Source organism: Methylobacterium sp. NMS14P (assembly GCF_028583545.1).
GTDB lineage: Bacteria > Pseudomonadota > Alphaproteobacteria > Rhizobiales > Beijerinckiaceae > Methylobacterium.
Genome location: NZ_CP087106.1, coordinates 5115201 through 6016081, shown reverse-complemented (window position 1 = coordinate 6016081; position 900881 = coordinate 5115201). Strand labels below are relative to the sequence as shown.

Genomic DNA, 900881 nt, shown 5'->3' with positions numbered 1-900881 from the left:
CGCGTAGAGCGGGCTCGTGCCGATGTCGCCGTACACGACGCCCAGCGCGCCCAGCATCAGCGCGGCGCCGGGCCCGTGCCGGACCGCGCCGGGCTTGCGCGCCACCGGCGCCGCCGGGAGATCGACCGCCGGGGCAGCCGCGGAAGGCAGGGCTTGGCTCACGGTCGGGTCCGGTCGATGGCGTCGCGGTTGGGCGAAATCTTAGCGAGTCGGTCGCGCGGCGATAGACTCGGCAGATGTCCCGAGCGACCGCGGCGAAGACTTGTCACCCGAACGTGATGACAGTCGAGCGACCGCGGCGGCCCCGCCGCGCCGATGGCGAGCGGGGCCCGCCGGTCAGGCGGCGTCGAGCCCCAGGTCGATGATCGCCGCCGAGTGGGTGATCCAGCCGCAGGAGATCAGGTCGACCCCCGAGGCCGCGACAGCGCCCACCGTCTCGCGGGTGATCCGGCCCGACGCCTCGGAGAGGGCGCGGCCGTCGATCATCGCCACGGCGCGGCGGAGCAGGTCGGGCCCCATATTGTCGAGGAGCACCGCGTCGACCCCGACCGACAGGGCCTCCTCCAGCTGCTCCAGGCTGTCGACCTCGCACTCGATCTTGACCAAGTGGCCGGCCCGGGACCGGGCGCGCTCGATCGCCGGGACGATGCCGCCGGCCACCGCCACGTGGTTGTCCTTGATCAGCACCGCGTCATCGAGGCCGAAACGGTGGTTCGAGCCGCCGCCTGCGCGCACCGCGTGCTTCTCCAGGGCGCGCAGGCCCGGCGTGGTCTTGCGGGTGCAGACGATCGACGCCTTCCCGTGCGGGCGCGCGGCCTCGACGAGGCCGTGGGTGGCGGTGGCCACGCCCGACATCCGGCAGAGCAGGTTCAGCGCCACGCGCTCGGCCGTGAGGATCGCTCGCGCCGGCCCCTCGAGGCGCAGCACCACGTCGCCCGGCGCCACGCGTGCACCGTCGCCGCGCTCGACCGTGACGGCCACGGCCGGGTCCACCAGCGCGAACGCGATGGCGGCGGCGTCGGTGCCCGAGATGACACCGTCCTGCCGGGAGGCGATCACGCCGCGCATCCGCTCGCCCGGCGGGACGATGGCGTCGGTGGTGATGTCGCCGGCCCGGCCGAGATCCTCCAGCAGGGCGGCGCGCACCACGGGCTCCACGAGGAGCCGCGGCAGGGGGAGGATCTCATCGGAGAGAACCGACTGGGTCATGGCGTCAGCGCCTCCTCGGCGGACGGGGTCGCGGCGATCCGGTCGGCCAGCGTGGCCTCGGTGTGCGCGGCCAGGGCGAGATGGGGGAAGTCGCTGCGCCAGTGGGCGCCGCGGCTCTCCCGGCGGGCGAGCGCGCCGCGGGCGATGAGCAGCGCCACGAGGGCGGCGTCGGAGGTCTCAGCCCCGGGCTCGAGGACGGCGACGGCTTCCTCGAGGCCGGCGGCGTCGCGCACGACGCCGACCCTGCTCTCCATCAGCGCGCGGATCGCCGGCAGGTCGCCGGCGGCACGGACAGAGACGGCCTCGGGCACGATCGCGGCGGGCGGCGGCGCGTCGAGCCCGTCGGCGATGAAGCGCGCGTAGGCCAGGCCTTCCAGCAGGGAGTTGCTGGCGAGGCGGTTGGCGCCGTGGAGGCCCGTGGAGGCGACCTCGCCGCAGGCGTAGAGGCCCGGCACCGAGGTGGCGCCGCGCGCGTCCACCTTCACGCCGCCCATGTGGTAGTGCGCCGCCGGGCGGACCGGGATCGGCTGCACGGCGGGGTCGATGCCGGCGGCGGCGCAGAGCCCCGCCACGGTCGGGAAGCGCGTCGGCATCGCGGCGCCGAGCGCGCCGCGGGCGTCGAGATAGACCGTGCGGCCCCGCTGCAGCGCCTGGAAGATGCCGCGGGCGACCACGTCGCGGGGGGCGAGGTCGCCGCCCGCGATGCCGGCCATCACGGCGGCGCCGGTCTCGTCGATCAGCCGGGCGCCCTCCCCGCGCAGGGCCTCGGTCGCGAGCGGCATCGGGTCGGCGCCGGCCGCGATGGCGGTCGGGTGGAACTGCACGAACTCCATGTCGCGCATCACCGCGCCGGCCCGGGCGGCGAGCGCCAGCCCGCGGCCGACGGCGCCCGGCGGGTTGGTGGTCGCCGCGTAGAGGGCGCCGACGCCGCCGGTGGCGAGCACCACCGCGCGGGCCGGGATGCGGAACAGCGCGCCGTCGCGCTCGGCGACGATGCCGGCCACCGCCCCGCGCGTGTCCCGGAGCAGGTCGCAGGCCCGCGCCGTGACGATCTCGACGGAGGGGGCCTCCAGCACGGCCCGGACGAGCCCTTCGAGGACGCGGGCGCCGGTGGCGTCGCCGCCGGACCGGACGATGCGGCGGCGGCCGTGGGCCGCCTCGAGCCCGAGGGCCAGCGCGGCGTCGTCCGTCCGGTCGAACGGCACGCCGATCCGCACCAGCCAGTCGATCAGCCCGGGGCCCTCCGCGGCGACCCGGAGCGCCACGTCGGGCTGGGTCAGCCCGGCACCGGCGGCCTCCGTGTCGGCGGCGTGGAGCGCCGCCGCGTCGTCGATGCCGACCGCGGCGGCGATGCCGCCCTGGGCCCAGCCGGTGGCAGTGCCGAGGCCGAGGGCCGAGGCCGTGACCAGCGTCACCGGGCGGGGCGCGAGGCGCAGCGCCACGCTGAGGCCCGCGACGCCGCCGCCGACCACGACGACGCGGTCGACACTGTTGGGGGAGATCGCGTTCATCGCGTGCGCACCTCGAGCATGCGCTCCACCGCGGCCCGGGCGCGGTCGGCCAGCGCCGGATCGACCGTGACCTCGTGGGTCATCGTCTCCAGCGCGCGGCGGATGTTCGCCAAGCTCATCCGCTTCATGTGCGGGCACATGTTGCAGGGCTTGATGAACTCGATGTCGGGGTTCTGCGCGGCGATGTTGTCGGCCATGGAGCACTCGGTGACGAGCACCACCTGCTTCGGCCGCTTCTCGACGACGAAGTCCATCATCATCGCGGTGGAGCCGGAGAAGTCCGACTCGGCCACCACGTCCGGCGGGCATTCCGGGTGCGCGATGACGGTGACCCCGGGATAGCTGTCGCGGACGTCGCGGATGTCGGCCGGGGTGAAGCGCTCGTGCACCTCGCAGTGGCCGGCCCAGGTCAGGATCTCGACCTCGGGGATCTCGGCCTGGACGTTCTGCGCGAGGAACTCGTCCGGGATCATGAGCACCCGGGGGGCGTTCAGCGACTTCACCACCGCGACGGCGTTGCCGGAGGTGCAGCACAGGTCGGACTCGGCCTTCACGGCCGCCGAGGTGTTCACGTAGGTCACGATCGGCACGCCCGGGTACTTGGCGCGCAGGCCGCGCACGTCCGCGGCGGTGATCGAGTCCGCCAGCGAGCAGCCCGCGCCCATGTCCGGGATCAGCACGGTCTTGCTCGGGTTCAGGAGCTTGGCCGTCTCGGCCATGAAGTGGACGCCCGCCAGCACGATCACGTCGGCGTCGACGGTCACCGCCTCGCGGGCCAGCGCGAGACTGTCGCCCACGATGTCGGCCACCGTGTGGAAGATCTCCGGCGCTTGGTAGTTGTGCGCCAGGATTACGGCGTTGCGCTCCCGCTTCAGGCGCAGGATCGCCTCGATGTCGGGGGCGAGCGCCGGCCACTCGATCGCGGGAACGTGCCGGCTGACGCGGGCGTAGAGATCCGGGAGGGGCAGGCCCGGGATCGTCGTGCGGGAGACGGGTGCAACGGTCGCCGCCATGGCGTCCTCCATTATGCTCAGTTTGAGCATTGTGCCGTCTAACTTATGGGGGCCGCGCGCGCCTGTCCAGATATGCTAGCTGTGAGCATAAATCTTTTGCGGTGCGATGTTACGCTGCGCCGCCGAACGCCGGAGTGCTCAGCAGAAGGTTGCCGGGTCAGGTCCGATGCGGCCGTCTGGCCTGTCGAGACCGGCGATCTGCGCCATCTCGTCGGCGCCGAGCTCGAAGTCGAACAGCGCGAGGTTCTCGGTGATGCGCCGCGGCGTGGCGGTCTTGGGGATCGCCACGCAGCCGATCTGCAACTGCCAGCGCAGCACCACCTGGGCGGGCGTCTTCCCGTGCGCCTTCGCGATCGCGAGAATGATCGGGTCGTTCAGCTCCTTGCCCCGGCCCAGCGGGCTCCACGACTCGGTCACGATTCCGTGACGGGCATCCTGGGCGCGCGGCTCTTCGCGCTGGAAATAGGGGTGCAGCTCGATCTGATTGACGGCCGGGGCGACGCCGGTCTCGCCGATCAGCGTGGCGAGGTGCTCGGGCGTGAAGTTCGACACGCCGATGGACTTCGTGCGGCCCTCCTTCCGAAGCTCGATCAGCGTCTTCCAGGTCTCGACGAACAGGTGTCGCTGCGGGCACGGCCAGTGGATCAGGTACAGGTCGACATACGGAAGACCGAGGTGCCGCAGGCTCTCGTCGAAGGCGCGCCGGGCCTCGTCTCGGCCCTGGCGGTCGTTCCAGAGCTTCGTGGTGAGGAAGATGTCCTCGCGGGGGACCTCGGCGTCCCGGATGCCGCGCCCGACGCCCGTCTCGTTGCCGTACGCGGCAGCCGTGTCGATCAGCCGATAACCGGCGCGAAGGGCCTGTCCGACGAGGTCCGGAGCCTGCGCGTCCGAGAGCTGCCAGCAGCCGTAGCCGATCTGCGGGATGCGGCGGCCGTCGTTGAGCGGCAGGGTCGGGATAGCCATGAGGCAAGACTCCGGTGTCGTTGTCCGATCAACCCAAACGCTCGCAGCGGGACGCGTTCCAAGGCGTCCCGTCCTTGCGAGCGCAGCGAAGCAACCCAGTGGGCGCCACGGTCACCGATGCCTCGGCGCCCTGGATCGCTTCGCTACGCTCGCGAAGACGGAGCGATCGGGTCACGACATGGGTCCAGCGCCCGTAGCGGCGGAGCCGCGCTGAACGGGCGCAGTCTGGACCGGATCTAATCCAGCCGACCGCACGTTGGCGCACCAGATTCCAAGCTGCGCGGCGTCCCACGCGCGGTGCACGGGCGGGATGGCAGCATGACTGACGCGACTCCGACGAAGCCGCTCGCGCTGACGCGGCGAGCCGTGGTGGAGGGCTGCGCCGTGGCCGGCGCCCTCGGCGCCCTCGGGTTCCGGCCCGTGCCCGCAGTGGCGGCGGGGGCGCCGGGCGATCCGGCTCCGCAGACCATGCCGGTGCGCCTCACCATCAATGGCCAGCCGCACGACCTCGTCCTCGACACCCGCACGACGCTCCTCGATGCCCTGCGCGAGCACTTGGCGCTCACCGGCACCAAGAAGGGTTGCGACCACGGCCAGTGCGGCGCCTGCACGGTGCTGGTCGACGGCCGGCGCATCAATTCCTGCCTGACGCTCGCGGCGATGCACGAGGGTGACCCGATCACCACGATCGAGGGCTTGGCGGATGGGGACAAACTCCATCCGATGCAGGCGGCGTTCCTGGAGCATGACGGCTTCCAGTGCGGCTACTGCACGCCGGGCCAGATCTGCTCATCGGTCGGCATGCTGAGCGAGGCCAGAGCCGGCTGGCCCAGCCACGTCACCGAGGACGTCGCCGCGGCTCCGACGCTCAGCGACGCCGAGATCCGCGAGCGGATGAGCGGCAACATCTGCCGCTGCAGCGCCTACCCGAATATCGTCGCGGCGATCCGCGACACCGCCGCCAGCAACCTCTGAGGGGGCGGACATGAAGGCTTTCACGTACGAGCGTCCGGCGACGGTTCAGGACGCCGCGAAGCTCGCGGCCGAGCGGCCGAACGCCAAATTCATCGCCGGCGGCACCAACCTTCTCGACCTGATGAAGCTCCAGATCGAGACCCCGGCGACGCTGATCGACGTCAACCGGCTGCCCCTCGACAAGGTCGAGGCGACGCAGGACGGCGGCCTGCGCGTCGGCGCACTGGTGCGCAACGCCGATCTCGCCGCCGACCCGCGGGTGCGGAAGGACTACGCCGTGCTGGCGAAGGCGCTGCTGGCCGGCGCGTCGGGGCAGCTGCGCAACAAGGCGACCACGGCCGGCAACCTGCTCCAGCGGACGCGCTGCTACTATTTCTACGACACCGCTATGCCCTGCAATAAGCGCGAGCCCGGCTCCGGCTGCTCGGCGATCGGCGGCTTCAACCGGATCATGGCGGTGGTCGGGGCGAGCGAGGCCTGCATCGCCACCAACCCGTCCGACATGAACGTCGCCATGCGGGTCCTCGACGCGACGGTGGAGACCGTGAACCCCGACGGGCAGGCGCGCCGCATCCCGATCGCCGACTTCCACCGGCTGCCGGGCGACACGCCGCAGGTCGAGACCGAGCTGCGCAAGGGCGAGATCATCACGGCCGTCACGCTGCCCAAGCCGGTGGCCGGCACGCACATCTACCGCAAGGTCCGCGACCGGGCGTCCTACGCCTTCGCGACCGTGTCGGTGGCCGCCGTGATCGCGGGTGCCGAGGGCGGCAAGCCTCAGACCGCGCGGCTCGCCTTCGGCGGGCTGGCGCACAAGCCCTGGCGGGTGGCCGAGGCCGAGACGGCACTGGTGCAGACCGGTTCCGCGGACGCCGCCGCCGACGCGGTGCTCAGGGGCGCCCGCGGCTACGGCAGCAACGACTTCAAGATCCCGCTGACGCGCCGGACCCTCCGGGCCGTCGTGGCGCAGGCGACCCGCGCTTAGATCCCGGCAAGGACCGTTCCCATGGAGATGAACCAGCCGATCGGCCGGACGCCCCTCGACGACCGGCCCGACGGGCTCGTCGGCAAGCCGCTGAACCGGGTCGAAGGCAAGCTCAAGGTCACGGGCCACGCGCCCTACGCGTACGAGACCCGGGCCCTCGAGAACCCCGCCTACGGCTTCATCGTGCCGGCGGCGATCGCTTCCGGCACGATCCGGTCGATCGACGCGGAAGCCGCCCGCAAGGCGCCCGGCGCGATCCTGGTGATGACCCACGAGAACGTGCCCGAGCAGGGCGAGAAGAAGGAGCAGGTCTGGCCGCAGCTCCAGGGAACCGAGGTCAGGTTCTACGGGCAGCCGGTCGCCTTCGTGGTCGCCGAGACCTTCGAGCAGGCCCGCGCCGCCGCGATGCTGGTCAAGGTCCGGTACGACGCGGCCAAGCCCAAGGGACTGCTCAAGGACAGCCTGGCGGCGGCCTACGAGCCGAAGCCGGTCAACTCGCCGCCCGATTCCAAGCTTGGCGACTTCGACGCCGCCTTCGCGACGGCGCCGGTGAAGCTCGACGTGGAGTACGTCACGCCGAACCAGATCCACGCGCAGATGGAGCCGCACGCCACTATCGCGTTCTGGGACGGCGACGGGGTCGTGCTCTACACGGCCAACCAGATGCCGAACCGGGGCCAGAAATCCCTCGGCTCGGTGCTCAAGCTGCCCCCCGAGAAGGTGCGGATCGTCAGCCCCTATATCGGCGGCGGCTTCGGCGCGAAGCTGCAGGTCCAGCCGGAGGCGACGCTCGCGATCCTGGCCTCGAAGGTGATCCAGCGCCCCGTGAAGGTCGCGCTCACCCGGCAGCAGGAGTTCCACGTCGCGACCCACCGGACCGACACGATCCAGCGGATCCGCCTCGGCGCCGACCGGGACGGCCGTCTCTCGGCGATCAGCCACGAATCGTGGTCCGACACCGCCGAGGGCGACGGGTTCTTCGAGACCTCGGCCAACGTCACCCGGTCGCTGTACGCCGCGCAGAACCGCGTGACGCGCCATCGGCTAGTCAACCTCAACATGCCGATCGCCTCGGCGATGCGCGCGCCCGGCGAGGCCGTGGGCCAGCTCGCCTTCGAGTGCGCCATGGACGAGCTCGCCGAGCAGCTGAAGATCGACCCGATCGAGCTCCGAGTGCGCAACGAGCCGGCCGAGGATCCCGAGAAGAAGGTCCCGTTCTCGACCCGCAAGCTGGTGCCCTGCATGCGCGAGGGCGCGCGCCTGTTCGGCTGGGACAAGCGGCAGGCCGCGGGCTCCCGGCGCGAGGGCAACTGGCTCGTCGGCATGGGCATGTCGGCCGCCGCGCGCCTCAACCCGCTGATGCCGTCGGCCGCGAAGGTCCGCCTCGGGCCGGACGGCGTGCTGGTGGTTCGGATGGCGATGACCGATCCCGGCACCGGCACCTACACGATCCTGACCCAGATCGCCGGCGAGATGCTGGGGCTGCCGCCCGAGCGCGTGCGGGTGGAGATGGGCGACACCGACTTCCCGTTCGCGGCCGGCTCGGGGGGATCCTTCGGCGCCGGCTCGGCGGGCTCGGCGCTCTACGTCGCCTGCGACAACCTCCGGCAGGCCCTGCTCAAGGCCGGCGACCTGAACCCGGACGGCGCCGCGTTCCGCGACGGCGCGGTCACGTCCGGCAACCGCACCGAATCTCTAATCGACCTCGCCAAGTCCGGGCTGGAGGCCTCCGGCGAGATCAAGCCCGGCGAGATGAAGCAGAAATTCTCGCAGTACTCGTACGGGGCGCACTTCGCCGAGGTCGGCGTGGACGTCGACACCGGCGAGATCCGCCTGCGGCGAATGCTCGGCGTGTTCACCGGCGGGCGCATCCTCAACGCCAAGACCGCGCGCAGCCAGGCGATCGGCGGCATGACCTTCGGCGTCGGCGCGGCGCTGATGGAGGATGCGGTGGTCGATCCGCGCTACAGCTACTTCGTCAACCACGACATGGCCGAGTACCACGTGCCGGTCCACGCCGACCTCCCGGAGATCGACGCGGTGTTCCTGCCGGAGCTCGACGACAAGGCGAACCCGCTGAAGAGCAAGGGCCTCGGCGAGCTCGGCATCTGCGGCGCCGGCGCCTCGCTCGCCAACGCGATCTACAACGCCACCGGGATCCGGGTCCGCGACTACCCGATGACCCTCGACAAGATGCTCAAGGGCTTCGAGGAGCAGGAGGGCCAGGCGCAGCGGCGGACGTGAGGGCCGGATTGCCCGGGGGCGGCGCTCGCCGGTGGGGTGACGGCCCCAGTTGACGCAGGCGCCCCCAGGCGGGACACCCGGCGAAAAGCCCGCCCGCGGGGAGCGCCCGGTGTCCGACAGCCAGCACGATGATCGCCGTCCGCCGGCCCGCTTCAACGCGGCGCGGTACTGCCTCGCCGAGAACGCGCGCCTGCGCCCCGACAAGACTGCCCTGGTGATGGTCGGCGACGGCACCGCGGACCGCCTCAGCTTCGGCGCGGTCGAGCGGGCGGTGCGCGGCATCGCGGCGGGCCTCCTCGGCCTCGGCCTGAGGCCCGGCGACCGGGTGATGATCCGCATGGGCAACGAGGCCGACTACGTCCTCGTCTACTTCGGCGCACTGGCGGCCGGTCTCGTGGCGCTGCCCTCCTCGCCGCAGCTCACGGAGGGCGAGGCCGCCTTCCTGATGGAGAATTCCGGGGCCGCCGCGGTGGTGATCGGGAGCGGCTGCACGGTCGCGCCCGAGGCCCTGGGCGGGCGCCTCCTGCTCGACGCCGGCGCGGTCTCCGCCCTGAAGGCGGGTCCCCCCCTGCCCGACTACGCCGACACCGCCGCCGACGACCCGGCGATGCTGATCTACACCTCCGGCACGACGAGCCGGCCCAAGGGCGTGCTGCACGCCCACCGCGCCGCCTACGGCCGCCGGCCGATGCTCGACCACTGGCTGGGGCTCACCGAATCCGACGTGATGCTCCACGCCGGCACCATGAACTGGACCTACACGCTGGGCGTCGGCCTGAGCGACCCCTGGTCGGTCGGCGCGACCGCGGTGCTCTACAACGGCCCGCGCGATCCCGGGGTCTGGCCGCGCCTGATCGCCGCGTACGGCGCGACCCTGTTCGCCGCCGTCCCGACGCTCTACCGCCAGATCCTCAAGTACGGCGATCTCGGCGCCCACGACCTGTCGAGCCTGCGCCACGGCTGCACGGCCGGCGAGCCCCTCGCGGTGGAGCTGCTGGAGGCCTGGCGCCGGGCCACCGGCAAGCCCCTCTACGAGGCGCTCGGGATGAGCGAGATCTCGACCTACATCTCCAGCGGCCCGACCATCGCGGTGCGCCCCGGCTCGCCCGGCAAGCCGCAGCCCGGCCGGCGCGTGGCGATCCTGCCCGTGGCGGGCGAGCCCGTGCCGCTCCCGGCCGGCGAGAGCGGGCTCCTCGCCGTCCACCGGACCGAGCCGGCGCTGATGCTCGGCTACTGGAACCGGCCGGAGGAAGAGGCCGAGGTGATGCGCGGCGACTGGTTCGTCGGCGGCGACCTCGCCCGCCTCGACGCCGACGGCTACCTCTGGTTCGAGGGCCGCAACAACGACCTGATGAAGGCGATGGGCTACCGGGTCTCACCGAACGAGGTCGAGGCGGTGCTGTCGACCCACCCGTCCGTGGCGGAGGTGGGCGTCGCCGAGCTGCCGGTGCGGGCGGACGTCTCGGTCATCTGCGGATTCGTGGTGCTGCAGCCGAACGCAGAGCCCGACGGGGAGGCCCTGCTCGCGTGGTGCGCCGAGCGGCTCGCCGCCTACAAGCGCCCGCGCGAGATCCGCTTCCTCGATGCCCTGCCGCGCACGGCGAACGGCAAGGTCCAGAGGAAGCGGCTGGCCGAGGCGGTCACGAGATGATGCGCGGAGGCCTTCCTACAGCAGCGTCCCGCGCAGGATCAGCAGCGCCACCGAGAAGTAGATGACGAGGCCGGTGACATCGACCAGCGTCGCCACGAAGGGCGCCGAGGCGGTGGCCGGATCGAAGCCGATCCGCTGGAGCAGGAACGGCAGCATCGAGCCTGCGAGCGATCCGAAGGTCACGATCCCGACGAGCGCCGCGCCGACCGTGGCGGCGACCAGCGGCCAGTGCTCGCCGTAATCGTAGAGGCCCAGCTTCTGCCACGCGACGATCCGGATCACCGCGATCACGCCGAGGATCGCGCCGAGGAAGACCCCGGTCGGCAACTCGCGCAACGCCACCCGCCACCAGTCGCGCAGGCGGATCTGGTGCAGGGCCAGCGCCCGGATCAGCAGCGACGTCGCCTGCGAGCCGGAATTGCCGCCGGAGCTCATGATGAGCGGGATGAACAGGGTCAGGACGATCGCCTTCTCCAGCTCGCCCTCGAAGCCCTGCATGGCCGAGGCGGTGAGCATCTCCGACAGGAACAGCGCGCACAGCCAGCCGGCCCGCTTCCGGATCATCGTGAAGAAGCCGATATCCATGTAGGGCTCGGGCAGCGCCTCCATGCCGCCGAAGCGCTGCACGTCCTGCGTCTGCTTCTCGATCATCGCGTCGATCATGTCGTCGACGGTGACGATGCCGATCACGTGGCCGACCGCGTCGACCACCGGCAGCGCCAGCAGGTCGTACTTGGAGATCAGCCGGGCCGCCTCCTCGCGGCTGGCCGTCGGCGAGACCGCGAGGGGCCGGCGTCCCGGCGCGACGCTGAGCACGTTGTCGCTCGGATCCCCCGAGATCAGGCGCCGCAGCGGCACCGCCTTCGTGAGCGCGCGGGTGCGCGGGTCGAGCACGAAGATCGCGTAGATCGTCTCGCGGGTCTTCTCGACGTGGCGGATGTGCTCCAGCGTCTGGCCCACCGTCCAGGTGCCCGGCACGGTGACGAACTCGGTGGTCATCAGCGAGCCCACGGTCTCCTCGCCGTAGGCCGAGAGCCGGTCGACGGCGCCGCGGGTCTCGGCGTCCAAGCGGGCGCGCAGGTCGGAGCGGCCGGGCTCCTCGATCTCGCGGAACACGTCCGTGACCCGGTCGGCCGACATGCCCGACAGGTAGCCCGCGACCCGGTCCCGCGGCAGCATCTCGATGATGTCGGCGGCGCAGTCGAGTTCCGGCTGGTCCAGAACCTCGATCGCCCGCTCCATCGGCAGGCCGAGCAGGATGGCGGCGGCGACCTCGGGGGCCTCGTCGTTCAGGGCCTCGACGATGTCGGGCGCCCGTTCGTCGGACAGGCGTGCGGCCAACACGGACGGATCGACGCGCGTGTCGAAGGGGGCGATCTCGTTCATGGCCTCGCCTCGTGGGTTACGAGGCGACGCGTCGCCGGTCATCCTGGGTCAGGGCCGTGACCGGCCGCCGCGTCGGTCGCCCCGCGGCCAGGCCTCTCAGCGGCTCAGGCGGGACGACGGCACGGGGCCGAACACGGCAGGCACGATCGGTCGGGCACGTCGCTTCGCGGGTCGCTGCTGGAATGGGAGCGCGACACCGTCGAGGACACCGTCGCGCGGGTGCGTCGTGCGCCCGCGCGCAGAGCCCGTCAAGCCGAAACCGCGCCTATCCGCAGCCGATGCCGAACAGGGCTCGGGCGGGTGGCCGCGCGGCCACGGGACGACCCCGCGCGGCTCACGGCGAGGCTCCCTATGAGAAATATAAGTGTTGTGCTCGCTTGTATTGCGTCCAAGATATTGCCTATATGGATCTCACCAACAGCGAGGAGAAACGCCATGGCCTGGTCCGCCCCGATCGTGTCCGAGATCTGCGTCGGCATGGAAGTCACCAGCTACGAGTCGGCCGAGATCGACACGTTCAACTGAGTCGCGCACGGCACGGAGCGCGCGCCGCTCCGGCCTCCGTGGACACTCTATCCATCGCTTCAATTCACCTGGAGGAAATCATGGCTTGGTCCGCCCCCGTCGTCTCCGAGATCTGCGTCGGCATGGAAGTCACCAGCTACGAGTCGGCTGAGATCGACACCTTCCACTAAGACGTCGCTCCGACGTTTGCGGGCGCCGCTTCATCCGAAGCGGCGCCTTTTCTATGCGCGCTCGACGGGAGCCGCGCCTCGGCTTGACGGGCCGCACCAAACCTGTGCCGCTGCGGCACCCCCGGACCACCCGGGCCTGCGGAGCGAGCGAGGATCAGTTTGGCGGACAGCGCGCAAACGGCCGATCGGTCGATTCCTCCCTGCCCGATCACCGGTGCCCCCGCCCTCCGCTGCGTCGAGCGCCTGGACGCCGCCTTCCTCACGCTCCTGTGGCACTATTCCGGCCGGGTCGATGTCGGGCCGCTGCTGCGCCCCGCCGGCACGTTCCGGCTCTGGGAGTCGCCGACCGGGCTGATCTTCTTCGACCCGCCGGTGGCCGGCGACGCGGCCTTCTACCGGGCGTTCTACGGCCGGATCGCCGCGCACGATAAGCTCGCCGGGCCGGAGACGGAGCGCCTGGAATTCCGGCAGGCCGCCGCGCATGTGCCGTCGGGTGCCCGGGTGCTCGATGTCGGCTGCGGCCACGGCGGGTTCCGCGCCTACGTGCCGGACGCCACCTATACCGGCCTCGACCCGAACTTCTCCGCCGAGGACCCGACCGGCGCGATCCTCGACGAGACCGTGGAGGCGCACGCGGCGCGCGTCGGCCCGGTCTACGACGTGGCCTGCGCGTTTCAGGTGATCGAGCACGTGGCGGACCCGCTGGGTTTCGCCACGGCGCTCGCGGCCTGCGTCAAGCCGGGCGGCGTGGTCCTGATCGGCACACCGCTCTGGCCCTCGCCCAACACCACCATCCCGAACTTCGTCATCAACGCGCCGCCCCACCACCTGACGTGGTGGACGCCCACCGCCCTGGAGGCGCTGGCCACGACCCTCGGCTGCACGCCCGAGGCCGTGCACGCCATCGGCATGGACCGGCACGATTCGCTGATTCACTGGATGGCCAAGGTCAGCCCCGTCCGCTGCCGCGACCGCTTCTTCCGCCGGACGTGGTCCTGGGCGGCGGCGCTCGCCTTCGCGTACGGCGTCGGCGCGGTCCTCGACCGCGTCCTGCCGGTGCCGAAGCGGACCCGCCCGAACGCGCTGCTGCTCGCGGCGCGCAAGGCGGCCTGACCCGTCACGCCACGAACAGCCCCGCGATCGCCGCGCTCGTGAGGTTCGAGAGCGTCCCCGCGAGGATCGCTCGCAGGCCGTACCGGGCGACCTCGGAGCGCCGCTCCGGGACGAGGCTGGAGAAGCTCGCGAGCTGGATCGCGATCGACGCGAGATTCGCGAAGCCGCACAGGGCGAAGCAGACGATCGCCTGCGCCCGCGGCTCGAGGGTCCCGGCTTTCAGGACCGGCGACAGGTTGGCGTAGGCCAGGAATTCGTTGAAGGCGAGCTTCTGGCCGATCGCGCCTCCGACCAGCGTCGCCTGGTCCCAGGGCACGCCCAGGAGCCACGCCAGCGGGGCGAGCGCCCAGCCGAGCACGCCCTCGAACGAGGCGGACGGGTAACCCACCCAGGCCCCGAGGGTGCCGAACAGGCCGTCCGCCAGGGCGATCAGCCCGACGAAGGCGATCAGCATGGCCCCCACCGAGACCGCTACCGCGAGCCCCTTCTGGGTGCCGTCGGCGGCCGCCTCGATGATGTTGGCCGCCCGGGTCTCGCCGAACTCCACCCGGGTGGTGGCGATCCGGGTCGGCTCCGTGGAGGGCATCAGGATCTTGGCGTAGACGAGGCCCCCCGGGATCGCCATCACGGAGGCCGCGAGCAGGTAGGTCATGGGCACGCCGAGCGCCGCGTAGCCCGCCAGGATCGATCCCGCCGTCGACGCGGCGCCGCTCGACATGACGGCGAACAGCTCGGCCCCGGTCAGCAGGGCGAGGAACGGGCGCAGGGCGACGGCGATCTCGCTCTGGCCGATGGCGATCGTGATCACCGCCGAGAACGACTCGATCGGCGACGTGCCGAGGATCCGCCGGAGCACCGCGCCGAGCCCCCGGGCGAGCGCCTGCATCACGCCGAGATGGTAGAGCACGCCGATCAGCGCTGAGACGTAGAGGATCTGCGGCAGGACGCGCAGCGCCAGGATGAAGCCCGAGCCGCCGAACAGCTCGAACATCTTGGGCTCGACGAGGCCGCCGAACAGGAAGGCCGTGCCGCGGTCACCGTAGGACAGCACGGTCACCACCGCGTCGGCGGCGGCCCGCAGCGCGGCCTGCCCGGCGGGCAGGAACAGGACCAGGGCGCCGAGGCCGACCTGCAAAGCCAGCCCGGTCAGGACCACGCGGGGACTGATCGCCCGCCGGTTCGTCGAGAACAGGAACGCGACGGCGAGCAGCACGAGGAGGCTGAGGCCGGCATGGGTCAGGCGGTCGAGCATCGCGTCCTTCGGGTCCGAGCTTGGCCGGAGCGCATGGAAGGATCGGGCCAGTGGCCGTCAAGTAGGGCCTTCGGGCACGAGATAGGGCGCGAACAGATCGCGGACCTGCGCGAAGCCCCAGTCCCGATCCGCCTCCGTCAGGGCGGTGCCGCCCTGGAGGCGGTGGCTCATCCAGTGGCTGGACACGATCCAGGCATTGTCGATGAGCCGCCCGAGGGCGTCGGGAGCGACGCGCAGCCGTCCCGCCCGCGCGGCCGCCTCGAACACCCCGCGGGCCAGGGCTTGGGTCTCGGCCCGGAGGGTGTGGACCCGGGGGCGCAGGGCCGGCGCGATCTCCACCATGGCGATGCCGTCACGGTAGACGCAGCGGTAGCGCCACATCAGGTCGAACCACGCCCTCTGGTAGGCGAGCAGCGCCTCCGGTGCCGCGGGGTCGGCGGGCATCCGGCCCGCGACCGCCACGGCCTCGGTCTCGAAGGCCGCGAACAGGGCTTCGACCAGGCCGCGCTTGCGCGGGAAATGGTACTGCAGATTGCCCTCGCGGATCCCCGCCGCGGCCGCGATCTCCGCCGTCGTGACGTGGCCGAGACCGCGGGCGTTGAACAGCGCGAGGCTGACGGCGAGGATCCGCGTCCGCGTATCGGGAGACGCGACCGCGGGATCGGCCTCCAGGCCGACCTCCTCGCGTTCGCCCCTCCGACCCTCGCCCCGCGACATGATCCCGTCCCCGTCTAGGGTGTTCACCCTAGACAATCCGGCCGGCTGGGCCTATCCCCCGAGGACAGTCCGATGCAGATCGGCGGAACGGGGAGGCGCGGTTTGGCACAGCGGTTCCAACTCGCGGGCGCGGTGGCCCTGATCACCGGCGCGGCGAGCGGCATCGGCGCGGCGCTGGCCGAGGGCCTCGCCGCGAAGGGCTGCAACCTCCTCCTCGTGGACCGGGACGAGACCGGCCTCGCGGCCGTCGCCGCGAAGATCCGTGGCGTCCCGATGGAGACGCGCGTCCTCGACCTGACCGACGCCGAGGGCATCCGCGCGCTGCCCGGCTGGGTCGCGGAGCGGTCCGGGCATCTCGACCTCCTGATCAACAATGCGGGCGTCGCCCTCGGCGGCCGGTTCGACGTGACGCATCTCGACGATTTCGAGTGGCTGCTCGACATCAACCTGCGCGCCGTCGTGCGGATGTGCCACGCCTTCCTGCCGATGCTGCGGGCCCGGCCTGCGGCGCAGATCGTCAACCTGTCGAGCCTGTTCGGCCTGATCGCGCCGCCGGGCCAGGTCGCCTACTGCACCAGCAAGTTCGGGGTGCGCGGCTTCTCGGAGGCCCTGCGGCACGAGTATGCCGGCACCGGCCTCGGGGTGACGGTGGTCCATCCGGGCGGCGTCGCCACCGCCATCTCCCGCAACGCCCGCGGCCGGCGCCCGCCGACCGACCCGGAGGCGGCGAAGCGCGCGGCCGTGGAGGACGAGGAGGCGCGGGAGGCGTTCGGCAAGCTCCTGACCCTGGCGCCGGCCGACGCGGCCGCCGCCATCATCCGCGGCATCGAGGCCCGGGCGCCCCGGATCGTCGTCGGCAAGGACGCGAAGAACGCCGCGCTGATCCAGCGGCTGATGCCGGTGGGCTACTGGAAGACGATCGTGCGCCTGTCCGGCGGGACGCTCTGAGATGGCGAGCCTGCGCGCGTATCTCGGGGCCTACATGGTCCGCAGCCGGGTCCGCGGCCCCCTGTCCCGGGCGCGGGACGCGGCCGCGTTCCGCCGGATCTTCGAAGCGCCGACCTTCCCCGACCCCAAGGGCGTCACCTACGAGCCGGGCATCGTCGGCGGCGTGAAGGGCGAGTGGGTCCGGCCGAAGGCGGGCCCCGGCCGGCGGATGCTCTACATCCACGGCGGCGGCTTCATCGCGTGCTCGCCCCGTACGCACCGTCCCGTCACCGGCGCGCTGGCGAACCGGGGCTTCACGATCTTCGCGCCCGATTACCGCCTCGCCCCCGAGCACCCGTTCCCCGCAGCGGTCGACGACGTGACCGCCGTCTGGGCGGCGTTCAGCGCCGAGGGCGCCGCCTGCGTGGCGGGCGAGTCGGCCGGCGGCAACCTCGCCCTCGTGCTGATGGGCCAGGCCCGCGCGCGGGGCCTGCCGATGCCCTGGGCGGCGGCCCTGTTCTCGCCGGCCACGGACTTCGTCTCCGAGGACGGCTCGCGGGTGACCAATGCGTGGCGCGACGCCATGTTCGACCCGCAGGCGCTCGCGGCGATCCGGCCGATGTACCTGGGCGCCGCCGCCGATCCCGCCGATCCGCGGGTCTCACCGCTCTACGGAGACCCGACCGGCTTCCCGCCGCTGCTGTTCCACGTCGGCGCCCGCGAGGTCCTGCGCGACGATTCCGTGCGCATGGCCGAGCGGGCCCGCGCGGCCGGCGTCGAGACCGAGCTCAAGCTCTTCCCGGTCGTGTCCCACGCCTGGCAGTTCGCCGCCGGCGTGCTGCCGGAGGCGCAGACCTCCCTCGACGACGCCGCGGCCTTCCTGACGGCGCACGCGCCCCACGCCCCCTCCGGGAGCCCCCTGCGATGACCGAGCCCGCGCCCGAGACCCTGGCCGTCCTGATCGTCGGCGCCGGCTTCTCGGGGCTCGCGATGGCGATCCGCTGCCGGCAGGCGGGCATCGGCCCGCTCCGGGTGATCGAGAAGGCCGACGGCATCGGCGGCACGTGGCACGACAACACCTACCCGGGGGCGGCCTGCGATATCCCCTCGCACCTCTACTCGCTGTCCTTCGCCCCGAAGGCCGATTGGAGCCGGATGTACGCGCCGCAGCCGGAGATCCTGGCCTACCTCCAGGACACCGCCGAGCGGAACGGGCTGATGCCCCTGATCCAGCTCGGGACGACCTTCACCGGCGCCACCTGGGACGCGGAGCGCGCCCTGTGGCGCGTGGAGACCGACCGGGGACCGATCACGGCGCGCGCGATCGTCGCGGGCATGGGCGGGCTCCACCATCCGGCCTACCCGGACATCCCGGGTCGCGACGCCTTCGCCGGCCCCGCCTTCCACACGGCGGCCTGGGATCATTCCGTGGCGCTGGCCGGCAAGCGCGTCGGGGTGATCGGCACCGGTGCGAGCGCGATCCAGGTGGTGCCGCAACTCGCCGCCGTCGCGTCCCACCTGACCCTGTTCCAGCGCACGCCGCCCTGGATCATGCCCAAGAACGACCGCGCCATCGCGGAGCGGGCCCGGGACCGCTACCGGCGCCTGCCGCTCAGCCGGCGGCTCGAGCGGGCGCGCCTGTTCTGGCTGCACGAGGTGCGGGCGCTGCTCGGCTTCACCAAGGTCTCGAAGCTCACCGGACAGGCCGAGTCCCTGGCGCGGCACCATCTCGCCAAGGCGATCCCCGACAAGGCTCTGCGGGCGAAGCTGACACCGAACTACCGGCTCGGCTGCAAGCGGGTGCTGATCTCCGACGACTATTACCCCGCGCTCCAGCGCCCGAACGTGACCCTGGAGACGGACGGTATCGCCCGGATCACCGAGACCGGCGTGACCACCGAGGCCGGGCAGCGTCACGACCTCGACGTGATCGTCTACGCCACGGGCTTCGACGTGGCCGCGACCTTCGCCCGGATGCACCTCGTCGGCCGCGACGGTCGGAGCCTGACCGAGGCCTGGGCCGGCGGCGTGGGCGCCTACCAGGGCATCACGGTCGCGGGATTTCCCAATTTCTTCATGCTGCTCGGGCCCAATACCGGGCTGGGCCACAACTCGGTCGTCTCGATGATCGAGATCCAGGTGCAGCACGTCCTCGACTGTCTGAAGGCCCTGCGCCGCGGGACGACGACCGTCGAGGTCCGGCCGGAGGCCCAGACCCGGTTCGTCGACCGGATCCACAGCCGCATGGCCGACAGCATCTGGCAGGCCGGCGGCTGCCGCAGCTGGTACCTCGACGCGACCGGGCGCAACAGCACCCTCTGGCCCGACTCGGTCATGGCGTATCGCCGGAGCGCCCGCCGGGCCCGGCTGGGAGATTACAGGCTCGGCTGATCGGGGCCTGCGCGCGCCGCGCCCCGGCGCGGTGTCAGAACGCGAAGCCGGCTTCCGCCGCGAAGGCCTCGAGACCGGGCAGCGACGCGTCGAACAGCGGCCGGGCCCCGAACGCGTCGCCGGCCCGCACGAAGAGCGTCACCTTGGCGTTGCGGTGCGGGCCAAACACGCAGACCAGGCGGCCGTCGTCCTTGAGCTGGTTCAGCAGCGCCTGCGGCCGGACCTCGACGCGGCCATTGATCAGGATGACGTCGAACGGACCCTGCCCGGGCGCGCCGTCGGCGATCGGGCCCTCGATCACCTGGGCCGAGGCACCGAGCCGGGTGCGCGCCGCCTCGGCGAGATCGGGCACCGATTCCAGCGCCGTCACCCGCGCGCCGAGCTGCGCCATGATGGCGGCGGCGTAGCCGTAGCCGGTGGCGACGTCGAGGGCGGCGACGCCCGGCCGGACCCGCAGGGCCTGGACCATCCGGGCCACGACCATCGGGGCCGGCATGCAGCGGGTCTCGCCGCCGGCCTCGCCGAGGTTCAGGGTCTGGTCGATATACGCGAAGGGCTCGCGGCCCTTCGGCACGAAGGCCTCGCGCGGCACGGTGTCGAACGCGTCGAGCACCGTGTTGTCGTTCACGTCGAAGGTCCGCAACTGGCAGTCGACCATCATCCGCCGCGCCTGCGCGTAATCGATCATCGATACGTGTCCTCGAACCGGATCGGAACGCCGCGTCGGCCGGGCTCCGGCGGACGGCCGGCAGCCCCGGCCAAGCCTAAGCTTCCCGGACGGGGGGCGTTTTCGGAGATCATTGCCCAAAACGCAAGGTGAGCCGAAGCGACAGGCGACGACGGCCCCGGAGGACGCGGCTGCTTGCCTGACTCAAGCCCGCGTTACGGCGGCCGCGGAGTGTCGCCTCTGCGCCGCCCGGCCCGGTCGCGCTGCCCGGCCGACCGTTGAATAATGAGTGCAGAGCGAGCGGGCGGCCCGCGAGGCCGCCGCCACCGGGAGACATCATGACGCCGATCAGCCAGCCGATCCTGACCCGCAGCCTCGCCGCCGCCCTCGCCGGACTCGGTTTCGGTCTGATGGGATCCGGCCCTGTCGCCGCGCAGGAGACGCCCGCGACCGCCGCGCCGCCGCCCAGCGTCCAGGTCGATCGCGGATCGGCGCTCTACGGCCGCCCCGAGGGCGGCGGCGCGGCCAAGCTCGCGCCGGTGGCCGGACCGCCGCTGGCGACCGCGGCCGCCAAGCTGCCGCTCGACAAGCTGAAGGTGCCGGAGGGCTTCAAGATCGAGGTCTACGCCAGCGGTCTCGCCAACGCCCGTGAGATGACCCAGGCGCCGGACGGCACGCTGTACGTGGGCACCCGGACGGTGGGCAAGGTCTACGCGGTGCTGCCGAAGGAAGGCGGCGACGGGAAGCGCGAGGTGAAGACCATCGCGACGGGCCTGCACCGGCCGAACGGCGTCGCGTACCACGACGGCGCGCTCTACGTCGCCGAACTCTCGAAGATCTGGCGGTACGACGACATCGCGAACCATCTCGACGGCGCGGCGAAGCCGACCCTGGTCTACGACGACCTGCCGAAGGACGAGGCCCACGGCTGGAAGTTCATCGCCATCGGCCCGGACAACAAGCTCTACGTCCCGGTCGGCGCGCCGGGCAACATCGTGATGCCGCCGGACACGCACGCGCAGATCCGGCGCATGGACCTCGACGGCAAGAACGCCGAGGTGATCGCCCGCGGCGTGCGCAACACCGTCGGGTTCGACTGGAACCCGAAGACCAAGCAGCTCTGGTTCACCGATAACGGCCGCGACTGGGTCTCGGAGGACATCCCGAACGACGAGCTGAACGTGCTCACGGAGCCGGGCAAGCAGCATTTCGGCTATCCGTACTGCCACCAGGGCACGTTCACGGATCCGGAATACGGCTGGGGCCATGCCTGCTCGGAATTCACCGCGCCGGCGGCGCTGCTCGGCGCGCACACGGCCTCCCTGGGCCTGCGGTTCTACACCGGCACGCAGTTCCCGGAGGCCTACCGGGACGCGATGTTCGTCGCCCGGCACGGCTCGTGGAACCGCACCGCCAAGCTCGGCGGCGACGTGGTCGTGGCCAAGCCCGGACCGGACGGCAAGACCGCCGCGGTGGAGCCGTTCCTGACCGGCTTCCTCCAGGACAACAAGTATGTCGGCCGGCCCGTCGACGTTCTCGTCGCCAAGGACGGATCGCTGCTCGTCTCCGACGACTACAACGGCGCGATCTACCGCGTCAGCTACGGCCGGTGATGCGCCGCCTTCTCCGGGCGAGCCGCGGGCTGGTCCCTGCCCTCGGCGGGCTGCTGCTCGCGGGCGCGGCGCTCGCCGCCCCGGACGCCGCGATGCAGGAGCGCCTCGCGCCCTGCATCGGCTGCCACGGGGCCGGCACGTCGGCGACGGAGGGCGTGCCCTCGCTCGGCGGGCAACTCCCGGATTACGTGGTCACGCAGCTCTTCCAGTTCCGGGAGAAGCAGCGCGAGGCGCCGCCGATGAACGAGGTGGCTGCCGGGTTCGCGGACGACGACCTGCGCGGCTACGCCGACGCGGTGGCGACGCTGCCGCCGCCCGCCTGGTCCGGTCCGCCGGTCGACGCGGCCCTGGCGGCGCGCGCGCAGGCGCTCGTCGCCAAGCACCAGTGCAATTCCTGCCACGGACCGGATCTCGCGGGCCGGGACGCGATCCCGCGGATCCGCGCGCAGCGGGAGGAGTATCTCGCCAAGGCGCTCGCCGGCTACAAGTCGAACGCCCGGCCCGGCTACGATCCCGCCATGAACGAGGTCGCGCAGGGCCTGAGCGAGGCGGACATCAAGGATCTCGCGGCCTACGTGTCGAGGCTCTGACAAGACGTCCATTGGACCGCGTCCGCCCGTCATCACGAGGGCAGCGACGTGACCCAGGGCGGCGCGCGGCTTGTCAGCGTGGCGCTGCCTGAATCGCTTCGCTGCACTCGCAACGACGGCAGCGCTGGGATCGCCCGTCGCGCGTCACCCCACCACCCGCAGCGCGTCGCCCCTCGCCAGCGCCCCGCCGGCGATCACCTCCGCGTAGACGCCGAGGTCGCGGTGGCCGAGGCGCGCGTCGAGGGTCCAGGGGATGTCGCAGTCGCGCACGCCGCTGGCCGGGTCGACGTTGGTCGCCGCACACCGCACCGTCCGCTTGGTGATCTTGAGACGCAGCCCGCTCGGCGCCTCGATCACCTGCCCGATCATCTCCAGCTCGGCGAAGGGATCGAGCCCCTGGACCAGCAGGTTGCCGCGGAAGCGCAGCGGGTCCACGGGCGCGCCGAGGTAATCCTCCACCGCCGCCACGCTCGCCCGGTTGATCAGCGACACGTAGCCGGTCGGCGAGTCCGTGAAGCGGTACTGCGGCGGGGCGGCGAGCACCTTCGGCTCGCCCCGCAGGCTCTCGGGGACGAAGCGGCGCATCAGCTCCGCGAGCCCCTCCCGGCCCGCCTCGGTGTCGAGGCGGAAGGCCTGCGGTTCGCCGTGCCCCTCGACGGTCAGCGTCGCCGTGGCGTCGTCGTAGCGGGTGCGCAGGCGGGCGAGCGCCTCGTCGCGCATGAGCATCAGGTACTTGGTCTTGGGCTGGTGCCGGGGCGCCACCTCGTTGAAGCCCGACGGCCCGTTCTCGATGGCGTAGAGCCGGTCGCCCGGAAAGAAGCCGCTGGTCTCGAGCTCCGCCCGCTCGAGGGGTTCGGGGCTCAGGCCCTTCACCGGGTAGCGATACAGGGCGCTGACATGAATCGGTGCGGTCATGCGCGGAGCGTGGCCCTGAAATGATCCGGCGCGCAAGAGCTTCGCGGCCCCTTGTGGTGCTCAATTGCAACACCACATCGGGTCTACCGGCGGCCACCACGGCGCCGGGGCCCTCGCGCGGCGGATAGCCGGAGGGCGACGTTTCGGTGGCGCCGCGCCTCTCATCGGGCGGCGGATGCCGGTACGGGAGGGTTGTGCATGAACTTCGAAAAGTACACCGAGCGCGCCCGCGGCTTCGTGCAGGCGGCTCAGAACCTCGCGATGCGCGAGGGACATCCCCAGCTTCAGCCGGGCCACCTGCTCAAGGTCCTGCTCGACGATCCGGAAGGCCTGTGCGCCGGCCTGATCGACCGCGCGGGCGGCCAGTCGCGCGTGGCTCTAGCCCAGACCGAGCAGTGGCTCGCCAAGCAACCGAAGGTCTCCGGCAACGCCGCCGCCCCGCAGGCGACGCGCGAGCTGATGCGCCTGTTCGACACCGCCGAGAAGGCCGCCGAGAAGGTGGGCGATTCCTACGTGACGGTGGAGCGGCTGCTCCTCGCTCTGGCGGTGGAGAAGGATTCCGAGGCCGGCCGCGCGCTCCAGGCGGCGGGCGTCACCCCCGCCTCGCTCAACGCCGCGATCAACGCGCTGCGCAAAGGTCGCACCGCCGACAACGCCTCGGCCGAGAACGCCTACGACGCCCTGAAGAAGTACGCCCGCGACCTCACCGAGGCCGCCCGGGAGGGCAAGCTCGACCCGGTGATCGGCCGCGACGAGGAGATCCGCCGGACCATCCAGGTCCTGTCCCGGCGCACCAAGAACAACCCGGTCCTCATCGGCGAGCCCGGCGTCGGCAAGACCGCGATCGTCGAGGGTCTGGCCCTGCGCATCGTCAACGGCGACGTGCCCGAGTCCCTGCGGGACAAGAGCCTGCTCGCCCTCGACATGGGCGCGCTGATCGCCGGCGCGAAGTATCGCGGCGAGTTCGAGGAGCGGCTGAAGGGCGTGCTCTCCGAGGTCACGGCGGCCGAGGGCGGCATCATCCTGTTCATCGACGAGATGCACACGCTGGTCGGCGCCGGGAAGGCGGACGGGGCCATGGACGCCTCAAACCTGCTGAAGCCCGCGCTCGCCCGCGGCGAGCTGCACTGCGTCGGCGCGACCACGCTCGACGAGTACCGCAAGCACGTCGAGAAGGACGCGGCGCTCGCCCGGCGCTTCCAGCCGGTCTTCGTGTCCGAGCCGACCGTGGAGGACACGGTCTCGATCCTGCGCGGCCTGAAGGAGAAGTACGAGCAGCACCACGGCGTGCGCATCCAGGATTCCGCCCTGGTCGCGGCCGCGACGCTGTCGAACCGCTACATCACCGACCGCTTCCTGCCCGACAAGGCGATCGACCTCGTCGACGAGGCCGGCTCGCGCCTGCGCATGCAGGTCGATTCGAAGCCCGAGGAGCTCGACAACATCGACCGCGAGATCGTCCGGCTGAAGATCGAGGGCGAGGCGCTCAAGAAGGAGACCGATTCCGCCTCCCGCGACCGGCTGGTCCGGCTGGAGAAGGAACTCGGCGATCTCGAGGAGCGCTCGGCGGCGATCACGGCCCGCTGGAATGCCGAGAAGGACAAGCTCGGTACGGCCGCCGGCCTCAAGAAGAAGCTCGACGAGGCCCGCAACGATCTCGCCGCGGCGCAGCGCCAGGGCCAGTACCAGCGCGCCGGTGAGCTCGCCTACGGGGTCATCCCGGGCCTCGAGAAGCAGCTCGCCGAGATCGAGGCGAAGGCGGAGAACGGCCGCGACGCGATGATGGAGGAGGCGGTCACGCCCGCCCACGTCGCCGGGGTCGTCTCCCGCTGGACCGGCGTGCCGGTGGACAAGATGCTGGAGGGCGAGCGCGAGAAGCTGCTGGCCATGGAGGAGGCGCTGTCCAAGCGCGTCGTCGGCCAGCGCGAGGCGGTGGAGGCGGTCTCGACCGCGGTCCGGCGCGCCCGCGCTGGGCTGCAGGACCCGAACCGGCCGATCGGCTCGTTCATGTTCCTGGGCCCGACGGGTGTCGGCAAGACCGAGCTGACCAAGGCTCTGGCCGGCTTCCTGTTCGACGACGACACGGCGCTCGTGCGCATCGACATGTCCGAGTACATGGAGAAGCACGCGGTCGCCCGGCTGATCGGCGCGCCTCCCGGCTACGTCGGCTACGAGGAGGGCGGCGCCCTCACCGAGGCCGTGCGGCGCCGGCCCTACCAGGTCGTGCTGTTCGACGAGGTCGAGAAGGCGCACCCGGACGTGTTCAACGTCCTGCTGCAGGTCCTCGACGACGGGCGCCTCACCGACGGCCAGGGGCGGACGGTCGACTTCCGCAACACGCTGCTGATCATGACCTCGAATCTCGGGGCCGAGTACTTGGTGAACCAGCCCGCGGGCCAGGACACCGACGCGGTCCGCGAGGAGGTGATGGGCGTGGTGCGGGGCCACTTCCGGCCGGAGTTCCTGAACCGGGTCGACGAGATCATCCTGTTCCACCGCCTCGCGCGGTCTGAGATGGGGGCGATCGTCGAGATCCAGCTCGGGCGCCTGCAGAAGCTCCTGGACGACCGCAAGATCACTCTGGAGGTCGACGAGGAGGCCAAGAACTGGCTCGCCGACAAGGGCTACGACCCGGCCTACGGGGCGCGGCCGCTGAAGCGGGTGATCCAGAAGAACGTCCAGGATCCGTTGGCCGAGCTGGTGCTCTCCGGCAAGGTCCACGACGGCGAGACGGTGGCGGTCCGGCTCGGCCCGATGGGCCTGATGATCGGCGACGTGACGGTCGGGGCCGAGCGCCGGCCGGTCAACGCGACGCTGAACTGATCGCCTGAGACCGACGACAGGGGCGGCGCGCCACGCGATGGCGCGCCGCCCTTTTCGCATGCGCCCGGGACGCCGTGCCGACGGTCCGCGGTATCGCGGGGCCGGCGGGACGAGTCCGCGATGACCTAGTCGACTGGACAGCGCCGACGGGACGGAGAATCCTAGTGTCGCGGCTCGCGGCTCGCGGCTCGCGGCTCGCGGGGCCGTCGGCCGCCGCGGACGCGGGCGATCCACCGCGCGTGGCCGCTCAGGCCGAGGCGCTCGACGGCTGCCGGATCCCCGTCGTCGGCCGCGCAGGAGCGGGCGTCACGGTGCGGTGCCGGCGCCTCGAACCCGCCGTCACATCCGCGACCGCCGCGGCGGACGGCGCTCGAACGGGAGGCAGGCGATTTGGTGACGTCTCATGTCGTGTGGGCCGGCGTTCTGCTGTGCATGATCGCGGCCGCGCCGCCCCTGATGGCGGCGTCCCCGGGGAAGATCCGCGCCGTCACCCTGTCGAGCGGCGGCCTCGCGGAAGTCACCCAGGTCCACCCTGTCGACGGCGACGCGACGATCGGGCTCGACGCACGCTCCGAGCAGATCGACGACATCCTCAAGAGCCTCGTCGTGCGGGATCCCGTCGGCACCGTCGGTGCCCTGCGTCTGGACGGCGTGGATCGGGCCGACGAGACGCTGCGGACGATGCCGTTCACCGCGGACGACCTGTCCGCACCGGCACGCCTCGTGGGGAAACTGCAGGGTGTGCCGGTCCGAATTCAGAGCGGCGGGCGCACGCTCGAAGGGCGTGTGCTCGGCGTGTCCGAGCGGAATGCCGGGACGGAGAACGGCGCGGTCGCGATCCTGACCCTCCTGACCGGGACGGGCACGCTCGAATCCGTGCCGATCGATGACGGCGCCTCCGTGACGATCCAGGATCCGACCATGGCGGCCAAGATCGCCGAGGCGATCGCGGCGGCCGGGAAGGCCAAGGTCGGGGACGCCCACCGGGTGGAGGTCGACCTCGCGGGGCACGGGCGGCGCGAAGTCCGGCTGACCTACGTGGTCGCCGCGCCGGTCTGGAAGACGAGCTATCGCATCGTCGACGGCGGCGCTGGCCGCGCGAACCTGCAGGCCTGGGCCATCCTCGAGAACGCCCTCGGCGCCGACTGGACAGGCGTCGACGTCACCCTCTCGTCCGGGTCACCGGTGGCGCTCCTCCAGCGCCTGCACCGGCGCTACTGGCGCAAGAGACCGGAGGCGCCGGTGATGGTCGAGGATGTCGGCATGCCGGACCTCGACCCGGGCACGGTCGCGTCGAAATCGGTCGCGCGCCTGCGCGCCCCGGCCCCCGCCGCGCCCCTTCCGGCCCCGATGGTGCGGATGGACACCCGCGACAGCCGCGCGGAGGCCGCGGAACCGAGCTACGACGCCGCGGCCGCCACCGCCGGCGCCGCCGCCAGCGAGGGGGACGTGGCGGCGAACTTCACGCTGCCGCACCCGGTCGACCTCCGCGCCGGCGGCACCCTGTCGGTGCCGTTCATCGATACCGAGATCGAGGCCGAGCGGGTCGCCCTCTGGAAGCCGGGCCAGGGGATCCATCCGATCGCGGCCCTCCGGATCCGCAACAGCATCACCGCGACCCTGCCGGCCGGCCTCATCACCCTCTACGACCGCGAGGCCGGCTACCTGGGAGACGCCCGCCTGCCCGCGACGCCCGCCGGCGAGCAGCGGCTCGCCAGCTTCGCCCTCGACCGCAAGGTCGCCGTCCAGGCGGAGACCGAGCCGAGCGATGCCCTGACCAAGATCACCGTGGTCGACGGCGTGGCGCGCGCGACGGTGATCGCCCGCGAGGTCACGACCTACACGATCAAGGGCGCGCCGGACGCCGCCCGTTCCGTGATCATCGAGCATCCCCGTCGCGATGGGTGGACCCTCACCGCGACCGCCCGCGACGGCGAGACCCCCACGGCCTATCGCCTCAAGGTCGCGGTTCCCGCTGGCGGGACGGCCGAGACCCGGGCGGTGCTCGAGCGCGTCCAGATCGATGCCTACGATCTGGTCGACGCCGACGAGGCACTGCTGGTCCGGTGGGCCTCCCTCGCCACCGACCCGGAGCTAGGCGGCAAGCTCAAGACCCTGTCGCAGGCCCGCGCCGAGGTCGCCGCGGCGACCCGGACCGTCGAGGAGATCGGCGAGCGCGAGGCGAAGGTGCGGGCGGAGCAGGAGCGCATCCGCAGCAATCTCGGCGCCGTTCCGAAGGACAGCGAGCTGGCGCGGCGCTACCTCACCCGCATGGCTGCCCAGGAGGACGAGCTGGCGAAGCTCGATGCCGCGCGGGCCGAGGCCGAGAGCGGGCTCAAGGCGTCGCAGGCGCGGATCCGGACGCTGATCGCGGCGCTCTGAGAGCCGGCCCGGATCCTCTCACGGTCCGGGACCTCCCGTTCGGCGGCCCTGCCCGGACCGGGCGCGGCCCTCGCGGGCTCCGTCCTAGGCGCGGCGGATGGCCGTCGCCAGATCGGCGGCCTGCGCGCGGTCCCGGGCCACCAGCCAGAGGTCGTCGTGGGCCGACAGCTCGGCGTCGAACAGGTCGACGAAGGCCGCCGGCGGATCACCGAGGTCGGGCCAGTGGAACAGGCGGAAGCCCAGCGCCTCGAACAGCGGGAGGATCGGGCCCAGGTCCCACAATCGGTTGTTGCTCAGAGTCGCGTCGAGGCGGCCGGTGGCCAGGAGCGCGGCGTCCGAGATCGCCCCGCCCTCGCTCCAGGGGAACCAGCCGCGGCCGTAATCCAGGGTGTAGCGCTGGGCCGTGACCGACAGCCAGCCGACATGGCCGGTCTTCCGCTCCGAGCGCTCGAGCGGGCGCAGAGCCTCGGTCATGCGGCCGCCGCGCGTCGGTGCCCAGAAGGCGCGTCCCTCGCTCGCCGCCAGCAGGAGCCCCTCCGTGGCCTCCGCCGGCACCCCCTGGGCCGGTGCGGAGCGGTCCTCGTTCCAGGCCGGCAGGCTCATGATGCAGGCCCGCGGCCAGCCCGCGCGGCAGGCCGCCACCATCACGCCCCAGCCCGACAGGCCGCCCGCGAAAGGTCGGGTCCCGTCGATCGGGTCGCCCACGAAGGTCCAGGCGTCGCGGGCGAGCAGCGCCCGGGCCGCCGCCTGTCCGAGGTCCTCGGCCGTCTCCTCCTCGATCAGGTCGGGGCCGAACCGCGCGTGCATCAGCCGGCTGACGGCGAGGTCGGCCTCCGTCAAGGCCTGACCGAGATCCGGGCCCTTGTTGCTCATCGCGAGGCCGCGCGCCCGCATGGCGAGGGCCAGCGGGGCCGCCTCCTCGGCGAAGGCGAGCATCGCCGCGAGGACATCCGGCGCGGGTGCGGTGGGCGAGAGGGTCATGGGGCGAACAGTTCGGGGCTTCGGAGCATCAGGGCCTGGACGAGGACCAGGGTCTTGAGGTCGGGCAGGCGGCCGGCCCGGGCCTGATCGGCCAGCGCGGCCAGCGGCACCTCCACGACCAGCACCTGCTCGCCCTCCGCGTGCAGGCCCCCGCCGGGGCCGACCCGGTCGGCGGCGCCGTAGGGCGCGAGGTAGAGCCAGAGGCGCTCGGAGGACACACTCGGCATGCTGTAGGCGTGGGCGACCGCCTCCAGCCGGGTCAGCCGGACGCCCGCCTCCTCCATCGCCTCGCGGATCGCCGTCGCCTCGGGGGCACCGCCGTCGAGGCCGCCCGCCGGGGCTTCGTCGAACTCGGCCGGCTCGCCCCAGAAGGCGGGCCCGACCCGCGCCTGCCGGACGAGCAGCGCCACGCGCCGCTCGGGATCGTAGGGCAGAACGCAGGCCGCCTGCCCGTGATCCTCCAGCGCCCGCCGCACGGTGCTGCCGTCCTGCAGCGTCAGCGTGGCGATGCCGAAGGTGTTCCAGCCGCGGTGGATCACCTCCAGCGGCAGGGCGGGCGCGGTCTCGGTCATGGTGCGGTCAGCGCTTGGTGTTGGAGGCGGTCTGGCCGAACATCACCTTCTTGGCATCCTCGCTCATGGTCTTGCCGAAATCGGGATTGACCTCCGGGGCGCGGGCATAGGCTGCCTTGGTGGCGGGCCGCTCGGCGATCGCCGTGAACCAGCGCTTGAGGTTCGGGTGGTCGTCGAGGTTCTGACCCTGCTTCTCCCACGGCACGATCCAGGGATAGCAGGCCATGTCGGCGATGGAGTAGTCCGGCCCGGCGACGTAGGCGCGGTCGGCCAGCCGCCGGTCGAGGACGCCGTAGAGGCGGTTGGTCTCGTTGACGTAGCGCTTGATCGCGTAGTCGATCTTCTCCGGCGCGTACTGCGAGAAGTGGTGGTTCTGGCCGAGCATCGGGCCGAGGCCGCCCATCTGCCAGAACAGCCACTGCAGCACCTCGGCCCGGCCGCGCGGGTCGCCCGGGATGAAGCGCCCGGTCTTCTCGGCGAGGTAGAGCAGGATCGCCCCCGACTCGAACAGCGAGACCGGCGCGCCGCCGCCCGCCGGCTCGTCGTCGACGATCGCCGGCATCCGGTTGTTGGGCGCGATCTTGAGGAAATCCGGGTTGAACTGCTCACCCTTGCCAATATTGACAGGGTGAAGGCGGTAAGGAATGCCCGCTTCTTCGAGAAACATCGTGATCTTATGGCCGTTCGGCGTCGGCCAGTAGTGGAGTTCGATCATCGGCTGGTGTCCCGCTATGCCCCCGGCGGACGGGAAGTGGGTCGGCGCGCCGCTCCGGTCAAGCATCGTGCCGGCGACGATGCCGGCGGCGCACGCAGGGCTGGGCATCCGGGCCTCACCCGCCGGCGCAGCCCTGGACGTCGACGTGGACGGCGTAGAGCGACTGGCTCGCCGCCATGAACAGGCGGTTGCGGTGCCGGCCGCCGAAGCAGAGGTTGGCGCAGCGCTCCGGCAGCCGGATGCGGCCGATCGGCCGGCCGTCGGGGTTGAACACCATGACGCCGTCCAGGGCGTCGTCGCCCATGCCCCACCCGCACCAGAGGTTGCCGTCGACGTCGCAGCGCAGCCCGTCCGGCGTGCCGGGCCCGGCATCGATCAGGACCCGCCGGTTCCGGAGCGTGCGGCCGACGACCACATCGTACGCGACGATCCGCCGGGTCGGCTGCCCGCGCGATTCCACGAGGTAGAGCACGCGGCCGTCGGGCGAGAAGCACAGGCCGTTGGGGCCGGCGAGGTCGGTGGCCACGGCCTCCAGCACGCCGGTGACCGGGTCGAGCCGGTAGACGTTCTGCGGCAGCTCGGGCTCGGCACGGACGCCCTCGTAGAAGCCGCCGATCCCGAAGGGCGGGTCGGTGAACCAGACCGCGCCGTCGGCGGCGGTCACCACGTCGTTCGGCGAGTTGAGCCGGCGGCCCTCGAACGTGTCCGCCAGGACGGTGATCGCGCCGTCATGCTCGGTCCGGGTGACCCGACGCCCCCCGTGCTCGCAGGTGACGAGCCGCCCCTGCCGGTCGCGGGTGTTGCCGTTGGCGAAGCCCGACGGCCTCCGGTAGAGGCCCACCGCCCCGCTCTCCTCGTCCCAGCGCAGGATGCGGTCGTTGGGAATGTCGCTCCAGAGCAGGTAGCGCCCGTCGCCGAACCAGACCGGCCCCTCGCACCAGCGGAAGCCGGTCGCGAGGCGCTCGACCGCCGCGTTGAACACCCGGTAGCGGGCGAAGGCGGCGTCGAGGATCTCGACAGCCGGGTCAGGGTAGCGCGGGCTCGGTGTCCACACGGGCAAATCCATGTCGCTCGCGGTGATCGTCACCGTTTCGGCGGGGGCCGGCAAGGCCCGCGGCGCGGGCGCTGACCCGCGCCGCGGCGACGAGGACCGGAACCGCCCGGCGCGGCGCGATCCGAGCGCACCATCCTCCACCCCCCAGTGATGGCAGGCGCCGGTCCGACTGCGGGGAGGCCCGACCCTCGTCCCGTCAAAAATCTACCGCCCGCCAATTTGTCTGACAAGTGAGGCGCCGTGAATTTCCCGCGCGGGAAGCGCCGCCGGCAGTGCCTGCCTGCGCCGCGCCTTGCGGGGGAACAGCGGAACCGCTACGGCATTGAGGCCGTGTGGCAGTCGGGGTGTGGCGCAGTCTGGTAGCGCACCTGGTTTGGGACCAGGGGGTCGTAGGTTCGAATCCTATCGCCCCGACCATTCGATCAGGAGCTTGTCGAGTCCGATGCCGAGCGCCCGCATCTTCCGTCCGTCTCGGGACGCCACGCAGTCGGGCCTCGCCCGGACCAAGCAGTGGATCCTGGAGTTCGACCGGACCAGCCCGCGCGAGATCGATCCGCTGATGGGGTGGAACGGATCCTCCGACATGCTCCAGCAGGTGCGCCTCGAGTTCGACACCGAGGAGGAGGCCGTGGCCTACGCGAAGCGCGAGGGGATCGCGTTCCGCGTCGAGCAGCCTGCCAAGCCCGTCCATCGCAAGGGTCTGTCCTACTCGGACAACTTCAAGTTCAACCGCACGGCGCCCTGGACGCATTGAGGCCGGCGCGGCCGCCTCAGGCCTCCCGGCGCGCCTGCCAGGCCGCGTAGGGCGAATCGCCCGGCGGACGGATCTGGGTGACCCGCATCGGCTGCGCGTCGAGGGGCTGGCAGAGCTCGGCATAGATCGCCGCGCTGCCGGCACCGTAGGTCTCGGCTTCCTCGGCCGAGAAGGCGAAGTAGCCCTCTCTGAAGCCCGCGAGCCGCATCGCCGCGTGGCACATCGGGCACGGGCGGCCGCTCGCGTACATCACGCAGTCGCCGAGATCGCGGCGGCCGAGCACCCGGCTGGCCTCGCGCAGCGCCACCATCTCGGCATGGGCGCTCGGGTCGTTGGTGGCGTGCACGGTGTTGGCCGCGCGGACCAGCACGGCACCGTCCCGCACGATCACCGCCCCGTAGGGCGCGCCACCGGCCTCGACGTTCGCCGCGGCGAGGGCGACCGCCTCGCGGATATGGTCCTCGTGCGTCGCCATGGGTGAGCATCCCTCCGCTGGCGCGCCAACGCCGCGCACGGCCGGAAGTTCGGCCATCCGTGCTCAGAACGCGTAGCGCACCGTGCAGTAGGGCATCGTCTCGGCGAGCAGGGCCTTGAAACGCGCGAGCCACCGGCCCTTCCAGCCGGCCCGGTAGCGCAGGTTGGCGCCCCCGCCCTCCGAGATCTTCGCCTCCTGGATGTCCGGCCGCCAGAGCAGCTCCTCGGCCTTCGGGTGCCAGCCGAGATTGACCGCATGCAGATCCGCGTTGTGGGTCAGCATGATGATCTCGCACTTGAGCTGCGCCTTGGCGGCGTCCGACAGCGTCGCGTCGATCTCGGCGAACAGCGCCCGCCAGTCCGCCTCCCAGCCCTCGTAGAGGATGACGGGCGAGAAGTTGGCGTGGACCTCGTAGCCGGCGGCCACGAAGTCGTCGATGGCGGCGATCCGCTCGGGAATCGGGGCGGTGCGCACGTCCACGATGCGGGCAATCCGCGCCGGCATGAGCGAGAAGCGGATGCGCGTCTTGCCCTGCGGATCGTAGGTTAGGAGATCGCGGTTGACGGCCTTGGTGGCGAACGAGGCCTTGGCGTTGGGCAGGGTGCGGAACAGCGCGACCAGGGCGCGCGCGCCGTCGCTCACCGCCGCGTCCACCGAGAGGTCGCCGTTCTCGCCGATATCGTAGACCCAGTATTCGGGATCGATCGGATCCGGCTCCGGCAGGCGCCCCTGGCGCCCGGCGTGGCGGGCGATCGCCGCGCAGGCCTGCTCGACGTTCACGAACAGCGAGATCGGGTTGGAGAAGCCCTTGCGGCGCGGCACGTAGCAGTAGGCGCAGGCCATGGCGCAGCCGTTGGAGGTCGAGGGCGCGATGAAGTGGGCGCTGCGGCCGTTTGGGCGCATCGCGAGGCCCTTCTTCACGCCGAGGACGAGCGTCGAGCGCTTGATCCGCACCCAGTCCTCCACCGAGCCCGCGTTGCCGTGGAGTTCGGGGATGTTCCAGTGCGACGGCACAACGATGCGCGCGGCGTCGGGAAAGCGCGCGAGGATGTCCCGGCCCAGCGGGAAGTCGCCGACAGTGGGCTCGTGATAGATCGTCCGGATATCGAGCAGGTCGCGGGTCAGGGCCATGGACGATCCGGGGCCCGGAAGCGGCCCGGGACCCGATATGGTGCGCGCGGAAGCGGCCGGAATGCCTTGCGACTCGTAGTCTCTGTTCGTGCGGAGCGCGAAAAGCTCGGGATCGCGCGCGGCGCGCGGTGATCGTTCAACGATATCTTACGATTCGATGCCATGAGTCCCTCACCTTCGAGTGGACGTGCAATGATCGTTTGGGACCAAGAGAGATCCGAGCCGGGTTCACCCGGCTCCGGTGAATCTCTCGACCCTGCAGATCCGAGGTGGAACGCGCTGATCCGGCGGGACCAGCTGGAAGCCATGCGCGGGAGCGTGCTGGCGGCCATCCCGGTCAACATGCTGCTCGGTCTGGCGAGCCTCCTGGTCGCTTACCGGAGCGGGCACGGCGCCGTGGGGGCCGTCTGGTTCGCGGCGTCGACCGGCGTCAATCTCCTCCGAATCGCGCTCTGCCGCATCCCCTGCCTCGGCCTGGCGCTGACCGCCGACATGACGCCGAGCCTGGCCGCGGCCGCCGCGCGCTCCGTCGACCGGCACCTGCGCACCTGCACGTTCGCGGCGTTCCTCTCCGGACTGGTCTGGGCGTGCCAGCCGCTCCTGTGCGACGGCTACACCACCGCGGAGACCCTGTTCTACCTCACGATCACCTGCGGCGTGACCGCGGGGGCGGTGACGCACGGAATCGCGTACGCGCGCATTCCCCTCGCCTTCATCGCCCTGCCGCTGCTGTCCGTCGTGGCCTGCCTCGCCTATGCCGGCGACTTCGACCGGAACTGCCTCGCGGCCTGCGTGCTGCTCTACTTCCTCGCCCTGACGCACACCGCGTTCCGGAGCGAGGCCGTGTTCCGCGAGGCGAGCCGGCTCAAGAACGAGGCCCACGCGCTCGCCCGGTCGCGCGCCGAGGCCCATGCCAGTGCGAGCGCCCTCGTCGACGAGATGCGGTGGCGCGCCACGCACGACGATCTGACCGGCCTGCTGAACCGCGCGGGCTTCCTCCAGGCGACCGAGAACCGGCTCCGCACCGGGACCCTCAGCCTGCTGATGCTCGACCTCGACGGGTTCAAGTTCGTCAACGACGTCTACGGCCACAAGGCGGGTGACCGGGTGCTCGTCGAGGTGGCGCGCCGGCTCGGAGACGCGCTCCCGGAGAACGGCCTCGCGGCCCGGCTGGGCGGCGACGAGTTCGCCGTGCTGTACGATCCCGCGACGTCGGGCGTGCCGGACGACGTCATGGCGGCGAATCTCATCACGGCGGTGTCGCAGCCGTTCGACGGGTTCGACGCGGGGCGCCTCGGGGTCAGCATCGGCATCCACGCCAGTCCGGAGCCCAGCCTCACCGAGATGCTGAGCTGCGCCGACGAGGCGCTCTACGCCGCGAAGGCGGCCGGCCGGAACCGTTACCGGGTGTTCGATTCGGTCCTGCGCGAGGGGCTGCAGATGCGGCGGGACCTGGAGCGCGACCTGTCGCAGGCCCTGGTCGAGAACGCCCCGAAGGTCTGGTTCCAGCCGATCTACGCGTCCGATGGCCGGACCCTGGTCGGGCTGGAAGCTCTGATCCGCTGGGAGCATCCGCGGCTCGGCTGGATCGCCCCCCCGGACCTGATCGCCGCCGCCGCGATGGCGGGCCTGACCGAATCGCTGCTCCGCTACATCCTCGAGCAGGTCTGCGCGATGCTGGAGATCCTGCATCGCCGCGGCCTGGGCGGCGTCCGCGTGGCGATGAACGTCTCGCCGCGGGAGATGGCGCAGGTGCCGGTCGACGAGATCGTCATCGAGCGCCTGAACCTCCTCGGCCTGCCGCCCACTATGCTGGAGATCGAGATCACCGAGGAGACGGCCCTCGACATCGGCGCCGTGCAGGGAAAGCTGCAGGCGCTGTCCCGCGCCGGCATCCGCGTCGCCCTGGACGATTTCGGGATCGGCTACTCGTCGCTCTCCTCGCTGCGGCAGCTCAAGGCGGACCGGATCAAGATCGACCGGAGCTTCGTCACCGGCCTGGGCGCGAGCGACGACAAGCGCGGGCTCGTCCTCGCCGTTCTCGGCCTCGGTCGTCTGCTCGGACTCGACGTCGTGGCGGAGGGCGTCGAATCGGCCGAGGATCTGAACATCCTGCAGGCGATGGGCTGCCCGTTCCTGCAGGGGTACCATCTCGGCCGCCCGATGCCGGTGGAAGCCCTGGAATCAACCCTGCTCGCGACGCGCATCGCCGCCGCCTGAAGCGGCGCGGGGCGCGAGGAGGTCACGGCCGCGGCCGCCTGTCAGAATCGCCCCGCATCGGCCGGATCGCGGCGCATCAGCCGGCGCTCCGCGACGCGCCACAGGCGGTCCGGCGTCCCGTAGAGCCACACAAGCGCCGCGCATCCGGCGATCGCCAGCAGGAACAGCCAGGCCAGGGCTTCGAGGATGGGCCCCGGCGGTGTTCCGGACTCGGTCCGGTCGTACCAGAGCGGGTCCGTGTCCCAGGGCGGATCGTTGTCGTCCACGGTTGAACCCTCCACCGCGGATCCGAATCCGGACCCGGGGCGCTCACGAGGTGCTGACGGGCGAAGAAGCGGCGCGCCATTCCTCGGCCGGCCCGGTCACACACGCTTGAACCGGTCCAGCGCGGCCACGCTACAGGCCCCGCCGCGCGCCCTTCGAATACCCATTTCGGATTAGGACGGCCGACCGGACGCGTTTTCCACATCCAACTTTCTCCGCAATTTATTGCTTAGTTTGCGGGCTATGGCATTCTGATCGTCGAAAAGACTGTGTGACCTGCCATGAGATCTGCCAAGCGCCTGTGGCGCGAGCGCTGGGCGCTTTGTTCGATGCTGGCCCTGTCGGCCGCCTGCACGGCGCCGGCGCGGGCGGCGGACATGCGCATCGAGGCCGCCAAGATCACCGGCGGTGATCTCTGGATCATCGGCTACGCCGACGATCCGGGGGTGGAGATCACGCTCGACGGCCAGTTCCCGCACCGGACCGACGGCCGCGGCTATTTCGAGTTCCGCGTCGTCTACCATCCGGCCACCTGCATCGCGACGCTGCGGACGCCGAAACAGACCCGCAGCATCGTGGTCGGCGAGTGCGGCCAGCAGGGTCCCCAGGCGCCGGGGCTGGTCGGCCCGCGCGGCGAGACGGGTCCGCGGGGCGAGGCCGGGGCTGCCGGGGAGCGGGGCGCGATGGGGCCGCCCGGACCGCCCGGACCGCAGGGGCCCGCCGGTGCACAGGGTGTCGCCGGCCCGCCAGGTCCGCCGGGCGAGCGCGGCCCCACCGGCATGGCCGGCGCACCGGGGCTGATGGGCGCCGTGGGTCCGGCAGGGCCGCCCGGGCCGCCAGGCTCCCGCGGACAGCCGGCTTCCCCGAGCGCGGCGCCGAAGCCGAAACCGTCGGCCGCGCTGACGGGATCGGAGCCCAAGCCGCGCCCGCCGGCGCGCACGCGCCGTGCGCCCGAGCCCGACTCAGCTCCCGAGGGCCCGCTGGAGCTGGAGCCCGACGCCGGCGGCGGCGGGATGGACCGGTACTAGGCGGGAACCGGTGCCGGCCGCGGAGGCGGGCGGCCTCGGACGGGCACGCCCTCCCCTGCCGGCGGCGCCCGGACGGCCCGGAAGTCTCGCGTCTCCGCAAGCCGGCAATAGTCTCTGATGGGGCGTATTTATGAAACTAGACAGCTCAATACGCGCCCACGCCGCGGTGAGCGTGCGGGGTGTGTCACCTTAATGCCCCAACGCCGCACTTTCCGCCGCGGGACCCGCGCCGAGGCGAGCCAAAGCGCCCGGTTTGCGCTAAGCGTGACGGTGGGGCGGGCTTGATCGGAGACGAGCGAAACGCCGTACCTTGGCCGTTTTCGTCTCGGACTTCCGGACCGAAAGAGACCGCAAGGGCTTGTTCATCGTGACACGACGTCCACCAGCGAGTTGCCCGACGTTCCGCCTGGCCGGGATGGTGTCCGGACTCGCGATGCTGGCTGCCATGCCGGCATCCGCCGAGACTCTGGAGAGCGCTCTCGCCAAGGCCTATCAGGGCAATCCGAGCCTGAACGCCAGCCGCGCGGGCGTGCGCGCTATCGACGAGAACGTGGCGATCGCGCAGTCGGGCTACCGGCCGACCGTCAACGTCAACGCCGCGATCGGCGTCCAGTACCTTCAGACGCGCTCGTCCAGCACCGTCGCGTCGGCGGGCACCGCCGGCACGACCGCGGCCACCGGCGGATCGGCCCTCGGAACGACGGGCGGCGGCCTGGGCGGAACGGCAGGCGCCGGGACGACCGGTACCGGGACGACGGCGGGGGTCGGGACGACGGGGATCGGGACCGCGGGGGGAACCGCGGGCATCGGGACCTCAGGTGCCGGGGCGGCGGGTGCCGCGACCGGCGGTGAGGGCTTGTCCGGCGGCGCGACATCCGACATCGCGAGCCAGGTCATCACCTCGCGGCGGACGACGCGCACCACGTACCTGCCGAGTTCCGCCAGCCTGAACGTCACGCAGACGATCTTCAACGGCTTCCAGACCGACAATACCGTCCGGCGCGCGGAGTCGCAGGTCTACAGCCAGCGCGAGAGCCTGCGCTTCACCGAGTTGACCGTCCTGTACAACGCCGTCCAGGCGTACATGAACGTGCTCAGCAACACGGCGACGCTGGAGCTGAACCGGAACAACGTCGAAGTTCTGGAAGAGCAGCTCCGCCAGACCCGCGACCGCTTCAACGTCGGCGAGGTGACCCGGACCGACGTCGCGCAGGCCGAGGCTCGACTGGCCGGCGCGCGATCGCAGGTCGCCCTCGCCGAATCCACCCTGCGCACGAGCATCGGCGTCTACCGGCAGAACATCGGTGTTGAGCCGCGCCAGCTCGCGCCGGGCCGGCCGCTGGACCGGTTCGTGCCGCGCAATCTCGATCAGGCGATCGCCGTCGGCCTGCGCGAGCACCCGCAGGTCGTTTCGGCCATCCACAACGTCGACGCGAGCGAAGCCCAGGTGAAGGTCCTGGAAGGCCAGCTCGCCCCGCAGCTGAGCCTGCAGGGCTCGCTGAGCCAGCTCTACGATCAGAACGGCCCGAATCAGAGCTTCTTCGTCGGCTTCGTCGGCGGCCGGCTCTCGATCCCGATCTACGAGGGCGGCCAGACCTACGCGCAGATCCGGCAGGCCAAGGAGTCGGTCGGCCAGGCCCGCATCCAGGTCGATCAGATCCGCGATCAGGTCCGCGCCCAGATCGTCGATTTCTGGGGCCGGCTCGAAGCCGCGAAGGCGCAGGTGATCGCCGCCCAGGCCCAGGTCCAGGCCAACGAGGTGGCGCTGAACGGCGTGCGCGAGGAAGCGCGCGTCGGCCAGCGCACGACCCTGGACGTCCTCAACGCGCAGCAGGAACTGCTGAACTCCCGCGTGAGCCTCATCGTCGCCCAGCGCGACCGGGTGATCTTCTCCTACGGGGTGGTCCAGGCGATCGGACAGTTGACCGCGCGCTTCACGGCGCTCCCGGTCGAATACTACAGCGCCAAGGTCCACTACGATCAGGTCAAGGATCTGTGGTTCGGCCTGCGCACGCCGGACGGCCGCTGAAGGCTTTTCCACGGGGAGTGTGTTGCAGGCGCGCTTGCCGCCACGAAACGGCATGGAATACTGATTGAACATCGATCCGTTCGGGTCGCTTTCCAGTCTCCCATGCCCGAGTGCGCCTGCCGATGAGTGCAGCAAGCCCCAAGATCCCGGACTCCAAATTCCAGGACAAGGCTGCCGATAAGGCGCACGAGCCTTCGATGGAAGAGATCCTCGCGTCGATCCGGAGGATCATCGCCGACGATCAGGCCGCCAAACCGGCCGAGGTGCCGGTGGCCGCTCCGGAGCCCGACGACGTGCTCGACCTCGCGGAGGTCGCCGAGCCGGTGACGCGCCCGCGCGTGGTCGAACCGGAGCCGGAACCCGAGCCGGCCCCGGACCTGCTCGACTTCGACGCGATCGACTTCGAGGACCCGGTCACCGCCGCGCCCGAGCCGGAGCCCGAGCCCGAGCCGCTCCCCGAACCCGAGCCGGTCCCGGAGCCGCCTCCGCCGCCGCCGCCGCCGCAGCCCGTGCTCCAGGCCGCCCGTGCGCCCGAACCCGAGCCCGGGCGCGAGGCCCTCGTCTCTCCGGCCACCGATGCCAGCGTCAGCGGCGCGTTCAACCTGCTGGCCCATACGGTCCTGACGCAGAACGCCCGGACCCTGGAGGATCTCGTCAAGGAGATGCTCCGGCCGATGCTGAAGTCCTGGCTCGACGACAACCTCCCGGCCGTGGTCGAGCGCCTCGTGCGCGCCGAGATCGAGCGGGTGTCGCGCGGCCGCTGAGCCGGGGGCCCGGGTACGGTGGCGGCGGGCCACCGTCCGCGTGTTGACGCGAGCGGCGTGACGGTCGAAAGCGGGGCACCCCCCGTTTGGACAAGCGCCGGCCCGTACCCGCGATGATGGACAAGACTTTCGAGCCCACCTCCGTCGAGGCGCGGATCTCCGCCGCCTGGGCCGAGGCGGACGCCTTCCGTGCCGGCCGGCCCGAGCGCGCCGGGGCGCCGCCGTACTGCATCGTGATCCCGCCGCCGAACGTGACGGGCTCGCTGCACATGGGCCACGCCCTCAACAACACGCTGCAGGACATCCTCTGCCGCTTCGAGCGCATGCGCGGCAAGGACGTGCTCTGGCAGCCGGGGACGGACCATGCCGGCATCGCCACCCAGATGGTGGTCGAGCGGCGGATGATGGAGCGTCAGGAGCCCGGCCGCCGCGAGATCGGCCGCGCGGCCTTCGTCGAGAAGGTCTGGGCCTGGAAGGCGGAATCCGGCGGCGCGATCGTCAACCAGCTGAAGCGGCTGGGCGCCTCCTGCGACTGGTCGCGCGAGCGCTTCACCATGGACGACGGGTTGAGCCGGGCCGTGCTCAAGACCTTCGTCGACCTGCACCGGCAGGGCCTGATCTACCGCGACAAGCGGCTGGTGAACTGGGACCCGAAGTTCCAGACCGCGATCTCGGACCTGGAGGTCCAGCAGATCGAGACCAAGGGCCATCTCTGGCACTTCGACTACCCGGTGGTGGACGAGGCCGGCAACGAGACCGGCGACGTCATCACGGTGGCGACCACCCGCCCGGAGACGATGCTGGGCGATACCGGCGTCGCGGTCCATCCCGAGGACGCGCGCTACACCGCGCTGGTCGGCAAGCGCGTGCGCCTGCCGCTGGTCGGGCGGCTGATCCCGATCGTGGCCGACACCTACTCGGACCCGGAGAAGGGTACGGGCGCGGTCAAGATCACGCCCGCCCACGATTTCAACGATTTCGACGTCGGCCGCCGACAGGGGCTGGGCCTGATCAACGTCCTCGATCCCGAGGGCGGCATGCTGCTCGACGGCAACGCGGACTTCCTCGACGGGACCTCGCCGGATCCGGAGGCCCTGGCACTCCACGGCCTCGACCGGGCGCAGGCCCGCAAGGCGGTCGTCGCCCTGATGGAGGCGCGCGGGCGCCTGCGCGCGATCGAGCCGAACACGCACGCGGTCCCGCACGGCGACCGGTCGGGCGCGGTCATCGAGCCCTACCTGACCGACCAGTGGTACGTGAACGTCAAGCCGCTCGCGGAGCGCGCCCTGCAGGCGGTGCGCGACGGGCAGACCAAGTTCGTGCCCGAGAACTACGAGAAGATCTTCTTCCAGTGGCTCACCAACATCGAGCCGTGGTGCATCTCGCGCCAGCTCTGGTGGGGCCACCAGATCCCGGTCTGGTACGACGACGCGGGCGGCATCTTCGTGGCCGAGAGCGAGGCCGAGGCGCTGGCCGCGGCCGAGGCGCGGCACGGCCGGCCCGTCGCCCTCACCCGCGACGCGGACGTCCTCGACACGTGGTTCTCCTCGGCGCTCTGGCCGTTCTCGACGCTGGGCTGGCCGGATTCGACGCCGGAACTCGCCCGCTACTACCCGACCAACACCCTGGTGACCGGCAAGGACATCCTGTTCTTCTGGGTCGCCCGGATGATGATGATGGGCCTGCACCTCACCGACCGGATGCCCTTCGACACGGTCTACCTGCACACCCTGGTGCGGGACGCGTCGGGCGCGAAGATGTCGAAGTCGAAGGGCAACGTCGTCGACCCCCTGGAGCTGATCGATCAGGTCGGCGCCGACGTCCTGCGCTTCACCCTCTGCGCGCTGGCCGTCCAGGGCCGCGACATCAAGCTGTCCACCGACCGGGTCCAGGGCTACCGCAACTTCGCGACCAAGCTCTGGAACGCCGCCCGCTTCGCCGAGCTGAACGGCTGCCGCCTGGATCCGGCCTTCGACCCACGCTCCGCCACCGGCGCGATCAACCGCTGGGCGCTCACCGAGGCGGCCCGCGCGGTCGACGAGGTCGCGGGCGCCCTCGAGGCCTTCCGCTTCAACGACGCGGCGGCGGCGGCCTACCGCTTCGTCTGGAACATCTTCTGCGACTGGTATCTCGAGCTCGCCAAGCCCGTGCTCCAGGGCGAGGGCGTCGATCCCGCGATCCGGGCCGAGACGCAGGCGAGCGTGGCGTTCCTGATCGATCAGGTCGCCAAGCTGCTGCACCCGTTCATGCCGTTCCTCACGGAGGAGCTGTGGGCCATCAAGGGCGCCGACCTGCCGGAGCGCGGCCTGCTGACCCTGGCCTCCTGGCCGGACCTCGGCGGCCTCGCCGACGCGGCCGCGGAGGCCGAAGTCGGGTTCGTGGTCGATCTCGTCAGCCAGATCCGCTCGGCGCGATCCGAGACCAATGTCCCGGCCGGCGCGCAGATCCCGCTGGCGATGGTCGGCGCCGCCCCGGAGATCCGGGCGCGGGTGGAGGCGTGGCGGGACACGCTCCTGCGCCTCGCCCGGCTGTCGGAGATCACCTTCGCGGAGACGCCGCCGAAGAACTCGGTGCAGCTCCTGGTGCGCGGCAGCGTCGCCGCCCTGCCGCTGGAAGGCGTGGTCGACCTCGCGGCCGAGGTCGCGCGCCTGAAGAAGGAGCAGGGCAAGGCCCAGGGCGAGATCAAGAAGATCGACGCCAAGCTCGGCAACGCCGACTTCGTGGCCCGGGCGCCCGAGGAGATCATCGAGGAGAACCGCGAGCGTCGCGAGAGCGAGTCGGCGCGGCTGGCGAAGATCGAGGAAGCTCTGGTCCGGCTCAGCGGGGACTGAGCGCCCGCCCGGCGGTACTCCGACCCGTCATCGGGGGTCACCGGCGGGTGCCGAGGGTGCCGGTGAACGCCCGCGGCCCGGCCCAATTGGCGGCCGCCGCGTCGTTCGGGCTCCAGAACCCGTCCTGCGAGGCGCCCGGCGGATGCGTGGAATAGTCCGGCGGAACGTAGCCGCCGGCCTGGTTCCAGTAGCCGGGCCGAAGGTTGGTCGCAGACTTCGCGGCGCCATCATCGCCGGGGCGGCGCGTATCGACGCCGTACGTCCTCTTGGAAACGCCGCGCTGCGCGTGATCTGCGGCGACAGGCTTCGCGTCGAAGTAGTCACGGTAATCCGCGTACGAGTCGATCGCCAGCGCGCCGACAGTTGACCCGAAGAACGCGGCGGCCGCGATCAGCGTCTTCATTGCAATCTCCTCCTCTCGTACGCGGGCGTCTAACAGCACCGAAGTTCTCGCCGGCCCGCTGAACTGAGCGGGATTTTAGGTCGACTCGCGGAAATCGCAGTGTCGGACAGCACAAGCCTGAAGCTGCCCCAGGCCGCACGGAGGAGGCGCGCTGTTCCGATCGCGCGCGACCGATGCCGACCGCCCGGATCGCGATGGGGCTCCGCGACCGCTGGGCCACCTGTCCAAACGGTAATTTGATCGCCACGCCCGGGTCAGGCGCCGCCCCTTAGACAGATCCCGTCGACGGCCGCGACCGCCGGCGTCGTCCCGATCAGTCCCGAGAGGTTGAGACCCCCCATGACCGAGACCCGTCCCACTGGCCGCACCTCGCGCCGCGCCCTCGCCTCCGTGGCGGCCGCCGCGCTGATCGCCGGCGGTGCCATCGGCAGCGGCTATCTGCCGGCCGCGACCCCGGCCTTCGCGCAGGCTCTGCCCAAGTCGCCGATCGAGGCCCCCGAGCACCCGCCGGGCTCGTTCGCCGGCATCGTCAGCAAGGTGAAGCCGGGCGTCGTCTCGGTGAAGGTGAAGCTCGACGACTCGGCGAGCAGCGACGACGACGACGGCCCGAGCCAGGGGCGCAACCTCCAGAACGTGCCGCCGCAGCTGCGCGAGTTCTTCAAGCGCTTCGGCCAGAACGGCCCCAGCGGCATGCAGCCCCAGCATCAGGGTCCGCGCGGCGCGGTCGGCTCCGGCTTCATCATCTCGGCCGACGGCTACGTTGTCACCAACAACCACGTGGTCGACCATGCCAAGACCGTGCAGGTGACGCTGGACGACGGCCGCACCCTCGACGCGAAGGTCATCGGCAAGGACGCCAAGACGGACGTCGCCCTGCTGAAGATCACCGAGGGCTCGAACTTCCCGTACGTGCAGTTCGGCAAGTCGGCGCCCCAGGTCGGCGACTGGGTGGTGGCGATCGGTAACCCGTTCGGCCTCGGCGGCACCGTGACCGCCGGCATCGTCTCGGCCCGCGGCCGCGACATCGGCGCCGGCCCCTACGACGACTTCCTGCAGATCGACGCGCCCATCAACAAGGGCAACTCGGGCGGCCCGACCTTCAACGTCAACGGCGAGGTGGTCGGCGTGAACACCGCCATCGCGTCCCCGTCGGGCGGCAGCGTCGGCCTCGCCTTCGCGATCCCCGCCGAGACCGTCCAGGCGGTGGTCGACCAGCTCCGCACCGACGGCAAGGTCGCCCGCGGCTACCTGGGCGTCCAGATCCAGCCCGTGACGCAGGACATCGCCGAGGGTCTCGGCCTCGACAAGGCCAAGGGCGCCCTCGTCGACCACGCCGAGAACGGTACCCCGGCGGCCAAGGCCGGCCTGAAGGCGGGTGACGTGATCGAGAAGGTCAACGGCGACACGGTGGACAGCGCCCGCGAGCTGTCGCGCAAGATCGCCGGCCTGAAGCCGGGCGCCAAGGTCGAGCTGAGCTACCTGCGCGGTGGCAAGGCCGACACCGCCACGGTGACGCTCGGCGCGATGCCGACCGACGGCACCAAGATGGCGAGCCGCGACGACGACTCTGGCAACGGCCAGCCGCGGCTCGGCCTGCAGCTCGCCCCGGCCGGCGATGTCGGTCTGTCGGATCAGGGCGTCGCGGTGGTCCAGGTCGATCCCGACGGCCCGGCGGCCGCCAAGGGCATCGAGGCGGGCGACGTGATCCTCGACGTCGGCGGCCAGAGCGTGTCCCGTCCGGCGGACGTGGCGACGCAGATCCGGGCGGCCGAGTCGAGCGGGCGCAAGGCCGTGCTGATGCGGGTGAAGAGCGGCAAGGGCCAGACCCGGTTCGTGGCCGTCTCGCTCAACAAGAAGGCCGGCTGAGGCCGGCCTCTCCCGGCGCGGGGTCCGCCCCGCGCCGTCTCGTGGTGACCTTTGACTCGCGCCGGCCGTGCAGGCCGGCGCTTTTTCGTGGCCCGCCCGACGGCGCCTGCGCGTCTCAGTGCCCCGGGGCCGGTATGCCCAATCCCGGCCCGAGCCGCGTCCGGCACCGTCCGAGCGCCGCGAAGGCGGCGTTGGAGTCCCGGGCGAGGCGCATCAGGTCTCCGAGGCGCGCCCGGCCGCGCGCGAAGGCGAAGAACACGGCGGCGATGTCGGGCTCGCCGTCCGGCGTGAGCGCCGAGGCCGCGAAGGCCGGCAGGGCCTGGTCGGCCGGATCGCAGATCACGCGCACGGCCGCGAAGGGCAGGCCGTGCCGGCCCGCGAAGGACGCGGCCACGTGCGATTCCATGTCGACGGCCGCGGCGCCGGTGGTGGTCCGCAGGTCCGTCTTGCCGTCGACCGCGAGAACCGCGGTGTCGACGCCCGCCAGATCCGCCGGGATCACCCGCGGCCCGACGCCGGACAGGATGTTGAGGAGCGTGGCGGAGAGGTCGAGATCGGCGGCGCGCCGCCCATCCTCGCTCACCACGCCGGTGCCGACCACGACGTCCCCGGGCCTGAGCGAGGGATCGAGGCCGCCCGCGATGCCGAAGCTGATCACCGCCCGGCAGCCGGGCGGGGTGCGGGCCTCGAGGAGCTGGCGGAGCCGGTGGGGATTGCCGCCGGCCCCCACCGCCTCGACCCCCTCCCCCGCCGCCATGCGGCGCTCGCGGGCGAGGCCGGTGACGGCCAGGACGGGTGCGGCGGGATCGATCATGGCGCGCTCGTGGACGAGTCCGGCGAGGTCCGCAAGCAGGCGCGAGCGCCGGGGCGGGGTCCGGGCCGGATCCGGCGCGGGGGGTGGCGCGTCCGGTCCCGCGGGATCGCTGTCTGAGGAGGCCACGTGTCGGGTACCGGGGCTCGCGGATCGGCTGTCGGGACGCTCGAACGCGCTGCGATCCGGCGGAGCGGAGCCGGCCCGTCGGGCCGGCCCCAGGACGTCGGCGGACGTCACATGCCGAACTGGACGCGGCGGCTGTTGCCACGCTTGAGGTTGCGGAATCGCGCCATCGCCCAGAGCGGGAAGAACTTCGGGTAGCCATGGTACCGCAGGTAGAAGACCCGCGGGAAGCCCGTGGCGGTGTAGCGCTCCTCCTTCCAGAACCCGTCCGCGCCCTGCGTGCGGGTCAGGAAGTTGATGCCCCGTGTCACGGCCGGATCGTCGACCGCGCCGGCCGCCATCAGGGCGAGGAGCGCCCAGGCGGTCTGCGAGGCGGTGGACGAGCCGGGCTCGAAGGCCGGGTCGATCTTGTACGAGGAGGCGTCCTCACCCCAGCCGCCATCCGGGTTCTGGATCCGGATCAGCCAGGACGCGGCCTTCTGGATGCGCGGATCGGCCGGGTCCACCCCGGCGGCGTTGAGGGCGCAGAGCACCGACCACGTGCCGTAGATGAAGTTCATGCCCCAGCGGCCGTACCACGAGCCGTCCTCCTCCTGGTCGTTCAGGAGGTAGTTCACGCCGCGGTCGAGGGCGCGGGAGGTCTCCCGGGTCTCGCCGAGCTGGGACAGCATCCCGACCACGCGGGCGGTGACGTCCGCGGTCGGCGGATCGAGCAGCGCGCCGTGATCCGAGAACGGGATGTGGTTGAGGTACATGTGGTTGTTGTCGGCGTCGAACGCCGCCCAGCCACCGTCCTCGGACTGCAGCCCCTCGACCCATTCGCGGGCGCGGGCGATCGAGGCCTTGTAGTCCGGCATGCCGGCGACGAGGCCGTGCTGGTGCATGGCCCGGTCCATTGCCATCACCACCACGGCGGTGTCGTCGAGGTCGGGATAGTGCGCGTTGGCGTACTGGAAGGCCCAGCCGCCCGGACGGACCTTCGGCTTGCGTGCCGCCCAGTCGCCGACGATGTCGAGCACCTGCCGCGGCTTCAGCCAGTCCAGGCCGGCGCGGGCCTGGGCCTCGGCCTCGGGGCCGCCGGCCTCGAGCAGCGCGTGGCTCGCGAGCGCCGTGTCCCAGACCGGCGAGACGCAGGGCTGGACGTAGGCCTCGTCGGCCTTCTCGACGACGAGCTTCTCGATGGCGTCGCAGGCGACGCGGACCTGCGGGTGATCGGGCCGGTAGCCCATCACCTCGTACATCAGCACCGAGTTGACCATGGCGGGGAAGATGGCGCCCAGGCCGTCCTCGCCGTTGAGGCGCTCGCTCACCCAGGCGCGGGCCATCTCCATGGCGCGCTGCCGGCTCTTGCGCGGCAGGTGGTTCTCGACCCGCTGCAGCACCCGGTCGATGAAGCCGAAGATCGGCGTCCACGGCCACGTGGCGTGGGGGGAGCCCGGCCAGGAGCGGACGCTCTCCGGCGGCGTGACGAACAGCTCCTGCACGCTGATGCCGCGCGGGTTGCGGGCCCGGGGCTTGGTCGCCTGGAGCACGAACAGCGGCACCACGGTGGTGCGGGCCCAGTAGCTGATCTTGTCGAGGTGGAACGGGAACCACTTCGGCAGGAACATCACCTCGACGGGCATCACCGGCACGGCGCGCCACGGCACCTCGCCGTAGAGGGCCAGCATGAAGCGGGTGAACACGTTGGCGTTGGCCGCGCCGCCGCGAGACAGGATGCCCTCGCGCGCCCGGCGCATGTGCGGCGCCTCGATGTCGTCGCCGATCATCTTGAGGGCGAAGTACGCCTTGACCGTGCAGCTCATGTCGAACGGACCCTCGTGGACGAGGGCCCATCCGCCGTGCCGCCCCTGGGTGCGGCGGAGATAGTTGCCGATCTTGGCCTCGAGGTCGCCGGGGACCCGCGTGCCGCGGAAATGGTGGAACAGGATGTACTCGGACGGGATCGTGGCATCCGCCTCGAGCTCGAAGCAGATGTGCCCGTCGTCGTGTGCCAGGGCGGTCAGCGCGCGCGTCGCCTGCGCCACGCCGCGCTCGACGTCCTCGAGCGAGATCCCCTGAGTCTTCGAGCGCTGCAGCGCCTCGACTTTGCTAACGGCCTCTCTCATAGTCCTCGCCTCGAACGACCGCCTCGCGGCGGACGTCATGCCTCAAGCTGCGCCGCGCACCTGGGTTCCAGCGCGCACGACAGATCCCGCACGCAAGGAACGTGCGGCCGTCTGGCCCGAGCGGATCGCTCCCTCAATCGTCGACGGCAGGCCGGTGGCGGTCCAATCGCCTGCCAGGACGAGATTGTCGTAGGCGGTTTCGGCCTTCGGGCGCCGCGCGGCCTCCGCCGGCGTCGCCGCGAAGGTCGCACGCTTCTCCTTTACGATCTGCCAGCTGGGCAGGTCGGGTGCAAGGTTGCACAGCTGTGCAATCTCGGCCCAGATCTGCCGCGCGAGGTCTTCGCGGGGCACGTCGAGAAGCCGGTCTGCACCGCTGATCGTGACCGAATACCGGTCCGGATAGGCGAAAAGCCACTCCGTCAGGCTGTTGACGACACCGAGGACGAGGGGGCTCCCGGGCTTCGGCGCCAGCGCGAAGTGCGCGTTCACGATGGAGCGGAATTCCGTCGGGGCGAGGAGACCGGGCAACACCTCCCGGGCCACCCACGGCGGCAGCGCCAGCACGACGCCGTCCTCCGGTCCGAGGCTCTCGGCGCCGTCCGAGAACACGAGTTGCCCGACCCGGCCGTCCGCGATCTCCAGCCCGCGCAGGCGCCGGCCGAGGCGGATCTCGCAGCCACGCGCCGCGAGGTAGCGGATCGCCGGATCGACGAAGGCGTAGGACAGGCCCTCGACGGCGACGAGGGGACGGCAGGCCTTGCCGCCCGCGCCCAGGGTCTCCCGCAGGATCCGCGCGGCCAGTCCGACATCGCTGTCGCGGGGCTCGGTGTTGAGGGCCGCGAGCAGGACCGGGTGCCAGAGGCGCCGGTAGAGCGTGCCCTCGCAGGCCATGTGCGCGCCGATGGTGCCGCCCGCGCCCTCCGCCTTGCCGGAGGCCGCGCGCAGGATGCCGAGGGGCGCGAGGTAGTCCCGCGCCCGGGTGCCGGGGACGCGGCGGGCGGGGCTCATGACCCACCAGGGCAGCCGCCCGGCGTTGGGCCGCAGCCGCCAGCGCTCGCCGGTCTTCAGGTCGGCGAAGTCGAATTCCGCCACGTCCGGCCCCACCAGGGCGTCGGCCGGCGCGCCGATCGTCCGGAGGAAGCCGAGGGAATCGGCGTTGCCGGACAGCAGCAGGTGGTTGCCGTTGTCGATGGTCAGGCCGAGGGCCGGATCGTAGTACGAGCGGCAGCGGCCGCCCGCCTGCTTGGCGGTTTCGTGCAGGACCACCCGGGCCCCGGTTTCGGCGAGCGCGACGGCCGCGGAGAGGCCGGCGAGGCCGGCGCCGACGACGTGGACGGTACCCATCAGATCAGGCCGTGGCGGACGGCGACGCCGAGCAGCGCGAGCTTGCCGGGCTTCACCCGGGCGCGGGGCATGGCCCAGCCGCGCGCGAGGACCGCTTTCAGGTAGAGGTGATAGGCCGCCGCCATCAGCCGCGCGGCCTTGGTCGCCTTGCGGGGGCTGCGCCGGATGATCTCCCAGGTCGCCTGGTAATGGTCCTCGGCCTCGCGGGCGAGGGAGATGCAGACCTCGCCGATGCGGGGATGGCTGATCGCCTGGACCGGCGTCGGGTCGGTGAGGCCGATCGCCTGCAGCTTCTCCCGGGGCAGGTAGAGGCGGCCGCGCTCCGCATCCTCGTCGATGTCGCGCAGGATGTTGGTGAGCTGGAGCGCGCGGCCCTGGTGCCACGCCAGCCGGATGCCGTCCGCCTCCGGCATGCCGAAGATCCGCACCGACAGCCGGCCGACCGCGCTCGCGACCCGGTCGCAGTAGAGGTCGAGGGTCTCGGCGTCGGGAGCGACGATGTCCTCGACGGCGTCCATGGCCATGCCGTCGATGACTGCCTGGAAATCCTCGCGCTTCAGGCCGAAGCGGCGCACGGGCTCCACGAGGTCGCGCACGCGCACGGCCGGGCGGCCGGCGTAGAGCGCGTCGATGTCGGCCCGCCAGCGGTCGAGCTCGACCTGCCGGACGGCCCGGGTGCCGCCGTCGTCGGCGACGTCGTCGACGGCCCGGCAGAAGGCGTAGACGGCGTACATCGCCTCCCGCCGCTCCTTCGGCAGCAGGCGCATCGCCGTGTAGAAGGAGGAGCCGGCGGCGGGCAGCGCCGGGGCGGCGGTCTCTCGGTCCTGGGCGGGCGTGGCAGTGGCGGTCACGAGCGGATTCCTTGAGCCGCGGCCCGGACGGTCCGGCCGCGGAAGGGCCGGCGCGCCAGGGTGGCGGCGACGCCGCCCAGCGCCGTCAGCGCGAAGGCGGCCTTGCCGTGATGGACCTTCTCCGAGAGCGGGTCGCGCTCCAGCAGGCCCCGGCTCAGCACGACGGCGAGCCGGTGGATGGCGGCGATCTCCAGCGACAGGCGCAGGTCGTCGATCAGATCCGGCAGGACCGCGCCCTCGTCGAGGAGGTCGAGGCATCGCTGCGCCAGCTCGCGGATCGCGGCCCGGAGCTGCGGCGGCGCCTTCGCCTCCCCGAGCATGGCCACGGTGGCGCCATGGCGGTCGAGGCAATCCTGCGGGAGGTAGACCCGGTCGAGGGCGGAGAAATCCTTGCCGCAATCCTGGAGGTGGTTGATCACCTGGAGCGCCGCGCAGATGGCGTCGGACGCCCGATAGACCCGGGCCGGGTCCTCGCCGTGGACGTCGAGGACGAACCGCCCGACCGGCATCGCCGAGTAGCGGCAGTAATGGATCAGCTCGTCCCAATCCGCGTAGCGGTTCTTGCGCGCGTCCATGCGGAACGCGTCGAGGAGTTCCAGGGCGTGCCGGGGCGGCAGGCCGCGGTCCGCGAGCTCGCGCTTCAGCGGCTCGGCCTCGGGATCGGACGGTCCGGCGCCGGTGAGCGCGTCGGCGAGGCGATCGAGCAGCTCGATCTTGCGCTCGGGCGACAGGGCGGCGTGATCGGCCACGTCGTCGCCGGCGCGGACGAAGTTGTAGAAGGCCAGGATCGCGCCCCGGTGGCGGGGATGGATCAGGTGCGAGGCGACGGGGAAGTTCTCGTCGCGGTGCCCCTTGCCGGAGCGCGTCGCGGTGGCGGTATCGAGGGTGCTCATGTGAGGTAGCCCGCCTCCCGGAACCACGCGATCGCGTCCGACAGGCCCTCGCGGTAGGGCCGGGCCGTGTAGCCGAGTTCGGCGCGCGCCTTCCTGTCCGAGAAGAACATCCGGTAGCGCGACATGCGGATCCCATCGATCGTCGCGAAGGGCTGCTTGCCGGTGACCCGGGCGGCGAGCTGCGCGAAGAACGCCACCGGGTAGACGGCGGCCCGCGGCAAGTTCACGGTCGGCGGCTTGCGCCCGACCATGCCGGCGATGTCGGCGAGCATCTGCGAGAGGAACACGTCCTCGCCGCCGAGGATGTAGCGCTCGCCGATCCGCCCCTTCCGGAGCGCCAGGAGGTGGCCCTGGGCCACGTCGTCCACGTGGGCGAGGTTGAGGCCGGTATCGACGAAGGCCGGCATCTTGCCGAGCGCCGCCTCCTGGATGATCCGGCCGGTGGGCGTCGGCTTGACGTCGCGGGGGCCGATCGGCGTCGACGGGTTGACGATCACCGCCCGCAGGCCGTCGCGGGCGACCATCTCCTCGACCACCCGCTCGGCCACGACCTTGCTGCGCTTGTAGGCGCCGATCGCGGTCTCGGGCGTCAGCGGCATGGTCTCGTCGGAGGGCGTGACGCCGTCGGCCGGCGGTTTGATCGTCGCGACGCTCGACGTGTAGACGACGCGCTCCACGCCGGCCTCGAGCGCCGCGCGCATCATGAGGCGCGTGCCGTCGCGGTTGGTGCGGACGATCTCCTCCATGTCCGGCGCCCAGAGCCGGTAATCGGCCGCGGCGTGGATCAGGTAGCGCTGGCCGCGCATCGCCGCCGCCACGGCGGCCGGGTCGCGCATGTCGCCCTCGGCGATCTCCACGTCGGTCCAGGTGAGGTTGCGGCGGGGGCTCGACGCGCGCACGAGGATGCGCACCGGGAAGCCGGCCCGGCGGAACACGTCGACCAGGGCTGAGCCGAGGAAGCCGCTCGCGCCGGTGATCAGCACGGGACCGACCTCGGACGGGCCGGAAGCTGGGGCCTCTGCCATCGCGGATCTGGAGGATTACCGAAAAACCAGCGCGGCCGGGGATCCCCAGCCGCGCCGCGCTTGTGTCATCGAACCGCCCGAGCGGCAAGCTTCGGCGGTGCCGGACAGGGTCGCGCTGCGGCGCGGCGGCACGCGTCCGTGGGTGTGTTACGCACAGGCGGGGCCGTCCCGGCAGGGCGCGGCACGGGACGCACGTCCCGATCCCCGCGGCCGCGGGGATCGGGCCCGCCACCCACACCACGACCTTGCCAGGGCGCAAAAAACCGACTATGCGCCGCCCCTCGCGTTCGCTCCGGCCGGGGGCTGAACGGACGGTGCCGCTCGCGGCACAGGGCTCTCCCAGATCCCGTCGTCCGGTGTCTCCGCCTTCGATCAACCGCTCGGGCCTGAAAATCGGCTCGAAGGGCTTGGCGCCGAGCGTATCGCGAGATGAACCGGCCCGAATCAACCGCCTTCCGGCGGCCGGGCTCCTTTTGACGATGAAAGGCCCGACAATGCCTCTCTACGAGCATGTGCTCTTGGCCCGGCAGGACGTGACGTCCCAGCAGGTCGAGACGATGATCGACACCTACAAGGGTGTGATCGAGCAGAACGGTGGCCGTCTCGAGAAGATCGAGATGTGGGGCGTGAAGTCCCTCGCCTACCGGATCAAGAAGAACCGCAAGGCGCACTTCGCGCTCCTCAACATCGACGCCCCGCCGGCCGCCATCGCCGAGATGGAGCGGCAGATGCAGATCTCCGAGGACGTGCTGCGCTTCATGACCGTCCGGGTCGAGGAGCTCGATCAGGAGCCGTCCGCCATGATGCAGAAGCGCGACCGCGACGACCGCAAGGATCGTGAGCGCGGCCGTCGTCGCGATGACGAGGGCTTCGGCGGTGGCGGCTTCGGCGGCGACCGGGGGGACCGCGGCGATCGTGGTGACCGCGGTGACCGCGGCGAGCGCAGCTTCGGCGGGGAGGGCTAACCCATGGCATTCGGTGCTGGTGCGGGCGGCGGACGCCGTCCCTTCTTCCGTCGTCGCAAGACCTGCCCGTTCTCCGGCGCGAACGCGCCGAAGATCGACTACAAGGACGTCAAGCTCCTGTCCCGCTACGTGTCCGAGCGCGGCAAGATCGTGCCGTCGCGGATCACCGCGGTCTCGGCCAAGAAGCAGCGCGAGCTCGCCCAGGCGATCAAGCGCGCCCGCTTCCTCGGCCTGCTGCCCTACGTGATCAAGTAGGCCATCGAAACCCGCCGGCCCGGCATCTGCCCGGGCCGGTCCTCCCAGAGGGCGGCTCGCGCCGCCCGATCGTTGGGGCGCGAAGTCGCCTCTAACCCTGCCGCAGCGGCAGCGGGACAGCGGAATTCATGGCACAGCACATCGGCATCGGTATCGGCGCGGGCCTCGTCTCCGCACTCCTGTTCGGGGTGCTGCTGAAGGCGACCCCACTGGCGATCCTGCTCTACCTCGTGGCGCCGCTGCCGATCCTGATCGTCGGCCTGGGCTGGAGCCACAAGGCCGCGCTCGCCGCGGCCGCCGCCGGCAGCCTCGCGCTGGTCCTGGTGATCGCGCCCTTCATGGGACTGGCCTTCGCGGCCTACATCGCCCTGCCCGCCTGGTGGCTCGCCTACCTCGCCCTTCTCGGGCGCGAGACGCCCGCGGGCCTCGAATGGTACCCGACCGGCCGCCTGCTCGGCTGGATCGCGGCCACGGCCGCCCTGGCGTTCATCGCCATCGCGGTCCTGTCCTCGCCGAACCACGCCGCCTTCGACGCGCAGCTGCGCGGCCTCGCCCAGACCCTGGTCCAGACGCGGCTGCCCGCCGCCCGCCCGGCCGCCGAGGCTCGGAGCGCCGAGACCCGGCGCGCCGACGCGCCGTCGACCGGCAGCGAGGCGGCCGGCACGGACGGCGCGGCGGCACCCGATCCGGCCCCGCAGGCCGACGCCGATCCGGCGAACGTCACCCGGGCCGAGGTGGCGGACGCCCTCGCCCGCGCCGTGCCGGCCTTCGCGGCGAACGGCCTCGCCCTGCTCCTGGCCTTCTACCTCTGGGCCTCGGCCCGGATCGTGAAGATCTCCGGGCGCCTGCCGCGGCCCTGGCCCGATATCCCGTCCACCGCCATGCCGCGCAGCACGCTCGCGGCCGTCGCGGCGGCCGTCGCGATGTGCTTCGCGCCCGGCTACGTCGGCGTGTTCGGGGTCGCGCTCCTCGGCGCGTTCAGCGCGGCCTTCGCCCTCCAGGGGCTCGCCGCCTTCCACGACCGCTCCCGCGGCCGGCCGGGGCGCGGGCTCATGCTGTTCGGCATGTACCTGATCCTGTTCGTGACCCAGGGCATCGCCCTGGTCGCCCTCACCCTGTTCGGCCTCGCCGACACAGCCCTCGACCGCCGACGTCCCAAGGACAACCCGGCGCCGTGAGACCTCGGCCCGCGTGGCCGACCATCTGAAGGAGAAAGACCATGGAAGTGATCCTGCTCGAGCGCGTGGCCAAGCTGGGCCAGATGGGCGAGACCGTGAATGTCCGCCCGGGCTTCGCCCGCAACTTCCTGCTCGCCCGCGGCAAGGCCCTGCGGGCGACGGAGGCCAACAAGAAGCACTTCGAGGCCCAGCGCGCCCAGCTTGAGGCCCGCAACCTCGACCGCAAGAAGGACGCCGAGGTCGTCGCCGAGAAGCTGAACGGCCAGAGCTTCATCCTGATCCGCCAGTCGGGCGAGACCGGCGTTCTCTACGGCTCGGTCTCGACCCGCGACCTCGCCGAGGTCGTCTCGAAGGAGGGCTTCACGATCGATCGCGGTCAGTTCACCCTGAACCAGCCGATCAAGACGCTGGGTCTCCACAAGGTCCCGGTGGTGCTGCACCCCGAGGTCGAGGTGGAGATCACCGTCAACGTCGCCCGCAGCCCGGAGGAGGCCGAGCGTCAGGCCCGCGGCGAGTCGGTCACCGAGCGCGAGGCGTTCAACCTCGACGACCTCGGCCTCGAGGTCGGTCAGGCGCTGGCCGATGCCGGCGAGGGTGCCGACGACCGCGGCTGATCCCCGTTCGAGGGCCCGACCGGCCAGCCGGCCGGTCGGACTCGCGGACGCGTGGCCGGGCGGCGGGGTCCCTCCCCGCCCTGTATACCGGTGAACACTGGGGATGATCGACCCCGAGGGTTGACACGTTCCAGTTTTGTTCCAGCATGGACGCCCGCCGCTCGCGAGAGTCGGCGGGCGTCCGCTTTTCCGCGCCCCGGCCCGGGAGAACCGGCCGTCGGCTAGGCTTCGGTAACCATACCGGGGCCAAGGTCGTGCGGTGTGATCCTGGCGCGCCCACCGCGGCGCCTGATACGGAGTCGTCCGCCGATGGCCCTGCCCAATGCGCTCACGGCCAAGCTCGAAGCGGTCCAGGCCGAGTACCGCGTCGCCCCGCACAACATCGACGCGGAGCAGGCGCTGCTGGGCGCGATCCTGGTGAACAACGACGCCTATTACCGGGTTTCGGACTTCCTGCTGGCCGAGCACTTCATGGAGGATGCCCACCAGCAGATCTTCACGGTGGCGGCCTCCCTGATCAAGGCCGGCAAGCTCGCCACGCCCATCACCATGAAGACCTATCTGGGCGACGCCGATTTCGGCGGTCAGACGGTCATGCAGTACCTCGCCCGCCTGGCCGCCGACGCGACGACGGTGATCAACGCCGGCGAGTACGGCCGCACGATCTACGACCTCGCCATCCGTCGCCGCCTGATCACCATCGGCGAGGATCTGGTGAACGGCGCCTACGAGGCGCCGGTGGAGCAGGCGCCCCGGGACCAGATCGAGGAGACCGAGCGCCGGCTCTACGAGCTGGCCGAGGCCGGACGCTACGACGGCGGCTTCCAGAAGTTCTCGGACGCGCTGACCGCCGCGGTGGACATGGCCGCCAAGGCCTACCAGCGCGACGGCAAGCTCTCGGGCATCGCCACGGGACTGTCCGACCTGGACGCCAAGATGGGCGGCCTGCAGCCCTCCGACCTGATCATCCTCGCGGGGCGTCCGGCGATGGGCAAGACCTCGCTGGTGACCAACATCGCCTTCAACATCGCCAAGGCCTACCGCGGCGAGAAGCAGCCGGACGGCACGACTAAGACCGTGAACGGCGGCATCGTGGGCTTCTTCTCGCTGGAAATGTCGGCCGAGCAGCTCGCCACCCGTATCATCGCCGAGCAGTCGGGCGTGCCCTCCTACAAGATCCGCCGCGGCGACATCCGGCCCGAGGATTTCTACAAGATCACCGACGCCGCCCGGGACATGCAGACGATCCCGTTCTACATCGACCAGAGCGGCGGCATCTCGATCGCCCAGCTCGCCGCCCGAGCCCGGCGCCTGAAGCGCCAGAAGGGCCTCGACCTGCTGATCGTCGACTACCTCCAGCTCCTCTCGGGCTCCGGCAAGCGCAGCGACAACCGCGTGCAGGAGATGACCGAGATCACCACGGGCATGAAGGCGCTCGCCAAGGAGCTGGCGGTGCCGATCATCGGCCTGTCGCAGCTCTCCCGTCAGGTCGAGAACCGCGACGACAAGCGTCCGCAACTCGCCGACCTGCGCGAATCGGGCTCGATCGAGCAGGACGCCGACGTCGTCATGTTCGTGTTCCGCGAAGAGTACTACGTCGGGAACAAGAAGCCCCGCGAGGGTACGGAGGAGTTCTTCGCCTGGGAGGCCGAGATGCAGCGCGTCCACGGCAAGGCCGAGGTGATCCTCGGCAAGCAGCGTCACGGCCCCACCGGCACCGTGGAGCTGCAGTTCGACGCGAACATCACCCGGTTCTCGAACCTCGCGCAGACGGACCGGATCCCCGAGCAGATGTAAGCGTCGCGCCGTCGTCGCGAGCGGAGCGAAGCGACCCAGGGAAGCATCACGGCTCGAAGACGGTGCGTTGCCCTGGATTGCTTCGCTCCGCTCGCAAAGACGGCGAGGGTTGGAGACTGCGGCGCCGCCAAAGAGCGCTCGGCGCGTGATCGCCTCCGGTATTCGTGTCCGCGAACCATCACCAAGCCCGGCCGTTGTGGGAGGGTGTGTCCCGCGCCGCGGCAGGAGCGACGATGAGCGAGCCGACCCCTCCGAAGATGCCGTACTGGCACGTCTACACCGATGCGGAGGGTGTGAGCCGCCAGGAGCTATTCCACCTCGAGCGGTTCAAGTTCGAGGGGATCAATCCCGAGACCGCGCCCCAGTGGAACGACAAGATGGATCCGGCCCCGTCGGTCGTGACCTTCACGGTCCTGCCGGTCGGCTGGGTCGGCGAGTGGCACGAGAATCCGCGGCCGCAGTGGATCGCCGTCCTCTCGGGCCGCTGGTTCGTCGAGACCATGGACGGCCACCGGGTCGAGATGGGCCCGGGCGAGCTGATGATGGGCGAGGACCAGCATACGAGGGCGCGCGACGGCCGGAAGGGCCACCTGTCCGGCACGGTCGGCGACGAGCCCTGCACGATGATCGTGACGGGGCTCCAGGTCGAGCCGACCGTCAATCAGCCCGGCCGCTTCAAGTAGGGGCGGTTGCATGGACGGCTTCGAACTCACGCAGCCGCGCTTCAAGGCCTACATCCTGCCGAACGCGCCGCTGCAGAAGCTCGCGGACGGGTTCCGCTGGACCGAGGGCCCGGTCTGGTTCGGCGACCGCGACGAGCTCCTGTTCTCGGATCTTCCCAACAACCGGGTGATGCGATGGTCGGAATCCGCCGGCCTGAGCGTCTACCGCGAGGCGGGCGACTTCGAGAACGGCCACACCCGGGATCGCCAGGGGCGGATGCTGTCCTGCTCGCACCGCGGCCGGCGCATCCATCGGACCGAGCTCGACGGGCGCGTCACCGGCCTGGTGGAGCGCTACCGCGGGCGGCGGCTGAATTCGCCCAACGACATCGTCTGCAAGTCGGACGGGACGATCTGGTTCTCGGACCCGCCCTACGGCATCCAGACCGACTACGAGGGCGGCAAGCAGGACTCCGAGCTGCCCGCCGCCGTCTACCGCTTCGACCCCCGAGACGGATCGCTCCGGGTGGTGGCCGACGATTTCCAGGGGCCGAACGGGCTCTGCTTCTCGCCCGACGAGCGCAGGCTCTACATCGTCGAGACCGGGCTGCAATTCGACACCGACCCGCTCCAGCACGTGCGCGTGTTCGACGTGGCCGACGACGGCAGCCTGTCCGGCGGCGCGGTGTTCTGCACGATCGCGCCGGGCAACGCCGACGGCATCCGGTGCGACGAGCACGGCAATGTCTGGTCGAGCGCCGGGGACGGGGTCCACTGCATCGACCCCGGCGGCGAGCTGGTCGGCAAGATCCTCGTGCCCGCGACGGTCGCCAACCTCACCTTCGGCGGACGCAACGACAGCCGCCTGTTCCTGTGCGCATCGCAGGCGCTCTACGCGATCTACGTGAACGTTCGCGGAGCACCGCTCCTGTGAGCGGCACCGCTCCCGTGAGCGGCGTGGGGGGCCTCGTCGGGTTCGGCCGCACCGTCGCGGACCTCGCCATCACGGAGGCCTTCTACCGGGACGGGCTCGGCTTCGCGCGGATCGCCCCGCCGGAACCGGTGCCCGCCGCGCAGGCGGAGGTGCTGGGGCTCGCGGACCGGCGCGCCACCCAGCTGCGCCTGCGCCTCGGCGGGCAGACCGTGACCTTCCTGGCGGTGGATCCGCCCGGCGCGCCCTACCCGGCCGATCCCGCGGCGACGGACCCGTTCTTCCAGCACCTCGCGATCCCGGTCCGCGACATGGCGGCCGCGTCGGCGCGGCTGGCGCGGCTCGCCCCGACGCCGATCAGCCGCGGCGGGGCGCAGCGCCTGCCGGCCTCCACGGGAGGCGTGACCGCCTACAAGTTCCGCGACCCCGACGGGCATCCCCTGGAGCTGATCTTCTTTCCCGACGGCCCGGCCGCGGCCTGCTGGCGCGACGCGCCGGGCCTGTTCCTGGGGATCGATCACTCGGCGATCACCGTCACCGACCTCGACGCCACCGTGGCCTTCCTGACCGGCCCCCTGGGGCTGACGGTGGCGGCGCGCGGCCTGAACCGCGGGCCCGAGCAGGCGCGCCTCGACGGCGTCGACGATCCGCAGGTCGACGTGATCGCCCTCGAGCCCCCGGATCCCGCGCCGCACGTGGAGCTCCTGCATTACCGCGCGCCCGCGACCGAGCGGCGGCTCGCCTTCGGGCCCGCCGACCGGGCCTCCACCCGCTACGTGTTCTCCGCAGCGGATCCGCGGTCCCTGTCGCGGCGCCTGCGCGAGGGCGGACGAACTCCGCTGACCTCCGCCGACGGCGCGGCAGCCTACTGCGCCGGCCCGGAGGGACACGGCTTCTTGTTCGTGCGCGGCTGAGGCCTCCGCTCCGCGAGCATGCCCCCGGGCTTGACGCCTCGCCCCTCCGGCGTCCAATCCGGCCGCCCCGGAGGTGAGATAGATGCCGCTCCTCGCCCTGCCCTTTCCGGCCATCGATCCGGTGGCGATCGCGATCGGGCCGATCACGATCAAATGGTACGCGCTCGCCTACATCGCCGGCCTGATCGGCGGCTGGTACTACGCGCGCCGCCTCGTCATGGCCGACAGCCTCTGGGGCGTGGTGAAGCGCCCGCAGGTCGTCGACATCGACGACCTCGTCGTCTGGGTGGCGCTCGGCGTCGTGCTCGGCGGGCGGATCGGCTACGTGCTGTTCTACAATCTGCCGATGTACATCGCCGATCCGTGGGAGATCCTGGCGATCCGCAACGGCGGCATGTCGTTCCACGGCGGCTTCATCGGGGCGATCCTGGCCTTCGTGCTGTTCGCCCGCGGCAAGGGCCTCAACGCCTACACGCTCCTCGACATCGGCGCCGTGGTGGTACCGATCGGCCTGTTCTTCGGCCGGATCGCCAATTTCGTGAACGGCGAGCTCTGGGGCCGGGTCGCGCCGGATTTCCCGTACGCGATCGTGTTCCCGAGCGGCGGGCCGCTGCCGCGCCACCCGAGCCAGCTCTACGAGGCCGCCACCGAGGGCCTGCTGCTGTTCATCGTGATGGCGATCAGCGTCCGCCGGTTCGGCTTCCGCAGGCCCGGCCTGCTCGGCGGCATCTTCGTCCTCGGCTACGCCCTGGCCCGGACCGTCTGCGAGTTCTTCCGAGAGCCGGATCGCCAGCTCGGCTTCCTGTTCGGCGACCATCTCGGCCCGATGGGCGGCGGCGTGACCATGGGCATGCTGCTGTGCGTGCCGATGATGATCGTCGGCCTCACCTACATCGTGCTGGCCGCGACCGGCCGGACACGTCCCCGCCATCCGGTGGAGGCGCCGGCGGCCGAGGCGGCCCGCAAGGCGGCCGTCGAGGCGTGACCCCCCTCGGAGCCGAGATCGCGGCGCTGATCCGCCAGAACGGGCCGATCGGCGTCGACCGCTACATGGCCCTCTGCCTCGGTCACCCGGTCCACGGCTACTACCGCACCCGCGATCCGCTGGGCGCCCAGGGCGACTTCACCACCGCGCCCGAGATCAGCCAGATGTTCGGCGAGCTGCTCGGGGCCTGGACAGCCTACGTCCGCGGCTCGATCGGGGCGCCGGATCCGCTCATCCTGGTGGAGCTGGGGCCCGGCCGCGGCACGCTGATGGCGGACGCGCTGCGCGCGTTGCGGGCGGCGCTCCCGGGGGTGCGCGTGGCACCGCACCTCGTCGAGACGAGCGCGGTGCTGCGGGCCGCGCAGGCGCGCGCCCTCTCCGGGACCGGCGCCGTGTGGCACGACAGCATCGAGACGCTGCCCGAGGGGCCGGCGATCATCCTGGCCAACGAGTTCTTCGACTGCCTGCCGGTGCGCCAGTTCGAGCGCCGGCCGTCGGGCTGGCACGAGCGGCAGATCGGCCTCGATCCGGCGGGCGGTCTCGCCTTCGGCCTGTCGCCGGAGCCGGTCCCGGGCCTCGCGGCGGACGGCCCGGACGGCGCGCTGATGAGCGTGCCGGCGGCCGGGCTCGCCCTGATCCGCGCGCTGGCGCGGCGCCTCGTTACCGGGAGCGGCGCGCTGCTGGCGATCGATTACGGCCATGTGCGCCCAGGCTTCGGCGACACCCTCCAGGCGCTGGCAGGACATCGCTTCGCCGACCCGCTGGCGGAGCCCGGCGAGGCGGACCTGACGCATCACGTCGATTTCGCCGCCCTTGCCCAGGCCGCGCGGGCCGAGGGCGCCGCGATCCACGGCCCGGTCGATCAGGGCGACTTCCTGGCCGCCCTCGGCCTCGACGCCCGTGCCGAGCGGCTGAGAACCCGGGCCAGTCCGGCGCAGGTCGCCGCGATCGACGCGGCCGTCACCCGCCTGACCGATCCGGGCCGGGGCGGGATGGGCAGCCTGTTCAAGGTGCTGGCGGTGAGCGGCCCGTCCCTCGGGCCGCTCCCGGGATTTCCGGCGCGCTGAGCCGCCGGGATCGTCCTCGGCCCCGCGCGGGGCCGGGACCGCTCAGCCGAAGGAGCCGAAGCCGGAATCGGTCTGGCTGGCGGGCCGCGGAGTCGGCGGCGCGGGCGGGTTGGGGTCGGTCGGGTCGAAGGCGGCGGGCTCTCCCGTGACGGGGTGGGCAGGCGCGCTCGGGATCCGGGGCTCTTCGGCCTCGGGCGTCTCGGGCAGGGCGTCGGTCTCGATCCCTCGTGACATTGCGATCCTTCTCAAGGCGGAGCCGGATCGGCTCCATACTGCAATGCAGCAAGAATCTGACGCTTGAACGACATCGTCAAGGGTCCGCCCTTGCGCTATCGGGGCGCGACAGGGGCAAGCGCGAGGCCGACCGTGACCGCAGGCATGTTCATCGAGGCGCCGGAACTCTCCGCCCATGCGGGCATGCGCCACGCCTTCTTCACCCGGATCGGCGGGGTCTCGGAGGGCCTCTACGCGTCCCTCAACGGCGGCCTCGGCTCGCAGGACGCGCCGGAGCGCGTCGCCGAGAACCGGGCGCGGATGTGCGCGCAGCTCGGCCTGCCGCCGGACCGGCTCGTGAGCTTGTATCAGGTCCATTCGGCCGAGGTGGTCACCGTCGGGGCGCCCTTCGCGGCGGAGCGGCCGAAGGCCGACGCCATGGTGACGCGGGTGCCGGGCCTGGCGCTCGGCATCGCGACCGCGGATTGCGGGCCGATCCTGTTCGCGGATCCCGAGAACGGCGTCGTCGGCGCCGCCCATGCCGGCTGGAAGGGTGCGCTCTCCGGCGTGATCGGCGCGACCGTGTCGGCGATGGAGGCGCTCGGCGCGCGGCGGAGCCGGATCGTCGCCGTCCTGGGACCGACGATCGGGCCGGCCTCCTACGAGGTCGGTCCGGACTTCGTCGCGCGGTTCCGGAGCGACGCGCCCGGCATGGAGCGCTTCCTCGGCCCGGGCACGCGTCCCGGGCACGCGCAGTTCGACCTCCCGGGCTTCATCCTGGCGCGGCTGGAAGAGGCCGACATCGGCGAGGCGACCGCCCTGAACCTCTGCACCTACGCGGATCCGGATCGCTTCTACAGCTTCCGGCGGACCACCCATCGCGGCGAGGCGGATTACGGCCGCCTGATCTCCGCGATCACGCTCGTCCCGTGACTGCGCGGTTCCCGGGCGGAAAGGGGGTGCGACATTTTGTCGACCGCCGGCCTGGAAAAAAGCGTAGCCGTAAATGAACCTTGGCCATTCGACCGCGTTCAGGGGTTAAGGTGCCGGGGAAAACGGCGGGTTGCCACAAGGGGCCGCGAGAGCGGTCGGCGACACCGCGGAGCGCAAAGCAACCCTGGAACCGCTGGAACGCAGCCAGACCCGGTTCCGCAACCGTTCCCGCGAGGGACGGCGCGGACCACCAGTGAGGACCAGATCATGAAATCCATGCTCCGTGTGACCACGGCCCTCGCGGGCGTCGCCTTCGCCGGTTCGGCCTTCGCGGCCGACCTGCCGCGCCGCGCCGCCCCGCCGCCGATCTTCACCCCCGTCCCGGTGTTCACCTGGACCGGCGCCTACTTCGGTATCAACGCCGGCTACGCCTTCGACGCCAGCGACCGCAACACCGGCAACACCTTCGCCGTCCCCTTCCCGTACGCCGCCCCCGGCACCGTCGCCTCCTTCCGCAACCGCAGCCAGGACGGCTTCTCCGGCGGTGGCCAGATCGGCTACAACTACCAGTTCACCCCGGGCTCCGGTGTGGTGATCGGCTTCGAGGCCGACGCCCAGTACCTCGACTTCGGCCGCAGCCGGAACAACGCCTTCGTCTCCGGCGCCGTCGCCCCCGGCTACTACCTCACCGACCCGCGCGGCCTCTCCAGCCTCGACTTCTTCGGCACGGTGCGCGGCCGCCTCGGCTACGCCTTCGACCGCACCCTCGTGTACGGCACCGGCGGCTTCGCCTACGGCTCGGGCAGCGCCGACCGCTCCTTCGGCGGCTTCGCCGGCAACGACAGCTTCCGCACCGGCTGGGCCGCCGGCGGCGGCATCGAGTACGCCCTGCCGACCGACTCGTTCCTGAACTTCTTCCGCTCCTCGGCGGTGACGCTCAAGGTCGAAGGCCTGTACGTCAACCTCGACCGCGGCACCCGCAACCAGGGCGCGTTCGTCATCAACGCTGCCAACAACTTCCCGGTCGTCTACAGCGGGGTCGGCCGCCGCGACGACCAGTTCGCCGTCGTCCGCGCCGGCCTGAACTACAAGTTCGGCACGTTCTAGGATCGCGTCGGCGCGGCCGCGGCCGCGCCCCACACTCTGCCTGCAGGAAGCCCGGCCGGAAGGTCGGGCTTCTCGCGTTTCGGGACAGGCGGATGAAGTTTTCGCAATCCCCCTGACAAAGCGTCGCCGCGCACCCATGTCCTAGCTGCCATGCGGCGCGTTCGGGCCCGCGGGTGAGATTCGAGGAGGACGACTCCATGAACAGCGAAGAACGCGACGTCATTTCGGGAATCTTCCAGCGGCTGGAGCAGGCGCAGACCCAGCCCCGCGACGCGGAGGCGGAGCGCTTCATCGCCGACAAGCTCCGCGCGCAGCCCTACGCGCCCTACGCCATGGCGCAGCTGATCTACGTGCAGGAAGAGGCGATCAAGAGCCTGAACCAGCAGTTGGAGCAGGCCCGCAGCCAGGCGGCCCCGGCCCAGTCCTCCGGGGGCGGCGGCTTCCTGTCGAGCATCTTCGGCGGCGGCAGCCAGCAGCGCCAGGAGCCCCAGCCCGGCTACGGCCAGCCGCGCCCGGGCGGCCAGCCCTGGGGCAATCAGGGCGGCCCGCCGCCGCAGGGTTATCCGCAGCAGGGCTACCCGCAGCAGGGCGGTTACCCGCAGCAGCAGGGCGGTCCGTGGGGCGGCCAGCCCCAGGCCCCGGCGCGCGGCGGCGGCTTCATGGCGACGGCCCTGCCCATGGCGGCCGGCGCGGCGGGCGGCATGCTCCTCGGCAGCGCCCTGTCGAACGCCTTCGCGGGCGGCCATTCCAGCCTCGGCAGCGCCGCGGCGGCGGGCCTGGGCGGCGGGAGCGGCGAGACCGTCGTCAACAACTACTACGGCGACGGCGGCGGCAACCAGGATCTCGGTTCGGCCCTCGACAACAGCGGCGGCGACATGGGTAGCTTCCAGGACGCCGGCTACAGCGATCCGGGCGGCGATTTCGGCGGCGACCTCGGTGGCGGCGACGACAGCGACTGGACCTGATCGTCCCCACACCGAGCGGGAGGCCCGGTCGCGTCAGGCGCGGCCGGGCCTTCTTTGTCTCCGGGATATTCGGCCCGCGACGGGGTCGCGGCGGGCGCTCAGAGGACCTCGACCCGCGTTCCCACCGGCACGCGCTCGTAGAGATCGATGACGTCGTCGTTCATCATCCGGATGCACCCCGACGAGACCGACTGGCCGATCGTGTTGGGCTCGTTCGTCCCGTGGATCCGGTAGAGCGACGAGCCGAGATAGAGGGCGCGGGCGCCCAGCGGGTTCTCCGGGCCGCCGGCCATGTGGCGCGGCAGATCGGGTCGGCGGGCCAGCATCTCGGCCGGCGGCGTCCAGTCCGGCCACTCCGCCTTGCGGCTGACCGTCTTGAGACCGCTCCAGGCGAAGCCGGGGCGGCCGACGCCGATCCCGTAGCGCAGGGCGCGCTGCCCGGCCTGCACGAGGTAGAGATGCTTGCCGGCGGTATCGATCACTATCGTGCCGGGCTTCTGCCGCCCCGCGAAGGCGACCTCCTGGCGCTGGTACTCCGGCGAGACCGCGCGGCCGATCCGGCCCGGATCCGCCGGGGGTGAGCCGTAGGCCGCCGCGGGCGGCGCGCCGTAAGTCTGGGGGGCACCGTAGGACTGTCCGTAAGCCTGTCCGTAGGCCTGGGAGGGTTCCGGCTCCACCGGCACCAGCTCGCCGGAATAGGCCGCGACCCGCTGCTGCGGGGTGGCGCGCTGCGGCCAGCCGCGCCCGGCGCCGCTGCCGCCGGCACTGCCGGTGACGAGATACTCGATCAGGCCGCCGCCGTAGCCGCCCTCGGCGTAGCGCGCCTGCTGCGCCCGGGCGGGGCCGCACAGCACGAACGCGGCCGCAGCCACCCCCATTCCCAGACGGACTGAACGCCGCATCGTCGCATGCTCCCGAGCCGGAGCCCTTGCTCCCGGCCCGCGAACGATCCCGTTGAATTTTACCGAATCAGGTGAACGAACGTGGTGAATCGCCGGCGTGGCCCGGCCTCTCCCCGGCCGGTCGCCGCCAGCGTGAATCGGCGGTTAAGCCTCACCGCGCGGCACGGGCCTCGCCTCAGAGATTACCGAGGCCGCCGCATGAAGCGCGGCAGTCACAGTCCGCTAACCGTTATGGTAGACAGTCGCGGCGACGGAACCCGAACGCCCACGCCCGGACGATGACCCAGAAGCGCTATCGCATCGAAGACAGTCTCGGGCTTCCCGCGGCTCCTCCTCCCGGGCCTGGGGCGTCCGCCTCGAGCGAGCGCCTCGAGGAGATCTTCAACGCCATCCAGGACTTGCGCCGCGTCACGCAGATGAGCGCGAGCGAGACCATCGAGTCGTGCCGCCGCGAGCTGCACGAGGCGCTGGCGATGCGCACCGAGCTCGACGTGATGAAGGAGGCGATCACCCGCACCAAGTCGGAGCTGGCGACGCTGCACCGGACCGAGAATACCGGCAAGGGCATGCGCCGGGCGGCCGACGAGCTCGACGCGGTGGTCGACTCGACGGAGCGCGCCACCACGCAGCTCCTCGGCGCGATCGAGGAGATCGAGAGCCACGCCGGCATGCTCAACGCCGCGACGCTGCCGCCCGGCACGAAGCAGCACGTCGACGTGATCCTCGAGCGCGTGATCACCGCCTACGAGGCCTGCAACTTCCAGGACCTGACCGGCCAGCGGATCACCAAGATCGTCAGCGTGATGAAGTTCATCGAGGAGCATCTCGACCGGCTCATCGCCACGTGGTCGGAGCTCGACAGCTTCAAGGAGCTCATCACCGTGATGCCGGTGCCGACCTCCCTGGACGACGAGAGCTCGCTCCTCAACGGGCCCAAGCTCGACCACGATATCGGCCACGTCGACCAGAGCGACATCGACTCGCTGTTCGACTGATCGATCGGACCGGGCGCGCGATTTTTGTCGCCGCCCCGGTCCCCTTGGCGCTTCGGAACGCTTAGATCTGCGGTATGAGCCGCAGAGCCCTCTCAGACCTGCCCCCCGACACCTTCGACGACGGCCGCGACGCCGAGCGGGACGAGACCGCCGACGAGCCGGAAGCCGGCCTCTCCGAGACGGAGGCGCCGGAGATCGACTTCGACTTCGAGGCGGGCGCCGTCCAGGCCGGCACCGAGGTGATCCGTAGGTTCTGGTCGACCCTGCCGTCCTCGCCGGGCGTCTACCGGATGTTCGACCATCGCGGCGACGTCCTCTACGTTGGCAAGGCCAAGAACCTGAAGGCGCGGGTCGGCTCCTACGCGCGGGGCCAGGCGCACTCGAACCGCATCGCCCGGATGATCTCGCAGACGGCGGCGATGGAGTTCGTCACCACCGCGACCGAGACCGAGGCGCTCCTCCTCGAAGCCAACCTGATCAAGCAGCTGAAGCCCCGCTTCAACGTGCTGATGCGGGACGACAAGTCGTTCCCCTACATCCTGGTCACCGACGACGGCCCCGCCCCGCAGATCGTCAAGCACCGGGGCGCCCGGCGCCGGAAGGGCAACTATTACGGCCCCTTCGCCAGTGTCTGGGCGGTGAACCGGACGGTGAACGCCCTGCAGCGCGCCTTCCTGCTGCGCACCTGCACCGACAGCTACTACGAGAACCGCACCCGGCCCTGCCTGCTCTACCAGATCAAGCGCTGCTCCGGACCCTGCACGGGCGAGATCGGGCCCGAGGACTACGCCGCCATGGCGGATTCCGCGCGGGCGTTCCTCGCCGGCAAGTCGAACGCCGTGAAGGACCGGATGCGCGCCGAGATGCAGGCGGCGTCCGAGACGATGGAGTTCGAGCGCGCCGCCCGGTTCCGCGACCGCATCGCCGCCCTCTCGGCGATCCAGGGCGTGCAGGGGGTCAACACCCAGGGCGTCGAGGAGGCGGACGTGTTCGCCCTCGACGAGCAGGCCGGCCAGTTCTGCATCGAGGTGTTTTTCTTCCGGAACTTCCAGAACTGGGGCAACCGCGCCTATTTCCCGAAAGCCGACCGGACGATGACGCCCGACGAGGTGCTGGGCTCGTTCATCGGCCAGTTCTACGACGACAAGCCCGCGCCCCGGACGGTGCTGACGAGCCACGCGATCGAGGACGCGGAGCTGGTGGCGGCGGCCCTGTCGAGCCGGGTGGAGTACCGCGTCGAGATCCACCGGCCGAGCCGCGGCGAGCGGAAGAACCTCGTCGACTACGCCCAGCGCAACGCCAAGGAGGCGCTGGCGCGGCGCCTCGCCGACACGGCCTCGCAGGGCAAGCTGCTGGCGGCGCTCGGCCAGGCCTTCGGGCTCGACAGGGCGCCCCGGCGGATCGAGGTCTACGACAACTCGCACATCATGGGCACGAACGCGGTCGGCGGCATGATCGTCGCCGGCCCGACGGGCTTCATGAAGGCGCACTACCGCACGTTCAACATCAAGTCCGAGGACCTCACCCCCGGCGACGATTACGGCATGATGCGCGAGGTGCTGCAGCGGCGGTTCAAGAGGCTCGTGAAGGAGGCGCCGCGCACCGAGCGAGAGGCGGCCGCCTCCGCGGCCGAGGGCGGCGTGCCGGAGCCGGTGCCCGCGCCGGCGGACGAGAGCGAGGCGTTCCCGGCCTGGCCGGACCTCGTGCTGATCGACGGCGGCAAGGGCCAGCTCGACGCCGCGCGGGCGGCGCTGGAGGAAGTCGGCGTCGCGGGCGTGCCCCTGATCGGCGTCGCCAAGGGCCGCGACCGCGATGCCGGCCGCGAGACGTTTTTCGTGCCCGGCCGGCCGCCCTTCAAGCTTCCGCCGCGCGACCCGACGCTCTACTTCGTGCAGCGGCTCCGCGACGAGGCGCACCGCTTCGCCATCGGCAGCCACCGGGCCAAGCGGAAGCGTGAGATGGTGAGGAATCCGTTGGACGAGATCGCCGGCATCGGGCCGAGCCGCAAGCGCGCGCTGCTGCACCACTTCGGGACCGTGAAGGCGATCGAGCGCGCCGCCTTCGAGGATCTGGCCAGGACCCCGGGCGTGAACGCCGCCACCGCGCGGGCGGTCTACGACTTCTTCCATGCCGGCGCCTGAGAACCCGGCCGCGATGGCCGAGGCGGGATCTGAGGCGTTGACGCCCGGGCCCCGCTCTGATTTCACCCCTGCGATGAACGCCGTCCTTCCCCGACGACGGTCGCCGGCCTGGACGCTCGCGAATTGCCTGACCTACGGGCGCCTCGTTGCCGTGCCGGTGATGGTCGCGCTGCTGTTCTGGCCCGAATCCCACACGGCGCGGTGGACGGCGCTGGGGGTGTTCGTCGCGGCCGCGATCACCGACTACCTCGACGGCTACGTCGCCCGCACCTACCACCAGAGCTCCGCGCTCGGCCGGATGCTCGATCCGATCGCCGACAAGCTCCTGGTCTCGGCCTGCCTGCTGATGCTGGCGGCGGACCACACCATCGTCGGCTCGAACATCTGGGCGGCGATCGTGATCCTGTGCCGCGAGGTGCTGGTCTCCGGCCTGCGCGAGTATCTGGCGGAGCTGAAGGTCGGCGTGCCGGTCAGCCGGATCGCCAAGTGGAAGACCACCGTGCAGCTCCTGGCGCTCGGCTTCCTGGTGGCCGGCCCGGCGGGCGAGACGGTGCTCCCGGGAACCGAGGCGATCGGCCTGACGCTCCTGTGGCTCGCCGCCGCGCTCACGCTGTGGACCGGCTGGGACTACATGCGGGCCGGGATCAAGCACGTCATCGACGACCCGCGCTGACGGACCCGCCTCCGGGACGCGCGGTCCCTGCCCTGTCTCCGGTACGGTGAAGCGATGAAGCTCGTCTATTTCGCCTGGGTCCGCGAGCGGATCGGACGCTCAGAGGAGGAGCTGGCGCCGCCGCCGGAAGTCGCCACCGTTGCCGACCTCGTCGGGTGGCTCCGGGGCCGGGGCGAGGAGTACGCCTACGCCTTCGAGGATCCGGGCGTCGTTCGCGCGGCGATCGACCGGGCCCATGCCAAGCCGGACGCGCCGATCGCCGGGGCCCGCGAGATCGCCTTCTTCCCCCCGATGACGGGCGGTTGAAGTCCGGGCGCGCCGCGCACGTAGTCCGCCGGGGTTGCCACGAGTCGGCTTCCGCGGTCTTTGGCGCCGTCGCTCCGGCTGCACCTCATGCCGAACGGCGCGCGGGCCGAGCCAAGTTGGTTACGGGTTCGGCCCGCCTCACGACACCGAGAATCCGCGGAACGCCCAAGCTGGCATTGCCGTTACCCGGTACCGAAATCGGTATTGGAGTTTCCGCATGCGCACGACCTTGCTCGCGACCGCCGCCCTGTTGAGCCTCGGCGCCGCCGCGCACGCCCAGACCACCGTCATCGAGCGCGACCGTCCGGCGGTCGTCGTCGACCGCCCGGCCACCGAGTCGAAGTCCGTGACCGTCCACGACCACGGCGACGGCTGCGTCACCAAGACGGTGCGCAAGGAGAACGACATGGGCGACTCGAAGACCGTGAAGAAGGAGACGTGCGACTGAGGCACGGGAGCGGGCCGGGCCGGAGCGCAGGTGGCGACCCTGGTCCGGCCGAGTCCTTACCCGCCGCCGGCTCAGCGCCAGCCCGCGTCCACGAAGTACGGGTGGCCCGTGCACATGCGCGCGTCGTCCGAGGCCAGGAACAGGACCAGCGCGGCGACGTCGGCCGGCTGGATCCGCCCACCGAGGCATTGTGCGGCGACGATCTCCGCCTCGCCCTCCGGCGAGTACCATCGCTCCTGCCGGGGCGTCTGGACGTTGCCGGGCACGATCGACGCCACCCGGATGTTGTCGCGGCCGAGGTCGCGGGCCAGGGCGCGGGTCATTCCCTCGATCGCCGCCTTGGCGGTCTGGTAGAGCGGCATCTCCCTGAGCCCGAGATGCCAGCTGATCGACCCGAAGTTGAGGATCACGCCGCCGCCGGCGCGCCGCATGGCCGGAACCGCCGCCTGGGCGGCGAAGAACAGGTGGCGCAGGTTCACCGCCATCCGGTCGTCCCAGTAGGCGGGCGTCACGTCCGCGAGAGCGTGGCGGTCGTCGTTGCCGGCATTGTTGATCAGGACGTCGAGCCCGCCCAGGGACGTGTCGGCCTCGGCGACCAGTGCGCGGACCGCCTCGACATCGGTCAGGTCGCAGCGCCGGTAGAGCGGAGCGTGCGCGGCGCCGGGCGCGAGACCCGCCACCACGGCGCGGGCCGCATCGTCCGCGATATCGCAGAACAGGACGCGGGCACCCTGACCGACGAAGGCCTCGACCAGCCCCTCGCCGATGCCCGAGGCGCCGCCGGTCACGAGGACGCGCTTCCCGGCGAGGCTCGGATACCGCGCGCGACGATCCGGCTGCGCCGCCATCGGACCTCCTCGACAGATCGCAGTGCACTGTGATTTGTCTGAGTTTACCACGGCGGTCGCCCGCCGCAACGGTGGCGAGGCCGCCGGAAATTCTCAAAACGTTAACGGTTCACGAATGAGATCGCCGGGTCTTCTAGAAAGGAACGCCCGATGCCCCTGCGCCTGGAACTCAAGCCGTTCGAGCGGCTGATCATCAACGGCGCGCTGCTGCGCAACGGCGACCGTCGCTCGACCTTCCTGATCGAGACGCAGTGCAAGTTCCTGCGCGAGAGCGAGATCATCACGGAGAGCGAGGCCGACACGGCCTGCAAGCGTCTCCACCTGACGCTGACGGTCATCTACCTCGCCGACGACCCGACGCAGAGCATCGACCTGTTCTTCCGGCAGGCCACCGACCTGCTCGGGCTGGCGCCGGCCGCGGCCGAGCAGATCGCCGCGATCGCGCAGGCCGTCGAGGCCGGCGAGTATTACCGGTCGCTCAAGCTGAGCCGCAAACTCGTCGAGTGGGAGGCCGCCGGCTCGGCATCGCAGGCCGACGTGGCGGATCAGGCGGCGGCTCCCTGACGAGGCCCGGCCTCTAGCCGGGATTGCCCTGGAGGCCGGCGGCGATGTGGTTGTTGATCGACACCAGCGTGGCGATCTTCTCCGGCGTCGGGGCGATCATGGTGTCGATGCAGCTCTGGAGCACGAACACGCCCAGGCGACCGACGCCCTGCTTCACGTCGGCGGGGAGCGGGTTCTCCGCGGACGTCGCCTCGGAGGTCAGCAGCGTCCAGACCCGCTGGTTGAACGACAGGGCCTCGTTGATCCGGCCGGCGTCGCCGCTGACGAGACCCTGACTAGCACCGATCAGCTTCTGGGCCGCCTTCAGCAGCACGGCGGATTCGGCTTCGCGGGGCGACAGCGCGCTGTGAGAAGTCTTGGCGTAGGCGTTGGCGGCGTAGTTCATCGGCGGTCCAGCCCCGTCGTCGGACCTGCCACTGAGGCAAGCTAGCGCGTAGCTGTCGCAGATCAGGAGTTAAAAGCGCGTGAGCGCCGCATCCGCCATGATCCCGCCGGGTTGGTTCTCGACGACGCTGTGCGGCCGAAAGGAACCGGCCCCCGGATCCCCACCCCGATGTTGAATTTCGTTCTCGGAACTGTTGCCGGCGGCCTGATCGCCTGCGTGTTGACCATCGCGGCGGCGCGGCAGCCGGAGGTGCAGTCCCGCCTCGGCCTGATACCGGCGGCGCCCGCGACGCTGGCGGCCGTCACGAAGCCGGTCGAGCACGATTGCGGACGCAGGACGGAGCCGGCCCCGAAGATCGGCTCCCAGGAGATGCTGTTCAACCGCCAGAGATTCTGGTCGGTCGCGCCGTAATCAGAACGTGCCGATCAGCATCAGCAGCATCGTCGTGGCGACGGTGGTGCTGACGAAGCCGCACAGGGCGGCCGCGAAGGACGGACCGGTGCGGGTGACGGCGGGCTCGATGTCGTTGGAGAGCGTGGCGGGGGTCATCGGCGCAGAACCTTCTCGGCGACCAGCGTCGCGCGTATCGGGGTGATGCTTCAGGAACGGGGCGTCCGAGGTGCGATCGCGCACCCGGTCAGTCGCAGCGGTTGATTTTCTTGGCGATCCGCAGACCCCGCAGCTCGCTGCGGAGGTCGATGGCCACGACGCCCTCGCCACATCGCTCGAACGCGTCGCGGGCATCGTCGTAGCGGTCGCCCACCTCGTCGAGCGTGTCGCAGACGCGGTCATGGTTGCCCAGGCGGGCTTCCTGACGCGCCTGGAAGCGCAGGGCGTTCGCCTCGTCGACCTTGCGCTGGGCTTCGATGCAGGACGGCAGGGCCGACGCGGCGGAAGTCAGGGCGAGGCCTGCCAGAAGGCTGGCGAGGCAGCGGGTCAGAGTGACCGACTTGGCACTCACGGGAACACTCACACACGGTTTGTGATGGCAGATCCGCGGGCGGTCCTGCCGGGTTTCTCGGAGCGGCTCAGATCCACTCCCACTCTGTCCGCTGAAACAGTGAAGCTGACGTGAAAGTTCCGCCCCGAATTACGGCTTCCGGCGCAGGCGGGAGGTCAGGATTGCCGAGAGTTGCACGGGGGCCGCACCCATCGGATCGACGCCGACATCGTACTGCTTCGGCATCGGCTTGAGCTTGCCGTGGCTGTGGCCGTGGAGGTTGAGAGCGCCCCGGCTCATGCCGTTCCAGGTGCGGAACGCGTAGTGGCAGAGCACCACCATCCGCCCCTCGACGGCGACTTCCGCGTAGTGCCGCACCGACGCCCAGCCGGGCGCCGTCAGCGTGTCGGACCCATCGTTGTTGCCGACGATCAGGTGCTTCTCACCGTTCAATCCGGCGAGGATCGCGCGGATCCGGTCGCCGCTCGGCCCGAGGGCGAAATCGCCGAGGTGCCAGACCGTGTCGCCGGGCGCGACCGTCGCGTTCCAGGCCGCGATCAGGCCGGCATCGTGGGCCTCGAGATCCGGGTAGGGACGGTGATCGAAGCGCAGCGCCCGCGGGTCGCCGAAATGCGTGTCGCCCGTGAAGAAGATGGTCACCGGTCCGCTCCGCCTTACCTCAGCGCCTTACCTGAGCGCCTTGCCCGGCAACGCCGCCGGCCTGCCGCCGAAATCGGCGCGCGGCCGCCTTGTTCCCGCGGGCCCGCGGCCGCCTGGCGCGTTGACGGCCCGCGCGCCAGGGTCGAAGCCTCCTCCGGCGAGGCGCCAGCGGGAGGGCACGGAGCATGCTGGGAACGGTGGGGTTCGCCTTCCTGGCCGGCCTGCTCTCGGTACTCTCGCCCTGCGTGCTCCCGCTGATCCCCATCGTGCTCGGCACGGCGTCGGCCGAGCACCGCCTCGGTCCGGCGGCGCTGGCCGCCGGTCTCGCGATCGCCTTCACGGCCATCGGGCTGTTCGTCGCGACGATCGGCTTCACCATCGGGCTCGACGGCGACGTGTTCCGGCGCGTCGGCGCGGTGCTCCTGGTGCTCCTGGGCGTGGTTCTGATGCTGCCGCGGCTCCAGTCCCGGGTCGCCACGGCGGCCGGCCCGGTCGGCGCCTGGGCGGAGGACCGCTTCGGCGGCGCCGGCGCCGGGGGATTGTCCGGCCAGTTCGCCGTGGGGCTGCTGCTCGGCGCGGCCTGGAGTCCCTGCGTGGGACCGACCCTGGGCGCGGCCTCCCTGATGGCGGCGCGGGGCGAGCATCTCGGGAGCGTCGCCCTGACGATGCTGGCCTTCGGGATCGGCGCCGCGGCCCCGCTGATGCTCCTCGGCTTCGTCTCCCGCGAGGCGCTGCTGCGCTGGCGCGGCGGCCTCGCCGCGGCCGGCCGGGCCGCGAAGGCCGCGCTCGGCACCGTGATGGTCGTGCTCGGCCTGCTGGTGCTGACGGGGCTCGACAAGCAGGTCGAGTCCGCGGCGGTCGCGGCCTCGCCGGACTGGCTCAACGCGCTGACGACGCGCTACTGACACCGCCAGGACCCCTGGTAATCCGGAACGGAGTTCAGCGATGAGCGATGCCCCCCGCCTGACCAGCCTCGCCCACGGCGGCGGCTGCGGTTGCAAGCTCGACCCGGCCACGCTGCGCCAGCTCCTCGCCCAGCAGCCGGCGGCGGGCCCGTTCGAGCGGCTCCTCGTCGGCAACGAGACCGCGGACGACGCGGCGGTGTGGGAGCTGGAGGACGGCACCTGCGTCATCGCCACCACGGACTTCTTCACCCCGATGGTGGACGACCCCGTCGATTTCGGCCGGATCGCCGCGACGAACGCCATCTCGGACGTCTACGCCATGGGTGGCCGGCCGCTGTTCGCGCTCGCGATCCTCGGGATGCCGCTGGGCAAGATCGACCCGGACGTCGTCGCGCGGATCCTGCGCGGCGGCGCGGAGCAATGCGCCGAGGCCGGCATCCCGGTGGCGGGCGGCCACTCGATCGACGCGCCGGAGCCGATCTACGGTCTGGCGGTGATCGGAACCTGCCGCCGCGAGGCGGTGCGGCGCAACGCCGACGCGATGGCCGGAGACGCCGTCCTGCTCACCAAGGCCCTCGGGGTCGGGGTCTACTCGGCGGCGATCAAGCGGGCGACCCTCGACGAGGCCGGCTACCGCGACTTCATCGCCACGACCACGTTGCTCAACCGGATCGGGACCGACCTGGCCGCCGACCCCGCCGTGCACGCGCTCACCGACGTGACCGGCTTCGGCATCCTGGGGCACGGCCTGGAGATCGCCCGCGGCGCCGACCTCACGCTCGCCCTCGAGGCCGACGCCCTCCCCCTGCTGCCGCAGGCGGAGGCGCTGGCGCGCGCCGGCGCCGTCACCGGCGCCTCGCACCGCAACTGGGCGGCGTTCGGCGAGGCGGTGGACCTGCCGGCCGACTTCCCCGAGTGGCGCCGCCATCTCCTGACCGACCCGCAGACCTCGGGCGGGCTGCTGGTGACCTGCTCGGCCGACCGGGCCGACGCGATCCTGGCGCGCATCCGGGCGGCGGGCTACCCGGCGGCCGCCCGGATCGGCCGGATCGAGGCCGGCCCGGCGCGGATCCGCGTGGCGGCCTGAGGCGCCGCCCGCTCCGAGAGGCAATCTTCAACCTTCCCGTCCACTCTGCCGACCCGCACGAGACCCGAGCCGCCGCCAGAGCCGCCGTGACCGACGCCGCAGACATGTCATCGCCCGCCCACGGCGTCGCCGACTGGCCGTTCGGGCGCGGCGCCCGCGCGCCGGCCCGTCCCGGGTCTCTGCCCGACGGGCGTCCGTGGCCGCGGATCCGCATCGTGACGGTGGCCGGCGCGGATCCAGCGCTCGCCGAGACCGTCGCGTCGGTTCTGCGCCAGGGCTACCAGGAGTTGCGGCACGACGTGCTGGACCCGACGGACGGCCGCGCGGCCGCGGCGCGGGTCCTGGCGGATCCCGATCCACATCACCTGCTCTGGCTGCGCGCCGGCGACCTGCTCGCGCCGGGCGCGCTGACCGCCCTGGCGCTGGAGGCCGCGCTCAGCGGCGCCGACGCGGTGGCGGGGCTGCGCGTCCTGTTCGACGACGCCGTCCGCGGCCTCGACGGCCCCGAGGCCGCGGGCGGCGGGATCCTCTGGCGGCGGGACGCCCTCGCGGGCCACGCGGTCCTCGATGCCGACGGCGTGCTCGACGCCGCCACCGCCTGGTCGACGATCGCCGCGGACCGGCGGAGCGTGATCGGCCGCCCGGTGCTGCTTCACAGGCTGAGCGCCGCGCCGCCCCCGCCCGCCGCCGGCCTGTCGATCGTGTCGCTGACCGGGACGGGCGCCCGAGGGGGCGCGGGCGTGGCCCAGCGCCGCCTCGCCGAGGCGCTGACACTCGCGGGCCACCGGATCACGGAGGTGACGCTGAGCGGCCGCCCCGAGGCCGCGGAGTGGAGCGACGACTTCCCGCGGGCGGAGGCCGCGATCGCGGCGGCCGCCCCCGATCTCGTCCTCGCCGGCAACCTGCACGGCGCCACCCGCAGCCTCGACGTCGTCGGCCGCCTGGCGCGGCGCGGGCCGGTCGGCCTCGTGCTGCACGACCTCTTCCCCCTGACGGGCCGGTGCGCCCACCCCCGCGACTGCGGGCGCGCCGCGTCCGGCTGCGACGCCGCCTGCCCCGGCCCGGACGAGTACCCGGAGCTGGCACCCGGCCGGATCGCCGGGATGCACGACCGGAAGCGCGCGGTGCTCGCCGGGGCTTCGCCCGGGTCACCGACGAAGTCCTCCGCGCCCTGGCTGCTGGCCAATTCCGACTGGACGCTGGCGCGGGCCCGCGAGCTGGCGCCCCCCGGCAGCGTGATCGAGCCCGTCCGGCTGGCCTTCCCGACCGCCGTGTTCCGGCCCGGCGATCGCGCGGCGCTGCGCGGCGCGCTCGGCCTGCCGCCCGACGACGTCCTGATCCTCGTGTCCTCGGTCATCGTCGACGGGCCCGACAAGGGCTTCGCCGACCTCAAGGCCGCGCTCCAGGCCGTGGCGGGGCCCGGCGTCGGCGTGGTGGCGATCGGCCGGCTCGACGACCCGGCCCGGCTCGGCGTCGCGAACCTGTACGCGCCCGGCCTCATCGCCGACGAGGCGCTCCTGGCCGCGTGGTACGGGGCCTGCGATCTCCACGTCACCGCCAGCCGTCACGAGACCCTCGGGCAGACGCCCATCGAGGCCGGCCTGTGCGGGGTGCCGACGCTCGCCTACCGCACCTCCGGCCTGACCTCGGCCGTGATCGACGGCGTGTCGGGCCGCCTCGTGCCGGTGCGGTCCGGCGCCCTCGCGGAAGCGCTGGCCGCGCTGGTCGGCGACCGCGAGGCCCGCACACGGCTCGGCGCCTTCGCGCGCATCGCGCTGGAGAGCCGCTACAGCCCGGCCACTGCGGCGCTGTCGCTGGACGCGGTCTTCCGGCGCCAGGGTCTGCCGAGCGCCGCGTCGGGCCCGCGCTTCGCCCCCGAGATGCTCGGGCACTTCCCCTTCGCGGCGACCCTGCGGGCGGGCGCGGGCGGCACCGTCCCCGCCGTCTCGCGCCCGCTCGTGCGCCGGCTGCGGCGGGCCAAGCAGATGGTCTTCGGGCGGCGGATGCCGCTCCTCGTGCGACGCTGTCTCTATCTCGCCGGCGCGCTGCGCCGGAACTGCCCGTGACGGCCCGTAGCGACATGGCGGGCGGCGCGCATTCGGCGCCGGCGCGGCGGCGGATCTACCTCGATCAGACCCATCTGCGCGCCCACGTGACGGGGATCGAGCGGGTCACACTCGACCTGTTCGCCCCGGACCGGCTCGCCCCGCACGCGGTGCGGCCGGTGACCGCGGGCTCCCTGCCCGGCATGATCGCCGCGCAGCAGCTCGGCCTGCCGGCGCGGGCGCTGACGGATCGGGACGCCCTGTTCCTGTTCCCGGGCTTCCCGCCCGGGCCGCTCTGCGCCGTCGCGGCGTCGCGCTGCCTGCTCTACGTCCACGACACCTTCCTGCTCACGCGGAAGGAGGATCTGAGCCTGCGCAGCCGGCTCTACATGAGCCCCAGCTTCGCCCTGGCCCTGCGCTGGTGCCCGAACCTGTTCGTCAACAGTCGCACCACCGGGGCGGACGTGCGCGCGCTCTGCGCAAAGCGCGCCCGCGTCGCGCTGCTGCGGCCCCCCGTCCGCGACGCCTTCGGCTTGGGCGACCTGCCGGGACCGGCGGCCTATGCGCCCGGCCGGCCGCTGCGGATCCTGGCCATCGGCACCATCGAGCCGCGCAAGAACTATCCGGCGACCCTCGCGCTCACGGCGGCGCTGATCCGCGCCGGCATCCCGGCAGAACTCCACCTCGTCGGCCGGGTCGGCTGGGGGCAGCACGCCTTCCTGGAGGCACCGCCGCCGTTCCTGCACCGCCACGGATACCTCGCCGACGCCGAGCTGCGCGCCCTCGCGGGCTCGTGCCACGTGCTGGTCTCCACCTCCAAGGCGGAGGGGCTCGGCCTGCCGCTGCTGGAGGTGCAGCACGGCGGCCTGCCGGTCGTGGCGCCGGACGACCCGGTGTTCCGCGAGGTGCTGGGCGCGTCGGCCCTGTTGATCCGGCCGGAGCAGCCCGACGCCGCCGCGGGCGCCGTCGCCGGCTGGATCCGCGACGGTGGCCTGGCCCGCGCCGGCGAGATGAGTCGGGTCAACGTCGCGCTCTGGAACGCAACCGCGGCCGAGGACGGGACGCGCTTCCAGCGCTTCCTGGCCGGCGATCCAGCCGCCTACGATGCGCTGGAGTCAATTGTCGCACGCGAAGGCGATCTGTGACGCGGCTTACGTAGTCCCCAGCAAATCGGGAACTTTTCGCGCCCGATTGTCGTGACAGTTAGGACTGCATCTGTAAGCGATATCGGCCGGCTTCCTGAAGCAAGTGCCACATCGGGGCGACACTACTGGTCCGGTATGTTGATTGCTGGGCTCCCGAAGAAGGCAGCGCCTCGGGCGAGCACCTGTTCCAGATCGGCACGAAGCTGGTCAGAAAGGGAACGGGCGACGAGGCTGGTGACGGGCGGCGGTCTCCGCCGAGGTAGGTCAGGGAGCGGGGCGTATGTTCGACTTCTCGACACGGATGAGCGGCGAACAGCCCGTGCGGATGGTGCTGCCGCAGGTCGCGCCGCCGACAGACAGCCGCGTGATCCTGCGACGCCTGTGGCGCGGCAGCGGCTTCATCGTGCTGGGCGGCCTGTTCATGGTCGCGGTGGCGGTGGCGCTCCTCGGCCTGATCCCGCCGCGCTACACGTCGAGCATCCAGGTCCTGGTCGATCCGAGCGACCTGCGCGTCGTCGAGAACGACGTGAACGCGCGCCAGCCCCAGGCCGACAGCGGCGTGTCGATCGCCGAGAGCCAGGTGCGGGTGATCCAGTCGGACAGCGTCCTGCGCCGGGTGATCGCCAAGCTCCACCTCGATCAGGACGACGAGTTCGTCCTGCCCGACGGCAACAACCCGACCCTGACCTGGATCAAGGGCGCGCTCGGCATGCTGCCCCCGCCGGCGAGCCGCGACCCGGTCATCACCGCCCTCGACACGCTGCAGAACCGGCTCACCGTCCGGCGGGCCGAGCGGACCTTCGTGATCGACGTCTCGGTGCAGTCCCGCGATCCCGAGAAGGCCGCCCGCATCGCCAACGCCGTCGGCGACGCCTACTTCACCGAGGAGGCCGCGGCCCGGACCGAGACCGCGCGGCGCGCCTCGGACGCCCTGGCGGGGCGGCTCAACAGCCTCAAGCGCGACGTCGAGCAGGCCGAGAGCGCCGTGGTGCGCTACCGCGAGGACCACAAGCTCGTGGCGGCCAGCGGCCGCCTGCTCACCGACCAGCAGCTCGGCGACCTGAACCAGCAGCTCGTCACCGCCTCCATCAAGACCGCGGAGGCCAAGTCGCGCCTCGATCAGGCGCGCCGGATGCGCTCGTCGGATCCCAGCACCGCCCTGCCGGAGATGCTGCAGAGCCTGGAGATGCAGGCCCTGCGGCAGCAGTACGCCACGCTGTCCCGCAACACCGCGGAACTCGCCACGCGCCTCGGCGAGCGCCACCCGGCGATGGCCGAGCAGTACGCCCAGCAGCGCGACCTGCAGCGCCTGATCCAGCGCGAGAAGGAGCGGATCATCGAGACGACCCAGAAGGATTACGACCGCGCCGCCGCGAGCGAGGCGGCGATCCGGGCCAATCTCGACCGCGTGAAGAACGAGACCGCGTCCAGCGACCGGGCCTATGTCGGCCTGCGCGAGCTGGAGCGGACCCTCGACGCCCGCCGCGGCATCTACGAGGCCTACCTGAAGCGCGCCCGCGAGGCGAGCGAGCAGGAGCGGCTGAACACCACCAACGTCCGGATCATCTCGGCCGCGGTGCCGGCGCGCCAGCGGACCTTCCCGCCCTCGCCCAAGATCGTTCTGCCGGTGGCGCTGGTCCTCGGCCTGCTGCTCGGCGGTGGCATCGCCCTGATGCTGGGCGCCGACAGCGACCGGCGCCGCAACCTGCGCGCCGCCACCCGGCCGGCCGCGAGCTTCCGGGCCGCCGATGCGTGACATCGGTGAGGTCAGCCTCTACCTGGGCTCTATGGATCCGGTCCTCGGAGAGGCACACACGGTGAGCGCCCCGGCCTCCGCGGCGTCCGGATCGCCGCAGACGGGCGCGACCGTCGAACTCTTCGGACACCGGTTCCACACCGGTCCCGCCGCGGCCCTCGTGGCCGCCGTCGCGGCCCGGCGAGACGGCCGCCCGCGGATGATCGTCACGGCGAACGTCGATCATATCGTCCAGCTCAGCGAGAACGCGCCGTTCCGCGAGGCCTACGCGGGCGCCGCGGCCAGGACCCTGGACGGGATGCCGCTGGTCTGGCTGGCCCGGAAGGCGTGCGGCCAGCCCGTGCACCGGATCACCGGCCACGACCTCTTGGGCTGCATACTGGCCGATCCGCCGGCCTTCGCGCAGCGGGTCTTCTTCGTCTCCGCCCGCCAGGACGCGGCGGACGCGCTGGCGATCCGGCTGCAGGCGGCGGGCTTGCCGCCCGGCGCCGTGGCGAGCGCCGTGCCGCCCTTCGGCTTCGAGCACGACGCGGCCTACAGCCGCGCCCTGGCCGAGCGGATCCACGCCCACGGGACGACGCTGCTGGTGATGGGCGTCGGCGCGCCCAAGTCCGAGATCTGGGTGGATCGCCACGGCCAGACGCTCGGCGAGCCGGTGGTCTTCTGCGTCGGCGACGCCCTCAACGTCGCCGCCGGGTTCCTGCCGCGCGCGCCGAGGCTGATGCAGCGCCTCGGCCTCGAGTGGATCTACCGGTTCCTGCAGGCGCCGCGCCGGCTGTTCCGGCGCTACTTCATCAAGTCCTGGCGCTTCGTCGGCCTCGCCGTGCGGGACCAGTTCCGGCGGCGCGCCGGCTGACCTCAGCGGCGCTCTGCGAACAGGTCCGGCCGCCGCAATTGGAGCGCGAAGAGCAGCGTCAGCGACTTCATGTCGGTGATCGCCCCGCGGCGGCCCATGGCGGCCAGTTCCGACAGCGGGATCTCGTGGACCGCCACGGCCTCACTCTCCGCGGCGAGGCCGCCGCCGGTGCCGGTCCGGTCGGACTCGCCATAGGCGGCGAGGAACAGGTCCATCCGCTCGGTGGAGATCCCCGGCATCGACCAGGCGCTGGCGACGAAGTCGAGGGCGCTCAGGCGCAGGCCCGTCTCCTCCATCGCCTCGCGCCGCGCCTCGTCCTCGGAGGCGCCCTCGTCGAGGAGTCCGGCCGGCACCTCGACGTGGCTCGGCGGCCCGCCCGAGTACAGGACCGGCGCCCGGAACTGCGAGACGAGCGTGGCGACCCGCCGGTCCGGATCGTAGGGGAGCACCGCGACGGCCCGGCCGTGATCCTCCATCTCCCGCGTGATGCGGCTCCCGTCCTCCTGCATCACCTCGGCGACGAGGTAGCGCGCCCAACCGTCATGTACGAGGCGCACGCCCCCGATCCGTGGTGCCATTCCGATCTCACCTCGCTCCTGAAGCCCGACGGATCGTTCAGGAATGCGGCGGCCTTGCGGACGCGGTGATGCGGAAGCGCAGGCGCCCGGCGGGCGGCCCTTCGAGCGGTTCGGCGGCGTCGAGGCGGGCGCCCTCCTCGCGCACGAGGTTCGGGATGTCGAGGGCGGCCAGAGGGTCGGTACAGGTCACCACGAGCGTCCGGCCGGCGGTGAGGCCACGCAGCGCCTTCCGGGTACGCAGAACCGGGAGCGGACATTTCAGCCCGCTCAGGTCGAGGTCGACGCAGTCCGGATCCTGGTCTCGCACACCGGAAGCTCCCGAACCGGCGCGGATGCCGGCCCCAGCGCGTCATAGGCACCGCCGCGCCGCGGCGCCAGCGGCGCCCTCACCACTCGTGATAGCCGAAGGCGGGTCCGGAATAGCTGTCCGGCGCCGTCCACACGTAGCGGGGGCCGTGATAGCCGTACTCGAAGCCGCGGCTCGGGACGGGCGCGTAGGCGTAGCCGTAGCCGAACGGCGCGGGATAGCCGTACTCGCCGTAATAGCTGTACTCCGGCCGGACGCGCGCGGCGACGGTGCCGGCGATGCGGCCGCCGGCTCCAGGGGGCCAGTGACCGGGTGTCGGTGCCGGGCCCTGGAACGGCGCCAGGTCGGCGGCCTGCCCCGTCCCGAGGCTCGCCGGCACGGCCCCCAGCCCGGCGAGGATTGCGGCGATGATGCGGGTCATGATGCGGCCTCTCCCAGAGCGCTGCGCTTTGTCGGAACGTTCCATTAGCACGTTCCAACGGCGATTCGCGCGGGCCGCGAGGGTCGTTCAGGCCGTCGCTAGAAGACGCATTCGGTGAAGGCCGGGCGCACGCAGGCGCCCCAGCGCCCCTCGTAGTCGGCAAGGAGATCCTCGGCCCGCGTGCGTCCGGCCGCGACGATGGCCTCGAGCGGCTGCAGGTAGATCACCTCGTCCCGGCCCTCGGCGTCGCGCCGGCCGCGCGCCCGGAGGCCCGCCCGGGCGATCGCCAGGGCCTCGGCGGCGACGGCCCCGAGCGTGGTTTTGGCCACCGGGGTCGCGAGGCCCAGACGCGGCGCCGTGGCCCGCGCGGCCTCGCGGTTGGCGGGGCTCCACCCCTTCACGAGGTCGAGGGCGGCGTCGAGGGCCGACTCGTCGTAGAGGAGCCCCGCCCAGAAGGCCGCCTGGGCGGCGATCATGCCGGGGTCGCCGACATCGGCGCCGCGCATCTCCAGGAAGCGCTTGAGCCGCACCTCCGGGAAGGCCGTGGAGGCGTGGTTGGCCCAGTCCGAGACCGTGGCGAACTCGCCGGGCATCTGCGGGAGCTTGCCGGCCATCAGGTCGCGGAACGAGGCGCCCGACACGTCGTGGTAGATGTCGCCGCGCTTGACGAAGTACATCGGCATGTCGAGCAGCCAGTCGACATAGGCCTCGTAGCCGAACCCCGCGTCGAAGGCGAAGGGCAGCATTCCGGTCCGGTGGGCATCCGTGTCGCGCCAGATCTCCGACCGCCGCGACAGGAAGCCGTTCGGCCGGCCATCGGTGAAGGGCGAGTTGGCGAAGAGCGCGGTCGCGACCGGCTGCAGCGCCAGGGACGCGCGCATCTTGCGGACCATGTCGGCCTCGGAGGCGAAGTCGAGATTCACCTGCACGGTGGCGGTGCGCAGCATCATGTCGAGGCCGAGGGACCCGACCTTCGGCATGTAGCCGGCCATGATCCGGTACCGGCTCTTGGGCATGACCGGGGTCTCGTCCCGGCGCCATCTCGGACTCATGCCCAGCGTCAGGAAGCCGATGCCCAGGGGATCGGCCACCCGCTTCGTGGCGGCGAGGTGCGTGGCGAGTTCCGCCGCCGTGGCGTGCACGTCGGGAAGCGCCGCGCCGGACAGCTCGAACTGGCCGCCGGGCTCGATCGAGATCGCGCCGCCCGCCTCCGCCGACAGGCCGATGATGTTGCCGAGATCGAGGATCGGCTCCCAGCCGGTCTCGCGCGCCAGACCCTCCAGGAGCGCCCGGATGCCGCGGTCCCCCTCGTAGGGCACCGGCGTCCGGGTCTCGCGGTAGAACGGGATCTTCTCGTGCTCGGTGCCGATCGCGAAGCGCGCGCGCGGTTTCTCGCCCGCCGCGAACCATTCGATCAGTTCGGCGCGCGTGGTGAGCGGCGTAATGTCGTTGCTGTCGCGCGCCATGCGCTGCCTGCCCGTGCGTCTGACCAGTGCCTGGGAACGGGCGCGCCGAACTGCTTCGGCGGATCCACCCGGTACAAACCCGCTCTCGCGAGCGGGATCCGGGCGGACACCCGCCCCCGACCCCGATGAGCACGCGGCGCAGGCGGCGTCCGATCCGGGACATAATCGAGCCGCCGTGAACCCACAACGCGGCGGCCTCGACCGGCGCGCCGCTTCACGTCTGATCCGGCGAAACAATCGGCCGCCGCGGTCCTTCCATGTGCGCGGGCACACATGGATCGGATCGGCGTGCCGTCAGCGCGCGTCGCCGAGCACCGCCTGCACCAGGGTCAGCACGGCGACGGCGGCGGTGTCGGCCCGCAGGATGCGCGGCCCGAGGGAGAGCGCCACGGTGTTCGGCCGCGCCCGAATCAGTACCCGCTCATCCTCCGAGAAGCCGCCCTCGGGGCCGACCAGCACGGCGAGCGGGGGCGGCGTCAGCGGGTCGCCGGCCGCCCGCAGGGCCGCGACGGGGTCGCGCACGGGCGCGTCCTCGTCGCAGAAGACCACGAGGCGCCCGGGCGCGAGGCCCGCGAGCGCGGCCGGGAGGCGCTCGGGCTCGGGACACTCGGGAATCGCCAGGATCCCGCACTGCTCGGCGGCCTCGACGGCGTTGGCCCGCAGCCGGTCCATGTTGACGCGGTCGCCCTGCGTGAACCGGGTGATGACCGGACGGATCGTCCCGGCCCCCATCTCCACCGCCTTCTGCGCGAGGTAGTCGAGGCGGGCGCTCTTCAGCGGGGCGAACAGGTAGTGCAGGTCGGCGCGCCCGGTCTGCGGGCGCGTCTGCGCGGCGACGTGCAGGTCGGCACCCTTGCGACCGGTCTGGACCAGATGCGCGCGCCACTCGCCGTCGCGCCCGTTGAAGACCAGGACCGGATCGTCCGGCCCGCGGCGCAGCACGTTGAGCAAGTAGTTGGCCTGGGCCCGGTCGAGGGGCAGAATCACCCCCGCGGCGAGATCGGCCGCGACGTGGAGGCGCGGAGCGGTGAAGTCGTAGGCCGGCATGGCGGCGTGGTCGCGCGGGCCGGCCGACCTGTCAACGCGGGGTGCGCGACCGAAAGTGTTGCCGAATGGTTACGGGCCCCGGTTTTCCGCAGCCAGTCCACCGATGCATGGCGCAGCCGGTTTGCCGCTCGATTGACGCCACAATCCTATGGCGAACCCAAGGGAACGGAAGAGAGCCGGCCGCTTGCGGAGTCGGCAGGGGCGTCGAGGGAGTCGCGGAATGGCGAAGGGGAGTCTGAAGCTGGGGGCGGCGGTGCTGGTCGGCACCGTCCTGTTCGGCACCGCGGCGTTCGCGCAGAGCGCGGCACCGGAATGCGGCGCCATCCAGAATACCCTGGCCGAGCGCAAGGCCCTGGTCGGCCGCGCCAACGCGGCGTCGCAGTCCAAGAAGAAGATGACCCCGCAGGAGGCCTGCGCCCTGTTCGGGAAGCTCCAGGCCAACGGCGCCGAGGGCATCAAGTGGATCGCTGCCAACAAGGAGTGGTGCTCGATCCCGGATTCCTTCGCCGAGGGCTTCAAGGCCGACCACGTGAAGGTCAGCGGCATCCGCACCAAGATCTGCAGCGTCGCCGCCCAGGCGACCAAGATGGAGGCGCAGGCTCGCGCCCAGGCCCAGGCGCAGGCCGGTGGCGGCGGCGGCGGGCTGCTCGGCGGCCCGGGCTTGACCGGAAGCTTCAAGCTGCCGCAGGGCGCTCTCTGAGATCGTCTGAGAGGATCACGGATCCGGCGCGGGTCCCCCCTCTGCAGCGGCGGGGGATTCACGTGCGGGACGACCGGAGATCCGACCGATGAACGGCACGGTGTTTGACGACGGGCGGCCGGCCGATGCCGTCTCCGGGCACTGGGTCGACCGGCGGGCGCCCCGACCCTGGCGCCCGTACCTGCGCTTGGCCCGGATCGACCGGCCGATCGGCTGGTGGCTACTCCTCCTGCCCTGCTGGTGGTCGGCCGCCCTGGCGGCGATCGCCGCGGATCAGGCCTTTCCGGATCCCTGGCACTGCCTCCTGTTCCTGATCGGCGCGGTGGCGATGCGCGGGGCGGGCTCGACCTACAACGACATCGCCGACCGCGACCTCGACGCGCAGGTCGAGCGCACGCGCCTGCGCCCCCTGCCCTCCGGGCAGGTGCGGCCGCGCCACGCGGCCCTGTTCCTGGTGATCCAGGCCCTGATCGGGCTGGCCGTCCTGCTGCAGTTCAACGCGGAGGCGGTGATCATCGGCCTCTGCTCGCTCCTGCCGGTGGCGATCTACCCGTTCATGAAACGGGTCATGCCGATGCCGCAGGCGATCTTGGGCCTGGCCTTCGCCTGGGGGGCGCTGATGGGCTGGGCCGCCGTGTTCGCCCGCCTCGACCCGCCGGCACTCCTGCTCTACGCGGGCGCCCTGTGCTGGGTGATCGGCTACGACACGATCTACGCGGTGCAGGATATCGAGGACGACGAGATCGCGGGGATCCGCTCCTCGGCCCGCCTGTTCGGCCGGCACGTGCGGCTCGCCGTCGGGCTGTGCTACGCGCTGGCGGCGCTGTTCGTGATGCTGGCGGCGCGCGGCGCCGGAGCGGGGCTCGTCGGGTATCTCGGGGTCGCCGCCTTCGCCGGGCACCTCGCCTGGCAGGTCCTGTCGCTGCGAGAACGCGACGGGCGCGGGGCTCTCACGCTGTTCCGGTCGAACCGGGATGCGGGCCTGATCCTGTTCGTCGGCCTCACCGCCGACGCGCTGCTGCGCAACCTGTTCTAGGCGCGCCCGGCGCCGTCAGGTGCGGGCGATGATCTCGTTCTCGCCGCGGAAGATCTGCGGGCGCGCCGGAAGCCGGCCGGTCTTGCGGCGGGCCAGGAAGCGCGGGCGGCGGCGGCCGAGACCGGCATGGCGGCGGCGGATGCGGACCTGACCGAGAATCAGCCGGCCGACCTGCTGGGAAACCGGGACGAGGAGGCCGTCCTCGCGGACGATCATCCGCACGAGGCCCGTCCGCGCCGCGATATCGCGCCACACGGCGACGACGTCGTCCTCCTCGAAGCTGCCGAGGCGCTGCAGCACGTCCCCCTCGTCATCGACCAGGATCAGGCTGAACCGGTCGGCGCCCACGATCTCCGCGTCCTCGGCGGCGTAAGCGAGCGCGATCCCGACGGCCCGGCGCGCCCCGGAGGCGCGGCCGATCACCGGGAGCGGCGAAGCGACGAAACGGGGCGCGGTGTCGGCACCGTGCATCGGGTGTCCTGCGTGGCTTTTGTCCGTGGCCGGGGAAGTGTTCATCGGTCCGAGTCCCTGGAGCAAGTGGCGGCCGCTGTCGGGCCGTCCGTTATGCCAAGCAAAATCGCACCCGAACTCCTCCGCACCGCTTAAGAGCCGTCGTTAAGCGAATCTGGACAGCGCTGTCATTTGCGGAATGCTCAATGCTTCCTTGAATGCTCAACATTTCCTTGCGCAGATCGATCGTTATCGATCGATCAACCGGCATCCTTGTGGCGCTGCGGGAGGCGCCGTACAACGGGGCGACCGGGCGCGCGATCCTCCGCGCCGGGTCTTCTCAGCCCGAGCGGGTGAGCCCAGGCGGGCCCGGACGTCCGCGTCGCCGGACGGGCGGGACGGCGAGGCCCTCGCGGGCCGCACGGATTCCACGCGGAGCGCGATGCCCGAGCCTCTCACCGACGATGCCGTATCCGCCCTGATGCCGGAACTGCGCGCCGTGATGCGCGAGGCCGCCGACATCGCCCGGCCGTTCTTTCGGTTCGGCGGCCAGACCTCGGCGCGCATCTGGTCGAAGGCCGGCGGCTCGCCGGTGACCGAGGCGGACGTCGCGGTCGATGCCTTCCTGAAGGTGCGCCTGAGCGCCCTCGTGCCGCGGGCCGCGTGGCTCTCGGAAGAGACGGCAGACGACCCCGCCCGCCTCGGCCACGACCTCGTGTGGATCGTCGATCCGATCGACGGGACGCGGGCGTTCCTGTCGGGCCATCCGGACTGGTCGATCGCGGTGGCGCTGCTGTCAGGCGGGGAGCCGCTGATCGGCTTCGTCCACGCGCCGGTGGGCGACGCGGATTACGAGGCCGTGCGCGGGCGCGGCGCGACGCGGAACGGCGAGGCGATCCGCGTCGATCCCAGGCAGAGCCTGACGGGCGCCCGCATCACCGGCCCGAAGCCGATGCTCGACCGCCTGACCCGGGGCGCCGGAGCCGACCCGGATTTCGAGGTGATCGCGCGGATCCCGTCCCTCGCCCTGCGGCTCGCCCGCGTTGCGGACGGGACGGTCGATATCGGGATGATCTCGGGCAATGCCCGCGACTGGGACTTGGCCGCCGCCGACCTCGTTCTTCGCGAGGCGGGCGGCGTGGTCTGCGATTTCTCCGGTGCGGCGACCCCGTACAATCGCGCCGACCCGGTGCACGGCGAGTTGCTCGCCGCACCGGTGGGTCTGCGCGACCCGGTGCTCGCCGCCTGGGAACGCTGAGGCCGAGGCCTCAACGATGCCGCGGAGACCTGCGGGCGGCCTCAGGCCGTCGCGGTCTCGCGGATCCTCACCGCGGTGGGCGCGAGCCCGAGACGCTCGGCGAGATGCCAGTGCAGTTCACGCGGGGAGTGGTAGTTGTAGGACCGGTCGATCAGGTCGCTGAGATCGGCCCCAGTCTGATCCGCGGTCTTGGCCCGCGCCAGCTTGCCCACCCGGAAGGTCGGGGCATCGGTGACGGGGGAACGGACGCCGCGGCGCCGTGTGTACTCGAATAACATCAATGTCTTTTCTTTTCTGGACCGGACGTTGGCTGCGCCCGGCGTCGTTTCTGGGATATTGCCTCCGACGCGACCCAACCCAGGCGGTCTCGCCCGGGACGGCAGCGTCGGAAGGGGGAACCGCGTCTGGCGGTCACTTCAGGCGCCCCCCCGCGACTTCCGTTCGCACGCACTGGTGCGCCGAGAGCCGCAGGAGCCGCTTCAGAACCCGCGACGGTCAGGCCGCCTGCAGGTTACCGGCGGCGTCCTTGCCGCTGCGCTTGTCCGTGAGGATCTCGTAAGTGATCCGCTGGCCTTCGATCAGGTTGCGCATTCCGGCGCGCTCGACGGCCGAGATGTGGACGAACACGTCCTTGCCGCCGTCGTCGGGCTGGATGAAACCGTAGCCCTTGGTCTCATTGAACCACTTCACAGTGCCGGTATTCACGTAGTGTACCTCATTGGTCCATAGGCCATCCGCGCGGCACGAGGGCCGCGTGATGCACCACGGTCTTTCTGGATTTGGCCAGTGCGGCGGGGCGCGAGTCGCTGAACCTTGAACAGCGTCAGCCTCGGTGGGTTAGCCCCCCGAGGACGTATTTAGGCGCAGGCTGCGGCCGCAACAAGGCATGGGCGGCGTATCATCTGCGTCGCAGTCCGGGATCGGGAGGCGGCCGAGCGGCACCGCCCCCTGTGATTCCGGGCATTCACGATGCATATACGGAATGCGCTCAAGCAGTTAAGGCGCGTGGCTCTGGACGATACATGGCAGGCATCTCGGTCTCGCTGGACGGTGCGAACATCCAGCTCTCCTTCCAGAAGGACGATCAGGCGACGGCGGTCGTGATGGATGCCCGCGCCGCCCGAGCGTTGGTGCGCGCCGTCGGGCAACTCCTCACGGCGATCGACGACACCGACGAGCCCGACATGGCCGACGAGATGGGCGACGAGGAGGTCGCCATGCTCGACGTGACGTCGTCGGCGATCGAGATCGGCACCGACGACGAGGGCCAGGCGGTGGTGGCCCTGCAGGCCGGCGCTCTGCCGCCGTTCCAGCTCCGCCTGACGGACGAGGAGGCCCGCCACGTCGTGACGAGCCTCTCCGAGATCCTCAATGCCCCACGCGACGTGCGGACCTCGCACGGCGGCCACTGACCGCCGGGCGCGTCGCCGTCACGGGCGCGACCACAATCACATGCGCGTGCCGGGATCCGTCGGCGTGCCGGGGAAGATGTCCGGCTCGGAGCCCGGACCGCCGGGCTCACCGATCCCCGGATCGTTGACCGGGTACGGCGTGCGCGGGCCGGTCGGGCCGATATCGGGCTCCTCTTCGGGCGTCGGCGGGGGCGGCGGCAGGTCGCCGGGCGTGGGCTCGGGAAGGCCGGGATTGGCCATGACGCGACTCCTGGTGGTTGGGATGGGGACCAACGGGCCGCCCTCGCGGGGGTTCCGATCGCCGGTCCGGCGTCCGTTTCCGGACGCAATCGGGCGGCCGAGGGTGGCGGGAACGGGCGGGGCGACCCTCCGTTAGCCGGGCTGATCCCCGAACCGGAGCCCCGCCATGCCCGACATCCGCCAAGCCAAGATCCTGATCCTCGCCACCGACGGTTTCGAGGAGAGCGAGCTGACCGTCCCGCAGGCGAAGCTGGCCCAGGCCGGCGCCGCGGTGACCGTCGCCGCCCCGCAGTCGCGCCAGAGCAAGGGCACGATCCGCGGCTGGGACAAGACCGACTGGGGCAAGGCGGTCGCGGTCGACACCGACTTGGAGCAGGTCGACCCCGCATCCTACGATGCCCTCGTCCTCCCGGGCGGCCAGATCAACCCGGACAAGCTCCGGCTCGAGCCCCGGGCGCTCGCCCTGATCAAGAGCTTCCTCACGTCCGGCAAGGTCGTGGCCGCGATCTGCCACGCCCCGTGGCTGCTCATCGAGACCGGCGCGGCCAAGGGCCGCGATCTGACCTCATTCAGCTCGATCCGGACCGACGTGATCAACGCCGGCGGCCGCTGGCACGACGAGGAAGTCGTGACCGATCACGGCATCGTCACGAGCCGCAACCCTGGCGACCTCGACGCCTTCTGCGCGAAGATCGTCGAGGAGATCCAGGAGGGCGGCCACGGCGCCCGCCAGCTGGCGGCGTGACCCGCGGGGGCGCCGGACGGCCGGCGCCCGCGCTCAGCCGCGGCCGCGCTCGCCGGTGACCTCCAACACCGCGAAGCCGCGGATCGGGCGGCCGTACTCGTCCGTGCCCTCCACGGTCACGCGGTGGCCGCCCGGGGCGAGGTCGTCCGGAAGCCGTGCCGTCCAGATATGGGTCGAGGGCATCGCCTTCACCCAGCTCTTCTTGGTCTCCGGGTAGCGCTCGTAGAGCTCGGTGACGAACGGGTCGAGGCGGCGGGTGCGCGCCATCGGCCGGGGCGGCGCGTCGCCGACCCGGAACGCGAGCTGCGTGCGCGGGCCGCCGTCGAACACGTTGACCACCAGGGTCGTGTCGGCGAGCGCGTCCTGCGGCACCGGCGGCCGGAGCCCCTGCACGGGCCGGGTCCAGCGCACCACCTCGGGCGCGCCGGCCCGCAGCTCGCTCTCGAACAGGATCCGCATGGTCTCGTCCGGCTGACCCTGCGCGGCGACGTAGCGCGTCGTGTAGTCGGTGCCGCGGATCGACAGGACGTGGAACCCGTTCGGCGTGCCGTCGCGGCTGTCGGCCGAGGGGATGCCCGTGCGGGTGTCGGGACCGCTCCACCACGAGCCCGAGACGGCGGTGAGCACGTGATGGTGGTGCCCGTCGGCGAGGTAGTGGTGCTCGGTCGTGTGGGTGTGGCCGGCGAGGCTCAGCACCTTGCGGCCGGCGAGCAGCTCGAGGAGCGCGGCGCGGTCGGTGGTGTGAGTGCGGGGCTCTTCGGGGCCGGTTTCGGTGTGCAGGGGGATGTGCATGGCCAGCACGATCAGGTCGTCCCGCGGGATCTCGGCCAGGAGGTTGCGCAGGAAGGCCAGGCCGCGCTCACCGATCCGGCCCCGGTAGGTGTTGGCGCCGACCGGCACCGGCGGCCCCAGCCACTCGACGTTGTCGAGCATCACGAACCACGCCCGGCCGTGCCGGAACGCGTAGGTCGGCGCGCCGAATACCCGCTTCCAGGTCTCGCGGCTGTAGCGCGCGTCCGGCGCCTGCATGTTGAGGTCGTGGTTGCCCGGCAGGCTGTACCAGGGCAGGCCGATCCGCCCGACGATCCGGTTGGAGCGACCGTAGAGCGAGAGATCGTCGAACAGCACGTCGCCGGTGGTCAGACCGAACGCCGCCGGGATCGCCATGGCGCGGGCGACCGCGGTGTCCCGCACGTGGTCCAGTTCGAACCGGCTCTCGGGCTGGGGATCGGTGAACAGCACGACGTCGAAATCGTCCGGCTCGTCCGCGCGGGTCAGGGTGAAGTCGATCGAGGCCGGGAGCGGTCCGGTGGGCGCGAGCCCGCGATAGCGCAGACCCAGCTCGGCGGGCGTGCCGCCGGGCTGGTGGATGTAGGAGTGGCGCGGCACGTTGTCGGCGTCGCGCGGCAGGGCGTAGCCCGGTGGCTTGATGACGAAGACCGCGCCGTCGCCCGGCATCGGCAGGCGGTAGCGGCCCCGGTCGTCGGTCCGGGCGATCTCGCGACCGTTGGACACCAGCACGCCCCGCAGCGGGACCGGCTCCCCGCCGGCCGCGTCGCGCGCGGAGACGATCCCGGTGGCCTCCGCGGCCTCCTGCGCGCCGGCCCGGCCCGCGACGAGGCTGAGGGCGGCGACGCCCGCCACGGTGCTCCGGCGGGTCAGGCTTCCGCGTTGGGTGTCGCGCGACATGGACGGCTCCTGCACGGCTTCGCGGCGCGTCGTCCCGTGGCCGGCAACCGGCATCCGGGACGCAGCCCCTGCGGCCAAGCAGACGCGTTTGACCTCCGGATGACAGGGTCGGCCCCGAACGCGCGAGGCCCGCGCCTCGGCTGAGGGGCGGGCCTCGGATCGGGTTCGACGGGCGGGCGTCGCCGGGAGCGGCCGGCGCCCGCGGAGCGACTACTCCTCGTCGCCGGGCTCGAAGGTCTGCGGCATCGGCTCGGCGCTGGCGACCGGGGTCGGCGCGCCGATGGTCGAGGGCACGTTCACGCCGTCGCGCTTGTAGATGTCGTCGCGGAACTGGACGATGCCGTCCGGGGTCGACCAGGCGGTGATGTAGGTCCAGTAGACCGGCACCGGCTGGGAGATGTTGGCGTCGATGCGCTTGCCGCTCTCGATCGCCTCCTCGACCTTCTGACGGTCCCAGCCGGGCGTGTCCTTCAACAGCCACGTGATGTACTCGCGCACGTTCTGCACGCGCACGCAGCCCGAGGAGATGAAGCGGAAATCGTCGCCGAACACGCCCTTCGTGTTCGTGTCGTGCATGAACACGCCGTAAGGGTTCGGGATGTTGATGCGGACGATGCCCATCGAGTTGAAGTCGGCGCCCGAATCCTGCCGGTAGGTGTAGCGGGTACCCTCGTCCGAGAACCAGTTCACCGACTTCGGCGAGACCTCGGAGCCGTTCGACAGGATCCGGATCTTGTTGTCCGTGAGGTAGTTCGGATCCTTCTGCATCTTCGGGATCAGGTCCTTCTTCACGATGGAAGCCGGGACCGTCCAGGTCGGGTTGAAATTGATCTGCGTCGCCTTGGTGTTCATGATCGGCGACTGGCGGTCGATCTTACCAACGCCGGCGGCGTGGAGCGTGACGACCTGCCCGTTCTCGACCGTCTCGACGAGCGCGGCCGGGATGTTGGTGATCACGAAGCGCCGGCCGAGATCGCCCGAGTAGGAGCGCAGGCGCACGACGTTGATCTCGAGCTGGCGCAGGCGCACCTCGGCCGGCACGTTCATGGCCTGCTGGGTGGCGGGGGTCATCGCGCCGGTCTGGCTGAGGCCGTGCCGCGCCTGGAACCGCTTCACGCCCGCTGCGACGTAGGAATCGTACACGCCGGAGCTGCCGGCGGCCGGATCGAGGTCACCGGTGACGATCAGGCGCTGGCGGATGGCCGCCACGGCCGGGCCGCGCGAGCCGATCCGCAGGTGGTCGGCGCCGGAAACCTGCCGCCAGCCGCCGCGGGCGACGATGTCCTTGTAGCGCTCCACCATCTGGTCGGTGGACGTCACGGTCTGGGGCGAGAGGATCGGCACCGTCTCGCGCTGCACCTGCATGCCGGCGGGCGAGGCGTAGTCCTGCGCCCACTCGGCCTGGGCATAGTTGCCCTGATCGCGGGCTTGGGCGCCGCCGAAGCCGAGCGCGCCGAGAGCGGCAACGCTGAGGATCGCGGTGAACCGGTTTTGTGCCTTCTTGCGCATCGGTCGCTGGCTCTGGTCCGGGGTTCGTCAGGTCGTGACGGGAGCGGATTGTCTCTGCCGCCACGGTGTCGGGATGGCGTTAAGACTCCCTATCGAAGGGGCCGGAATGTGGCGTCGCCGTGCGCCAGCGCACGCTGCGTTTCGGTGCGGCACCCTGGCAACAGCCATCGGCGCGCCGGTGTGGCAGGGATGCCATAGCGGTCCGGTTCGGATGGCGCGCGGGAGCAGCATGGATTCGGGCGAGGCCCTTTCGGATCGAGGTGTCGGGCCGGCCCTGCGGGCCGTGATCGCCGTTCTGGCGCTCTACGCCCTGCTTCTCCAGGCCTTTCTCGGCGGCTTGATGCCCTTGCCGACGACGACCGACGGTCTCTGCGCGCAGCATTCCGACGGACCCGCCGTACCGGGCGCGCCCGTCCCCCACGGCCACGGCGATTGCTGCACGGCGGCCCAGGTCACCGGGCCGGCGCTCCCGCCGCGACCGGCCGCCATCGGCGTCCGGTGGGCCGTGGCCGTGAACCGCCACCCGGCCTGGCCCCTCACCCGAAGTGTCGGCGCCCGCGCGCCGCCCGGCACCATCGCGTCCCCGAGGGGGCCGCCGACCGCCTGAGCGATCACCACCTCTCGGATCTCTCAGGACGGATGTACTCCCATGAAGACCCTTGTCTCGGCCGCCCTCGGCCTCGGGCTGCTCGCTTCCGCGGCGCAGGCCCACGCGGTGCTGGAACGCAAGCAGGCCGCCCCCGGCGCCCCGTATCGCGGCGTCGTCCAGATCATGCACGGCTGCAACGGCAAGCCGACCACCCGCGTCAGCGTCACCATCCCGGAGGGCCTCGTCGGCGCCAAGCCGATGCCGAAGCCCGGCTGGACCCTCGCGACGACGCGCGGCCCCTACGCCAAGACCTACGCGACCCACCACGGCACGGCCTCGGAGGGCGTGACGGCGATCACCTGGAGCGGCGGCTCCCTGCCGGACGACCAGGTCGACGAGTTCACCTTCCTGGCGCAGGTCGCCGGCACGTTCGAGCCCGGCGCGACTGTCTACGTCCCGGTCCAGCAGGATTGCGCGGAGGGCAGCTATTCCTGGTCGGAGATCCCCAAGGCCGGTCAGGACGCCCACGACCTGAAGGCGGCCGCTCCGTCCTTCCGGATCGTTCAGGTCGCCCAGGCGGCCGCGGCCGCGGCGACCGTGAAGGCCGGTGACCTGACGATCGAGACGCCGTGGCTGCGCGCCACGCCGAACGGCGCCAAGGTCGCCGGCGGGTACGTGCGCATCACCAACACGGGGAGCGCGCCGGACACGCTCACGGGCGCGACGGTGCCGTTCGCCAAGAGCAGCGACATCCACTCCATGTCGATGGAGGGCGGCGTCATGAAGATGGCGCCGGTCACGGGCGGCCTGACCATCAAGCCCGGCGAGACCGTGGAGCTGAAGCCCGGCGGCTACCACCTCATGTTCGAGGACCTGACCGGCGCGCCGAAGGCGGGCGAGACCGTCGCGGGGACGCTCACCTTCCAGCGGGCCGGCGCCGTGCCGGTGACCTTCACGGTGGCGCCGATCGGCGCGGGCGCGCCGGGCGGCCAGCACCAGCACCAGCACTAGCCGCCCGGACGGAGCATCGGCCGCCGGGCGACCGCCGTGACGCGAGCAGATCCACGAGGCCGGGCCGCCGCGGCGCCCGGCCGTCGCGGCCGCGCGGACCTTCGGGTCGCCCGCGCGCGGTCGGCGCGCGCGCTCGCCCGGATCGTGGCATTCCTCGCCCTCTACGCCCTGTCGCTGCAGGGCATCCTCGGCGGTCTGGCGTCCGCCGCCGCGGGGCCCACCCACATCCTCTGCCTCGCCGATGATGGCCAGACCGATCCGGCACCGGCCGGCAAGCACCTGCCGGCCCATCACGGCGGGGATTGCTGCGTCGCCTGTCACGCGGCCGGCCCGGCCACCCTTCCGGCGCCGTCGACCGTCACCGCCATCCCGGTCGCCCGCTCTGCGGCGACCGCCGGCCCGCGGCCGCGACGCGTCGCCCTCCCGCGGGCGCCCCCGCGTCCCGGTCTCGGAGCCCGCGCCCCACCCGTCGTCTGACCGATCGCCGCGCCCTCCCCGATCGCCAGACACGGATTCCGCCCCATGCCCCGCCAGTTCCGGGCCGGCCGACGCGCCGCGCTCCTGCTGTTCACCTGCGCGACGCCGGCCGCAGCGCAGACCCCGACACCGTCCGCCGCCTCGGTCACGCTGTCCGAACTCAGCGTCGTCGGCGCCGCCACGGACGCGCCGTCGAACGAGACCCGCGGCTCGCTCACGGTGCCAAGCGTCGACCGCCAGAGGGCCACCCTCGCGGGGACCGTCGGCTCCGTGGCCTTCGTCGACGCCGCGGCGCTCCAGGATCGCTACACCAACACGCTCCGCGACGTGCTCAAGGAAGTGCCCGGCGTCTACGTTCAGGAGCGCTACGGGCAGGAGCTGCGCCTGTCGGTCCGCGGCTCGGGCATCGCCCGCGCCTTCCACCTGCGCGGGCTGGAGCTGCTGCAGGACGGGATCCCGCTCAACCTCGCGGACGGGAGCGGCGACTTCTATCAGGTCGACCCGCTCGCCCTGCGCTCGGTGGAGGTCTACAAGGGCGGCAACGCCCTCACCTTCGGGGCGACGACGCTCGGCGGCGCCGTCAACGCCGTCACGCCCACGGCCTACACGGCGCTGGCACCCAACATCCTGCGGGTCGACGGCGGAAGCTTCGGCACGATCCGCGAGCAGGCCCAGATGTCCCGCATCGACGGGCCGCTCGACGCGTTGGTCAACGCGACGCTGACCAACTCCGACGGGTTCCGCGCCCACGAGGCCCAGGCCACGAAGAACTTCAACGCCAATATCGGCTACCGGATCGCGCCCGACATCGAGACCCGCTTCTATCTCGGCACCTACCTCACCGATCAGAAGCTGCCGGGCACCCTGACCCTCGGCCAGAGCCTCTCCACCCCGACGCTGGCCAACCCGACGGCGATCACCGGCAACCAGTCCCGCAAGGTCGAGACGGAGCGGATCGCGAACCGCACCTCGTTCCTGCTCGACGTGGGCCAGCTCGACGTCGACACCTGGGCGATTCACAAGAGCCTGTACCACCCGATCTTCCAGGCGATCGACCAGGACGGCTGGACCTACGGGATCAGCCCGCACTGGGCCGGCACCGTCGATCTCGGCGGCTTTCGCGACGACGTGGTGCTGGGTCTGCGGGCCTTCGCGGGCCAGAACTCCGCGCTGCAATTCGTCAATGTCCGCGGGCAGCGGGGCGCGCAGACGCTCAACGCCCTCCAGAGCGCCTCGAGCGTCGAGGCCTACGGCGAGAACCGCTTCTGGTTCCTGCCGGACGTGGCGCTGATGACCGGCGCGAAGGCGTTCTCGTCGAACCGGACCTTCAGCGACAAGGGCGGGCTGCCGGGCAACCCGAACCCGCGCTTCGCCGACGTGACCTACGAAGGCGTCAACCCCAAGGTCGGCCTGCTGTGGCAGCCGCGGCCCGACATCCAGATCTTCGGCGACGTCGTCCGGTCCCGGGACGTGCCGGACTTCTCCGACCTCGTGCAGCAGAACCTGCTGAGCACCACCTTCGTGCCCCTGCGGGCGCAGCGCGCCTGGACCTACGAGGCCGGCGCCCGCGGCCGCGTCGACCGCCTCGCCTTCGACGTGACGCTCTACCGCTCGGACCTGCGCGACGAGCTGATCAACTTCGCGACCAATCCCGGCCTCAACATCCCGGCCGCCACCTTCAACACCCCCCGCTCCGTCCACCAGGGCGTCGAGGCGGCCGTCACCCTGGACGTCGCCCGCGACCTCGCGGCGGCGGGCGACGGTCTCAGCGTGACCCAGATCTGGACCCACAACGACTTCCGGTTCGTCGGCGACCCGGTCTTCGGCAACAACCGCATCGCGGGCATCCCGGCGGACGTGCTGCGGACCGTCCTGAGCTACCGGCACCCGCGCGGTTTCCACGTCGCGCCGTCGCTCGACTGGGTGCCGCAGGGCGCCTTCGCCGATCACGCCAACACCTTGCGGGTGCCCGGCTACGCCCTGCTCGGCGTCGAGGCCGGCCTCGACCTCGCCGACGGCGTCGCCCTGTTCGTGGATGCCCGCAACCTCACGAATGCCCGCTACGTCTCGGACATCGCCGTGGTGGCCAACGCCGGCGCGACGGCGGGCGGTCCGGGCGCGCTGGCCGCGTTCTATCCCGGGAGCGGCCGCAGCGTCTTCGGCGGTATCCGCGCCTCGTTCTGAGCGCGCGTGCCGCCATCCGGGGCTCTTCTCCAGATCCCGGGAGGCGAGTTAAGGTTAAAGAAACATGAACCCTGCCGTCCGGGCCAATCGGCGCTAAGATTGCGGCGTCGTCCGAAAGCCACGGACGGAGCGTCCCGGATCGGAACGAGCCGGGCCGTCGGACGGCACAGGAGAGGCAGATGAACGGCTTCGATGTCACGTTCCGGGACGATCAGGACTGGGTCGATTTCGGCAGGTCCTACGTCAACTCGGAGGCCTTCAAGGCGCTGTTCCGCGACGGGATGACCCTGGTCGAGGAGACGGCCGCCTATCTCGACGGCGAGGGCCGCGACGAGTCGCGCCTCGTGTCCCGGGACGCGACACTCAGCTACGCGGCCGAGAGCATGCGCCTGACCACGCTGCTGATGCAGATCGCCTCTTGGCTCCTCGTGCAGCGCGCCGTCGCCGAGGGCGAGATGACTTCGGCCGAGGCCCTCCAGGAGAAGCACCGGGTCAAGCTTGGCACGGCCGAGCCGCCGAAGCAGCAGGATTTCAACCTGCTGCCGATGCGCCTGCAGCAGCTGATCCTCCGGGCCCGGCGCCTGCACAGCCGCATCCTGCACCTCGACGCGCTGATCGCCGAGGACCGGCCGACGCCGCAGCCGGTGGAGAGCCCCGTCGCCGCGCAGCAGGGCCTGCTGCGGATGGCGTTCCGGATGAGCGAGGGCTGAGCAAGAGCCGGGCGACGCTCCGGGGAGCGCCGCTGCCGCGCAGGGCCGGCGTGCCGGCCCCGGCGCTCAGAACGCCGGGAATTGGCCCGGGAACTGCTCCTTCAGGATCTGGCGGATCGCGTCGTTCTGGAAGGCGTGGACCAGCTTCGGCACCCAGGGCTTCTGCGTGTCCGCCTCGCGGACGACGATCACGTTGTTGTAGGGGTTGTTGACCTTGGACTCGATCGCGATGGAGTCCTTGCCCGGCGTCAGACCCGCATCGACGGCGTAGTTCGTATTGATCACCGCGGCGTCGAGATCCTCGAGGCTGCGGGGCAGCTGCGCGGCGTCGACCTCCTGGAACTTCAGGCGCTTGGGATTGTCGACGACGTCGAAGACCGTCGGCAGCAGGCCGACGCCGTCCTTCAGGCGGATCAGCTTCTCGGCCTGCAGCAGCAGGAGCGCCCGGCCGCCGTTCGACGGGTCGTTCGGGATGCCGATCTGCGCCCCGTCCTTCAGGTCCCCGACGGCCTTGACCCGCTTGGAGTACAGGCCGATCGGCGTCACGATCGTCTCGCCGACGGGGACGATCTTGTAGCCCCGCGCCTTGATCTGGTTGGCGAGAAACGGCTTGTGCTGGAAGGCGTTGGCGTCCAGGTCGCCGGAGTGGAGCGCCTCGTTCGGCAGCAGGTAGTCGGAGAACACCACCAGGTTGATGTCGAGCCCGTCGCGGGCCGCGATCTCCTTGGCCTTCGCCCAGAGGACTTCGGCATCCCCGCCCATGATGCCGACCTTGATCTTGTCCGCGGCCACGGCCGGCCCGGCGGCCAGAGCGATTAGGGCGAGGACCAACAGCAGCAGACGTCTCATCGTATCTCGATCCTAGCAGTGCGTCCGAAGACGATCGGCCCTTGGACAGGCAGGGGCGCCAGCACGCCCGCCGCGGCTGACCGGAGAAGGATACGACGACCCAGCCGCGCTTTGAATGAACCGGCAGCGACCGACCCCGGCGGCGAAGGCCGCGGGCGCGGCCGGCATGAGAAGAAGCGTTTCCGCCCGCGCGCGCGGACGCGCGGTTAGCCGCGCGGTCCGCGCGATCTTTGCAAACGCGTCCTGTGGATAACGCGCGCCGCCGCAACCGTTCGACGTCACGCACGAAAACGGGCGGCCCCGCCAGGGACCGCCCGCCTCGAACAGCATCACCGTGTGGGCTGCGGCGCTCAGCGCTTGCCGAGGTTGCCGAACCGCGAGTTGAAGCGCGACACGCGGCCGCCGCGGTCGAGCATCTTCTGCTCGCCACCGGTCCAGGCCGGATGGGTCAGCGGATCGATGTCGAGATTGAGGGTGTCGCCCTCCTTCCCGTAGGTCGAACGGGTCTGGTACTCGGTACCGTCCGTCATCACGACCTTGATGAAGTGGTAATCGGGGTGCTCGGTCCCCTTGGCCTTCGCGGCCGCGTCCTTCGCCATGACCCTGGTCCCTGTCTGGCACGCCGGCGGGAAGCGCAGGAGGCGCCGCCCGGCCCGGAATGCGGAAGATGTCACCGGTTGCACCGAACCATGGGTTCGTGGCAACGGCACGTCCAAGCCGACCGTGGTGGCGGCCCGCGGCCATTGAACACACGCAATCGGATGAGCGGCGGCCTATACCGCAGCCGCTCCCCGGTCACAAGCGCCGCGGACCGGGAGAACGACAACACGTGAGGCGTGATGGCCCGTAAGACCAAGGCGGCCGCGGCCGGCCGACCCAGAGCCCCGCTGAGCGCCCTCCGGCCGCTCCTTCCCTTCGCGCTGCGCTACCGGGTGCGGATCGCCGCGGGGCTCGTCGCCCTCATCTGCGCGTCGGCCTCGACGCTGGTCGTCCCGATCGCCATGCGCCGGGTCATCGACCACGGCTTCACCGCCGACGGCTCGGGCGTGATCGACGCCTACTTCCTCGCCCTGCTCGGCGTCGTCGCGGCCTTCGCGCTGTCGAGCGCCGCCCGCGTCTACACGGTGGTGACGCTGGGCGAGCGGGTGGTCGCGGACCTCCGCAGCGCCGTCTTCGCCCGGCTGACCCAGCTGGACCCCGCCTTCTTCGACCGGGCGCAGTCCGGCGAGATCGTCTCGCGGCTCACCGCGGACGCGACGCAGATCAAGTCGGCCTTCGGCGTCTCGGTCTCGATCCTGCTGCGCAACCTGTTCCTGTTCGTGGGCGCCACCGCCATGATGGTGGTGACGAGCCCGCGCCTCTCGGTGATGGTGCTGGCCGCGATCCCGATCATCGTCTTCCCGCTGATCGTGTCGGGCCGCGGCGTGCGCCGGCGCTCCCGGGCGGCCCAGGACCGGCTCGCCGAGGCCTCGGCCTACGCGGCCGAGGCGGTCGGGGCGGTGCGGACGATGCAGGCCTTCGGCCGCTCGGACTCGACGGCGGCCCGGTTCGCGGCGGCCTCCGAGGAGGCCTACGGCGCCGCCCGGGCGTCGGTCCAGGCCCGCGCGCTGCTCACCGGCGTCGCGATCTTCCTGATCTCGGCCTCGGTGGTCGGGGTGATGTGGTACGGCGCCCAGGGCGTCCTGAACCACACGATGACGGGCGGCGAACTCTCGCAGTTCGTGCTCTACGCCGTGTTCGGCGCCGGCGCCCTCGGCCAGCTCTCCGAGGTCTACGGCGACCTCGCCATGTCGGCCGGCGCGGCCGAGCGGCTCACCGAGATCCTCGCGACGGAGCCGGCGATTCGCGCACCGTCCCCGGCCCTGCCGCTGCCCGAGCCGGCGCGGGGCGCGGTGACCTTCGAGGACGTGCGCTTCGCCTACCCCACCCGCCCGGAGCACGCCGCCCTCGGCGGGCTGAGCTTCGCGGCCGCGCCCGGCGAGCGCATCGCCATCGTGGGGCCCTCCGGGGCCGGCAAGTCGACGGTGTTCCAGCTGCTGCTGCGCTTCTACGATCCGCAGGGCGGCCGGATCCTGGTCGACGGCGCCGACATCGCCCAGGTCGATCCCGAGCGCCTGCGCGCCCGCATCGCCCTGGTGCCCCAGGATCCCGTCGTGTTCTCCGGCACCGTCACCGAGAACATCCGCTACGGGCGTCCGGAGGCCGACGAGGCGGAGGTTCGGCGCGCTGCCGAACTCGCCAACGCGCACGGGTTCGTCTCGGCGCTGCCGCAGGGCTACGCGACCCAGGTGGGCGAGCGCGGCGTGACCCTCTCGGGCGGCCAGCGGCAGCGCATCGCCATCGCCCGGGCGATCCTCAAGGACGCGCCGATCCTGCTCCTCGACGAGGCCACCTCGGCCCTGGACGCCGAGTCCGAGCGCGCCGTCCAGGCCGCCCTCGCCACGCTGATGCAGGGCCGCACCACGCTGGTGATCGCCCACCGGCTCGCCACGATCCGGGCCGCGGACCGCATCCTGGTCCTCGACGACGGCCGCATCGTCGAGACCGGGACCCACGAGAGCCTGCTGGCCCAGGGCGCGCTCTACGCCCAGCTCGCGAACCTGCAGTTCACCGACGCGCTGGACGAGACGGCGCGGGGCAAGGAGCCCCGGAGCCGGGGCGAGCGCCTGCCGGTCGCCGAGTAGCCGGGCCGCGCCCGGGGCCGCCCGGGGCGGCGCCCGTCCGCGCGACGGATCGCCGGCGCGGGGTGCGCGGCCTCAGTGTGCGGAAGCGGACGCGGCCAGGCGTTGCCCCCGGAGGGCACTGTCCTGCGCCCGCTCCGCCGCGGCCTGGATCTGGCCGACCTGGGCCACGATCGTGTCGGTCGCCCGCGCCATCTGCCCGGCCAGGTCCCTGACCTCCGCGGCCGCGGCCGCGAAGCCCCGGCCCTCTCCGCCGTCGCGGGCCGCCTCGATCGCGGCCCGGAGCGCCATCAGGCTCGTCTGCCCGGCGATGCCTGCCAGGAGGCCGGTCGCCGCGTCGGCCGCCGCCGCAGCCGACGCGGCATCGTCCGCGCCCCGCGCGCCCGCGCGCAGACCGGCCAGGCCGTTCTCGAAGACCTGCACCGCCGCGGCGATCGCGCTGACCTCGTCCCGCAGGGCGACGTGCGGCCGGGGGTGATCGTCGGCTCCGGGCCGAACCGCGTTCAGGGACAGGCTGAGCTTCGACATCGATACGGTCTCCCTGGATCGGCCGCACCATGGGACGTCAAGGATAACGATGCGTTAATCCAGCAGAGCCGCGGCGCGCGCGGGACAAATCGGCGCCCGCCGGAGGAATTACCGCCTATCTCTTCCGGAAACTGGCGGTCGAAGCTTTCGCAAGACAATCGGATGCTGGCTCGATCGGCACATACACCTGGGAATGCGGAGAGAAATCGCCGTGAAACTGGTCACCGGACCCGGCCGCGCGCCGCCACACCCTGTGGCGCCGCGACGGCCCGACAGCGCTAGCGCTCGGTGAGCTTCATCTCGATCCGCCGGTTGCGAGCGTAGGCCTCCTCGGTCGCTCCGGCCTCGAGGGGCTGGAACTCGCCGAAGGCGCCCGCCAGGAGGTGCTGAGGCGGGATCCCCTTGCCGGCGAGGAACTGCACCACCGCGATGGCGCGCGCCGCCGAGAGGGACCAGTTCGACGGGAACTGCGACGTGCTGATCGGGCGCGTGTCGGTGTGCCCGTCGACGCGGAGCACCCAGGGCAGATCCGCCGGGATCTGCTTGGCGAGTTCCGAGACCGCGCCGGCGATGCGGTCGAGCTCCGGCCCGGCCTCGGGCTTGAGGGTCGCGGAGCCGGCCGGGAACAGCACCTCGGATTGCAGCACGAAGCGGTCGCCGACCACGCGGATGTCGGGCCGGTTGCCCAGGATCTGACGCAGGCGGCCGAAGAAGTCGGAGCGGTAGCGGGCCAGCTCCTGAACCTTCTGCGCGAGGGCGACGTTCAGCCGGCTGCCCAGCTCGGCGATCCGGGCCTGGGATTCCTTGTCGCGGCTCTCGGAGGCCGCGAGGGCGTCCTCCAGGGCGGCGAGCTGGCGGCGCATCGCGCTGATCTGCTCGTTGAGCAGGTCGATCTGGGACTGCGCCCGCCGGGTCGCGCCCCGCTCGGCGTCCAGCTGCTTGTCGAGGGTGCCCGCCGCGCCCTGGCTGACCGTCGCGGCCTCGGCCTGCACCTTGGCCCGGTCGCGCTCGGCCTCGACGCCGGCGAGCGTCGTGCGAAGGTTGCGAGCCTCCTCCTCCTGATTGCGACGGTTCGTCCGCTCCAGGGCGAGGAGGTCGGTCAGGTCGGCGATCTGGCGGTTGAGCCTGGCCAGGGTCTCGTCCCGGCCGGTCAGCTCCTGCGACAGGAAGAACTGCCCGACCACGAAGACCGTGAGCAGGAAGACCACTGACAGCAGCAGCGTGGCCAGCGCGTCGACGTAGCCGGGCCAGACGTTGAGCGTCCGCCGGGTCCGGGTCGCCGTGGAGGCCACTAGACGCGCTCCCGGCCCAGCCGGTCGAGCACCTGCTTCAGCTCGCGCTCGCGGCTCGCCTGCGCCTCGACCCAGTCGCGGATCATCTGCTGCTCGGCGCGCATGTGCTGGACGAGACCCTGGATGCCCTCGGCGAGGTTAGTCATCGCCTGCGTCGCCGCGCGGCTGCCGCCGCCCTCGGCCACCAGGGCGCTCAGGCGGTCGACCGCCTCCTTCAGCTCCTGCGTGCCGGCGGCCGGCCGGGACGCGGCAGCCGCCGCGACCGGCGCCGCCTCCTGGGCCGCCGCGCCGGACATCAGCCAATCCTGCAGCTCGTTGTGGAACCGGGCATGGGCCTGGCCCGCCTGCAGCTCCAGGAAGCCGGTGATCAGCGACGAGGCGAGGCCGAACAGCGAGGCTGAGAACGCCAGACCGATGCCTGAGAGCGGCACCGCGAGGCCGGACTTCAGCTCGTCGAACATGACACCGGCATCACCGCCGCCGCGCATGCCCTTGATGACGCCGCCGACCGCCGACAGCGTGTCGATGAGGCCCCAGAAGGTGCCGAGCAGGCCGAGCAGGATCAGGATCCCGGCGATGTAGCGAAGGATCTCGCGGCCCTCGTCGAGGCGCACCGCGATCGTGTCGAGGTAGCCGGTCGTGCCCGGCAGGGTGGCTCCGCCGGCCCGCGCGGCGATCATCGGCGCCATCGGCGCCAGCAGGGCGGGCGGCTTCTTCACCTGCGCGCCGCTGGCGACGGCGTTGACGTAGGCGGTCTCGCGGAACAGCCGGACGACCTGCCCGAAGGCGATCAGGACGGCGATCAGCAGCACACCGAGGATGAGCCCGTTGAGCCCCGGATTGGCCAGGAAGGCCGGTGTGATCTGCCGGAACAGAATGAAGGCGAGGAAGCCTACAAGGATCAGGAAGATGACCATCCGCCCGAGATAGATCCCGGGCTGTGCCAGCGGCCCATTCTTGTCGTCGCCGGTTTCTCGGGCGGCCATCGATCGTTCTAGCCTGATCTCACCACGCGGCAGCCGGCCATCGGCGCCCCTCGGGAGCACTGTGGGGGTAGGCCCGCGCGCGATCAAGTCTCGGGAAGGTCACCGCGGAGCTATGCCCAGGCCGATCGAGACCAGTCCGGCGCAAAAGGCTTAGCCGCTCCCGCCCGCCTTACGCCAAACCGGCATCCACCGGGCCGAACGGGGCTCTAATCCCAGAAATGCGGCGCGGTCTCCTCGAGATTCGGCCCCAGGCGCAGGGCCGCGACCCGCGTGGCGAGGCCGCGCGCGTCGGTCTCCACCGCGATGCCGCACAGGGTGCCCTCCCCGACGGCGACCTCCCACCGCGAGCCCGGCGTCTTCTGGATCATGCGGCGGATCGGCTCGTCCTTCTGCATGCCGATCACCGAATCGTAGTCGCCGCACATGCCGGCATCCGACATGTAGGCCGTGCCGCCCGGCAGGATCCGGTGATCCGCCGTGGGCGTGTGCGTGTGCGTCCCGACGACGAGGCTCGCCCGGCCGTCGAGGTAGTGGCCGAAGGCCTGCTTCTCGCTCGTCGCCTCGGCGTGGACGTCGACGATCACCGCGTCCGCCGCGGCGCCGAGGGGGCAGGCGGTGAGCTCGCGCTCCACCGCCGCGAAGGGGTCGTCCATCGCGTCGAGGAAGACGCGGCCCATCACGTTGACCACGAGGACGCGGGCGCCACCCTGGGTCTCCACGACCGTGGCGCCGCGGCCCGGCGTGCCGGGCGGATAGTTCGCCGGCCGCACCAGGCGCGGCTGGCGGGCGATGAACACCATCGCCTCGCGCTGGTCGAAACTGTGGTTGCCGAGGGTGACCGCGTCGGCGCCCGCCTGGATCAGCTCGTCGCAGATGGTCTCGGAGATGCCGAAGCCGCCGGCCGCGTTCTCGCCGTTGACCACCACGCAGTCGAGGCGCCAGCGCTCCCGGAGCCGTGGCAGGTGCTCGCACACCACGGTGCGGCCCGAGCGCCCGACGACGTCGCCGAGGAAGAGCAGGCGCATGGGTCAGGCGATCCTGTCGCAGCGGATCACGCCGCCTTCGGTGATCACGTACTGGAGGGGGCGGTCGTGCGGCTCGGCCGGCACGCGCGCCACCTCCTGGGCGGCGAAGCCGATGCCGACGGTCAGGACCGGACGCGTCCGGGACAGGCGCGCGATCGCGCCGTCGTAGTAGCCGCGGCCGTAGCCGATGCGCTGCCCGGTCCGGTCGAAGGCGGCGAGCGGCACGATCAGCGCGTCGGGCTCCACCGGCGGCAGCGACGGGTCGGGCTCGCTGAGGCCGAACCGGCCGGCGACGAGGGCGTCGCCGGCGCGCCATTCCCGGAACACCAGGCCGTCCGGCGTGACGTGCGGCAGGGCCACGGCCTGGCCGCGGGCGCGCAGGCCCTCGGCGGCGGGGCGGGGATCGACCTCGCTGCGGATCGGCCAGAAGGCGCCCACCAGGCGGGCCCGGGCGAGCTCCGGCAGCGCGAGGAGCGCGTCCCCGATCGCCGCCGAGGCCGCCTGCCGGGCCGCGGGATCGAGGGCGTCGCGGGCAGCGAGGGCCGCGGCGCGGAGTTCCGCCTTGCGGGCGGCGTCCGGAGCCTCGGTGCCGGTTCTGGGAGAAGTCGGGTGCGGAGCCACGTGAGCCGTTGGAGGATCGATCCCGGGAAACCTACAGCGTAGGTGGGCGCCGTGTTGGCCAAGTCCAGGGACGAGGCCAGGGACAGCTCCCGAGGGAGTCGATAAGGCCCCGGGGATAGTGCTCCTGACGAACTCTGCAGCCCCGCCCACGTCATGTAGCGGTCCCGGCCCGATCCCGCCAGGGCCGCGCGCACCAAAATCCGCGGGCCGCCCGTCAGGCCGGGCCGCCCGCCTCGTCCGTCGCCCCGGCGGCCCGCGCCCGGGCCACCGCCAGGATCTCGCTGCGGCCCTCCTGGTCGGCGATCGACTGCCACAGGCCGATCAGTTCGCTGAGCTCGGCCAGCGGGCGCGGTGCCGGCGCCCCGAAGAAGGCGGCGATCGGGACGCCGGTCGCGGCCGCGATCCGACGCAGGCGGGCGTTGACGGCGCGCCGGCCGCCACCCCGATCCTCGACGCTGATCGCTTCCATGGCAGAGCACCCGAATTAGAGTAGAGGCCGCAGCTTGAAGCGATTGTTGCGTCTCGGATGAGCCAATACAATTTATCCAATCGGACAATAGAGCAGCCTGAAGGCGTTATCCACGCCGATGACGCACCGGAGCCGTCGAAGCCGGGATCGGCGCGGCCCTTCCGCGGACGCGGCGCGCGGGACATCTGGACGGGCCCACGGCAGGCCTGCGCGATGCGGCGACGCGTCCGCGTCGCGCAGCGTCGACATCCTGTAGCAACACGCGGACCTCGATGACGGACGCGTTTGCGTGAGCGCGCCGCCCGCGGATTGTTTACCACGCTCCCAGTCATCCGGGCCGCCGCGGCGCGGATCGCGGTCTCGATACATTGTCAGCAGGCTGCGCGACTCTTGCAGTAGGGAAGGCACCCGCGAGGGACCGACCAGGATTGAGACGACGGTGACCGATCGTGGCACAGATCGACCATAACATCGCTGTCGCGACGTGGCTCACCCCCGTGCAGCCGGCGCATCCCGAGCGTCCGGGCCCGAACCGTCCCGACACCACGGCCGAGCTGGGCGACCTGTGGCGGATCCTGTGGCGGCGCAAGCGGCTGGTCCTCGGGACGGCGCTGCTGCTCGGCCTGCTCGCCCTCGCCTACGCGCTGATCACGCCCTCCCTCTACACCGCCACGGCGCAGATCCTGATCGATCCCCGCGACCGCCAGGTCGTCTCGAACGACGTCAACCCCGCCGGGCTGTCGCCGGACGGCGGCATCGCGCAGGTCGAGAGCCAGGTGAAGGTGATCGAGTCGGACGCCGTGCTGGGCCGGGCGGTCGATCAGGTCGGGCTCGCGACCACGCCGGGCTTCGGCGCGCCGCAGGACGGCGTCGTGACGCGGGCCCTCGGCGAGCTCCGCGCGCTGGTGGCCGGGCCGAGGGCGGAGCGGCCCGTCGACGCCCGCGGCCGGGCGCTGGACCAGCTGCGGCGGCGCCTCGCGGTCAAGCGCGCCGACAAGGTCTTCGTCATCGATCTCGTGGTCACCACGACGGACCCCGACCTCTCGGCGCGGATCGTCAACGCCATCGCGAGCGCCTACCTGACGGACCAGACCGACGCCCGCTCGGACGCCGCCAAGCGCGCCGCGGGCGATCTGCGCGGCCGGCTCGACGAGCTGCGCGGCGCCGTCAACGCCGCCGACAAGAAGCTCGAGGACTACAAGGCGCGCAACGGCCTGATCGCGTCGAGCGGCCGGCTCGTGAACGAGCAGCAGCTCACCGACCTGAACGCGCGGCTGGTCGCCGCGCGGGCCCGGACCGCCGACGCCAAGGCGCGTCTCCAGGGGATCCGGGAGGCGCGCGGACAGGCGATCGGGTCCGGAGCGATGCCGGAGGCGGTCCAGTCCTCGGTCATCGAGCGCCTGCGCGGGCAGTACGCGGAACTCGCCGCCAAGGAGGCGGACCTGCGCACCAATCTCGGCGAGCGTCACCCGTTCATCGCCGCGGTGCGCGCCCAGATGCAGGACGTCCGCCGGCTGATCGACGCCGAGCTGAACCGCATCGCGGGCGCCGCGGAGACCGAGGCCCAGCGCGCCCAGGCCAACGAGCGCACCCTGTCGACGGAGCTGGAGCGCCTGCAGCGGCAGTCGGCGGTGAACGCCCAGTCGTCGGTGCAGCAGCGCGAGCTCGAGCGCGAGGTCGACGCGGCGCGCTCGGTCTACAACGCCTTCCTGGTGCGCGCCCGGGAGATCAAGGAGCAGACCAGCATCGACAGCTCGAACGCCCGGATCATCACCGCGGCGCGGCCGCCGCAGGACCCGAGCTGGCCGCCGCGGCTGATCCTGGTCGCCGCCGCCCTCGCGGGCGGTCTCGGCCTCGGCGCCGGCCTCGCGCTGACGCGGGAATACCTCGCGCCGACCGTGCTCTCGCCGCGGCAGCTCGAGCGGCTGTCGAACGCCCCGGTGGTGGCCGTGCTGCCCGGCCTGCGGCCGCGGGGCGCGAGCGCGACCGCCGCGAGCGTCACCCTCGACCACCTGGCCGCGACCTCCGGCAGCCGCGGCCACGCGCTGGCGCTGCTCGTCACCTCGGGCGAGTCCGACGAGACCGAGCGCCAGGCGGTGATCGCGCTGCTCGCCGCGGTCGCCGTGGCGCGCGGCGACCGGGTCCTGCGCGTCGACGCCGACCTGCGGGCGGACGGCTCCGGCACCGGTGGCCTCCTCGACGTCCTCCGCGGCGAGCAGAGCCTCAACGCCGTGACCCGGACGGACCCGGCCTCCGGCGCCCGCCGGGTCGGCCTCGGCGACACCGAGAAGCCCCTGCGCGATGCCCTCACCCCCGCCAATGTCGAGCGCTTCATCGCGGGCGTGAAGGGACGCTTCGACCTCGTGCTCGTCGACGGCGGCGTGCTGACCGAGAACCTGCGGCTCGGCCCGCTGGCGGCCGCCGCCGACCGGCTGCTGCTCGTCGCCTGCAACGGCGCCACGCGCCAGCGCGACCTGATCGACCTCGTCGACACGTCGGAGGCGCTGGGCCGGCCGATCTCCGGCTCCCTGCTGCTCACCCGACGCAAGGCATGAGGACCGTCCGGCAGACCGGCTTCGCGCGGCGCCACGGTCCGGTGGCGCGCACGGGTCCGGTGCTGCGCGCGTTCCTGCGGGCGGAATCGGTGGCGTTGTCGGTCTGGGCGCTGCTCCTGGTCGGGGTCTCGGGCGGCCTCCTGTGGGTGCTGGGCCTCAATTACGAGGGGATCACCGGCTCGGCCGCCTCGAAGATCCACCCCGCCACCTACCTGGCGGTGATCCTGATCGGCTGGACCCTGGTGCGCGCGGGCAATCCCGTGATCCCGGTGGCCGGGGCGCTCAACCGACGGCCGGCGAGCGTGCTCCTGGCCGCCTGCGGCGTGCTGCTCCTCGCGCTGATCGCGGCCCGGGGCGGCGCGGGCCTCGCCGGCTCCATCGACACCTTCGTGCTCGCCGGCCTCGTCCCGATCCTCCTGATGGACCGGGACGCCGCCACGCTCGGGCGGCTGGAGACGATCTTCCACCTCGTGATGCTCGCCAACGCCCTGCTCGGCCTGTTCGAGCTCGCGAGCGGTCAGCGCTTCTTCCCCTACCGGTTCGACGGCGTGGCGTTCGAGTCCGATACCCGCTCGGCGGCCCTCCAGGGCCACCCGCTGGCCAACGCGACCATGACGGCGTGCTACATCCTGGCGCTGGCCAAGGGCGGCGGTCGGCTGGCGCCGATGCCGCGCGCCGCCATGATCGTCTTCCAACTCGTGGCCCTGGTCACGTTCGGCGGCCGCTCGGCCACCGTCACGACGCTGATCCTCGGCGGCGCTGTCGGGCTCGTGGCCCTGAACCGCACCCTGCGCACCGGCCGCGTGCCGCTGGCGGCGGCGGCCTGCGCGTGCTTCGCCCTGACCCTGCTGCCGGTCCTGGTCGCCGTCCTGGCCGCGGCCGGGTTCTTCGACACCCTGCTGGACCGGTTCGTCTCGGACGGCGGCAGCGCGCAGGCCCGGGTCGACATGCTCACGGTGTTCGACGCGATCCCGTTCCGGCAGCTCCTGCTCGCCCCCGACTTCCTGCAGGTGAACACGCTGCGCCGGATCTACGGCCTGGAATGGGGCATCGAGAACTCGATCATCTCGGCCGTGCTCTACCACGGCATCCTGGTCACGGGAGTGCTGGTGATCGCGGTGGGGCTCTACCTCGCGGAGATCGCGCGGGATTGCCGGCGCGGCGTCTGGCTGCCGATCCTGGCCTTCGTGATCCTCGTGAACACCTTCGAGGGTCTGGCCGGCAAGACCACCCTGCTCGCCAAGTTCGCCCTGATGCTCATCGTCTTGTTCCCGCCCCTTCCGCGGCGCGGCTGAGAGGGCGCCGAGCCGCGGATCGGTCGGGGGCCGCCTCAGGGCCGGGCCCGCAGCCCGAGCGCAGCGATCAGGGCGGGATCGGCGACGTGCGCGTCGTCCATGAGGCCGAGGCCGTCGAACAGGTTCCAGAACGACCACGCGAACCCGGTCGCCTCGGCCGCCAGCCGCACGTCCCGGATGTAGGCGGCCCGGTCCGGCGCCCGGGAGGCCGTGAAGCGGGCATCGGTGCGCAGGGCGCCGAACTCGCCCATCAGCACCTGCCCCCGCGGGATCCCGTACAGGTCCGCCCAGGTCGCCACCGGCGCCATCGCGTCGGCGATGTAGGCCGGACCGGGCGCGGCCTCGAAATATTCGTGCAGTTTCGCCTCGATCACCGCACGGTCGCGCGCCTTCTCGGCCTGCGGCACCGTACGGTCCGCGTCCATGCGCGCCCGCACCGCCGCGAGCGTGCCGCGCAGCGTGCCGCGGCTCCCGGGCCAGGGCACGGCGGTGAGCCAGCGGTAGAACGGCTCCTCGGTGAGCCACGTCGCCCCCTGGTGGGAGAACAGGTACGGCTCGTAGAAGTGGAACGTGTAGAGGAGCGGCGCGAACCGCGCGAGCGCGGCCGGGTCCAGCGCCGTCAGGCCCGCGACGAGGCTTCCGCAGGAGCCGGTCGCCACCAGGGTGAGCGCCGGCGCGGCCGCTCGGGCCGCCGTCAGGAGTTCTTCCTGCACCCGGTTCCACGCCCGCGCGCCGCAGGCCTGCGGCGGCTCGTTCACCGGCTCCAGGGCCACGCGGTCCGCGCCCTTCCGCGCGCACAGGCGCGCGAGGTCCCCGACGAGATCGCGATAGGCGGCGAAGAGCGGCGCCCGGTCCGAGCCGTAGAACGCGTCCGGCGTGTAGTGGTGGGTCGCGGCGTTCGCCTGGATGTTGACCAGGACGCGCAGCCCGGCCGCCAGGGCCGCGTCGACGGCCTCCGAGAGGGTGCCGAGGAGTTCGGCGCGCCGGGGGCCCGTGAACGCCGCGAACGGCCCGGGATCGAGGGGCAGCCGCACGAAGTCGAAGCCGAACCCGGCGATCCGGGCGAGGTCGTCGCGGGTCGGCACCGGCCGACCGGCCTGGAAGGGCGGCCACGCGTAGTCGGTCCGCGGGGGCGGGTACTCGGTGGTCAGCGAGAACCAGGGCCAGAGGGCGATGCCCCGGCGCAGGACGATCGGCGCGGGACTGCCCTGGACGGGTCGGACGCCCGCACCCGCCGCCGCGAGGGCACCGGCGAGCACCGACCGCCGGCTGGGGCCTACCATCCCGGACCGGCCGTGACGCTGACGGGCACGCCTTCGGCGGCGCGCGCCGCCGTGACCGGCGCCGGCGGGTAGCCGCCGACACGGCGCAGGGCGTCCTCGTAGGAGGCCAGCACGTCGTCCCAGCGGAACTGCGCGGCGCGCGCCCGCGCCGCCTCGCGGGCCGCCGCGACCGCGGCCGCGTCGGAGAGCGCGCGCTCGATCGCCGCGGCACAGCTGTCCGGATCCGAGAAGTAGAACTGGCCGTCGCCGGCCGTTCCCCGGTTGAACGGATTGTCGTGGGCGACCACGGCGTTGCCCGCCCAGAGCGCCTCGACCAGCGACGGGTTGGTGCCGCCCACGGTGTGGCCGTGGAGATAGGCCCGCGCGTGGACCCGCAGGGCCTGGACCTGCTCGGGCTCGTAGATGGCGCCGGGAAACAGCACCTCCGGCGAGGCGGCCGCCTCAACCGCGCGATGGTACGGGTTGCCGACCCTCAGCGTTCCGAGCACCACCAGCCGCACGCCGCGGGCACGGCGCGAGAAGGCCTCGACCAGCGTCAGGATGTTGTTGTCCGGCTCGATGCGGGCGATCGAGACGAGGTAGCGGTCGGGCTCGAGGCCGAGGGGCGGCGGCCCGACATCGGCGGCCGGGGGATCGCCGCCGTACGGGATGGTCGCGATGGCGCCGCGCGGCCTGCGACGCGCGAGGTGGTCGGCGATGACGGGATGGTCGGCCACGAGCCGCTGCGAGGACCACGCGGCGATCCACTCGCTGGCGTAGAAGAAGGCGCGCACGGGCAGCGACCATTTCGGCCGGCGCCACTCGATCCCGTCCATGTTGGTCAGGATCCGCCCGCCCCGCGCCCGCAGGTAGGGCAGGAACACGGCGCCGTTGTAGCCGAGCACGAGGCAGACGCCCCCGCGGGTCGCGGCATCGTGGGCGCAGATGGCGTCGAAGGCGAGCGTCGCCACGGGGCCACGCAGCCCGATCTCCACGGTGATCAGCTCGACGCCGTTCCAGGTGCTGCACGAGATGCGCTCCCGCACCGTCTCGACGTCCCGCTGGCAGTACACGCCGACCTGCCAGCCGCGTCCGGCCAAGTAGAGCGCGAGACGTTCCGCGAAAGTCTCGAAACCACCGTGCGCGGCCGGGATCCCGCGCGTGCCAAGGATAAGTAGTTTCGGTGCGCGGTCAGGCATGAACCTTCCTTCCCAATCCTTCAGCCCTATAGTAATCCCGAAGGATACAGTCCCAGCGGTCGACATTTACAACTGCTGGTTGTTTATTCAATTCAGAAATCATCTTATGGTAGATCATTCAGGACTTCGACCCGCGCGGGCCGGCGATCGCGTCACCGCCGACGCGCCGCGGGCCGTCGGCAACGCCGCGGCGGAGCTTCGGATCACGTGCGTCCACCAGGGATTCGAGCTGTACGGCTCGGATCGCTGCTTCATCGAGACCGTGCGGACGATCCGGGCGGCGCATCCGAGTGCGCAGATCGACGTCGTGCTGCCGCGGCACGGACCGATCGTGGCCGCCCTGGAGCCGTTCGCCAGCGAGATCGTGATCGCGCCGCTCTGGATCCTGCGGCGCAAGAACCTGGCGCGCCTCGCAACCCTCGGTCTGATGGTTCTGCCCATCGCGATGATCCGTGCATGGCGCCGCATCCGGGCGAGCGACCTCGTCTACATCAACACCACCGTGGTGGCCGACTATCTGCTGGCCGCCCGGCTGGCGCCCGGCCGGAGCATCGTTCACGTCCACGAGATCCCCGAGGGCGCCGTGCTGAAGGTCCTGCGCGGGCTGATCCGCTGGAGCGGCGCCAACGTGGTGTTCAACTCGCGCGCCACCGAGCGGGCCTACGCCCTGCCCCCCGGCGCGACCGCCCGGGTCGTCTACAACGGCATCGCGGGTCCGGACGAGTCGAACCCGGGCGCCTACGACGGCTCCCGCCCGCTCCGGGTGCTGATGCTCGGCCGGATCAGCCGGATCAAGGGCCAGGATGTTCTCGTGGAGGCCCTGGCCTCCCTGCCCGAGCCGGTCCGGCGGCGGATCGCGCTGCGCATCGTCGGCAGCGCCTTCGAGGACGATGCCCGCGAGCAGGCCCTGGTCAGGCGGATCGCCGAGACCGGTCTGGCCGCGCAGGTCACGCTCGAGCCGTTCGTGGCCGATCCCGCGGCCCTGTACCGCTGGGCCGACGTGGTCACGATGCCCTCGCAGCGGCCCGAATCCCTCGGCCGCGTGGCGATCGAGGCGATGTCCTACGGCGTGCCGCCGCTCGTCACGGCGATCGGCGGCCTGCCCGAGGTGGTGGAGGACGGGAAGACCGGCTGGATCGTCCCGCCGGGCGGCCCGGAGCCGATCGCCGCCGTGCTGGCGGATCTGGTCGCGGACCCGGCGCGCTGGCGCGATTTCGGCCGGGCTGCCCGGGCGCGCTACCTGAGCCTGTTCTCCGAAGCCTCGGCGGCGGAGGGCATCGAGGCCATGGTCCGGACGACGCTGCGCCGCCCGACGGCGCCGGACTCGGCGCGCGTCGCGGACGCGCCGGCGCGACCGGCAGCCTAGGGGCCGGGAGCGGCCGATTCGGACCACCGTCTGTCCTGGAGCAGGCGCCCCGGGCATGACCGCGCTCACGCTCTGCGGGACCGCCGCGTCCGTGGCCAAGCGCCGCGGCCACGCGTGCCGCCACGAGCGCGCGCCGACGGGTTCAGCGTCGTCCGCCGCAGCGGCCTCAGCCTGGAAGCCCCGCTGTCGACGACGCGGGCAATGGCCCGTTTGGCGGGCGTCACCCTGTGGACGATCGGCCGCGCGAGGATGCAATGCGGGCGCGCCTGACCGATGAGGCGTGCGGCGCGGGAAGCCCGGCCCGGGCAGGACGGGGAGCGAGGACGAGGAGCGACATGGCGGCCAAGCTCGCGGTCCAGGAGACCGCGGATGCCCTGGACTGGGACCGGCGGGTCTGGGCCTGTCCGGGCGCCAACATCTATTGCGGCACGCCCTGGGGTACCTACAAGGCGCGGCGCGGCCTGGAGGTGCGGCGCGCGGTCGTGTCCGGCGACGGCGCGGACCTCGCCTTCGTCCAGTGGCAGACGCGCCGCAAGGGGCCGGCGCGGTTCATCCACGTCCAGGGCGGCCCGCTGCTGACCGCGGCGGGCGCGCACCGCGCCGAGGCGGTGCTCGCCGCGTTCATCGACCACCTCGCGCTCGGTCGCCTCGACGTCCTCGCCGTCGACTACGAGCAGTTCGAGAGCCGCGACGCGACGCTGGCGCTGCTGATGCACGGCTTCGCCCCGGTGATCGGCGCGCCCGACCACACCCTCGAGCTCGACCTGACCCAGGACCTCGACGCCATCCAGGCCGGCATGGAGCCGCGCTGGCGCAAGGCCCTGCGCAAGGCCGAGCGCAACGCCGCGGTGACGACGCATTTCCTCGAGGACAGGGCCGAGCGCCTCGAAGCCTTCGACGATTTCACCGCGATGTTCGCGGCCCTGCGCGAGCGCAAGGGCTTCGCCACGACGCTGCAGCCGCAGGCCTACCGCGACATCGCGGCCGAGGACGAGCACCTGCTGTTCCTCGACGTCCGCGAGAACGGACAGCGGGTCCTCGTGCGGATCGCGCACCTGTCCGACACCCGCTGCACGGATTTCTACACGGCCTCGAACGACCGGGCCCGCGCGACGGGCGCCGCGACCCTCGCGGTCTGGCGCTTCGTGGAGCGGGCGAAGGCCGAGGGCTGCCGGGTCTTCGATTTCGGCGGCATCGATCCGGCGGCGAACCGCCCCGTCTTCGAGTTCAAGCGGGGCCTGTGCACCGACGTGGTCCAGCACAACCCGCTCTGGGTCTACAGCAGGACGCCCGCGCTGCGGAAACTGGCGCCGGTCCTGCTCGCCCTGCGCTGAGCAGCGGGCGGGCCGGTCACAGGGTCCCGAGGGGCCGCGCCGCGGCCGGGCGCCGCGCCAGCGTCCGGAAGGCCGAGACCGACCAGACCAGCGTCGCCACCTCGGAGGCCAGCAGGCCGAGGAGCGCGGTGGCGGGCGGCAGCAGCAGCAGCGCCGGCACCATCACGGCCATGCCGAGGGCGGCGCTCGCCACCGCGCCCGCCGTGATGGTCCGGAACGCCGCCGAGGCCTCGAGGTAGGCGCGCGGGATCGCGTAGAGCAGCGATACGGTCACCACCGCCCAGACGCCGAGCCCGATCCAGCCCATCGGCTGCGCGGCGAACCGCCCCTTGAACAGGATGTCCTCGACCAGCGGCAGGGCGGCCGCCATCACCGCTCCGTAGGCGAGACAGGCGCTGCCGAGCAGGATCCCGTTGCGGACGACGAGCCGGCGGGCGGCGTCCACCTGCCCGGCCGCGAGCAGCCGGCTGATCTCGGGCAGGATCATGTTCAGCAGCGCGCTCGCGGGGATGCGCAGCGGCGCGTAGAGCACGATCGTGGCGGCGATCGGCGCGTAGGCGGCGGGCCCGGCTAGGAGCGCCAGCAGCAGGGTCAGGCCCTGCCCCTGCACGGTCAGGCTGGTGACGCCGGCGAGCGACCACGCCAGGGTCCGCCAGATCGCCCGGTAGCGGGCGCGCGCCCGCGCGTGCAGCGAGAAGCGGATCCGCTCGCGCAGCGCCGCGTAGGCCACAGCGATGGCGACCGCGTGCGCGAGCGCGATCGCCGCGAAGGCCCGATCGAGAAGGGCCGTGCCCTCCCCGTTCAGCCAGCGCGCGACGAGGAGACCGCCGCAGACCGCGTAGACCAGATCGCTCAGGCCGGCGATCCGGGGCCGCCCGCGGGCGAGGAGCACGATCCGCAGATAGCTGCGGAAGGCGTAGAGGCCCACGAAGGCCCCGGCAGCCAGGGCGCCGAGGCCGATCACCGGGATCAGGGCGACGCCGACGGCAGCTGCCATGAGGCCGGAGACCAGCACCGCGCCCGAGCCGAACATCACGTCGTAGCCGAGCGCCGCCGGCCGCCCCAGGCTCCGGGCGACGTGGATCGTCGCCGGGACCGCCACGAGGGCCCGGATGTATGTGATGCCGACCGCCCCGACCGCGAAGACGATGGCGAACAGGCCGTAATCGTGCGCGTCGAGCTCGCGGACCAGCAGGATGTTGAGGAGGAAGTGGAACAGGCTCTGGGTCAGCTCGCCCGACAGGATCACGGCGAACCGTCCCGAGAGGACGGCGCGCATCGGTGCGGGCAGGCGGAGGCAGCCGGCGCCCGGGATCCGGAGCCGATCACCGGGACGCGGTATCGAATCGGTCATGTGGGGGTGGACGGTCTCCGTGTGGGCGCGCGGCCAGCGCCCCGGCACCTGCGCCGGGAACCGGCCGGCGGCGCAGAATCCTCGTTGCTCCGGCCCGGCGCTTATGCCGGACCGTCCGTTTCCGGACCGTCTCAGGTGATCCCCTGGCAGGCCCTGGACAGTGCGGCAAGGCAGCGCGCGAGGTCGTCCTCGTTCGTCCAGACGTGCGGGCTGATGCGCAGCGCGCCGGAGCGCTCGCTCACGTAGACCCGCTCCTGCTGGAGGCGATCGACCAGGCCCGTCGGCAGGCCCGCGGGCGGCCGCAGACCGAGGACGTGGGGCGCCCGCAGGGGACTCGGCAACGGCGTCAGACCGAGGCCGGCGGCCCCGTCCGCCAAGCGGTCGGTCAGCCCGCGAAGCCGGGCGGCGACGGCTGGCACACCCCATCCGGCGATCTGCTCCAGGCCGGTCACGGCCATGAACAGCGCGACCGGATCGTAGAGCTCGCCCCGGTCGTAGCGGCGCGCCCCGGCGGCCGGCAGCCGGTTCCCGATATTCTCCTCGATGGGTGCCCCGTCCTGACGGTGCGGCGCGGCGTACAGGAAGGCGAGACCGTAGGGTCCGAGGGCCCATTTGTAGGTCGGGAAGGCCAGGAAGTCCGGGCGCCAGCGAGCGACGTCGACGGGGACGGCACCCACGGCCTGGGTGGCGTCGATCACCAGGGCCGCGCCGGCACCGTGGACCAGCGGGGCGAGCCGGTCGAGGTCGATCAGGCTGCCGTCGGTCCAGTGCAGCGGGGTCAGGGTGGCGAGGGCGAGCGGCGCGGCGCCCGGCCGGGCGATCGCGGCCGCGACCGCCGCGGTCCAGTCGCCGTCTGGGGGGCGCGGGACCTCCTCCACCACCAGACCCTGCCGGTCGGCCAGGCGGTCGAACGCGAAGCGCAGGGACGGGAACTCGTCGGCCACGCGGAGCAGGCGCCCGCCCGGCCCGACGGTCAGGTTGCGGGCGGCCACCGCCATGGCGTGGCTGACCGCGCCGACGATCGCGATCTCGTCCGCGGCAGCGCCGATCAGCCGGGCGGCCGCCGCGCGCGCCCGCTCGGCCCAGGGCGGGACCGCCGTGCGCGGATGGTCCCAGGGGCGGCTCTTGACCAGGATCCCCGCCTCGCCCGCCGCGCGCACGGCCCGCGGCAGCGGCGACCACGCGGCGGCGTCGAGGTAGCAGACGTCGGCGGGCATCTCGAAGAGGTGGCGCTGGCACGGGAGCGCCGCGGCGACGGATTCGGTGAACGCCATGATGCGCGGGAGCCTAGAGGATCGGATCCGCCAGGACCACGGCCCGGGCTTGATCGCGCGGCGCCGATGCCGCAAGTCGGCGCGTCACACTCCGCGAGGCCGCCCGTGCCGACCCGCTCGCCCCAGTCCGATCCGGCAGCGCCATGGGCCGCCTGAGCCCCGACTGCTTCGACGCCGCCCCCGCGCCGATGCGGGTCGCCGACGCGGTCGCGCTGATCCGGGCGCGGCTCCCGGTCCTGTCCGGGACCGAGAGAGTTCCGCTCGCGGGTGCGGACGGCCGGGTCCTCGCGGAGGACGTGATCGCGCCCCTCGACCTTCCCCCCTTCGACAACGCCGCGGTGGACGGCTACGCCCTGCGCGCCGCCGATCTCGCGGCCGTCGGCGAGACGCGCCTGCCCGTCGGCGGACGCGTGCCGGCCGGCCATCCGGCGGGCGATCCCGGTTCGGGCGCGGCCGTGCGCATCTTCACCGGTGCGCCGATGCCCGCGGGGACCGACACCGTCGTCATGCAGGAGGACGTGCGGATCGACGGCGGCACCGTCATCCTGCCCGAAGGGCTCGCGTCGGGCGCCAACCGGCGGCGGGCCGGCGAGGACGTCGCCCGCGGCAGCGCGGCGCTCCGCGCCGGGACGCGCCTCGGGCCGCAGCACATCGCGCTCGCGGCCGCCTGCGGCCTGGCCGCTTTGCCCCTGCGGACGCCCCTGACGGTCGCGCTGTTCTCGACCGGCGACGAGCTGACACCGCCCGGCCAGTCCCTGTCGCCGGCCGGGATCTTCGACGCCAACCGGCCGATGCTCGCCGCGCTCCTGAGACGCCTCGGCGCCGTGCCCGTCGATCTCGGCATCCTGCGCGACGAGCCCGGAGCGCTGCGGGCGCGCATCGCGGAAGCGGCGGCGTCGCACGACCTGATCCTGACCTCGGGCGGCGTCTCGGTCGGCGAGGAGGACCATGTCCGCGCCGCGGTCGAGGCTTCGGGGGGGCTGACCTTCTGGCGGCTGGCGATCAAGCCCGGTCGCCCGGTCGCCCTCGGCACCGTGGCCGGCACGCCCTTCATCGGGCTGCCGGGCAATCCGGCCGCCGCCTACGTGACCGCCCTGGCGGCGCTCCGTCCCCTGGTGCTCCATCTCTCCGGCGCGCGCGACACGGGGCCCGAGCTGGCGATCCGCAGCGGCTTCGCCCGCGAGAAGCGCCCCGGCCGGCGCGAATACCTCCGCGTCTGCCTGCGCGCCGGTCCGGACGGCCTGCCCGAGGCCGTGCCGGCACCCGGCGGGGCCCTGACGGGTCTCGCGGGCAGCGACGGGCTGGTGGAACTCGCCGAGGATCTGACCGCGATCCGCCCGGGCGACCCCCTGCCCTATCGGCCGCACGGGGTGTTCGGCGGGGCCAGCAGCTGAGCTGTTGTTCCGGGCCGCGAGCCTGTAGAGCCTCGGGACACATCGCCACGACCCGACCGAGACCCCGTGACCCTGCTCGCCGATCGCGCCCCCGCCAAGGTCAACCTGACGCTCCACGTCCTCGGCCGACGCGTCGGTGACGGCTACCACGTGCTCGAGAGCCTCGTCGCCTTCGCCGGCACGGCCGACCGCCTGACCCTGGATCCCGCTGCCCCGCTGGGCCTGACCGTCGGCGGCCCCACCGCCGGCCCCGCCGGCCCGACGGACGACAACCTCGTCCTGCGGGCCGCCCGGGGGCTCGCCGCGCGGGTGCCAGGCCTGCGCGCGGGCGCCTTCCACCTGGTGAAGCGCCTGCCGGTCGCGGCGGGGATCGGCGGCGGCTCCTCCGACGCCGCCGCGGCCCTGCGCCTGCTGGCGCGCCTCAACGGGCTGCCCCTCGACCACGAGGCCGTCGCCGCGGTGGCGCGGGAGACCGGCGCCGACGTGCCGGTCTGCCTCGACCCGCGGGCCCGTATGATGCGCGGCGCGGGCGAGGCGATCGGTCCGGCCCTCGGGCTCGCACCGCTGCCCGCGGTGCTGATCAATCCCGGCGTTCCGGTGCCGACCGCCCCGGTCTTCAAGGCGCTGGGCCTGAGCGTCGGCCAGGATCTCGCGGGCGCGCCGCATCCGACGATCCCGCGGGCCATGGCGGGCGACCCGCTGCTCCAGGCCCTGGCCGGGGCCCGCAACGATCTGGAAGCGCCGGCCCTGACCGTGGCGCCGGTGATCGGCGACGCGCTGGCGGCCCTCCGCGCCCGGGGCTGCCGCCTCGCGCGGATGTCGGGCTCCGGCGCGACCGTGTTCGCGCTGTTCGCCGACCGGCGCGCGGCCGTCCGGGCCGCCGCGGCCCTGCGCGCCGCCCATCCGGGATGGTGGGTGGCGCCGACCGTCCTGCGCTGACCCGGCCCGCGGGCGGCGGTCAGCCGGGCTCCGCCGCGTAGACCGTCACGACGCCGCCTGCCTCCGGCACCATCACGCGCCAGCGGCGCGCCCGCGGCAGGTCGCCGGGATCGACCGCGCTGGCCCGACCGGTGCCGACATCGAAGGTCGCGAGCCGGCCGTCCGAGATGCGTCCGCGCAGATACGCGCGGCCGTCGCCGAGGTGGAGCGCGGCCGGAGCGGCGGTGACGCCGAGGGCGACGTCCGCGAGGGCGCCGCTCGGCGCCAGGACGGCGCCCGGCAGCGCCAGCACGTCGGCCTCGCTAGCGATCTCGGACGCGACCCGCAGGTGGCCGTCGACCGCGTGACGGCGGTTCAGCAGCAGGGCCTCCCGACGTCCCTCGCGCAGCACGACGAGGGCGAGATCCGGCCCGTCCTGGCCGGCGATCAGGTAGACGCTGCCCGGCTCGAGCCGATCGAGGCGGGTGGTCCGGCCGGGACGGTGCAGGTCCAGGGTCATGCTTCCATCCGCGCGCGCCGCTCACCCCGCCCCCTCCGGTAGAACGCGCGGCGCTCGGCTTCGGATCGCACCACGGTGGCGCGCACCTGGAGCAGGTCCTTGCGGGTCAGGAGTCCGACGAGGCCGCCGGTGCGCGGATCGGTGACCGGCAGGCGCCCCTGCCCGGCCGACAGCATCACGTCCAGAGCGTGCGAGACCACGTCGCCCGGATGGACGACGGCGAGATCGGCGTCCGAGACGCGCTCGCCGAGGGTGCCCGCCTCGGTCTCGCCGTCGCGCTCCTCCAGGGTCCAGCGCAGGGCGTCGCTGCGCGAGACGAGGCCCACGGGCCGGCCCGCGCCGTCGACCACCGGATAGGCGTGGTGGGCGCCGGTCTCGATCGCCGCGAGGGCGTCGGCCAGGGGCAGGTCCGCGTCCAGGGTCTCGACCGTGCGGGTCATGACCGCCTCGACCCGGGCGAGATCGTAGGGATCGATCCCGTATTCCCGGGTCACGTGCTGCCCGCGCCGGGCGATCTTCTCGGTCAGGATCGAGCGCTTGAGCAGGAGCACGGTCACCGCGTAGGCCGCCATGGTGGCGGCGAGCAGCGGCGCCAGGGCGGCGACGTCGCCGGTCACCTCGACGGCGAAGACGACGCCGGTCAGCGGCGCCGGCAGGGTGCCGCCGAGCATCGCCGCCATGCCGATGAGCGCCCAGAAACCGTGGGCGCCGGGCAGGAGGAGGCCGATCAGCCAGCCGACGGCGCCGCCGAGGATCAGCAGCGGCGCGAGCACGCCTCCGGACGTGCCCGACGACAGGGCGGCGAGCCAGATCACCGCCTTCACCACCAGGATCAGCACGACGGCGCTCGCCAGCATGTGGCCGGAGAGCAGGTCGTGGATGACGTCGTAGCCGACGCCGAGCGCCCGGGGCTCCACGAGGCCGCCCAGCCCGACCACGACGGCGCCGAGGGCGGGCCACCACATCCAGTGGAGGGGCAGCCGCCCGAAGCCGTCCTCCAGCGCGTAGAGCGCCCGGGTCAGCGCGCCCGAGATGAGGCCACAGGCGACGCCGAGCAGCGCGCAGGCGGGCAGCCCCCACCAGGGCAGGACCGGATTGTCGGCGAAGGGGAAGAGCGGGCCGGCGCCGAACAGGGCCGGCCGCCAGCAGGCCGCCGTGACCGCCCCGACGGTCACCGGGACGAGGCTCCGCGGCCGCCACTCGAACAGCAGGACCTCGACGGCGAGGAGCACGGCCGCCACGGGCGTGCCGAAGATGGCGGTCATGCCCGCCGCCGCGCCCGCCACCAGCAGGGTCTTCCGCTCGGCGGCGCTGAGATGGAAGAACTGGGCGAAGAGCGAGCCGACCGCGCCGCCGGTCACGATGATCGGTCCCTCGGCGCCGAACGGGCCGCCGGTGCCGATCGCCACCGCCGAGGAGAGCGGCTTGAGGACGGCCACCTTGGGCGACATCCGGCTGCCGCCGATCAGGATCGCCTCCATCGCCTCCGGGATCCCGTGGCCGCGGATCTTCTCCGAGCCGTAGCGCGCCATGGCGCCGACGATCAGCGCGCCGATCACCGGGACCACCACCATCCAGGGCCCCGGCGCCGCGCCGGCCAGGGAGGTCAGGGCGGTGTCGAGCCGGCCGTACCAGACGAGATTGGTCACGAGGCCGATGAGCGTGAGCAGGATCCAGGCGGTGCCGCTCGCGGCGGTCCCGGTGACGATCGCCATGCCGGCCAGCGTCAGGACCCGCCGGTCCGCGCTGAAATCCCCCAGCGCCCGGCGCGACGGCCTGCCCGCCCCGCTTCCGCTCTCAGTCCCGCCGATCATGCAAGCCTCCTTTCCTCACCACCGCATTTATGTCGTGATCCGATATATTCCGCAATGGCTCGGCCATTGCGAGTCGGGCTCGGCCCGCCGATACGGGGCACCGTCGGCGGCTCACGGGACGGACCACGGAGGCGACCATGGAGAGCGATGCCCCCGGAACGGGGGCGCTGTCGCGGGAGCAGTACGCGGCGCTCGCGGATTTCCGCTTCCGTCTCCGCCGTTTCCTGGCGTTCAGCGAGGCTGCGGCGGCCCGGGCGGGGCTGCCGCCGCAGCAGCATCAGGCCCTGCTGACGCTGGCGGGCCATGCCGGGCGCGCGCCGGCCACGGTCGGCCTGCTGGCCGAGCAGCTGCTGATCGCTCCCCACAGCGCGGCCGAACTGGTGTCCCGCATGGTCGAGGCCGGCCTGCTGACCAAGACGCGGGCCGTCACGGACCGGCGGCGGAGCGAGTTGTCCCTCACGCCGCGCGCCGAGGCCCTGCTGCGCACCTTGACGGACGCGCATCTCGCGGAGCTGCGCGACCTCGCCCCCGCCCTCACCGAGGCCCTCGGGCCCGTGGCGCGTTGAGGTCTGCGCGGGCGGGAATCGGCGGCTGTCGACGCGTGCGCCGTGCGGCCGCGCCTCAGCGCGCCCGCGCCACGCAGAACTCCACGGCCCCGAGCAGCGCCGCCTTGACGGGCCCGTCCGGGAAGATGTCGAGGGCGGCCCGGGCCTCGGCGCCGTAATGGTGGGCGCGGGCCACGGTCTCCTCCAGGGCGCCGTGGCGCTGCAGGAGGTCGAGGGCGGTCTCCAGGTCGGTCTCGCCGATCTCGCCCTGCTGCAGGGTGCGCCGCCAGAAGCCGCGCTCGCCCTCGCTGGCCCGGCGATAGGCCAGCACGATCGGCAGGGTGATCTTGCCCTCGCGGAAATCGTCGCCGACGTTCTTGCCGAGCTCGGCCGAGGTGCCGCCGTAGTCGAGCACGTCGTCGATCAACTGGAAGGCGATGCCGAGATTCATCCCGTAGGACCGGGCGGCCGCCTGCTCGGCCTCGGGGCGCCCGGCGAGCACCGGCCCGACCTCGCAGGCGGCGGCGAACAGCTCGGCGGTCTTACCGCGGATCACCGCCAGGTAGGCGGCCTCGTCGGTCTCCAGGTTCTTGGCGTTGGTGAGCTGCATCACCTCGCCCTCGGCGATCACCGTGGCGGCGGCCGAGAGGATGTCGAGCGCCCGCAGCGAGCCGACCTCGACCATCATCCGGAAGGCCTGGCCGAGCAGGAAGTCGCCGACCAGCACGGAGGCCTCGTTGCCCCACTTGATCCGGGCCGCGACGCGGCCGCGGCGCATGTCGCTCTCGTCGACCACGTCGTCGTGGAGCAGCGTGGCGGTGTGCATGAACTCGACGCTGGCGGCGAGCTTCACGTCGCCGTCGGTCGCGCCCGCGTAGCCGCAGAGCCGGGCGCAGGCCAGCGTCAGGATCGGGCGCAGGCGCTTGCCGCCGGAGGCGATCAGATGGTTGGCGACCTCGGGGATCATCGCCACGTCCGATCCCGTCCGCGACAGGATCGTGGTGTTGACCCGCGCCATGCCGTCGGCCACCAGCGCGACGAGGTCGTTGAGCCCCGCCTCCGCCTCGGGCTTCGGATTCTCGATGGAGAGGGCCATACCCAAGATCCGTGACCTCCAGACCGGTCGCCCCTCAAGGGGCGGGCGATCCCTTCGCACGCGCCCCGCGGCGCCGCAACATCGTCGCCGGCCGGATATGGGGTGTCGCCAGCGCGGACCTCACGCGACGAAACCGCCGATCCCCGCCCGCTCCGGGGCCGCGCCGCGATGATCGAGCTGATCCGGGCCAACGACGTCGTGCTGATCGGATTCGCCCGGTCAATCCTCGAGGCGGCCGAGATCCCGGTCCTCGTGGCCGACAGCCACATGAGCCTGATGGAGGGGTCGATCGGCGTCTTCGGCCAGCGCCTCCTGGTGCCGCGCGACCACGAGGCCCAGGCCCGCCGCCTGCTGACGGATGCCGGCATCGCCCACGAGTTGCGCCAGCCGTGACGGCCGAGGCCGACAGCGGGACCGATCCCTTCCTCGGCGGCCGCCTGCGCCTGCACCAGCCGCCGCGGGGGGCGCACCGCGCCGGGACCGACGCGGTGCTGCTCGCCCGGCTGCTCGCGCCGCGGGCCGGCGACCGGCTCTGCGACGTCGGCGCCGGGACCGGCGCCGTCGGCCTCGCCTGCGCGGCCCTGGCGCCGGGCCTCCGGCCGACCCTGGTCGAGCGCGACCCGGCGCTCGCCGGGCAGGCCCGCGCGAACGCGGCCCTCAACGGCATCGACGCGCAGGTCCTGGTCGCCGACGTGCTGGCGCCCGCGGCGGAACGCCGCGCCGCCGGTCTGCTGCCGGACAGTTTCGACGTGGTGCTCACCAACCCGCCGTTCTTCGCCGCCGGCGGCCACCGCGCCTCGCCGAACCCGGGCCGCGCCGCCGCCCACACCTTCGCGGGCGGCGATCTCGACACCTGGATCCGGACCTGCACGGCGATCCTGCGGCCCGGCGGCCGGCTCGGCCTCATCCACCGGGCGGACGCCCTCCCGGCCTGCCTCGACGCCCTCCGGGGGCGCTACGGCAAGCTGGCGATCCGCCCGGTCCATCCCCGCGGCGACGCGCCCGCGATCCGCGTGCTGATCGCGGCGACCCGCGGCAGCCGCGCCTCACCGAGCCTGCTGCCGCCCCTCGTCCTGCACGGCGCCGGCGGCGCCTTCACCGACGAGGCCGAGGCGCTCCATCGCGGCGCGCCCTGGCAGGCGCCCTGACCGGCGCCCTGAAAGACCGAATCACGCCGCGAGGGCGGCGGGCTCGGCGTCGCGGATGCCGAGGAACCGCTCCACCTCCGGCAGGTCCGGGAAGGCGAGGAATTCCGGGCGCAGCGGCTCGGGCAGCCCCTCGAAGTTGAGGCCCGGGAACGTGTCGGGATGCGGGTAGAGCTGCCAGGCCGCGCCGGGCTCGACCGGGGGGAACAGGATCGCGACCTTCTCGGCACCGAGGCGGACGATCCGCGTCGGGCTGTAGGACAGCGTCTCGATGCTCCAGCCGTGGTGGGAATCCCGGCGGGCCTTCATGGTGCGGCGGCTCGTCGCGCGATGCATGGCGGTCTCCTTCGGTGGGGTGGAAGCGGGGTTCAGGCGGCGCTGCGGCGACCGGCGCGCTTCGGCCAGCCGAGCGCCACGAGGCGGGCCTTGGCGTAGTCGCGTACCTCGTCGCGGGTGCCGGGGGGCATCGTCGCGAGGACGGCCTGGGTGGCGCCGTCCAGCATCAGGTCGGTGACCGCGTTGATGGTCTCGGCCTCGTCGATGCGGCGCTTGAGGTCACCCTCGGCCTCGGTGACCTCGTCGAAGGCGGGCGCCTCCTCGAAATCCTCGTCGACGGCCCGGACCGGGACCTGGTGGGCCCGGAACTCGTCGGCCTCCTCCTCGGAGTAGACGAGGCCGTGCAGCTCGATGAGCTTGAGGATGACGCGGTCCTTCCCGCGCTTCTCGGCCATGGCGTAGACGTAGGCCGCCTGCTTGCCCGAGACGCGGTAGTTCACGTTGACCAGCGCCTCGCCCATGGACCACTCGACCCGCTCAGTCCCGGGCTTCGCGCCGGGCAGCCGGCCGGTGACCAGGATCACGGCCTCGTCGCGCTCGGCCCGGATGACGGTCGGCGGCTCGAAGACGATACCGGCCTGGGCGGCGATGCGCTCCAGGGTCTTGTGGTAGATGACGGCGGTCCCCTGGACGCGCCAGACGTTGCCCCCGAAGGGCTCGCCGTAGCGGACGAGGATGTCGGCGATCTGCTTGTCGGCGGTTCGCATGGGGCGCTCGTTCCGTCAGGATGAGGTCGCGTCGTCCACAGGTTTTATCGGGGACGCTCTTTCGTTCTCTTTTTGTTCACATCTATATGCGCAATCCGCCCGCGATGCGCAAGGCTCGGGCGCGAGAACCTGCGGCTGCGGACGTGCGTCATTGTCGGACGCGCGTCATCGTCCCCGCGCATCAGTGGCGCCGGGGTATGGCTCCGAACGCCGCGAACAGGCGCGGTCAGGAAGCACAAATAGGAACAATGCCAGGATCGGAGCGCCGTGGGACGTCTCCGCGCGTGAGTGCGGGGCGCGGGTCCCCTCTCCCGTGCGGGAGAGGGACAGGGTGAGGGATCAGGCCTGTCCGGACGTGGCTCGACGCGGACGCGCGGCGAGGATCTCGCCGATCCGGAGGCGTCCTGTCCCTCACCCCAGCCCTCTCCCGCACGGGAGAGGGGGCACGGCGCGGATGTCCCGACCGGAGACGCTCGCCGTCCGGACCATCGCAGCACGATCGGGAGCGGCACGAGAGCCGCCGTCGGAGCCGGATCCCGGCAGGTCGGCGCGCCGGGATCACGCATCGTCCCCGTCTCGGGGCTCCGGGCTCGCCTGCGCCCCCCCCGGAACGACGGGGTAATCGTCGGCGCGTCCGGCCCGGCGGGCGACCACATTCCGGCGACCCCGCCGCCTGCGCCGCCGGCCCGCATTGTTGCTGCACCGCACCCTAGGCTAGACCGCTTCCACGATGTCCGAGACAGCTGCCGCGATGACGCCTTCCCTCTGGACCCGCCTGTCGAACCCCAGCCACTTCATGCGGTGGTCGGGGGCGCTCGTGCCGTGGCTGACGGCACTGTCCCTCGGTGTCCTGGCCCTGGGCCTGTACCAGACCTTCTTCGTGGTGCCGCCCGACTACCAGCAGGGCGAGACCGTGCGGATCATGTACATCCACGTGCCGGCGGCCTGGCTCGGCGTGTTCTTCTACGGCGCGATGAGCGTGTCGGCGATCGGCACCCTGGTCTGGCGCCACCCGCTCGCCGACGTCGCCCAGCGCGCAGCCGCGCCGATCGGGGCCGCCTTCACGCTGATCTGCCTCGTGACCGGCTCACTGTGGGGCAAGCCCATGTGGGGCACCTACTGGGTCTGGGACGCGCGCCTGACCTCCATGCTGATCCTGCTGCTGATCTACTGCGGCATCATCGCCCTGTGGCGTACGCTGGAGGATCCGAACCGCGCCGCGCGCGCGGTGGCGATCCTGACGCTGGTCGGCGCCGTGAACCTGCCGATCATCAAGTTCTCGGTGAACTGGTGGTCGACCCTGCACCAGCCGGCCTCGATCCTGCGCGTGGGCGGCTCGACCATCGACCCCTCGATGCTCCACCCGCTGCTGGTCATGATCGGCGCCGCGACCCTCGGCGGGGTGACGCAGCACCTCTACGCGATGCGCACCGAGATCATGCGCCGTCGGGTGCGGACGCTGACGATCCGCGAGGCCGAGCGCCTCGACCGCGCCCAGCCGCGCCTCACCCCGACACCGGCCACGATGCCGGTCGGGCAGCCGGTCTAGGAGGACCGCGATGGATCTCGGGTCTCACGGCGGCTTCATCCTGGCCGCCTACGCCTTCACGGCGGTGGTGATGGTCGCCCTCGTGGGCAACGCCCTGCGCGACCGCCGGGCGCAGCGGCGCGCCCTCAAGGGCTTCGGCGAGGACCGGCGATGACCGCGCCCCTCGACGACGCCGCCGGCCGGACGCCGCCGGTCCGCCGCTCGCTGCTGCTGATCCTGCCGGCGCTCGTCTTCGCGGCGCTCGCCGCCGTGCTGTTCCTGCGCCTGCGCTCCGGCGCCGACCCGGCCGCCCTCCCCTCCGCGATGATCGGCAAGCCGGTCCCGCGCTTCGACCTGCCCGCCGTGCCGGGGCTGACCGCCGACGGCGCGCCCGTGCCCGGCCTGTCGAGCGCGGACCTCAAGGGCCAGATCACGGTGCTGAACGTCTTCGCCTCGTGGTGCGCTCCTTGCCAGGTGGAGCACCCGATGCTGATGCGGCTGGCGAAGGAGCCCGGCATCCGGCTCGTCGGCATCGACTACAAGGAGCCGAACCCCGAGGCCGGCCAGCGCTTCCTGACCCGGCACGGCGTGCCGTTCAGCGCGGTGGGCGCCGATGCCGGCGGCCGGGCGGCGATCGATTTCGGCGTCTACGGCGTGCCCGAGACCTTCATCATCGGGCCCGACGGCGTGATCCGCGACAAGCTCGTCGGCATCCTCACGCCGGAGAACTTCGCGAGCGTGCTCGCGCGGATCCGCGCCGCCGGGAAGGTGGCGGCGGCACAGTAGGCTGTCACGCCTCCGGCTGCACCTTCTTGCGCTCGTAGCGGGTGAGCAGCGGCGTCTGCGCGAGGGCGAACAGCACGGTGATCGGCATGATGCCGAACACCTTGAAGTTGACCCAGAAATCCTCCGTCTGCGTCCGCCAGACCAGTTCGTTGAGCGCGGCGAGCACGAAGAAGAACACGCCCCAGCGGAAGGTGAGCTTGCGCCAGCCCTCCTCGGTGAGGCTGAACATCGAGTCGAGCACCACCGACAGCAGCGAGCGCCCGAAGACGAGGCCGCCGAGCAGCACGGTGCCGAACAGGGCGTTCACGATGGTCGGCTTGACCATGATGAAGGTCTTGTCCTGCAGCGCCAGGGTCAGGCCGCCGAACACCACCACCACCACGCCGGACACGAGCGGCATGATCGGCAGGCGACGCACCATCACGTAGTGGATCGCCAGCGCCGCCACGGTCGCCGCGATGAACACGCCCGTGGCAACGAACAGCTTCTGGTCCGGGGCGACGCCGAACTTCTCGGAATAGGCGTTGCCGAGGAAGAACAGCACCAGCGGCCCGAGTTCCAGCGCCAGCTTCACGAGCGGCGGCAGGTGGCGGTGCGGGGGGACGGATTCGATCTGCATACGCTCGGTTGGCTCGGCTGCGGCGCTCACGGTAGGCTGCGAGCGTCGGACGGGATTCGCCGGGGTGTGTGTAACGCGGAGCGCGCGATGTCCATGACATCGCGCACCAAAGATCGGCGGGCGGCCGCGTCCTAATCCTTCTCCAGCCCGGCGATCGCCCGGGCGAAGTCGCGGGCCGCGAAGGGCTCCAGATCCTCCACGCCCTCGCCGACGCCGATGAAGTGCACCGGCAGGCCGAACTTCGCCGCCAGTGCCACCAGGATGCCGCCCCGGGCGGTGCCGTCGAGCTTGGTCATCACCAGGCCCGTGACCGGCGCGGCCTGCGAGAACAGCTCCACCTGGCTGAGCGCGTTCTGGCCGACCGTCGCGTCGAGGACGAGGAGCGTCGCGTGCGGCGCCTCCGGGTCCTGCTTGCGCAGGACGCGGACGATCTTCTCCAGCTCGGCCATCAGCCCGGCCTTGTTCTGGAGCCGGCCGGCGGTGTCGATCAGCAGCACGTCGGTGCCGGCGGCGCCCGCCTGCTTGAGGGCGTCGAAGGCGAGGCCCGCCGCGTCCGCGCCCTGCGCGCCGCTCACCACCGGCGTGCCGGTGCGCGCGCCCCAGACCTTGAGCTGATCGATCGCGGCCGCCCGGAACGTGTCGCCGGCCGCGAGCATCACGGTGCGCCCCTCCGCCCGCAGCTTCGAGGCGAGCTTGCCGAGCGTCGTGGTCTTGCCGGCGCCGTTCACGCCGACGGTCAGGATCACGTACGGCTTCCGGCTCGCGTCGACGGCGAGCGGCACCGCCACGGGCTCCAGCGCGCGCTCGACCTCCGCGGCCAGGATCGCCCGGACCTCGTCGGGCGAGATGCCCTTCTCGTAGCGGCCCTTGCCGACGGCCTCCGAGACCCGCATCGCGGTCTCCAGGCCGAAATCGGCCTGGATCAGCGCGTCCTCCAGGTCCTCCAGGGTCGTGGCGTCGAGCTTGCGCTTGGTGAACAGGCCGGTGACGCGGTCGGACAGGGCCGAGGAGGTCCGCTTCATCCCCGAGGTGAGGCGGCTCCACCAGCCCTTCGCCTCCGGCTCGCGGTCCGGCCCGGCGCCGGCGTCGTGGGCGAGGGCCGCGGCGCTGTCGACAGGCTGGATGTCGGGCTGAACGTCGGGTTGGATCTCGGGCTGGATTTCGGCAGCCGGCTCGACCACCGGCTCCCGGTTCACGTCGCCGGTGTCGACCGGGTCGGCGCCGTGCGCGGGATCGTCGCCGGCGGTGCCGGCCGGCGGGCGCTCCGGCTCGCCCTCCACGGGGAGCAGGTCCGCGCCCTCGACCGCGTCCGGGACCGGCTCCCCGGTCTCCTCGGGCGGCAGCGGGACATGCGCGACATCCTCCGCGGCGGTGGCGAAATCCGGCTCCCCCTCGGAGGGCGAGGCCGCCCCGGCCGGCAGCTCGGCCTCGGGCTTGTCCTCGGGCTGGTCCTCGGCTCTGTCCTCGGGCGCGGGCTGGCCTTTGCGCCCGAACAGGCGGCCGAACCAGCCGGGCTTCTCCTCGCTCGCCATGAAATCGCGTCCTCGCCCCACCTTGCCCCGCCGACACCGACCCTCTAGCCGATCCGGATGTCCAACGCCTTCGACATAGGCGCGCGCCTCCTCTACCGCGATGCCCTGCTGCTCGTCATCGACAAGCCGGCGGGTTTGCCGGTCCATCCGGGCCCCCGCGGCGGCGAGACGCTCACCGACCACCTCGACGCCCTCCGGTTCGGCCTGCCCCGCCGCCCGGAGGCCGCGCACCGGCTCGACCGGGACACCTCCGGCTGCCTCGCGCTGGGCCGCCACGCCAAGGCGCTGGCGCGGCTCGGGAAGCTGTTCTCCGGCAGCGCCGTCGACAAGACCTACTGGGCGATCGTGGCCGGCGGGCCCGCCGAGGAACAAGGCAGCATCGACCTGCCGCTGGCCCGCCGCTCGGACGATCCGCGCTCGTGGTGGATGAAGGCCGACCCCGCGGGCGACCCGTCGCTGACGCACTGGCGGGTGCTCGGCCGCGCCGGGGGGCGGACCTGGCTGGAGCTGAAGCCGGTCACCGGCCGGACCCACCAGCTCCGGGTCCACTGCGCCGCCTCCGGCTGGCCGATCCTGGGCGACGCGGTCTACGGCGGTGCGCCCCGCGGGAGCGCGCTGCACCTCCACGCGCGGGCGCTGTCGATCCCGCTCTACCCGAAGCGCGACGCGATCGCCGTGACGGCGCCGCCGCCGCCGCACGTCGCCGAGGCCGTCGCGGCGATGTCGGCCTGAGCCGCGGCGCCATCCGGCGCGGGGCGACGGCGCCCGCCTCCGTGCCGCGGACAGGCGACGAGGTTCGCGCACGTCCGGTGGCGAGTACCGGCAGCGACAGAGCGCGACGTGCCCCCCTCTCCCGCACGGGAGAGGGGACCCGCGCCACGGTCGGCCACGCAGGCCCGGTCTCGACGGGATCGCGTGGCACTAGGCCCCGATGAGCCGCGCGCCGTCGTGGCCGGCGATGGCGACGGTGTGGAACGTCCCCGCCTCAGCCGCGCCCGGCAGCCGCACCGCGGTGAAATCCGGACTCCGCCCGACGCCCCCGCGCTCCGCCAGCACCGTGAGGCGGCGGCCCACCTGCGCGTCGAGGTGCCGGCCCACGGCGTCGGCGCCGGCCGCCCGCAGCCGCGCCGCCCGCGCGCGGACCGCCTCGGCGGCCACCGGCGGCATGCGCGCGGCCGGCGTCCCGGGGCGCGGGGAATAGGGGAAGACGTGCAGGTGCGTCAGGCCGCATTCCGCCACGAGGTCGAGGGAGCGGGCGAACTGCGCCTCCGTCTCGGTCGGGAAGCCCGCGATCAGGTCGGCGCCGAACACGATGTCGGGCCGCAGCCGCCGCACGGTCTCGCAGAAGCGGATCGCGTCGGCGCGCAGGTGCCGGCGCTTCATGCGCTTGAGGATCAGGTCGTCGCCGGCCTGCAGCGACAGGTGCAGGTGCGGCATGAGCCGCGCCTCCTCGGCGATCGCCGCCAGCAGGGCGTCGTCGGCCTCGACGGAATCGATCGAGGACAGGCGCAGGCGCGCGAGGCCGGGCACCGCCCGGAGGATCGCCCGCACGAGACCGCCGAGGGACGAGGCCGGGCCGGCGAGGTCGCGGCCGTAGGCGGTCAGGTCGACGCCGGTCAGCACCACCTCGCGCCCGCCCCGCGCCACGATCGTCCCGACCTGCGCGATCACGTCCGCCTCCGGCACCGAGCGGGAGACGCCCCGCCCGAACGGGATCACGCAGAAGGTGCAGCGGTGGTCGCAGCCGTTCTGCACGGGCACGAAGGCGCGGGTGTGCCCGGCGACCGCCTCGACCCGCGTCGGCTCGGCCGCCCGCGCCGCCATGACGGCGCCCGGACCGGTCGCGGCCGCAGACCAGCCCTCCGGCCGCAGCTTCTCGGCGTTGCCGACGAGGCGCGCGACCTCCGGCATGGCCGCGTAGGCCTCCGTCTCGACCTCGGCACCGCAGCCGGTGACGACGATCTCGGCGCCGGGCCGCTCCCGGGCGATGCGCCGGATCGCCTTGCGGGCCTGCCGCCCGGCCTCGGCGGTCACCGCGCAGGTATTCACCACCACGCGGTCGCGCCCGTCCGCCGCCGCGTGGGCCCGCAAGGCCTCGGACTCGACGGTGTTGAGGCGGCAGCCGAAGGTGAGGGTCTCGACCGCCATCAGGCCGCGCTGTCGAACAGCTCCGGCGCCAGGGTGCCCTCGGCGACGAGCGCGACCGGGCCGGTCATCAGGACGTGGTCGTCGGCGCGCCACTCGACGAACAGCTCGCCGCCCGGCAGCGCGACGCTGGCCTGCCGGCCGATCATCCGCAGGCGCGAGGCGGCCACCACGGTGGCGCAGGCGGCGGTGCCGCAGGCGAGCGTCAGCCCGGCCCCCCGCTCCCAGACGCGGAGCTTGATCGTCTCGCGGCCCGTCACCTGCGCCACCGAGATGTTGGCGCGCTCCGGGAACAGCGGGTGGTTCTCCAGCATCGGGCCGATCCGGGCGAGGTCGAAGCTGTCCGGATCCTGCTCCACGAAGAACACCGCGTGCGGGTTGCCCATGTTCACGGCGCCCGGCGAGTGCAGGATCGGATCGTCGATCGGGCCGATCTGCAGCTCGATCCGCCGCGTGTCGGGGAACGGCTCGGACAGGGGAATCTCGTCCCAGGCGAGCCGCGGCCGGCCCATATCGACCGTGAAGGCCCGCTCCGAGACGCGGCGCACGCCGAGCAGGCCCGCCTGGGTCTCGAGGGTGAGCCGGCCGCCCTCGGCCGGCCGGGCCATGGCCGGGTCGTCGAGCATCGCGTAGGCGACGCAGCGCGTGCCGTTGCCGCAGGCGCCCGATTCCGAGCCGTCGGTGTTGTAGATGCGCATGAACGCGTCCGTGCCCGGGCTCACGGGATCGTGCAGGACCATCAGCTGATCGAAGGTCGAGCCGGGATCCCGCGCGATCGCCCGCGCCTCCTCGGGCCGCACTCTCGCGGCGGAGCCGCGCAGGTCCAGCACCACGATCGCGTTGCCGGCGCCGTGCATCTTCAGGAAGCGTCTGTGGGCGAGTGCGCTCATGCGGTCCCGCGGTTGGAGGGGGGCGCGGGCTATATCGCAAAAGCCGCCGGCCGGCGCGAGGGGTGCCGCGGCGTGGCAGATGCGCCGCACCCGCGGCTCTCGTCCGCGGCGCCCTCGCGGGCCGTCCCGTTCGCCACTAGGTTACCCGGCGGGAGCCCGCGCGATCATCCGCGGGCCTCGACCGGAGCGCCCTACGTGATCCGCCTTCGTCCGCTCGTCGCCCTCTCGGCCGCCCTCGTGCTCGCGTCGGGCGGCCCGATCGCCGCCCAGCAGCAGCCCGCGCCGCCGCCCTCCACGGCGCCCGCGCCGGCCCAGACGAACCCGCTGCCGACCACGACGGCGCCGAACCCGGTGGCCGATCCGGACAAGAGCGCGGCCCCGGCCCCGCAGCAATCGGTGGCGCCCCCGCCCGCGGGCCAGTCGGCGGTGGGAGCGCCCCCGGGCACCGCCGCGGGATCGGCCGCCCGGCCGACACTCATCGACAAGGCCGGCGAGCCCGGCGACGTCGACGAGGTCACCCTCCCGGCCAAGCCCACCGCGATCCTGTCCGGCAAGACCAAGTGGGAGGAGGCCGTCCCGAACCTGAAGCAGGCCTTCGCGCGGATCGAGGCCGACCTCGCCAAGCTCGGCGTCGCGCCCGCCGGCCGGCCGCTCGCGGTCTTCACCCGCACCGACGACGACGGTTTCGAGTTCGAGGCGATGATCCCGGTGGCGGCCGCGCCGAGCCCGGCACCGGCCGAGAGCGACGGCCTGCGCTTCGGCACGACGCCCTCCGGCAAGGCCTTGCGCTTCGCCCACAAGGGCTCCTACGAGTCGATCGACAGCACCTACGAGACGCTGACCGCCTACCTCGACGCCAAGGACATCGTCGTGCAGGACCGGTTCGTGGAGGAGTACGCCACCGACCTCAAGGACAGCACCGACGACAACCTCGACGTGAACATCTTCGCGCTGGTGAAGTAGTCGGCCGGCGCGGCGTCCCCACGCGACTGCCACGACCGCTTCGGGACCGTGCGCGGGTCCCCTCTCCCGTGCGGGAGAGGGACAGGGTGAGGGGCATGCGGCTTCCCGACAGGGCACGCGCGTCGACGGCGCGCTATGGCCCGAAGCGCCCGGTCCCTCAGCCCAGCCCTATCCCGCCCGGGAGACGGGGCGGGTCGCGCGTTACCGCCGGCCGTGTTCTCCGCCCGAGGCGTGCGAACCCGGGAGGCGGACAGATCGCCGCTGCCCCGCCACGGCAGGAACAGGGGCGTCGGCTCGCGGATTCGCCCGACATGCCCGCCGCCGACCTCAGAACCGCGACCGTCCCGCGCCCGCGCCGCAAGCCGGCCCCCGCCGTCACGGACCCGGCCCTCGCCGAGAAGGCGCTCGCCGTCCACGCCCGGCTCTGCCCGGTCTACGGCTGCCCGATCCCGTACTTCCACAGCCTGGATCCGGTCAGCGAACTCGTCTCCTCGCTCCTGTCGCACCGGACGCGCAACGCCGAATCCGGTCGGGCCTTCAAGGCCCTGCGGGCGCGCTTCCCCGACTGGGAGGCGGTGATCGACGCGGACGTGCCGGAGATCGAGGCCGCCATCGCGGGCGTGACCTGGCCGGAGCTGAAGGCGCCGCGCATCCGCGACGTGCTCCGGGCGCTGCGCGACCGGTGCGGCAGCCTCGACCTCGCCTTCCTGGCCGACATGGAGGTCGAGGCCGCGCGGGCGTGGCTGCAGGCGATCCCGGGCGTCGGGCCGAAGACCAGCGCGGCGGTCCTGTCCTTCTCCACCCTGCGGATGCCGGCCCTGCCGGTCGACAGCCACCATCACCGGGTGGCGCAGCGCCTCGGGCTGATCGGCAAGACGGTCGATGTCGGCCCGTCGCACCCGATCCTGCGGGCGCAGCTCCCCGCCGACTGGAGCGCGCAGGATCTCTACGACAATCACGAGATCCTGATGCTGCACGGCCAGAAGGTCTGCCATCATCACCGCCCGGCCTGCGGGCGCTGCGTGCTGGTCGACCTCTGCCCCAGCGCGAGGCTGCCCACCCGCGAGCCGTGAGCGTGTCCTTGACCATTCCGGTCTACGGGTGCGAGTAACCCCGCGCCCGGACGGCGCGGAGCCCCGGTCTTCCCTTGCTCAGGATCGGCGCCGATGGCCGCGTTCACCGAATTGGTCTTCTCGGGCGTCCAGCCCACCGGCAATCTGCATCTCGGAAACTATCTCGGAGCGGTGAAGCGCTTCGTGGAGATGCAGGAACGCGACGCGCAGTGCCTGTACTGCGTCGTCGACCTGCACGCGATCACCGTCTGGCAGGATCCCGAGGCGCTGCGCGGCCAGATCCGCGAGGTCACGGCCGCCTTCCTCGCCGCCGGCATCGATCCCAAGCGCTCGATCGTGTTCAACCAGAGTCAGGTGCCGCAGCACGCCGAGCTCGCCTGGGTGTTTAACTGCGTCGCCCGCCTCGGCTGGCTGAACCGCATGACCCAGTTCAAGGAGAAGGCCGGCAAGGACCGGGAGAACGCCTCGATCGGCCTCTACGATTACCCGGTGCTTATGGCCGCCGACATCCTGGCCTATCGGGCGACGCACGTGCCCGTCGGCGAGGACCAGAAGCAGCACCTGGAGCTGACCCGGGACATCGCCCAGAAGTTCAACACCGATTTCTCGGGGTCGATCGCGGCGCACGGCCACGGCGACGCGTTCTTCCCGATCACGGAGCCGCTGATCGGCGGCCCGGCCGCCCGGGTCATGTCGCTGCGCGACGGCACCAAGAAGATGTCGAAGTCGGACCCGTCGGACAACGCCCGCATCAACCTCACGGACGACGCGGACGCCATCGCCCAGAAGATCCGCCGGGCCAAGACCGATTCCGAGCCCCTGCCCTCCGAGGTAGCGGGCCTGAAGGAGCGGTCGGAGGCCGACAACCTCGTGGGGATCTACGCGGCGCTGGCCGGGATCACCCGCGAGGACGTGCTGCGCGATTTCGGCGGGGCGCAGTTCTCGACCTTCAAGCCGGCGCTGGCCGACCTCGCGGTGACGAGCCTCGCGCCGATCGCCGAGGAGATGCGTCGCCTGACCGCCGATCCCGGCCATATCGACGCCGTGCTGGCCGACGGCGGCGCCCGGGCCGAGACCATCGCGGCGCAGACCCTCGACGCGGTCAAGGACATCGTCGGCTTCGTCCGGCGTGGTCCGAGCCTCCAGGCGGTGCGGTGACCGTCCGGGCGCTGGTCTTCGACGTCTTCGGGACGCTGGTCGACTGGCGCTCCGGCGTCGCGCGCGAGGCCGCGCGGCTGCTCGCGCCCGTCGCGCCGAACCTCGATGCCGGCGCCTTCGCGGACGCGTGGCGGGCCCGCTACAACCCCTCGATGGAGACGGTGCGCTCCGGTGCCCGGCCCTACGTCGACCTCGACACGCTCCAGGCCGAGTCGCTGCCCGACGTGCTGGCGCAGTTCGGCATCGCGGGCGTCTCCGAGGCCGTGCAACGCGAGCTGGTCCAGGCGTGGCACCGGCTCGACGCGTGGCCCGAGGTGCCGGACGCGCTGCGGCGCTTGCGCGCGAAGCACCTCCTGGCGCCGAACTCCAACGGCCATGTCCGGCTGATGGCCGACCTCGCGCGCCGCAACGGCCTGATCTTCGACGCCATCCTCGGCGCCGGCTACTCCCGCGACTACAAGCCGAAGCCGGCGCTCTACCGCGACGCCGTCGCGGCCTTCGGTTTCGCGCCGGCGGAGACGATGATGGTCGCCGCCCACTCGAACGACCTCGCGGCGGCGGCGGGCCACGGGCTCGCCACAGCCCACATCGCCCGCCCGCGCGAGCACGGCCCGGCCGGCGGCGAGACCGCGCCGACGGTGCCGGTCACCCACGCGGCGCGGGACCTGGCGGAACTCGCCGACCGGCTCGGCTGCTGAGAGCTGTCCACGGAAGGGTGCCATGGCCGACTGGAACCCCGCCCTCTACACCCGCTTCGAGGACGAGCGGACGCGGCCGGCGGCCGAGCTCCTCGCCCGCGTGCCCCTCGACGCGCCGCTTCTGGCCGTCGATCTCGGGTGCGGCCCGGGCAACTCCACCGCGCTGATCGCGGCGCGCTACCCGGACGCGGAGGTGATCGGCCTCGACACCTCCCCGGCGATGCTGGAGAGCGCCCGCGCCCGGCTGCCCGGCCTCGCCTTCGCGCTGGCCGACGCCGCGACCTGGCAGCCCGCGCGCGCGCCGGACCTGATCTACGCCAACGCCGTGCTGCAATGGCTGCCGGACCACGCGACCCTGCTGCCGCGGCTGTTCGGTCTCCTCGCCCCGGGCGGCGCGCTCGCCGTGCAGATGCCCGACAACCTCGCCGAGCCGACCCACCGCCTGATGCGCGAGGTCGCGGCGTCCGGCCCCTGGGCGGCGGCGATCGGCGACCCGGCCGTGGCCGGCCGCCTCGGGCGGATGCTGGAGCCCGCGGCCTACTACGACCTGCTGGCGCCGTCGGCCGCCGAGGTCGATGTCTGGCGCACCGCCTATCACCACCGCATGGCGGATGCCGCCGCCATCGTGGACTGGGTCAGCGCCACGGGTCTGCGGCCCTTCCTCGACCCGCTGGATCCCGAGCACCGGTCCGGCTTCCTGGATGCCTACGCGCGCGCGATCGACGAGGCCTACCCGCCGCGCGGCGACGGCCGGCGCCTTCTCGCCTTCCCGCGGGTGTTCATCGTCGCCCGGAAGGCTCCGCAGCGCGCGGACGCCCGCCCGATTGTCCTCAGGCCGCGCGCACCGTTCCGAGGAAGCGGCTGACCTCCGCCCGGAGATGCTCGGACTGACGCGACAGGTTCTCGGACGAATCCAGCACCTGGCCGGCGGCCGAGCCGGTCATGTCGGCCGCGTCGGCCACGCGGGCGATGTTCGCGGTCACCTCGCCCGTGCCGGCGGCGGCCTGGGTCACGTTGCGGACGATCTCCTGGGTCGCCGCGTCCTGCTGCTCGACCGCGGCCGCGATCGTCGTGGCGACGCCGCTGATCTCGTCGACGCGCGACGTGATGCTGCCGATCGCCGAGGCCGCCTGCGCGGTCGAGGCCTGGACGCGGGAGATCTGGCCCGCGATCTCGTCGGTGGCCCGCGCGGTCTGGCCGGCGAGCGCCTTCACCTCGGCGGCCACGACCGCGAAGCCCCGGCCGGCCTCGCCGGCGCGGGCCGCCTCGATCGTGGCGTTGAGGGCCAGCAGGTTGGTCTGGCCCGCGATGCCGCTGATCAGCGCCACCACGTCCCCGATCTTCATCACCGCCGCACTCAGGTCCTCCACCAGCCGCACCGTGCCCCCGGCCTCGTCGGCCGCGGCCCGCGCGAGCTGCGCGGATCCCCGGACCTGGCGCCCGATCTCCTGCACGGAGCTGCCGAGCTCCTCGGCCGCCGAGGCCGCGGCCCGGACGTTGGAGGCGGCCTCCTCGGCCCCGGCCGCCACGGTGGTCGACTGGCCCGCGGTCTCTGAGGCCGTGGCGGCCAGCCCCTTGGCCGTGGCCTGCAGCTCGGTGGCCGCGTTCGTGACCGTCTCGACGATGCCGCCGACCGCCTGCTCGAAGCTGTCGGCCAGGTCCGCCGTCACCCGCTTGCGATCCCGGTCGGCCGCGGCCTGGGCCTCCGCCCGCGCCCGGGCGTCGGCCTGCGCCTGCGCCCGCAGGCCGTCGCGCAGCTTCAGCACGGCCCGCCCGACCAGCCCGACCTCGTCGCGGCGCCGCGCCTCGGGCACGTCCGCCCCGTAATCGCCCGCCGCCATGTCGCCGATGGTCCGGCCGAGCGCGCGGATCGGCTCTCCGACGAGGCGGTGGAGCGCACCGAAGACGACCGCGCACCCGATCAGCACGCAGAGGACCGAGATGCCGATCAGCATGGCGCGCGCCTGATCGGCGGCGGCCGTGAGCGTCGCCACCGGCACCGCGACGACGATGGCCCACCGGTCGGGCGTCTCGCCGGCCTGGATATGCTGCGCCACGTACCGCCACGGCGCCCCGTCCGGGCCCGGCGCGTCGGTCACCACCGCGGCTCCCGCGGCGATCGCCTGCTTGGCCGCGTCGGCCGCCGACGCGTCGAAGCCGTGCATCGGCTTCCCGGCCGCAGCGCCGGTCGGGTGCGCGACGGTCGTCCCGCTCGCCGAGATCACCGCGAGATAGCCGGTCCCGAACGGCTTCACCGCGCCGAGCGCGGCATTCAGGGAGCCGAGGTCGATGTCGACGCCGGCGGTGCCGCGATACGCGCCATCCACGCTGATCGGCGCGCCGAACGACATCATGACGACGTCCTTGCCGGCCACCGGGTAGATGTAGGGTTCGATGGCCACCAAGCGGTTCAGCGTCTTCGGCTGAAGGTAGTAGGCGCCGTCCGGCTCGGTCTCGTAGCCGGTGAGAACCTCCCGCTTGATCGTGCCGCTGCCGCGGTTCCAGTAGGGCATGAAGCGGCCGCTCGCGTCCGAGGAGGCCGTGCCGGCGAACGCGCGGTCGCGCCCGTCCAGTGCGTTCGGCTCCCAGCCCGTCCAGGTCGCGATCAGGTCGGGGTTGGCGCGCAGGAGCTCGCGCAGCATCGCGTCGTAGACCGCGCGGTCCTGGATCCCGCCGGCGCGCAGCGCCGAGGCGGCCGCCGCGAGACTCTCGGCGGTCCTGGCCGCCACGGCGAGGCGAAACCGGACCTCGCGCGCCTCGTTCGACAGCGTCTCCGACTGCATCCTGGCCGTCTGCTCCTCGAAGGAGGCGTTGATCCGGCGGGCCAGAAAAGTCGTCCCGACCGCGAAAACCGCAGCGATCAGGACGCTACAGGTCATCGCGACGCGCAGCGGGAGCGAAAACATGATTTCTAGGGTCCGTACAGAGATGATCCCGAAAGATCTTGCACGAGATCTAACGGTCGACCCCTACACCGTCAAGAAATTTTGAAAATCTGAGCAATCGAGCGCAAATATTGCGGCACATCACTACGAAGCACGGATGAAATGTACTTGAGATCAACTCATGCAATGAAAATGGGAATTCCGCGCCGTCACGCACCGGCCGCCCCGCTCCGCGGGGCGGCCGGAACGGACCGTCAGGCCTCGCCGCGGGCGACCAGCGCCTCGTACTCGGAGACTTCGAGCTTGCCTTCCTGGGCGACGCGCGCCTTGTCGGCGTCGCTGATCACGTCGCCCGCGAGGTCGAGCCGCTTCCAGGCAGCCAGCGGGGTCTCGCGACCGGGACGCGGCACGTACTTGTTCTGCTCGAGCTTCTGGTACTTGTGAATGTAGCGCGGGCAGTTGATCCAGATCTTGGTGACCGCGACCTTCACCAAGTACTTGGCCTCGGTGTACTCGGCCATGAGGGCGTCGTCCCGGAGCAGCGACGCGCGGCCCTGCACGCGGATGCGGTGCGGCGTCTCGAAGTCGATGAACAGCAGGCCGACCTTGGCCTGACCCTCGATGTTGCCCATCGAGTAGAACATGCCGTTGCCGTCGAAGCCCGGGAACACCAGCGTGCTGGCGTCGAGCACCTTCACGAAGCCCGTAGGACCTCCCTTGTAGGAGACGGTCGGCATGCCGTCCGGGTCGACGGTCGAGAGGAAGAACATGTCGCGGGAGCCGATGAAGGCGGCCTCGTCCGGCTGCACGCTCTCGTGGACCCAGTCCTCGTCGAGGCGCACGGCGAGCTTGGTGGTGCCGAACTCCTCCTGCAGCGCCCGGTGCGCGTCGGAATAGAGCGATGCCATGGGTGTCCTCTCCGCTTGCCGGTCCTCGTCCGGGTGGGACCGCTGCGGGGCTTATGGCCGGGAACGATCGCCTTCAGCAACCGGGGATGCGGGCGGCCCATCGCGCCTGCCCTCACGATGATGGGGCGGTCTCAGGGCCCACCCGCGCGCGCCTTCACGCGCGCCTTTCCCCGACCGGTGGAGCGACAGCGGAACCTGATCCGGGATCCGGCACACGAAGGGTCGCGCAGCGGTACCGATTGCTCCGCGTGGACGCTTCGCGACATCTCGCGCCGGATCCCGGTTCGCATCCCGCCGACGCTCCACGCGCCCGGGAATGGGCGGGCCACGCCGAACAGAGAGGGCCCGGCCACGCCTTCGCATGACCGGGCCCCGAGCGGCCGAGCGATGCCCGGCCGCGCCGTCGCAGAAGATCAGTTGCGGGTCTTGTCGACCAGCGCCTTCTCGGAGATCCACGGCATCATGCCGCGGAGCTTGGCGCCGACCTCCTCGATCGGGTGGGCGGCGAGCTTGGCGCGGGTCGCCTTGAACGAGGTCTGGTTGACCTTGTTCTCCAGCATCCAGTTGCGGGTGAAGGTGCCCGACTGGATGTCGTTCAGCACGCGCTTCATCTCGGCCTTGGTCTCGGGCGTCACGATGCGCGGGCCGGTGACGTACTCGCCGTACTCGGCCGTGTTGGAGATCGAGTAGTTCATGTTGGCGATGCCGCCCTCGTAGATGAGGTCGACGATCAGCTTCACCTCGTGGAGGCACTCGAAGTAGGCCATCTCGGGGGCGTAGCCCGCCTCGACCAGGGTCTCGAAGCCGGCCTTGATCAGCTCGACGAGGCCGCCGCAGAGCACGGCCTGCTCGCCGAACAGGTCGGTCTCGCACTCCTCCTTGAAGGTCGTCTCGATGATGCCGGCGCGGCCGCCGCCGTTCGCCGAGGCGTACGACAGGCCGAGATCGTGGGCGTTGCCCGAGGCGTCCTGCGCGATGGCGATCAGGGTCGGCACGCCGCCGCCGCGGAGGTACTCGGAGCGCACGGTGTGGCCGGGGCCCTTCGGGGCGACCATCAGGACGTCGAGGTCCTTGCGCGGCTCGATCAGGTTGAAGTGGACGTTGAGGCCGTGGGCGAACAGCAGCGCGGCGCCCTGCTTCATGTTGCCCTCGAGGAACTCGCGGTAGATGTCGCCCTGCAGCTCGTCGGGAGTGAGCATCATCACCACGTCGGCCCACTTGGCAGCCTCGGCGACCGACAGGACCTTGAAGCCCTCGTGCTCGGCCTTCTTGGCGGTGGCGGAGCCCTCGCGCAGCGCGATGACGATGTCCTTCACGCCGGAATCGCGCAGGTTGAGCGCGTGGGCGTGGCCCTGGCTGCCGTAGCCGACGATGGCGACCTTCTTGCCCTTGATCAGGTTCAGGTCGGCGTCGCGATCGTAATACACCCGCATGTCTGTCTCCTCTTAAGCTTGGTGTTTCGGGTCGGGTTTGGCCCGGCCGTAGAGGGCCAGGAACTGCTCGACGGCGCGGCCCGCATCGCGCCGGATCTCGGCCCCGTCGAGGTCGAGGGTCTCGCCGAGCAGAAGTCGGATCTGGATATCCCGGCCGACGAGGCCGAAGAAGGTGCGGAAGGCGGCCTCGCTGTCGGCGAAGGTCAGCAGGCCGGCGGCGCGCCCCGCCTCCAGCACGGGCTTCACCCGTTCGCCGATGGCGAAGCGCCCGTTCGCCAGGACGATGCCGCCGAGGTTGCTCTTGCGCGAGCCCGCATGCGCGATGGCGATGCGGTTCAGCGCCACCGAGGTCGGGCCGGTGATGACCTCCAGCCACGTCACCGCGAAGTCCTGCAGGCGCTCCCGCAGGGTGGCGCCGTTTAGGACCTGCGCGCTGTCGTGCCCGGCATGGACCCGGGAGGCCTGCCAGCGCACCGTCGCGATCAGCAACCCGTCCCGGTCGCCGAACCACTTGTAGAGCGTCTCCTTCGAGCAGCTCGCCCGGCGCGCGACGGCGTCCATGGTGAGCTGCTCGCCGTCCTCGACCATGAGGCCGAGCACGGCGTCCAGCACCGCCTGCTGGCGTGCCGACGGCGCTTCCCGCTCTGCTGTGGCGCTGGCCTGCATCATCTCGAAATGGCGTACCGTACCGTACCGTACGGTACGCGCTCTAGGCCGATTCGCGGGCCGCGGCAAGGCCCCCGACGAGGGGGCCGAGACCGGACTCCGTCAGCGCGGCAGCGGCAGCCCCTCGCGGGCGAAGACGGCCTGGACGGCCGGGCGCTCGGCGACGCGGCGGGCATGGGCTGTCCAAGCCGGGAAGCGGCCGGCCATGTCGAACCGGAGCGTCGGTCCGTTCGCCCAGAACCAGAAGACCGTCAGGTAGGCGTCCACCACGCTGAAGCGGTCACCCACTGCCCAGCCACCGTGCGACAGGCGCACCTCGGTCATGGTGGCGAGATCGGCATAGGTGTTGGCGGCCTTCGCCTTGATGCCGTCGAAGGCGCTCTCGTCCTCGGTGTAGCGCTCCGGGCGGCGGACATGCGCGTAGGTCACGTGATGGTTGCAGGCGAGCCAGCCGAGCCACTCGTCGGCGGCCGCCTGTTCACGCAGATCCGCGGGCCACAGCGCCTTCTCCGGCACCGAGCGTGCGACGTGGCGCAGGATGGCCGCGCACTCGGTGAGCACCCAGCCGTCCTCGGTCAGCGCCGGCACGCGGCCGCGATCGTTGATCGCGAGGTATTCCGGCCGGCGCTGGTCCCCCGCGGCGAGATCGAGCTTGATGCCCTCGTAGGGCAGCCCGGATTCCTCCAGGATGATGTGGGCGGCGAGCGAGCAGGCGCCGGGGGCGTAGTAGAGGGAGCGGGCGGTCATGCGGGGTCCTTGATTGACGAACGCGGGCGCGGCGTTTTCAGCGACAACGGCCAGCCGGCTGTCGCCTTCAAATCCGACGACGGCTTCCGGCTCCCCCGAGCACCGACTGGCAGCGCGTCAGAAGCTCAGAGCGGCTCCGCCCCGCGCCCCATGGCGGAGATGCCGGTCCGGCAGATCTCCACCAGCCCGATCACGCTCATCAGGCGCACGAACCGGTCGACATCCTCGGTGGCACCGGTCAGCTCGAACACGAAGGAATTGAGCGTGGCGTCGAGGGTCTTGGCGCCGAAGGCGGCGGCCAGCCGCAGAGCCTCGCTGCGGTGCTCGCCCTCGCCCTTCACCTTAACCAGGCAGATCTCGCGCTCGATGGCGTTGCCCTGGAGCGTCAGGTCCACGACCCGGTGCACCGGCACCAGCCGGTCGAGCTGCGCCTTGATCTGCTCGATCACGGCGTTCGTCCCGGTGGTCACGATGGTGATGCGCGAGATGTGGCGCGCCTCCTCGGTCTCGGAGACGGTCAGGCTCTCGATGTTGTAGCCGCGGCCGGAGAACAGGCCCGAGATGCGGGCGAGCACGCCGGGCTCGTTGTCGACGATCACCGCCAGGGTGTGCCGGTTCACCGGCTCGACGCGGACGGCATCGGGGTAGTGGGTGTTCATCGCGTTCATCGCCGGCCTCGTCCTCGTCGTTCGACCCATCGCCGCCGCAGCGGCGGATCGCGGCCCGGCGGTCACGCCGGGCCGCCCGCCCTCACACCAGCATCTTGCCTTCCTCGGAGATCACGTCGCCGAGCTCGACGCCGGTCTCGCCGAGATAATCGGACAGGAGCATCTCGTTGTGCGCCTTGCCCGACGGGATCATCGGGAAGCAGTTCTCGGTCTTGTCGACGATGCAGTCGAAGATCACCGGGCCGTCGTAGGCGAGCATCTCCGCGATGGCGCCGTCGAGGTCGCCCGGCTTCTCGCAGCGCATGCCCTTGGCGCCGTAGGCCTCCGCGAGCTTCACGAAGTCCGGCAGGCTCTCCGAGTAGCTCTGCGAGTAGCGCGAGCCGTGCAGCAGCTCCTGCCACTGCCGGACCATGCCCATGTACTCGTTGTTCAGGATGAACACCTTGATCGGCAGGCGGTACTGCACCGCCGTCGACATCTCCTGCATGTTCATCAGGATCGAGGCCTCGCCGGCGATGTCGATCACGAGCCCGTTCGGGTGCGCGAGCTGCGTGCCGATCGCCGCCGGCAGGCCGTAGCCCATCGTGCCGAGGCCCCCGGAGGTCATCCAGCGGTTCGGCTCGTCGTACTTGAAGTACTGGGCGGCCCACATCTGGTGCTGGCCGACCTCGGTGGTGATGTAGGTCTCGCGGGTCTTGCAGGCCTCGTAGAGGCGCTGCACCGCGTATTGCGGCTTGATGATCGTGCCCGACGGCCAGTAGGCGAGGCAGTCCCGCGCCTTCCAGGCGCTGATCTTCTGGAACCACGGGTCGAGGTTCGACTTGTCGGGCCGCGACGGCAGGGCGCGCCACGCCTCCAGCATGTCGCCGAGCACCGAGGCGCAGTCGCCGACGATCCCGACATCGACCTTGACGACCTTGTTGATCGAGGAGGCGTCGACGTCGATGTGGATCTTCTTGGAGAAGGGCGAGAACGCGTCGAGCCGGCCGGTGATCCGGTCGTCGAACCGGGCGCCGACGCAGATCATCACGTCGCACTCGTGCATCGCGAGGTTGGCCTCGTAGGTCCCGTGCATGCCGAGCATGCCCAGGAACTTCTCGTCCGTGCCCGGATAGGCGCCGAGGCCCATCAGGGTCGAGGTGATCGGGAAGCCGGTCTCGCGGACGAGTTCGCGCAGCAGGCGCGACGCCTCCGGGCCCGAGTTGATCACGCCGCCGCCGGTGTAGAAGACCGGCCGGCGCGCGGTCGCCATCAGCTCGACGGCCGCGCGGATCCGGTCGGAGTCGCCCTTCACGGCCGGGCGGTAGGTCTTGTGGCTGGCGATCTCCGGGCGCTCGTAGAGGCCGGAGGCGAACTGGATGTCCTTGGGCAGGTCGACCACGACCGGGCCCGGCCGGCCGTTCGCCGCGACGTAGAACGCCTCGTGCAGGATGCGCGGCAGGTCGTCGATCGATTTGACCAGGTAATTGTGCTTCGTGCAGTGGCGCGTGATGCCGACCGTGTCGCATTCCTGGAACGCGTCGGTGCCGATCAGGTGCGTCGGGACCTGGCCGGTGATGCAGACCAGCGGGATCGAATCCAGCATCGCGTCGGTGAGGCCGGTGACGATGTTGGTGGCGCCGGGGCCCGAGGTGACGAGGACGCAGCCGACCTTGCCGGAGGAGCGGGCATAGCCCTCCGCGGCGTGGACGGCGCCCTGCTCGTGGCGGACGAGGATGTGCTTGACGGCGTTCTGGTGGAAGAGCGCGTCGTAGATCGGAAGTACGGCGCCGCCCGGATACCCGAACAGCGTGTCGACACCCTGATCCTGGAAGGCCCGGATGACCATCTCGGCCCCGGTCATGACCTCGCCGCCCATGCTCGTCTCCTCGCGCTCTCCGGGGCCACCGCGATCCCGTGATCGCCGCTCTGCCCCGTCCTCTCTCACCGCACCCTCATCACGCGGGGCGGTTCCCGCCTCGCCCGAAGGTGCCACTCGCCTCGGATATCCGTCCGTCCCGGTCCCGTCCCGCCCGGACGCGGGCAACAAAAAAGGGCCCCGAGGGACCCTGCATGCGCCACCGCCCGGATCGCGGCCCTAGCTCAGGGCCGCCCCGTCGGTGACGCTACCGTTACAATAAGGACCGTGGTCATCGGATATCCGAAGCTGCTCCGCGGCGGCCGCACGATCCTGGGATGGGTCATGGGTGGCGCGGGGAGTGTCGGGCCTCATAGCGGAGTGCGCGGGGCCGGTCAACGCATCCGTGCGCGCGTTCAGCCCGTCCCCTCACTCGACCGGCGGCGGGTAGCGGCGGACCCAGCTGCTGGCCGCGTCGTAGGCGGCGCCGAGCTGCAGGCAGGCGAGCTCGCCGTGGTTCGGGCCGACGATCTGGATGCCGGTGGGCAGCCCGCCCTCGCCGAAGCCGGCCGGCACGGCCAGCGCCGGCAGGCCCGACATCGTCGCGGGGATCGTGATCTGCATCCAGCGGTGGTAGGTGTCCATCGCCCGTCCGCCCACCGTCTCGGGCCAGCGCAGGGCCTTGTCGAACGGGAAGACCTGGGCGCTGGGCATGACCACGTAGTCGTAGGCCTCCATGAAGCGGCGCAGGGTCTCGTACCAGCGGGTGCGCCCCTCCAGCGCCGCGATGATCCGGTCGGCGCCGAGCGCCAGCCCGCGCTCGACCTCCCACGCCGCCTCCGGCTTGAGCAGGGCCCGGTGGCGGGGCTCGTCGTAGAACGGCCGGAGGTTCGCCGCGACCGTCAGCGCCCGCAGCACCAGCCAGTCCTGCCAGAGCCGCTCCATGTCGTAGCGCGGCGCCGCCTCCTCGACGGTGCAGCCGATCTCCGCGAAGGTCGCCAGGGCGGCGCGACAGACATCGAGCACGCCGGGATCGAACGGGATCTGGCCGCCGCAATCGCCGAGCCACGCGATCCGCGTCCCGCGGAAGTCGCGGACGAGCGGGCTCGCGAAGGCGGACGGGTCCTGCCGGATGGCGTTCGGGCAGCGCGGATCGTAGCCCGCCAGCACCGAGAGCATGAGGCCGATATCGCCGGGCGTGCGCCCGATCGCCCCGAGCACGCCGAGGTTCGGGCTGAACACGTCCTTGGCCTCGGCGGGGATCCGGCCCCAGCTCGGGCGCAGGCCGTAGCAATTGTTGAAGGCCGGCGGATTCCTCAGGGAGCCGGCATGGTCGCTGCCGTCGGCGACCGGCTGCATCCGCAGGGCCACCGCCACGGCGGCGCCGCCGCTCGAGCCGCCCCCGGTCTTCGCCGGATCGTAGGCGTTGCCGGTGGCGCCGTAGACCGGGTTGAAGCTGTGCGAGCCGAGGCCGAACTCGGGGATGTTGGTCTTGCCGATGAAGATCGCCCCGGCGGCGCGCAGGCGCGTCACCATGATCGAGTCGGTGTCGGCGACCCGGTCGGCGAAGATCGGTGAGCCCTGCGTGAACGGCAGCCCGCGGACCGGGTCGAGATCCTTCACGGCCAGCGGGAAGCCGTGCAGCGGCCCGACGGCGTCCCCCCGCGCCAGGGCGGCGTCGGCGGCCTCGGCCTCCCGCAGGAGCGCGGCATCGTCGGCGAGACCCACGAGGGCGTTCACCCGCGGGTTGATCCGGTGGATCCGCTCCAGATAGGCGCGCATCACCTCCGCGCAGGAGACCACCCGGCCGCGGATGGCGGCGGCGAGGTCCACCGCGCCCATCGCGGTGATGCCGTCCTGTCGCGCGTCCTGCATCGTACCCTCCTCCGGATCAACCGAAGATCGGTAACCGGAGGTTGGATCCAGGCAAAGATGGCTTCGGCTAATCGGATGGAGTGCCGATATCCGTCTTTGCGAGCGCAGCGAAGCAATCCAGTGTCGCGCGACAATCACCGATGGCGCGCTGCCCTGGGTCGCTTCGCGCCGCTCGCGATGACGGCGCGCTGTCCTCAGCCGAGGCCGTCACACCACCGACCAGGGCAGCGTCTCCTCGCCCCGGAACACCACCACGGCCGTGTCGTCGACCGCGACGGCCTCGGCGATGCGGCTCGCCCGGCGCTCCAGGGTGACGGTCCCGGCATTGGGCTCCAACCCGTGGAAGCGGGCCCCGTTGAGCGACGCGAAGGCCTCGAACTTGTCCAGCGCCCCCTCCTCGTCGAAGACCTGCACGTAGGTCTGGAGCGCGCTCGGGCCGCAGAACACGCCCGCGCAGCCGCAGGACGCCTCCTTGGCGCCGCGAACATGCGGCGCGGTGTCGGTGCCGAGGTAGAAGCAGGCCTCGCCCGAGGTCGCGGCCCGGCGCAGGGCGAGCCGGTGCCGCTCGCGCTTGGCCACCGGCAGGCAGTACAGGTGCGGGCGCAGCCCCCCCTGGAAGATGTGCGTCCGGTTGATCACGAGGTGGTGCGGCGTGATCGTCGCCGCGCACCGGCTCCGGTGCTCCCGGACCACGTCGAGGATCTCCGCCGTGGTGGCGTGCTCCACGGTGACCTTCAGCCCCTGATGGCGGTTGAGCAGCGGGATCAGGCTGCCTTCCATGAAGGCGGCCTCGCGGTCGAAGATGTCGATCTCCGGGTCGGTCGCCTCGCCGTGGATCAGCAGCGGCATGCCGATCCGCTCCATGCGCTCCAGCACGGGCGCGATCCCGAGGAGGTCGGTGACGCCCGCGTGCGAGTTCGTGGTCGCGCCCGCCGGGTAGAGCTTGGCGGCGACCCAGACCTTGTCGGTGAAGCCGCGCTCGATCTCGTCCGGATCGGTGTCGTCCCGCAGGTAGCAGGTCATCAGCGGCGTGAAGTCCTGGCCCTCGGGCAGAGCGGCGAGGATCCGGTCGCGATAGGCCTGCGCGGCCGCGACCGTGGTCACCGGCGGCACGAGGTTCGGCATGATGATGCCCCGGGCGAACTGCGCCGCCGTGTAGGGCAGCACCGCCTTGAGCATGGCGCCGTCGCGCAGGTGGATGTGCCAGTCGTCCGGCCGGCGGATCGTGATCCGGTCGGCCGGCTTCGCCTCCTGGCGCTCGGCGGGGAACAGCTCGGCGACGCCCATCGCGAAACCCCTCAGGCCTGACCGAAGGCGGAGATGCCGCCGTGGGCCGCGGACCACTCCGCGGGCGCGTTGAGGAAGCGCTCAACCTCTTCGAGCGTCTTCGGGTCGAAGGTGCCCATCTCCTTGGCCACCGCCAGCACGTCCCACCACGTGGTGAGGTAGTGGAGCTTGATGCCGATCTCCTCCATCAGCGCGGCGCTGCCGGGGAAGATGTCGTAGTAGAACAGCACGAAGCAGTGATCGACCTGGGCGCCCGAATCGCGCAGGGCCTTGCAGAAATTGACCTTGCTGCGCCCGTCGGTGGCGAGGTCCTCGACCAGCAGGGTCCGGGCGCCCTCGACGATCTCGCCCTCGATCTGGGCGTTGCGGCCGAAGCCCTTGGGCTTCTTCCGGATGTACTGCATCGGCAGCATCATCCGGTCGGCGATCCAGGCCGCGAAGGGGATGCCGGCGGTCTCGCCGCCCGCGATGTGAGTCAGCTTCTCGTAGCCGATCTCGCGCACGATCGTGGCGGTGGCGAAATCCATCAGCGCCGAGCGCAGGCGCGGGAACGAGATGATCTTCCGGCTGTCGGTGTAGACCGGGCTCGCCCAGCCCGAGGTGAACTTGAACGGCTCGTCCTTGTAGAAGAGCACCGCGCCGATCTCGAGGAACATCTTGGCCGCCTCGCGGGCGATCACTTGCCGGTCGAGGGGCAGGAAGGGACTGGTCATGCGGCGTGCGCGCTCCGCTTGGGGCGCTCTCCGGGGCCTTGAGGACCGGTCCGTCCGGAGAGCTCGCGTGGGAATAGGGCCTGACCGCCCTCCTCCGCCCTGTCTCCGCCAGCGTCAACCCTGATCGCGGCGCTATCCGCGCCTCAAGCAGCTCTGCCGGCCCGCAGATGCGCGAGGTGCCGGATCGCCAGGGCGTAGCCGTGCGTGCCGAATCCCGCCAGCACGGCCGTGGCCGCGAGCGAGATGTAGGAGTGGTGGCGGAAGGCCTCGCGCCGGTGGACGTTCGAGATGTGGCACTCGATCACCGGCACCTCGCAGGTGTTCAGCGCGTCGAGGAGCGCCACCGAGGTGTGGGTGTAGGCGCCCGCGTTGATGACGATGCCGGTGCAGCCGACGCGGTACTCGTGGATCGCGTCGATCAGCACGTGCTCGGCGTTGCTCTGGCGGAAATCGACCGCGAGGCCGAGGCTCGCGGCGGTCTCGCGGCACAGGGCCTCGACGTCGGCCAGCGTCTCGCGGCCGTAGATCTCCGGCTGGCGCTTGCCGAGCAGGTTCAGGTTCGGCCCGTTCAGGACCAGGACGGTGTCGTTCATCGTGTGCCTCGCGGACCGAGAGGTGCGGCAAGCGCCGGCGAGACACAAGTCCGGCGGGACACGAGTCCAGGCTGTCATCCGGCCCGAGATGTCCCGCGCACGGACCTGCCGCCCGCGCCGGACGGTTCAGATCGGGGTCCCGCGGCGCTATCCCGGTCGCGGAAGCCCGATGCGGTAGGGAGGACAGGCGGATGGCAGGATCCCGGAGCGACGCACCCGTGGTGATCGCGGTGGCGATCACGGGCTCGGTCCCGCGCAAGAAGGACAACCCGGCCGTTCCGGTCACCGTGCCCGAGCAGATCGAGTCGACGCATCGGGCCTTCGCGGCCGGCGCCACGCTCTGCCACATCCACGTGCGCAACGACGACGAGTCGCCCTCCTCCGACCCGGACAAGTTCGCGGCCGTGCAGGAGGGGCTGCGCCGGCACTGCCCGGGGATGATCGTGCAGTTCTCGACCGGCGGCCGCGGGCGCGACCCGGCCGCCCGCGGCCTCTCGCTCAAGCACCGGCCCGACATGGCCTCCCTGTCCACCGGCTCGGTGAACTTCCCGACGATCGTCTACGAGAATTCCGCGAGCCTCGTGACCGACCTCGCCGGCCAGATGAAGCAGTACGGGGTCCGGCCCGAGATCGAGATCTTCGACCTCTCGCACCTGCACGGCGCCAAGCGCCTCGTGGAGGCGGGCCTGATCGACGCGCGCCCGCACGTGCAGTTCGTCATGGGCGTCCAGAACGCGATGCCGGCCGAGGAGCACCTCCTCGACATCCTGCTCGCCGAGACAAGACGCATCCTGCCGGAGGCGACCTGGACGGCGGCCGGGATCGGCCGCAACCAGGCGATCGTGATGGACTGGGCGCTCGCCCGCGGCGCCGACGCGGTCCGCACCGGCCTGGAGGACAACATCCGGGTGACGAAGGACCGTCTGGCGGCCAGCAACGCCGAGCTGGTCGGCCTCGCCGCCGAGGCGGTGGCGCGCCACGGCCGCCGCGTCGCCACGCCCGCGGAGGCCCGCGCCGCGCTGGGCCTCGGCTGATCGGGCGCTGCTGGGCGCCGCTGGGCGCCCGGTGGAGAACGGTGTCGGATCGATGCGCCTCTCGACACGCACCCCGTTCCGGTGGCGGTCCCTGATCGTCGCCTGCGCCGCCGCGGCCTGCGCGTTCCCCGACCTGTCCTCGGAGGCTCTCGGGCAGAGCGGGCCGCCCGGGCCGGCATCGGCTGAGGCGCCCGTGAACGGGATCCAGACCGTCCGGCGCGGTGACACCGTCACGAAGGTCGACCGGACCGGCAAGGGTGCGGTCCTGTGCGTGCGCGGCATCCTGCAGGCGATGCGCGCCGTCGGACAGGCGTGCCACGACGGCGCCGACCCGGACTTCCAGCAGGAACTGCGAACCGCCCTCGCGCGCATCGATCGGTTCATCGCCGAGAACGCCCGGGACGGGACCGTCCCGTCCGGCGCCGGAAATGCGGGACGCCGTCCGCGCGGCGGCGACCCCGCCCCACCTTCTCACGGCCATCCCGGCGTGCTAACGGTCCGCCCGTGCGGGTGTAGCTCAATGGTAGAGCAGCAGCCTTCCAAGCTGAATACCCGGGTTCGATTCCCGGTACCCGCTCCAAGCCGTTTTCGCGAGCGCGAGCAATTACTTGAGCTCGGCGTCACGCGCATCTTTCAGCGGTCGCGGCGCGGGCCGATACAACGCTGATACAACACGCCTGAGCTGCTCGCTTGGCCGAATCACGTTTCCGTGATCGCGGTCGGCGCCGTCATTCCTTCGTGAAGGAGTGGATTGCGCTCCGCGGTTTCGATTCGCACTCACGGAAGCTTGCACCGTCGCGTTCGGTGGGAAGGCCTTCCGCGCACCGCTGGTGGGATGCGCGTCGGCACGGTCGTGTGACGCAGCATCAGCCGATCAGGATCTCGGCCGCCTTCAGCTCGACGAGGTTCGATACGTCGGCGTGCAAATCGACGGCATGCCCGGGCGCCGACAAGGATATCACCAGGGCATACCGCGCCTTGTCCGCGAAGCGCCGCTGCCCGAAGTGCGCTTTCCACCATCCGCCGACGGGGTAGACCGCAATCGAGTCGTGACCCGCAAGCTCGATCGCCATCCCGCGCCACAAGTCGCAATGGAGCGATCCGGCCTGGACAGCCTTGGGCCCGAGCTGCCAGCAACTGGTCTCGGGCTCGCCCTTCGAACCGTCCCCCTCTTGCGCCGAGGAGATGCGGTTCCGGAACTTCGCATCGGTCTCCGTCCGCTTCTTTGTGGATCGGCGCCGAATGATGCCCCTCCCACAAGCCCTTTTAAGTCATTGCAGCATCATCTGAAACGGGCTGATAAGTGGGGTCACGATCGGCGCCGATCGTGACCCCATCGAAAATAAATATTCTCGTGTTCTAGCAAATAATTAGTGAGAATTTGACCGGGGTCATGGTTTGACGCCGATAAACACTTGAGCGTTTGGTGCCAGCGCTCGATCTTGCCCTGCGTTTGGGGATGGCGGGGCGCACCGCGGATATGGATCATCCCCCGACGGCCGAGCCAGTCGGCCAGATCACCCGCGACGTAGGCTGCCACAGCGTCCGCTTCGGAGAATCCGCGAGTCGCGGCTGAGCGGCCGAGATGGGCGCGAAGCCGAACGTCCGGTTCTGCGCACTTTGACGATCCGGCATGACACAGTCGGGCCGAAAGCTGCCAGTCCGCTTCGGAGACGGTTCTCCGAAAAAGCAGTCGCAGGAGGTCTATCGGCGCGGACTGCGCAGTATCAACATGTCGGAAGCGAAGATCGGTTTCGGTCCTTCCAGCAGGGCGGCGATTCAAGCCCACGTTCCCGGAAACGTTCGCAGGTCCCTCAGGACGGATAGCGGATTGTGTCTATGCGGCTCTCTTCGATGAGTCGCACTGCTGCTGAAACGGGATCGGGATCGGAACGCATGCGTGCCGAGAGCGTCGCCGCATGCGCGACCGCATCAGCTTTCGAGATCAGGCGCAGTCCGCGTTCCAAGCTGTCACAAGTCAGTTTTCTGAAGGGTATGTGGCAGCCGACACCCAGCTGGGCCAATCGCGCGCCCCAGAACGGCTGATCGGCGAAGACCGATGCGACCACGGATGGCAGCCCCGCCATGACGACGGCATGGGTTGTTCCAGCGCCGCCGTGGTGAACGGCGGCTGAGCAACGGGGCAGCAGCCAATCATGGTCGATCGCGCCGACGAGGCGGATTTCCGGCGATGGGTCCTGCAGCGACGCCAAGGTCGACCAGCCGGCGCCCACGACCATGCGGCAATTGCAGCGGCGCGCGACCTGGCCGAGAAGGTTCAGCATCCGGTCAGGCTCTCGCACCGGCATGCTGCCGAGACCGACGTAGACCGGTGGTGGACCGGCCTCAAGCCAAGCGGCGAGTTGCGGCGCAAGGGCAGCCTCCCCGAGGCTCCGCCGCGCAGCCTTCGGGACCTGAAAGGAGCCGACAATGCGTTGCGTCGGGCTCCAGTCGGATGGCCGAGGGACGAGGTGTGACGAGAATGCCTGCACGGAGCACAACCCCGTCGCGGCGAGGCGCTGCTGGGTTGGCCGACGGGTAGAGGCAAGCCCCATGCGGCTGCGCAGAAGCGCGACGCTGTCGCGATGGGCTGCCCACCACAGGCGTTCAACCACAGCATACGTCAGGCGATGGAGCAGGCGCGAGCGGAGGTCTCGCGTGGTGACGAGGCTATGGGCGAAGTCGCCGGTGGGCATCAAAGGAGCAAGATGCAGCGCGATCAGGGGGATACCCTGCGCTTCGGCCATGACCGCCGAGTGATCCTCTGTAAGTACGCCAGCCACGATAACATCTGCTCCGTCGCAGATGCGCATCTGGTCCGCCAGAAGCAGATCCTGATGCGCGTGCATCAGGGTCTGCATACGTTTCATGATAGCCCGGACGTTACCGGACGCGAACATGGCTTGGCCCTCGGGCGAGTCCATGTAGGCCTGGGTGTCGAAGCCGATGCGCGCAATACGGACACCGCATTGGGCGGCCCACTCTAGGACATTGGGAGGGACCGCGAGGGTCACATCGTGGCCGCGGGCCTGCAGGGCCATCGCGAGGATTAGAAAGGGTTGGACGTCTCCGCGTGTCCCGAAGCTTGTAAGGGCGATCCGCACCGTGTCATCTCACTGCGTGCTGCGCTGCGAGCACTTTGCGAGCACGTCCGTCATCGCGTGCGGGATCGCGCACGCGAATGAGGGATCGTAGCGTATTGTGACGCGGCAGCCTGCTCGACTGCTCTTTCCTGGTCACCATCGTTCGCTCCTATGCGGTAATGATATGATCTGTTCGTCAGCGGTTCCAGCATATCGCTAGGATGATCGCCGCAGGAAGGCGGCCAGCGGCCCGACGTCGCGGATGTAGTTGTGCTACGTCGCCCGGGAGAACCGGCGCAGGGTTCATGTCGTCGATCAGGCGCTGACGCAGCGAGCCGCCGGCAGCGGCGGGAACGGCGAGGATGGTCATGGGATGGCTCCGCTCGAAATAAGAGAGCCGGGATCGTCCGCCCGGGCTGTGCGGCGCTCAATTGGCACAGGGCGCTCGGGTCAATCCGCCATCATCAAAGCTGCCACCCATCCCGCGCGAGCCGGTTCGTTCATCCACCCACCCCGGTCATTCCGAAGCACATTCCGGTGGGCCGGATTTGGCCGAAAGCGGAACAACCGCTTCGGAGAAGGCCGACCAGAGATGCGGACGGCCTTCAGTCGATCCGGATCGGAAAGGAACGGAGCGAAACGCGTCACTCATAAGCAGGCGTCCCGGCCTTGACCGAGAGCCTCTGGTTCCATCCCGGCAGCTCGAGCGGCCAACCGGCATCAAACAAGCGTTAACCCTTAAGACAGATGTGGCGGACCATACCTCAGGTCACTGTCGCGGTGTCTTGCCAGATTGCGCCAAGGACCCTTCGCGCGCTCGCATAAGCCACCTGCAATCTCCAGCGTGGGCGCAATAGAATGGCCGAGATGTCCGTCGAAGAAGCTCTCGATCGAGCCAACGCCGATATCCAAGCGGGACGGCACCAAGAAGCCAGAAATCTTCTGGAGGCGATACTCAAAGTAGAAGACAAGAATCCGCGAGCCTTGATCGGACTTTCGGTCGTCAGCTTTCAACAAGGCGACCTGCCGAACGCGGTCAACTACATTTCGGGAATAGTCCTGGAGAATCCATTCGACAGCGACCTCCTCGGCACGTGCTCGGCCCTTCTGCGGAGCTTTTCCGTCGAGGAATTCGCCGATCGTGTCGAAGCGATAAGGGATGACGCCAAGAAGGATGCGCGGACAATAAGGGCGTGCCTCGACGGCTTCCTCAACATGGCTGATTTCGGATCGTCGGGCGAGGCGATCGTGCGGGTTCCATCCGAGATCGCGAGCGCGATCCACTTCATATCGCTCGACGCTCTGTCTGTAGGCTCCAACAGATCGAAGTTCGGTCGGTACTCGCCTATCAACTGCGTCATCGCTCCTACCGCGGGAGATTATGAATTCCGCGAGAAGCACTTCATCTACGCGTCGTCACTGCTGGAGGACAAGCAGGAGATCCTCGAGGCGTTTGGCCTCCGGGATCTAGCAAGGGTCAAAGCGGTTCACAAGGTCAAAGCCAAGCGCATGTCGGATGCCCTCGATGAAATCGGGGTCTCAGGTCTCGATTATTTCAAGAGCGATCTGGAGGGCATAGACGGCTTGGTCCTGCGCGACGCCCGGGAGCACATCGCCGGGGCCGCCGTCGTACAGGCCGAGCTCCGTTTTATGCCGGCCTACGAGGGGGAGCCGCACTTCGACGAGACCGTCGCCTACATGCGCGGACAGGATTTCGAGGTGCTGCATCTGACCAATGAGAATTGGCGGTATGCGACCCAGCACAGGGATCACATGGCCAGAGGTCGGACAGTGTTTGCGGATACCGTGTTCGTAAAGAATATCGACACGTATCTATCGCTTCACGGGCATACGACCGAGGCCGTGGTTCGATATTGCCTCGCCTGCGGCGTGTCCGGCAACGCTAACTTTGCCGAATTCATACTCGAGAAGCACAAGGAACTCGTCCCTGACGACCTCGGCGCCGCTCTTGTCAACTACCTGATACCGAAGGCCCGCTTCGGTCAGCCTCCGTTCGCCAAGACCCGGCTCGGTCATGTCGCCATGTCGTGACCGGAATTTCCAGCCTCACGCCTTGGAAGGCTGCGGCGGCGGGCCATCCAGGGCGATCAGATCGACGTTCCGCGCCTTGAGGACGCCGAACAGGCCTTCCAGTTCGCGATCGCAGGGATCGTCCACGATCGCGGCTTCCGGCGTGTCCTCCTCCAGCCACGCCTCCGCATCCTTGTTGGAGGAGAACCCGAGCGGGTGGTAGCCGAGTCTCTCGAGCATTCGGCACGCCCGTCGCCGCCGTGCGCCGCTACGGGAGAGGACCAGGGCCGGAGGCCGGAGCGGACGAGCGGCCATCACGCGGCCTTCCGCGGCTTCGAGGACGTCGCCTTGCCCGCGTCGCGGGTCGAATTTGGCCGCGACCGCTTCGAACCCGCCTTCTTCCGGACAGCGGCCGGCTGAGCGGAGGATCCACCCTTCTCTGAGTCGATGCTGCGCCTGAGGGCCTCCATCAGGTTGACGACGTTGCCGGAGCTCGATGCCGCCGCCTTCGATCGACCCTTGCCCTTCTCGGGCTTCTTCGCCTTGCCCTTAACCAGCGCGATGAGCGCCTCCTCGTAGCGATCCTCGAACTTCGACGGATCGAACTTCCTCGTCGACCGGGCGATCAGCTCCTCGGCCAGGGACCGCATCTCGTCTGTCGGATTGCCGTCCGGCATGTCCTCGAAGTAGGCGGTGGGCGACCGCACCTCGTCCTGGTACCGCAGCAGGGTCGCCAGCAGGCCCTTGCCGTAGGGCTCGATCAGGACGACGCGCTCCCGCTTGTAGATAACGATCCGCGCCAGGCCCGCCATCCCCTTCTTCTTCATCGCATCCCGGATGACGGCGAACGCTTCGCGGGAGACCTTGTCCTCGGCCGCGAGGTAGTATGGCTTGTCGAGGTAGCGCTCGTCGACCTCCTCGCGCCTGCAGAACGCCTCGATGTTGATCGTGTGCGTGCTTTCCAGCGCGATCTCGCTGAGCTCCTCGTCCTCGACGGGGACGAGCTCGTCCTTGGCGACCTCGCAGCCCTTCACTTGGTCGTCGCGATCGACGCTCTCGCCTGTCACCGAGTCGACCAGCAGCTGCTTCACGCGGTTGCCGGTCTCGCGGTTGATCGTGTGGCACTTCAGGTCCCGCGACGAGCTGACCGCCGGATACAGACCGACGGCGCAGGAGACGAGCGAAAGTCTCAGGTGCCCCTTCCAATTGGCGCGCGATGCCACCGCAGCCTCCAGAATTCGCACAAGTATTCGTTGCCGGCGATGAGTCAATGCGGTGCCGATCACGAATTCGGCGACTCAACGAGAGTCGCTCTCGACTCGTTCCTGCACAGTCCGCCCTGTGGATAATTTGCGAGTTCTTGTCTGTCCCCGTAGTCGGAGCGGCATTCCGGAACCGGCCTTCGACCGCGGCGGTTTGCCGAAAGTCATGTCCGAGCTCCTGAAGCCGTACCGCGAGAAGCGGGATTTCGAGGCCTCGTCCGAGCCGCGGGGACGCCGCGGGCGGAAGACCGCCAAGGCGCGCTTCGTCGTCCAGAAGCACGACGCCCGACGCCTGCACTACGACCTGCGGCTGGAGATGGACGGAGTGCTCAAGAGCTGGGCCGTCACCCGCGGGCCGAGCCTGTCGCCGGCCGAGAAGCGGCTCGCGGTACGGACCGAGGACCATCCCCTCGACTACCTGCGCTGGGAAGGGGCGATCCCCAAGGGCCAGTACGGCGGCGGGACCATGATCGTCTGGGACATAGGGTCCTGGGAGCCGGTCGGCGATCCGGCCGCCGGCCTCGAGAAGGGCCACCTCGAATTCGTTCTGCGGGGCGAGCGGCTCGGCGGCCGGTGGCATCTCGTGCGCATGAAGGGCCGCGGCGGCGAGAAGAAGCAGCCGTGGCTGCTGATGAAGGCCGAGGACGAGCATGCCCGCCGCGAGGGCGACATCCTCGGCGAGCACGACGCGTCGGTCCTGTCGGGCCGGACCAATCGCGACCTCGCCGCCGGCGGCGAGGTCAGACCCGACCATGCGGCACGCGCGAAGGTCGCCTCGACGCGCGTGACGAAGCCCGCCTCGGCCCAGTCCCCGCGCGCCCGCAAAGGCGTGCTGCCGCCCTTCGTCGAGCCTGCCTTGGCGACCCTCGTCGACGCGGCGCCGACCGGAGAGGGCTGGCTGTACGAGATCAAGCACGACGGCTACCGCATGCAGGCGCGCATCGACGGCGGCACCGTGAAGCTGTCGACGCGCTCCGGCCTCGACTGGACGTCGAAGTTCGAGCCGATCGCGAAGGCCCTCGAGGAGCTGAAGCTGCACTCCGCTCTGATCGACGGCGAGATCGTCGTCGAGAACGCGAGCGGCATCTCGAGCTTCTCCGCGCTCCAGCAGGCCCTCGCCGACGGCGACACGGGCGCGGCGCTCTTCTACGCCTTCGACTTGCTCTACCTCGACGGCAAGGACATCCGCGCCCTCCCCCTGACCGAGCGCAAGGCTCTGCTGCTGCAGAGCCTAGACGATGCGGGGTCCGCCGACCGGATCCGGTTCAGCGAGCATCTCGTCGACGACGGTGCGTCCATGGCCCGCCATGCCTGCCGCCTCGGGCTCGAAGGCATCGTCGCCAAGCGGGCCGACGCGGCCTACCGCTCCGGACGAAGCGATCTCTGGCGCAAGGTGAAATGCACCGGCTCCCAGGAGTTCGTCGTCGCGGGCTTCATGCCCTCCGGCACGGGCCCGAAATCCGTCGGCTCGTTGATCCTGGGCACGCACCAGGACGGTACCCTCGTCCACGTCGGTCGGGTGGGCACGGGGTTCGGCGACGCGGTCGCGCGCGAGCTCCGGGCGAAGCTGGAGCCTCTGCGGATACCGGCACCTCCGTTCGACGCCGAGCTGTCACCTCAGGCGCGCCGCAACGCCCGATGGGTGGAGCCGCGCCTCGTCTGCGAGGTGACCTTCCGCGGATGGACGGACGACGGCCAGCTGCGGCACGCGTCGTTCAAGACCGTCCGGACAGACGTGGCACCCGACGAGGTCGTCCGGGAGGCGGCGCCGGCACCCCCACGGGTGCCGAAGCGGAGAACCGCGGAGGAGACCGTGACGCTCACGCATCCGGATCGCGTGCTCTGGCCCGACGTCGGCCTGACGAAGGAGGGCTTGGCCGAGTACTATGCCGAGATCGCCGACCGCATCCTGCCGCACGTGATCGACAGGCCCCTGTCCCTCGTCCGGTGCCCGGACGGCCTCGGCTCGTGCTTCTACCAGAAGCACGGCTGGGCCGGGATCGACGAACGCCTTCTCCGCGTCCTCGAAGGCGAGACCGGGAAGGCGGTCGTGATCGGCGACCTGGATGGCCTGCGCGCCCTGGTCCAGGCGAGCGTCCTCGAGATCCATCCCTGGGGCGCGACGGCCGCCGACCCGGATCGGCCGGACCGCTTGGTCTTCGATCTGGATCCCGGGGACGGGGTGGCCTGGACCGACCTCGTCGCCGGCGCGCTGGAGGTCCGAGAGCGTCTGCGAAGCTCGGGGTTCGGCGCCTTCGTCAAGACGACCGGCGGCAAGGGACTGCACGTCGTCGTCCCGGTCGAACCGAAGGCCGGGTGGGACGAAGCGAAGGCATTCTCCAAGCGCCTCGCCTCCGAGATGGCCAGGGACGCGCCCGACCGCTACGTCGCGATCGTGTCGAAGAAGGCCAGGGACGGCCGCATCTTCATCGACTACCTGCGCAACCAGCGTGGTGCGACCGCGGTCGCGGCCTTCTCGACCCGCACCCGCGCGGGAGCGCCGGTCTCGGTGCCGGTCGGCTGGGACGAACTCCCGTCCCTCGGTTCCGGAGCGCGTTTCGACGTCGCCACCCTGCCCGGTCGCCTGGCGGCGCTCGGCAAGGGTTTCTGGGCCGGCTTCGAGCGTGCCGCGCGGCCTCTGGAAGCAGCCGGTAAACGCGGGCGTCGACGAACCTGACACCGGGTCAGTTCCCGGATGAGCGAACGGGCGGCGATGGAATAGCCGGCGGACCGCAGGCTACGCGCCGCGCCGGGCCGCGGACACCGCCTCGGCCAATGCCGGGAAGCCGCCGCGCAGATCGGCCGCCGTCATCCAGTATCCGGACCGCCCGAAGACCCAGTTCAGTTTGGCCCTGCGGCGCGCCCCTTTCGTCCAGGGCAGATGCGCGTCGGCCGCCGGGTCGATCTCCAGCACCAGCATGCGCTGCCGCTGGATCTGCATCGGCGTCACGCTGCGGATCGTCTCCCAGGGGATCCAGTCGGTCGATAGCCTGCGATCGTAGATCCCGCGCGACCCGACGGACACCACCGGTTTCGACTGGAACAGCTTGGGGAATATCAGCACCGTACAGAGGCCGAAGAACGCGACGCCGGCATAGGCCTCGAACTCGGCGAAGCTTCCGGGCGTCACGGCCGTGCGCCCAATTGTCGGGTGCGCATAGATCAGCCACCTTGCGAAGGCCGTGAAACCGATGGAGGCCAGGAAGAGGCCGATGGCCCGCCACGGCGAGCGATGGATCTCGACGACATCCACGTAGGCGAACTCCGCAATGCGATGGGCTGACCAGCGCCACGTCGCTCCTCGGGAGAGCGACTATCGTCCGCCCGAAGGCGATTCCGTAGCCAATATTAGGCGACTTCCTGCATGATCCGTTCTCAGAACGCCTCGGCGCGAACACGTTCGAGGTGGTTCTCCACCTTGTTCAGGCAGGTCCGAACGAAGACGCATCCGCCGCGACGGCCTCAGCGCGGATCAGCGGGGCGACATTCCTTGCCTGGATCTCCTCGCCAATCGAGAGCACGTGCGCGCGATCCTCGGTCTTATGCGTGGAGCTGCCGGAGCGTCCGCTTCGGAGAACACGGCAGTGTGCACCGAATGACCGAATTGGGCGCGAAGCCGAACGTCCGGTCCTGGGTGCGACGACGATCCGGCCTGATACCGTCTGGCCGGAAGCCGTCCGTCTGTTACGGACCGTCTATTGCGGAGCTTGAGGCGCCGCAAAGCGGCCGTCGCTTGCGGAGTGTTAGCCCGGTTCTGGCCGATCCTCTCGATCGAAACGGTCCGAAGACCGTCGGTCGATTGAGTGCTGCTGCTGACCGCGAAGAGTCCTGCGGGATCATTCCGCCGATGCGGTGTGCGGGGGTGCATCTTGCCCGGCAACACGGACGAGGTCGCCGGACGCCAGGAACTCCTGCGGGTTGTCGATGAGCCGTTCGGCAGTTGTAATACCCGAGCGCACTTCGACGTCGTTGCCGAGGTTGCGGCCGAGCGTTACCGGCTTCAGCACGATCCGGTTATCGTCCTGGACCTGCGCGACGAGGATTCCGTTGCGGTTGAAAACCAAAGCGGTCGTGGGAACGCGCAGGGCTCCCGGGTTCGACGGCATGTGGAATTGCACCTCGACGAAAGCGCCCGGCCAGAGCCGTCCGTCCGGATTTTCGGCTTGCAGCTCGACGAGCCCCTTGCGCGAGTCCTCCGCGACGGAGTTCGCAGTTGAGGTGACCTCGGCGGTGAACGTCTCCTCCAGCCCCGGCACACGCATGGAGGCCTTGAGGCCCGGCTTCATCGCCCCGAGGAACGCCTGCGGGACATTCACGTAGACGCGCACGCGATGGATGTCGGAAACGCGGTAGAGGGGCTTCCCCGAGGTTCCGCCGGCTGTCAGAAGGTCTCCGAGATCGACGTTGCGCGCGGTCACGACGCCGTCGAAGGGTGCCTTGATCTCCTTGAACCGCGTCAGTTCCTCCAGCCTTCCGACATTCGCCTGCTGGGCGACGAGGTTCGCCTTGGCGACCGACAGGGCCGCGGTGCGCGATGCCGCGGTGAAGCGGTCTGTGTCGCCACGCTCCTCGCTCGACCAGCCCTGCGCCACGAGGCGGGTGGTGCGCTTGTTGGTGGCCGCGCTGAGGTCGGCGTTCGCCTGGGCTTGATCGACCGCCGCCTGGAGCTGGGTGAGCGTGGCGCGCGCCTCGGCGAGCTGCTGATCGAGATCCGGTGCCGAGATCTGCACCAGGACTTCGTCCTTACGGACGCGTGCACCCAGGTCCTTATGCCAGGCTGTGACGTAGCCGCTGGCGCGCGCATAGAGCGAGCCGGTGTAGTAGGCGCTAAGCGAGCCGGGCAGGCTCAAGTCCTCGTTCATAGGGCCGCGCTGCGCATGGACCACCCGAACGGTGGGCACCGCCTGACGCTCGGTCCAAGCATCGACCTCCTGCATACCTCTCGCACGGTCACTGATGCCGACCCAGGCGAGCGCGGCGGCCCCGACCGCCATGCCCGATAGGAGTGTGGCCACCTTCCGCTTCGCGGGCATCTTGGGCTCCGGGGCGTCCTCTGAACTGTGCATGATGATTCCGGATCTAGGCGGACGGGGACGGCACGGTGCCGGTCGCGGAGTCGGATGACGGGCCGGGCGCGGCCTCACCAACGCGGCGGGACCGGCCGTGCACGATGCTGAAGACCACCGGCACGAAGAACAGCGTCGCCAGCGTAGCGACGAGCAGGCCACCGATGACGGCACGGCCCAGCGGCGCGTTCTGACCGGGCTCGATCGCCATCGGCGCCATGCCGATAATCATCGCGAGCGCGGTCATCATCACAGGCCGTAGGCGCGTCGCGCCCGCCGCCAGAGCAGCCCCGATCGCCGTACGGCCGGCGCGGAGCTGCTCGCGAGCGAAGCTGATGACCAGGATTGAATTGGCGGTAGCCACGCCCATGCACATGATCGCCCCAGTCAGCGCCGGGACGGAGACGTGCGTGTGGGTGGCAAACAGCATCCACACGATACCGGCCAGCGCGGCCGGCAGCGCCATCACGATGACGAACGGGTCGACCCAGGATTGGAAGTTGATGACGATGAGCAGGTAGATGAGCACGATCGAGAACGCGAGGCCGACCAGCAACTGCTGGTAGGCGTTGGCCATCGTGACCGCCTGCCCGCGCACTGTGACGGTCAATCCCTTCGGCAGGTCTCCCCGCGTGTCGTCGATCGCCCGCTGGATGTCCGCCGCGACGCTCCCGAGGTCGCGGTCCTGCGTCGTCGCCAGGATGTTGACGGTGCGCGCGATGTTGTAGTCCGTCACCACGGCACTCAGGGGCTCGGGGACGACGGTCGCGAGGCCGCCCAGGAGCTGATCCGAGCGCGCCGCGGTGATCGGCAGGTTGTTGAGATCGCCCAGTGTGTCGATGGCATATTGCGGGGTCTGAACAGACACCGGGTACGAGACGCCGTTTCGTGGGTCGAGCCAGTAGGTCGGAGCGGTCTGCGTGCTGCCCGAGAGGCTGGCCTGGATGCTCTGGGCGGCATCGCCTTCGGTGAGGCCGACGACGCCGGCCAGCCCACGGTTGAAGTCGACCTTGAGAGCCGGATTATTCGCCTGCTCCTGGATGCGGGCGTCTGCGACCCCGGCCACCCGACGGACCCGCGCCAGCAGCTTGTTGGCGTAGTCGCGCCCGCCCTCGACGTCGGCGCCCGCCACCTGCACGTCCAGGGCGGCCGGCGAACCGAAGTTGAGGATCTGGCTGACGATGTCGGCCGGCAGGAACGAGAAGGTCATGCCGGGAAAGTCCTGCGGCAGCCGCTCGCGCAAGCTCCGACTCAGCGCGGCCGTGGAAACCCCTTCTCCTGCGTTCAGCGTCACCAGCATGTCGGCGTCGAAGGTGCCGATGGTGCCGCTGTTGCCGTAAGAAATGTTGATGCCGCTGATCGGCAGGCCGATATTGTTGACGACGCTGGCTACGCGTTCCTGCGGGATCAGGGCGCGCACCCGTCCCTCAACCCGCCCGGTCAGCGCCGTCATCTCCTCGATACGCGTTCCTGTCGGAGCCCGCAGGTGGATGCGCAGCGCGCCCGCATCGACTTCGGGGAAGAAGTCGCGTCCGAGATAGGGAACGAGGCCGAACGACACTGCGACCACCGTGAGAAAGCCTCCGGCAAACAGCTTCCGGTGCGACAGCGCCAGGGCGAGCAGGCCGAGATAGCCCTGGCGCAAGGCTTCGAAGCGGCGCTCGAAGCTCCGCTGGAAACGGGTGAAGGCTCCGGGGCGAACGCCCGCGGCATCGCCGCGTGCGTGTTCGGCCAGGAGATAGCGCGCCAGCGTCGGCACCAACGTGTACGTGAGGCCGTAGGACGCGATCATCGCGAACACCACCGCCATCGCCAGCGGCCGGAACAGGAAGCCGGCGACGCCGCCCAGCGCCAGCAGCGGCACGAAGGCGATGCAGATGCAGAAGAGCGCGATGGTGGCCGGCGGCATGATCTCTTGCGCGCCGCGGGTGATCGCCGTGACGATATCCTCGTCAAACTCCTCCATGTGCCGGTTGATGTTCTCGATCGTCACGGTGGCGTCGTCGACGAGGATGCCCACCGCCAGTGCGAGGCCGCCGAGCGTCATGACGTTGATGGTCTGGCCGAGCGCCGAGAGGGCGATCAGCGAGCACAGAACTGCGAGCGGGATCGACACCGTGATGATCAGCGTCGACCGCCAGCTTCCCAAAACACGAGGATCATCAGACCGGTCAGCGCTGCGGCGATGACGCCCTCGCGCACCACCGCCACCACGGACTCGCGCACGAAGCCCGACTGGTCGGCCACGTATTTGAGATCGACGCCGGCCGGCAGCGTTGCCTGGATGGTCGGTATCCGGGCCTTGACGCCCGCGATGATGTCGAGGGTCGAGGCGTTGCCGATCTTCAGGATCGACATCAGCACGCCCTTCTTGCCGTCGAGCTGAACGACGTTGGTTTGCGGCGGCGAGCCGTTGCGGACATGGGCGACGTCGCGCATGAACACCACGGCGCCGTCCACGACCTTGACCGGCAGGTCGTTGAACGCCTCGATCGTCTTCGGGGAGTCGTTGAGATCGACGATCCACTCGAAGGTGCCGATCTTCTGGGTTCCGACCGGGGTGATCAGGTTCTGCCGGGCCAGCGCCGCGCCGACATCCGCCGCCGAGAGGCCGTGAGCGTGGAGCGCCGACTGATCGAGGTCGATCTGCACCTGCCGTGCCGCGCCGCCGTAGGCGTAGGGAAGCTGAGCCCCCGGGATCGTGGTGAGCTGCGGCCTGATGAAGTTCTGGGCCAGATCGTTCAGTGCTGACTGCGAGAGGGTGTCACTCGACAGGGCCAGCTGGATGATCGGCACGCTCGACGCGTTGTAGGCGAGCATCAGGGGTGGCGTGATCCCGGGCGGCAGCTGCTTGAGCTGTGTCTGAGAGATCGCGGTGACCTGCGCTTGAGCGGCTGTGATGTCGACGTTGGGCTGGAAGTAGATCTTCACGATCCCGTAGCCGGAGACCGATTGCGACTCGATGTGCTCGATGTCGTTGACCGTGGTCGTCAGCGAGCGCTCGAACACCGAGACGATGCGGCCGGACATATCCTCCGGCGGGAGGCCGGCATACTGCCAGACGACGCTGATCACGGGGATGCCGATACTTGGAAAAATGTCGTTGGGCGTCCGGAATACAGACATCACCCCGAAGATCAGGATCAGGATCGACATCACGACGAAGGTGTAGGGTCGAAGCAGAGCCAGTCGGACGATCGCCGCCATTGCCTTACATCTGCCGTGATGGATGCGCGCTGGAACCGCGGGCCGTGAACGCCAGCGTATCGTATAATGCATTCATCGGGCCAGGGCGGCAATTTGATGATCTCGTCTCCGAGGGCGCTCCGGAAATGTCGGGAAACAATCTGAAGATACGTGAATGATCAGATTTATATTTCTTGCCGATAGCCTCTCTAGAGGATCTGCGGTTGGTCGCGACATATGCCAGGGGATGGGGCGGCGTGAACAATATCGCTCAACCACAGGGAAAAACGTCCCATAATGCCGGGATCGTGTAGTGGAAGGCGTCTCGATCTTGTGATGATACTGGCGAAGACTGCTGTGCATCCTGGACACGGCTCGCGAATACGTGATGCGGAACTACGGCCGGCGGTCAATGCTTCGACTGGCTTCCGTTAGGCAAGCCCCCCAGGATAGGGCGGGGACCGGATCGACACGATGCCGATCATCGCGGCAGCGTGAGGCGGTGACGGGCCGAAGGTTCGGAGGCGGCCGCAGCCCGACTTGCGATCTGGCCTGAGCCTGTGCCGGCTTCGGGGATGCCGCCGACGTCTGCCGAATAGCCGTGACGGGCGCACGCAACTCCGGCTGGTTCCGCAGATCCTCGACGCCGCCGCCGAGAGGCTGAGCGCTCAGGCCTCGACCCCGTCCGACGGCGGAAGCGCATCCGCGGCGTCACCGCCAAGATCCGCGCAATCGGCTGTTCGGCAAGGTCGTCGCGGCGCGCGAATACGAGCGCACCTTTCTGGCCTATGCGGCGCACGAGTTGCGCACAGCGCTGGCGGGCCTGAAGACGCAGGTGCAGGTGGCCATGCAGGCGACCGATGCCACCATGCGGGACGCCGCCCTCGCGCAGATTCTGAGCGCGGTCGATCAGTCGGCGCGCCTCGTCCAGCAGCTCCTGACAGTCTCGCGCCTCGACAGCAGCGTGCGCCCGGTCACCACCGCCTGGATGCCCGTCGAGGAGCGCCTGCGAGACCTGCTCGCCGCGGTGGGCGGAGTGCCGGCACCTGAGCGCGTCGCTTTCGCGCCCGCCCTCACGACGCTCGAGATCCGCATGGACGCAGACCTGTTCGACCTCGCCATGCGCAACCTGATAGAGGACGCCCTGCTGATGACCCCGCCGGACGGGGGGATCACCTGGGACGCTGCGCTCGGCGCGGACGGGGGCGTCACCCTGTCGATCACGGATGACGAGCCCGGCATCGCCGCGGCGGAGCGGGCCCTGGTGAAGGCTATCGTCGTGCGACTGGCAGAGAATTTGACGGCCCGGTATCCTCGTTGAGGGAATATCCGCGTCCGAGCTTTAGCTTGAACGGGCTGAATGACTGCGACGGGCGTGAAGCGGCCGGCCGGATCTGGCCGATAGCCGCCAGCCCGCTTCGGAGAACTTCCATCGGAAGGCGGACGGTCTTTTAGCATCCCACGATCCCTGCTCGGCCGAGTGCGTGGGCACCCATGCGGCGCGCCGGGCCACGCGCTTCGAGGCACTGGAGCCGATCCGCCAAGGGGTGCGGCAGCGCTTCGGCGGCTTAGCGGCCGAGATCGCCTCCGGCCTGAGCGTCCGGCATGATCACGGAAGCCAGTACATGGCGGACGCCTTCCAGGCGGAGCTCGCGTTCCTGGGCATCGCGATCTCGCCCGCCTTCGTGCGCGCCCCGGAGGGGAATGGCTGCGCCGAGCGCTTCATCCGCACCCTCAAGGAGAACCTGTTGTGGGTCGAGCACTTCGCTACGGTCGAGGATCTGCGCCACGCCCTGCTGGCGTTCCGGGATCTCTACAATGAGACGTGGCTGATTGAGCGACACGGGTTCCGGCCACCGGCTGAAATCCGCGCCGCGCAACTACCACCCGCGGTCATCGCCGCGTAGGCTTCAGATCGGTGTCCTACAATCCGCAGGCGGTACACCGGTGGGATCTGGCACCACCCTTTAGAGGTAGGCAATCTGAGTTGCGGCCGCTTCCGTTTCGCAACCTCATAACTCCGTCGATCGACTCGTTGCGTCCGGAAGCCCGGTTGGAGACGCGAAGCAGCAATGGCGATGCATATCTCGTCCGGATTGGAACATTCCGGACCTGTACAACGAATGAGCGGCACATATGAGCTACCCGTCGGGTATGTAGATGCTCTAGCAGCCGTTTTCCTATGCGTCTGCTATGCCGACAGCAGTCTCCTCGGTATCGTATCAGGCGAACGGTATGTTTGGTTCGCTGTGGACATCGCCGCGCTACTCACTATCTTGGCTCGCCTGAGTCGATTTCACGACTGCCTGATAGCGAATCCTTGGCTAACTGCTTGGCCGATGCTGGCGATGGTTTCGGCTCTCTGGTCAGTTACACCGGCCGTTTCGTTCTATCACGGCCTACAGCTGTTAATGACCATTGTTGCAGGGTATGTCTTCCAATTGTATTTTGGCCAATCCCGTCTATTAAAAATTCTGTTCTGCGCTCTCATTGCGGCGCAGATATTATCGGTGTCGTCAGAATTTGTTTTTCACCGAAGCGTCACGGATGCCGGAAACGCATGGTTTGGCATCTACACTCATAAAAACGTGCTCGGCAGCATGATGGCACTCAGCGCACTCTGCGCAGCCTGCCTGTTCATGGACGGATGGAAGCGTCCTATCACAGGCGCGTCGTTCGTCGGTTCGCTCACTATCCTATATCTATCGCACTCGACTACCGCGCAAGTCGCGACTTTTGTCGGATTGAGCCCTCTTATAGTTTTCGCGATTTGGCGGAGGGGGCGCCTGTTCACTGGTTTCGTGATCGGGCTCGCGATCTCCCTAGGAAGTGTTGTGCTAGTTTATATTGTTGTGCACAGCGATGCGATAAGTCAGCAATTCTTAAGCGACGTAGGCAAGGATCGAACCTTGAGCGGCCGGACCCTTCTATGGCAATTTGCGTCTGATCAGTTTTGGAGAGAGCCGTGGTTCGGAATTGGGTATAAGGCGTACTGGGAGAGCAGCTCAACGCCATTTGCTTATTTGCAATTTGCAATTGGACAAAAACTCTGGTTTTTTCACAATAATTTTTATGACGTGGCGGTCGCTTTTGGTGCGGTGGGGCTGATCTTTTTTTTCTTGGGTCTTGCGGCTTGTTTTAAGCGAGCCTGCGTAACCGCATTCAACGGCCGATCCTACGCTGATGCATTACCTTTGAGTTTCTTCTTCTATCTCGCTGTCTCGATAAATCTGGAGAATGCGCTCTTCCAAAACCATAGCTTTAGTCAGTTTCTTCTTGCTGCCCTAATCCCTGTGACTGTAAAACATATCCGATCAAGGGTTAGCAAGTCACAGGATGGCAATTACTTGTCTTCGACGTAAGGTCGGACTATAAATGCTTCTTGCTGGTTTGCAATATTCTACAGCACTTAAGAAGATGATAATTGAGTTATTATTTTTCAGCCTTCAGCTTGAGCATGTCAATATAGGATCCTACACAGATCGGCATTGTTTCGGATCTTTGAAAGAAGTTCCGTATCAGAATTCTAAATGTGCATCGTCAGGTTCGCCAAAGCCAGATTGACGACGATGCAAAGTATAATTTGTAATTCAGGTAATATTTTTCTAATAGCTCAGGTACGTTCAAAATTATTGGAAGTTCGACAACGTTTGTTGCAGCGCTCAATAGAACGGGCGCGGATCATTTAGACAGGCGTTGGTAATGATAGCTCGTTCGCTTCTACTTGATGATTTCTGGACCGAAATTGCGCCGCTTCTGCCGCTGCCGCGCCCATGTGTGTTTCGGCGTGCAACTTTGGCTCTTCTGCAGGTTCGGTGCTGGCGGTGGGAGGTGCTCGGTCTTGTTTGTCGGGCGGGTTCTGGTCCGCCTCACGCGGCGTCAAGGACGCGCTGCCGGAGCAGGTCGAGGCCGGCGCGGCCGTACATGGAGCGCTTGATCAGCTTCAGGCGGTTCACGTGCCCCTCGACCGACCCGTTGCTCCACGGCTCGCCGATGGCCGCGTGGACAGCGGCCTCGTCCTGCCGCAGCCCGGCGACGAAGCCGCCGAGTTCACTCGCGGCCGCCGCCTCTAGCCACGGCTTCGATGCGGCCGGATCGCGAGCGCGCAGGATTGCGCCGAACCCGCGTATCTGCTCGGCCGCGGCCTGCAGCCTGGGCGCAAGACCACACAGCGCTGCGATGAAGCGGCGATCCGCGGGCGGAAGGCTGGCCGGATCGCTTATCAGGCACCGCGCGATGCGGCGTGTCGACGGGATGCGGGCCGAGGGCGGCCGGGTTGGAAGGCCCTGGCGCCGTCGCTTCGCCCAGCGCTGGACGATCTCGTAGCCGCCCTCAGCCGATGGCGCGAAGCTCGCGATACAGGCTCGCCGCGTTGTGCTGACGGTTCTGCCAGCGCGCCTCGACAAAGCGCAGATGGGCATCGAGCCGGCTTGGGCCTGGTGCCCGGCGATAGGCCACGAACGCCCCCACGCGCAGCCAGCGTCGTACGCTGTTGCGGGAGGCGCCGAGCGTGCGCGCGATCGGCTTGATCGCCACACCCTCACCGTGCAGGCGTAGCGCCGCCTCGCAGCGCTGTCGTCGTCGGCCGCCACCGTGCCCAGTATCCTGCTCCGGAAGCGGGTCAGCAGCAGCGAGCGCGACGATGGCGGCTGGAGCGTCTTGGAACGCTGCCTGGCGGGCGGCCTCCCGGATTTCTGCCTGATGTCGCTCGACGAGTGAACGCAGCGCCTCGGAAGCGTTGACGAGAAGGTGCCAGCGGTCCGCGACCTGGATCGCCTGTGGCGCGCCGAGCCGCGCAGCCTCGGCGTACGGCCCCGCTCGATCCCGGCTGACGACGGCGATGTCGGGATGCGCAGCGAGCCACTCCCGCACTGGCTCGCAGGCGCGGCCGGGCAGGAGATCGAGGACGCGACCCCGTTCCAGATCGCAGACGATCGTGCCGTAGCGCCGGCCTCACCGCCAAGCCCAGTCATCGATCCCGACCACACGCGGGGACGAGCACCTTGCGCTCTTGCAACGGCGGATCAGCCGCAGGACGGTGTCGCCGCTGACCGGCATGGCAAGCCGTCGCGACAGGCGGGCGCCGGCCTCGCCGCCGAGCGCCATGCCGATATCGGTCTGCGCCTCGGCTAATCGATCGCTGCGCTGTGCCCTCGCACGGGCGAGGCCGGGAACAGGCTCGGCAAAGATGCGGCCCGGACAATGGCTGCAGCGGAAGCGGCGCACCTTCACCCGCCACATGACCGAGCGATCCTGCCAGGGCAGGTCCTTCAGGGTTCGCCAGTACGAGCTATGCACCCGGGCCGACCATCGCCCACACTGCGGGCACGCTGCGCGGGCTGCGGTCGTCCTGGCCGTGATCGTCAGCGCTTCGGTGTCCAGCGCAAGCTCGTCGACCTGCACACCTTCTGAAACCGAGGGCAATAACGGGTTCGAGATCCGCATCGCGCTCTCCCTCCGCCACCCCAGGGATCAACGCTTCATAAGGCGGTCAGCACCGAACCTGCGGAAGAATCAAAGTTCAACGCCGTTTGACAGGTGTACTTTCGACTGAATGCGCTTCCCATTCTCTAATTAATTCGGCCAAGGTGATAACAGGACCAAACAAGAGAATCTGCATGGTGTGCCTGGAGAGCGCCGCCCACATGTTTCACAGCTTCGTCTCGGTGCACGGAACGAAATCCAATTCAGCGTCGGCAGCCACGCCCACGGCTAGTCCGCGCCCCGTGCGCTTGCCGGCCCTTCAGATCCTCCGGTTCGTTGCGGCCTTCCTGGTGGTTTTATTTCACGTTGGTAGCGGGTTATCAGTTGAGACGGGCCGAGCTTCAAACCCCTTCCATGACGGGGTCATCGGTGTCGACATTTTCTTCGTCCTGAGCGGCTTTATTATTGCCTACACGGCCGAACCGGCGCGTGGGATGGGCCACTTCGCCCTCCGTCGTGCAGCCCGGGTCGTGCCGCTCTACTGGCTGCTCACCACCGGTGTGATATTCGTTGCCCTTGCGGCTCCGACCCTCGTCAACGGTACCACTGTTTCGGCCGAAAAAATTATTCGATCCTATCTTTTTATACCCTATCAGAAAGACAATGGACTCATCCAGCCGCTGCTCTTTCTGGGATGGACGCTCTGTTTTGAAATGTATTTCTACGCCTTATTTTGTCTGTGTTTGACTGCTGGCCGATATGCCGTCTGGCTTTCCTGTGCGCTTCTCTCGCTGATTGTCCTCGTTGGCTGGATACGGCCTGAGGGGGAGGTGCTCTGGCGCTTCTACACGAGCCCGTTGATCCTCGAGTTCGCTTTCGGCCTCCTTCTGTCGCAGGTCTATGCGAGTAGGCTGCCGTTCGAACGCAGAGGTACCGCGCTCGCCGCGCTCCTCGCATCCGGCGCCCTCCTGCTTTACCTGCTAGATCCAGACCTGCCTTCGGTTATCAAGCACGGTTTCGTCGCTACACTTATCGTGGCATCCTTCCTGTCGCTGCCCCCTTTAAGTGGGCGTTGGGTGGCCATCCTAGTTCTGCTTGGGGATGCGTCGTACGCGCTTTATTTGAGCCATCCTTATTTTGTTCAGGCGTCGATCAAGATCGCCGCCCCGCGCGTCGGTGTGGATCTCGCTCTGCTGGCCGTTGTCTTCGGGGTCGGCTTGGCAATCGCCATCGCGGTGCTTCTACATCGTCTGGTCGAAAGACCTGCGCAGAGCTTTATCATTAAGCAGTTCGCCCGCATGCAAACCGCTTGAGCGCCGCGCGAAGTGTCCTGCACGCCATCAATCGTATCGCGGAGCAAAGCCCGCGATGCGCCGAGCTCCTTAAGTGAACGCAGGATAGGCCATGAGCCAAGGCCCGCTATTTTCCAGATCAACGCTCGCATCTCCAAATCGTCGTGCGATCCTCGCCCTATTGGCGGCCGGTGCTACGGCGCCTCGGGTTTCGGCCGCTCACGCCGCTGCCGGTTCGGCGCCCAGCGGCCTGCCATCTTACTCTATCCATGACGCGCGAATCGCTCCGAACGGCCGGACAGCCACGGTGGCGATCCGTCGCGGTGGACCGAGTGCGTATTCGTGCTGCATCCGGTTCGAGATCGACGGTGGGGCATCGCCCCGGTCCGGCGCCTTCGTGTTCGAACACGATGTCGATGAAGTCCTCGTTCCGGTGATCCTGCCGAGTCCGAGCGCGTCCGCAAGCATCCGGATCCGACCCTTCGTGACCTATGATTTCCGTCCCGTTATCGCGAGGGGGGAAGCCCGGATCGGACCAGACACCTCGGACCCGTCACCGTTGGCGCTCGGAGCGATCGTCCGGGCCTGGAACGCGCCAAAGCCGAGACCCGTCGCCAAGAATTGGATGCGCGATTTCTATAGCGATCTCGTCACGGAATTCGACTGCACGGCCACCGGCTTCGATCGAGACGGACGCCCATGCTTCACGAACAGCCTTCCGAGCGGCCGGGCGCAGTTTACCAATCTAGAAGTGGGCCTCTATTCGGATCCAGGCCTGCATGGCACCGCGCCGCTCCAGATGCTCAACGGCCGGCGCCTTCTTGTCCCGGAGCGACTTCCGCGACCTACCAAGGTCGCGCAAGGAGGCCATACCAAACTGTGTACTCATTCCACGCCGCTCGTCTCGACCGAACACAATGGACGGCTAGGATATGGTCGGTTCGCTTATCGATTCGCACTCCTGAACATGCAGCAGGGCTGCTGGCCGGCAGGCTGGCAATTGTGCCTTCCGCATTATCGCTGGCCGAACTGCGAGCAGGACACGGTCGAGATTTCGTTTAACCAGCCTGATCCTGCGTCCGTCCTTCCCTACCAGACTAACTGGTGGGGCGCGGCCGGAACAGGCGGTTCCAAGGAAGGGCAGTTCGTCGATATCGAGCGACTGCTGCCCAACTTCCGGTACGACGAACCCCACACGTATTGGTCCGAATGGACCCCAGAATACATGGCCTTCGGAATCGACGAGATCCTTACCTTCTCCGTTCCCAACCGATTTTTCCTCGCCAACCCCGCCGATCCGAAGGATCCGAACCGCGTCTTCATGATGCTTCAGATCGCGCTCGGGGGAGCGGGCGGCGATACGGAGAAGGGCTTCTATCCTATGGCTCCCAGCGCATGGGCTCCGGGTGCACCGGCCATGCTCGTCGAGCACATGGCCCATTACGCAATGCCAGTCTGACTGCGGTAGCTGCCGCGCGGGACGCCTGCGCCGCCTCGCGTCGGCCAAGCTGCCGTCACGCACCTGGCGATCAGCGGAGTTCGAGCCTGAGCCGCTCTTCACCGACCTCCCCCGCCGTGAGCGCGCGCTCGTAGAAGTTGTCCCAATACTGATTTGCCTCCTGTGCGCCGAAGAGACGCTCGGCGTCGGATCGGGCGCGGCGCCGCATGTCGTAGAGTTCGTCAGGCCGTTCGATCAGCCGCTCGATCTCGCTGATCGCCGCCATTGCCATCCGTTCAATTTCCCCCTCAACTAGGCCCTCGTAAGCTCGGCTGCCACGGTCGGGATGAGCAATATGGGCCCATTCGCCGTTCGGCATCGTGTCGAGATCAAGAAGAAGACCGTTTTGGCGGTGCGCGATGAATTCGGGCAATGCACCCTGTCGCGTGCCAACGACCGGCGTGCCGTGGATCATCGACTCGATGGCACTGTAGCCGAATGTGTCGCAGAACGTTGCGAGTAGCGAAACATGCGAGCGGCGAAACAGATCATGAACCTCGCTGTTCGACAGTGTGGCGTGCCAGCGAACGTTCGGAAGCTTCAGCGCGGCGAGGTAGCGATCATAGAAGTGATCGTTCAAAGAATCGGTCCAGACGCCGCGGCCTACCTGCAGCGAACTGACGATCTCAACCTGCACCGGCAGCTTCTTTTGAAGTGCCAATTCGGCTAGCCTAACTGCAACGCATCCCCCCTTTCGCGCGAAATGATTGCCTACGAATGAGACGACAAACGGTGCCGGCCTCACCGGGTCAGGTTGAGCGGACTCTGCCGGCAACTCGATATTCGGATACCGGACGGACAGTTTTTCATAGAGAATATCGCGCAACGGACTGTTCTTGTGCGTCTCCTTAAAAATCTCTCTCGCATATTCGGAGATCGCGATGATGCCCCGACAGCGCGAGGATGCGAGCATTCGCGAGAGCAGGCTGTAATAGCGGCTGGTCTCTACGCCAAATCCTCGGGGCATATGAGATTCGAAACCGATGAGGAAAGGCGCGTTGCCGAGGGGTATCCGGTTGAAGGCGTGAACGAGGTCGAAGCGCCGCAGCGGCCAAGGATTGAAGGCCGTCACCCCCTCGATACCTTGATGCACCCAGTTGAGCGGAAGGAAGTTCCGGTTCTCGATTCTGTGTCGCGATTGTCGCGGCCCGTTGAAGCGCCAGGGATAGCGCGTCGGGGCCAGGATCCGGAGGGGCCGCTGTAACATGATCTAACCGTCCTTCATCCACACAGAAAGACGCGGCAACCTGCTTAGGTTGGGCGATCCCGCAGACAAACATGCGCTGATCGTGATGGCGCGCGGCTCGATGTCCCGCCCATGCAAGGATGCAATGGGAAACGACACAAGGGCTACGGCTTACTTCGAAAGAAGCAGTTGTCGGCGATCGCGCAGACCCGTTGGTCCCGGAGCGATCACCGCAAGCGCATGGCGTGAGCGCAACCCCGAGTCAACAGCGACTCAAACGATCGGACCGTAGCCTAAGCTTGAAGTGGAGCTCTTCAAAAAGATGCATCCGCCCGCTCGATCCCGCTGCCGAGTGTGAACAATGTCCGTTTACGGGAAGCAGCGAGCATCATCTGAAGGGCTGGGATGGGCGCATTACCTCCATAGCAACGGCCCAGGGTACGTCTGCTTTCGGGAACAGCCCGGTCGCGTGTGAACGACTGCGTTGGGTCGCAAGCGGGAGGTCGGCTTGGGTTGATTTCCTGCCCGTCCGCTTCCGGCTTGCAGATGCGTCGAAGCAGCCAAAGCTCCGTGGACAGCGCGCGACCCAAAGCAAACCCGGCAAGGCCTGTTTTCTGCCGCTCGGCACAGCTGATCTACAGCCTGACCGTTGGTTCGCCGTTCAACCGTTGCCGGAGCGCCGCATCTTGGCGTGCTCCAGCTTCCCGGCGTGATCTTGGACCGTCCGAGGGCCTCTAACGGAGGGACATCACTGTCTCCTCCGCTCGGAGTGCTCGCTCCAACAACGGCTTGCCTGGGCCAGAAATCCACTCGTCAAAGCTCGTCAGCGCGCCGAACTCCTGCCGCAGCGCGCCGACGTCGGCGTTGCCCGCAAGACGTCCGTCATCGACTAGGGACGCTAGTCGGCCGAGGAACGCGTCCCCTTCGAGGACGACGTCGGGAAAGCGCAGGTAACTGATTGCCTGACCTGCCGCGTTGCTCAGCCTCTCGCCAAGTTTTGCGCCCGTCATTTCGTCGCCGGCGATCTCGAGGGTTCGTCCGGCGAAGCGGTCCGGCGCGGCAAATACGGCCGCGACGATCGTCCCGATGTCCTGCACGGCGATGATCTGCGCGGCTTGGTCCGGCCGAAGGAAGAAGCTGAAGTATCCTTGGTCGAGGCCCATGCCGGGGAGCATGAGCAGTTCCATGAAGGCTGCGGGCCGGATGATCGTGCTGCGCAGGTCGAGGCTACGGATATACTCCTCGATCTCGAACTTGCTGTCGAAATGACCCATCCCGGTGGGACCTCTGCCGACCGCGTTGACCGACGTGTAGACGAGGTGCCGGACCCCTGCGGCCAGGGCGGCGTCAGCGATGTCCTTGCCCCAGCGGATCTCCTGCTCGTCGGTGACACCGTGGGCAGGGCCTTGGCCTGAGCTTGGCTGCACACTGAAGACGCCGTGGACACCCGCCATTGCCGCCCGGATCGAAATGGGGTCGTCGAGGTCCCCTCGGACTACGTCCACGCCCCCTAAGGAAAGCCCCCGGGCCTTCTCGCCACCTGGGTTGCGCACGAGTGCCCTGACCGGCCAGCCGGATGCACGAAGCGCGTCTGCGACGGCGCCGCCCTGCTGCCCAGTGGCCCCGAGCACGAGCACGGTCTTCTTCTCGTCCGTTCGGTCGTTGGTTGTCGGTCGGATCTCGGGTGACGTGAACGGCACGGCGGCCTCCTGTGTCTGAGGAGGCGACATCGGTATAGTAATTATACCTGTATGCAATTAGGTACCATGAGGCGACCTGGTAGCCTGGAGTATCCCGCTGATGGCGGCATCGTCCCCCGACGACCTTGAACTGAACCGCGTGATCTTAGAGCACATCACGAGCAAATGGACGTTGCTGGTGCTGGCCAGCCTCTGCGACGGCCCCATGCGATTCAACGCGCTGCGCCGGGCGCAGAAGGGCATCACTCAGAAGGCGCTCACGCAGTGCCTTCGCAGGCTAGAGGCGAATGGGTTCATCAAGCGGTCCATCGTCAGCACAGCTCCGGTCGCCGTCACCTACGAGATCTCGCCGCTGGGGCGGTCGTTGGAACCCCATCTTCAAGCTATCCTGTCGTGGGCGGCGGAACACGGAGATGAGGTCAGGGCGGCGCAGCAGGCATTCTCCGCTGCCAGCGTGTGAAGCCGCGGCTGGGTCTGGTCTCACGACCTTTTTGCCAAGCGCCACGACCGGCAAAGGAACGCCCACTTCCGGCCGCCATTCCAACTGCTACGCCCTACCCTGACTCGAAGATGCGGGCCGGATAAAGAGCGTCCATTTTGGAGAAACGCGGACAGCCTTCCTGACATCTAAGTTGGGTCGCAAGCCGTAGGACCGCTTGGGTGGATTGCCGCCAGTCTGCTTCCGCCGCTCGACATGGGGTGGAAGCGTACGTTCGTGTTTCCTCGCCGCCTGTTTCCACCGACCGCCGACCGGCGTCGAGTTCCAGCTGATGCTCGTGGCCAATGGCATGACAACGCGTGCCGCGAGAGGGCTTCGTGCGGACCTCGACCACGGACCTCGGGCCGGACTTCGCGGCCCACGACCCCGCCGATCGTGCGGCTGGGCGCTGACGCCTCACGCCGTACCGCGGGCGTAATCCATGGCGTCGAGGTCGGCGATGAGGCCCCGGCCGTCAGGCCGCCAGCCGAGCCGGGACCGCGTCAACACGCTCGACGCCGCCATGTCGGCTCCGGCAAACCCCGCTAACCATCCGAAATGCGCGGCGGCCGCATCGGGCGCGACGGAGGCTGCTGGGACGCCAAGGCCCCGGCCGACGGCTTCCGCGATGGCCCGAAGCGGGACGCCCTCCTCGGAGACGGCATGGTACCGAGCCCCCGCCTCGGCACGCTCCAGGGCCAGCACGTAGAGGCGGGCGACGTCGCGCCTTGGTCCCGCCGCCCAGCGGTTCGCCCCGTCGCCCACATAGGCGGAGACGCCCTTGACTCGAGCATGGGCGACGAAATAGGTCACGAGGCCCTGCTTAACAGTGTCGTGCACCTGCGGGAGCCGCATCACCGACACGTTGACGCCCGCCTGCAGGAGCGCCTCACCCGCCCGTTCGGACGCGACACGGGGGTTCGAGTGGTCCCTGTCGAAGACGTCCTCAGTGGCCGTACGGCCGGACGACGGGCATCCCATCGCTACGCCGGACGTGATCAGCAGGGGCCGATCCGAGCCCTTCAACGCGGAGCCCAGGGCCTCGATGGCCCGCCGGTCCTTCTCGCAGTTAGCCACGAAGTCCGAGAAGTTGTCGTGATCGAACGCGGCATGGATCACGCCGTCGGCCCGGGTGGCCCCGTCGTGTAGGCTGACCAGGTCCGTGAGATCGCCCCGGTGCGGCTCGACCCCCGCCGTGCGGAGCGCCGCCGCGCCGGCCTCTGACCGGGTCAGCCCGATGACCTGATGCCTGGCGGCAACGAGCTCCGGGATGAGCGCCGAGCCGAGCCGGTGGCGCCCGTGAGGAATACGCGCATGGATGACTGTCCGCGTGTGAGGAAACCCCACTTTCCCGCGGCTGGCGTCGCCGTAAAATACGTGACCGTATCAGGGTATAATCTCTCACAGGATCGCCATGCCGGCTGGCTCGGAGAACCCCCTCGGCGCCTATCTACGGGACCGGCGGGCGAAGCTCGACCCGTCCTCGTTTGGGTTCGCGGGCCGCAGGCGGACGCCGGGCCTCCGTCGGGAGGAGGTCGCCCAGCGCTCAAACATCAGCGCGACGTGGTACACGTGGCTGGAGCAGGGCCGCGGCGGTGCGCCCTCCGCGGACGTGCTGAACCGCATTGCCGCCGGTCTGATGCTGACCGATGCCGAACGCGAGCACTTATTCATGCTCGGCCTCGGGCGCCCGCCGGAGGTCCGCTACGCGGTCGCCAAGGGGGTCACTCCCCGGCTGCAGCGACTGCTCGACACGCTGGAGACCAGCCCTGCACTGATCAAGACAGCCACCTGGGACGTCATCGCGTGGAACCGTGCGTCGGCCGTCGTGCTGACCGATTGGGACATGGTCCCGCCGGGCGAGCGCAACATCCTTCGCCGCATGTTCGGCTCCAGTCAGGTTCGCGCGATCCAGCACGACTGGGACAGCGTGGCCCGCTACGTGGTCGCGGCGTTCCGTGCGGATGCGGCCCGCGCCGGTGCGGCGTCCGAGGTCGGCACGCTGGTCGAGGAACTATGCCGGACGAGCGAGGACTTCGCGGCGCTGTGGCGCGAGAACGAGGTGCACCATCACGGCGAGGGGACGAAGCGGTTGAAGCACCCGATCCTCGGCGGCATCGAGCTTGAGTATTCCTCCTTCGCCGTCGACGGTCGCCCCGACCTCGGCCTGATCGTCTACAACCCCACCGCGCCGCTCATCAGGGAGCAGATCCGCAGGCTGGTCGATGGTCGACCCGGCGACGGCACCCGCGCAGACCCGGCGCTGTAACCGCGCGGTCGGCATCGACGCTTGGGCGTCGCAGCAGCGCCGACCGCTTCGGTTAAAATCGTCCCACCGTTCATCGTAGACGGGCTCCTCCTTCCGGGATGACGGCCTGATCATGCGCAACGAATGTCGTGTCTGCTTCGGAGCATCGACCGGAAAATCCTGAATGGCCGAGTTGGGTCGATAGGAGGACGTCCGCTTTTTCGACTAGGTTTCTCCGAATCAGTCATTCCGCTTTCGGCCAGACCACGTCACGCTTGATCATCGGCGCGTGCAGAACCGGACCATCGCCTTTGTGCCCATCCCGGTCGTCCCATTTTGTATACACAGAGGCCGGAAGCAGACATGATCATCAAAGCTGCTTAAGCCTTCAGATCAGGAATAGAGCGAACATCGCCGCGGCATACAGTGCGAAGCCACAAAGCAATTGAGATCCAAAGCAGCTCGCGCTGCTGCACTTGTCCAAGACATAGTCTGGAACACTGTCCCGCCCGTGACGTGGTATCGAGCTTGCCAATCCATCGAAGGGCCACAGGGGCCGACCCCCGACAGACTGTGTACCGGCGTCGAACCATGACCCCGGTAAAATTGCCGCTATTTAGTTACTAGAACACGAGAATATGTATTGTCGATGGGGTCACGATCGGCGCCGATCGTGACCCCATCTATCAGCGCGTTTCAGATGATGCTGCAATGACTTAAGTGGGCTTGTGGGAGGGGCATCATTTGGCGCCGATCCAAATCGATACCGTGTTCGAGCGACGCCAAGCCACCCTTCGAAAAGGTGGAAGGCTAACGCCGAGCGCCGCCCAAAGGTCGATTGTGACTTAAAGTCCGTCGCCTTATCGTCCACAATCGCGCTCGATGCGCGTGTGAAACGAACGCACCCAGGCGCGGTCCGACAGATCCTTGCAGTCAATCTCAGGCGGTTCCGCATCGAGAAGGAACTCAGTCAGGATGCGCTTGCCGATCTCTGCGAGATCGATCGCACGTACATCAGCGGCATCGAGCGAGGCCTGAGAAACGTCTCGATCGACAATCTGGAACGTCTCGCCGTCGGGCTTCGCATCGAGCCTTGGCAACTCATACGACGGCCGGACGACGGCCGCTGACTCTGGTTCGCAGCCGCCTGAATCCGCGCGCGCCGCGACAGGTCGGCGGATCGCCGCCGTCAGGCCGAGCATTGCCATCGATCAGACTGACTTCGCCATCGCTGTTGCAGGCGAACCTGATACCGCCGGCACCCAATGCCGCCAGCACCGCCTCCATTTTTCGGGATTGAGTACGCGAGCCTCCCGACTCCAGCGTCACGATGGTCCGTCGCACCACTCGAGCCTTGCGGGCGAGTTCGTCCTGGGTCCAATCCAGTAGAACGCGGGCCGCCCGGAAATGGCGCGCGAAGAAAGATCAAATTTTCGCTTGCGTTGGACTCAATGTGCATTATCATCTACAGCATCAATCGAGCGATTCTGCGCAGTTGATCCGCCGCCGAATTCAGCCCTCGTGAGGCCGGCGGGATCGGACATGCTTCCGGTACGCTTAAGATCGGCTGCATAGGCGGTTTCGTCAAGTAAGACGAGCCGAACCGTTCCTTCGAACGAAGGAATGCGCGCGCAAGGCACGACCCCGTGCCGCGTGGCGAGACCCATTCGATCAGCATTCGCAGATGCGCGGGCAGCCAAGCGCGCCCGGGATCGAGGTAGTCGCATGCCGCAGCGTGGCCACCATCAGACCAGGCGCCGGTCCCTCTCCGCCGTTCGCTGGCGGATTCGACGAGGCTGCTACAACTCCAAGCGTCTCGCACGCGAGGCGACCGTGTTGATGTCGGTGCACGGAGCCGTCCGCATCGGCTACGACGACGAGCTCTGCCGCCTTCTCGCGATGGCCGGTCTCGGCCGCGACGCGGCAACTGCGATCCGCTTCTTCGGAGCAGGTCACGAGTACGGTCTCATCCTTCCGACAGATCGGACGTGAAACCAGCCACGACTTCGAAGTCGTGCCTGCACGGTCGGATCCCAAGCCGCCACCGGCGGGCACAGGGTCGCCGTCGTTTCGCCGGCCGACGTGCGCTCGCAGCCCCGACTCGCCAACGCGCAGCGCATCTTCCACGCCAAACATATCCCCGCTTGCGGCGACCTCGACAGGGTCACCCGACACATCGAGGAACGAGCCGGCGAGGCATCCCTGATCGATTGCGCAGCCGCGCTTCCCGGTCCGAACGCGCGGGAGCGCATCTTCGGCCTTCTGTTCGGCGGCCACATCCGGATGGACCTGACGACAGAGATGACCGATCGAAGCGTCGTTCGGCTTGGGCTGCCGACACAGGCGCTCGGTTGGGAGGCGCTCGGCTGGCATCTCCTCCGAGCGGGCAATCCACTCGCTCTGACGTCCTGATGCCGCTTCGGATCGACGGAGATCCCGCCTCCGTCCTCCGAACGCCCTCCCGGATGGGATTTCCGCCATGGCCTCCAGCATCGTCGTCGATTTTCCGTGCGGCCGTACGCTCAAGCGCCCGTCGCTCCGCGCCTCGAGAGGTCGGAGCGTGGCCGACATTGTCCGGTGGCTTTCCGGATCACCGCCCCCTGCGGTTGCCGGCCCCGATCATCCCGTCCCGATCAGGTTGAGCGAGTTCGCCGGCATTGCCGACCCGGTCGTCCGCCAGCTGTGCTCCCTCGCTCTGGCGGGGATCGTCAGGCCGGCTTCGGCCGGCAGACTCGCTTTGCGGCACGCGGAGGAGATGTACGGACCGCAGCCGACACGGCCACGTGTTCCGGGGGCCGCCGCAGGCTACCAGTTGGCGCTCGCCGGCGATCCGTTCGGAGATTTCGCATTCCATCTCCGTGGAAGGAGCGGATGGATCGCGTTCGCTCCCGTCGAAAGCCTGGGCCTTCTGATAGAGTCGAGCTCTCGGGACCGGGTCTAGGTCTGCATGCTCGTCGGTTGCGACGCCGACAGATGCTCGACGGTCTGGCTCCTGACTGCAAGGGAGTGGCGCCGAAGCGCGGTCGCACTCTCGCGAGGCGTGGACAGCCGCGGCTGCCGTCACGTTCTCCTTCTCGGCGGCCTACCCTCGCGGGAACCGGGACGCTCCATCGTCCTGATCGAGATCGAGCAGGCCCTGCGTCGTGGTGGGAACACCCGCCTGATCGCCTCGACCTTGAGAAAGAGCTGCGGCGCCGATTTCCCGGATCCCGCTCGGGATCGCGTGCGGGAGCTGCTGACGATGATCGAGCTGACGTTCCCCGGCTTGGTGGACGTCGCCGTTTCGAGCGGAGGGTGCTCGCGATGAACAACGCAGGTCACGATCGCACGAGAAGCGCGGCAGACTCTTCGCGGCCGGCGGGAGAGGCGCGGACGATGCTGGTGCGTCGGCTGCTACGACGTCTGGAAGAGCAAAGTTGCTCCGAGTCTGAGCGGCTCGGTCGTAACGAACTTCTGGAGCGGTTCGGGCCCGAGGTCGTCGGCGCGTCCATCCTGCTCGGAGCCGGCATCGCTTCACGGGCGGGTCTCGAGGAGAGGATGGCGAATTCCCGGCTCGTCGTCGTCGTCGAGGTTCCTCATCAGGATTGGATAGAGCCGATGCTCAAGGCGGCACACGTCGTCTTCGCCGAGGATGCCCCTCTTCTCGAAGAGAACCAGCGTGCGGTGCCCGAGCTCCGCCCTCCTCCGATCATCATCGGTCCGCCGCGCGGAGGACGCGCAGTCGACCACGACGGACCTCTGCGCTCTGCCCGGGCACTACGAGAACACCGTAGTCTGATCGGCATCACGACGGGTGCGTCCACATCGCTCCCCAGCGATCTCCTGCTCGCGTGCGAGGAGCGAATCGTCGTCGGAAACTTCGATCCCGAACTGGTCCAACTGCTTCTCGAACATGTCGTCGGGAGCGCGCCCGGCAGGCTGCTCGAGCCCGCGGCCGCCTCCGCGGTCGAGCCCGTCGATCTGCGGATCGCCATCCATCGCGACCGAGGAGCCGAAGGCGCACTCGACCGCTTTGCAGCCGTCCTGGAAGCCCGTCTCCGGCGGCGTGAGCACATGGATTTCCCGCCTCTGGAGAACCTCGCCGGCTACGGTGCTGCGGCGGAGTGGGGCCTGACGGCCGCCGCCGACCTCGCGGCCTATGCCAGAGCTGCGCTCCCGTGGTCGGAATGCGAACCGGCAGCTCTCCTGGCCGGCCCACCGGGAATAGGCAAGACGTCCTTCGCGGGCGCCTTGGCGCGATAGGCAGGGGTTCCGCTCGTATGCGGATCGCTCGCGCAATGGCAGTCGGCCGTCGAAGCCCATCTCGGAACGACCATGAAGGCCATGCGCGAGTTCTTCGATGCGGCTCGCAAGGCAGCCCCGTGCGTGGCCTTGATCGACGAGGTCGATTCCTTCGGCGACCGAAGACGCTTCATCGAGCACGATCGTCACTATTGGACCATGGTGGTCAACGGCTTTCTCGAAAGCCTCGACGCCGCCGGTCGCGCCGGGATACTTCTGATCGGCACGACGAACGATCCCGACCGGATCGATCCCGCCATCCTTCGCTCCGGCCGCTTCGAACGCTGCTTCAGGATCGCGCCCCCTTCCGTTTCGGATCTCGCCGCCATCCTGCGTCACCATCTCGGGCGGGATCTCGCCGCGGCGGATCTGAATGCCGCCGCCAGAAGGGCGGTGGGCGGCACCGGAGCGGACTGCGCCGCATGGGTCCGCAGGGCCCGTAGCCGCGCGAGGCGCGCGAACCGCGAGCTACTGACCTCGGATCTCATCGCCGAAATCGATGTGCTTCAAGCACTGCCGAGCAGGGCCGACGATCATCGCGCCGCGGTGCATGAGGGCGGGCACGCCGTGGTGGCGCACGCCCTCGGCTTCGAACTCGGCACCATCGCCATTCACGGCGCCTTCGGAACAGGCGGCATGACCGATGTGCGTCGACGGGACATGTACCCGACCGACGAAGAGCTGCACGAGCTCCTCGTCGTCCACCTAGCAGGCCGTGCCGCCGAGATCCTCGTCCTCGGCCGGCCCAGCACCGGATCGGAGAAAGACCTCGCCGAGGCTACCGAGATCAGCCTCCGCATGCATTGCAGATGGGGCCTCAAAGGAAGCCTGGCGGTTCGACCGAAGCCGATGTCGAGCGACGACATGTCGAGCGTGGAGCTGGATCTACGACAGGCGAGCGCGACGGCGACCTCCATTCTCACGGAACGCAGAACCGAGCTCGACCGCCTCGTGGAACTGCTGACCCGGCGGCGGGCGCTGGACGATGCCGATCTGACCTCGCTGCTCGGATCGGTCGGGCGACATCGTCCGTCGAACGGCCCGAACGCCGGAGCGGGATCGGGCAACGCTCCGGATCGGAGCGGGAGCCCGAAGAGCCGTCGCGTCGAACGGTCGGGGCGTTTCCAGGAAGGAGCGGACGGATGACGATCCTCCACCACGGCCCAGGTCCGTTTCCGGACCTCGCACGACGGGCGCGCAAATATTGGGCTCTCGCCGAAGATCTCGATCGCATCGCCCGCGGAGAACATCCCGGCGAAGCCGAACTGCACGACGCTCCGTATCTCACGGACTGGCGGACATACGTTCTGCCGATCCCCTACCTGCTGGGTACCGTCTTCGGCCACCCGGAGATCGAGAACGGACAGATCTGCCGGACGAGCGAGCTGATCACGTTCGATCCGCGTTCGGGCTATGCCCGGACGTACTCGCGCTTCTATCGTCTGGGCGAGCGCCTGAAGACGGTCGATCGGCAATAGGGCGACCGTTCGTCGGGAGGCGGCGGATCGCGATGCCCGCCGGTCGGCGGTCGTCGTCCGCGGCCTCGATCGGCACGGGCCGTCCGCGGGAAGCGAGGCGGCCGCGGGGCGATCCGATCGACGGGGCTTCGGCGGCACGATGGACGCCTTCGGCCGTGACGGGACGCCCGACCGGCGGGAGCGCGACGGGGCGGATCGGGGACGAGCCCCGTCGTCGGCCGACGATGTCCGTCGAAGGAACGACCGCGATCCGGATCGGCTGCGGCGACGCCGTATCGAGCCTCCGGATCCGGTCGGCTGCGCGGGGCCGGGCGCGGGCCTGGGACGAGCCGACGGTCCCGACGGGACGCTGCGGCTTCGATGGCAGCACGAGCCTGCAAGGGAGACGAGCTTGACCGTCCGGACACCGAAAAGCATCAGAGGTCTGCTGCGCGGCACCAGAGGCGACGGGGTGCTGACGCTCGAACTGTTCGGGTCCGCCGTCGCGATGCATGCGGCGCCGGCCTGGAGTTTCGATGACCTCCTCGACCTCGACGAGGTTCTCGGACCCGGCCTCTATATTCTGGTCGGCCTGGGCGAAGGTCTGGACGCGAGGTCCCGCGCGATCGTCGGCGAGGGCGGGCTGGTCAGGGAACGGCTCGCGGCCCATGCCGCCGATCCGAAACTCGACTGGGTCTACGAGGCCGTCGTCGTGACCGGTCCGCGGGTCCTGTCCGAGGTCATCCGCTTATGTCTGCAGCGGCGTCTTGCCGACGAGCTCGTGCTCGGCGGCGGCATCGGACGAGTGGTCGGGCATGATCCCGAACGGGCTACGGCGAGTTCCTACGAGATGGCCGCGGCGGAACGCATCCTGGAGGACATCCGGGCGCTGGCGGGCCTCGTGTCCCCGGGTCTGATGGCCGATGTGACGCCCGTCCTCGAGCCGATCTCGTCCCGGCCATCGATGTTACCGCGCGGAGTGGATGCGGTCGGCCTCACGTGGACGACCCACGAGATGGCCTACGCGGGGGCACGGGCGCGTGCGTCGATGCTGGGGCGCGAGACCATCGTCCTGCCTGGAAGCACGATCGTCGCCGCGAGCAGAGGCACGTCGAAATGGCTTCCGGAGCGTAAGGCCGAGCTTCTCGGAAGAGGCGTCCTGACGGGTCATGCCGATGCGAGACTGCTGCGCCTGACGACGTTCGTGAAATTCAGGACCGCCCAGGAAGCCACCGCCTTCGTGTCCGGCGGGGCCTGCGCCTCTGCTTGTCTGACGTGGCGTCCCGTCGAGGATCGCTGACGGCCGCCGGCATCCGGACGCGCGTCCGACCCTGCACGACCCGAAGGAACCGCCGCGCCGTCGGTCCGGGATCGCGCGGCGATCCGCTCGAAGGAATGAACAAGCAGCTGCGCCTCATGACGAGAAGCGCCGAAACGAAGGAACTAGCAATGACGCGTGGTTATTCCCGCGGCCCTGTCCGCGCCAAATTCCGAACAACCGTAGATAGAGACGCCAATATTCGCACAGATATATTCTCTATGGAGTCGAACAATATCATTGATTGGCTCGGGAACATCGAAACACTATATGGAGGCAGGCTGTACCTGAGCCTGCAGGAGACGGCTATGCTAATCGGTGTCAGTACCAGAACGCTAAGACGCCACGCGAATGCGGGCGACATCGGCTTCTCCCGGCACGGTTTCGGACGACGGCGTATCCGGCGCCAGTTCGCAGCGGCCGACGTCGCGAGGTTCTGCGCGCGCGGGCGCTGACCGTCGGGAACGGCTCCGACGGAGCCGAAAGCTGCGCGCCGCCGCGACGCAGGATCGCCTCCCGCACGACCTTCTCAGCCGCGGTCGTCGGACCCGTTCGATCCCGCAGGATACTCCCCCCTCCCATTTCCGATTCCGAGACGAGAATGCCACGCAAGCGTGCCAACGACGGCCTCACCAAACGGCCCGACGGAACGTATCATTTCGACAAGGGCAAGAAGGAGAAGCGCGTCTACATAGCGACCGGAAAGCGGGATCGCCGAGAAGCTCGTCTTGCGGTCTCTCAGGAGCTGGCGAGACGCGGGATCGATGCCTCGTACTTCAAAGCCGGACGGTTGTCTCCGACAAGGGCCTCGCACACGACGCCGACGCTCGAGACCCTACTCTCCGCCTGGAGCGCGAGGCAGGACACGACCTACACGAACGAAGCGAATTTGAAATATATGAAGATATGGGCCCGAAGGCTCGTTGATGAACTCGGACCCGATAGGCAGATTTCAGCTATCGACATTCAGCAATTGAGAAACATCGCGATCAGACACCGCGAGAGAGGATTATCGGACTCCAGCATCAAAACCATGGTCATTGAGCCAATGCGGGGATGTACAATCTCGCGCTGACGGAGTTCGGCGCGACGAATCTGCCGTTCATCAAGTGGACCACCATAGGTCGCACACCCAGGAATGCACGCAGCCGCTATCTTCGCGCGGCCGAAATGGAGAGCATCATCCGGGCATGCACGGACCGGGACGCCTTCCTCCACGAGTTCACTTGGCTGACCGGCATCAGAATACGGTGCATCCTCGATCTGCGTTGGACCGACATCGACTTCGATCTGGGCCTGATCACCGCAGCCAGAAAGGGGGGCGGAACGTACGCCGTGCCGCTGACGCCGGACACGCGCAGGCTGCTCGAGGCGGTCCGAGGGCACCCGACGCACGTGTTCACCTATACGTGCCGCCGCACCGGCGCGTGGAAGCCCTTCACGTATACGGCCATGGCGAAGCGTGCCGCGCAGACCTTCCGCAGGGCCGGCGTGGACGACTACCGGCTTCACGACCACAGGCATACCGCCGCCTGTCTCGCCCTCGTGGCGAGCGGGTTCAACATCTACGCGGTTCAGGAACTCCTCGGTCACGCGAACAGGAATTCGACGGACCGCTATGTCCATCTGGATAAGTCCAGGCTACGGGCCGAGCTCGGCAAGATAACGTCCTGGAAGGATTTTGAACGGGTCGGGAAGGCTTCGGCATCGCCGTTCTTCTCCGACGGTCCCCCGGACTTGTCCATCGCCTACGCGCGGGCCAACGACAACTTCGAACGACCGCGCCGCTGAAGCGTGCCCGCTCGGCGCACGGTTTCGTCCCCACGACGGCTGCCGACCCGTGGAGCGATCGCGGCGAGGGTCCGTGCGGCTCGTCCCGAGTCGGCGAACTTCGATCGACCGAGCGGGAACAGCACCGGGATCCGGTCTTCCGGATCACGGCGGCGGCCGCCTCCGCGGCCATCCGGCGAGGCTGAAGGAGAGCCCGGCGACCGGGAACCGCGACGAAGCGGCCGGATGCGTGGCGCGATCGCACTTTGCCGCGTCCGCCGATCCGCGCACTCTCCGGGATGGAAGGACTGGCGGTTCCGGCACCCGGCCGCGCATCGTGGCGGCGGTCGGCACGCGGCGTGGGGAGGCGGGTGCGCGCGTTGCCGCCCGAGGCCGCAGAGGCCGCAGAGGCCGCAGGCGGAGCCGGAGACGCGTCCTCGGAGAGGCTCGACGGCGGCGGCGCCTCGATGCCGTGGCGTGCGGCTTCGACCCTTCCCGTAGCAGGCCTCGTAGCAGGCCCCGTAGCAGGCGCGGGGGGCGCCCCACCGGGCCGGGCGACCCGGCACGTGCCTGCGGCGCGACGGTCCTCGCCTTCGGTCTCGGGGGTTGCATTCCGACGCCTTCGAGGCCGCTCTCCGCTTGGGGTGCATGCGGACCGGCGCGGCGGCCTTTCACGACGGCGGGCGCGAAACGGAGCCCGATTTCGGACAAGCTCCTGGCGGACAGGAGTTTTTCGGCCGCGTCGACCTGACTGCCTATTATCTACTTCACGCGCAGAATCGCGTCTCGCTCACCGGCAGAAGTGAACGCGTGCGCACTTAGCGACACGCAAGGGAACCGTTCGGAACAAAGATTCCCGACGAATTCCCGACGGAACGCAGATACAAGGCAACAACCTTCGATTGAAAGCGCAAACTCAGAGGGCTGTGCGACTTCCGGTCAGATTGACGAGAATTCTAGCGTCCGGGCGCACCGAATCGTTGGAAGCTTTCTTGGCGCGACGAAGGAATGATCGATTACTACCTCGAAGAGGCCGCGGTGTAAACGTCATACCTTACCGAAGGAATGGAGAACAGCTCGGCGAACACCGGGGCAGCCGCCGTCGAGGGTGGCTGCGGCTTGGCATCCGACAAGGTGCCCTATGTCGCAGCAATGAAACCGCCGAGCTGAGGGCGGACAGCACCCGAATTTGAATCGAGATACTGAAACGAGCGGCGTACAAGGGCTGTCATACATCCTTCCTGGTGGACGGGATGAAACTTCCAGGATCCATGACGGCTTCGCATTCCTCGAAGGCAGGAGCGGCCCAGGGAATCCCGCTTTTTGCTCCCTCTGTCCGCGTCAACGCAGACGTGAAACTCGCCTTTTCGATTTCGTACGCGTCCAGAATTGCTTTCGTCCAGAGCTTCATGCCCTCGACCTTCAACCCCAGTTTCTGAGATCGGTTGTAATGGAGCTCTGTTACGGGAAGCATGCGCTCTCGTTCGTACTCGCGTTTGAGATCCTCCCTATACTCCCGATGAGCTATGATGGCCGACGCAGAGCCGCCGAGACCGTGATCTCCCAGGAAGGTGACGATCGCACGGCGAACGTCATGCGGGATCCACGGCTGAATCCCATGTCCCGCGAACAGATCGACACCCTGGCTCTTGGATAGTCCCGTCCTGGCCTTGCCTCGGATTCTCCTGGCGTCGATAGTTCCCCGACCCGAAGGCTTGGTCCTGTGACGTATGCCTTGAAGCCGCCGTAACAGGCCTGCCAACCCACCTTCGGTGACAGGCCCGAAGCCCCGGAGGCTCGGGAACATCCAATCCGACCGATCGCCGTCGCGCCTTGACCTCCAATACCCGAGGATCGCGATCGTCTCGGGCGGCACGGGAAGCCAATGAGGCAACGACAGCCCTTCCACCTTCTTAACCTCTTCCGGCTTCCAGGTCAGAACCCGCCATCCAACCGGTACCTTTGGGGATTCGAGGAGGCGTCCGGTCGGCGTGCGGAGCAATTGACCAACCCGCTGACCGGTCAGGACGAGCGCCCAAAGCGCACCGACCATGGATGCATCGACGGCGCCTGCGCTGTGAGACTGTTGAGACAGGGAGTGGAGATGCTCAACGAGAACGAGCGTTCTCGCGAGTTCGGAGATCGTCGGAGCGTGGTCCCGGACGCCGCTCTTGCGCGCAATCTTCCACCGCCCCCAAAAAACGAATTGGAGCTTGGCGAGCCCCGTCCTAGAGGCATGCTCGGCGTAAGCCCAATTCAGCATCGATCTAGCAATCGAGATGGTGCGAGATGCCTGAGATTTTGATTTCGATCTATTGAGATCGTCGCGTATCTTCGCAAGATCTTCATAGTCAAGCAAGCCGACCGGTTTGTTTCCTATCGACCTAAAGCATTTATGATGCAAAAGGACTTCATATTGGGAGGCCATCTTTCGTTAAGCGTTGTGAGTTTGTGCTCAAGATACTTTTTCCTTAGATAAGACCAAGTCCAGAGCTTGTCGGGCATCGCGACTTCGGGTCCATGGGTAGTCCCGTCGTCGTCGATCCAAACTCCCTCCTCGTAGTAGTACGCGGCTTCTTCGCCCTTGTTCGCCCTGACTTGGCGGATCTTCTCAAGGAAAATGCGAGCGTCGTCGACCGTGCCGAAATGCGAGACCTTCCGCACCATCTCACGTGCGGCGAGCACCGAGGTGTCGTCGATCGTCCCGATGCGCAGGGTGGAAGTCCTGCGACGTAGGTACTAGGTCGCCGCGGTCGAGGTCAGACGCAGCACGAGCCCCTTCTGGGTGGAATCCCGCCACTCGATCACCATTCCTTTCGTCGCGCCACGCTCGACGTACCGTTTGGCCTGCACGACGATGTCGAGCGTGATGACCAGAGTGACGCTCCGCAAAGGAGCGACGACGTCCTTCGGCTCGGGCGGGATTGGGCGAAAGTTGCTCGGGCCCGGCAGCCGTCGGATGGTCTCGGCGTTCGTCATCTCGATCCCCATACAACGGCTGTACAACTGGAGCCCCCAAATCCTCGCGATGCCAGGGTGTCGCCCTAACGGGAAAAACGCAATGTCGTGACGATGTTGCTGAAAAAACGAATGATGGATCGGGTAACCGCGCAGTAAATGCGTCCGCCTTCCAACCTGAATACCCGGGTTCGATTCCCGGTACCCGCTCCAAGCCCGCCGCGCTCTGCGCCGTCGGGCTCACCCATCAGATTTCCTCAGGCGACGCCCGTGAAGAAGGCGGCGTAGCCGTCGTCGTGCACCCGGGCGAGATAGGCCCGGTACGGCGCGTAGCCCGGGTCGTCCGGCCCGATCCGCCCGTACCCGTGCGCGCCCGCCTGCTCGGGCAGCAGCGCCAGGGGCGCCGCGGCCGGGGTCAGCTGCGTGCCGCGCCCCGCGTGGAGGGTCGTGAGGACCCCGTACATCTCGCCCTGGATGTTCGGGCGGCACAGCACCGCGAGGCGGTGCTGCCCGTGCCAGTTGGTCACCAGGTAGATCATGCCCGACTGGCTCGGCACGGCGACGCTGCCGGATTGCGCGAAGGGGGCGTCGAGCCGCTCGGCCTCGCGGAACACGAGGCGGGCCGCGTCCGGATCCCAGGCGATCTCGGTGCGGTAGGCGAAGACCGCGCCCGCCGTCCCGAACGAGGGCCGCAGGGTGAGGTAGCGCCCCTCGATCCAGGCCACGCTCTCCCGCGAGTAGGAGCCGAGCTCGTCGGGCGCGTGGCGGGCCGCCTCCGGGGCCGGTCGCCCCGTCTCCTGGCGGAGGGACTGGCCCAGGGCCTCCTCCAGACGGATCGTCGTCGCCAGGGTGAAGGGCCTGCGGCCGGCGAGCGCCTTCTCCAGGGTCGAGATGCTGATCCGGGCCTCCTCGGCCAGCGTCTGCCGGGAGATGCGCCGACGGGCCAGCGCCTCGCGCACGGTCTGGGCAATGGCGCGGCTCTGCGCCTCGGACAGTTCGATCTCGCTCACAGGTACGGCTCGCGCGGGCTTGACCCGCACAGATCCGCACGAAACCGCACATTCGCGCAAGCGCGGCCAAGCTGGCCGTCCACGCCGACCGGTCAGGAACGCCCCGCCTCCGAGGCCAGTTCGGTCTCGACGATCAGCCGGAGCGGGCCGGCCTGCAGCGCCTCGAGAGGCCAGCAGGTGACGAGGTCGAGGTGCCGGCCGGGGGCCTGCGGGTCGATGCCCGAGGCGTCCCAGCGGGCGACCCGCGTGCCGGTAACGCGGAAGCGCAGGGTCCGGCCGTCGCGGCCGGTCACCGCGACCGGATCGCCGGGCCCGAGCTGCCCCAGCACCGCGAACTGCGTGTCGCGGTGGGCGGCGATGACGGCGGTTCCGGGCGCGCCGGCCTCCGGGGTGCCGTCCAGATGGCCGGGGCCGAAGGCCAGGGCCTGGCCGCTCCCGCCCCGCAGCACCACGAAGCTGCGGCCCGCGACGGTGAGGCGGGCGACCGGCTCGGTGTCGGCCCAGGGCCAGGGCCGGGCGGGCCGGCCCTCGGCCAGCGTGCGGGCGAAGGCGCGCTCCAGCAGCAGCTGGGCCAGGGCGGCCTTGGCGGGGATCCAGGCGGCCTGCGCCGCGAGCCCGAGCCCCGCGAGGGTGAGGAGGGCCGCGAGGGCCCTCCCCAGTCCGGTCACCGTGCGCCGGCTCATCGCGCGTCCCCGGTCCGGCGGCCGCCGGCCGTCGGGCCGGCGCCCAGCAGGAGGCCCAGGAGACCCAGCAGGGCGAGGAGCAGGCCCAGGCCGAGCTGCGCCAGGATCCCGGCCCCGGTCCGCGGCAGGTCGACCGCCGCGCCCTCGGCCCGGATCGGCACGATCCGCGCCGCCCCGTCGTCGGCGGGCGCGGCGCCGGGCCGGCCCGTGCCGAACACCTTGGCGAAGTCCCAGCCCGCCGGCAGGTTCAGCGGCAGGTCGGCGGCGACGAGAGGCGTGCCGGGCGCCCGGCGCGGCGTGGCGTCGACGGCCACGAGGCTGGTCAGCCGCGTCGTCAGGCCGTGCTCCAGGGCCAGCGCCAGAATGGCGGCGTCGGCCGCGTCCGTGCCGAGGCGCCCCGTGATGCGCGCCGTCTCGGTCTCGCCGATCCGGGAGCGCGCCCAGACCTTGGAGATGCCGGCGCCGGGGCCCGCCTCGACGAGGGGGAGCGTCCGGGTCCAGGTCCGGCCGCCCACCCGGCCGGTGACGGTCACGGTGCCCTCTGCCGCCCCCGGCAGAAGCGCGGCGAAGACCAGCGGCTCGCCGCGATACAGGTCGGGCAGCGCTCCCGGCGTGACCGCGACGCCCGGGACCGAGAAGGTCGCGGTCAGGTCGGTGACGGCGGGGGATTCCAGCTTCTCGTAGAGCGCGCGGGTCCGCTCGCCGACCTGCGCGAGGTCGCGGATCTCGGTGAAGCTGCCGCGGCCGATCTCGGCCGCGTGGCGCATCAGGTGGCCGTTGGGCGCCGCGCCGATGCCGACCATGAACAGGCGCGTGCGCCCGAGATCGGCGTGGATCGCCGCGAAGATCCGCTCCTCGTCGCCGACGGCGCCGTCGGTGAGGAACACGACCTGACGGACGCGCCCGTCCTCCGGGTGGGGGTCGGCGAGGGCCGCCTTGAGGGGCGCCAGCATCTCGGTGCCGCCGCGGGCCTCCAGGGCGGCGACGAAGGCCTCGGCCTCCGCCAGGGCCGCCGGCGTCGCCGGGACCGGCTCCGGATGCAGCGCGTCCCAGGTGTCGTCGAAGCGGATGACGTTGAAGCGGTCCCGCGGGGTCAGGCGGCCGAGGCCGGCCAGCAGCCCGGCCTTGGCCTGCCGCATCGAGGCGCCCGACATCGAGCCGGAATTGTCGATGACGAAGGTGACGTCGCGCGCCGGCCGGGCGGCCGCGTCGGCCTCGATCGCCGGCGGGTTCACGGTGGCCAGCAGGTAGGTCCGGCCCGCCACGGTCTCGCGGAACAGGCCGAGGCCCGGCACCCGGCTCGGGACCGGCGCCCAGGTCAGCTCGAGGTCGCGGTCGGCCGGGACGACGCCGTCGGCGAGCGTGACGGTCCGCGCCTCCGGGCCGGTCTCGGTCACGCGGATCGCGTGGGTCGCGCTGCGGACGTCGCCGACGGGGAAGCCCGCCTGCAGCCGCACGGTGACGGCGACCGGATTGGTCGGCGACGACAGGGCCGGGTCGAGCACCGGCGGGCTGATCCGGGCGCGATCCGGGACGGGGTCGCGGGCCGCGCCGGCCACGCCGTCGAGGGAGACCGCGTCCACCGGGGCGGGGGCGGGATTGTAGCGGGGCGCCACTACCAGGGGCAGGCGCAGCGTCCGCGTCTCGCCAGAGACGGGGATCGTCTGCTGGTAGGTAATCTGGACCACCACCGTCTCGCCGGGGCCGATATTGGCGACCGCGTTGGTGAAGACGTTGGGCCGCTCCTGCGCGGTCAGCGCCGCCGACTGCCCGGCCACCTTCGCGGCCTCGTAGGCGCGCTTGGCCGCCGCCCGCTCGCGGATGTCGGCGACGATCACGCGGGCGCCGACGACGAGCTTCATCCCGTCGACGGCCGCGTCCTCCGGAAGCGGGTACACGTAGGTGCCCTCGACCCAGTCCGCCGTGACGTTGCGGAAGGCCTGGGTGACGGTGGCCCGGGCGGTCGGGCCGCTGACGTCGACGCTGATGTCGGTCGCGAGCTGGACGGCCTCGACCGGCGCGGTGCCGGCCGGCCCGCGCAGCCTGAGGCCGCCCCGCTCCGGGCCTGGCGCCGCGTGGGCCGAGGCGAGCATGATGAGGAGCGCCAGCAGCGCGAGGAAGAGCGGCGACAGCGCGGCGTTGCGGGGCGGCTCGACCGCGGATCGTGGAGCGAAGAACGGCATGGGGGAAATCTCCTGCGCCGGCGGATCGATGCCGGCTCGCCGCTGAAGCTCCCGCGCCAGCCCCTCCGTCGCCACGAGAAGCTTCGCCCTTTTCCAGGCTCGGACCGCACCGACCGGCCGCGCCCGGGCGGATCTGTGCGGAGCCGGTGCGGGGCTGTGCGTCCCGCGGCGCTTCCCGGCGGATCCGCTCTCGGCTTGACATATGCGCAATCTGCGTCTTAGTTATGCTCAACTTGAGTAGAAAAGTCCGATGACCGAATCCGAGTTCCTGGCAGGCTACGATCCTGCGAAATACGAGCGCCCCGCCCTGGCGGTCGATCTCGTCCTCGTGGGGATCCGGGCGGGCCGGCTCGCCGCTCTCCTGCTGCGCCGAAGCCAGCTGCCGCAGGCCGGCCTGTGGGCGCTGCCGGGCGGGTTCGTAGGCATCGCCGAGACCCTCGACGCCGCCGCGGAGCGCGTCCTGCGCGAGAAGGCCGGGATCGGGCGGGCGCGGCTCGAGCAGCTCTACACCTTCGGCGCCGTGGACCGGGATCCGCGGATGCGCATCGTCTCGGTCGCCTACCTGGCGCTGCTGCCGGAGGCGGCCCTCGCCGAGGCCCTGGCGGGCAGCGCCGCGCCGACGGCGGCGACGCTGATCGTGCCCTGGGCGGGCGAGGCCGGCGGCCCGGTCTCGGCCGAGACCGAGGACGGCGCCCCCCTCGCCCTCGCCTTCGACCACTCCGACATCCTCGCGCTGGCCGTGAAGCGGCTGCGCGGCAAGCTCGACTACACGGATGTCGGCTTCGCGCTACTCCCGGAGCACTTCACCCTCCGGCAGCTCCAGGACGTGCACGCGGCGATCCGCGGCGCGCCCCTCAACAAATCCGCCTTCCGCCGCCGCATGCGCGACCGGGGCTGGATCGCGCCGACCGGCGCCCGCGAGGCCGGGACGGCGTTCCGCCCCGCCGAACTCTTCCGCTTCGACAGCTCGGGTCAGTTCTGAGGAGACCATCATGGCAACGGTCCGCAACATCGGTGTGATCGCCCAGCTCCGGAGCGAGGCGAGCAGCCACATCATCCGCTTCCGCAACGGCCGGGTCCGGCAGAGCGGGCGGGGTCTGGTCTTCTGGTTCCGGCCCGAGACCGCCAGCATCAGCGAGGTGCCGGTCGACGACCGCGAGATGACCCTGTTCGTCCGCGGCCGCAGCCGGGACTTCCAGACTGTCGTGGTCCAGGGGACGATCGGCTGGCACGTCGTCGATCCGGAGCTGCTGGCGAGCCGGGTCGATTTCTCGATCGACCTCCGCAACGGGCGCCTCCAGGGCGAGCCGATCGAGCGGATCGAGGCGCGCCTCGGCGGCATCGCCGGCCAGGCGGCGCTCCAGTATCTCGGGGCGAGCCCGATCGGCGCCCTCCTCGACGCCGGTCCGGAGCCGCTGCGCGCCGTGCTGGAACGGGTCCTGTTCGCCGCCCCGGCGCTGGCCGAGATCGGCGTCGCGGCGGTTTCGGTGCGGCTCACCAACCTCGCGCCGACCAGCGAGCTGGAGCGCGCCCTGCAGACGCCGACCTTCGAGGCCCTGCAGCAGAAGGCCGACGAGGCGACCTTCGCGCGGCGCGCCCTGGCGGTTGAGAAGGAGCGCGCCATCGCGGAGAACGAGCTCGCGACCAAGACCGAGTTGGCCCGGCGCGAGACCGTGCTGATCGCGCAAGAAGCCGAGAACGCCCGCGACCGCGCCGCCGGCGTCGCGGAGGCCCGCGGCCTGGAGGCGGCCGCGGAGGCCGAGCGGATCCGGCTCGTCGAGGGGGCCCGGGCCGACGCGGAGCAGCGCCGCGCCGCAATCTACCGGGACATGCCGCCCGCCGTCCTGCTCGGGCTGGCGGCCCGGGAACTCGCCGGCAAGCTGGAGACGATCGAGCACGTCAACGTCACGCCCGACCTGCTGGCGGCAATCCTCGGCGAGGTCCGGGGCGCGCTTCCCGCGCGGCTCGCGCCCCGCTGAGGAGGCCCGCCATGCCGGCCCTCACCCCCCGCGTGGTCTTCGTGATCCGCGACACGGATTACGAGCTGCTCATCGCCCGGCACGCGACCCGCGGCCAAGTCCGGTTCTTCCTGGAGAGCAGGGGCCAGACGCTCGCCGCGGTCGAGGCGCGCCACGCGCAGTTCCAGGCCGTGCTCGCCGAGGCCCGGGCCTCCGTGCCCCTGGACTGGCGGCAGGCCCTGGTGCGGCGCCCCGACCTCGACCGCTTCCTCTTCGCCCCCGAGGACGTGGTCGTGGCCGTGGGGCAGGACGGGCTCGTGGCCAACGTCGCCAAGTACCTCGACGGGCAGCCGGTGGTCGGGGTCAACCCGGCGCCCGACCTCTACGACGGCGTGCTGGCCCGGGCCCGGGTGGAGGCACTCCGCGCCCTGCTGCCCGCCAGCGCGGCCGGCGCCGCCCCCCTGCAGCGGCGCACCATGGTGCAGGCGACCTTCGACGGCGGCGAGCGGCTGCTCGCCCTGAACGAGATCTTCGTCGGCCACCGCAGCCACCAGTCGGCGCGCTACCGGATCGACGACGGGGCGCGGGCGGAGGACCACTCGTCGAGCGGGCTGATCGTGGCCTCGGGCACCGGCCTGACCGGCTGGGCGCGCTCGATCAGCGAGGCGACGCACCTCACCGTGGAGGTCGGCATCGAGGAGGCGGCCTTCGGCTACTGGGTGCGCGAGCCGTTCCCGAGCGTCGCCACCGGCACCGATCTCCGCGGCGGCAAGTTCGCCGGCGCGCCGCTCACGGTGGTGTCGCGGATGAACGAGGGCGGCGTGGTGTTCTCGGACGGGATCGAGCAGGATTTCGTCGCCTTCGACTGGGGGCGGCGGGTCAGCCTCGCGCCGGCCGACCGCACCTTCAACCTCGTGGCCGCGTAGCGCGGCCCCGACCGGGAACCCGATGATCGACATCCGGACCGACCGCCTGATCCTGCGGCGTTTCAGGCCGGACGACGCCGCCGACCTGTTCGCCTACCTGCACCGCCCGCGGGCGCGCTGCTTCCAGAGCGGCCGCCTCGACACGCCGGCGGACGCGGAGGCGGAGGCCGTGCGGCGCGGCCGCGACGACGAGCACGTGGCCGTGTGCCTGGCCGCGTCCGACCGGCTGATCGGCGACCTGTTCTGCCTGCCCGAACCGCCCGACACCTTCTCGGTCGGCTGGAACTTCAACGCCGCGTACGGCGGCGCGGGCTACGCCCTCGAGGCCGCGACCGCCCTGTTCGGATACCTGTTCTCCGAGCGGCGTGCGCGGCGGCTCTACGCCTATGTCGAGGAGGACAACGCCGCCTCGCGCCGCCTGTGCGAGGCGCTGACGATGCGCCCCGAGGGCCTGTTCCGCGAGTTCATCTCCTTCGTGGACGACGATCGGGGCAACCCGATCTTCGAGAACACGATGCAGTACGCCATCCTGCGCCGGGAATGGTCGCCGCTGTCTTCGCGCGTCTGAGGCTTCGGGGCCGGCCCTCAGCGGACCAGGCAGGGCTTCTTGTTGTCGAAGGTCCAGCCGGGGATCAGGAACTGCATGGCGGCCGCGTCGTCGCGGGCGCCGAGGCCGTGGTCGCGGTAGAGGGCGTGGGCCTCCTCCACCGCCGACATGTCGAGCTCGATGCCGAGGCCCGGCCGCTCCGGCACCCGCACGAGGCCGCCGCGGATCGCCAGCGGCTCCCTGGTCAGGCGCTCGCCGTCCTGCCAGATCCAGTGCGTGTCGATCGCCGTGACGTTGCCGGGCGCCGCCGCGGCGACGTGGGTGAACATCGCGAGCGACACGTCGAAGTGGTTGTTCGAGTGCGAGCCCCAGGTCAGGCCGTGGTCACGGCACAGCTGGGCCACCCGGACCGAGCCGGCGAGCGTCCAGAAATGCGGGTCGGCCAGCGGGATGTCGACAGCACCGAGCTGGATCGCGTGGTTCATCTGCCGCCAGTCGGTGGCGATCATGTTGGTGGCGGTGGGCAGGCCGGTGGCGCGGCGGAACTCGGCCATGATCTCGCGGCCCGAGAACCCGCCCTCGGCGCCGCAGGGATCCTCCGCGTAGGCCAGGACGTCGCCCTGGCCCTTGCAGAGGCGGATCGCCTCCGCGAGGGACCACGCGCCGTTCGGGTCGAGCGTGACCCGCGCCTTGGGGAAGCGCTCATGGATCGCGGTGACGGCGGCGATCTCGTCCTCGCCGCGCAGCACGCCGCCCTTCAGCTTGAAGTCGTTGAAGCCGTACTGGTCGTAGGCGGCCTCGGCGAGCCGGGCCACGGCCTCCGGTGTCAGCGCCTCCTCGTCCCGCAGGCGGAACCAGCCGTCGCGGGCGGTCGGCGCGCGGTAGCCGAGATCCGTGCGGGTGCGGTCGCCGACGTAGAACAGGTAGCCCAGCATCTCGACGGCGTCGCGCTGCTGGCCCTCGCCCAGGAGCGCCGCGACGGGCACGTCGAGGTACTGGCCGAGCAGGTCGAGGAAGGCGGACTCGACGGCGGTGACCGCGTGGATGGTGATGCGCAGGTCGAAGGTCTGCAGGCCGCGCCCGCCGACGTCGCGGTCGGCGAAGCGCGTCCGCATGGCGTTGAGCACCGCGTTCCAGGCGCCGAGCGGCTGCCCGACCACGAGATCCCGGGCATCCTCCAGGGTCTTGCGGATGCCCTCGCCGCCGGGGACCTCGCCGAGTCCGGTGGCGCCGGTGGAGTCGGTCAGGATCACGAGGTTGCGGGTGAAGTACGGCCCGTGCGCGCCCGAGAGGTTGAGCAGCATGCTGTCGTGGCCGGCGACCGGCACGACCTTCATGGCGGTCACGGTCGGCGTGTTGCGGGCGGCGTGGCGGCTCTCGTTCAGCATGGCGTCCTCCTCGGGGGCCCCCGGCCGGTCTGCGCCGGGCGCGAGGCGGGATCGATGCGGGGCCGGACCGGCCGGCGGCCGGTCCGGCGGGCGGGTCAGTGGGCCTTCAGCTCGACGCGGCGGATCTCGCCGACCACCACGAGGTAGCAGAAGCAGGCGACGAGGGCGTTCAGGCCGACGAAGACCAGGGCGCCGTTGAACGAGCCCGTGCTCTGGACGATGTAGCCGATCGCGATCGGCGTGGTGATGCCGGCGGTGTTGCCGAAGGTGTTGAACAGGCCGCCCGAGAGGCCGCCGCTCTCCCGCGGGGAGGTGTCGGCGACGACCGCCCAGCCGAGCGCGCCGATGCCCTTGCCGAAGAAGGCGAGCGCCATCAGCCCGACCACCACCGCGTCCGCCTGGACGTAGTTGCAGCCGATGATGCTCATCGACAGCAGCATGCCGCCGACGATCGGGATCTTGCGGGCCGCCGTCAGCGAGAAGCCGCGGCGCAGGAGCAGGTCGGAGATCACGCCCCCGAGGATGCCGCCGATGAAGCCGCAGAGCGCCGGCAGAGCCGCCGCGAAGCCGGCCTGCAGGATCGACAGGCCGCGCTCCTTGACGAGGTAGACCGGGAACCACGTCAGGAAGAAGTAGGTCAGCACGGTGATGCAGTACTGGCCGACATAGATGCCGAGCAGCATCCGGTTGGCGAGCAGCTGGCGCAGCGTCCGGCCGGCATCGCCCTGCTTGGTCCGGCTCTGCCCGTCCATGTCGAGCAGCGCGCCGCCGGCCTCGATGTAGTCCCGCTCCGCCTGGTTCATCGACGGGTGGTTCTTCGGGCTGTCGACGACGCGCAGCCACACCACCGCGAAGACGATGCCGAGCAGGCCCATGCTGGTGAAGACGTGGTGCCAGCCGAAATTGTGGACGATCCACGCCATCAGCGGCGTGAACAGCACCGTGGCGAAGTACTGCGCCGAGTTGAAGAACGCCGAGGCCATGCCGCGTTCCCGGGTCGGGAACCACGCGGCGACGATCCGGGCATTGGCGGGAAAGACCGGCGCCTCGGTGAGGCCGACGGCGAGCCGCAGGGCGAAGAGCAGCACCACCGCGGTCAGGCCGGTGAAGAAGCCGACGGCGCCCTGGACCAGCGTGAAGCCCGACCACAGGGCGACGGCGGCGGCGTAGACCCACTTGACGCTGTAGCGGTCGAGGAGCCAGCCGCCTGGGATCTGGGCGAGGACGTAGGACCACGCGAAGGCCGAGAAGACGTAGCCCATCTGGACCGGCGAGAGGCCGAGTTCCTTGGCCATGTCGGGCCCGGCGATCGAGATGGTCGCGCGGTCGGCGTAGTTGATCGTCGTGGCGGCGAACAGCATCGCCACGATCAGCAGGCGGACGCGGGTGCGGCGACCCGCGTCGGCGGCGTCGAGCAGGGTGCTCGGCGCGCCGGTCGAACTGGCACTCATGGACGTTCTCCCTGGCTCTCTGCCGCCCGGTTGATCCAGGAAGCGGGTCGTGGCCGCCGTTGGCTCGGCGGATCCGTCGTTGTGCGCGTCGCGGGGGTTCAGCGACGGTCGCCGATCAGCGTCGTCAGCTCGGCGCGCTCGGCCGCGTCGAGCTCGGTCAGCGGCGGCCGGACCGGGCCGGCGTGGCGGCCGACGGCGCTCATGCCCGCCTTGACGATCGAGACCGCGTAGCCGCGCTTGCGGTTGCGGATCGCGATGTAGGGGAGGACGAAGTCGCGCAGCTCCCGGTAGACCGCGTCGCGGTCCCGGCGGCGGACGCTGTCGTAGAAGGACAGCGCCCATTCGGGCAGGAAGTTGAAGATCGCCGAGGAGTAGGTGGTGACGCCCATCTCCAGGTACGGCAGCGCGAAGGTCTCGGCGGTGGGCAGGCCGCCGATATAGGTCAGGCGGTCGCCCAGAGCGGCGTAGACCCGGGTCATCAGCTCGACGTCGCCGACGCCGTCCTTGAAGCCGACGAGGTTTGGGCAGCGCTCGCACAGGCCGGCCAGCGTCTGCTCGTTGAGCTGGGCGTTGGCGCGGTTGTAGACGATGATCCCGAGGGACGTCGCGCGGCAGACCGCCTCGATATGGGCGGCGAGACCGGCCTGCTCGGAGCCGACCAGGTAGGGCGGCAGCAGCAGGATCCCGTCCGCGCCGGCGGCCTCGGCGGCCCGGGCCATCTCGACCGCCAGGGCGGTGCCCTGGCCGGCGGGGGCGATGACCGGGGTCCGGCCGCGGGTCTCCTCGACGGCGGCGCGCAGGACGCGGTCGATCTCGGCGGGCGTCAGCGAGAAGAACTCGCCGGTGCCGCCGGCGGCGAACAGCCCCGACACCCTGTAGTCGGCGAGGCGCCCGAGATTGTCCCGGTAGGCGGTCTCGTCGAAGCTGAGATCGTCGCGGAAATGCGTGACCGGGAAGGACAGCAGGCCGGAGCCCAGCACGCGCGCCATCTCGGCCGGGGTCATGCTCGCCATCGATTCTCTCCCTGGAACGCACCGTTCGGTGTCGCGTTCGGGGTTAGGCGCCGGCGTTAAATGCGTCCAACGTTGATTTTGGCTGGATTATCCCGGATCCTGCATCAATGTTCGACCTCGGCCACGCCCGCAGCTTCGTCGCCGTCGCCGAGGAGATGCACTTCGGCCGGGCCGCGGCGCGGTTGAACCTGACCCAGTCGCCCCTGTCGCGGCAGATCCAGATGCTGGAGCAGACCCTCGGCGTGACGCTGCTGGAGCGGACCACCCGGGCGGTGCGCCTGACCCCGGCGGGCCGCACCTTCCTGGCCGAGGCCTACCGGGTGCTGGCGGCGGCCGAGAACGCGGCGCGCATCACGCGGCGCGCCGCCCGGGGCGAGAGCGGGGTGCTGCGCCTCAGCTTCACCGCCGCCTCGGCCTACCGGACGCTGCCGCAGGTCGTGGCCCATGTCCGCCGGACGCTGCCCGAGGTCGACCTCGTGCTGGAGGAGATGGTCTCGGACGAGCAGATCCTGGCGCTGGCCGAGAACCGCACCGATCTGGCGATCCTGCGGCCGGCCCCGGTCCTGCAGGATCCGAAATCCGCGATCGCCACCGCGCCGCTGGCGCGCGAGCGGCTCCTGCTCGCGGTCCCGCGCGGGCACCGCCTCGCGGCGGCGCGCGCGCCGACCCTGCGGGACCTCGACGGCGAGGCCTTCGTGACGTGGTCGCCCCGGGGCGGGCGCTACTTCATCGACCTGCTCGACCGGCTGTTCGAGGCCGGGGGCGTGCAGCCGCGGATCGTGCAGCGGGTGAACCAAGTCCACGCGATGCTGGCCCTCGTCGGCGCCGGCATCGGCGTCGCCCTGGTGCCGGGCAGCGCCCGGGGCAACAGCATGGCCGACATCCGGCTCCGGCCGATCGCCCTGCCGGCCACGACCGGGCCGGAACTGTGGCTCGCGTGGCGCAGCGACAACGCCAATCCCTGCCTGCCCTCGGTGCGGGCCGCGGCGCTGGAGACCGGCGAGGCGTGACCGCCGGCGCCGCGCTGGAAAGTCGCCGCGGCCGGCGATAGGCTGCCCGCTCGCCCCGCTTCCGGTCGCGCTGCCGGCCGGGGCCGCCCCTCCCGGATCAGGCAGGCACCATGAAAGTTTCGGCCGACCTCTGCATCGTGCCGATGGGCGTCGGCCCGTCGGTCTCGCCCTACGTGCGGGAGATCAAGGGGATCATCGAGTCGAGCGGACTCACCGCCACGATGCATCCCAACGGCACGAACATCGAGGGCGAGCTGTCGGAGATCTGCGCGCTGGCGGAGCGGTGCGAGGCGAAGCTCGCCGAGCTCGGCGTCCAGCGGACCTTCTTCACGCTGATCTTCTCGACGCGCCGGGACAAGGACCAGTCGATGGCCGACAAGCTCACCGCGGTCTCCTGACCGCGCGCCCATCGCCCGCCATCCGGGGGTCGCGCCGCGGAGCCGGTGATGCAGTGCCGGGGTCGGCAGGTCTCACACCGACGGAGCGTTGCGATTCCGGGCCCGCCTTCGGCGCCCCGAAACGAGAGCGCCTGACCCTCTGGGAGGCCTCATCTCACCGAGGTCGGGACGGCGACGATCGCGGAGCCTGTCCCGAGCGAGGCGCGGGTCCCCTCTCCCGTGCGGGAGAGGGACAGGGTGAGGGATCAGGTCTGTCCGAACGCGGGGCAACCTGGCCGAGCCGCGATGGCGTGCGATCCGGAAACGTCGTGCCCCTCACCCCAACCCTCTCCCGGACGGGAGAGGGGGCGCGTCGCGGCTGTCTCGAACGTAGATGCGTTCTCCAGACCGTCGAAACGCGATCGGAGGCGGCCCTAGCCGTGGCAGGCGCAGCCGGCGTGCTCGCAGCCGGCGTGATCCTTGTGGCCGTCCGCGCAGTCGTCGCAGCAATAGGCCTTGCCGTCCCGCGACACGGCCTTGGAGACGGGAATCACACAGACGCAGTCCTGGCAGGCACACTTCACCATGTCGACGTCGACGCTGGCCATAATCTTCTCCTCCGACGGTTGGTCCGCTTGTCGACGTTACGGCCGCGGCACCGGCAAGGGAACCCGTGCGCGGGCGCGGTGACGCGCCCGTGATCCCATTCGCCCGCTCGCGCGTTCCCCCGGTCCGGTGATCGCTGCGCCGGGTGGAGGGCGCCATGGCCGATCAGAACACCGACGACGTCCGGATCGAGCCCTACGACGGGCCGGCGGGCGGCTGGGGCTCGGCCCGCTCCCTCGTCGAGATCCTGACCCGGGAGGGCGTGCCGGTCACCGGCTCGGCGATGCTGCTGAAGCAGAACAAGCCGGACGGGTACATGTGCACGTCCTGCGCCTGGGCGAAGCCCGCCAAGCCGCTCGCCTTCGAGTACTGCGAGAACGGCGCCAAGGCGACCGCCTGGGAGCAGACGCGCCGCCGCGCGACGCCGGACTTCTTCGCCGAGCACACCGTGACGGAGCTCCTCGGCTGGAGCGACTACGCCCTGGAGGAGCAGGGCCGCCTGACCCACCCGATGCGCTACGACTCGGCGACGGACCGCTACCGGCCCGTCGCCTGGGCGGAGGCCCTCGCGGAGATCGGCCGGGAGCTGGAGGACCTGCGCGCGCAGGACCCGCGATCGGTGGTGTTCTACGCCTCGGGCCGGGCATCCCTGGAGACGAGCTACATGTGGGCGCTGCTCGCGCGCCTCTACGGCAACAACAACCTGCCGGACTCCTCCAACATGTGCCACGAGCCGACCTCGGTGGCGCTGCCGCAATCGATCGGCGCGCCAGTCGGCACAGTGCTGCTAGAGGATTTCGAGACCACCGACCTGATCTTCTTCTTCGGCCAGAACGTCGGGTCGAACGCGCCGCGGATGCTGCACCCGCTCCAGGAGGCGCGGCGCCGGGGGGCGCAGATCATCACCTTCAACCCGCTGCGCGAGCGCGGGCTGGAGCGCTTCACCGACCCGCAATCGCCGGTCGAGATGCTCACCCGCTCGTCCACGAAGATCTCGACGCAGTACCATCAGGTGAAGGCCGGCGGCGACCTCGCGGCGCTCACCGGCCTGTGCAAGGCCCTGCTCGCCCTCGACCGGGCCGCGGAGGCCGCCGGCCGGCCCCGGGTGCTCGACCACGCGTTCATCGCCGAGCACACCCACGGCTTCGAGGCCTTCGTCGCCTTCTGCGACGGGCAGGACTGGGCCGCGCTGGAGCGGCGCTCCGGCCTGACGCGGACCGCGCTGGAGGCCGCCGCCGGAGTGTACGCCCGCGCGAAGGCGGTGATCGGCATCTACGGGATGGGCCTGACCCAGCACCGCAAGGGCACCGAGACCGTCCGGATGCTCGTGAACCTGCTGCTCCTGCGCGGCAATATCGGGAAGCCCGGCGCCGGGATCTGCCCGGTGCGGGGCCACTCGAACGTGCAGGGCCAGCGCACCGTCGGCATCACCGAGAAGCCCGAGCTGGCGCCGCTGGACAAGCTGCGGGAACTCTACGGCTTCGAGCCGCCGCGGGAGAAGGGCCTCAACACCGTCGAGACCTGCGAGGGCCTCCTCGACGGGCGCGTGAAGGCCTTCATCGGGCTCGGCGGCAATTTCCTGCGGGCGGTTCCCGACACTGCCCGGATGGAGCCGGCCTGGCGGCGGCAGCGCCTCACCGTCCAGATCTCGACCAAGCTCAACCGCTCGCACCTCGTCAACGGCACCGTCGCCTACATCCTGCCCTGCCTGGGCCGGATCGAGATCGACCAGCAGGCGAGCGGCCGGCAGGCGGTGTCGATGGAGGATTCCACCGCGCGCTTCCACGGATCCCGGGGCGTGGCCGACCCGGTCGGGCCGCACCTGCGCTCCGAGCCCTGGATCGTGGCGGAGATCGCCAAGGCGACCCTGCCGCCCAATCCGCGGATCGACTGGGATGCCTGGGTGGCCGATTACGGGCGGGTGCGCGACGCGATCGAGGCGACCTACCCGAGCGTGTTCCACGACCTGAACGGCCGGATGTTCCAGCCCGGCGGCCTGACGAAGCCGCTCGGCGCCCGCGACCGCAAGTGGGAGACCGAGACCGGGAGGGCGAATTTCGCGGTGCCCGAGGGCCTCGAGGCCGACCCGGACCTGCCCGACCGCGGCCCGGACGTGCTGGACCTGATCACGCTGCGGTCGAACGACCAGTTCAACACCACGGTCTACGGCTACGACGACCGCTTCCGCGGGGTTAAGGGCACGCGGGACGTGCTGTTCATGAACCGGCGGGACATCGCGCGGCTGGGCTTGAGGGACGGGATCAGCGTCGACGTGGCGACCGAGGCGGACGACCAAGTGCCGCGGCGCGTGGGCGGCCTGCGGGTGATCGCCTACGACATCCCGGAGGGCAATTGCGCCGGGTACTACCCGGAGCTGAACGTCCTCCTGCCGCTCTGGCACTACGACGAGCAGTCGAAGACCCCCGCCGCCAAGGCGATCACCGTGCGGGTGACGGCCGCGACCACCGCACCCTGAGCGGAGCGTCTGGCGTCCGGTCGCACCTTCCGGCAAGGAACGACCATGGACCAGGCGACTCCCCCCGACGCGCGACCGGACGCTCCGGTGGAATCGCGGCTGCGCGCGCTCGTCGGCCGGATCGCCGCCGGGGCGCCCCTGCGCGAGCCGGGCGCGGACCTGTCGCAGCTGAGCGCCGGACCGGGCGCCCTCGCGGCCGTGCCGGATGCCGGCCTCGTCACGGACGCCGAATCCGGCGGCCTGGCGCTCGTCGGCGCGGACCTGTCCCGCGCCCGCATGGAGGAGGCCGACCTCTCCGGCGCGAACCTGCGCGGGGCGAGCCTCACCGGCGCGGTCGGGCGCTCGACGCGCTTCACCGGGGCGATCCTGGAGGCCGCCGACCTGTCCGAGGCCGATCTCTCGGGGGCGGACTTCACCGGCATCGTCGCCGGGCAGGTGAAGTTCGCGGGGGCGATGCTGGAGGACGCCCGGTTCGGCCAGGCCGCGATGCGCTTCGCCGACCTGTCCGGCGCCCTCCTCGACGGGACCGATTTCGCCGTAGCCGATCTCTGGGGCGCGGATTTCTCCGGGGCGGACGCGGACGACACGGTCTTTCGCGGCGCGCGCCTCGACGAGGCCAAGCTCGCCGACGCCAACCTGACCCACGCGGATTTCGCCGAGGCCAGCCTGACCAAGGCGAGCCTCGCCGGCTCGCGCCTGCGGGGCGCGCACTTCGCCGGGGCGAAGCTCGACGGCGCCGATCTCTCGGGGGCGGATCTCTCGGACACCGACTTGGTGCGACTCAACCTCGCCACCTGCCGCCTGCGGCACGCCCGCTTCGCCGGCGCGTGGCTCAACGGCACGCGGATGAGCGTGGAGCAACTCGGCGGGGCGGTGGGCGAGGAGGTGGCCTGCGCCTACGACGCCGCCCAGGCGAGCTACCTCGCCCTCGAGCAGAACTGGAAGAGCATCGGCAACCACGACGCGGCGAGCTGGGCCTACAAGCGCGGCCGCCGGATGGGCCGCTTCCATGCCGGGCAGCAGGCCCGCGCCGCCTGGTCCGGCCGGGACTGGTCCGGCGTCCTGCGGCACGGCTATCGCTGGACCGCCGACCGCTTCGTCGAGTGGCTCTGCGACTACGGCGAGAGCCTGTCGCGCATCGCCCGCGCCTTCGCGCTGCTGATCGTGCTGTTCGGCGGGCTCTTCGGCCTGACCGGCGGCCTGTTCATCCTGGAGGGGCCGGAGGCCGGGCCGACCTACAACCCCCTCGATCTCCTGAGCTACAGCGCGCTCAACATGATGACCGCGAACCCGCCGGAGATCGGCCTGAAGCCCACCGGCCGCGTCACCAACCTGCTCGTCGGCATCGAGGGCGGCGTCGGCATCATCCTGATGGGCCTCTACGGCTTCGTCCTGGGCAACCGCCTGCGGCGGTGAAGCAGCCAGCTCCGGAGCGGCGTGCCCGGATCCGGGCGGTTCTCAGTCGTTCACGCTGAGCCGGTCGATGACGAGGCTCAGATCCTTGCGCAGGGCGCGGATCTCCGGCTCGCTGAGTTCGAGCTGGCACATCACGCTCTCGCGGACCGAGACCGCGTCGGCGCGCAGGGCGGCGCCCTCCGGCGTCAGGGCGATCTCGACCTCGCGCTCGTCGGACTGGCGGCGGGTCCGGAGCAGGAAGCCCGCGCTCTCCAGGCGCTTCAGAACCGGCGTGAGCGTGCCGGAATCGAGGCGCAGGCGCCGGCCGATCTCGGAGACCGTGACGCCGTCCTGCTCCCACAGTACCAGCAGAACCAGGTATTGCGGATAGGTCAGTCCGAGCCGCTCGAGCAGCGGCCGGTACGACTTGGTCATCCGATGCGCGGCAGCATAGAGCGCGTAGCAGAGCTGGTTATCGAGAAGCAGCGGATCCGTCTCCGGCTGCGCCTCAGCCGTATCGGCACTGTACGCCATATCGTTCGCCCATCGCGGTCCACGCACCGCCACTCTCGACCGCGACCGCGGGTCCGTCATCATACCATAACACGGGATGCCGGCGCGCAAGCTCCGGGCGTCAGGCCCGTTCTCTTAACAACCCTATGGGGTTCGTCTCCCGTTCGCGACCGGCGGTAGCGCCGCCAGGGCGTCGAGGAAGCCCGGTTCGTCCTCGAGCGTCCGGAGATCCAGGCGGACGGCCTCGTCGCTGATCCGGCCGATCACCGGCACCGGGAGCCGGCGCAGATCCTCGGCGAGCCGCCGACACCGCCCGCCCGCGCCGCGGCCTCCCGCCGAGGCCGGCGTCAGGATCAGGGCGGCGCTGGGCAGCGTCTCCACCGGCAGGGCACCGGATCCGATCTGGCTGATGCAGTCGGCGACCGTGATTGTGGCGCGGCCGGCGAGCCGCTTCGCCACCGCGGGGGCGAGGCGCTCGGCCTGCGCGGCGATCGCGTCGCGCGCGCGAGTGAGGAGCCGCAGGGTCGGCAGCTCCGCGCGCAGCCGCTCGGGGTGCAGGTAGAGCCGCAGCACGGCCTCGAGGGCCGCGTAGGTCATCTTGTCGACGCGCAGGGCCCGCTTCAGCGGGTTCTTGCGCACGCGGGCGATCAGGTCCTTCCGGCCCGCCACGATGCCGCACTGGACCGCGCCGAGCAGCTTGTCGCCGCTGAAGGTGACGACGTCGGCCCGCTCCAGGGCGGCGCGGATTGTGGGCTCGGGGGGCAGCCCGTGGGCCGCGAGGTCGACGAGGCTGCCGCTGCCGAGATCGTCCGCCAGCGGCACGCCGCGCTCCCGGCAGAGGGCGTGCAGGGCGACGGGATCCGCGGCCGCCGTGAAGCCAGCGATGGCGTAGTTGCTCGGGTGCACCTTCATCACGAGGCCGGTGCGGGGCCCGAGGGCCTCCGCGTAGTCGCGCAGGTGGGTGCGGTTGGTGGTGCCGACCTCGCGCAGGCGGCAGCCGGCCCGCACCATCACGTCCGGCACGCGGAAGGAGCCGCCGATCTCCACGAGCTCGCCGCGGGAGACCACCACCTCCTTGCGCATGGCGAGCGCGTTCAGCACCAGCAGGACCGCGGCCGCGTTGTTGTTCACCACCACCGCGGCCTCGGCGCCTGTCAGGCGACAGATCAGGCCCTCGACGTGGTCGTCCCGCTCGCCGCGGGCTCCGGTCTCGAGATCGAATTCGAGATTGCTCGCCTGCACCATCACGGCGGCCACCGCCTCCGCGGCCGAGCGGGGCAGCAGGGCGCGGCCGAGATTGGTGTGCAGCACCGTCCCGGTCAGGTTGAAGACCGGCCGCAGGGATGGGCGCCGCTCGGCGGCGAGTCGCGCCGACGCCGCGGCCCGGATCGCCGCCGCGTCCGGGACGGGCCCGCCCCCGGCCCGGATCCCGGCCAGGACCGCCCGGACGGCGTCCGTGTAGGCCGTCCGCCCGTAGGCCTCGAGATCGGTCGGCGGCGCGCCGCCGACGAGGCGCTCGACCGAGGGGATCCGGCGCGGGGACGGCGCCGGGTCGTCGGCCTGAGGGGTGGGGACGGGTCCGTTCATGTCAGGCCAGAGATAACCTTCCCACTGCACGGAGCCAGCCCGTCGACGCGCGGATAATGCGCGCAGGTTGTTCCGGTCCCGGCCCGACGGTAAGGGCAGATCCTGAAATCGGCGCCCGAGAGTCCATCGCACCCGCGCGGGGCGGGCTCGGCCGCGCCAACCCCGCCGAGCCCTCTCGGGAGACGTCGCCATGTCCGGGCCTTCGATCCAGATCCACCCGATGATCCTGTGCGGTGGGACGGGGACGCGGCTGTGGCCGGCATCGCGGGAGAGCATGCCCAAGCAGTTCGCCCGTCTGGTCGACGCCGAGCGCTCGACCTTCCAGGCGACGCTGGCGCGGGTGTCGGACGCGTCCGTCTTCGCCACGCCCACCGTCATCGCCTCGGCCGAGGCCCGCTTCATCGTCGCCGAGCAGCGCGACCAGCTCGGTCTCTCCGCCGACATCCTGCTCGAGCCGCAGGGCCGCGACTCCGCCGCCGCCGTGGCGGTCGCAGCCCTCCACGCCGCCGCCAGCGACCCGCAGGCCGTGGTGCTGATCATGGCCGCCGACCACGTCGTGCCCGACACGGCGGCCTTCGTGGACGCCGTGCGCCGCGCGGCCGCCGGCGCCCAGGCCGGCTACACGATGACCCTCGGCATCGAGCCCGACCGGCCCGCGACCGATTACGGCTACATCCGCCGCGGCGAGCCGATCGCCGAGGCCCCGGGCGCGGCCCGCGTCGCCCGCTTCGTCGAGAAGCCCGACCGGGCCGGCGCCGAGGCGCTGATCACCGACGGCGCCCTGTGGAACTCGGGCTACTTCCTGTTCCGCGCCGACCTGATGCTGGCCGAGCTGGAAGCGTTCGTCCCCGAGGTGCTGGCAGCGGCGCGCGCGGCCCTGGAGGCGGCGGTGACCGACCTCGACTTCGTGCGCCTCGACGCGGCGGCCTTCGCCCAGGCGCCCAAGATCTCGATCGACTACGCGGTGATGGAGCGGACCGCCCGGGCCGGCGTGCTGCCGGTGTCGTTCGCGTGGTCGGATGTCGGCACCTGGGACGCGGTCTGGCAGGTGCTGGACCACGACGAGGCCGGCAACGCCGTGCGGGGCCGGGTGTCGCTGATCGGCACGAAGAACAGCCTCGTGCACAGCCAGGGCGAGGGCCTGACCGCCGTGGTGGGCCTGGAGGACGTGGTGGTGGTCTCGACCCCCGACGCGGTGCTGGTGGCGTCCAAGGCGCAGTCCGGCAAGGTGAAGGAGCTGGTCGGCGCCCTGCGGGCGCAGGGCGCGCCGGAGGCGGACGCGCATCTGCGGATGTACCGGCCCTGGGGCTGGTACCAGCGCATCGATCTCGGCGAGCGCTTCCAGGTGAAGCGGATCCAGGTGGTGCCGGGCGGGCGGCTGTCGCTGCAGAAGCACTACCACCGGGCGGAGCACTGGGTGGTGGTGCGCGGCACCGCCGAGGTCACGATCGACGACCGGGTGGTGCTGGTCCACGAGAACGAGGCGGTCTACCTGCCGATCGGCTCGATGCACCGCCTGGCCAACCCCGGCAAGATCCCGCTGGAGCTGATCGAGGTCCAGGTCGGTTCCTACACCGGCGAGGACGACATCATCCGCGTCGAGGACATCTACGGGCGCTGAGCCCCGGCCTGGCGCCTGCGACCCGATCACCCGCGGGCGCGCCCGGAACATGCGGCCGTCCCGATCGATAGCCTAGCGTGGGGCCGCTCCGGTGCGGCCGCACCGCAGCGTCGAGGGAACCGCATGAAGCACAAGCCGCTCCGCGAGCAGGTCATCGTGATCACCGGCGCCTCGTCGGGCATCGGCCTCGCCACGGCCCGGATGGCGGCCGAGCGCGGCGCCCGGGTGGTGCTGGCGGCCCGCAGCGGCGACGCCCTGGCGCGCATCCGGGCCGAGATCGAGGGCGTCGGCGGCAAGGCGATCGACGTCGTCGCCGATGTCGGCCGGCGGGCCGACGTGCAGGCGGTGGCCGACCGGGCCGAGGCGACCTTCGGCGGCTTCGACACCTGGGTGAACGTGGCGGGCGGCTCGATCTACGGCCGGCTGCGCGAGATCAGCGATGCCGACCACGAGCGCCTGATCCAGACGAATTTCTGGGGAACCGTCTACGGCTCCCTCGTGGCGACCGAGCACCTGCGCCAGCACGGCGGCGCCCTCATCAACGTCGGCAGCATCGCCTCCGACCTCGCCTTCCCGTTCCAGGGCATGTACGCGGCCTCGAAACACGCCGTGAAGGGCTTCACCGACGCCCTGCGCATGGAGCTGATGGACGAGAACGCGCCGATCTCGGTGACGCTGATCAAGCCGGCCTCGATCGACACGCCCCTGCCCCAGCGGGCGCGCAACTACATGGACCGCGAGCCGAGCCTGCCGCCGCCGATCTACCCGCCGGAAGAGGTGGCGAACGCCATCCTGCACGCGGCCGTGCACCCGCAGCGCGACATCTTCGTGGGCGGGGCCGGCAAGGCCTTCGTGGCCGGCAAGGAATTCGCCCCCGGCGCCTACGACTATCTCGGCCCGGCGATCATCGCCCTGCAGAAGCGCGGGAGCGCGCCGCGCAACCCGGACGGCGCCCTGCACGCCCCGGTGGCGGCCGGCGAGACCCGGGGCGACCCGCCCGTCCCGGTCATGCGGACCAGCGCCTACACCCGCGCGACCCTTCATCCCCTCGCGGCGGCGGCCGGCCTCCTCGGCGTGGGCGCGGCCACCGCCTTCGCGGTGCTCGGCACCTCGTCCGGACGGCGGCGGCGCCTCTAAGTGGCCGTCGCGATGGAGACCCTGCCCGGCCCCGCCCGACCGGCACGGGAGGCCGGGAGCGGGACCGGCGCCGAGGCCGATCCCCGGATCGTGCCGCGCCAGATCGTGTCCCTGGCCGACGACCGGACGATCGCCTACGCGGAGACCGGCGCCGGGCCGGACCTCGTGGCGATCCACGGCACGCTGATGTGCCTGGAGGACGTCTGGCTCGGCCCCGTGCCGGCGCTGGCCGAGCACTTCCGCGTGGTCGCCGTCGATCGCCCGGGCCACGGCTTCAGCCGGCGGCCGCGGGGCGGTGCGGCCGACATCTGGGATCAGGCGGCCTCCATCCGGGAAGCGGTGCGGCGCCTCGGCCTAGACCGCCCGGTCATCCTGGGCCACTCGTTCGGGGCCGCGGTCGCCCTCGCCTACGGCATGCTCCATCCGGACGAGGTGGCCGGCATCGTCGCCCTCGCGCCGATCTGCTTCCCCGAGCCGCGGCTGGAGCAGGTGCTGTTCGGGCCGCGGGCGCTGCCGTTCGGCGGCGACACCCTGTCGGCGCTTCTCGGCGCGAGCAGCGACCGGGCGCTGCTCCCGCTCCTGTGGAACGCGATGTTCTTCCCCGAGGCGATGCCGGCGCGCTTCGCGCGGGACTTCCCCTTCGCCCTCGCGGGCCGCCCGGCGCAGATCACCGCCGAGGGCGAGGATGCAGGCTGGCTCTGGCCGGGGCTCACGCGCAGCGTCCTCGGCTACCCGTCCCTGCGCCGCCCCACGCGCATCCTGGGCGGTAGCGCCGACCTGGTGGTGAACACCGCCCTGCACGGCCGGCGCGCGGCCAGCCTGATCCCCGGGGCGCGGTTCGAGCGCCTGCCGGGGGCCGGCCACATGCTCCACCACCTTCAGACCGACGCGGTCGTGCGCGCGGCCCTGGCGGTGCGCTCGGCGGCCTGACGGGCCCCGCGCGGGGCCTCTCTCAGCGGATGAGCGCCTTGATCTGCTGCTTGGCGCCCGCTCGCAGCCGGGCGAGCCCGCCGCGGGCCTGCCGCTCGCGCTCCTGCCGCAGCGTGCGCTTCTCGGCGTTCCAGGGATGCTCGTGCCGGAGCGTGTGCCCGGGCGCGCGGACCCCGAAGCCGAGGGCGTAGGCGCGCCGCGGCCCGGCGCTGAGATTCGGCCCGGCGCAGTGCAGGGTCCGGCAATCGTGGAAGGTGGCGCCGCCCGCCGGCAGTGGGCAGGGAACCGCGCGCTCCACCGGAACCCCGAGGGCCTCGAGCCCGTGGATCCGCGGATCGCCGCCGATGCTGCGATGGGTGAGGAGCGGCTCCCTGTGGCTCCCCGGAACGTAGAGCATGCAGCCGTTCTCCGGCGACACGTCCTGCAGGGGCATCCAGACCGTGATCGCCCGGTAATTCGTGTAGGCGGCGTAGAAGGCCTCGTCCTGATGCCACGCGGTCGCCGCACCGATCTTCGGCGGCTTGCGGATCGCGTGCTCGAAGACGAGGGCCGCGCGGCTCCCCAGGAGCTGGCGCGACATGGCCAGGGCGTTGGCCCGGAACAGGATGTCCCGGAGGAGCGGCTCGAAGCGGGACGGATTGAGGAGCTGGGGCGAGCGCGCCTCGCTGGCGCCGCGGTCGATGTCGACGAGGTCGAACAGGCTCCCGTCCTTCCAGCCCCGCGCCTCCTCGAACAGGCGGTCGTAGGCGCCGCGCAGCGTGTCGAGCTCCTCCGAGGTGGTGATTGCCGGGACGGTGACGAAGCCGTCGCGCCGGAACGCGGCGATCTCGTCCTCGGTCAGGAGCCGGGTCGGGACGCGCGCCGCCGCCCGGTTGCCCACGATCCAGCGGACGAGCCGCGACCGCGCCTCGGCCACGCGGGCGGAGAGGCCGTTCCCGGCATCGGGGACAGCGAGCCCCAGGCGATCCGGAATCGTGACTGGCATCGCGCCCTCCGCTTCGAAGTGATCGCGCGAGAATGCCCATGTCTATTCCGACGCTTACAGTACCAATTCCTAGGTATGACTGCCCATCCCGGTTCAGGGATTTGTCTTCAGCTTCACCGATCACCACTTCCGGTTGAGATCTCCGGCGACACGTCTTCACCGCGCCCGGCGGGCGGCCCGGCGGGCAGCGCGGCCCCCGCAGCCGCGGGATGCCCGGCGCGAAAGCGCCGCGCCGATGCATCGCCCCGGCCGCATTCCCGAAACCGTTCTCTTTCATGGCCAATATTTAATGCATCCCGAGAGCATATTGACGGGTTAGATGCTCGATCGGGGCGATCAATACGGTACGATTACTCGGAGAATAATCATGAATATTTTAACCAAAGCTGCCGCGGCCGTGGCCCTGGCGGCGCTGCCGGTATCGGGGGCGCAGGCGATGCCGGTCCTGGCCGATCCGGGCATCGCGGCGCCGATCACCCTGGTGGCGGGGGGATGCGGGCCGGGAGCTTGGCGCGGTCCCTGGGGCCACTGCCGCAGCACGCCGTATGTCGGGCCGCTGCCTGGCGGCTGGTACCAAGTGCGGGCGGGGAACGGCTGCCCGCCCGGCTACTGGCGCGGACCGTGGGGCCATTGCCGCAACACGCCGTATCACGGACGGCTGCCGAACGGCGGCTACCGGTAGCCGGCCCCCTCACCGTCGACAGAGCGCGGCGCCGGAGCGCTGGTGGGCGGTGAGGGACTCGAACCCCCGACCCTCTCCGTGTAAAGCCGAGAGCCGGTGTGATCATTCGGCATCATGCCGCATTTTCCGCCGAAATTAATTACATGGCGGCAATGGGTTCGGCACCCGACCCTCTTCCGAGCGCGAGCAATTGGCGGCATCAACGGCCCTCCGGGAAGCGCCACTGTGCTTCCCATGCGCTTCCCAGTCAGGTCCCATGCGTTTGTCCCGAGCAAACATCAGCACGCTCGAAATTCCGCCGGGAAAAAGCGAGCGGATCGTCTTCGATGATGCCCTGCCCGGCTTCGGGATCAGGCTCAGGGCAGGCGGGAAGCGCACATGGGTGGTGCAATACCGGGTCGGCACTAAACACCGCCGGGTCACGCTGGCGAACGCCGCCACTCTCGACCCCGAGGAAGCCCGCAAGCGCGCAAAAGACATTCTCGCCAAGGCGCAGCTCGGGGGCGATCCGCAGACAGAGAAAATGCAGGCCCGCGCCCGCGCTGCCGTCACCCTATCCGGTATCGCCACGGACTACCTCAAGCAGGCGGAAAAGCGCCTGCGGCCGACTTCATATGCCGAGGCCGACCGTTACCTACGCCGCTATCTTGTCCCGTTGCATGAAATGCCGGCTCACGCGGTGTCCCGCCGCGACGTAGCGGGATGGGTCAATGAGGTTGCCGAACAGCATGGCCCTCATGCCTCGAATCGCGGTCGCACGTGCCTATCCGCCCTTTTCTCATGGGCGATGCGGCAAGGGCTGGTCGAATTAAACCCGGTCGTGGCGACTGGAAAAGCCGTCGAAGAAACGAGCCGCACCCGCGTTTTATCCCGCGAGGAAATTGGGCAAATTTGGCTTGCTTGCCGTGACGACGACCACGGCCGCATCGTGCGCTTGCTCCTCCTGACAGGCCAGCGCCGCAATGAGGTTGCGGGGATACGATGGTCGGAAATCGACCGCGACGCCGGCCTTTGGCGCCTTCCGGCCGAGCGCACGAAAAACGGGCTCCCGCACGATGTGCCTTTATCTGCGGACGCCCTGGCCATTTTAGACGGCGCACCGGTGCGGAACGGAAAGGATTTGATTTTCGGCGATCGAGAAGGCCCATTTCAGGGATGGTCCCGAGCAAAAATCTCGCTCGACAATCGAATTAATGAGTCTCGCGTCTGGTTCTCCGGCCGAAATGCGGTCGGGATTTCGCCGTGGCGCCTTCACGACCTGCGGCGGACCGTCGTCACGCACATGAACGAAAATCTCGGGATTTTGCCGCACGTGGTTGAGGCGGTCGTAAATCACGTGACAGGCCCCGCGAAAATGGGCGTGGCCGGCGTCTATAATCGCGCGTCCTATGCGACAGAGAAAAAGGTCGCATTAAATTCCTGGTCGAATTACGTCACCGAATTAATTCGCACCCACCGAGAAAAATGAGCCACCGCCAAAAGCTGGCTACAATAGATACCGCCATCCCACCCATCGTAGCCAGAACATCCACGCCACCAGTTCAAAATTTTGCTTGCAAACGACCCTCACAGGCGGCAGCTTGCCCCAAGCCTCACGGTGTTGTGAGGCCCGGAGCGAGAGAATGTCCCGTCCTACTCAACGGAGTGAAGCGGTAGCCCGCGCCTATCTCGACAGCCTGCCGCCCGAGATGGCGCGCAAGCGGGTTGTCGGCGCTGCAGAGGCTGCCGCCTTCTGTGGTTTCTCTGTCCAGCACTGGCTTCGCCTCAACCGAGCCGGCAAGGTCCCCAAGGCGGTGCGGCTGAGCGGCAGCAAGCTCGGCTGGCAGCAAGGCGCCTTGGTGGACTTCATCACACAACGCGCAGGCTGATGCAGCGGGCGGTACAGCCCCTCACAGCGCCTTCCCCGGCCACAGACGCGAGGATGCCCCTTCCCTCGCCTTGAGGCCGCCTCGACAGCCGTGAGCGACGGTCTAAGCGCGATCGTGCCGCTACACCGCTGAAGCGGCGCCGGCCAATGCTTCCGACGACGGCCCGGCGCCTACCGCACAGCCTTGGTACGACAAGGGAACGGTACGCCCATGAAAAACCCACAGCCCGCCGCGCGCAATAACCCAGCCTCCGGGAGTTCTCCGGCACCGACACTCAGAGCCCCACCGCGGCACGTCGCCGGCATCGAAAACGCCAGACTGCGCACTTACCGCACGCATGGCCATCCGGTGGACGGGGTGCTCGGTGCTGGCCCCGAAAATCTGCCGCCAGACTTCATCGCTCGGAGCCTCGCCCGGATCGTCCGCAAGGGTATTCGTACCGGGCACGTCCTGGAAATGGGCGAAGGCTCATTTGCGCTTAGCCCGCAGCTTCCGGCCGGCACATTTGCCTTTCGCACAGCCGACCGGATCACGCTTTACCGCTCAGAGACCGCGGAAATGATCGTCACCGTGCCGTTTGAGAGGGAGTGAAATTCGAACCTCAACCGCAAGCAAATCACCGACATTCATCAAAGGGGCGCTCGCAGGGCCCCTTTTCACTGGCTGGCCGCTCAATTCATCGCAAATCTTTTTGAGCATCTTCCATGGTCATACGCCATTTGACGCTCAACAAGTTGTTTGCAAAACATCTTTTACCGGACCGAGACCTGGGATAAACCAGACGCGCCCGTCCAAGTATCGATACGTTTGAACATCGATCCGGGCGACCGAGCGTTTCCGTGCGACGACCACTTCGCATGACGGCTCAACACAAATCCGAGCTAACTTGCGAGGCCTGTACACATGCCTGACAACGAAGACACGATTGCATTCTCTATCATCGCCCGAATGAAAGAGATTTCAGAAGTCAGATACGTTCGCTCCGATGACAATTTGACTGATGTAGAGCGGGATCACGCCGCCGAAATGGACTATCGGGCGTCAGTCGAGCGAGAGAACCGACTATCAGGCAAGGCGGTAAAGGATCCGATTTGGCCCGAAGCCGCACCGGAGCACTGGGTGTGCGCTTGGGGCATGTCTCCATCTTCTGACGTTTATTACGACTTGCTTGAAACGCTGGAAGCCCACGGCGCGAAGGACCGACCGAGATTGCCCGGCGTCACGCTGGCGAATGTCGAGCGACGTGAGCGGTTCGTGAATACTGCGCTCGCCAATCGCCTTGAAGCGGTCAAGGCGCAGAAAACAGAACGGGGGCGTACCCGCTAGGATAACACCCCCGCCCCCAAGGCGCGCTGAGCACGGACCTTTCCCAAAGCCCACTCCAGCAACCGAAAGCCAAATTAATGAAGGACCGTGGCAAGTCAACGTCGAATTTTGGCGAGGCAACACATCGTTTTCGCGAAGCCGGTATTCCGGCCCGTGCCTTGCTCCCGATTGCGCCCGTTGACGCCAAGATTTCTGGCGTGGGTGATTTAGACGAAGGCGTCCTAGGAAAAGCCCCTGGCCGTTATAATTCCCGGTCCGACGACTGGCGCGGGCTTGGCGGCGGCTACACCAGCGACGGGGTGCCAAAAAGGGAGTTGGCTGCGATCGAGGCGTGGCCCACGCCCAACGTCGGCATTCTCGGCCGCTTCGCACCCGGTATCGACAGCGACGCCGAGACGGAGGACGCCCGCCGGCTGGTCGAGCGCGCGTTGAGCCTCACGTTCGGGGATAAGGCTTGCTACGCCGAGCGCACCCGGGGCACTGGGCCGCGCCGGCTGTACGCGTTCCGCTGCACAAACCCGGGCGACGAAGCCGAGCTGGTCCGCGGCCGGCATTTGTCCTACCGCCTGAAAGGCGAGGATGAGCGCCACGCGCTGCATAAAATCGACATTATCGGCACCGGCCTGCAATACCTCATTGCCGGGACGCACCCGAGCGGCGACCTGTACGGCTGGCATCCGGATTGGGACCTTGCGGACCTTTTCCAGTCGGACGAAATCGAGCGCATCAGCAATTCCGACGTGGCGCGCTTTGTCGAGGTTTTCCGCGAGCTGCTAGAGGCGGAAGGCGGGGAAATCACGCGCGCGACCGGCGGGCGCACGCCGGGCGAGGAACGGGATTATTCGGCCGAAGACCCGATTTTCCCGGTACGGGATATTTTCGACGGCCTCGACCGCATCCCGAACAATGCGGAGAATTTCGAGAGCCGGGACGAATTCGTGTCCATGCTGGCGGCCATCCGTGCGGCGCTCGGCGCGGAGGCGGACGACAACGTGGAACACGTGGCGTCATGGGCCTGCGAAGACCCGGACTGGTGCCCCGATGAATATTTCTGGAAGTGCTGGGACAGCTTGGGCCGCGGCGTCCGCGTGGACCGCCACAGCCTCGACCGGCGTTTCAAGCGGGCCGGTGTCTTCGCCTCTGCCCGGGTCGAGTTTGCCGGCGCCGGGCCGGCCGATATGCGAGAAATCCGAGCCGAGAAGGCCAAAAAACGGGACGCTGCGGCCGACCTACTCGACAAGGTGCGGTCTCGCTACGTCTTCGGCCACGTGAACACGCGCACGGGCACCAAGGCCATGCAGATGCGCACGATATGGGACCCAAGCCGAGAATGGCCGGTGCAGGATTGGTGGCGCCACGAAACAACCCAACAGGATATCGACCTTGTGCAAGAGCTTCGGTCGGTTGAGCGATGGGCTGATCCAAAGCACGGGATGTGGGAATTTCTCCGAGACCTGGAGCGCGGCCACCGAGACATTTTCTACACCGGCGAAACTCGAAGCCCGCTGCACGCTCGGGGCGAGGTTGTAGCCGAGGAAAACCCGGATGGCTCGGTCACCCGCGAAGTGAATATGCGGTTTTTGCCGCGCGTACAGCTCTTCGCAAAAAAGCCAGCGGCGGACCCGCGACAAGCCCATCGAGACGTGGACACCATTCTGGAATTTACCCGGCGCGTCTTCGGGGAGCTGGCAAATTATGAGCTGGATACCCTAGCCTACATGGTCCAGACGGGGAAACGTCCCGGCCACATGCTGCTGCTGGTGGGCGAAAGCGGCGTTGGGAAATCGACTTATATTCAGATGCTCATCTCCATGTTCGATGGCGTCGGACGGGGCATGGGTAGTCAAATCGACGGCACGAAGATGACCAATGAGGCGGCTCGCCGGTTCATTCTGTCGAAAGTCGAGGGGTGCCGGATAATTTCGATTAAAGAGCTGCCGGAAGGCTCGACCGCGCATAACATGGCCGCGGTGACTTCCTCGATTAAGCAAATCGTGGACCCGGGCGTCGAAGGTGACTACATCGAAGTTGAGCGCAAAGGCAAGGATACCGCTGCAATTCGGAACCATGCACGGGTCGTTGCGTCGTCCAACTATAACAATTCGCTTTTGATCGAGGAAAACGACCGGCGCATTTTCTTCGTTCGGTGCCAAATCGACCTCGATAACCGGCCAGAGCTGCGTTACTACGAAACGTTAGATGAAATCCGGGGCTGCCCGGAGCGGCTGGCAGCGTTCTGGCGCTACCTCAAAGGCCGGGACGTGTCCCGATACCATCCGGCAGTGCCGCCGCCGGTCTCGCGTGAGAAGCGCGAGGCCCAAATTGCGGGCCTGCCGCCGTGGGACCGGCATATGCAAGGTGCGCTGGAAACTCTCCGCGTCGGCAAGCGGTCGCTTTTCGACCTTTCTGAGCTGGGCGAGCTGATGACGGCTATGTCCGCGAATGAGCGCACTAACTCAAATGGGGACGTGGACGATTTCACTGTCTATGATTTCGGGAAAATGCCCTCCGCAGCCAAACGGCTGCGGCGCCATGCCGTCCAAATCAAGGAAATTAGGTCCAACGGCGAGCGCTTCGGGACTGTTTATTGCCTGCGCAGCGCTCCGCCATCTGTCAGAGCCTTAAAGGGCGCGAGCGGACCCGATGTGCGAGACGCCCTCGACCGAGACCGCGAAAACCGTTTGTCACCGGACCATAGCTGGTCCGTCTTCTCGGGCCCGCTCAAACCGCCCGCCGGGCGCCGGTAGGCCATACTTGGCCGATACAGAGTTTCGGGGTGCCGCATGGGCGCTCCGGGACCCCGGGGATGGCCTACGGTGCCGCCTTGGCTCGATACCATGCAGCCACCGATCGAGGGGCAACAGGACGCGCAGCACCGGGCGGTGATTGAGGGGCACCGGATCGATTGAGTTCCGATCGCTGCCCACGCCGCCGTCGTGCGGCCGACCTATTCCGCAGATGCCGGGCCCGTGCCAACCGCGCCCCATCAGGACTCGGATAAGAGCCGCCGGTAGGCTGTTCCCTTATGCCTAGCTCAGGCGATCCTCACATCCACGTGCTAAGAGTCCGTCCGAGAAGTCAGGCTGAGCGGGCCAGTCGCCTGACGAGGATCATGACGGCTGCTGCGTAGAGGAATGCTCTGGCCGAGGCGATAGTCGCCTCTGGGTCCTTCCAGAGGCGGCGATTGCGGCTGATCCAGGCGAAGAACCGTTCGACCACCCAGCGGCGTGGATGCACGGCAAAGCCGACTTGATGGGGCGGCTTGCGCACGATCTCGACCGTGATGATCGTGGCGGTCGCCGGTCTGTTGCCGGCATAGCCTGCATCGGCGAAGGCTTTGGCGATGAACGGGAAGGTCCGACGCGACAGGCGCAGCACCGGCACGGCTCCGTCGCGGTCCTGTACGTCGGCAGGCTGAGGATCGAGGACGAGCGCGCGCCCGTCCATGTCGACCAGCGCTTGGCGCTTGCGCCCCTTGACCCTCTTGCCGGCATCGTAGCCGCGCGGGCCGCCGCTCTCCGTCGTCTTGATGCTTTGGCTGTCGAGGACCGCGGCAGATGGTGAGGCTTCCCGTCCGACTCGCTCGCGATCGGCCATGACCAGGTGGTGGTTGATCCGGCCAAACAGCCCTGTGTCGCGCCAGCGGCTGAAGTAGCCGAACGTGGTCGAGCGCGGCGGTAGATCCTTGGGTATCAACCGCCAGGAGATCCCACCCCTCAGAACGTAGAAGATGGCGTTCAGGACCTCCCGTGTCGTCCAGAGCGGAGGCCGGCCACAGGGCGCTGGCCTCGGCATCAGTGGCTCGATCACCGCCCACTCGGCGTCGGTAAGGTCGGTTTCATAGCGAAGGCCCACGCGGCTATGCTGCCGCCGGGTGGTCGGGGTCCACATGGCGCTTCCAGGTCAGGCTTCAGCACCCTCCTGGAATCATCGCCATCCCGGCCACTCAACCCCGCCTCAGACCCTTACCGGACGGGCTCTAAGAGCGGACCGGCGATAGCGGTCTCGCGCCAGTGGCCGAAATCTGGCACTTGGTACCCGTGATGAGAATCTGGTCTCGACCCAAAACGGTCCTTCGGAAGGTCTGCTTGCTGGCGGGTCAGCTGGCCCCAAACGTCCGAGGTCCAGCCTAAAATCACCCGGACGCCTCGCGAAATGTAGCGAGCCTGACGTTGCCGTTCAGCCGACTTGGCCCGATCTAGACTTAGATTGCGTTAGGCTCCAGAGACTGGCGTCGGTGTGAAATGGTTATCCTCCAGTTGGAGGAGGCCCTCGAAGGAAAACCCTGGGTTGCCTGGACGTGATTTGAGCGGCCTCTCGCGCGAGGAGCTGGAAGCCGAGGTGCGCCGGCTGCGCGAACGGGTTCGCAGCGGCAGCATGGACGCGGCCCGGCAAAACGCGGTGTTCGAGAGCGCCTTGGATTTTGCGATCGTCGTGACCGATCACGAGGGGATCATCACCGGCTGGAACAGCGGGTCCGAACACGTCATGGGCTGGACCGCTGACGAGATGCGCGGCCAGGACGCCGGACGCTTCTTCACGCCGGAGGACCGGGCCAACGGTCGGGTCGCCTATGAGATGACCACGGCCCTCTCTCAGGGCCGTGCCCCCGATGAACGCTGGCACCTGAAAAAGGGTGAGGAGCGTTTTTGGGCATCGGGCGAGATGATGCCGCTGCGTGACGACGATGGCAGCCACATTGGCTTCGTCAAGATCATGCGCGACCGCACCATCGAGCATCTGACCGGGGTGGCGTTGCGAGATGGCGAGGTGCGGCGCAAGGCGCTTTTGGAACTCAGCGACCAGCTCGCAGAGCACGATGCCGACACCGCCAGTCTGGCCGATGTGGCGAGTGGTGTTCTCGGGCAGGTCCTCGATGTGCAACTCGTCGGCTACGGGCTGGTAGACGCGGAGGCTGAGACCATCACCGTCGAACGGGATTGGACCAGCGGTGGGGCTGCCTCCGTCGCCGGCACACTCCAGTTCCGGTCCTTCGGTAGCTACGTCGAGGACCTCAAGCGAGGCGAGACGGTCGTCATCAACGATGCCCGCGAGGACCCGCGCACGGCCGAACAGGCTGCGGCGCTGGAGGCCGTCAACGCGCGAGCCCTGGTCAACGCCCCGGTGTTCGAGCATGGCCGCTTCGTGGCGCTGCTGTTCGTATGCAGCGCTACCCCGCGCGCGTGGACTGACGACGAGCTGGAGTTCATCCGCGAGGTCGCCGCACGAACCCGCGCAGCCACCGCGCGGCGGATGGCGGAGAGCGCCCTGCGCGCCAGCGAAGCCCAACTCCGGCTGGTGACCGACGCTCTACCGTTCCTGATCTCGTTCGTGGACTGCACGCTGACCTACCGGTTCGCCAACGCGGCTTACCGGGAGTGGTTTGGCTGGACGCCGGAAGAGGTCGTCGGGCGGACCATCCCGGAGATCGCCGGGGCGGATGGCTATGCAGTGCGCCGTGCCCAAATCGAGCGCGCCTTAGCGGGCGAGCCGGTGCAGATGGACTTGGATTGGCCGCGGCGGGACGGGGAACGGCGGATCGCCGACATTCGGTATCTTCCTCGGCACGACGCCAGCGGTGCGGTCGATGGGTTCTACGTGTTCGTCCAGGACGTGACCGCCCTGCGCACTGCATCGGCCGTACTCGCCCAGCGAGCGGATACGCTGGCGCACGAGGTGGCAGAACGCACGGCCGAGCTGGATGAGGTCTGGCGCTACGCCACCGACCTGCTGTCCGTGCTGCGCATCGACGGCTGCATGGTGAGCTGCAACCCGGCCTGGACAGCGGCGCTGGGATGGTCCGAGGCAGAGCTAGTCGGTCGGTCAGTCTTCGACCTGATCCACCCCGACGATCAGGAGCGATCCACGGTCGAGCTGGCCGGGCTGGCACGGGGCGAGACGGTCATCGGGTTCGAGAACCGCTACCGGCACAAGAATGGTAGCTATCGCTGGCTGTCCTGGAACGCAGTGCCGACCCGCGACCGGATCTTCTCCACGACCCGCGATGTAACCGAGGCCAAGGAGCAGGGGCTCGCCCTGGAAGCCACCGCCGAGGCGTTGCGTCAATCGCAGAAGATGGAAGCGGTAGGCCAGCTGACCGGAGGCGTGGCACACGACTTCAACAACCTGCTCACCATTATCCGCTCGTCGGTGGACTTCCTGCGCCGGCCCGACCTGCCAGAGGTCCGGCGCAAGCGGTACATGGATGCCGTGTCGGATACGGTGGACCGGGCGGCGAAGCTCACAGGTCAGTTGCTGGCCTTCGCTCGGCGGCAGGCCTTGACGCCCGAAGTGCTGAACGTGGGTGACCGCCTGCGCTCTGTGGCCGACATGCTCGACACGGTGACCGGCGCCCGGGTCAAAGTGGTCACCGAGCTGGCGGACCACGCCTGTTTCATCAAGGCCGACCTCAGCCAGTTCGAGACCGCGCTGATCAACATGGCGGTCAATGCGCGTGACGCGATGGACGGCGAGGGCACGCTGACCCTGCGACTGGGTTGCGGAACAGCCATGCCGCAGATCCGGGGCCACGCAGGCGCGGATGGCCCCTTCGTCAGGATCGAGCTGAGCGATACCGGCAGCGGCATCGCTGAAGCGGACATGGCGCGGATCTTCGAGCCGTTCTTCACGACCAAGGAGGTCGGCAAGGGCACCGGCCTCGGCCTGTCGCAGGTGTTCGGGTTTGCCAAGCAGTCCGGTGGCGACGTCGATGTGCACAGCGTGATCGGCGTAGGCACCACGTTCATCCTGTACCTGCCGGAAGTCGCTGCGGAGACCGAACACGAGACGCCCGACGACGACACCGGTCCGGCCCCTAGTGGCATCGGCCAGAAGGTGCTGGTGGTCGAGGACAACATCGAGGTCGGGAAGTTCGCGACGCAGATCCTCGAAGACCTGGGCTACCGGACGGAATGGGCGGCCAACGCCGAGAGCGCACTGACCCGCCTCGGCACGGATGGCGATGGGTTCGAGGTCGTGTTCTCGGACGTGGTGATGCCGGGCATGGGCGGGATCGCCCTGGCTGAAGAGCTGCGCCGTCGTCTGCCCCGGCTGCCGGTGGTGCTGGCCTCGGGCTACAGCCACGTGCTCGCCGAGAACGGCGCGCATGGGTTCGAGCTGCTGCACAAGCCGTACTCGGCCGACCAGCTATCCCACGTGCTGCGCCGGGTCACCAGCGGCAAACGCAAGCGTAAGAGCCGGTAAATAAAACGGATATACGCACCGCCTAACCGGTAAGAACAGCATGTAATAATCGACATTTCGGAGACGAACGACAACGCTTTTAACGACTGGGACGGACGCAGAAACGAATGCCTGCTTCCGGGCGGGGGGGTAATTACTACTTTCCACCCTGAGCCGCAGTTGGCGGAGAGCCGCTTTGGGAAGCGCCGACAGCGGTCCCGGCTGTCGCGTCAGATCGCAGACGGAAGGTCCGTTGCGGGCGGGGCAAATCCCGCGTCTCACCTCAAGCCCACCCCAGAAGTGAGCACCAAGCGTCAAATTTTGACCACTAGTTAGCTCCCGGCCGTGACGATCGAGCTTATCTCGGCTCACTTAGCCAATTAAGTCCGCCGCGGGGTGATATCGGCCTCTCAATTCCTCTCTGGGGTGGTTCAGGCTAATTAACGGGAGATAGCGGGCCTGCGGGAGGACGCTCGCGCAATTAGCGAGGTATAGCAAGTGCTATAATGACGGGCAGGGACGCATTAGGGGCGCTTGAGGAACGCACCAGGGACCCGTTCAGGGACGCATTCAGGGACGCTTTTTTTGACCTAAGATACTGATTTTATTGGTAGTGGCTAAAGGGGGTTGTTACTACTGTACGTGCGAGAGCGCTTAGCCCGTGATCGCCTGTTCGGGCCCGTGCCTATAGGAGGGGTCGTCGGGAAAGCGTCCCTATGCGTCACTCAGAGGGGGAAAGCGTCCCTGAAAGGGTCCCTGATGCGTCCCTGCCCAAGGCAAGTCCTCGATAGGCGCTAGACAGCGCCCGCCGCTAAATTGGCCCCCCGGAGCGCTAAGCCGACGTTGCAGTTTCAGAACGCTAAATCGCTAATCACGGATTGTGGCGTTCGATACCGCGGGCCGGCTTCGACCGGATCGGGGGGCCCGTGCGGAATTAGGCCGGCGGTGCTCCGAAACCCGGCCGCGAGGGCTTGTGTAACGTGTCCATATGGACGTATAGAAACGTTACACACGCCCGGGACACTCCCATGTCGGACACCATTCGCCCCCTGATCGCCTACCTCCGTGTCTCGACCGACCGCCAGGGCAAGAGCGGTCTCGGCCTGGAGGCGCAGCGCGCCGCGGTGACAGCCTTCGCCACGGCCGGCGGCTTCACGATCGTTGGCGAGCATATCGAGGTTGAAACTGGCAAGGGGAGCGACGCCCTCGACCGCCGGCCAGAGCTGGCGGCGGCCCTGGCAGCGGCGCGCCGGCTGAAATGCGCTGTCGTGGTCGCCAAGCTCGACCGGCTGTCCCGCGACGTGGCCTTTATTGCAGGGCTCATGGCGCAGCGGGTGCCATTCCTGGTGGCTGAATTGGGCGAGGGCGTGGACCCCTTCGTCCTGCACCTGTACGCCGCGCTCGCTGAAAAAGAGCGGGCCATGATTTCCGCCCGCACCAAGGCCGCGCTGGCCGCGAAGAAAGCGCAGGGCGTGCAGCTCGGCAATCGCACGAACCTCGCCGCTGCCGCCGCCAAGGGCCGGGAGGCACGGGAGGATAAGGCCGACGCCTTCGCGGCCAACGTCCTGCCCGTGATCGCCAGCCTACAGGCGGCCGGCATATCGTCCCTGCGCGCCATCGCGTCCGAGCTGAACGCTCGCCGGATCGAGACGCCGCGCAAGGGCGAATGGTCGGCCATGCAGGTCAAGCGGGTGCTGGACCGGGCAGCATGAAGCTCGGGGCGTCCCCTGCCGAAATTCAAACGAAACTCCTGATTTAGCCCCCCGCCCCCACGATGGGACCCGGCACCGTCGCTGCAACGGTGGTCATGCCACACGTACCCGCCAATCCAGCCGAGAAACCTTTTCGCCCCCCCCACCCGGGGACCTTTTCCAAGAAACTTGTGCCGCCGAAAAAATCGAGGGCGACCGTACGCTCGTGCACGCATTCCGCTTCGATTTGAAGTAAGTAGCCCAATATTACGGCTCGGGCCTTCCTCTAGCAACACCATCAATTTCCTATCGAGAAATCTTTGTCAGAAAACTTAGGGCAGTGAGACTTGATGGCGCGCAGAAATCGACCACAACTCGCGCTCCGCCGTGCCGCCTGCTCGAAATCCATGCGGCAAAACATATCTACACCTGTCGAAGTTTCGCCGTAGCTGATTTTCTTAGATTTAAGTGCTTCCTTAAGGCGCGACTTGCCGCCAAATCCATCGGCATTGTCATTCTCATGCTCTATTATAAAATTTTACCCATCCATTTGCACCGTACCTGCGATAATCCAATTCTCGATCATTCTGTCCGGACAGCAAAACACGATGCCGCCTACATCGATATTTTTAGCTGCGAGCATCTCTCGAAGCTGCTGTTCCATATCCTCGGATGCGATGTCCCTGCTTTCCCTGTCGACGACGACATAAACAGGACTAAAACGATCCTTAAACAACCTAATAAAGCTCTCGACCTTATCAACGATTGCCGAAAGCGTGACATCCCTCCCATTCAGCTGTGTGATTCTGACTGTAGCGTCACCACACAATCTTTGAATTATCTTCTTTTCCGAAACGCCATCGACAATGAACGCAATGGACATTACTCGATAGCTCCCGCAATGTAATAGTAGCCGAGGCCGAAACCTGTCCTTCGGATTTCAGCATCTAAATCTTCGCTGTTACTGGCTCTGCTCGCGACCGTATACCCTTGATCCATGCTAACAACGATGATTTCATCCGGACGACAATGGTTCAATATGGTTTCGCTGTGTGTTGTCACTATAGCAAAGCGATCAATATCGTTGTCTTCGATGTCAAATCTATCTGAATATTGATTGCGGACAAGATTCACAATCTCAGCCTGCATGTTCGGATGAAGGAAGTTTTCAGGCTCTTCGATCGCAAACAGTCTTCGGTTTGTGATAACAGCCGTCACCAACGCATACCATTTGGCAGTTCCATCGGAAACAAAGCTGAAAGGCAATCTTGTAACAACTCCATTGTAATCCAGATCGACAAGGATTCTTAATTTACTCTCAAATGCATCGGGCTTAACATTGATATTTGATATGGCATCATTGATTAATCTTCCGGATGAAATGATTTGCTTTCGGATGCTTGAAGCATTCCGAAAGGATCGCTTGTTGTAAAATAAAGGCTTATATCTATGATCTACCTGATCTATATCTGTTTGGAGCGCATACAGCGTCGCAGCGAAGCCGCTTCCATCTGGCTGCACAGTAGCTGGACTTGCAATATCTTCCGGTTCCCTCACCTTGCTCGGCAAGATGTTGTACGAGGTTGATCCAGCAAGATCTTGGCTCGGAAAATCAGCATTCTGCACAATGCGATCTAGATACGAATATAAGACAAAGTTGTTAGCTAAATGCCTAGACGTATCAGATATCTGAAATCTAGCCTCATCCTCGCTCTGCCTTTTATGATAGCGCAAATCACTTTTATCAAGCGCGTGTATGACAGTATCTACATTGCCATCAACATTCAGACGAGTCTCGATATCAAAGTTTGGGCGTCGCGTTTTATCAAATAATCCATCGCCTTTTAGATCGCGGTCAATAAATCCTGTCAGACGTTGGTGCTTGAAAACCAAACTTCCATCCGACGTGCTGAAGCTTACAGTCCCTTCATACTCATATGCGCCAAGGAACGATTTTTCCGCATAATAATCAAAGTAGACGCCGCCGCCGATTATTTTAAATCGGATGTCTTCCGCCACATGATACTTTTGACGTCTGAACGCCGTCCCAGCTCCTCCGACCTGACCAATAGCCTCAATAAGCGGCATTCGGCGAAGCGACCCGAGAAACTGAAGGAACAGAATAATATTTGTTTTTCCGCTGCCATTGGGACCTACAATGACGTTCAATCCGGGCTTAAAATCTATCTTGAACCCATCGAATGACTTGAAGCCTGAGCATTCTAACGTCCTCAGCATTGTGGGCTCGCTTCAGAGGAAATTCAAAGCTTGGATCGGCTGAGAGCCTGGAAAGACGCACAGTAAGCTTGCCGCCGTTCGAAGCGGCCCCACACCGGTTGCCAATCGAACTCATCTGCGAGCCTCATTCTCGCATAGAGCCCGCAACCTACCGTAAAGTGGCACAACCCGTGAGCGAGAGCCACTTCAGATGCGTCGCAAATCCGCATAAATCTCTACCCCCGTATCGAGAGGGTTCACCTGAGATGCCGCGTGTGCTTCCCATACGCTTCCCAGAACGCGTTTTTGGGAAGCGAGCCGATTCGGTTTCGGCACTAAGTCGTTGAATTTAGTGGTGGGCGGTGAGGGACTCGAACCCCCGACCCTCTCCGTGTAAAGGAGACGCTCTACCAACTGAGCTAACCGCCCGGCCGGCGACCGTTACGGCATGGCGCCGGTCCGGTGCAAGGGTCCGCGCCCCGGATCCGCGTCAGCGGTCGATGAGCCGAGCCGCCAGGGCAGGTCCGAGGCCGACGCTCTCCACGGGTTCGGGCGCGGAGCGGGCCGGCCCGGACACGTCCGCCGCCAGAACCGCCCGGGTCCCGGCCGCGACCGAGCAGATCACCGGGACGGGAACCTGCGGAGCGATCCGCCCGGCGAGCCCCGCCAGACCGGCACCGCCCAGGATGACCGTCTCGGCGCCGGACACCGCGCAGGCGCGGCAGGCCTCCGCCAGCATCGCCAGGGCCGCGTCCGGGTCGCGGGCGATGGCGCCGCCGCTCGGAGCGACCGTGCGGAGCGCCGCCAGGGCGTCGGACAGGCCGAGCGTCGCCACGAATTCCCGCAGCATCGGCTCCCAGGCCGCGCTCCCGGTGACGATGCCGAAGCGGCCGGCCGCGGCGGCCTCGCGGCAGGCCGCCTCCGCCAGGCCGATCACCGGCACCCGCGACAGCTCGCGCAGGGCGAGAAGGCCCGGATCGCCGAAGCAGGCCAGGTAGACCGCGTGGCAATCGGCCCCGTGCTCCGCGAGGGCATCGAGGGCCGCGTGGCCGGCGATCGCCGCCGCCGCCCGGCTCGCGATGTAGCGGGCGCATCCGGTCCTCCGCGCCTGATCCCGCGCATGAAAAAGCCCCCGGGGCTCAGGGCACCCGGGGGCTCGTCTCACGCAGTCAGCCGGCTCAGTGGGCCACGAAGGCCGCACCGTCCTCCTCGGTCCGGGCGGGCTTGGCCACGGGCAGCGGCTCCTCCCACTCGATCGCGACCGGCTGGCGGACCAGCGCCTTCTCCAGCACCTGATCCATCCGCGACACCGGGATGATCTCCAGCCCGTTCTTCACGCTGTCGGGCACCTCGGCGATGTCCTTGGCGTTCTCCTCGGGGATCAGCACCGTCTTGATGCCGCCGCGGAGCGCGGCGAGCAGCTTCTCCTTCAGGCCGCCGATCGGCAGGACCCGACCACGAAGCGTCACCTCGCCGGTCATCGCGACCTCGCGACGGACCGGGATGCCGGTGAGCGTCGAGATGATCGCGGTGGCCATGGCGATGCCGGCCGACGGACCGTCCTTCGGGGTCGCCCCCTCGGGAACGTGGACGTGGATGTCGCGGCGCTCGAAGAGCGGCGGCTCGATGCCGAAGTCCAGGGCCCGGGAGCGGACGTAGCTCGCCGCCGCCGAGATCGACTCCTTCATCACGTCCTTCAGGTTGCCGGTGACCGTCATCTTGCCCTTGCCGGGCATCATGACACCCTCGATCGTCAGCAGCTCGCCGCCGACCTCGGTCCAGGCCAGACCCGTCACCACGCCGACCTGATCGTCCGCGTCGATCTCGCCGTAGCGGAACTTCGGCGGGCCGAGGAAGACCGGAAGGGTGTCCGGGGTCACCGCGACCGACTTGGTCTTGGTGATCAGGATCTCCTTCACCGCCTTGCGGATGAGGTTGGACAGCTCGCGCTCCAGGTTGCGGACGCCGGCCTCCCGCGTGTAGCGGCGGACCAGCATCATCAGCCCGTCGTCGTCGATCGACCACTCGTGCGTCCCGAGGCCGTGCTTCTTGAGGGCGTTCGGGATCAGGTGCTTGCGCGCGATCTCAACCTTCTCCTCCTCGGTGTACCCGGCGATGCGGATCACCTCCATCCGGTCCATGAGCGGGCCCGGGATGTTGAGGGTGTTGGCCGTGGTCACGAACATCACGTTCGAGAGGTCGTAATCCACCTCCAGGTAGTGGTCGTTGAAGGTGCTGTTCTGCTCAGGGTCGAGCACCTCGAGGAGCGCCGCGGACGGGTCGCCGCGGAAATCCATGCCCATCTTGTCGATCTCGTCGAGCAGGATGAGCGGGTTCGAGGTCTTGGCCTTGCGCATCGACTGCACGATCTTGCCGGGCATCGAGCCGATATAGGTCCGGCGGTGACCGCGAATCTCCGCCTCGTCGCGCACGCCGCCGAGCGACATGCGCACGAACTCGCGACCCGTCGCCTTGGCGATGGACTTGCCGAGCGAGGTCTTGCCGACGCCGGGGGGACCGACGAGGCACAGGATCGGGCCGGTGAGCTTGTTCGCACGCTGCTGCACGGCGAGGTACTCGACGATCCGCTCCTTGACCTTGTCGAGGCCGAAATGGTCCTCGTCGAGCAGCGCCTGGGCGCCGAGCAGGTCCTTCTTGATCTTCGAGCGCTTGCCCCACGGGATGCCGAGCATCCAGTCGAGGTAGTTCCGCACGACGGTCGCCTCGGCCGACATCGGCGACATCTGGCGCAGCTTCTTCAGCTCGGCCGTCGCCTTGTCGCGGGCCTCCTTGGAGAGCTTGGTCTTCTCGATCTTCTCTTCCAGCTCGGCCAGCTCGTCGCGGCCGTCCTCGGAGTCGCCCAGCTCCTTCTGGATCGCCTTCATTTGCTCGTTCAGGTAGTACTCGCGCTGGGTCTTCTCCATCTGCCGCTTGACGCGGGTCCGGATGCGCTTCTCCACCTGGAGCACCGAGATCTCGCTCTCCATCAGCGACAGCACGCGCTCGAGGCGCTGCGCCACCGTGGGGGTCTCCAGGATGCCCTGCTTGTCGGAGATCTTGACGAGCAGGTGCGAGCCGATCGTGTCGGCGAGCTTGGACGGCTCGTCGATCTGAGTCACGGCGGAGACGACCTCGGGGGAGATCTTCTTGTTCAGCTTGACGTAGTTCTCGAACTCCGAGAGCACGGAGCGCGCGAGCGCCTCGGCCTCGACGCGGTCGCCGAGCTCGTCGTGGAGGGCCTCGGCGGTGGCCTCGTAGAACTCGTCCGAGCGGGTAAAGTCGACGACCTTCGCGCGGCCGACGCCCTCGACCAGCACCTTCACGGTGCCGTCGGGCAGCTTCAGCAGCTGGAGCACGGAGGCGAGCGTGCCGATCTTGTAGATGGCGTCGGTCGCCGGGTCGTCGTCACCCGCGTTGATCTGGGTGGCGAGCAGGATGTGGCGATCGGTGCGGACGGCCTCCTCGAGGGCGCGGATCGACTTCTCGCGGCCCACGAACAGGGGCACGATCATGTGCGGGAAGACGACGATGTCGCGCAGAGGCAGGACGGCGTAGGTGCCCGTCGAACCCGGGACCACCGGCTGGCGCGATTTCGACTGTGACATGCTGACTTCCTCTCAGGGACGCCCAGGTTTGGCGCCCCCATGCACGGAGCGCGCCTACAGCCGGGTGCCGACCGGGCCGCGAGGGTCGGATTTCGCTAACTTTGCGGCTGGCGACGCGGACCGGACCTCGAAGGAGCGTGCGGCCACCGCGCTGAGCCTGAGGTGGCTGCGGGGGGGGCCGTTTTCAAGACGGTCCCCGCAGCGCGCCCGGCCTGAGCCGGGCGCCTCATGCAACCCTACCGAGCGCCTACGCGCTGACGCTGGCGGGCGCGTCCTTGTTGCGGTCGCCGTGGATGTAGAGGGGGCGCGACTTGCCCTCCACCACCTCCGGACCGATGACCACCTGCTCCACGGACTCGAGGCCCGGCAGGTCGTACATCGTGTCGAGCAGGATCGTCTCCAGGATGGAGCGCAGGCCGCGGGCGCCGGTCTTGCGCTCGATCGCCTTGCGGGCGACGAGCGACAGGGCGTCGTCCTGGAACGTCAGGTCGACGTTCTCCATCTCGAACAGCCGCTGGTACTGCTTGACCAGGGCGTTCTTCGGCTCCTGCAGGATCTTCTTCAGCGCGGCCTCGTCGAGGTCCTCCAGCGTCGCCAGGACCGGCAGGCGGCCGACGAACTCGGGGATGAGGCCGAACTTCAGCAGATCCTCCGGCTCGACCGAGCGGAAGATCTCGCCGGTGCGGCGGTCGTCGGGGGCCTGCACGGTCGCGCCGAAGCCGATCGAGGTGCCCTTGCCGCGCTGTGAGATGATCCGCTCCAGACCCGCGAAGGCGCCGCCGCAGATGAACAGGATGTTGGTGGTGTCGACCTGCAGGAACTCCTGCTGCGGGTGCTTCCGGCCGCCCTGGGGCGGGACGGAGGCGACCGTGCCCTCCATGATCTTCAGGAGCGCCTGCTGCACGCCCTCGCCCGACACGTCGCGGGTGATCGACGGGTTGTCGGACTTGCGGGAGATCTTGTCGATCTCGTCGATGTAGACGATGCCGCGCTGGGCCCGCTCGACGTTGTAGTCCGAGGCCTGGAGCAGCTTGAGGATGATGTTCTCGACGTCCTCACCGACGTAGCCGGCCTCGGTCAGCGTCGTGGCGTCCGCCATGGTGAACGGCACGTCCAGGATGCGGGCCAGCGTCTGCGCGAGCAGGGTCTTGCCCGAGCCGGTCGGCCCGATCAGCATGATGTTGGACTTGGCGAGCTCGACGTCGTTGTGCTTCGTCGCGTGGGCCAGCCGCTTGTAGTGGTTGTGCACCGCGACCGAGAGGACCTTCTTGGCGAAGTCCTGGCCGATGACGTAATCGTCGAGGACGCGGCGGATTTCCTTGGGGGTCGGCACGCCGTCGCGGCTCTTCACCAGCGAGGATTTCGACTCCTCGCGGATGATGTCCATGCACAGCTCGACGCACTCGTCGCAGATGAACACCGTGGGGCCGGCGATCAGCTTGCGGACCTCGTGCTGGCTCTTGCCGCAGAACGAGCAATACAGCGTGCTCTTCGAGTCGTTGCCGCCAGTCTTGCTCATATCGGTCTCCGATTCCTCGCGTCCGCAGCCGGCTACGGGCGAACGCGCATCGCATGAATGTAGGGGGCCCGTTTAAAGAAACAGTGTGCTGCGCGCCTTTGACCGAAGGGCCCGAACCTCGATGCAAACACGCTGCCGCGGCGGGATCAAGGCCGCGCCGCGGCGGTCAGGCGACGCGGGCCGGTCAGGCGGCCGCCGGCTCGGGACGCTTCTCGATCACCTCGTCGATGAGCCCGAACTCCTTGGCCGCGTCGGCGGTCATGAAGTTGTCGCGCTCCAAAGCCGTGTGGATCGTGTCGTAGTCGCGGCCGGTGTGCTTCACGTAGATCTCGTTCAGGCGCCGCTTCAGCGCCTCGATCTCGCGGGCGTGGATCAGGATGTCGGTCGCCTGGCCCTGGAAGCCGCCGGACGGCTGGTGGACCATGATCCGGGCGTTCGGCAGGGCGAAGCGGTGGCCCGGCTCGCCGGCGGTGAGCAGCAGGGAGCCCATCGAGGCGGCCTGGCCGACGCAGAGGGTCGTCACCGGGCAGCGGATGAACTGCATCGTGTCGTAGATCGACAGGCCCGAGGTGACCACGCCGCCGGGGGAGTTGATGTAGAAGGAGATTTCCTTCTTCGGGTTCTCCGCCTCGAGGAACAGCAGCTGCGCCACGATCAGCGACGCGCCGTAATCCTCCACGGGGCCGGTGAGGAAGATGATGCGCTCGCGGAGCAGGCGGGAGTAGATGTCGAAGGCGCGCTCGCCGCGGCTCGACTGCTCGACGACCATCGGCACGAGCGCGTTGTTGTAGACGTCGATCGGATCTCTCATCTCGTCCTGCCCCGGAGTGAGGCCCGGGGCTGCCGCGAATCAGGGCAGCCCCGGGCATGTCAGCGAACACCGGCGATGCTTAACCATCGCCTAACCCTTGCCCGCCGTCCTGGGACAGAGCGGGACTCAGTCGGCCTTGGCTTCGGTCTTGGACTCGTCCTTGGCCTCGGCCTTGTCTGCCGGCTTCCCGCCGGTCGTGTCGTCGTCATCTTCGTCCGCGAAAAGCGCCTCTTTCGAGACGGGCTCCTCGACGAGCTTGACCTGCCCGAGGACGTGGTCAACGACCTTCTCCTCGAACAGGGGCGCGCGGAGTTCCGCGAGCGCCTGCGCATTCTTCCGGTAGAAGTCCCAGACCTGCTGCTCCTGGCCCGGGAACTGCCGGACCCGGGCGATGAGGGCCTGGTTCACCTCCTCGTCCGAGACCTTGATATCGGCGCTCTCGCCGACCTGCGCAAGCACGAGACCGAGACGGACGCGCCGTTCCGCGATCTTCCGGTACTCGGCCTGGGCCTTCTCCTCGGTGGTGTCCTCGTCCTCGAAGGTCTTGCCCCGGGTCTTGAGGTCCTGCTCGACCTGGGCCCACACGGCGGCGAACTCCTGCGCCACCAGGGACGGGGGCAGCTCGAAGGCGTACTTGCCGTCCAGCGCGTCGAGCAGCTCCTTCTTCAGCCGGCGGCGCGAGGCGGCCTCGAAGTCCCGGCCGATCGCCTCGGACACGGCCTCGCGAAGCTTCTCCAGCGACTCCATGCCCATCGACTTGGCGAACTCGTCGTCGATCTTGGCCTCGCCCGCCGCCTGGATCTTCGTGACGGTCACGTCGAACTCGGCGTCCTTGCCGGCGAGGTGCTCGGCCCCGTACGACTCAGGGAAGGTGACCTTCACGAGGCGCTTGTCGCCGACCTTGGCGCCGACCAGCTGCTCCTCGAAGCCCGGGATGAACGAGCCGGAGCCGAGCTCGAGGTCGATGCCCTCGCCCTTGCCGCCCTGGAACTCCTCGCCGTCGATGCGGCCGACGAAGTCGATGGTGGCGCGGTCGCCGCTCTGGGCCTCGGCGCCCTCCTCGCGCTCGGTGAACGGACGGCTCTGGCCGGCCATGCGCTCGAGGGCCTCGTCGACCTCCGCGTCGGAGGGCTTGGCGACGAGCTTGGTCAGGCTGACGTCCGAGAGGTCGGCGAGCTCGAAGCTCGGCATCACCTCGAGGGCGACCTTGAAGGCGAGGTCGCCCTTGGCGTCCAGCGCCTTCTCGACCTCGGCCTGGTCGGTCGGGAACTCGACCTGCGGCTCCAGGGCGAGCTTGAGGCCGTTATCGCTGACGATCTGACGGTTCGCCTCGTTGACGGCGTTCTGCACCACCTCGGCCATCACGGAGCGGCCGTAGACCTTGCGCAGGTGCGCGACCGGCACCTTGCCGGGGCGGAAGCCCTTGAGCTGCACCTTGTCCTTCATGCCGGACAGCTCGTTGGTCAGGCGCTCCTCGAGTTCCTGGGCGGCCAGCAGAACCTGAAACTCGCGCTTCAGCCCCTGGGCGTTGATCTCGGTCACCTGCATCGTCGTCGTCGCTCTTCAAAGAAACCTGGGGTCGCCGGCCGGGCCGGCGTCGTGCTCGCGCGGACCGGGATGCCGAGATGTCGGGTACGGGGCGGAGGGTCCCGAGGGGACCGCAACCTCAGCAGAGGTCCTGGTGCGGGCGGAGGGGCTCGAACCCCCACGTCTTGCGACACTGGAACCTAAATCCAGCGCGTCTACCAGTTCCGCCACGCCCGCGCGCGCCGACATCCGGCGCATCGCCGGCCGCCGGAAGCGGGCCCTATAGCATGGGCCGGCGGGCCCGCAGCAAAAAACTTGCCCCTGTGGCGCGGGAGCCCGCGCGCCGCTAAGGAGCGGACCCGTCGCGAGTTGCAGCCGAGATCCCATGCCGCCATCCCGCACCGTGCCGCCGACCGATTCGCGTGCCGGCACGCCGTCGCGCCGGACGCTGCTCACCGCCGCGGCGGCCTTCGGGCTCGCGCCGGGGGCCGCGCGGGCCCAGGCGCCGGCCGCCGCGCCGGGGGTGCCCGCGCCGTCCCCGACGCCGTCCCCCGCGCAGCCGGAGCCCGCGGCCGCGCCGGCGACCCTGCCGGCGGCGCCCGGCAGGACGCGGTTCAGGCCGGACCCCGCGCCCGAGACGCCGGTCTGGTGCTTCGACGGCAAGACCCTGCCGCCCGTCGTCCGGGTGAAGCTCGGGCAGGCGGTGCGCCTCAAGGTCGAGAACCGGACCGACAGGCCGCTGTCGCTGCACTGGCACGGGGTGCGCAACGTCAACGCCATGGACGGCGTCGGCGGGGTGACCCAGGCTCCGATCCCGCCGGGCGGCGACTTCCTCTACGCGTTCACGCCGCCGGATGCCGGCTCCTACCTGATCCGGCCCCTGGTCGTCGGCGGGGCGAGCGAGCCGTCGGGCCGCGGGCTCGCCGGCATGCTGGTCGTCGAGGAGACCAACCCGCCCGCGGTCGACGCCGACGTCAGCGTCGTGCTGCAGGACTGGCGGCTCGAGGACGACGGCACCCTGATGCCGTTCGGGCAGACGGCGCTCGCGGCCGCGCACGGGCGCCTCGGCAACCTCGTGACCGTCAACGGCAAGCCGGTGCCGGGCGCCTTCGAGGCGAAGCCCGGCTCCCGGGTCCGCCTGCGCCTCGGCAATGCCTGCAACGCCCGGGCGACGCGCATCAAGTTCGAGGGCGTGAAGGTCTACGTGGCGGCGGTCGACGGCCAGCCCACCGACACGTTCGAGCCCCTGCGGGCCACCCTGCCCTTCCCGCCCGGCACCCGCTACGATCTGCTCGTCGACCTGCCGGAGGAGGAAGGCGCCACCTGCGAGATCCAGGCCCTGATCGGCAAGGGGCTGGTCCTGGCGAGCGTCGTCACCAAGGGCGCCAGGATCGCCGAGAAGCGGCCCTCGATTGGGCCGATCGGCGAGAACAAGCGCCTGCCGGCCGAGATCAAGCTCCAGAACGCCCTGCGCCGCGACGTGGTGATCACCGGCGGCGCCTTCGTGCCGAAGGGTAAGGACGGGGCCAAGGACGGCACCAAGGACGGCCCCGCGCCCGTCCCGGTCTACACGGGCGACCCGCAGAAGATCTGGTCGGTGAACGGCGCGAGCGGCACCGCCGGCCTCGCGCCGATCTTCACGGTGAAGCGCGGCCAGGTGGTGGTGCTGGCCCTGCGCAACGAGACCGCCTTCCCGCAGGCCCTGCACCTGCACGGCCACTGCTTCCGCCTGCTCCACCCCCTGGATGACGGCTGGGAGCCCTACTGGCTCGACACGTTCCAGCTCCTCGAGGGGCGAACCGCCCGGATCGGCTTCCTGGCGGACAATCCGGGGCGCTGGCTGATCAGCGCCACGGTGCTGGAGCGGTTCGACACCGGCCTCTGGACGATGTTCGAGGTCACCTGAGCGGTCAGCCGCCGGGTCAGCCGCCGGGTCAGCCGCCGGGTCAGCCGCCGGGTCAGCCGCCGGGTCAGCCGCGGGGTCAGCCGCGGGGTCAGCCGCCGCTCGACGCGACGAGGTCGCGCAGCACCGCCGGCATCAGCTCGGGGATGTCCTCGGCGATCAGGCCCGGCCCGTGGCGCAGGCCGGCGTCCCCGTGGAGCCAGACGCCGGCCGCGGCGGCCGTGAAGGGCTCCATGCCCTGCGCCAGAAGGCCGGCGATCAGGCCGCCCAGCACGTCCCCGGACCCGGCCGTCCCGAGATAGGGGCTGCCGTGGTCGTTGATGGCCGCGCGCCCGTCGGGGGCCGCGATCACCGTGTCGGCCCCCTTGAAGACCACCACGGCGCCGGTCAGCGCGGCCGCCGCGCGGGCCCGGGCGACCTTGTCGGCGCCCTCGGCCATCGCGTCCGTCCCGTCGAAGAGCCGCGCGAACTCGCCGGCATGCGGGGTCAGCACGGCCCGCGCATCCCCGTCTGCGAGATGGGCGGCGAGCAGGGGCGCCTTGCCGGCGAAGCTCGTCAGCGCGTCGGCGTCGAGGACGAGGCCGCGCCCGGCCGCCGCCGCTACGGCGACGCGCTCCCGGGTCGGCTCGCCGGTGCCGAGCCCGGGTCCGGCCAGGATCACGTTCAGCCGCTCGTCGGTGAGCAGGTCGTCGAGATCGTCGGCGCTCTCGCAGGGCCGCAGCATGATCGCCGTGAGGTGGGCGGCGTTCTCAGGCAGCGCGGCGACCGGGGACGCGACGGTGACGAGCCCGGCGCCGACCCGCAGGGCGCCGCGGGCGGCGAGCCGGGCGGCGCCGGTCTTGGTGGCGGGCCCGGACAGGACGAGGGCGTGGCCGCGGGTATACTTGTGGCTCGCGCCGGTGAGGTGCGGGAAGTCCCGGCCCCACAGGTCGGGCCCGTTCCGGTCGAGGGGCGCGCCGGCGGCCAGGCCGGCCTCCAGCGCCGCCGGTCCGGTCCCGATATCGGCGAGGCTGAGCTGGCCGCACAGGCCCCGCCCGGGCTGGAGCAGGTGCCCCGGCTTGAGGGTCACGAAGGTCACGGTCTCCACCGCCCGGATGGCGGCGCCGCGCACCGCGCCGGTATCACCGTCGACCCCGCTCGGCACGTCGACGGCGAGCACAGGCATCCCGGCCTCGTTCACCGCCTCGACGAGCGCGCGGGCGGCGCCGTCGAGGTCGCGCGACAGGCCGGCCCCGAACAGGGCGTCGATCACGAGGTCGCCGGACGGCAGCGCGCCGCTCTCGACCGGACGTACCGGCCTCGTCCAGGCCTCGGCCGCCAGGGCGGCATCCCCCGTCAGCGCCGACACCGCGCCGAGGCAGAGGAGTTCGACCGCGTAGCCGGCTTCGGCCAGCAGGCGCGCGGCCACGAAGCCGTCGCCGCCGTTGTTGCCCGGCCCGCACAGGACGACCACGCGGCCCCCCGCCGGCAGCCGGGCCCGAGCGCGGGCGGCCACGGCGGCCCCGGCCGCCTCCATCAGGGTCAGGCTCGGCACGCCGCCGTCGATTGCCGCGGCATCGACCCGCCTCATTGCCGCGACCGTCAGCAACCGCATATCCGTCTCCGCCTCTGCCCGTGCACCGATCAGCCCTGACTAAAATCGCGCCAGATTCCGGTGAAGCGCTCTAAGGATGTGCGTGCATCGCACAGCAAATAGGCACTATGGTCGGACACGCCGCGAAAACGGCATGGCGAAGGCGTCACGAGGATGTTAGAAATGCCAGGCACCGCAGCGCAGGCCCGAGCGGCATGAAGAAGATCGAAGCGATCATCAAGCCTTTCAAGCTCGACGAGGTGAAGGAGGCCCTCCAGGAGGTCGGCCTCCAGGGCATCACCGTCATCGAGGCGAAGGGTTTCGGCCGTCAGAAGGGCCACACGGAGCTCTACCGGGGCGCCGAGTACGTGGTCGACTTCCTGCCCAAGGTGAAGCTCGAGATCGTCCTGTCCGACGCTCTGGTCGAGGGCGCCGTGGAGGCGATCCGCAAGTCGGCCCAGACCGGGCGCATCGGCGACGGCAAGATCTTCGTCTCGACGATCGAGGAAGCGATCCGCATCCGCACCGGCGAGACCGGCACGGACGCGATCTGATCGACCTCCGCCCGCTATCCCGAGACCGCCGGCGGCCGCGTCCTCCGCAATAACTGCCTAAGATTTCGCACTGCGCGAATGTCCGGCATCGGCTCCTCCGGCCCTGGAGCGCCGTCTTCCGCACCCCACATCATCCGGAACGGCCGGCTCGATCGGCCGCTCGAACCGGATGCAGGAGGAAGTGCGATGGCCGCCACGGACCCGCGCGAGACCGCCAAGATCTACGATCTGTCCGCGTTCCGACGCGCGCGCGAGACCGCCCGGACGGTCCCGGACGCGAAGCCCGCGCCCGTGCCGAGCTTCGGCGGGGGCGCTTGGTACCACGAGGCCGCCATCCGCGAGGACGAGCGCCCGCGGCGACCGTAACCTCGGACAGCGCCCCGTCCGCCATGCCCCCTCTCCCGTGCGGGAGAGGGTTGGGGTGAGAGGATCCGGTCTTTCCGGAGAGCTCGCATCCCTCACCCTGTCCCTCTCCCGCACGGGAGAGTGGCCGCGCCTCGTGCGGCGCGGGCTCGGCGACGACCTCAACTCAATCCGAGCGGGAACGGCGTTCGGTTCCGGGCTCGCCCGCGGAGCCCCGGAATGCTGGCGCGGGTCGCGCCCGCCCTGCCGCCAGCCACAGTGTTCCCTGCCCCGGAAACGGCGAAGCCGGACCCGAGGGCCCGGCTTCGTCGATGGCGGCGGGGAGCCCGAGGCTCCCCCCGCGTCTCACGCGGCTGCGGCGGCCTCGGTCGGCACGGAAGCGATCGTCTTCAGCACCTGCGAGGCGATCTGGTAGGGGTCGCCCTGCGAGTTCGGACGGCGGTCCTCCAGGTAGCCCTTGTAGCCGTTGTTCACGAAGGAGTGCGGCACGCGGATCGAGGCGCCGCGGTCGGCCACGCCGTACGAGAACTCGTGGATCGAGGCGGTCTCGTGCTTGCCGGTCAGGCGCATGTGGTTGTCCGGACCGTAGACGGCGATGTGCTCCTCGCGGGCGTTCTTGAACGCCTCCATGAGCTTCTCGAAGTACGCCTTGCCGCCGTGCTCGCGCATGAAGGCGGTCGAGAAGTTGCAGTGCATGCCCGAGCCGTTCCAGTCGGTGTCGCCGAGCGGCTTGCAGTGGTACTCGACGTCGATGCCGTACTTCTCGCAGAGGCGCTGTAGGAGGTAGCGGGCCATCCACATCTCGTCGGCGGCCTTCTTCGAGCCCTTGCCGAAGATCTGGAATTCCCACTGGCCCTTGGCCACCTCGGCGTTGATGCCCTCGTGGTTGATGCCGGCGTCGAGGCAGAGGTCGAGGTGCTCCTCGACGATCTTGCGGGCGACGTCGCCGACGTTCGAGTAGCCGACGCCGGTGTAGTACGGGCCCTGCGGCGCCGGGTAGCCGGAGGTCGGGAAGCCGAGCGGGCGGCCGTCCTTGTACAGGAAGTACTCCTGCTCGAAGCCGAACCACGCACCGGCATCGTCCAGAATGGTGGCGCGCTTGTTGGACTCGTGCGGGGTCACGCCGTCCGGCATCATCACTTCGCACATCACCAGCACGCCGTTCTTGCGGGCGGGGTCGGGGAAGTGGCGCACGGGCTTCAGCATGCAGTCGGAGCTGCCGCCCTCGGCCTGCTTGGTGGACGAGCCGTCGAAGCCCCACATCGGGAGCTGCTCGAGGGTCGGGAAGCTGTCGAATTCCTTGATCTGCGTCTTACCGCGGAGGTTCGGGGTCGGCGTGTACCCGTCGAGCCATATGTACTCGAGCTTATATTTGGTCATTCCGGTTCTCTCGTCCGTATCGATGCGCGACCTGGGCAACCCGGGAAGACGCGAACGGCTTGCCGCCTCGTCGACGGCTGCGGCCGCCTTCGCATGGATCGTGCCAGAAGGGCCATTGCCGGAGAACAACGGTGCCCTAGAAACCGTGCTGCCCGATCACGCTTGCGAGATCGGGCGCGAGAACAGACGGATCGTTCTATCCGGCAGCCGATTCCGATCTCCGGCGGGTGGCAAGGCGCGCCCGCGCCGGATATCAAGCGCCGCTTGCCGGCGCACGCGACCGCGTGCGGGTGCGCCACGAGAGACGATTCAGAGATCCCTGGAGGATGCCCACGATGACCACTGCGGCCGAGGTGCTGAAGACGATCCGGGACAACGACGTGCGTTACGTGGACTTCCGGTTCACCGACCCGCGCGGCAAGTGGCAGCACGTCACGTTCGACGTGTCGCTCATCGACGAGGAGATCTTCGACGAGGGCACCATGTTCGACGGCTCCTCGATCGCCGGCTGGAAGGCGATCAACGAGTCCGACATGCTGCTGATGCCGGATCCCGTCACCGCCACGCTGGACCCGTTCTTCTCGGCCGCAACCATGTCGATCGTCTGCGACGTGCTGGAGCCGGCCACCGGCGAGCCCTACGGCCGCGACCCGCGCGGCACCGCCAAGCGCGCCGAGGCCTACCTGCAGCAGACCGGCATCGGCGACACGATCTACGTCGGCCCCGAGGCCGAGTTCTTCGTGTTCGACGACGTGAAGTTCGGCGCCGACCCGTACCGCACCGGCTTCGAGCTCGATTCCACCGAGCTGCCGACCAACGGCTTCACCGACTACGAGGGCGGCAACCTCGGCCACCGGGTCCAGACCAAGGGCGGCTACTTCCCGGTCCCGCCGCAGGATTCGGCGCAGGACATGCGCGGCGAGATGCTCGCGGCCATGCAGTCCATGGGCGTGAAGGTCGAGAAGCACCACCACGAGGTGGCCTCGGCCCAGCACGAGCTCGGCATGAAGTTCGACACGCTGACCCTGCTCGCCGACCACATGCAGATTTACAAGTACTGCATCCACAACGTCGCGCAGAGCTACGGCAAGTCGGCGACCTTCATGCCCAAGCCCGTCTACGGCGACAACGGCTCGGGCATGCACGTCCACCAGTCGATCTGGAAGGACGGCAAGCCGGTCTTCGCGGGCGACAAGTATGCCGGCCTCTCCCAGGAATGCCTCTGGTACATCGGCGGCATCATCAAGCACGCCAAGGCGCTGAACGCCTTCACCAACCCGTCGACCAACTCGTACAAGCGCCTGGTGCCGGGCTACGAGGCGCCGGTGCTGCTCGCCTACTCGGCGCGCAACCGCTCGGCCTCCTGCCGCATCCCGTGGACCAAGAGCCCGAAGGCCAAGCGCGTCGAGGTCCGCTTCCCCGACCCGATGGCGAACCCCTACCTCGCCTTCTCGGCGCTGCTGATGGCCGGCCTCGACGGCATCCGGAACAAGATCGATCCGGGCCCGGCCATGGACAAGGACCTGTACGAGCTGCCGCCGCGGGAGCTGAAGAAGATCCCGACCGTGTGCGGCTCGCTCCGCGAGGCCCTGAACAGCCTCGACAAGGACCGGGCCTTCCTCAAGGAGGGCGGCGTGTTCTCCGACGACCAGATCGACTCGTTCATCGAGCTGAAGATGACCGAGGTGCTGCGCTACGAGATGACCCCGCACCCGATCGAGTTCGTGCAGTACTACTCGCTGTGAGGTGAGAGCCGGCCGGGCGCGATGCTTGGCCCTGCGCCCTCTTTCCGGGCCGGGGCCTCTCGCGGGGCCCCGGCCTTTTTCTTGGGGAGCGCTCCGGCGTCACCCATCCCCGCCCGATCCCGATGCGCCCGTCAGCGCGGAGGTCGGGTCGGGGCCCGCACGGCCCGGAGAATGTCCGGCGGCCGCGCAGGCGCCAGCGGTCACTTGGAGCCCGCCCGATGCTCACCCTCGACCATCTCGTCGTCGTCGCGCCCGATCTCGCGGAGGGCGTGGCGCATGTCCGAGACTGCCTCGGCCTCGCCATGCCGGAGGGCGGCCGCCACCGCGAGATGGGCACGCGCAACCACCTGCTGCGCCTCGGCGACGCCCTGTTCCTGGAGGTGATCGCCGTCGATCCCGACGCGCCGCCGCCGTCGCGCGCCCGCTGGTTCGGCCTCGGCGACGCCGCGCGGGTGCGGGCCGACTGGGATGCGGGCCGGCGGCTGCGCGGCTTCGTCGCCCGCACGGAGGATCTCGACGGCACGCTCGCCGCCCACGGCGCGCTCCTCGGCGCGGCGGCGACGATGACCCGGGGCGACCTGTCCTGGCGCTTCGCGGTGCCCCCGGGCGGGGCGTGGCCGGCGGACGGGGCCGCGCCCTGCGCGATGGCGTGGGGGCCGCGCGGAAACCCGGCCGCGACGATGCCGGACCTCGGCGCCGGCCTGGAGGCGCTCGTCCTGACGCACCCGGATCCAGGCGCCGTCGCGGGGCTTCACACCGCGCTCGGCCTCGCCGATCCGCCGCAGGTCGTGGCGGGCCCGGGCACGCGCTGGACCGCCCGGATCACGACGCCGTCGGGCCCGCGGAGCCTGACCTGACAGCGACGGACCCTCCTCGCCGGCCTGATCGGGTGGGCGACCGGCGAGGAGGGCCTGGCCGGGACTCGGAAGCCCAGGCGGCCACAACCTACCAGCGACACATCGCGGTGCGGTGACAGGAAAGTCTCACTCCGCACAGGAAGTGTGCGGGGTCCTCCGCGCCCTCAGGTGTGCGCGAAGATGTCGGTCTCGGGCCAGCCGTCGAGGTCGAGGCGGGCCCGCGTCGGCAGGAAGCCGAAACAGGCGGCCGCGAGGTCGGTGCGGCCTTCCCGGGCCAGCATGGCGTCGAGCCGCTCCCGGGCCGCGTGGAGGTGGAGCACGTCCGAGGCCGCGTAATCGAGCTGGGCCTGCGACAGGGTCTCGGCGCCCCAGTCCGAGGATTGCTGCTGCTTCGACAGGTCGACGCCGACCAGTTCGCGGACCACGTCCTTGAGCCCGTGGCGGTCCGTGTAGGTGCGCGCGAGCTTCGAGGCGATCTTGGTGCAGTAGACCGGGCTCGGCATCACCCCGAGGGCCCTGTACAGGACCGCCACGTCGAACCGCGCGAAGTGGAAGATCTTCAGGACCCCGGGGTCGGCCAGGACCCGCTTGAGCACGACCGGCTCCGGCCCGTCCTGCGGGATCTGGACCACGTCGGCCGTCCCGTCGCCGGTGGAGAGCTGCACCACGCAGAGGCGGTCGCGATGCGGGTTGAGCCCGAGCGTCTCGGTGTCGATGGCCACCGCCCGGCCCGCGTCGTAGGTGGCGGGCAAGTCGCCGCGGTGAAGACGTACGGTCGGGCTCGGCATCGTTCTCGGACCTTGCGGGGTTTTCGGCCGGTAACATCGGTGCCAAGTGCCGGCAAGCCGCGGACGATTCGCGCGGCCGGGATCGACAGGGAGCTGGACATGACGGCAGCCGAGGTGATCGCGACCCTGGGGTTGAAGCCCCATCCCGAGGGCGGCCATTACCGCGAGACGTTCCGCGATGCCCGCACCGTCGACGGCCGTTCGGTCGGCACCGCGATCTACTTCCTGCTCGACCTCGGCGAGGTCTCGGCATGGCACCGGGTCGACGCCACCGAGATCTGGCACTGGCACGCCGGCGCGCCGCTGGTGATCACCACGAGCCCCAACGGGCACGACGCCGAGGCCCGGCATCTCGGGCCGGACCTCGGCGCCGGGCAGCGCCCGCAATGCGTCGTGCCGGCCGGCCACTGGCAGACCGCCACCAGCCTGGGCGCCTGGACGCTCGTCGGCTGCACGGTCTCGCCGGGCTTCGACTTCGCCGGCTTCGAGATGGCGCCGCCCGATTGGCGGCCGACGCCGCGCGGATGATCCGCCGCTATCATGGCGGCGGCCCGCCGGGGCGTGCGGGGTCACGCCCCTGTCACCGTCCCCCTCTACCGGCGGCCTGAAACGGGAGGTTCGCGATGCGTGCGATCATGTTGGGGCTGGGGCTGCTTCTGGGAGCGGGCCCCGCGCTCGCCGGCGAGGCCGCCCAGCTCGGCCCCCGGCCCTTCTACCTCGTCGACCAGCTGAAGCCCGGCCCGCTCAAGGACAGGCTCGCCGCCTGCGGCGTCGACCGGACCTACACGCCCCGGACCTTCTCGATCTCGCACCGCGGCGCGCCGCTGATGTTCCCGGAACACACCCGGGAGGGCCTGCTCGCCGCGTACCGGATGGGCGCCGGGATCATCGAGTGCGACGTGGCCTTCACCAAGGACCGCCAGCTCGTCTGCCGCCACAGCCAGTGCGACCTGCACACGACCACCGACATCCTCGCCCGGCCCGAGCTCGCGGCGAAGTGCACGCAGGGCTTCACGCCGGCCGACCCGGCCACCGGGCGGAAGGCCTCGGCCAAGTGCTGCACCAGCGACCTGACGCTGGACGAGTTCAAGTCGCTGAACGGGAAGATGGACGCGTCCGACCCGGACGCCACCACGGTGGCGGCCTACATGAACGCGACGCCGCGCTGGCGCACCGACCTCTACGCCGGAACCGGCACGCTGATGTCGCACAAGGAGTACATCGCGCTGGTGAAGGGGATGGGGCGGAAATTCACCCCCGAGCTGAAGGCGCCCCAGGTCCCGATGCCGTTCCAGGGCACCTACACGCAGGACATGTACGCTCAGCAGCTGGTCGACGAGTACCGGGAGGCCGGGATCCCGGCCTCCGACGTCTACCCGCAGAGCTTCCAGCTCCGCGACATCCTCTACTGGCTGGAGAAGGATCCGGAATTCGGCCGTCAGGCGATCTTCCTCGACGACCGGGACGAGACCGCGAAGGGCTTCGACCCGGAGACGCCCGCCACGTGGCAGCCGGGCATGGCCGAACTCGCCCGGAAGGGCGTGAAGATCCTGGCGCCGCCGCTGTGGATGCTGGTCCGGCCGGGCCCGGACGGGACGATCGAGCCCTCGACCTACGCCCGGGAGGCCAAGGCGGCCGGGCTGGGGCTGATCGCGTGGTCGCTGGAGCGCTCGGGCCCCCTGAAGGGCGGCGGCGGGTACTATTACCAGTCGATCAAGCCGGTGGTCACCGGCGACGGCGACATCCTGCGGCTGCTCGACGTCCTGCACGGTCAGGTGGGCGTGCTGGGGGTCTTCTCCGACTGGCCCGCGACCACGACCTTCTACGCCAACTGCGTCGGCGCCCCGTAGCGCCGCCGCTCAGTCGGCCCAGAGGGCCACGAGGGAGAAGAAGCCGGCCATCACGAAGTTCACGATCAGGAAGCCGGTGATGATGAGGGCGAGCGTCATGGTGGCCTCGGAGGCGGAGCGGTCTGGGGGATGGGGGCGCGGCGCGGCCAGGCCTTCGTGGACCTGCGCCGCCCGCCGATGAGCCCCGCGGCACGTCCGCGGGGCCGCGCGTGGGGTCCGCCTAGTGCGGGCTCAGCACGTGGAGGAGGTTGAACAGGTACTCGCCGCTCAGCGGCTTCCAGCCGAGCCGCCGCCGGATCAGGCCGTAGCCCGCGCAGGTCAGCGCGGCGGAGCCGAGGACCGCGAGCGTGAACCAAGCGAGGCTGGCGGTCGCGAACCCGACAGCAATGCCGAACAGGGCCGCCGTCACGAAAATGATCCGGCTCGGGTTGCGCGGGCCGCGCGTCGTCACGTCAGACATGGGGACCTCCCTCGATCCAGATCAGCGGGCGCGGCAGTTCGGGCCGTACCAAGTCATGGTCCGGCGATCCATGCCGCCGTCCGAGGAGGCGCCGCAGACGGGGAACCGCGGGTCGCCGGTGCGCTGCAGGCTCATCACCCTGTAGAGGTCCTGCTGCGCCTCGCGGCGGCGGTTCTGCTCGGCGAGCTGCGCCTGCCAGTACAGGTTGCTGTTGGACTGGGCGACGGCGCGCTGCTGGTGGAGGCCCATCATGCACTCGGCGAAGCCGTCGGTGCCGGGCTCGAAGCCGAAGGCGTAGCACTGGTTCTGATCCAGCGCGTGGCGCTCCTGCGGGGTGACGCAGGCCGCCAGCCCCAGGGCACAGGCCGCCGCGAGGCCGAGCTTCGCTGCGGCGTGGAGCGCGGGGCCGCCGCGAACGGTCGAGCGGTCGGCACGCGCCCCGGTCGTGCGGGAAGAACAATCCTGGCTCTCGCCGATAAACTGAACGCCGAATTTACCGTGAAACCAGTTGTTCATGATCCTCGGGACCTCGATTTCTGTCGGCGGGACCATCCATGAGCCGATGGAAGGAGATCTATACGAGGCCGCTCGAATTGTTCGTGTCTCAGGACACGCGGGCCATCGTGCCGATCGCTGCCCGCAATGCCCGTTATCCCGGCCGACGCGCGAATCCCACGCCGGGAAGGACTTCCGTCATGCTTGGTCGGCCGGATCGTCCGAGGCCGCGACCGCGGCGGGCGGGGCGCGGTTCATCGGCCGGGCTGGCGCCGCCCGGCGCGCGCTCGGTCGCCGACATGCGGGACCTCCGCGCGGCGCGGATCGGCGCGCGCCGCCGTCGGGCTCGGCTGGGACAAGTGTCGGAAGGAGAGGTGCGCGGCCGGCATCGTCGGACGGCCCGCCGTCGCGGCGCGGCCTCCGGAGCCTCGGCCTGAGGCGGGCGCGCCGGGTCGATCCGGCGCGCCCGCGGGCGGTCAGACGAAGTGCTGGCCGCCGTTGATGGTCAGCGTCGAGCCGTTCACGAAGCCGGCCTCGTCGCTGGCGAGATACTCGACCGCGTGGGCGATCTCGTCGGACTCGCCCAGGCGGCCGGTCGGGATCGTCGAGATGATCTTGTTGCGGATGTCCTCGGGCACCGCCATCACCATCTCGGTGGCGATGTAGCCGGGCGCCACCACGTTGACCGTGATGCCCTTCGAGGCGCTCTCCTGCGCCAGGGCCTTGGCGAAGCCGATCACGCCGGCCTTGGCGGCCGAGTAGTTGGTCTGGCCGGCCTGACCCTTCTGGCCGTTGATCGACGAGATGATGATGATGCGGCCGAAGTTGCGGCTGCGCATGCCCTCGATCAGCGGACGGGTGCAGGTGAACATCGAGTCGAGGTTGGTCTTGATGACCGCCTGCCACTTCTCGAACGTCATCTTGTGGAAGGCGCCGTCCCGGGTGATGCCGGCGTTGTTGACCAGGATGTCCACGGGGCCGAGCTCGGCCTCGATCGCCTTGATGCCGGCCTCGCAGCTCGCGAGATCGCCCACGTCGAACTTGAAGACCGGGATGCCGGTCTCGGCCTTGAAGGCGTTGGCCGCCTCGTCGTTGCCGGCGTAGTTGGCGGCGACTTTGTAGCCCTTATCCTTGAGCCGCTTCGAGATCGCCGCGCCGATACCGCGGGTGCCGCCCGTCACGAGGGCGACGCGTCCTTGAGCCATTGTTTCCTCCTGTTCGCATCACTTGATGCCGCGTGCGGATGGCGTCCGCACGCGATTTTTTCTGACTTCGGCCTTAAGTCTATGTTGTGAGCCGATACTGTCGTGACAGACCGATCAGGTCCGCTCGACGCACATCGCCACACCCATGCCGCCGCCGATGCAGAGCGTGGCGAGGCCCTTCTTGGCGTCGCGGCGCTTCATCTCGTGCAGCAGGGTGACGAGGACGCGGGCGCCCGAGGCGCCGATCGGGTGGCCGATGGCGATGGCGCCGCCGTTGACGTTCACCTTCGCGTCGTCCCAGCCCATGTCCTTGTTCACGGCCAGCGCCTGGGCCGCGAAGGCCTCGTTAGCCTCGATCAGGTCGAGGTCGGACGGCTTCCAGCCGGCCTTCTCCAGGGCCTTGCGCGAGGCCGGGATCGGGCCGGTGCCCATCACCTTCGGGTCGACGCCCGCGGTCGCCCAGGACTTGATCCGGGCGAGCGGGGTCAGGCCGCGGCGCTCGGCCTCCGAGGCCGACATCAGCACCAGGGCGGCGGCGCCGTCGTTGAGGCCCGACGCGTTGGCGGCCGTGACGGTGCCGTCCTTGGTGAAGGCCGGCTTCAGCTTGCCCATCGCCTCCAGGGTGGCGCCGTCGCGGATGTACTCGTCGGTGTCGACGACCGTGTCGCCCTTCTTGCCCGGCACCGTGACGGGGACGATCTCGTCCTTGAATCGGCCCTCCTTGCGGGCGGCCTCGGCCTTGTTCTGCGAGCGGGTCGCGAACTGGTCCTGCTGCTCGCGGGTGAGCTGGAAGGCCTGGGCGACGTTCTCGGCGGTCTGGCCCATGTGGTAGCCGTTGAAGGCGTCCCAGAGCCCGTCCTTGATCATGGTGTCGACGAGCTTGACGTCGCCCATCTTCTGGCCGCCGCGCAGGTACTGCGCGTGCGGCGACAGGGACATCGATTCCTGACCGCCGGCCACGATGACCTTGGCGTCGCCGTTGGCGATCTGCTGCATGCCGATGGCGACCGTGCGCAGGCCCGAGCCGCAGACCTGGTTGAGGCCCCACGCGGTGGCCTTCTCGGGGATGCCGGCCTTGATGGCGGCCTGACGGGCGGGGTTCTGGCCGGCGCCCGCGGTGAGGACCTGACCGAAGATCACCTCGTCCACCTCATCGGGCGAGACCTTGGCCCGCTCCAGGGCGGCCTTGATCGCCGTCGCGCCGAGCTCGTGGGCCGGCACCGCCCCGAAGGCGCCGCCGAACGAGCCGACCGGCGTGCGCGCCGCCCCGACGATGACGATCTCTTCGTTGCCTGCCATGTGAACGTTCTCCTCTCGCGAGCCGGCGCGCCTTCCACGTCCCGGGCGCGCTCTGTGCCGGCCCTGGGATGAAGGGCTTGAGGTCGGCGAAGTCAAGGTTGTGCATCGAAGCGCGAAAACGCGCCGATGACGCGGCCGCGAGACTGAAATGGCGCGGCCACCCAGGCCGCTCTGCATTATTCTGCGTTGAAGAGGTGCAGTTTGCTGTTTTCTGCGCCCGGGGAAGGCTTTAAGGATCGTGCTGCGGGCGCGAAAACAGCCTCCGTCAGACAGCACCGCGCGTCTGCAACGCCCCCCGGTCCCGAGTCCAGAAAGGCCGTTCCCGATGGCGGATACCGTCAAGGCCACCCAGACCGTCATCAAGAAGTACGCCAACCGGCGCCTCTACCACACCGGCACCTCGACCTACGTGACGCTGGAAGACCTCGCCACGATGGTCCAGAACGGCGAGGATTTCGTCGTCTACGACGCGCGCACCGGCGACGACATCACCCGCTCGGTCCTCACGCAGATCATCTTCGAGCAGGAGAACAAGGCCGGCGCCGAGAACCTGCTCCCGGTGGCGTTCCTGCGCCAGCTGATCCGCTTCTACGGCGACAGCATGCGCACGATGGTGCCGAGCTTCCTCGAGTTCTCGATGGCGAACTTCGCCAAGGACCAGGACGGCCTGCGCGAGAAGTTCGCCCAGAGCTTCGGCCCGTCGGCGTTCCAGAACGCCATCGAGCAGCAGGTGCGCACCAACATGAACTTCTTCGGCGACGCCATGAAGATGTTCACGGGCTTCGCGCCGCCCGCGCCCGGAGCCCAGCCGACGGCGCCGGCCGCGCCTCAGTCCGCACCCTACGGGGGCGGCGAGCTGGACGATCTCAAGCGCCAGATGCTGGAGATGCAGCAGCGCCTGGAGGCGCTCGCGAAAAAGTAATTCGGCCGGACCGACCGGACGAAGGGTTGACGATCGGTAAACGTCGGCCCCACCTTTGCGACACGGGCACGGAAACGTGCGGAGAATGTGCGCATGGTGCGTATCGGAACAGTCAGCCGTCTCGGCCCGACACAGGTCCGCTCCACCCGGCGCGCGCCGGTCCCGGACGCGGACGCCTCCCCCGAGACGGCGCGGACGGAGGTCCAGGCGCTCGCCCTGATCGACGGGGGCCGGTCCGATGAGCCCCCCGCCCCCCGGACAGCAGAACGCGCGGCCGCGGGGAGACCCCGCGCCGGCTTCATCGCGCAATTGCTGACGGCCGACGACCCGACGCTGCTACCGTCGCGTCTGGAACGGACCCGGATGGCCGCCGCGCGCTACGCGGAGGCCGCGCGGCGCCTCGCCTGAGGCGCCGCGCTCGCGAGGCTCAGGCCTCGGCGGACTTCACCTTCAGGACCTGACGGCCGCGGTACATGCCGGTCTTCAGGTCGATGTGGTGCGGGCGGCGCAGCTCGCCGGAATCCTTGTCCTCGACGTAGGTCGGCGCCTTGAGCGCGTCGGCCGAGCGGCGCATGCCGCGGCGGGAGGGGGAGGTCTTTCGCTTCGGAACGGCCATGGCTGGATCCTTCGTGACGCCGCGGACAAAGCGGCGCGCGGGCGGCTCCCCGATCGAGGATCGCCACGCACACCGCGGGATACGGATGAGGTCGGGCTTATAGCTCCGGCGCCGGCCCGTGACTAGGGGTGCCGGACCACAACCGTTAAGGGCGGGTTCAAGCGGAGCGGCGCAGATCTGGCGGGACGGCACCGCGGTGCGGGCCGCGCCTCTCGGGAGAACGCCATGGCCTCCTCCACCAAGACCCTCGCCCTCCTCGCCCTCCTGTCGAGCCTCGCCGCCGCCCCCGCGCTGGCGCAGGCGCCCCAGGCGCCGACGACCGCGGCACCGACGGCCCCCGCGAAGCCCGCAGCCCCGAGCGCGCCGGTTGCCGGATCACCGAACGCCGCCAAGGGGGCGCTCATCGACCTCAACAGCGCCAGCACCGAGGAGCTCGACGCGCTGCCCGGCATCGGCGCGGCGCGCGCGGCCGCGATCATCAAGGGGCGGCCGTATCGCGGGAAGGACGATCTCGTCTCCAAGAAGGTCATCCCGCAGAACGTTTACGACGGCATCAAGGACAAGGTCATCGCCAAGCAGAAGTAGCCGCTACTCGGCGATCGCCCCCTGGGGCATGGAGAAGCCGGGGGGCGTCTTCGGGGCCGCGGCGGCCTTCGGGGCCGCGTGGCGGGGCGCCTTCTTGCGGGCCTCGGCCTTCGGCTCCTTCGGCGCCTTGACGGCGGGCGGCACCTCGCAGGCGCGGAACGTGAGCTGCGCCAGGGGCGTCCCCTCCTCGGTGACGATCGCGATCGGATCGGGGAAGGTCGGCAGCGTCGGCTCCCAGTGGATCGGGCTGCCCAGCATCGCCTCGACGCCCGACGCGGCGCCGCCGCGCCGCAGCGTCGTGAAGTCCGGCCCGTAGGCGGTGGCGACCTTGCCGGCGATCACGACTTGGAGAACCTCGTTCACCTCGGTCGTCAGCGGCCTGAGCGGGTTCGTCGTGCGGACCTGCCCGGCCCGCGTGATCACCATCTTGAACCCCTTGGCGCTCTCGAACCGCGCCGCCTGGGTCCCACAGGGCTGCTCGAGGGTCGGCCCGGCGGCCGGCGTGGGGCTCGCCGCCTGAGGAGCGGTCTGGGCGGACGCGGCCGGCTGCGCCGTCGCCGCGGGAGCGGCCGGTCCAGGCGCGCCTTGCGCAGGCGCAGTGTCCGCCGGAGCGGCCGGCTTGCCGGCGGGCGCCGCCGGAACGCCGTGCATCATCGACAGGCAGAGAGGTCCGGCGAGCAGCAGCCCGGCCCCCCCCCGTGGATATGACCTCATCGCGCGGCTCCCGGCGGATTCCCGCGAAGCGCCCCGTTGCCTTGTGTCCGGTCGAGGGCCCGGATCGGCTCCAATTCAATCGCTTCCAGATCGAGCACCCGTGGGTCGAGCACCTGTGCGCTGCGGTCGATCGGGCTCTTGCGCGGTCCGACCGAACCGATGAGCAGGTCCTCGTCCTCGATGTCGAGTTCGGAACCCATGCGCAGGGGCTCGCGCCGGCCGCGCGCGGCCATCGCGGCGACCGCGACGATGGCGACGGCGAAGACCAGAATAGCCAGGATGATGAACAGGCGCTCCATCAGGAGGCCAGCTCTAACCTGCGGTTCAGGCCACCGCCACCCCATCCAGGCGTCGATGTCTCCCGGCTGTGTCGCGGCCGTGTCCCCGATCACGCGCGGAACGCTCCTTGCGTGGGCCGTTGGACCGGGTAGATGCGGGCAGACCGGAGCCGGGACCGACCGATGCAGCACGAGCCGAGCCGCGAGCCCGAGGAACTGGAGGCGCACCTCCTCGGACTGATCGAGGCCGCCCGGGATCAGGCCCGGGAGGACCCGTTCCGCAACCCCGTCCTGGCGGTGACCCTGGCGATCACCCGGCGCTTCGACCGGAACGAGATCTCGGCCGGCGACCTGGACGGGCTGTTCGTGCGCCTGCGCGGCTCGGCCCTGGCGGCGCGGGCGGAACGGCTGCGGGGCTACGTCGGACTCGATGCCGGCCCGGAGGATCCGCAGGCGGGAATCCCTGCGCGGCTCGTGGCGGCGGCCCCCGACCGGCCGGACAGCGTCGAGACCTTCGCGGCCCTGATCCACCGCACCGCCTTCGCGGTGGTGTTCACCGCCCACCCCACCTTCGGCATGCCCCGGGCCGTGGCCGGCCTCCTCGCCGAGGCCGCGAGCCTGCCCGACGCCAGGGACCGCGCCGGGCTGATCGCGCGCGCGGCGGCCCTGTCGACCCGGCCGGACGCGCCGATCACCCTGGACGTCGAGTTCGAGCAGGCCTGCGCGGCGGCCAACAACGGCCGGCTCGCCCTCGACGCCTTCAACGGCGCCCTGCTCGACGCCGCCCGCGCCCGCTGGCCGGACCGCTGGACGGAGCTGACGCCCCGCCCCTTCGCCATCGCCAGCTGGGTCGGCTGCGACACCGACGGGCGGACCGATATCGGCTGGTGGGACACCCTGCGCTACCGGCTGATCTCGAAGCGCATGCAGTTCGACCGGGTGATGCGCGACCTGCCCGAGATCCCCGCCTGCCGCGAGGTCCGGTCGCTCGCCGAGAACGCCTTGGCGGCGGTGAACCGCCAGCTCACCGTGGCGCCGCGCCTGGGCGACCAGCCGTCTCTCGAGGCGGTGCACCGCTTCGCCCTGGCGCTCATCATCGAGCGCGAACGCGCCCAGACCGATGCCGGGACCCTCGTCGCCGCGCTGACCACGGCCCTCGAGACCGCCGCCGACGCGGCCGACCAGCGCCGGATCGCCGTCCTGCGCGCGGGCGTCGCGACGCACGGCCTGTCGAACGCCCTGCCGCATTTCCGGCTGAACGCCAGCCAGATCCACAACGCGGTGCGGCGGGTGATCGACCTGGAGGGCGAGCCCACCGACGCGGCCCGGCGCCGCTCGCACCTCGCGACGATCCACACCCTGCTGAACGACGTCCGTCCTGTGGCCGTCGATTTCGGGGCGCTCGCGGCCGAGCGGGCCTCGGCGGCGCGGCTGATGATGACGATCGCCCAGATCCTCAAGCACGTGGACGGCACCCATCCGGTGCGCTTCCTCATCGCCGAGACCGAGACCGGCTACACCCTGCTCGCGGCCCTCTGGCTCGCGCGCCACTACGGCATCGCCGACAAGCTGGAGATCACGCCGCTGTTCGAGACGGCGAGCGCGCTGGAGCAGGGCATCCGGGTGCTCGACGACGCCCTGCGCAACCCGCACTGGCGCCAGTATTTGAAGCGCATCGGCCGGCTCACCGTGCAGTTCGGCTACTCGGATTCGGGCCGCTACGTCGGCCAGCTGGCGGCGACCTTCTGGATCGAGCGGCTGCGGCTGCGCATCACCGAGATGCTGGTCCAGAACGGCCTGTCCGACGTCGAGCTCGCGATCTTCGACACGCACGGCGAGTCGATTGGGCGCGGCGCTCATCCGACCTCCCTGCGCGACCGGCTCGCCTACCTCGCCCCCGAGGATGCGCGGGACCGCGCCCGGAAGGCCGGCATCCGGATCCGCCTCGAATCGAGCTTCCAGGGCACCGACGGTTACCTGCTGTACGGCACCGAGGCGCTGGCGCGCGCCAGCGTCGCCCGCATCGCCGAGCACGTCTACGCGCTCGACGTGACGGAGGAGGATTCGTTCCCGGACTACGCCCTGAACGACCGGCCCAAGGCCTCCGACGGCAAGGTCGATCCGATCTACGCCGAGCCGGATTTCGCCCTCGAGTTCTTCACCGCTGCCCGCCAGGACATGGAGGCGCTGGTCGACGACCCGGGCTACGCGGCGCTCCTCGGCACCTTCGGCCCGAGCCTGATCGACCGGACCGGGTCGCGCCCGGTGGCGCGCCAGACCGACAATGGCGGCCCGGCGCGGATCACCCATCCGCGCCAGATGCGGGCGATCCCCAACAACGCGATCCTGCACCAGCTCGGCTTCCTGGCGAACTCCCTCCACGGGATCGGCCGGGCGGCCCAGCGCGGCCCCGACCTGTTCCGCGACATGCGGCGCGATTCGGTGCGCTTCTCCCGGGCCTTCCGGCTGGTCCAGCACGCCGCCTCGGTCGGCGACCTCGACGTCCTGCGGGCCTATATCGACACCCTCGACCCGGCCGTGTGGCTGGAGCGGGCGCGGCGCACCCAGAAGGATTTCCGCCGGGACGAGCTGGTGGTGATCTCGGGCGCGCTGGAGCGCCTCGACCTCGCCCCCGCGCTGCGGAACCTGTTCGGGCGCCTGACCCGGGACTGGCTCGCCCTGAGCGCGGCCGCCCCGGACCTGCCCGCCATGTCGGCGCGGCTGACGCTGCTCCACGCCCTGCGCCTCGCGCTGATCCACCGGATCTGGTTCCTGGCGGTGCACATCCCGGGCTTCCGGCCGCAGGCGGGCATCTCCCGCGAGCAGCTGCTGGAGCGTTTCCTGCGGCTGGACATCGACGGCTGCCTGAAGCTCCTCGACGCGATCTTCCCGGTCACGCCGGATCCGACGCTGGGCCTCAACTTCGGCGAGCCGGCCGGCCCGCGCGACGTCGGCACCTACGAGTCCGAGCACGCCAACCTGTTCCTGCCGATCCGCCGGATGTTCGATCAGGTGCGGGAGATCTCGGGGATGATCCAGCACGAGGTCGGGGCGTTCGGGTAGGCGCGAAGAAGGCTCGATCGGTGGGCGAGGCCCTCAGGCCGCCTCCACCCGCAGGACCGTGCCGCCGATCCCGGTGACGCGCACCCGGCGGCCCGCCGGCAGGTCGGGCCCCTCGACCCGCCACAGCGTGTCGTCGAAGCGGATCCGGCCGGCGCCCCGCACGATCGGCTCGTCGAGCACGCCCTCGCGCCCGATCAGGCCCCGGTCGGCCCGGTTCAGGTCCGGCCCGGCGCCCTTGCCGCGCCGCTGGAGGCGCGTCGCGAGCGCCACCAGGGCGACGGCGAGACCGGCGAACAGCAGGGTCTGGCCCTGCCAGGGCATGGGCAGCGCCGCGGCGGCGAGGCCCGTCGCGACGGCGGCGAGGCCCAGCCAGATCAGGAACACGCCGGGCAGCAGGATCTCGGCACCGGCCAGCACGAGGCCGGCGATCACCCAGCTCCAGGCCGCCCCGAGGGCCCCGAGGGTCGCGGCGAGGGAATCGAGCGTCACCGGCGTCAGGCCCGCGGCGGCGCGACGTTCGGCGGGCTCCCCGCGCGCCGGGGCGCCGCGGCGCCGTCGCCGAAGACCGAGCGGGTGAGCTCGCCGATGCCGCCGAGGGTGCCGGCCAGGGCCGCCGCCTCGATCGGGACCACCACGACGCGCTGGTTCGGCGCGGTGGCGATCGCCCGCACCGCGTCGACGTACTTCTCGGCCACGAGGAAGTTCGCCGCCGCGATGTCGCCCTCGGCGATCGCCCGGCTGACCATGCCGGTCGCCGCCGCCTCGGCCTCGGCGGAGCGCTCCCGCGCCTCCGCGTCGCGGAAGGCGGCCTCGCGCCGGCCCTCCGCCTCGAGGATCGCCGACTGCTTGCGCCCCTCGGCCCGCAGGATCTCGGCGGCGCGCTGCCCCTCTGCCTCCAGGATCGAGGCGCGCTTCTCGCGCTCGGCCTTCATCTGGCGGGCCATGGCCCCGGCGAGATCGGCCGGGAGCACGATGTCCTTGATCTCGATCCGGTTGATCTTGACGCCCCAGGGCGAGGCCGCCGCGTCCATCACCCGGAGCAGGCGCTCGTTGATCTCGTCGCGGTGGGCGAGGAGCTGGTCGAGATCCATCGAGCCGACCACGGTGCGGATGTTGGTCATGGTCAGGGTCGTGGCGGCGAGGTCGAGGCTCGAGACCTCGTAGGAGGCGCGCGCCGCGTCGAGGACTTGGTAGAACACCACGGCGTCGATGGTGACGCCGGCGTTGTCGCGGGTGAAGGCCTGCTGGCTCGGCACGTCGATGACCTGCTCCATCACGTTGACCTTGCGGCCGACGCGCTCGACGAAGGGCGTGATCAGGCCGAGGCCGGCGTCGAGGGTGCGGGCGTAGCGGCCGAAGCGCTCCACCGTGTAGACGTAGCCCTGGGGCACGATCTTCACGCCCGCGGCCAGGGTGATGATCGCCAGCGCCGCCACGCCCACGGCGAACACGCTCAGCCCGAACGGAAGCCCCATCGACACCCCTCCCCTGACGACGCCACGGCCGGCGCGGCCGCGCAGCCTAACAGGCCGCTCCCGGCTCCGCGACCGCGGGCCTCAGGGGCATCCCGGGGGCGCCGCGCCGCGGCGTGAACGGCCACCCACGGATCTCGATCATCAATGGTTCAGGCCGCCGCGCTTAGGAAGCCGGCAAGCGTCGCGTCCGTCGTCGCTCAGACCCCGTCAACGCAACGCTTGTTGAAGAAATATTCGGCATGATCCCCGCCACCCTCGCCGCGGAAAGAAGTCCTTTCGCGCCGCTGCGGGCGGCAGAAATCCCCACCCAACCGGACTCGGTGCGCGCGTGAAGATCGCTGTCCTCGCACATCTGAAATACCCGATCGGCCAGCCCTATGCCGGCGGCCTGGAGATGCACACGCATCTCCTGACCGTCGCGCTGAAGCGGCACGGGCACGACGTCACGCTGTTCGCCAGCCGCGGGTCCGACCCGACGCTCGACCCGGTGATGCTGTGCGATCCCACCGGGGACGCGCTCCTCGATCCGGAGCGCGAGGAGGCGATCGACCGGGCCGAGCACGATGCCTACCGGCGCATGATGGAGATGGTCGCGGCCGGCGGGTTCGATCTCGTCCACAACAACTCGCTGCACGCCCTGCCGCTGTGCGAGAGCACGCGCCTCGGCCTGCCCTGGGTGACCGTGCTGCACACGCCGCCCTTCGAGTCCCTGGTCGGCGGCGTGGTCCAGGCCGATCCCGACATGGCCTTCCTGGCGGTCTCGCCGTCCCTGGCGCAGGAATGGGCGCATCTCGTGCCCGGCGCCCAGGTGGTCGACAACGGCGTGGACCTCTCGACCTTCGCGTTCTCGGACGCTGCCGACGATCCGCCCTTCGCCTTCTGGTCGGGCCGGATCGTGCCCGAGAAGGGGCTGCACCTGGCGATCGACGCGGCCCGCGCCGCCGGGCTGCCGCTGACCTTCGCGGGTCCCAAGCTCAATCCCGGCTACTGGGCCGCCGAGATCGCCCCGCGCCTCGGTCCGGACCTGACGCATCTCGGTCATCTCTCCCACCGGGACCTCGCCCACCATCTCGGCCGGGCCCGCGTGGCGATCGTCTCGCCGCGCTGGGAGGAGCCCTTCGGCCTCGTCGTGGCGGAGGCGCTCGCCTGCGGCACCCCGGTGGCGGCGTTCCGCCGCGGCGCCATGCCCAACATCCTGGACGCGTCCTGCGGCCGCCTCGGGCGCCCGGACGATCCGCAGGATCTCTCGGTGGCGATCCGGGAAGCCGCCGGCCTGTCGCGCCGGGCCTGCCGCGACCGCGCCGAGGCGCTCTACGACGCTGCCGCCATGACCGGGCGCTACCTTGAAGCCTACGACTCCGTGATCGCGCGCTGCGCCGAGCGGGCGCGGCCGGCCCTGCGCGTCGCCGGAGGACGCGGCTGAACGGCGCGGATCCGCGCGCCGCAATCCGCACCCGAGCCCGGAGCCCGGCGGCACGACGGGCCGCCCCCGACCTCCGCGGTGCACGAGGGTGCCACGGGAGACCTGCCATGATCACCGACGCCGACCACCCGGCCCCACCGCCCTGCGTCGTCTGCATCCCCGCCCGGAACGAGGCCGAGCGCCTGCCCCGCCTGCTCGCGTCCCTGGCCGCGCAGAACGGCGTCTCGGCGCGGGCGCCCCTGCGCGTCGTGGTGCTGGCCAACAACTGCACGGACGGGACCGTCCAGGCGGTGCGGGACGTCGAGGCCTCGGGCATCCTCGCGACGCTGACCCTCCGGCTGATCGCGGTCGAGCTCGGCGGCGCGGACGCCCATGTCGGCACGGCCCGGCGCATGGCGCTCGATGCCGGGGCCGACTGGCTGGAGGCCGACGGTGAGCCGGACGGCGTCCTCCTGACCACCGACGCGGATGCCCGCCTGCCGGCCGAGTGGGTCGCGGCCAATCTCCGCGCTCTCGAGTCCGCGGACATCGTCGGCGGCCGGCTGGTGATCGACGACGACGGCACGCCGGACCCCGCCCTGACGGACCTGCACGCGCGCATCGAGCGCTACTGGTCCGGCGTCCGACGCCTGGAGGACCTGCTCGACCCGCCGCCCTACGATCCCGCCCCCCGCCACGGCGACCATACCGGCGCGAGCCTCGCCGTGCCCGCGATCCTGTACCGGGCGGTGGGTGGGCTGCCGGCGCTGCCCTGCGGCGAGGACAACGCCCTCGTCGGGCTGCTGCGCGCCAACGGTGCGCGCCTGCGCCACTGCCCGGACGTGCAGGTTCTGGTCTCGGCCCGCCACCAGGGTCGGGTCTCGGGCGGGATGGCCACCGAGATGCTGCGCCGGACCCGAGTCCTCGACGGGGAGGCCTACCTGCTGCCGGAGGCCGCCCACTGGCGGGCGCTGATCCTGCGCCGCGCGGCCCTGCGCCGAGCCTTCCACCTCGACCCGCAGGCCCGCGCCGCGGCCTGCGCGCGGCTCGGTCTCGACGCTGACGACCTCGCCGCCGTCGGGGCCTGCCCGAACGACATCGCCTTCGTGGAGCGGGCCGACCGGATCCTCGAATCGCGCAGCCCGCCGGCGCGGGACTGCGCCCTCGACCAGGCGGTCGCCGATCTCGACGCCCTCGCGTCGTCCCTGAGGGACGCCGCGTGACCCGCGGCATCGGCTGGTACGTCCATCACCAGGGCGCCGGCCATCTCCAGCGGGCCCGGGCCGTCGCCGGTGCCCTGAACCGGCCCTGCACGATCCTCGGGACCCTCGCCGGGTTCGACACCGCCGGCCTCGACACCGTCGACCTGCCCGACGACCGCCCCCTCGGCGACGCGGCCTTCGACGGCCAGGACCGCGCGACCGAGCGGCCCGAGGCCCTGCACTACGCGCCGCTCCATCATCCGGGCGTTCGCGCGCGGACGGCGCGCATCGCCGCCTGGGCGGAGCGGGCCGACCCTGCCCTCCTGGTCGTCGACGTCTCAGTGGAGGTGGCGCTCCTGGCGCGCCTCCTGTCGGTGCCGACCCTGGTGGTGCGGCTCGCGGGGACCCGGACTGACCGGCCGCATCTGGAGGCGTTCCGCGGCGCGACACGGCTGCTCGCCCCCTTCCCGGCGGCGCTCGACGGCGCGGCCGTGCCGGACTGGGTGCGGGCCAAGACGCTCTACGCGGGGTTCCTCGGCGCGCCGGCGCAGGGTCCGGCCGTGGCGGGACGCGAGATCGTGGTGGTGTTCGGCCGCGGCGGCGCGGGCGGCAGCCTCGCGGAGCTCGCCGCGGCGGCGCGGGCGGTGCCGGACCGGCCGTGGCACGTCCTGGGGCCGGTCTCCGGCTCGGGCCACGCCCCCGACAACCTGCACCTGCACGGCTGGGTCCCCGACGTCGAGGCGCGGGTCGCCCGGGCGGCGCTGCTGGTGGGGGGCGGCGGCGACGGCGTCGTCGCCCTGGCCGCCGCGCAGGGGAAGCGCTTCCTCTGCCTGCCGGAGGAGCGGGCCTACGGCGAGCAGACCGAGAAGGCCGAGGCGCTGGCCCGGCTCGGCGCCGCGATCGTGCATCCCGGCTGGCCCTCGTCCGCGGCCTGGCCGAGCCTGATCGCGGCGGGCCTCGCCCTCGACCCCGCGGTGATCGGCGGCCTGCACGACCCGGACGCGATCCGGACCTGCGCCGCGACGATCGAGGACCTCGTTCGGAGCCTCTGAGCGGCCGGCCAGCGACGATCCGAACGAAGCCTGCGCCGGAACGGGATCCGCTCCGGCGCAGGTGCGTCAATCCGAACTCAGGAGATCAGGTCGAGCTTCGCCGCCTCGATCCCGTCGGCGCGGATCGTGTCCGGCAGGGACGAGAAGTCGCGATAGCCTGCCTCGCGCGCCATGGCGTCGAGGGCCGTCTGCTCGTCGGCTGCCGCTCCAGTCCAGAGCACCACGCCGCTCTTCTTCTGTCTAATCTGGAAAATGCTCATCGATCCCTCCCCGGTCCCGAGAAGACCATCGGTCTATTAACGTCGCTATTCGTGGCTGGTTGCAGGTCGATCGTCGTCGACCACCGCGCTCCGGTCGCCCCGACGACCTGCGGCGTGAGGCCGGGCGACGGCCCCGCCCGATGGCGCTATGCTCGGCCTCCGCCAGAGTGGCTCGCCATGAAAACGCCGACCTGCCCAGCGAGGGAGAGGCCGTACCCGTCCAGCGCCGCTTGCGAGGCCCCCGTCGTGAACTCCGTCCGTTGGCGCGCGTCTCGCCTCAGTCTTCTGTGCGGGCTCGCGATCCTCGCGGCGGCGCCGGCCCGGGCCGTCGAGACCGCCGCCGTTCCCGACGCCGCCGCCATCGCGCCCGCGGTCACCGTCGTGCCGGCCGAGAGCCGCGAGATCGTCGAGCGGGCCGTCGTCACCGGCACGCTGGTCCCCCGGGACGAGATCCTCGTCTCCCCGGAGGTCGAGGGCCTGCGCATCACTGATCTCCTCGTCGAGGAGGGCGACCGCGTCACCAAGGGACAGGTGCTCGCCAAGCTGTCGCTGGAGATGATCGTCACCCAGGAGGCCTCGAACGCGGCGGCGATCGCTCGCGCCGAGGCGGCCATCGTCCAGGCACAGAGCCAGATCGTCCAGGCGGAGGCCGCCAACCTGGAGGCCAAGCAGGCGCTCGAGCGGGCGCAGGCGCTCGCCAAGACAGGCAACGCCACCGCGGCCGTGCTGGAGCAGCGCGTCTCGGCGGCCCAGGGGGCCGAGGGCCGCGTCGCCGCCGCCAGGGGCGGCCTGCAATCGGCCCAGGCCGACCTCGCCACGGCGCGGGCCGCCGGCGCCGAGATCGCCCTGCGGCGCGCCCGCACCGACATCCGCGCCCCCGAGGCCGGGATCATCAACCGCCGCACCGCCCGGATCGGCGCCACCGCCACCGCGGTGGGCGAGCCGCTGTTCCGGCTGATCGCCCGTGGCGAGATCGAGCTGGAGGGCGAGGTGCCCGAGACGTCGCTGGCGCGCATTCACGTCGGCAATCCGGCGAGCCTCGACCTCGACGACGGCCGCCGCCTCGCCGGCAAGGTGCGCCGGGTCTACCCGGAGGTCGACCGGGCGACGCGGCTCGGCAAGGTGCGCATCCGGCTCGGCGACGATCCGGCCCTGCGCATCGGCGCCTTCGCGCGCGGCAACGTGGAGATCGCGCGCCGCACGGGCGTCGCCGTCCCGGTCTCCAGCCTTCTGTACGCGGCCGACGGCCGCGCCAGCGTGCTGGTGGTGAAGGACGGGCGCGTCGAGGCGCGGCCCGTGACCACGGGCCTCTCCGCCGAGGGCTTCACGGAACTCCGCTCCGGCGTCGCCGCCGGCGAGAGCGTCGTGGCCCGTGCCGGAAGCTTCCTGCGCGACGGCGACCGGGTGCGCCCCGTCCCGGCCCCCACCAGCACGCCGATCGCCGACGCGGCCCCGCGGTAGGACGAGTCGAAGGATCCGGCCATGCGCCTCAACGTCTCCGCCTGGGCGATCCGCAAGCCCCTGCCCTCGGTGGTCCTGTTCCTAGTCCTGATGATCCTCGGGCTGGTGAGCTTCCGCGCGCTGCCGATCACCCGGTTCCCCAATATCGACATCCCGATCGTCTCGGTGACGATCACCCAGTCGGGGGCCGCGCCCGCGGAGCTTCAGACCCAGGTCACCAAGTGGGTCGAGGATTCGGTCGCCGGCGTGAAGGGCGTCAAGCACATCCTCTCGACGATAACCGAGGGCACCTCCACCACCACGATCGAGTTCCGCCTGGAGGTGAACCAGGATCGGGCGACGAACGACGTCAAGGACGCCATCGCCAAGATCCGGCAGAACCTGCCGCGCACCATCGACGAGCCGATCGTCTCGCGCGTGGAGATCGCCGGCCTGCCGATCATGGTCTACGGCGCCTCAGCGCCGGCCATGACGCCCGAGGACCTGTCGTGGTTCGTGGACGACGTCGTCGCCCGCGGGCTCCAGAGCGTGAAGGGCGTCGGCGGCGTCGAGCGCCTCGGCGGCGTCGCCCGCGAGATCCGCGTCACCCTGAAGCCCGACCGGCTGCTGGCGCTGGGCATCACCGCCGCGGACGTGAACCGGCAGCTGCGCCTGACCTCGGCCGACATGGCCGGCGGCCGGGCCGAGGTCGGTGGCCAGGAGCAGTCGATCCGGGCGCTCGCCGCCTCGGCGAGCCTCGACACGCTGGCCAAGACCTCCATCGTGGTGCCGGGCAACCGCAAGGTCCGCCTCGACGAGCTCGCGACCCTGTCGGACACCGCCGAGGAGCCCCGCACCTTCGCGCGCTTCAACGGCGAGCCGGTGGTCGCCTTCGCGATCTCCCGCGCCAGCGGCGCCAGCGACGCCGACGTGTCGGTGGGCGTGGCCAAGAAGATCGCGGCGCTGCACGCGGCCAATCCCAACGTGCGGTTCGACCTGATCGACACCAGCGTCGTCAACACGATCGGCAACTACCACTCCGCCATGATGGGCCTGATCGAGGGTGCCCTCCTCGCCGTCGTGGTGGTGCTGCTGTTCCTGCGCGACTGGCGCGCGACCCTGATCGCCGCGGTGGCGCTGCCCCTCTCCGTGCTGCCGACCTTCTGGGTGATGAGCGCGCTGGGCTTCTCGCTCAACGCCGTCAGCCTGCTGGCGATCACGCTGGTCACCGGCATCCTGGTGGACGACGCGATCGTGGAGATCGAGAACATCGTCCGGCACATGCGGATGGGGAAATCGCCCTACCGCGCGTCCCTCGAGGCCGCCGACGAGATTGGGCTCGCGGTCATCGCCATCACGGCGACGATCATCGCGATCTTCTCGCCCGTGTCGTTCATGGGCGGCATCGCCGGCCAGTACTTCAAGCAGTTCGGCCTGACCATCGCGGCGGCGGTGTTCATGTCGCTGCTCGTGGCGCGCCTGATCACGCCGCTGCTCGCCGCCTACTTCCTGCGCGACCACGGGCCGGACCACGAGCGGGACGGCGTCATCATGCGCGGCTACACCCGCCTCGTGGCCTGGTCGGTCCGGCACAAGTTCATCACGCTGGTGCTCGGCATCGCGTGCTTCGCCGGCTCCATCGCCTCCACCGGCCTGCTGCCCGCGGGCTTCCTGCCGGCGGAGGACCAAGCCCGCACCCTGTTCGTGGTCGAGCTGCCGCCCGGCGCCCGGCTCCAGGACACGGTCCGCGTCACCGACCGCATCGAGGAGAAGATCCGCGCGCTGCCCGAGGTGAAGAGCGTGTTCGTGGACGGCGGCCGCCAGCTGCCGGCCAAGAAGGAGGTGCGGCTCGCGAGCCTCACCATCAACCTCACGCCGAAGAACAGCCGCGACAAGACCCAGAAGCAGATCGACGCCGAGGTCGCGGCGATCCTCCGGGAGGAGCCGGACCTGCGCTTCTGGGCCCTGCGCGAGGGCGGTCAGCGCGACCTCGCGCTGATCATCGCCGGCCCCGACAAGGCCGTGGTCGCCGAGACGGCGGCCAAGCTCCAGCGCGAGGCCCAGCAGGTCCCGCACCTCGTCAACGTCATGTCGACGGCGCCCCTCGACCGGACCGAGGTCCGGATCCGGCCGAAGCCCGCCGTGGCGGCCGACCTCGGCGTCAGCACCGACACCATCGCCGAGACCGTGCGGGTCGGGACGATCGGCGACATCGGCATGAATCTCGCCAAGTTCAACGCCACCGACCGGCAGATCCCGATCCGCGTGCAGCTCCCCGAGAGCGTCCGCGGGCGGCTCTCCGACCTCGAGACCCTGAAGGTCCCGGTGAAGGGCGGGACCGCCGTTCCGCTCGCGACCGTCGCCGATATCAGCCTCGGCCAGGGCCCGACCGGCATCGACCGCTACGACCGTTCCGTGCGCGTGGCGCTCGAGGGCGACATGCAGGGCACCGACGCGCTCGCCGAGCTGATCAGCCAGGTGATGAACCTGCCGACCGCCAAGAACCTGCCGCCCGGGGTCACGATCAGCCAGACCGGCGACGCCGAGGTGATGGGCGAGGTCTTCGAGGGCTTCGCGCTGGCCATGGGCGCCGGCCTGATGATGGTCTTCGGCGTGCTGATCCTGCTGTTCGGCAACTTCCTGCAGCCGCTGACCATCCTGTTCTCGCTGCCGCTCTCCATCGGCGGCGCAATCCTGGCGCTCCTGATCTGCCACATGCCGATCTCGATGCCGGTGGTGATCGGCATCCTGATGCTGATGGGCGTCGTGACCAAGAACGCCATCATGCTGGTGGATTTCGCCGTGGAGCAGATCCGCGCCGGCGTCGACCGGAACGTCGCGATCGTCGATGCCGGCCGCAAGCGCGCCCGGCCGATCGTCATGACCACGATCGCCATGGCGGCCGGCATGGTCCCCTCCGCGATGGCCTACGGGATCGGCGGCGAGTTCCGCTCGCCCATGGCGGTGGCGGTGATCGGCGGCCTGATCGTCTCGACGGTGCTGTCGCTGGTCTTCGTCCCGGCGATCTTCGTGCTGATGGACGACCTCTCCCACCTGCTGAAGCGCCTGTTCGGCCGGTTCGTGGGCGAGCGCGACGACCCGGAGGACGAGGCCGCCTTCGATCCGGCCCATCCGGCCAATGACGGGCACCCGCCGCGGATCGCCGCGGAGTAGAGCCGCCAGGGAACTGAGGGGGGCCCCGGGTTCTGGGCCCCGCAGATCGGCGGCGCGGATTGCGTCGCGCGCCGCGATGGGCTGTGACTCGGCCCCGCCGAATCAACGGAGACGTAGGAAGCGATGTCGGGTGGTCACGGGGCGATCGAGGGGTCGAACAAGCGCGTGGCGCTGCTGATCTCGGTGCTGGCGCTGTTCCTCGCGTTCAGCGAGACGCTGGGCAAGGCGTCCCAGACGGATTCGATCGGCGCCAACGTCGAGGCCGCGAACCAGTGGGCCTACTTCCAGGCCCGCACGATCCGCGCGACCGTGCTCAAGACCGCCGACGAGGCCCTGGCGCTGCTCCCCCCGGGACCGAACCAGGACGCGATCGCCGCCAAGCGCGCCGAGTGGTCCAAGACCCTGGCGCGCTGGGACTCCGAGCCGTCGACCGGCGAGGGGCGCAAGGAGCTGTCCGAGAAGGCCCGCGCGTCGGAGGGCCGGCGCGACCTCGCGCTGCTGCGCTACCACCACTACGAGCTGGCCTCGGCGGCCTTCCAGATCGGCATCGTGCTGGCGTCGGCCGAGGTGATCACCGGGATCAGCCTGCTGGTCTTCGCCGGCGGATTCCTGGGTCTCGCCGGAGCGGCGCTGCTCGGCTTCGGCTACCTCGCGCCGCACGCCCTGCCGTTCTTCCACTGATCGGCTTCGGCCACGGCAGCGACGTAACGCCACCCCCGATCCCGATCGATTGAACCCGCGCGTCGCCGGGCTGGACGCGCGGTTCGGAAGCTGATCGTCTCGGCACATTCCAGGGGGGAATGATGTCGGAACACTCAGAAGACCAGGGCCGCCTGACGAAGGTCGCCAGCGCGATCTTCCTGCACACCGAGCACGCCATCTACGCGGCGCTCGGCATCCTGTTGGCGCTCACGGCCCTCGTGGCGCTGATCGAGGCCGCCGGCATGACCTGGGAGGCGATGCGGGCGCTCGGCGGCGCGCAGCAGATCCTCGAGGTGATCGACCGGCTCCTCTTCCTGCTGATGCTGATCGAGATCCTGCACACGGTGCGGGTCTCGATGCGGTCGGGGACGCTGACCTGCGAGCCGTTCCTGATCGTCGGGCTGATCGCCTCGATCCGGCGGGTGCTGGTCATCACCCTGCAGTCGTCGGAGATCATGCACGCCAAGGACTGGTCGCCGGAGAAGCAGGCGCTGTTCCAGGCCTCGATGATCGAGCTCGGCGTGCTGGCGGGGCTGATCCTCACCATGGTGTTCGCGATCTTCCTGCTGCACCGCGCCCGCGACGACGGCAGGCCCGCGGGCGAGGAGAAGCCCGAACACGTGTCCTGAGAGCCGCGCGCCTTCGCGGCGTTCACGAAGGACCTGCACCGATCCGTACGCCTGACGGCGTCCGGATTGCCCTGACCGTCCTTGCGAGCGCAGCGAAGCAATCCAGTTGCGCCACGCCGACCGAGGTAACGCTGCACTGGGTCGCTTCGCTTCGCTCGCGATGACCGAGGGAAACCGAACCAGAAATGGAAATCAGTTCATCCGCAGGATCGCGGCGTTGAGGAGCGTCGCGAACGCGACCCAGGCGGCGTAGGGGACGAGGAGCCACGCCGCGAGCCGGTCGAACCGCCAGGTCAGCCGGATCGTCCAGAGCACCATCACCAGCAGCATCGCCACGACGACCAGCCCGGCGCCGATCGCGTGGGCGGTGAAGAAGACCGGGGTCCAGGCGGCGTTGAGGGCGATCTGCACCAGGAACGCCGCGAGGGCGAGCCACCAGCCCTCGCGGCTCGGCCCGGTGCGCGACATGGCGCCGAGCAGCCGCCAGAGGGAGACCGCGATCATCGTGTAGAGGATCGTCCAGGCGACCGGGAACACCCAGTTCGGCGGGTTGAAGGCCGGCTTGTTCAGGCTCGCGTACCAGCCCGGGATCTCGGCCTGCGTCGACACCGAGCCGACGGCCGCGGTGGCCGCCACCGGCAGGATCGCGGCGGCGAGGCGCAGCCAGCGCGGCAGGGGCGATCCTCCGGGGACGTGCGTGGCGGCGGTCATGATCGTCGGTCTCCACGGGGCGCGGCATGTGGTGCGGCTTGCCGGGGCCCACGCGCCGTGGCACGCGCCCGTCTCCATCCGCCGAGAATCGCCAGATGTCACAGCCTTACGCGCCGCAAGGTCCGTCGGATACCCGGAGCGACGCCGAGCCGGAATTCACGCGCCGGAGCCTCGCCGCCCAGGCCATGGGCCGGATCGACCCGGAGACGCGGGCGGTGGTGATGCCGCTCCACGTCGCCACCACCTTCATCCGCGATCCCGACAACGGCTACAGCTCCGGCTACAGCTACGCGCGGCCCGACAACGCCACGGTGCGCGAGGCGGAGTCGGTCCTGGCGATGCTGGAGGGCGCCGGCGCCGGCGCGCTGCTGTTCGGCTCCGGGATGGCGGCGGCGACCGCGGTGTTCGGCGCGCTGGAGCCCGGCGACCACGTGGTCGCCGGCACGGTCATGTACTGGGCGCTGAAGCGCTGGCTGCGCGAGGAGGCGCCCCGGCGCGGCCTCACGCTGACCTTCGCGGACACGGACGATCCGGACGCCCTCCGCGCCGCGATCGAGCCCGGCCGGACCAAGCTCGTCTGGATCGAGACTCCCGGCAACCCGCTCTGGACGGTCACCGACATCGCCGCGGCGGCCGAGATCGCCCACGCGGCGGGGGCGCGGCTCGCCGTGGATTCCACGGCCGCCTCGCCGGTGCACACGCGGCCCCTGGAACTCGGCGCCGACCTCGTGATGCACTCGGCCACCAAGATCCTCAACGGCCATTCCGACGTGGTGGCGGGCGTGCTGGCGGGCGCGCGGGCCGACGCGTTCTGGGAGCGGATCCGGGGGATCCGTGCCGGCAGCGGCGGCATCCTCGGGCCGTTCGAGGCCTACCTGCTGATGCGCTCGCTCCGGACTCTGCACCTGCGGGCGGCCGCGCAGGCGGCGGGCGCCCTGCGCCTCGCCGGGCGCCTGAGCGGACACCCGCACGTGACCCGCGTCCTCTACCCGGGTCTCCCGGACGATCCCGGCCACGCGGTCGCCCGCCGGCAGATGCGGGACGGGTTCGGCTTCATGCTGTCGATCCGGGTGGCCGGCGGCGAGCCCGGCGCCGTCGCAACGGCGGCGCGCGTCCGGCTCTGGAAGCGGGCGACCTCGCTCGGCGGCGTCGAGAGCCTCATCGAGCACCGCGCCTCGGTGGAAGGCCCGGGCAGCCCCTGCCCGCCGGACCTGCTGCGCCTGTCCACCGGCATCGAGGACACGGACGATCTGTACGGCGATCTCGACCAGGCCCTGCGCGGCGCCCACGTAGGCTGATCGTCGCGGGCGCTTGGTGCCGAACCGGTTCCTGGCGCGTTGTGCCGGCAGTTCCGGCGGCGCGAACCGCCACAGATCGCGAGTCTGACGACATGACGACCCGTTCCCGCACGATGGTCCCCGGCACCTTCGCGCTGCTCACCCTGGCGCTCGCGCCGGCCGCCGCCCTGGCCGACGCGGTCCCTGATCTCGACGTCGAGCGGACCTGCCGGTCGGCTCAGGTCGCCAACACGAGCATCAGCGACAAAGCGAATTACGACGGCTGCATCCGCTCCGAGCGCGACGCCAAGAAGGAGGCCGAGCGCCACTGGAGCAGTTACACGCCGGCCGCGAAGAGCCAGTGCCAGAACCAGTTCAAGGCGGGCGGCTTCCCCTCCTATGTCGAGATGGTGACCTGCCTGGAACTGGCGTCCGGCACGGTGCCGACCCAGAGCGCCGAGGGCGGCCGCGCGGTGGGCGGGCCGGGTGCGCCGAAGGACGTCAAGGTGCAGCGGGAGGGCGGCGCCAACCTGACCAAGGAACCGCCCGCGAGCCAGCGCACGGATCCGATCCAGGTGCTGGAGAACAAGTAGGCGGCGCCGTCACGCGCCGCTGTCGGCCGTGGTGACGGAAGGGAAGTCGAGGGGTTCCCGGCCGGCGCGTTGCCGGGTGCCGGCGATGAGGGCCCGCACCGCCGCGGCGACCGGGGGTGCTCGGCGGCGCGGTGATTCTCCCCCCTCCTGTCCGACATGCCAGCACAGCTTCCGACGGGGCGCGACGCGGCGCGCGGGCGTGCTATGGGCCGAGTCCTCTCCCCGCGCACCAGCCCCCGCTCCCGTCGGCCCCGTGAACGCCCTCGCCATCATCGCCCCGATCTTCGGGATCGTCCTGATCGGCTGGGCGGCCGCCCTCGCGGGGCTCCTCTCCGACAAGGTGAGCGACGGGCTGTCGGAATACGTCTTCGCCGTCGCCGTCCCGGCGCTGATCATCGCCACGCTGACCAAGCCCGGGATGAGCGGGACGATCGCGTGGTCCTACTGGGTCGCGTATTTCGGCGGCGCGGCGATCTCGTGGTTCGTCGGCACGCTGATCGCCCGGCGGCGGGCCGGGATCGAGCGGCGCGGCGCGATCCTCCACGGCTTCGCGGCGAGTCAGTCGAACACGGTGTTCGTGGGCGTCCCGATGATCCTCCAGGCCTACGGCGAGGAGGGCGCCTTCCCGCTGTTCATGCTGCTGGCCGTCCACCTGCCCCTGATGATGGGCAGCGCCACCTTCCTGATCGAGTCCGATTCCGGCCTGCCGGTCCTGGCGCGGATCCGCGGCCTTGCCCTGGTGCTCCTGCGCAACCCGATCTTCGTGGCGCTGCTGATCGGCATGGCCATGAAGGCCCTCGGACTCGCGCCGGTCGGCATCGCCCAGTCGCTGATCGACGCCTTCGCGGGCACGGCCTCCACCTGCGCCCTGGTGGCGCTCGGCGCCGGCCTGAAGCGCTACCGGGTGCTGTTCGACCTCAAGGGTGCGCTCGTGATCGCTCTCCTGAAGAACCTCCTGCACCCGCTGGCGGTCTGGGTCCTGGCCTTCCACGTCTTCGCGATGCCGGCCGCCTACGCGGGCGTCGCGACCCTGTTCGCCGCGATGCCGGTGGGGATCAACGCCTACCTGCTGGCGGCGCGCTACCGGACCGAGACCGGCATGGTCGCGGCCTCGGTCCTGGTCTCGACGCTGCTGGCGCCGCTCACCACGCTGCTCTGGCTCATGCTCCTCGGCCGGGCGTGACGGCGGCGCCCCGGCGTCACCACGCGCGTTGGACCGGGCGGCGCGCGGGTCTAGGGTAGGGTCAAGCGCGCGGGCCGCGAAGACCCGCGCCACCCTGCAGGCGAGGAATCTCGATGAACGCTCCGATGCGCCCTCCAGGCAGCGCCTCCCCGTCGGCCCCGGCCTCGGCCCGCTTCGTCTGGGACGATCCCTTCCTGCTGGAGGATCAGCTCACCGAGGACGAGCGGGCGATCCGCGACGTCGCCCAGAGCTTCGCGCAGGAGCAGCTTCTCCCCGGGATCGTCGAGGCCTACGCCTCCGAGAAGACCGATCCCGGCCTGTTCCGGAAGATGGGCGAGCTCGGCCTGCTCGGCGTGACCCTCCCCGAGGAGTACGGCTGCGCGGGCGCCTCCTACGTGGCCTACGGGCTCGTGGCGCGGGCGGTCGAGGCGGTGGATTCCGGCTACCGCTCGATGATGAGCGTGCAATCCTCCCTGGTGATGTACCCGATCCACGCCTACGGCTCGGAGGAGCAGCGCGAGAAGTTCCTGCCGAAGCTCGCCTCGGGCGAGTGGATCGGCTGCTTCGGCCTCACCGAGCCGGATGCCGGCTCGGACCCGGCCGGCATGAAGACCAAGGCCGAGAAGATCGACGGCGGCTACCGGATCTCGGGCGCCAAGATGTGGATCTCGAACGCGCCCTTCGCGGACGTCTTCGTGGTCTGGGCGAAGTCCGACGCCCACGAGGGCGCGATCCGCGGCTTCGTCCTCGAGAAGGGCATGAAGGGCCTGTCCGCCCCGACGCTGAAGGGCAAGCTGTCCCTGCGCGCCTCCACCACCGGCGAGATCGTCATGGAGGGCGTCGAGGTCGGCGAGGACGCGCTGCTGCCGAACGTCTCGGGGCTGAAGGGGCCGTTCGGCTGCCTCAACCGGGCGCGCTACGGCATCTCGTGGGGCGCGATGGGCGCCGCGGAGGATTGCTGGCACCGCGCCCGCAACTACACCCTGGAGCGCAAGCAGTTCGGCCGGCCCCTGGCGCAGACCCAGCTCGTCCAGAAGAAGCTCGCCGACATGCAGACCGAGATCACGCTGGGCCTCCAGGCCTCGCTCCGGGTCGGGCGGCTGATGGACGAGGGCAAGATGGCGCCCGAGATGATCTCGCTGGTCAAGCGCAACAATTGCGGCAAGGCGCTCGACATCGCCCGCACCGCCCGGGACATGCACGGCGGCAACGGCATCATGGGCGAGTACCACGTGATGCGCCACGCCCAGAACCTCGAGACGGTGAACACCTACGAGGGCACCCACGACGTCCACGCCCTGATCCTGGGACGGGCCCAGACGGGGCTGCAGGCGTTCTTCTGAGATCCGGGAAGGCGCCTCTTGGCCGCGCCCTCAACATGAGGTGCGGGCGGGATACCTCTGAAGCGACGGGGCGGGGTTACTCCCCGCCCTCGTCCCCCGCGAGCGACCACTCGAGCACCCGGGCCAAGTGGTCGTAGGCGCCGTACTTGCTGGCGTATTGCGGGTAGGGCCGCGCCGTGTAGGCCGCCTCGCCGGTCATGAACCGGGCTACCAGTCCCCGGAGCCGCGCGGCGTGCTCGGCCACGATCGCCTCCACGCCGCGCTCCTCGCCCCGGGGCGGCTTCACCGGGATCGGGACGAAGGGCTTCCGCCCGCCCGAGGCGTGGACGTAGAGCAGGTCCGGCGTCGTCTTCACGGCCGGCAGGTCCGCGAAGGCGCCGTGCATCAGCATCGCCGCCTCCAGGGTGAGCTGCGGCGAGAATCCGGTGAAGATCATCTTCCCCGAGGGTGGCGTCCCGGTCTTGTAGTCGACGATGCAGGCGGTGCCGTCAGGCCTCAGCTCGATCCGGTCGGCCCGGGCGCGCAGCGTGAAGGTCTCGCGTCCCATCGGGATCACCCAGCGGCCGGAGACCTCCGGGTAGACCCGGGTCAGGCCGGGCCGGCGCTGCGCCTCCCAGTCGAGATAGGCCGAGGCCATGCGCTCGTAGCGCGGCCACCACTCGGCGTAGAGGTTCGGGTACTCCGCCTCGATGTCGCCGAAGGCGTTGACCGCGAGGTTCAGAAGCCGCTCCGCCGCGTCCGGCGGCAGGTCCGTGGGATGGCGGGCGGCGAATTCCGCGAAGACGTCGTGCACCAGGGAGCCGCGGGTGGCGACGCCCGGCGCCGCCGCCAGCGGATCGAGCGGGTCGAGCCCGAGCACGTGGCGGGCGAAGATGCTGTAGGGATCGCGCACCAGCGTCTCGATCTCGGTGACGCTGAGCGAGCGCGGGAACAGCGCCGGGTCCGGCTTCGGCGCGGGGCGCTTCAGCCGCGGCTCCGGCGGCGCCGCATCGAGCCGCGCGGCGAGGCCCGTGAGCCGGCGCCCCGCGTGCAGGACGGTGTCCCAGCGGGCGTCGCCCGAGAGGGCGCGCAGGCGCTGGATCAGGCGCGACGGCACGGTCGGCGCGCCCTCCCGCTTCAGAGCCCGGGTGATCACCGCGTCGCGGCAGCCGAGCGCCTGCACGAAGTCGTGGGCCATCTGACCGATCCGCCGCTCGGGCGGGTTGAGGCCGACCCGCTCGCGCATCGGCCGGTTGAGGAACGAGTCGGTCAGCGTGCGCACCGGCCAGACGCCCTCGTCCAGGCCGCCGAGCACGACGCGGTCCACCGACAGCAGGCGCGCCTCCAGCAGCCCGAGGATGCGCAGACGCGGATGCGGCGCCTCGCCCGAGCAGGCGACTTTGCGCTCCCGGGCCAGCGACGTGAAGAAGGTGGCGTACTCGTCGAACCGCCCCGGCATCAGGCCGGGCTCGGCCATCTCCAAGTCGTCGAACAGGGCGTCGAGGCAGGACAGGGATCCGTCCGTCTCCGCCGGGAAGACCTCCTCCGGCCCGGCGATCAGCCGGTCGCACGCCTCCCGGTGCCCCGTGGCGGTGGTGACGAGGTCGCATTCCCCGGCCCCGTCCGCGCCCGGGAAATCCCGGAACACCAGATCCAGCCGGTCCAGCAGGTCCGCGGCCAGCTCCCAGTCGACGTCCTTCAGGCGGCGCTTGGCCCGGGGCCGGTGCTCGGGCGGCCCGGCGCGCTCGGCGGCGAGGGCCTTGCGCAGGCCGTCGAAGCCCGGGGCCGGGACCGGGCCGCGCAGCAACCCGATCTCCAGGGCCGCCGCGCCCCGGACCACGTCGGGACGCGGCAGGCCGAGATGGACCATCGGATGGGAGAGCAGCGCGATCAGCCGGGCCGGGATCGCGTCGGCCTGATCGCGGGCGAGGTCAGCGGCGAGTTCCGCGGCGAGCCGGGCGAGCCGCCCGGCGGCGCTTCCGGCAAGGGACAAGCCGGCGGAATCCTCCGCCACGATGCCCCAGCGCAGCAGCTCGACGGCGACCCGGCCGGCGAGCCCGCGGTCGGGCGTGATCAGGGCCGCGGTGGCGCCGGGAGTCTGGAGGGTCTCGCGCAGCGCCAGCGCCGCGACCAGCGCCTCCTCGCGCTCGTCGCCCGCCTCGGCGAGCGCGAGCCCTTCGAGGCCGAGGCGGGCGACGGTGTCGCGCTCGGCCGGGTCGAGCGCCGCCCACGCGTCGGTGGTGTCGGCCGGCCGGAGGGCCTGCGACAGGAGCGCGGCCCGCGCCGTCTGGCCGGCATCGGGCTCGCCGAGGGCGGCGACGTCCGCGCGGCCGAGGTTGAGGTTCTCCGGCCCGAGCAGCCGGTGCAGCACCGCCTGCGGGTGGCCGTGCGCGATCACCCGGGAGAAGCCCTCGCCGGTGTCGATGCCGTCCCATCCGGCCGCGTCGAGGTCGAGATCGAGCCCGGGCAGGACCACGGCGCCGTGGGGCAGCTTGGCCACCGCGGCGATGAGCCGGGCCGTGGCCGGCACCGAGCCCAGCGACCCAGCGACGATCACCGGGTCCGGCGTCGCGCTGCGGGACAGGCGCCGCTCCTCGGCCAGCACGAGCCCGCGGGCGCGGGCGACCGGATCGGCGAGGCCCCGCTCGGCCAGGAGCTTCGGCCAGTTCTCGGCGGCGATCTTCACGAAGTCGAGGGTCAGGCCGAAGTAGCGGGAATACTCGGCCTCGACGGCCGCGCCGATCTCCGACCAGGGCAGGCCCTCGACGGTGAGCGCGTCCATCAAGCGCTCGAGATCGCCGGCGAGCCCGACCGCGTCGGCGGGTGAGGACGGCACCAGGAACGGCACCTCGGCGTCCAGCGGCAGCAGGGTCCGGTCGACGGTCCTGGCCCAGGCCTGGACGAGGCGGGCCAGGATCAACCGGCGCTCGAGCGGCGGCATCGGGATGCTCAGGGGGTCGGCGTTCTCCTCCAGCAGCGGCTCGGCGGCGAGGTCGAGCTCGGCCTCGTCGGCCTCGCCGAGGGGGATCATCCGCGGCAGCAGCGTCGCCTGCCCGGGCGCGTCTCGGCCGAGCCTCTCGGCCAGGATCGCGCCGAGCGCCCGGGCCGCGCGGCGGGTCGGCAGGTAGATGGTGACAGCGGCGAGCGCCAGCGGATCGTCCGCCACCGGCCCGACGAGGCGGCCGGAGAGCAGCGCCTCGGCGAGCGTCGGCAGGAACGGGACACCGCGGGAGATGGTGAAGACGGCCTGTCGGGCGGGCATGGCTGGGCTTCTACGCCCGCGCCGGGGCGGCGGACAGGGGGCGATGGGCCGCTGGGGAAATCCGGGACGGCGCTGCACGCGCCTCTCCCCCGCCGCGAGAGCGGGCGAGCGGCGCGCTCCGGTGAGGCCCCTACCCGCGCGCCCTCCCGGCGGCGCCGTAGCCGGCGCGGCGGCCGAACACGACGCCGGAGGTCAGTCCCGAACCGCCGGGATAGCCGTTGAAGAACACGCCGCCGACCATCTCGCCGCAGGCGTAGAGGCCCGGAATCGCCCCGCCGTCCGCGCGCTTCACGCCGCCGTCGTCGCCGACCTCGACGCCGCCGTAGGTGAAGGTGATGCCGCCCGTGACCGGGTATGCCTTGAACGGCCCGGTCTCGATCTTCTGCGCCCAGTTCGACTTCGGCAGGGCGAGGCCGCTGGTGCCGCGCCCGTCCTTCACGGTCGGGTCGAACGGCACGCTCTCGTCAACGGCGGCGTTGAACGCCGCGATGGTCCGCCGCGCCGCCGCCCGGTCGATGCCCTCGAGCCGGTCGAGGAGCCCGTCCAGGGTGTCGGCCTCGACGAAGTGCGCGTCGTGGAACCGGTACTCGCTGTAGAGCAGGTGATCGACCTTGGCGTCGAAGATCTGCCACGCCACGTGCCCGGGCTGCTCCATGATCGAGCGGCCGAACTGGGCGTAGGTGTAGTTGCGGAAATTCTTGCCCTCGTCGACGAAGCGCTCGCCGTTCGCGTTCAGCATCAGCCCCAGGAAGTAGCAGATCTTCCGGTAGTGCTTGCGCTCGCCGTGCGGCAGGTCGAGGTTGCCGTAATCGGGGGTGTGCAGGTCCATCGGCGTGGCGTGGCAGCCGCCGTAGAAGCCGTGGGCCTTGGCGCCGAGGTCCAGGGCCATCTGGAGCCCGTCGCCCTGGTTGTGGGGCGTGCCGCGCACCCGCGCCTTGTCCCAGCCCTCGCCGATGAAGCGCGTGCGGAGGGCGGCGTTCGACTCGAAGCCGCCGCAGGCCAGCACCACGGACGCCGCCCGGACCGGCCCCTGCGGCGTCTCCACGCCGACGACGCGCCCGTCCTGCACGATCAGACCCTGGGCCGGGCAGCCGTAGCGGATCTCGCCGCCGGCCCGGGTGAAGGCCTCCAGCTCGGCCCGGGCGAGGCCGAAGCCCTCGTCGTGGGTGGCGAGCGTCAGGCCGCCCCAGAACACGAAGCGCCCGTCCTTCTCGAAGGACTGGCGGGAATAGATCGGCTCGAACTTCACCCCCTGCGTCGCCAGCCAGCGCAGGGCCGCGCCGCTCTCGTCGATCAGGATGCGCTGCTCGCGCGAGAGCGGCCGCCCGTCGTTGAAGCCGAGCAGGTCCTCCTCGAACTTCTGCGCCGTGTAGGCACCGAAATCGGTCCGCGGCAGGCGCGGATCCTCGGGATCGACCAGCAGCGGGATCAGGTCGTCGTTGCCCGCGTAGACGAAGCGCATGGCGCCGGCCGTGTAGGCGGTGTTGCCGCCGGCCAGGTCCCGCTCGGCCTTCTCGATCATCAGCACCGAGGCGCCGCGCTCCAGGGCGGCGAGACCGGCGCTCATGGCGGCGTTGCCCGACCCGACCACGACCACGTCCCACTGCGCATCGTCCGGACACTGCATCCCTGTCTCCTCTCCACCGGCTGTTCTAGCAGCATTGTATACGACTGCATGCAATCTGCCGCAAGCGTATCGGGACCGTCGGTTTCGCGCTATGGCCGCGCCGAGGAGAGCCGGACATGAAGGCCAGCGAAGCGGAGCGCTCCAGCGGCGCCGGCGCCTATGAGCGGCTGTTGCGGGCGATCGAGGACGGCGAGCTCGCGCCCGGCAGCCGCTTGCGCGAGGCCGAACTCGCCGAGCGGTTCCAGATCAGCCGCACGCCGGTGCGCGAGGCGCTCGGCCGGCTGGAGGCGCAGGGCCTCGTCGCCCACGAGCCGCACCGGGGCGCCAGCGTGGCGCAACTCGACTACGGGCAGGTGAGCGAGCTCTACGACCTGCGCGAGGTGCTGGAGGGGACGGCCGCGCGCCTCGCGGCGATCCACGCCAGCACGGTCGAGACCGAGATCCTGGAGGAGATGGTCGCCCGGGACCGGACGCTCCTCGGGGACGCGCCCGCGCTGGCACGGACCAACCGCCTGTTCCACCGGCAGATCCACGGGGCGGCGCGCAACCGCTTCCTGCAGAGCACGCTGGAGACGATGCGCCTGTCGCTGGTGCTGCTCCCGGGCGCCACCACGCTGGCGGCGCCCGACCGCGCCGCGGAATCGCTCGCCGAGCACGCCGCGATCGTGGCGGCGATCCGGACCCACGACGGGGATGCCGCCGAGGCCGCGGCCCGGGCCCATATCCGGGCCGCCTTCAAGGCGCGAATCCGGATCTGGCAGGAGAGCTGATCGGCCCCGGCCCTCAGGCGTGGGCCGGCACGCGCTCCAGTCCCGGTCGACTCCGGAACAGCGCGAGCGTCGCGACGATGCCGCAGGCGGCCGCCGCCATCAGCCAGTAGCTCGGTGCCGCCCGGTCACCGGTCTTCTCGATCAGGAAGGTCGAGACCATGGGCGTCGCCGTGCCGAACAGCGCGGTGGCGAGGCTGTAGGCCAGCGAGAAACCGCTCGCGCGGACATGGGCCGGCACCACCTCGGAGAGCGAGACCACCATCGCGCCGTTGTAGACGCCGAAGAAGAACGAGAACCACAGCTCCACGGCGAGCATCTTGCCGAAGGTTGGATCGGCCACGAGCCAGTGCAGGGCCGGGTAGGTCGTCAGCAGCGACAGGGTCGAGATCGTGAGCAGCACCGGCTTGCGACCGATGGCGTCCGACAAGGCCCCGCCCACCGGCAGCCAGATGAAGTTGGTGATCGCCACGAACAGCGTCACGATCAGGCTTTCGGTCTCGGTGAGCTTGAGGACGTTCTTGCCGAAGGTCGGGGTGTAGACGGTGATCATGTAGAAGGTCACCGTCGTCATGGTGGTCAGCATCATGCCGAGCAGCACGATCCGCCAGTTGGCCACCACCGTGGTGAGGATCTCGCGGGTGGTCGGGTGGCGGGTCCGCTTGGCGAAGTCCTGCGTCTCCTGGAGCGAGCGCCGGATGAAGAAGATGAACGGCACGATCAGGCAGCCGATCAGGAACGGGATGCGCCAGCCGAAATCGCCGATCTGCTGCTTGGTCAGGAAGGCGTTCAGCCCGTAGCCGATCAGGGCGGCGAACATGATCGCCACCTGCTGGCTCGCCGACTGGAACGACGTGTAGAAGCCGCGCCGCCCCGGCGTGGCGATCTCGAACAGGTAGATCGAGACGCCGCCGATCTCGACGCCCGCCGAGAACCCCTGCAGCAGGCGTCCGGCGAGCACGATCAGCGGGGCCGCGATGCCGATCGTGTCGTAGCTCGGGCAGAACGCGATGAGCACCGTGCCGCTCGCCATGATGGCGAGCGTGATGATCAGGCCCTTCCGGCGGCCGATCCGGTCGATATAGGCGCCCAGCACGATCGCCCCGAGCGGCCGCATCAGCGCCCCGAGCCAGAACGTGCCGAAGGTCAGGAGCAGCTCGGTGGTCTCGTTGCCCGACGGGAAGAACGCCCGCGCGATGTAGGTGGCGTAGAACCCGAACAGGAAGAAGTCGAACATCTCCAGGAAGTTGCCGCTCGTCGAGCGGAGGATCGCCCCGATCCTCGACTGGAGCGTGGCCCCGACGGCCCCGGGATCACCGGCCATGACGACGTCCTTTCCGGGTGCCCGTCAGGCACCGATCCACTTCATGGCGACGATCGTGCCGGTCACGGTCAGCGCGCCGCCGATGCGGGTGGCGATCTGCGCGAAGGGCATCAGCGCCATGCGGTTCGCCGCCGTGAGGATCGCCACGTCGCCGGTGCCGCCCTGGCCGCTGTGGCAGGCGTTCACGATGGCGGTCTCGATCGGGTACATGCCGAGCCAGCGGCCGACGAAGAAGCCCACGGTCATCAGCGTCACCACGGTCGACACGATGGTGATCAGGTTCACCAGGGTGAAGGCGGCCATCAGCTCGTGCCAGGGGGTCAGCGACACACCGATGGCGAAGAGCAGCGGGTAGGTCATCGAGACCTGCACGAACTTGTAGACCACGAAGCCGCCGGCCTGGAGATGGGGCGACACCGCGCTGGCGAGCTTCGCCAGGACGGCGAGGAACAGCATCGCCACCGGCGCCGGCAGGCCGACGAGGTGGTGGGCCATGACGCCGAGCAGGTAGAGGGTAATCGCCGTGAGCCCGGCCGCGCCGATCGTGGCGGGGTCGATCTGGCCCTTGGCGGCCTCGGCCTTGGCCTGCGCGTCGCTCGACTTGATGCCGTCGGAATCGGGCTGGAGGCGCCCCTCGCCGGTGAGGTGCGGGTAGCGCTTGCCGACGGAGTTCAGGGTGCCCGACAGGATGATCGCGGTCAGGGAGCCCAGCATCACCGGCGGCAGCACCTGGGCGAAGACCACGCCCTGCTGCAGGCCGAGGATCGCCGCGTAGCCGATGGAGAGCGGGATCGCCCCCTCGCCGACGCCGCCGGCCATGATCGGCACGACGATGAAGAAGAACGTCTTGTAGGGGCCGAGGCCGAGGAGCGTGCCGACCAGCGTGCCGACGAGGGCCGCCGCCACGGAGCCGAGGGCGAGCGGCGCGAAGATCTTGAGGAAGCCCTTGATCAGGACCTCGCGATCCATCCCGAGGATCGAGCCGACGATGATCGTGGCGATGTAGATGTAGAGGAAGTTGGTGAACTTGGTGAAATCGGTGATCGCCTTCACCATCTGCGCCGGCACCAGCGCGTAGTAGACCAGCGCCGAGGGGATGAAGGTCGCGAAGATCGCGCCTGCACCGATGTTCTTCAGGATCGGGATCCGCTTGCCGATCTCCGCGCAGGTGAAGCCGCCCATCACCAGCACGGCGATCATGGTCGGCCCGTCGGGCTTGATCTCGCCCTCCTGAACCAGGACGGTGAGCAGGATCGCCAGCACGACGAAGATCGGGAGCGGTATGATGCCGATCTTGAAGTCGATCAGACGCCACCAGACGTCCGGCCAGAACCGGGCCGCGCGCCCGTCCTCCACCCGGCCCTCAGCCGGCGATGGGATCGGGCTCGGTGATGCGGTGCTGGTCATGGCGTCCCCCCGGATCTCTGACCGCTTGCGGGCCGTTTCGCCGCGCCCTCGCGACCGCGCGCCGAGCCGCGATCCGTCGAGTCCCGCACGATGGGCGGCGATAAAGTGACATCCGGCGTAGCAGCGCGAATGATGGGCGGCAACGCGATCCTGGGAACAAAGGACGCGACCTGTCCCGTCGGCCGGGATTAAGACCCCGTCTCCGTCGTGGTCACGGGTCACGAAAATGGCCCGGCGGTCGACCGGGCCATGACGGCAGCCTGCGGGGGACAGGCGGCGGGACCGAAGCCCCGTCGCCGAGATCGTCGATCAGAAGTCGCGCTGGACGCGGAAGCGGACCTGCGAGACCGAGTCGTGGGTCACGGTGCGCGGGACGAACGTGCCGTTGTTGATGCCGGCGACGTTGGCGTAGGCGGTGGGGCTCTTGTCGGAGTCGATCGCGCGCCCGTGCTTGACGCCGATCTGGGTGTAGAAGGCCTCGAGGCCGATATCGAGGTCGCGCACGGGCGACCAGATGAGGCTGCCGCCCGCGGCGACCTGGTAGGTGTCGCGCAGAGCCTGGCTCAACTGGTAGAAGCGCGTTCCGGGCGCGCCGACCGCGTTGGAGCCGAAATTGGCGGCGCCGTTGAAGTTCAGGACGTTGTAGAGCGCGCCCTGGGCGAGACGGGCATTGCGGGAGAAATCCTGCTCTCCGTAGGAGCCGAAGACCGCCGAGCGCCATTCCGGCGTCCAGTAATGCAGGAACGACGCGACCGCCGAGAAGGATTGCGATGTCTGCAGCTGGCCGGTGAACGGGTTGACCGTCGCGTCCGAGAAGCTCTGGTAGATCTTCTGGCCGTGGAAACCGTTGTTGAGCTGCGTGTAGCAGCCGGTGAAGGCGCAGTATCCCGTGTACATCTGCGCGCCGTCGGCGTAGGCGCTCTGGAGATAGAGGGCGTCGCCCGGCGCGACGAAGGGGGCGTTGATCTTCAGGCCGCCCTGCACCGCCCAGCCCTCGACGCTCCTGGTGTGCGCGACGCCGACATTGGCGCCCGCCGCCGGGGTCGTCGCGATGTTGCCCACGTTCAGCTCGTGCACCGCGGCGGAGAGCTGCGCCGAGCCCCAGGCCTGATCGACGCGCAGGACGCCGACCACGTCGGGCAACCGCTCGCGCTGGACGCTGTCGATGCTGCTGACCCCGATCGGTGCACCTCCGAAGTAGCCGACGAAGACCGGGCTCACCGGCGACGCGGTGCCGGCCGGCGCGTAGATCGGGCTGCGCCGGAAGACCGGATCCTCGATCGACAGCGTGGCCGACAGGCCGTAGCCGGGCGTCACCGTGTAGGCGAGGAGGTTGGTGGAGGAGACATCCGAGCCAGAGGTCGCGCCGTAGATCTCGAAGTCGTGGGCGTAGAAGTCGAAGAACGACGACGCGCGACCGGCCGTGAGACCGGCGAACTGGATGAACGCCTTGTCGACGTTCATGAATTGCTGCGCATGCCCGGCCTCGTCGACGCCGGTGGCGTCGTAGGCCTGCCCGATGCGAGCCTGCGTCCCCGAGCGCGCGTACCCGGTGCGGGAGCCGGCATCGAGGCGGACGAAGGCGCGCAGCGTGCCGTAGGCGGTCTGCGTGCGGGCATCGAGGTTGATGCGCAGACGGGCCTGATAACCCGCGGTGTCACCGGCGTTCGTGCCGGCCTGCCGCGTGGACGCCGTCATGTATCCGCCCTCGAACCGCGCGCGGCCCGAGATGCGCAGGCAGGTATCGGTGCCGGGGATGTAGAAGAAGCCCGCGCCGTACGCGCCGCAGACGCGGACGTACTCGACCGGGACCGCCTTCTTGATCGGCAGGTCGGCGGCGTGTGCAGCGCCCAGCGTCGCGAACGCGGCGGCGGACCCCAGCAACGATGATCTCAGTAATGGCATCGACGTCTCCGGATTTTTCAGCTCAAATCTCGCAAAGGGATGAGCAAGACCGGACATTCCAAGCATAATCTGCGAATATATCGCCGATTTCCGGGTTGTTCTAGCTTGCTACGGCGACTTTGAGGCCCATTTGCCCGACGACACTGTGCATCGACATCCTTGCACGCAACAAAGATTCGATTTTCTCAGCACTCTTCCAAGATAATGTTGTACGACCGCAACAAATCTTATTATAAGATTTAGAAAAACGACAATCGTTATTGCCGTTTCCAGTTCGCTCAGAGATCTACGAGGCAGATCAGATAGTATTAAATCCAGATTTCTCGGGTGATCGGCACCAATCGACGAGCGACCGCTCCGAGGCCGGCTCAGGGCTGTCGCGCGGGCCGCATCTGGCCAGAGAGGCCTAGCGACCGCGGTCAAAACCGACTCGGTGCTACGCAACGGGCCTACGGTCGCCGGCGACCGATTCGAGGCGCGTACCGCGCGGGTCCGGGTCGCCCGCCGGAAGACCGGATCATCCGTCGGATGGCGTGCGGCACACGACGCGGCGGCACCGGTCCGGCTCGACAGAAGCGGCGCGCGTCCGGACGATGGGGTCGGGCGAATGAGGCCGCGCAGCGGCGCGGTGCGGTGCCGGCCATCTCACCGGCAGGTCTTCGAACGGGGCAGGCGCAGCGAGCCGCCCGACCGGGCACCAGACCGTGCCCGCCTGGCAACGGAGGCTCCGCCAGCGGACCCGCGCCGGTCACCGCCCCGCGCCGCGCCAAGACGGCACGACGGCGGTGGTCGCGCCGGGTCGCGCCGGGTCGCGTGGGCGACCTCGTCCGGGGGCTGACGGCCTCACGGGCCGGGGGCGGGAGTGCACAACGAAAAAGGCCCGGCCGAAGCCGAGCCTTGAGGTTTCTGAAGCACGGGGACCGGCGCGGAGGCCGAAGCCCCGGCGCCGGTGAAGTGGCTTAGAAGTCGCGCTGGACGCGGAAGCGGAAGGTGGAGACGCTGTCCGCCGTGGTGGTCCGCGGCACGAAGGTGCCGTTGTTGATGCCGGCGACGTTGGCGTAGGCGGTCGGGCTCTTGTCGCGGTCGATCACGCGGCCGCTCTTGACGCCGATCTGGGTGTAGAAGCCCTCGACACCGATATCGAGGTCCTTGACCGGCGACCAGATGATGCTGCCGCCCGCCACGAACTGGTAGGTGTCGCGCAGCGCCTCGCTGAGCTGGAAGAACCGGGTGCCCGGCACGCCGACGGCGTTCACGCCGAAGGAGTTGGTGCCGGGCGCGTTCGCCAGCGCGAAGGCCGCGCCCTGGGCCAGACGGGCCCCGCTGCCGTAGCTCATCTCACCGTACGACCCGAAGAAGGCCGAGCGCCACTCCGGCGACCAGTAGTGCAGGTACGAGGCCGTCGCGGTGAAGCTCGTCGACTGCTCCAGCTGACCCGAGAACGGGTTGAGCGTCGCGTCGTTGATGTACTGAGCGAACTTCTGGCCCTGGATGGTGGCCGGGTTCTGCGAGTAGCAGCCGCTGAACGCGCAGTAGCCGGTGTACATCTGGGCACCGGAGCCGTAGGCGCCCTGGAGGTAGAGGGCGTCGCCCGGCGCGATGAACGGCGTGTTGATCTTCAGGCCGCCCTGCACCGCCCAGCCGTACGAGTTGCTGGCGTGCGGGATGCTGATGTTCGAGCCGGTGCCGGTGCCGGCGCCGTTGGCGACGTTGCCGACGTTCAGCTCGTGGACGGCCGCCGAGACCTGAGCCGAGCCCCAGGCCTGGTCGAGGCGCAGGGCGCCGACCACATCGGGCATGCGCGAGCGCTGGATCACGTCGACGAAGCTGTACCGGGTCGGCACGCCGTTGGTGTAGCCGATGAACACCTCGGCCGGCGACTGAGACTGCGCGAAGTTGGCGAGGTTGGCGTTGACCGTCACGCCGCCCGGGTTGTTGGTCTGCGAGAAGATCACGCTGCGGCGGAAGACCGGATCTTCGGCCGAGATCGTGGCGGACAGGCCGTTGCCGAGCGTGGCCGTGTAGGCGAGCAGGTTGGTCGAGGCGATGTCGGAGCCCAGCGTGGCGCCGGCGAACTCGAAGTCGTGGGCGTAGAAGTCGAAGAACGACGAGGCGCGACCGGCGGTCATGCCGGCGAACTGGATGAACGCCTTGTCGACGTTCACGAACTGCTGGGCGCGGCCGAACTGGTCGATGCCGAGGCCCGGGAAGGCCTGGCCGATGCGCTGCTGGGTGCCGGAGGTGCCGACGCCGGAGTAGCCGGTGCGGGAGCCGGCATCGAGGCGGACGAAGGCGCGCAGCGTGCCGTAGGCGGTCTGGGTGCGGGCATCGAGGTTGATGCGCATCCGGCCCTGGTAGCCCGACGTGTCGCCGTTGCTGCCCTGGCGCGAGTAGCTGGTCATGTAGCCGCCCTCGAACCGGGCGCGGCCGGAGAGACGCAGGCAGGTGTCGGTGCCGGGGATGTAGAAGAAGCCGGCGCCGTAGGCGCCGCAGACGCGGACGTACTCGATCGGGACCGCCTTCTTGACCGGCAGGTCGGCGGCGTGGGCTGCGCCTACCGCCGCGAACGCAGCAGCAGACCCGAGCAATGAGCTCTTCAAGAGCTTCATAGACATCTCCAAAGCTTCGAGACCCAATGATGCGGACGTGCCCGGTTATCCGGGTCTAGCCGCACGTTCTGTAGGTTTGGCCCGCGTCTTAGGTGGCAGGCTCCTGCGGGCTCTCGCTTGGCGATGCCCCCGTGCACGATCACCATGTGCGAACGGGTTTCCGCGAGCAACGAGGATTCGCGGCCGCCTTGGCAGTTCCAGCGCGATGTTGCGGCCTGGCAACATTCTCGGGGTGCTTTAGTCGGCAACGGTCCGCCGAATGTGCACGAATGCTGTCCTGAGCGGCTGACCTGCCGCTCCGACGGGCAGCAGCCCGCCCGGACCCGACCCGGGTCCGGGCGGCTCACGCCGTCTCAGCGATTCGCCGGCGCGGCGGCACCGGACGGCCGCCGCGCGCGGATGTGTCGGGTGACAGCCTCACATGGGCGGCGTCAGGCCATCCTTGCCGACGGCGACGCGCCGGGCGGTGATGCGGCCGTCATCCCCGCGGGCGGCGATCACGAAGACCTTCGCGCCGGGCGTCACGGCCGAGGCGCTGGCGGGCTCGAAGCTGACGACCGGCGCCTGCGGCGGCACCAGGATCTGCAGCGACTGGCCCTGGCCGTAATCGACGGTGAGGGTCCGCTCCGCCCCGCCGCTGCTCGCCTTCACAGTCCCGTTGGTCATCGCGCTCTTCACGCGGGGCGCGTCCGGCGCGGTCGAGCGCACGTCCGCCTTCACGGTGCCGTTGGTCATCGCGCTCTTCACCGGCGCCCCGCCCGCCGTGCGGTCGGGAATCATGTCCCAGTCGTAGTGTCCCTCGCCGGTGCCGCGCATCGCCTCGGGAAACAGCACCACCTCCAGGGCGACCGGCGGCTGGCCCTTCGTGGCGGTGCCGATGAAGACGCCGTCCTTGATCGCGTCGAGGCTCGACGGGATGACCCAGGAGACCTTCGCGTCGGGGGCGAGCGCCACGGTTTCCGACGCGCCGTCGAGCGTCTTCAGCGTGAAGCCGCCGCCCGCGACCGCCTCGACGGTCCCGCGCAGGCGCTCGACCTTCGGTGCCGCCTGCGCACCGGTGGTGACGGCCAGCAGGCCCATCAGGGCGAGCGTCGTGAGTTTTGCCATGGGGGTTCTCTTCTTGCTGCCGGGATTGTCGCGGCCGGCGGGACGTGGGGCGGGACAGGGTGACGTCAGCCCCCGAGGGCCTGTGACATCGCACCCGGGTTCGCGCCCACGCCCAGCCCGGTTACGCGTCCCCGACCTGTCCCAGGCTATTCAGGAACGGCGCGGCCGCCGCCTCCGCGGCCGCCTCCACGGCCCGGTACCGGCGCACCACGTCCGCGCCGAAGGCCGAGAGGCGCGCGCCCCCGCCGGCCCGGCCGCCGGTCTGCGCCTCGACCACGGGCCGGCCGAAGCCGGTGTTCATCGCCTCGACCAGCAGCCACGCGCGGCGGTACGACATGCCCAGCGCGCGGCCGGCGCCCGAGATGGAGCCGTGCTCGGCGATCATCTCCAGAAGCCGCACCTTGCCGGGACCGAGGCGGTGCCCCGGCCCGAGATCGATGCGGATGCTCAGCCGGGGTGCCTCGCCCGCGGCCGGGGCTGGGCTCCGCGGCGGGTCGGCTGAGGTGCTCAGGCGGGGAGCGCCAGCAGCGCGAGGCCGGCCGCGGCGAGGCCGGCGCCGAGGGCCGGGGCGGCCCGCGTCGCTCCGATCCGCGACGCCGCGACGCCGAGGCCGATCCCCGCGGCGTGCAGGAGCGCGGTGGCCGCGAGGAAACCGAGGCCGAAGGACAGGCCGGGGGCGGTCTCCGGCATCTCGGCCCCGTGGGCGTAGCCGTGGAACACCGCGAAGACGCCGACCAGGGCGGCCAGCAGGGCGACCGGCGCGCGCAGTCCGACGATGGCGGCGAGGCCGAACACGACGATGGACAGCGCGATCCCGATCTCGACATGCGGCAGCGCGATGCCGGCCGTGCCCAGTCCCGCCCCCGCGCTCATCAGCGCCAGGAACGACAGGGGCAGTGCCCAGAGCGCCCGTCCGCCGCGCAGGCTGGCGAGGAGGCCGACCGCGACCATCGCGAGCACATGGTCGGCGCCCAGAAGCGGATGGAGGAAGCCCGCCTCCGCGCCCGTCGCGGCGCCATGGCCCGGATGGGCGAGCGCCGCCTGGGGCAGCAGGATGAGCGCCGCCGGCAGGAGCGTCAGAGATGCGGCGGGTCGGGCGGAGAGCGGGCGCTTCATCAAGGATCCTTCGCGGGACCCGCGAAGATGTAGCGCCCTTCCGCCGCCGCCGCGAGGGGTCGGAGACCGATGAGCGCAGCCGCGCGGCGCCGGCCGGTCCGGCGCCGAAGCCTCAGAACGACATCGCCTCGTGGACCGCCGACGGCGCGAACGGCTCCGAGAAGGCGGCCCCGACACCGTGGGTGAAGTGGCGCATCACCGTTGCGGTCTTTCGCCCGACTTGGATCATCGCCCCGATCTCCAGCTCGTGGTCGACGAGCAGGGCGACGCCGGAGGCCGAGACGTTGAGGACGTGGCCCTGGAAGGCCTCCCCGGACGCGGTCGTGACCTGGACGATCTTCTGCCTCGGCACGATTCGCCGGTGAGCCCGGATCGGCTCGGGCTGCAGGTCCTGGGCCCGCGCCAGCGTCACGAACTGACGGGCGAGATCGGTGAGGATCGCGCGCCCACCGCGGACGCAGACGATGAATTCCTGGCCGGCGACGCGGGCGATGCGGGCCTCGAGCGTCCCGACATGGCGGATGCTGCAGGTGAGATCCTCACCCGGCGCCAGGAGCGAGGAGGATCGGAACCGGATGCCCTCGGTCGAGACGTCTGCGGTCACGGCGTAGAAATCGCGACGCCGCTGGCTCCAGCACAACGCGGGCAACATGACGATGTGCCGCCGGACCATCTCACCCGTTTCATCATGAAGAATACATCGACGACCTTCTGCGGCCCGAGATTCTTCCGGGCTGTTCAGGCAAATCGTAAAATTGGATTTATCCCGATCTATGTCGCGCCGCGTCCCCGACCCCGGCGCGCACGGCACGGAACGCGCGGGTCCGTTCCACTCAGCGCTCGGCGCGGGTGCGCGATCGTCGCGCCCCGAGCGCCGCCGGCCGCGGCGATCCGGTCGCGGCAGAAACTGAATACAAGATGCATCTTGACCCTATGGCATGGATGCTGCCTGGGATTGTGCATGCCACACGGCCGCGCGACACTGCCGGTCGTCCCTGGAACGGACGCGGCCGATCCGCTCCGCTCCTCCCGTCTCCGTCCGGACCGGTCTCATGTTGCGTTTCGCCGCCTGTCTCCTCGCCGGTCTCGTCCTAACCGGGCCCGCCGCCGCGCAGACCCTGCGCTACGGCATGATGGAGGATCCGGACGCCCTCGACCCGACGCTCGCCCGCACCTTCGCGAGCCGGATGGTGTTCGCGGCGCTCTGCGACAAGCTCGTGGACATCGGCCCGGACCTGAAGCCCGTGCCGCAGCTCGCGACATCCTGGGAGCTCTCGCCCGACGAGAAGGCGCTGACCATGCACCTGCGCCCGAACGTGCTGTTCCACGACGGCGAGAAGCTCGACGCCGCGGCCGCCAAGTTCTCGATCGAGCGGCACATGAAGATGCCGGGCTCGCAGCGCCGCTCGGAGATCGCGCCGATCGACTCGGTGGACGTGGTCGACGACCTGACCTTCCGCATCAACCTGAAGCAGCCGTTCGCGCCGCTGCTCGCGCAGTTCACCGACCGGGCCGGCATGATGGTCTCGCCGAAAGCCGCCGAGCGGCTGGGCGACAAGTTCGCCTCCGCGCCCGTCTGCGCCGGTCCGTACAAGTTCGTCGAGCGGGTGCCGCAGGACCGGATCGTGGTCGAGCGCTTCCCCGACTACTGGAACAAGGACGCGATCCACATCCAGCGGATCGAGTTCCGGCCGATCCCCGACGCCACCGTGCGGCTCACCAACCTCCGGGCGGGTCAGCTCGACCTCTTGGAGCGCCTCGCCCCCACCGACGTGGCGCAGGTGAAGCGCGACGCCAAGCTGAAGCTCGACTCCACCTACGAGCTCGGCTTCCAGGAGATCCTGTTCAACCCCCACAAGGCCGGTTCGCCGGTCTCCGACCCGAAGGTGCGCGCCGCCTTCGAGGCGGCCATCGACCGCAACGCGATCAATCAGGTCGTCTACAACGGCGAGTTCCTGGCCGGGAACCAGTGGGTCAACCCGAAGAATCCGAACTACGTGGCCGAGTACCCGATCCCGAAGCGGGACGTCGCCAAGGCCAAGGCTCTACTCGCCGAGGCCGGCAAGCCGAACCCGCAGATCACGCTCACCGTCTACGCCGATAGCGACTCGCCGCGCACCGGGCAGGTGATCCAGGCGATGGCCAAGGAGGCCGGGTTCGACGTGAAGATCCAGGCGGTGGACTTCACCACGGCGCTCGACGCCGCCGACAAGGGCAACTACGAGGCGCAGCTTTATTCCTGGAGCGGCCGCTCGGACCCGGACGGCAACACGTTCAGCTTCCTCTCATGCAAGGCGGCGCTGAACTATCCCAAGTACTGCAGCCCGGAGGCCGACGCGGCGCTCCAGGCCGAGCGCGGCACCGTCGACCAGGCCAAGCGCAAGGCCGCCTGGAAAGCTCTGGCCGATCAGGTCCTGAAGGACCGGCCGGGCATCTACATCCTGCACCGCAAGCTGCTCTGGGCCTACAGCCAGAAGCTCACGGGCTTCGTGCCCTACCCGGACGGGCTCGTGCGCTTCACCGGCCTGAAGCTCAACTGATGCTGCGGTTCCTGGCGCGACGCCTCGCCCTGGCGGTCCCGACCCTGATCCTCGCCTCGATGATCATCTTCGCCCTGCAGCAATTGCTGCCCGGCGACGTCGCCACCGCGCTCACCGGCGAGGAGCGCGACCCGCAGGTGATCGCCTTCATCCGGGAAAAATACCACCTCGATGAGCCCCTACCGGTGCGCTACGCCTACTGGGCCGGCGGCGTCCTGCGGGGCGACCTCGGCGAGTCGATCCGGCTGCAGAAGCCGGTCTCCGAGCTGATCGTCGAGAAGCTGCCGGTGACGCTCGAACTCGCCTGCCTCGCCATGCTGGTGGCGCTGGCCATCGGCGTGCCGATGGGCGTGCTCTCGGCGGTCAAGCGCGGTCAGGCCGCCGACACGATCGCCAACGGCGTGGCGCTCTGGGGCCTGTCGGTGCCGAATTTCTGGCTCGGGATCCTGCTGATCCTGCTGTTCTCGGTGGAGCTCGGCTGGCTGCCGGCCTCCGGCTACGTCTCGCCCTTCGAGAGCCTGTCGGAGAACCTCGCCGCCATGGTGATGCCGGCCTTCGTGCTCGGCAACGCCATCGCGGCGGTGATGATGCGCCACACCCGCGCGGCGATGCTGGGCGTGCTGGGCTCCGATTACGTGCGCACCGCGCGCGCCAAGGGCGTCTCGCCCCTGCGGGTGACCCTGCGGCACGCGCTGCCCAACGCCGCGATCCCGATCATTACCCTGGGGGCGCTCGAATTCGGGCAGCTCCTGTCCGGGGCGGTGCTCACCGAGCAGGTCTTCTCGGTGCCGGGCTTCGGCAAGCTGATGGTCGATGCAGTGTTCAACCGGGACTTCGCCACCGTGCAGGGCGTCGTGATCTGCACCGCCGCCACCTACATCGCCCTGAACCTCGCCGCCGACCTGCTCTCGGCGGCCGTGAACCCGAAGCTGAGGCGGGCATGAGCACCGGCAGCGAGATCGCCCGCGCCGAGGCCGTCGGCCTGGAGGCCGTCCCGTCGGGCGCTCCCGCCCCGACCCTCCTCCAGGAACCCGGCACCCTGAGGGCCTTCTGGCGCCGGCTGCGCGCGCGCAAGAGCGCCGTCGCGGGCCTCGTCATCGTCGGCCTGCTGGTGCTGATGGCGGTGTTCGCGTCCTGGATCGCCCCCTACGACCCGACTGCCACCGACTGGGGCAACGTCCGCGGCGCGCCGAGCCTCGCGCACCCGTTCGGCGGCGACGAGGTCGGGCGCGACGTGCTCTCGCGGATCATCTTCGGCGCCCGGGCCTCGCTCGGCGCCGGCCTCGTCTCGGTGGCGCTGGCAGTGTCCCTCGGCCTGCCCCTGGGGTTGCTCGCCGGCTACGCGGGCGGCTGGATCGACGGGGCGATCTCCCGGCTCACCGACGCGCTTCTGGCGATCCCGTTCCTGATCCTGGCGATCGCGCTGGCCGCCTTCCTCGGTCCGAGCCTCGTCAACGCCATGATCGCCATCGGCCTCTCGGCGACCTCGACCTTCATCCGGCTGACCCGGGCGCAGGTGCGCGCCGTGGCGGCCGAGGAGTTCGTGGAGGCGGCCCGCGCCATGGGCAACCCGCCGTGGCGGATCGCGCGGGTCCACATCCTGCCCAACATCGTCCCGGCGATCCTCGTCCAGGCGACGCTCACCATCGCGGCCGCGATCATCGCGGAGGCGAGCCTGTCCTTCCTGGGCCTCGGCCAGCAGCCGCCCGAGCCCTCCTGGGGGGCGATGCTTAACACCGCCAAGAACTTCATGGACGAGGCGCCCTGGATGGCGATCTGGCCCGGCCTGTCGATCTTCCTGGCGGTGCTCGCCTTCAATCTGTTCGGCGACGGCCTGCGGGACGCCCTCGACCCGAGGCAGCGCACATGACTCAGCCCCTCCTCGAAGTCCGCGACCTCGCGGTTGCCTTCGACACCGACGGCGGGGCGGTCCACGCGGTCAACGGCGTGTCCTACACCCTGCACGAGGGCGAGACGCTGGGGATCGTCGGCGAGTCCGGCTCCGGCAAGAGCGTGCACGTGCTCGCCATGCTGGGCCTGATCCCGCGCCCGCCGGGCCGCATCACCGGTGGCCAAGTGCTGTTCGAGGGGCGCGACCTGCTCGCCCTGAAGGAGCGGGACCTCCGAAAAATCCGCGGCGGCGCGATCGGCTTCGTGTTCCAGGACCCGATGAGCTCGCTCAACCCCGGCATGACCGTGGCGGCGCAGATCGTCGAGCCCCTGCGGATCCATCTCGGCCTCGACGCCCGCGCCGCCCGCGCCCGGGCCAAGGAGCTGCTCGACCTCGTCCGCATCCCGAACGCGGCGGCACGCCTCGACCAGTACCCGCACGAGTTCTCCGGCGGCCAGCGCCAGCGGGTGATGATCGCGATCGGCCTCAGCTGCCGCCCGAAGCTGCTGATCGCCGACGAGGCGACCACGGCGCTGGACGTCACCGTCCAGGCCGAGATCGTCGCCCTGGTGCAGGAGCTGAAGCGCGAGCTCGGCATGGCGATCATCTGGATCACCCACGATCTCGGCGTGGTGGCGGGGATCAGCGACACCGTGCAGGTGATGTATGCCGGCCGGATCCTGGAGCGCGGCCCGGTCGACGACATCTTCGCCGATCCCCGCAACGCCTACACGCTCGGGCTGCTGCGCTCCCTGCCGGACCTGTCCGGCGGTCGCGCCGGGCGCCGTCGCCTGCATCAGATCGAGGGCGCGCCGCCGGACATGCGCCATCTCCCGCCGGGCGATCCGTTCGCGCCGCGCAACGCCTTCGCGACGCCCCGCTGCCGGACCGAGATGCCGCCCCTGGCGCAGGCGCCCGGCGCCGCCCCCGGCCACCTCGTCGCCGCCTGGTACGACCTGCCGAAGCTCCTGAGCCAGGAGGCCGCGCGATGAACGCGTCGCAGCAGCCGGTCGTCTCGGTGCGCGACCTGTCCAAGCACTATCCCCTCCGCTCCTGGTGGGGCGGCAAGGGCGCGGTGTTCCGCGCCGTCGAGGGCGTGAGCTTCGACATCCGCCCCGGCGAGACCCTGGGTCTCGTCGGCGAGTCCGGCTCCGGCAAGTCGACGATCGGCCGTGCCGTGACCATGCTGAACCCGCCGACCTCGGGCACCATCGCGTTCGAGGGCACCGACCTCGCCAAGCTCTCGGCGGGCGCCATGCGCAAGATGCGCGCGCGGATCCAGACCGTGTTCCAGGATCCCTACGCCGCCCTCAACCCGCGGATGAGCGCGGGCGACTACGTCGCGGAAGCGTTCAAGCTGCACCGGCGCGACATGCGCGGCCCGGAGCGGCGGGAGGCGGTGGCGGCCCTGTTCCAGCGGGTCGGGCTCGATCCGCGCTTCATGGGGCGCTACCCGCACCAGTTCTCGGGCGGCCAGCGGCAGCGCATCTGCATCGCCCGGGCGATCGCTCTCAAACCGAGCTTCATCGTCGCCGACGAGCCGATCGCGGCACTCGACGTCTCGATCCAGGCGCAGGTGGTGAACCTGCTGCAGGATCTTCAGGACGAGATGGGCCTGTCGTACCTGTTCATCTCCCACGACCTGCGGATGGTGCGCTACCTCTGCCACCGGGTCGCGGTGCTCTGGCGCGGGCGGATCGTCGAGCTGGCCGAGGCGGATGCCCTCTACGAGGATCCGCGCCATCCCTACACGCGCCGCCTGCTCGCCGCGGTGCCGGTGCCGCATCCGGCCGAGGAGCGCGCCCGCCTCGCCGCGCGGGACCTCGCCGGCCACGACCAGCCGCCGGACGGGCCGCTCACCGAGGTGGCGCCGGGGCACTGGGTGGCGATGCCGAGGGGGCAGCACGCGTGATCGTCCACGCGATCTTCGATCGGAACAACCGGTCAGCCCGACCTCCGCCGTCATCACGAGCGCAGCGAAGTGACCCAGGGCAGCGCGAGGTTGCTCAGCGTTGCGCCGACTGGATTGCTTCGCTGCGCTCGCAAAGACGAGGCGACGAAGCCTTCCGCCATGGACGAGACCGCGCCGTCATTTCTGTCACCGCCGCATCCCGAGATGGCGATGTGCATCAAGCGGTGGTTCTTTGAGTCAGCCAGCGAAGCAGGACATCCCGTGAGAGACTTCTCCGCCCCCGGCCGCTCCCCGGTCTACGCCGCCAACGCCGCCGTCGCGACCTCGCACCCGCTCTCGACGCTCGCCGCCATCGAGGTGCTGCGCGCGGGCGGCAACGCCGTCGATGCCGGAATCGCGGCGGTGGCCGTGCAGTGCGTGGTCGACCCGCTGATGACCGGCATCGGCGGCGACTGTTTCGCCCTCTACGCCCCCGCGGGCGCCACGAAGCCCATCGCCCTCGACGGTTCGGGCCGGGCGCCGGCCGCCGCCACGCCCGACTGGTACGCCGAGCACGGCGTCGCGATCGCGCCGACCTCGCCGCACGCCGTGACGGTGCCGGGCGCGGTCGCGGCCTGGGACCTGCTGGTGCGCGAGCACGGCACCCGCTCCCTCGGCGAGCTGCTCCAGCCGGCGATCCGGTACGCGGAGGACGGGTTCGTCGTCCAGCAGCGGGTGGGATGGGACTGGCTGCGCGGCGCCGAGCGCGTCGCCGCGGATCCGCACGCCGCCGAGACCTACCTGCCCGGCGGGCAGGCGCCGACGATCGGCAGCGTCGTCCGCCTGCCGAAGCTCGCCGCGACACTCCGGAAGATCGCCGAGGCGGGCGCGCCCGCCTTCTACACGGGCCCCGTCGCCGAGGACATGGTGAGCCGGCTGAACGCCCTCGGCGGCCTGCACACCCTGGACGACTTCGCCGCCGCCCGGCCCGACGTGGTCGTGCCGGTCTCGACCCGCTACCGCGGCTACGACGTCTACGAGTGCCCGCCCGCCGGCCAGGGGCTCGCGGCGCTGATGATGCTGAACGTGCTGTCGCACTACGACGTCGGCGCGCTCTCGGAACTCGACCGGCTCCACCTCTTCGCCGAGGTGTGCAAGCAGGGCTACCATCACCGCGACGTCCTGTTCGGCGACGCGGCCCTCGCCAACGTGCCGATCGAGCACCTGCTCTCCGACGCCTGGAAGGCGGCCGCCCACGGGGCGATCGACATGGGCCGCGCCCGCGAGCCGGAGATCTATCCCGAGATCGCCCGCGAGATGGCCGAGGGCCGCGCCCACAAGGACACGGTCTACCTCTGCGTGGTCGACCGGGACGGCAACGCGCTGTCGCTGATCAACTCGATCTTCCAGGGCTTCGGCTCGGGCATCCTGGCGCCCGAGAGCGGCGTGCTGCTGCACAACCGCGGCCTCTCGTTCCGCACGGAAGGCGGCCACCCGAACAGCGTCGGGCCGGGCAAGCGGCCGATGCACACGATCATCCCCGGCATGCTGATGAAGGACGGGCAGGCCGTCGCGCCGTTCGGCGTCATGGGCGGCCACTACCAGGCCATGGGCCATGTCGAGCTGCTCTCCGGTCTCCTCGACCGGGGCCTCGACGTGCAGGAGGCCCTCGATGCCCCGCGCAGCTTCGCCTACGGCGGCAGCCTGGAGGTGGAGGGTGGGGTCTCCGACGCGGTGATGGCGGGGCTGATCGAGCGCGGCCACCCGGCGATCCGCGCGCCGCTGCCGCTCGGCGGCGGGCAGGTCATCTGGATCGACCGCGAGACCGGCACGCTGGCGGCCGGATCTGACCCGCGCAAGGACGGGGCCGCGCTGGGCTATTGAGAGGTATGTGACCGGGTAGGCTTCCATCAGCACCACCGTCTTTGCGAGCGGAGCGAAGCAGTCCAGACAGCGCGACGCTGATCGACGGCGCGCTGCCCTGGGTCACTTCGCTGCGCTCGTGATGACGGTGAGGCAGCTCACGTGGCTGCCTCAGTCGATATCCTCGACTGCCTCGCTGCCGCCGTAGACGCGCTGGGCGAGCGACGATTCCATGAACGGGTCGAGGTCGCCGTCGAGCACCTCGTCCGGATCGGTGGACTGGGTGCCGGTGCGCAGGTCCTTCACCAGCTGGTACGGCTGCAGAACGTAGGACCGGATCTGGTGGCCCCAGCCGATATCGGTCTTGGAGGCGGCCTCGGCGTTGGCCTTCTCCTCGCGCTTCTTCAACTCGGCCTCGTAGAGCCGGGCGCGCAGCATGTTCCAGGCGGTCGCCCGGTTCTTGTGCTGCGAGCGCTCCTGCTGGCACGCCACCACGATCCCGGTGGGATTGTGGGTGATGCGCACCGCCGAGTCGGTGGTGTTGACGTGCTGGCCGCCGGCGCCGGACGACCGGTACGTGTCGATCCGGCAGTCAGACTCCTTGATCTCGATCTCGATCCGGTCGTCGATCACCGGGTAGACCCAGACGCTGGCGAAGCTGGTGTGCCGCCGGGCGCTGGAATCGTAGGGCGAGATCCGCACGAGGCGGTGCACGCCGGACTCGGTCTTGAGCCAGCCGTAGGCGTTGTGGCCCTTGATCAGGAGCGTGGCGCCCTTGATCCCGGCCTCCTCGCCGTCGGTCATCTCGACGACCTCGACCTTGTACTTCCGGCGCTCGGCCCAGCGGGCGTACATGCGCTGGAGCATGTTGGCCCAGTCCTGGCTCTCGGTGCCGCCGGCGCCGGCATGGACCTCGAGATAGGTGTCGAAGCCGTCGGCCTCGCCGGACAGCAGGGTCTCGACCTGCCGGCTCGCGGCCTCCTTCTCGACGGCCAGGATCGCCGCCTCGCCCTCGCGGATCGAGGATTCGTCCCCCTCCATCTCGCCGAGTTCGATCAGCGTGGCGCCGTCCTCGAGGTCGCGCTCGAGCTTCCTGATCGCCGTGACGGCCTCGTCGAGCTGCTGGCGCTCGCGCATGACCTTCTGGGCGGCCTCGGCATCGTTCCAGAGGTCGGGATCCTCGGAGGCCGCGTTCAGCTCCGCGAGGCGTTTATCGACTGTATCCCAGTCAAAGATGCCTCCTCAGCAGCCCTATAGACTGCTTGGCGGCATCCGAGGCTTGCTCGATCTCGGCGCGCATCTGGCTTTTCGGGAATGGGGTGCGGGGGAAGAATGGAGGGTCGTCGGGTCGGGGTGATACCCCCCGGGACCCGGCCTGTAAACGCTCCAGCGCCGCGTCGCCCGCTGCCCGTGCGGCGCCCCACCGCAGGGAGAGAGGCGAGCCGGAAAGCCTCGGGCGCGTTGTCGGGCACGAGCGACACGGCCGAGGAGGTAGGCGGATGGCGGACGACGATCACGCGGCGACGTGGAAGGACTTCAGCGAGGCCGTCAACATGACGCCGGCGGCGCTGAGGAAGCATCTCGACAGCGAGGCAAGCCGGGATGTCGGCCAGAAGAAGGACGGGGGCGAGTCGACCGGCCACGAGATGGGCCGGCGGATCCTGGCGATCAAGGACACCAAGAAGGCCGACCTGACGGACGACGACTACGCCGCCATGCGCAAGGTCGTGGGCTACGTCCACCGCCATCTCAAGCAGGGCGGCGAGGCCCGGAAGGACCCCGACTCGCCCTGGCGGATGTCGCTGATGAACTGGGGCCACGATCCGCAGAAGGACTGAGACCCCGGGCGTCCCGGCGGCTCAGTAGCGCGGCGGCACGATGTAGGACGGGGCGATCACGTACTCCTTCGGCCGCTTGCGCGCGCCGAACCGCCCCTCGGTGATCTGGTCGTTGTAGTAGTCAAACCCGGTGTAGCCGAAGCCGCCGCCGTTCATCACCTCGGCCACCGGCACCGCGGGCTGGGCGAGGTCGGGCCGGCCCGGCGGCACGACGACCTGGCAACAGCCCTCGGTCTGCAGCACCGTGGGCCCGTTCGGGGCGGTGAACACGAAGGCGCGGGGCTGGTAGGGCGCCGGCGGATAGGCGGCGTCGGAGGCCGAGGCACCCTGCCCCGCCAGGAGGGCGAGGAGTCCGGCGGCGATCAGGGTCTTGGTGCTCACGCGATGCTCCGTCAGGGGGCCGGGCGTGCCGGCATCTGGCCTACAGTCTAGCTGATCGCGGGCGGCTTGTCCGACGCTTCCGAATCGACCGGTTACCGAAATCCCGGGCGGGATCAGCCGCGCGCGCGCAGCACGACCTGCGGGCTCGCCGGAACGGGGCGGCAATCCGTCATGAAGGCGTTGACCGGCAACGGCTTCGAGTCGCACGCGTACACGTCCGCCGGTCCCGGCGCGGGGATCGGATCGCGGGCGATGATCGGGTTCGGCGCGCAGGCCGAGGCCGCGGCGGCGAGCAGCAGGGCGGCGATCAGGTTCAGGCGGCGCATGCGACACTCGGGACGCGGGAGGACCCCCGCACCTGACCCTGGCCATCGCGCCGCGCCCTGACAAGCGCCGGCGCGGGGCGCCGACGCCTTTGACGGCGCCTGTCGCCCCGCGGCAACAATCCGCGCGGGCCCTGCTATCCGGCCCGGGCCATCGGCACGACGTTGTGCAGGGTCTTGTCGGTGCCGTCGAAGAACCGGCGGATGTTGCGCGCCGCCTGCCGGATGCGCTGCTCGTTCTCCACGAGAGCGATGCGGACATACTCGTCGCCGAACTCGCCGAAGCCGATGCCGGGCGCGACCGCCACGTCGGACTTCTCTAGGAGAAGCTTGGAGAACTCGAGGCTGCCCAGCTCCCGGTAGCGCTCGGGGATCGGCACCCAGGCGAACATCGAGGAGGCGGGCGACGGGATGGTCCAGCCGGCCTTGCCGAAGGATTCGACCAGCGCGTCGCGGCGCTTCCTGTAGATGCTGCGCATCTCGTGGATGCAGTTGTCCGGCCCGTTGAGCGCGGCGGTCGCGGCGACCTGGATCGGCGTGAAGGCGCCGTAATCGAGGTAGGACTTCACCCGGGTCAGCGCCGCGAGCAGGCGCTCGTTACCCACCGCGAAGCCCATCCGCCAGCCGGCCATCGAGTAGGTCTTCGACAGCGAGGTGAACTCCACCGTGCAGTCGATGGCGCCGGGCACCTGCAGCACCGAGGGCGGCGGGTTGTCGTCGAAGTAGACCTCCGCGTAGGCGAGGTCCGACAGCAGGATCAGCTCGTGCTGCTTCGCGAAGGCCACGAGGTCCCGGTAGAAGTCGAGGCTCGCCACGTAGGCGGTCGGGTTCGACGGGTAGCACACGACCAGCGCCACCGGCTTCGGGATCGAGTGGCGCATGGCCCGCTCCAGGGCGGGGAACATCGCCGGGGTCGGCTCGGCCGGCACGGAGCGGATGACGCCGCCGGCCATCAGGAAGCCGAAGGCGTGGATCGGGTAGCTCGGGTTCGGCACCAGCACGACGTCGCCCGGCGCGGTGATCGCCTGGGCCATGTTGGCGAACCCTTCCTTCGACCCGAGGGTCGCCACCACCTGGGTGTCGGGATTCAGGGTCACGCCGAAGCGCCGCTGGTAATAGCCCGCCTGGGCCTTGCGCAGGCCCGCGATGCCCTTGGAGGCCGAGTAGCGATCCGTGCGCGGCCGCCCGGCCGTCTCGCACAGCTTGGCGATCACGTGCTTCGGGGCGTCCAGATCCGGGTTGCCCATGCCGAGATCGATGATGTCGGCGCCCTGCGCTCGGGCGGCGGCCTTGATCCGGTTGACCTGCTCGAAGACGTAGGGCGGCAGTCGCTTGATGCGGTGGAAGTCGGTCATGGGCGTGTCCATCGGCGCGTCCCGGATCCGGCGTCTCTCGTCTGGGCCGGTCGGGCGAACCACTTGCTCTAGCAGAGTTGCGGGCCGTCGCCGACCCTGAAAAAGGGCCGCCTACTGCGCCGCCGCCGGGGCCGGCTTGATGGTGGCGGCCGCGCCGCGCCCGGCGCTCGCGGCGGCCCGTCCCCGGGCCTCGTTGCGTCCGCGGGCGCCCTCCAGCTCCGCCTCGAGGGCCTTCTGGCCCGTGACCGACTTGGCCCGGACCGGACGCTTCGGCGCGTCGACACCCACGGGCATGAAGTCGGGCTGCGCCTTGCCGCGCGTGTCCGCGACGAAATCCGGGGCCGCGACGACCCGCGGCCCGTAGCCTGCATCGGAGGCCAGCGAGCGGACGACGTCGCCCGAGCAGGCCCCGAGCGCGCCGACCAGCACCCCCAGGCCGGCCGCGCGCGTCAGGCGGTGCAGCGGACCGGCGCGGTGCGGGCGGACGGTGGGGTTCAAAATGGCACGATCCATCGTCACATGCGTATGAAAAGATCGGCCGGATGTTTCGGCGACGTCCTGAGCCGGGCTGGCGAAAACTCTGGCTCGCTCCTTATTTTGTCGGAAACGAGGCCCGCGCCATCGGGTCAACAGATGAAGCACAGGGAGGCACGTTTGACGAGCCCGCAGGCGCCGGATCGGACCGCCCCTCCGAAGTCGGTCTCGAACGGCGCGATGCCGGACGGCACGGTCGCCCCGATGCCGGACTTCGAGGCGATTTCCCGCAATGCCGGACAGTTCGTCGAGGCGATGGGGCGCAACGTCGCCCGCCTCCTCGGGCCCGAGGGCCAGGCGGGCGCACCCGGCAGCGAGATGAACGAGGCGGCCAAGGTGCTCGGTCAGGTGGCCGAGACCTGGCTCGCCGATCCGAACCGCAGCGCCGAGGCGCAGGCGCGCCTGTCGCAGGCCTTCCTGTCGCTCTGGGGCTCGACCTACCTGCGCCTGCAGGGCCAGCCCGCCGATCCGGTGGCGCTGCCCGAGCCCCGGGACGCGCGCTTCGCCCACGCCGATTGGTCGACCAACCCGTATTTCGACTTCCTCAAGCAGGCCTACCTGCTCGCCACCCGCTGGGCCGAGAGCCTCGTGGACGAGGCCGAGGGACTCGACGCGCACACGCGCCACAAGGCGCAGTTCTACCTGCGCCAAGTCACCAGCATGCTGTCGCCCTCCAACTTCCTGCCGACCAACCCGGAGCTGATCCGCCACACCCTGCAGGAGAACGGCGCCAACCTCGTCCGCGGCCTCAAGATGTACGAGGAGGATCTGGCGGCCGGCGGCGGGCAGCTGCGCGTGCGTCAGACCGACCCGAGCGGGTTCGAGGTCGGGCGCAACATGGCGGTCACCCCCGGCGAGGTGGTGTTCCGCAACGACCTGATCGAGCTGATCCAGTACGCGCCCACCACCGAGACCGTGCTGCGGCGCCCGTTCCTGATGGTCCCACCCTGGATCAACAAGTTCTACATCCTCGACCTCAATCCGCAGAAGAGCTTCCTGAAGTGGATGGTCGATCAGGGCCTGACGGTCTTCTGCATCTCCTGGGTCAATCCCGATTCCCGCCACGCCGACAAGGACTTCGAGTCCTACATGCGCGAGGGGATCGAGGCGGCCATCGACGCGATCGGCGTCGCCACCGGTGAGAGCGAGGTCACGGCGGCGGGCTACTGCGTCGGCGGCACGCTGCTCGCCGTGACGCTCGCCATGCAGGCGGCCACCGGCAACCGGCGGATCAAGAGCGCGACGCTGCTCACCACCCAGGTCGACTTCACCCACGCGGGCGACCTGAAGGTCTTCGCCGACGAGGAGCAGATCCGCCAGGTCGAGGCGCGCATGGCCGAGCAGGGCTACCTGGAGGGCGCCCGGATGGCGAACGCCTTCAACATGCTCCGGCCGAACGACCTGATCTGGCCCTACGTCGTGAACAACTACATCAAGGGCAAGGCACCCTCGGCCTTCGACCTGCTGTACTGGAACTCCGACGCCACCCGGATGCCGGCGGCCAACCACTCGTTCTACCTGCGCAATTGCTACCTCGACAACACGCTGGCGCAGGGGCGGATGGTGCTCGGCAATGTCCGCCTCGACCTCAGGAAGGTGCAGGTGCCGATCTTCAATCTCGCCACCCGCGAGGACCACATCGCGCCGGCGCTGTCGGTCTTCGAGGGCTCGAAGGTGTTCGGCGGGAAGGTCGACTTCGTGCTCGCGGGCTCGGGCCACATCGCGGGCGTGATCAATCCGCCGTCCAAGCCGAAATACGGCTACTGGACCGGCGGACCCGTGAAGGGGACGCTCGAGGAGTGGATCAGGGCCGCGGTCGAGACCAAGGGCTCGTGGTGGCCCTACTGGTTCCAGTGGATCGAGGCGCAGGCCCCGGAGCGGGTGCCGGCCCGGCAGCCGGGCGGCGACGCGCTACCATCGCTCGGCCCGGCGCCCGGGACCTACGTGCGGATGCGCGCCTGAGAGCCGCCCCGGTCGGCGCCGACTGCGCCGGCCGGGCGACCGGCGGTCCCGTCGAAGCGTCGCCGGACCTGCGCGGGGTAATCTGCCCGCAGCGCCGTCCCGAAGAGAATCGCCGCTATCCGGACGACGCCCGCGAGCCCCGCCGACACGGGGGACTCGCGACGGTGAATACGAGGATCGCGCGTCCCGTCACGCCCGAACGGCGCGACGGGACCTGCGGAGGCCGAGGGCCGAGGACCCGTCAGTACTTCCGCACGAGCGGCGCTGGGGCCGCGGCCGGCGGCGCGCCGAACACGTAGCGGAAGCCCACCGAGACGATGTCGGCGCTGGAATCCACCACGCCCGCGAAGGCGATGTTGCTGATGTTGTAGTCGCGGCCGATGCCCGCGAGGATCCGCGAGCGGTCCAGGAAGAAGTGCGAGTAGGCGAGGTTCAGCGTCAGCTGCTGGCTCCAGCGGTAGCTGGCGCCGACCGAGACGTTGTACCGGTCGCCGTCCGGCAGGCGCACCGAGCGGTTCCGGAAGTCGATGGGCGAGGTCTCGTAGGCGAAGCCGGTCCGCAGCGTCAGGTTCGGCGACGCGTCGTACTCGGCGCCGATCGCGTAGGTGAACCCGTCCTTGTAGTTGAGCGGCAGATTGTTCACCGGCAGGCCGATCGTCTTCGACACGATGCCGATGGTGCCGAGCCTCGACCAGTTGTCCCACTCGAAGCCGAGATTCACACGCGCCACCGGCGAGACCGCCTGGGTCAGGCCGACGCTCAGCTTGTCGGGGGTGTTCAGCTTGGCGCGGACCTGACCGGCCAGCGGCGCGAGGGCGACGAGCGGCACGCCGATCGAGCCGTCGATGTCGTGGTGCACCGACGACCGGTAGCCGATGCCCAGCACGGTCCCGTCGCGGGGCGTCAGCGTGGCGCCGGCAGTGAAGCCCGCGCCCCAGGATTCACCCTTGAGGAAGGAGCTCGGATACGAGGTCGGCAGGATGCCGGGGATCGGCAGCGCCTGCCGCAGGGTCAGGCGGAAATACTCGATGTTCGGGCCGGCCGCGATCGAGAGCCACTCGTTGACCTTGAAGCCGATGACCGGGTTGATCGCCAGCGAGAAGATCCGCGACGAGCGCCCGTAGACCTCACCGGCCCACACGTCGCGCGGCTTGGTCACGAGGCCGAACGGGGCTCCGGTGGAGAGGCCGAGCCAGAGGCGGTCGTTGAGCTGGTAGGAGGTGGCGCCCGCCGGCACGACCGCGCCCTGGCCGATATCGCCGGAGCCGCCCAGCCGCGCGAAGCCCGGATTGGTGCCGGCCTCCGGGCGGATCGTGGAGGACAAGCCAATATAGGTGAAGTTCTGCTCCGCGACGAAGCCCGGGTTCATCGTGATCGTCGCGGGATTCCAGAAGATCGACGAGACGCCGCCCGATCCCGACGCCGCGCCCGCGAAGGCCAGCCCCTGGGCCTCGGTGCTCTGCTCACGGATCCCGAACGCCCCCGCGTGCACCTGCCCGGCGCCGAGGATCACCGCCGTCGCCGCCAGCATCGCAGCGCGAACCGTCCCGCCCATCTCTTCCCCCAAGCCTTCTCGTTCTGCTGGGCGCCGTCGATTGTTCGAGACCCGTTATGCGGCGACCTTTCGTGCATGGTGCCGGTTTCAGGGGCAGAACCGCAATGACCCTGATCGATTTCGGCACCAAGAGGAACAGCAGTAGAGCAGTTGCGGTAAACGGCGCCTTCACGCGCGAAAGCACATGATCAGCGGCACTTCCCAGTCTTGATCTGACCTGTCTCGCCGACACGCCGGCAGGAACAATAAATCCGGACACCGCTGACCCTGCACTTTTCCGCCGTCCTGTTGCCCGGCTGCGACACCTGGCGCACCGACCCGCCGACGCGGCCGGCCTTGCACCCGGGTCGAGGCCCGGCCATGGTCCCGGCGTCCGGCGCAGACCGGTTCAGGGAAGGATGAGGAGTGCGACCATGAAGCTCTTCCGGCACGGCCCGAGCGGCGACGAGAAGCCCGGCCTCGTGGATGCCAGCGGGGGGCTGCGCGACCTGTCGGGCATCGTGCGCGACATCGCCGGGCCGGCCCTCGCGCCCGACTCGCTGGCGCGGCTGCGCGCCCTGGATCCCGAGACCCTGCCGAAGCTGCCGCCGGACGTGCGCCTCGGTCCCTGCGTCGGGGGCACCCGGAACGTCGTTGCCATCGGCCTCAACTTCGCCGACCACGCCGCCGAGACCGGCTCGCCGATCCCCGCGGAGCCGATCATCTTCAACAAGGCCCCGTCCAGCCTGTGCGGGCCGAACGACACGGTCATCATCCCGAAGGGGTCGCACAGCACCGACTGGGAGGTGGAGCTCGCCGTGGTGATCGGGCGGCGCGCCAGCTACGTCCACGCCAACGAGGCGCTGAGCTACGTGGCGGGCGCCTGCATCTGCAACGACGTCTCCGAGCGCGAATGGCAGATGAACCGCGGTCCGACCTGGACGAAGGGCAAGAGCGCGCCGACCTTCGGCCCCCTCGGGCCCTGGCTGGTGACGCTCGACGAGATTCCCGACCTGAAGAACCTCGCCATGAGCCTCGACGTGAACGGCGAGCGTCGCCAGACCGGCTCGACCGCCACGATGATCTTCGACGTTCCCCAGCTCGTCGCCTACGCGTCGCACTTCATGCTGCTGGAGCCCGGCGACGTCATCACCACCGGCACGCCGCCGGGCGTCGGCCTCGGCATGAAGCCGCCGCGCTACCTCAAGGCCGGGGACGAGATGGTCCTGCGCATCGACCGGCTCGGCGAGCAGCGCCAGAAGGTCATCGCGTTCGACGACTGGACCGCCAAGGTTTCGGCCGGCGAGCCCACGGACTGACAGGCCGGGCCGCCGCCCGCGCCCGGGCGGCGGCCCGTCGTCCAAGCAACTTCACCGATATCGGCGATCGCCCGGCGCCGGGACCAGCCGGAACGCCCATACACTCGCGATTGAATTTTGGATCATTTTCAGTATTGTAAGTTTTAATGCCAAACTTGATCGGTTAAGACTGCGTTATATTATAGCTGTAAAATGCCCGCATCGCCGATCGGGCCGGACATGACCGCGAAAATTGATTTTCTGAAGGATCGCTCCCCGGGATCGGAGTCCGAGCCGCCGACGCTCAGGTCGATCGAGATCCTGGCCGACGCCGTCAAGCAGGCGGCGCAGGAGAAGACCGGCCGGATCCGGCGGATCACGGCGCAGACCAAGATCCTCGCCCTCAACGCGCTCATCGAGGCCGCACGGGCCGGGGACGAGGGACGCGGCTTCGCGGTCGTCGCCCAGGAGGTGCGCGCCCTCGGCGAGTCCGTGGACGTCATCGCCGGCGAGCTGGAACTTCACTTGGCCGGCCGCATCGTCGAGCTGCAACGCACCGTCGAGACGATGGCGGGCCGCGTCCAGGGAGAACGGCTAATCGATCTCGCGCTCAACGCGGTCGAGCTGATCGATCGCAACCTCTACGAGCGGACCTGCGACGTGCGCTGGTGGGCGACCGACGCCGCCGTCGTGGCCTGCGCGGCCGATCCCGGCCCGGCCGCGGGGGCCTTCGCGGGCGATCGCCTCGGAATCATCCTCTCGGCCTACACGGTCTATCTCGACATCTGGATCTGCGACCTGGACGGCCGCATCCTGGCGACCGGCCGCGCCGACCGTTACCCCGGCCTGCAGGGCCGGAGCGTCGCGGGGGAAGCGTGGTTCCGGGACGCGCTCGCCCTGCGGAGCGGGGACGCCTTCGTCTGTGCCGACGTGCGTCAGGAGGATGCGCTCGGCGGCGCGCAAGTCGCCACCTACGCGGCGAGCGTGCGGGCGGACGGTCAGGCGAACGGCACCCCGCTCGGCGTCCTGGCGATCCACTTCGACTGGGCGCCGCAGGCCCAGGCCATCGTTTCGGGGATCCGCGTCGCGCCTGAGGATCGGGCGCGGACCCGCGCGCTCCTGGTCGATGCCGGCGGCAGGGTGCTGGCCGCCTCGGATCAGACCGGGCTCCTGACCGAACGGGTCTCCTGCCGGATGGACGGCCAGACGAGCGGAGTCGTGCGGGATCCGCGGACGGGCACGGTCACGGCGTTCCATCGGACACCGGGATACGAGACCTATCGCGGGCTGGGCTGGTACGGCATGATCGTCCAGACCGACCCCTCGGTCGGGAGTTCGGGCGCAAGGCACGCTTGATTTCTGGCCGCCGATCCGGCTCAAACACCGAATGAGCGCGACTTTCCTCCCCGGTTCCCAGCAGCCCGACCTCGGCGACATCCGGCACGACTGGAGTGTGGCGGAGATCCGCGCGATCCACGACCTGCCGCTGATGGACCTCGTGTTCCGCGCCGCGCAGGTGCACCGCCGGCACAACGACCCCGCCGACATCCAGCGGGCGTCGCTCCTGTCGATCAAGACCGGCGGCTGCCCGGAGGATTGCGCCTACTGCCCGCAATCGGCCCATCACAAGGGCGCGGGCGTCGCGCGCGAGCGGCTGATGCCGGTGGAGTCGGTGCTGGCCGAGGCTGCCGCCGCCAAGGCCGCCGGCGCCCAGCGCTTCTGCATGGGCGCCGCGTGGCGTCAGCCGAAGGACGGCCCGGAATTCGACGCGGTGCTCGCCATGGTGCGCGGCGTGCGCGGCCTCGGCATGGAGGCCTGCGTGACGCTCGGCATGCTCACGCCCGCGCAGGCCGGACGCCTCGCCGAGGCCGGGCTGACCTCCTACAACCACAACCTCGATACCGGCCCGGACTTCTACGAGGACATCATCTCCACCCGGACCTACGACGAGCGTCTGCAGACCCTCGCGAACGTCCGCGAGGCCGGGATCGGCGTGTGCTGCGGCGGCATCGTCGGGATGGGCGAGGGCGTCACCGACCGCGCCGCGATGCTCCAGGTGCTGTCCAACCACGCGCCCCACCCGGAGAGCGTGCCGATCAACGCCCTCGTGGCGGTGCCCGGCACCCCGCTGGAGGACCAGCCGGCGGTCGATCCGTTCGATCTCGTGCGCATGTGCGCCACGGCGCGGATCGTCATGCCGCGCTCCCGCGTGCGGCTCAGCGCCGGCCGCAAGAGCCTCACCCGCGAGGCCCAAGTGCTGTGCTTCCTCGCCGGCGCCAACTCGATCTTCTACGGCGAGCGGCTGCTCACCACCGCCAATAACGGGCAGGACGACGACGCGGCGCTGCTGGCCGATCTCGGCATCCGGGTCGGCGAGCCCGTCCGGGCCGCGGCCGAGTAGGCAGAGCGGGGCGCCGCCTCGCAGCGTCCGATCCCTGCGCGAGGCCGTCACCCCGCGGGCTGTCGCGTCAGCCCTCGGGCAGCACGATCCGGAAGCGCGCGCCACTGAGCCCTTCGCCCACGCAGGCGTCGAGGGTGAGGGTGCCGCCGTTGATCCCGATCAGCTCGGCGGCGATCGGCAGGCCGAGGCCCGTGCCGCCGGACCGCATGGATCCCTGGAACGGCGCGAACAGGTTCTCGCGGGCGCGTGCCGGAAGGCCGGGGCCGTTATCGGTGACCAGGATCGTGATCCGGCCCGACGGCGCGCGCGAGGCGACCACGCTCACGGTGGCCTCCGGCACGGCCGCGGCGTCCAGCGCCTGCACGGCGTTGCGCACGAGATTGGCCAGCGCCCGTCCGAGCTGCTCCGGATCGGCCTGCACGGAGAGATCGCCCGCCGCGACCTGGACGTTGACCGGGTGCGCCGCCAGCGCGGCGAGATCCGGAAGCTCCGCGAAGATCGGCGCCAGCGGCGTGCTGGTCAGGAGCGGCGTGCGCTCGGAGACGCGCCCGTAGGCGAGCGTCGCCTCGCAGAAGCGGATCGCACGGGCCAGCGTCCCCACGAGGCGGGGGGCCACGCGCTGCACCGTCGGATCCTCGGTGCCCTCCAGGCGATCGCCCAGGAGCTGCGCGCCGGTGAGCAGGTTGCGCAACTCGTGGCTGATCTTGCTGACCGCGAGGCCCAGTTCGGCGAGTCGCCGCTTCTGCCGGAGCTGGTCGGCGAGGCTGCGCTGCATCCGCCCGAGCGCACGCTCGGCCTGGCCGATCTCGTCGCTGCGGCGGGACGGCGCGATGATCCGCCCGGCATCCTCCGGATCGTCCGCGAAGGCCGTGATGCTGGTTGCGAGCCGCCGCACGGGCCGCACGATCAGCACCTGCAGCACCACGAAGACGAGACCGGCCGCGGCGGCCGCGATGATCAGCGAGGAGACCAGCAGGCGCAGCGCGTAGTCGATCATGGCGGTGCGCAGCGGCGCCTCGTCGAGCAGGATCTCGACCCGGTCGAAGCCGATCCCCCCCTCCCCGACCACGCGGATCGGCTCGTGGACCGGCGCCACGAGGGTGCGCCACGCGCCCCGGATCGCCGACAGGGCCGTGACGTCGCGCAGGTCGACGGTGTCGGCGACCTGCTCGGGCATGGGCTCAATGGCGAGCAGGCGCTGGGCGCCGCCGCCGCGGACGGCGATGGCCCGGGCGTTCACGCCGGCCAGGAGCCGGCTCTCGAGCGGCTCGGAGACCGGCTCGCCGGTCCGGCCATCGAGGACCAGGGCGGCGACCTGCGCGGCCGCCAGGCGGTCGGACATCCACTCGATCCGGTAGTTGGCCACCGCCGGCACGTAGGTCAGCACCTCGGCCACCACCACGAACGCGACGGTGACGAGGAACAGCCGACCTGACAGGCCGAGGCGCGCCGTGCGCCGCTCGGGCAGGTCGCGGGCCGGAGCGGGCGCCGGCGTCGCCGGTGCCGCGGCCTGATCGGACTCGACGGACATGCCGGTCACGCTCCGCGCGGGCATCGCGGATGAGGATCGGCGGAGAGAGGATTGAGAAAGCTCGAGCCGGGTCCGGCCTTCGCGGGATACATGTTCGCAAGCCACAGATTCGCAGGCGGGAATACAGGCTCTCGGCGGCGAGCACTATACGATATCCACCCCCAAGCGGTTGCATGTGCCCTTAGACACGGAAAAACGGGTCCGGCGGGAGATCGCGTCTCTCGGCGGCGCCTCTCAGCCGCGCCTGACGCGCCGGCTCAGCAGCATGCTGACCAGGGCGAAGACGGCCAGCATCCCGAGACCCGCGACCATCTTGGGCGTGATCAGGGCGCGCAGGGTCAGGGCGTTGTCGCAGCCGCCCGACCCAGCCGCAAGGCAGGCGGCCCTGGCGGCCTCGTGGGCGGCGACGACGTCCTCGATGCCCGCGCCCGTGGTGGCGTACACGACCGCGCCCGGCAGCAGACCCAGGAACGTCGCCAGCACGAAGACCCGCATCTTCACCCCGAAGGCGGCGGGTGCGAGGTTGGTGACCCAGAACGGGAACAGCGGCAGGAGGCGCAGCACCGCGATGTAGCCGAAGGCGTCGCGCCGGAAGCCCTCGGCCAGCCCGGCGAGGCGCGTGCCGCCCATGCGCCGCAGCAGTTCGGCGCCCGGCCCTCGGCCGATCGCGAACACGATGGCCGCCCCGGTGGTGGCGGCGCAGACCGCGGTGAGCGCCCCCGGCACGATGCCGAACAGGAAGCCGCAGACCATCGTCAGGATCAGCGTGGCCGGCACCGACACGACGACGGCCCCGACGTAGAGGCAGTAGGCCGCGACCAGCGCGCGGAGGTAGCCGGCCTCGACGAAGCCGCGCAGCCAGAGGCGCGAGGCGAGCAGGCGGTCGAGGCTGAGGAGCTGCGCGGCCCCCGAGACCAGGACCACGGCCGACACCGTCAGGAGCAGCACGAGCGGGAGCCAGCGCCGCAGACGCTTCCAGCGTCCTTCGCGGCTCTCCACGCGGCCTTCGGCGAGGGACGCGTTGCCGGTCTCGCTCACCCGGGCTTGCGCATCCACAGGATCTTGAAGAACCCGCCCGGGAAGGTCGGCTTCAATCCCAGAACCTCGACGCCGTTGCGCCGCGCCCAGGCCTCGATCCGCGTCGCCTTGAAGTCCGATGACCAACCGATCTTCGTGCAGAGGGGCGCCACGATCTCCTCGACCCGCGCGACCGGGCCCTCGCTCTGGCCGAAATGGTTGGCGAGGACGATGCCGCCGCCCGGGCGCACCACCCGCAGGAACTCCGACATCGCGGCCTCGGGGTCGGGCACCAGGGTGATCAGGAACTGCGCCACGACGGCGTCGAAGCTCGCGTCGGCGTAGCCCAGGTGGCAGACGTCCATCACCTGCAGGCCCTTCACGTGGGCCAGGTTCCGGCGCCGGACCTTGGCGCGGGCGCGCTTCAGCATGTCCTCGGAGAGGTCGACGCCGCAGACGAAGCTCGCCTTCGGATAGTAGCCCAGCGCCAGCCCGGTGCCGACGCCGGCCTCCAGGATCCGCGGCCCGTGCTCGGCCGCCGCCTCGACGGCGGCGCGGGCCGCCGGCTCGGTGAGCTTGTCGTAGACCACGTCGTAGACAGGGGCCCAGCGGGCATAGGCCTTGCGCATCAGGGCCGTGCTCGGCCCGGCCATCTGCGGCTCGCTCAGCATCGTTCGCAATTTCCAGAGGTTGAGATCAGGCGGCCTCGCGGGACCGGGCCGACAACGCGTCGACACGCCGGATGGTGCCGCCGCCGAGGACCCGGGCCCGGGGGCCGTCATCCGCGTAGATCGCGCAGGCCTGGCCCGGCGACACGCCGTCCTCGGGCTCGGCGAGCACGACCTCGGCCGCACCGTCCGGCCCGACCGTCAGCGTTGCCGGGCGCGGCGGCCGAGTGGAGCGCACGCGGACCGCCACGGGCAGGTCGCGCACGGCCTCCACCGGCCCCTCGCCCAGCCAGTTCAGGTCCGAGAGACGGATCCGGGTCGTGGCCAGCGCCGTGCGCGGCCCGACCACCACCCGGGCCGAGTCCGGCTCCAGCCGCACCACGTAGAGCGGCTCGGGCCCAGACAGGCCGAGGCCCTTCCGCTGGCCCACCGTGTAATGCACGATCCCGTCGTGCCGGCCGAGAACGTGGCCGGCGAGATCGACGATCTCGCCGGGCCGCGCCGCGTCGGGGCGCAGACGCGCGATCACGTCGCTGTAGCGGCCCTGCGGCACGAAGCAGATGTCCTGGCTGTCCGGCTTCTCGGCGAGCGAGAGGCCGAGATCCTTCGCGAGCGCGCGGGTCTCGGTCTTCTCCATCTCGCCCAGGGGGAAGCGCAGGAAGTCCAGTTGCTCCGCCGTGGTCGCGTAGAGGAAGTAGCTCTGGTCGCGGGCAGGATCGAGAGCGCGGTGGAGCGCCCGGCCGCCGCCCGGAAGTGCCCGGCTGGCCACGTAGTGGCCGGTGGCGAGCGCGTCGGCGTTGAGGTCCCGGGCGAGGCCCAGCAGGTCGCGAAACTTCACCGTGCGGTTGCACTCGACGCAGGGGATCGGCGTCTCGCCCGCGAGGTAGCTCTCGGCGAACTTCTCGATGACCTCGTCGCGGAAGCGATCCTCGTAGTCGAGGACGTAGTGCGGGATGCCGAGGTGCTCCGCCGCCGCCCGGGCGTCGTGGATGTCCTGGCCGGCGCAGCAGGCGCCCCTGCGGTGGCTCGCCGCGCCGTGGTCGTAGAGCTGGAGCGTCACGCCGACCACGTCGAAGCCCTGCCGCTTCAGCAGGCCCGCGACCACGGAGGAATCGACGCCGCCCGACATGGCGACGACGACGCGCGTCTCGTGGGGGGCTTTGGGAAGATCGAGGGCGTTCATCGCGAGGGTCCGCAGCCGCCGGCCCGGAAGCTCCCTGGCTGCACGGGCCGTCTATAGCGGGACTCGGCCCGGCTTTCCAGGGCGACCGAGCCGGCCGCTCGGCAGATCCTGCCGGGCAGGCGGCAGCTTCGATCAGGGCCGCGCCACGCAACGGGCAAAGAGGACCAATTATTTCAGTCTCTTAGTCGGACGGAACGGTGGCGCGCGCCTTGCTGCGGAGCGTCCCAGAGGAGTCCGGTATGGCGAGCGGCGCGGCGGATCGGTTGGATGTCAGCACGTGGATTCCCTCCGCGCGGAGCGCGCAAGCGCAGCGTTCGGGCTGGGAGGCCGCGGGTGTGGCGGCCCGCACCGGAAATTCCGCGCAGGACCGCTTCGGCGCCGCCCTGAGCGCCGCCCAGGCCCGCGACGACGCGGCGGAGGCGCGGGCCCGCGCCGCCGATCAGCGCGATGTGGTCGACTCGGCCCGCGCCCGTCAGGCCGACCTGCGCGATCAGGCCGACGCCGCGCGGGTGGCCGGCGACCGCGCACGGGATTCGGCGCTTCAGGCCGAGGCCCGGGCCGCGGACAGGCAGGCCAGCCTCGCCAAGCCAGCGGATGCGCCGGCTCCGGCGGCGCGTGCCCGGCAGGTCGAGGGGCAGCCCTCCGCCTCGGGCGCGCGCGACACCGAGACGGGCCGGGCGGACACCACTGGGGAGCAGGGTTCCGAGGCCGTCGCGGCCGGGCAGGATCCGACCTCCGAAACAGCCGGCACGGCGGGCTCCGAGGCCGCCGCGTTCGACGCGGCGGCGCTGCCGCAGAAGGCCGAGCCCGCCGCGCAGCCCGCGGGTTCGAGTCCGTCCGCCGCCCTGCTGGCCCTGATCGCCGCGCTGTCCGAGGGCGGCGCCGCGACCGGGACCGCCAAGGCCGAGGCGGGTACGGACACCGGCACGGCGCAGACGCAGGACGGTGCGGCGGCGCTCCCCGGAACCGGCGCGGCCGCCGGTCCTACCGGAACGGACACGCAGGGCAGCGGCCGCGCGGGCGGCGCCGTCTCGGGCATAGCCGGCCCCGCCACGGCGTCGGCAGGCGTCGGTCACGAGCCGGGCAAGGTCGGGGCGAGCAGCGTCCCGATCGACGGCCTGACGGCCGGCGCCGGCGGCGCGGCGGGCGACACGGCGTCCCAGGACTTCCTCACCGCCCTGACCGACGCGGGACAAGGCACTGGCCCGCTCCAGACGACGCCCGCGGCGGCGCCGAGTGGTTCGACACTGCCCGTCCCGTCCGGCCCGGCCGTGGTTACGGCACGGGCCGCTCAGGAGACTGCCGCGCCGGCCCAGACCGCCGCGTCAGTCCGGACCGATCCGCCCATCCCGATCGGCCAGGTGCCGATGACCATCGGCCTGCGGTCCCTGCGCGGATCCAACGAGTTCCAGATCCGGCTCGATCCGGCGGAACTCGGGCGCATCGACGTCAAGCTGGAGATCGACAAGGCGCACGGCCGCGTCATGACCCACCTCGTGGTCGACCGGCCCGAGACCCTCGCTCTGCTCCAGCGCGACTCCGGCCAGCTGCAGCAGGCGCTGTCCCAGGCCGGCTTCGATCCCTCGGCCGGCGGCATCAACCTGTCGCTGCGGGGCGACGGAAGCGCTCAGAACGGCGGCAGCGGTGGTCAGCCCGGCGATTCCCCGCGCGGGGGCGGCACGGGCTGGTCCCGCGATCAAGCGGAAGCGCCGAAGGAGGTCGCCCCGATCCGCTACCTGCGCGGCTACGGCGGCGTCGACATGAGAATCTAGGCGGCGGGCGTGGCGCCCGCATCGCGGACCGACACAGACACAGACACAGCGCGCATCCGGCCCCCGCGCCAGGACGCGATACGGGAGAGATCAGCATGACGAGCGGCATATCCAGCCTGACCAGCACGACGAACACGAAGGGCGCGTCGACGAGCAGCAGCGGCAACGCGACGGAGATCGCCAGCAACTTCACGCAGTTCCTGACGCTGCTGACCACGCAGCTCAAGAACCAGAACCCCCTCGACCCGATGGACACGAACCAGTTCACGCAGCAGCTGGTGCAGTTCGCCGGCGTCGAGCAGCAGCTCAAGACCAACGACCGCCTCGACAGCATCCTGAGCGCGTCGCAGTCGGCGAGCTCGGCCTCGGCCACGAGCTACATCGGGAAGACGGTGACGGCGGACGGCAGCGCCTCGCAGCTGTCCGGCGGCTCCGCATCCTGGACGCTGAACCCGGCCCGGGCCGCCTCGAAGGCGGTGGTCACGATCCTGGATTCGAAAAGCAACGTCGTGGCCACGCAGACCACCGCGCTCAGCGGCGGCAGCCAGACCTACACGTGGAATGGCAAGACCTCGGCCGGCCTCACCGCGCCCGACGGGAACTACTCGATCAAGGTGGCGGCCACGGATGCCACCGGCTCGAGCGTGGCAGTCGATACGAGCCTGACGGGGGCCGTCGACGAGGTCGATCTCAGCGGAACGACGCCGGTGCTGGTGATCGGCTCGCAGAGAGTGCCGCTGTCCAGCGTGCAGACCATCGGGTTGTCCACAAGTGGCACTTAACGAATCACATCCGAGTGACTCGCTTCAACATCTCTTAAGCGGGCACAAGTACCTTCAATGCTCGACAGGTCAGTCGAGTGTAGAGCGTATCATGACCGAACCGAGCCGCCCGAGAGTGAAGTACGTGATCGGGCCCGACGGCAGCCCCCTGACGATCGCGGACCTTCCGCCCCCGAGCACCCGTCGCTGGGTGATCCGGCGCAAGGCCGAGGTCGTGGCCGCGGTGCGCGGCGGTCTCCTCAGCCTGGAGGAGGCGTGCAAGCGCTACACGCTGACCACAGAGGAATTCCTGAGCTGGCAGTTCTCCATCGACCAGCACGGCCTCGCCGGCCTGCGGACGACCCGGATCCAGCACTACCGTCACTGATAGGCGGCGCCCGTGCCGGGCGCCAGTGACCCGGGACGCCGCGGGCGTTCCCGGGCTCCATCGAGACCGAGGGTGCCGAACCCGGCGCATCGGCGCCTCCGGTCGAGGGACCCGCTTCGCGGCCCCGGACCGATGCGAAGGCCCCACGCCCACAGCGGCGACCCGAGACGGCGCCGAGGGACTGGCCCGGTCGCATCCGAGACCCAACGAAGCCGCGTCCGGACCTCGGGCGCGGCTTCGTGCCGTTCCGGCACCGGCCTCCGGGCCCGCCGGACGCCCGGCATTAACGACCCGCTAACCACGACATGGGCAATTTCTGCCGAGCGGACCGCCGGGTCCGCCAGCGTTAGAGTGCAGCGAATCCTCCCGTGAAGCCGGTTCTCGATCTCGTCACGAAGTTCGGACCGGCCCGAATCGCCGCCATGGCGGCGGTGACGCTGACGCTCATCGGCTTCTTCGCCTTCATCATCCTCCGGGTCTCGCGCCCCGATATGGGCGTGCTGTTCTCCGACCTGTCGATGCAGGACTCGGCCTCCGTGGTCCGGGAGCTGGACAGCCGCGGGATCCGCTACGAGACGCGGGGCGATGCCGGGCAGACGGTCCTGGCCCCCCGCCCGGACCTCGCCAAGCTGCGCATGGACCTCGCCGGCAAGGGGCTGCCGACACAGGGCGGCGTCGGCTACGAGATCTTCGACAAGGGCGACGCGTTCTCGTCCACCAACTTCGTTCAGAACGTGAACCACCTGCGCGCCCTGGAGGGCGAGCTGGCGCGCTCGATCCGGGCGATCGGCCGGGTCCAGGCGGCCCGCGTCCACCTCGTCCTGCCTGAACGCCGCCTGTTCGAGCGGGACCGGGAAAGCCCGAGCGCGGCGATCGTCCTGAAACTGATGGGCGACCTCGACGCCGGGCAGGTCCGGGCGATCCGCCATCTCGCGGCCTCCGCGGTGGAGGGCCTCAAGCCCGAACGGATCTCGATCGTCGACGAGCGCGGCCGTTTGCTGGCGGACGGCGCCCGGGACGCCGCGACCGACTCCGCCAGCGGGTTCGAGGACCGGCAGGTCGCCCTCGAACGGCGCCTGCGCGGCCAGATCGAGGACGTCGTCGCCGGCATCGTCGGCCCGGGCCGGGCCCGCGTCCAGGTCAACGCGGAACTCGACCTGAACCGGGTCGAGAGCCGCTCCGAGACGTTCGACCCCGAGAGCCGCGTCGTGCGCTCCGCCCAGACTCGCACCGAATCGGCGGTCACCGGCAATGCCGAGGGGCAGGTCAGCGTCGGCAACGAGCTGCCCGGCGCCAATGGCGGCGACAAGGCGCCGACGCCCAAGGACGCGACCAACAAGAACGAGGAAACCACGAACTACGAGATCTCCCGGGTCACCAAGACCGAGATCGCCGAGGGCGGCCGGATCAGGCGCCTGTCGGTCGCGGTGGTGCTCGACGGGGTCTACGCTGCCGCGCCCGACGGCAAGCAGACCTACAGCCCGCGCACGCCCGCCGAGATCGAGCGGATCACCGCCCTGGTCCGCGGCGCGGTCGGCTTCGACAAGGCCCGCGGCGACCAGATCGAGGTGGTGAACCTGCGCTTCGCGGAGGCGCCAAGCGTGCCGCAATTCACCGAGCCCACGCTGATCGAGTCGCTGCTCGCCCCCACCAAGGACGACGTGCTGCGCATGGCCGAGCTCGCCGTCCTGGCGCTGCTGACCCTGATCGTCCTCCTCACGGTGGTTCGCCCCCTGGTGCGCCAGGTGCTCGCGCCGGTTCCGGATGCCCCGGTCCTGACCGCGTCCGGAATGGCTCTCCCCGGCGACGCCTCCGTGGTCGCGGGTCCGGGCGGCACCGTGACGGTCATCGACCGCGACAGTCCGACCGCGCGGTTGATGGAATTCGCCAAGATCAACGGCCAAGTCCAGGCCGAGACGGTCCAGCGCGTGGTCGACATGGTCCGGGCGAGCCCGTCCGAGACCGTCGAGGTGCTGCGCACCTGGATCCAGGAAGAGTGAAGCGTAGGGCATCGAGGGCAACACGATGGCGGCAGGTGCGGGACAGGGTCTGGCGAACACGCTGGTGACGGCGGGCGGCGATTCGTTCGCGTCGATGCCCGGTCCGCAGCGCGCCGCCGCGCTCCTGCTGATGCTCGGCGAGGAGGAAGGCGCCCCGATCTGGCAGATGCTCGAAGAGGAGGAGATCAAGAAGGTCAGCGCCGCGATGGTCCAGCTCGGCACGCTGGAGGCGGCGACCGTCGAGAGGCTGATCATCGAGTTCGTGACGAAGCTCGGCAACAGCGGCGGCATCTCGTCGAACTTCGAGCGGACCGAGGCGCTGCTCCTCAAGATCTTCCCGAGCGATCAGGTCTCGCTGATCATGGCGGAGATCAAGGGCGCGTCCGGCAAGCGCGTCTGGGCCTCGATCGCCCAGGTCGATCCGGAGATCCTCGCCTCGTTCCTGCGCAACGAGTACCCGCAGACCGTGGCGGTGGTGCTCTCGCGGGTGCGCGCCGATTACGCCGCCAAGGTGCTCACCATCCTGCCCGAGGATTTCGCCATCGACTGCCTCAACCGGATGCTGCGCATGGAGACCGTGCAGAAGGAGGCCCTGCGCCACATCGAGGAGACCCTGCGGGTCGAGTTCGTGTCGACCATCGCCCAGACCCAGCGCCGCGACGCCCACGAGATGATGGCGGACGTGTTCAACGCCTTCGACCGGCAGACGGAAGGCCGCTTCCTGGCCGCCCTGGACCAGGCCAACCGCGGCTCGGCCAAGCGCATCCGCGAGCTGATGTTCACCTTCGAGGATCTGCTGAAGCTCGATCCGGGCAGCGTCCAGACCCTGATGCGCTCGGTCGACAACGAAACCCTGTGCCGCGCCCTCAAGGGCGGCAACGAGCGGACCCGGGGCTTCTTCATGCAGCAGATGTCGACCCGCGCGGCCAAGAACCTCACGGACGAGATGGCCTCGCTCGGCCCGGTCCGCCTCAAGGAGGTGGACGAGGCGCAGGCCAAGATGACCGAGATCGCCAAGGATCTCGCCGAGAAGGGCGAGATCATGATCGCCAAGAATAGCGCCGAGGAGGAGCTGGTCTATTGAGCGCCCAGTCCGCCCGGAGCGCCAAGCCGTTCCTGTTCGAGACCGATTTCCGCAGCGCGCGCCCGAGCGCCGAGACCCTGCGCGCCGCAGAGGCCGCTGCCCAGGCTGAGGCGGAGGCGTATGCCCGCGGCGTGCAGGAGGGCCGGGTCCAGGCCGAGGCGCAGGTCCAGGGCCGGCTCGCCGATGCCATGACCCGCCTGGCGCTGGCCGCCGCGGGCCTGATCGCCCAGGCCGACGCGCGCGACGTCGAGCGCGAGGCGCAGGCGGTCGAGGTGGCCATGCTGATCGCCCGCAAGGTGGCCGGCGACGCCCTCGACGCCGCCCCGCTCGCCGGGATCGGCGAGGCGGCCCGGACGGCGCTCCAGCACCTGCGCGGCGTGCCGCACCTGGTGGTGCGGGTGCACGACAGCCTCGTCGAGGACGCCGAGACCCTGGTGAAGCGCCTCGCCCGCGAGCGCGGCTACGAGGGCCGCCTCGTGGTGCTGGGCGACCCCGACATGGCGGCGGGCGACGCCCGCATCGAGTGGGCGGACGGCGGCATCGTGCGGGAGCGCGCCCGCATCGAGGCGGCGGTGCTCGACGCCCTCGGCCTGACGACGAGCCCGTGAGGAGATCCTGATGTCCGACGATTTCAGCCTGCCGCAGCTCGGCGAGCACGACACCGACTACGCGGCGGGCTCGATCCGCGACGCGCCCACCACGCCGAAGTCGGCGGCCGACCTGGAGCAGCTCTTCGACGTGCCCGTGATGGTCTCGGCGGTGCTGGGTTCCGCCCGGATGCCGATCGGCGACCTTCTCCGGCTCGCGCCCGGCGCGGTGCTCGAACTCGACCGGAAGGTCGGCGAGGCGATCGACGTGTTCGTCAACAACCGGCTCGTCGCCCGCGGCGAGGTCGTCCTCGTCGAGGACCGGCTCGGCGTGACGATGACCGAGATCGTCAAGGGTGAGTGATTGTTCGGTGCGGACGCCGGGGGGCTGTCCGCGCCCGGGTTTTGAGAGGAACGAACCATGCGGCTCCTGATGATCGGGCGGCTCAACGGCGAGCTGATCACCGCCTCGAAGATCGCTATGCAGCGCGGCGCCGCCGTCACGCAGGCCGACGCCGTTCCGCAGGGTCTCACCGTCCTGCGCGCGCGGGGCGCCGATCTCATCATGATCGACGTGGGTCTGCCGATCCGCGACCTCGTCACCGCTCTGGAGGGGGAGCGGATCCGCACGCCGGTGGTCGCCTGCGGCGTCTCGTCTGACGCCTCGGCCGCCGTGGCGGCGATCCGGGCGGGCGCCAAGGAGTACATCCCGCTCCCGCCCGATCCCGAGATGATCGCGGCGGTGCTGGAGGCGGTCGCCACCGACCGCGCCGCCTTCGTCTGGCGCGACCCGTCCATGGAACGGGTGGTCAAGCTCGCCGAGCAGGTCGCCCGCTCCGAGGCCTCGGTGCTGATCACCGGCGAGAGCGGCACCGGCAAGGAGGTGCTGGCCCGGCATGTCCACCAGAAATCCAACCGGGCGGGCAAGCCCTTCGTGTCGGTGAACTGCGCGGCGATCCCCGAGGCCCTGCTCGAATCCGAGCTGTTCGGCCACGAGAAGGGCGCGTTCACCGGCGCTGTCGCCCGGCGCATCGGCCGGTTCGAGGAGGCCAACGGCGGCACGCTGCTCCTCGACGAGATCTCCGAGATGGACGTGCGCCTGCAGGCCAAGCTGCTGCGGGCCCTGCAGGAGCGGGTGATCGACCGGGTCGGCGGCACCGCCCCGGTGCGGGTCGACATCCGCGTGCTCGCCACCTCGAACCGCAACCTCGCCGAGGAGGTCCGCAAGGGCACGTTCCGCGAGGACCTGCTCTACCGGCTCAACGTCGTCGGCCTGCGGTTGCCGCCGCTGCGCGAGCGGCCGGCCGACATTCTCGAACTCGCCACCCACTTCGCCCGGAAATACGCCGCCGTGAACGGGATGCCGGTCCGCCCGCTCTCCGCGGAGGCCCGAGCGATCGTGCTGCGCAACCCGTGGCGCGGCAACGTGCGCGAGCTGGAGAACACCCTGCACCGGGCGGTACTGCTCGCCTCGGGCGACGCGATCGGCCCGGAGGCGATCCTCTCGCCCGAAGGCGAGACCTTCGCGGCCGAGGGGCCGGCCGCGCGTGCCGCGCAGGTCGCCGAGGCCGCCACCCGCGGTCTGGTGGGCCGGACGGTGGCCCAGGTCGAGTGCGACCTGATCCTCGACACGCTGGACCATTGCCTCGGCAACCGGACCCACGCGGCCAAGATCCTCGGCATCTCGATCCGGACCCTGCGCAACAAGCTCAACGAGTACGTCACGGCGGGCCTCGACGTGGCCGAGCCCGGCAGCGTCCGGGCGAGCGTCGCCTGCGGCTGACGTGCATACCCCGTAGCGGCCTCGGAGCGGCTTCACCCCGCCGTCCCGGGGCCGCGCAGCGGAGCCCGGGATCTCGAAGCGGCGGGCGACCCGTGCTGCGACACGGGCGGAGCGGGGGCGACGCTCTAGCGCCGCCCGCTCTGGGCCGCCTTGTGGGCCTCGGCCTGGGCCGCGAAGGCCGCGTCGAGCTTGCGCAGGGATTCGTAGCGGGCGACGTCGCCCTCGACGTCGCGGATCGTCTCCTCGACGAGGTGGCGCTGGAGGGCGACCCGCGGATCGTCGGGCGGGAATGCTTCCCGCTCCTGCAGCCGGAGCACGGCCTGCCGCACGACCGTGTAGACCGCCTCGCGCTCCTCACGGGTCATCGTCGGCTGGATCGCCTTCGCGACGAGATCGGAGAAATCCGACATGGACCGTTAGACTTCGCTCATCCAGGGGCGCCCGCTTCGCCGGGCCGCCTCCCTCTACAGATCGCGCGGTCCGGGATCCAGATCCCGGGACCGCGGCCGCCGCTACATCCTCTGGTCGCGGATGCCGGCGATCAGCAGCGCGGACGAGCTCCAGATCACCAGGAAGCAGAAGAACGACACCAGGAGGGAGTGGCCCCGCTCGGGATAGAGGCTGTCGGTCGGCAGGACCGGCGGCACGAACGTGGCCAGGAAGATGTGCTGCTTGCTGGCCGAGATGCGGGCCCGGTCGAGCAGGCTGTGGGCCGATTCCTCGAGCTTCTCGGCGATGGTCCGCTCGACCAGCAGACCCTCGTACTGGAGCAGCGCCTCGGTCATGTTCTGGCCGCCGGCGGCGGCGTTGGCGCTCGTCAGCTCGTCCTGAAGCGCCTTCATCTGCTGGTCGATGGCCGCGATGTTGGCCACCAGCGTCTGGATCGAGCGCGAGCGCTCGTCGAGATTGGAGCTGCGCAGGACCTGCAGGTCGTTCTCGGCCTTCAGCTTGTCCTTCCGCAGGAGGGTCAGCGTGGTCAGCGTTCCCTCGGCGGTCTTGATCGGATCGATCACGCCCCACTGATTGCGGAACGCCTGCAGCGCCACGTGCGCCTTGCGCAGCCGGTCCTGCGCGATTTTCGCGTCGGCCTCGGCCTGGGAGACCATGTCGGCCTGCGCGCGCTTCGAGATGTCGTTGATCAGCGCCTCGGAGCGCGACACCACCGCCTGCGCGATGGTCAGAGCGTCCTCGGGCGTGAAGGCGCGCACGGACAGGCGGATCACGCCCGAGATCGAGTCGATATGCGCCTCGACGTGCTTGCGCCAGTATTTAGTCAGGTCCTCGATCGGGTCACTGGGGTCGAACCGGGCCCAGAAATCCGCCTCGGACCGGGAGAACATCTTCGAGATGCCGATGCTCTTTTCGAGCGCCTCGACCAGCGTCTGGCTGTTGATGAAGTCGCGGACGATGAAGCTGTCCTGGCTGTTGTGCTTCTGAATCAGGTTCGTGTACTGGCCGAGCGAGATGTTCTCCATCGGCTCGACGTTGCCGCGGACCGCGAACTGGGCTTCCGCGACGTACTGGTTGGACGCGAACGCGAACAGGTAGAGCCCGACCACGAGGGTCGGCAGGAGCACGAAGAGGCCGACGCGGCGGATGATCCGCGCGCCGTAGGTCGAGGTGTCTTCCTCGCGGGGACGCAGGCCCGGCAGACGGCTCCAGTCGAGGCGCTGCCGCACCGTGGCCACGAGGGCCCGCGCGGTGCGCTTCTCCGGCACAGGCCGGATCGTCTCCGCGCCGCGCCGCAGCTCCGTCATGCTCGGAGCGGCGAACGTCACGATCTCGCCTTCGCGCGTGTCGTCCTTGACGTCGTCGAAGCTCATCCGCTCTTTGTTCCTGGGTCTGCGCCGGTTCCGCTGCCGCGGCGCCGGCCGAGGGGCGGCCCGTGCGCGGTGACCGGGATCCCGTTCTTTTAGGCCCTTTTTATGGCGCCCGGCCCGACCGCCCCTCGGCTGCTGCACCGCGGCGACGGGCGCTGTAGCCCGGGACGGGTATCGCGTCCTACAGTCTCTGAATGATGACAGAACCGCGTGCCGCGGCCCCGGATGGCCGCCCGGCCGGCCGCACGGCCAAGACCAAACTGTCCGAGATCGTGGTCGTCTGCTCCAAATGCGCCAAGCGGCAGGGCCTGCGCGGGCGGGACCTCCGCGCGCTGCTGAAGAAGGCCGGGAAGCGGGCCGCCCGCGACGGGGGGACCGGGCGCCGGCAGAAGCTCTGCATCGTGGAAACGGGCTGCCTGGGTCCCTGCCCGAAGCGCGCCGTGGCGGTCGCGACGGGCGCGAGCCTGGCCGCGGGCCGGGTCGTCCTGCTCGACCCGGCCGCCGACTCCGCCGACGCGCTCGCCGCGGTGCTCAATCCCGTCCTGCCGCGTCGTGCGGTCCCCGAATTCGGCCCCAATACCGCTCTAGCGGCGATACCACCCGACGAATCGCCGCCGGTCCGCTGACCGGCACAACCTGGAGCGCGCTCTTGCCCGCCTCTCGACGCGAGGCCCGCACACCGTGACCGGCGACCCTGTTTCCCGGAAGCGGCGGGCGGCCCACGCCGTGCTGCGTCGCCTGCCGCTGTTCGGCACCCTGATCGGCCTCGGCCTCGCCGTCTGGCTCGTGGCGACCAACGATCTCGGCGCGGTCGCCGCGGCCTTCGGGCGGATCGGCGTGGCGGGCTTCGTCGGCGTCACCCTGGTGCGGATCGCGGTGATCCTGCTCTGCGGCCTCGCCTGGGCGCGCATCCTCGACGGGGTGGCGCCCGCGACGGCTTCGGCCTGCCTGATCCTGCGCTTCGTCCGCGAAGGCATCAACGTGCTGCTGCCCGTGGCCTCGGTGGGCGGGGACGTCCTGGGCGCCCGCCTGCTGACCTTCTGGGGTGTCGCCGGCACGCTGGCGGCCGCCTCCGTCCTGGCCGACATGCTGTTCCAAGTCGGAACGCTCGCCCTGTTCGCCGGTCTCGGCGCCGGCCTCCTGAGCCGGGTCGAGGGCGCCGAGGCGGCCGCGCTCGCCAGCTGGACGCTGCGGACGCTCGTCGTGGCCGGGCTGGCGGTGGCGGCGTTCTTCGCCCTGCAGCGGACCGGCATCGTGCGGGTGCTCGAGGACCGCCTCGCCGCCCTCGGCCGGCGCTTCGTGCGCGAGGCCGAGGTCCGCCCCGAGCCGAACCGCCGGATCCAGGGCGCCCTGGACACGGTCTGGGCTCCGGGCCGCCGGGGTCATCTCGCCCAGTCCTTCGCCCTCCACGCCCTGGCCTGGCTGCTCGGCACGGTCGAGGTCGCGGTGGTGCTCGCCTGCATCGGCGTGGACCATGTCGGCTGGACCGACATCCTGGTGATCGAGGCGCTGAGCCAGGCGATCAAGGCCGCCGCCTTCCTCGTCCCGAGCGGGCTCGGCGTCCAGGAAGGCGGGCTCGTGCTGGTCTGCGGCCTGTTCGGCATCGATGCGGGGACCGCCTTGGCCCTGTCGCTCGCGCGCCGCGTGCCCGACGTGGTGCTCGGCCTGCCGGCCCTGCTCGTCTGGCAGAACCTCGAGGCCCGCCGCGCCGGCGTGCGCCCGGCCACACCCAGTTGCGATCGTCCGTGACCCGAGACCTCCCCGTGCCGACACGCCCGATGCGCCGGACGCGCAAGGTCCCGAAGCCGTCCCCGCGGCGGATCGCGCTCGCCGCGTTGGGCGCGCTGGTCGGAGGACTGCTCGCCGCCGGTCCGGCCCTCGCGCAGAGCGTCACCCTCGATCTCGGTGCCGGCGGCACCACCGAGCGCGCCCTTCAGCTCGTGGCGCTGATCACCGTCCTGGCGGTGGCTCCCTCGGTGCTGGTGATGGCCACGGCCTTCACCCGCATCGTCGTGGTGCTGTCGATCCTGCGGTCGGCGCTGGGCACCCAGACGGCGCCGCCGACCGCGGTGCTCGTCAGCCTCGCGCTGTTCCTGACCGCCTTCGTGATGGCCCCGACCGGCCGCGCCGCCTACAGCGCCGGCATCGAGCCGCTGATCGCCGGCCGGATCACGCAGGCGCAGGCGTTCGAGCGCGCCTCGGCGCCGTTCAAGACCTTCATGCTGCGCAACGTCCGCGAGAAGGACCTGAAGCTGTTCCTTGACCTCGCCAAGGTGCCCACGCCGAAGGGCCCCGAGGATGTCGGCCTGGAGATCGTCACACCGGCCTTCATGATCTCGGAGCTGCGTCGCGCCTTCGAGATCGGCTTCCTGCTGTTCATCCCGTTCCTGATCATCGACCTCGTGGTCGCCTCGGTGCTGATGGCCGTCGGCATGATGATGGTCCCGCCGGCGACGGTCGCGCTGCCGTTCAAGCTGATCTTCTTCGTGCTGGTCGACGGCTGGACCCTCGTCGCCGGCTCCCTGGTCCAGAGCTACGGCGGATGACGGCGGCCGTCCCGGGCCGTCAGCCGGCGAGGGAGGTCGCGTCGACGATCCGGACCGCCGCGAAGCCCTCCGCGCGCGACGGCGGCTCGAACAGACGGTCGACGGAGCGGATGCTCGCCTCGGGAACCTGCCGGTCGGCGGTGCGCCGCCGGTTCCGCTCGAGGGCGACCGCGAGCGGCGCGCGAATCCAGACCGCCTCCGCGGCGACGCCGCAGGCTCGCGCGATGGCGAGGATCGGGGCGCGGTGCCGCCGGCCGGGCAAGGCGGCGTCGAGGTAGACGCGGCCGACCTGCGGCGGCTGCCGGGCGATCCAGGTGGACTTGCCGGCCCCCTGCAGGCCGCACACGACCACGAGCCGCTCGGCCGAGTCCGCGGCGAGCGCCGCGCGCAGCGCCGCGAGGGCCAGCCGCCACGCCTCGGCGTTCCGTTCGGGCGTCCAGACGCGGCCGCTCTCGGTCTCCAGGAACGCGTCCGGGTCGATGATGACCGCCGCGCTCACCCGGGCGGCGCGCCGGGTGTCTCGGCGCTGCTCTGCTGCTGCCCCCCCTGCGCGCCACCGGCCGGCGCCTCGGGACGGCCGCGATCGGGCGCGGCGGCATCCGGATACCGCTTGCGATACTCGGCGAGGAAGGCCGACAGCGTCTGGACCTTCGTGGCGCGCGCCGCGATGTCCCGGAAGCCCGGTGCCCGCGTCGGGTCGGTGCCGGTCAGCAGCGCGAAGGTGCGGGCGTCCGGGCTCGCCGCCATCCCCTCCGAGAATTTCGCTTTGAGCCGCTCCAGGCCCATGGCCTCGTGCGCGAGATCGTAGGCGATCGCGGCGCGCACGACGTCGGCGCGCGCCTGATCGTCCAGCGGCTGGCCGGACTGCCACGAATCGCCGAGCAGCGCCTCGTGGGCCTCCCCGGCCTCGCGCCAGCGGCGCGCGCCCCAGTAGATGTCGGCGCGCAGACGCTCGATATCCGGGCCGCTCTCGTCCTCGATCGTTTCCAGCGCGAGGTCGGTGCGGGTCAGGTCCGACAGGGCCCTGGCGCGGACCAGCCCGCGGGCGCGCTTGAGCTCGCCCGGAAGCTCGGGCAGCTCGGTGGCGTCGAGGACCTTCAGGGCCTCCATCGGCTTGTCGTCCATCAAACGGACGGTCGCGAGCCGCGCCGCCACCGCAGATCGCGCCGGGCCGGTGAGGCGATTGTCGATCTGGTACTGCAGCAGGTCGGCGGCCGGATCGAGCAGGTCGAGGGTCACGAGGCGGTCGGCCAGCCGGCGCACCACCTCGTCGCCGCGCCGCCCGATCGGGCTCAGCTCGCGGAAATCGAAGAAGAGTGCCACGGCCTCGACCCCGGGCAGCTTGTTGCCCTTGTCGGTGAGGTAGAGGTCCTCGAAGGCCGTCTGCGCTTCCCGCGTCAGGGCCGCCGTCCCGGGGGCGTTGGGCGCGGCGACGTTGGCCCGGCGCACCGCCGTGAAGGCGTCCCGCCACCGGCCGGCGGCGAGATAGAGGCGGGCGAGACCGGCGGTGATGCCATCCTCGGTCGGGCCGCCGTGCCAGGTCAGGCCGAGCCGCTCCAGCTTCTCGATGGCGGCGTCCGGCGCCAGCTTGCCGGAGGCCTGAGCCAGGAGCGCGCCTCGCAGGGCGGCCTCGACCGAGACCGGGCGCACGGCCGAATCGTCGAGCCGGGCATAGGCGTCCAGGGCCGCCTCGGTCTGGCCGGTGGCCTCGGCCACGCGGGCGCGAACCAGGGCCAGCCGGTCACGGATCCAGGGCGGCAGGGCGCGCTCCGCCTCGGCGCGCGCGGCGGCGGTCTCGGCATCGCCGTTCTCGATCGCCGATTCGGCGGCGCGGGCCTGGATCAGCTGCGTGACGTCCGCGGGATAGCCGTTGGCCAGCGGCAGCACCTTGAGAAAGCCCGCCTCCGCCGTCTTCCAGTCGCCCGCCCCGGCCGAGGCCATCGCCCGCCACAGAGCGGCCTCGCGATCGTCGATCAGGAGCGGGACGCTGAGGGCCTTCAGCGCCTCGGCGTTCCGGCCCATCCGCACCAGGGCGATGCCTCGCAGGACGGCGGTCTCGCGCTGCGTGGCCAGGAGCGGATCGTCGGCGGCCGCGATCTCGAGTGCGGTCAGGCCCTCGTAGTCGAGGCCGTTGGCGAGATCCGCGCGTGCCAGCGCGAGGCGAGCCGGCCCGCGCTCCGACGGCGGCGCCGCCACAGCCGCGTCGAAGAGGCCACGCAGGGTCTCGCGCGCATTCCCCATCCGGGCCCGCTCCCAGGGCTCCCGCGCGATCGCGAGGGTCCCCGCGTCGGTGAGCACCGCGTCCGGCTTGCGCGCCGCCATCGAGGCGGCGAGGCCGCCCTCGCGACCGATCGAGACGCCCTCGAATTCGGGCCGCACCGCCAGGTCGTCGGCGCCGGCGAGCACCGCGAGTCCGTGCCGGCTCGGCAGGATCTCGAAATCGACGAAGCGACGGTTCTTGGGATTGCCGACAGGGCGCTGCGCGGCCGACGTGACCACCGCGATCCGCTCGTCGTCGAGGGCGAGCCACGTCGTCGACCCGGGATGCGGCAGCGTCAGGGTGACGGCGATGCGGCCGGACGGGTCGGGCTTGCGGACGGGGTCGATCGTGTCGCTCGGACTCAGGGTATCGCCCGCCGAGAGCTCCCAGGCCACGCCGGTCCCGGTGGTGACGGCGTTGAGATCGACGAGGCGGCCGGGCGGGACCGGGAACCGCACGACCGTGAGCGGACCCGTCCGGGTGGGCGCGCCCATCGGCGCGAGGCCCTGGCTCGACGGCGGGACGACCACCGGCTCGGCGGTCTCGAAGGCCAGCGTCGCGATGCCGCCGCGCTCGAACAGGACGGCCGGCGGGAGGGTCTGGAACGCGAACAGCAGGCCGCCGCCGGCCCGGCGCGTCGGCGGCGGCTCGGGCGGGCGAGACGTGACCGCAGGCGCCGAGGCGGTGGCCGGCGCCGGGCGCGGCGCGACCGGCGGCGACGGGGCCGGCTTCGCGGCGGGACTCGGCACGTCGACGGCAACCGTGGCCGGCTCCAGCGGCTTGCGGCGGACCACGTCCACCAACATGGCGCCGTCCTCGCGCTCGGTGCCGATCGTGAACCCGTCCTCGGGCGTGATCAGGAGGCTCGCCGAGTTCGCGTCGGTCTCCGTCGCCAGCTTGGCGATTCCGGGGCGCGGACGGCCGCGGGTGCCGCTCGGATCGATGGTCCAGGCGCCGATCACCCGCACGCGCGTCGCGGGCCCCTCGGCGGTCACCGTGGAGACGGCCTCCGCGGGGAGGCGCAGCGACAGCCGCGTCAGGGTCGGAAGCAGCGCCAGCTCGAGCGGCAGGGTCCGACGCACCGGCTCCGGCATGCGCGCCTTCAGCGCCTCCTCGGCCACCCGGGCCCGGCGGGCGAGCTCGGCAACCACCTCGGGCGGCAGCGGGGGCACGAGGCCGGACCAACCTTCCGGAAGCAGGTCCACGAACACGCGCTCGCCGGCCGACTGGACGTTGACCCGGAAAGGACGCTGCAGGGCGAGGCGGAGACCCGTGCCGTCGGGATCGCGCCGGACGCTGGCGATGAAGGCCGGCATCTCGTCCGCGAGATGCTCGGGCCCGGGCGCGACCCGCTCGCCGTAGCTCACGAGCAGCACGCCGCCAGCGAGCTTCGCCTTGACCGTGACCGGCTTGTCGAAGGTGAGCACGATCCGGCCGTAGCCACCGGCCCCGGTTCCGGTCTCGCTGCCCTTCATGCTGACGAGCCGCGCGGCCAGCGCCGGAGCGAGCCCCGCCAGAAGGGCGAGCAGCGCCAGCGACGCGGTCAGCAGCCGCGCGCCACGTCCTCGACCGACCCGGGGTCGCCCGCCCACCGATCCCATCGCCTCGCCGATCCGAACCCGGCGCGCGGCACCCGAGGGGCCGCGGCGCGCGGCGCCACATCTCGGCGGGATCCTGATCGACCGCGGCTAACGCTGGCTTAACCGTAACCGGAAAAGGCCGCGGGCCGCGGCGCGGCTCAGCCGCTCAGGGCGACGGCCCGGTCGAAGGCCTGCGAGAAGCCTGTCAGCGGCACCGTGACGGTGGCAGGATCGGTGCCGCCCGCCTTCTCGCCGGTCACCGTGAGGGCCTTGGCGGTGCGCATGCCGTCGAGGGCGAGCGTCGGGAAGCTGATCGCCACGATGCAGCCCTCGGCGCTGCAGGTCGTGTAGGGCGCGCCCTTGCCGAGGGTCTGCTCGTCGAGCTTGAAGGTCACGCCCGGCTCGATGGCGAGCCCGAAGGGCATCAGCACGATCCCCTCGGCCCGGCCGTTCGCGGGCGTCTGCAGCTCGAAGCCGAACTTGCGCCGGCCGGTCCGCGAATCGCCCTGCGCCTGGGCCACGATGCAGGTGACCTTGTCGCTCGGGCGCGTGCAGGTCATCGTCCAGTCGCCGTAGCTCTCGCTGACGGTGCTGGCGCCGGTGGGCCACGCGGCGTGCGTCGCCGCGGCCGCGGGCGGGGCGGCCTCATCGGGCTTCGCCGCTTCGGCGGGCTTGGCCGCCTTGTGGGGAGCCGGCTTCGGCCGCGGTTTCGGCTTGGGCTTCGCGGGCGCTTCGGCGGCCGGAGCGGCCTCGGGCTCGGCATCCTGCGCGCGCGCCGCCACGATCGGGACCGCCGTGAGCGACGTCGCGATCAGGCTGAGACGCAGGAGCGCACGAAGTGTCGGCATGGAATCACGATCCCCCGGAGAGCCATTGGGCGGCAGTGCCGCCTAATGCTCAAGCCGGGACGACGCAATCGCCAGGGGCAGCGCCGGTGGGTTGCGCGCTTCTCAGAGAGGGTTCGGACCGCCGATGGAACGGGCGAGCGCGCAGCGGCGCGCGAAGGCGCTCTCCGCGCCGCTGCGCAGCGTGCGGGCGACCGCGAAGACGAGGGTCAGGAAGCCGGGATCGCGATCGGCGGTCTCGATGGCCGGGCCGGGGATCCGGGATGTGATGAGCGCGAGCATGGCGGACTCCAGATGCGAGGTGCCGGGCGTTTCAGAGTTCCCCAGTTCCTGCGGCCCTCTGCGCGACCTTGCTGCACCGCAATATGAGACCTGCACCCCGAGCCTGCCACTGAGCAGATGGTGGAGGACGCATGCATCGATATCATGGTTCGGGTTGCTTTCGGGTAGGGCCGCGTTAACGAAGCGTTGAGCGGGCGCGGTTGACCGGCGACGGGCAAGCCGCCATTGAGCGCGTTTCCGGCGACTCGGACCCTGGACCGCACCGGCACCGCTCCGGCGGCGCGGGCCTGTCGCTGCACTGTCACACGCGCGCCATAACCCGCCCGCGAGCCAGATGAGTGGACGCGCCCGGCGTCCGCCAGACGAGGATATCCCGCATGACCGACCAGCCGACCCATCACCCGATCCATGGCCGCATCACCGGCCCCATCGTGATGATCGGCTTCGGCTCGATCGGCCGCGGCACCCTGCCGCTCATCGAACGCCACTTCGAGTACGATCGCGCCCGCTTCACCGTGATCGACCCGGTCGACACGCATCGGCCCCTCGCCGAGAAGCACGGCCTGCGGTTCGAGAAGGTGGCCCTGACGCCCGAGAATTACCGCGACGTGCTCACCCCGCTCCTCACCGAGGGTGGCGGCCAAGGCTTCTGCGTGAACCTGTCGGTCGATACCTCCTCGCGGGCGATCATGGAACTCTGCCGTGAGCTCGGCGCCCTCTACATCGACACGGTGGCCGAGCCCTGGCCGGGCTTCTACTTCGACAAGACCAAGAGCCAGGGCGACCGCACCAACTACGCGCTCCGCGAGAACATCCTCGACGCCCGCGCGCAGAAGCCTGGCGGCACCACGGCGGTGTCGTGCTGCGGCGCCAATCCCGGCATGGTCTCGTGGTTCGTCAAGCAGGCGCTCCTGAACATCGCCCAGGACACCGGCCTGCAGCGGCCTGAGCCGAAGACCAAGGCCGAGTGGGCCGCCCTGATGAAAGATCTGGGCGTGAAGGGCGTCCACATCGCCGAGCGGGACACGCAGCGCGCCAAGACCCCGAAGCCGCGGGGCGTGTTCGTCAACACGTGGTCGGTCGAGGGCTTCGTCTCCGAGGGCAACCAGCCGGCCGAGCTGGGCTGGGGCACGCACGAGACCTGGAAGCCCGCCAACGCCCACGGGCAGGAGAAGGGTTCGCGCTGCGCCATCTACCTGCTTCAGCCGGGCGCCGACACGCGGGTGCGCACCTGGGTGCCGACCGCCGGCTCGCAGTTCGGCTTCCTCGTGACCCACAACGAGGCGATCTCGATCGCCGACTACTACACGGTGCGCGAGGGCGATAAGCCTGTCTTCCGGCCCACCTGCCACTACGCCTACCACCCGGCCGACGACGCCGTGCTGTCGCTCCACGAGATGTTCGGCAAGGCGGCCCAGGTGCAGGAGCAGCACCACATCCTCGACGAGACCGAGATCGTCGACGGCATCGACGAGCTCGGCGTGCTCGTCTACGGCCACACGAAGAACGCCTACTGGTACGGCTCGCAGCTCTCCATCGAGGAGACCCGCCGGGTCGCCCCCTACCAGAACGCCACCGGCCTGCAGGTGACCTCGGCGGTGCTCGCCGGCATGGTCTGGGCCCTGGAGAACCCGGAGGCCGGCATCGTCGAGGCCGACGAGATGGACTTCCGCCGCTGCCTGGAGGTCCAGACCCCGTATCTCGGCCCGGTCGTGGGCGTGTACACGGACTGGACGCCGCTCACCGACCGCCCGGGCCTGTTCCCGGAGGACATCGACACCAGCGATCCCTGGCAGTTCCGCAACGTGCTGGTGCACGGCTGAGGCTCTGCGCGACGCCGGTACCGGGCCTGCTCATCGGGCAGGCCCGATCCGGGCGGGGCGGGACCGGCGGTCGGTTCACGCCCGCAAGCGCCCGGGGCATCACGCGGAGGACAGTTCATCCCCCGCGTCGACGGCTCGTGTCCCTGAACCCGGCCGTCATTCCGGAGCGCCGCGGGCGAGCCCGGAACCCAGAACCGCCGTCCCCGCAAGGCTTCGGCGCATCGGCGAGTCCCACGCGCGGCCCCTGCCCGGACGCGGGGAAACGAGCCGGTGCCTGAACGGGCGGCTACTCGGCCTGCCGCCGCGTCACGAGGGTGCGGCCCGGCTCGACCTCGTTCTTGTCTTGGTACAGCGGCACGATCGCGCGCAGCCAGCCGCGGACCTCGCGGCCGCCGTAATCGCGCTCGACCACGTCGTGGGTGAGGTAGGCCTGCAGGTTCACGGGCCCGAAATTGTAGCCGACGAGCCCGCCCACCGCGATCTGGCCCTGCGGACGGTAGCTCGCCACCCCGGTGGGAAGGTCCGTCGACCCGAAGGCCACCGCGCCGATCTGCCAGGAGCCGAATTTCTTCGTCATGGTCAGGTCGAGGTTCATGTAGTCCGGGTAGAGGGTGCCGCTGGGCGAGCGCGTGTCGAGGAAGACGCCGTAGAGCAGGTTCGCCGTGAGGTTCCAGCCCTGGCCGGTGTAGCTCAGCGCGAAGCGGTGGGTCAGCGAGGCTGACTGCGTCAGGAACCGGGTCTGAATCGGCAAGTAGCCGCCGAACAGGTAGCTGAAGCCGACATCGCCGCCGAGGTCCCAGGCGAGCTGGGCCGCCAGCAGCTGCTGCCCGACGCCGCTCTGATAGGGCGCCCCCTGGCTGCTCGCCGCCGCGATCGGCTGGGTGAAGAAGAACTGCAGGCGCGCCCCCGCGACATCCCAGGGCGTCGCCCACGCGAAGGTCGGCAGGTTGACGTTGGTCGACGAGTCCCGCGGGAGGGTGCCGCGCACGCCGAAGCTCGACAGGTTCACGAAGTACAGGCCGACCGGCAGCTGGTCGCCCACCGGCAGGCCGACCGTCTGTCCCGGCTGCGCCGCGGACGCTGCCCGAGCGGTCGTCGCCGTCGACGCGGCGGCGAGCGCGGCCGAGACGGCAAGAGCCGCCGCCGCGACCCAACGTGACGTCAGGCTAAATCCGGCCATGAGAACCCCGAACCTGGGCCCCGTCATTCGGGGCCGATCAGGGTTTGACGAGCGTTCACTCCGACGGCATCCCGCCGTTACGGCCAAGCTGTGCGCGATCGCACAGCGTCGACAGATCGACCTCTTTGCGGCCGGACTAGATCACTGGCCCTCGACTTCGACGACGAAGTCGCCGCGGTAGGTCGTGCCCTCCACCGGGTTCGAGATCCAGCGGCAACGGCCGATCCGCAAGTCGTGGCCGGCGTGGAAATGCCCGGAGATCCAAAGCTCCGGTCGCTCGGCCTCCGCGAGGTCGTCGAGGGCCGTGCTGGCGTAGAAGGCCGGCACCCACCAGGGGACGCCGGCCGCGTCCCGGAAGCGGTCGGCCGCGAGCGGGCTCGCCGGGTGATGGGTCACCACCACGGTCGGTCCGTCGTGCGGGGTCCGGAGCGCCGCGTGCAGGGCCGCCCGCTCGATCCGGTGCTCCACCATCGCGTCCGCCGGCTGCCAGGGGCTGCCGTCGGCCTTGCGGATCGAGCCGAGATATTCCCGCGAGCCCGTCACGGGGTCGGTCATGCGGGACGCCGCGTAGGCCACCGGATCGTCGGGCCGGTTCGGCGCGTCCGGTGCGAGCCAGCGCCCGGCGAGGGCCCAGTCGCTCCACAGGGTGGTGCCGACGAAGCGGACGCCGTGGATGACGCAGCTCCGCGCGTGCTGAAGCAGGTGGATCCGCGCGCCGAGGCCGTTGAGTCGGCCGACCTCGGCCTCGAGGGCGGCGAGAAGCTGCGGCGCGGTCCGCCGGTCCCCGGTCGGCGCGTAGCGCTCGTGGTTGCCCGGCACCAGCACGACTGGCCGCCCCTGGGCGAGGTGCAGCAGCGCCGCGAGCCCCCGCTCGGGATGCCCCTCGTGAAGGTCGCCCGGGCAGGCGAGCAGGTCGAACGGTTCCGCGGGCGGCGCGATCAGGTCGAGGCGGCGCCGCTCCAGGTGCAGGTCCGAGATGGGAAATATGCGCATGATGGTCGCTGCCGTGTCGCCGCTCGGGACCGCTACCGCGCGGCTCTGCGCTCGGCCGCGGCTGCCTTGAGGATGTCGGCGGCCGAGTCGGCGTTGAGGATCGCGATCCCGGCCGCCACGACGAGGTCGGGCCAGGGGGACGGGTGGAGGGCCGTCACCAGACCGGCGGCGATGATCGCCAGGTTGGCGACGGCGTCGTTGCGCGCCGAGAGGTAGGCCGCCCGCGTCAGGCTACCCGAGCCGGAGCGGTGCCGGGCGAGCATGAGCGCGCAGGTGAGGTTGACGGCGAGCGCACCGAGCCCCGCGAGGGTCAGGGGCAGTGCCGCGGGGGCGGTGAAATCGGCGATCTTGCCGTAGGCCGCCCAGGCCCCCGCCAGCGCCGGCAGGAGCAGGATCCCCGCCATGGCGGTCCCGAGTCGGGCGCGGTTGCGCGCGCTCCAGCCGAGGCCCGCGAAGATCAGCAGGTTGATCGCCGCGTCCTCGAGGAAATCGAGGCTGTCGGCGATCAGCGCCACCGAGCCGATGGCGAGCGCCACCGCGATCTCGATGCCGAAATAGCCGAGGTTGAGCGCCGCCACGCGGACGACGACCGGGCGGAGGGCGGGCGGCGCGGGCCGGGGCGCATCATCGGCGATCACGGGAGCCTCTTCGCCGACGCGCGCGGCCCTGTCGAGCGGCCGTTGAGAAAAGCCTGTCCGCGGCTCAAGAAAGTTCGAGACCGTTACGCCTTTGTCCGGGTGGATTCGGCGCCGCGATCGTGCGACGCCGTTGCCGGAGCCGGCAACACGAGACGAATGACCGGCCGGAACCGGAGGTCTGCCGCGTCATGCTGCCCGAACTGCGCGTGCTCTATTTCGAGGATCTCGAGGTCGGCCTGTCGGAGACCCTGTCGAAGACCATCGCCTCGTCGGACGTGGTGGGCTTCGCCGAGATCACCGGCGACCGCAACCCGATCCACCTGTCCGAGCACTTCGCCGCGCGCACGCCGTTCGGCACCCGCATCGCCCACGGCCTCTACACGGCCGGGCTGATCTCGGCGGTGCTCGGCACGCGCCTGCCGGGCCCCGGCGCCGTCTACATCTCGCAGACCCTGAACTTCCGGGCCCCGGTGCGGATCGGGGACGTCGTCGACGTGACCGTGACGGTGGCCGAACTCATGCCCGAGCGACGGCGCGCGCGCCTGGCCTGCCGGTGCTCGGTGGGCGGTGAGACGGTCCTCGACGGCGAGGCACTGGTGAAGGTGCCGACCAAGGCCGAGGCCGACCCGCTCGCGAGCCGCTCCGATCGGCCCCAGGGCTGAGGTGAACCCGGCCCCGGAGCCCCTCACCGATCCGGACGACCCGCGCCTCGAGCCCTACACCCGGATGCGCGAGCGCGATCTCGTGGGCCGCGCCGGGCGCTTCATCGTCGAGGGTGAGGTGACCCTGCGGCTGCTCCTCGGCCGCCGCAGCCGGTTCCGCGCCGAATCGATCCTGGTCGCGCCCGAGCGCTGGCCGGGCCTGGCCGCCGACGTGGCCGCCTGCCCGGAGCCGCCGCCGGTCTACAGCGCCTCGAAGGCGGTGATGAGTGCCGTGACGGGCTTCCCGATCCACCGCGGCGTCCTCGCGATCGGCCTGCGCGGGCCGGAGCCCGACGCGGCCGCCCTCGTGCCGCCACCGCCCGCTCCCGCCCTGGTGGTCGGCTTGGCCGGCCTGACCAATCACGACAATGTCGGCGCCGCCTTCCGCAACGCGGCGGCCTTCGGGGCCGACGCCGTGCTTCTCGACGGGGCGAGCTGCGACCCGCTGTACCGCAAGAGCATCCGCGTCTCGGCCGGAGCCGCCATGATCCAGCCCTTCGCGCGGATCCCGGGCGGGCAGGACTGGCTGCGGCTCGCCGAAACCCTCGACCTTCGGCCCCTGGCCTTCAGCCCGGGGGCGTCCGAGACCCTGGACGCCCGTGCCGTCCCGCCGAGGGCGCTCCTGATCCTCGGCACCGAGGGGCCCGGCCTCGACGCGGCGACGCTGTCCAGGGCGCGGCCGATCCGGATCCCCATGGCCGCCGGTTTCGACTCGCTCAACGTCGCCACCGCGGCGGGCATCGCCCTCTACACCATCGCCCGCGGACAGGGTCGCCTCGGCGACGCGTGAGGCCGCACCGAGCGGTTCGGTTGCGCGATCCACCGTTCAGCGGGGCCCGCACCCCGTTGCTCCCTCGCCGGCGCGTCCCGCCTTCGGAAACCTTGCGGATGCGTGTCCACGGTATGATCGTATACAGCGTTCTGCGCGCGACAAACGGCTGCAATTGCCGCGCGATGATGCGAAGCTAGCTTGGCCGCATGGGGTGTCGGGATTCTGTGAGGAGTCGAGGACGTTGCTTCAGTCTGGGGATGGGTTGCGGGCGCTGACCGGACGCCGGGTGGCCGTGGTCGGGGCCGGGCCGGGCGGACTGGCCGCCGCCCTGCTGCTCGCGCGCGCCGGGATTCACGTCACCCTCTTCGAGAAGGACGCGCAGGTCGGGGGTCGGACGAAGACGGTCGAGGCGCCCGGCGGGTACCGGTTCGATATCGGCCCGACCTTCTTCCTCTATCCACAGATTCTCGCCGACATCTTCGCGAGCTGCGGGGAGCGGCTGGAGGACCACGTCAAGCTCGAGCGGCTCGACCCGCAGTATCACCTCGTGTTCGAGGGCGCGGAGGGTATCTCGGGGACGATCCGCGCCACCGGTGACGTGGAGCGCCTGGAGCGCGAGATCGCCCGCCTCGCGCCGGACGACGCCAAGAACGTCAAAGCCTTCTTCGCCGAGAACCGGACCAAGCTGAACCACTTCAAGCCGGTCCTGGAGCAGGCCTTCCACACCCTGCGCAGCATGGCGAGCCCGGCGATGCTGGCCGCCCTGCCCTACCTGCATCCGGGCCGGAGCGTCGACCGCGACCTCAAGCGCCACTTCGCCGACCCGCGGGTGCGCCTCGCCTTCTCGTTCCAGACCAAATACCTCGGCATGTCGCCGTTCCGGTGCCCGAGCCTGTTCACGATCCTTTCGTTTCTCGAATACGAGCACGGGGTCTATCACCCGGTGGGCGGCTGCGGCGCCGTCTCCGACGCGATGGCGGGTCTGGCCGGCCGGATGGGCGTCGACCTCCGGCTCAACAGCACCGTCGAGCGTGTGCTGTTCGACGGCAAGCGCGCCAGCGGTCTGGTGGCGGACGGCGAGACGTTCAACGCCGACGCGGTGCTGATCAACGGCGATTTCGCGAAGGTTGTCCGCGCCCTCGTTCCGGAGCGGCACCGGCCGCGCTGGCGCGATGCCAAGATCCAGAAGGCCCGGCTCTCCTGCTCGACCTTCATGCTGTATCTCGGCCTCGAGGGGAAAATGCCCGACAGTCTCGGGCACCACACGATCCTCCTGGCGGACGGCTACGAGAAGAACATCCGCGAGATCACCGAGGGCACGCTGCCGATGCAGCCGTCCCTGTACGTGCAGCACGCGGGCTACACGGATGGCGGCATGGCGCCGCCCGGTCACACGGCCCTCTACGTACTGGTACCGGTGCCTAACCTGAAGGCGGGGATCGACTGGGCGTCGATGCGGGAGACCTACCGGGCCCTGATCCTGGAGCGTCTGAAGCTCCTCGGGATCGACGATCTCGAGTCCCGGATCCGGTACGAGCGGATCATCGATCCGACCCAGTGGGAGGAGGATTTCGCCGTCCACGAGGGCGCCACCTTCAACCTCGCCCACGACCTGATGCAGATGCTGTATTTCCGGCCGCACAACCGCTTCGGACCGGGTCTCTACATCGTCGGCGGCGGCACCCATCCGGGCTCCGGCTTGCCGGTGATCTACGAGGGCGCCCGCATCTCGGCCCGGCTGCTGATCGAGGAGCTCGCCGGCGCTCGCGCCGCCGCCTCGGCCGGCATCCCCGACACCGCCCCGCTGGCGACCTCCGGCGAAGCCTCGTGAGCGCGGCCACCGACCGGAGGCAGCTCCGGAGGCCGACGGGCCGCGCGACGGTTGCCCTGACCGCTTGGCTCTGCGCCGCGACCGTGCCGGCCTGGGCCGCCGCCGTGCAGGTCGAGGTCGACGGGATCGAGCCCGGCGGCGGCCGGGTGCGCGTCGCCCTCTGCCAGGGCGGTCTCTCGGAGACGTCGTGCCTGCGCGGCGACGACGCGCCGGCCACCGCCGACAGGGCCCGGTTCACCTTCCGGGATGTCCCGCCGGGCACCTACGCGGTGGCGGCCTACCAGGATGCCAACGGCAACGGGCGCCTCGACCGCACCGGCCTCGGCCTGCCGCTGGAGCCCTACGGCTTCTCGGGGGCTGTCGGGCGGCGCGCGAGGCCCGATTTCGCCGAGGCGGCCTTCGCCCTCCGGGAGCCCGGCGCCGCCGTGCGGGTGCGCCTCGGCCGTGCCCTGCCGAGCCGGTGACCCGATGGACGATCCCCTCGTCCGGATCGCGGGCGTCGGCCTCGACCTCCGCGGCCGACGGGTGCTGGACCAGGTCGATCTCGACCTCGGAGCCGGCGAGACTCTGGCGCTGCTCGGACCGAACGGAGCCGGCAAGTCCTCGCTGATGCGCCTCGTGGCGGGGCGTCTCGCTCCGAGTGCGGGATCGGTGCGCGTGGCCGGGTCGGACCCGTACCGCGCGGGACAGGCCCGCCGCGCCATCGGATGGGTGCCGCAAGAGATCGCCCTCTACCCGCGGCTGACCGTCTCGGAGAATCTCGGCGTGTTCGGGCAGCTGGCGGGGGTTTCCCGGCGCGACCGGAGGGCGGCCGTGGAGGCCGCCCTGACCATGGCCGACATCGGCGACGTGGCCGGACGCCCGGTCGGCGTCCTGTCGGGCGGGTACCGGCGCCGGGTGAACATCGCCGCGAGCCTGATGAACCGACCCCGACTGGTCCTGCTCGACGAGCCGACCAGCGGCGTCGACCTCGCTGCGCGGGCCGCGATCCACGCGGTGCTCGACCGCCTGAAGGCCGCCGGCACCGCGATCCTGATTGCCACCCACGATTTCGCCGAGGCGGAGCGCCTCGCCTCCCGGGTGGCGTTCCTGACCCAGGGCCGCGTCGTGCGCGCCGGCCGTCTCGCCGACCTGCTCGCGCAGCTGCGCACCGGCGCGCCCGAGCGCGAGCTGAGTCTCGCCGGTCCGGCGACGGGGCCGGCCGAGGGTGTGCTGCGCCGCGCCGGCTTCGTGCCCGCCGAGGCGGGGGGCCTCGTCTGGCGGTCGGTCGAACGGTCCGGCCTCGACGGCGCGGCCCTGCTGGGCGCCCTGCGCGCCCAGAACGTTCCGGTAGCCGAGATCCGAGTGCGGGCGCCGCGGCTGGAGACGCTCTATCTCGACGCCCTCCGTCCGCGGGAGCTGACGGATCCCGCGGCCACCCCGCTCCGGGCCGGAGCCGCCGGATGATCGCCGCCGCCTTCCGCGTGATGCTCCTGACCCTCCTGCGCGACCGGGCCGCGCTGGTGATGGCCTTCGTGCTGCCGACCGTGATCTTCTCGATCTTCGCGGCGATCTTCTCGGGAGCGATCGGCGACCGAATCCGCATCCATCTCGGCCTGGCCGACTTGGCCCACACTGCGGCGACAGGGCGCCTCGCTGACGCGCTCGCGGCCGATCCCTCGCTCCGCGTGACGCGGCTGCCCGCGACCGACATCGACGCCGTGGCGCAGGCGGTGCGGGCCGGCGAGGTCGACGTGGCGCTGGTCCTGCGCGGGGACCTGATCGCCGCGCCTGCGGAGGCGGTGCCCGGCCCAGCGGATCAGCCGGTGGTGCTGGTCGAGAACCCCGCCAAGGCGCTGGCGACGCCGATCGCCCTCGGCCAGCTGCAGCGGGTCCTGAACGAGGCGTTGCCCGACGTGGTCCTGTCGCGGGTCGTCGCCGACGTCGAGCGCACGGGCAAGATCGGGCCCGACGAGCGCCGCTTCCTGGACGAGGCCTTTGCGGAGCAGCGCGCCAAGAAAGAGCCGTTCAGCTTCGCCTCCCTGGTGGAACGCCGCAGCACCGCGTCCGGGACCGCCAATGCCCGGGTGAGCTACTACGCCGGCGCGATCACCGCCGTTTTCCTCCTCTTCGCCGCCATGCAGGGCGCGATGTCGCTGGTCGAGGAGCGCGAGACGGGCCTCACCGAGCGGCTGATGGCCGGGCCGGGCGGATTGCCCGTCGTGGTGCTCGGAAAGTTCGCCTTCCTGACGCTGCAGGGGCTCGTTCAGGCCGGTCTGATCTTCCTGGCCGCCGCCCTCCTCTACGGCGTCGAGATCGGGCCGCACTGGCCGGCCTTCCTGGCCGCCTGCCTGCTGGTCTCCGCGATGGCGGCCGGTCTGGCGCTCGCGGCCTGCGCGCTCGCGGCCTCCCGTCAGCAGGCGCATCTCGCCTCGACTTTCGGTGTGCTGCTGCTCTCGGCCGTCGGAGGCTCCATGGTCCCGCGGTTCCTGATGCCGCCCTGGCTGCAACAGGCCGGATGGCTCACCCCCAATGCCTGGGCGATCGAGGCGTACCAGAGCGCGCTCGGCGAGGGGTTCTCCGCCGCCGCCCCGGCCCTGGGGGTCCTGGCGGCGCTGACCCTGGCCGGTCTCGCCTTCGCCCTCGCGCTGGCGGCGCGGCGGACGGCCTAGGGTGCGGCGCCGTCCCGATCCGGACAGCGCTACTCCACGTAGACGCCGGCACCGACGAGCGCCTCCGCGCCCGCCACGCGCGTCGCGCAGACGTAGCTCCATTTCACGCTCGGCGCCGACTGGCCGGGTTTCGGGAACATGTAGTCGACCCAGCCGGACCCGAACCGCGTGACGGCGTCGATGAAGTCCTGATGGAACTGCTTCCCGTCGGCGTCGCGCTCGCGGAGCAGGTCGTGCCCCTCGCGGTTCGGGTGGGCGGCGTTGAAGAGGACGATCCCCCGCAGATCGACGACGAACAGGTAGACGTCCCCGTATCGCCAGGCGCTTCCCCTGCGCCGGAACGCCTCGAACGCCCGCACGCCCTCGGTTTCCAGCATGTCGGCTGCCCTGTTGACGAGGGCTTCGATCTCGGCCGCTTGGTGCAGCGGCGGGGGTGCTCGCCGGGCGGTGGCCGGAATGGCCGCCTCCAGCACGATCAGCACGACCCAGATCAGCAGGGCTCTCGACAGGCCGGCGCACCACTGCGCCGCCGGAACCCGAGGATCTCCCTGCCTCGCGCGACAGGGCCCGCCGCGCGAGACCCGTCCGATCGCGAGCGCGACGGCCGGAGCGCGCAGGATCGGACGCCCAACCAAGATGCGCCTAGGCGAGATGGCCCTAGGAGTGCGCCTCGATGCCATGGCCCGCGTGCCCACCGCGCTGCCGGAGGAAGACCAGCCAGTTCCGCTTCTGCGGCGGGGGTGGAGTCGCGGGCGGGCCGACCGCGTTGGGCAGGGCCTGGAACGTCAGGCGCCTGCGGTGGCGCTCGATGATGCGGTCGAGGTTCCGCAGCGCCGCGAGGCCCTGGTTCGCCATCATGCGGTGCCCCTCGCAGGCACCTCTCTGGCCCAGGTCGTGAACGATGTCCTCCGCGTGAGCGAGGATGTCCCGGGCTTCCGCGCAGTAGAGCTCCACCTCTGCGAGATCTGGCATCTTGTCCTCCGCGATGATCGCTCCTCGGAGTCCGACACGGCAGGGATAAACCCGGCACGGCGGCGCGCATCACCCGTTTGGAGGAGCCGCCTCCGCTCGCGGAGCCTGCCTCCCGCGACGATCCGCGCCGTTCCTGCGACGCGGTGCGCACCGACATAGAGGCGCTTCCGCTACGGCCGCGCTCCCCGGAATCCCGCATGCTCCGCCTGCTCATCGCCGACGGCAACGATCGCGCCGCCCGCGACCGCCACGTCGCGGCCACCGGACGAACCTCGGCCGAATCCTACGCGGCGGTGGTGCGGGACCTCGCGCCGGGTTCCGTCTGCCAGCACGTCAACGCCGCCGACGCCGACGCGGCGCTGCCGGCAGACCTCACGGAGTTCGACGGGCTGATCTTCACCGGTTCGACCCTCAAGGTCTCGGAGGGTACGCCGGCCGTGATCCGGCAGCTCGACCTGATGCGCGTGGCCTTCGAGGCCGGGCGCGCGGTCTTCGGCTCGTGCTGGGGTGTGCAGGTCGCCGCCACGGTGGCGGGCGGCCACGCCGCCGCCAACCCGCGCGGGCCGGAATACGGTTTCGCGCGGGCGATCACCCCGACCGAGGAGGGCCGGACCCATCCTCTGCTGGCCGGCCGCCCGGGAACCTGGGATGCCCCGGCGATCCACTCCGACGCCGTCCTGGAGCCGCCTCCGGGCGCCCGCGTTCTCGCCGGCAACCGCCTGCTCGGCATTCAGGCCATCGAGATCCGCCAGGAGCGCGGCTGGTTCTGGGGAACGCAGTATCATCCCGAGCTCGACCTCGACGAACTGGCCGCGATGCTGCGCCTCTGCGACACCGCGATCGTCGCGGCGGGCCTCGCCGAGAGTCCGCGGGCCGTGGCAGCCTACGCCGACGAGATCGCGGCGCTCCAGGGCAGCGACCCGGAGGCCGGGCGCCGCCTCGCCTGGCGTCACGGCATCGGGCCCGAGGTGCTGGAGGCCGGTCTCCGCCGCCGGGAGATCGGCAACTTCCTGGCGCGCCTGTCCACAGGCGAGCGCCACCGGTAGGCTGCCGCGACCGGGTGGCGCGTTGACCCGCCCGACCCCAGGTCTAGCTTCGCTCTGCGGGCCACACCTTCTTTGGCCCGGGGAGCCAGCCAGCAGGATGAGCCAGGATTCCACGGTCGCCGTCATCGGCAGCGGGCTCGGCGGACTCGCGGCCGCGTGCGTCGCCGCCGCGCGGGGCCACCGCGTGACGGTCTACGACAAGAACGGCTGGCTCGGCGGCAAGGCGGCGGTGCTCCACGAGGGCGGCTTCCGCTTCGACATGGGCCCGACCATCCTGACCGTGCCCCGGGTGCTGGAGCGGATCTTCGCGGAGGCCGGCCGCTCGGTCCACGACTACATGGACCTGCGCCGCCTCGACCCGCAGTGGCGCTGCTTCTTCGACGACGGAACCCACATCGACCTGATGCAGGACGTCGAGCGGATGGCCGGCGACATGGAACGCTTCGCCCCCGGCACCGGCGAGGGCTACAAGAAATTCCTCTCGATCTCCGAGCATCTGCACGGCGTTTCAGAGAAATTCTTCTTCTGGAAGCCCGTCGAGGACCTGTTCGACACGATCAACATCCGCGCCAACATGAACCCGGGCACGCTGCGCGACGTGCTGTCCCTGCGCATGCACGCCTCGGTGGCCTCGACGATCCGCGGCAAGGTCAAGGATGCCCGGCTCGCGCAGATGCTCGACCACTTCGTGCAGTATGTCGGCTCCTCGCCCTACGGTGCGCCTGCGGTGCTCTGCGCCATCGCCCACATGCAGACGGCCGACGGCGTCTGGTACCCGATGGGCGGCACCCGCGCCGTCGCCGAAGGACTGGCGAAGCTCGCCCAGGAGCTCGGCGCCACCTGCAAGACCGACACCGAGGTGACCGGGATCGAGACCGCCAACGGCGCAGTCCGGGGCGTGCGAACGGCCGCGGGCGTCACGCCCTACGACGCGGTGATCTCCAACATGGACTCGGTGCGCACCTACCGCGAGCTCGTGGGCGGCGAGGCCGCCAAGGCCTACGCCAAGAAGAACCCCGAACCGGCCTGCTCGGGCGTGGTGCTCTATCTCGGCCTGAACAAGCGCTACGAGCACCTGAACCACCACGATTTCGTCTTCTCCCGCGACCCGGAGGAGGAGTTCGACTACATCTACAGCAAGGGCGAGCCGGCCCCGGACCCGACCGCCTACCTGGCGGCCCCCTCCTCCACCGATCCGAGCGTGGCGCCCGAGGGCGGCGAGGCGCTCTACGTCCTCGTGCACACGCCGTATCTGCGGCCGCACCACGACTGGCGCCCGGACGGGCCGCTGTTCCAGAACTACCGCCGGACGATCCTCGACAAGCTGAAGCGGACCGCCGGCATGCCAGATCTGGAGGAGCGCATCGTCGTCGAGCGCCACCTCACGCCGCAGGACATCCACGAGCGCTACAAGGTCCTCAACGGCGCGATCTACGGCCTCGCCTCGCACGGGCGTGTGATGGGGGCGTTCAAGCCCGGTAACCGCTCGCGGCAGGTGCGCGGCCTCTACCTCGCGGGCGGCGCCGCCCATCCGGGGCCCGGCATGCCGATGGTGATGATGTCGGGCTGGATCGCCGCCGACGCGCACGACCAGGATGCCCGCGGCGCCCTGCGCGCCTCGGCGTGACCGCGACGCCGCCATCTCCACCCTCCGGTGCGGGGGGCGGGAGAGGCAAGCGCGGCGCCCCCCTGCCCCCGGTCTCGCCCCGGATCCGCGCCTTCATGGTGGCGTGGTTCGAGCGCTACCTGCACCGCCACCTCGACGCCCTGCGACTGCCCCTCTGGAGCACACCGCCTGACGCGAGCCATCCCGGCGCGATCGTGGTCTACTGCAACCATCCGGCGTGGTGGGATGCCGCGCTGATCATCGTGCTGGCCGGCCGGCTCTATCCGGAGCGGGCGAGCCGCGCGCCGTTCGACGCCGCGATGCTGGCACGCTACCGCATCTTCGAGCGGATCGGCGCCTTCGGCGTCGACCTCGACAGCCCGCGCGGGGCGGCGCAGTTCCTGGCCGCCGCCCGGTCGATCCTGGGAGCGCCCGACGGCATGCTCTGGATCACCGCGCAGGGCCGCTTCGCCGATGCCCGTGCGCGGCCTCTGTCCCTGCGTCCCGGGGTGGCGCGGCTCGCCGAGATCGCCCCGGACGCGCTCTTCGTCCCGCTCGCCGTCGAGTACACCTTCTGGGACGAGCGCGGCGCGGGGGCTTTCGCGGCCTTCGGGCCGGGGATTGCCGGATCCGAACTCGCGGCGCTCCCGCGCGAGCAGCGGCTCGCGCGCCTGGAAGCCGATCTGACCCGGACCCTCGACCGCCTGAGCGCCGACGTGATCAGCCGGGAACCTGGACGCTTCCGCACCCTGCTCTCCGGCCGGAAGGGTGTCGGCGGCCTCTACGACTTGTGGCGGCGTGTCGCGGCGCGGCTCTCCGGGCGCCGGTTCGACCCGGCGCACCGCGCTGCGGGTGGACAGGATCGCGTCGGATGAGACCTTCCGCTCGCGCCCGGCCCCGTGCGATGCCTTATCGCGGCGCGACACCCTTCCGGCGCGGATGATGACCGACTCGATCCTCACGGCTCTGGCCCTGCTCTGCTTGGTCGCCGCTCTCCTGCCGGCCGCGCTGGCGGCGGTGAATCTCGCGGTCCTGCGCCGCCCCGTGGCGGAGACCGGAACGGGCCTCGTCTCGATCCTGATCCCGGCGCGCAACGAGGCCGGCAACATCGACGCCACCGTGCGGGCGGCGCTCGCCAGCGTCGCGGTCCCGGTGGAGGTGATCGTCGGCGACGACCATTCCACCGACGCGACCGCCGAGATCGTTCGGGCCGTCGGCGACCCGCGTCTGCGTCTCGTCCCGGTGCCGCCCCTGCCCGAGGGCTGGACGGGCAAGAACCACGCCTGCTGCCACATGGCCGGGATCGCCCGCGGCGAACACCTGCTGTTCATCGACGCCGATGTGCGCCTCGAGGCCGGGGCGGCCGCCGCCCTCGCGGCGCAGGCCCGCCACACCGGCGCGGCCCTCGTCAGCGGCGTGCCCCGGCAGCGGACCGACACAGTCGGCGAGATGCTGACGGTGCCGATGATCGACTTCCTGCTCCTCGGCTTCCTGCCCGTGCCGCTGATGCGCCGGCTGTCGGACCCGTCGCTCGGCGCGGCCTGCGGTCAGTTGATCCTGATCGAGCGGGGCGCCTACGCGGCCACTGGCGGCCACGGCGCGATCCGCACCTCCCTGCACGACGGGGTCCGCCTGCCCCGGCTGCTACGGGCCGCGGGCTACCGGACGGATCTCGTGGCCGCCGCCGCGCTGGCCACCTGCCGCATGTACGACGGCTTCGCCCAGGCCTGGGCCGGCTTCTCCAAGAACGCCCACGAGGGCATGGCCACGCCCCGCGCCCTTCCGGTCTGGACCCTTCTCCTCGGCTGCGGTCAGGTCCTGCCGCCGATCCTCGTCCTGGCCGGGCTGCTCGGGCTGCTGCCGGCCTCCGCCCTGACCCCGTCCGCACTGGCTCTCGGCCTGTCCCTGGCGACCCGGACGGCCGTCACCGTGGCGGTCCGGGCCCCGTGGGCGACGATCCCGATCCATCCGGCGGCGGTCGCGGTGGCCCTGGCGATACAGTGGAACGTGCTTCTGCGCCGCGAACGGGCCGGCGCGGCGACCTGGAAGGGCCGCAGCTACCCGGTGAGCGGCGGCTGACCCGCGCGGGCCGGCGGAACTGAGGACGCCGACCCGCGCCCGGGGCTCACGGCTGGGACGGCTGGCACGGATCGGTGGAGCGGGCCTTTCCGGTCTGCGGCTTCAGCGAGACGATGAGCTGCACATTCGGCACATCGCCGACTTGCCGGGTCAGGTGTCCGACATGGCCCTCAGGCCCCTGCGGCGTCGATCCCTTGTCGGCGTTGAATTCCACCTCGCCGGGCCCCTGCTCCAGCACCGACCCGTCCGTGGCCTCCACGGACCAGCGGCCCGACAGGGTGATCACCCATTGGGGACCCGGCGCCGTGTGCCACGTGCCGACATAGCCGACCGGCAGAACCGCGTACTTGATCGACGTCACCTCACCCGGCGGAAAGCCGACGTATTGCGGCGCAGCCGGGGGCGCGTAGCTCTTGAAAATGAAGTTCTTCAGGTCGCAATACTGGACGTGGCTGTGGCCTTTGTCGTCGGCATAGAGGACACCGTATCGCAGGGCGGGCGGGTCGGCCGATGCGAGGCCGGCCGGACCGGACGGCGCCGGCGCGATGGTCATCAGCGGCTCGCTCTTCGGCGCCCCGGCCGCCTGAGCCCCCAACGCGCCCGCGACCGACGCGAGCAGGGCCAGCTCGACCCGCCCTGCACACCTGAACCATCCCATGATTTTCCCTCCGCGTCGCTTCGTGTGCGGCGAACGCACAGGTATCATCTAGTTCTGCGCCCCCGACAAATTCAACGGACTTCATCATTATTCTGTTTAGCACTTTCAGTCGAGAGCACGATATCAGATGCTATACTACAGACAATTACGAAAGCATTTCTCAGAAATATCCAGCTCGATCATCAAGATCACGACACCGCTCGCCGGTGAGCCATCGAGACGCCCGCACCGGCGACGCGCCGCGCTTGTCCACAGGCGTCTGGCTCCCTGTCCGGCGGACTGCCAGAGTCGGTGGATACGGCGGGGACGGGAAGCGGTGCGGCTCGTCCCTCGCACGCGAACCGCGGGCGACAGCATTCGATCGGAGCGCAGATGAAGCCGACAGACGCCGAGATCGGAGCCTACATCGCCGGCTATCCCGTCTCATGGCTCGCGGCCCTCGACCGCGCGCCCTGGGCCCTTACGGAAGAGGCGGCCGACCTGATCGGCGCGCGCCTCGCGAGTCTCGATCCGGAATACCGGGTCGCCGACGGCGTCGCCGTGCATCGGCGCGCCGTCGTCGAGGCGGGGGCCACCGTGAAGGCGCCGGCGATCATCGGCCCGGAATGCCGCGTGGCAGCGGGCTCCTATCTCCGGGGCGGCTGCTGGCTAGAGGCGGGCTGCACCGTCGGCCCCGGCTCCGAACTCAAATCCGCGTTCCTGTTCGCCGGCGCCGCGGTCGCGCATTTCAACTTCGTCGGCGACAGCCTGCTCGGCGCGGGCGTGAACCTGGAGGCCGGCGCCGTCATCGCCAATCACCGCAACGAGGCGCCGGAGACCCGCATCGTCCTCACGCTGGCGGGGCGGCGCATCGAGACCGGCGCGCGGAAGTTCGGCGCCCTCGTCGGAGACGGGGTCCGGGTCGGTGCCAACGCGGTGATCGCCCCCGGCGCCGCGCTTCCGCGCGGGACGGTCGTGCCGCGGCTCGGTCTGGTGGATCAGTCCGTCTGAGTCCCGGCGCCCGCCGGCCCGCAGGGCAGCGTCTCCGCCAGGATCCAGGCGGCTGTGTCGGCGTCCGCCCCGGCGACCGGAAGATGCAGGATGATCGGCGTATCGTAGGGATGACGCGCCTTCAGCGCGACCGCCAGCGCGTCGGCCAGACCCTCCCGGCTCTTGAGGATGGCGGCGACCTCCGCACCGCGCTCCACCGCGCCCTTCCAGCTGTAGACGGACTGCATGCCCGGAAGCACGTTGATGCAGGCGATGAGACGCTCGCGGACCAGGGCCTCGCCGATGTTCAGCGCCGAGGCGAGGTCGGGAAAGGTGGTGTAGACGAGGAGCGGACGCTCCATGCTATGCCTCCGTTAGCGCGTGTGCTCGCGGAGTGAGGCGCATGCCGGGCAAGGACGTCAACCGGGCGGTTCGCTCGTCAGACTGGAGCCGTGACGTGAACCCTGAGGCGATCCCGACGCGCCTGCGCGGCTGCGCCTGATCCATGCCGCGCTTCCAGAAGATCGCCTTCGTGGCGAGCCCGACCGGCCATGCCCGCGAGGCCGCGGCAGCCCTGATGCGGCGCTACGACCACGTCTCGCCCGAGGAGGCCGACGTCGTCGTCGCCCTCGGCGGTGACGGCCTGATGCTTCAGGTGCTGCACCGCTTCATGGACCACCCGAAGCCGATCTACGGGATGAACCGCGGCACGGTCGGCTTCCTGATGAACGAGTTCCGCGACGACGATCTCCTCGAGCACCTGGAGAACGCCCAGCGCAGCGTCATCCACCCGCTGGTGATGGACGTGCTCGACACGGAGGGCCGCTCCCATCGGGCGCGAGCGATCAACGAGGTGTACCTGCTGCGCCAGACGCACCAGACCGCCAAGCTGAAGATCGCCGTCGACGGCAATGTCCGGCTCGACCTGCTGATCGCCGACGGTGTGCTCGTCGCCACCGCGGCGGGCTCGACGGCCTACAACCTGTCGGTCGGGGGCCCGATCCTGCCGCTCGACGCCAAGCTGCTGGCGCTGACACCGATCTCGGCGTTCCGCCCCCGGCGCTGGCGCGGCGCACTCCTGCCGGACTACGCCCGAATCCGGATCGACGTGCTCGACGCGCCCCACCGTCCCGTGGCGGCGGTCGCCGACCACACCGAGTTCCGCCGGGTCTGCACGGTGGAGACCTCCCTCGACCGCGCCACCGAGCTCGTGCTGCTGCACGATCCCGGTCACAGCCTCGACGAGCGCATCCTGCGGGAGCAATTCGGGTGAGCCTGCACATCAGGGCCGCGCAGGCGGCCGACCACGCGGCCATCACCCGCATCATCGTGCCGACCATCCGGGCCGGCGAGACCTACGCGCTGGACCGCGACCTCGGCGAGGCCGCGGCACTCGCGTACTGGACCGGCACGGACCGCGAGACCTTCGTGGCCGAGGACTCGGGGACGGTGCTCGGCACGTACTATCTGCGCGCGAACCAAGCGGGCGGGGGCGCCCACGTCGCCAATTGCGGCTTCATGACCGGAGCGGCCGCCCTGGGCCGCGGAGTCGCCCGGGCCATGTGCGCGCACGCCCTCGATCGGGCGCGGGCGCGGGGCTTCGCGGCGATGCAGTTCAACTTCGTGGTGAGCACCAACGTCCGGGCCGTCCGCCTGTGGGAGGGCCTCGGCTTCGACGTGGTCGGCCGGTTACCGGGCGCCTTCCGGCACCCGGCCCTCGGGCCGGTCGACGCGCTGGTGATGTTCCGGACGCTCTGAGGCGCCCGGATCAGGGCTGCGGGGCCGCGACGAGGTCGCCCTCGCGGATCGCCCGCTCGCCGGTCTTCGTGCGGATCCGGTAGCTCGGCTCGCCGGTCTGATCCTCCGGCATGAGCCGCAGGATCTCGAACACCTCGCCCTCGCCCGTCTCGCCCGGGATTCCCGATCGGGGCCGGCAGACGCGCTCGCCGATCTTGAACTTGTGGGACATGCCGGGCTCCTGGACGGATATCGCTGCAGTCGCGCCTCAGCGCTTCTTCTGAGCCTTCGCCTTGCGGGCGAGATAGCGCGCGTCGCGCTGGGCCTTCTGCTCGGCCTGCAGGGCCTTGGCGCGCTCCTGGGCGGCCAGTTGCTCGGCGTGCTTGCGCTCGATCTCGGCGAGGCGTTCGGCCTCGGCCAGGGCGGCGGCGCGCTCGATCTCGGCCTGACGCTGCGCGGCGCGTTCGGCCGCACGGGCCTCGCGGGCATCGACCACCGCGCGGCGGGCGGACTGGCGGGCGAGGACGGACGGGTCATCGGCGGACGGGCGCGCCCTGAAGCGGGCCAGCATCTCGGATCGCGCCTTGGCGGCGGTCTCCAGGCGATCGGCGACACCCTGCTTGTTCAAAAAGCTCACAGACACTCCTGGATCGGGTGCGGCGGATGCCGCCACCCGCAGAGGGGAAGGTAGAGACACGACAGTAGATACGAAGAAGCCGCTCCCAGAGGAGCGGCTTCCGGAGAAACGCTGAGGACGGCGATCAAGCCGTCTGGAGCTGACCGGCGGACTGCTTGCCGCTGCGACGGTCGGTCTCCAGCTCGTACGTGACCTTCTGGCCCTCGTTCAGGCCGCGCAGGCCGGCGCGCTCGACGGCCGAGATGTGGACGAACACGTCCTTGCCGCCGTCATCCGGCTGGATGAAGCCGTAGCCCTTGGTCTCGTTGAACCACTTGACGGTTCCGGTGCTCATGGAAGTCCTTGATCTTCGCAGGCATAGTGAGAGATGGCACCCGCTCGAACGAGTGGGCGCCGGCATCGACCGATAGCGATAGGAAAGTCAGAACCGCCCTGCGAAGGCGTAACGGTCCAAGATATCCGGACACGTGCCGATGCGGTAGAAGTAGACCGCCGGGGGTTCTTTGGCAAGCGCAGGGAAATATTTCCCTCGGCAGACGCCGCAGCGATGCGGGAGATGATGTTCGCAAATTCCGGTTGAGCAGCGCCAGAACGGTCGCTTGAACAACGGCATAAGGGGTTTCAATGCGGCGCGGCCGCGCTAAACCTGTGCTGCCGACCGGACGATCGGACGCGGCCGACGCGCACCCCGGGAGGCAGGTTCGCTCAGGCCGCGACAAGGCGCAGGACACCCTCGCCGCGCCGGTGGCCGACAGCGGTCACGGCGACCTCGCGGGCGCGGCCCTCGGCGACGAGGGCGGCGGCGAGGGCCGCCCCGAACGGCGCCGCCACCTCGAGCCCGTGCCCGATCACGTCCCCGAGGGCCCGCAGGGGCGCGCCCGGTGCGAGCTGTGCCAGCGTCGCGCGCTCCTCCGCGGTGATCGGGGCGACGCCGGTGGCGCCGGACAGGACGTGGTCGGGGTCCGAGAGGCCGGCCTTTCGCCAGAGGGTCTCGAGGCTGCCGGCGACGCTGCCCGGCGCGCGCCGGGTCCGGTCGCTCGCCACCGGCTCCAGCCGCGCCAGGGCGCGGGCGCCGCGGGCGGCCGCGTGCGCGGCGGATTCGAGCATCAGGAAGGCCGCGCAGCTTCCGAGGATGAACCCGCCTGCCTCGCCACCCGCCTCGCCCCGTGCGAAGACCGGACGGTAGGCGTCGCGGGCGAGGTAGCCGCCCATCTCGTGGATCACCAGCACGTCCGGCCGCTCGGCGCTGTAGGAGCCGCCGACCAGGATCGCGTCGATCTGGCCCGACGCCACCCGCGCCTGGGCGATCCGCAGGGCGTCGACCCCGGCGGATTCCTCGCCCATGAACGTGCGCGAGGCGCCCGTCACCCCGTGCACGATGGCGATGTTGCCGGCGAGCAGGTTCGAGAGCTGGGCGAGGAACAGCGTCGGGCGGAGATCGTTCTGGAGCCGCTCGTTCAGGTAGGCGCCCGGGTCCGCGGCGTCGCGCAGGCCGGTCAGGATCGCTCCGTCCGCCGCGTAGTCGCGCTCACCGCCGCCCGCGGCCACGACGAGGTGAAGCGCCTGCTTGAAGGCGGCGTCGTCCTTCACGCCCGCTTCGTCGAGGGCGAGGCCGGCGGCGTAGACGCCGAGCCGCTGCCACGCCTCCATCTGCCGCTGGTCGCTGCGCTTGGGAATCTGACCGTCCCACACGATCGCTGGGGCCGGATGGACCGGATAGGGCGCGAAGGTCTCGCTGTCGGTGCGCGGGGCCGCCTCCCCGGCGAGGGCGGCCAGGTGAGCGTCGACGCCCTCGCCCGCGCAGGAGACGAGGCCGAGGCCGGTGACGACGACGGGGCGGCTCATGGCAGACTCAGGGCTCGCGTTCGGCCGGTGCCGAATCGGGAAACAGGCCGATCGTCCGCGCCCGCTCGCGCATCGGCGCGTCGAGGCCGTCCGGGAACGGCATGGTGCGGAAGCGGAGTTCCGCGTCGCACAGCGCCTTGCCGTCGTGGCTGATCGCAGCCTTGGTCACCGCGTAGCCCGAGCCGTCATGCTCGAGGGTCGCCGTGACGAGGAGGTCCGCGCCGGGCCCGACGAAAGACCGGAAGCGCGCTTTGTCGACCCCGGTGAGGAACGGCATTCGGGCGAAGTCGAGATGGGCGAGCACGAGGTACCCGGAGGCCTGGGCCATCGTCTCGGTCAGGAGCACGCCCGGCACGAGGGGATGACCGGGAAAGTGGCCCTCGAAGACCGGGCTCGCCATCGGCACCCGGGCGAGCGCCTCGATGCGGCCGGCGGCCCTGTCGAGGAGCCGCACGGAGTCGATCATCTCGAAATATTCGAGGCGCATGATGGGTCGGATCGGCCTTGGTTCAGACCTTGGCGGCCTTCTCGGCCACGAGGCCGTCGATGCGCGCGCACAGGTTCTTGAGGACGAAGTACTCCTCGGCCGGGACCTTGCCCTCGTTGACCTCCTGGGTCCACCGCTCGAGCGGCAGCTTGATCCCGAAGGCCTTGTCCACCGCGAAGGCGATGTCGAGGAAGGCGAGGCTGTCGATACCGAGGTCGTCGATGGCGTGACTCTCGGGCGTGATCTTGTCCCGCGGGATGTCGGCGGTCTCGGCTATGATGTCGGCCACGCGCTCGAAGGTGGCGCTGCCGTGGGCGGGCTCGTCGGACATGTAATCTCGCGGGCTGTTCGAGTTCCGGATCGGTCGTGCGGGAGCCCCCTCGCCGCCCGGGCGGCCCGGCGCAAGCGCCTCGCGCGGCCGCCCTACGCGTGGACGGGCCCTGGAACGCGGCCCGGTCGAATGGCGGCGACCTCTACACGAGGGTGTCAGAAGCGGCAACCGCGGCGCTTCCCCGGCGTTTCAGCGCCTGTCCACAGGCGTGCGCCGCCGGGTGCGGGGACGCGCGTACGCTCCGGACGCGCCGGCCCTAGCTTGACGGCGAGACGAGGCGCGTCCTCAGGAGACCAGACGGATGCCACCGATCACCAAGCCCGCCGCTCCGCCGGCGCGCGTCGAGACGCCGCCCCTGCCGCCGCAGGAGCGCGCGCGCTCCCAGGGAGCGGCCCGGGTCCTGCTGGTCCTGACCCTGACGGCGCTCGGCCTCTGGATCCTGCACGAGTTCCTGCCGGCGCTCGCCTGGGCGGTGGTCCTGGCGATCGCCCTCTGGCCGGTCTACCAGCGGCTCGAGCACCGTTTCCCGCCGGGCAAGCACAACATCCTCCTGCCCACGCTGATGACCGCGGCCGTGGCGCTGGTCTTCCTGGCGCCGCTCGCGATCCTCGGCATCCAGGCCGCCCGCGAGGCCCACGACGTGGCCGAGTTCGTTCGGAACGCCGAGGCGAACGGGGTGCCGGCGCCGGAATTCCTGCAGCACCTGCCCTACGGCGCCGCGCAGGCGACCGCGTGGTGGAACGACAATCTCGGCCACGCGCAGGCGGGCTCCGATCTGCTGCGCCGGTTCGAGAACCACTCGGTGCTCGGGGCCTCCCGCAATGTCGGCCGCGAGGTGCTGCACCGCATCGTCCTGTTCGGCTTCAGCCTCGTGGCGCTGTTCTTCCTGTTCCGCGACTGGCGGACGGTGCGGGACCAGTCGCTCACCGCCTGCCACCGGCTGTTCGGGCCGCGCGGCGAGCGCGTCGCCCGCCAGATGGTGGCCTCGGTGCACGGCACGGTCGACGGGCTGGTGCTGGTCGGCCTCGGCGAGGGCTTCGTGCTCGGGATCGTCTACCACTTCGCGGGCGTGCCCCACCCGGTCCTGCTCGGCGCCTTCACGGCGGTCGCGGCGATGATCCCGTTCGGCGCCGCCGTGGCCATCGCGATCGCGGCGCTCCTCCTGGTGGCGGCCGGGTCGGTGAAAGCGGCTCTCGTGGTGGCGGCGGCGGGCTTCGTCGTGACCTTCGTGGCCGACCACTTCATCCGCCCGGCGCTGATCGGCGGCACGACCAAGCTGCCCTTCCTGTGGGTGCTCCTCGGCATCCTCGGCGGCGTCGAGACCTTCGGGCTCCTCGGCCTGTTCCTCGGGCCGGCCGTGATGGCCGCCCTGGTCCTGCTCTGGCGGGAATTCACCGAGGGACAGGACGCGACGGCCTGAGCCGCCGGAGCGGCTAGTCGGCCGCGCTCGTGCCGGCCGCGGCCTCGACTCGGCGCCGGTCCTGGCGCCAGTCGGCCGGCTTCTCGAAGGTGCCGGCCCAGATGCCGCGGCGGGTCGCCCAGGCGTGGCCCTCCTGGCGGATATAGGGAGCCGTCACTTGACGGTTGGCCAGCGCCAGCCCCTGCCCGACCATCCAGGCGGACAGGTCCTCGCCGTGGACGTGGCAGATCCCGGTGACGCGACCGGGCACGCCGCCCTCCCGCCGCTCGCACGTGACCGCGCCGCTGCCGATCCGCGCGCGCAGGGCCTGCGCGGCCTCGCTGCCGCAGCGATACTCCTGGCCATTGGCGGTTTCGCAGCGCTGCGCGGTCTCGGGAGCGTCGATACCGTAGAGGTTGATACGCGTACCCTGCACCTCGATCGTGTCACCGTCGATCACGGTCGCGGGGCCGCTGACCGTCCCGGCCGCGGCCGCGGGGCCGCAGAGGAGGAGCAGGGCGAGCATCGGTCTGATCATAGTGGGAATGTCCACGCGCGTGGCGAGTAAGCTGGTGACGGGGGCGTCGAGGCCGCGACGGTGCCCGGCCAATGTGGCGAATTTGCCGGGCGACCGAATCGGCCTCGCGAGCGCGATGCCGAGTTTCGACCGCCGTGGTTGCCAAAGCGTTCCGCCCGCCTGGGCCAAGCTTGGCAACGGAACGACGGCCCGGAGCCGCTCGTTATGAAACATGACCTTTCTCAAGACCCTGCTGGCCAGCTTGGCCCTGTGCGCGGCGCTCCTCGTCTGGGCCGGTTTCGCGATCGGCCCGGAACGGCCGACCGACAGGACCGGACCGGGCCTGACCACCGCCGCGGTGCTGGCCAGCGACGGCATGGCGCCGGACGGTCGACCGGGCGAGCCGGCCGCGGCCCTCGGCGGCCCGGATCGGGGCGATCTGGATCGAGCGGCTCTGGACCGCCTCGCCAAGCGGGTTTCCGGCGAGGTCCGCGATGCGTCCGCCGCGGGGACGCCGGCCGGCTGACCGGCCAGGAATCCGCGCCCCGTCCGATCAGGTCCGGTACTTGCCGTTGCGCTTGATGAGGACGCGGGTGCCTACCGGCACGCGCTCGTACAGGTCGGCGATATCCTCGTTCAGCATCCGGACGCAGCCCGACGACATCTGCTCGCCGATGCTCCAGGGCTCGTTGGTACCGTGGATGCGGAACAGGATGTCGCGGTTGCCCTGGTAGAGGTAGAGGGCGCGCGCGCCGAGGGGGTTGTCGAGGCCGCCCTTGCGGGTGCGCGGCAGGTCGGGATGCAGCGAGACCATCGTGACGGTCGGGCTCCAGTCCGGCCATACGCCCTTGCGCCCGACCCGTGCCTCGCCCTTCCACGAGAAGCCGGCCTTGCCGACACCGACACCGTATTGCATCGCCGTGCCGTCGGCCTGGACGAGGACGAGCTGACGCTTGTCGATGTCGACCACGATCGTCCCGGGCTGCTCGGGGCCGTTGTAGCTCACCTGCTGGCGGCGGTACTTCGGATCGAGGCGCTGGGTATCGACAAGCGGAATGTCGAAGGGCTTGTCGGGCTTGCTGCCGACGTACCACGCCGCCTCGTCGTCCTGGGCGACCTGGACCGGACGGGTCTGGCAGGCCGCGAGGGGCGCGATCGCCACGACGGCGAGGAGGATTCGCGAGAGAACGATCCGGCGCAGGCGGCTCCAGGCCGAGGGAAGCGTGGCGATCATAGGTCCTGTCGTGCGGGATACGGTCGTCGCGCCATGCCTACCGTCTCCGCGCCGGTGACGATGTAGCTTTTCCGCCGCAGCGAGCCGCGCGCGGGCCGCTCCCACGGCCACGGTTGTGCCCTAATTCTGAATCGCAGAGGCGCTCTATTGCGCCCGGCGCGGAGGTCAACGATGCCCGAGACCGAAACTCTTCCGACCGAGGCGACAGTCGCTGCCGATGTCCCGCTCAGCCCGGCGATCCACCTCGATCACTGCGTGATCCACGTCAGCGACTGGGCGCGCTCCAACGCGTTCTACCGGGACGTGGTGGGTGCCGAGATCATCGAGCGCGGCCCCGGCTTCGCCTACCGGTTCGGCGGCGTCCAGCTCAACTGCCACGGCCCGGGCGTCGAGGCCGTGCCCGTGGCAGCGACACCTGTCCAGCCGGGCAACAGCGACCTGTGCTTCCGCTGGTCGGGCGCGATCGAGACCGCGATCGCGCATCTCGAGGCCGCCGGGGTCCCGGTGGAACTCGGCCCGGTCGAGCGGCACGGCGCCGCGGGCACCGGGATCAGCGTCTACTTCCGGGATCCGGACGGCTCGCTCCTGGAGTTCATCACCTACGCGGTATGATCAGCTCCGGCTCTCGGCCAGCGCCTGATTGGTCTGCTCCAGCCGCAGCGCCAGCACGCGCATCAGGGCGATGCTGATCTGTGGAAACTGTGCCAGGAGTTCCAGGAACACGCCGCGGTCGATGCGCAGCGCGGTCACCGCGGATTGCGCCGTCACAGTGGCGGAGCGGGGCTGCTCGGCCAGGATGCCCATCTCGCCGACGAGGGCGTCCTGGCCGAGCAGCGCCAGCCGCACCGGCCCGGCCGGACCGTCGATGCTGACATCCGCCGTGCCCGAGAGGATCACGTAGGCCGCATCCGCGACGTCGCCGCGGGCGAAGAAGCGCTGCCCCGGCTCGAAATGCACCCGCTCGCTGGTGAAGGCGAGAAGCTTCAGGCGCGCCGGCTCCACCTCGCGGAAGAGCGGCACCTGCTTCAGGGAGGAAACCTCGGTGTCGAGGGTCATTCGGGGGCTCCGCGACGGGTCTCACGCCCAGGACGGCGGGGCCGGACGGGCCCGCTTATCCATGCGGTTCGTCAGGCACTTGTCCAGCCCCGCGCCTGACGCAACCTGTCGGTGTGGTCTGGGCGCCCTGCTGGCGCTGGGCCTCGGTCTGGCGCCGGGACCGGCCGCGGCCCGCCTCGTCCAGGCCGACCTCGCCCGCGTCGCGGTCGCGCCGCCTCCAGGTGCTCAGGCCCCGCTCGACCTCGCCGTCACCGACGCGCGCACCGACCGGCCGACCACTCTGGGGCAGGCGCTGGGAGGCCGCGCGGCCCTGCTGCTGCCGGTGGATTACACCTGCGGGAATGTCTGCGACCCGATGCTGTCCCTATCGGCGGACGCCCTGGCAGCCACGGGCCTGCCGTCCGACGACTACGCCCTCGTGCTCGTCGGGATCGACCCGCGCGACGACGCCGCGGCCGCGCGCCGCATGCTGGCGGAGACCCTCGGGGACCGGGCGAAGTCGGTCCGACCCCGGGCGCTCATCGTGTCGGACGGCGCGCTCGCGCGCCTTACCGGTGCGCTGGGCTACAAGGCGGTCTACGATGCCGGGACCGACAGCTTCGCGCATCCCGCAGCGGCGCTTCTTCTCGCCGCCGACGGCCGGGTGGCCCGGGTGCTGTCGCCCCTCGCGCTGACCGGGCGTGACCTCCGCCTCGCCCTGACCGAGGCCGGCGAGGGCCGGGTCGGCAGCATCACCGACCGGCTCACCCTGCTCTGCTACGGCTACGATGCCGCACGCGGTGTCTACACGCCGCTCATCCAGCGGATCCTGACGGTGGCCGGGATCGTCACGATCCTGGCGATCGCCCTTCTCGTCGCGGGCCTGACGCGCCTCACGCGCGGGCGTGAGACCTGAGACCTTCTCGCCCGACTCAGCGCTTCGTCGAGAGGCCCTGGCCGCCGGGAGGGGGCGCGTCGCGCTTGAGACTGGCATTCAGGTGCGGCGAATCCGTCGGCTCCTCGCGGGTGGTCGGCGTGGCGGAGTCCTCCGGCGCGGGCATCGGCGGCAGCGGTGGCGTGTTCGGCTGCGTCACCGGGTCGTTCGGAACGGTACCCTTGACCATGTTGCGGTTCGTCATACGCGAAAACCCTTCTCTCGTGCCGCGCGGCGGCGCCGTCCGCCCGGAACAAGTCGCCGGGCTCCCGGGCCAACCGGAGCGAACGCGGACCTCTACCAAGGTCGAATGTCGACCAACGCGGGACACAAGTCCGGGTTGCTGCCAAGCTTAGCTGGCGGAAGCTTGAGCAGGTCTCGGGATAGGAACCTTGGTTATTGCTGAAGGTTGTTGCGGGGTGAAGCGAAGCCTGAGGAGGAACTGATGGCATCCGGAAATTCGACCTCGAAGCGGGGCTTTGCCTCGATGGATCTGGAGCGGCAGCGCGAGATCGCCAGCAAGGGCGGCCGCAGCGTGCCGGCCGAGAAGCGTTCCTTCTCGCAGGATCGCGAGCTCGCCTCGTCCGCCGGCCGCAAGGGCGGGCAGTCAACGGGGACCGGCCGGGCCGAGTGAGGCCGCTGCCGAACCGCACTGCGTAGCGGCGCCGCGTCCCCAGGGGACCGGCGCCGTTTTCGATTCAGGCCAACGGTCGGGAACTTCGATCCAGCACCGTTCACACAGCCAAAAGGCCCCGCCGAGACGGCGGGGCCTTTTGGCTGTGTGGTCCTCGTCGGCGCCGATCAGGAGATGCAGCGGCCGGGGGTCATGCGGCGCGCCTCGGGGCCGACCAGTGAACTCAGGGACGCCTCGCACCCCTCGCGCATCCGTCGCGGCGGCTGCCGCAGGATTGGCTTGATCTCGAGATCCTGGGCCTCGCCCGCGACGGGCGCGTTCCGGCTCTCGAGCCGCTGCACGCCCGCCACCCGCGTCGGGCTGATCGACAGGGAGGCGGGACGCATTCCCGGCAGCGGCGCCTGGATCGCCTGAGCCGTGGGGACCGGCATCGTCCAGCGATCCGCCGTGTCGCGAACGACCGGCTGGATCAGAACGGTGAGAAGAGCGGCAGGAGCACTCACGCCCAGAATGAAACCAGACCGCAGCATCGCCCCGACCTCATCGCGAGAGCTTGACAGGATGTTTCTACAACGCGCCCTGCAATCGCAGGTTCCTAGACTGTGCCGCGTCTACGCAACCTGAGTATTCGAACGCGGCTCGGCCGTTGGTGCGGCGGCGCACGCCCGCTATCCACAGACCCGGTCCGTTGCATAAAAATCACTCGCTACGAAAAAGCGACCGTTCTGGAACCTCCTGCGCCGGCACTCGTTCTCTGTGCACCCGGCCACCTGGTCCTCCCCGCATTCCCCTTGTGCATCGGCCGGAACCTTCGCGACGGGCTGGAGCCTTCTCCGGCCCGTTTTTTTGCGTGCGATCGGGCAGAGGTGGCGGGCAGGCAACAAAAAACCCCGGCGCAAGCCGGGGTTTTTTGTTGCCACCACTCTCCGTCTCGGGCGGCCCGGGCGAAACCCTGGCGCGACCCTCCGGGCCGGGCTCAGGCCGTCTTGGCTTCGCGCCGACGGGCGGTCTGCTGGAAGAACAGCGCCTGGCTGATCACCGCCGAGACGTTGGCGGGCTGGAACGGCTTGGCGATGAGGAAGGCCGGCTCCGGCCGCTCACCGGTCAGGAAGCGCTCCGGATAGGCGGTGATGAAGATCACCGGCACCTCGAAGGACTTCAGGAGGTCGTTCACCGCGTCGAGGCCGGAGGAGCCGTCGGCGAGCTGAATGTCGGCCAGGATCAGGCCGGGGCGCTTGCCCTCGCCGGCGATCTTGATCGCCTCGGTGCGGGTGCGGGCGACGCCGATGACGTTGTGCCCGAGACCCTCGACCAGCGCCTCCAGATCCATCGCGATCAGGGGCTCGTCCTCGATGATGAGGATCTCGGTCGCCATGTCGGCGGCGAGTTCGCGGCCAGCCTCGTCCACGAGATCGCGAACCTCGGACACGTCGACGCCCAGGATGATCGCCGCATCCTCCTCGGAGAAGCCCTCGAGGCAGGAGAGCAGGAAGGCTTGGCGGGGCAGCGGCGTGATCTGGCCGAGGCGGACCTCCGCCGGCAGGTCGTGCTGGACCTGCTCACTGCGGCCGTTGACCGAGAGCGAGTTCCAGATCCGCGTGAACACGCGGAAGAGGTCGGCCTTGATGTTGGTGCTGCGACCGAGCGTGTCCGGCTCGTTGACGAGGGTCTCCAGGGTGGCGGCGACGTACGCGTCACCCGCCACTTGGCTACCCGTGAGCGCGCGCGCGTAGCGGCGCAGGTACGGCAGGTGCTGTACCACGAGTTGCGATGTCGACATTCGATCCCCTGTGCCTCGCCGTGTTGCCCGGCCGCGAGCGCCTCGATCCGTTATCGAGGGCCTGCCGGGGCCGGCTTTCTGTCCTGCGCAGCCTACCGCCCAACGCGGAGGCCCGCACTCCGTTCCACCCCCCGGCGGAACCGATGCCGGCGCGCAGGCGTTGCCGCCGCAGCCATGGCGTATGTCGAGCCGCAGCACAATGCGGCCGTGCCGACTTCGGCAACAAGGGGCGTGTTGATGGTGGACCAGGGGAAGGAGGCAGGTCTTCGCGCGCGCGATCCGCACGCCGAGATTGCTTCGGATCGCTCATCGGCGCCTGAGAACAGCCCCGTCGACGCAGCTGTTTCCGACCAGCCCGACCGCGCCAGGAGCAGGAACGGCCTGAGTGATCAGACTCGCAATCGCATCGCCGCGCAATTGCGCGCGATGTACGACACGGTCACACAGCAACCGGTCCCTGACCGCTTCGCCGAGCTGATCGCGCGACTCGACGGCGCCGACCGCAAGGCCTGAGTCGTCGTCGAATATTCCGACGTCGATCCAGTCAATCCTCGGCCCACCCCTCACTTTGCCTCACGCGAGCGTGGCGATCGAACCGGCAGTCACCGTCTCGCGCGGCGGCACAATCGCGACGGAAAAAGCCGCCGCCCTGGGGCGACGGCTTCCCTGTGTGCCCGCGCACCGGCCCGCGTTCAGGGCCGGCAAATTCGGTCACGCGTCAGAGAGTCGGCGAACGGCCCCGCATCAGGCCGACGACGGCCGAGATCGCGAACAGCACGATCGCCACGAAGAACACCAGCTTGGCCGCTTCCATTGCGGTGCCGGCGATGCCGCCGAAGCCAAGCAGAGCGGCCACGAGGGCGACGACGAGAAAAGTTACGGCCCAACCGAGCATGGTTCGTATCCTTAGAGAGTACCAACGCGGGCGGGCCGCGTCGTTCTGAACACGAAAACGCCAAGGTTTAGCTCCGGTTCCGCCCCTATCGCGAAGTCCTGTGAGTCCCTGCGGCTGCGCGCGCCGTCCGCGACACGGGGTGACGGAACGAGACAGGGGCGCTAGCGTTCGAAGATAGGTCTCCAGGCTCGATCCGGGATTTGCGATGCTGCAATCTGCCAAGAGTGCCGTTCGATCGAAGGCCGCCGCGATGGCGGAGCGCGTGACCGAGATCGTCGACAGGGCCGGCGACGCCCTGCGCGCGGCCACGCTCGGTCTCATGCCGGCACCGGCGCCCGTACCGGTCCGCGTGCGTGCACGGCAGCCGCGCCGCCAGGACTGACCTTCCGACCGGCGCGAGCCGCGGGATCGGACGCGGCCCTCGCCGCGTCCTCCCGGTCCGGTCCGAAGCGGGATCGCTGCCGCGTCGGATCCGTGGCCAACACAGCGAACGGATCCTGACCCCGCCCGACATCCTTGCGCCGTGGCGGCCGGCGGTCCGCTCAGACTCCGAGGCGATTGCCACGCGGCCGCGAACCGTCCATGGAACCGCCGTTTCGATCGCACGGGATCGCGATGGCGGACACCGACGAGAACACCCTGACCTTCGATCCGTCGATGCCATCGGTCGGCCGGCTGGACCGAGTCGCGCCGCTGATTCGCCGACGGGTCGCGCCGAACGGAGGTCCGTTCACGGCGAGCGGCACCTGCACCTACGTGGTGGGCCAGGATCGCGTCGCGGTGATCGATCCGGGCCCGGACGATCCGAACCATGTCGAAGCGCTGCTTCAGGATCTCGGCACCGAGCGGGTCGAGGCCATCGTGGTCACCCATACCCATCGGGATCACTCGCCCGGGGCACGGCTGCTCGCCGCGCGCACCGGTGCGCCGATCGTCGGATGCGCGCCGCACAGGGCCGCGCGGGCCCTGTCGGAGGCGGAGACCCCGATGCTCGACGCCAGCGCCGACCGGTCCCACGCGCCCGATCGGATCATGGCGGAGGGTGATACCGTTGCCGGGCCCAGCTGGACCCTCACGGCGATCGAGACCCCCGGCCACACGATGAACCATCTCGCCTTCGCGCTGCCGGAGGCGCAGGCGCTGTTCTCGGGCGACCACGTCATGGCGTGGTCGACCACGATCGTGGCCCCGCCGGACGGCGCGATGCGGGCCTACATGGAGTCCCTCGACAAGCTGCGCGGGCGCGACGAGACGGTCTACTGGCCGGGCCATGGTGGGCCGGTGCGCGAGCCCGCCCGGTTCCTCCGAGGCTTGGCCGGGCATCGCCGCCAGCGGGAGGCGGCGATCCGCGCGCGGCTGGCAGCCGGCGACGGGCGGATCGCCGACATCGTCGCGGCGATCTACCAGGGGCTCGACCCCCGGCTCCGCGGCGCGGCGGCCCTGTCGGTCTTCGCCCACCTGGAGGACCTGGTCGGCCGGGGGCTCGCGACCTGCGACGGCGCGCCCCGGCTCGACGGCACCTACGCGCCGGCCTGAAGGGCGCGGCGGCTCACTTCACCGCGAGGGCGAGGTTGGCGACGTCGTCGAGATAGGCCCGGATCCGGTCGGCGTTGCTGCCGAGATCCCGGCCGCCGAGACGCGAGGCCGAGCGCACGTCGATCCGCGCCCCGTCCGCGCGGGGACGGATGCGCACGGTGACATCGTCCGGCAGGTTGAGGATCAGCCCCCGTGCCACGGCCTCGATCCGGCCGTTGCCGGTTCGGCCGCCCGGCCGGATCGCCTCGACGATCTGCCAGTGCCGCTTCAGGGCCGCCTGCCGGGCGAGTTCGAAGGCCTCGTCGGCGCCGATATCGAGCGTCAGCGGCGCGATCTGCGGGTAGGCGCCGCGCTGGCTCTCGCGTGCCGCCGGGCTCGGATCCGCCGGGTAGCGTCCGCCGCGGGCCGCGAAGGCCGCCCGCGAGCGCGAGAAGGCCGGCGGATTGTCGATGTCGGTGGTGATGTCCGACAGGGCGGGCAGCCGCAGGCCGCGCAGTCCCAGGAAGGCGGGGTAGCCCAGCACCGCCAGCGCGAGGACGAGCCCGGCGAGGGCGGCCCCGAGGCCGCGGGCACCCTCGCGCCAGACCCGCACGAAGGCGAAGATCGCGGCCGCGGCCGCCAGCAGCGCGACGCCGAGCCCGGCCACGAGGGCCACGAGGGCGGCGTTCGTGTCGGAGCGCGGATCCCGGACGAGGACGAGGGCGATCCCGGTGGCGATGACGGCGAACACGGCCAGCCGCCGGGCCAGCGGCCCCGCGCGGGTGACGGGTTCCTCGATGAGCAGACGGCGCATGGGGATCATGAAGGCGTTCGAGGCCCGATCTTAGAGCTTGGCCGGGGCCGGCGCCATGGCGCAGCCGTCACGGCGCATAGGCGCGGGCGTTGCCGGGCAGGCCGAGCGTCGCGGGCAGCTTGAGCGGATCGGGGAGCATCGCGTCCCCGTACCGGCCGGCCGGATCGGTGGCCTCGCTGTGGGCGACCGTCTGCGCCGTCAGGGCGCTCCAGGGCCCCGTGACCGCGAACAGGATCCCGCGAGAGGAATCGCCGGGCGGACGCAGGACGAGGTCGCCCTTGGCATCGAGCCGCCGCTCCGGCAGCGACACCTGACCGTGCAGGGTCGCCCCGACGCTCGGCCCCAGGAGCCCCGACTCGGCGATCTCGCCCACGCCGTCGACGAAGCGCAGCGTCACCACGGCCCGCTCGAAGGCCGTCCGGCCGTTCCGGCGCGCCAGGGCCCCGGAGGCCACCGCGCCGTTGCGATGGATGACGTCGGCGAGGTCGAGGCCCGCGATGGCACCGCCGTCCATGGCGAGGGTCGCCCGACCGTTCAGATGCGCCAGCAGCCCGGCCGTGTCGCGGGCCCTGGCGTCGAGGGCGAAATGCCCCTGCACGGGCCCGACCACCCACCGCGCCGCGCCGATCTCGCCGAGGAGCGCGCCGAGATCGACGCGGTCGAGGCTCCCCTGTGTGCGCAACTCGGTCGCGGCCGGGTCGGCACCGCTCGTCAGGTTCACGCGCCCCTTGAACGTGCCGTCCTGGATCCGGGCCCGGTTCACCGCCACTTCCAGGGAAGCGTCCCGCACCAGGACGCTCGCCGCCAGATCCTGCACCCGGACCGCGCCGGCGCGCCCCTCGGCCGCCGACAGGCGCAGGTCGAGGTCGCCCCGCGTGAAGGGCGCCAGGGCGATCGACGCGGGCGCGGGGTCGAGGAGCCGCGACAGATCCGCGACGAGAGGCGTGAGATCGAGCGTCTCGGCCGCCAGGGTCGCCTGCACCGAGAGGCGCGGCGCCTTGCCGGGACCGAACGCGACGGCGCCGGCCCCCTCGAGCACGTTCTGGCCCAGGCCGATGCGCAGGCTCGGCCACGAGACGGACCGCTCGGCCGTCTCGAACCGGCCGTCGATCGAGAAGGCACCGGCGAGCGGCGCCAGCGGCACATCACGGCCGATCCAGGCCAGGCTCTCCGGCAGCGATCGCGTCTCGAACCGGACCTGCCCCGCCATGACGGGCAGCGCGCTGCCCTTCGCGGGCAGCGTCACCGTTCCGTCGGCCGCGAGGCTGCCGTCCGGCCACGTGATCTCCGCGGTGAACGGGCTGCCGCGGCGATGGGCCAACTCGGCCGGACGCAGGTGGGTCAGGGCGATCCGGGTCGGCACGCCGCGCCAGATGAGGCTGGCGCGGCCCTCGGCGGCCTTGCCCCAGAGCGGCCACGCGACGTCGAGGTCGATGTCCCGGGCCGTGTCGCCGGAGGCGAGGCGCGCGTCGCGCACGACGATCCGGCGGGGCCGGGCCGCCTCGCCGGACCTGGCCTGCTCGGCGAGGCGCGCGAGGGGTTCGTCCCAGCCGCCGGGGTCGTCCGACAGCCGCGCGCCCTCCAGGCGGAGCCCGCTCACGGCCGCGCGCCCGCCGAGGAGGCTCAGCGGGTCAAGGTCGATGGTCAGGCGGCCCTCATCCGCCAGGACCGGGCCGTCGGAACCGGCGGCGAGCCGGACGCGGTCGAGGGTCAGGCGCGGCCAGGGCAGCACAGCGAGGCTCGCGGGTCCCTGCAGCGTCAGACCGAGGCCGTAGGCATCGAAGGCGCGGCGCGCGAACGCCGTGACCCGGCCGTCCTCGAGGGGCCAGTCGCGCAGGCCGAAGCCGGCAGCGATCAGGCTCCCGAGTGCGAGGACGAAGATCGGGCGGCGCAGCGACATCATGCTCCGAAGGGGCGGCGGCTGTGGCCGGAAGCCGGACGCCGCGCCGGCCCCTCGGGCTGCCACGGCCCGGCAGGGTCTGCACGTCGAGCGGGCAACTTAGCGTCCCCGGCCGGCTTTGTCTGCCGCGCCCACGCAGGGCCGCCCTGCCCTCCCCAACGCAGTGCCGGTTACGGATCGCCCGGGACCGCGCGGGCCGGTGCGGCGCACCACTGGATTTCGCGCGCGGAATCGGGGAGAGCAGGCGCGAGGACACGCGCTTCCCAAGGTTTCGGCCGGTCGGGTCCGGCGGGAAAAGGACGGTTCGATGAAGAAGGTCTACACGGATGCCGCCGCGGCCCTGGCCGGCCTCCTGCGCGACGACATGATGGTGATGTGCGGCGGCTTCGGCCTCTGCGGCATCCCCGACGAGCTGATCGAGGCGGTGCGCCTCTCGGGCGTCAAGGGCCTCACCGTCGTGTCGAACAATGCCGGCATCGACGGGGTCGGCCTCGGCAAGCTCCTGGACACCCGCCAGGTCGCCAAGATGATCTCGTCCTACGTGGGCGAGAACAAGGAGTTCGCCCGCCAGTATCTCGGCGGCGAGCTGGAGATCGAGTTCAACCCCCAAGGCACGCTCGCCGAGCGGATCCGCGCCGGCGGCGCCGGCGTCCCGGCCTTCTTCACCAAGACCGGCGTCGGCACCAAGGTCGCCGAGGGCAAGGAAGTCCGCGAGTTCGACGGCGAGCAGTACGTGATGGAGCGCGGTCTGTTCGCCGACCTCGCCCTGGTCCACGCCCACACCGGCGACACCGAGGGGAACCTGCGCTACCGGATGACCGCGCGCAACTTCAACCCGATGATGGCCACCGCCGCCAAGATGACGGTGGCGCAGGTCGAGCACCTCGTGAAGCCCGGCGAGATCGATCCGGACACGATCCACACGCCCGGCATCTTCGTGAAGCGGATCATCGACGTCGGGCAGCGCGACAAGCGCATCGAGCAGCGCACCACGCGCAAGCGCGGCGACAGCACCCCGGCCGCGGCGGCCGGCGGCGGCACGCACTGATCGGACGGGAAGGGAGCGAGAACGATGGCCTGGACCCGCGAGCAGATGGCGGCGCGCGCCGCCAAGGAGCTGGAAGACGGCTTCTACGTGAACCTCGGCATCGGCATCCCGACGCTGGTGTCGAACTACATCCCCGAGGGCATGTCGGTGCAGCTCCAGTCGGAGAACGGCATGCTGGGCATGGGCCCCTTCCCCTACGAGGGCGAGGAGGACCCGGACCTGATCAACGCCGGCAAGCAGACGATCACCGCGCTGCCGACGACGAGCTACTTCTCCTCGGCCGATTCCTTCGGGATGATCCGCGGCGGGCACATCAACCTGTCGATCCTCGGCGCCATGCAGGTGGCCGGCAACGGCGACCTCGCCAACTGGATGATCCCCGGCAAGATGGTGAAGGGGATGGGCGGCGCCATGGACCTCGTGGCGGGCGTTAAGCGCGTCGTCGTGGTGATGGAGCACGTCGCCAGGAACAAGGACGGCACCGAGAGCCCGAAGCTGCTCAAGGCCTGCGACCTACCACTCACCGGCACGCAGGTGGTCGACCTGGTGATCACCGATCTCGGCGTGTTCGAGATCGACAAGAAGGGCGACGGCGGCATGAAGCTCATCGAACTCGCCGACGGCGTCACCGAGGACGAGATCCGCGGCAAGACCGAAGCCGACTTCGCGGTCGCCCTGAAGACCTGACGCCCCGGGGCCCGGCGGCCGACGTCGCCGGGTCCGCCGGGCGGGACGGCCGGGCACCCGACCGTCCCGCGGTGGCGCCGCCCAACGCCTTTCCACATCGGCTCAGGCGGCCTTCGGTTCAGACGTCCCGCTCCGTCATCACGAGCGCAGCGAAGTGACCGAGGGTCGCGCCATCGTGCAGAGCGCGGCGCTGCTGGATCGCTTCGCTCCGCTCGCAAAGACGGCGGAACCGATCGATGACCCGGAAACGGTATCGGACGCGGAACACCTCCGCTCCCAGTCGGGACAGGAGATGTTTCGCGTGATCGCGTGACGGCCCGGCGAAATTCGGGCTGGAGGTCCCCGCCGGACGACGGCGGGTCAGCCCGCGTCGCTGGCGCCCGCGCCGGCGAGTTGCGGATCGCGGGTCGCCGGGCGCACCGGGCTGTCGGCCGCCGGCTCCTCGCCGTGGAGCGCCCGCCGCACGTAGGCGTCGACCCGGTCGCCCTGCTCCGGCAGCGCGGCCTCGAGATGCGCGATCATCTTGGGCGTCCAGAACGCCTTGATGTGCTTCTGGATCCCGGCAACCGCCTCCTCCTCCGGGTAGGACCGGAAGAAGGTGGCGATCTGGTTGGCCATGCGGACGAGCTTGTCCGCCTGCGTCACGGCACTCATCGGATACTCTTACTCTGCCGCGTCGAGCGTCTGGGCGATCCGGGTCAGGGAGAAGTCCTCCTCGTAGAACTTCGCCTGCCAGTCGGAGGGCCGGTTGGTTCGCCGGACCTGCACCGCCGTCACCTTGTACTCGGGGCAGTTGGTCGCCCAGTCCGAGTAGTCGGTGGTGATGACGTTGGCGCCGGTCTTGGCGTGGTGGAACGTCGTGTAGACCACGCCGGGCTGCATCCGCTCGGAGACCTTGGCCTTCAGCGCGATGTCGCCGGAGCGGCTCTCCAGGGCGACGAGGTCGCCGTCGACGATGCCGCGCAGCTCCGCGTCGAACGGGTGGATCTCCAGCACGTCCTCCTCGTGCCAGCGCGAGTTCTCGGTGCGCCGGGTCTGCGCGCCGACATTGTACTGGGACAGGATCCGGCCCGTGGTCAGGATCAGCGGGAACTTCGCCCCCGTCCGCTCCTCGGTGGCCACGAATTCGGTGATCATGAACCGGCCCTTGCCGCGGACGAACCGGTCCACGTGCATCATCGGCGTGCCGAGCGGCGCCTTCTCGTTGCAGGGCCACTGCACCGAGCCGAGCTCGTCGAGCTTGGCGTAGGACACGCCGGTGAAGCTCGGGGTGAGCGAGGCGATCTCGTCCATGATCTCGGACGGGTGATTGTAGTTCATCGGGTAGCCGAGCGCGTTGGAGAGCAGCACCGTGCCCTCCCAGTCGCCGTAGCCGCCCATCGGCGCCATGACCTTGCGGACCCGCGAGATGCGGCGCTCGGCGTTGGTGAAGGTCCCGTCCTTCTCGAGGAACGAGGCGCCCGGCAGGAAGACGTGGGCGTACTTGGCGGTCTCGTTCAGGAACAGGTCCTGGACGACGATGCACTCCATCGCCATCAGGCCCGACGTCACGTGGTGCGTGTCCGGGTCGGACTGGGCGATGTCCTCGCCCTGGATGTACATGCCCTTGAACGTGCCCTCGACGGCCTCGTCCAGCATGTTGGTGATGCGCAGGCCCGGCGCGTTGTCGAGCTTGGCGCCCCAGAGGGCCTCGAAGCTCTCGCGGGTGGCGTCGTCCGAGACGTGGCGGTAGCCGGTGAGCTCGTGCGGGAACGAGCCCATGTCGCAGGAGCCCTGGACGTTGTTCTGGCCGCGCAGCGGGTTCACGCCGGCGCCGAGCTTGCCGATGTTGCCGGTGGCCATGGCGATGTTGGCCATGCCCATGACCATGGTCGAGCCCTGGCTGTGCTCGGTGACGCCCAGCCCGTAGTAGATGCCGGCCGCGCCGCCCTTGGCGTAGAGCCGGGCCGCGCCGCGGACTTCCGCCGGGTCGAGGCCGGTGAAGGGCTGCTGCGCTTCCGGGGAGTGGCGCTCGTCGGCGATGAACCGGGCCCATGACTCGAACTCGGCGAGGTCGCAGCGCTCGCGGACATAGGCCTCGTCAACCAGCCCCTCGGTGACGATCACGTGCGCCAGCGAGTTGATGAAGGCGACGTTGGAGCCGGGCTTGAGCGGCAGGTGATAGTCGGCCTTGATGTGGGGCGACTTCACGAGGTCGATCTTGCGCGGATCGGCGACGATCAGCTTGGCGCCCTCGCGCAAGCGCTTCTTCATCCGCGAGCCGAAGACCGGGTGGCCGTCGGTCGGGTTGGCGCCGATCACCAGGATCACGTCCGAGTTCTCGACGGACTTGAAGTCCTGGGTGCCGGCCGAGGTGCCGAGCGTCGACATCAGGCCGTAGCCGGTCGGCGAGTGGCAGACGCGGGCGCAGGTATCGACGTTGTTGTTGCCGAAGGCGGCGCGCACGAGCTTCTGGACGAGGTAGGCCTCCTCGTTGGTGCAGCGCGACGAGGTGATGCCGCCGACCGAGTCCTTGCCGTACTTGGCCTGGATCCGCTTGAACTCGGAGGCCGCGCGGTCGATCGCCTCCTCCCACGAGACCTCGCGCCACGGATCCGTGATCTTCTCGCGGATCATCGGCTTGGTGATGCGGTCCTTGTGGGTGGCGTAGCCGTAGGCGAAGCGGCCCTTGACGCAGGAATGGCCCTCGTTGGCCTTGCCGCCCTTGTACGGGACCATGCGGACGACGCGCTCGCCCTGCATCTCGGCCTTGAACGAGCAGCCGACGCCGCAATAGGCACAGGTGGTCACCTCCGCGTGCTCGGGCTGGCCGAACTCGTGGATCGACTTCTCCTGGAGGGTCGCGGTCGGGCAGGCCTGCACGCAGGCGCCGCAGGACACGCACTCGGACTCGAAGAAGTTGGTCGGGCCGGCCGCCACGCGGCTGTCGAAGCCGCGACCCGCGATGGTCAGCGCGAAGGTGCCCTGCACCTCCTCGCACGCCCGGACGCAGCGGTTGCAGACGATGCACTTCGACGGGTCGTAGGTGAAGTACGGGTTCGACTCGTCCTTCGGCAGGTACTTCTCGGAGCTCGGCCGGACGTGGTTGTCACCCTCGTAGCCGTAGCGCACGTCGCGCAGGCCGACGACGCCCGCCTGGGTCTGCAGCTCGCAATCGCCGTTGGCCGCGCAGGTCAGGCAGTCGAGCGGGTGGTCGGAGATGTAGAGCTCCATCACGCCCTTGCGGAGCTTGGCGAGCTTCTCGTTCTGCGTGTGCACCACCATGCCGTTCTCGGCCGGGGTCGTGCAGGAGGCCGGGGTGCCGCGCCGGCCCTCGATCTCCACGAGGCACAGGCGGCAGGAGCCGAACGGCTCCAGCGAGTCGGTGGCGCAGAGCTTCGGGATCTGCGTGCCGGCATGCATCGCCGCCGCCATCACCGAGGTGCCGGCCGGCACCGTCACCGACATGCCGTCGATCGTCAGCGTCACCGTCTGCTCGTTGACGCGGATCGGCGTGCCGTAGTCGATCTCCTTGATCAGGCCCATCGACGCCTCCTTACTCGGCCGCGGCCGGCAGATCGCCGGCGCGCCTGAAATCCTCGGGGAAGTGGGTGATCGCGCTCATCACCGGCATGGGCGTCAGCCCGCCCATGGCGCAGAGCGACCCGTCGGTCATGACCTCGCAGAGGTCCTCGACCAGCTTCAGGTTCGCGTCCGGCCGGATGCCGGCGATCACCTTGTCCATGGTCTCGACGCCGCGGGTGGCGCCGATGCGGCAGGGGGTGCACTTGCCGCAGGACTCGGTGGCGCAGAACTCGAAGGCGAAGCGGGCCTGGCTCGCCATGTCGACGGTGTCGTCGAACACCACGATGCCGCCGTGACCGACGAGGCCCTTCTTGGCCGCCATCGCCTCGTAGTCGAGCGGCGTGTCGAGGAGATGGTCGGGGAAGTAGGCCCCGAGCGGCCCGCCGACCTGCACGGCCCGGACCGGCCTCCCCGAGCGGGTGCCGCCGCCGAAATCCTCGATCACCTGCCGGAGGGTGATGCCGAAGGCCATCTCGATCAGGCCGCCGTGCTTGACGTTGCCGGCGAGCTGGATCGGCAGGGTGCCGAGCGATCGGCCCATGCCGTAATCCGCGTAGGCCTTGGCGCCGTTCTCCAGGATCCACGGCACGGCCGTGAAGGTCATGACGTTGTTGACCAGCGTCGGCTTGCCGAGGAACCCCTTGAGCGCCGGGATCGGCGGCTTCGCCCGCACGATGCCGCGCTTGCCCTCCAGGCTCTCGAGCAGCGAGGTCTCCTCGCCGCAGATATAGGCGCCGGCGCCGAGGCGCACTTCCAGGTGGAAGCTCTTGCCCGAGCCCAGGATGTTGTCGCCGAGCACGCCGGCCGTCACGCCGTTGGCGATCGCCTCCTTCAGAGTGGCGAAGGCCTGCGGGTACTCGGAGCGCAGGTAGATGTAACCGCGGGTGGCGCCGGTCGCGACGCCCGCGATGGTCATGCCCTCGATGAGGTTGAAGGGGTCGCCCTCCATCATCATCCGGTCGGCGAAGGTGCCGGAATCGCCCTCGTCGGCGTTGCAGACCACGTATTTCTGGTCCGCCTTGGCGAGCATCACGGTGTTCCACTTGATGCCGGCCGGGAAGCCGGCACCGCCCCGGCCGCGCAGGCCGGAGTCGCGCACCGCCGCCACGATGCCCTCGGCATCGAGCTTCAGGGCGGCCTCGAGGCCGCGATAGCCGCCATGGGTCCGGTAATCCTCGACGGAGACCGGGTCGATCACGCCGCAGCGGTGGAAGGTCAGGCGCTGCTGCCGGGCGAGGTAGGGGATCTCCTCCGGATCGCCGAGGCGCAGGGCGTGGTCGCCGCCCGAGGTCAGGCCGGCATCCAGCAGGGCATCGACATCCTTGACCGTCACCGGCCCGTAGGCGACGCGCCCCTCGGGCGTGCCGACCTCGACCATCGGCTCCAGCCAGAACAGGCCGCGGGAACCGGTGCGGACGATGGTGACGTCCAGGCCGCGGCGCTCGGCGCCCGCGAACAGCGCCCGGGCGACCTTGTTGGCGCCGAGGCCGAGCGCGACGGCGTCGCGCGGAACGTAGAGCGTGACGCTCACTGGCGCACCTCCGTCAGGGCAGCTTCGAGGGCGTCGGCGGTCAGGTGCGCGACGGGCTCACCGTCGACCAGCGCGGCGGGGCCGTTGGCGCAGAGGCCGAGGCAGTAGACCGGCTCGACCGTGGCGCTGCCGTCGGCGGTGGTCTCGTGCCAGCCGCAGCCGAGGCGGCCGAGGATCTCGCGGTGGAGCTTGTCCGAACCCATGGCCTGGCAGGCCTCGGCCCGGCACAGCTTCACCTCGTGTCGGCCGGCGGGGTGGGCGCGGAAGTCGTGGTAGAAGGTGATGCAGCCGTGCACCTCGGCGCGCGACAGGTTCAGGGCGTCCGCGATCAGCGGCACGGCGCCCTGGTCCACGTAGCCGAACGTCTCCTGCAGCGCGTGCAGGATCGGCAGCGTGGCCCCTTCGAGATGGGTGTGTTCGGCGATGATCCCGGTGGCGCGCTCGGCGCTCCAGGGCTCGTGACGCGCCATGGTTTCCAGCCCAGTCTGTTCCTGTTCTAATGCGAAGAGGAACAGAAATGCCGGTTGGCTTCAATCGCGCAGTCCGGTCGCTCGACAAAGGACGTTTGTCGAGCTGTAACTCGCCGCCCGGCGGAGCGAGCAAAGTTCGTTAACTGGCTGTCAGGACTTGTCTTTTCGAGGCGCTGGGGAACCTGATTTTTCTTGCGTGCGCCGCAACATGAATTTGTGCCCTGCAAGAAACTGCATTTTCGCGCCGATCGGGAGGTCTGCCGCCGTACAGTGGGGAGCCTCCTCAGGCTGTCCGGTCACCGCGCAGGGAACGCCTCAGAACTCCATCTCCAGTTCCTCGATCTCGTCCGGCTCGTCGGCGGCGGCTTCCGCCCACTCGACCATCAGCGGCCAGTGCAGGATCGCGTCGCGATAGGCGGCGGCGCGAGGCGGCAACGCGACGTCGTAGGTGCGGAAACGGGTGCAGACGGGGGCGAACATGGCGTCCGCCAGGCACGGCCGCGCGCCGAACAGGTACGGCCCCTCATAGCGGTCCAGGCAGTCGTCGAAGATCGTGACGATGCGCTCGATATCGGCCTTCGCACCGTTGAACACGCGGAAGTCGGGGTGGAAGGCGCGCAGGTTCATCGGCAGCGCCGAGCGCAGATTGACGAAGCCGGAATGCATCTCGCCGGAGATGGACCGGCAATGGGCGCGCTCCGCCACGTTGCCGGGCAGGGAGCCGGCATCCGGAAAGGTCTCGGCGAGGTACTCGGCGATCGCCAGGGTGTCCCAGACGACCACGTCGCCGTGGCGCAGGCGCGGCACCAGGAACGACGGCGACAGATGCAGCAGTTCCGCCCGGGTGGTGGCGTCGGTGCCGGACAGGACCTCGGTCCGGAAGTCGAGGCCGGCCATCCGGCAGATCAGCCAGCCCCGCAGGGACCACGAGGAGTAATTGCGGCTCGAGATGGTGAGGGTAGCGGCCGTCATCGTCCTGCCCCGGGCGCGTCGCCGATCGTGCGGTCTGCGAGGGCCCGATCCAAGACTCGTGCCGAACGGGGCGGGCGAATCGCTTCCGCCCGCGATTCTACTCCCGTCGCAGCAGTGCCGCGACCTCCGCTTCCTCGGCGGCCGACAGGTTCCGGGCCGGCGCGGCCGGGCGGCGACGGGCGAGGCGCCAGATGCCGAGCCCGCCGAGCAGGATCGCGAGCACCGGGGTCAGCCACAGCAGCAGGGTGTGCAGCGCGAAGACCGGGCGCAGCAGCACGAACTCGCCGTAGCGGGCCACGACGTAGGCGAGCACCGCCGTGTCGCTGTCGCCCTTCTCCAGCCGCTCGCGAACGATCAGGCGCAGGTCCTTGGCGAGCGGCGCGTCGGAATCGTCGATCGACTGGTTCTGGCAGACGAGGCAGCGCAGTTCGGCCGAGATCTCCCGCGCGCGGTGCTCCAGGACGGGGTCCTTCAGCACCTCGTCGGGCTGCACCGCGAGGGCGGGCAGCGACGCCAGCAGGGCGAGCGCCGCCAGCGCGGGCCGGAGCGAGCGGCGCGCCATCACTCGGCCGGCACCGCGACCGGGAGCGGCCGCGCCTTCGCCTTGGCGGGGACGCCCACGCGCATCCGGCGGTCGGTGAGCGACAGGCCGCCGCCCGCGGCCATCACCACCGCCCCGAGCCAGATCAGCAGGACCAGCGGCTTGTAGTAGAGGCGCAGGCCGACGCCGCCGTCCTGCCCGATCTCCCCGAGGCTCGCGTAGACCTGACTGGCACCGTTGGTCAGCAGGCCCGATTCCGTCACCGCCATCTTGCGGCTCGGGTAGAAGCGCTTGCCGGTCTCGACCTGCCCGACCTCGTCGCCGCCGCGGGTGCGGATGGTCAGGTAGGCGGCGGCCTCCTCGTAGTTCGGTCCCTTGCGCGGCGCGACGCGGTCCAGGGTCGCCACGTACGGGCCCGTCGCCAGGCTCTCACCGGGCTTGAGGGTCGCCAGACCCTCGGTGGCCCAGCCCTGCGCGGCGATGCCCAGCACCACGACGCCGACCCCGGCATGCGCGAGGGCGGTGCCCCAGGCCGAGCGCGGGAGGCCGACGGCGCGGCGGCCGATCTGTCCGAGGGAGCGGGCGCGGCTCGCCCCGTAGCCCCGGGCGCGGGTGACGATCTCCAGGGCGGAGCCGATCAGCAGGTAGGCGCCGAGGCCGACCCCGACCGGCGCCATGACCGGCCCGCCCCAGGTCAGCGCCAGCACCGCGAGGCCGACGACCAGAGCGACCGCCAGGGCGGCGAACAGGCGCTGTGCGGCGGCGAGCACGTCGCCGCGCTTCCAGGCGAGCGCCTGCCCCATGGGCACGATCAGCAGCAGCGGGATCGCCAGCGGTACGAAGGTGGAATTGAAGAAGGGCGGGCCGACCGTGATCTTCTCCCCGGTCAGCATCTCGAGCACCAGCGGGTAGAGGGTGCCGACCAGCACGGTGGCGCAGGCGGCCACGAGGAACAGGTTGTTCAGGACGAGCGAGCCCTCGCGGGAGATCGGCGCGAACAGCCCCCCCTGCCGCAGCAGCGGCGCCCGCCACGCGAACAGCGTCAGCGAGCCGCCGATGAACAGGATCAGGATCGCCAGGATGAACACGCCGCGGGTCGGGTCGGTGGCGAAGGAATGCACCGAGGTGATCACGCCCGACCGGACCAGGAAGGTGCCGATCAGCGAGAGCGAGAAAGTCAGGATGGCGAGCAGCACCGTCCAGACCTTCAGGGCGTCGCGCTTCTCCATCACCACGGTGGAGTGCAGCAGCGCCGTCCCGGCGATCCACGGCATCAGGGAGGCGTTCTCGACCGGATCCCAGAACCACCAGCCGCCCCAGCCGAGCTCGTAATAGGCCCAGTAGGAGCCCATCGCGATCCCGAGCGTCAGGAAGCACCACGCGGCGAGCGTCCAGGGCCGCACCGCCCGGGCCCAGACGGCGTCGATCCGCCCGTCGATCAGCGCGGCCACCGCGAAGGCGAAGCTGATCGAGAAGCCGACATAGCCGACGTAGAGGAGCGGCGGGTGGACCGCGAGACCCGGATCCTGCAGCAGCGGGTTGAGGTCGTTGCCCTCGAGCGGCGCCGGGATCACCCGGGTGAACGGGTTCGAGGTCGTGATGATGAACAGCACGAACACGAAGGTGATCAGCCCCTGCACGGCCAGCGTGTTGGCCCGCAGCCGCGGCGGCACCGAGTTCTTGGCCGCCGCCACGCAGGCGCCGAACAGCGTGAGGATCAGGACCCAGAGGAGCATCGAGCCCTCGTGGTTCCCCCAGACGCCGGAGATCTTGTAGATCAGCGGCTTCTGCGTGTGCGAGTTCTCGACGACGTTCTGGACCGAGAAGTCCGAGGTGACGTGCGCGTAGGTGAGCGCCGCGAAGGCGAACAGCACGCAGGCGAACGCGCCGAGCGCCGCCTGTGAGGCGGTCTGGCGGAGCGCCGGATCGCCCGAGCGTGCCGCCCAGATCGGCATCACCACCTGGACGAGGGAGATCGCCAGCGCGAGCGCGAGGGCGAAGTGGCCGGTCTCGACGATCATGCGGATTCCCTCACCGCTCGCTGCGGGGGCCGAGGGTGCTGTCCGCCGCCGCGGTGGCGGGCTTCGGCGCCGGGCCGCCCTTGTTCGGGCCGCCCTCCTGCCAGCGCCCCTGCGCCTTCAGCGCGTCGGCCACCTCGCGGGGCATGTAGGATTCGTCGTGCTTGGCCAGCACCGTGTCGGCGCGGAACTGCCCGCCCGGCTCCAGCACGCCCTCGGCGACGACGCCCTGCCCTTCCCGGAACAGGTCCGGCAGCTGGCCCTTGTAGTGGACCTCGACGGTCTCGTTCGTGTCGGTGACGGCGAAGTCGACCGTCTGGTCGGGGCCGCGCTTGAGCGAGCCGTCCTTCACCAGGCCGCCGAGCCGCAGGCGCGTGCCCGGGGCGATCGCCTGCTTGGCGATGTCGGTGGGCGAGCGGAAGAACACGATCGAGCCGCTCATGGCGTACAAGATCAGTCCCACGGCGAGCGTCAGGACGCTGCCGCAGACGGCGATCAGGATCAGGCGGCGTTTCTTACGCGTCACGATACTTCCACCCCGCGGTCCGGCGCGCGGAGACCCGCCCCGACCGGAACCGTTCTCATTCTAGTCTTGAGGGTGTCGGCTCCAGGCGCCCGCGGGTCAAGGGCGGGCGTCGGGACCGATTGTCGTACGGGCCGGTCCGCGGGGGCAGCCTCGCGATTTCGCGGTGCCGGGGACCGGGCTTGCCGGGGGGCCTGCTTGTCAGGGATTGGGCTTGGCGGACAGGTCCAGCTCCCGCGCGAGGCCGTCGAGCCGCGCCACAGCCTCGCTGTTGGCGGCCAGCGCCATCCGGGCGCGGTCGAGGGCCTTCACCGCCTGGTCGCGCTCACCCAGCGCGCTGTAGGAGCGCACCAGCCGCATCCACTCGTCCGGCGTGCCGCCCCGCGCGGCGAGGCGCCGGTCGAGTCCCTCGACCATCCCGCGAATCGCCGCCTGCTGCTCCGCCTGCGGCATGGCGCGCACGGCCGCCATCGCGGCCTCCTTCTCGGCCCGGGGGCCCGGTCCCGCCTGGCCTGATTCGGCCGGCGCCGGCGCCGCGCCCTCCGGGCCGAGCCCCACGGCGCGGGCGCCCTGCTCCACCTGGGCGAGGCCCTGCGGGTCGCCCGCGAGGGCCGTGCGCGCCCGGGCCAGGGCGTCGTTCGCCTGCTCGCGCTCGCCGAGGACCACGCGGGACCGGACGAGCCGCAGCCACTCGTCGGGGGTGCCGCCGCCGGTCTTGAGGCGGGCGTCGAGCCCGTCGACCATGCCGCGGATCGCCGCCTGCTGCTCGGCCGGGATCTTCGGGGCGGCCTGCGGGGTCGCGGGCGGCGGCGGCTCGCCCTTGAGACGGGCGAGGCTCTGCTTGACGATCCCGAGCCAGGGGGCGTCCGGCGGGCTGCCGGCCTCGAGCTCGGTGAGCTGGCGGATCGCCTCGCCGGCATCGCCGGCCTGCTCGGCCGCGCGGGCCAGGTAGAAGCGGGGCTTTGGCGCGTTCGGCTCCTTGGACTGCGCCTTCTCGAACAATGCCTTGGCCTCGGGCGAGACGGTGCCGTCGCCGGCCGCCGTGAGGGCTTCGCCCTGATCGGCCAGGAGGTCGGCGGTCTCGCCCTTGATCCGCGCGATGTTGGCGTAGGCGCGGGCGGCGTCGTCGAAGCGGCCGGTGCGCATGTAGACCGGGGCGAGCACGGCCCAGCCGCGGGCGTCGTTCGGGTCCCGAGCGAGGCGCGCCTCGATCTGGCCGACCGCCTTCATCAGCTCGTCGGCGCCGCCGCGGGCGGCCTGCCGGTCGGCCTCGGTCTGCGCCGGCACCTCGGGCGAGCCGTAGAGCCCGTAGGCGATCAGCGCCACGAGGGGGATGGTGGAGAGCGCGAAGGCCGAGGCGGCGCGCCGGCGGCGCAGGCGCGGCTCGGCCGGGCGCGCGGCCTCGGCGATGCCGGCATCCTCGGCCTCGCGCTGCGCCTCGCGGCTCGACCGGAGCAGGCGGCGCGCCGCCTCGGCCTTGGCGGTCTCGGCCTCGTCGGGGGCGATCAGGCCGCGCTCGAGGTCGCGGTCGATCTCGGCGATCTGATCCTCGTAGAACGCCGTCTCGGTGGCGAGGCCGCTCCCGCCGGCCTCGCCGGTCGGCACGGCGGCGCGCCGCGACATCGGCCAGAGCAGGCCGAGCACGGCCGCCGCGGTCATGGCCGCCAGGATGAACCAGATCGCCGTCATGGACCTTATCGCCAACGAGCCGGACCGGCCCGCCCCTCCCCACGCCATGTGGAGCCGGCAGCGTGACGCCACGACGCCTCCCGACGGCGGCACGGTGTCACGCAACTCTGTTGCGAAGACAAGGGCCCGGCCGGAGCCATGAGGCCGCGTCCCGCGACTCGACTCCGTGCCCGGACGGGCGGACGGCCTCAGTGGGCCGGGGTGCCGACCGGCAGGTCGCCCGGCACCTCCAGCACCGCCCGCAGGCCGCCGAGCGCCGCCTCCTCCAGGGTGAAGCGCCCCCGGTACAGGGCGGCGAGGTCGGCCACGATCGACAGGCCGAGGCCGGAGCCGGGCTTCGATTCGTCGAGGCGCCGCCCGCGGCCGAGCACGGCCTGGCGGGCCTCCGGCGGCAGGCCGGGGCCGTCATCCTCGATGGCGACGACGAGGTGGGGATAATCGTTCGTGTTCACCGCCTCGGCCCGGATCGCCACCCGGCCGTGGGCCCACTTGGACGCGTTGTCGACGAGGTTGCCGACCATCTCCTCGAAATCCTGGCGCTCGCCGCGGAAGCGCAGGCCCGGCGGGACGTGGACGTCGTAGGCGATGTCCTTGTCGCGGTAGATCTTCCCGAAGGTGCGCACGAGGCCGGCCAGCGCCGGCTCCACCTCGGTGGAGGTGCCGAGCGTGCCGGCGAGCGCGGCGGCCCGGGCCCGGTCGAGGTGGTAGTTGACCTGATCGCGCATGACCGCGGCCTGCTCGCGGATCTTCTGCGCGAGCTCCTCGGGGGCGTCGGAGGCCCCGACCTCGTTGACGATGATCGAGAGCGGCGTCTTCAGGGCGTGGGCGAGGTTGCCGACCTGGGTCCGGGCGCGCTCCAGGATCTCGCGGTTGGTCTCGATCAGGAGGTTCACCTCGCCGGTGAGCGGCGCGATGTCGCGGGGATAGGTGCCGGTGATGCGGTCGGCCTCGCCCCGGCGGACGGCGCCGAGCGCGGCGCGCATCTTCTTGAGCGGCGCGAGGCCGAATCGGATCTGCAGCAGGGTGGTGATCGCCAGCGACAGGCCGAGCAGGCCGAACGTGATGGTCAGCGAGTTCCTGAACCGGTCGACGTCGTTGACGATCTCGTCGGCGGGGCCCGCGACCCGGACCGTGTAGCGGCCCTCCTCGCCGAGATCGACGTCGCGCTCCATGATGCGCAGGAGGCGTCCGTCCTGCCCCTTGCCGTAGCCCTGGCGGATCTGCCCGACCCCGACCTTGCCGTCGGAATCGGTCGCGGCCGGCAGCGGCACGCCGACGAGGGAGCGCGAGGTGCGCACGTCGCGCGGCTTCGCGTCGGGCTTGCCGACCTGCCAGTACCAGCCCGACAGGGGCAGGTCGAAGCGCGGGTCGCCGAGCGAGAAGGTCCGGCTCTCGGGATCGTTGGGCGAGACGAGGTCGGTGGCGAGATTGTTGGCGAAGACGAGGAGCCGGCTGTCGAAGGAGCGCTCGGTGTTCTCGCGGTAGAGGGTCGTGAGGATCCAGGCCGCGATCAGCAGGATCGCGGAGCTCGACAGGAACGCCGACACGGCGAGCCGCACCGCGATGGAGCGGCGGCGCAGGGAGAAGAGGCCGATGAGGTCGATCATGGATGCGTCGGTCGCTCAGACGGGCGGCGGCGCATCGTAGAACACCGCGCCGCGCATCAGCGGGCGCGCCGTGCGGAAGAAGGCGCCGCGCTCGGCCCGCCAGCCGCCGGCCTCGCGGGTCACGGCGGCGTCGGCGGTCAGGATACCCGACGGCATGCCGACCCGCAGGGCGGCGTCGGTGGGGCGGGCGGCCTCGTGCACGAGACTGCCTTCGAGGCGGGCGGCGACCGCGAGGCACAGGGTGGCGGTGAGCGGCAGCGCCTGGTGCGGCACGCCGTTGGAGATGACCCGGGCGGTCAGGTCGATCTCGGCGGCGCGGATCGCGTCGCCGGAGAGGCTGCCGGAATCCCGCGGCGGGGCGACGAGGCCGACGAAGGGCACGTGGACGACGCGCGCCGCCGCCTCGAGGTCCGGCGCGATGCCCATCGCCACGGAGCCGGCCCGGCGGATCCGCGCCAGCCGGTCGAGGAGGCCCGGCACGGCCTCCAGGGCGGCGGGCAGCTCGGTGCCGGCGAGGCCGAGATCGGCGGCGCGGACGAACACGCAGGCGTTGGCGGCGTCGACCAGCGACGCCTCGATCGCGCCGAGGCCCGGCACGTCGAGCCACTGGCGGACGGTGCCGGTCGGGAGCAGCCGGCCGGTCGTGGCGCCGCCCGGATCCAGGAAGTCGAGGCGGATCGGCGCGCCCGTGCCGGTGACGCCGGGGATCGCGAGGTCGCCGCGGTAGACGCTGCGGCCGCCCGCGGCCGCGAAGCCCGCCACGATCAGCTTGCGCGTGTTGGTGTTGAAGATCCGCAGCCGCACCGGGCCGTCCGGGACGTCGACGAGGCCCTCGTCGACCGCGAACGGTCCCACGGCGGAGAGCATGTTGCCGCAATTGCCCGAGAGGTCGATGCGGCCGTCCCGGACCACGACCTGCACGAAGGTGTAGTCGATGTCGGCGTCCGGCCGCGCGGACCGCTCCACCACGCAGATCTTCGAGACCGACGAGACGCCCCCGCCCATGCCGTTGAGCTGCCGCCCGAACGGGTCGGGGCTGTCCATGGCGGAGAGGAAGACCGGTTCCCAGGCGGCGAGATCCCCCGGCACGTCCCGGCGGTGCAGCATCAGCGCCTTGCTGGTGCCGCCGCGCATGAAGACGGCCGGCAGCGTGCCGGAACGCGCGGCCGCGCTCACATCCGCGCCGGCGGCTGGTTGGGATCCACGAGGTAGCCGAGACCGCGCACGGTCTGGATCAGGTCCACCGCGAGCTTCTTGCGCAGGCGGCCCACGAACACCTCGATCGTGTTCGAGTCCCGGTCGAAATCCTGGTCGTAGAGGTGCTCGGTGAGTTCGGCGCGGGACACGACGCGGCCGGTGTGGTGCATCAGGTAGGAGAGCAGCCGGTACTCGTGGCTCGTCAGCTTCACCTGGGCACCGTCGACGAAGACCTTGCCGGAGCGGGTGTCGAGGGTCACCGGCCCGCAGGCGATCTGGCTGGTGGCGTGTCCGGCGGCGCGGCGCAGCAGGGCGCGCACCCGGGCCATCAGCTCCTCCATGTGGAAGGGCTTGGTGACGTAGTCGTCGGCGCCGGCGTCGAAGCCGTCGACCTTGTCGGACCAGCGGTCCCGCGCGGTGAGGATGATCACCGGGGTCTTCACGCCGGCCCGGCGCCACTTCTGCAGCACCGTGACGCCGTCGGCCTTGGGCAGGCCCATGTCGAGGATAATGGCGTCGTAGGGCTCGCTCTCGCCGAGATAGCCGCCCTCCTCGCCGTCATAGGCCTTGTCGGCGACGTAGCCCGCCTCCTCCAGCGCGGCTACGACCTGCCGGTTGATGTCCTTGTCATCCTCCACGACCAGCAGACGCACGGCTCACTCCCCTCCGAAACGGTTCCGGCGCCCGCTCAATACTGTCCCGCCACGGTGCCGGTGCGCGCGTCGACGATCACGTGCACGAAATGCCCGTCCCGGCGCAAGGCGGTGAGCATGTAGACGAGGCCGTCCGCGTGACGGCAGAGGCTCGCCCGCTGGATCTCGGCCCGGGGGATCACCGTGCGGGCCGCGCGGATCGCCGCGACCGGCGGGATCACCCGGCGCTCGCCGACCTCCTCGCGCAGGTCGGCGGGGGACAGGCAGCTCTCGATCCGCAGCGGCGCCTGGCTGGACACCGCCCCCGTCTGGGGGGCCGGCCCGTCGTCGGCCATGGAGCCGAGGCCGCCCGCGGCGAGGGCCGCGGCGGTCAGGCTGATGGCGACGAGGGCGATGGCGTAGCGCATTGGCAGACGATGTGCGCCCAGGGCACTGAATGCGTCCTGAATACGTGGCCGTGCGTCGCCCCCGGCGGTCGTCGGCGGCGGTCCGGACAGTCCCTTCGCGGTCGATTCGGTGACGGGCGGCATCGTGCGGACATGACGGCCGAGGCGGCGCCCGGTTCCACGCCGCGCGCCGCTTCCCACAGGCGCCGCGGCCGGTCTCACGGTGACGGCGTCGGGGCGGGACCGCAGGCCGCGGCGCGGGCCGGCGGGACGGCCCGGCCGCCCTCCGCCGGCGCGGCCAGCGCGGCGCCGCCGGACCCCAGCGTCCAGGCCCGCCGGCCGACCGCCGCACCCTCGTGGATGGCGACCGTCACCGCCGCGGCGGCCGCCAGGCCGAGCCACGCCCGGTCGAGAACCCTGTCCCAGCGCAGGCGCATCTCACGCTCCCGTCAGCAGCTTCCAGAGGGCCCGCAGGGCCGGGATATGCGCGACGAGCCACGCGACCTGGTCGGAGAACCAGTGCGCGGCCGCCGCCGCGGCGACGAAGGCGAGCACCGTCGCGTGCTTGAGCCGGCGCAGGTAGCGGCGCAGCGCGCGGCGCTCGAGATGCGCGTCGACCAGCTCGTCGAGGGCGGCGAGGCGCGGCTCGGACTGCCGGGCGAACCACGCGTGCCAGACGGGCGGGAAGCGGATCGTCCGGGGACGCCCGCCGAGGGCGACCCCGGGACCGGCCGCGTCCTCGGGCGGCGCGGACCGGCGTGCCTCGGTGGGGAGGGGCTTCATGGCGACGATCCCTGTTTCAAGGCCCCCCGCGCCGCCGGCGCGGCGGCGGCCGGTCTCAGACCGGGCGCTTGTCCGCCCCGCGCAGCTGCGCGAGCGCCGGCGCGAGGACGTTGGCGGCGCTCGCCTGCGGATCGAGGGGCAGCGCCCGGAAGATCCGCGCGGCCACGCCCTCGGGTCCACCCGCCTTCCGCACGACGTGTGCGGGGGCGGTGGCGAGCACGTGCCGGGCGCCGGCCGCCACCACCGCGGCGCCGAGATCGGCGCTGACGGTCCGGCCCCGGGCGGCGCCGGCCACGGCGTTCTGGCCGAACTCGGCCCCGGCGCGGATCGCGGCCTCGATCCGGTCGCGGGTGAGCACGGAGGCGGCCCAGGGCGCGACCCGGGCGATGCCGGCGGTGACGGCGGCGGCGGCGAGCGGCACGAGGGCGGCCGTCACCGGGTGGAGCAGGCCGGAGAGCCAGTCGCCCCACGGCAGCGCCATGCCGGCGACGGGAGCGACGGCGGGCGCGGCACCGCCGGCCGGCGCGGCGAGGGCGGCGAGCGGCAGGCCCGTGACGGCCAGGACGAGGGCCGTCCGGATACGGTGCATCATCGTGGAACTCCGTGGATGAGCGCGCGGCGGACCCGGCCGGCTCGGGATCGGGTGACGACGGTCAGGGTCTGCCCGACGCCGGGGTGACGGGAGCCTCGCGCAGGGCGGCGAGGGCCCGGCGCGCCCAGGCGAGGCGGCGCGCGGGCGCGACGACGCCGGGCCGCTCGTAGCGGCGCCAGACCGCCTCGGCGGCGGCCGCGAGGGTGGTGGTGGCCCGCAGGGCGGCGAGGGCCGACGCCTCGGTCCCGCGCAGCTCGGCGCAGAGGTAGCCGTAGCCCGCCTCGGGGTCGGCGGGATCGAGGCCGCGCGCCCGGCACCACGCCTCCATGGCGACGCGCCGGGGCCCGGTCCACTGGGCGAGCCCCCAGCCGCCGCGGGAGCCCGGCACCGCGGGGGCGACCTCCTGGAGGCGGCGGAACCCGCCGGTCTCGTGGCCGAGATTGCCGAGCAGGCCGGCGGCCTGGAGGTCGCTCAAACCGAGATCGCGCATCAGCCGCGGGCCGAGGCGGCGGCAGGCGGCGGCGAAGGGCTCCTGCGCGGCCGGAGCGGGAGGCGGCATGGGCGTGCTCCGGAAGCTGGCGTGCCCGGACGCGCCGGGCTAAGGCGGCCCGCGCCGGGCGCGGCGCCGAGGAGGAAGCGTGGGACGCGGACAGGACCGGCCGCTCGTGTTCATCGGCGACTCGATCACCGCCGCCTGGGGCGCGGTGCGGGCCGAGACCTTCGCGCGCCACGGCTTCGTGGCCCGGGGCGTGCCGGGCGAGACGAGCGGGCAGATCCGGGCGCGCTTCCTGCGGGATACGGCCGGCGCCCGGGGCGTGCATCTGATGTGCGGGATCAACGACATCGCGGAGATCGGCGGCCCGGTAACTGACCGGGCGATCGCCGGGAACATCGTGGCCATGGGGCGCATGGCCTTCGCGGCCGGGCTGCCGCTCACGATCGGCACCGTGATGCCGAGCGACTTCTGGGGCTGGCGCCCCGAGCTGCGGCCGGTGGCGCGGATCCGCGCCCTGAACGGGTGGCTGCGCGCCTACTGCGCGGCCGGCCCGGCCCGCCTCGTCGATTACGGGCCGCCGCTCGCCACGGAGGCGGGCGCGCTCCGGCGGGACTTCACCGACGACGGCATCCACCTCAACGGCGCGGGCTACGCGGCCGTGGAGCCGGCGATGCTCCGGGCCCTCGACGCCATTCCGGAATGACGGCGGCCGCGGGATCGGGCGCTCACGCGCCCAGCGCCAGCCAGTAGGTCGGCACCGACCCGACGCCCGCCACCGAACCGGCCGTCGCGCGGCGGGTGCGGAGCGTGAACCCGGTGGCCGCCACGTCGCCGACCTGCGCGGCGTGGAGCGCGTCGCCGGCGCCGGCGACCGGCTGCGCCCAGACGCCGAGGCAGCTCCCCGGGAAGGCGATGCCGAACGCCACCGCGACATCCGCCTCGGCCGCGGTGACGAGCCCCCATTGCGCGATCAGGCCGCCCGGGAGCCGGACCGACCCGTTGGCGCCGATCACCTGCGCGCCGGTCGCGAGCGGCGTCCCGTCGGCGCGCTGGTAATGGCGCACGCGCCAGCGGCCCGCACCGTCCGAGGTGGCGATGCAGGTGTCGTCGGGGGCCGTGACGAGATCGGCCCGGGTCGGCAGCGCCAGGGCCTCGGGATCGTGCACCAGGGTCGCGGCGCCGGAGAAGCGCACGAACCGCTCCCGGTCGGCCGCGGGGCCGAAGCTCGCGATCCGCGCCGCGCCGGTGACGAGGACCCGCCGCGTGCCGGCCGCGCCGAGGTCGGTGGTGGGGGCGGCCGCGAGCGCGGCCTCGGCCGAGGCGAAGTCGATCCCGCCGGTCCGCGCCGAGGCGGTGAGCGCCGTGGCGAAGGCGGCCCCGTCGGGCGAGACCTTCAGGGTGAAGTCGTCGCTCCCGAGGGTGCCCAGCAGCGCCCGCGCCGCGTAGCCGGTCTCGAAGACCAGGGCGGCGTCGCGGGCGGCGGATTTCCGGTTGACGAAGACCCGCATGTCGCCGGTGCCCGGCGTCGTGTCGTCCCAGGTCAGGAGCGCGGAATCGGACTTCAGCGCGAGGCGGTTGTTGGCGTCGGCCGCCGTGTTGATCCCGAGGCGGCCGACACTCTGGAGCGCGCTCAGCGCGCGGCGGAGGCTCGTCCAGGCCGCGCCGTCGTAGACGTAGAGGTCGGCCTCGTCGATCAGCCAGGCGAGCCAGCCGGCCCGCGGCGCCGCGCCGGTCCAGACGCCATCGGCGTAGCGCACCACCTGGCCCGCCAGCCCCGCCCAGGCGCCCCCGGGCTCGGCGGCGACCACGAGGTAGCGATCGCCCTCCGCGGGGCCCGGCGGCGGCGCGGCGAGGTCCTTGTCCAGGCAGGCGAGCTGGACGAGCGCGTCGAGCAGGCCGAGCGCCTCGTTGTGGGTGACGTGCTTCTGCGCTTGGCTCGCGGCGATCAGCGGCAGGCCGAGATGGAGCGTGACGTCGGACATGGGCGGCTCCCGGGCGGTCAGGCCGAGTGGACGGGGATTCGGGCGCGGCAGGCGGGTCCGGGGCCGGCGACCAGCCCGATCTGCGCCACCGCGACGTCGAGATCCGTCTGGGCGCCGCCGAAATCGGCCGCCTCGTCCGCGTAGAGGCAGTGCTGAGCCTCGGACCGGACCGTGCGCAGGGCCGCGCCGGCGGCCGAGAACACCGTCACCGCGTAGGCTTCCGGCTCGTCGAGCGGGATCTCGGCCGGCTCCCAGGCGTCGCCGTCGCGGCGGGCCCGCCGGATCCACGTGAGCCGCACGCCGTCCGCCGCGCGCCGCGCCCGCAGGTGGACCGGCCGCAGCGGCGTCAGGGCCGCGAGGCCGGCCGTGGCGGTGATCTCGGCGAAGGCCGGGTCGGCCGGATCGCCGTCCGCCGGCCCGATGCGGTAGCGGAACGCGCGGCCGACCTCGTCCAGCCGGTCGACCAGGGGCGTCACGGCCCCGTCGTCGAGGCGCACGATCAGGCTCCCCGCCGGGCTGAGGCGCCCGGCCGCCGCCTCGCTGCCCGCGAGCCCGCGCAGGAAGCCGGACAGCCGGTAGGTGTCGGGCCCGGTCAGGACCGAGGACGCGGCGCAGAGCAGCTCCACGGTCCCGTCCGCGCCGAGCAGGGCGAACAGGTTGCCCCCGGCCAGCATCGCGCCGGCCCCGATCGACGCGAGGGTCGCGCCGCGCCGCAGGGTGACGTCGAGGTGCGCGCCCCGCTGGATCCGCCAGAGCGGGCCGGGCGGCAGCGCCGACAGGGTGCGGCCGAGGCAGGCCGGGTAGTCGACGAGGCGGTGCAGGGCGAGCGGCCCGTCGCCCGCGGCGCGCCAGATCGCGACGGCGCCGGGCCAGGGCTCGGCCGCCACCGCGCAGGATTGGAGAACTGTGGGCTCGCCGCGGTCGACCGGCAGGTCGAGGGCCAGGGCGAGCGGCGGTCCGGGAAAGGCGGGCGGCGCCACCGCCGCCCGGGCCATCGCGCGGGGCAGCCCGCGCCCGGGCCCCGCCCGGGGCGGCACGCCGCTCGCCTCGATCCGGCGGCCCGTGGGCGCGTCGTCGATCCGGTCGATCCGGCGCAGGACCGTGCCGCCGGGCACGTCGGCCGGCACCGCCAGGAGGTCGCCGGGCTCCAGCTCGACCCGGCGCGGGCTCAGGGTGAACACCGCGGTGTCGCGGGCCGCGATCAGCCGGTCGAGCAGCGCCTCGGCGAGGCCGTCGGCGGTCTCCCGGCGGGTGACGATCGCCGCGTCGATCCAAGCCTCGCGCCGCCGCAGGCCGGCGGGCCGCACGGCCGAGGCCGCGGCGCGGCGGTAATCCGGGCTCTCGGAATCGGTGATCCCGAGCTCCACGGAGCGCGGCAGGGCGCTCTCCTCGGCCCGGACCTGGTGCAGGACCGGCCGGTCCTCGGACAGCCGGACGAGGTCGGCCTCGGCCAGGATCACGGGCCGGTCGCGGCGGGGACCGCGCAGCCGCAGGGTCCCGGCCACCGCCGAGACGTCGAGGCCGTAGACCTGCGCCAGGGTCTCCAGGGCGCCCCGCGCCGTGAGCGGCCGGTCGATCACGTAGCCGTCGAGATAGGCGGCGGCCTCCACGGAGACCGGCGCGTCGAAGCCGAAATCCGCGAGGATCCGCTGGACAAGCAGGTCGAGGTCGCAGCCCTCGATCCGCCCGGTGATCCAGTGGCCGACGCGCCAGTTGGCGGCGTCGGCCCAGACGCCCCGCACCGTCGGGAAGGCCGGGAAGGGCCGCGCGTCCCAGGCCCAGACGAAGATCCCGTCGGGATCGACCATGCGGCCGCCGTAGACCGGCGAGACCGGGTTGTCGGCCTCCCGGAAGCCCGGCGCGGCCGGGTCGAACCGCGCGATCACGGCCTCCAGCCCGCGGAGCTGGATCAGCTCGTCGCGCAGGGCCCGGGATTCCGGCGGGAAGGCGCTCTCGGACGATTTCGGGTCCGGGAAGACGTTGGGGCCGTTGGTGCCCTTGTCCACCGCCGGCACGCCGATCTCGGTGAGCCAGATCGGCTTGCCGGCCGGCACCCAGGCGGTGGTGCGGGTCTCGACGCCGCCGTCGCGCTCCACGTGCGGGCTCGACCACCACGCGACGAGGTCCTTGGCCCGGTAGATCCAGGGCTTGCCGGCGGCGCCGTCGGTGATCGGGCGGCGGGCCTGGGCGGCGCGATCGGCCGCGTCGGCGTAGTACCAGTCGAAGGCCTCGCCGGACGCGCCCCGGGCCTTCAGATAGGCCCGGTCGGCGATGTCGCCCGTCACCGCGAGGTCGGCGTGGTCCGGGTCGTCGCGCCAGTCGGAGACGGGCGGGTACCAGTCGATCCCGACGGCGCCGATATTCGGGTCGGCGAACAGGTCGTCGAGGGGGAAGCGGACGGTGGCGCCGCCGTCGCCCACATGGGCGCCGTACTCGGTCCAGTCCGCCGCGTAGACCAGGGTGACGGCCGGGCCGAGGCGGTCGCGGAGCGCGGCGGCGAGGTCGCTCAGCGCGCGCACCGCCGGGTAGCCGGTCGCGCCGCGCACCCGGGTCAGGCCGACGAGCTCGCTGCCGATCACGAAGGCCGCGAGCGGCGCGCCCGCGGCCGCCCAGCCGGCCGCGAGGTCGGCGTAGTGCAGGACCGCGTCGCGGTATCCGCCCGCGAAGAAGGCCGCGACCTGCGCGTCGGCCGCGGCGGTCCCGTCCGGGCTCCCCGGAAGACCGGGGGCCGGATCGCAGGTGATGCGGCCGCGCCAGGGATAGGCGGGCTGGGCGGCGCCGGGGGCGTGCGGATCGGGGAGCGCGTTGCCGGCCGGCACGTCCATCATGACGAACGGGTAGAGCGACACCGCCAGCCCCCGGCGCGCCAGCTCGGCGACCAGCCGGGTCAGGCCCGCGTCGGCCGGCGTGCCGCCGTAGGCCGGGCTGCCGTCCGGCAGGGTCGAGACCGTCTCGGCCCGGTCGCGGGCGAGCCCGGCGACGCGCCAGTCCTCCGGCCGGGCCCGCTTGTCGGCCGCCTCGACCTTGGGCACGACCCGGCAGGATCCCGCCCGCAGGTCGGTGCCGAACCACGTCGCCACCACGGCGACCCGGCGCAGGTTCGGGCACAGCGCCTGGAGGGCGTCGAGGGAGGCGACGACGTCGGTCCCGCGCTGGAGCTGGTGCCGGTTGGCGGCCTCGGTGCGGCCGAGTCCGAGATCGACCGTGACGCGGTCCGGATCGAGGCCGAACTCGCTGGCGCCGGGGATCAGGTCGACGGCGCGCACGCGGTCGAACAGGCCGTTGACCGGGCGGATCACCTCGAAGGCGAATTGCGGGACCCGATTGCCGAAGGCCGCGAGGGCGAGGTTCTCGAACACCACGTAGGCCAGGCCGCGATAGGCCGGCGCGTTCCCGGCCCCCTCCTTGGCGACGATCAGCGGGTCCGGCTCCTGGCCGGGGCCGCCGGTATGGACCCGCAGGGTCAGGCCGACCTGGTCGATCTCCCGTCCGTCCGCCCAGATCCGGCGGACGCAGGCGATCTCGCCCTCGCACAGGCCGACCGCGAGGTTGGCGAAGTAGCTGTAGCGGGTCGTGACGGTCCTCGGGCCGCCCGCGAGCCCGCCCAGGCCCTTGGCGGGCGCGGCCGCGCGGGCGACGGTGGTGTTGGCGACCTCCAGCGGTCGGGTCGCCCAGATCAGGGTGCCGCCGATCCGTGCCCGCCCGTAGACCCGGGGGATCGGATCGCCCTCGGTGGAGGTGAGCCCGGCGACGTCGGCGAGCCGCGGCCCCTCGACGAGGCGCGGGTGCCGCCCGGCCCCCGACAGGGCGCCGCCCAGAGCGGCGCCCGCGACCGAGCCGAGCGCCCGCCCGACCAGGCCGCCGATGGGTCCGCCGAGGGCGGTGCCCACGGCCGCGCCGGCCGAGGACAGGATCAGCGTCGCCATGGCGGGGCTCCGGGATCGACCTGTTCACCATCGACGCGCTGGTCGGACCCCGCGGCGCAGCGCTCCGGAAACCGGAACGCCCCCGTCGCGTGCCGCCGCCACCATCCGGTGAGCGCCACCTCGGTGACGGCGGCCCCGTCGTGGGCGTGGATCATCGCGCCGGCGCCGGTGGCGATGGCGCAGTGGCGGGCCGGCAGGTGGCGGCGGAAGGCGAAGAGCAGGACGTCGCCCGGCCGCGGCGCCAGGTCCGCCAGGGGTCCGGGCACCGGCACGAGGTGGCGGGCGGCCGCCTCGGTGAGCGGGTCGGTCCCGGGCGCGGCCGATTCCGCCCAGGTGCCGGAATAGGGCGGCGGCGACTCCGGCTCGGCGCCGTAGAGCCCGCGCCAGACTCCGCGCAGCAGGCCCAGGCAGTCGCAGCCCACGCCGCGCAGCGACGCCTGGTGGCGGTAGGGCGTGCCCAGCCACAGCCGCGCCTCGCCGAGCGCCGCAACACCGCCATCTTGGCCGATCTCCCGCCGCGTCGCGCTCATCGGAACAGGCTCCCGCCGTCGAGGACGGGGTCCGAGCCCGGGACCGCCCGCATCACCGCGTCGTTGCCGGGCATGTGCGGGAAGCCCTGGAAGTTGACCGCGTTGGCGAAGCGGTCGCGGCAGGTGGCGAGGCGCTTGTCGCACCCGGCCGTGAGGCTGAACCCGTCGCCGGGGGCAACCGGCCGGGGCGGCGCGGTCCAGAGCTCGATCAGCGGCCCGAGCTGGAGGCGCACGTCCGCCGCGAGCCCGGCATTGGCGCCGGTCGTCCAGGTCAGCCGCCCGCCGGTGAACAGGCCGTCCGCGAAGGGCCCGGCGAGCGTCGCCGCGAGCGTCGCCGGCTCCGGGACGCCCGTCACGCGGCCGGCCGTCGTCCACGCGGCGCGGTCCACCCTGCATCGGGCATCGCCGAGATCGGCGCCGCAGGTCGCCCGGTAGGTGCGGCCCCGCTCGGCGCCGAGCCGGTGCGCGAGGCCGCGCAACTCCGCCACGAAGGCGTCGCCGTCCCGGCGCACCTCGCCGATGGTGGCGACGTCGAGGAGGAGCCGGGTCTCGGGGCTGCTCCAGTCGACCAGCCAGGTCTCCACGGAGGCGCCGTCGTAGAGGCCGCCGGCGATGTCCGCCTCGGTGAGCCCGAGGCCGCTGAGCGCTCCCGCCACGTCACCGCCCGAGACCGCGAAGCCGAGCTCGGCGCTGGCCTCGGCCGCCTCCAGCCCGGTGCGGGCGGCGTGGACGAGGTCCGCGACGGTCAGGTCGCGGTCGTGGTCGGTGAAGCCGAGGGCGAGCCCGTCCCGCCGCCGCAGGGACCAGCAGCGGCACAGGGTGGTCACACCGCCGGCGAGATGGGCCGCGAAGGCCTCCGGGATGTCGCGCATGGCGTCACGCCTCCTCAGGGCACGATCTCGACGAGCGGCACCCGCGGGATCTCCCCGGCCGCGAAGGCGGCGAGGTCGATGGTCAGCGCGTCGGTGTCGAAGCGGACCGGCACGTCGAAGGTGAAGCCCGCCGTCACCGCGGCGCCGGGCGGCGGGACGCGGCCCGCCGCGAAGGTGACGAGGCCGGTCGTCGGGTCACAGGCGAACCCAGCGGGCTCCACCTCCCGGCCCGCCACCGCTACCCGGACGCTGCCCGCCACCGGCTTGGCGATCCGGCGGCGATAGGGCGCGAAGCCGGACCCGTAGGTCTTGAACAGCGGGAAGGACGCGGTGGTGCCGTCGCCGGTGCCCAGCGGCTGGTCGAGGGGGCCGATCGGCCGGCCGGGCGGCCCGGAGCGGCTGTCGACCCGGTCGCGGAACCGGAAGCCGTAGAGCCGCCCGCGCCGCTCCTCGAAGAAGGCCAGCACGGCGTGCAGGGCGTCGAGGCCGCGCATCCCGAATCCGGCCTCGTAGCGGCGACGCGAATCGGCCCAGCGGCCGTTCCGGTGCTCCCGGCCCGAGGCCAGGGTCACGATCTCGGTCAGCCGCTGCGGGCCGCCGCCGGCGCGCAGGGACACGTCGAGGGGGAACAGCACCTCGTGGAAATCGTCGGCCATGGCGGGCCTCTCCGGTTCGGGTCGCGCTGGTGCCGCGTCGGTCCTCCGGGTCCTCACCGTCATCGCGAGCGCGGCGAAGCGACCCGGGGCAGCGCGACATCCGTGTCCGTGGCGCTCCTGGATTGCTTCGCTCCGCTCGCAAGGACGGAGGCCGGGCCGCAGATCCCGCGCGGCGTCGGGGAATGGTATCGCTGCCGAGTCGGAGCAGCTGAAAAAAGTCTTCCGAGATGCGCCGGAAAATCAAAAGCGCCATTCATCGACACAAGATGGCAGTTGATCGAAGATCGCTACACCGAAGCGGATGTTCTCCGAAATCCTCTCGGCCCGAACATCTCGGTTCATCGCGCGATCTGCGCGCCGCGACGCCGCCCTGCCAGGGAAACCTTTCGATGAGCGCCATCCCTCAGCCCCTCCACGCGTCTGGCCCCGCCCTCGACATCCGCCGCGTCGCCGGCCGCATCGGCGCGGAGATCCGCGGCGTCGCCCTCTCGGGAGCGCTCGACGACGGGACGGTCGCGGCGATCCGGCAGGCGCTGAACACCCACAAGGTCGTGTTCTTCCGCGACCAGGATCTCGATGAGGCCGGGCAGGAGGCCTTCGGCCGGCGCCTCGGCGACCTCGTCCCGCACCCGACCGTGCCCTCGCTCGCCGGCACGGCGGGAATCCTCGACATCGACGGCAGCCGGGGCGAGCGGGCGAGTTCCTGGCACACCGACGTGACCTTCGTGCCGGCCTACCCGGCGCTCTCGATCCTGCGGGCCGTGACGCTGCCGCCCTACGGCGGCGACACGCTCTGGGCCAACACGGCGGCGGCCTACGCGGACCTGCCCGAGCCCCTGCGCGACCTCGCCGACAAGCTCTGGGCGCTGCACTCCAACGTCTACGACTACGTCGGCGGCCGCGTGAACGTGTCGGAGGCCGGGCGGCGGCGCTACGACGAGGTGTTCACCAAGACCGTGTTCGAGACCGAGCACCCGCTGGTCCACGTCCACCCGGAGACCGGCGAGCGCTCGCTGATCGTCGGCCACTTCATCCAGCGGATCCTGGGCCTCACCACCGCGGATTCGCAGCATCTGCTGGCGATCTTCCACGACCACGCGACCCGGCCCGAGAACACCGTGCGCTGGTCGTGGCGGACGGGTGACGTGGCGATCTGGGACAACCGCGCCACGGTCCACCGGGCGGTGGACGATTACGGCGAGGCGCCCCGCGTGGTCCGTCGCGTGACGATCCAGGGCGTCGCGCCGGTGAGCGTCGACGGCCGCACCAGCCGGGCGCGGGAGACCGAGGCGCGGAAGGCGGCGTGAGGGAAGGAGGGAGCCGGATCCCGGCTCCCCGTTCGGCTCAGCAGGCCGACCGCGCCCGGCACGCCGATGCTTCGACGGAGAGCACGTCGAGCGTGAACGAGCCGTCCGGCCCGATCTCGAAATGCGTCGCCGTCTCGCTGGCGGCGCCTCGTTGCAGCGAGCGGATCGCCGCGCGATGGGACTCGGGCGTCTGCATGCGGTCCACCCAGACCGGATAGTGCATGCGCAGCCGGCGGGCGTGCGTGGCCCGCACGCGGAAGCCGGCACGCGTCAGCGCCGCCTGCCACTCGGCGCCCGTGTAGTTGCGGGCGTGCGAGGGATCGCGCAGGACCTCGACGGCCTGGAGATGCGTGTCGAGCGCGGCATGCCCCGGGGACACGACGTCGATGAAGATCGCGGTGGCCCCGTCTCGCAGGACCCGCCGCGCCTGCTTCAGGCCGCCCTCGAAATCGCGCCAGTGATGGGCCGAGAACCGGCAGCCGAGGAAGTCGAAGGCCGCGTCGTCGAACGGCAGGCGCTCGGCCGCCGCGACCTGCGTGCCGATGTTCGACAGGCCGCGCTCCCGCGCCGTGCTCGCGACGGCCTCCGTCATCGCCTGCGCGAGATCGACGGCGGTCACGGACCGGGCATGGGGCGCGAGCCGGTAGGCGACGTGCCCGCCGCCGGTGCCGAGATCGATGGCGCGCTCGGGCTTCTCGCGCGCGGCGGCCGCCTCCAGGGCGTCGAGATCCTCACCGGCGGCATGGACCGCGCTCGTCACGTAGGCGCGGGCGCGGGTGCCGAACTGGTCGGCGACGACGGTCTCGTGGGGTCGGGGCATGGATCGTTCTCCTCCGCCCTCGACAGACCCGAGCACTCAACCTGTTACAAGGGACAATCTTATCCTGTTATAAGCTCCACCATGACCACCGACGCGCAGCGCCGATTGCTGGGACGGTTCGTCCGCTCGCACAGGGAGCGCGTCGCCCCCGACCTGCCGGGGCGGCGGCGACGGACGCCCGGCCTGCGGCGCGAGGAACTGGCGGCCCGGGCCGGCATCGGGGTGACGTGGTGCGCCTGGATCGAGCAGGGGCGCGACGTGAGCGTCTCGCCGGGGACGCTGTCCCGCCTGGCGATCGCCCTGGCGCTGACCCCGGCCGAGCGCGCCTACCTGTTCGAGCTGGCCGGGCGCCGCGATCCCGACGCGCCGCAATCCCGGCCGGCCTCACCGGCCCCCGAGGCGATCACCGCGCTGGTCGGCGCGCTGGCCTGCCCCGCCTACGGTCTGGACCGGCAGTGGAACGCCTGCTGCTGGAACGCGGCGGCGGAACGCCTGTTCGCCGACTGGCTGGGCGACGGACGGCAGAGGAACCTGCTTCGCTACACGTTCCTCGCCCCGTCGGCGCGCGACCTGCTGCCGGATTGGCGCGAGCGGGCGCGGCGCGTCCTGGCCGAGTTCCGCGCGGATTACGCCCGCCTGATCGACGATCCCGGCCTGAACGACCTGATCGCGACGCTGAAGACCGAGTCGGACCTGTTCGCGTCCGAGTGGGAGGCGCAATCCGTGATGGCGCGGGAGGGCGGCGCGCGGACCTTCCGGCACCCGGCGGACGGCCCTCTCACCTACACGCAGCACACCTTCAGCCCGGCCGAGCGGCCCGACTACAAGCTCGTCACCCTGGTGCCGTGCGCGCCGCCCGGGTGAGGCCGCGCGCCGCCGCCCCGCCCCGGGGAGCCTCACGTCGCCCGCTGGCCGCGCGCCACCGCCCGGGCGAGGCTCGCGGTCACCTGCGCCTCCGAGCGGCGGAAGGCCCCCGGATCGGGGGTCGCGATGTTGACCGTCACGGAGACCGGCCGCGCCGCGGCGCCGCCCGCGGCGACGCCGAGGCGGCCGTCCGGCCCGCGGCCGAGGGGCAGGATCGCCTCCGGGCCGGCCTCGCCCATGAGGCCGGCGCCGCCCGCCATGGGGAAGTAGGTCGGCGCGGCCACGACGCCGCCGGCGGCGAAGGGCTGGACGCGGCCGCCCCGGAACACGCCGCCCCGGGCGAAGCCCGTCTCCGCGCCGGAGCCCAGCATCGCGCCGACGAGGCCCGTCAGGCCCGACTGGATCGGCCCGGCCGCCGCCCGCGCCGCCGCGCCGGCGAGGCGCGCCCCGATCGTCCCGAGCACGCCGTCGAGGCTGCGGCCGGACGCGGCCCCGCGGGTCAGCGCCGTGTCGAGGCTGCGCCCGAAACTCTGCGCCAGCCGGTCCAGGGTCTCGAGCTGCCGGATCCGGTCGTCGGCGAGCGGGTCGGCGAGCGGGGCGGCCTGCGGGTCGGTCTCGGCCATGGCGGTGCCTCACGGTGGGTCGGGATGGGCGGCGAGGAGCCGCGCGAAGGCGGCGCGGGACAAGGGTTCCGGGCCGGCGCGCCGGCCGAGCGCGGCGGCGAACTCCCACGGCGTCGCCGACCAGAAATCCCGGGGCCGCCAGCCCAGCGCGCCGAGGCCGAGGGCCAGGGCGTCGTCCCAGGGGAAGCGGCCCGGGGCCGGACGCGGCGGCGGATCCGCGTCCGGCCCTAGGGAGGGTTTGCCGGGCCCGGCGCCTCCCGGCCCAGACCCTCCCCGCCCTGAGCTTCCCCGAAGGCGGCCGCCAGGACGTCGCCCAGGGCGACCGAGACGGCGTCGAGCCCGCCCGCCAGCGGCAGCCGCGCCACCGCCGCGTCGTCGAGATCGTGGCCGCCGCCCCGCAGGGCGACGCCCAGGAGGGCGATCAGGTCGCGGGCCGAGACGCGCCCGCCCGCGAAGCGCGCGGCGAGGCCCGCGAGGTCGCCGGCCTGGAGCGCGGCCTCCAGCTCGGCGAGCGCCCCGAGGGTGAGGCAGAGGGTGTAGCGCCGCCCGCCGAGGGTGAGCGGCACCTCGCCGCGGATCCGGTTGGCCACGGCGCTCAGACCGCCGCGAAGGCGAGCGCACCGCCGGATTCGAGGCTCATGTCGAAGGTGACCTCGCCGGCATGGTCGCCCCGGTACTCCAGGCTCGCGATCTGGAACGGGCCCTCCAGGATTCCGAAGGCCGGGATCACGATCTGGAACGCCTCGACCGCGCCCTCGAAGAACAGCAGCCGCAGGCGCGCGTCCGAGGCCTGGTCGCGGAACACCCCGGAGCCGGCGATCGCGGCCCGCCGCACCCCGGCCCCGGCGAGCAGCTCGCGCCAGCGCCCGGCGGAATCGGCGTTGGTGACGTCGACGGTCTCGGCGTTGAGCGTGATCTGGCGGCTGCGCAGGCCCGCCACCGCCACGAAGCCGCCCGCGCCGTCGCCGGCCCGGATCAGCAGGTCCTTGCCCTTCTGCGCGCCCATCGGCCCCCTCCTCACAGGTTCTCGGTGACGGCCTCGACCGTCAGGCGCGCCCGCGCCTCGCCGGTCCGGGCGTCGCGGCGGGCGCTGACGGCCCGCACCCGGAGGGTGACGAGCCGGCAGCCGGCCAGCGGCAGCACGAGGGGCGTCGCCCCGTCCGCGAGCAGCGCCGCCATCCGCGCCGCGGCGTCGAGGGCGGTGCGCACGGAGCCGGCCTGAGCGATCACCACGATCGCGTGGCTGTGCCGGTGGCGCTCGGCGCCGTCGACGGACTCGTCGGTGATCTCGGCATCGCCGAACAGCGCGTAGACCGGGAGCGTGCCGCGCGGCGGCTCGTCGTAGAGCCGGACGCGGCCGCCCAGCAGGGCGGCCAGGGCGGCGTCGGCGGCGAAGCGGGCGATCAGGCCGGCGCGGAGCGCCAGGAGCGGGCCGGGGCCGCTCACGACCGGCCCTCCCCGGGCAGTTCCTCGACGTGGCAGATCAGGTCGCGGCCCCGCGCGTCCGGCTCGGCGACGGCGCGGATCGCGAAGCGGCGCGGCCCGACGGCGAGCCGCATGGTCGGGTCGACCGCGGCCCGGCTCCGCAGGGTCACGCGGTAGGCGGGCAGCGTGTCGGTGCGCCCGCCGGCCGGTCTCTCGACCGTGCCCGCCGGGGCCATGCCGCCCCACAGGACCGGGCCGGCCACGTAGCGGCGCAGGACGCCGCCGAACCCGTCCGGCTCCTCCAGGGGCCGCTCGAGCACGAAGCGGCGCCGCCGCGCGCCGAGGGCTGGGCGTCGGGGCGAGATCGCCATCGGGGCAGCTCCGGGTGCGAGGATCACAGCCGCAGGCGCCGGAACGGCGCGGCGAGCGCGGCGGCGTCGATGCGGGCGGCGTCGGGCTCGTCGCCGCGATGCTCGTAGCGGGCGGCGGCGAGGCGCAGGATCGCGAGGCGCAGGGGTTCGGGGAGCGGCGGCCCGTCGCCGCCGTACCCGGCCGCGACCTCGATCAGGACGGTGCGGCCGGCGGGATCCGGCGCGGCCGGATCGACCCGCAGGGACGGCGCCGCGTCCGGGTCGGGGCCGAGGCGCACCAGCCCGGCGTCGAGGTCGGTGACGGCCCCGGACGGATCCGCGAGGCCGGCGCGGAGGACCGCGACCAGCGGGCTCAGGGGCAGCGGCACCTGCCCGTCCGGCGGCCAGGCGGACAGGGCGATCCGGTACCGGCCCGGGACCAGGATCCGGCGGGTCTCGATCTCCAGGCTCGCGCGGGCCGCCGCGATCAGGGCCTGGAGCAGGCCGTCCTCGTCGGCGCCCGCGTCGGAGTCGACGCGCAGGTAGGCGCGCAGGTCCGGCACGCCCACCGGCTCGACGGCGGCGGCGGCGATGCGTAACGGGATCATCGCGCGTCTCTCTGCAGGTGGTCCGATGCCGATCTCGAAGCGCCGCCCGGCGGCCCGCACCGCGCGGGTGGCGACCCTGACGGCGATCCTGACGGCGATCCTGGCGCTCGCGGCCGTCCCGGCGCGGGCGATCGTCGGCGGCACCGAGGCGCCGGCCGGCGGGGCCGTGATGGTCCTGTCGTCGAAGGGCGGCGTCTGCACCGGCGTGGTGCTGGCCCCCGACACGGTGCTGACCGCGGGCCACTGCCTCGCCGACGCCAAGGAGCACCGCGTCCATTTTCGCGACCCCGCCGGGGCGCCGGTGCTGATCGACGTCGCCGCGCAGGCGCTCCATCCGGGCTACGATGCCGGCGCGGCCGCTTCCCGGCGGCGCTCCGTCGATCTCGCGCTGCTGCGCACCTCGACGCCGCTGCCGGGGCGCTTCGCGCCCGTGACCCTGAGCGCCGCCCCGGCGCGGGCGGGCGAGACCCTGACCCTGGCGGGCTACGGCGCGGCCAAGCCCGGCGACCCGCGCTCCACCGGCACGTATCGCAGCCTCGGCCTGCCGGTGATCGAGCCCTACGGGCCGAGCCGCATCCTGGTCTGGCTGAAGGGCGCGGGCGGCGGCGCCTGCCAAGGCGATTCCGGCGGCCCGATCGCGGGACCGGACGGGGCGGTGCTCGCCCTGTCGGCCTGGATCGGCGGCGCCTGCGGCGGCCTGACTCAGGGCGTCCTGGTCGGGCCGCAGCGGGGCTGGATCGACCGCGTGCTCGGCGGCTGGGACCGGACGGCGCGCTGGGCGGAGTAGCGGCGCGGCGCCTCGTGCGCAGGGAACCTCAGCTTGGCCGGGCTATTGCCTTGCTCTAGGCTCACTAGATCTAGGGTCCCCTGCCCTAGGCTCACTCGGCGCCGCGCCCGGCGTCACACACCCGCGCCTCCGCGCGCCCGGAGTTCCCGATGTCTCCTCGCCCGATCCGAAAGGCCGGTCCCCGCGAGCGCAGCCTGCGCGGCGGCCTGTGGGGCGGGATCCTGGGCCTATCGCTGCTCGGCGCCCTCGGCGGCCTGCTCCCCACGCCCGCGGCGGCGGTGATCAACGGCACGACGACGCGGGACCCGAACGGGGCGCGCAGCTTCGTGGTGCGGATCGAGAGCACCGAGGGCGAGATCTGCTCGGGGACGCTGATCGCTCCGGACCTCGTGCTCAGCGCGGCCCACTGCGTGATGCGGCCGGCCGGCTACACGGTGATCGGCGTCGACCGGAACTTCCGCCAGCACAGGACCGCGGTGATCACCGCCTCCATGCACCCGGACTTCGTGCCGGGGACGACCCCCGAGGACCAGCCCGGCGTCGACCTGGCGCTGCTCAAGCTCGAGCAGCCGCTCGGCAACGACTTCGCGCCCCTCGATCCCCGCGGCGCGGCCTCGATCACCGACGGGCAGCCCGTGGACATCGCGGGCTTCGGCGTGGTGGCCGAGAACCGGCGGAACTCGGCGCGGATCCTGCGGCTCGCCCACCTCGTGTCGATCGGCTCGCTCCAGGTCGCCAACCGGGTGACCGTCGTGACCGACCGGCGGCGCATGGCCGAGACCTCCGGTGCCGGCGCCTGCCTGGGCGATTCCGGCGGCCCGATCCTGACCGGCGGCCCCGGCGGCTACCGGATCGTCGGCGTGGTGAGCTGGTCGAGCGGCGCCCTGCAGCAGGGCGCGCGCCGGACCGCCTGCGGCGGCTTCACCGCGGTGACGCCGGTGGCGGAGCATGCCGGCTGGATCGCCGCGCGCTCGGCGGAGCTGTCGCGCATCCAGGTCGGCGAGGCCGTGCCCCGCGGCAACCGGTCGGACTGGATGGCCCGTCCCGGCCGCCGCCGCTAGGCGGCCCGCCGCGGCAAAGCCGCCGCCTTTCCCCGGATCCTTCGCGCCTGCGGGAACCCGGGGGCCGATCGGCACTTTTCGCATCCGAACCTTCCCGGCTCACGGAGCGAGAGCATGGCCGACACCGGCACCAGCAACACCCCGCGGACGCACAAGACCCGCAACAACACCGACTCGAACGCCAAGAAGGTCTCGATCGAGGCGCTCAACGCGCGGCTCGCGGACGGCATCGACCTCGCGCTGGCGATCAAGCAGGCCCACTGGAACCTCAAGGGCCCGCAATTCATCGGCGTCCACGAGATGCTCGACGGGTTCCGCACCCAGCTCGACGAGCTGAACGACAGCGTCGCCGAGCGCGCGGTCCAGCTCGGCGCCACGGCGTTCGGCTCGACCCAGGCGGTCGCCGAGCGCACCAAGCTGCCGGCCTACCCGACCGGCATCTACGCCATCGCCGACCACATCGCCGCGCTGATCGACAGCTACGCCGCCTACGCCAACGCGGTGCGGCAGAACATCGACGAGACCGACGAGGCCGGCGATCCCGACACGGCCGACCTGTTCACCGAGATCTCGCGGGCCGTCGACAAGCACCTCTGGTTCCTCGAGGCGCACGTGCAGGAGCCGACCGGCACCCTGCGCGACGGCAACGCGGGCCGCTGAGCCCGGCGCCCCGCCTTCGGGCGGGGGCGACCGGAGAAACGAAAATGCCCGGCCGCGAGGCCGGGCAGTGGGGTCCCTTTGCACGGGGACATCAGGACCGGGAAGCTTTGGAGAGCGAACCGGTCCCGATCGGGGATCTAGAAGTCGCGCTGGACGCGGAAGCGGAAGGTGGAGACGCTGTCCGCCGTGGTGGTCCGCGGCACGAAGGTGCCGTTGTTGATGCCGGCGACGTTGGCGTAGGCGGTCGGGCTCTTGTCGCGGTCGATCACGCGGCCGCTCTTGACGCCGATCTGGGTGTAGAAGCCCTCGACACCGATATCGAGGTCCTTGACCGGCGACCAGATGATGCTGCCGCCCGCCACGAACTCGTAGGTGTCGCGCAGCGCCTCGCTCAGCTGGAAGAACCGGGTGCCCGGGACGCCGACGGCGTTCACGCCGAAGGAGTTGGCACCGGCCGGGTTGGACAGCGCGAAGGCCGCGCCCTGGGCGAGACGGGCCCCGCTGCCGTAGTTCATCTCACCGTACGACCCGAAGAAGGCCGAGCGCCACTCCGGCGTCCAGTAGTGGAGGTACGAGGCCGTCGCGGTGAAGCTCGTCGACTGCTCCAGCTGGCCGGTGAACGGGTTCACCGTCGCGTCGTTGAAGTACTGAGCGAACTTCTGGCCCTGGATGGTCGTCGGGTTCTGCGAGTAGCAGCCGCTGAACGCGCAGTAGCCGGTGTACATCTGCGAGCCGGAGCCGTAGGCGCCCTGCAGGTAGAGGGCGTCGCCCGGCGCGATGAACGGCGTGTTGATCTTCAGGCCGCCCTGCACCGCCCAGCCGTACGAGTTGCTGGTGTGCGGGATGCTGATGTTCGAGCCGGTGCCGGTGCCGGCGCCGTTGGCGACGTTGCCGACGTCGAGCTCGTGGACGGCCGCCGACAGCTGCGCCGAACCCCAGGCCTGGTCGAGGCGCAGGGCGCCGACGACGTCGGGCATGCGGGTCCGCTGGATCACGTCGACGAAGCTGTACCGGGTCGGCACGCCGCCGGTGTAGCCGATGAACACCTCGGCCGGAGCGTTCGTCTGAGCGAAATTGACGATGTTGGAGTTGTTCGTCACGCCGGCCGGGTTGTTGGTCTGCGAGAAGATCGGGCTGCGGCGGAAGACCGGGTCTTCGGCCGAGATCGTGGCGGACAGGCCGTTGCCGAGCGTGGCCGTGTAGGCGAGCAGGTTGGTCGAGGCGATGTCGGAGCCGAGCGTGGCGCCGGCGAACTCGAAGTCGTGGGCGTAGAAGTCGAAGAACGACGAGGCGCGACCGGCGGTCATGCCGGCGAACTGGATGAACGCCTTGTCGACGTTCACGAACTGCGAGGCGCGGCCGAACTGGTCGATGCCGAGAGCCGGGAAGGCCTGGCCGATGCGCTGCTGGGTGCCCGACTGGCCGACGCCGGAGTAGCCGGTGCGGGAGCCGGCATCGAGGCGGACGAAGGCGCGCAGCGTGCCGTAGGCGGTCTGGGTGCGGGCATCGAGGTTGATGCGCATCCGGCCCTGATAGCCCGACGTATCACCGACGTTCGAGCCGTTCTGCCGCGAGTAGCTTGTCATGTAGCCGCCCTCGAACCGGGCGCGGCCGGAGAGACGCAGGCAGGTGTCGGTGCCGGGGATGTAGAAGAAGCCCGCGCCGTACGCGCCGCAGACGCGGACATACTCGATCGGGACAGCTTTCTTGACCGGCAGATCAGCCGCCTGCGCTGCGCTCGCTGCGGACAGAGCCGCAGCGGAACAGAGGAGCGTGTGCTTCAAGATCCTCATCGATTTCCCCAAAACGTCGAGACCCATATTGGAGACAGCATTCAGCCATGCAGGCCGTGCTGCTATTATTCGTTTCGGCCGAATTGCTTCGTTTTGCCGATGAGCTCTGGTTCTTTCGAGCCCTGTCCAAATAAGTTCCCGCAAATGACCGGCGCCATCAATCCCAAATCGGAACGCCGGCCCGCGCCGGGGTATTGGGTTGCAGGTCGGCCACAGAAATTAGATTTTCTTGTCTTTCGGAAACAGACAAACCTTGAGCATTTCGGACAGAAAGCGTACTAACGCGCGATGTTTCCGGCAGAAACGTTGTTGTCCGCCCTCAAGTCGTATTGATCTACCGGAAATGAACGGGTATTCGGCCTCGGAGCGCTCACGGGCCGGCTCGGACGCGGATCCGATCGCCCTGCAGGACCGCGCCGCCTCGCGCGGTCCGCGGGGCCCGCAGTGACGGGGATCTGCCGACGGGACCGGACCCGGAATGCGCCGCATCGGGATGCGGCGCCGGGGTCCCGGCACCCTCTCACCCCATCGGGTCGACCGGCACGGCCGACCGGCCCTACGCGAGCAGCCAATGCGCAGCGCTTGGTTTCACACAGTTCCACGCCCGAGTCGTCCGCGTACCGTTTCAGCGTTTCCATGATTTCCGCGCGTCCGCCCGAGCGGATCCGCGTCATGCAGCTCTTGAAATTGTGAGACGTCAGTGGAAATCGATCTTGAGACCTACTATCAGGCAGCCGGAACCGGCAGCCTGGCCTGTGTCCGCTCGCTCGACCCGATCTACGGCGAGCGCTTCTTCTTCCTGCGCGTCCGCGAGGCGCGGAACGGCCGCATCGCCACCGCGCGCGGCGTCTTCTGGGCGGTCAACGGCGAGAGGTGCGACCCGGGCTGGGGCGGGGACGCGCACCAGCTGGTCGTCCCGACCCTCGCGCTCCTCCAGATGATCGAGCCGAACCTGGAGCGGATGGCGCAGTTCGGCGTCGACCGGCGGTTCGAGATCGCCGTGGCGCGGGCCGTGCTGGAGGGCCGGCTCACCGAGATGCCCGAGATGCCCCAGCCGCCGGTCCCGACCCTCAAGGAGGCGCAGGCCGAGCTGCAGGCTGCGATGGCCTACTGGGAGGCCGTGGACGTCCGCGAGGCGAAGCCGGGAACCTCGGTGCGGATCCGCCGGGAAGCCAGCGAGCGGCTCGTCACCGCCCGCACCAATTTCGAGCGGGCCAAGCAGCAGGCCGGGCGGCTCGCGGGCTGCGACCGCGCGACCTGCGCCGGCTAGGACCGCCGCCGTGGCGGCCCAGACCCCGGTCCCGGCCCCGCGCGTCAGGAGAACTTCAGGAGCTTGAGCGCGTCGAAATCCTGCACCCCGCCGCCGACGCGCTTGGTGGTGTAGAACAGCACGTAGGGCTTGGCCGAGTACGGGTCGCGCAGCACCCGCATCCCGGTGCGGTCGACCACGAGGTAGCCCCGGCGGAAATCCCCGAAGGCCACCGACAGGCTGTCCTTGGCGAGATCCGGCATCGCCTCGGCCTCGGTGACCGGGAAGCCGACCAGCGTCGCGGCCCGGCCGGCGGCGAGCGGCGGCTGCCAGAGATAGTTGCCCTCCGAATCCTTGAACTTGCGGATCGCGCTCTGGGTGCGGCGGTTCATGACGAAGCCGGCGTTCTGCCGGTAGGCCGCCCGCAGCCCGTAGATCAGGTCGAACAGCACGTCCCCCGGGCTGGCCGACGGGAACGCCCCGGCCGCCCCAGTGGCGACCGTGCCGATCTTGCCCGGCACCCAGGCGGCGTTGGCGACCGTGTCGTAGCTCAGGAAGCCCCGCGGGCGGCTCGCGCCGTTGCCCGACACGAAGGCGACGCCCTCCTGCTCGGCGAAGGCGGTCTCCACCTCGGCCGAGAGCCACGCGTCGAGATCGACCACGGCGTCGTCGAGGAGCGTCTGGGTGGCGGCCGGCATCGCGTAGAGCTCCATGGCGGGGAACGCGATCTCCGACAGGGCCGGCGCGGCGGTCTCGGGCCGCGGCGCGGTCTCGGCGGCCCAGCCGGTGACCGGCGCGCCGACCGACACGGCGCGCTTGTACTGGGCGCCCGAGATCGGCTGCACGCTGGCGATCGACCGGATCGGCGAGACCTGGCCGAGGCGCGCCAGCACGGTCCGCTCGATCGTGTCGGGGACGAGGTAGCCGCCGTCCGGCCCGGAGCCGGCCGAGAGCGCCTTGGCCTCGAGGCGCTTGAGCCCGGCGCTCTCGCCCGCCCGGACGTAGAGGTCGAAGGCGGCCTTGTGCTCGTGCGCGGCCCCCGTCTCCCGGACGTCCGGCTGCCCGAGGGGCGGCCGGGCCCGCTCCAGGGCGATCCGGTCGAGGCGGGTGCGGGCGGCGTCGAGGGCCGCGTCGATCCGGGCGAGCTTCTCCTCGGTGAGCACGTCGACGCCGAGGCGGCCCTTGATCCGGTCGATCCGCGCGTCGTTCGTCTCCTTGAAGGCCGCGAAGGCGGCGGCGAGCTCGTCGAGGGCGGAGCGGACCGGGCCGCCCTCGGGCCGGGCGGCCTTGTTCTCCAGCGGCGGCAGGCCGCACGGCGGCGCGAGGGCGGGATCGGCGATCGGGGTGTGGGCGTCCATGGCGGGCCTCGTCGGGGCTGGAAGTCAGGACCGCGCGGCCGGAAGCGGCCGAGCGGGGGGTCTCGCGGCGGGTCTCGCGGGACGCGGCGGCGCGATCAGGCCGGCGAGGCCGCGGATCGCGTCGGCCTCCGAATCGGGGCCCGGGATCGGACCTGGGCTCGCCCGGGCCCCCGGCTGCAGCGGGAAGGTCACGAGCGAGATCTCCCAGAGGTCGACCTGCTGCAGCCGGCGCTCGCCGCCGGCGCCCTTCCGGGCGCGCAGCGTGCGGAAGCCGATCGAGAGCCCGTCGAGGCCGCCGCCGCGCATCAGGGCGTCGACCTCGCGGGCGCGCTGCACCGCGAGGTTCAGCTGGCCCTCCGCGAACAGGCCGCGGCCGTCCTCGCGCAGGGCGAGCCAGCGGCCGATCGGCTCGGCGGGATCGTGCTGGAACAGGAGCCGCACGCCCGCGGCCCCGCGGCGGGCGAGGCTCGCCGCGAAGGCGCCCGGCACCACCACGTCGCGGCCGAGATCGGGCACGCCGAACAGGCTGGCATAGCCGGAGAAGTGGCCGTCCATGGCGGATCCTCGGGTGGGTCGGTGAGGGAGCGGGCCTCGCCGCTGGAGCGGAGACCCGCGCCTCACGGCGTGCCCGGCGCCCGCGGCATCGCGGGCGGGTAGCCCACGGCCTCCCGCTTCTCCGCGACCGACAGGAAGTCCGCCGCCTGGACCCGGCGCCACAGGGATTCCCGCTCGCCGGCGAGCGCCTCGATCCGGTCGAGGTCCGGCTCCAGGTCGATCGCCCCGAAGGCGGGTTCCAGCCAGCCGGCCAGCGCCCGGGCGGTGCGGGCCGCGAGGGGGATCAGGGTCTGGCGGTAGAGGGCGCGGTTGGCCTCGGCGTAGTTGGCGTGGGTGTTGTCGCCGGCGAGGCCGAGCAGCAGGGGCGGCACGCCGAAGGCCAGGGCGATCTCCCGGGCGGCCGCGTCCTTGGCCGCCACGAAGTCCATGTCCCGCGGCGAGAGCGCCAGGGGCTTCCAGTCGAGGCCGCCCTCCAGCAGCAGCGGCCGGCCGGCATTGGCGGCGCCCTGGTAGTTCGCCTCCAGCTCCGCCTTCAGCCGGTCGAACTGCGGCTCGGACAGCGTCGCCCCGGCGAAGACCAGGGCGCCGGACGGCCGGGCGGCGTTGTCGAGCAGCGCCTTGTTCCAGGCGCTCGCGGCGTTGTGGATGTCGAGGGCGGCGGCCGCCGCCGCGATCGGGGCGAGGCCGCCGGTCTCGTCCTCCGGGTGGAACAGCGCCAGCGCGAGGATCGGCGCCACCGCGGCGCCCGGCTCGGGCAGGTCGAACCGGCGGCTGCGCCCGCCCGCCGTGTACAGGTAGGCCGCCGGCCAGCCGTCCGGGCCCGGCAGCGCCCGCATCCGCCCGGGCCGCAGGGCCTGGAGCGCGGCGACCCGCCCGTCGAGGCTCACCGCCTCCAGGTAGGCCGTGCCGGTGAGGAGGAGGTCGGCGTAGAGCGTCTCCAGGAGGTGCGGCCCGCTCTCCCGGGGGTTCGGCCGCGCCAGCAGGGCCAGCAGGTCGCCCGCGCGCTCGGCACCGGGACCGGTGGCGATCAGCGGCAGGCTCGCGGCGCTCTCGGCGACGAGCCGCACCACCCGGTGGACCACCGGGTTGGCCTGGTAGCCGGCCCGGGCGAGCGCCGCCGGATCGCGGGGCGTCCAGCTGGCCCGGCCCTCCGCGTAGAGGGCGAAGGCCGGGGCCGCGGCCTTGGTGGCGAGGGTCGCACCGCCGGCGGGGCGGCGCGCGACCCGCGCCAGGCGTTCGAGGAGGGTCGACATGCCGGTCCGTTCCTGAGCTATGGTCACGCGATGCAGCCCCGGATCCCCACACGGCCCCAGGCGCGGTTCCGAGGGCGGGTCCGGGCAGGTGCCCGCGTCGCAGCACGGATCGCAGCGCTCGTCCCAGCGCTCGTCCCAGCGCTCGTCGCCGCGCCCCTGGCCGCGCCGGCCCGGGCCGGGGATGCGCCCGCGGCCGCGCCCCTCTGGCCGGAGCCCGACGGGACCCTGATCCTGGCGCGCCCCTTCGGCCGGTCCGAGATCAGCCTGCGCCTGTCCCGGCGGGTCGCCGGCGCGGTGGACACGCTGACCTGGGACGGCGTCACTTTCCTGGCCGACACCGAGCCCGGCGACGCCCTGCAGGCGCGGGCGGAGATCGGGTCAGGGGCCGGGTGCCGCCGGGCGAGCGAGGCCGGCACCCCGCAGGACGGGACCGGCGCGCCCGCGGCCCACCGGCTCCGCGCCCTGCGCGCCGGCCGGAGCTGGGCCGAGACCGAGACCCGCATGGCCTGGGACGGCCCCGCCGACCCGGCCGACGAGCCCCCCTCGGACTGCCCGACCGCGGTTGCGAGCTCCCCGATCCAGGCCCCGATCCTCCGCAAGCGGGTCGCCCTCGGCCTGCCGGGCCTCGGCAACGCCGTGGAGGTGCAGGCGAGTTTCGTCCTGGCCGAGCCCGCGGCGGCGCTCCGGCTCGAACCCCTCGCCGCCGCCGTGCCGGCGGACTTCTCCGCGGTCTGGCGCTTCGACCCGGCCACCGGCGGGATCGCGCCCCTCGACCCCGGAGCGGGGGAGCGGCCGGACCCCGTGATCCTGGCGACGCCGGAGGGCTCGCACGCCCTCGCGGTCTGGGCGCCGGGCCCGCCGGAGCAGGAGCCCGACGCGCCGCGGCCCAGTTTCGCGGTCGCCCCCGAGGCCGGTGCGAACCGCCTCAGCTGCCGCTTCCGGCTGGCGAACGCCGCCGCCGGCGCCCACGATCTCGCCTGCTACGCCCTGGTCGGCGCCCTCGCCGACGTCCGGGCGGCCCTGCGGAGCCTGACCGCGCCCCCGTGACGGCCGCCGCCCCCGCCTGTGCTAGACTGTCCGGACCGACGAACCGATGGAGGTTCCGATGGACAGGAAGCAGGCCCTCGAACTCGCGATCTTCGTCATCGCGCTCGTCCCCTTCCTCCGCTGCCTCATGCCCGCCGCGAGGCGCTCCCAGGGCCCCCGCCGCTCCGGCTCCGTCAGCTATGCTTCGGGCTCCGGCGGCGACGGCGGCGCCGGCTTCGGCGATGGCGGCTGTCACGGCGGTGACGGCGGCGGCTGCGGCGACGGGGGCGGCGGTGATGGCGGCGGTGGCGGTGGCGGTGATTGAGCGCGATCGGGCGCCCGGGATCCGGGCACCCCGTTGTGCCGGAGTCGGGCATCGACGACGGTTCAGGATTCAGGGTCCGCCCGCGGCGCCCCGGAAGGACGGCGCGGATCAACCCGACAAACGCGCCGCTCAAACCGGCCGCCGCCGCCGCGCAATACGGAGAACTACGGTGGGGATTCCCACCTCAGGACCGGACGCCGTGACCTGATCGCTACAGATTTGGCGCACGACATTGTGTATACAGCATGCAGTTCGTTCCAGAGACCACGAACCGACTCCGGCGCGCTTCTCCCGAAGCGCGCCGAATTGTTTCGGGTGGTCGCCCACGCGGAAGCCGTCACAGCCGCCGGATCCGAGGCGCGGCCCGGGTCTCCAGCATCAGGTGCGTGAGCGCCCAGACCAGGGCGTCGAGGCGGTCGGGCGAGGCCCCGCCGGACAGGCCCTCCGGCCCGAAATCGCACAGCTCGTCCTCCAGCGCCGGGAAGGCGCCGACGTGGTGGACCAGCCCGCGGGCGTAGAGCAGCGAGACCGGCTCGGCGCGCAGGTACTTGCCCCGCGTGGCGTGGACCCGGGTGACCGGCACGGCCGGGTCGCACTGGCCCAGCACGGCGGCGGCCATCTCGCCGCCCTGGTTGACCTCGACCACGAGGGCGTCCGCCCGGAGCCGGTGGTAGAGCGCCAGCGCCGCGGCCGCCCAGGCCTGCGGGGTGGCGCGGGCGAGGCTCGCGTCGGCCAGCACGTAGGCGTGCCCGCCGGCGCGCCCGGCCGCCACGATCCCGCAGGCATCCGAGCGCGCGCCCGAGGCGGCGGGCGGGTCCACCGCCACGACGATCCGGCCGAGATCGGGCGCGGCGGCGATCCGGCCCGCCTCCAGGGCGGCGCGCGTCCACAGGGCGTCGTCCCGGTCGGCGATGAGCTCGCCGTCGAGTTCCTGCCGGCCGAGCCGCGTGCCGGCGTAGCGCCCGACCACCTGCTCGAGAAAGTCGGGCGCGAGATGCGCGGCGTTGTCGTGGGTCCGGGCGCGGCTCACCACCGTGCGCGGGTCGGCGAGCAGGCGGCGGATCAGCGGCACCGGCCGGGGCGTCGTCGTCACGAGGTTGCGCGGCCGGGCGCCGAGGCGGAGGCCGAATTGCAGCATGTCGAAGGCCGCCTCGGGCCGGCGCCACTTGGCGGCCTCGTCGCACCACGCGGCGCCGAATTGCGGGCCGCGCAGCGCGTCGGGCTCCTCCGCCGAGAAGGCGAGCGCGACGGCGCCGTTGCTCCACTCCACCCGGCGGCGGCTCGGCGACCACGTGGGCCGCGCCCGCCCCCGCGCCGGGAGACCGAGCAGGCCGGAGGGGCCCTCGACCATCACGTCGCGCACGTCGAGATGGGTCTCGCCCACCAGGGCGATCCGCCCGACCGGCGCGCCCGCGAAGGCCGGGTCGCCCCGCGCCAGGGCGTCGACCCACTCGGCCCCGGTGCGGGTCTTGCCGCTGCCGCGGCCGCCGATCACCGCCCAGGTGGTCCAGGGCGCCGCGTCGGGCGGCGGCAGCTGGTCCGGCCGGGCCTGGTGCAGCCAGTCGCCCGCCAGCGCCCGGAGGAGGTCCGGCGGCAGCGTCCCGAGGAAGTCAGGCAGCCGGCCGGCCGCCGACAAAGCCAGCAACGCGTCGCGCGATCTCCGCGCGCAGGGCGGGCAGGTCGGGTTCGGTGCCGGGTTCAGCGTTGGGTCCGGTGCCATCGCCCCCCTCCCCCGCGGCGGCGCGCGCGCCTTCCGCATCCACCGTGTCGAGGAGCCGCTTGAGCCCACCGAGGTCGCGCAGGACCCGGGCGGACTCGCGCGCGCCCGGCCCCGCCCCGCTCAGAGCCGCGTCGAAGGCGGCGATCTGCCGGGCGATGTGGGCGCGCAGACGCGCCCGCAGGGTCGCCGGGTCCGCCGCCGGGTCGCCGCGCCCGGTGACCGCCGGCGGCAGCGGCAGGTCCGCCCCGAAGGCCGTGGCCATCATCGCCGGGTCGAGCCGGCCGAGACCCAGGATCTCGGTGACGTCGCCGGGATCGGCGCCCGGCGTGCACAGCAGGCGGATCAGGGCGGCCCGGCGCGCCGCCGGCCAGCGCCCCGTCAGGAGCCGCGGCCGTTGCTGCCGCGGCCTCGGCCAGCCGGCCCGGGCGTTCCAGGTATGCACCGTCTTCGGGTGGACGCCGAGGCGGGCCGCGATCGCGTCGCACGTCAGGTCGGTCTCGCGCAGGAGCGTCAGGGCCTCGGCGCGGCTGTCCGCCCTGCTGGGAGGGGGTGGCCACATCGGGGTCTCTCCGCACACGTCTCGACCGTGCCCGGTTGATACCCCGGCAGCGCGCCGGTGTCAAGCTCAAATTCCTATTTGTCGCCCATTTTAGGACTTAAGGCAGAGGCAGGCCTCAGCCTTCCCAGTGCGCCACGCCGCCGTGGCGCGAGCAGGTGCCGCGATGCGTGTGGCTGAAGCTCCACGTCCCGTCCCGGCACTTGGCCGTGGCCCCCGCGGGCTTCCGGCCGTCGAGGCTCCTGGCCGGCTGGTGGACGTCGGACCCGTCCCGGCTGCGGTAATGGCCGTGGCGGTCGAGGTTCCGGTCGTCGGGTTCCGAGAACGGCCGGGCGACGGCGCCGCCGGACAGGCCGAGGAGGACGAGGCCGGCGAGCACCGACCAGCGGGCGGCGCTTCGGGACGGAGTCCCGTCGCGGCGGACGGCGGTTGTCGCGGTCGGGACAGGCAGCACGGCATCCTCAAGGTTGTGTCGAATGCCAACAGACACAACCGATGCGAGGCGTTACGAACTATCTGTGGTTATCCCATCGCCGGCTACAGGTTGTGCGAGCGGGTCGCGGGCGGCGGGTGGGCCGGGCCTAGCGGCGGGTCGCGCGACCGGCTCCTCGCCGCGCCCGCCCGCTGGCCGCCCACCGGCCGCGCGCCGCACCGCGCGCCGCACCGCGCGCTCTGTGCGGAACCGCACGACGGCGGGATGCTGAACGGGCTCGAAAGGTATTGCCGCTAATGTCCCGGTGAATGGCAGATTTGAAGGCGGTTCAGGACCGGAACGGCCGTCCGGTCGACACGTTGACCGGCGCCATCCGCACGCAGGCGTCGCCTATCACGCAGTTCGTCAGAGTGAATCGGGTACAGAATGGTCGGTGAGCCACCAGGGTCCGGCGCGGAAGACCCGCTGGGCAACGGCCCCTCGGGGAGCCCTGGTCGGGGTCCGGCACAGGGCACCGCGGAAGCCGCCGCCCTGAGCGAGAGCTTCAAGCGATTCGCCGACGTCGTGCCGCTGATGATGTGGCGCTCCGACGAGGCCGGCCACGCGATCCACCACAACGAGTGCTGGCTGGAATTCACCGGGCGCCCGCTGGAGGCGGAGCTCGGCCTCGGCTGGCGCAGCGGGCTGCATCCCGAGGATTTCGAGCGCCATGCCCGGATCGTCGCCGAGGCCTTCGAGGCGCAGGCGCCCTTCACCGTCGAGTTCCGCCTGCGGCGGCACGACGGCGAGTACCGCTGGCTCCTCGACACGGCCCGGCCCCTCGTGGAGGACGGAAGGTTCCAGGGCTATCTCGGCTCCTGCTTCGACATCACCGACCGCAAGCACGCGGAGGAGCACATCGAGCACGCGCTGGCCGAGAAGGAGGCGCTGCTGGCCGAGGTCTACCACCGGGTCCGCAACAACCTCCAGGTGATGGTCAGCCTGATCGGCCTCTACGGGCGGGCCGCCCCGGACGCCTGCCGCGGCAGCTTCGAGGCGCTCGGCCAGCGGGTCCGGGCGATCGCGCTGGTGCAGCAGCACCTGCACGAGGCGCCGCACATCGCGTCGATCGACCTCAAGGACTACCTGCACCGCCTCGCCTCCGGGCTCGGGCAGCTCCGGCGCGCCGGGCGGATCAGCGTCCAGGTCGGCGGCTCCGGGAACGGCCTCGTGGAGCCGCGCACCGCCAACGCGCTGGGCATGATCGTCGCGGAGATCGTGGCCGAGTGCCTCGACGCCACCGCCGAGCACGTCGCCTGCTCCATCGCCATCGACATCGAGGCCGGCGCGCCCCAGCGCCTGTCGATCGTCTCGGGGGTGAGCGACATGGCCGAGTCCGGGCGGCCGAACGTCCCGAAGCTCGGCCCCCGCCTCATCGCCGCCTACGCGGCCCAGGCGGAGATCACCGTCGCGGGCGATGCCAGCCCGGGCGACCCCCTGTGGCTGACCCTGCCGCCGACGCGGCCCGGCGCGCAATGAGCGCCCGCGGCGCCGGGCCCCGTCGCCACGGCGCCGCGGCCGGCCTATAGCGGCGCAGACCTTTCCGGACCCGGCCGAGCATGCTCCCTCCGATCGACACCATCATCGAGAATTTCGAGATCGTCGAAGACGACGACATGCGGCTGGAGTACCTGATCGAACTCGGCCGCGCCCTGCCGCCCATGCCCGAGGCCGAGCGGACCGAGGCGAACCGCGTCCACGGCTGCGAGAGCCAGGTCTGGATCGACACGCGGGCGGAGCGGGCGGACGGGACGCCGCGCCTCGTCCTGCACGGCTTCAGCGACTCGTTCATCGTCCGCGGCTTCGTGGCGCTGATGATCGCGCTCTACACCGGCAAGACGCCCCGGGAGGCCGCCGAGACCGACGGCCTCGACCTGTTCCGGCAGCTCCGCTTCGGCGCCCACGTGACCTCGAAGCGCTCCAACGGCGTGCGGGCGATGGCGGAGCGCATCCACCGCGACGCGGTCCGGCTCGCCGCCGAGGCCTGAGCGGCCTCACCCGCGCCAGAGGCGCAGGCGGGCCCGGTCCGGACCGGTCGCCTCCCGCTCCAGCCCGTAATGCTCGGCGAGCCGCCCCAGGGCGATGCGGGCCACGACCTTGGCGGACCGGGCCGGCCAGCGCCGCTCCGCCTCGATCCGCTCCAGGCCCTTCAGGAAGCCGCAGAGGTCGATCAGCAGGCCCGAGAGGTCGCTCCCGACCGCGTCGAGGGCGCCGCGCACCCGTTGCCGGGCCGCGATCACGTGGTCGGCCGCGGCGGCCGGGTCGCGCGGGCCGCCGCCGTCGATCCGGGGCGCCCCGAGATCCGCGCCCATCCGCGGCAGCAGGGCGGCGGTGGTCATGTCCCGCCGCAGCCGCTCCCCGGCCTCGAAAGCGGCCGCGTCGATGAGCGGCGCGCCGTCCCGGTCGCGCCGGCGCACCATCCAGGCCAGGGGGTTCTCGGCGGCGTTGCGCAGGGTCGGCCCGGCGCCGCCCTCCACGACGGCGAGGTCGCGGTGCTGGTCCGCGAAGGCCAGGTCGCCCGGCCGGGCCGCGCGGCGCAGGCGCGCCCGCCCGGCCTCGCTGATCGTCAGGCGCGTGCCGGCCGCGTTCCACGCCGCCAGATCGGCCGACGCCAGGGCCCGCCCGGAGGCGGCCGCGAAACGCCCGCTCCCCACCGAGATCCCGTCGCCCCCGCGACGGGTCACCAGCGCCTCCTCGACCAGGGGGTCGGGCCGCGCGTAGGCGCCCGGCTCGCCGAGCCGCGCCAGCAGGCGCGACACCTCCGCCGGGAGGTCGACCGCGGCGGCGCCGCGCGGCCGCGCCCCCGCGCTGGCTGAACGGCCGCCCTTGCAAAGTTTGTTCATGTTTTGTTCCGTGGGTGCTACGACGGACGTGCGAAGCCTCCAGTTTCTCAGGAAAACTTAGCAGGTCAAGGCTTTTTTACCTACAACCCACAGCTATCTCGCGGCGCGCGTCGGCGGCCGGTGCAAGACGTCGGCGATCTCGGTCTCCGACTTGCCGCGGACCTCGTAGCCCATCGCCTCGAACCGGTCGATCAGCGCGTCGCTCTCGGCGGCGGAGCGCGCCGCCCAGGTGGCGAGGATGTCGTTCACGCGCTCCAGGTCCGCGGCGGGGTGATCGTCCTGCAGATCCGGCTGCGGATCGGGGATCGCGTCCATGTCGGCACCTCGGGATCGAACCGGCGACCGCGGTCGAGGCCGCGGCCGGCGGTTCAACGCCCGAGGTCGGAACCGGCTCCCGGCCGAGCCGGTATCGCCGCCCGCGCCCGCCCTCGTGGATCACCCCGGATCCGCAGCCGCCCTCAGAAGTCCCGCTGCACGCGCGCGCGCACCTGGATGACGTCGACGTGGCGGGCGGTCGAGACCGGGTTGGCGGGGTTGTTGACGTAGGCCGCGTTCTGGTTGGGATACCGGCCCAGGTCGAGGATGCGGCCGTTCTGCGGCCCGTAGCGCGTGTAGATCGCCTCGACGCCGATATCGAACTCCTTCACCGGCGACCAGATCAGGTTGCCGCCGACGACGAAGCGGTAGCTGTCCCGCAGGATCTGGCTCAGGTCGAAGAACCGCGTCCCGGGGGTGCCCGGCCCGGTCCCGGTCACGCCGAAATAGGCGCCCTGCGCCGCGCGGGCGCCGCGGGCGAAGCTCAGGGCGCCGTAGGAGCCGAAGAAGGCGGAGCGGACCGCGGGCGTCCAGTAGTGCAGCATCGCCGCCGTGAACGAGTAGCTCGTCGACAGCTCCAGGCGCTGGGTGAAGGGGTTGATCACGCCGTCGTTGAAGAACTGCGAGAAGGCCGCCCCCTGCACCGCGGTGGCCGACTGCGCCCAGGGGCCGTTATAGGCCGGCAGGCCGGTATACAGGGCGGTGCCCTCCCCGTAGGCGCCCTGCAGGTAGAGGGTATCGCCGGTCGCTATCGCCGGCAGGTTGATCTTCACGCCCCCCTGCACGGCCCAGCCGAGGGCGGAGGCCGCGCCGCCCGGGGTGCGGTTGTTGCCCACCGAGACGGGCGCGCCGAGGTTCGTGCCGGCGAACGAGACGCTGCTGAGCAGGCCGTGGTTGACCTCGTGCACGGCCCCGGAGAGCTGCGCGGAGCCCCAGGACTGGTCGGAGCGCAGCACGCCGACGATGTCGGGCATGCGGCTGCGCTGGACCGTGTCGACGAAGCCCACGCCGGTCGGGCGGCCGGCGGCGTCGTACCCGACGAAGATCGGGGTGACGGGGTTCCCGGGCGACAGGATCGCGCCGGGGTTCGGGAATGCCGAGGCCGCGGCGTTCTGGGGCGAGTAGACCGGCGTGCGGCGGAACATCGGGTCCTCCACCGCGAGCGAGGCGGACAGGCCCTTGCCCAGCGTCGCCGTGTAGGCGGCGAGGTTGGTCGAGGGATTGTCCGAGCCGAGAGAGGCGACGATGAACTCGAAGTCGTGGGCGTAGAAATCGAAGAACGAGGAGGCGCGGCCGGCGGTGATGCCGGCGAACTGGATGAAGGCCTTGTCGACGTTGAACTGCTGCTGGGCCCGCCCGAACTGGTCGACGCCCAGGGCCGGGAAGGAGGCGCCGATCCGGTTCAGCGCGCCGGCATGCATGGTAGCGAAGCCGGTCCGGCTCCCGGCGTCGAGGCGGAGGAAGGCGCGCAGGATTCCGTAGGACGTCTGGCTCCGGGCATCGAGGTTGATCCGGAGGCGACCCTGGTAGCCGCTGTAATCCCCCGGTGTGGCGGTCGCGCTCCCCGAGCGGCTGTAGGAGGGCTGGTAGGCGTACTCGTAGCGCGCGCGGCCGGAGAGGCGCAGGCAGGTGTCCGTGCCGGGAATGAAGAAGAAGGCCTGGCCGTAGGCCGAGCAGACCCGCACGTGCTCGATGAGCTGAGATTTCCGCCGATCGGGAAGTTCCGCCGCTCCCACCGGCAGACTCAGCAACCCCGCTACACCCGCCAGAACGCCCGTTGTCCCCCGCTTCGTACGATGTTTCCGGTACTCCGCACACAAAACATGCATCGAATCGGCCATTCCACCATCCGCAAGTCCCCCTTCATGTCGGACGGATCGCGGAGCCGGATAATCCCGGGCCGGTTTTCTCGGGCCTATGCTCGGCTCGACTTGTCACGCTCTATGGGGCGACCGCGGCGTTCCCGAGCCGGGGCGAGGCCGAAATCGGCCGCTGCGCCAAGTCCCTGGCGGGTTCGCGGCCCCCGGCGAGACCGCCCGAACGGGCCGCCCCGGCAAGGCTCCGGACGCCGCTCCGGCGCGGAGCCGGGCCGGCCGCTCGCGTCGTCAGCCCGACCGTTTCCCGCACTACCGATGCCGTAGAGCAACGGGTCGGCGCAGGGTTCACGGCCGCGCCGGCCCGGCCGGCGACACGGGTCTCCAACCCCGGCCCCGCCTCAGGACGCCTTGCATCCGCGCGCCCGGCGGGACACATCCCCTCACCCGGACGCGACACCCGCGCGCGACGGGACCCGACGGGAGAGACGATGACGGAGATCGGCCACGGCTTGCTCGCTCACAGGACCGGCGCGCCGGTGGCCGAGGCCCGGCCGCGACGCTTCAGCGTCCACGGGCAGGAGATCACCGATGACTACGCGTGGCTGAAGGCCGAGAACTGGCAGACGGTCCTGAAGGACCCGGCCGCGCTGCCGGACGACATCGCCGCCTACCTGAAGGCCGAGAACGCCTTCGCCGAGGCGGCGCTCGCCGGGAGTGCGGAACTCCGTCGGCAGCTCGTCGCCGAGATGCGCGGGCGGATCCAGGAGGACGAGAGCGGCGTCCCCGAGCCGGACGGGCCCTTCGCCTACTACACGCGCCACCGCGAGGGCGGGCAGCACCCGCTGATCTGCCGGCGGCCGGCCACCGCCCCCGACGTGCCCGAGTCGGGCCCGGATCTGGACGAGACGATCCTCATCGACGGCGACCGCGAGGGCGAAGGCCTGCCGTTCTTCGAGATCGCCGCCGCGGTGCATTCCGACGACCACGCGCGCCTCGCCTGGAGCGCCGACACCAAGGGCTCGGAACTCTACACGATCCGGGTGCGCGACGTCGCCACCGGCCTCGACCTGGACGACCGCGTCGAGGCGACCTCCGGCGAGGCGGTCTGGGCCGCGGACGGCGCGAGCTTCTGGTACGTGGCGGTGGACGCCAACCACCGCCCCGCCAAGGTGATGCGCCACCGCGTCGGCACGGGGCAGAGCGAGGACGAGACCGTCTACACGGAGGCCGACGCCGGCTACTTCGTCCACATCGGCAAGACGCAGTCCGGCGCCTTCCTCGACGTGACGGTGAGCGACCACGAGACCTCCGAGGTCCGGCTGCTCGACCGGCACGCGGAGGACGCCCCCCTGCGCCTCGTCGAGCCGCGCACGCCGCTGCTGATCTACGGGGTCGAGCACCGCGGCGACCGCCTGTTCATCCGCACCAACGCGGACGGCGCCGAGGACTTCAAGATCGGCACCGCGCCGCTCGACGATCCGGGCCGGGCCAACTGGACCGACCTCGTGCCGCACCGGTCCGGGGTGATGATCCGCCACCTGCACCTCCTCGCCGGCCACCTGATCCGGCTGGAGATCGAGAACGCCAGGCCGCGGATCGTCGTGCGCGACCTCGCCGACGGCACCGAGCACACGGTCGCCTTCGCCGAGGAGGCCTACTCCCTCGGCCTGCGGGCCGGCCTCGCCTTCGACACGGCCGCGATCCGCTTCGTCTACTCGTCGATGACGACCCCGTCGGAGACCTGGGACTACGACTGCGCGGCCCGCACCCGGCTCCTGCGCAAGCGGCAGGCGGTGCCGAGCGGCCACGACCCGGCCGCCTACGTGACCCGGCGGCTCTTCGCCACCGCGCCCGACGGCGAGCAGGTGCCGGTCTCGCTCCTGCACCGCCGGGACCTCGCCCTCGACGGCAGCGCGCCGCTGCTGCTGTACGGCTACGGCTCCTACGGCACCCTGATGCCGGCGGCGTTCCGCACGAACCTGCTGAGCCTCGTCGACCGCGGCTTCGTCTACGCCATCGCCCATATCCGCGGCGGCACCGAGAAGGGCTGGCGCTGGTACCTCGACGGCAAGCGCGAGAAGAAGCCCAACACCTTCACGGACTTCATCGCCTGCGCGCGGGCGCTAATCGAGGCCCGCTACACGTCCGAGAAGCGCATCGTCGCCCACGGCGGGTCGGCGGGCGGGATGCTGATGGGGGGGGTGGCCAACCTCGCGCCGGAGCTGTTCGCCGGGATCGTCGCCGACGTGCCCTTCGTCGACGTGCTCAACACCATGCTGGACGCGGAGCTGCCCCTGACCCCGCCGGAATGGCCCGAATGGGGCAACCCGGGCGAGAGCGAGGCCGCCTTCCGGACGATCCTGTCGTACTCGCCCTACGACAACGTCGCCGCCAGGGACTACCCGGCGATCCTGGCGCTCGGCGGGCTGACCGACCCGCGGGTGACCTACTGGGAGCCGGCCAAGTGGGTCGCGCGGCTGCGCGCCACCATGACGGGCGGCGGGCCGGTGCTCCTGCGGATCAACATGGAGGCCGGCCACGGCGGCGCCGCCGGCCGGTTCGACCGGCTGGAGGAGGTGGCGCTGATCTACGCCTTCGCGCTCATGGCGGTGGGGAAGGCGTAGAGCCGGACATGCGGGCGCGGCGCCCCACGGGGTGCCGCGCCTGAGGCCGTCACGGTGGCCAGCCCCACCCCCGCCCTCAGGACGCGGCCGGCCTCACGGCCGGGCCTCGGCCGGCGCCTGTGGCTGGGCAGCCCCCTCCTCCGGGTTGCGCGGCCGCCTCGCCGCCTCCTCGGCGGCCTTGTCGGCGGCAGTCCTGTCCGCGGCGGCCTTCTCGGCCGCGGCCTTGAGGGCAGCCGCGCGCGCCTTGTCCATCTCGATACGATTGCGGCGGCGCTGCCGCTCCACCTGGTCGGCCTCGGTCAGCTCGATCGTCTCCAGCTCGCGCTGCAGCACGAAGGCCGCGAGGCCGTTCGACAGGGTGCCGACGTCCAGCACCCGCTCCGGCGCGCCCAGCGGCCCGGTCAGGCCGAACTGGACCGCGGGCGGCCCGGCATTCCAGCCGCGGGGCACCGGGCCGCCCACGAGGGTGCCGCGGGCGTCGAGGCGGCCGGCGCGCAGGTCGTAGCCGACGGTGCCGGCCCAGCGGGCCGGCCCGAGATCGAGGTCGAACGGTCCGGCCCGCAGCACGCCCCCCACGATCGTGACGGCGGCCCGGGCGGATCCGCGCGTCTGCGCGCCGCCCCGGGCGAGCTCCTCGGTGACGAGCGCCTGGAGCCGCCCCTCGCGGAGCGGGTCGTCCATCTCGGCCGCCCGGGCCAGCGCCCGGCCGAGGGCCGCGGGATCGGCCGCGGGCAGGCTCAGGTCGGTCAGGGTGAGTGCGCCGCTGCCCGAGAGGCTGTCGGCGAGGCCCGGCAGGGTCTCGGCCGTGGCGGCGAAGCGCAGGTCGGCGCTCAGGCGGCCGCCGAACGGTCCGCCGGCCAGCGTCGGCAGCGCCGCGCCGTCGAGGCTGCCCGAGCCCGAGACCGAGACCGAGGCGCCGGACCCGAGCCGGGCGATCGTCACCGAGCCCGCGAGCCGGCCGCCGGCGAGCTTGCCGGTCAGGTCGCGCAGGGTCAGGCCGGCGTCGGCGAGGCCGAGGGCGGCGGTCGCGTCGGTGGCGACGAGGCCGCGGCCGAGATCCAGGCTGGCCACGCGGGCGTCGAGGGACAGGGCCGGGTGGGTGGCCGGCGGGCCGAACGTGCCGTTCGCCCCCGGCGGGATCACCAGGGCGGCGGCGAGCTGCGGGATCGACAGCCGGTCGAGGGCGAGGCGGCCGTGCAGGGCGCCGCCCGCCGCCCGCAGCAGCGTGCCGTTCACCCCCGCGCCCGCCACCGTGCCGGCGAGCGCGGCGGCGGCCTCGCCCTGCTGCCGCGACAGCGTGACGGCGAGGTCGGCCGGCCACGCCCCCGGCGCCAGGGTCGCGGCGCCGGCCAGCGTCAGGAACGGCGCCAGGTCGGCCGTGTCGGCGCGGAGCGTGCCGGCGGTGGGGACGAAGTCGGGACCGACCAGGATCGGGCGGCCGGTGGCGAGCCGCAGGCCCGCGACCGTGCCGTTCGCCGTCAGGGCGAGGGCCTGGCCGTCCGGCCGCTCGGCGGTCAGGTGCAGCTCGGCGGGCTGCTGGAGGCCCGCGATGTCGGTGCGGCCGAACCACGCCCCCGCCCGCGGCGCCGCGAGGGTGGCGGTGCCGCCCTCGATCCGCGCGCCGCGGCTCGCGAGCGTCAGGTCGAGGCTACCGCCGCCGGCGCTGCCGCGGGCCTGGGTCCGCAGGGCCGCGGCAGCGCCGCCCTCCCGGTCGAGGGTGACTGCGAGGTCGAGGGGCGCGTCCCTCAGGAAGGCGGGCAGCAGGCGGATCTCGCCCACCCAGACCCGCTCGAGCAGGCCGAGCAGCGGCGCCGCCGCCGGCGCCTTCAGGCGCCCGGAGACGCGGCCGGTCCCGTCCGCGCCGATCTGCCCGGACAGCCGGGCGCTGGCGCCGGCGAGGTCGGTGACGTCGAGGCTGTCGACCGTGAGGCCGGCGCCGTCCGACTGGATCCGCGCCGCGATCGTGCCGGTGCCGGAGCCCGTGGCGCCGAACCGGACGTCCTTCGCCTCGAGCGTCAGGGCGAGGTCGGTGTCGCGCAGGGTGCCGAGGGCCGTCCCGAGGGGCGGCAGGCCGGCGATGTCGAGGCCGGTGGCGCGGATCTGCGCCTCGAACCGGCCGCGCTCGGCGCCCTCGGCGGCGGTGTAGCGGGCGTTGCCGGTGATCCGCGCCGGCCCGAGGCCGAGGCGCATGTTGCGCAGGGACAGGCCGTTGCCGGCGGCCGACAGGTCGGCGGCGGCCTCGATCTTCCGCCCGTCGAGGAGCGCGACGAGCGGCCCCTCGGCGCCGAGGCGGCGCAGGTAGCGGCCGAGCGCCTCCGAGTCGGGGGCGGCGAGCGCCACCGGGCCGGAGAAGCGCAGCGGCGCCGTCTCGACCTGCCCGCTCGCCGTGACGGCGGACTCGGCCGGGCCGGTCACCGCGAAGCGGCGCAGCAGCAGGCCGCCGGCCCGCTCCAGGGTGCCGGTGAGGGCGAGGTTCGACCATTCCTCGCCGCCCAGCACGGCGCTGCCCACCGTGAGGTCGAGGTCGAGCATCGCCGGCAGGCTGCCGGCCGAGCGCGGCAGGCCGCGGGCGATCAGGTTCTGCCCCTCCGCCGAGGCCAGGAAGGCGTCGAGGTCGAGGCGGCGGGCGTCCAGGGTCAGGCCGGCGCGCCACTGGCGCAGGTCGAGCCGGCCGGTGCCGCCGAGCCGCAGGGCCCGGCCGCCGGGATCGATCGCGAGGTCGACGGCCTCGAACCGCACCTGCGTGCCCCGGGCCTTGAAGGTGCCGGCCAGCGAGAACGGCAGGTAGGCGCCGGCCGCCTGGGTCGGCGGCCCGACGACGAGGCGGGCGGAGCCCTCGGCCTCGACCTGGGCGCCGCCGGCTTCGGCGGGCACGAGGCCGAACCGCGCGTCCGCCTCGAAGCGCGGCGTCGCGTCGCCGCCGCCCGAGATCTTGGCGGCGAGGCGCCCGTCCGGCCCCGGCGTGCCGCTGGCCGCCCGGAACGGGATGCCGCCGCTCGTCCCCTCGATCCGCCAGGGTCCGACCAGGGCCGGTGCCTGCAGGCGCAGGTCTTGGACGTAGAGCTGGTCTGTCCGCCCGGTGGCGGGGACCTGCGTGGTGACGAGGAACTGCTGGATCTGCAGGTTCTCGATGGCGAGGTCGCGGTCGCGCAGGGCCCCGCCGAAATCGGGCGGCAGCTTCAGCGTGTCCGGGCCGGCGACCGGGAGCTTGATCTCGGCCCGGCCGATCCGGGTCTCGGTGAAGCGGAACTCGCCCTTCAGGAGCGGCGCGAGGGCGATCTCGGCCTTGACGAACCGGGCATCCAGGCTCGGGCGGTCCGGGTCGCCGCCGAGATGCAGGCGGTCCACGCGCAGCCGCGGAGAGGGCAGCAGGCGGACCTCGATCCGGCCGTCGGTCCGGACCGGAACGCCGAGGGACCGGGCGAGCGCCCGGTCGACGAGACCGCGATGGGCCTGCCAGTCGACGAAGGGCGGAACCGCGAGCGCCGCCACGAGAACCAGGATGACGGCGCACGCCAGCGCGGTCAGAAGATCACGCAATGGTCCCGTTCCGCACCATCTCTGCGCGAGGCCGCGGCCTCACCGTGCCGCCGTGCCCCGCGTGCCCCCGCGAGTCAGTCGCCACGGCCATAGCACGATAAGCCCCTGGGGGCGCCAGGGCGGCGATGCCACGGCCCCGAGCGGTTTTCGGGGCACGCGCGAGGCTGCTCGCGGCACGCCGGGCCTGGGGCCTCCGGACCGGGCAGGGTCCCCTCTAACATGCGGGAGAGGGGGCTCGTCGCGCTCCGCGGCCGCCGAGGCGAAGGCGCCGCCGCGGAGCCGGCCGCGCGGGGATCCGAAGGGCGCGGATCACCCCGGCGCGGACGGCCGCGCTTCATGGCTCCGACCCCCCTTCGCGGCGCGAACGGCCTCGACGCCGTTCGCGATTTGGTCCAGGGAAGCGGGATGCAGAACCCCCCGCATCCGCAGTCCGCCGGGGACGGCGCGCCCGCCACGTCCATCGCCGCCCGCGCCATGGGCGCCCTCCGCCGCGAGGCGGCCGGCTACCTCGAGGGGCTGAACCCCGAGCAGCGCCGCGCCGTCGAGACCACGGAGGGCCCGATCCTGGTGCTGGCCGGAGCCGGCACCGGCAAGACCCGGGTGCTGACCACCCGCATCGCCCACCTGATCGCCACCGGCCGGGCGCGCCCCTTCGACATCCTGTCGGTGACCTTCACCAACAAGGCCGCCCGGGAGATGAAGCACCGGATCGGCGCGCTGATCGGGCCGGCCGGCGAGGGCATGCCCTGGCTCGGCACCTTCCACGCCATCGGCACCAAGATCCTGCGCCGCCACGCCGAGCTGGTCGGGCTCAAATCCGACTTCACCATCCTCGGCACCGACGACCAGCTCCGGCTGATGAAGCAGGTCATCGCCGACCAGAACGTCGACGAGAAGCGCTGGCCGGCCCGGGCCCTGTCCCACGCCATCGACGGCTGGAAGAACCGCGGCCTCGGCCCCGAGCAGGTGCCCCCGGGCGAGGCCTCGGCCTTCGCGTTCGGCAAGGGCGGCGCCCTCTACACCGCCTACCAGGCCCGGCTCGCGACGCTGAACGCCGTCGATTTCGGCGATCTCCTGCTGCTCTGCCTCAAGCTCTGGCGGGAGAACCCCGACGTCCTGGCCAATTACCAGGACCGGTTCCGCTACATCCTGGTCGACGAGTACCAGGACACCAACGTCGCCCAGTACCTGTGGCTGCGGCTGCTGGCGCAGTCCCGGAAGAACATCGCCTGCGTGGGCGACGACGACCAGTCGATCTACGGCTGGCGCGGCGCCGAGGTCGACAACATCCTGCGCTTCGAGCACGATTTCCCCGGCGCGGTGGTGGTGCGGCTGGAGCGCAACTACCGCTCCACCGGCCACATCCTCGCCGCCGCCTCCGGGCTGATCGCCAAGAACGAGAGCCGCCTCGGCAAGACCCTGCGCACCGACGACGAGCCGGGCGAGCGCGTCACCGTGACGGGGGCGTGGGATTCCGAGGAGGAGGCGCGGATGCTCGCCGAATCGATCGAGTCCCTCCAGTCGAAGCAGCATCCCCTGTCGGAGATCGCCGTGCTGGTGCGGATCTCCGCGCAGATGCGCGAGATCGAGGACCGGTTCGTCCAGCTCGGGCTGCCCTACCGGGTCATCGGCGGCCCGCGCTTCTACGAGCGCGCCGAGATCCGCGACGCGCTGGCCTACCTGCGCGCCACCGTGAACGTCAGCGACGACCTCGCCTTCGAGCGGATCGTGAACACGCCGAAGCGCGGCCTGGGCGACGCCACCCTGCAGCAGCTCCACACCTACGGCCGGGCCAACCGGCTGCCGCTCCGGATCGCCGCGGAGCGCCTGTGCGAGACCGACGAGCTGAAGCCCCGGGTCCGCTCGACCCTGCGGGCGCTGACCGAGAGCTTCGCCCGCTGGGCGCGGCTCGTGGAGTCGCAGCCGCACAGCGAGGTCGCGCAGACCATCCTGGAGGAATCCGGCTACACCGAGATGTGGCAGAAGGACCGCTCCGCCGACGCCGCCGGCCGGCTGGAGAACCTGAAGGAGTTCGTCCGCTCGATGGAGGAATTCCCCGACCTCGCGGCCTTCCTGGAGCACGTCTCCCTGGTGATGGAGGCCTCCGAGGCGGAGGGCGCCGAGCGCGTCTCGCTGATGACGCTCCACGCCGCCAAGGGGCTCGAGTTCGACACCGTGTTCCTCCCCGGCTGGGAGGACGGCCTGTTCCCGAACCAGCGGGCGCTCGACGAGAGCGGCCGGGCGGGCCTGGAGGAGGAGCGGCGCCTCGCGCATGTCGGGCTGACCCGGGCGCGCAAGCGCGCGAAGCTGTCCTTCGCGGTCAACCGGCGCATCCACGGGCTCTGGTCCTCGACCATCCCGTCCCGGTTCATCGACGAGCTGCCCGAGACGGCGGTCGACGTGGTCGAGGCCCCCGCCCACTTCTCCGCCGGCGCCTCGCGGTTCGACCGCAACCCGGCGCCGTTCGGATCGAGCTACGGCACGCCGGGCTGGCAGCGCGCGCAGGCCAACACCGCGCCGGGCGGCCGGTCCGGGTTCGGCTCCGGGTCCTCCGGCGGCTTCCGCTCGGCTGGCCCGGGCGGCCGGTCCGGCGGCCATTCCGGCGGCCCCCGCCAGATCGAGGGCGAGCTGATCGCCAAGTCGACGGGCGCGCCCTCGGCTTTCCAGGGCGGCCAGCGGGTCTTCCACACCAAGTTCGGCCCTGGAACGGTCGCGGCGGTCGACGGCAACAAGCTGACCGTTGACTTCGACAAGGCCGGCCGGAAGATGGTCCTCGACAGCTTCGTCCAGGCCGGATCGAGCTAGTCCCGCCGACCAAGCCCGGACGTGTCAGGGCGGCAGGGTCGGCCGGCTTCGCCCGTGCGGGCGGGGAGGATCGGAGATCGTGCCGGTTGCCGCACCATCCCGTCTGATACGGTTTCCGGTCGAAGTCTTCTGTCCATGCAGCCTGCACCGTCCTCGCGGGCGCAGCGAAGCAATCCAGGGTAGCCCGACATCGGTGAGCCTGGCGCCAACTGGATTGCTTCGCTCCACTCGCAAAGACGGCGGCGATCCATCGACCGGACGTCGTATCGCGCGGCCCACCGCTGATGCATCCGCGCCAGCCGCGCGGCTTTTTCGAAGCCTCTCCAGCGACCGTCACCCCTTAGTCACACCCGACGCGCAATCGTCGAGCGCGAATCGCGGTGGTGCGCCAGTTGCATCGCGTATTCGGCCGCGCACGGAACGTCGTGACGCTCTCCACAGGCGGACGAGCGCGGGGCGGAACCTTCGGCCTGGGGCCGGTATTAAGTTCCGCAAGCGAGTAGACCCGGGAGCAAGCAGGTAAACGGCAGTTCAGATACAGATCCAGGTTGGCAAGTCCCGTTGGAGTGTACATCCATGAAGAGACGCCGCGCACGACTTGAACTGGTTGAAGACCGCACGTCCCGCATTCATCGCACACGCTTCGACGAAGAACGCAATCTCGCCCCCATCCAGCCGCTCACCGAACGCCAAGCCGAGTATCTCGACGCCCTCGCCCGCTCGCCGCAGGTCATCGTCCTGGGGCCCGCCGGCACCGGCAAGACCTTCATCGCCGGCACCCGCGCGGCGGACCAGCTCCGCCAGCGCCGCATCGCCAAGGTGGTCATCACCCGCCCGAACGTGCCCTCGGGCCGGTCCCTCGGCTACTTCCCCGGCACCCTGGAAGAGAAGATCGCCCCCTGGGTCGCCCCGCTCACCGAGGCCATGAAGGAGCGCATGGGCGCCGCCGCCTTCGAGATCGCCCTGAAGACCGGCGACATCGAGATCGTCCCCTTCGAGGTGATGCGCGGCCGGACCTTCAAGAACTGCCTCGTGATCCTCGACGAGGCGCAGAACACCACGATCAACGAGATCAAGATGTTCCTGACCCGCATCGGCGACGATTGCCAGGTCATCATCAACGGCGACGTCTCGCAGACGGATCTCCGCGAGACCTCGGGCCTGCGCACCGTCATGCACATGGTCAAGAGCCGGATGATGCCGATCCCGGTGGTGGAGTTCACCCGCAACGACATCGTCCGCTCGGGCATCTGCGCCGAGTGGGTGAAGGCGTTCGAGGAAACGAATCTCTGAGTTGAAAGTTGATGGCGGCGGGTCCTCGCAGACCCGCCGTGCCGTCCCCCGGCACGAGACGACTCTCCGCACCTCCCGTCCGGGAGGATGAACCGGGCGCCAAACCCGGCCTTCAGAGAACTGGAGTCTCCTCGTGAGGAAACTGACCTTCGCCTTCGCCGTGCTGGCCTCGCTCGGCGGCGCCGCCCTCGTCCAGCCGGCCTCGGCCGCCCCCGCGATGCCCGGCGCCGTCGCGGCCCCGGACGCGGTGACCCACGTCCGCATGACCCCGATGGAGCGCCGCATGATGCACCGGCGCATGGAGCATCGCATGATGCACCGCCGGATGGAGCGCCGCATGATGCATCGCCGCATGCACGGCCGCTCGATGCGCCACATGTGATGGCGTCGGCGGAGCGGGCCTCGACCAGCCCTGCTCCGCCTCCCCGGCCGACCCCTGGCCGGGGCGGGCGTTGCTCCGCATCGCGAAGATTCCTATCTCGTCGTCTCGAATCGCGCCGTCAGGCGGCCGCCGCGGCAGCCGGCCGATCCGGGAGACCCCGATGCCCCCCTCCAATCGACTGTTCGACGACCTCGCCCGCCTGATGACCGACGCCGCCGGCGCCGCGCAGGGCGTCCGCCGCGAGGCCGAGACCGTGGTCCGGGCGCAGCTCGAGCGCGTCGTCCGCGACCTCGACATCGCCTCCCGCGAGGAGCTCGACGTGCTCCGCGACCTCGTGACCCAGCTCCAGGCACAGAACGAGGCCCTGACGGCCCGCGTGGCGGCCCTGGAGGCGCGATCCGGGAGCGCCGGAGCGGGCGCCGCGGGCCTGAGCGAGGTGGTCTGAGTCTCCGCGGCAACGCCGCGGGCTTTTACACAGGAAGCGGCATCGACGATCCGGTTTCCTGTTCACTGAATGTGACCTGCACTTTGTGTCGCGAGTCACGGCCGGTCTATAGTCGGGCATAGGGTGATTCGGGGGCTGCGGGGCGATGTCCGCAGAGCTTCGACAGTCGATCGCATCACCGCCGGCCTAGATCTGCCGGTCGTTCAAGTTCTCGGAGTGTTCTCGCGCTCCGGTTTCGCGTCACCGCCACGTCGGGCCGGATCTTGTCCGGGTCGTCCTTTTGGATCGTCATGCCGCTTCTCAACGTCGACTTCCACGACCCGGACCGGAACGAGCATCCGCTCGACGTCGTCGAGCGGCTGGCCTCCCTGCGCGACTGGATCTTCGACCGGGCCGAGACCGACGAGATGTCGGTCACGAGCCCCGGCCGCTGGACCGACTACAACGTCGCCTTCACGTGGATCGAGGACGTCGAGGCGCTGCACGTCGCCTGCGCGTTCGACCTGAAGGTGCCGGAGCGGCAGCGCACCGAGGTGATGCGCCTGATCGCGCTGATCAACGAGCAGCTCTGGGTCGGCCACTTCGACCTCTGGACGACCGACAGCGTGGTGATGTTCCGGCACGCCCTCCTGCTGACCGGCGGCGCCGTCCCGACCCATCCGCAATGCGCCACCATGATGAAGACGGCGGTCGACGCCTGCGAGCGCTACTTCCAGGCGTTCCAGTTCGTCCTCTGGGCCGGCAAGAGCGCGCGCGAGGCCCTCGACGCCGTCCTGTTCGAGACCGAAGGCGAGGCGTGACCGGCCCGGGCGCCTCGGCGGCGCGGATGCCGGCCTCCCTGGTCCTGGCCGGGGCCGGCAAGATGGGCGGCGCGATGCTGGCGGGCTGGCTGGACGCGGGCCTCGACCCACGCCGCACCACCATCATCGACCCGGTGCCCGCGCGCCCGATCGTGGATCTCTGCACCGACCGCGGCATCGCCCTGAACCCGCCCGATCCCGAGCCCGGCGCCGTCCTGGTCCTGGGGATCAAGCCGCAGGGCCTGGACACGGCGGCCCCCGGGCTCGACCGGCTCATCGGCCGCGACACGCTCCTCGTCTCGATCTTGGCCGGCAAGACCGTCGCGGATCTCCGCGGCCGCCTGCCGCGGGCGCGCGCGATCGTCCGGGCGATGCCGAACCTGCCGGCGAGCATCGGCCGGGGTGCTACCGGCGCCTGCGCGAGTTCCGAGGTCACGCCCGCGCAGCGGGCGGCCGCCGAGGCGCTGTTCGCGGCGAACGGCGCGGTGGCGTGGCTCGCCGACGAGGCGCAGGTCGACGCGGTGACGGCGGTCTCGGGCTCCGGGCCGGCCTACGTTTTCCTGCTGGCCGAGACCCTCGCGGAGGCCGGCATCGCGGCCGGCCTGGAACCCGACGTCGCCCGCAGCCTCGCCCGGGCGACCGTGGCGGGGGCCGGCGCGCTCCTCGATGCCAGCCCGGCCGAGGCGGCGGAGTTGCGCCGCAACGTCACGTCGCCCGGCGGCACGACCGCGGCGGCCCTCGACGTGCTGATGCGGCCGGACGGCCTCGGCGCGCTGATGCGGGAGGCGGTGGCCGCGGCCCGTCGGCGGGCGGGGGAACTGTCCGGCTGATATCGGGAGCTGACATCGGGCGGCGTCCGTGCGGCATGGCCGCGCGACAGACCTGCCCTTCGCGGCCCGCCCGCCTACATGAGGCGACACGACCGATCAGACCGGGCGACCGACTTATGACCGACAGCAAAGCCCCCTCGAAGCGGCCTCGCAAGACCGCGCCCCCCGCCAAGGCGGACACCCTCCAGGAGAGCGCTGCCCACGCGAGCGTCGCGCACGACAACGTCGCGCCGGGGGCCGCCGCCCGGGACGGCGCGGCCGAGGCTGCCGATGCGGGGACGAAGGACGGCGCGCCGAAGCTGTCGCCCCGGGAGGCCGCCGTCGAGGCCCTGATGCGCCTCGCCGCCGAGCAGCCCTGGAACGACATCGAGGTCAGCGACATCGCCCGCGAGGCGGGCCTGACGCTCGCCGAGCTGCGCGATCTCTTCCCGTCGAAGGGGGCCGTCCTCGGCGGCCTGACCCGCATCATCGACCGCAAGGTCCTGGAGGGCGACCTCACCGGCCTGGAGGAGGAGCCGACCCGGGAGCGGCTGTTCGACGTGCTGATGCGCCGCCTCGACGCCATGGAGCCCTACAAGCCGGCGCTGCGCCGGATCGCCTACGCGCTCCGCGGCGAGCCGCTCTCGATGCTGGCGCTGAACGGCGTCATGCTGAACTCGCACCGCTACATGCTGGCGGCGGCCGGGATCGACACCGAAGGGTCGCTCGGGCAGCTCAAGCTCCAGGGCGTGGTCATCGCCTTCGCCCGCGTGACCCAGGTCTGGCTGGACGACGACGACCCGGCCCTGGCCCGGACGATGGCGCGGCTCGACAAGGAGATCCGCAACGGCGAGCGCATCATGGAGCGCGCCGAGGATGTCCGCCGGCTGACGGCGCCGCTGCGCGCCATCGGCCGCTCGTTCCTGGACCGGCGGCCGCGCGAGCGGCGGGGCCGCGACGGCGACGAGAGCGATCCCGCCGCCGCCATCTAGGCCGGCCGCTCACGCGGCCTGGATGTCGCTGAGGAAGCTGTCGACCTCGCGCTTGACCGTCAGAGACTGCGTCGCCAGCTCGGACGCCGCGCTCTGAACCTGTGCGGCGGCGCTGCCGGCCTCGCGGGCGGCGGCCAGCACGCGCGCCACGTTGGCCGAGACGCCCTCCGTGCCCCGCGCCGCCTCGCCGGCATTGCGCGAGATCTCGCCGGTAGCCGCCGTCTGCTGCACCACCGTCGCCGCGATGGCGCCGCTGATCTCGTTCACGGCGGCGATCGTGCGGGCGATCTGCGCCATCGCCTCCGCGGCCTGCCCGGAGGACGCCTGGATCGCGGCGATCTGGCCGCCGATCGCCTCGGTGGCGCGCGCCGTCTGGGCGGCGAGCTCCTTCACCTCGGAGGCCACGACGGCGAAGCCGCGCCCCGCCTCGCCGGCCCGCGCCGCCTCGATGGTGGCGTTGAGGGCCAGCAGGTTGGTCTGGTTCGCGATGCCGGAGATCATGATCACCGCGGCGCCGATCTGCTCGGCGGCGGCGCGCAGGCTCGCCATGGCGGCGTTGGTCGCCTCGGCCTCGTGGGCGGCGTGACCGGCCACCGCGTTGGAGCGCACGACCTGCCGCTCGATCTCTTGGAGCGAGGAGACCATCTCCTCGGCGGCGGCCGCGACGGTCTGGACGTTGGCCGAGGTCTGGGCGGCGGCCGAGCTCGACGTCATCGCCTGGGTGTTGGTGTTGTCGGCCACCCGGGTCATCGCCTGCGCGGTCGCGTCGAGTTCGCTGGTCGCCGCCGTGACGATGTCGAGCGAGGCGGCGATCTTCGCCTGGAAGGCGTGGACGCGCTGCTCGACCCGCTCGGCCCGGCGCAGGCGGGCCTCCCGCTCGGCGGCCTGCGCCGCCTCGAGCTCCGCTCGGGCGACCGCGTTCTGGCGGAAGATGTCGACGGCTTCGGCCATCGCGCCCATCTCGTCGGTCGCGTCGCGGTACGGCACCACGACCCGAAGGTCGCCGCCGGCCAGCCGCGTCATCGCCTCCGTCATGCCGGCGACCGGCCGGATGATGCTGCGGGCCAGCACGAAGGCCAGGGCGGCACCGAGGAGCAGGGCCGCGGCGACGAGGCCGATCAGGATGTATCGGGCGCGCGACGCGGCCAGCGCGGTGTCCCCGGAGATTTTCTCGCCGGCGGCCACGATCCGGTCGCGCAGCGCGATGCCGAGGCGTTCGATCGCGTCGGTGTGGGGCTTGATCCCGGTCTCGAACGTCGCCTTCGCCGAAGCCACCGCCTCATCGTACGCGCGCAAGGCGGCCGCGGTCGCGACCAGCGCGTCGTGGACGGCCCTGATCTGCGGCGCGAAGACCGCGCCGCCCGGCATCTCCCTGAACGCGTCCATGGCCGACAGCGCCTGATCGATCCGCTCCTCGGAGGTTTTGCGATCCTGCGGGTCCAGGCCGATCACGAAGCGGGCCGACGCGATGCGGGATCGCAGGACGGCATTCTCGATGCGCTCGATCCGCGCGAGCATGGTCTCGCTGGCGCGGGCGCGCACGTCCGCGAGCAGGCTTCCGAGCAGGGCAGTGAGTGTGTTGCCCACCTCGAACAGCTTCGCCTTGGCCTCACGCAGCCTCGCGCCCGTCGCCGCGAGGCGCTCCAGTTCCGGCTTCATCGCCCGGGCGCTCTCCCGCACGTCGTCGTACAGCTTCCGTCCCCCGTCCGTCATGGCCAGCGAGAAGTACTTGTCGCAGGTCTGCTCGATCGCCTGCCGGGTCTGCTCCATCGCGGCGATCAGATCGGGATCCGGCTGGAGCCGGTACCGTTCGGCCGTCCCGATGAGGCGTGCGGCATGCCCGTCGATCATCAGGACCGATTGCGATCCCCGCCCCACGCGCTCCTGAAGCGCGTAGTCTTCGCTGATCACGCCCTGCTGGTAGATCGCGAATGCACCGATGATGCCCGTGATCATGACGAGCATCGCAAATCCCGCGTAGAGGCGAGCGCGTATCCCAGTTCTCACAGACGTATCTTCCACAGAACAGGCCGATCTCTCGGCCACCTGATAGACGATACCATCATGACAACATCGTGTCGCGCGAGCAAGTTCAACTTGCACTACGGATATTCGACCACAATATTTGAGGATGAACCTGACGTTTTTGGGGGCGCGCGGCGACCACAGACGCCGAGCCGCCCTCGCAGACCGCAATCGGCACGTTCTCGTCGCGATGGATCAGTTCTGAGGGCGCGTCCCGGGCCGACCGACACCTTCGCCTTGCGCGTGTGCACCACCGCGCGGCGCTGTACTCCGAGGCGGCGCCCGCATGTCTGGATTACGCGGACGCTGCACTTGGATTGCCGCGCGGCCCGGCCCGCGTTGCTGACATCGGACAGGAAGCCTCGATCTCGACAATCCCGAACCCGCAGGAAGGCGCCGCGCCGCCGCGAGTCGCGTCGGCCGCCACGCGATCGACGAATCGCGCGGCCCCCAGCCGCGGGCCGTCCGGGTCGATCAGGCCGCCGCGCCGGACCTCAGGCCGCGCGGTTCGCCAGCGCCTCGCGCATGGTCGTGGCGACCATCCCGTTCTGGAGCTGATCGCGCGGGACGAGCAGCACGTCGGGCACGCGGGCCGACGCTTCCGGCCCGATCGCGTCGACCGGGTCGCTGGCGAGGATGATGCGCAGGGCCGGGCGCAGGGCCCGGGCCTCGACGGCGAGCTGAGCGCAGCACAGGCCGCCCTGGAGCGCGGAATCGACCACCATCACGTCCACCGGCAGGCCCAGGGCCAGCACCGTCATGGCGTCGACGCCGCGGTCGCAGGCCGTCACCTGATAGCCGAGCATCCGGACCTGGGCCGAGACCTCGTCGCGCCAGCGCTTGTGGCGGCCGACCACCAGGACCTGGATCCGGTAGCAGCTGCCCTGGGGAAGGCTGTTCGAGGCAGTCTCGACGTCGGCTGGGGGCATTCCGCACTCGACTTCGCGCTGGCTTTGCGATGCAGCATGCTAAGCTGGGATGCAATCCACACGCAAGCCCGGCGCCGTGATCGCGCCGCATTCGGCGCCGCCGTTGCACAATGGCGAAGCACTCCGGCTGCCTGATCATAGGCTGAGCACGGAGTTGACGCCGGCGGGGTCGCGCGGGCAACACCGGGCCGCCGCGGGACCTGAGCCGCGCGCTGCCGGAGCCCGAGCCGATGTCGTCCGCGAAAGCCCCTCCCGTCTCCCCGCTGGCGCCCACCGCGATGCCCGACCTGCCGCCCCTGCCAGGCGTGCGGATCGCCACCGCGCAGGCGGGGATCCGCTACAGCGGCCGCACCGACGTGCTCTACGTCGCCCTCGAGGCCGGGACCCGGGCGGCCGGCGTGTTCACCCGCTCGAAATGCCCCTCGGCCCCGGTGGACTGGTGCCGCGACGCCCTGGCGGACGGCTCGGCGCGGGCGCTCGTGGTGAATTCCGGCAACGCCAACGCCTTCACGGGCCGGCTCGGGCGCGACGCGGTGGCGCGCACCGTCGAGATCGCCGCGTCGGCGGCGGGCTGCGGCGCGCGCGAGGTCTACGTCGCCTCGACCGGCGTGATCGGCGAGCCGCTCCCGGCGGAGCGCTTCGCCGGCGTGCTCGCGGATTGCGCGGCCCGGGCCGAGGACGGGCCGACCGCCTGGACCGCGGCGGCCCAGGCGATCATGACCACCGACACCTTCCCGAAGCTCGCCACCCGCACGGCCGAGATCGACGGCGTGCGCGTGACGATCAACGGCATCGCCAAGGGCGCCGGCATGATCGCCCCCGACATGGCGACGATGCTGTCCTTCGTCTTCACCGACGCCGCCCTGCCGCAGGACGTGCTGCAGGCGCTCCTGTCGGCCGGGACGAAGACGAGCTTCAACTGCGTGACCGTGGACGGCGACACCTCCACCTCCGACACCCTGATGCTGTTCGCCACCGCCAGGGCCGGCAACCCGGCGGTCACCGATCCCGCCGACCCGCGCCTCGCCGGCTTCCGGGAGGCGCTCGACGGCCTGCTGGTCGAGCTGGCCCAGCTCGTCGCCAAGGACGGCGAGGGCGCGCGCAAGTTCGTCACCGTGCGGGTCACCGGCGCCGAGAGCGACGCCTCCGCGCACCGCATCGCGATGTCGATCGCCAACTCGCCGCTCGTGAAGACCGCGGTGGCCGGCGAGGATGCCAACTGGGGCCGCGTGGTGATGGCCGTGGGCAAGGCCGGCGAGCCCGCCGACCGCGACCGGCTCGCGATCTGGTTCGGCGACGTGCGGGTGGCGGTCCAGGGCGCCCGCGACCCCGATTACAGCGAGGCGGCGGCGAGCGCCGTGATGCGCGAGCCGGAGATCACGGTCCGGGTCGATCTCGGTCTGGGCGACGGCACGGCCCGCGTCTGGACCTGCGACCTGACCAAGGCCTACGTCGAGATCAACGGGGATTACCGCTCGTGAGGGCGATCCTGCCCGGCGCCCTCCTCGTCTTGAGCCTGACGACCGCGGCGCGGGCCGACGACGCGGCGTGCAAGCGCCACATCGGCGTCGTCGGGCGCGCGTCGGAGACGCGGGCGCCGGACTTCGCCGAGGTGACCGTCGGCATCGAGGCGCGCGGCGCGAGCGCTGCGGCCGCCCTCGACGCGGCCTCGAAGGCGGTGGCCGGGGTCTCGGCGCAGGCCCGCGCCCTCGGGGTCCCGCCCGCCGATCTCGGCACGGCCGCCGTCACCCTGCAGGCCGCGACCCGCACCGTCGCCCGGCCGGGGGGCGCCGTCACCGAGGAGCCCGACGGCTACCGCGCCAGCAACCTCGTCACCGTCCGGCTCGCCGACATGGACCGCCTCGGCGACCTGCTCCGGCAGGCCCTCGAATCCGGCGCCAACCGCATCGACGGCGTGAGCTTCGGGCTGCGCGACCCGGACAAGACCGAGGCGGCGCTCCAGGTGGCGGCGACCCGGGACGCGCGGAGCCGGGCCGAGGCCCTCGCCGAGGCGGTCGGCGCCAAGCTCGGCCCGCTCTGCACGCTGAGCACAACCGCGGCCGGCACGCCGTACCGCCCGGCGCTGGAGATGGCCCGCGCGGCGCCGATGGCCGCCAAGGGGCGACGGGTACCCCTCGAGGCGGGCACGATCCCGATGTCCTCCGAGGTCTCGGCCACCTTCGCGGTGGCGCAGTGAGCGCGCCCGAGAACGCCCCCGCGGCGGCACCCCTGCGCCTGCTCCTCGTGGTCGCCGTCGCCCTCGTCGACGTCGACGGCCGCGTCCTCGTGAGCGAGCGCCCGGCGGGCAAGCAGCTCGCCGGCCTGTGGGAGTTCCCCGGCGGCAAGGTCGAGCCCGGCGAGCGCCCCGAGCAGACGCTGATCCGCGAGCTGGCGGAGGAGCTCGGCATCCGGGTCGAGGAGCCCTGCCTCGCGCCGCTGACCTTCGCGAGCCACGCCTACCCGGACTTCCACCTGCTGATGCCGCTCTACATCTGCCGGCGCTGGACGGGGACGCCGCGGTCGATGGAGGGGCAGGCGCTCAAGTGGGTGCGCCCCAAGGCCCTGCGCGACCTCGCGATGCCGCCCGCCGACGCGCCGCTGATCCCGTTCCTGATCGACCTGCTGGACTCCTGACGCCGTCGCGGGCCGCCCTCACAGGGTCAGGATCGCCTCGACGACCTCCTGCACGTCGAGCGCCTCCGCGAAGGTGGCGAGGTGGTGGGGCTCGCCGCGCGCCATGCGCAGGACGCCCTCGAGCTGGCGCCGGAGCGTGATCGGCCGCAGCCGCTCGTTCGGAATCGCGTCGGGCTCCGGCTCGAAGCGCCCGTCGGCACCCCGCCGCTCGGCGATGGCCCAGTCGCGCAGCCGGACGGCGCCGGCGTCGCCCTCGAGCGTCCACGTGTTGTGGTCATCGGCCGCGACGCCCCCGACCCGGCCGGTCAGGGTGACGGGGATCCCGCCCGCCGTGAGCGTCACGTCGACCGCGCGCTCGGACCGGCCGGGCTCCGGGAAGTCGATCCGTCCAGCGAGCCCCGCGAGCGGGCCGAGCTGGCGGCGGGCCAGGAACAGGAAGTGCGAGACCACCTCGCGGGTGAAGCCGCCCTCGCCGCGCGCGTCGAGCCAGCGGGCGGCGTCGGCCTGCCAGGGCCGAGGCCAGCGGGCGAATTCCACCGCGACGGTGAGCGACCGGGGCGTGCCGACCGCGCCGGCCGCGATCCAGCGCTCGAGGGTGGCGACACCCGGCGACGAGGCGAACGGGAAATTGACCGCGCCCGCGCCGCCCGCCTCCGCCACGAAGGCGCGGGCGTCGGCGCGGTCGGTGGCCAGCGGCTTCTCGCAGAAGACGCTCCGGCCGGCGGCCAGGGCGGCGCGGGCGTAGCCGAGATGCGACGCGGGCGGCGACGCGACGTAGACGCAGTCGCTCGCCGCCACGACGGCGGCGGAATCGGCCACCCGCGGCACCGCCGGGAAGGCCGCGCCGATCCGGGCCAGGGCCTCCGGGGCCGGGTCCCAGATCGCCGCGACCCGCACGGGCGAGTCCGCCGCCCCGTGGATCGCGCCGAGCAGGCGCTCGGCCATGATGCCCGCGCCGATGATCCCGAGGGCGAGCGGTGCGTCGGAGGTCGGCATGCGGGGATCCGTGCGGCTTCTGGTGTCTGTCGGGCCGCGGGGCGCGGCCCGTCGCAGGCTTTAGGAGCCCGGACCGGCGCGGGAAAGGCCGCTGGTCTCCTCAACCTTGGATGAAGGCGAGCAGGTCGGCGTTGAGCCGGTCCTTGTGGGTGGCGGCCAGACCGTGCGGGGCGCCCGGATACTCCTTCAGCACGGCGCCCGGCACGAGCCTGACGGCGGCGCGCGCGGCGGCGTCGATCGGCACGATCTGGTCGTCGTCGCCGTGCACGAGCAGGGTCGGCACGTCGATGCGCTTCAGGTCCTCGGTGAAGTCGGTCTCCGAGAAGGCCGCCACGCAGGCGTGCACGTTCCGCAGGCCGGCCATCATGCCCTGCATCCAGAACGTGTCGCGCAGGCCCTCGCTGACCGCGGCGCCCGGGCGGTTGGCGCCGTAGAACGGGCCGCTCAGGTCCTTGAAGAACTGGGACCGGTCGCGCAGGACCGAGTCCCGGATGCCGTCGAACACGTCCCGGGGCAGGCCGCCCGGGTTCGCGTCGGTCCGGACCATCTGGGGCGTCACGGCGCCGACCAGCACCGCCCTGGCGACGCGGGCAGTGCCGTGACGGCCGAGGGTGCGGGCGACCTTGCCGCCGCCGGTGGAGTGGCCGACCAGCACCGCGTCGCGCAGGTCGAGGTGGGCGATGAGCCCGGCCAGATCGTCCGCGTAGGTGTCCATGTCGTTGCCCGACCAGGGCTGGCCGGAGCGACCGTGCCCGCGACGATCATGGGCGATGACCCGGAACCCGCGCTCCGCGAGGAACAGCATCTGGTCCTCCCAGGCGTCGCCGTTGAGCGGCCAGCCGTGGCTGAAGACCACCGGCTGCCCGGTGCCCCAGTCCTTGTAGTAGATCTGGGTGCCGTCCTGCGCGGTGAAGTAGGGCATCGTGGTCTCCCGAGGGTCGAAAGGCAGAGGTCGCTTGGCGAGGGTCGCGCGGATCGACGGACCGGTCAGGCCCGGCCCCGCCGCGCGTCGAGGCTGAACGGGCCGGCCCCGAAGGCCGCGACCTGAAGCAAGCCGCCGGCCATGGCGAGGTTCTTCAGGAAGTGGAACATCTGGTTCTGGTCGCCGAGGGCCGCGTGGAAGGTCACCGCGGTGGCCACCGCGAAGAGCGCGAGGGCCAGGGCGACCAGCCGGGTGCGGTAGCCGGCGACGAGCAGCAGCCCGCCGACGACCTCCACGGAGGTCGCCGCCGCGTAGGCGAGCGGCGGCAGCGGCAGGTGGGCCGCCTCGATGGTGGCGAGCGTCGCGGCCGGGGCCGCGAGCTTGCCGGCGCCGCTCACGAGGAAGATCGCGCTCATCAGGACCCGGCCGGTCACCGGCAGCAGGGCGGTCGCGCTGGAAGAGGAGATCGGGGACATCGTCGAACGCTCCGTCCTGTCGTGCGCGGCCGGGTCAGGCCGCTTCGGGAAGTGCGAGGCCGCGAAGCCAGTTCAGGGCCAGGCCGATATCGGCCTGCGACAGGCCGTGGCCCGTCGGCAGGATCCGGTGCTCGACGCGGGCTCCGGCCGCGGTGAGCTGCTGCGCGAGGCGCCGCGCGTTCTCGGCGGGCACGATCGGGTCCATCGCCCCGGAGAGGATCAGGACCGGCCGGCCGGCGAGATCCGCGGCCGGGGGCTCGGCGAACGGCACCATCGGGCGGATCAGGACCGCGCCCGCCAGGGTCTCCGGCCGCAGCAGCAGCAGCGACGCGGCGATGTTGGCGCCGTTCGAGAAGCCCAGCGCCACGGGCGCCCCGATCCCGTACCGCGCGCGGGACGCCGCCACGAAGGCCGCGAGGTCGCCGGTGCGGCGGCGCAGGTCCGCCTCGTCGAAGACGCCCTCCGCCAGGCGCCGGAAGAAGCGCGGCATGCCGTTCTCGCTGACGGCGCCGCGGGGCGCGAGCAGGGCGGCCTCCGGCGCGACCGTGCGGCCGAGGGGCAGGAGGTCGGTCTCGTCGCCGCCGGTCCCGTGCAGGAGCAGCAGCGGACGCGCGGTGTCGGGACCGGGCTCGAAGCGGTGGATGAAGCCGGCGGTGTCCTGGGTCATGATGGCCTCACGGGTGACGGGGGGAGGTCCCGCCCCGCGCGGGTGCGGGGCGGGCGTGGGGGTCGCGGCTCAGGCGACCTTGGGCAGCACGGCCTCGATCTCGGCCCGGTGCGGCTCAAGGCCGGCGGGGAGCTTGAGGGCCTGGCCGAGGGCCTCGACCGGCTCGTCCACCGCGAAGCCGGGCGAGTCGGTGGCGATCTCGAACAGCACGCCGCCGGGCTCGCGGAAGTAGATCGAGCGGAAGTACTGGCGGTCGCGCTGCTCGGTCACGTGGAGCCCCCGCGCCGCGAGCGCCTGGCCCATCGCGGCCTGCGCGGCGTCGTCCGCCGCCCGGAACGCGATGTGGTGGACCGAGCCCGCCCCCGGGCGGCCGGGCAGGAACCCGCCGACGGCCCGCAGGGTGACGAGACCGCCGAGCTCGGCGCTGCCCGCGAAGCGGATCAGGTTGCCCTCGCGGCCGACCTCCTCCAGCCCGAGCACCTCCGTGAGGATCGCGGCGGTCGCCTCGGCCCTGTCGAGAAGGAGCGTGACGCTGTGCAGGCCGCGGATCGCGTGCTCGGCCGGCACCTCGCTCGACGCCCAGCCCTCCGCGTCGCCGACATCGACGCCCACCAGCGCGAGCATCATGCCGTCCGGGTCGCGGAAGCGCAGTGTCGGCGCGCCGAAGACCTGGACCAGCGGCTCGTGGGCCACGCCCTTCTCGATGAGCCGGTGCGTCCACCAGCCGATGGAGGCGCGGGGAACCCGGAAGGCCGTCTCCTGGGTCTCGCCGATCCCGACGCGGCCCGGCGCGGCGTGCTCGACGGGGAAGAAGGTCAGGATCGTGCCGGGCCGACCAGCCGCGTCGCCGTAGTACAGGTGGTAGGTGCCCGGATCGTCGAAATTGACGGTCTTCTTCACCAGCCGCAGCCCGAGGACGCGGGTGTGGAAGTCGAGGTTGCGCAGGGCCGGCCCGGAGAAGGCCGTGACGTGGTGGAGGCCGGTCTGAACCATGGCGATGTCTCCCGACGGAAGGCCGCGACGGGCGGCCTGTTGCGATGACGGGAATGTGCCCCTTGCCATGAGCGGCGAAAATAGAAACGATGGAAACCTATCGTTTCTGGAAGCAACCGATGAGACTGCCCGATTTCGAGGCCTGGGCCGTGTTCGCCAAGGTGGTGGAGACCGGCTCCTTCGGGCGCGCCGCCGCGGAGCTCGGCCTGTCGAAAGCCACGGTCTCGAAGGCGGTGAGCCGGCTCGAACTCCGGATCGGCGCCCGCCTGTTCAACCGCACGTCGCGGAAGCTCGCCCTCACCGAGGCCGGGCAGGCCGCCAAGGACGGCGCCGCGCGCATCCTGGCCGAGGGCGAGGCCGCGGAAGCCCTCGCCACGGCCGGTGCCGCGGAGCCGCGCGGCCTCGTGCGGCTCGCGGCGCCGATGACCTTCGGGGTGATGCACGTGGCGCCGATCCTGCCGCCCTTCCTCCGGGAGTATCCGGCCGTGTCGGTGGATCTCCACCTGTCGGACGCGGTCGTCGACCTCGTCGGCGGCGGGTTCGACATCGGGCTGCGCATCGCGGCCCTGCCCGATTCCTCCCTGCGCGCGCGCCGGCTCTGCGACGTCCGCCGCTCGCTGGTCGCCACCCCCGCCTATCTCGACCGGCACGGCCGGCCCGAGCACCCGGACGACCTCGTCCACCACACCTGCCTCGGCTACGCCTACCTGCCGACACCCGACCGCTGGCGATTCGTGGACGGGAGCGGCGCGGAGGCCGTCGTGGTGCCGGCGGGTCAGCTTCGGGCGAACAACGCCGAGGCCCTGGCGCCGGCGCTGCGGGCCGGCCTCGGCCTCGCCCTGCAACCCGACTTCATGATCTGGGACGACCTCGAATCCGGGCGCCTCGAGCGGGTGCTGCCGGACTGGTCGCCGCCGCCGATCGCCCTGCACCTCGTCACGCCGCCGGGCGATCCGCGTCCGGCGCGGGTCACGGCCCTGATCGCCCATCTCGCCCAGACCCTCGGTCAGGCGCCCTGGGCCGCCCCGCAGCATCGGCGCGACCTAGCGGACAGATAGGCCCCGCAACGGTGCCCGGCGCGACGCCGGTTTCGGATCCAGGGCCGTCATTCACTTGGATCAGTGCCGTATTCGCGCCGGTGCGATATCGGCGAAGACAGGCGCGTCGCCGCCGCGGCCTGTTCCTTGCGGGCGCAGGTCCCGAACGGCGCACGCGGCCGACCTCCAAGGTGCAGACGCGCGGACGAACTAACCTCAGGTTTATTTAGGACAATCTGGCATTGGACAGGCGCGCGTTTTCCAGGCATGAGGGAGTCCTGTATAATTGTATACGGTTTCCCTGAGGCGTTGATGTCCCCTGCGGTCCCCGGACGCCCCGCACCCGACCGATTGCGGCACAAGACCGTGGCGGCGGCCGTCGCCGACTCGCTGCGCGAGCAGATCCTGAACGGGGATCTGCCGCCGGGGGTGCAGTTGCGCCAGGACGCCCTGGCGGAGGAATTCGGGATCAGCCGGATCCCGGTTCGCGAAGCCCTGCTGCAGCTGGAAGCCAGCAAGCTCGTGCGGATCATGCCGCATCGCGGGGCGGTCGTGACGGGCCTGTCGCTGCAGGAGGTCGAGGACATCTTCCAGCTGCGCGTCCAGCTCGAGCCGCAACTGCTCCTGCTCTCGGCCCCGCACCTGACCCCCGACGACATCCGCGATCTCGACGCCCTCTCCAAGGAGTACGGCGCGGCGCTGGAGACCGGTCAGGTCCTCCGGTGGGGCGACCTGAACAGCCGCTTCCACCTCGACCTGATCCGGCACGCCGGCCGGCCGCGGTCCCTGGCGATCGTGTCCGCGCTCCTGCAGGATTGCGAGCGGCCGACGCGGCTGCAGATCTCGACCTCCGAGGACGCGACCCGCGCGGTCAGCGAGCACGCGCAGATCCTGGCCCTGTGCGAGGCCCGCACGTTCGACGCGGCGGCCGCGTGCCTGCGGCGCCACATCGAGCATGTCGGCGCCTCTCTGATCGCCCTCTACCGGGGCGCGCTCGCCGAGGCCTGAGCGGGGACCGCGCCCGGCGCGCCCGGGCGGTTCAGTCCGGCCGACTCAGTCTGACTTGGCCGACCGGCCGCCGATCCGGCCCGGCAGGCGGGTCAGGCGATCCTTCATCTCCAGCACCTTCTGGACCTTCGAGCCGAGGGTCAGGAGCTGGACGAGGCGCTCGGTGTCGAGGCGGCGCACGTCCGCGTACCAGCCGGCGAACAGCTCGAAGAGGTCGTGCATCTCCCGGAGGCGCGCCTGGGCGTGCCGCTCCTCCTCGGTCCCGGGCTCCTGCATCAGGAGCTCGCGCAGGAGGGTCAGGGTCGGGTCGACCTCGCGCTTCTTGCGCTCCTCGACCAGCGTGCGGACGATCTGCCAGATGTCCTCGGGCGTCGTGAAGTAGTCGCGCCGGTCGCCGGGCCTGTGCTGGAGCCGGACGAGGTTCCAGGCCTGGAGCTCCTTCAGGCCCATGCTGACGTTGGAGCGCGACACGCCGAGCCGCTCGACGATCTCGTCGGCGTTGAGCGGCCGCTCGGCCACGAACAGCAGGGCGTAGATCTGCCCCACGGTCCGGTTGATGCCCCAGCGCGAGCCCATCTCGCCGAAATGCAGCACGAAGGTCTGGACGAGCGGGGGCAGCTGCACGGCAGGGATCCGACGCGGGGAGAGGTCAGGCGGGCGCCCCCCGGTCTATCAGCTCTTGAGCCAATACCGGAGGACCGTCGCGACGAAGCCGAGGCCGACGATGCTCGAGGCCCAGAGCCCCGCGAACCACGCGAGGCGCTTCCAGAGGGGCTGTGCTGCTGCGGGTGCCATCAGTGATATCCGTGCGCGTCGACCTTGCCGCGGAAGACCCAGTACGAGTACGCGGTGTAGGAGAGTATGATCGGGATCAATACCGATGCGCCGGCGAGCAGGAAGATCTGGCTCGCCTCGGGGGCGGCAGCCTGCCAGATCGTGATCCGGCCCGGCACGACGTCGGGGAAGATGCTGATGCCCAGGCCCACGAAGGTCAGGGCGAACAGCCCCAGCGCGATCAGGAAGGGCGCCCGCTCGGCGCCGCCCCGCAGGGTGCGCCACAGGGCGAAGGCCGCGAGCGCCACGAGCAGCGGCACCTGCGCGGTGACGAGCACGTTCGGCATCGCCAGCCAGCGCTCGTAGTAGCGGCCCTGGAGGAACGGCGTCACCGCGCTGACGAGGGCGATGGCCGCCACCGTCGCCGCGGTGAGGCGCAGGGCCAGGCGCCGGGCCCGCAGCTGGAGCAGGCCCTCGGTCCGCATCACCAGCCACGTCGCCCCGAGCAGCGCGTAGGCGACGACCAGGCTCGCGCCGACGAGGACGCTGAAGGGCGTGAGCCAGTCCCACCAGCCGCCGGCATAGGCCCGCCCCTCGACCGCGATGCCCTGCAGGAGCGCGCCCAGCGTGATGCCCTGGGCGAGGGACGCCACCAGCGACCCGCCCGCGAAGGCGACGTCCCAGGCGGCGCGGTGGCGGGGATCGCGCCAGCGGAACTCGAAGGCGACGCCGCGGAAGATCAGCCCGAGCAGCATCGCGATGATCGGCGCGTAGAGCGCCGGCAGGATCACCGCGTAGGCCAGCGGGAAGACGGCGAACAAGCCGCCGCCGCCCAGCACCAGCCAGGTCTCGTTGCCGTCCCAGACCGGGGCGACCGAGTTCATGGCGGTGTCGCGCTCCGCGCCCGGCCGCAGGACCGGGAACAGGAGGCCGATGCCGAGATCGAAGCCGTCCATGACGATGTAGGCGAAGACCGCGAACGCGATCACGAGCGCCCAGATCACCGTGAGGTCGAAGCTGTAGGCCATGGGTCCCTCACTCGGCCGGCTGGAGGTGACGGTCGGGATCGATCGCCGGGGCGGGCGTGATGCCCGCCGTCCGGATCGGTGCGCCGGGCTCGATCCCGCTCTCGCCGGCATGCGGGGGCTGGCCCATCAGGCGCAGGATGTAGCCGGTGCCCATGGCGAAGACCGCGAAGTAGATCACCACGAAGGCGGTGAGCGAGGCCGCCACCGCCGGCGCGTGCAGCGGCGAGGCCGACTGCGCCGTGCGCAGCAGGCCGTAGACCGTGTAGGGCTGGCGCCCGACCTCGGTGGTGATCCAGCCGGCCAGCACCGCCACGAAGCCCGCCGGGCCCATGGCCACCGCGAAGCGGTGCAGCGGGCGCCACGCGTAGAGGGTGCCGCGCCAGCGGGCGAGGAGGCTGAGGGCGCCCAGGAGCAGCATCAGCATGCCGAGGCCGACCATGATGCGGAACGACCAGAACACGATCGGCACCGGCGGCCATTCCGACCGCGGCAGGCTGTCGAGCCCCTTCAGGGGCGCGTCGAGGGCGTGCTTCAGCACCAGCGACGACAGCTTCGGGATCTCGACCGCGTAGCGCACGGTGCCGGCCTCCTGATCGGGCAGGCCGAACAGCACCAGCGGCGCGCCGTCCGGGTGGCTCCGGAAGTGGCCCTCCATGGCCATGACCTTGGCGGGCTGGTGCTCCAGGGTGTTGAGGCCGTGCGCGTCGCCCGCGAGGATCTGGACCGGCGCGACCAGGGCGGCCATCCACATCGCCATCGAGAACATCGTCCGGGCGGCCGGGTTGGCCCGGTCGCGCAGCAGGTGCCACGCGCCGACCGCGCCCACCACCAGGGCCGTCGTGAGGTAGGCGGCCAGCACCATGTGCACGAGGCGGTACGGGAAGGACGGGTTGAACACGATCGCCCACCAGTCCAGCGGCACGAACTGGCCCTCGGCGTTCGTGCCGTAGCCCGCCGGCGTCTGCATCCACGAGTTCACCGCCAGGATCCAGAACGCCGAGAAGCAGGTCCCGACCGCCACCATCAGCGTCGCCGCGAAGTGCAGCCGCGGCCCGACCTTGCGCATCCCGAACAGCATCACGCCGAGGAAGCCCGCCTCGAGGAAGAAGGCCGAGAGCACCTCGTAGGCCATCATCGGGCCCAGCACCGGGCCGGTCTTGTCCGAGAAGACCGACCAGTTCGTGCCGAACTGGTAGGACATCACCAGCCCGGACACGACGCCCATCGCGAAGGCGATGGCGAAGATCTTCAGCCAGTACTTGAACAGGTCCAGGAAGACCTGGCGCCCGGTGGCGAGCCAGAGCCCCTCCAGCACGGCGAGGAAGCTCGCGAGGCCGATCGAGAAGGCCGGGAACACGATGTGGAAGGCCACCGTGAACCCGAACTGGACGCGGGCGAGGATCAGGGGATCGAGGTTGGCGAGCACGTCGGGCCTCCGGCTCTGGGCGCGACTCGGCGTATAGCAATTTCAGAAATATCTGAAAAGTCGAAAAAAACTGCAGCCCGCGCACCGCCCGGCCGCGCGCGCCGGCGCGGGCGCCGGCATCCGAGAGTGATCCGGGCACCGGGGGTCTGGACGTCCGCGCCCGAACGCGTCAGGGTCGGGGCATTCCCTACAGGTCGGGCAGGCCCCTGGACGCGCGCCGCGCGACGGCACGCCGCGTCCCGACGCAAGGAGAGCACGCGCCGCCATGGCCGACACCCTCGTCTCCGCCGCGCCCGCCGATCTCGCCGCCGCGCTCTCGGCGCGCATCCGCGGCATCGGCACGAGCCAGATCGGCCTCGTGGCGGATCGCGGGCGGGACGACCCGGAGGTGGTGAAGCTGTGGATCGGCGAGGGCGACCTGCCGACGCCGCCCTTCATCGTCGAGGCCGCGCACCGGGCGATGCTGGCCGGGCACACCCGCTACACCACGTCGCTGGGGCTGCCGGCGCTGCGCGCGGCGCTCGGGGCCTACCACGCCCGCCACTGGGGCGTGGAGATCCCGCCGGACCGGTTCGGCGTCACGGCGGGCGGCATGAACGCGATCATGCAGGCGGCCCAGGTTCTGCTGGAGCCGGGCGACGAGATGATCATCCCCTCCCCGGCCTGGCCCAATCTCGGCGAGGCGGTCCGCATCGCCGGCGGCGTGCCGGTGACGGTGCCGTACCGCCGCCTGCCAGACGGGCGCTTCGCGCTGCCGCTCGCCGACATCGCGGCCGCGATCACGCCGCGCACCCGGGTGATCATGGTGAACTCGCCCTCGAACCCGACCGGCTGGACCATGCCGCGCGCCGAGATGACGGCCCTGCGCGACCTCGCCCGGGAGCGCGGCCTCTGGATCCTCTCGGACGAGGTCTACGCCCACTTCACCTACGGCAACCGGATCGCGCCGTCCTTCCTGCAGATCTGCACCGAGGACGACCGGCTGATCGTGACCAACACCTTCTCGAAGAACTGGGCGATGACCGGCTGGCGGGCCGGCTGGGTGATCTATCCCCGCGGCCTCGCGCCGACCTTCGCCAAGCTCGGGCAGTACAGCACCACCTCGATCCCGACCTTCGTCCAGCACGCCTGCATCGCGGCCCTCGAGGAGGGCGACGGCTTCATCCGCACGATGGTGGACCGCTGCGCCGAGGCCCGGGCGATCCTGGTGGAGGGGCTGTCGCGCCTGCCGGGTGTCACGGTCGCGCCGCCGGACGGGGCCTTCTACCTCATGGCCCGGATGGGCGGCGACGAGCCGAGCCTCGACCTGGCGCTGCGCCTGCTGCGGGAGGCCAAGGTCGGCGTGGCGCCGGGCACCGCCTTCGGGCCCGAGGGCGAGGGTCTGGTGCGGATGTGCTTCGCCATCAGCCCGGACCTGGCGCGGGAGGCGGTGCGCCGGCTCGCGGGCGTGCTCGGGACCCGGGCGCCGGCCGCGGCGGCGCACTGAGTCGGGCGGGGGCGGCTCAGCGGCCCCAGCGCAGGACCAGCGCGTCGTTCCGCCGGGCGAGCTCGATCAGGCCGGCCCGCGTCGCCGGGTGCAGGGGCTGGATCGGCAGCCGCGCGGTCTCGCTCGCGATGACCCCGCCCTCGGCCATCAGCGCCTTGCAGGCGAGCAGGCCGCACTGCCGGTTCTCGTAGTTGATCAGCGGCAGCCAGCGCGCGTAGGCGTCCATCGCCTCGTCCCGGCGGCCGGCCGCGTAGGCGTCGGTGATCTGGCGGATGCCGTCCGGGTAGCCGCCGCCGGTCATCGCACCCGTCGCGCCGGCGTCGAGGTCGGCCATCAGGGTGATCGCCTCCTCGCCGTCCCACGGGCCCACGACGGCGTCGCCGCCGAGCGCGATCAGCTCGCGGAGCTTGGACGCGGCGCCCGCGGTCTCGATCTTGAAGTAGGCGACGTTGGCGATCTCCCGGGCCATGCGCGCAAGGAGCGGCGCCGACAGCGGCGTGCCCGCCACCGGCGCGTCCTGGATCATGATCGGGATCGAGATCGCGTCCGAGACCGCGCGGAAGAAGTCGAAGAGGCCGAGCTCCGGCACGCGGATCGTGGCGCCGTGATAGGGCGGCATGATCATCACCATCGCGGCGCCGGCCTCCTGGGCGCGGCGCGAGCGCTCGGCGCAGACCTGCGTGGCGAAGTGCGTCGTCGTCACGATCACCGGCACGCGGCCGGCCACGTGCTCCAGCACGGCGTGCATCACCCGCTCGCGCTCGTCGTCGGTGAGGACGAACTGCTCGGAGAAGTTGGCCAGGATGCACAGGCCCTGGCTGCCGGCGTCGATCATGAAGTCGACGGCCCGACGCTGCCCGTCGAGGTCGAGGGCGCCCGCGGCGTCGAAGACCGTGGGGGCGACCGGGAAGACGCCGCGATAGGCGGGGACGGAGGAGGTCATGCGCGGTCCTTCTGCCGGGATCGGGCATCCCGGCGGACGGCCGTGTCCGTGGGCGGGATCCGGCCGCCTCTTAGCACGCGGCCTCGGTCCTGGCGCGTTCCGGACCGCGCGCACCGCGCTGTCGACAAGCCCACCGGCTTTCCTGTACGGCCAAGATCTTCTTTGCTTTGTCGATCGACCGTCGAGATCATGCCCGGCGACCGCGCGAGAACAGCGCTTTCTTTTCGAGGTCTACTGTAATGAGATTCTTCTCCGCCGGCCGCGTCGCGGCCCTCGTCGTCGCTACGCTCCTCGCCGTGCCCTTCGCCGCGCCCGCGCGGGCCGACGATCTCGACGCGATTCGCGCCGCCAAGACCCTGCGCATCGGCACCGAGGGCACCTACGCGCCCTTCACGTTCCACGACGCGTCCGGGCAGCTCGTCGGCTTCGACGTCGAGATCGGCCGCAAGGTCGCCGAGCAGCTGGGCGTCACGCCGCAATTCCTCGAGGGCAAGTGGGACGGGCTGATCGCCGGCCTCGACGGCAAGCGCTACGACGTGGTGATCAACCAGGTCGGCATCACAAAGGAACGGCGGGCGAAGTTCGACTTCTCCGAGCCCTACATCCGCGCCCGGGCCGTGCTGATCACCCGGGCGGACCGATCCGACATCAAGTCCTTCGCCGACCTCAAGGGCAGGAAGGCCGCCCAGAGCCTCTCCAGCAACTTCGCGCGCCTCGCCGAGCAGTCCGGCGCCGAACTCGTCGGGACGGACGGCTTCGACCAGTCGATCCAGCTCGTCCTCACCGGCCGCGCCGACGCCACCGTCAACGACAGCCTGTCGTTCCTGGACTTCCACAAGCAGAAGCCGAACGCCCCCGTGAAGATCGCCGCCGAGCAGGCCGACGCGGACGCCTCCGGGATCATCATGCGCAAGAACAACCCGGGGCTGAAGGCCGCGATCGACAAGGCGCTGGAGGCGATCAGGGCCGACGGCAGCTACGCGGCGATCGCCCAGAAGTACTTCGGGGCCGACGTCTCCAAGTAACCCGTCCGCAGAGGGTCCGCCCGGACGAGTCCCGCCCGGGCGCCGATCCCGTACAGCCCCTCGCTTCGATCGCCCGGTAGGAGACGCCGCCCCGTGCCGCACTGGCTCGACCTCATGCTCCAGTCGCTGGGGCCGCTGCTCGCGGCCGGCCTGCGCTTCACCGTGCCGCTGACGCTCATCACCTTCGCGCTGGGCCTCGCGCTGGGACTCGGGACCGCCCTCGTGCGCCTGTTCGCGCCCCGGCCCCTGGCGGCCCTGGCCTGGTTCTACGTGTGGATCTTCCGGGGCACGCCGCTCCTCGTGCAGCTGTTCGTGATCTTCTACGGCCTGCCGAGCGCCGGCATCCTGATCGACGCCTTCCCGGCCGCCGTGATCGGGTTCACCCTGAACGTCGGCGCCTACACGTCGGAGATCGTCCGCGCCGCCATCGCCTCCATCCCGAAGGGTCAGTGGGAGGCGGCCTACGCCACCGGCATGACGCCGGTCCAGGCCCTGCGCCGCACGATCCTGCCCCAGGCGGCGCGGGTGGCGGTGCCGTCGCTCGCCAACTCCTTCATCGCCCTGGTGAAGGACACCTCGCTCGCGGCCGCCATCACGGTGCCGGAGCTGTTCCAGGCGGCCCAGCGCATCGTCGCGGTCACCTACGAGCCGCTGATCCTCTACATCGAGGTGGCGCTGATCTACCTCGTCCTGTCGACGCTGCTGTCCTGGCTCCAGACGCTGCTGGAGCGGCGCCTCGGGCGCTACGGCGGCTACCTGGAGGCCCGCGCGTGATCGCCCTGTCGGCCATCGAGAAGCGCTTCGGCGACAACCCGGTCCTGCGGGGCGTTGACCTCGCGGTGCCGGAAGGGCGCGTCACGGCGCTGATCGGCCCGTCGGGCTCGGGCAAGTCGACGCTCCTGCGCTGCGCGAACCTGCTGGAGGTCCCGCAGTCCGGGACGCTGACCCTCGGCGACATCCGCCTCACCTTCCGGCCCGGCAACCCGCCGGCGCGGCGGGACGTGCTCGCCGTGCGCCGGCAGACCGGCATGGTGTTCCAGAACTTCCAGCTCTTCCCCCACCGCACCGTGATGGAGAACGTCACCGAGGGGCTCGTCACCGTCGGCAAGTGGCCGCAGGACCGGGCCCGGGCGCGCGCCCTCGAGCTGCTGGAGCGCGTCGGCCTCGCCCACAAGGCCGCGGACTGGCCCGCCAGCCTTTCGGGCGGCCAGCAGCAGCGGGTGGCGATCGCCCGGGCGCTGGCCCCCTCCCCGCGCCTGCTGCTCTGCGACGAGCCGACCTCGGCCCTCGATCCGGAACTCGCCGCCGAGGTGGTGGACGTGCTCGCCGGCCTCGCGGGCGAGGGCACGACCATGCTGATGGCGACCCACGACCTGCGCCTCGCGCGGCGCGTCGCCGACACGGTGGTGTTCCTGGAAGGGGGACATATCGTCGAGCAGGGCACGGCCGCCGACGTCTTCGCCCGGCCGGCCGACCCGCGCACCCGCCGGTTCGTCCGGACGCTGCTCGGCGAGGCGGCCGAAGGGGCGTGAGAAGGGACCTGAGAAGGGACCTACGGAACGGGCCGGGACGCGCGGATCAGCGCGTCAGGCAGCGCAGCGTGAGAAGATCCTCGACGGTGAGCGCGGTCCCGAAGACCAGGGGCCGCCAGGCCGGCAGGGTGGCGAGGATCAGGCCGGCCGCCAGGGCGAGCCAGGGCAGGACCGGGCGCAGGCCGCGACCGGCGGCCCTCACGCGGGAGAGCGCGCCAGCGACGCCTCCTCCCCCTTGCCGACCACGACGAGGCCCAGGCCCGCGGCCAGCATGGCCCCACCCCAGAGCAGGAAGCCGATGTCCCAGTAGAGCCACTGCTCCGGCGGCGCCCGCTCGTTGACGTGGTGCACGCCGAGGATCTCGTGGTCGATCAGGCCCTCGACGAGGTTGAACAGGCCCCAGCCGATCAGGAGCGACCCGGCGAGCAGCTTGCTGGACCAGTAGAGGTGCGTGCGGTGCGCGGCGCGCCAGAGGATGAACAGCCCGAGGACCACGAAGACGTAGGTCGCGCTGTGGAAGAGGCCGTCCCAGCGGGTGTTCAACTCGAGGTTCGGGATCGTGTCGATCGGGTACCAGCTGCTCAGCATGTGGTGCCATTGCAGGATCTGGTGCAGCACGATCCCGTCGAAGAAGCCACCGAGGCCGAGCCCGAACAGGATTCCGGCGCTCAGGGGGAAGACCCGTTCCCGGGTGTGGGCCGCTCTGTCAGCCGCTCTCATGCGCAACTCCAGCGAGGCGGAGGCCGAGGCCGCGCGGGCGACGGCGTCCTGCGGGAAACCCGCCCGGGGCGCCGGCGGATCCGTCACGCCTCCCGCGGGGCCGCTTCCGGTCGCGAGACCATCCGCAGGTAGACGGCGAGCCCCGCCAGGAACACCGCGAGGCCGAGCCCGGTGGCGTAGGGCGCGAAATCCTTGCCGACGACGGCGATCGCCGCGCTGTGCCCCGCCAGGAGATCGGTGCCGGCGAGTAGCACGCCGACGCAGCTCTCGCCGACGAGGAACCCGGAGGCGAGGAGCACGCCCCGGCGGCGGGCCTGCCCCACCGCCTTGTCGGCCTTCGCGTCTCCCTTCGCCCCGACCCGGGCGCGCAGCCGGCGCTCGGCGACCCAGCCGAGGATGCCGCCGATGGCGATCGTCATCTCCACCGAGAGCGGCAGGTACATGCCGATCCCGACCGTCAGGGCCGGGAAGGTGAGGCCGCGCCGCTTCAGCCAGGTCTCCGCGGCGACCAGCACCACACCGAGTCCGGCGCCGATCAGCACCATGGTCCAGGGCAGCTCGCCGTGCGTGATGCCGTTGGCGATCTGGGTCATCAGGGCCGCCTGGGGTGCCGGCATGGCGCTCCCCGCGTCCTGCCCGTCATGCGCGGGCGCGCCGACGAAGCCGTAGGCCTCGTAGAGCAGCGACAGGAGCGGGGCGATCACCACGGCGCCGACCCCGACGCCCAGGATGAGCGCGACCTGCTGGTGCCAGGGCGTGGCGCCGAGCACCTGCCCGGTCTTCAGGTCCTGCAGGTTGTCGTTGGCGATCGACGAGGTGGTGATGATCACGGACGTCAGCAGCAGCGCCATGCCGGTGACGAACCGGTCGCCCTCGGGCCCGGCGGAGTGACCCAGGATCAGGGGCAGGAGCAGCGCGGTCGCCATCGTGGTCAGGATGCCGATCCCCGAGATCGGGCTCGACGAGGAGCCCAGCAGGCCCGCGAGGTAGCCGCAGGCCGCCGCCATCAGGAAGCCGAACAGGACGGTGAACAGGGTGGCGGCCACCGCCAGCATGATCATCAGGCCGCCGAGGTCGGCGGCGCCGGCGAAGAACCCGAACAGGATCGCGAGCGGCACGCACAGGCCCAGCGTCGCGGCGGCGACCCAGGTGATCGGCAGGTCGCGCTCCTCGCGCGGGTGATCCTTGCCGAGACCGCCGCTGCCCGACAGGGCGGCGCGGATGCTGCCCGCGATCGGGCGCGCCAGCGAGCCCACGGTCCAGAGCCCGCCCACCGCGATGATCCCGGCGCCCATGAGGCGCACCTGCCCGGACCAGATTGCCTCGGCGGCCGCGCCCGCGGACTTGCCGGAGTCGGGCGACAGGGCGGTGAGGATCGGGACCGCGATCCCCCAGGCGATCAGGACGCCGGTCAGCAGCGCGAGGCAGGCGCCGATGCCCACGAGGTAGCCGACGCCGACCAGCGCCAGCGAGAAGCCGGTCCCGGTGCGGAACACCGCGCCGCCGAGGCTGACCGCACCGTTGAGGCCCTCGCCCAGGACCCTCAGCCCCGTGGTGGCGAGCCCGATCGTCCCGGCGGCCGCGGCGGCCCCGAGCAGGTCCCGCAGGCCGTGGCCGCCCTCTTCCTCGTGGCCGGTCTTGAGCACCTCCGCGGCGGCGATGCCCTCGGGATAGGGGAGATCGCTCCCCGACACGAGGGCGCGGCGGAGCGGGATCGAGAAGGCGACGCCGAGCAGGCCGCCCAGCATGCACACGGCCGTGGTCTGCCAGAACGGGAAACCGTGCCAGTGGCCGACGAGGACGAGGCCGGGGAGCGCCAGGATGACGTTGCAGAGGGTGCCGGCCGCCGAGGCCTGCGTCTGCACGATGTTGTTCTCGAGGATGCCGGCGCCGCCCATCAGCCGGAAGGCGCCCATCGAGATCATCGCGGCCGGGATCGAGGACGAGAACGTCATCCCGGTCTTCAGGCCCATGTAGAGGTTGGCGGCCATGAACACGACCGTGATGGCCGCGCCGAGCGCGATCCCCCGCAGGGTCAGCTCGGCCTGACGGTCCTGCGTCTTCGGCGTGATCGTCGGGCTGGGGGCGTCCATCGTCCACTCGGGCTGCCACAGGCACAGCACGCGAGGGGCCGCAAACGTTCCCGCACCGCGCCGTTCCCGGCCGGGGCGGCCTCGGCGGGCCCTGGGGCGATCTGTCCCGGCGCGGACCGAGGATGTGATGCAGTCACCCGGCGCGGCGGCGGGTTTGGCAGCAGACCGCCCCGTCCGGGCGCGGACCTCTCCTCCTCCGGAATGCGCCGCCTTGTCCAAGTGGTATCTCTACGGCATCGCCCTCGTGGCCGGCGTCGCGAACGCCATCGAGCCGGGCCAGAACGCCACGCTGGCGAAGGTCACGGGGCAGCCGATGCTGGCGGGCCTGTTCTGCTTCGGCCTCGCGATCGCCTGCTTCCTCGCCGCGATGGTCGTCGCCCGGCTGCGCGGCCGGACTCGGGCCGAAGCGGCCACGCCCGTCCCCTGGTGGGCGTGGCCGGGCGGCATCCTCGGGGCCGCGGTCGTCCTGGCGCAGCTCTACATCTCCGAGAAGGTCGGCGCGGCGCCGTTCCTGGGCTGCGTGATCACGGCGGGCGTGGTCGGCTCCATCATCCTCGACCATCACGGCCTCGTGGGCTTCGCGCGCCACCGCGCCGGGCGCTGGCGCATCCTCGGCGGCGCGCTGATGGTCGCGGGCGTCGCCCTCGTGGCGGCGTTCTGACGGGCCCGTCGATCCGAACGCCTCGCACCCTCAGGATCCCAGCATGCTCTTCCTCTACGGCTTCGCGCTGCTCGCGGGCATCGCCACCGCGATCGAACCGGGCCAGAACGCGGGCCTCGCCAAGTCCCTCGCGCGGCCGCTGCTCGCCGGCGTGGTGAGCCTCGTCGTCAGCGTCGCGGCGATCTCCATCGCCATGCTGGTGACGGGGCAGTACGGGTTGCCGGCGACGGACCGCCTCGCGCAGGTGCCCTGGTGGGCGTGGCTCGGCGGCCTGATGAGCGCGGGCCTGACGATGGCGCAGCTCTCCGTCTCCGCGCGGATCGGGGCCGCCACCTTCCTCGGGCTGATCGTGACCGCGGGCGTCGTCACGTCGATCCTGCTCGACCATTACGGCCTGGTGGGCTTCAAGGTCCACGAGGCCGGCCTCTGGCGCGTCCTGGGCGGCGCCCTGATGATCGGCGGCGTGGCGCTGGTCGCCCGGTTCTGACGCCCGCCCCGGCGGATCAGATCGTCCAGCCGCCGTCGATCAGGACGGCCTGGCCGGTCGTGTAGGTCGCGCCCGCGAGGTAGACGGCGAGGTCGGCGATCTCCTCGGGCGTGCCGAGCCGGCCGATCGGCTGGCGCGCGACGAAGGCCGCGCGGGTCTGCTCGTAGTCGCCCTGCTGGCGGATGCGCTCCTGCAGCGACGGGCTCTCCACCGTGCCGGGGCAGATGGCGTTGCAGCGGATGTTGTGGCCGACATAGTCGGCGGCCACCGCCTTGGTCAGGCCGATCACCGCCGCCTTGGTCACCCCGTAGGCGAAGCGGTTGGGCACGCCCTTCACCGAGGAGGCGACCGACGCCATGTTGACGATGGCGCCGTCGCGGCGCTCCAGCATCCCGGGCAGGACCGCCCGGATCGTGCGGATCATCGCCTTGACGTTGAGGTCGATAGCGAAGTCGAGCTCGTCGTCGCGCATCTCCAGGATGGTGCCGGCGTGCACGGTGCCGGCGCAGTTGAACAGGATGTCGACCGCGCCGATGCCCGCGACGAGGGCCCCGACCGCGTCCGCGTCCAGCACGTCGAGGGTCGCGGTGCTGAGGTTGTCGGCGCGCAGCGCCGCCAGGGCGTCGGCGTTGATGTCGGTGGCGTGGACCCGCGCCCCGGCGCGGGCGAAGGCGAGCGCGCTGGCGCGCCCGATCCCCTGCCCCGCCGCCGTGACCAGGACGGTCTTTCCGGAAAGATCTGCCATTGCTCGCTCCAGCAGGCTGCGCGTCGCCGCGACGGTGTCCGGGCCGGGCGATGCGGGTCGCGCCCGGCGGGGCCGCCGATCAGGTCCGGAGGGTCCGGCCGAGCGGCCCATCCTTGTAGGTTCTGACCGCGCCGGGCTCCAGGCCCGATCGCGTCGGATCCGGGGCCGCCGTTCGGGCGTTCTCCCGGCGTCACCGTTCTGTGGAGGATCGCCGTGGGGCTCGCTGCCTTCGTCTTCTTCGTCGTCCCGTGGATGGCCGTCGCGATCTGGATGTCGATGCGGCCGTCCGGCGCGCGCCTCGGCACTCCGTCCGCCCCCTGGCGCCCGCTGACGGATTACCCGCCGCCGGCCCGCGATCAGCGGCAGGCCGGCGAGACGCGGAGCATGGACTCGGGCTCCGCCCACGACGGCAAGCACGCGCCGATCGAGGCCGTCTAGAGCGCTCGCCGCCGAGGCGGATGCCGGCTCGGCGCGAGAGAGCGCGGCGGCACCAGGGCTCCGAGCCGGATCAGGCCTCCGCCTGCAGCAGGTGGAGGTTGAAGTCTCCGCCCTCGCCCGTCCAGAGGGCGCGGGGCTGCCAGCCGCTCTCGGCCGCGAGCGCCCGGAAGGCGTCCGCCGGGTACTTGTGCGACGTGTCGGTCCGGACGCTCTCCCCGGCCGCGAACGCGATGGTCCGGCCGCCCAGCCGGTAGGTGGCCGGCCGCGTCGCGACGAGGTGGGCCTCCACCCGCAGCGGGTCCGGGCAGATCCGGACGGCGTGCCGGAAATTCTCGCGGTCGAAGTCGGCGCCGAGCTCCCGGTTCAGCCGCGTCAGGATGTTGCCGTGGAACGCGGCCATCAGGCCGTCGGCGCGCCCGTAGGCGCGCTGCAGGCGGTCCGGGTCGGCGGTGCCGTCCGCGCCGACGAGGAACAGGCTCGGCCCCAGCGTCGCGCGCGCGCGCTCGAGGAACAGCCGGGCCTCGCGCGGGTCGAAGTTGCCGATGCTCGTTCCCGGATAGAAGCCCAGGATCCCGCCCGGCCCCGCCTCGTGCGGCAATTGCACCGGTTGCGAGTAGTCGGCGCAGACCGGGATCATCGGGATGCCGGGGTAATCGACGGCCAGCCGCCGGATCGCGGCCTCGAGGTACGCCCCCGAGATGTCGATCGCCACGTAGGCCGCCGGGTCGGGCAGCGCGTCGAGGAGCGTGCGGATCTTGCGGCTTGCGCCGCTGCCGAACTCCACGACGGTCACCCCCGGCGGCACTCGGCGCGCCACGTCGGCGGCGACCTGCGGCAGGACGGTCATCTCCTGCGCCGTCGGGTAGTAGTCGGAGCTGTGGCAGATCCTGTCGAACAGGTCCGAGCCGGTCTCGTCCCAGAGATACTTTCCCGGCAGCGTCTTCGGCTCGGCGGTCAGGCCCGCGAGGGCGTCACGGAGGAAGGTGTCGGTCAAGCTGTCGGTCAGGCTGCTGGTCATGGCCGGGTCACCGGGCGCGTGGCGGTCAGGATGACGAGGGCGAGCCGCTCGACCGCGTCGTAGGCGTCGGTCGCGAGCTCCTCGCCGTACTCGTCCGGGTCGAACTCGCGGTAGGTCCAGTCCAGCCCGGCCCGGCCGCAGAGGTCGGCCACGGCGTCGCGGAACGGGTCCTCCCCGTCGACGATCGCCGCGCCGGTGAACAGGACGAGGCTGCCGCCGGGCGCGAGCCGCCCGGCCGCCTGCTCGGCCACCGCGAGCGACAGCCCGGCCCCGAGGGGGCCGCCGCCGTGCCGGTAGGCCCGCTCCGCCGTGTCGATCATGAAGGGCGGGTTCGACACGATGAGGTCGAACTGGCCCTCGACGTCGCGCAGCATGTCGCTGCGGCGGACGTCGACCCCGTCGGTCCCGGCGAGCCGGGCGTTGACGCGCGCCGCCCGCATGGCCGCCGGGTTGATGTCCACGAGCACCACCTCGGCGCCCGGCGCCCTCTTGGCGACGCAGATCCCGGCCGCGCCCGAGCCGCAGCCGAGATCGACTGCGCGCCGCACCGGCCGCGACCGCCCCTCGAGATGCGCGATCACCGCCGCGGCGAAGCGCATCGTGTCGGGACCGAAGAACACCGCGTCGGCCGCGCTCGGGGGATACGCGGAATGGGCGAACAGCTCGCCGTCGAGGCTGGAGAAGCGCAGCGTCGGCCGCAGCAGCGGGCCGTCCTCGATCACGGCGCCGGCCGCCCGCATCAGGCGCAAGATCGGCTCCGGGACCACGTCGGCGCGGAACGGCCGGCTCCAGCCGAACACGTCGCGCAGGCTCCGGGCCTCGGCGTTCCGCGGCCGGGCGTTGACGTGCGCATGGCTGGCCGGGGTCACCGTGGTGAAGGTGTAGCCGGTCTCGCGCAGCGCGCGCGCCAGCGACAGCACCGCCTCTTCGTCCTCGGGAAACGGAACGGGTATCGGAACGGAACGCGTCATCGGTCGGCCCTCAGCTGTCCATCTGGCGCATCACGAAGGCGCCCGATGCGAGGTCGGCGGCGACCTGCTGGGCGTCCCAGGTCGGGGTCGCCTCCCCGCGGCGGAACGGGCAGGCCCAGTCGTCGGGAACGGCGCGCCCGCTGAACTGACGGGCCGCCGAGCTCTCGCCGTGCTGGGCGAGCATCGGGTTGATCGTCCCGGTCCAGGCGGCGTCGCGGTCGACGATCGCGGCGCGCAGGCGCTCGTAGCGGCCCTCCGCGCGCAGCCGCTCGAACTGGTCGTGCAGGTTGAACACCAGGGCGGGCGTCTCGAAGCGCCGGGCCCGGCGGCTCGCCCCGGGATGCAGCCCGACCAGGAAGAAGCCCTGGCCGCCGAGGCTCAGCGAGAAATGCGGGTCGTCCGGGTCGGAGGCGACGCGGGGATCGTAGGCCTGACCGAGGCACCGATCGGTGTCGGAGAGCGACTGGACCCGCTGCCACAGCGCCGCCTCGAAGGCCTCCTCCGAGAGCGTGCCCGGTCCCTCGAACAGCACCGCGAAGCTCTGGAACAGGCTCGGCTGCGCGCGGTACCGACAGATGAAGGCGAGCAGGGCCGGGTAGATGCGGGCATCGTCCCGGTCGGAGGTGATGTCGCTGGCGACCACGATCTTCATCTGGCCGCGCGAGAGGGCGGATTTGGCGCCGACGCAGGGAAACGGCGCATGCTGGATGAAGTCCCGGAACCGTGCGGCGACGGGATGATGATCGTCGTTCGTGGGAAGCTGCATGTGAGCGTTGGTTCACACCACCGATATCGGGCGCGCGCACACACCCCCGCCCGACCGGCCGCGGTGTCGTCCCGACTTGAATGCCCGGGAAACCGGAGGCTGCGCGCATTGTTCCCCGTCGAACACAGCCGGATCGGCTCTTGATCTATGTTAATCCCGTGTCTCATAGATCAAAATCCGAATGAATACTTGCGTGACCGCGACCGAGATCTCGATCGTTCGACGATCGAAGGGTCGGGGGCACTCGCAGGGCGCGCGGGGTCGCGGTGCGGCAGCGCGGCCACGCTCGCCGCACCGTGATCGTCGCCTAGGACGGCGTTAACCATCCGATTACCGCGCGATCCTAGCGCGATCGACTGAAACGGCGCCTCCGCGCCGGCCGGTCGCGCACGATGAACGCCGCATCTTACCTGTATTCCTGGTCCGCCGCCGCCGCGACGCATCTCGATCTGTTCGGGTCCCTGGGCCTGATCCTGGGCTTTACTGCGGGGGTGATGCCGCGGCGGACCTGGATCCTCGCGGCCTCGGCGGCCTGCGCCGCCTGCTTCGGCGCGCATTACCTCACGCTCGGGGCGCTCACCGGGACGGCGATGTGCGCCATCTCGGTGCTGCAGAGCCTCGTCTCCCTCCGCTGCGTCGGCGCGCCCGGCCGGAGCGGCTGGGTCCCGCCCGTCTTCGCCGCGAGCACCCTGGCGGCGGCGTGCCTGACGGTGGCCACGTGGAACGGGTGGCCGTCGGCCTGCGCGGCGACGGGCTCGCTGCTCGCCACCGGCGCGCGCCTCCAGGCGGCGCCGCAGACGATGCGCCAGCTCTTCCTCGGCGCCTCCCTGTGCTGGGCCGGGCACAATCTCCTGGTCGGCTCGGTCTTCGGATTGACCTGCGATGTGCTGACGATCTTCGGTCTCGCGATCGCGCTGCTGCGCGCCGTCCCGGTCCCGCCGATGGAGCCGGTCGCGCCCGACTGCGCGCGGGCCTGAGGCGCGCCGGGCCTGCGGCGATCGATCCGGGAAATCCGCCGCGGCTCCGCTGTTGCACAGGTGCGGGGCCGTGCCGTCCCGTGGCTGAGGAAGAGAGCGGGATTTGCCCGAAGCGACCTATCCGCCCCTCGACGTGCTCAAGCCGGTGGCCGACGGCGTCTGGATCGTCGACAGCGGGCCGCTCCGCGCCCTCGGCATTCCCCTGCCGGTCCGGATGACGGTCGTCCGGCTCGGCGACGGAGCGCTCTGGCTGCACTCGCCCACGCGCTTCGACGCGGGCCTGCACCGCGCGATCGCGGCGCTCGGACCGATCCGCCACTTGGTCGCGCCCAACATCGCCCACTGGACCTTCCTGAAGGACTGGCAGGCCCATTGTCCGGAGGCTCTGACCTGGGCAGCCCCCAACCTGCGCGAGCGTCGTCAGGTCCGGCGCTCCGGCCTGCGCGTCGACCGGGTCCTGGAGGACGCGTCCCCACCCGACTGGGCGGCGGACCTGCGCCAACTCGTCGTGCCGGGCGGGTTCGGGTTCCGGGAGGTCGCGTTCTTCCACGGCGCGAGCCGCACCCTGATCCTGACCGACCTCGTCCTCAACCTGGAACCCGCGAAGATGCCGGCGTTCCTGCGGCCGTTCCTGCGCCTCGCCCGCATGACGCCGCCGCACGGCGAGCCGCCCCCCTATCTGCGCCTCGTGATCAAGCTCCGGCGGCGCGACGCCGCGCGGGCGGCCTGGGATCTCGTCGGCCTGGCACCCGAGCGCGTCGTGTTCGCGCACGGCCTCTGGTTCGCGGCGGACGGTGCGGCGCGCCTGAAGCGCTCCCTCCGCTGGCTCGGGACGCCGTCCTGAGGATGGCCGTCGTCTCGGTCAGGCCGCGGCGATCAGCTGCCGCATGATCCAGGCCCGGGCCGCCGGCAGGTCCGCGAACAGCGGCGGCGCGACGGGTTCGACCGGGCCGAACCCGACTTCCAGGAACCACTTCCCGGCATCGTCGTCGTGCTGCGCCGAGAGACGGACGAGGACCGCGACCAGATACCCGTCCGCGAAGACGAGCTGACTCTCGGCATCGTCGCTGCCGGTCGCGACCTGCACGGCCTGCAGGCTCAGGATCATGCGGCCATCGACTTCACGACGCGAGCGTGTTGCGGGACTGCGACCGGAGGCGATCGTCGCACGGCGGCGACGGGCGCGGATCCCCGTGCCGGCTTCCTGATCAATCAGCCCCTCGCCGCGAAGTTCCGGCCCCGCACCGGCCCGGAGCAGGGCCGGGACCACCCGGTTGGCCAACCATGGACCGCCGGCCGCGCAGAGCAGGTTCGCAGATGGCCCGAGGCCGGGACGACCCGGCCGGGTCAGGCGCCGGCGCGGCCCATCGCGACCGACCCGTCCGCCCGGTTCAGGGCGCTGACGCGGGGCCCGCGGAGACCCGGGTTCTGCTGCTCCAGGGCATCGAGGACGGCGTTGGCAGCCTCGATGATCGCGCCGGGCGATCCGCCCGGGATCTCGGGCCGGATCGCCTCCGCGAGACGCGCGAGGCAGGTCTGCTCGATCTGCGGATGATCGGCGCCGGCGGCCTGGCGCCAGTAGGCGGCGTAGACGTTCTCGGCGATCGTTCGGGCCGTCCGATCGTCGCCCGGCGTGTCCTGCTCCATCGCGTCCCTGCCCTCGATCGCGTGATGATCGGTACAAGGGTGGCGACGGCGGCGGTGCGTTCAAGGCTCTCCGGGCAAGTCCTTCGCCGGATCGCCCGCCGCGTCTCCTGCCGCCACGCCTTCGGGATCGGGCCCCTCGATCGTGCGGGCGAGCTCGGTCAGCACCTCCTCCACCATCGGCGGCCAGGGTGCCCTCTCCTCGTCCATCAGGCGCGCCGCGCCGACCAGCGCGGCGATCTGCGCCTCGTAGACCGGGCGGCCCACCAGCTGCGCGTAGCGCACCCGCGCCGCGAGCGCCGTGGCGAGGCGCTGAACCTCCGCGATCTTCGCGCTCGGCGCGCCGCTGCCGTCGCCCATCCGTCCACCCCCTCGGGATCCTCACCGATCCTCATAGGCCATGGCCGGGATACAGTCAGGACCGGCTACCAGGCTTCGAGGATCCGGCCGCCGACGAGCGCGACCACGACGCCGACCAGCAGCGCCATGCCGATGTCCCGGAGCGGCGCGGTGATCCATCCGGCCCCGGGAACGGGCGGCGACACGAAGCGCGTCAGGCTCTCGGGCAGGGCCGGCACCGGCGGCGCGGACCTCCGCCGCAGGCCGTTGCGGATGCGGTGCATGGGCGTGATCCCCCGGCGACCTCAGGCGGTCTCGATCTGGCGGGACGCGGCCGCCGCCTGGGCCTTCCGCGCGGACGTCTTCGGGCGGACGAAATCGCCGAGCGGCTTGCAGGTCGGCAGGCCGATCACCTCGACCGTCCGGGGCGCGGCCTGCGGCCCGGCACTGCGCGGGACCAGGACCTCCGTCCCGTCCGCGGCCTCGCTCTGCTCCTCGGCGGCCTCCGGCAGCTCGACGCGATGCCCGATCAGGTACGCCTCGATGTCGATGAGGCGGTGGCGCAGGCGCCAGATGTCGTTCTCGACGCCGTTGATCTGCACCAGGAGGTCGGAGACGGTGCCCTGACGCGCCGCGATGGCCGAGAGCACGGTGGCCCGCTCGTTCAGCAGCACGGCCTTGACGGTCGGGTTCATGACGTACGCCTCCGAATGTTACAGCACCACGATTCGCGAATTCGGAAGCGAAGACAGTTCTCAAAATGGCTTAGCCGTACGCCCGAAGGTGAACCGCCGCATTCGCTCGCCGAAAGACGCGCCTCCGCGGCGGCGATCGCGCCCGCGGAAGCGCGTGGGCGGGAACTTCTCGCGCGCGCGTGCGTCAGTTCCGCACAGTCCGACGTACGCAGTGCTGGGAGCTTCACATGCGCAGATCCGCGACTCTCGCCATGGCCGCCGCCCTGATTCTGGCCCCCGTCACCGCCTGGGCCGATCCCGTGAGCCAGACGGGCACCGGCGGCGGCCCCGCCACCACCGCCAAGGCGCCCCACACCGCCGCGACCGGCCAGACCGTGCCGAATCCCGGCGCCCTCGGCCCGAACGAGACCGGCAGCATCGAGCGCCGGGACGCCGTCGAGCAGCGTAACGACGCGATCACCCGCGGCATCTGCATCGGCTGCAACCGCTGAGCGCCCTTCGGCGGCCGGGCGTCGGCACGACCGCGCCATGACCACGGCTCATGGCCGGGGCGCCGTGGCCGCGGCCGGGGCTTGAAGCGGCGGCCGCCCTGGCCCAAATCAGCCCGCCTCACCAACCATGAACAGGAGCGAACACGTGGCAAACGAGTCTGTCGAACAGGCGGCAGAGAAGACCTATTACGGCCTGACCCTCTCGCAGCACGCGGAACGGATCCGGAAGCTCGCGACGGAGCGCGGCCTGACCGGGGAGACGTTCGACCGCGTGACCGCGCAGGCCGTGGCGATGATCCCGACCATCAAGGTGACCGACGCCGCGCAGCGGTGAGCCGGGCCGGGCCGATCACTGCTCGGCCCGCAGCCCCTTGAGCATGCGCCGGGCGATGGTGCGCACGGCCTCATCGTCCCGCGCCTCGCCCTCGACCGTATCCCACAGGTGGCCGAGGCTGCCCTCGAGCTCGTCGAGCAATTCCGGATGCTGCCGCGCCAGGAACCGCATCGTTCCGAACAGGAGGTGCTCGGTCGCCATCTCGCGCCGGCGCGCCTCGGTGACGGGATCCGGGTGCGACGCCGGGTGCGGCTTGGAGGTCTGATCGCTCATGGTCGGCCAACGGCCCGCGCGGTCCGCGGTTCGCCGGGCCGTGCGCGGTGCGACGCCGCGGGAGGCACCGGGCCTCGGCGACGCGCGTGACCGGGAACAGCGCCGGACCGGCCCGGTTTGCCGGTCAGGACGGAGCGTTCGAAGAGGGCAGACTATGGCCGAGACGGATCCGCGCAAACCCGGGGACGAGGCGCCGCCCGGCACGCCGGGCACCGGCGAGAACCTGTGCCGGACCTGCGGCGGCACCGGCAAGGTCGCCGACGCGCAGTGCTCCGAGTGCCGAGGCACCGGCACGGTGACGACCGGCATCGGCGGGGCCTGACATCCCGCCACCCACTGGTGAGTCCGTCCGGAGCCGCGGCGCGCTCAGCGCCGCAGCGCGCCGAACCACGCGGTGAGCGGTTCCACGAACGCCGCCCAGGTCCGCGACCACACCGTGCCGGTGCGCGCGTCCGCCGGGCGCGAGCCGGACATCAGGGCCGACACCAGGGCATCCTCGCGGGTCTTGCACTCGTCGAGGGCGTTGCGCTCGTCGCCGGCGCGGCTCTGCCCCGTCGGCTGATGCCCCGAGGCGTCCCGCAGGCAGCGGTGCCAGGCGCGCTCCAGCTCGGCCGGATCGGCCGCCCCGGCGGCCGGCCCCGCAACCGCAGGTCCGGTGGCCAGGAGGAGCATCGCGGACAAGCTGAGCACCGGCATGCGCATGATCGCTCTATGCCCGATTCGCGCCCCGGGGGGATAGAACGTAGCAGCAACAGTGGCCGCGGCTCGGCGCGGCGGCCGGTCAGCCGGACCGGCCGTGCTTGGCCATCCGACAGCTGTGATCCATCAGGTATTCGGCGCTGGCGTCCGGCTCCCGATAGGCCAGCAGGACCATCCCGCCCCGCGGATCGCCGGGATCCGCCTCCACCGCCGCGAAGCTCGCGTCGTGCAGGCGGCCCTGCCAGCCGGGCACGCCAGCCAGCGCGGCGAACGGGTTGAACGCCGCCACCGCGTCCGCCGGGACCCGCATGGCGACGTAGGGCACCTCCTCGAGCGGCACCGGGAACGGGGCCCAGCTCTCGCCGACGGCGTCGCCGTGGGCCTTCAGGGCCGCCATGACGCTCCGGCGCATGCAGTCGAGGTGGATGTGCAGCTGATCCTGGCTGCGGCCGCCCACGGAATTCACCTCCAGGCCCACCGCGGACGGGGGCAGACGGCCCTGCAGCGCGTCCGACACGTAGTGCCGGGCCGCGAGCGCCGCCCGCCAGTAGGCCGCCCCCCGCGGCCCCTGGAGCACGGGGGCCTCGATGCCCGAGACGCTGTCGGTGGGCATCACCACCGTGTGGGTGGGCTGGCCCGGCGCGCGCAGCACCGCCGTGCCCGGGCGCGCCGCGTCGCCGAGATCGACCGCGAGGCAGGGAAAGCTCCGGCCCGCGGCCTTCTTGGCGAGCACGCATCCCTGTAGCGCCACCCAGAGCACGTCGCGGACCGGGTTGGCCGCGATGGCGGCCGGCATCGCCGAGAAGGCGAGAAGGGTCGCGACGACCAGAGTACCACGCATGATCAGATGTTCCGGTCCCCGGCCGTCGTTATGATACGCCCGGCGGCGCGCCATCGGTGTACGCGGCCGCCGTCGCCGTGAGGTTACGTTTCCGCGATGCTGAGATCGAACGCGCAGTGGCACGGCCTGATACGGGTCGCGGCCTGGAGCCTGGTGGCGCTGATCGCCGCGGTCACGCTGGTGCCGATCGGCCTCCGCCCCGTGGTCACGGCCAATCCGAGCTTCGAGCGCATCGCCGCCTACGCGGTGGCGGGGCTGCTCATGACGGTGGCCTACCCGCGGCACTGGCTCTGGATCCTGGCAGGCAGCGTCGTCCTGGCCGGTGGCCTGGAAGCCGGCCAGACCCTCACCGGAACGCGCCACGGCCGATTCGACGACTTCCTCGTCAAGGCCGCCGCCGGCCTCGTCGGCGCCCTGGCGGGGCGCCCGCTCGCGATCCTGGCCGACCGCTCCCTCGCGGGCGGCACCGTGACCGGGACCGCCGTGACCGGCACCACCCTGGCCAGCCGCGATCTGGGCGACCGCGATCTGGGCGACCGCGATCTGGGCGACCGCACCTGCGGCTGAGCCGCGGCGGGCCCGGTCCGCCGCGACGCCGCGTGCGGACGGCGCGCGGCGTCGCGGCGCGGGCCGTCACCGCGCCCATGTCGCACGTGCATGACCCCGGCGCCGGTCCGGTGCCGGCCGACGGGCTTCCGGCGGAAACCGCCGAGCTTGGCCCGCGTTGCCTGGAGGGGCTCTCACGCGAGGTGCTGCATGTTCGGCGCGGCCAAGCTCACGGGACGGTTCTGGTTTCGCAAGACGTGGACGGGCAAGCTGGTCCTGCTCGTCGAGGAAGAGAGGCCGCGGTGGTTCAGCCGCTCCGGCCTCACCAAGCTGCGCTGGCGCGATGCCCGCCTCCTCGACCTGGCCGAGGCGCCGATGCGCACGCTGATGACCCTGGAGCGCAGCTACCGGGCCGACTACGCAGCCGGGCCCGCGCGGGTCCTGCAGGCCGTCGTCCCGCCCGGGACGCGCGGCGCCATCACCACACCGATCGGAACCGCGGCCAACGCCTGAGCGTCGCCGCGGCGCGAGGGCGCGGGCCGAGCATGGAGGGGCAGGGCTCGGCCCGCCTGTCGTTCGGCTTCTTACCCCCAAAGCCGGAGCGACCCAGCCAGTCACCATGGCAGGGTTAACGCTTTCTGAAGAGCCCGCCCCGGTCCGGTTGGCCGGCGGCGGCGGGAAGCACCCCGAGACCCGGCAGGTCGGCCTGCGGCGGCGGAAAGATCCGGCACGAAGAGCGCCACTGATCTATGTTGGTATTCGCCTCTCCATTCGGTAGATAACAGGCATAATGGGTTATCTTCGTGCAGATAAGGACTTGACTGTCGAGAAGCGAATCCACGTTCATGGACCACTCACACGTGAGAGGCGCCCATGGAAGATAGCAATCCTGCACCGCATCAGGACCCGATCGATTTCGTCGAGCTGACCGCCGATATTGTTTCGGCTTATGTCGCCAACAACTCCGTTCCGGTTCCCGACCTCCCGTCGCTCCTGTCCGGCGTTCACGCTGCGCTGGCCGGTCTCGGACACACGACGGCCTCGGCCGAGCCGGAATTCAAGAAGGCGACGCCCGCGCAGATCAAGAAGTCGATCACGCCCGACGCCCTGATCAGCTTCATCGACGGCAAGCCGTACAAGACGCTGAAGCGGCATCTCACCGGCAACGGCATGACGATCGAGCAGTACCGGCAGCGCTACGGGCTGCCGCCGGACTATCCGACGACCGCGTCCAACTACTCGGCGATGCGCGCCGAGTTCGCCCGCAATGCCGGCCTGGGCCACAAGCGCCGCAGCCCGGCCGCCAAGCGGAGCGAGTCCGCGGACTCCGTCGCGGCGGATGCCGGCGCCGGCACGAAGGCCACCAAGGGCCGCAAGACCCGGAAGGCCACCGCGGAGGCGTGAGGGCCCCGGCCGCGCGCTCCGGCGCGCTCTGCCGGCGCCCCCGCGCCAAGACCTGAGATGACGGGATCGGGCACGGCCTCGCCGGGCCCACCCGTCACCTCCCGGCCGGTCCCGGACCGGCCAGCCCGATACCGGCCAGCCCGATACTGGCCCGGCCCGTGCGGGCCCGTCCCCCGGCTGGCGCGCGTCGGAACGACGCCTGCGGCCAGCCGTTGGCCCGGTTGAACGCCCGACCGCGCGCGACGGAGCCAAGCTTGACCCGATCGATCCCCGCCCTTCTCCTCGCCGCCGCCATGCTGGCCGCCCTTCCGGCCGCAGCCCGGGCGCAGGATCGGCCCGGAGCCGGGGCGACGCCTCCGGCGGAGACCGCGCCGAAGCCGGCGGCCGACACGAAGGATCCGGGCAAGACCGCGACGGAGGCCGTCACCCACCCGTCCGCCGTGCCGCCGACGGAGGGCGAGGTCGGCACCGGCAAGCCGCCGGCCACCGGGGATGCCCCGACGACCGGCCGGTAACGCCCGCACCGCAACCCCACCCTATCGGCCCGTCGACCTGTGCGGCCGACGGGCCTGTCCCTGTCGCGGCCGAGCCTCGTCGCGGCCAAGCATCGGCCCTGTCGGGCGAGGTGAGCCGGATCATGCGTCCAGACCGGGTCGTTCACGCCGGCCGCGAGCCCATCGTCCCCGTTCGAAGCCCCGCCCGTCCCTGGTTGCGTCCGCTGCGCCGGCACAGCACCGGCATCGCCGCGCCGGACCCGCGTCTCTGGGCACTGACTCTGGCGATCATCGCGGTCGACGCCGTCTGGATGGCGGCGTCCGGCATGGCCGCCGAGCCCCTGGGCTTCGGCCTCGCCGGCCTGGCCGTCCTCGTCCTGCTGCTCGCCGCGGCCTGCCTGAGCACGGTGAAGTCCGACCCGCCCCTGCGCGGCATGGCCCTGGCGAGCGCGTTCCTCATCGCCTTCACGGTGCCGGTGGCGGTCCTGCATTTCCTCGCCGCCGGGATCGGGCTGCCCTTCGTCGATCCCGCGCTGGCCCGCATCGAGACCGCCCTCGGCTTCGACTGGACGGGCCACGTGGCCTTCCTGGCGCGGCATCCGACCCTGTCGTGGTGGCTGGCGCTCGCCTACCATTCCAGCGGCCCGCAGGTTGGGCTCGTGGTGATCGCGCTGAGCGCGACCCGCCGGCTCGGCCGGCTGTGGACCTACATCCGGCTGTTCGCCGCGACGCTGCTGTGCGTGATCGTCCTCGCCGCCCTTCTGCCGGCGCTCGGCCCCTACGCCCACTACGCCCCGCGGGTCGTCCCGTCCGAGCCCCTCGAGACGGTCGGCGCGCTCTGGCACCTGGAGCCGGTGGCGCGGCTGCGGGCCGGCACCCTGCACACGCTGGCGCTGGGCGACCTGCGCGGCCTCGCGACCTTCCCGTCCTTCCACGTCTGCCTCGCGCTCCTGACGGCCTGGGCGCTGGCGCCGGTGCCGCTCCTCGGCCCCCTGGCCGCCCTGCTCAACGCCGCCGTGATCGTCGCGACCCTCGGGTCGGGCGGCCATTACCTGCCGGACGTGCTGGCGGGCGGCCTCCTGGCCTTCGCGGCCCTGGCCTGCCGGGCCCGGCGGCGCGGGCCGACGGCCGATCCGGCCGCGCGCGATCCGGCCGCCCGGAGGATCGAGGCGCTCGACGCGATCGAGACGATCCGGCCCGCCGACGCCTGAGGGCGGGTCCGGCCGCGAACAACCCCGCGCCCGGCGGATTAGCCGAGGAGCGGAGAGGCGCGACGATGACCCGGACCCGGTGGACGATCCGCGACATGCCGAGCCAGGCCGGACGGCACGCGATCGTCACCGGCGCGACCAGCGGGCTCGGCTACGCGGCGGCCCTCGCCCTCGCGGGGGCCGGCGCCGCGGTGACCCTCGCCGCCCGCGACGGGGACAAGGCGCAGCGCGCCATGGCGTCGATCCGGCACCGCCACCCGGAGGCGCGGCTGGCCTTCCGCCACCTCGACACCGCGAGCCTCGCCACCGTGCGCGCCTTCGGTGAGGCCTGCCGCGCGGACAGGCGGCCCGTCGACGTCCTGCTGCTCAATGCCGGCATCGCCTCCGTGCCGCGGCGCGAGGAGACGGTGGACGGGTTCGAGCGCCAGTTCGGCACCAACTATCTCGGCCATTTCGCGCTGACCGGGCTGCTCCTGCCCCTGATCCCCGCGCGGGTGACCTCCCGGATCGTCCCGGTGGCGAGCCTCGCCCACCGGCCGGGGCGGATCCATTTCGACGACCTCCAGCTCCAGCGCTCCTACGGGCCTCAGACGGCCTACCGGCAGTCTAAGCTCGCGATGCTGATGTTCGGGCTCGAGCTCGACCGGCGCCTGAAGGCGGCGGGGGCGCCGATCCGCGCGATCCCGGTCCATCCCGGCGCCGCCCGGACGGACGTGTTCCGCCGCGGCGACCGGGCCGGCCCCGTGCAGCGCCTCGCCGGGCACCTGATCTTCGCGGTGATCGGCCAGCCCGCGGCGCGGGGCGCGCTGCCGCTGCTCTTCGCCGCCACCGCGCAGGAGGCCGAGGGCGGCGCCTATTACGGTCCCGACGGGATCTGGGAGCTGCACGGCCACCCGGCCCGGGCCGACATCGCCGCGCAGGCCCGCGATTCCGCCGCCGCCGCGCGGCTCTGGTCGATGTCCGAGACCCTCACGGGCGTCGACTGCACCGTCTGAGCCCGCGCCCGCGACGGGCGCCGCTTGCCCCCCGACCCCGCTCTCCATAGATCCCGACGATGACGGCACTCCCCTTCGACAACAGCTACGCCCGCCTGCCGGAGCGCTTCTACGCCCGCCGGCCGCCGACGCCCGTGGCGGCGCCGCGCCTCGTCCGGCTGAACCGGGCGCTCGCCGAGGAGCTCGGCCTCGACCCGGACTGGCTCGCCGGCCCGGACGGCGTCGCGGCGCTCGCGGGGAACGCCGTCCCGGACGGCGCCGACCCGATCGCCGCGGCCTATGCCGGGCACCAGTTCGGCCAGTTCGTGCCGCAGCTCGGCGACGGCCGCGCGGTCCTCCTCGGCGAGGTCGTCGACCGCAACGGGCACCGCCGCGACATCCAGCTGAAGGGCGCGGGCCCGACGCCGTTCTCCCGGCGGGGCGACGGGCGGGCGGCGCTCGGCCCGGTCCTGCGCGAGTATCTCGTCAGCGAGGCCATGGCGGCGCTCGGCATCCCGACCACCCGGGCCCTCGCCGCCGTGACGACCGGCGAGCCGGTGGTGCGCGAGACGCTCCTGCCCGGCGCGGTCCTCACCCGCGTGGCGGCGAGCCACATCCGGGTCGGCACCTTCCAGTTCTTCGCGGCGCGGGGCGACGTCGAGGGCCTGCGGGCGCTCGCCGACCACGTCATGGCCCGGCACCATCCGGACGCCGCCGGCGCCGGCAATCCCTACCGGGCGCTGCTGGAGGGCGTCGTCGCGGCCCAGGCGGGCCTCGTCGCCCGCTGGCTGCACGTCGGCTTCGTCCACGGGGTGATGAACACCGACAACATGTCGGTCGCGGGCGAGACGATCGATTACGGGCCCTGCGCGTTCCTCGACGCCTACGATCCCCGGACGGTCTACAGCTCCATCGACCGCAACGGCCGCTACGCTTACGGCCAGCAGCCGCGGATCGCGCTCTGGAACCTGACCCGCCTCGCCGAGACCCTGCTGCCGCTCCTCGCCGAGGGCGAGGACGCCGCGGTCGCCGAGGCCGAGGCGGCGCTGGCCACCTACGCGCCGCGCTTCGAGGCTGCCTATCACGGCGGCCTCGCCCGCAAGCTCGGCCTCGCCGAGACCCGGGAGGGCGACGCCGCGCTGGCGGGCGACCTCCTCAAGCGCATGGCCGAGAACCAGGCCGACTTCACCCTGACGTTCCGCCATCTCTGCGCCGCCGCGGCGCGGCCGGAGGCCGACGCGGCCGTGCGCGACCTGTTCGTCGATCCGACGGGCTACGATGCCTGGGCGGCCGACTGGCGCGCGCGGCTGGCGCAGGAGGCGCGCGACCCGGCCGAGACGGCCGCCGCGATGCGCCGGGAGAACCCGGCCTTCATCCCGCGCAACCACCGGGTCGAGGCGATGATCGAGGCCGCCGTGGAGCGGGACGACTTCGCGCCGTTCGCGACGCTCCTCGCCGTGCTGGCCCGCCCCTACGACGACCAGCCGGATCACGCCGCCTTCGCGGAGGCGCCCGCGGGCGGCGGCGTCGGCTACCGGACCTTCTGCGGCACCTGAGGCCGCCCGGCGCCGGTCACGGCCGCGGCCACGTGAAGATCTCGCGCACCCCGCCCGCGTGGCGAAACCAGTGGACGCGGGTCGCGGGGTTGAAACCGTGATCCTGGTACGAAGTGGCGATCACCGACACGAGGGTCTCCGCCGCCGAGCGGTCGTGGATGTCGTACGCCAGAAGTTTGGGCGTACCGCCGGGCTCGTGAGTGAGATCGCGGACCAGAATCGAATACGACATATCTCCCCTCCTTTCGACCGAAACAATATTCGCAAAACTATATCGGCAGCGCCAGGATTGTTCATCGCAGGCTTGTGTAAAGGTTAAGCGTTGTTAACCTGGTTTCGTTGATTTCGTTGAACTTTCCGCGCGATTCCGCGGTGCGGCGGCCCGCGCCGCCGTCCCGGCCAGGTCCCGGCACGGCTTCAGGCGGCGGGCCGCTGCGGCGCGGTGCGGTCGGCCTCCGCCAGCTGGAGCAGCGCGAGCATCAGCTTCATCGCGGCGACGGCGGCGTCGGCGGGCTCGATCCCGTTCTCCAGGCGCGCGAGCGACGCCCCGTCCGCGGCGTCCGGCACGAGATGGCTCAGCGCGCCCGCGCCGAAGGCCCGTTCGAGGACCGGACCGCTCTCCACCACCTCGATGCCGGCGTGGCGGAGGTCGCAGCAGATCCGGTCGAAGACCGCCTCCACGGCCGCGGCCGGCCCCTCCAGGGCCTGGACGACGTGCGGTGCGGCGAACAGCATCGCCCCCGTGACGCTGACCTCCGCGTTGCGGCCCCGGGACGCCGCCGCCAGGGCGGCGACGGCCTGCCGGACCGCCTCGGCGTCGCCCGGGATCGCGCTGCGGCTCCGGTAGACGATCCGGAACAGGTCGGTCGTGTCGGGCGCGGTCATGCGGCCTCGTGCGCGTCGACGAAGGACAGGAACTCCGCCACCGGCAGCGGGCGGCTGACGTGGTAGCCCTGGACCTGATCGCAGCCCGAGGCCGCCGTGAACGCGAACTGCTCGGCGGTCTCGACGCCCTCGACCGTGATCGTCATGCCGAGACAGGTGCCCAGCGTGATGATCGCCCGCACGATCGCGGCGCTCTCGGCGTCTCCCGGGAGCTGGCGCACGAACGACTGGTCGACCTTGATCTTGTCGAAGGGGAAGCGGCGGAGGTAGCTGAGCGAGGAATAGCCGGTCCCGAAATCGTCCATCGAGATCCCGACCCCGGCCGCGCGCAGGCGGGTCAGGGTCGCGAGCGTGCGCTCCTCGTCGGCCAGCAGCACGCCCTCGGTGATCTCGAGTTCCAGCCGATCCGCGGCGAGGCCCGACGCGGCGAGCGCCGCCTTCACCGTCTCGGCGAGGCGCAGGTCCCGGAACTGGACCGGCGAGAGATTGACGGCGACCCGGATCCGCCCCGGCCAGCGGGCCGCCTGGGTGCAGGCCGTACGCAGGACCCACTGGCCCAGCGGGCCGATCAGTCCGGTCTCCTCGGCCAGCGGGATGAAATCCGCGGGCGAGACGAGGCCGCGCTCCGGATGGCGCCAGCGCACCAGCGCCTCGGCCGCGGTGATCCGGCCCGATCGCGCATCGACGAGCGGCTGGTAGTGAAGCTCGAATTCCTGGCGCACGAGGGCGCGCCGCAGGTCCGCCTCCAGGCTGCGCCGGGCCTGGACGCGCGCCTCCAGCGCGCGGTCGAACCGGCGGAACGCGCCCTTGCCATCGGCCTTGGCCTTGTAGAGCGCGAGGTCGGCATTGCGCAGCAAGTCGCCGGGGGTGAGCCCGTCCGCGGGCGCGAGGGCGGCACCGACCGAGGCCCCGACGTTGACGAGCTGCCCCTCGATGAGGAACGGGCGCCCGACGAGCTCGATGATGCGCGCCGCCAGGGCCTGCACCGCCTCCGGTCCGGCCGGAGCGACCTGCAGGACCGCGAACTCGTCGCCGCCGAGGCGCGCGACCACGTCCCGCGCGCCGAGGGCGGCCGTCAGGCGCTTGGCCGTCTTGCGCAGCAGCGCGTCGCCCAGGCCGTGACCGAGGGTATCGTTCACCAGCTTGAAGCGGTCGAGATCGAGGGCGAGGACCGCGAAGGCCTGATCCTGCGCGCCGCAGGCCTCGGCGTGGCGCGCGAGCAGGTCGTGGAAATGGGCCCGGTTGGGCAGACCGGTCAGCGCATCCGAGTAGGCCAGCATGCGCATCCGCGACTCGGTCCGCAGGCGCTCCCTCTGGTCCCGGATGGCCAGCACGGTCTGGAGGCCGCTGCCGAGCGGAACCTCGCTGCGCAGGACGCGCACCGGAACGCGCTGCCCATCGGCGCCGACCAGCTCGGCCTCCCGCTCCTCGCGCTCGGGGAGTGCCGTGACGCTGAGACCCGGCAGGAGGTCCGACAGGCGCCGCCCGTTCAGCGCCTCGGCGGTGAGGCCCGACAGCCGTTCCAGGCTGCGATTGGCGGTCTTGATCGTCTCGCCGTCGCAGACGGCCAGACCCTCGACGGCCAGGTTCGCGAGCTCGCGCAGGCGTTCCTGATCCCGGCGGGCCTGCGCCCGGGCGCTGAGGGTCAGGCGCAGCCCGACGATCGCCAGCGTCAGGAGCGCGAGGGACACGCCGGCCACGATCGGCCCGATCGCCTCGGGGGCGACCGCCTCGGGTGGCAGCGGGCGCTCGGGATCGAAGACCAGCGTCATCGCCGCCATGCCGCCGACATGCAGGATCGCGATCGCGACCAGCAGCAGCGGCGCGGCCGCGCGGCGCCACGGCCGACGCCGCTCCCCGACGACCAGCAGCGCCGACCCGAACAGCAGCAGGCTCACCGACAGCGAGACGGCCACGAGGACCGGGTCCCAGGTCACGGATCCGGTGACGAGGTAGGAGGCCTCGCCGAGATAGTGCAGGGCCGCGACGCTGGCGCCGAGGGCGAGCCCGGCCGCGAAGCGGCGGAGCCGGTCCCGCTGGCCGATCACCAGCCCGATGCTGATGCCGATCCCCCCGATGGCGACCAGGAGCGACAGCGCGGTGAGGGTCGGCTCGAAACCGGCGGCCATGCCGGGCCTGAAGGCCAGGAGCGCGACCATGTGGGTGGCCCAGGCGGTGCAGCCCGACGCGACCACGCTGGCCATGCCCCAGATCCAGGCCGAGCGCCCCGACGACCGCGCGGCGTGCGCCGCCACGGAGAACGAGCCGTAGACGCCGACGACGCAGATGCCTGCGGCGAGCAGGATCAGCCGGTGGTCGTGCGCCTCGGTGAGGCACGTGTAGACGGATCGCATGGCAAGCTCCGAGGCTTTCGGCCTAGGCTCGCCCGAATAAACAAAGTCCTTATAGCGCTAATATAAATCCCTGCGGCCGTTTTATAGGCAAAAATCTCCGCTTATCCTGATAACCTGAGTTATTATTCGACAGATCAGGGCCAGCTCCGCGGGGCGCGTCCGGCCGGACCGGGCGGCGTCACGGGCACCGCGAGACGCCGGTGAGGATCGCGGCCCCGGACATGCTATCGGCCTCGTAGCGTCGGCGGAGGCGAGCGGGGATCCTGTAGGCCATGGTGAAGCGGATCCGCGCGGGGCTCGTCGCGCCGGCCCTTGCGCTGCTGGTCGCCCAGTGCGCGCCCACGCCCGGCGCGCCGGCGGCCGGGATCGTCGTCGCCTCCAAGCTCGACACGGAGGGCGGGGTGCTCGGGAACATCATCCTGCAGGCGCTGCAGGCCCGGGGCCTGCCGACCGTCGACAAGATCCAGCTCGGCGCCACCGCGATCGTCCGCCAGGCCCTGATCGAGGGGCAGATCGACATCTACCCGGAATACACCGGCAACGCGGCGTTCTTCTTCGGGAAGGCCGATCTGCCGGTCTGGAAGGACCCGGAGGCGGCCTACCGCACGGCCCGGGACCTGGATCGGGCGGCCAACGACCTCGTCTGGCTGACGCCCGCCTCGGCCAACAACACCTGGGCGATCGCCGTGCGCCAGGAGATCGCGCGGGCCGCGGGCCTGAGGACCATGAGCGACTTCGGCCGCTACGTGGCGGGCGGCGGCGCGATCAAGCTCGCCGCCTCGTCGGAATTCGTGACCAGCCCGGGGGCGCTGCCGGCCTTCGGCCGGGCCTACGGCTTCACCCTCGGGCCGGATCAGCTCGTCATCCTGGCCGGCGGCGACACGGCCGCCACGATCGCGGCGGCGGCGCGGGGCACCTCCGGCACGAACGCCGCCATGGTGTTCGGCACCGACGGCAGCATGGCGGTCGCGCGCCTCGTGATGCTGGACGACGACAGGGGCGTCCAGCCGGTCTACCAGCCGGCGCCGGTGGTCCGCGGCGCGGTCCTCAAGGCCCATCCGGAGATCGCCGCGGTTCTTGACCCGATCTTCCGCACGCTCGATCTCGCCACGCTCCGGGACCTCAACGGCCGGGTCCAGATCGGCGGCGAGCCCGCCTCCGCGGTCGCGGCGGATTTCCTCCGGCGGAACGGGTTCGCGCGGTGAGCCGGGCGCGCGGACGGCGCCGCGATGCGCGCCTTCGCGGGCGGAGTCGTCGGCCGCCCGCGGGATCGCGCGTCGACAAGCCGGGGCTCCGCCGGCAAGGATGCGCGGCGGGGCGCCCGAGAGCGTCGCGACGCCGGTGATCCGCCTCATGAGACCCGCCGCATTTCCGTCCATCGTCGCGCCCCCGGGCGCCGCCGCAGCGTGAGGATGGGGGAGTCCCTCGCGTTCGGGCGGCTCCGCCCGGGCGTCGATCCGCTGGGCGCGGCCTTCGCGGCCGTCCTGGCACTGAGCCTGCTCGCCCTGCCGCTGATGACGACCCGGCCGAACCGGATCGCGGCCGGCACCGCGCTGACGGCGTGGTCGGCGCTCCCTCCCGGCGCGACGCTCCTCCTCGGGGGCGTCGTCGCCCTCGCGCTGCCGCCGCTGGTCCTCCGGTCGGCGCCGATCCTGCGGCTGGCCGCCGCCGCCGCGATCCTGCTGCTGCTCGGCCTCGCGGCCGGCTGGGCGGCCGATCACCTGACCGCGCCGGGCGACCGCTACGGCCGGGTCTCGCCGGACGCGGGCTGGTGGCTCGCCTCCGTCACGGCGGCCCTCGCGGCCGGCGACGGGCTGGCGCGCCTGCGGCCGGGACCGGTCCCACGGATCGCCCTGCTGGTCCTGCTGGTCGCCGCGACGGGGCTCGCCCTGCGCACCGGCTTCTGGGACAACCTCTCGGTCCTGCGGGAATATGCCAGCCGCTCCGACACGTTCGGCCGGGAGCTGCGGACCCACGCCGCCCTCGCCCTCGCCTCGGTGGCGGCCGCCGCCCTGGTCGGGATCCCGGCGGCCGTGCTGGCGCGCCCGGTCCCGCCCGCGCGGACGGGCCTGCTCACGGGCCTCAACGTCGTGCAGACCGTCCCGTCCATGGCCCTGTTCGGCATGCTGATCGCGCCCCTGGCCTGGATCGGCCGGGAGGTCCCGGGCGCATCGGCCCTCGGCATCGCGGGGATCGGCGCCGCGCCAGCCTTCGTGGCGCTGTTCGCCTACGCGCTCCTGCCCGTGGCCGCCGCGACCGTCGCGGGCCTCGACGCGGTGCCCTGGCCGGTGCGCGACGCCGCCCGGGGCGTCGGCATGACCGCGCGGCAGCGGCTGCTCCAGGTGGACCTGCCCCTCGCCCTCCCGGCGATCCTGACCGGGATCCGGATCGTCCTCGTCCAGAATATCGGCCTCGCGGTGATCGCGGGACTCGTGGGCGGCGGCGGCCTCGGCGTGTTCGTTTTCCAGGGCATCAGCCAGAACGCCGGCGACCTCGTCCTGCTCGGCGCGCTGCCGACCGTCGCCCTGGCGACCGGCGCCGCCGTGCTGCTCGACGCCGTCATCGACCTGAGCCGCGGCCGCGCGGCGGAGCGGAGCCCATGATCGACCTCGCCGCAGTGAGCCGCGTCTTCGAGGGGCGCACGGTCGTGGCGGACGTCACCCTGCGGGTCGAGGCCGGGACGATCCTGACGGTGGTCGGCACCTCGGGATCGGGCAAGACCACCCTGCTGCGCATGATCAACCGCCTGATCGAACCGAGCGCCGGGACGGTCCGGATCGCGGGCCGGGACATCCGGGAGGTGCCCCCGCACCTCCTGCGCCGCGGGATCGGCTACGCCATCCAGGGACACGGGCTGTTCCCCCACCGCACGGTCGCGGAGAACATCGCGGTGGTGCCGAAGCTCGTCGGCTGGGACCGCCGGCGGATCGCCGCGCGGGTCGACGAGCTCCTCGGCCTGTTCAACCTCGATCCGGCGGTCTACCGGGACCGCCTGCCGGCGGCGCTCTCCGGCGGCGAGCAGCAGCGGATCGGCGTCGCCCGGGCGCTCGCGGCCGAGCCGCCGATCCTGCTCATGGACGAGCCCTTCGGCGCCCTCGATCCGATCATCCGCGGGCGGGCGCAGGCGGACCTGCTGGCGATCCAGGCGCGCTACGGCACCACGATCGTGCTGGTGACCCACGACATGACCGAGGCCCTGCATCTCGGCGACCGGGTCGCCGTGATGGATGGCGGGCGCCTGGTGCAGGAGGCCGCGCCGGCGGACCTCGTCGGCGCGCCCGCCACCGCCTTCGTCGGCGCTCTCCTCGGCAGCGGCGACCGGGCCTTCCAGCTCATGGCCCTGCGCGTCGTGGACGATCTGGTCGAGGCCGGCCCGGCGCCGGGCCCGCCGATACCCGTGGGCACCTCGGTGCGGGCCGCCCTCGCCGAGAGCCTGTGGTCCCGGCGCCCGGCCCTGCCGGTCAGCCGCGACGGCGTCGTCCTGGGCCGGGTGACGCGGGAGGCCCTCGCGGCGCGGGGTGCCCGGCCGTGATCCGCGCCCCGCGGATCGCCCGGGCCGCGCTCCTCGCCCTGCTCGGGGCGTTCCTGGTCGCTCCGGGCCGGTTCGCGCCCCTGTTCCGGCCCTTCGCCCCCGGCGACACGCCGCCGATCTACGCCCAGACGCCGCTGCTGACGCTCGCCGTCAACCACCTCCTGCTCGTCGCCGCCGCGACCGTGACCGCGGCCGCGATCGCCCTCGGCCTCGCGGTCGCGGCCACGCGGCCGGCCGGCCGCGACGTGCTGCCCTTCGCCCGGTCGGTGGTCCGAATCGGGCAGACCTTCCCGCCCGTCGCGGTCCTGGCCCTGGCCGTGCCGATCCTCGGGTTCGGCGCGGTCCCGACCCTGATCGCCCTCGTCCTCTACGGACTCCTGCCGATCTTCGAGACCGCGCTCACCGGGCTCGAGGATCTCGACCCCGCGCTGATGGAGGCCGCCCGCGGCATGGGGCTGACCGACCGGCAGCGACTCGTCCGCGTCGAGCTGCCCCTGGCGCTGCCGATGATCCTGTCGGGGATCCGCCTCGCCGCGATCATCGGGCTGGCGACGGCGACCATCGGCTCGACGGTCGCGGCCAGCACTCTCGGCGAGGTGATCATCTCCGGCCTGCTCACCGGCAACACCGCCTACGTGCTGCAGGGCGGCCTCGTGGTGTCCGCGCTGGCCCTCCTGATCGACGCCGGCTTCCGCCATCTCGAGCGCGGAGCGGCACGCCGGGCTGGATTTCGTTCCTAGACGCGGCTAGAACCCCGGCGGGGCCGTACGCGCGGCCCTGGGGCGTGGAACCCCCTGTCTGATGGTCGGTGCCGACCACAACGGCACCCGTATCCTTGGCCACACGGTCGGGGAGCCTGCGGCGTATGTCCAGGCGTTCCGGCGCTAAAGGTCGTAGGGACCGTTCAGACACGGTTTTCCAACTCCCCGACTCGGGATGGTCGAAGGCTCGTTCGCGGGGGCGCACCGCGAGCCAGGGCCCGCCGGGAGGATGGGCCATGGGTTCCAGCGATCCCGAGACGCGCAGGCGGCAGCTCGACCGGCTGCGCGCGGCCTACGAGGCCCATCCGGGCCGGCCGGACCTCGCGGCCATCGGCAGCGGGGCGCGGCACTCGCGGGCGCTCCTAGGTCGGATCCTCGTGGTGCTCGGCGGCCTGCCGGACGGGACCGGCCTGCCGGCGATCGGACCGGGCGGGAACGGGCGGGCCCGGACGTAGCGGCGCGCGACGTTCGGCTGTCGGGCGGCCCGAGAACCGCGCGCCGCCGTCAGCGGCACCGCCGCGCAGATCGGCAGCGACAGCTTCGCCAACACGGTGGCCAGCGCGGCGCCGGACTGCCGGATCGGAGCTGCGGGACAGGCGGGCCGACTTGGCGGTAAGACGCCGCTCATGACGCCCGCCGACCGAGACCGGTTCGAGAAATGCCTCGCGCTCGCCGCCCAGGGCGCCACGGCGGGCGAGCGCGCGGCCGCCCGGGCCGCCGCCGAGCGCATCGCGCGGGGCGCCGGAATGACCCTCGCCGAGGCGGCCGAGGCGCTCCGGCGGACCGGGCGGGCCTCCGCCGACCGGGCGCCGCGCCCGCCACCGCCCCGGCGGCCCTATCCCTGGGCGCAACCCAAGGCGCCCGTGACCCCCGTCACGGTCGAGGAGTTGCTGCGGCAGAAGGCCGAGACGGAGGCGTGGCGCAAGCGGAGCGCGGCGGCCGCCGACCGCCGCCGGAAGCGGGACCGCGCCGGCCAGGACGCCTACGTGGCGGAGCAGCGGGCCCGGCAGGCGGAGCGCGACCGGGACTGGGCGCGCGCCCGCGCGGATCCCCCGGACGCGCCGGGCGACGAGACCTGAGCGCCGGTCGGCCGACTCAGCGGTGATGCCGCGGCCGCGCGCTCCGGTGCGCCCGCGCCCTGCGGTGCCGCGGCGCGAGCCGCGGCGGCGCCGGCGGCTCCGCGGCGGCGACCGGAGGCCCGGGCGCGACGCCGTCATGGGCCGCGACGACCCGGCGGGCCTCCTCGACGCTCATGTCGCAGGCGCTCGTCATGCCCTGCAGGGCGCCCAGGGCACGGTTGTACTCGGGAAGGTTGGTGCATCCGGGGACGCCCCACGCCCAGGCGGGGGCCGGCGCCGCGCCCGCCGCCGCCAGCACGAGGGCGGCAAGACCGTTCCTGACCGACACGGATCCCTCTCCTCTTCACCGAGGCCCGGGATCCGGCTCCCGGGAGGCCGCACGCTCATCCGAGCGGCGGGCTCACGGAGGCCCGATCAGGCCCCGCCGCACATGTGCTGCGAGTCGGGCAATGTCCAGGAATCCAGCGTGCGCAGGTTGGTGGTCGTGTACATCTTGCCGCGATCGTCGCCCTTGGGGCAGCCGGTCGGCAGGAGAACGAGGCAGGTCATCACCCGGTCGCCGACTCGCGAGCGCGCGACCGCGTCGACATACGCGTAGGAGACGCCGTAGACGCCGTTCTTCAGATCGACGCTCGTCCCCTCGTCGATCCCGTCGCCCTTCGGCTTCACCAGCGTGTCGCTGAACCGCGTCCCGATCCGCGCGATGGTCGTCGCCGCGCAGGTGCCGACCCGCGTCGGCATCTGCGCCTCGGCGGCGCCGGGCGCGAACACGAGACCGCCAACGACGAGCGCGCCGGCCAGGATCGCTTCGGGGCGAACCCGCATCAGGCGGCTTCGAGGAGGAAGTTGGCCCGTCGGAACATCAGTTCGCGCTGGTAGAAGTAGACGCCGCGGTTCCGCATCGCCGCGTGCGCCGCGTCCGCGTCGAACCCGTACGGCCGGTCCCGGGTCGTGTCGATGCAGCCGACATACGTCCAGCGCACACCGTCGATGAGCGACGGGATCGGCTGATCCTGCCGGACGGCGCAGAACTGCTCACCGTCCGAGGCCGAGACGAAAATGTAGAAGGTCTTCCGCGCGCACATCCGAACCTCCAGGGGACTCGGGGGTGTAACCGCAATGCCACGGTCAAGCTATAAACCAATCACGACCGAATAGTCAAGCTTCTGCCACATTTTCGTCACGTGTGAGACAGAACGCCCGCACCGGCCGCCTCACAGGCATCCGACCCGCCGCAGGGCGCCGATCAGCTTCCGGCCGACGCGATAGCCGTTGAGGGATTCCGATCCGAGGATGCGGACGGTCTCGGCCGTGTCGGTCCGATCGTACAGGAACAGGTGGAAATCCGACCGTCCCCGCTCGGTGGGACCGGTGCTCACCTGGCCGCAGAACGCCACCGCGGGCCCCGCCTCCGCGGGGATCGGCCGGATCTTGCGGAACAGCACGAGGCCCGCATCCGGGAAGGCCGCGGCGACCCGCGCCCGCATCTCGGCCTCCGGATCGTCCGGGCCCTGCCCGTGGGCGAACGGCGCCGCGAGCAGACCTCCCAGAAGCGTCGCCAGCACCGCGCATCCCCGGCCAGCTCCGGGCGCGGCGCGGAACTTCCGGACCCTCGATCTCGGCACGGACGGGCGGCGTGTGGCGGCCATGAAGAGACTTCGCGATGCGCTCGACCCGTATTGGACCACGAAGATCTGCGAAGCGGAAGCGTCGAAACCTTGCCGGCGGGGCACGTCGCGCGTGCGGTCGGGAAATCTGACGGTTTCCCTCGAAATCTCAGACATGACGACGGCCGGGTTATCGGCTGGACGGGGCACCGCATATCAGCGCGAAATTCTGCATTCAAAATTCGTTACTTGCCAAGCCGGTCATTCTGCATTGACACCGGATAATGTCCGAGTAGTCATGGTGAACGATAGGTCTCGTGGGGATCCTCGCGGGGATCGAAGAAGGGGTCGATCGAGTTGCGCAAGAACCAAGACCATCTCGAACCGACGATCAGCGACGTGGCCCTGCGCGTCGTGACCGCCTACCTGTCGAACAACGCGCTGCCGCACACCAGCATACCGCCGCTCCTGGTCACCGTGCACGGCGCGCTCTGCGCGCTCACGGACCCACCGGCGGTCGCCGAGGCGCCGCCCGAGCAGCCCGACGCCGCGCAGATCCGCGGCTCGGTCCGCCAGGACGGCATCGTCAGCTTCATCGACGGCCGGTCGTACAAGACCATGAAGCGGCACCTCACCGCGCACGGCCTCACGCCGGAGTTGTACCGCGCGCGCTACGGGCTGCCGGACGATTACCCGATGACCGCGCCAGGCTACGCCGAGCGCCGGTCGGAGATCGCCAAGGCGATCCGGCTCGGCCGCAAGGCCGCCTGACCGACGGCCCCGTCCGCCGGGCATCCTGTGAACCGATCGCCCGCACGGACGTAGATACGCCGGACGGCGCGGCGCACGGGCGCCGGCGCCGAGGGTTCGCCCGTCGGGGCAACGCGATCGGCTGAGAGGTATCTGGCCATGAAGGCTCTGTCGGGCTGCGTCACGCTACTTCTTGTCTGCGCGGGGCCGGTCTCGGCGCAGACCGTCCTGGCCCCGTCCGGCGACTCGGCCGTGACGCAGCCCGGCGGTACGGCCGGGCGGGCCGCGCGACACAACATCCAGGAGGCCTACCGCAACGGCGACGTTGTCGGCCATCGGCACGTCCCGGTCGCCCCCGCGCCGCAGCCGGACCAGCCCCGCCGCACGAACCCGCGCTTCTAGAAGCCGGATCTTCCGCGCCGTAGCCGTGCGTCGGCCTTCAGCGCCCGGGACAGCGCCGCACAGCGAACATCGCGTTCGCGCGAGTCGCGGCCTGAAATCGTACTGTAATCCGAGCCGGTCACGGTCCGGGGGCATGTCGACCGCAGATCGCGGTCGCGGCGGGTCGAGCAGGGCCGGATCGCTCCGGCATCCCGGTCCCGCCCATGACGGACAGGCGCTCGATGCTGCGGACCGTGATCGCCCTGACGCTTCTGCTGGCTAGCGCCCCGGCCTGGGCCGGGCCGCGCTGGCAGGACTTGCCGCCGACCCCCGCGCCGGTCACCGGCACGACCCCGGGCCGGGCCGCCATCAACGGCATCCGGCTGTATTACGCCACGATCGGCAGCGGTCCGCCGGTCGTCCTGCTGCACGGCGGCCTGTCGAACTCCGATTACTGGGGCCATCAGGTCGCCGCGCTCGCCGCCCGCCGCACGGTCATCCTCGTTGACAGCCGCGGGCACGGCCGCAGCACCCGGGACGATCGGCCGTTCGGCTACGACCTGATGACCGACGACGTGGTCGGCCTGCTCGACGCGCTGAAGATCCCGCGCGCCGACATCGTCGGGTGGAGCGACGGCGCGATCCTCGGTCTCGACATGGCGATGCGCCACCCCGACCGCGTCGGCAAGGTGTTCGCGTTCGGCGCCAACGCCGATCCTTCGGGCCTGATCGAGGGCGTGGAGAAGAACCCGACCTTCGCCGCCTTCATCGACCAGGCCGGCAGGGAGTACGAGGCCCTCTCGCCGACCCCGAAGGACTATGCCGCCTTCGTCGACGCCGTGGGTCGGATGTGGAGCGGGCAGCCGCGCTGGACCGAAGCCGATCTGAGGCGGATCCGCACGCCGGTCCTCATCGCGGACGGCGACCACGACGAGGGGATCAAGCGCGCGCACACCGAGTACCTCGCCGCCACGATCCCGGGAGCGGGGCTGCTGATCCTGCCGAACGCCAGCCACTTCGCGTTCCTCCAGGATCCGGCGCTCTTCAACGCGGCGCTTCTCACCTTCCTGGACGAGCCCTGACGGCCGTGAGGGTCAGGACTGACAGGGCGCACCCGGCCTCGTGCCCCTCTCGAAATCATCGAGGCGCTCAGAGCGGCACAGGCCAGCCCAGCGGCCGGACGCTCCCGGACTAGTCGCTCTGGCAAAATCTCCCATCGTCCACCCGCGAGACATCGAGAAAAAGCACGTGGTCCCGGTGGCAACCCGCGCCACAGGCCGCCGAGCCCACGACTTTGAAGGATGACCATCTACCGGAGCGACTGGCCGCAGGCGGAGATCGTGTTCCGCAATCAAGCTTCTGCTAAATATCCGGATTGCCCGTTCTGGGCGATCGATCGAGGAACGCTATCACGCCTCTGGAGCAACGATCTTGATTGGGGCCTCATCTCTCAGATCCGATGACACGTACCAGCTGTCCCATTGAGAAAAATGCTTGAATACTCTTTTATACCCCCTAGAGGTGAGAATATCATCCACTGCGCGCTCGTTTTTACGATTGTTTTCAATAGATATTGTCCGGTATTTTTGAGCGAAACTATACGACGATAGTATTTCTAATTCGCTCCCCTCTGTGTCAATCGACATATAGTCGATGACAGCGGGTGCATCGTATTTTTTAAGCAGATCGTCCAGAGAGATTGTCTCCAGTGCGATGCGCTGACCTCGGCTTCGCGTCTCGGAGAAATGATCGGCGTCGGAGAATTTCTCGATCCCACTCAACTCGGGGTCGGAGTCGTCGGTCGCGATGAACGTGACTGTCTCCCCAGAACTGGAAGAAACACATTTCGTTTCAATGTATACATCTCTACTTCGCATCAAATCGGCATGCCAGACCGGATTTGCTTCTGCCAAAATCCCGTTCCATCCGAGTTTTTTCTCAAGAAAACCATGTATTGCTGTTCTTTAAACCGTTCGTCGCCCCGAACTCTACGAAAAATCCGCCTGTCTTCTCGCCCAGCTCGAAACAGACCCAGAGATCTTGCAAAATCTGCGACCTCGACCGATCCCTACGCGCCAAGCAATAGCTCAGAAATCTCAAATCTTCACCCCTGATAAGACCTCGCACCTCCGCCCTATCAAGGCGCATCGCATTGAACAGATATCTTTGCAGGACCGGAGATCTAGAAGCCCTTCCACATAGATCGGCGATTGTTGAGATGATAAATTTCTTCGCGGGAAGCACGGCAGGTCCTTTTACTTAGAGATTGACATCACCGGCAGCGATCAACGGCGGTGGAGGACGCGGAGACAACCCGCTAGTACCCGAGATCTCAGCAGCGCCATTCCTGATGAAGTCCCGCGTCCGACGGCTGATGGAGATCCCGCCGTGATGATTCGCGAAGTCGGGAGGAGGCTGAAAGTCATCGCGCATCGACGTTGAGCTGCGGCGAATATCGGCCGCCTTCGGGATACCTCGCGCTCTTCAGCACGCCCGACGGGAATCGCAAACAGCCTCTTTCGGCGAGGGCCAATTCGCAGATCCAGCTCACCGCAGGCCCCGAGCGCGCAACGCTGCCCCTGATGCCACCTGGAAAACGCGCCCGCGGCGCGCTCAATGCATTTGTGGATGCCATCGTGTTCCCCGATGCGGAACACGCCGCTATGGCGGTGCGTCACCGGTTGCGCACACGCTCCGGTCGCAGAGGATCCACACCTTTGGTCGACGCCGCAATCCAGGCCGCGAGTCCCTCCGATCCCCTCGCGCCGGTGGACGGGTCGGTCGCCGCCGTCACGCGGCGGCTCGATTCCCTGCCGATGACGCGGCTTCACGCGGCGGCGCTCACCATCTGCACGCTGGGCCTGTTCACCGACATCGCCGAGGTCGCCCTGAGCAACGCCCTGGCGGCCATCTTCCTCGCGCCGCCCCACAGCATGCCGCGGGGCAGCCTCTCCCTGCTCCTCGCCTCCGTCTTCGCCGGGGGGGCGGTGGGCGCACCCGTCTTCGGGATGCTGGGGGATCGCCTCGGCCGCAGGCGCGCGCTCCAGGCCTCCCTCGCGCTGATGGCCCTCGGATCGCTGGCCGCCGCCGCGAGCCAGGGGCTCACGGCGCTGACCATCGCCCGCACGGTCTCGGGCTTCGCGATCGGCGGGTTCCCGCCCCTGGTCGCCACCTACCTGGCCGAGGTGACGCCCGCGCGCCGCCGCGGCGCGACGCTGCTGGTCTGCGCCGGCCTCGGGCTCCTCGGCGGCCTGGCCGCCATCGGCATGGTCCAGATGCTCGCACCGGGCGCGCCGCTGGGGATCGAGCCGTGGCGCTGGGCGCTGATCCTCGGGGGCGCCCTGGCGGCGCTCGGCGGCGTCCTGTTCGCGCGGCTGCCGGAATCGCCGCGGTGGCTCGCCTCGGTCGGGCGCTCCGCCGAGGCCGACGCCGCCTGCCGCCGGTTCGAGCGGGCGGCCGGCCGGACCCGGGTCTCCCTCCTCGCCGGCCCGGACCCGGCGCCGGCCGCGGCCGGGCCGGCGGGGTTCCGCGGCCTGTTCGCCGAGACGCGCCAGCTGCGCCGGACGGCCCTGTTCGTCGGGCTCTACACCCTCGCCCCCCTGGCGACGATCGCCTTCCCGCTGCTCAGCGCCGTCGTGATGGTGGAGAAGGGCTTCCAGGTCGATCAATCCCTCGTCTTCGCCGCCCTGTCGATGCTCGGCCCGCCGCTGGGCACCCTGCTGACCGCGCTGGCGATCGACCGGCTCGAGCGGCGCGCCTGCCTGACGGCGCTGGCGGCGGCGATGGCGGCCCTCGGCACGGCCTTCGCCGCGAGCGGCACGTTCCTGACTCTGGTCCTCGTCGGCATCGCCTTCAACACCGCCGCGGCGACCTACGGCAGCATCCTCGCCGTCTACGCGACGGAGCTGCTCCCGACGCCGCTGCGGGCCTCGGCCATGACCTGCGCCTGGGCCGGCGGCCGGGTCGCGGCCGCGCTGGCGCCGATCATCCTCCTGCCGATCCTCTCGGCCTACGGGCCGCACGCGATGTTCGCGGTGATCACGGTCGTCCTGGCGGCGAGCGCGGCCCTGCTCCTCGCCGGACCCCGCGGCCTGGCCGGGCGGGCCGTTGCGTAGGGAGCGCCGGAGGCGGCGCGAGCCACCAGCACGCGGGACCGCGGCGGGTGGCGCCGGTTGCCAATCCGGCAAGATTCACACGATAGAGTTGCGCAGGCGGCCGGAAGGAATCGCCGGGCACGACGGGGGTCTCACACGTGTCTAGCCCGGTGCTTGTCCCGAGCCTCGTCGAGACGACCAGTCACGTCGACCCCAAGCAGGCCTTCGAGTTCTGGCGCTGCACGGCCCTGGCGGCGTTCGGCGATATCGACCGGCAGCATCCACGGGAGCGGTTCTCGGCCAAGCGCCTGACCGTGGCCTCGGCCGGCTGGTCGCTGACCCACACGGTGAGCAGCCCGGTCGAGGTGGAGTTCCGCTCCCGCCACGTCGACCGGAACGCCCGCGGGATGGTGGTGATCGGCCTCGCCCTCGACGGCGTCGGCTACCAGGAGCAGAACGGCCGCGGGGCACAGCTGACCCCCGGCGACATCGGCTTCCTGTCACGGAACCGGCCCTTCGTGGCCGGCACCCAGAGCGCCTACGACGAGATCCGCCTCGCCGTGCCGCGCGAGATGTTCGAGGCCTGGGTCGGCGACGCCGACGCCTTCGCGGGCCGCAGCCTCACCCCGCACCCGTCCGGGGCGGAGGTCCGGGCGCGGCTGCGCAGCGTGGCCGGCTCGATCGCCTGGATGTCCGCGGACGAGGCGCAGGCGGCCGTCGAGGGCGTGCTCCATCTCCTCGGCCACCTTGTCGACGGCGCGGCCCGGCGCGGCGATCCGGAGGCGGTCTCGCAGGCGGCCGTCGTGTCGCTCGCCCGCGCCCATATCGCGCGGCGGATGCACGATCCCGACCTGAACCCGCAGGACATCCAGCGCGCGCTGGGACTCTCCCGGACCAGCCTGTACCGCGCCTTCGCGGAGACCGGCGGCATCGCGGCGGCGATCCGCGAGGCGCGCCTCGACCTCGCGCGCCGGCGCCTCGAAGCGTCCCGCGACGGCAAGGTGCGGATCGCCTCGATCGCCTACGCGTGCGGGTTCACCGACGTGCCGACCTTCAACCGCGGCTTCCGCAAGCGCTTCGGCCTGGCGCCGGGCGACCTCCGGCCCGCGCTCCCCTAGGCGCGGCGCGTCAGCCGGCGGCGGCGAAATCCGCCCGGTCCCGGAGCTCGGCGGGGAAATCGAAGACCGCGTCCGCGTGGGCGATCGTGGCCGGGCGATGGGCGACGATGACCCGCGTCATCCGCAGGTCCCGCAGGGCCTGGGCGATCACCGCCTCGGTGGCCTCGTCGAGATGGCTCGTGGCCTCGTCGAGGAACAGGATCTCGGGCCGCCGGTAGAGGGCGCGCGCCAGCACGACGCGCTGCTTCTGGCCGCCCGACAGGGTCGAGCCCATGTCGCCGACGAGGCTCTCGAAGCCCATCGGCATGCGGCGGATGTCGTCCAGGATCGCCGCCCGGGCGGCGCACTCGGCGATCCAGCCCGCGTCCGGATGCTCGTCGAAGGCCGCGATGTTCTCGGCGATCGAGCCGGCGAACAGGCCGTCGCTCTGCATCACGCCGGCGATCCGGCGCCGGTAGGACCCGGCGGCGACGCGGATGTCCTGGCCGTCGGCCGTGACGATCCCCTCGCTGGGGGGCGTCAGCCCCATCATCACCTTCATGAGCGAGGTCTTGCCGCAGCCCGAGGGACCGGTGATCGCGAAGCAGGCGCCGGCCCGCACCGACAGCGAGACCCCGCGGAAGATCCAGGGCTCGTCCGCCCCGTAGCGCAGCGCCAGGCCCGCGCCGGCGAGCGCGCCGGCTCTCAGGGCGGCGACCGGGGGCGCCCCCGGCTGCGCGCCGGCGGCGAGATCCTGCTCCTCGGGCTCGCACAGCACGATGTCGGCGAGCCGGTCGGTCTGCACGTCGAGCATGCGCAGCTTGAACCACGCGTCGATCAGGCTGCCGATCCGGGTGGCGAACTGGTCGCGGTAGGCCAGGAACGCCACCAGCATGCCGAGCGACAGGGACCCGCCGATGACCGCGCGGGCGCCGAGAACCAGCAGGATCAGGCGGTCGAGGCCGAACAGGAACTCGTTCGCGCGGCCGAATACGAGGTCGAGTCGCTGCAGCCGCAGCCGGGCGTTCAGGGCCGTGACGAAGTGGTTCATCCAGGCGCCGCCGCGCCGCTCGCGCAGGTCGAGGAGCTTGACGCTCGCCATGCCGCGGACCGTCTCGATGAAGTGCGTCTGCTGGCGGGCCTCGGCCACGAGGGCCTCCTCGCTGCCCTCCCGGTAGGCGGCGTAGGCGAAGACCCGCAGGACCGCGTTGAGCGCCGTCGAGGCCAGGACCACCGCGACCAGCCAGCCGCCGTAGACCGTCAGCATGGCCAGCATGCCGACCGCCATGAGCCCGTCGAGCATGGCCTGGACGAGGTCGGTCGTCAGGCCCTTCTGGATGGTGGCCAGGGAGCCGAACCGCGAGATCACGTCGCCGACGTGGCGCTTCTCGAAATAGTCGAGGGGCAGCCGCGACAGGTGGTCGAACAGGCCGGCCGACCACTGGTAGTTCAGCCGGGTCCCGGCCAGCATGATCGCCCAGGTGCGGGCGATGCTGAGGCCGAGCTGGAGCAGCAGCAGCAGCGCGAGGCCGATCGCCACCACGAGGAGCAGGTCGTGGTCGGCGTTCACGATCACCTCGTCGATCACGACCTGCGAGGCGATGGGCATCAGGAGGGCGACGAGCTCGATCCCCAGGGAGAGGGCCAGGACCTGGGCCAGGGCGGCGCGGATGCCGGCCATGTTGCGGAACAGGTCGCGCAGCCGCAGGCCCGGGGCGGCCCGCTCGCGCCGGAAGCCCGGGTTGGGCACCGCCTCCAGGGCGACGCCGGTGAACTCTCGCGAGGCCTCCGCGAGGCTGACCCGGCGCCGGCCGCGGCCCGGATCGTTGATGACGAGGCCGCCGCGCTCGACCCGGGTCAGCACCACGAAGTGGTTGAGGCCCCAGTGCAGGATGCAGGGCAGCCGGAGCCGGGGCAGGTCCGTCAGCTCGACCCGCAGGGCGCGGGCGGTCAGGCCCTGCGCGCCGCAGAGGTCGATCAGGTTGCGCAGGGTCATGCCCTTGAGGGACAGGGGATGGCGCCGCCGCAGCGTCGCGAGGTCGATCTGGCGCCCGTGATAGGCCAGGACCATCGCGAGGCAGGCCATGCCGCACTCGGCGGCCTCGGCCTGGAGGACGACCGGCACCCGGCGGCGGAGCCCGAAATCCAGCCGGGCGGCGACGGACGGCGCCGTCACGGCGCGGCCTTCCGGACCGGCAGGGCGTCGAGGCCGCCGCGCGTGACGAGGGCGAGGCTCTCCCGGACATGCGTCACGGGGTCGAGCAGCCAGCGGTAGAGCGACCGCTTCTCCAGGGCGATGTCGGCCTCGACCCGCATGCCCGCCTCGAGGCTGCGCCGCTCGCCGTAGGCCAGCACGGTGTCGGAGTCCGGCCGGACCACGATGCGGTAGAGGTCGGTCCCCTCGCCCCGGGCGGCGGTGCGCCGCGCGAAATCGGGCGCGTCGTCGCTGCCCAGCGGCGCCCGCGTGACCTCGGTGACGACGCCGCGGTGCAGGCCGAAGCGCTGGAACGGGAAGGCGGCGTAGCGCAGCATCACGGGCGCGCCGGCCTCGGCGAAGCCGATGGCCGACGAATCGACGAATAGGTTCGCCTGGAGGCGCCCGGCGCTCGGCAGCAGGGTCAGGAGCGTCGCCCCGGCCGCCACGGTCTGGCCGACCTGCGCGCGGATCGACGTCAGGGTCCCGGCCTCCGGCGCCCGGATCTCGATGGCGCGGCGCGCCTCGCTCTCGGCCTTCTGCTGCGCCAGCTGTGCGGCGGTCCGGTCGAGGTCGGCGAGGTCGCGGGCCAGCCGGTCGTCGTAGGCGGCGAGCTGGGATCTCGTGTCGGCGAGCTTGCCGTCGATCTGGAGGCGGCTCTGCTGGAACTGCGCGAGCTGCGCGCTCGCCTGCATGTAGAGGTAGTTCTGGCTCTGAAAGTCGGCGGCGCGGGCGTAGCCGCGCGCGACGGCGTCGGCGAGTTCCTCGACCCGTGCCCGGAGCGGCGGTACGAGCTTGTCCTGCAGGTCGATCTGCTTGGCGAGCTGGGTCGACTGTTCGCTCAGATTCGCCACCTGCTCGCGCAGCGCCTGCCGCTCCGTGCCGGCCAGATCGGCCCGGGCGGTCCGCTGCCGCTCCACGCTCTGGCGTTGCCGTTCCAGCTCGGCAATCACGCGCTCCTGCGTGGGGCCGCTCGCCGACACGGCGTCGAGGTCGATCGTGTACAGGAGCTGCCCGCGGGCGACCTTGTCACCCTCCCGGACGCCGGTCGAGCCGACGCGCCCCGCCACCGGGCTGGCGAGGCTGATCAGCCCGATATCGGGCGCGAGCAGGCCGACGGCGTGGATGCGGCGCGTGTAGGTCCCCTGCGAGGCGTAGAGGCCGACCGCCGCCACCATGATCACGCAGGCCAGGGCCACGACGCGAACCGGCAGAGGCTGGATGATCTGCGCCTCGCCCAGCCACGCGTTGCGTCGCGCTTCGATAACCTCAAGTCGAAAGAGCGGACTTGGCACCCGGGGAAAGCAACCTTCTTGAAGGAAATAGCCGTATTCGAGGACAATGCGCCGAGCATGTGCCGCCTTACTCGGTCGCATCGCGGGAGTTGTGTGTCAACACTTGCCGGCGCAACGAATTTTGAATACTTTTAGCCGCGTCAGAACGTCGCATGTATCGGGATAATTGCTTTTCTGGCAATGGTTTAATCGAAGAATTGGCCTCGCTTGTTTTGCGGCGCAAAATCAGGTCAATTTTTGCGATATTCCATGCTGCACTGCGAAGATCTTGCACGAGAAGCCGCGTCGGAGCCCGACGTTTCGCAGCGCGCAAGCCGGCGGTTCCCGAAACGACTGGAACACCGTCCGCGAAAGGCAAGCCCTGTCAGTTTTTGCGCAGTCGCCGATGTCGATCGTCCGCAAACCATATCGGCCGCCCGAGACCGATTGACACGAAGCACATCTCTGTAATCCTAAAGGCAGGCGCCGACGTCCAAGGCGCCTCGACGCTACGATCAGACAATAGATCGAAGCAAAATAACCTTCTTCCTGAATCTCAATCTGGAGAACGATCATGCAGGACAGCATCGATACCGTCCGCGAGCTGAGCGCTGCCGAGCTGGACCAGGTCGGCGGCGGCCTCGGGGTCGGCCTCACCGTCGGCCTCGGGGTCGACGCGAGCCAGGAGCTCGGTGCGGTCTCGGGGGTCGTGGGCCAGGTCGGCGGCTTGGTGAGCGGCCTGGTGGGCAGCGTGCTCGGCGCGGTCGGCGGCGTCGTCGGCGGCGTGACCGGCTCCCTGCGCTGACGGTCTGACGCTGACGGTCTGACACCGGGAGGGCGGCCGCGGTGCCGCCCTCCTCCGTCGCGGGGCGAGACCGCGACGACACCGGGATCGACGGACCCGCATGGACAGCACGATCGAGAGTTCAGCCGAGGGCTCAGCCGCGACCACAGCCGAGACGATCGCGTACGCCACCAGCGGCAGTGCGGGGCATCTCTCCGGCCGTCCCGAGCTGACCTGCTACGCGCCGAGCGACCGCGGCCTCCCGGAGATCACCTTCATCGATTTCCGCTTCCCCGTCGGCGGGTGGAGCACGCACGCGGTCACCGGCCTCGAGGTCGCCGCCAGCACGCAGCCCGCGGGGGCGCACCACGCGGTCGATTACGAGATCGCGGCGCGGCTGAGCGAGCGCGAGGGCCTGCTGGTCCGGCGCCCCGGCCTGAACGGCACGACCCGGTGGGTGGGTCCGTATTCCGGGCGCGTCCTCTCCTTCTCGGCCGCGGCCGTCGAGCGGCTCGCCGAGGCGCCGATCGGCAAGATCGCCTTCGCCGCGGACGGGCGCGACCTCCGCGCCTGCCGCAGCACCTGTCACATCCTCGACGCGCTGGCTTGCGCGCACCGGGACGATCCGTCGCCCGATCCGCTGCTGATCGAGAGCCTCCACTTGGCGGTCCTGCGCTCGGTCATCACCATGCGCGCGCCGGGCCGGTCGGCGGCGCCCGACCTCTCGGCGACGCAGGCCGGACGGGCCTGCGCGTACATCCGGGAGCACCTGGACCGGGAGATCACCGTCTCCGCCCTGGCCGGCATCGTCGGGCTCAGCGAGGGCTACTTCATCCGGGCCTTCCGCCAGACCACCGGGGTCACGCCCTACCAGTACATCATGCGCGAGCGCGTCGGCCGGGCCGAGGCCCTGATCCGCTCCGGCGCGGGGTCGATGGCGGAGGTCGCCGCGCGATCGGGCTTCACGAGCGCCAGCGCCATGAGCCGCACGTTCCGGAAGCTCGTCGGGCGCTCGCCGACCGGGCGCACGGCCGGCCGGCGCGCCTGAGGCGCTACCCAGCGGCCCGCCCCGCCCCCCCGCGGAACAGGGCCTCCATCTCGCGCCGGACGCGGATCGCCTCCTGATCGGCGTCGAAGGCGACGTCGCTCCAGCGCACGGCCCGGCCGGCGGGCACGTCGGTCTTGAGGACCATGTTGTGAGCGAGCCCGATCGGCAGGGCGTCCTGCGCCAGGGACTCGGCCGCCGGCATCAGCTTGCCGTAGACGGTGAACCCGCCCTCGCCGTCGAGCCGCTCCCCGGCCCGCAGCGCGCGCTTGGCCGTGGCGGCGACGTCGCCGCGCCAGTCGCCCGTCGCCCCCGTCGCCTCGCCGCGGACCGCGATGGAGGCGACCGAGATGCCGAGCTCGAGGCCGATCAGGTGATAGGGCTTGTAGGTCGCGGCGAACCGGCCGCTCGAATCGGTCTTGAGGCCGTACTGGGCGAAGCAGTCGCGCACGTAGGGGCTCGGCGCCTCGAACACCGCGTAGACGCCCCAGCGCAGGTCGCGGAAGACCGGCCGCCCGTCCCGCTCCACCGACGAGACCACCTCGACGGTGCCGCGCTCGGTGAGGAGGCCGCCATCCGCCACCGGCTTCAGGATGCCCGGCAGGTCGTCGACGCCGCAAGGCGGGAAGGCGAGTCCGTCGCGCGGCGGGGTGAGCCCGCAGGCATTGGCCACCGCGGCCATCTCCAGCGCCGACTTGGTGCCGTCGAGGAAGGAGTTGAACATCTGCGGGTTGAAGTCGCCGCCGGCGACCTGGCTCTCGCTGAAGCCGTAATGGCCCCAGACCGTGTCGGGCGTGGAGGCGTGGTAGGCCGGGAGGTACTTGGTGCCCTTGCCGGCGCAGATCACCTCCAGCCCGATGGTGCGGGCCCAGTCGACCAGCTCGGCGATGAGCGCCGGCTGGTCGCCCGAGGCCATGGAGTAGATCACCCCGGCCTCGGCCGCCCGGCGCGCCAGCAGCGGCCCGGCCAGCACGTCGGCCTCGACGTTGACCATGACGATGTGCTTGCCGTGCGCGAAGGCCTTGAGCGCGTGGCGGATGCCGGCGGCCGGGCTGCCGGTGGCGTCGATGACGATGTCCACGAACGGGCTCGCGATCATCGCGTCGGCATCCTCGGTCACGAGGGTCGTGCCGCCGCGCGCGGCCTCCTCCAGCCCGCGCGCGGCGAACCGGGCGTCATCCCAGCCGACCCGGCGCAGCGATTCGCGCGCGCGGTCCGGCGACAGGTCGGCCACCGCGACGAGGTGGATGCCGGGCGTGCGCGGCGCCTGCGACAGGTACATCGAGCCGAACTTGCCGGCGCCGATCAGGCCGACCCGGACGGGCCGGCCCTCATCGGCGCGCCGCTGCAGCTTGGCGGAAAGGGACATGGGGCGTTCTCTCCCTGGGCGACGGCATCGCCTCGTTGCTTGGGCCTGCACCTAGAGCGGTTCCCGGTCCCGTTGAGACCTGTCGCATGACAAGATCGGCATCGTCCGGTCTGACCGACGGCGCCGCCTGCCCCGCCCCCTCTGCGGGCTACGGCTACGCAGGTTTCGAGGTCTCGGAGGGCTGATCCGCCAGCTTTAAGGGCGCGGGTTTCCTCCCCCGAACGGGAGAGGGGGCCGGTCGCGCTCCGCCATAGGCCGCTTGCCCCTCGATCCGAGGCGCTCGCAGCTCTCAGGGCGTGCGCGTGGGAGGTCTGGACTGCCTCAGGCCGTCCCGGCCCGGCTCTCCGCCTCCACGTGCAGGAGCCAGCGCCGGAAGACCCGGATCTTCTCCAGGGCCCCGTCGCGCTCGCGGTAGCAGATGAAGTGTAGGTCGCGGGTCAGGCTCGCGGCCCGGCCGCCGCCCAGGCGCACGAGTTGCCCGGCGGCGAGCTCGTCCCGGGCGAACCGCAGGGTCTCCAGCGCTACGCCGAGTCCCTGGACGGCCGCCGAGATCACCAGCGAGCCCCGGTCGAAGGCCGCGCCCGCCGCCCCGCCCGGGACCGGCAGGCCGTTATGGGCGAACCAGTCCGGCCAGCGGACGGGGCTGAAGGACGAGTCGAGCCGGGTGAAGGGCCCGATCGATCCGGCCGCGTCCGGCCGCGCGGCCCGGGCGACCTCCGGCGCGCAGAGGGCGGCGATCTCCTCCGGGCCGAGGGACTCGACGGTCAGGCCGGGCCCGTGCGGCGGCCGGCCGTAGGCGATCAGGATGTCGATCTCCGCGTGCCGGCCGAGATCCACCGGGTCGGCGCTGGTCGACAGGCGGATGGCGATGCCGGGATGCGCCTCCACGAAGGCGGGGAGCCGCGGCCCGAGCCACTTCGCCGCGAAGCTCGGCGTGCAGTGCACGGCCAGCGACGTGGGCAACGGCGGGCTGAGGTCGGCGCAGACCGCCTCGATAGCGTCGAAGGCGCTCGAGAGCCCGGCCAGCAGGCGCTGGCCGTCGGCGGTGAGGAGCGCCTGGCGGTTCGCCCTCCGGAACAAGGCGCGCCCGAACCAGCGCTCCAGCGCCCGGATCTGGTGACTGACCGCCGAGGGCGTGAGGTGCAGCTCCTCGCTGGCGCGGGCGAAGCTGCCCAGGCGCGCGGCCGCCTCGAAGGCCCGCAGGGCGGAGAAGCTCGGGGTCCGGCGCATGCGCGATCCATGAATTCAATTCACGGAAAGCGTGAAAAATCGTCGTTTGTCAACGCGCGGATCCGGCAGGATAGTGCCGGCCACGACGCGATCGGCGGCCCGGTCCGTACCCCGACGAAAGGAGACGCCATGCTCGACGATCACGCCCACGAGGCGGCCGTCGCCCTCGACCTGCCGAACGACGATGCCGGCCGCAGGCGGACCTCGATCTACCAGCCCGAGCAGGCCGGCCTGATCTTCCCGGAGATCCCGGACTTCGCCGACCACGCCGAGGAGCGGGACTACCGCAAGAAGCACCTCGTCGCCGCCTGCCGCGCCTTCGCGATGCACGGCTTCGACTACGGCTTCGCCGGGCACCTGACGATCCGCGACCCGGAGCGCCCGGAGCTGTACTGGACCAACCCGATGTGCGTGCACTTCTCGCAGGTGCGGATGTCGAACCTGATCCTGGCCGACCACAAGGGCCGGGTGGTCGAGGGGCGCCACGCCATCAACCGCGCGGGCTTCGTCCTCCACGCCGCCGTGCACGAGGAGTACCCGGAGGTCATGGCGATGTGCCACGCGCACACCACCTACGGCACCGCGTGGTGCGCCACCGGCCGGCCGCTGGAGATGATCAGCCAGGACGCGGCGGCCTTCTACAACAGCCACGCGGTGATCGGTGCCTCGGCGGGCGCCGTGGCGGTGGAGAAGGAGAGCGGCCTGTCGGTCGCCCAGCAGATCGGCCGCAACCGCGGCGTGCTGCACCAGAACCACGGCCTGCTGACCTGCTCGCAGCACAGCATCGACGACGCGGCCTTCTGGTTCATCGCCCTGGAGCGGGCCTGCCAGCAGCAGCTCCTGGTCGAGGCCTCCGGCATCAAGCCGCAACTCCTCTCGGAGAAGACCGCCCGCTACAGCCGCGAGCACGTCGGCAGCGACTATATCGGCTGGCTGCACTTCCAGACGCTCTACAGCCACATCGCCGAGACCCAGCCCGACATGTTCGCCTGAGGCCGGCGCCCGCCCCGCGGGGGGCCGCGACAGACGGAGGGCCGGCCGCGAGGCCGGCCCTCCCGCTATGGGCGGTCCGCCGGGCTCCGCCGCCCCTCGTACCGGGCCCGCGGCCGGATCAGCGTCCCCTGGCGGCCCTGCTCCATGGCGTGCGCCGCCCAGCCCAGGCTCCGGCCGAGCAGGAAGATCGTGAACGGCGCGCCCCGCGGCAGGCCCGCCGTCCGGACGAGCGCCGTCAGCGCGAAGTCGATGTTCGGCCGCGCGCCCGTCGCCGCCTCGGCGCAGTCCCGGACGGCGTCCAGCAGGGGATCGGCGGGCAGGACCGCGCCCAGGGCCGCGGCGCGGACGTCGCCGTCCGGGTAGAGCGGGTGGCCGAAGCCCGGCAGCGCCCCGGCTCGATCCAGGCAGGCGCGCACCGCCTCCCGGGGGCCCGTCGCGACGGCCTCGTCGACGAGCCGCAGCACCGCCGCGGAAGCGCCGCCGTGGCGAGGGCCCGACAGGGCGCTCAGCCCGGCCATGAGACAGGCCGCGATCGGCGCGCCGGTGGAGGCGGCGACCCGGGTCGCGAAGGTCGAGGCGTTCAACTCGTGGTCGGCCAGCAGCACCAGCGCCTGGCGGACCCGGTCGGCGGTCGCGGCGTCGAGGGACCAGAGCCGCGCGAGGCCCTGATGCAGGGGCGCCCGGCCCTCGGGGATCCCGCAGGCGCCGGCGAGATGCCCGACGGCGCGGCGGGCGTCGCGGCACAGGCGGTGATGCCCGCGGCCCAGCGCGGCCTCGGCGTCCTGCAGGAGCCCGGCCAGCGCCAGGAACGGCGTCGCGGCCGCGTTGGCCGGAACGTCGAACAGCGTCGGCTCCGGGCTGTCCCACAGGAGGTCGGCGGTCGCCTCCAGGCTCGCGTCGCGGGCGAACGCCACGGCGTCGCGGCCGCGATAGATCAGGCTGCCCCGGTGGACGGTGCTGATCGCGGTGACGACCGACGGCTCGCCCCAGGCCATGGCTCCCGCGGCGATCGCCGCGCTGGCGCGGCTCCGGCCGCGCCGGTCGGCGAGCGCCGCGACGTCGGTGGCCCGGTACTGGCTGTGGCGCCGGCCCGGCGCCCGCCGCGCCTCGATCAGCCCGCGGCTGACATAGGCGTAGAGCGTCTGGGCCCGGATCCCGAGGGCGTCGAGAACTTCGGCGCGGTCCAGCCAGTCCGTCATGTTGATCAGATGTATCAAGATTGATCAATCCGTCGACGGCCGGCAGCGTGCGCGAACCACCCGAGGGCCGCGACCATGCGCGAACGACACGCCGACCACGACGCCCTGCCGCCGATCCTCGCGGAGGCGCTGGCGGCCCTGGCGCTGCCGCCCGAGGCCGCGGACCGGCTGACGATCACCGGCACCGGGAGCCTGCCCTCCTGTTTCCCGGTCACCGCGCTGGCGACGGCGTCGATCGCCGCCGCCGGCCTCGCCGTCTCCGAACTCCTCGGCCGGTCCGGACGGGCGCCAGCCGTCACGGTCGACCAGCACCTGGCCTCGGCGTGGTTCGGCACCTCGGTGCGGCCGCAGGGCTGGACGCTGCCGGCCGCCTGGGACCCGATCGCCGGCGATTACCGGGCGGCGGATGGCTGGATCCGGCTGCACACCAACGCGCCCCGTCACCGCGCCGCCTCCCTGGCAATCCTCGACTGTCCGGGCGAGCGGGAGGCGGTCGCGGCCGCCGTGGCCGACGCGTCGGCCGAGGACCTGGAAACGGCGATCCTGCGCGCCGGCGGCTGCGCCGCGGCGATGCGCGGCATCGACGATTGGGAGGGACTGGACCAGGGCCGGGCGGTCCGGGACGAACCCCTCGTGTCGGTGACGGAACGGCCCGTCCAGCACCCTGCGCCGTGGCGCCCGGATCCGGCCCGCCCCCTCGCGGGCATCCGGGTCCTCGACCTGACCCGCATCCTGGCGGGACCGGTGGCCACGCGCTTCCTGGCCGGCCTCGGCGCCGACGTCCTGCGGATCGACCCGCCCGGCTGGGACGAGCCGTCCCTGGCGCCCGACGTCACCCTGGGCAAGGTCTGCACGCGGCTCGACCTCCGGCGGGCCGACGACCGCCAGCACTTCGAGACCCTGCTCGCCGAGGCCGACATCCTCGTGCACGGGTACCGCCCCGACGCCCTCGAGCGGCTCGGCTACGGCGCGGCGCGACGCCTGGCACTCAACCCGGACCTGATCGACGTCGCGCTCTGCGCCTACGGCTGGACCGGCCCCTGGGCCGGACGGCGCGGCTTCGACAGCCTCGTCCAGATGGCGACCGGCATCGCGGCGGCCGGGCAGCGCTGGAGTCAGGCCGAACGGCCGGTGCCGCTGCCCGTCCAGGCGCTCGACCACGCCACCGGCTACCTGATGGCGGCAGCGTCCGTACGGGGCCTGATCGCCCGGCAGCGCGAGGGGCGCGCCGTCACCGCGCGGCTCTCCCTGGCCCGGACCGCGCGCCTGCTCACGGACCATCCCGGCAGCGCGCCGGGGCCCGCCTTCGACGGAGTTCGGGACCTGGATCACGCCCCGGAGATCGAGCAGACGGCGTGGGGCCCCACCCTGCGGCTGCACGCGCCCGTGGGGATCGACGGCGCGCCGCTGCGCTGGGACCGCTCGGCCGGCCCCCTCGGCGCGACGGAGGCGGCGCAAGTCCGGACTCTCGATAGCGCGCCCTTGTCCGGCTCGGGCCGCCGATCCGGGGAGCAGAAGCGCTAGAAATTGACCAATTCAGGGAATGTTTTTGCAGCCTCTGCGCCGGCGAACGCTTGACATCGATCTATGTTGTCTGGCAATCCGCAATGATGATTTGTGATGCCGTTTTTCAAAGTTTTTAATACTGACTACGAACTATCAATTGGCATAAAATCTCTTCAAAACGCTTCAGATCTCTCAACAGCAAAGTAAACCGCTACCGTTTACGTCAAAGCGCACCCGGTTCGCCGACCCAGTCTTGTACTGTGCCACACGGTTCGACGCCGAGAAGGATGACGATGAACGCGCCCGTCCCGGACCATCCCGTCCTGCGCGATGTCCCGATCGGCATCTCCGCCACGGGGATGCGGCGGGAGACGGACTCGATGGGCGGGATCGACGTGCCGGCGGACCGCTACTGGGGGGCGCAGACCCAGCGCTCGCTCCAGCACTTCTCGATCGGCAACGATCGCATGCCCAAGCGGGTCTACCACGCCTACGGCTACGTCAAGAAGGCCGCCGCCCTGGTCAACGCCGCCGCCGGCCGCCTGGAGGACTGGCGCGCGCAGGCCATCGTCCAGGCCGCCGACGAGACGATCGCGGGGAAGCTCGACGCGCACTATCCGCTCTACGTCTGGCAGACCGGCTCCGGCACCCAGTCCAACATGAACGTCAACGAGGTGCTGTCGAACCGCGCCATCCAGCTCCTCGGCGGTACGCTCGGCTCCAAGAGCCCGGTCCACCCGAACGACCACGTCAACATGGGCCAGTCGTCGAACGACACCTTCCCGACCGCGATGCACATCGCCACGGTGCTCGAGCTCGACGAGGTCCTCCTCCCGCAGGCGCGGGCGCTGGCCGACGCGATCGACGCCAAGGCGCGGGCCTGGATGGACGTGGTCAAGACCGGCCGGACCCACCTCCAGGACGCGACGCCGCTCACGGTCGGCCAGGAATGGTCGGGCTACGTGGCGCAGATGCGCGACGCGCTGGCCCTCATCGAGGCGTCGCGCGCCGGGCTGTACAAGCTCGCGGCCGGCGGCACCGCGGTCGGCACCGGCCTCAACGCCCCGGAGGGCTTCAGCGCGGAGATCGCCGGCCAGATCGCCGCGCTGACCGGCAGGCCGTTCGTCACCGCGCCCAACAAGTTCGCCGCGCAGGGCTCGCTGGACGCCATGGTCGCCGCCATGGCGGCGGTGCGCGGACTCGCGGTCGCGCTGATGAAGATCGCCAACGACATGCGCTGGCTGGCCTCGGGGCCGCGCTGCGGCCTCGGCGAGCTGCTGCTGCCCGCCAACGAGCCGGGCTCCTCGATCATGCCCGGCAAGGTCAACCCGACCCAGTGCGAGGCCATGGTGATGGTCTGCATCCAGGTGATCGGCGAGGACAACGCGGTCGCCTTCGCGGGCGCGCAGGGCAATTTCGAGCTGAACGCGATGCGCCCGATCATCATCAACAACACGCTGCACGCGGCCCGCGTGCTGGGCGATGCCTGCGAGAAGTTCCGGACCTACTCGGTCGAGGGCACGGAGCTCAACCGGAAGCGGATCGACGAAACCGTGAACCAGTCGCTGATGCTGGTCACGGCCCTGTCGCCGGTGATCGGCTACGACCTCGCCTCGAAGATCGCCCACCGTGCCAACGACGAGGGCACGACGCTGCGCGAGGCCGCCCTGGCCGAGGGCGTCCCGGCCGAGCGCTTCGACGCGGTGTGCGATCCCAAGACCATGATCGGCCACGGGCTGGCCGGCGCCTGAAGCGCGCCGGGACCGCCCGTCCGCCCCCCTCAGCTGAGCGAGACACCATGAGCACGAAGGTCGCCGATCTGTTCGTCCGGGCGCTGGCGCAGGCCGGCGTGAAGCGCATCTACGGCGTGGTCGGCGACAGCCTCAACGGCCTGACCGAGGCCCTGCGCCAGGACGGCTCGATCGCCTGGATCCACACGCGCCACGAGGAGAGCGCCGCCTTCGCGGCCGGCGCCGAGGCGCACCTGACCGGCGCGCTCGCGGTCTGCGCCGGCTCCTGCGGGCCCGGCAACCTGCACCTGATCAACGGCCTGTTCGACGCGCACCGCTCGCGCGTGCCGGTGCTGGCCATCGCGGCCCAGATCCCCTCGGCGGAGATCGGCCGGGGCTACTTCCAGGAGACGCACCCGCAGAACCTGTTCCAGGAATGCAGCCACTACTGTGAGCTGGTCTCCTCGCCGGCCCAACTGCCGGGCGTGATCGAGACCGCGATCCGCGTCGCCATCGCCGAGCGCGGGGTCGCCGTGGTGGTGATCCCCGGCGATGTCGGCCTCATGGCCATGCCGGGCGGGGCGCCCGAACTCTCCGCCGCCCTGGTGCCGCCCCCGCCGGTGGTGCGCCCGCGCGACGCCGACCTCGACGCGCTCGCCGACATGCTCAACGCGGCCGGGCGCGTGACCCTGTTCTGCGGCCGCGGCTGCGCCGGCGCCCACGCGGAGCTGCTGCAGCTCGCCGAGGCGCTGAAGGCGCCGGTCGTCCACGCGCTCGGTGGCAAGGAGCACGTCGAGTGGGACAATCCCTACGACGTCGGCATGACCGGCCTGATCGGCTTCTCGTCGGGCTACCGGGCGATGCTCGACTGCGACACCCTGCTGCTGCTCGGCACCGGCTTCCCCTACCGCCAGTTCTACCCGGAGGACGCGAAAGTCGCGCAGGTCGACCTGCGGGCCGGGAGCCTCGGGCGCCACTGCCGGATCGACCTCGGCCTGATCGGCGACGTCGGGGAGACGATCGCGGCGCTGCTGCCGAAGCTGCAGGCGAAGACCGACCGGGCGCATCTCGACGACAGCCTCGCCCATTACCGCAAGGCCCGCGCCGGGCTCGACGCGCTGGCGGTGGGCAAGCCGGGCGGCAAGATCCACCCGCAATACGTCGCCCGGACGCTCAGCGAGGCGGCCTCCGAGGACGCGGTCTTCACCTTCGACGTCGGCACGCCGACGATCTGGGCGGCGCGCTACCTCGCCATGAACGGCAAGCGCCGGCTGATCGGCTCGCTGAACCACGGCTCCATGGCCAACGCCCTGCCGCAGGCGATCGGCGCGCAGGCGGCCTATCCCGGGCGGCAGATCATCTCGTTCTCCGGCGACGGCGGCTTCGCCATGCTGATGGGCGACCTGCTGACCCTCAACCAGCACAGGCTGCCGGTGAAGATCGTGGTGCTGAACAACGGCACGCTGGGCTTCGTCGAGATGGAGATGAAGGCCGCGGGCTTCCTCGAGACCGGCGTCGAGCTGGTGAACCCGGACTTCGCCGCCATGGCGAGCGGGGCCGGCATCTTCGCCCGGCGCGTCGAGGACCCGGCCGCGCTGCCGGAGGCGATGGCCGAGATGCTCGCCCATGACGGCCCGGCGCTGCTCGACGTCGTCTCGGCTCGCCAGGAACTGTCGATGCCGCCGAAGGTCGGCCTCGAGCAGGTGACGGGCTTCGGGATGTGGCTCGCCCGGGCGGTGATCGACGGGCGCGGCACCGAGATCGTCGACCTCGCCAAGACCAACCTCTGGCGCTGAGGCGCCCGTCCGAAGTCGGAGTTCTGCCCGATGATCCGCTGCGTACGCATCTGGACCGGTGACGACGACAATTCCTACTTCGAGGAAGGCGTCATCGACCTGCCCCACGGCGAGCGCGGCGACATCCTCAGCGGCACGACCGACGTGGTCTCGATCTCCTTCCGCGAGACCCAGGCCGGCGGCACCTACGCGTGGCACGCGGCGCCGACCCGGCAGTTCGTCATCACCCTGCGCGGCACCCTCGACTTCCAGACGAGGGCCGGCGCGCACTTCACGATCCGCCCCGGCGACATCCTCATCGCCGAGGACACGGCCGGCTCCGGCCATTCCTGGCGCCTCGTCGACGACGAGCCCTGGTGCCGGGCCTACGTGATCCTCGCCCCCGGCGCCGAGGCCAGGCTCCCCTTCGTTCCGAACAAGACCGCCTGAGGAGGGGCCCGATGGCCGCCATGAGCGACGACGACAATCCCGACGTGGTGCTGATCGGCGCCGGGATCATGAGCGCGACCTTCGGCACGATGCTGAAGGAGCTGGAGCCGTCGCTCAGGATCGCGATGTTCGAGACGCTGCACGACTGCGCGCAGGAGAGCTCGGAGGGCTGGAACAACGCCGGCACCGGCCACGCGGCCAATTGCGAGCTGAACTACACGCCCCAGCGCCCCGACGGCAGCGTCGACATCGCCAAGGCCCTGGAGGTCAACACCGAGTTCGACATCTCGCGCCAGCTCTGGGCGCACCTCGTGCGGAAGGGCGCGATCCCCGATCCGCGCGCCTTCATCCATCCCTGCCCGCACATGAGCTTCGTCTGGGGGGCCGAGAACGTCGCGTTCCTCAAGGCGCGCTACGCCGCGATGTCGGCGCACCACTGCTATCACGGCATGGAGTACAGCGAGGACCCGCAGGTCATCGCCGGCTGGGCGCCGCTGATCATCGAGGGCCGCGCCCCCGGCGAGCCGATCGCCGCCACCCGGATCGTCACCGGGACCGACGTCGATTACGGCGCCCTCACGCACCTGCTGGTCAAGCAGCTCGCGGCGCAGCCCGGCTTCGCCGTGCACTACAACCGCAAGGTCGTCGCCCTGGACCGGGTCGACGACGGCCGCTGGGCCGTGACCGTCGAGGACACCTACGACGGGACGCGCCAGACCGCGACGGCGAAGTTCGTGTTCATCGGCGCGGGCGGCGGCTCGCTGCCGCTGCTGCAGGCCTCGAAGATCCCGGAGGGGCGCGGCTACGGCGGCTTCCCGGTCTCGGGGATCTGGCTGCGCTGCGACGTCGACGCAGTCAGCGCGCGCCACCACGCCAAGGTCTACGGCAAGGCGGCCTCCGGCTCGCCGCCGATGTCGGTGCCCCACCTCGACACCCGCATCATCGGCGGCAAGCGCTCGCTGCTGTTCGGGCCCTACGCGGGCTTCTCGTCCCGCTTCCTCAAGCACGGGTCGCTCACCGACCTGTTCACCGCGCTGACGCCCCACAACATCGTGCCGCTGCTGGACGTCGCCAAGGACAACGTCGCGCTCACCGAGTACCTCGTGGGCCAGGTGCTCCAGAGCTCCGACCACCAGTTCGCGACCCTCAAGGACTTCTTCCCCAAGGCGCTGAAGCAGGACTGGACCTCGGCGGTGGCCGGCCAGCGGGTGCAGACGATCAAGCCGACCGGCAAGACGAACCCGCTGGAGGAGGGCTACCTCGAATTCGGCACCGAACTGGTGGCCGCGGCCGACAACTCGATCTGCGCGCTGCTCGGCGCCTCGCCGGGCGCCTCGACGGCGGCCTTCATCGCGGTCGAGGTGCTGGAGAAGTGCTTCGCCGACCGGCTCACGCCGGACGCCTGGCTGCCCCGCCTCAAGGCGGTGATCCCGACCTACGGCATCGACCTCAAGCGGGACGCCGAGGCCTGCCGCCGCAGCCGGGCCGAGACGGCGCCGGTCCTGAGGATCGACAACGTCTGACAGTTCCGCGAGGCGCGGTTCCCCGCGCCCCGCCGGCGGACATCTGAGGGTGCGGCGCGCCCGCCCCGGGGCGGCGGACCGGCGGGCTTCGGCCGAGGGAGGAACGATGGACATCTCCGCCCTGATGCTCTCGCGCATCCAGTTCGCCTTCACGGTCTCGTTCCACATCATCTTCCCGGCCTTCACGGTCGGGCTGGCGGCCTGGCTCGCCTTCCTGCAGGCCCGGGCGATGATCTCGGACGAGCCGGTCTACGACCGCCTGTTCGACTTCTGGCTCAAGATCTTCGCGGTCGCCTTCGGGCTCGGCGTCGTCTCCGGCATCGTCATGGCGTTCCAGTTCGGCACCAACTGGAGCGAGCTCGCCCGTCGCACCGGCCCGATCCAGGGGCCGCTCCTCGGCTACGAGAGCTTCACGGCCTTCGCGCTGGAGGCCTCGTTCTTCGGGGTGCTGATGTTCGGCCGGCGGCGGGTGCCGCGCTGGTTCTACCTGTTCGCCTGCCTGATGGTCTGCCTCGGCACCAGCCTGTCGTCGTTCTGGATCCTCGTGAACAATTCGTGGATGCAGTACCCGACCGGCTTCGCCCTGCGCGCGGACGGCGTGTTCGTGCCGACCGACTGGTGGGCGATCATCTTCAACGGGGTCGTCTGGGTCCGCTTCCCCCACATGGTCCTGGCCGCCTACGTCACCACCAGCTTCTGCGTGGCCGCGACGGGGGCGTGGTCGATGCTGCGGAACCGGGACCGCGCCGAGGCCCGCGCCATGGTCCGGATGGGGCTCGGCCTCGCCGCGATCCTGGTGCCGCTGCAGCTCTTCTTCGGCCACCTCACCGGCGACTACGTCGTCAAGCACCAGCCCTCTAAGATCGCCGCGATCGAGGGCCACTGGGAGAGCCAAGCGCCGGCCGGCGAGATCCTGTTCGCCTGGCCCGACGAGGCGCAGGAGAAGAACCACTTCGTCATCGCGCTGCCCGCCCCGATCGGCAGCCTGATCGACGACGGCACCCTCACCGGCAAGGTGATCGGCATCAAGGACATCCCCAAGGCCGACCGGCCGCCGGTGCTGATCCCGTTCTTCGCCTTCCGGATCATGGTCGGCTGCGGGCTGCTGATGCTGGCGCTGGCCTGGGGCGGGATGGCGTTCTACGCCACCGGGCGGCTGGAGCGGGCGCGCTGGCTGCAATGGGCCATCTTCCTGTCGTTCCCGCTGGGCTTCGTGGCGACCCTGACCGGATGGTTCACCGCCGAGGTCGGGCGCCAGCCCTGGACGGTCTACGGCCAGCTGCGCACCGCCGACGCGGCGACGCCGTTCCTGGCCGCGCCGCAGGTGGCGACCTCGCTCGCCGTGTTCGGCGCGGTCTACGCGCTGATCTTCGCGGCCGGCACCGTCTACATCTACCGCATGCTCAAGGCCGGCATCCTGCCGACGCCGGCCCACGCCGGCAGCGCCGCCAACCCCAAGCGGCCGCTGGCCGTGCCGGGCGACAGTCCCGGTATCCCGGGCGGCACCCCGGGCGGCGCGCCGACCGGCACACCGGCGGAGTGAGCGGCCATGATCGCGTTCTGGGCCGCCGCCCTCGCCCTCACCCTGATGCTCTACGTGCTGCTCGACGGGTTCGACCTCGGCGTCGGCATGCTGTTCGGGATCGCCCCGGACGAGACGGCGCGCCGGCACATGATGCAGGCGATCGCCCCGGTCTGGGACGGCAACGAGACCTGGCTGGTGCTCGCCGCCACGATCCTGTTCGGGGCCTTCCCGACGGTCTACGCGCTGCTGCTCTCGGCCTTCTACCTGCCGCTCCTCCTGATGCTCGCGGCCCTGATCCTGCGCGGCGTCGCCTTCGAGTTCCGCTACAAGTCCCGGCGGCTGCGGCGGGTCTGGGACGCGGGCTTCGTCGGCGGCTCCTACTGCGCGGCCTTCGTGCAGGGCGTGACGGTCGGGGCGCTGGTGCAGGAGCTGCCGGTCCGCGACGGGCTCTATGCCGGCGGGGCATTCACGTGGCTCACGCCCTTCTCCCTGCTCTGCGGGCTCGGCCTGTGCCTCGGCTACGCGCTGCTCGGCGCCGCGTGGCTGTGCGGCAAGACCGAGTCCGACGTGCGCGATCTCGGCTTCCGGCTGCTGCCGCGGCTCCTCCTGGGCGTGCTGGTCTTCCTCGGCGCGGCCTTCGCGTACGCGCTGGCGATGAACCTGCGGGTGCTGCACCGCTGGGTCGAGCGGCCCGAGATGCTGGTCCTGCCCCTCGTGGGGGCCGCGGCCTGCGCCGGGCTCCTCTACGCGGCGCGGCGCCGGATCGACGCCCTGCCCTTCCCGCTGGTGGCGCTGATCTTCGCCGCCGCCTTCGCCACGCTCGCCGCCTCGTTCCTGCCCTACATGGTGCCGTTCAGCGTGACGGTGACCGAGGCGGCAGCGCCGGAGTCGAGCCTGTCCTTCATGTTCTGGGGCGCCGGGATCGTGGTGCTGCCGATCACCCTGATCTACACCCTGGTGGTCTACCGGGTGTTCAAGGGGAAGGTCGACGTCGCCGAGCACTATGACTGAGCCCGCTCTCGGGCTCCCGGACCCGCCTCGGCCGGTGAGGGTGCGCCGTGGCCGGTGAGGCCGCGCTCTCCGAAGGCGCGCCGGGCCTCCTGCAGCGTCTCGCGGCGTGGTGGCCGCGCGAGGCGGCCGAGGCCGTGCGCATCGCGCTCACCGCGATCGCGGCGATCTGGCTCGCCATGTGGCTCGAGCTGGCGCTGCCGCACTGGGCCGGCTGGACGGTCATCTCGGTGACGCTCGCCACCCGCGCGGCCTCCCTGCGCAAGAGCCTGTGGCGGGCCGGCAGCACGCTGGTGGGCGTCACCGTCGCGATGGTGCTGGTCGCCAATTTCGCCCAGGCGACCCTGGCCTTCGACCTCGCGCTGGCCCTGTGGATGGGCCTGCTCACCGCGGCCTCCAGCGTCGAGAGCGGCCAGCGCGCCTACGGCTTCGCCTCGATGGGCTTCACCGTGCCGATCATCGCGCTGGCCGACGTGCAGAACCCGGAGGCCGTGTTCCAGATCGGCGTCGACCGCTGCTCGACGATCCTGCTGGGGATCGGCTGCGCCTACGCGTCGAACGTGTTCGTGGCGCCGGGCGTGCCCGCCGTCGGCCGCGCCCTGGCGGGACGGCTCGAGGCGGCCGCCGAGGCCTGCGACGCCTGGATAGCCGCCCTGCGGCGGGGCGAGCGACCCGGCCCGATGCCGATCGCCGCCGTCATGACCCTGGGCGAGGAGGTCACCGACACGTTCACCGAGCAGCCCTCCCTCCGCTCCGGCGGCCGCGGCATCCGCAACGCCGCCCCCCGGCTGCGGCGGGTGCTCGCCGCGGGCCTGCTGCGGGCGCTGCTGCCGGAGCGGCCGGGATCGCGCTCGACCGACCTGATCGGGGCCGGCGGGGCGATCGCCGTCCGGCAGGTCGGGCGCGTCCGGGTCTCGGCGCGGCTGCTGCGGGCCGGCGGCCGCGTGGGCCGGCGGCGCGTGCCGTTCCGGCCGCACCTGCTCCTGTGGAACGACCTGGACTGGGACGGCTGGCACGCCTTCGACAACGGCCTGCGCACCGCCGCCGCCGTCCTGCTCGTCAACGGCTTCTGGTACGTCACCGGCTGGTCGCACGGGGCCGGCGCCGCGACCTGGGCGAGCCTCGTCTGCGTGCTGCTCGCCGCCCATGCCGACCCGCGGGCGGAATCCCGCGCCTTCCTGGTCGGCGCGCTGCTCGCCGGCGTGGTCGGGCTGACCCTGCGCTACACCCTGCTGACGACCACCGGGAGCTTCGCGCTGCTGGCCGCGGTGCTGCTGCCGGTGGCGATGCTGGCGGTGGTCGGCCGCGCCGACAAGCGCGCGATCTACGGGATCGGCTTCGGCTTCTTCGTGTTCGGCGTGCTCGATCCCAAGAACCCGATGACCTACGACCTCGCCGACTCGCTCAACACCGTGCTGGCCGAGCTTCTCGGCATGGCGGTGGCGGCGATCGCGTTCTCGGCCCTGCCGCCGCCCGTGAGCGCCGCGACGCTGCGGCTGCGGGCCCGCCGGCGGCTGGTCCGGTCGGTGCGCGGCGCGGCCCTCGACCCGGCGCTCCTGGTGCCGCCCCTCGACCGCTACCTCGCCCGGGGCTTCGGCCGGCTCGCCCTCGTCGGCACGGATGCCGAGGCGGCCCGGACCGGCGAGCGCCTGCTCGTCATCGGGCTCCTGCTGCTCGCCCTGCGGGAGACGGACGACCGGGAGGGGCGCCGCGTCGGCCGGGCGGTCTGGGCGCGGCTCAGCGATCCGCGATCCGGCGCGGCCGATCCCTTGCACGATCTCGCCGACCGGGCGACCCTGCCGCTCCAGGCGGAGCGCATCGGGGCGCTGGCCGCCCTCGTGTCGGATCTCGACCGCGCGGGCTGGCCGAACCTCGATCCGGGAGTGCGGGCGTGATCGGCGTGGTCGGATTGCGGGCGGTCGACGTGCTGGGGCTCTACGTCGAGCCCGCGGTGATCTGCCTGCTCGCCGCCCTGGTGATCACCTGGGGCCTGCGCTGGATCCTGGACTGGATCGGCATCAACCACCTTGTCTGGAACCGCGCCCTGCTCGACTTCAGCCTCCTCACCGCCGTGACGGCGCTGCTGATCCTGTCCCTGCGCGTCCAGGGTCCGTGAGATGGCCCTGAACCCGCGACCGTCGCTGCGCGACTGGCAGCCGCCGCCCGCCTACAACGTCGCCGCCACCCTCCTGGCGCTGACGGCGGCCGTGGGCCTCGCCTACCTCGCCTTCCTCTACTACGCCTACACGCCCTGGACCCGGGACGGGCGCGTGCGCGTCTACACCGTGCAGGTGGCGCCCGAGGTCTCCGGCACGGTGGTGGCGGTCCGCGTCCGCGACAACCAGTTCGTCCGCAGGGGCGACGTGCTGTTCACGATCGACCCCGGCACGTTCAGGAACGCAGTGACCCAGGCCGAGGGCGCCCTCGCCAGCGCCCGGGCGCAGGCCGGGTACCTCGCGGGGATCGCGCAGCGCACCGCGGATCTCGACGATCTCGCCACCACGCCGCAGCAGAAGCAGACGACCAGCGGCCAGGCGCAGGCCGCCCAGGCGAACGTGGTCCAGGCGGAGGGCGTGCTGGCGCAGGCGCGGCTCAACCTGGAGCGCACGACCCTGCGGGCCACGGTGAACGGCTGGGTCACCAACCTGCTGCTGCAGGAGGGCGGGTTCGCCGCCACCGGGCAGCCGGCGCTGACGCTGGTCAACGGCGACAGCTTCTGGATCGAGGGCTATTTCGAGGAGACGCAGCTCCCGCGCATCGGCGAGGGCGACGCCGCGCGCGTGTCGCTGATGGCGTGGCCGGACCGCCCGATCCGGGGCCGGGTCACCGGCCTCGGCCGCGGGATCAGCGTCGCCGACGCCGCCCCGGGCGTCCAGGGACTGCCGACGGTCAACCCGATCTTCACCTGGGTCCGGCTGGCGCAGCGGGTGCCGATCCGGATCGACCTCGACGACGTGCCCTGCCCGATCGTGCTGGCGGCCGGGATGACGGCGAACGTCGCGATCCTGGCCGAGACGGCCGGATCCCCCGACGCCCTGCCGCCCGATCGGCGCACCGGCGCGGCCGCCGGCCAGCGCTGCGACGGGGCGCCGGTCGTCGAGTCGCGGCGCTGATCGTCCGCGTTGGGCCGTGCCGGCCGGGAAAGCCGGGGCGTCTCGCCGCGTTGGACAGGCAGGCGCGCCGACGCGCGGCGCCCGCGATCGCGACGAGGATCCGATGGACTACAGGCAGTTCGGACGCTCTGGCCTCACCGTGCCGGTGCTCAGCTTCGGCACCGGCACCTTCGGCGGCACGAACGAGTTCTTCCAGCGCTGGGGTCAGACGGACGTCGCCGAGGCGACCCGCATGGTCGATCTCTGCCTCGAGTCCGGGGTCAACTTCTTCGACACGGCCGACATCTACTCCGGCGGCGCCTCGGAGGAGATCCTGGGCCAGGCCCTGAAGGGCAAGCGCGACCGGGCGCTGATCTCCACCAAGGCGACCTTCCGGTTCAACGGCGAGCTGAACCAGGTCGGCTCCTCGCGCTACCACCTGATCCGCGCCTGCGAGGCCAGCCTGAAGCGGCTCGGCACCGACCATATCGACGTCTACTTCATGCACGGCTTCGACGCGCTCACCCCCGTGGACGAGACGCTGCGGGCGCTAGACGACCTCACCCGCGCGGGCAAGATCGGCTATATCGGTGCCTCGAACTTCTCGGGCTGGCAGCTCATGATGGCGCTCGCCACCTCCGAGCGCCACGGGCTCGCCCGCTACGTCGCCTACCAGGGCTACTACTCGCTGATCGGCCGCCACTACGAGTGGGAGCTGATGCCGCTGGGCCTCGACCAGGGCGTCGGCCTGATGGTCTGGAGCCCCCTGGGCTGGGGCCGCCTCACCGGCAAGATCCGCCGCGGACAGGCCAACCAGAGCGGCCGCATCGCCGCCGGCGGCGCCGAGGGCGGGCCGCCGGTCTCCGACGATTACCTGTTCGGCGTGGTCGACGCCCTCGACGCCGTGGCGGTCGAGACCGGCAAGACGGTGGCGCAGGTCGCGCTCAACTGGCTGCTGACCCGGCCGACCGTGTGCAACATCGTGGTCGGCGCCCGCAACGAGGAGCAGCTGAAGCAGAACCTCGGCGCCCTCGGCTGGACCCTGACGGCCGGGCAGGTCGCCCGGCTCGACGGGGCGAGCCAGGAGACGCCGATCTACCCGTACTGGCACCAGCGCGGCTTCGACGAGCGCAACCCCAAGCCGACGCCCTGGTAGGCCGCCGCCCCGGGACCGGGACGATCAGGCGGCGATCGGAAACGATGCGTTTCGATCGTTTCTGTTTCAACCTGCACGATCCCGGTCCAGGATGCCTGCGGATGGCGGGCCGATCCCCGACGGGACCGCCCCGCCCCACGCGAAGGAGCAAGGCGATGAGCTGGCACAGTGCCGAGGACCCGATCCCGGGCGACCATTTCAGCTGCGACGCGATCCGGACCCTGATCGTACCCCGCTCGCGCGATCTCGGCTCGTTCGCGGTGCGGCGGGCGCTGCCCTCCACCGAGTGCCGGATGGTCGGCCCCTTCATCTTCTTCGACCAGATGGGCCCCTCGGAGTTCCTGCTCGGGCAGGGCATGGACGTGCGGCCGCACCCGCATATCGGCCTCTCCACCGTCACCTACCTGTTCGACGGCGAGATCATGCACCGCGACAGCCTCGGCACGGAGCTGCCGATCCGGCCGGGCGAGCTGAACTGGATGACCGCCGGCCGCGGCATCACCCACTCGGAGCGCACCGCCCCGACGCTGCGTCAGACCGGCTCCCGGCTGTTCGGCATCCAGAGCTGGGTCGCGCTGACGGATAGGGACGAGGAGAACGCCCCCGCCTTCGAGCACTACGACGCCGCCGCGCTGCCGGTCCTCACCGGCGAGGGCAAGACCGTCCGGCTGATCGCCGGCGAGGCCTTCGGGGCGCGCTCGCCGGTCCGGACCTCGAGCCCGATGGTCTACGCCGACGTGGCGCTCGAGGCCGGCGCCGTCCTGCCCCTCGATCCGACCTACGACGAGCGGGCGATCTACACGGTCGCGGGCGCCATCGAGATCGCCGGCGACGGCTTCGGTCCCGGCCAGCTGCTGGTGTTCCGGCCCGGCGACCGCATCAGCGTGCGCGCCCTGGAGGGCGCCCGCTTCATGGTGCTGGGTGGCGAGCCGATGGACGGTCCGCGCCACCTGTGGTGGAACTTCGTCTCGTCCCGGCCCGAGCGGATCGCGCAGGCCAAGGAGGATTGGCGCCAGGGCCGGTTCGACACCGTGCCGAACGACGCCGAGTTCATCCCGCTGCCGGAGGACCCGCAGCCCGTCCGCTACCCGTGAGACCGGCCGCGACCCGGCCGCCCCGCGCGCGACGCCGCGCGGGCATCGCCGCGCCAACGCAACCCTAGCGCGAACATTAAGGAGTTGTTAACCAATTTCCGTCGGTGTGCGACGGACCCCGATGCCTCACCGAAGGCTTGCGCTGCACCCTGTCGGCAGGACGCGTGATGGAACAGACGAAGCACCCCAAGGCCGAGGCGCTGGACCAGATCGATGTCGTCGCGCGCGACGCCCGCGAGCCGACGACCCGGATCCGCACCGGCAACCTCGTCCTGCTCGCCGCGGACGAGCGCGTCTCGGCGCAGGGGCGCAACCAGAACCCGTCGCCGGTCGAGCGGTGGCCCGACCTGCTGGAGCGGGTGCAGGGCGCGGCGCGCTACATCCGGGACGTCGAGGATCGGGCGCAGGAGCAGGAGACGCACGTCCAGGACCTGCTGCGGCAGGTGCGCGCCGACATGGACGCGGCCCGCGCCCAGGTGCTGGCGGCCGAGCGGGAGACCCACGAGGTCCACGCGCAGGCGATCAAGCTGATCCAGGCCGCCGAGGACCGGGCCGCGGCCGCCGAGGACCGGGCCGCGGCGGCGGAGCAGATGCTCCAGCGCATCGCCGAGACGATCGACGCCGAGTTCGTGATGCAGCCGGGCGGGCAGGCGGCCGGACAGGCGGGCAGCACCCAGGACACCCGCACCCAGGACGTCCGCACCCGGGCCTCCGCGACGCGGGCGGCCTCGTGACCGGCGCGGGTCCCGCTGAGGCGCCGCGGCGATGAACGCGGCGTTCTGGGCCCAGCTCGACGCCCGCATCGCCCGCGCCCGCGGAGAACCGGCGCTCGCCGACGGTCTCGGGACGGCCGACGGGCAGAGCCCGGCGGGGCCTTCCGAAGCGCCCACCGAACCCGGCACGGATTGCCCGTCGCGGCCGGTGTCGGACTGGAGCCAGATCCTCGACACGCTGTCGGCCGCGAGCGTCGCGGCCCAGGCGCAGGATCAGCGCCTGCGCCAGCAGTCGACCACCTGCGAGACGCTGGCCGCGGATCTCGAGGCCGCCCAGCAGGAGATCCAGACCCTGAGGGCGCTTCTGGAGGAGACGCGGGCGCAGGCGGCGCGGCAGGTCCACGAACTCGAGACGGAGGCCGACCGGCGCGTCCGGGAGGCGGAGGCGCGCGCCGAGGACGCGACCCTGCGGGCGGCGGCGGCCGAGGACTGGCTGAAGCGGATCGAGCAGGCCAGCCGGGATCTGCGGCCCGACGGGCGGCACGCGGCCGCCTGAGGCGGGGAGCGCCAGCCGGCACGGAGGCGACCGGGCGTCGGCCGCGAATCAGCGGCGACCTGCCGAGGCCGGCCGGCTCAGGCGGCGCGCTCGCTCGGCACGCCGAGGCCGATGGAGCGCGCCAGCGCGGACCGACGCTCGGCATATTCCTGAGCGACCATCGGGTAGTCCGCCGGCAGACCGTAGCGCTCGCGGTAGCTCTGCGGGTGCAGGCCGTGGGCCGTGAGGTGGCGCTTGAGCGTCTTGTAGCGGCGCCCGTCGATGAAGCTCACGATGCCGTCGGGCCGGATCGAGTTGCGGATCTGCGCGGCGCTCGGCCGGTCGCGCGGCGCGTCCAGATCCGCCTCCGCGTCGATCGACGCCGCCCCGCGGACGGCCAGCGCGGTGATCGCGTCGTGACACTGCGCGATCAGGGCCGGGAGGTCCGTGGCAGAAACGCGATTGTTCGATACGTAGGCAGCGACGAGCCCGGCCGTCAGCACGATATTGGTTTGCGGGCTGACGAGGGTCAGATCGGACACGTTGTAGGCTCCTGGAAAGGTCAAGAGCCTTCATATGTTGGCTCGCGCCGTTGCGCTTGCCTGAGAGCGTGCTACCGTTTTCCCGAGCGCGCGCGGCGAAGCATGAATACAAGAAGTTACGATGAGGACTTTGTTCTCGACGGCGGATTTCAAGCCGAAAGACAGTTTCCGCTTATGGCGTGAAACGATCTTCGAGCGGATCGTGCCGGTCGAACTCACGCCTGCCGCGGCGCACGCCTTCACCGGCACCCTGGAGGCCGCCGAGGTCGGACCGCTGCTGATCACGCGCGTGACGCAGAGCGCCGTCACCACCGTCGCGACCCCGGACACGATCCGCCGGCACGGCAAGCACGAGACCCTGAACGTCGCCATCACGCTGAAGGGCCGCGTGTACAGCGCGCAGGACGACCGCACCGCGATCCAGAATCCCGGCGACATCGTCGTGATGGACCGGCGGCCGGCGACGATGGCCTCCGACGTCGACACGCAGACGCTGTTCGTCGAGCTGCCGCGCGAGTCCCTGGAGCGCGCCCTCGGCTCGACGCGCCGCTTCACGTCCCTCACGATCGGCGCGGATCAGGTCGGCACGTCGATGGTCACGACCTTCTTCCAGGAGCTGGTCCGCAACGCCGGACGGCTGACGCCCGACATGTCAAACCGGATGGCGTCGGTCGGCGTCGATCTCATCGTCGCGAGCATCGCGGAGCGCCTCGCGCACGAGACCCCCAAGAACATCCAGGGCGTCCTGATCTTCCAGCGCGCCCTGTCGCATATCGAGGGGCATCTCGGCGACCTGAACCTCGACCCCGCCCGGCTCGCGGCGGCCGTCGGCGTGTCGCTGCGCCACCTCCAGGCCCTGTTCCGCGAGCAGGATCGGAACATCGCCGACTGGATCTGGCGGCGGCGCCTGGAGATCGCCGCGCAGCGTCTCGCCGATCCCGGCTTCGCCCATCTGGCCGTAGGAGAGCTGGCCTACAGCTGCGGATTCTGCACCCAGAGCCATTTCAGCCGACGTTTCAAGGACAGCTACGGGATCTCGCCGAGCGAGTACCGGTGGCGCAACCGGAGCGCGCCCGAACTCGTCGGCTGACGACCCGCTACTGCAGGACGGCGCCCGCGGTGTTCGCGCGGATCCATCCCGGAGCGAGGATGTCGCCGCCCTCCGTGATGATCCAGGGATTGGCATCCTCGGCGTCGATCGCCGCGACCGCGGCGGCGAGGGCTGCCCGCAGCGTGGGGAAGCTGCGTGACACGGCCACCCGGGCGGGCGCGTAGCCCGGCCACAGGGTCAGTTCGGCAGGTCTGTCGAGGTCGGTCGGCATCATGGGTCGTGCGGGGCTGGAGGGGCACGCCGCCCGGGCCGCGGGCGTGCGAGGGAGCGGACGGAGGACGGGCGCGGTCAGGCGGTTTTCGGCTTCGGCCGGGGCACGCGCACCTCGACCATCTGGCCGGTCATCGGATTCAGGATCAGCATGACAGCACGTCTCCGGTGGGACTGCCCGTAGAACGCCCGCCGATCGCGCCCGGATCGGGGCGGTCGGCGCAATTGTCCGGGTTGGGTAAACCAACCGTTCACCGCGGCGGCACGCCGTTCATCCGCCCCGTATTCGCCCGAGAATACAACCGAGCGTCGTGCAGGCGGAGGGCCGCGCGCGTACCGTTTTAGGCGTAGGAACCGGCGGAGCGACGCCGCCCGGGTCCGGGACCGGGCGGCGCACCGATCCGGAGCGCGTCGTGCGGAAGGCCGTCCCGCGGGCAGACAAAAGCCCGCCACGGCAGGACCGGGCGGGCGGAGTGGCGGCATAGGGTCGGGAGGTTCGCCGTGGCGGCGACCTGCCATCCTGCCCATGACAGCCGCATGACTGTTGCGCGACCGACGCGCGACACGCGGCCGATCGGGTCAGGCCCGCTCCGGCTCCGCCAGCAGGATGGCGGCGCGGATGGCGGCCCGGCGCAGCCCGGCATCGGCCCAGGGCTGATCGATCAGCGTCCGGGCGAAGGGATGCGAGGCCACCGCGGCCGCGGGGTCGATGCGGAAGCCGTCCCCGAACGCCACCGAACCGGGCGTGGGATCGGCCAGATAGGCGTCGACGACGGCCGAGACGTCGTCATCGACGATATCCAGGGTCGTGAACAGGTCGAGAGTCATCGGGCGCTTCGCCATGGCGGCGCTATAGCCGCGCCACCGCGACAGGATCACGACTCCCCGCCGCTCCCCGCGCCGCTCCCCGCGCCGCGGTCAGTACGCGCCCGGCACGACCATCGCGGCGGGGACCGGACCGCGCACGTAGTCGGCGTGCCGCAGGCGCTCGGGCAGATGGACCGGCGGATGCTCGACGCTGCCGTAGGGGATCTGGCCGAGCAGGTGGCTGATGCAGTTCAGGCGGGCCCGCCGTTTGTCCACCGCCTCGACCACCCACCAGGGCGCCTCCGGGATATGGGTCCGGGCCAGCATGTCCTCCTTCGCCCGGGTGTAGTCCTCCCAGCGCCGGCGCGATTCGACATCCATGGGCGACAGCTTCCACTGCTTCAGCGGATCGCGGATCCGCATCTGGAAGCGGAATTCCTGCTCGGCATCGGTGATCGAGAACCAGTATTTCACGAGGACGATGCCGGAGCGCACCAGCATGCGCTCGAACTCGGGGACCGACCGGAAGAACTCCTCGACCTCCGCCTCGGTGCAGAAGCCCATGACCCGCTCGACGCCGGCGCGGTTGTACCAGGAGCGGTCGAACAGCACGATCTCGCCGCCGGCGGGCAGGTGGGAGACGTAGCGCTGGAAATACCACTGCGTGCGCTCGCGCTCGCTCGGGGCGGGCAAGGCGGCCACGCGGCAGACGCGGGGATTGAGGCGCTGGGTGATCCGCTTGATCACGCCGCCCTTGCCGGCCGAGTCGCGCCCCTCGAACAGCACGACCACGCGGAGCTTCCGATCCTGCACCCAGTCCTGGAGGCGGACCAGCTCGTGCTGCAGCCGGAGCAGTTCGCGGAAATAGACCTTGCGGTCGAGCCGATCGAGCGGTTCGCCGCCGAGGTCGGCCGCGAGCCGGTCGAGGCGCTCCTCCTCGAGCCCGAGTTCCAGCTCCTCGTCGTAGCTGTCGGCGAGGTCGCGCCGGATCGCCTCCAGGGTAGCATCCAGGGTCGTATCCAGGGCAGAGCTGTCGTCGGGCCGCATCGCCGGTTCTCCTGCGCGTCGCGGGGCCGAGCTAGAGCAGTGTTCCGTGACACGCCGGAGAAAGCGCCGCGCCGTCGGCGGCCGATCCCATGTCGCGCCCGTGATCGTTCCGTCATACGGTCTCGCCACCGATCGGGGCGACCGGAGATGCGTCATGGCTGGAGAAGCGACGAGGTCCGCGCCGAAGCGTCGGCGGGACGACCCGGATCCGGCTCGCGCCGAGGGCGAGAAGGTCGGCGCGCGCATCGATGCCGCCTTCGAGAAGCTCGCCGGGAAGCTGCGCGCCCGCGCCGACAAGGCCCACGCCAAGCTCGACGCGGCGACGAAGCCCGACGAGCGCGCGGTGCTGCTGCGCCGCTACGAACTCTACGCGGACGCGGCGGCCTATCTCGAAGAGCGGCTCGTCGATCGCGGGGAGCGATCCGCGTGATCTCCATCGACCCGGCCGGGCGCGGCGCCGCCCGACGCAGCTGACGGCGAGGAACCCATGTTCGACGCGACCAAGATGCTCGCCGACGCCCTCGGCGAGCACCTGGCCCTCACCTACCAGCGGACCTTCGGCAGCCGGGAGCCGCGCTACGCCGAGATCATCGAGGCCGCGGCGCGCCTGACGATCGAGCGGATCGTCGGGAGCGACGCCCTCTACCACGACGGCGACCACACGGCCCTCGTCACCCTGGTCGCCCAGGACATCCTCCGCGGCCGCTTCCTGCAGCAGGGCATCACGCCCGAGGACTGGCTGCACATGATCCTGGCCGCCCTCTACCACGATATCGGTTACGTGCGCGGCGTCTGCGCGGGGGACCGGCTGCAGGCCTTCGTCGTCGACGCGCAGGGCACGACCGTCAGCCTGCCCCGGGGCGCCTCGGACGCGGCGCTGGCGCCCTACCACGTCGAGCGCTCGAAGCTGGCCGTCCAGGAGCGCTTCGGCACACACGATCTCGTCGACGCGTCCCGGGTCATCCGGGCGATCGAGCTGACCCGCTTCCCGGTCCCGGAGGACGATTCCCATCGCGAGACCGGAACCGAGGCCGGCCTCCTGCGGGCGGCCGACCTGATCGGTCAGCTCGGCGACCCGCTCTACCCGCGCAAATTGAATGCCCTGTTCCACGAATTCGCCGAGATCGGCGTCAACGCGGAACTCGGCTACGACAGCCCGGCCGACCTCGCGGAGCGCTACCCGTCGTTCTTCTGGGGCAAGATCGAGCCCGTGATCGGGGACGCGATCCGGTTCCTGGACCTCACGGTCGAGGGGCGGGGCTGGGTCGCGAACCTCTACGCCCACGTCTTCGCCATCGAGCACGACCGCCGGCGCATGGGCCCGCATCCGGGACCGGGTCCCCTCTGAGGCCGCGCCGGCCGGCCCTGCGAGCTCAGGGAGCCGCGACCAGCTTGGTCACGGCCCGGACCAGCTCCGCCGCCACGAACGGCTTCTCGAGGATGGGCCGCCTGGTCTCGGCGGCGGCGCCGGAGACCCGCACGTCGCCGGTGGCGAACAGGTACGGCACGCCGAGGACGCCCAGCCGGTCGGCGACCGGGTAGACGGTGTTCCCGTCGCCCAGATTGACGTCGAGCACCGCGGCGTCGGGCTGGGTCTCGGCGATCAGATCCAGGGCCAGTTCGACCCGCGGGACCGGGCCGATCACCTCGGCCCCGGCGCTGCGCAACCAGCGCTTGACCTCGCTGGCGATGAGATACTCGTCCTCGACGACGAGGACGCGGCACCCGGACAGGGGAGGAACAGCCTCGGGCACGTTTCCTCCCGCCAGTGCGCGACCTCGCCTCGACAACCCGGCGAAGCCACCGGCGGTTCGCCCGGCTCATCAGCGCGGCGCGGGCCAGTTCGCGGCCGAGCCCGCGGATCGTCCCGCAGGCCGGCATGGGCGAGATCCGCCGCGGGGTCTCGGCATCGCCGCACGCGCGACGTCGAACCGGGCCTCCGCCCGCGCTCGGAAGCGTGGCCCCACCCTGCCGTGTCGGAGGAACGTTGGGGCGGGGCCACACCGACGGCGAGCCGTCGGCGGATCGAGCCTGTCACCGGTCGTGCCGGGGCGAACTCGCCTGTGTCAGCTCCCGGCGCCGCAAACCCTCAGCGATCCGATTTCGGCAGCAGGTTGCGGGCCTCCTGGACGGCATCCCGGCAGCTCTGGTCGCCCTTCGCGTTGAGGTCGACGGCGCGCTGAAGGGCGGTCTTGGCCTGCGAGACCTTGTCCTCCGAGGCGAGGCCCGGCGAGGCCTTGGCGTCGCCGCCCTGCGCGGCCGCGGCGGCCGCCGTCGGCCGGTTCTCGGACTGGCGACGGACATCGGCCGGCGAGGTCGCGATCCGGCCGCTGGCCACATCGTCGGCCTGCCCCATGCCGCTCGCCGCCCCGACCGGTCCCGACACCCCGCCCACGGTCCCGGGCGTGCCGCCGCTCTCGCGGGAGGCGCCGCCCTTCTGGGCGCGGTCCGTGTCGGGCGTTCCGACCGGCTTCGCCGTGCTGCCCGTGGCGTCGCCCGCCGTGCCGGCCGTCTGCTGGCTCGCGGCGTTCTCCGGCCCCTTGCGCTGCCCGTAATCGGGCTCGGAGGTGGGCGCCCCCATCCCGACCTGGTTGCCCATGTCCCGCCTGAGCTGGGCGATGGCGTCCGTGCACGGGCCGCCCTCCTGGGCGAGGGCGGCGGCCGGGATCGTGGTGAGGGCGGTCAGGGCCGCGGCCCCGCGGAGCAGGTTGAACAGGCGCATACAGGTTCCCTTCAGACATGTGGGATCACCTGTGGTTCAACCCGCGCTTCTCGGCGTTGTTCGGCGCCCGGCCGCCCTCAGGCGGGCGGCGGGACGTCGGGCGGGAAGTAACGGTTGGCCGGCCGCGCGAGGCCGAGATGGTCGCGCAGCGTCGTCCCGGCGTAGTCCCGGCGGAACAGCCCGCGCCGCTGCAGCTCCGGCACCAGCCGGTCGACCACGTCGTCGAGCCCCTCGGGCACGAACGGGAACATCACGTTGAAGCCGTCGCAGGCGCGCGTCTCCAGCCACTCCTCCATCCGGTCGGCCACCTGCGCGGGCGTGCCGACCATCTGCAGGCCGCCGTAGCCGCCGACCTTGCGGGCGAGCTCCCGCACGGTCGCGCCGGTGCGCCGGGCGTAGTCGACGATCTGGGCCTGCCCGCTCTTGCTGGCGTTGCTCTCGGGGAGCTCAGGCAGCGGCGCGTCGAGGGCGAAGCCCGTCGCGTCGACCCCGAGGCGGACCGAGAGGTTGGCGAGGCCGCTGTCGGGATGGACGAGGTCGTCGAGGCGCGCCTTCTTGGCCTGCGCCTCGTCTTCCGTCTCGCCCAGGACGATGAAGCAGCCGGGCAGGATCTTGAGCTGGTCCGGGTCGCGCCCCGCCGCCGGCATCCGGCCCTTCACGTCGGCGTAGAAAGCCCGCGCCGCCTCCACGGTCGAGCCCGCGCCGAACACCATCTCGGCGGTCTCGGCGGCGATCTGCTTGCCGGCCTCGGAGGCGCCGGCCTGGACGATCACCGGCCAGCCCTGAATCGGCCGGGCGACGTTGAGCGGCCCCTTCACCTTCAGGAAGTCGCCGCGGTGGTCGAGGACGCGCATCTTCGCCGGATCGAAGAACAGGCCGCTCTCCGGATCCATCGTGAAGGCGTCGTCGGCGAAGGAATCCCACAGGCCGGTCACCACGTCGAAGAACTCGCGCGCCCGGGCGTAGCGGGTGGCGTGCTCCAGATGCGCGTCGCGGCCGAAGTTCAGGGCCTCGTCCGGGTTGCCGGAGGTGACGAGGTTCCAGCCGGCCCGCCCCTTCGAGATGTGGTCGAGCGAGGCGAACTTGCGGGCGACGTGGTAGGGCTCGTTGTAGGTGGTCGACGCGGTGGCGATCAGGCCGATCCGCTCGGTGAGCACGGCGAGCGCCGGCAGCAGGGTCAGCGGGTCGAACGACGTCACGGTGGCCGAGCGGCGGAGCGCCGCCACCGGCATGTTCATCACCGCCAGATGGTCGGCCATGAAGAACGCGTCGAACTTCGCCGCCTCCAGCCGCCGGGCGAAGTGCGCCAGGTGCTCGAAGTTGAAGTTCGCGTCCGGATAGCCGCCCGGATAGCGCCACCACGCCGTGTGGATGCCGACCGGGCGCATGAAGGCGCCGAGATGCAGCTGGCGGTCCCGGCTCATCGCTGTCGTCTCCGGTCTCTCACGGATGCTTGTGGATCGGGTCGACCCAGTACACGGTCTCGGGCGCCTCGGCGGCCTCGACGTCGGGCAGGTTGACCACCACCGCCTCGTTGTCGGAGCGCACCAGCACGCATTGCAGGGGCTCGTCGGTCGAGGCGTTGATCTCCTGGTGCGGCACGAAGGGCGGCACGAAGATGAAGTCGCCCGGCCCGGCCTCGGCGACGTACTCGAGTTTGTCGCCCCAGCGCATCCGGGCGCGGCCCGAGACCACGTAGATCACGCTCTCCAGTTCGCCGTGGTGGTGCACGCCGGTCTTGGCGTCGGGCTGGATCGCCACCGTGCCGGCCCAGATCTTCTGGGCGCCGACCCGGGCGGCGTTGATCGCCGCCTGCCGGTACATGCCGGGCGTCTGCGCGGTGTTGGCGTCGAGCCGGTCGCCGGGGATCACCCGCACGCCGTCGTGCTTCCAGCGCTCGGACGCCCCGTGATCGTGGACGTGGCCGTGCGCGTGGCCATGCGCGTGGCTGTGGCCGTGGTCGTCGCCGCTGTCGTGCATGTCGGATCCTCCAGCGCCATCATCGCACGGCGGCGGCGGTTTGCGAGACGCTCGTGTCGAGGATCGCCTCGGCCCGCGGGGCGCGGGCCTTCGGGATCAGCCCGGCGCGGACGTAGAGATCGATGTTGCGCTGCTCGTCGGCGATCACGGACGCGTCGATCGGGACGGCCCGGTAGGCGGCGCGGCCGAACCAGCGCAGCGGCACCGCCTCCGGCAGGCCGATGAGCTTCGACCAGGCGGCCGCGTAGGGCGCCGGATCCTTCAGGGCCCAGGCCCGGGCGCGGGCGAGGCGCGCGCCGAAATCGGCGAGCAGCGCCCGCTTGGTCCGGATCGCGTCGTCGCTCGCCACCGCGAAGGTCAGGCCCGGGGTGATGCCGTTGCCGTCGCGGATCACCCGGACGAGGCCGGCGAGCTCCGCCGTGGAGGTGTAGGGCTCCCAGGTCGACCAGGCGTCGACCGCCCCGGAGGCCAGGGCGATCTTGGCGTCGGCCGGGGGCAGGAAGCTGAAGGTCACGCTGTCGGCGGGCAGCCCCGCCTCCTCCAGCGCCGCCAGGACCACCTGGTGGCCGATCGAGCCGCGGTTCGTCGCGACGCGCTTGCCCTTCAGGTCGGCCACGGTGCGGAGGGGCGAATCCTTCAGCGCCAGGATCGCCAGCCCGTCCTGCCGGTTGCGGAAGGCCAGGAAGGCCTTCACCGGAACCCCGGCGGCGGCCGCGAAGGTGAAGGGCGCGTCGCCGACGCCGCCCGCGTCGATCGCACCGGCGTTCAGCGCCTCGAGCAGGGGCGCGGCGGCCGGGAATTCGCTCCAGTCGAGCCGGTAGGGCAGCCCGTCGAGCACGCCGGCCGCCTCCATCAGCGCGCGGGCATTGCCGCGCTGGTCGCCGACCCGCAGCACGTCCTGGGCCAGCGCCGGCCGGATCGCCAGGATCGCCAGGAGGGCGAGGATGACGGCGCGCATCAGGCGGCCTCGGCGGCGCCGCGGCGCCCGAGGGCGGCCCGGAAGGCGGGCAGCAGCGACCGGCCGTACTGGAGCGCGTCCTCCAGCGGGTCGAAGCCGCGGATCAGGAAGGTCCGCACGCCCAGGTCGTGATAGTCGAGCAGGGCGTCGGCGACCTGCTCGGGGGTGCCGACCAGGGCGGTCGAGTTGCCCGCCGCCCCGGTCTCGGCCGCGATGGCGGTGAACAGGCGCTTGTCGTGGCGCGGCCCCCCGGCGGCGGCCGCGAGGAGCCGCCTCGAGCCCTCGTTCTGCGGCGTCGCGGCCGGGCCGAGGCCCTTGGCGGCCCGGACGGCCCGGGTCCGGGCCAGGATGTCCTCGGCGCGCTCCCAGGCGCGCGCCTCGGTCTCGGCCAGGATCGGCCGGACCGACAGGCTGAAGCGCGGCGCCCGTCCGTGGGGCGCGGCCGCCGCCCGCACCCGGCCGATCAGCTCGGCGACCTGCGCGTGCGTCTCGCCCCAGAGGGCGTAGGTGTCGGCGTGGCGGCCGGCCACCGCCAGCGCCGCCGGCGAGGCCCCGCCGAAATAGACCGGGATCGCGTCCACCGGCTTCACCTCGGAGAAGCCGCGCGCGACCCGGTAGTAGTCGCCCGCGTAGTCGAACGGCGCCGCGGCGGTCCAGCTCTGCCGGACGATGTCGAGGAACTCCCGGGTGCGGGCGTAGCGCTCGTCCTTGGTGAGGTGGTCGCCGTCCTGGGCGAGTTCCCGGTCGTCGCCGCCGCTGATCACGTGGATCGCGACCCGGCCGCCGGTGAGCTGGTCCAGGGTCGCGAACTGCCGCGCCGCCACGGTCGGCGCCGTGAAGCCGGTGCGGTGGGCGATCATCAGCCCCAGCCGCTCCGTCACGGCGGCGACCTGCCCGGCCAGCAGGAGCGCGTCCGGCGCGGTCGAATGGAACGCCACCAGCACCCGGTCGAACCCGCCCCATTCGTGCGCCTGCGCCAGGAGCTTCAGGTAGTCGCGGTCGACGGACGGCCCCGCGGCCGGGTGGATCTCGGAGGTGTGGCGGGGCGCGACGAAGCCGATGAACTCGACGGAATCGGGGGGGAGCAGGCTCATGGTGCGATCTCCGGGTCGAGAGCGGGTTCAGGCGCCGAGGGCGGCCCTGCCGGCGGCGCCGTGGACGGCGTCGGCCTGGGGCCAGTGGATGCGCGCGCACAGGACGTCGCGCAGGTGCCGCTCCAGCGGGTTCGCCCGGGACAGGCCCGCGTTGCCGCACAGCTCCGCGGCGCGCTGGACCGCCGCGATGGCGTTCTCCGTGGCGGTGAGCTTCACGAAGCCGGACTCGCGCGGCGGCGGGGGCTGGCCCGCGTCGACCTCGGCGGCGAGCCCGGCGAGGAGGCGCGCGTTGACGGCGAGCAGCCGCTCGTTCTCGCCGACCGCCTCGTGGAAGCGCGGCAGGCTCGCGAGCGGCGCCCCGAGGCTGCCGGGCCGGCGCGCCCGCAGGAAGCCGATGAACCAGTCCTGCGCCGCCCGGGCCACGCCGTCGTAGAGGGCGGCGAGCAGGGTGCAGCTCCAGGCCTGCTGCCAGGGATCGGGCCCCGACCATCCGCCCGGCGGCCGCAGGTCGACGGCGTGGTCCCCGGGGATCGGCACGTCCGTGAAGTGGACGTCGTGGCTGCCGGAGGCGCGCAGGCCGAGATGGTCCCAGGTCTCCGCGATGCGGATGCCCGGCGCGTCCAACGGCACCAGGACGTTGCCGCTGCGCGGCTCCGCCTCGTCGGTGCGGACGAAGACGAGGCCGTAGGCGAGCCCCGGCGACCCGGTCGCGTAGATCTTGTGCCCGGAGATCCGCCAGCCCGCGCCGTCGCGGCGGGCGACCGTGGCCGGCAGGCCGCCCCGCGAGGGCGTGCCGAGTTCGGGCTCGACCCGCAGGGCGTTGATCAGCGCCCCCCGCGCCACCGCCGCCGCGCCGACCGCGTCGGCGAGCGCGCGCGGCCACGGGGCGTCCGGCCGGTGGATCAGCCCGTGCTGGAGATACTGCATCGCCACGACCAGGGCGGTCGCCGGGTCGGCGGCGCCGAGCGCGCGCACCACCGCGGCGGCCCGCGCCAGACCCGCGCCGCCGCCGCCGAGACGCCGCGGCACGGTGAGGGCCAGGAGCCCGGCCTCCCGCAGCGCCGCGAGGGAGTCGTGCGGGAAGGTCCCCGCGCGGTCGTGGTCGGCCGCGCGGGCGGCGAGCCGTCCGGCGAGGCTGCTGACGATGTCGGGGGGCGTGACGGCGACGGTCATGGGGGGTTCGGCGACGTGATCGGCGGGCGGCCGCGCGGCGCGATCCCGGGAGCCGCGATCGTCCGCCCGCGCCCGGGTCGCGTCAACGAAATGCCGTTCCGAATATCGCCGGACCTGCAGGAGGATGATGCAGCATCGTCGCCCGGCGGAGAAGAACGTGTTTCCGTCTGCGGGGATGGGGAGCAATCGTTCTCCCGGTCATCGGCCGCAATCCGGGCGCGAGGAGACCGACGAGAGCCGCACGCCGCCGACGGGAGGAGGCGATAAAGCGCTGCGGCCAGCGGCCGGAGCGTGAATGATCTTGCCCGATCGCGGGGAAATAGAGGATACGCTTTCGTTGACTCGTTCCGGTCGCGATCGAATACTCGGACCCCTGATCCCTCGACGGATCATCCCCCAACGATGCGGACGCCAGATCCGCCCGGTCACGCGACCGGGGCGGTGACGTGCGCCGTTCCCGCCGCGCGGTCGCGCGGCCCGGAGACCCGAGATGACCGACGCGCCCTCCCACCCGGGCAGCCCTCCGTCCGATCCGTCGCCCTCGCGGCGGCGCCTGCTCCAGGTCGGCGCGGCGGCGGCCGCGCTGCCGCTCGGCCTCGGCATGGGCACCGGCCGGGCCTGGGCGCCCGGGCCGGGCGCGCCGTTCGATCCCGGCCCGCTCTGCCGGCCGGCCGCCGCGGAGGCGCCGACGGGCCCGCTCCGGACGGTCAAGCTGGCCTGGAACGCCACGTCCATCTGCACGGCCGCGGCGCCGCTCGCCAAGGAGCAGGGCATCTTCGCCAAGCACGGGCTCGACGTGGAGTTCGTGAATTTCGGCGGCGCCACGGAGACGCTGCTGGAGGCCATCGCCACCGGCAAGGCCGATGCCGGGATCGGCATGGCCCTGCGCTGGCTCAAGCCCCTGGAGCAGGGTTTCGACGTGAAGATCACGGCGGGGCTGCACGGCGGCTGCATGCGGCTGCTCAGCACCAGATCGGCCGGCATCACCGACATTGCCGGGCTGAAGGGCAAGACCATCGCGATCAGCGATCAGGCGAGCCCGGCCAAGAACTTCTTCGGCCTGCTGCTCGCCAAGGCGGGGATCGATCCCGAGAGCGGGGTGGAGTGGCGGCAGTACCCGGCCGACCTGCTGAACCTCGCGGTGGAGAAGGGCGAGGCCCAGGCGCTCGCCGATTCCGACCCTCGGACCTGGATCTGGCTGAAGGATCCGCGCTTCACCGAGGTCGCCACCAACCTGTCGGGCGAGTACGCCGACCGCACCTGCTGCGTCGTCGCGGCCCGCGGCAGCCTGATCCGGAACGACCGGGCGGTGGCGGCCGCGCTGACCCGGGCGATCCTGGAGGGCGGCCACGCCGTCCACCGGGATCCCGAGACGGCGGCCCGGGCATTCTCCGGCTACGGCGGCAAGGGCTCGATCGCGGACCTGGCCGCGATGCTGCGCAGCCAGAATCACGGCGACAGCCCGGTGGGTGCGCGCCTCAAGCAGCAGCTCGCGCTCTACGGGGACGAGCTGAAGCAGGTGAACGTCTTCCGGCGGTCCACCGACACGGCGAAGTTCGCCGAGCGGATCTACGCCGACGTGCTGAGCTGAGGCGCGCCATGTCCGGAAGCATCACAGCCGGCGTCGCCCCGCGGGCCGCCGCCCCGTCCCGAAGGCTGCCGCGGCCGCCCTGGCGGATCGTCCTCGCCGGCGCCGCCTGGCTCGCCCTGGCCGGCGTGGCCCTCGGCCTGCCCGAGGCGGACGACCTGCCCGAGACCGCGGCCTTCGCGTCCGGTGCGGCGGCGCTCGGCCTCGCCCTCCTGGCGCTCGCGCCCGTCGCCGCCCGCCTCGGCCCTCTCGGGTCGCGGCTGCGGTACTGGAGCCCGTGGCTCACGGTGCTGGCGGTGGCGCTGCTGATCTGGGAGGCGGTCACGGCGAAGTTCGCCCTGCTGCCGATGCCGTTCTTCCCGTCGCCCCAGGCGATCGTGGAGGTCTTCCTCGACGACTGGCCGAAGCTCGGCGGCAGCATCCTCAACTCGCTGATCCTGCTCTCCGGCGGCTACGCCATCGGGGCGGCGACCGGCTTCGTCCTGGGCGTCGCCATCGGCAGCTTCCGGGCGGTGGGCTACTGGGCCCATCCGGTGCTGCGCTTCGTCGGGCCGCTGCCGGCCACGGCGTGGCTGCCCCTCGCCTTCTTCGTCTTCCCGTCCTCGTGGTCGGCCAGCACCTTCCTGGTGGCGCTCGCCACCGGCTTCCCGGTCACGGTGCTGACCTGGTCGGGGGTGGCGGGCGTCAACAAGGCCTATTTCGACGTGGCGCGGACGCTCGGCGCCTCGCGCGGCTTCCTGATCCTGCGCGTGGCGATCCCGGCGGCGCTGCCGCACGTCTTCGTCGGGCTGTTCATGGGGCTCGGCGGCTCCTTCGCGGTGCTGGTCGTCGCCGAGATGCTCGGCGTGAAGTCCGGCCTCGGCTGGTACCTCCAGTGGGCGCAGGGCTGGGCCGCCTACGCCAACATGTACGCGGCGCTGATCGTGATGGCGCTGATGTGCTCCTCCCTGATCACGCTGCTGTTCCGCCTGCGCGACCGCCTGCTCGCGTGGCAGAAGGGGCTGGTGCAATGGTAGCCGCCGCGACCCTCGAACGTCCCGCCGCCCAGAGCGCCGGGGCCCGCCTGGCGGTGGAGGCCGTCAGCCACGCCTTCGCGATCCGCGGGGCGCCCCTGCCGGTCCTCGACCGCGTGAGCCTCGACGTGGAGCCCGGCGGCTTCGTGGCGCTGCTCGGCCCCTCGGGCTGCGGCAAGTCCACCCTGCTGCGGCTCGTCGCCGGCCTGGAGCCGCCCGACCAGGGCGCGATCCGGGTCGACGGCGACTTGGTGGAGGGCCCGGACCCGTCCCGGCTCCTCGTCTTCCAGGACCCGACCCTTTATCCGTGGCGGACCGTGCGCGGCAACGTCGCCCTGGGGCTGGAGGCCCGCGGCGTCGGGCGGTCGCGGGCGGCCCGGGTCGACCAGGCGCTGGGGCTCGTCGGCCTGACCGGTTTCGCGGATGTCTACCCGCACCAGCTCTCCGGCGGCATGGCGCAGCGGGCGGCCCTCGCCCGGGCGCTCGTCAACGAGCCGCGCCTGCTGCTCCTCGACGAGCCGCTGGGCAAGCTCGACGCCCTGACGCGGCTGGCCATGCAGGCCGAGATCCTGCGGCTCTGGCAGGAGAAGCGCTTCACCGCGCTCCTCGTCACCCACGACGTTGAGGAGGCGCTGGTGCTGGCCGAGCGCGTGATCGTGCTCTCCGACCGCCCGGCCGCGATCCGGGCCGAGCTGCCGGTCGCGGCGCCCTATCCGCGCCACCGCGACGATCCCGAGATCGTGCGGCTGCGCCGGGAGATCCTGGGGATCCTCGGCCAGCCGACCTGAGCGTCGCCTCCGCCGCCTCAGACCCGCGCGGCCGACGGGGCCGCCCCGACAGCCGCTGCCCGCGGCTGGTGCCGGCCGATCCAGAAGACCAGGGCGCAGCCGATGCCGGTGAGCGCGCAGAGCGGCAGCAGGGCGACGGGGAAGCTGCCGGTCTGCTCGCGCAGCACCCCGATCAGCGAGGTGATCGCCCCGGTGCCGAGATGCGCCAGGGTGTTGATCGCCGCGATGCCGGCGGCCGTCTGGGCCGGCGGCAGCGTCTCGGTCGCCAGCGCGAAGAACGGGCCCTTGATCGCGTAGTTGCCGAGCAGGACCAGCGACAGCAGGACCAGCGTCATCCAGAGCGAGCCCGTCAGCAGCGTCAGGGCGAAGCTCACCGAGGTCAGCGCCAGCGGCAGGGCCGTGCTCCAGATCCGCTCGCCGCTGCGGTCCGCCCGCAGGCCCCAGACGATCATGAAGACCGAGGCGATGCCGAACGGGATCATGTTCAGCAGGCCGGTCTGCAGGTTGCTGAGGCCGAACCCCTTGAGGATCTGCGGCATCCAGAGGGACAGCGTGTTGCTGGTGGCCGAGCTGCCCGCGTAGATCACGGCGAGGAGCCAGACCTGCCGGCTCGCGAGCACCGCCCAGACCGCCGCGAGGCCGTGGGCGTGGTGCCCGGCGCTCGCCTCGGCGGCGCGCCGCTCGGTCTCCAGCCGGTCCGTCAGCCAGCCGCGCTCCGCCGGGCTCAGGAAGGTCGCCTCGGCCGGCCGGCTCGGCAGCAGCGCGAGGGCGGCGACGCCGAGCAGGACGGCCGGGACCGCCTCCATGATCAGCAGCCACTGCCAGCCGCGCAGGGACGCGGCGCCGTCGAGGGTGAGCAGCGCCGCCGAGAGCGGCGAGCCGAAGAAGCTGGAGAGCGGGATCGCGACCATGAACATCGCCACGATCCGCGCCCGGTAGGCCTTGGGGAACCAGTAGGTCAGGTACAGGATCACGCCGGGGAAGAAGCCGGCCTCGGCCGCGCCCAGCAGGAAGCGGGCCGTGGCGAAGCTGAGCGGACCGGTGACGAAGGCCGAGCCGATGCCGACGAGCCCCCAGGTGATCATGATCCGCGCGATCCAGATCCGCGCGCCGACGCGCTCCATCGCGAGGTTGCTCGGCACCTCGAACAGGACGTAGGCGACGAAGAACAGGCCGCCGCCCAGGCCGAAGGCCGCGGCGGAGAGGCCGAGATCGTGGTTCATGGTCAGCGCCGCGAAGCCGACATTCACCCGGTCGACGTAGGCGATGAAGTAGCAGAGCACGAGGAAGGGGATCAGGCGCAGGCCGACCTTCCGCATCGTTCGGCTCTCGAAGGCGGCCGCGTCCGCCGCGTGGGGCGTGGTCGGTGTTGCCATGGTCCTGTCCTCGCTGGAATTCGGGCGGGCCCGCCTCGGCCTAGCGGTCGAAGCGGAAGAGGGCGGCGGGCGTGTCGGCCAGGACGATCCGGCGCTCGGCCGGGTCCGGCACCCAGGCGTCGAGGTCGCGCCGGGCCCCGGCGGGGCTGGCCTGGGTCTCGAACTGCGTGTGCGGCCAGTCGCTGCCCCAGAGCAGGCGCTGCGCCCCGAAGGCACCGCGCAGGCGCTCGGCGGCCTGCAGCGCCGTCTGCCGGCCGGCCTCGCCGCTGCCGATGCGGTAGGCGCCCGAGAGCTTGACCCAGACGCGGCCGCCGCGGCCGAAGCCGAGCAGGTCGGCGAAGCCCGGATCGGCGATGCCGAGGGCAGGGTCGATCCGGCCGAAGTGATCGACCACCACGGGGACGCCCGCCTCGACCAGCGGCGGCAGCAGCCGCGCCAGGCGCCGCGCCTCGGCCTGGACCTCGATCTGCCAGCCGAGATCCGCCACGCGCGCGAGGTGGGCGCGCCAGACCGGGCTGGCGAAATCCGGGTCCGGCCGGCCGATCAGGTTGAGGCGCAGGCCGACGACGCCCTGGCCGGCGAGGTCGCGCAGGGTGGCGGTCTCGGCCTCCGGGGCCAGCACGGCGATACCGCGCAGCCGCTCCGGCGCGGACCGCAGGGCCGAGACCATGTAGCCGTTGTCGGTGCCGAGGAAGCTCGGCTGGATCAGCACGCCGCGGGCCATGCCGTTCCGGTCCAGCATGGCGCGGTAATCGGCGATGCTCGCGTCGTAGTCGGGGGCGTAGCGCCGGTCGCCCGTGAGGGTCAGGGCCCGGGTGAAGACGTGGGCGTGGGTGTCCACCGCGGCCACGCGGTCGGAGGCGGAGCCGGTCTCAGCCGCGCGGCCGCGGGCCGGAAGTGCGAGCGTGACGCCGCCCGCGAGCAGGGTGCGGCAGAACAGGCGCCGGTTCATCGGATCATCTCACGGTCTGGGGGATCGGCGCGCCGCCGGACTGCCGATCCGGCAGGAGCGCGACGGCGAGGAGGACGAGCCCGTAGGCACTGAGGGCCGCCAGGCCGATCGCCGGGCCGAGGCCGCAGATCTCGCTGAGCAGGCCGACGCCGAGGGGCAGCAGGCCGGAGGCGAGGCGCCCGGCATTGTAGCAGAAGCCCATCCCGGTCCCGCGCAGGCCGTCCGGGAAGAGTTCGCTAAACAGGGCCGCGAGGCTCGCGGGGATGCCGGCCGTGCAGAAGCCGAGGGGTGCCCCGAGGAGGAGCAGGCCCGTGCCGCCGGCCGGCAGCAGCAGGTACAGGACGACCAGGGCCATGCAGCCGGCGGCGTAGAGCGCCACCGTCCGGCGGCGCCCGAGCCGGTCCACGAGGCCGCCGGCGACGAGACAGCCCAGGCCGAACGCCGCGATGATGATGGCGAGGTAGAGCCCGGTGCCGAGGACCGAGGCGCCGCGCTCGACGCTCAGGTAGGTCGGCAGCCACGTGAACAGGGCGTGGAAGCCCCCGTGGGCGCCCAGACCGAGCAGCGTCGCGAGCACCGTGACCCGGCGCAGGCCGGGCGCGAAGATCGCGAGCGATCCGGCCGGCGGCCGGGCCGGCCCCCCGGCCGGTCGCGCCGGCTCCGGGACCGAGCGCCGGAGGTAGAGCAGGAGGAGCGCGGGCGCGAGGCCGCAGGCGAACAGGACCCGCCAGGCGGTCTCCGGATCCAGCACCGAGAAGGCCGCGGTGGACAGGAGCACGGCCGCACCCCAGCCGAGCGCCCAGCCCCCCTGCACGGCGCCCAGCGCCCGGCCGCGGTGCGCGGGACCGATCGCCTCCGCCATCAGCGCGGCGCCGGCCGCCCACTCGGCGCCGAATCCGATCCCCTGCAGCGCCTTCAGGGTCAGCAGCTGGGCGAAGCTCTGCGCGAAGGCCGCCAGGAAGGTCGCGACCGCGAACCACAGCACCGTGATCTGGAGGGCCCGGACGCGGCCGATCCGGTCCGCCGCGAGGCCGCCGAGCCACCCGCCGAGCGCCGCCGCGACGAGCGTTACCGCGCCGATCAGACCGGCCTCCGAGCGGCTGAGCCCGAAGCTCGCGACCAGCGCGGGGATGGCGAGGCTGAACATCTGCACGTCCAGGGCGTCGAGCGACCACCCGCCCAGACAGGCCCAGAAGGTGCGACGCTCGGCCGGACCGACTTCTCGGTACCAGCGGAACACGGGCTTTCCTCCGTCCCCCGAAGAGGACTAGTCATTTATATGAATAGATGAGCACGCAGGCGCCGGCGCGTCAAGGCGCCGGCCTTTCAGCGGATGTCGACGTGATACCGGAAGTCCTTGGCCGCGCCGCGGGTCACGCGCCACTCGATCGGGCGGGCATCGAAGCCGAAGGCGAGGCGCTCGATGACCACGACCGGGTCTCCGTCGGCGATCGCGAGGCGCTCCGCGTCGGCCGCGTCGGCGATGCCGACGGTCAGGGTCTCCTCGGCGCGGGCGACGATCTCGCCGCAGAGGCGCTCGTAGGCGGGGTAGATGAGGTCGCCGATCTCCGTCAGCGGGGCCTGGAGGATCGGCGCGAACCGCTTGGCCGGCAGCCAGATCGCCTCGGACAGGATCGGGCGCCCCTGCAGGTGGCGCGTCCGGATCAGGCGGATCGCCGCGCCGAGCGCGTCCAGGCCGAGGGCCTCTCGGACGGCCGCAGGGGCCGGACGGGCCTCGCGCGACAGGATCCGCCCCTCCGGCACCGCCTGCGTGCCGTCCGGTCCGAGATGCCGGAAGAACCGGAACAGGGACCGGTCGAAGCGCGGCCGCCGCACGAAGGTGCCGCGACCCTGCTGCCGCTCGACGAGACCGTCGGCGACGAGGACGTCGATCGCCTTGCGCACGGTGCCGATGGCGACGCGGTGGGTCGCCGCCAGTTCCGCCTCCGTGGGGATCGGTTCGCCCGAGCGCCACACGTTGCGGGCGATCTGGAAGGCGATCTCGTCCCGCAGGCGCTGATAGAGCGGCAGTCGGAGATCGGGCTGCGGCGCGGAGGTTGCGGTCATGTGTATGACTGTATGATCATCGTCGAGCGTAGCCAATGGTCTTTGTCGCGCGGGCGGGGATGCCGCCGGGCCGGCTCGCGTCGCCGCGTGCCCTAGGATCGGGGAAGTTGTTCCCTGTGCTGCCGTTCGACGGCGGCGCCGAAATCGTCGATCGCCAGGTTCGGACGCGTCACAGTCGAATCTTACGGTCGTGCCGCCACCCTGCGGTTCACGACGACGTCATCGACTCGATTACGGGACATCCGGTCACAGCCTCGGCCGAGACTTCGAGGCACTCCGAACTTGATCCCGCGGGGGGCTGCCTCATTTCGTCAGCAGCTTCGAGCGCGACGGGGATTTCCCGAGGGTTCGGACCACTGCACCGTCCCGTCCCCGTGCCCTCCGCGCGGGCCGTCGACGGCGGCTCAACACCGAGGGGGACCACCCGATGAGCGAGACGATCGACAAGACGGACACGACGTCGTTTCACATGGAGGGCAAGTGTCCGTTCGGCGGCGACCGGATCGGCGGCGCCCTCGGCAACCGGCCGACGCTGGAGAACTGGTACCCTCATCGCCTGCGGGTGGAGGTGCTCCATCAGAACGGGCTGGCGGCCGACCCGCTCGGCCCGGATTTCGACTACGCGGCCGAGTTCGCCAAGATCGACTTCGCGGCGCTCAAGCGCGACATCAAGCAGTTCCTGACCTCGTCGGTGGAGTGGTGGCCGTCCGACTACGGCAATTACGGCCCGCAGATGATCCGCATGGCCTGGCACTCGGCCGGCACCTACCGGATCGCCGACGGGCGCGGCGGCGCCGGCACCGGCCTGCAGCGTTTCGCCCCGATCTCGAGCTGGTGGGACAACGGCAATACCGACAAGTCGCGGCGTCTCCTGCAGCCGATCAAGCACAAGTACGGCAACGCCCTGTCGTGGGCCGACCTGATGGTCCTGACCGGCAACTGCGCCCTCGAGATCATGGGCCTGCCGACCTACGGCTTCGCCGCCGGCCGCCTCGATGCCTGGGAGGCGGACAACGCCACCTACTGGGGCCCGGAGGTGGTCGAGATGGGCTCGGTCTCGAGCTTCGACGACATGGTCAACCGCGACAAGCGCTGGCGGGGCAAGAACGGCGACGCCGATTATGACCTGGAGAACCCGCTGGCCGCCTCCCACCAGGCGCTGATCTACGTGAACCCGGAGGGCCCCTACGCGAGCGGCGACCCCCTGGCCTCCGCGCGCGACATCCGGATCACCTTCACCCGCATGGCGATGAACGACGAGGAGACCGTGGCGCTGATCGCGGGCGGCCACGCCTTCGGCAAGAGCCACGGCATGGTGCCGGCCAGGGAGATCGGGCCGCCGCCCGAGATGGCGCCGATGGAGGCGATGGGCCTGGGCTGGCACAACCCGAAGGGCGCGGGCTCCGGCAAGGACACGATGACCAACGGCATCGAGGGCAGCTGGACCCCCGATCCGACGCAGTGGGACAACGCCTACCTGGAGAACCTCTTCAAGTTCGAATGGGAGCAGACCAAGAGCCCGGCGGGCGCCCTGCAGTGGACGCCGAAGGATCCCGCCGCGCCGAAGACGCCGGACGCCCACGTCGCGGGGCAGATGCACCCGCTGATGATGATGACGTCCGACATCGCCCTGAAGGTCGATCCCGACTACCGGAAGGTCTGCGAGAAGTTCCTCGACGACTTCGACGCCTTCACCCAGGCCTTCTCCAAGGCGTGGTACAAGCTCACCCACCGCGACATGGGCCCGAAGCACCGCTACCTCGGCCCGGAGGCGGTGATCGAGGACGGGCTGCTGTGGCAGGATCCGCTGCCCGAGCGGGACTACGACCTCGTCGGCGCGGCCGAGATCGCCGCGCTGAAGCAGGCGATCTCCGGCACGGGCCTGTCGGTCTCGGACCTGGCCTTCACGGCCTTCTCGGCGGCCTCGACCTACCGCGACAGCGACAAGCGCGGCGGGGCCAACGGCGGCCGCCTCGCCCTCGCGCCGCAGAAGGACTGGGCCGTCAACCGGCGGGCCGCGTCCGTGGTCGACGCCCTGCGCGGCGTGATGGCGACCTTCAACGGCGGCCGCAGCGACGGCAAGAAGATCTCGCTGGCGGACCTGATCGTGCTGGGCGGCTGCGTCGCCGTGGAGAAGGCGGCCCGCGACGCCGGGGTCGAGACGCCGGTCCCGTTCACGCCGGGCCGGGTGGACACCACCCAGGCGCTCACCGACCTCGAGATGTTCGAGTGGCTGAAGCCGGTGGTGGACGGGTTCCGCAACTACGTCGACGACGGCTTCGGGCAGATGACGCGCAGCGTCTCACCGGAGGAGATGTTCCTCGACAAGGCGAACCTGCTGACGCTGACGGCCCCGGAATGGACCGTCCTGACCGGCGGCCTGCGCGCCCTCAACGCCAACCACGACGGGTCGAACCGGGGCGTCCTGACGGACCGGGTCGGGGTGCTGACGACCGACTTCTTCCGCAACCTGACCGACGTCGATCTGGTCTGGGAGAAGGCGGATGCGGACGGGATGTCCTTCGCGCTCAAGGACCGCGCGATCGGGCAGACGAAGTTCGAGGCGACCCGCAGCGACCTCGTGTTCGGGTCGAACGCGCAGCTCCGGTCCATCGCCGACGCCTACGCGGGCAGCGACGGCCAGCGGCGCTTCGTGGCGGACTTCGTCAAGGCCTGGGACAAGGTCATGATGCTCGACCGCTTCGACGTGAAGGGTCACCGGCGCTACGGGCCGATGGCGGCCTGAGACCCGCCGTCGGGACCGCCCGCGCCTCCGGCGCGGGCGGTCTCTCAGGACAACCGCCGTGTCACGTCCTGAGGCTGTGCACCCCCAGCGCGGCCCAGTAGGCGGCGCCGACCGGCAGGGCCTCGTCGTTGAAGTCGTAGCCCGGATTGTGGAGCGGCAGGCTCTTGCGCGTCCCGTCGGTCCCGATCCACGCGTAGGCGCCGGGGCAGGCCTCGAGCATGTAGGCGAAATCCTCCGACGCCATGGAGGGTCCGACCTCGCCGCGGCGCGCGGTGATGTCCGGGACGGTTCCTGCCGCCTCCAGGGCGTTGCCGACGGCGTCGGCGGTGTTGACGGTGGCGGGGTATCCGAACCGGTAGGCCACCTCCGCGCGGGCGCCGTGCGTGGCGGCCGTGCCGCCCGCGATGGCCTGGACGAGTTCGGCGACGCGCTTGCGCACGGCCTCGTCCAGGCAGCGGACCGTGCCGCGGATGACCGCGTGCTCGGGGATGACGTTGTAGGCGTCGCCGCCGTGGATCTGCGTGACGCTGAGCACGACCGGGTCCGTGGGGGCGATCCGGCGGCTCACGATGGTCTGCAGGGCGAGGACGATCTCGGAGGCGACCACCAGCGTGTCGGTGCCGCGCTCCGGCATGGCCGCGTGGGTGCCGAACCCGGCGACCGCGATCTCGAACGTGTCGAGGGAGGCCATGATGGCGCCGACCCGGGTCGCGAAGGTCCCCAGCGGCAAACCAGGCCAGTTGTGCAGGCCGTAGACGGAATCGCACGGGAACAGCCGGAACAGGCCGTCCTCGACCATGGCGCGCCCGCCGCCCTCGCACTCCTCCGCCGGCTGGAAGATGAAGTGCACCGTGCCGGACAGGTCGGTGCGCGACGCGAGGTGCCGGGCCGCGCCGAGCAGCATCGCCACGTGGCCGTCATGGCCGCAGGCATGCATCACGCCGGGCGTCCGGGACGCGTGCGCGGCGCCGGTCGTCTCCTGGATCGGCAGGGCGTCCATGTCGGCCCGCAGGCCGACGGTCGGGCCGTCGCCCCGGCTCAGGGTCCCGACCACGCCGGTGCGGCCGAGCCCGGTCCTCACCGACAGGCCGCAGGCGGCCAGTTCGCGGGCGACGAGCTCCGCCGTGCGGACCTCTTGGAAGGCCAGCTCGGGATGGGCGTGCAGGTCGCGCCGCCACGCGACCATCCGCTCCACGGTCTCCGCCTCGATGCGCATGCGACCTCTCTCAAATGCCGGAGGCTGCCGGAGCGCCTCGATCCCCCGTCCGGACCCTACGCCGATCGGCGCGGCGGTTCACCCCAGCGGCGCGTGCATGAAGAACTGCGCGATGAGGGCAGCGCCGAGGAACGTCCCGGCATTGGCCATGAACGAGACCACGACGATCCGCCAGCCGAGGCGGCGGAAGGCGGGCACGTCCTTGGCGACCGAGAGCCCCGCGAAGGTCAGGATCGGCGTGGCCAGCGCCAGGAAGTTGAGCTTGCCGGTCAGGGCGGCGATCTCGGCGGCGTAGGGCGTGCCGGGATAGGTCAGCGCCATGCCGATGATCGAGACCCAGAGGACGGCGGGCAGGCGCCGGCCGAGGAGCAGGTACAGGCCCCAGCCGGCCAGGACGGTGCCGATGATGATCGCCATCCCGGCGACGACGCTCGCGTCGGGGACGATTCCGTAGGTCAGCCAGTTGCCGATCAGCCCGTAGGCGCCGATCAGGATCCACGCGAGCACGGTCTCGCCGAGGCCGATCCGCACCTCCTGATGGGCCGGCGCGGCGCCCTGCGGCTCGGCGGCCGCCGGGCGGGCGGCGTCCGGCCGGTTGCGGCCGAGGATCGGCTCCAGCTTGCCGTAGGCCCAGATCGTGAAGGGCAGCGACAGGAACAGGGTGAAGTACGTGCCGATCGTGGTGGTGACGAGGTTGCTGGCCGCCGCGAAGGTGGCGACATCCTTGGCGACCTCGGGCGTCTGCTGGGCCGCGATCGCCCCCGAGGCCGCGGCCATCATGCTGCCGGAGCCGACGCCGGCCCCCATCGCCAGCGCCAGCGGGTTGAAGATCCCTAAGCTGGTGATCAGCCCGGCCAGCAGGGCGATGAACACCGCGCCGAACACCGTGCCGGTCAGGTACTCGGCCAGCACGCCGCGCCCCTCCGGCGAGTCCATGCCGTAGCGCTCGCCGATGATGGCGAGGCTGGGCTCACGGCCGACCGAGAAGGTCGCGCCGATCGCCTCGCGCTTGATGCCGAGCAGGAGCGCGACCGGCAGGCCGAACACCATCGTGCCGAAGAAGTGGCCGAATTCCTGGAAGGCCAGGGCCCAGCCCGAGGCGAGGATCTTCGGCAGCGAGCCGCCGACGAGCAGGCCGAGCTTGGCGATGAAGATCAGGAGTGCCGGCTGCAGGTAGGCGCCGGCCGCGTTCTGCAGGGCGCCCGACAGCCGCAGCGGCTCGGGCAGGCGCGGGCTCATCAGCCCCAGCGCGCCGCCGAGGAGCAGGGCCCAGAGCAGCGGCAGCAGCACGATCTTGCCGGCGCCCACCGGGATGCTGACGTTGCCGATCGCCTCCGCGATGACGACGATGACGAGGGCGAGCAGGAACAGCGTCAGCTTGCCCCCGCCCGAGACGGGCGGCACGGCCGGCCGCGTGTTCGTCGCAAACAGTTCCCCCGCCATCGTCATCCTCCTTGGCCCCCTTGGGGGCACCCGTTGCTGTGCGTGCCGATCTTGATCGCCGGCTTGTCGGTAGATCGCTGCGCGGACGCCGCCGCGGGGCGTGCCCGAGCCGGATGGAGCGCGGGTCCCCTCTCCCGTGCGGGAGAGGGACAGGGTGAGGGATCCAGGTCTTTCCGGATGAGGCGTGACCTGTACCCGCCGCGATGGCGCGCTCGATTCTGAACCTTCTCGTCCCTCACCCCGACCCTCTCCCGTGCGGGAGAGGGGGAACCGTCGCGCTGTCGGAACCCGCGCCGCTCGCTGCTCAGTCTGTCGCGACGCGGTCGGGCACAGCTCTAGCCCACGTAGCCGAAGGTCACGGCCGGCTCGGCGGCGGTCTCGACCCAGACGCTCTTGGTCTGGGTGTAGGCCATCAGCGCCTCGCGGCCCGAGGAGCGGCCGAAGCCCGAGCGGCCGAAGCCGCCGAAGGGCGAGGCCACGTTGATGGTCTTGTAGCCGTTCACCCAGACGGTGCCGGCCCGCAAAGCCGCCGCGACCCGGTGGCCGCGCCCGCCGTCGCCGGTCCAGACCGCGCCGGCGAGGCCGTAGGGCGTGCCGTTGGCCAGCGCGACCGCCTCGTCCTCGCCGTCGAACGGCAGGACCGCCAGGACCGGGCCGAACACCTCCTCCCGGGCGATCGCCGCGTCCGGCGCGACGCCGTCCACGATGGTCGGGCCGTAGTAGAAGCCGCCCGTATCGCGCAGGGACGCGGGGCAGGCCCCGCCCGCCGCGATCGTGGCGCCCGCCCCCGCGGCGGCCTCGACCATGCCGGCGATCTTGTCCCGCTGGCGCCGGTTGTTGATCGGGCCGATCTGCGTCTCCGGGTCGGTCGGCGCGCCCACCGGGATGCGCGCGGCGGCGCGGGACAGGCGCTCGACGAAGGACGCGTGGATCGAGCGGTGCACGAGGAGCCGGGAGCCCGCGACGCAGCTCTGGCCGGCGCCGCCGAAGATCGCGGCCTGCGCGCCGATCAGCGCCCGGTCGAGGTCGGCGTCGGCGAACACGATGTTGGCCGACTTGCCGCCGAGCTCCAGCACGCTCGGCACGATGGCGCGGGCCGCCGCGGCGGCGATCTGCGCGCCCGCCTCGGCCGAGCCCACGAACACGACCAGCCGGGTCTCGGGATGGGCCACCGCGGCGGCGCCGGTGGTCGGGCCGGCGCCAGCCAGCACCGAGACGAGGCCGCGCGGCATCCCCTCGGCGCGGTCGCAGAGCAGGCCGAGGGCGAGCGAGGTCAGGGGCGTCAGCTCGGAGGGCTTCAGCACCACGGCGTTGCCGGCGCAGATCGCCGGCGCGATCTGCCAGCCCGCGGTGAAGATCGGGGCGTTCCAGGGCGTGATCTGCACCACGGTGCCGAAGGGCTCGTGGCGGGTGTAGTTCAGGTGCGAGGTCGGGACCGGGATGACGTCGCCGTGCAGCTTGTCGCACCAGCCGGCGTAGTACTCGAACATCTCGGCGACCTTCGCGACCTCGCCGCGCGTGTCGCGGATCGGCTTGCCGGCCGACAGGGTCTCCAGCTCGGCGAGCGCGCCGGCGTGCTGCCGGACCAGGGCGGCCACGGCCCACATCGCGCGACCGCGGGCGGCGGCGCTCATGCCCCACCACGCGCGCTGGGCGTCGCGGGCCGCCGCCATGGCGGCCGCGACGACCGACGGCCCGGCATCGGCGAAGCTTGCCAGCACGCCGCCGTCGGCGGGGTTGGTGAGATCGAGGGCGGCGCCGGTCCCGGCGAGGATCTCACCGGCCACGACGCTGCCGATGCGGCCGCCCGGCAGCAGGTCGGCCAGGAGGGCGCCGACCCGGTCGGCGGCGGGCGAGTGCGGCGTGCCGGACATCAGTGGGCTCCCTTGGGATCGCGGTAATCGGCCATGCGGGTGAAGTCGGCCGTGTCGGGGATGGCGGCCTGCGTCGCCTGCCAGATCCGCTTCACCTCGGCGGAGAGCGGCAGGTCGATCCCGCATTCTTCGGCGAGTTCGAGGGCGAGGCGCACGTCCTTGCGCATCAGGCCGGCCGAGAAGCCGCTGTCGAAGGTGCCGGACTGGACCCAGCGCGGGACCATGACCTCGCTGATCGCGCTGCGGCCGGTGGCGGTGTTGACGACCTTGACGGCCTCCTCGGCCGAGAGGCCCGCCGCCTCGGACAGGCGCAGGGCCTCTCCGGTGGTCACCAGATGGGCCGCGACCAGCAGGTTGTTGACGAGCTTGACGATGTTGCCAGCGCCCGACGGCCCGACATGCGGCGCGCGGGCCGACATCGCCTCCAGGACCGGCCGGGCCAGTTCGTAATCCGCCGCGGCCCCGCCGATCATCATGGTCAGGGTGCCCTCGGCGGCGCCGGAGGGGCCGCCGCTCACCGGGGCGTCGAGGAGCGCGTGACCGGCCGCGGCGAGGCGCTCGGCGAGGCGCCGGGTCGTGCCGGGATCCGAGGTCGAGGTGTCGATCACCACCACCTTCCGGTCGGTCCGGGACAGGAGCCCGCCCTCCGCGGTGACCACCGCCTCCACGTCCCGCGCCAGCGGCAGCGAGAACACCAGGGCGTCGGCCCGGCCGAGCACGTCGTTGAGGGCGTCGAGGACGGTGACGCCGGCCGCCTCGGCGGCGGGGCGCCGGGCCGGACTGAGGTCGTAGCCCAGGACCGCGAAACCCTTGCGGGCCAGGGTCGCGGCCATGCCCAGACCCATGTTGCCGAGCCCGACGACCCCTACCGTTGCGATGGTCATGCCGATCCGTCCTCACGAAGCAGCACGATAATTCCGGCAGTCGAGTGTTGCGACAACAGCCGATTTCTGAACGTTCCGTGCGGAAATTCAGCACGCTCGCGTCAGGTCGGCGGCCGGAAGGCCACCATGTGGTCGGCCAGCCAGCCGAGCAGCCGCGCCGCGCCCTCGGGCAGGCGCCGCCCCGCGCGGATGACGAGGTGGGCGCTCGCCTCCGACAGGATGGCGTCGCGCAGCGGCAAAGCCGCGAGGAGGCCGTCGCGCAGCTCGGCCGCGACCACGAAGCGGGGCAGGAAGGCGACGCCCATGGCGGCCATGACGAAGCGGCGGTGCAGCTCGAAGGACGCCGTCTCCAGCCGCGGCACCAGCCGGAAGCCGCCGTCGGCCTCGACGCGGCCAATCAGCTGGCGCACCCCGTGGTCGGGGGGCAGGAGCGCGGCGGGCTCGGTGGCGAAGCTCCGCAGCGGGACCGGCGCCGCCCCGTCGGCGAGGGGATGCCCGTTCGGCAGGACGGCGAGGAGCGGCTGCCGGGCGGAGACGATCCCGCGGACATCCGGGTGCGCGGGCGGGTTGTAGACGAGGCCGATATCCGCGTCCCCCCGGGCGATCGCCGCGAGGATCCCGTCGGTCGTGCCGATCTCGACCTGATAGGCGATGCCCGGATGGTCCTGCGCGAAGCCGGCCAGCGCGTTGTCGAGGAGGTCGATCAGGAAGCCGGCGCCGCAGCGCAGGCTGACCGTGCCCCGCTGCACCCCGCGCAGGCGCTTCAGCTGGTCCTCCAGCAGGGCCGCCTCGTCGGCTTGCCGCTGCGCGTGCTCGGCGACCAGACGGCCGGCCTCGGTGGGGACGACGCCCCGGGGCAGGCGCTCGAGCAGGGTCTCGCCGACCTGCGCCTCCAGCTCGATGATCTGCCGGCTCACCGCCGAGGCGGCGACGTTCAGGACCTCGGCGGCCGCCCGGACCGAGCCCGCGCGCACGACGGCGAGGAGGTAGCGGAGCGCGCGGTCGTTCACGCTAGCGGGGCTCCTGCGGCCGCGCCGCGCCGGTCGAGCGCGACGGCGCCCCGCGCCACGACGAGCACGGGGTCCTGGCGCTCCGCGATCACCTGCGGCACGCCGCCGGCCGCGAAGGCGATCAGGTCGGCCCGCGCGCCGGGCGCCACCGCGCCCGGACCGAGGCCCAGCACCCGCGCCGGGACGGCGGTGACCGGCGCCAGCAGCGCCGCGAGGTCCGCGTCGGTGCGCAGGTCGAACCGGTAGGCGGCGAGCTGGGCGCGGGCGACCATGCTGGTCACCGTCGCGGGGTTCCAGCAGTCGCGGACGTTGTCGGTGCCGAGGCAGACCGGGACGCCGAGCGCGCGCAGTCGCGGGATCGGCGGGCATCGGGCCCCGCCCGGCACGCTGCTGAGGATCGCGACGCCGGCCCGGTTCAGGGCCTCGGCGATCCGGCCGAGTTCCAAGTCGTCGGCCTCCGCGAGGGCGAAGGCGTGGCTGATCGTGACTTGCCCGCCGAGCCCGGCCGCCTCGGTGCGGGCCGCGATCGCCGCGATCGTGGCGAGGCCGGCCGCGCCGCCCTCGTGGAGATGGATGTCGATGCCCCGTCCGTGCCGCTCGGCCAGGGCGAAGACGATGTCCAGGTGACCGTCGCGGTCGCCGTCGATGCCGACGGGGTCGAGGCCGCCGACGAGGTCGGCCCCCATCCGCAGGGCCGCGTCCAGGTCGTCGGCGACCGGCGGGCAGCCCAGGATCCCGCTCTGCGGGAAGGCGACGATCTGGATCTGCAGGCGGTCGGCCCAGCGCGCCCGCAGGTCGAGGATCTGGGCGAGGTGGTCGAGCCGCGTGACGTCGTCGACGTCGACATGGGTCCGCAGGCTGGTCGTGCCGCCGCGGAGCATGCGTTCGAGCAGCGCCTCGGCGCCCTGCTCGGCGAGCGGGATCCGCGTGGCGCGGCGGAACGCCTTCTCGTCGTCGATGATCGCGCGGACGGACCCCGCCGCCGCGTGCGGGCGCCACGGCAGGCCGAGCAGGCACTTGTCGAGGTGGACGTGCCCGTCCGACAGGCCCGGCAGCAGCAGGGCGCCGCCGAGATCGATCGTGCGGCCAGCGATCGGAAGCTGCGCGCCGGGGTCCCGCAGCGCCGCCACGCGGTCGCCCAGGATGTCGATGGTTGCCCGGCTTCCGTCGGCGAGGGCGGCGTCGTGGAGGCGCAGGTCGCAGGGGGCGTCCCCGTGCGGTTCGATGCTCGGCGTCATGGCGGGGCTCCCTTCAGAGCGGCCGGCCGGCGGCCACGACGGTCCGGATGGCGAAGCTCGATTGCAGCCGGGCGACTCCCGGCAGCCGCGACAGGACATCCTTGTGAAGCCGCTCGTAGTCGGCCGCGTCGATCACCTTGAGCTTCACGAGATAATCGGCCGTCCCGGTCATCAGATAGCAATCCTGCACCTCGGGACAGCGCCGCACGGCCGCCTCGAACCGGTTGAGATAGTCCTCGGTCTGGCGGTCCAGGGTGAACTGCGTGAGGACCACGAGGCCCGGGCCGTCGACCGCGCCGCCGATCAGCGCCGTGTAGCCCCGGATGACGCCAGATTCCTCCAGCAGCCGCACGCGGCGATGGCAGGCGGACGCCGACAGGCCGACCGCCGCGGCGAGATCCGCGTTGCTGATCCGGCCGTCGCCGCGCAGGGCCTGGATGATGCGGCGGTCGATCGCGTCCACGCGCGCCTCGCAGGATCTTCGAACTGGCCGCTGATATTTTCACGGCCAAGCTCGAAACTCAAATCCCTTCGACAGGATGCACGCTCGTTCGACGATCCTTCGTGTAGCCTTCCGGCACTGCATCCGAGCGCCGTTCCGAGGGCCGCCATGAGCATGATCGACCGCGAGCTCCGGCCCGATGCGGGCCCGGCCGGGACGGCCTCCGCCCTCCTCACGATCGATCTCGCGGCCGTCGCGGAGAATTACCGCCTGCTCGCCGCGCGAGCCGGGACGGCCGCCTGCGCGGCCGTCGTCAAGGCGGACGCCTACGGCCTCGGCGCCGACCGGGTCGCGCCGGTCCTGGCCGCCGCGGGCTGCCGGCACTTCTTCGTCGCCCAGGTCGGCGAGGGCGTCGCCCTCCGGTCCATCCTCGGCCCCGGCGCGGTGATCGCCGTGCTCAACGGCGCCGCCCCGGGCAGCGAGGCGGCCTGCGCGGACCACGACCTCGTGCCCGTCCTCAACGACCTGTCCCAGCTCGGCGGCTGGCAGGGCCTGGCCCGGCAGCGCGCGCGGCGCCTGCCGGCGATCCTTCAGGTCGACACCGGCATGGCCCGCTTCGGCCTCGCGCCGGACGAGGTCGGCGCGCTCCTCGACCGGCCGGACGCTCTCGCGGGCGTCGATCTGCGGCTGGTGATGAGCCACCTCGCCTGCGCGGGCGAGCCGGACAGCCCGGTCAACGCGGCGCAGCTCTCCGTCTTCCGGGCGGTCCGGCAGCGCCTGCCGACGGTGCCGGCGAGCCTCGCGGCCTCTTCGGGGATCTTCCTCGGTTCAGACTTCCACCTCGACCTGGTGCGCCCCGGCGCCGCCCTCTACGGGATCGCACCGCAGGAGGGCGCGCCGAACCCGATGCGGCCGGTGATCGGCCTGCGGGCCCGGGTGATGCAGACGCGCCGCGTCCCGGCGGGCACGCCGGTCGGCTACGGGCACGCGGCCACGGTCGCCCGGGACAGCCGCCTCGCCACGGTCGCGATCGGCTACGCGGACGGGTTCTTCCGCAGCAATGCGGGCGGCGCGGCGTGGTTCGGCGGCGTCCGGCTGCCCGTGGTCGGGCGCGTCTCGATGGACAGCCTCGTCCTCGACGTCACCGACGTGGCGCCCGGCACCCTCGGGCCGGGGGCGCTCGTCGACATCGTCGGGCCGGAGCGCGACGTCGACGCCGTCGCGGCCGCGGCCGGCACGATCGGCTACGAGGTCCTGACCAGCCTCGGCCACCGCTTCCACCGCGTCTACCTCGGAGCCTGAGGCCCGCCATGCACGTCCTCATCCTCGGCGGCGGCGTCGTCGGCGTCACCTCGGCCTACTACCTCGCGCGGGCCGGCCATCAGGTCACCGTGCTGGAGCGCCAGCCCGGCTCGGGTTTAGAGACCAGCTTCGCCAATGCCGGGCAGGTCTCGCCCGGCTACTCGGCCCCCTGGGCGGCGCCCGGGATCCCCGTGAAGGCGCTCAAGTGGCTGATGATGCGGCACCGCCCCCTGGTGCTGTGGCCGCGGCTCGAGCCCCGCCTCTACGCGTGGCTCACGCGCATGCTCGCGAACTGCACCGAGGAGGCCTACCAGCGGAACAAGGGCCGCATGGTCCGGCTCGCCGAGTACAGCCGCGACGCGCTGCGCGACCTGCGCACCGAGACCGGCATCGCCTACGACCACCGGGAGAAGGGCACGCTCCAGCTCTTCCGGACGCAAAAGCAGCTCGACCATGTCGGCGACGACACCCGCGTCCTCGACGCCTACGGCGTGCCCTACACGGTGCTGGACCCGGCCGGCTGCGTCAGTGCCGAGCCGGCGCTCGCCGCCGTGCGCGACGTCTTCGTCGGCGGCCTGCGGCTGCCGGGCGACGAGACCGGCGACGCGCACCTGTTCACGCAGCGCCTCGCTGCGATCTGCGAGGGCCTCGGCGTCACCTTCCGCTACCGCACGGCGATCGCGCGCCTGCATCACGCCGGGGACCGGGTGACGGCGGTGGAGACCGCCGACGGCGACCTCCTGCGGGCGGATGCCTACGTGGCGGCGCTGGGCAGCTACACGCCGGCCCTGCTGCGCCCCCTCGGGATCGCGCTGCCGGTCTACCCGGTGAAGGGCTACTCCCTGACGCTGCCGATCACCGACGCGGAGGCCGCGCCGGTCTCGACGGTGATGGACGAGACCTACAAGGTCGCGATCACCCGGCTCGGCGACCGCATCCGCGTCGGCGGCACCGCCGAACTCGCCGGGTTCAGCAGCGCCCTGCGCCTGCCGCGCCGCGAGACCCTCGCGCGCTCGGTGCAGGATCTCTTCCCCGCGGGCGGCGACCTCGACCGGGCCGCGTTCTGGACCGGCCTGCGGCCGATGACGCCGGACGGCACGCCGATCGTCGGGGGCACGCGGGTCGGGAACCTGTTCACCAACACCGGTCACGGCACCCTCGGCTGGACCATGGCCTGCGGCTCGGGCCGCCTGCTCGCCGACCTCGTGTCCGGCCGGGCCCCCGAGATCGCGAGCGACGATCTGGCCCTCGACCGCTACGCCGCGTGATCCGCGCGGTCGGGGAGCCGCCGGCGCGCGGCGCGGCGCGTGTCGCGGCGCACCAACACAACCCTGCCCCGTGTTACGCAGATCGAGACCCGACTTTGCGTTGAGAAAGACCCCGCGAGCCATCGCGATGCATAGTCGAGAGCCTCCGCGATCATTCATTATTCATCGCGATACGACCACCGGTTGATTACATGCCGTCCATGGATCAGGAAGCCACGACATCGCAGGATGACTTCCGGCAGGCCCAGGCAACCTCTCGCACCGACTCGAGTTTAGGATCTGAACGAACGATCCGGGTGCGCAGATGAGTCTCATCGTCGTACAGAGCCAGGAAGATCACGAGCAGGCGGATGCCGTCCTCCGGGGCGTCGCCGAGGGGCTGTCCCGCTTGTTCAGCGTGCCCGATCATCCGCCCGGCGTTCGGGACCTGCTGGACTCCGGAACGCAGGAAGAGAGCGCCCACCCTGGGCAGCTCGCCCAGCGCAGCGCGCGGCGCGGCGGGAGCAACGGGCTTCCCCGAGCCCGGTCGGTGAAGACGGGCACCGGCGGGACGCCGCGCGGAGCGGCCCGACCGTCCAGCCGCGCGCGGGGGCGCCGGGCCAAGGCCGAGGCGCAGGCCGGGCAACGCGAACAGTCCTGAATCCGGCCCCGGCGCTCGCCCCCGCCTCAGCGCGCCGCGGACAGGCCGAAGCGCCGGATCTCCAGGTGCATCTGCTCGAGCGGCAGGACCTTGGCGGCCGCGCCGCGGTCGATCGCCTCCTTGGGCATCCCGAACACGACGCAGCTCGCCTCGTCCTGAGCGACCGTCTGCGCCCCGGCCCGGCGCATCTCCAGCAGGCCGTTGGCGCCGTCGTCGCCCATGCCGGTCATGAGGATGCCGAGGGCGTTCGCGGCCGCCGCCCGGGCGGCCGACCGGAACAGGACGTCGACCGACGGTCGGTGGCGCGCGACGAGGGGACCGTCCTTCACCGACACAGCGTAGCTGCCGCCCCGGCGCTCGACCATGAGGTGCCGCCCGCCCGGGGCGATCAGGGCGCGGCCCCGCATCACGAGGTCGCCGTCCTCCGCCTCCTTGACGGTGATCGCGCAGAGCCCGTTCAGGCGCTTGGCGAACGCCGCCGTGAAATGCTCCGGCATGTGCTGCACGATGACGAGGCCGGGGGACTCGGCGGGCAGCACCTCGAGCACGTCGCGCAGGGCTTCCGTCCCGCCCGTCGACGCGCCGATGCAGACGATCCGGTCGGTCTCGACCACCACGCGCCCGGGGACGGGCGGCGGCAGGACAGCGTCGGCCGAGAGTTTCGCCTCGACCAGCTGCCGGGGCGGCCGGCTCCCGCGCAGCTTGGCCCGCGCGGCCGCCCGGACGGCGTCGCAGACGCGGACGGTGGATTCGAGCAGGAACTGGCGCGTGTCGACCCGCGGCTTCGGCAGCACGTCGACGGCGCCCGCCTCGAGGACCTCGAACAGCATCCGGGAACCCGCCCCGGTCAGGGTCGAGCAGACGATCACCGGCAGCGGCTTCTGCGCCATGATCTTCCGCAGGAAGGTCAGGCCGTCCATGCGGGGCATCTCGAGATCGAGGATGATGACGTCCGGGATCTCCTCCTGGATCCGGCGGGCGGCGATGAACGGATCGGCGGCCGTTCCCAGGATCTCGATGTCGGGCGCCGTCTCCAGGATGCTGCACAAGGTCTGGCGGACGGAGGCCGAGTCGTCGACGACGAGGACGCGGATCGGTCGGGACGCGCTCACCGGCTGGACTCCCTCAGCTTGCTGAAGACGGTGGAGGAGACCTGGTCGAGGCCCGCCACGCCGACGCCCGCCATGGATTCGGAATGGCCGACGATCAGGTAGCCGCCGGGGCGCAGATGCGCGGCCAGACGCGCGACCACGGCCTTCTGGGTCGGCTTGTCGAAGTAGATCAGCACGTTGCGGCAGAAGACGAGGTCGACGTCCCGGTCGATCGGGTAGGCCTCGTCCATCAGGTTGAGCCGCTGGAACCGCACCCGGGCGCGCAGCTCCGGCACGATCCGCCCCTCGCGCCGGGCCCGGTCGCGCGCGACCATCACGTAGCGCCGCCGCAGGTCCGCCGGCACGGCGGCCAGCATCTCTTCCGGGTAGATCGCCGCGCGGGCCCGCTCGAGCACCTCCGAGGAGATGTCCGTCCCGAGGATGGCGTAGCGGAACCGGTCGGCGGCCATGTCGTGCAGGACCATCGCCAGCGTGTAGGCCTCCGCCCCCGTCGAGGCCGCCGCGCTCCAGACTTTGAGCAGCGGCCGGTCGCCCCGCGCGGCCAGCCGCGGCACGATCGTCGCGCGCAGCAGGTCGAAATGCGCGGGCTCGCGGAAGAAGTCGGTCTTGTTCGTCGTCACGCAGTCGACGAGGTGCGGGAACTCGTCCGCGAGATGGCCGGCCTCGAACAGGTGGCGGCCATAGGCCTCCAGGGTCGGGAGATCGAGGGCCCGCATGCGCTTGCGCAGCCGGCCCTCGACCATGGTGCGCTTGGCCGGCGGGAGCTGGATGCCGACGTGCTGCTGGATGAGGTCGGCGACGGAGCGGAAGTGTCGGTCGCTCAGGTGACCCGGTTCGGCCTCCATGGTGGCGGATCCCTCAGGCGGCCTGCGGGGCTGCGGCCTGCGGGGCTGCGGCCTGCGGGGCCGCGGCCAGCGCCGGGCCGTTGCCGTCCATCAGCGCGACGAGGTCGAACACCACCACGAACGCCTCGCCCCGGCGGCCGATGCCCGCGATGTAGCGCGCGTTCCACCGCCCGCCGACCTCGGGCGCCGCCTCCATCTCGGCCCGGTCGAGCTCCGTCACCTCGATCACCCGGTCGGCCACGAACCCGACCCGCAGCGCCCGGCCCGGCATCGGCACGTTGAGCAGGATGATCCGGGTGGCCGGCGTGCGCGCCACCGAAGGCAGGCCGAGCTTGGTCCGCAGGTCGACCACCGGGTAGCTCTGCCCGCGCACGTCGATCATGCCGAGCAGGAACGCCGGCGCCTGCGGCAGCGCCGCCGGCACCCGGTAGTCGAGGATCTCGTGGACGTGCTCGACGTCGATCCCGAAGGTCTCGGCCCCGAGGCCGAGGGTCAGGTACTGCCACACACTGGACATGCGGGATCTCCGGATGGATTGCGGCTGCGGCTGCGGCTGCGGCCCGGCGCCGACGGCGGGATCCGCGCGGGGCCTGGCGCCGCGCGGATCCGGGTCTGGGGCGACGCGTCAGGCGACGCGGGTGAAGGCGGCGTCCTGCGCGTCGCCCTCGCCCATGTCGAGGGCGAAGCCGCCGCCCCCGGCCGGGCCGCGCCCGCCCGCCCGCTTCGGGCTCGGCGAGCGGATCGCCGCCGAGGACGCGCCCCCCGAGGCCATGCCCCCCAAGGCCATGCCCCCCGCGGCCGTGCCCATCCGCGCCGCCGTCGTCCGCAGCCGCGTCACCGCCTGATCGACGCCCGCCAGGGGAGCACCGGCCAGGGACGCGCCCGGCGCGGACGCCTCGGTGATGCGGAAGTAGGCGATCGTCGCCTGCAGCTTCTCGGCCTGGGTGGCCAGTTCCTCGGAGGTGGCCGAGACCTGCTCGGAGGCGCTGGCGTTCTGCTGGGTGACCTTGTCGAGCTGCTGGATCGCCTGGTTGATCTGGCCCGAGCCGACATCCTGCTCGCGGCAGGCGGCGGTGATCTCCTCGACCAGGCTGGCGGTCTTCTTGATGTCGGGCACGAGCCGCCCGAGCATGTCGCCGGCCTGCTGGGCGGCCTTGACGGTGTCGGACGAGAGCGTGCCGATCTCGGCCGCGGCCGCCTGGCTGCGCTCGGCCAGCTTGCGCACCTCGCTGGCCACCACCGCGAAGCCGCGCCCGTGCTCGCCGGCCCGGGCCGCCTCGACGGCGGCGTTGAGGGCGAGCAGGTCGGTCTGGCGGGCGATCTCCTGCACGATGGTGATCTTCTGGGCGATGGTCTGCATGGCCTCGACGGCGCGGCCGACCGCCACCCCGCTGGCCTCGGCGTCCTGGGCCGACTGCCGGGCGATCGTCTCGGTCTGGCTGGCGTTCTCGGCGTTCTGCTTCACGTTGGAGGCCATCTCCTCCATCGACGCCGAGGCTTCCTCGGTCGAGGCGGCCTGCTCGGTCGAGCCCTGCGACAGCTGCTCGGCCGAGGCCGAAAGCTCCTGTGAACCCGCAGACACGTTGCTCGCGGCCGCGCTCGCCTCGGCCACGACGGCGCGCAGCTTCGTCAACATGGTCTGCAGGGCGATGCCCATCGTGTCCTTGTCGGAGAGCGGCCTGGCCTCGACCGTGAGGTCGCCCCGCGCGATGGCGTTGGCGAGCGCGGCCGTCGCGTTCAGGTTCTCGGTCATGCGGCCCATGGCGCCGACGAGGTCGCCGAGCTCGTCGTTCGAGGTGACCTTCGCGGTCTGGCTCAGGTCGCCCATCGCCACCGCGTCGGCGAGGGTCACGGCGCGGCCGAGCCCGCGGGAGATCGAGAGGGCGAGCCAGGTGGCGATGCCGAGGCCGAGGAGGAGCGCCGCCGCCGCCACGGTCAGCAGGATGGTCTGACCCTGGGCCGATTCCGCGTTGGCCTGGACCGCGGCCTCGTCCATGAAGCGCTTCTGTCGCTCGGCCAGGGCCTCGAACGCGTCGATCGCGGTCGTGCTCACCTTCGCGTACTCACCCGAGGCCAGCTCGGCCGCCTTCACGGAGGTCCCGGTCTCGACGAGCGCCAGCGCGCGCTGGAACGAGGCCGCCCACGTCGCGAACCGCTCGCGGACGCCCGTGATGGCGATGCCCGCCGCCTGGGCCGCCGGGGTGAGTTCCTCCAGGGACCGGTTGATCTCCTCGCGCGACTGCTTGGCGAGGGCGACGCGCTGCTGCAGCGCGTCGACGCTTGTCGTCCCGGTCGCGGAGGTGAGCTGGCCCCAGGCCCGCTCCACCCGGCTCTTGAAAACCGCGGCGACCCGCGCGACTCGGTCCGCGGCCGGATTCTGGGCGTCCGCCGGCGTGACGGTCAGGGCGTCGAGGTCCGTGCGCAGCGCGGCCAGCGCCGGGCGACCCGCGGCGTTGATCTCGGCCCAGGTCTTCCCGTTCGAGTTGTCGCGGGTCATCTCCAGGGCGCGAGTCCCCAGCTCGGTCTGCTTCTCGAACTTGCCCATCAGGTCCTCGAACAGGCGCCGGCCCTCGTCGGACATGAGGAGCGGCCTGACCTTGGCCAGGGCCGCGCTGGCGTCGGCCCGGTTGTGCGTCACCCGCTTGGCGAACTCCGCCATCTGCGCCTCGTCGGGGCTGAGCAGGGCGCCGCGGACATTGAACCCGGCACGGATGGCGTTCGCCTTGCCCTCGAGGACCTGTTTCTGCACCTCGGCGCGGCTCAGGACGTACTTCATCGTGGTGTCGGCCGCGGTGAGCCGCTGGTAGCCCACACCGCTGGCGGCTCCGAGGAGGACGAGGATCGCGCCGAAGCCGACCCCGAGCTTGGCCTTGATCGAGAAACGCATCGTACTCACCCCTACGCACACAATACTTGGAGAAGACCGCGACAGGTCTTCAGTCGAGGATCTGTTCGAGGTCCGGGACGATGATGAAGTCGTCCCCGGCCTTGACGATCGCGCGGATGTACTCGGGCCGCCACGTCGTCCCGACCGGCGGCACCGCCTCGCAGTCGGCCGGGTCGACCTCGGTCACCGCGAACACCTTGTCGGCCACCAGCGCGACCACCACCGGATCGCCCGCCACCGCCACCTCCAGGACCAGGAAGCGCGTGTCCGGGCTGTCGGCCGCCGCCGGCATCCCGAACCGACCGCGGATGTCGGCCAGCGGCACGACGTTGCCGCGCACGTTCACGATCCGGTCGAGGTGCGCCCGCGCCCCGGCCACGCGGGTCGCCGGGATCGGGTCGATGATCTCGCGCACCATCCCGGCCTCCAGCGCGAAGCTCTCCGTGCCGATCCGGAACATCACCACCTGTCGGCCGCCCCGCTGCCCCGCCGGACCGCCGACCTGCGGGCCCGCCCGCGGCCCTGGCCCGGGAGGCCCGCCCAGAACGCCGCCCGGCACGCCGCCCGTCACACCGCTCGTCACGCCGCCGCTCATCACGCCACCTCCTGGTACGCGCGCGGGCTCTCGCGCGAAGTCTCGCGCGCCCGCTCGCCGCCACTCACGAGCCGGCCGACATCGACGATCAGCGCGGCCGTGCCGTCGCCCAGGATCGTCGCCCCCGAGAACGTCGCCACGTCCGCGTGCAGCTTCGACAGCGACTTGATCACCGTCTGGTGGTTGCCGATGATCTGGTCCGCCACCAGGCCGACCCGCGCCTCGCCCGCCGACACCACGATCACCTTCTGGTGCTCCTCCGGCTCGCCCGACGCCCCGAACAGGTCCCGCAGCCGCAGGAACGGCACCAGCGCGCCGCGGATGTTCAGGAAGTCCCGCCCGCGCCCGCCGCGCGCGCCCGCGGGCAGCTCGACGCACTCCTCCACCGCCGCCAGCGGGATCACGTAGCGCCCCGCCCCGACCCGGATCAGCAGCCCCTCGATGATCGCCAGCGTCAGCGGCAGGCGCAGCGCCACGCAGGTCCCGCCCCCCGGCTCGGTGGTGATGTCGATCGTGCCGCGCAGGCTCTCGATCGTCTTCTTGACCACGTCCATGCCGACCCCGCGCCCCGACAGCGCCGAGATCGTCGCCGCGGTCGAGAAGCCCGGCGCGAACAGGAACTGGTAGATCTGCTGGTCGGTCAGCACCGCGCCGGGCGCGCACAGGCCCCGCTCCTCGGCCTTGGCGCGGATGCGCGCCGCGTCGAGCCCGGCGCCGTCGTCGCGCACGCTCACCAGCACCTGGGCGCCGACATGCTCGGCGGTCAGCGTGATCCGGCCCGTGGCGGGCTTGGCGCCGGCCGCGCGGCGCGCGGGCGCCTCGATGCCGTGGTCGATGGCGTTGCGGATCAGGTGGACGAGCGGGTCGGCCAGGCGCTCGATCACGGTCTTGTCGAGCTCGGTCTCCTCGCCGCCGGTGACGAATTCGACCGGCTTGCCGAGGTCGCGCGAGAGGTCGTGGACGAGGCGGCGGAAGCGGCCGAACAGGGCGCCGATGGCGACCATGCGGATGCTCATCGTGGTGTCGCGCAGGCGGGCCGAGAGGCGCTCGATCTCCTCCGCGACGGTCTTGAGGCCGGGGTCGGCGTGCAGGCCGGCGAGCTGGCCGAGGCGGGCCTGGGCGATGACGAGCTCGCCGACCCGGTCCATCAGCTCGTCGAGCCGCTCCGCCTCGACCCGCACGCTGCTGGCCGGCCGGTCCTCGGCCCGCCGCGCCGCCGCCGGCGCCCGGGCATCGGGCGGGGCGACTGACGGGGCGGCGGGCGCGGCCGGCGGCACCGGCTCCGCCGGGACCGGAGCGGCGGCGCCCGGAACGGGGGCGAGCGCCTCGGCCTCGGCCGGGGCCGGCGGGGCGGCCTCCGGTGTGGCGTCCGGCAGCGCCAGGCCTTCCGGCTGCAGGGTCAGGACCATCTCGTCGCGCACGAACAGGAACACGTCCTCGACCGCCGCGCGGCTGACGGGCCCGCGCAGCGTGACGTCCCAGCCGAGGGCGAGGCTCTCGGGATCGAGGCCGGCCAGCTCGGGCAGGGCGTCGAGCCGCGGCACGACCGTGCAGGCGCCGAGGTCGCGCAGCTCGTCGAGGAGCGCCAGGGGGTTGGTGCCGTTGCGCAGGACGTCCGGGGCGAAGGCGATGCCGATCCGCCAGCCGGCCTCGGCGGCCGGGGCGTCGCAAGAGGCGTCGGACGAGGCGGCAGCGTGGGCGGCAGCGTGGGCGGCGGTGTCGGCGGTGGTGTGGGCGGCCGCGTGGGCGCCACGGTGTGCTGTGGCGCCGAGGAGCTGCTCGAGTTCGGCCAGGATGGCCTCGCCGATGATCGGGGCGCTGGCCTCGGGCTCCTCGATGAGGCCGCGGATGAAGTCCTTGGCCGAGAGGGAGACGTTGACGAGGTCGCGGCCGACCGGGACCTCGCCGCGGCGGACGCGGTCGAAGGCGGTCTCGAAGTCGTGGGTGAAGGCGGCGACCTGCTCGAAGCCGAACATGGCGCCCGAGCCCTTGATGGTGTGCAGGGCGCGGAAGGCGGTGTCGATCAGGGCCCGGTCCTCGGGCCGGTCGCCGAGGTCGAGCAGGGTCGTCTCCAGGCAGGCGAGCAGCTCGGCGGCCTCGGCGCGGAAGATCTCCGCCGGATCCAGAGCAGTCATGGACGATCGGACCCCCGAACACAGAACGCAGATACAGAACGAACCGCCCGATCCTGAGCGCGAACGGATGCTCCGACTCCGGACGCGGACCGTGTCCTCAGCGATCAGGCAGCTGCGCGGACTCTCACGGCGCGCGACGTCCGCGCGGTGACGGGAAATGACGAGCACCCGCCGCCTGACTTGTATGGTTGTATAAAATCGGACCAGAAATTTTCGGTTAACGAGCAGATTTCGATCCTGACCGAACAGTATATCTACCTACACACCGAAGAAATTGATTGTTGTATACGGCGATCGCGTGAGCCGCGGATCACAGGATCTCGGGCGCGCCGTCCGGCGCGGTTCCGCCCGGCACGGCGCATTGACTCGCGTTGACCCGCGTTGTCTCGCATCGACGCGCAGCCGCGCGGATTCGGACCGCGGCAGCCCCGTGCGGGAGGCGGCGAGAGGATCGGATCGGGAGTGCGACCGGGGCCGGTCGCGGCGAGTCGGGCGCGGGAAGGCCCGGCCGCGGTGCGACCGCCGACCGGGCCCGATCGGGCTGCCCCTGGACCGCGCCTGCGCGGCGCGCCCGCGCTCAGAACAGGTCGATGCCGTCCAGATCGTCGGCGACCGCAGCGTCGGCGGCCGGGTTCTCGGTGACCGGGGCACCGCCGAGCAGGCGCTCCGTGAGGCGTGCCCGGACCTCACCCAGCGTGCACCCGGTGATCGCCGCCGCGATCCAGGCCGGGTCGGCCGCGGTACCCGGCGCCGCGCCGCGGTCCGCGCTGTCGGCGGAGAGCCGGCCGAGCTCCGCTCCGGCCGAGCGCAGCAGGCCCTCGACGTTCTGGATGCGCTGCTTGGCCCGGTCCTGGAACTGCATCGCCACGATCGCCGCCGACACGTCCTGCGTGATGGCCTGCGTGGTCTCGGCAGTCTGCTGCAGGATGCCCGCGACCTGCGCGTTCTGCTCGACCAGCGCCCGCATTACCATCCGGACGCGCGTCTCGGCGGTCCGGCTCTCCTCGGACATGTCGATCGCCGCGATGTCGCCCAGCAGGGTGTGGCTGCTGCGCAGGCCGTCCGCCATGGTGCCGATCTGCTGCTTGATCACGTCCGACAGGGCGTTGATGGTCGTGGCGAGGCCGCGCACCTCGTCGGCGACCACCGCGAAGGCCGCGCCGCTGGCGCCGGCCCGGGCCGCCTCGATCTTGGCGTTCAGGGCGAGGAGGTTGGTCTGGCGGTTGATCCGCTCGATCTGCGCCACGCTGCCCTCGACCGACGACAGGCCCTCGAGCACCCCCGCGAGCCCCTGCGCGAGGGTCGACCCGCGGGACGACATCAGGGTGATCCGCTCGATCAGCGCGGTGAGCGTCTCGCCGAGGCCGGCGGCGACGTCGCCGAGCTGCAGGGTCTTGCCGTCGATCTGCACGGTCTGAACCGAGGCGACGAGCCCCCGGACGATCTCCGACTGCTCGCAGGTCGAGGCGGCGATGTTCTGGAACCGGTTGGACAGGCCGTGGACGTTGGCCTCCACGTCGGTGGAGACGATCCCGAGCTCGGCGACGAGGGCGTCGAGCAGCGTCCGCTGCTGCGCGGAGAGGCCGAGCCAGGCCTGGAGCAGGTCGGCCGCCTGCGCGGCGGGCGTCGGCTCGGCCGGCATCGCGACGGGCGGCGCGGGCTCGATGGAGGAGGCGGCCGCCTCCGCGAGCGGGGCCGCCGGGATCGCGGCGCCGAGCGCCGCGCCCGATCCGCGCCGGTCATCGGGCCGCAGCTCGGGCCGGCGGAACCGGGCCGGGACCTGCCTGAGAATGTCGTGGGCGACTTGGAAGGACATCGGCGGGCGGATCTCTCGGAGTCGACCGATGCGCGCGGGTCAAGCGGCAATCCGACGGCCGGTGCCTGCCCAAGGCTAAGGATCGTCGTTAAAAAAAGCGTTATCGCTCGGCCGAAGGCTGCAGCGGGAGACACAGAGCACAGTATTAGCTCAAGACGACTATTCAATGCAGGACAGATCTCAACCCTGTGCTGGACCCGCCCCCGCGTCAGCCGCCCTCGATTGGCCGAACCTTCAGGAAGAATTTACCCGCCGCGGTGTTGACTCGAACGTGGCGGCGCGTCGCCCCGCAAGTCTGTCGTCGAGGTTACGAACCCGCATGTCCGAGGCCCCCGCCCTCACGCTCGGTCCCGACTGCACCATCCGGACCGTCCGGTCGCTGCAGGACACGCTGACGGCGGCGCTCGCCGGCGCGGCGCGCCTGACCCTCGACTGCGCGGCGGTCGAGCGCGCGGACATCACCTTCGTCCAGATCGTGCTCGCGGCCGACAAGGCGGCGCGGCATCGCGCCGCCGGCATCGCGCTGGTCAACGTCCCCCCGGCGGTGGAGAGCGCGTTCCGGCGCGCCGCGATCGCACTCCCCAGCGCGCCGCTCCTCTAGGCGCGCGCTCCAGGCGCAAGAACGGAATCCGTGTCATGGCCACTGTCCTCGCCGTCGACGACTCGCCCAGCATCCGGCAGATGATCAAGGTGGTGCTCGGCCCGGCCGGCCACACGGTGATCGAGGCCGGCGACGGCGCCGAAGGCCTCGCGAAGGCCAGGAGCGAGAGCGTCAACCTCGTCATCACCGATCTCAACATGCCGGTGATGAACGGGTTGGAGATGATCAAGCAGCTGCGGACGCTGCCGAGCTGCACGGGCGTGCCGATCCTCTTCCTGAGCACAGAATCCGACGAGGGGATCAAGCAGCAGGCGAAGGCGGCCGGGGCGACCGGCTGGATCACCAAGCCGTTCAAGCCCGAGCAGCTGCTCGCCGTCGTGGGCAAGCTCGTCCGCGCCTGAGGCCGCGCGGCCGGGACGACCGCGCCCCGCCGAGCCCCCAGCCTCCAGCCCCCGCCCCCGCCCCCGGCGGCGGGCCTGCGGAACGCGGTGCAATCGGCTATGGACCGTGGATCGACCGGCCGGGACGCCTCCGGCCGCGGGGTCTTCCAGTTCGCGGGCCTTCCATGCTGAATACCGGTTCGAACGCGCCGACCGAGGACGGCAAGAGCCTGGAACGGGCGCTCGGGCACCAAGTCCGCGCCCTGCGCCGCGAGCGGGAACTCTCGGTCGCCGATCTCAGCGCGGCGGCCGGCATCTCGCCCGGCATGGTCTCGAAGATCGAGAACGGGCAGATCTCGCCGTCGCTCGCCACGGTCAACGCGGTGGCGAAGGCGCTCAACGTGCCGATCACCACCCTCTTCGCCGCCTTCGAGGAGAGCCGCGACTGCTCCTACGTGAAGAAGGGCACCGGGGTCGTCATCGAGCGGCGCGGCACGAAGGTCGGGCACATCTACGAGCTGCTCGGCGCCGGCATCCGCGGCGAGACCGTGCTCGAGCCCTACCTCATCACCCTGGAGGAGGATGCCGAGGTCTATACCGGCTTCCGCCACGCGGGCGTCGAGTTCATCTACATGCTGAGCGGCGAGGTGAGCTACCGCCACGCCGGGCAGGATTACCACCTCAAGCCGGGCGACGCGCTCCTGTTCGACGCCGAGGCGCTGCACGGGCCGCAGACGCTGATCAAGCGGCCGATGACCTACCTGTCGATCATCGCCTATCCCCGGCAGTGACGCCGGCGCCGCGCGCGCCGAGCGCCCCTGCCCGACGGCGCCGCAGCCGGTGGTGAATTTCTCAGCAGGAAATTTTAGTGATCCTTAGTTGACGAATCCGGGGCGCCGTGCGAGCCGTATGCCGGCAGGCGGCACGGAGTTCGCAGCGTCATGTGCGGGATCGTCGGACTATTCCTGAAGACTCCGGACCTGGAACCGCAGCTCGGCGCGCTGCTCTCCACAATGTTGGAGACGATGACCGATCGCGGCCCCGACAGTGCCGGCTTCGCCGTCTACGGCGACACCGCCGCGGGGGTGAAGCTCACCTTGCGCGGGGCGGATGCGCGGGCGCTGGCGACCGTCGTGACCCGGCTCGAGGCCGCGACCGGCCCGGCCGTCGCGGCGAGCGCGCGGGACACCCACACGGTGCTCACCGTGGACGCGGCGGCGGCGGACGCAGTCCGCGCCTGGCTCGCCGACAACGCGCCGGAGATCGACGTGGTCTCCGTGGGCCGGCGGATGGAGATCTACAAGGAGGTGGGCCTGCCCGCCGCGGTGGCGGACCGCTTCGACCTCGCCGGCATGGCGGGCAGCCACGGCATCGGCCACACCCGCATGGCGACCGAGAGCGCCGTGACCACGAACGGCGCCCACCCGTTCTCCACGGGGCTCGACGAGTGCCTCGTCCATAACGGCTCCCTGTCGAACCACAACGACCTGCGCCGGCGGCTGCGCCGGGAGGGTATGCGCTTCGCCACCAGCAACGACACCGAGGTCGCCGCCGGCTACCTGAGCTGGCGGATGCGCGCCGGCGCCTCCCTCGAGGAGGCCCTGCAGGCGAGCCTGACCGATCTCGACGGGTTCTTCACCTTCGTGGTCGGCACCCGGACGGGCTTCGCCGTCCTGCGCGACCCGATCGCCTGCAAGCCCGCCGTCATGGCCGAGACAGACGCCTACGTGGCCTTCGGCTCCGAGTACCGCGCCCTGGTGGGCCTGCCCGGCATCGCGCGCGCCCGGGTCTTCGAGCCGGAGCCCGCCAAGGTCTACGCCTGGGAGCGCCACTGATGCCGACCGTCGACCTGCGCGCCGAGCCGCTGCGCGCCCTGAACCGCGCCCTCCACGCCCTCAGGCCCGACACGAACGAGACCCGCTGGACGGTCGTGAACCCGGACGGCCGGCACGCCATCGCGGCGGGCCTCGACGCCCCGATCCACGTCGAGATCGAGGGCAACGCCGGCTACTACTGCGCCGGCATGAACAAGCGGGCCAGCGTCGTGATCGGCGGCAATGCCGGGGTCGGCGTCGCCGAGAACATGATGTCGGGCTTCGTCCACGTGCGCGGCGACGCCAGCCAGGCGGCCGGGGCCACCGCGCAGGGCGGCCTGCTCCTGATCGACGGCAATGCCGGGGCGCGTTGCGGCATCTCCATGAAGGGGGTCGACATCCTCGTGAAGGGGTCGATCGGCCACATGTCGGCCTTCATGGCCCAGGCCGGGACCCTGACGGTGCTGGGCGATGCCGGCGAGGCGCTGGGCGACTCGCTCTACGAGGCCCGGCTCTACGTCCGCGGCGCGGTCACGAGCCTGGGCGCCGACTGCGTCGAGAAGCCGATGGCCGACGCGCACCGGGAACAGCTCTTCGCCAAGCTCAAGGCCGCGGGGCTCGCGGGCGAGGTCGATCCGGGCGAGTTCCGCCGCTACGGGTCCGCGCGCAGCCTCTACCACTTCCACGTCGACAACGCCGGAGCCTACTGATGGCCGAGACGCCCCCGCGCACGGCGCCGCGCACCTCGGCGACCTTCACCCCCGAGGTCATGGCGGAGATCCGCCGGGCGGCGGCGACCGGCATCTACGACATCCGCGGCGCCGGCGCGAAGCGCGCGCTCCCGCATCTCGACGACCTGCTGTTCCTCGGCGCCTCGATCAGCCGCTACCCGCTGGAGGGCTACCGCGAGCGGTGCGGCACCGAGGTGGTGCTGGGCGACCGCTTCGCCTCGAAGCCGATCCGCCTGAAGACCCCGGTGACCATCGCCGGCATGAGCTTCGGCTCCCTCTCGGCCAACGCCAAGGAGGCCCTCGGGCGCGGCGCGAGCCTCGCCGGGACCTCGACCACCACGGGCGACGGCGGCATGACCCCGGAGGAGCGGGGGCACTCGCAGACCCTGGTCTACCAGTACCTGCCGTCCCGCTACGGCATGAACCCGGACGACCTGCGCCGGGCCGACGCCATCGAGGTGGTGATCGGTCAGGGCGCCAAGCCCGGCGGCGGCGGCATGCTGCTCGGGCAGAAGATCACCGAGCGGGTCGCCGGGATGCGCTGCCTGCCGCCGGGCATCGACCAGCGCTCGGCCTGCCGCCACCCGGACTGGACCGGCCCGGACGACCTCGCGATCAAGCTCGAGGAGCTGCGCGAGATCACCGACTGGGAGAAGCCGATCTACGTGAAGGTCGGGGCGAGCCGCCCCTACTACGACACCGCCCTCGCCGCGAAGTCCGGCGCGGACGTCGTCGTGCTGGACGGCATGCAGGGCGGCACGGCGGCCACGCAGGACGTGTTCATCGAGCATGTCGGCATCCCGACGCTGGCGGCGATCCGGCCCGCCGTGCAGGCGCTCCAGGATCTCGGCCTGCACCGGAAGGTCCAGCTCGTGGTCTCCGGCGGCATCCGCTCCGGCGCCGACGTCGCCAAGGTGCTGGCGCTGGGCGCCGACGCGGTGGCGATCGGCACCGCGGCGCTGATCGCGCTCGGCGACAACGATCCCCGCTGGGAGGCCGAGTACGCGGCGCTCGGCACCACGGCGGGCGCCTACGACGACTGGCACGAGGGCAAGGACCCGGCGGGCATCACCACGCAGGATCCGGAACTCGCCCGGCGGCTCGACCCCGTGCTCGGCGGCCGGCGCCTCGCCAACTTCCTCGCCGTCATGACCCTGGAGGCGCAGACCATCGCCCGCGCCTGCGGCAAGAGCCACCTCCACAACCTGGAGCCCGAGGACCTCGTCGCCCTGACGATCGAGGCCGCGGCCATGGCGCAGGTCCCCCTCGCCGGGACCGACTGGATCCCCGGCAAGGCCGGCCTGTGAGCGCCGCGCCGTGACGGCCGCGCTCTGACGACCGCGCTCCGACAGACCGGGGCCGCCGCCGGGCGACCCCTCCCCGTTCCGGCCCTCGTCGGCCCTAGTGAGGGTGCATGCGATGTCGCTCGATCTCGAGACCGCCGCCAAGGAGCGCGGCATCAAGTATTTCCTCGTCTCGTACACCGACCTGTTCGGGACCCAGCGCGCCAAGCTCGTCCCGGCCGCGGCGATCGCCAGCACCTGCCGCAGCGGCGCCGGGTTCGCGGGCTTCGCCACCTGGCTCGACATGAGCCCGGCCGATTCCGACCTCCTCGCGATCCCCGACGCGGACGCGCTGATCCAGCTGCCCTGGCGCCCCGAGGTCGGCTGGCTGCCGGCCGATCTCGCCATGGACGGCCGTCCGGTCGAGCAGGCGCCCCGCAACCTGCTCAAGCGCCTGATCGCCGAGGCGGCGGATCTCGGCCTCGCGATGAAGACCGGCGTCGAGTGCGAGTTCTTCCTGATCACCGCCGACGGCGCCGAGCCCGCCGACATGTCCGACCGGCAGACGAAGCCCTGCTACGACCAGTCGGCGCTGATGCGGCGCTACGACGTGATCAGCGAGATCTGCGACGCGATGCTCGCCCTGGGCTGGAAGCCCTACCAGAACGACCACGAGGACGCGAACGGCCAGTTCGAGATGAACTGGGACTACGACGACGCCCTCGTCACCGCCGATCGCCACGCCTTCTTCAAGTACATGACCCGCTCGATCGCCGAGAAGCACGGCCTGCGCGCGACCTTCATGCCCAAGCCGTTCGCCGACCTGACCGGCTCGGGCTGCCACGCCCACGTCTCCCTCTGGCGGGACGGGCGGAACGTCTTCGCGGACCCGTCCGACCCGATCGGCCTGTCGCCGACGGGCTACCACTTCATCGGCGGCCTGATCCACTCGGCCGACGCGCTGGCGGCGATCACCAACCCCTGCGTCAATTCCTACAAGCGGATCAACGCGCCCCGGACCAATTCGGGGGCGACCTGGGCGCCCAACACGGTGACCTACTCGGGCAACAACCGCACGCACATGATCCGCATCCCCGGGCCGGGACGGTTCGAGTTCCGCCTCGCCGACGGGGCCGTCAACCCGTACCTGCTCCAGGCGGCGATCCTGGCGGCCGGGCTCGACGGGATCCGCAACCACCGGGATCCAGGCCCGCGCCTCGACATCAACATGTACACCGACGGCCACACGGTCGAGGGCCTGAAGCGGCTGCCGCTCAACATGCTGGACGCCCTGCGCGCCCTGTCGGGCAGCGCGATTCTCGGCGAGGCCCTGGGCCCCTTCGTGCCGAGCTATCTCAAGCTGAAGAACGAGGAGTGGAACGCCTTCTGCCAGCACCTCACCCAGTGGGAGCGGGACACCACCCTGGATTGCTGACGCCGCGCGGATCGAAGCACGCCGTGGACGGCCGGCTCATTTCAGGTGGTAGGCCACCCCGGCGATCAGCGCCTTCTCCTCGGTGTTGAGGGTGCGTCGCGGGTCGCCGCCGAACTTGTTGTGCCAGTACTGGAAGCCGGCGAAGACCTCGACCCGGTTGGGCGAGTTGGCCAGCAGCTGCCCGACATCGAGCACGAGGTTGGTCTGCGAGACGAATTCCAGCTGCGTGTCGTACTGGTTGATCGTGCCGTAGCGGCCCTTGGGCAGGACGATGGTGTTGAAGCCGGCCAGCGACAGCGGCAGCCCGGTGAACGGCAGCGGGATCGTGTAGGTGATCTCGAATTCCGGCGTCATCTTGAACTCGACGCTGCGGAAGTGGGAGTAGTCGAAGCCCGGCACGGCATCGCGCCCGGAATTGCCCGGTACGGGGCCGTTCCCCGCCAGGCCGTTGCGGGAGAATTCCTTGTAGCCCTGGACCTTCAGGTTCACGAACCCGGCCGGCACATCGAAGGCGAAGCTCAACCCGAAGGTGCCGGCGCGCTTCTCGGAATCGAAGGTCGTGTCCTTGGTGTTGACATCGGCTCCTAACGACAGGCCGACATCCTTCACGAAGCCGGGAATGGCGAGGGCCTGCGTGTCGAAGACTTTGTTGAGGCTCAGGACGCCCCGGTAGATCAGGTAGAACTCGGTGGCGCCGACGCCCTCGAACCTGCGGACCTGGTTGCCCGCCGGGTCCTGGGATCCGGATCGGAGGATGTCGAGGGAGAGCAGGTTCGTCCCGTAGGCCCACGAATTGGCGTGGAACAGGTTGATGACGTTCTTGGGGACCTCGCGCCCGACGAACTGGCCGTCGGGACGCTGGACCCGGAGTCCGGGCTCCGCGGACGGCCCCTGGAAGCGGTAGCTCACCACAGTGTCGGAGAAGTTGAAGAAGGACGGCGGCGGCGCCGCCATCACGGTGGCGGCCGCGACGGGAACGCCGGCCTCCTGGCGCCGCGCGCGGGCCGCCGTTGCCGGGACGGGCGTCCCGTCTGGCCCCCCCGCACTGGCCGGGGCCGCGGCGGGGATTGTAGCCGGAGCGGACGCGGGCTCGGCGCGGGCCGGACCGGCCAGCCCGGTCCCGCAGGCCAGGATCAGCAGCCCCGCCGCCGAGAGCGGGCTCATCCAGGACACCGACCGGAGCATCGCGCGCCCTTCCCCTGACCCGTCCCCTGAACGGCGCCGCGCGGACCGCGACCGCCCCGGCGCGACGCCGGTCAAAACAGCTTCCAGAACGCGAGGATCATGAGCGCGTAGGCGGCGATCAGCAGCGCGGCGCCCTGCAGGTTGACCCGCGTCCGCCGCGCCGGATCCGGCGTCAGCCACCAGCCCAGCCGCTTGGCTGCCCAGGGCACCATCTGCGAGGTGAGCAGCACGCTGAACACGTTGCCGATGAACAGGGCGACCGGGAAATCCACCTTCAGCATCCCGGCGAGGATCGGCGTGCCGACCAGGACGCCCCACAGGAACACGGTCGGGTAGAGCGTCAGCACGACGATCATGTTCATCTTCCACGCCGCGGGCGCCGCCCCGCCGGGCGGCGCGACGTTGCGGAACCACTGCTCGAAGCCGCTCTGCACCGTCCGCGTGTGGAATTCCGCCGTCATCGGCGCCGCCTCGGCGACCAGGGCCTGCCGCTCCGGCGAGTCCATCCAGGTGCGCAGGTTCGCCTCGCTGTCGAAGCGCAGGATCGCGACGTAGTCCTCCTGCACCCCCGGCACGGCCGGCTCGAACCGGTAGCCCTGCATGCCGGGCGCCCGCGACTGCGCGGCCGCGATCTTCTGCTCCCAGCGGAGGTAGGCGGCCTCCATGCCGGGCTTCACGCGGGTGCTGATCACCGCGCTGACCGGCGAGGTCCGGGCCGCGCTGGCGTCGTCCTTGACGATGTGGACGTCGTCGCGACCGACGAGCATCGGCGTGGTGCCCTGGATGCGGACCTGCCGCTCGGGGGAGGCCAGCCAGGTCTTGGCCTGCTCGAGGCTGTGGAACCGCTGCACGATCACCCAGTCCACCTGCAGCGGCGGGCGCGGCGGGATCAGCTGCTGCTCGATGAAGCCGGGGAAGGCCGCGACGACGGCACTGGTGTCGGTCTGCCAGCGGGCGAAGGCGTCCGCGCTCTCCGGCCGGATGGTCGTCTGCGTCACGATGCTGACGGACGTTGTGGCACCGCTCATGACCCGACGCGCTTCCGTTGCACGGCTGCCTGCACCCGCGCGCTCGTGTGGAGAGGCGGACGGCCCTCGGCGCCGCGTCCGGTCACCGCCCGGCGGGTCCGGGACGGTCCCGACCGGCGCCACCTCCGGCGAACCGGACGGCGGGTTCGTGGGCCAAGACACCGAGACGGCGACAGATTCACAGGGACCTGCCGCTCCGCGAAACGCGAGGTGAAACAACCGAAAATTGATCTTGCACCCAGCGTCCAGCACCTGATGTGCGGAACTGTTCTGCAAGCCTGCATCAACGGGCAACTCCCGACCGAAGTCAAGACCTCATCGCGGAAAGCCAATATATTAATTGTAAATACAATAGGTTCTCTACGGCGCTCGTCTTTTTAGCGGAAAGGCTTGGACGATATTTATCTTACGTGCGTGGCGCCTGGGACGCGGGAATTTTTCGGCGCCAACCCGGCCCGGCTCCCGCCACGCTGGGACGGAGCGACAACAAAAAGAGGCGGGCCGGACACGTTCGTTTCCCGGCGCGCGCCGCCGAGAGCCCGGCCCGACAGCCTTTACCAGACGGCATCGGCTGGACGGGCCGGCGCCCCGTAAGGCGGCCTTAACACTAACCGATCATACCCGGGGGCTGTCGTAGAGCCTCTGGGGTGTGTGCGTGCCGCGATGAATGCCGTGTCAGGACCGCCCGCCGGGCTCAGCACGTCCCTGACGCAGCGCGTTCTCGACGGCAGCACCCCGCACCCCGAACCGGTGACCGGCGTCGCGGCGGCCGACGCGGCCCGGGCGACGTCGAGCAGCGCCGCGACAACCTCCGCGGCGCCGGCTCTCGATCCGGCCCGGATCCGGGACCGCATCGACGCCCTCATCGACAACCAGATCACCGCCGGCCGGATCACCGGCGACCAGGGCGGCGTGCTCCGCCAGTTGCTCACCGCGCCCGAGGCCGGAGCGGCCGCCGGACCGGCGGACGCGGCGGCCGCGCAACCGGCAAGTTCCGCATCCACCGGAACCGCCGGCGCCCCCCAGGATCCGGCGGCCTCCAGCGACGCGCGTCTCAGCCCCAGCGAGACGCTGGCCTCCTTCATCCAGCAGATGCAGCGGACGCAGAGCCGGACCATCGGCTACGGCAGCGACGGCGCCCGCAACACCGATGTCACCAGTTCCCGGCTGCTCGACTTCAACACCTGAGCCCGGCGCTACCAGGATCGCGCGATCCGCGAGACCCGCTGCAGGGCGAGGCTGTAGGCCTCCGCGTCCGCGTCGACCTGAACATGGACCCCGCGCGCGCTGGTCGTCACGACGCGGGCGCGCACGGTCCCGAGGATCGCCGCGTCGATCACCAGCACCGTTCCGGGCGCGGCCGCGAACGCGTCGGGCATCGCCATGAGCAGGCCGCCCGCGCTGACGTCGAGGATCGCCGCCCGATAGCTGCGCGCCGCGTCCCGGACCCGGGCCGAGAGCGTGACCGGAAATCGGGGCGCCGCGCGCCGGTCGCCGGCCTCACGCATGGCGCCCTCGCGGACAGGACGATTTCATCTCGACTATAGACACCCACACTGACCTAATAGAGACAAATACATTCTCGATTAAGGTAAAGAGCCGGTTAACCTTCTGCCACGACACTGCGCCCGCGCGCACAGTTCCGCGCCCGCCCGTGTCGGAGCCGATGAGCGCAGACCTGTCCCTTGCCCAGCCCGCCCGTCCCGGTGCCCCCGGTCCGGACACCGAGGCCCTGCGCCAGATCGTCGACGCCGCGTCCGGGCTGATCCTGCGCCTCGACGGCGCGGGTCGGGTGACCTTCGCGTCCGCGGGGGGGCCGTCGATCCTCGGTGCCGGCGCCGAAGCCCTGGTCGGGCATCCGCTGCGCGACGCCCTCCACCCGGAGGATGCCGGCGCCCTCGCGGACACCTCGGGCGCGGGCCAGTCCGACACGGCGCTCGTGCGGATGCGCGGCGGCGATACGGGCTGGGTCGCGACGGTGCTGGTCGTGCGCGCGATCGCCGGCACGGCGGATCGCGTCGTCACGGTCCGCGCGGCCTCGGAGCCGGAGCAGACCTACGCGAACCTGCGCACGAGCCGCGACCATTACCGCGCCCTCGTCGACACGCTGCCGCAGCTCGTCTGGATGGAGCGGGCCGACACGGGCGAGACGATCTACGTCAACCAGGCCTTCGAGGCCTATTGCGGCCCGATCCCCACCACCCGCGCGGCCCGCACGGACCGGTTCCACCCCGAGGACGCCGACCGGATCGCCGGGGCCTACGCCAAGGCCCGCGTGCAGGGCCGGTCGAGCGAGATCCAGGGCCGGGTCGCCGACCGGGCCGGCCGCTTCCGCTGGCACCAGTTCGTGGTCCGGCCCCTGCACATGGGCGGCGACCTGATCGGCTGGCTCGGCTCCGCCCTCGACATCGACGAGATCGTCAGCGCCCGGGAAGCCCTGGTGGAGAAGGGCGAGCTCCTGCGCCTGGCCCAGGAGGCGGCGGGCGCGGGCCTGTTCGACCTCGACCTCGCGACGCGCGACCTGATCCTGTCGCCCGACAGCGCGCGCCGCCTCGGCTTCTCGGGGGACCGTCCGGCGGTGGTGAACGTCGCCGAGGGGCTGCGGCGGGTCGTCCCCGCGGATCGCGCCGCGACCCTGCGGGCGGTGCGGGCGGCCGCGGCCGAGCGCAGGACCTTCGACGTCGCGTTCCGGGTGCCGGACGCGGGCGGCGGCTGCCGCTGGATCCAGGCGATCGGGCGCCCCCATCGCGACCGCGACGGCGTCGCGGCGCGGATCGTCGGCCTGACCCTCGACATCACCGCCCGGAAGGACGGCGAGCGGGCGCTGATCGCCGCCAAGGCGGCGGCCGAGGCGGCCCGCGCCGAGGCCGAGCGCGCCGACGCGGCCAAGACCGAGTTCCTCTCGGCGATGAGCCACGAGATCCGCACGCCGCTCAACGCGGTGATCGGCTTCGCGGGCCTGCTGGCCGAATCCGGCCGGCTCGACGGCGATCTCCGGCGCTACGCGGAACTCGCCGCGACCGCGGGGGCGAACCTCCGCACCGTCGTGGACGACATCCTGGACTTCTCGTCCGTCGAGGCCGGGGCGATCAACCTCGACCCGGAACCGGTCGCGCTGCGCCCCCTCGTCGATGCCTGCCTCGGCATCGTCGAGGCGCCGGCCCGCGCCAAGGGCCTCGATCTGGTCGCCCAGATCGACGCCGCGGTGCCGGACCGCGTGGTGTGCGACCCCGGGCGGCTGCGGCAGATCCTGCTGAACCTCCTCAACAACGCCGTGAAGTTCACGCCGCAGGGCCGGGTGACTGTCGACCTGTTCCACGAGGAGGCCGGTCCGCGCGGCGACACGATCCGCTTCAGCGTGACCGATACCGGGATCGGGATCGCGCCGGACCGCCAGGAGCGGCTGTTCCACCGCTTCTCGCAGGCCGACAGCTCCATCCGCCGCGCGTATGGCGGCACCGGCCTGGGCCTCGCGATCAGCCGCCGGCTGGTCGAGCTGATGGGCGGCGCGATAGGTCTCGTCTCCGCGGCGGGGCGCGGCTCGACCTTCTGGTTCGCCCTGACCCTGCCGCGGGCGCCCGCCGCCGCGGCCCCCGTCCGGTCCGCACCGGCGCGGCGCGGACGCACCGGGCGCATCCTCCTGGTGGAGGACGTGGAGATCAACCGCGAGCTGGCCTGCACCGTGCTCACGGCCGCCGGCCACGTCGTCGACGTCGCGGCCGACGGCATCGGGGCGGTCCGCGCCGTCGAGGCGGCGCCCTACGACCTCGTGCTGATGGACGTCCAGATGCCGCGCCTCGACGGCATGATGGCGACGCGGCTGATCCGCTGCCTGCCGGGCTCGGCCGCGCGGGTGACCGTCGTGGCGATGAGCGCCAACGTCCTGCCGGATCAGGTGCAGGCGTTCCGCGCGGCCGGGATGGACGACCATTTCGGCAAGCCGTTCGAGCCCCAGGAACTCTGCGCCGCCGTGGCGCGCTGGCTCGGCGAGCCCGCCGATGCGGCCCAGGAGGACGAGCCGACCCTCGACCGCGCCCGCTACGCGGACAACATGGCGCTGATCGCCCCGGACACGCTGGCGCGGCTCCTCGGGCAGTTCCAGACCCGCGCCCGCGAGGCGTTCGCGGCGCAGGATCCCGGATCCGCCGGCACGGCGGCCGGGCGCGCGACGCTGCGCGCCGAGGCGCACGCCCTCGCGGCCGCGAGCGGCCTCCTCGGCTTCATGCCGCTCAGCCGGGCCTGCGCGGCCCTGGAACAGGCCGGCGACGACGTGACTTTCGACGCCCTGCTCGCCCGCGCCCGCGACCTCGCCGTCGCGGCCGTCGCGGAGACCCGGACGCTGCTCTCCGGCGGTCCCGCGTCCCTCCGGACCGCCTCGGGAGCGCGGTGATGACGCTCACCAGACCCGGCGGGGGCGCCGAGGGCCGCGTCGCGATCCTGGCCGACGACGACGAGTTCTTCCGCCTCGCCATGGCCTCGCTGCTGTCCCGGCAGCTCGGCTTCGCAAGAGTGATCGAGACGGCGAGCCTGGACGAGGCGCTGGCCGCCCTCTCGGGGACGCCCGAGACGGCCCTGGCGCTGTTCGACCTGCAGATGCCCGGCATGGCCGGCGCGGGCTCCGTGGCGGCGGTGCGGGAATGCTACCCGGCGGTCAAGGCCGCGATCGTCTCGGCCTCCACCGCCCGGGCCGACGTGCTGACGGCGCTGGCCGCCGGCAGCCACGGCTACGTGCCCAAGACCCTCGGGACCGCGGAGGTCCTGCGGGCGGTCTCGGCGATCCTCGACGGCGCGATCTACGTGCCGCCCTTCATGGCGGACCCGCCGCCCAGCGCGGCCGCGCCGCCGGTCGGCGAGGTGTCGCTGACCCGCCGGCAGCGGGAGGTGCTGGAGCTCATCGTGGCCGGACGCTCCAACAAGGAGATCGCCCGGGGGCTCGATCTCGGCGAGGGCACCGTGAAGGTGCACGTCGCCGCCCTCCTGCGCACCCTCGGCGTCGCCAACCGCGCGGCCGCGGCGGCCGCCGGGCCGCGGATCCTCGCCGCCGGACTAGGCCGGACGACCTAGGCACGGCCCTTCCGTCCACAGCCTGTGGGCATCGCCGGGCCGCGGAGGAATGCCTGCGAGTGCTGCCCGGCCCCGACGAAAGCTCCCGGACTCTACTGGATGGACTTCCAATAGATCCAGTAATAGCGGCCTAGTCCTTATTTGCTCTGTATTGTCCGCGACCCGGAAAGGACCGGTTAGGGATAGAGGCCGGATCCTGTCGGTGTCCTGCAAGTCACGTAGCGTATCGACATGCATCGCAGCCTCATCGGGTGCGCCGCGGCCCTGGCCGCGGCGGGATGCCCCGCGGCCCGGGCCGCCGACTGGTACACCGGAGCCGAGACACCGGCCGGCCCGGATGCCTGGATCGTCGCCGTCGACACCTCGGCGGCGATCGCGTCGCAGGGGTCGCAGTTCGCCAGCGCCACCGTGACGGCCGCTCCCGCGGGCGACCTGCTCACCAGCGGCGTCCGCGTCCGGGTCGACGGGCTGATCGGATCGTACCGCGCCGAGAGCCCCGGCGCCCCACGCGCCGTCGGCCAGCAGGCCGACCTCGCCGCGATGGCCGGCTACGCCCTCGTCGGCCCGGACAGCGTGCTCAGCGGCTTCGTGGGCCTGGCCGTGCGCCGCGACGAGGTCGCGCAGTCCGGGCTGACCGAGACGGTGGCCCGCACGGGCGTCGGGCTGAAGACGGCGCTCGACTACTACGCCCGGCCGACCGCCTTCACGATGTTCCACGCGACCGGCACCTACAGCACCGCGTTCAACGCCTATTACGGCCGCGTCCGCTTCGGCATCGCGGCGCTGGCGGGCGGCTATGTCGGGCCGGAATTCGCCGCCCTCGGGGACGACTACTACCGGCAGTGGCGGGTCGGCGCGCATCTGAGCGGGATGCAGCTCGGCGCGGTGCAACTCGGCCTCTCGGCCGGCTACGTCCACGACCACGTGCGCAAGGGCGGCCTCTACACCGCCCTCGACCTGCGGACGGGCTTCTGATGGCCCGCGCGACGCCCCTCGACGGCCCGGCGCACGCCCAGGCCCTCCCGGCCGCCATCCCGGGCACAATCCCGGCCGTCCCGGTGGCGCGCCCGCGCCTCCTGATGGGCCTGCTGTGGGCGACCTGGGCGCTCTGCGCCGCCCTCGCCCTCGGCTTCCTGACGCAGCCGGTGGGCCTGACCGCCCAGGGCGTGCTCTGCGCCGCCGCCGGGGCCGGGATGCTCGCGCTCTGGCTGCTGTTCCCCCGCCGGGGCCTCGCCCGGATGGCCTTCCTGGCGCTCGGCACGGCCGTGGTCATCCGCTACGTCTACTGGCGGGTGACCGGCACGCTGCCGACCCTCGACGATCCCGTCAGCTTCGGGCTCGGCGTCGTGCTGGCCCTCGCGGAACTCTACTGCGTGCTGATCCTCACGGTCAGCCTGATCATCAACGTCGCGCCGCTGGCCCGCGGCGCCGCGCCGGCGCTGCCCGAGGCGGACCTTCCCACCGTCGACATCTTCATCCCGTCCTACAACGAATCCGCCGAGATCCTGGGCCTCACGCTGGCGGCGGCGCGCAACCTCGACTACCCGGCCGGCCGGGCCACCGTCTGGCTGCTGGACGACGGCGGCACGGACCAGAAATGCGACGACCCGGACCCCGCCAGGGCCGGCGCGGCGCGGGCCCGCCGCGCCGATCTGCAGGCGCTCTGCGCGGCGCTGGGCGTCCGCTACCTGACCCGGGCGCGCAACGCGCACGCCAAGGCCGGCAACCTCAACAACGGGCTGACCCAGGCCCGCGCCGACCTCGTGCTGGTACTCGACGCCGACCACGCGCCGTTCCGGCCGTTCCTGCAGGAGACCGTGGGCCTGTTCGCCCGGGACCCGAAGCTGTTCCTGGTGCAGACCCCGCACGTCTTCATCAACCCGGACCCGATCGAGCGGAACCTGCGGACCTTCACCCGGATGCCGTCCGAGAACGAGATGTTCTACGGGGTCACGCAGGCCGGCCTCGACAAGTGGAACGGTTCGTTCTTCTGCGGCTCGGCGGCGCTGCTGCGGCGGAGCGCCCTCGACGCGGTGGGCGGGTTCTCGGGCGTCACCATCACGGAGGATTGCGAGACCGCCTTCGAGCTGCACGCCCGCGGCTGGACCAGCGCCTACGTCGACCGGCCGCTGATCGCCGGCCTCCAGCCCGAGACCTTCGCCGACTTCATCGGCCAGCGGGCGCGCTGGTGCCAGGGCATGTTCCAGATCATGCTCCTGAAGAATCCGCTGTTCAAGCGCGGCCTGAAGCCGATCCAGAGGCTCTGCTACCTGTCGAGCATGACCTTCTGGTTCTTCCCGCTGCCGCGCCTGATCTTCATGCTGGCGCCGCTGCTGCACATCTTCTTCGACGTGAAGATCTTCGTCTCCTCGATCGACGAGGCGCTGGTCTACACGGCGACCTACGTGGTCGCCAACATGATGATGCAGAACTACCTCTACGGGCACGTGCGCTGGCCGTGGGTCTCCGAACTCTACGAGTACGTGCAGGGGGTCTACCTCGCCCGCTCCATCGTCTCGGTGGTGCTGTCGCCCCGCAAGCCGAGCTTCACCGTCACCAACAAGGGTCTCGGGCTCGACCGCGACCACCTGTCAGGGCTGGCGTGGCCGTTCTTCGCGATCTTCGGGGCGCTGGCGGCGGGCTGCGCGACGGCCGCGTGGCGCTACCTCTACGAGCCGGGCGTCACCAGCCTGATGCTCGTCGTCGGGCTCTGGTGCCTGTTCAACCTCGTCATCGCGGGCGCGGCCCTCGGCGTCGTGGCCGAGCGCCGTCAGACCGAGCGCAGCCACAGCCTGCCGGTGAACCGGCGCGCCGTCGCGTCGGTCGGCGGCGCGGTGTTCGAGGTGATGGTGGAGCGCGCCTCCGCCGAGGGCTGCCGCCTGCGCCGCTGCGACGGGTCGACCTGGCCGGCCGCGGCCGAGGCCGGCAGCCCGGGCCGGATCGTCCTCGCCGAGGGGTCCGACGCGGTCCTCGCCTTCCGCCCGCGCGTCGGCCTGTCGGGCGACACCTGGGACGTCGCCTGGGATGTCACCTCCGCGGGAGCCGGCGCGCCGCTGTTCCGCGGGCTCGCCGAGCTGATGTACGGCGACGTCTCCGCCCTGCAGGCGTTCCTGTCGGGCCGGCGCCGGCCGAAGGACCTGCTCTCCGGAAGCCTCCGCTTCCTGATCTGGGGCTTCACCGAGCCGGTCCGGGCCGTCACCTACGCGCTCCGGGACCGCGGCGGCGCCCCCGCGACCGCTCCGGAGGTCCCGGCCGCGATCGCCCCGGCGCCGGCGGCCCCGGCGGAGATCCGGCGGGCGGCGTCGATCCCCCTGCCCGTCGCCGACGTGCTCGTCGTCGAGCAGGCCGCCGCGGCCGTCGTCCCGGCGGGACCGGCTCCCGTCGCGGTCGCCGCCCCGGTCGCCGCCCCGGTCGCCGCTCCGGTCGCCGCACCGGCGACCGCCGAGCCGGCACCGGCCCAGCCCGTGCCCACGCCCGTACCCGCGCCCGTACCCGCGCCCGTACCCGCGCCCCTGCCAGTGGCGGTCCCGCTCCGGGCGGCCGAGCCGGACGTCTCCGTCGCGATCCCGCTCACGGAAGCGGTCTGGCGGCAGGCGGTCGCCAGGCTCGCCGCGGCCGAGGCCCCCGCCGCGACGCCCGGCACGGAGGCCGCCGAGCCGCGTCTCGACCCGGCCGCCTGGCTCGCGGGGATCTTCGCCCTCGCCGGCGCCGAGCGTCCCGAGCCGGCCCGCGCCGCCGACATCGTCCGCGGCCCCGACTTCCGCGCGCTCGTCCGCGCGCCCGCCGATCCCGCCGCCATCCGCTCCGCCGCCTGAGGTCCCGATGCGCCACGGCCTTCGCCCGGTCCTCGCGGCCGGCCTCCTGACCTGCGCCGCGGGCGGCCTCCTGGCCGGCGCCGCGGGCGCCCGGGCCCAGACCTTCTCGGGGGTCGGGGCGGCCCCGGTCCTGACGCTGCCGTCGCCCGAGCGGGCGGCGGTCGCCGCGCCCGTCGCGCCGCCGCCGCCCGCGGCCGGCGCGGCGGATCCGGTCGTCGCCGAGCGCGGTCCGACCCTCCGGCGGCTGCCGTCGATCGCCGCACCGATGCGGCTCTGGGGCGAGAATGGCCGCCTGACCTTCGCGTTCTACGCCACCGAGGCCGAGGCGCGGGCGGGCGGGCGCTTCCAGGTCGGCTACATGGCCGCGGTCTCGATCCTGCCCGACACCGCGCGGCTGACGCTCAGCGTCAACGGCGCCGCCCTGGGCAGCGGCGCGATCGACGGCAGCCGCGGGCTCCGCAGCCTCGCCTTCGACCTGCCCGCGGGGACGCTGTCCCGGGGCTTCAACCGCATCGATATCGCGGTGGCGCAGCGTCACCGCGTCGACTGCGCGGTGCCGGCGACCTACGAGCTGTGGACGCAGATCGACCCCGAGACGACCGGCCTCCTCGCGGTCACGGACGGCCCGCAGGCGCCGGCCGATCTGGCGGCGATCGGCGGTGGCCCCGACGGTGCGGTGCCGGTCCGCCTGCTCCAGACCGGCGGGAAGCTGAGCCCGCGCGCCGTCGAGCGGGCGCTCGCCGCCCTGCAGGCCGCGGTCCTCCTCGGGGCCTTCCGGCAGCCCGCGGCCGAGTTCGCGCCTTCCGTCGAGGCCGGCGACGGGCTGGCGCTCGCGGTCGGGCGCGTCTCCGAGCTGGCCGCGAGCCTGGATCTGGCGCCGCTCGGCCCCGTGACCGGGCCGCGCCTCGCCCTCCTGCCGCGGGGCGCGGAGCGTCGCCCGGTCCTGGTCGTCACCGGGCCGGAGGAGGCGGACGTGACCGCGGCCCTGGGGCAGCTCGAGGAGATCGCGCGCGCCGACCGGCCCGGGACGCCGCAGGGCCGCCGGGCCCTGGCGGACGCGGGCGGGCGCCCGGTCTCCGGGGGCGAGACCCTGACCTTCGCGGATCTCGGCATCCCGGACGCCCACGTCGCCGCGCGCACCCACCGGATCGCCTTCGACCTCGCGCTGCCGCACGATTTCATGCCGGCCGATTACGACAAGCTGATCCTCGACCTCGACGCGGCCTATCCGGCCGGCCTCGCCCCCGGCGCCCAGATCGTCGTGGCGATCAACGGTGCCAACGCGGCGAGCACGCCGCTGGGCCGGCCGGGCGGCGAGGCGATGACCCGGCGCGCGGTGGTCCTCCCGCTGCGGCTGCTCCGGCCCGGCCAGAACCGGATCGCGATCCGCGCGGAGCTGCCGCGCGGGGACGACCGGGCCTGCCCGGACGACGCGGCGGCGCCGACCGAGCGGCTGTTCCTGGCCGCCACCAGCCGCCTGACCCTCCCGCCGCTCGCGCGGATCGGGCGCCAGCCCGAGCTCGCCGAGACCGTCGCCGACGCCTTCCCGTACGCGACGGCCGGCCGGCGCCCGACCCTCGTGGTCCCCAATCCCGATCGGGACACGATGGCGGCGGCGGCGACCCTCGCGGCGCGCCTGGGCCTCGCCGCCGGGCGGGTGCTGCCCTTCGCGTTCGCGGCCGGCCGGGCCGGGATCACCGGGCCGACCGTGGTGGTCTCGCCCGCCCCGGCCCTCGACGGCACCGTGCTGGCCGCCGCCGGCCTCGATCCCCGGGCCGTGTTCGACGCCTGGGCCGGGCGGGACGCCGTGCCGGCGCGCGAGAGCGGGCCGGCGCTGCGGCGGCGCGTGCTGCGGACCGACGGCCTCGCCGCCTGCAGCGCCCTGGCCCATCCCGCGCCCGACGCCGTGGCCGAGGCCGCGACGCGGCCCGGCGCGCGGCCGTCCGCCCCCGTCCTGACGGACGCCGCCGCCCTCCTGGCCCAGGGCGTGACCGGGCCCGCCCCGGACGACCTGATCACCCTGGTGACGGCGCCGACCGCGGCGGGCCTGCGCGAGGCGATGGCCTGCCTCGTCCATCCGCGGGTCTGGGCGCGGCCCGCGGGGCGCCTCGCCGCGCTCTCGTCCGTCGACGGCGGCGTGGCGGTCGAGGCGGCGGCCGAGCCCCGCTACGTGGCGACCCTGGCGCCGGCCCCGGGCAACCTCCGCCGCGTCGCGGCGGGCTGGCTCTCGCTCCACGCCGGTCTCTTCGGCCTCGCCGGCCTGCTCCTGGCCGGCGGCCTCGCCGGCTCGACTCACCTGCTCGTGCGCAACCTCGGCCGGAGACCGGAATGAGCGTCCTTCTGAGCGTCCTCCTGAGCGTCCTCCTGAGCGTCCTCCCGCGCGGCCTCGCCGCCCTCTGCGTCCTGACCCTCCTGGCCGCGCATCTGGCCGCGTATCCGGCGCGCGCCGCGTCGGCCTCCGCCCCGCCCCTCGCCGGGACCCTCCGGAACGCCGAGGCGTGGCGGGCCTACAAGGCCCGGTTCGTCAGCGAGCAGGGCCGCGTGGTCGACACCGCCAACGGCGGCATCAGCCACAGCGAGGGCCAGGGCTACGGGATGCTGCTCGCCGTGGCGGCGGGCGACCGCGAGACCTTCGAGCGCGTCTGGACCTGGACCCGGGCGAACCTGATGGTCCGCGACGACCAACTGATCGCGTGGCGGTGGGAGCCGGACAAGCGCCCCGCCGTGGCCGACATGAACGACGCCTCGGACGGCGACCTGCTGGTCGCCTGGGCGCTCACCGAGGCCGCGGAGGCGTGGCACGAGCCCGAGCATCAGGTCGCCGGCCGCCGGATCGCCGTCGAGCTCGGGCGCAAGCTGCTCCTGCCGCGCGCGCCGCAGGGCCCGCTGATCCTGCCGGCGGTGGCGGGGTTCTCGGCCGAGGAGCGGGCGGACGGCCCGGTGGTGAACCTCTCCTACTGGGTCTTCCCGGCCCTCGACCGGGTCGGCCTGCTGGCGCCCGAGTTCGACTGGCGGGCGCTCGCCCGCAGCGGGCGCCGGCTGATCGCGGCCGCCCGGTTCGGGGCGCAGCGGCTGCCGGTGGAGTGGATCTCGCTGTCCGGGGCCGCGCCCCGGCCCGCCGACGGGTTCCCGGCCGAGTTCGGCTACAACGCGCTGCGCATCCCGCTCTACCTCGCGATGGCGGGCGTCACCGAGCCGGACCTCTACGCGCCGTTCCTCGGCCTGTGGCAGAAGCCCGAGGCCGGGCTCGCCCTGGTGGAGACCGGGACCGGACGGGTGTCCGCGCGGCTGACCGAGACCGGCTACGCCGCCATCCCGGCGCTGGCCGCCTGCGCGAGCCGCGGGACGCCGTTCCCGGCGGCCCTGACGCGCGTCCGCGCCGAGAGCGAGAACTACTACCCCGTCACCCTGCAGCTGCTGGCCCTGGCGGCCCTGAACGCGCGGTACCCGGCATGCGCACCGCGCTGATCCTCGCCGCCCTGCTGGCCATCGCACCGGCGGCAAGTGCACCGGCGTCCGCCGCCGAGCCCGCCGCCGCGTCCGCCACCGAGGCCGCCGCAAGGCCGGACGAGACCGCCCTGCGCTACTACGCGAGCCAGCACCAGCGCGCGCGGGTGGAGGCCGAGACGGAGCGGCTGCGGCGGCGCCATCCCGGCTGGCAGCCGCCGGCCGATCTCTGGACCGCGCGCGCCGGCGGCGAGGACGAGGACGGGCTCTGGGACCTGCTCGGCGCCGGCCGCGACGCGGATCTCGCCGCCGCGCTCGCCGCCCGCGCCCGGGCCGAGCCGGGCTGGACACCCTCCCCGGCGCTGCAGGCAGCCCTGTCGGCGCGCGCCCTGCGCGAGTCCTGCCTGTCCCTCGCCAAGGCCGGCCGCTGGCCCGACCTCGCGACCCTCGCCGCCGGCCGCCCCACCGACATCGCCGCGGCCGACGCCGAGGTGGTCTGGGCCGTCGCCGAGGCCTACGGCCGGACCGAGCGGGCCGAGAAGGCCTACGACCTGCTCAGCGGCGCGCTCGCCGGCGGCCGGTTCGGGCCCGAGGAGCGGCGGGTCAGCCTGCTGCGGGCGATGCAGATCCTGCCGATGGCCGATGTCGACCGGCTGGCCGCCCTCGGCGAGGCCCGGGACCGCGACGCGATCCGCGTCGACCTGATCCGCGGCCGCATCGGCGCCGTGCTCCACGACGAGGCCGGCCAAGCGGTCTCGGCCCCCGACCTCGCGGCGTTCGAGGCCTACGCGGAGGCCGCGCCCGATCCCGATCAGGCGGCGCTCGTCGCGTGGCTGGCGTTCAAGCGGCGCGACCTGCCGACGGCCCTCGCGTGGTTCAAGCGCGCCGTCGCGCGGGGCGGCGACGCCATGGTGGCGCACGGTCTCGCCCACACCCTCCGCCTCCTCGGCCGGCAGCGCGACGCGGAGGACGTCGCCTACGCGTGGCGGGCGCCGCTCGTGAACAACAGCCTCCTGTTCATCGACCTGCTGGAGACGGATCTGACCCGGGCGGACCCGCCCGCGATCGAGCCGGAGCGGCTCAGGCGCTACGCCGAGGTCACCCTGGCGACGGCCTCGGGCGAGGGCGCGCAGGCGCTCGGCTGGTACGCCTACAACCGCTGCCAGTTCGACACGGCCCTGGGCTGGTTCCGGCGCGCCGTGGCTTGGTATCCCAAGGAGGCGACGGTCTACGGCTACGCCCTGTCGCTGCGCCGGACGCGCCAGGAGCGCACCTTCCTCGAGGTCGTGAACCGCTACGACGGGCTGTTCCCGCGGGTGGTCGACCTGCTGTTCCAGGCCGCCGCGGCCCGGCCGATGCCCTGCGAGGCGCCGCAGGCCCGGACCGCCAGGGCCGAGCCCGCGGCGAGCCCCGGCTACCTCGAACTCGCCGCCGCGACCGGCGCGGCCGCGCGCGGGCGCGTGCCGCCGCCCGACGAGATCGCCGCCGACCGGACGCCGGCGGCGCCGGCGATCCGGCGCAGCGACTTCCCGGTGGCGGTGGTCATGGAGAACGACCTGCGCGCCGCGCCGACCGGCAGCCCGGTTCCCGAGGCGCGCTGGTCGGCCCGTCCGCGCGGCCGCGCGCCCACGGTCGCCCGCCGCGTGCCGGGCGTCGGGCCGATGCCCTACGAGCGCTACGGCTTCGCGCTCCTGCCGGCCTGGAACGGCGGCGAGCAGGCGAGCCAGCCGAGCGCCGCCGAGAGCCCGGCACCGCGGGGGACCCTCTGGGCCGACGAGCAGGCCGCGCGGTCCGGCGCGGAGCCGGGCGGCCCGGCGGACCGGGACGTGCCGGCGACCACCGGCGCGCTCGGCGCGCGGCAAGCGATGCGTAACCAGACCGTGCGAGAGACGACGCCGTGACGTTCCCTGTCCGCCCCTTCCGCGTCCTGGCGCTGACCGCCCTCCTCCTCGGCGCCTGCACGGCCCGGGACGAGGCGCGCTCCGTCGCCGGCACCCCGCGCTACGCCAGCCTGGACGCGATCGCGGACGGGCGGCCGCCGGCCTCGGCCGACCGTCCCGCCACGCCGATGGTCGTCCTGCCGGACTGGGCCGGCCGGCCGGTGCGGCTGCGGGAGCACGACGGCGCCGACGCCCTCGAGCAGGCCGTGTCGCTGAGCGCCGCGCCCCGCGGCGCGGGGGGCGAGAACGGCATCCTGCTGCGCATGCCCCGCGGCGGCGCGTCCGGGGACGCGAGCCCCGCCGGCGGCCGGCCGACCGAGGCCGGCATCCGCGCCGAGCTCGCCGCGGCCTTCCCCGCGACGGCGATGCAGGTCGTGACCCGACCCGCCGCCAACGCCTACGGGCCCTACGGCCTCGCGGTCGGCCGGACGGCGGGGGGCGCCCGCTGCCTCTACGCCTGGCAGTGGATCGCCGCGGCCCCCGATCTCGACCCGGCCTCCGGGCGGCCCGGCCCGGTCTCCCTGCGGATCCGGCTCTGCCGCGACGACATCAGCCTCGAGGCGATGGCCGCCGCGATCACTCAGATCACGCTCGTGCCGCGCCACGCGGGAACGCCCGTCGCGGGCCCGTCGGCGACGCGGCGCGCCCCCGCGGCGGCGCGGCCCCGCACCGCCGCCCGGGTGCCGGCCGCGGCGCGGGATCCCGCCCCGGTCGCGCGGGCCCCGGTCGCCGCGACCGGCCTGCCGTCGGGCCGGCGCTACCTGGGCGTCGCCGAGGCGCCGGACGGCGGGCGCGGGCTCCAGGACGCGGGTCCGGCCGCGCTGCGGCAGGCCTCGATCGGCGCACCGCCCTCCATCCAGGCCGAGGCGAGCGGCGCCGACCTGCCGCCCGAGGCGCTCCGCGGCCCGGTCGCCCGGACCGGGGCCCGCCCGTGAGGATTCCATGACCGACCGTATCCTGCTGGTCGAGGACGATCCCGGCTCGCGCGACCTGATCGGCGCCCTGCTGGCGGCGCGCGGCGACGCGTTCGACTGCGCGGCCGACGGGTTCCTGGGCCTGCGGCTCCTGAGCGAGCGCCGCCACGCCGTCGTGCTGATCGACTACCACCTGCCCGAGATGGACGGGTACGCCCTCGCGCGGCTGATGCGCGAGATCGTCGGCGCGCAGGGGCGCGTCCGCCTCGTCGGGATCACGGCCGACCGGCACGGCCTCGCGTCGCGCCGGGGCGCCGACGCGCTGTTCGACGCGATCCTGGTCAAGCCGATCGAGCCCGACCTGCTGTACGCGACGCTCGACCGCCTGCGCGCGCCCGACGCGGCACCGCACGTGCCGGCGGACGGCGCGCCGGACCTGCCGCCGGCCACCGTCGCCGACGAGGCGCCGGCCGAGGCCCTGTGGCGGCGGCGGGGCCTCCCGGGGCGCCCGCGCGCCGCCCTGTACCCGGACCTCGGCGCCGAGGCGGCCGCCGCGGTGGGGCACGCCTTCCGCCTCAGCCCGGTGGCAGAGGCCGATCTGATCCTGATCGGCGCGGCGGAGGGTCTCGCGCAGAGCCGGGCTCTGCCGCCGGGAAGCCCTGGGCACCTGCTCCCCACCGTCGATCTGACCGGACGTCTCGGCCACACCTGCGACGCGACGTTCCGGGTCGACGATCCGGCCGCCTGGACGGCGCTGGCGCAGACCTGCCGCGCCTTCGCCGAGCGCCGCGCGGGGCTCGCCGCCGCGGTTCGGGATTCGGACGATCCGGCCTGCCGGCTGCTCAGCTGGCTCCACGTCGGCGGCCGCAGCCTGCCCCTGTCGGCCGCCGAAGCGCCGGCCCCGATCCTCGCGGCCGGCCTGGTCCGCAGCGCCGCCATGGCGGCGATCCTGGCCCTGACGGAGCAGGATCTGGCCGCCTGCGTGCCGGCCGACGGCGGGCTCGCGGTCAGCCTCACGCCGGCCGGGCTGTCCGCCGCCGCGGCCGGCCTCGCCGCGGCTCCGGCCGCGTCCCCGGCCCGCGATCCTGAACCCGTCCGCGACGCGGCGCGGGTCCAGCGCCTCCGCGACGCGATCGGCGCGGCCGAGGTCGCGCGCCTGACCGGCGACCTGCGGGCGCGCCTCGAGGCGGCGTTCCCGCCCGGAACCCTGCGCCCGGCGATCGCCCAGGAGGCGCACGCCCTGATCGCCATGGCGGGAAGCCTCGGCTACACGCGGCTCGCGGCGGCGTGCCGGACCCTCGAGGCCACCGTGACCGGCGGCTCGGACGAGAAGGACGCCCTCGGGCACGTCAGGGGCGCGATCCGCGACGTCCTCGCGGAGCGTCCGGCCGCCTGATCGCCGGCTTCCGGGATGGCCTGCGGTCCGTGCCGGCGCCGGCACACCCGGATCCCGCGCCGCCCTGGACGGGGCCGCGCCCCGGGATCGTCGCCCGGCGCCAGTGACTGGAAAATCGTTCCGCGGCGCCCATGATTCCCGAACGGGCCGACCCGGATCGCGGGGGCCCGTGGCCGGAGCGGTCGGCCGTGACGGGACGGATTTTTTCTTGTCCGTCCGTCTCAGTCGGGCCGCCGCCGCCGCGATCAGGGGCCGCCACCACGACCGCAACGCGCCGGATGTGCTGCGCAGATCGGTGTGCCGGCAACATTGATCGGCTATTCACGGTCGATCTATTGCATTCCCGGATATTTACAATTCCATCGCGAACGATTGCCCGGCAGCGTTGACGCGGCTCCGTCGGCCCTGTCTATCCTATCGACAGACCAATCGTAGCCGCTCGTTATTGGCTGACGAATATGCGCTTCGTGGGACGCACGGTTTCAGCGGGACGTTCCGATCCGCGCGATGCCCCGTCGCCGATCCTGCCCGCGCAGATCGATGGCGGCCGCGTGCCCGTCGCGGCCAACACCGCTCGGCCGAACCGCGCGGCGGCGTCTTTCAACCCGAAGCCAGTGTCGGCAGCCGATCCCGAGTTGTTAAGCACGCCGTGCGAAGTCTAGTGCGGTTCGACACAACAATCGGGACCGCCTCTCGATTAATAAGTTTCCGCGGTTCATAGTCTCGACCAACCGACCAGTTTCGCGACGACAGAGGTTCCAATGTCTGATAACCACGAAAAGTTCATGGCCCGGGCGATCGCCCTGTCGGAGAAGACGTCGCTGGTCGACAGCGCCGGCGGCGTGTTCGGCTGCGTGATCGTCCAGGACGGCGAGATCATCGCCGAGGGCGCCAACCGCGTCGTCGCCGAGAACGACCCGACCTGGCACGGCGAGATCGAGGCCATCCGGAAGGCCTGCAAGGCGCAGGGCAGCTTCAAGCTCCGGAACGCGACGCTCTACACCAGCGCCGAACCCTGCCCGATGTGCATGGCGGCCGCCTACTGGGCCGGCGTCAAGAACGTCTACTACGCCGCGCAGGTCGAGGACGCGCTGGAATACGGCGGCTTCGACGACAGCATGATCTACGCCGAACTCAAGAAGGACGTCGCGGAGCGCTCCATCCCGACCCAGCAGATCATGCGCGAGGAGGCCGTCGAGGTCTGGAAGAAGTACGCCCAGAAGGCGGACCGCGTCCCCTACTGAGGGCCGGATCGAACGATCGGCCGCCCTGCTCCGCCCGCTCCGGCCGCGTTGCCCGGGCGGGCCTCCCCGCCCGCGCAGTGCCCAGTCATGAATGCTGAGACCCTGAGGACGGCCTGCAAGGGCCCGGTCATCGCCGCGGGCGACCCGCAGTTCCGGGACGCCCTTCACGGGAACCTGTGGAACAGGCTGATCCCCGACCGGGCGCCGCAGATGATCGTCAAGGCGGCCGACGAGGACGACATCGTCGCCACCGTGAAGTTCGCCCGCGCGCACGGCCTCAAGGTCGTCGTCCGCGGCGGCGGCCACAATTGGTGCCAGCCGACCCTGCGCAACGGCGGGATCCTGATCGACCTCGGGAGCCTCGACAAGATCCTGGCGATCGACGTCGCGCAGCGCCGGGCCATCATCCAGCCCATTCTCAGCAATCGCGACATCCAGAAGGCGCTCAACGCCCACGGGCTCGCCTTCCCGACCGGCCACTGCCCTCAGGTCAAGGCGAGCGGCTACTTCCTCGGCGGCGGCATGGCCTGGAATCCCACGGTCTGGGGCTACGGGACCGAGAGCCTCGAGGCGATCGAGCTCGTCACCGCCCAGGGCGAATTGATCCGGGCCAGCGAGACCGAGAACCCGGACTTCTTCTGGGCCGCGCGCGGCGCCGGCCCGGGCTTCTTCGGGATCGTCACGAAGTATTTTCTCAAGCTCCACGCGCTGCCGAAGGCCATCCACGGCAGCGAGTACTTCTATCGCCTCGAGGACGCGCCGGCCGTCGGCACGTGGCTCGGCGAGGCGGCGCCGACGATCGCGCCGAGCGTCGAGCTGACCCAGTTCCTCGTGAAGGCGCCGCCCGCCCTGGCCGAGGCGGCGGCGGCCCAGAACGGCTGGGTCTGCATGGTCACCGCCACCGCCTTCGAGGACACCCCGGAGGCGGCGCGGCGCGCGCTGGCGCCGCTGGATGACGCACCGGTCGAGCCCCTGTCGACCGCGCGGGTGACGCCGCTCGACTTCGAGCAGCTGTTCGACGCGTCCGGCGCGCTCTTCCCGGAGGGCGTGCGATCCCGGGTCGAGGCCACTTACTCCAATCACAGTCCCGGCGCGGTGATGGCGGCCATCCTGCCCCTGTGGCGGAGCGCGCCTTCGGCGACCTCGGTGTTCCTGTCGACGATCTTCTGCGGCCCCGACGTCCCGGGGCCGCAGCGGAACATGGCCCGCTCCATCACCTCGAAGGTCTATGGCGGTCCCTGGACCATGTGGCACGAGGCGGACGACGATCAGGCCAACGCCGCGTGGCATCAGGCGGTGATCACCGCGCTGAAGCCGCTCAACATCGGCTACTACATCGGCGAGACCAACACGGTCGAGCAGCCCGAGATCGTCGCCCAGGCGTTCACGCCCGAGAAATGGCAGACGCTGTGCGCGCTGCGCGACAAGCACGACCCGGACCGCGTGTTCTTCGACTACTTCGAGGGTCTTCGCTGAGCCGAGGCGCGGTCACGTCGGCGTGTCGATCGCGTCCCACGGCGTGCCGCGGTCGTTCTGGAAGCCGGTCAGCCAGTTCAGCGCGACGTGACGCTCCGCCACGACGTCGCCGTTGAGCCCCGCGGGGGCTGCTCCCTTCTGCCGCGCCTGCCGGACGACCCAGTGCTCCCGCCACGCGCGGTCCAGCGCCTCCAGGATATCGCCGGACGGCCGCAGGCGCGCGGCATCGGTCGCGCCCGCGTCCTGCGCGAGCGGCGCGACTGCCCGCCAGAGCGCGTCCACGTCGGCCGTGGCGTCGCCGTCGTCGATCCGGGCCGCGCTCACGCCGAGCGCCCACAGGAGGGTGTTCGCGGCCTCGTAGCGCCAGGACGCCGCCGCGGCATCCTTCGGGTCCGCCGCCTCGATCTGGGCCCGCTCGGCCGGCGACAGGGCCGCGAAGCCGGTGGGATTCAGCGCCCTCTGTCCCGGCTCGATCAGCGCCGTGCCGGCGCCGAAGGCCTGCCCCCAGGCGGCGATGTAGAGCAGGGCCAGAGCCCGCCGGAGCACCTCCGCGGGACTTCGCGGCGCGAGCTCTGCCTCGCCGAGCGCGGGGGGCATGCCCGCCGGCGGCTTCGGGTCCAGATCCTTCAGGTGCTCCAGGGTCCGCGCGCGGCGCGCGACGGCGTCGGGCGGATAGGGCAGACGCGCCGCGGGATCCGTCTCGCCCGCGGCCGATAGGAGGAGCGCCATGTCGGGCGCGCGCACGGAGCCGTCGGGCAGGAAGAGGACGGCGTTCGCCGCGAGCGCCCAGGCCTCCACGCGCGGCAGATCGGACGCGGCGACCGCGAAGCTGACGTGATTGCGGACGCGCTGCAGGTGGCGCCAGAGATGGTAGCGCAGGGCGGTCATCTGGCCGTCGCCCCGCCCCATGACGTAGCCGATGAACCCGTCGAGATGCGGCTGCAATTCGGGGTCGGACAGGTCCCGCCGGCCGTTCAGCTCATGGTTGAAGGCGAGCGCGGGCAGGTCGCGCACGGTCGCGTAGGCGTTGACGAGAAGCGGCTCGTCCGCCGGCGCCTCCGCCGCCGGTGCCGCATCGGCGCGTCCGAACAGCCGCTTCAGCAGGTTCATCGTCTCTCCCTTCCGGTCTTCCCGTGGTGCGACGCCGTCGAGGCCGGGGTCCGCACCGGGCCCGGTCGCGCCGGGGTAAGGCCGCGGAAGCGGGCGCGCGCACAGTGAGGCGGGCGCTCCGGCCGGGCAAGGCGCGCCGCGTGCGCCGGGATGATCCGCCGCGAGACAGCCGCGACGGCGACCGGCGGACGCGCACCGGAATAGCCCTGGGGGCGAGACCGCGGACGCGAGCCCGTCCGGACTGCGCCGGAGGCCGGGCCGCAGCATTCGGTTGACGTGGCCGTTCGGCGGGTTAGAAAACCGGCCGTCGAATCGGTTATCGGTCTGGTTGCGCCCAATCTTTATCCCTCAGAAGCTGTGATTCAATAACGCCTATAGCTTCCCCGGACGAGACTGTTCGTTGCGCCGGCTCGATACCGGGACGCCGATCCATCCGCATCTTGCCGCGCCCGCGTCTCGCCCTCCAGGAGTCGACCATCGCCGAAGCAGCGCCCCCGCGTGAACGCTCGCGTCCGCGCGCCCTCGCCGGCCTCCTGGCAGCGACCGTGCTGCTGCCGCTCGCGATCCTGCTGATCGGGCTCTGGCAGGGCCGGCGCGGCGTCGACGACCGGCGGGCGTTCGCGGCCGAGCGCGATCGCCTCGGCGCGGTCGTGGCGGATCTGGAGGCGCGGTCTCCGCGGGACGGGCGCCCCGATTTCAGCCTGCAGTTCCGGCACGACGGCCGCCTCTACGGCGGCCCCTACGCCGCGGTGAAGGCCCGCGAGGTCCGCGACCACGCGGGGACCCTCGCCGCCGTGATGGACTGGCGAAGCCGGTTGCCGGCGGTCGCGGTTGCCGGCGGCGGCCTCGCGGCGGTGCTGTCCGTGCTCGTGCTGCTCGTCGGCGGCCTGCTCGGGCACCTCGGGCGCGGCTCGCGCGACGCCCTGGTCCGCGGCTTCTCGCTGGTGCGGCGGCTGCTTCCGGCCGCGCTCGCCGCCCAGATCGTGGCGGCGACCGCCGGCCTCGTCGCGGTGGTCCTCTTCGAGGCGGGGCTGCTCGTCGACGGCGGCCTCAGCGGCGGCGGCGTGAAGCTCCTGGCGATCGCGGCCGGCGCGGTCGGCGGCACGATCCTCGCCGCGTGCGGCGCCCTGATCGGCCTCCGCCGGGCCCTCGTCGCCTTCGCGCCCGACCCGCTGCCGATCCTCGGGCGGCGGATCGCGCCGGCCGAGGCGCCGGGTCTCTGGCGCCTCGTCGAGGCGCTCGCCGACCGGATGGGCGCGCTCAAGCCCGAGGCCCTGGTCGTCGGCCTCACCGAGGGCTTCTTCGTCAGCGCCGGCCCGGCCGTGCTCGAGCCCGGCGGCGCGCGGCTCGACGGCCGGATCCTCTACGTCCCCCTGCCCTATCTCGCCCTGCTGCGCGTCGACGAGACGGCGGCGATCCTCGGGCACGAACTCGCCCACTACGCCGGCGGCGACACCGCCTACAGCCAGCGCTTCCTGCCGATCTACGCCGGCGTCGGGCGCTCCCTCGACGCGATGGCCGAGCGCGAGCGCGGCGCGCTCGGCGTCCTCGGGCCCTCGATCCGCCTCGGCCTGTACGTGATGGAGCAGTTCCACCTCGCCGTGCGCCACTGGAGCCGGGTGCGCGAGTTCGCGGCCGACGCGGCCGGCGCCGCCGTGACGTCGACCGCCGCCTCGGCCCGGGCGCTGCTGCGCTACGGCGCCGTGCGCCCGCGCGTCGTCGAGGCCCTGGACGCGGCGGCCGACGCGCCGGAGGCGGCCCCGGCCGACCTCGTGGCGGCGGCGCTCGACGGCGCGATCGCGCGCGGCCTCGAGGATCCCGCGGCGCGCCTCGAGGACGGGCAGGCCCACCCGACCGACACCCACCCGTCGACCCGCGACCGCGTCGCGGCCCTCGGGCTGGCGATCGACGCGGGCCTGCTGGCCGCGGCCGGAACCGCGCCGCCGGCCGAGGCCCGCGACCAGCTCGCCGCCTACTTCGCCGATCCGGACGGCCTGTGCCGGGCCGCGACGCAGGACTTCCTCGGCGCGGTCCGCGCGCAGGAGGCGGCCAACCGCGCGCATCTGGAGGCGACCGCCGCGGAGGTTGGAACCGAGGAACGAGTGCTGCGCGCCAGCCACCGCGCCCGCGGCCTCACGCTGGCCGCCAGCGCCGGCCTCTTCGCCGCCGCGGCGCTCGCGCTCGCCCTGCTCCGCGTCCCGGGGCTGTCGCCGTACGAGGCCCGTATCGTGGCGGCCGTGGCCCTGACCCTCGCGGCCGCCTTCGGCGGGGCGGGCGCCCTCGTCCTGTCGCGGGGCGAGCCGATCGCCCTGATCCTGAGCCCCGCGGGGCTGACGACGCCCGGTCTCGACAGGGTGATCCCCTGGGAGGCCGTCGCCGATCTCGACATGTCGCTGAGCCGCGGCGGCATCGTCACCCGCCTGCTGCTGCCGCCGGGCGCGGACTGGCCGGAGCGGGCCCCGGGGCGACACCCCGTGAAGCTCGACCCGAAGCGCCGCATCGTGACGCTCACGGTCGGGTTGCCGCGCCGGATGAAGCCGCAGGATTTCGCTGACCTGATCACCCGCTACCAGGCCGCGCACCACGCCCGCCGCACCCTGGCCGAGCGCGCCGCGCGCGCGACCGTCGCCACCGGCACCCCCTCCCCCGAAGATCAGCCTGCTTGAGGATCATATGGGATCGCCCGCGAAGCCCGAGACCGCCGAAACCCTGCGCCTGCCGCCCGACCGCACGAGCTGGACCGTCATCCTGGGTGTGCTGTTCGGCTTCGTGCTGTTCGGCGGCCTCCTGGCAGCCAGCGCCGTCTACACGGCGCCCGTACTGATCTCGGACTGGCAGGTCCGCGAGGCCGCCCGGCCCGTCCCGAACGCCCGCGTGAGCGACGGCAAGTGCAGCACCAAGCTCGTGTTCCACATCTGCGACGCGACGCTCTCGCTGCGGACGCCCGCGGGCAGCGTGACCCGCCGGGTGAACTACGTGTTCACCGGCCTGCACGCGGGCGACTGGACGATCGGGGTGATGGCCGACCCGGCGCATCCCGAATCCCTCACCACCGATCTCGGCCTCGACCGGCTGTGGAACCGGGCGATCACACTCCTGGCGATCGACGGAGTGATCCTGGCCGGCCTCGTCGGAGCGCTGATCTCGATCCTCCGCAACGGGCGCGCGGCGTTCCGGACCGCCGCCTGACCGGCGCCGCGCCGGGATCTCGGCCGCGCTGCGCCGTCCGCGCGGCGGACGCGTCCGAACCGGCGGGCCGGGGCCGTACCGGTTGCCGGTCCGGCGATCCGGTACGTGTGCGTCATTGCGCCGGCGCGGCCGGTCGGCCAGACCGCGCTCCCTCGAACCTCTCGGGAGAACCGCATGAGCAGTACCCGCAAGACGGCGCTTCGTGGCGCCCTCCTCGGCCTCGCCCTCGCAGGCCCGGCGCTGGCCGACGACACACCGACGACGGCGGGCGCCGTCGACAGGCTCAAGGGCCTCGCCAACGAGGCGGTCGGCAGCGCCAAGCGCGGCGTCGGCAACCTCACGGACGACGAGGCGATGAAGGCCGAGGGGCGCGACCAGAAGCTCCAGGGCCGGGCCCAGCAGGAGCGCGGCAAGGCCAAGGACGCCGTCGAGAACGCCCTCGACAAGTAGGCGAGACGGGGCCGGCGGCGCCGCGGCCGGCCCCGGAAGGGGAGCCGGCGGCCGCGGACCGAACGATTGTACAGCGGCTCAGCGCGCACGCTGAAACGGCCTAATACCTGAGAACACCCATATACTTTATCAAATTCTCCGATTTTTCTCTCGATCTTACACATCTCGCGGCCACCACAGACATCACGCTGCCGATTTGCCGGACGACCAACGCTTTAGGTAGTATGCGCTGGTTGATAACGATTTTTGTTGCGACAACTTATCCGCGACATATGCTATCGATACAGGACAGGCACCCGAATCGGGTCGGTCTTGCGTATCGAGCTTGTATTGTCGCAGGACACGGCAACCGTGCGGGGCCGCCAAATCAGGGATCGACCGGGCCGCCCGGTCGACGCGACGCGCGGGTGTGCCGATCATGATGTTTGCTGTCCCCGCCCTGCTGTTGGAGATGGCGTTGACGACGCCGGTCTCGGACAAGATGCCGGTCTTCGACGTTCGCGGCAGCTGCCGGGCGGCGACGACGGCGATGACCCTCGATCCCGTTCGGCAGAAGCTCTGCCTCCAGGACGAGGGGTCGGCCCGTGCCGAGGTGGCGAAGAAGTGGTCCAGCTTCCCGGCGGTCGACCGGACGCGCTGCGCGGCGGAAGCCCAGCTCGACGGCCTGCCCAGCTACGTCGATCTGCTGGAGTGCCTGACCCTCGCCCGGGAAGCCAAGGCCGAGGACGATCAGTAGTGCGCGTCAGGACCGAGACCGAAGACCGTCCCGTAACGCTCTCAGGTTGAGGGTCGACCGTGCCGATCGTGCTGCAGCTTCCCGGATTCCTCCGTCTCCTCGCCCTGGCGGCCATCGCGGGACTCGCCGCCGGTTGCCGCGATGCGAACCAGTACGTCCCCCCGCCGCCGCCCAGCGTCTCGGTCGCGCAACCGGTCGTGCGCACGGTCACGCGCTACTTCGAGCTCACCGGCAACACCAAGGCGTTCGCGGCCGTCGAGCTCGAGGCGCGGGTCCAGGGGTTCCTGGAGGCGATCACCTACAAGGACGGCGCCGTGGTGAAGAAGGGCACGCCGCTCTTCTCCATCCAGCGCAACACCTACGAGGCGCAGCTCAAGCAGGCGCAGGGCGCCCTGGCGGCGCAGCAGGCCGCCCTGGCGAATGCCCAGTCCGAGTACCAGCGCCAGTCCACGCTGGGTCGGCAGGAATTCGCCTCGCAGGCGCGCGTCGAGGACGCGAAGACCAAGCAGGACCAAGCCAGCGCCGCCGTCATGGAGGCGCAGGCCAACCTCGACATCGCCGCCATCAATCTCGGCTACACGCAGGTCTCCGCACCGTTCGACGGCGTGGTCACCAACCACCTCGCGGATGTCGGGGCGCTCGTCGGCATCAGCGGACCGACCAAGCTGGCGCAGCTCGTGCGCATCGATCCGCTCTACGTCTACTTCAACATCAGCGAGCAGCAGGTGCTGCTGGTCAAGGAGCACCTGCTCGCCACGCATCGGACGCTGGGCGACCTGTCCAAGATCCCGGTGGAGATCGGCCTGCAGACCGAGACCGGTTACCCACACACCGGCAAGCTCGACTACCTCGCGCCGCAGGTCGACCCGTCCACCGGCACGCTGATGGCCCGGGCGCTCATCGAGAACGGCGACCACGCGCTCCTCCCGGGCCTGTTCGTGCGGGTCCGGGTGCCGGTCGGGCGCCAGGACAAGGCCCTGCTGGTCCGCGACGACGCCATCGGGACGAACCAGCAGGGCAGCTACGTGCTCACGGTCGGGGCCGACGACACGGTCGCGCAGCGGGTGGTGACGCTCGGGCCCCGGGACGGGCGCTACCGGGTGATCGAGACGGGGCTCGCGCCCGGCGACTGGGTCGTCACGGACGGCATCCAGCGGGCGATCCCCGGGGCCAAGGTCGCCCCCCAGAAGGCGGCCGTGGCCGAGGCCTCATCATCCGAACCGCCGCCGCCGCCCCAACGGTGAGTGACCAGCCGCGGGGCCCGGCAGGGCTGACGTGCCCGGGCGCCCGCGGCGCCGATGCTCCCGGCACCCGGGGATCGGCCATCGCCACACCGCGTCCCGCCGATGCGGCGGGATGCTCCTGAGACGCCGGCACCGAGGGCCTACGGCATGATCTCGCGCTTCTTCATCGAGCGACCGGTCCTGGCCAACGTGCTGGCCCTGGTCATGGTGCTGATCGGCGCGGTGTCACTGCTCAACCTGCCGGTGTCCCAGTATCCGAACGTCGTGCCGCCGACGGTGCAGGTCACCACCCGCTATCCGGGCGCGAGCGCCCGCACGGTGGTCGACACGGTGGCGCTGCCGATCGAGCAGCAGGTCAACGGCGTCGAGGGCATGCTCTACATGCAGTCGACCAGCGCGAGCGACGGCACCTACACGCTCACCGTCACCTTCGCGATCGGGACAGACGGCGACCAGGCCCAGGTGCTGGTGCAGAACCGCGTCGCGATCGCGATGTCGTCACTGCCGCAGGCGGTCCAGGTCCAGGGCGTCACGACCCAGAAGAAATCCACCGCGGTCCTGCAATTCGTGACGCTGTCGGCCGCCGACGGGAAGTTCGACAGCCTGTTCCTGTCGAATTACGGCGTCATCAACGTGCAGAACGAGCTGGCCCGGCTGCCCGGCGTCGGCAACGTCACGGTGTTCGGCGCGGGCCAGTACGCGATGCGGATCTGGCTCGACCCAGACCTGGTGCAGGCCCGGGGCCTCACCCCCGACGCCATCATCAACATCGTGCAGCAGCAGAGCCAGGAGGTCACCGCGGGCGCCGTGGGGATGCCGCCGGTCCCGGCCGGACAGGATTTCCAGTACACCCTCAACGTCAACGGGCGGCTCAACAACGCCCCGGACTTCGAGAACATCATCATCAAGGCGGACGCGCAGGACGGGGGCCGCATCACCCGCCTGCGCGACGTCGGCCGGGTCGAGCTCGGCGCGCAGACCTACAGTCAGTCCTTCACGCTGAACGGGCAGCCCGCCGCCGGCATCGGCATCTACCAGCTGCCCGAGGCGAACGCGCTGACGGTGGCGAACGCGGTCCGCACCCGGATGGCCGAGCTCGCTAAGACCTTCCCGTCGGGCCTCGTCTACGCCATCCCGTTCGACACGACGGAGTTCGTGCAGGCCTCGATCCACGAGGTCTACATGACGCTGTTCGAGGCGGCCGTGCTCGTCCTGATCGTCATCCTGGTCTTCGTCCAGGACTGGCGCGCCATGCTGGTGCCGGCGACGACGGTGCCGGTGACGATCATCGGCGCCTTCGCCGCCATGGCGGCGATGGGCTTCAGCGTGAATCTCTCGACGCTGTTCGCCATCGTGCTGGCCATCGGCATCGTGGTGGACGACGCCATCGTGATCGTCGAGGGGGTGTCACACCACATCGACGAGGGCCTCTCCCCCCGGGCGGCGGCCGAGAAGGCGATGGAGGAGCTGTTCGGCCCGATCATCGGCATCACCCTGGTGCTCATGTCGGTGTTCGTGCCGGCCGCGTTCCTGCCCGGCCTGACGGGGCAGCTCTACAAGCAGTTCGCCCTGGTCATCGCCGCCACCGCGCTGATCAGCGCGATCAACGCCGCCACCCTGAAGCCGACCCAGTGCGCCCTGTGGCTGCGCAAGCCGGTGCCGCCGGAGAAGCGGAACGTGTTCTACCGCGGCTTCAACCGCGTCTACGGGGTCCTCGAGGGCTGGTACGCCCGGCTGATCGCCAGCATGGTCCGGCGCAGCGGCCTCATGGTCGCCGTGGCGCTCCTGCTGATCGGGCTCGCCGGGTGGGGGCTGACCCGCCTGCCCACCGCCTTCCTGCCCACCGAGGATCAGGGCTACGTCCTGATCGGGGCGCAGCTGCCGGACGGGGCCTCGAAGGAGCGCACCGACGCGGTGATGCAGCGGATCAGCGCCCAGGCGAAGGCGACGCCGGGCGTCGACAACGTCCTCTCGATCAGCGGGATCTCGGTCCTCGATTCCAGCGCCAGCCTGCCCAATGCCGGCGTCGCCTACGTGGTTCTCAAGAACTGGGACGTCCGGGCCAAGGAGAAGGGCCAGGATCTGCGCAGCCTCTACGAGCGCTTCAACACGATGCTGGAGGGCGTCGAGGACGCCGACACCTTCGTGCTGATCCCGCCGCCGATCCAGGGCATCGGCAACGCCAGCGGCTTCACCATGCAGATCGAGCTGCGCAACGGCGACTTCGACTACCCCCTGCTGGAGAGCCTCGCCCGGACGGTCGTCGCCGACGGGAACTCGCAATCCGGGCTGCGCAAGCTCAACACCTCGTTCCGGGCCGGCGTGCCGCAGATCGCGATCGCGGTGGACCGGGTCAAGGCCGAGGCGCTCGGCGTGACGGTCGGGCAGGTCTTCTCGACCCTCTCGAGCTACGTGGGATCGTCCTACGTCACGCAGTTCAACAAGTTCGGCCGGACCTTCCAGGTCTACGTGCAGGCCGCGCCCGATTACCGGCTCCGCCCCGAGGACGTCGAGAACCTGAAGGTGCGCGCCGGCAACGGCGTGATGGTGCCGCTCGGCACCGTCGTGGAGATCAAGTCCGTGCAGGGGCCGTCCCTGATCAGCCTGTACAACCTCTACCCGACCGCCACGATCGTGGGCGGGGCGGCGCCGGGCTTCAGCTCCGGGCAGGCGCTGGACCTGATGCAGCAGATCGCCGCCAAGGTGCTGCCGCCGGGCACGGGCTACGACTGGACGGCGATGTCGTACCAGGAGAAGGCGGTCGGCGCGCAGATCTACCTCGTGTTCGCCCTCGCCATCCTCCTCGTCTACTTGGTCCTGGCCGGACAGTACGAGAGCTGGATCCTGCCGCTGGCGGTCCTGCTCGGCGTGCCGCTGGCGCTGCTGGGCACGGTCGGGGCGCTGCTGCTGCTCGGCGTCGCCAACAACCTCTACACGCAGATCGGCCTGATCCTGCTGATCGCGCTGGCGAGCAAGAACGCCATCCTGATCGTCGAGGTCGCCCGCGAGAAGCGGCAGGCCGGCCTCGACATCGCGGCCGCCGCCGTGGAGGCGGCGCGGCTGCGCTTCCGCCCGATCCTGATGACCTCGTTCGCCTTCATCCTCGGCGTGCTGCCGCTCGTCACCGCCTCCGGGGCCGGGGCCGCGGCGCGCAAGTCGATCGGCATCACGGTGTTCAGCGGCATGCTCGCCTCGACCTGCCTGGCGGTGCTGTTCGTGCCGTCCTTCTACGTGATCCTGCAGCGCATCGAGGAGCGCCGCGCCCGCGGGCGGCAGCCCGGTCCGGTCGCGGCCCCGCCCCCGGCCGGGACAACCCCCGAGACCGGACAGGCGTGAGCCGGAGCGCGGGCGCGGTGCGGCTTCGCGGCGCGTCCAACGGTCGACGACCGGCGCCGCCGCGCCGGATTCGCGACCGGACCTTCGTCGACCCACCAATCCAGCACGCTCGACCGTTGACGGACCAACATCGCCCATCCTATTAGATATAGCATCAGCTATAATTATGGGTTCGGGCTATGCCGCACATCGGGGCTCCGCGTCGCCTCTCGGCTCCAGGATGGGCCCTGTTCGGCCTCGCCGCGGCGCTGGGGCTCACCGCGGGACCGGCCCTGGCCCAGTCCCTGCCCACCGCTGCGGAGAACCTGACGCCGGGCGACCTCGACAGCGAGCATCTGTTCGGCTTCACCGAGGGCAGCGACCTCGGCGTTCCCGGGGAGGCGGAGCTGGAATGGGAGACGAGCGGGCGCCTCGGCCGGCGCGTCGCCCGCTTCCTGACCGTGGACAGTTCCCTCGCCCTGAAGGTGCCGCTGACCAACGATTTCCGCCTGGCCCCGGGCGTCACCTTCAACGCCTACGACATCGGCGCGCCGGGCACCCCGACCCGGACCACGGGCGGCTTCAACGGCGGCTTCCTCGAGACCCGGCTGCGCCTGCTGGATCGCCGGGCGGCCCCCTTCGGCCTGACCCTCAGTATCGTGCCGGGCTACGGAACCGTCGACGGCGGGTCCGGCGTGCCGGCGCGCAGCTTCGGCACCGAGATCGGCCTGCTGGCCGACCGCGAGATCATCCCCGGCAAGCTGATCGCCGCCGTCAATGTCGGCTTCGCGCTCTCCACGACGCGGCTGACCGTGATGGACGCGCCCGTGCGCGGATCGGGGATCGAGGTGGCGGGGGCGCTGGCCTACTGCGTCCGGCCCGGCCTCTTCCTCGGCGGCGAGGCACGCTATGCCCGGACCTACGACGGCCTGGCGCTAGACCGGTTCGCGGGCGAGGCCGTGTATCTCGGACCGACCGCCTACACGACCCTGTCACCCCAGGCCTGGGCCTCGTTCACCTGGAGCTTCCAGGTGGCCGGGCAGGCGATGGGCGAGCCCGGACCGCTCGACCTGTCGAGCTTCGACCGCCATCAGATGCGGTTGCGCGTTGGGTACAGCTTCTGACCGCGGCCTGCGGGCTTCACAGGGGCGAGGGACAGGCGCCAAGACAGCGGGAGGACGCCGGTCTTCGGGTGCTTTGACGGAGAGACTGGCGGAGAGGGGATGCCGCCGTATGATTTAGAAAAACATTACACATCAAAGACTTATTTGATCGGCCGCGGAGGCATCTGTGCCACCACAATGGCCCGTGGGGTGCGTCTCAGCAAGCGGCGCAAGACCGCCTCAACACGACCTTCTGGGGACGACTGAAACGGTGGTGCGCCTATCGCCGAATGGATTGCGACGTTCGCCGGATGGATTGTTGGCTCGCGTTGACTCACGAGTTCGTGAGGCTGTAGCTGGATCGTGACGGTTCCCCCTTCGGGGGATCAAAAGGGAACGCGGTGAGGGTCTCCCCGATGCCGCGGCTGCCCCCGCAACTGTAAGCGGCGAGCCCAGCACCACCGCGTCACTGGATGAGCCTCATCCGGGAAGACGGTGCGAGGGCGGTGACCCGTGAGCCAGGAGACCTGCCGTCAGCCGTGGTCACACGCGAAACGCGTCGGGCGGGGTGTCCTGACGGGTGTCAAAGCGCTGCCTCGTGAGGTGGTCGCCAAGGCCTCGTTCGCGGTGACGTGCCACTGCCGTCCCGAGGTCTTGAGTCCGTGTCCCGTCCCGCGCCGCAATGGCGGCTTCGCGCATCCGTCGCATCACTCGCTCTCGTATTCCTTGGGCTGACCCCGGCGACCGCCCAGGGCTTACGAGCCGACGCCGCCACAGAGGCGGTCGTTCTCGACCCGCTCTCGGTCGAGGGCAGCTACACCGCCGCCCCCACCTACCAGGTCAGGGATCTCTACAGCGGGACCAAGACCGTGATGCCGCGGCTCTCGCTGCCGCAGCAGGTCGACGTCGTGCCCCAGGAGGTCCTGCGGGATACTGCCGCCACGCGCGTCGAGCGCGCCCTCGACTACGTGCCGGGCGTCGGCAAGCAGAACGATTTCGGCGCCCAGAACCTCGCGCTCTACTCGGTGCGCGGCTTCGCCACCCAGGACATCTTCTTCAACGGCTTCAACATCGCCCGCGGCTACAACGGCGCGCCGGACACCCAGAACGTGCAGTCCATCGAGGTGCTCAAGGGACCGAGCGGGGCACTCTATGGGCGCAGCGACCAGGGCGGCACCGTCAACATCCTGACCAAGCAGCCCGTGGCCTTGCCCTTCGTGGAGACGGGCACGCTGTTCGGGAGCTTCGGCACGGCGCGCACCACCGTCGATGCCGGCGGGCCGCTGAACGAGGAAGGCACCGTCCTCTACCGGTTCAATGGCGCGCTCTCCCGGCAGGACAGTTTTCGCGATTTCGTCGACGGCGACCGCGTCTTGGTCGCACCGGTGGTGAGCTGGCTGATCAGCCCGGAGACCAAGCTCACCGTCGAGGCTCAGTACCTGCGCAACCGCCAGACCTTCGACCGCGGCACCACCGCGGTGAACAACCGCCTGGGCCTCGTCCCGCGCTCGCGCTTCTTCGGTGAGCCGGGCGACGACTCCGTGTCGGAGGCCGGGATCCTGCAGATCCGCCTCGATCACGCCTTCAACGCCGACTGGCAGCTCAGAGTCGCCGGACACTTCAACACCGGCAGCCTGACCGGTTTGCAGACCGGCGCGACCGGCCTCCTCGATGACGGCCGTACCCTGCTGCGCGAGTTCCGCCGGCACGACTTCACCTGGGGCGTGGCGATCGGGCAGGCCGAGCTCGTCGGGCACTTCGACACCGGGCCGTTCGCCCATACCGTGCTGCTCGGCCTGGAGCACGAGCGCTACAACAGCACCGAGAACCTGCTTCGCTCGACGCCGCGGCTCGACCCTTTCGCCATCGACCTGTTCACCCCGGTCTACGGCCAGCCCAAGCCGCCCTTCACGCGGCGCTACAGCGCGAGCGAGAACGTCGGGAACACCGCCGTCTACGTGCAGGATCAGATCGCGCTCAGCCCGGAATGGAAGCTCCTCATCGGCAACCGGACCGACTTCTACAACCAGACCTTCCGCGACAAGGTCGGCAACGAGCGCACGGAGCAGGACCGGACCGGCTTCTCGCCCCGCGCGGGTCTCGTCTACCAGCCGCTCTCCTTCCTCTCGCTCTACGGCAACGTGGCGGCCTCGTTCCGTCCCAACACCGGCTTCGACATCGCGACCCGTCCCTTCGCCCCAGAGACCGGCTTCGGCTACGAGGCCGGCATCAAGCTCGACCTCTTCACCGGCCTGAGCGTGACCGGCGCGGCGTTCCACATCGAGAAGGAGAACGTCCTGACAACGGACCCGCGGGACTTCTTCTTCCAGATCGCCGCCGGGGCGGTGCGGAGCCAGGGCTTCGATCTCAGCTTCGTCGGACAGGTGACGCCCGAGTTCCGGGTGATCGGCGGTTACGCCTTCATCGACGCCGCGGTGACCCGCGACGAGGTCCTGCGGGTCGGCTCGCCGCTCCTCAACATCCCGCGCCACTCCGGCAGCCTGCTCGGGGTCTACGAGGTCCAGGCCGGCGACTGGAAGGGTTTTGGGTTCGGCGGTGGCGTTCGGGCCGTCGGCTCGCGTCTCGGGGACAGCGGCAACGAGCGGTTCCGGCTTCCTGGCTACGTGCTGACCGACGCCCTGGCCTACTACCGCTACGAGAACCTGCGCTTCGGGCTCAACGTCGATAACATCTTCGACGAGACGTACTACGAGCGCTCCTACAACACATTCTGGGTCGGCGTCGGCGAACCGCGGCGGGTGACCGTCAGCATGACGGCGCGCTTCTGATGGGCGTGCATCCTGGAACGCTGCAGGCGTCGACGAAGGCACCGGCCGCGACCGGACGCCTCGCGTCCATCGACGCCCTGCGCGGGCTGGTGATGGTGCTGATGCTCCTCGACCACCTGCGTGAAACCTGGTTTCTGCACGTGCCGGTCGCCGATCCAGTCGATGCCAGGACCGCCCTGCCAGCCCTGTATCTCGCCCGCCTCGCGGCCAGCCTGTGCGCGCCGATCTTCATCGTGCTGACGGGCGTGGCCGCGTACCTGTTCAGCGCCCGGCACACCCTGGCGGAGACGCGCGCCTATCTCGTGAAGCGCGGTCTCGTGCTCATGGCCCTGGAGGTCTTCTACCTCTCGGAACTGTACTGGGGCGTCGCCAGCCCGACGCTTTGGCTTCAGGTGATCTGGTGCATCGGCGTGTGCATGATCGTCCTGGCAGCGCTGATCGGCCTGCCGCGCTCGGCGTTATTCGCGGTCGGAATGCTGGTCGTTTGCGGACACAACCTCCTCGATCCGATTCAACTTCAGCCCGACAACCCCCTCTTTACCGTCTGGGCCATGCTGCACCAGCGCGACGTCATTCCCCTTCCCTTCGGATTGGTCGCGAAGACGACCTATCCGGTGCTTCCCTGGATCGGTGTCATCGCGCTCGGCTATGCCATCGGTCCGTGGTTCCTCCCCGGTGTCGCCACACGTCGGCGCGAGCGCCGTTTCGCTGCCGTCGGCATCACGTTGCTGGTCACCTTCGCGCTGCTGCGTCTGGCGAACGGCTACGGGGACAGGCCCTGGTTCATCGTCGACGAGAGCGCCTTGCGGACCGCGATGAGCTTCTTCGCGTTGACGAAGTATCCGCCATCGCTGCTGTTCCTGCTCCTGACGCTCGGGAGCGGGGCGCTATTGCTCGTCCTATTGGAGCGCATGGGCGACCGCCCGGTCGTCGCGGCGCTGGCGGTGTTCGGCGGTGCGCCGCTCTTCTTCTACCTGTTTCACCTGACGGTTCTGCGGCTGCTCTACCACGGCGCGTTCGCGACCTGGGGCGCGACGCAGGGGACCGTGTTCGGCGTCGGCAACTATGCGTGGATTCTCGTGTGGTCCGCTGGGCTGATCGCGCCCCTCTACTTCCCGACGGCATGGTTCTCGCGCCTCAAGGCGTCGCGGCGCGACATCGCTTGGCTCAAGTACCTCTAGGTCAATCTGCAATATGCTTGTCCCGTGAGGGGCTGCTTGCGGCGTGCTATGATCATACGGCAGCCCCCAACAGAACCCTCAAAGCGGATTTCGATCTGGCGCGAACAATACCGTCGACGACGCCCGCCTTGAGCCGCAGGGTCAGAAGCTGACCGTGAGCGACCCGGTGACGCGCCTCGGCGATCCTGGGTAGACGCGGTACACGTTGAGCGAGCTCTCATGGTGCTCTGCCCCGGCTCCCCGAGGAAGCGCGAGATCGGCAGGAAGCCGAGCTGCTTGTTGATGGCGATCACGCCCCGGTCGAAGATGATCCGGTTGCGCTGGATGTCGGCCTCGACGGTGACGCGCGTGTCCGGCGTGATCTGCCAGCTCACCACCGGAGCGACGAGCAGCCGGTCGCTGTCGACGAAGTCGCGGAAGCTGCCCGCGCCCTGGGCCGCGAAGTTGAAGCGGTAGAGGACGGTGCCGTCCTCGGTGAGCGGACCACCCGCGTCGACGGTCCCGCGGGTCAGGCCGAACGAGTCGAGCTGGTTGCCAAACTCGACGAAGCGCTGGGCGGTCGGCTGCTTGGTGACGATGTTGACGAGCCCGCCCGGATCGCTGCGTCCGAACAGGCCGGCGCCCGGCCCTTTCAGAACCTCGATGCGCTCGATGTTCTGCGCGTCGGGCGGGGGCGGCGTACCGCGGTTGAGGGGGAAGCCGTTCTGGTAGATCTCCGAGGTGGTGACGCCGCGGATGGCGTAGCTGAAGATGCTGAGGCCGCCGAAATTGTTCTGCTGCGCCACGCCCGGCAGGTAATTGAAAACCCGGTCGACCCGGGTGGCGGCGAGATCGGTGATGGCCTCGCGCGGCGCGACCGTGACCACCTGGGGGACATCCAGTTGCGGCGTGTCGGTCTTGGTGCTGCTGACCGCCCGCCCGGCTCCGTAGCCCGGTGTTGGGCCGATCAGGCCGATCAGGCCGATCGTGCCGGCGGCGGTCGTCGTGCCGGACGGCGAGCCGGCTCCGACCGACTCGACCGACAGCTCTTCCAGCGCCACGCTCTCCTGCGCCCGCGCCTCGCTCGAGGGCGTCCCTGTGGCGAGCACGGCCGCGAGGGCGAGACCGGTGCCGTTTCGCGCGCCACGTGACGGGCGGGTCACCCGCCGACGGACAGGGGCCCGGGCCGGATGGAGCACCCGCATCATCACGTCCGGATATGCTCGTGGGGATGGGGCGTGTGCCCGTGCGGGTGGTCCACGACCTCGATCCGCGCCGGGATGATCGACAGGCTGTCGTGGCGCACGCCGCGCTGTGTCGCGATTGCGTCGACGAAGGCGTGGATCTCCCGGACACGCCCGCGCAGGACGAGGGTGTGCAGCGCCGCCTCGTGGTCCAGTGGCACCTGCACCTGCGTGATGACGAGGTCATGCCTTGCCCGCTGTTCCTCCGCGAGGCGCTGCCCAAGGTCTCGCACGCCGGCTTCCGCCACGAAGGTGAAGGTCGCCACGCAGGCGTGGTCGGGATCGCGCTCGCGGCGCGCTTCCGCGAGGCCCCGGCGCAGCAGGTCGCGCATCGCCTCCGAACGGCCCGCGTAGCAGCGGACCTCCGCGATCCGGTCAACGGCGTCGACGAGTTCGTGGTCCAGGGTGACGGTAATCCGCTGCATCAGCTTGCACCCGCTGGGAGGGCCGGGAGGACGGCGTCGACGAGCTCGCGCGCGGCCGGATGCTCGAGCTCAAGCCTCGGTCGACACGGCGACGAGTCGACGACCCGCCCGTCGTCGAGAACGACGACCCGATCCGCGAACCGGCTCGCCAGACGGATGTCATGCGTGACGAGCAGGAAGGCGGTTCCCTGTTCATGTCGCAGGACGGTGAGGCGGTCGAGGATCTCGATCTGTAGCGGCGCGTCCAGGTTCGAGACCGCCTCATCGAGCACGACGAGCGCAGGTCGGGTAGCCAGCGCCCTGGCGAGGCCGACGCGCTGCACCTGGCCGCCGGAGAGCTGGCTCGGGAGCCGCCCGATCACGGATGGGTCGAGACCGACGAGAGACAACAGCGCATGGACCCGTGCTCGCCTCTCCGTCGCCGAGAAGCCGGTCAGATGCCGCAACGGCTCCGCAATCGTGCGGCCTACCGTATGGCGCGGGTTCACCGCCGTGAGCGGGTCCTGAAGAACCATCTGGACCGCCGACCTGAAAGCTCGCCGCCCCGCGTCGTCGAGCCCGGCTAGACCCATTCCGCGGAACCGCACGACACCGGCAGAGGGGCGTTCCAGGCCGAGGAGGAGGCGGGCCAGCGTGCTCTTGCCCGAACCGCTGCGTCCGATCAGGGCGACGCACCCGCCCTCCTCGATGGCGAGGTCGACGTCTGCGAGGACGGGTCGTGGCGCGCCGCGGCGCCACCCGGTGCCCGCGTAGACTTTGCCGAGCCCATGGGCGGACAGGAGGGCCGTCACCGCGCGACCTCGTGAAGGGCTCGGTGAGCCGCGAGCAGCGCCCGCGTCTCCGGTCGGTCCGGCCGTGCGAAGACTGATGCCGTGCCTCCCGTTTCGACGATCCGCCCGTCCGCCATCACGGCCATGCGATTTGCAAGGCGGGCGACGACGCCCAGATCGTGCGTGACGATCAGGAGGCCGAGGCCTCTGTCGCGCACGAGGGCTGCCAGCAGGTCGAGGATCCGAGCCTGGGCGACGAGGTCGAGATCCGTCGTCGGCTCGTCGGCGACCAGGAAGGGAGCCCTCGCGAGCAAGGCGAGCGCGATCATAGCGCGCTGGAGCATGCCGCCGGACATCTGGAACGGGTAGAGGTCCGGCACCCGCGGATCGTCGCCGAGCCCGACGGCCGCCAACGCCTCGCGCATCGCCGCCCGGCTCTCGGTGCGCTGGAGGCCCACAGCCGCGCCGGTTTCACCCGCATGGTCACCCATCGTGCGCAGCGGGTTGAAGGCCGAGCGGGGCGCCTGGAGCACGGTGGCGACCGTCCGGCCGCGGAGCTCAGCTGGCGCCACCGCCGTGCCGTCGAGGTGGATGCGACCGGCGACGCGCCGGGTCCCAGGCGGCAGCGTGTCGAGGAGCGCCGCGCAGGCCAGAGACTTGCCCGAGCCGCTCGTGCCGACGAGGGCCAGCACCTCGCCCGTGCGCAGTTCGAACGAGGCGTCGGCGACCAGCGGCACGGCCTCGGCTCCGCGCCGGGTCTCGACGCGCAGGTTCTCGGCCCGGAGCACCCGCGGGCTCATAGGCCACGCTCCGCAACGAGTGTCGGGTCGAGGCGGTCGCGCAGCGCGTCGCCGAGCTGGTTGAACGCGAGGACGGCGACGGCGATCGCGAGCCCCGGCCAGACGACCAGCAGGGGCCGTGTCCAGAAGAAGGCCCGGGCCTCGCTGATCATCACGCCCCATTCCGGGGTCGGGGGCTGCACGCCGAGGCCGAGGAAGGACAGGCCGGCGACGTGGAGCGCCATGTGGCCGACGTCCAGGGTGGCGAGCGCCGCGAGCGGCGGCAGGACCCCCGCCAGCACGTGCTCGACGAAGACCGCCACCGGCGATGCCCCCGCGATCCGGGCGGCCAGGACGTAGTCGCGCGTCTTGAGTTCGAGGACGAGACCTCGGACGATGCGGGCGTACCAAGCCCAGTGAGACAGCGCGATCGCCGCGATGACGTTGACGAGGCCGGTGCCGAACGCGCCGATCAGGAACAGCGCCAGCACGAAGGTCGGCACGGTGAGGAACACGTCGCACAGGCGCATGAGCACGGCGTCGGTCCGGCCGCCCAGCATCCCCGAGACGGCGCCGACCCCGAGGCCCAGCGCCACCACCAGGGCGAGGGCGGCCGCGACGGCGCCGAGCGTCGTCTGCGCACCGGCGATCAGCCGGGACAGGATGTCCCGTCCGAGATGGTCGGTGCCCAGGGGATGGATGAGGCTCGACGACTCGAAGCGGGCCGTGAGGTTCACCGCCAGGGGGTCGTGCGGCGCGGCCAGCGGTCCGAGAAGCGCCAGCAGCAGGATCACGATGGCGAGCGCGCCGGGGACCGTGACCGATCCCAAGCCCGTGCGGGCCACCCGCACGGAAGCGTTCGGCCTCACGCCGTCGCCTCCCCAGCAAGGCGCATGCGTGGGTCGAGCCAAGCATAGGCGATGTCGACCGCGAGGTTGCAGAGGACGAACACCGCGGTCATGACCAGGGTGAAGCACTGGATGACCGGGTAGTCGCGATTGTAGATCGCCGAGACCGCGTAGCGGCCGACGCCCGGCCACGAGAAGATCGTCTCGACCACGAGCGCGCCGCCCAGGAGCTCGCCGACATGCATGCCGGTGGCGGTCACGACCGGCACCAGGGCGTTGCGGAAGACGTGTCGGCGTCGAACGGTTCGCTCGGGGAGCCCGCGCAGGCGCGCGTAGAGGACGTGGCGCGTCCCCGCGACCTCCAGCATGCTCGCCCGCAGCAGGCGCGCGTTGACCGAGAGGGACATCAGGCAGATCGCGAGCGCCGGCATGACGAGATGCGCGAGCGTGCCTCGGCCCATCGGGGGCAACCAGCCCAGGGTGACCGAGAAGAGGGCTACGAGGAGGAAGGCGATCCAGAAATTCGGCAGCGAGACGCCGAGCACGGCGATCCCGCGCACGAGGCGATCCTGCCAGCCGCCGCGATGGGCGGCCGCCCAGGCGCCGAGCGGCAGGCTCACCGCGATGGTGACGGCGAGCGCGGTCCCGGCCAGTTCGAGGGTCGCGGGCAGGTAGCCGAGGAGTTCGGGCAGGACCGGCCGGCGCGTGACGTAGGAGAGGCCGAAATCCCCCCGCAGGGCGCGCCACAGCCAATCGAGGTATTGGACGACGGATGGCCGGTCGAGGCCGAGCAGGATGTGCGCGTCGGCGAGGGCGGCTTCGGTCGGCGGGATCTGCGAGAGGCGCAGGTAGTCGAGGGCCGGGTCGCCCTGGCCGAGCCGCAGCATCACGAACACGAGGATCGAGACGCCCAGCAGCATCGGCGGGATCAGCGCGAGGCGGGCGGCGATGAAGCGGAGCATCGGCTTGCCGTTCATCGGGCTGCCGGCCGCATCGCCGCGAAGGGGATCTCGTTGATCGTCGCTCCGAAGCCGACGCCCGTGATCGAGGAACGATGGACCTCGACGGCCACGGCGTGAGAGATCGGCAGGTAGATTGCGGCCTCGTGCAGGGTGGTCAGCAGCCTGGCATAGATCCGTTGGCGCTCGGTCTCGTCGGTCGTGGCGAGCACCTCCCCGATGGCCGCGTCGATGTCCGGCTTCTCCGGCAGCCCGACCTGCGCCTGGTAGTCTGCGTGCGACGGGGTGCGCATCGAACTGATGAAGGAGGCGGGATCGTAGGGCGGCCCCCAGGTCTCGCCGAAGATGAGGCCGAAGCGGCCGTCCTTCTGACGGGCCAGGATCGAACTCTCCTCCTCGCCGATCAGCCGGACGTCGATGCCGACGCGGCCGAGATCGGCCTGGAGCACCTCGGCGATCGCCCGCTGCTGGGCGTTAGTCCCGACGAAATCGACCTCGACGGCGAGGCGGCGTCCGTCCTTCGCACGCACGCCGTCGCGCCCGAGCGTCCAGCCGGCCGCGTCGAGCATGCGGGAGGCCGCGTCCCGGTCGAAGCCGTAGCGCTTCAGCCCGACGTCGGCGTACGGCACGCGCGGCGCGAACAGGAAATCGGCTCGCGGCTCGATCCCGTCGAGCACCGTCCGGACCAGCGTGTCCTTGTCGACGGCGTGGTTGATGGCGAGGCGGACCGCCCGATCATCGGTCGGGAAGCGCGCGGAGTTCATCGCCAGCACCCGGGTCGCCAGCGGCGGCGAGACCGCTGCGGCGAAGTTTGGGGCCATGTCCCGAAGGCGGACGAGGGCTTCCGAAGGAATCTGTCCGGCCGCGCCGTAGACGAGGTCGATCTCCCCCGTCTGCAGGGCGATGACGCGGGTGTTGGGATCGGGGATGACCTTGACGACGAGCCGGTCGAAGATGAGTCTCGGGCCCCAGTAGCCCGGGTTGCTCTCGAACGTGTCGGAGACGCCGAGCTGGGTGTCGACGAGCCGCCACGGCCCCGTGCCGACCGGCGCCCCGATGCCGACGGCCGTCGTACCGCCGGGGCCCATGGCCCTCGGAGACAGGAACCGGAAGGGCCGCGGCAGGGAAAGTTCGAGCAGTGTCGGGTAGTGCGGCGCCTTCAGGACGAGACGGAATGCCAGGGGCCCGACGATCTCGGTACGCTCGATTTGCTGGATGAGATCGAGCCACGCGTGCCGCGGGCGGTTGGCCAGGATCGCGTCGAAGTTCGCCTTGACCGCGGCCGCGTCGAAGGGAACCCCGTCGCTGAAGGTGACGCCGGGGCGCAGGGCGAAATCGTAGGTCCGCCCGTCCTCGGAGATGGTCCACGAGGTCGCGAGCCAGGGCTCGACCGATCCATCGCCGCGGTACTTCACCAGCGATTCGTAGACGCTCGCCTGCGCGAACATCTGATTGGGTGCGTAGAGGTGCGGGTTCAGGGAACCAACGTTCGAGGGCCACGAGTAGGTCAGTTGCCCGGCGGCTGTCTGGGGCGGTCCGAGGAAGCTCGCCGCCATCGCGGCGACGGCGAGGGTCGCCAACTTGGTCATGTACGGGTCGCGGTATGAGGATCTCTACAGAACGTCATACACTGCCCGAGCTTGACCGTGAACTGACCTGACCGGCTGGCTTTGGACCGGGCTGATTGAGAGGATCAGTCAGGACCGAAGGAGTCGGACATGCGGCGAGGTCAGAAGACGAGCGCGGAGCAGGTGGTGCTGAAGCTGCGGCAGATCGAGGTGCAGACAGCCCAGGGCAAAAGTTTGTCACTGGCGTGCAAGGAGGCGGAGCTCTCCGAGCAGAGCTACTACCGCTGGCGCAAGGAGTACGGCGGTCTCCAAGGCGACTCTTGCCAGACAACAACTTCAAGCGGGAGTTAGCGATTTTCCGCTAGCTGGCGGAGAGGGGGGGATTCGAACCCCCGATGCCCTTGCAGGCATGCCGCATTTCGAGTGCGGTGCATTCAACCGCTCTGCCACCTCTCCAAAGCCTTGGGATCATTGCAAAATCGGCGCTTTTGCAGGTCGGTTGAAAACCCTGCTTGCTACCGGATTGCTACCCAACACTCCGTGGGCGCTTCTCTAGCGCCTGAGATAGGGCCTCGTCAACGCGGGCCACGGCCTCTTCCTGCATCCCCGGCAGGACGTGGCTGTAGAGGTCCAGGGTTATGGAGACTCGAGAGTGCCCGAGCCGCTCTGACGCGACCTTGGGGTGCACCTTGCTGCCGAGCAGATGGGTGGCATGGGCATGCCTGAGATCGTGCAATCGGATCTTCGGCAGGTCGCTCGATGCCGCGAGCTTGCGCCAGGCCTGCGTCAGGGTGCGGGGCTGGATCGGCTCACCATCCTCTCGCGTGTAGAGGTGGGTCGCCTCGGTCTGGCGCACGCCGATCGCGAGCAGCTCTTCGGCCTGCTCGACACGGAACAGGCGAAGGCGCGCAGTCAGCATCGCCGGCAGCGTGACGACCCGGCCCTTGCCCGACTTGGGCGGCTTGGTGCGAACGCCTTCCTTAGTCTGCTCGACGCTCTCCGCGACCGTCAGGCGGCCGTTCGCCAAGTCGATATGGCGCCAGCGGAGCGCGACGATCTCGCCGCGCCGCAACCCGCACAGAACAGCGATCATCACCGGGATCAGCAGCCGGGACTTCTCCAGTTTGTCCAGGAGGACGATCGTCTGGTCGAGGTCGTAGGTGTTCATCGCCTTGCGCTCGACCACGGGCGGGTCGACGGCTTCGGCAGGATTGCGAGCTGTCAGCTCCCACCGGACGGCCTGCTTGAGCGCCTTCTTGAGCAGCCGGTGCATGAGGACGACAGTGGCGGCCGCAAGGCCTCCCGTGCCGCCACAACGTCCACTCGCGAGTGCCTTGGTGTAGGCCGCGGAGATCTGCGCCGGTCGCAGCTTCGTGAGGTACACGCTACCGAGTGCCGGGATCAGGTTTTTCTTGACGACTTCGGTGTAGCGCTCGTGCGTCTTGGGCGAGACCTGCGACTTTGCGTGGTCGATCCAGCGCAACAGCAGGTCGCTCATCAAGATCTTGTTCGGCTCCACATAGCCGCCGTTCTGGATCTCTGTGATGAGCCGGGCGCACTCTTTCTGCGCCCCTCGCTTCGTCCCCTTGAACGAATGCCACTTCCGCTTGCGCTTGCCGGTCTCAGGATCACGGACATCGAGGATGATCGCCCACTTGCCGGGCGATCGTTCGCGTATGTGACCTTTCATCGGCGCGGCCTCTTCTTCGGCTGTGCGACTGGCTGCTGCTCCTCCCGGTCCAGCCGGTCAGCCTCGGCACGCATCTGCTCTGCTGTACCCTGGAAGATGTGCGGCCGGTCGGCAAGCTCGCCCAGGTCGCTTTTGATCAGCGATCTAATTTGCGCCTTCCGACTTCCTGTGAGCGGTAGGGCCTGCTCTGCATCTTGGATGCCTTTCAAGACTACAGCCGGGTGCTCCTTCGCCGTCACATCGGCGAGTAGTTGCTCAAGATCGGACAGCTTCTGCGCCTCACCTGGCGGGCGCATCGCCTTGAGCACAGCTTCTACCTTTCTGCAGACCTGATCATAGGCTGTTGGGTCGTGTCGCCAGTCGGCCGAGAGGTTGGCGGGGTTGTGCCAGAGCTCCAACACCATCGAGATAACACGCATCAAGGCATAATTCTCGCGACTTCCGAACGCGTCAATAATCTTATCGTCTTCAATAAAACTACGACGTATCCTATGTTCGACCTCGCGAGAGATTGTATTGTTGTCCCTCTTCGCGACCTCTTCTTCAAGTCTTGCGCGGAGATCAGGCGTTAGACGCGTCGATAGCACGGCGGTCTGCCCAACATACTCGCCCTTCGGTGCCGGTCCACGCTTACCCATTCGATTCCTCCAAAACCTGCTTACAGATCGTAGGGATACGGCTTGTGATGGTCAAGGACGGAGCGATATCATCTTTCAGATCGTAGGGTCGTTTTGGAGGCAAAGACCATGAGAGCCAACGAGCCGGGACAGACCGGCGCAAAGACCATCAGTGTCGAAGAGGCCGGGCGCTGGCTCGGCGTCAGCCGGAACACGGCCTACGAGGCCGCGGGCCGGGGCGAGATCCCGACCATCAGGATTGGGAGGCTGCTGCGGGTGCCGGTGGCCCCGTTCGAGCGCCTGCTGGGTCTCGGCGCGAGCGCGAACTCGGAGGCCGCGTAGACGGATGGCTTCCAGACAGAGTGAAGCCCGCGCGGCGGTGGCACGCCGGCGGGCCTCGGAAATGTCGTATCGCATCGACCCTTCCGAAATAGCACCTCACCCCTTTGCGGTCCACAGGATCGCCCGGCGCTTCGGCCTCTCGCCCGCAACTGCGGTCGTGCTCGCCGAACTCGCCTTCCCGGCCACCGACACATGGAGGGCGACGCGATGACGTTGACCCTTTCCCGCCAGCAAAGGCGCGCCATGCAGCGGCACGCCGAGGACGCGGACCGCGCTGTCGAGGGTGATCGGCGGTTCTTCGCTCGCTGGCCCGCCCGCACCTATCGCATCCGCCTGCTCTCGCAGGCTGAGCGGCGGCAGGTCGAGATCTTCCGGGGCAAGCCGATCCAGCCATTGCCGGACCAGGCCGTGTTCACGGTGATCAAGCAGCTCGCTCCGGGAGTCCGGATGCGGGCGACCGTGATTGGTCCCCAGGACAGCATCGGCGAGGAGCTGACCGACGCCGAGGCCGGCAGCATCTACGAGGGGTACGCGGACCATCATCCCGAGGTCCGCCAGCGTGAGGCCGCGTTGCTCGCGGCGGTGCGTCTCCCGGGCGGGCCCCTCCACGAAGGGGGCGGACGATGACGGATCACTTCCGCCTCAATCCCACGGAGCTGCGCCTCGCCCTCCGTGAACGCGGCTACCACCCGGTCCCGGTTTCGGGGCCGACCATGAACGTGTCGTCGGCCGGGAAGCGGCCGACCATGTCAGGCTGGGAACGCCGCTGCCTCGATGCTTCCCCAGAGGAGATCCAGCGGTGGGGCTCGATGCAGCCGGACTGCACCAATACCGGCCTGCTGTGCGGTCGGATGGTCGGGGCCGATATCGATGTGCTTCGTCCCGATCTCGCCGAGGCTATTGCGGACCGAGCACGCCTGGTGCTCGGCCCCACGCCCCTGGTGCGGATCGGGCGCGAGCCGAAGGTGCTGCTCGGGTACCGGCTCGACATCCCGACCGATAAGCTGCAGACGGCCGCGCTCCACTTCACCGACGCCACGACCGAGAAGCCGACCAAGGTCGAGGTGCTCGCCCGCGGGCAGCAGTTCGTTGGGTTCGGCGTCCACCCTGAGACGCAGGCGCCTTACCGCTGGCCCGACGCCTCGCCGCTGACCGTCGACTTCGCCGATCTGCCCGAGGTCACCGAGGGCGCGCTACGCCAGTTCGTGGCCGAGGCGGAAGAGATCCTGCGCGAGGCCGGCGCCTGTACGCGGCGCGAGCGCAAGCAGGAAGGCAGGAAGCGCGAGGACAAGGGCCGCCGGGCGGCTGGGTTCAAGGCGAGCGAGCGGCCCGACCGGGCGACGATCGAAGACGCCCTGGCGCACGTGCCGAACGACTTCGACTATGACGGCTGGGTCCGGATCGGGTTCGCCCTGTACGAGGGCCTCGGCGAGGCCGGGCGTGATCTCTGGGAGCAGTGGTCCGCCACCTCGCCGAACGACGACGCAGCCTTCACCTCCGGCAAGTGGTCGAGCTTCGCGGGCGGACGCTCCGTCACGATCGCCACCCTGTTCTGGCACGCGGCCGAGAACGGCTGGCGGCGTCAGGGCCGCTCCGGCGCACCCAAGCAGGACCGCGCTGAGCGCCGCGCCAACGCGGATCCCGAAGCCGCTCCGCAGGAGGATGACGGCCGCCCCATCGTGCGCTTCGTCGCCGGCCGGGTGCCGGAGGCGGTCGACCGGATGGAGCACCTGCTCCTGAGGTCCGGCGTCGAGATCTATTCCCGAGCCGGCGCTCTGGTCCGGCCCGTGATCGATGAGGTGCCGGCCGCCAAGGGCAGGATGACCACGGTGGCACGGATGTCGCCGCTGGTCGCCGTCAGCCTCGCCGATATGACGGCTCGCATCATGCGGGTGCAGCGGTTCGACCGGCGCGCCGAGGACTGGCTCGACATCAACCCGCCGGCCGAGATGACCATGACGCTGCTGGCCCGCGAGGGGCAGTGGCGGGTCCCGCCAGTCGCCGGTGTCGTGACCACGCCGACGCTGCGGCTCGACGGCTCGATCCTCGAGCGCCCCGGCTACGATGCCGCGACCCGCCTCTACTACGCCGCGGATCCCGGCTTCCACCTGCCTCCGATCCTGGAACGCCCGACGAAGGTCGACGCCCTGCGCGCCCTGGCGGTAATCGAGGAGCTGCTGGCGGGCTTCCCGTTCGTGGATCACGTCGACCGGTCCGTGGCGCTGTCGGGGATCCTGACGGCTTTGGTTCGCGGCGTCCTGCCGACGGCGCCTCTGCACGCCTTCCGTGCGACGACGGCCGGGACCGGAAAGAGCTTCCTGGTCGACCTCGCCAGCGTCATCGCCACCGGCCGGCGCTGCCCGGTGATCGCTGCCGGCAAGTCGGAGGAGGAGACCGAGAAGCGCCTGGGCGCGCTCCTGCGCGACGCCGTGCCGGTGGTGTCGATCGACAACGTCAACGGCGAGCTCGGGGGCGACATGCTCTGCCAGCTCACCGAACGCCCGCTGGTCCGAGTGCGAATCCTCGGCAAGAGCGAGGCGCCGGAGCTGGAGTGCCGGTCCACGGTGTTCGCCACCGGCAACAACCTGGTGCTCACGGGCGACATGACCCGGCGCGCCCTGGTGTGTTCCCTGGACGCCGGAATCGAGCGTCCCGAGCTTCGGGCCTTCGACTTCGATCCGGTCGCCGAGGTGTTGGCTGACCGCGGCCGGTTCGTCGCCGCCGCGCTCACCGTGATCCGGGCCTACCGCGTCGCCGGCGCGCCGAAAGTGTGCGGGGCGATCGGCTCCTACGAGGATTGGAGCGACATGGTGCGCTCGCCGCTGATCTGGCTCGCCCAGGCGGATCCGGTCACGAGCATGGAGACAGCTCGCGAGGAAGACCCGGAGCTGTCCGCGATCCGCGAGCTGTTCGGGCAGTGGCGCGAGCACCTGAGCCTGTCGAGCGGCTACACGACCAACGCCATCATCAAGACGGCCTGCGAGAAGGGGCCGGGCTCGAGCTTCGACTACAACGTCCAAGACTTCCGGGCCCCTGAGTTCCGCGACCTGCTGCTGAGGCAGGCCGGCGAAGGCGGGGCCGTGAACAGTCGTCGGCTCGGAAAGTGGCTATCGCGGATCAAAGGGCGTGTCGTCGGCGGCCACCGGATCGAGATGCGGGAGGATGGAAGCCACGGAAACCGCTTCCTGCTCACCTGTATCGACCCTCGCCACACGGGCCAGGAGCCGCAGTTCTGATGCGCGCGCCAGCTCACAATGGGGGTTTGGGGGGTTTTGGGGGTTTGTTTTCAGCCAACGCGGCAAACTGTCAGGTCATTCTCGTAATCGAGTGCACCCGTCATGCGAGTGCGTGCGCACGTGACAGTTTATGGGTAGCGGCTGAAACGAACCCCCCAAACCCCCCAAACCCCCAATCGGCAGCCGAGGGGCTGAGGTGCCGCTCAGATCCCGACGCTTGCAGCGCCCGCTTCGGCCGCCTCGTCCACGGTAGCGCCGTTCCGCAGGGCCATCGCGATCACGGCCGACATCGTGTCGACGGCTTGAGCACGATCCTCGGCGTGATCCTGGGTGACGCTCAACCTCATCCGCCGGTGAGCGTACTGCCCGTCGGGAAACTTGCGATCCAGTCTATCTCTCAGTCGTCTGACTGCCGCAGTGTAATCGTGATCGAAATTCCTTGTTCTGCGAAGGGTATCTTTCCTGCGGATCTCAGCCTCATCTTCTGTAGGCAACAGATCTACGTGGCGCGTACTGGCGCCGCCGACAATAAAATCGAACGCTTTGGCGATCACTCGAAACATGAACGGCATCGGAGCCTCCTGAATAGGCAGCGGATGACGCAACTGATCAGTGTTCGTGACGCGGACCCTCGGTATGCAGCTGCAAGGAGTGGACCATGACGCCCGCCGAGCAACGGGCCGAGCAGCTCGATGCGCTCGCGAAGGCGCGCGACCTGCGAGCCATGGCTGACGCGGTGATCGGTACGCTGGAGCGGGTGCTTGCCGCCACGGCCATGGCGATGCCACCGCTCGCTGAGCCCGAGCGCCCCGAGTGGCTGCCGGTGAAGCTGGCCGCCCGACAGCTGGGGATTGAGCCGCTTGCTGCCAGGCGTCGGGCACAGCGCGGCCTGCGGACCGGACGAGCGAGGAAGGTCGGCGGTCGACTCCAGCTTCACATGCCGAGCCAGCCGGAGCCGAGCGATGGGTAGGACCCAGGTACTCCCCTGCCCTGCCCGATCACCAACGAAGGAGGGTGCTCAGAGTTTAACGGCGGGGCCTCCTGACCCCCTCCCGGATCGGAGGTAACGCGCGAGGCTCGGGCCCTGTCTAGCCGCAATATCGCAAAACCACTTAACTCTTAACGAGAGGAGCGCCGCCCATGGCGATCACAACCAAGGCTGCACTTGCCGCCGAGCTGCGAATTTCTAAGGCGCGCGTCTCGCAATACGTGAAAGCGGGCATGCCTGTACGTTCGGACGGCAAACTGAACCGCGAAGAAGCCTTGCGGTGGGTGTCAACGAACCAGTTAAGCCAGACCTACGAGGACAAGGGCGCGAACCGGGCGCGCAAGCTGGAGAAGCCGTCGAAGCTGAAGGCGAGTCCCGGCCCGATGGTCGGCAACTACGAGCCCGAGGTGGCGGTCGCTCGCGCGATCCTGGGCCCCGCCTACAGGCTCATCGCGGAGCGTGCGGTTGAGGCCGGCGTCTCGATCGAGATGGCCTACGCCCTGGCCCTGCGGGTTGCGTCCGAGCTGGACGACCTCGGATCCAAGACGCTCGTCCGGTGCGGCTTCCCGGGGTTCGCGAAGACGCTGACGATCGGGGACCTGTGTGACGTGAGGGAGTTTCCTGACCCGGACTGGCCAGCGCTCGCCAAGAAGACGGGAACGACGTTCGACGAGCTCGCCTGCGAGCGGTTCGTCGGCCAGTTCGAGGACACCGCTGCCGCCTGACCTGTCGCCTTTTGTGACCCCCAGGACCGCCCGTTGTCGCCTTTTGTGACCTCCCCAGGCCCGTAGCCCTCACCGACACTGTCCCCTGTCGCGCACCGGAGGTCATGCCGGGCCGCGCGGCAGGAGCGGCGCCTTTCCTCGCGGGCTTGGCGCCGCTCCCCAGATCCGGGGAGCGCAGATGCTGGGACGACGGGACAAGGCGAAGGGTCTGGAGGCCGAGGTGCAGAGCCTGGAGGTGCGCCGCGCGGGCGTGCTGAACCGGCTCACCGACGCCACCGCCCGCCACGAGGCCGCGATCGCCGAGCAGCGGCGCTTCCTCACCGAGACCGACGGCGCTGACGCCCGGCAGGCCAAGGCCGTGGCGGAGGCCTGCAGGAAGGCCGCCGACGACCGCGTCGCGCTTGAGGATGCTGCCCGCACCCTGGCCGGCCTGATCGAGGACGCGAAGGCCCGGCTGGCCGCAGAGCGCGACCGGCGCGAGCGGGACAGGACCGCCAGCGAGATCGAGGCCGGCGCCTCTGCGATCGAGGCCGCCGCCGTGGGCCTCTCTCGTGCCGCTGTAGCCTTCGACGTCGCCCGCGAGGCGCTGGTGGCCGCCTGCCGCGACCACGCGCCGAAGGACGTCCTCGGCGGCGACTGCCGCCACGTCATCCTCACGGCCGCCGCGCGCCAAGCGGGCATCACCAGCCGCGAGCCGGACGTCTCGGCGATGTTCGGCACCTTCCACGTCGACGCCGTGCCCGCGGCCGGAAATACGGTCTCGGCGATGCGGGCCAGCGCCAAGGCGATCCGCGAGGGCGCCGCGCCGAACACACTGCCGGCCAAACCTGAGGCGCTGCCGACCACCCCGACCTTGCCGATGGTTCGCGCCTGCCTCTGGCGCGAGGCGATCTACGCGACACACCTGAACCACCGGATTCAGGTGTTCCCGGGCAACGTCGAGCTGCCGGAGCCGATCGCCCAGGCCGCCTTCGACAAGGGCGTGGCCTTCCCGCCCAACACTGTCGGCGGCCAGCGCGTCATGCAGATCCTGCGGACGGACCCGAACGCCCGGCTGGAGCAGGACGGCCAGGGTTCGATCCGCGCGGTTCGGTTCGCCGGCGTGATGGGTGATGGCGGTCGCGGGCTGAAGCCGGCCGAGCCGCCGGTCTTCCTCGGCACCCTGCCCGATGGTGATGGCGTGTTTGCGGAGGCTGCACAGTGACCGACCGAAAGACCAAGGAGGCAGCCGTCCGCATGGCGGTGCGGTCCACGCAAGACCTGCTGGTGACGCGAGCGCTCTACGCGAACAGCAAGACCGCCAGGAACCTCGTCACTCCGAACATGCTCGCGATCGTCCAGGCCGAAGCCGAGGTCGCCATGACGGCCGCCGATCGCGCGCACGGCATTCCCATCCCGCCCCTGCGGCGGGTCCAGTGACGGAGAACTGACATGGCCGACGCCTACACCGACCTCGCAGCCCTGGCCGCCAAGGATCCCGCCGGCAAGGGGCGCCTCTGGGCTGTCAGGGACGGCAACTGCTGGAGCTACGCCGGCTGCGCGGTCGACCCTCGCGGATCGAACCTGAAGGTGCCGGTCGAGAGCGTGCCGGATGCCCGCGTGAAGGCCGCGCTTGCGGACGGCACGTGGATGGGGGCGGTGATCGACACCAACGCCACGCCGATCAAGATCCTGGCCGTTCAGGTGACGCCCGCGCCCGGTGCCCCGCTGAACGTGCTCAGGGCTAGCGACCTCGGCACTGTGGCGGCGGCCTAACCGTGTCAGTTGCCCCCGCCTCCGCCACCGCTGTCACCTCCACCGCAGCTCCCGCTGTCACCGGAGGAACCGCTATGCGAGCAGTGATGACTGCCGTGGCTGTCGGAGGTCGAGCCCGAATCAATGCTCGAAGCGCCCCAGGTGCTGCTGTCGCTGTAGGTGTAGCTGAACTTCCGGCTCCGCTCCTTCGTCAGCAGGGCCAGAAGGCTTGCCACGATCGCGATTGCCGCGAGGATGATGACCGCGAGCTCGATCGCGTGCTTCTCGTCCATCGGAACCTCCACGGGTTCGTCGGTTCGAGAAGTATAGCACACCGATCCGCGCGGGCGTCACTCGCCGGTCGTGCCGGTGCCCCTGGCGCGCGGCCGCTCGTGCTGCCGCTCGATAGTCTCCGGGGTCAGGCTGGCCACTCCGTAGATCGCATCGTCGCCGGTTCGCGCCGCCCTGCGCCGCCGCTGGAGAAGCCCCCAGCCTACCGCGACGAGGGCGACCATGAAGATCGCGAACATGACCAAGCGCCAATCTTCCATCGCGGTCTCTTTCTGATTCGTCTCGACGATATCAGTGCAGTGCACCAACTGCGTAGACCTCAGAGGTGCGGCAAGTCGGCTGAGGTCTCGGCATGAACCGCGTCGCCGAGATCGCCGACTACCTGCTCAGCACCGGCATCGGCGACACCGAGGCGGCGTGGAAGGCCGAGGTGCTGGAGACGATCGCCGCTCGCTGGCCGGACGTGGGCGAGGCCGAGCTGACCGCGGCATTCCAAATCGTGATCGTGGAGACTGCCGCCGATCTGGCGCGGGCGCTCGCGAAGCGGGTCGAGGCCGACGCGCCTCATACCGACAGGAGATGCTGCGATGGCCGATGAACCGCTGCGCATGGAAGTCGAGGTCCGGGACAAGTTCACCGGCCCGCTGAAGGCCTTCCGTCAGCACCTCCTCGACGCCGCCCGTTCCGGGGCCGACCATTCCGAGACCCTGACCAAGGGCTTCGGCAAGGTTGAGGGCGCGCTCCAGGGCACCGCCCGGACCGCGCAGACCGTGCTGAACCCGGCGCTGTCCGCGCTGGGCGTCACCGGCCTCGGCGTCGGCGTGGCGGTGGCCGGCATCGCAGGCGCGCTCCGCAACCTGTCGGGCAACCTGACCGCGTTGGGCCAGCTGTCGCGCGAGACGGGCGTCGCCGCCGACACGTTGCGGGTGTTCGGTTCGGTGGCGAGCAAGTTCAACGTCGACCAGGACACGATGGCCGCCGGCACCAAGAACTTCGTCGCGAACCTGCGCGAGTTCCGGATGCACGGCAACGAGACGTTCGCGTGGCTGCAGAGCCAGGGCCGGACCACCGAGGGCCGCAGCGCGTTTCAGAACCTCGCCAAGGACCTGCGCAACTCGACCGACGCGGGCGAGGCGCTGAAGAAGGCGCTCCAGTTCGGCGAGCAGATTAAGGACCCGACCGAGCGCGGCATCTTCTTCCAGAAGCTGTTCGGCAACGCCGACCTCGCGCGCGTGGCCGACGGCCACCTCGGCAAGCTTGAGGACGTCTGGAAGAAGACGCAGGCCCGCCTGCCGCCGCTGGACCCGAAGGCGATCCTGAAGGCCGAGGAGTTCGACCGAGCGGTGGCCGACCTGCGCGGGTCGATGAAGAGCATCGGCACCACGATCGCGTCCGAGGTGCTGCCGTTCGCGTCCGACTTCACCAAGTGGATCGACGACATCGTCAAGGACCAGCGCGGCGACTTCATGAAGGCGCTGCGCGAGAGCCTCCAGGGTGTCAGCCGCGAGCTGCGCGGCATCGACTGGAAGACGGCCGGCGAATCCGCCAAGGACATGCTGGTCAGCACCACGGGTCTCGTGACCTCGCTGGCGCATGGCATCCACGACATCGCCGACGTGATCGCGGCCCTGAAGAAGGGCGAGTATGCGGAGGCCTTCGCTCGCGCCGACAGCATGTCCGGCCCTGCCATCGCCGGCAAGGACGAGGGCGCCGACGGCCCGCTGCGCCGCCGCCTCGCCCCGCGTCTCGGCGACGATGAGATCGCGGCGCGCCAGCGGGTCGAGGAACTGACCAAGCTGCGCGACGCGGCCAAGGAGGCGGGCGGCTACTTCATCGGCCGGACCCAGCAGCGCATGGGCCTGCTGGACACGCCCGAGGCGGCGCAGAAGAAGCTCGAGGAGGCCCAGGCCGAACTCAGCCGCCTCCAGGCGCGCACGCCCGAGCAGCGCGAGCGCGACTTCCGGGAATCGGCCGACAAGCTCCGGCGGTCTATGGACGGGCTGTCCGAGACCATCAAGGGGCAGAAGGACGCCAAGGTCTCAAAGTCGAGCGCCGAGGACGATGGCCTGTTCGGCGGCGCCCGGATCCAGACCGCATCGTTCGGCGGTGGCGGCGGTGGATATCGGCGCTACGGCGGCGGTTCGGGCCCGGGCTACGTCGGTGAGGCGGGTCCCGCAGGTCCGGGCGCGGGCCGCAGCTATGGCGGTGGCCGACTGAACGGGCTCGGTGATGGAGGCGCGCCGAGCCCGCGTCTACCAGGCATTGGTGGCCGCACGCACAGCGTGCCTCAGGCAACAATGCCGCCAAGAACTCAGGGTGGTGTGCCAACCGGCAGCGATGCGGGCAACCTCACAGCGCTAATCGAAAGGGAAGCGCGCGCGGCCGGCATCGACCCGCGGATAATGGAAGGAATCCGAGCGGGTGAGAGTGGTCACCGACATAACCGTGGCAACCCGCGAGCGGCATACGATCACAACCCCGGCACGCGGGCTATTCCCGAAGATTCATGGGGGCCCTTCCAGCTAAACCGCCGCCGTGGAACAGGGCAAGAATTTGAGCGAGATACAGGGTTGGACCTTAGTGATCCGAGAACAATTCCAGATCAGGTTCGATATGTAGCGCAATACTTGCGAAAGAAACTCGCCAAGAATCCGCGCTATAGCCCCTACCCCAACTGGCAGGGGTATCGCGGCAACCGAGACGCAGATCCTCGATGGGGCGATTCTGGGTACGTGCCGGAACAGAGCGGTTCGCCGACCCGCTTGCCTGGCGGAGGCGATTTTCTTCCGAATGGCGCGCCGCGCGTTTTGAAGCCCGACAGCATGCGAGGGGCGCCAGGGCTCACCATGTCGGAGAGCGACCGGATGCGCGCCGGCAAAGCCGATGGGGATGCATGGGCGGCTCGCGAGAAGGCTCGGAAAGAGTTCGATCGGCGCCTACAGGCTGGAGATGAGCGCCTGACTGCCTCCGCTAGCCGTGCCGGCGTTGGCGGCGGCAAGCTCGAGGCGAATGGCAGCGTCTACGTCCAGGTCCATCGCCCGGGCCCGGAGACGCAGGTGAGCACGTCGGCGTCAGGCAATCTGTTCAGAGACGTGCAGATGCGTCGTGGTCAGGCGATGGAGAAGGCGGGGGGCGGGTAACGACGATGTGCGGCAAGTGACTTAGCGACGGCGCGGACGAGCAACAGGGAAAATCTCCCCCGCTCCAACCTCGTGCATGAAGCGCCGCTGGTCTTCACACCAGCGCTGGTCACCGGTAATTTCAACCTCGGCAATACGCCGCTTGATTTCCGCTGGCATCATATCTTCTAGGCGAGCGCTTCCAATGCGCTCCGCAGCCTTGATGTAGACGCCCGCGTATGTCCTGGCGCGGCCAGCGTCCGTGGGGATGAGGGGCGGGCAAACCCGAGCTATAGCCTCAAGCCTGGATGCGGCGCGGATGGTTTGCTCCAACTCATCGTCCGCAGCCTGCGCCCCACCGGCGGCGACGACGAGAGCGAGGGCGGCGAGGGCTGTGCGCATCCCGGCAGGATAGCCGCCGGGATGGTGGTGTCGAGAGCGTCAGTTCGCGTTGGCCCGCGCGTCGGTCTCAGAGTCCGCGGGCTTCCCGTATTTTTGCTCGAAGGCGTGGCGCGACCAGCGCAGCCAACCCCAACCCACGCCAGCCAGAATGACGGAGACGATCGTGACTTCTAGCAGCATGGCCTCAATCCTCCCTCTGAAGCTCGGTGTGGATGATGAAGTGCGAGAATGCATGTAGGGCCACGCCGAGGCCAACCCAACCCCAGTGTGACTCCCGAATGAGAAGCACGGCATCCTTTAGAAGCGGTTGAACGAATCCGATGCTGACAAGGCCGATGCCTAGCCCACTGAGCCCCGACGAGATCAGCTTGACGCTCTCATTGCGCCGGCGGGCGGCCAATTTGCGTTCAGCCGCGCTAGGGCGCCGAGGCGGCCCGCTGCCGCCACCGGTTCTTGGCGGTTCAGCCGCTGGGTCTGGAGGGCGATATTGTGCCCTGGCTTCAGCGATGTCGACGAGATTGGACTTAGGCTCACCGTCGGCGTCGGGGCGCCTATAGGTTCCGGACGCCATTATTTGTTTCGCTTGTAAATGGCGTAGTTCGCAAAGATCAGATGATCGACGTTATCTCCAAACACATGGCTATTGAGGCACATGTAGAATAATTCTTTTTCCGTTTGGGCGACACCGACTCCATAACTGAGCACGTTGCTTCCGGCGACCCATGGCCGGGTAATGTGCACTTCCATTGGGACGACGTCAGTATTGGTCTTCCAGTCGCCATTGTCGGTAACGGTCATATCAACTGATATTCTAAGAAAAAAAGAATATTCGCTGCCGTCGAACGGGAAAATCTGCGCTCTTTCGCCCTTATTTAGCAACACAGATCCTGTGCTGATGAATTCATGGACCCCGATAATAGCCTTCATAGATGGCATCAATCTGCCCCCTGAGATTTTTCTTGCTGGCACGCAAAACCCTGAATGGCGAGCCATTTTGTGAGGGCGTAGCGAATGGCCTCTGGCCTTGAGGGTTTGGGATCAGGCTGCTCCGCGATCCATGCGTCGAGCGGTGCGATCTGTGTCGGCATCAGCCGCACCAGAACGGGCGTGGCGTCCGTCGCCGGGCGTCCGCGCTTCTTTTTTCCAATATCATCTATTGACGCCATGCATTAGATGATATTACAAAATGCGGGCCGGAACAAGGTTGCAGCCTCGTTCCGGCCCTGACCACCAACCGCATCTGGAGATGCTGTTCATGGATACCCGTCATTCTACAGCACCGGCACGCGCCGGTGAACGCTCTAGCTCGCCTTCGGCCCTCTACAACCGCACCAAGCCGGCGTTCGAGAGCGATGAGGCCGCCCCCGGTACCGTCGAGGCCTGGGAGGCTGTCGCGCCGATCCGGCCGGACACCGCCCACGTCCGGGCCCCGCGCTTCCTCGACTTGGCCGGCGAGCTCGCCACCGCGGCTGTCATCATCGCCGGGGGCGTGTTCGCCTACGGCTACCTGCCTGTCGCGTGAGGGAGGCCACCATGAGGAAGCCGAACACCGCCAAGGCCGCGCCGGAAGCCCAGAGCCTCCGCCAGCGCGCTGCGCAGGCCCGTGACGCAGCTGGCCGGTTTAACAGGCGCCTCGCGCCCGCCGAGGCGCCGTCCGCTGAGCCGGATCCCGCCCTCGCCGTCACGACCGTGTTCCGGGCCAGCTGGGACGCGCTGGGCAAGGTGCTGGACGCCGAGGTGCCGGACGACTTGTCGGCAGCGCTCTCGGACGCCCATGACACAGCCTATCGCGAGCTGCAGACTGTGCGGCCGACGACGCCCGCAGGCTTTCGAGCCCTCGCGGAATGTTGGGCCATAGCGCTCAACGGCGAGCGCGGCGACGAGCCGGGTATGACGGTCGGCGACCACGCCGCGGACTCTCTGATCGCCGGGGCGGGCGTGTGCGTGCCGGTCGAGGTCGTCGACTGGTACGACCCGCCGCCCGGCTTCATGGCCTCGCCCGCGATCGAGCCGGTCGGCTTCGCCCGAATCCCGGACGCAATCTCGCTCGAACTGGAGCGCCTGCGCGGCATCGCCATGGCCGAGTTCAATCGACGCGTCGGGCCCGAGACCTCCGCCGGCGACATCGCACGCATCAGCCTTGAGCTGCGGCTCGACGTGCTGGCGAACGCTGCGCACCTTGACGACAGCATCCCTGGTCAGGTCGACGTGGCCAGCGCCAGCCTGCTCGAATTGCGGGCGATCCGAGAGAAGATGGCCCTCCTATCGGATGTCGCCTACGGCTTGGCCTCTCAGGACTGCTGCAAGGCAGGCAGCGGCGACCCCCGCGTCAGTTCCTACAATGCTGCTGGCTCGTTGATGCACTGGCTGGCCGACGAGTTCACGACCGTCGAGGATCGGGCCGGCGCCGAGCTGCAGCGCCGAAAGCCCACGGACTTCTGGGACCGCAGGACACGCCTCGCGAACGTGGCCGAGCGCGTCATCCTGAACGGCGACGACGCTGAGACCGCCTCTCTTATCCAGGACCTCACGGCCTTCGCGGCCGAGCAAGCCGAGCACTGACCATGGCCAACGTCATTCCCTTCCGGCCTCGGCGAAAGGCCGTTGCCGTGCCCGACACCCGCGCTCGCATCGAGGGCGCCCTGGCCTTGGCCCTCGACGCCGTCGACCACCTCGTCGCCGCCCTGGACGAGATCGACGGGGACCCGGACCTAGAGGACAGCGGTGATGCCGAGCCGAGCCTGGGCGCGCCTGATGGTCATGCCTCTCAGATCGTGTGGCTGCGCGGAGGAAGCCGTGATCTTGAAGGATGATCGGGGCATCCACGCCCGCCCTTCGGTTGGGGGACGAACGTTGGGGCGGGCGTGGCGGTCGAGAGGAGGCTCGACGGTCCGACTGAATGCAATATTCATGCATCCACGCCCGCCGCGACAGCTGAGGGGCATATCTGCGGACGGACGTGGACGGCCAACGAGACGGTCGAGAACTCGCCGGCAAGTTGAGCGCTAACCCAAGCCACCTTGCCAAAATATGACCGCGCGGACGCCCGATGCGGGCGGTCAGAGCACCGGAACAGACAGCGTCCATCCGCTACCGCTTTTGCTACCAAACTCGGTAGCACAGGCCAGGACGGAACGGGATGAGAACGAGGTTAGGACCCAGAAATGCCTAGGCGTAGCAGGACATTAGGGGATCGGCTGGGAGGTGGCGGGATGGCCGAAATCGCATTTCGAGTGCGGTGCATTCAACCGCTCTGCCACCTCTCCGCAAGGTGCCTCGATGAGACGGGCGGTGCGTAGCACGCGCGGCCCGGCTTCACAAGCGAGACGTCGCGCGCCGGCACCGGGTCAGACCACCACGGTGATCGCCTGCGCGGCGCGGGTCAGGCCTGTGTAGAGCCAGCGCGCCCGGTGCTCGCGGAACGCGTAGGATTCGTCGAACAGCGTCACCCGATCCCACTGCGACCCCTGAGCCTTGTGCACCGTCAGCGCGTAGCCGTAGGTGAACTCGTCCGTCTCGCGCCGCAGGAACAGCGGGATCTCCTCGTCCGTGCCGGAGATCATCGCGCGCAGCACCTTGATGTCGGTGGGCTTCCGGCGGAGCGCCGGGTCGTCCTCCGGTACGACGTCGAGGCGGATCAGGTCCGGACGCGGCGGCGCGCGCAGGGCCTGCACGGTCCAGGTCGAGCCGTTGAGCAGGCCCTTCACCCGGTCATTGCGCAGGCAGACCAGCTTCTCGCCGATCGCCGGCATCGGGTCCGTGTGGCCGGCGAGTTCCCGGAGCCGGGCGTTGTAGAGGCGGCGGGTCTTGTTGAGGCCGACCAGCACCTGGTCGCACTCGAGCACCTCGGCCGGATCCAGGGCACGGCGCGACACGATCCGGCTCTGCCCGTAGCTGCCGAGCTCCAGCCGGCCGCCCTCGCGCACCGTCATGGCCATGCGGACGATCGGGTCGTCCTTGGCCTGCCGGTGCACCTCGGTGAGCATCACGTCGGGCTCCGCCTCGGTGAAGAAGCCGCCGCCGCGCACCGGCGGCAGCTGCGCCGGGTCGCCGAGCACCAGCACCGGGCGCTCGAAGGACAGGAGATCGTTGCCGAGGTCGGAGTCGACCATCGAGCACTCGTCGATGATGATCAGGTCCGCCTTGGCGGCCGGGCCCGAGCGGTTCAGCGTGAAGGTGGGCCCGCCCTCCTCCGCCTCCTTGGTGCGGTAGATCAGCGAGTGGATCGTGGCGGCGTCGTAGCAGCCCTTCTGGCGCATCACCGAGGCCGCCTTGCCGGTGAAGGCCCCGTAGACCACCGTGCCGTCGACATCCTCGGCGATGCGGCGGGCGAGCGTCGTCTTGCCGGTGCCGGCATAGCCGAACAGCCGGAACACCTGCGATCCCCCGTCCCGCCGCCACGCGGCGATCGCCTTCAGCGCCGCGTCCTGCTGCGGCGCGTAGGCGGCCGGCAGACCCGCACTCACGGCCAGCGCACGGTCGGCGGCATCGAGGAGAGGATGGAGGCGACGTTGCCGCCCGTCTTCAGGCCGAAGATCGTGCCCCGGTCGTAGAGCAGGTTGAACTCCACATAGCGACCCCGCCGCACCTGCTGTTCGTGGCGGTCCGCCTCGGTCCAGGGCGTGCCGAGATTGTCGCGCACGATCTTCGGGTAGGCCTCCAGGAAGGCCCGGCCCACGTCGCGGGTGTAGGCGAGGTCGGCCTGGGGCGTCCCGCTCCAGAGGTAATCGTAGAAGATCCCGCCGATGCCGCGCGGCTCGTTCCGGTGCTTCAGGTGGAAATACTCGTCGCACCACGCCTTGTAGCGGGCGTGATCGATGCCGTGCGCCGTGCAGGCCCGCTCCAGGCAGGCGTGGAAGTGGCGGCTGTCCGGATCGTCCTGCGTGCGGCGCCGGTCGAGCACCGGCGTCAGGTCGGCACCGCCCCCGAACCACGCCCGCGTCGTCGCGACGAAACGGGTGTTCATGTGCACCGTCGGCGCGTGCGGGTTCCACGGATGGGCGATCAGCGAGATGCCGGTCGCGAAGAAGCGCGGATCCTCGGAGGCACCGGGCATCTGGGCGCGGAATTCCGGCGCGAACTCGCCGTGCACCGTCGAGATATGCACGCCGGCCTTCTCGAAGACGCGGCCCCGCAGCATCGCCATGACGCCGCCGCCGCCCGGCCGGCCGGTATGGTCGGTCCGGTTCCACGGCGTCTTGTCGAACGTCCCAGGGCCCTCGGGCGCGTCGGGGTGGAACGGGCCCGCCGCCTCCGCCTCGAGGGTCTCCAAGGCGGCGACAATCCGGTCGCGCAGCGTCTCGAACCACGCCGCGGCCTCGGACTTCATGGCCGTCACGTCGGCCTCGGAGGGAGGCGCAGCCAGGGCTGCGCGCGCGTCGTCCGGCATCGTCATGACACAGGCTTTTCCACCCTGCCGGGCGCACGTCAATGCGGTCGCGGCCCCGCACGAGCGCGCAGGGCTCCCGCGCCGGCATCCCGGCCGGCATCCCGGCCGGCATCCCGGTCGGCGTCCCGGTCGGCGTCCCGGTCGGCGTCCCGGTCGGCGTCCCGGTCGGTGACGACCGCCCTACGCGGGCGCCGGCCGCTCGCCGACGGGCTTGAGCAGCCCCGTGGCGGCCGCCACCAGCTCCCCGGCCTCGTCCCGGATCTCGGCCTCGCAGAAGATCACCGAGCGCCCGGCCCGGGTGACCCGTCCCTCGGCGATCAGGACGCCGCGGCCGGGCGCCAGGAAGCGGGTCTGCATGTCGAGGGTCACCACGGGGCGCCCCGCCCGCAGCCGCGCCGCCGTGCCGAGGGCGACGTCGAGCAGCGTGCAGAGCGCGCCGCCGTGGGCGATGCCGAGGTTGTTGGCGTGCTCCGGCCGCAGGGGCAGGCGCAGCCGCGTCCGGCCCGCGCGGACGTCGAGCGCCTCGATCCCGCAGTAATCCACGAACGGGATGGTGGCGCCGAAGACGGTGCCCGGTTCCGATTGCTGGTCCGCTTGCTGGTCCGCTTGCTGGTCCACGTCGATCGCCCCGGCTCCTGCCCCGCCCGGATGCTTATCGCCCGGCCGCGCCCGAGGCCATGACCGGACCGCCGCAGATCACGTGACAGTCCGGCCGAAACGTTCGTCCCGCCCCGACCGGCTCACGGGACGTCGCGGCGGGCCGCCGCGTGAAGTTCTGCGCCTCTCATCAGACCGGAGACGGATCTTCGCAGAGGAAGCCGGCAGCGAGATCGCGGCAGTAGGCATAATCGGCGCCCGTCCGCGTAGCCGGTCTCATCCAACCTCGGCTCCGGGGTGTCGGTTTGCTCGACCGTCGATTTCAGCTCGACCCGCGGTTTGAATAATATGCGTGTTCATGGCGGGGGCATTGTGTAGGGAAATGCTCGACGACGACTTGATTTTGCTGCACAGACGTTAGAACCGTCTCACCACGGTCGGATAGAGGGAATCATCGATGGACGACAACGCCACTGAGCAGCAGCAGACCTTTATCGAGCAGGCGTCCGACATCGTCTCGGCGTATGTCTCGAACAATTCCGTGCCGATCAGCGAATTGCCCGGTCTGCTCGCCGGCGTTCACGCCGCACTGACGAAGCTGTCCGCCCCGACGGCGGCCGTCACCGAGACGGCCGACAAGCCGACGCCGGCCCAGATCCGCAAGTCGGTGACGCCGGACGCGCTGATCTCGTTCATCGACGGCAAGCCGTACAAGACGCTGAAGCGGCACCTGTCGCGCAACGGCCTGACGATCGAGCAGTATCGCGAGCGCTTCGGGCTGCCGCGCGACTATCCGTCGACGGCCGCGAGCTACTCGGCCCAGCGCTCGGAACTCGCCCGCAGCCTCGGCCTCGGCCAGCAGCGCCGCAAGTCCGCCGCCCCGGCGCCGGCCCCCGAGCCCGTCGCGGAGGTGGCCGAGAAGCCGAAGCGCGCCAGCCGCCCCCGCAAGGCCAAAGAGACGGCCTGAGACCACCCGAGACCGGCCTGAGCCCGGCACCCGCCCGGGCTCGTGGATACCGGCCGGCGCGCGGCTCGCGCGCCGGTCCGTCACGCGAAGTCGGCGAGGTCGTCGGCCACGTCGCCCGCGGCGATCTCCGTCTCGGCCTTGTGCCGCTCGCCCGCCTCGGCCTCCGCCTCTGTCATCCGGGGCCGCGGAACCGGCCGCTCGGACGCCGGCACGGTCTCCGGCCGCGCCTGGCCGGCCTCCCCCTCGGAAGATCGATCCGTCACCCGCCCCGCCATGCTGCGCGCTCCCCGACCCGCCGATCGGAGGGCAAAGCGCGTTCGGCCCTCCGCGTTCCACCCAGGGCGGTCGCGCCCGTTCGATCGGGCCGCCCGGAGGAGAAATCCGGGATGTCGGCGTTGTCGGAGCGGACGCGCCCGACGCGCCGCCGGCATCAGGGACCGAACGCACGATGACCGACACACAGACCCGGGCGGAGACGCGCCGCGACGTGCTCGCGGCCTCGCTCCTCGGAAGCCTGCCGCTCCTCCTGGCACAGGCCGGGCGGGCGAGCCCGCTCAATCCCGAGCAGACGATCATCCGCGCGCCCGAGGACCTGCCCTGGATCCCGTCGAAGGACTATCCCGAGCGCAGCGTCGACCGGTGCGCGCTCACCGGCGACACCGAGGGCACCGGCCTTTACTACACCCTGATCCGCTGGTGGCCGGGCTACATGAGCGCCCCCCACACCTACACGTCGGACCGGTTCTGCATGGTCCTGTCGGGCACGTGGTGGTGCAACAGCGGCGCGGATTTCGACCCGGCTGCCTGCGTGCCGGTGAAGGCCGGCAGCTTCGTGCGCCGGGTCGCGGGCACGCCGCATTACGACGGTGTCGTGCGCGACGGGGCCGAGCCCGCGGTGATCGCCATCTGCGGGATGGCGCCGGTCAACTACCGGCTCGTCGACCCGGCGCGGCCGGGCTGGCGCCGCGTCTGAGGATGGCGGATCGCGGCGCGCCGCGCTGAGAGGCGCCGAGAGGCTGTGCGATGCGTTGAACGGCCGGACATGCCGATCGGGAGCGGGATTTGGGCAATCGCTACGGGCTGGAGATCCGCGCCGCCGCGGGGGCCGACGCCGCGGGTCTCGCGGCCCTGCTGGGCGAGGCGGGGGTCACGGTCGGCGCCGCGGACCTCGCGGCCCGGCTCGAGGCCCTGCAGCGAGACGGCGGCATCGCCCTCGTCGCCGTGGAATGGGGACCGCCGAGCGGCCTAATCGCCGTCGCCCCCGTGCGGACCCTCGACGCGCCGCGGCCCTTCGGCCTGATCACCGGCCTCGCGGTCGCCGCCGAGTCCCGCCGCCGGGGCATCGGCCGGGTCCTGCTGAAGGCGGCCGGCCGGGCGGCGCGGCAGGCAGGCTGCGACCGGCTGCTCCTGGCCGCGGGGCCGGACCAGGAGGCCCTGCGCGCCTTCTGCGCCGCCGCCGGCTTCGCCGACGAAGGGACCATGCTCGCGCGGCCGCTGCTGAAGCGGGGCGCCGGAGACGGCTGAGATCCGCGACATCCTGGCCGAAGCCGACACGGCTCACCGGGCGTTGACCTCGGAGAGTGGAGCCCCCGATGACGCTGCGATCCGAGACCCCGCCGCCGCCCGCAAACCTGCCCGCCGATCCGCCGCCGGATTCCGAGGCGCCGACCGCCGCGCAGCTCAAGGGCGACATCGACAGCGGCCGCACCGCCGACAAGACCCCGCACATGGATATCGGCGCGGCCCCGCTCGGGACCTGCGAGGAGGCGGGCGGGACGCCGCCGACGCCCCGGGAGGTCCGGATCGCCCGGCAGAACGAGCGGGCGCCCTCGGAGCGGGCGGCCAAGGGTTACCCGCACCAGCGGCAGCCCTGGGTCCTGCCGCTCTACGCCGGCTTCATCGTCGCGGCCGCCGTGGGGCTCGGCCTCGTGCTCTGGCTGACGCGCTGACGGTCGGGCCGGGGCGGAACCGGGCCGGTGCCATCCTGGCGCAGGACGGCACGGTCGCGGCGGAGGCGGTTTAAAGGTCGATTCACGTCGATGCGGTTAGCGTGACCTTACTGCAGTCTTGCGTAACCGATCCTCCATGCCCCCATCCGTCGATGCTCCGCCGGACCTGTCCGGGCTCCTCGAACTGTCACGCATCGAGAATCTCGATCTCAAGCCGGTGATCCTCCGGGTTCAGACGGACCTGTTCGTCCGGGCCGCGGCCCGGGACCGGACCGAGATCGAAATCTTCGAATCCCTGGCCTGCGGCCTGATCCCGACGGTGGACGAGGAGACGGCCCGGGTCGTGGCCCGCAAGCTGGCCCCCTGCCCCGAGACGCCGCCCGCGGTGCTGGAGGCGCTCGCCCTGCGCGGCGGCGGCGCCCGCGACGCGGTGGTGGAGTTGGCCCCGACCCTGAGCCACCGCCTGATCGAGGCGGCCCTGGCCGAGGGGTCCGACATCGCCGCCCGCATCGCCGCCCGAGCCGGGCTCAGCCGGGAGGCGGTGGACGAACTGTCCCGCGAGGGCCGCCCCGAGATCGACCGCGCGCTCGCGGCCAATCTCGGCCACACCCTGCGGGGCGCGGCCCTGTCGCGGCTCGTGGATCGCGGCCGCGGCGCCCCCGACCTCGCCCGGCTGCTGCTGGTCCGGCCCGACGTGTCGGCCGCCGACCTCGTGCCCCTGTACCTGCACGCCGACCCGATGCGCCGCACGGTCATCGGCCGGGCCGTGGAGGCGACCGCCGCCCTGCGGCCCTGCCCGCCGCCGCCCCGCGGCCTCGGCGAGACCCTGACCGGCCTGTCCGCCGCCCGCGACGTGCCGGCCTTCATGGCGGCGCTGGCCGACGGCCTCGGCCTGCCCCGCGATTTCCTGACCGTGGTCGCCGACGCGAGCGCCCGCTACGACCTGCTGACTCTCGGCCTGCGGGCCGCCGGCCTGCACGAGGAGGAGGCGGTCTACATCTTCCTGACCCTCAACCAGGGGGTGGCACGCTCGGCCGAGCGCGTGGCCGACCTCGTCCGGCTGTTCCGCACCGTGAGCCGCCCGGCCTCCCGGGACCTGATCGCCGCGATCCTCGACCGGCCGCTCGCCGAGCGCGGGCGGAGCGAGGCCCACCAGCCGGCGCACGGCCCGGAGGCCAAGCTGCGCCAGGGCGCGGAGCGCGTCGCCGCGCAGCGCCCGCCCCTGCCGGCGCGGGCCCGGACAGCGAGCGGCGGCGAGCCGGCCTGACCGGCCGGCCGTCAGCGCGGGCCGGCCTGCGGATCGCTCCTCGGATCAGCCTGCGGATCGGTGCCCCGCCAAGCGGGCGCCCGATCGGTCTCCTGCAGGGTGTCGTTCGAGGGCGGCGCCTCCGCGGCGCGGCGGCTCAGCTCCGCCATCAGTCCGCGGGCCAGCACGGCGCGCACCGCCCGGTCCCGGGTCTCGGGGGTGACCGCCTCGAGCGCGGCCGGCACGACCGCCTGGGCGCTCGGGACCGCCCCGGCGAGCTTCCGGGCCTCCGCGGCCGGATCCGCCCCGGTGCGAAGCATGGCGAAGTAGGAGAGCACGCCGATCACCAGCGCGGCGCGCAGCAGGACGGTCATGGGACGGTTCCTCCGCTCGAGATCGCGCGAAGCATTCGACGGATTTCGTGAACCGGGCCTCTACCGACCCGAGCTTTCCCGCACGATGGTGAATGAAGCTTGTTCGCGATCGGCTGGTTACCTCGCGGAAAGCATCCCGATCATTCGGACAAATCCCGCAACACTCGTTTAAGCCGGCTCTGCGACCGTCCGGTAGTCGTTCGAAGTCGAACCGGAGGCGCGACGGATGCGGGAACGCAGCCAGCGCGACGCGTGCCAACCTTGACCATCAAGACTGTCCTGACGTCTCTGATCGACGACCGGCTCGCGGGCCTCGTCCACGAATCCGTGGCCGACAATCCGGCCGCCCGCGCGCGCCACCAGCGCTTCCTGGTGTCGCGGCTGGCGACCGGCGCCGTGATGATGGCCGGGCTGCCGCCCTACCTGCTCTGGCGCGGGGTGCCGTCGGGCTTCGAGGTCCTGGCGATCGCGAGCCTGCTGCTGCCGGTCTTCGCCGCCGTCCTCCTCACCCGCACCGGGTCCCTCTGGGTCGCCCACGCGGTTTCGTCGGCGGGCCTGACCGGCCTCGTCGTCGCCCTGGCGGGCGTCACCGGCGGCGTCACCTCGCCCGCCGCGGTCTGGCTCGTGGCGATCCCCCTGGAGGCGCTGGTCTCCGGATCGCTCCGCGCGACGATCGCGGCCGCCGCGATGGCGGTCCTCGGCGTGCTGACCGTGGTGGCCCTCGGCGCCTGGGCCGGCTCCCTGCCGGTCATGGACATCTCGGCCGCGATCGCCCTGCCGGCCTTCGCGATCACGGCGATCGGCCACGTCGCCGCCCAGGCCCTCGAGCACATGCGCAACGAGGGCGTCTGGCGCGAGCGGCTGCGCGACAACGAGGCCCGCGACCGGCTGCTGCTCTCGGCGATCGACGACCTCGTGACCTGGCACGACCGGAACGGCCGCGTGCTGGAGGCCTCGGTCTCGGCCGTGCGGCTCCTGGGCAGCGACCCGGCCCGGCTGCGCGGCCACGGCCTGCTGGAGCGCGTCCACGTCGCCGACCGCCCGGCCTTCCTCAAGGCGGTGAGCGACGTCGCCGCGACCGGGCGGCCCGCGACCCTGCCCCTGCGCCTGCACGTTGAGCCCGAGACCGGCCGCGCCGACGGCGCGAGCCTGATCTACGCCGAGATGCGCGCGCACCGGATCGAGCACGGCTCGCACGACGCCGCCATGGCGGTCGTGGCGGTCACCCGCGACATGACCGAGCATCACCGGCATGCCGTGGAGCTGGAGCGCGCCCGCGCCGAGGCCGAGCGGGCCGACGCGATCAAGGGCCGGTTCCTGGCCAACGTCACCCACGAACTGCGCACGCCGCTCAACGCGATCATCGGCTTCTCGGAAGTCCTGGCGGGCGAAGGCGCCGTCAGCCTCGGCCCGGTTCAGGCGCGGGAATATGCCGGCATCATCGGCGCCTCCGGCCACCACCTGCTCGGCGTCGTCAACACGCTGCTCGACATGAGCCGGATCCAGAGCGGCAACTTCGACTGCGCCCCCGAGGCCTTCGACATCGCGGACCTGCTCCGGGGCTGCTGCGACCTGATGCGCCTGAAGGCCGACGCCGCCGGCGTCGTCCTCACCGCCGCCCCGTCGGGGCCGGTGGAGATCACGGCCGATCCCGCCGCCTGCCGGCAGGTCCTGATCAACCTCATCTCGAACGCCGTGAAGTTCACCCCGTCGGGCGGCCGCATCGATCTGTCCCTGCGGCGCGGTCCGGGCAGCCTGGACATCGTCGTGGCCGATACCGGCGTCGGCATCGGCGCGGACGACCTGCCCAAGCTCGGCACCCCGTTCTTCCAGGCCGGGAGCGGCGGCTACAAGCGCCAGCACGAGGGCACCGGCCTCGGCCTGTCGGTGGTCCAGGGCCTCGTCGGCCTCCACGGCGGCTCCCTGCTGATCGAGAGCGCCCCGCAGGCCGGAACCGTGGTGACCGTCACCCTGCCCCTCGTCTGCCAGGCCCCCGTGGCCGTCCACGGCCCGGCCCCGATCCGGACGGCCGTGCGGGGCGCCCCGGCGCCGCGCCGCGTGGTGCGCCTGCCGCTCGGCCTGTTCGACGCGGAGCCGGGCCCCGGCGCGGCCCCGGCCGACCCGGTCCTGCGCCGCACCGGCTGACCCGAAGATCCCCGGAAGGAGACATGATGTCAGGCTACCGCGAGATCACCGTACCGGGCGAAGCCGGCCGCGCCCGCCGGGCCGCGCCGGGCCGCGCCGCGGTCCAGGGCGACTGGCGCGCCGTGCTCGTCGGCGCGCTGAAGGCGACGGGCGCCACCTGCCGGACCAGTCCGGGCACCGTCCTCGGCAGCCTCGTCGCCCTGGGCGCCGCCGGCTTCGTCTGCGTCAACGCCCTCGGCTACCAGACCGGGCGCCACCCGGCGCCGATCCTGCCGAAGCTCGCCCAGAAGGCGCCCGCCCCCCGCGAGGCGGCGCCGGTCGCCAGGGAGGCCGTCCGGGACACTGCCCGGGAGCCGGCCCGGGAGCCGGTGCGCGTCGTCGAGGCCGACCGCGTCGCCGCGCCGGCCGCCGCCAAGCCGGCGGCCCGGGACGCGATCGGCGACCTGATCCGGTCCGAGGAGACCACCGCCTCGGTCACCCCGAAGGCGTCGCCCGTCCGGCCGGCCGCCAAGCCGGCCGCGAAGGAGACGGACGCCAAGGCGGCGAAGTCCGAGAAGGACGGCGATCCGGTGCTGCGCGCCCAGAAGGCGCTGTCGAAGCTCGGCTACGCGGTGAAGCCCGACGGCGCGATGGGCCCCGGCACCCGCGCGGCGATCGAGAAGTTCGAGCGCGGCGCCAAGCTGCCGGTAACCGGAGAGGCGACGGGCCGGACCCTGCGCGAACTGGTGGCGCGAGCGGGCCACGGCTAGCGAGACCGAGGGGCACCCGCTCCGCCGAAGCGGCGCGAGTGCCGGTCGTCGTGAGAGCGCGCCCCTCAGTACTGCGTACCGGTGAACCGGCAGATCGTCTTGCAGCGCGGGCCGCCGTTGGCCTGCCAGGACTTCGCGTGGCCGATCGATCCGGTCATGTCCTGCGTGGGATTACCGCCGGGCCGATGCGCGACGATGTTGCAGGCATCGCTCGGGGTCCGCTGGTAGCGCGGGCAGGAGGCGGAGTCGCGGTGGCCCAGTAGATCCACGAGCGTCTCCGGACGGGCGTGGGCCGACGGCACAACAAAGCACAGGCAGGCGACGATCAGCGTCGCGAGCGAGGTCATTCTCCGCATCGGATTGCTCCTCAAATCATCGTGGCATGCGAATTCGGGCGCCCTTTGCTCAGTTAAGCAGCAGAAAATACTATAGATGTGCGCTGACGCACATCGTTCAATTCTTTTTTAATCCCGAAATATACTGGATTTTTCGACGGATTATCCGCCGCGCTGAGCCGTTCATTCTAGACGTGCGGCGTCGCGCATCCGCGCTTGCCCGTGCCGGCGCTTTCGCGCATGGCGGAGGCCGCGCCGCTCCGAAACGGCCGGGCTTCAGGGGCCGACCGCCGCGCCGGATCGCCCGCCCGCGGCGCGGGCCGCGCGATCCACAGGGCTACAGACGCATGCGCCTGCGCTCCGATTTCTGGGTTTCGGCCCATCTGCGGCGTCTGGACGTCGCGGGCATCCCGGCGGTGCTGCGCCGGCGCGGGTCCGCGGAGGCGGGCGCGATCTTCGTGAAGGTCGATCGGCTCGACGGCAGCGCCGAGCTCTACGGACCGGCGCCGCAGGCCCTGTTCGAGGCCGAGGAGAGCGGTGACCGCCGCTTCGCCGCGATCGTCACCGGCGGCAGCCCGCTCGACGTGGAGGAGCGCCTGACCAAGGAGATCCGGTTCGATTCCGATCTCTGGATCCTCGAGATCGACGACCGCCAGGGGCGGCACTTCCTGGATCTGGCGGAGTAAGGAAGGCGCGCCGACCGTCTTTGCGAGCGCGAGCGAAGCGATCCAGGAGCGCCACGCCGACCGACGGCGCGCCGCCCTGGGTCACTTCGCTCCGCTCGTGATGACGGAGTGCACAGCGCGACGCCGCGCGGCGCCGCGCCCGATGACGTGCCCGTCAGCCCTCGATGATGCGCTCGTCGAGCTTGCGGTCGACGGTCTCGACGGTGCGGTCGATCTCGGCGTTCGGCTCGCCGAGCTGGTGCGAGATCAGCTTCACCAGCAGGTCGACCCGCTCGATGTAGGGCGCGCCGTTCGCCACGGCCCGCGCCGCCGAGGACGGCTTCAGCAGGCTCTCGGCGGCCTTGGCGTACTTCTCGAACGGCACCTGGTCGGCCGGGTCGGCGCCGAGCTTCCGGGCGATGCCGTCGACGTGGTCGTAGATCGCCCGCGAGCGCGCCAGATCGCCGTGGACGGCGTCGTGGATCGATTGCGGCTCGCCCGGGGTGATGCACCGGTAATTGCCGGTCAGCAGCATCGACCACTTGGCGAGCGGCACGAACAGCGAGTCGAACACCTTGAGCTTCACCGGCACGTCGTGCCCGTCGAGGCGCACGGCGTCGATGTCGGCCTCGAGCTCGCGGAGCAGCCGGTTGTGGGCCTCGTCCGCGAAGGTCGCGGCCTTGAAGTTCGTGGGCAGGCCGACGTGGAGGACGTTCGCCTCCTCCTCAGGCGGCCGGAAGGCCTGCGGGTCGGGGGAGCAGAGCGACACCAGACCCGGCTCGAATCGGTCCCACACGCCGGCATTGGTGTAGGCATCCTCGAGGTCCATGGCGGCGAGCGCCGGGATCCGCTTGAGGTAGGGCAGCGGCGGCATGTTCATGATCGACAGGCACGGCAGCTTCGCCGCCGCGATCTTGATCATGAGGACGCGGATCGTGTGGTTGTTGTACTGCGGCTCCTGCATGGCGAGGCCGACGAGGTCGTAGCGCGACACGTCGACGTCTTCCGGCGGCATCGCGTCGACCTTGCCGGGCAGGTCGCGCGAGTGGATCGCGCGGTGCTCCTTCTCGTCGCGCAGCTTGATGCGGACCTCGGTCCCCTCGCGGTTGATCAGGTCCGCGGTCTTGCGCCGGCACACCAGGGTCACGTTGTGACCGGCCATCAGGAGCTTGGTTCCCAGGAGCGAGCCGTAGGAGGCCCCCAGGATCAGGATGTTCTTGGCCACGTCGTTCCTCCCCAGCATTGAGACTTGCTGTGTGTTGTCTGGCTGCTGGGAACAGCGCGTCCACGCCACGCCCCGAGCGCACTTGCGATGGATGGCAGCCGGGCGAGAGGAAGGCAAGCCTTCTGGTATACCTAATCCCAAACCCTCTGTGAGGCCCCGGCGGTGACAGGCGGGGCAATCCCTATCCTCGCCGGCCGAGATCTCCACAAGGTCGAGCCTCGGGACCTCGCGCGGGGCCGTCTCGGGACCGCGGGCGACGAGCGCCCTGCCCCTGCCCTACCCCCACAGCTCCGGCGCGGGCGGGTGCATCAGGCTGCCCTCGTAGCGCAGCGGCGGGTCGCGGTCGCGGGCCAGCAGAAGCGGCCCGTCGAGGTCGACGAACTCCGCGTCGTTGGCGAGCAGGGCCGCCGGCGCCATACCCAGCGAGGTGCCGAGCATGCAGCCGACCATGATCGAGAGCCCCCGGGCCCGCGCCTCGCGGGCGAGGAGCACCGCCTCGGTCAGGCCGCCGGTCTTGTCGAGCTTGATGTTGATCGCGTCGTAGCGCCCGGCCAGCGCGTCGAGGCCGGCGCGGTCGTGGAGACTCTCGTCGGCGCAGACCGGCACCGGGTGGGGGATCTCGGCCAGCAGGGCGTCGGCGTCGGCCGGCAGCGGCTGCTCGATCAGCGCGACGCCCGCCTTCAGGCAGGCCTCGAGGTTGGCCTCGACGTTCTCGGGCCGCCACGCCTCGTTGGCGTCGACGATCAGCCGGGATTCCGGCGCGCCGGCCCGCACCGCGGCGATGCGCTCCGGATCGCCGTCCCCGCCGAGCTTGACCTTCAGCAGCGGCCGGTACGCCGCCTTGCGGGCCGCCTCGCCCATGCTCTCCGGCGTGCCGAGGCTCAGCGTGTAGGCGGTGATCGCCGGCCGGGGCTCGGCGAGACCCGCGATCTCCCAGGCGGGACGGCCCTGGCGCTTCGCCTCGAGGTCGAACAGCGCGCAGTCGAGGGCGTTGCGCGCGGCGCCCGCCTTCATGCGGGTCGTGAGCGCGTCCCGCCCGATCCCGGCCGCGATCGCCTCCGCCTGACCCGCGATCAGGGCGCTGACGCTCTCGACGCTCTCGCCGTAGCGCGGATAGGGCACGCACTCGCCGCGCCCGACCGTGTCGCCGTCCGCGATCGTCGCCACCACGACGGCGATCTCGGTGCGGCTGCCGCGCGAGATGGTGAAGGCGCCGGCGATGGGAAAGCGCTCGACGGCGAGGGTCAGGCGGCGGGACATGTCAGACGGTCTCCGGTTGAAGCCTGCGATCGATGCCACCCGTCATCACGAGCGCAGCGAAGTGACCCAGGGCAGCGCGGCCGGTCGGCGTGGCGCTGCTGGATCGCTTCGCCCCGCTCGCAAGGACGGCGTCAGAGCCCGCAGATGAGAGCGGCATCAGATCGCCGGGAAGTCGGCGACGATCCGGTCGACCAGCCCGTCGACGCCGAAGCGCACCGGGTCGGTGGCGGGCAGGCCGTGCTCGGTCCCGAGCTTGTCCAGGAGCGCCCGGGCCTCGCCCTCGGCGAGCGCCTGGGTGTTCACCGCGATGCCCACCGGCTTGATCGCCGGGTTGGTCAGGCTGCCGAGCTGCACGGTCAGGTCGATCACCTGCCGGATAGTCGGCAGGGGGTGCTTCACGCCGCGCATGTTGGTGCGGGTCGGCTCGTGGCAGACCACGAAGGCGTCGGCCTGCGCGCCGTGCAGCAGGCCGAGGCTCACGCCCGCGAAGGACGGGTGGTAGAGCGAACCCTGGCCCTCGATCAGGTCCCAGTGGTTCGGGGCGGCCTCGGGCGAGATCGTCTCGACGGCGCCGGAGATGAAGTCGGCCACGACGGCGTCGATGGCGACGCCCCGGCCGGAGATGAACACGCCGGTCTGGCCTGTGGCGCGGAAATCGGCGTCGAGGCCGCGCTCGCGCATGCCGCGCTCCAGGGCCAGCACGGTGTACTTCTTGCCAACCGAGCAGTCGGTGCCGACGGTGAGCAGGCGCCGCCCCGTCCGCTTCGTGCCCTTGCCGGTGGGGAAGCGCTCGTCGGTGTGGCGGACGTCGTGGAGCTGGCGGCCGCGGCGGGCGGCGGCCTCCGCGATAGCCGGGACCGTCCCGAGCTTGACGTGCAGGCCGCTCGCCACGTCGAGGCCGGCCTCGATCGCCGCCACGATCTCCTTGACCCAGTGGTCCGGCAGCACGCCGCCGGCGTTGACGACGCCGATCACCAGAGTCCGGCAGCCCTTCGCCAGGGCCTCGGGCAGGGTCATGTCGGGGATGCCGAGATCGGCGGCGCAGCCGGGCAGTCGCATCTGGCCGACGCACCATTCGGGGCGCCAGTCCTTGATCCCGTAGGCGGTCTTGGCCGCCAGCGTGTCGGGCACGTCGCCCAGGAACATCAGGTAGGGCGTGGCGATCTGCATCGGTCGAGCAACCTTCTCCGGGAGGCCGGCGGACCGTCTATGCGGGATCGCGGGCGGCGTGCGCAATGCATGGGGCTGGCCAAGGCGGTCGATGCGGCCGCCCCACGGAGCATACCGGCTCTGCACGCCGTCATCGCGAGCGCAGCGAAGCGACCCAGGGCAGCGCGACGTCGGGAAGCGTGGCGCCGACTGGATTGCTTCGCTCCGCTCGCAAAGACGGTTCGTCGCCTCAGATCGGCGGAGCGCCGAAGCCCCGTTCAGGCAGCGCGTCGTCGCGCCACCCCCGCCTCGTCGGCCACCGCGCCCACCGGCGCCGGCACGCCGGTCGCCCGGACCAACCCCTCGGAGCCCGCCAGCGCGCCCGCGCGCAGCTCGAGACCGAGGAAGCGCGCGCGCTCGAACGGCCCCGGCAGGGTCAGGCCGTCCACGAGCGCCCGGTCGAATCCGAAGCGGGCGTAGTAGGGCGCGTCGCCGACCAGCAGCACGGCGCCGTGGCCGAGGGATTCCGCCCGGCCGAGGGCCGCCTGCATCATCACCGAGCCGAGCCCCTGCCCCTGGATCGCCGGATCGACGGCGAGCGGGCCGAGCAGCAGCGCCGGGCGGGCGAGCCCGGCCTCGACGTGCCACAGCCGCAGGGTGCCGACGAGGCGCCCCGCCCGGGTCGCCGCAAAGGCGAGGCCGCGGGCCGGCAGGCGGCCCTCGCGCAGGCGCTCCGAGGTCTTGGCGCGTCGGTTGCCGGGAAAGCACGCGTCGAGCAGGCGCTCGCGCGCCGGGACGTCGTGGAGATGCTCCGCGCGGATCTCGATCATGGCTGTGCCCTCCCCGGGCCGGCAAGCGGGAGAAGCGGTGGATTCCGACGGGCGGCCGAAGCCCTCCGTCGATGCGGCGGTGGATGTCCGGGTCCGGCCAGGTCGCCCGCGCCGTCATCACGAGCGGAGCGAAGTGACCCAGGGCTGCGCGACCTCAATCGGCACGGCGCCACTGGACTGCTACGCTCCGCTCGCAGAGACGGCGACGTCTCCGCGGCCTCGACCGGAACCCGTCTCGATCCTAAGAAGAATCAGATGACGATCTGCTGAAGGGGCGGGAAGCCGTTGAAGGCCACCGCCGCGTAGGTGGTGGTGTAGGCGCCCGCGCCCTCGATCAGCACCTTGTCGCCGATCGAGAGCGAGACCGGCAGCGGGTAGAGCTGCCGCTCGTAGAGCACGTCCACCGAGTCGCAGGTCGGGCCGGCGATCACGCACGGCTCGGTCGCGTCCCCGTCCCGCGCGGTGCGGATCGGGTAGCGGATCGCCTCGTCCATGGTCTCGGCGAGACCGCCGAACTTGCCGATGTCGAGGTAGACCCACCGGACCTCGTCGGCCTCGGCGGACTTCTTCGACACGAGCACGACCTCGGCCTCGATCAGGCCGGCATTGCCGACCATGCCGCGGCCCGGCTCGATGATCGTCTCGGGGATCTGGTTGCCGAAATGCTTGGTCAGACCCCGGAAGATCGCCTCGCCGTAGCTCTCCACGCCCGGCACCGCCTTGAGGTACTTGGTCGGGAAGCCGCCGCCGAGATTGACCATCGACAGGCCGATGCCGCGCTCCGCGCACTCGCGGAAGATCGCCGCCGCGGAGCCGAGCGCACCGTCCCAGGCCTCGGTGTTGCCCTGCTGCGAGCCGACATGGAACGAGATGCCGTAGGCCTCAAGCCCCTGGCGATGGGCGTGCTCCAGCACGTCCGCGGCCATCTCGGGCACGCAGCCGAACTTGCGCGAGAGCGGCCAGTCGGCGCCCGCGCCGTCGCACAGGATGCGGCAGAACACCCGGATCTCGCCGGCCGGCACGTCGACGGCCTCGGCGGCCCGGACGATCTTCTCGACCTCGGCCTGGCAGTCCACCGCGAACAGGCGGATGCCGAGCTTCAGGGCGCGGCCGATGCAGCGCTCCTTCTTGATGGTGTTGCCGAAGGAGATCCGGTCGGCGGTGGCGCCGGCGGCCAGCACCATCTCCATCTCGGCGACGGAGGCGGTGTCGAAGCACGAGCCCATCTCGGCGAGCAGGCGCAGCACCTCGGGGGCCGGGTTCGCCTTCACGGCGTAGAACACGCGGGTGTCCGGCAGGGACCGCGCGAACGCGGTGTAGTTGTCGCGCACGACGTCGAGATCGAGGACCATCACGGGGCCCTCGTCCTGACCGAGGTCGCGGCGCACGCGCAGGAAGTCACGGATGCGGTCGGTCATGGTCGTCTCCCGGCACGGGTTCGCGAGCGCCCTTCGCGGGGCGCGCTGTCGAAGATGACGGCCCGAAGGGACCGCCGGCGTCAGGGGGCGATGCGTCGCGCGGACCCACGCGCTTTGGAGACGCGTGCGTCAGTGCGGGCGCAGAGCACCCGGAAGCTGCCGTGGATTGGAAGGGAGGACCCCCACCGCACGCCGGGCAAAGAGAAACAAGCCTCTTCGGTGCCGGCCTTTGGAGGGCCGACGAGACCAAAAAAGCCCGTTCGTCGTTGCTTTAAGCTGCGTCCCCCGTGGAGAGCGGGGTTCGCCGGTTTCGCCTCCGGCTGCCGGTTGTTGTCGGGGTCCGGTGTCGCCACCTGGATGCCGGCCGTAGGGATCCACCCTTGCGACCATCGATCCTTTAAGACCCCTGGCGGCTGTCCGGCAGTTGACCGGATGCCCACCAACCGACACGCGGCCACAGGCACGTGCGAAATTGGGCACGGCGCATATACGGAGACGGGCCCCGCGCGACAAGGGGAAACCGCCCCGGAGCGCCGGCTTTTCTGCCCGGAATCCACACCCCGCGCGGTCCGTTGCAAAAACGCCGCATCCCGCCGGCGCGCCGCGGGCCGTGCGGGCTTCCCAAGCGGGGCGGAAGCGGGCATCTCACCGGAGGGGGCAGAGTACTCAGGCGAGCGAGCGATGGCCGGGCCGAACAGATCCAGCGCGACGGCGAAGGCGTGAGCGCCCCCCTGTGAGCGCCCCCCTGCGCAACCCGGTCGGCGACGGGCTCCCCGAGCCGACGATCCGCATCGCCACGCTCGCCGATCTCGACGCCCTGGTCGCCCTGGAGCACGCCGCCTTCGCCACGGACCGGGCCGAGCGCCGGGCGATCCGCCACGCGATCCGCTCGCCCACCATGGACGTGCTGGCGGCCCTGATCGACCCGCCGGACCGGGATCCCGTTCCGGTGCTCGTCGGCGCCGCGGTGCTGGAGCGGCGGCGCGGCAGCCGGATCGCCCGACTGGCCTCGATCGCGGTGGCGCCGAACCGCGGCGGCCTCGGCCTCGGCGGCCGGCTCCTCGATGCCGCGGAGGCCCGCGCCCGCGCCGAGGGCTGCGACCGGCTGCGGCTGGAGGTGCGCGCCGACAACGGCGCCGGCATCCGCCTCTACGAGCGCCGGGGCTACACCCGCTTCGCCGTGCGGCCGGACTATTACGAGGACGGGATGGAGGCGTGGCGCTACGAGCGCGCGCTGTAGGCGACGCGCAGGGACGCCGCCGGCCCGCGGGCTGCCCGCGGGTCGGCAGGGATCGCGCCGCCATCCCGGTCCGATCGGACCGGTCCGTCCTCGCGGCCCGCCCTGAACGGCTTCGCCGGACCCGCGCGGCAAGTGCCGGCAGGCCGGCCGCGTTCGGCCCCGGGGCTCTTCGCCGTCGCGGCCGCGAGATGCCAGATCCGCCGATCCGAGAGCGTGAGCAGCCCCGCAGCGCCCTCAGATATTACGCTGCTTCCAGCACGTCGAAATTCCGCACGACCGCCCAGAACAAGTATCTATCCCGAATTAATTCGTATCTATCCTCGAAAATCCTAGATTATCGCGCATTGATCTGTTTATTACGGCGACACGGATCGATCGATTGCCGGACGAAACCTCACGTTTTAGGATAAAGCATCGCGGGTCCTGAGATTTTACCATGAGTCACTGGCTGGGACGCTTCTCGATCCGGACGCTGCTGTGCCTGGTGATCGTCATCATGGCCTGCATGGCGCTGGGCAACGCGGTCCGGACACTCGTCGACGCGCGGGCGCAGGCGGCGGGTGCGGCGCGCGCCGTGACCCTGGCGCAGGCGAGCCAGGGTCTCCTCAGGGCGATCCTGCCACTGCGACTCGAGCGCGGATCGACCCTGGCCCTCGGGGGTGAGGCGCCCGCGGACGCGAAGACCCTGTCGACCATCGCGGGCAGCCGGCAGGCGCTGACGGAGAATTACCGCCGGGCTCAGCGCAGCCTGGGCGATCTGGCCGAGCCGGCGGTCAGCGCGACGCTCGATCGCCTGAACGCGGCGCAGGAGGCGATGGCGGCCCTGCGCCCCCGCATCGACGCGGCCCTCAGGCTGCCGAAGGCCCGGCGCGACCCGGCGCTGCGGGACGCCGCGATGGCCGCCTTCCAGGACCTGCTCGGGGCCCTGACGGCCACGCTGAAGGCGGTCGACGATTCCATTCCCCGGTCCGATCCCGTCCTGCAGCGCTCTCTCGCCCTCAAGCAGGCGGCCTGGGACACGCGCGTGGCCAGCGGCAACGTCGCGGTGCGGGTGCAGGCCTCCCTGGTCGCCGGGACGTCGTGGTCCCTGCCCGAGACTGTGGCGGCGGCGGAGGAGCGGACCGAGCTGCTGTCGGCGTGGCGGCGCACGACCGAGGCCGCGGCCGACGTCTCGGAGACGGTGCGGGCCGCGTTCGAGCGGGCGAGGGCCGACAATTTCGAGGGCGAGACCGGGGCCATCGCGCGGGCAGTGTTCGACGCGCTCAGCACGCACGCGCCCCCGCGCCACACGTTCGCGGAGCTGCGCGACCGCAACACCGAGAACCAGCGCTCCCTCGTGGCCCTCTGCGACGCGGCCCTCGACGCGATGGTGGCGCGCGCCGAGGCCCTCGCCGAGGCAGCCCGGGGCGACGTCGCGCGCAGCGGGGCGGCGTTGCTGGCGGTGATCCTGCTGGTGGCCCTCGGCCTGTGGACCCTGTTCGGCGGCGTGCTGCGCCCGCTCCGGGCGCTGACCGCGACGATGCGGGCGCTGGCCGACGGGGACGCCGCCGTCACGGTCCCGGCGCGCACCTACCGCAACGAGATCGGCGCGATGGCGCGGGCCGTCCAGGTGTTCAAGGACAACCTCATCCGCAGCCGGCAGCTCGAGTCCGAGGCCGCGGAGGCGCGGCTGGCGGCGGAGGCGCGGCGCCGGTCCGACCTGCGGGCGATGGCCGAGCGCTTCGAGCAGGCGGTCGGCGGCATCATCGCCCAGGTCTCGGACTCGGCCGCCGCGCTGCAGGGTACGGCGCAGACCATGACGGCCACCGCGACCCAGACCGCCAGCCAGTCCAGCACCGTGGCGGCCGCCGCCGAGGAGGCCGCCGCCAACGTCAGCACCGTGGCGGCGGCGGCCGAGGAACTCGGCGCCTCCGTGGAGGAGATCGGCCGGCAGGTCGAGGGATCGACCAGGCTCGCCCAGGGGGCCGTCTCGGAGGCGGGGCAGACAGGCGCGCTGGTCCGGGACCTGAGCGGCGCGGTCGCGCGGATCGGCGACGTGATCGGGCTGATCGCGGCGATCGCCGGGCAGACCAATCTGCTGGCGCTCAACGCCACCATCGAGGCCGCCCGCGCCGGCGAGGCGGGTCATGGCTTCGCGGTCGTCGCCGGCGAGGTGAAGGCGCTGGCGGCGCAGACCGCCCGGGCGACCGAGGAGATCGCCGGCCAGATCGCCGGCATCCAGGGCGCGACCGGCGGGGCCGTCGCGGCGATCGGCGCGATCACGGGGCGGATCCAGGAGATCAGCGGCGTGGCGAGCGCGATCGCGGCGGCGGTGGAGGAGCAGGGATCGGCCACCCGGGAGATCGTCCGCAACGTCGGGCAGGCGGCCGTCGGCACCGGCGCAGTGACCAGCACCATCCTGGGCGTCGCCGGGGCCGCCGAGGAGACCGGCCGCGCGGCCGCCGCGGTGCTCGCGGCGGCGTCCGCGCTGTCGCGGCAATCCGAGACTCTCACCGCCGAGGTCGCGCGCTTCCTCGACACCGTCCGGGCCGCCTGACGGGACGGTGCCGGCCCCCCGCGGGTCGCCGCCCATATCTCGCCCGTTTAGGGGAGTCTTACGGCTCGCGCGCTACAGCGTACGCAACGGGCGGGGGCAATCCCGCCGCGCATGAGTCGCCGTCCATGGCCGTGATCGTCGCCTTCGTCATCAATGCGGGGCTCAACTTCGTCCTCGGCCTGCTGATCGCCAAGCTGCTGGGCCCGGCGGATTTCGGCCGGTTCGCCCTCGCGACCACCGGCGCCATCGTGCTGAACACGGTGCTGTTCGAGTGGCTGCGCCTGTCGGCGACGCGGTTCTACTCGGGGCGCGTGCGCGTCGACGCGCCGTGGATCCGACACGGGCTCGACCGGGCCTACCTGCGCATCGGCGCTCTGCTCCTGGCCGCCGCGGCCCTGTGCGGGGCGTTCGGCTTCGCCGGCGGCGCCGACGGGCGCGAGGCGGTCCTGTGCGGCACCGGCCTCGCGGCCCTGGGCATCGGCGTGTTCGACTACCACGCGGCCCTCGCCCGGGCGCGGTTCGACGGCAAGCTCTATCTCGGCCTCGTGGCGGTGAAGAACGTCCTGTCCTTCGCCATGATGGCGGCGGCGGCGTGGTGGCTGCCCCAGCCGGCCTGGGTGCTGGCGGCGGCGGGGCTGAGCCAGCTCCTCGCGGTCGTGGTGCTGCGCCACCCCCTGCGGGACCCGCGCACGCCCCTCGAGCGGCCGCGCCTGTCGGCGACCTGGCGGGTCTTCGCGCGCTACGGCCTGCCGCTCATCGCCGCCAACACCGCCTATCAATGCCTCACCTTCGTCAACCGCGGCGCCATCGCGGGCCAGGCCGGCTTCGCCGAGGCCGGCTACTTCGCCCTGGCGGCCGACGTCACCTCGCGCTCGCTGATGACGCTGGGCACCGCCCTCGACCTGCTGCTGTTCCAGCTCGCCGTGCAGGCCGAGGAGCAGAGCGGCCGCGCCGCCGCCGAGGCGCAGGTCGCCGCCAATGCCGGCACCGTGTTCGCCCTGCTGGCGCCCTGCGCGGTCGGCTTCTGGGCGGTGCTGCCGGCCCTCCAGGGGCTGGTGGTGCCGGACGCCTATCGCGGGCCGTTCGAGACCTACAGCACCGTGCTGATGCCGGGCCTGTTCTGCCTCGCGATGATGTTCTACGCCCTCAACCCGGTCTTCCAGATCCGTCGCCGGACCCTGCCGGTGGTCGCCGCCGCCCTGGTCGGCCTCGCGGTGAACGGGGCCGGGCTCCTCGTCCTGCCGGACCGGATGGGCGGCCTCGGCGTCGCGCTGGCGCAGACCGCCGGGCTCGCCGCCGCCGGCCTGTGGCTCGGCTGGCGCGCCCTCACCGGCGCGGAGCGGATCGCGCTGCCCTGGGGGGAGATCGGCGTCGCGGCGCTCGCCTGCGCGGCGATGGGCCTCGCCCTCGCCCCCTTCCGGCAGATGCCGCCCGCGACCGCGCTGGCGGTCCTGGTCCCGGCCGGGATGGCCCTCTACGGGGCGCTGGTGTGGATCTTCGACATCGCCGGCCTGCGCCGTCAGGTCCTCGCGCGCCTGCGCCCGGCGCGGACCGTGGCGGCGGGTTAGGTTCACGGCGCCGCAATGGAAATCCCGCCGCTGAAACCCCGCGACTCCACCTCCGCTTGAATCCGCCGCCGGATCCGGCGACACCCGTCCTGGAATGGATACAAACAGGACCGGGACGGGAACGATGGGCGTGTACGAGCCCGGCACGGAGGCGGAGGCCGGGGAGATCGTGCGGGCGGCCGCCGGGCGCGGCGAGCGCCTGCGCCTCGCCGGCGGCGGCACCGCCGCGGGACTCGGCCGGCCCGCGCAGGACAGCGCGACCCTCTCGGCGAGGGCGCTCACCGGCGTCACGCTCTACGAGCCCGCCGAGATGGTGGTGGCGGCCCGGGCCGGGACGCCGCTCGCTGAGGTCGAGGCGCTGCTCGCCTCCCGCGGTCAGATGCTGCCCTTCGAGCCGATGGACCTGCGCGGCCTCTACGGCAGCTCCGGCGCGCCGACCCTCGGGGCCGTGGCGGCGATCAACAATGCCGGCCCGCGGCGGATCAACGCCGGCGCCGCCCGGGACAGCCTGATCGGCGTGCGCTTCGTCAACGGGCGCGGCGAGGCGATTAAGTCGGGCGGCCGGGTGATGAAGAACGTCACCGGCCTCGACCTCGTGAAGCTGACGGCCGGCGCCCACGGCACGCTGGGCCTGCTCACCGAAATCACCTTCAAGGTGCTGCCCGCCTGCGAGCGGGTGGCGACCCTGGTCTTCTCCGGCCTGGACGACGCTCGGGCTGTGACCGCCCTGTCGGAGGCGCTGGGCTCGCCCTTCGAACTCACGGGCGCCGCGCACCTGCCGGCGGGGATCGGCGCCCCTGAGGCGCGGACCCTGATGCGCCTCGAGGGCTTCTCCGACTCCATCGACTACCGGACCGGCGAGCTGCGCCGCCTGCTGAAGCGCTACGGCCAACCCGAGACCGTGGACGGCGCGGCCGGCGCCGCCCTCTGGCGGTCGGTGCGCGACGCGGCGGCGCTCGCCGAGCCGCGGGAGGCCGCCCTCTGGCGGATCTCCACCGCGCCGACCCGCGGGCCGGCCCTGGCGGCGGCGGTCGCGGCCGAGCGCGACGCGCGCTGGTTCTTCGACTGGGGCGGCGGCCTGATCTGGCTCGCCACCGACTCGTCGGGCGATGCCGGCGCCGCGACGGTGCGCCGGGCAGTGCGGGCGCAGGGCGGCCACGCCACCCTGGTCCGCGCGCCCGACGCGGTCCGCGCCGCCGTGCCGGTGTTCGAGCCGCTGGCCGAGCCGCTGATGCGGCTCACCGCCGGCATCAAGGCGGCGCACGATCCCGCCGGGGTGCTCAACCCCGGCCGGATGTACGCCGGACTCTGAAGCTTCAGATCCCGCCCCTCCCCGACCGTGGGGAGGCGTGGCGCCGAGGACGCGAACCGTGCAGACCAACTTCGCCCCCGCCCAGCTCGCCGATCCCGCCATGGCGGCGTCGGAGAAGATCCTGCGGACCTGTGTGCATTGCGGCTTCTGCACGGCGACCTGCCCGACCTACCTGCTGCTCGGAGACGAGCTCGACTCCCCGCGCGGGCGGATCTACCTGATCAAGGACATGCTGGAGGGCGGCAAGCCGGCCTCGCAGGAGGTGGTCAAGCACGTCGACCGCTGCCTGTCGTGCCTGTCCTGCATGACCACCTGCCCGTCGGGGGTGCACTACATGCACCTCGTCGACCACGCCCGGGCGCATATCGAGGAGACCTACGCGCGCCCCGCCAGCGACCGGTTCCTGCGGGCGCTGCTCGCCCAGGTCCTGCCCTACCCGGGCCGCTTCCGCCTCGCGCTCACCGCTGCCAAGCTCGGCGCCCCGTTCCGGGGACTGGTGGCCCGGCTGCCGCGGGTCGGCAACCGCCTCGCGGCCATGCTCGACCTCGCGCCCGCCGGGACGCCGCCCCGCGAGCCGACGAACCGGCCCGGCCGATTCCCGCCGGCGCGCGGACAGGCGGCCGAGACGCCTCCCCGGCGCGTCGCCCTGCTCCGCGGCTGCGCCCAGAGCGTGCTGCGGCCGGACTTCAACGCCGCCGCGATCCGGCTGCTCAACCGGCACGGGATCGAGGTCGTCCACGCGAACGAGGGCTGCTGCGGGGCGCTGACCCACCACATGGGGAAGGAGGATTCGGCCCACGCCCACGCCAAGCAGGCGATCGACGCCTGGGACGCCGAGATCGCCAAGGGCCTCGACGCGATCCTGGTCACGGCCTCGGGCTGCGGCACGACCATCAAGGATTACGGCTTCATGTTCCGCGACGACCCGGCCTACGCCGAGAAGGCGCTGCGGGTCTCGAGCCTGGCCAAGGACGTGACCGAGTACCTCGCGCTGCTCGATCTGGCCCCCGTCGCCGAGACCGACCTGGTGGTGGCCTACCACTCCGCCTGCTCGATGCAGCACGGCCAGGGCATCCGCCTGGAGCCCAAGACGCTGCTGAAGCGCGCGGGCTTCACCGTGAAGGACGTGCCCGAGGGCCACATCTGCTGCGGCTCGGCGGGGACCTACAACATCCTGCAGCCGGAGCTGGCCGCGAAGCTGCGCGCCCGGAAGGTCGCCAACATCGAGCGCGTGCGCCCCGACGTGATCGCCACCGGCAACATCGGCTGCGCCACGCAGATCGGGAAGGGCACCGGCATCCCGATCGTCCACACGGTCGAGCTGCTCGACTGGGCCACCGGCGGCCCGAAGCCCGCGGCGCTCGCCGGGGTGGCGCCGCGGCTCGAGGCGGCGGAGTAGGTACACGCCTGTCGCGACGCGGCCGTGACAGGCCCGTGACATCTATTCACGTTGACCCTTGCCAAATCCGCGCGGCGGTCTGTAATGATGTCGACCCCTCTCCGGTCCCGCCGGTCGCCGCAACGGCCCGCGGACGTGACCGAATTCCTCGCGAAAGCGGTCGCGGTGTCGCGGCGGGCCCTGTCGGTCCGTCTGGCGGCGGCATGTGCCGCCCGCGGTCGGACAGGTGTCGCACGACGCGGCGGAGTTCCTCCGCCGCACCCAGGAATTCACGGCCGGTCCCCCGCCGGCCGAGATTGTTTCGCGAGGTCGGGACCACGATGGACGGACGCACGGCCCAGCATAGAGCTGCGCGTGCCCCGGAGGCGCAAGAGGCGCGTCGTACCGGTCCGTCCGTCCGCCCGGCCTGTTTCAACCCCAGGCGCCCAGGGCGCCGAACGGCGGTTGACGGCAATTTCCCCTCGAACCCATCCGCCTCGGCGACGAGGCCGGCATCCCGCCCGACAGGTTTGACGTCGGGCGAGGCGCCGCCGGGACCACGGGCACGGAGAACGACGTCGGCCGCCATGCCGAGAGTCCGACATGGCCAACAAAATGCTGATCGACGCGATGCACCCGGAGGAGACCCGGGTCGTCACGGTCCACGGGTCTAGGGTCGAGGAGTTCGACTTCGAAGCCGCCAACCGGCGTCAGCTGCGCGGCAACATCTACCTCGCGAAGGTCACCCGGGTGGAGCCGTCGCTCCAGGCGGCGTTCGTCGAGTATGGCGGCAACCGCCACGGCTTCCTGGCCTTCAACGAGATCCACCCCGACTACTACCAGATCCCGCTGGCCGACCGGCAGGCGCTCCTCGAGGAGGAGGCCCGCGACGCCGAGGAGCACCGCGAGCGCGAGGAGCGCCGCCGCCGGTCGTCGTCGCGCCGGTCCCGCGGCCGCCGCGCCGAGGCCCGCGCCCGCGGCGCCGACGAGACCGTGAGCGCCGAGGACACGCACGCGGCGTCCGAGATCGAGGACCGGGGCGAGGAGCAGGCCGAGATCCGGGACGAGTCGGGGATCGACCCGGCCGTCCAGCCCGACACCCTGTCCGAGAACCCCGAGGCCGTGCAGGAGGCCCTCGCCTCCGAGGCCGCCGCCGGCGACATCCCGGCGGAAGGCGAGCCGGCGCAGGCCGCCGAGCCCGCGGCCGAGACCGCTCCGGTCGAGGCGCAGGCGGCCCCCGCCGCGTCCGAGCCGGTCGCCGCCGCCTCTGCCCCGTCCGAGCCGGAGGCCCCGTCCGAGCCGGAGGCCCGCATCGCCGTGGCGGAGGCGCTGACCGTGTCCGACGCGCCGGGCGACACCGTCGCGCACGCGATCGTGACGGACGAGAGCGAGGCCGAGGAGCCCGCGCCGACCGCCGCCGACGCGGCGGACGAGGCCTCCGAGGACGACGACGAGGATTCGGACGACGACGAGGATGAGGACGAGTCGGAGGACGACGAGGACGAGTCCGACGACGATGACGACGATTCGGACGAGGAATCCGACGATCCCGACGCCGAGCCCAAGATCGCCCAGGTCGGCGGCAACGGCGACGCGCTGGCCGAGATCCCCGAGCGCCCGCGCCACTACCGCCGCCAGTACAAGATCCAGGAGGTGATCAAGCGCCGCCAGATCATCCTGGTGCAGGTGGTCAAGGAGGAGCGCGGCACGAAGGGCGCGGCGCTCACCACCTACCTGTCGCTCGCCGGCCGCTACTCGGTGCTGATGCCCAACACCGGCCGCGGCGGCGGCATCTCCCGCAAGATCACCTCGGCGGCCGACCGCAAGCGCCTCAAGGAGGTCGTGCAGGATCTGGAGGTGCCCGAGGGGATGGGCGTCATCCTGCGCACCGCCGGCGCCTCGCGCTCCAAGCCCGAGATCGCCCGCGACTTCGAGTACCTGATGCGCCTGTGGGAGTCGGTCCGGGAGCTGACCCTGACCTCCATGGCGCCCGCCCTGGTCTACGAGGAGGGCTCGCTGATCAAGCGCGCCATCCGCGACCTCTACAACAAGGATCTGGACGAGGTTCTGGTCGCCGGCGAGGACGCCTACCGCGAGGCCAAGGACTTCATGCGGATGCTGATGCCCGGCCAGTCCAAGGTCGTGAAGCCCTACCGCGACTCGACGCCCATCTTCGCCCGCTTCGGCGTCGAGCAGCAGCTCGACGCGATGTTCTCCACGCACGTCTCGCTGAAGTCCGGCGGCTACCTCGTGATCAACCCGACCGAGGCGCTCGTCTCGATCGACGTGAACTCCGGCCGCGCCACCCGCGAGCACGACATCGAGGACACCGCCCTCAAGACGAACCTGGAGGCCGCCGAGGAGGTCGCCCGCCAACTCCGTCTGCGCGACCTCGCGGGCCTGATCGTCATCGACTTCATCGACATGGAAGAGAAGCGGAACAACCGCGCCGTCGAGAAGAAGCTCAACGAGTGCCTGAAGAACGACCGCGCCCGCATTCAGGTCGGCCGGATCTCGCCCTTCGGCCTGCTGGAGATGAGCCGCCAGCGCATCCGCACCGGCGTGCTCGAATCCTCCTCGATCCCCTGTGCCCATTGCGGCGGCTCGGGCTTCGTCCGCGCCACCGCGTCGGTGGCGCTGCACATTCTGCGCTCGATCGAGGAGGTGCTGCTCAAGTCGGCGAGCCACAACCTCGTCCTGCGCACCCGCACCGAGATCGCGCTCTACATCCTCAACCAGAAGCGCGGGCACCTGCGCGAGCTCGAGGTGCGCTTCGGCGTGACGATCACGATCGCGGCCGACGAGCGGCTGGCGGCCACCACCCCGTTCCAGCTCGACCGCGGCGAGCCGGCCCAGCGGGCGGAGGGCCCGGTGACGGGCGTGCGCGCCCAGGCGATCTCGCCCGCGATGGAGTTCGAAGACGAGGACGAGGAAGCCGACGAGGCCGAGGTCGAGACGGAAGCCGAGGGCGAGGCCGACGAGGGCCGCGCCGAGGCCCGCGAGGACGGGTCGCGCGAGGAGGGTGAGGGCCGCCGCCGGCGCCGGCGCCGCCGCCGGCGCGGCGGCCGCCAGGAGGGCCGTGCCGAGGACGATCGCGGCGACGACGATCAGGACGACCAGCAGGACGACCAGCAGGACGGCGCCCGTTCGGACGAGGAGAGAAGCGACGGGGACTGGGACGGCGAGCAGCCGGCCGGGACCGAGGCTCCCGCCGCGGCCGTCGCCGCGGAGGCCGGCGAGGCCGACGAGACCGTGGCCGGTTCGGACGAGGCGGCCCGGTCCGAGGACGAGAGCGGCCGTCGCCGTCGCCGCGGACGCCGGGGCGGGCGCGGGCGCAGCGAGGGCCGCTCCCGCGAGGCGTCCGAGAAGGACGACGCGCCGGAGGCCGCGGGCGACGTCGTCGCCCTGTCGGCGGAGGAGCCGGTGAGCGCCCAGGCGGTGGCCGAGGCGGTCGAGGCGGCGCCGGCACCGTCCGCCTACGCCGAGACCGCGGTGGACCTGCCGGTGGCCCCGGCCGAGTCCGCGGCACCGGCGGCCGATCGGGAGACCGTCGGAGCGCAGGCCGAAGCCCCGTCGCACGAAGCCGCGTCGCCCGAGACCGCGTCGCCCGGGGCCGCCCCCACCGAGCCGGCGCCCGAGCCCGTGGCGATCGTGCTGACGCCCCCGTCCGATCCGGATCGGCCGAAGCGCGCCGGGTGGTGGTCCCGCACCAAGGCGGCCCTGACAGGCGAATGAAGCATTGCGCCCCCTGATAGAGCGCTATCTGGGGGCGCAACTTCTCGAAGAAGACCTGTTGCGCCGCACGATGCCCCGCAACGCTTGCCGAGAGACTAGTCTATCCTTCACCATTGGTTGAAGGTTCTGTGTGACCATGCGCCCCGATTAGAGTGTCGGAGAGGCCCGCATGTTCAGTTTGCGCCGGCAGCGTCAGACCCCTGACGCGCTAGCAACCCCGGTGACGGCGACCGCACCGGTCGAGACGGCGGTTGTCGCGCCGGTCGAGACGGCCCCAAGTCCCGTCACGGAACCGGCCGTCGATCGGGAGTGGCTGGCTCTCCTGGCGCGCCTGTCCGCCTCCGCGTCCGATGCCGGCACCTCGATCGGCTGGATGACCCACGACGCCTCCGGCACCGCCGAGCAGGCCCGCCTCATCGCGGCCGCCAGCGAGGAACTCGCCGCGACCACCGGTGAGATCGCCGCCCGCTCGTCGTCGGCGGCCGAGATGGCTGAGACGGCCCGGGCCGGCATCGCCACCTGCGTGGGCGACCTGCACCGGGCCACCGACGGCATGCGCGGGATCGAGGAGGGCACCGAGGAGATCGGCGGCCGGCTCGACAGCTTCTCGACCGCCGCGCTGCGGATCGAGGAGATGGCCGGCACCATCGCGGCGATCTCGGCCCAGACCAACCTGCTGGCGCTCAACGCCACGATCGAGGCGGCGCGGGCCGGCGAGGCCGGGCGCGGCTTCGCGGTGGTCGCCGCCGAGGTGAAGACGCTGTCGGCGCAGACCGCCAAGGCGACGGACGAGATCCGGGCGCGGGTCAGCGGCCTGCGCGAGGAAATGGCGGCGATGCAGGCCGCCGTGTCGCGCAGCCGCCACGCCGTCGAGGCCGGCGCGGCCGCGATGGTGCGGGCCAACGCCCGCGTGGAGGCCGAGAGCGGCGCCGTCGCGAACGTCGCGGCGCAGATGCGCGAGGCCTCGGAGATCCTCGGCCAGCAGATGCAGGCCACCGGCGACATCGCCCAGAACGTCGGCCGCATCGCGGAAGGGACCGACAAGGCGCGCCGGGAGATCGGCGACGCCCTCGCGCAGCTCGGACGGATCGAGGATCTCGGCCGCACCCTGCTCGACCGGCAGACCGGAGCCACCGCGGATCAGCGGGTGATCCGCCTGTCGGCGGACTGCGCCGCGTGGCGGCGCGCCATCGCGGCGACCCTGGTCGGCATGCGCTCGACCGACACGCCGCCGGAGGGGGTCCCCGCCGACGCGACGCGGCCGCCCGCCATCGAGACGCCCCTGGCGCAGGCCCGCGAGCAGGCGGCCGCCCTTGTCCGCCACGTGCGCGGCCAGGCCTGGGACTCGGCGACCACGGCGTTCGTGGCCTTCGAGGCGGCGGTGAAGGAAGCCCGGACGGCGATCGAGGCCTGACGGCCGACCGGCCCCGGGTCCGCCGCGACCCGGGGCCGTCTCTGGAGACGGTCGAACGCCGTCAGGCCGGCGGCGGATCGGATCTCGGAGCTGCCGGCGCCGCCTCGGCCTTCTGGCGATCCCGCTCCTTGCGCAATTCGCGCTCGGCCAGCAGCCAGAACTCGATCTCGAAGCCCTCGGGCCGGTGGTTGCGCTCCCAGAGTTCGTAGGCCCGCTCGCGGATCTGCTCGAACGTGATCGTGTCGGGCGACCGTGCCGAAGGCTGCGGTGCCGCCTCGTCGGCCCCGGATGCGGGCCCCGGCGCGGGGCCGGACTCGGACCCGGGCGTCTGTGTCCCCGCCATCGGATGATCCGGAGGCGGACGGAAATCGGGGGGCACTTCCACGACGCCGGTCTCAGGAGGCCGGCTTGTCGAGATAGGCGGCGACGCTGGTGATCCGGCTCCCGACCATCGTCACCGCCTTGCGAAGCCGCTCCTCGCTGACGCCGAAACGCTGCGCCCACTCCTCGCGGGTGGCGCGGTCGTAGATGTCGATATGCGTCTTGCCTCTGATTTCGGTCGACATGCTGTGCCCGCTCCGGTTCGCCGTCAGGCGCGGCCGTGCCGCGCTCCCTGGAGGGACAACCGGACTCGAAGATTTCGGTTGCCGCCGGTCGCGCGGGACGGGCGGCCGGCCCGCGCGACGGATCAGGGCGCGGTCGGCGCGGGGGTGGGGACCGGCGCCGGATCCGCTTCGGCCGCGTCCGGGCGGACCCGCGCCGCCACGAAGGCGGTCAGCAGCGGCACCAGCAGCGCCGTGACCACCACGCTCGCCGCCACCAGCACGGTGGCGGGGCCGGCGGCCTCCCTGTAGGCCGGGTTGGCGGCCGCGATGATCGCCGGCACGGCGGCGGCGTTGCCGGCCGTCGAGGCGGCGGCGACGCCCGCCACGCCGTTGCCCCCGGTGAGCCGGTCGGCGACGAACAGGCCGGCCCCGGTGATCGCCACCACCGCCACGCCGAGGCCGATGCCGAGGAGGCCCGCCTGCCAGATCTTGGCGAGGTCGAGTCCGAAGCCGAGGGCGAAGGCGAAGAACGGGATCATCACCGGCGCCGCCCCCGACAGGAAGGCGCGCATGTCGCGGTCGAGGTTGCCGAGGATCATCCCGATCAGCAGCGGCAGGATGCTGCCCACCAGCGTCGGCCACGGGAAGGCCGACAGGCCCGCCAGCCCGAGGGTCACCATGGTGAGGAACGGCCCGGATTCGAGGCTCATGATCGCGTAGGCGCCGGCATCCTTCGGGCGGCCGAACTGCCCCATCAGCGCGAGGTAGAGCCCGCCGTTGGTGTCGTTCATGGCGGCGACGATCGCCAGCGTCGAGATCCCCGCGAAGGCCCCGCCCACCACCGGCGCCTCGCCGAGGAGCTGGCCGAACACCACGCCCATGATCGCCGCGATGCCGACCTTGGCGGCCAGCAGGACGCCGCCCTTGCGGGCGATCGCCGGGGTGGCGCGGAAATCGATGCCCGCGCCCATGCAGACGAAGAACACCGCCAGGATCGGCAGCGCGCCGTTGAACAGCGCGCCGGTGAACGAGCCGAAGAAGGTCGCGGTGTTCGGGAAGAGCGTGTGGAGGATCGCGCCCAGGAACAGCGGCACCACCATCAGGCCGCCGGGCACGCGCTCCAGGGAGCGCTTGATGGGAATCTGCATGGGTCGCCCTTCCGGTGCCGCCCTGTCCCGAGCCCTGGCACCCGCTTACCCCCCGGGCGGGCTGCTACAACCTTTCGACAAGTCCGCGCAACTCGCGGCCGGAACGGTGCAAATGTTGACAACTCCGCGGGCTCATCGCCGACTCGGCGCGGCCCGGCTCGATCCACGGAGGCGTCCCGGATGTCGTCAGCGATGTCCCCTTCCCTGTCCGGCTCCCCCGACCCGGCGGAGTCGCCCGGGCGGCGGGCGGTCCGCGGCGCGGGGCCGGCACGGCCCGCCTCCCTGGCCGACGGCCTCTATGAGGCGATCCGCACGGGCATCGCCAACGGCACCTACGGGCCCGACGCGCGGCTCCCGAGCGAGCACGACCTCGCGGGGCGCTTCCAGGTCTCGCGCCCGGTTGTGCGGGCCGCCCTCGACCGGCTGCGCCGCGAGGGCGCGATCGTCTCGCGACAGGGGGCTGGCAGCTTCGTGCGGGCGCGGCCGGCGCGCCCGGCCCCGGGCTTCGCCCCCGTGGAGAGCGTCGCCGATATCCAGCGCTGCTACGAGTTCCGCCTCACCCTCGAGCCGGAGGCCGCCTACCAAGCCGCGCTGCGCCGCGACGCGGCGGCCCTCGACCGGATCGCGGCAGCTCTGGACCGTCTCGCGGTCGCGACCCGGCAGGAGCAGCACCGGGCGGACGCCGATTTCGCCTTCCACCACGCGATCGCGGCGGCCTCGAACAACCACTACTACGCGGCCTGCCTGGAGGCCCTGCAATCCCACGTCGCCGTGGGCATGACGATCCACGGCCTCGCCCTGCAGGGCCCGCGCTCCGGCCTGCGCGGCGTGCTGGCGGAGCACCGCGGGATCTTCGCGGCGATCGAGGGCGGCGACGGCGCGGGCGCCCGCGGCCGCATGGCCGCCCACATCGCCGCGTCCCGCGACCGGCTGTTCGAGGGGCGGCTCCTCGATCTCGCGCTCGGCCGGCCCGCGGGGGCCGGCGCCACCGCGCCGCCCGCTTGACCGCCGCGCCGGCCGGTCTGTATGCCTCGCGACAACCTGACAACAAGCACGCGAGCCGCGCTCGGCCGGGCGGCGCGGCCGGCGAGGCTCCCGCCATGATCCGCCCGACATGACCTGCCTGCGCCTCATCGCCGACGATCTCACCGGCACCCTCGACACGGCCGCGGGCTTCACCGGGCTGTGCGGGGCGATTCCTGTGGCGTGGCCCGAGATCCTGGCCGCGGAGGCCGCCGGGAGCCCGACCGGCTGCCTGGCGATCGATTCCGGAACGCGGGAAATGTCGGCGGAGGCCGCCGGGCGGATCGTCGGCGCCCTCGCGCCCCGGCTGGACGGGGCCGGCATCGCCTTCAAGAAGGTCGACAGCCTGCTGCGCGGCCCCTGGGCGGCCGAGCTCGCGGCGGTGCTGCGGACCGGGACCTGGCAGCGCTGCGTCGTGGCGCCGGCCTTCCCGTATCAGGGACGCCGCACGGAGGGTGGACGGCAGCTCGCCCGGCGCGGCGCGGGCTTCGAGCCAGTCTCGGGGGACATGGCGCGGGCCCTGTGCGAGGCCGGTCTCTCCGCCCGCCGGGCGTCGGTGGCGGACGGTCCGGTGGACGGCGTCGCCGTCTACGATGCCCGGACGGACGAGGACCTCGCCGCCGTCGCGGCGCTGCCGGCAGACGGTCCGGTCCTGTGGTGCGGCAGCGGCGGCCTCGCCGCCGCCCTGGCGCGCGGCGCGGTGGCGCCGGGCGACGACCGCCTCGCCGGCCCGGTCCTCGGCCTGTTCGGCTCGGACCGACCCGAGACCGCGGCGCAGCTCGCGGCCTGCGGCACCCACCACCTCGTCCTGTCGGCGAGCGACCCCGACCCTGCCGCCGCGGTGGCCGCGCGCCTCGACCGCGACGGCGTCGTCCTCGCGAGCCTCGCGCTGCCCGAGGGCACCGCCCGCGAGGACGCCGCGGCGCGGATCGCCGCCGCCTTCGCGGGCGTGATCGACCGCATCCCGCGGCCCGGCACGCTGCTGGTCGCCGGCGGCGAGACCCTGAAGGCGCTCTGCCTCGCCCTCTCCGCCGCGCGCCTCGACGTCACCGGGCAGGTCGCGCCCGGCCTGCCCCGCTCCACCCTCCGGGGCGGCCGCTGGGACGGCCTGCCGGTCGTCTCGAAGTCCGGCGCCTTCGGAACAGACGGCGTCTGGCGCGATCTCCTCCACCAGAACGGCTTTCCGCGCAGCAGGAGCGACGCGTGACCTCACATCTCGCCATCACCATGGGCGATCCGGCCGGCATCGGCCCGGAGATCATCGTCAAGGCCGCCGCCCGGCTGAGGGACCGGATCGACGCGGGCGACCTCAGGCTCGTCGTCATCGGCAGCGTCCCGGCCCTGCGCCGCGCGGAACGGGCGCTCGGCCTCCTGCCCGAGCCCGTCCCCGAGGTCGCCGAAGTCGCCGAGGACGGCGACTGGCCGGCGCTGTGCTGCCTCCAGGCGGATGCCGAGGGCGCGCCGATCGAGCCCGGCCGGCTCTCCGCCGACGGCGGCCGCTTCGCCTACAAGGCGATCGAGGCCGGCGTCCGCCTCGCCTTGGCCGAGCGGATCGGCGGCATCGTCACCGCGCCGCTCAACAAGGAGGCGCTCAACAAGGCCGGCTACCACTACGCCGGCCACACCGAGATGCTGGCGGAGCTGACCGGCGTGCGCGGCTCGGTGATGATGCTGGCCCACGGCACCATGCGGGTCTCGCACGTCACCACCCACGTCGCCCTGGAGGACGTGCCTCGGCGCCTGACCCCGGAGCGCCTGCGCCGCGTCATCGACCTCACCGACACGGCGCTGAAGGGGCTGAGCCTGGCCAGGCCGAAGATCGCGGTCGCCGCGCTCAACCCCCATGCCGGCGAGGGCGGCCTGTTCGGGCGCCAGGACATCGACGTCAGCGCGCCGGTGATCGCGGCGGCCAACGCCGACGGGCTGGACGTACACGGGCCGGTGCCGGGCGACACGGTGTTCGTGAAGCTGCGCGCGGGCCAGTACGACGCGGTGGTGGCGATGTACCACGACCAGGGGCACATCCCGGTCAAGCTGCTCGGCTTCGAGATCGACCCGGCCACGGGCAAGTGGATGGACCTGTCGGGGGTGAACATCACCCTGGGCCTGCCGATCATCCGCACCTCGGTCGATCACGGCACCGCCTTCGACATCGCCGGGACCGGCCTCGCCAACGAGCGCAGCCTCATCGAGGCGATCGAGTTCGCCGAGAAACTGGCGGCCAACCGTCAGGCCGGTTGAGCGCGGGACGGACGGTCGCCTCCCCCCGCAGGGCTATGGGCGCCGCAGGTTTGCGGCCCATGACGGAGCGCGACCTGCTCCCTCTCCCGTGCGGGAGAGGGTTGGGGTGACGGAGTAGACTTTTCAGGGTCGGGCACGCCGGCGACGTCGGGGCAGTCGCGCCTTCTCCGGATGGCGCACGTCCCTCACCCTGTCCCTCTCCCGAACGGGAGAGGGGGCCCGCGCTCGTCGAGGCCGTGTTTCACGTGAAACAAAACAGGAACGCCACCTACCGCGCGTCGACCTCCCGCGCCACCGCCTCGCAGGCGAACGGTGACGGCGGCGCCTCGACGCCGCGCCAGCGGCCGTAGGTCCAGGGGCGGTACCACGCCGCCCCCGCGGGCAGGCGCTCCGGGACGAGGTCGATGCCGTGCGTGCCGAACGGCCCGCAGCGGCAGATCCGGGCGAAGCCCATCCAGCCGCCGGGCCAGAACCCGTGCCGGGCGATGGCCGTGTCGGTGTACTCGGAGCAGCTCGGCCAGTGGCGGCACTGGCGGCCGACCAGGCCCGACAGCGTCAGCTGGTAGCCGCGGATCGCCCAGTGGGCGGCGCGCCGGACCATGCCGTCAGGCGGCCTGCCGCTTGGCGGCGATCTGATCGAGGGCGTCCACCACCGCGTCGAAGGTCAGGAGCGTCGAGGCGTGGCGCGCCTTGAAGTCCCGCACCGGCTCCAGCACCGCGAGGTCCGACCACGCGCCGTCGGGCGCCGGGCCGTTCTCCTTGAGCATGGACCGCATGGCCGCGCGGACGCCGCGCAACTCGTCCGCGCTGGCGCCGACCACGTGCCGGCCCATCAGCGACGAGGAGGCCTGCCCGAGGGCGCAGGCCCGCACCTCCTGGGCGAAATCCGCGACCCGGCCGTCCTCGCCCAGGACGAGGTCGACCGTCACGGTCGAGCCGCACAGGCGCGAGTGGGCCGTGGCGCTCGCGTCCGGGTTCTCGAGCCGGCCGAGCCGGGGGATGTCGGCGGCGAGTTCCAGGATACGGCGGTTGTAGATGTCGTCGAGCATCGGGTCCTCGGCCGGAGGCACAATGTCCATCGGGACTCTGCCGCGTGCGACGCGCATTGCGCGTTGCCCCGCGAACGATGATATAGGCGCGATACGGCCGCTTCGCGAGGAGGCGGGCCGTCGACCAGGGTCGCGCCCACGGCCACGGTGGTTCCCACGGCCTTTCGTCCATCCCGGGGCGCCGGCTTGAAACCTTTTCGAGCCCGGGATCTTCCCTCGAACGCCCGACGCGATCCGACGATGTACGCCAAGCCCGACAGCACCCCGATGAAATCCCGCATCGCGCGGGCCGGAGATGCCATGGATGCCGCGCTCAAATCCCTGTCGTATCAGGGCGACGGCCAGGGTTTCGACCGGAACGGGATCGACGGGCAAGGGCTGAACGGCATGCGCAATGACAATCGGCCGGTGGATGACGGCCGTCCCGTCGAGGTGGCGCCCGAGCCGGCCTCCGCGACCCGCGTCCCGGACGGGATCGAGACCGGCCGCCCGAGCCGCGCCGAGGCCGAGGCCGCCGTGCGCACGCTCCTGCGCTGGGCCGGCGACGACCCGACCCGCGAGGGCCTGCTCGACACACCGGCCCGGGTCACCAAGGCCTACGAGCAGCTGTTCGGCGGCTACGCGGTCGACGCGGAGAAGCTGCTTGAGCGCGTCTTCGAGGAGGTCGAGGGCTACTCGGACATCGTGCTGGTGCGCGACATCCCGTTCCACTCCCACTGCGAGCACCACATGGTGCCGTTCATGGGCCTCGCCCACATCGCCTACTACCCGACCCGGGGCGTGGTCGGCCTGTCGAAGCTCGCCCGCGTGGTCGACACCTTCGCCCGCCGCCTGCAGACGCAGGAGACCATGACCGCCCAGATCGCCGACGTGATCGAGAGCATCCTCAAGCCCCGCGGCGTCGCCGTGATGGTCGAGGCCGAGCATCTCTGCATGGCGATGCGCGGCGTCCAGAAGGCCGGCGTCTCGACCATCACCAGCCAGTTCCGCGGCGTCTTCAAGGACAACGCCAACGAGCAGGTCCGCTTCCTGACCCTGGTGCGCGGCGGCGCCAAGTAGCCCCGGGCGACGTCACGACCATGACCGCGCGCGACATCGCCTTCGCTCCCCCCGGCACCCGCGCCGAGATCGAAGAGGGTGCGGCCCTCACGCCCCGGTTCGACCGCGACGGCCTCGTCGCCTGCATCGCGGTCGACGCGCGGGACGGGCAGGTGCTGATGCTCGCCCACATGAATGCCGAGTCGCTGGCGCGCACCCTCGAGACCGGCGAGGCGTGGTACTGGTCGCGCTCGCGCCGGGAGCTCTGGCACAAGGGCGCGACCAGCGGCCAGATCCAGCGCGTCGTCGAGATGCGGGTGGACTGCGACCAGGACGCCCTGCTGATCCGCGTCGAGGTCGGCGGCGACGGCGGCTGCTGCCACACCGGCCGGCGCGACTGCTTCTACCGCAGCGTCGTCCGGGAGGCGGACGGCCGGGTCGTCCTGAAAGCCGCCGGGCGATGAACCGCCCTCTTGCCACGCGGTGGCAAGACGAGTCTGCCGACCCGCATTTCCCGCCCGGAACCGTCGAGCCGGTCCGCCCGCCGCCGAGCCCTGGCCCGCAGGTCGGACTCGCCCTCGGGGGCGGCTCGGCCCGGGGCTGGGCGCATATCGGGGTGATCCGCGCCCTGGAGGAAGGCGGCATCACGCCGACCGTGGTGGCCGGCTGCTCCATCGGCGCCGTGGTCGGCGCCTGCTACGCGGCCGGGCGCCTCGACCGGCTCGAGGCCTTCGCCCGGGCGCTGACCCGGCGCCGGGTCGTGGGGCTCATCGACCCCCGCCTGCCGGGCTCCGGCCTGATCGCCGGCAACCGCCTGCGCCAGCGCCTCGCCGCGGATCTCGGCGAGCGCCGCATCGAGACGCTGCCGATCCGCTTCGGCTGCGTCGCCACCGAGTACGGGACCGGCCACGAGGTCAGCCTCACCGAGGGCCCGGCGGTGGACGCCGTGCGCGCCTCCTACGCGATCCCCGGCCTGTTCCCGCCGGTGGCCCATGACGGCCGGGTGCTGATGGACGGGACCCTGGTCAACCCGGTGCCGGTGGCGCTCGCCCGCGCGCTCGGGGCCGACCTCGTCATCTGCGTGAACCTCAACGGCGACACCGGCGGACCGGTGGTGCGCGAGGCGCCGCACCCGGCCCCGCCGCGCCGGGGCTTCCTGCAGGTCGTGCGCGGGCGCCTGCCGGGCTTCGACCGGCCCGAGCCCGAGATCGCCGTGCCGGGCATCGCCCGGGTGGTGCTCGACGCGTTCAACACCACGCAGGACCGGATCTCGCGGGCGCGGCTGGAGCGCGACCCGCCGGACGTGGCCATCGGCCCGGATCTCGCCGCCTTCGGGCTGTTCGACTTCCACCGGGCCGCGGAGGGCATCGCTCTCGGTCACCGCGCCGCCCGCGCCGCCCTGCCCCGGATCCGGGCCGTGCTGGAGGGTGCGGCCGCGCGGGCCTGAGGGTTCGGCCGCGCTCCGTCCGGAGGAGGCCGTCATCCGGCTGTCGCGGCCGCCTGCGATGGGCGCCGTGCATGCTGGAGGACCTCCAATGTATACGAGTCGCCGTCAGATCCTGCTGTCCGGAGGCGCCGGCCTCGTCGGGCTGGCCTCGGGCCTCGGGCGGCCCGGCCTGAGCCGCGCCGCCGACCGGCCGCTCCTGACCCACGGCCTCCAGTCGGGCGACGTCGGCACCGACTCGGCGGTGGTCTGGGCCCGGTCCGACCGGCCGGCCCGGGCGATCGTCGAGTGGGCGACCACCGAGAGCTTCGCCGACATCCGCGGCGGTGTCTTCGCCGACGCCCTGCCGGAGACCGACGGCACCGTGAAGGTGGCGCTGACCGGGCTGCCGGCCGGCCAGGACGTGTTCTACCGGGTCCGCCTGGAGGACGTCGCCGCGCCGACCATCGTCGGGCCGGCCCAGGTCGGGCGGTTCCGGACCGCGCCGGCGGACCGGCGCTCGGTCTCGTTCTGCTGGTCGGGCGACACGGCGGGCCAGGGCTGGGGCATCGACGACGCCCGCGGCGGCATGACGATCTACTCCGCCATCCTGAAGAACCGGCCGGACTTCTTCATCCATTCCGGCGACACGATCTACGCCGACGGGCCGATCCAGTCCGAGGTGAAGCTCCCCGACGGCAGCCTGTGGCGCAACCGGGTGACCGAGGAGGTCGCCAAGCCGGCCGAGACGCTCGCGGAGTTCCGGGGCCGGCACAAGTACAACCTCACCGACCGGAACGTGCTGGCGATGAACGCCGCCGTGCCGATCCTGGCCCAGTGGGACGACCACGAGGTCACCAACAACTGGTGGCCGGGGGAGCCGCTGACCCGGGCCGAGCACCTGAAGAAGAAGTACGCCGACCCGAACGTGCTGGCCCTGCAGCTGCGCGCGGCGAAGGCCTTCCACGAGTACATGCCGATGCGCTTCGAGCCGTCGGAGCCCGGCCGGGTCTACCGCAAGATCGGCTACGGCCCGCTGGTCGACGTGTTCATGCTCGACATGCGCTCCTACCGGGGCCCGAACGGCGAGAACCGGCAGACGGAATACGGGCCCGAGTCCTACTTCCTCGGGCCGCAGCAGATCGCGTGGCTGAAGCGGGCGCTGCTCGAGTCCCGCGCGACCTGGAAGGTGATCGCCGCCGACATGCCACTCGGCCTCGTGGTGACCTACGACACCGACCGCAATTTCGGCTCGGAGGCGGTAGCGCAGGGCGACGGGCCGCCGCTCGGGCGCGAGCTGGAGATCGCCGACCTCCTGCGCTTCATCAAGAGCGCGGGGATCCGCAACACGGTCTGGCTCACGGCCGACGTGCACTATACGGCCGCCCACTACTACGACCCCGACAAGGCGCAGTTCCAGGATTTCGACCCGTTCTGGGAGTTCGTCTCCGGGCCGCTGCACGCCGGCACCTTCGGGCCGAACGCGCTGGACAACACGTTCGGGCCGCAGCTGCGCTACGTGAAGGCGCCCGACAAGGGGCAGGTGAACCTGTCGCCGGCCGCCGGCTACCAGTTCTTCGGCCACGTGGCGGTGGACGGCGCCACCGAGCAGATGACGGTGACGCTCAAGGACGCGGCCGACACCGACCTCTGGCACGTCACGCTCGATCCCGTGAAGGCGTGAGGCGGGCGCAGAGAGGAACGACAGGATCCGGGCTCCCCCGACCCTGAAGAGGCGATGATGTTCACAGATCTCCCGTGGAGACCGACGCTGATGAAGGAGCGCGACGGCCCCCCTCTCCCGTGCGGGAGAGGGTTGGGGTGAGGGACGAGAACTCCCCGAATAGGGCACGCGATCGATGCGCCAACAGGGGGCGCCTCATTCTGTAAGTTCTCGTCCCTCACCCTGTCCCTCTCCCGCACGGGAGAGGGGACCGGCGCCCGATCCTGAAACCATCTTGCCAAGGCGGATGTGTGGATCGGCAAGCAGCCCGGAGCGAGGGACGAAAACGCGCGGTTCCGGCGCCCCTACGCCATGGTGATGTAGTCGCGCAGAGCCTGGTGCTCGGCCTCGACAGTGGCGATCTTGCGCGCCACCACGTCGCCGATCGAGACCAGGCCGATCAGCTGCCCGTCCTCGCAGACCGGCACGTGGCGGAAGCGCCCGTCGGTCATGAGGGTCATGACCTCCTCGATCGTGGTGGTCCGGCCGCAGGTCGTGACCGCGGTGGTCATGTGCGCCGAGACCGGCGCGTCGAAGGCCGAGCCCCCGTGACGGGCGAGCGCCCGCATGATGTCCCGCTCGGAGATAATGCCCGCCACCGTCCCGTCGGCATGGGCGACCACGAGGGCGCCGATCCGCTTGTCGGCGAGGATCTGGATCACCTCATCGAGGGTCTTGTCGGGGCTCACGGTGACGACGGAGCTACCCTTCTCGGCGAGGATGCGTGCGACGGTCATGGCTCTCTCCCTATGTGACGCGTCCGGTGCGCCGTCAGCCCGCGGCGCCCTGATGGCGTTCTCGACCGGGTTGGCCCGGCTCGTTCACATTGTGGCGAGTGTGTGACTGATCCGGCCGGATGGCAAGGTGCCGGACGCTGAGGGCGGGACTCAGTGCCGGCGCGGCTCCCGGGGATCCACCAGGGGGAACAGGAAGAAGCCCGCGATGAAGCCGCCGAGATGGGCGTCCCAGGCGATGGCGGCGTTCTCGCCGACGAGCGGCACGCTGACGAGGCCGAAGAGCAGGTTGGTCAGCAGCCAGATCACCAGGAACGACACCGCGGTGCGGTTGCGCAGCAGCTCCGGGATCGTCTCGGCGGGCCGGGGCGGCGGCACCTGCCACGCCGGCGCGCCGTAGCCCGAGACCGGCGGCTGGAACACGAACCGGGCGGCGGCGGCCATCAGGGCCGAGATTCCCGCCGAGGCGCCGACCAGCGGCCCCGCGCTCAGCGGGTCGATCAGGATGTGGAGAAGTCCGCCGGCCGCCGTGCCGGCCAGCGCGAGCACGCACCAGCGCAGGGCGCCGCAGCGGCGCGCCACCGGGGCGCCGAAGGCCGCGAGCCAGACGCTGTTGAAGATCACGTGCATCCACGAGCCGTGCAGCAGCCCGTAGGTGACGAGCGTCCAGGGCTGGAGGGCGTGCTCGCCCACGATGTAGCGGGCGAAGGCCTCGCGGGCCGCCTCCAGGCCGGGATCGCCCGTATCGCCGGCGGCGCGGATCACCTCGGCGGCCCGGCCGGGATCGAACCAGAGGGTCCAGCGCGCCGGCACCAGCGCGAGGTCGAGGACGAGGCGGATGTCCCAGGTGTCCGGCAGCAGGAACTCGCGCACCGCCTGGATCGCCAGGAGCAGCCCGATCGAGAGCGTGACCACCCCCGGCATGTTGAACACGGGCACGCGGCTCTGCCGCGGGAAATCGGGGGAGGCATCCATCGCCGCACCATGTCGGCGTGCGGCGCGATCGGGCAAGCCCCGGCGACGTATTGAAGCTCGCAAAGACCGTCCGGATCGCGGTCCGTCGCCGTGCACCGGCCCGTCTGCAGGCCGGATTACGCCCGGATCGCCGCGGCGCGCCCGGCAGGGTGCTACGATTGTGTCGCCGGCCCCGACGCGCTACCCCCCGCCCGGTGCGTCGTCGGTGGCCCGGCGACGCGCGGGTGCGGGGCCGGCACGGCCCGTGCGCCCGGACGCGGTGAACGCCCGGATCGGCCGGTCACACCCCCGCGGATGTGCCAGAATGATCCGGGGATGAACCACAGGCGTTGAGAATCGGGACACCGATGAAGCATCCCACCAGCCGCATGCTCCATGCCTACTGGGAGCGCCTGCGCGGAGAACGGGCCGCGCCGGAACGCGCCGAGATCGAGCCGGGCGAGATCCGGCACCTTCTCGCCGACAGTCTGATCCTGGAACTCGACATGCCGAGCCGCTCCGCGAGCGTCCGGCTCGCGGGGACGCGGGTCTGCGCCCTGTACGGCCGCGAGCTGAAGGGCGAGCCCTTCGCCCGGCTGTGGGGCTCCCGGGCGACGGATCCCTGGCGGATCGTCGAGATCGTGGCCAGCGACACGCTGGGCGTCGTGGCGGGCCTGCGCGGCACCAACGCGGCCGGCGAGGCGGCGGATCTCGAACTCCTGCTCCTGCCCCTGCGCCACCGCGGCCGGACGCAGGTCCGCGCCCTCGGCACCCTCAGCCTCGACGGCGCGCCGCACTGGCTCGGCCTGCGCCCGCTGGTGGAGGCCGAGACCACCTCCCTGCGCATCCTGCCCAGTCGCCGGGCCGAGCCGGTGCCGCCCGCCCGCACCGCCGTGCGCACGAGCGCGGGCTACCCCGGTCCGGTGCGCCACGGCCACCTCCTCGTCCACGCCGGCGGGCGCGCCTGAGAACCGTATTCGTCCAAGGTTACGCCCGGAGCGCGCCGGCCAGTTCGATCGAATCGGCGCGCGCGCCCGAGGACATCTTCGGCGTACAAGTCGATCGCGCACGGCGCGGCCGCGCTCGACAGTGGATGTTTCTACAAGGCCGATAGACCGCGAAGCAGGGAAAAAGGGTTTCGTAACAGTCCGAGCCTAGTCTGCACCGGCCATTCTCCCGGCGCAGGACCAATCTCGGAATGATCGCGGTCGAGGCCACCGCCGGAACTGATCTGCGCGGCCTCGCCGCCGAGCCGGCGCGCGGCGCCGCCGACCAGCGCCGCCACCAGCGCGTGCCGGTCGCCGTGCTCGGCCGCTACATGCTGGCCGACCGCCGGGAATATCCCTGCCAGACCGTGGACATGTCGCCGGGCGGCGTGCGGCTGACCTGCGCGGTCAAGGGCGCGGTCGGCGAGCGCGTGGTGCTCTACCTGGAGCATATCGGCCGCATCGAGGGCGTCGTCGCCCGCACCTGCCCGGACGGGTTCGCGGTCCAGCTCAACGCCACAGCGCGCAAGCGCGACAAGCTCGCCTCCCAGCTCACCTGGCTGGCGAACCGGGAGATGCTGGGCCTGCCGGAGGGCCGCTCGCACGAGCGCCTCGTGCCGACCAACACGGCGGTGGTCCTGCGCGTCGAGGGGGTCCGCGAGATCAGGGCGCGCCTCATCGACATCTCGATGTCGGGCGTGGCGATCTCCTGCCCGGTGCCGCTGCCCCTCGGCGCCGCCGTCACGGTGGGCAGCACGCCGGGCCGGCTGGTCCGCTACTTCGAGGGCGGATTCGGCGTGCAGTTCCTGCTGCCGCTCTCTCCCGACCGCTTCCATGCCGGGATGACGCTCTGAGGCGCGGCCGGCCGGGCACGCCCCCGGTCAGATCTTCTTGGCGAGCTGCGCGGCGACCTCGTCGGCCGGCCGGGTCAGGTCGAGGGCGCCGACGAAGCGATTCTGCGCGTCCATGACGTAGACGAGCGCGGTGTGCTCCATCGTGTAGTCGTTGTCCTTGGCCGGCACCTTGCGGGCGTAGGCCCGGTACGCCTTCTCGGTGGCGGTGACCTGCTCGGGCGTGCCTGTGAGGCCGGTGATGCGGGGGTCGAAGCTCGACAGGTAGGTCTTCAGGCTCGCCGGATCGTCGCGCTCGGGATCCACCGTGACGAAGGCGACCCGCATGGACTTGCCCTTCGGCCCCAGGGCCGCCAGCACGTCGGAGATCTGCTGCAGGGTGGTCGGGCACACGTCCGGGCAGTGGGTGAAGCCGAAGAACACGAGGTGGGTCGCGCCGGCGAAGTCGCGCTCGGTGACGGTGCGCCCGTCCTGGTTCACCAGCGTGAACGGGCCGCCGACGCTCGGCACGCCCACCGGCGCCTTGTCGGGCAGGAACGCGAACACCGCCGCCCCGGTGAGGCCGATGAGGCCGAGGCAGAAGGCGAGAAGCGGGACGAGGGCGCGGCGCATGGGACGGGTTCCGACCTCCGGGGGAGGCCGGCACAGCACACAACGGCGCGCGGAGGCAAGCCGGCGCGGTGCCGCCGGCCGCCCGGCGCCGCGCCGGCGCGACCGCTACGGCTTCGACGCCGGCTCCCCCGCGGGGCTCGCCGGCGCGGCGCCCTTCGGCGGCTCCTTGCCGAGATAGACGTATTCCGGCGCCGCCCGGAGCTGGTCCTTGGTCGTGTCGATCCGCGCCTGGAGGGTCTTGCCGTCGGTGCGGTCGAGCTTGAGCACGGACGGGTCGACCGCGACGTATTTCGAGCCGATCCCCAGGAAGCCGCCGACCCCGATGATCCAGGCCTTCACGGCACCCTTCTGGTCGAGGACGAAGTCGGCGATCTGCCCGATGGTCTCGTTGGCGCCGTTGACGACGCTGGAGCCGATCAGCTTGCTGGCGACCATGTCGTCGGGGGCCTGGGCCACGAAGGTCGGGCGCAGGCTGTCGGCCATGGTGGCGGGCTGGCCGGGGACCGGGGTCGCGGCGGCGCCGCCGTCCGGCTTGGCGCCGTCGGTCTGCGCCGAGGCGGTGGCGAGGCCGGCCAGCAGGAGGGCCGAGGCGAGGAGCGGGGTGCGCATCGGAGCAGGTCTTTCAGACGGGGGCCGCACAGGGGGGTGGCGCCGCCTCAAGGTTCTGGCGGGGCTTAAGTTCCGCGCTGACTCGGCGCGGGCCGGGGCCGGCACGGCGGTTTGCCAGCTGCGCGTCTGCCCCGGCGGGCTTTGACGGCGGGGCCTTCCGCCCCGCACAAGGCCGGCGCCATGCTCCGCCTCGCCCTCTACCAGCCCGACATTCCTCAGAACACCGGCACGATGCTGCGCATGGCCGCCTGCCTCGGGCTGGCGGTGGAGATCGTGGAGCCCGCGGGCTTCGACGTCTCGGACCGCCACCTGCGCCGCTCGGGCCTCGACTACCTCGACCACGTGGCGATCACCCGGCACCGCTCCTTCGCGGCCTTCGCGGCGTGGCGGGCCGAGGCCGGGATCCGGCTCGTCCTCGCCACCACGGCGGGCGCCGTGCCCTACACGGACTTCGCCTTCGGCCCCGACGATTGCCTGATGGTCGGGCGCGAATCCGCCGGCGTGCCGGAGGCGGTGCACGCAACGGCCGACGCGCGGATCGTGGTGCCGATCCGGCCGGGCCTGCGCTCGCTCAACGTCGCGGTCGCGGCCGCGATGATCGCCGGCGAGGCCCTGCGGCAGGTGTCCGGGACGGCATGACCAGATCTCTAGGATCGTGACGCCTCCCGGGTCGGCCGCCGTCTTCGCGAGCGGAGCGAAGCGATCCAGGCGGGGCCGCGCGCGACCGATGCCCCGCTGCATGGGGTTGCTTCGCTCCGCTCGCGACGACGGGATCGGCAACGGATCGCGTCCCGCTCGCTTGGTACGACGGGACTCATCCCCGACCGGAGAGACGCGCCGCCGCATGGACGACACCGCCTTCACGCCCTCCCGCCGCCACGCCGATCTCGGGCCCGCCTTCTTCGATCCCGTGACGCCGGCCCGGTTCCCGCGGACGATCCTGCGCTACCGCAACCGGGCCTGGGCGGAGCGGGTCGGCCTGGGCGGGCTGTCCGAGGCGGCGTGGATCGCCCATTTCGGCCGGTTCGAGCCCCTGCCGGGCAGCTTCGAGACGCCGCTGGCCCTGCGCTACCACGGCCATCAGTTCCGCTCCTACAATCCGGAGCTCGGCGACGGGCGCGGCTTCCTGTTCGCACAGCTGCACGACCGCCTGGACGGGCGCCTCCTCGACCTCGGCACCAAGGGCAGCGGCACCACGCCCTGGTCGCGCGGCGCCGACGGGCGGCTCACCCTCAAGGGCGGGGTGCGCGAGGTGCTGGCCACCGCCCTCCTGGAGGCGCAGGGCGTCTACACCTCGAAGAGCTTCAGCCTGATCGAGACCGGCGAGGATCTCGTGCGCGGCGACGAGCCCTCGCCGGCGCGCTCCTCGGTGCTGGTGCGCCTGTCCCACGGACACATCCGCATCGGGACCTTCCAGCGCTTCCTGGCGCTCGGCGAGCCGGACAACATCGCCCGGCTGCTCGACCACACGATCGCGACCCACCGGCCGGAACTCTGGCGCGACGGCCTGGAGGATCGCGCCGTCGCCTTCCTCGAGGACGTGGTCGCCCGGGTCGCCCGGACGGGGGCGCAATGGGCGGCCGCCGGTTTCGTCCACGGGGTGCTCAACAGCGACAACATCAACGTCACCGGCGAGAGCTTCGATTACGGGCCGTGGCGCTTCCTGCCGCATTTCGACCCGGACTTCACCGCCGCCTACTTCGACGAGACCGGGCTCTACAGTTTCGGCCGGCAGCCGGAGGCGCTGTTCTGGAACCTGGCCCGGCTGGCCGACTGCCTGCTGGCGCTGGCGCCCCAGGCGCGCCTCGAATCCGCCCTCTCGGGCTTCGGCCCGGCCCTGCAGGAGGCGTTCGCCGAGGCCCTGTTCCGCCGCCTCGGCCTCGCCGCGGCGCCGCGGCCGGAGACCGACCGGCTGGTCTCGGCGGTCTGGCGGTTCCTCGCCGAGACGCGGGCGCCTTTCGAGCGGTTCTTCTTCGACTGGTACGGCGGGCTCGCCAGCGCCGGGCGGGCCGAGGACGGGCCGGCCGCCGCGCAGTACCGGTCCGAGGCCTTCGCGCCGGTGCGGGCCGCGCTGGAGCCGCTCGCGCCCGCCCCGGGGGCGCGGCTCGACCACCCCTACTTCGCGGAGGCGCCCTGCACGCTCCTGATCGACGAGGTGGAGGCGTTGTGGGCGCCGATCGCCGCGGCGGATGACTGGTCCCTGTTCGAAGCCAAGCTCGCGGGGGTCGCCCGGATGGCCGAGGCCTGCGGGACGGCGCCCGCCTCGGCCTGAGCGGCCTCCTCCTCAGCGAGCCGCCGGCGCTCCTCGGCGTAGCCCCCCGCGATGGCGAGATCGACCAGGCGCCGGGTCAGCCGGAAGGCCAGCCAGAACAGGGCGAGGCAGAGAAGCGTCGCGGCGGCGGCCTTGAGCGGGTCCACGGGGTTCCTCCGGTGATGTCTCCTCGGGCGAAGCGGACCTCTTAGAGCCGAGGCGGGCCGCGGGGCAATTGGACTTCGTGCCGAGACCGGCCGCGGGCGTTCCGTCACGGCCCGCGGACGAAGCCGTGCGGCGGTGCCGCGATCGGGGCTGTGGAGCGTGCCCGCGACGGCGGGAGCGATGGATTGAAGCCGAGCGATCCAACCCGACAGCGAACCGGAACATGCTATGGCGGCCGCCGGCCGGATCACGATATCCGGCGCTGAGAGCCCCTCGATCAGGCGGATACCCGTGCGCGAGACCTTCCACATCGAAGTCCTCGGACCGGAGCCGGACGAGATCCAGACGCGGATCTCCGTGCGGGTCGGCAGCCTGGAGAGCGCGCAGGAGCGGGCCCTGCGGCTGTTCGCCCGCGCCCGGGTGCCGCAGCGCTCGGGCGAGCCGGCCGAGGCCGTCCGGGTGATCGACGGCGCCGGCCGCGAGGTGTTCTATCGGACGCGCTTCGACGTGGGGGATTGAGGCGTCCGGAGGCCGCCGATGCGCACAGCCCTGATCCTGCCGGTCCTCCTCCTCGCGGCCTGCGCGCTGTTCCTGCGCAGCTACACCCTGCCGCCGGCCCCGGACCGCCGGGGCGGCACCACCCTCCTGCTGACCTGGCCGAACCGCCCGGCCTTCGGCAGCCCAAGGGCCGACTGCCTCGCCGGGCCGCCCGACGGGCCGGTCCTGCCGTGCCTCGTCGCCTCCGTCGCCCGGGCGCGCGACGACGGGTACGCGCTGCTGCAGCTGCCGTTCTGCGCGACCTGCTACGACCTGTCCGGACGGATCGCCGTCATGGGCCGCGACGCGGCGGCGACGCGGGCGCGGCTGGAGCAGATCGCCCGCTTCGGATGGTGACACGCGCCCGGGCGACGCCCTCCCGGGCCCGCTCCAGGGTCCGGGCCACCGGGAACAGCGGATCGCGGCCCGCCTCCACCAGCAGATGGGCGATCGGCCGGCGCTCGGTCCAGAAGGTGGTGCCGAGGGCGAAGCCCGGCGGCGCGCAGGAATCGATCCGGTCGATCGGCCAGTCGCCCGCGGCCACCGCCTCGGTCAGCCGGTGGACGAGCTGGACGCCCGGCGCGGTCTCCGGCCTCGTCTCGTCGTTGGCGATCTTCAGGACCCAGGCCTCCCGGCCAGTGACCGGCAGGATCAGGGAGGCCAGGAGTTGGTCTCCCCGGTGCAGGCGCGCGATCCGCACGCCGTCCGCGGCCCCGCGATCGGCGCCGAGACCGGCCAGGGCGGCGCGCAGGAACGCGATCTCCGCCGGCCGCTGCGCGAGGCTCGTGCCGGCCTGCCCCTTCCAGCCGGCGGTTTCCAGGGCGACGTGCGCGTCGAAGGCCGGGCCGAGGGATTCGGGCGCGGCGAGGATCTCGAAGGTCACGGGCCCCGCCGCCTCCAGGCGCGCGCGGGCGCGGCGGAGCTTGCGGCGGCGCTGCCCGGAGAGGTGCCCGAGATAGGAGGCCCGCGCCGGCGGCCCGAGCCCGGTGAGGTCGAGCAGGCCGCGGTCGTGCGGCCAGTAGGCGGCGCTGCGCCCGCCCCGCGCCGTCAGGAGCTCCGGCAGGGGGCCGTCCGCGGGGGCGTTCGGCAGGAGGAGGCGCGGCGGCAGGCCGAGGGCGCCCGGCGCGGCGAGCAGCCCCGCCAGGGCGGCCTCCGGCGCGGCGCCGTCGAGGAGCGGCGCCCCGAACGGCGCGTAGCCGTGGGTCCAGCCCATGAGCACCGGCAGCGGCACGCCCCAGCGGCGGCGCGACGGCCGGAACGGCCAGGCGGCGACGAGCCGGGCCCCCGGTGCCTCGGGGGGCCGGTCGGCGACGAGGAGGAGCCGGACGCCGGCCCCGAAGGCCTCCCGGGCGGCGAGGGCGTAGCCCGCCTCGTAGAACGGGTTCCGGATCAGGGACGCCGGGCCCAGGGCCCGCCAGGCCGAGATCCAGGCCGCCGCGCCGTCGAGGGGCCGGACCGCCGCCACGAGGCCCCCAGGTAGCGCGGCGGTGTCTGGGGCCGTGTCTGCCGCGGTGCCAGCCATCGCCGGACCGTCAGGCAGCGAGGCGGTGACGGATCGCGCCGGCGAAGCCGAGCACGTCGTAGCGCCACGCCGTCACCCCGGCCGCGGCGACGAGCAGGACGAGGCGCAGGGCCTGCCCCGGCGGCATCAGCCCGCCGGGGACCAGGGCGATGCCGGCATTCACCGCGCCGCAGGCCAGCGCGATCCCGGCGATGCCGGCCATGTCGGCGAGCGGCGTCGGCATCGTCGTGCCGGTCCGGCGGGCGCCGAGCACCAGCACGAGGCAGGCCGCGCTCTGGCCGCCCGCGAAGGCGAGGGCCGCCCCGGCGGCGCCGAAGCGCGGGATCAGCAGGAGCGACAGCGCGGCGACGGCGGCGAGGGTCGCGAAGGCCGCGGCCGCCTCGAGGCCGCTGGAGCGGGCGAAGTAGATCACCTGCCCGAAATAGTAGGCGCGGAACATCATCAGGATGCTCGCCAGGATCAGCACCGGGGCGAGCTCGCGCGCCTCGGCCCGGTAGTCGGGCCCGAGCAGCACCGCGACGACCAGGTCGTCGAAGCACAGGAAGAACACCGCCCCGAAGGCCGCGATCAGCGTCATGGCCCGGGCGGCGTCGCGCAGCACCCCGGAGGCCGCCGCCATCCCGCCCACCCGCGCCTCGCGCTTGGCGATCGAGATCAGCGACAGGGCGATCGCCTCGCCGAACACGATGAAGCTCTGCTTCAGGAAGTCGGCCAGGGCCCCGTAGGCGCCGAGCCCGGCCGGTCCCACCGTCTTGGCGATGATCAGCCGGTCGAGGCTCTGGGCGAGCGCCGCCGTTCCGAAGGAGAGCACCAGCGGCCAGCCGTAGGCGAACAGCCGCAGGGCCTCCGCCCGGCTGCCGCGGCCGGGCATCATCGGGGCGATCGTGGCCGCGGCCGGGAGCGACGCCAGGGCGTTCGCGGCCGCCACCGCGAAGGCGAGGTGCAGGGGATCCTGCGAGAGGTGCAGCGCCAGGCTTCCGAGGGCCAGGATCAGGACGGCGCGGCTCATCACCGAGGCCGCCACCGCCCCGGCCCGCAGGCGGGTCCGGGCGATCTCGGTGGATCCCTCGAACAGGGTGGTCCCGAAGGCGAGGGCCAGGATCGCGGCCGCCATCCGCGCCGGCATCAGCCCGAGGGCGGCCGCGAGCGCGCTGCCGAGCCCGGCGAGGAGCAGCGTGCCGCCCAGGATCCGCACCACGGTGCCGACCTGCGCGGGCTCGCGCGCCTCGTCGTAGAGGGCGAAGAACGCGAATTTCGGCCACTGGCAGGTCGCCCCGTAGAGCACCAGCGCCCACGACAGGACGTACAGGTAGGTGCCGTAGCTCTCCACCGGCGCGAGCCGCGTGAACACCGCCACGGAGGCCATGTTCAGGGCGGCCGCGAAGCCCCGCGAGCCGACGTAGATCAGGCTGTGCCGGGCGATCATGTCCTAGAACCGGTCAGACGCACCACGACCTCGCACCACGCTGGGACGGACCGGCCCCGTGGCGGGAGGTAACGCAGGGACGGCGCGCATGACAGCCCGGGCGTTGCAGGCGGCGTGCCGCCGGCCCCGGGCCTCAGCCCTGGCCCCGCGGGCGGATCAGCGACGTGCCGGTCATCTCGGCCGGCTGGTCCAGTCCCATCAGGTCGAGGAGCGTCGGCGCCACGTCCGCCAGGCGGCCGTCGGCCAGGGTCACGCCGTCGACGCCGACCAGCACGGCGGGCACCGGGTTGAGGGTGTGGGCGGTGTGGGGCTCGCCGGTCTCGGGATCGCGCATCATCTCGCAGTTGCCGTGGTCGGCGGTCACCAGCAGCGCCCCGCCCTGGGCCGTCACCGCCTCGACGACGCGGCCGAGGCAGGTGTCGACGGTCTCCACCGCCGTCACGGCGGCCGCGAGGCTGCCGGTGTGGCCGACCATGTCGGGGTTGGCGAAGTTCAGGATGATCAGGTCGTAGCGCCCGGAGCCGATCGCCTCCACGGCGCGGTCGGTGAGTTCCGGCGCCGACATCTCCGGCTGCAGGTCGTAGGTCGCGACCTTCGGCGAGGGCACGAGGATCGCGTCCTGCCCCGCGAAGGGCTCCTCGCGGCCGCCGTTCATGAAGTAGGTGACGTGCGGGTACTTCTCCGTCTCGGCCATGCGCAGCTGCGCGCGCCCGGCCCGGGCCACGGTCTCGCCGAGGCCGTTCGGCAGGTCGAGGGCCCCGAACAGGGTCTCGGCGAAGGCGTCGATCTCGACGCTGTACTGGACGATCCCCAGGGCGGCGGCGAACCGGACCGTGCGCGCGCGGTCGAAACCCGCGAAGGCCGGGTCGAGGAGCGCCTCCAGGATCTGCCGGGTCCGGTCGGCGCGGAAGTTGAAGCTCAGGATGCCGTCGCCGTCCCGCATGCCGGCATAGTCGCCGATGATCGCGGGCCGCATGAACTCGTCGGACACGTCCTGCGCGTAGGACGCGGCGACCGCCTGCCCGGCCCGCTCGAACCGGGTCCCGCGCGCCTCCGTGAGGGCGTCGTAGGCCCTCTGGACCCGCTCCCAGCGCCGGTCGCGGTCCATCCCGAAATAGCGGCCGCACAGGGTGGCGATGCGGGCGCCCTTCGGGAGGGTGGCCTCGACGTCGGCGACGCAGGTGGCGGCGGAGCGGGGCGGCATGTCGCGCCCGTCGGTGAAGCCGTGGAGCCGGACCGGGATGCCGGCCGTCGTCAGCGCGCGCGCCAGCGCCACGGCGTGGTCCTGGTGCGCGTGGACGCCGCCGGGCGACAGCAGGCCGACGAGGTGGCAGGCTCCCCCCGACGCGCGCAGCGCCTCGATGAACCGGATCAGGGCCGGGTTCCGGGCGAGGGAGCCGTCGGCGACCGCCGCGTCGATCCGCGGGAGGTCCTGCAGGACCACCCGGCCCGCCCCGATGTTGAGGTGGCCGACCTCGGAATTGCCCATCTGCCCCTCTGGCAGGCCGACATCGGCGCCGAAGGTCTTCAGCCGCGCCCGGGGACGCTCCCGCATCAGCGCGTCGAAGACCGGCGTCCGGGCCTGGTGGACGGCGTTGTCGGCCACCGCGTCCCGCAGACCCCAGCCGTCGAGGATCGCGAGCATCACGGGACGCGGGGTACTGTCGGGCACGGTCACAACTCTCCTAGGCTGCCGCGCGCGGCGCGCGGCCGGTCTCCGGGCCCTGACGCGGCCGGATCGTTGCGCGTGTCGATAATCGCCTTGGCCGCGCGAGACCACCGCCCCGAAGGGTCAACGGGCGACGGATGCGTGAGAGCGTCGGGCTTATGACATGCCTCGTCCGCGCCCCGAACAGGCCGGGGCGCGGACGATGGGGCCTCGGCCGGTCAGTTGACGCGCGCCGCGTCGGATCCCGGCGGGAGGCCGAGCAGGCGGCGCTTCCGGCGCAGGGCGGCCCGGAGCAGCGTCCGCCGGTAGCCCGGATAGGACAGGAACCCCGCCGCCCAGGACAGGTGCATGGTCACGGCCGCGGGGCCGCTCATGACCAGGACGGGCTCCCGCGCCTTGAGCGCCAGGGCGAGGCCGCTCAGGGCGCAGACCCCGGCATAGAGCAGCAGGGGAACCAGCAGGGCGGGCATCAGGACCGCCAGCGGCAGGGCTGCGACGGCGTAGAGCAGGACCAGGGCCGGCAGGATCTGGCGCGGGCGCGGCAGGCTGGCGTGCTTCTCGAGGGTCCGCGCGCAGCCGCGCCCGTACTGGAGGTACTGCCGGGCAAGACTGCCGAGGCAGGCGCGCGGGAAGTACGTGATGGCGAGCTCGGCGGCGAGGTAGATCCGCCCGCCCGCGGCGCAGAGCCGCCGGTCGAGCTCGGCATCCTCGTTGTGGGTGAAGCTCTCGTCGTAGCCGCCCACCCGCAGGAACTCGCGCCGGTCGAAGGCCGCGTGGTGGCCGTGGGCGACGTAGCCCGAGATGCCGCCCTGCCGGTGGGCCGAGCCGCCGTTGCCGAGGCGGCTGTTCTGCGCGGCCGCGATCGCCCGCTGCAGCGGCGTGACCCCGACGGTCCGGAGCGGCACGACCACCGAGACGGCCTCGCGCAGGCGCATCGTGCGGACGAGATTCTGCACGAACCCCTCCGGATAGACGGCGTGGCAATCGGCGCGGACGAGGTAGGCGGAGGCGGGATGTGCCAGCCGCGCGGCGAGGTTGATCGCCGCCGCCTGGATGCGGCGCTCGTTGTGGACGAGCCGGATGCGCGGGTCCCGGGCGCTCAGGGCCGCGACGATCGCGCAGGTGTCGTCGCGACTGCCACCGTCCAGCACCAGCAGCTCGCAGGCGATCGCGTCCCGGTCGGGCAGCACCGACGCGATGGCGTCGGCGATGTGCGCGGCCTCGTTCAAGGCCGGCATGGCGATCGTCACGAGCGGAGCGCCGGCGGCGCTCACGGGGTCCTGCATGGCGGTTCTCCCGAAACCTGGACCCGGTCGCCGGCCGATCAGAGCCGGGCGTCCCGGACGGGGACCGACGCCGCACGCGGCGCGCCCCCGAGATCTCATTTGTCGTGATTGGCTACGATTACGGTCGTTGATCACAACCACCACTTCAGTCGGCCGGACCGATACGACGAAAGGTGTAATTCTGACCGCCGCACCGCGATGTTAGCCCGTTCCGGCGGGATGACCGGCCGGCTCAACCTCCGATTCGCACCGGATCCCGCGAGCTCGACCACGGGCTCGGAGCGTCATGCGGGACCGCCTCGAATGATGAAATCTTTGGATGCGCTTGCCCTCGGCCCGTCGGAATGCGGGCCGGCCGAACAGCGGACCGACCCGTCGGCGCTGCGGGTGACCGAGATCGCGCCCGACGACAGGATCGTCACCTTCGACGCCGCCGGCCTCTGGCAGTATCGCGACCTGCTGCGGGTCCTCATCGTGCGGGACCTGAAGGTGCTCTACCGGCAGACCGCCCTCGGCGCTTGCTGGGCGATCGCGCAGCCGCTCTTCACCGTGCTGATCTTCACGGTGATCTTCGGCCACTTCGCCAAGATCCCCACCGACGGCGCTCCCTACGCACTCTTCGCCGGCAGCGCGGTCGTCCTGTGGACGTATTTCTCCGAGGCGGTGCGGCGCAGCGCCAACGGCCTCGTGGCCGAGGCCGAGCTCATCCGGAAGATCTACTTCCCGCGGCTGGTCATCCCGCTCGCGACGGTGGTGTCGCCGATGGTCGACTTCGCCATCGCCCTCGGCGTGCTGCTGGTCCTGATGCTCTGTTACGGGGCGGTGCCGGACTGGCACCTCGTGCTGGCGGTCCCGACCCTGGTCGTCACGGCGATGCTCGCCCTCGGGGTGAGCCTCTGGCTCGGGCCGGTCAACGTCCGCTTCCGGGACATCAAGCACACGCTGCCGTTCCTGATCCAGATCTGGATGTACGCCTCGCCGATCGTCTACGCGTCGAGCATCGTGCCCGCCTCGGTGCGCTGGGTCTACGCGCTCAACCCGATGGTCGGCCTGATCGAGGCGTTCCGGTTCGCCATCCTGGGCGGGACGCCGCCCGACGCCTTCGCGGTCGCGGTGTCGGTCACGGCCGCGCTCGCCCTGCTCGTCAGCGGGCTGATCTTCTTCCAGCGCATGGAGCGCTCCTTCGCGGATGTAATCTGATGTCGATGGCAATCAGCGTTCAGGATATCGGCAAGCAGTACTGGCGCGCCCCGCGCGCCGCGCACCAGAACTCGCTGCGCGACGCGCTCACCGAGGGCGTCCGCGGCCTGATGACCCGCCGCTCCGAGGCGCGCCCGTCGCAGGAGAGCTTCTGGGCGCTGAAGGAGGTGAGCTTCGGCATCCGGCACGGCGAGAATGTCGGCATCATCGGCCTCAACGGGGCCGGCAAGAGCACGCTTCTCAAGCTCCTGTCGCGGATCGCCGCGCCGACCACCGGCCGGATCCGCCTCGAGGGCCGGGTCGGGGCCCTGCTCGAGGTCGGCACCGGCTTCCACCGGGAGCTGACCGGCCGCGAGAACATCTTCCTCTACGGCTCGATCCTCGGGATGGACCGTCGGGAGATCGCCGCGAAGTTCGACGCGATCGTCGCGTTCTCGGAGATCGGCGACTTCATCGACATGCCGGTGAAGCGCTACTCCAGCGGCATGTATGTCCGGCTGGCCTTCTCGGTCGCCGCGCACCTCGAGCCCGATATCCTGCTCCTCGACGAGGTGCTGGCGGTGGGCGACTACACCTTCCAGCGCAAGTGCATGGACTTCGCCCGGCGCCTCCAGGGCAAGGGTTCGACGATCCTGCTGGTCTCGCACAACATGTTCAGCATCAAGACCATGTGCGAGCGGGTGATCTACATCAAGGGCGGCCGCGTCGCCTACGACGGCCCCACCGACGAGGGCCTGGGCTACTACGAGCGGGACAGCTATCTCGCCGACGCCTCCTGGTTCCGCTCGGAGAGCGGCGATCAGCCGGTCCAGATCAGCGACGTGACGATCACCGACGAATCTGGCGCGCCGCGGACGCTGTTCCGCCACGGCGAGCGGATGCGGATCCGGGCCCGCTACAGCGCCGCCGAGCCGGTCGCCGACCCGCACGTCCTGTTCTCGATCACCCGGTCCGACGAGCTGCTCTGCTGCAATTTCAGCACGCAGGCGGACGGCGCTGGCCCTACCGCCCTCTCGGGCGAGGGCGAGGTGGAGCTGCTGACGCCGCCGCTGACCCTGACCGCCGACACCTACACGGTCTCGATGGTGGTCCGGCAGCGCGGCTTCGAGCGGCTCCTCGCGGCCAAGATCGGCGGCCGCTTCCACATCGAGCACCCCGTCTTCGCGCCCGACGTCTTCGGCGTGTTCCACGAGGCGGGGACCTGGAGCCTGAGACATCGTGACGGGGCCCGCGCGCCGACGGACATCCTCACAGGCTGAGCGCCCAGGCGCGAAGGCCGATCATCCCCTCAAGGCAAGCCGCGGAGCCGCCCATGTCGAGTGTCGACGTCGTCATCCCGTGCTACAACTATGCCCATTACTTGGAGTCGTGCGTCGCGACCGTGCTCGCGCAGGGGGGCGTCGACGTCCGGATCCTGATCGTCGACGATGCGTCGCAGGACGACACGCCGGCCGTAGGCCAGGCCCTGGCCGCCCGGGACGGCCGGATCACCTACCACCGGAACGCGCAGAACAAGGGCCTAGTCGGCACCGCCAATGTCGGCGTCATGGACTGGGCCGAGTCCAAGTACACGCTGCTCCTGTCGGCCGACGACGCGCTCACCGAGGGCGCCCTGGCCCGCGCGGCCGGCGTGATGGACCGGCACCCGGAGGTCGCGATGGCCTACGGGCTGGCCCGGGTCGTGTCGGGCGATTTCACCACCGGGCGCGAGCGCTTCGGACCCTCGTTCGACTACGTCGTGCTGTCCGGGTCGGAGTTCCTGGAGCGGTCCTGCCTGCACTGGTGCGGCGTCGCGTCCCCGACCGCCCTGATCCGCACGTCCGTGCAGCACCAGGTCGGCGGCCTCGATCCGCGGTTTCCCAGCACCTGCGACATGGAGATCTGGATGCGGATCGCCACGCAATCCTCCGTGGCGGCGCTCAACACTGTGCAGGCTTATTACCGCCGTCACGACACCAACATGTCCACCGCCTACATGAGCCGTCCCCTCAGCGACCTTCGGGAGCAGCTCGCCACCGCCCGGACGGTCCTGACAGAGCGGCGCGTCGCCCCGGAGGAGGCCGCGAAGCTGATCGGCGCCATGCAGGGCCGCCTGATCGTGCAGACGGGCTGGATGGCCGGGCTCGCCTTCGAGCGCGGCGACATCGCCGGGATGAAGGATTGCATCGCCTTCGCCTCCGAGATCAACGCCTCGGCCTGGCGGTCGATGCCGTGGATCAAGTTCCACGTGAAGCGGCTGCTCGGGCGGGGCTTCGCCCAGGCCGTGCGCCGGATGCGGACCGCGCAGACCGCGCATACCGGGGCGCAGCAGGCGAGCACCGGCGATTTCGATCCGTTCAAGGTCGGAGAGCTGTTCGGCTGGTGGCCGGAGGACAAGTTTTCCCGGACGATGACGGCCTGAAGCCTGGGACGGCCGGTCCCGGGAAGCCGGGAGCGGCCCTCGGCGTCATTCACGCACGATCGCACACGAAGCGGGCGCGGCCATTCCAGCCGCGCCCGCTTCGTGTGCGATCGGTTTGCCGTTCGGGGTGCCGCCCGCGGCCGGACGCGTGCCGGACGCGTGCCGGCAGGGCCGTCACGCCGTCTTGTGCAGCCTCAGGGCCGAGGCAAGGATGGCGCGCCGGAAGTCGCGCCGGGTGACCACGTGCACGGCGGTCAGGAGCGGGAAGACCGAGAAGGCGCCCCGCACGGCCCGCAGAGCCTGCTTCCGCTGCCCCGCCGCCGCGGCCGCGATCGTGACGGTGACGAAGTACCAGTAGGGGTGCTGGAGCGTGCCCTTGTAGGCCCGCAGGAAGTGGAGCGGCGAGTTCCAGATCCGCCATTCCGGAATGCTGTGGCGCAGGAAGATGAAGCGGTCATACCACAGGCGCTTGTACTGAAGCTGGTCGTAGGAGCCGTGCACCCGGCCGCGGAACAGGAGGACCGGCACCAGCGTGCAGGCGAGCGTGCGCCGACGTGCGATCCGCAACTGCCAGTCGAGATCCTGACCGCCGATTAGGGCCTCGTCGAACAGGCCGATCAGTTCGCGCACGCGCCGGCGCACCACGAGCGTGCCCAGTTGCGGGAAGTAGCCGCTGAGCATGGCGCGGAGCAGGCCGTCACCGCGGCCGGGATCTTCCACCGGCCAGGGCGCGCCGGGCTGCTCGAGACTGGCATCGGTGGTGCAGGCCTGACCCAGGGCACCGTCCAGGCTCGGGTCGGCGTCCAGCAGGGCGAGCTGGGGCCGGATGTTCGAGGGCATCCACGCGTCGTCGTCGTCGAGAAACGCGATGTAATCGCCGGTCGCCGCCTGGAGGCCGGCATTGCGCGCCGCGCTCGCCCCGCGCTTCGTCACTTTCATGTAGACCGCGCCGAACTCGGCCGCGATGCCGGGCGTCTCCGGCGCCGACCCGTTGTCGCCGACCAGGATCTCGAAGGTCAGGTCGGGCGCCTCGAGGTGGCGGATGCTCGCCAGCGCGACGCGGAGCAGCTGGGGTCTGTTGTAGGTCGGTACGATCACCGAGACGCGTGTCTGACCAGTCCTGTCCATCGGTCTCCTCAGCCCCCATGCGTGTCCATCGCGGGTCGGGCGCGCAGGCGCCTCAAACCCATTCCTCCCAGGCGTCGAAGCGGCCGCGGAGCAGGCCGCGGAAGACGATCGCGTCGTCGAAGCGGGTCACGAACGAGCGGGCGACCGTTCCGGCCGGGCGTGTCTCCTCGGCCTGGGCGTAGATCGTCCGGTAGCCGGCCTCGCCGGCGAGTCGGTGCGCCGCTGGGCTCCAGTTCATCGACTGCCCCAGCGGGATGGCGAAGCTCGTGGGCTCGATCCCGAGGCGGCGACCGATCGTCTCGCGGGACCGCGCCAGCTCGTCGGCCGCCTGGTCCGGCGCGAGCGTGCCGAAGTTGGGATGCGTGACGGAATGGCTCCCGATCTGCGCCCCCGCGGTTGCCAAGGCCTCCACCTCCCGCCACGACAGGTAGGCGTCGGAGCGGCCGGTCCCGATCGCCTCGCACCAGCCGGACACGACGAACAGGGACCAGGGCAGGCCGAGGGCGCTCAGGATCGGGGCACCGACGGTCAGGACCGACTTGCAGGCGTCGTCGAAGGTGATCGCCAGGTCGTGCGGCGTCCCGCCGGTCTCGGCGATGACATCGGCCGGCACGAACCGGTAGCCAGCCCAGAGCGCGGCATCGATCTGCCTCCGGAAACGGGCCGGGCTGACGTCGTTGACGCCGTAGCTCGGCTCGCCGAGGGAATGGTAGCAGAGGATCCGTCCCCCGGGGCGCACCCGTGTCCGTCCGCTGACCGCGAGGGCGTAGCGCTCGGTGACCATGCGGGCCGCGGCCGCGCGGCCGCGGGTGATCCCGACCGCGCGGGCCGTGCGCTTCAGCGCGCGCAGCGTGCCGCGTCCGGCCTCGGCGACGCGGGGACCGGCCGGGCTCATCGCGCGGCGGCGCGCAGGGCGGCGCGCAGGCCGTCGACGACCTGGTCCTGCTCCGCCTCCGTCATCGCCGCGTAGAGCGGCAGCAGGATCGCGTGGTCGCGCGCCCGCTCGGATTCGGGCAGCGCGAACCGCCGCGGCGCCTCCGCGTAGGGCGGCTCCAGATGCGCGCACATGATGCCCCGGCGGGTGGCGATGCCGCGGTCGAGCATGGCCTGCATGACCGCCTGCTGGTCCGCGTCGTCGGGGAGGCGGACGCAGTAGCTCTGCCAGTTGCTGCGCAGCCCCATCGGCTCGGGCGGCGGCGTCACCCCGGGGAGGTCGGCCAGCCGCGCGCGGTAGCCGTCGGCGAGGGCGCGGCGCCGGGCGATCAGGTCGGGCAGCCGCTTCAGCTGCTGCCGGCCGATGGCCGCCTGCACGTCCGTCATCCGGTAGTTGAAGCCCGCGACGGAGTACTCCTCGACCACCACCTTGGCGCTGCCGTGGCGGGCGATGTCGGAGACGCTCATCCCGTGCTGGCGCAGCAGCCGGAAGGTCCGGTCCCAGGCGGCGTTGGCGGTGGTGATCATGCCGCCGTCGCCGGTGGTCAGCACCTTGCGCGGGTGGAACGAGAAACAGGCGATGTCGCCCGCCGGGCTGCCGATCGGCCGCCAGACGTCGCCCTGGAGCCGCTCGGAGCCGATAGCGCAGGCCGCGTCCTCGATCACCGGGATGCCGGACCGGCGCCCGATCGCCGCGATCGCCTCCAGGTCGCAGGGCATGCCCATCTGGTGGACGCAGACGATCGCCTTCGTCTTCTCGGTGATCGCCGCCGCGGCCGCGTCCGGGGCCATGTTGTAGGTCGCCGGGTCGATGTCGACGAAGACGGGCGTGGCCCCGCACTGGGCGATGGCGTTGGCGGTGGCGATGAAGCTGTGGCTCACCGTCACCACCTCGTCGCCGGGGCCGACCCCGACGGCGAGGAGCGCGAGATGCAGCGCGGTCGTGCAGTTCGAGACCGCGCAGGCGTGGGGCGCGCCGACGATCGCGGCGAACTCCGTCTCGAAGGCCGCGACCTGCGGCCCCTGGGTCAGCCATCCGGAGCGGACGACGGCGGCGGCGGCCTCGGCCTCGGGGTCGCCGACTTCGGGCTTGGCGATCGGGATCATGCGAGCGCCCGCCGCAGGTGATCCGAGCGGGACTCGTCCTGCCACCAGGCGACGAGGTCGGCGAGGCCCTCGGCGGCCCCGATCTTCGCCTCGAAGCCGATCAGCTCCTTGGCGAGGCTCGTATCGCAGAGGCGCCGGGGCACCGGGTTGACGGCCCGCTCGGCCTCGTGGACCAGCGGCGTGCCGTCCCGGCCCATGATCCGGGTGAGGTGGCCGGCGAGGTCGACCAGCGAGGTCTCGACGCCGGTGCCGACGTTGAGCACCACGTCGGTGGCCGGCGAGATCGCCGACAGGATATTGGCCCGGGCGATGTCGCGGACATGGACGAGGTCCATGGTCTGCAGGCCGTCGCCGAACACGATCGGCGACTGGCCCTCGGCCAGGCGCTGCATCCAGCGGACCATGACCTCGGTGTAGCGGCCGGTCAGGTCCATCCGCGGGCCGTAGGCGTTGAAGTACCGGAGCGCGACGTAGTCGAGCCCGTGCATGTCGTTGAACGAGCGCAGCAGACCCTCGCCGAAGGACTTGGCGGCGCCGTACAGGGTCCGGTTGTCGTAGGGATGGTGCTTCTCGGTCGTCGGGAAGACTTCCGCCATCCCGTACACGGAGGCCGAGGAAGCCATCACCACCTTGGCGACGCCGGCCTCGACGCAGCTCTCCAGCAGGTTGAAGGTCGCGGCGGCCATCACCTCGAAGGCGTGGCGCGGCTCCGCGGCGCACTGCGTGATCCGGAGGGCCGCCTGGTGGAACACCACGTCGGTGCCCTTGACCAGCGTGTCCATCAGGGCGCGGTCGCGGATGTCGCCCTGGACGAGGCGGACGCGGCCGGAGCCGAGGGCGTCCCCGAGATTCTCGGGGCGGCCGCGGATCATGTTGTCGATGGCCACGATCTCGTCGCAGCCGGCCTCGACCAGCAGGTCGATGATGTGGGAGCCGATGAAGCCCGATCCGCCGGTGACCAGGATCCGGGTCCCGCGCAGGTCGCCGCTGAACCGGCTTCCCTTGGTGACCTCACGCAGCTTGGGCATCGGCGACCTCGCAGTAGCTGGTGACGGCCCGGCAGACAGTGTCGATCTGCGCGGACGTCATCTCGGGGAACATCGGGAGGGACAGGGTCCGGGCGGCCAGCCGCTCGGTGACCGGCAGGCGGCCGGCACCGTCGTCGAGGTGGCTGTAGGCGGGCTGCCGGTGGACCGGGACGGGGTAGTGGATGCCGGTGGCGATGCCGGCCGCGTTGAGGTACTGGCGCAGCCCCTCGCGGTCCGCCGTCGACACGGCGTAGACGTGGAACACGTGGTCGAGGCCGGCGGGGGCCGGGAGCTCCAGGCCGAGGCCCGCGAGCCGCGCCCCGTACTCCGCCGCCACCGCCTGGCGGGCGCGGGTCCAGCCCTCCAGGTGCGGGAGCTTGACCCCCAGCACCGCGCCCTGGACGCCGTCCATGCGCAGGTTGAAGCCGTGGCGGACGTGGTTGTACTTGCCCTGCTGGCCCCAGTCGCGCAGGCAGCGGGCCGCCTCGGCGAGGTCGTCCCGGTCCGTGACGATGGCGCCGCCCTCGCCGTAGGCCCCGAGATTCTTGCCGGGGTAGAAGCTGAAGCAGCCGAGATCCCCGATCGTGCCGGCCTTGCGGCCGCCGCGCTCGGCGAGGTGCGCCTGGGCGGCGTCCTCGACGAGGGCGATCCCGTGGCGCTGGGCGATGGCGCCCAGCGCGTCGAGATCGGCCATCCGGCCGTGCAGGTGCACCGGCAGGATCGCCTTGGTGCGGGGCGTGATCGCCGCCTCGACCAGGGCCGGGTCCATGGTCCAGTCGACCGGGTCGATGTCGACGAGGACCGGGGTTGCGCCGGCGTACAGCACCGCCGCCACCGTCGCCACGAAGGTCGACGAGACCGTGATCACCTCGTCGCCCGGACCGATGTCGAGGGCGAGCAGGGCGAGGTGCAGGGCCGCGGTGCCGCTGCTCACGGCGACCGCGTGGCGGGCGCCGCAGGCTTCGGCGAAGGCCGCCTCGAAGGCGCTGACCGCCGGGCCGAGGACGAAGTCGCCGCTGCGCAGGACGTTGAGGACCGCGGTCTCGACGTCGCCGCCGATCGCCGCGTACTGCGCCTTGAGGTCGAGGAAGGGGATCACGAGGCCCTCGCAAGTGGCATGAGGTCGATGGGGGTGCCGTTCTGGCGCAGGGAGCGCATGGCGGCTTCGAGCATCTCGACGACGCGCAGGCCGCTGTGGCCGTCGGTCATGGGCGCGGTGCCGTTCTCGATGGAGTCGGCGAAGTGCTCGATCTCGACGATCAGCGCCTCGCGGAAGGACAGGTGCGGCGACCACATGTCGCCGGTCCGGTAGGAGACCATCAGCTCGGTGATGTCGTCCGAGCCGCCGCCGACGGTGACGCCGCGGTCGTAGACCTTGACCTTCTCGATCGGGTCGAGGTCGTTGTAGACGATCATCTTCTTGCTGCCGCCGATCAGCGTCTGCCGCACCTTCACGGGCGCGAGCCAGTTGACGTTGATCTGCGCGACGACGCCGCGCGGGTAGAAGACGGTCAGGTGGGCCATGTTCTCGGGGCGGCCGCTGAAATGGCCGGTGCCGCTCGCCGAGATCGCCACCGGGGCGAGGTCCAGGATGTGGTCGAGGATGGCGAGGTCGTGGACCGCTAGGTCCCAGATCACGTTCACGTCGCGCTGGAACAGGCCGAGGTTCACCCGGGTCGAGTCGTAGTAGAACACGTCGCCGATGGCGTCGGTCGTGATGAGTTCGTGGATCTTCTCGACCGCGCCCGTGTAGACGAAGGTGTGATCGACCATCAGCCGCAGGTTGCGCTTGGCCGCCTCCTCGATCAGCAGCCGGGCCTCGAAGGCCGAGGGCGTGATCGGCTTCTCGATGAAGACGTGCTTGCCGGCCCGCAGCGCGTTGATGGCGATCTCGAAGTGCGAGCTCACCGGCGTCGCCACCATGACGGCGTCGATGGCGGGATCGGCCACGAGGTCGCGCCAGTCCTGATGGAGCTGGACGGCGGGGTAGCGCTTGCCGGCCCGGGCGAGCGCGGCGGGCGACTGGTCGGCGATGGCCACCAGCTGGCAGCGCTCGCTCTCCGAGGTGCACCGGGCGAGGTTCGGCCCCCAGTAGCCGTATCCGACGATACCGATCGAGATCATGACTGCATTTCCCTCAAGCAACCTGCAGAGGCTCGGCCGGCTCGGGCCGCGGCGACTGGACGGAACGGGCGCGCGCGGCGCTCTCGGCGCGCTTGGTGCGCGTGTCGCCGACGACCCGTGCGGGGCATCCGGCGACGATGGCGAAGGCCGGGACGTCCCGGGTGACGACGGCCCCGGCGCCCACCAGGGCGCCCTCGCCGATCGTGATCCCCGCCACGATGGTGGCGTTGGAGCCGATGGAGGCGCGGGCCTCGACCACGGTCTCGACGAGCTCCCACTCGCCGTCCCGCTTCAGGCTGCCGTCCGCGTTGGTGGCTTCCGGATAGAGCTCGTTGGTGAAGACCACGCCGTGGCCGACGAACACCTCGGCCCCGATCGAGACGCCCGCGCAGATGAAGCTGTGCGAGGAGATCTTGCAGCGCGGGCCGATCTGGCTGCCGCGCTGGATCTCGACGAAGGGGCCGATGCGCGAACCGCTTTCGATTCGGCATCCATAAATATTGACTAGATCCGGGTAGAAGATGCCCACATCAGGCCCAATATCCGCATCGGTAATCGGCATACCCGCCGCTCCTTCCGCCGAACTTCTGTGCGTCAAAACTGCACAGAGCTGAGGACGGCCGGGAACCCAGGCTTTCGATGCGGTTCGTCCGTCGAAAGGCGAACGGCGCCCGTCCGGTGTGGCCCCTCCCGGCGCCGGCGCGCCGTTCGGGCCAGGGGGCCTACGTCGAAAGGCGAAGCCCCCGCCCCGGCATGGATGCGCGCGCCCGCCATTTGGAGGAGTCCCGGCTGGCTCGGCCGTTACGCATCATGCCGTCTCAGCCCTCATGAGCCCGTGAGGCCGGCGCGCGGTCCTGCCGCTCGATCGCCGCGCCCGGGTTCCGAGGGCGAGCCTTAAGGGGACGATGCGTGTCGAAGATTTCGACGAAGACCGCGGCAACCCGCGCCACCGCCCGCGCCGGTCTCGCGGCGTGCCTGCTCGCCCTGTCGGCGCTGCCGGCGACCGCGGAGTACCGCATCGGGCCCGGCGACACGATCGAGGTCACGGCCCTCAGCATCCCGACCTTCAAGCAGGAGGCGACGGTCTCCACCGACGGCACCGTCATGGTCCCGCTGCTCGGGGACGTGCCGGCCGCCGGGCTCACCGTCGCGGAGCTGCGCCAGAGCCTGCAGAAGTCGCTGCCCGCCAAGGCGGTGCGGCAGCGCAACTCCGAGGGCAAGGAATCGATCGCCGTGCTCGAGCCGGACGAGATCGGGGTGCGGATCTCGAAGTACCAGCCGGTCTACCTGAGCGGCGACGTGACCAAGCAGGGCGAGCACCCGTTCCACCCGGGCATGACCGTGCGGCAGGCCATCGCCCTGGCGGGCGGCTACAACCTCCTGCGGTTCAGGATGGAGAACCCCGTCGTCGAGACGGCGAACCTGCGGGCCGAGTACGACAGCACCTGGGCGAGCATCCAGCGGGAATCCGCCACGATCTGGCGCCTGAAGACGATCGTCGCCGCGTCGCGGGGCGACAAGGCCGCGCCGCCGGCGGACGTCGCCCCGGGCAGCCGCGCGACGGCGGCGCAGAAGCTCGCCGAGCAGCAGCTCCGGGTGCAGATGACCGACATCGCCAAGGAGAAGGACCACCTGCAGCGCTCCCTCAACCGGGCGCAGACGCAGTTCGCCAGCCTCAGCGAGCAGCAGGTCAAGGAGAAGGAGGGCGTCACCGCCGACGCCGAGGATTACGACACGGTGCGCGCGCTGTTCCAGCGCGGCGCCGTGGTCACGACCCGGCTGACCGACGCGCGGCGCGCCGTCCTGCTCTCCTCGACCCGCGCCCTGCAGACCACGGTCCAGCTCACCCAGCTCGAGCGCGACAAGAGCGAGGTCGGCCGCAAGCTCGAGCGGGTCGACGACGTGCAGGCCATGGACGCCCTGGAGAAGCTCCAGGTCGCGGAGAACAACCTGGCGACGTTCCGGTCGCGCCTGAACAGCATCAACGACAAGCTGGTCTACACCGGCGCCCTCCGGGCCCAGCTCCTGTCCGGGAGCCGCGCGCAGGCAGCGATCGCGGTCTTCCGGCAGAGCGGTCCGGCCAAGACGCAGATCGACGCCGCCGAGGACACGGAGCTCCTGCCGGGCGACGTCGTGGAGATCGCGCTCAAGCCGGATCCCGCCATGCGGGGCGTCGGCGACGGGGCCGGCCAGAACTGACCCACCGACCCCGGCTCGCCGCGCCCATCGGGCCGAGCCGGCGTCCCCTTTGACGGATAGCGCCCCGAGGCGGTGACCGCCGCGGTGAGGAGAGATCCATGAACCGACACTCGACCAGCGCGTCCTTCCTGCCGATCGGCGCGACCCGCCCCGGTGGGACCGGAGCCTGGCGCGGCCAGCCCTTCTCGCCCGAGACGGAGTCCCAGGTCTCGATCCTGACCATCGCGCGGCAGAACTGGCGGTCGATCCTGGCCTTCGCGGCCGTCGGGCTGGTCTGCGCCGGGATCTACGTCGCGACCGCGCCGGCCATCTTCACCGCCCGGGCCCGCGTCTACATCGAGAGCCGCTCCAGCCCGGTGACGGCCCGCGACACGCCGAATGCCGGGACCCCGCTCGAGATCGCCGAGGTCGAGAGCCAGGTCGAGTACATCCGCTCGGAGAAGATCGCCCTGGCCGCCGTGCACAGGCTCGACGCGTCGGCCCTGCAGGATCTGGCGGCGCCGACGCACCCGCTCGTCGCGAAGGTCCGGGAGTTCCTGAAGGCCGCCAAGGCGCTGCCCCTCCGCCTGGTCGGCGCCGAGCGGCCGGTCCAGGAACCCGCCCCCGTCAGCCCGGAGCTGCGCCAGGCGCGGACGCTGCGCGAGAACGTGGAGGCCAGCCGCATCGGCGCCGCCTACGTGATCGAGGTCGGCTACAGCGCCGACCATCCCGCCACGGCGGCCGCCGTCGCGAACGCGGTGGCCGAGGCCTATGTCAGCACCGAGCTGGAGAACCGGGCCCAGGTCTGGAAGGTCGCCGGCGAGTGGATGCTGCCGCGCCTGAAGGAACTCCAGCAGCGCGCCAGCCAGGCCTCGCGCGAGGCCCAGACCTACAAGGCCGAGCACACCATCATCGACCTCGGCAAGCGCGGCCTCGTGGGCGAGCAGCAGGTCGAGGAGCTCAACACCGCCGTGGCCGCCGCCCGGTCCAAGACCGTCGACGCCCGCGCGGTGCGCGACCAGATCCGCGGGCTCCTCGATTCCGACATCGCCGATCCGGGGATCACCGAGGCCTTCAAGGACAGCGTGATCATCCAGCTGCGCCGGCAGTACGTCGACTTGGTGCAGCGCGCCGACGACCTGAAGCGCCGCCTCGGCCCCGACCACGAGGCGGTCCAGGCGATCCAGCGGGACATCCTGGCGGCCAGGCAGTCGCTGCGCACCGAGCTCGAGCGCCTCGCCGTGTCGCTCGACCACGATTACGAGGTCGCCAAGGCCCGCGAGGACAGCATGACGGCGGCCTTCGACGCCCTGATCTCGAAGACGCTGATCATGAGCAACGCCCGGGTCAAGGCGAAGGAGCTCGACCGCACCGCCGAGACCTACGACCAGATCTACACGAACCTGCTCCAGCGCTACATCGACGCCGTCAACCAGCAATCCTATCCGCAGCCCTCCGCCCACGTGATCACGCCCGCCACCGTGCCGGAAGCCCCGAGCGCGCCGCGCGGCAGCCTGATCATGCTGCTCGGTCTCCTGGTCGGCACCGGGTTCGGCGTGAGCGGCGCCTTCGCGCGGCACTGGTTCGACCGCACGATCCGCACGCCCCGGCAGCTGACCGGCCACGGCCTGACCTGCCTCGCCGCCCTCCCCGAGCTGCGGCGCGAGCCCGGCTTCCGGGCGGCGCTGGCGCTGGCGCAGGCCCACGCCAACGAGGCGCAGCGCCCGGCCAGCGTCGAGGCGTTCCGGGCGAGCGCGGTGCGGTTCATGCCGCAATCGGTGTTCGTCGAGCGCCTGCACAGCCTGAAGGCCCACGTCCTGGGCAGCGACCGCCGCGGCCCGGTCTTCGCGATCGGCGTCACCTCGGTGGAGGCCGGCGCGGGCAAGACCCTGTTCGCGAGCAATCTCGGCCAGCTCCTCGCCCGCGTGCGGTCAAGTTCCGGGCGCGTGCTGATGATCGACGCCGACGTCCGGCAGGGGACGCTCTCGCGGCTCAGCCAGGCCACCGAGCAGCGCGGCCTCCTCGACGTGCTCGCCGGCCGCTGCGGCGCCACCGAGGCGGTGCGTCCCCAGCCCGGCGAGGTCCGCCTGCTCGCCTGCGGCAACCGCCACCCGAACGATCCCCATTTCAGCGACCTGATGACGCCGGAGGGCGTCGCCGCGGTGGTCGGGGACGGGCGCCCCGCCCTCGACCGAGTCGTCGTCGACCTGCCGCCGGTGGACGAGCTCCCCACCCTCCGGCCGCTCCTCGACGGGCTCGACGGCCTGATCATCGTGGTGGAGGCGGGCCGGACCAGCATCGACGACGTCGCCGCCGCCGTGCACGACCTCGAGTCGAGCGGCAGCACCGTCCTGGGCGTCGTGCTCAACAAGACCAACGACGGCCCGACGGCCCGGCGTGGCGGACTGCGCAGCGCGCTGACCCGCTGGACCACGGCCCGACGCAAGGGCCGCGACACGACCCAGGCGGCCTCGTGACCGGCCCGCGCGCCGAGGGCCTCGACGGCGTGGCGGCCTTCGCGCCGACCGCGGCCGCACCGACCCCGGCCCTCCCGGTTTCCGCCAGCGCCTCCCGAGCCGCCCGCCGCGGCCGCGTCGCCTTCTTCGGACACGACAGGGCCGAGCCCACGGTCCGGAAGCGGGTCGACGCTATCCGGGACGCCGGGTGGTCGGTGGTCGTGTACGCCTTCGAGCGGGACCGCCCCGGCGGGGTGGCGGCCGAGGCGCCGGCGGCGGACGACATCGTCCCCCTCGGCCTGACCGTCGACCGGAACTACGCCCGCCGCCTGCCGCGCCTCGCCGTCGGCATCGTCCGGGCGCTGCGCCGACGGCGCGACCTGCGCGCCGCGGACGTGATCTACGTGCGCAACCTCGACATGGCCCTCGTGGCCTGGACCGCGGCGCGCCTCGCCGGGAGCCGCGCGCGCCTCGTCTACGAGGTGCTCGACATCCAGCGGCTGATGGTCCGGCCGGACGCCCCGGGGCGGATCGCCCGCGCGGTCGAGCGCTGGCTCCTCGACCGCAGCGATCTCCTCGTCGTCAGCGCCCCGGACTTCATCGACCGGTATTTCCGCCCCGTCCAGGGCTTCGCCGGCGCGTGGCACCTCCTCGAGAACAAGGTCATGGGCCACCGCCTCGGCGAGGTGGCGACCCGGCTCGACCGCACCCGGACGGCGGAGCCGCCCTGGGTGATCGGCTGGTTCGGGACGCTGCGCTGCCGCCGGAGCCTGACGATCCTCGCCGCCATCGCGGACGCCCTCGGCGACTCGGTGCGGATCGTCCTGGCTGGGCGCCTCTCCGAGGAGGACATCTCGCCGCGCACGCTGGCGGACACGCTGGACGGCCGGCCGAACATGTCGTTCCGCGGCGCCTACGCCAATCCCCGCGATCTTCCGGAGATCTACAGCGGGATCCACTTCAGTTGGGCCGTCGATTACCTCGATGACGGACTGAATTCGGACTGGCTTCTGCCGAACCGGCTCTACGAGGGCGGCCTGTGCGGCGCCCTGACGCTGGCGCGCGCCGCGACGGCCACCGGCCGCTACGCGGTGGCGGAGCGCCTGGGCTGGGCGTTTCCCGAGCCGCTCGCGGAATCGGTGACGGCGTTCCTGCGGACGCTGACGCCGGCGGCCTACGCGGAGCAGCATGCCGGCCTGCTCGCCCGCGACCTCGCCACCTTCGTCGATGTCGGCGGCATGCGCGAGCTCCTGGTCCGACTGGACTAGGTCGCCGCCGCCGCGGCGGTCCCGGAGCCGGGCACGGACCCGCCGGTGATTCGCCCGTCGCGCCGAACCCCGCACGGGGCGGCCCCTCCACCGAAGGCGCGTGCCGTTTGGTACAGCGCCGCACCAACGAAATCAGTACTCGGACCCCGAACAGGGTAAACAACCGTGTACGCATGTTGCCTTTTAGCCTCAGTCAGGTACAGCGAGCCTACACCGCTCGAATACTCCCGCCCCGAATACGGACATCGCATCCAGATCACTGAATTGCCTGCGAAGCCTTAACGAGACATCCCGGCAATAAGTAGCGGTAAAGAAGACAAAGTTTCCGTATTTCTAAATCCGGTCTTTGAGCGACTACATTCAGAAAGATCTTGAGTCCGACCACCGACCCGCGGCGAATGACCTTGCGAATGCATTTCTCGATCAGCACCGCCCCTCGCAACGAAATAAATCATTGGGTACGTACGTAGTGTGCGATGATTGTATTTAAACCTGCAATTTAAGCGTTTAGGTTCAGATAGGGTATTTACAGACGATTTTACGAAAGCTAGCATTGTATCCGTGGTCATCGGCAATCGCCTCAAGGCGACCGGCGCCACCGCGTATCTCAGTGTCACGCCGTCGGCGAGCGCATTGGGTATCCCGTCATCGCTGACATTCGGCTTCCTTCGAAAGGAGGTAATTTTCTATGGCCAGTCTTGGTACTCGAGACGCGCTCACCCTCGTTGAGCGGGACACGGCCGAAAGCCGCGGCGGCTTTTCGGGTGCACATGCCGGTGACAACCCGGTCGTCGTCGAGCAACGGGACCAGTCCCGGGGCCGCTCCAGCCGCATCGTCATCATCGATCGACGGCAGCTCGTCGGCCGATGCCTCGCCGCCTCTCTCAGTGAGGCCGACCGGCAGACTTCGTTCGAAGTCTTCGCGGACATCGAATCGTGGAAGCGGCAGAAGCCGTTCGTCCCCGCGAGCGTGGTCGTGCTCTGCCGGCCCGACGGCAACCTGACCGAGACCGAGTGGGCCGAGATCACGCGGGAACTGGCGTTCCTGCAGGGCGAGGCCGGCGCTCCGCCGGTGGCCGTCATCTCGGACGGCGAGAACCTCGACCAGATCGTGCGGATCATCAAGCTCGGCGTCAAAGGATACATCCCGACGACGACTTCCGTGGACATCGCCCTGCAGGCCCTCCAGCTCGTGCAGGCCGGCGGCGTCTACATCCCGGCCGAGTGCCTCCTCCCCCTGCTGGCCAACATCAAGGTGGACGAGCCGGTCGAGGCCGGGGACGACGACATCTTCTCGCCTCGCCAGCTCTGCGTGGCGCGGGCGCTCCGGAAGGGGACGCCGAACAAGATCATCGCGTACGAACTCAACATGTGCGAGAGCACCGTGAAGGTTCATGTCCGCAACATCATGAAGAAGCTCAAGGCCAAGAACCGGACCGAGGTCGCCTACCTGACCAACAAGTACTTCCTCCGGGAAGATTCCAGCCTGGCGAGCGTGAAGGCGCCGGCGGCCTGATCGCTCCGGCCCCGCCGCGGCGGGGCCGGCCGGGCAGAATTTCGGTCCGGCCCGGCCGGACGGAGCTTCGGGGCCTCCCCGCGGGTCGCCTGTTCGGGCGGCCCGCGAGGGGGCCCCTTCTTTATCGGACCTGCCAGTGAAGCGGGCGGACCATCCGCCTGGCGCGATCGGCGCGGCCGCGACGCCGCGGATCGGCGTCGCCGCCCTGTCGCCCCGCGCACCGGCCGGACGGCCGTCCCGCGCGCCGGTGCGCACTCCGCCGCCGGAGAGGCCGCGCAGGGTCGGCGATCCGGCGGATCGTCGAGGCTTCTACCATCCGTCGATGTCGGCACCGCCGGGCGGCGACGGCCGCGCGTCTGCGCGACCGGCTCCGCCTCACGCCGTCGCGGCGTCCGCGGGATGGTGAGCCGGCGGGATCTCGACCTCGTCCCCGGGCTCGGCGGGGCGGCCGACGCTGCTGTAGGTGAAGCCGCGAGCCCGGACATCGTCGGCCCGGTAGACGTTGCGGAGATCCACGAGGACCGGTCGCTGCATGACCCCCCGCAGCCGGTCGAGGTCGAGGGCCCGGAACGCGTCCCATTCGGTGACGAGGACCAGCACGTCCGCGCCCTCGGCGCAGTGGTAGGCATCCTCCGCGAAGGCGACGCCGGGCAGGAGCGGCCGCGCCTGCTCCATGCCCTCGGGGTCGTAGGCGCGGACCACGGCGCCGGCGTCCTGCAGGCCCGCCACGATCGCCAGCGAGGGCGCGTCGCGCATGTCGTCGGTGTTCGGCTTGAAGGTCAGGCCGAGCAGCGCCACCGTCCTGCCCCGCACCGACCCGCCGCAGGCCTTGATCACTTTGCGCGCCATCGCGCGCTTGCGCTGGTCGTTGACCGCCACCACCGTCTCGACCAGCCGCAGCGGCGTGCCGGCATCCTGCGCCGTCTTGACTAGCGCCAGCGTGTCCTTGGGGAAGCACGAGCCGCCGTAGCCCGGGCCGGCATGCAGGAACTTCGACCCGATCCGGTTGTCCAGGCCGATACCGCGCGCCACCGCCTGCACGTCCGCGCCCACCGCCTCGCACAGGTCCGCGACCTCGTTGATGAACGTGATCTTCGCCGCCAGGAACGCGTTCGCCGCGTACTTGGTCAGCTCGGCGGTCCGGCGGCTCATCGCCACGATCGGGGCGGCGTTGAGGTAGAGCGGGCGGTAGATCTGCTCCATGACCGCCACGGCCCGCGGCTCATCGGTGCCGACGACGATGCGGTCGGGGCGCTTGAAGTCGGCGATAGCGGCGCCCTCGCGCAGGAACTCGGGGTTCGACACGACCGCGAACTGCGCCTCGGGATTGGTCTCGCGGATGATGCGCTCGACCTCGTCGCCGGTGCCCACCGGCACGGTCGACTTGGTCACCACCACCGTGAAGCCGCGCAGCGCGCGCGCGATGCTCCGGGCGGCCGCGTAGACGTAGCTCAGGTCGGCGAAGCCGTCGCCGCGGCGGGAGGGCGTGCCCACCGCGATGAACACCGCGTCCGCCTGCCCGACGGCCGCCTCAAGGTCGGTGATGAACGACAAGCGATCCTGACGGACGTTCTCGGCGACGAGGGCCTCGAGGCCCGGCTCGTAGATCGGCATCCGACCGGCATTCAGCGCGTCGATCCGGCCGCGATTGCTGTCGACGCACACGACCGTGTGGCCGAAATCCGCAAAGCACGCGCCGGAGACCAGACCGACGTAGCCCGACCCGACCATCGTGATGTTCATGGAATCCTCGCCGCGAGCGCACCGACGCTCGGGTCTACGGCGGCCCGGCAGGGCGACCAACATCATATCTTAGGCGTACGCGCCTCTGCCGATCCGGCGTAGCGGCGGCGATTCGGCCGGACCGGCCCGAACCCGCCGCGGCCCGGCCCGCACGTGCGACCGGACCGCGGCGGACATCGCCATCCGGCCATGGCGGCCCCCGGGCGTCTACGCCATTCGGCTTACCCGGCGCCGCCGGTCGACGATCGCGCGAACATTTCCTCGGCGCATCACCCGAATTGTCAAAGACAGGCTGCTTTTTCCCGACCGCTTTGTCGGGGAGCGCGAACGGCTAAGATGCTAACACCGATCTATAGAACTGAACTCCCCGAAGAGTTCCGGCGGAGGAGAACCCTGTTGGCGGCGCGTTTCTACTTCGAGATCGCAAATGCCGAGGAGACGATCCACGACCTTGTGGGGGTTGAGGCTGCCGGCCTCGAGGAAGCCCTGTACGAGGCGCGTAGCGTGATCGCCGAGATGGCCGACGAGATTACGGGAAGCGGCCAGGAGCCGCCCTGGACCCTGCTCGTGCGCAACGAGGACGGCTGGCTGGTCGGTCGGCTGCCTATCCGGAAGTGACGGCCCGCGCGGAGCGGCCCGTCCCGCGGCGCGGGCATTAAGATATCGTTAACGGATCGTCGGGAGGATCGGGCCAGCCCTCGAACCGTGGCAGCCATGGCCGGAACGCCCCTCTCCCAGAACCTCCCGCACGCCGCCCATCGGGCGGAGACGATGGCTGCCCAGATGGCGCTGGCCGCCCACGCGCTGCGGATGCGCGGCGATGTCGGGACCGCCGAATCGCTCCTCGCCATGGCGCGGCACAACCGGATCCTCGGGCTCAAGCTGCGGATCGAGCAGGATCTGGCGCCGCGCCGGAACCGCGCCGGGCGTCAGGCCACCGCCGGCCGCTAGAGCCGTTCCCGATCGGGCTCGGCTGGAGGCGAGTGCCGAGCCCGATCGGCGCCGTGCGGATCCCCTTTCCTTGGACCCGGGCTTGCCCGACTCGAGCTCCCCGGTGCGGATCCCGGGAAGGCCCGCGATCCGTCCGGAGGGGGCTGCTCGCGCAGACGGCCGGGTGAGGGATCGGGTCCGTCCGGACGGCACTGACCCGGACCGAGCGGCGAACGCGCGCGACCCGGACGCGCCCCGTCCCTCATCCCACCCCTCTCCCACACGGGAGAAGGAGCATGGCGCGGCTGTCTGCCCGAGTCGTCGTCGGCACCGTTGCGACTCGATCGGGAACGGCTCCAGCGACGCCGCGCTGGACGACGCGGGACGGGCCGCCGGCCGGAGCGGGGCGGAGGGGATCGGCCTGCCGGCGACCCGTTGACCGTGCCGCGGCGAGGCCCCGTTGGCCGGCGCGCCGACCCCGGCCCGCGGCATTCCCGCGCCGCCGCTCCTGCCCGCCGAGGGCCGCCGTCGGCCGCTCGGATTCAATTCAGAATCCACATCGCCGATCATCGGCGCGGTTGGCGCCAAATAAAGTTCATGATAGTGTAGAAAACTAACATCCGACAGGAAATCCAGTCGTCGTGTCGCCCTTGGACGCCGGACATTCTGAGGTCAGCACGACCCTGGCGCTGGACATGGTGGGGCGCGCCTACCTGGCCCTGGCGCTGCTCTACGAGACGGCCCATCCGGGGGAGTTCGGCGACGTTCAGCAGAAGATCCGCTCGTTCGTCGAGGACAATTTCCGCATCATCCAGGAAACAAGCCGCAACGAGAGCCTGACAACCGGCACGGTTGACGGCGCCATTGACCTTGTGAACAGCGTCCTGGGCGAGGTCGAGAACAAGATCGCCACAATGATCCGGCCGACGCGACATATGCGCGGCTAGACGAAATCTTGAACTGACGCCCACTAATCATCGACTGTTGCAGTCGAGCCATGGCGCTCGGATAAACGGCCCCGGGCCATAGGGGATCGAAGATTGCAACGTTCACCAACGTCGACAGTCTTAGGTGGGCATGTTACCCGGCGAAAAGGGCAGCAATAAATTATCAAGCACGATGATGGGCAGCGATAATTGCGATTGGGGAGCGCGCAGTGCGGATGTCGCGCTCGAGGTGCTCGTCCGAGCCTATCACGCTCTCGCGGTCGTCTACGAGTTGTCCAGCCCCGGTGCCTACGCGGCGCTCCACGGCAAGATGATGCCCTATCTGCTGGACAGCTTCAGTCACGGGACGGCGCCGGGCGCCGTCGATCCGGACCCGGACGCGACGTTCACGACGGCCCTGGAGCGGGTCCGCAGCGCGCTGGACGACGTCCGGTCCGATGTGGCGGCCGTGCGCACGCGCGAGGAAGACCGCGACCGCTGACGCACCGACCTTGCCCGACGCGCCGGCTCAGCGCGCCGGCTCGAGGCGGCGCTCCGGCCCGAGGAGCAGGCGCGGACCGGTCTCACGATCCGGCGCGGGCGCCGGCACGAGGCGCGCGAGCTTGGCCGCCAGGGTCACCGACAGGATGTGGCGCCACGCCAGGGGCGTGCCGAGCAGTTCCCGCAGGGCTGCCGCGTAACCCTGGGCGCGCCGCCGGTCGAGGACGCGCCGGTGCTGCCAGCGCTTCGCCGTGGCGGAGCGGTGGGCCTTGAGGGCCGCCCGGGCCTCCGGGCCGAGACCCGGCCGGGCCAGCACGGCGTCGTCGAAGGCCAGCATCGCCCCGAGGTCGTCCGTCCTGTGCTGCGCGCTCAGCGAGTTCGAGCGCTCGACCGCCACGTAGCCGCAGGGCGCCGTCACGGCGAACACCGCCCCGGCCGCCAGCGCTTCGACGTAGAGGGCGTAATCCTCCCCGAGCCGCAGCCGGGCGTCGTAGCGCAGCCCCTGCCGGTCCAGGAAGCCGCGCCGCATGATCGGCTTCAGGAAGCCGAGTTCGCGCCGGCTCGCGCCGGGGCGGGCGATGTTGCCGGTCACGAAGGCCGCGAGGGTGAGCCGCTGCGGCCGCCCCGGTCCGGTGACGAGGCCGGCGGCGGAGGCCGCCTCGCGGCCGCGGACCATGACGATGTCGTCGGCGATCAGGTCCCAGGTCCGGGGCGCGGACAGCAGTCGGCTGAGCCGGCCGTCGAGGAAGTAGTCGTCGGCGTCGAGAATGCAGAGCAGCGGGGCGGTGGCAGCCGCGATGGCGCGGTTCCGCGCCTCGGCGGGCCCGACATTCTCGGCGAGCCGGATCACCTGCAGGCGGCCCGAACCGTCGTCGGCCGCCGTCGCGGCCGCGCCGGTCGGGTCCGCGGAGGCGTCGTCCACCACGATGACCTCCGCGACCTCCGGCTGCCGGAGCGCCGAGGCGACGGCGGTCGCGATCGTGTCCGCCGCGTCCCGCGCCGCGATGATGACGCAGACCTCCGGGACGGGGGACGAGGCCTCTAAGCTGCGCACCGGACGACTCCGCGACTCTCCGGCCGATCCGCACCGCGGCCGGTCCGCCGGCACGGTAGGGCGGCCCCGGCGCGGCGCGCGAGATCGTCCGAAAGGAGGGGGCCGGGCCCGGGCCGGATCGTCCGAATGATCCCCGGCCGGCGGCGCCCCCGCCGCTACGATGCGCGCCGCCGCGACCCTGCGGCGACTGGTATGAGGACGTGCGCATGACGATCTGGTCCGCCCCGGGCCGCCGCCTCTGCGTGGCGGCGACGCTTCTCCTGCAGGCCTGCCCCGCGCACGCGGGCGAGACCGCCGCGGCGCCGGCCGCGGCCGGCGCTCAGGGCGGCTCGTCCTTCATGGAGCTCTTCAGCACCCTGAACGAACGCCGCTGGTACGTCTCGGACGGCTGGGTCAACGGCGACTGGCAGGGCTGCACGTGGTCGAAGCACCGCGCCCGGATCGCGACGCCCGGCGAACTCTCGCTGTCCCTGACGGACATCACCTACAAGGAGCGCCCCTTCAGCTGCGCCGAGATCCAGACTCGCGAGCGCTACGGCTACGGCACCTACGAGGTCCGGATGCGGGCCGGGACCGGGTCCGGCATGGTCTCGGCGTTCTTCACCTATAACGGCCCCGAGAACGGCGACCGGCGGACGAACGACGAGATCGACCTCGAGTGGCTCGGCAAGGACACGAGCAAGGTCCAGCTCAACTACTTCGTCGGCGGCGTCGGCGAGCACGTCAGCCTCGACGCGCTCGGCTTCGACGCCGCGACCACCACCGCGGACTACGCCATCGAGTGGCTGCCCGACCGCCTGCGCTGGTACGTCAACGGACGCCTGCTGCGCGAGGTGGTCGGCACGCCCGACCGGCCGATCCCGTCGCATCCGAGCAAGATCATGCTCAGCGTCTGGTCCGGACAGGGCCCGGACTTCGCGTCCTGGCTCGGACCGACGCAGTACTCGGGGCAGCCGGTCACCGCGCTGTTCGAGCGGGTCGCGTTCACCCGGATGGGCGATCCGTGCGGCTTCAAGGAATCGATCGTCTGTCGGTAGTCGCGACGGCGGGCGGCCGCCGCACCGGAGACCGCCCGGGGCATCGCCCCGCGCACGATCCCGCACAGGGCCCCGGACACCGGAACCTAGTCCGGGCGGGGCTAAATCTTAACGTCTCCGCGGCAGGCTGGGCCCTCGAAAGCGCCCGGAGCCACGCGATGCATTGGTCGAGCCTCGTCATCGCCGCGTATGCCGCCGGCTTCGTGGAGTTCTGGCGCCTCTGCCTTCAGGCGCCCGCCGCCGAGGAGGACCCGGCCTGACGTGTCCGCGTCGCCGCGCCGGGCCGCGTCGGGCCCGGGCGGTTCAGCGCTCGTTGGCGATGGGCCGCAGCAGGGCGCCGAGCAGGAAGGCCAGTTGCCCGCAGATCAGCAGCGCCGTGCCGCGCCGCAGGCACGCGCCGGCGCTCAGGTTGTAGACGAGGAGGCCGTAGCCGACCTCGGCCGCCACGATCGGGACGAAGACCAGCAGCCGCCAGACCGAACCGAACCGGCCCAGCATCACGCCCAGCAGGGCGTTGAGCATCATGCCCTTCATCGGTGCGCTCCGCGGCGGGCGCGGCGGGCGCGGCGTGGCCGCCCGGTCATGGCCCTAGCGGCTGCCGCGCTGGCACAACACGGCCGGAACCGTCTTGAACAGGATGGCGAGGTCGCGGGTGAGGCTCCACTGGCTGGCATAGGCGCAATCCAGGGCGACGCGCTCGGCGTAGCCGGTATCGCTGCGCCCGGAGACCTGCCACAGGCCGGTCAGTCCCGGCGGGACCGAGAAGCAGGCGGTGAAGTCGGCGCCGTAGCGGACGACCTCGGCCTGGACGATCGGCCGCGGTCCCACGAGGCTCATCTCGCCGCGCAGCACGTTCCAGAGCTGCGGCAGCTCGTCGAGGGAGGTCTTGCGCAGGACCTGGCCCAGCGCCGTCACGCGGGGATCGTGGGTAAGCTTGAAGGACGCCTCCCACTCGGCCCGGGCCTCGGGATTCTCGGCGAAATGCCGCGCCAGCACCGCGTCGCCGTCCGCGACCATGGACCGGAACTTCAGGCATCCGAAGGAGCGCCCGTACCGGCCGAGGCGCTTGTGGCGGAAGATCGGCGACCGGCCGTCGCTGCCCCAGATCAGCAGGGCGATGAACAGCAGCAGGGGCAGCAGCAGGAACAGCGCCGTCAGCGCGATGCTCGCGTCGAGGACGCGCTTCATCGCCCAGCTCACCCGGAGGCCGGGGCCGGCCTGCCGCGGGGCCGGCAATGTCTTGACCAACGCCTCGTTCAGCGTCTCGACCATATCCTGCGGCGTCGACGACTCGATCGGCGTCGGGGTCCCAGCCGGGCGCAACATGTCGGCTCCTTGACTCGGGGCGAGACGGGGTCGGAACTTGCGGAGCGACGTGCGCAGCCGGCCGGTTCGGCCAGCGTCGCCGCAGCCGGCTTCGGCGGCTCTCGGCCGGTCCGAAGGGGCGTCGATCGCTGGCGGAACCCTTGCGACAACACTGGGCCCACGACAGGTTCGGCAACAAGACGGCCGCCGATCCATCAATGGAGGTAAGGCGTTGCTGGTCGTGCTGGTCTTCGCTGCGCTGATTGGAGGAGCGATCGGCTTCGCGGTTGTTCTACCGAAGGGTTTCCTGCTCGCGGTGCTGGCCGCCCAGGCCGGGGCGGCCGTTTCGGTTGGCCTCGTCGTCCTGCTCACCCGGCGCCGCTGACGGCCCCGCCGGGCGGCGGGACCGCTTTCGGGTAGGTCCCGTCCGCCGATCGAGGTAAGGGGCCCCCGCGCGGGGCCCGGTCTAAGCCGGGGTGCCCGGCCCTCCCGGCCGGACCCGGCCGCGCGGGGGCGTTCTGCCCCGGCGCGGCGCGGTCGATTACCGGACGGGACGCGTCGTGGCCCCTTCAGAGCGCCGCATCAACGGGTTCGACGGCCTGCGGGCCCTGGCGTTCCTGATGGTCTTCGTCAGTCACAAGGCGCCGAGCCCGAGGACCGAGGCCCTCGGCACGGCCGGCGTGTGGCTGTTCTTCGTCCTGAGCGGCTTCCTGATCGTCCGGATCCTCGCCGCCGCCCGCGAGGCCGTGGAGGCGGGCGCGTCGACGCCGCTCGGCAGCCTCGGGCTGTTCTACCGGAACCGCGTCGCCCGGATCGTGCCGGTCTACTACGTCTTCCTGTTTGCGCTCTACACGGTCCGGCCCGGCGACCCGGCCAGTCTCGGCGACGACGCGTTCAAGCTCGCGACGTGGTTCTACGTCACGAACATCTACATCGAGCAGAACGGCTGGGGGACCGAGCTCGGCCATCTCTGGAGCCTCGCCGTCGAGCAGCAATTCTACCTGCTGTTCGCGCCGGCGGCCCTGTTCCTGCCGCGGCGCCACCTCGGCACGTTGTGCTGGCTCCTGGTCGGCATCAGCGTCCTGGCGCACGGCGCCCTGTGGCGGGCGGGCGCCGCGCCGCGGTGTTTCGACGTCGACACCCTGGCCAATGTCGGACTGATCGCGCTGGGCGGGCTCGCCGGCCTGGGCACCCGGCCGCTCCCGGCCTGGCTCGCCCGCGACGCCGCCCTGGCCGGCGTGCTGATCCTGTTCGTGGCCCTGCCGCTCCTGATCGCGCCCACCGGCTGGTGGCTGATTCTCGGCCGCCTCAGCGGCGTCCTGGCGGCGCTGCTGCTGCTGCAGGTGGTCCAGGCGCGGGAGGGCCGCGCGGTCGCCCTCCTGGAGATCGCGTGGCTGCGCCGGATCGGCGTGATCAGCTACGCCGCCTACCTGTTCCACGTGCCGCTTCACGCGGAGCGGGTGCTGGCCCTGGTCGGCATCGACGTCGCCGGACCGCGCTCGGTCTCCATGGCGCTCGACCTGCTGCTGACGCTGCTGCTGGCGGAACTGTCGTGGCGGCTCCTGGAGCGGCCGGCCCGCCGCCTGCTGCGGGCCCCGCGCCGCCGCGTCGGCGCCTCCGCGCTGGTCGGCCCGTAATACCGTCGCGCGGCGGCGACCGGGACCGCACCCGCGCGTCCCCGCTCAGCCCTTGATCGGCACCCGGCCGACTTCCGCGCCGGTGGCGTCGCGCACGACGAGCGTCGACGCACCGTCCGGCCCCGCGGCCTCCAGTTCACCCGCCATTTCGTCGATCACGCTGCGGGCCTCCGCCAGCGCCTCGGCCAAGTCCTCGGCTTCCACGCCCTGCGTGTCGCGGATCGTCTCCTCGCCGTTCTCGATGTCGAAATAGAAGCGACTGGGCACTCATCTCCTCCCTGAATTCTGCCCTCGGGAGGGCCCTCGGATACTACCTACGTAGTTCGCCCACGTCCGACAATGCTCAGTAGGAGACATAAACCTTAACAAACATCAAAACTGTTTTCGTCGGTTGCGTTGCAATAATGTCGAGATTCCAACGAAATAATCCATTATAGGTATCGCCGATCACCCTTCCGGCCGCGTCGGCAATGGCGACGCGCGGTGACGGGCCTCAGGGGCGTTCGACATGGCAGCCTCCGGCGATTCGAGCCTCAAAAAAGATTCTCCCGCCTCGACGGAGAGAAAACAAAAATTGCGTGCGCACGTCCGGACGATCCTGGCGAACGGCCTCACCGTCCGGAATTCCCGACCCGCCGACGACGCGGCCTCCGACACGCACTGACCGCTGCCGGCCGTCGTGGCCATCCCCCGCAATGGGAGGGGATGGCCGCCGCCCTACGCCCTTTGAGCGTCGTGCGCCCCGATCGCTTCCGGCCAAAGTCGGGGGCGGTCTCGGAGGCCGCGCCCGGCGGCCCAGGAAGCGCGATGGCGGATCAACTCTTGTCCGATGCTCGGGGCACGTTCGTGGACGTCTCGTTCATCATGGCCGCGCACGATGCGGCGCCCTGGATCGAGACGGCCATCCGCTCCGCCCTGGCCCAGACCGGCGTCGCCGTGGAAGTCGTGGCGGTCGATGACGGCTCGCGGGACGGAACCGCCTCCGTGCTGGCGCGCTTGGCGGAGGCCGACCCGCGGGTCCGCGTGATACGCCTCGCCGATGCCGGACCGGGCGCGCCCCGGGGCCCGTCGAGCGCCCGGAACGCGGCCCTGAACGCCGCCCGGGGTCGCTGGATCGCGATCCTCGACGCCGACGACCTGATCCTGCCCGACCGCACCCGGAGCCTGCTCGATCTCGCGCTCGCGGCGGATGCCGACATTGTCGCCGACAACCCGATCCCGTTCACCGACATGTTCGACCCGCAGGGGCCGGGCATGCTGGAGGGTGGCCGGGAGCCGTACCTGTTCGAGATCGACCTCGCCAAGTACATCGCCTGCAACCACATGCTCAGCCGGGCGACCAAACTCGGCTACCTCAAGCCCATGATGCGCGCCGAGATCCTGCGCCGGCACGGGATCCGGTACGACGAGGACGTCCGGATCGGCGAGGATTTCCTGCTGTGCCTGGAAGCCCTCGCGGCCGGGGCGCGGTTCGTGGTCACCACCTATGCGGGCTACGGCTACCGGCGCGGGCCCACCTCCCTGTCGCACCGGCTGCGCCAGGCCGACATCGTGCGCCTCGACGCGGCCTTCGCGGCTCGGGCCGAGCACGGCCGCCTCGCGGAGGCCCGGTCGCAATCCGCCGAGATCCGCCACGGCAGCCGCGCCTACCGCGACGGCCTCGCGAGGACGCAGCGGATCGCCCAGGTCATCGAGGCGGCCCAGGCCGGCCGGTGGCTCGCGGGCGCCGGGCTGGCGCTCCGGCATCCCCGGATCTGGCGGTTCCTGGCCGCGACGCTGCTGGCGGCGGCGGGCAAGCGCCTGCGGCCGCGGCCGCACGCCCTCCCGATCGGACAGAGGTAAGACGATGCGCCTGTGCATCTGCATCTGCACCTGCGAGCGGCCCGTCGGGCTGGCGCGCCTGCTCAAGGCCCTGGACCAGCAGCGGCTCGGCAGCCTCGCCGAGACCGCCCTGCGCATCCTGATCATCGACAACGGGCGCAGCCGCGCCGCCGTCCCGGTGGTCGAGGCGTACCGGGCGACCGGCCGCTTCCCGGTCACCTACGTCCGGGAGGAGACCCGCGGCCTCGCCGCGGTCCGCAACCGGAGCTTCGCGGAGGCCTCCGCGGCGGGCGCGGACTGGGTCGCGCTGATCGACGACGACGAGTTTCCCGACCGCGACTGGCTCCGCAACCTGCTCGAGACCGCCCTCGCCACGGGCGTCGCGGCCTGCGTCGGGCCGGTCGTGCCGTTCTTCGACCGGGTTCCGCCCGCCTGGGCGGCCGCCGGAGGCTTCTTCGCCAAGCGCCTGCCGGTCCGAGACGGCTTCGTGGAGGACGGCTACACCGCCAACGCGCTCCTGGACCTGCGGGTGATCCGGGCGCTGGGCCTGTCCTTCGACATGCGCTTCAACACCATGGGCGGCGAGGACACGTTCTTCTTCCGGGCCCTGATGCTCGCCGGGCACCGGATCGCCTGGGCCGAGACGGCCGTGGTCTACGACAGCATCCCGACGCACCGGATGCGGGTGCGCTGGCTGCTGGCTCGCTGGTACCGCAGCGGCAGCGTCGAGGCCTATCTCGGCCGGCTCCGCCCGGAGACGGTGAGCGGCCGGCTCGCCAACGCGGGCCGCGGCTTCGCGCGCCTCGGCGGCGGCCTGCTGCGGCTCGGGGTCGCCGGCCTGTCGCTCAGGCCCGCGACCCTGATCGGCGGCGGCTACACGCTGTGCCGGGGGGCCGGCCTGCTCGCGGCCGTGATCGGCCTGAGCTACCGGGAATACCACCCGTCGCGCTACCGCTAGAGCCGCCCCCGATCGTTCTGCAACGGTCTGGAACACGGGCGTCTCCAGTCGAGACAGCCGCGCCATCCGTCCTCTCCCATGCCCCCTCTCCCGCACGGGAGAGGGGGCCCGCGCCGCGTGCGGCACGGGCTCGGCAATCGCACCCATCCCAGCCCGATCGGGAGCGGCTCTAGCCGCGCCTACCGGGTCGCGAACGCGATGCTGAGCGACGCCTTGGCGACGAGGCCCGGGCTCGCCAGCGCGTCGCGGTACGCGCGGTAGCGGCGGTCGAGGGCGTTCTGGACGACGACGTCCGCGGTGATGCGGTCGGTGACCGCGCAGGTGGCGAAGAGGTCCACCAGCCCGTAGGCCTTGCTGGCCCGGCTCCGCGCGGCGGCGGGCAGGTCGGTGCGGGCCTCCACCAGGGTCAGGCGCGTGCCCACGACGAGCCGGTCGGCGAGGAAGCGCAGGCCCAGCGTCGTGCCGATCCGGTCCGGCGGCACCGTGAGCAGGCTCTCGTGGGTGGCGCGGTCGCGGCCGTCGACATGGGTGGCGGCGAGCGACACGAAGCCCCGGCCCCAATCGTAGGTTCCCTCCAGCTCCGCGCCCGACAGGTCGGCCCGGGCGACGTTGCGGTACTGGTAGGACCGCGCCGGGATCACGCAGGGGAAGCGCCCGGGCCGGACGACGCAGATCGAGGCCGGGATGCCGGGAATCGCCGGGACGTAGTAGGCCGGCCCGACGGCCTCCATGTCGATGAAACCGTCGACCGCCGTGTCGAACAGCGCGAGCTTGGCCCGCAGCGCGTCCTCCGGCCCCAGCACCCCGTCGGCGCGCAGGTTGGCGCCGGCCTCGACGGTGCGGGCCACCTCCGGCCGCAGGGCCGGATTCGGCAGGATCTCGAAGGCCGGGAACGGGTGGATGCCCTGCATCAGCGTCTCGGTGATCGTCGGGGCGCGGTAGCCCTCGGCGTAGGTCCCGTAGACCTCGAGGCCGCCGAGCGGCGCGACGCCGACCGTGATTTTCGGCGAGACCCGCGCGCCGCGCGCGCGATAGCCCCCGCCGTCGAGCCGGTAGCCGTCGTGCCGGAGCGCGCCGACGATTCGCAGCCACGGCGCGCCGCGGATCTCGTCCTGGAGGAAGGCGCCGACCAGTTCCCGCCGCCCCGACGGCGTGAAGGCCGCGCCGAAGCCGCCGGCCTGGTCGGTCGTCCGGACGCGATCGGCCACGCCGTCGCCGCCGAGGGTGAGCGCGTGCGCGACCGGGCCAGTCTCGAACCGGGCGGTGTTGTGGGCGTCGAAGCCCGCGGTCGCGAGATCGTAGGTCAGGCGGTCGCCGGCCCGGGTGCCGAGCCGGCCGTAGAGACCCCGCGGCGAGTCCTGCAGGAAGGTCAGCGCGTCGCGGGTCGTGGTCGCGTAGCCGTCGAGGCTGAGGTCGACGAGCGGCACGTCCGGCCGGGCGAACCGGTAGCCGAAGGTCGCGGTGTCGGCCTGCACGGCGTCGGCGAACCGGGCCCCCGCGCCGGTGTCGCCGCCGTTGACGAAGGCGAATCGCTGCAGGAGCGCCGTGGCGTGGAGCGCGTGCCCCTCCGCCGGCCGCAGGGTGAGCTTGACGAGGCCCGCGTTCAGGTCGCTCCCGGTGTCGGGCACCGGCAGGCCGGCACCGTCGCGATAGGGCGCGGTGTCGCGGAAGACGAACTGCCCGAACAGGTCCGCGGCGGTGCCGATGCGGGCGCCGAGCGCCGAGCTGTTCACGAAGCGCTGGCCGTTCGTGCCGAAGCCCTGCTTCTGCACGAACCCGGCGCTCTCGTCGGGGGCCAGGATGTCGTCGATCGACCGGGTGCGGAACGCCGCGACGCCCCCGATGGCGCCGGAGCCGTAGACCGTCGCAGTCGGCCCGCGCGTGATGTCGACCCCGCCGACGAGCTCGGGGTCGAGGTAGAACACGCCGTTGGCCCCGTGGCCCGAGACCTGGAAGTCCTGCCGGGCCCCGTCGACCAGGACGTTCACCCGGCCGAAATCCTGGAGGCCGCGGATGTTGATCGCCTGCGCCGGATCGTTCCGGTTCTCCTGGGTGGTCACGCCGGGCACGTCGCGCAGCACCTCGGACAGGCGCCCGGGCTGGAGGCGGTCGAGCGCGGCTCGCGGGACCACGCTCGTGCCCGACAGGGCGTCGACGGCCGGGACGGCGGTCTTGGTCGCGGTGACCGACAGGGTGTCGAGGCCGATCTCGGGCTCGGAGCGCGCGGCCGGGCCGGCCTCCTCCGCCCGGGCGCCGGGCAGGGTCGCCAGCGCGACGCCGAGGGCGGCGAGCGCCCGATGGAAAGCATGAGCCATGATGACAGCCGCCCGCGCACAGTCGTTTCCGAGAGCTGGCTGGCGGATGGCTGGCTTGCTGAAGCTTTTCTCTCAGATCGCGACAGAGATGTGCAACCGGTGTTTCCGGGATTGCTGGTCCGCGCGCCGCGCATTGCGTTCCGGCGCGGGCCGGACGCCGTCCGGGACCCGCGAAATCCGATCAGCCCCGCGCGCGACCGGCCTTATCCCGGTGCGGCAGCAGGAAGGGCTGGCCGCCCGCGGGCACCCGCCCGACCGGCCAGCGGACGCCGAAGACCCCGGCGATCAGGTCGTCGGTCAGGACCTCGACCGGCCGCCCGCCGGCGACCAGCCGGCCGCCGTCGAGGACCAGCAGCCGGTCGGCGTAGGCGGCCGCCAGGTTGAGGTCGTGGAGGATCGCCACCACGGCGACGCCGGTCGCCGCCAGCCCGGCGGCGGCGTCGAGCAGCGCGCCCTGGTGCCGGAGGTCGAGGCTCGCGGTCGGCTCGTCGAGGAACAGCACCTGCCGGTCCGCGACCGTGCGGCCGGCCTCCAGCTGGCAGAGCACGCGGGCGAACTGCACCCGCGCCTGCTCGCCGCCCGAGAGGGTCGGGTAGGCCCGGTCGGCGAGATGCGCTACGTCGGCCCGCGCGAGGGCCCGCGCCAGGATCGCCGCCCGGTCGCGGGCCGCGAGGCCCCGGCCGATGCCGTCGAGGCCGATCCGGGCGACCTCGGCCGCCGCGAACGGGAAGGCCAGCCGCGCCGCCTGCGGCAGCACCGCCCGCGTCGCGGCGAGCCGCCAGGGCGGGATCGTCTCCACGGGCGCACCGTCATAGGCGACGGTGCCTCTCGTGGGGCGCAGGGCGCCGCTGAGCAGGCGGACGAGGGTCGACTTGCCGGCCCCGTTCGGGCCGACGATCACCTGCAGGGTGCCGCCCTCCACCGCCAGGGAGACGTCGCGCACGAGGTCGCGCCCCGCCACCGTGACGGTCAGGTCGCGGGCCGCGAGCAGGGCCGGATCAGACATCGTCCGCCCGCACCCGGCCGAGGAGCAGCCACAGGAAGACCGGTGCGCCGACGAGCGCGGTGACGATCCCGATCGGCAGCTCGGCGGGCGCGGCGACGAGGCGCGCCACCACGTCGGCGAGCACCAGGAAGGCGCCGCCGAGGAGCGCCGCGGCCGGTAGCAGCAGCCGGTGCCCCGGGCCGATCAGCAGCCGCAGGGCGTGCGGCACCACGAGGCCGACGAAGCCGATCACCCCCGCCGCCGCCACGCTGGCGCCGACCGCCACCGCCACCAGCACGATGCAGGCGCGCTTCAGCCGCTCCACCGGGACGCCGAGATGGAACGCCTCGGCCTCGCCGAGAACGAGCGCGTTCAGGCCGCGGCCCAGGAACGGGACCGCGGCCAGCACCGGCAGGATCAGCGGCGCCGAGGCCGCGACCTTGGACCAGGTGGCGCCGCCGAGGCTGCCCAGCGACCAGAAGGCGAGATCGCGCAGTTGCCGGTCGTCGCTGACGAAGGTCAGCAGGCCGGTCAGCGCGCCGCTCAGGGCCCCCAGCGCGATCCCCGCGAGCAGCATCGTCGCTACCGCGGTGCGGCCGGACCGGGTGGCGAGGGCGTAGAGGATGAGGGTCGCGCACAGGCCGCCGAGGAAGGCCCCGGCCGGCAGCGCGGCGTAGGGCAGCGGGCCCGGGACACCCAGCCGGGCGAGGATCCGGTCGCCGAGCACGATAATGACCGCGGCGGCGAGCCCCGCCCCCGACGAGACCCCGACCAGCGCCGGATCGGCCAGGGGGTTGCGGAACAGCCCCTGCATCAGCGCCCCGGAGACCGCCAGCCCGGCCCCGACCATCAGCCCCAGCAGGGTGCGGGGCAGGCGGATCGAGAGGATCACCAGCGCGTCGCGGGCGCGGGCCGGATCGCTCCCCTCCCCGATCAGGGCCGCGAGGACCCGCTCCGGCGGGATGCGGATCGCCCCGAGGCTCACGGAGAGCAGGGCGGCGGCGAGCACCACGGCCGCCAGGATCCCCAGCACCCAGGGCGCCGCGGACCGGCGGCTCACGCGCCCCGCCCGCCGCCGCGCGGCTCAGTCACGCGGCAGGTCCGGGTAGAGCGCCCGCATCAGGTCGGTGGCGGCCTCGGGCGTGCGCGGCCCGAAGCCGAGGAGGTAGAGGCCGTCCATGGCCACCAGCCGGCCCTGCGCCGCCGCCGGCGTCTGGCCGAGGGCCGTGCCGGGGGCGAAGATGCTCTCGGGTTTCGGCGGCTCGGGGCCGTTCTGCATCATCACCACCGCGTCGGGGGCGGCGGCCACGATGGCCTCGTCGGTCATCGGCTTGAAGCCCTCCAGGCCCGCGGCCGCGTTGGCGATGCCCGCCAGGGTCAGGATGCCGTCCGCCGAGGAGCCGGTTCCGCCGACGACGGTCCGGCCGCCCTGGACCGACAGGACGACGAGGGCACGGGCCGCCCGGGCGATCCGGGCGCGCCGGGTCGCGAGGTCGGCGAAATGGGTGCGGACCTCGGCCTCGAGGGCCTCGGCCTCCCGCTCCAGGCCCGTGAGGCGCCCGACCGCCTCGATCTTGTCCAGCACGCCCTCGGGGCTCGGCGGCTCCGTCACCGTCTCGACGCGCAGCCCGGCCTCGCGCAGCTGCGCCAGGACCGCGGGCGGCCCGGCTCCCTCGGCGGCGATGATCAGGTCGGGCTGCTGCGCCAGCAGGCCCTCGGCCGAGAGGGCGCGCAGGTAGCCGACATTCGGCTTCTCGCGCAGGGCCTCGGGCGGGTAGAGGCTGGTCGTGTCGACGGCGACGATCCGACCGCCGGCACCGAGGCGGTAGAGGATCTCGGTGACGGCCCCGCCCAGGGCGGCGATGCGGGTGGCCGCCTGCGCGGCGGCGGTGCGCGGGGCGAGCGCCCCGACCGCGGCGGCGGCCAAGAGGGCGCGGCGCGACAGGAGGACGGGGGCGCTCATTTGGTCAGGATCAGCTTGTCGCTGGCGGTCACCCGCAGGCGATAGGCGTGGTCGCCGTGGCGGATGACGATCTCGCGGCGCCCCTGCAGGAGGCGCGCGGAGCCGATCTCGCCCGCCGCCTCGGAACGCGGAACCGGCTGCGCCGCGCCGGGACCGGCGCGGGTGCCGCCCGGAACGCCGCGCTGCCCTTCTCCTTCGGCACACAACATGGACCGGTCGCTCCAGATCTGTTCTTTGTAAATTGTCAAATGAGAGAATGGTATCGGTAGAAACGCAGCGTAACGGCAATTGATCGCGGACGCCACCCCGCGGCAAGGGCGCAGTTTTACTTGAACAATCAGCTGCAGACAGCGGGCGATGTCGCTGTTCGGGCCTGGACATCGTCGAACGCGTCCTGCCGGCCAATTCCGGGCGGCGGACATTGGTACAGGCGGGGCAACCGTTCCGCGACACCCGCGGCCCCGGCCGATCCCGCAGCGCCGCGGCCGATGCCTGCCCGTCCGGGCCGCAAAGCGTACCGGGCCGAGCCAGGAGTGGAGCGTCCTGGGCCACGTCGCCCCCGGCTACGCCACCCCCCGTCGACCAGAGCGATTTCCACCGCGACAGCGCCAACCTGCCGAAGGCGCCGGGCTTCACGGTCGTGAACCTCAACCTGCACTACGACCGGGCGCTGCCGGGACAGGCGGATGCCGCCTTCGCCAAGCGGCTGAGCCACTACGTCGAGCTGCGCAACGTGCTCGACCGGGTCGACACCGACTCGGCCCAGAATCTCGCCGACACGCTCAACCCGACCACGGGCCGGCGGAACGGCGCCGCGGTCCTGGCCGCCACCGGCGGCACGATCCACGCCAGCGCTCCGCGCAACGTCGTGGCCGGGATGAAGCGCGCCTTCTGAGCCTCAGCCGAGGCTGCCGAACCCGGCGGTCTCGCGCGTCCAGGCCAGCGCCCGCTCGCTCAGGGAGAGGCCGAGGCCGGGCCGGGTCGGCACGCGCATGCGGCCGTCCTCCAGTTCCAGTCGCTCGTTGAACAGCGGCTCCAGCCACTCGAAATGCTCGACCCAGGGCTCCCGCTGCAGCGCGGCGGCGAGGTGGATGTGCAGCTCCATCGAGAAGTGCGGCGCGATCGTCAGCCCGGCGAACTCGGCGAGCGCCGCCACCTTGAGGAACGGCGTGATGCCGCCGACCCGCGGCGCGTCGGGCATCAGGAAGTCGGCGCCGCCCTGGCGGATGAAGTCCCAGTGCTCGGCGCCGCTCGTCAGCATCTCGCCGGTGGCGATCGGCGTGTCCAGGGCGGCGGCCAGAGCCGCGTGCCCGGCGGCGTCCAGGCAGTCGAGGGGCTCCTCGATCCAGATCAGGTTGAAGCGCTCGAAGGTCCGGCCCATCCGCGTGGCGGTCGGCCGGTCCCATTGCTGGTTGGCGTCGACCATGAGCGGGAAGGCGTCGCCCAGGTGCTCGCGCACCCGCGAGACCCGGCGGATATCCTCGGCCCAGTCCGGCTGGCCGACCTTCAGCTTGATCCCGCCGATGCCCTTCGTCCGGGCGCGGTCGGTGTTGACGAGCAGCTCCTCCAACGGCGTGTGCAGGAAGCCGCCCGAGGTGTTGTAGCAGCGCACCGAGTCGCGCTGCGCCCCGAGGAGCTTGGCGAGCGAGAGGCCGGCCCGCCGCGCCTTGAGGTCCCACAGGGCCACGTCGAAGGCGCCGATCGCCTGGACGGCGAGGCCGCTGCGGCCGGCCGAGGCGCCGGCCCAGGCCAGCGTGTCCCAGGCCTTTGCGATGTCGCTCGGATCCGTCCCGAGGAGCGCCGGGGCGATCTCGCGGGCATGGGCGAACTGGCCCGGCCCGCCGGCGCGCTTGGAATAGGTGATCCCGAGGCCGCGATGGCCCTCCCGGCTCTCGACCTCGCAGAACAGGATCGCGATCTCGGTCATCGGCTTCTGGCGGCCGGTGAGCACCTTGGCGTCGCTGATCGGGGTCTTCAGCGGCAGGGCGACGGACCGCAGGCGGATCCCGGTGACGGCGTCCTCAGCCATGGCTTCCTCCAAGTTCTCTTCACGCGCGGGTGCGTCGGAGGCCACGAAGAGTGTTCTTAGCGGCGCCTTCCGGCGGCGACCGCGACGGCTCGCCCGGGGCCGGGCCCAGGGGTGGCGCAGGTCGGATCGCCTGTCCAACGCCGATGTTGGATCGATCGATGCGCCGCCGGCATCATCGGCCCTGACACGGCGCCGGGATGACGGGCCGCCTCAGGCGGCGGCGGCCGCTCCGTCCGGAGGAAGCCGGAACGCCACCAGAGTCATGTCGTCCCGGCGGGCCTCGGCGCCGCGATAGGCGTCGAGATCGGCCTCGAGGGCGGCGGCCTGTTCGGCGAGGGGCAGGTCGGCGTGGCGCAGGAGGCTGTCGGCGACGCCGCGCTGGCCGAGGAGCCGGGGCGCCCGGTCCGGCGCCGCGCGGCCCATCTGGTCGGTGATCCCGTCCGTCATCAGGTAGAAGGTGGCGCCCGCCACCGGCACGGCGATGTCCGCGACGAGGTCCTCCGGCTGCCCCGCGCGGGCGGCGCGCGGGTAGCCGAGGCCCCGGCGGCCGCCGCGGACGCGCTCGGCCACGCCCTCGCGGACCACCGTGAGCGACAGGCCGGCGCCGGCGAAGTGCAGGGTGCCGGCCGTCCGGTCCCAGACGCACAGGCCGCAATCGAGCCCGTCGTCCGATTCGGCTCCGCGGCCGTCCTGGCGGAGCTGCGTGCGGACCATCGCGTCGAGCCCGGCCAGGATCGCGGCCGGCGCGCGCAGGCCGCGCTCGTGCAGGAGCCGGTCGAGCGCGGTCGCGACGATCAGGGTCAGGAACGCGCCGGGCACGCCGTGGCCGGTGCAGTCGGCGACCGCGATCACGCAGAGGCCTTCGATCTCCTCCAGCCAGAAATAGTCGCCGCCGACGACGTGGAGCGGCTCCCACAGCACCGCGACCTCGACCCCGGCGCCCGCCAGGGCGTTCCGGTCCGGCAGCACCGAATCCTGGATGCGCCGGGCGTAGCCGATGCTCTCGACCACCTGGCGGTTGGCGCGCTCCAGCCTGTCGTGGGCCTGCTCCAGCTCGACGAGGAGCTGCTTGGCGGCGTCGCCACTCCGCAGACCCTCGACCATGCGGTTGAAGGCCTGGCTGATGACGTCGATCTCGTTGCTCGGCCGGTAGGCGCCTCCGAGCTCCACGGTCGTCCAGCGCTTGTGCTCGATCTCCCGCATGGCGAGCAGCAGCCGCATCAGCGGCGCCATGACGTGGCGGCGCACGGTGGCGTGCAGGGTGATCACGAAGGCGATCATCAGCCCGACGCTGGCGCCGAGGGCGAGCATCACCTGCCACGCCGCGTTGTCCCGCAGCGCTTTGGTGGAGACCGTGACGGTCAGGCTGCCCGCCGGGCCGGGGCGGCCGGGCACCGACAGGTCGGCCTGGGCCGAGAGGGTCGACCAGCCCCGCGCCGGCGGCGCCGCGCCCGCCGTCCCGACGACGTGGCCCGCGGCGTCGCGCAGGACGGCGTGGGCGAGATCGGGCTCGGCGGCCAGGGCCTTGAGCGGGCCGTCGTAGGCGTCCGGGTCGCGCGCCCAGTCGGGCCGCGCGATCGCCGCGGCGGTGAGCCGGGCGAGGAGATGCGCCCGGTCGTCGTACAGGCGGAGCTGGTCGGTGTAGGTCACCCAGGCGATCCCGAGCTGGGTCAGCAGCAGGAGGGCGCCGATCACCGGGTAGATGCGCAGGAACAGGGTGTGGGACAGGCTGTCGAGGTCGCGGCCCCGGGCCGCCCCGCGCAGGGCGCCGGGCTTCATCAGCTCGTCCGCGGGCGCGCCCGCGGCCAGCACGTCGGCGAAGCCGCGCTTCGACAGGGGATCGCCCCGGCGGATCGGGCCGGCCCCGCGCAGGCCGCCCGCGCGCCCGGCACCGCCGGCGGCCGGGACGGGATCGATGTCGGCGAAGCCGAGCTGCGCCAGGGCGTCCCCGGTCCGGAGCGGTCTCGCGCCGCGGATCCCCCCGGCGGGGCGCGGGCTGTCCAGGGCCGTGTCAGGTCCGCTCACGCGACGTCACTCCGTGTCACAGCGGTTCCGCTCCCGGGCCGGGCGCGCTGCGCCTCAGGTCGGGGACCCGCCCGGCTCGGTCGCGCAGCGCACGCAGTCGCGGCCGGCGTGCTTGGCAGCGTAGAGCGCCGCGTCGGCCCGCCGGAGCGTCGCCGGCATCGACTCGCTCGGACCGAACGCCGCGAGACCGATGCTCACCGAGATCGGCAGCGGCCCGTGCTCCAGGCGCACCGGTCGCTGCGCCACCGCGCGGCGGAGCTCCTCGGCGATGGCCTGCGCCTCGGCCAGCACGGTGCCGGTGACGAGGATGGCGAATTCCTCGCCGCCCATGCGGCCGATCACGTCGACCGCGCGCAGGCTGTCGCGGCAGGTCTCGACGAAGGCCTTGAGGACCGTGTCGCCCGCGCTGTGGCCGTAGCGGTCGTTGATCAGCTTGAAGCGATCGAGGTCGAGCATCAGCACGCTGGAGGGCGTGTCGCCCGACTGGGTCCGGGCCCAGACCTCCTCGCAGATCTGCAGGAAGCGGCGGCGCGACAGGGCGTCGGTGAGGTGGTCGGTGTCGGCGAGGCGACGGAGCTCGCCCTCGAGGCGCGCCCGGTGCTCGATCTCCGCCGAGAGGGCGTCGTTGAGGTGGCGCAGGGCGCGCTGCTGCTCGGCCATCCGCTGGTTGGCGCGGTGCAGGTCGAGCTGCATCCGGTCGCTCAGCCGCACCAGCCGGCGCTGCTCGTGGTAGCTGCGCCGATAGGCGCCGGCGAGCTCCCGCACCCCGTCGCCGACCTCGGCGAGGCGGGCCAGCATCACCTCGGACCGGCCGAGGACCGCCTCCTCGGTGTCGAACAGGCTGAAGGCGTCCGCCGGCTCGGACAGGAGATCGTGGGCCGGCGCCCGGTGCGGGCTCACGCGGCGACGCCCGGGATCATCTCGAACCGGGCATGCGCGAAATCGGCCGCGAAATCCTCGCCGGCCTCCTGGATCACGTCGTCGTCGGCGCCGAACATCCAGCGGATCGTGACCGGGCGCCCCTCGGCGGCGGCGTCCTCCAGCGGCATGAACAGGTTCATCAGCGCCTTGGCGCTCGACGAGTTGAAGTAGGCGAGCGCGACGTCGAAGGTGATCGGGCTCGCCTCGGTCGCCGCGAGGTGGCCGCGCAGGGCCTGCAGCAGCGGGCCGAAGAACGCGGCGGCGTCCTCCGGGTAGGATTCGCCGCGCAGGACGAGCCGCCCCGACGCGAAGTCGAAATCGACCTCGGGGGATCGCTCGGTCAGGGGCAGCGTGATGCGGTCCATGTCCGTGCGATCCTCAGATGAAGGCTTTGAGGCAGAACAGGCTGCGCTCCGCGCCCAGATCCTGGAAGTCGTACTCGACAGGGGCGCTCGACCGGCGTGCGATCTCGATCAATCCGATGCTCCCGCCGAGACTGACCTCGTCCGGCGGCTGGCGCAGCTTCTCGCGGTAGACCTTCTTGAGCTCGTCGCTCGACAGGGTGGCGATCTCGTCGAGCCGCTCGCGCAGCCGCGGGACCTCGGTCTTGCCGACCTCGTTGCCGCAGACCACGAAGAACCGGCCCTCCTCGGTGCCGACCGCGATCATGCCGGCGCTGACCCGGGCGGGGCCCGGCGGCTCGGCGGGCGCGACCTTGTCGGCCGAGTAGCGGATCACGTTCTGGGCCTGCTCGACGAAGATCGAGAAGACGCGCTTGGCGACCGCGGCGTCGGTCTCCTCGTGCCGCATGCGCAGCTTCAGCACTTCGCCGAGCGAGAACAGGATGTTCTCCGACAGATCTCCGCCGAACGACAGGATCACGCCGCTGCGCTTCGACGCCTCGTGGAAGGATCTGAAATCGCTCGCGCGCAAGGAAGCCTCTCGACCGCTTCATCGCGGCAACACACCGCGCGTGTGGCGGCCACATTAAGGCGGGAACGATCAAAGCTTTCTTACCGGTACTGACCGGTTTCTGAGCAAGATTGCTCGTATATTGAGCACGATCGCAAGCTTTACGCTCGATCCCGTCGCCGGCCGCGCGGGTGAGCTTCCGGGCCCCGGCCTCAGGCGGCCGCGCCCCGGCGGGCGCCCGCGTCCCAGTCGGCGCCCCAGTCCTGCACGACGTGGCCGGGCGCGACCTCCCGGTAGAGCCGCTCGGGCGCCACGTAGTCGGGCGCGCGGATCGGGCTGCGGATCTCGTCGTCCGGCAGGGCGTGCCGCTCGCCGCGCCGGGCCGGATCCGGGACCGGCACGGCCGCCAGCAGCTTCTTCGTGTAGGGGTGCTGCGGGTCGCCGAAGATCGCCGCGCGCGGGCCGATCTCCACGATCTCGCCGAGATACATCACCGCCACCCGGTGGCTCACCCGCTCGACCACCGCCATGTCGTGCGAGATGAACAGGTAGGCGAGGCCGAACTCCGCCTGGAGATCGAGCATCAGGTTCACGACCTGCGCCTTCACCGAGACGTCGAGGGCCGAGACCGCCTCGTCGGCGACGATCAGGCGGGGGTTCAGGGCGAGCGCCCGGGCGATGCAGATGCGCTGGCGCTGGCCGCCGGAGAACTCGTGCGGGAAGCGCCCGGCGGTCTCGGGGGGAAGCCCGACCCGGGCCAGCAGGTCCTCCGCCCGCCGCCGCGCCTCCCGGGGCGGCGCGAGGCGGTTGATCAGCAGCGGCTCCGCCACCGCCGCGCCGACGCTCAGGCGCGGGTCGAGGCTGGCGAACGGGTCCTGGAAGATCATCTGCATGCGCTGGCGGCGGGCGCGCAGGGCCGTCGGGGCGAGGCCGGTGATGTCCTCGCCGTCGAGCAGGACCGAGCCCGACAGCGGCTCGACGAGGCGCAGGATCGCGCGGCCGGTGGTGGACTTGCCGCAGCCGGACTCGCCGACGAGCGCCAGGGTCTCGCCGGCCGCGAGGCTGAACGAGACCCGCTCCACCGCGTGGACGCGGCCGGTGACGCGACCGAGGAGTCCGGAGCGGATGTCGAACCGGGTGGTCAGGTCGCGCACCTCCAGCACCGGGCGCTCGGCGGCCCTGACGGTGTCGGGCGTCTCGGGCGTCGGCGCCGCCAGGCCCGTGGCCCGGTCGACCACTGGGAAGCGCATCGGGCGGGGGCGGCCTACCATGGTCCCGAGGCGCGGGACCGCGGCGAGCAGCGCCCGCGTGTAGGGCTCGGCGGGGGCGTCGAAGATCCGCGCGGTCGGGCCGGCCTCCACGGCGCGGCCCCGGTACATCACCACGGTGCGGTCGGCGATCTCGGCGACCACGCCCATGTCGTGGGTGATGAACAGGACCGACATGCCCTCCTCGTCCTGCAGGCTCTTGATCAGGTCGAGGATCTGGGCCTGGATCGTGACGTCCAAGGCCGTGGTCGGCTCGTCGGCGATCAGGAGCTTCGGCCGGCAGGCGAGCGCCATGGCGATCATCACCCGCTGGCGCATGCCGCCCGAGAAGCGGTGCGGGTACTCGTGCAGGCGCGACCGGGCGGCCGGGATCCGGACCTTGTCGAGCAGCCGGAGCGCCTCCGCCTCGGCGGCGGACCGCGACAGGCCCCGGTGCCGGATCAGCGCCTCGGCGATCTGGAAGCCGATGGTCAGGACCGGGTTCAGGGAGGTCATCGGCTCCTGGAAGATCATGGCGATGGAATCGCCGCGCACCCGCCGCATCTCGGCCTCGGGGGCGGCGAGCAGCTCGCGGCCCTCGAAGCGCACGCGCCCGCCGATGCGGCTCGCGTCCCGCGGCAGGAGGCGCAGGATCGACAGGGCGCTGACGCTCTTGCCGGAGCCGGATTCGCCGACGAGGGCCACGGTCTCGCGCGGGCCCACGTCGAAGGAGACGCCGTGCACGACCTCGCGCCAGCGCCCGTCCGAGCGGAAGGACACAGTGAGGTCGGAGACCGAGAGGATCGGGTCCGTCACGGGCTTCACTCCTGATCCAGCGAGGTTCGGCGCGGCGCCCCCGTGCCTTCCCTTCGTCCGCCAACGCGACGCCGTCGGCCCATCTCCAGCGGACACCGGCGCCGGTGACGGGGCGCGACGGGCCCCCTCTCCCGAGCGGGAGAGGGTTGGGGTGAGGGGCGAAAGGTATCGGGATCCAGCACACCGCCGGGGCGCGGCCAGGGTGCGCCTCTCCCGGAAACCGCGAAGCCCTCACCCTGTCCCTCTCCCGCCCGGGAGAGGGGACCCGCGCTCGATCCGGGGGCCGCAGAGCCCGACCGGATCTGCCGATCGGCAGGTCCCTCCCCGGTCGTGGGCGCGCAAGCGGCAGGCCGGCTGCCCTCGGAACTGCGCCACCGCATACGCTACAGAACCCGCCGCGGATCGAGCGCATCCCGCAGGCCGTCGCCGATGAAGTTGATCGACAGCACCGTCAGGAAGATCGCGCCCCCCGGGAACAGCGCCCAGTGCGGCGCGACGTCGAGGTGGTCCTTGGCGTCGAACAGCAGCCGCCCCCAGGTCGGGATGTCGGGCGGGAAGCCGAGCCCCAGGAAGGACAGGGTCGATTCCGCGATGATCGCGGACGAGACCTCGATCGAGGCCGCCACAATGACCGGACCGAGCGCGTTCGGCAGGATGTGACGGCGCACGAGGTGCCCGGTGGTCGCGCCCTGCGAGTGGGCCGCCTCCACGAACTCCTTCTCGCGCAAGCTCAGGAATTGCGCCCGTACCAGCCGGGCCACCGGCATCCAGCGTAAGCCCCCGATCACCGCGACGATCATCAGGAACACGCCGCCCTGGCTGCCGAACACGGCCTTCAGGCTGTCGCGGAACAGGTAGATCACGAGGAGCAGCAGCGGCAGCTGCGGCAGCGAGAGGAACAGGTCGGTCAGCCACATCAGCACCGGGTCGAGGAACCGGCGCGACATGCCGGCGAGCGCGCCGACCAGCACCCCGATCAGGCTCGCCACCGCCATGGCGGCGAAGCCGACCGCGAGCGAGATCCGGCCGCCGTAGATCATCCGGGCGAGCAGGTCCTGGCCGAGATCGTCGGTGCCGAACGGGTGATCCCAGGACGGGCCCTGGAGCTGGGCCGCGAAGTCGATGTCGTCGATGGCGACCGGCCAGAGCAGGCCGCCGAACACCACGCCGGCGACGAGGAGCGCCAGCACGCCGACGCTGGCGAGCGCCAGCCGGTGCCGCCGGAAGCGCCGCCATGTCTCCCGCCCCGGCGAGGCCGGCGCGCGGGCGACGGGCACCGCCTCATCGGAGGGCGATGCGAGGGTCGAGCCAGCCATAGAGCAGGTCCGCGACGAGGTTGAACAGGATGACGAGGCCGGCGAACACGAAGGTCACCGCCATCACCACCGGCGTGTCGTTGGCCAGCATGGCGTCGATCAGAAGCGAGCCGATGCCGGGGATCCGGAAGATCTGCTCGGTGACGATGGCGCCGCCGAACACCGCCGGGATCTGGAGGGCGACGAGCGTCACCACCGGGATCAGGGCGTTGCGGGCGATGTGCCGGCGGGTCACCGTGCCCTCAGGTAAACCCTTGGCCCGGGCCGTGGTGACGTAGTCGAGGCGGGCGACGTCCAGCGCCGAGGCGCGGACGTACCGGGTGTAGGAGGCGGCCTGGAAGAAGCCCAGCACCGCCACCGGCATGATCGCCTGCCGGACATTGGCCCAGACCCAGGGCAGGCCGGAGCCCGGCAGGTCCGCCTGGTAGACGAAGGGCAGCCAGCCGAGCTTGATCGAGAACAGCAGGATGAACAGCAGACCGGTGAAGAAGGTCGGCAGCGAGAAGCCCACGAAGGCCAGGGTGTTGGCGACCTGATCGGCGAGCGAGTAGGGCCGGCGCGCGGCGTAAAGGCCCACCGGGATCGCGATCAGCAGTGCCAGCACCTGGGAGGAGCCGACCACGAACAGGGTCGTCGGCAGCCGCTGCAGGATCAGCGTGTCGACGTTAACCCGGCTCGCGAACGAGAAGCCCCAGTCGCCCTGCAGCATGGCGGTGAGCCAGTGCAGGTAGCGGGTGAAGATCGGGTCATCGAGGCCGAACTTGACGCGGAGCGCCGCCCGCACCTCCGGGGGCACGTTCGGGTTGCTGGCGAGCTCGCCGAACGGGTCGCCCGGCGCGAGCGCCAGGACGGTGAACAGGATCAGGCTGATGCCGAGCAGGCTCGGGATCGCGATCAGGAGGCGTCGCAGGATGTAGGCGCCCATGGCCCCGCGCTCCCGCTCAGGCCTCCCGGTACCAGTCGGGCAGGAACGACAGGTCGTTGTCCCAGCCGCTGCGGGGCGCCGTGAGCGTCGCGCCCACCGCCGAGACCTCGGCGCGGTGGATCAGCGGCAGCACGTTCTCGGAGACCGCGAGGTCGTTGCACTTGATGAGGAGCGCCGCCCGCTTGACCGGGTCGAGCTCGCTCTGGGCGGCGTTGTAGGCCTTGTCGTAGGCGTCGTTGCGCCAGCGCACGACGTTGCGGCCCTGCCACTTGTTGGCCTTCTGGGCTACCTCCCAGGAGGCGTACATGAGCAGCCAGATCGCCGGATCGGCCTGGGTCATGCTGTAGGCATACATCTCCATGTCGGCGTAGAAATGCGTGCAGGTGTCGGGGTTCGCCGGGTCGGAGGAGAAGAACACCGAGCCGGTCACCGATTTCAGCTCGATCTCGATGCCGGCCTTGGCGGCCGCCTGCTTGATGATCGCCTGGGTCTTCTGGCGCGGGGCGTTGATCGAGGTCTGGAAAACCAGCTTGAGCTTCTTGCCGTCCTTGGTGCGGATGCCGTCCGAGCCCTTCTTCCAGCCGGCCTCGTCGAGGAGCGCGTTGGCCTTGGCCGGGTCGAAGGCGAAGCTCGTGTTCTTCGAGACGAAGCGGTCGGGGCCGTTGACCGTGTTGGCGGTGGGCTTGCCGGTGCGGCCGTAGATGTAGGTCTGGATCGACTTGCGGTCGACCAGCAGGTTCATCGCCTGGCACACCTTCGGGTCGGAGAAGGCGGGGTGCTTGGTGGTGATCGAGGCGCGCTCGCCATCGACCTCGACGTTCGGGTCGGTGGCGTTGAGGAGCAGGAACTCGAGCTTGCCGCCGTAGACGACGTCGACCCGGCCCTTGCCGCCGGTCTCCAGGCGCTTGAGCACCTCGTCCTCGATCAGCATGTTCCAGGCGTAGTCGTACTCGCCGGTCTGGAGCACGGCCCGGGCGGCCGAGACCGCGTCGCCGCCTCCCTTCATCTCGACCGTGTCGAAGTACGGGCGGTTCGGCAGGTGGTAGTCGGGGTTAAGCGCGCCGCGGACGATGTCGCCGGGCCGGAACTCCACGAACCGGTACGGGCCGGTGCCCACGGGGGCGAGGTTCTGCGGCGCGTCCCGGGACTTGGCGCCGCTGTAGGGGCCGAACAGGTGCTTCGGCAGCACCATCCCGACGATGCCCACGAAGGCGTCGCACCAGTAGGGCGTCGGCTTGTCGAACAGCACCCGGACGCTGAGGTCGTCGACCTTCTCGACCTTGCAATCCTTGTAGGAGCCGGCCGTCACCGCCGCGGTGGCGGGGTCGCGGGCGTATTCCCAGGTGAAGACGAGGTCGTCGGCGGTGAGCGGCTTGCCGTCGTGCCACTTCACGCCGGGCTTCAGCGTCCAGACCACCGAGCGGCCGTCGGCGGCGAGCGCGCCGTTCTCCTTGGACGGGATCGAGGCGGCCAGAACCGGCACGAGGTTGCCGTCCGCGTCCCAGGCGGCGAGCGGCTCGTAGAAGATCCGCGAGGCGTCCTGGTCCTTGGTGCCGATGGCGAAATGCGGGTTGATCAGCGTCGGCGCCTGCCACCAGAGCAGCTTCAGCGCGCCGCCGCCGCCGGCCTTGGTCGGCTTGTAGCCGGCCCGGATATCGGCCGCCATCGCGACCCCGTTCCCGGCCAGCATGAGCCCCGCCATGGGCGCGGTGAGGCCGACAGCCACCATCCGCTGCACGAAGGCGCGCCGCGACAGGCGGCCGTCCTTCACCTGCCCGATGAGGCCGCGCAGATCCCGCTCGTCCATGTACGCATTCCCGTTGACCGCCACGCGCGGCACAGCACCATCCCGGCGGGGCCCTTGGCAAGGGGCGGGCCAGTGACGGTTCAATCGGAACGTGTTGAGGAAGGTTCGCTTCGCGCACAGCATGGCCTCAGGCCTGCATGCGGTCGGGCGGCCGGAGGCGCGCGCCGTATCCGTCTTCGCGAGCGGAGCGAAGCCATCCGGCGGCGCCGCGCTTCCCGAGGGCGCGCAACCCTGGGTCGCTTCGCTGCGCTCGCGATGACGGCGGGGAGCCCGCTATGGTGGCGCGAACGCGACGCGCGACCTTCCCGGAGACGACACGATGGACAACCGCAACGCCGTGTGGCGCCACGTCGACGCGCAGTCGGAGCGGCTGATCGCCCTGTCCGAGCGCGTCTGGGGCATGCCGGAGGTCTGCTACACGGAAAGCCGCTCCTGCGCCGAGCACGTCGCCGAGCTGCGTCACCAGGGCTTCCGGGTCACGGAAGCGGTCGCCGGCATCCCCACCGCCGTGATGGGCGAGGCCGGCGCGGGCGGGCCGGTCATCGCGTTCCTCGGCGAGTACGACGCCCTGCCGGGTCTGTCGCAGGAGGCGGGCGTCGCCGAGCACCGGCCGGTCGAGGCGGGCGGGCACGGCCACGGCTGCGGCCACAACCTCCTCGGCTCGGCGGCCTTGCTCGCCGCCACCGCGCTGAAGGACTGGCTCGCCGAGACCGGCACCCCCGGCCGCGTGCGCTACTACGGCTGCCCGGCGGAGGAAGGCGGCGCCGCCAAGGCGTTCATGGTCCGGGCCGGCGCCTTCGCGGATGCCGACATCGCGATCTCCTGGCATCCGGGCAGCTTCTGGGAGGTGGCGCCGCCGGTGGCGCTCGCCAACACCCGGGCCGACTTCGTCTTCACCGGCCGCACCGCCCACGCGGCGGCCGCACCGCATCTCGGGCGCTCGGCGCTGGACGCCGTCGAGTTGATGAGCGTCGGCGTGAACTACATGCGCGAGCACATGCCGTCCGACGCGCGGGTCCACTACGCCTATCTCGACGCCGGCGGCATCGCGCCGAACGTCGTCCAGGCCGGCGCGACGGTGCGCTACTCGATCCGGGCCCGCGACCTCCCCGGCATGCTGGCGCTGGTCGAGCGGGTGAAGAAGATCGCGCAGGGCGCCGCCCTGATGACCGAGACCGCGGTCGAGGTGCGGATCGTCAGCGCGGTGTCGAACCTGCTGGGCAACGATCCCCTGGAGCGGGCGCTGCACGGCGTCATGGAGGAACTCGGGCCGCCGCATTTCGACGAGGCCGACCGGGACTTCGCCGGCCGGATCCGGGCGACGCTCACCGACGGCGACATCGACGCCGTGTTCCGCGCCGTCGGGATGCCGCGCACCGAGGCACCGCTCGCCGATTTCCTCGTGCCCCTCGACGCGCCGCGCAACCCGGCGGTCGGTTCCACCGATGTCGGCGACGTGAGCTGGGTGGTGCCGACCGTCCAGGCCCACGCGCCCACGGTGGCGATCGGCACGCCGTTCCACACTTGGCAGGTGGTGGCGCAGGGCAAGACCCCGGCGGCCCACAAGGCGATGGTGCAGGTCGCCAAGGCCATGGCCGCCACCGGCGCCCGGGCGGTGACCGACGCGGCGCTGCGCGACGCCGCGAAGGCGGACCTCGCCCGGCGGGTCGGCGCGGCGGGCTACGTCTCGCCGCTGCCGCCGGAGGTGGAGCCGCCGCTCGGCATGTCGCTGGGGCGGTGAGGCCCCCTCAGAGCGTCCGGGCGCGCAGCGCCGTCACGACGATCTCGGCCAGGATGACGACGCCGAAGATCGCCGCGAGCACCACGGCGACCTGGTCCCAGTAGAGCAGGTTCAGGGCGGTATCGAGCGCGACGCCGATGCCGCCCGCGCCGACCAGCCCGAGCACGGCGGATTCGCGGATGTTGATGTCCCAGCGGAACAGCGCGATCGACCAGAAGGCCGGCTTCACCTGCGGCCAGTAGCCGAGCAGCAGCGTCGAGAGGCGCCCGGCGCCCGCGGCCTGCAGGGCCTCGATCGAGCCGCGATTGGCCTCCTCCAGCGCCTCGGCGAACAGCTTGCCGGTGAAGCCGACGGAGCGGAGCGCGATCGCCAGGGTCCCGGCCAGCGGCCCCGGGCCGAACACCGCCACGAACAGCAGCGCCCAGACCAGGGAGTTCACCGAGCGCGAGGTCACGAACACGAACTTGGCGAACAGGTTCAGCGCGCGGTTGGGCGTGACGTTGCGGGCCGCCATCAGCCCGATCGGCACCGCGATCGCGATGGCGATCAGGGTGCCGAGGGTCGCGATGTGCAGGGTCTCCACCAGCGCCCGCAGGGTCGGCCCGACATAGCCGGCATCCATCGGCCACATCCGGCCGAACAGGTCGGCCAGCTGGTCGGGGGCGTCGTAGAGGAATTCCGGGATCACCTCGATGGTGCGCAGGCTCGCCACGAAGGCCGCCACCGCGCAGAGCGTGAAGGCGAGCCGCGCCAGCCGCTTCCACAGGGGGAAGCGCTCCCAGCGGCGCGGGCCGGCGGCGGCGGACGCGAGGGCGACGCTCACTGGAACACCTTGCGGGCCCAGCCGGAGACGATCTCGGCCACCATGATCAGGGCGACGATGACGATCAGGATCGCCAGCACCACGTCGAAGTCGAAGCGCTGGTAGGCGGTGAACAGCGTCGCGCCGATGCCGCCGCCGCCGACGATGCCCACCATGGTCGAGTTCCGCAGGTTGGAATCGAGCTGGTAGGTGGCGAAGCCGATGAAGCGCGGCAGCACCTGCGGCTGCACGCCCATGATCAGGGTCGACAGGAAGCCGGCGCCGGTCGCCCGCACCGCCTCGACCTGCTTCAGGGAGATCTCCTCGATCGCCTCGGCGAACAGCTTGGCGATGAAGCCCACCGAGGCGACGATCAGCGCCATGACGCCGGCGAGCGCCCCGAAGCCGATCGCCTTCACGAACAGGATCGCCACGATGATCGGGTGGAACGAGCGGCAGAGCGCGATCAGGATGCGGGTCGGCCACGTCACCCAGGGCGGCATCAGGTTGCGGGCCGCCAGGAAGCCGATCGGCAGGGCGATGACGATGCCGACCACCGTGGCGATCACGGCGATCTGCAGGCTCTCGACGATCCCCGACTGGATCAGCTCCCAGCGGGAGAAGTTCGGCGGGAACATCCGGGCCAGGAACTGCTGCCCGTGGGCGAGGCCGCCGGCGAAGCGCTCGGGCGAGAAGCCGAGCTGGGTCGCCGCGTAGACCGCGTAGGCGGCGAGGAGCGCCCAGCCGGCGCGGGCGGTCCAGTTGGGCCGGAACGCGACGCGGTCGGCGGCGTCTGGGGAGGCCGGACGGGCGGGCGCGCTCATTCGAGCCAGTTCTCGCCGCCGTAGATGCCGCGCAGGTCGGCCTCGCTCAGCCGGTCCGGCGGCCCGTCATAGACCACGTGACCGCCCGACATGCCGACGATCCGCGCGGCGAAGCGCTGGGCGAGCGCCACGTTGTGGATGTTGACCACCACCGGCACGCCGCGCTCGGCCGCGAGCCGGGACAGGATCTCCATGATCTCGACGGAGCTCTTCGGGTCGAGGGACGAGGTCGGCTCGTCGGCGAGCACGATCTCGGGCTCCTGCATGATCGCCCGGGCGATGCCGACGCGCTGGCGCTGCCCGCCCGACAGGGCGTCGGCCCGGCGGGTGGCGAAGCCCGACAGGCCGACCGCGTCGAGGAGGTCGAAGGCGCGGGCGATGTCCGCCTCGGGGAAGCGCCGCAGCCACGCGCGCCAGGCCGGCACGTAGCCGAGGCGGCCGCAGAGCAGGTTCTCCATCACCGAGAGGCGCTCGACCAGATTGTACTCCTGGAACACCATCCCGATCCGGCGCCGCGCCCGGCGCAGGGCGGGGCCGGAGAGCCGGGCGAGGTCCTCGCCGCGGAACAGGATCTCCCCCGAGGTCGGCTGGACGAGCCGGTTGATGCAGCGGATCAGGGTGCTCTTGCCGGTGCCGGACGGCCCGATGATCGCCGTGAGCCCGGTGCCGGGCACCACGAGGTCGATGCCCTTCAGGACCGGCTGGCCGGCCCGGTACGCCTTGGTCAGCCCGCGGATCACCAGCGCGCGGGGATCCTCCGCGCGGGGATCGCCGTCGGGTCCGGCCGCCACCGCGCGCGCCGCGCTCCCCGCCGTCACGGCCTGCGTCACGGCCTGCGTCACGGCTTGGGCGCGCCCGCGGCCTTCTTGCGGGCGGCCTCGGCCTCGCGGGCGGCCTCGCGCTCGTAGGCGACCTTGTTGTACGGCGTGCCCGATTCCTCCGCGACCTTGCGGACGATCGCCCAGTCCTTGAGGTAGGTGATCGGCGCGAACCGGTCGTCGCCCTCGAAATCCTTCACCATGTCGGGCGGGAAGCGGAAATCGTAGAAGCACTGCTTCAGCTTCTCGGCGAGTTCCGGCTTCAGATCGTGGGCGTACGCGAAGCCCGAGGTCGGGAACTTCTCGCTCGTGTAGATCACCCGGTAATCGTCGCCCTTGATCGTCCCGCGGGCGACCATCCGGTAGAACACGTCCGAGGCCACCGGGGCGGCGTCGTAGTCGCCGGTGCCGACGCCCAGCGCCGACTTGTCGTGGCCGCCCGAGTAGATGAGCTTGTAGTCCTCGCCGGGCTTCAGCCCCTGCTCGGGGAACAGCGCCTTGGGCGCGAGGTTGCCGGAATTCGACGACGGCGCCGTGTGGGCCACGCGCTTGCCCTTGAGGTCGGCCAGCGTCCTGTACGGGCTGCTCGCCTTCACCACGACGATCAGGTTGTAGCCCTCGGCGCCCTTCTCGGTGCCCTTGGCGGCGAACGGGATCGCGCCGGCCATGTTCACCGCGAAGCCGAGGGGCCCGGTCGAGAAGCCCGCCACCGTGAGCCGGCCGGAGCGCATCGCCTCGATCTCGGCCGAGTTCGACTGAACCGGGTAGTAGACGACGCGCTTGCCGGTGCACTGGCTCAGGTAGGTCGTGAACGGCTTGAACGAGTTCTCGTAGACCGCGGGATCCTCCACCGGCGTGTAGGCGAAGACGATGACGCTCGGGTCGCGGGTCTTGGCCGGGACGTCGGCGACGAGGTCCTTGTTGGCGTCGCAGTAGGCGTCGTCGAGCTGGCCGCGGTTGGGGCACTCGTCGGCCCTGAGGGGCGACAGGGAACCGAAGCCGCAGAGCAGCGCCAGGGCTGCGCCGTATCGGGCGATCGTCACGCGCTATCCTCCCTGCGGGGCCGTGCCTCGGGCCGGCGCCGTCATGTCCCGCCCGGTCCGGGCCGAGCTTGAGCCGGCAAAGGTGTAGGCGCCGGCTGACGGGAGACGCAAGGCGCGACAGCGAGCGGACGTTGAGGGAAGCCGCGCGCTGACAGGGGCGTCGTGGCGGCCGTCCGGGCGGCGGCGGGCCTCAGGGCGCGAGCCGCGTGAACACGAAGTCGTGGTCCCGGACATTGGCGCTGTGGCAGGCGAAGCAGGTCTCGTGCTGGGCCGCGTCCGCGGGCTTGCCGTCGACGAAGCGCCCGAACCCCCAGCCGCCCGTCGCCGCGTAGCGCCGCGAATCCTTCACCATGACCTGGACCGTCGTGGCGCCGCCGGGCACGAAGGCCGGGGCGAACTCCGCCGACGGCACCCGCGTCCAGGCGCGCTTCACCAGCACGGTCCCGTCCGGGAACGGCAGGGTGCCGGACCGGTAGGCGTCGAGCGCCCGCGCGTTGCCGACCACGGCGCGCAGCTCGTCGAGGGCCCCGGTCTCCTGGGCGACGCCGACGAGCTGCCAGTCGCGGTACCCGTCCGGGACGGTGACGCCGTAGATCGGCGAGGCCGCCGGGGCGGTCCCGGCATCCACGGCGCGCACCGCGGAGCCACCCAAAATCAGGCCCGCAGCGAGCAGGGCCGGCAGCGCGTGAGCCGGGAACCGCATGGCAACCTCCGTCGTCGTCTCGGGATGGTCCTGTGTCCGGGGATGATCCGGCCGCGCCGCGGCGGTCAGGCCGCGGCCGCGTCGATCACGGCCTGCGCGAAGGCGCGCGGCGCCTCCTGCGGGAGGTTGTGGCCGATCCCGCCGGTGATCAACCGGTGCGCGTAGCGCCCGGTGAACTTGGCCGCGTAGCTGGCGGGCTCCGGGTGGGGAGCGCCGTTCGCGTCGCCCTCCAGGGTGATGGTCGGCACGCCGATCGTGGGCGCGTCGGCGAGGCGGCGCTCCAGAGCGTCGTACCGGTGCTCCCCCTCGGCGAGGCCCATCCGCCAGCGGTAATTGTGGACGACGATGCTGACGTGATCCGGGTTGTCGAGGGCCGGGGCGCTCCGCGCGAAGGTGGCGTCGTCGAAGCGCCAGCGCGGCGAGGCGGTCTGCCAGATCAGCTTGGCGAAGTCGGCGCGGTAGGCCTCGTAGCCGGCCCGACCCCGGCTGGTGGCGAAGTAGAACTGGTACCACCAGGACAGCTCGGCCCGCGGCGGGAGCGGCTTCTTGCCGGCCTCCTGGTTGCCGATCAGGTAGCCGCTGACCGCCACCAGCGCCCGGCACCGCTCCGGCCACAGCGCCGCGACGATGTCGGCCGTCCGCGCGCCCCAGTCGAAGCCGCCCAGGACGGCCTGGTGGATCTTGAGGGCGTCCATCAGGGCGATGACGTCCACGGCGAGCGCGGCCTGCTCGCCGTTCCGGACCGCGTCCGGGGCCAGGAAGCGGGTGCTCCCGTAGCCGCGCAGGTACGGCACGATCACCCGGTACCCGGCCGCGGTGAGGATCGGCACGACCTCCGCGAAGGCGTGGATGTCGTAGGGCCAGCCGTGGAGCAGGATGGCCGCCGGCCCGTCGGCGGGACCGGCCTCGACGTAGCCGACGTCGAGCACACCGGCCTCGACCTGCTTCAGGACACCCGGCATGGCGCCGAGGACCGGGGTGCCGGGGACCGGGGTGCCGGGGACCGGGGTGCCGGGGACCGGGGTGCCGGGGACCGGGGTGCCGGGGACCGGGGTGCCGGGGACCGGGGTGCCGGGGACCGGGGTGCCGGGGACCGGGGTGCCGGGGACCGGGGTGCCGGGGACCGGGGTGCCGGGGGCCGGGGCGCCCTGCGCCCCCGCGGCCCCGCCGAGGCCGAGCTCGGCGAGGGCGGCGGTGGCCACCGCGCTCTTCAGGAGGCGGCGGCGGCTCCAGGCGGATGTGTCGGGATCGGTCTCGCGGGCCATGGACGGCTCCCTCGTCGGAAGGTCTTCGATGGAGCGAAACCTATCCCAATACTCGGCGCGGCGCTTTCAGAGGGCCTTGAGGACACCTTCAGAGGACCATGATTTATGCCCGCCCGGGCCCGTGCTAGAGCGCCCTCCACCGCGGCGGCCGGTTCGGCGAACAGGGCGCGGAACGAGGACATGGCCCCGCCCAGGAACGCCCCGTGATCTACCGGTTCGGATCCTTCACCCTCGATGCCGCCCGGCGCGAGCTGAGCCGGGACGGCGCGGAGATCGCCGTCGAGCCGCAGGTCTTCGACCTCCTGCGGGTGCTCATCGAGCGGCGCGACCGGGTGGTCAGCCGCGACGACCTGCTGGACGCGGTCTGGAACGGGCGCATCGTCTCCGAGGCGACCCTCGGCAGCCGGATCAACGCGGCCCGGGCGGCGATCGGCGACACCGGAACCGACCAGCGCTGGATCCGCACACTCCCGCGCAAGGGCGTGCGCTTCGTCGGCGCCGTGCGGGAGGCCGCATCGGAGGTCTCGCCCGGGATTGCTCCGGAAGACGCGGCGGAGGCGGGCGTCACGTGGCGCACCGGGCCGCGCCTCCCCGCGGTGGCGGTCCTGCCCTTCACCAACCTGAGCGCGGATCCGGATCAGGACTACTTCGCCGACGGGATCACCGAGGAGATCATCACGGCGCTGTCCCGCGTCAGCGGCCTGTTCGTGATCGCGCGCAACTCGACCTTCACCTACCGGGGCGCGGCGATCGACGTGCGCCGGGTCGGGCAGGAGCTCGGCGTCGGCTACGTGGTCGCCGGCAGCGTGCGCCGCGGCGGTTCGCGCCTGAGGATCACCGGCCAGCTGGTCGATGCCGGGACCGGCGCCCATCTCTGGGCCGACAGCTTCGACGGCGGGCTCGACGACGTCTTCGCCCTTCAAGAGCGGGTCGCCGCGCGCGCCGCCGCCGCGATCGAGCCCACCCTCCAGCTGGCGGAGATCGGCCGGCTCGGCCGCGACGCGCCGGCCCATCCGGACGCCTACGACCGGCTGCTCCGGGCCAATGCCAGGCTCGCCGACTTCACCGCCGCCGGCATGGCGGCGGCCCTCGGCCACCTGGACGAGGCCCTGGCGCTCGACCCGGGCTACGCCCCGGCGATGGCCGCGGCGGCCTATTGCCGGGCGCAGTGCCATTTCCAGGGCTGGATCGCGCAGGGCGACGCGGAGCGCGCGGCGGCGGTGCGGCTGGCCTGGGGGGCGGTCGAGCGCGCGCCCGGGGACGCGCAGGTGCTCTTCATGGCAGCCTTCGCGGTCTGGAACATGTCGGAGACCGAGCGGGACCGGGCGCGCGACCTGTTCGGCCGCGCGCTGCTCGTCAACCCGAACTCCGCCCTGGCGCTCACCCTCGCGGGCTGGATCGAGACCATGTGCGGCCGCGCGGAGGCGGGGCGCGCCATGGTCGAGCGGGCTCTGCAGCTCAACCCGCGGGATCCGCGCGGCTGGCTGATGTCGGGGGTGATGGCGGTCGCGGCGGTGAGCGAGGCGGACTACCCCGAGGCGATCCGGTGGGCCGAGCGCGCCCTGGCGCAGAACCGGCGCTTCGCCGTCGCCCTGCGGGCGCTCGCCGTGGCCCATGTCGGGCTCGGCCAGCCGGAGCGCGCCCGGCAGGCGGTCGCCGAGCTCCTGGAGATCGAACCCGGATTGACGGTCTCGGGCTTCCTGGCGCGGATCCCCTTCCCGGTGGCCGCCCTGGGGCGGCGATACGCCGAGGCGCTGGCCAGCGCCGGCCTGCCCGCCTGAGCGGGGCGCCTATCAGACCCCCACTTGGTCAGGCCTCCTGCCGGTCAGGCCCCTTCCCGGTTGAGCCGGACGACGCGCTGAGTGAAGGACAACATCGACGTCGTCGGGCTGCCGACCATCCTCCGCTCCGCCCCCGGGACTGACATCGGCCACGTGACATCGGCCACGAAGGGAAACTGGTTCCGGTCCGTCACGCAGCGACAGGGCGCCCGCGCCGCTGCTAGGCTGCCGACCGGTGGCGGAGGGCTCCGATGCGGCGATCGATCCTGTTCCTGGCGGCCTGCCTGCTGGCCGGCATCCCGCGGGCAGCCTCCGCCGAGCCCGCGCCGGACGGCGTCGCCGATCTCGGCAGCTACGCCGCCCGCGTGGAAGCTCACCCGTTCGAGAGCCTGACGCTGACCGACCGGCAGTTCCTCACCGGCACGTCCGAGGGGGCGAAGCCCGTCACGGTCGCGGGCATCCTGCGCGTCGCCAAGGCGGGGACGGAGCGCCTGCCCACTGTGATCCTGATGCACGGCTCCGGGGGGCTGGGCGGCAACATCGAGTTCTGGCAGCGGGCGCTGGCGGCACGCGGAATCTCGACCTTCGCCATCGACGGCTTCACCGGGCGCGGTCTGACCAGCGTCAACACCGACCAGAGCCTCCTGGCGCGCACGAACCTGATCCTCGACATCTACCGGGCGCTGGGCGTGCTGGCCCAGCATCCGCGGGTCGACCCGGCGCGAATCGCCGTGATGGGCTTCTCGCGCGGCGGGCAGGCCGCGCTCTACTCCAGCCTCAAGCGCTTCGACGCGGCCTGGAACCGATCCGGCGTCACCCCCGCCCTCTACCTGCCGGTCTATCCGGACTGCGCGATCCGGTTCCGGGACGACACCGCCGTGGCGGACCGGCCGATCCGGATGTTCGGTGGCAGCGGCGACGACTACAATCCCGCCGCGACCTGCGCGGCCTACGTCGAGCGGCTGAAGGCGGCCGGCGCCGATGTCGACCTGACCGTCTATCCCGGGGCGCAGCACGTCTTCGACAACCCGACCGGGCCGAGCCAGCCCGTGGTCGCCAAGGGCGCGCAGACGGTCCGCGCTTGCGCGATCCGCGAGGCGGCGGACGGCGCCCTCGTCGAGGGCGCCAACGCCACGCCGTTCACCTATGCCGACCCGTGCGTGCAGCGCGACCCGCACATCGGCTCCGACGCCGCCGCCCGCGCCGCGACTTTGGCGCGCGTTTCGGACGCGCTCGAGGCGGCTTTCCGGCCGCGGTGAAGGACGGATCTCCGCGCGGGCCCCGCATCCGCGCGTCGCGCGTTCGCGCGACGAACCGTTCGCCAATCGGGGTAGACGGAATGCCCGTCCTGGCGGTGCCTGCGCGGCAGAGCGCGGCCAATGACACGCCGGCCGACCGTGCCGCCTTCCCACCTGTGTGTCGTGCGGCGGTCTTCCCAGCGGGCAGCGTCACGAATCTACACAGGTCGAACGTGCTCGGCCGGACTGTCGTGATCTCATGCCCAGCAAGGTCAGTAGACGCAGGCTCCTCGACGGCGGGGCCGCTCTATCGGGGCAGCCGTCGACCGCCCGGCGGCCCGCAATCCCGCTCTCGCAGGGACAGAAACAGTCCGACGTGCCCATGTCGAAGTTCTGCATACGAAGGACAGAGCTAACCGACAGTGCGACGATGTTCAGCGCCCACCCAAACGGTCACAATAGACCCTGCGGCGCAGAACCATTTCCCGATATCGCCAGCAAATGAGATCTATTCGGACCAGAATCGGAACGCATTTGCCCCGTGAGCGATCCATCCCCGGAGTCGCCTCCCGGAAGAGAGGCGGCCGGCCTCTATACTACTTTTGGTCATCGCGTACTCCAGAGATCGTTGTAACCAATTTATAAGGGTTGGACTTTCACCACCCAACACTGGTATGTCATGTCCAAGCTTGGCTAGAATGGCCCGGCTCAGCGCGAGGGCGGCCATGGCTTTCAAACGAATCGGATCGCTCATGGTGGTGCTCGCATCGAGCGCGTGCTCGCACCCGCCGTTGATGCCGACCGCCTACAGCTCCCTGCCGCCCGCCTCGCCCGCCTCCGTCTCGTCCACGGGGCCGATCGTGGTTTCCGCGCCGCCGCGTGTTGAGGCCGATCTCGGCCCGATTCCCGTCATCATTCCCGGCACCCTGAAGCTTCAGGAAGACGAGATCGGGCGGCATGGCGTCAATCCTCTGGCCGTGCTCGATTCCTCGGCTCGCAGCCGCGCGACCTGGAAGACTTTCCGCCCGGAAAATCTGACGAGGCCGCCCGGCTATACCGGCCCGTCCAGGATGTCGAACGGTCTCGACGCCGGCTCGACGTCGGCTCCGCGGAAGGCGACCGCTCCCGGCTTCGACAGAGAACTTGCGACGAAAAGAATCCTGTCCGAATACAATCGCGAAGCAACGATGGCGACGCTCCTGAAGGGCGGGCGCGACGCCGCGAAGAGCATCTGCTCGGGATGCTGACAGGGCGCGCCGACGCGGCACAGGCCTATCCGGCGGCGCTCCGCTCGAGCCGGGCATCTCATCCTCGCAGAAGTGTCTGAGACAGCGACAGGCTCCTGGATCTGTCGGCGGATGAGGCCGACACCGCCATCCCCTGCGGCGCGGCGGGCGCACGGGTCATCGGCGCCGTGCCGGTCCCGTTTCGCCTCGTTCCCGCACGCGGGATGGCGTCAGTAGCGCGGCGAGAAATCGATCCCCGTCACGACGGTGAACACGGGCGACGTGCGGTCGGCGAGCTCGATCGGCGCGGCATCCTGCGACCGCCCCGTCTGGATGGAGGGGCAGAACAGGGCGGGTGGCACCTCGGCTTTCGGTGAGAGCACCCGCTCCAGAGGCGCCGGCTTCGTCGTGGCCGGCTTCGGATCCAGCCAAGTTCCGGGCATCACCTGCTGCCCGCAATTGCTGACAACCGCCTCATGTATCGCCCCGTCGATCGCCGCCGAGACGACACAGTTGGCGGGATGATAGACCAGCTCATACTGGAATCTCCTGGTCTCGTCGGACTCGGTCCGGAACCGGTCATCCAAGACCACCGCCGTGTGCGGCCGATCGGTCGTACCGACGACATAGAGGCGGCCAGTGGTGATGGCCGCCACGGTGATGTCGGAGGCGGCCGATGCGGACATGCTGAAGGCAAGCGCCATTGCGCCGGAAAGCACCGCCGTCGAAAACAAGCCGAGCATCCTGCCCTCACTCTCAACCCGCAACCTGATCGGACCCGACTCAATCATATCGCGAGCTGCGATCGCGCCACGAACAGTGCATTCCACAGCTATTTTGCCTAAACACGGCCGGCCTACATCATTCGAAAGAGGTACAGCCGGTCTGAATTCAGCAGATTTCTGAACAGATTTTACTCCATATTCAGCGAAAGGCGGTTCCCGCAAGTGCTGTCGCTAATTTGACACGCCGCGATATCTCAAAGCCATATGAATCAGAACTGATATCGTCGCGACCACAGACAAGCAGATAAATATCGACAGCCAGCGATCGAAATATACGACATCACGATCGGCGCGCTCTGTCGCGCACGGAACGCAGTAAGCCTTGGGGGTTTCCACCCTCGCACCGCACGACTGACAGCCGCCAATCGAGAGCGATCGCTCTTTGGCGGTCATTCTGCGGGTTCGCGGCGACCGAACGAAGGGCCAACGTCGAGTCGCAGCGCCTGTCTCCCAAAACCTCATACAAGCACTCAACATTCCGAACTGAGAAATTATATTGGATTAAAATCGAACACGATTGCTCTTCTCACAAGTTCCATGCAATCGATGACGGTACGTCCGAGTGCGAGTATTGTCAATTTTTGCCCTGCGACACACAGACCCGCAACCGACAGTTTTCACGGAATGTCTCGCTGTGGCGACGGGAGTGTACTGTTGAACGTCGGGACGATCACGCGAGACCTCCGCGAGAACTCCGCTCTGCGCGGCGCTGGCTCCGGGCGGGTCAATACCGGTCTCAGCTTCGCCGCGGTCCGATCCAGCGGCTCCGCCGGCGCAGGTGGGATCGTTGACGACGCTCGGCGCCCCGGTATCGAGCGATCGGTTCAAGACCGTTTCGCCGCTGAGGCCCGACGGTTCAGGATCCAGCCCGATACCCGCCACCGCACCAGAGTCGGAAGCCAGTACACCGTTCGTGCCGCCCGAAGACCGGCCATGCTCAGCAGGAACAGGTGAGCCAGAAGCGTGAGGCTCAGGCCCGGCCTCTCATCCGCCTCGATCCGATCATACCAGATCGGATCATCGGGCCGACGCGGCTCATGTTTGGCCAATGCTGGAATCCTCCGCAGCGCGATCCGGCCGTCATCCATCGAATGTGCAACTCGTCGACCGGCCCCGCTGACGCCGAAATCCAGACCTCCACCCGTCCGGCGCCGCGTATCAGGATCCGTCGCGCCCGCGCGGTTCGGGCGACGCGTCAGGACCGCCAACGTCCTATCGACTCCCGCGCTGAGCCAGAACGGCGGGGACGGTGCGCAGCATGATGACGAGATCCCGGTGCAGGGTCCAACGGGTAGCGTAGTCCAGGTCCAGGGCCACGCGCTCGGCATAGGTCGTGTCGGAGCGGCCCGAGACCTGCCACAGCCCGGTCACACCCGGCGCCATGGCGAAACAGGTCGGGAAGGCCCGCCCGTAGCGGGCGACTTCGGCAGGCACGATCGGGCGCGGACCGACCAAGCTCATCTCACCGCGCAGCACATTCCAGAGCTGCGGCAGCTCGTCCAGCGATGTCTTACGCAGCACGTAACCGATCGCGGTCACGCGCGGGTCGTCGCTGAGCTTGTGGGTGGCCGCCCACTCGGCGCGGGCCTGAGGATTGGCGGCCAGATGCGTCACCAACACGGCGTCGCCGTCCGTCACCATGGAGCGGAACTTCAGGCAGCCGAAGCGGCGTCCGTCCCGCCCCACCCGCATGTGGCGGAAGATCGGCGCCTTGCGATCGCCGGCATAGACGAGGGCGGCGATCAGGATCAGCAGCGGCAGGAGCAGGAACAAGGCCGTAGCCGCCACCGCGATATCGAGCCCGCGCTTGGCTGCCCAGCCCAGCCGCAGACCGTGCGCCACGAACGGCGCCGTCGGCAGGACGACCACTGCGACAGCCTCTGCGACCTCGCCAACTTGATCCGCCAGGCCGACACCATGCTGCGGTGCACGCAGGGCGGGCTGAAGCGGTGGGCCAGCGTCGCGCAGCATGGTGTCGGCTCCTCGTGACGGCAGACGGCCGGCGGGGGCAGGAACGGCTAATTAATTGTTAAATCTCCGATATCAAATCATCGGGCTTATTTCAAGCTTAGCCGCGCTGTGTATCCTAGTCTATTCCTTCTGGAAGCCGCAAGAACAGATCCGGATCTTGCAGGCGGAGGCGCAGTGGCACGCCGCCTTCCGCAACACGCGGCGGCAACGAATCCAACTCGATACGTCGCCGCGCGCAATGTCTCGCGACATCTACTTTGGGCATATGCTCGCCCTCCATTGTGCAGTGCGCGCGCTCGGGCTGCGTAAAGCCGCACCGATCGGCCCTTAATGGGCGAGAGCTGATCCGCTCTCGAAGCTGTAGCTTTTCAGTATAAGCGCGCCACATATTCGGGACGGGGGCATCACCGCGTGGGGAAAACCCTGCAATCCCCAGGATTAAGCCGCGGGCAGCCGGGGCAACGCCCGCCTTCCAGCCCCACGGCGGGCCACCGCACGGCGCCTCGTCGGCGGCGATTACCGGGATGCGGTGAATAGCCTTGCATAATCAATTCAGAATTTGCGACAACCCTGACAACTTGACGAAAGCGTCCCGGGAGGTTTCGCCAATACCGGACATTAGACGCAGTTAGCGAGAGTGCGTTGCGCATCGACTTGCCTGCATCGGTCGCCGCACCGCAATAGGATGCGGGTGCGGGGCCGCGTTCCGGCGTCCTGGGAGTAATCCCTATGGTGGCGTGCGTCTCGGCGTGACCCGGATGGACGAACTCAGTATCCTGCGGATGGCTAAGCGGCATCCAACATGCAGGAGCCGCCACAATGCCTGTCAGTACGGATTGGGGCAGCGCATGGCGTATCCGTTGAGAGGCAATGGAGTGCCGTGCGGGGCGGCACGTAGAGCGGTTCGCGCCTATTCGGCCGGCCAGTGGGAGGGCAAAGCCTGATGTGGATCCCGAGCATGTCTTTCAGGTCGGCACGCTCTGCGCGCAGCGCCGGCCGGCAGCGGTCGTCGTGAAGCCCTGTGAGACCCATTGAAGTTCGTCAATTCCGGCAGCACCCGAGGCTTGGCTCACGCCTTGTCCGAATGACGGCGCCCGCTTGCGATCCAGCTGAGAACATCGCCATCATGGTCCATTGCCTACGGAGCGGCTGCCCGACAGCGGCTGATCGGACATCCGGTCAGGGGCCGGGAGCGTCCGCTGGTCACCCGTCAGGTCCGGAGGCGGCACATGGGCGCGCCCCGCTGACCGCATCCGACACCTGCCGCGCACATGGCCTGCCCGTCGCGATAATCTTGAGATCAAGGCCTGGTCGATGAGAGTCGCGATCGTCCATTACTGGCTCATCGGGATGCGGGGTGGCGAGAAGGTTATCGAGGCGCTCTGCGACCTCTATCCCGAAGCCGACATCTTCACGCACGCCTACGCGCCGCAATCCATGTCGCCGACCATCAGGGCGCACCGGGTCAGGACCTCTTTCATCGGCCGGTTGCCGTTCGCGACCAGACGGTACAAATCCTATCTGCCCCTGATGCCGATGGCGCTCGAACAGCTCGACCTGCGGGGATACGATCTAATTATCAGCAGTGAATCGGGACCGGCAAAGGGGATCATCCCGCCGTCCGACGCGCTCCACATCTGCTACTGCCACTCGCCGATGCGGTACGTCTGGAACATGTATCACGACTACCGCGAGCGGACGGGGCTGCTCACGCGCCTGCTGATGCCGCCGGTGGCCCATTATGTGCGGAACTGGGACGCGATCTCGGCGGGTCGAGTCCACGAGTTCGTTGCCAACTCGGCCACGGTCGCGCGGCGCATCGAGACCTACTATCGGCGGCAAGCCAAGGTCATCCATCCGCCCGTAGATACGGCAGCCTTCGAGACCGTTCCGGACGGCGAGCGCGGCGACTACCATCTCATGGTCGGCGAGATGGTCCGTTACAAGCGGCCGGAACTGGCGATCCAGGCCTTCAACCGATTGGGGCAGCCGCTCGTGGTGATCGGCGGCGGCGAGATGCTGCGCGAGCTGCGCAGCATGGCCGGTCCGCACATCACGATTCTCGGCCCACAGCCTTTCGAGGTCTTGAAGCATCATTACGCACGGTGCCATGCCCTGATCTTCCCCGGGGAGGAAGATTTCGGCATCGTCCCTGTCGAGGCCATGGCGAGCGGACGTCCGGTCATCGCGTATGGCAAGGGCGGGGCCACCGAGACGGTCATCGAGGGGGTGACCGGGACCTTTTTCCACGAGCAATCCGTCGAGGCGCTGATCGATGCCGTCCAGCGCTGCCGGGCGATCGGGGTGGAACCCGAGCGCCTCGTCCGCCGCGCCGCCGATTTCGGCGTCGACCGCTTCGCGGACGAGATCAGCCGTTTCGTGGATGGAGTCCTGGCGCGGGAGCGCTTGGCGGCGCCGCGTGCCCCACGGGAGCCGAGTCGCGCCTACTTGGTCCAGTGAGACGGCCCGCATTCGCGGCGCGCGTCCGGGTGAATCGTATCCGGGCGGAGCGCTGGGTAGTGGTGCGCCGCATAGCCGCCGCATCACCGCGGTATCGACCGGCGAGCGGGCGGCTTCGGTGCCCTGTTCTCGGTGGTCTCTCTGCCGATCGAGGTCCGCTCCGACCCCGGCGAGGACGACACCATCCGCGTCGCCTTGCCTGTCCCGTCCCTGCCGTGCCGCGGGGATGCCGCGCTCCGAATCAGGTCGATCCCGCTCGGTCGTCGTACGGGCGCTCTCACGGAGGACGTGTCGGATCCGGTAAGGTCGATGCTAAGTCTCGGTGTTCGCCGTCGGCATCAGGTGAGCCGCCGCGTTGAGCGTCGAGACACGGGCTGTCGGCTGATAGTCAAAGCCGCCCTGCCGGCCGAACGACTCGATCCCGAAGTCGCGCAGGAGCGCGCGCGCGCGGGACACCCTCTCGTGGGCCTGCTCCGTGTAGATCGGATAGGCACAGGGCACCACTTGGCTGCCCTCGCAGACCAGATCACCGATGAAGAGCCCGTTCTTGGCCACATGGGCGCGAAAATCCTGCTCGGCGGTGGTCACGCAGTTGCCCGCATGTGCGGCAATGACCTCGACTCCAAAATACTCGCGTCCGTCCACGCGACCGTAGAAATCGGAATACATTGTCAGCCGTTTCCATGCCCCGTCATGCGCGAAATTGTAGAGGATCGAGCAGTCGAAGCCGCGATTTCCGCTGAAGCTGAAATACAGGCTGATCAGCGTCACCGACGCCAGATGAGGATCCTCCCGGATCCCGCAGAGCTCCAGGGCCCGGGTGATGGGGATCGTCGAGATGAGCCGGTTGGCGGTGATGCGGGTCTTACCCGTGAGGACCTCGAATTTCGTCCCCCGCTTCGTGATCGATCCGATCTGTTGACCCAGGTGAAAGACCGTTCCACGCTGGCGGAGGGTCCGCGCGGCCACTCCGTAGAGGGCATTGTAGCCCTCACGGGGACGCGCCAGTTGCCTGTTGGTCGGCACGGTCGCGTGATGTCGGCGGACGTAGCGCAGCAGGACGCGCGGATGCGCGTGTTCCTTGATCCAGAGCATCCGCTTCTCGGCAAACTCCAGATCAACCCAGTCGGCCGGAACGCCGAAGAAACGCTTCATGTAGCTCTCGAGGCCGGACCTCTGGAGCAAATAATCACCGATCCAGTAGCGCGCGAACTCCCGCGCATTTCCGATCCGGCGCCGTAGCAGACGCGAGAATACGACCGACAGTCCGATCCTGACGATACCCCACGCACCGGCCCGGAGGATGTCGTCCTTGATGGACAGCGGGTAAGAGGTCACGAAAGCCTGAGGCGTCAGCTTTCCCCAGGTCGGCATGATCGGGACGTAATGCTCGAGCAGCTCCGGAAAATAGTCCAGCAGAGGCGAATCGTCCTGGAAGATGAGACTTCCGATGTCGAACGTGTAGCCGTTGATGGCCCGATCGATGTGATTGCCGCCCAGATTACCGAACTCATCGATGACGGCGATCCTTCGACAGCCGAGATCGTGAAGTATGGCCGCCGAAACGAGGCCGGTGATCCCGGCCCCTAAGACGACCGCATCGAAGACGTCGTCGTCCGCGTCGAGAGGCGCGCCGGGATCTGAGGGATCGGTCATGATCTGCATCGGGTCGGCAACCGCATCAAACCATGAAGCATGACGTTGGAACACAGTGATGGACCGAGAGAGAAACGGCCCTCACCCTCGGCAATTGATCGTGCCGCGACCGTTCGCGCATCGATACTACAGGCGCGGAACGAGGCTCAGGCATTACTATCGTAAACAAATCCGGATTTGTAAATACGCCATCGCGCGCGGATCGGGACAGGATTTTCAGTCGAGTCACCCGATCTACCCCGTCGTCGAAGTGACCGATATAGTCTGTCAACCCGTCGAACGATAAAATCGGGCCGGTGTGCCGCACGAATATCCAACATCGAAACCGGAACACAGGTGTTACAGTTTCGATACAAGAGCGATTTTCGTCACAAAACGCCTCGGAAAGACTGCTGACGGCGTGTTCTGGCGGCCGCGCGAGACTCCACCGGTGGACCGCCGCACCTCGACAGCATCGCGGCGCGCCGCGCGACTTCCAGGCGCGCGATGAACAGGCTTCCGCTCTATCGGCCCGGCGCCCGATTTTACGTGCCCAGTGACGCGTTCCGGGCTGCCTGAGGGGATGGATCGGCGCGCCGTGGCCGTATCGCGGCGGCGCCCGGCTCGATCAGCGCGGCGGAACCCGCGGTGCGCTGGATCTGCCGCCGCTCGGGGTAGGCGCATGCGGTCGCGGCGAAGATATAGAACAGCAAGCCCTGATCGACCGTCGGGCCCGCGATGATGCCGCCCGAGAGCAGGCACAGGCAGGCGACGCGGGCCGAGGAGCGGATATCGCTCCAGTAGGTGCGCGGCGCTCCACGGCGGAATCCGAACACCGAAGCCAAGAACAGCACGTAGAACACGGTTCCGGGAATGCCGACATTCGACAGGACCGCGAGGGGAAAGCTCGACGTGCGATTGGTCCCAAGACCGACCCCCAGACCGCTCGAGTCGATGAAGTTCCGCCACGCGTAGGCGTTCCAGGCGGAGCGCTGAACACCCGAACTGGTCTCGCCTTTGCTCAAGACAAGCGTATCAACGTAATCGTAGACGCGTTCGGCCACACCGCCGACCGAGAGGGCCAGCAGGACGAGGATGCAGAGGACCAGCGGACCCGCGATCACGAGCCCGGCACTGAAACGGTCCTGCCTGTGCGTGCTGCACCGCATCAGCGCGATGGTGTAGAGGAGCGCGATCAGCACCGCGGCACCGACCAGGCCGGTCGAGGACGTCGACAGGATCACGAACAGCAGCGAGATCAGCGCGAGCGGTCCCGTCACCAGTGGCTTGCGCCCGCAGAGCCAGAGCATGCCGGTGAAGCCGCAACTTCCCAGTGTCATCCCGGCGAATGCCGAGGCCTCAGGCCAGGCGCCGATGATTCGCCGCATCGTGCCGACGCTCTCATCATCGTGGAACGTGTACTGGGCATTGCGAATGAATTGCAGCGCCTCCTGAGTGCCCGTCGCCGCGGTGAGCACGTCGATGACGCCGAAGCAGATATTGGCGCACGCGTAGATGATGAGCGCTCTCGCGAGCGTCTCGACGCCGTTCCTCGTGGAACCGAATGCCGCGATGACGCTGAAACACACGAGATCGCCGAGAAGGTAGATCGGCTGCGTGAAGTTGCTGGAGACCGGCCCCAGGGGAACGACGCCGTCGCTCGTGATCAGGTGCGACGACGTCCCGAGCGGTACGATATAGGTCTGTCCCGCGAAGAGACGCGGCAGGACGTAGCTGCTCGCCACCCCGTAGAGAGCCAGACAGAGAAGCCAGAAGCCCGGTTCCGGGAAGCGGAACGCGTTCAGGAACAGTGTCGAGATGTTGCGATAGAACAGTGTCGCAATCATCAGGAACAGGAGGAAAAGATGCGCCGGCTGAACGTTGGCGCCCCCCAGCAGGAGTGCCGCGGCGGATCCGAGATTGCAGAAGACCACGAACGCGACGACGACCGATTGGGTGCCGAACAGCAGGCAGAACAGGCCGACCACGACCGTGATGGCGCCGATCGGTTCGAAACTCATGTCAGACGGGTCCCGGCACGGTCGACGGCCGACCGGTATGGGGGGCACGGGCGACCGCGTCGCCCGACCGCTGCGACGCGCCGCACCGGCCGTCTCAGCGGTTGGCGCTCTCAATCGGCCGTTGCGGCGCGTCCGGCGCCGCCGGGCCGCGGCTCACCGGCGCGCTCCCGGATCCGCGCCGCGGCATCGGCGGCTGACGCGTCTCCCCGGACTTGTCGGCCGGCTGACGCGCGAGCGTCACGCGGACGACGTCGCCCGGTTCGACGACGACGTCCTCCGAGGCGAGCCATGTGCCCGCCTTCGCCCCCTGCTTTCGGGTGATCTCGTACCGCGGGCTCAGGCCCTCGGACGCGTCGTCGGTGCTGCCGATCATCTGCGCCTCGGCATCGGTCGTGAGCCGCTCGGCCGTGCGCGTCTTCTCATCGATCAGGGCGAGCTTCTGCCGTGTCTCCGCGGCCTCCGACAGGGCCTCGCGGCGAAACCGCGCCTTGAGATCGATGAGGTCGCGCTCGGCCCGCGTGAGACTCTGCTGGGCACGCAGCATGGCGACCTGCACGTCGAGCCGGCCGCTCTCGAAGGAGGCCTGGCTCTGCTCTGCGGCGAGCTTCCGCGGCGCGATCGTGAGCCCCTTCGAAACCAGTTCGTTGATGAGGCCGAGTTCCCCGCGGCTGAGCTCGATCTGACGGTCCAGCGTTTTGGACTTGTGATCGAGCGTGCTCATCTCGTTCTCGAAACTGGCAACCGACTGTTCGATCGCCTTGATCTCGGCCTTCAGCGCGTTTCGCCGGGTGTCGAACAGGAGCTGCTCGCCGCGAACGGCCTGATCCGCGTACGCCTTGTCCGCGGCGCCCCTCGCATCGGTGCCGAACGCGATCGTGTCCGTCCCGGCGATCTCCGCCTCCAGGCGGGCCAGCTTCGCGGCCAGGCCGGTGCGCTCCGCGGCGAGGTTCCGCAACTCGCCGCGCGACGTGACCGCGTCGCGCTGGATGCCACGCGGGTCCGTGCCGCGCATCAGGCCCTGCGCCGTGCTGACGGCCTGGAGAACGGTCAGGCCAGGCTGATACTCGTACTTGCCGGGCTGCTGGACGGCGCCGATGATGTAGAATGGACGGTACGTCGCGACCTCGACGGAAGCCGCGGGCTTCTCGGCGAGATCGGCGACCTGCTTCAGCGCAACGCCGATGGCGTTCGCGAGATCGACCGGCGTTCCGCCCGCGGCCTTGATCTGGCCGATCAGCGGCATGGAGACCGTTCCATCCGCCGCAACGACGAACTGACCGTTCAGGGCCGTCCACGAATAGGCCTCGCCGGTATTGCGACGCAGGTCATAGACGCGGATCGTCAGATGATCCTGAGGACCGAGCACGTATCGACCCGCCTCGTCGGCGGCCGCGGCCGCGAGGGAACTGCCGAACAGCACAAGGCAGCCCGCCGCCATGGAACGCAGACGCATCAAATCCTCCTCGTCCCAAGCCAGTTCTTGAATATAGAGCTGCGCCCCGCGCCCGACCTACGGCATCTGTAGCACATAGTCCGGAGACTCACATTTAATCGTAACAGGGGCAGTCAAATTATCCAAGATCTATCGACCCGTGCGCTGTCCTGCGGCCGCCCGTCTTCGGGGGGTGGCAGGGCGGTAGCGCGTCGACAACTTGTCGCTCGTGACTCCATCGATCGGCCCCGCGGAACGCCGGGAGCCCGGTCAGTTCGCCAGCGGTCCTGCCCCAGAGAGACCTCAGGGGCGCAGGGTCCGCAGGCGAAATCCGAGCAGATGCATGCTGACACCGTAAGCCGCCACGCCGCTGGCGATCATGGCCAACAGGAGCCCGACCAGTCCGATATCGATGCGGCTCAGAATCGCCCGCAGCGCGAGGACGGCGACGACCATCACGAGGCACGAGAGGCCGACCTGCCAGAGGTTGCGCACCTGCCGCGCCACGCCCACACCGACGAGGCGCCGGGCGTAGATCGCGCTGATCAGGAAATGAAACACGGCCGCCGCGACGCGCGCGTAGATCATCATCATGACGCCGCCGACATAGAACCCTAAAGTCATGGTCGATATTTTGAATATCGACTCCAGGACATTGATCTTGAGCATGACATCCGGCTCGTCCATGGCGAGGCAGAGCGTCGAGACCGGCTGATAATAGGCCGTGAACATGATAGCCAGCGACAGCCAGCGCAGGTAGGGCGCCGCACCCTCCCATTGCGCGCCGAGGACGACGCTGACGATCTGGTCGGCGGTCAGGGCGATGCCCACGCCGGCCGGGAACGCGATGATCATCGTGAGCCGAGCGGCCCTCAGGAAGGCGGATTGTAGGCGCAGGCGGTCATCGGCGATCGACGCGAACGCGGCCATGACGGGGCGCATGGCGGGTCCGATGAGGCTCTGGGTCGGGAGCACGGAGAAGTCGCTGGCAACCCCGTATCGGCCCAGAACGGCCTTGTCGACGTGGTAGCCGAGGAACACGCGATCATACTGCCAGCTGAAGGCGGCCAGGATCTGCGAGGATGTGAACCAACCCGTGAACGCCGAGAAGGCGCTCACCTTCTCCAACGAGAGCCTCGGGCGGTAGGGCGCCAGCCCGTAGGACAGGACGGTCGGGAGGACCGCGGATGCAGCCGGATTGATCACCAGCGCCCAGTAACCGGCCCCCGCGTAGAGGGACCCGATGCAGATGAGGGCGGCTCCAACCTTGCCGGAGAAGTCCGCTATGAACGCCACGCGGAAGTCGATGTTGCGGTACAGATGCACCATGCCCGGACTGTACAGACTCCGGGCTATCGGGGCCGCCGAGAACACCAGCATGATCGGGACGAGCCGGGCGTCGCTGTAGATACGCGCGACCGGCCAGGCGGCCGCCACCAGCAGGAGGGCGATCACCACACCGCGCAGGAGGCCCAGCGTGAAGGCCGTATCCAGATGCGCCTTCTCGACGTGCGGCAGGCGCATCAGGGCCTGAACGAGGGGGATCTCGAGCACCATATCGACGATGGCGATCAGGGACGCGGCAATGGCCGTCAGGCCGAAATCGGCGGGCGACAGGACTCGCGCGAGGATGAGCAGCGTGGCGAGATCGATCGCGCGTCCGGAGAACCGGGCGGCGACGCTCCAGCCGGCGCCGCGCAGCGTCTTAAAGGCCAGCATGCACGTGTCCCGCGCGGCGACGGCCGACCCCGCAGCGGCTCGAAGCGAAGTCGCGCGTGCTCAAGAAATAGATCCGGAACTGAATAACATAGCGGCTCCGATCCTGGCCCCCTTGCCCGTCAGCCTTGGACCAGTATCCGGCGGAAGCATCAATCTAGCCAATTTGGCCGCCTTGCGCGCGCGCGCCGCGGTGGCGCAGCGCGGATGCCGCCCAGGGTCCGGCCCTACGCAGGATCGGGCATCAGGCCGGGACGCGGCCAGCACGCCGGTAGACAGCCAAGGTCTCCTCGGCCACCCGCGCGATCCGCAGGTGATCCAGGTTGCGCTGGCTCTTCGCCCGCCACGCACTCAGCTGTGCCGGGTCGGTGGTGAGCGCGATCAGCGCGCGCGCGAGCTTGTCGGGATCGCCGGGCGGGACGAGGATGCCTGCCTGTCCCCCGTCGAGGAGTTCAGGAATCCCGTCGACGTTCGTGCCGATGATCGCGCACCCCGCCTCCCGGGCTTCGGAGAGCACCAGTGGGGCCGGATCGGCGTGGGATGAGAGCACGAAGATGTCGGCGCCCAGCATCCAGCGGTAAGGATCGTCCCGCGGGCCCGCGAATGTGACGGCGTCCGCGCAGGGCAGCGCGCGCGCGGTGCGCTCGTAGGCGTCCTGGTGCGGACCGCCGCCGACGACGTAGAGGCGCATCGCCGGGTTGTGGGAGAATGCCGCATCGAAGGCTTGGAGGAGATCGGGCAATCCCTTGCGCGGGTGGAGGCCTCCGACGAAGACGATCGCGGGATGATCCAGGTTCTGCGGCTCCTCGGATCGACCGCGCATGCGGGCCGAGCCGATCGTCCCGTTGAGCACGACATCGATTCGCGAGCCCGCGATGCCGCGCTTCCGCATGGACGCGGCGACGGCGCCGCTCACGGCGATGACCCTGTTCCCGAGGCCCATGAGGATCGCGCCCTTCTCGAACTCGTTGTGGACGGTCGTCACGAGGGGAATGCGCAACAGCCTGCAGGTCGGCCAGGCCAGGACGGCACTGGTCATCATATGGGCGTGGACGACGTCGGGGCGCCAGCGCCGAAGCGCGCTGCCACAATCGAGGACTGACTTCAGGATTTGCCTCGGACCGCGGGCGTGACTTGCGAAGATCGTCTCGACGCCGTTGGAGCGCAGCAGAGCGTCGAGATCGCCCCCTTGGCTGGCGACCGCGACCTGATGCCCGAGCTGCATCTGCTGGCACGCCAGATCGACGGCCGCGTGGACATGGCCGTTCAGCCGGCGCGTGTGATTCAGCAGATGGAGAATACGCATGACTGACGAGCGCACGTGTCGGATCCGAGCCCCGGCCCGCGCTGCGGATCTGCGCGAGCCGCGGCGCCGATGAGAGCGCGAGATAAGACCTTAGTCAGACAGGAAAACTGATACAACTTTCGTATATATTTAGGTGTTGATACGCAGCTCATCGCAAGAGAGAAATTCTAGATCCTGCCGAGCCTCAACAATGCCCCGCACCTAAACTCGCCCGCAGGATCTGGCGGACCGGCCGTCGCCGCAGCGAGAAGCGGAAGGCGAGCAACGCCCGCGCGCAGCGAACAGGCGCGAGGAACATCGCCACCACGAAGAGCGCATTCGCGACTTTCCATTTCAGCGGGCGCGGTTCGGTCAGGACGGATCCGATCAGGCGCAGGAACGCTCGGCCGCCGTACCGGGTGCCTCGAAGAATCGCCGTACAGAACTCGAGGAACTGGAAATAGTACGTCTTCCTCGGCTCGATGAGCGAGGCCCCGGGCCTCCAGTTCCGGAGCAGGTCCCGCAGATGCGCCAGCCGCGACTGAAACCGCCGAAGATCCCGTTCGAAGGTTGCGGCCTGCGGGACGCGCCCGAGACCCGAGTCGTTCCGGCCATGGACGCGATAGAGGCCGAGACTGTCGGGAAGACTGACGATGTCGCCCATGAACGGAGCGGCCAGCAGGATCACGCCATCGACGGCCTGGTCGTACTCACATTGATGGAGCAGCTCGCAGACGTCGCGGCGGAAGACGTTCCCGGACGTGGGCGGCGTTTGATAGACCCCGGAGCGCAGGATGTCGTTGACGATCCTGTCCTGCCCGCGGAAGGCGTCGAGAGCCGGATAAGGATCCGCCAGGACAGTTCCCGCCAAATCGATGCACGTCAGACAAAACTGGAGTTTGGCGACATCCGAATCCAGGGCCGGGAGGATGCGCGCGAGAGCGCCCGGACGGAGCTCGTCGTCCGCGTCGAGAAACAGCAGAAACGGGGCGCGGGTCCTCGACAACCCGTAGAGGCAGGCCGCCCTCTGACCGCCGTTCGGGAGCCGGAACGCCGGCACGCCGGATTGCTGGATGATCGACCACGAGCGATCCGTCGATCCGTCGTCAATCACCACGATCTCACAAGCGTCGCTGCCCTGATCGATGACGCTCTGGATCGCTCGGCCTACAAAATTTTCGTAGTTGAAGCAGGTAATGACGACCGCTAATTTGGGCTCCGTGATCACGACAGGTATCTTTCTCGCTCGTCGCTTCGCGACCCTGTATCCCGCCGCATCGAGCGCCCAGCACGGCGTGGCTAGCACGCGATCCGACTGAAATCCACGATCGACGTCTTAAAACACCTGCAAAACATCGAGGCTCATTGCTGAACATCGACCCGATCAGGTGGGCGTTCACGAGGCCTGGAGCGGGGCGTTCAATTCCCCGGTATTGTCGATCGATCGGTGAGCACGGCCAGCCGACGCGGACCATCGCGACGTCACCCGAGCACGGCCGAGAGTATCAGTCGCCGCCCGCGGCGCAGGTCGCACCTTCGATCGCCAGCACTACACCGAACGGCGGAGTTGTTAGGCGCTTCCAGGCCTCGTATGGGCGCACGGTCCCGACAAGGGGGCACCTCGCCGGGCCGATCAACCCACCTTCCGGGGGAGCGATGCCGCGTCGTCAATGCTTATGGCTGTGGCTGGACGTCTTCATTCATGTCGGACGGGACAATTTATTGCTATACTGGTCGCAGTATGGACATCGCGCCGCCGCGGCACCGTCATTGCAGAAGGGATCCGCCGGGCGCGGTCCGGCGGCCTGACATTAAGTTCGGTCGCAACCGATCGAGAAAGATCTAGCCAGCATGCACCTCCCTGAGACGGCGGCCCGAATCATATCGTGCGACGTCTTCGACACGCTGCTCCATCGCGATCACCGATCCGAGCGCTGCCGCTTCCACGATATCGCGACGGTCGCGTCGCAGTTGCTCGCGGCGGAACTCGGTACGACGCGCCGTGCGGGCGCGATCTACGCCGCGCGCTTGCAGGTGCAGAGAGCAGCCTACCGCGCACTCGACTTGGCCAATCCGTCCGGCGACGTGCACTTCGCCGACATGCTCGCGGCCATGACGCGCGTCCTCAGCCTCGATGATTGTGCCGCGGACATTCTGTACCGGGCCGAGATCACGGTCGAGCTCGCCCAGTTGCGCGCGAACACCCGGCTGATGACCTGGTTGAAGCAGCGCGCGCAGGCCGGAAAAAGGATCATCGCGGTGAGCGATACCTATCATCGCGGCGAGACGATCGCGCATCTGCTGAACACGTTGGCTCCAGATCATCCCATCACGCATATCTACACCAGCGCCGATCACGACGCGACCAAGCGGAAACGGGCGCTCTTCGACGTCGTTCTCCGGAGCGAGAACGTGGCTCCCGCCGAGATCCTCCACCTTGGCGACGACACGCTGGCGGACGTGACCATGGCCGCCGCCGCGGGATTGCGGACGGCACAGCTGCTCCGGCCGCGCCACGTGGTGCTGCGTCGCCGCCTCGACGCCGTCCGCACCCGCGTGATGCACCGGCACTGGATCGGGGCCGCCCGAAGCAGGGCCAGGAGGGTCGGGCCGTGAGCGCGACCGACGCGGCACGTGATGCCGCACGCGACTCTGCACGCGACGACGCGGTCGTGTTCGGGCAGCGCGTGCTCGGCCCGATCCTCGCCGAGTTCTGCCTACGCCTCTGGCTCGTCGAGCGCTTCCTCGCGCCGGACAGGTCCGTCCTCCTGTTCTGCGCCCGGGGCGGCCTGCGCCTGCAACTCGTCTACGAGCGATTCCTCAGCCGAACCGGTCTGCCGCCGAACCTCCCGCACGCGGCCCTCATGGTCTCGCGCCTCGTGGCCGCCCGCACCGCCTTCGATCCGCCGAGCCCCGGCGTTCTCTCCGAACTCGGTCGGGAGTTCAGCGGACGGTCGATGGCGGAGATCGCGGCGGCGCTGGCGCAGCGCGACGACTTGGCCCTGCCGGCGTCCTGGGATGCGCCCTTTGAGGAGGCGACATTCACCGCGCTGCTGGCCGGCAACGAGCCCGGCGTGGCCCGCCTTCGCGCCGCGGTCGTCCAGCAGGACGCCCGTTTCCGCGCGCATCTCGATGCCTGCGCGGGCCCGGCGCGCCACTGCGTGCTGGTCGATACCGGGCTCTACGGCAGTACGGTCCGCATGCTTCAGGAGGGCATCCCGGAGCGAACTTGGTCCGGACTTCAGTTCGCCCGCTGCAACTACAAGCGCCTCGCCACACCGCATTTCCGCCGCACGCTCGGCCTGAGCGTCGAGAGCGATTGGTACAAGCCCTGGGACGCGCGCACATCGGTGCTGCGCTTCTGGCACCTGATCGAGGCCTGCCTGGAACCGGACCTGCCGAGTGTCCGCACCTTCTCCCAGCCCGATCCGGGATCGCCGCCGCGGGCCAACCTCCAGGAAGAGGGCTGGGAGGCGCGGGTCGCGCCGGCGCGGCCGGACCTCTTCACGGGCGTCCTGGCTCACATCGAACGTCTTCGCTTCGAGCACGTGGTGACGATCCCAGACGATGCGGCGCGGGCGTGGACGGACCTGAAGGCCGCGATCATCTGGCCGGACGACCGGGCCGTCGCGACCTTGAGCCTCGGCAGCAGATCCCGCGATTTCGGACGAATCGAGCTGAGCGCGCAGTACGCAGCGCCGCGGCCGTCCCGGCCCGTGCAGCAGATCCGCGACAGTCTCTGGCGCGAAGGGGCGCTCCTCCGCTGCTTTCCACGGATCGGCCGGTTCCTTCTTCCCGTGATCGAGGCCGTCTACGCGGGACGCGCCCTCCACAGAGAAGCCCTGTCCCGCCGCCAGCGGAAGCACGAGCCCGCGCTCGAAATGCGCTCGGAGCCGCCGCTTTGGCGTCGGCAGGCCTCTGGCGCCAACTGAGATCGCCGGCATGTCTCCGAATGCAGCGCACGGGCACTTGTTTCTGCACTCGGATTTTCTTGTAGAAAGTCAAAGCGCTGGCTGCAAAATAATTAGCGCCGCGCTTTTTTGCCTATATTACAGACTGGATTTCTGCGCACGAGCGCGGCCGCGCGTGATCCCGCTTCCTGAGCGCACGGGTCGGACCGCGCCGCGCGCGCGAAAGGTGGAACAGTCCTTCTCGTATTCGATCCGCGAATCGAGGCTCCGAAGGGAGTAGAGCGACAGCATGACGGCAGTCGGATCGTTTGGGATCAACGGTCGGTTCCTCACCCAGCCGATGACGGGAGTTCAGCGCTACGCGATGAACGTCACCCGGGCGATCAGCGCGGCCCTGGCTGCCCGGGGCGAGAGCGCCCCCTTGCTGTCCGTGCCGGACGCGGCGGACCCCCGGCTCGCGGGCACGCCGCTCCGCACCGTCGGACCCGCGGCTGGGCATGCCTGGGAGCAGTTCGTCCTGCCGCGCGCTTGGCCCGGCCGATTGCTCAACCTCTGCAACACCGCCCCCGCGCTGAAGGCGGATCAGGTCGTCTGCATCCACGATGCGAACGTGTTCAACGCGCCGGAGAGCTACAGCGCCTCGTTCCGGACCTTCTACAGGACGCTCCAGCCGCTTCTGGCCCGCCGTGCCGCACGGATCGCCACCGTCTCGACCTTCTCGGCCGGGCAGATCGCGAACCATCTCTCCGTGAGGGCCTCCGACATCGTCGTCCTCCCGAACGGGCACGAGCACGTGCACGCCTGGGATCCGCGGCAGGCCGACCGAGCGCCGGCGGGTCTGGACCGGGACGCCGACGGCCTGGAACGTCCCTTCGTGCTGGCCCTCGGATCTCGCGCCCGCCACAAGAACCTCGACCTGCTCCTCAAACTGGCGCCTGCCTTGGGCGAACTCGGGCTCGACCTCGTGGTGGCGGGCGGCCAGGCGACCATCTACGCCGCCGAGGACCTGCGGCGCGGCGAGAACGTTCGCCACCTCGGCTTCGTCACCGACCACGACCTCGCCTACCTGATGGAGCGCGCCCTGTGCCTGGCCTTCCCCTCCCTCACGGAGGGGTTCGGGCTTCCGGCACTGGAGGCGATGGCGCGCGGCTGCCCCGTCGTCTCGACCGACCGCGCGAGTTTGCCGGAGATCTGCGGGTCAGCGGCCCTGCTCGCTCCGCCGGACCGGCCGGACCGCTGGATCGCCCAGATCCGCGCCCTGGCCTCCAGCCAGGGCCTGCGATCGGACCTGATCGGCCGCGGTCGCGAGCAAGCAGCCCTCTTCTCGTGGGACGCTTCGGCGCAGGGCTACCTCGATCTCATGCGGGCGCCGAAGGCGCGGCCGGCCGCGCAGTCCGCAGCGCATTCCGCCGCGCATTCCGCCGCGCAACCCGCGGCACCTCCCCCGGCGCCCAGCATCGCCGTCGCCATAGCGACGCTGGGCCGCCCCGAGGTGGTGACCGGCACCCTCAGGCGGATCCTGGATCGGCAGACGCTGAAGCCCGCCGCCGTCCTGATCTCCTGCGTCACCCCGGACGATGCCGGTGAGGCGGGCACGTGGCCCGGCGTGACGGTGGTGACGGGGCGTCCTGGCCTCGCCACCCAGAGGAACGCCGCCCTCGCCGCGTTGCCCGAGGCGATCGATATTGTGGTCTTCTTCGACGATGACTTCGTCCCGGAGGCCGGCTGGCTCGCCGCGGCCGCGCAGCGCTTTCACGACGCGCCGGACATCGTCGGCCTGACGGGGGACGTCATCGCGGACGGCATCAAGGGGCCCGGGCTGCGCTTCACCGAGGTCGACCGGATGCTCGCGGCGCTCGGCCCGGTCGAGCCGTCGGCGCCGATCGAGGCCTTCAGCCCGTACGGCTGCAACATGGCGTTCCGCCGCGCCGCCATCGGCGCGCTGCGCTTCGACGAGCGGCTCGTCCTGTACGGCTGGCTCGAGGACCGCGACTTCGGTGCAGCGCTGGCAGCCAAGGGAGGCCGGCTCGTCAAATGCCTGGAGGCCCGCGGCGTCCATATGGGTGTGAAGGGCGGCCGGATTTCGGGCGATCGGCTCGGCTACTCGCAGATCGTCAACCCGCTTTACATGCTGCGGAAGGGCACGATGACTTTATCTCAAGTCTTCGGTCAGATCACCCGCAACGTTCTCAGCAACGTGACGCGCTTCCCGGCTCCCGAGCCGTTCATCGACCGGCGCGGCCGGCTGCGCGGCAATCTACGCGGCGCCGCGGACGTGCTCCTGGGACGGCTGGAACCCGAGCGGGCCCTGCAGATCCGACGGAAAGCGTGAGATGAACATCTACAACACCAACCGGATCCCGCCGGACCATACCCAGTCCGCCTCCCATTTTCCGGACACGACATCCGTCGGCGTGCAGGACGGCCCGCTGGCCGTCATCTCGGCGGCCCTCAAGGCGGCCCACCGGCACAAATACGCGGTGGCCCTCTGGGTGCTCTTCTGCATCGGCTGCGCGGCGCTCTACGCGGTGACCGCAACCCCCTCCTACACGGCGACCGCGGTGCTGCTGCTCGAGCCGCGGCGCCCGGTGGGCTCGGGCTCCTCCGACGGTGCCCTGATGCCGAGTCTCGATGTTGGACGGGCCGAGAGCGAGCTCCAGGTACTCCGCTCGGAACGGTTGTTGGCCAACGTGTTCAACAGTCTCCGGCTCGCGAACAATCCCGAGTTCGGGCCGCCCGATTCGGAGAGCCCGAAGGAGCCGGGGCCGAGCGCCTCGGAACTGTCGGGGCTGCGGACGGCGCCGCCCTCGACATCCGCCATCCTGCAGCAGAGGAAGTTCGAGAGCTTCGCCGAGCAATTTACCGTCAGGCGTGTTGGTCAATCATACGTGGTTGAAGTCTCGTACACGTCCAGAGATCCGAACTTGGCGCGACGCGTGGCGAACGCGGCCGTCTCGGCCTATCTCCTGCAATCCATCGCGGCCAAAGCCGACGCGGCCAAGAATGGCGCCGAGTTCCTCCAGGGCCGCGTCAACGCCCTCGCCTCTCAGGCCCGGTCCGCCGCGGCGGCCGTCACCGAGGGCACCTTGCCGGATGCGCCGACGCCCGATGCCGATGCGCGGGTGATCGGCGCGGCGCTGCAGCCCCTCAAACCCTCAGCTCCGCGAAAGACCCTGATCCTCGGGCTCGGCGCGATGATCGGCCTCGTGGGCGGGTTGTTGGCCGTGGCGTTGCTGCAGGCGTTCGATCGTCGGATCCGGACGCCGCAGGATCTCGTCCAGCGAGCCGGTCTTCCCTGTCTCGCCGTGATGCCCGAGGTTCTGCGCAGGACCGCCGACGGGCGCCGCGAGACGGTGGATCTGCGCAACGTCAACGCGCCGTGGTTCCTCAACGTCAGATTCTCCACGGGGATCCGTGACCTGCGGACGTCGATCCAGTTGGCCCTCTCGGCGCGCGGCCACGATTCCGACTGCGTCATTGCCCTGGTCGGTTGCACCCCGCGCGCGGGCACGACGCTGATCGGCCTGAGCTTGGCGCGCCTGCTGCAGGAAGGTGGGCGGTCCGCGCGTCTGATCGACACGAATATACACGGCGCCGGAACGTTCTTCCTGACTCCAGACTCCAAGGCCGGCGTCGGCGCGAGTCTCGCCGACCTGGTCATCAACCCCAATCATCTGGCCTTGGCAAAATTTGTGGATTTCGGAGGCGTCCCCGTCCTGCCGTCGCGGTCGCCCTACACGGCCGTCAGCACCGGTGTGTCCCTCAGTTCGCCGATCTTCCAGAACGTCATCGATCAGATGCGCCGGGGCGGTTACGTCATCCTCGACCTGCCGCCGCTCTCGGTGTCGGCGGAGTCGCGGGTGGCGGCCCGGCGGGCGGATATCGTGGTGATCGTCGCCGAGTCCGGGCGGACTACCGTCGACGAATTGTCGGACGCAGTGAGTGGCCTGATCAGCGCCGGCGCCCATGTCATCGGCGCCGTCCTCAATCGCGTCTGACCCACGCCTGCGCGGCGTCGCCGCCCCCCGAGTTCAGTGTCGACAGGTTTCGCGAAAAGAGTTGCGTGGATGCGACTTCAAAGTAAGGAAAAGATCCGGATCCTCTACATCCAGCCGAATACACCCGTATTCGCTGGGATCGAACGCGTCGTTGATACCGTCTGCACCGAACTCGCGGCACGATACAGCTCCGAATTCGACGTCGACGTGCTGAGGCTTTCACAGCATGCGAATCACCCGCCTGAGCCGCGGCTCTATAGGAGCGTCTTCCGACCGGTTACGTCGCGGCTGAACCTTCTACGAACGTTCAGGAATGTCATCCGAGACAAACCCTACGACTTGGTGATCGTTCCACAGATCGAACCGACCGCCATGTTCTGGATCGCGCGGCTCGGAATCCGACAGCGGATCGCCATGCACCTGCACGGAAATCCGAGACGCGAAGGGGCAAGCCTCAAATCGACGGCCTATTTCTTCCTCGTGAAGCATGTCGTCCTTCGCCATGTAAGCTCCGTCTTCGGCACCTCTCCGAGGCAACTTGAAGCCTTCAAACAGGACTTCAATTGCTCACGGCCGATGTACTGGGTGCCGAATCCGGTTCGCCGCTTCGATCCCTCGAGTCTCGACACGCGAACCGAATCAGCCCCGATTACTTTCGTGAATGTCGGTCGATACGATTTCCAGAAGGGTCAGGATATTTTAGTAACGGCCTTCGCGAAGCTGTACGCGCATCGCAAGAACATACGCCTGAACTTGGTCGGACATGGAACCGACAAGGCGGCCCTGACCGAGCAGATTCACTCGCTCGGCCTTTCAGAGGTCATCAGACTGACATATCACCCCGACAATCCACAACAAGCACTCGACTCCGGCGACATCTTTGTTGCCACATCTCGCTGGGAGGGCTGGTCTCTAGCCATATGCGAAGCCCTGCGGTGCGGGCTGCCGGTCATATCGACCGATTGTGAATTTGGCCCGAGCGATATTCTGATCGATCGACGCCTCGGGCGTCTCGTACCTCCGAATGACGAGGATGCCTTAATCAAAACGATGGATTACTACTGTGACAACTTGGAAAAAGAGAGATCATTTTCGCGTTACAGAAGGGAGTACATCGAGCGCTACAATCCCGAGAATGTGGTTCATGTTCACGCCGATGCGATCCGGCAATCCATCATCTGATCCGCGCGTATCGTCCACGGATGCGGTATGGGCAGCCTCGTTTCATCACCGAACTGCGAGCGCACCTTGGTTCGTTGCCTAGACCAAACCGAGAATTTTTGCGGGAAGACCGAAACTTGATGACGCCAGCATGAACACAGATTGCACCTCGTCCGAGAACGAAGATCGACATCAGACATGCTGACTGCCCGCGAAATTGAGTTTGGCCTCGGCGACGCCCCCATGGTTCAGTGGAGTATCGACAGTGCTCGAGATATACAAGAACACAACCTACGCAGAGAACAATCCCGACTGGCATGAATCGGACGCGCCCTGGAAAGCGACGCAGATCGGAAACATCGTCAAGAGAAACGGGATCAGATTCGATACTATCTGCGAAGTCGGATGCGGCACGGGTGACGTTATTCTGAACCTCGAACGGGCATTCGATTTTTCCAGAGGCTTCGGCTACGAAGTTTCGCCCCACGCCTATCAACGCGCCAAGAGCAAGGAAACGACTCGGACCAAGTTCTTCCTCGAGAACGTGTTCGACGCCTCCGACGCCCCCTTCGATGTTCTGCTCGCCATCGACGTCATCGAACATGTCGAGGATTATGTAAGTTTCACGAAACAGCTTCGACCGCTCGCCAAATTCAAGATCTTTCATATTCCGCTCGATCTTTCGGTCCAGTCGCTGCTCCGACGCGAACCGATCCTCCGCCTCAGGGAGAGCGTTGGTCACCTCCATTACTTCTTCAAAGATTCGGCGCTGGCTACTCTACGTGATTGCGGGTACAATGTGATCGATTATTGCTATACTGCAAGCCGGATCGAGCTGCCGAACCAGGCGCTGTCGAGCCGTCTGATGAGCGTCCCGCGGCGGGCCCTGTTCGCGCTCAACAAGGATGCGACTGTCAGAGTACTGGGAGGATACTCGCTTCTGGTGCTTGCCGAATGAAGCCGAGCGATCGGGCCGGATCTCGGCGTGTCGCGCGCGCGACCGTCCGGTCACCCGCGACGCCTGGAGAGCGATGTTCACCGCCCGGTCAGATCTGAACGGGCCGGCGAAACAGCAGCCGCATCCACGTCCGCGGTTCCATCTCTGCAACCAAGAGGGGCGACGGCGCAGGTAAGATCCTGTCGCGCAGGCGCACATCGACCGGATCCCCGCGCGCATCGTCGTCCTGCGTGCCCGCGCGCAGTCCTCTGCAGACATCCGACGAGGCCAGCGCGATAACCGTCCCGGCCAGGCGGGCCGGGGCACAGAGCCGTCGACGACAATCGGTTCCGGCAGGCCGTCACCGAGAACTCGGGAACGGCGCCGTCCGAGAGCCGCTGCCGATCGCGGGTCTCCGCGCCCGGGCCGCCGCGATCCCGGGCGGCATATCCCTAGCCATACACGCGGACGTAATCGACCCGCATATGGGCAAGTTTCTGCGCTTCCGTCAGTTGGGGAGCCGGAACATCTGTCCGTAACGCCAGGGTGAGGAGCGGCCAGAAGACATCGCCGGTTCTCTCCATTTCCGACGCACGCGTGAGTGTCCAGATGTTGATCTGGTTTGTGGCCGGGTTGATGATCGGCTTGCGCTCGAAATAGGGAATGCACTGCCCGTCGCGGATCAGCACGCCGTAGCGACAATACTGTTGGGTCATGTCGACCGACGTCGGCACGCCACTCCCTTCGTTATGCTCGCCGGGCTGTCCCCACTCGTGCAGGTATGCACCGTAGAGGTTGGGCTCAAACCCTTTCTGCTCAACGATATCGACTTCAATGCTTCTTTTTGTATTCGCAATACCGTCTCGGTTCAGCAACCAGAAAGCGGGCCAGGTCAATGGATGGCGCGGGAACTTCATCCTGGCCTCGAAATAGCCCTGTGCCCAGCCGATCGACACGACGCCGCTGCGGCTTCCAGCCTGCAAGTTACCGGAAATCCATTGGTAATCGGGCGTGTTGTTTCCATAATAATTCACGACGGTCATCGTGCGCCCGATATATTTCGCGGAAATCTGAAGGGCAGTGCCTCCCGTGGCATCCGGATCGTCGATAATCTCGTACGGTTTGAAGCCCTCAGCCCCGGAGAGGGGCGCGAAGGCGGAGCGTCCGTAGAATCCGGACGGCCCCGTTGTCGCCTTCGGACCACCGTTCCAGATCCGGCCGTTGATCTCCTTGAACGGCTCATCGAAGATGAGCGCACGCCCCTGGGTGGGATCCGCGGTCGCGTCGATCGCCGCATTCGAGCGTTCGATTCCCATCAGGGACGCCATCGTGCAGAGCGGCAGACCTCGAAGACCGGTTTTCACAATATCTCGGCGGACCCATCCTGGCTTCATCATTCAAGGCGCTCCGAATCGCAGGGGCGATTACTGGGTACTGGTTCTAACGCTCGGACGGCTTTCGCCTCAAGGCTTCGGCAGGGGCGGCCTCGAACGCGCGACGGCGAAGTCTGATCGCGCGATCACAGGGGGAACCTGACAACGGGCCGGCGCACGCCCGCGCGGTTTCGCAACCCGACATCCGGATCTGCAGGGCGGACGCCCGCAATAATCGCGCCTGCCGAGTGCGGCTGGCGCCGCGGCCCCGCTCGCCCGGGATGACTGGCGTGATGCCGCTCTGCTGTGCGGTGGCCACAGACGCGGAGGCCCGGACGCCGGGCCGTTCACCGATGCCGACCAGCGCGCGAGGAGCGACCGGCCTCTCGGCTCGGAGGCCGTCCGCGTCATCGACAGGCGCGACGCTGTTGTTCGGGCAAGCGGAGCGGGCGCGACCAGGCTCGCGCCTCACTCGAGCTCGATGACCTTCCGGGACGACGGTTGCGCGCTCCGCACAGGTGCGCCGCGGTTGCCGAGGAAATCGGCCGGCGGCGCCGCGGGCTTGGCGGCAGGCGCCCCGCGCACGGACTGCGCCGGCTGTTCGGGCCGGTCGACCGGAGCCGGGCTCGCGACCGGCGGAAGCGGCGCGACGACACGCCCCTCGGCTTGGTCGAGGCAGCGCCGGAGAGCCCCGGGATCGGGCAGCAGCGTGCAGTCGTTCACGGAGAGCGGACTCGGCTGTGCGGCGGCCGCCACAGCGCTCGCCGCGAGGAGCGCGAGCGCGCCGGTCGCGATTCGCACCGCGCCCCCCCGGGGGATCGGCCGCGGGCTCACGGCTGCGCCTGCCGGGTTCGCGGATTGACCTGACGGACCTCGATCTCGCTCGGCTCCGACGGCAGCAGCTTGCGCGGGGGTGCCGTCCCGGTTCGGGCGGCCTGCTGCTGCTGCTGCTGCGCCTGGGGCGACATCGGTTGCGGCGCCGGGGCGTTCGGTCGGCCCTGCTGCGCCGGCTGCGCGGGCGCATCCGCCCTGTCGAGCCGGCCGAGCCGCACCCGCACGTACTCGACCGACCGCTTGGCCGCGTCGAACCCGCACTCGTAGGTCACCCGCACCCACTCCTTGGCGGGGCTGAGGAAGCGGATCGAGTCGCCGCGGTAGCGGACCACCGTGGCGCCGCCTTCGGGCGCCTCGGCCTGCTGGAAGATCTTGGCGAAGGGCCGGGAGACCCACTCGAAATCCGTCGGCGCCTGCGCCTCGATCCGAGGCGCGCAGATCTGGGACGCGAGCTCGTTGTTGGCGCGCACGCAGGTCGCGTCGCAGCCCGGAGCGGCGGGAGCGGGCTGCCCCTGCCCGGGATTGGCGGTATTGGCCTGCACCGGTGCGGGCTGTGCGGGCGCCGGCTGGGCCGGCGCCGGTTGCGGCGGCCCGGGCGGCGCCGCGGATTGTGCGGCCGCCGACAGGGTCCCGGCCGACCACACGGTCGCGGCGGCGAGCAGGATCTGCACGCGCGATGGGCCGCGCTGCCTCATCGTAGCCTCCCAATCAACACACGGCGCGGACGGTTTCCGCCTCGCGAGGACATCGACCGCTCCGTCGACCGGGTGAACCCTCCGGCTCACGCACGGGCGACGGCCGTTCGGCAGCGGCAGGGCTCACCCCGAGGAATCGCGCCGCATACGACCATTCAGAACGGTCTTGCTTGCTCAATAGAATACCACTTTTGACGATGACTGATGTGTCCAATTTAACACGCATATAGCGGCCCGGGCCTTCGGCGGCGAAAACTGCCTAATCCGGTTCTGGACACCGACTCCAGAGATCGTTAACGCGCATCCTTAAACAATTGAGAAAACAGAATTTTCTCTGGGCGCTTTGTCAGACATCAAGTCATTTTTGCCGCCTCAAATCAGCTGAGAAATTCCGACAATTGTAGTTTTTCGGTCAACCCGAACTTGACACCCGTCTTGAGCCCATGGATACGCTTAACAAGCCGTTAAAGCGCCGCGACAACAGTGCGACCGCGATGGCCTGGATTGTGTTCAAAAGAGCACAAAAGAGAAAAGAGGGAGTGTATCCATGTTCAAATCAGTTCTTCTGGCTTCCGTCGCCGTCGCCAGCCTGACCGCCTTCGCGACCGGCGCCTCGGCGCAGTCCATGATTTCACCGGTCCTCGGTGCCGGCACCACGGCGAACGAGGCCATCGTTCTTCAGCGCGGCGATCGCAACAGGGCAACGGTTGATCAAACGCAGGGCACGAACGCCAAGGCCGGATTTCTGAACAATCAGATTGATCTGACGGCAACAAATCTCACCGCCGCTAATGGAAATGCTGCCTTAAATGACGCAAATACTGTCGTACAGTCTGGGTACGACAACGGTCTATCGATCGTCCAAGGCGGCAACAACAATCAGGTTGTCACGACAAACGGCAATTATTCTCGCGCCGATTTCTCGCTTGATCCCACGAAGGGCTCCTTCTCGGCAGGCAGTGGCAATGGAGTGTCCATTACCCAGAACGGAATGAACGGCAAGGCTCAGTTCCAGCAGAACGGCGACAAGAACAGCGCGACAATCATTGCTGACGCAAATTCCAATACCACCTACGCCGGCATTTTCCAGAACGGAACTTCGAATAATTCTCAGATCAACCAGTACAGCACGAGCTCGAATGTAACCGCCACTGTTACCCAGCGGGGCGACAGGAACCAGGGATACATTGAACAAGGCAGCACCCGGACAAGCGCAGACATTGTTCAGGATGGGAACGACAATATCTCCCGCATCCGGCAGTATTCCAGCAGCAGCGATGCCAATGCGTCGGTTCGGCAGAATGGCAGCAGCAACCAGGGCTACATCGAACAGTACGGCAGCTCGATTTTTGCGGGCATCACCCAGGAAGGCAACGGCAACTACTCCTTGATCAATCAGTATGGCAGCAGCTCGAACGCGTATGCGGCCGTCCGCCAAGTCGGTAACAGCAATACCGGAAACATTGATCAAAACGGCTTCACGAACTACGCGGCGATCCTTCAGATTGGCGATGGCAACAGCGGTTACATCTCGCAGGCCGGCAATCAGGGAGTCGGTGCATTTATCTACCAGAACGGCAATAACAACGGCGGCTCGATCACTCAGGGCGGAGCGTATTACTCCAACGCGGGCTTCGCTCAGTTCGGCAGCGGCAACAATGTGACGATCCGGCAGCGCTAAGAAACCGGGCCGACAGCCCTTTTAGACACCGACTTTGACGGAAGGGGCGCTCTGAGGAGCGTTCCTTCCAGTCCTGAAACCAAATAGCCAACTCAATTGCGGGCGCGGTGCCGATCATGCCCAGCTTCATCGTTGATCCCCCGGTCCTCTGCCGCGTGGTCGAAACTCGTTCGGCAGACATTGCACGCTTGACTCTGCGGATTGAGGCTCCTCCCGGGACCGCCGGCCATTACAATTTGGTCGTACGCAAGTCCGATCCGTCAGGCACAGCAACGATGCAGCAGGGCGGCGGCTTCGACCTCGCCGACAGCGGTACCCGTGAGGTCGGCAAGCTGACGATCAGCGTCCGTGCGGACGGTCAGCTGAGCGTCGACGCCTCCGTGCAGGTGGACGGCCACAGGATCAGCTGCGCCTACGACAGCACGCAGGACCTGTGACACGCCGCTCGAGCCCTGCAAGCCGACAGGTCGAGCTCCGTCATTTCCTGATGGGACGAGTGCCTGCGGCTCCATTGACATTGCCGCACCCGAAAGACAGCTACAGCGAGTCTCCGGCCTCGACACGTGTGTCCAATTCACCACATAACAGATGTGACCATGTGTGGATAAACCCTGATACTATACAATCACACGGAACACTGATTTAAGGTAGCCCAAAAGGGGCTAGGGAGGCAGATGATGCGCCGTACGCGTCGCAGCCGCGCTGCAGGTCGAGCGCTGCTCGTTGTCGTCCCGCTCGCCGTCGCGAGTGCGGCCGGCTCCGCGGCGGCGCAGGATCGCGTCGCGATCGAGCAGATCCAGGCGGCCGCTCAGCGCCCCACCGGCACTCAGGGACGGGGGATCCAGGAGAGCGACTACATCCTCGGCAATCAGTCCGGCATCCTGCTGCTCAATCCGAGCGGCCCGCCCCAGTCGGCGCAGGCCAACCAGGCCCGGGCCCTGCAGATCGGATCGGGCAACACGGGCACGATCGACATGTCGGGCTACGCGAACGTGGCGATCCAGAACGTGATCGGTTCGCGCAACACGGTGACCCAGCAGCAGACGGGATCGTACAACCAGTCGACCGTGTCGGTCTTCGGCCAGTCCAACACGGTCGGGACCCAGCAGGACGGCGGCGCGGCGGCCACCATCACGGTCCGCGGCGACAACAACGCCATCTCGGCGCAGCAGCAGGGCACCAACCCGACGCCGATCAGCATCACGCGGGTCGGCAACGGTCCCAGCGTCTCGGTCACCCAGAGGTAGTCCCATGCGCCAGTCCCGTCTCCTCGGGCCGCTCGTCTGCGGCTGGGCCCTCCTCGCCGTCGCGGGTGCGCAGGCGGGCAGCCTCGTCTACCAGCCGGTCAACCCGTCCTTCGGGGGAAGCCCGCTGAACGGATCCTGGCTGCAGGCCGAGGCCGCCGCCCAGAACGACGCGCAGCGGTCGGCCCAGCGCGACCAGCAGCTGTTCTCGGCCAACCAGAGCGCCGCCAACACCAAGACCCCGGGCCAGATCTTCGCCCAGCAGTTGCAGACGCAGATCTACAGCTCGCTGGCCAACCAGATCACGCAGTCGCTCTTCGGCGAGAACGCCCAGCAGAGCGGCAGCTACAGCTTCGGCGGCTCGCAGGTGACCTTCCAGCGCCTGGGCAGCAACATCCAGCTCCAAATCTTCGACGGCCAGTCGACCACCACCATCGTCGTCCCGGCGACCGCGGCCGTCGGCGGCAGCTCGACCGGCACGTCGCCGATCTCGGGCGCGCCCTGAGGGCGAGGCGCAGCCATGGTCGTCGAGCATCGAAGCCGGAGCCGGCTCCGCCCCCCTCCGTCGCCCGCTCGGGCGGCCGCGCGGAGGGCCGGAGCTCCGAAGCCGAACGGAGACGGGGTTGCCCGTGCGTAGCTTTCTGAAGAGCCTGGCCGGCGCCGCGCTGCTCTGCGCGGGTCTGGCCGCCTGCGCGCCGTGGGAGCGCGAGCTGCTCGCGCAGGCGCCCGTGGTGACGCCGCCCTCCCCGACCGATCTCAATCTCGAGACGCTGCCGCCGCCGACCCGCAAGATCGACATCGCGATCTACAATTTCCCGGACCTGACCGGCCAGAACAAGCCGAACGACAACATCGCGGAGTATTCCCGCGCCGTGACACAGGGCGGCGGCGCCTTCGTGGTCGACGCGCTGCGGCGCGCCGGGCGCGGCCAGTGGTTCTCGGTGGTCGAGCGCACCGGCCTCGCCAACCTGCTGCAGGAGCGGCAGCTGATCCGGGCGACCCGCCAGGAATTCGACGGCACGGAGGCGAAGCCGCTGCCGCCGATCCGCTTCGCCGGCCTGATCGTCGAGGGCGGCATCATCGGCTACGACGCCAACACGGTCACGGGTGGCGCCGGCGCCAACCTCCTGGGCATCGGCGGCGACACCAAGTACCGGCGCGACGAGGTGACGGTGGCGATGCGCATCGTCTCCGTGCAGAGCGGCGAGGTGCTCAACAGCGTCACGGTGACGAAGACGATCTACTCGGTCGCGCTCAACGCCAACGCCTACCGCTACGTCGCGGTGGCCAAGCTGCTCCAGGTCGAGACGGGCGTGACCCGGAACGAGCCGACCCAGATGGCGGTCCGCGAGGCGATCGACCTCGCCGTCTACGCGACGATCATCGAGGGCAGCCGCAAGAAGCTGTGGCGCTTCCGCGACCCGGTGCTCGGCACCCGCCTCGTGGACGAGTACCTGGCCCGCGACCGGCCGACGCCCCTCGAGGTCCCGGGACCGACGGTGGCGGCGGGCCCGCTGGTGGTGAAATCCTGATCCGCCATGGACAGGCCTTTCGCACCGACGCACAGGTTCGGCCGCCGCCGGAGGAGCGTGCGGGGCACGCTGGCCCTGTGCCTCGTCGTGTCCGCCGCCCTGACGCCGGTGATCGCCTCGCGAGCCTCGAGCACGGCCCGGAGCCCGGCGATCCCCGACGCCGCCGCCCTCACGCCCTTCGCGCCCTTCCCGCCGATCGCGGCGCCGCCCCCGCTCGGGCTCGCGAACGGGCCGGCGGACAGGCCGGCGGATAGGCCGGCGGCGGCGCCGATCATCGCGCCGGCGCTCGCCGACCTGCTGGTTCTGGGCCGCGGCGCGTTCCGACCGATCGAGGCGACCACCCTGCTGTTCCCGCAGGTTGGGGACGGGATGCACGCCCTGATCGCCGCAGCGGCCGCCGCCCACGGTCTGCCCGGCGACTTCTTCCTGCGCCTGCTGCGTCAGGAGAGCGGCCTCAACCCCAACGCCGTGAGCCCGGTGGGCGCGCTCGGCATCGCCCAGTTCATGCCCGGCACAGCCGCGGAGCGCGGCCTGCGCAACCCGTTCGATCCCCTGGAGGCGATCCCGAAATCGGCCGAGTTGCTGCGGGAGCACAGGGCGCGCTTCGGCAATCTCGGATTGGCCGCGGCGGCCTACAATGCCGGGCCGCAACGGGTGCGCGGCTGGCTCGATGGCCGCTCGGGCATGCCTGCCGAGACGCGCGACTACGTGGTCCGCATCACGGGCCGCACCGTTGAGGAATGGGCCGCGGAGAGCGGCCGATCCTTCCTGAGCACCCCATCGCTCTTCTCAGGCCCCCGCGGTCTCGGCCGCGTCGCCGGCTGGCCCACCGATCCGCCGACGCGGCCTTCGACCCTGTTCGGGGCTCCGCCGGTCGGGCGCAGCGTGGCGGCGGTGGCGAGCGAGCGGGCTGCCCAGCCCGTCGCCAAGTTGGCCCTCAAGCGGGGCGCTCAGCGCCTGCCGGCCCAGTCGCAGCAGCCGCGATCCGAGCAGGCCCTCTGTGGGGTCCTGAACGGCCAGGGACGCACCTGTCTGGTGCAGGCGGTTTACTGAGGCGGCGCCAATTGCTCGACTTGGACGGCCTGGGCCGGCGTGGCGGGCCGGCGGCTCTGCCGGAGCTTGCGCCGCTTCCCGCGGCGCGACACGCCGGTCGCCGGGATCGGACCCGCCGCTTCGAGCAAGGATTGGTCGATCACGGGCGGCTGCTGGAAGGCTGCAGGCCGGGGGCCGGGTGCGAGCCGCTGGCCTTCGTAGAGCTCGATGCAGTCCCGCAGCGCCGTCGGGTCGCGGATGAAGGTGCAGTCGTTGACGTTCGGCACCGGTGCACCTTGGGCCAGTGCGCCTGTCGCGCAGCATACGGATGCGACGCCGAGCGCGACCGTCCTCAATCTCCATCGCGACATGACGAACCTCACGGGCGTGCAGGCGAGGCGCTGCGCCGGCCCGAACCTACATTCATCAGTTCCTAACAGAACAAACGCTCGATCAACCAGTTCCGAACCGCTTATTTCAGGCGCATGACCGCGGGTCAGATCAAATTTCGGGACCCGAGACAACGATCTGCGCCTGACGGCTGCGGCCTCGTTCCCTGGGTTCGTCACCGGCGGATGTAGAAGGCGAACTCGATTGCGCATCCCTGCGCGCGAGCTTGGAACAGACCGACCGCCGACAGCTCGACGGCCAGTGCGCCCCCGTCCATTCCGGAGACTCTCGGCCGGTTCACCGCCGCGGGCAAAACGGATCCGCATATGGCTCGAGAGGTCGAGCGAGACCTGCGAACGGCCCTAACGCGGGGTCACGCTCGTCCAGAATGGCTCGAAATGACAGGGAATGGCGCGCCCGAAAGGATTCGAACCTCTGACCCCCAGATTCGTAGTCTGGTGCTCTATCCAGCTGAGCTACGGGCGCCTGACACGGCGGCGGGCTCTCGGCCCGCCGGTGTGAAGGGGCTTCTAGAGGCTCAAATCCGGCTTGGCAAGACACTTCGGACAACGACTTTCGCGGCCCGTGCGTGCGCCTCGGCATCCCGCACCCTACGGGGTCCGGGCGCTCGCGCGCACGCGCTCCTCCGCGGCCCGGATCGCCTCCGGCGTGCCGACATGCAGCCACTGGCCGTCGAGCCGCATCCCGAACAGCCGCCCCGCCGCGATCGCCCGGTCGAACAGCAGGTTGAGCGAGAACGCGCCCTCCGGCGTGTCGGCGAAGAGGCCCGGCGTGAGGATCGCCACGCCCGCGTAGATGAACGGGGCGACCGCGCGCTCGCCGCGGCGCTCCAGGCGGCCGTCCGGGTCCATCACGAAATCCCCGGCGCCCTCGTAGCCGAGGCTGGTGGCGGTCGGTGCCACCAGCAGCAGGCCGTCCATGCGGTCGCCGTCCCAGGTCTCGATCAGCCGGCGCAGGTTGGAGGCCGGCCCCTCGAGCCAGAACGAGTCCGAGTTCAGCACCACGAACGGCGCGTCCCCCAGGAGCGGCAGCGCCTTGCGGATGCCGCCGCCCGTCTCCAGCAGCGCCGCGCGCTCGTCGGAGACGAGCGTGGCCGGTCCCCGGTCCGTCCCCTCGGCCCGGCGCGCGAGATGCCCCTCGATCAGGTCGGCGAGATAGTGGACGTTGACGACCGCGGTCCCGATCCCGGCCTCGATGACCCGGTCGAGGGCGTGGTCGAGCAGGGCCTTGCCGGCCACCTCCACCAGGGGTTTCGGCACGGTGGCGGTCACCGGCCGCATGCGCTTCCCCAGGCCCGCGGCCAGGACGAAGGCGCGGCTGACGGCGGGGCTGGGATCGCTCATGCGGGCGGGAATCCGGAGGTCAGGGGTCGGGTGCCGGGGCGACGAGGCCCGGCAGGTGGTCCGCGTGCCAGGCCCGCAGCCCGGCGAGCGCCGGATGGGCGAGGTTGCGGGCGAGGTAGCCTTCGATCCGCGGCAGGTGGGCGAGGTAGCCGGGCTTGCCGTCGCGCCGGTCGAGGCGCGCGAAGATGCCGAGGATCTTGGTGGCCCGCTGGGCCGCCAGCAGCGCGTAGGCGGTGGCGAAGGCGCCGACGTCGAAGGCCGGGTCCCGGCCGCGGCGCTCGCGGGCGTAGAGGCCGAGGAGCCGCAGCTCGAACTCCGCGCTGGAATCGACCCGGGCATCCTGCAGCAGCGAGGCGACGTCGTAGGCCGGGTGGCCCATGACGGCGTCCTGGAAATCGATCAGCCCGACCCGCTCCAGCCCGTCCCGCTCGGGCAGCCAGATCAGGTTCGGGGAATGGTAGTCGCGCAGGGTCCAGGTCGGCCGGTCCGGGATCGCGCCCTGTAGCGCCCCCCGCCACAGGTCGACGAAGGCCGTCCGCGCCTCCGCCGACAGGCTGACGTTCCGGATCGCCGGGGCGTACCATTCGGGCATCAGCTCCGCCTCGAACAGCAGCGCCTCCATGTCGTAGGGCGGCAGCCTGTGCTCGATCCCCTCCGCCACGGGCAGGACTGGGGGCAGCGGGTTGGCGTGGAGCTTGGCCAGCACGCGCACGGCCTCGGCGTAGCGCTCGGGCCGCGGGGCGCCCCCCTCGATCACCGGCTCGCTGCCGAGATCCTCCAGGATGAGCAGGCCCTCGGTCAGGTCCTCGCCGTAGATCTTCGGGGCCGAGAAGCCGAGCGCCCGCAGGCCGCGGTCGAGGGCCACGAAGGCGTGGACGCTCTCGGCGAGGTGCACGATCGCGCTGTAGGGCTTGCCGTCCCGCACCGGCGGCCCGTCGGGGCGCGGCGGCGCGATCATCAGCACGGCGCTGGTGCCGTCGGGCTTGGTCAGGCGCTCGTAGGCGCGGGAGGAGGCGTCCCCCTGCATCAAGGTCCGCTCGGCGATGTCCCAGCCGCTGCGGTCGAGGAGGCGGCGCACCGCGCGGGCCCGGTCGAGGCGGGCGCGCATGCCGCCGGTGCCGTCGATCCGGGCGAGCCGCGCCTCGGGGCCGAACTCCGCCCGCAGGGACAGGTCCACGGTCAGCACCGGGCCGTCGCGGGGCGGCATCCGGTCGGGCCACTCCACCAGGGTGATCGCGCCCTCGGCCATCTCGTCGAAGCCGAGCTCCACCAACTCGTCGGGGTCGCGCAGCCGGTACAGGTCGGCGTGGACGATCGGCCGGCCGTCGCGGGCCGCGTAGGGCTGGATCAGCGTGAAGGTCGGGCTCGGCACCTCCAGGCCCGCGTCGCCGGCGAGCTCGCGGATGATCGCGCGGGCGAGCGTGGTCTTGCCGCCGCCCAGTCCTCCGGACAGGGCCACCACGTCCCCGGGCATCAGGAACTCGGAGAGGAACAGGCCGAGATCCTCGGTGGCCGTCTCCTCCGGCAGCACGAATTCCCAGGGCGCCGGCTGCGCGGATGCCCCCGCCGCCCCTTCGGCCATCTGCCCGTCCTGCTCGTCTCCGCCCAAAGCCCGCCTCCGAGACCCGAAGACGCATGGTCCGAAAACACGCACCGGATGCAAGCGTTTCCGCCCGGAGCTGCGCGCTTCCCGCCCGCCCGGTGCATCGAAACCACGCTCGCGGAGGCGGCGGGAGACCGCGCCGGGACCCCGGGAACCCCTCAGGCCCGGGCGTGGACTCTCGGCCGGTCCTGGTCGCCCCCGCGGGGCAGGCCGGTGCGCCAGGCCTCGGCGTTCCAGGCCGCCGCCGCCGCGAGGGCGTCGGCCTCCGGCATCGGGCGGCCGAAATGGTAGCCCTGGCCCAGGGCGCAGCCCATCGCGGCGAGGGCCTCCGCCTCGGCGCGGCCCTCGATGCCCTCGGCGACCGCCGCCACCCCGATCTCCTCGGCGAGCCGCAGGATGGTCTGGACGATCCGGCGATCGCGCGGCTCCGCCAGCATCGCCCGGACGAAGGCCCGGTCCACCTTGAGCGTAGTGATCGGCAGGGTGCTGAGATGGCTGAGCGAGGAGTAGCCGGTGCCGAAATCGTCCACCGCGATGCCGAGGCCGGCGGCGCGGCAGCGCGCGAGGGCGGCCGCCGCCCCGGCCGGATCCTGCATCAGCGCGCTCTCGGTGACCTCGAGCTTGAGGGCGCCGGGCGCGATGCCGGTCCGGCGCAGCATCGCGTCGACGAGGCCCGGTATGTCCGCGCGGGCGAGGTCCTGGGCCGTGACGTTGAAGCTCACGAACAGGGACGCCTCGACGGAGGCGGGGGCGCGCAGGCCGGCCTGCAGGACCCGGGGCACGATCCGGCCGATCGCGCCGATCACCCAGGCGGTGATCGCGAGGATCAAGCCGTTCGCCTCGGCGGCCGGGATGAAGGAGGCGGGCGCCACGAGCCCGCGCTCGGGATCGTGCCAGCGGATCAGGGCCTCGAAGCCGGCGAGCCGCCCGGTGGCGAGCCGCACGATCGGCTGCAGGAACAGCGCGAACTCGTCCCGGGCCAGGGCCCGCCGCAGGGCGCGCTCCTGCGTGAGGGACGCGACGGTCGCGTCGAAATCGGCGCGGGCGGAGGGCGAGAGCGGAGCCAGAGGCCCCCCGGCCGCGGCCGGCCCGAGGCGCGGCAGGGTCTCGCGGAACCGGGCGATGAGCCCCTCGAGGCAGAGGCGCAGGATCGGGTCGGCACCGGCGAGCCGCTGGCGGATCTGCGCCGCGTCGACCGGGACGAGCACGCAATCGGCCTCGGCGCGCGCCCCGGCGGAGCGCGGGAGGGCGTCGAGTATCGCCATCTCGCCGAAGATCTCGCCGGCCCCGCGCCGGGCGAGCACGGCCTCGCCGCCGTCGCGCCGCCGGAAGATCGCGATGCGCCCGCTCAGGATCAGGTAGGCGCAGTGCCCGATCGACCCCTCGTCGAACAGGACGGCGCCGGCCGGGAGGGTGACGGGATCGGAGAGGTCCTGCATCGGTCGGGAACGCTGCGCCTTCGCGGGGAAAGCCCGGCGCGATCGTTGGCACAGCGGCCTTAAGATCGGATCAAGGGCCCGCCGGATCAGCCGCGCGGGATCCGGTGGGCCTTGATCCGCGAGGCCAGCGTCGTCGGCCGCAGGCCGAGGAGCGCGGCCGCGCCGCCCGGCCCGGAGATCCGGCCACCCGCCAGCGCCAGGGCCGCGACGATCTCGGCGCGGTCGCGCGCCCGGCGCTCGGCCTCGGTGGCGGGCCGCCCGTCGGGCGGCGCGGCCGGGGTGGCCGCGTCCGCGGGCCCGGCCGCCTCCCCGTCGGGCAGGTCGAGGCGGAGGCGGCCCCGGGCGGAGAGGATCACCGCCCGCTCGATCACGTTCTCCAACTCGCGGACATTGCCGGGCCAGGGATAGCGGCAGAGGCGGCGGACATCGCCCTCCGTGAGGCGCGGCTCCGGGACGGTGAGGCGGCGTGCCGCGACCCGGAGCAGGTGCTGGGCGAGCGGCGGGACGTCCTCGGGCCGCTCGCGCAGGGGCCGCGCCTGGATCGGGAAGACGTTGAGGCGGAAGTAGAGGTCCTCCCGGAAGCGGCCCGCCCGGATCTCGGCGCGCAGGTCTCGGTTGGTGGCCGCGACCACGCGCACGTCCACCGCCCGCGTGCGCGCCTCGCCGACCCGCTCGAACGAGCGCTCCTGCAGGACGCGCAGCAGCTTGCCCTGGAGATCGAGGGGGATCTCGCCGACCTCGTCGAGGAACAGCGTGCCGCCGTCGGCGAGTTCGAACCGGCCGACCCGGTCGCGCAGCGCCCCGGTGAAGCTGCCCTTGGCGTGGCCGAAGAACTCGCTCTCGAACAGCTCGCGGGGGATCGCCGCGCAGTTGACGCGGATCATCGGGCGGGCGCTGCGGCGGCTGGCCTCGTGGATCGCCCGGGCGATCAGCTCCTTGCCGGTGCCGGATTCGCCGGTGATGAGCACCGTGGCGTCGGTGGCGGCGACGCGGTCGACCTGCCGGAGCGTCGCCGCGATGGCGGGCGAGCGGCCGATGATGCCCTGGTGCTGGCGCTCGGCCCGGATCTCCTCCTTCAGGTACGCGTTCTCCAGCTCGAGGCGCTCCCGGAGGGAGTCGACCTCGGCGAGCGCGCTCGTCAGGCGGGCCTCGGCCTCGCGGCGCTGGCTGATGTCGCGGAACACGATGACGGCGCCGAGCAGGCGACCCCGGTCGCGGATCGGCGTGGAGGTGTACTCGACCGGGAAGGCGGTCCCGTCGGCGCGCCAGAAGACCTCGTGATCGACCTGGTGCACGGTCCCGTCCCGGAAGGCCGCGTAGATCGGGCAGTCGCGGTGCGGGTAGTGGCTCCCGTCCGGGCGGGTGTGGTGCACGGCGGCGTGCATGTCCCGGCCGACGAGGTCGGCGGCCTCGCAGCCGAGCATGCGCGCGGCGGCCGGGTTGACGAAGGTGGTCACGCCCTCCGCGTTGACGCCGTAGATCCCCTCCCCGGCCGCGCGCAGGATCAGCTGGTTGCCCCGCTCGATGTCGCGGAAGATGCGCTCCACACGCTGCCACTCGGATAGGCCGGCGCGCATGTGGGCCTCGGCCTCGCCGTCGACCTGGCGGCGGTGGAGCGTGTCCGGGTCCGCCAGGGTCACGAGGAGGCGCATCGGGTCGCCGGGGAGCGGGAAGGCCGCGGCCTCGACCCTCAGGTCGCGGCCGGCCGCGTCGCGCGGCGCCAGCGTCCGCGTCCACCAGTGCCCCCTGGCCAGCGCGGCCTCGGTGAAGACCGTGAGCGCCGGGAGCTGGCCCGGGAACAGCGCGCTCGCCCGCGCCCCCCGCAGCGCCGCGCGGCCGTAGCCGAGGAGGCGCGCCGCCGCCGGATTGGCGTCCGCGACCCGGTCCTCCTCGGGGGCGAGGACCAGCATGGGATCGGGGCTCGCCTCGAAGACCGGCCCGAACGTTCCGGCCGACCCAGGCTCACGAGATATCGTCATCCACGCACGATATCTCGTTTCCGACGAGATGTCGTGCGTACCGCCTGGCGCGCCAAGTCTCTGTCAAGTCGAGCGATTTCTCCGGGGTCCCGGCTGGCATACGCTTTGCCGAGGGAGCCTGTCCGCCCGTCGGCCGGCGCAGCTCCCGAAGCCACGCCGCGACGATGCCCGGCGGATGTCCGCGTCCGGACGCGACCGTCCCCCCTCACCGGTCGCGCTCCGGACGCGCACCCGCATCGGGTGGGTGGGGCCGCGGAGCGCGCGGCCTCACCGGACCCATCGCAGATTCGAACTCCGGGAGCCGACGATGAAGCGCGAAGACCTCACCGAGAAGCTTCTCGACATCAAGCGCGAGAAGGGCTGGAGCTGGAAGCACATCCACGCGGAGATCGGCGGCCTGTCGCCGTTCCTGATCACCGCGGCCTGCCTGGGCCAGATGAAGCTGCCGAAGGCCCAGGCCAAGCGGGCGGCCGAGCTCTTCGGCCTCACCGGCGCGGAGGAGCGGATGCTCAACGAGGCGCCCTATCGCGGCTCGATCCCGTCCATGCCGCCCACCGACCCGCTGATCTACCGATTCTACGAGCTGGTGATGGTCTACGGCACGACCTTCAAGGAGCTGATCCAGGAGGAGTTCGGCGACGGCATCATGTCGGCGATCGACTTCAACATGGACATGGCCCGCGAGGCCAACAACAAGGGCGACCGCGTGAAGCTCACCATGTCGGGCAAGTTCCTGCCGTACAAGTACTACGGCAACGACGACGACACGCCGGAATACGGCTTCAAGGAGGGGTGAGCGACCCCGGGCGGGCATCCCCCCGACCGGGATCCGAGGTTCATACATCCGGATCGGGCCAGCGACACCGGCCGCGGCGCGCGACGCGCCGCCGTCCCTCAGGCCGTCGCCGGCCGGCCCTCCGGCTCCAGGTAATCCTGCACCGGCTGGGCCGGACCGCCGCGCATCAGCACGTAGAGGAACGGCACCAGCAGCAGGGTCGCGGGCGTCGCGAAGGCGATGCCGCCCATCACGGCGCGGGCGAGCGCGGCGTTCTGCTCGCCGCCCTCGCCGGTGCCGAGCGCCATCGGGATCAGCCCCAGGAACATCGCCGAGGCGGTCATCAGCACCGGCCGCAGCCGCGTCTCGCCCGCGGTGATCGCCGCCTCCAGGGCGCTGCACCCGGTCTCCTCCCGGTGCTCCTTGGCGAAGGTCACGAGCAGGATCGAGTTCGCCGAGGCGATGCCCACCGACATGATCGCCCCGAAGATCGACGGGATCGAGAAGGGCGTGCCGGTCACGAACAGCGCGAAGGTGATGCCGCAGAAGGCCATCGGCAGGGCGGCGATCACCACGAACGGGTCGCCCCAGCTCTGGTAGTTCACCGCCATCAGCAGGTAGACGGCGATCAGCGCGATGCCGAGGCCGATCTCCAGGCGGAAGAAGGCCGAGCGCATGTTCTCGATCTGGCCGCGGACGACGATCTTGTCCGGCGCCTCGAGGTTCTTCTGCTCGTCCTCGACGATCCTGTCGATCTCGCGGGCGACCGAGCCGAGGTCCCGGTCCTGCACCGAGGCGAAGATGTCGAAGGTCGGCTGGATGTTGACGTGGCTGATCATGGTCTGCGTCGGCGTCCGGCGGATGTCGGCGAGGCTCGACAGGAGGGTCAGCACCCCGGGGCCGGAGCCGGAGGTCGCGGCGGCGCGCACGAACATCGGCGTGTTGCGCAGGTCGGTGAGCGAGCTGTTGCGGTACTCGGGCGTCTGCACCCAGAGCTGGTAGGGGATGCCGGTCTTCGGGTCGGGCCAGAAGTTCGGGGTGACCTGGTAGCTGCCGGACAGCGAGATGTTCATGTTCTGCGCCACCTGCTGCTCGGTCAGCCCGAGCTCGGAGGCGAGGCGCCGGTCCACGTCGACGTAGAATTGCGGCTCGTTGACGATCTGCTGCAGGTGGACGTCGACGAGGCCCTTGGTGTGCTTCAGCCGCTGGACGATGCGCTGCGCGACCTCCAGGTCCTTCTCCTTGTGCCGGCCGGAGACCTGCACGTCGATCGGCGTGAGGACGCCGAAGTTCAGGATCTGGGTGATCATGTCGGCGGGCTGGAAATAGACGATCACGTCGGGGAAGCGCTTCATCAGCACGTCGCGCAGGCGCTTCGTGTAGCCCGCCACCGGGCCGTGCCCCTCCTTGAGGCTGATCAGCATCTGCCCGTCATTGTAGGAGACGAACGAGCCGTCCGAGAACGCGAAGTTGTAGTTGTTCGACGGCAGGCCGATGTTCTGGAGGATCTGGTCGACCTCACCCGCCGGGATCACCTCGCGGACGGTGTCCTCGACCTCGGCGAAGACCTGCCGGGCGGTCTCGATGCGCATGCCGACGCGGGTGCGCAGATGCATGGTCATCTGGCTCGCCTCGATCTGCGGGAAGTAGTCCTGGCCGACGAACACGAACAGCACGCCGGTCATGCCGAGCACGCCGCCGGCCGCGCCCAGGGTGACGACGCGGTGGCGCAGCACCGCGTGGAGCAGCCCGACATAGCCGCGGTGGAACCGCGCGAAGCCGCGCTCGAAGGCGCCGTGGATCCGGCCGGCGAGCCGCAGCGCGGGGGCGCCCACGAGGCCGACGGCCCGGGCGATCCGGCCCCGCCGGGGCGCCGCGTGCTGCGCCCGGTGCGCGTCCCGATCCTTGGCGTGCTTCTGGCGGTACTCCGGCGCCACGATCACGTCGATCAGGAGCGGCACCAGGGTCCGCGACAGCAGGTAGGAGGTCAGCATCGCGAACACGACCGCGAGCGCCTGCGGGGTGAACAGGTACTTCGGCGTGTCGGTGAGCGCGAACACCGCCGTGAAGGCCGCGCAGATCGCCAGCGTCGAGATCAGCGCCGGCTTGGCGATGCCGGCGGCCCCGTGGACCACGCTCTCGCGGAACTCCTCGCCCTCCTCGAACAGCCGGTAGGTGTTCTCGATCGCCACCGTGGCGTCGTCCACCAGGATGCCGACCGCGAGCGCGAGGCCGCCCAGCGTCATCACGTTGATGGTCTCGCCGAGCGCCGCCAGGACGGCGAGCGAGGTCATGACGCAGAGCGGGATCGAGATCAGCACGATGATCGTCGAGCGCCAGGAGCCGAGGAACAGCAGGATGGCCAGCCCCGTCAGGGCCGCCGCGGTCAGCGCCTCGTGGAGCACGCCCTCGATGGCGTTCGAGACGAAGACCGACTGGTCGAAGAGCTGCTTGATCGCCAGCCCCTCGGGCGCGGCGGCGCGGATCGTCGGCATCGCCTTCTTGACGTTGTTGACCACGCTGAGGGTCGAGGCGTTGCCGTTCTTGATGATCTGCATCAGCACGGCCTGCTGGCCGTCGGCGCTGACCACGTTGACCTGCGGCGGGCCGCCGTCGCGGACGTAGGCGACGTCGCGCACCAGCACGGGCTGGCCGGCCACCACCTTGATCGGCGCGAGGTTCAGGGTCTCGATCGACGGCGGGGTGGCGTTGAGCTGGATCGGGTACTGCTGCTCGCCGATCTTGGCGAGGCCGGACGGCACGGTCAGGTTCTGGGCCGTCATGGCGTTGGTGACGTCGAGCGGCGTCAGGCCGAGCGCCTGGAGGGCGTTGAGGTCGAGGTCGACCATGATCTGCCGGGGCGCGCCGCCGAAGGGCGACGGCAGGGTCGAGCCCGGGACCTGCGCCAGGGTCTGGCGGATCCGGTACTGGGCGTAGTCGTAGACCTGGTTGAGGCTCTCCTTGGCCGAGGTCAGGGCGAGCTGGATGACCGGCACCGAGGAGGCGGAGTAGCGCACGATCACCGGCGGCTGCGTGCCGGGGGGCATCACGGCGCGGATCGAGTTGGTCGAGGACACCACCTGGGCGATGGCGAGATCGAGGCTGACGGTGGGCTCGAAGTAGATCCGCTGCACCGCCGTGCCCTGGAGCGTCGTCGACTCCATGCGGCGGATGTTGTTGACGTTGTTGGAGATGCCGTACTCGGCGTAGGTCGTGACGCGCTGCTCCATCTCCGGCGCCGAGAGTCCGGTATAGGTCCAGACCACCACGACGACCGGGATGTCGACGACCGGGAGAACGTCCTTCGGCGTGACGACCATCGCCCCGACGCCGCCGAGCATCATCAGGACCGCGAGCACGTAGGTCGTGATCCGGAACTTGAGCGCGTAGAGGACGAGGCCCATGCGGTCTCCGCCGTCCGGCCCCGGGCCGGCAACTCCGCGTTGTGTACCGGCTCACCGGCTAAACCCGGAATGTTTCGCTATCACGTCCGGGTAGGCAAAGGACGGGCCGCGTCGCCGCAGGGCTGCGGCGGGCCCGTCATGCCCCACACCGCACCCGCGTCCGGGGGTGCGCGCACCGGCGGGCCGCGCACGAGAACGCCTTCGCGGCCTCCGCGGCGCTCCGGCGTATCGCGATGAGGGTGCGGACCGGAGAGGGATCCCGGCGCACCGTCGCGGCGTCTGCCGGGCGCCGCGCCCGCCGAGTCAGCGCAGCAGGGCGGACTTGTCGACCTGCAGCGCTCCGGCGATCTCGTCGAGCGCCTTGTGCTCGACCGCGCTGATGCCGTCGATATCGGCCACGTCCGCGCCGATCAGGAACACGTCCTGGCGCTGCTCGATCGGCCGCTCCGCGATGGCGCCGATATGGCGCAGGTTCTCCAGCCGCCCGGCCCGGGTCTTGGCCCGGGCGATCGCCTCGTAGAGCTCCTGCTCGACGCGCAGCGTGTCGTAGGACTTCTCGAGGATCGGGTTGGCGCGGATACCGCTGATCGCCGACTCGATCTCCTCCTCGCCCACGTCCCCGTCCGCCACGATGACGTTGGCGGCGGACGAGACCGCGGCCTGCAGGAAGACCGCGTCGCCCGCGTACGACATGATCGTGCGGCCGAACCGAAGGATGGCGTCCTGGAAAATGCTCATGCCGACCTCCCGTCGGGTCCGAGATGGCGGATATTGTGGCGGCCGAGTCAAGATGCGGCCGAGCTTAAGCCCTGGATCGCGGAGGACTAGTTCTCGCGCAGGGGGCTCGGCGGCCGTGCTCGGCGGGCGGGCTCAGGTGGCGGGCTCAGGTGGCGGGCTCGTGGCCCGGCCAGTCCCGCCCGAGATGGGCGGCCACGCGGGCCGGATCGTCGCCGACCGCCACCACGGCGGCCTCGACCTGCTCCACCGGGACCATGAACCGGCGCGCCCAGTAGGCCCGCTCCCAGGCATGGGCGGTGTTGACGGCCCGGGGCTCGATCGGGTCCTGCACGCTCTGGTCGGTCATCGGCTCTCCGCGTCGCGCGAGGGCCGGGCGGCCCTCCGGCGTGGAGAACGCCGGCCGAAGGGAAACGGGTCCGCGCCGCAGCGGGGCTCGGTTCGCCGCGAAGACGCGCCGCCGTCATCGTGAGCGCCGCGAAGCGACCCAGGGCAACGCGACGCTGGAGGACGCAGCGCTGCCTGGATCGCTTCGCTCCGCTCGCAAGGACGACCGGGCTCGCCGGCCGCCGCTCAGCAGCAGCGGAAGCCCGCGGTGTTGCCGACCCCGAAGCGGGCGTTCTCCCGGTTGCGGAAGAACTCCACCTCGGTCATCGGCGCCTGGTCGGGATGGGTGCGGCGGACATGCTCGGCGTAGGCCGCGTAGTCCCCCTGCCCGACCATCAGCCGGGCGCCGTCGCAGACGCATTTGGACAGCGTCCGGATCCGGTCCCGCAGGTTGGACGACGGCAGCATGGGACCTCCTACTCCGCCGGGACCATGTGCGGCTCGGTCTCCAGCGCGGTCCAGCGATCCGCGCGCCACGCCTTCAGGCAGGCGGCGATGCCGAAGCCCGCGATGGCGACGACGAGGCCGATGAACAGGGCCGCCAGCACCGCGTCGATGCGGTCGTTGAGGATGATCTGGCTCATCTGGTCGGCGTTCTTGGCCGGGGCCAGGACCTTGCCCTCCGCGGCGGCGGCCGCGTAGCGCTCGGCGTGGGCCAGGAAGCCGATCTTCGGGTCGGCCGAGAAGATCTTCTGCCAGCCGGCCGTGAGAGTGCAGATGCACAGCCACGCGGTCGGGATGATGGTCACGAACGCGTAGCGCTCGCGCTTCATCTTGAAGATCACCACCGTGCACAGCGTGAGCGCCACCGCGGCCAGCATCTGGTTCGAGATGCCGAAGAGCGGCCACAGGGTGTTGATGCCGCCCAGCGGGTCGGTCACGCCCTGGTACAGGAAGTAGCCCCAGGCCCCCACCGAGATCGCGGTCGCCGCGATGCTCGGCCCCCACGACGTGGTGTTCTTGAACGACGGCACCGCCAGCGCGACGAGATCCTGCACCATGAACCGGCAGGCGCGGGTGCCCGCGTCCACCGCGGTGAGGATGAACAGGGCCTCGAACAGGATCGCGAAATGGTACCAGAAGGCCATCATCGCCTTGCCGCCGATGGCGGACGAGATGATGTGGGCCATGCCGACCGCGAGCGTCGGCGCGCCGCCGGCCCGCGAGATGATCGTGTGCTCGCCGACGTCGGCGGCGGTCTGGGTGATCACCTCGGGCGTCGTGGCGAAGCCGAGCTTGGTCACCGCGGCGGCCGCGGTCTCGGGCGTGGTGCCGATGAGGGCGGCCGGCGAGTTCATGGTGAAGTAGACGCCCGGGTCGATCACGCAGGCCGAGACCAGCGCCATGATCGCCACGAAGGATTCCATCAGCATGCCGCCGTAGCCGATGAAGCGCGCGTCGGACTCGCTGGCGATCAGCTTCGGGGTGGTGCCCGACGAGATCAGGGCGTGGAAGCCCGAGACCGCGCCGCACGCGATGGTGATGAACAGGAACGGGAACAGGCTGCCCGCCCAGACCGGGCCGGTGCCGTCCACGAACTTGGTGACCGCCGGCATCTGCATGTGCGGCGCCACGAAGGCGATGCCGAGCGCGAGGCCCACGATGGTGCCGATCTTGAGGAAGGTCGACAGGTAGTCGCGCGGGGCGAGCAGCAGCCAGACCGGCAGGATCGACGCCACGAAGCCGTAGCCGATCAGCATCCAGCAGAGCTGCGGCCCCGTGAAGGTGAAGGCCGGGCCCCAGACCGGGCTCGACGCCACGGAGCCGCCGGCGACGATCGCCAGCATCAGCAGGACGAAGCCCAGGATCGAGACCTCGCCGATCTTGCCGGGGCGGATGTAGCGGGAATAGACGCCCATCAGCATGGCGATCGGGATCGTCGACATCACCGTGAAGGTGCCCCAGGGGCTCTCGGCGAGCGCCTTGACGACGATCAGCGCCAGCACGGCCAGCAGGATCACCATGATCAGGAAGGTGCCGAACAGCGCGATGATGCCGGGGATCGTGCCGAGCTCGGCCCGGATCAGCTCGCCGAGCGACCGGCCGTCCCGGCGCATCGACACGAACAGGACCATGAAGTCCTGCACGGCGCCGGCGAGGACCACGCCGGCCAGGATCCAGAGCATGCCGGGCAGGTAGCCCATCTGGGCGGCGAGCACCGGGCCGACCAGCGGGCCCGCGCCCGCGATCGCCGCGAAGTGGTGGCCGAACAGGACGCCGCGGTTGGTGGGCACGTAGTCGAGCCCGTCGTTGTGGCGCACCGCGGGCGTCGCGCGCTTCGGGTCGAGCCGCATCACCTTGTCGGCGATGAACTGGGAATAGTAGCGGTAGGCGATGAGGTAGACGCAGACCGCCGCGACCACGATCCAGAGGGCGTTGATCGTCTCGCCGCGCTGGCTCGCCACGATCGCCAGCGCCGCGGCACCGAGCGCCCCCACGAGGGCCCAGGGCCCGTGCCTGCCGATCGCCGTACCCATGTCCCACTCCCTGACCGAACGCCTCGCGCGCGGGGCCACGCGCGGGGGGCTCCGGCTGGGACTTCGTGGTCCCGGGCTACACGGGCGGGTTATCCTATTGGTCCGCCGTTGACGCAAGCGATCCGAGCTGTGATGCAGCGTCGGCGGCGGCACGACGCCCAATCTGTCACATCGGGTCCCCGGCACGGCCCCGACCCCCTTCACGGCCCGGCTGCCGAGCTCGATCGCCGCCCGCCGTCGGAGAAGGGCGCCGGCGCGGTCCGGGCCTGCGAGGAGCGCACGACAATGGCGAAGGTCGCATTCCTGGGTCTCGGCGTCATGGGCGGCCCGATGGCCGGCCATCTCGCCAAGAAGGGTGGCCACGACGTCACCGTCTACAACCGCACCACCCCCAAGGCGGAAGCCTGGGTGAAGACCTACGGCGGCGCCTCCGCGCCCACGCCCCGGCAGGCCGTCGAGGGCGCCGAGATCGTGTTCGCCTGCGTGGGCAACGACGACGACCTGCGCAGCGTCGTGCTGGGCGACGACGGGGCGCTGGCCGGCATGAAGCCCGGCGCGGTGTTCGTGGACCACACCACGGCCTCCGCCGAGGTCGCCCGGGAGCTCGCCGCGGCGGCCGAGGCCAAGGGGCTCGGCTTCATCGACGCGCCGGTCTCCGGCGGCCAGGCGGGCGCCGAGAACGGCGTGCTCACCGTGATGTGCGGCGGCGACGCGGCGACCTACGCCAAGGTCGAGGGCGCGATCGGGTCCTTCGCCCGCGCCTGCCGGCTGATGGGCCCGGTGGGCGCCGGCCAGCTCACCAAGATGGTCAACCAGATCTGCATCGCGGGCCTGGTCCAGGGCCTGTCGGAGGGCGTCCACTTCGCCAAGCGGGCCGGCCTCGACGTCGAGGCGGTGCTCGACGTGATCTCCAAGGGCGCCGCCGGCTCCTGGCAGATGGAGAACCGCGGCAAGACCATGAACGCGGGCAAGTTCGACTTCGGCTTCGCGGTCGACTGGATGCGCAAGGATCTCGGCATCCTGCTCGACGAGGCCCGCCGCAACGGCGCCAAGCTGCCGGTCTCGGCCCTCGTCGACCAGTTCTACGCCGAGGTGCAGGCCATGGGCGGCAACCGCTGGGACACGTCGAGCCTCGTGGCGCGGCTGGAGCGCTGACGCCTCCGGCCTTCGCCCGGAGCCTACGACCGGGCGAGACGCGACAGGCCCCCCTCTCCCGCGCGAGAGGGGGCCGCACCGATCGCGGCACCGGGCGAGCCGATCTCGCCCGGCGGGTCGGACGCTCGCCTCAGAACAGCTCCTCGACCTCCGCCGCCTCCGGATCCACCCAGCGCCAGTCCGCCCCCATCTGGTGGCGGAACCACGTGAACTGGCGCTTGGCGTAGGCCCGCGTGTCCGCCTGCCCCCGGACGATCGCGTCCTCGAGGCTCAACGCCCCGTCGAGGTGGGCGATCAGGCCCGGCACCCCGTGGGCGCGCATCACCGGCAGCATCGGGTCGAGGCCGCGCGCGCGCAGGCGGGCGACCTCGTCCAGCGCCCCCTCGGCGATCATGGTGCGGAAGCGGGCGTCGATCCGGGCCCGCAGCACGGCGCGGTCGGGCGCCAGGAAGAACTTCCGGAGATGCCGGCCGGCGAGCGGCCCGGGCACCGGGTCGCCGTAGAAGCTGGCGATCGGTCGGCCCGTCGCGAGAAAGATCTCCAGGGCGCGCATCACCCGCATCCGGTCGCTCGGCCGCAGGCGGGCGGCCCCCGCGGGATCGTGCCGGGCGAGCTCGGCGTGCAGCGCCTCGGTCGGGCGGCCCTCGGCCGCGTCCCGCACCCGCGCGCGCACCGCCTCGGGCACCGGCGGCAGCTCCGAGAAGCCCTGCTCCAGCGCCCGGAAGTACAGGCCGGTGCCGCCCACGAAGACCGGCAGGCGCCCGCCGAGCGTCGCCAGCAGCGCCGCCGCCTCCCGCGAGAAGTGCCCCGCGGAGTAGTTCACGGCGCCGTCGACGTGGCCGTAGAGCCGGTGGGGCACCCGCGCCTCCTCGTCCGGGTCGGGCCGGGCGGTCAGGCGGCGCAGGTCCGCGTAGACCTGCATGGAATCGGTGTTGATCACCACGCCGCCGCGACGCTCCGCCAGACGGGCGGCCAGCGCCGACTTGCCCGAGGCGGTGGGCCCTGCGATGAGGACCGCGGCCGGGCGCCCCCCGGCTTCCTCCCGGTCTGGCGGCAAGGCGAAACTCCACGATGCTGGTCGCGGTCCTGATAGCAAACCCGGATCGGCCGTCCATCACCGACGCGGTGCTGGCCGAGACGCGCGCCGTGCTGCGGACGGAGCACCAGCCCCGGATCCTGCACGGCGAGGTCGCGGCCGAGCTGCCGGTGCCGGGGGAGCCCGCGGCCGCGGCGTCCCTCACCGACAGGCTGCGGACGGCGCTGACCGGCGAGCCGATCGACCTCGCGGTGCTGCCCGCCGACGCGCACAGGCGCAAGCGCCTGTTCCTGGCCGACATGGATTCCACCATGATCGAGCAGGAATGCATCGACGAGCTCGCCGGGACGCTCGGCCTCAAGGACCACGTGGCGGCGATCACCGAGCGGGCGATGCGCGGCGAGATCGCCTTCGAGCCGGCCCTGCGCGAGCGCGTCGCGCTCCTGAAGGACATCCCGGTCGGCGCCGTCGACGGGCTGATAGCCGAGCACCTGACCCTGACCCCGGGCGGCCGCACGCTGGTGCGGACGATGCGGGCGCACGGCGCCCATACCTGCCTGGTCTCCGGGGGCTTCACGCTGTTCACCGGCCCGATCGCCGCGATGATCGGCTTCGACGAGCACCGGTCCAACGTGCTGGGCGTGGCGGACGGGCGGCTCACCGGCCGCGTCGAGGACCCGATCGTCGGGAAGGCCGAGAAGCGCGCGGCGCTGATCGCGCTGCGCGGACATCTGGGCCTCGGCGCCGCCGAGACCCTCGCGGTCGGCGACGGCGCCAACGACCTCGACATGCTGGGCGAGGCCGGCCTCGGCGTGGCGTTCCGGGCGAAGCCCGCGGTCGCGGCCGCGGCGCGCGTCCGGGTCGAGCACGGCGACCTCACCGCGCTCCTGTACCTGCAGGGCTACGCGGCGGCGGAGTTCGTGGGGTGAGGCTCAGTGGAGGGCGCGGGTCAGGGCGATAACCGCGGCGAGCGCCTGAGCCCCGCGGCGGCGCGTCAACGCCGCCCCCCCGAACGCGCGAGGGCCGCCGCTCCCCGCGGAGCGACGGCCCTCGGCAACGCGGATGAGGCCGCTCAGTCGAGGCCGACGGCCACGAAGCGCACGTCGCCGGTGGCGCCCGCCACCAGCAGCAGCACCGACTTGCGCCCGTCCTTCTTCAGGGCTTCGATCCGCTTGGTCACCTCCGCGGGGGTGCTCACCGCCTCCTGGCCGACCTCGACGATCACCTCGCCGGGCTGGATCCGCTTGTCGGCGGCGGTCGAGTTCGGGTCGACGCGGGTGACGACCACGCCCTTCACGGTGTCCTTGATGGAGTACTTCTTGCGCAGCTCGTCGGTCATGCCGGAGAGGTTGAGGCCCAGCGCCTGCCGGGTCGCGCTCTCGGGCTCCGGCTGGCGCAGGTTGGCGAGCTGCGGCTTGTCGCTGTCCTCCAAGCGGCCGAGGGTGACGGGCTTCGTCACCTCCTCGCCCTTGCGCATGACGACCACGTCGACCTTCTGGCCCACCGGGGTCGAGGCGACGATGCGCGGCAGGTCGCCCGAGGCCTTCACCGGCGCGCCGTTGAACTTCAGGATCACGTCGCCGACCTCGATCCCGGCGGTCTTGGCCGGTCCCTTCTCGTCGACGCCGGCCACCAGGGCGCCCCGCGCGCCGCCCTTGAGGTTGAGCGCCTCGGCGGTGGTGTCGTCGACGTTCTGGATGCGCACGCCGAGCCAGCCGCGGCGGACCTCGCCGAAGTCGCGGAGCTGGTCGATCACGGGCTTCGCCGTGCCCGACGGGACCGCGAAGCCGATGCCCACCGAGCCGCCGGTCGGCGACAGGATCGCCGTGTTGATGCCGATGACCTCGCCGTCCATGTTGAACAGCGGGCCGCCGGAATTGCCCTTGTTGATGGCCGCGTCGGTCTGGATGTAGTTGTCGTAGGGTCCGGACTCGATGTTCCGGCCCCGCGCCGAGACGATGCCGGCCGAGACCGAGCCGCCGAGACCGAACGGGTTGCCGATGGCGATGACCCAGTCGCCCGGCCGCATCTTGTCGGAATCGCCGAACGGCACGGCCTTCAGCGTGCGGTCGGCCGGGGGCTTCACCCGCAGGACCGCGAGGTCGATCTTCGAGTCCTTGCCGACGATCTCGGCCTTCAGCTTGGTGCCGTCGTGCAGGATGACCTGGATGTCGTTGGCGTCGCCGATGACGTGGTTGTTCGTCACCACGAGGCCGGCGGAATCGATGATGAAGCCGGAGCCGAGGGAGTTCGACTTGCGCTGCTGGCGCGGCCCGTCGCTGTCACCGCCACCGCCGCCGCCGCCACGGCCGCCGCGCCGGTTGAAGAACTCCTCGAACAGGTCCTCGAACGGGGTGCCCGGGGGCACCTGCGGCCCGGCGCGGCCGGCGCGGGCCTCGACCGTGGTGGACGCGGAGATGTTCACCACCGCGTCGGTGACCTGGTCGGCGAGGTCGGCGAGGGAGGCCGGCCCCTTGGCGAAGGCCGGGACCGGCAGGGCGGCCGCGGCCACGGAGACGCTGACGGAGGCGCCGATCAGGATCGAGGCCATCAGCGCGCGGGCGCGGGAGCGGGGCTGCGCCGGGGCGCGGCCGAACGGCGCCTCTGGGGCGCTCGCGACGGGGTGCATGGTCGACCTCTTCAAGAACGCGTTTCCGGTCCCGCGGGCCTCGACCGATGGCCGATCGCCCGCGGGTTGTCCTGCACGATAGTCCCCGGGCGCCGGGGCGCCAACGGTCCCCTCAGCGCGCCGTCCCGGCCGTGGAGCCGGTCGTCGACCCGGTGGTGGCGCCCGGATCGGCCGGTCCGCGCGGCCCGCGGGCCGCCGGGGCGGGTGCCCGGCCCTGCGGATCGCTGAAGAAGCGGAAAAAGTCCGTGTTCGGGCTGATCACCAGGCGGGTGTCGGATCCCTTCAGCCCGCTCTCGTAGGCCTGCATCGAGCGGTAGAAGCTGAAGAAGTCCGCGTCCTTGCCGAACGCGTCGGCGAGGATGCGGTTCTTGTCCGCGTCACCCTGTCCGCGCAGCTGCTCGGACTTCTGCGTCGCCTCGGCGAGGATCACCGTGACCTCGCGGTCGGCCTTGGCGCGGATCGTCGCGGCGATCTGATCGCCGTTGGCGCGGATGTCGGCGGCCTCGCGCTCGCGCTCGGTCTTCATCCGCCGGTAGACGGCGGCCGAGTTCTGCGCGGGCAGGTCGACGCGGGTCATGCGCAGGTCGACGATCTCGATGCCGAGCGCCTTGGCCTGCCGGTTCACGTCCTCCTGGATCTGGTGCATCAGTTGCCCGCGATCGGTCTTCACGATCGCGTCGCGGGTCGAGCGGGCGAGCACGTTGCGCAGGCCGGAATTGGCGAAGCTCGCGAGCCGCTGGTTGGCCAGCCCGATATTGCCCACCGCCTGGTAGAAGCGCAGCGGATCGACGATCCGGTAGCGCGCGAAGGCGTCCACCTCCAGGTTCTGCCGGTCGGCGGTGAGCACCGTCTGCACCGGCAGGTCGAGGTCGAGGACGCGCTTGTCGAAGATGACCACGTTCTCCATGAACGGGATCTTGAAGTAGAGGCCGGGCTTGTCCTCGCCGGTGGCGTTGAGGACGGCGCGGACGCGGCCGAACTGCAGGACGAGCGCCTGCTGCATCTGGCCGACGGTGAAGATCGAGGCGTAGAGGCCGATCGCGACGATCGCCGCGACCACGATCAGGCCGGTGCGGAGAGCCTGCTTCATCGGGCGGCTCCCGTCTGGGTCTGGGCGCGGGCGCCGAACTCGGAGAGCGGCAGGACCGGCAGCACGCCGGCCGCGGTCGCGCCGCCGGGCTGCGTCCCGTTCTGGTCGATGATCACCTTGTTCACGGAGCCCAGGACCTTCTCCATCGTCTCCAGGAAGATCCGCTCGCGGCTGATCGCCGGGGCGGCCTTGTAGGAGGCATAGACCTCGCTGAAGCGCGCGGCCTGGCCGGTGGCGTCGGCGGTCGCCTTCGTCCGGTAGGCCTCGGCCTGCTGGACGATCTGGGACGCCTTACCGCGGGCCTGCGGCACTTCGCGGCTGGCGTAGGTCTTGGCCTCGTTCTGCGCCGTGTCGGCGTCCTGCTGGGCCGCGTTCACGTCGATGAAGGCGGGGCGCACCTCCGGCGGCGGGTTGACCGAGACGAGCTGCACCACCTCGATGCGCACGCCGGCGCCGTACTCGTCGAGCGCCTTCTGGACCATCTCCTTCACCTCCTGGGCGATGCTCGACTGCTCGTTGGTGAGGATCGCCTGGATGTTGCGGCGGCCGATCACCTCGCGCATCGCGCTCTCGGAGATCGCCTTGATGGTGCCCTCCGGGTTCTGAAGATTGAACACGAAGTCGGAGGCCTTCAGCGGGTTGACCCGCCACTGCACCTCGAAGTCGAGGTCGACGATGTTCTCGTCGCCGGTGAGCATCAGGCTCTCGTCCGGCACGTCGCGGGTGCGGCCCTGGCCGTTCGGGCCGGAGCGGAAGCCGATCTGGATCGAGTTCTGGGAGCCGACATCCGGCTTCACCACCCCGCCGATCGGATAGGGGAAGTTGTAGCGCAGGCCCTCGCCCTTGGTGCCGACGTAGCGGCCGAAGATCGTCTCGATGCCGACCTGCCGGGGGTAGACGGTGTAGAAGCCGGTGGCGAGCCAGATGGCGATGGCCAGGACGGCGATGACCGCCGCGCTGCGGCCGCCGCCGACGCCGGTCGAGCCGCCGCCGCCGTAGCCGCCGCCCGAGCCGCCGCCGCCCGGGATCAGGCCGCGCAGGCGATCCTGCCCGCGCCGGAGCAGATCCTCGAGGTTCGGCGGCGTCTTGCCCCCGCCGCCGCCACCGCCACCACCCCAGGGACCGCCGCCGTTGCCGCCGGGCCGGCCCCACGGGCCCCCGCCGCCGCTCTGATTGCTCCAAGGCATCCTAGCCGTCGTCTCCTGCCTGTCCGCGCCCGGCCCACGTCCCGGCCGGCGCCCCCTGCCTGAACGGCCACGCTCGCCCGCCTAGTCCCGACCATTCGGACCGATCGCACCGCGACCGCACCCGGTTGGAGGCCTCGAGAGCCCGCACGCGCATCTTCCCGCAGGATGTGCAGGCCCGGCGTGAGCGCGCGCACCTGTCAGGCACCTGCGGGCGCACGCCCCGTGCTGTCAAGGCTGGCAGGTGGGCATGCGCGGCGCGGAACGCAAATGCGGCGGCGCGCCTCAGCGTGCGCGCTCCCAGTCGACGAAGGCGAAGGCGTGCTCGTCCCGCGGTCCCGCGGGGTGCGCCTCGCGGAACGTCTCCCGGAAGCGGGCGCGGTCGAAGGCGGGGAATCGCACGTCGCCGGCGGGCTCCGCCTCGACCTCGGTGAGATGGAGCCGGTCGGCGTGCGGGAGTGCGAGCGCGTAGATCTCGGCACCGCCGACCACCATCAGCTCCGCCCCGGCGGCGGCCAGCGCGGATTCCCAGTCGTGGACGGTCTCGACCCCCTCGGCGCGGAAGCCCGTGTCCCGGGTGAGCACCAGGGTGCGGCGCCCCGGCAGCGGCCGGCCGATCGAGTCCCAGGTGCGCCGGCCCATCAGCATCGGCTTGCCCATGGTCAGGGCCTTGAAGCGCTTGAGATCGCTGGAGAGACGCCAGGCGAGCCCGTTGTCGCGGCCGATCACGCCGTTGCGGGCGACGGCGGCGACCAGGGAGACGAGGGGGCTCATACCGCCACCGGGGCGGCGATGGCGGGATGCGGCTCGTAGCCCGTGATGGCGATGTCCTCGTACCGGAAGGCGAAGAGGTCGCGGACCTCCGGGTTGAGCCGCAGCTGCGGCAGCGGACGCGGCTCCCGGGCCAGCAGGGTCCGGGTCTGCTCCATATGATTTCGGTAGAGATGCGCGTCGCCGAAGGTGTGGACGAAGTCGCCGACCCCGAGGCCGGTGACCTGGGCGATCATGTGGGTCAGGAGCGCGTAGCTCGCGATGTTGAAGGGCACGCCCAGGAAGGCGTCCGCCGAGCGCTGGTAGAGCTGGCAGGAGAGCCGCCCCTCGCTGACGTAGAACTGGAACAGGCAGTGGCAGGGCGCGAGCGCCATCCGGTCGAGGTCGGCCGGGTTCCAGGCCGAGACGATCAGGCGGCGGGAATCGGGGTTGCGCCGGATCTCGTCGAGCACCCAGGCGATCTGGTCGACCGTGCCGCCCCCGGGCTTCTCCCACGAGCGCCACTGCCGGCCGTAGACCGGGCCGAGATCGCCGTTCGCGTCGGCCCACTCGTCCCAGATCGTCACGCCGTTCGCCTTCAGCGCGGCCACGTTGGTGTCGCCGGCCAGGAACCAGAGCAGCTCGTGGATGATCGAGCGCAGGTGCAGCCGCTTCGTGGTGACCAGCGGGAAGCCCGCCGACAGGTCGAAGCGCATCTGGTGGCCGAAGACCGAGAGCGTGCCGGTCCCGGTGCGGTCGTCCTTGGCGACGCCCGCGTCGAGGATGCGCCGGAGCAGGTCGTGGTAAGCGTCCATCGCCCATTCCTGCGCGCCGGCGCGCCGGCCGGCAAGCGCGCCGCCGCGACATGTCCACCGCCGTCGCGCCGGGAGCCCGTCCGGGTGCGGCGTCCGACCGGCGCCCTCCCCCCCCCGGACAGGCCCTCACGCCGGCCAGAGCAGGTAGGTCACCAAAGCGAGGTTCGACCAGCCGTGCAGGGCGATGCCGGGCCAGAGCCGGCCGGTCCGCCAGCGCAGCCAGCCCAGCGCCAGGGCGAGGGGCAGCAGCGAGACCGGCCTGGCGAGACCCCAGGACGAGATGTGGGCGGCGGCGAAGACGAGCGCGGTGACCAGGATCGCCCCGGCGGGCCCGACGGCCGCCCGGGCGCGGGCGAAGGCCTCGCCGCGCAGCAGCAGCTCCTCGGCCACCGGCGCCAGGATCGCCAGATAGACGAGCCACGCCGCGACCGCGGCCTGGCTCATGAACGGCGACAGCCGCACGTGCTGGCCGAAGCTCGCGCCGAACAGCTCCGCCGTGCCGGTGACCCAGGCGATGTGCAGCACGGGCCAGACCAGGAGCAGGCCGAGCAGCGCGACCGGCCGCATCCCGTTCGGCCGCTCGCGGTCGAGGGCGAGGCGCCGCCGCCAGCCGGCCCGGTCGCGCCACCACGCGCCGCCGAGCACCAGGGCGGCGAGGTAGACCTGGCGCAGGGCGTCGATCGCGAAGGCCCGGTGGGCGAGCTCCACCGCGCCCAGGAACGGGCGCCGCTCGGGGGGCAGGAACGGGTCGATCCCGCTCCACAGGTCGAAGCCGACGCGCACCGTGGCGAGCGACAGCAGGCTCGCCGCGCCGAGATAGACGACCACGAGGGCGACCAGGGCGCCGAGCCGCCACGTCGCGGCCCAGACGCGCGCGAGCGGGCCCCGCTCATCGGCGGCGGCGGCGCGCGACTGCGCACTTCCGGCAACAGCCTCGCCCCGAGGCTCCAAATGAGACAGCGGCGCGACACGATCGGGCTTCAAAACCGGACCGATCCCCTCTATATCTCACGAGCCGGTCGCGAGGCCGGCTATGGCGATAAACGTTCTTCGCAATAAACCTATCGGACCCGGGGGCGGTACCCGGCGCCTCCACCCGAGCCCAGGACATGCTGCCGCAAGGTGCATGCCCGGCGCCTGGGCTTCGGCGGGGGCGAAGTAGGATCGACGAGGGCGTAAAGGTTGGACTTTCGCTCGGCATGGTTCCGCCGTTATCGGGCCTTCGCAATAGTTGCCAACGACAACTTTGCTCCGGTGGCGGTGGCCGCGTAAGCGGTCCCCAATACCGACCTGAAGTCCTCGCGGGTAGCACCGCATAGGCGGGGTTCGGAGGCGCCTGGCAACAGAAGCCTCCACTTCAAGTCCTCGGTCCGGCCATCCGCGGCGGGGCGCCGGGCAGACCGGGCTAGAGCGCGACCGCAGATGGCAGACGACCTGATCCGCTACGATCTCCTGGTACAGGACGCCCTGCGCGGCGTGGTGCGCAAGGTGCTGACCGACGCGGCCCGCGAGGGGCTGATGGGCGAGCACCATTTCTACGTCTCGTTCCGGACGGAAGCCCCCGGCGTGCGGATGTCGCAGGCCCTGCGCGAGAAGTACCCGCAGGACATGACCATCGTCCTGCAGCACCAGTTCTGGGACCTCAACGTCACCGAGCACGCCTTCGAGGTCGGCCTGTCCTTCTCGGGCGTGCCGGAGCGCCTGCTGGTGCCGTTCGACGCCCTGTCGGGCTTCTTCGACCCCTCCGTGCAGTTCGGCCTGAAGTTCGACCTCAGCGAGGCCGGCGAGACCCCCGAGGAGGCGAACGCCGCCCCGGCCAAGCCCGGTCCCCGCGGGGCCGGCTCGGAACCCGGCGAGGTGCGGCCCAAGAGCGCCGGTCTCGCCACGATCGGCGCGAGCGCGCCGAAGGGGCTTCCCGCGCCCGCCGCCCAGGGCGAGAAGGCCGCCGGCACGTCCGACGAGAAGGCCCCCCGCCCCGCCGCCAAGAAGGAGGGCGAGGAGGGCAGCGCCGAGGTCGTGAGCCTGGACGCCTTCCGCAAGAAGAGCTGAACTCTCCCCGGGCCGGCGCGATAGCTGGGGGTTCGAGCGGTGGACGGCACGGTCGCGCCGCCGGTGCGGTCGGCGAGTGGGCGGGAGCATCGCGCCGAGCGCTGCAGCGAGGGTCTCGAGCGAGCCGCGACCCTGCTGAGCCCGCCGGCCATCGCGGCGGTCGGCATCGCGGTCATCGATCCCCTGGCGCGGCGGCGTCTGGATCTGTTCGCCGATGGCGGCCGGACTTCGCTGATCGCGGCGATCGTCCTACATCCGATGGGTCAGATCATGATCAGATTCCGGCGTCCGGAGGATTGATCGCATGACCCAAGCTTATGCCGACCAGATCCCCGCGCTGGCCCTCGCCATGTCGGCGACGATCCTCGTCGGTGTCCGGATCGCGAGCCGGATCCACGACCGCAACACGCGCAGGCTCGAAGCGCGGCGGGGCGACTAGCCCCGCGCCGTCGCCTCCATGCGCAGCCCGTGCTCCGGCCGGAGCGTCACTCGGTGGAGCGGCGTGACCGGCGGGTGATCCGCCGTCAGCCGGAAGCGCACCGCCCGGACCACGTGGGCCAGCACGATCACCGCCTCCTGGATCGAGAAGCTCTGGCCGATGCAGACCCGCGGGCCGGCCCCGAACGGCAGGTAGGCGAAGCGCGGGATCGCGTCCCGGTTCCCGGGCAGGAACCGCTCCGGCACGAAGGCCTCCGGGTCGTCCCAGAGCAGCCGGTGGCGGTGGAGCACCCAGGGCGCCACCATCACCAGCGAGCCCCGCGGCACCTTGATCCGGCCGAGCCGGTCGTCGCGGACCGCCTGCCGGCTGAGGAACGGGACCGGCGGGAACAGGCGCATCGCCTCCTCGATCACCGCCCGGGTGAAGGGCAGGCGCTCGACGGCGAAATCCCCCGGCCCGGCCGCGTCGACCTCGGCCTCGACCCGCGCCTGCGCGGCGGGATCCTGCGACAGGCAGTAGAGCGCCCAGGTCAGGGAATTGGCCGTGGTCTCGTGGCCGGCGGCGATGAAGGTGACGATGTTGGCCTTCACGGCGAGATCGGAGAGCCCGTTGCCGGTCTCGGGATCCTGCGCGGCGAGCAGCAGCGTCAGCAGGTCGCGCGGCGCCTCGCCCCCCGCCATCAGCGCCTTGCGCCGGGCGATGAGCTCGTCGACCACCTCGGCGAAGAAGCGGCCCGCCGGACGCGCCCGCAGGCGGCCGATCCGCGGCACGAAGTCGGGCACGCCGAACACGTCGAGGGGGTCGATCGGCCCGACGGCCTCCAGGAAGCGCGTGATGGCGCGGCCCAGGGCGTCGGGATCGCTCGGCAATCCCTGCGTGAAGATCGTCCGCTCCAGCACGTCGAGGGTGACGCGGGTCATCTCAAGGGCGACGTCGACCGGCTTGCCGTCGCGGCGGACGAGGCGCCGGCCGAGGCGCGCGCCGGCGGCGTTCATCGCGTCGGAGAAGCCCTGGACCGTGCGGGCGTTGAAGATCGGCGCCAGCGTCCGGCGCTGGAGCCGCCACTCGTCGCCCTCGGCGCTGAGCAGGCCGTTGCCGAGCCCGGGGGCGAGCACGCGGCGCTGGAGGTCGTCCTTGCGGTAGCCGTCGGGGTTCTCGATGAGGAGGTAGCGGATCAGCGCCGGGTCGCTCACCAGGGTGATGCGGCCCATCGCGCCCTCGGCGGCCACCACCGGCAGCTTGAAATGCGCGTCCATCCAGGTGGTGATCGGGTTCTTCCGCGCCGCGCGCAGGAACTCGAACAGGCCGAGCGGCTCCCTCAGCGGAGGCGGTACGGTCGGGCGGAACCGGGTGGCGGCCTTCGGCTCGGAGAGATCGATCGTCGCGCTCATCGGCTCCTTGTCCGGCGGGAACAGAGCCCCGCCCTTGTCGGCGCGCCGGGAAAACCGGCATCGCGATTCACCCGCGCCTCATTTAAGTAGGCACCGCACTGCACCAGACGTAGAGGCCACGATGTCGCCCACCGAGACCGCCACCCGCACCGAGTCCGACACCTTCGGTCCGATCGAGGTCCCGGCCCACCGTTACTGGGGCGCGCAGACGCAGCGCTCGATCCAGAACTTCAAGATCGGCACCGACCGGATGCCGGCGCCGCTGGTCCACGCCCTCGGGGTGGTGAAGCAGGCCGCCGCCCTGGTGAACAAGGATCTCGGCGCCCTCGACGCGAAGCTCGCCGACGCCATCGCGGCCTCGGCCGCCGAGGTGGTGGAGGGCCGCCACGACGACGAGTTCCCGCTCGTCATCTACCAGACCGGCTCGGGCACGCAGTCGAACATGAACGCCAACGAGGTGATCGCCAGCCTCGCCAACGAGCGCCTGGGCGGGCAGCGCGGCGGCAAGTCTCCGGTCCACCCGAACGACCATTGCAACCGCGGCCAGTCCTCCAACGACACCTTCCCCACCGCCATGCACATCGCGGTGGCCCGCGAGATCCAGGGACGTCTGCTGCCGGCGCTCAGCCACCTGCACGCGGCGCTCGACGCCAAGGCCAAGGCGTTCGACGCGATCGTCAAGATCGGCCGCACCCACCTGCAGGACGCGACGCCGGTCTCGCTCGGCCAGGAATTCTCCGGCTACGTCGCGCAGGTCGCGCTCGGCGGCTCGCGGGTCGCCGCGACCCTGCCGGGGGTGCTGGCGCTCGCCCAGGGCGGCACCGCGGTCGGCACCGGCCTCAACGCCCATCCGGAATTCGCCGAGCGCTTCGCCGCCAAGGTCGCCGAGCTGACCGGCCTGCCGTTCACGTCGGCCGAGAACAAGTTCGAGGCGCTGGCCACCCACGACGCCCTCGTGTTCACGCAGGGCGCGCTGTCGGCGCTCGCCGCCGGCCTGTTCAAGATCGCGCAGGACATCCGCTTCCTCGGCTCGGGCCCGCGCTCGGGCCTCGGCGAGCTGTCGCTGCCCGAGAACGAGCCCGGCTCGTCGATCATGCCCGGCAAGGTCAACCCGACCCAGTGCGAGGCCCTGACGATGGTCTGCGCCCAGGTGATCGGCAACGGCACCACGGTGAGCTTCGCCGGCTCCCAGGGCAATTTCGAGCTCAACGTGTTCAAGCCGGTGATCGCCAACGCGGTGCTGCAGTCGATCCGCCTGCTCGCCGACGCGGCGGTGAGCTTCACCGACAATTGCGTCGTCGGCATCAAGGCCAACGAGGACAAGATCGCCGACCTGATGAGCCGCTCGCTCATGCTGGTGACCGCGCTCGCCCCCTCGATCGGCTACGACAAGGCCGCCGAGATCGCCAAGACCGCGCACAAGAACGGCACGACCCTCAAGGAGGAGGCGCTGCGCCTCGGCTACGTGACCGAGGAGGAGTTCGAGCGCGTGGTCCGGCCGGAGACCATGCTGGCGCCGAGCGCCGACTGATTTCGCGACTCGGCCGGCGCGGATGTCCCGCGCCGGCCGCCATTGCCGGGAGACGATCCATGGCCGAGATCATCAACCTGCGTCAGGTCCGCAAGGCGAAGGCCCGGGCCGAGGCCGACGCGAAGGCCGAGTCCAACCGCATCGCCTTCGGGCAGCCGAAGAAGGCCAAGACCCTCCAGCAGCGCCGCAAGGCCCTGGAGGCCGAGCGGCACGAGGGCCACCGCCTGGAGCGGGACGAGCCCGATCCGGCAGACTGAGAGCAAATCCGGATGCAGCAGCCCCACCGTCCTCGCGAGCGGAGCGAAGCGATCCAGTCGCGCCACGCAGACCAGGGTCGCGCTGCCCTGGATCGCTTCGCTCCACTCGCGAGGACGGGACGCGCAGCCGCCTCGCCATGAGCCCGGGCATCACTAAGCGCTCCGTGATGATCGCCGGCCACCGGACCAGCGTGTCGCTGGAGGACCCGTTCTGGGTGTCCCTGCGGGCGATCGCGGAGGCGCGGGGCCAGTCGGTCCAGGCCCTCATCGGGCACATCGACGCCGGCCGCGACGGGCAGAACCTGTCGTCGGCGATCCGCGTGTTCGTGCTGGAAGCCGTCCGCGCGATGCCGGAAACGTGAGCGCCGCGCGCCCTGGCCGGTCTCCCGATCCTGAATAGGTTGTGACGATCGCGTGACAAATCCACGCAGGAAGGAGACCTCATGGCCAACCGAGAGCCGCTGCTCAAGACCATCCCGATCGCGGAGCTGCGCCCGACGCAGATGACGGTGGGCTACCGGGAAGTGGCGGAGAAGCGGCGGCGCTGGCGGGACTACGACGGCGAGAAGAAGAAGGAATTCCTCGGCGCCCACATGATCCCGACGCTGCTCGGCCCGAAGAAGCGCCACTACATCATCGACCACCATCACCTCTCCCGCGCCCTGCACGAGGAGGGCGTCGAGAGCGTGCTCGTCACCGTGGTGGCCGACCTGCACTACCTCGACAAGGGTGCGTTCTGGACGGTCTGCGACCACAAGTCCTGGACCCATCCCTACGACGCCGACGGCGTGCGCCAGCACTTCGACGACATCCCGAAATCGGTCGACGCCCTGGTGGACGACCCCTATCGCAGCCTCGCCGGCGAGCTGCGCCGGGCCGGCGGCTTCGCGAAGGACACGACGCCGTTCAGCGAGTTCCTCTGGGCCGACTTCCTGCGGCGGAACATCAAGGAGAAGCGGATCGAGAACGACTTCTCCTCGGCCCTGGAGCGGGCGATGTCGCTCGCCAAGTCCAAGGACGCCGACTACCTGCCCGGCTGGTGCGGGCCGGTCACGCGCCACGTCCGCTGAGACCCGCCGACGGTCGCGGCGCCGCCTAGATGCCCCAGTAGGGCGCCGCGTCGTAGTAGCGGTGGATCTGCTCCTCCCAGGCGCCGTCCGCGGCCGGATCGGTGCCCTCGGGGGTGCGGGCCGGGGCGGCGCGCAGCTGCTCCTCGGTGATGTCGACCACGTAGGCGTCGTGCTGCGGCTCGAACCGCAGCACCGACCAGGGCAGCGTGTAGAAGTCCTCGCCGAGGCCCAGGAATCCGCCGAAGCTCATCACCGCGTAGGCGACCCGGCCGGAGACCTTGTCGAGCATCAGCCGCTCGATCCGTCCGACCCGGGTCCCGTCGGGCCGGCGGACATCCGTCCCGATGACCCGATCGCTGGCGATCAGGCGGCGGGGCGCCCTGTCGGCGGGATCCGCCGTGCCGGGCTGACCGGTCGCCGTTCCCGTTCCCGTGGCCGTCATCGTCGCCTCCCGACCGTTTCCGCGCGGCGCGCGCCGTCTGCCCGAAAAACGCCCCGCCCCTGGGCCACGTTCCGGCGGGCGCCCGCGCCCGCCCTCTTCAGCCGGACGAACAGCCCCCCGCATGCCGATGCCGCGTTTCGCCCAGAGCCTCGCGCTCGCCGCCCTGCTCCTGCCCGCCGCCGCGCAGGCCCAGGATCGCGGCAGCGTCAATCCGAAGCCGCTGCCGCCCCTGGAGCATCCCGACGCGCCCTCGACGCCCGCCAAGGCCCTGTTCGGGCGGGTCACCAAGGCGTCCTCCGGTCCGGCCCACATCTACGGCTTCTACGCCAAGGGCTGCTTCGCCGGCGGCGAGGCGCTGCCGATGGACGGGCCGAACTGGCAGGTCATGCGCCCGTCCCGCAACCGGATGTGGGGCACGCCCTACCTCGTCGACTTCATCGAGCGGCTGTCGCAGAAGGCCGCCCGGGTCGGCTGGCCCGGCCTGCTCGTGGGCGACATGGCCCAGCCGCGGGGCGGCCCGATGATCACCGGCCACGCCTCGCACCAGATCGGCATCGACGCCGATGTCTGGCTGACGCCGATGCCCGACCACCGCATGAGCCGGGCGGAGCGCGAGGAGACCTCGGCCACCGACATGGTCCGCCGCGACCGCCTCGACATCGATCCCGAGGTCTGGACGCCGACGCACCTGCAGCTGATCAAGATCACCGCCGAGCAGCCGGAGGTGGAGCGCATCTTCGTCAACGCGGCGATCAAGAAGGCCCTCTGCCGCGACGCCGCGGGCAGCCGCTGGATGTCCAAGGTGCGCCCAATGTACGGGCACAATTACCACTACCATATCCGGCTCGCCTGCCCGGCCGGCCAGGAGGATTGTCAGCCGCAGGGCGCGCCCCCGTCCGGCGACGGCTGCGACGACCTCGGCTACTGGTTCTCGGACGCGGTGCTCCACCCGAAGCCGCCGAAGACGCCGCCGAAGGCCAAGCCCGCCATGACCATGGCGGCGCTGCCCGCCGCCTGCCGGGCGGTGCTGAAGGCGCCGTAGGCCGGGCCCGCGCGGCGGCCGCCGATCCTCAGGACGCGGCGGCCGCCGCGTAGGGCGTGCCGGCCAGCGCCGCCCGCATCCCGGCCGTACCCCGGTCGATGATCGCCAGGAAGGCGGCGTTCGCCGCCTCCGTCCGCCGGGTCGCCCGGAAGGTCCGGTGCGCCTGGAGGAAGGCCACGCTCCAGGTCGCCAGCAGCAGGCCGGCCGCCAGGTCGGCGTCGGGATCCTCCGGCCCGCGCCCGACGGATTCGGCGAGCGCGACCCGCACCACGGCCGCGAGCTCGTCACGGATCGCCCGGGCCCGGGCCTTGAGCGTCTCGCTCCCCGCCACGGTCGCCACGAAGGCGCCGCTGCGCGCGGAGAATTCCACGACCGGGTTCCGGTCCGTCACCAGCCGGTGGGCCAGCTGGCGCAGCGTCTCGACCGGCGCGACGCGGGGATCGCGCTGCCGCAGGGTCTCGCGCAGGAGTTCGCGGCCCGCCTCGTCGCGGTCGTAGAACATGTCCTCCTTGCGGGGGAAGTGGTTGAACACGGTCATCCGGCCGACATCGGCCGCCGCCGCGATCTCATCCACCGTCACGGCGTCGAAGCCGCGCTCCAGGAACAGCTGCGTGGCGGCGTCGGAGATGGCCTGCCGGGTGGCGAGGCGCTTGCGGGACCGGCGGTCGGGGGGCGTTGACATGCGCTATCTCATACCACATCCATTTATGGACTGAGTCCATAAATGGATCGAGTCCATGAAAGAGCCGATCGACGTCGTCGTGGCCGGAGCCGGGCCGGTCGGGCTCCTCACCGCCATCGAGCTGACCCTCGGGGGCGCGCGCGTCCGGGTGCTGGAGCGCCTCACCGCGCCGAGCACTACCATCAAGGCGCTGGGGATCGGCCCACTGGGCGTCGAGGCGCTGCAGCGGCGGGGGATGGGCGCGGCGATCGAGGCCGCCGAGGCGCGGAGCCTCGCGGCGATGGACCGCTTGCCGGGTCAGATCGGCGGCGGCCCGCGCGGGGCGAAGGTCAGCGGCCATTTCGGCTTCCTGTTCATCCGCCGCGACCCCCAGGCGGAACCGGACCGGCGCATGCGCGCGGTCGATCAGCAGAGCCTCGAAGCCATGCTGCTCGACCGCGCCGCGGCGCTCGGGATCGACCTGCGCCGCGGCTGCACGCTCACGGGCTTCGCGGAGGCGGCCGACGGGGTCGAGGTGGCCTGGACCGCGCCGACGGGCGACGCGCGCGTCCGCTGCGCCTATCTCGTCGGCTGCGACGGCGGCCGCAGCGCGGTCCGCAAGATGGCCGGCTTCGCGTTCCCCGGCACGCCGCCGACGCTGACCATGTACCAGGCGATCGCCGATCTCGACGATCCCGCCGGCGCGCTGCCGGTCGGCTGGCACCGCGGACCGGGGGGCGTCTACGGAAACGGGCCGTTCCCGCGCCGCCTGTTCATGCTGGATTTCAGCGGCCCGCCGGCCGACCGGCAGGCGCCCGTCACCCGCGACGAGATCGAGACCGTGCTGCGCCGGGTCAGCGGCACGGATGTCCGCGTCGCCCGGGTCGAGGTCGCGAACCGGTGGGCCGACAACACGCGCCTCGTCGACACCTACCGCCGGGGCCGCGTGCTGCTCGCTGGCGACGCGGCGCACGTCCACGCGCCCTTCGGCGGCCAGGGCCTGAGCCTCGGCCTGGGCGACGCCGCCAATCTCGGCTGGAAGCTCGCCGCCGTGCTGCGCGGGGAGATGCCCGAGAGCCTGCTCGACACCTACACGGCCGAGCGGCGCCCGGTGGCCGAGGCCGTCACGGCCAACACCCGCGCCCAGGCGGCGATCCTGCGGCCCGATCCGCAATCGGGCGCGCTGCGCGACCTGATGGCGCGGCTCCTGGAGAGCGACGAGGTCAGCCGGATCCTCGGCGGCCTGATGCGCGGCCTGAGCGCCCGGTACGATCTCGGCTCGGCCGAGGACGCGGTCGGCCGGCTGGCCGGCGACGGGCCGCTCGGCCCCGGCGGCGCGACGCTCTACGGCGCGATGCAGGACGGACGGGGCCTCCTGGTCGACGGCAGCGCCGACGGCGCGGCCTCCCGGATGGTCGCCGCGGCCACGGAGCGGGTGACCTGCGTCGCGGTCCCGGAGGGGCCCTCGATGCTGGTCCGTCCCGACGGCTGCATCGCCTGGACGGGGGCGGCGCACGCCCTCGACGGCCTGCGGGAGGCGGTGGGCCGCTGGTTCGGTCCGCCGCCGTGCGCGCCGCTCGGCGCGCCGGCTCCGATGTGCTAACGGCCCCGGATGCCCCGCTGGCTCTTCATCCTCCTCGCGACCGCCCTCGCGCTCTCGGTCCTCGGCAGCGTCCTGATCGTGCTGCGCAGCCCGAACAGCACGCCGCCCCTGCGGGGCAGCGCCGCCGGCGCCCCGGTGCCGAGCCCGCAGACGCGGCCCGACAGCCGGAGCCCGTGAGGCTCAGGCGGCGACGCCGGTTCCCACCGGGCCGCTGACGCCGGTGCCGCCCAGGCCGCAACAGCCGGCCGGGTTCCTGGCCGGGTTCCTGGCCGGGTTCCTGGCCGGGTTCCTGGCCGGGTTCTCGGCCGGGTTCCTGGCCGGGTTCTCGGCCGGGGACTGCTGGTGGCAGGCCTCCGCGAACCGCGCCGCGAGAGACTGGACCTCGCGGGCAAATTCCGGCTTGTTGCCCCGAGAGGCGGGGGCCGGATGGCGGCCCTGCGCGGCGCTATGAGGGGCTGATCCGGATGGAGACGGGCGGGACCGCCACGAGCCACGTGCCGGACGACCTCAAGGCGGGGGCGCACCGGGGCGACCCCTTCGCGGCCGCCGTGCGGGCGACCCGCATGCCGATGATCATCACCGATCCGGCCCAGCACGATAACCCGATCGTCTTCGTGAACGACGCGTTCCTGAAGCTGACCGGCTACACCCGGATGGAGGTGGTCGGCCGGAATTGCCGCTTCCTGCAGGGGCCCGACACCGAGGCGGCGGCCGTCGACCGCCTCCGGGCGGCCGTCCGGCGGGAGGAGGATGTCCGGGTCGACGTCCTCAACTACCGCAAGGACGGCTCGACCTTCCAGAACGCCCTCTACGTCGGGCCGGTACGGGACGAGGCGGGCCGGGTGGTCTACTTCTTCGCCTCGCAGCTCGACGTCAGCGCGCACTACGCGCTGACCGCCGAGATCGAGCGGCTGAAGGCCGCCCTGGCCGAGGCCGAGGCCAAGCTCGCGGCCCGCTAGGCCGCCCGGAGGGTCAGGGCTTCGTCAGGAACCCGATCGGCTCCCGGCCCGGCTGGCCGAGCCAGAGCAGGACCGCGCCGAGCCCGAGGCCGATCAGGGAGGCCGGCGCCAGGGTGAGCGGCAGGCCCAGGATGTGCCAGAGCCAGGGCGCCGCCCCCTCCACGCTGCCCTGCAGGGCGCTGGCCTTGTCCTTGAACAGGGTGGCGATCACGTCGGAGAGCGGCGTCATCCGCAGCCCGTTGTTGGCGATGGAGCGGGCGCCGTCGTAGACCAGCGCGACGAAGCCGCCGGCCATCAGCAGGAAGCCCAGGACGCGGGCCAGGAAGCGGAACATCGCGGGGCCTTCTGAGCCTTGCCTTACGGGCCGTGGGCGCCGGAGCGGCGCGCCCGCCCCGGGAGTATGGGGCCGCGCCGCAAGGTGCAAGCGCCCGGCGCGAGCGTCGATCCGCACGGTTGCCGGGCCTTCGGACCCGTGCCACAGGGTCGCCCGGCGGCGGCGGGCCGTGCGGGAACGGTCGACCTTGGACGCGCGCGCGACGAATCTCGGCCTCGTGATCTTCGATTGCGACGGCGTCCTGGTCGACAGCGAGCCCCTGAGCCTCGCCTGCCTGACGGCCGGGCTCAACCGGATCGGCGCGGACATCGACTTCGCCACCGTGCGGGCGCGCTTCACCGGCACCGCGATGCCCTCGATCATGGCGCACGTCGCCCGCGACTACGGCGTCACCGCGCCCGACGGCTTCGTCGAGGCGGTGAAGGCCGAGACCCTAGCGCTGTTCGACGCCGAGCTGCGGGCGATGCGCGGCGTCGCCGAGGCGGTCGCCGCCGTGGGCCTGCCGGTCTGCGTCGCGTCGAGCAGCGACCCGGTGCGGCTGCGCCACTCCCTGACGCTGACCGGGCTGCTCCCCCTGTTCGGCGACCGCGTCTTCTCCTCGGCGCAGGTGGCGCGGGGCAAGCCCTTCCCCGACCTGTTCCTGTTCGCCGCCGAGCGGATGGGCGTCGCTCCGGCGGCCTGCCTGGTGATCGAGGACAGCGTCCCCGGGGTCACGGCGGCCCGGAGCGCCGGCATGCGGGTCGCGGGCTTCACCGGCGGCGGCCACTGGGGGCACGACCCGGCGGGCGCCGGGCTCGCGGAGGCCGGGGCGGCCCGGATCTTCTCGGACTTCTCCGACCTCGCCGCGGTGATCGCCGCGGCCTGAACGATCCGCCTCTCGGACGCGCGCTCGGGACCGGCTTCCTGCCAGGCGGATCCGGAAAATCGGAAGTCCGTTCCGTTGACGGTGCGCGGCGCCGCGCCCATTTTCAGGGATGCCGGTTCGGCCGAGCCCCTCGGGCGCTCGACAAGGCCGGCCGCGGTCATTTGAGAAGCGTAGCTTGCGCCGCGTGATCAAACGCTAAAGCACTGCGCCGGCCCCGCGCCGCGCGGTCCTTCAGTCTGGAGGACGTCCGATGGTCACTCGCACATCGTCCCTTCGATCCCTGCTCCCGATCGCCCCCTGCTGCCCCGCCGCCCGTCGGCGCTGTCGACGCTGAGCCCCGTCGACCCTCCGCAGCAGCCACCGCGATCCGGCACGGCGAGAAGCCGGCCCAGGGAGTTCCCAATCCGATGCACAGTCTCGCAGAGTACCAGCCCGAAGACCGTCCCGACCTCGCAGACCCGGCCCTCGGGCCGACCGAGCCCGCGCGGGTGATCGAGATCGGTGAGGTCACCGCCGGGATCGCCGTCCCCGAGGGGCGCGGCGTCCGGTTCTTCTCGTCCGCGCGCGATTTCGACGGACTCGACGGCGCCGTGTTCCGCACGGCCGAGCAGGCGGCCCGCGCCGCCCGCGCGCGCATGAGCGCCCGGACCCGGTCACCCGCCCGGGCGCACCGGCCCGCGCTGCGGCGGGCCTGACTCGCCGGCTACTTGCTGCACTCGTCGCGGGTGCGCTTCATGGCCTCCGCGAACCCGCCGAGCGCGTACTCGTCGCTCGTCGGGCTCCCGCGCAGCGAGGTGGTCTTGATGATCAGCTTCGGGTTGCGGGCGCTCATCTCGGAGACGACCCGCGCCTCCTCGGCGGGGTTCTGCAGCCAGGCATTGCCGTCCTTCACGACGAGGCCGTAGCGGCTGGCGCCGAGGTTGAGGCTCGGGTCACTCGGCGCGGCCGCGGAGCCAGGCTTGAGCTGGGAGGCCGCGGGCTTCGACGGGAAGCCCAGCATCACCGCCACCTCGTTCTGGATGTTCTCGCCCTTGCGTACGCTCACGAACAGGTAGGCGGTGTCGCGCTTGAGGGTCTTGGGCGTGCGCGTCTGCGGCTGCGCGATCGCGTAGCAGAGCTTGTTGCGGCCGTCGCCGTTCACGAACACGTTCCAGTCGCCGAAGATCGCCACCGGGGTGGCCTGCTGCATCCCGGGCGGGGTCGCGGTCTTCTTCTCGGCGCGCTTGCTCCGCTCGCGGCCGTGCCGCCGCCCGCGCCGCGACGGGGCCGCGTCGCCACCCCCCGCATCCGGGGCCGCCGCCGCGTCCTGGGCGTGGGCCGCCGTCGCGACCAGGCAAGTCCCGCCGAGAACGCCCCCAACGAGACCGGTAATCAGCCCGGAGGCGAGCAGGGCGAGAGCTCCGACCGGGAGCGAGCGGGGGACGCGGACCATCTTCACTTCCTGACGACGGGCGGCTCCGTCAGGAGCCGTACCGGGGTTCGGGATTAGTGAAGCTTGCGTAAAACGTCGGCAAGATGGCGAGGCCGGATCTGTCGAAAATCAGACGGCGCGGGCTTCCGTCGCCAGGGCCGCGATGAGGCCGGCCGGAACCGGCAGCGGCTCGACCGCCGGGCCGGCGGGCACCGCGATCACGTTCGGCTGGGCCGGCGCGGCGCGCTGGCGGGGCGGATCGTTGTAGGGGGTGTTGTAGCCCTTGCGCACGGCAGCCCAGTAGGACTCGCGCGTCAGGCCCGAACCGGTCAAAGCGGCGTCGATCATCGCCGTGGCATGCGCCGCGAAATCCGGCACCTCCTCCGTGTTCAGCCAACTCTCGACAGGCATCCTGCGAACTCCGATCCAGACGGCGAAGCTTGTAGCTGAGCGGACTTAGCCAGACGGTGAACGCGCGGGCGGGCCGAGGGTTGCAATGCACAATTTTGAAGGGCCCTGTGGATGAGCGGGCGCCGTCCTGCGGGTGGGGCAGCCCGCGTCATGCCCGGTGAACGACGAGGGTGAAGCCTTCCTCCGGCGCCGGCGGCACGAAGTAGCGGCTGAACAGGTCGAACTCCGCGTCCGTCACCGTGAAGGGATGGGCACCCTCGGCGTTCCGCAGGCGGAGGCGGGCCTTGCAGACCGCGTCGGGCACGTCGAGGACGTGGAGCCGGTGGGCGACGCCGGCCGCCTCGAACAGGGTCCGCATCCAGGCCCGGCTGGCGACGGTGTTGGCCGGGAAGTCCAGCACGACCGACAGGCCGTGGCGCAGCAGCGTCACGAGGTGCGGCGCCATCGCGTCGCGCAGGCGCGCCGCGTTGCGCGCGTAGTCGGCCAGGGAGGTCTGCTCACCGGGATAGAGCCGCGCGAGCCACGGATCCTCCGCGACCACGAGGGTGCCGGGGCTCTGCCCCAGGCGGTCGGTCAGCGTCGATTTGCCGGCGGCGATCTTGCCGCACACGAGGTGCAGCGTCGGGACGTGGGAGGACATGGGGAATCTCGGAGGCAGACCTCGGGCGCGGCGGGGGCCGCGGGACGTTCACAGGCGGATCGGCCCGGCCTGACGGATCAGGCCGGGTTCCGAATTCGGCCGCGCATCGCGGCCCCCGCGCTGTGAATCGGCAAGGTCATGTTCCCACTCTGCCATCCGCCGGGCGCCGCCGCCAAGGGGCGCCGGGCGAGCGCGGCGGCTCAGCCCAGCCGCTCGATCCAGGCCTGCGCCTGGCGCCGGACGTTGTCGGGCGCGGTGCCGCCGTAGCTGGTGCGGCTCGCCACCGAGTTCGCGACGCCGAGCACGGCGTAGACCGCCTCGGTGATCCGCGGCTCCGCCTCCTGCATCTCGGGCAGCGACAGCGCCTCGAGCCCGACGCCCTTGGCCGAGGCGACGCCGACGAGGCGGCCGGTGACGTGGTGCGCCTGCCGGAACGGCAGGCCGAGTTCGCGCACCAGCCAGTCGGCGAGGTCGGTGGCGGTGGCGTAGCCGGAGCCGGCGGCTTGGCTGAGCACCTCGGCGTTGGGCTCCAGATCCTTCACCATGCCGGTCAGGGCGGCGAGGCACAGGGACAGCGCCTGGAGGGCGTCGAACGTGCCCTCCTTGTCCTCCTGCATGTCCTTCGAGTAGGCGAGCGGCAGGCCCTTCATGACGATGAGCAGGCCGGTGAGCGCGCCGATGATCCGGCCGCTCTTGGCCCGCACCAGCTCGGCGGCGTCGGGATTGCGCTTCTGCGGCATGATCGACGAGCCGGTCGTGAACCCGTCCGACAGCCGCACGAAGTTGAACTGGGCCGAGGTCCAGACCACCAGCTCCTCGGCGAAGCGCGACAGGTGCACGGCGCAGATCGAGGCCGCCGCCAGCGCCTCCAGGGCGAAGTCGCGGTCGGCGACCGAATCGAGGGAGTTGGCGGTCGGCCGGTCGAAGCCGAGGGCCGCCGCGGTGGCGTGCCGGTCGATCGGGAAGGACGTGCCGGCCAGCGCGGCGGCGCCCAGCGGGCACTCGTTGAGCCGCGCCCGCGCGTCGCGGAACCGGCCCCGGTCGCGGGCCAGCATCTCGACATAGGCGAGGCAGTGGTGGCCGAAGGTCACCGGCTGGGCCGACTGGAGATGGGTGAAGCCCGGCATCACGGTGTCGGCGTGCTTCAGCGCCGCCTGGCTGAGGGCGCGCTGCAGGTCGGCGGCCTGCTGGTCGAGGGAATCGAGGGTGTCGCGCACCCAGAGCTTCATGTCGGTGGCGACCTGGTCGTTGCGCGAGCGCGCCGTGTGCAGGCGCCCGGCGGCCGGGCCGACGATCTCGGTCAGCCGGCTCTCCACCGACATGTGGATGTCCTCGAGCTCGCGCCTGAACGCGAAGGTGCCGCCCTCGATCTCGTCGCGCACGGACTTGAGCCCGGCCTCGATCGCGGCCACATCCTCCGCCGGCAGGATGCCGGCTTGGCCCAGCATCGCCACATGCGCCAGCGAGCCGCGGATATCCTGGGGCGCGAGGCGCTTGTCGAACCCGATGGAGGCGTTGATCTCCTCCATGATCTCCGCCGGGCCGCTCGCGAAGCGGCCGCCCCACATCCGGTTGCTCATGTCGATCCTTCCGCGCCCTGACCGTCCCGAGGCCCGAGCCTGATGCCCGGCCGCACGCCCATCCTGGCCGGCGCGGGCGTCGCCGCGCTCGCCGTCCTCGGCCTCGCCCTATACGGGAGCGGTCTCCTGCCCGGCAACACGGGCGGCGCCCTTCAGCCCTGCGCCGCCGCCAAGCCGGGGCTCGCCCGGGTCGACGCGGCCGCGAAGGGCGAGGTCGCCGCCATGCAGGCCCCGCCGCAGGCCCGCCCCGCGCCGGACATCCGGTTCAAGGGGCCGGACGGCGCCGAGACCGGCCTCGCCGACCTCAGGGGCCGGCTGCTCCTCGTGAATCTCTGGGCGACGTGGTGCGCGCCCTGCAAGGCCGAGATGCCGGCCCTCGACCGGCTCCAGGCGCAGCTCGGCGGCCCCGACTTCCAGGTCGTCGCCATCAACGTCGACACGCGCAACCTCGAGAAGCCGGCGGAATGGCTGAAGCAGGCGGGCATCCGCGATCTCGCCTTCTACGCCGATCCCGGCGGCCGCGTGCTGCCGATCCTCCAGCGCGACACGCAGTCGCCCGGCCTGCCGACCACGATGCTGGTCGACGCGCAGGGCTGCACGATCGGGGTGATGAAGGGGCCGGCCGCGTGGTCGAGCCCGGACGGGCTGGCGCTGATCCGCGCGGCGCTGGAGCGGACGTCGTAACGGTCGCGGCCGCGCGGTTGCGCGCGTCTCCGATGCGCGGCAAGGCGTGTCGCGATGACCTCGCCCGCCCCTGACCGCGCCCCTCCGAGGCGGAGGCCCCGCCCCCTCTCGATCATCCGCACGCTGCTCGCCGGCGAGGCGGCGGGCGGGCTGATCCTGATGGCGGCGGCGGCCCTGGCGCTGGTCGTCGCCAACGGCCCATCGGCCGGGACCTACGCGCACGCCCTCCACGCCGAACTCGGCCCGATGAGCGTCCAGCACTGGATCAACGACGGCCTGATGGCCGGGTTCTTCCTGCTGGTCGGCCTGGAGATCAAGCGCGAGGCCCTCGACGGGCGGCTGCGGACCTGGCCCGACCGGGTCCTGCCCGGCTTCGCGGCGCTCGGCGGCATGGCGGTGCCGGCCGCGTTCTACGCGCTGGCCAATCTCGGCGCCGGCACCCTGCGGGGCTGGGCGATCCCGGCGGCCACCGACATCGCCTTCGCGCTGGGGGTCCTGGCGCTCCTCGGCTCGCGGGTGCCGGTCTCCCTCAAGATCTTCCTCAGCGCGGTCGCCATCGTCGACGACCTCGGCGCCGTCGTGGTGATCGCGCTGTTCTACAGTTCCGGCCTCGACCTCACCATGCTGGGGCTCGCCGCGCTGGTGCTGGCGGCCCTCTACGGCCTCAACCGGGCGGGGATCGGGTGGCTTCCGGCCTACGGGCTCCTCGGCCTCCTACTGTGGGTCCTCGTGCTGCGCTCCGGGATCCACGCGACGATCGCGGGCGTGCTGCTCGCGCTCACGATCCCGATCCGGGTCAGCCCGGGCCGGCCGGAGGACGCGCACTCGCCCCTGCACCGGCTGGAGCACGCCCTCGCGCCCTGGATCACCTACGGGGTGGTGCCGGTCTTCGGCTTCGCCAATGCCGGCGTGGACCTCTCCGGCCTCACCCCCGAGGCCCTGCTCCAGCCGGTGACGCTCGGCATCGCGGCGGGCCTGTTCCTCGGCAAGCAGGCCGGCGTGTTCGCGAGCCTGCGGCTGGCGGTGGCGCTGGGATGGGCCAAGCGCCCGGCCGGGGCCGGCTGGGGGCAGGTCTACGGCGTCGCGGTCCTGTGCGGCATCGGCTTCACCATGAGCCTGTTCATCGGCGGCCTCGCCTTCCCGGACCCGCAGCACGAGACCGCCGTGAAGCTCGGCGTGCTCGCGGGCTCGGCCCTGTCGGGACTCGCCGGCGCGGCGATCCTCCTCGTCGCGAAGCGCCGCGTCACCTCGCACTAGCGGGCGGCGCGCTTCGTCATTGCGAGCGCAGCGAAGCAACCCAGTGCAGCGGAACATCGGGAAGCGTGGCGCCGTCTAGATTGCTTCGCTCCGCTCGCAATGACGGCGGCGCAAGGACGGCACCTCTTCCACGTGCCGGGCTCCGTCCGGCGCGAAAATGCGCTACCCCCCGTGGGCATGCGCTTCTATCTCGGCCTCGCCACCACCTTCCACGACCCGGCCCTCGCCCTAGTCGGGCCCGACGGCACCCTGCTCTTCGCCGAGGCGGCGGAGCGCGCCCTGCAGTACAAGCGCGCGCCGAACTGCGAGCCGGACGCCCCGTCCGCGATGGCGGCGCTGCTGAAGGCGCACGTCCCGCCGGGCTCCGAACTCGTCGTCGCCTCCACCTGGGGCCCGCAATTCACCGACTTCCTGCGGGGCCAGGCCGGCGCCGGGGCCTTCGACCTGATGGCGCTCGCCGCCCACACCACGGCGCTCAACCGCTCCTACGTGCCCGAGCAGGCCGAGCGGGTGTTCATCGCCGACCTCCACGGCGCCCAGGAGCGGGCCGGCCACGGCACCCTGCTGGCCCTGAACCAGGAGGCGCGGATCACCGGCGCGGCGCCCCGGGCGACGATCGCCGGGCAGCGGCGCTACCCGCACCACCTCTGCCACGCCGCCTACGGCCTCTGGGGCAGCCCGTTCGAGACGGCCACCGCCCTGGTGGTCGACGGCATGGGCGAGACCGGCGCGGCGGCGATCTACCGCCTGGAGGGCGGCCGGATCACGGAGCTGCGCCGCCACCGCGGGCGCGGCTCGCTGGGCTTCCTGTACGGGCTGATCACCGACCTCGCCGGCTTCGATCAGGTGAAGGGCGAGGAGTGGAAGATCATGGGGCTCGCCCCCTACGGCCGGCCCGACTCGGACCTCGCCGCCCTGCTCGGCCGGCTCTGCACGGTCGAGGGCCACCGCCTGCGCTACGCCGACGCGGAGACGATCCGGGCGGTCGCCGCGGAGATCCGCGCCCGCCGCCCGGCCGATGCCCTGGAGAATGGCTGGCCCGCCCTCGCCCGCTGCGGCCAGGACCTGTTCGCGACGCTGATGGACGCGCTGGTGGCGGAGGCCGAGGCCCTGGCGCCGTCCGAGAACCTCGTGATCGCGGGGGGCTGCGGGCTGAACTCCTCCTACAACGGCCGGGTGCTCGGCCGGTCCGGCTTCACCCGGCTGCACGTGCCCTCGGCCCCGGCGGACGACGGCAACGCGGTCGGCGCGGCGTGGCTCGCCTACGCGGAGGACCATCCGGACTGGGCCGGGCCGCCGCCGGCGCAGCGCCCGCTCTCGCCCTATCTGGGCTCGCGGGTCCCGACCGGCGCCATGGAGCGGCTCGCCGAGCAGGAACCCCGCGCCCGGCGCGTCGGCCACGCGGAGGCGACCCGCGCGGCGGCGCGGATCCTGGCCGAGGGCGGCCTCGTCGGCTGGGTGCAGGGCCGGGCGGAGTTCGGGCCCCGGGCGCTCGGCAACCGGTCGATCCTGGCCGATCCGCGGCCGGAGGGCGCCAAGGACGCGCTCAACGCCAAGGTGAAGTACCGGGAGGCGTTCCGGCCGTTCGCCCCGTCGATCCTGGCGGAGGCCGGGCCGGACTGGTTCGAGGATTACGCCGACAGCCCCTACATGGAGCGCACGCTGGTCTGGCGCGCGGCGATCCGCGCCCGCGTGCCGGCGGTGGTCCACGCGGACGGCACCGGCCGGCTCCAGAGCGTCACGGCGGCGCGCAACCCGGCCTACGCGGCCCTGATCGGCGCCTTCGCGGAGATCACCGGCGTGCCGATCCTGCTCAACACGAGCTTCAACGTGATGGGCAAGCCGATCCTCCACGGCGCGGAGGACGCGATCCTGATGTTCTACACCACCGGCCTCGACGCCCTCGTGGTCGAGGATTGGCTGGTCGTGAAATGAGACGCGCCGCGCCCCGGGGGGACGCGGCGCCAACTCGATACCCGCGAGCGCGATTTACTCGCAGACCTCGACGCGGCGGTAGGTGAACTCGCCGTCGCCGAGCCACTCCTTGCGGCGCTCGTAGTGGCAGATCGGGCCGCGGCGCTCGCGCACCACGATGGTCTCTGGCTCCTCGACCACGACCCGGCGCGGGCGGTACTCCGGCGGCGGCGGGGGCGGCGGGTTCGCGCCGTTGACGAGGGCGCTGCCGACCATGCCGCCGACGACGCCGGCCGCGAGGCCGCCGACGATGGCACCGGTCTGGTCGCGGGCGGCGGCCGGGGCGACCGCGCCGAGCACCAGGGTGACCGCGAGGGCTGCGGCCCCAGCGCGGATCGTCGTGAAGGAACCGTTCAAGGACACGCGAAACATCTCCCGTTCGTGTTGAGGACGATCCAACACCGGGAGGATTAAGAATCCGCGAAGTGGGCCAATTCGATCGTGTACCAGATAAGCCGCGGCGGAGGCCCTGACGGCGCGATCTCCGCTTCGTCCTTGCGAGCGCAGCGAAGCAACCCAGGGCAGCGCGCTTTGCCCGGATGTAGCCGTGTCCCTGGATTGCTTCGCTGCGCTCGCGAGGACGGAATGGGCACTTCCCGCGCCGGACGCGGCTGCCGCAGATCCCCCCTCAGAGCAGCCCGTCGAGAGACCCCACCACCGTCGTGGGCGCCAGATCGGCGTACTCGTCGGGCAGGCCCCTGCGGTTGACCCAGGCGGTCCGGAACCCGAAGGCCCCCGCCCCCGCCACGTCCCAGCGGTTCGACGAGCAGAACAGCACGTCGCCCTGCCCCACCGCCAGCCGGGTCAGGGCGATCCGGTAGGCGTCGGGATGGGTCTTGAACACCTGCGCGTCGTCCACCGAGAGGACCGCGTCGAGGTGGTCGGCCAGCCCCGCGGAGGCCACCGCCCGGTCGACCATGGCGGCGTTGCCGTTGGTGAGGACGGCGGTGCGGATGCCGCGCTTGCGCAGGGCCGCCAGCACGCCCGGGACCTCCGGGTAGGCCTCGAGGTCGCGGTAGGCGTCGAGGAGCCGCTCGCGCAGGCCGGGATCGACGTTCGGGTGGACCGCCAGGGCGTAGTCCAGCGCCCGCACGGTGAGGTCCCAGAAGGCGGCGTACTGGCCCATCAGCGACAGGGTCCAGCTGTACTCGAGCTGCTTGTTGCGCCAGACCTCGGAGAGGTGGTCGGCGTCCGGCCCCACCGCCTCGGCGTAGCGCTGGACCGCGGCGTTCACGTCGAACAGCGTGCCGTAGGCGTCGAACACCGCGGCCTTCACACCCGCGAGGGGATTCGGTGCGTCGGTCATGGCGGTCCTCACTGGGTGCTCTCGCCCGATCTGGGGCCGGACCCGCGCGGCGGCGAGTCCGGCCGGGTCACTCAGGCCCGGCGCAGGCGCAGGCCGAACAGGTGCAGCAGGCCCGCCAGCAGGCCGCCGTAGACCAGGGCCCCGACGAGCCCCAGCACTGCCAGGACGACGAGGTCGCGCCCGTGCGGGAGGGCCGGCACCAGCGCCTGGACGAGCCCCTGGCCGTAGACGGCGACCGCCGCCAGCCCGAGGCAGGCCAGCGCCACCCCCGCGACGGTGAGGCCGAGCGTGCGCCCCGGCGCCGTCCAGTCCCGGCGCCTGGCCAGGACGAGCAGCAGCAGCAGGTTCACCCACTGGGCGACCGCGGTGGCGAGCGCCAGGCCGGTGACGCCGTAGGGGCCGGTGAGCCACAGCTTCAGAGCGACGTTGACGCCGATCGCGGTCAGCGAGGCCCAGAGCGGCGTCCTGGTGTCCTGGCGGGCGTAGAAGCTCGCCACGGCGCTGCGCACCAGCACGACGGCCGGCAGGGCGAGGCCGTAGGCGGCCAGCACCGAGGCCGCCCGCGCCGCGTCCTCGGCGCTGAAGGCGCCCCGCTGGAACAGGGCTGCCATGATCAGGCCCGGGATGGTCAGGAACGCCACAGTGAACGGCGCCGAGAGGGCCAAGGAGAAGCCCGCGGCCCGGTTCTGGGCCGCGTGGGCGCCCGCCACGTCGCCGGCCGCGATCCGGCGGCTCATCTCCGGCAGCAGCACGGTGCCGGCCGCGATGGCGATGACGCCGAAGGGCAGCTGGTAGAGCCGGTCGGCGTAGTAGAGCGCCGAGACCGCCCCGGTGGGCAGCCAGCTCGCGATGATCGTGTCGGCGAAGGCCGCGATCTGGAAGCCGGCGGAGCCGACCACCGCCGGCCCGAGCACGACGAAGAAGCGCTTCAGCGCGGGATCGAGGCGCGGCACCGCGAGGTCCGGCATCACGCGGACCCGGCGGCAGCCCCACCACAGCAGGCCGAACTGGAGCACGCCCGAGACGGCGACGCCCCAGGCGGCGGCGTAGGCCGCGTTCGGGAACAGGAAACTCACGCTCAAGGCCGCCAGCATGGCGAGGTTGAGCAGGACCGGGGCGCCCGCCGCCACGGCGAAGTGCCGGTGGGCGTTCAGGATGCCCGACAGCAGCGTCACCAGCGTCATGAACAGCAGGTACGGGAAGGTGATGCGGGTCAGCGCCACCGCGAGCTGGAAGCGCTCGCCGTCCTCCGCGAAGCCCGGCGCCAGGGCGTGGACCACCCAGGGCATGGCCGGCAGGGCGAGGTTGAGCAGCACGAGCTGCACGATCAGCATCAGGGTGAAGACGCGGTCGGCGAAGCGGTGCGCCGCCCCGGGCTCGCCGGCCTCCGCGAGACCGGCATAGGCCGGCACGAAGGCGGTGTTGAACGCGCCCTCGCCGAAGATCGCCCGGAAATGGTTCGGGAGCCGGAAGGCGACCACGAAAGCGTCGGCCACGGGCCCGGCGCCCATGACGGCGGCCATCACCACGTCGCGGGCGAAGCCGGTGACGCGCGAGACCAGGGTCCAGCCGCCGACGGACAGGATGGAGCGGATCATGGGTGGGGCCGTCCGAACGGCCGCCATCCCCTCTCTCCAACGCGATTTACTCGGGTTCGGGACACGGCGCCGGCGACGGTGCGCGACCTGCCCCCTCTCCCGAGCGGGAGAGGTTTGGCGTGAGGGAGGAGAATGGGCAGGACGAAGCACGACTTCGGTCGGCGTCCAAGCCGCGCTTCATCCGGATCGTTCGCGTCCCTCACCCTGTCCCTCTCCCGCTCGGGAGAGGGGACCCGCGCCCCGTCCGGCAACAGGATGAAGCGGCCGCGACCAGAAACCTGTGTCTCTCGCAGCCGGCAGAGGGGGGAAGGCGTGATGGGGCAAGCGTCGCGCAACAAAGGAATGGCCGGACCCTTCCGCACCGGGTCATCCGGCGTCGGGCGCATCAAGAGCCGGTTTCGTGCGCCACCTCAAGGGTGCCGCGGACACAGGGTCCGCGGCACCGGCGATGCGCCTCAGCGGGTCGCCTCGGCGTACATCTTCTCCACGTGCTCCCAGTTCACGAGGTTCTCGATGAACGCCTTCAGGTAGTCGGGCCGGCGGTTGCGGTAGTCGATGTAGTAGGAGTGCTCCCACACGTCGACGCCGAGGATCGGCTTGGCGCCGTGGACCAGCGGGTTCTCGCCGTTCGGGGTCTTCATGATCGCGAGCTTGCCGTCCTTGACGGCGAGCCACGCCCAGCCCGAGCCGAACTGGCCGACGCCCGCCTGGATGAAGTCCGCCTTGAACTTCTCGGCGCCGCCGAGATCCTCGTCGATCTTCTTGGCGAGGGCGCCCGGGATCGCGCCGCCGCCGTTCGGCTTCATCCACTGCCAGAAGTGGATGTGGTTGTAGTGCTGGCCGGCGTTGTTGAAGAGCGGCTGATTCGTGTTGTAGGCGGCCTTGACGATCTCCTCGACGCTCTTGCCCTGGAGATCCGTGCCCTCAAGCAGCTTGTTGCCCGTGTCGACGTAGGCCTTGTGGTGCTTGTCGTGGTGGAACTCGAGGGTCTCCTTCGACATGTACGGCCCCAGCGCGTCGTAGGCGTAGGGCAGTTCCGGCAGGGTGAAGGTCATCGCGTCTATCTCCGCTAAGCAGGGGGCGGCCTCGTCCCCGGCGGGGGCTCCCGAGTCGAGAGCCCGCTAGGTAAGTCGGTGGCCGCGGGACGGCAACGCCGTTCCGCCACGGCGGCGCGGGAAGTGGCGCAAGAAGCTCCGCCGATCGCGGATCCGGGCGCGGATTCCCCGGCCGCGGGTCGGCCGGCCCGGGCATAGCCGGCGCAGATCAGGACTATTCCGGTTTCCCAGACATCTCGGCCCCGAGTTTTGCAATATGACGGCTAGGCCTTACTGTGCGGCACGCCTTGAGCGCCGGCCGTCAGCCGGCCCGTGTCAGAGAGTAACATGATCGCTGCGCTGTTCGCGCTCGCCGCCGCCATGATCATCGGGGGCTGCGCCGCCGTGATCCAGGGCTTCCCGTACGTGCGTCTGGAGAGCGGACTCGCGATGGTGATCGCGGGGTCGGTCGCGGCCTCGTCGGGCGCGGTGCTGCTCGGCCTCGGCGTCGTGGCGCTCGGCTTCCGGCGGGTGGAGCGGGCGTTCGGTCGCGCCCCGGCGGCCGGCGAGCGGCCGGCGCCCGCCGCGGCACCGGCACCGGCCCCCGTCGACGAGGCCCGGACCCGGCTGCCGCCGGTCCTGCCGGCGGCGCCCGCCTTCATCGTGCCGTCGGTGGTCGAGCCGTCCTTCGATCCCGAGCGGCCCCGGATCGAGCCGAGCCTGGAGCTCCGGGCCGACGAGGCCCGCGCCCCCTTCCCGGACCTCGGCGCCGTCGAGGGCCCGAAGCCGGCTCCGGCCGAGCCGGCGCCCCTGGCCCCGCCCGTCCGCGTTCCGGAGGCGGACCGCCGGCCCGAGCCGGACGCGCCGACCGAGCGCGCGATCGCGCCCGAGGACGACCTGTTCGCCGCCCCCGAGCCGTCGCCCCCGCGGGAGGAGCCCGAGAAGGCGGCCGCGGAGGAGCTACCGGCCCTGCGCCCGAGCCTCGACACGCCCCCCGAGCCCGAGCCGGCCCCGCAGGCCACTCCGCGCACCGTGGTGGGGCGCTACGCCTCGGGCGGCAACACCTACGTGATGTTCGAGGACGGCTCGATCGAGGCGGAGACGCCGCAGGGCCGTTTCACCTTCGCGTCCCTCGACGAGCTGAAGGCCTTCGTGGACGGCGGCGGCGAGTCCGGGACCCGCGGCGCGGCCTGACCTTCCGCCAGGGCGGGCGCGGCGTCAGACCAGCGGGTTGAGGCTGTCGTTGCGCGGCGGGATCGGGGCCCGCATGGTCAGGGAGAACCCCCCGGGGGCGTAGTCGGTCGCCACCTCGGCCTGGACCTGGGTGATCAGGACGCGCTGGAGCAGGCGTGAGCCGAAGCCCTGGCGGCTCGGCGGCGCGACCGGCGGCCCGCCGGTCTCGCGCCACGAGAACCGGAGGATCCCGGCCGGGCCGCCGGGCTCCAGCGACCATTCCACCGCCACCCGGCCGGTGCGGTTCGACAGGGCCCCGTACTTCGCCGCGTTGGTGGTGAGCTCGTGGATCGCCATGCCGATCGGCACCGCGATCTCGGAGGGCAGGTCGATCGCCGGCCCGTCGAGGCTGATGCGGCCCTCGGCGGCGCCGTCCGGCGCCACCTCCGCGTAGGGCCTCAGCTCGTTGCGCAGGAGGTTGGCCAGCGACGCCGTCTGCCACGTGTCCTCGGTGAGCACCGAGTGCGTGTGCGCCAGGGATTTGATCCGCCCGACGAACGCCTCGTAGAAGCTCTCGATGCTCGACGCCGTCCGCGCGGTGGAGCCCACGATGGCCTGGACGGTGGCCAGCGTGTTCTTCACCCGGTGGTGCAGCTCGCGGATCAGCAGGCTCTGGCGCTCCTCCGCGACCCGGCGGTCGGTCACGTCCGCGACGACGCCGATCAGGCGGCGCGGCAGGCGGCTGGGGGCGTCGCGCTCGAACCGGCCGGCCATGTCGATCGTGCGCCACACGCCGTCGGACTTCCGGCGGATGCGGCCGCTGATGTGCAGGTCCCCGTCCTCCCGCAGCGCCTGGGAGATCGCCCGGCGGACCGCGGGGCGGTCGTCCGGGTGGAGGATGTCGTTGAGAAACTCGGTCTTGCCGATCGTCCCGTCCTCGGGCGCGTGCCCGAAGATCTCGTACATGTGCTCGTTCTCCCAGATCGCCTGGTCCTCGAGCATGTGCCACTCGAAGATGCCGAGCCGGGCGACCGTGGTGGCGACCCGCAGGCGCTGGTCGCGGGACAGGATCTCGTCCCGGGCCTCGACCCGCGTGGTGATGTCCTGGAGGACGCCGGCCATGCCGGTCGGCGTGCCGTCGGGGCCCGGCACGGCCTGCCCCCGCACCCGCAGGATCACGGTCCGCCCGGCCACCGAAGTGGCCGTGTCGAACTGGTAGGGCTCGTCGGTCCCGTCGGATTGGGCGATCAGCGCGCTCAGGCGCGCGAGCTCCGCCGGCGACAGGCCGGTCTTCAACTCCTCCCACGAGACGGAGCGGCCCGGCGGGCGCCCGAGGATGCGGGCGGCGCGGCGCGACAGGGTGAGGAGGCCGGTCGCGCGGTCCCAGCGCCACTCCCCGAGCCCGGCGGCCGCCAGGGCCTCGCGGTTCGCCTCGGAATGGGCCGCCGCGTCCACGTCGACCGTCTCGACCACCAGGGTCCGGCCCGCGCGCCGGACCCGCACGTCGAAGGGCGTGCCGTCCGCCCGGCGCCAGACCTGGAGACCGTCCCGGAGCGCCTCCGGTCCCTCGTTCAGGAGTTCGGCGGCCGCGCGCCCGGGCAGGGTGCCGGGCGGCCAGCCGACGAGATCGTGCAGGGCCCGGTTGGCGGCGACGATCCCCGTCTCGTCCGCCGACAGCACGGCGAGGCCGATCGCGGCCTCGTCGAAGCCGGCGCGAGACGGATCCTCCGCCGGGTCCTGCCCCACCCTCTCATTCACTCGGAAGAATCCTCGAACGTGCCGTGGCACGCTTCCGCCGGAGATGGCCCCCTCCCGCCACGATCCGGGACCGCGGCGGGCCCTGAGGATGGCGCCCGAGCGTGACTGTGGCAAGGCGTTCCGCTCCGCCTGCGGCGACCGGGCACCCGCACGATCCGCCCGCGAGGGCCTTCAGCGGGGGCGGCGGACGAATTCCAGGTAGGTGGGCCGGCGGCCCGCTTCCAGCGCCTTGGCCTCGTAGCGCGTGCCGGGCCAGCCCGGGAAAGGCCGCGTCCAGTCCCGCGCGTCCCGCGCCGTCCAGGCGAGGACCGGGCACCGTGCGGCGCGGACGAGCGTCCAGCCGGCATAGTCGTCGATGTCGCTGGCGAAGCGGAACAGTCCGCCGTCCTTCAGGACGCGGCCGATCTCGGCGAGCGAGGCGTCGGAGACGAACCGGCGCTTGCGCTGCCGCCGCTTGGGCCAGGGATCGGGATAGAGCAGGTAGACCCGGTCGAGGCAGGCGTCCGGCAGGCGCGCCAACAGGGCTGTCACGTCCTCGTCGCGGATGCGGACGTTGCGCAGCGCCCGCGCCTCGATCGCCGCCAGCAGCTTGACCACGCCGTTGACGAAGGGCTCGGCGCCGATGATGCCGACGGCCGGCTGCGCGGCGGCCTGGGCGGCGAGGTGCTCGCCGCCGCCGAAGCCGATCTCCAGCCAGAGCGCCTCGGGCGGCGCCGGCATAGCCGGGAACAGCGTGCGCGGATCGAGGATCGCGTCACCCGGCGGCAGGTCGACCCGCAGGGCCGGCAGCAGCTCGGCGAGCCGGCGCTCCTGCTGGCCGCGCAGGCGCTTGCCCTTGCGCCGCCCGAAGAAGGCGCGCTCCGGCTCCTCGGCCGTGTGATCGGGGCGTCCAGGAGTGTCGGTGTCCACCGGCTCGGTCTACCTCGGAGATGAGACGCGGCCCGATCCCCGACACGTCCCGGGTCCCGACCGGACACGGGGAGCGTCGGCGGGGTGCCATTCAGGACACCGCGCCCGACACGCCGCGACATGATGTGTTGGCGCGGCACCCGCGTGCGGGTGCCGTCGCGTCGGACGCGGCGCGTCGCCCGGCGCCGGTTTCCGGATCGCGTGCCGCCGGTGACGTCGGCGTTCGGGACCGGACGGTGCTCGGCGCACCGCCCGCCCCGCGTTCACGTCGCCCCGGCGCGCCGCCGATCTCCGCTCCGGCCCCGGGCCGTCGGCCCGGGGTCGAGCTGAGGCCGCCCTCAGGCCAGCGCCGACTTCAGCTTGCCGGCGAGGTCGGTGCGCTCCCACGAGAAGCCGCCGTCGGCCTCCGGAGCGCGGCCGAAATGGCCGTAGGCCGAGGTGCGCGCGTAGATCGGCTTGTTCAGGCTGAGCGCCGTGCGGATGCCGCGGGGCGACAGGTCCATGGCGTCCATCAGCACGGCCTCGAGCTTGGCCTCGTCCACCGTGCCGGTGCCGTGCAGGTCCACGTAGATCGAGAGCGGCTTCGAGACGCCGATCGCGTAGGCGAGCTGGATCGTGGCGCGGCTGGCGAGGCCCGCGGCCACCACGTTCTTGGCGAGGTAGCGCGCCGCGTAGGCCGCCGAGCGGTCGACCTTCGTCGGGTCCTTGCCGGAGAACGCGCCGCCGCCGTGCGGGGCCGCGCCGCCGTAGGTGTCGACGATGATCTTGCGGCCGGTGAGGCCGGCGTCGCCGTCCGGGCCGCCGATCACGAACTTGCCGGTCGGGTTCACGTGCCAGACCGTGCCCTCGTTGACCCAGCCCTGCGGCAGCGCCTTCAGGATGTAGGGCTCGACGATGGCGCGCACGTCCGCTGAATCGAGGGACTCGTCGAGATGCTGGGTCGACAGCACGATCTGGGTGACCTCGACCGGGCGGCCGTTCTCGTAGCGGACCGTGACCTGGCTCTTGGCGTCGGGGCCGAGCTTGGCGGCGTCGCCCTGCTTCGCCTTGCGGGCGTCGGCGAGGTCCTTGAGGATCTTGTGGGCGTAGAAGATCGGGGCCGGCATCAGCTCGGGCGTCTCGTCGGCGGCGTAGCCGAACATGATGCCCTGGTCGCCCGCGCCCTCGTCCTTGTTGCCGGCCGCGTCCACGCCCTGGGCGATGTCGGCCGACTGGGCGTGCAGGTGGATCGCGACGTCGTTGTTCTTCCAGTGGAAGCCCGACTGCTCGTAGCCGATGTCCTTCACGGCCTCGCGGGTCAGGGCCTCGAGGTCCTTGAAGGTCACCGAGTCGGGCCCGCGCACCTCGCCGGCGATGACGATGCGGTTGGTCGTGGCGAGCGTCTCGACGCCGAGCCGCGCCTCCGGCATCGCCGTGAGGTAGGCATCGACCACGGTGTCCGAGATCCTGTCGCAGACCTTGTCGGGGTGCCCCTCGGACACGGACTCGCTGGTGAACAGGTAGTTGGAACGCGGCATCGGACGGCCTCGGCTGCAGAGGTACGCCGTCGCGATCGCGGCGTTTGACCCTTCATGGGGCCGGGGTTCTCGCACCCGACCGGGAGTCGGTCAAGATGGAGGAACGAACGGATCCGCTATAACGGACGAAGCGACCGGAAGAACGATCAATCCGACCCTCGGGGTCGGCCCCGGCTCAGCCGCCGAGCTTGCTCTCGAGCGCCCGGATGGCGTCGGCCACGTCGCGGCGCGCCTCTTCGGAGAAGTTCTCGGTGATGTGCCGGCCCACGACTTCCGCCAGGCCCTTCAGCCCGGCTTCCGACAGGGTCGACTGCTCGCGCTCGCTGAAGCCCGGCGCAATGAAGTCATCGTTCCGGGGCATACCTTTGAAGAAGTAATCCATCGGCACGCCGGTCATCCGCGAGAAGATGTCGAGATGGACGGCGCTGATCCGGTTGGTGCCCTTCTCGTATTTCTGGAGCTGAGCTGCAGACATACCGAAGCTCTGCGCGACGCGGCGCTGTGTGAGCGATGCCTTACGGCGCTGCTCGGCGATGCGTTGCCCGACATAGACGTCGCGCTGATCGGTCTTCTGGCCCGCCATGAAGTGCTCGTCCACCCCCTGCCATGAATCCTGGCGGCAAAGCTTAGCGCGGCCCTCGGTACTTGTCACCGGCAGGCGGCCGACGTGGTGGACGATTTGCTCACGGCTCTTAGACCGCGAGATCTGCGAGATAAGACAACTTGGTGTCCCCGGCAGGGCTCGAACCTGCGACCCCAGGTTTCATACCACTTCGGCTTTCGCCGCCGCGTCCCGAAGGACCGCGTTCGTGGCCTGGACTATCCCTTCACCGTGGGCTGGACTGCATCCAGCCGGTAGGTGCCGCCCGTCTAGTCTCTACACCTTCCCGCAGAGCGCCGGGGCGCCGCGCGGGCTTGGCTCGGGATCGGCAGAGCATCGGACGGCGGCGCGTCGATGCCGGAAGCTTTCCCCGACTTTGAGCGGATCCGTCGCGCGGTTTCCCGGCGCGACGCCCAATTGAACCTTCTAGGAAACCTGTGCTCTGTCCAGCTGAGCTACGGAGACGACCGCGCGCTCCATAGCATTCTCGCCGGCCGAGGCCAACCGCGCCCGGGGGAGAGGCGCGGTGTCGGGACCTTGCGATCTGGGGGGATCGATGCGCGGGGGCGCGGCGGTCATGCTGGCAGCCTCCCTGGCGGCGGCGCTCGCCGGGGTGCCGACCTGTCCGGCCCGCGCCGCGCCGCGCGCCGGTCTCACCGACTGCGCGGCCGGGCCGGCGCGCGACGAGGTCGTGGCGGGGGTCGGACCCCGCGGGGAGATCCAGCTGGCCTCGGGCCTGCGCGCGGTGCTGGACTCGCTGCGCTGGCCGGACGCGCCGGAGGCCGCGTCCGCCGCGCAGGCCTGGCTCGACGCCCGGCGGGGCGCGCGGGTCACGGTGGTTCCCCGCGGGCAGCCCGACCGGTGGGAGCGCGTGCGGGCCGATCTCCTGGTCGCGGAGGACGACATAACGGAGGGCGCGGATCTGGCGGGCGGCCTCATCGGGGCCGGGCTGGCGTACGCGGACGCGGGCGAGGCCGATTCGCTCTGCCGGCCCGGCCTGCGCCTCGTGGAGGCGGCCGCCCGCGCGCGCGGGCTCGGTCTCTGGGGCGCCGCGCTCCCGGCGGCGCGGGACGGTCCGGCGCTCCGGGCGAGGGCCGGGCATTTCGTCGTCGCGGAGGGCCGAATCCGCCATGTCGGCGAGCGCGGCGCGCGCACCTATCTCGATTTCGCGGCCCGCGGCACGGACGGCCTCACGGTGACGGTACCGAAACGCACTTGGCGAATGATGCGCGCCCGTGGTTTGAGTGCGGCCTCGCTCGAGGGCCGGCGCGTGCGGGTGCGCGGCCTCCTGGAGGTCCGGCGCGGCCCGACCCTGGAGGTCGCCCCCGACGGGCTCGAGACGCTCGAGGAGACGGACCGGCCGGAGGCCGATTCGGACGGGGAACGGGGATTGCGGCGCTGATCGCGATGGGCGGGATCACGGGGCACATCATCGCGGGGCGGGCCCGCGCGGCGGGCCGACGCCCACTCGGCGCGGCGGCGCTGGGCGGCCTGGCCCTGCTGCTCGGCGCCTGCGTCGCCGACCAGACCGAGGCGACCGTGCGGCCGGCCGTGGTGCGGGTGCCCGCGGAGGCGCCGCGCACCACCGGCCGCGAGCGCGCCGCCGATGCCGACCACCTCAAGCTCGTGGCCTCCTTCGGGGGCGAGGCCCGGGCCCCCAACGTCACGCGGATGCTCACGGAGGTGACCGACCGCCTCGTGAAGGCGAGCGACCGGCCCGACCAGGCCTACACGGTGACGCTCCTCGACTCGCCGGTGGTCAACGCCTTCGCGCTGCCGAACGGGCGGCTCTACGTCACCCGCGGCCTCGTGGCCCTGGCGAGCGACACCTCCGAGGTGGCCGCCGTGCTGGCGCACGAGATGGCCCACGTGACCCTCAACCACGCCACGGCCCGCAGCGAGCTCGAGCTGCGCTCGGCGCTCGTCAGCCGGGTGGTGGCCGACGTGCTGAACGACCCCGACACGGGAGCGCAGCTGCAGAGCCAGTCGCGCTTCGCCCTCGCCCGGTTCTCCCGCGAGCAGGAGCTGGAGGCGGACGCCACCGGCGTGCGCACCCTCGCCAAGGCCGGCTACGACCCGTTCGCGGCCGGGCGCTTCCTCGCCGCGCTCAACCGCTCCACGGGGCTGAAGGCCGGCAGCGCCGCCGCGCCCGACATGCTGGCGACCCATCCGGGCACGGCCGAGCGCATCACCCAGGTCACCCGGGCGGCCCGCCGCATCGGCGCGCCGGGCATCGGCACCGACGACCGCGCCGCCTACCTCGCGGCGGTGGACGGGCTCGCCTACGGCGACAACCCGCGCGACGGCGCGGTGCGCGGGCACCGCTTCATCCATCCCGGCCTCGGCATCGCCTTCGAGGTGCCGGAGGGCTTCACCCTGGAGAACACCCGCTCGGCGGTGCTCGGGACCACCCCGGACGGCGGCCGGCGCCTGCTGTTCGACCAGATCGAGGCCAAGGACGGCCAGTCCCTCGAGGCGGTGCTCAAGGCGAGCTGGAACGACGCCTTCGACCCGGCCGGCTTCGAGACCCGGGACGTCGCGGGCCACCCCGCGGCCTTCGCGCTGTCGCGGGGGAAGGAGTGGACCTTCCGCCTCGCGGCGATCCGGATCGGCGACTCGACCTACCGGATGATCATGGCCGCCAAGGGCGCCACCGACCCCGACCCGGCCTTCCGCCGCTGGACCGCGACCCTCGTCGCCGTGTCGCCCGACGAGGCGGTCCTGCGCCCCCTGCGGCTGCAGGTGGTGCAGGCGACCTCGACCAGCGCCGAGGACCTCGCCCGCCGCATGACGGTGCCCGACCGGGCGCTCGACCGGTTCCTCCTCCTCAACGGGCTGGAGCGGGGCGCCGCGCTGGTGCCGGGACGCGGCTACAAGATCGTCGTGGAATAGCCGCCCTGCGCGGCCGCGCCTTGTGCCGGCGCGGGGCCCGGACATCCTGCCCGGGTCGTTCAGGGAGAGCGCGGTGATTCGATTCTTCTACAATCTCAGCCCCAACCCCATGAAGGTCGCCCTCTGCCTCGAGGAGATGGGGCTGCCCTACGAGCCGGTGCCGGTCGACACCCGCAGGGGCGAGCAGTTCGACCCCGCCTACACGGCCGTCAATCCGAACGGGAAGGTGCCGGCGATCGTCGACGGCGACGTCACCGTGTTCGATTCGAACGCGATCCTCATGTACCTGGCGGGCAAGACTGGCCGGTTCCTGCCGGAGGGCGAGCCGGTCCGCGGCGAGATGCTGTCCTGGCTGATGTTCGTGGCGACCGGCATCGGGCCGTTCTCCGGCCAGTGCGTGCATTTCCGCCACTTCGCGCAGGACGGGGGCGCCTACGCCACCGAGCGCTACGCCTTCGAGGCGCGCCGGCACTGGGGCATCCTCGACCAGCGCCTCGCCGACCGCACCTACGTGCTGGGCGACACCTACACGATCGTCGACATGGCGGTCTGGGGCTGGGCCCGGATGGTGCCCTTCGTCCTCGGCGAGGGCGCCTTCGGGGACCTGCCCAACGTCAAGCGCCACCTCGACGCGCTCAACGCGCGGCCGGCCGCCCGGGCCGCCGAGGCGCTGAAGGGCCGTCACGCCTTCAAGGCGGAGATGGACGCCGAGGCGCGGGGCTTCATGTTCCGCGCCGTGAAGGGCGCCGCCTGACGCCCTGCAGGACCGGTCCCGCGCCTCAGGGCGCGGGGGCGGTCACCGTGAGCATCGGCAGGGTGACGGAGAGCGTTCCAGCCGGCACGCGCGCGGTGCCGAGCGTGAGGCAGGCGCCGAGTCCGAGACAGAGAGCGAGACCGAGCATCGAGGTCTCGAAGCCGCGATAAACCCATTCCATGACGGTCCCCTTTCGCGAGGCAACCGCAGGATGCGCGCATCGCGTTAAGGGATCGGTGCGCCAGCGCGCACGATCTCACAGTCCGGAGGCGACGAGGGCCGCGCCCGCCGCGATCAGCGCGACGCCGGCCCAGGCGGCGAGGCTGAGGGTCTCGCCGAGCAGGGTGGCGCCGAGGATCGCCACCAGCACGACGCTGAGCTTGTCGAGCGGCGCGACCCGGGCGGCGTCCCCCAGCGACAGGGCGCGGAAGTAGCAGAGCCACGACGCCCCGGTGGCGAGCCCCGACAGGATGAGGAAGACGAGGCTCCGGCCGGAGATCTGCGCGAGGCCGCCGGCCTGCCCGGTCGTCACCACGATCGCGCCCGCGAAGACCAGGATCACCGCGGTGCGCACGAAGGTCGCGACGTCGGACGGCACGCCCGCGACCCCGACCTTGGCGAGGATCGCGGTCAGCGCCGCGAAGCCGGCGGCGGCGAGCGCCCAGAAGCGCCAGGATTCCAGCAGGGGGCTCACGGTAATTCCCACGCCGCCCCTATTCGCAGGGCTTGGACGCATCCTCGTCCTTGCGAGCGCAGCGAAGCAACCCGGACAGCGCCACGCTCAACGATGTCGCGCCGCCCTGGGTCGCGTCGCTGCGCTCGCGATGACGCCGCGGTCCAGCGTGACTCGCGCGACTCCTTGCCGAACCGTCAATGTTTCCCGTGAAACATCCGCTGTTCACAGGAGCTTGTCGACGGTGATCGGCAGGTCGCGCACCCGCCTGCCGGTGGCGTGGAAGACCGCGTTGGCGATCGCCGCCGCCGTGCCGACGATGCCGATCTCGCCGAGCCCCTTCACGCCCAGGGGGTTGGCCTTGTCCTCCTCCTCCACGAAGATCACGTCGATGTCGTAGATGTCGGCGTGAACCGGCACGTGGTACTCGCCGAGATTGTGGTTCATGAACCGGCCGATGCGGTGGTCGAGCATCGACTCCTCCTCGAGCGCCGAGCCGATGCCCATCACCACGCCGCCGAGGATCTGGCTGCGCGCCGTCTTCGGGTTCAGCACCTTGCCGGCCGCGATCGCCGAGACGATGCGGGTGACCCGGACCTGACCCAGTTCCTCGTCGACCTTCACCTCGGCGAAGATCGCCGAGTGGGTGTAGGCCTCATATTTCTGATTGAAGTCCTTGTCGGGCCCGGCCTCCTCGACGGCCTCGACCTTGTCGACGCCGGCCGCCTGGAGCACCTCGACGAGCGACACGCCGCGGCCCGGATCGCCGGCAACGGATATGCGGCCGTCCGAGAACACCGCCCGCTCGAAGTCGACGTTGGCGAGCGGCGAGTTCTCCATGGCTCGGGCGAGCTTGAACACCTGCGCGCCGACGTTGCGGCAGGCCTTCATCACGGCGGTGCCCGAGGAGGCGGCGGTCCACGAGCCGCCGGCGACCGGGGCCTCCGGCAGCCGGGTGTCACCGAGCTTGGTGGTGACCGCGTCCATCGGCAGGCCGAGGGTGTCGGCCGCGATCTGCGTCAGGATCGTGTAGGTGCCGGTGCCGATGTCGCCGGTGGAGTTGCCGACCGTCAGGCGGCCGTCCGGCGTCAGTGTCGCGATGGCGCTCGACTGCATCATCATCGATTCCCAGATGCCGGTGGCCACGCCCCAGCCGACGAGTTCCCGGCCCTCGCGCATGGAGCGGGGCTCGGCCGAGCGCCTCGCCCAGCCGAACCGCTCGGCGCCCTGCCGGAAGCAGCTCTTCAGCTCCTTCGAGCCGAAGGGCTTGCCCTCGGCGGTGGCGTCGGACTCGGCGTAGTTCTTCAGCCGCAGGTCGATCGGGTCGAGCCCGGTCGCGTAGGCGAGCTCGTCCATCGCGGTCTCGATGGCGAAGACGCCGGTCACCGCGCCGGGGGCGCGCATGTCGCCGGGCGTCGGTGTGTCGAGCTTCACCAGCCGATAGCCGAGGGCGACGTTGTCGCAGCGGTAGAGGACGCCCGACCAGTTGACGACAACCTCCTGGTAATCCTCGTACTGCGAGGTGCCCTGGACGGCGTCGTGGCGCAGGGCCGTCAGCGTCCCGTCCGCCTCGGCGCCGAGCGCGATCGTCTGCAGCGCCTCCGACCGGTAGGTGAAGCTCCACAGCTGGTCGCGGGTCAGGGTCACCCGCACCGAGCGCTTCAGCTCCTGGGCGGCCAGCATCGCCAGGAACAGCTGGTACTGCGGGCGCAGGCCCGAGCCGAAGCCGCCGCCGAGATAGGGGTTGAGCACCCGCACCTGATCGGGTTTCAGGCCGAAGACGTTGGTGAGATACTGGTGGCTGTTCGAGACGCCCTGGATCTTGTCGTAGACCGTGTAGGTGCCGTCCTGCTCGACCACCACGGTGGAGGCGTGCGGCTCCATCGGGTTGTGGTGCTCGTCGGCGAGGCTGTAGGCGCCCTGCACGCGGACCGGCGCGCTGCCGAACGCCTTGTCGGCGTCGCCCCAGGGCTCCGGCGGCGGCTTGATCCCCGTGCGCTTGTAGGGCGGGTCGTAGGCGGTGCCGCGCAGGGCCTCCAGGTCGGTCCCGGGCTCCTCCATCGCGTAGCTCACGCGGACGAGGGACGCGGCGTAGCGCGCGGTTTCGAAATCCTCCGCCACCACCAGGGCGACCGGCTGGCCGCTGAATACGATCAGGTCGTCGTAGAGGGCGCGGAACGGCGAGCCGGGGGGCGCCACTTGGTCCTGGAAGTTCTTGTCGCGCCACGCGGTGCGCGGCCGGTTCTCGTGGGTGAGCACCTTGAGGACGCCCGGCACCGCCTCGGCCTCGGCGGAATCGATGGCGGTGATCCGGCCCTTGGCGATCGAACTCGACACGACCATGCCGTAGGCGAGGTCGGGCGCGGCGAACTCGCCCGCGTACTTGGCGAGCCCGGTGACCTTGGCGGGCCCGTCGATGCGGCTGCGCGGGCTGCCGACGAAGGTGTCGCGGCCGGTGGAGCTGAAGGTCTGGGGGCTGGAGGTGTGGGGGCTTGAGGTGTGGGGGCTTGAGGTGTGGGTCATGGCGGGCCCTACTGGATGCGCTTGTCGCTGAGCGACTGGGGCGTGCCGGCGGCGGCCTGCTCGAGGCCGCGCACGATGGCGCGCCGGGCGAGATCGATCTTGAAGCCGTTCTCCGACTGGGGCTTGGCCTCCGCGACGATCAGGTCGGCCGCCGCCTGGAAGCTCTCGCGCGTTGCGGGCCTGCCCTCCAGCAGGGCCTCCGCCTCGCGGTTGCGCCAGGGCTTGTGGGCGACGCCGCCGAGCGCCAGCCGCGCGGTCTTCACCGTGTCCCCGTCGAGTTCCAGGGCCGCCGCCACCGAGACCAGCGCGAACGCGTAGGACAGCCGGTCGCGCAGCTTCAGGTAGGTGTAGTGCTGCGGGAAGCGGCTCTCCGGCAGGTCCACCGACACGATGATCTCGCCGGGGGCGAGGTTCGTGTCCGTCTCGGGGGAATCCCCGGGCAGGCGGTGGAACTCGGAGAACGGGATCGACCGGTCGCCCTGCGGCCCGCTCACCTGCACGGTGGCCTCCAGGGCGGCCAGCGCGATGCACATGTCGGAGGGGTGGGTGGCGATGCAGTGCTCGCTCGTCCCGAAGATCGCGTGGATGCGGTTCATCCCGCCGATCGCCGGGCAGCCGGAGCCCGGCGCGCGCTTGTTGCAGGGCGTGGCCACGTCGTAGAAATAGTAGCAGCGGGTCCGCTGGAGCAGGTTGCCGCCCGTGGAGGCGGCGTTGCGCAGCTGCGCCGAGGCGCCGGCCAGGATGGCGTTGCGCAGGAGCGGGTACCGGGCCGCGACCTGATCGTCGTACGCCACCTTGGCGTTGGTCACGAGCGCCCCGATCCGCAGGCCGTCCCCGTGCGCCTCGATCCGGTCGAGGGGCAGGCGGGTAATGTCGATCAGCCGGCCCGGCTTCTCGACCTCGTACTTCATCAGGTCGATCAGGTTGGTGCCGCCGGCGATGAAGCGCGCGCCCGACCCGAAGGCCTGCACCGCCTCCGCCACCGTGCCGGCGCGGACGTAGTCGAAGCGGTTCATCGGGCGCCTCCCTGCATGACGTCCTCGATGGCGTCGACGATGTTGGTGTAGGCGCCGCAGCGGCAGATGTTGCCGCTCATCGCCTCGCGGATCTCGTCGCGGGTGTGGGCGTGGCCCTCGTTCATAAGGCCGACCGACGAGCAGAGCTGGCCCGGCGTGCAGTAGCCGCACTGGAAGGCGTCGTGCTCGATGAACGCCTCCTGGATCGGGTGGAGGGCGTTGCTGCCCGCCCGGTCGCCGAGAGCGGCCAGCCCCTCGACCGTGGTGATCTCGGCGCCGTCCTTCATCACCGCCAGGGTCAGGCAGGAATTCACCCGGGTGCCGTTGACCAGCACCGTGCAGGCCCCGCACTGGCCGTGGTCGCAGCCCTTCTTGGTGCCGGTGAGGTCGAGCCGCTCGCGCAGGAGGTCGAGGAGCGTGGTCCACGGCGCGACCTGCAGTTCGCGCCGCTGCCCGTTGATCGTCAGCGTGATGCCGATCGGCGTGTCCGCCGACACCGGCGGCTGGGTCTCGAGGCGCATGTTGTCGTCCACGGTCTGGGCCGGCCGGGGCCGGGCGGGAACGGATCGGTCCGGGGCAGCGACCGGCAGCGACGCGCGGGCCGCGGCCTGAGCTTTCGGTCGATAACCATTCCAATCTGCGCCTGTTCCGGAGCGCGCCGTCTCAACCCGTGAGCGAGGGTGGCGCGCGGGCGGCTCAAATTCCGCCCGCCGCATCGTCCGACGTTGCCGCCGCGGCCCCGCCTCGGCTAACCCTCCTCCCCGCAGAGTCCACGCCGCACCCCGGAGCCCCCGATGGCCGCGCTCGACGCGATCCTCAACGACATCGACACGGACCTGGAGAACGCCCTGGAGCGGCTGTTCGCCTTCCTGCGGATCCCGTCGATCTCCACCGATCCCGCCTATGCCGGGCATTGCCGCGAGGCCGCCGCCTGGCTCGCCCAGGACCTGACCGCGCTGGGCTTCGAGACCTCCGTGGAGGAGACCTCGCTCCACCCGGTGGTCCTGGCTCACAGGCCGAAGCCCGGAGCGCCGCACGTCCTGTTCTACGGCCATTACGACGTGCAGCCGGTCGATCCCCTGGACCTGTGGAAGACGCCGCCCTTCGAGCCGCACATCGCCGAGGACGGCCAGGGCGGCAAGAAGATCGTCGGGCGCGGCGCCTCCGACGACAAGGGTCAGGTGATGACCTTCGTGGAGGCCTGCCGGGCCTATATCGCCATGCACGGCGAGTTGCCTTGCGGCGTCACGATCCTGATCGAGGGCGCGGAGGAGAGCGGCTCGCAGGGGCTGCCCGAATGGGTCGCGGCCAACCGCGAAAGGCTCGGCTGCGACGTGGTGCTGGTCTGCGACACCGGCATGTGGGACCGGAAGACCCCGGCCATCACGTCGTCGCTGCGCGGGCTCGCCTATTTCGAGGTGAAGGTCACCTGCGCCGACCGCGACCTGCATTCGGGCTTCTTCGGCGGCGCGGCGCGCAACCCGATCCACGTTCTGTCGAAGATCATCGCCGACCTGCACGACGCCGACGGGCGGGTGACGATCCCGGGCTTCTACGAGGGCGTGCACGAGCGCCCGCCGGAGGTGCTGGAGCAGTGGCGCGGCCTCGGCCTGACGCCGGAGACGCTGCTCGGACCGATCGGCCTCAAGGAGCCCGCGGGCGAGCGCGGGCGGATGCCGATCGAGCTGGTGCAGTCCCGCCCCTCCTGCGACGCCAACGGCATCATCGGCGGCTATACCGGCGAGGGCACCAAGACGGTGATCGCCTCCACCGCCTCGGCCAAGGTCTCGTTCCGCCTCGTGGACGACCAGGACCCGAAGCGGCTCGCCGAGAGCTTCGAGGCCTTCGTGCGCGCGCGGGTGCCGGCCGACTGCCAGGTCGAGGTCATCACCTACAAGGGCTCGCGGGCGATCAGCCTGCCCTTCGACATGCCGCAGCTCGGGGCCGCCAAGGCGGCGCTGCAGGACGAGTGGGGCGTGCCGGCCGTGACCGTGGGCGCGGGCGGCTCGATTCCGATCGTCGGCGACTTCAAGCGGATCCTGGGGCGCGACACCCTGCTGATCGGCTTCGGCCTAGACGACGACCGGATCCACTCGCCGAACGAGAAGTACGACCTGACGAGCTTCCACAAGGGCACGCGCTCCTGGGCGCGGATCCTCGCGGCCCTCGGCCAGGGCTGATCCCGGCGGAGCGCTGATCTCAGCGGGCGGGCGCCGCCCGCATCTTCCCGTCGATCCAGGCCCAGAGCGCCCGGACCTCCTCGGCGGCCTGGCTGCCGGGGGCGAATTCCGTGACGCCGAGCCCGGTCGCCAGGGCGTCCTGGTGGTCGACCCGGTGGATGATCCCGGGCTCGGCCAGGACGCCCAGGGCGCGCAGCTGCGCCGCGTAGGCGCTGGTGCGCGGCGAGGGCGGCGGCGGGCACTGGTTCAGCACCAGGGCCAGCCGCTCCCGCAGGCCGAGGCCGACCAGCGCCTGGAGCGTCGGCCGGGCGGCCACGATGTCGAGCCGGGAGGGACGGACCGGCATCAGGACGAAATCGGCGTCCTTCAGGGCCGGCGCGAGGCCGGACGCGCTGCCGGCGGTGTCGAGGACGGCGAGGGTCGTGCCCTGCTCGGCGAGGATGCCGAGGATCTCCGAGAGCTGGCCCATCTCCCAGGGCTGGACCCGGTCGACCGCGACGGCGTCGCGCGCGCGGTCGCTCCTGCCGTCGTTCTTGCGCAGGGCCCCCCAGCCGGCCAGCGAGCCCTGCGGGTCGAGATCGAGGGCGGTCACCTGCTCGCCCGCTTCCGCGGCGGCGACCGCCAGGGAGGCCGCCAGGGTGGTCTTGCCCGTCCCGCCCTTCTGCACCGCCAGGGCGAGGACCCGCAGCGGCCCGGCGGCGGGCCGGGGCGCGGTCTCCGGCGCCGGTTCGGATCCTTCGGGATCCATGCGTGTCCCACCTCTCCACAACTGTCAGCCGGGCCGCGGCCCGGGCGGCGCCGAATCGAACGCCCGGCACGACCGTGCTTAGCGTGACGGCGTGGGCCGGAGCCAGCGCCGCGCCCCGGCACCTGTGGACCGCCCCGAGGCGGCTCCCTGTCACCGGGCCCGGGGACCGGTCCCGGACTTCCGCCGCGAGGCCGCCGCGATACCGCATCGCGGGATCGTGCGCCGGGCCCGCGCGTTGGGCCGGCATCCCCACAGGTTGAGCGGCGCGCCAAGTCCCTCGCCCCGACAAGCTCCGCGACAGGATCCCCATGCGCCTCGACCGCCGCTGCCTGCTCGGAACGGGTATCGTGGCCCTCGCCGCCCCCGCGGCGCGCGCCGCGGCGCCGTCGCCCCCGACGAGCCGGCCCGTGGGGACGCTGGAACTCGCCGTCGCGGCGGACGCGCCCTCGACCCCCACGGGGCTCGCCATCGCCCGGGGCGGCCGGATCTTCGTGATGATGCCGCGCTTCACCGGCGCGGAGCCGATCACCCTCGGCGAGGTGCTGCCCGACGGGTCGGTGAAGCCCTACCCGGACGCGGCGACCAACCGCCCGGATCCGGGGGCGCCGCAGGCGTCGCTGTTCCACGTCCCCAACGGCGTCTTCGACCGCGACGACACCCTCTGGGTGCTCGATGCCGGCCTGCCGCAGGGCAAAGGGCGGCCGGTGCCGGGCGGCGCGAAGATCCTGGCGATCGATATCGGCCGGAACAGCGTCCGCCGGACGATCCCCCTCGACGCGGGGATCGGTCCGGATTCCTCCCTGAACGACCTGCGGGTCGACGTGCGCGACGGCCGCGCGCTGGCCTACGTCACCGACCAGGGCCAGTCCGGCGCGGGTGCGATCCTGGCGGTCGACCTCGACAGCGGGCGGGTAATGCGGCGCCTCGCGGACCACGTCAGCACGCGGTCCGAGGAGGGCCTGGTCAAGTTCGTGGAGCGCCGCCCCGTGATGGAGCGGAAGGGCGACGCGCCCGAGAAGAGCCCGAAGGGCGGCGCCAACGGCGTCGCGATCAGCCCGGACGGCCGCCGCCTCTACTACGCGCCGCTGATGAGCCGGCGGCTCTACGCGGTCGAGACCGCGGCCCTGCGCGATCCGGACGTCGCGGACGCGGCCGTGGCCGCCGCGGTCCGGGATCTCGGCGAGAAGGGCATGACCGGAGGGCTGACCACCGACTCCCAGGACCGGGTCTATCTCAGCCTGCAGGAGCACAACGCGGTCGGCCGGCGCCTGCCGGACGGCACCGTCGAGGTGCTGGCCGCCGACGACCGGCTGGTCTGGGCCGACACGTTCTGGATCACCCCGGACCGTTGGCTCTATATCTCGGCGGCCCAGGTCAACCGGCGGCCGGAATTCAACCGCGGCCGGGACCTGCAGCAGCCGCCCTACGCGATCCTGCGCATGCGCATCGACGCCGACCCAGTCCTGTAGCGGATCATGACGGACCTCTCGCACGACCCGGACTTCTTCGCCCTGCTCACCGGCAGCTACGCGCGGCGCCTCGGCGAGCCTCTGGTGCCGGCGGATGCGGACGCGGACTGGCTCTACGCGGCGGCCCCGTTCGCGGTGCTCGCCCATGACGGGGGCGCGGATCCGCGCTTCGTCTACGCCAACCGGACCGCGCAGGCCTGCTTCGGCTACGCGTGGGACGAGCTCGTCGGCCTGCCCTCGCGGCTCTCGGCCGAGGCTCCCGAGCGGGCCGAGCGGCAGCGGCTCCTCGACGCGGTCACCCGGGACGGCTTCAGCCGCGGCTATCGCGGCCTGCGGATCGCCAAGGACGGCCGGCGCTTCTGGATCGACGAGGCGGTGGTCTGGCAGCTCGACCGCGACGGCGCGACGGTGGGGCAGGCCGCGACCTTCGCCCAGTGGCGCGACGCGTGATGGCCGGGCCGTGCCGACGCGGGCGGCCGCCGCCCGGTCAGCCGTCCTCCTCGATGCTGACCTGGGCGATCTGCACGGCGCCGCCGTTCCAGTGGGCCGCCACGACGTGGCCCAGCGCGACCGCGAGGACGCAGAGCACCACCGAGGCGAACACGTTGACCATGGCCCGGACCACCGCGCCGTTCCGCATGAGGTCGAGGGTCTGGAGGCTGAACGACGAGAAGGTCGTGTAGCCGCCGCACAGCCCGATCATCACGAACAGGCGGACGTTCTCGGAGACCGGGAAGCGCCCATGCGCCAGGGTCAGCGTGCCGAACAGGCCGATGATGAACGAGCCCGTCACGTTGATGAGGATCGTGCCCCAGGGCAGGTCGCGGCTGATGGGCAGCGCCAGCACCGAGACGACGTAGCGGGCCAGGGTGCCGAGGGCACCGCCGATCATGACCAGGATGCAGGTGGTGAAGGACATGCGCGCTCCAGTGCGTCGGGCGGGCATGAGAAACCCGCCGTCGCGGCGGGTGCTTGCAAGACGCACTCCCACCGCCGGTTTCGCGGTAGGAGTCATCAGCCCTGACGGGCGGTTTCGGGGAACTCCATCCCCATCGGGGACGGCCCATAGCGCCTGCGCAGGCCGAGCGCAACGGCAGGCCGGGGCAGCCGCCCAGGCCCGCTTGTCAGGCCCGCCCTTCCTGCACGGCGTGGCAGGCGACGCCGTCGAGGAGCGCCGGCACCTCGGTCCGGCAGCGGTCGTTGGCGAGCGGGCAGCGCGGGTTGAAGGTGCAGCCGGGCGGCGGGTCGATCGGGTTCGGGATCTCGCCGGAGACCGGCACCCGGGCGCGGCCGACATGGGCGAGGTCGGGCACCGCGTCGAGGAGCATCCGCGTGTAGGGATGGCGCGGCGTCGCGAACAGGTCCCTGGCGGACGCGACCTCCACGAGGCGGCCGAGATACATCACGCCCACCCGGGTCGCCATGTGGCGGACCACGGCGAGGTTGTGGGAGATGAACAGGTAGGTGAGCCCCAGCCGGTCCTGCAGGTCGCGCATCAGGTTGAGGATCTGGGCCTGCACCGAGACGTCGAGCGCCGAGGTCGGCTCGTCGCCCACCAGGAACTCGGCCTGGCTCGCCAACGCCCGGGCGATCGCCACCCGCTGGCGCTGCCCGCCTGAGAATTCGTGCGGGTATTTTCGAGCGTCGTCCGCGTGGAGACCGACGAGGCCGAGGAGTTCGCCGACCCGGGCGCGGATCGCCCCCTCCCCCTGGATCAGGTCGAAGGCCCGGATCGGCTCGGCGATGATCTTCCCCACCCGCCAGCGCGGGTTCATGGACGCGTAGGGGTCCTGGAAGATCATCTGGATGCGCGCGCGCAGGCGCCGCCGCGCCGCGGCCTGGCGCGGGTCGGTCATCGAGACGCCGGTGATCCGCACCTCGCCGGCGGTGGGCGGCAGCAGGCCGACCACCATCCGGGCCACCGTCGACTTGCCGGAGCCGGATTCGCCGACGATCGCGAAGGTCTCGCCCTTCTCGATCGCGAAGCCGACCCGGTCGACCGCCGTGAGGAATTTCCGGGGTTCGCGCTCGATCACCCGGTTGAGCCAGGGCTTCGAGACGTCGAACCGGCGGCGCAGGTCGGTGACTTCGACGTAGGCGCTCACGCTGCGCGCTCCGCTGCATCGTACAGGTGACAGGCCACTCGGCTCGCATCGACCGGGATCGGCTCCGGGCGCTCGACGCGGCATCTCGAAAAAACCTTCGGGCAGCGCGGGTTGAAGGCGCAGCCCTTCGGGATGGCGGTGAGCCGCGGCATCGATCCGGGAATCTGGCTGAGCCGGTCGGCCTCCTGCGACAGGGTCGGGATCGCGCCCATCAGGCCGACCGCGTAGGGGTGGTGGGGCTTGGCGATCACCGAGGCGACCGGGCCGATCTCGGCCACCCGCCCGGCATACATCACCGCCACCCGGTCGGCGGCCTCGGCGATGACGCCCATGTCGTGGGTCACCAGCATCACCGCGGTGCCGTGCTCGCGGCACAGGCGCTTGAGCAGCGTGATGATCTGGGCCTGGACCGAGACGTCGAGGGCAGTCGTCGGCTCGTCGGCGATGATCAGCTCGGGCTCGGCCGCGAGCGCGAGGGCGATCACCACCCGCTGGCGCATGCCGCCGGAGAATTCGTGCGGGTAGCCGTCGATGCGCCGCTCGGGCGCCGGGATGCCGACCTCGGCGAGCAGGTCGATGGCGCGGGTGCGGGCGGCCTTCGCGGACAGGTCGGTGTGGGTGCGCAGGGTCTCGACGATCTGGTCGCCGACCCGGAACAGCGGGTCGAGCGAGGTCAGCGGATCCTGGAAGATCATGCCGATGCGCTTGCCGCGCACCCGCCGCATCGCCTCGGGGGAGAGGTTGTCGATGCGCTCGCCGCGCAGGCGGATCTCGCCGCCGGCGATCCGGCCGGGCCGGTCGATCAGCCCGATCACCGCCGAGCCGGTCACCGACTTGCCGGCCCCGGACTCGCCGACCACGCCCAGGATCTCGCCGCGGCCGATGTCGAACGAGACCCGGTCGATGGCGGTGAGCGACCCGCGGCGGGTGTCGAAGGCGACCGTGAGGTCGCGCACGGAGAGGATGGTGTCGGTCATGGCGTGCGGGCTCCGGTGGCAACCGGGCGTCGAACGGGCGCCCCCGTCCCTGCGAGCACAGCGAAGCAATCCAGCGGCGCCGCGCTCACCGGGGTCGCGCTGCCCTGGGTCGCTTCGCTGCGCCCGCGATGACGATGCCCGATCATTGCAGCTTCGGATTGAGCGCGTCGCGCAGCCAATCCCCCAGGAGGTTGATGGCGATGACGAGCCCGGCGAGCGCCAGCCCCGGGAAGGCGACGATCCACCACTCGCCGGAGAACAGGAACCGGTTGCCGGTGCGGATCAGCGTGCCGAGCGACGGCATGGTCTCGGGCAGGCCCGTGCCGAGGAACGACAGCGTCGCCTCGGTGATGATCGCGAGCGCGAGGTTGATCGTCGCGATCACGAAGACCGGGCCTGTGACGTTCGGCAGGACGTGGCGGACCATGATCACCGGCGGCGACAGGCCGATCAGCCGCGCCGCCTGGACGTAGTCCTTGCCCTTCTCGACCATCACGGAGGAGCGCACGGTCCGGGCGTACTGCACCCAGAAGGACAGGCCGATCGAGACCACGATCAGCCCGATCAGCGGCCCGACGTCGAGGGCGCTGCCGAAGCTCGCCTTGGCGACGCCGTCCACCACCAGGGCGATCAGGATCGCCGGGAAGGTGAGTTGCACGTCGGCGACCCGCATGATCAGCGTGTCGAGGAAGCCGCCGGCGTAGCCGGCGATCAGGCCGAGCGCGATGCCGAGGATCCCGGAGGTCAGCACCCCGAGCACGCCGACGATCAGCGACAGGCGCAGGCCGTACAGCACCGCCGAGAGCACGTCCCGGCCCTGGTCGTCGGTGCCGAGATAGTAGGGCGCCTGTCCGTCCGCCTGCCAGATCGGCGGCAGGTTGGAGTTGATCAGGTCGAGCTGGGCCGGGTCGTAGGGGTTCTGCGGGGCGATCCACGGGGACGCGAAGGCGAGCCCGACCATCAGCAGCGTGGCGATCAGCGCCGCCACAGCGGTTTTCGAGCGCAGGAAGTTCGCCAGCAGGTCGGAGTCGCGCCAGCGCGCGAGCCGCGAGGGCTTCGCCTCCGGCAGCGGGACCGGCGGGGCGTCGCCCGCGTCGAGGTCGTACCCGCTCATCGGCCGCCCCTCACGCCATGTCCAGTTGAACGCTTCGGTGCGGCAGCCGCCGTCTTTGCGAGCGCAGCGAAGCAATCCAGCAGAGCCACGCCGACCGGACGCGCGCTGCCCTGGGTCGCTTCGCTTCGCTCGCGATGACGGGGTGGCCAGGCGGAGGAGTCCATCATGTCCGACCTCACGCCGTCCGCCCGGCGGGCAGCCGCAGGCGCGGGTCCACCACCGTGTAGAGGATGTCGACCACGAGGTTGATGGTCACGAAGATCAGGGCGACGAGCAGCAGGTACGCGGACATGATCGGGATATCGACGTTCTGCACGGCCTGGACGAAGAGCAGGCCCATGCCGGGCCACTGGAACACCGTCTCGGTGATGATCGAGAAGGCGATGACCGAGCCGAGCTGCAGCCCCGCGATGGTGATCACCGGCACCAGCGTGTTCTTCAGCGCGTGCCGCAGGTGGACGGCGCGCGTGGTGAGCCCCCGCGCCCGGGCGAAGCGGATGTAGTCGGTGCGCAGCACCTCCAGCATCTCGGCGCGGACCAGCCGCATGATCAGCGTCATCTGGAACAGGCCGAGCGTCACCGAGGGCAGGATCAGCGCCTTGAGCCCGGAGGCGGTCAGGAATCCGGTGGTCCACCAGCCGAGCCGCACGGTGTCGCCGCGCCCGTAGGAGGGCAGCCAGCCGAGCGTCACCGAGAACAGGTAGATCAGCAGGATGCCGATCAGGAAGGTCGGCAGGCTGATCCCGATCAGCGAGACCGCCTGGAACAGCCCGGCGAGCCAGGAGTCGCGGCGCAGCGCGCAGTACACGCCCATCAGGATCCCCACCACGAGGGCGAAGACCGTGGCGCAGAAGGCGAGCTCCAGCGTCGCCGGCATGCGCTCGGCCAAGAGCTGCGAGACCGGCTGCCGGAACTGGTACGAGATGCCGAACCGGCCCCGCACCACGTTGCCGGCGTAGCGGACGAACTGGACCAGAACCGGGTCGTCGAGGCCGAGATCCGTCCGGATCTGGGCCCGCTCGGCCACGGTGGTGTCGGGGCCGACGATCTGGTTCACGGGGTCGCCCGCGAACCGGAACATCGCGAAGGCGATGAGCCCGACGACCGCGAGGACCGCGGCCGCCTGGATCACCCGCCGCAGCAGGAAGGCGAGCACGCCGCGGCCCCTACTGCGGGTCCTTCGACACCCAGTAGAGCAGGAGCAGGTTGTCGGCGCGCTGGGTCAGGTGGACCTTCTTGGAGACGCCCCAGGCCAGAGCCTGCTGGTGCAGCGGGATGTAGCCCCAGTCGGTGTTGAGGACGTCGAAGCCCTCCTTGATCAGGGCGTCGCGCTTGGTCTTGTCGGTCTCGCCCTCGACCTTGTCGGCGATCGCGTCGATCTTCGGGTCGCAGTAGCCGGCGAGGTTCCAGCTGCCCCGGCCCGACTTGTCGCCGGGCTTCCGGCAGCCGACGATCTCGTAGAGGATGTTGTGGCTGTCGAGCGAGGACGGGGTCCAGCCGAGCAGGTAGAACGAGGTGTCGTAGGCCGGTGCCAGCACCTTGGCGAAGTACTTGGCCTTCGGCTGGGCGTTGAGGTTCACCTTGACGTTGATGCGGGCCAGCATCGAGACCACCGCCTGACAGATCGCCTCGTCGTTGACGTAGCGGTCGTTGGGGCAGTCCATGGTCAGCGAGAACCCGTCCGGGTAGCCCGCCTGGGCCATCAGCTCCTTGGCCTTCTTGAGGTCGGTGGCCGGGCGCTTGAACTCGGCGCCGCGGTCGTAGAGGGCCGGGGCGATCATCAGCGCGGAGGGCACCGCCTGCCCGCGCATGACGCGCTTGGCGATCGTGTCCTCGTCGATGGCGAGGTAGAAGGCCTCGCGCACCTTGATGTCCTTGAACGGGTTCTTGCCCTTGACGCTCGAGTCCTTCAGCTCGTCCCGGTCCTGGTCCATGCCGAGGAAGATCGTGCGCAGCTCGGGCCCGGCCATCACGGTGGCGGTGCCGCTGGCGTTGACCCGCTGCTGGTCCTGCAGCGGCACCGGGTCGATCCAGTCGACCTCGCCGGAGAGCAGCGCGGCGACGCGGGTCGCCGGGTTGGCGATGGTGGTGAGGATCGCCTCGTCGAGGTTCGACTCGACCTTGCCCCAGTAGCCGTCGAACTTCTTGAACACCGTCCTCACGCCGGGCTGGTGCTCGGTGATCACGAACGGGCCGGTGCCGTTCTCGTGCAGGGTGGCGTAGCTCGGGCTGGTGGCGCTGGGCGGCGTCGGCTGGACGACGCCGTTCTTCTCGGACCACGCCTTCGACATGATCACCCAGGTCGGGAACTGGGCGATGGCGATGGGGTTCGGCTTCTTCAGCACCATGTCGACGGTGTAGTCGTCGACCTTCACGAACTCGGCGTCGGCGGGCACGTTGGTGGTGAAGTTCGAGCCCGGGGCGCGGACGCGCTGGGCGGAGAAGATCACGTCGTCGGCGGTGAACGGCGAGCCGTCGTGGAACTTGACGTTCTTGCGCAGGTGGAAGCGCCAGCGGGTCGGCTCGGGCGTCTCCCAGGATTCGGCCAGCCCGGGGGCGAATTTCAGGTTCTTGTCGAGGGTGACGAGGGACTCGTAGGCCGCCTGCTGCATCCCTTCCGTGAAACTCTCCTTGAGGGAGTACGGGTCGAGGGATTTCAGGTCACCCTGGAAGGCGAAGCGGAAGACGTTGGCGGCCTGCGCGGGCAGCGCGGCGAACGCGAACGTCGCGACCGTGCTCGCGGCCACGCCGCGGGCGAGGGTCTTCAGGGCTGAGCGGGACAAGCGGATCTCCGAGACCGTGAATGCGCCACCGGCCGGCTGCCCCGGCGGCGTCCACCGCGGCGTCAGCAAGCATCGGACCATCTGTATACAAGACGAGGGCCGAGCCTGTCGCGGCTGAGTGACATTACTCGCGTTCCAAAGCGCGTTTTCCCCGGTTCCGATCGCCAGCTTCGACACGCCCCGTCTTTGCGAGCGCAGCGAAGCCATCCAGGGCGGCGCCACGCCTCGCGACGTCGCGCTGCCCTGGGTCACGTCGCTCCGCTCGTGATGACGGAGCGCGCGGGCGACGCCGGCCTACTCGGCCGCCACCCGCGCGGGCTCGCGCCGCGTCTCCGCCTCGGCCGCCTCGCCCTCCGCCACCGCCTTGCGCCGGAACAGGCGCATGACGACGACGAAGAAGACCGGCACGAAGAACACCGCCAGCACGGTCGCGGTGATCATGCCGCCCATCACGCCGGTGCCGATCGCCTGCTGGCTCTTCGAGGCGGCGCCGGTGGCGATGGCCAGGGGCACCACGCCGAAGATGAAGGCCAACGAGGTCATCACGATCGGCCGGAACCGGAGCGTCGCCGCCTCGACCGCGGCCCGCACCACGGAGGTGCCGGGCTTCCACAGGTCCTTGGCGAACTCCACGATCAGGATCGCGTTCTTGGCCGAGAGGCCGATGATCGTGATCAACCCGATCTTGAAGTACACGTCGTTGGGCATGCCGCGCAGGTACACGGCCGCCACCGCGCCGATGACGCCGAGCGGGATCACCAGCATCACCGAGACCGGGATCGCCCAGCTCTCGTAGAGCGCGGCAAGGCACAGGAACACGATCAGCACCGACAGGGCCAGCAGCAGGCTCGCCTGGCTGCCCGCCTGCTTCTCCTGGTAGGACTGGCCCGTCCAGGCATAGCCGAAGCCCTTGGGCAGCTGCAGCATCAGCCGCTCCATCTCGGCGATGGCGTCGCCCGACGTGTAGCCGGGGTTCGGCTCGCCGGTGAAGCGCACCGACTGGTAGCCGTTGAAGCCGACGATCTGGCTCGGCCCCATGCTCCATTTCAGCTCCGCGAAGGACGACATCGGCACCATCGTGTTGGTGGCGTTCTTCACCGCGTAGTTGAGGATGTCCGCCGCGCTCATGCGCTGCAGCTGCTCGGCCTGCACGTAGACGCGCTGCATCTTGCCCCGGTTGGGGAAGTCGTTCGGGTAGACCGAGCCGAGGTTGAGCTGGATCGTGGCGTTGATGTCCTCGAACTTCACGCCGAGCGCGGCCGCCTTCTCGCGGTCGATCACCAGCTCCGCCTGCGGGGTCGGCGGCAGGCCCTCGATCTTCACCTTCTGGAGGATCGGGCTCTGCTGCGCGAGCTTCAGGAGCTGCTCCTGGGCCGACAGCAGGGCCGCGTAGCCGCGGTTGGCCCGGTCCTGCAGGCGGAACGAGAAGCCCGCCGCGTTGCCGAGGTTGTCGACCGGCGGCGGCTCCTGGGCGTCCACCGTGGCGTCGCGGTAGCTGGCGAGCGCCGCGTTGGTGCCGGCCACCAGCGCGGCGGCCGAGTTCTTGGCGTCGCGCTCCGACCAGGGCTTCAGGGTCACGAAGGCCTGACTGGTGCTCGGGGCCTGGCCCGAGAACGAGAAGCCGTTGAGCATCGTCACGGTGGCGACGCCGGGCTGCGCCAGCAGGTGCTCCTCGACCTTGCGGACCGCCTCCTGGGTGCGGTTGTAGGAGGCGCCGGGCGGCGTCTGGATGTCGACCGTGAAGAAGCCCTGGTCCTCCACCGGCAGGAAGCCCTCCGGCAACTGCACGAAGGCGTAGGCCGTGCCCGCCACGAGCGCGAGGTAGACCAGCATCACCCGGCCGGACTTCCGGATGAACGCCGCGGTGCCGCGGCCGTAGCGGGCGGTCTCGCGATCGACGAAGCGGTTGAACATCCCGAACACGCCGCCCTTGGCGTGGCCGTGCCCCTTCTCGATCGGCTTCAGGAAGGTCGCGCAGAGCGCCGGCGTCAGCGACAGGGCGAGCAGCGCCGAGAAGGCGATGGAGGTCACCATCGCGATCGAGAACTGCCGGTAGATGATGCCGACCGAGCCGGGGAAGAACGCCATCGGGATGAACACGGCGATCAGCACCAGGGTAATGCCGATGATCGCCCCGGTGATCTGCCCCATGGCCTTCTTGGTGGCCTCCTTGGGCGGCAGACCCTCCTCGTTCATGATCCGCTCGACGTTCTCCACCACCACGATGGCGTCGTCGACCAGGATGCCGATGGCCAGCACCATGCCGAACATGGTGAGCACGTTCACCGAGAAGCCCGAGATCCACATCACCGTGACCGTGCCCATGAGGGCGATCGGCACCACGATGGTGGGGATCAGGGTGTAGCGGATGTTCTGCAGGAACAGGAACATCACGAGGAAGACCAGCACCACCGCCTCGACCAGCGTGTGCAGCACCTTCTCGATGGAGGCCTCCACCGCCGGGGTGATGTCGTACGGGATGTCCCACTTCAGGTCCGGCGGGAAGAACTGGGACAGCTCCACCATCTTGGCGCGGATGGCCTTGGCGGTCTCCAGCGCGTTGCCGTCGGGGGCCAGCGTCACCGAGATGCCGGCGGCCGGGCCGCCGTTCAGGCGCGTGGAGAACTGGTAGGCGTCGCCGCCGAGCTCGATCCGGGCGACGTCGCGCAGGCGCACGTTCGAGCCGTCGGAATTGGCCCGCAGCACGACGGCGCCGAAATCCTCGATCGTGCCGAGCTGCCCCTTCACGATGATCGGCACGGTGAGCGACTGCCGGGTCGGGCTCGGCTGCGCGCCGACCGAGCCGGACGCGACCTGGACGTTCTGGTTGCGGATCGCGTCGGTGACGTCCGAGGCGCTGAGCGAGAGGCCGCGCAGCTTGTCGGGATCGACCCAGACGCGCAGCGACCGCTCCGTGGAGTAGAGCGTCGCGCGGCCGACGCCGGGGATGCGGCGGATCTCGTTGATCACGTTGCGGATCAGGAAGTCGCCGAGACCCACCTCGTCCATCGACCCGTCCTTGGAGACGAGGGTGATGATGTTGAGGGTCGCGGCCGAGGCCTCCTCGACCAGGATGCCCTGCTGGCGCACCTCGGCCGGCAGGCGCGCTTCCACGCGCTTCAGCCGGTTCTGCACCTCGACCGAGGCGAGCGACGGGTCGGTGCCCGGCTGGAAGGTGGCGGTGATGTTGACCGAGCCGAACGAGTCGGTGGTCGACTCGAAGCTCATGATGTTGGCGGCGCCGTTGAGCTCATCCTCGATGAGCCGGGTCGTGCCGATGTAGAGGCTCTCCACCGACGCCCCCGGATAGGCCGTGGACAGGGCGATGGAGGGCGGAGCGATCACCGGATACTGCGCCACCGGCAGGTTCGGGATCGCCAGGGCGCCGCCCAGGCAGATGAACAGGGCCACCACCCAGGCGAAGACCGGGCGGTCGATGAAGAAGCGTGCCATGATCGGGCTCTCCCCGGCTCAGTGGCGCTGCTGGACGGCGGCGGCCCGCGGCGCGACCTCCGCCTTGTCGCCGGGCGCGTCGGGCGCCTCGTCGGTGTCGTGCTTCGGGCCGGTCTCGCCGTGCACCGGGGTCTGGTCGAGGGGCTTCACCTTGGCGCCGACGGTGATCTTCTGGAACCCGTCGATCACGACGCGCTCGCCGGCCTTCAGCCCCGAGCGGATCAGCCAGTTCTGCCCGACCACCGGCCCGACCTCGACGGGCTGGCGCATGACGGTCTCGTCGCCGCGCACCACCCAGACCTCGGCGCGGCCGTCGTCGGTGCGCTGGATCGCCTGCTGCGGCACCGCGATCGCGTCGGAATCGATGCCCTGCTTGATCCGCGCCCGGACGTACATGCCCGGGAAGAGTTCGTCGTGCGGGTTGGGGAACTGCACACGCAGGGTCACCTGCCCGGTGCTCGGGTCGGCGGTGACGTCCGAGAACAGCAGCCGGCCGGCCAGCGGGTAGAGCGAATTGTCGTCCATGATCAGGTGGACGTTGGCGGTGTTGTCCTCCAGCCGCGCCAGCTCGCCGCTGGCGAGATCCCGGCGCAGGCGGTTCAGTTCGCCGACCGACTGGGTGATGTCGACGTAGATCGGGTCGAGCTGCTGGATCGTGGCGAGCGCTCCCATGGCGCCCGGCTCGATCAGCGTGCCCTCGGTGAGCAGCGCCCGACCGATGCGGCCGGTGATCGGCGCGCGCACGTCGGTCCAATCGAGGTTGAGCTGCGCCTTCTGGCGGCTCGCCTTGGCGCCGGCGACCTCGGCCTCCGCCTGCTTCTTGGCCGCGAAGGCCGCGTCGAACTGCGCCTGGCTGGCCGTGGCGCGGGAGAGCAGCTGCTCCAGCCGGTCGGCCTGCTGGCGGGCGAGCACCAGGGCTGCCTCCTGGCGGGCGAGGGCCGCCTCGGCGCTGGCGAGTTCGACCTCGTAGGGCGCCGGGTCGATCTTGTAGAGGATGTCCCCTTCCTTGACCATGCTGCCCTGCTCGAACAGCCGCTTGACCACGAGGCCGGACACCCGGGCGCGGACCTCGGCAATGCGCATCGGCGCGACGCGGCCCGGCAGGTCGCGCAGGTACGGGATCGCCTGGGGCTCCACCTTGACGAACCCGACTTCCGGCACCGGCGGGGTCGGGGCGGCGACCTGCTTCGGGTTGCAGGCGGCGACGCCCAGCAGGAGCAGGGCCGCGGGCAGGAGGGCAGTCGCGCGGGTCGAGGCGCGGGCGGACGACAGGGTTCTGGTGGACAAAGTGCGGGTCACGATTACCGACGCTCCTGAAAGCATGCGTCTGCTGAGGCTGGCGCGGAGCATGGGCCCGCGCATCGTCGAGTCAGATCCCGGGACCGGTCACGAAGCCGGTCGGACGAAGATCGAAACAGGCGCGCCTTCGTGCCGGCCGCGAGACCGGCGCGCGCGTCAGGCCCGACGTGGAGGCCGGTGCGGCGAACCGTCCGGCGCGGAGGCCGGCACGCTGTCGGACCTGTAATCGAACGACGCGGAGACCGTGTGGCGGGGGCGCGGCGCGTCGACCGGCGGACGCGGCAGCCCGAGTTCGGTGAGGATCTCGCTGTCGGCGGCGCAGAGATCGGTGCGGCCGAACACCGACCGCTTGGTCTCGGGCTGCGCATCGGGCGCGCCGGACAGGATTGTCAGGCGCGGGCTCGCGACGGCGCAGGCCGGGCCCGCCGCCCGCGCGGTCTCGGCCCGCGCGGGCACGGCCGCCAGCGCGGCCGTCGCGAGGACGAGCAGCACCAGCGCGGCGAGGCCCCGGGCGAGGCGGTCCGGCAGGCCCGCGACGCGGCGGGCCAGAAGGGCGGCGGATCGGATCACGGATCCGAGATAAGCATAGCTGTCGCCGCGCGCAATCACCCACAGCGTCGCGCCACCCGCCCAGTGTTGCGCGCAGCACACATCTACGCCCGGAAGTGTCCAAGCCGGCGGCCTGGCCTCAACCTTGCCGTGAAGTCCGGGCCGGCTCGCCCGATGCGCGCAGGGGTTTCGCGCCGGCCCGATCCGGGAGCGACCGAGGTCTGCCAAGGTCCGCGAAGGTCCGCGAGAACCCGCGCCGCGACGAACGGAGGACGGAAGACCATGTCGAGACGGATCGCGCTACTCGGGCTCGCGGGCCTGCTGCTCGGGAGCGCCCCGGCGGCGGCCGCCAACCCGCTGGACAGGGGGCCGATCGCGGACTTCCTGAACATCTTCCGCAGCCAGGCGATCCCGCGCGAGACGGTGGCGTGGACCGGCAAGGAGAAGCCCGGCACCATCGTGGTCTCGACCCGCCAGCGCCGGCTCTACTACGTGCTCGGCGGCGGCGCGGCGGTCCGCTACGGCGTGGGCGTCGGGCGGCAGGGCTTCTCGTGGTCCGGTACCAAGACCGTCACCATGAAGAAGGAATGGCCGGACTGGCGCCCGCCGCAGCAGATGCTGGCCCGCCGCCCCGACCTGCCGCGCTACATGGCCGGCGGCCAGGACAACCCGCTGGGCGCCCGCGCCCTCTATCTCGGCTCCTCGCTCTACCGCATCCACGGCTCGAACGAGCCCGAGACGATGGGCGCGGCGGTCTCGTCCGGCTGCATCCGCATGACCAACAAGGACGTGGTCGACCTCTACGACCGGGTCCGCGTCGGCACCAAGGTCGTCGTGCGCGACTGACCGGGCGGGTGGCGGCGACGGCCGCCGCCCTCCCCCTGCGTCTCAGGGCAGCCTCGAGCCGCGCCCGCGTCGACAGGCGCGGCGGGCCGGTGATAGGAGCCGCGCCGTCGGGCAGAGCCGGATCGCCCGACCTTGACGAGGGACAGCATGAACGAGCGCATCATCCTGCGGGCCGGTGAGGCCCTGGTCGCGGGCGGACCGCCCAACACCGCCTCCGAGCCCGAGGTCATCATCGGCGAGCTCGACGGGCCGGTCGGCACCGCCCTGGCCACGCTGACCGGCGATCAGGTCGTCGGCCACAGCCGCGTCTTCGCCCTGCTCAACACCGACATCATGGTCCGCCCGGTCACCCTGTGCGTGTCCAAGGTCAGCGTCACCGAGAGCAAGTACACCTCGATCCTGATGGGCACCGTCCAGTTCGCCATCGCCAACGGCGTCCTCGACGCCGTGCGCGCCGGCTACATCCCGAAGCACAAGGCCAACGACCTCGGCATCATCTGCTCGGTCTGGCTCAGCCCCGGCGTCATCGACGCCCAGCACGTCGACCACAAGGCCCTGTTCGACATCCAGCGCAAGGGCATGACCGAGGCCATCCGCAAAGCCATGACCAACGAGCCCTCGATCGACTGGCTCCTCGAGAACCAGGACAAGATCACCCACAAGTACTACCAGATGGGTCTCGACGGAAAAATCTGAGCGCCGGGCCCCGCGGCGATCGCTTACCCGCCGCCGCGGCCATCCGGCCGGCGGCCGGCGGACAGGGCGCGCACGATCCCGCGGGCGGCCACGGCCAAGCCTGTCGCGACCCGACGCCTTCGGGTAGGATGACGGCATGAGCAGGCGCGCCGATTCCCGTCCGTTCCGCCGCCTCGCGGCCGGCCTCGTGCTCGGGGCCTGCTGGCTCCCGGCCGGCCCCGCCGCCGCCCAGGCGCTGTTCTGGCCGTCCATCGGCTTCGCGCCGCTGCCCTCCTTCGCGTGGCCGCAGATGCCCGAGGACGCGTACGGCCGCTGGACCGGCTCCTACGCCCGCCTGTCGACCGGCTACGCGGTCAGCACGTCCCGGCATCTCGGCAGCTATTCGGGACCGACCATCGGGTTCGAGGGCGGCCGGATGTGGCAGGAGGGCCCGATCCTCTACGGCATCAGCGGCGGGTTCGATTATCTGGCCGGCCTCGGCGGCAACCTCACGCCGGGCTACGGGCGCCTCGCCTATTCCAACGACTTCGCCGGGTCCCTGGAGGTGAAGGTCGGCACCCTCGTCGCGCCGGACGTGCTGGTCTACGCCAAGACCGGCGCCCTGGCCCTGCACCAGACGCTGCGCGCCGGGCCGACCCCGGGGTCGCTGCCGTTCACGCGCCAGGATATCGCGGTGCGGCCGGTCGCCGGCGTGGGCGTCGAGTGGGCGGTCACGGACCGCCTCTCGCTGGCGGTCGAGGCGGGCGTGGTCGGCGGCGGGATCCGCTGAGGCGCCCCGCCGGCACCGCCTCGCGGCGGCGCCGGGGTGCGGGCGCCTATCTCGGCACGAACGCCCAGTAGTCGAGGTCGAGGATCACCGCCGGGTCGTAGCCGTCGCCGGCGCGGTCCGGGAAGGCGCCGCAGGGCTGGTTCTTGGTGGCGACCGTGCGCAGGCGCAGGAGGCCGACGTCGTCGCGGCCGACATCGGCGGTCGCCAGCACCTCGCTCCAGGCATAGACCGTGTCGCCGGAGAACAGCGGCGCCACGTGGCGGCCGGCATTGATGCCCGCGAGGGCGAAGGCGTTGCCGAGCCCGTTGAAGCTCAGCGCCCGCGCCAGCGAGATCACGTGGCCGCCGTAGATCAGGCGCCGGCCGAAGCGGGTGTCCTTGGCGGCCAGCCCGTCGAAATGCACCTTGGCGGTGTTCTGGAACAGGCGCGTGGCGATCTGGTGCTCGGCCTCCTCGACGGTCATGCCGTCGACGTGGTCGATCTTCTCACCGACCGCGTAATCCGCGAAGCGGTGCGGGCTGCCGGCGAGGTCGGTGTCGTAGGCGGCGGCCGAGAGCTTCGGCAGGGCGCCCGCGAGGTCCTGCGGGTCGACCACCTTGGCGAGGCTCGGCACGTGCTCCTCGGCGATCGCCGCCTCGGGGTCGCGCTTGCGCACGAGCACCCAGCGGCAGTAGCTCAGCACGGTCTCGCCGCGCTCGTCGGAGCCCACCGAGCGGACATAGACCACGCCGGTCTGCCGGTTCGAGCTCTCCTTGAGGCCGATCACCTCCGACACCGTGGAGACCGTCTCGCCCGGGTAGACCGGCCGCCGGAACCCGCCCTCGGCGTAGCCCAGATTGGCCAGCGCGTTGAGGGAGACGTCCGGGACGGTCTTGCCGAACACCATGTGGAAGGTGAGCAGGTCGTCGAGCGGGCTCTTCGGGTAGCCGATGGCACGGGCGAAGGCGTCCGACGACTGCACGGCGAAGCGCGGCCCGTAGAGGCCCGTGTACAGCGCCACGTCGCCCACCGTCACGGTGCGCGGGGTGGCGTGGCGGATGGTCTCGCCGAGGCGGAAATCCTCGAAGAAGCGGCCGGGATTCGTCTTCACGGGCGGGCGGTCCTACTGCGCGTAAACGTAGGTGGCGGGCACGGCGTACTCGTGCAGCAGGCGGCTGATGAACAGCAGCAGCAGGATCAGGATGATCGGCGAGATGTCGACGCCGCCGAGATTGGGCAGCAGGTTGCGGATCGGCCGCAGCACCGGCTCGGTCAGCCGGTAGAGCACTTCGCCGATCTGCGCGACGATCGGGTTGCGCACGTTCACCACGTTGAACGCCACCAGCCAGCTGAGAACCGCGCTTGCGATGAGGACGTAGATGAAAAGCTGGACGACCGTGTCGAAGAGCCAGATCAGGGCGTTCATGCGGGTCCGCGCGTATCCTTCGGGGCGCCCGCACCCGAGCGCCGGAGCGGCGCGCGGCGGGCGACGTTGAAACAGGGAATTGACAGGCCGAGCCGCCCGCGCCTACAAGGCCGGCGCCTCGACGGGGCTGTAGCTCAGATGGGAGAGCGCCGCAATCGCACTGCGGAGGTCAGGGGTTCGAATCCCCTCAGCTCCACCAGGCAGTTTTTGGAAACTGCGTGTCTGGTGGTCGAGACGAAAAACGCCGCGGCGTCCGAGGTTTAGCCGCGTCTCCACGACGAATTATCAGCCTCCACCCCGTCAGGCCACGGATAAGTGCCTGAACGAGGCCGCCGTCTCCGCTGCTACCAAACCCGTTTCCGCGCACTTGATTCGATGATCGATGCATAGGTCGTTCGCTGCGAGCGCACGGCGATGCGAACGCGAGCGGGTGCCGACGACGCAAGGTTGGTAGCGCTGAAGTTCGGCTCAGACGGCAGGGGATTGGATCGCCCGGTGATGGACCCGGCGCGCGTCGATGCGGTGGCGCGGCGATGCGCTCACAAGCCCAGGGCGCGCTCCTGCTCCGCCCAGGATGCCGGCAATCCGGCCAGATGCCGGACGCCGATGCCACGCGGCAGGCGACCGTCGACGATGGCCCGAACGATCCGCGGGGCAAGATGGGCGACCGGCAACATCATCCGCACCGCGCGCTCGCTGCAGCCCTCGTGCAGTGCGATGGCCGCAGTACTCGCCGCACGCGCCGCAACGAGATCGTCGACCCAGGCGCGGCTGCGGGCGATGGCCGTGAGGATGCGAGCGCGGTCCTCGACCTTCATCGGCCGCAAGCCATCGCGCTCCACGCCCGGGGGCACGACGATTTCCCGGCGCCGACGATGCCCCGTGGGCGACCAAGGGATGCGGATCGGATCACGCCCGTCCCCATCGACCAGCTCGATCAACAGCGAGTCAGGATGGACCGTCACCCGCGCGAGGTGGGTCGCGATCACCTCGGCGTCGCTGAGGATCTCGAATACCGGAGCGGATGGCGATGTGGACGCGCCAGTCGAGAGAAGCGTCGCGCGCAGCGCCTGGACCACGCTGGCCTCGAGCGCGTGGGCGGCGATGCGCCGGACCGCGCAGGCCGGCAGCCCCCGGACCGCCGGCCGGCTGACGTAGTACCGGTAGCGCCGCCCACCCTTGGCCGTGTGGCTCGGGGTCATCGCTTGGCCATGCTCGTCCCGGATGCATCCGGTGAGCAGATGCGCGCCCTCCCGCCGCCGGGCGGTGTGCGTGTGGTGATTGGCCGACAGTTGCGCCTGCACCGCGTCGAACATCGCCGGGTCGACGAGGCCTATGTGCTGGCCCTCGTGCACGCGACCTCGGTGACTGAGCCGGCCGACGTAGATCGGATTGGCGAGAATCTTGTACAGGTGCCCGCGGGTGAACGTCCCGCCCCCGACCGACTTGCCCTTGCCATCGCGGCGTTCGGGCACGCGAATGCCGGTGGCCTCCAGTTCGGTGTGCAGCGCGCTGACCGTGCCGAGAGCGCGATAGCGGGCGAAGATCGCGCGCACGACCTCGGCCTGCTCCTCGACGACGTGCAGCGCTCGGGCCTCAACGCGGTAGCCCAACGGCACGACGCCACCCATCCAGATGCCCTTGCGCTTAGACGCGGCGATCTTGTCGCGGATGCGCTCGCCGGTGACCTCGCGCTCGAACTGGGCGAACGAGAGGAGGACGTTGAGGGTGAGGCGTCCCATGCTGGTCGTGGTGTTGAACGCCTGGGTCACCGACACGAACGAGGTGCCGTGCGCGTCGAACAGCTCGACGAGCTTGGCGAAATCAGCCAGCGCGCGGCTAAGGCGGTCGACCTTGTACACGACGATGACGTCGACCTGACACTCGCGCACGGCGTCGAGCAGGCGCTGGAGGGCGGGACGTTCGAGGGTGCCGCCAGAGTATCCGCCATCGTCGTAGCGTTCGGGCAGGAGCCGCCAGCCCTCATGGGCCTGGCTCCTCACGTAGGCTTCGGCGGCCTCGCGCTGGTTGTCGAGCGAGTTGAACTCCTGCTCGAGCCCTTGCTCGGTCGAGACACGCGTGTAGATCGCGCAACGCAGCGTCGGGCGGGCGCCCGAGGGGGGATGCTGTGCGGCATTCGCCGACCGCCGCGGTTTGACGCTCACGCCGGGGCCCTCCGCTCACCTCTCTCCCGCCCGCCCCCCATCGCCTTCTCGGCCCGCTCGCGCAGGCCGAAGAAGCGGGGGCCGTTCCATTTGGTGCCGGTGATGGCGTGGGCGACACGGGACAGGCTGGGATAGGTCGCCCCGTCCCAGGCGTAGCCGGCCTCGAGCACGGTGACGGTGTGCATGCGCCCGCCCCACTCGCGCGAGAGCTGCACGCCAGGGGTGTGCCCGCGCCGATCCGGCACTGGGACCGCGATGGCGGTCGAGTTGGCCCCAGCGCCGGGCTCGGACCTGTCTCGTTCAGCCCCCGCCCCCCGCCCAGCTATGAAACGGCCGAGGACCTGCGCGGTGTCGCGGTCGAGGTCGCCCAGCGCGCCGATCTGGAGGCGGTGGGCGAGGATGCGAGCGCACAGGGCGGGGGAGAGGCCGGGCGGGGCGGCGGAACCGAAGTGCCGCCGCCAGCGCCGGGCGAGGCCGGCGGCGTCGAGGCCGGCGAGTTCATCGAGCGCAGCGGCGAGCCGGTCGGCAGCGGGGATGGCCTCCGCCCTGCCCCCCGCTCTCACCGTCTGCGCCGCGGCCGGCGTGCGCTGCCCACCCATCAGGCTGCCGCCGCAGTCGCGACAGCGGCCTCAGCCGTCGGCGTGCGCCGGGGCTTGCGCGCCCGGGGCGGGGCGGCCAGGATCACTGGCGCGGGGATGCAGTAGGCGATGGCGTCGTCTGGCCGGGCAGCCTTCAGCAGTGCCTGGCCGCCGGTGCGGATGCGCGAGAGCGCGGCGCGGGTCGTGTGGGGCAGCCAGCCGGTGGCCGCGGTCAGCTCGGCGAGCGTCGCCCCCTGCTCGCGCCTCAGCAGCGCCAGAACCTGCGCCTTCTTGCTCGAGATCGCGGTACCGGCGGGACCGGCCGGTGTGGCGGCAGGAGCACCCGCAGCCACCTTGGCAGCGCGCGGCGGCTTGGGCGGGGCGAGGCCGACGGCCCGGTATCCGGCGGGGGTGAGGCGGTGCGGGCCACCCGCCTCGGCGGGTGCGATCACTAGGCCATCGCGCAGGAGACGGCCGAGTAGCCGCGCATGGGTGGCAGGCTTCATCGCGGCGGGGGGCGTCAGTCGGCCCTCGTCCGCTGCGGCGGCCTGCAGCAGGCCAGCCTCGGTCCGGTTCAGCGGGACAGTCGTCGGGGCGGTGGCGGTAGCATTCGTGGCGGTCATGGTGATCGTCTCCGTAGCGGCGGGTGAGCTCCGCCACCGGCCCGACCCCGCGATCGGCCCTTCGATGGGCCGGCGGGGTGAGGCGAGGACGACCACTGGTGGCGACCGCATGGGGACGGCCGCGCGCGAACGGACGGTCAGTCGCCGGGGGCGAAGGTCTCGGCGGCCTTTCGGTTGATGCGGCCGATGAGGCAGATGGCGCCGTGCAGGGTCCGGGCCTCGCTGAGGGGGACGTCGAGGTCGAGGACGATGCGCACTGCCTCGCGCTCGGAGCCGGCACGGGCGCAGACCAGGGCGGCCTTGGCGAGGGCGGCGGCCTCGGTCAGGCGGGCGCTGATGGCGGCCAGAGCCGCGGTCACGCTCAGGCCGGCCTCGCTCGTATCCGTCCGGCCCGTGGTCGTCTCGCTCATACCGTCACCCCGTGCGCGTCGCTGCCTCGGCCCGCGGCTGCGTCGGGCCGGTCAACACACACGCTCCGTTGGCGGCGACAGTCCAGTCGAAAGTACCGGATCCCGCCGACATCCGCGTCGTAGTCCGGGAAGGCCTCCGCCAACGCGAAAAATTGATCCATAGCAGCGCCCTCGGACGTCTGCTTTCCGGCAAACCAGTTCCGGTTAGGAGTCTTCGGGCGCACGGCTGCGGCGTGGGCGGATTGCGGTCGGGGTGTGATGCTGATGGTTCCTCAAACGGAGCACCATCATGCCTTCGACGATCGAAACCACCCGTCGACCGTGGAGCCTCGGCCGCCTCGTCGGTCTCAGACACCCTTTAAGCCGAAGCACATCTGGGCGATCCGCATCCGCCTGCAACACGAGAGCCGCACCTGCAACCTCGCCCTGTTCAACACCGCCATCGACAGCAAGCTGCGCGGCTGCGACCTCGTCCGCCTGCGCGTGGCCGCCGTCCACCTTGGCGACGGCGTCCGCCTGTGCACCACCATCGTGCAGCAGACGACCGGTCGGCCCGTCCCATTCGAACTGACCGAGACGACCCGCGAGACTCTGGCAGCCTGGCTGAAGCTGCGGGGGCTTCGTGATAGCGATTGGCTGTTCCCGAGTTGCGCCGGCCGGGCGAACATCTGACGACGCGCCAGTATGGCCGGCTCGTGGACGATTCTGTGACGTTGATCAGCCTCGACCCGGCGGGCTACGGCACGCACAGCTTAAGCCGGACGAAAGTGGTGCTGATCTATCGGCGCACGGGCAACCTGCGCGCCTGCCAGCTGCTGCTGGGGCATACGAAGCTTGAGAGTACGGTACCCTATCTCGACATTGAGGCGGACGACGCGCTGGTGATGTTGGAGCAAACCGATATCTGACTATCGCCGCGGCAGCTCTCCGGGCTGTCGCCCTCAAACGCTCACAGTCCGAGAAGAATGGCAACCGGACTTTGGCTCTTGATCCGGAAGCGGACGTTCCGCATCCATTCCATGTAAGCCGCCTGAACCGTCGTAAACGTTTATTCGAAGCGGTCGTTCGTCCTCACCCCCGTCGCAGCCCTCAAATACCTTAGATGCCGATGCCGAAACGAACATCGTTCGGACACTATGAAGGTACGGCGTCGATATGTTGCGGCCTTGTACGGACTCGGCTATATAATCCAAGGCAGCAACAAATCGCGCACAGTAGAATAATTCAAAAGCTCGGTCATTGCAGACGTTTAGCATGAAAAAATCCGATGATCGATTTGTATCGAGTGCCGATCTAAATTCTGACGCGGTTGGCAGTCAAAGTACGCATCCAAAAATAGAGATCGACACTGTTGACCTAATGTGCGGCCAGCGTGAGATAATCATTCTGCATGCAGGAGAGCGCTACTGTCTCCGCATCACCGCCAATGACAAACTGATTCTGACCAAATGAAAGGTCCGGCCGCCTCGTCCCCGTCGACGTGAAGTCGAGGGTGATCAGTGCCCTAGACCGGTGATGCCGCACGCTCAGCACCACAAAGCGCTGGCGGAAGCTACCGGGCTATGCGCTGCTCGGCGACGCGCTGCTCGTACTCGCTGATGTGGCCGCTGACCTCGCCTCTGGGACCTGCCGAAACGCCGATCAATACCCGCGCGAATGCGGGTCGCAGCCATATCGCAGATACGTTGGCTGATTCTCTAGATTTGAACAGTTGGTAGCTATTCATTCTGCTGAGGCTAGTGTTGCCGAGATGCAACATCTCACGTTAGAAGAAACCCTAGTCTATAGCGATTTCATCTCCGTATAGGAATGACTTAGACTGAAGCCAAACTGGCGTTGCGCCAACGTCGTTGACCGTGCCGCCGGGACGATCGCATCAGACCTACAGCCAGCCAGCCAGCCAGCCTTCCGCCAGCCAGCCAGCCGCCCTCGCTGTCTCCTGTCCCTGCGGAAGCCGTCATGCCCTCGTCGCGCGCCCTCTCTTCCTGTCGATCCGGCCTAGTGGCCGGCGTCTCGCTACTTTCGGTGGCCGCCGCGCAAGCGCAGACAGTACCTACGCCACCCGCATCGACGACAGCCGTAAGTCTCGACACCCTGACGGTGACGTCGACCAAAACGGAAGAGCCGGCAATCGACGCTCTGTCCGGCACCAGTGTCGTCACCCGGGAGCAGATCCGGCGCCTGCAGCCGAGCCGCCTGTCCGAGGTTCTGCGCGATGTGCCCGGCGTGACAACGCAGGAAAACCAGAACGATCCGGCGCAGGCGATCAACATCCGCGGACTGCAGGATTTCGGGCGGGTCAACGTGCTAGTGGACGGCGCGCGCCAGAATTTCCAGACTTCGGGTCACAGCGCAAACGGCGTATTCTACCTCGATCCGGAACTGGTCGGCGGCGTTGACATTACGCGTGGCCCGACCGCAACCATCTATGGCTCAGGTGCGATCGGCGGCGTGGTCAGCTTCCGCACTCGCTCAATCGATGACATCCTTAGACCCGACGAGACGGCGGGTGCGGTACAGAAGTGGAGTTTTGGCACCAACGGCCAAAAGTTTCTGAACTCTACAGCGCTCGGCGCCCGCATTGGCACGGGCGCAGACGTGTTCGGCCAGTTCGTCTACCGCGACAACGCCCCCTACCGCGACGGCCTCGGCAACCTCGTGCGGGACACCGGCAACGAACTGACTTCGGGCCTTGCCAAGTTCAATATCCGACCGGCCGAAGGCCACGAGATCAGCGGCACCGCTCTGATCCAGGATTTCGACTTCACCAACAACGGAACGAGCAATGCCGGCGCGCGCTTCAACAACGCAGTGCAGGCTGACACTTACACCCTCGGCTACCGCTTCGCGCGGCCAGACGTGGCACTCGTCGACTTTAATGCGAAGGGCTACTACTCAACAACCCACAACAACCTGACCTTCCTCAACGACACCGCGAGCGGCCTCTACGGCAATCTCGGCGTCCGGGCCGGCAACCGCATTAATTACGACATCGAGACTACGGGCTTCGACGTCTACAACACCGCCCGTTTTGATACCTGGGCGCTCAGCCACGCCTTGACGATCGGCGGCGATGCGGTGTTCGACCGGGTGAGGACCACTGACATTGCCGGCGGCTTCGGATCGGCTTTCACGCCCTCTGGCGAGCGTACGCTAGCCGGTGCCTTCATCCAGGACGAGGTGCGCTACGCCACCTGGCTGCGCGTAGTCGGCGCGTTACGCTATGACCATTACGACTTGTCGGGCGGCACTTACCGCTCCAGTGGCGATCGCGTCTCGCCAAAGATAACCGTCGGGGTCTCCCCGATTCCCGGCGTCGAGTTCTACGGCACATACGCAGAGGGGTATCGAGCGCCCTCGATCACTGAGACCCTCGTCCAGGGTATCCACCCCTTTCCAGCCTTCAACATTCTGCCGAACCCAAATCTTAGGCCGGAGATTGCACACAACGTTGAAGGCGGCGTCAACATCAAGTACAATGACGTTCTGAAAGCGGGTGATACGTTTCGCGCGAAAGCAAATATCTTCAATAACAACGTCGACAACTTTATCAACATCTCTGCGGTCGGTCCAACCTATTTTGTCCCTGCGATAGCGGGGATCCCGGCCTCAATCTGCGCTGCCCGGCCCGGGCGTTTCCCCTGCGTCATCCCGGTACGCTCGTTCCAGTACCTCAACGTGTCGCAAGCCGAACTCTCGGGCGTCGAGTTGGAGGGTGCTTACGACTGGGGCGGTGGCTTCGTGTCGCTCGCGGCAACGCATACCGAGGGACGCGACAAATCCACTCGCCAGACGCTCCTGACTGTGCCGCCGGATCGGATTAGTGCCACGCTTGGTTTACGCTTTTTGGAGAACAGCCTCACGGTCGGCACCCGACTGACATTCGTGGACAGCCGCCTCAACGTGCCGTCGGGCGCAACGATCCTGGCGACCAAAGGCTACAGCCTCGTCGACCTTTTCGCCTCATACACGGTCAACGATCGCATCCGGGCCGACTTCATCCTCCAGAACGCGTTCGACAAGCGTTACACGCAGTACCTCAATTTGCTCCCAAGCCCGGGCCTGACTGCGAAGGCAGCGATCAGTATCAAATTCGCGACGCGATGACTTTTGCCTGCAAGCGTAGGATCTAATAGTATGCGATTGGTCGAATTTATGCCATGCTCTCTCAATCATAGGATTATCGAATTCAAACATACAGCAATCGTTTAATAAAATATTTCGACCTTATCAAATTGGCAAGGCTGAGAGCTTTCGAGAACCGAGAAAAGTTGCGAGCGGGCATGGAGACGACGTCCGGCTCCATGCATCGCCGCGCAAAAGCAGACCGGCGGAAATCCACCCGTTCCGGTCGTAGTCTGGGGCTCATCGACCTGCCCGTAAGCAGGCGCTCCCATCTTCGGCAAAGGGTCGACTCCGGACGGCCGCTTACCAAAACCTTAATGTCCACTGTCGGGTGGTGGGCTGATGTCTGCTCATGGCGCGAAGCTGCGATCTGGAATGGCAGGGTTTGGCCGAAAGCGGCCGGTCCGCTTCGGAGCTCAGGCTGCAGGTAAGCAGATGGGGTGGATGGCTCCCGCTCCAACTGACGGCATCTCGGTGCCAAGATGTGGTCGCTGCCGAAGCAGCAGCCACGCAGATGCAGGAGCCATCCCCATGAAGATCACCACCGTCGGCATCGATCTGGCCAAGAGCATCTTCCAGGTTCACGCCGTCGACGCGGCCGGGCACGTCGTTGTTCGGAAGGCGCTGCGGCGGGCGCAGGTCATGCCGTACTTCGCCAAGCTGCCGCGCTGCCTGGTCGGCATGGAGGCATGTGGCACGGCGCACCACTGGGCCCGGGAACTCATAAAGCTCGGCCATGACGTGCGGCTGATGCCGCCGTCTTACGTGAAGCCGTATGTGAAGCGCGGTAAGACCGATGCGAACGACGCCGCTGCCATCTGCGAGGCAGTGACGCGCCCGAGCATGCGGTTCGTGCCGGTGAAGTTGACCGAGCAGCAGGCGGCGCTGGCGCTACACCGGGCGCGCGACCTGCTGGTCAAGCAACGCACGCAGTTGGTGAATATGATCCGCGGCCTGCTCGCCGAGTTTGGGATCGAGATGGCGCGGGGCCTGCGGCACGCGCTCGAACTGGCGGCCCGGCTCTCGGCCGGAGACGCGGCCGAGGTGCCGCCGTTAGCCCAGCGCGTGGTGACCGGGTTGGCCGATCAGATCGGGGCCGTGCAGATCCAACTCACCCGACTGGAGAAGGAGTTGCTGGCCTGGCACCGGGACAGCGACCTGTCGCAGCGCCTGGCGACGATCCCGGGTGTCGGCATCGTGTCGGCAACCGCGTTGGCCGCCTCGGTGAGCGAGCCCGAACGCTTCCGCTCCGGTCGGCAGTTCGCGGCCTCGTTGGGCCTGACACCGCTGCAGAACTGCAGTGGCGGCAAGGAGCGCCTGGGCCGGATCTCGCGCATGGGCGACCGCTACCTGCGCCGGCTGCTCGTAGTCGGCATGACCTCTCTGATCCGGCGTGCGAAGACGACACCGACCTCGGTCGACCCGCGGCTGCCGGCGCTGCTGCAGCGTAAGCCGGTGCGCGTGGTGACTGTTGCGGCGGCCAATCGCACGGCGCGGGTCGCCTGGGCGATCATGACCCGCGGCGGCACCTACCGCGCACCAGCGACCGCGGTCGCCTGACAGCACGAAGAAAAGCGTTTTTGAGGTTGCGAGGACGATGAGAGTTGATGGCGAACCGGTCAGACCGGGAGCTGGGACACCCCGCGTAACGTCTAGGGCGTCATAGCCCGCTAAGCAGAGTGGGACCCAGTTCGCGGATACCATCAGGGCCAGCAGTCAACATGAACGACTGCATCGACAGGCCGGACACAAGACTGCACCCGACCAACGCGTCAGAAGCTCAATTCGCCACTTGCAATGCGGGAGCCATCCACACAGGACGTTTCCCGCTGCCTTTGAGCTTTCGCTTCGTCAAACGCGGTGTTCTTCCAACAGGCACACGTACCCCGTTACGGCGACGCGGACCTCGCCGTGAACCCAGCGATCTGGATCACCAACATCACAGCGTTGCTGGCGACCGCCGTGCTAGCCGATACCGGTGATAGCCGCCCCAAAGATCCGCATTCGGATCCCAAAGTTCCGCATCGCAACAACCTGAGGTAATTAGGCCGCCCAGGGAATGGGCGGCCTTTAGAAAACTGGGTTGACCCGGGGCAGCGTGATTAGCCGTGCGCCGCCAAAGGAGAGATGTGCTTCCGGCCTCGCCTCGCTTGCGCAGACGTGGCGCCGGGTCACTGGGCGTGGCGCTCTCCACATCCCAATATCCAGGACACGAGCGGAACGACTATCGAGGAGTTGCGATGAGAACCGAAAGGGCCGTGCTGGCCGGTGGGTGCTTCTGGGGCATGCAGGACCTAATCCGGCGCCAGGGGGGCGTGGTTTCGACCCGCGTCGGCTACACCGGCGGCGACGTGCCGAACGCGACCTACCGCAAGCACGGAACCCATGCGGAGGCCATCGAGATCGTCTACGACCCGGCCCGGACGAGTTTCAGGCGCATGCTGGAGTTCTTCTTCCAGATCCACGACCCGACCACGCCGAACCGCGGGGCAACGACCGGGGCCTGAGCTACCGCTCCGCCATCTTCTACGCCGACGACGACCAGCGCCGGGTGGCGGAAGAGACCATCGCCGATATCGACGCCTCCGGTCTCTGGCCGGGCGGGGTCGTAACGGAGATAGCCCCGGCCGGGCCGTTCTGGGAGGCCGAGCCATAGCACCAGGATTACCTAGAGCGTATCCCCAATGGGTATACCTGCCATTTCATCAGGCCGAACTGGGTGCTGCCCTCGCGTGCTCACGCGACGCAGGACGCGTAAGCCTGCCCGGGCCGGCGGAATGTCCGGCGTCTCAGGTTCCCATGGCCATCACGGAACCACCGTCGACCCGCAGGAACTCGCCGTTGATGAAGCTGGCACGTTCGGAACAGAGGAACGTCACGGCCGCCGCGACTTCCTCCGCCTTGCCACGGCGCTTGGCGACAATGCCGGGACGCTCCTCGTCGAGCGTCAGCTTGATCGCCTCGTCGAACGAGATACCCTTCTTCTTGGATTTCTTCTCCATCTGTGCGTCCGTCATCGGCGTGGCGATGAAGGCCGGGCCGACCGCGTTCACGAGCACGCCGTCCGGACCGTAGGCCTTGGACAGGCCCTTTGCGAGGTTCAGGACCCCGGCTTTCGCGGCCGCATAGGGAAGTTCCTCGATGTAGGGCTGCACGGCATCCTCCGAGGAGAACAGCACGACCCGGCCCCAACCCGCCTTGCGCATGTGCGGGATGAAGGCCCTGGTCGCCCGGACGCCGGCCATGAGGTCGGTCTGGATCGCCTCTAGCCAGTCGTCGTCGGTGAGTTCGAGGAAGTCCCCAGACGCGCCGGTGATGCCGGCGGCGCAGACCAGGATGGTCGGCTTGTCTTCGAAGGCCATGTTGGCGAAGGCGGCGAGCACCTCGATCCCCTTCGCCTCGCTGAGGTCGGCCTGGACGGCACGGACCTGACCCAGTGCCGACAACTCTTCGGCGGTCGCCTCCAGATCGGGTCCTTCCTTGTCGGTGAGGACGACGTGTACGCCCTCGCGCAGAAGATGCTCCGCGGTCGAGCGCCCAATGCCCGACTTGGCGCCCGTCACGACGGCAACCCGCCCTTTGATTCCGAGATCCATCAGTTTCGTTCCCTTAGCATCCATGTTCCGCCAAACATGAAGAGGACCCTGGATGCGTGAGTTGACGAGGATCGACGCAGTCGCTCAGTTCGGGTGGAACACGACCTTCACGCAGCCGTCCTTCTTGTCGCGGAACGTCTTGTAGAGGTCCGGCCCGTCGGCGAGGTTCGTCGAGCGGTGGGTGATCATCGACGTCATGTCGATCTTGCCCGCCTGGATCAGCTTGGTCAGCGTCTCCAGGTAGCGCTTCACGTGGGTCTGCCCGCTCTTCATGGTCAGGCCCTTCTGGACGATCATGCCCATGTTGACCAAGATCGGGCCGCCGTAGACGCCGGGCACCGAGACGATGCCGCAGGGCCGCACCGCCTTGATCGCTTCCATCAGAGCGTAGGGACGCTCGGTCGAGGTCAGCTTCTCCTGGATCGTGTTGACGAGGCTGGCGACGCCGTGGCCGGCGCTGGCCTCCATCCCTACGCAGTCGATGACGCCGTCGGCGCCCTCGCCCTTGCTGATCTCCTTGATCCGCTCGAACACGTCCTCCTTGGCGTAGTCGATGATGTCGGTGGCGCCGTAGGTGCGGGCGAGCGCGAGGCGCTCCGGCACCGTGTCGATGGCGATGATGCGTCCGGCCCCCATGATCTTGGCCGACTGGATCGCGAACAGTCCGACCGGCCCCGCGCCCCAGACCGCGATGACCTCGCCGCCCTCGATCTCGCAATGCTCGGCCCCTTGCCAGCCGGTGGGCAGGATGTCGGTGAGGAACAGCAGCGACTCGTCATCGACGCCCTCGGGGGCCAGCATCGGCGCCACGTCGGCCATCGGCACGCGCACGTACTCGGCCTGGCCCCCGGCATAGCCGCCGGTAAGGTGCGAATACCCGAACAGGCCCGCGGTCGGGTAGCCGAACTGCGCCGCCGCCATGGCGCCGTTGCGGTTCGAGCGCTCGCAGACCGACCAGTTCCCAAGCCGGCACTGGCGGCATTCGCCGCAATTGATGTTGAACGGGACGACGACGCGGTCGCCCTTTTTGAACTTGGTGAAGCCGGGACCGACCTCGACCACCTCGCCCATGAACTCGTGGCCGAGCACGTCGCCGGCCTTCATGGTCGGCATCTGGCCGTCCATCAGGTGGAGGTCCGAGCCGCAGATGGCGCAGGACGTCACCTTGAGGATGATGTCGCGCGCGTCCTCGATCCGCGGATCGGGAACCGTGTCGCAGCGGATGTCGCCCTTACCGTGCCAGCACAGTGCCTTCATCGAGGTTCTCCGGTCGGTGGCGAAGCCATGTTCCCCCTAAGAGGAACGCGCTCGCGAACAAGGATGCCTTTGAGAAGTCCGCCTCCTTCAGGGTGTTCCGTAGCGCCCGTCCACGTGCCGCGATGATTGCGGCCCACGTTCGAACCCTCTCTCCTGGGCCGCTGAATGACCCTTACCGTCGCCGGTGCGTTCACACCCGTGGCCTAATCCTTACGGGAACTCCGATGTCGAGCCTGACCGAGCGCAAGGCACGCCTGATCGTCCACGGCGACCAACCTTACAACGCCGAACCGCCCCTCGACCGATTGCGGGCCTCCTACAGGACGGCGGCGAAGGATTTTTACGTCCGCTCACATGGCAACCTACCGGACCTCGACGAGGCAACCTGGCGCCTTACCGTCGATGGCGGAACCGGCACCGCGCTTGAGTTGTCGCTATCCGAATTGCGGGCTTGCTTCCCGGAAACCACGGTCACGGCCACGATGCAGTGCGCCGGCAATCGCCGTGCCGACATGCGGGCGGTCGCCCCGGTATCCGGTGACCCGTGGGACGCCGGAGCCATCGGCACCGCCGAATGGACCGGGGTGCGACTCGTTGACGTCCTGCGAGAGGCAGGGGTCGCCGAGCGCAAGGGCCTCCATGTCGCCTTCGAGAGCCACGACACGGTGGAAGGCCATCCCTACGGCGTCTCGGTTCCACTCGCCAAGGCCATGGCGCCCGAGACCCTGCTGGCCTACGCCATGAACGGCGATGCCTTGCTCCCGGAGCATGGCTTCCCGGTCCGCGCGGTGGTGCCGGGCTTTGCCGGCGTACGCAGCCCCAAATGGCTCCGGCGACTGAGCGTCCAGGACCACCCCTCGGACAATCCGATCCAAGCAAGCGACTACAAGCTGTACCCGGCAGACGTGACCGCCGAGACCGCCGATCCGGCCAATGGGCACACCATCGATACGATGCCGCTGAACGCGGCGATCTGTGAGCCGGCACGCGGGGCCATTCTCCAGCCAGGGGGCAACCAAGTCCGCGGTTACGCCGTGAGCGGGGATCGAGCCATCGTGCGCGTCGACATCTCCGGGAACGGCGGCCGGTCCTGGGTGCAAGCCGAGCTCGAACACGAGGCCGACGCGCCGTTCGCGTGGGCGTTCTGGAGCACGAACCTCGACCTGTGCCCGGGCGAGCATGAGCTTGTCGTGCGCGCCTGGGACGAGGCCGGCCAGACGCAGCCAGCGCTGCCGGACGAGACGTGGAACCACAAGGGCTACCTGTGCGCCTGCTGGCATCGGGTACGGGTGAACGTCACCTAGGGACGGGCGTCCCGGGATGTCGACCGGCTACGCCCTCCTTGACGACGTCCCTGCCGGCGGTCGACCCAGCCCCGGTCATGCGTTCCATATCGAGCGTGACCCGTAACGTAGACGCCAACCGGTGACTGGCAGCGCCCCAGACGGTGTGACGATCCGCTGTCACGATAGCCAGCCATTCCGACCCGGCCGTCATGTCACCAACCCGCGATGCCGGTCACCGCCTTCCCGCGAGTATCCGGTCCGCCGTACGTAACGCGACCGCTTGGATCGTGAGCGAGGGATTCACGCCGCCAACCGTCGGGAAGACCGAACCATCGCAAACGTACAGGTTCGGGATGTCCCAGGACCGGCAAGCTGCATCCACCACCGAGGTGCGCGGATCGGCGCCCATCCGAGCCGTGCCGTTGAGGTGGCAGGTGTCGTCGCCCTGATCCCAAACCTCGCGGCCGCCCGCGGCCGACAGGGCCTCGCGCATGAACTTGAGGGCGTGGCGGTTCAGCGCCTTGTCGTTGTCGCACCAGGAGTATGTGATGCGGGCCACCGGCAAGCCGTATTGGTCCTTCACGTCCGCGAGCGTCACCCGGTTGCGCTCCTGCGGCATGTATTCGGAGACGACCTTCAGCCCGGCGACGTGGTTGTAGCGCTGCATCTCCGAGACGAGCGCCTCACCCCACAGACCGTGCGCGGAGGCCTGGGTGTTGGCCCAGAGCTGGGGCAGCGGCCCCTGGCTCATGTATGAGTATCCGCCGAAGAAGTCCTTGGCGAAGGGGCCGTAGCCCTTGTCGTCGTAGTTCCAATGTTCGCTGATCGCCAGGGAGGGCGGGCCCTTGTAGCTGCGGATCTCCTCGTCGAAGACGCCCCAGACCGCTTGGTTACCCTGAACCATGAGGTTCTTGCCGACGAGGCCCGAGGAGTTGGCGAGCCCGTCCGGAAATTCCTGGTTCGCCGAGTTCAGGAGGAGCCGCGGCGTCTCGATGGCGTAGCCCGCCACCACGACGTTCTTCGCCCGCTGAAACCGCCACTTTCCCTCGCGGAAATAATGGACGCCTGTGGCGCGCCCGTTGCTCGTCTCGATCCGCCCGACCATTGCGAGGTCGCGGATCTCGGCGCCGGCCTTCAGGGCGCGGGGCAGGTAGCTCACGAGCACGCTCTGCTTGGCGTTGGTGGAGCAGCCCAGCGTGCAGAAACCCCGGTAGACGCATGGTGGAGCGTCACCATGCGGGGCCGAGACCGTGGCGAGCGGCGTCGGCGTCCAGCCGATGCCCATCGCCTCCGCGCCCCGGGCCAGCACCTTGGCGGCGGCGTTGATCTCGTGCGCCCGGCGGTGGTAGCGGCGCCGGTGCGGTCCCCAGGGGTAGGAAACCGGACCGGAGATCTTCAGGTCGTTCTCGACCTGATCGTAGTAGCGCCACATCTCCCGCCAATCGAGCGGCCAGTCGGCCCCGTAGCCCATCAGGGTGCGTGTCTTGAACCATTCCGGTCGAAAGCGCAGGGCCACCATGGCGTAGTGGACGGTCGAACCGCCCACCGCCTTGCCGGAATTGTTCGAGCCCATCTGCAGCGGGTTCTCGCCGTCGACGATGCGTTCGTCCGTCCAGTAGAGCTTGGATTGATGGCTCTCGTCCGAGGCGAAATCCTCCAGCGGCCGGAAATATGGACCGGCATCGAAGGCCACCACCGAGAGGCCACCCTCCGCAAGCCGACAGGCCAGGGTTCCGCCGCCGGCCCCGGTGCCGACGATGGCGAAGTCGACCTCTTCCTCGTCCCGGTGCTGGCGCATCGGCACCCATTCGCCGATCCGCATGACGTTGGGGGCGCGACCGTCGCGGGCGCGGGGATGGTGCTCCGGGTCGTCGCCGGGCGTGGCGTGCTGGGGGTTGTCGGCGGCGTTGCCGAGGCCGGGGATGCGCATCGACGGGGGTATCCTTATCGGCCAACCTGGAGGTTCTCTTGGTAGGCCTCGTCCTCGCGGCCGGGCTTGGCCTCGGCGGCCTCCCAGGGGTCGCGACGGTCGAAATCCATGCGCACGTAGCCACGCGGGCTCGCCGGGCCGCCCCAGCCGATCTCGTTCCAGGCCGTGGGGTGGGCGTAGTACGCCTTGACCACGTCGGCGAGGATGCGCTGGTGGAAGAACAGCTTCGAGGGCATGCCCTCCCAAACCGCGCCGGTCAGGTCGCCCTTCTCCGCAAGCTTCAGTAGCTCGTCCTGCGCCCAGGCGCTGAGTTCGTGGAAGCGTGCACCGAACCGTGCCCTTGCCTCGCTATCGAGGGCCCGTAGTCCCAGGCACCACGCATCACGCTCCTCGGGCAGTTCGGCGTTGCGGTAGCCATCGCGGATATCGCTCGCGAGCTTATGGTCGACGAGGGCGGCCACCGGCACCGGATCCCCCCGGTCGGCGGGTTGCGGCACGATCCGCTCGGCCAGCGCCTTCATCGTCGACCATTCTGCCTCATCGAAGAAGCGACGCGTCTCCGGTCCGATGGCGAGCCGTTCCTCCAAAACCTCGCGGGTCTTGGCGTTCCAGGACGGGCCGTCGCGCTTCGCGAGCACGTCGTAGCCCGGATAAAGGTCCAGTCTCGGACGCATGATGTTCTTTCAAGTCAGAAGCGGAAGCGGCTGCGTTCGATGAGTTCGAGGGCCGCGAGCCCCCCGAGCGCCACTCCCGAAAAGGAGGGCGGGGCCGGCAGCGGCGGCCCGTCGATGAGGTTCTGGCGCCAATTGGCCCAGCCGCCCATCATCCGGGCGACGCCGTAGGCGTGGAGTGCAACGCCGCCGACGCCCATCGCCGACACCGCCCACATCCCCCACTTGGCGCCGGCCTGACTCGCTCCCTCCGGCTTGGTCGCGGCGCGGACGAGAAGGGCGGCGGCAAGCGGTGGCAGGGTGACGGGAACGAACATCGCCGGGTTCTGGAAAGCACCCCGGAAGTGGAGCAGCCCAGCCTCCAGGGTCGTTCCGGCGAGCATGCCCGCCGTGGCGACTGCCAGGGAACGCCCGGCCGGCAGACCGGCGAGGCGGGGCTCGTCAGGGTCGGCGTCGCGCACGCGCTCGGCGACCACCCCGAGGACGCCCGCCAGCGTCAGCGCCATCGGCGCGCCGATGGGGGCGGAATAGAACAGGTTCTGGAAGGAATACCCGCCCTCGCGCTTGCCGACGTTGTAGGCGTGGAAGCCGAAGCCGATCAGGCCGGTCAGCCCGGCGAGCGCCTGCACCCCGTGCCGGACGCGGGAGCTGCCGGGGTCGGTGTCGCCGGCCCCGTGCAGGGACGCCGCCAGGGTGACGCTGGATACGACGATGGGCGTGTACATCGCCCGGTTGAAGAACTGGCCTCGGTAGTGCTCCAGGCCGGAATCGAACAGTACCGAGGCCGCGAGCATCGTCGAGGCATGGTTCAGGCGCTGTGCCGCGCTCGCGGTGACATCGCGCCCCCGCGGACTGTAGCTGCGGCCGCCGGCGGCGTGACCTAGGGGCTTGGAACGCCCGGCCGCGAACCAGGTCAACAAACCGGCCCCCGCTGCCACCGCGGCGAGAACTACCACCGGGTGGACGGCCGCCTCGACCCGTACGGGTGCGACACGACGCTTGACGCTGGCAGCGCGTCGTCCCGGCGATTGGGAGGCGCGGTCAGACGGCATAGGCATCGGCATCCCGGGTCTTGAGGGTGAGGCCGTGGCCCGGCCGGGTCAGGTCGGGGGTAATCACGCCGTCGCGCGGGACGGGCGCCCCGTCGAACAGCATCCGCTCGATGCGGACGTGGTCGTGGAACCATTCGAGGTGTCGGAAGCGGGGGGCGGCAACGGCCGCTGGGAGGTGCAAGGCGGGGGCGCAATGGCCGGACAGGTCCAAATGCGCCGCTTCGCATAAGGCCGCTACTTTCAGGAACCCGCTGTAACCGCCGCAGCGGGTTACGTCCGCTTGGGCCACGTCGACCGCCCCCACGTCGAGCAGCCCACGCAAGTCGTCCAGGGTATAGACGTACTCGCCCGCGGCGATTTCCATGCCGGCAGGCGCCGAGGCGCGGACGGAAGCCATCCCCGCGGGATCGTCACTGGACACGGGCTCCTCGAACCACGCGACGCCGAACCGCTCCGCCACCTGCGCGGCGCCGATGGCGTGCTTTGGGGTGAAAGCGCCGTTGGCGTCGATGAACAGGCTCGCATCGCCGATGGCCGCCTTCGCGACCGCCATGCGGGCTGGGTCACGCTCGGGAGCGCTGCCGACCTTCATCTTCACCGATCGGCAGCCATCCCGCTCGATCCACCCGGCAAGCTGCTCGCGCAACTGCCGGTCGTCGTAGCTCGTGAAACCGCCGCTTCCGTAGATCTCTGCGTGTTCCCGCGCCTGCCCGAACAGGCTTGCCAGCGATACGTCGAGGAGGCGTGCCTTGAGGTCCCACAAGGCGGTGTCCAATGCCGAGATCGCCGTGGCGGCGAGCCCGGAGCGACCAAGGTTCCGCACGGCGCCACACAGCACGGCATTGGCCCGCGGGATGTCGAAGGCGGACAATCCGGTAAGATGCGATGCGAGCGTCCCTACAATCAAGCGCGCGACACTGGCGTCGGTGTAGCTGTAGCCGAGGCCGGTCTCACCACCGGCCTCGACATGGACGACGACAACCGTCGTTTGGTCCCAGGCGAAGGTACCGTCCGCCTCCGGCGCGTCGGTGGGAACGGTGTAGGCTCGCGCCCGCACCGTTCCAATCCCCGGATCGTCACGCATGCCGCGGGGGCCGTCCTACTTGCTGCCGGGCAGGACGGAACTCAGCACCTGACGCGCGGTGTCAACCAGGAGATGGCGCTCCTTCGGATCGCCCTTGCCGAGCATCGACATGAAGTTCTGCACTTGCTGGAAAGTGAAGAACGGCGGTAGCGGCGGCACCTCGGGGTCGGTCTTCACCTCCAGCACCACCGGCACGGAGCTAGCGAGGGCCTCGTCCCAAGCCGCCCCCATCCGGGCGGGATCATCGACGTAGATGCCCTTCAGGCCGATCAGCTCTGCAAACTTGTGGTAGGGCACGTTCGGGATGGTTTGGCTCGCCTCGAACTTCGGGTTGCCCTCCATCACCCGCTGCTCCCAGGTGACCTGGTTCAGGTCCTCGTTGTTGAACACGCAGCAAATCCAGGTCTTGTTGGACCAGCGGTGCATGTACTTCGCCACGGTGATTAACTCGGCCATGTTGTTCATCTGCATGGCCCCGTCCCCGACCAGCGCGATCACCGGCCGGTCGGGATGGGCTACCTTCGCCGCGATGGCATAGGGGACCGCGGCACCCATGGAGGCGAGGCCGCCGGAGAGCGAGCACATCTGGCCGCGGCGCATCTTCAGGTCGCGGGCGAACCAGTTGGCGCAGGAGCCGGAATCCGAGGTGATGATCGCCCGCTCGGGCATGCGCGGCGAGAGCTCCCAGGTCACGCGCTGCGGGTTGACCGGGTTGGCCTTGGCCATCGCCCGATCCTCCGCCTCCTTCCACCAGGAGACCATCCCCTTCTCGATGCCGGTGCGCCAGGAGCCGCCCTCCTTCTTCTGGTCGAGCAGTGGCAGGAGGGCACGCAAGGTCTCGGCGGACTCGCCGCACAGCGGCACCTCCATCGGATAGCGCAGCGACAGCATCTCCGGCGAGATGTCGATCTGTACCCCGCGCGCCTGCCCCTCCTTCGGCAGGAACTCGGCCCAGGGGAAGCCGGAGCCGATCATCAGCAGGGTGTCGCAATCCTCCATCATATCCGACGAGGGCTTGGACCCGAGCAGGCCGATGGTGCCGGTGACGAAGGGCAGGTCGTCGGGCAGGGCTGCCTTGCCGAGCAGCGCCTTGGCGACGCCGGCCTGCAGCTTGTTGGCGACCGCGATGACCTCGTCGGTGGCATGCAGCGCGCCTGCGCCGACCAGGATCGCGACCTTCTTGCCGGCGTTCAGCACGTCGGCGGCGCGGCGCAGATCGGCGTCGAACGGCACGACCTTCGGGGCGGTGTAGCCGACACCGGAGAAGGTGTTGCCGTGCTTGCGGACGGGGGCCTCGTAGGGAACGTCCTGTAGGTCGTTTGGCAGGATGATGGCCGAGACCTTCCGTTCAGCTTTGGCGATCCGCATGGCGCGGTCGACGATGTGGCGAACCTGCGCGGGCGAGGACGCCTGCTGTACGTAGGCCGAGACGTCCTTGAAGACGCTCGTGAGGTCGAATTCCTGCTGATAGTGGGCGCCGTTGACGTTACGCGCCTGCTGCCCGCAGATGGCGAGAAGCGGCACGTGATCGAGATGGGCGTCGTACATCCCGGTGAGCAGGTGCGTCGCGCCGGGACCGGAGGTCGCCATGCAGACGCCGACCTCGCCGGTGAACTTGGCGTAGGCCGCGGCCATGAACGCCGCCATCTCTTCGTGGCGGACCTGGATGAACTCGAACGGCAGGTCGTTGCGCTGGAGGGCGCCGAGCAGGCCGTTGATGCCGTCGCCGGGATAGCCGAAGATCTTCTTCACTCCCCACTCGGCCAGGCGCTTCCAGAAAAAGTCGGCGACGGCTTCAGCCATGTCGGGTCCTCGGCGATGGGTGTCGGTGCCGCCCAATTGGCGCATGTGGTCGGGGGCGGCATGGGATGGAGCCTGCGTGTACCGGCACACGGCTCCCTTCGTCCGAGGCCAACCTTGCGTGAGAACCCGGGTTCCTAGGAGTTTCCGAAGCGTTCTGACGATGCCGTGATCTCATCCCGATCTACCGGGCGGCGAGGTCCAGGGCGTAGAGGTGCTGTTTGGACGTGATGAACAGCCGTTGCTGCTCTGGGGAGAAGCAGAGGTTGGAACACACCTGGGGCGTCGGGATCAGTCCGAGCCGGTGCCCCTCCGCGGAGAGGACTTGAACCCCTGCCTCTGAGCTCGTCCAGATCCAGCCTCGATCGTCCACACGGAAGCCGTCCGGCACGCCGGGCTCGATCTCGGCGAAGACCCGCGGTTTGCCCAGGGTTCGGTCATCGACGACCGGATAAGCATGAATCGTGTGCCCGTCGCCCCCCTCGGTCCGGGAGGTGTCACTGACGTAAAGGGTGCGCCCATCCGGCGCGAAGGCAAGCCCGTTCGGTTGGCCGAGGTCGGCCATGCGCCTGACCGAGCCGTCCGCCGGATCAAATCTGTAGACGCTGTGATGGCCCAGGTCGGACGCGGCCAACACCCCCTGCCTCGGTAGGCGCAGGCCGTAGGCCGGATCAGTGAACCAGAGGGCGCCGTCGGCGGCGCAGACCACGTCGTTCGGCGCGTTGAAGCGGCGGCCCTCATAGGTCTCAATGAGGGCCTCGTAGCGTCCGTCCGGGGTCGTGCGTGACAGGCGGCGGTTGCCGTGCTCGCAATGGACGAGGTTGCCGTCGCGGTCGACCGTGTTGCCGTTGATGAACGGGGTGGCGTCGATGACGACCCGCACGCAGCCGTCTGCGTGCCAGCCGAGCACCCGGCGCCCCTCGACGTCCGACCAAGCCAGGATGTCCCGTGCGGGCCACCAGGTCGGCCCTTCGCTGAATACTGCCTGGTCGTAGAGCGAGACGAGGCGGGCATGGTGGGGCAGGACCTCGGTGAAGCGCGGGTCGGATGCCCGGGGTGGATCGACGTGGGGGACGGGCTCGGGCGGGCCGGGGCGCCGCAGCAGGTTCGACGCGGGTTCGGCGTTCATGATCCCTCCCGGAACAAAAATCGGTGAGGCCCCCGAGTGAGGCATGTCTCGGACAGCTAATCCCGTTCGGTCGATGTCGTTCTCCCGCCATCCCCGGCTTACTCATCGGGTACGGCGGGATGAACACGTGGCCGTCGAAGGCCATGGGTCGAGGATGACGCCGAGCCGTTCGATGTCCCTACGCAACCGGCACGGCAATGTTGACGCGTCCGTGCCACCTGACCTGCGCTGGGGAGTCCGTGGGACCGTTCCCGAGGTGATATTCGTACGATCCCCTCGGACAGGATCGACTCGGCTGGTCACGACGGCCACCCGTCTGCCGATGCCGAGATCCATTTGTGCCGCTTCGCCAGCGTGGGGGAGGACCGCATCTCGGCAGGTGGGAGCGATGAATGGGGAGTTCGGTACCCGTAGGGTTCTTGGGGCCCTTGGGCATCCACCGACATGCCGACATGATGCATGTCCGACGTTCGGGCGTCCCCGCCCCCGGACAGCCACATGCCTGCGCCGCCGCGAGCCACGACGGACCGGCGCCATCCCGCCGAAGAATCGGGGCCAGGAACCTTCGAGGCCTAAACTTGGCGGAAGGAACCTCCCCTACGCTCCACAATTGCCGCCTCGACATCACGGAGCAGAAGCATGGCAACGAGCAGCACCCCGCGCACTCACCAGACCCGCAACAACACCAATTCCAACGCCAAGAGGGTGTCCATCGACGCCCTGAACGCGCGGCTGGCCGACGGCATCGACCTCGCGCTCGCGATCAAGCAAGCCCACTGGAACCTCAAGGGACCGCAGTTCATCGGCATCCACCTGATGCTGGACGGCTTTCGCGCCGAGATCAGCGACCTCAACGACAAGGTCGCGGAGCGGGCGGTTCAGCTCGGCGGCACGGCGTTGGGGACGGCGCAGGTCGTTGCGGACGCGACGAAACTGCCGGCCTACCCGACCGGCATCTACGCCATCGCCGATCACGTCGCCGCGCTGATCGACAGCTACGCCGCCTACGCCAACGCCGTACGCGAGAACATCGACGAGACGGATGAGGCAGGCGACCCCGACACGGCGGACCTTTTCACCGAGGTCTCCCGCGCCGTCGACAAGCAGCTCTGGTTCCTCGAAGCCCACGTCCAGGAGCCGACGGGCCAGATGCGGGATGGCGACGCTCGCAACTAAGGAAAGCCCCGCCTCTCCATGTCCGACCCAACGGAGGGGCGGCCAACGGCCATCAATCCATATGGTCGTGTCGGCCGAGGCTTCTTGGCCGACACGAGGTTCACCAGCGGTGGTACGGCACGATGCCAACCAGGGGGTTAAGACGACCTCCCGGCACCGGTCGGCGTACGAGAGGTCGGCGACCCGGGCGAGCGTCCGGTCCGTCCCCAATCCCGGCGACGCCCCGATCCTGGCCCTCGCCGTTCAGGTCGGCGAGAGCAAGACTCGCCGCCTCCTTGTCGAAGCGGCGTGCAGTGGCGTCACCGACGCGGGACGCGACACCGGCGACCAGGACGACCTTGGTCGAAAAACGTGAGATAACGATTCCTGAAATTGGGCGCCGGGCAACAAGCCCGACGCCTTGACGAAGGGCGGCCTCAGGCGCTGCGAGCCTGGTCAGGATGGTGCCCTTCGGCGAACTCCTCGACGATCTTGGCGCAGAAGGCGGGCAGGTCCTTCGGGTTGCGGCTGGTAACGAGGCCCTTGTCGACCACAACCTCCGCATCGACCCATTCCCCGCCCGCGTTGCGGATGTCGGTCTTCACGGTAGGGAACGAGGTAAGCTTGCGGCCCTTCACGACGTCGGCCTCGACCAGCGTCCAGGGCCCGTGGCAGATGACGCCAACGGGCTTGCCCTGCTGGAAGAAGTCCCGGACGAAGCCGACCACGGCCTCGCTGCCGCGAAGCTTGTCGGCTCCGACGCTGCCGCCGGGGATGACGAGCCCGTCGAAGGACGAGGCGGACACCGCATCGATGGCCTTGTCGACCGGGTACTTCCCGGCGGGGTCGAGGTCGTTGTTGACCGTCTCGGCCTCGCCCGCCTCAAGCCCGACCACCGTGACGGCCGCGCCGGCCGCAAGCAGCGCATCCCGCGGCTTGGTGAACTCGGGCTCCTCCGTCCCCCGGGGGGCGATCAGGATGGCGATGGCCTTTCCCTGAAGGGTCATCGGTTCTTCCTCTCTGTGTGGCTTGGGGATGGGCCGGCTCAGGCCGGGATGCTCTCGGGCGAGGCAGTGTTCTCGGCGGTCACGCCGTTCTCCCGATGGCGGAAGTCGCTCAGCGCCCGGTAGACTTGGAGACGGGCTCGCATGACCGAGCCGAGCGGGCGGTGGGCGGCAAGGCTGTGCGCCGGGCGGAAGGTCATTACCTCGTCAAAGTATTGTACCCGCTCCGGCGAGTAGGCGTCCTGGCGCGGCAGGCGGACCGTGGCCACCGTGCGGTAGGGACTGACCGAGACCGGCCAGTCGACCGATGCGTCCTCGATGGGCTGTTTCTCGGCGTCCGCCCAGAGCTGCGCCTTGAGCTCGAACACCACGTCGTTCTCGCGGAAGAAGGCGAGCGCGGCGTGCCGGAAGCCGTCTTCGTCCTGGCGTGGGTCGAGGCGCCATTCGGAGAGCGAGCGCTGGGCATCGGTCGCCGGCACGGCCCCGAGCTTGGCGACGTAGTCGCCGAAGCGCACGGGCGCCTGGCTGAAGTAGCTGTCGGCGAGCGGGTGGCTGTAGGGATGCCCGAAGAAATCGGCCATCGCGCTCTCCGTGCCGAAGGCGTGCAGCACCTTGTTGATGTTGCGTGCTGTCGAGGAAACGGCGCTCTTCAAGCCCTCCGGAAGCCCCGTCGACTTGCCGATGACGGTGCCGTCCCGCAGGAACCCCGCCGCCGTGCCCGACGGGAAGGTCGTGCCGGTCGCGAGGACGAAATCCTGGGTGTCGACGTCGTGGCCCGGCAGCTTCTCGCCGCTCACGCCGAAGACCTTGATGGACATGCCGCGGTGGGTCGAGACCTTGTCGCCCAGGGTCTCCCCCGGCCCCTGCGCCAGCCGCACCGCGACAGGGTACGTCCCCGGGGTTGCGAACAGGCCCTGGGCCAGCTCGGGCGGCAGGCCGGGGGCGACCGTCAACTCGCCCGTCACGCAGGCGGAGCTCTTGGCGTGGCTGGCGCGGACCGCGTGATGCTCGCGCTTCTCCACGGTCTGCGACTGCTGGGTCATGCCCTGGATGATGCCGTCGATGGTCTCCTGCTCGTCCGGGGCGGGCCGCTCGATTTCGGGGGCGTAGCGCAGGTAGGTCATGCCGGTCTCTCCCGTGCGCCTCGGCCACCGGGTGAGCCGAAGGCGTTCCGTTCCCGCCCCGCCTCAAGGTCGTGGGACCGCGGACCCCACGGGGACCGCCTCGGGACAAGCATGCCGGCAACGCGGCGTTCCCGACTTCGTTCACGGGCGATTGAGTGACCCGCAACCCGGAACGTCGGCCGCTTCGACCGGTTCTGTCGAAGACCGACGAAGGACATCACACCTTGCAAGCACCCGTCCGATACAGCCCCGACGTCGAGCATGTGCGGCCCGACGAGGGCCGGACCATCGAGCAGCTCAACGAGACGTTCGACACCATCCTGGAGACGGTCGCGAACGACTCCGGTCACGCCGTCCGCTCGGTCCACGCGAAGTCGCACGGCATCCTGGAGGGCACGCTGACAATCGATGCGGGGCTGCCGCCCGAGCTCGCCCAGGGGCTGTTCGCCAAGCCGGGCGAGCACAAGGTCTACATGCGGATGTCGACGAACGCCGGCGACATCCTGCCCGACGCGGTTTCGCTGCCTCGCGGCCTCGCGATCAAGGTCCTGGACGTGGCCGGCGAGCGCCTTCCCGACGCGGAAGGGACAACCCAGGACTTCGTCATGGTGAACGGCCCCGTCTTCCAGGCGCCGAACGCAGAGAAGTTCCTTGGCAGCCTCAAGCTGCTGGTCAGGACCACCGACCGGATCGAGGGCGTGAAGGTCGCCGCCTCCACCGTGCTGCGTGGGGTGAACAAGGCGCTGACCGCGGTCGGCATCGAGAGCCCGACCCTGGGCTCGCTCGGCGGCGCGCCGAACGTCGACCCGCTCGGCGAGACCTACTACAGCGTAACCCCGTTCCGGTACGGCGATCACATCGCCAAGTTCTCTGTCGCTCCCGTCGCCCCGGCGCTGACGGCGCTGACCGGCACCGAGATCGACGCCTCCGGCCGCCCCGACGCGATCCGTGAGACCGTGCAGGCCGAGATGGCGGGCATTGAGGGCGTCTGGGAGTTCCGGGTGCAGCTCTGCCGCGACCTTGAACGCCAGCCGGTCGAGGACCCGACGGTGCCGTGGGGCGAGGACGAGGCGCCGTTCCAGCGGGTCGCCACCATCACCGTGCGCCCGCAGGACAGTTGGGACGCCGGGCGCGTCGAAGACGTGGACGAGCGCATGCGGTTCGCGGTGTGGACCGGGCTCGCGGCGCATCGGCCGCTCGGCAACGTCAACCGCGCCCGCAACGCGCCCTACAGGCATTCGGCGGAGTTCCGGCAGCGCTTCAACGGTTGCCCGATCCACGAGCCCGCTGCGGGGCGGTGAGGCTCCTCGATCCGGGAATGCCTTTCGCTCGCTGCGAAGGGTGAGCCTTCTCGCGTGGGAGGCCTCGAACCTTCGGCCAGCCATCGGCACCGTCAGGCGACCCGGAGCGCGCCACTCCGTTGGTCGAGTGAGCCGGGTCCGTCGAGGTGGGGATGTCCACGCAACCGATGCCGGTCAATCCGCTCGGGCGTCGGTGAGCCTTGGCGCCGCCGCTTTGTCACCGCATGGGGCGCCATGCCCGTCCCGGAGCGGGTGGCGGGCATCCTCCCTGTCACCGCCATAGACCAAGGAGTGGATGCGTGGAGCGAGCCGCGAACCTCACGGCGGACGACTTCCGAGCCCTCGCGGATGCGCTGCCGCAGATGGCCTGGGTCGCCGAGCCGGGCGGCGACATCATCTGGTACAACCGGCGTTGGTACGACTACACCGGCACCACCCTCGAACAGATGCGCGGGTGGGGCTGGCGCGACGTCCACCACCCCGACCATGTCGAGCGTGTGGTGGAACGCATCGGCGAAGCGTTCCGGACTGGCGAGCCCTGGAAGGACACTTTCCCGCTCCGCGGCGCCGACGGCAAGTACCGCTGGTTCCTGTCGCTGGCTCAACCGCACCGCGGGCCGGACGGTCGCATCCTGCGCTGGTTCGGGACCAACACCGACATTACCGAGCGCAAGGGAATGGAACGCCGGCTCGCCCGGCACGCCATCGACCTGCGCCGCTCCAACGAGGAACTGGAGCAGTTCGCCTACGTCGCCTCGCACGACCTGAAGGCTCCCTTACGCGGAATCGAGAACCTCGTCGGGTGGATCGAGGAGGATCTGGAAGGGTCGCTGACCGGCGACGTCCAGACGAACATGGAGTTGCTGAAGAGCCGGGTGCGTCGGCTCGACAGCCTGCTCGACGACCTCCTGGCCTACTCGCGGGCGGGACGCGGCGAGGCCGCCGTCGACCGGATCGACACCAGGGCGCTCGTCGAGGAGCTCGCGGTCCTGGTCAGCCCGCCCGAGGGGTTCACCATCACGGCGGATAACTCCCTCCCGACCATGCAGGCGGCCCGGGCGCCCCTCACCCAGGCCTTGCAGAACTTGATCGGCAACGCCATCAAGCATCACGATCGGCCGGCCGAGGGGCACATCCGGGTCGAGGCCAAGCCGACGGGGGACGCGGTCGAGTTCGTCGTGACCGACGACGGCCCCGGCATCCCTGAGCAGTTCCGCGAGCGCGTCTTCGGCATGTTCCAGACGCTCAAGCCCCGCGACGAGGTCGAGGGCAGCGGCATGGGGCTGGCCATCGTGCGAAAGCTGGTCGACCGGCACGGCGGCAAGGTCTGGCTTGCGGACGGGGCGGACGGGCGGGGGTTGGCGGTGCATTTCACGTGGCCGCTCGACGGCCGGAAGGGACAGGCGGATGGGCTCGACGGTTAACATCCTGCTGGTCGACGACGACGAGGTCGACGTCCAGGGCCTCAAGCGCGCCTTCAAGAAGAGCAAGATCGGCAACCCGATCACGGTCGCGCGCGACGGCATCGAGGCGCTGGAGATCCTGCGCGGCGGGAACGGGCGCGAGCCGCTGCCAAGGCCGCACCTGATCCTGCTCGACCTGAACATGCCACGCATGAACGGCATCGAGTTCCTGGAGGCCGTGCGGGCTGACGAGGACCTGCGCTCGGCGGTGGTGTTCATGATCACCACGTCGAAGGCTGACGAGGACCGGATGCGCGCCTACGGGCACAACGTCGCCGGCTACATCGTCAAGCGCGACCCGGCCAACACCTTCATGGAGGCGGTGGCGCTGCTGGAGCACTACTGGAAGGTCGTGGAGTTCCCAGCGTAGCCGGCCCCGTGACGACCCCCACCCGCATCCTGCTGATCGACGACGATGCGGTCGACCGCGCCGCTGTGCGCCGGGCGCTCGCCAAGTCCGGGCTTAAGCACACGCTGACGGACGCGCCGGGAGGCGACGAGGGCTTGCGCCTCGCCGCGGAGGAAACCTTCGACTGCGTGCTGCTCGACTACCGGCTGCCGGGCATCGACACTTTCGCGCTGCTCAGGACGCTGCTGGCGGCCGAGGGGCAGGCGCGGGCGGTACTGATGCTGACCGGCGAGGCCGACCCGGACCTCGCGACCCGGCTGATGCGGGCCGGCGCGCTGGACTACCTCGACAAGGCCGAGGTCACGCCCTCAGGCCTGGCCCGGGCGATCCGCTATGCCGCGGCCCGGCAGGCCTTCCAACAGGAGCTCGCCGCGGCGAGGCGGGAGGCGGAGGCGAAGTCGCTCGAACTCGACACGCTGAACCGGCAGAAGTCGCTGCTGTTCTCGATCATCGCCCACGACCTGCGAAACCCGTTCCAGGCACTCCTCGGGCTGTCTGAGGTGTTGGGCAACGCCGTCGCGGCGCGCGACCCGGCGTCCATCGAGCGCCGGGCGAAGGGCATCCACGAGGCGGCGACGCAGGCCTATGACCTGCTCGAAAGCCTGTTCTCCTGGGCGAGCCTGCAGATGGACACGATGGCCGTCACCCTGACCGACGTCGACCTCGATGCCGTCGCGACCGAGGTGATGCAGGGTGCTGCCGAGGCCGCCGCCGACAAGGGACTGAACCTGGAGGCCTCTTGCGGCGGGGTCATCGTCCGGGCCCAGCGGGACATGCTCACCACGGTGCTGCGCAACCTTGTCGGCAACGCCGTCAAGTTCACGCTCCCCGGCGGGACCGTCACGCTTGCCGGCCGGCGCACCGGCGGCGATGTCGAGATCTCCGTCACCGACACCGGGGTCGGCATGCCGCCTGGCAAGGTCGACGACCTGTTCCGGCTGGACCGGCGGACGACGACGAACGGCACGGCGGGAGAGCGTGGCAGTGGTCTGGGCCTGCTCTTGTGCCGGGACCTGGTCGAGCGCCAGGGCAGCGTCCTGAACGCGAAAAGCGTTCTCGACCGCGGCACGACTTTCAGTTTCGTGCTGCCGGCCCCCGCAGCGACGACCGGCACGTCCACCACGACGAGGATCAAACTCGGCGGCGGTGTCCACGAGGAAACGCAGACGCCAGTCGACGGGGACACACAAACTGTTCGGAGTCCACGCAAGCCTGGCCGCAACCGCCGGTCGGTCGACGGGTTGTAAGGCTCGGTTGATCGCCTAATCCACGCCATAGCGGGTTCTGGAAACGGCCGGGTTGGGCGAAGGGGTGTAGGGTTGTCGCGGCGAGTGGATGAAGGCCTCAACGGGATAGACTTGCGCCTTCTATTGGCCGCGGTCGAGGCCACTGGGGAGGCCGTCCTGATCACGACCGCGGTCCTCGACGAGCCCGGTCCCGTCATCCTCTACGCCAATCCTGCCTTCGTCCGCCTTACCGGGTATGCACCCGACGAGGTCGTCGGGCGCTCACCCCGCTTCCTCCAGGGACCGGAAACCGAACGGGCACCCCTCGACGCGGCACGAAAGTCCCTGCTCGCCGGCGAGGCTTTCCAAGGCGAGGCACTAAACTATCGCAAGGACGGCTCGACCTATCGAGTCGAATGGCTGATCACCCCGGTCTGCGACGCGGAAGGGCGCATCACCAACTGGGTCTCGGCCCAGCGGGACGTCACCCAGCGGCGCGCGTTCGAGGATCGCCAGGCACTGATGGTGCGCGAACTCCACCACCGGGTGAAGAATACCTTGGCCACCGTCCAGGCCGTCCTGAACGCCACCATGCGTTCGTCGGTCACGATGGAGGAATTCGCCCGGGCGTTCGGTGGCCGCATCCTCTCGCTCGCCAGGACGCATGCGCTGATCACCGAGGACCAGGCGCAGGTCGCCTCGTTCGAGGGCCTGCTCCGTGCCGAGCTCGACCCCTATGACGAGGGGGGCAGGGTCACGTTGAGCGGGCCCGGTCTCAACCTCCCGTCCGAACTCGCGGTACCGGTCAGCATGGCCCTACATGAGCTGACAACCAATGCCCTCCGGCACGGCGGGCTGTCCCGGCCGGGCGGGAGCGTCGAGGTCACCTGGGGCATCGAGGATGGCCCGGAAGGGCCGTGGCTGGCTTGGGCGTGGACGGAGCATGGCGCACCGCCGCCGACGCTTCCCTCCCGAACGGGGTTCGGGACGCGTCTCCTGAACAAGATCCTCACGGCCCAGACGGCGGCGGAGGTCGATGCGTGCCACCAGGCTGACGGGCTGCAGATCGGCGTCCGCATCCCGCTCCCCCGCGCCTGAGAAGCAAACCACGAAAGCCGTGACGACCTGGCTCATTGTGTGAACAGGTCACACAGGCGACAGGACCGACATGGTCACACGCCGATCCGTCACCATCTCGCTCAGTCCCGAGCTGCACGCCGTCGCCGAACGGTTGTTAGCCTCGGGACGCTACGGCAACTTCAGCGAGGTGATCCGCGCGGCCCTGCGCCTGTTGGACGAGCGCGAGAACGACTATCGGGACCACCGGAACGCCCCCTCGACCGTTCACGCGGTAAGCCGCTGAGATTATGCGTACCAAAGACAACTCCCCGCGCGGCGGCGAGGCCATGCGTGCGGCGGTCCCGCGGCGAGACCGGTCCGCTCACCCGCGCGTCATGGACTTCGGCCTCCCCGGCTACCCCGAAAGCGCCGCGCCCGGCCCCGGCCACCTCGAACCGGCGAGGGCGGTGCCGACGAAGCCGTTCCCCGTCGGCGCCCTCGCGGCCCGCGTCCGCGGGATGATCGCGGAATGACGCTCACCACGCGCATCGTCCTTTTGGTCCTGCTCGCCCTCGCGCCGGCGCTCGCCATCCAGGGTTACAACGAGTATGCCCTGCGCGCCTCCCGCGACGAGGCCGTACGCACGGACACGGTGGCCACCGCGCGCGCGGTGGCCGACGACCTCGCCCAGGTCGCCGACACGGTCCGGCAGTCGCTCGACCTGGTCGCCCGCGACCCGCGGGTGCTCGCCCTCGATCCCGCCGCGTGTACCGACTACCTCCGCGGCGCCGCCACCGACCTGCCCCACCTCAACCTCCTTGCGCTGACGCGCCCGGACGGAACCGTCGTATGCAACAGCATCGGCTCGCCGCCAGGGTCCTACTCGAACGCCGGCCGGGCCTACCATCGCGCCGCAATGGCCAAGGGTGGCTTCGCCATGGGCGGCTATGCCCGCGGGGTCGCCACGGGCAAGGACAGCGTCCACTTCGCCAAGCCACTCCCCGGGCCCGACGGCGCGGTCGCCTCCGTCCTCGTCGCTGCCGTCGACCTCGACTGGTTGTCGCTGCACCTGCAGAAGGACCTGCGGCTTCCGTCGACCACCTTGACCGTCGCGGACCCTGACAAGGTCATCATGATCCGCCGGCCCGACGGGCAGGAGTGGGTCGGCAAGCCCATTCCCGGCGAGCGACAGAAGATCCTCGCGGAACGCGGCGAGGGCGTACGGGTCGACCTCGGCATCGACGGACGCGAGCGCGTCCTCGCCAACGCCACCCCCAAGGGACCGGCCGCCGGGGTCTGGGTCACGGTGGGGCGCGACCGGGACGTCGCCTTCGCAGACGTCGACGCTGCGACCCGCCGCGGCTTGGTCCTCATCGGGCTCGGCGTCCTGCTCGCACTCGGCGCCGCCCTCCTGGCCGCACGCTTCTTCATCCGCCGCCCGTTCGACCGGTTGCTCCGAGCCGCCGCCGCGTGGCGCGAGGGCGACCTGTCCACCCGGATCGGCATGACCCGCGGCGACGAGTTCGGGCGTCTGGGGCGCAAGCTCGACGGCATGGCCGCGAGCCTGCAGCGCAACGAGGCCGACCTGCGGGACGAGATCACCCGGGGACGCGAGATGCAGGAGCGGCAGGTCACGCTGCTGCACGAGCTGAACCATCGGGTGAAGAATACCCTTGCCACCGTCCAGGCCCTCGCCCGTCAGGCAAGCCGCGGCGGCGAGGCTCCGGGGGAGCGGCTGGAGGCGCGCATCCTGGCGCTGTCGAAGACCCACGACCTGCTCACCCGGGAGGACTGGTCGGGCGCTCCCCTGCACGAGGTGCTTGAGGGCGAGATCGGCCCCTACCGCGACGGCCCCGACCGCTTCGCCGTCGACGGGCCACATATCGACCTCCCGGCCCGGCACGTGCTGTCGCTCGGCATGACGATCCACGAGCTCGTCACGAACGCGGCCAAGCACGGCGCGCTGTCGGTCGAGGATGGGACGGTGTGCATTACTTGGCGGACGACGGTCGACGACGTCGGCGCGCGCCGCCTGTGCCTGGACTGGGTCGAGGAGGGCACCCCGTCGGGCGGGGCGCCTGGGCGGCCGGGTTTCGGGGCGCGCCTGATCCGCGCCAGCGTGGAACGCGAGCTCGACGGTTGCGTCGCCCTCGACATGGGAGCCATGGGGCTGCGCTGTACGCTCGACGTCCCGTTGGCCACCAGCGCCGGCATGCTCGCGCCCCATCGGTCGTCCGCGGCCCACTGACGACGGTGCGACGGCAAGGCCGACGCGAAGCCATGCCGAGTTCCATGGCCCGTTTCGCGGCATGGCGACCGCCAACGGTTCGGACGGGCGGGCCCAACTTTCGCCGGGGAATCGGCTACAGGGAACCATGCCCGCACGACGCCACCTTCAGCATGTCATCGAGAGCGCCATCGACTTCGGGGTCGTGGTGACCGATCTCGACGGCATCGTCACGGACTGGAACGCAGGGGCGGAGGCCATCTTTCGCTGGCGACGCGAGGAGATCCTCGGTACGCCGGCCGACCGTCTCTACACCGAAAGGGACCGAGCCGCCGGAATACCGGCGACGGAGATGCGGACCGCCCTCGCCGAGGATCGGGCGGAGGACGAACGGTGGCACCTCCGCCGCGACGGCACCGAGTTCTGGGCTTCCGGCGAGTTGATGCCGCTGCGCGGCGACGACGGCAGCCACCGCGGCTACGTCAAGATCGTGCGCGACCGCACCGGCCAGCACGAGGCGGGCCAGCGGCTCCGTCGGACGGAGGACCGCTTCAGGACGTTGCTTGAGACGGTCGAAACCGCCTTCGCCATCGTCGAGGTGAAATTCGACGTCGACGACCGGCCGGTGGACTACCGCTTCCTGGAGGCCAATCCCGCCTTCGAGCGACAGGCCGGCGTCAACCTGCGCGGCAAGTGGGTCACCGAGTTCGCGCCCAACCTTGAGCGGTTCTGGTTCGAGACCTACGGGCGCGTCGCCTCGACCGGCGAGCCGGCAAACTTCGAGAGCTACGCGGAGGCGTTCGAACGCTGGTTCGACGTGCGCGCCATCCGGGTCGGCGACCCGGCCGAGCGGCACATCGCCATCTTCTTCAACGACGTCACCGCCCGCAAGCGTGCGGAGGAGGAGCTCCGGACGCTGAACGACACGCTTGAACAGCAGGTCCAGGAGCGCACCCTGGAGCTCAACACCCTCTGGAATACCTCGCCCGACCTCCTGCTGGTCATCGGGTTCGACGGCGTGTTCCGGCGCGTCAACCCGGCCTGGACGACGATGCTCGGCTACGCGCCCGAGGAACTCGTCGGCCATCACGTGAACGAGTTCATCGTTCCCGACGACCGGGCCGGGACGGCGGATGCGAACACCCTCGCCGCCGTCGGCGGCCAGCCCCGCATCGTCAATCGCTACCGCCACAGGGACGGCTCCCTCCGCTGGATATCCTGGGTCGCTGCGCCCGCCGGCGACTATGCCTATGCGACGGGGCGGGACGTCACCGTCGAACGGGAGCAGGCGGAGGCACTGGCCCGGACCGAGGAGGCCCTGCGCCAGTCCCAGAAGATGGAGGCGGTCGGGCAGTTGACCGGCGGCCTGGCGCACGACTTCAACAACCTGCTGGCCGGCATCTCCGGCTCGCTGGAACTGATGCAGGCCCGCATCGGCCAGGGACGGCTCGGCGACCTCGACCGCTACATGACCGTCGCGCAGGGGGCGACCAAGCGGGCCGCCGCGCTGACCCACCGCCTGCTCGCCTTCTCGCGCCGGCAGACGCTGACGCCCAAGCCGACGAACGTGAACAGCCTCATCGCCGGCATGGAGGAACTGATCCGCCGGACCATCGGTCCGCAGGTCGCCCTGGAGGTCGTGGGGGCCGCGAGCCTGTGGCCGGCGCTGATCGACCCGGGCCAGCTTGAGAACGCGCTGCTCAACCTGTGCATCAACGCCCGCGACGCCATGCCGGACGGCGGTCGCATCACCATCGAGACGGCCAACAAGTGGCTGGATCGACCGACCGCGGTCAAGCACGACGTCCCGGAGGGCCAGTACCTTTCGGTGTGCGTGACGGATACCGGCACCGGCATGTCGCCGGAGGTGGTCGCCCGGGTGTTCGAGCCCTTCTTCACGACCAAGCCCATCGGCCAGGGCACAGGCCTCGGTCTCTCGATGATCCACGGCTTCGCCAAGCAGTCGGGGGGACAGGTCCGGATCTACACGGAGGTCGGGCAGGGCACGACCGTGTGCCTGTACATGCCGCGCCACTACGGCGACGCCGATACCGACGACGCGATGCCGAGGCTGACCGAGGCTGCCCGCGCCGGGCGGGACGAGGCGGTGCTGATCGTGGACGATGAACCCTCCGTGCGCATGCTGGTCACCGAGGTTCTGGCGGATCTGGGCTACACGGCCATCGAGGCGGCCGACAGCGTCGCGGGCCTCAAGGTGCTGCAGTCGGACGTACGCATCGACCTGCTGGTGACCGACGTCGGCCTGCCGGGTGGAATGAACGGGCGTCAGATGGCCGACGCCGGGCGGGAACGGCGCCCGGACCTCAAGGTGCTGTTCATCACCGGCTATGCCGAGAACGCGGTGCTCGGCCACGGGCACCTGGACCCCGGCATGCAGGTGCTGACCAAGCCGTTCGCGATGGAGGCTCTCGCCTCGCGGATCAGGGAACTCATCGCGGAGCGCTAGCCCCGGCGCCGGACCGGGGCTTGCCGCAGCGGGTCAGATCCCCGCGTACCAAGCGTAGCCCTGGTCCTCCCAGTAGCCGCCCTTGCCCTCGCCGATGCCGGCGAAGCTTTCCACGACCTCGATGCGCATCACGTACTTGGCCTGCTTGTAGCCGAGGTTGCGTTCCACCCGCAGGCGCAAGGGCGCCCCGTTCGCCAACGGCAGCGGCTTGCCGTTCATCTCGTAGGCCAGGATGGTCTGCGGGTGGAACGCGTCCACCAGGTCGATGCTTTCGTAGTATCGCACCGGCTCGGATGCCGGCTCGGCATCCGCGGCCTGCTGCCCGCCGGAGTCGCGTTTGTCCTCTCCACCACCGGACTGCTTCGTCATGGCCGGGTTGGCGTTGCCGCCAGCCTCCTGGCCGCCCGGGTCGCCATCGTTCGCCGCATCCGCGCCGTCGTCCTCGCCCTGGTCCATCGTGTCGGCACAGTGGAACACGACGTAGCGCGCCTCAGGCTTGAGCTTGGCCTGCCCCAGAAGGTCGGCCAACGGGACACCCGTCCACTGGCCGATGGCGCTCCAGCCTTCGACGCAATCGTGGCGGGTGATCTGCGTCCGGGACGGGAGCCTGCGCAGCTCCGCCAGCGAGAGCTTCAGCGGCGTCTCGACCAGCCCGCCGATCTCCAGGCGGTAATCCGCGAACTTGCGCCGTGCCAGCGTCTTGTAGGCCTTGTCCGGCGGGTCCTCGGTGCCGTTCGGCTTGAACCACGGCGAGATGTCGGCCTCGGCGTACTCAGGGGCCAACGTCCGCTCCGTCAGCAGCAGCCGTTGGACGAACAGGTTGGCGTCCTCGCCGGTCTTGAGCGTGCGCCGGAACCATTCGGGCTCGCCGAGGCGGTCGCATCCGCCGAGCATCGCGGTGCCAGCGGCCGCGGTGGCACCAAGCAGGAGGGACCGTCGGCTGGGCTGCCGGATCATGCGCGGTCCTCCAGGTTGTCGGCCACCGGGGCGGGCTCGATCCGGCGCTCGATCACGAACCAGCCCGTGAGCATGCCGCGCATGTTGTTCCAGAAGCCCGAGAGCACGACCAGGGCGACGTGAACGACCACGAAAAGGACCAGCAGGGCGGCCACGACGAAATGGACCGTCCGCGCCGATTGCCGCCCGTCGAACAGCGTCAGCAGGAACGGGAAGGCCGCGTCCATGGCCGGAGACATCGTAAGGCCGGCCAGAACCTGCACCGGCAGCAGCACGAACAGCACGACGGCGTAGGTGAGCTTCTGAATGACGTTGTAGCGCTTGGGCTCATCGCCTTGCGGGAAGCGGAGCGTCAGGTGCTCCCACACGGAGGCGCCGAAATGCCTGACCTGGTCGCGCTGGGGCAGAACCCGGAACCGAAGCTGCCCGCTGAGCAGGCCATACAGCAGGTAGAGGGCGCCGTTCAGGACGAAGGCCCAGGCGAAGAAGAAGTGCCAGCTGCGGCCGCCGGTGAGGTCCTGGTCGCTCGGCAGCGTCAGCCAGGACGGGAAGCCGCGGTCGGCCGGCTCGCCGTCCGAACCCGCCGACGAGCCGAGCCAGCCGGTGGTGTCGAACGTGTGGCCCAACACCGCTGTCATACCCTTGGGCGGGTCGTCCTCGGTCTGGGACATCGCCAGCAGCGGCGCGTCGAAGGTCGAGGCCTTGCCTCAGTACAGGGTCGAGTGGGCGTTGAAGATCTGCAGGCCGCTCATCAGCAGGACGAGGAGGCAGAGCGCGTTGAGCCAGTGGGTGATCCGGATGACGGCGGGGTGCCGGAACATCCAGCGCCGATGCTCCACCTCGCCGGTGTCGGGGGCGGAGCGCGTCAGGTAGGTGCGGGGCACGTAGGCAGCAATCCAGGTGAGCGCGGGGCGCGGCGACCGACCCGCGGGCCGGGCCGCCGCGTTCGGGATGGCCGCTTACATGCGGTTCATCATCATCTTCCGCTTCATCATCCGGCGCTTCATCATCTTCTTATGCACCATGCGCTTCTTCATCATCATGCGCTCGTTGCTGCTCATCCGAACCTGGGTCACGCCGGCCGGGGCGGCCTGAAGGCCGTTCGGGCCCGCGGAGGCGGTGCCGGTGCCGAGAACGATGCCCCCGAGGACCGAGGCGGCGAGGGCGACGGTGGTGATCTTCATTCGATGTCTCCTGTACGGGAGAGGAATCCCCTTCGCACAAGGAGGCAAGGCGATTGTCTTGCTGCAAGTTCCTGATTTCACGAATAAATTACGCCCGTCTGGTGATTGTCAGGCGCAACTTTTCGGGCGCCGAGGCCGGGCGCCGCGCCACGCCCTGGCCGGGCGTACGCCGGCCTGTACGAGGGCTCGTCCAGAAAAGTTTCAGCCAGGTCCGGAAGAGGCGCGCCCTGCCCCGTCTGCGACCGTCGGCAGGCCTACCGGGCGATGCGGTCGCGGCGCACAGCCGTGACCTTGCCGAGCATGCGCGAGAGCTGCTCGGCCGAGTACGGTTTGTGCACGAGCTCGAACCCGTGCGAGGCGTCCTGGGCGAGGACGTGGCTGTAGCCGGACGTCAGGACCACCGGCAGGTCCGGAAGGCGTCGGCGCAGCTCCTCCGCGAGGGCGACCCCGCCCATGCCGGGCATGACGACGTCGGAGAACACCGCGTCGAACCGGCCTGGCGTCCGCTCGATCTCGACGAGGGCCTCCTCGGCGTTGGTTGCCCACACCGTTTCGTTGCCGAGATCCTCAAGGATCTGCGTGGCGAAGCGACCGACCTCCAGGTTGTCCTCGACGACGAGCAGGCAGAGCCCGGTGGCGGCAGGGACCTCGGTCGCCCGGGTGCCCTCGACGACGACCGGCGCCGGCACCTCCGGCAGGTACAGGGTGAAGGTCGAACCCCGGCCCGGTTCGCTCTCCACGGCGATGTCGCCGCCGGACTGCTTGGTGAAGCCGAACACCTGGGACAGCCCGAGCCCGGTGCCCTGGCCGACGGGCTTCGTGGTGTAGAACGGCTCGAACACCCGTGGCAGCGCCTCCGCCGGGATGCCGCTGCCCGTGTCGGTCAGCGACACGGCGACGAACGGGCTGGCCGATCCGGCATGTCCGCGGATCGACGGCAGGGCGGCGCCGCAGACGAGCCGCAGGGTGAGGGTTCCCTCTCCCTGCATGGCGTCGCGCGCGTTGACCGCCATGTTCACGAGGGCCGTCTCGAACTGGCTGACGTCGGCGCGGACGTGGCAGGGCGCCCCCTCGATCTCCAACACCACTCGGATGCGGGCACCGGTCACGGTGTCGAGCATGTCCCCAACGGCGCGCAGGCGAGCCCCGACCTCGAACACCTCCGGGGTGAGCGCCTGGCGCCGGGCGAAGGCCAGGAGCTGTCCCGTGAGCTTGGCGGCCCGCTCGACCGTGTCGGAAACGGCATCGAGGTAGCGCTGCTTGCGCTCGGCGGCGAGGTCGGGACGGCGCAGGAAGTCGACCGACGAGCGGATGATGGTCAGCAGGTTGTTGAAGTCATGCGCGACGCCCCCGGTCAGTTGCCCGACCGCCTCCATCTTCTGCGACTGTCGCAGCGCCTCCTCGGCCATCATCAAGGCGCGCGTGCGCTCCCCGACCTGCCGTTCCAGGTCCGTCTCGTTGGCCCGCAACGCCGCCTCGTCGTCGAGCCTTCCGCGCGCCGTGGACAGGAACTGCGCGACCGTGGCGAAGAAGGACAGCGTTTCCACGTCGAAGGCGGCCTGCCGGGTCGAAGCGAAGGAGATCACCCCGGATAGCCGGCCGTGGCTGATCACCGGGTAGCCTGCGAAGGCGGTCAGTCCCGCCTCGCGCGCCATGGCGTGGCGCGGCTCGCCGCTCTTCTGGATATCCGGGAGCACGAAGGGTTTGCGCGTCCGGGCCACGATCCCGCACAGGGGTAGGTCGCAGGAAACGTCGCCGAGGACCGCCCTGAACTCCGGCCCGAGACCGACGGACTGGGTCAGCGCGAGGCGCTCCCCGTCCGCCGTCGCGACGTAGATGTACGTCTGGTCGAAGCCGAGCGCCTCCGTGCCCGCCTCAAGGATCGGGACCAGCGCCGCGTCCGGGTCGGCGGCCGACAGCAACTCGGCGGCGGCCCGGGCCAGGAGATGCAGGCGCTCGCCGCGGCGGCGCTCCTCGGTGCGGTCGCGCAGGATCTTGAGGTAGCCGACGTGGCCGCCGTCCTCGGCGGTCAACGGCATCATCTCGCCCATCGCCCAGAACCGCGAGCCGTCCTTGCGCAGATGCCAGCGCTCGTCGTTGCCGCGGCCCTCCTCGCGCGCCGCCCGCATCTCGCTCTCCGGGATGTCGTCGGCCCGGTCTTCGGGCGTGAAGAACAGGTCGGCGTGGCGGCCGCGCGCCTCCGGCTCGCTCCATCCGAGGATGGTCTCGGCGCCGGCATTCCAACCGGAGACGCGGCCGTCCAGATCCGTCGTGACGATGGCGTAGTCCACCGCGCTGGCGAGGACCTGCCTATGGCGGGCCTCGTCCGCCCGTTGTCGGCGCAATGCCTCGTCGCGCTCGCGCACGGCCCGGCGAAGTTCGAACTGAGCCATGACCTGCCGGGCGAGCGCCTGGAGATCCTCGATCTGCGTCGGCTCCAGCCCCCCGGGATGAGCGTCGCCGTCGACGACGCACAGCGTCCCGAGCACGAGGTCGTCGGACGTCAGCAGCGGCACGCCTGCGTAGAAGCGCACGCCGGCGTCGCGGGTCGCCGGGTTCCCCACGTAGGCCGGGTCCGAGCTTGCGTCGGGTATGATGAGCGGCGCGCCGGCATTCACGACCAAGGGGCAAAAGCCGGAATCGAGCGGCGCGTCCTCCGCGCCCGCGTAGCCCGACCGCGCCTTGAAGAATTGGCGGACGTCGTCGACAAGGGTGATCAGCGAGACCGGCGTGCCGCAGATCCGCGCGGCCAGGCGGGTGATGTCGTCGAGCTCCGCCTCAGGCGCCGTGTCGAGCATGGCGTATCCGGCGAGCGCCGCGAGCCGCCGCGCCTCCCGCCCCGTCGCCTCTGCGCCCTGTCGTTCCACATGCATGACGGTCGGAGTGCAAGGCGCCAAAAGATCATCCAATCACGGCATGGGGTCGACGGGGCCTGCAAACCCGGCATCGGGTCATCTCGACGATTCCCACAATAACGTCGAGGGAACGCCCTTCGCCCACTTCCGGATCACGGTTCGGCGAAGATGGAGAGGGGCAGCCGCACGGTGAAGGTGGTCCCCGGGGACCCGGCCGCGGTAGCCATGGTCCCGCCGAGCTGCCGGACGAACGCCTCGACGAAGCGCGATCCCAGGCCCGACGAGGCGTTGCCGGCACCAGGAGCCGACAGGCCGATGCCGTCGTCGCTGACGGTCAGGGTGACACCGTCCTCTTGACGTCGGAAGCCGATCTCGATGCGCCCCTTGCCTTCCGGGAAGGCGTACTTGACCGCGTTGGTCGCGAGTTCGTTGACGACCAGCCCGAGCGTCACGGCATGCTCGGCCCTGACCGGGACAGGGTCGGCGGCCACGGCGATGAACACGCCGCGGCCCTCGCCGAGCAGGCTCGACCGCAGGCTGCCGGCGATGCCGTTCAGGTAGGCGTCCGCCGGCACCGGGCCGAGCGTGGCCGACCGGGAGATCACGTCGTACAGCTCGGCCACGGCGCCGATGCGCGCCTGCATCGCCCGGTATCCGGCAAGGCAAGGCTCGGCGGCCCGTCGGATCTCGAACGACACGAAGGCCGTGATGATCTGCAGGCTGTTCTTGATGCGGTGGGCGAGTTCCGCCGCGAGCAGGTCGCGGTGACGCTCCAGCATGCGCGCCTCGGTCACGTCCTCGAACACCAGCAGCAGCCGGGTGACGTGGTTGCCGGGGCGGAACACCTTCCGGGCGTTGAGCTTGAAGATGCGCCGGCCGAGATCTGGAAACTCGTCCTCGACCTCGAACCCGTCCATGGTCTCGTCGTCGGGCACGATCCGGCCGAGCAGTTCCTGCAGCCGACCGACCCGCCACTGGCCCTGGGCGAGGTCGTACAGGGACCGCCCCGTCAGGTCGCCGGCCTCGCCCCCGAACAGGCGCAGGAACGCCCGGCTGGCGGCGACCACGGTCATTTCCTGCTCAAGGACGACGAGCGGGTCGCGCACGGTGTCGACGATGCTCTGCGCGAGGCTCCTCTGACGCTCGGCCTCCTTGCGGGCCTGGTGCTCCTCGGTGACGTCGTCGATGGCCAGGAGCAGGAACGGGGCGCCGTCGCCCTCGCGATGGACCTTGCGCGCGTTGAGCCGCATGCATTTCACCCCGATGCCGGGGAAGTCGTGCCCGACCTCGTAGCCCTCGACCGCCTCGTCGCGCGGCACGATCTCCAGGAGCAGTCTGCGCAGCTCCGGGATGTCCCATTGCCCGTTCCCGAGCGAGAACAAGGCCTGCCCGACGGTCTCGTCCGGAGCGGCCGCGAAGGTTCGGTAGAAGGCTCGGTTGGCGGACTGCACCCGTAGGTCGAGGTCGAGCACGAGCAGGCTCGACGGAACGGTGTCGACGATGTCCTGCGCGCTGACCGCATCCATGAGCCCGCTCCCGATGTCCCGACCTTCGCCATGCCGGTTGCGCCGTCGACGTAATCGGACGACACCGAGGAACCGGCCGGCGACCGTGGGCCGCCCAGGCACCCCACCGAGGCTGTCGCCGCGGCGCCCTCCATCCGGTCCGGGAGCGTTCCTTGAACCCCGAGGCGATCCACCGTGGCGGCTGGTTGACAGCATCGCTCACGCGTGAACGATTAACGTCTGGACGGAGCGCCGGTCAATGGCGACATCGACGAAGCAACGCGGGCTCATGCTGGATGACCAGCTCTGCTTCGCCCTCTACGCCGCGACGAACTCGGTGGTGCGCGCCTACCGGCCGCTGCTGGGCGAGCTCGGCCTGACCTACCCGCAATACCTCGTCATGCTGGCGCTCTGGCAAGACGGGGGGACGGCGGTGCATGACCTGGCCGCCCGCCTGCAACTCTCGTCCAGCGCGGTCACGCCCCTGGTCGACCGGCTGGAGGCGGCGGGTTTCGTCACCCGGGTCCGCGCCGCGGACCGGCGCGTCGTCCTCGTCGGCCTGACGGAGGCGGGTCGGCTGCTGGAGGACAGGGTCTCGGAGGCGCAGCAGGCCGTCGTCTGCCGCACCGGCCTCGGCGAACGCGACCTCGCCGACCTTCGCCAGGAGTTGAAGGATCTCGCCGAGCGTGTTGCGACGACGGGCATGACCCGGGGCGACGAGCCGAACTGAGGACGCTCCGGACGCCGGCGTACACGCGGCAACTCTTGATGAACTCGTAGCGGATGCGGGGACTGTTTTCCAGGTCGATGTCCCGCGGCTCGCGTTCCATGGTCGCCGGGTCGTGGCGCCGGCCGCGGGCGTGATGCGCGAACTTTGCTGGACGCACATGGCGCAGCCTGACGACACCGGGCACACGCACGACGGGTTTTCATCGACGCCGGAGGTCAGGGAGCCTTTCACGGCGGACGGGCTTTAATCCCCGCCATGACCGATCCCACCCCACAGTCCCGCCCCTGCGCCCTCGTCGTCGACGATAATGCCTTCATCCGCATGGACGCGCTGGACATCCTCGAAGACGCCGGGTTCGAGACCCTGGAAGCCACGGATGCCGACGCGGCGCTGGTCCTGCTGCGGGAACGGCACCCCGACCTTTCCGTGCTGTTCACCGACGTCCAGATGCCCGGGGAGTTGGACGGGTTCGCCCTCGCCCGCCACGCCGCGGGCCACTGGCCGCACATCCGCATCGTCGTCGCGTCCGGGCAGGCCACGCCGGGTCCGGACGACCTTCCGGACGGCGCGCATTTCATCGCCAAGCCGTTCAGCGCCCGGATCGTGCACGACCATTTGCGGGATATGCTCCCCGAGGGCCGCAAGCCGCCGCCGCTCCGCGGCTGATTCAGGGGTGTTTGCTCTCGGTTCGGGTCGAGGCCGGCGGGACGGGATGGACCGTCGTTGTCGCGGCCTATCCGGCCCTGCGTGAGTAGCGCCCTTCGTCCCGGTGCTCGAAGTAGCGTCCGAAGGAGACGCGGACGTCCATCTTCTTCCTGAGCACGGCGGCGGTGAGCGGCGCCCGGCGGAGCGCCGCCCCGCGGACGGTCCAGGTCCTGAGCTCGGGAAGGATCTTGGCCGGTGTCAGGGCCCCGCGCTCGGCCAGGACCTCGGCGACCTCGCGCATGACGCAGTCCCAGAACTTCTCGGCGCAGAAGCGATCGAGTTGGTTCTCGACCTTGGCGAAGCAGACCGGACGCGCGGCCTCGTCCTCGGCGGCCTACCCATGGGACGGGCGGCAGCGTTCTCAGCCTTGAGCTTGTCGATGAGCGTGTTCAGGTGCTCTTGGTCCGTTGCGTTAGGCGCTAAGCTGCTGGAGCGTCCGCTTCGGAGTAGGCGCCGGAGTGGGCCGAATGACCGGGTTGGGCGCAAAGTCGAATGTCTGATTTTGCGCGCACTGATGATCCGGTGTGACGGAATCTGGCCGAAAGCCGCCGCTCCGCTTTAAGGGCGGAGCGGCGGAAAAGCGGACATCGCATAGAACGAACGCCGATCCGGCTCATCGCCGTTCGGACTCGTTCCCTCGTGTTGAAACGCGGCGGTCGCTGACGTTGACGCCGACCTGGTACACGGGACGTCCTGTCGCGTCCGTCACATCCATAGTCCAACAATCGATGGTGGCGATGCGCCTTGCCTCGTCCTGCAGGACCGCCCCCGTCAAACGGATCGCCGCGACGTGCGCTGTCTCCTCGTCCGGCAACTCGGTGCCGTCCGTGTCAAACTGATCGCGACCGTCGCGGATGTGGAAGTAGAACCGGGGCATCAAGTGGGTCGCTCATTCAGGCGTCGCCCGATCTGAACGCTGCTCAACCCAACTGTCTGCTGATGCACATTAAAGAGCAGGTTTTGCCGCATGCGGCGGAACAGCCACGGGGTTATGGCCGCTCGGACGACAGCCATCTAGCATCGACTACCGCCCGTCGGCAGGACGGCTTGGTCGCAGATGCAGATAGGCGGGGTCGAAGCTGCAATATGTCTTCAACCGCGCCACGTCTGAGATGGTCAACCGCCTGCGCTTGAAGTCTACCAGATCGAGTTGCCGCAAATGCCGTAGCGTGCGGTTCACGTGCACGCTGGTCATGCCCAAAATGTCTGCGAGGTCGATCTGCGTCAGGGGTAGATCGTAGCCGCCCTCATCCGCGATGCCGACCAAGCGCAGGCGCAGGAGCAGCTCGCAGATCAGGTGGGCTAAGCGTTCCGGGGCTTCGCGCTGGCCCATGCTAGACAACCACTCCCGCAGGATGCCCTCGTCTACCAGCGTCGCCCACCACAGCGCCCGGGTGATGCGCGGATGGTTCTCCGTCAGGTCGCGGATGGTCGCGGCCGGGATGTCCACGATCGTACACGGTGAGAGCGTGGTCCTCCGCCCCACGGTTGCTTGAGACACCCCGTTAGCGGACGGTCTCCGCCTCAGGGGTGAGAACGATGACGACGACTACAGGAGCGGTTGCCGGTTCGGTCGGACCTGGCCGGGGTGGGCGCATGTCCCGGCAGCGCAAGCGGGACGCGGTGTTGCGGCTTCTGCGTGGTGAGGACCTGGAGAGCGTCTCGCGCGGCCTGGGCGTGACGGCGGCGACCTTGTCGGGCTGGCGCGATGCTTTCCTGGCGGCGGGCGAGGCCAGCCTGTCCACCCGGCCCCTCGATGCGGACGCGCTGGAGAGCGGGCGTCTCAAGGCCAAGCTCGGCGAGATGCTGCTGGAGCGCGAGCTGCTGGAGGCCAAGGTCGCCGCCCTGGAGGCGCGTGGCGCCGGCCCTTTGGCCCGCAGGCGGTCGCGGCCATGAGCCGGACCGTCTCGCCGGCCAGCGGCAGCGTCTACGGGCTGGCTCGGGTGTGCCGGATCTGGCGCGTGTCGCGCGCCACCGTCCACCGGCATCTCTCACCGCCCCGCTCAGGGCTCGGATCGGAGGCCGGGTCCGATCCCGCGCGGCGGCCCGGCCCGGTCGGGGCGATGCTGGATGCCGCACTGCTCCTGCGGATCCGCGCCATCCTGACCGACAGCCCCTTCCACGGCGAAGGCCATCGCAAGGTCTGGGCACGGCTGCGCATGAAGGGCGTGCGCACCTCCAAGCGCCGGGTGCTGCGCCTGATGCGCGCCCACGACCTGTTGGCCCCCACGCGGGTCGGCACACCGCGCGGTCCGCGCAACCACGACGGCACCATCATCCCGGACAGGGTCGACACGATGTGGGGCACCGACCTGACCACCACCTGGACGGCCGAGGGGCAGGTCGCGGTGTTCGTGGCCATCGATCACTGCTCGGCCGAGTGCGTGGGCATCCATGCGGCCCGCCGGGCCACGCGCTTCGAGGCGCTGGAGCCGATCCGCCAAGGGGTGCGGCAGCGCTTCGGTGGCTTCGCGGCCGAGATCGCCTCCGGCCTGAGCGTCCGGCACGATCACGGAAGCCAGTACATGGCGGACGCCTTCCAGGCGGAGCTCGCGTTCCTGGGCATCGCGAGCTCGCCCGCCTTCGTGCGCGCCCCGGAGGGGAATGGCTGCGCCGAGCGCTTCATCCGCACCCTCAAGGAGAACCTGTTGTGGGTCGAGCACTTCGATACGGTCGAGGATCTGCGCCACGCCCTGCTGGCGTTCCGAGATCTCTACAATGAGACGTGGCTGATCGAGCGACACGGGTTCCGGCCACCGGCCGATATCCGCGCCGCGCAGCTACCACCCGCGGCCATCGCCGCGTAGGCTTCAGATCGGTGTCTCACAATCCGCAGGCGGTACATAGGTTCGCGCTCAGCGGTTGAGCCACACCCCGGAGTAGCTCAGCGTCGCCGAGAAGACCGGACGTCCATCCTCGTCACGGATCAGGGCGATGAAGGCGCGTCGATCTCCGTCTCTGGGGATCTCATCCCGGGCGGTGTCCGGCAGGGTGCGGATCGCGAGCTTGCGGGCCGCCTCCTCGTCGGCGCACTCGGTGCCGGTGTCGTCCCGTGTAGAGCCGCCGTCGTGGATGTCGAAGAAGTAGCGGGGCACGTGGCGCGCTCCCTCTGGCGATGAGCCGGGAGCGCAAGACTCTCACAGCCGCTGACGGCTCGGATCGGAGCCAGCGATCGGGGGGCCTTATCGTACGTGGACGACGGGCACACTCACATGGGTGAGAAACCGCGCGACATTTGGGATCGGGCGACGGTCGTTTTTGATCATGGCAGATCCGCGCACCGAATTCACCCTCTCTTAACTTAAGTCGCTGTGCGCACGAGAAAGGTATCGGAGCCTGTCTATCATCGGCCAGCAGGAGGCTCGACGTGGAACAACCTATGATGATGCCGATCGAGTTCTGGCTTCAAGTCGAGCGAGATGTCTCTGCCAAGGTCGATGGCGTACTTAACTTAAGTAAAGTTCAGCGTCAACCGGTGATCACGTACCTGCGCGACCTGGAGGTGATGGCCAGAACGGCGTGCGACCGCCGCCAGACGGTTCAGATCATCGCCTCGGGGCGCAGCCTGCTCGGCGACAGGACGGCGATCGGGCCGCACGACGGGCCGTTCGCGCACGCCTTCGCATGAACCGAGCAGACGAGCAGGCGTAGGTGGTATCGGCATGCCCAAGCGTTACTTCTTCGACCTTGTATGCGGCCAACGTGGGGCTCCGGACGGCGATGGTATCCTGCTGAGCGATCCTGGCGCGGCCTTGAAATACGGCACGCGACTGCTGGCTGAGCACCTCGTCGCAAATGCGGAGGAACGCGGACAGCAGCTCACTATGAACGTGAGAGATGCCAGTGGGGACATGCTGTTCCGGCTGAGCATGGAGATGCATGTCGAGATGGCTGCCGCTGGCGGAACAGTCACCGACTATAAAATGAGCGCACTTACTCGGACTGTATGACCATTCTAAGGGCAAGCGTGAATTATAACATATGTAAATTCAGGATAAAATTATCAAAAACTCAGATCGTGACTCGATCATAGGCAGGAACATCTCATCGTTGACGTGGTTTGCGGGTCAAGATCCTCCCAAGGATCTCCGTGAATGACACAGGGAGTTTGAGATGAACGCCAGAACTTTGCGCCTGCCTTTGATCGCTGCCGCTGTGTTTGTTGGAAGCACTAGCTTCGTGCTCGCCCAAGGAGGTGCAGCCGGCGGGGGAGCAGGTGGCGCAGGCACCGGTGGTGGTGCCGGCATGAGCGGTGGTTCCACAGGAACGGGGGGCTCAATGGGTGCGGGTGGCGGATCCGGCACCGGCATGAGTACGGGCGGTCAGATGAACAATGGGACCGGCACGGGTGGCCGCATGGGTACGGGCAACTCCGGCTCAATGGGAACCGGCTCGGCCGGGAGTTCCGGCTCGATGGGCAACGGAACGGGTGGCTCTTCTGGCACCATGGGTCGTTGATAGCGCCTCACCCCGCCATCCGTCGCAAAATGGGTGGCGGGGCTCCTTTGCCCTTCACAGCTTTGGCAATTAGCCATCGACGACCCGTACCTTCTCTTACCACTCATAGAGTTTGTTCGCGTCACGCCTCGCCCGATGCGGTGCATGGCTTGTACCGAAACCCGCTGTTCGGTGGTCAGTTCTATATCCGGGACGCTGTCAGGCAGCGCCCGATACCAGCCGTCTGAGGGGGGCGTGCTCGTCTCGGGATATCAAACCATGCTGTGCAGAACCGTCATACCGCTCCTTCTCGCCATAGGCATCGTGACACCCGCCCTGGCCGAACCCGGTGCCATAGTTGAGCCGAAAATGCTGATCCATGGCAACTATTGCGGCCCTGGCAACAACGCCCCACTTCCGCCGATCGACCCCCTCGACGCTGCCTGCGCTCGCCATGATGCCTGCACGCCGAACGGTGGGATACCGTCACGTGCCTGCAACGTCCGCCTGCAGCGAGAGGCCGACGCGGTCTCGCGTGATCCGAAGCAGCCTTCTGATGTGAGGGCGATGGCTGGCTTCGTCGCGGCAGGGGCAGCCATGCTTCAGATTGCCGACGAACCCGGTCGCAACCTGACCATGATGCGTCCAGGTGTGAGGCCGTAGCCTTCCGCAAGGCAGGGCGCCTTAATCCCTACGTCCACCGCGTGGGAACCGTCGCTGCCCAGCGGGCCTTCCCCGCCCGACATCACGACCGAACGGAGATACCGGCATGCCCTTCCTCGCGGCAAAGGACGGAGCGCAGCTCTTCTACAAGGATTGGGGCAGCGGTCGGCCGGTCGTGCTGATCCACGGTTGGCCGCTCGACGCGGACATGTGGGAGTTCCAGCAGCCGGCGCTCACCGAGGCGGGATTGCGTACGGTCGCCTACGACCGCCGCGGCTTCGGCCGTTCGGACCAGACCTGGGGTGGCTACGACTACGATACCTTCGCCGACGACCTGAAGGCTGTGCTCGACGCCCTCGACCTGCAGGACGTCGCTCTCATCGGCTTCTCGATGGGTGGAGGCGAGATCGCCCGCTACATGAGCCGGCACGGCGGCGCCCGGGTCACCCAAGCGGTGCTGGTCTCGGCGGTGACGCCGTACATGCTCAAGACCGCCGACAATCCCAAGGGCGTGGATCCGTCCGTGTTCGCGGGTATGATCGATGGATTGAAGAAAGACCGTCCGAACTTCATGGCGACCTTCTCCAAGACCTTCTTTGGAGTCGGAATGCTCTCGTCGCCGGTCTCATCCGACCTGATCCAGTGGACCGGCAACCTCGCGATGCTGGCTTCGCCAAAGGCGACGATCGCTAGCGTGACCGCCTTCGGAGAGACCGATTTCCGCGCCGACATGAGCGCGTTCCGCGTGCCGACCCTCGTCATCCACGGCGACGACGACCAGACCGTGCCGATCGACGTGTCGGGCAAGGCTACCGCAGCCGCGATCCCCAGCGCCAAGCTCAAGGTCTATGAGGGCGCTCCGCACGCGATCCCGTTTACTCATGCCGAGCGGCTGAACGGTGATCTCGTCGCATTCCTGAAGGGCTGACCCACGGTCCGTTCGCCGTTGCCATCACGTTCTGAGGAGCTATGGCAACGAGCCCGATCCCGGAGCCCGTCACAGTTG

851 protein-coding genes, 7 tRNA genes, 2 other RNA genes, 10 pseudogenes and 2 riboswitches (1 of these 872 only partly in view) are annotated in these 900881 nt (G+C 71.2%); of the genes and pseudogenes, 423 read left to right on the top strand and 447 right to left on the bottom strand.

The annotated features are described in order from the left end of the window. From LOK46_RS28670 to LOK46_RS28650, 5 genes are all read right to left on the bottom strand, one after another. Window positions 1-57 carry the 5' portion of a potassium transporter Kup gene (locus tag LOK46_RS28670; RefSeq protein WP_273564712.1) on the bottom strand. It extends 1827 nt beyond the left edge of the window, so the window shows 57 of its 1884 coding nt (coding positions 1-57); it begins with the start codon at window positions 55-57; its stop codon lies off the left edge, out of view. A 279-nt stretch (window positions 58-336) separates the two neighbouring features. Next, window positions 337-1209 (bottom strand): carboxylating nicotinate-nucleotide diphosphorylase, encoded by an 873-nt coding sequence (nadC, locus tag LOK46_RS28665; RefSeq protein WP_273561681.1) that lies wholly within the window; start codon window positions 1207-1209, stop codon window positions 337-339. Further along, window positions 1206-2720, bottom strand: a complete 1515-nt coding sequence (locus LOK46_RS28660) for an L-aspartate oxidase (protein WP_273561680.1) — start codon at window positions 2718-2720, stop codon at window positions 1206-1208. The genes nadC and LOK46_RS28660 overlap by 4 nt, the downstream gene beginning before the upstream one ends. Next, window positions 2717-3733, bottom strand: coding sequence for a quinolinate synthase NadA (gene nadA, locus LOK46_RS28655; protein ID WP_273561679.1), 1017 nt, complete (start codon window positions 3731-3733; stop codon window positions 2717-2719). The genes LOK46_RS28660 and nadA overlap by 4 nt, the downstream gene beginning before the upstream one ends. A 138-nt stretch (window positions 3734-3871) precedes the next feature. Next, on the bottom strand, window positions 3872-4696 hold the full coding sequence (locus LOK46_RS28650; protein ID WP_273561678.1) for an aldo/keto reductase: 825 nt from the start codon (window positions 4694-4696) through the stop codon (window positions 3872-3874). A gap of 318 nt (window positions 4697-5014) precedes the next feature. Between LOK46_RS28650 and paoA the strand changes: the two genes are divergently transcribed. The 4 genes from paoA (at window position 5015) to LOK46_RS28630 (ending at window position 10551) form a co-directional block, all read left to right on the top strand. After that, window positions 5015-5671, top strand: coding sequence for an aldehyde dehydrogenase iron-sulfur subunit PaoA (gene paoA, locus LOK46_RS28645; protein ID WP_273561677.1), 657 nt, complete (start codon window positions 5015-5017; stop codon window positions 5669-5671). A gap of 10 nt (window positions 5672-5681) precedes the next feature. Next, window positions 5682-6656, top strand: a complete 975-nt coding sequence (locus tag LOK46_RS28640) for an FAD binding domain-containing protein (RefSeq protein ID WP_273561676.1) — start codon at window positions 5682-5684, stop codon at window positions 6654-6656. A 21-nt stretch (window positions 6657-6677) separates the two neighbouring features. Then, window positions 6678-8900 (top strand): xanthine dehydrogenase family protein molybdopterin-binding subunit, encoded by a 2223-nt coding sequence (locus tag LOK46_RS28635; protein WP_273561675.1) that lies wholly within the window; start codon window positions 6678-6680, stop codon window positions 8898-8900. Window positions 8901-9009: 109 nt separating this feature from the next. Continuing rightward, window positions 9010-10551, top strand: a complete 1542-nt coding sequence (locus LOK46_RS28630) for an acyl-CoA synthetase (protein WP_273561674.1) — start codon at window positions 9010-9012, stop codon at window positions 10549-10551. Window positions 10552-10566: 15 nt separating this feature from the next. Here LOK46_RS28630 and mgtE read toward each other — a convergent pair whose 3' ends face one another. Next, complete coding sequence (gene mgtE / locus LOK46_RS28625) at window positions 10567-11937, bottom strand: magnesium transporter (protein ID WP_273561673.1); 1371 nt, start codon at window positions 11935-11937, stop codon at window positions 10567-10569. Window positions 11938-12372: 435 nt separating this feature from the next. On the opposite strand from mgtE, the gene pqqA (LOK46_RS28620) reads away from it, so the two are divergent. The 3 genes from pqqA (LOK46_RS28620) (at window position 12373) to LOK46_RS28610 (ending at window position 13745) form a co-directional block, all read left to right on the top strand. Beyond that, the gene (pqqA, locus tag LOK46_RS28620) at window positions 12373-12462 is read left to right on the top strand and encodes a pyrroloquinoline quinone precursor peptide PqqA (protein WP_007559223.1); all 90 of its coding nucleotides are present in this window, start codon (window positions 12373-12375) and stop codon (window positions 12460-12462) included. Window positions 12463-12542: 80 nt separating this feature from the next. After that, window positions 12543-12632, top strand: coding sequence for a pyrroloquinoline quinone precursor peptide PqqA (pqqA, locus tag LOK46_RS28615; RefSeq protein WP_020090597.1), 90 nt, complete (start codon window positions 12543-12545; stop codon window positions 12630-12632). 159 nt (window positions 12633-12791) lie between these two features. Next, window positions 12792-13745, top strand: coding sequence for a class I SAM-dependent methyltransferase (locus tag LOK46_RS28610; RefSeq protein WP_273561672.1), 954 nt, complete (start codon window positions 12792-12794; stop codon window positions 13743-13745). A gap of 4 nt (window positions 13746-13749) precedes the next feature. On the opposite strand, the gene LOK46_RS28605 is transcribed toward LOK46_RS28610, so the two are convergent. Together LOK46_RS28605 and LOK46_RS28600 are read right to left on the bottom strand one after the other, a co-directional pair. Further along, complete coding sequence (locus LOK46_RS28605) at window positions 13750-14997, bottom strand: NupC/NupG family nucleoside CNT transporter (protein WP_273561671.1); 1248 nt, start codon at window positions 14995-14997, stop codon at window positions 13750-13752. A 57-nt stretch (window positions 14998-15054) separates the two neighbouring features. Further along, window positions 15055-15741, bottom strand: a complete 687-nt coding sequence (locus LOK46_RS28600; protein WP_273561670.1) for a TetR/AcrR family transcriptional regulator — start codon at window positions 15739-15741, stop codon at window positions 15055-15057. A 75-nt stretch (window positions 15742-15816) separates the two neighbouring features. On the opposite strand from LOK46_RS28600, the gene LOK46_RS28595 reads away from it, so the two are divergent. The 3 genes from LOK46_RS28595 to LOK46_RS28585 are packed head-to-tail and all read left to right on the top strand — an operon-like array spanning window position 15817 to window position 19032. Next, entirely contained in the window at window positions 15817-16662 is an 846-nt protein-coding gene (locus LOK46_RS28595; protein WP_273561669.1) for an SDR family NAD(P)-dependent oxidoreductase, read from the top strand. Between the two features lies 1 nt (window position 16663). Continuing rightward, entirely contained in the window at window positions 16664-17569 is a 906-nt protein-coding gene (locus LOK46_RS28590) for an alpha/beta hydrolase (RefSeq protein ID WP_273561668.1), read from the top strand. Next, on the top strand, window positions 17566-19032 hold the full coding sequence (locus LOK46_RS28585; RefSeq protein WP_273561667.1) for a flavin-containing monooxygenase: 1467 nt from the start codon (window positions 17566-17568) through the stop codon (window positions 19030-19032). The genes LOK46_RS28590 and LOK46_RS28585 overlap by 4 nt, the downstream gene beginning before the upstream one ends. Before the next feature lie 34 nt (window positions 19033-19066). On the opposite strand, the gene LOK46_RS28580 is transcribed toward LOK46_RS28585, so the two are convergent. Further along, window positions 19067-19720 (bottom strand): protein-L-isoaspartate O-methyltransferase family protein, encoded by a 654-nt coding sequence (locus tag LOK46_RS28580; protein WP_273561666.1) that lies wholly within the window; start codon window positions 19718-19720, stop codon window positions 19067-19069. Window positions 19721-20037: 317 nt separating this feature from the next. Between LOK46_RS28580 and LOK46_RS28575 the strand changes: the two genes are divergently transcribed. Together LOK46_RS28575 and LOK46_RS28570 are read left to right on the top strand one after the other, a co-directional pair. After that, window positions 20038-21312: a PQQ-dependent sugar dehydrogenase gene (locus LOK46_RS28575; protein WP_273561665.1), complete on the top strand. Its 1275-nt coding sequence runs from the start codon at window positions 20038-20040 to the stop codon at window positions 21310-21312. Continuing rightward, the gene (locus tag LOK46_RS28570) at window positions 21312-21902 is read left to right on the top strand and encodes a c-type cytochrome (RefSeq protein WP_273561664.1); all 591 of its coding nucleotides are present in this window, start codon (window positions 21312-21314) and stop codon (window positions 21900-21902) included. The genes LOK46_RS28575 and LOK46_RS28570 overlap by 1 nt, the downstream gene beginning before the upstream one ends. A gap of 144 nt (window positions 21903-22046) precedes the next feature. Here the strand turns inward: LOK46_RS28570 and LOK46_RS28565 are convergent, their stop codons facing one another. Next, window positions 22047-22817 carry an MOSC domain-containing protein gene (locus LOK46_RS28565; protein ID WP_273561663.1) on the bottom strand — a complete coding sequence of 257 codons (771 nt, stop codon included), beginning with the start codon at window positions 22815-22817 and terminating at the stop codon, window positions 22047-22049. Between the two features lie 198 nt (window positions 22818-23015). Here LOK46_RS28565 and clpB point away from each other — a divergent pair, with 198 nt between their 5' ends. Continuing rightward, the gene (clpB, locus tag LOK46_RS28560; RefSeq protein ID WP_273561662.1) at window positions 23016-25640 is read left to right on the top strand and encodes an ATP-dependent chaperone ClpB; all 2625 of its coding nucleotides are present in this window, start codon (window positions 23016-23018) and stop codon (window positions 25638-25640) included. Window positions 25641-26033: 393 nt separating this feature from the next. Then, a complete protein-coding gene (locus LOK46_RS28555) occupies window positions 26034-28022 on the top strand; it encodes a DUF4139 domain-containing protein (RefSeq protein ID WP_273561661.1) in 1989 nt (662 codons plus the stop codon). Between the two features lie 84 nt (window positions 28023-28106). Here the strand turns inward: LOK46_RS28555 and LOK46_RS28550 are convergent, their stop codons facing one another. The 4 genes from LOK46_RS28550 to LOK46_RS28535 form a co-directional block, all read right to left on the bottom strand. Further along, a complete protein-coding gene (locus tag LOK46_RS28550) occupies window positions 28107-29003 on the bottom strand; it encodes an inositol monophosphatase family protein (RefSeq protein WP_273561660.1) in 897 nt (298 codons plus the stop codon). Then, entirely contained in the window at window positions 29000-29575 is a 576-nt protein-coding gene (locus LOK46_RS28545) for an NUDIX domain-containing protein (protein ID WP_273561659.1), read from the bottom strand. Before LOK46_RS28545 ends, LOK46_RS28550 begins: the two co-directional genes overlap by 4 nt. Window positions 29576-29582: 7 nt before the next feature. Next, window positions 29583-30290 carry a glutathione S-transferase N-terminal domain-containing protein gene (locus LOK46_RS28540; RefSeq protein ID WP_273564711.1) on the bottom strand — a complete coding sequence of 236 codons (708 nt, stop codon included), beginning with the start codon at window positions 30288-30290 and terminating at the stop codon, window positions 29583-29585. Between the two features lie 115 nt (window positions 30291-30405). Continuing rightward, complete coding sequence (locus tag LOK46_RS28535) at window positions 30406-31356, bottom strand: SMP-30/gluconolactonase/LRE family protein (RefSeq protein ID WP_273561658.1); 951 nt, start codon at window positions 31354-31356, stop codon at window positions 30406-30408. A gap of 328 nt (window positions 31357-31684) precedes the next feature. Here LOK46_RS28535 and LOK46_RS28530 point away from each other — a divergent pair. Both LOK46_RS28530 and LOK46_RS28525 read left to right on the top strand, forming a co-directional pair. Then, window positions 31685-31761: transfer RNA gene (locus LOK46_RS28530), tRNA-Pro, on the top strand. A gap of 25 nt (window positions 31762-31786) precedes the next feature. Beyond that, on the top strand, window positions 31787-32098 hold the full coding sequence (locus LOK46_RS28525) for an ETC complex I subunit (protein WP_091787937.1): 312 nt from the start codon (window positions 31787-31789) through the stop codon (window positions 32096-32098). Between the two features lie 16 nt (window positions 32099-32114). Here the strand turns inward: LOK46_RS28525 and LOK46_RS28520 are convergent, their stop codons facing one another. After that, window positions 32115-32573, bottom strand: coding sequence for a nucleoside deaminase (locus LOK46_RS28520; protein WP_273561657.1), 459 nt, complete (start codon window positions 32571-32573; stop codon window positions 32115-32117). Between the two features lie 63 nt (window positions 32574-32636). Continuing rightward, window positions 32637-33704 carry a spore photoproduct lyase family protein gene (locus LOK46_RS28515; RefSeq protein ID WP_273561656.1) on the bottom strand — a complete coding sequence of 356 codons (1068 nt, stop codon included), beginning with the start codon at window positions 33702-33704 and terminating at the stop codon, window positions 32637-32639. A 306-nt stretch (window positions 33705-34010) separates the two neighbouring features. On the opposite strand from LOK46_RS28515, the gene LOK46_RS28510 reads away from it, so the two are divergent. After that, window positions 34011-35924: a putative bifunctional diguanylate cyclase/phosphodiesterase gene (locus LOK46_RS28510; protein WP_273561655.1), complete on the top strand. Its 1914-nt coding sequence runs from the start codon at window positions 34011-34013 to the stop codon at window positions 35922-35924. 41 nt (window positions 35925-35965) lie between these two features. Here the strand turns inward: LOK46_RS28510 and LOK46_RS28505 are convergent, their stop codons facing one another. Further along, window positions 35966-36190: a hypothetical protein gene (locus LOK46_RS28505; RefSeq protein WP_273561654.1), complete on the bottom strand. Its 225-nt coding sequence runs from the start codon at window positions 36188-36190 to the stop codon at window positions 35966-35968. 279 nt (window positions 36191-36469) lie between these two features. Here LOK46_RS28505 and LOK46_RS28500 point away from each other — a divergent pair, with 279 nt between their 5' ends. The 4 genes from LOK46_RS28500 to LOK46_RS28485 all read left to right on the top strand — a co-directional run bounded on the left by LOK46_RS28500 (window position 36470) and on the right by LOK46_RS28485 (window position 42840). Continuing rightward, a complete protein-coding gene (locus LOK46_RS28500) occupies window positions 36470-37216 on the top strand; it encodes a collagen-like protein (RefSeq protein ID WP_273561653.1) in 747 nt (248 codons plus the stop codon). 415 nt (window positions 37217-37631) lie between these two features. Beyond that, window positions 37632-39245, top strand: coding sequence for a TolC family outer membrane protein (locus tag LOK46_RS28495; RefSeq protein WP_273561652.1), 1614 nt, complete (start codon window positions 37632-37634; stop codon window positions 39243-39245). Between the two features lie 197 nt (window positions 39246-39442). Next, window positions 39443-40009, top strand: coding sequence for a PopZ family protein (locus LOK46_RS28490; protein WP_273561651.1), 567 nt, complete (start codon window positions 39443-39445; stop codon window positions 40007-40009). A gap of 113 nt (window positions 40010-40122) precedes the next feature. Next, the gene (locus tag LOK46_RS28485) at window positions 40123-42840 is read left to right on the top strand and encodes a valine--tRNA ligase (protein WP_273561650.1); all 2718 of its coding nucleotides are present in this window, start codon (window positions 40123-40125) and stop codon (window positions 42838-42840) included. 37 nt (window positions 42841-42877) lie between these two features. Here the strand turns inward: LOK46_RS28485 and LOK46_RS28480 are convergent, their stop codons facing one another. Next, entirely contained in the window at window positions 42878-43243 is a 366-nt protein-coding gene (locus LOK46_RS28480; RefSeq protein ID WP_273561649.1) for a hypothetical protein, read from the bottom strand. A 339-nt stretch (window positions 43244-43582) separates the two neighbouring features. Between LOK46_RS28480 and LOK46_RS28475 the strand changes: the two genes are divergently transcribed. Continuing rightward, the gene (locus tag LOK46_RS28475) at window positions 43583-45109 is read left to right on the top strand and encodes a Do family serine endopeptidase (protein ID WP_273561648.1); all 1527 of its coding nucleotides are present in this window, start codon (window positions 43583-43585) and stop codon (window positions 45107-45109) included. A 115-nt stretch (window positions 45110-45224) separates the two neighbouring features. Here LOK46_RS28475 and LOK46_RS28470 read toward each other — a convergent pair whose 3' ends face one another. The 6 genes from LOK46_RS28470 to hpnA all read right to left on the bottom strand — a co-directional run bounded on the left by LOK46_RS28470 (window position 45225) and on the right by hpnA (window position 52267). Continuing rightward, complete coding sequence (locus LOK46_RS28470) at window positions 45225-45923, bottom strand: phosphorylase (RefSeq protein WP_273561647.1); 699 nt, start codon at window positions 45921-45923, stop codon at window positions 45225-45227. Window positions 45924-46156: 233 nt separating this feature from the next. After that, complete coding sequence (gene shc / locus LOK46_RS28465) at window positions 46157-48154, bottom strand: squalene--hopene cyclase (protein WP_273561646.1); 1998 nt, start codon at window positions 48152-48154, stop codon at window positions 46157-46159. Between the two features lie 42 nt (window positions 48155-48196). Continuing rightward, window positions 48197-49498, bottom strand: coding sequence for a hydroxysqualene dehydroxylase HpnE (gene hpnE, locus LOK46_RS28460; protein WP_273561645.1), 1302 nt, complete (start codon window positions 49496-49498; stop codon window positions 48197-48199). Then, window positions 49498-50349 (bottom strand): presqualene diphosphate synthase HpnD, encoded by an 852-nt coding sequence (gene hpnD, locus LOK46_RS28455; RefSeq protein ID WP_273561644.1) that lies wholly within the window; start codon window positions 50347-50349, stop codon window positions 49498-49500. Before hpnD ends, hpnE begins: the two co-directional genes overlap by 1 nt. Beyond that, entirely contained in the window at window positions 50346-51242 is an 897-nt protein-coding gene (hpnC, locus tag LOK46_RS28450) for a squalene synthase HpnC (RefSeq protein ID WP_273561643.1), read from the bottom strand. The genes hpnD and hpnC overlap by 4 nt, the downstream gene beginning before the upstream one ends. Next, window positions 51239-52267 (bottom strand): hopanoid-associated sugar epimerase, encoded by a 1029-nt coding sequence (gene hpnA / locus LOK46_RS28445; RefSeq protein WP_273561642.1) that lies wholly within the window; start codon window positions 52265-52267, stop codon window positions 51239-51241. The genes hpnC and hpnA overlap by 4 nt, the downstream gene beginning before the upstream one ends. Before the next feature lie 494 nt (window positions 52268-52761). Between hpnA and rpsF the strand changes: the two genes are divergently transcribed. The 10 genes from rpsF (at window position 52762) to LOK46_RS28395 (ending at window position 61635) form a co-directional block, all read left to right on the top strand. After that, window positions 52762-53232 (top strand): 30S ribosomal protein S6, encoded by a 471-nt coding sequence (gene rpsF, locus LOK46_RS28440; protein WP_273564710.1) that lies wholly within the window; start codon window positions 52762-52764, stop codon window positions 53230-53232. Between the two features lie 3 nt (window positions 53233-53235). Further along, on the top strand, window positions 53236-53487 hold the full coding sequence (gene rpsR / locus LOK46_RS28435; protein ID WP_007561044.1) for a 30S ribosomal protein S18: 252 nt from the start codon (window positions 53236-53238) through the stop codon (window positions 53485-53487). A gap of 128 nt (window positions 53488-53615) precedes the next feature. After that, complete coding sequence (locus LOK46_RS28430; protein WP_273561641.1) at window positions 53616-54665, top strand: DUF2232 domain-containing protein; 1050 nt, start codon at window positions 53616-53618, stop codon at window positions 54663-54665. A 41-nt stretch (window positions 54666-54706) separates the two neighbouring features. After that, entirely contained in the window at window positions 54707-55279 is a 573-nt protein-coding gene (gene rplI / locus LOK46_RS28425) for a 50S ribosomal protein L9 (RefSeq protein WP_273561640.1), read from the top strand. Between the two features lie 309 nt (window positions 55280-55588). Further along, a complete protein-coding gene (locus tag LOK46_RS28420; protein WP_273561639.1) occupies window positions 55589-57076 on the top strand; it encodes a replicative DNA helicase in 1488 nt (495 codons plus the stop codon). A gap of 233 nt (window positions 57077-57309) precedes the next feature. Further along, the gene (locus LOK46_RS28415; protein ID WP_273561638.1) at window positions 57310-57759 is read left to right on the top strand and encodes a cupin domain-containing protein; all 450 of its coding nucleotides are present in this window, start codon (window positions 57310-57312) and stop codon (window positions 57757-57759) included. A 10-nt stretch (window positions 57760-57769) separates the two neighbouring features. Next, window positions 57770-58672, top strand: coding sequence for an SMP-30/gluconolactonase/LRE family protein (locus LOK46_RS28410; RefSeq protein ID WP_273561637.1), 903 nt, complete (start codon window positions 57770-57772; stop codon window positions 58670-58672). After that, a complete protein-coding gene (locus LOK46_RS28405; RefSeq protein WP_273561636.1) occupies window positions 58669-59583 on the top strand; it encodes a VOC family protein in 915 nt (304 codons plus the stop codon). Before LOK46_RS28410 ends, LOK46_RS28405 begins: the two co-directional genes overlap by 4 nt. Before the next feature lie 82 nt (window positions 59584-59665). Next, window positions 59666-60568, top strand: a complete 903-nt coding sequence (lgt, locus tag LOK46_RS28400; RefSeq protein ID WP_273561635.1) for a prolipoprotein diacylglyceryl transferase — start codon at window positions 59666-59668, stop codon at window positions 60566-60568. After that, a complete protein-coding gene (locus tag LOK46_RS28395) occupies window positions 60565-61635 on the top strand; it encodes a class I SAM-dependent methyltransferase (protein ID WP_273561634.1) in 1071 nt (356 codons plus the stop codon). The genes lgt and LOK46_RS28395 overlap by 4 nt, the downstream gene beginning before the upstream one ends. A gap of 42 nt (window positions 61636-61677) precedes the next feature. Here LOK46_RS28395 and LOK46_RS28390 read toward each other — a convergent pair whose 3' ends face one another. Next, window positions 61678-61869 (bottom strand): fibronectin-attachment protein (FAP), encoded by a 192-nt coding sequence (locus LOK46_RS28390; protein WP_273561633.1) that lies wholly within the window; start codon window positions 61867-61869, stop codon window positions 61678-61680. A gap of 144 nt (window positions 61870-62013) precedes the next feature. Here LOK46_RS28390 and pgeF point away from each other — a divergent pair, with 144 nt between their 5' ends. From pgeF to LOK46_RS28375, 3 genes are all read left to right on the top strand, one after another. Next, complete coding sequence (pgeF, locus tag LOK46_RS28385) at window positions 62014-62781, top strand: peptidoglycan editing factor PgeF (protein ID WP_273564709.1); 768 nt, start codon at window positions 62014-62016, stop codon at window positions 62779-62781. A 267-nt stretch (window positions 62782-63048) separates the two neighbouring features. Further along, window positions 63049-63888 carry an outer membrane protein gene (locus LOK46_RS28380; protein ID WP_273561632.1) on the top strand — a complete coding sequence of 280 codons (840 nt, stop codon included), beginning with the start codon at window positions 63049-63051 and terminating at the stop codon, window positions 63886-63888. Between the two features lie 197 nt (window positions 63889-64085). Next, window positions 64086-64853, top strand: a complete 768-nt coding sequence (locus LOK46_RS28375) for a DUF2076 domain-containing protein (RefSeq protein ID WP_056531727.1) — start codon at window positions 64086-64088, stop codon at window positions 64851-64853. A 98-nt stretch (window positions 64854-64951) separates the two neighbouring features. On the opposite strand, the gene LOK46_RS28370 is transcribed toward LOK46_RS28375, so the two are convergent. Beyond that, window positions 64952-65755, bottom strand: coding sequence for a L,D-transpeptidase (locus tag LOK46_RS28370; protein ID WP_273561631.1), 804 nt, complete (start codon window positions 65753-65755; stop codon window positions 64952-64954). A 278-nt stretch (window positions 65756-66033) separates the two neighbouring features. On the opposite strand from LOK46_RS28370, the gene LOK46_RS28365 reads away from it, so the two are divergent. The 5 genes from LOK46_RS28365 to LOK46_RS28345 all read left to right on the top strand — a co-directional run bounded on the left by LOK46_RS28365 (window position 66034) and on the right by LOK46_RS28345 (window position 70318). Then, window positions 66034-66750, top strand: coding sequence for a protein phosphatase CheZ (locus tag LOK46_RS28365; protein ID WP_020090645.1), 717 nt, complete (start codon window positions 66034-66036; stop codon window positions 66748-66750). Between the two features lie 74 nt (window positions 66751-66824). Beyond that, window positions 66825-68891, top strand: coding sequence for an excinuclease ABC subunit UvrC (gene uvrC, locus LOK46_RS28360; RefSeq protein WP_273561630.1), 2067 nt, complete (start codon window positions 66825-66827; stop codon window positions 68889-68891). 73 nt (window positions 68892-68964) lie between these two features. Continuing rightward, on the top strand, window positions 68965-69564 hold the full coding sequence (gene pgsA / locus LOK46_RS28355) for a CDP-diacylglycerol--glycerol-3-phosphate 3-phosphatidyltransferase (protein WP_012322295.1): 600 nt from the start codon (window positions 68965-68967) through the stop codon (window positions 69562-69564). Window positions 69565-69618: 54 nt separating this feature from the next. Further along, on the top strand, window positions 69619-69870 hold the full coding sequence (moaD, locus tag LOK46_RS28350; protein WP_029357972.1) for a molybdopterin converting factor subunit 1: 252 nt from the start codon (window positions 69619-69621) through the stop codon (window positions 69868-69870). Between the two features lie 217 nt (window positions 69871-70087). Continuing rightward, entirely contained in the window at window positions 70088-70318 is a 231-nt protein-coding gene (locus LOK46_RS28345; RefSeq protein WP_273561629.1) for a hypothetical protein, read from the top strand. Between the two features lie 71 nt (window positions 70319-70389). Here the strand turns inward: LOK46_RS28345 and LOK46_RS28340 are convergent, their stop codons facing one another. Continuing rightward, complete coding sequence (locus tag LOK46_RS28340; RefSeq protein WP_273561628.1) at window positions 70390-71166, bottom strand: SDR family NAD(P)-dependent oxidoreductase; 777 nt, start codon at window positions 71164-71166, stop codon at window positions 70390-70392. 150 nt (window positions 71167-71316) lie between these two features. On the opposite strand from LOK46_RS28340, the gene LOK46_RS28335 reads away from it, so the two are divergent. Beyond that, complete coding sequence (locus LOK46_RS28335; protein ID WP_273561627.1) at window positions 71317-71730, top strand: flagellar biosynthesis repressor FlbT; 414 nt, start codon at window positions 71317-71319, stop codon at window positions 71728-71730. 13 nt (window positions 71731-71743) lie between these two features. On the opposite strand, the gene flaF is transcribed toward LOK46_RS28335, so the two are convergent. Continuing rightward, on the bottom strand, window positions 71744-72115 hold the full coding sequence (gene flaF / locus LOK46_RS28330; RefSeq protein ID WP_273561626.1) for a flagellar biosynthesis regulator FlaF: 372 nt from the start codon (window positions 72113-72115) through the stop codon (window positions 71744-71746). A 168-nt stretch (window positions 72116-72283) separates the two neighbouring features. Between flaF and LOK46_RS28325 the strand changes: the two genes are divergently transcribed. After that, on the top strand, window positions 72284-72526 hold the full coding sequence (locus LOK46_RS28325) for a hypothetical protein (protein WP_024828112.1): 243 nt from the start codon (window positions 72284-72286) through the stop codon (window positions 72524-72526). On the opposite strand, the gene LOK46_RS28320 is transcribed toward LOK46_RS28325, so the two are convergent. The 3 genes from LOK46_RS28320 to LOK46_RS28310 form a co-directional block, all read right to left on the bottom strand. Then, entirely contained in the window at window positions 72527-72664 is a 138-nt protein-coding gene (locus LOK46_RS28320) for a hypothetical protein (RefSeq protein ID WP_273561625.1), read from the bottom strand. A gap of 88 nt (window positions 72665-72752) precedes the next feature. Continuing rightward, a complete protein-coding gene (locus tag LOK46_RS28315) occupies window positions 72753-73076 on the bottom strand; it encodes a hypothetical protein (RefSeq protein WP_012322287.1) in 324 nt (107 codons plus the stop codon). Window positions 73077-73205: 129 nt separating this feature from the next. After that, window positions 73206-73715: a metallophosphoesterase gene (locus LOK46_RS28310; protein ID WP_273561624.1), complete on the bottom strand. Its 510-nt coding sequence runs from the start codon at window positions 73713-73715 to the stop codon at window positions 73206-73208. A gap of 185 nt (window positions 73716-73900) precedes the next feature. Here LOK46_RS28310 and LOK46_RS28305 point away from each other — a divergent pair, with 185 nt between their 5' ends. The 6 genes from LOK46_RS28305 to LOK46_RS28280 all read left to right on the top strand — a co-directional run bounded on the left by LOK46_RS28305 (window position 73901) and on the right by LOK46_RS28280 (window position 81509). Next, entirely contained in the window at window positions 73901-74620 is a 720-nt protein-coding gene (locus LOK46_RS28305) for a cytochrome c biogenesis CcdA family protein (RefSeq protein WP_273561623.1), read from the top strand. A gap of 40 nt (window positions 74621-74660) precedes the next feature. Then, window positions 74661-75707, top strand: a complete 1047-nt coding sequence (gene selD / locus LOK46_RS28300; RefSeq protein WP_273561622.1) for a selenide, water dikinase SelD — start codon at window positions 74661-74663, stop codon at window positions 75705-75707. Between the two features lie 86 nt (window positions 75708-75793). After that, a complete protein-coding gene (locus LOK46_RS28295; RefSeq protein ID WP_273561621.1) occupies window positions 75794-77773 on the top strand; it encodes a glycosyltransferase in 1980 nt (659 codons plus the stop codon). Continuing rightward, window positions 77770-78897, top strand: coding sequence for a glycosyltransferase (locus LOK46_RS28290; protein WP_273561620.1), 1128 nt, complete (start codon window positions 77770-77772; stop codon window positions 78895-78897). The genes LOK46_RS28295 and LOK46_RS28290 overlap by 4 nt, the downstream gene beginning before the upstream one ends. A 301-nt stretch (window positions 78898-79198) precedes the next feature. Then, a complete protein-coding gene (locus LOK46_RS28285; RefSeq protein WP_273561619.1) occupies window positions 79199-80653 on the top strand; it encodes a GumC family protein in 1455 nt (484 codons plus the stop codon). Next, complete coding sequence (locus tag LOK46_RS28280; RefSeq protein WP_273561618.1) at window positions 80646-81509, top strand: WecB/TagA/CpsF family glycosyltransferase; 864 nt, start codon at window positions 80646-80648, stop codon at window positions 81507-81509. The genes LOK46_RS28285 and LOK46_RS28280 overlap by 8 nt, the downstream gene beginning before the upstream one ends. 2 nt (window positions 81510-81511) lie before the next feature. Here the strand turns inward: LOK46_RS28280 and LOK46_RS28275 are convergent, their stop codons facing one another. The 5 genes from LOK46_RS28275 to LOK46_RS28255 all read right to left on the bottom strand — a co-directional run bounded on the left by LOK46_RS28275 (window position 81512) and on the right by LOK46_RS28255 (window position 85328). Then, on the bottom strand, window positions 81512-82087 hold the full coding sequence (locus LOK46_RS28275; protein ID WP_273561617.1) for an NUDIX domain-containing protein: 576 nt from the start codon (window positions 82085-82087) through the stop codon (window positions 81512-81514). 37 nt (window positions 82088-82124) lie between these two features. Then, a complete protein-coding gene (locus LOK46_RS28270) occupies window positions 82125-82394 on the bottom strand; it encodes a sulfurtransferase TusA family protein (protein WP_273561616.1) in 270 nt (89 codons plus the stop codon). 79 nt (window positions 82395-82473) lie between these two features. Next, complete coding sequence (locus LOK46_RS28265; protein WP_273561615.1) at window positions 82474-82815, bottom strand: hypothetical protein; 342 nt, start codon at window positions 82813-82815, stop codon at window positions 82474-82476. Window positions 82816-82913: 98 nt separating this feature from the next. After that, window positions 82914-84281 carry a glutamate--cysteine ligase gene (locus tag LOK46_RS28260; protein WP_273561614.1) on the bottom strand — a complete coding sequence of 456 codons (1368 nt, stop codon included), beginning with the start codon at window positions 84279-84281 and terminating at the stop codon, window positions 82914-82916. Window positions 84282-84575: 294 nt separating this feature from the next. Further along, window positions 84576-85328, bottom strand: coding sequence for a 16S rRNA (uracil(1498)-N(3))-methyltransferase (locus tag LOK46_RS28255; RefSeq protein WP_273561613.1), 753 nt, complete (start codon window positions 85326-85328; stop codon window positions 84576-84578). A gap of 220 nt (window positions 85329-85548) precedes the next feature. On the opposite strand from LOK46_RS28255, the gene LOK46_RS28250 reads away from it, so the two are divergent. Both LOK46_RS28250 and ubiA read left to right on the top strand, forming a co-directional pair. Beyond that, window positions 85549-86028, top strand: a complete 480-nt coding sequence (locus LOK46_RS28250; RefSeq protein WP_273561612.1) for a hypothetical protein — start codon at window positions 85549-85551, stop codon at window positions 86026-86028. Between the two features lie 88 nt (window positions 86029-86116). Further along, the gene (gene ubiA / locus LOK46_RS28245; protein ID WP_273561611.1) at window positions 86117-87064 is read left to right on the top strand and encodes a 4-hydroxybenzoate octaprenyltransferase; all 948 of its coding nucleotides are present in this window, start codon (window positions 86117-86119) and stop codon (window positions 87062-87064) included. 15 nt (window positions 87065-87079) lie between these two features. On the opposite strand, the gene LOK46_RS28240 is transcribed toward ubiA, so the two are convergent. Further along, on the bottom strand, window positions 87080-87535 hold the full coding sequence (locus LOK46_RS28240) for a DUF6101 family protein (protein WP_273561610.1): 456 nt from the start codon (window positions 87533-87535) through the stop codon (window positions 87080-87082). A 421-nt stretch (window positions 87536-87956) separates the two neighbouring features. On the opposite strand from LOK46_RS28240, the gene LOK46_RS28235 reads away from it, so the two are divergent. Further along, window positions 87957-88772, top strand: coding sequence for an inositol monophosphatase family protein (locus tag LOK46_RS28235; RefSeq protein WP_273561609.1), 816 nt, complete (start codon window positions 87957-87959; stop codon window positions 88770-88772). Window positions 88773-88813: 41 nt separating this feature from the next. Here the strand turns inward: LOK46_RS28235 and LOK46_RS28230 are convergent, their stop codons facing one another. Then, window positions 88814-89050, bottom strand: coding sequence for an AsnC family transcriptional regulator (locus LOK46_RS28230; RefSeq protein WP_273561608.1), 237 nt, complete (start codon window positions 89048-89050; stop codon window positions 88814-88816). Between the two features lie 217 nt (window positions 89051-89267). Beyond that, entirely contained in the window at window positions 89268-89477 is a 210-nt protein-coding gene (locus LOK46_RS28225; RefSeq protein WP_010682786.1) for a cold-shock protein, read from the bottom strand. A 317-nt stretch (window positions 89478-89794) separates the two neighbouring features. Here LOK46_RS28225 and LOK46_RS28220 point away from each other — a divergent pair, with 317 nt between their 5' ends. After that, window positions 89795-90184: a hypothetical protein gene (locus tag LOK46_RS28220; protein WP_012322268.1), complete on the top strand. Its 390-nt coding sequence runs from the start codon at window positions 89795-89797 to the stop codon at window positions 90182-90184. Window positions 90185-90220: 36 nt separating this feature from the next. Here the strand turns inward: LOK46_RS28220 and LOK46_RS28215 are convergent, their stop codons facing one another. Next, a complete protein-coding gene (locus LOK46_RS28215) occupies window positions 90221-90424 on the bottom strand; it encodes a hypothetical protein (protein ID WP_012322267.1) in 204 nt (67 codons plus the stop codon). Between the two features lie 166 nt (window positions 90425-90590). On the opposite strand from LOK46_RS28215, the gene LOK46_RS28210 reads away from it, so the two are divergent. Continuing rightward, on the top strand, window positions 90591-91169 hold the full coding sequence (locus tag LOK46_RS28210; protein ID WP_273561607.1) for a type 1 glutamine amidotransferase domain-containing protein: 579 nt from the start codon (window positions 90591-90593) through the stop codon (window positions 91167-91169). A 33-nt stretch (window positions 91170-91202) separates the two neighbouring features. On the opposite strand, the gene LOK46_RS28205 is transcribed toward LOK46_RS28210, so the two are convergent. Together LOK46_RS28205 and LOK46_RS28200 are read right to left on the bottom strand one after the other, a co-directional pair. Continuing rightward, a complete protein-coding gene (locus tag LOK46_RS28205; RefSeq protein ID WP_273561606.1) occupies window positions 91203-92858 on the bottom strand; it encodes a calcineurin-like phosphoesterase family protein in 1656 nt (551 codons plus the stop codon). 210 nt (window positions 92859-93068) lie between these two features. Continuing rightward, entirely contained in the window at window positions 93069-94367 is a 1299-nt protein-coding gene (locus tag LOK46_RS28200) for a L,D-transpeptidase family protein (RefSeq protein ID WP_273561605.1), read from the bottom strand. A gap of 229 nt (window positions 94368-94596) precedes the next feature. On the opposite strand from LOK46_RS28200, the gene LOK46_RS28195 reads away from it, so the two are divergent. The 5 genes from LOK46_RS28195 (at window position 94597) to rcdA (ending at window position 99338) form a co-directional block, all read left to right on the top strand. Next, complete coding sequence (locus LOK46_RS28195; protein ID WP_273561604.1) at window positions 94597-94974, top strand: hypothetical protein; 378 nt, start codon at window positions 94597-94599, stop codon at window positions 94972-94974. Window positions 94975-95016: 42 nt separating this feature from the next. Further along, window positions 95017-95967 carry a copper chaperone PCu(A)C gene (locus tag LOK46_RS28190; protein ID WP_273561603.1) on the top strand — a complete coding sequence of 317 codons (951 nt, stop codon included), beginning with the start codon at window positions 95017-95019 and terminating at the stop codon, window positions 95965-95967. A 144-nt stretch (window positions 95968-96111) separates the two neighbouring features. Then, window positions 96112-96444: a DUF2946 family protein gene (locus tag LOK46_RS28185; RefSeq protein WP_273561602.1), complete on the top strand. Its 333-nt coding sequence runs from the start codon at window positions 96112-96114 to the stop codon at window positions 96442-96444. Window positions 96445-96489: 45 nt separating this feature from the next. After that, on the top strand, window positions 96490-98628 hold the full coding sequence (locus tag LOK46_RS28180; protein ID WP_273561601.1) for a TonB-dependent receptor family protein: 2139 nt from the start codon (window positions 96490-96492) through the stop codon (window positions 98626-98628). A gap of 179 nt (window positions 98629-98807) precedes the next feature. Then, a complete protein-coding gene (gene rcdA, locus LOK46_RS28175) occupies window positions 98808-99338 on the top strand; it encodes a protease adaptor protein RcdA (RefSeq protein ID WP_273561600.1) in 531 nt (176 codons plus the stop codon). Window positions 99339-99404: 66 nt separating this feature from the next. Here rcdA and LOK46_RS28170 read toward each other — a convergent pair whose 3' ends face one another. Continuing rightward, the gene (locus LOK46_RS28170; RefSeq protein WP_273561599.1) at window positions 99405-100187 is read right to left on the bottom strand and encodes a MetQ/NlpA family ABC transporter substrate-binding protein; all 783 of its coding nucleotides are present in this window, start codon (window positions 100185-100187) and stop codon (window positions 99405-99407) included. A 350-nt stretch (window positions 100188-100537) separates the two neighbouring features. Next, on the bottom strand, window positions 100538-100786 hold the full coding sequence (gene rpmE / locus LOK46_RS28165) for a 50S ribosomal protein L31 (RefSeq protein WP_012322259.1): 249 nt from the start codon (window positions 100784-100786) through the stop codon (window positions 100538-100540). Window positions 100787-101026: 240 nt separating this feature from the next. Between rpmE and LOK46_RS28160 the strand changes: the two genes are divergently transcribed. Continuing rightward, the gene (locus tag LOK46_RS28160; RefSeq protein ID WP_273561598.1) at window positions 101027-102871 is read left to right on the top strand and encodes an ABC transporter transmembrane domain-containing protein; all 1845 of its coding nucleotides are present in this window, start codon (window positions 101027-101029) and stop codon (window positions 102869-102871) included. A 72-nt stretch (window positions 102872-102943) separates the two neighbouring features. Here the strand turns inward: LOK46_RS28160 and LOK46_RS28155 are convergent, their stop codons facing one another. From LOK46_RS28155 to LOK46_RS28125, 7 genes are all read right to left on the bottom strand, one after another. Then, window positions 102944-103396 (bottom strand): methyl-accepting chemotaxis protein, encoded by a 453-nt coding sequence (locus LOK46_RS28155; RefSeq protein ID WP_273561597.1) that lies wholly within the window; start codon window positions 103394-103396, stop codon window positions 102944-102946. Window positions 103397-103674: 278 nt separating this feature from the next. Continuing rightward, on the bottom strand, window positions 103675-104688 hold the full coding sequence (locus tag LOK46_RS28150; protein ID WP_273561596.1) for a peptidoglycan -binding protein: 1014 nt from the start codon (window positions 104686-104688) through the stop codon (window positions 103675-103677). Next, the gene (locus LOK46_RS28145) at window positions 104688-105674 is read right to left on the bottom strand and encodes a MotA/TolQ/ExbB proton channel family protein (protein ID WP_273561595.1); all 987 of its coding nucleotides are present in this window, start codon (window positions 105672-105674) and stop codon (window positions 104688-104690) included. The genes LOK46_RS28150 and LOK46_RS28145 overlap by 1 nt, the downstream gene beginning before the upstream one ends. A gap of 206 nt (window positions 105675-105880) precedes the next feature. Then, window positions 105881-106699 (bottom strand): TIGR00282 family metallophosphoesterase, encoded by an 819-nt coding sequence (locus LOK46_RS28140; protein WP_012322254.1) that lies wholly within the window; start codon window positions 106697-106699, stop codon window positions 105881-105883. A 3-nt stretch (window positions 106700-106702) separates the two neighbouring features. After that, window positions 106703-107320 carry a 5-formyltetrahydrofolate cyclo-ligase gene (locus tag LOK46_RS28135; protein ID WP_273561594.1) on the bottom strand — a complete coding sequence of 206 codons (618 nt, stop codon included), beginning with the start codon at window positions 107318-107320 and terminating at the stop codon, window positions 106703-106705. Then, window positions 107310-107466: non-coding RNA, 6S RNA (gene ssrS / locus LOK46_RS28130), on the bottom strand. The genes LOK46_RS28135 and ssrS overlap by 11 nt, the downstream gene beginning before the upstream one ends. A 68-nt stretch (window positions 107467-107534) precedes the next feature. Beyond that, window positions 107535-107789 carry a hypothetical protein gene (locus tag LOK46_RS28125; protein ID WP_273561593.1) on the bottom strand — a complete coding sequence of 85 codons (255 nt, stop codon included), beginning with the start codon at window positions 107787-107789 and terminating at the stop codon, window positions 107535-107537. 449 nt (window positions 107790-108238) lie between these two features. On the opposite strand from LOK46_RS28125, the gene LOK46_RS28120 reads away from it, so the two are divergent. Continuing rightward, a complete protein-coding gene (locus LOK46_RS28120) occupies window positions 108239-110344 on the top strand; it encodes a GumC family protein (RefSeq protein WP_273561592.1) in 2106 nt (701 codons plus the stop codon). After that, entirely contained in the window at window positions 110341-111639 is a 1299-nt protein-coding gene (locus tag LOK46_RS28115) for a VpsF family polysaccharide biosynthesis protein (protein ID WP_273561591.1), read from the top strand. Before LOK46_RS28120 ends, LOK46_RS28115 begins: the two co-directional genes overlap by 4 nt. Window positions 111640-111674: 35 nt before the next feature. Here LOK46_RS28115 and LOK46_RS28110 read toward each other — a convergent pair whose 3' ends face one another. After that, a complete protein-coding gene (locus tag LOK46_RS28110) occupies window positions 111675-112922 on the bottom strand; it encodes a glycoside hydrolase family 5 protein (protein WP_273561590.1) in 1248 nt (415 codons plus the stop codon). After that, a complete protein-coding gene (locus tag LOK46_RS28105) occupies window positions 112916-114100 on the bottom strand; it encodes a DUF1972 domain-containing protein (RefSeq protein WP_273561589.1) in 1185 nt (394 codons plus the stop codon). The genes LOK46_RS28110 and LOK46_RS28105 overlap by 7 nt, the downstream gene beginning before the upstream one ends. 106 nt (window positions 114101-114206) lie before the next feature. Between LOK46_RS28105 and LOK46_RS28100 the strand changes: the two genes are divergently transcribed. Continuing rightward, window positions 114207-115466 carry a glycosyltransferase family 4 protein gene (locus LOK46_RS28100; RefSeq protein ID WP_273561588.1) on the top strand — a complete coding sequence of 420 codons (1260 nt, stop codon included), beginning with the start codon at window positions 114207-114209 and terminating at the stop codon, window positions 115464-115466. 335 nt (window positions 115467-115801) lie between these two features. Beyond that, window positions 115802-116800 (top strand): lipid II:glycine glycyltransferase FemX, encoded by a 999-nt coding sequence (locus LOK46_RS28095; protein ID WP_273561587.1) that lies wholly within the window; start codon window positions 115802-115804, stop codon window positions 116798-116800. Window positions 116801-116816: 16 nt separating this feature from the next. Here the strand turns inward: LOK46_RS28095 and LOK46_RS28090 are convergent, their stop codons facing one another. Both LOK46_RS28090 and LOK46_RS28085 read right to left on the bottom strand, forming a co-directional pair. After that, a complete protein-coding gene (locus LOK46_RS28090) occupies window positions 116817-118154 on the bottom strand; it encodes a hypothetical protein (protein WP_273561586.1) in 1338 nt (445 codons plus the stop codon). 131 nt (window positions 118155-118285) lie between these two features. Further along, window positions 118286-119428, bottom strand: coding sequence for an aminotransferase class V-fold PLP-dependent enzyme (locus tag LOK46_RS28085; RefSeq protein ID WP_273561585.1), 1143 nt, complete (start codon window positions 119426-119428; stop codon window positions 118286-118288). 143 nt (window positions 119429-119571) lie between these two features. Here LOK46_RS28085 and LOK46_RS28080 point away from each other — a divergent pair, with 143 nt between their 5' ends. Further along, window positions 119572-120822 (top strand): molybdopterin molybdotransferase MoeA, encoded by a 1251-nt coding sequence (locus tag LOK46_RS28080; RefSeq protein ID WP_273561584.1) that lies wholly within the window; start codon window positions 119572-119574, stop codon window positions 120820-120822. A 66-nt stretch (window positions 120823-120888) separates the two neighbouring features. Next, window positions 120889-121761: a 4-(cytidine 5'-diphospho)-2-C-methyl-D-erythritol kinase gene (locus LOK46_RS28075; RefSeq protein WP_273561583.1), complete on the top strand. Its 873-nt coding sequence runs from the start codon at window positions 120889-120891 to the stop codon at window positions 121759-121761. 19 nt (window positions 121762-121780) lie between these two features. On the opposite strand, the gene LOK46_RS28070 is transcribed toward LOK46_RS28075, so the two are convergent. Together LOK46_RS28070 and LOK46_RS28065 are read right to left on the bottom strand one after the other, a co-directional pair. Further along, a complete protein-coding gene (locus tag LOK46_RS28070) occupies window positions 121781-122260 on the bottom strand; it encodes a hypothetical protein (RefSeq protein WP_273561582.1) in 480 nt (159 codons plus the stop codon). Next, window positions 122257-124074, bottom strand: coding sequence for a chloride channel protein (locus LOK46_RS28065; protein WP_273561581.1), 1818 nt, complete (start codon window positions 124072-124074; stop codon window positions 122257-122259). Before LOK46_RS28065 ends, LOK46_RS28070 begins: the two co-directional genes overlap by 4 nt. Window positions 124075-124211: 137 nt before the next feature. Between LOK46_RS28065 and LOK46_RS28060 the strand changes: the two genes are divergently transcribed. After that, the gene (locus LOK46_RS28060) at window positions 124212-124640 is read left to right on the top strand and encodes a MarR family winged helix-turn-helix transcriptional regulator (protein WP_273561580.1); all 429 of its coding nucleotides are present in this window, start codon (window positions 124212-124214) and stop codon (window positions 124638-124640) included. A 55-nt stretch (window positions 124641-124695) separates the two neighbouring features. Here LOK46_RS28060 and LOK46_RS28055 read toward each other — a convergent pair whose 3' ends face one another. Beyond that, complete coding sequence (locus LOK46_RS28055; protein ID WP_273561579.1) at window positions 124696-125715, bottom strand: polyprenyl synthetase family protein; 1020 nt, start codon at window positions 125713-125715, stop codon at window positions 124696-124698. Window positions 125716-125883: 168 nt separating this feature from the next. Between LOK46_RS28055 and LOK46_RS28050 the strand changes: the two genes are divergently transcribed. Next, window positions 125884-126108 carry a putative signal transducing protein gene (locus LOK46_RS28050; protein WP_024828142.1) on the top strand — a complete coding sequence of 75 codons (225 nt, stop codon included), beginning with the start codon at window positions 125884-125886 and terminating at the stop codon, window positions 126106-126108. Further along, window positions 126105-126863: a tRNA1(Val) (adenine(37)-N6)-methyltransferase gene (locus LOK46_RS28045; protein WP_273561578.1), complete on the top strand. Its 759-nt coding sequence runs from the start codon at window positions 126105-126107 to the stop codon at window positions 126861-126863. The genes LOK46_RS28050 and LOK46_RS28045 overlap by 4 nt, the downstream gene beginning before the upstream one ends. Before the next feature lie 21 nt (window positions 126864-126884). Here LOK46_RS28045 and LOK46_RS28040 read toward each other — a convergent pair whose 3' ends face one another. Both LOK46_RS28040 and LOK46_RS28035 read right to left on the bottom strand, forming a co-directional pair. Further along, window positions 126885-127196 carry a hypothetical protein gene (locus LOK46_RS28040; RefSeq protein WP_020090705.1) on the bottom strand — a complete coding sequence of 104 codons (312 nt, stop codon included), beginning with the start codon at window positions 127194-127196 and terminating at the stop codon, window positions 126885-126887. Between the two features lie 32 nt (window positions 127197-127228). Next, window positions 127229-127903, bottom strand: coding sequence for a hypothetical protein (locus LOK46_RS28035; protein WP_056531636.1), 675 nt, complete (start codon window positions 127901-127903; stop codon window positions 127229-127231). Between the two features lie 751 nt (window positions 127904-128654). Here LOK46_RS28035 and LOK46_RS28030 point away from each other — a divergent pair. From LOK46_RS28030 to LOK46_RS28020, 3 genes are read left to right on the top strand one after another with little or no spacing between them, the layout of a single operon-like run. Then, window positions 128655-129452 (top strand): heme ABC transporter permease, encoded by a 798-nt coding sequence (locus tag LOK46_RS28030; RefSeq protein WP_273561577.1) that lies wholly within the window; start codon window positions 128655-128657, stop codon window positions 129450-129452. A 10-nt stretch (window positions 129453-129462) separates the two neighbouring features. Next, entirely contained in the window at window positions 129463-129606 is a 144-nt protein-coding gene (gene ccmD / locus LOK46_RS28025) for a heme exporter protein CcmD (RefSeq protein WP_273561576.1), read from the top strand. After that, window positions 129603-130217 (top strand): DsbE family thiol:disulfide interchange protein, encoded by a 615-nt coding sequence (locus tag LOK46_RS28020; protein WP_273561575.1) that lies wholly within the window; start codon window positions 129603-129605, stop codon window positions 130215-130217. The genes ccmD and LOK46_RS28020 overlap by 4 nt, the downstream gene beginning before the upstream one ends. A 4-nt stretch (window positions 130218-130221) precedes the next feature. Here LOK46_RS28020 and LOK46_RS28015 read toward each other — a convergent pair whose 3' ends face one another. Further along, a complete protein-coding gene (locus tag LOK46_RS28015; RefSeq protein WP_273561574.1) occupies window positions 130222-130836 on the bottom strand; it encodes a septation protein A in 615 nt (204 codons plus the stop codon). A 131-nt stretch (window positions 130837-130967) separates the two neighbouring features. After that, window positions 130968-132368 carry a signal recognition particle-docking protein FtsY gene (gene ftsY / locus LOK46_RS28010; protein WP_273561573.1) on the bottom strand — a complete coding sequence of 467 codons (1401 nt, stop codon included), beginning with the start codon at window positions 132366-132368 and terminating at the stop codon, window positions 130968-130970. Window positions 132369-132425: 57 nt separating this feature from the next. Between ftsY and LOK46_RS28005 the strand changes: the two genes are divergently transcribed. Next, entirely contained in the window at window positions 132426-133100 is a 675-nt protein-coding gene (locus LOK46_RS28005) for an RluA family pseudouridine synthase (RefSeq protein ID WP_273561572.1), read from the top strand. Window positions 133101-133289: 189 nt separating this feature from the next. Here the strand turns inward: LOK46_RS28005 and mtaB are convergent, their stop codons facing one another. Both mtaB and dapF read right to left on the bottom strand, forming a co-directional pair. Then, window positions 133290-134516 (bottom strand): tRNA (N(6)-L-threonylcarbamoyladenosine(37)-C(2))-methylthiotransferase MtaB, encoded by a 1227-nt coding sequence (gene mtaB, locus LOK46_RS28000; RefSeq protein WP_273561571.1) that lies wholly within the window; start codon window positions 134514-134516, stop codon window positions 133290-133292. Beyond that, window positions 134516-135403, bottom strand: coding sequence for a diaminopimelate epimerase (gene dapF, locus LOK46_RS27995; RefSeq protein WP_273561570.1), 888 nt, complete (start codon window positions 135401-135403; stop codon window positions 134516-134518). The genes mtaB and dapF overlap by 1 nt, the downstream gene beginning before the upstream one ends. Before the next feature lie 195 nt (window positions 135404-135598). Here dapF and LOK46_RS27990 point away from each other — a divergent pair, with 195 nt between their 5' ends. The 5 genes from LOK46_RS27990 to tam all read left to right on the top strand — a co-directional run bounded on the left by LOK46_RS27990 (window position 135599) and on the right by tam (window position 140160). Continuing rightward, entirely contained in the window at window positions 135599-136366 is a 768-nt protein-coding gene (locus LOK46_RS27990) for a GyrI-like domain-containing protein (RefSeq protein ID WP_273561569.1), read from the top strand. 311 nt (window positions 136367-136677) lie between these two features. Beyond that, complete coding sequence (locus LOK46_RS27985) at window positions 136678-137439, top strand: endonuclease III domain-containing protein (RefSeq protein WP_273561568.1); 762 nt, start codon at window positions 136678-136680, stop codon at window positions 137437-137439. Between the two features lie 93 nt (window positions 137440-137532). Then, on the top strand, window positions 137533-138597 hold the full coding sequence (trpS, locus tag LOK46_RS27980; RefSeq protein ID WP_273561567.1) for a tryptophan--tRNA ligase: 1065 nt from the start codon (window positions 137533-137535) through the stop codon (window positions 138595-138597). Further along, entirely contained in the window at window positions 138594-139295 is a 702-nt protein-coding gene (locus LOK46_RS27975) for a haloacid dehalogenase type II (RefSeq protein ID WP_273561566.1), read from the top strand. Before trpS ends, LOK46_RS27975 begins: the two co-directional genes overlap by 4 nt. 22 nt (window positions 139296-139317) lie before the next feature. Continuing rightward, window positions 139318-140160 carry a trans-aconitate 2-methyltransferase gene (gene tam / locus LOK46_RS27970; protein ID WP_273561565.1) on the top strand — a complete coding sequence of 281 codons (843 nt, stop codon included), beginning with the start codon at window positions 139318-139320 and terminating at the stop codon, window positions 140158-140160. Here tam and LOK46_RS27965 read toward each other — a convergent pair. The 11 genes from LOK46_RS27965 to aroQ all read right to left on the bottom strand — a co-directional run bounded on the left by LOK46_RS27965 (window position 140126) and on the right by aroQ (window position 152907). Further along, complete coding sequence (locus LOK46_RS27965) at window positions 140126-142201, bottom strand: methyl-accepting chemotaxis protein (RefSeq protein ID WP_273561564.1); 2076 nt, start codon at window positions 142199-142201, stop codon at window positions 140126-140128. The two genes, tam and LOK46_RS27965, sit on opposite strands and share 35 nt — an antisense overlap. 233 nt (window positions 142202-142434) lie before the next feature. Then, window positions 142435-143088: a pyridoxamine 5'-phosphate oxidase family protein gene (locus tag LOK46_RS27960; protein WP_273561563.1), complete on the bottom strand. Its 654-nt coding sequence runs from the start codon at window positions 143086-143088 to the stop codon at window positions 142435-142437. A 413-nt stretch (window positions 143089-143501) separates the two neighbouring features. After that, on the bottom strand, window positions 143502-144521 hold the full coding sequence (gene ilvC / locus LOK46_RS27955; protein ID WP_273561562.1) for a ketol-acid reductoisomerase: 1020 nt from the start codon (window positions 144519-144521) through the stop codon (window positions 143502-143504). Window positions 144522-144533: 12 nt separating this feature from the next. Continuing rightward, entirely contained in the window at window positions 144534-145190 is a 657-nt protein-coding gene (locus LOK46_RS27950) for a TetR/AcrR family transcriptional regulator C-terminal domain-containing protein (protein ID WP_273561561.1), read from the bottom strand. 99 nt (window positions 145191-145289) lie between these two features. Further along, complete coding sequence (locus tag LOK46_RS27945) at window positions 145290-145934, bottom strand: glutathione S-transferase family protein (protein ID WP_273561560.1); 645 nt, start codon at window positions 145932-145934, stop codon at window positions 145290-145292. A gap of 125 nt (window positions 145935-146059) precedes the next feature. Then, window positions 146060-146602, bottom strand: coding sequence for an acetolactate synthase small subunit (ilvN, locus tag LOK46_RS27940; protein ID WP_020090724.1), 543 nt, complete (start codon window positions 146600-146602; stop codon window positions 146060-146062). A gap of 82 nt (window positions 146603-146684) precedes the next feature. Continuing rightward, a complete protein-coding gene (locus LOK46_RS27935; RefSeq protein WP_273561559.1) occupies window positions 146685-148460 on the bottom strand; it encodes an acetolactate synthase 3 large subunit in 1776 nt (591 codons plus the stop codon). A 408-nt stretch (window positions 148461-148868) separates the two neighbouring features. Further along, window positions 148869-150314, bottom strand: a complete 1446-nt coding sequence (locus LOK46_RS27930) for an amidase (RefSeq protein WP_273561558.1) — start codon at window positions 150312-150314, stop codon at window positions 148869-148871. A gap of 207 nt (window positions 150315-150521) precedes the next feature. Beyond that, complete coding sequence (gene pyrC, locus LOK46_RS27925; protein WP_273561557.1) at window positions 150522-151601, bottom strand: dihydroorotase; 1080 nt, start codon at window positions 151599-151601, stop codon at window positions 150522-150524. A gap of 11 nt (window positions 151602-151612) precedes the next feature. Next, on the bottom strand, window positions 151613-152314 hold the full coding sequence (locus tag LOK46_RS27920) for an orotate phosphoribosyltransferase (RefSeq protein ID WP_273561556.1): 702 nt from the start codon (window positions 152312-152314) through the stop codon (window positions 151613-151615). Window positions 152315-152457: 143 nt separating this feature from the next. Beyond that, complete coding sequence (aroQ, locus tag LOK46_RS27915; protein ID WP_273561555.1) at window positions 152458-152907, bottom strand: type II 3-dehydroquinate dehydratase; 450 nt, start codon at window positions 152905-152907, stop codon at window positions 152458-152460. A gap of 191 nt (window positions 152908-153098) precedes the next feature. On the opposite strand from aroQ, the gene LOK46_RS27910 reads away from it, so the two are divergent. Next, window positions 153099-153941, top strand: a complete 843-nt coding sequence (locus tag LOK46_RS27910; protein WP_273561554.1) for a 3-keto-5-aminohexanoate cleavage protein — start codon at window positions 153099-153101, stop codon at window positions 153939-153941. 506 nt (window positions 153942-154447) lie between these two features. Then, window positions 154448-154521 (top strand) — tRNA-Gly (locus LOK46_RS27905). Window positions 154522-154807: 286 nt separating this feature from the next. On the opposite strand, the gene LOK46_RS27900 is transcribed toward LOK46_RS27905, so the two are convergent. The 4 genes and pseudogenes from LOK46_RS27900 to LOK46_RS27885 form a co-directional block, all read right to left on the bottom strand. After that, window positions 154808-155014 carry a hypothetical protein gene (locus tag LOK46_RS27900; protein ID WP_273561553.1) on the bottom strand — a complete coding sequence of 69 codons (207 nt, stop codon included), beginning with the start codon at window positions 155012-155014 and terminating at the stop codon, window positions 154808-154810. Window positions 155015-155355: 341 nt separating this feature from the next. Continuing rightward, window positions 155356-155487, bottom strand: a pseudogene (locus tag LOK46_RS27895) (IS481 family transposase); the annotation flags it as partial. A gap of 268 nt (window positions 155488-155755) precedes the next feature. Further along, a complete protein-coding gene (locus tag LOK46_RS27890) occupies window positions 155756-156982 on the bottom strand; it encodes a glycosyltransferase (RefSeq protein ID WP_273561552.1) in 1227 nt (408 codons plus the stop codon). 238 nt (window positions 156983-157220) lie between these two features. Further along, window positions 157221-157394, bottom strand: coding sequence for a hypothetical protein (locus LOK46_RS27885; protein WP_273561551.1), 174 nt, complete (start codon window positions 157392-157394; stop codon window positions 157221-157223). A gap of 488 nt (window positions 157395-157882) precedes the next feature. Between LOK46_RS27885 and LOK46_RS27880 the strand changes: the two genes are divergently transcribed. Continuing rightward, window positions 157883-159076, top strand: coding sequence for a tetratricopeptide repeat protein (locus tag LOK46_RS27880; RefSeq protein WP_273561550.1), 1194 nt, complete (start codon window positions 157883-157885; stop codon window positions 159074-159076). Window positions 159077-159091: 15 nt separating this feature from the next. On the opposite strand, the gene LOK46_RS27875 is transcribed toward LOK46_RS27880, so the two are convergent. Further along, window positions 159092-159295 carry a hypothetical protein gene (locus LOK46_RS27875; protein WP_273561549.1) on the bottom strand — a complete coding sequence of 68 codons (204 nt, stop codon included), beginning with the start codon at window positions 159293-159295 and terminating at the stop codon, window positions 159092-159094. Window positions 159296-159369: 74 nt separating this feature from the next. Beyond that, the gene (ku, locus tag LOK46_RS27870) at window positions 159370-160278 is read right to left on the bottom strand and encodes a non-homologous end joining protein Ku (protein WP_273561548.1); all 909 of its coding nucleotides are present in this window, start codon (window positions 160276-160278) and stop codon (window positions 159370-159372) included. 205 nt (window positions 160279-160483) lie between these two features. On the opposite strand from ku, the gene ligD reads away from it, so the two are divergent. Further along, a complete protein-coding gene (gene ligD / locus LOK46_RS27865) occupies window positions 160484-162994 on the top strand; it encodes a DNA ligase D (protein WP_273561547.1) in 2511 nt (836 codons plus the stop codon). Window positions 162995-163054: 60 nt separating this feature from the next. On the opposite strand, the gene LOK46_RS27860 is transcribed toward ligD, so the two are convergent. The 3 genes and pseudogenes from LOK46_RS27860 to LOK46_RS27850 all read right to left on the bottom strand — a co-directional run bounded on the left by LOK46_RS27860 (window position 163055) and on the right by LOK46_RS27850 (window position 168590). Then, on the bottom strand, window positions 163055-163570 hold the full coding sequence (locus tag LOK46_RS27860) for an STM3941 family protein (protein ID WP_273561546.1): 516 nt from the start codon (window positions 163568-163570) through the stop codon (window positions 163055-163057). Between the two features lie 583 nt (window positions 163571-164153). Then, entirely contained in the window at window positions 164154-165350 is a 1197-nt protein-coding gene (locus LOK46_RS27855) for an efflux RND transporter periplasmic adaptor subunit (RefSeq protein WP_273561545.1), read from the bottom strand. A gap of 46 nt (window positions 165351-165396) precedes the next feature. Further along, window positions 165397-168590 (bottom strand): annotated as a pseudogene (locus LOK46_RS27850) (efflux RND transporter permease subunit). A gap of 781 nt (window positions 168591-169371) precedes the next feature. On the opposite strand from LOK46_RS27850, the gene LOK46_RS27845 reads away from it, so the two are divergent. From LOK46_RS27845 to LOK46_RS27835, 3 genes and pseudogenes are all read left to right on the top strand, one after another. Beyond that, window positions 169372-169890: a sensor histidine kinase gene (locus LOK46_RS27845; RefSeq protein ID WP_273561544.1), complete on the top strand. Its 519-nt coding sequence runs from the start codon at window positions 169372-169374 to the stop codon at window positions 169888-169890. A gap of 142 nt (window positions 169891-170032) precedes the next feature. Beyond that, window positions 170033-170476 (top strand): annotated as a pseudogene (locus tag LOK46_RS27840) (integrase core domain-containing protein); the annotation flags it as partial. A 165-nt stretch (window positions 170477-170641) separates the two neighbouring features. Further along, window positions 170642-171931 carry an O-antigen ligase family protein gene (locus LOK46_RS27835; RefSeq protein ID WP_273561543.1) on the top strand — a complete coding sequence of 430 codons (1290 nt, stop codon included), beginning with the start codon at window positions 170642-170644 and terminating at the stop codon, window positions 171929-171931. Window positions 171932-172438: 507 nt separating this feature from the next. Here LOK46_RS27835 and LOK46_RS27830 read toward each other — a convergent pair. Together LOK46_RS27830 and LOK46_RS32975 are read right to left on the bottom strand one after the other, a co-directional pair. Continuing rightward, on the bottom strand, window positions 172439-173470 hold the full coding sequence (locus LOK46_RS27830; protein ID WP_443192914.1) for a hypothetical protein: 1032 nt from the start codon (window positions 173468-173470) through the stop codon (window positions 172439-172441). Between the two features lie 52 nt (window positions 173471-173522). After that, the gene (locus LOK46_RS32975; RefSeq protein WP_443192851.1) at window positions 173523-174014 is read right to left on the bottom strand and encodes a transposase family protein; all 492 of its coding nucleotides are present in this window, start codon (window positions 174012-174014) and stop codon (window positions 173523-173525) included. Window positions 174015-174187: 173 nt separating this feature from the next. Between LOK46_RS32975 and LOK46_RS27825 the strand changes: the two genes are divergently transcribed. Beyond that, window positions 174188-175306 carry an acyltransferase family protein gene (locus LOK46_RS27825; RefSeq protein WP_273561542.1) on the top strand — a complete coding sequence of 373 codons (1119 nt, stop codon included), beginning with the start codon at window positions 174188-174190 and terminating at the stop codon, window positions 175304-175306. A gap of 286 nt (window positions 175307-175592) precedes the next feature. Next, window positions 175593-176744, top strand: a complete 1152-nt coding sequence (locus LOK46_RS27820) for a family 16 glycosylhydrolase (RefSeq protein ID WP_273561541.1) — start codon at window positions 175593-175595, stop codon at window positions 176742-176744. A 70-nt stretch (window positions 176745-176814) separates the two neighbouring features. On the opposite strand, the gene LOK46_RS27815 is transcribed toward LOK46_RS27820, so the two are convergent. After that, window positions 176815-177990 carry a glycosyltransferase family 4 protein gene (locus LOK46_RS27815; RefSeq protein ID WP_273561540.1) on the bottom strand — a complete coding sequence of 392 codons (1176 nt, stop codon included), beginning with the start codon at window positions 177988-177990 and terminating at the stop codon, window positions 176815-176817. Window positions 177991-178703: 713 nt separating this feature from the next. Continuing rightward, window positions 178704-179669, bottom strand: a complete 966-nt coding sequence (locus tag LOK46_RS27810; RefSeq protein ID WP_273561539.1) for an NmrA/HSCARG family protein — start codon at window positions 179667-179669, stop codon at window positions 178704-178706. Between the two features lie 100 nt (window positions 179670-179769). Between LOK46_RS27810 and LOK46_RS27805 the strand changes: the two genes are divergently transcribed. Then, the gene (locus tag LOK46_RS27805) at window positions 179770-180129 is read left to right on the top strand and encodes a winged helix-turn-helix transcriptional regulator (RefSeq protein ID WP_103985674.1); all 360 of its coding nucleotides are present in this window, start codon (window positions 179770-179772) and stop codon (window positions 180127-180129) included. A gap of 435 nt (window positions 180130-180564) precedes the next feature. On the opposite strand, the pseudogene LOK46_RS27800 reads toward LOK46_RS27805, so the two are convergent. Then, window positions 180565-181463, bottom strand: a pseudogene (locus LOK46_RS27800) (SDR family oxidoreductase). 98 nt (window positions 181464-181561) lie between these two features. Between LOK46_RS27800 and LOK46_RS27795 the strand changes: the two are divergent. Both LOK46_RS27795 and LOK46_RS32880 read left to right on the top strand, forming a co-directional pair. Beyond that, entirely contained in the window at window positions 181562-182416 is an 855-nt protein-coding gene (locus tag LOK46_RS27795; RefSeq protein WP_273561538.1) for a helix-turn-helix transcriptional regulator, read from the top strand. A 707-nt stretch (window positions 182417-183123) separates the two neighbouring features. Beyond that, the gene (locus tag LOK46_RS32880; RefSeq protein WP_337251959.1) at window positions 183124-183525 is read left to right on the top strand and encodes a helix-turn-helix domain-containing protein; all 402 of its coding nucleotides are present in this window, start codon (window positions 183124-183126) and stop codon (window positions 183523-183525) included. On the opposite strand, the gene LOK46_RS27785 is transcribed toward LOK46_RS32880, so the two are convergent. Further along, on the bottom strand, window positions 183497-183739 hold the full coding sequence (locus tag LOK46_RS27785) for a hypothetical protein (protein WP_273561536.1): 243 nt from the start codon (window positions 183737-183739) through the stop codon (window positions 183497-183499). The two genes, LOK46_RS32880 and LOK46_RS27785, sit on opposite strands and share 29 nt — an antisense overlap. Before the next feature lie 327 nt (window positions 183740-184066). Then, window positions 184067-184888 carry a hypothetical protein gene (locus tag LOK46_RS27780; RefSeq protein WP_273561535.1) on the bottom strand — a complete coding sequence of 274 codons (822 nt, stop codon included), beginning with the start codon at window positions 184886-184888 and terminating at the stop codon, window positions 184067-184069. A 547-nt stretch (window positions 184889-185435) separates the two neighbouring features. Between LOK46_RS27780 and LOK46_RS27775 the strand changes: the two genes are divergently transcribed. The 7 genes from LOK46_RS27775 to LOK46_RS27745 all read left to right on the top strand — a co-directional run bounded on the left by LOK46_RS27775 (window position 185436) and on the right by LOK46_RS27745 (window position 191242). Beyond that, complete coding sequence (locus LOK46_RS27775; protein WP_273561534.1) at window positions 185436-185702, top strand: hypothetical protein; 267 nt, start codon at window positions 185436-185438, stop codon at window positions 185700-185702. A 68-nt stretch (window positions 185703-185770) separates the two neighbouring features. Further along, window positions 185771-186637, top strand: a complete 867-nt coding sequence (locus LOK46_RS27770; RefSeq protein WP_273561533.1) for a hypothetical protein — start codon at window positions 185771-185773, stop codon at window positions 186635-186637. Window positions 186638-186709: 72 nt separating this feature from the next. Continuing rightward, a complete protein-coding gene (locus LOK46_RS27765) occupies window positions 186710-187822 on the top strand; it encodes an AAA family ATPase (RefSeq protein WP_273561532.1) in 1113 nt (370 codons plus the stop codon). Next, entirely contained in the window at window positions 187819-188154 is a 336-nt protein-coding gene (locus LOK46_RS27760; RefSeq protein WP_273561531.1) for a DUF6634 family protein, read from the top strand. The genes LOK46_RS27765 and LOK46_RS27760 overlap by 4 nt, the downstream gene beginning before the upstream one ends. A gap of 391 nt (window positions 188155-188545) precedes the next feature. Further along, on the top strand, window positions 188546-189433 hold the full coding sequence (locus LOK46_RS27755; protein ID WP_273561530.1) for a hypothetical protein: 888 nt from the start codon (window positions 188546-188548) through the stop codon (window positions 189431-189433). Window positions 189434-190052: 619 nt separating this feature from the next. Further along, window positions 190053-190526, top strand: coding sequence for a hypothetical protein (locus LOK46_RS27750; protein WP_273561529.1), 474 nt, complete (start codon window positions 190053-190055; stop codon window positions 190524-190526). Further along, a complete protein-coding gene (locus tag LOK46_RS27745; protein WP_273561528.1) occupies window positions 190508-191242 on the top strand; it encodes a tyrosine-type recombinase/integrase in 735 nt (244 codons plus the stop codon). Before LOK46_RS27750 ends, LOK46_RS27745 begins: the two co-directional genes overlap by 19 nt. Before the next feature lie 1207 nt (window positions 191243-192449). On the opposite strand, the gene LOK46_RS27740 is transcribed toward LOK46_RS27745, so the two are convergent. The 5 genes from LOK46_RS27740 to LOK46_RS27720 form a co-directional block, all read right to left on the bottom strand. Beyond that, entirely contained in the window at window positions 192450-193580 is a 1131-nt protein-coding gene (locus LOK46_RS27740; protein ID WP_273561527.1) for a hypothetical protein, read from the bottom strand. Window positions 193581-193960: 380 nt separating this feature from the next. Next, window positions 193961-194200, bottom strand: coding sequence for a hypothetical protein (locus LOK46_RS27735; RefSeq protein ID WP_273561526.1), 240 nt, complete (start codon window positions 194198-194200; stop codon window positions 193961-193963). Window positions 194201-194436: 236 nt separating this feature from the next. Continuing rightward, on the bottom strand, window positions 194437-195189 hold the full coding sequence (locus LOK46_RS27730) for a helix-turn-helix domain-containing protein (RefSeq protein WP_273561525.1): 753 nt from the start codon (window positions 195187-195189) through the stop codon (window positions 194437-194439). A 92-nt stretch (window positions 195190-195281) separates the two neighbouring features. Beyond that, window positions 195282-195872 carry a class GN sortase gene (locus LOK46_RS27725; RefSeq protein ID WP_273561524.1) on the bottom strand — a complete coding sequence of 197 codons (591 nt, stop codon included), beginning with the start codon at window positions 195870-195872 and terminating at the stop codon, window positions 195282-195284. Further along, window positions 195869-198055 (bottom strand): marine proteobacterial sortase target protein, encoded by a 2187-nt coding sequence (locus LOK46_RS27720; RefSeq protein ID WP_273561523.1) that lies wholly within the window; start codon window positions 198053-198055, stop codon window positions 195869-195871. The genes LOK46_RS27725 and LOK46_RS27720 overlap by 4 nt, the downstream gene beginning before the upstream one ends. A 250-nt stretch (window positions 198056-198305) precedes the next feature. Here LOK46_RS27720 and LOK46_RS27715 point away from each other — a divergent pair, with 250 nt between their 5' ends. The 4 genes from LOK46_RS27715 to LOK46_RS27700 are packed head-to-tail and all read left to right on the top strand — an operon-like array spanning window position 198306 to window position 201507. Next, the gene (locus LOK46_RS27715) at window positions 198306-199037 is read left to right on the top strand and encodes an NUDIX hydrolase (protein WP_273561522.1); all 732 of its coding nucleotides are present in this window, start codon (window positions 198306-198308) and stop codon (window positions 199035-199037) included. Window positions 199038-199047: 10 nt separating this feature from the next. Continuing rightward, entirely contained in the window at window positions 199048-200034 is a 987-nt protein-coding gene (locus LOK46_RS27710) for an SPFH domain-containing protein (RefSeq protein WP_273561521.1), read from the top strand. A gap of 11 nt (window positions 200035-200045) precedes the next feature. Continuing rightward, window positions 200046-200939 (top strand): hypothetical protein, encoded by an 894-nt coding sequence (locus LOK46_RS27705; RefSeq protein WP_273561520.1) that lies wholly within the window; start codon window positions 200046-200048, stop codon window positions 200937-200939. Window positions 200940-200961: 22 nt separating this feature from the next. Further along, the gene (locus LOK46_RS27700) at window positions 200962-201507 is read left to right on the top strand and encodes a GNAT family N-acetyltransferase (protein WP_273561519.1); all 546 of its coding nucleotides are present in this window, start codon (window positions 200962-200964) and stop codon (window positions 201505-201507) included. Window positions 201508-201524: 17 nt separating this feature from the next. Here the strand turns inward: LOK46_RS27700 and gudD are convergent, their stop codons facing one another. The 3 genes from gudD to kdgD all read right to left on the bottom strand — a co-directional run bounded on the left by gudD (window position 201525) and on the right by kdgD (window position 205338). Beyond that, window positions 201525-202874: a glucarate dehydratase gene (gene gudD / locus LOK46_RS27695; protein WP_273561518.1), complete on the bottom strand. Its 1350-nt coding sequence runs from the start codon at window positions 202872-202874 to the stop codon at window positions 201525-201527. A gap of 95 nt (window positions 202875-202969) precedes the next feature. Next, complete coding sequence (locus LOK46_RS27690; protein WP_273561517.1) at window positions 202970-204325, bottom strand: MFS transporter; 1356 nt, start codon at window positions 204323-204325, stop codon at window positions 202970-202972. A gap of 98 nt (window positions 204326-204423) precedes the next feature. Next, entirely contained in the window at window positions 204424-205338 is a 915-nt protein-coding gene (gene kdgD, locus LOK46_RS27685) for a 5-dehydro-4-deoxyglucarate dehydratase (RefSeq protein ID WP_273561516.1), read from the bottom strand. 107 nt (window positions 205339-205445) lie between these two features. Between kdgD and LOK46_RS27680 the strand changes: the two genes are divergently transcribed. Beyond that, a complete protein-coding gene (locus LOK46_RS27680; RefSeq protein WP_273561515.1) occupies window positions 205446-206348 on the top strand; it encodes a LysR substrate-binding domain-containing protein in 903 nt (300 codons plus the stop codon). Between the two features lie 110 nt (window positions 206349-206458). Beyond that, window positions 206459-206746, top strand: coding sequence for an MTH1187 family thiamine-binding protein (locus LOK46_RS27675; RefSeq protein ID WP_273561514.1), 288 nt, complete (start codon window positions 206459-206461; stop codon window positions 206744-206746). A 413-nt stretch (window positions 206747-207159) separates the two neighbouring features. Here LOK46_RS27675 and LOK46_RS27670 read toward each other — a convergent pair whose 3' ends face one another. Then, the gene (locus LOK46_RS27670) at window positions 207160-207333 is read right to left on the bottom strand and encodes a metallothionein (protein WP_273561513.1); all 174 of its coding nucleotides are present in this window, start codon (window positions 207331-207333) and stop codon (window positions 207160-207162) included. Between the two features lie 155 nt (window positions 207334-207488). Here LOK46_RS27670 and LOK46_RS27665 point away from each other — a divergent pair, with 155 nt between their 5' ends. Both LOK46_RS27665 and LOK46_RS27660 read left to right on the top strand, forming a co-directional pair. Further along, window positions 207489-209807, top strand: coding sequence for an FdhF/YdeP family oxidoreductase (locus LOK46_RS27665; RefSeq protein WP_273561512.1), 2319 nt, complete (start codon window positions 207489-207491; stop codon window positions 209805-209807). Window positions 209808-209852: 45 nt separating this feature from the next. Beyond that, the gene (locus tag LOK46_RS27660; protein ID WP_273561511.1) at window positions 209853-211223 is read left to right on the top strand and encodes a pentapeptide repeat-containing protein; all 1371 of its coding nucleotides are present in this window, start codon (window positions 209853-209855) and stop codon (window positions 211221-211223) included. A gap of 42 nt (window positions 211224-211265) precedes the next feature. Here the strand turns inward: LOK46_RS27660 and LOK46_RS27655 are convergent, their stop codons facing one another. Both LOK46_RS27655 and selA read right to left on the bottom strand, forming a co-directional pair. Beyond that, window positions 211266-211736 carry a MarR family winged helix-turn-helix transcriptional regulator gene (locus LOK46_RS27655; protein WP_012322045.1) on the bottom strand — a complete coding sequence of 157 codons (471 nt, stop codon included), beginning with the start codon at window positions 211734-211736 and terminating at the stop codon, window positions 211266-211268. A 123-nt stretch (window positions 211737-211859) separates the two neighbouring features. Next, window positions 211860-213302, bottom strand: a complete 1443-nt coding sequence (gene selA / locus LOK46_RS27650; protein ID WP_273561510.1) for an L-seryl-tRNA(Sec) selenium transferase — start codon at window positions 213300-213302, stop codon at window positions 211860-211862. Window positions 213303-213492: 190 nt separating this feature from the next. Here selA and LOK46_RS27645 point away from each other — a divergent pair, with 190 nt between their 5' ends. The 3 genes from LOK46_RS27645 (at window position 213493) to LOK46_RS27635 (ending at window position 216990) form a co-directional block, all read left to right on the top strand. Then, window positions 213493-214923, top strand: a complete 1431-nt coding sequence (locus tag LOK46_RS27645) for a mannose-1-phosphate guanylyltransferase/mannose-6-phosphate isomerase (protein ID WP_273561509.1) — start codon at window positions 213493-213495, stop codon at window positions 214921-214923. Window positions 214924-215046: 123 nt separating this feature from the next. After that, on the top strand, window positions 215047-216060 hold the full coding sequence (locus LOK46_RS27640; protein WP_273561508.1) for an SDR family oxidoreductase: 1014 nt from the start codon (window positions 215047-215049) through the stop codon (window positions 216058-216060). Beyond that, window positions 216061-216990 carry an alpha/beta fold hydrolase gene (locus tag LOK46_RS27635; protein ID WP_273561507.1) on the top strand — a complete coding sequence of 310 codons (930 nt, stop codon included), beginning with the start codon at window positions 216061-216063 and terminating at the stop codon, window positions 216988-216990. It abuts the gene before it with no gap. Between the two features lie 22 nt (window positions 216991-217012). Here the strand turns inward: LOK46_RS27635 and LOK46_RS27630 are convergent, their stop codons facing one another. Further along, entirely contained in the window at window positions 217013-217975 is a 963-nt protein-coding gene (locus LOK46_RS27630; RefSeq protein WP_273561506.1) for a phytanoyl-CoA dioxygenase family protein, read from the bottom strand. Window positions 217976-218342: 367 nt separating this feature from the next. On the opposite strand from LOK46_RS27630, the gene LOK46_RS27625 reads away from it, so the two are divergent. The 6 genes from LOK46_RS27625 to LOK46_RS27600 all read left to right on the top strand — a co-directional run bounded on the left by LOK46_RS27625 (window position 218343) and on the right by LOK46_RS27600 (window position 224598). Next, a complete protein-coding gene (locus LOK46_RS27625; protein ID WP_273561505.1) occupies window positions 218343-218657 on the top strand; it encodes a GCG_CRPN prefix-to-repeats domain-containing protein in 315 nt (104 codons plus the stop codon). A 256-nt stretch (window positions 218658-218913) separates the two neighbouring features. Then, window positions 218914-220125 (top strand): tyrosine-type recombinase/integrase, encoded by a 1212-nt coding sequence (locus tag LOK46_RS27620; protein ID WP_273561504.1) that lies wholly within the window; start codon window positions 218914-218916, stop codon window positions 220123-220125. Window positions 220126-220279: 154 nt separating this feature from the next. Next, on the top strand, window positions 220280-220525 hold the full coding sequence (locus LOK46_RS27615; protein WP_273561503.1) for a helix-turn-helix transcriptional regulator: 246 nt from the start codon (window positions 220280-220282) through the stop codon (window positions 220523-220525). A gap of 210 nt (window positions 220526-220735) precedes the next feature. Further along, the gene (locus LOK46_RS27610; RefSeq protein WP_273561502.1) at window positions 220736-221116 is read left to right on the top strand and encodes a hypothetical protein; all 381 of its coding nucleotides are present in this window, start codon (window positions 220736-220738) and stop codon (window positions 221114-221116) included. A gap of 312 nt (window positions 221117-221428) precedes the next feature. Continuing rightward, the gene (locus tag LOK46_RS27605) at window positions 221429-221851 is read left to right on the top strand and encodes a hypothetical protein (RefSeq protein ID WP_273561501.1); all 423 of its coding nucleotides are present in this window, start codon (window positions 221429-221431) and stop codon (window positions 221849-221851) included. A 77-nt stretch (window positions 221852-221928) separates the two neighbouring features. Continuing rightward, the gene (locus LOK46_RS27600) at window positions 221929-224598 is read left to right on the top strand and encodes a primase-helicase family protein (protein WP_273561500.1); all 2670 of its coding nucleotides are present in this window, start codon (window positions 221929-221931) and stop codon (window positions 224596-224598) included. Window positions 224599-224929: 331 nt separating this feature from the next. On the opposite strand, the gene LOK46_RS27595 is transcribed toward LOK46_RS27600, so the two are convergent. Then, window positions 224930-225742 carry an IS5 family transposase gene (locus LOK46_RS27595; protein ID WP_043075003.1) on the bottom strand — a complete coding sequence of 271 codons (813 nt, stop codon included), beginning with the start codon at window positions 225740-225742 and terminating at the stop codon, window positions 224930-224932. A gap of 486 nt (window positions 225743-226228) precedes the next feature. On the opposite strand from LOK46_RS27595, the gene LOK46_RS27590 reads away from it, so the two are divergent. Beyond that, the gene (locus LOK46_RS27590; RefSeq protein WP_273564708.1) at window positions 226229-229054 is read left to right on the top strand and encodes a PAS domain S-box protein; all 2826 of its coding nucleotides are present in this window, start codon (window positions 226229-226231) and stop codon (window positions 229052-229054) included. Window positions 229055-230061: 1007 nt separating this feature from the next. Then, window positions 230062-230745 (top strand): recombinase family protein, encoded by a 684-nt coding sequence (locus LOK46_RS27585; RefSeq protein WP_273561499.1) that lies wholly within the window; start codon window positions 230062-230064, stop codon window positions 230743-230745. 517 nt (window positions 230746-231262) lie between these two features. Here LOK46_RS27585 and LOK46_RS27580 read toward each other — a convergent pair. From LOK46_RS27580 to LOK46_RS27540, 9 genes are all read right to left on the bottom strand, one after another. After that, window positions 231263-231607, bottom strand: coding sequence for a hypothetical protein (locus LOK46_RS27580; protein WP_273561498.1), 345 nt, complete (start codon window positions 231605-231607; stop codon window positions 231263-231265). Further along, window positions 231607-232962 carry an AAA family ATPase gene (locus LOK46_RS27575; RefSeq protein WP_273561497.1) on the bottom strand — a complete coding sequence of 452 codons (1356 nt, stop codon included), beginning with the start codon at window positions 232960-232962 and terminating at the stop codon, window positions 231607-231609. Before LOK46_RS27575 ends, LOK46_RS27580 begins: the two co-directional genes overlap by 1 nt. Before the next feature lie 332 nt (window positions 232963-233294). Further along, window positions 233295-233370: transfer RNA gene (locus LOK46_RS27570), tRNA-Val, on the bottom strand. A gap of 61 nt (window positions 233371-233431) precedes the next feature. Continuing rightward, window positions 233432-234106 carry an aspartate/glutamate racemase family protein gene (locus LOK46_RS27565; RefSeq protein WP_273561496.1) on the bottom strand — a complete coding sequence of 225 codons (675 nt, stop codon included), beginning with the start codon at window positions 234104-234106 and terminating at the stop codon, window positions 233432-233434. A gap of 13 nt (window positions 234107-234119) precedes the next feature. Then, a complete protein-coding gene (gene lon, locus LOK46_RS27560) occupies window positions 234120-236546 on the bottom strand; it encodes an endopeptidase La (protein WP_273561495.1) in 2427 nt (808 codons plus the stop codon). Between the two features lie 247 nt (window positions 236547-236793). Beyond that, window positions 236794-238065: an ATP-dependent Clp protease ATP-binding subunit ClpX gene (clpX, locus tag LOK46_RS27555; protein WP_091712519.1), complete on the bottom strand. Its 1272-nt coding sequence runs from the start codon at window positions 238063-238065 to the stop codon at window positions 236794-236796. Between the two features lie 184 nt (window positions 238066-238249). Continuing rightward, complete coding sequence (locus LOK46_RS27550; RefSeq protein WP_012322036.1) at window positions 238250-238876, bottom strand: ATP-dependent Clp protease proteolytic subunit; 627 nt, start codon at window positions 238874-238876, stop codon at window positions 238250-238252. Between the two features lie 126 nt (window positions 238877-239002). Continuing rightward, on the bottom strand, window positions 239003-240424 hold the full coding sequence (tig, locus tag LOK46_RS27545) for a trigger factor (protein WP_273561494.1): 1422 nt from the start codon (window positions 240422-240424) through the stop codon (window positions 239003-239005). A 131-nt stretch (window positions 240425-240555) separates the two neighbouring features. Then, window positions 240556-240640 (bottom strand) — tRNA-Leu (locus LOK46_RS27540). A 148-nt stretch (window positions 240641-240788) separates the two neighbouring features. Between LOK46_RS27540 and LOK46_RS27535 the strand changes: the two genes are divergently transcribed. Next, on the top strand, window positions 240789-242309 hold the full coding sequence (locus tag LOK46_RS27535; protein ID WP_273561493.1) for a multicopper oxidase family protein: 1521 nt from the start codon (window positions 240789-240791) through the stop codon (window positions 242307-242309). Between the two features lie 88 nt (window positions 242310-242397). Here the strand turns inward: LOK46_RS27535 and LOK46_RS27530 are convergent, their stop codons facing one another. Further along, window positions 242398-243900, bottom strand: coding sequence for an NAD(P)H-hydrate dehydratase (locus tag LOK46_RS27530; RefSeq protein WP_273561492.1), 1503 nt, complete (start codon window positions 243898-243900; stop codon window positions 242398-242400). Window positions 243901-244094: 194 nt separating this feature from the next. On the opposite strand from LOK46_RS27530, the gene LOK46_RS27525 reads away from it, so the two are divergent. Next, window positions 244095-244433 carry a P-II family nitrogen regulator gene (locus LOK46_RS27525; RefSeq protein WP_003600526.1) on the top strand — a complete coding sequence of 113 codons (339 nt, stop codon included), beginning with the start codon at window positions 244095-244097 and terminating at the stop codon, window positions 244431-244433. A 186-nt stretch (window positions 244434-244619) separates the two neighbouring features. Further along, on the top strand, window positions 244620-244799 hold the full coding sequence (locus LOK46_RS27520; protein ID WP_273561491.1) for a DUF2735 domain-containing protein: 180 nt from the start codon (window positions 244620-244622) through the stop codon (window positions 244797-244799). Between the two features lie 342 nt (window positions 244800-245141). Here LOK46_RS27520 and LOK46_RS27515 read toward each other — a convergent pair whose 3' ends face one another. Beyond that, window positions 245142-246176, bottom strand: a complete 1035-nt coding sequence (locus LOK46_RS27515; RefSeq protein WP_192706491.1) for a glutamine synthetase beta-grasp domain-containing protein — start codon at window positions 246174-246176, stop codon at window positions 245142-245144. Between the two features lie 335 nt (window positions 246177-246511). On the opposite strand from LOK46_RS27515, the gene glnA reads away from it, so the two are divergent. Continuing rightward, window positions 246512-247921, top strand: a complete 1410-nt coding sequence (gene glnA, locus LOK46_RS27510) for a type I glutamate--ammonia ligase (RefSeq protein ID WP_012322030.1) — start codon at window positions 246512-246514, stop codon at window positions 247919-247921. Window positions 247922-248139: 218 nt separating this feature from the next. Further along, window positions 248140-248778 (top strand): VOC family protein, encoded by a 639-nt coding sequence (locus tag LOK46_RS27505; RefSeq protein ID WP_273561490.1) that lies wholly within the window; start codon window positions 248140-248142, stop codon window positions 248776-248778. Between the two features lie 164 nt (window positions 248779-248942). On the opposite strand, the gene LOK46_RS27500 is transcribed toward LOK46_RS27505, so the two are convergent. Beyond that, window positions 248943-249566: a ribonuclease D gene (locus LOK46_RS27500; protein WP_273561489.1), complete on the bottom strand. Its 624-nt coding sequence runs from the start codon at window positions 249564-249566 to the stop codon at window positions 248943-248945. A 99-nt stretch (window positions 249567-249665) separates the two neighbouring features. On the opposite strand from LOK46_RS27500, the gene LOK46_RS27495 reads away from it, so the two are divergent. Both LOK46_RS27495 and LOK46_RS27490 read left to right on the top strand, forming a co-directional pair. Beyond that, window positions 249666-250094, top strand: a complete 429-nt coding sequence (locus LOK46_RS27495) for a cupin domain-containing protein (protein WP_273561488.1) — start codon at window positions 249666-249668, stop codon at window positions 250092-250094. Between the two features lie 95 nt (window positions 250095-250189). Then, the gene (locus tag LOK46_RS27490; RefSeq protein ID WP_273561487.1) at window positions 250190-251416 is read left to right on the top strand and encodes a glycerophosphodiester phosphodiesterase family protein; all 1227 of its coding nucleotides are present in this window, start codon (window positions 250190-250192) and stop codon (window positions 251414-251416) included. A gap of 220 nt (window positions 251417-251636) precedes the next feature. Here LOK46_RS27490 and LOK46_RS27485 read toward each other — a convergent pair whose 3' ends face one another. From LOK46_RS27485 to LOK46_RS27470, 4 genes are all read right to left on the bottom strand, one after another. Further along, complete coding sequence (locus LOK46_RS27485) at window positions 251637-251876, bottom strand: hypothetical protein (RefSeq protein WP_273561486.1); 240 nt, start codon at window positions 251874-251876, stop codon at window positions 251637-251639. 21 nt (window positions 251877-251897) lie between these two features. Then, window positions 251898-252392, bottom strand: a complete 495-nt coding sequence (locus tag LOK46_RS27480) for a hypothetical protein (protein ID WP_273561485.1) — start codon at window positions 252390-252392, stop codon at window positions 251898-251900. 455 nt (window positions 252393-252847) lie between these two features. Continuing rightward, on the bottom strand, window positions 252848-253576 hold the full coding sequence (gene phbB / locus LOK46_RS27475) for an acetoacetyl-CoA reductase (RefSeq protein ID WP_012322022.1): 729 nt from the start codon (window positions 253574-253576) through the stop codon (window positions 252848-252850). 114 nt (window positions 253577-253690) lie between these two features. Next, complete coding sequence (locus tag LOK46_RS27470; RefSeq protein WP_273561484.1) at window positions 253691-254875, bottom strand: acetyl-CoA C-acetyltransferase; 1185 nt, start codon at window positions 254873-254875, stop codon at window positions 253691-253693. A 325-nt stretch (window positions 254876-255200) separates the two neighbouring features. Between LOK46_RS27470 and phaR the strand changes: the two genes are divergently transcribed. Both phaR and LOK46_RS27460 read left to right on the top strand, forming a co-directional pair. Beyond that, a complete protein-coding gene (phaR, locus tag LOK46_RS27465) occupies window positions 255201-255797 on the top strand; it encodes a polyhydroxyalkanoate synthesis repressor PhaR (protein WP_273561483.1) in 597 nt (198 codons plus the stop codon). 93 nt (window positions 255798-255890) lie between these two features. Beyond that, complete coding sequence (locus tag LOK46_RS27460) at window positions 255891-256205, top strand: hypothetical protein (RefSeq protein WP_273561482.1); 315 nt, start codon at window positions 255891-255893, stop codon at window positions 256203-256205. Window positions 256206-256224: 19 nt separating this feature from the next. Here the strand turns inward: LOK46_RS27460 and rpmF are convergent, their stop codons facing one another. Beyond that, window positions 256225-256413 (bottom strand): 50S ribosomal protein L32, encoded by a 189-nt coding sequence (rpmF, locus tag LOK46_RS27455; RefSeq protein ID WP_003601373.1) that lies wholly within the window; start codon window positions 256411-256413, stop codon window positions 256225-256227. A 225-nt stretch (window positions 256414-256638) separates the two neighbouring features. Here rpmF and LOK46_RS27450 point away from each other — a divergent pair, with 225 nt between their 5' ends. Then, window positions 256639-256998: a helix-hairpin-helix domain-containing protein gene (locus LOK46_RS27450; protein ID WP_273561481.1), complete on the top strand. Its 360-nt coding sequence runs from the start codon at window positions 256639-256641 to the stop codon at window positions 256996-256998. Between the two features lie 3 nt (window positions 256999-257001). Here LOK46_RS27450 and LOK46_RS27445 read toward each other — a convergent pair whose 3' ends face one another. Both LOK46_RS27445 and LOK46_RS27440 read right to left on the bottom strand, forming a co-directional pair. Beyond that, window positions 257002-257712, bottom strand: a complete 711-nt coding sequence (locus LOK46_RS27445) for a hypothetical protein (protein WP_273561480.1) — start codon at window positions 257710-257712, stop codon at window positions 257002-257004. Continuing rightward, the gene (locus LOK46_RS27440; protein WP_273561479.1) at window positions 257709-258011 is read right to left on the bottom strand and encodes a hypothetical protein; all 303 of its coding nucleotides are present in this window, start codon (window positions 258009-258011) and stop codon (window positions 257709-257711) included. Before LOK46_RS27440 ends, LOK46_RS27445 begins: the two co-directional genes overlap by 4 nt. A 162-nt stretch (window positions 258012-258173) precedes the next feature. Here LOK46_RS27440 and LOK46_RS27435 point away from each other — a divergent pair, with 162 nt between their 5' ends. Next, complete coding sequence (locus LOK46_RS27435; RefSeq protein ID WP_273561478.1) at window positions 258174-261053, top strand: phosphoenolpyruvate carboxylase; 2880 nt, start codon at window positions 258174-258176, stop codon at window positions 261051-261053. A 33-nt stretch (window positions 261054-261086) separates the two neighbouring features. On the opposite strand, the gene LOK46_RS27430 is transcribed toward LOK46_RS27435, so the two are convergent. Continuing rightward, window positions 261087-261542, bottom strand: coding sequence for an NfeD family protein (locus LOK46_RS27430; protein ID WP_273561477.1), 456 nt, complete (start codon window positions 261540-261542; stop codon window positions 261087-261089). A gap of 5 nt (window positions 261543-261547) precedes the next feature. After that, a complete protein-coding gene (locus LOK46_RS27425) occupies window positions 261548-262528 on the bottom strand; it encodes an SPFH domain-containing protein (RefSeq protein WP_273561476.1) in 981 nt (326 codons plus the stop codon). Between the two features lie 328 nt (window positions 262529-262856). On the opposite strand from LOK46_RS27425, the gene LOK46_RS27420 reads away from it, so the two are divergent. The 3 genes from LOK46_RS27420 to LOK46_RS27410 all read left to right on the top strand — a co-directional run bounded on the left by LOK46_RS27420 (window position 262857) and on the right by LOK46_RS27410 (window position 266184). Beyond that, window positions 262857-263951: a glycosyltransferase family 4 protein gene (locus LOK46_RS27420; RefSeq protein WP_273561475.1), complete on the top strand. Its 1095-nt coding sequence runs from the start codon at window positions 262857-262859 to the stop codon at window positions 263949-263951. A 107-nt stretch (window positions 263952-264058) separates the two neighbouring features. Further along, window positions 264059-265153, top strand: coding sequence for a glycosyltransferase (locus LOK46_RS27415; protein ID WP_273561474.1), 1095 nt, complete (start codon window positions 264059-264061; stop codon window positions 265151-265153). After that, window positions 265150-266184 (top strand): glycosyltransferase, encoded by a 1035-nt coding sequence (locus LOK46_RS27410; RefSeq protein WP_273561473.1) that lies wholly within the window; start codon window positions 265150-265152, stop codon window positions 266182-266184. The genes LOK46_RS27415 and LOK46_RS27410 overlap by 4 nt, the downstream gene beginning before the upstream one ends. Before the next feature lie 77 nt (window positions 266185-266261). On the opposite strand, the gene LOK46_RS27405 is transcribed toward LOK46_RS27410, so the two are convergent. Then, on the bottom strand, window positions 266262-266444 hold the full coding sequence (locus LOK46_RS27405) for a hypothetical protein (protein ID WP_273561472.1): 183 nt from the start codon (window positions 266442-266444) through the stop codon (window positions 266262-266264). A 177-nt stretch (window positions 266445-266621) separates the two neighbouring features. On the opposite strand from LOK46_RS27405, the gene LOK46_RS27400 reads away from it, so the two are divergent. From LOK46_RS27400 to LOK46_RS27385, 4 genes are all read left to right on the top strand, one after another. Then, window positions 266622-267905 carry an efflux RND transporter periplasmic adaptor subunit gene (locus tag LOK46_RS27400; RefSeq protein WP_273561471.1) on the top strand — a complete coding sequence of 428 codons (1284 nt, stop codon included), beginning with the start codon at window positions 266622-266624 and terminating at the stop codon, window positions 267903-267905. Between the two features lie 21 nt (window positions 267906-267926). Next, the gene (locus LOK46_RS27395) at window positions 267927-271058 is read left to right on the top strand and encodes an efflux RND transporter permease subunit (RefSeq protein WP_273561470.1); all 3132 of its coding nucleotides are present in this window, start codon (window positions 267927-267929) and stop codon (window positions 271056-271058) included. Window positions 271059-271181: 123 nt separating this feature from the next. Next, window positions 271182-271739 (top strand): DUF4337 domain-containing protein, encoded by a 558-nt coding sequence (locus LOK46_RS27390; RefSeq protein WP_273561469.1) that lies wholly within the window; start codon window positions 271182-271184, stop codon window positions 271737-271739. Window positions 271740-271861: 122 nt separating this feature from the next. Beyond that, on the top strand, window positions 271862-272389 hold the full coding sequence (locus LOK46_RS27385; RefSeq protein WP_056532064.1) for a phosphate-starvation-inducible PsiE family protein: 528 nt from the start codon (window positions 271862-271864) through the stop codon (window positions 272387-272389). A gap of 192 nt (window positions 272390-272581) precedes the next feature. Here the strand turns inward: LOK46_RS27385 and LOK46_RS27380 are convergent, their stop codons facing one another. Beyond that, window positions 272582-273100 carry a TspO/MBR family protein gene (locus LOK46_RS27380; protein ID WP_273561468.1) on the bottom strand — a complete coding sequence of 173 codons (519 nt, stop codon included), beginning with the start codon at window positions 273098-273100 and terminating at the stop codon, window positions 272582-272584. Between the two features lie 95 nt (window positions 273101-273195). Here LOK46_RS27380 and LOK46_RS27375 point away from each other — a divergent pair, with 95 nt between their 5' ends. The 4 genes from LOK46_RS27375 to LOK46_RS27360 all read left to right on the top strand — a co-directional run bounded on the left by LOK46_RS27375 (window position 273196) and on the right by LOK46_RS27360 (window position 277496). After that, entirely contained in the window at window positions 273196-274398 is a 1203-nt protein-coding gene (locus LOK46_RS27375) for a trans-sulfuration enzyme family protein (protein ID WP_273561467.1), read from the top strand. A gap of 92 nt (window positions 274399-274490) precedes the next feature. Then, on the top strand, window positions 274491-274970 hold the full coding sequence (locus LOK46_RS27370; protein ID WP_273561466.1) for a hypothetical protein: 480 nt from the start codon (window positions 274491-274493) through the stop codon (window positions 274968-274970). 253 nt (window positions 274971-275223) lie between these two features. Next, window positions 275224-276153, top strand: coding sequence for an AEC family transporter (locus LOK46_RS27365; RefSeq protein ID WP_273561465.1), 930 nt, complete (start codon window positions 275224-275226; stop codon window positions 276151-276153). Window positions 276154-276266: 113 nt separating this feature from the next. Then, a complete protein-coding gene (locus LOK46_RS27360) occupies window positions 276267-277496 on the top strand; it encodes an acyl-CoA dehydrogenase (RefSeq protein ID WP_273561464.1) in 1230 nt (409 codons plus the stop codon). Window positions 277497-277572: 76 nt separating this feature from the next. On the opposite strand, the gene addB is transcribed toward LOK46_RS27360, so the two are convergent. Both addB and tcuA read right to left on the bottom strand, forming a co-directional pair. Then, window positions 277573-280737 carry a double-strand break repair protein AddB gene (gene addB / locus LOK46_RS27355; RefSeq protein WP_273561463.1) on the bottom strand — a complete coding sequence of 1055 codons (3165 nt, stop codon included), beginning with the start codon at window positions 280735-280737 and terminating at the stop codon, window positions 277573-277575. 130 nt (window positions 280738-280867) lie between these two features. Next, on the bottom strand, window positions 280868-282364 hold the full coding sequence (gene tcuA / locus LOK46_RS27350; protein ID WP_273561462.1) for an FAD-dependent tricarballylate dehydrogenase TcuA: 1497 nt from the start codon (window positions 282362-282364) through the stop codon (window positions 280868-280870). Window positions 282365-282480: 116 nt separating this feature from the next. Here tcuA and LOK46_RS27345 point away from each other — a divergent pair, with 116 nt between their 5' ends. Next, window positions 282481-283134, top strand: a complete 654-nt coding sequence (locus LOK46_RS27345; protein WP_273561461.1) for a GntR family transcriptional regulator — start codon at window positions 282481-282483, stop codon at window positions 283132-283134. A 13-nt stretch (window positions 283135-283147) separates the two neighbouring features. Here the strand turns inward: LOK46_RS27345 and LOK46_RS27340 are convergent, their stop codons facing one another. The 8 genes from LOK46_RS27340 to LOK46_RS27305 all read right to left on the bottom strand — a co-directional run bounded on the left by LOK46_RS27340 (window position 283148) and on the right by LOK46_RS27305 (window position 293203). After that, window positions 283148-284455, bottom strand: a complete 1308-nt coding sequence (locus tag LOK46_RS27340; RefSeq protein ID WP_273561460.1) for an MFS transporter — start codon at window positions 284453-284455, stop codon at window positions 283148-283150. Window positions 284456-284479: 24 nt separating this feature from the next. Beyond that, a complete protein-coding gene (locus tag LOK46_RS27335; RefSeq protein ID WP_273561459.1) occupies window positions 284480-285862 on the bottom strand; it encodes a 2-hydroxycarboxylate transporter family protein in 1383 nt (460 codons plus the stop codon). A 309-nt stretch (window positions 285863-286171) separates the two neighbouring features. Then, the gene (locus LOK46_RS27330; RefSeq protein ID WP_273561458.1) at window positions 286172-287767 is read right to left on the bottom strand and encodes a porin; all 1596 of its coding nucleotides are present in this window, start codon (window positions 287765-287767) and stop codon (window positions 286172-286174) included. 959 nt (window positions 287768-288726) lie between these two features. Further along, window positions 288727-290376 carry a porin gene (locus LOK46_RS27325; RefSeq protein ID WP_273561457.1) on the bottom strand — a complete coding sequence of 550 codons (1650 nt, stop codon included), beginning with the start codon at window positions 290374-290376 and terminating at the stop codon, window positions 288727-288729. 417 nt (window positions 290377-290793) lie between these two features. Further along, window positions 290794-291483, bottom strand: a complete 690-nt coding sequence (locus tag LOK46_RS27320) for a metal ABC transporter permease (protein ID WP_273561456.1) — start codon at window positions 291481-291483, stop codon at window positions 290794-290796. A 121-nt stretch (window positions 291484-291604) separates the two neighbouring features. Further along, window positions 291605-291883, bottom strand: a complete 279-nt coding sequence (locus LOK46_RS27315) for a winged helix-turn-helix domain-containing protein (protein ID WP_273561455.1) — start codon at window positions 291881-291883, stop codon at window positions 291605-291607. 107 nt (window positions 291884-291990) lie between these two features. Beyond that, window positions 291991-292599, bottom strand: coding sequence for a HupE/UreJ family protein (locus LOK46_RS27310; RefSeq protein WP_273561454.1), 609 nt, complete (start codon window positions 292597-292599; stop codon window positions 291991-291993). A gap of 112 nt (window positions 292600-292711) precedes the next feature. Next, window positions 292712-293203, bottom strand: coding sequence for a PilZ domain-containing protein (locus LOK46_RS27305; protein WP_273561453.1), 492 nt, complete (start codon window positions 293201-293203; stop codon window positions 292712-292714). Between the two features lie 448 nt (window positions 293204-293651). On the opposite strand from LOK46_RS27305, the gene LOK46_RS27300 reads away from it, so the two are divergent. Genes LOK46_RS27300 through LOK46_RS27280 form a run of 5 tightly spaced genes read left to right on the top strand, consistent with a single transcriptional unit; the run spans window position 293652 to window position 298942 of the window. Beyond that, window positions 293652-295139: an ABC transporter substrate-binding protein gene (locus LOK46_RS27300; RefSeq protein ID WP_273561452.1), complete on the top strand. Its 1488-nt coding sequence runs from the start codon at window positions 293652-293654 to the stop codon at window positions 295137-295139. After that, window positions 295139-296083, top strand: a complete 945-nt coding sequence (locus tag LOK46_RS27295; RefSeq protein ID WP_024828306.1) for an ABC transporter permease — start codon at window positions 295139-295141, stop codon at window positions 296081-296083. The genes LOK46_RS27300 and LOK46_RS27295 overlap by 1 nt, the downstream gene beginning before the upstream one ends. Then, window positions 296080-297009, top strand: coding sequence for an ABC transporter permease (locus LOK46_RS27290; RefSeq protein WP_273561451.1), 930 nt, complete (start codon window positions 296080-296082; stop codon window positions 297007-297009). The genes LOK46_RS27295 and LOK46_RS27290 overlap by 4 nt, the downstream gene beginning before the upstream one ends. Beyond that, window positions 297006-298022: an ABC transporter ATP-binding protein gene (locus LOK46_RS27285; protein ID WP_273561450.1), complete on the top strand. Its 1017-nt coding sequence runs from the start codon at window positions 297006-297008 to the stop codon at window positions 298020-298022. The genes LOK46_RS27290 and LOK46_RS27285 overlap by 4 nt, the downstream gene beginning before the upstream one ends. Beyond that, the gene (locus LOK46_RS27280; RefSeq protein ID WP_273561449.1) at window positions 298019-298942 is read left to right on the top strand and encodes an ABC transporter ATP-binding protein; all 924 of its coding nucleotides are present in this window, start codon (window positions 298019-298021) and stop codon (window positions 298940-298942) included. The genes LOK46_RS27285 and LOK46_RS27280 overlap by 4 nt, the downstream gene beginning before the upstream one ends. Before the next feature lie 53 nt (window positions 298943-298995). Here LOK46_RS27280 and LOK46_RS27275 read toward each other — a convergent pair whose 3' ends face one another. After that, window positions 298996-299160, bottom strand: a complete 165-nt coding sequence (locus LOK46_RS27275; RefSeq protein ID WP_273561448.1) for a hypothetical protein — start codon at window positions 299158-299160, stop codon at window positions 298996-298998. 43 nt (window positions 299161-299203) lie between these two features. Here LOK46_RS27275 and LOK46_RS27270 point away from each other — a divergent pair, with 43 nt between their 5' ends. Then, window positions 299204-300805 (top strand): gamma-glutamyltransferase family protein, encoded by a 1602-nt coding sequence (locus LOK46_RS27270; RefSeq protein WP_273561447.1) that lies wholly within the window; start codon window positions 299204-299206, stop codon window positions 300803-300805. A 150-nt stretch (window positions 300806-300955) separates the two neighbouring features. On the opposite strand, the gene prfB is transcribed toward LOK46_RS27270, so the two are convergent. Then, window positions 300956-302084 (bottom strand): peptide chain release factor 2 gene (gene prfB / locus LOK46_RS27265; protein WP_273561446.1). Its coding sequence is split into 2 segments (ribosomal slippage): window positions 300956-302014 and window positions 302016-302084, totalling 1128 coding nucleotides; the frame shifts between segments, so codons are not numbered across the junction. A gap of 199 nt (window positions 302085-302283) precedes the next feature. Between prfB and LOK46_RS27260 the strand changes: the two genes are divergently transcribed. After that, window positions 302284-302622 (top strand): DUF3140 domain-containing protein, encoded by a 339-nt coding sequence (locus LOK46_RS27260; RefSeq protein WP_273561445.1) that lies wholly within the window; start codon window positions 302284-302286, stop codon window positions 302620-302622. Between the two features lie 21 nt (window positions 302623-302643). Here the strand turns inward: LOK46_RS27260 and LOK46_RS27255 are convergent, their stop codons facing one another. The 4 genes from LOK46_RS27255 to LOK46_RS27240 form a co-directional block, all read right to left on the bottom strand. Beyond that, complete coding sequence (locus LOK46_RS27255) at window positions 302644-303003, bottom strand: hypothetical protein (protein WP_273561444.1); 360 nt, start codon at window positions 303001-303003, stop codon at window positions 302644-302646. Window positions 303004-303116: 113 nt separating this feature from the next. Further along, a complete protein-coding gene (locus tag LOK46_RS27250; protein ID WP_012321979.1) occupies window positions 303117-303329 on the bottom strand; it encodes a hypothetical protein in 213 nt (70 codons plus the stop codon). A gap of 134 nt (window positions 303330-303463) precedes the next feature. Continuing rightward, the gene (locus tag LOK46_RS27245) at window positions 303464-304681 is read right to left on the bottom strand and encodes an LL-diaminopimelate aminotransferase (protein WP_273564707.1); all 1218 of its coding nucleotides are present in this window, start codon (window positions 304679-304681) and stop codon (window positions 303464-303466) included. Window positions 304682-304792: 111 nt separating this feature from the next. Then, window positions 304793-305179, bottom strand: a complete 387-nt coding sequence (locus LOK46_RS27240; protein WP_273561443.1) for a hypothetical protein — start codon at window positions 305177-305179, stop codon at window positions 304793-304795. Window positions 305180-305395: 216 nt separating this feature from the next. Between LOK46_RS27240 and LOK46_RS27235 the strand changes: the two genes are divergently transcribed. After that, window positions 305396-307177, top strand: coding sequence for a PHA/PHB synthase family protein (locus LOK46_RS27235; RefSeq protein WP_441011496.1), 1782 nt, complete (start codon window positions 305396-305398; stop codon window positions 307175-307177). Between the two features lie 241 nt (window positions 307178-307418). On the opposite strand, the gene LOK46_RS27230 is transcribed toward LOK46_RS27235, so the two are convergent. After that, complete coding sequence (locus LOK46_RS27230; protein WP_273561442.1) at window positions 307419-308708, bottom strand: OmpP1/FadL family transporter; 1290 nt, start codon at window positions 308706-308708, stop codon at window positions 307419-307421. Between the two features lie 437 nt (window positions 308709-309145). Here LOK46_RS27230 and LOK46_RS27225 point away from each other — a divergent pair, with 437 nt between their 5' ends. From LOK46_RS27225 to bioB, 3 genes are all read left to right on the top strand, one after another. Next, complete coding sequence (locus LOK46_RS27225; protein WP_273561441.1) at window positions 309146-310030, top strand: fumarylacetoacetate hydrolase family protein; 885 nt, start codon at window positions 309146-309148, stop codon at window positions 310028-310030. A gap of 219 nt (window positions 310031-310249) precedes the next feature. Then, complete coding sequence (locus tag LOK46_RS27220) at window positions 310250-311365, top strand: methyl-accepting chemotaxis protein (RefSeq protein ID WP_273561440.1); 1116 nt, start codon at window positions 310250-310252, stop codon at window positions 311363-311365. Between the two features lie 31 nt (window positions 311366-311396). Continuing rightward, the gene (gene bioB / locus LOK46_RS27215; RefSeq protein ID WP_273561439.1) at window positions 311397-312410 is read left to right on the top strand and encodes a biotin synthase BioB; all 1014 of its coding nucleotides are present in this window, start codon (window positions 311397-311399) and stop codon (window positions 312408-312410) included. A 67-nt stretch (window positions 312411-312477) separates the two neighbouring features. Here the strand turns inward: bioB and LOK46_RS27210 are convergent, their stop codons facing one another. The 4 genes from LOK46_RS27210 to mnmA all read right to left on the bottom strand — a co-directional run bounded on the left by LOK46_RS27210 (window position 312478) and on the right by mnmA (window position 316809). Then, the gene (locus LOK46_RS27210) at window positions 312478-313965 is read right to left on the bottom strand and encodes a sensor histidine kinase (RefSeq protein WP_273561438.1); all 1488 of its coding nucleotides are present in this window, start codon (window positions 313963-313965) and stop codon (window positions 312478-312480) included. A gap of 210 nt (window positions 313966-314175) precedes the next feature. After that, window positions 314176-314979 (bottom strand): TVP38/TMEM64 family protein, encoded by an 804-nt coding sequence (locus LOK46_RS27205; protein ID WP_273561437.1) that lies wholly within the window; start codon window positions 314977-314979, stop codon window positions 314176-314178. Further along, complete coding sequence (locus LOK46_RS27200) at window positions 314976-315629, bottom strand: class I SAM-dependent methyltransferase (protein WP_273561436.1); 654 nt, start codon at window positions 315627-315629, stop codon at window positions 314976-314978. The genes LOK46_RS27205 and LOK46_RS27200 overlap by 4 nt, the downstream gene beginning before the upstream one ends. Window positions 315630-315654: 25 nt before the next feature. Further along, window positions 315655-316809: a tRNA 2-thiouridine(34) synthase MnmA gene (gene mnmA, locus LOK46_RS27195; RefSeq protein WP_273561435.1), complete on the bottom strand. Its 1155-nt coding sequence runs from the start codon at window positions 316807-316809 to the stop codon at window positions 315655-315657. A 335-nt stretch (window positions 316810-317144) separates the two neighbouring features. On the opposite strand from mnmA, the gene LOK46_RS27190 reads away from it, so the two are divergent. The 8 genes from LOK46_RS27190 (at window position 317145) to flbD (ending at window position 325184) form a co-directional block, all read left to right on the top strand. Then, the gene (locus LOK46_RS27190; protein ID WP_273561434.1) at window positions 317145-318581 is read left to right on the top strand and encodes a flagellar hook-length control protein FliK; all 1437 of its coding nucleotides are present in this window, start codon (window positions 317145-317147) and stop codon (window positions 318579-318581) included. A 95-nt stretch (window positions 318582-318676) separates the two neighbouring features. Further along, entirely contained in the window at window positions 318677-319363 is a 687-nt protein-coding gene (locus LOK46_RS27185; RefSeq protein WP_273561433.1) for a flagellar hook assembly protein FlgD, read from the top strand. 91 nt (window positions 319364-319454) lie between these two features. Beyond that, complete coding sequence (sciP, locus tag LOK46_RS27180; RefSeq protein WP_007569077.1) at window positions 319455-319730, top strand: CtrA inhibitor SciP; 276 nt, start codon at window positions 319455-319457, stop codon at window positions 319728-319730. 368 nt (window positions 319731-320098) lie between these two features. Beyond that, entirely contained in the window at window positions 320099-321730 is a 1632-nt protein-coding gene (gene fliF / locus LOK46_RS27175; protein WP_273561432.1) for a flagellar basal-body MS-ring/collar protein FliF, read from the top strand. Window positions 321731-321755: 25 nt separating this feature from the next. Continuing rightward, window positions 321756-322814: a flagellar motor switch protein FliG gene (locus LOK46_RS27170; protein WP_273561431.1), complete on the top strand. Its 1059-nt coding sequence runs from the start codon at window positions 321756-321758 to the stop codon at window positions 322812-322814. After that, complete coding sequence (locus tag LOK46_RS27165; protein WP_273561430.1) at window positions 322811-323422, top strand: FliH/SctL family protein; 612 nt, start codon at window positions 322811-322813, stop codon at window positions 323420-323422. Before LOK46_RS27170 ends, LOK46_RS27165 begins: the two co-directional genes overlap by 4 nt. A 10-nt stretch (window positions 323423-323432) precedes the next feature. After that, window positions 323433-323765, top strand: a complete 333-nt coding sequence (fliN, locus tag LOK46_RS27160; RefSeq protein ID WP_273561429.1) for a flagellar motor switch protein FliN — start codon at window positions 323433-323435, stop codon at window positions 323763-323765. A 57-nt stretch (window positions 323766-323822) separates the two neighbouring features. Beyond that, a complete protein-coding gene (gene flbD, locus LOK46_RS27155; protein ID WP_273561428.1) occupies window positions 323823-325184 on the top strand; it encodes a sigma-54-dependent transcriptional regulator FlbD in 1362 nt (453 codons plus the stop codon). 125 nt (window positions 325185-325309) lie between these two features. On the opposite strand, the gene LOK46_RS27150 is transcribed toward flbD, so the two are convergent. Both LOK46_RS27150 and LOK46_RS27145 read right to left on the bottom strand, forming a co-directional pair. Beyond that, entirely contained in the window at window positions 325310-325594 is a 285-nt protein-coding gene (locus LOK46_RS27150) for a hypothetical protein (protein ID WP_273561427.1), read from the bottom strand. 102 nt (window positions 325595-325696) lie between these two features. Beyond that, a complete protein-coding gene (locus tag LOK46_RS27145) occupies window positions 325697-327007 on the bottom strand; it encodes a capsule biosynthesis protein (protein ID WP_273561426.1) in 1311 nt (436 codons plus the stop codon). Window positions 327008-327198: 191 nt separating this feature from the next. Between LOK46_RS27145 and LOK46_RS27140 the strand changes: the two genes are divergently transcribed. From LOK46_RS27140 to fliP, 3 genes are read left to right on the top strand one after another with little or no spacing between them, the layout of a single operon-like run. Then, entirely contained in the window at window positions 327199-327630 is a 432-nt protein-coding gene (locus LOK46_RS27140) for a hypothetical protein (RefSeq protein WP_273561425.1), read from the top strand. Window positions 327631-327685: 55 nt separating this feature from the next. Further along, window positions 327686-328753, top strand: coding sequence for a lysylphosphatidylglycerol synthase domain-containing protein (locus tag LOK46_RS27135; RefSeq protein ID WP_273561424.1), 1068 nt, complete (start codon window positions 327686-327688; stop codon window positions 328751-328753). Window positions 328754-328782: 29 nt separating this feature from the next. Continuing rightward, entirely contained in the window at window positions 328783-329550 is a 768-nt protein-coding gene (fliP, locus tag LOK46_RS27130) for a flagellar type III secretion system pore protein FliP (RefSeq protein WP_273564705.1), read from the top strand. A gap of 19 nt (window positions 329551-329569) precedes the next feature. Here fliP and LOK46_RS27125 read toward each other — a convergent pair whose 3' ends face one another. The 4 genes from LOK46_RS27125 to LOK46_RS27110 form a co-directional block, all read right to left on the bottom strand. Further along, a complete protein-coding gene (locus tag LOK46_RS27125; protein WP_273561423.1) occupies window positions 329570-330049 on the bottom strand; it encodes an AAA family ATPase in 480 nt (159 codons plus the stop codon). After that, a complete protein-coding gene (locus LOK46_RS27120; RefSeq protein ID WP_273561422.1) occupies window positions 330046-333411 on the bottom strand; it encodes a hypothetical protein in 3366 nt (1121 codons plus the stop codon). The genes LOK46_RS27125 and LOK46_RS27120 overlap by 4 nt, the downstream gene beginning before the upstream one ends. Window positions 333412-333548: 137 nt before the next feature. Further along, window positions 333549-334238, bottom strand: a complete 690-nt coding sequence (locus LOK46_RS27115) for an invasion associated locus B family protein (protein ID WP_273561421.1) — start codon at window positions 334236-334238, stop codon at window positions 333549-333551. Between the two features lie 102 nt (window positions 334239-334340). Then, window positions 334341-334517, bottom strand: a complete 177-nt coding sequence (locus tag LOK46_RS27110) for a hypothetical protein (protein WP_273561420.1) — start codon at window positions 334515-334517, stop codon at window positions 334341-334343. 377 nt (window positions 334518-334894) lie between these two features. Between LOK46_RS27110 and LOK46_RS27105 the strand changes: the two genes are divergently transcribed. Beyond that, window positions 334895-336340, top strand: coding sequence for a homospermidine synthase (locus LOK46_RS27105; protein ID WP_273561419.1), 1446 nt, complete (start codon window positions 334895-334897; stop codon window positions 336338-336340). A 286-nt stretch (window positions 336341-336626) separates the two neighbouring features. Here LOK46_RS27105 and LOK46_RS27100 read toward each other — a convergent pair whose 3' ends face one another. The 3 genes from LOK46_RS27100 to LOK46_RS27090 all read right to left on the bottom strand — a co-directional run bounded on the left by LOK46_RS27100 (window position 336627) and on the right by LOK46_RS27090 (window position 339151). Continuing rightward, entirely contained in the window at window positions 336627-337520 is an 894-nt protein-coding gene (locus tag LOK46_RS27100) for a transporter (RefSeq protein ID WP_273561418.1), read from the bottom strand. Window positions 337521-337661: 141 nt separating this feature from the next. Continuing rightward, window positions 337662-338513, bottom strand: coding sequence for a metallophosphoesterase (locus tag LOK46_RS27095; protein ID WP_273561417.1), 852 nt, complete (start codon window positions 338511-338513; stop codon window positions 337662-337664). A 32-nt stretch (window positions 338514-338545) separates the two neighbouring features. Next, a complete protein-coding gene (locus tag LOK46_RS27090) occupies window positions 338546-339151 on the bottom strand; it encodes a cation transporter (RefSeq protein WP_273561416.1) in 606 nt (201 codons plus the stop codon). Between the two features lie 188 nt (window positions 339152-339339). Between LOK46_RS27090 and croR the strand changes: the two genes are divergently transcribed. The 6 genes from croR to LOK46_RS27060 all read left to right on the top strand — a co-directional run bounded on the left by croR (window position 339340) and on the right by LOK46_RS27060 (window position 345106). Beyond that, on the top strand, window positions 339340-339813 hold the full coding sequence (gene croR, locus LOK46_RS27085; protein WP_273561415.1) for a 3-hydroxybutyryl-CoA dehydratase: 474 nt from the start codon (window positions 339340-339342) through the stop codon (window positions 339811-339813). Window position 339814: 1 nt separating this feature from the next. Next, window positions 339815-340642, top strand: coding sequence for a TrmH family RNA methyltransferase (locus LOK46_RS27080; RefSeq protein WP_273561414.1), 828 nt, complete (start codon window positions 339815-339817; stop codon window positions 340640-340642). 223 nt (window positions 340643-340865) lie between these two features. Next, a complete protein-coding gene (gene crtI / locus LOK46_RS27075) occupies window positions 340866-342455 on the top strand; it encodes a phytoene desaturase family protein (RefSeq protein WP_273561413.1) in 1590 nt (529 codons plus the stop codon). After that, entirely contained in the window at window positions 342452-342919 is a 468-nt protein-coding gene (locus LOK46_RS27070) for a DUF2141 domain-containing protein (protein ID WP_441008316.1), read from the top strand. Before crtI ends, LOK46_RS27070 begins: the two co-directional genes overlap by 4 nt. Window positions 342920-342923: 4 nt before the next feature. Then, window positions 342924-343901 carry an ABC transporter ATP-binding protein gene (locus LOK46_RS27065; RefSeq protein WP_273561412.1) on the top strand — a complete coding sequence of 326 codons (978 nt, stop codon included), beginning with the start codon at window positions 342924-342926 and terminating at the stop codon, window positions 343899-343901. After that, the gene (locus LOK46_RS27060; protein WP_273561411.1) at window positions 343898-345106 is read left to right on the top strand and encodes an ABC transporter permease; all 1209 of its coding nucleotides are present in this window, start codon (window positions 343898-343900) and stop codon (window positions 345104-345106) included. The genes LOK46_RS27065 and LOK46_RS27060 overlap by 4 nt, the downstream gene beginning before the upstream one ends. Window positions 345107-345135: 29 nt before the next feature. Here the strand turns inward: LOK46_RS27060 and LOK46_RS27055 are convergent, their stop codons facing one another. Together LOK46_RS27055 and LOK46_RS27050 are read right to left on the bottom strand one after the other, a co-directional pair. After that, on the bottom strand, window positions 345136-345588 hold the full coding sequence (locus LOK46_RS27055; protein ID WP_273561410.1) for a cache domain-containing protein: 453 nt from the start codon (window positions 345586-345588) through the stop codon (window positions 345136-345138). A gap of 175 nt (window positions 345589-345763) precedes the next feature. After that, complete coding sequence (locus LOK46_RS27050; RefSeq protein WP_273561409.1) at window positions 345764-346078, bottom strand: hypothetical protein; 315 nt, start codon at window positions 346076-346078, stop codon at window positions 345764-345766. A gap of 197 nt (window positions 346079-346275) precedes the next feature. Here LOK46_RS27050 and LOK46_RS27045 point away from each other — a divergent pair, with 197 nt between their 5' ends. The 4 genes from LOK46_RS27045 (at window position 346276) to LOK46_RS27030 (ending at window position 350809) form a co-directional block, all read left to right on the top strand. After that, the gene (locus tag LOK46_RS27045; protein WP_273561408.1) at window positions 346276-347124 is read left to right on the top strand and encodes a type 1 glutamine amidotransferase; all 849 of its coding nucleotides are present in this window, start codon (window positions 346276-346278) and stop codon (window positions 347122-347124) included. Window positions 347125-347221: 97 nt separating this feature from the next. Beyond that, the gene (locus LOK46_RS27040) at window positions 347222-348751 is read left to right on the top strand and encodes a phytoene desaturase family protein (RefSeq protein ID WP_273561407.1); all 1530 of its coding nucleotides are present in this window, start codon (window positions 347222-347224) and stop codon (window positions 348749-348751) included. 95 nt (window positions 348752-348846) lie between these two features. Continuing rightward, window positions 348847-349605, top strand: coding sequence for a lysophospholipid acyltransferase family protein (locus LOK46_RS27035; protein ID WP_273561406.1), 759 nt, complete (start codon window positions 348847-348849; stop codon window positions 349603-349605). A 67-nt stretch (window positions 349606-349672) separates the two neighbouring features. Next, window positions 349673-350809 (top strand): glycosyltransferase, encoded by a 1137-nt coding sequence (locus LOK46_RS27030; protein ID WP_273561405.1) that lies wholly within the window; start codon window positions 349673-349675, stop codon window positions 350807-350809. 46 nt (window positions 350810-350855) lie between these two features. On the opposite strand, the gene LOK46_RS27025 is transcribed toward LOK46_RS27030, so the two are convergent. Continuing rightward, window positions 350856-351467 (bottom strand): hypothetical protein, encoded by a 612-nt coding sequence (locus LOK46_RS27025; RefSeq protein WP_273561404.1) that lies wholly within the window; start codon window positions 351465-351467, stop codon window positions 350856-350858. A gap of 372 nt (window positions 351468-351839) precedes the next feature. Here LOK46_RS27025 and LOK46_RS27020 point away from each other — a divergent pair, with 372 nt between their 5' ends. Continuing rightward, complete coding sequence (locus LOK46_RS27020; protein ID WP_273561403.1) at window positions 351840-352457, top strand: DapH/DapD/GlmU-related protein; 618 nt, start codon at window positions 351840-351842, stop codon at window positions 352455-352457. Here the strand turns inward: LOK46_RS27020 and cutA are convergent. Further along, window positions 352445-352798 carry a divalent-cation tolerance protein CutA gene (cutA, locus tag LOK46_RS27015; protein ID WP_273561402.1) on the bottom strand — a complete coding sequence of 118 codons (354 nt, stop codon included), beginning with the start codon at window positions 352796-352798 and terminating at the stop codon, window positions 352445-352447. The two genes, LOK46_RS27020 and cutA, sit on opposite strands and share 13 nt — an antisense overlap. Window positions 352799-352941: 143 nt before the next feature. Here cutA and LOK46_RS27010 point away from each other — a divergent pair, with 143 nt between their 5' ends. Further along, on the top strand, window positions 352942-353709 hold the full coding sequence (locus LOK46_RS27010; RefSeq protein WP_273561401.1) for an NAD kinase: 768 nt from the start codon (window positions 352942-352944) through the stop codon (window positions 353707-353709). 2 nt (window positions 353710-353711) lie between these two features. Further along, on the top strand, window positions 353712-354194 hold the full coding sequence (locus LOK46_RS27005; protein ID WP_443192913.1) for a GNAT family N-acetyltransferase: 483 nt from the start codon (window positions 353712-353714) through the stop codon (window positions 354192-354194). A 10-nt stretch (window positions 354195-354204) separates the two neighbouring features. Here the strand turns inward: LOK46_RS27005 and LOK46_RS27000 are convergent, their stop codons facing one another. The 6 genes from LOK46_RS27000 to LOK46_RS26975 all read right to left on the bottom strand — a co-directional run bounded on the left by LOK46_RS27000 (window position 354205) and on the right by LOK46_RS26975 (window position 357473). Next, the gene (locus LOK46_RS27000) at window positions 354205-354405 is read right to left on the bottom strand and encodes a hypothetical protein (RefSeq protein WP_273561399.1); all 201 of its coding nucleotides are present in this window, start codon (window positions 354403-354405) and stop codon (window positions 354205-354207) included. Window positions 354406-354441: 36 nt separating this feature from the next. Continuing rightward, window positions 354442-354810, bottom strand: coding sequence for a DUF6481 family protein (locus LOK46_RS26995; RefSeq protein ID WP_273561398.1), 369 nt, complete (start codon window positions 354808-354810; stop codon window positions 354442-354444). Window positions 354811-354934: 124 nt separating this feature from the next. Next, entirely contained in the window at window positions 354935-355144 is a 210-nt protein-coding gene (locus tag LOK46_RS26990; protein WP_020090869.1) for a cold-shock protein, read from the bottom strand. 371 nt (window positions 355145-355515) lie between these two features. Then, window positions 355516-356655, bottom strand: a complete 1140-nt coding sequence (locus LOK46_RS26985; RefSeq protein ID WP_273561397.1) for a beta-ketoacyl-ACP synthase — start codon at window positions 356653-356655, stop codon at window positions 355516-355518. A 7-nt stretch (window positions 356656-356662) separates the two neighbouring features. After that, the gene (locus LOK46_RS26980) at window positions 356663-357142 is read right to left on the bottom strand and encodes a 3-hydroxyacyl-ACP dehydratase FabZ family protein (RefSeq protein WP_012321926.1); all 480 of its coding nucleotides are present in this window, start codon (window positions 357140-357142) and stop codon (window positions 356663-356665) included. Between the two features lie 22 nt (window positions 357143-357164). Next, window positions 357165-357473, bottom strand: a complete 309-nt coding sequence (locus tag LOK46_RS26975) for an acyl carrier protein (protein ID WP_010683687.1) — start codon at window positions 357471-357473, stop codon at window positions 357165-357167. Between the two features lie 301 nt (window positions 357474-357774). Here LOK46_RS26975 and LOK46_RS26970 point away from each other — a divergent pair, with 301 nt between their 5' ends. Then, a complete protein-coding gene (locus LOK46_RS26970) occupies window positions 357775-358893 on the top strand; it encodes an AI-2E family transporter (RefSeq protein WP_273561396.1) in 1119 nt (372 codons plus the stop codon). Window positions 358894-358906: 13 nt separating this feature from the next. On the opposite strand, the gene LOK46_RS26965 is transcribed toward LOK46_RS26970, so the two are convergent. Next, window positions 358907-359410 carry a thermonuclease family protein gene (locus LOK46_RS26965; RefSeq protein ID WP_273561395.1) on the bottom strand — a complete coding sequence of 168 codons (504 nt, stop codon included), beginning with the start codon at window positions 359408-359410 and terminating at the stop codon, window positions 358907-358909. 211 nt (window positions 359411-359621) lie between these two features. On the opposite strand from LOK46_RS26965, the gene LOK46_RS26960 reads away from it, so the two are divergent. Further along, the gene (locus LOK46_RS26960; protein ID WP_273561394.1) at window positions 359622-359915 is read left to right on the top strand and encodes a hypothetical protein; all 294 of its coding nucleotides are present in this window, start codon (window positions 359622-359624) and stop codon (window positions 359913-359915) included. A gap of 27 nt (window positions 359916-359942) precedes the next feature. On the opposite strand, the gene LOK46_RS26955 is transcribed toward LOK46_RS26960, so the two are convergent. Next, window positions 359943-360623: a L,D-transpeptidase gene (locus LOK46_RS26955; RefSeq protein WP_020090876.1), complete on the bottom strand. Its 681-nt coding sequence runs from the start codon at window positions 360621-360623 to the stop codon at window positions 359943-359945. A 171-nt stretch (window positions 360624-360794) separates the two neighbouring features. Here LOK46_RS26955 and LOK46_RS26950 point away from each other — a divergent pair, with 171 nt between their 5' ends. Continuing rightward, complete coding sequence (locus LOK46_RS26950; RefSeq protein WP_273561393.1) at window positions 360795-361235, top strand: VOC family protein; 441 nt, start codon at window positions 360795-360797, stop codon at window positions 361233-361235. Here LOK46_RS26950 and LOK46_RS26945 read toward each other — a convergent pair whose 3' ends face one another. Continuing rightward, the gene (locus tag LOK46_RS26945) at window positions 361236-361679 is read right to left on the bottom strand and encodes a cyclic nucleotide-binding domain-containing protein (RefSeq protein ID WP_273561392.1); all 444 of its coding nucleotides are present in this window, start codon (window positions 361677-361679) and stop codon (window positions 361236-361238) included. Window positions 361680-361740: 61 nt separating this feature from the next. On the opposite strand from LOK46_RS26945, the gene LOK46_RS26940 reads away from it, so the two are divergent. Beyond that, window positions 361741-362574, top strand: coding sequence for an electron transporter (locus LOK46_RS26940; protein WP_273561391.1), 834 nt, complete (start codon window positions 361741-361743; stop codon window positions 362572-362574). 16 nt (window positions 362575-362590) lie between these two features. Here LOK46_RS26940 and LOK46_RS26935 read toward each other — a convergent pair whose 3' ends face one another. Then, the gene (locus LOK46_RS26935; RefSeq protein ID WP_273561390.1) at window positions 362591-362797 is read right to left on the bottom strand and encodes a hypothetical protein; all 207 of its coding nucleotides are present in this window, start codon (window positions 362795-362797) and stop codon (window positions 362591-362593) included. A 240-nt stretch (window positions 362798-363037) separates the two neighbouring features. On the opposite strand from LOK46_RS26935, the gene LOK46_RS26930 reads away from it, so the two are divergent. Next, window positions 363038-363226, top strand: coding sequence for a general stress protein (locus tag LOK46_RS26930; protein WP_010683678.1), 189 nt, complete (start codon window positions 363038-363040; stop codon window positions 363224-363226). A gap of 167 nt (window positions 363227-363393) precedes the next feature. Here the strand turns inward: LOK46_RS26930 and LOK46_RS26925 are convergent, their stop codons facing one another. Beyond that, complete coding sequence (locus LOK46_RS26925) at window positions 363394-363657, bottom strand: hypothetical protein (protein WP_273561389.1); 264 nt, start codon at window positions 363655-363657, stop codon at window positions 363394-363396. Window positions 363658-364202: 545 nt separating this feature from the next. Then, window positions 364203-365006 (bottom strand): response regulator, encoded by an 804-nt coding sequence (locus LOK46_RS26920; RefSeq protein WP_012321915.1) that lies wholly within the window; start codon window positions 365004-365006, stop codon window positions 364203-364205. 174 nt (window positions 365007-365180) lie between these two features. Here LOK46_RS26920 and LOK46_RS26915 point away from each other — a divergent pair, with 174 nt between their 5' ends. Beyond that, window positions 365181-365519 carry a NepR family anti-sigma factor gene (locus LOK46_RS26915; RefSeq protein WP_273561388.1) on the top strand — a complete coding sequence of 113 codons (339 nt, stop codon included), beginning with the start codon at window positions 365181-365183 and terminating at the stop codon, window positions 365517-365519. 205 nt (window positions 365520-365724) lie between these two features. On the opposite strand, the gene LOK46_RS26910 is transcribed toward LOK46_RS26915, so the two are convergent. Then, complete coding sequence (locus LOK46_RS26910) at window positions 365725-365901, bottom strand: DUF1328 domain-containing protein (protein ID WP_007568853.1); 177 nt, start codon at window positions 365899-365901, stop codon at window positions 365725-365727. 205 nt (window positions 365902-366106) lie between these two features. Between LOK46_RS26910 and LOK46_RS26905 the strand changes: the two genes are divergently transcribed. Both LOK46_RS26905 and LOK46_RS26900 read left to right on the top strand, forming a co-directional pair. After that, complete coding sequence (locus tag LOK46_RS26905) at window positions 366107-366283, top strand: hypothetical protein (RefSeq protein ID WP_273561387.1); 177 nt, start codon at window positions 366107-366109, stop codon at window positions 366281-366283. 275 nt (window positions 366284-366558) lie between these two features. After that, window positions 366559-367437 (top strand): MBL fold metallo-hydrolase, encoded by an 879-nt coding sequence (locus LOK46_RS26900; RefSeq protein WP_443192912.1) that lies wholly within the window; start codon window positions 366559-366561, stop codon window positions 367435-367437. Between the two features lie 13 nt (window positions 367438-367450). On the opposite strand, the gene LOK46_RS26895 is transcribed toward LOK46_RS26900, so the two are convergent. Both LOK46_RS26895 and LOK46_RS26890 read right to left on the bottom strand, forming a co-directional pair. Further along, window positions 367451-368230, bottom strand: coding sequence for a DUF1499 domain-containing protein (locus tag LOK46_RS26895; RefSeq protein WP_273561385.1), 780 nt, complete (start codon window positions 368228-368230; stop codon window positions 367451-367453). Between the two features lie 67 nt (window positions 368231-368297). Next, window positions 368298-370133, bottom strand: a complete 1836-nt coding sequence (locus LOK46_RS26890) for an AsmA family protein (protein ID WP_273561384.1) — start codon at window positions 370131-370133, stop codon at window positions 368298-368300. A gap of 304 nt (window positions 370134-370437) precedes the next feature. On the opposite strand from LOK46_RS26890, the gene LOK46_RS26885 reads away from it, so the two are divergent. The 3 genes from LOK46_RS26885 to LOK46_RS26875 all read left to right on the top strand — a co-directional run bounded on the left by LOK46_RS26885 (window position 370438) and on the right by LOK46_RS26875 (window position 372178). Then, window positions 370438-371178: a CoA transferase subunit A gene (locus LOK46_RS26885; RefSeq protein ID WP_273561383.1), complete on the top strand. Its 741-nt coding sequence runs from the start codon at window positions 370438-370440 to the stop codon at window positions 371176-371178. Window positions 371179-371202: 24 nt separating this feature from the next. Next, a complete protein-coding gene (locus LOK46_RS26880) occupies window positions 371203-371865 on the top strand; it encodes a 3-oxoacid CoA-transferase subunit B (RefSeq protein ID WP_273561382.1) in 663 nt (220 codons plus the stop codon). Between the two features lie 154 nt (window positions 371866-372019). Continuing rightward, window positions 372020-372178 carry a hypothetical protein gene (locus LOK46_RS26875; RefSeq protein WP_273561381.1) on the top strand — a complete coding sequence of 53 codons (159 nt, stop codon included), beginning with the start codon at window positions 372020-372022 and terminating at the stop codon, window positions 372176-372178. 47 nt (window positions 372179-372225) lie between these two features. On the opposite strand, the gene LOK46_RS26870 is transcribed toward LOK46_RS26875, so the two are convergent. The 17 genes from LOK46_RS26870 to LOK46_RS26790 form a co-directional block, all read right to left on the bottom strand. Next, the gene (locus tag LOK46_RS26870; RefSeq protein ID WP_273561380.1) at window positions 372226-372519 is read right to left on the bottom strand and encodes a formate dehydrogenase subunit delta; all 294 of its coding nucleotides are present in this window, start codon (window positions 372517-372519) and stop codon (window positions 372226-372228) included. A gap of 9 nt (window positions 372520-372528) precedes the next feature. Continuing rightward, a complete protein-coding gene (gene fdhF, locus LOK46_RS26865) occupies window positions 372529-375390 on the bottom strand; it encodes a formate dehydrogenase subunit alpha (protein ID WP_273561379.1) in 2862 nt (953 codons plus the stop codon). A gap of 10 nt (window positions 375391-375400) precedes the next feature. Beyond that, window positions 375401-376960: a formate dehydrogenase beta subunit gene (locus LOK46_RS26860; protein WP_273561378.1), complete on the bottom strand. Its 1560-nt coding sequence runs from the start codon at window positions 376958-376960 to the stop codon at window positions 375401-375403. After that, on the bottom strand, window positions 376957-377430 hold the full coding sequence (locus tag LOK46_RS26855; RefSeq protein ID WP_273561377.1) for a formate dehydrogenase subunit gamma: 474 nt from the start codon (window positions 377428-377430) through the stop codon (window positions 376957-376959). Before LOK46_RS26855 ends, LOK46_RS26860 begins: the two co-directional genes overlap by 4 nt. Window positions 377431-377745: 315 nt before the next feature. Next, window positions 377746-378402, bottom strand: a complete 657-nt coding sequence (locus tag LOK46_RS26850; protein ID WP_273561376.1) for a glutathione S-transferase family protein — start codon at window positions 378400-378402, stop codon at window positions 377746-377748. 97 nt (window positions 378403-378499) lie between these two features. Then, window positions 378500-378964: a cytochrome c-type biogenesis protein gene (locus tag LOK46_RS26845; protein WP_273561375.1), complete on the bottom strand. Its 465-nt coding sequence runs from the start codon at window positions 378962-378964 to the stop codon at window positions 378500-378502. Then, on the bottom strand, window positions 378964-380964 hold the full coding sequence (locus tag LOK46_RS26840) for a heme lyase CcmF/NrfE family subunit (RefSeq protein WP_273561374.1): 2001 nt from the start codon (window positions 380962-380964) through the stop codon (window positions 378964-378966). The genes LOK46_RS26845 and LOK46_RS26840 overlap by 1 nt, the downstream gene beginning before the upstream one ends. 10 nt (window positions 380965-380974) lie before the next feature. After that, window positions 380975-381487: a cytochrome c maturation protein CcmE gene (gene ccmE / locus LOK46_RS26835; RefSeq protein WP_273561373.1), complete on the bottom strand. Its 513-nt coding sequence runs from the start codon at window positions 381485-381487 to the stop codon at window positions 380975-380977. Window positions 381488-381685: 198 nt separating this feature from the next. After that, window positions 381686-383173, bottom strand: a complete 1488-nt coding sequence (gene ccmI / locus LOK46_RS26830) for a c-type cytochrome biogenesis protein CcmI (RefSeq protein WP_273561372.1) — start codon at window positions 383171-383173, stop codon at window positions 381686-381688. Between the two features lie 188 nt (window positions 383174-383361). Continuing rightward, a complete protein-coding gene (locus tag LOK46_RS26825; RefSeq protein ID WP_273561371.1) occupies window positions 383362-384780 on the bottom strand; it encodes an ATP-binding protein in 1419 nt (472 codons plus the stop codon). Window positions 384781-384795: 15 nt separating this feature from the next. Further along, window positions 384796-385956, bottom strand: a complete 1161-nt coding sequence (locus LOK46_RS26820) for a 2-methylaconitate cis-trans isomerase PrpF family protein (RefSeq protein WP_273561370.1) — start codon at window positions 385954-385956, stop codon at window positions 384796-384798. After that, window positions 385953-386630: a response regulator transcription factor gene (locus tag LOK46_RS26815; protein ID WP_012321897.1), complete on the bottom strand. Its 678-nt coding sequence runs from the start codon at window positions 386628-386630 to the stop codon at window positions 385953-385955. The genes LOK46_RS26820 and LOK46_RS26815 overlap by 4 nt, the downstream gene beginning before the upstream one ends. Before the next feature lie 35 nt (window positions 386631-386665). After that, on the bottom strand, window positions 386666-387037 hold the full coding sequence (locus LOK46_RS26810) for a PepSY domain-containing protein (RefSeq protein ID WP_012321896.1): 372 nt from the start codon (window positions 387035-387037) through the stop codon (window positions 386666-386668). A 197-nt stretch (window positions 387038-387234) separates the two neighbouring features. Beyond that, window positions 387235-387453 carry a hypothetical protein gene (locus tag LOK46_RS26805; RefSeq protein WP_273561369.1) on the bottom strand — a complete coding sequence of 73 codons (219 nt, stop codon included), beginning with the start codon at window positions 387451-387453 and terminating at the stop codon, window positions 387235-387237. A 1-nt stretch (window position 387454) separates the two neighbouring features. Continuing rightward, the gene (locus LOK46_RS26800; protein WP_273561368.1) at window positions 387455-387799 is read right to left on the bottom strand and encodes a hypothetical protein; all 345 of its coding nucleotides are present in this window, start codon (window positions 387797-387799) and stop codon (window positions 387455-387457) included. A 55-nt stretch (window positions 387800-387854) separates the two neighbouring features. Further along, window positions 387855-388391, bottom strand: a complete 537-nt coding sequence (locus LOK46_RS26795; RefSeq protein ID WP_273561367.1) for a hypothetical protein — start codon at window positions 388389-388391, stop codon at window positions 387855-387857. 61 nt (window positions 388392-388452) lie between these two features. Beyond that, window positions 388453-388950: a phage tail tip lysozyme gene (locus tag LOK46_RS26790; RefSeq protein ID WP_273561366.1), complete on the bottom strand. Its 498-nt coding sequence runs from the start codon at window positions 388948-388950 to the stop codon at window positions 388453-388455. Window positions 388951-389029: 79 nt separating this feature from the next. Here LOK46_RS26790 and LOK46_RS26785 point away from each other — a divergent pair, with 79 nt between their 5' ends. Further along, window positions 389030-389590 carry a GDSL-type esterase/lipase family protein gene (locus tag LOK46_RS26785; RefSeq protein ID WP_273561365.1) on the top strand — a complete coding sequence of 187 codons (561 nt, stop codon included), beginning with the start codon at window positions 389030-389032 and terminating at the stop codon, window positions 389588-389590. A 22-nt stretch (window positions 389591-389612) separates the two neighbouring features. On the opposite strand, the gene LOK46_RS26780 is transcribed toward LOK46_RS26785, so the two are convergent. From LOK46_RS26780 to LOK46_RS26760, 5 genes are read right to left on the bottom strand one after another with little or no spacing between them, the layout of a single operon-like run. Next, window positions 389613-390869, bottom strand: coding sequence for a DUF2793 domain-containing protein (locus LOK46_RS26780; protein WP_273561364.1), 1257 nt, complete (start codon window positions 390867-390869; stop codon window positions 389613-389615). A 17-nt stretch (window positions 390870-390886) separates the two neighbouring features. Continuing rightward, a complete protein-coding gene (locus LOK46_RS26775; protein WP_273561363.1) occupies window positions 390887-394795 on the bottom strand; it encodes a baseplate multidomain protein megatron in 3909 nt (1302 codons plus the stop codon). Further along, complete coding sequence (locus LOK46_RS26770) at window positions 394783-395325, bottom strand: NlpC/P60 family protein (RefSeq protein ID WP_273561362.1); 543 nt, start codon at window positions 395323-395325, stop codon at window positions 394783-394785. The genes LOK46_RS26775 and LOK46_RS26770 overlap by 13 nt, the downstream gene beginning before the upstream one ends. After that, complete coding sequence (locus tag LOK46_RS26765) at window positions 395322-396197, bottom strand: DUF2163 domain-containing protein (protein WP_273561361.1); 876 nt, start codon at window positions 396195-396197, stop codon at window positions 395322-395324. The genes LOK46_RS26770 and LOK46_RS26765 overlap by 4 nt, the downstream gene beginning before the upstream one ends. A gap of 14 nt (window positions 396198-396211) precedes the next feature. Beyond that, window positions 396212-396853, bottom strand: a complete 642-nt coding sequence (locus LOK46_RS26760; protein ID WP_273561360.1) for a DUF2460 domain-containing protein — start codon at window positions 396851-396853, stop codon at window positions 396212-396214. 389 nt (window positions 396854-397242) lie between these two features. On the opposite strand from LOK46_RS26760, the gene LOK46_RS26755 reads away from it, so the two are divergent. After that, window positions 397243-398160, top strand: a complete 918-nt coding sequence (locus LOK46_RS26755) for a TauD/TfdA dioxygenase family protein (protein ID WP_273561359.1) — start codon at window positions 397243-397245, stop codon at window positions 398158-398160. 37 nt (window positions 398161-398197) lie between these two features. On the opposite strand, the gene LOK46_RS26750 is transcribed toward LOK46_RS26755, so the two are convergent. Then, entirely contained in the window at window positions 398198-398980 is a 783-nt protein-coding gene (locus LOK46_RS26750) for a class I SAM-dependent methyltransferase (protein ID WP_273561358.1), read from the bottom strand. An 81-nt stretch (window positions 398981-399061) separates the two neighbouring features. On the opposite strand from LOK46_RS26750, the gene LOK46_RS26745 reads away from it, so the two are divergent. After that, window positions 399062-399844 carry a helix-turn-helix transcriptional regulator gene (locus tag LOK46_RS26745; RefSeq protein WP_273561357.1) on the top strand — a complete coding sequence of 261 codons (783 nt, stop codon included), beginning with the start codon at window positions 399062-399064 and terminating at the stop codon, window positions 399842-399844. Between the two features lie 32 nt (window positions 399845-399876). Here the strand turns inward: LOK46_RS26745 and LOK46_RS26740 are convergent, their stop codons facing one another. From LOK46_RS26740 to LOK46_RS26710, 7 genes are all read right to left on the bottom strand, one after another. Then, the gene (locus LOK46_RS26740; protein WP_273561356.1) at window positions 399877-400467 is read right to left on the bottom strand and encodes a phage tail tape measure protein; all 591 of its coding nucleotides are present in this window, start codon (window positions 400465-400467) and stop codon (window positions 399877-399879) included. Window positions 400468-400476: 9 nt separating this feature from the next. Beyond that, complete coding sequence (locus LOK46_RS26735) at window positions 400477-400614, bottom strand: phage tail assembly chaperone (protein ID WP_337251976.1); 138 nt, start codon at window positions 400612-400614, stop codon at window positions 400477-400479. 80 nt (window positions 400615-400694) lie between these two features. Continuing rightward, window positions 400695-401057, bottom strand: a complete 363-nt coding sequence (locus LOK46_RS26730; RefSeq protein WP_273561355.1) for a gene transfer agent family protein — start codon at window positions 401055-401057, stop codon at window positions 400695-400697. Between the two features lie 5 nt (window positions 401058-401062). Next, complete coding sequence (locus tag LOK46_RS26725; protein WP_273561354.1) at window positions 401063-401473, bottom strand: phage major tail protein, TP901-1 family; 411 nt, start codon at window positions 401471-401473, stop codon at window positions 401063-401065. Between the two features lie 11 nt (window positions 401474-401484). Further along, window positions 401485-401913 carry a tail completion protein gp17 gene (gp17, locus tag LOK46_RS26720; protein WP_273561353.1) on the bottom strand — a complete coding sequence of 143 codons (429 nt, stop codon included), beginning with the start codon at window positions 401911-401913 and terminating at the stop codon, window positions 401485-401487. Further along, window positions 401910-402263 (bottom strand): head-tail adaptor protein, encoded by a 354-nt coding sequence (locus LOK46_RS26715; protein ID WP_273561352.1) that lies wholly within the window; start codon window positions 402261-402263, stop codon window positions 401910-401912. Before LOK46_RS26715 ends, gp17 begins: the two co-directional genes overlap by 4 nt. A 23-nt stretch (window positions 402264-402286) precedes the next feature. Continuing rightward, window positions 402287-402850, bottom strand: a complete 564-nt coding sequence (locus tag LOK46_RS26710) for a head-tail connector protein (protein ID WP_273561351.1) — start codon at window positions 402848-402850, stop codon at window positions 402287-402289. A gap of 25 nt (window positions 402851-402875) precedes the next feature. On the opposite strand from LOK46_RS26710, the gene LOK46_RS26705 reads away from it, so the two are divergent. The 3 genes from LOK46_RS26705 to dps (LOK46_RS26695) all read left to right on the top strand — a co-directional run bounded on the left by LOK46_RS26705 (window position 402876) and on the right by dps (LOK46_RS26695) (window position 405358). After that, window positions 402876-403637 carry a S1 family peptidase gene (locus tag LOK46_RS26705; RefSeq protein WP_273561350.1) on the top strand — a complete coding sequence of 254 codons (762 nt, stop codon included), beginning with the start codon at window positions 402876-402878 and terminating at the stop codon, window positions 403635-403637. 149 nt (window positions 403638-403786) lie between these two features. After that, window positions 403787-404698: a S1 family peptidase gene (locus LOK46_RS26700; protein ID WP_273561349.1), complete on the top strand. Its 912-nt coding sequence runs from the start codon at window positions 403787-403789 to the stop codon at window positions 404696-404698. Between the two features lie 114 nt (window positions 404699-404812). Further along, complete coding sequence (dps, locus tag LOK46_RS26695) at window positions 404813-405358, top strand: DNA starvation/stationary phase protection protein Dps (RefSeq protein ID WP_012321876.1); 546 nt, start codon at window positions 404813-404815, stop codon at window positions 405356-405358. Window positions 405359-405495: 137 nt separating this feature from the next. Here the strand turns inward: dps (LOK46_RS26695) and LOK46_RS26690 are convergent, their stop codons facing one another. Then, window positions 405496-407151 carry a porin gene (locus tag LOK46_RS26690; protein WP_273561348.1) on the bottom strand — a complete coding sequence of 552 codons (1656 nt, stop codon included), beginning with the start codon at window positions 407149-407151 and terminating at the stop codon, window positions 405496-405498. Between the two features lie 700 nt (window positions 407152-407851). On the opposite strand from LOK46_RS26690, the gene LOK46_RS26685 reads away from it, so the two are divergent. Beyond that, window positions 407852-408421, top strand: a complete 570-nt coding sequence (locus LOK46_RS26685; protein ID WP_273561347.1) for a hypothetical protein — start codon at window positions 407852-407854, stop codon at window positions 408419-408421. A gap of 44 nt (window positions 408422-408465) precedes the next feature. Here the strand turns inward: LOK46_RS26685 and LOK46_RS26680 are convergent, their stop codons facing one another. The 3 genes from LOK46_RS26680 to LOK46_RS26670 all read right to left on the bottom strand — a co-directional run bounded on the left by LOK46_RS26680 (window position 408466) and on the right by LOK46_RS26670 (window position 411566). Next, a complete protein-coding gene (locus LOK46_RS26680; protein WP_273561346.1) occupies window positions 408466-409758 on the bottom strand; it encodes a phage major capsid protein in 1293 nt (430 codons plus the stop codon). Window positions 409759-409782: 24 nt separating this feature from the next. After that, on the bottom strand, window positions 409783-410313 hold the full coding sequence (locus LOK46_RS26675; RefSeq protein ID WP_273561345.1) for an HK97 family phage prohead protease: 531 nt from the start codon (window positions 410311-410313) through the stop codon (window positions 409783-409785). Window positions 410314-410375: 62 nt separating this feature from the next. Next, the gene (locus LOK46_RS26670; protein ID WP_273561344.1) at window positions 410376-411566 is read right to left on the bottom strand and encodes a phage portal protein; all 1191 of its coding nucleotides are present in this window, start codon (window positions 411564-411566) and stop codon (window positions 410376-410378) included. Between the two features lie 30 nt (window positions 411567-411596). Between LOK46_RS26670 and LOK46_RS26665 the strand changes: the two genes are divergently transcribed. Further along, the gene (locus LOK46_RS26665; RefSeq protein WP_273561343.1) at window positions 411597-412613 is read left to right on the top strand and encodes a hypothetical protein; all 1017 of its coding nucleotides are present in this window, start codon (window positions 411597-411599) and stop codon (window positions 412611-412613) included. Between the two features lie 58 nt (window positions 412614-412671). Beyond that, window positions 412672-412917: a hypothetical protein gene (locus tag LOK46_RS26660; RefSeq protein ID WP_273561342.1), complete on the top strand. Its 246-nt coding sequence runs from the start codon at window positions 412672-412674 to the stop codon at window positions 412915-412917. Window positions 412918-413254: 337 nt separating this feature from the next. Here LOK46_RS26660 and LOK46_RS26655 read toward each other — a convergent pair whose 3' ends face one another. From LOK46_RS26655 to LOK46_RS26645, 3 genes are all read right to left on the bottom strand, one after another. After that, entirely contained in the window at window positions 413255-414553 is a 1299-nt protein-coding gene (locus LOK46_RS26655; protein WP_273564702.1) for a DNA-packaging protein, read from the bottom strand. Further along, entirely contained in the window at window positions 414528-415196 is a 669-nt protein-coding gene (locus LOK46_RS26650; protein ID WP_273561341.1) for a helix-turn-helix domain-containing protein, read from the bottom strand. The genes LOK46_RS26655 and LOK46_RS26650 overlap by 26 nt, the downstream gene beginning before the upstream one ends. Window positions 415197-415311: 115 nt before the next feature. Further along, window positions 415312-415647 (bottom strand): DUF3761 domain-containing protein, encoded by a 336-nt coding sequence (locus tag LOK46_RS26645; protein WP_273561340.1) that lies wholly within the window; start codon window positions 415645-415647, stop codon window positions 415312-415314. Between the two features lie 405 nt (window positions 415648-416052). On the opposite strand from LOK46_RS26645, the gene LOK46_RS26640 reads away from it, so the two are divergent. Next, on the top strand, window positions 416053-417144 hold the full coding sequence (locus LOK46_RS26640; protein ID WP_273561339.1) for a sensor histidine kinase: 1092 nt from the start codon (window positions 416053-416055) through the stop codon (window positions 417142-417144). 80 nt (window positions 417145-417224) lie between these two features. Next, complete coding sequence (locus LOK46_RS26635; RefSeq protein ID WP_273561338.1) at window positions 417225-417653, top strand: SufE family protein; 429 nt, start codon at window positions 417225-417227, stop codon at window positions 417651-417653. 6 nt (window positions 417654-417659) lie between these two features. On the opposite strand, the gene LOK46_RS26630 is transcribed toward LOK46_RS26635, so the two are convergent. From LOK46_RS26630 to LOK46_RS26620, 3 genes are all read right to left on the bottom strand, one after another. Beyond that, the gene (locus tag LOK46_RS26630) at window positions 417660-418508 is read right to left on the bottom strand and encodes a DUF6456 domain-containing protein (RefSeq protein WP_273561337.1); all 849 of its coding nucleotides are present in this window, start codon (window positions 418506-418508) and stop codon (window positions 417660-417662) included. Window positions 418509-418601: 93 nt separating this feature from the next. After that, window positions 418602-418823: a hypothetical protein gene (locus LOK46_RS26625; protein WP_273561336.1), complete on the bottom strand. Its 222-nt coding sequence runs from the start codon at window positions 418821-418823 to the stop codon at window positions 418602-418604. A gap of 143 nt (window positions 418824-418966) precedes the next feature. Beyond that, window positions 418967-420664, bottom strand: coding sequence for a porin (locus tag LOK46_RS26620; protein WP_441008270.1), 1698 nt, complete (start codon window positions 420662-420664; stop codon window positions 418967-418969). A gap of 464 nt (window positions 420665-421128) precedes the next feature. Here LOK46_RS26620 and LOK46_RS26615 point away from each other — a divergent pair, with 464 nt between their 5' ends. Then, window positions 421129-423264 (top strand): S9 family peptidase, encoded by a 2136-nt coding sequence (locus LOK46_RS26615; protein ID WP_273561334.1) that lies wholly within the window; start codon window positions 421129-421131, stop codon window positions 423262-423264. Between the two features lie 93 nt (window positions 423265-423357). Here LOK46_RS26615 and LOK46_RS26610 read toward each other — a convergent pair whose 3' ends face one another. Further along, a complete protein-coding gene (locus tag LOK46_RS26610; protein ID WP_273561333.1) occupies window positions 423358-426804 on the bottom strand; it encodes an AsmA-like C-terminal region-containing protein in 3447 nt (1148 codons plus the stop codon). Between the two features lie 405 nt (window positions 426805-427209). Between LOK46_RS26610 and LOK46_RS26605 the strand changes: the two genes are divergently transcribed. The 7 genes from LOK46_RS26605 to LOK46_RS26575 all read left to right on the top strand — a co-directional run bounded on the left by LOK46_RS26605 (window position 427210) and on the right by LOK46_RS26575 (window position 434330). Then, window positions 427210-429609, top strand: a complete 2400-nt coding sequence (locus LOK46_RS26605; RefSeq protein WP_273561332.1) for an ATP-dependent helicase — start codon at window positions 427210-427212, stop codon at window positions 429607-429609. Window positions 429610-430185: 576 nt separating this feature from the next. Next, entirely contained in the window at window positions 430186-430902 is a 717-nt protein-coding gene (locus LOK46_RS26600) for a PhoH family protein (RefSeq protein WP_012321860.1), read from the top strand. 133 nt (window positions 430903-431035) lie between these two features. Further along, window positions 431036-431284, top strand: a complete 249-nt coding sequence (locus LOK46_RS26595; RefSeq protein WP_273561331.1) for a hypothetical protein — start codon at window positions 431036-431038, stop codon at window positions 431282-431284. A 160-nt stretch (window positions 431285-431444) separates the two neighbouring features. Continuing rightward, a complete protein-coding gene (locus tag LOK46_RS26590) occupies window positions 431445-431729 on the top strand; it encodes an accessory factor UbiK family protein (RefSeq protein WP_020090941.1) in 285 nt (94 codons plus the stop codon). A gap of 290 nt (window positions 431730-432019) precedes the next feature. Beyond that, window positions 432020-432529, top strand: coding sequence for a YbjN domain-containing protein (locus LOK46_RS26585; protein ID WP_020090942.1), 510 nt, complete (start codon window positions 432020-432022; stop codon window positions 432527-432529). Continuing rightward, complete coding sequence (gene proC, locus LOK46_RS26580; protein ID WP_443192850.1) at window positions 432526-433359, top strand: pyrroline-5-carboxylate reductase; 834 nt, start codon at window positions 432526-432528, stop codon at window positions 433357-433359. The genes LOK46_RS26585 and proC overlap by 4 nt, the downstream gene beginning before the upstream one ends. 116 nt (window positions 433360-433475) lie before the next feature. Further along, a complete protein-coding gene (locus LOK46_RS26575) occupies window positions 433476-434330 on the top strand; it encodes a TetR/AcrR family transcriptional regulator (protein WP_273561330.1) in 855 nt (284 codons plus the stop codon). Between the two features lie 9 nt (window positions 434331-434339). On the opposite strand, the gene LOK46_RS26570 is transcribed toward LOK46_RS26575, so the two are convergent. Together LOK46_RS26570 and LOK46_RS26565 are read right to left on the bottom strand one after the other, a co-directional pair. Further along, a complete protein-coding gene (locus LOK46_RS26570; protein ID WP_273564700.1) occupies window positions 434340-436286 on the bottom strand; it encodes a methyl-accepting chemotaxis protein in 1947 nt (648 codons plus the stop codon). A 563-nt stretch (window positions 436287-436849) separates the two neighbouring features. Continuing rightward, a complete protein-coding gene (locus LOK46_RS26565) occupies window positions 436850-437284 on the bottom strand; it encodes a histidine kinase (RefSeq protein ID WP_273561329.1) in 435 nt (144 codons plus the stop codon). A gap of 230 nt (window positions 437285-437514) precedes the next feature. Here LOK46_RS26565 and argJ point away from each other — a divergent pair, with 230 nt between their 5' ends. The 3 genes from argJ to LOK46_RS26550 are packed head-to-tail and all read left to right on the top strand — an operon-like array spanning window position 437515 to window position 439918. Beyond that, window positions 437515-438765 (top strand): bifunctional glutamate N-acetyltransferase/amino-acid acetyltransferase ArgJ, encoded by a 1251-nt coding sequence (argJ, locus tag LOK46_RS26560; RefSeq protein WP_273561328.1) that lies wholly within the window; start codon window positions 437515-437517, stop codon window positions 438763-438765. Next, window positions 438762-439481 (top strand): SIMPL domain-containing protein, encoded by a 720-nt coding sequence (locus tag LOK46_RS26555; RefSeq protein ID WP_273561327.1) that lies wholly within the window; start codon window positions 438762-438764, stop codon window positions 439479-439481. The genes argJ and LOK46_RS26555 overlap by 4 nt, the downstream gene beginning before the upstream one ends. Next, window positions 439478-439918 (top strand): (deoxy)nucleoside triphosphate pyrophosphohydrolase, encoded by a 441-nt coding sequence (locus tag LOK46_RS26550; RefSeq protein WP_273561326.1) that lies wholly within the window; start codon window positions 439478-439480, stop codon window positions 439916-439918. Before LOK46_RS26555 ends, LOK46_RS26550 begins: the two co-directional genes overlap by 4 nt. 18 nt (window positions 439919-439936) lie before the next feature. Here LOK46_RS26550 and LOK46_RS26545 read toward each other — a convergent pair whose 3' ends face one another. From LOK46_RS26545 to LOK46_RS26525, 5 genes are all read right to left on the bottom strand, one after another. Continuing rightward, on the bottom strand, window positions 439937-440914 hold the full coding sequence (locus LOK46_RS26545) for a Gfo/Idh/MocA family protein (RefSeq protein ID WP_273561325.1): 978 nt from the start codon (window positions 440912-440914) through the stop codon (window positions 439937-439939). Between the two features lie 100 nt (window positions 440915-441014). Beyond that, window positions 441015-441836 (bottom strand): alpha/beta fold hydrolase, encoded by an 822-nt coding sequence (locus LOK46_RS26540; protein WP_273561324.1) that lies wholly within the window; start codon window positions 441834-441836, stop codon window positions 441015-441017. A gap of 65 nt (window positions 441837-441901) precedes the next feature. Continuing rightward, window positions 441902-442312: a DoxX family protein gene (locus LOK46_RS26535; protein ID WP_273561323.1), complete on the bottom strand. Its 411-nt coding sequence runs from the start codon at window positions 442310-442312 to the stop codon at window positions 441902-441904. A gap of 34 nt (window positions 442313-442346) precedes the next feature. Beyond that, the gene (locus LOK46_RS26530; RefSeq protein ID WP_273561322.1) at window positions 442347-442979 is read right to left on the bottom strand and encodes an alpha/beta hydrolase; all 633 of its coding nucleotides are present in this window, start codon (window positions 442977-442979) and stop codon (window positions 442347-442349) included. Between the two features lie 69 nt (window positions 442980-443048). Further along, the gene (locus LOK46_RS26525; RefSeq protein ID WP_273561321.1) at window positions 443049-443972 is read right to left on the bottom strand and encodes a ring-cleaving dioxygenase; all 924 of its coding nucleotides are present in this window, start codon (window positions 443970-443972) and stop codon (window positions 443049-443051) included. A 119-nt stretch (window positions 443973-444091) separates the two neighbouring features. Here LOK46_RS26525 and LOK46_RS26520 point away from each other — a divergent pair, with 119 nt between their 5' ends. Together LOK46_RS26520 and LOK46_RS26515 are read left to right on the top strand one after the other, a co-directional pair. Further along, window positions 444092-445030: a LysR family transcriptional regulator gene (locus LOK46_RS26520; protein ID WP_273561320.1), complete on the top strand. Its 939-nt coding sequence runs from the start codon at window positions 444092-444094 to the stop codon at window positions 445028-445030. A gap of 291 nt (window positions 445031-445321) precedes the next feature. Further along, window positions 445322-446017, top strand: a complete 696-nt coding sequence (locus tag LOK46_RS26515) for a GntR family transcriptional regulator (RefSeq protein WP_273561319.1) — start codon at window positions 445322-445324, stop codon at window positions 446015-446017. A 45-nt stretch (window positions 446018-446062) separates the two neighbouring features. On the opposite strand, the gene LOK46_RS26510 is transcribed toward LOK46_RS26515, so the two are convergent. The 4 genes from LOK46_RS26510 to LOK46_RS26495 are packed head-to-tail and all read right to left on the bottom strand — an operon-like array spanning window position 446063 to window position 449245. Then, entirely contained in the window at window positions 446063-446641 is a 579-nt protein-coding gene (locus LOK46_RS26510; protein ID WP_273561318.1) for a GbsR/MarR family transcriptional regulator, read from the bottom strand. A gap of 48 nt (window positions 446642-446689) precedes the next feature. Beyond that, window positions 446690-446812, bottom strand: coding sequence for a DUF2474 family protein (locus LOK46_RS26505; protein WP_012321840.1), 123 nt, complete (start codon window positions 446810-446812; stop codon window positions 446690-446692). Next, window positions 446812-447819: a cytochrome d ubiquinol oxidase subunit II gene (gene cydB, locus LOK46_RS26500; protein ID WP_273561317.1), complete on the bottom strand. Its 1008-nt coding sequence runs from the start codon at window positions 447817-447819 to the stop codon at window positions 446812-446814. The genes LOK46_RS26505 and cydB (LOK46_RS26500) overlap by 1 nt, the downstream gene beginning before the upstream one ends. Before the next feature lie 7 nt (window positions 447820-447826). Beyond that, the gene (locus LOK46_RS26495; protein ID WP_273561316.1) at window positions 447827-449245 is read right to left on the bottom strand and encodes a cytochrome ubiquinol oxidase subunit I; all 1419 of its coding nucleotides are present in this window, start codon (window positions 449243-449245) and stop codon (window positions 447827-447829) included. A 265-nt stretch (window positions 449246-449510) separates the two neighbouring features. Between LOK46_RS26495 and LOK46_RS26490 the strand changes: the two genes are divergently transcribed. Beyond that, window positions 449511-450731, top strand: a complete 1221-nt coding sequence (locus tag LOK46_RS26490; protein WP_273561315.1) for a pyridoxal phosphate-dependent aminotransferase — start codon at window positions 449511-449513, stop codon at window positions 450729-450731. A gap of 16 nt (window positions 450732-450747) precedes the next feature. On the opposite strand, the gene LOK46_RS26485 is transcribed toward LOK46_RS26490, so the two are convergent. Further along, complete coding sequence (locus LOK46_RS26485) at window positions 450748-451674, bottom strand: dihydrodipicolinate synthase family protein (protein ID WP_273561314.1); 927 nt, start codon at window positions 451672-451674, stop codon at window positions 450748-450750. 239 nt (window positions 451675-451913) lie between these two features. Between LOK46_RS26485 and LOK46_RS26480 the strand changes: the two genes are divergently transcribed. The 3 genes from LOK46_RS26480 (at window position 451914) to LOK46_RS26470 (ending at window position 454231) form a co-directional block, all read left to right on the top strand. After that, window positions 451914-452699, top strand: a complete 786-nt coding sequence (locus LOK46_RS26480) for an amino acid ABC transporter substrate-binding protein (protein WP_273561313.1) — start codon at window positions 451914-451916, stop codon at window positions 452697-452699. A gap of 93 nt (window positions 452700-452792) precedes the next feature. After that, on the top strand, window positions 452793-453473 hold the full coding sequence (locus LOK46_RS26475; protein WP_273561312.1) for an amino acid ABC transporter permease: 681 nt from the start codon (window positions 452793-452795) through the stop codon (window positions 453471-453473). Next, a complete protein-coding gene (locus LOK46_RS26470) occupies window positions 453470-454231 on the top strand; it encodes an amino acid ABC transporter ATP-binding protein (RefSeq protein WP_273561311.1) in 762 nt (253 codons plus the stop codon). Before LOK46_RS26475 ends, LOK46_RS26470 begins: the two co-directional genes overlap by 4 nt. Window positions 454232-454277: 46 nt before the next feature. On the opposite strand, the gene LOK46_RS26465 is transcribed toward LOK46_RS26470, so the two are convergent. The 3 genes from LOK46_RS26465 to LOK46_RS26455 all read right to left on the bottom strand — a co-directional run bounded on the left by LOK46_RS26465 (window position 454278) and on the right by LOK46_RS26455 (window position 457044). Beyond that, window positions 454278-454433: a hypothetical protein gene (locus tag LOK46_RS26465; RefSeq protein WP_273561310.1), complete on the bottom strand. Its 156-nt coding sequence runs from the start codon at window positions 454431-454433 to the stop codon at window positions 454278-454280. Next, entirely contained in the window at window positions 454430-454951 is a 522-nt protein-coding gene (locus tag LOK46_RS26460; RefSeq protein WP_273561309.1) for a DUF2243 domain-containing protein, read from the bottom strand. The genes LOK46_RS26465 and LOK46_RS26460 overlap by 4 nt, the downstream gene beginning before the upstream one ends. Window positions 454952-455034: 83 nt before the next feature. Beyond that, window positions 455035-457044 (bottom strand): OPT family oligopeptide transporter, encoded by a 2010-nt coding sequence (locus LOK46_RS26455; protein WP_273561308.1) that lies wholly within the window; start codon window positions 457042-457044, stop codon window positions 455035-455037. A gap of 211 nt (window positions 457045-457255) precedes the next feature. Between LOK46_RS26455 and LOK46_RS26450 the strand changes: the two genes are divergently transcribed. Continuing rightward, window positions 457256-457705, top strand: a complete 450-nt coding sequence (locus tag LOK46_RS26450; protein ID WP_273561307.1) for a DMT family transporter — start codon at window positions 457256-457258, stop codon at window positions 457703-457705. A gap of 43 nt (window positions 457706-457748) precedes the next feature. Continuing rightward, a complete protein-coding gene (locus LOK46_RS26445) occupies window positions 457749-458192 on the top strand; it encodes a DMT family transporter (protein WP_273561306.1) in 444 nt (147 codons plus the stop codon). Window positions 458193-458208: 16 nt separating this feature from the next. On the opposite strand, the gene LOK46_RS26440 is transcribed toward LOK46_RS26445, so the two are convergent. Continuing rightward, entirely contained in the window at window positions 458209-458937 is a 729-nt protein-coding gene (locus LOK46_RS26440) for an SDR family oxidoreductase (protein WP_273561305.1), read from the bottom strand. Window positions 458938-459150: 213 nt separating this feature from the next. On the opposite strand from LOK46_RS26440, the gene LOK46_RS26435 reads away from it, so the two are divergent. Further along, window positions 459151-459375 (top strand): hypothetical protein, encoded by a 225-nt coding sequence (locus tag LOK46_RS26435; protein WP_273561304.1) that lies wholly within the window; start codon window positions 459151-459153, stop codon window positions 459373-459375. 70 nt (window positions 459376-459445) lie between these two features. On the opposite strand, the gene egtD is transcribed toward LOK46_RS26435, so the two are convergent. The 3 genes from egtD to gntA are packed head-to-tail and all read right to left on the bottom strand — an operon-like array spanning window position 459446 to window position 462130. Further along, window positions 459446-460393 (bottom strand): L-histidine N(alpha)-methyltransferase, encoded by a 948-nt coding sequence (gene egtD, locus LOK46_RS26430; protein WP_273561303.1) that lies wholly within the window; start codon window positions 460391-460393, stop codon window positions 459446-459448. Then, window positions 460390-461364 (bottom strand): methyltransferase, encoded by a 975-nt coding sequence (locus tag LOK46_RS26425; RefSeq protein WP_273561302.1) that lies wholly within the window; start codon window positions 461362-461364, stop codon window positions 460390-460392. Before LOK46_RS26425 ends, egtD begins: the two co-directional genes overlap by 4 nt. Before the next feature lie 10 nt (window positions 461365-461374). Then, on the bottom strand, window positions 461375-462130 hold the full coding sequence (gene gntA / locus LOK46_RS26420) for a guanitoxin biosynthesis heme-dependent pre-guanitoxin N-hydroxylase GntA (protein ID WP_273561301.1): 756 nt from the start codon (window positions 462128-462130) through the stop codon (window positions 461375-461377). A 392-nt stretch (window positions 462131-462522) separates the two neighbouring features. Between gntA and LOK46_RS26415 the strand changes: the two genes are divergently transcribed. Together LOK46_RS26415 and LOK46_RS26410 are read left to right on the top strand one after the other, a co-directional pair. Then, window positions 462523-463107, top strand: coding sequence for a YgjV family protein (locus tag LOK46_RS26415; RefSeq protein ID WP_273561300.1), 585 nt, complete (start codon window positions 462523-462525; stop codon window positions 463105-463107). Window positions 463108-463210: 103 nt separating this feature from the next. After that, on the top strand, window positions 463211-463951 hold the full coding sequence (locus LOK46_RS26410; RefSeq protein WP_273561299.1) for a DUF4336 domain-containing protein: 741 nt from the start codon (window positions 463211-463213) through the stop codon (window positions 463949-463951). Between the two features lie 18 nt (window positions 463952-463969). Here the strand turns inward: LOK46_RS26410 and LOK46_RS26405 are convergent, their stop codons facing one another. From LOK46_RS26405 to LOK46_RS26385, 5 genes are all read right to left on the bottom strand, one after another. Next, on the bottom strand, window positions 463970-464215 hold the full coding sequence (locus LOK46_RS26405) for a hypothetical protein (RefSeq protein WP_273561298.1): 246 nt from the start codon (window positions 464213-464215) through the stop codon (window positions 463970-463972). A 239-nt stretch (window positions 464216-464454) separates the two neighbouring features. After that, entirely contained in the window at window positions 464455-464754 is a 300-nt protein-coding gene (locus LOK46_RS26400) for a hypothetical protein (protein WP_273561297.1), read from the bottom strand. A 60-nt stretch (window positions 464755-464814) separates the two neighbouring features. After that, window positions 464815-465111 carry a hypothetical protein gene (locus LOK46_RS26395; protein WP_273561296.1) on the bottom strand — a complete coding sequence of 99 codons (297 nt, stop codon included), beginning with the start codon at window positions 465109-465111 and terminating at the stop codon, window positions 464815-464817. Window positions 465112-465176: 65 nt separating this feature from the next. After that, window positions 465177-465374 carry a hypothetical protein gene (locus tag LOK46_RS26390; protein ID WP_273561295.1) on the bottom strand — a complete coding sequence of 66 codons (198 nt, stop codon included), beginning with the start codon at window positions 465372-465374 and terminating at the stop codon, window positions 465177-465179. A 21-nt stretch (window positions 465375-465395) separates the two neighbouring features. Next, entirely contained in the window at window positions 465396-465785 is a 390-nt protein-coding gene (locus LOK46_RS26385; protein WP_273561294.1) for a hypothetical protein, read from the bottom strand. Between the two features lie 227 nt (window positions 465786-466012). Between LOK46_RS26385 and LOK46_RS26380 the strand changes: the two genes are divergently transcribed. Next, on the top strand, window positions 466013-466276 hold the full coding sequence (locus tag LOK46_RS26380) for a hypothetical protein (protein WP_273561293.1): 264 nt from the start codon (window positions 466013-466015) through the stop codon (window positions 466274-466276). A gap of 145 nt (window positions 466277-466421) precedes the next feature. Beyond that, window positions 466422-466610 carry a hypothetical protein gene (locus tag LOK46_RS26375; RefSeq protein WP_012321814.1) on the top strand — a complete coding sequence of 63 codons (189 nt, stop codon included), beginning with the start codon at window positions 466422-466424 and terminating at the stop codon, window positions 466608-466610. A gap of 15 nt (window positions 466611-466625) precedes the next feature. Here LOK46_RS26375 and LOK46_RS26370 read toward each other — a convergent pair whose 3' ends face one another. After that, entirely contained in the window at window positions 466626-466883 is a 258-nt protein-coding gene (locus LOK46_RS26370) for a hypothetical protein (protein WP_273561292.1), read from the bottom strand. 154 nt (window positions 466884-467037) lie between these two features. On the opposite strand from LOK46_RS26370, the gene LOK46_RS26365 reads away from it, so the two are divergent. Then, window positions 467038-467205, top strand: a complete 168-nt coding sequence (locus tag LOK46_RS26365) for a hypothetical protein (protein WP_273561291.1) — start codon at window positions 467038-467040, stop codon at window positions 467203-467205. 44 nt (window positions 467206-467249) lie between these two features. Here the strand turns inward: LOK46_RS26365 and LOK46_RS26360 are convergent, their stop codons facing one another. Next, entirely contained in the window at window positions 467250-467585 is a 336-nt protein-coding gene (locus LOK46_RS26360) for a hypothetical protein (protein WP_273561290.1), read from the bottom strand. Window positions 467586-467664: 79 nt separating this feature from the next. After that, window positions 467665-468423, bottom strand: coding sequence for a CDP-diacylglycerol diphosphatase (locus LOK46_RS26355; protein ID WP_273561289.1), 759 nt, complete (start codon window positions 468421-468423; stop codon window positions 467665-467667). A gap of 96 nt (window positions 468424-468519) precedes the next feature. Here LOK46_RS26355 and LOK46_RS26350 point away from each other — a divergent pair, with 96 nt between their 5' ends. From LOK46_RS26350 to LOK46_RS26320, 7 genes are all read left to right on the top strand, one after another. After that, on the top strand, window positions 468520-468990 hold the full coding sequence (locus LOK46_RS26350; RefSeq protein ID WP_273561288.1) for a hypothetical protein: 471 nt from the start codon (window positions 468520-468522) through the stop codon (window positions 468988-468990). Window positions 468991-469179: 189 nt separating this feature from the next. After that, window positions 469180-469482 (top strand): hypothetical protein, encoded by a 303-nt coding sequence (locus LOK46_RS26345; RefSeq protein WP_273561287.1) that lies wholly within the window; start codon window positions 469180-469182, stop codon window positions 469480-469482. Between the two features lie 360 nt (window positions 469483-469842). Further along, window positions 469843-470373: a MucR family transcriptional regulator gene (locus LOK46_RS26340; protein ID WP_273561286.1), complete on the top strand. Its 531-nt coding sequence runs from the start codon at window positions 469843-469845 to the stop codon at window positions 470371-470373. A 254-nt stretch (window positions 470374-470627) separates the two neighbouring features. Continuing rightward, the gene (locus LOK46_RS26335) at window positions 470628-470888 is read left to right on the top strand and encodes a hypothetical protein (protein WP_273561285.1); all 261 of its coding nucleotides are present in this window, start codon (window positions 470628-470630) and stop codon (window positions 470886-470888) included. A gap of 122 nt (window positions 470889-471010) precedes the next feature. Next, entirely contained in the window at window positions 471011-472078 is a 1068-nt protein-coding gene (locus LOK46_RS26330; protein ID WP_273561284.1) for a phosphatase PAP2 family protein, read from the top strand. Between the two features lie 65 nt (window positions 472079-472143). Further along, the gene (locus tag LOK46_RS26325; RefSeq protein ID WP_273561283.1) at window positions 472144-473073 is read left to right on the top strand and encodes an oxidoreductase; all 930 of its coding nucleotides are present in this window, start codon (window positions 472144-472146) and stop codon (window positions 473071-473073) included. Window positions 473074-473132: 59 nt separating this feature from the next. Continuing rightward, entirely contained in the window at window positions 473133-474608 is a 1476-nt protein-coding gene (locus LOK46_RS26320; protein WP_273561282.1) for a protein adenylyltransferase SelO, read from the top strand. 16 nt (window positions 474609-474624) lie between these two features. Here the strand turns inward: LOK46_RS26320 and LOK46_RS26315 are convergent, their stop codons facing one another. The 3 genes from LOK46_RS26315 to LOK46_RS26305 form a co-directional block, all read right to left on the bottom strand. Next, a complete protein-coding gene (locus tag LOK46_RS26315) occupies window positions 474625-474840 on the bottom strand; it encodes a hypothetical protein (protein ID WP_273561281.1) in 216 nt (71 codons plus the stop codon). A gap of 185 nt (window positions 474841-475025) precedes the next feature. Continuing rightward, entirely contained in the window at window positions 475026-475493 is a 468-nt protein-coding gene (locus LOK46_RS26310; protein ID WP_273561280.1) for a BLUF domain-containing protein, read from the bottom strand. Beyond that, a complete protein-coding gene (locus LOK46_RS26305) occupies window positions 475490-477847 on the bottom strand; it encodes a bifunctional diguanylate cyclase/phosphodiesterase (RefSeq protein ID WP_273561279.1) in 2358 nt (785 codons plus the stop codon). Before LOK46_RS26305 ends, LOK46_RS26310 begins: the two co-directional genes overlap by 4 nt. Before the next feature lie 272 nt (window positions 477848-478119). Here LOK46_RS26305 and osmF point away from each other — a divergent pair, with 272 nt between their 5' ends. The 6 genes from osmF (at window position 478120) to LOK46_RS26275 (ending at window position 483219) form a co-directional block, all read left to right on the top strand. Next, a complete protein-coding gene (gene osmF, locus LOK46_RS26300) occupies window positions 478120-479052 on the top strand; it encodes a glycine betaine ABC transporter substrate-binding protein OsmF (protein ID WP_273561278.1) in 933 nt (310 codons plus the stop codon). 207 nt (window positions 479053-479259) lie between these two features. Continuing rightward, window positions 479260-480450 carry an ABC transporter permease gene (locus tag LOK46_RS26295; RefSeq protein ID WP_273561277.1) on the top strand — a complete coding sequence of 397 codons (1191 nt, stop codon included), beginning with the start codon at window positions 479260-479262 and terminating at the stop codon, window positions 480448-480450. Next, window positions 480447-481379 (top strand): ABC transporter ATP-binding protein, encoded by a 933-nt coding sequence (locus LOK46_RS26290; RefSeq protein ID WP_273561276.1) that lies wholly within the window; start codon window positions 480447-480449, stop codon window positions 481377-481379. The genes LOK46_RS26295 and LOK46_RS26290 overlap by 4 nt, the downstream gene beginning before the upstream one ends. Beyond that, window positions 481376-482119: an ABC transporter permease gene (locus LOK46_RS26285; RefSeq protein ID WP_443192849.1), complete on the top strand. Its 744-nt coding sequence runs from the start codon at window positions 481376-481378 to the stop codon at window positions 482117-482119. Before LOK46_RS26290 ends, LOK46_RS26285 begins: the two co-directional genes overlap by 4 nt. Window positions 482120-482376: 257 nt before the next feature. Beyond that, window positions 482377-482595, top strand: a complete 219-nt coding sequence (locus tag LOK46_RS26280; protein ID WP_273561275.1) for a hypothetical protein — start codon at window positions 482377-482379, stop codon at window positions 482593-482595. Window positions 482596-482766: 171 nt separating this feature from the next. Beyond that, window positions 482767-483219, top strand: a complete 453-nt coding sequence (locus LOK46_RS26275) for a hypothetical protein (protein ID WP_273561274.1) — start codon at window positions 482767-482769, stop codon at window positions 483217-483219. Between the two features lie 16 nt (window positions 483220-483235). Here LOK46_RS26275 and LOK46_RS26270 read toward each other — a convergent pair whose 3' ends face one another. The 4 genes from LOK46_RS26270 to LOK46_RS26255 all read right to left on the bottom strand — a co-directional run bounded on the left by LOK46_RS26270 (window position 483236) and on the right by LOK46_RS26255 (window position 484784). After that, the gene (locus LOK46_RS26270; RefSeq protein WP_273561273.1) at window positions 483236-483547 is read right to left on the bottom strand and encodes a hypothetical protein; all 312 of its coding nucleotides are present in this window, start codon (window positions 483545-483547) and stop codon (window positions 483236-483238) included. Window positions 483548-483633: 86 nt separating this feature from the next. After that, window positions 483634-484044, bottom strand: coding sequence for a hypothetical protein (locus LOK46_RS26265; protein ID WP_273561272.1), 411 nt, complete (start codon window positions 484042-484044; stop codon window positions 483634-483636). Further along, on the bottom strand, window positions 484044-484304 hold the full coding sequence (locus tag LOK46_RS26260; protein WP_273561271.1) for a hypothetical protein: 261 nt from the start codon (window positions 484302-484304) through the stop codon (window positions 484044-484046). The genes LOK46_RS26265 and LOK46_RS26260 overlap by 1 nt, the downstream gene beginning before the upstream one ends. 129 nt (window positions 484305-484433) lie before the next feature. Then, window positions 484434-484784 carry a hypothetical protein gene (locus LOK46_RS26255; RefSeq protein WP_273561270.1) on the bottom strand — a complete coding sequence of 117 codons (351 nt, stop codon included), beginning with the start codon at window positions 484782-484784 and terminating at the stop codon, window positions 484434-484436. A 399-nt stretch (window positions 484785-485183) separates the two neighbouring features. Between LOK46_RS26255 and LOK46_RS26250 the strand changes: the two genes are divergently transcribed. From LOK46_RS26250 to LOK46_RS26240, 3 genes are all read left to right on the top strand, one after another. Continuing rightward, window positions 485184-485597, top strand: a complete 414-nt coding sequence (locus LOK46_RS26250; protein ID WP_273561269.1) for a MucR family transcriptional regulator — start codon at window positions 485184-485186, stop codon at window positions 485595-485597. Window positions 485598-485735: 138 nt separating this feature from the next. Beyond that, window positions 485736-485978 (top strand): hypothetical protein, encoded by a 243-nt coding sequence (locus tag LOK46_RS26245; protein ID WP_273561268.1) that lies wholly within the window; start codon window positions 485736-485738, stop codon window positions 485976-485978. Window positions 485979-486199: 221 nt separating this feature from the next. Continuing rightward, window positions 486200-487039 carry an alpha/beta fold hydrolase gene (locus LOK46_RS26240; protein ID WP_273561267.1) on the top strand — a complete coding sequence of 280 codons (840 nt, stop codon included), beginning with the start codon at window positions 486200-486202 and terminating at the stop codon, window positions 487037-487039. Between the two features lie 327 nt (window positions 487040-487366). Here LOK46_RS26240 and LOK46_RS26235 read toward each other — a convergent pair whose 3' ends face one another. Continuing rightward, complete coding sequence (locus LOK46_RS26235) at window positions 487367-487870, bottom strand: FkbM family methyltransferase (protein WP_273561266.1); 504 nt, start codon at window positions 487868-487870, stop codon at window positions 487367-487369. An 804-nt stretch (window positions 487871-488674) separates the two neighbouring features. Between LOK46_RS26235 and LOK46_RS26230 the strand changes: the two genes are divergently transcribed. Both LOK46_RS26230 and LOK46_RS26225 read left to right on the top strand, forming a co-directional pair. Next, a complete protein-coding gene (locus LOK46_RS26230; RefSeq protein ID WP_273561265.1) occupies window positions 488675-490072 on the top strand; it encodes an MFS transporter in 1398 nt (465 codons plus the stop codon). Between the two features lie 149 nt (window positions 490073-490221). Further along, window positions 490222-491169 (top strand): helix-turn-helix domain-containing protein, encoded by a 948-nt coding sequence (locus LOK46_RS26225; RefSeq protein ID WP_273561264.1) that lies wholly within the window; start codon window positions 490222-490224, stop codon window positions 491167-491169. A gap of 10 nt (window positions 491170-491179) precedes the next feature. Here LOK46_RS26225 and LOK46_RS26220 read toward each other — a convergent pair whose 3' ends face one another. Continuing rightward, the gene (locus LOK46_RS26220; protein WP_273561263.1) at window positions 491180-493324 is read right to left on the bottom strand and encodes a peptidase domain-containing ABC transporter; all 2145 of its coding nucleotides are present in this window, start codon (window positions 493322-493324) and stop codon (window positions 491180-491182) included. Next, the gene (locus LOK46_RS26215) at window positions 493321-494637 is read right to left on the bottom strand and encodes an HlyD family secretion protein (RefSeq protein ID WP_273561262.1); all 1317 of its coding nucleotides are present in this window, start codon (window positions 494635-494637) and stop codon (window positions 493321-493323) included. The genes LOK46_RS26220 and LOK46_RS26215 overlap by 4 nt, the downstream gene beginning before the upstream one ends. A 553-nt stretch (window positions 494638-495190) precedes the next feature. Between LOK46_RS26215 and LOK46_RS26210 the strand changes: the two genes are divergently transcribed. After that, the gene (locus LOK46_RS26210) at window positions 495191-495421 is read left to right on the top strand and encodes a hypothetical protein (protein ID WP_012321783.1); all 231 of its coding nucleotides are present in this window, start codon (window positions 495191-495193) and stop codon (window positions 495419-495421) included. A 100-nt stretch (window positions 495422-495521) separates the two neighbouring features. Further along, window positions 495522-496448, top strand: coding sequence for an AraC family transcriptional regulator (locus LOK46_RS26205; RefSeq protein WP_273561261.1), 927 nt, complete (start codon window positions 495522-495524; stop codon window positions 496446-496448). Between the two features lie 4 nt (window positions 496449-496452). Here LOK46_RS26205 and LOK46_RS26200 read toward each other — a convergent pair whose 3' ends face one another. Then, window positions 496453-497814 (bottom strand): NAD(P)H-dependent oxidoreductase, encoded by a 1362-nt coding sequence (locus LOK46_RS26200; RefSeq protein ID WP_273561260.1) that lies wholly within the window; start codon window positions 497812-497814, stop codon window positions 496453-496455. Window positions 497815-498135: 321 nt separating this feature from the next. Beyond that, window positions 498136-499044: a LysR substrate-binding domain-containing protein gene (locus LOK46_RS26195; RefSeq protein WP_273561259.1), complete on the bottom strand. Its 909-nt coding sequence runs from the start codon at window positions 499042-499044 to the stop codon at window positions 498136-498138. Between the two features lie 129 nt (window positions 499045-499173). On the opposite strand from LOK46_RS26195, the gene LOK46_RS26190 reads away from it, so the two are divergent. Continuing rightward, on the top strand, window positions 499174-500037 hold the full coding sequence (locus LOK46_RS26190; protein ID WP_020091015.1) for a class II aldolase/adducin family protein: 864 nt from the start codon (window positions 499174-499176) through the stop codon (window positions 500035-500037). A gap of 65 nt (window positions 500038-500102) precedes the next feature. On the opposite strand, the gene LOK46_RS26185 is transcribed toward LOK46_RS26190, so the two are convergent. Further along, entirely contained in the window at window positions 500103-501236 is a 1134-nt protein-coding gene (locus LOK46_RS26185; protein WP_273564698.1) for a citrate synthase, read from the bottom strand. 75 nt (window positions 501237-501311) lie between these two features. Between LOK46_RS26185 and LOK46_RS26180 the strand changes: the two genes are divergently transcribed. The 14 genes from LOK46_RS26180 (at window position 501312) to LOK46_RS26115 (ending at window position 517364) form a co-directional block, all read left to right on the top strand. Further along, window positions 501312-502760, top strand: a complete 1449-nt coding sequence (locus tag LOK46_RS26180) for a CoA transferase (protein WP_273561258.1) — start codon at window positions 501312-501314, stop codon at window positions 502758-502760. Window positions 502761-503035: 275 nt separating this feature from the next. Further along, on the top strand, window positions 503036-504493 hold the full coding sequence (gene fumC, locus LOK46_RS26175) for a class II fumarate hydratase (RefSeq protein ID WP_273561257.1): 1458 nt from the start codon (window positions 503036-503038) through the stop codon (window positions 504491-504493). A 47-nt stretch (window positions 504494-504540) separates the two neighbouring features. Further along, complete coding sequence (gene poxB, locus LOK46_RS26170) at window positions 504541-506268, top strand: ubiquinone-dependent pyruvate dehydrogenase (protein WP_273561256.1); 1728 nt, start codon at window positions 504541-504543, stop codon at window positions 506266-506268. Between the two features lie 30 nt (window positions 506269-506298). Then, window positions 506299-506697, top strand: a complete 399-nt coding sequence (locus tag LOK46_RS26165) for a hypothetical protein (protein WP_020091020.1) — start codon at window positions 506299-506301, stop codon at window positions 506695-506697. Between the two features lie 11 nt (window positions 506698-506708). Next, window positions 506709-508220 carry a malate dehydrogenase (quinone) gene (mqo, locus tag LOK46_RS26160; protein ID WP_273561255.1) on the top strand — a complete coding sequence of 504 codons (1512 nt, stop codon included), beginning with the start codon at window positions 506709-506711 and terminating at the stop codon, window positions 508218-508220. 106 nt (window positions 508221-508326) lie between these two features. Continuing rightward, complete coding sequence (locus tag LOK46_RS26155; RefSeq protein WP_273561254.1) at window positions 508327-509763, top strand: cytochrome ubiquinol oxidase subunit I; 1437 nt, start codon at window positions 508327-508329, stop codon at window positions 509761-509763. Between the two features lie 6 nt (window positions 509764-509769). Continuing rightward, complete coding sequence (gene cydB / locus LOK46_RS26150) at window positions 509770-510756, top strand: cytochrome d ubiquinol oxidase subunit II (protein WP_273561253.1); 987 nt, start codon at window positions 509770-509772, stop codon at window positions 510754-510756. A gap of 47 nt (window positions 510757-510803) precedes the next feature. Next, window positions 510804-512648 carry an FUSC family protein gene (locus LOK46_RS26145; protein WP_273561252.1) on the top strand — a complete coding sequence of 615 codons (1845 nt, stop codon included), beginning with the start codon at window positions 510804-510806 and terminating at the stop codon, window positions 512646-512648. After that, window positions 512645-512869: a DUF1656 domain-containing protein gene (locus LOK46_RS26140; RefSeq protein ID WP_273561251.1), complete on the top strand. Its 225-nt coding sequence runs from the start codon at window positions 512645-512647 to the stop codon at window positions 512867-512869. Before LOK46_RS26145 ends, LOK46_RS26140 begins: the two co-directional genes overlap by 4 nt. Before the next feature lies 1 nt (window position 512870). Beyond that, window positions 512871-513866: an HlyD family secretion protein gene (locus LOK46_RS26135; RefSeq protein ID WP_273561250.1), complete on the top strand. Its 996-nt coding sequence runs from the start codon at window positions 512871-512873 to the stop codon at window positions 513864-513866. 103 nt (window positions 513867-513969) lie between these two features. Further along, window positions 513970-515001 carry an aldo/keto reductase gene (locus LOK46_RS26130; protein WP_273561249.1) on the top strand — a complete coding sequence of 344 codons (1032 nt, stop codon included), beginning with the start codon at window positions 513970-513972 and terminating at the stop codon, window positions 514999-515001. A gap of 155 nt (window positions 515002-515156) precedes the next feature. Further along, a complete protein-coding gene (locus LOK46_RS26125) occupies window positions 515157-516095 on the top strand; it encodes a pirin family protein (RefSeq protein WP_043389064.1) in 939 nt (312 codons plus the stop codon). A 167-nt stretch (window positions 516096-516262) separates the two neighbouring features. Next, the gene (locus tag LOK46_RS26120; protein ID WP_273561248.1) at window positions 516263-516829 is read left to right on the top strand and encodes a hypothetical protein; all 567 of its coding nucleotides are present in this window, start codon (window positions 516263-516265) and stop codon (window positions 516827-516829) included. A gap of 31 nt (window positions 516830-516860) precedes the next feature. After that, the gene (locus tag LOK46_RS26115) at window positions 516861-517364 is read left to right on the top strand and encodes a hypothetical protein (RefSeq protein ID WP_273561247.1); all 504 of its coding nucleotides are present in this window, start codon (window positions 516861-516863) and stop codon (window positions 517362-517364) included. 77 nt (window positions 517365-517441) lie between these two features. On the opposite strand, the gene LOK46_RS26110 is transcribed toward LOK46_RS26115, so the two are convergent. Further along, a complete protein-coding gene (locus tag LOK46_RS26110; RefSeq protein WP_273561246.1) occupies window positions 517442-517885 on the bottom strand; it encodes a MucR family transcriptional regulator in 444 nt (147 codons plus the stop codon). A 121-nt stretch (window positions 517886-518006) separates the two neighbouring features. Here LOK46_RS26110 and LOK46_RS26105 point away from each other — a divergent pair, with 121 nt between their 5' ends. Next, window positions 518007-518975: a helix-turn-helix domain-containing protein gene (locus tag LOK46_RS26105; RefSeq protein WP_273561245.1), complete on the top strand. Its 969-nt coding sequence runs from the start codon at window positions 518007-518009 to the stop codon at window positions 518973-518975. Between the two features lie 7 nt (window positions 518976-518982). Here the strand turns inward: LOK46_RS26105 and LOK46_RS26100 are convergent, their stop codons facing one another. The 3 genes from LOK46_RS26100 to ppk2 all read right to left on the bottom strand — a co-directional run bounded on the left by LOK46_RS26100 (window position 518983) and on the right by ppk2 (window position 521060). Next, entirely contained in the window at window positions 518983-519210 is a 228-nt protein-coding gene (locus LOK46_RS26100) for a hypothetical protein (protein ID WP_273561244.1), read from the bottom strand. Window positions 519211-519785: 575 nt separating this feature from the next. Further along, the gene (locus LOK46_RS26095) at window positions 519786-520034 is read right to left on the bottom strand and encodes a hypothetical protein (RefSeq protein WP_182178593.1); all 249 of its coding nucleotides are present in this window, start codon (window positions 520032-520034) and stop codon (window positions 519786-519788) included. 90 nt (window positions 520035-520124) lie between these two features. Further along, window positions 520125-521060: a polyphosphate kinase 2 gene (gene ppk2, locus LOK46_RS26090; RefSeq protein ID WP_273561243.1), complete on the bottom strand. Its 936-nt coding sequence runs from the start codon at window positions 521058-521060 to the stop codon at window positions 520125-520127. A gap of 154 nt (window positions 521061-521214) precedes the next feature. Here ppk2 and LOK46_RS26085 point away from each other — a divergent pair, with 154 nt between their 5' ends. After that, window positions 521215-521490: a hypothetical protein gene (locus LOK46_RS26085; RefSeq protein WP_273561242.1), complete on the top strand. Its 276-nt coding sequence runs from the start codon at window positions 521215-521217 to the stop codon at window positions 521488-521490. A 57-nt stretch (window positions 521491-521547) separates the two neighbouring features. Beyond that, window positions 521548-522408 (top strand): metal-dependent phosphohydrolase, encoded by an 861-nt coding sequence (locus tag LOK46_RS26080; RefSeq protein WP_273561241.1) that lies wholly within the window; start codon window positions 521548-521550, stop codon window positions 522406-522408. A gap of 25 nt (window positions 522409-522433) precedes the next feature. On the opposite strand, the gene LOK46_RS26075 is transcribed toward LOK46_RS26080, so the two are convergent. The 7 genes from LOK46_RS26075 to LOK46_RS26045 form a co-directional block, all read right to left on the bottom strand. Continuing rightward, window positions 522434-522814, bottom strand: a complete 381-nt coding sequence (locus LOK46_RS26075) for a response regulator (RefSeq protein WP_273561240.1) — start codon at window positions 522812-522814, stop codon at window positions 522434-522436. Window positions 522815-523149: 335 nt separating this feature from the next. Next, entirely contained in the window at window positions 523150-523782 is a 633-nt protein-coding gene (locus tag LOK46_RS26070; RefSeq protein ID WP_273561239.1) for a hypothetical protein, read from the bottom strand. Window positions 523783-523859: 77 nt separating this feature from the next. Beyond that, window positions 523860-525206 (bottom strand): LLM class flavin-dependent oxidoreductase, encoded by a 1347-nt coding sequence (locus tag LOK46_RS26065; RefSeq protein WP_273561238.1) that lies wholly within the window; start codon window positions 525204-525206, stop codon window positions 523860-523862. Window positions 525207-525225: 19 nt separating this feature from the next. Beyond that, entirely contained in the window at window positions 525226-525762 is a 537-nt protein-coding gene (locus tag LOK46_RS26060; RefSeq protein WP_273561237.1) for a cupin domain-containing protein, read from the bottom strand. Window positions 525763-525781: 19 nt separating this feature from the next. After that, window positions 525782-526720, bottom strand: coding sequence for an ABC transporter substrate-binding protein (locus tag LOK46_RS26055; protein ID WP_273561236.1), 939 nt, complete (start codon window positions 526718-526720; stop codon window positions 525782-525784). Then, the gene (locus LOK46_RS26050) at window positions 526720-527814 is read right to left on the bottom strand and encodes an LLM class flavin-dependent oxidoreductase (RefSeq protein WP_273561235.1); all 1095 of its coding nucleotides are present in this window, start codon (window positions 527812-527814) and stop codon (window positions 526720-526722) included. The genes LOK46_RS26055 and LOK46_RS26050 overlap by 1 nt, the downstream gene beginning before the upstream one ends. A 27-nt stretch (window positions 527815-527841) precedes the next feature. Next, window positions 527842-528987, bottom strand: a complete 1146-nt coding sequence (locus LOK46_RS26045; protein WP_273561234.1) for an acyl-CoA dehydrogenase — start codon at window positions 528985-528987, stop codon at window positions 527842-527844. A gap of 490 nt (window positions 528988-529477) precedes the next feature. Here LOK46_RS26045 and LOK46_RS26040 point away from each other — a divergent pair, with 490 nt between their 5' ends. The 3 genes from LOK46_RS26040 to LOK46_RS26030 are packed head-to-tail and all read left to right on the top strand — an operon-like array spanning window position 529478 to window position 532376. Then, a complete protein-coding gene (locus tag LOK46_RS26040; RefSeq protein WP_273561233.1) occupies window positions 529478-530578 on the top strand; it encodes an ABC transporter substrate-binding protein in 1101 nt (366 codons plus the stop codon). 8 nt (window positions 530579-530586) lie between these two features. Continuing rightward, the gene (locus LOK46_RS26035) at window positions 530587-531591 is read left to right on the top strand and encodes an ABC transporter permease (protein WP_273561232.1); all 1005 of its coding nucleotides are present in this window, start codon (window positions 530587-530589) and stop codon (window positions 531589-531591) included. Then, window positions 531585-532376, top strand: a complete 792-nt coding sequence (locus tag LOK46_RS26030; RefSeq protein WP_273561231.1) for an ABC transporter ATP-binding protein — start codon at window positions 531585-531587, stop codon at window positions 532374-532376. The genes LOK46_RS26035 and LOK46_RS26030 overlap by 7 nt, the downstream gene beginning before the upstream one ends. Window positions 532377-532393: 17 nt before the next feature. Here the strand turns inward: LOK46_RS26030 and LOK46_RS26025 are convergent, their stop codons facing one another. The 4 genes from LOK46_RS26025 to LOK46_RS26010 form a co-directional block, all read right to left on the bottom strand. Further along, window positions 532394-533752 carry an MFS transporter gene (locus LOK46_RS26025; RefSeq protein WP_273561230.1) on the bottom strand — a complete coding sequence of 453 codons (1359 nt, stop codon included), beginning with the start codon at window positions 533750-533752 and terminating at the stop codon, window positions 532394-532396. 40 nt (window positions 533753-533792) lie between these two features. Continuing rightward, window positions 533793-534704 (bottom strand): amidohydrolase family protein, encoded by a 912-nt coding sequence (locus LOK46_RS26020; protein ID WP_273561229.1) that lies wholly within the window; start codon window positions 534702-534704, stop codon window positions 533793-533795. A gap of 4 nt (window positions 534705-534708) precedes the next feature. After that, complete coding sequence (locus LOK46_RS26015) at window positions 534709-535944, bottom strand: MFS transporter (RefSeq protein WP_273561228.1); 1236 nt, start codon at window positions 535942-535944, stop codon at window positions 534709-534711. An 86-nt stretch (window positions 535945-536030) separates the two neighbouring features. Then, window positions 536031-536771, bottom strand: a complete 741-nt coding sequence (locus LOK46_RS26010) for a GntR family transcriptional regulator (protein ID WP_273561227.1) — start codon at window positions 536769-536771, stop codon at window positions 536031-536033. 427 nt (window positions 536772-537198) lie between these two features. On the opposite strand from LOK46_RS26010, the gene katG reads away from it, so the two are divergent. Continuing rightward, window positions 537199-539517, top strand: a complete 2319-nt coding sequence (katG, locus tag LOK46_RS26005; protein WP_273561226.1) for a catalase/peroxidase HPI — start codon at window positions 537199-537201, stop codon at window positions 539515-539517. A gap of 61 nt (window positions 539518-539578) precedes the next feature. Here katG and LOK46_RS26000 read toward each other — a convergent pair whose 3' ends face one another. The 7 genes from LOK46_RS26000 to LOK46_RS25970 all read right to left on the bottom strand — a co-directional run bounded on the left by LOK46_RS26000 (window position 539579) and on the right by LOK46_RS25970 (window position 547645). After that, a complete protein-coding gene (locus LOK46_RS26000; RefSeq protein WP_273561225.1) occupies window positions 539579-540733 on the bottom strand; it encodes a M20 aminoacylase family protein in 1155 nt (384 codons plus the stop codon). 78 nt (window positions 540734-540811) lie between these two features. Next, window positions 540812-542182: a DUF3100 domain-containing protein gene (locus tag LOK46_RS25995; protein ID WP_443192848.1), complete on the bottom strand. Its 1371-nt coding sequence runs from the start codon at window positions 542180-542182 to the stop codon at window positions 540812-540814. 329 nt (window positions 542183-542511) lie between these two features. Then, window positions 542512-544050, bottom strand: a complete 1539-nt coding sequence (locus LOK46_RS25990; RefSeq protein WP_273561223.1) for an aldehyde dehydrogenase family protein — start codon at window positions 544048-544050, stop codon at window positions 542512-542514. Beyond that, window positions 544050-544934: an NAD(P)-dependent oxidoreductase gene (locus LOK46_RS25985; RefSeq protein WP_273561222.1), complete on the bottom strand. Its 885-nt coding sequence runs from the start codon at window positions 544932-544934 to the stop codon at window positions 544050-544052. The genes LOK46_RS25990 and LOK46_RS25985 overlap by 1 nt, the downstream gene beginning before the upstream one ends. Before the next feature lie 101 nt (window positions 544935-545035). Beyond that, window positions 545036-545944, bottom strand: a complete 909-nt coding sequence (locus LOK46_RS25980) for a LysR family transcriptional regulator (RefSeq protein ID WP_273561221.1) — start codon at window positions 545942-545944, stop codon at window positions 545036-545038. Beyond that, window positions 545941-547182, bottom strand: coding sequence for an amidohydrolase (locus tag LOK46_RS25975; RefSeq protein WP_273561220.1), 1242 nt, complete (start codon window positions 547180-547182; stop codon window positions 545941-545943). The genes LOK46_RS25980 and LOK46_RS25975 overlap by 4 nt, the downstream gene beginning before the upstream one ends. A 13-nt stretch (window positions 547183-547195) precedes the next feature. Continuing rightward, window positions 547196-547645, bottom strand: a complete 450-nt coding sequence (locus tag LOK46_RS25970) for an Lrp/AsnC family transcriptional regulator (RefSeq protein WP_192710968.1) — start codon at window positions 547643-547645, stop codon at window positions 547196-547198. Between the two features lie 147 nt (window positions 547646-547792). Between LOK46_RS25970 and alr the strand changes: the two genes are divergently transcribed. From alr to LOK46_RS25955, 3 genes are all read left to right on the top strand, one after another. After that, a complete protein-coding gene (gene alr / locus LOK46_RS25965) occupies window positions 547793-548926 on the top strand; it encodes an alanine racemase (protein WP_273561219.1) in 1134 nt (377 codons plus the stop codon). An 8-nt stretch (window positions 548927-548934) separates the two neighbouring features. Beyond that, window positions 548935-550194: a D-amino acid dehydrogenase gene (locus LOK46_RS25960; protein WP_273561218.1), complete on the top strand. Its 1260-nt coding sequence runs from the start codon at window positions 548935-548937 to the stop codon at window positions 550192-550194. Between the two features lie 304 nt (window positions 550195-550498). Then, on the top strand, window positions 550499-550834 hold the full coding sequence (locus tag LOK46_RS25955; RefSeq protein WP_273561217.1) for a hypothetical protein: 336 nt from the start codon (window positions 550499-550501) through the stop codon (window positions 550832-550834). Window positions 550835-550860: 26 nt separating this feature from the next. Here the strand turns inward: LOK46_RS25955 and LOK46_RS25950 are convergent, their stop codons facing one another. From LOK46_RS25950 to LOK46_RS25920, 7 genes are all read right to left on the bottom strand, one after another. Next, entirely contained in the window at window positions 550861-551946 is a 1086-nt protein-coding gene (locus LOK46_RS25950; RefSeq protein WP_273561216.1) for a protein-glutamate methylesterase/protein-glutamine glutaminase, read from the bottom strand. Then, window positions 551943-552791, bottom strand: coding sequence for a CheR family methyltransferase (locus LOK46_RS25945; protein ID WP_273561215.1), 849 nt, complete (start codon window positions 552789-552791; stop codon window positions 551943-551945). Before LOK46_RS25945 ends, LOK46_RS25950 begins: the two co-directional genes overlap by 4 nt. 13 nt (window positions 552792-552804) lie before the next feature. Beyond that, window positions 552805-553308 carry a chemotaxis protein CheW gene (locus tag LOK46_RS25940; protein WP_273561214.1) on the bottom strand — a complete coding sequence of 168 codons (504 nt, stop codon included), beginning with the start codon at window positions 553306-553308 and terminating at the stop codon, window positions 552805-552807. A gap of 108 nt (window positions 553309-553416) precedes the next feature. Beyond that, a complete protein-coding gene (locus LOK46_RS25935; protein WP_273561213.1) occupies window positions 553417-555678 on the bottom strand; it encodes a HAMP domain-containing methyl-accepting chemotaxis protein in 2262 nt (753 codons plus the stop codon). Window positions 555679-555727: 49 nt separating this feature from the next. Beyond that, window positions 555728-556273 carry a chemotaxis protein CheW gene (locus LOK46_RS25930; protein WP_273561212.1) on the bottom strand — a complete coding sequence of 182 codons (546 nt, stop codon included), beginning with the start codon at window positions 556271-556273 and terminating at the stop codon, window positions 555728-555730. Then, complete coding sequence (locus LOK46_RS25925) at window positions 556273-558408, bottom strand: chemotaxis protein CheA (RefSeq protein WP_273561211.1); 2136 nt, start codon at window positions 558406-558408, stop codon at window positions 556273-556275. Before LOK46_RS25925 ends, LOK46_RS25930 begins: the two co-directional genes overlap by 1 nt. Before the next feature lie 577 nt (window positions 558409-558985). Next, window positions 558986-560224 (bottom strand): methyl-accepting chemotaxis protein, encoded by a 1239-nt coding sequence (locus LOK46_RS25920; RefSeq protein WP_273561210.1) that lies wholly within the window; start codon window positions 560222-560224, stop codon window positions 558986-558988. Between the two features lie 319 nt (window positions 560225-560543). On the opposite strand from LOK46_RS25920, the gene LOK46_RS25915 reads away from it, so the two are divergent. The 7 genes from LOK46_RS25915 to glnT all read left to right on the top strand — a co-directional run bounded on the left by LOK46_RS25915 (window position 560544) and on the right by glnT (window position 566468). Beyond that, on the top strand, window positions 560544-560825 hold the full coding sequence (locus LOK46_RS25915; protein WP_273561209.1) for an STAS domain-containing protein: 282 nt from the start codon (window positions 560544-560546) through the stop codon (window positions 560823-560825). A 35-nt stretch (window positions 560826-560860) separates the two neighbouring features. Continuing rightward, window positions 560861-561226, top strand: coding sequence for a response regulator (locus tag LOK46_RS25910; RefSeq protein WP_024828568.1), 366 nt, complete (start codon window positions 560861-560863; stop codon window positions 561224-561226). A gap of 164 nt (window positions 561227-561390) precedes the next feature. Further along, window positions 561391-561996 carry a helix-turn-helix domain-containing protein gene (locus tag LOK46_RS25905; RefSeq protein ID WP_273561208.1) on the top strand — a complete coding sequence of 202 codons (606 nt, stop codon included), beginning with the start codon at window positions 561391-561393 and terminating at the stop codon, window positions 561994-561996. Window positions 561997-562146: 150 nt separating this feature from the next. After that, the gene (locus LOK46_RS25900; RefSeq protein ID WP_273561207.1) at window positions 562147-563040 is read left to right on the top strand and encodes a class II glutamine amidotransferase; all 894 of its coding nucleotides are present in this window, start codon (window positions 562147-562149) and stop codon (window positions 563038-563040) included. Then, entirely contained in the window at window positions 563040-563729 is a 690-nt protein-coding gene (locus LOK46_RS25895; RefSeq protein ID WP_273561206.1) for a protein glxC, read from the top strand. Before LOK46_RS25900 ends, LOK46_RS25895 begins: the two co-directional genes overlap by 1 nt. After that, window positions 563729-565057, top strand: coding sequence for an FMN-binding glutamate synthase family protein (locus tag LOK46_RS25890; RefSeq protein WP_273561205.1), 1329 nt, complete (start codon window positions 563729-563731; stop codon window positions 565055-565057). The genes LOK46_RS25895 and LOK46_RS25890 overlap by 1 nt, the downstream gene beginning before the upstream one ends. Window positions 565058-565169: 112 nt before the next feature. Further along, the gene (gene glnT, locus LOK46_RS25885; RefSeq protein WP_273561204.1) at window positions 565170-566468 is read left to right on the top strand and encodes a type III glutamate--ammonia ligase; all 1299 of its coding nucleotides are present in this window, start codon (window positions 565170-565172) and stop codon (window positions 566466-566468) included. 36 nt (window positions 566469-566504) lie between these two features. On the opposite strand, the gene LOK46_RS25880 is transcribed toward glnT, so the two are convergent. Together LOK46_RS25880 and LOK46_RS25875 are read right to left on the bottom strand one after the other, a co-directional pair. Beyond that, window positions 566505-567653, bottom strand: coding sequence for a hypothetical protein (locus LOK46_RS25880; protein WP_273561203.1), 1149 nt, complete (start codon window positions 567651-567653; stop codon window positions 566505-566507). 71 nt (window positions 567654-567724) lie between these two features. Further along, complete coding sequence (locus LOK46_RS25875; protein WP_273561202.1) at window positions 567725-568681, bottom strand: antibiotic biosynthesis monooxygenase; 957 nt, start codon at window positions 568679-568681, stop codon at window positions 567725-567727. A gap of 672 nt (window positions 568682-569353) precedes the next feature. Here LOK46_RS25875 and LOK46_RS25870 point away from each other — a divergent pair. Further along, window positions 569354-569869: a hypothetical protein gene (locus tag LOK46_RS25870; protein WP_273561201.1), complete on the top strand. Its 516-nt coding sequence runs from the start codon at window positions 569354-569356 to the stop codon at window positions 569867-569869. Between the two features lie 8 nt (window positions 569870-569877). On the opposite strand, the gene LOK46_RS25865 is transcribed toward LOK46_RS25870, so the two are convergent. Next, window positions 569878-570189 (bottom strand): PilZ domain-containing protein, encoded by a 312-nt coding sequence (locus LOK46_RS25865; protein ID WP_273561200.1) that lies wholly within the window; start codon window positions 570187-570189, stop codon window positions 569878-569880. A 158-nt stretch (window positions 570190-570347) separates the two neighbouring features. Here LOK46_RS25865 and LOK46_RS25860 point away from each other — a divergent pair, with 158 nt between their 5' ends. From LOK46_RS25860 to LOK46_RS25810, 11 genes are all read left to right on the top strand, one after another. Next, window positions 570348-573071, top strand: coding sequence for an ATP-binding protein (locus LOK46_RS25860; RefSeq protein ID WP_273561199.1), 2724 nt, complete (start codon window positions 570348-570350; stop codon window positions 573069-573071). After that, complete coding sequence (locus tag LOK46_RS25855; RefSeq protein ID WP_273561198.1) at window positions 573071-573745, top strand: LuxR C-terminal-related transcriptional regulator; 675 nt, start codon at window positions 573071-573073, stop codon at window positions 573743-573745. The genes LOK46_RS25860 and LOK46_RS25855 overlap by 1 nt, the downstream gene beginning before the upstream one ends. A gap of 231 nt (window positions 573746-573976) precedes the next feature. After that, window positions 573977-574720, top strand: coding sequence for a cellulose biosynthesis protein BcsS (bcsS, locus tag LOK46_RS25850; protein WP_273561197.1), 744 nt, complete (start codon window positions 573977-573979; stop codon window positions 574718-574720). Continuing rightward, window positions 574720-577560: a UDP-forming cellulose synthase catalytic subunit gene (gene bcsA, locus LOK46_RS25845; protein ID WP_443192847.1), complete on the top strand. Its 2841-nt coding sequence runs from the start codon at window positions 574720-574722 to the stop codon at window positions 577558-577560. Before bcsS ends, bcsA begins: the two co-directional genes overlap by 1 nt. Window positions 577561-577567: 7 nt before the next feature. After that, a complete protein-coding gene (locus LOK46_RS25840) occupies window positions 577568-579892 on the top strand; it encodes a cellulose biosynthesis cyclic di-GMP-binding regulatory protein BcsB (RefSeq protein ID WP_273561196.1) in 2325 nt (774 codons plus the stop codon). Continuing rightward, entirely contained in the window at window positions 579889-581028 is a 1140-nt protein-coding gene (locus LOK46_RS25835; protein ID WP_273561195.1) for a glycosyl hydrolase family 8, read from the top strand. Before LOK46_RS25840 ends, LOK46_RS25835 begins: the two co-directional genes overlap by 4 nt. Continuing rightward, on the top strand, window positions 581013-582908 hold the full coding sequence (locus tag LOK46_RS25830) for a hypothetical protein (protein ID WP_273561194.1): 1896 nt from the start codon (window positions 581013-581015) through the stop codon (window positions 582906-582908). Before LOK46_RS25835 ends, LOK46_RS25830 begins: the two co-directional genes overlap by 16 nt. Then, window positions 582905-583882: a cellulose biosynthesis protein BcsN gene (bcsN, locus tag LOK46_RS25825; RefSeq protein ID WP_273561193.1), complete on the top strand. Its 978-nt coding sequence runs from the start codon at window positions 582905-582907 to the stop codon at window positions 583880-583882. The genes LOK46_RS25830 and bcsN overlap by 4 nt, the downstream gene beginning before the upstream one ends. A gap of 7 nt (window positions 583883-583889) precedes the next feature. After that, complete coding sequence (locus tag LOK46_RS25820; RefSeq protein ID WP_273561192.1) at window positions 583890-585257, top strand: response regulator; 1368 nt, start codon at window positions 583890-583892, stop codon at window positions 585255-585257. Between the two features lie 761 nt (window positions 585258-586018). Continuing rightward, complete coding sequence (locus tag LOK46_RS25815) at window positions 586019-586501, top strand: nucleoside deaminase (RefSeq protein WP_076728275.1); 483 nt, start codon at window positions 586019-586021, stop codon at window positions 586499-586501. 87 nt (window positions 586502-586588) lie between these two features. Next, on the top strand, window positions 586589-587977 hold the full coding sequence (locus tag LOK46_RS25810; RefSeq protein WP_273561191.1) for an FAD-binding oxidoreductase: 1389 nt from the start codon (window positions 586589-586591) through the stop codon (window positions 587975-587977). A gap of 12 nt (window positions 587978-587989) precedes the next feature. Here LOK46_RS25810 and LOK46_RS25805 read toward each other — a convergent pair whose 3' ends face one another. Further along, the gene (locus tag LOK46_RS25805) at window positions 587990-589087 is read right to left on the bottom strand and encodes a DUF4272 domain-containing protein (RefSeq protein WP_273561190.1); all 1098 of its coding nucleotides are present in this window, start codon (window positions 589085-589087) and stop codon (window positions 587990-587992) included. Window positions 589088-589632: 545 nt separating this feature from the next. Between LOK46_RS25805 and LOK46_RS25800 the strand changes: the two genes are divergently transcribed. From LOK46_RS25800 to LOK46_RS25760, 9 genes are all read left to right on the top strand, one after another. After that, a complete protein-coding gene (locus LOK46_RS25800) occupies window positions 589633-591753 on the top strand; it encodes a M48 family metallopeptidase (protein WP_273564696.1) in 2121 nt (706 codons plus the stop codon). A gap of 7 nt (window positions 591754-591760) precedes the next feature. Then, entirely contained in the window at window positions 591761-592276 is a 516-nt protein-coding gene (locus LOK46_RS25795; RefSeq protein ID WP_273561189.1) for a hypothetical protein, read from the top strand. A 174-nt stretch (window positions 592277-592450) separates the two neighbouring features. Further along, complete coding sequence (locus LOK46_RS25790) at window positions 592451-592726, top strand: CsbD family protein (RefSeq protein WP_337251956.1); 276 nt, start codon at window positions 592451-592453, stop codon at window positions 592724-592726. A gap of 418 nt (window positions 592727-593144) precedes the next feature. Then, on the top strand, window positions 593145-593462 hold the full coding sequence (locus tag LOK46_RS25785) for a hypothetical protein (protein WP_273561188.1): 318 nt from the start codon (window positions 593145-593147) through the stop codon (window positions 593460-593462). Window positions 593463-593521: 59 nt separating this feature from the next. After that, complete coding sequence (locus tag LOK46_RS25780; protein WP_443192846.1) at window positions 593522-594706, top strand: efflux RND transporter periplasmic adaptor subunit; 1185 nt, start codon at window positions 593522-593524, stop codon at window positions 594704-594706. A gap of 147 nt (window positions 594707-594853) precedes the next feature. After that, a complete protein-coding gene (locus LOK46_RS25775; protein WP_273561187.1) occupies window positions 594854-598042 on the top strand; it encodes an efflux RND transporter permease subunit in 3189 nt (1062 codons plus the stop codon). A 179-nt stretch (window positions 598043-598221) separates the two neighbouring features. Beyond that, window positions 598222-599145, top strand: a complete 924-nt coding sequence (locus LOK46_RS25770; protein WP_273561186.1) for a hypothetical protein — start codon at window positions 598222-598224, stop codon at window positions 599143-599145. Window positions 599146-599474: 329 nt separating this feature from the next. After that, a riboswitch (cobalamin riboswitch) is annotated at window positions 599475-599673 on the top strand. Window positions 599674-599996: 323 nt separating this feature from the next. Beyond that, window positions 599997-601913: a TonB-dependent siderophore receptor gene (locus LOK46_RS25765; RefSeq protein WP_443192911.1), complete on the top strand. Its 1917-nt coding sequence runs from the start codon at window positions 599997-599999 to the stop codon at window positions 601911-601913. Beyond that, window positions 601913-603094 (top strand): DUF1624 domain-containing protein, encoded by a 1182-nt coding sequence (locus LOK46_RS25760; protein WP_273561184.1) that lies wholly within the window; start codon window positions 601913-601915, stop codon window positions 603092-603094. Before LOK46_RS25765 ends, LOK46_RS25760 begins: the two co-directional genes overlap by 1 nt. A gap of 170 nt (window positions 603095-603264) precedes the next feature. Here LOK46_RS25760 and LOK46_RS25755 read toward each other — a convergent pair. The 7 genes and pseudogenes from LOK46_RS25755 to nikA form a co-directional block, all read right to left on the bottom strand. Beyond that, a pseudogene (locus LOK46_RS25755) lies at window positions 603265-604278 on the bottom strand (TonB-dependent siderophore receptor); the annotation flags it as partial. A 2-nt stretch (window positions 604279-604280) separates the two neighbouring features. After that, entirely contained in the window at window positions 604281-604742 is a 462-nt protein-coding gene (gene nikR, locus LOK46_RS25750; protein ID WP_100253881.1) for a nickel-responsive transcriptional regulator NikR, read from the bottom strand. Next, window positions 604742-605533, bottom strand: coding sequence for an ATP-binding cassette domain-containing protein (locus LOK46_RS25745; protein ID WP_273561183.1), 792 nt, complete (start codon window positions 605531-605533; stop codon window positions 604742-604744). The genes nikR and LOK46_RS25745 overlap by 1 nt, the downstream gene beginning before the upstream one ends. Next, entirely contained in the window at window positions 605530-606312 is a 783-nt protein-coding gene (locus LOK46_RS25740; RefSeq protein WP_273561182.1) for an ATP-binding cassette domain-containing protein, read from the bottom strand. Before LOK46_RS25740 ends, LOK46_RS25745 begins: the two co-directional genes overlap by 4 nt. Then, window positions 606309-607160 carry a nickel ABC transporter permease subunit NikC gene (gene nikC / locus LOK46_RS25735; protein WP_273561181.1) on the bottom strand — a complete coding sequence of 284 codons (852 nt, stop codon included), beginning with the start codon at window positions 607158-607160 and terminating at the stop codon, window positions 606309-606311. Before nikC ends, LOK46_RS25740 begins: the two co-directional genes overlap by 4 nt. Then, complete coding sequence (gene nikB, locus LOK46_RS25730; RefSeq protein WP_273564693.1) at window positions 607157-608101, bottom strand: nickel ABC transporter permease subunit NikB; 945 nt, start codon at window positions 608099-608101, stop codon at window positions 607157-607159. Before nikB ends, nikC begins: the two co-directional genes overlap by 4 nt. An 11-nt stretch (window positions 608102-608112) precedes the next feature. Then, window positions 608113-609687 (bottom strand): nickel ABC transporter substrate-binding protein, encoded by a 1575-nt coding sequence (nikA, locus tag LOK46_RS25725; RefSeq protein ID WP_273561180.1) that lies wholly within the window; start codon window positions 609685-609687, stop codon window positions 608113-608115. A gap of 129 nt (window positions 609688-609816) precedes the next feature. On the opposite strand from nikA, the pseudogene LOK46_RS25720 reads away from it, so the two are divergent. After that, window positions 609817-609993: pseudogene (locus tag LOK46_RS25720) on the top strand (transposase); the annotation flags it as partial. Window positions 609994-610032: 39 nt separating this feature from the next. On the opposite strand, the gene LOK46_RS25715 reads toward LOK46_RS25720, so the two are convergent. From LOK46_RS25715 to LOK46_RS25705, 3 genes are all read right to left on the bottom strand, one after another. Continuing rightward, window positions 610033-610122, bottom strand: a tRNA-Ser gene (locus LOK46_RS25715). A 70-nt stretch (window positions 610123-610192) separates the two neighbouring features. After that, window positions 610193-611356, bottom strand: a complete 1164-nt coding sequence (locus tag LOK46_RS25710) for a tyrosine-type recombinase/integrase (protein ID WP_273561179.1) — start codon at window positions 611354-611356, stop codon at window positions 610193-610195. Beyond that, a complete protein-coding gene (locus LOK46_RS25705) occupies window positions 611353-611994 on the bottom strand; it encodes a hypothetical protein (protein ID WP_273561178.1) in 642 nt (213 codons plus the stop codon). Before LOK46_RS25705 ends, LOK46_RS25710 begins: the two co-directional genes overlap by 4 nt. 108 nt (window positions 611995-612102) lie before the next feature. Between LOK46_RS25705 and LOK46_RS25700 the strand changes: the two genes are divergently transcribed. The 3 genes from LOK46_RS25700 to LOK46_RS25690 all read left to right on the top strand — a co-directional run bounded on the left by LOK46_RS25700 (window position 612103) and on the right by LOK46_RS25690 (window position 615551). Beyond that, window positions 612103-612315, top strand: coding sequence for a helix-turn-helix domain-containing protein (locus LOK46_RS25700; protein WP_273561177.1), 213 nt, complete (start codon window positions 612103-612105; stop codon window positions 612313-612315). A 192-nt stretch (window positions 612316-612507) separates the two neighbouring features. Next, the gene (locus tag LOK46_RS25695) at window positions 612508-612942 is read left to right on the top strand and encodes a hypothetical protein (RefSeq protein WP_273561176.1); all 435 of its coding nucleotides are present in this window, start codon (window positions 612508-612510) and stop codon (window positions 612940-612942) included. Beyond that, entirely contained in the window at window positions 612939-615551 is a 2613-nt protein-coding gene (locus LOK46_RS25690; protein WP_273561175.1) for a PriCT-2 domain-containing protein, read from the top strand. The genes LOK46_RS25695 and LOK46_RS25690 overlap by 4 nt, the downstream gene beginning before the upstream one ends. Before the next feature lie 203 nt (window positions 615552-615754). On the opposite strand, the gene LOK46_RS25685 is transcribed toward LOK46_RS25690, so the two are convergent. Then, window positions 615755-616123: a hypothetical protein gene (locus tag LOK46_RS25685; protein ID WP_273561174.1), complete on the bottom strand. Its 369-nt coding sequence runs from the start codon at window positions 616121-616123 to the stop codon at window positions 615755-615757. An 86-nt stretch (window positions 616124-616209) separates the two neighbouring features. Between LOK46_RS25685 and LOK46_RS25680 the strand changes: the two genes are divergently transcribed. From LOK46_RS25680 to LOK46_RS25660, 5 genes are all read left to right on the top strand, one after another. Continuing rightward, a complete protein-coding gene (locus tag LOK46_RS25680; protein WP_273561173.1) occupies window positions 616210-616521 on the top strand; it encodes a hypothetical protein in 312 nt (103 codons plus the stop codon). 170 nt (window positions 616522-616691) lie between these two features. Beyond that, window positions 616692-617264, top strand: coding sequence for a hypothetical protein (locus LOK46_RS25675; RefSeq protein WP_273561172.1), 573 nt, complete (start codon window positions 616692-616694; stop codon window positions 617262-617264). Between the two features lie 178 nt (window positions 617265-617442). Further along, a complete protein-coding gene (locus LOK46_RS25670; protein ID WP_273561171.1) occupies window positions 617443-618468 on the top strand; it encodes a hypothetical protein in 1026 nt (341 codons plus the stop codon). After that, window positions 618465-618683, top strand: coding sequence for a hypothetical protein (locus LOK46_RS25665; protein ID WP_273561170.1), 219 nt, complete (start codon window positions 618465-618467; stop codon window positions 618681-618683). The genes LOK46_RS25670 and LOK46_RS25665 overlap by 4 nt, the downstream gene beginning before the upstream one ends. A 12-nt stretch (window positions 618684-618695) precedes the next feature. Continuing rightward, window positions 618696-619019 (top strand): hypothetical protein, encoded by a 324-nt coding sequence (locus LOK46_RS25660; protein WP_273561169.1) that lies wholly within the window; start codon window positions 618696-618698, stop codon window positions 619017-619019. A 5-nt stretch (window positions 619020-619024) separates the two neighbouring features. On the opposite strand, the gene LOK46_RS25655 is transcribed toward LOK46_RS25660, so the two are convergent. After that, complete coding sequence (locus LOK46_RS25655) at window positions 619025-619291, bottom strand: hypothetical protein (protein ID WP_273561168.1); 267 nt, start codon at window positions 619289-619291, stop codon at window positions 619025-619027. 57 nt (window positions 619292-619348) lie between these two features. Then, window positions 619349-619549: a hypothetical protein gene (locus LOK46_RS25650; protein WP_273561167.1), complete on the bottom strand. Its 201-nt coding sequence runs from the start codon at window positions 619547-619549 to the stop codon at window positions 619349-619351. A 92-nt stretch (window positions 619550-619641) separates the two neighbouring features. Here LOK46_RS25650 and LOK46_RS25645 point away from each other — a divergent pair, with 92 nt between their 5' ends. Next, window positions 619642-619887, top strand: a complete 246-nt coding sequence (locus LOK46_RS25645; RefSeq protein ID WP_273561166.1) for a hypothetical protein — start codon at window positions 619642-619644, stop codon at window positions 619885-619887. Further along, window positions 619877-622429: a hypothetical protein gene (locus tag LOK46_RS25640; RefSeq protein ID WP_273561165.1), complete on the top strand. Its 2553-nt coding sequence runs from the start codon at window positions 619877-619879 to the stop codon at window positions 622427-622429. Before LOK46_RS25645 ends, LOK46_RS25640 begins: the two co-directional genes overlap by 11 nt. 420 nt (window positions 622430-622849) lie before the next feature. Here LOK46_RS25640 and LOK46_RS25635 read toward each other — a convergent pair whose 3' ends face one another. Together LOK46_RS25635 and LOK46_RS25630 are read right to left on the bottom strand one after the other, a co-directional pair. Next, a complete protein-coding gene (locus tag LOK46_RS25635) occupies window positions 622850-622990 on the bottom strand; it encodes a hypothetical protein (protein WP_273561164.1) in 141 nt (46 codons plus the stop codon). A gap of 390 nt (window positions 622991-623380) precedes the next feature. Next, complete coding sequence (locus tag LOK46_RS25630; RefSeq protein ID WP_273561163.1) at window positions 623381-623737, bottom strand: hypothetical protein; 357 nt, start codon at window positions 623735-623737, stop codon at window positions 623381-623383. Between the two features lie 328 nt (window positions 623738-624065). Here LOK46_RS25630 and LOK46_RS25625 point away from each other — a divergent pair, with 328 nt between their 5' ends. From LOK46_RS25625 to LOK46_RS25615, 3 genes are read left to right on the top strand one after another with little or no spacing between them, the layout of a single operon-like run. Continuing rightward, window positions 624066-624332, top strand: coding sequence for a hypothetical protein (locus LOK46_RS25625; RefSeq protein WP_273561162.1), 267 nt, complete (start codon window positions 624066-624068; stop codon window positions 624330-624332). Window positions 624333-624343: 11 nt separating this feature from the next. Continuing rightward, on the top strand, window positions 624344-625372 hold the full coding sequence (locus tag LOK46_RS25620; RefSeq protein ID WP_273561161.1) for a hypothetical protein: 1029 nt from the start codon (window positions 624344-624346) through the stop codon (window positions 625370-625372). A 2-nt stretch (window positions 625373-625374) separates the two neighbouring features. After that, the gene (locus LOK46_RS25615) at window positions 625375-625623 is read left to right on the top strand and encodes a hypothetical protein (RefSeq protein WP_273561160.1); all 249 of its coding nucleotides are present in this window, start codon (window positions 625375-625377) and stop codon (window positions 625621-625623) included. Window positions 625624-626157: 534 nt separating this feature from the next. Here LOK46_RS25615 and LOK46_RS25610 read toward each other — a convergent pair. The 3 genes from LOK46_RS25610 to LOK46_RS25600 form a co-directional block, all read right to left on the bottom strand. Next, complete coding sequence (locus tag LOK46_RS25610; protein WP_012321591.1) at window positions 626158-627276, bottom strand: ATP-dependent DNA helicase; 1119 nt, start codon at window positions 627274-627276, stop codon at window positions 626158-626160. After that, on the bottom strand, window positions 627273-628205 hold the full coding sequence (gene hemF / locus LOK46_RS25605; RefSeq protein ID WP_273561159.1) for an oxygen-dependent coproporphyrinogen oxidase: 933 nt from the start codon (window positions 628203-628205) through the stop codon (window positions 627273-627275). The genes LOK46_RS25610 and hemF overlap by 4 nt, the downstream gene beginning before the upstream one ends. A 174-nt stretch (window positions 628206-628379) precedes the next feature. Continuing rightward, window positions 628380-628817: a PaaI family thioesterase gene (locus LOK46_RS25600; RefSeq protein ID WP_273561158.1), complete on the bottom strand. Its 438-nt coding sequence runs from the start codon at window positions 628815-628817 to the stop codon at window positions 628380-628382. A gap of 436 nt (window positions 628818-629253) precedes the next feature. On the opposite strand from LOK46_RS25600, the gene LOK46_RS25595 reads away from it, so the two are divergent. Next, a complete protein-coding gene (locus LOK46_RS25595) occupies window positions 629254-629763 on the top strand; it encodes a MucR family transcriptional regulator (protein ID WP_273561157.1) in 510 nt (169 codons plus the stop codon). 80 nt (window positions 629764-629843) lie between these two features. Here LOK46_RS25595 and LOK46_RS25590 read toward each other — a convergent pair whose 3' ends face one another. Further along, the gene (locus LOK46_RS25590; protein WP_273561156.1) at window positions 629844-630038 is read right to left on the bottom strand and encodes a hypothetical protein; all 195 of its coding nucleotides are present in this window, start codon (window positions 630036-630038) and stop codon (window positions 629844-629846) included. A gap of 173 nt (window positions 630039-630211) precedes the next feature. On the opposite strand from LOK46_RS25590, the gene LOK46_RS25585 reads away from it, so the two are divergent. The 4 genes from LOK46_RS25585 to LOK46_RS25570 all read left to right on the top strand — a co-directional run bounded on the left by LOK46_RS25585 (window position 630212) and on the right by LOK46_RS25570 (window position 632979). Beyond that, entirely contained in the window at window positions 630212-630736 is a 525-nt protein-coding gene (locus LOK46_RS25585; protein ID WP_273561155.1) for a hypothetical protein, read from the top strand. 89 nt (window positions 630737-630825) lie between these two features. Further along, window positions 630826-631287: a GNAT family N-acetyltransferase gene (locus LOK46_RS25580; protein ID WP_273561154.1), complete on the top strand. Its 462-nt coding sequence runs from the start codon at window positions 630826-630828 to the stop codon at window positions 631285-631287. Window positions 631288-631355: 68 nt separating this feature from the next. Further along, window positions 631356-631712: a hypothetical protein gene (locus LOK46_RS25575; RefSeq protein ID WP_273561153.1), complete on the top strand. Its 357-nt coding sequence runs from the start codon at window positions 631356-631358 to the stop codon at window positions 631710-631712. 136 nt (window positions 631713-631848) lie between these two features. Continuing rightward, window positions 631849-632979 carry a DUF2336 domain-containing protein gene (locus LOK46_RS25570; RefSeq protein ID WP_273561152.1) on the top strand — a complete coding sequence of 377 codons (1131 nt, stop codon included), beginning with the start codon at window positions 631849-631851 and terminating at the stop codon, window positions 632977-632979. A gap of 11 nt (window positions 632980-632990) precedes the next feature. On the opposite strand, the gene LOK46_RS25565 is transcribed toward LOK46_RS25570, so the two are convergent. Further along, window positions 632991-633332, bottom strand: coding sequence for a hypothetical protein (locus tag LOK46_RS25565; RefSeq protein WP_273561151.1), 342 nt, complete (start codon window positions 633330-633332; stop codon window positions 632991-632993). 252 nt (window positions 633333-633584) lie between these two features. Here LOK46_RS25565 and LOK46_RS25560 point away from each other — a divergent pair, with 252 nt between their 5' ends. Together LOK46_RS25560 and LOK46_RS25555 are read left to right on the top strand one after the other, a co-directional pair. Next, window positions 633585-635477, top strand: coding sequence for a sensor histidine kinase (locus LOK46_RS25560; RefSeq protein ID WP_273561150.1), 1893 nt, complete (start codon window positions 633585-633587; stop codon window positions 635475-635477). A 26-nt stretch (window positions 635478-635503) separates the two neighbouring features. Further along, window positions 635504-636226: a peptidoglycan-binding domain-containing protein gene (locus tag LOK46_RS25555; RefSeq protein ID WP_273564692.1), complete on the top strand. Its 723-nt coding sequence runs from the start codon at window positions 635504-635506 to the stop codon at window positions 636224-636226. A 65-nt stretch (window positions 636227-636291) separates the two neighbouring features. Here the strand turns inward: LOK46_RS25555 and LOK46_RS25550 are convergent, their stop codons facing one another. Continuing rightward, the gene (locus LOK46_RS25550; RefSeq protein WP_273561149.1) at window positions 636292-636582 is read right to left on the bottom strand and encodes a hypothetical protein; all 291 of its coding nucleotides are present in this window, start codon (window positions 636580-636582) and stop codon (window positions 636292-636294) included. 326 nt (window positions 636583-636908) lie between these two features. Here LOK46_RS25550 and LOK46_RS25545 point away from each other — a divergent pair, with 326 nt between their 5' ends. After that, entirely contained in the window at window positions 636909-637247 is a 339-nt protein-coding gene (locus tag LOK46_RS25545) for a DUF1491 family protein (protein WP_273561148.1), read from the top strand. Between the two features lie 154 nt (window positions 637248-637401). Here the strand turns inward: LOK46_RS25545 and LOK46_RS25540 are convergent, their stop codons facing one another. The 5 genes from LOK46_RS25540 to LOK46_RS25520 all read right to left on the bottom strand — a co-directional run bounded on the left by LOK46_RS25540 (window position 637402) and on the right by LOK46_RS25520 (window position 643108). Further along, window positions 637402-638451, bottom strand: coding sequence for a ketopantoate reductase family protein (locus tag LOK46_RS25540; RefSeq protein WP_026604621.1), 1050 nt, complete (start codon window positions 638449-638451; stop codon window positions 637402-637404). Window positions 638452-638727: 276 nt separating this feature from the next. Continuing rightward, window positions 638728-639711, bottom strand: a complete 984-nt coding sequence (gene dgcA, locus LOK46_RS25535; RefSeq protein WP_273561147.1) for an N-acetyl-D-Glu racemase DgcA — start codon at window positions 639709-639711, stop codon at window positions 638728-638730. Window positions 639712-639867: 156 nt separating this feature from the next. After that, the gene (dgcN, locus tag LOK46_RS25530; protein WP_273561146.1) at window positions 639868-640881 is read right to left on the bottom strand and encodes an N-acetyltransferase DgcN; all 1014 of its coding nucleotides are present in this window, start codon (window positions 640879-640881) and stop codon (window positions 639868-639870) included. A gap of 257 nt (window positions 640882-641138) precedes the next feature. Further along, window positions 641139-641690, bottom strand: coding sequence for a GNAT family N-acetyltransferase (locus LOK46_RS25525; protein ID WP_273561145.1), 552 nt, complete (start codon window positions 641688-641690; stop codon window positions 641139-641141). A gap of 251 nt (window positions 641691-641941) precedes the next feature. Further along, complete coding sequence (locus LOK46_RS25520) at window positions 641942-643108, bottom strand: type III PLP-dependent enzyme (RefSeq protein ID WP_273561144.1); 1167 nt, start codon at window positions 643106-643108, stop codon at window positions 641942-641944. Window positions 643109-643841: 733 nt separating this feature from the next. Here LOK46_RS25520 and LOK46_RS25515 point away from each other — a divergent pair. The 7 genes from LOK46_RS25515 to LOK46_RS25485 all read left to right on the top strand — a co-directional run bounded on the left by LOK46_RS25515 (window position 643842) and on the right by LOK46_RS25485 (window position 656291). Next, on the top strand, window positions 643842-644348 hold the full coding sequence (locus LOK46_RS25515; RefSeq protein ID WP_273561143.1) for a GNAT family N-acetyltransferase: 507 nt from the start codon (window positions 643842-643844) through the stop codon (window positions 644346-644348). 436 nt (window positions 644349-644784) lie between these two features. Further along, window positions 644785-646884, top strand: a complete 2100-nt coding sequence (locus LOK46_RS25510; RefSeq protein ID WP_273561142.1) for a methyl-accepting chemotaxis protein — start codon at window positions 644785-644787, stop codon at window positions 646882-646884. 125 nt (window positions 646885-647009) lie between these two features. Continuing rightward, a complete protein-coding gene (locus LOK46_RS25505; protein ID WP_273561141.1) occupies window positions 647010-648452 on the top strand; it encodes a lipopolysaccharide biosynthesis protein in 1443 nt (480 codons plus the stop codon). A gap of 124 nt (window positions 648453-648576) precedes the next feature. Beyond that, window positions 648577-649764 carry an FAD-binding protein gene (locus LOK46_RS25500; RefSeq protein ID WP_273561140.1) on the top strand — a complete coding sequence of 396 codons (1188 nt, stop codon included), beginning with the start codon at window positions 648577-648579 and terminating at the stop codon, window positions 649762-649764. 58 nt (window positions 649765-649822) lie between these two features. Continuing rightward, window positions 649823-651163 carry a glycolate oxidase subunit GlcF gene (gene glcF, locus LOK46_RS25495; protein WP_273561139.1) on the top strand — a complete coding sequence of 447 codons (1341 nt, stop codon included), beginning with the start codon at window positions 649823-649825 and terminating at the stop codon, window positions 651161-651163. A gap of 582 nt (window positions 651164-651745) precedes the next feature. Then, the gene (locus tag LOK46_RS25490) at window positions 651746-654877 is read left to right on the top strand and encodes an Rne/Rng family ribonuclease (RefSeq protein ID WP_273561138.1); all 3132 of its coding nucleotides are present in this window, start codon (window positions 651746-651748) and stop codon (window positions 654875-654877) included. A gap of 169 nt (window positions 654878-655046) precedes the next feature. Next, the gene (locus LOK46_RS25485; protein ID WP_273561137.1) at window positions 655047-656291 is read left to right on the top strand and encodes a methyl-accepting chemotaxis protein; all 1245 of its coding nucleotides are present in this window, start codon (window positions 655047-655049) and stop codon (window positions 656289-656291) included. A gap of 61 nt (window positions 656292-656352) precedes the next feature. Here the strand turns inward: LOK46_RS25485 and LOK46_RS32875 are convergent, their stop codons facing one another. From LOK46_RS32875 to LOK46_RS25470, 3 genes are all read right to left on the bottom strand, one after another. After that, entirely contained in the window at window positions 656353-656634 is a 282-nt protein-coding gene (locus LOK46_RS32875) for a DUF2934 domain-containing protein (RefSeq protein WP_337251955.1), read from the bottom strand. Window positions 656635-656686: 52 nt separating this feature from the next. Continuing rightward, a complete protein-coding gene (locus tag LOK46_RS25475) occupies window positions 656687-656857 on the bottom strand; it encodes a DUF3606 domain-containing protein (RefSeq protein WP_273561136.1) in 171 nt (56 codons plus the stop codon). A gap of 122 nt (window positions 656858-656979) precedes the next feature. Continuing rightward, window positions 656980-657984, bottom strand: a complete 1005-nt coding sequence (locus LOK46_RS25470; RefSeq protein ID WP_273561135.1) for a 2-keto-3-deoxygluconate permease — start codon at window positions 657982-657984, stop codon at window positions 656980-656982. A gap of 180 nt (window positions 657985-658164) precedes the next feature. On the opposite strand from LOK46_RS25470, the gene LOK46_RS25465 reads away from it, so the two are divergent. The 3 genes from LOK46_RS25465 (at window position 658165) to pdxA (ending at window position 661248) form a co-directional block, all read left to right on the top strand. Next, window positions 658165-658989: a FadR/GntR family transcriptional regulator gene (locus LOK46_RS25465; RefSeq protein ID WP_441008120.1), complete on the top strand. Its 825-nt coding sequence runs from the start codon at window positions 658165-658167 to the stop codon at window positions 658987-658989. 109 nt (window positions 658990-659098) lie between these two features. Further along, window positions 659099-660214, top strand: coding sequence for a four-carbon acid sugar kinase family protein (locus LOK46_RS25460; RefSeq protein WP_273561133.1), 1116 nt, complete (start codon window positions 659099-659101; stop codon window positions 660212-660214). Next, window positions 660211-661248, top strand: a complete 1038-nt coding sequence (pdxA, locus tag LOK46_RS25455; protein WP_273561132.1) for a 4-hydroxythreonine-4-phosphate dehydrogenase PdxA — start codon at window positions 660211-660213, stop codon at window positions 661246-661248. The genes LOK46_RS25460 and pdxA overlap by 4 nt, the downstream gene beginning before the upstream one ends. 268 nt (window positions 661249-661516) lie before the next feature. On the opposite strand, the gene yidD is transcribed toward pdxA, so the two are convergent. Continuing rightward, complete coding sequence (gene yidD / locus LOK46_RS25450) at window positions 661517-661849, bottom strand: membrane protein insertion efficiency factor YidD (protein ID WP_273561131.1); 333 nt, start codon at window positions 661847-661849, stop codon at window positions 661517-661519. Window positions 661850-661853: 4 nt separating this feature from the next. Beyond that, window positions 661854-662297, bottom strand: a complete 444-nt coding sequence (locus tag LOK46_RS25445; protein WP_273564690.1) for an iron-sulfur cluster assembly scaffold protein — start codon at window positions 662295-662297, stop codon at window positions 661854-661856. 240 nt (window positions 662298-662537) lie between these two features. On the opposite strand from LOK46_RS25445, the gene folE reads away from it, so the two are divergent. The 4 genes from folE to LOK46_RS25425 all read left to right on the top strand — a co-directional run bounded on the left by folE (window position 662538) and on the right by LOK46_RS25425 (window position 666442). After that, a complete protein-coding gene (folE, locus tag LOK46_RS25440; protein WP_273561130.1) occupies window positions 662538-663356 on the top strand; it encodes a GTP cyclohydrolase I FolE in 819 nt (272 codons plus the stop codon). A gap of 20 nt (window positions 663357-663376) precedes the next feature. Further along, window positions 663377-663799 (top strand): phosphoribosyl-AMP cyclohydrolase, encoded by a 423-nt coding sequence (gene hisI / locus LOK46_RS25435; protein WP_273561129.1) that lies wholly within the window; start codon window positions 663377-663379, stop codon window positions 663797-663799. Beyond that, entirely contained in the window at window positions 663796-664782 is a 987-nt protein-coding gene (locus tag LOK46_RS25430) for a patatin-like phospholipase family protein (RefSeq protein ID WP_091675757.1), read from the top strand. Before hisI ends, LOK46_RS25430 begins: the two co-directional genes overlap by 4 nt. 88 nt (window positions 664783-664870) lie before the next feature. Then, window positions 664871-666442, top strand: a complete 1572-nt coding sequence (locus LOK46_RS25425) for an alkaline phosphatase D family protein (protein ID WP_273561128.1) — start codon at window positions 664871-664873, stop codon at window positions 666440-666442. A gap of 344 nt (window positions 666443-666786) precedes the next feature. On the opposite strand, the gene LOK46_RS25420 is transcribed toward LOK46_RS25425, so the two are convergent. Together LOK46_RS25420 and LOK46_RS25415 are read right to left on the bottom strand one after the other, a co-directional pair. Continuing rightward, window positions 666787-667218: a CBS domain-containing protein gene (locus tag LOK46_RS25420; RefSeq protein ID WP_273561127.1), complete on the bottom strand. Its 432-nt coding sequence runs from the start codon at window positions 667216-667218 to the stop codon at window positions 666787-666789. A gap of 150 nt (window positions 667219-667368) precedes the next feature. Further along, complete coding sequence (locus LOK46_RS25415) at window positions 667369-668190, bottom strand: rhomboid family intramembrane serine protease (RefSeq protein WP_273561126.1); 822 nt, start codon at window positions 668188-668190, stop codon at window positions 667369-667371. Between the two features lie 347 nt (window positions 668191-668537). Between LOK46_RS25415 and LOK46_RS25410 the strand changes: the two genes are divergently transcribed. Both LOK46_RS25410 and LOK46_RS25405 read left to right on the top strand, forming a co-directional pair. After that, a complete protein-coding gene (locus LOK46_RS25410; RefSeq protein WP_273561125.1) occupies window positions 668538-669137 on the top strand; it encodes a PAS domain-containing protein in 600 nt (199 codons plus the stop codon). Window positions 669138-669367: 230 nt separating this feature from the next. Next, a complete protein-coding gene (locus LOK46_RS25405) occupies window positions 669368-670009 on the top strand; it encodes a PilZ domain-containing protein (RefSeq protein ID WP_273561124.1) in 642 nt (213 codons plus the stop codon). Between the two features lie 27 nt (window positions 670010-670036). Here the strand turns inward: LOK46_RS25405 and LOK46_RS25400 are convergent, their stop codons facing one another. Continuing rightward, a complete protein-coding gene (locus tag LOK46_RS25400; protein ID WP_273561123.1) occupies window positions 670037-670618 on the bottom strand; it encodes an SCO family protein in 582 nt (193 codons plus the stop codon). 105 nt (window positions 670619-670723) lie between these two features. Continuing rightward, window positions 670724-671227, bottom strand: coding sequence for a PRC-barrel domain-containing protein (locus tag LOK46_RS25395; RefSeq protein ID WP_273561122.1), 504 nt, complete (start codon window positions 671225-671227; stop codon window positions 670724-670726). A gap of 180 nt (window positions 671228-671407) precedes the next feature. Here LOK46_RS25395 and LOK46_RS25390 point away from each other — a divergent pair, with 180 nt between their 5' ends. The 4 genes from LOK46_RS25390 (at window position 671408) to LOK46_RS25375 (ending at window position 674537) form a co-directional block, all read left to right on the top strand. Next, entirely contained in the window at window positions 671408-671866 is a 459-nt protein-coding gene (locus LOK46_RS25390) for a tRNA (cytidine(34)-2'-O)-methyltransferase (protein WP_273561121.1), read from the top strand. A gap of 205 nt (window positions 671867-672071) precedes the next feature. Then, complete coding sequence (locus LOK46_RS25385) at window positions 672072-673499, top strand: protein adenylyltransferase SelO (RefSeq protein ID WP_273561120.1); 1428 nt, start codon at window positions 672072-672074, stop codon at window positions 673497-673499. Between the two features lie 435 nt (window positions 673500-673934). Continuing rightward, on the top strand, window positions 673935-674162 hold the full coding sequence (locus LOK46_RS25380) for a hypothetical protein (protein ID WP_012321546.1): 228 nt from the start codon (window positions 673935-673937) through the stop codon (window positions 674160-674162). A gap of 18 nt (window positions 674163-674180) precedes the next feature. Continuing rightward, window positions 674181-674537 (top strand): hypothetical protein, encoded by a 357-nt coding sequence (locus LOK46_RS25375; RefSeq protein WP_273561119.1) that lies wholly within the window; start codon window positions 674181-674183, stop codon window positions 674535-674537. On the opposite strand, the gene LOK46_RS25370 is transcribed toward LOK46_RS25375, so the two are convergent. The 4 genes from LOK46_RS25370 to LOK46_RS25355 all read right to left on the bottom strand — a co-directional run bounded on the left by LOK46_RS25370 (window position 674473) and on the right by LOK46_RS25355 (window position 680083). Continuing rightward, window positions 674473-675702, bottom strand: coding sequence for a GNAT family N-acetyltransferase (locus LOK46_RS25370; protein ID WP_273561118.1), 1230 nt, complete (start codon window positions 675700-675702; stop codon window positions 674473-674475). The genes LOK46_RS25375 and LOK46_RS25370 overlap by 65 nt on opposite strands. Before the next feature lie 10 nt (window positions 675703-675712). Continuing rightward, entirely contained in the window at window positions 675713-677128 is a 1416-nt protein-coding gene (locus LOK46_RS25365) for a lipopolysaccharide biosynthesis protein (protein WP_273561117.1), read from the bottom strand. Window positions 677129-677261: 133 nt separating this feature from the next. Further along, window positions 677262-678773 (bottom strand): 2,3-bisphosphoglycerate-independent phosphoglycerate mutase, encoded by a 1512-nt coding sequence (gene gpmI / locus LOK46_RS25360; RefSeq protein ID WP_273564689.1) that lies wholly within the window; start codon window positions 678771-678773, stop codon window positions 677262-677264. Window positions 678774-679015: 242 nt separating this feature from the next. Continuing rightward, window positions 679016-680083 (bottom strand): glycosyltransferase family 2 protein, encoded by a 1068-nt coding sequence (locus LOK46_RS25355; protein ID WP_273561116.1) that lies wholly within the window; start codon window positions 680081-680083, stop codon window positions 679016-679018. A 306-nt stretch (window positions 680084-680389) separates the two neighbouring features. Here LOK46_RS25355 and LOK46_RS25350 point away from each other — a divergent pair, with 306 nt between their 5' ends. Genes LOK46_RS25350 through LOK46_RS25340 form a run of 3 tightly spaced genes read left to right on the top strand, consistent with a single transcriptional unit; the run spans window position 680390 to window position 683684 of the window. Then, window positions 680390-681283 carry an ABC transporter permease gene (locus LOK46_RS25350; RefSeq protein WP_273564688.1) on the top strand — a complete coding sequence of 298 codons (894 nt, stop codon included), beginning with the start codon at window positions 680390-680392 and terminating at the stop codon, window positions 681281-681283. Next, complete coding sequence (locus tag LOK46_RS25345) at window positions 681283-682542, top strand: ABC transporter ATP-binding protein (RefSeq protein WP_273561115.1); 1260 nt, start codon at window positions 681283-681285, stop codon at window positions 682540-682542. Before LOK46_RS25350 ends, LOK46_RS25345 begins: the two co-directional genes overlap by 1 nt. 53 nt (window positions 682543-682595) lie before the next feature. After that, on the top strand, window positions 682596-683684 hold the full coding sequence (locus tag LOK46_RS25340) for a glycosyltransferase family 2 protein (RefSeq protein WP_273561114.1): 1089 nt from the start codon (window positions 682596-682598) through the stop codon (window positions 683682-683684). Window positions 683685-683858: 174 nt separating this feature from the next. Here the strand turns inward: LOK46_RS25340 and LOK46_RS25335 are convergent, their stop codons facing one another. The 7 genes from LOK46_RS25335 to LOK46_RS25305 are packed head-to-tail and all read right to left on the bottom strand — an operon-like array spanning window position 683859 to window position 690566. After that, on the bottom strand, window positions 683859-684812 hold the full coding sequence (locus tag LOK46_RS25335; RefSeq protein ID WP_273561113.1) for a glycosyltransferase family 2 protein: 954 nt from the start codon (window positions 684810-684812) through the stop codon (window positions 683859-683861). 52 nt (window positions 684813-684864) lie between these two features. Continuing rightward, window positions 684865-685707, bottom strand: a complete 843-nt coding sequence (locus LOK46_RS25330; protein WP_273561112.1) for a polysaccharide deacetylase family protein — start codon at window positions 685705-685707, stop codon at window positions 684865-684867. Then, entirely contained in the window at window positions 685704-686852 is a 1149-nt protein-coding gene (locus tag LOK46_RS25325; RefSeq protein WP_273561111.1) for a DegT/DnrJ/EryC1/StrS family aminotransferase, read from the bottom strand. Before LOK46_RS25325 ends, LOK46_RS25330 begins: the two co-directional genes overlap by 4 nt. Beyond that, window positions 686849-687880 carry an NAD-dependent epimerase/dehydratase family protein gene (locus LOK46_RS25320; RefSeq protein ID WP_056524962.1) on the bottom strand — a complete coding sequence of 344 codons (1032 nt, stop codon included), beginning with the start codon at window positions 687878-687880 and terminating at the stop codon, window positions 686849-686851. Before LOK46_RS25320 ends, LOK46_RS25325 begins: the two co-directional genes overlap by 4 nt. Beyond that, entirely contained in the window at window positions 687864-688979 is a 1116-nt protein-coding gene (locus LOK46_RS25315; RefSeq protein ID WP_273561110.1) for a DegT/DnrJ/EryC1/StrS family aminotransferase, read from the bottom strand. Before LOK46_RS25315 ends, LOK46_RS25320 begins: the two co-directional genes overlap by 17 nt. Then, window positions 688976-690004, bottom strand: coding sequence for a Gfo/Idh/MocA family protein (locus tag LOK46_RS25310; protein ID WP_273561109.1), 1029 nt, complete (start codon window positions 690002-690004; stop codon window positions 688976-688978). The genes LOK46_RS25315 and LOK46_RS25310 overlap by 4 nt, the downstream gene beginning before the upstream one ends. 13 nt (window positions 690005-690017) lie before the next feature. Then, on the bottom strand, window positions 690018-690566 hold the full coding sequence (locus LOK46_RS25305; protein WP_273561108.1) for an acyltransferase: 549 nt from the start codon (window positions 690564-690566) through the stop codon (window positions 690018-690020). 347 nt (window positions 690567-690913) lie between these two features. Here LOK46_RS25305 and LOK46_RS25300 point away from each other — a divergent pair, with 347 nt between their 5' ends. The 4 genes from LOK46_RS25300 (at window position 690914) to LOK46_RS25285 (ending at window position 697422) form a co-directional block, all read left to right on the top strand. Continuing rightward, window positions 690914-692203, top strand: a complete 1290-nt coding sequence (locus tag LOK46_RS25300; RefSeq protein ID WP_273561107.1) for a polysaccharide biosynthesis/export family protein — start codon at window positions 690914-690916, stop codon at window positions 692201-692203. A gap of 98 nt (window positions 692204-692301) precedes the next feature. Beyond that, window positions 692302-694659, top strand: a complete 2358-nt coding sequence (locus LOK46_RS25295) for a GumC family protein (RefSeq protein WP_273561106.1) — start codon at window positions 692302-692304, stop codon at window positions 694657-694659. Next, window positions 694656-695906 (top strand): glycosyltransferase, encoded by a 1251-nt coding sequence (locus tag LOK46_RS25290; RefSeq protein ID WP_273561105.1) that lies wholly within the window; start codon window positions 694656-694658, stop codon window positions 695904-695906. Before LOK46_RS25295 ends, LOK46_RS25290 begins: the two co-directional genes overlap by 4 nt. Before the next feature lie 688 nt (window positions 695907-696594). Then, a complete protein-coding gene (locus LOK46_RS25285) occupies window positions 696595-697422 on the top strand; it encodes a response regulator transcription factor (RefSeq protein ID WP_273561104.1) in 828 nt (275 codons plus the stop codon). A gap of 375 nt (window positions 697423-697797) precedes the next feature. Here the strand turns inward: LOK46_RS25285 and LOK46_RS25280 are convergent, their stop codons facing one another. Beyond that, window positions 697798-699165: a UDP-glucose dehydrogenase family protein gene (locus LOK46_RS25280; protein ID WP_273561103.1), complete on the bottom strand. Its 1368-nt coding sequence runs from the start codon at window positions 699163-699165 to the stop codon at window positions 697798-697800. 396 nt (window positions 699166-699561) lie between these two features. On the opposite strand from LOK46_RS25280, the gene LOK46_RS25275 reads away from it, so the two are divergent. The 4 genes from LOK46_RS25275 (at window position 699562) to LOK46_RS25260 (ending at window position 701523) form a co-directional block, all read left to right on the top strand. Then, entirely contained in the window at window positions 699562-699783 is a 222-nt protein-coding gene (locus LOK46_RS25275; protein WP_273561102.1) for a DUF6894 family protein, read from the top strand. Between the two features lie 96 nt (window positions 699784-699879). After that, window positions 699880-700116: a hypothetical protein gene (locus tag LOK46_RS25270; protein ID WP_273561101.1), complete on the top strand. Its 237-nt coding sequence runs from the start codon at window positions 699880-699882 to the stop codon at window positions 700114-700116. A gap of 620 nt (window positions 700117-700736) precedes the next feature. Continuing rightward, window positions 700737-701042 (top strand): hypothetical protein, encoded by a 306-nt coding sequence (locus LOK46_RS25265; RefSeq protein WP_273561100.1) that lies wholly within the window; start codon window positions 700737-700739, stop codon window positions 701040-701042. 130 nt (window positions 701043-701172) lie between these two features. Then, window positions 701173-701523 (top strand): hypothetical protein, encoded by a 351-nt coding sequence (locus LOK46_RS25260; protein WP_273564687.1) that lies wholly within the window; start codon window positions 701173-701175, stop codon window positions 701521-701523. 27 nt (window positions 701524-701550) lie between these two features. On the opposite strand, the gene LOK46_RS25255 is transcribed toward LOK46_RS25260, so the two are convergent. Continuing rightward, complete coding sequence (locus tag LOK46_RS25255; protein WP_273561099.1) at window positions 701551-702576, bottom strand: glycosyltransferase family 2 protein; 1026 nt, start codon at window positions 702574-702576, stop codon at window positions 701551-701553. A 206-nt stretch (window positions 702577-702782) separates the two neighbouring features. Between LOK46_RS25255 and LOK46_RS25250 the strand changes: the two genes are divergently transcribed. Continuing rightward, window positions 702783-703613 (top strand): glycoside hydrolase family 16 protein, encoded by an 831-nt coding sequence (locus LOK46_RS25250; protein ID WP_273561098.1) that lies wholly within the window; start codon window positions 702783-702785, stop codon window positions 703611-703613. 303 nt (window positions 703614-703916) lie between these two features. On the opposite strand, the gene LOK46_RS25245 is transcribed toward LOK46_RS25250, so the two are convergent. Together LOK46_RS25245 and LOK46_RS25240 are read right to left on the bottom strand one after the other, a co-directional pair. Further along, entirely contained in the window at window positions 703917-704147 is a 231-nt protein-coding gene (locus LOK46_RS25245) for a hypothetical protein (RefSeq protein ID WP_273561097.1), read from the bottom strand. Between the two features lie 54 nt (window positions 704148-704201). Further along, complete coding sequence (locus tag LOK46_RS25240) at window positions 704202-704939, bottom strand: sugar transferase (protein WP_273561096.1); 738 nt, start codon at window positions 704937-704939, stop codon at window positions 704202-704204. A gap of 211 nt (window positions 704940-705150) precedes the next feature. Between LOK46_RS25240 and LOK46_RS25235 the strand changes: the two genes are divergently transcribed. Both LOK46_RS25235 and LOK46_RS25230 read left to right on the top strand, forming a co-directional pair. After that, window positions 705151-705303, top strand: a complete 153-nt coding sequence (locus LOK46_RS25235) for a hypothetical protein (RefSeq protein WP_273564746.1) — start codon at window positions 705151-705153, stop codon at window positions 705301-705303. Between the two features lie 175 nt (window positions 705304-705478). Further along, a complete protein-coding gene (locus tag LOK46_RS25230; RefSeq protein WP_273561095.1) occupies window positions 705479-706555 on the top strand; it encodes an acyltransferase family protein in 1077 nt (358 codons plus the stop codon). Between the two features lie 45 nt (window positions 706556-706600). Here LOK46_RS25230 and LOK46_RS25225 read toward each other — a convergent pair whose 3' ends face one another. Beyond that, window positions 706601-706822, bottom strand: a complete 222-nt coding sequence (locus LOK46_RS25225) for a DUF6894 family protein (protein WP_273561094.1) — start codon at window positions 706820-706822, stop codon at window positions 706601-706603. 555 nt (window positions 706823-707377) lie between these two features. Between LOK46_RS25225 and LOK46_RS25220 the strand changes: the two genes are divergently transcribed. Beyond that, complete coding sequence (locus LOK46_RS25220; RefSeq protein WP_273561093.1) at window positions 707378-708397, top strand: glycosyltransferase family 2 protein; 1020 nt, start codon at window positions 707378-707380, stop codon at window positions 708395-708397. Between the two features lie 4 nt (window positions 708398-708401). Next, complete coding sequence (locus tag LOK46_RS25215) at window positions 708402-709334, top strand: glycosyltransferase family 2 protein (protein ID WP_273561092.1); 933 nt, start codon at window positions 708402-708404, stop codon at window positions 709332-709334. A 179-nt stretch (window positions 709335-709513) separates the two neighbouring features. On the opposite strand, the gene LOK46_RS25210 is transcribed toward LOK46_RS25215, so the two are convergent. The 5 genes from LOK46_RS25210 to LOK46_RS25190 form a co-directional block, all read right to left on the bottom strand. Then, window positions 709514-711649 carry a TonB-dependent hemoglobin/transferrin/lactoferrin family receptor gene (locus tag LOK46_RS25210; RefSeq protein ID WP_273561091.1) on the bottom strand — a complete coding sequence of 712 codons (2136 nt, stop codon included), beginning with the start codon at window positions 711647-711649 and terminating at the stop codon, window positions 709514-709516. A 181-nt stretch (window positions 711650-711830) separates the two neighbouring features. Continuing rightward, window positions 711831-712655, bottom strand: coding sequence for a heme ABC transporter ATP-binding protein (locus tag LOK46_RS25205; RefSeq protein WP_273561090.1), 825 nt, complete (start codon window positions 712653-712655; stop codon window positions 711831-711833). Further along, window positions 712648-713694 carry a FecCD family ABC transporter permease gene (locus tag LOK46_RS25200; protein WP_273561089.1) on the bottom strand — a complete coding sequence of 349 codons (1047 nt, stop codon included), beginning with the start codon at window positions 713692-713694 and terminating at the stop codon, window positions 712648-712650. Before LOK46_RS25200 ends, LOK46_RS25205 begins: the two co-directional genes overlap by 8 nt. 24 nt (window positions 713695-713718) lie before the next feature. Beyond that, window positions 713719-714597 carry a heme/hemin ABC transporter substrate-binding protein gene (locus tag LOK46_RS25195; RefSeq protein ID WP_273561088.1) on the bottom strand — a complete coding sequence of 293 codons (879 nt, stop codon included), beginning with the start codon at window positions 714595-714597 and terminating at the stop codon, window positions 713719-713721. Then, the gene (locus LOK46_RS25190) at window positions 714594-714806 is read right to left on the bottom strand and encodes a hemin uptake protein HemP (RefSeq protein WP_056524916.1); all 213 of its coding nucleotides are present in this window, start codon (window positions 714804-714806) and stop codon (window positions 714594-714596) included. Before LOK46_RS25190 ends, LOK46_RS25195 begins: the two co-directional genes overlap by 4 nt. A gap of 431 nt (window positions 714807-715237) precedes the next feature. Here LOK46_RS25190 and LOK46_RS25185 point away from each other — a divergent pair, with 431 nt between their 5' ends. Next, complete coding sequence (locus LOK46_RS25185; protein WP_273561087.1) at window positions 715238-715492, top strand: hypothetical protein; 255 nt, start codon at window positions 715238-715240, stop codon at window positions 715490-715492. Between the two features lie 3 nt (window positions 715493-715495). On the opposite strand, the gene LOK46_RS25180 is transcribed toward LOK46_RS25185, so the two are convergent. The 9 genes from LOK46_RS25180 to LOK46_RS25140 form a co-directional block, all read right to left on the bottom strand. Then, a complete protein-coding gene (locus LOK46_RS25180) occupies window positions 715496-716626 on the bottom strand; it encodes an L-talarate/galactarate dehydratase (protein WP_273561086.1) in 1131 nt (376 codons plus the stop codon). A 210-nt stretch (window positions 716627-716836) separates the two neighbouring features. Then, entirely contained in the window at window positions 716837-718651 is a 1815-nt protein-coding gene (locus LOK46_RS25175; RefSeq protein WP_273561085.1) for a SpoIIE family protein phosphatase, read from the bottom strand. Between the two features lie 54 nt (window positions 718652-718705). Next, a complete protein-coding gene (locus tag LOK46_RS25170) occupies window positions 718706-719551 on the bottom strand; it encodes a GGDEF domain-containing protein (protein ID WP_273561084.1) in 846 nt (281 codons plus the stop codon). Next, window positions 719548-719937, bottom strand: a complete 390-nt coding sequence (locus LOK46_RS25165; protein ID WP_273561083.1) for a DUF1987 domain-containing protein — start codon at window positions 719935-719937, stop codon at window positions 719548-719550. The genes LOK46_RS25170 and LOK46_RS25165 overlap by 4 nt, the downstream gene beginning before the upstream one ends. A gap of 13 nt (window positions 719938-719950) precedes the next feature. Then, a complete protein-coding gene (locus tag LOK46_RS25160) occupies window positions 719951-720505 on the bottom strand; it encodes a SiaB family protein kinase (RefSeq protein WP_273561082.1) in 555 nt (184 codons plus the stop codon). Window positions 720506-720696: 191 nt separating this feature from the next. Beyond that, complete coding sequence (locus tag LOK46_RS25155) at window positions 720697-722547, bottom strand: ABC transporter ATP-binding protein (protein WP_273561081.1); 1851 nt, start codon at window positions 722545-722547, stop codon at window positions 720697-720699. A 383-nt stretch (window positions 722548-722930) separates the two neighbouring features. Further along, the gene (locus LOK46_RS25150; RefSeq protein ID WP_273561080.1) at window positions 722931-723863 is read right to left on the bottom strand and encodes an ABC transporter permease; all 933 of its coding nucleotides are present in this window, start codon (window positions 723861-723863) and stop codon (window positions 722931-722933) included. After that, a complete protein-coding gene (locus LOK46_RS25145; protein ID WP_273561079.1) occupies window positions 723829-724788 on the bottom strand; it encodes an ABC transporter permease in 960 nt (319 codons plus the stop codon). Before LOK46_RS25145 ends, LOK46_RS25150 begins: the two co-directional genes overlap by 35 nt. Before the next feature lie 16 nt (window positions 724789-724804). Beyond that, on the bottom strand, window positions 724805-726595 hold the full coding sequence (locus tag LOK46_RS25140; RefSeq protein WP_273561078.1) for a peptide ABC transporter substrate-binding protein: 1791 nt from the start codon (window positions 726593-726595) through the stop codon (window positions 724805-724807). Window positions 726596-726914: 319 nt separating this feature from the next. Between LOK46_RS25140 and LOK46_RS25135 the strand changes: the two genes are divergently transcribed. Further along, entirely contained in the window at window positions 726915-728336 is a 1422-nt protein-coding gene (locus LOK46_RS25135) for a M20 family metallopeptidase (protein WP_273561077.1), read from the top strand. A gap of 7 nt (window positions 728337-728343) precedes the next feature. On the opposite strand, the gene phnE (LOK46_RS25130) is transcribed toward LOK46_RS25135, so the two are convergent. The 6 genes from phnE (LOK46_RS25130) to LOK46_RS25105 form a co-directional block, all read right to left on the bottom strand. Continuing rightward, window positions 728344-729159, bottom strand: a complete 816-nt coding sequence (gene phnE, locus LOK46_RS25130; protein WP_273561076.1) for a phosphonate ABC transporter, permease protein PhnE — start codon at window positions 729157-729159, stop codon at window positions 728344-728346. After that, window positions 729156-729962, bottom strand: coding sequence for a phosphonate ABC transporter, permease protein PhnE (gene phnE / locus LOK46_RS25125; protein ID WP_273561075.1), 807 nt, complete (start codon window positions 729960-729962; stop codon window positions 729156-729158). The genes phnE (LOK46_RS25130) and phnE (LOK46_RS25125) overlap by 4 nt, the downstream gene beginning before the upstream one ends. After that, window positions 729959-730804 carry a phosphonate ABC transporter ATP-binding protein gene (phnC, locus tag LOK46_RS25120; RefSeq protein ID WP_443192844.1) on the bottom strand — a complete coding sequence of 282 codons (846 nt, stop codon included), beginning with the start codon at window positions 730802-730804 and terminating at the stop codon, window positions 729959-729961. The genes phnE (LOK46_RS25125) and phnC overlap by 4 nt, the downstream gene beginning before the upstream one ends. Next, the gene (phnD, locus tag LOK46_RS25115) at window positions 730801-731823 is read right to left on the bottom strand and encodes a phosphate/phosphite/phosphonate ABC transporter substrate-binding protein (protein ID WP_091927926.1); all 1023 of its coding nucleotides are present in this window, start codon (window positions 731821-731823) and stop codon (window positions 730801-730803) included. The genes phnC and phnD overlap by 4 nt, the downstream gene beginning before the upstream one ends. A 190-nt stretch (window positions 731824-732013) precedes the next feature. Then, the gene (locus LOK46_RS25110; RefSeq protein WP_273561074.1) at window positions 732014-732526 is read right to left on the bottom strand and encodes a cytochrome P460 family protein; all 513 of its coding nucleotides are present in this window, start codon (window positions 732524-732526) and stop codon (window positions 732014-732016) included. 65 nt (window positions 732527-732591) lie between these two features. Continuing rightward, window positions 732592-733791 (bottom strand): alpha/beta fold hydrolase, encoded by a 1200-nt coding sequence (locus LOK46_RS25105; RefSeq protein ID WP_273561073.1) that lies wholly within the window; start codon window positions 733789-733791, stop codon window positions 732592-732594. 203 nt (window positions 733792-733994) lie between these two features. On the opposite strand from LOK46_RS25105, the gene LOK46_RS25100 reads away from it, so the two are divergent. The 3 genes from LOK46_RS25100 (at window position 733995) to LOK46_RS25090 (ending at window position 738057) form a co-directional block, all read left to right on the top strand. Beyond that, window positions 733995-735572: a winged helix-turn-helix domain-containing tetratricopeptide repeat protein gene (locus LOK46_RS25100; protein ID WP_273561072.1), complete on the top strand. Its 1578-nt coding sequence runs from the start codon at window positions 733995-733997 to the stop codon at window positions 735570-735572. Window positions 735573-735823: 251 nt separating this feature from the next. After that, window positions 735824-736831: a dienelactone hydrolase family protein gene (locus LOK46_RS25095; RefSeq protein ID WP_273561071.1), complete on the top strand. Its 1008-nt coding sequence runs from the start codon at window positions 735824-735826 to the stop codon at window positions 736829-736831. A gap of 704 nt (window positions 736832-737535) precedes the next feature. Beyond that, window positions 737536-738057, top strand: a complete 522-nt coding sequence (locus tag LOK46_RS25090; RefSeq protein WP_273561070.1) for a hypothetical protein — start codon at window positions 737536-737538, stop codon at window positions 738055-738057. 209 nt (window positions 738058-738266) lie between these two features. On the opposite strand, the gene LOK46_RS25085 is transcribed toward LOK46_RS25090, so the two are convergent. Together LOK46_RS25085 and LOK46_RS25080 are read right to left on the bottom strand one after the other, a co-directional pair. Next, window positions 738267-738779: a hypothetical protein gene (locus LOK46_RS25085; protein WP_273561069.1), complete on the bottom strand. Its 513-nt coding sequence runs from the start codon at window positions 738777-738779 to the stop codon at window positions 738267-738269. A gap of 1254 nt (window positions 738780-740033) precedes the next feature. Further along, window positions 740034-740792, bottom strand: a complete 759-nt coding sequence (locus tag LOK46_RS25080) for a sugar transferase (RefSeq protein WP_273561068.1) — start codon at window positions 740790-740792, stop codon at window positions 740034-740036. A 1314-nt stretch (window positions 740793-742106) separates the two neighbouring features. Between LOK46_RS25080 and LOK46_RS25075 the strand changes: the two genes are divergently transcribed. Then, on the top strand, window positions 742107-743252 hold the full coding sequence (locus tag LOK46_RS25075) for a glycosyltransferase (protein WP_273561067.1): 1146 nt from the start codon (window positions 742107-742109) through the stop codon (window positions 743250-743252). 312 nt (window positions 743253-743564) lie between these two features. Here LOK46_RS25075 and LOK46_RS25070 read toward each other — a convergent pair whose 3' ends face one another. From LOK46_RS25070 to LOK46_RS25045, 6 genes are all read right to left on the bottom strand, one after another. Beyond that, window positions 743565-744908: an NAD(P)-binding protein gene (locus LOK46_RS25070; RefSeq protein ID WP_443192910.1), complete on the bottom strand. Its 1344-nt coding sequence runs from the start codon at window positions 744906-744908 to the stop codon at window positions 743565-743567. Between the two features lie 524 nt (window positions 744909-745432). After that, on the bottom strand, window positions 745433-746908 hold the full coding sequence (locus LOK46_RS25065; RefSeq protein ID WP_273561065.1) for a hypothetical protein: 1476 nt from the start codon (window positions 746906-746908) through the stop codon (window positions 745433-745435). Window positions 746909-747002: 94 nt separating this feature from the next. Next, window positions 747003-748361, bottom strand: a complete 1359-nt coding sequence (locus LOK46_RS25060; RefSeq protein ID WP_273561064.1) for a polysaccharide biosynthesis/export family protein — start codon at window positions 748359-748361, stop codon at window positions 747003-747005. 282 nt (window positions 748362-748643) lie between these two features. After that, complete coding sequence (locus LOK46_RS25055) at window positions 748644-750059, bottom strand: lipopolysaccharide biosynthesis protein (protein ID WP_273561063.1); 1416 nt, start codon at window positions 750057-750059, stop codon at window positions 748644-748646. A 241-nt stretch (window positions 750060-750300) separates the two neighbouring features. Further along, window positions 750301-751362 (bottom strand): glycosyltransferase family 4 protein, encoded by a 1062-nt coding sequence (locus LOK46_RS25050; RefSeq protein ID WP_273561062.1) that lies wholly within the window; start codon window positions 751360-751362, stop codon window positions 750301-750303. 184 nt (window positions 751363-751546) lie between these two features. Then, window positions 751547-752569: a glycosyltransferase family 2 protein gene (locus LOK46_RS25045; protein WP_273561061.1), complete on the bottom strand. Its 1023-nt coding sequence runs from the start codon at window positions 752567-752569 to the stop codon at window positions 751547-751549. Window positions 752570-753192: 623 nt separating this feature from the next. On the opposite strand from LOK46_RS25045, the gene LOK46_RS25040 reads away from it, so the two are divergent. The 6 genes from LOK46_RS25040 (at window position 753193) to LOK46_RS25015 (ending at window position 761369) form a co-directional block, all read left to right on the top strand. Continuing rightward, the gene (locus tag LOK46_RS25040) at window positions 753193-753957 is read left to right on the top strand and encodes an HAD-IA family hydrolase (RefSeq protein ID WP_273561060.1); all 765 of its coding nucleotides are present in this window, start codon (window positions 753193-753195) and stop codon (window positions 753955-753957) included. Beyond that, entirely contained in the window at window positions 753954-755273 is a 1320-nt protein-coding gene (locus LOK46_RS25035; RefSeq protein WP_273561059.1) for a glycosyltransferase, read from the top strand. Before LOK46_RS25040 ends, LOK46_RS25035 begins: the two co-directional genes overlap by 4 nt. A 268-nt stretch (window positions 755274-755541) precedes the next feature. Then, window positions 755542-757584: a glycosyltransferase gene (locus LOK46_RS25030; protein ID WP_273561058.1), complete on the top strand. Its 2043-nt coding sequence runs from the start codon at window positions 755542-755544 to the stop codon at window positions 757582-757584. A gap of 1 nt (window position 757585) precedes the next feature. Then, window positions 757586-759250 carry a Wzz/FepE/Etk N-terminal domain-containing protein gene (locus LOK46_RS25025; RefSeq protein WP_273561057.1) on the top strand — a complete coding sequence of 555 codons (1665 nt, stop codon included), beginning with the start codon at window positions 757586-757588 and terminating at the stop codon, window positions 759248-759250. Window positions 759251-759319: 69 nt separating this feature from the next. Continuing rightward, a complete protein-coding gene (locus LOK46_RS25020) occupies window positions 759320-760432 on the top strand; it encodes a glycosyltransferase (protein WP_273561056.1) in 1113 nt (370 codons plus the stop codon). Window positions 760433-760676: 244 nt separating this feature from the next. Then, the gene (locus LOK46_RS25015) at window positions 760677-761369 is read left to right on the top strand and encodes a class I SAM-dependent methyltransferase (RefSeq protein ID WP_273561055.1); all 693 of its coding nucleotides are present in this window, start codon (window positions 760677-760679) and stop codon (window positions 761367-761369) included. Between the two features lie 431 nt (window positions 761370-761800). On the opposite strand, the gene LOK46_RS25010 is transcribed toward LOK46_RS25015, so the two are convergent. The 3 genes from LOK46_RS25010 to LOK46_RS25000 form a co-directional block, all read right to left on the bottom strand. Next, a complete protein-coding gene (locus LOK46_RS25010; RefSeq protein WP_273561054.1) occupies window positions 761801-762745 on the bottom strand; it encodes a glycoside hydrolase family 16 protein in 945 nt (314 codons plus the stop codon). Between the two features lie 444 nt (window positions 762746-763189). After that, window positions 763190-763522, bottom strand: coding sequence for a hypothetical protein (locus LOK46_RS25005; protein WP_273561053.1), 333 nt, complete (start codon window positions 763520-763522; stop codon window positions 763190-763192). Between the two features lie 29 nt (window positions 763523-763551). Continuing rightward, window positions 763552-764250 (bottom strand): hypothetical protein, encoded by a 699-nt coding sequence (locus tag LOK46_RS25000; protein WP_273561052.1) that lies wholly within the window; start codon window positions 764248-764250, stop codon window positions 763552-763554. Between the two features lie 547 nt (window positions 764251-764797). On the opposite strand from LOK46_RS25000, the gene LOK46_RS24995 reads away from it, so the two are divergent. The 6 genes from LOK46_RS24995 (at window position 764798) to LOK46_RS24970 (ending at window position 769760) form a co-directional block, all read left to right on the top strand. After that, the gene (locus LOK46_RS24995; protein ID WP_273561051.1) at window positions 764798-765931 is read left to right on the top strand and encodes a hypothetical protein; all 1134 of its coding nucleotides are present in this window, start codon (window positions 764798-764800) and stop codon (window positions 765929-765931) included. Window positions 765932-766047: 116 nt separating this feature from the next. Next, window positions 766048-766368: a curli-like amyloid fiber formation chaperone CsgH gene (gene csgH, locus LOK46_RS24990; protein ID WP_273561050.1), complete on the top strand. Its 321-nt coding sequence runs from the start codon at window positions 766048-766050 to the stop codon at window positions 766366-766368. Between the two features lie 237 nt (window positions 766369-766605). Further along, on the top strand, window positions 766606-767178 hold the full coding sequence (locus LOK46_RS24985) for a hypothetical protein (RefSeq protein ID WP_273561049.1): 573 nt from the start codon (window positions 766606-766608) through the stop codon (window positions 767176-767178). A gap of 4 nt (window positions 767179-767182) precedes the next feature. Beyond that, a complete protein-coding gene (locus LOK46_RS24980; RefSeq protein ID WP_273561048.1) occupies window positions 767183-767680 on the top strand; it encodes a curli assembly protein CsgF in 498 nt (165 codons plus the stop codon). 124 nt (window positions 767681-767804) lie between these two features. Beyond that, window positions 767805-768707, top strand: a complete 903-nt coding sequence (locus LOK46_RS24975) for a CsgG/HfaB family protein (protein WP_273561047.1) — start codon at window positions 767805-767807, stop codon at window positions 768705-768707. A gap of 57 nt (window positions 768708-768764) precedes the next feature. Continuing rightward, window positions 768765-769760 carry a lytic transglycosylase domain-containing protein gene (locus tag LOK46_RS24970; protein WP_443192843.1) on the top strand — a complete coding sequence of 332 codons (996 nt, stop codon included), beginning with the start codon at window positions 768765-768767 and terminating at the stop codon, window positions 769758-769760. On the opposite strand, the gene LOK46_RS24965 is transcribed toward LOK46_RS24970, so the two are convergent. The 6 genes from LOK46_RS24965 to LOK46_RS24940 form a co-directional block, all read right to left on the bottom strand. Then, window positions 769754-770026, bottom strand: a complete 273-nt coding sequence (locus LOK46_RS24965) for a hypothetical protein (protein WP_273561045.1) — start codon at window positions 770024-770026, stop codon at window positions 769754-769756. The genes LOK46_RS24970 and LOK46_RS24965 overlap by 7 nt on opposite strands. A gap of 512 nt (window positions 770027-770538) precedes the next feature. Further along, window positions 770539-770615, bottom strand: a tRNA-Arg gene (locus LOK46_RS24960). 125 nt (window positions 770616-770740) lie between these two features. After that, window positions 770741-771493, bottom strand: coding sequence for a nucleotidyltransferase family protein (locus LOK46_RS24955; protein WP_273561044.1), 753 nt, complete (start codon window positions 771491-771493; stop codon window positions 770741-770743). Window positions 771494-771512: 19 nt separating this feature from the next. Next, window positions 771513-773075, bottom strand: a complete 1563-nt coding sequence (gene tsaE, locus LOK46_RS24950; RefSeq protein ID WP_273561043.1) for a tRNA (adenosine(37)-N6)-threonylcarbamoyltransferase complex ATPase subunit type 1 TsaE — start codon at window positions 773073-773075, stop codon at window positions 771513-771515. A 179-nt stretch (window positions 773076-773254) separates the two neighbouring features. Next, window positions 773255-774535 carry an EAL domain-containing protein gene (locus LOK46_RS24945; RefSeq protein WP_273561042.1) on the bottom strand — a complete coding sequence of 427 codons (1281 nt, stop codon included), beginning with the start codon at window positions 774533-774535 and terminating at the stop codon, window positions 773255-773257. A gap of 86 nt (window positions 774536-774621) precedes the next feature. Next, window positions 774622-776445, bottom strand: a complete 1824-nt coding sequence (locus LOK46_RS24940; RefSeq protein WP_273564686.1) for a sigma 54-interacting transcriptional regulator — start codon at window positions 776443-776445, stop codon at window positions 774622-774624. A gap of 376 nt (window positions 776446-776821) precedes the next feature. Between LOK46_RS24940 and cynS the strand changes: the two genes are divergently transcribed. Then, window positions 776822-777310, top strand: a complete 489-nt coding sequence (gene cynS / locus LOK46_RS24935; RefSeq protein ID WP_273561041.1) for a cyanase — start codon at window positions 776822-776824, stop codon at window positions 777308-777310. Window positions 777311-777408: 98 nt separating this feature from the next. On the opposite strand, the gene LOK46_RS24930 is transcribed toward cynS, so the two are convergent. The 5 genes from LOK46_RS24930 to LOK46_RS24910 form a co-directional block, all read right to left on the bottom strand. Next, window positions 777409-780693: an efflux RND transporter permease subunit gene (locus tag LOK46_RS24930; RefSeq protein WP_273561040.1), complete on the bottom strand. Its 3285-nt coding sequence runs from the start codon at window positions 780691-780693 to the stop codon at window positions 777409-777411. A gap of 303 nt (window positions 780694-780996) precedes the next feature. After that, window positions 780997-781431 carry a tellurite resistance TerB family protein gene (locus LOK46_RS24925; RefSeq protein ID WP_273561039.1) on the bottom strand — a complete coding sequence of 145 codons (435 nt, stop codon included), beginning with the start codon at window positions 781429-781431 and terminating at the stop codon, window positions 780997-780999. Window positions 781432-781576: 145 nt separating this feature from the next. Next, window positions 781577-781777: a DUF3606 domain-containing protein gene (locus LOK46_RS24920; RefSeq protein WP_273561038.1), complete on the bottom strand. Its 201-nt coding sequence runs from the start codon at window positions 781775-781777 to the stop codon at window positions 781577-781579. 224 nt (window positions 781778-782001) lie between these two features. Next, on the bottom strand, window positions 782002-782223 hold the full coding sequence (locus LOK46_RS24915; RefSeq protein WP_273561037.1) for a YbdD/YjiX family protein: 222 nt from the start codon (window positions 782221-782223) through the stop codon (window positions 782002-782004). Between the two features lie 8 nt (window positions 782224-782231). Next, entirely contained in the window at window positions 782232-784292 is a 2061-nt protein-coding gene (locus LOK46_RS24910; RefSeq protein ID WP_273561036.1) for a carbon starvation CstA family protein, read from the bottom strand. 285 nt (window positions 784293-784577) lie between these two features. Between LOK46_RS24910 and LOK46_RS24905 the strand changes: the two genes are divergently transcribed. Further along, window positions 784578-785447, top strand: a complete 870-nt coding sequence (locus LOK46_RS24905; protein WP_273561035.1) for an NAD(P)-dependent oxidoreductase — start codon at window positions 784578-784580, stop codon at window positions 785445-785447. A 130-nt stretch (window positions 785448-785577) separates the two neighbouring features. Here the strand turns inward: LOK46_RS24905 and miaA are convergent, their stop codons facing one another. Further along, entirely contained in the window at window positions 785578-786504 is a 927-nt protein-coding gene (gene miaA / locus LOK46_RS24900) for a tRNA (adenosine(37)-N6)-dimethylallyltransferase MiaA (protein WP_273561034.1), read from the bottom strand. 14 nt (window positions 786505-786518) lie between these two features. Between miaA and serB the strand changes: the two genes are divergently transcribed. Further along, on the top strand, window positions 786519-787412 hold the full coding sequence (serB, locus tag LOK46_RS24895; protein ID WP_273561033.1) for a phosphoserine phosphatase SerB: 894 nt from the start codon (window positions 786519-786521) through the stop codon (window positions 787410-787412). A 143-nt stretch (window positions 787413-787555) separates the two neighbouring features. On the opposite strand, the gene LOK46_RS24890 is transcribed toward serB, so the two are convergent. From LOK46_RS24890 to LOK46_RS24865, 6 genes are all read right to left on the bottom strand, one after another. Further along, complete coding sequence (locus tag LOK46_RS24890; protein WP_273561032.1) at window positions 787556-789112, bottom strand: DegQ family serine endoprotease; 1557 nt, start codon at window positions 789110-789112, stop codon at window positions 787556-787558. Window positions 789113-789224: 112 nt separating this feature from the next. Continuing rightward, the gene (gene hflC / locus LOK46_RS24885) at window positions 789225-790202 is read right to left on the bottom strand and encodes a protease modulator HflC (protein WP_273561031.1); all 978 of its coding nucleotides are present in this window, start codon (window positions 790200-790202) and stop codon (window positions 789225-789227) included. After that, window positions 790199-791389 carry an FtsH protease activity modulator HflK gene (gene hflK, locus LOK46_RS24880; protein ID WP_273561030.1) on the bottom strand — a complete coding sequence of 397 codons (1191 nt, stop codon included), beginning with the start codon at window positions 791387-791389 and terminating at the stop codon, window positions 790199-790201. The genes hflC and hflK overlap by 4 nt, the downstream gene beginning before the upstream one ends. Before the next feature lie 282 nt (window positions 791390-791671). After that, window positions 791672-792160 (bottom strand): dihydrofolate reductase, encoded by a 489-nt coding sequence (locus tag LOK46_RS24875; protein ID WP_273561029.1) that lies wholly within the window; start codon window positions 792158-792160, stop codon window positions 791672-791674. Continuing rightward, window positions 792157-792951 (bottom strand): thymidylate synthase, encoded by a 795-nt coding sequence (locus LOK46_RS24870; RefSeq protein ID WP_273561028.1) that lies wholly within the window; start codon window positions 792949-792951, stop codon window positions 792157-792159. Before LOK46_RS24870 ends, LOK46_RS24875 begins: the two co-directional genes overlap by 4 nt. A gap of 126 nt (window positions 792952-793077) precedes the next feature. Continuing rightward, the gene (locus LOK46_RS24865) at window positions 793078-793935 is read right to left on the bottom strand and encodes a CPBP family intramembrane glutamic endopeptidase (protein ID WP_337251954.1); all 858 of its coding nucleotides are present in this window, start codon (window positions 793933-793935) and stop codon (window positions 793078-793080) included. Here LOK46_RS24865 and ssrA point away from each other — a divergent pair. From ssrA to LOK46_RS24845, 4 genes are all read left to right on the top strand, one after another. Then, window positions 793927-794308, top strand: a transfer-messenger RNA (tmRNA) gene (gene ssrA / locus LOK46_RS24860). The genes LOK46_RS24865 and ssrA overlap by 9 nt on opposite strands. Window positions 794309-794373: 65 nt before the next feature. After that, the gene (locus tag LOK46_RS24855; RefSeq protein WP_273561026.1) at window positions 794374-795000 is read left to right on the top strand and encodes an SspB family protein; all 627 of its coding nucleotides are present in this window, start codon (window positions 794374-794376) and stop codon (window positions 794998-795000) included. A gap of 39 nt (window positions 795001-795039) precedes the next feature. After that, entirely contained in the window at window positions 795040-795300 is a 261-nt protein-coding gene (locus LOK46_RS24850; protein WP_273561025.1) for a hypothetical protein, read from the top strand. A gap of 4 nt (window positions 795301-795304) precedes the next feature. Further along, on the top strand, window positions 795305-795439 hold the full coding sequence (locus tag LOK46_RS24845; RefSeq protein ID WP_273561024.1) for a hypothetical protein: 135 nt from the start codon (window positions 795305-795307) through the stop codon (window positions 795437-795439). On the opposite strand, the gene LOK46_RS24840 is transcribed toward LOK46_RS24845, so the two are convergent. Next, window positions 795436-796830, bottom strand: a complete 1395-nt coding sequence (locus LOK46_RS24840) for a cytochrome P450 (protein WP_273561023.1) — start codon at window positions 796828-796830, stop codon at window positions 795436-795438. The two genes, LOK46_RS24845 and LOK46_RS24840, sit on opposite strands and share 4 nt — an antisense overlap. 121 nt (window positions 796831-796951) lie before the next feature. Here LOK46_RS24840 and fumC (LOK46_RS24835) point away from each other — a divergent pair, with 121 nt between their 5' ends. The 4 genes from fumC (LOK46_RS24835) (at window position 796952) to LOK46_RS24820 (ending at window position 799688) form a co-directional block, all read left to right on the top strand. Continuing rightward, a complete protein-coding gene (fumC, locus tag LOK46_RS24835) occupies window positions 796952-798361 on the top strand; it encodes a class II fumarate hydratase (protein WP_273561022.1) in 1410 nt (469 codons plus the stop codon). A 59-nt stretch (window positions 798362-798420) separates the two neighbouring features. Then, window positions 798421-798618: a DUF4169 family protein gene (locus tag LOK46_RS24830; protein WP_273561021.1), complete on the top strand. Its 198-nt coding sequence runs from the start codon at window positions 798421-798423 to the stop codon at window positions 798616-798618. A 137-nt stretch (window positions 798619-798755) separates the two neighbouring features. Further along, the gene (locus LOK46_RS24825; RefSeq protein ID WP_273561020.1) at window positions 798756-798980 is read left to right on the top strand and encodes a ribbon-helix-helix domain-containing protein; all 225 of its coding nucleotides are present in this window, start codon (window positions 798756-798758) and stop codon (window positions 798978-798980) included. Window positions 798981-799061: 81 nt separating this feature from the next. Continuing rightward, a complete protein-coding gene (locus LOK46_RS24820) occupies window positions 799062-799688 on the top strand; it encodes a ParB-like protein (RefSeq protein WP_273561019.1) in 627 nt (208 codons plus the stop codon). A gap of 25 nt (window positions 799689-799713) precedes the next feature. Here the strand turns inward: LOK46_RS24820 and LOK46_RS24815 are convergent, their stop codons facing one another. Then, window positions 799714-800130, bottom strand: coding sequence for a PRC-barrel domain-containing protein (locus LOK46_RS24815; RefSeq protein ID WP_273561018.1), 417 nt, complete (start codon window positions 800128-800130; stop codon window positions 799714-799716). A 121-nt stretch (window positions 800131-800251) separates the two neighbouring features. Here LOK46_RS24815 and mepA point away from each other — a divergent pair, with 121 nt between their 5' ends. Then, on the top strand, window positions 800252-801172 hold the full coding sequence (gene mepA, locus LOK46_RS24810; protein ID WP_273561017.1) for a penicillin-insensitive murein endopeptidase: 921 nt from the start codon (window positions 800252-800254) through the stop codon (window positions 801170-801172). 28 nt (window positions 801173-801200) lie between these two features. Here mepA and LOK46_RS24805 read toward each other — a convergent pair whose 3' ends face one another. Continuing rightward, complete coding sequence (locus LOK46_RS24805) at window positions 801201-801854, bottom strand: TetR/AcrR family transcriptional regulator (protein ID WP_273561016.1); 654 nt, start codon at window positions 801852-801854, stop codon at window positions 801201-801203. A gap of 55 nt (window positions 801855-801909) precedes the next feature. On the opposite strand from LOK46_RS24805, the gene LOK46_RS24800 reads away from it, so the two are divergent. Further along, entirely contained in the window at window positions 801910-803436 is a 1527-nt protein-coding gene (locus LOK46_RS24800) for an FAD-dependent monooxygenase (protein WP_273561015.1), read from the top strand. 9 nt (window positions 803437-803445) lie between these two features. Then, complete coding sequence (locus tag LOK46_RS24795; RefSeq protein WP_273561014.1) at window positions 803446-803613, top strand: hypothetical protein; 168 nt, start codon at window positions 803446-803448, stop codon at window positions 803611-803613. A gap of 3 nt (window positions 803614-803616) precedes the next feature. Here LOK46_RS24795 and LOK46_RS24790 read toward each other — a convergent pair. Beyond that, a pseudogene (locus tag LOK46_RS24790) lies at window positions 803617-803694 on the bottom strand (peptide-methionine (S)-S-oxide reductase MsrA); the annotation flags it as partial. A gap of 206 nt (window positions 803695-803900) precedes the next feature. Between LOK46_RS24790 and LOK46_RS24785 the strand changes: the two are divergent. After that, a complete protein-coding gene (locus LOK46_RS24785; protein ID WP_273561013.1) occupies window positions 803901-804395 on the top strand; it encodes a PAS domain-containing protein in 495 nt (164 codons plus the stop codon). A gap of 13 nt (window positions 804396-804408) precedes the next feature. Here LOK46_RS24785 and LOK46_RS24780 read toward each other — a convergent pair whose 3' ends face one another. After that, a complete protein-coding gene (locus LOK46_RS24780) occupies window positions 804409-804729 on the bottom strand; it encodes a PetM family of cytochrome b6f complex subunit 7 (RefSeq protein ID WP_273561012.1) in 321 nt (106 codons plus the stop codon). Window positions 804730-804916: 187 nt separating this feature from the next. Between LOK46_RS24780 and LOK46_RS24775 the strand changes: the two genes are divergently transcribed. Further along, window positions 804917-805594: an HAD family hydrolase gene (locus tag LOK46_RS24775; RefSeq protein WP_273561011.1), complete on the top strand. Its 678-nt coding sequence runs from the start codon at window positions 804917-804919 to the stop codon at window positions 805592-805594. 407 nt (window positions 805595-806001) lie between these two features. Next, window positions 806002-806289 (top strand): hypothetical protein, encoded by a 288-nt coding sequence (locus LOK46_RS24770; RefSeq protein WP_273561010.1) that lies wholly within the window; start codon window positions 806002-806004, stop codon window positions 806287-806289. An 8-nt stretch (window positions 806290-806297) separates the two neighbouring features. Here the strand turns inward: LOK46_RS24770 and LOK46_RS24765 are convergent, their stop codons facing one another. From LOK46_RS24765 to argH, 4 genes are all read right to left on the bottom strand, one after another. Next, the gene (locus LOK46_RS24765) at window positions 806298-807026 is read right to left on the bottom strand and encodes an invasion associated locus b family protein (protein ID WP_273561009.1); all 729 of its coding nucleotides are present in this window, start codon (window positions 807024-807026) and stop codon (window positions 806298-806300) included. Window positions 807027-807134: 108 nt separating this feature from the next. Continuing rightward, window positions 807135-807416 carry a hypothetical protein gene (locus LOK46_RS24760; protein WP_273561008.1) on the bottom strand — a complete coding sequence of 94 codons (282 nt, stop codon included), beginning with the start codon at window positions 807414-807416 and terminating at the stop codon, window positions 807135-807137. 148 nt (window positions 807417-807564) lie between these two features. After that, window positions 807565-808056 carry an AAA family ATPase gene (locus LOK46_RS24755; RefSeq protein WP_273561007.1) on the bottom strand — a complete coding sequence of 164 codons (492 nt, stop codon included), beginning with the start codon at window positions 808054-808056 and terminating at the stop codon, window positions 807565-807567. Between the two features lie 200 nt (window positions 808057-808256). Next, complete coding sequence (argH, locus tag LOK46_RS24750) at window positions 808257-809636, bottom strand: argininosuccinate lyase (protein ID WP_273561006.1); 1380 nt, start codon at window positions 809634-809636, stop codon at window positions 808257-808259. 42 nt (window positions 809637-809678) lie between these two features. Between argH and tlpA the strand changes: the two genes are divergently transcribed. From tlpA to LOK46_RS24735, 3 genes are all read left to right on the top strand, one after another. Continuing rightward, window positions 809679-810320 (top strand): thiol:disulfide interchange protein TlpA, encoded by a 642-nt coding sequence (tlpA, locus tag LOK46_RS24745; RefSeq protein WP_273561005.1) that lies wholly within the window; start codon window positions 809679-809681, stop codon window positions 810318-810320. Window positions 810321-810374: 54 nt separating this feature from the next. After that, window positions 810375-811577, top strand: coding sequence for a Na+/H+ antiporter NhaA (gene nhaA / locus LOK46_RS24740; RefSeq protein ID WP_273561004.1), 1203 nt, complete (start codon window positions 810375-810377; stop codon window positions 811575-811577). A gap of 177 nt (window positions 811578-811754) precedes the next feature. After that, on the top strand, window positions 811755-813512 hold the full coding sequence (locus LOK46_RS24735) for a carbamoyltransferase family protein (protein ID WP_273564685.1): 1758 nt from the start codon (window positions 811755-811757) through the stop codon (window positions 813510-813512). Window positions 813513-813566: 54 nt separating this feature from the next. Here LOK46_RS24735 and LOK46_RS24730 read toward each other — a convergent pair whose 3' ends face one another. From LOK46_RS24730 to LOK46_RS24715, 4 genes are all read right to left on the bottom strand, one after another. After that, window positions 813567-813923, bottom strand: a complete 357-nt coding sequence (locus LOK46_RS24730) for a hypothetical protein (protein WP_443192842.1) — start codon at window positions 813921-813923, stop codon at window positions 813567-813569. Between the two features lie 256 nt (window positions 813924-814179). Further along, the gene (locus tag LOK46_RS24725; RefSeq protein ID WP_273561002.1) at window positions 814180-814857 is read right to left on the bottom strand and encodes a haloacid dehalogenase type II; all 678 of its coding nucleotides are present in this window, start codon (window positions 814855-814857) and stop codon (window positions 814180-814182) included. A 71-nt stretch (window positions 814858-814928) separates the two neighbouring features. Continuing rightward, window positions 814929-816455: a murein biosynthesis integral membrane protein MurJ gene (gene murJ, locus LOK46_RS24720; RefSeq protein ID WP_273561001.1), complete on the bottom strand. Its 1527-nt coding sequence runs from the start codon at window positions 816453-816455 to the stop codon at window positions 814929-814931. 455 nt (window positions 816456-816910) lie between these two features. After that, on the bottom strand, window positions 816911-817510 hold the full coding sequence (locus LOK46_RS24715; protein WP_020091320.1) for a superoxide dismutase: 600 nt from the start codon (window positions 817508-817510) through the stop codon (window positions 816911-816913). Between the two features lie 327 nt (window positions 817511-817837). On the opposite strand from LOK46_RS24715, the gene LOK46_RS24710 reads away from it, so the two are divergent. Next, window positions 817838-818683 (top strand): hypothetical protein, encoded by an 846-nt coding sequence (locus LOK46_RS24710; RefSeq protein ID WP_273561000.1) that lies wholly within the window; start codon window positions 817838-817840, stop codon window positions 818681-818683. A gap of 24 nt (window positions 818684-818707) precedes the next feature. Here the strand turns inward: LOK46_RS24710 and LOK46_RS24705 are convergent, their stop codons facing one another. The 4 genes from LOK46_RS24705 to LOK46_RS24690 form a co-directional block, all read right to left on the bottom strand. Continuing rightward, a complete protein-coding gene (locus LOK46_RS24705) occupies window positions 818708-820420 on the bottom strand; it encodes a sensor histidine kinase (RefSeq protein WP_273560999.1) in 1713 nt (570 codons plus the stop codon). A 171-nt stretch (window positions 820421-820591) separates the two neighbouring features. Further along, the gene (trmB, locus tag LOK46_RS24700; RefSeq protein ID WP_273560998.1) at window positions 820592-821329 is read right to left on the bottom strand and encodes a tRNA (guanine(46)-N(7))-methyltransferase TrmB; all 738 of its coding nucleotides are present in this window, start codon (window positions 821327-821329) and stop codon (window positions 820592-820594) included. Window positions 821330-821667: 338 nt separating this feature from the next. Then, window positions 821668-822846: a methionine adenosyltransferase gene (gene metK, locus LOK46_RS24695; RefSeq protein WP_273560997.1), complete on the bottom strand. Its 1179-nt coding sequence runs from the start codon at window positions 822844-822846 to the stop codon at window positions 821668-821670. A 175-nt stretch (window positions 822847-823021) separates the two neighbouring features. Then, window positions 823022-823429, bottom strand: coding sequence for a helix-turn-helix domain-containing protein (locus LOK46_RS24690; RefSeq protein WP_012321411.1), 408 nt, complete (start codon window positions 823427-823429; stop codon window positions 823022-823024). Between the two features lie 595 nt (window positions 823430-824024). On the opposite strand from LOK46_RS24690, the gene LOK46_RS24685 reads away from it, so the two are divergent. From LOK46_RS24685 to LOK46_RS24675, 3 genes are all read left to right on the top strand, one after another. Beyond that, entirely contained in the window at window positions 824025-824849 is an 825-nt protein-coding gene (locus LOK46_RS24685) for a pentapeptide repeat-containing protein (RefSeq protein ID WP_273560996.1), read from the top strand. A gap of 5 nt (window positions 824850-824854) precedes the next feature. Next, window positions 824855-826339 (top strand): M48 family metalloprotease, encoded by a 1485-nt coding sequence (locus LOK46_RS24680; RefSeq protein ID WP_273560995.1) that lies wholly within the window; start codon window positions 824855-824857, stop codon window positions 826337-826339. 73 nt (window positions 826340-826412) lie between these two features. Beyond that, entirely contained in the window at window positions 826413-827093 is a 681-nt protein-coding gene (locus LOK46_RS24675) for a glutathione S-transferase family protein (RefSeq protein ID WP_273560994.1), read from the top strand. A 25-nt stretch (window positions 827094-827118) separates the two neighbouring features. On the opposite strand, the gene LOK46_RS24670 is transcribed toward LOK46_RS24675, so the two are convergent. The 5 genes from LOK46_RS24670 to LOK46_RS24650 all read right to left on the bottom strand — a co-directional run bounded on the left by LOK46_RS24670 (window position 827119) and on the right by LOK46_RS24650 (window position 831826). Beyond that, a complete protein-coding gene (locus LOK46_RS24670; RefSeq protein WP_020091329.1) occupies window positions 827119-827274 on the bottom strand; it encodes a hypothetical protein in 156 nt (51 codons plus the stop codon). Window positions 827275-827349: 75 nt separating this feature from the next. Further along, window positions 827350-827787: an EamA family transporter gene (locus LOK46_RS24665; protein ID WP_273560993.1), complete on the bottom strand. Its 438-nt coding sequence runs from the start codon at window positions 827785-827787 to the stop codon at window positions 827350-827352. Window positions 827788-827991: 204 nt separating this feature from the next. Next, window positions 827992-830289, bottom strand: coding sequence for a xanthine dehydrogenase family protein molybdopterin-binding subunit (locus LOK46_RS24660; protein WP_273560992.1), 2298 nt, complete (start codon window positions 830287-830289; stop codon window positions 827992-827994). Window positions 830290-830297: 8 nt separating this feature from the next. Then, the gene (locus LOK46_RS24655; RefSeq protein ID WP_273560991.1) at window positions 830298-831305 is read right to left on the bottom strand and encodes an FAD binding domain-containing protein; all 1008 of its coding nucleotides are present in this window, start codon (window positions 831303-831305) and stop codon (window positions 830298-830300) included. Beyond that, window positions 831302-831826, bottom strand: coding sequence for a (2Fe-2S)-binding protein (locus LOK46_RS24650; protein WP_026604649.1), 525 nt, complete (start codon window positions 831824-831826; stop codon window positions 831302-831304). The genes LOK46_RS24655 and LOK46_RS24650 overlap by 4 nt, the downstream gene beginning before the upstream one ends. 273 nt (window positions 831827-832099) lie before the next feature. Between LOK46_RS24650 and LOK46_RS24645 the strand changes: the two genes are divergently transcribed. Further along, window positions 832100-833485 carry a M20/M25/M40 family metallo-hydrolase gene (locus LOK46_RS24645; RefSeq protein WP_273560990.1) on the top strand — a complete coding sequence of 462 codons (1386 nt, stop codon included), beginning with the start codon at window positions 832100-832102 and terminating at the stop codon, window positions 833483-833485. Window positions 833486-833504: 19 nt separating this feature from the next. Here LOK46_RS24645 and LOK46_RS24640 read toward each other — a convergent pair whose 3' ends face one another. Further along, complete coding sequence (locus tag LOK46_RS24640; RefSeq protein ID WP_273560989.1) at window positions 833505-834233, bottom strand: ParA family protein; 729 nt, start codon at window positions 834231-834233, stop codon at window positions 833505-833507. Between the two features lie 308 nt (window positions 834234-834541). Here LOK46_RS24640 and LOK46_RS24635 point away from each other — a divergent pair, with 308 nt between their 5' ends. Further along, a complete protein-coding gene (locus LOK46_RS24635) occupies window positions 834542-835702 on the top strand; it encodes an SMP-30/gluconolactonase/LRE family protein (RefSeq protein ID WP_273560988.1) in 1161 nt (386 codons plus the stop codon). 6 nt (window positions 835703-835708) lie between these two features. Next, on the top strand, window positions 835709-836152 hold the full coding sequence (locus LOK46_RS24630) for an MEKHLA domain-containing protein (protein ID WP_020091337.1): 444 nt from the start codon (window positions 835709-835711) through the stop codon (window positions 836150-836152). Window positions 836153-836189: 37 nt separating this feature from the next. On the opposite strand, the gene crcB is transcribed toward LOK46_RS24630, so the two are convergent. The 9 genes from crcB to LOK46_RS24585 all read right to left on the bottom strand — a co-directional run bounded on the left by crcB (window position 836190) and on the right by LOK46_RS24585 (window position 848003). Next, a complete protein-coding gene (crcB, locus tag LOK46_RS24625) occupies window positions 836190-836621 on the bottom strand; it encodes a fluoride efflux transporter CrcB (RefSeq protein WP_020091338.1) in 432 nt (143 codons plus the stop codon). Window positions 836622-836700: 79 nt separating this feature from the next. Then, window positions 836701-836762, bottom strand: a riboswitch (Fluoride riboswitch). A gap of 64 nt (window positions 836763-836826) precedes the next feature. After that, on the bottom strand, window positions 836827-837807 hold the full coding sequence (locus LOK46_RS24620; RefSeq protein ID WP_273560987.1) for an ABC transporter ATP-binding protein: 981 nt from the start codon (window positions 837805-837807) through the stop codon (window positions 836827-836829). Then, window positions 837804-838784: an ABC transporter ATP-binding protein gene (locus tag LOK46_RS24615; RefSeq protein ID WP_273560986.1), complete on the bottom strand. Its 981-nt coding sequence runs from the start codon at window positions 838782-838784 to the stop codon at window positions 837804-837806. Before LOK46_RS24615 ends, LOK46_RS24620 begins: the two co-directional genes overlap by 4 nt. A gap of 142 nt (window positions 838785-838926) precedes the next feature. After that, on the bottom strand, window positions 838927-839898 hold the full coding sequence (locus LOK46_RS24610; RefSeq protein ID WP_273560985.1) for an ABC transporter permease: 972 nt from the start codon (window positions 839896-839898) through the stop codon (window positions 838927-838929). A gap of 175 nt (window positions 839899-840073) precedes the next feature. Then, on the bottom strand, window positions 840074-841054 hold the full coding sequence (locus LOK46_RS24605; RefSeq protein WP_273560984.1) for an ABC transporter permease: 981 nt from the start codon (window positions 841052-841054) through the stop codon (window positions 840074-840076). Window positions 841055-841064: 10 nt separating this feature from the next. Further along, window positions 841065-842681: an ABC transporter substrate-binding protein gene (locus tag LOK46_RS24600; RefSeq protein WP_273560983.1), complete on the bottom strand. Its 1617-nt coding sequence runs from the start codon at window positions 842679-842681 to the stop codon at window positions 841065-841067. A gap of 294 nt (window positions 842682-842975) precedes the next feature. Beyond that, a complete protein-coding gene (locus LOK46_RS24595) occupies window positions 842976-846134 on the bottom strand; it encodes a multidrug efflux RND transporter permease subunit (protein WP_273560982.1) in 3159 nt (1052 codons plus the stop codon). Between the two features lie 18 nt (window positions 846135-846152). Continuing rightward, window positions 846153-847433 (bottom strand): efflux RND transporter periplasmic adaptor subunit, encoded by a 1281-nt coding sequence (locus LOK46_RS24590; protein WP_443192841.1) that lies wholly within the window; start codon window positions 847431-847433, stop codon window positions 846153-846155. 156 nt (window positions 847434-847589) lie between these two features. Then, the gene (locus tag LOK46_RS24585) at window positions 847590-848003 is read right to left on the bottom strand and encodes a hypothetical protein (protein ID WP_273560980.1); all 414 of its coding nucleotides are present in this window, start codon (window positions 848001-848003) and stop codon (window positions 847590-847592) included. Between the two features lie 261 nt (window positions 848004-848264). On the opposite strand from LOK46_RS24585, the gene LOK46_RS24580 reads away from it, so the two are divergent. The 3 genes from LOK46_RS24580 (at window position 848265) to LOK46_RS24570 (ending at window position 850293) form a co-directional block, all read left to right on the top strand. Further along, entirely contained in the window at window positions 848265-848828 is a 564-nt protein-coding gene (locus LOK46_RS24580) for a L,D-transpeptidase (protein ID WP_012321389.1), read from the top strand. Window positions 848829-848975: 147 nt separating this feature from the next. Beyond that, on the top strand, window positions 848976-849524 hold the full coding sequence (locus LOK46_RS24575) for a formaldehyde-activating enzyme (protein ID WP_273560979.1): 549 nt from the start codon (window positions 848976-848978) through the stop codon (window positions 849522-849524). A gap of 136 nt (window positions 849525-849660) precedes the next feature. Further along, on the top strand, window positions 849661-850293 hold the full coding sequence (locus LOK46_RS24570; protein WP_273560978.1) for an outer membrane protein: 633 nt from the start codon (window positions 849661-849663) through the stop codon (window positions 850291-850293). A 46-nt stretch (window positions 850294-850339) separates the two neighbouring features. Here LOK46_RS24570 and LOK46_RS24565 read toward each other — a convergent pair whose 3' ends face one another. Next, window positions 850340-851383, bottom strand: a complete 1044-nt coding sequence (locus tag LOK46_RS24565; protein ID WP_273560977.1) for a MaoC family dehydratase — start codon at window positions 851381-851383, stop codon at window positions 850340-850342. 12 nt (window positions 851384-851395) lie between these two features. After that, window positions 851396-851698 (bottom strand): YggT family protein, encoded by a 303-nt coding sequence (locus LOK46_RS24560; protein ID WP_010684838.1) that lies wholly within the window; start codon window positions 851696-851698, stop codon window positions 851396-851398. 123 nt (window positions 851699-851821) lie between these two features. Between LOK46_RS24560 and LOK46_RS24555 the strand changes: the two genes are divergently transcribed. After that, a tRNA-Ala gene (locus LOK46_RS24555) sits at window positions 851822-851897 on the top strand. A gap of 340 nt (window positions 851898-852237) precedes the next feature. Here LOK46_RS24555 and LOK46_RS24550 read toward each other — a convergent pair. From LOK46_RS24550 to LOK46_RS24535, 4 genes are all read right to left on the bottom strand, one after another. Then, entirely contained in the window at window positions 852238-853863 is a 1626-nt protein-coding gene (locus LOK46_RS24550; protein WP_273560976.1) for a recombinase family protein, read from the bottom strand. After that, window positions 853860-854462 carry a DUF2924 domain-containing protein gene (locus tag LOK46_RS24545; RefSeq protein WP_273560975.1) on the bottom strand — a complete coding sequence of 201 codons (603 nt, stop codon included), beginning with the start codon at window positions 854460-854462 and terminating at the stop codon, window positions 853860-853862. The genes LOK46_RS24550 and LOK46_RS24545 overlap by 4 nt, the downstream gene beginning before the upstream one ends. Further along, window positions 854462-855064, bottom strand: coding sequence for a DUF3489 domain-containing protein (locus LOK46_RS24540; protein ID WP_273560974.1), 603 nt, complete (start codon window positions 855062-855064; stop codon window positions 854462-854464). The genes LOK46_RS24545 and LOK46_RS24540 overlap by 1 nt, the downstream gene beginning before the upstream one ends. Before the next feature lie 137 nt (window positions 855065-855201). Then, window positions 855202-855474: a hypothetical protein gene (locus LOK46_RS24535; protein ID WP_273560973.1), complete on the bottom strand. Its 273-nt coding sequence runs from the start codon at window positions 855472-855474 to the stop codon at window positions 855202-855204. Window positions 855475-855763: 289 nt separating this feature from the next. On the opposite strand from LOK46_RS24535, the pseudogene LOK46_RS24530 reads away from it, so the two are divergent. The 5 genes and pseudogenes from LOK46_RS24530 to msrA all read left to right on the top strand — a co-directional run bounded on the left by LOK46_RS24530 (window position 855764) and on the right by msrA (window position 862357). Then, window positions 855764-856382: pseudogene (locus LOK46_RS24530) on the top strand (tyrosine-type recombinase/integrase). A gap of 346 nt (window positions 856383-856728) precedes the next feature. Next, window positions 856729-856926: a hemin uptake protein HemP gene (gene hemP / locus LOK46_RS32870; RefSeq protein ID WP_337251953.1), complete on the top strand. Its 198-nt coding sequence runs from the start codon at window positions 856729-856731 to the stop codon at window positions 856924-856926. A gap of 507 nt (window positions 856927-857433) precedes the next feature. Further along, on the top strand, window positions 857434-859581 hold the full coding sequence (locus tag LOK46_RS24520; protein ID WP_273560972.1) for a TonB-dependent hemoglobin/transferrin/lactoferrin family receptor: 2148 nt from the start codon (window positions 857434-857436) through the stop codon (window positions 859579-859581). Between the two features lie 549 nt (window positions 859582-860130). Next, complete coding sequence (locus LOK46_RS24515; protein WP_273560971.1) at window positions 860131-861159, top strand: IS110 family transposase; 1029 nt, start codon at window positions 860131-860133, stop codon at window positions 861157-861159. A gap of 680 nt (window positions 861160-861839) precedes the next feature. Continuing rightward, window positions 861840-862357 (top strand): annotated as a pseudogene (msrA, locus tag LOK46_RS24510) (peptide-methionine (S)-S-oxide reductase MsrA). Between the two features lie 31 nt (window positions 862358-862388). On the opposite strand, the gene LOK46_RS24505 reads toward msrA, so the two are convergent. Beyond that, window positions 862389-863195 carry an SDR family NAD(P)-dependent oxidoreductase gene (locus LOK46_RS24505; RefSeq protein ID WP_273560970.1) on the bottom strand — a complete coding sequence of 269 codons (807 nt, stop codon included), beginning with the start codon at window positions 863193-863195 and terminating at the stop codon, window positions 862389-862391. 84 nt (window positions 863196-863279) lie between these two features. Continuing rightward, entirely contained in the window at window positions 863280-864452 is a 1173-nt protein-coding gene (locus LOK46_RS24500) for a zinc-dependent alcohol dehydrogenase (protein WP_273560969.1), read from the bottom strand. 224 nt (window positions 864453-864676) lie between these two features. Here LOK46_RS24500 and LOK46_RS24495 point away from each other — a divergent pair, with 224 nt between their 5' ends. Beyond that, window positions 864677-865756, top strand: a complete 1080-nt coding sequence (locus tag LOK46_RS24495; protein ID WP_273560968.1) for a molybdopterin-dependent oxidoreductase — start codon at window positions 864677-864679, stop codon at window positions 865754-865756. A gap of 214 nt (window positions 865757-865970) precedes the next feature. On the opposite strand, the gene LOK46_RS24490 is transcribed toward LOK46_RS24495, so the two are convergent. From LOK46_RS24490 to LOK46_RS24465, 6 genes are all read right to left on the bottom strand, one after another. Continuing rightward, window positions 865971-867668 carry a GMC family oxidoreductase gene (locus LOK46_RS24490; RefSeq protein WP_273560967.1) on the bottom strand — a complete coding sequence of 566 codons (1698 nt, stop codon included), beginning with the start codon at window positions 867666-867668 and terminating at the stop codon, window positions 865971-865973. A 14-nt stretch (window positions 867669-867682) separates the two neighbouring features. After that, window positions 867683-868342 carry a gluconate 2-dehydrogenase subunit 3 family protein gene (locus LOK46_RS24485; RefSeq protein WP_273560966.1) on the bottom strand — a complete coding sequence of 220 codons (660 nt, stop codon included), beginning with the start codon at window positions 868340-868342 and terminating at the stop codon, window positions 867683-867685. Between the two features lie 14 nt (window positions 868343-868356). Next, window positions 868357-869259, bottom strand: a complete 903-nt coding sequence (locus LOK46_RS24480; protein WP_273560965.1) for a hypothetical protein — start codon at window positions 869257-869259, stop codon at window positions 868357-868359. A 121-nt stretch (window positions 869260-869380) separates the two neighbouring features. Then, complete coding sequence (locus LOK46_RS24475) at window positions 869381-870475, bottom strand: enolase C-terminal domain-like protein (RefSeq protein ID WP_273560964.1); 1095 nt, start codon at window positions 870473-870475, stop codon at window positions 869381-869383. 15 nt (window positions 870476-870490) lie between these two features. After that, window positions 870491-872278 (bottom strand): thiamine pyrophosphate-requiring protein, encoded by a 1788-nt coding sequence (locus tag LOK46_RS24470; RefSeq protein ID WP_273560963.1) that lies wholly within the window; start codon window positions 872276-872278, stop codon window positions 870491-870493. 181 nt (window positions 872279-872459) lie between these two features. Then, window positions 872460-873404: an SMP-30/gluconolactonase/LRE family protein gene (locus LOK46_RS24465; protein ID WP_273560962.1), complete on the bottom strand. Its 945-nt coding sequence runs from the start codon at window positions 873402-873404 to the stop codon at window positions 872460-872462. Between the two features lie 639 nt (window positions 873405-874043). Between LOK46_RS24465 and dps (LOK46_RS24460) the strand changes: the two genes are divergently transcribed. Next, window positions 874044-874580 (top strand): DNA starvation/stationary phase protection protein Dps, encoded by a 537-nt coding sequence (dps, locus tag LOK46_RS24460; protein WP_273560961.1) that lies wholly within the window; start codon window positions 874044-874046, stop codon window positions 874578-874580. Between the two features lie 416 nt (window positions 874581-874996). On the opposite strand, the gene LOK46_RS24455 is transcribed toward dps (LOK46_RS24460), so the two are convergent. Beyond that, complete coding sequence (locus tag LOK46_RS24455; protein ID WP_273560960.1) at window positions 874997-875566, bottom strand: type 1 glutamine amidotransferase domain-containing protein; 570 nt, start codon at window positions 875564-875566, stop codon at window positions 874997-874999. Window positions 875567-875604: 38 nt separating this feature from the next. Continuing rightward, on the bottom strand, window positions 875605-876687 hold the full coding sequence (locus tag LOK46_RS24450) for a catalase family protein (RefSeq protein WP_273560959.1): 1083 nt from the start codon (window positions 876685-876687) through the stop codon (window positions 875605-875607). A 224-nt stretch (window positions 876688-876911) separates the two neighbouring features. Between LOK46_RS24450 and LOK46_RS24445 the strand changes: the two genes are divergently transcribed. From LOK46_RS24445 to LOK46_RS24410, 8 genes are all read left to right on the top strand, one after another. Beyond that, a complete protein-coding gene (locus tag LOK46_RS24445; RefSeq protein ID WP_273560958.1) occupies window positions 876912-877988 on the top strand; it encodes a catalase family protein in 1077 nt (358 codons plus the stop codon). 299 nt (window positions 877989-878287) lie between these two features. Then, a complete protein-coding gene (locus LOK46_RS24440; RefSeq protein ID WP_273560957.1) occupies window positions 878288-879412 on the top strand; it encodes a sensor histidine kinase in 1125 nt (374 codons plus the stop codon). Beyond that, complete coding sequence (locus LOK46_RS24435) at window positions 879396-879821, top strand: response regulator (RefSeq protein WP_273560956.1); 426 nt, start codon at window positions 879396-879398, stop codon at window positions 879819-879821. The genes LOK46_RS24440 and LOK46_RS24435 overlap by 17 nt, the downstream gene beginning before the upstream one ends. An 8-nt stretch (window positions 879822-879829) precedes the next feature. After that, window positions 879830-881107 (top strand): hybrid sensor histidine kinase/response regulator, encoded by a 1278-nt coding sequence (locus LOK46_RS24430; protein ID WP_273560955.1) that lies wholly within the window; start codon window positions 879830-879832, stop codon window positions 881105-881107. Window positions 881108-881191: 84 nt separating this feature from the next. Continuing rightward, window positions 881192-882184, top strand: a complete 993-nt coding sequence (locus LOK46_RS24425; RefSeq protein ID WP_273560954.1) for an HWE histidine kinase domain-containing protein — start codon at window positions 881192-881194, stop codon at window positions 882182-882184. A 70-nt stretch (window positions 882185-882254) separates the two neighbouring features. Next, window positions 882255-882449: a type II toxin-antitoxin system ParD family antitoxin gene (locus LOK46_RS24420; RefSeq protein ID WP_273560953.1), complete on the top strand. Its 195-nt coding sequence runs from the start codon at window positions 882255-882257 to the stop codon at window positions 882447-882449. Between the two features lie 225 nt (window positions 882450-882674). Beyond that, on the top strand, window positions 882675-884393 hold the full coding sequence (locus LOK46_RS24415) for a sensor histidine kinase (RefSeq protein WP_273560952.1): 1719 nt from the start codon (window positions 882675-882677) through the stop codon (window positions 884391-884393). Window positions 884394-884520: 127 nt separating this feature from the next. Beyond that, entirely contained in the window at window positions 884521-886839 is a 2319-nt protein-coding gene (locus LOK46_RS24410) for a hybrid sensor histidine kinase/response regulator (protein WP_273560951.1), read from the top strand. Window positions 886840-886872: 33 nt separating this feature from the next. Here the strand turns inward: LOK46_RS24410 and LOK46_RS24405 are convergent, their stop codons facing one another. The 5 genes and pseudogenes from LOK46_RS24405 to LOK46_RS24385 all read right to left on the bottom strand — a co-directional run bounded on the left by LOK46_RS24405 (window position 886873) and on the right by LOK46_RS24385 (window position 893361). Next, the gene (locus LOK46_RS24405) at window positions 886873-887796 is read right to left on the bottom strand and encodes a molybdopterin-binding protein (RefSeq protein ID WP_273560950.1); all 924 of its coding nucleotides are present in this window, start codon (window positions 887794-887796) and stop codon (window positions 886873-886875) included. Beyond that, a pseudogene (locus LOK46_RS24400) lies at window positions 887793-888617 on the bottom strand (cytochrome b/b6 domain-containing protein). The gene LOK46_RS24405 and the pseudogene LOK46_RS24400 overlap by 4 nt, the downstream one beginning before the upstream one ends. Before the next feature lie 138 nt (window positions 888618-888755). Then, complete coding sequence (locus tag LOK46_RS24395; protein WP_273560949.1) at window positions 888756-888980, bottom strand: hypothetical protein; 225 nt, start codon at window positions 888978-888980, stop codon at window positions 888756-888758. Between the two features lie 254 nt (window positions 888981-889234). Continuing rightward, the gene (locus LOK46_RS24390; protein ID WP_273560948.1) at window positions 889235-891778 is read right to left on the bottom strand and encodes a GAF domain-containing protein; all 2544 of its coding nucleotides are present in this window, start codon (window positions 891776-891778) and stop codon (window positions 889235-889237) included. 209 nt (window positions 891779-891987) lie between these two features. Continuing rightward, window positions 891988-893361 (bottom strand): sensor histidine kinase, encoded by a 1374-nt coding sequence (locus LOK46_RS24385; RefSeq protein WP_273560947.1) that lies wholly within the window; start codon window positions 893359-893361, stop codon window positions 891988-891990. Window positions 893362-893599: 238 nt separating this feature from the next. Here LOK46_RS24385 and LOK46_RS24380 point away from each other — a divergent pair, with 238 nt between their 5' ends. After that, window positions 893600-894070: a MarR family winged helix-turn-helix transcriptional regulator gene (locus LOK46_RS24380; protein WP_273560946.1), complete on the top strand. Its 471-nt coding sequence runs from the start codon at window positions 893600-893602 to the stop codon at window positions 894068-894070. A 255-nt stretch (window positions 894071-894325) separates the two neighbouring features. Then, on the top strand, window positions 894326-894736 hold the full coding sequence (locus LOK46_RS24375) for a response regulator (RefSeq protein ID WP_273560945.1): 411 nt from the start codon (window positions 894326-894328) through the stop codon (window positions 894734-894736). 67 nt (window positions 894737-894803) lie between these two features. On the opposite strand, the gene LOK46_RS24370 is transcribed toward LOK46_RS24375, so the two are convergent. From LOK46_RS24370 to LOK46_RS24360, 3 genes are all read right to left on the bottom strand, one after another. Further along, entirely contained in the window at window positions 894804-895016 is a 213-nt protein-coding gene (locus LOK46_RS24370; protein ID WP_273560944.1) for a hypothetical protein, read from the bottom strand. Between the two features lie 372 nt (window positions 895017-895388). Then, window positions 895389-895652, bottom strand: coding sequence for a DUF6894 family protein (locus LOK46_RS24365; protein WP_273560943.1), 264 nt, complete (start codon window positions 895650-895652; stop codon window positions 895389-895391). 147 nt (window positions 895653-895799) lie between these two features. Further along, a complete protein-coding gene (locus tag LOK46_RS24360) occupies window positions 895800-896225 on the bottom strand; it encodes a Crp/Fnr family transcriptional regulator (protein ID WP_273560942.1) in 426 nt (141 codons plus the stop codon). Window positions 896226-896314: 89 nt separating this feature from the next. Here LOK46_RS24360 and LOK46_RS24355 point away from each other — a divergent pair. Further along, window positions 896315-897582 (top strand): IS3 family transposase gene (locus tag LOK46_RS24355; protein WP_273560941.1). Its coding sequence is split into 2 segments (ribosomal slippage): window positions 896315-896639 and window positions 896639-897582, totalling 1269 coding nucleotides; the frame shifts between segments, so codons are not numbered across the junction. Between the two features lie 48 nt (window positions 897583-897630). Here the strand turns inward: LOK46_RS24355 and LOK46_RS24350 are convergent. Then, window positions 897631-897870, bottom strand: a complete 240-nt coding sequence (locus LOK46_RS24350) for a DUF6894 family protein (RefSeq protein ID WP_273560940.1) — start codon at window positions 897868-897870, stop codon at window positions 897631-897633. Between the two features lie 284 nt (window positions 897871-898154). Here LOK46_RS24350 and LOK46_RS24345 point away from each other — a divergent pair, with 284 nt between their 5' ends. The 4 genes from LOK46_RS24345 (at window position 898155) to LOK46_RS24330 (ending at window position 900803) form a co-directional block, all read left to right on the top strand. Continuing rightward, window positions 898155-898403: a hypothetical protein gene (locus LOK46_RS24345; protein ID WP_273560939.1), complete on the top strand. Its 249-nt coding sequence runs from the start codon at window positions 898155-898157 to the stop codon at window positions 898401-898403. 34 nt (window positions 898404-898437) lie between these two features. Further along, a complete protein-coding gene (locus tag LOK46_RS24340) occupies window positions 898438-898725 on the top strand; it encodes a DUF6894 family protein (RefSeq protein WP_273560938.1) in 288 nt (95 codons plus the stop codon). 766 nt (window positions 898726-899491) lie between these two features. Continuing rightward, window positions 899492-899875 (top strand): hypothetical protein, encoded by a 384-nt coding sequence (locus tag LOK46_RS24335; RefSeq protein WP_273560937.1) that lies wholly within the window; start codon window positions 899492-899494, stop codon window positions 899873-899875. Window positions 899876-899981: 106 nt separating this feature from the next. Continuing rightward, entirely contained in the window at window positions 899982-900803 is an 822-nt protein-coding gene (locus LOK46_RS24330; protein WP_273560936.1) for an alpha/beta fold hydrolase, read from the top strand. Window positions 900804-900881: the final 78 nt, after the last annotated feature.

Coding starts and splice junctions, on each gene's coding strand:
- nadC (WP_273561681.1), bottom strand. CDS start 1,209: ATGACCCAGTCGGTTCTCTCCGATGAGATCCTCCCCCTGCCGCGGCTC.
- LOK46_RS28660 (WP_273561680.1), bottom strand. CDS start 2,720: ATGAACGCGATCTCCCCCAACAGTGTCGACCGCGTCGTCGTGGTCGGC.
- nadA (WP_273561679.1), bottom strand. CDS start 3,733: ATGGCGGCGACCGTTGCACCCGTCTCCCGCACGACGATCCCGGGCCTG.
- LOK46_RS28650 (WP_273561678.1), bottom strand. CDS start 4,696: ATGGCTATCCCGACCCTGCCGCTCAACGACGGCCGCCGCATCCCGCAG.
- paoA (WP_273561677.1), top strand. CDS start 5,015: ATGACTGACGCGACTCCGACGAAGCCGCTCGCGCTGACGCGGCGAGCC.
- LOK46_RS28640 (WP_273561676.1), top strand. CDS start 5,682: ATGAAGGCTTTCACGTACGAGCGTCCGGCGACGGTTCAGGACGCCGCG.
- LOK46_RS28635 (WP_273561675.1), top strand. CDS start 6,678: ATGGAGATGAACCAGCCGATCGGCCGGACGCCCCTCGACGACCGGCCC.
- mgtE (WP_273561673.1), bottom strand. CDS start 11,937: ATGAACGAGATCGCCCCCTTCGACACGCGCGTCGATCCGTCCGTGTTG.
- pqqA (WP_007559223.1), top strand. CDS start 12,373: ATGGCCTGGTCCGCCCCGATCGTGTCCGAGATCTGCGTCGGCATGGAA.
- pqqA (WP_020090597.1), top strand. CDS start 12,543: ATGGCTTGGTCCGCCCCCGTCGTCTCCGAGATCTGCGTCGGCATGGAA.
- LOK46_RS28605 (WP_273561671.1), bottom strand. CDS start 14,997: ATGCTCGACCGCCTGACCCATGCCGGCCTCAGCCTCCTCGTGCTGCTC.
- LOK46_RS28590 (WP_273561668.1), top strand. CDS start 16,664: ATGGCGAGCCTGCGCGCGTATCTCGGGGCCTACATGGTCCGCAGCCGG.
- LOK46_RS28585 (WP_273561667.1), top strand. CDS start 17,566: ATGACCGAGCCCGCGCCCGAGACCCTGGCCGTCCTGATCGTCGGCGCC.
- LOK46_RS28580 (WP_273561666.1), bottom strand. CDS start 19,720: ATGATCGATTACGCGCAGGCGCGGCGGATGATGGTCGACTGCCAGTTG.
- LOK46_RS28575 (WP_273561665.1), top strand. CDS start 20,038: ATGACGCCGATCAGCCAGCCGATCCTGACCCGCAGCCTCGCCGCCGCC.
- LOK46_RS28570 (WP_273561664.1), top strand. CDS start 21,312: ATGCGCCGCCTTCTCCGGGCGAGCCGCGGGCTGGTCCCTGCCCTCGGC.
- LOK46_RS28565 (WP_273561663.1), bottom strand. CDS start 22,817: ATGACCGCACCGATTCATGTCAGCGCCCTGTATCGCTACCCGGTGAAG.
- clpB (WP_273561662.1), top strand. CDS start 23,016: ATGAACTTCGAAAAGTACACCGAGCGCGCCCGCGGCTTCGTGCAGGCG.
- LOK46_RS28550 (WP_273561660.1), bottom strand. CDS start 29,003: ATGACCCTCTCGCCCACCGCACCCGCGCCGGATGTCCTCGCGGCGATG.
- LOK46_RS28545 (WP_273561659.1), bottom strand. CDS start 29,575: ATGACCGAGACCGCGCCCGCCCTGCCGCTGGAGGTGATCCACCGCGGC.
- LOK46_RS28540 (WP_273564711.1), bottom strand. CDS start 30,290: ATGATCGAACTCCACTACTGGCCGACGCCGAACGGCCATAAGATCACG.
- LOK46_RS28535 (WP_273561658.1), bottom strand. CDS start 31,356: ATGGATTTGCCCGTGTGGACACCGAGCCCGCGCTACCCTGACCCGGCT.
- LOK46_RS28525 (WP_091787937.1), top strand. CDS start 31,787: ATGCCGAGCGCCCGCATCTTCCGTCCGTCTCGGGACGCCACGCAGTCG.
- LOK46_RS28520 (WP_273561657.1), bottom strand. CDS start 32,573: ATGGCGACGCACGAGGACCATATCCGCGAGGCGGTCGCCCTCGCCGCG.
- LOK46_RS28515 (WP_273561656.1), bottom strand. CDS start 33,704: ATGGCCCTGACCCGCGACCTGCTCGATATCCGGACGATCTATCACGAG.
- LOK46_RS28510 (WP_273561655.1), top strand. CDS start 34,011: ATGCGCGGGAGCGTGCTGGCGGCCATCCCGGTCAACATGCTGCTCGGT.
- LOK46_RS28500 (WP_273561653.1), top strand. CDS start 36,470: ATGAGATCTGCCAAGCGCCTGTGGCGCGAGCGCTGGGCGCTTTGTTCG.
- LOK46_RS28495 (WP_273561652.1), top strand. CDS start 37,632: ATGGTGTCCGGACTCGCGATGCTGGCTGCCATGCCGGCATCCGCCGAG.
- LOK46_RS28490 (WP_273561651.1), top strand. CDS start 39,443: ATGGAAGAGATCCTCGCGTCGATCCGGAGGATCATCGCCGACGATCAG.
- LOK46_RS28485 (WP_273561650.1), top strand. CDS start 40,123: ATGATGGACAAGACTTTCGAGCCCACCTCCGTCGAGGCGCGGATCTCC.
- LOK46_RS28480 (WP_273561649.1), bottom strand. CDS start 43,243: ATGAAGACGCTGATCGCGGCCGCCGCGTTCTTCGGGTCAACTGTCGGC.
- LOK46_RS28475 (WP_273561648.1), top strand. CDS start 43,583: ATGACCGAGACCCGTCCCACTGGCCGCACCTCGCGCCGCGCCCTCGCC.
- LOK46_RS28470 (WP_273561647.1), bottom strand. CDS start 45,923: ATGATCGATCCCGCCGCACCCGTCCTGGCCGTCACCGGCCTCGCCCGC.
- shc (WP_273561646.1), bottom strand. CDS start 48,154: ATGAGAGAGGCCGTTAGCAAAGTCGAGGCGCTGCAGCGCTCGAAGACT.
- hpnE (WP_273561645.1), bottom strand. CDS start 49,498: ATGGGTACCGTCCACGTCGTCGGCGCCGGCCTCGCCGGCCTCTCCGCG.
- hpnC (WP_273561643.1), bottom strand. CDS start 51,242: ATGAGCACCCTCGATACCGCCACCGCGACGCGCTCCGGCAAGGGGCAC.
- hpnA (WP_273561642.1), bottom strand. CDS start 52,267: ATGGCAGAGGCCCCAGCTTCCGGCCCGTCCGAGGTCGGTCCCGTGCTG.
- rpsF (WP_273564710.1), top strand. CDS start 52,762: ATGCCTCTCTACGAGCATGTGCTCTTGGCCCGGCAGGACGTGACGTCC.
- rpsR (WP_007561044.1), top strand. CDS start 53,236: ATGGCATTCGGTGCTGGTGCGGGCGGCGGACGCCGTCCCTTCTTCCGT.
- LOK46_RS28430 (WP_273561641.1), top strand. CDS start 53,616: ATGGCACAGCACATCGGCATCGGTATCGGCGCGGGCCTCGTCTCCGCA.
- rplI (WP_273561640.1), top strand. CDS start 54,707: ATGGAAGTGATCCTGCTCGAGCGCGTGGCCAAGCTGGGCCAGATGGGC.
- LOK46_RS28420 (WP_273561639.1), top strand. CDS start 55,589: ATGGCCCTGCCCAATGCGCTCACGGCCAAGCTCGAAGCGGTCCAGGCC.
- LOK46_RS28415 (WP_273561638.1), top strand. CDS start 57,310: ATGAGCGAGCCGACCCCTCCGAAGATGCCGTACTGGCACGTCTACACC.
- LOK46_RS28410 (WP_273561637.1), top strand. CDS start 57,770: ATGGACGGCTTCGAACTCACGCAGCCGCGCTTCAAGGCCTACATCCTG.
- lgt (WP_273561635.1), top strand. CDS start 59,666: ATGCCGCTCCTCGCCCTGCCCTTTCCGGCCATCGATCCGGTGGCGATC.
- LOK46_RS28390 (WP_273561633.1), bottom strand. CDS start 61,869: ATGTCACGAGGGATCGAGACCGACGCCCTGCCCGAGACGCCCGAGGCC.
- pgeF (WP_273564709.1), top strand. CDS start 62,014: ATGTTCATCGAGGCGCCGGAACTCTCCGCCCATGCGGGCATGCGCCAC.
- LOK46_RS28380 (WP_273561632.1), top strand. CDS start 63,049: ATGAAATCCATGCTCCGTGTGACCACGGCCCTCGCGGGCGTCGCCTTC.
- LOK46_RS28375 (WP_056531727.1), top strand. CDS start 64,086: ATGAACAGCGAAGAACGCGACGTCATTTCGGGAATCTTCCAGCGGCTG.
- LOK46_RS28370 (WP_273561631.1), bottom strand. CDS start 65,755: ATGCGGCGTTCAGTCCGTCTGGGAATGGGGGTGGCTGCGGCCGCGTTC.
- LOK46_RS28365 (WP_020090645.1), top strand. CDS start 66,034: ATGACCCAGAAGCGCTATCGCATCGAAGACAGTCTCGGGCTTCCCGCG.
- uvrC (WP_273561630.1), top strand. CDS start 66,825: ATGAGCCGCAGAGCCCTCTCAGACCTGCCCCCCGACACCTTCGACGAC.
- pgsA (WP_012322295.1), top strand. CDS start 68,965: ATGAACGCCGTCCTTCCCCGACGACGGTCGCCGGCCTGGACGCTCGCG.
- moaD (WP_029357972.1), top strand. CDS start 69,619: ATGAAGCTCGTCTATTTCGCCTGGGTCCGCGAGCGGATCGGACGCTCA.
- LOK46_RS28345 (WP_273561629.1), top strand. CDS start 70,088: ATGCGCACGACCTTGCTCGCGACCGCCGCCCTGTTGAGCCTCGGCGCC.
- LOK46_RS28340 (WP_273561628.1), bottom strand. CDS start 71,166: ATGGCGGCGCAGCCGGATCGTCGCGCGCGGTATCCGAGCCTCGCCGGG.
- LOK46_RS28335 (WP_273561627.1), top strand. CDS start 71,317: ATGCCCCTGCGCCTGGAACTCAAGCCGTTCGAGCGGCTGATCATCAAC.
- flaF (WP_273561626.1), bottom strand. CDS start 72,115: ATGAACTACGCCGCCAACGCCTACGCCAAGACTTCTCACAGCGCGCTG.
- LOK46_RS28325 (WP_024828112.1), top strand. CDS start 72,284: ATGTTGAATTTCGTTCTCGGAACTGTTGCCGGCGGCCTGATCGCCTGC.
- LOK46_RS28320 (WP_273561625.1), bottom strand. CDS start 72,664: ATGACCCCCGCCACGCTCTCCAACGACATCGAGCCCGCCGTCACCCGC.
- LOK46_RS28305 (WP_273561623.1), top strand. CDS start 73,901: ATGCTGGGAACGGTGGGGTTCGCCTTCCTGGCCGGCCTGCTCTCGGTA.
- selD (WP_273561622.1), top strand. CDS start 74,661: ATGAGCGATGCCCCCCGCCTGACCAGCCTCGCCCACGGCGGCGGCTGC.
- LOK46_RS28285 (WP_273561619.1), top strand. CDS start 79,199: ATGAGCGGCGAACAGCCCGTGCGGATGGTGCTGCCGCAGGTCGCGCCG.
- LOK46_RS28280 (WP_273561618.1), top strand. CDS start 80,646: ATGCGTGACATCGGTGAGGTCAGCCTCTACCTGGGCTCTATGGATCCG.
- LOK46_RS28275 (WP_273561617.1), bottom strand. CDS start 82,087: ATGGCACCACGGATCGGGGGCGTGCGCCTCGTACATGACGGTTGGGCG.
- LOK46_RS28265 (WP_273561615.1), bottom strand. CDS start 82,815: ATGACCCGCATCATCGCCGCAATCCTCGCCGGGCTGGGGGCCGTGCCG.
- LOK46_RS28260 (WP_273561614.1), bottom strand. CDS start 84,281: ATGGCGCGCGACAGCAACGACATTACGCCGCTCACCACGCGCGCCGAA.
- LOK46_RS28255 (WP_273561613.1), bottom strand. CDS start 85,328: ATGCCGGCCTACGACTTCACCGCTCCGCGCCTCCACGTCGCGGCCGAT.
- LOK46_RS28250 (WP_273561612.1), top strand. CDS start 85,549: ATGGCGAAGGGGAGTCTGAAGCTGGGGGCGGCGGTGCTGGTCGGCACC.
- ubiA (WP_273561611.1), top strand. CDS start 86,117: ATGAACGGCACGGTGTTTGACGACGGGCGGCCGGCCGATGCCGTCTCC.
- LOK46_RS28240 (WP_273561610.1), bottom strand. CDS start 87,535: ATGCACGGTGCCGACACCGCGCCCCGTTTCGTCGCTTCGCCGCTCCCG.
- LOK46_RS28235 (WP_273561609.1), top strand. CDS start 87,957: ATGCCCGAGCCTCTCACCGACGATGCCGTATCCGCCCTGATGCCGGAA.
- LOK46_RS28230 (WP_273561608.1), bottom strand. CDS start 89,050: ATGTTATTCGAGTACACACGGCGCCGCGGCGTCCGTTCCCCCGTCACC.
- LOK46_RS28220 (WP_012322268.1), top strand. CDS start 89,795: ATGGCAGGCATCTCGGTCTCGCTGGACGGTGCGAACATCCAGCTCTCC.
- LOK46_RS28215 (WP_012322267.1), bottom strand. CDS start 90,424: ATGGCCAATCCCGGCCTTCCCGAGCCCACGCCCGGCGACCTGCCGCCG.
- LOK46_RS28210 (WP_273561607.1), top strand. CDS start 90,591: ATGCCCGACATCCGCCAAGCCAAGATCCTGATCCTCGCCACCGACGGT.
- LOK46_RS28205 (WP_273561606.1), bottom strand. CDS start 92,858: ATGTCGCGCGACACCCAACGCGGAAGCCTGACCCGCCGGAGCACCGTG.
- LOK46_RS28200 (WP_273561605.1), bottom strand. CDS start 94,367: ATGCGCAAGAAGGCACAAAACCGGTTCACCGCGATCCTCAGCGTTGCC.
- LOK46_RS28195 (WP_273561604.1), top strand. CDS start 94,597: ATGGATTCGGGCGAGGCCCTTTCGGATCGAGGTGTCGGGCCGGCCCTG.
- LOK46_RS28190 (WP_273561603.1), top strand. CDS start 95,017: ATGAAGACCCTTGTCTCGGCCGCCCTCGGCCTCGGGCTGCTCGCTTCC.
- LOK46_RS28180 (WP_273561601.1), top strand. CDS start 96,490: ATGCCCCGCCAGTTCCGGGCCGGCCGACGCGCCGCGCTCCTGCTGTTC.
- rcdA (WP_273561600.1), top strand. CDS start 98,808: ATGAACGGCTTCGATGTCACGTTCCGGGACGATCAGGACTGGGTCGAT.
- LOK46_RS28170 (WP_273561599.1), bottom strand. CDS start 100,187: ATGAGACGTCTGCTGCTGTTGGTCCTCGCCCTAATCGCTCTGGCCGCC.
- rpmE (WP_012322259.1), bottom strand. CDS start 100,786: ATGGCGAAGGACGCGGCCGCGAAGGCCAAGGGGACCGAGCACCCCGAT.
- LOK46_RS28160 (WP_273561598.1), top strand. CDS start 101,027: ATGGCCCGTAAGACCAAGGCGGCCGCGGCCGGCCGACCCAGAGCCCCG.
- LOK46_RS28155 (WP_273561597.1), bottom strand. CDS start 103,396: ATGTCGAAGCTCAGCCTGTCCCTGAACGCGGTTCGGCCCGGAGCCGAC.
- LOK46_RS28145 (WP_273561595.1), bottom strand. CDS start 105,674: ATGGCCGCCCGAGAAACCGGCGACGACAAGAATGGGCCGCTGGCACAG.
- LOK46_RS28140 (WP_012322254.1), bottom strand. CDS start 106,699: ATGCGCCTGCTCTTCCTCGGCGACGTCGTCGGGCGCTCGGGCCGCACC.
- LOK46_RS28125 (WP_273561593.1), bottom strand. CDS start 107,789: ATGGAAGCGATCAGCGTCGAGGATCGGGGTGGCGGCCGGCGCGCCGTC.
- LOK46_RS28115 (WP_273561591.1), top strand. CDS start 110,341: ATGAGGACCGTCCGGCAGACCGGCTTCGCGCGGCGCCACGGTCCGGTG.
- LOK46_RS28110 (WP_273561590.1), bottom strand. CDS start 112,922: ATGGTAGGCCCCAGCCGGCGGTCGGTGCTCGCCGGTGCCCTCGCGGCG.
- LOK46_RS28105 (WP_273561589.1), bottom strand. CDS start 114,100: ATGCCTGACCGCGCACCGAAACTACTTATCCTTGGCACGCGCGGGATC.
- LOK46_RS28100 (WP_273561588.1), top strand. CDS start 114,207: ATGGTAGATCATTCAGGACTTCGACCCGCGCGGGCCGGCGATCGCGTC.
- LOK46_RS28095 (WP_273561587.1), top strand. CDS start 115,802: ATGGCGGCCAAGCTCGCGGTCCAGGAGACCGCGGATGCCCTGGACTGG.
- LOK46_RS28090 (WP_273561586.1), bottom strand. CDS start 118,154: ATGACCGATTCGATACCGCGTCCCGGTGATCGGCTCCGGATCCCGGGC.
- LOK46_RS28085 (WP_273561585.1), bottom strand. CDS start 119,428: ATGGCGTTCACCGAATCCGTCGCCGCGGCGCTCCCGTGCCAGCGCCAC.
- LOK46_RS28080 (WP_273561584.1), top strand. CDS start 119,572: ATGGGCCGCCTGAGCCCCGACTGCTTCGACGCCGCCCCCGCGCCGATG.
- LOK46_RS28070 (WP_273561582.1), bottom strand. CDS start 122,260: ATGACCCTGGACCTGCACCGTCCCGGCCGGACCACCCGCCTCGATCGG.
- LOK46_RS28065 (WP_273561581.1), bottom strand. CDS start 124,074: ATGATCGGCGGGACTGAGAGCGGAAGCGGGGCGGGCAGGCCGTCGCGC.
- LOK46_RS28060 (WP_273561580.1), top strand. CDS start 124,212: ATGGAGAGCGATGCCCCCGGAACGGGGGCGCTGTCGCGGGAGCAGTAC.
- LOK46_RS28055 (WP_273561579.1), bottom strand. CDS start 125,715: ATGGCCCTCTCCATCGAGAATCCGAAGCCCGAGGCGGAGGCGGGGCTC.
- LOK46_RS28050 (WP_024828142.1), top strand. CDS start 125,884: ATGATCGAGCTGATCCGGGCCAACGACGTCGTGCTGATCGGATTCGCC.
- LOK46_RS28040 (WP_020090705.1), bottom strand. CDS start 127,196: ATGCATCGCGCGACGAGCCGCCGCACCATGAAGGCCCGCCGGGATTCC.
- LOK46_RS28035 (WP_056531636.1), bottom strand. CDS start 127,903: ATGCGAACCGCCGACAAGCAGATCGCCGACATCCTCGTCCGCTACGGC.
- LOK46_RS28030 (WP_273561577.1), top strand. CDS start 128,655: ATGACGCCTTCCCTCTGGACCCGCCTGTCGAACCCCAGCCACTTCATG.
- ccmD (WP_273561576.1), top strand. CDS start 129,463: ATGGATCTCGGGTCTCACGGCGGCTTCATCCTGGCCGCCTACGCCTTC.
- LOK46_RS28020 (WP_273561575.1), top strand. CDS start 129,603: ATGACCGCGCCCCTCGACGACGCCGCCGGCCGGACGCCGCCGGTCCGC.
- LOK46_RS28015 (WP_273561574.1), bottom strand. CDS start 130,836: ATGCAGATCGAATCCGTCCCCCCGCACCGCCACCTGCCGCCGCTCGTG.
- ftsY (WP_273561573.1), bottom strand. CDS start 132,368: ATGGCGAGCGAGGAGAAGCCCGGCTGGTTCGGCCGCCTGTTCGGGCGC.
- LOK46_RS28005 (WP_273561572.1), top strand. CDS start 132,426: ATGTCCAACGCCTTCGACATAGGCGCGCGCCTCCTCTACCGCGATGCC.
- mtaB (WP_273561571.1), bottom strand. CDS start 134,516: ATGGCGGTCGAGACCCTCACCTTCGGCTGCCGCCTCAACACCGTCGAG.
- dapF (WP_273561570.1), bottom strand. CDS start 135,403: ATGAGCGCACTCGCCCACAGACGCTTCCTGAAGATGCACGGCGCCGGC.
- LOK46_RS27985 (WP_273561568.1), top strand. CDS start 136,678: ATGCCCGCCGCCGACCTCAGAACCGCGACCGTCCCGCGCCCGCGCCGC.
- trpS (WP_273561567.1), top strand. CDS start 137,533: ATGGCCGCGTTCACCGAATTGGTCTTCTCGGGCGTCCAGCCCACCGGC.
- tam (WP_273561565.1), top strand. CDS start 139,318: ATGGCCGACTGGAACCCCGCCCTCTACACCCGCTTCGAGGACGAGCGG.
- LOK46_RS27965 (WP_273561564.1), bottom strand. CDS start 142,201: ATGTTTTCGCTCCCGCTGCGCGTCGCGATGACCTGTAGCGTCCTGATC.
- LOK46_RS27960 (WP_273561563.1), bottom strand. CDS start 143,088: ATGGCATCGCTCTATTCCGACGCGCACCGGGCGCTGCAGGAGGAGTTC.
- ilvC (WP_273561562.1), bottom strand. CDS start 144,521: ATGCGGGTGTATTACGATCGCGACGCCGACCTGAACCTGATCAAGGGC.
- LOK46_RS27950 (WP_273561561.1), bottom strand. CDS start 145,190: ATGATGCAGGCCAGCGCCACAGCAGAGCGGGAAGCGCCGTCGGCACGC.
- LOK46_RS27945 (WP_273561560.1), bottom strand. CDS start 145,934: ATGACCGCCCGCTCCCTCTACTACGCCCCCGGCGCCTGCTCGCTCGCC.
- ilvN (WP_020090724.1), bottom strand. CDS start 146,602: ATGAACGCGATGAACACCCACTACCCCGATGCCGTCCGCGTCGAGCCG.
- LOK46_RS27935 (WP_273561559.1), bottom strand. CDS start 148,460: ATGGGCGGCGAGGTCATGACCGGGGCCGAGATGGTCATCCGGGCCTTC.
- LOK46_RS27930 (WP_273561558.1), bottom strand. CDS start 150,314: ATGCAGGACGCGCGACAGGACGGCATCACCGCGATGGGCGCGGTGGAC.
- pyrC (WP_273561557.1), bottom strand. CDS start 151,601: ATGGGCGTCGCCGAGCTGTTCCCCGCCGAGCGCCAGGAGGCGAAGCCG.
- LOK46_RS27920 (WP_273561556.1), bottom strand. CDS start 152,314: ATGACCAGTCCCTTCCTGCCCCTCGACCGGCAAGTGATCGCCCGCGAG.
- aroQ (WP_273561555.1), bottom strand. CDS start 152,907: ATGAACGACACCGTCCTGGTCCTGAACGGGCCGAACCTGAACCTGCTC.
- LOK46_RS27910 (WP_273561554.1), top strand. CDS start 153,099: ATGGCAGGATCCCGGAGCGACGCACCCGTGGTGATCGCGGTGGCGATC.
- LOK46_RS27900 (WP_273561553.1), bottom strand. CDS start 155,014: ATGGCGATCGAGCTTGCGGGTCACGACTCGATTGCGGTCTACCCCGTC.
- LOK46_RS27890 (WP_273561552.1), bottom strand. CDS start 156,982: ATGGCCCTGCAGGCCCGCGGCCACGATGTGACCCTCGCGGTCCCTCCC.
- LOK46_RS27885 (WP_273561551.1), bottom strand. CDS start 157,394: ATGACCATCCTCGCCGTTCCCGCCGCTGCCGGCGGCTCGCTGCGTCAG.
- LOK46_RS27880 (WP_273561550.1), top strand. CDS start 157,883: ATGGCCGAGATGTCCGTCGAAGAAGCTCTCGATCGAGCCAACGCCGAT.
- LOK46_RS27875 (WP_273561549.1), bottom strand. CDS start 159,295: ATGCTCGAGAGACTCGGCTACCACCCGCTCGGGTTCTCCTCCAACAAG.
- ligD (WP_273561547.1), top strand. CDS start 160,484: ATGTCCGAGCTCCTGAAGCCGTACCGCGAGAAGCGGGATTTCGAGGCC.
- LOK46_RS27855 (WP_273561545.1), bottom strand. CDS start 165,350: ATGCCCGCGAAGCGGAAGGTGGCCACACTCCTATCGGGCATGGCGGTC.
- LOK46_RS27835 (WP_273561543.1), top strand. CDS start 170,642: ATGGCGATGCATATCTCGTCCGGATTGGAACATTCCGGACCTGTACAA.
- LOK46_RS32975 (WP_443192851.1), bottom strand. CDS start 174,014: ATGCGGATCTCGAACCCGTTATTGCCCTCGGTTTCAGAAGGTGTGCAG.
- LOK46_RS27825 (WP_273561542.1), top strand. CDS start 174,188: ATGGTGTGCCTGGAGAGCGCCGCCCACATGTTTCACAGCTTCGTCTCG.
- LOK46_RS27815 (WP_273561540.1), bottom strand. CDS start 177,990: ATGTTACAGCGGCCCCTCCGGATCCTGGCCCCGACGCGCTATCCCTGG.
- LOK46_RS27805 (WP_103985674.1), top strand. CDS start 179,770: ATGGCGGCATCGTCCCCCGACGACCTTGAACTGAACCGCGTGATCTTA.
- LOK46_RS27795 (WP_273561538.1), top strand. CDS start 181,562: ATGCCGGCTGGCTCGGAGAACCCCCTCGGCGCCTATCTACGGGACCGG.
- LOK46_RS27780 (WP_273561535.1), bottom strand. CDS start 184,888: ATGCTGGAGGCCATGGCGGAAATCCCATCCGGGAGGGCGTTCGGAGGA.
- LOK46_RS27770 (WP_273561533.1), top strand. CDS start 185,771: ATGCTGGTGCGTCGGCTGCTACGACGTCTGGAAGAGCAAAGTTGCTCC.
- LOK46_RS27765 (WP_273561532.1), top strand. CDS start 186,710: ATGAAGGCCATGCGCGAGTTCTTCGATGCGGCTCGCAAGGCAGCCCCG.
- LOK46_RS27760 (WP_273561531.1), top strand. CDS start 187,819: ATGACGATCCTCCACCACGGCCCAGGTCCGTTTCCGGACCTCGCACGA.
- LOK46_RS27750 (WP_273561529.1), top strand. CDS start 190,053: ATGCCACGCAAGCGTGCCAACGACGGCCTCACCAAACGGCCCGACGGA.
- LOK46_RS27745 (WP_273561528.1), top strand. CDS start 190,508: ATGTACAATCTCGCGCTGACGGAGTTCGGCGCGACGAATCTGCCGTTC.
- LOK46_RS27735 (WP_273561526.1), bottom strand. CDS start 194,200: ATGACGAACGCCGAGACCATCCGACGGCTGCCGGGCCCGAGCAACTTT.
- LOK46_RS27725 (WP_273561524.1), bottom strand. CDS start 195,872: ATGAGCCGGCGCACGGTGACCGGACTGGGGAGGGCCCTCGCGGCCCTC.
- LOK46_RS27720 (WP_273561523.1), bottom strand. CDS start 198,055: ATGCCGTTCTTCGCTCCACGATCCGCGGTCGAGCCGCCCCGCAACGCC.
- LOK46_RS27715 (WP_273561522.1), top strand. CDS start 198,306: ATGACCGAATCCGAGTTCCTGGCAGGCTACGATCCTGCGAAATACGAG.
- LOK46_RS27710 (WP_273561521.1), top strand. CDS start 199,048: ATGGCAACGGTCCGCAACATCGGTGTGATCGCCCAGCTCCGGAGCGAG.
- LOK46_RS27705 (WP_273561520.1), top strand. CDS start 200,046: ATGCCGGCCCTCACCCCCCGCGTGGTCTTCGTGATCCGCGACACGGAT.
- LOK46_RS27700 (WP_273561519.1), top strand. CDS start 200,962: ATGATCGACATCCGGACCGACCGCCTGATCCTGCGGCGTTTCAGGCCG.
- gudD (WP_273561518.1), bottom strand. CDS start 202,874: ATGCTGAACGAGAGCCGCCACGCCGCCCGCAACACGCCGACCGTGACC.
- LOK46_RS27690 (WP_273561517.1), bottom strand. CDS start 204,325: ATGAGTGCCAGTTCGACCGGCGCGCCGAGCACCCTGCTCGACGCCGCC.
- kdgD (WP_273561516.1), bottom strand. CDS start 205,338: ATGGCGAGCATGACCCCGGCCGAGATGGCGCGCGTGCTGGGCTCCGGC.
- LOK46_RS27680 (WP_273561515.1), top strand. CDS start 205,446: ATGTTCGACCTCGGCCACGCCCGCAGCTTCGTCGCCGTCGCCGAGGAG.
- LOK46_RS27675 (WP_273561514.1), top strand. CDS start 206,459: ATGAAAGTTTCGGCCGACCTCTGCATCGTGCCGATGGGCGTCGGCCCG.
- LOK46_RS27670 (WP_273561513.1), bottom strand. CDS start 207,333: ATGGCCAGCGTCGACGTCGACATGGTGAAGTGTGCCTGCCAGGACTGC.
- LOK46_RS27665 (WP_273561512.1), top strand. CDS start 207,489: ATGGCCGATCAGAACACCGACGACGTCCGGATCGAGCCCTACGACGGG.
- LOK46_RS27660 (WP_273561511.1), top strand. CDS start 209,853: ATGGACCAGGCGACTCCCCCCGACGCGCGACCGGACGCTCCGGTGGAA.
- LOK46_RS27655 (WP_012322045.1), bottom strand. CDS start 211,736: ATGGCGTACAGTGCCGATACGGCTGAGGCGCAGCCGGAGACGGATCCG.
- selA (WP_273561510.1), bottom strand. CDS start 213,302: ATGAACGGACCCGTCCCCACCCCTCAGGCCGACGACCCGGCGCCGTCC.
- LOK46_RS27645 (WP_273561509.1), top strand. CDS start 213,493: ATGTCCGGGCCTTCGATCCAGATCCACCCGATGATCCTGTGCGGTGGG.
- LOK46_RS27640 (WP_273561508.1), top strand. CDS start 215,047: ATGAAGCACAAGCCGCTCCGCGAGCAGGTCATCGTGATCACCGGCGCC.
- LOK46_RS27630 (WP_273561506.1), bottom strand. CDS start 217,975: ATGCCAGTCACGATTCCGGATCGCCTGGGGCTCGCTGTCCCCGATGCC.
- LOK46_RS27625 (WP_273561505.1), top strand. CDS start 218,343: ATGAATATTTTAACCAAAGCTGCCGCGGCCGTGGCCCTGGCGGCGCTG.
- LOK46_RS27620 (WP_273561504.1), top strand. CDS start 218,914: ATGCGTTTGTCCCGAGCAAACATCAGCACGCTCGAAATTCCGCCGGGA.
- LOK46_RS27615 (WP_273561503.1), top strand. CDS start 220,280: ATGTCCCGTCCTACTCAACGGAGTGAAGCGGTAGCCCGCGCCTATCTC.
- LOK46_RS27610 (WP_273561502.1), top strand. CDS start 220,736: ATGAAAAACCCACAGCCCGCCGCGCGCAATAACCCAGCCTCCGGGAGT.
- LOK46_RS27605 (WP_273561501.1), top strand. CDS start 221,429: ATGCCTGACAACGAAGACACGATTGCATTCTCTATCATCGCCCGAATG.
- LOK46_RS27600 (WP_273561500.1), top strand. CDS start 221,929: ATGAAGGACCGTGGCAAGTCAACGTCGAATTTTGGCGAGGCAACACAT.
- LOK46_RS27595 (WP_043075003.1), bottom strand. CDS start 225,742: ATGTGGACCCCGACCACCCGGCGGCAGCATAGCCGCGTGGGCCTTCGC.
- LOK46_RS27590 (WP_273564708.1), top strand. CDS start 226,229: ATGGACGCGGCCCGGCAAAACGCGGTGTTCGAGAGCGCCTTGGATTTT.
- LOK46_RS27585 (WP_273561499.1), top strand. CDS start 230,062: ATGTCGGACACCATTCGCCCCCTGATCGCCTACCTCCGTGTCTCGACC.
- LOK46_RS27580 (WP_273561498.1), bottom strand. CDS start 231,607: ATGTCCATTGCGTTCATTGTCGATGGCGTTTCGGAAAAGAAGATAATT.
- LOK46_RS27575 (WP_273561497.1), bottom strand. CDS start 232,962: ATGCTGAGGACGTTAGAATGCTCAGGCTTCAAGTCATTCGATGGGTTC.
- lon (WP_273561495.1), bottom strand. CDS start 236,546: ATGTCACAGTCGAAATCGCGCCAGCCGGTGGTCCCGGGTTCGACGGGC.
- clpX (WP_091712519.1), bottom strand. CDS start 238,065: ATGAGCAAGACTGGCGGCAACGACTCGAAGAGCACGCTGTATTGCTCG.
- LOK46_RS27550 (WP_012322036.1), bottom strand. CDS start 238,876: ATGAGAGATCCGATCGACGTCTACAACAACGCGCTCGTGCCGATGGTC.
- tig (WP_273561494.1), bottom strand. CDS start 240,424: ATGCAGGTGACCGAGATCAACGCCCAGGGGCTGAAGCGCGAGTTTCAG.
- LOK46_RS27535 (WP_273561493.1), top strand. CDS start 240,789: ATGCCGCCATCCCGCACCGTGCCGCCGACCGATTCGCGTGCCGGCACG.
- LOK46_RS27530 (WP_273561492.1), bottom strand. CDS start 243,900: ATGCGGTTGCTGACGGTCGCGGCAATGAGGCGGGTCGATGCCGCGGCA.
- LOK46_RS27525 (WP_003600526.1), top strand. CDS start 244,095: ATGAAGAAGATCGAAGCGATCATCAAGCCTTTCAAGCTCGACGAGGTG.
- LOK46_RS27520 (WP_273561491.1), top strand. CDS start 244,620: ATGGCCGCCACGGACCCGCGCGAGACCGCCAAGATCTACGATCTGTCC.
- LOK46_RS27515 (WP_192706491.1), bottom strand. CDS start 246,176: ATGACCAAATATAAGCTCGAGTACATATGGCTCGACGGGTACACGCCG.
- glnA (WP_012322030.1), top strand. CDS start 246,512: ATGACCACTGCGGCCGAGGTGCTGAAGACGATCCGGGACAACGACGTG.
- LOK46_RS27505 (WP_273561490.1), top strand. CDS start 248,140: ATGCTCACCCTCGACCATCTCGTCGTCGTCGCGCCCGATCTCGCGGAG.
- LOK46_RS27500 (WP_273561489.1), bottom strand. CDS start 249,566: ATGCCGAGCCCGACCGTACGTCTTCACCGCGGCGACTTGCCCGCCACC.
- LOK46_RS27495 (WP_273561488.1), top strand. CDS start 249,666: ATGACGGCAGCCGAGGTGATCGCGACCCTGGGGTTGAAGCCCCATCCC.
- LOK46_RS27490 (WP_273561487.1), top strand. CDS start 250,190: ATGCGTGCGATCATGTTGGGGCTGGGGCTGCTTCTGGGAGCGGGCCCC.
- LOK46_RS27485 (WP_273561486.1), bottom strand. CDS start 251,876: ATGTCTGACGTGACGACGCGCGGCCCGCGCAACCCGAGCCGGATCATT.
- LOK46_RS27480 (WP_273561485.1), bottom strand. CDS start 252,392: ATGAACAACTGGTTTCACGGTAAATTCGGCGTTCAGTTTATCGGCGAG.
- phbB (WP_012322022.1), bottom strand. CDS start 253,576: ATGGCTCAAGGACGCGTCGCCCTCGTGACGGGCGGCACCCGCGGTATC.
- LOK46_RS27470 (WP_273561484.1), bottom strand. CDS start 254,875: ATGGCAGGCAACGAAGAGATCGTCATCGTCGGGGCGGCGCGCACGCCG.
- phaR (WP_273561483.1), top strand. CDS start 255,201: ATGGCGGATACCGTCAAGGCCACCCAGACCGTCATCAAGAAGTACGCC.
- LOK46_RS27460 (WP_273561482.1), top strand. CDS start 255,891: ATGGTGCGTATCGGAACAGTCAGCCGTCTCGGCCCGACACAGGTCCGC.
- rpmF (WP_003601373.1), bottom strand. CDS start 256,413: ATGGCCGTTCCGAAGCGAAAGACCTCCCCCTCCCGCCGCGGCATGCGC.
- LOK46_RS27450 (WP_273561481.1), top strand. CDS start 256,639: ATGGCCTCCTCCACCAAGACCCTCGCCCTCCTCGCCCTCCTGTCGAGC.
- LOK46_RS27445 (WP_273561480.1), bottom strand. CDS start 257,712: ATGAGGTCATATCCACGGGGGGGGGCCGGGCTGCTGCTCGCCGGACCT.
- LOK46_RS27440 (WP_273561479.1), bottom strand. CDS start 258,011: ATGGAGCGCCTGTTCATCATCCTGGCTATTCTGGTCTTCGCCGTCGCC.
- LOK46_RS27435 (WP_273561478.1), top strand. CDS start 258,174: ATGCAGCACGAGCCGAGCCGCGAGCCCGAGGAACTGGAGGCGCACCTC.
- LOK46_RS27425 (WP_273561476.1), bottom strand. CDS start 262,528: ATGGGGCTTCCGTTCGGGCTGAGCGTGTTCGCCGTGGGCGTGGCGGCG.
- LOK46_RS27415 (WP_273561474.1), top strand. CDS start 264,059: ATGATCACCGACGCCGACCACCCGGCCCCACCGCCCTGCGTCGTCTGC.
- LOK46_RS27405 (WP_273561472.1), bottom strand. CDS start 266,444: ATGAGCATTTTCCAGATTAGACAGAAGAAGAGCGGCGTGGTGCTCTGG.
- LOK46_RS27400 (WP_273561471.1), top strand. CDS start 266,622: ATGAAAACGCCGACCTGCCCAGCGAGGGAGAGGCCGTACCCGTCCAGC.
- LOK46_RS27395 (WP_273561470.1), top strand. CDS start 267,927: ATGCGCCTCAACGTCTCCGCCTGGGCGATCCGCAAGCCCCTGCCCTCG.
- LOK46_RS27390 (WP_273561469.1), top strand. CDS start 271,182: ATGTCGGGTGGTCACGGGGCGATCGAGGGGTCGAACAAGCGCGTGGCG.
- LOK46_RS27385 (WP_056532064.1), top strand. CDS start 271,862: ATGTCGGAACACTCAGAAGACCAGGGCCGCCTGACGAAGGTCGCCAGC.
- LOK46_RS27380 (WP_273561468.1), bottom strand. CDS start 273,100: ATGACCGCCGCCACGCACGTCCCCGGAGGATCGCCCCTGCCGCGCTGG.
- LOK46_RS27375 (WP_273561467.1), top strand. CDS start 273,196: ATGTCACAGCCTTACGCGCCGCAAGGTCCGTCGGATACCCGGAGCGAC.
- LOK46_RS27370 (WP_273561466.1), top strand. CDS start 274,491: ATGACGACCCGTTCCCGCACGATGGTCCCCGGCACCTTCGCGCTGCTC.
- LOK46_RS27360 (WP_273561464.1), top strand. CDS start 276,267: ATGAACGCTCCGATGCGCCCTCCAGGCAGCGCCTCCCCGTCGGCCCCG.
- addB (WP_273561463.1), bottom strand. CDS start 280,737: ATGCCCGCCCGACAGGCCGTCTTCACCATCTCCCGCGGTGTCCCGTTC.
- tcuA (WP_273561462.1), bottom strand. CDS start 282,364: ATGCAGTGTCCGGACGATGCGCAGTGGGACGTGGTCGTGGTCGGGTCG.
- LOK46_RS27345 (WP_273561461.1), top strand. CDS start 282,481: ATGAAGGCCAGCGAAGCGGAGCGCTCCAGCGGCGCCGGCGCCTATGAG.
- LOK46_RS27340 (WP_273561460.1), bottom strand. CDS start 284,455: ATGGCCGGTGATCCCGGGGCCGTCGGGGCCACGCTCCAGTCGAGGATC.
- LOK46_RS27335 (WP_273561459.1), bottom strand. CDS start 285,862: ATGACCAGCACCGCATCACCGAGCCCGATCCCATCGCCGGCTGAGGGC.
- LOK46_RS27330 (WP_273561458.1), bottom strand. CDS start 287,767: ATGCCATTACTGAGATCATCGTTGCTGGGGTCCGCCGCCGCGTTCGCG.
- LOK46_RS27325 (WP_273561457.1), bottom strand. CDS start 290,376: ATGAAGCTCTTGAAGAGCTCATTGCTCGGGTCTGCTGCTGCGTTCGCG.
- LOK46_RS27320 (WP_273561456.1), bottom strand. CDS start 291,483: ATGGCAAAACTCACGACGCTCGCCCTGATGGGCCTGCTGGCCGTCACC.
- LOK46_RS27310 (WP_273561454.1), bottom strand. CDS start 292,599: ATGAAGCGCCCGCTCTCCGCCCGACCCGCCGCATCTCTGACGCTCCTG.
- LOK46_RS27300 (WP_273561452.1), top strand. CDS start 293,652: ATGTTGCGTTTCGCCGCCTGTCTCCTCGCCGGTCTCGTCCTAACCGGG.
- LOK46_RS27295 (WP_024828306.1), top strand. CDS start 295,139: ATGCTGCGGTTCCTGGCGCGACGCCTCGCCCTGGCGGTCCCGACCCTG.
- LOK46_RS27290 (WP_273561451.1), top strand. CDS start 296,080: ATGAGCACCGGCAGCGAGATCGCCCGCGCCGAGGCCGTCGGCCTGGAG.
- LOK46_RS27285 (WP_273561450.1), top strand. CDS start 297,006: ATGACTCAGCCCCTCCTCGAAGTCCGCGACCTCGCGGTTGCCTTCGAC.
- LOK46_RS27280 (WP_273561449.1), top strand. CDS start 298,019: ATGAACGCGTCGCAGCAGCCGGTCGTCTCGGTGCGCGACCTGTCCAAG.
- LOK46_RS27275 (WP_273561448.1), bottom strand. CDS start 299,160: ATGCACATCGCCATCTCGGGATGCGGCGGTGACAGAAATGACGGCGCG.
- LOK46_RS27260 (WP_273561445.1), top strand. CDS start 302,284: ATGGCGGACGACGATCACGCGGCGACGTGGAAGGACTTCAGCGAGGCC.
- LOK46_RS27250 (WP_012321979.1), bottom strand. CDS start 303,329: ATGCGCCGCCTGAACCTGATCGCCGCCCTGCTGCTCGCCGCCGCGGCC.
- LOK46_RS27245 (WP_273564707.1), bottom strand. CDS start 304,681: ATGACCGACTTCCACCGCATCAAGCGACTGCCGCCCTACGTCTTCGAG.
- LOK46_RS27235 (WP_441011496.1), top strand. CDS start 305,396: ATGCCGGACGGCACGGTCGCCCCGATGCCGGACTTCGAGGCGATTTCC.
- LOK46_RS27230 (WP_273561442.1), bottom strand. CDS start 308,708: ATGCTGGCGGCGACGGCGGTGATCCTCGGCGCCGGGCAGGTGCACGCG.
- LOK46_RS27225 (WP_273561441.1), top strand. CDS start 309,146: ATGAAGCTCTTCCGGCACGGCCCGAGCGGCGACGAGAAGCCCGGCCTC.
- LOK46_RS27220 (WP_273561440.1), top strand. CDS start 310,250: ATGACCGCGAAAATTGATTTTCTGAAGGATCGCTCCCCGGGATCGGAG.
- bioB (WP_273561439.1), top strand. CDS start 311,397: ATGAGCGCGACTTTCCTCCCCGGTTCCCAGCAGCCCGACCTCGGCGAC.
- LOK46_RS27210 (WP_273561438.1), bottom strand. CDS start 313,965: ATGCCCGCGCGGAGCGTGACCGGCATGTCCGTCGAGTCCGATCAGGCC.
- LOK46_RS27200 (WP_273561436.1), bottom strand. CDS start 315,629: ATGCTGAGCGAGCCGCAGATGGCCGGGCCGAGCACGGCCCTGATGCGC.
- mnmA (WP_273561435.1), bottom strand. CDS start 316,809: ATGAACGCCCTCGATCTTCCCAAAGCCCCCCACGAGACGCGCGTCGTC.
- LOK46_RS27185 (WP_273561433.1), top strand. CDS start 318,677: ATGACGAGCGGCATATCCAGCCTGACCAGCACGACGAACACGAAGGGC.
- sciP (WP_007569077.1), top strand. CDS start 319,455: ATGACCGAACCGAGCCGCCCGAGAGTGAAGTACGTGATCGGGCCCGAC.
- LOK46_RS27170 (WP_273561431.1), top strand. CDS start 321,756: ATGGCGGCAGGTGCGGGACAGGGTCTGGCGAACACGCTGGTGACGGCG.
- fliN (WP_273561429.1), top strand. CDS start 323,433: ATGTCCGACGATTTCAGCCTGCCGCAGCTCGGCGAGCACGACACCGAC.
- flbD (WP_273561428.1), top strand. CDS start 323,823: ATGCGGCTCCTGATGATCGGGCGGCTCAACGGCGAGCTGATCACCGCC.
- LOK46_RS27150 (WP_273561427.1), bottom strand. CDS start 325,594: ATGTCGGATTTCTCCGATCTCGTCGCGAAGGCGATCCAGCCGACGATG.
- LOK46_RS27145 (WP_273561426.1), bottom strand. CDS start 327,007: ATGAGCTTCGACGACGTCAAGGACGACACGCGCGAAGGCGAGATCGTG.
- LOK46_RS27140 (WP_273561425.1), top strand. CDS start 327,199: ATGATGACAGAACCGCGTGCCGCGGCCCCGGATGGCCGCCCGGCCGGC.
- fliP (WP_273564705.1), top strand. CDS start 328,783: ATGCGCCGGACGCGCAAGGTCCCGAAGCCGTCCCCGCGGCGGATCGCG.
- LOK46_RS27120 (WP_273561422.1), bottom strand. CDS start 333,411: ATGGGATCGGTGGGCGGGCGACCCCGGGTCGGTCGAGGACGTGGCGCG.
- LOK46_RS27115 (WP_273561421.1), bottom strand. CDS start 334,238: ATGCCGACACTTCGTGCGCTCCTGCGTCTCAGCCTGATCGCGACGTCG.
- LOK46_RS27110 (WP_273561420.1), bottom strand. CDS start 334,517: ATGCTCGCGCTCATCACATCCCGGATCCCCGGCCCGGCCATCGAGACC.
- LOK46_RS27105 (WP_273561419.1), top strand. CDS start 334,895: ATGACCGACCAGCCGACCCATCACCCGATCCATGGCCGCATCACCGGC.
- LOK46_RS27100 (WP_273561418.1), bottom strand. CDS start 337,520: ATGGCCGGATTTAGCCTGACGTCACGTTGGGTCGCGGCGGCGGCTCTT.
- LOK46_RS27095 (WP_273561417.1), bottom strand. CDS start 338,513: ATGCGCATATTTCCCATCTCGGACCTGCACCTGGAGCGGCGCCGCCTC.
- croR (WP_273561415.1), top strand. CDS start 339,340: ATGCTGCCCGAACTGCGCGTGCTCTATTTCGAGGATCTCGAGGTCGGC.
- LOK46_RS27065 (WP_273561412.1), top strand. CDS start 342,924: ATGGACGATCCCCTCGTCCGGATCGCGGGCGTCGGCCTCGACCTCCGC.
- LOK46_RS27060 (WP_273561411.1), top strand. CDS start 343,898: ATGATCGCCGCCGCCTTCCGCGTGATGCTCCTGACCCTCCTGCGCGAC.
- LOK46_RS27050 (WP_273561409.1), bottom strand. CDS start 346,078: ATGCCAGATCTCGCAGAGGTGGAGCTCTACTGCGCGGAAGCCCGGGAC.
- LOK46_RS27045 (WP_273561408.1), top strand. CDS start 346,276: ATGCTCCGCCTGCTCATCGCCGACGGCAACGATCGCGCCGCCCGCGAC.
- LOK46_RS27040 (WP_273561407.1), top strand. CDS start 347,222: ATGAGCCAGGATTCCACGGTCGCCGTCATCGGCAGCGGGCTCGGCGGA.
- LOK46_RS27035 (WP_273561406.1), top strand. CDS start 348,847: ATGGTGGCGTGGTTCGAGCGCTACCTGCACCGCCACCTCGACGCCCTG.
- LOK46_RS27030 (WP_273561405.1), top strand. CDS start 349,673: ATGACCGACTCGATCCTCACGGCTCTGGCCCTGCTCTGCTTGGTCGCC.
- LOK46_RS27025 (WP_273561404.1), bottom strand. CDS start 351,467: ATGGGATGGTTCAGGTGTGCAGGGCGGGTCGAGCTGGCCCTGCTCGCG.
- LOK46_RS27020 (WP_273561403.1), top strand. CDS start 351,840: ATGAAGCCGACAGACGCCGAGATCGGAGCCTACATCGCCGGCTATCCC.
- cutA (WP_273561402.1), bottom strand. CDS start 352,798: ATGGAGCGTCCGCTCCTCGTCTACACCACCTTTCCCGACCTCGCCTCG.
- LOK46_RS27010 (WP_273561401.1), top strand. CDS start 352,942: ATGCCGCGCTTCCAGAAGATCGCCTTCGTGGCGAGCCCGACCGGCCAT.
- LOK46_RS27000 (WP_273561399.1), bottom strand. CDS start 354,405: ATGTCCCACAAGTTCAAGATCGGCGAGCGCGTCTGCCGGCCCCGATCG.
- LOK46_RS26990 (WP_020090869.1), bottom strand. CDS start 355,144: ATGAGCACCGGAACCGTCAAGTGGTTCAACGAGACCAAGGGCTACGGC.
- LOK46_RS26985 (WP_273561397.1), bottom strand. CDS start 356,655: ATGAGCCGCCCCGTCGTCGTCACCGGCCTCGGCCTCGTCTCCTGCGCG.
- LOK46_RS26980 (WP_012321926.1), bottom strand. CDS start 357,142: ATGCGCCTCGAATATTTCGAGATGATCGACTCCGTGCGGCTCCTCGAC.
- LOK46_RS26975 (WP_010683687.1), bottom strand. CDS start 357,473: ATGTCCGACGAGCCCGCCCACGGCAGCGCCACCTTCGAGCGCGTGGCC.
- LOK46_RS26970 (WP_273561396.1), top strand. CDS start 357,775: ATGCCACCGATCACCAAGCCCGCCGCTCCGCCGGCGCGCGTCGAGACG.
- LOK46_RS26965 (WP_273561395.1), bottom strand. CDS start 359,410: ATGATCAGACCGATGCTCGCCCTGCTCCTCCTCTGCGGCCCCGCGGCC.
- LOK46_RS26960 (WP_273561394.1), top strand. CDS start 359,622: ATGACCTTTCTCAAGACCCTGCTGGCCAGCTTGGCCCTGTGCGCGGCG.
- LOK46_RS26955 (WP_020090876.1), bottom strand. CDS start 360,623: ATGATCGCCACGCTTCCCTCGGCCTGGAGCCGCCTGCGCCGGATCGTT.
- LOK46_RS26950 (WP_273561393.1), top strand. CDS start 360,795: ATGCCCGAGACCGAAACTCTTCCGACCGAGGCGACAGTCGCTGCCGAT.
- LOK46_RS26945 (WP_273561392.1), bottom strand. CDS start 361,679: ATGACCCTCGACACCGAGGTTTCCTCCCTGAAGCAGGTGCCGCTCTTC.
- LOK46_RS26940 (WP_273561391.1), top strand. CDS start 361,741: ATGCGGTTCGTCAGGCACTTGTCCAGCCCCGCGCCTGACGCAACCTGT.
- LOK46_RS26935 (WP_273561390.1), bottom strand. CDS start 362,797: ATGACGAACCGCAACATGGTCAAGGGTACCGTTCCGAACGACCCGGTG.
- LOK46_RS26930 (WP_010683678.1), top strand. CDS start 363,038: ATGGCATCCGGAAATTCGACCTCGAAGCGGGGCTTTGCCTCGATGGAT.
- LOK46_RS26925 (WP_273561389.1), bottom strand. CDS start 363,657: ATGCCGGTCCCCACGGCTCAGGCGATCCAGGCGCCGCTGCCGGGAATG.
- LOK46_RS26920 (WP_012321915.1), bottom strand. CDS start 365,006: ATGTCGACATCGCAACTCGTGGTACAGCACCTGCCGTACCTGCGCCGC.
- LOK46_RS26915 (WP_273561388.1), top strand. CDS start 365,181: ATGGCGTATGTCGAGCCGCAGCACAATGCGGCCGTGCCGACTTCGGCA.
- LOK46_RS26910 (WP_007568853.1), bottom strand. CDS start 365,901: ATGCTCGGTTGGGCCGTAACTTTTCTCGTCGTCGCCCTCGTGGCCGCT.
- LOK46_RS26905 (WP_273561387.1), top strand. CDS start 366,107: ATGCTGCAATCTGCCAAGAGTGCCGTTCGATCGAAGGCCGCCGCGATG.
- LOK46_RS26900 (WP_443192912.1), top strand. CDS start 366,559: ATGCCATCGGTCGGCCGGCTGGACCGAGTCGCGCCGCTGATTCGCCGA.
- LOK46_RS26895 (WP_273561385.1), bottom strand. CDS start 368,230: ATGCGCCGTCTGCTCATCGAGGAACCCGTCACCCGCGCGGGGCCGCTG.
- LOK46_RS26890 (WP_273561384.1), bottom strand. CDS start 370,133: ATGATGTCGCTGCGCCGCCCGATCTTCGTCCTCGCACTCGGGAGCCTG.
- LOK46_RS26885 (WP_273561383.1), top strand. CDS start 370,438: ATGAAGAAGGTCTACACGGATGCCGCCGCGGCCCTGGCCGGCCTCCTG.
- LOK46_RS26880 (WP_273561382.1), top strand. CDS start 371,203: ATGGCCTGGACCCGCGAGCAGATGGCGGCGCGCGCCGCCAAGGAGCTG.
- LOK46_RS26870 (WP_273561380.1), bottom strand. CDS start 372,519: ATGAGTGCCGTGACGCAGGCGGACAAGCTCGTCCGCATGGCCAACCAG.
- fdhF (WP_273561379.1), bottom strand. CDS start 375,390: ATGGGCCTGATCAAGGAGATCGACTACGGCACGCCGATCCGCGTCAAC.
- LOK46_RS26855 (WP_273561377.1), bottom strand. CDS start 377,430: ATGGCGCGTCACGAGCCCTGGAGCGCCGAGCGCGCCACCGGGATCATC.
- LOK46_RS26850 (WP_273561376.1), bottom strand. CDS start 378,402: ATGACGGCCGCTACCCTCACCATCTCGAGCCGCAATTACTCCTCGTGG.
- LOK46_RS26845 (WP_273561375.1), bottom strand. CDS start 378,964: ATGGCGCGCCGCTCGCTCCGGCCCGCGCTGGCGGCGCTCGCCCTGCTG.
- LOK46_RS26840 (WP_273561374.1), bottom strand. CDS start 380,964: ATGATCGTCGAGACCGGCCACTTCGCCCTCGCGCTCGCGCTGGCGATC.
- ccmI (WP_273561372.1), bottom strand. CDS start 383,173: ATGACGGCGATCTGGTTCATCCTGGCGGCCATGACCGCGGCGGCCGTG.
- LOK46_RS26825 (WP_273561371.1), bottom strand. CDS start 384,780: ATGATCGACCTCATCGGCCTCTTCTCCCTGCGCCGCCGCTCCATCGCG.
- LOK46_RS26810 (WP_012321896.1), bottom strand. CDS start 387,037: ATGCGCTACGCCATCGCCCTCGTCGCCATCAGCCTGACCGCCGCGGCC.
- LOK46_RS26805 (WP_273561369.1), bottom strand. CDS start 387,453: ATGCGCCTGCGCTGGGACAGGGTTCTCGACCGGGCGTGGCTCGGCCTG.
- LOK46_RS26800 (WP_273561368.1), bottom strand. CDS start 387,799: ATGAAGCCCCTCCCCACCGAGGCACGCCGGTCCGCGCCGCCCGAGGAC.
- LOK46_RS26795 (WP_273561367.1), bottom strand. CDS start 388,391: ATGATGCACCGTATCCGGACGGCCCTCGTCCTGGCCGTCACGGGCCTG.
- LOK46_RS26790 (WP_273561366.1), bottom strand. CDS start 388,950: ATGCCGCCTCCCGCTCCGGCCGCGCAGGAGCCCTTCGCCGCCGCCTGC.
- LOK46_RS26780 (WP_273561364.1), bottom strand. CDS start 390,869: ATGTCCGACGTCACGCTCCATCTCGGCCTGCCGCTGATCGCCGCGAGC.
- LOK46_RS26775 (WP_273561363.1), bottom strand. CDS start 394,795: ATGGCGACGCTGATCCTGTCCTCGGCCGGCGCGGCCGTGGGCACCGCC.
- LOK46_RS26770 (WP_273561362.1), bottom strand. CDS start 395,325: ATGAGCGCGACGCGGCGGGAGATCGGCCAAGATGGCGGTGTTGCGGCG.
- LOK46_RS26765 (WP_273561361.1), bottom strand. CDS start 396,197: ATGCGCGACATCCCGGAGGCCTTCGCGGCCCATCTCGCCGGCGGTGTG.
- LOK46_RS26760 (WP_273561360.1), bottom strand. CDS start 396,853: ATGGCCGACGATTTCCACGAGGTGCTGTTCCCCCTCGACGTGTCCCTG.
- LOK46_RS26755 (WP_273561359.1), top strand. CDS start 397,243: ATGAGCGCCATCCCTCAGCCCCTCCACGCGTCTGGCCCCGCCCTCGAC.
- LOK46_RS26750 (WP_273561358.1), bottom strand. CDS start 398,980: ATGCCCCGACCCCACGAGACCGTCGTCGCCGACCAGTTCGGCACCCGC.
- LOK46_RS26745 (WP_273561357.1), top strand. CDS start 399,062: ATGACCACCGACGCGCAGCGCCGATTGCTGGGACGGTTCGTCCGCTCG.
- LOK46_RS26740 (WP_273561356.1), bottom strand. CDS start 400,467: ATGGCCGAGACCGACCCGCAGGCCGCCCCGCTCGCCGACCCGCTCGCC.
- LOK46_RS26725 (WP_273561354.1), bottom strand. CDS start 401,473: ATGGGCGCGCAGAAGGGCAAGGACCTGCTGATCCGGGCCGGCGACGGC.
- LOK46_RS26715 (WP_273561352.1), bottom strand. CDS start 402,263: ATGGCGATCTCGCCCCGACGCCCAGCCCTCGGCGCGCGGCGGCGCCGC.
- LOK46_RS26710 (WP_273561351.1), bottom strand. CDS start 402,850: ATGATCCCGTTACGCATCGCCGCCGCCGCCGTCGAGCCGGTGGGCGTG.
- LOK46_RS26705 (WP_273561350.1), top strand. CDS start 402,876: ATGCCGATCTCGAAGCGCCGCCCGGCGGCCCGCACCGCGCGGGTGGCG.
- LOK46_RS26700 (WP_273561349.1), top strand. CDS start 403,787: ATGTCTCCTCGCCCGATCCGAAAGGCCGGTCCCCGCGAGCGCAGCCTG.
- dps (WP_012321876.1), top strand. CDS start 404,813: ATGGCCGACACCGGCACCAGCAACACCCCGCGGACGCACAAGACCCGC.
- LOK46_RS26690 (WP_273561348.1), bottom strand. CDS start 407,151: ATGAGGATCTTGAAGCACACGCTCCTCTGTTCCGCTGCGGCTCTGTCC.
- LOK46_RS26680 (WP_273561346.1), bottom strand. CDS start 409,758: ATGGACGCCCACACCCCGATCGCCGATCCCGCCCTCGCGCCGCCGTGC.
- LOK46_RS26675 (WP_273561345.1), bottom strand. CDS start 410,313: ATGGACGGCCACTTCTCCGGCTATGCCAGCCTGTTCGGCGTGCCCGAT.
- LOK46_RS26670 (WP_273561344.1), bottom strand. CDS start 411,566: ATGTCGACCCTCCTCGAACGCCTGGCGCGGGTCGCGCGCCGCCCCGCC.
- LOK46_RS26665 (WP_273561343.1), top strand. CDS start 411,597: ATGCAGCCCCGGATCCCCACACGGCCCCAGGCGCGGTTCCGAGGGCGG.
- LOK46_RS26660 (WP_273561342.1), top strand. CDS start 412,672: ATGGACAGGAAGCAGGCCCTCGAACTCGCGATCTTCGTCATCGCGCTC.
- LOK46_RS26650 (WP_273561341.1), bottom strand. CDS start 415,196: ATGTGGCCACCCCCTCCCAGCAGGGCGGACAGCCGCGCCGAGGCCCTG.
- LOK46_RS26640 (WP_273561339.1), top strand. CDS start 416,053: ATGGTCGGTGAGCCACCAGGGTCCGGCGCGGAAGACCCGCTGGGCAAC.
- LOK46_RS26635 (WP_273561338.1), top strand. CDS start 417,225: ATGCTCCCTCCGATCGACACCATCATCGAGAATTTCGAGATCGTCGAA.
- LOK46_RS26630 (WP_273561337.1), bottom strand. CDS start 418,508: ATGAACAAACTTTGCAAGGGCGGCCGTTCAGCCAGCGCGGGGGCGCGG.
- LOK46_RS26625 (WP_273561336.1), bottom strand. CDS start 418,823: ATGGACGCGATCCCCGATCCGCAGCCGGATCTGCAGGACGATCACCCC.
- LOK46_RS26620 (WP_441008270.1), bottom strand. CDS start 420,664: ATGGCCGATTCGATGCATGTTTTGTGTGCGGAGTACCGGAAACATCGT.
- LOK46_RS26615 (WP_273561334.1), top strand. CDS start 421,129: ATGACGGAGATCGGCCACGGCTTGCTCGCTCACAGGACCGGCGCGCCG.
- LOK46_RS26605 (WP_273561332.1), top strand. CDS start 427,210: ATGCAGAACCCCCCGCATCCGCAGTCCGCCGGGGACGGCGCGCCCGCC.
- LOK46_RS26600 (WP_012321860.1), top strand. CDS start 430,186: ATGAAGAGACGCCGCGCACGACTTGAACTGGTTGAAGACCGCACGTCC.
- LOK46_RS26590 (WP_020090941.1), top strand. CDS start 431,445: ATGCCCCCCTCCAATCGACTGTTCGACGACCTCGCCCGCCTGATGACC.
- LOK46_RS26585 (WP_020090942.1), top strand. CDS start 432,020: ATGCCGCTTCTCAACGTCGACTTCCACGACCCGGACCGGAACGAGCAT.
- LOK46_RS26575 (WP_273561330.1), top strand. CDS start 433,476: ATGACCGACAGCAAAGCCCCCTCGAAGCGGCCTCGCAAGACCGCGCCC.
- LOK46_RS26570 (WP_273564700.1), bottom strand. CDS start 436,286: ATGATCACGGGCATCATCGGTGCATTCGCGATCTACCAGCAGGGCGTG.
- LOK46_RS26565 (WP_273561329.1), bottom strand. CDS start 437,284: ATGCCCCCAGCCGACGTCGAGACTGCCTCGAACAGCCTTCCCCAGGGC.
- argJ (WP_273561328.1), top strand. CDS start 437,515: ATGTCGTCCGCGAAAGCCCCTCCCGTCTCCCCGCTGGCGCCCACCGCG.
- LOK46_RS26545 (WP_273561325.1), bottom strand. CDS start 440,914: ATGCCGACCTCCGACGCACCGCTCGCCCTCGGGATCATCGGCGCGGGC.
- LOK46_RS26540 (WP_273561324.1), bottom strand. CDS start 441,836: ATGCCCTACTTCACCGCGCAGGACGGCACCCAGATCTACTACAAGGAC.
- LOK46_RS26535 (WP_273561323.1), bottom strand. CDS start 442,312: ATGTCCCCGATCTCCTCTTCCAGCGCGACCGCCCTGCTGCCGGTGACC.
- LOK46_RS26530 (WP_273561322.1), bottom strand. CDS start 442,979: ATGACCCAGGACACCGCCGGCTTCATCCACCGCTTCGAGCCCGGTCCC.
- LOK46_RS26525 (WP_273561321.1), bottom strand. CDS start 443,972: ATGGTTCAGACCGGCCTCCACCACGTCACGGCCTTCTCCGGGCCGGCC.
- LOK46_RS26520 (WP_273561320.1), top strand. CDS start 444,092: ATGAGACTGCCCGATTTCGAGGCCTGGGCCGTGTTCGCCAAGGTGGTG.
- LOK46_RS26515 (WP_273561319.1), top strand. CDS start 445,322: ATGTCCCCTGCGGTCCCCGGACGCCCCGCACCCGACCGATTGCGGCAC.
- LOK46_RS26505 (WP_012321840.1), bottom strand. CDS start 446,812: ATGGCACCCGCAGCAGCACAGCCCCTCTGGAAGCGCCTCGCGTGGTTC.
- cydB (WP_273561317.1), bottom strand. CDS start 447,819: ATGGCCTACAGCTTCGACCTCACGGTGATCTGGGCGCTCGTGATCGCG.
- LOK46_RS26490 (WP_273561315.1), top strand. CDS start 449,511: ATGGCCGACACCCTCGTCTCCGCCGCGCCCGCCGATCTCGCCGCCGCG.
- LOK46_RS26485 (WP_273561314.1), bottom strand. CDS start 451,674: ATGACCTCCTCCGTCCCCGCCTATCGCGGCGTCTTCCCGGTCGCCCCC.
- LOK46_RS26480 (WP_273561313.1), top strand. CDS start 451,914: ATGAGATTCTTCTCCGCCGGCCGCGTCGCGGCCCTCGTCGTCGCTACG.
- LOK46_RS26460 (WP_273561309.1), bottom strand. CDS start 454,951: ATGAGAGCGGCTGACAGAGCGGCCCACACCCGGGAACGGGTCTTCCCC.
- LOK46_RS26455 (WP_273561308.1), bottom strand. CDS start 457,044: ATGGACGCCCCCAGCCCGACGATCACGCCGAAGACGCAGGACCGTCAG.
- LOK46_RS26445 (WP_273561306.1), top strand. CDS start 457,749: ATGCTCTTCCTCTACGGCTTCGCGCTGCTCGCGGGCATCGCCACCGCG.
- LOK46_RS26440 (WP_273561305.1), bottom strand. CDS start 458,937: ATGGCAGATCTTTCCGGAAAGACCGTCCTGGTCACGGCGGCGGGGCAG.
- egtD (WP_273561303.1), bottom strand. CDS start 460,393: ATGACCAGCAGCCTGACCGACAGCTTGACCGACACCTTCCTCCGTGAC.
- LOK46_RS26425 (WP_273561302.1), bottom strand. CDS start 461,364: ATGACGCGTTCCGTTCCGATACCCGTTCCGTTTCCCGAGGACGAAGAG.
- gntA (WP_273561301.1), bottom strand. CDS start 462,130: ATGCAGCTTCCCACGAACGACGATCATCATCCCGTCGCCGCACGGTTC.
- LOK46_RS26415 (WP_273561300.1), top strand. CDS start 462,523: ATGAACGCCGCATCTTACCTGTATTCCTGGTCCGCCGCCGCCGCGACG.
- LOK46_RS26405 (WP_273561298.1), bottom strand. CDS start 464,215: ATGATCCTGAGCCTGCAGGCCGTGCAGGTCGCGACCGGCAGCGACGAT.
- LOK46_RS26400 (WP_273561297.1), bottom strand. CDS start 464,754: ATGGAGCAGGACACGCCGGGCGACGATCGGACGGCCCGAACGATCGCC.
- LOK46_RS26395 (WP_273561296.1), bottom strand. CDS start 465,111: ATGGGCGACGGCAGCGGCGCGCCGAGCGCGAAGATCGCGGAGGTTCAG.
- LOK46_RS26390 (WP_273561295.1), bottom strand. CDS start 465,374: ATGCACCGCATCCGCAACGGCCTGCGGCGGAGGTCCGCGCCGCCGGTG.
- LOK46_RS26385 (WP_273561294.1), bottom strand. CDS start 465,785: ATGAACCCGACCGTCAAGGCCGTGCTGCTGAACGAGCGGGCCACCGTG.
- LOK46_RS26380 (WP_273561293.1), top strand. CDS start 466,013: ATGCGCAGATCCGCGACTCTCGCCATGGCCGCCGCCCTGATTCTGGCC.
- LOK46_RS26370 (WP_273561292.1), bottom strand. CDS start 466,883: ATGAGCGATCAGACCTCCAAGCCGCACCCGGCGTCGCACCCGGATCCC.
- LOK46_RS26365 (WP_273561291.1), top strand. CDS start 467,038: ATGGCCGAGACGGATCCGCGCAAACCCGGGGACGAGGCGCCGCCCGGC.
- LOK46_RS26360 (WP_273561290.1), bottom strand. CDS start 467,585: ATGCGCATGCCGGTGCTCAGCTTGTCCGCGATGCTCCTCCTGGCCACC.
- LOK46_RS26355 (WP_273561289.1), bottom strand. CDS start 468,423: ATGCGTGGTACTCTGGTCGTCGCGACCCTTCTCGCCTTCTCGGCGATG.
- LOK46_RS26350 (WP_273561288.1), top strand. CDS start 468,520: ATGCTGAGATCGAACGCGCAGTGGCACGGCCTGATACGGGTCGCGGCC.
- LOK46_RS26345 (WP_273561287.1), top strand. CDS start 469,180: ATGTTCGGCGCGGCCAAGCTCACGGGACGGTTCTGGTTTCGCAAGACG.
- LOK46_RS26340 (WP_273561286.1), top strand. CDS start 469,843: ATGGAAGATAGCAATCCTGCACCGCATCAGGACCCGATCGATTTCGTC.
- LOK46_RS26330 (WP_273561284.1), top strand. CDS start 471,011: ATGCGTCCAGACCGGGTCGTTCACGCCGGCCGCGAGCCCATCGTCCCC.
- LOK46_RS26325 (WP_273561283.1), top strand. CDS start 472,144: ATGACCCGGACCCGGTGGACGATCCGCGACATGCCGAGCCAGGCCGGA.
- LOK46_RS26320 (WP_273561282.1), top strand. CDS start 473,133: ATGACGGCACTCCCCTTCGACAACAGCTACGCCCGCCTGCCGGAGCGC.
- LOK46_RS26315 (WP_273561281.1), bottom strand. CDS start 474,840: ATGTCGTATTCGATTCTGGTCCGCGATCTCACTCACGAGCCCGGCGGT.
- LOK46_RS26310 (WP_273561280.1), bottom strand. CDS start 475,493: ATGACCGCGCCCGACACGACCGACCTGTTCCGGATCGTCTACCGGAGC.
- LOK46_RS26305 (WP_273561279.1), bottom strand. CDS start 477,847: ATGCGATCCGTCTACACGTGCCTCACCGAGGCGCACGACCACCGGCTG.
- osmF (WP_273561278.1), top strand. CDS start 478,120: ATGGTGAAGCGGATCCGCGCGGGGCTCGTCGCGCCGGCCCTTGCGCTG.
- LOK46_RS26295 (WP_273561277.1), top strand. CDS start 479,260: ATGGGGGAGTCCCTCGCGTTCGGGCGGCTCCGCCCGGGCGTCGATCCG.
- LOK46_RS26290 (WP_273561276.1), top strand. CDS start 480,447: ATGATCGACCTCGCCGCAGTGAGCCGCGTCTTCGAGGGGCGCACGGTC.
- LOK46_RS26280 (WP_273561275.1), top strand. CDS start 482,377: ATGGGTTCCAGCGATCCCGAGACGCGCAGGCGGCAGCTCGACCGGCTG.
- LOK46_RS26275 (WP_273561274.1), top strand. CDS start 482,767: ATGACGCCCGCCGACCGAGACCGGTTCGAGAAATGCCTCGCGCTCGCC.
- LOK46_RS26265 (WP_273561272.1), bottom strand. CDS start 484,044: ATGCGGGTTCGCCCCGAAGCGATCCTGGCCGGCGCGCTCGTCGTTGGC.
- LOK46_RS26260 (WP_273561271.1), bottom strand. CDS start 484,304: ATGTGCGCGCGGAAGACCTTCTACATTTTCGTCTCGGCCTCGGACGGT.
- LOK46_RS26245 (WP_273561268.1), top strand. CDS start 485,736: ATGAAGGCTCTGTCGGGCTGCGTCACGCTACTTCTTGTCTGCGCGGGG.
- LOK46_RS26240 (WP_273561267.1), top strand. CDS start 486,200: ATGCTGCGGACCGTGATCGCCCTGACGCTTCTGCTGGCTAGCGCCCCG.
- LOK46_RS26210 (WP_012321783.1), top strand. CDS start 495,191: ATGCAGGACAGCATCGATACCGTCCGCGAGCTGAGCGCTGCCGAGCTG.
- LOK46_RS26205 (WP_273561261.1), top strand. CDS start 495,522: ATGGACAGCACGATCGAGAGTTCAGCCGAGGGCTCAGCCGCGACCACA.
- LOK46_RS26200 (WP_273561260.1), bottom strand. CDS start 497,814: ATGTCCCTTTCCGCCAAGCTGCAGCGGCGCGCCGATGAGGGCCGGCCC.
- LOK46_RS26195 (WP_273561259.1), bottom strand. CDS start 499,044: ATGCGCCGGACCCCGAGCTTCTCCGCCCTGCGGGCCTTCGAGGCGGCC.
- LOK46_RS26190 (WP_020091015.1), top strand. CDS start 499,174: ATGCTCGACGATCACGCCCACGAGGCGGCCGTCGCCCTCGACCTGCCG.
- LOK46_RS26185 (WP_273564698.1), bottom strand. CDS start 501,236: ATGACGGACTGGCTGGACCGCGCCGAAGTTCTCGACGCCCTCGGGATC.
- LOK46_RS26180 (WP_273561258.1), top strand. CDS start 501,312: ATGCGCGAACGACACGCCGACCACGACGCCCTGCCGCCGATCCTCGCG.
- fumC (WP_273561257.1), top strand. CDS start 503,036: ATGAACGCGCCCGTCCCGGACCATCCCGTCCTGCGCGATGTCCCGATC.
- poxB (WP_273561256.1), top strand. CDS start 504,541: ATGAGCACGAAGGTCGCCGATCTGTTCGTCCGGGCGCTGGCGCAGGCC.
- LOK46_RS26165 (WP_020091020.1), top strand. CDS start 506,299: ATGATCCGCTGCGTACGCATCTGGACCGGTGACGACGACAATTCCTAC.
- mqo (WP_273561255.1), top strand. CDS start 506,709: ATGGCCGCCATGAGCGACGACGACAATCCCGACGTGGTGCTGATCGGC.
- LOK46_RS26155 (WP_273561254.1), top strand. CDS start 508,327: ATGGACATCTCCGCCCTGATGCTCTCGCGCATCCAGTTCGCCTTCACG.
- cydB (WP_273561253.1), top strand. CDS start 509,770: ATGATCGCGTTCTGGGCCGCCGCCCTCGCCCTCACCCTGATGCTCTAC.
- LOK46_RS26135 (WP_273561250.1), top strand. CDS start 512,871: ATGGCCCTGAACCCGCGACCGTCGCTGCGCGACTGGCAGCCGCCGCCC.
- LOK46_RS26130 (WP_273561249.1), top strand. CDS start 513,970: ATGGACTACAGGCAGTTCGGACGCTCTGGCCTCACCGTGCCGGTGCTC.
- LOK46_RS26125 (WP_043389064.1), top strand. CDS start 515,157: ATGAGCTGGCACAGTGCCGAGGACCCGATCCCGGGCGACCATTTCAGC.
- LOK46_RS26120 (WP_273561248.1), top strand. CDS start 516,263: ATGGAACAGACGAAGCACCCCAAGGCCGAGGCGCTGGACCAGATCGAT.
- LOK46_RS26115 (WP_273561247.1), top strand. CDS start 516,861: ATGAACGCGGCGTTCTGGGCCCAGCTCGACGCCCGCATCGCCCGCGCC.
- LOK46_RS26105 (WP_273561245.1), top strand. CDS start 518,007: ATGAGGACTTTGTTCTCGACGGCGGATTTCAAGCCGAAAGACAGTTTC.
- LOK46_RS26100 (WP_273561244.1), bottom strand. CDS start 519,210: ATGATGCCGACCGACCTCGACAGACCTGCCGAACTGACCCTGTGGCCG.
- LOK46_RS26095 (WP_182178593.1), bottom strand. CDS start 520,034: ATGACTCTCGACCTGTTCACGACCCTGGATATCGTCGATGACGACGTC.
- ppk2 (WP_273561243.1), bottom strand. CDS start 521,060: ATGCGGCCCGACGACAGCTCTGCCCTGGATACGACCCTGGATGCTACC.
- LOK46_RS26085 (WP_273561242.1), top strand. CDS start 521,215: ATGGCTGGAGAAGCGACGAGGTCCGCGCCGAAGCGTCGGCGGGACGAC.
- LOK46_RS26080 (WP_273561241.1), top strand. CDS start 521,548: ATGTTCGACGCGACCAAGATGCTCGCCGACGCCCTCGGCGAGCACCTG.
- LOK46_RS26070 (WP_273561239.1), bottom strand. CDS start 523,782: ATGCGCCTGTTCAACCTGCTCCGCGGGGCCGCGGCCCTGACCGCCCTC.
- LOK46_RS26065 (WP_273561238.1), bottom strand. CDS start 525,206: ATGAGCCGGGACCGCCAGCTGCATCTCGGCGCCTTCATGCGCCCGGTC.
- LOK46_RS26060 (WP_273561237.1), bottom strand. CDS start 525,762: ATGCACGACAGCGGCGACGACCACGGCCACAGCCACGCGCATGGCCAC.
- LOK46_RS26055 (WP_273561236.1), bottom strand. CDS start 526,720: ATGCGCGCCGTCATCCTCGCCCTCCTGGCGATCCTGGCGATCCGGCCG.
- LOK46_RS26050 (WP_273561235.1), bottom strand. CDS start 527,814: ATGAGCCTGCTCCCCCCCGATTCCGTCGAGTTCATCGGCTTCGTCGCG.
- LOK46_RS26045 (WP_273561234.1), bottom strand. CDS start 528,987: ATGACCGTCGCCGTCACGCCCCCCGACATCGTCAGCAGCCTCGCCGGA.
- LOK46_RS26040 (WP_273561233.1), top strand. CDS start 529,478: ATGACCGACGCGCCCTCCCACCCGGGCAGCCCTCCGTCCGATCCGTCG.
- LOK46_RS26035 (WP_273561232.1), top strand. CDS start 530,587: ATGTCCGGAAGCATCACAGCCGGCGTCGCCCCGCGGGCCGCCGCCCCG.
- LOK46_RS26030 (WP_273561231.1), top strand. CDS start 531,585: ATGGTAGCCGCCGCGACCCTCGAACGTCCCGCCGCCCAGAGCGCCGGG.
- LOK46_RS26025 (WP_273561230.1), bottom strand. CDS start 533,752: ATGGCAACACCGACCACGCCCCACGCGGCGGACGCGGCCGCCTTCGAG.
- LOK46_RS26020 (WP_273561229.1), bottom strand. CDS start 534,704: ATGAACCGGCGCCTGTTCTGCCGCACCCTGCTCGCGGGCGGCGTCACG.
- LOK46_RS26010 (WP_273561227.1), bottom strand. CDS start 536,771: ATGACCGCAACCTCCGCGCCGCAGCCCGATCTCCGACTGCCGCTCTAT.
- katG (WP_273561226.1), top strand. CDS start 537,199: ATGAGCGAGACGATCGACAAGACGGACACGACGTCGTTTCACATGGAG.
- LOK46_RS26000 (WP_273561225.1), bottom strand. CDS start 540,733: ATGCGCATCGAGGCGGAGACCGTGGAGCGGATGGTCGCGTGGCGGCGC.
- LOK46_RS25995 (WP_443192848.1), bottom strand. CDS start 542,182: ATGACGATGGCGGGGGAACTGTTTGCGACGAACACGCGGCCGGCCGTG.
- LOK46_RS25990 (WP_273561223.1), bottom strand. CDS start 544,050: ATGTCCGGCACGCCGCACTCGCCCGCCGCCGACCGGGTCGGCGCCCTC.
- LOK46_RS25985 (WP_273561222.1), bottom strand. CDS start 544,934: ATGACCATCGCAACGGTAGGGGTCGTCGGGCTCGGCAACATGGGTCTG.
- LOK46_RS25975 (WP_273561220.1), bottom strand. CDS start 547,182: ATGACGCCGAGCATCGAACCGCACGGGGACGCCCCCTGCGACCTGCGC.
- alr (WP_273561219.1), top strand. CDS start 547,793: ATGAGCATGATCGACCGCGAGCTCCGGCCCGATGCGGGCCCGGCCGGG.
- LOK46_RS25960 (WP_273561218.1), top strand. CDS start 548,935: ATGCACGTCCTCATCCTCGGCGGCGGCGTCGTCGGCGTCACCTCGGCC.
- LOK46_RS25955 (WP_273561217.1), top strand. CDS start 550,499: ATGAGTCTCATCGTCGTACAGAGCCAGGAAGATCACGAGCAGGCGGAT.
- LOK46_RS25945 (WP_273561215.1), bottom strand. CDS start 552,791: ATGGAGGCCGAACCGGGTCACCTGAGCGACCGACACTTCCGCTCCGTC.
- LOK46_RS25940 (WP_273561214.1), bottom strand. CDS start 553,308: ATGTCCAGTGTGTGGCAGTACCTGACCCTCGGCCTCGGGGCCGAGACC.
- LOK46_RS25935 (WP_273561213.1), bottom strand. CDS start 555,678: ATGCGTTTCTCGATCAAGGCCAAGCTCGGGGTCGGCTTCGGCGCGATC.
- LOK46_RS25930 (WP_273561212.1), bottom strand. CDS start 556,273: ATGAGCGGCGGCGTGACGAGCGGTGTGACGGGCGGCGTGCCGGGCGGC.
- LOK46_RS25925 (WP_273561211.1), bottom strand. CDS start 558,408: ATGACTGCTCTGGATCCGGCGGAGATCTTCCGCGCCGAGGCCGCCGAG.
- LOK46_RS25920 (WP_273561210.1), bottom strand. CDS start 560,224: ATGTCCTTCCAAGTCGCCCACGACATTCTCAGGCAGGTCCCGGCCCGG.
- LOK46_RS25915 (WP_273561209.1), top strand. CDS start 560,544: ATGTCCGAGGCCCCCGCCCTCACGCTCGGTCCCGACTGCACCATCCGG.
- LOK46_RS25910 (WP_024828568.1), top strand. CDS start 560,861: ATGGCCACTGTCCTCGCCGTCGACGACTCGCCCAGCATCCGGCAGATG.
- LOK46_RS25905 (WP_273561208.1), top strand. CDS start 561,391: ATGCTGAATACCGGTTCGAACGCGCCGACCGAGGACGGCAAGAGCCTG.
- LOK46_RS25900 (WP_273561207.1), top strand. CDS start 562,147: ATGTGCGGGATCGTCGGACTATTCCTGAAGACTCCGGACCTGGAACCG.
- LOK46_RS25895 (WP_273561206.1), top strand. CDS start 563,040: ATGCCGACCGTCGACCTGCGCGCCGAGCCGCTGCGCGCCCTGAACCGC.
- LOK46_RS25890 (WP_273561205.1), top strand. CDS start 563,729: ATGGCCGAGACGCCCCCGCGCACGGCGCCGCGCACCTCGGCGACCTTC.
- glnT (WP_273561204.1), top strand. CDS start 565,170: ATGTCGCTCGATCTCGAGACCGCCGCCAAGGAGCGCGGCATCAAGTAT.
- LOK46_RS25880 (WP_273561203.1), bottom strand. CDS start 567,653: ATGCTCCGGTCGGTGTCCTGGATGAGCCCGCTCTCGGCGGCGGGGCTG.
- LOK46_RS25875 (WP_273561202.1), bottom strand. CDS start 568,681: ATGAGCGGTGCCACAACGTCCGTCAGCATCGTGACGCAGACGACCATC.
- LOK46_RS25865 (WP_273561200.1), bottom strand. CDS start 570,189: ATGCGTGAGGCCGGCGACCGGCGCGCGGCGCCCCGATTTCCGGTCACG.
- LOK46_RS25860 (WP_273561199.1), top strand. CDS start 570,348: ATGAGCGCAGACCTGTCCCTTGCCCAGCCCGCCCGTCCCGGTGCCCCC.
- LOK46_RS25855 (WP_273561198.1), top strand. CDS start 573,071: ATGACGCTCACCAGACCCGGCGGGGGCGCCGAGGGCCGCGTCGCGATC.
- bcsS (WP_273561197.1), top strand. CDS start 573,977: ATGCATCGCAGCCTCATCGGGTGCGCCGCGGCCCTGGCCGCGGCGGGA.
- bcsA (WP_443192847.1), top strand. CDS start 574,720: ATGGCCCGCGCGACGCCCCTCGACGGCCCGGCGCACGCCCAGGCCCTC.
- LOK46_RS25840 (WP_273561196.1), top strand. CDS start 577,568: ATGCGCCACGGCCTTCGCCCGGTCCTCGCGGCCGGCCTCCTGACCTGC.
- LOK46_RS25835 (WP_273561195.1), top strand. CDS start 579,889: ATGAGCGTCCTTCTGAGCGTCCTCCTGAGCGTCCTCCTGAGCGTCCTC.
- LOK46_RS25830 (WP_273561194.1), top strand. CDS start 581,013: ATGCGCACCGCGCTGATCCTCGCCGCCCTGCTGGCCATCGCACCGGCG.
- LOK46_RS25820 (WP_273561192.1), top strand. CDS start 583,890: ATGACCGACCGTATCCTGCTGGTCGAGGACGATCCCGGCTCGCGCGAC.
- LOK46_RS25815 (WP_076728275.1), top strand. CDS start 586,019: ATGTCTGATAACCACGAAAAGTTCATGGCCCGGGCGATCGCCCTGTCG.
- LOK46_RS25810 (WP_273561191.1), top strand. CDS start 586,589: ATGAATGCTGAGACCCTGAGGACGGCCTGCAAGGGCCCGGTCATCGCC.
- LOK46_RS25805 (WP_273561190.1), bottom strand. CDS start 589,087: ATGAACCTGCTGAAGCGGCTGTTCGGACGCGCCGATGCGGCACCGGCG.
- LOK46_RS25795 (WP_273561189.1), top strand. CDS start 591,761: ATGGGATCGCCCGCGAAGCCCGAGACCGCCGAAACCCTGCGCCTGCCG.
- LOK46_RS25790 (WP_337251956.1), top strand. CDS start 592,451: ATGAGCAGTACCCGCAAGACGGCGCTTCGTGGCGCCCTCCTCGGCCTC.
- LOK46_RS25785 (WP_273561188.1), top strand. CDS start 593,145: ATGATGTTTGCTGTCCCCGCCCTGCTGTTGGAGATGGCGTTGACGACG.
- LOK46_RS25775 (WP_273561187.1), top strand. CDS start 594,854: ATGATCTCGCGCTTCTTCATCGAGCGACCGGTCCTGGCCAACGTGCTG.
- LOK46_RS25770 (WP_273561186.1), top strand. CDS start 598,222: ATGCCGCACATCGGGGCTCCGCGTCGCCTCTCGGCTCCAGGATGGGCC.
- LOK46_RS25765 (WP_443192911.1), top strand. CDS start 599,997: ATGCCGCGGCTCTCGCTGCCGCAGCAGGTCGACGTCGTGCCCCAGGAG.
- LOK46_RS25760 (WP_273561184.1), top strand. CDS start 601,913: ATGGGCGTGCATCCTGGAACGCTGCAGGCGTCGACGAAGGCACCGGCC.
- nikR (WP_100253881.1), bottom strand. CDS start 604,742: ATGCAGCGGATTACCGTCACCCTGGACCACGAACTCGTCGACGCCGTT.
- LOK46_RS25740 (WP_273561182.1), bottom strand. CDS start 606,312: ATGAGCCCGCGGGTGCTCCGGGCCGAGAACCTGCGCGTCGAGACCCGG.
- nikB (WP_273564693.1), bottom strand. CDS start 608,101: ATGCTCCGCTTCATCGCCGCCCGCCTCGCGCTGATCCCGCCGATGCTG.
- nikA (WP_273561180.1), bottom strand. CDS start 609,687: ATGACCAAGTTGGCGACCCTCGCCGTCGCCGCGATGGCGGCGAGCTTC.
- LOK46_RS25710 (WP_273561179.1), bottom strand. CDS start 611,356: ATGAAAGGTCACATACGCGAACGATCGCCCGGCAAGTGGGCGATCATC.
- LOK46_RS25705 (WP_273561178.1), bottom strand. CDS start 611,994: ATGGGTAAGCGTGGACCGGCACCGAAGGGCGAGTATGTTGGGCAGACC.
- LOK46_RS25700 (WP_273561177.1), top strand. CDS start 612,103: ATGAGAGCCAACGAGCCGGGACAGACCGGCGCAAAGACCATCAGTGTC.
- LOK46_RS25695 (WP_273561176.1), top strand. CDS start 612,508: ATGGAGGGCGACGCGATGACGTTGACCCTTTCCCGCCAGCAAAGGCGC.
- LOK46_RS25690 (WP_273561175.1), top strand. CDS start 612,939: ATGACGGATCACTTCCGCCTCAATCCCACGGAGCTGCGCCTCGCCCTC.
- LOK46_RS25685 (WP_273561174.1), bottom strand. CDS start 616,123: ATGCCGTTCATGTTTCGAGTGATCGCCAAAGCGTTCGATTTTATTGTC.
- LOK46_RS25680 (WP_273561173.1), top strand. CDS start 616,210: ATGACGCCCGCCGAGCAACGGGCCGAGCAGCTCGATGCGCTCGCGAAG.
- LOK46_RS25675 (WP_273561172.1), top strand. CDS start 616,692: ATGGCGATCACAACCAAGGCTGCACTTGCCGCCGAGCTGCGAATTTCT.
- LOK46_RS25670 (WP_273561171.1), top strand. CDS start 617,443: ATGCTGGGACGACGGGACAAGGCGAAGGGTCTGGAGGCCGAGGTGCAG.
- LOK46_RS25660 (WP_273561169.1), top strand. CDS start 618,696: ATGGCCGACGCCTACACCGACCTCGCAGCCCTGGCCGCCAAGGATCCC.
- LOK46_RS25655 (WP_273561168.1), bottom strand. CDS start 619,291: ATGGACGAGAAGCACGCGATCGAGCTCGCGGTCATCATCCTCGCGGCA.
- LOK46_RS25650 (WP_273561167.1), bottom strand. CDS start 619,549: ATGGAAGATTGGCGCTTGGTCATGTTCGCGATCTTCATGGTCGCCCTC.
- LOK46_RS25645 (WP_273561166.1), top strand. CDS start 619,642: ATGAACCGCGTCGCCGAGATCGCCGACTACCTGCTCAGCACCGGCATC.
- LOK46_RS25640 (WP_273561165.1), top strand. CDS start 619,877: ATGGCCGATGAACCGCTGCGCATGGAAGTCGAGGTCCGGGACAAGTTC.
- LOK46_RS25635 (WP_273561164.1), bottom strand. CDS start 622,990: ATGCTGCTAGAAGTCACGATCGTCTCCGTCATTCTGGCTGGCGTGGGT.
- LOK46_RS25630 (WP_273561163.1), bottom strand. CDS start 623,737: ATGAAGGCTATTATCGGGGTCCATGAATTCATCAGCACAGGATCTGTG.
- LOK46_RS25625 (WP_273561162.1), top strand. CDS start 624,066: ATGGATACCCGTCATTCTACAGCACCGGCACGCGCCGGTGAACGCTCT.
- LOK46_RS25620 (WP_273561161.1), top strand. CDS start 624,344: ATGAGGAAGCCGAACACCGCCAAGGCCGCGCCGGAAGCCCAGAGCCTC.
- LOK46_RS25615 (WP_273561160.1), top strand. CDS start 625,375: ATGGCCAACGTCATTCCCTTCCGGCCTCGGCGAAAGGCCGTTGCCGTG.
- hemF (WP_273561159.1), bottom strand. CDS start 628,205: ATGACGATGCCGGACGACGCGCGCGCAGCCCTGGCTGCGCCTCCCTCC.
- LOK46_RS25595 (WP_273561157.1), top strand. CDS start 629,254: ATGGACGACAACGCCACTGAGCAGCAGCAGACCTTTATCGAGCAGGCG.
- LOK46_RS25590 (WP_273561156.1), bottom strand. CDS start 630,038: ATGGCGGGGCGGGTGACGGATCGATCTTCCGAGGGGGAGGCCGGCCAG.
- LOK46_RS25585 (WP_273561155.1), top strand. CDS start 630,212: ATGACCGACACACAGACCCGGGCGGAGACGCGCCGCGACGTGCTCGCG.
- LOK46_RS25575 (WP_273561153.1), top strand. CDS start 631,356: ATGACGCTGCGATCCGAGACCCCGCCGCCGCCCGCAAACCTGCCCGCC.
- LOK46_RS25570 (WP_273561152.1), top strand. CDS start 631,849: ATGCCCCCATCCGTCGATGCTCCGCCGGACCTGTCCGGGCTCCTCGAA.
- LOK46_RS25565 (WP_273561151.1), bottom strand. CDS start 633,332: ATGACCGTCCTGCTGCGCGCCGCGCTGGTGATCGGCGTGCTCTCCTAC.
- LOK46_RS25555 (WP_273564692.1), top strand. CDS start 635,504: ATGTCAGGCTACCGCGAGATCACCGTACCGGGCGAAGCCGGCCGCGCC.
- LOK46_RS25550 (WP_273561149.1), bottom strand. CDS start 636,582: ATGCGGAGAATGACCTCGCTCGCGACGCTGATCGTCGCCTGCCTGTGC.
- LOK46_RS25545 (WP_273561148.1), top strand. CDS start 636,909: ATGCGCCTGCGCTCCGATTTCTGGGTTTCGGCCCATCTGCGGCGTCTG.
- dgcA (WP_273561147.1), bottom strand. CDS start 639,711: ATGTCCCGCCGCCTGACCCTCGCCGTCGAGCGCTTTCCCATCGCCGGC.
- dgcN (WP_273561146.1), bottom strand. CDS start 640,881: ATGCAGATCGCCACGCCCTACCTGATGTTCCTGGGCGACGTGCCCGAC.
- LOK46_RS25525 (WP_273561145.1), bottom strand. CDS start 641,690: ATGATCGAGATCCGCGCGGAGCATCTCCACGACGTCCCGGCGCGCGAG.
- LOK46_RS25520 (WP_273561144.1), bottom strand. CDS start 643,108: ATGACCGACCGCATCCGTGACTTCCTGCGCGTGCGCCGCGACCTCGGT.
- LOK46_RS25510 (WP_273561142.1), top strand. CDS start 644,785: ATGAGTCACTGGCTGGGACGCTTCTCGATCCGGACGCTGCTGTGCCTG.
- LOK46_RS25505 (WP_273561141.1), top strand. CDS start 647,010: ATGGCCGTGATCGTCGCCTTCGTCATCAATGCGGGGCTCAACTTCGTC.
- LOK46_RS25500 (WP_273561140.1), top strand. CDS start 648,577: ATGGGCGTGTACGAGCCCGGCACGGAGGCGGAGGCCGGGGAGATCGTG.
- LOK46_RS25490 (WP_273561138.1), top strand. CDS start 651,746: ATGGCCAACAAAATGCTGATCGACGCGATGCACCCGGAGGAGACCCGG.
- LOK46_RS25485 (WP_273561137.1), top strand. CDS start 655,047: ATGTTCAGTTTGCGCCGGCAGCGTCAGACCCCTGACGCGCTAGCAACC.
- LOK46_RS32875 (WP_337251955.1), bottom strand. CDS start 656,634: ATGGCGGGGACACAGACGCCCGGGTCCGAGTCCGGCCCCGCGCCGGGG.
- LOK46_RS25475 (WP_273561136.1), bottom strand. CDS start 656,857: ATGTCGACCGAAATCAGAGGCAAGACGCATATCGACATCTACGACCGC.
- LOK46_RS25470 (WP_273561135.1), bottom strand. CDS start 657,984: ATGCAGATTCCCATCAAGCGCTCCCTGGAGCGCGTGCCCGGCGGCCTG.
- LOK46_RS25465 (WP_441008120.1), top strand. CDS start 658,165: ATGTCGTCAGCGATGTCCCCTTCCCTGTCCGGCTCCCCCGACCCGGCG.
- LOK46_RS25460 (WP_273561133.1), top strand. CDS start 659,099: ATGACCTGCCTGCGCCTCATCGCCGACGATCTCACCGGCACCCTCGAC.
- yidD (WP_273561131.1), bottom strand. CDS start 661,849: ATGGTCCGGCGCGCCGCCCACTGGGCGATCCGCGGCTACCAGCTGACG.
- LOK46_RS25445 (WP_273564690.1), bottom strand. CDS start 662,297: ATGCTCGACGACATCTACAACCGCCGTATCCTGGAACTCGCCGCCGAC.
- folE (WP_273561130.1), top strand. CDS start 662,538: ATGTACGCCAAGCCCGACAGCACCCCGATGAAATCCCGCATCGCGCGG.
- hisI (WP_273561129.1), top strand. CDS start 663,377: ATGACCGCGCGCGACATCGCCTTCGCTCCCCCCGGCACCCGCGCCGAG.
- LOK46_RS25430 (WP_091675757.1), top strand. CDS start 663,796: ATGAACCGCCCTCTTGCCACGCGGTGGCAAGACGAGTCTGCCGACCCG.
- LOK46_RS25425 (WP_273561128.1), top strand. CDS start 664,871: ATGTATACGAGTCGCCGTCAGATCCTGCTGTCCGGAGGCGCCGGCCTC.
- LOK46_RS25420 (WP_273561127.1), bottom strand. CDS start 667,218: ATGACCGTCGCACGCATCCTCGCCGAGAAGGGTAGCTCCGTCGTCACC.
- LOK46_RS25415 (WP_273561126.1), bottom strand. CDS start 668,190: ATGGATGCCTCCCCCGATTTCCCGCGGCAGAGCCGCGTGCCCGTGTTC.
- LOK46_RS25410 (WP_273561125.1), top strand. CDS start 668,538: ATGAAGCATCCCACCAGCCGCATGCTCCATGCCTACTGGGAGCGCCTG.
- LOK46_RS25405 (WP_273561124.1), top strand. CDS start 669,368: ATGATCGCGGTCGAGGCCACCGCCGGAACTGATCTGCGCGGCCTCGCC.
- LOK46_RS25400 (WP_273561123.1), bottom strand. CDS start 670,618: ATGCGCCGCGCCCTCGTCCCGCTTCTCGCCTTCTGCCTCGGCCTCATC.
- LOK46_RS25395 (WP_273561122.1), bottom strand. CDS start 671,227: ATGCGCACCCCGCTCCTCGCCTCGGCCCTCCTGCTGGCCGGCCTCGCC.
- LOK46_RS25390 (WP_273561121.1), top strand. CDS start 671,408: ATGCTCCGCCTCGCCCTCTACCAGCCCGACATTCCTCAGAACACCGGC.
- LOK46_RS25385 (WP_273561120.1), top strand. CDS start 672,072: ATGGACGACACCGCCTTCACGCCCTCCCGCCGCCACGCCGATCTCGGG.
- LOK46_RS25375 (WP_273561119.1), top strand. CDS start 674,181: ATGCGCACAGCCCTGATCCTGCCGGTCCTCCTCCTCGCGGCCTGCGCG.
- LOK46_RS25370 (WP_273561118.1), bottom strand. CDS start 675,702: ATGGCTGGCACCGCGGCAGACACGGCCCCAGACACCGCCGCGCTACCT.
- LOK46_RS25365 (WP_273561117.1), bottom strand. CDS start 677,128: ATGATCGCCCGGCACAGCCTGATCTACGTCGGCTCGCGGGGCTTCGCG.
- gpmI (WP_273564689.1), bottom strand. CDS start 678,773: ATGCTCGCGATCCTCGACGGCTGGGGTCTGCGGGACGCGGTGGCCGAC.
- LOK46_RS25355 (WP_273561116.1), bottom strand. CDS start 680,083: ATGCAGGACCCCGTGAGCGCCGCCGGCGCTCCGCTCGTGACGATCGCC.
- LOK46_RS25350 (WP_273564688.1), top strand. CDS start 680,390: ATGAAATCTTTGGATGCGCTTGCCCTCGGCCCGTCGGAATGCGGGCCG.
- LOK46_RS25345 (WP_273561115.1), top strand. CDS start 681,283: ATGTCGATGGCAATCAGCGTTCAGGATATCGGCAAGCAGTACTGGCGC.
- LOK46_RS25340 (WP_273561114.1), top strand. CDS start 682,596: ATGTCGAGTGTCGACGTCGTCATCCCGTGCTACAACTATGCCCATTAC.
- LOK46_RS25335 (WP_273561113.1), bottom strand. CDS start 684,812: ATGGACAGGACTGGTCAGACACGCGTCTCGGTGATCGTACCGACCTAC.
- LOK46_RS25330 (WP_273561112.1), bottom strand. CDS start 685,707: ATGAGCCCGGCCGGTCCCCGCGTCGCCGAGGCCGGACGCGGCACGCTG.
- LOK46_RS25325 (WP_273561111.1), bottom strand. CDS start 686,852: ATGATCCCGATCGCCAAGCCCGAAGTCGGCGACCCCGAGGCCGAGGCC.
- LOK46_RS25320 (WP_056524962.1), bottom strand. CDS start 687,880: ATGCCCAAGCTGCGTGAGGTCACCAAGGGAAGCCGGTTCAGCGGCGAC.
- LOK46_RS25310 (WP_273561109.1), bottom strand. CDS start 690,004: ATGATCTCGATCGGTATCGTCGGATACGGCTACTGGGGGCCGAACCTC.
- LOK46_RS25305 (WP_273561108.1), bottom strand. CDS start 690,566: ATGCCGATTACCGATGCGGATATTGGGCCTGATGTGGGCATCTTCTAC.
- LOK46_RS25295 (WP_273561106.1), top strand. CDS start 692,302: ATGAACCGACACTCGACCAGCGCGTCCTTCCTGCCGATCGGCGCGACC.
- LOK46_RS25285 (WP_273561104.1), top strand. CDS start 696,595: ATGGCCAGTCTTGGTACTCGAGACGCGCTCACCCTCGTTGAGCGGGAC.
- LOK46_RS25280 (WP_273561103.1), bottom strand. CDS start 699,165: ATGAACATCACGATGGTCGGGTCGGGCTACGTCGGTCTGGTCTCCGGC.
- LOK46_RS25270 (WP_273561101.1), top strand. CDS start 699,880: ATGGCCGGAACGCCCCTCTCCCAGAACCTCCCGCACGCCGCCCATCGG.
- LOK46_RS25260 (WP_273564687.1), top strand. CDS start 701,173: ATGTTACCCGGCGAAAAGGGCAGCAATAAATTATCAAGCACGATGATG.
- LOK46_RS25250 (WP_273561098.1), top strand. CDS start 702,783: ATGACGATCTGGTCCGCCCCGGGCCGCCGCCTCTGCGTGGCGGCGACG.
- LOK46_RS25245 (WP_273561097.1), bottom strand. CDS start 704,147: ATGAAGGGCATGATGCTCAACGCCCTGCTGGGCGTGATGCTGGGCCGG.
- LOK46_RS25240 (WP_273561096.1), bottom strand. CDS start 704,939: ATGTTGCGCCCGGCTGGGACCCCGACGCCGATCGAGTCGTCGACGCCG.
- LOK46_RS25215 (WP_273561092.1), top strand. CDS start 708,402: ATGCGCCTGTGCATCTGCATCTGCACCTGCGAGCGGCCCGTCGGGCTG.
- LOK46_RS25210 (WP_273561091.1), bottom strand. CDS start 711,649: ATGGCTCATGCTTTCCATCGGGCGCTCGCCGCCCTCGGCGTCGCGCTG.
- LOK46_RS25205 (WP_273561090.1), bottom strand. CDS start 712,655: ATGTCTGATCCGGCCCTGCTCGCGGCCCGCGACCTGACCGTCACGGTG.
- LOK46_RS25195 (WP_273561088.1), bottom strand. CDS start 714,597: ATGAGCGCCCCCGTCCTCCTGTCGCGCCGCGCCCTCTTGGCCGCCGCC.
- LOK46_RS25190 (WP_056524916.1), bottom strand. CDS start 714,806: ATGTTGTGTGCCGAAGGAGAAGGGCAGCGCGGCGTTCCGGGCGGCACC.
- LOK46_RS25180 (WP_273561086.1), bottom strand. CDS start 716,626: ATGGCTGAGGACGCCGTCACCGGGATCCGCCTGCGGTCCGTCGCCCTG.
- LOK46_RS25165 (WP_273561083.1), bottom strand. CDS start 719,937: ATGGACCGCATCACGCTGCCCCTGACCGAGCGATCCCCCGAGGTCGAT.
- LOK46_RS25150 (WP_273561080.1), bottom strand. CDS start 723,863: ATGGCTGGCTCGACCCTCGCATCGCCCTCCGATGAGGCGGTGCCCGTC.
- LOK46_RS25145 (WP_273561079.1), bottom strand. CDS start 724,788: ATGGGCGCCTACATCCTGCGACGCCTCCTGATCGCGATCCCGAGCCTG.
- LOK46_RS25140 (WP_273561078.1), bottom strand. CDS start 726,595: ATGGACGAGCGGGATCTGCGCGGCCTCATCGGGCAGGTGAAGGACGGC.
- LOK46_RS25135 (WP_273561077.1), top strand. CDS start 726,915: ATGGACAACCGCAACGCCGTGTGGCGCCACGTCGACGCGCAGTCGGAG.
- phnE (WP_273561075.1), bottom strand. CDS start 729,962: ATGAGCGCGCCCGCCCGTCCGGCCTCCCCAGACGCCGCCGACCGCGTC.
- LOK46_RS25110 (WP_273561074.1), bottom strand. CDS start 732,526: ATGCGGTTCCCGGCTCACGCGCTGCCGGCCCTGCTCGCTGCGGGCCTG.
- LOK46_RS25105 (WP_273561073.1), bottom strand. CDS start 733,791: ATGGCCCGCGAGACCGATCCCGACACATCCGCCTGGAGCCGCCGCCGC.
- LOK46_RS25095 (WP_273561071.1), top strand. CDS start 735,824: ATGCGGCGATCGATCCTGTTCCTGGCGGCCTGCCTGCTGGCCGGCATC.
- LOK46_RS25090 (WP_273561070.1), top strand. CDS start 737,536: ATGGCTTTCAAACGAATCGGATCGCTCATGGTGGTGCTCGCATCGAGC.
- LOK46_RS25085 (WP_273561069.1), bottom strand. CDS start 738,779: ATGCTCGGCTTGTTTTCGACGGCGGTGCTTTCCGGCGCAATGGCGCTT.
- LOK46_RS25080 (WP_273561068.1), bottom strand. CDS start 740,792: ATGCTGCGCGACGCTGGCCCACCGCTTCAGCCCGCCCTGCGTGCACCG.
- LOK46_RS25075 (WP_273561067.1), top strand. CDS start 742,107: ATGAGAGTCGCGATCGTCCATTACTGGCTCATCGGGATGCGGGGTGGC.
- LOK46_RS25070 (WP_443192910.1), bottom strand. CDS start 744,908: ATGACCGATCCCTCAGATCCCGGCGCGCCTCTCGACGCGGACGACGAC.
- LOK46_RS25065 (WP_273561065.1), bottom strand. CDS start 746,908: ATGAGTTTCGAACCGATCGGCGCCATCACGGTCGTGGTCGGCCTGTTC.
- LOK46_RS25060 (WP_273561064.1), bottom strand. CDS start 748,361: ATGCGTCTGCGTTCCATGGCGGCGGGCTGCCTTGTGCTGTTCGGCAGT.
- LOK46_RS25055 (WP_273561063.1), bottom strand. CDS start 750,059: ATGCTGGCCTTTAAGACGCTGCGCGGCGCCGGCTGGAGCGTCGCCGCC.
- LOK46_RS25050 (WP_273561062.1), bottom strand. CDS start 751,362: ATGCGTATTCTCCATCTGCTGAATCACACGCGCCGGCTGAACGGCCAT.
- LOK46_RS25040 (WP_273561060.1), top strand. CDS start 753,193: ATGCACCTCCCTGAGACGGCGGCCCGAATCATATCGTGCGACGTCTTC.
- LOK46_RS25030 (WP_273561058.1), top strand. CDS start 755,542: ATGACGGCAGTCGGATCGTTTGGGATCAACGGTCGGTTCCTCACCCAG.
- LOK46_RS25025 (WP_273561057.1), top strand. CDS start 757,586: ATGAACATCTACAACACCAACCGGATCCCGCCGGACCATACCCAGTCC.
- LOK46_RS25020 (WP_273561056.1), top strand. CDS start 759,320: ATGCGACTTCAAAGTAAGGAAAAGATCCGGATCCTCTACATCCAGCCG.
- LOK46_RS25010 (WP_273561054.1), bottom strand. CDS start 762,745: ATGATGAAGCCAGGATGGGTCCGCCGAGATATTGTGAAAACCGGTCTT.
- LOK46_RS25000 (WP_273561052.1), bottom strand. CDS start 764,250: ATGAGGCAGCGCGGCCCATCGCGCGTGCAGATCCTGCTCGCCGCCGCG.
- LOK46_RS24995 (WP_273561051.1), top strand. CDS start 764,798: ATGTTCAAATCAGTTCTTCTGGCTTCCGTCGCCGTCGCCAGCCTGACC.
- csgH (WP_273561050.1), top strand. CDS start 766,048: ATGCCCAGCTTCATCGTTGATCCCCCGGTCCTCTGCCGCGTGGTCGAA.
- LOK46_RS24985 (WP_273561049.1), top strand. CDS start 766,606: ATGATGCGCCGTACGCGTCGCAGCCGCGCTGCAGGTCGAGCGCTGCTC.
- LOK46_RS24980 (WP_273561048.1), top strand. CDS start 767,183: ATGCGCCAGTCCCGTCTCCTCGGGCCGCTCGTCTGCGGCTGGGCCCTC.
- LOK46_RS24955 (WP_273561044.1), bottom strand. CDS start 771,493: ATGAGCGATCCCAGCCCCGCCGTCAGCCGCGCCTTCGTCCTGGCCGCG.
- tsaE (WP_273561043.1), bottom strand. CDS start 773,075: ATGGCCGAAGGGGCGGCGGGGGCATCCGCGCAGCCGGCGCCCTGGGAA.
- LOK46_RS24945 (WP_273561042.1), bottom strand. CDS start 774,535: ATGCAGGACCTCTCCGATCCCGTCACCCTCCCGGCCGGCGCCGTCCTG.
- LOK46_RS24940 (WP_273564686.1), bottom strand. CDS start 776,445: ATGCTGGTCCTCGCCCCCGAGGAGGACCGGGTCGCGGACGCCAATCCG.
- cynS (WP_273561041.1), top strand. CDS start 776,822: ATGAAGCGCGAAGACCTCACCGAGAAGCTTCTCGACATCAAGCGCGAG.
- LOK46_RS24930 (WP_273561040.1), bottom strand. CDS start 780,693: ATGGGCCTCGTCCTCTACGCGCTCAAGTTCCGGATCACGACCTACGTG.
- LOK46_RS24925 (WP_273561039.1), bottom strand. CDS start 781,431: ATGAGCATTTTCCAGGACGCCATCCTTCGGTTCGGCCGCACGATCATG.
- LOK46_RS24920 (WP_273561038.1), bottom strand. CDS start 781,777: ATGACCGACCAGAGCGTGCAGGACCCGATCGAGCCCCGGGCCGTCAAC.
- LOK46_RS24915 (WP_273561037.1), bottom strand. CDS start 782,223: ATGCTGCCGTCGTCCAACCTGCGGGACCGGATCCGGACGCTGTCCAAA.
- LOK46_RS24910 (WP_273561036.1), bottom strand. CDS start 784,292: ATGGGTACGGCGATCGGCAGGCACGGGCCCTGGGCCCTCGTGGGGGCG.
- LOK46_RS24905 (WP_273561035.1), top strand. CDS start 784,578: ATGGCGAAGGTCGCATTCCTGGGTCTCGGCGTCATGGGCGGCCCGATG.
- serB (WP_273561033.1), top strand. CDS start 786,519: ATGCTGGTCGCGGTCCTGATAGCAAACCCGGATCGGCCGTCCATCACC.
- LOK46_RS24890 (WP_273561032.1), bottom strand. CDS start 789,112: ATGCACCCCGTCGCGAGCGCCCCAGAGGCGCCGTTCGGCCGCGCCCCG.
- hflC (WP_273561031.1), bottom strand. CDS start 790,202: ATGAAGCAGGCTCTCCGCACCGGCCTGATCGTGGTCGCGGCGATCGTC.
- hflK (WP_273561030.1), bottom strand. CDS start 791,389: ATGCCTTGGAGCAATCAGAGCGGCGGCGGGGGCCCGTGGGGCCGGCCC.
- LOK46_RS24875 (WP_273561029.1), bottom strand. CDS start 792,160: ATGAGCCCCCTCGTCTCCCTGGTCGCCGCCGTCGCCCGCAACGGCGTG.
- LOK46_RS24870 (WP_273561028.1), bottom strand. CDS start 792,951: ATGGACGCTTACCACGACCTGCTCCGGCGCATCCTCGACGCGGGCGTC.
- LOK46_RS24855 (WP_273561026.1), top strand. CDS start 794,374: ATGGCAGACGACCTGATCCGCTACGATCTCCTGGTACAGGACGCCCTG.
- LOK46_RS24845 (WP_273561024.1), top strand. CDS start 795,305: ATGACCCAAGCTTATGCCGACCAGATCCCCGCGCTGGCCCTCGCCATG.
- LOK46_RS24840 (WP_273561023.1), bottom strand. CDS start 796,830: ATGAGCGCGACGATCGATCTCTCCGAGCCGAAGGCCGCCACCCGGTTC.
- fumC (WP_273561022.1), top strand. CDS start 796,952: ATGTCGCCCACCGAGACCGCCACCCGCACCGAGTCCGACACCTTCGGT.
- LOK46_RS24830 (WP_273561021.1), top strand. CDS start 798,421: ATGGCCGAGATCATCAACCTGCGTCAGGTCCGCAAGGCGAAGGCCCGG.
- LOK46_RS24825 (WP_273561020.1), top strand. CDS start 798,756: ATGAGCCCGGGCATCACTAAGCGCTCCGTGATGATCGCCGGCCACCGG.
- LOK46_RS24820 (WP_273561019.1), top strand. CDS start 799,062: ATGGCCAACCGAGAGCCGCTGCTCAAGACCATCCCGATCGCGGAGCTG.
- LOK46_RS24815 (WP_273561018.1), bottom strand. CDS start 800,130: ATGACGGCCACGGGAACGGGAACGGCGACCGGTCAGCCCGGCACGGCG.
- mepA (WP_273561017.1), top strand. CDS start 800,252: ATGCCGATGCCGCGTTTCGCCCAGAGCCTCGCGCTCGCCGCCCTGCTC.
- LOK46_RS24805 (WP_273561016.1), bottom strand. CDS start 801,854: ATGTCAACGCCCCCCGACCGCCGGTCCCGCAAGCGCCTCGCCACCCGG.
- LOK46_RS24800 (WP_273561015.1), top strand. CDS start 801,910: ATGAAAGAGCCGATCGACGTCGTCGTGGCCGGAGCCGGGCCGGTCGGG.
- LOK46_RS24795 (WP_273561014.1), top strand. CDS start 803,446: ATGCCCCGCTGGCTCTTCATCCTCCTCGCGACCGCCCTCGCGCTCTCG.
- LOK46_RS24785 (WP_273561013.1), top strand. CDS start 803,901: ATGGAGACGGGCGGGACCGCCACGAGCCACGTGCCGGACGACCTCAAG.
- LOK46_RS24780 (WP_273561012.1), bottom strand. CDS start 804,729: ATGTTCCGCTTCCTGGCCCGCGTCCTGGGCTTCCTGCTGATGGCCGGC.
- LOK46_RS24770 (WP_273561010.1), top strand. CDS start 806,002: ATGCACAGTCTCGCAGAGTACCAGCCCGAAGACCGTCCCGACCTCGCA.
- LOK46_RS24765 (WP_273561009.1), bottom strand. CDS start 807,026: ATGGTCCGCGTCCCCCGCTCGCTCCCGGTCGGAGCTCTCGCCCTGCTC.
- LOK46_RS24760 (WP_273561008.1), bottom strand. CDS start 807,416: ATGCCTGTCGAGAGTTGGCTGAACACGGAGGAGGTGCCGGATTTCGCG.
- LOK46_RS24755 (WP_273561007.1), bottom strand. CDS start 808,056: ATGTCCTCCCACGTCCCGACGCTGCACCTCGTGTGCGGCAAGATCGCC.
- argH (WP_273561006.1), bottom strand. CDS start 809,636: ATGAGCAACCGGATGTGGGGCGGCCGCTTCGCGAGCGGCCCGGCGGAG.
- tlpA (WP_273561005.1), top strand. CDS start 809,679: ATGCCCGGCCGCACGCCCATCCTGGCCGGCGCGGGCGTCGCCGCGCTC.
- nhaA (WP_273561004.1), top strand. CDS start 810,375: ATGACCTCGCCCGCCCCTGACCGCGCCCCTCCGAGGCGGAGGCCCCGC.
- LOK46_RS24735 (WP_273564685.1), top strand. CDS start 811,755: ATGCGCTTCTATCTCGGCCTCGCCACCACCTTCCACGACCCGGCCCTC.
- LOK46_RS24730 (WP_443192842.1), bottom strand. CDS start 813,923: ATGTTTCGCGTGTCCTTGAACGGTTCCTTCACGACGATCCGCGCTGGG.
- LOK46_RS24725 (WP_273561002.1), bottom strand. CDS start 814,857: ATGACCGACGCACCGAATCCCCTCGCGGGTGTGAAGGCCGCGGTGTTC.
- murJ (WP_273561001.1), bottom strand. CDS start 816,455: ATGATCCGCTCCATCCTGTCCGTCGGCGGCTGGACCCTGGTCTCGCGC.
- LOK46_RS24715 (WP_020091320.1), bottom strand. CDS start 817,510: ATGACCTTCACCCTGCCGGAACTGCCCTACGCCTACGACGCGCTGGGG.
- LOK46_RS24710 (WP_273561000.1), top strand. CDS start 817,838: ATGATCGCTGCGCTGTTCGCGCTCGCCGCCGCCATGATCATCGGGGGC.
- metK (WP_273560997.1), bottom strand. CDS start 822,846: ATGCCGCGTTCCAACTACCTGTTCACCAGCGAGTCCGTGTCCGAGGGG.
- LOK46_RS24690 (WP_012321411.1), bottom strand. CDS start 823,429: ATGGCGGGCCAGAAGACCGATCAGCGCGACGTCTATGTCGGGCAACGC.
- LOK46_RS24685 (WP_273560996.1), top strand. CDS start 824,025: ATGCTGGCAGCCTCCCTGGCGGCGGCGCTCGCCGGGGTGCCGACCTGT.
- LOK46_RS24680 (WP_273560995.1), top strand. CDS start 824,855: ATGGGCGGGATCACGGGGCACATCATCGCGGGGCGGGCCCGCGCGGCG.
- LOK46_RS24670 (WP_020091329.1), bottom strand. CDS start 827,274: ATGGAATGGGTTTATCGCGGCTTCGAGACCTCGATGCTCGGTCTCGCT.
- LOK46_RS24660 (WP_273560992.1), bottom strand. CDS start 830,289: ATGACCCACACCTCAAGCCCCCACACCTCAAGCCCCCACACCTCCAGC.
- LOK46_RS24655 (WP_273560991.1), bottom strand. CDS start 831,305: ATGAACCGCTTCGACTACGTCCGCGCCGGCACGGTGGCGGAGGCGGTG.
- LOK46_RS24650 (WP_026604649.1), bottom strand. CDS start 831,826: ATGCGCCTCGAGACCCAGCCGCCGGTGTCGGCGGACACGCCGATCGGC.
- LOK46_RS24645 (WP_273560990.1), top strand. CDS start 832,100: ATGGCCGCGCTCGACGCGATCCTCAACGACATCGACACGGACCTGGAG.
- LOK46_RS24640 (WP_273560989.1), bottom strand. CDS start 834,233: ATGGATCCCGAAGGATCCGAACCGGCGCCGGAGACCGCGCCCCGGCCC.
- LOK46_RS24635 (WP_273560988.1), top strand. CDS start 834,542: ATGCGCCTCGACCGCCGCTGCCTGCTCGGAACGGGTATCGTGGCCCTC.
- LOK46_RS24630 (WP_020091337.1), top strand. CDS start 835,709: ATGACGGACCTCTCGCACGACCCGGACTTCTTCGCCCTGCTCACCGGC.
- crcB (WP_020091338.1), bottom strand. CDS start 836,621: ATGTCCTTCACCACCTGCATCCTGGTCATGATCGGCGGTGCCCTCGGC.
- LOK46_RS24615 (WP_273560986.1), bottom strand. CDS start 838,784: ATGACCGACACCATCCTCTCCGTGCGCGACCTCACGGTCGCCTTCGAC.
- LOK46_RS24610 (WP_273560985.1), bottom strand. CDS start 839,898: ATGAGCGGGTACGACCTCGACGCGGGCGACGCCCCGCCGGTCCCGCTG.
- LOK46_RS24595 (WP_273560982.1), bottom strand. CDS start 846,134: ATGGCACGCTTCTTCATCGACCGCCCGGTCTTCGCCTGGGTGGTGGCC.
- LOK46_RS24580 (WP_012321389.1), top strand. CDS start 848,265: ATGTCGAGACGGATCGCGCTACTCGGGCTCGCGGGCCTGCTGCTCGGG.
- LOK46_RS24575 (WP_273560979.1), top strand. CDS start 848,976: ATGAACGAGCGCATCATCCTGCGGGCCGGTGAGGCCCTGGTCGCGGGC.
- LOK46_RS24570 (WP_273560978.1), top strand. CDS start 849,661: ATGAGCAGGCGCGCCGATTCCCGTCCGTTCCGCCGCCTCGCGGCCGGC.
- LOK46_RS24560 (WP_010684838.1), bottom strand. CDS start 851,698: ATGAACGCCCTGATCTGGCTCTTCGACACGGTCGTCCAGCTTTTCATC.
- LOK46_RS24545 (WP_273560975.1), bottom strand. CDS start 854,462: ATGGGTGGGCAGCGCACGCCGGCCGCGGCGCAGACGGTGAGAGCGGGG.
- LOK46_RS24540 (WP_273560974.1), bottom strand. CDS start 855,064: ATGACCGCCACGAATGCTACCGCCACCGCCCCGACGACTGTCCCGCTG.
- LOK46_RS24535 (WP_273560973.1), bottom strand. CDS start 855,474: ATGAGCGAGACGACCACGGGCCGGACGGATACGAGCGAGGCCGGCCTG.
- hemP (WP_337251953.1), top strand. CDS start 856,729: ATGAAAAAATCCGATGATCGATTTGTATCGAGTGCCGATCTAAATTCT.
- LOK46_RS24520 (WP_273560972.1), top strand. CDS start 857,434: ATGCCCTCGTCGCGCGCCCTCTCTTCCTGTCGATCCGGCCTAGTGGCC.
- LOK46_RS24515 (WP_273560971.1), top strand. CDS start 860,131: ATGAAGATCACCACCGTCGGCATCGATCTGGCCAAGAGCATCTTCCAG.
- LOK46_RS24505 (WP_273560970.1), bottom strand. CDS start 863,195: ATGGATCTCGGAATCAAAGGGCGGGTTGCCGTCGTGACGGGCGCCAAG.
- LOK46_RS24500 (WP_273560969.1), bottom strand. CDS start 864,452: ATGAAGGCACTGTGCTGGCACGGTAAGGGCGACATCCGCTGCGACACG.
- LOK46_RS24495 (WP_273560968.1), top strand. CDS start 864,677: ATGTCGAGCCTGACCGAGCGCAAGGCACGCCTGATCGTCCACGGCGAC.
- LOK46_RS24490 (WP_273560967.1), bottom strand. CDS start 867,668: ATGCGCATCCCCGGCCTCGGCAACGCCGCCGACAACCCCCAGCACGCC.
- LOK46_RS24485 (WP_273560966.1), bottom strand. CDS start 868,342: ATGCGTCCGAGACTGGACCTTTATCCGGGCTACGACGTGCTCGCGAAG.
- LOK46_RS24475 (WP_273560964.1), bottom strand. CDS start 870,475: ATGCGTGACGATCCGGGGATTGGAACGGTGCGGGCGCGAGCCTACACC.
- LOK46_RS24470 (WP_273560963.1), bottom strand. CDS start 872,278: ATGGCTGAAGCCGTCGCCGACTTTTTCTGGAAGCGCCTGGCCGAGTGG.
- LOK46_RS24465 (WP_273560962.1), bottom strand. CDS start 873,404: ATGAACGCCGAACCCGCGTCGAACCTGCTGCGGCGCCCCGGCCCGCCC.
- dps (WP_273560961.1), top strand. CDS start 874,044: ATGGCAACGAGCAGCACCCCGCGCACTCACCAGACCCGCAACAACACC.
- LOK46_RS24455 (WP_273560960.1), bottom strand. CDS start 875,566: ATGACCCTTCAGGGAAAGGCCATCGCCATCCTGATCGCCCCCCGGGGG.
- LOK46_RS24450 (WP_273560959.1), bottom strand. CDS start 876,687: ATGACCTACCTGCGCTACGCCCCCGAAATCGAGCGGCCCGCCCCGGAC.
- LOK46_RS24435 (WP_273560956.1), top strand. CDS start 879,396: ATGGGCTCGACGGTTAACATCCTGCTGGTCGACGACGACGAGGTCGAC.
- LOK46_RS24420 (WP_273560953.1), top strand. CDS start 882,255: ATGGTCACACGCCGATCCGTCACCATCTCGCTCAGTCCCGAGCTGCAC.
- LOK46_RS24415 (WP_273560952.1), top strand. CDS start 882,675: ATGACGCTCACCACGCGCATCGTCCTTTTGGTCCTGCTCGCCCTCGCG.
- LOK46_RS24410 (WP_273560951.1), top strand. CDS start 884,521: ATGCCCGCACGACGCCACCTTCAGCATGTCATCGAGAGCGCCATCGAC.
- LOK46_RS24405 (WP_273560950.1), bottom strand. CDS start 887,796: ATGATCCGGCAGCCCAGCCGACGGTCCCTCCTGCTTGGTGCCACCGCG.
- LOK46_RS24395 (WP_273560949.1), bottom strand. CDS start 888,980: ATGAAGATCACCACCGTCGCCCTCGCCGCCTCGGTCCTCGGGGGCATC.
- LOK46_RS24390 (WP_273560948.1), bottom strand. CDS start 891,778: ATGCTCGACACGGCGCCTGAGGCGGAGCTCGACGACATCACCCGCCTG.
- LOK46_RS24385 (WP_273560947.1), bottom strand. CDS start 893,361: ATGGATGCGGTCAGCGCGCAGGACATCGTCGACACCGTTCCGTCGAGC.
- LOK46_RS24380 (WP_273560946.1), top strand. CDS start 893,600: ATGGCGACATCGACGAAGCAACGCGGGCTCATGCTGGATGACCAGCTC.
- LOK46_RS24375 (WP_273560945.1), top strand. CDS start 894,326: ATGACCGATCCCACCCCACAGTCCCGCCCCTGCGCCCTCGTCGTCGAC.
- LOK46_RS24370 (WP_273560944.1), bottom strand. CDS start 895,016: ATGCGCGAGGTCGCCGAGGTCCTGGCCGAGCGCGGGGCCCTGACACCG.
- LOK46_RS24365 (WP_273560943.1), bottom strand. CDS start 895,652: ATGCCCCGGTTCTACTTCCACATCCGCGACGGTCGCGATCAGTTTGAC.
- LOK46_RS24345 (WP_273560939.1), top strand. CDS start 898,155: ATGATGATGCCGATCGAGTTCTGGCTTCAAGTCGAGCGAGATGTCTCT.
- LOK46_RS24340 (WP_273560938.1), top strand. CDS start 898,438: ATGCCCAAGCGTTACTTCTTCGACCTTGTATGCGGCCAACGTGGGGCT.
- LOK46_RS24335 (WP_273560937.1), top strand. CDS start 899,492: ATGCTGTGCAGAACCGTCATACCGCTCCTTCTCGCCATAGGCATCGTG.
- LOK46_RS24330 (WP_273560936.1), top strand. CDS start 899,982: ATGCCCTTCCTCGCGGCAAAGGACGGAGCGCAGCTCTTCTACAAGGAT.